Consider the following 922,746-nt stretch of genomic DNA (forward strand, 5'->3'; position numbering starts at 1 on the left):
TGAATTGGCGTTACAGTTACTCCCTGCCCATAGGTAGTGGTAACTCTATTGATAGGATATTTATCATTTACAATTCCAGCTGCTTCATTTGGAAGGTCTATACCCGTGGGCTGCCCAAAACCAAAACGACGAATATACTCTATAAAGGTTTCATCGCCAATCTTATTTAGTAAAAAAGCCATAGAAACGTTAGAAGACCTTTGGAAACCCTCTAAATATGAAATTGGTCCCCAACCTAACCCATTGTTATGGTCTCTAATTGTACGGTCAAACACTTTATAAGTACCCGATTTAAATTTTTCATTTGGATTCCAGACACCCTCCTCTATTGCAGAGGCAAGTGTAAAAATCTTCATCGTGGAACCTGGTTCTATTGTTTGCTCTATTGCTTCATTTAACCAGTTAGTTGATAGTCCTTCGCGTGTATTAGGTTCAAATGTTGGTCTTTGAGACATCGCTAAAATCTCTCCAGTTTTAGCATTTGCAACGACTGCTGTCATTTTTTCTGGCTTATACTTTTCTTCTGCTTTATTCATAGCATCTTCTAGAAAGTTTTCTATCGTTTTATCTAGTGTTAAATGAATGTTATAGCCGTCTTGTGCATCTGTGACCATTTTGTCTGCCTTAGGAAGTAAAAACCCTTTTGTGTCGCTTTGATATTCCACTTTTCCTGGTGTCCCAGTTAGTGCTTTGTCGTAAATATATTCTAGTCCCATTTTACCAACCGCTTTAGATTTGCCATCCTCTGTTTCTTCCTTTAAAGCAAATCCGATTAAATGAGAAGCAAAAGTGCCGTTAGGATATAATCTTTTTAAATCCTGGATAAACATAATTCCAGGTAATTCTAAACTCTTAATCTCTAACATTTTTTGGTGACTTAAATCCCGTCCAGCTTTCCCAAACTCTACCTGATACTTGTCCTTTTCTATTCCATTGTTCAATATTTCTAGTATTTCTTCCTGTGGGAGGTCTATATATTCAGCAAGTATGTTTGCTGTATCCCCTGGATCTACTACATGACGAGGAATAGAACTGTTGTTAGATACATCTTCCCTAGTAACTGCAATCATTTTATAACTAAGTGTATCTTCAGCGATGACTTCCCCATTGCGATCTAGAATTTCTCCTCTGCTCGCTGGAATTTCTTGAACTCTATTATATTTAGATTCTGCCTTAGTTGCCAAAGACTGTCCTTCTGCTGTTCCTGTCACTTGAATAAATACGAAGCGGCTAAGTAATACAAAAAAGAGCCCTCCATAAAGTAAAAACATTAGAAAGGCTCCCCATTGAAAACGAAATTTCTTATTCATTGTCCTGGTACTACCTTTACATTTTGCTCATTTAGTTTCAAGCCGAGTTCCTCCGCCTTTTTCCAAATTCGATCATAGGTAGATAATTCACGCACTTGTATGGACAAGTCTGTATTTTCTTTTGAAGTAGTATCTATTTGTTGTTCTAGTAAGGATATATCCTTTGTAGTTGCTCTTACAGTTGATTGAGTTTGGACAATCATTAAAGACAGAACAGTAACAATGCTTAATAAACCTAAAAACAAAACTTTTTCACCTTTTGAAAATATTTTACTTTTCTGTATTGCTGGCTTCTTTGGTTGTGGTGGTTGCTCCGGAAAAGAAGGCCTAGCTATGTATGGTTCGGATTGGTAATTACGTAAAGCCATTTAAACACTTCCCTTTTCGATTAGTTTTTCCACAATTCGTAGCTTAGCAGATCTTGAACGATTATTAACTTCTAGCTCAGCCTCAGACGGCAAAATAGGCTTTTTAGTAACTAGCTTTAACATTGGCTCCATTCCTGCAGGTATGACCGGCAAGTTTGGCGGTAAGTTTGGTAAAGATGAAGCTTCTTTAAAAATAGTCTTAGTAAGTCTGTCCTCTAAGGAATGGAAGGTAATCACACTTATTCTTCCACCTACTTTAATAAGCTGTATTGCGTCCTCCAGAGATTCCTCCGCTGCTCCAAGCTCATCGTTAACCGCAATTCTAACTGCTTGAAAAATTCGTTTTGCAGGATGCCCACCTGTTCTCCTAGCTGCAGCTGGTATTCCTGCTTTGATCAACTCTACTAGCTGGAAGGTAGTTTCGACAGGTGATACTTCTCTTGCCTGTTCAATTTTCCTAGCAATTTGCTTAGAAAACTTTTCTTCTCCATAACGGAAAAAGATTTTAACTAATTTTTCATAGGGCCATTCATTGATCACATGATAGGCTGTTAGTTCGCTTGTTTGGTCCATTCTCATATCAAGAGGGGCATCGTAGTTATAGCTAAAGCCTCGTTCAGGGGTATCTAGCTGAGGAGAAGAAACTCCTAAGTCGTATAAAATCCCATCGACCTTTTCTATTCCTAAATCATATAATGATTCTTTTAAGTATCGAAAGTTCGCATGAACAAACGTTACTTGCTCTAGGTATGGCGCTAACTTAATCTTTGCATTTTCTATTGCTACGGTATCTTGGTCGAAACAGATTAATCTACCTTTTTCATTAAGCTGTTTTACTAAATACTCACTGTGACCTGCTCCGCCTAGCGTGCAGTCTACATAGATTCCATCGGGACGAATAGCTAGTCCATCTACCGTCTCGTGGAGTAATACTGTTGTATGATGAAACAAGCTCTTCCCTCCATTTCTTATATATCAAAGCCGATCATATTTTCTGCAATATCGTTAAATGAATCCTCAGAGTCTTCAAAGTATGTTTCCCATGCTTCCTTAGCCCATATCTCTAAACGATTAGAAACACCAAGGATAATACACTCCTTGTCCATCTTTGCATAAGACCGAAGATTATTCGGTATATTAATGCGGCCTTGCTTATCAATTTCTACCTCAGTGGCACCAGAAAAGAAAAAACGAGTAAATGCCCGTGCATCTTTTTTAGTAACGGGTAGTTCTTTTAACTTTTCTTCGAGCTTTCGCCATTCATTCATAGGATAACCAAATAAGCAATTATCAAGACCACGGGTTAAAACAAAACATTCCTCTAAATGCTCTCTAAATTTAGAAGGTATGATTATTCTCCCTTTAGGATCGACGTTATGCTGGTATTCGCCCATGAACATGCTACTCACCCCACTTTATGTCAATAACATACCACATCCCTCCACTTTCCTCCACATTTTTTTCTTAAATAAGCATACAATTTTTCAAAATGCGTAATAAGTACTTGTTGAAACAAGTTTAGAGCGAATACGACAGGGTTTTATAAGATAAAAAGCATACCCGTATTCATAAAATATAAACCTGTTTTATATTAAATTTAGAATAAATTTAGATGAAAACTGAAATATAATTTTCAAATCAAAAAAAGACATTCATTCTTCTCGTCTTTATAAGTTTCTTAATGACACTGAGTTATGCTGAATGTATAATTACCACCGAGAAATAAGCAATTTTTCTAAACCTAAAAAAATACCAAATTATCATTCTTACTATCTTTGTAATTAGCGAAAATAATAGAATAATAGATAATCCTATAGTTGAGGGCGACGAGAAATCTATACATTCTCCAAAATAACACCGTACATATCATAGTAAACCCTCAAAGCTACAAAAACGAAAAAATCCCCCACCAGTTAAGGTGGGGAATTGATAAACCTTATAGAAAAACTACTTGATGCTTACCATTGAATTTGTATGGAATTCGCAACAATTCCTGGATGAGAGTTGGACCCATTTCATTTAACACTTGAACAGGACAGTAAACTCTTTCCTGTAAACCATCGTTAGGCATTAACTCCATCATTAATTTGTCGTAACGATAAATAGACGAATCTAATTTAGATAAAAGTGTATCTTCCACAGCATGATCGATAAAGGTAAGCTGTTTGAAATGAAAATTCAAGTTTTTTTCTACTAAAGGTGTTAACTTAAGATTGTTTTCTAGTAGTAGTTCCTCAAGCTTTTCATACTTATTGGACAGCTCATCTTTAATAGACTGGATGTATTTTGGAATATCTTCATTTCTATTTTGTTCGATAAACTGTACCTTAGATTGTCCCACTACTCCACTCCATACATCTGGAACTGAAAATTCAAGTTTCTTAAGAAGCGTCTGAACCTTAGGTGTAACAAGTGTTACGCTAAGTCTTGGTGTTATAACCGGCATTTTCATATCGAATAATTCAAATGCCGGCTTTAAGGTTGCCCAATACGCAATTTCGCCAGGACCGCCGATGAAGCTTAAAACAGGAAAAACCATTTCCTGCATAATTGGACGAGTAACTACGTTGTTGCTAAGCTTTTCAGGGTTATTTTGAGCAATAAGGAGAAGTTCCTCTTTTGTAAAAGCAATCCCTTTTGCTTCATGTATAAAAAGATTGTTTTCTCTCTCTAGAAGGAATCGTTCGCCATCCTCTACATAAAACAGGTTTGCTGCAGTTTCTTTCGCTTGAATTGGTGTTCCGTAGTCTAATCGTTCAAGCTTTTGCTCTTGATGAAAAACTAATGATCCTAGTTCAGCCGAGCGGTTAATCATTTCTTGAAAAAAAGCTGATTCTAATTCACGAAGTGGCTTATACGCAGCATCAATCATTAGCAATCCTTCTTCATAAAACAATTCATTCATTATTGCCGTAAAGAAAGATGTATAGGTTGAATGTTCATCTATAAGAATAACAAATTTATTATATAGATCTTTTGTGTATGCTGTTTCAGGTAAGCTTTTGAAAATTTCCTCTAAATATACAATCATCGTTTCTTTCGTATATGTTGTTTCAGAGGCTATTTTCTTTAACTTTGATTTTTCAGGGAAGACGAGCTTTTGAAGCATTCTACTTTTCTCTATGTAAATATGATTAATTTCATCGATATCATGATCTTCGCCCGCAATCCAAAATACAGGAATTACTGGTACTCCTTGTATTTCTCTTTGTTGCTTTGCAAGAGCAATTACAGAAATTGCTTTATGGATGGAATACATAGGGCCTGTCAGTAAACCTGCCTGCTGTCCGCCAATTACAACCACACCATTATTTTTCAATTCCTCTAAATGCTTTTTACTTTTTTCTGAAATTCCAAACATGTTCATATAGCTAGTAATTACTTCTACCAGTTCGGTTCTTTTATGATTAGTAAAATCAGTTTCCTGAATTCTTTTGTTTAAAGCCTCTTGGTTCCAGTTATAGTGAAAGAATGATGATAGGCTTTCAGTCTCCTCTAAATATGTTTGATAGAATGAGGAAACAAATGGTTGTGTGTAATGCTCTAATCGCACGATTTTCCACCTCTTTAATATAATCCTTTTAGAGTATATCATTTCATGATAAAGAGATAAAAATTATTAGCTTATATACTTTAAAACATATCGGATTACTCCGATTAACCACAAAAGTGCATAAGTAACGCAAAGCAAAATAAAAAATAGCCTCCATATTTTACGGAGTAATGGTTGGATCTCTATTTCTTTTTTGCTACGCCATTCCAAAATAGTAAGTAGCGTGGCTATCAGGATGGCAATAATTATGATTAAAAACCTTATCTCCTTATCAAAAACAATATTGAAAACGATGGATACAGAGAAAAATAATAGAAAAGTAGTAATGTCTGCCGCAATTCCAATAGACTTTTTTCGTTTCTTAAGAGCATACTTAGCAACTGCGAAAGTAAATATAAATAAAATGGCTGGAATTAAAATAAATGCAGAAATTAGATTAATAATGTCATTCACCTGCTTTATTCATTTCTTTTAACAATAAATAAAAAGTATTTAAGATTGGTAAGGCTTTATTTCTACTTTCAGCTTCTCTTAAAATCGCTCCCACTATGGTCTCCACTTCCATGATACGACCACTTTGATAATCCTTTAACATAGATGAGTAGTTATTTTCTGTATTTTGGCAGAGTGACACTACTTCCTCCCACGATAAAAGATCCTTGCACTCAATGAATGCCTCTAATATTTCTTCATAAATACTTCGTAATATCTCTTTATACGATTCATTTTTAATAAGCTCTCCGTTTTGTACATGAGCAATTGTCGTCAGTGGATTTATTAAACTATTAAGCAATGCTTTTTTAAACAGGATTTGGTATATATTTTGAGAATATTGAATAGGGAAATTTTCTATATTACTATGTAGGAACTGTTCTAGACATGTCCATTTCCCTTTATATATCCCTATAGATGTCACACCGACTCCTAAATGTTGGACTGTAGCGGGGTTACTTTTGGTCGCTCCATGAAGCACAGACCCAAGTATAATGTTTGATTGTTTTAAAGTATCTATAAATTGTATATGTAGTAAACCATTTTGTATAAACATTAGAGGAATTTCTCTTGATAAGGAGTCTAAATCTTTTTTTAAGGAAGAGAGATGGTGGTATTTCACTGCCACTATAATTAACTCCATTTGATTCATAGTTGCTATTGAAGAGACTATTTGACATTTAATCGGCTCTGGCTCAGATAAATTTTCTTGCTGTATGTATAGTTGTTCTATGTTTTTATTTCTTACTAAAAAGGTTATGTCATGTCCATGCTTTGATAAATAGCCACCAAATAACATACCTATTGCTCCCGCCCCTACAATTCCAATGCGCAAATTAATTTCCTCCCTATATTATTTATTGCATTTTAATAAACTCTTTAAGCAAAGTACAAGCCCTATGTTAAACGACAAATATAAACCTTGAAAAAAATACATATCCTTTGAAAAAGGCCTACCTCTAGGGTAGACCTTAGTTAAAAAAGATTATACAGGAAGTACTGGATGTTTTCGAGGTGCAATTGTTATTTCTTTATTTTCATAATATCTTAAACGGTTAGCCAATTCATTGCGTAGATCACTTGGCTTAACAATCTCATCAATAATCATTTCGGAAGCAAGTTTATAAATATCAATTTCTTCCTTATATTCTGCATGCTTTTCCTGAACAAACTTCAGTTTCTCTTTTGGATCCTCGATTGCTTCGATCTTGTTTGAATAGACCGCATTTACAGCAGCCTCAGGTCCCATAACAGCAATTTGAGCTGTTGGAAGAGCAATACATACATCAGGCTCAAATGCAGGGCCTGCCATAGCATATAATCCAGCCCCATATGCTTTACGTACAATTACCGAGATTTTAGGTACTGTTGCTGAGCTCATCGCTGCAATTAGCTTTGCTCCGTGACGGATAATTCCTGCTCGCTCCACTTTGGTTCCAATCATAAATCCTGGCACATCTGCTAAGAACAATAAAGGGATAGAGAAAGCGTCACAAAGCGAAATAAATTTAGCTGCCTTGTCTGCCGAATCAACAAATAGTACTCCACCTTTTGCTTTAGGTTGGTTAGCTATAATGCCAACAGCTTGTCCTTCAATTCGAGCGAATCCAGTAATTAACTCTGGAGCAAAAAGTTTTTTAACATCAAAGAACGATCCATCATCTATTAGAGCATCAATTGCCTCATACATATCAAAAGGAGCATTTTGATTTTCTGGAATAATCGCTTCAAGCGTTCTGCCAACTTTAATGTCCTTAGGTTCTATTTTTTTAGGCTTTTCTGTGTAGTTAGCAGGGAAATAGCTTAAGTACTTTTTCGCCTCTTCAATGGCTTCTTCTTCTGTTGAAACAAGGACATCGCCAACTCCACTTACTGTGCAGTGCATTCTTGCACCGCCCATTTCTTCTAATGAAACTTTTTCCCCAATAACTTTTTCAGCCATACGTGGAGAACCTAAATACATAGAGGCATTGCCTTCTACCATGAATACAATATCACAAAATGCTGGAATATATGCTCCTCCAGCAGCAGATGGCCCAAACAACAAGCAGATTTGAGGGATAAACCCAGAAAGTCTTACTTGATTATGGAAGATTCTTCCCGCCCCCCTGCGATTAGGGAACATAGCCAACTGGTCTGTAATACGGGCACCAGCAGAATCTACTAAATATAACAAAGGCACTCTATTTTTTTCAGCAATTTCTTGTATACGAATTATTTTCTCAACTGTTCTAAAGCCCCATGATCCCGCTTTTACTGTTGAGTCGTTTGCCATTACGCAAACAGTTTGCCCATTCACTTTACCAGTAGCAGTAACTACGCCATCCGCTGGTAGGTCACTAGCCTCCACGTTTGCAAAGCGACCATCCTCAACGTATTCTCCATTATCAAATAATAGCTTAAGACGGTCACGAACGAATAGCTTGCCCTGTTCCTTCATTTTTTCATGATATTTAGAATGTCCCCCTGCATATATGGACGATAGCTTTTCTTCTAATTTGTCGTTATACCCTTTTGTTTCTCCCACTTTGTAAAACCCCCGATTCAAGTAGTTTCAGCCGGCCATTCCACCGACTGATACAAACTTGATAGAATAAACTACTAAACAATGATTTTATACATAGTTGCGTCAATTCCAATAATATTCAATACAGCACCACCAATGTAAGTGGTATCCTCTGTTTTAATTATCTTGAATAATTACAAACTAAAAACTTATTCAAAGGTTACTAATACGTCACCTTCGTTAACGAAGTCTCCAACTTGTGCTTTGATTTCTGAAACCTTCCCAGAAGTGTCTGCTTCTACTGGTATTTCCATTTTCATCGATTCAAGAACCATTACTACTTGTCCTGCCTCTACTTCTTCACCAACTGCTACATTTACTGTAAATACTGTCCCTGCCATTGTTGATTCTAAATTCTTCATTTTGAAATTTCCTCCCTTTGTTTGGCCATCCATTCCCCTAAAACGGACGTTGAATATATTCCACTTGTAAAGCTACTATCATGTAAAAACTGATTAAACAGTGGAATATTAGTTTTTACACCTTCTATTTTAGCAGAAGAAAACAATTTTTGTGCTTTCTCAATTGCTAATTTTCTATTATCTGCATGGATAATGACTTTTGAGATCATCGGATCATAGAAAGGCGTTACATTATCACCTTCCTCATACCCAGCATCTACTCGCACCTCAGACAGGTCTCCCCATGAAAGAGTTGAGATAGTTCCTGGAGAAGGGAAAAATGTTTTTGGATCTTCAGCATAGATTCTAAATTCAAACGCGTGCCCATTGGAAGTAATATTTTGCTGTTCCTTAACAGGCAACTCCTCTCCCTCTGCAACCTTTAGCTGCCATTCTACCAAGTCAAAGCCCGTTACTGCTTCTGTGACAGGATGCTCCACTTGTAAGCGCGTGTTCATCTCTAGAAAATAAAATTGATGCTCTTGATCTACGATAAATTCAACAGTTCCAGCATTCACATAATCAACCGCTTTAGCTGCGTTTATTGCTGCTTCATATAGTTTTAAACGAGCTTCCTCAGGAAAGTTAGGAGATGGAGATTCCTCCAATACTTTTTGATTTCTTCTTTGTACAGAGCAATTACGCTCAAACAAATGAACAATATTTCCTTTTGTATCCCCGAAAATTTGTACTTCAATATGCCGTGAAGCCTCTATAAATTTTTCTAAAAAGACTATATCGCTTCCAAAATAGGATTTTGCTCTCGTTTTAATGGAATCAAAATGCTTGCTAAGAGTTGCCTCATCATCACATTTAATCATTCCAATTCCACCGCCACCAGCACTTGCCTTCAGCATAATGGGGTAGCCAATTTGATTAGCTGCCTCTAGTGCAGCCTCTAAAGAGTTAAGCCCTTCTTCCGTACCCGGAACTACTGGAACATTTGCTTTAATCATTGTTATACGTGACTCAATCTTATCACCCATTTTTTCAATTGTTTCGGGCTTAGGTCCAATGAATTTAATCCCAGCAGCCTCCGCTTTTCTAGCAAACTCTGCATTTTCTGATAGAAAACCATAGCCTGGGTGAATAGCGTCAACGCCTTCTCTCTTTGCCAGTTCAATGATTTCGTCTGCTTTTAAATACGATTGCTGTACCTGGCTTGGTCCGATAAGAAAAGAATAATCAGCCTCTTTTACATAAGGCAACTGCTCATCTGCCTCCGAATAAATAGCTACTGTCTCAATATTCAACCGTTTGCATGTTTTAATAATACGCCTTGCAATTTCTCCCCTATTTGCTATTAATAGCTTTTTCATATGTATCTCCCCTTTGTCAAAAAATTTCTCCCCCCTATTAGTCTATACGATAAATGAAAGCGAATTCAACTTTCATCCTAAAAATGGGTAAATTCCTCCTGTTTACTAGATGATGAATTTGTTACAGGTGCCAGGCACCTGTAACAAAATTGTCATCTCCCCTCAAAAACTAATATGGTCGAAGCCATAATAAAAAGTCTCTATAATTTAGAGACTTCTTGGCTAATTTCTGTCTATATGTTGAACACCTTGTTTAGCCCAGTTCACTAATACCTCGTAATCTCTTTTCAGTAAATTATACGCAGTAGATATTTCATCATAGGAATTTTTCATCTGGTCATAGCTTTGCATTGCAAGCTGCAAATGGTTTTGAAGGGAAGAGGGATCAGTTACTGTTTCCTTGTAGCTTTCTTCCTTCGGGGAATCTTCTTTTGGGAAAAGTTGTGGGCGAAGATTTTTGTTCCATCTAAATGCACAAGCCTGTTTAGAACGTCCTAACAAAACACTTGCTTCCTGGAATCCGGAGATTTGGGTGTGGCCTTGTTCAATCTTTTTTAATACTATTTCTTTTAGTAGATTGTCTTCTTCGAGGGTCCAGCTATCTTTTCTCAATTTAACATTCACATTAATCACCCTTTGCTTTTTTATTAATATATGCAAAGTGGGTATAAATAGACTCTTATTTTACTTCTTTTTTGTTAAAAAAGAATTTACTGCCGCATGGTGCACATCTGCCTCCCAAAGAATTGAACATTCTTTTACTTCCTCCATTATTCTCTCGAATAATTGAGATTGCTCCCATTTTCTTATGAGTTGTTTTTTGTATGCCTTCAAAACTGTTGAATGAGGAACAATCATTTTTGCGATAAATTCATTGAGTGCATCTAATTTATCCCCCTCAAAGAGATCAGTAGCCCAACCGATTGATAGAAGCTCATTTGAATCATATGGAGTTGCTTCAGTTAGCATTTTTAAAGCTTTGTCATAGCGCATTCCTTTTTCAAAAAGGTATGTTCCACCACCCCATCCAGTGGTAATCGCTAATTTCCCTTGAATAAAACCACATTTCGCTTCTTTTTTAACAAGTCTATAGTCACATAATGTAGCTATCTCGCAGCCTCCGCCAACTGCTGTTCCATTGATTAAGGCAACTGTCGGAACCTCTAGTGTAGCCACATCATAAAGCACCTCAGCGACAGTACTTAACATACTATAAGATTCCTCAGCAGTTTTTAGCTTATGAAAAACGGACAAGTCTCCGCCTGAGCAAAATGATTTTTCACCTACACCTGTAATAACGACCAGCTTAGAAGTTTTGTTTGTTCTAACATTATTAACAAGCTGTCTAAATCCTTCTATTACTTCAAAGTTGATAGCGTTATGTATATTTGGTCGATTAATTTCAAAAAATAGGATGCCTTCTTTTTCTATCATTGTATAAGCCACAAAACGTACCTCCTAAAATGAATATAGAGAAAAAGGCTACCGAAGAGCCATGGTCTCTTTGGTAGCCTTTTAAGGAACAAATACTGTATTATTTGCTCACTACTTCTTTCCCTTTGTATTGACCGCATGATTTACAAACTCGGTGAGCCAATTTCATTTCACCACAATTTGAACAAGCAACCATACCAGGTACGGATAATTTAAAATGTGTACGACGTTTTCTTTTTACAGTTTTAGAAGTTCTTCTAGCTGGTACTGCCATTGGTGGCACCTCCTTACAGATCTATTATTCGTCTGTTTGATCAAAATACTTAGCTAATTCAGCAAGTCTTGGATCCAATTTTGGTTGTTCATCTTCTTGCAAATCATTCAGATCTTCATCTGTTGTGTAGCTCCAGCCTGTACCACCCTCGTGTTTAAATTGGTCTGCACCTTCTTTATACACTTGCAATGGTATTTCTAAAAGAACTAGTTCTTCTAGAACAGGGTCGACATTAATGACATCCCCTTCTACAACATGAAAATTATCATACGCTCTTGCAGAAGCGAGTGCACTATCAGACCAACTGAATACTTCATCAGATTGAATCTCAAATGGATATTCTACATCTTCCCAAGTGCGTGCACATGGTAATGTTAGAGTTCCTGAAAGCTGAAAATGACAAGTCATTTGCGCTGCACCAAATGTGCAGTGCCCTTTTACATGAACGGGTGAAATCTTTCGAACGTCCTGATTTCGTTTCTTCACATTTTCGAGTTCCACGAATTCATCTAATTCTAGACCGTTCTCACGATATTTGGATAGCTGATGAATTGCCCATTTCATACGATTATCACCTCAAGACAACAAAGTTGATTATATAATGACTGGTTTTAGATGTCAAGATAATTTCTTGTCACTACTTTATTTTAACATTATACTTTCAGTAAGGAAAGTAAATGCATTCCATATATTTTTAACAGACGAATTAAAGATTCAGATGGCTCCACCAATGAAAATCTGGCTAGAAACAGAAATGCGCCAGCGCCTTTCTATGCCTCCAACAAGTAGAGGAGAAATTGTGAGTAGGCATTTTCTCAGCAACAGTAAACGCACTTGTTTTAGACTTGCTTGCGCAACTTTTTACCCATTTGAACTCGAGGCGCAAAGCAATGAAGCTAGACAACAAAAAATTAAATATTTTTACCTTTAAAAAAGAAGGGAATGGAAATCATGAAGGCTACTGGAATTGTCGTTGAATATAACCCATTTCATAACGGTCATTTACATCATTTAAAGCAATCTCAAATTCAGACATCTAGCGACATAACAATTGCTGTCATGTCGGGCAATTTCCTCCAACGAGGAGAACCTGCCCTTGTGGACAAATGGACTAGAGCTAAAATGGCTTTAGACGCTGGAGTAGATTTAATTGTAGAGCTACCGTATGCATTTGCCACTGCTCAAGCAAGTGATTTTGCTAAGGGAGCTATTTTCCTATTAGACGCTCTAAAATGTGATACTTTTTGTTTTGGAAGTGAGGAGGGATCCATAGCATCCTTTGAACATACGTATAATTTGCTTTCTTCCAAAAAATTAGAGTATAACGAGGCTATTTCTCAATTTGTGAAGCAAGGGATCAGTTATCCAAAGGCTTTAAACGAGGCATACAAAAGTATTTCACGGTTTTCTGAAGAACCACTTGTAGATCTCTCTAAGCCTAATAACATTTTAGGCTTTCACTACCTTGAAGCAGCGCGTCAATTAAATTCACCAATTCAGCCTGCGACTATACAAAGAGTAGTTGCCAATTACCACGATGATGCGAGGGAAACAGAATCCATTGCAAGTGCAACTGGAATTCGAAAGGTGCTTTTTGAAGAGAAAGAACTGTCCAAGGTTCATTCTTTTTTACCATCAACAAGTATTGCTGGTCTGGAGCATTGGTTAGAGCATGCAGAAAGCTTCGGTAGCTGGGAACGCTTTTATCCGTTACTAAGGTTAATTATTTTGCGTCAGAATAAAAAAAGCATAGCTAAATATGCTGAGGTTACAGAAGGGATAGAAAATGCAATTTGGAATGCCGCTGTCAAGAATGAACACTTCCAGCCCTTCATGGAGCAAATTAAGTCAAAACGCTTCACATGGACAAGGATTCAAAGAATGCTGACACATATCTATACTGATTTTACTTGGGACCAGTTAAGAGCGATAGAGTATCCGACATATATTCGTCCACTTGCGATGAGTAGTAGTGGTCAAGCCTATCTACAATCCATAAAAAAAGACTTGCAGCTCCCTCTAGTTAGTAGAGTGGCTGCAAGCAAGGAAAATATACTACTCCAACTTGATATCAAAGCTGCAAATCTTTATTATTTGGGTCTTCAAACAAATTATGGAGCATCTATGGTTGGAAGCGATTTTCGTCAAATCCCTTTCCGTCAATAATCATTTGGGCTCCAGCTTATCTAAATAAGCTAGTGCGTCATCAATAGTTTTCACAGGCACAATTTTCATATTTGTGCCTATTTTTTCTGCAGATTTCATAGCCTCTTCATAATTAGAAATTAGATCAGGATTTTTAGCAAGAATTTCCTCTGCAATCTCATCATCAGGAGCAAACATTATTTCTGCTCCCTTTTTGTCTGCCGCAATCACCTTTAAATCAATTCCACCAATTCTTCCAACTGTACCGTCTGGTAGCATTTCACCAGTTCCAGCAATATTGTAGCCTTTTGTAATGTCTTCTGGTAGCAACTGATTTAGAATTTCAAGAGTGAACATTAGACCTGCAGATGGTCCACCAATATCTTCAGAATGAATCTCTACTACAGGGGTAGTTTCCACTACCTTGTTTTCCGTATAGGAAATACCGATCCCTGCCTTTTCAAGCACTCCTGGCACCGCCTTAAGGGTTACCTCCTTTGTCAGCTCATCTCCATCTCTTTCGACCTTCAAACGAATTTTATCGCCCTCTTTTTTACTTGCCAGATAGTCAGCGATGATCTCACCTGTCAAATCAGTTAATTCATCCATTTCTAATATTTTATCCCCGGCTTTAAGGATATTGTCTGCTCCACCGCCATCTATAACATTAAAAATAAAAATACCATGGTTAATAACCGTAAAAGGTTTTTTAGCCCGATCGAAGGCTACCGAAATAGCATTAAATTGAGAATCAGACATAAGCTTTAATTGACGGACATTATACTCCTCTTCATCCTCATCTTCTTGACGAATTTGATTGGCTTTATAAATCTTTTGACTATCCATTACTTTGGCATAGGCATACGTCAGTGGTGTCGCCTTGGACAAGGCAATTGTCAAAAGACTAAAAGTTCCTTCATCATCTTTATCTCCGCCATCGACCTCAACGAATGGCGTAAGCTCATAAGCTCCACCTGGTCTAGAGATATAGGATTCCATTGGATAGAAGCCCAGCACTAAAATGATTACAACAACAAAAAGAAGGATGATTGGTTTAATCTTCTTCATAAGTTATCCCTCTCTTTCATAAATAATTAAATGTAAGTATAAGTTTATCACTTACATTTTTGACTGACAAAACATATCAAGAAAATTTTACTAATGATGGGAGTTAAAATGAACACACAGCTCATAAAAAATGAGCAACTATAAAACTAAGCTTGAGAGAAAAGGCATTTTTCTCTTTAGAAGACAAGGAATGAATTAGAATGCATATTATTGTTACGATTGGCAGTTGGGCACTAATTATTCTCCTATTCTTGCAGCCAGGGGTTTCACATAAGGGTGCCTTAGAGGGTATGCGCATCTTTACTACTGCTCTCATGCCCTATTTATTGCCTTATTTAGTTATTACTCAGATGTTCATTCGCTCCCAACAAGGATTTTTAAAGACTGAGAACAAATTTAAACTTTATTTTAATATTTACCTCCTGACTGCTCTAGGAGGCTTTCCTAGCGGAGCAGCTATTATCTCTTCTTTAAAAGAAATAGGCACATTAAATGCAAGGAATGCGAGCTGGCTGTTGGCTATCTGTCATGCACCGAGTCCCATGTTTGTTATTGGATTTGTAGGAATTGAAATATTTAACGCTGAGATAGCAGGACTTAAATTGTTAATCATCATTCATGTGGTAAATATTTTGTTCCTCCTAGTATTCATTATTTTTTCAAAGCCTATTCAAATGAATAACCATGAAAAAGTAATAAGTGGATCTCCATTCCAAGAAAGTATTAGAGAAACCTCTCAAATACTATTGCTTATTGGGACGACCGTTATATTTTTTACAACTGTCAGCTATATCGTTTTTGAATCCTTAAAAGAAATCATTCCTTCTATTTCCTCCTTTGCTCTAGTGTTTGTATCATCATTTTTTGAAATGACTGGAGGAATAAGCCTTGCGGGAGATATACTTTCTGGATCTACTTCTTTGCCCTTTGTTGTTGCTCTTATCATTGCATTTAGTGGCTTAAGTATTCATATGCAAATTATTGTACTTGCCCAAAAAGCAGGGATATCTATTCGAAAGTATATCCTATTCCGAATTCTCCATATGTTAATCATTCCACTAATCTTTGTAATAATATAAACAAAAGTGTTACAGGTGCCAGGCACCTGTAACACTTTTGCAACAAACCCCTAATATCTATCTAAAAAATAGATATTTTCTGTTCGTAAAAAAAACCTCACCAATAGGTAAGGTTTTTAATGTTTATATTTTTCCTTTAGGGCTTGTTCCACTTGGGAAGGAACAAGTTCTCCTATATTACCACCGTACTTGGCAACTTCTTTTACTATACTAGAGCTTAAAAAGGAATATTGATTTTTAGTCATGATAAAAAAAGTCTCGATTTCATCATTTAAAACTCGGTTCATAGAGGTGATCTGCATTTCGTATTCAAAGTCCGACACTGCTCTTAGCCCCCTAATGATAGCACTTGCCCCTACTTCTTGTGCATAGTCCATTAGTAGACCAGAGAAGGTTTCCACTCTCACGTTTGGCAAATGAGCTGTTACTTCTTGAATAAGCTTTACTCGCTCTTCTACCGAAAACAGAGGGTTTTTAGAGGAATTATTCAAGACAACCACATAGACCTCTGAGAAAATAGAAGCACCTCGAGTAATGATATCAAGATGTCCGTAAGTAATGGGATCAAAACTTCCTGGAACGACTGCAATTTTACTCATCTAAATTCTCCTCTTCTACTTGATGGCGGTAAATTGAAATAACCGTTCCTCCATAATTCTCTCTACGTGAAAGCTCAAAATTACCATAGGAATCTGGCAAATCGACCATTTTCTCATGCTCACATACGATAATACCTGTATCAGACATAAGACCCTTCTCGACTATCTCTCCAACTAAGTTGTAAAAAGGGGTCTTACTGTAAGGTGGATCAACGAATAACAATTCGAGTTTTAATGATCTTTTTTCAAAAGCCTTTACAGCACGAGAAGCATCAATTTTATAAATCTCACTTGCATCCTCTAACCGACATTTTTTCAAATTTTCATTGATGGTTTGAACAGCCTTTTGATCTTTTTCGATAAAAATACATATATCGATTCCTCTACTTAACGATTCAATGCCAAGACCTCCACTACCAGCAAACAAATCTACTGCAGTCCCACCGTCAAAATATGGACCGATCATATTAAATATTGATTCCTTTACTTTATCAGTAGTTGGTCTAGTGTTAGTACCTGGAACCGCCTTTAAAGGAAGCCCTCTTCTACTACCTGAAATAACTCTCATACAATTTCTCCTAGCATTAGTTAGACGTAGCTTCCTGCAAGTTTATCCGTTCTTCATTTTTATCAGTGTTCAATAAAAACAAACGAATCATCCACGTCTCTTCTATATAGAATTTTGAACCAATTTTTTCAAATGGCTCTGACATAGCATCATATCTCTTCTGATTATACACATAAAATGGCTCTTGAATCGGAAATCTAAAAGCTCTAGTTGCATTCTGAACATATAATCCTTTATCTGTGTCATCATAAGTATAGCCAAGAACATCTAACAATGGCTCCGCAGCATATAGAACCTTTCCATCCTTTAGCAACACATGTATATCTTTTTGCAGACTATTATTCACATACACTTCTCGAGAATCCTCAAACAGCAATGGAAATTTCTCTGTAGTCTGTTCATTTAAATGAAAGAACGAGGTCTTTGAATCAATGATGGATGATAAAAGATTATCTAATTTCTCTGCACTTAGCTGTTTCTGCCCCTCTAACTTAGTCTTCCATTCTAGAGCCTGGCTACTTGTAAGATAATTAATAAGTGTCTCATACATCCAAATTGATTTTTCGGTTCCAACAGGGGATTCCATTATAAAGCTGCTTACCACTTCTGCAAGTAGAAGATTATCGGCAGGAAGCTTATAACCCATTTGAACATTTTTAACAATTAGCTCCCTCTGTATAGATGGTAAATCATCTGTTTGGACAAATAAAATACTGCTTGGATTCACATCATTCTTGTTTGGTGTAAATAAAACCGAGGAATGACTAGCATTAGGTAAGTGCAATTCATCCAATAGTTCTTTAAGCCCGGTTGTGATTGGATCCTTGGAGTAAATGGTAAAGTTCTGATTTTCGTATTGTATAGGTAGAACCTCTTGTTGCCAATATAAATCCTGTACTGGGCCTTCACCAAAAAACAGAGAATAGTCAATTAAGTCTAACGATGAATTACCAACATTGGGCAAACCACTTACCCAAACTCCTCCCCTTTTTAAAGAATCAGTAATATGTAGGGTAGAATAGGAAACACCGCCATTTTCAATCTTACTTAGAAAATCTGAAAGAATAATTCCTTCCTGTAAGCCTTTTTTTAAAGGTATAGTGTAAGAAATACTTTGACTAGAAGATTCTCCCTCTTGAAAGCTAGCTAAATCTTCAGTTAATCTATCGCAGCTGTCTATGTTGTTGCTAATACAGCTTCTGTTTTCGCTGGATAGTGGCCAAGCGATAGAAAGCTTTTCTGAAGGAAGATCGAAAAAGTGCTGATTCACTTGAACGCTATCCTTTAATAACTGAATATCAATTTCTTGTTCATATAAAAAGGCTTGTCCCTCTTCATCTATATTAGAAGAGTAAACCTCATACTGAAATAATAATAAAACACAGTTTGTAACAACTAAAAACATGGATAAAAAGCCAACAATAATTTTCATGGAATTGTCCTCCAACAAAGTGGTAAGATGGATTGGAAAGGAAGTGTTTTCATTGATCCAACGTTTTATAGAGCTTGGCGAAGGTTACGGAGATTCATTTGAGCTTTGTGAACTCGCACGAGTAAACAAAGATCGTATATACAGAGCATTTATCTTCACATCCCCGAAAAACGGGAAGGAAGTTATATCAATAGCAATTGCTCTAAAACCCGTGAATGATACTAATTTTTTCCCAATTTATATTTGCCGTGAAGGGATTCCCCAAACACAGCCTGAATCCAAAAGACTAAGTACATTTACAGAAACATTAAAAGAGTTACATGTGGAACCTATTCGGATTTCTATCAAGCATTCGTCTACTTTTGCAGACAATGATTTATTTTATCAGTATATTATTGGCATATTAAGATTAAACCATTATATACCACCATTCCATTAATGGGTATTTTATAACCCAATTTTATAATCGTACTCTTTCGCTTTATCTGGTTTACTATTTTCAAACTCAGTTTTTAAAAATGGTCGATACGATTCTAAAATTTCTTTTACAAAAGGAAGTTTATTCATTTTTTGTTTAGCTACTTCTATTTGGTCTTGGTCGCAATACAAAACTACATATTTCATCTTTTTAGAAATATAATGTACATGACCGTATTTTCTTAAAGATTTTGCCTGTTTTAAATGATGCACATAGACAATTAGTCCTTGTCGTTCTGTCATACGTTTCCCTCATTTCTTCCTTCAAGAATAACATATGGAGGATTTTGATAGCAACAACAACTAGCTGACAGTTAAATATACATTAGCTATAATAAAAGAAAAAAGACATTTAAAATTAGATAGATGAGAGCATATTATCTTGCTATAATTTTAGTTAGTTTATAAAAAGGGGGATAAGAATGGGGAAAAAATCTAATGTAGCTATCGCCATTGCAGCTGCCGCTGGTGCCGCATGGGCAAGTACAAAAGCTTTGTCAAAGCCAACTGGCCGTCCTTCAAAAGAAGCACTAAAGTATGATCATCCCATTATTCTTGCACACCGTGGAGGAGCTGCCCTGGCACCTGAAGGTTCGATGGCTGCCTTCGAAAACGCTGCAAAATTAGGAGTTCATGGCTTCGAGATTGATTTGAGATTAACAAAAGATGAAGAAATTATCGTTTTCCATGATGAAACACTAGAAAGAGTAACAGACTTCACAGGCAAAGTCTCCGATTACACATTATCAGAACTTAAGGCTGCTGACCTGGGTTATTATTTCAAAGATTTAAGTGATGCTTATTCATTTAGAGGAACGGGAGAACAAGTATTGACTTTAGGTGAATTGCTTGATGCCTATCCCCAAATGCTTATTAACATGGATATTAAGGACAACCCCGAAACCTATGAAGGTAGTCTAATGCCCTCTAAGCTATGGAGATTGATAGAAGAAAAACAAGCTTTCGATCGAGTGGTAGTAACTAGCTTCTTTGATGAGCAAATTGATCGTTTCAATCTTTATGCACAAAACACTGTTACCCTAGGAGCCGGGGAAAAAGAGGTTAAAAAAGCATATACCGCTTATACAAGTCAGTTTAGACATTTATATCACCCTAGATCAGACGTCTTCCAGCTACCATTAAAAGCTAGAATGGTATCTTTAGATAGCCCAGGATTTATAAAATTTTTATCAACTTTAAATATTCCTGTACACTATTGGTCTATTAACGATCCTGTGGTGATGAAAAAGCTCATCCAAAATGGAGCTAAGGGAATTATTACAGACAGACCTGATTTAGCTATTGACGCACTAAAGTTAGACTAAGGTATAAAAAATAGCTTGCTTTCCAATTTAGGCCGACGCTTTCCGAGGTAGTCACCGTCTGTTACACCAATAAATAAAAAATAGATAGCATGTATGTAATTAACTTCAATTTTAAAAAAATAATTCACCCCTTTTCCTGTTTGAAATAAAGGGAGCTTGCTTTAGTTTATACACGAATTGAAAAAGCATATGCTTTCTTGTCATTAAAAAAGGATGTGTGCAAATAAATGCACACATCCTTCCTAATTTATGCAGAACAAGAACACGAACCACCAGATCCACATCCGCTTCCACAGCTTGAGCTACTAGAAGCGAAAAATGGGTTGCTTACAGGGACTTTGACACCTTCTGATACAGATTTACCTACAATCAAGCTTACTTCATCTAGAAGGTCTTGTAATTCGTTTTCTGCTATTCTTAAGGCAGCTACTTCGTCTACCATATCAAGGTTACGTTTAGTTACACGAATATCCTTCATTACTCTTGAATAATCTGGATGGTATTTTCCAAAACGCTGAACCTCTTCATATTGGTCCTTCAGTCTGGTGAAGTTGTTGATCTCCCGAACGAGTTCAGGTTTTGTATATACAGCACGATGTGCATCTAAGTAATGGTAAAATTGTTCAGAGGATAAAACCATAGTACATAGTAAATCTGAGTGGTCCATAATATCGACCCATTCATCGGTCATAATCATAAATAAAACCTCCAATCCTGTCTATCATAACAGAAAAATGGAGACAATTGCTAAACTAATATCTTAAATGTCAGGAGAATATATTATGAATGAATTACAAACGCTCTTTGAACAAGTTACCAAGGAAGCTTCCGATACAGAAAAAGGATTACTGACTGACTTCATTCTAGGTCTACAGCATAAACGACAAGGCACTGCTCCTACTTATTTAAATGCAACATTTCAGATGGATACTCGCTACGAAGATAACCATTGTATCGTGACTCTTCCAGTTACTCCTTTAATCTATAATAGCTTTGATATGCCACACGGAGGAGTTATTGCAACGCTAGTAGACAATGCAATGGGATTCTTAGTCAACAAAGATCTCCATGCAGAAGGTAAAGGTGCAGTTACAACAAATATGACAATCCACTACATAAAAGCAGCATCTGAAAAACAACTGATTGCTACTTCTACATACTTACATAAAGGACGGCAAACGTTAGTTATGGAATGTACGGTAACCCAGCCAGATGGAAAAAAAATTGCTTATGCAACCGGATCATTTTTTGTTATAACACCGACATCCAATTCTTTAAAATAGGAATGGACAACTTCCACATCGGAAAAGGGTAAAACAACATCTTTGATAATTTGTTCTTTTTCGTGTCCCTTCCCAGCTACAAGTACGACGTCTCCCACTTTTGCGGTGGCAAGTGCCAATTCGATAGCTTTTCTACGGTTAGTCTCCACAATCACTTTGCTTGGCATAATGCCTTGAACAATATCTGCAATAATTGCTTCTGGTTTCTCATTACGTGGGTTATCAGAAGTAACAATTGCCTTAGTAGCATACTTTGACGCAACTTCTCCCATAGATTTTCTCTTTTGCTTATCTCGATTACCGCCACAACCGAATACAACGTAAATATTGTGCTTCGCATAACTATAAATAGAGCTTAAGCAGGCTTCTAATGCGTCGGGGGTATGGGCATAGTCTATTAGCACCTCAATACCCATTTTGTTTTCCACTCTCTGTAATCTTCCAGCTGGGAGGCTTACAGGTTTAATGGATTCACAGGAAATACCTAATCCTAACAAAACTCCAATTGCTGCTGCTAAATTCATACCATTGTGATAACCACTGTTTCTCATAGTAACTTCTGTTTGTCTGCCGTTCACATCATACTCATATTTAACGTTTTCATCTAAATGCTTCTCTCTCTTGAAAACCACATCATTTCCTTCCCGGTCTCCAAATCGGATAGTAGGGATATATGACTTTTGAGCAACTGAGCGACACCATTCGTCATTATTATTAATAACCAATTGTTTAGCTAATGGAATTAGCAGTTCTTTAGATTTCTTATATGGTACCATGCCCCCGTGGAACTCTAAATGATCCTTACCTATATTTAAAAATACTGCTATGTCCATTGGGTAACTGCCTAACCGATTGTCCAATAATCCTTGAGATGAGGCCTCTAAAACTATATATTCAACATCATGTTCATAACAGTACCTCACAACTTGGATAAAATCGTAAAAAGGGAGCGTTGTATTACTTCTAAACTGTTTCTCTAATTTATTTCCATTTACGAATACACCTAATGTACCAACAACACATACAGATTTGTTTTGTTGCATTAACAGTTGCCCAGTAAAGGATGCAACAGTTGTTTTTCCGTTAGTTCCAGTAATTCCTACTGTTTTTATTTTTTGACCATACATTTTGTGCGTTAAGTATGCAATTTTGTCTTGCAAAAGGCACATATCCGAAGGAAGGACAATTTGGGGAATACTACAATCTGATACATAATATTTTGTAATAACTATTTTTGCCCCATTTTGAATTGCCTCTTCTATATACGCTCGATTGTTCGATTCTGAAACAAATACATCCCCTATTTGAATTTGCTTGGAATGATCAATAAAACGATCAATAGTCAAACCGCTTAAATCACCAAAAATTTTATACTCCAACCCGTCTAATAGCTCTTTTAATGAATAAATAGTAACTCAACTCCCTACACCATTCTAGTTACATCGCATACAGTAAAATGAATTCCTTGTATCGTATGAACGGAGTGTTTGAAATGTCACGAGAAGAGTGGTTGAAAATATGATTGTGCAAAAATATGGTGGTATTGCGATGCAGGATTCTTCGAATAGACGTCTAGTCATCGAAAGAATCCAAAAAGCAGTCACTACCCATAAGAAAGTGTTGGTTGTTGTATCTGCCATGGGAAGAAGAGGTCAACATTACGCTACAGATACTTTACTAGATCTTATTCCAAATACACCACATAGCATTGAAACAGATTTACTTTCTGCTTGCGGAGAGCTCATATCTGCCTCTGTATTAGTAGCCGAACTAAAAAATGAGGGGCTTCACTCAACTATTTTATATGGCAAAAATGCTGGAATTATTACAAACGAGTCATATGGTAATGCAAATATTGAATACGTTGATATATCTGAGATTAATAAAGCCTTTGAAACCTATCATTGTGTAGTTGTTCCTGGATTTCAAGGCGTCTCCAAATATTCAAACAACTTTACAACGTTAGGTAGAGGAGGAAGTGATTTAACAGCTGTTGTATATGGACATTATTTAAAGGCAGATGTCGTAGAATTTTATAAAAATGTTCCAGGAGTCATGACATCAGATCCATCTACAAATAAACAAGTTGAATTAATATCTTATATGACCTATGAAGAGCTCCAGCTTAAAATAAATGAACCAGTTGAAGTCATACAAAAAAGAGCAGCAAAATTCGCTGCCCTTCATAGCGTTCCCCTTCATATTCGTTCTTTGTATGAAGAAACGAATGGTACGTTTGTATATCAATAAATAATCATTCAAGATTATCCTTTTTCTCAATAAAGTTTTGCGTGTAGTAATTACTGTATACTCCAACTCCTGTATGAGTATAAGATCTTCCTAGCAAAGTTTCTCGATGCTCTTTTGAATTCAACCATCCATTCACAGCTTCACCTGCATCAAAATAAAACGCTGCAGTATTACCCCCTGCTCTGGAGAAGTCTAATGAGGCTTCTTTAAGCTTATCTTTAAACTTCGGTATTTCAAATTTTTCGTTAGTTACAATATTATTCTTCGCCATTTCAGCACTGTGCTCGTAGGATATATTTTGTAATCCTACATCAGACTCTAACACCCGTAGACCATGGCGAAGTCTTAAGACATTGGTTATTTCTACAACTTGTTTAGCAGTTGCTCTGTCAGCTGCTGCTTGGAGAACAGAAGATGGTGTTTTGGATTCTATAACGTCCCCACTATATAAAATATCATAGGGTTTATGCATCAATAGAGTTTTGGAATCACTAAATCTCACCGCTTCCAGCTGCTGATCAAGTTGATCGATATAGAGTATTGCATATAAATCATCGAACTGGACTAACAGCCTTGTGTTAATGTCCTCTTCATTTAAAGAAAAAATATAAGTATTTTCACCAATGGTCATAGTTATTTCAGATTGAACAAGTGTAAATCGATATATATCCTCAAGTGATTGACCAATTTTGTATGGAGATGCATCCACATTTCTTCCTAGAGCATACGCTTGTGTAACTATATTATCTTCTACTCCTATTAGCTTATAAGTAGAGAACGAGTCATTATATACCCACCAATCATATCCAAACGTTGAGGGATCGATTCTAGTCGGAGTACCATAAAGTGCTGTCACTTCTTCAGCTGCTTTACCGATCAGCGAAGAAATACCTTCTTTTGGTCTAGTGAATATATTGACCGCTTCTACTATTTCCTCTTTTTCCACAGGAATTAGTTGTCCTGAGTTATTTGAACCTGTTATTAGATCATTTTCTTGGATTGGTGTATCAAAATATATAAATATTAATAGCAAAATAGCAATGCCAACTAAAATATGAAAGAGAGTTTTCATTTTATCTTGGCTCCTTCGAAGTTACTTCGTATTCCTAGTATATCAAGGATATATACAAATACACAATGTTGTCATTGCAACATTTTTGAATTTGAATTAATATTAATAAGAACAGATTCTTAGGATAACTTCAATGTGAAGGAGGACAATTCGATGTATTTTGAAAATACAGGTATAGAAAACAAAGTCTTAGATCTTAACGTATTAGACGATGTTATGAAAAAACATGGCTTAATTCGTGCAGGGCAATGGGATTATGAGCGTGTGACTTATGATAAGAAATTTGAAATAAAAGAGGGTACATTTTATCTTCGAATTTTCGGCTTTACAAAAGAAGGCGATGTAGGCGCTCATGAAGCTAACATTACTCTTTTAAAACCGGTTTTAGGAAAACACTATTATCCACATGGTGTAGAGTACGGAGAAAATGAAGTATTTCCAAACCACTTAGTTAAATCTTGTGATCAAACGTTAAAAGCTTTGAGTGCTGAACTAACTGAGTTCGCTATCCAATCAAAATAATTTCTAGACGTTAGAGATAATTTCTCTAACGTTTTTTTAGCTGTTAAAACTGGTATTTCTTGTCTATACTTAAAAGAACGACCTACAAAGGAGCAAAATGGAATGGCTTTTAAAGCTTTAAAAAAAGAGCATATTAAATATATAATCCTCTTTCTTTTTATCCTGTTAATTTCTATTTTCATCCTTCCTGTATCGGTTCCAATTATTTTGGCTTTGCTTACCGCTATAATTATTGAACCAATTGTAAAATTTACTGAAAAGATATTTAAATGGAAGAGAAAACCTGCAGTTATTACTAATTTTATTTTTTTCATGACAATTATTTCAGCTCTCTTATACTTCACTGTAACGAAGTTGATAAGCCAACTTTTATATACTTCCAAAGTAATTCCATTTCATCTAAATAGCTTGACAGGTGTGTGGATCAATGTCCAAAATAATATTTTTAAATATACCGAGGGCTTACCTCTAGAAGTAGTAGAATCTATACAAGATAAGTTTGACTCTGCATTAACCAGCATGAGAGATGCCCTCCTAGATCTTCTTAGCTACTCTAACATCTCTGCATTGCTAACAAATATTCCTAACTTTCTTGTTAATTTTATTGTGTTTATAATTGCCCTTTTTTTGTTTATGTTGGACTTAGAAAATATAAGAGCAAAATTCTTTTCTTTCCTCTCTGAAGGAACGGCCGAAAAGGTACGTGTCATGTCTTCGAGCATAAAAAAGGTTGTAATCGGCTTTATGAAAGCTCAAATATTAGCTAGCTTTATCATATTAGGTGCTTCTTTAATAGGGCTGTTATTTATAGTAAGCCCTAAGGTGGCTGTTATTATGTCCATAGTTATTTGGATTATAGATGTAATACCTATTCTTGGTTCTATTGCAATACTCGCTCCTTGGGCAGGTTACTTGTTTCTAGTTGGTGACACTGTATTTGCCACGAAATTGACCGTTTTAGCTCTTATTTTACTAATCATTAGAAGAGCTGTGGAACCTAAACTAATGGGTACTCAAATGGGTATTTCCCCCTTGCTATCCTTATTGCTATGTTCATTGGTGCCAAGTTGTTTGGCTTCCTCGGATTTTTAATCGGACCACTAGTAGTCATATTGTTTATTACAGCAAGAGAAGCAGGTATGATCCGCTTAAACTTTAAAATATGAATATTTACAAAGACATTATTATTAACCAAATAGCAACTTAAGGCCTTACTGTTCTTCTTAACAGAATGCCTTATTTTTTTGCCTGCTATCGGTTTAATAGCTTACGAAAATAGACGACTTGTATTTGTTTCACATATTACATACTGATTAGAATAATACAAAAACAAAGGCAATCAAGAACTAATAATCTTGATTGCCTTTGTGTATTTTAGTAGTTAATTATCCACCAAGGATTGCTTTAAAAACGGAAGTCGTTTCGCCGCCCTCATAAATTACGTAAAGTAACGCATAAACCGCTACTCCTGTTATTGCAACAAAGAACCATATGACACTAGTAATTGGTCCAAGTTTACGGTGTTTCTTTATATTATTTTTGTAGCCTAGATAAATTGTAACTAGCCCAAATACTGCTCCTGTTGTAGCTAAGATAATATGAAAAACTAGGAAAACCGTATAGTAAATTTTTATATCGTCTGGTCCACCAAACGCTGTATTCCCTATAAACAATGTACGAGAAACATAAATGATAAAAAATGTTAATGCAGATATTGCTGCAGCAAACATCGTCTTTTTATGTGCCTCTATTTTCCTTTGCTTCACTAAAATCCAACCAATTGCAACAAGTACAGCACTTAAGACAATAAAAAATGTGCTTATTGTAGGTAATACTGGAACACTCATCTTCATTCTCCTCTAATATAAAAAATTATAGTTTAGCTTGTACCTTTAAGTCGTCTAATGCTTTTTGAGTTATTTCATCTGCATTATCCTGCTCATTTTTATACCATGCAAAGAATATGGAGAATAAGAAGGCAGCATATATAAGCTCTTGAATAATCTTCATCACAATTCCACCAAGCTGCTGATCCTCAAGAGGATCCAAGTTAGAAAATAACTCTGGGCCAGATAGACTTAAACCTGCTAAAGTGTCAGAAGGAACACAAAGTTCCATATTTTTTAGCCAAACATCTGAATCTGTATAAGTATCATACATTGGGTTACTAGAGAAAATGATTAGAGCACAGGCTGGAGTAATTAATATAGCACTAGCAACAATAAAACCAATTTTCTTTAAACCATGTAGTTTTTTCTCTGATTCAATTACGTCAACAATAGACCACCACATAAATACAGCTGCAAAGAATAACAATAATGTATATGTTCCATGGAGTACCTCATTCATCTTAATCGCGTCAAAGACTAATGGAATATGATAGAGCGAGAATGTCATGGTAAACAATACTAAAGAAAATAGTGGTTTAGTCAAGAAAGGAATCACTTTTCTTAAAACCGGCAGCTCAATAACTACCTTCCACACCCACCATGGAATCCCTTTCATAAGTAGTGGCGGAACTAATAATAACAATAGTGCCATTTGCACCATATGGAAGGTAAACATAATATGTGCCATTAAATCTAACGGAGAACCTTTTACAATATATAAAAGCAATAAACCAGATACAAAAAATACCGCTTCTTTTCTTTTTAATGGCTCAGAAACTTTAAAATCATTTCTCCATTTGACGGTGATCAAAAAATATAGAATAGCTATACAAACTAAAAGTCCTAATAAAATAGGACTCCATAAAGCCTGGAAGCCGAATATGCTAATTGACATTCTATTACGCTCCTTTTTAAGTTGCTACCTTTATTATATAGGGCAGTACAAGTAACATCAAATGAACGAACTATGACAATTATTACTATATACTTATAAGTTGAATGTTTCAAATTAATATCCAATATAGGCCCTCATTAATGGGGACAACTATTCCCAACAAAATTAATGGACGCTAAGGAGACTCCCTCATTCTTTCGAGCTTTGTACTCAATCAATCTTAACATAATTCTAGAAAAGTCTTTTGTTTAAAACAAACAAAAGAGAGCTAAGAAAATCTTAGCTCTCTTTTTGTAATTACCACCAAACAATTGTTATAAAAGTTAGTAGGAAAGTAAATCCAACCATTGCCGCAAAGTAAATAAAGTATGCTGGAATGTTATGATTTTTTTCACTCATATGCATGAAGTAGTAAAGTTGTAAAACTACTTGTACTGCAGCTAACAATAAAATAATCGGGATGATGTAGTATTTTGAGAAACCTGCAACCACTGCTGTGAAAGAGATTAATGTCAAGAAAATCATAATAGAGAATGTAGTTACTTGCGTACGCATACTCTCTTTTCTTTTTCGCTTCAAGTACTCAAATTCAGTTTGAGATCTTACGTAAACATGATTGTCGTGTGATGACATATTAACCAACAACTCCCATCAAGTATACTACTGTAAAGATGAATACCCACACAACGTCAATAAAGTGCCAGTATAGTGAAGCAGTATAGTATTTTGGTGCGTTATATAAGCTGAAACCACGTTTAGCATTACGTAAAAGTAATAGAGTAATCCAGCCTAAACCAATTACTACGTGAAGACCGTGAGTACCAACTAAAGTAAAGAACGCAGTTGAGAAAGCACTTTGTCCATAATGGAATCCTAAATGTACATAGTGATTAAACTCATAAATTTCTAGGCCTAAGAAAGTAAAACCTAATAGTACTGTAATAGCCATCCATGTTTGCGTACCACGGAAATTATGATTTTTCAAATGGTACATTGCATATACACTTGTTAACGAAGATGTTAACAGGATCATGGTCATAACAAAAACTAGAGGTAATTCAAACAATGTTTGAGTGGAGAATTCCATACCTTCTGGTCCTTTGTTTTTAAGAGCTAAATAAGTAGCAAATAAACTAGAAAACAGTACAGTTTCTCCAGCTAGGAACAACCAGAAGCCTAAGAATTTATTCTTACCTTCCATTGTTGCTTGTTCCGGATGATCTGGCCAAGTTTGTGGGGAGTACTTTTTATTCAAGTCCATTCTTATTTACCCCCTTCGTCATTCATTAAATCTTCTTTATGGATATGATATCCATGGTCGTCTTTCAGTGAACGAACAGCCATAGATGCAACTGTGATTGCTAAACCAAGTACTAATACTGGAACAGCCCAATCTTTTTCTCCGTTGTAAAGTGCACCGAATGCTGCGATAAATAAACCTAATGTCATTACGAAAGGAATGAAAGAGTTGTTTGGCATATGGATATCAGAGATTGGCTCTGCATATGTCATACCTTCTTTGTTTCCTTCTTGTTTTTCAATCCAGAAAGTATCTAATCCACGAACAAGTGGAGTTTGTTTAAAGTTGTAGAATGGAATTGGTTGTGGAATAGCCCACTCCAATGTACGTCCATCTTCCCAAGGGTCATTTCCAACTTTTTCGTTTTTAGCTACAGTCATAATAATATTAACTACAAGTATTATTACCCCGATTGCCATGAATACTGCACCACCAGAACTGATTGCGTTGAATAAATCCCAACCTTGATCTGCTCCGAAAGTGAATACACGACGTGGCATACCCATTAAACCTAAGAAATGTTGAATAAAGAATGTCATATGGAAACCGATAAAGAAGAACCAGAAAGTCCATTTACCTAATTTCTCACTTAACATTTGGTTGAACATTAAAGGCCAATATAAATGTAATGCAGCTAAGATAGCAAGTACTACCCCACCAACGATTACATAGTGGAAATGGGCAACGATAAAGTATGAATCATGTAATTGGTAGTCAAGTGGAGCCGCAGCTTGCATGACACCAGTTACCCCACCTGCTACGAATGAAGGGATAAATCCTAATGCGTAAAGCATTGGAACCGTAACTTTAATACTTCCTCCCCAAATTGTAAGCAGCCAGTTAAATATTTTCATACCTGTTGGAACGGCAATAGCCATTGTCGCAACAGCAAAAATTGCGTTAGCTGTTGGTCCTAAACCAACTGTAAACATGTGATGGGCCCAAACCATGAATCCTAAGAAACCGATTAATACGGTCGCAAATACCATGGATGAATATCCAAATAAACGTTTGCGAGCAAATAACGAGAAGATTTCTGAGAAAATACCGAAAGCAGGTAAAATCAGAATGTATACTTCAGGGTGTCCAAAGATCCAGAATAAATGCTCCCAGATAATTGTATTTCCTCCCATTTCATGATTGAAGAATTGTCCTCCAAACATACGGTCAATGATTAGGAAGAAAAGACCGATTGTAAGTGGTGGGAATGCAAATAAGATCAATGCACTTGCCACGAATGTAGTCCAAGTGAACAATGGCATACGCATATACGTCATACCAGGTGCACGCATATTAATAATCGTTACAAGGAAGTTAATCCCGGCAATATACGTACCTGCACCGGATATTTGAAGTCCGAGTGCATAGAAGTCAATACCATGACCAGGGGATGCTAAAGATAGAGATGCATATGAAGTCCATCCAGCATCAGGAGCTCCTCCCATAAACCAAGAAAGGTTTAAGAAGATACCACCAAATAAGAATAACCAAAAACCAAGTGCATTTAAGAATGGGAATGCTACGTCACGTGCACCAATTTGAAGTGGTACAACGGCATTCATATAACCAAATAATATCGGCATGGCCGCAAGGAAAATCATTGTCGTACCATGCATTGTTATAATTTCATTGAAAAGACCTGCACTAACAAAGTCGTTATCCGGTTTAGCTAATTGGATACGAATTAGCATTGCCTCTATACCACCGATTACGAAAAATAAACCACCGGCAGCGAGGTACAGGACAGCAATCTTTTTATGGTCTACTGTTGTTAAATAGTCCCATAAAGTTGCGCCAAAGCCCTTTTTCTTAGCTATAGAACTCACAACTTTTACCTCCCTCATTTTTATCTATGGAATTATTTTTCAATAGATAGTCCCATTAAGTATTCTGCAAGAGCATCTAACTGCTCGTCTGTAAATTCTTTACCGCCATTTAATTCTGTATCATCAGGCATTACGTTACCTGGTTTGTACTTTTGAGGATCACTGATCCAAGCTTTTACATTTTCTTTCGTATGATCCATGAAGCCGGCTACACGATTACGATCTCCAAAAGTAGCTAAACTTGGTCCTGTCTGTGGAGCCATACCCTCGCCACCTGTAGCATGACATCCGATACAAGAAGCTGTTTGGAAAAGTTCTTCCCCTTGTTTTGCAAGATCCCCTTCTGCAGTATGTACAGTGGTTTTCATTGCTTCAGCCCACTCGTTAAAATCATCACGGTTCATCGATTTTACTTTAAAGTCCATTAAAGCATGTGAAGGTCCACATAGCTCGGCACACTTACCGTAGAACACTCCGTCTTCTAAGCCCGCTGATTCTTTATCGAATACAAGGTAGAATTTGTTTACATTTTCAACGTTAGTATCTAATTTACCACCAATTGATGGAATCCAGAATGAGTGTTTTACATCAGCAGCCTTCAAATTGAAGAACACCTGCTCATCTGTAGGTACTACTAATTCTTGTGCTGTAACAATACCAAGCTCTGGGTACTCAAATTCCCACCAGTATAACTTTGCAGTTACGTTTACTGTAAGATGTGTTTTGTTTCCTTCTTCATCCACTTGATCCATTGCAGCAACATCTGCGTGCTTGTAAGTGTAATATACAGTTGGAATTGCAAGAATAACTAAAAGTAAAATTGGAATAACTGTCCAAATTATCTCAAGCGTATGGCTTCCTTCAACTTGTTTAGGAATCACATTTTCTCCAACTTTTTTGCGACTATATCTTGTTAGAGCAATTACATAGATTATTACTACCACTATAATAACTAATGCCATAATAGCAGATGCAAGTAGTAATAGATTGAATTGATCTCTCCCGACTTGTCCCGCAGGTGCTAGCGTTGATAAGTATTCTTCGCCACAACCCGACAGAAAAATCGTAAGAGCTGCTAACAGTGAAAAAAGTCGCCATTTTTTAAGCCCTTTCATCATAGCTAAATCAAACCCCTCTTTCATTATTGTGTTCAAGTACATTTGGACTGTGGTTCTTTTATATGAATTCTTGTTGACTAAGAAAGAATCCCAAAAATTAAACAAACATTGAGAAGATAATCATTGATACAAATAGAATAGTCATATAGTTCAATGAATAAACGAACATTTTTGTCGCCCATTTAATATCGTCTTCTACTTTAAATCCTTTAATAGCTAATACTAGCCATCCAACATTTAATGCTGTAGCCAATACGACAAAAGCAGTACCTAGCTCCATTAAAAACAATGGAAGTGGGAATAATAAAATTACCCAAAGAAGCATAGAAACCTTTGTACGCTTGAATCCTTTTACAACAGGTAACATTGGAATATTAGCTGCTCTGTACTCTTCCGTACGTTTCATAGCAAGAGCATAGAAATGAGGTGGTTGCCAAGCAAACATTATTAAGAACAAGCCTAATGCACCCAAACTTAGTCCTGGCTCTACAGCAGCCCAACCGATTAACGGTGGGATTGCACCAGAAATACTACCGACAATTGTGTTACTAACATGCTTTCTTTTAGACCACATAGAGTAAAGAACGACATAACTGATTATACCAGCTAATCCCCAAATCCCAGCAGAGGTAGATGCCATAAATAAGAAAATCTCGCCTACAATTAGAAACGTGAAAGAAGTCATCAGCACGGCTGAGGGACTAAATCTTCCAGTGACAGTTGGTCTGCCTTTTTTACTCTTCATAACGGGGTCAATATCACGATCAATGAAATTGTTCATCGCAGCAGAACCTGCAATTATTAAAGCCGATCCAAAAAGCGTAAAGAACAATAAATCTAGTTCATGAAGAAAATTTGTATTAGTAAACTGGAAAGCTAGCCATAAACCTGTGAAAGTTGTAACTAAATTAGAATTCACGATTCCAATTTTTATCAATGAAAGAAAGTCTTTCATAAAAGATGAAGCCACAGGCTGGCTCTCCGTTTCGGTATTAGCGGTTATAGAATGACTATTTGACATGCTGCACCCTCCTTTCTAAGTTGTAAGCATACTCCGCTACCTTATACTATAGCGAAAACTCTAACATATTTCTACACTCAAAGAAATTTTCGCATAATAGTCCTACTGTTAAGTGTTTCTTTACTGAACATATCAATAGTAAATCATTTCCCCCCTTATGTGTGAATCTTAATCAACGATTTTATGAACAATTTGTGAATGGAATTTGTCATATTTAAGTGTTCGGTTGTTTTACATTGTTTTTTTGCTCAGGTTTCGATATTATCTAGTAGCAGACACCGCTTTTTGAAAGCGAGCATATATACATAGAGTAGGTGAGGTATTGCAAATAAACAAGTATTTAAAATGGCTGGCTGTAGCTTCTTCAATAGGTATGCTTCTTATACTTTTAGGTGGCGCACTTGTTACAAAAACAGACAGTGGCATGGGGTGTGGTAGACATTGGCCTGGATGTAATGGACAGCTTATACCCGACGTTATCACAGCTGAAGTCTTAATCGAATTTTCACATCGCCTAGTTACAGGGGCAGTTGGAATATTAATCGTAGCATTATCTATATGGTCATGGCGTGCATTGGGACATGTCCGAGAAACAAAGTTCTTATCATTTATGGCCTTCTTTTTTCTAGTATTACAAGCTTTAATTGGTGCCGCTCAAGTTAAATGGGGCCAAGGAGATTTTATCCTAGCATTACACTTTGGTATATCACTTATTTCATTTGCAGCTGTTTTACTTTTAACGCTTTTAATATTTGAGGTAGATAGGAAATTTGATACTGACAAAATTAGAATCGGTAAAACATTAAGGTTTCATACTATTGGTGTAACTTTATATTCTTACATTGTTATTTATACTGGAGCTTTAGTACGCCATACAGAGTCTAGTTTAATCTGTAAAGACTGGCCGCTTTGTAACAACAAGGAATTTGCTCTGCCAACCAATATGTACGAATGGGTTCAAATGGGACATAGAGCTGCTGCTGGCCTTATATTCATTTGGATTTTAATCATAGCTATTCATGTGATCAAGTACTATAAAAGCCAACGAGCAATATATTGGAGTTGGATTATCTCCTTAACCCTTGTTACTTGCCAAGTAATTACAGGTATGATCGTAGTGCTTTCAAGTCTAAATCTTTATATTGCATTATTACATTCCTTATTCATTTCTCTTTTATTTGGTTTGTTATGCTATTTGATATTACTTTTATCCAGAAGCAAGTTAAACAACCAAAAATAGAAAACAAAATTTCATTCCTCTACTTCTATTTTAAGTAATTATAGAAATAAAAGCATCAAATACGCCTTTTCAACCCTTTGTTTAGCCCTTTAGATAGAATTTATCTTGTAATACTGCGGAATATAGCTTTATTTTTAAATTATCTAATAGGTTCAAAGTGACTAAGCAAATAGTTCAAGGCAATTTAGTTTAATAAAAACTAAAAACGTAAGCATACTAGATTCTCTAGCTTGCTTACGTTTTTTGTATTCTAGTATCTATTATTAGAAGATTTGCTCCAGATTTTTAAACTTTATGCTTTATCCATTTCAATTAATAAATCCCCTGTTGATATTGCTTCTCCCGCGCTTACATGAATAGTTTTTATCACTCCGTCGAATGGGGCCTGGACGGTTGTTTCCATTTTCATCGCTTCTGTAATAATCAGATGCTGACCTCGTTTCACATTCTCGCCAGTTGCAACTACCATCTTCAGCACAGTCCCTGGCATTGTAGCACCAATATGACTTTCATCTGACACATCAGCCTTAAGCTTAGAAAGATGACTTACCTCTTTGTTCATATCCTGTATCTTAATTTCACGTGGTTGACCATTAAGCTCGAAATAGATAATACGATTTCCTTCCGTGTCAGACTTACTGATTGAAACTAATTTGATGATTAATGTTTTACCAACCTCTATTTCAACCTCGATCTCCTCACCCAATCTCATCCCATACAAGAAAGTAGGGGTGTCTAGAACAGAAACATCACCGAAGTTTTTTTCAGTTGCACAATACTCATCAAACACTTTTGGATATAACGTATAGGCTAATATTTCTTGACTAGTTACAGGACGCTCTAATTTGTTAAATAATAGCTCCTTAACAGCTTGGAAGTCTACTGGTTCTAATAGTTCTCCAGGTCTTACTGTAATAGGCTTACGGTCCTTTAAAACGACTTTTTGAAGCTCCTCTGGGAATCCGCCATATGGTTGCCCAATATACCCTTCGAAAAATTCGATAACAGAATCAGGGAAGTCAATCTTTTTCCCTCTTGTCACAACAGACAGCTCATCTAAATTGTTTTGTACCATAAATAGTGCCATATCACCGACAATTTTAGAGGATGGAGTAACCTTAACAACATCTCCAAACATAAGATTTACACGGGAATACATTTCCTTTACTTCTTCCCAACGCTCCCCTAGTCCAACTGCCTTCGCCTGTTGCTGGAGGTTACTGTACTGTCCTCCCGGCATCTCGTGTACATATATTTCAGAATGAGGGCTCATCATTCCACTTTCAAAGTCCTGATAATATTTGCGCACGTCTTCCCAGTAACAAGAAATTTTTTCAAATGCTTCTACATCACCAATAACTCCACGTTTAGAACCTTGCATCGCATAACTCAAACTGCTAGCACTCGGCTGAGATGTTAAGCCTGCCATTGTACTTAAAGCCGTATCTACGATATCTACTCCTGCATCTATTGCTTTTGCGTAAGTGTAAATCCCATTTCCACTAGTATCGTGGGTATGTAAGTGAATTGGAATATCTACTGTTTCTTTTAATTCGGAAACTAAACGATAAGCTGCTTCTGGCTTCAACAAACCTGCCATATCCTTAATCGCTAAAATATGTGCCCCTAATGCCTCTAATTCTTTCGCCATATCTTTGTAGTACTGAACTGTATATTTATCTCTGGAATCATCTAAAATGTCCCCTGTGTAACAAATAGCAGCTTCTGCAATTTTGCCGGACTGTCTTGTTGCATCAATAGCTACTTCCATTCCCTTTATCCAGTTAAGACTATCAAAAATTCGGAATACATCTATGCCTGCTTCAGCAGATTTCGCTATAAATTCCCGAATCACATTGTCCGGATAATTTTTATAGCCTACTGCATTTGCTCCACGGAAAAGCATCTGGAATAACGTGTTAGGAATCATTTCTCTCATTTTAATCAAACGGTCCCAAGGGTTTTCCTTCAAGAAACGATAGGCAACGTCAAAGGTTGCTCCTCCCCACATTTCATATGAGAAAAGATTAGGCATACCGTGAGCAGACTCTTTTGCAATGTTGAACATATCATACGAACGCACACGAGTAGCAAGCAAGGATTGATGTGCGTCCCTGAAGGTTGTATCTGTTAACAATACATCCTTTTGCTCTTTCACCCATTGAAGTAGTCCGTCAACACCCTTTTGCTCTAATATATCCTTTGTGCCTGGCTGAAGAGGAGCTGATAAATCAAAATTCGGTTTTCTTACTTGCCCAAATACGGGCTTGATTTTTTTTTCTATTCCTGGGAATCCATTTATCGTCACATTACCGATATAATTTAATAATTTTGTACCTCTGTCTTTTCTCTTAGGGAAAAGGAACAATTCAGGAGTTGTATCAATGAAACTTGTATTAAACTGGCCAGAAAGAAAAGAAGGATGCTTTACAACGTTCTCCAAGAATGGAATATTTGTTTTAATACCACGAATCCTAAACTCTTGCAAATTTCTATCCATCTTAGCAGCAGCTTCCTTAAAGGACATACCCCATGTAGATACCTTTACAAGTAAAGAATCATAGTAAGGAGAAATAATAGCTCCTTGGAAACCATTCCCTGCGTCTAGGCGAACACCAAATCCTCCGCCAGATCGATAAACAGCCAGTTTACCAGTGTCAGGCATGAAATTATTCAGCGGATCCTCTGTAGTCACGCGAGATTGTATCGCAAATCCGAAAAGCGGAATATTCTTCTGATCCGGTATGCCCATATTCGTATCCTTTAGTGAGATACCATCCGCAATTTTGATTTGAGCATGGACAATATCTATTCCTGTAATCATTTCCGTAATAGTATGCTCTACCTGGATTCGGGGGTTTACTTCGATAAAGTAAAACTCATCATCGGTTACTAAAAACTCGACAGTTCCCGCATTTATATAACTGACATTTTTCATTAATTTAACTGCAGCATCACAAATTTTATCTCTCAATTCAGTGCTTAATGAATTTGAAGGAGCAATTTCTACGACTTTTTGATGTCTACGTTGAATAGAACAATCACGCTCATAAAGGTGAATGAGATTCCCTTCTTTATCTCCTAATATTTGTACTTCAATATGTTTAGGTTTGAATATACACTTTTCTACGTAAACCTCGTCAGATCCAAAAGCTGCCTTAGCTTCAGATTTGGCTCTATCGTAAGCACTCTCCAAATCGCTCTCTGTTTGGACAACTCGCATTCCACGTCCACCGCCCCCAAGGGAAGCTTTGATCATTAATGGATAACCATGTTCATTGCCGAAAGCACGAATGTCTTCCAAGCTATCTAATGGTCCGTCACTACCTGGTATAACAGGAATGCCAGCTTTAACAGCTTGCTCACGGGCCTTCACCTTATCTCCAAACATATCTAAATGCTTAGAGGTTGGACCGATAAATATAATTCCTTCTTCTTCACATCTTTTGGCGAACTCTACATTCTCCGATAGGAAACCATATCCGGGATGTATAGCATCAGCTTTACTTTCTTTGGCAATGCGAATAATATCTTCAATGTCTAGATAAGCATCAATTGGCTTTTTACCTTTTCCTACTAAATAGGACTCATCCGACTTAAAACGGTGAAAGGCACCGCTATCTTCTTTTGAATAAATAGCCACGGTACGCAAATTTAACTCTGTACAAGCACGAAAAATACGAATAGCAATCTCGCCTCTATTTGCTACTACTATTTTCTTAATATTATTCATCTCATTGCCAACTCCCTATGTTTTAGTCTTTTCTAGTTTAACAAACATTGACACATTCATCAGTATCCCAATTGCTGCCGATAAAATGATGATTGAAGTACCCCCGTAGCTAATGAATGGGAGAGGGACTCCTGTAAGTGGGATAATGCCAAGCATTCCACCCAAATTTACAAATGTTTGAAAACCGATGATACTTGCTATCCCAGCAGCTATCATTCTTGCTTGAGGATCTCTAGTCTTAATACTTATCATAATTGCCTTAAATACCAGAAAGAACAATCCACATAACACAATGAGGACACCTATCAAACCTAATTCCTCTGCTATTATAGCCATTATAAAATCTGTATGTGGCTCTGGTAAATATCCATATTTTTGATTAGAATTCCCTAATCCTAAACCACTCAAACCTCCAGACCCGATAGCTATATAGCCGTTTACTATTTGGTATCCGAAGCCCTGCTCATAATCAAAAGGGTTAAAAAAGGCTTCTAGTCTGCCTCTTCTCCGATCCGTAAGAAGAGAATCTTTTAAGAAATAGAGAAACACTAATGCCACAGTTAACAGAATTCCTATTAAACCTATAATTTTAGAAAATGACTTAAACTTTATGCCACTTGCTGCAATAACTGAAATAGCTACAAAGCTTATAATCAATGTATTACCAACATCCGTTTCAAGCATGATCAGAAGAAAGACAAAGAATAAAACGATTAATGGAGGACCAACTGATTCATTCAATTTGTCTAAAGTTCCATTTTGATATTTTTTTGTAAATATTCCTGCAAAATATAAAACTATTACTATTTTTGCAATCTCTGAAGGCTGTATATTACCAAAACCAAGGTTAAGCCAGCTTTGAGAGCCACTCTCTCCCCCAACCCCAATAATGTGTACGAGAATAAGGAGGATAAACATTACTCCAAGCATTAACTGCATCATAAATCTACTTTTATAATGTTTGTATGGAAACAAAGCTGCCACAAAGAATACAGGAATGGACAATGCCAAATTTATTTTTTGCTTGTTAAAGAAATGATCCGGCTCCCAACCGTACCTCTCAACAGCCCAAACCATGCTGGCACTATAGATCATGACAAGCCCAAACGAACATAGGGCAATATAAACGAAAAACAAAGGGTAATCAAAATTTTTAAAAAAACGTTTAAAATAAATATTCATAATAGGTACCTCAATTTCTTTATAGAAAAAAACTCAAACAGTCTGATTGTTTGAGTTTCAACTTTATTTTTCTGTATGGATATCGTGTAAATTGGACAATTCTTTTTCAAGAGAAGCTATAATTTCTTTACCTTCACTCTTCTCTAGAAGTCCAAGTTTCACCGCAAAATCTATTTCGCGAGATAATCCAAACATTTGCGTGTCTAAAACCTCTTCATAAAGAGGGCATTGAGGCATTGTTAAGTTATCCATTTGCACTTTTATCAATTGGGCGATTTTTTCTGCATCTTTTTTTAAAAGCTCTAACGCCTTATCTTGATAAGAAAGTTGTATATTAGTATCCATGAGGACGCCCCCATTATTATTATTTCTAATTCTTCACCTCCCTAAAGTGTATCTTTTGATAAGCAAAATTGCAAGTGTTCTCTTATATAGATTACATATATAAGGAAATATTCTTTTTAACTTTAACTTTTATCTGTATACTAATATAGATTAGACAGTAAAGAGGAGGCAATTTCCATGGAATTTATTATACCTATTACAGGAGCAGTTAAATTTAATATAACGCTTGATCCCACTGTGTGGATTTTTGATGATCGCCGAATCGATTTAGATGAGTTTTTTGAGGGCAAGTATGAATACAAAGATGCTGATGAAGAATATACAAAGGTAACATCTGCTCATTGGTCTCGAGAAATAATTGAAGGTTCAACAAATCCACCTACCTTAAAATCTGAAAAAAAATATGAGAAAACCAAGATGCTTTCAAACACTTACGGCATAGAGCTTAAACAATTTATCCTTAACGCCGAGCCATTAAATGAGGCTAAGAATTTAGTCATCGAAACAAATGAAGGTAATCATACCATTTCATTAGAGGAAGTAGACAATATTCTAGTTAAATTTAGTCATAAAGGAAAACCATTGCGAGAAGATGGTCCTGTCCACATTATTAAAAAAGATGGCTCTAACTTAAACGACCCGATCAGAAACGTAACTGCATTTCGATTAGAGTAGGAGTGAAGGACTATGAAGGTACAATGTGTTATTTGTGACCGAATCGATGAAATTTCTACCGATTTACCATTAGCAAAAAAACTAAGAAATCGACCGATTCATACGTATATGTGCGATGAATGCCACGACCGCATTGAAGTTAAAACAAAAGAAAGGCTTGCTACTGGTAAGTTTATCTTTTACAAAAGCTCTCGATTAATTGAAAATGAGTTTTAAAAAAACACTAGAGACACAATGTGCCTCTAGTGTTTTTTTGTCGTCAAAATATTAAATGCCACATCATATTCCTTCTTTATATTTAAACATAAAAAAAGCTCGACTAATTAAGTAGTCGAGCCTCTTTTTTCTAGCTTTAATCGTATTTTGTATATAATTAAAATCAATGCAGCAACTAACAATGCTTCCACTACAGGAAGGAAAAATGCTAAGAAGGTCAACATTAAGCAACCTAACAAAAGGAAAATATAGATAACTACATTTTGCTTAAACATTAATTTCTTTGCAAATCCAAGCTTGTACACTAGCACTGACAATAAAAATATTACGATAAATAAAACATAGCCTGCCACAGTAAAGGACGGCATATTTACATATATAAACCTAGCTATATAAGACATTCTTTCAATGACTAGATCTTGTTCCTCCAAGGCTTGTCACCCTTTCAGTTCCTATTCCTGATCTGCACTTTTCTTTTTCTTAGTTACACGTTCACGTTCACTTTTCTCTAAGATTTTTTTACGTAAGCGAATTGACTCTGGTGTTACTTCTAGATACTCATCGTCGCCTAGGAATTCTAAAGCTTCTTCAAGAGTTAAAATACGTGGGCGCTTAATAACATTAGTTTGGTCTTTATTTGCTGAACGGATATTTGTTTTTTGTTTCATTTTAGTGATATTTACAGTGATATCAGCATCACGAGTATTTTCACCAACAATCATACCTTCATAAATTTCAGTACCTGGTTCTACGAATAGTGTACCACGGTCTTCAATTTGCATCATACCATATGTTGTTGCTTTTCCTGTTTCCATAGAAACAAGTACACCTTGGTGACGTCCACCAACACGACCTGCAACTACTGGTTGGTAGCTATCAAATGTATGGTTTATGATTCCGAATCCTTTAGTTAATGACATGAATTCAGTTGAATACCCGATTAATCCACGTGCAGGAACCATGAAGATCAGACGAACTTGTCCGTTCCCACTGTTAATCATGTCTACCATTTCACCTTTACGTGTTCCCATAGACTCAATAATAGAACCTACGCTATCTTCTGGTACATCAATTTGTACACGCTCAACTGGTTCACATTTTCTACCATCAATTTCACGAATGATAACTTCCGGTTTAGAAACTTGAATTTCATAGCCTTCACGACGCATATTTTCTATTAAGATAGATAAATGTAGTTCTCCACGGCCTGAAACAACCCAAGCATCTGGTGAATCTGTATCTTCTACTCGTAGAGATACATCTGTTTGAAGCTGTGAACGAAGACGTTCTTCAATTTTACGTGATGTAACCCATTTACCTTCACGACCAGCAAACGGAGAATTGTTTGTTAAGAAAGTCATTTGTAAAGTTGGTTCATCGATACGTAATGGTGTTAATGCGTCAGGATGATCAGTAGGACAAACTGTTTCCCCTACGTTAATCTCTTCCATACCTGATACTGCGATTAAATCACCAGCTTTTGCTGTTTGAATTTCTTCACGTTTTAAACCGAAGAAACCAAATAATTTTGTAACTCGGTAGTTTTTAACTTTGCCATCTAATTTCATCAATGAAACTTGTTGACCAACTTCAATTGTTCCGCGGAACACACGGCCAATACCGATACGTCCTACATAATCATTATAGTCCAGTAATGCAACTTGGAACTGTAAAGGTTCGTCTGAATTGTCAACTGGCGCTGGAATAGATTCGATAATTTTTTCAAATAGACACTTCATATCTTCTTCTTGATTTGCAGGGTCTGCATCTAAAGAAGCAGTTCCGTTCACACCAGAAGCATAAACTACTGGGAAGTCTAATTGATCGTCATCTGCACCTAACTCGATGAAAAGTTCTAAAACTTCATCTACTACTTCTAGTGGACGAGCAGAATCTTTATCAACTTTGTTAACTACAACGATAGGTGTTAATTTTTGTTCTAATGCTTTCTTCAATACAAAACGTGTTTGAGGCATACAACCTTCATATGCATCTACTACTAGTAAAACACCATCTACCATTTTTAAGATACGCTCTACTTCACCACCAAAATCGGCATGTCCAGGTGTATCCAAAATGTTAATGCGTGTGTCATGATAATTTACAGCTGTGTTTTTTGCTAATATAGTAATCCCACGCTCGCGTTCGATGTCGTTTGAATCCATTGCTCTTTCGTCAACGTGTTCATTTGAACGGAACGTTCCAGATTGTTTTAATAATTGATCGACTAATGTCGTTTTTCCGTGGTCAACGTGTGCTATAATAGCTATGTTTCTTAAATCTTGACGTAATTTTGTCATATTTCCACTCCATATTCTTTTTTCATGTCCATAACTGTGCTATTATAACACAAGTGGAACTAAAGTTATATTATTTTTCATTATTTTCTTGGGGGTAATTGTTTTGGGTAACATAAAATGGGTTTTTGTATTGTTTTCTTTAGGCGCAATGTTGTCTATGGGTTTAATAGGAATTGCAATTGCATTACGTAATATTCCGTTGGCTTTACTGTTTTTAGTATTGTTATTTGTTGTAATGGGATTTGGCTTTAAAACGAAAAAGAAAATGCGTGAACAAGGATTATTAGAATAACTAAAGCATTCGCAACTTTTAGTGCCACATCTCCTCATTTCAGGTAGACTTGCACTTAATCTATATTAGATTCGCATAACCTTTGAGAGGCTGTTCATGGCTTAAGTCATGAATAGCCTCTTTTTAGTATGAATTTTATCCTTCCAGCTACAACTCGGAGAACCAGCTTAAAGATAATTTAGTTAATAAGGTCTATTTTGCTTTAGTGATAGCTTTTCGTTTCTCATGCGAAACACTTCCATCTAAAGTGGAAAGCAACTGTTGATTGTTCATGCTTAGTTCTAAATTCTCAAAACCGTAATAAGTTTGTTTTTCATATTACTTTAAAATAATATATTTTGATAACAGTTGTTCATGAAGATTAGGTTTAGAAACTATAAAAGAATTTTGTTTTAACAGATTTATAGGTTCGTTAGATAAGGTAGTGACAATAGCTCCTACTTCTTTTGCTACTACCATACCACCAGCTATGTCCCAAGGTGAGAGTCTCATGGACATATAGGCGTCTAGTCTTCCAGTTGCAACATACGCAATCTCAATAGCTGCCGACCCAAATGATCTAGTACCTCTAGCTGTTTGCATTAGTTCTATCATTTGATCATGTTGGACAAATTTGTTTGGAATAACCCAGCTTGCGTTAACTCCAATTATGGATTTCTCTACACTAGCTTTTTCAAGCATAGGGATTCTCACATCATTCAAATACGCACCCTGTCCTTGAGCTGCACTTATTAAATCATCATCCATTACATTGTAAATGTAGCCGAGTATTCCTTCACCGTCCTTGTAGATACCTAAGGATATGGCAAAGTTTTTCTTGAAGTGTATAAAGTTTGTAGTCCCATCTATAGGATCTAGCATCCAAACATAGCCGTCCAAATTATCTATCTTGTCACCAAAGCCTTCCTCTCCAAATATACGATGTTCTGGAAAATCACTTTTTATATGTCGAATAAAAAATTTTTCCGTTTCTTTGTCTATATTAGTAACCAAATCATTCGCTTCTGATTTAGATTCGATGATAAGTTCTTCAGAAAATGAACTTCTTATTTGAATAGCCGCTTGTTTAATCAATGATTTTGCATATTTGTCTAGCATATGTATGTTCATAAATGCACCCCTTTTAATATTTCCCTAGTTATAACTAGTTCATCTGTTTTATATTTTCTTCCAAATGATCAGTCTAGTATAAGTATAAAGAAAAAAACACCGGCTGTCTTTTTAATTAGCTGGTGTTTTTTCATGGCACTATTGGAGAATTCAATTTACGTAAACGCATTTAATTCATCCAGTGACTTGTGAAGCTCTGACAATTGCATCTTCGCATCTTTAATCTCTTCTTCATTTCCATCTTGCATTGCATCATATAAAGTGGCTAATTGGTAATCCAACTCTAATTTTAGCGTTTGAATTTTTTCCTTTTCCATATCATATTTACGAATAATATGCACAACCTGTTTCATAGTTAACACCTCTCCATTATTTTATCGTAATATTCGGAACTTTTATCTTACATTATGCTATAAATTGAATTGTGTTAATAAAAACTACTTACAAGATTTTTACCCAAAAATCCGCTAAAATAAACATAGAAATTGAAAGGAGTTAATATATGAGTAAAACTTTCTGGCAAGATAAAGATTTTGAAGTGTTTCAAATCGAAGGATTAGAAAATAGAATGACTGCGCTTATAGAGAATGTTCGACCTAAATTTGAAGAATTAGGTAAACAATATAGCCTTTATTTTTCAGGAGTATTAGGAGATGAATATTATAGTCATGTAGCTAAGCATGCTCGACGATCTGTTAACCCTCCAAAGGATAGCTGGGTTGCATTTGCTCCTTACAAAAGAGGATATAAGGCGCTGCCACACTTCCAAATTGGATTATGGGGTACGCATTTATTTATTATAGTAGCAGTTATTTACGAAGCACCCGATAAAGTGGCAATTGCAGAGCGCCTCCTTCGAAAAAAGAGTCTATTTAAAAAGCTGCCAAATGATTTTATCGTTTCAGGGGATCATATGAAGCCTGAGGCTACTTCTATAAAGGATATTACTCCAAAGGATTTTGAAGAGCTTCTAATGCGCCTTAGAGACGTTAAGAAGGGTGAATTTTTGGTTGGCCGTCACATTCCTAAAGAACAAGCGGTTAAATTAACAGAGGAAGAGTTATTCCAGTTAGTAGAAAATACATTTGAACAACTTCTTCCCATTTACAAAACCATGATTAATTTAAAATAAGAAAGCTATCCCTCCACTCTGGAGGGATTTAATTTATCCTTTAATAATTGATTCGCTTCCTTGTTCTTTCATTTTTTTTATTATTGGAAAGCTTGCATAGCCACTTTCTTTTTCAAATTCACGAAAATAAGTTTTTTCTTCGGCTATGGAGGGAACTATTTCTTTAAAGCGACGATATTTTTTCATAAGATCTTCTCGCTTAATTCCTTTCTCATATGCGTTTTCAATTGCTTCAAAAAACTGTACTACATCTACAATTTCTTCTGTAGACCAATCTAACGAAAAAGGGTATGTGTATTCCATTTTCCACTCTCCTATAATTTCCATTTTTTACGAATGTCCATTGCCTCAACTACCATACGATCGATTAACTCTTTAGTAGTTGGGATGTCATGAATCATACCTATGACCTGGCCTGCCCATGCAAAACCCTGGTCCTCTAATCCCTTATAAATAAATTGTTTGTTCGCTTCTCCACTAATATGTTGCTTCAAATGCTCATATGATGGATTTTCCTTTTCCATAGAAAGAATGGTTTCTGTCCACTCGTTTCGAATGGCTCGTGCTGGTGATCCCAGCTCTTTTTTAATAACAACTGTGTCAGTTTCTTCTTTAGTTAATATGGCATTTTTATAAGCTTCTGATGCATGGACGCATTCTCTCGTTGCGATAAAACGAGTACCCATCTCTATTCCTTCTGCGCCCAGAGCATGAGCAGCCATCCACCCTCTACCATCACCGATACCTCCAGAAGCAATTACGGGGATATTCACGGCATCCACTACTTGCGGGATAAGAACCATCGTGCCTACGTCATCTCTCCCTAAATGCCCTCCTCCTTCTTGACCTACAACCATTACTGCATCTGCTCCTAGTTGTTCAGCTTTTTGGGCTTGACGCTTTGAAGCAACCAGCACCAACTTTTTAATATCTGTCTTTGCCAATTTTTCTAAAATAGGTGCCGGATTGCCTCCAGTCATGGAAATTACTGGCACATTTTCATCAATAGCTATTTGAAGCATATGCTCATAGGGTCTGCCTGTTTGACCAATAGCAAAATTTACTCCAAAAGATTTTTCCGTTTGCTCTCTCACCTTATTAATCTCTTGGCGAAGCTCATCCGGTGTTGAGAGACTCATAGCTGTTATTTGACCTAATCCCCCTGCTTCCGATACTGCCACACAAAGCTCTGAGTATGCAAGATATGCTAGTCCACCCTGCACGATTGGATACTCAATTCCCAATAGATCTGTGACTCTTGTTTGAAATGACATTACTTAGCCCTCCCCTTTTATACTAGTGTAAAGATATTTTAAAAAGGATTCAATTGATCTATATCCTAAAGTAGGGTATCTCCAATATTTGTTTTAGGTGGATATTCCGATTTAATCTAAAAGTATTAATGTATTAATTTAATTTACACCTGAGTTATTAAATAATTCATTTACATATTAAAAACCAACACTTTGTTGACACCTGTGGGATGACTAATCTCCCACTCCCTCGGAAAGTGACCGCCGAAAGCGCAAATCAGCTATTTTTTATTCATATATTATTAATTTTCTCCTATCGCCCATGTTTTTTACAATTCAATTTAATTATTAAATTGAATCAATTAACTAAATTTTGATGTTTTTTATAGTAGTAATAAATTTCCTTAAATGCTATAATTCATTTGTTTTAAAATAGCATCTACGTCTCTATAACTACTAGAATCGTTTACATGCGCAAAATTTTAAATTAGAGGTGGTATGAGCGTTGTCACAATTAGAAACTCCTATCTTCGATGCGCTATTAAAGCATCGAAATCGTCATCCAATTCAATTCCATATTCCTGGTCATAAAAAAGGGAAAGGAATGGACCCTGCATTTCGAGAGTTTGTTGGAGATAATGTACTTTCAATCGATTTGATAAACATTGCCCCATTAGATGATTTACATTCGCCTAAGGGAGCTATAAAAAAAGCTCAACATTTAGCCGCAGAGGCCTTTGGGGCAGATGAAACTTTTTTCTCCGTTCAAGGAACGAGCGGAGCTATTATGACTATGATACTTACTATTTGTGGACCTGGAGATAAGATTCTCGTTCCACGAAATGTGCATAAATCCATTATGTCTGCCATCGTATTTGCCGGTGCTATACCTGTATTTATACACCCTGAGGTAGATAAAGAGCTTGGTGTTTCCCATGGCATATCTGTTGAATCCGTAGAAAAAGCGATAGAAGCGCATCCGGATGCAAAAGGTTTACTTGTAATTAATCCTACCTATTTTGGACTAGCTGCTGATTTAAAGAGAATCGTAGATATATCACATGAAAAAGGTATTCCTGTAGTAGTTGATGAAGCTCACGGAGTACATATCCACTTCCATGACGACCTTCCAATTTCAGCTATGGCTGCAGGTGCTGATATGGCTGCTACGTCTGTACACAAACTAGGCGGATCTATGACACAAAGCTCGGTCCTTAATGTAAGAGAAGGCTTAGTATCAGCTAAAAGGGTGCAATCCATTCTTTCCATGCTTACAACAACTTCTACATCCTATCCTCTTTTAGCATCATTGGATACGGCTAGAAGACAATTAGCTATACATGGTGAGGATTTAATAGGTGAAGCAATAACAATTGCCGAGGAAACTCGTAGACGAATAAATGAAATTGAGCATATTCATTGCGTTGGCAGAGAAATATTACAAAGCTCAGCTACTTATGATATTGATCCAACTAAGCTTCTTATTAGCGTGAAAAATTTAGGAATCACAGGATTTGAAGCAGAAATTTGGCTCCGAGAAAAAGCAAATATCGAAGTAGAACTCTCAGATTTATATAATATTCTATGCCTCATTACTCTTGGGGATACGAAAAAAGAAACAGATATGCTTGTTAATGCTTTATCGCGTATGGTGGTTGCCCATGAATCTGAAGCAACCATAGTAGAGTCATCTGTAACCCTGCCTGATATTCCTGGACTAGCAATGTCTCCTCGTGATGCTTTCTACGCAGAAACTGAATCTATCCCATTATTAGAGGCAAGTGGTAGGATTTCTGCAGAATTCGTAATGGTTTACCCTCCTGGGATTCCAATTTTTATTCCCGGGGAAATAATCACACCTGGGAACATTGACTATATTCAAATGAATTTAAAGGCTGGATTGCCAGTTCAAGGTCCAGAGGACGACACTTTAGAAATGATTCATGTGATTAAAGAGCATCAAGCAATTATTTGAACACACTAATCTAAAACAGCCATTTGACTACTGTCAAATGACTGTTTTATTTAATACAAAATAATTTTACTCTCATTAAAAAATTATAAGCGCAAATATCGGACATATAAAGGCTCCTAATATAGCGCTAAGAGTCATCGCTACCGATCCCATAGTCATCGTTTCTTCCCCGTATTCTGCCAGCTTAGATAAGCCTATTCCATGGGATGCACTTCCTACAGAGATTCCTCTACCAATTGCGGTATCTATCCTACATAATTTAAATAGAAAAGATCCTGTTAATGCTCCTATTAAACCAGCTAAAATGACAAAAACCGCTGTCAAAGCAGGGATTCCTCCAATTGATTCACTGATTGGCATAGCAATCGGAGACGTAATGGACTTTGGTAATAAGGATCTTTGAAGAAAATCCTCAAAGGACATTAGTTTAGATAAGATAGCAATACTAATAAGTCCTGAAAGCATTGCTACTGTAACGCCTAATATAATTGGAACTTTGTTTTTTATGATTTTTTCTCGTTGTGTATATAAAGGATAGGCCATCCCAACTACTGCAGGGCCTAGCATACCATCAATCCACTTAGCTCCCGACATATATGTATCATATGAAACTCCAGATAAACTTAAGATAACTACCAAAACAATAGTAGTAGTTAATATTGGTAGCAACAAAGGATACGTAAATCTTCTATAGACAAAGGTCATTCCGATAAAAATGAGAATTGTCGCTATAATCATTCCTATAGCAATCATTTAACATCCTCCTTTATCATTTTGCCTTCAATATATTGACATATTTTACCTGTCAATACAATAGTGACCATGGTACTGATGATTAGTGCAAGAACAATCAATACTCCTGTGACTGAAAATAATTGAGGATAATCCATAATTCCAACAGTTGCAGGAACAAATAATAACGCAAGAAAGGCAAGTAAAAAACCTGCTCCATCTTTTATATAATTAACTGGAACTATTTTTAGTAGGAGACATGCAAGTAGTATCAACAATCCAGCAATACTACCTGGGAACGAAAATGGCAGCAATCCCACAGTAAAAGATCCAAGTAGAAAGAATAAATATAGAATAATAACTTGAAAGATTATTTGAATTATTTTTGTGATTTTTTCCATATACACTTTAAAAGTTTAAATCTTTTAAAGTTTCACCTCCACTAAACGATAATAGAAATTATTTTACGCCTTCTCTTTTAGTATGTCTATGTAAAGAAAAACACCTCTGTTAAACAAACAGAGGTGAAAGAAATTATTCTTTTACTTTAATGGCATGTGGATCAATCAACTCGTACCCTTTTGCACGTAATCCTTCTACAATTTGAGGTAAAGCTGCTAAAGTCCATTCACGGTCATGCATTAATAAATTTGCACCATCAACTAAGTACTCTGTATTAACCATTATATCTGCTAAACTAGTAGCCTCCATATATTGCTTTTCCCAATCGTAACCGTATGTCCAATTCATCAAGACCATACCTTCTTGTTCTACTAGAGATTTACTAAAATCAGTATTAACTCCAAAAGGTGCTCGGAAGAATTTAGGTTTCTCTCCAATCACTGATTCTACAGTCTCATTTACGTTTAATATTTCCTCTTGCTGTTGTTCTTCTGAACTATTTTTAAGGTTTGCATGAGTTTGTGTATGGTTTCCTATCTCAAATCCTAAATCAAAGATTTCCTTTAAGTTAGCTTTTTCTTCCTCTGAATCTATGAAATGACCATTCACAAAAAAGATTGCAGGAGCGTCAAGCTCTTTTAATACCTTCGCCATTTCTAAAGCATATTTATCAGGTGCATCATCAATAGTTAAAAGGACCGCCTTAGGATTTGCATCTCCAATTGGTTTTATTGTCCAATTGGCTTCATTAATTTCATATTGTATTTCAGTAACAGGTTCTTCTACTACTACTTCTTCTGCTGATTCAACTTCTTCCGTTTCCTCTTCTAATTCTGGTTGTTGGGTAACTTCTATTCTGTCGCCAACCTCTTTTTCAACCTCTGTCTCCTCTTCAGAGCATCCGGAGAGTAATAGTAATATTGCTGCGGGTAATAACCAAGTTGTAAGTTTCAATTTAATCACCATATCCCTTCTATTTCCATTCTAACAGGCATAAGGAAAACCGTGTAGAGTAATTCTACACGGTTTTTTGGTCCTACTTGATTATTTAGAAAGAATATGAATAGGGTGACCCATTACTACTTCAGCAGCTTCCATTGCAATTTCTCCAAGTGTTGGATGTGCATGAATAGTCATAGCAATATCCTCTACAGTCATTCCAGCTTCAATTGCTAAGCCTAGTTCAGCAATCATGTCAGAAGCTCCCTGACCAACGATTTGTGCTCCAAGCAATAATCCGTCCTCTTTACGAGAGACTAGTTTTACAAAGCCTTCTGTAGCGTTAAGTGCAAGTGCACGACCGTTAGCTCCGAATGGGAACTTACCAGCTGCTACATCAAATCCTTGTTCTTTCGCTTGAGCTTCAGATAAACCAACAGTAGCAAGTTCTGGATCAGTGAAGCATACAGCTGGAATTGCAAGATAATCAACTACAGATGATTGACCAGCAATTGCTTCAGCTGCTACTTTACCTTCGTAAGAAGCTTTGTGAGCAAGCTGAGGGCCAGCTACAACATCACCAATAGCAAAGATATTGCTAATGCTTGTGCGACATTGCTTATCTACTTCGATTAATCCGCGTTCTGCGAATTTAATACCAAGTTCTTCTAAACCAATTTCATCAGTATTCGGGCGACGACCAACAGTTACTAATACATAGTCAGCCTCAACTTTTTTCTCTTCGCCACCAACCTCATAGCTTACTACTACACCAGTATCTGATTCTTCGACACCTTTTGCAGAAGCTTTTACTACGATGTCCACACCTTTTTTCTTCAAGCCTTTTTTAACAATTGTAGTCATTTGTTTTTCAAATCCAGCTAAGATATCATCTCCGCCTTCGATAATTGTTACTTGAGAACCAAGGTTAGCATAAGCAGAGCCTAACTCAGTACCAATATAACCTCCACCGATCACTACTAGTTTTTCAGGTACTTCTTGAAGATTTAAAGCGCCAGTCGAATTTATAACGCGTTTTGTATATTTAAATGTAGGTATTTCAACTGGTCGAGATCCAGTTGCTATAATCGCATGCTTAAAAGTATAAGTTTGTGCAGATTTTTCATCCATTACACGAACTGTGTTAGCATCTACGAAGTATGCTTCACCAGAAACCACTTCAATGTTATTTCCTTTTAACAGACCTGAAACACCACTTGTTAATTTTTTAACAACGCTTTCTTTGAAAGCTTGTGCTTTAGAAAAGTCTATTTTAACATCACTCGCTGTAATACCCATATCATCTGAATGTTTAGCTTGTTCGAAACGGTGACCAACTGAAATAAGTGCTTTAGAAGGAATACATCCAACGTTTAAGCAAACTCCACCGATATGTTCTTTTTCTACAACTAATACCTTTTGACCAGTTTGTGCAGCACGAATTGCAGCTACATAACCTCCAGGGCCTGAACCTATTACTAAAGTGTCTGTTTCAATCGGGAAATCTCCTACTACCATTTTTTACGCCTCCATTAATAATAATTCTGGACTGCTTAATAAACGTTTTATATGGTTCAACGCATGTTGGGCAGTCGCACCATCGATCATGCGATGATCAAAGCTCAATGATAATGCTAACACAGGAGCAGCTACAATTTCACTATTTTTTATTACAGGTTTTTCTGAAATTCGACCAATTCCGAGAATTGCTACTTCTGGATGGTTGATAACAGGTGTAAACCATTGCCCTCCAGCAGAGCCAATATTTGAAATCGAACATGAAGCTCCCTTCATTTCAGCTGGAGATAACTTACCATCACGAGCTTTTGTTGCTAAAGAGTTAATTTCATCCGAAATTGCAAATACAGACTTACGATCTGCATTTTTAATAACAGGAACTAATAAACCTTTGTCCGTGTCTGCTGCGATTCCTATATTGTAGTAATGCTTTTGAATTACTTCGTTTGACTCGTCATCATAAGAAGTGTTCAATGCAGGGAATTCACGTAACGTACTTACAAGTGCTTTAACAACGTAAGGTAAATAAGTTAACTTGATATTTTTTTCTGCAGCAATTTCTTTAAACTTCTTGCGATGTGCAACTAGCTCAGTCACGTCAACTTCATCCATTAGAGTAACATGTGGAGCAGTATGCTTAGAATTGACCATTGCTTTCGCTATAGCTTTACGCATTGGAGATAGCTTTTCGCGAGTTTCAGGGAACTCTCCTTCTAAATTAACTGGAGCAGAAGCTTTCGTTTCTTGTACTTTTTCTTTTTCTTCAGCTACAGCAGTAGATGTATCTTCTACTTTTTGGTCTCCAGATAAGAATGTTTCGATGTCTTCTTTTAATATACGACCATTTTTTCCTGTGCCATTAACGTCTGCAATATTTACCTCGTTTTCACGAGCAAATTTTCGAACTGAAGGCATTGCAATTACACGAGTATCACCTTTTGGCTCAGGCTTCACTTCTTGAGAAGTTTCTTTCACTTCTGTTTTTGTAGCTGGTTGCTGATTTTTAGAAGCACTAACTGGTTCTTTTTCAACCTCCTGGCCGTTCTCTAGAGTAGATTGAACTTGCGCCTCTGTTTTTTCTTCGCCGTGATCTCCCTTAAATTGAAGATCCTCATAACCAGGTGCGTCTAATTTGACAAGTACGTCACCAACTACCGCAACAGTTCCTTCACTAACCAATACCTCTGTTACTTTTCCTTTAACAGGCGAAGGAATTTCAACTACAGCTTTATCATTTTGTACCTCACAAAGAATATCATCTTCGTCTATTTCGTCACCGGCTTTAACAAACCATTTAACGATTTCTCCTTCATGTATACCTTCTCCAATATCCGGTAGGCGGAATTCAAATGCCAAAGTGCTCACCCTTTCTATTGTTTGTTTTTATTAGAAGTTTAATACTTTCTTCGCTGTTTCTACTATATCCTTTGAGTTTGGCAGCCAAACTGTTTCTGCTTGAGAGAATGGGAATACAGTATCTGGTGCAGCTACACGTAATACAGGAGCCTCTAAGCTTAATATAGCTCTTTCAGTAATTTCTGCTACTACATTTGCTGCTATACCTGCTTGTTTTTGAGCTTCTTGTACAACGATAGCACGATTCGTTTTTTCAACAGAAGCAATAATTGTTTCAATATCTAATGGTTGCACAGTGCGAAGATCAACTACTTCAACGGAATGACCTTCTTTTTCTAGTTCCTCAGCAGCTTTTAAGCTCTCCTGAACCATTGCACCGTATGCAATAATTGTTAAGTCAGTGCCCTCACGCTTTACATCTGCTTTTCCAAGTGGAATTGTATATTCTTCCTCTGGCACCTCACCACGGAAAGAACGATATAATTTCATATGTTCTAAGAAGATTACAGGGTCATTATCACGAATGGCAGATATCAATAAACCTTTTGCATCGTACGGTGTAGATGGAATAACTACTTTTACTCCTGGAGTAGAAGTCATTAGAAGCTCCAAGCTATCCGCATGCATCTCAGGTGTATGAACGCCTCCACCAAACGGAGAACGAATTGTAACAGGCGCATTAAATGCTCCACCTGTACGGAAACGCATGCGAGCTAATTGCCCACTGATAGAATCCATTACTTCGTATACGAAACCAAAGAATTGAATCTCTGGAACTGGACGGAATCCTTGTAGAGAAAGACCCACTGCCAACCCGCCAATACCTGATTCTGCAAGGGGTGTATCAAATACTCGATCTTCCCCAAACTCTTTTTGTAGACCTTCAGTTGCACGGAATACACCGCCGTTATTACCAACGTCTTCACCGAAGACTAACACATTTTCATCATTTTTAAGCTCATTACGGAGAGCATCCGTAATTGCTTGAATCATCGTCATTTGTGCCATCGGTTACTTCGACTCCTTCTCTGTATAGTAAGCTAATTGCTCATCTAAGTTATATGGATTTTCTTCATACATAATATTAATCAAATCTGTCACTTTTTGTTTTGGAGCAGCATCTGCTTTTTTGATAGCGTCTTTAATTTCTTCTTTCGCTCTCTCAATTACTTCTGCTTCCTTTTCTTCACTCCAAATACCTTTACCTTCTAAATATTTACGGAAACGTACTAGAGGATCTTTCTTTTCCCACTCTGAATCTGTTTCAGAAGTACGGTAACGTGTTGGGTCATCTCCAGCCATTGTATGCGGACCATAACGGTAACAAACTGTCTCAATTAGGCTTGGCCCTTCTCCTTTAACAGCACGGTCTCTTGCATCCTTTGTAGCCACGTATACAGCAAGCGGATCCATTCCGTCTACAACGATACTTGGTAATCCCGCTGCAATACCTTTTTGTGCAATTGTTTTTGCTGCTGTTTGTAGCTCACGAGGAGTTGAAATAGCGTATTGGTTGTTTTGGACGATAAACACAGCTGGCACACGGAAAGCACCTGCGAAGTTAATACCTTCGTAGAAGTCACCTTGTGAAGAACCACCATCTCCTGTATATGTAATAGCAATAGATTTTTTACCGCGTTTTTGCATTCCTAAAGCTACTCCAGCTGCTTGAATAAATTGTGCACCAATAATAATTTGTGGTGGGAACACGTTTACGCCTTCTGGAATTTGGTTACCCATAAAATGACCACGTGAAAATAGGAACGCTTGCCATAAAGGTAAACCATGCCATACTATTTGTGGAACATCACGATAGCCAGGTAAGATGAAGTCTTCTTTTTCACAAGCAAAATGAGATGCAAGCTGAGAAGCCTCTTGCCCTGCTGTAGGCGCGTAGAAGCCAAGACGTCCTTGACGATTTAAGGAAATAGAACGTTGGTCCAGAATTCTTGTATAAACCATGCGACTCATTAGTTCTACTAAATCTTCATCAGATAAATTAGGGTTCGCTTGTTCGTTAACAATTTCCCCTTCTTCGTTCAATATCTGGAACATTTCAAATTTTTCTTCGATCTCATGAAGCGTTTTCATTGGGTCAAACTGTTTTTCCTTGTTTGAAGCCATAAAGCACCTCTCCTTTTCCTCTGTATTAAAATTTATTTACTTCTTGATTGGTACAAGCGCAATTCCATTTAAGTATACTCAAGAATAAATGGTCGGTCAATCATCTAGAATTCTACTAATTTTATATTAGAATATTATAAACATTCATTTCTGTACTACTAATTAATTATGTCTGTACTATATCAGTTTGAATTATATGCTTAAAATTTATTTTATTAATAGTATTGATCCAAAAGTCAAAATTATATTAAATACAATACAAATAGTTTCTGTTCTCGGGGAGCTTTTAGTCAATCATACAGTTCACGCTTCTTTTTGAGTAATTCAATTAATGAAATTAACTTAAGTAGTAAAGAACACCCTCTAAACACCTTGTATGAAATTAAAATATTTTAAATCTTACTTATAACTGAAACAACATAAGCATATGGTTTAACAACCTCTTCAATATACATACCACCTCTGTTATTTTTTACACTTCCTATCTTTTTATGCAATCTAATCAAAAGAAATCTCAAGTGCCTTTGTCTGCTTCATCACTTGTCGTGTGATTTTTCCGACAATAGTCGCTGTAAGGTATTCTTAATCCTTCATACTATAAATAGTCGTTAGATGTGTAACATCTCTGCCATAGCTTCGAAATAATAAAAATACCATGAACATCTGTTTCATGGCGCTAAATTTATATTATTTTTTCACAAAAAAAGCAGCCCTTTAATAGGGCTGCAATTAGTAGAGATTATTCTTGATTTTGAAGTGTTGAAAAGGCTTGATCCTTCACTTCGTTTAAATGCGTTGTTAAATCATTAAATTCCTTGACAGAGTGTTGCACCACTTCATTTTGCTTATTGACCTCTGCAACCTTCTCCTGAATCGAAGTAACATTAGCTTCCTCATCAACCAGCATGTTATAAAGCGATTCTTGCAAACTAGCAAGAGAATTGTATTGTTCAACCAACTTATCATGGGCAGCGTAGCGATTCTTTAAGGCCTCTTCCACTAAACGTATACTTTCCTTTTCAGATTCTTCTTTTGCATCAGAGATGACTGCTTCTAAATCTGCAAGTTTTTCATTTGCCTTAGCAATCGATTCTTTTTCTTTTTTCACCAATGCTAAACGTTCCTCTAAAAGAGTAGCAGTTGCCTCTACTTGAGCACTCAGCTCATCCTGTTGGTCTTGAGTTAACTCCATCATACTTTGAAAATTGGTTAGTTCTTTTAACTCAGTTTCCGCTAATAAGGGTTGCACTTCTCTATACCCTTTCTCAGTTTCATAGATTTCGGTTAATACATTGGACAGTTTTTCCTCCGTGCTCTCTCCAAAAGAACAAGCCGTAAGGAGTAGAAGCATACTTAAAGGAATTATGAATTTAATTTTTTTCATACAGCAACCTCCTATACCATTTTCAACTATAATTGTTCTAGTTATTAAATTCAACTGACGATATACCTTTTTGTTTAGTAAAACGACATAATTCGATATAATAGGAATATGAAATTTGAAAGGACGATTATGATGATTTTAATGCAAGATATAATTAGAGACGGCCATCCTACTCTACGTAAGAAAACAGATGAGTTAACATTTCCACTTTCAGAAGAGGAACAAACACTTGCTCATGACTTATTGCAATATGTTATAAATAGTCAAGATGATGAAATGGTGAAGAAATACAACCTTCGACCGGGGATTGGAATTGCTGCTCCGCAAGTAAATGTATCTAAAAGGATGTTCGCCTTACATTTAACCGACGAAGATGAAAATGAAGTCAGCTTTGTGGCAGTTAATCCTAAAATTATTAGCCATTCTGTAGAGAAAACATACATAGCGGCTGGAGAAGGATGTCTCTCAGTGGACGAAGTTATTGAAGGTTATGTTCCACGATATGCACGTATTACCGCAACAGGTTTTCATCCAGACGGGACTCCCTTCAAAAAACGTTTAAAAGGCTTAGCAGCTATCGCATTTCAACATGAATTAGATCATTTAAACGGAATTATGTTTTATGACCATATCAATCCACAAAATCCATATGAGGAAATTCCTGACGCATTCCCATATGAACGTAAATAGTACCTTCTTATTGTTATACCGAAGAAAGGTTTGCCTTTGAAAAGGCGAACCTTTTTTGTATTGGAGAAAATAACAAGGTTAGAAAAAGACTATAGATAAACACCACCAGATGGATGCTGTCCGTCTATAGTCTTACTGCAAATTATTTTAAATCAGATAGTCTTGGCATCGCAGATAGTGCACCAAACTTAGTTGCACAAATAGAACCGAGTTTATTTCCAAAAGCGATATACTCGATCCATTCTTCTTTTGTTTCTGGCTTACCCTCTGATTGGATTTTCGATAAAATCCCAGCCATAAAGGCATCGCCAGCCCCAGTTGTATCTATAGCCACTACTTTTTCAACAGGGATATGAACCAATTCTCCGTCAATAAGGGCGTACGTTCCCTCTGCACCAACTGTTACAAGAACAATTGGAATATTGTAAGGAGCTAGCTTATTAAGCCCTTCCAACCGGGAGCTTGTTTCTGTCAAAAAGAATAGCTCTTCTTCCGTCAATTTAAAAATGTCTATATCATGAAGAAAAGAGCAAATCGTTTCTCTACAATTCTGTTCTGTTTCCCAGCGCAAAGGTCGTATGTTTGCGTCACAAGATAAAAGAGCACTAGATTTTTTTATTTTATCAACAATGTTCCGTGTAGTTTTACGTGCTGTTGGATGAAATAACGTCCCAGAGCAAAAATGGAATACTGCCGCTTGTTCAAAAGCTTTTTCGTTAATCATGGAGAAATTTACTTGCAAATCAGGAGTATCATCAACGTACGTGTGAAAATGTCGATCATTATTTTCAGTCAAATGAACATAGACACCACTTACACATTTCTCTGAATTCACTTGGGCATACGAAAGATTTACTCCTTCTGCCTCCAATTCTCTTCTGACAAACTTCGAGGTTTCATCCTCTCCAATTATCGTAATAAAAGATGAGGAAGCCCCTAGTCTACCAATACCTGCAGCAACATTTACTGTAGCCCCACCTAAAAATTTAGTGAATTTTCTATTTGTCTGATCCTCTGCAATATAATCAACGAAGGCGTCTCCATAAATTAATACGTTTTTGTTTTTTTGCTCGTTCATATGTAACTCCTTTAAATTAACTCTAATTTCTTCATTGCATTTACTAACCCATTTTCAGCAACATGATCTGTCACTATTGTAGCGTGTTTCTTAAGTTCTTCCTCTGCATTACCCATCGCAACTCCTGTACCTACAAATTTCAACATTTCTACATCATTTAAACCATCACCAAAAGCAATTGCATCTTTTCTGTCTTTACCTAAATAATCTAAAAGAATTTCTATCCCTATTGCTTTAGACATCCCTTTTGGAAGCACATCACATGAAACTCTGTGCCACCGTATAAACGACAAGTTGGGAAATGCCTCTTCATATTCCTTTTGGATTTCTTCATTGCAAAAGACAAGAGATTGATGAATATCATTGTTCAAATAAAAATCTTCTGCTTTCCGAGGAAAGCCAACTTTTAATGTTGAAATACTTTCAATTACATCTTGATGATCTGGAACATTGGAAACCATTTCATTGGTGTCCATGTATACTAAAGGCTGATCTTTCAAAGCAGCAAATTCAGAAAGCTTTTTAAGTTCTTCCTTGTCAATAATACCTTTATGTATAGTCTTACCTTCAAATTGGACAATTTGACCATTGTAGCTAATATAGGAATCTATTTGTAACTGTTCTACGATTGCTTTGGCAAGAAATGGAGCTCTTCCAGTAGCAATCACAGTGATATGTCCATTTGCTCTTGCTTGTTTAAATGCTTCTTCTACACCTGTAGGTATATTTTTCTCCATATCTAAAATAGTGCCATCAATGTCAAAAATCAATACTTTTTGTACCATCAAAATTTTCCTCTTTTCCGATTCGAATTATTTGACTTTTCTGTTAAAAACCTTTACAAATTTAATTTTTTAGTATATAATACGTCTTAAGGAGTGGATTGCCATGTTGAAACGCCTGAAAAGGAAATTGTTGAGACGACTCGGCGGAATGCTCAGAAATAAAACTATTGCTTAAGTCAAATGTCTTGCCCTTCAAAATTTGGAGGGCTTTTCTTTATTTTAAAGAAGTGGCGTGATAATATAAAGAGAATTGATTTATTATGAACGTGAAAAAGGAGAGTATAAAAATGATTTATAAAGTTTATTATCAAGAAAATGCACTAGAAGTACCAGTTCGCGAAAACACAAAGAGCTTATATGTTGAGGGAGAATCCGAACGCGAAGTTCGCTCCCTTCTAAAGGACCGCAAGTATAATATTGAGCTTATCCAGCTGCTTGAAGGAAACCACTTGGAATACGAACAAGCAAGCCCAAATTTCAAAGTAGAAGAGTTATAATTTATGAAATTTGTAAAAAATGATCAAACTGCTGTTTTCGCCCTCGGCGGACTAGGTGAAATCGGCAAAAATACGTATGGAGTTCAGTTTCAAGATGAAATCATTCTGATTGATGCTGGTATTAAATTCCCTGAGGATGACCTTCTTGGGATTGATTATGTTATTCCGGACTACACTTATTTAGTTAAAAATGTAGACAAGATTAAAGGATTATTCATTACGCATGGTCACGAAGACCATATCGGTGGAATCCCTTACTTACTAAAGCAACTTAATGTTCCAGTATACGGGAGCAAACTAGCACTAGGATTACTTCGCAATAAATTAGAAGAGCATGGTTTACTTCGTCAAACAAAAATGAATGTGATTGAAGAAGACGATATAATTAAATTTAGAAAAACCGCAGTTAGCTTTTTTAGGACTACGCATAGTATACCTGATGCTTTCGGGATTGTGGTGAAAACCCCTCCTGGTAATATTGTGCATACAGGAGATTTCAAGTTTGATTTTACCCCTGTTGGCGAACCAGCCAATTTGACTAAAATGGCTGAAATCGGACGCGATGGTGTTCTTTGTCTACTTTCTGATAGCACTAATGCAGAGGTTCCTAATTTCACAATGTCCGAACGTAAAGTTGGAGAAAGTATGGATTCCATTTTCCGTAAAGTGAATGGCCGTATTATTTTTGCAACCTTCGCTTCTAACATCCATAGACTTCAACAGGTTATCGATGCCGCAGTGCATCATAATCGTAAAATTGCTGTTTTTGGAAGAAGTATGGATAATAACATTACCATCGGGAGAGAGCTCGGATATATTACAGCCCCTAAGGAAATGTTTATAGATACAAGTGCTTTAAATCGACTACCGGCAAACGAAGTATTAATACTATGTACCGGTAGCCAAGGTGAACCAATGGCTGCCCTATCTAGAATTGCTAACGGTACTCACCGACAAATTCAAATTCAGCCTGGAGATACCGTTGTATTTTCTTCTTCACCTATTCCAGGTAATAGAGCAAGCGTAAACAGAACGATTAACCTATTGTTCCGTGCTGGCGCAGAAGTAATTCATGGTTCCTTAAATAACGTCCATACATCTGGGCACGGTTCTCAAGAAGAACAAAAGCTTATGCTGCGTTTGATGAAACCTAAATTCTTTATGCCTATTCATGGGGAGTTCCGTATGTTAAAACTTCATACCGAGCTTGCTGCAGATTGTGATGTACCAATTGAAAATACATTTATTATGGAAAATGGCGACGTTCTTGCTTTGAGCTCAACTGAAGCTCACGTGGCAGGACGTATCCCTTCTGGTGATGTATATATTGATGGTAGCGGTATTGGAGACATCGGGAATATTGTGCTAAGAGATCGCCGTATTCTTTCAGAAGAAGGCCTAGTAATTGTAGTTGTTAGTGCTGATATGGAAAGAAAGAAAATTGTGTCAGGTCCAGATATTATTTCTAGAGGATTCGTTTACATGAGAGAATCAGGCACGATGATCAATGAAGCTCAGCAAATGTTAAACAAGCATTTAAGATACACTATACAGGACAAGTCTATTGAATGGTCTGAGCTAAAAAATGAAATTACAGATGTGTTAAGCCCTTATTTATATGAAAAAACAAAACGTCGCCCAATGATTTTACCAATCATTATGGAAGTATAAATTATATAAAAGCATCATTTTATTTGATGCTTCGGACTGTAGGCAAACTCAAAGAAATTTGAAATTGTCTACAGTCTTTTTTTTACAATATATAGTAAGAAATCATCGATTCAGATATTCATAAGCCACACTTTCCAAAAGCACGACCTCAGACTCGGCGCTTCGGCTACTTGGTTTCTTCAAGTCATTTACTACAATCGACAAGTGTTAGCTAATAATAAAGTATTAAATCTCAAAATACTTGGAAATATTAATATTATGTGAGAGCTCTTTCACCAAATTTAAAGTAAGCATCACCTATTCAAAAATTTTGCCAAACAAAAAGAGAACATATAAACGAATTAACGTTTTATACTCTCTTTTTAAGACTTATCGATACTTGGATACTGTATTTATAAACGGCAATTATTGATTCTCATCTTTTTGCTGCTCAGAAGGCTCTTCACTTGGGTCCGGCTCATTTTCATCGGTACCGTTGCATCCGAATAGTATACCTGTTGATAAAATAACAGACATAATAGTAAGAACATACCTTTTATTCTTCATCCTAATCCCTCCATTCTTATGCTTAATGTGTCTATCTTTTAGAAAAATATACAAAAATAAAAGAGCGCTCCAATTGGAACGCTCTTATCATATTAAGACTCACCTATACTTTAAATATTATTTTTGCTTGTTTATTTCATATTGAACGAATGTTTTATAATCTAAAATTTATTTATTTTAATAAATATAAAAGCCAAGGGATTAGTCCCTTGGCTTAGTTAAGATAAAACTTTCTTTTCAAAGCGATTAATATCAACATCTGCACCAATTATAATAAGTACATCATTTAGTTGCATTTTATCGTGGGCTTGAGGTGAGACGATGATATCCTTTCCTCGTTTAACCGCAACAATGTTAATGCCATATCTCGCACGGATATCCAAATCTATAATTGAGAACCCAGCAATTTTCTCGTTTACTTTGATTTCCATAATCGAATGCTCATCGGATAGCTCCAAATAATCTAATACATTATTAGAAATGATGTTATTGGCAATTCGTATCCCCATGTCTCGTTCTGGATGAACTACTTGATCTGCACCTATTTTTCGTAACACTTTTTCATGATAATCATTTTGAGCCTTCACTGTAATTTTTTTCACACCTATTTCTTTTAGCATAAGTGTAGTCAAAATACTTGATTGAATGTCATCCCCTATTGCAACAATCACGTGTTCAAAATTTCTTATCCCAAGAGATTTTAAAACTGCCTCGTCTGTTGTATCCGCAATAACCGCATGAGTTGCTATTGTAGCGAACTCATCTACTCGTTCTTGAATTTTATCGATTGCCATTACATCCGCGCCTTGCTCCATTAACTCTTTTACGATACTTCCTCCGAAACGACCTAAACCAATAACAACAAATTCCTTATGCATAACTGCGCCTCCTAGAACTAATTGCCATTAGTTTAACACATCAGCTGTTCCTCGGCTATGAGATTTCACTATAGCCATTTTCATAACTAACGTTCATTTATCAACAATACAAGTCGCTTTTCTAGCATGTGCCAACCGTACTCCCCTGTTTGCCTATGTCTTAGCTGTCCTTTTTTATCAAACAAGTAAAAGTTAGGAACCATTTGATTCTGATATTTTTTAGAAATGGTTAAATCATGATCTAAGAATATCGAATGATTTATACCGATAGCAGCAGCTGTAGATTGAACAATACTTGTATTAGCATCCTCTTGGGATCTTGGCATATGAACAGCGATTACATTAAAACGATCTCCATATTTGCTTTTCCATAAGTTAATCACTGATGGAGCCCTTTTGCAGGCTTGACAGCTAACAGACCAAAAATAGACAAGAACAGGCTTTTCTCCCATTAGTTGTTCCTTTGACCATGCTCCGTTTAACCATATTGCCGAATTCGGAAACTCCGGTAACTCCTCTCTTAACCGCATTAAATTCTCTCCTTTTTCTGTCATCCATTGTTATAGTATGCAGGACAAAAACTACCGATTATTTCATTCAATAAAAAATGGAATAATTTTTTTTTGTAAAATCATTAAAAAGTTGTTAAAGTAAACTTAAAGTTATGTTAAAATAAACTTTGTTTTATGGAAAAGCTCTTTATTTCAAATAAAAGAAGGAGCGTAATTACATGCAAATAGGTAAAAAAATTAAGCAATTACGGTTGAAAAAAGGACTTACTCAAGAGGAGCTTGGAGAAAGGACAGATTTAAGTAAGGGTTTTATTTCTCAGCTTGAACGTGACCTCAATTCTCCTTCTATTGAAACTCTTTTTTCCATCTTAAATGTTTTAGGTTGTAAGCCTAAGGATTTCTTTGATGATGAACACAGTAGAACAAAGGTTGTTTTTGAAAAAGAAGAACAAACCGTTAATGTAGATGAAGAAAAAAAGTATACACTGCACTGGCTTATCTCAGAATCCAATGAAAATGATATGGAGCCAGTACTTATTATTCTTGATAAAGGCGGGCAATTTAAAGAGTTCGAACCGTCCCTATCTCAAACATTCATATATGTTTTACACGGTCGCGTCCAGTTAACATTAGGCAAGCAGCACTACTTCGCATCAATAGGAGAATCCCTCTATTTTGAAGCATCTGATCACCATCTTTTACAAAATGCATCGGATGATATCGCGAAGGTTATTTATGCCGTCACCAATTCTTACTTATGAAAATGGAGGGTTATTATGTCAGAGACACCTATTATTCGCTTTGAAAACGTCACTAAATTTTATGATGAGGACACTACCGTACTTAGTAACATTAATTTTGAATTAGAACGCGGAAAATTTTATACGTTATTAGGACCATCAGGTTGTGGGAAAACAACTATTCTCCGCTTAATCGCAGGATTTATGCAGCCTTCAAGTGGGAGCATTTATTTTAATGGAAAACTAATCAACAATGTACCAGCCAACGAACGCCAAGTTAATACCGTATTTCAGGACTACGCTTTGTTTCCTCACTTAAATGTTTTTGAAAACGTAGCATTTGGTCTACGCATAAAAAAATTAGCAAAAAAAGATATAGAAGACAAAGTATTAGAAGCATTGAGATTTGTTAATTTAAGCGGTTATGAGTATAGAGAAATAGCAGAAATGTCTGGGGGACAAAGACAACGTGTTGCTATCGCCCGTGCAATAGTCAATGACCCTGAAATTATATTACTAGACGAGCCACTTTCAGCGCTTGACCTAAAGCTACGTTCAGAAATGCAGTACGAGCTTCGTGAGTTACAGCAACGTCTCGGAAAAACTTTTATCTTTGTTACGCATGACCAAGAAGAAGCACTTGCTATGTCCGATGAAATATTTGTATTGAATGCCGGAAATATTGAACAAAGTGGAACTCCTATGGATATTTATGATGAACCTATCAATCGCTTTGTTGCGGACTTTATCGGTGAATCTAATATTGTAGAAGGAACAATGGTCGCAGATTTCCGTGTGCATATTGGTGGTAAGGAATTTGAATGTGTGGACCAAGGGTTAAATCCAAATGAGAAGGTTGATATCGTTATTCGCCCAGAGGATTTAGAAATTACTGGAGTAGATAATGGGAAGATGAAAGTGAAAGTAGATACCCAACTATTTAGAGGCGTTCACTATGAGCTATCCACTTACGATGAAGAAGGAAATGAGTGGTTAGTTCATTCAACTAAAAAAGCAGCTGTAGGTGAAATGATTGGATTAGATTTCGATCCGGAGTCTATTCATGTTATGCGTCTAAATGAAACAGAAGAAGAATTTGACAAACGACTTGAGTCTTATGGGGAAGACGCTTATGGAAACTAAAAAAGCTAAAACGCTTTATCTGATACCCTACTATGCTTGGATACTATTCTTTGTCATAGCTCCAATAGCATTAATCGCTTATTATTCCTTCTTCGACTTAAGCGGAAGCTTTACATTAGATAACTATAAGAACTTTTTTACTTCTGTATATTTAAAGTTAACACTTAGCTCATTCTGGTACGCATTTTTAATTACCTTATTTTCTTTGCTCATTGCGTATCCAACAGCTTATCTTTTAACTAAAACAAAGCACAAACAATTATGGTTACTTTTAATCATTATTCCATCATGGATTAACCTTCTATTAAAAACATATGCGTTTATCGGGATCTTTGGTTTATATGGTCCAATCAATGCATTTTTAAATGTTTTTGGCATAGGTGAACAGCAAATACTATTTACTGATTTTAGTTTTATTTTTGTATCGGTGTACATTTTCATACCATTTATGATTCTCCCTATCTTTAACTCGCTCGATAAGTTAAATCCATCTCTTATAGATGCAAGTAGAGACTTAGGGGCTTCAAGCTGGACAACCTTTTCTAAGGTCATCTTTCCTTTAACTATTAATGGTGTAAAGGCCGGGATTCAAGCTGTATTCATTCCCTCCCTCTCATTATTTATGATTACTCGATTAATTGCAGGGAACAAAGTAATTACACTAGGTACTGCTATTGAACAACAGTTCCTTGTAACACAAAACTGGGGAATGGGTTCAACCATCGCCGTGTTTTTAATTATCTTTATGGTAATTGTCATGATCATTACAGGACAAAGAGAAAAGGGGGCCACTTCTAATGGAAAAAACAAGTAAGTCGGCAAAAATATTTTTAGCCCTGATCTTCGTTATTCTTTATGTACCTATTTTTTATTTGATATTCTATTCATTTAATAGCGGTGGTACGATGAATGACTTTGAGTCCTTTACTTGGGAGCACTATGCAGCAGTGTTTTCTGACACTCGTCTAATTATGATTCTTATCAACACTGTTATTGTGGCGTTACTATCTGCATTGATTTCGACCGTAATAGGTGTTCTTGGTTCCTTAGGTATAGTTTATATTCGAAACAAATCCTTAAGGAACTCAATATTATCCTTGAATAACGTATTAATTGTTAGCCCAGACGTGGTTATTGGTGCCTCCTTCTTGATTCTATTTACTATGGTTGGGGTTAAGTTAGGCTTTGCCTCAGTATTAATTTCTCATATTGCTTTTAGTATTCCAATCGTAGTCTTAATGGTATTGCCAAAACTTCAAGAAATGAACAGCTCGTTAATAGATGCAGCAGCCGATTTAGGTGCCACTAGAAGAGACATTTTAAGAAGAGTTATTATCCCTTTCATCAAACCGGGAATCTTTGCAGGATTCTTCCTGGCATTGACTTACTCATTAGATGACTTTGCAGTGACTTTCTTTGTCACTGGGAATGGTTTTAGTACATTATCAGTAGAGATTTATTCTATGGCTCGTGCCGGAATCACTCTAACAATTAATGCACTTTCAGGAATTATTTTCATCGTCACTTTATTGTTAGTAGTGGGCTATTACTTTATTAGCCAACGTGGCGGGAAAAACCCTACAGGAATGGGGGTAAGAAAATGAAAGATATTGTGAAAGCGTCAGTAGCAATTATTATTGTTTGTATAGGATTGTTTGTAGCGAATGACTACTTAGGGAAAAGCTCCGGCAATGCTGGTAGTGATACAGTTACTATTTACAACTGGGGTGAATATATAGATCCTGAGTTAATCAATCAATTCGAAGAAGAATCTGGTTATCGTGTTGTCTATGAAACATTCGACTCTAATGAAGCAATGATGACCAAAATTGAACAAGGTGGAACTTCCTATGACATAGCTGTACCTTCTGAGTATGCTATCGAAAAAATGAAGGAAAATGACTTACTTCTTCCAATTGATCAATCGAAAATCCCAAACATGGCAAATATAGATCCTTACTTTTTAGATTTATCCTTCGATCCTAAAAATGAATTTTCAGTTCCCTACTTTTGGGGAACAGTAGGAATCGTTTATAATCCTTCCCTTTTAGATGACCAGTCATTTGAAAGTTGGGATGATTTATGGGATTCTTCACTCCAAGGCAAGGTCCTTTTAGTAGATGGAGCGCGTGAGGTAATCGGAATGGGGTTAAATAGCCTTGGCCATTCCTTGAACTCAACTGATGAAACTGAGCTTCAAGAGACTTTAGAGAAACTTCAAAAGCTATCGCCTAATGTAAAGGCTATTATTGGTGATGAAGTAACACAGCTTATGGTAAACGAGGAAGCAGCCGTTGCGCTTACTTGGTCGGGACAAGCTGCTGATATGATGTGGGAAAATGAAGAACTAGATTACTCTGTTCCTGAAGAAGGTTCTAATCTATGGTTTGACAACATGGTAATCCCTAAAACCTCGGCAAACATCGAAGGCGCTCATGCATTTATCAACTTCATGTTAGATCCAGAGGTCGCTGCACAAAATGCAGATTATGTGGGGTACTCTACACCTAATACTGCAGCAATGGAGCTAATGGACGAAGAAGTCATAACAGACGAACGCTTCTATCCTTCCGAAGAAGCTCGAGACAATTTAGAAGTATACAATAACCTAGGACTTGAAATGTTAGGTGTTTATAACGAGTTGTTCTTGAAATTTAAAATGGGTTCAAAGTAAATTAGCAAATTAACATTTACCCTTTAATTAACTTAAATATTATTAAAAAATTATAGAGAGGATGGTCGCGACTCACGTCACGGCCATCCTCCTTTTGCCTAGCCAATGAAACCAGCAAAAAGTCTTTTTAGCTAAATCTACACCATCATTAGTACACCATATATGATTGTAGCGACAGGCGACGACTCCTGCGGGATTAGGGAGACAGATAAGACATCACAATCGACACGTTAGCGACGGTGATGGCTTATCGCTCCCCCGCGGAAAGCGTTCGCCTAAAGCGGAAATCAGCCATCTATTGCCCAAAGATTTCCCTGTAAATTTATTAATGGGATAGATCATATAACCATACAATATGTTCTTGAGGTAGTTTCTCCACGCTACTTCATCGTTACTACACTATTATGATTGTAGCGACAGGCGACGACTCCTGAGGGATTAGGGAGACAGATAAGCCCTCACAATCGACGCGCAAGCGACGGTGATGGCTTATCGCTCCCCCCGCGGAAAGCGTTCGCCTAAAGCGAAAATCAGTCATCTATTATCTAAAATTTTACTGCAATTTTATTAATAGGATTGATCATATAACCATACAATATGTTCTTGAGGTAGTTTCTCCGTACTACTTTATCATTACTATATATGATTGTAGCGACAGGCGACGACTCCTGCGGGATTAGGGAGACAGATAAGACATCACAACCGACGCACAAGCGACGGGGATGGCTTATTGCTCCCCCGCGGAAAGCGTTCGCCTAAAGTGAAAATTAGCCATGTATTATCAAGTTTTTCAAGAAGGTCGCAAGTGAAATTTTTTCGGGACACGAAGGTATGTATTATAGAGAAAATATGATATTATCGATAGATGATAATAGTATGAAAGAAAGCAGGAACCATTATGACAGAAAAAAGAAATAAATTTGCATTATATATACTAATGTTCAATATGTTTATCGTAATGTCAGGGATAGGAATTGTTATCCCAGTAATGCCTTCATATTTGGAGACTTTTGGCGTCGCTGGGCAAGCATTAGGATTTATCATTGCTTCCTATGCTTTAGGACAATTTATATTTTCACCATTAGCTGGTGAACTATCCGATAAATACGGAAGAAAAAAATTAATCATTATTGGTTTGATCGTCTTCTCCTTATCACAATTATGGTTTGGTTTAGCCACAGACGAATGGATGCTCTATATTGCAAGGTTTATGGGGGGAGTTGGCGGAGCATTTTTAGTACCAGCTACTATGGCATTTGTCGCTGACTTAACAAGCCTTGAAGATCGTGGAAAAGGCATGGGCTACATTGGGGCTTCCATGTCATTAGGCTTTATGATAGGGCCGGCTATCGGAGGGTTTTTAGCAGGTGTAAGTTTATCCTTTCCATTTTACATGGCTGCAGTTGTATCTTTTCTTTCCGCAATAGTCTCCTTAGTTATCTTGCCTGACATTAAAAATGTAATTAGTGAACTAACACCTACTATTAAAAAACGTGAAAATATCCTTTCACAAATGAAAAGCTCTATATACACGCCTTACTTTATGATGTTATTTATCATTTTTGTTTTCTCATTTGGAATTGCTAACTTCCAATCAACCTTTTCATTGTATGTAGATCACAAATATGATTATAGTCCTCAACGAATCGCTGCTATTTTAACTGTGGGTGGATTTGTAGGGGTAGTTATCCAAACTGTTGTGATAGACCGACTCTTTAAACGCTTTGGCGAATTAAATGTTATTCTTGTTAACTTAGTGGTTGCGGCTGTATCATTAGTACTTTTCTTTTTAGTAGACTCTTTCTGGCTTATTTTATTTTTAGCAACTGCCTTCTCAATTGCTACAACATTGATTCGTCCAGCTGTAAATACAATTGTCTCTAAACTTGCTGGCAATGAACAAGGGTTTGCTGCTGGTATGAACAATGCGTATATGAGTTTAGGTAATATGATTGGTCCGGCTCTAGCAGGTATTTTATTTGATGTGAATATCAACATACCATTTGTAGTCGGTGCATTAATCTTAATCTGTACTTGGGTTATCACTCTTGTCTGGGTTAAAAAGAAAAATCCAGTCATTTTATAACATAAGCTATTTTAAAGCTCACAATAAAAGCGCAATGGAGGTACATCTCTTCCATTGCGCTTTATCTATCTTTTTTTCTTTTCTCTCACAAGCTTTTCCATATTACTGGTCGTTTTTGTAGCGGGAGAAGTTGCTTCTTTTTTACTTTTTCTAAAAGGTGCTATAAGCTGTTTAAATCCAAATCTCCTAATTGTTATGTCTATAAAAAATAGGATGATTGCCGCCAAGATTAAAAACTGTCTTATAGGTTGCTTTTCCGAGCTAGTCATACCGATATCTCGAAATACCTCTGCTGGTTCACTTAAAAGTTCTCCATCAGTTCTACTAGTGATTAACTGAAGGTTTTGTACATTTGGCTGTTGAACCTTATATTCTTCACTGTAGGGAATGGATATCCCTGCTTGATAGATAACATCCTTCTCATTAGAAACTCGGAAAAATACTAGTCCCGGCTCGCTCTCAACCGTAACTCTGGATTTTCCAGGTGCCAATGGCTCGGAGGTTACAGCTAACTCTTCCCCTTTTTCATTAACTGCTGCCACCTCGATAAAGGATGAGCTTCCCGAAGGATCTGTCACCGTATAACTTCCATCGGTAGATTTTTGAATGGTAAAAGGTACTTCACTATAAGATGGAAGCATTCTAGAAATAGCTGTGTTCCAAAAATCACCCCAATTATTCCAACGTGCAAAATCTCCGCTCCAAGCACCCGTAGAATCAGAAGTGAAGGCAAGAGTTCTTCCTAAGCCATACATCCATTCAGCCAAAACTGGGTCTTCCTTCTCGCTCTGAGCTATTACATTTGCAGTTTGCTTGGCAGTAGTTGCTATATATGCATTCATCTGTGGAACACCATCAACGAACAGACTAGACCATGCAGGGTCTCCATAAATGGTAGGATAAAATGGGTTATCCTCTATATAAGTTCTAGAGATGATAGCTGTTTCAGTAGACATAATGGCAGGAATTGTAGATTCATCCTGTACTTCATAAAAAGTTCCCCCTCCCATTTCTGCAAGGCTTTCTAGCAAAGCACGGTCTGCATCCTGTCCAACGGCTACTGTTGAAACAGTAATATTATTCTCTTTTCCCTCTTCGATTAAAGTTTGATAGTCATTAGAGGAACTAGATTGACCATCTGTCAGTAAAATAATATGTTTTCGTTGTAGTTTTAATGGCTGTAACTGCTCATATGCTAGGGCAAGACTTGTATATATCTCAGTTCCTCCACCAGCACCTACAGACAAGATTTTTTCAACAGCTGCTTCTCTATCTTTAAGAGGCTCTGTCTCAATAATTTGCCATGGACGATCATCGAACGCTATGAAGCCTAAATGATCATCATCTCTAAGCATTTCTACCGAACGAGCAGCTGCCTCTTTCGCATATTCCATTTTCGAACCAGACATGCTTCCTGATCTATCCATTACAATAATAAGCCCTAATGAAGGTAATTGTTGCTTCCCTTTAACTTCCATCTCAACAGGTAATAACTTTTCGATTGGAGTTTTAAAATAACCACCTAATCCAAAGCTATTCTGCCCACCCACCATCATAAAGCCGGTACCAAAATTTTTAACTGCCTGCTCAATCACATTCATTTTTTGCTCGCCAACTATGTGTCCTGGCACGTTGTCAAAAATAATTGCATCATACGCAAGATAATTAGATAAATCATATGGAAGAGAGTTTGCGGTGATAACATCAGTTGTAATGGCTTCTTTGTCAATAACTAAAGGAATATTAGTAGAAGTATCCTCATTTGTAACAACCAGTAGCCTTGGAGAACTCTCTACATTAGTTACACTCGTAAGCTTATTATTTTCAATCAAGGCATCACCCTGAACAATTACCTGTACTTCATATTTTAACAGACCCTCACCCTTGGAGGTGTTGCGGAAAGTATAACTATTAGATCCTTGCTCCAAGGCGACTTGCTCTCTACTTAGTAGTTGATCATTTTGATAAAGTAATAATTCGCCATTTGTAGCCTTAGTCGCTTGGAGTTCTACATTAAGCTGCTGTTGCTCTCCTTCGAAGGCTACAGGAGGTGTTTCAAAGGATGTAACAGCAACGTCCTCCGATGATACTCTCTCAAGCTGTACTACATCTACGGTTACATTACTGCCAGCTATTTTCATAAGCTCGTCTGCTATAGTTCCGCTAGTCTCAATTCCGTCTGTAAATAGAACAATTCTTGTTGCTTTGTTTGGTTCTATTATTCCGGTTGATAACTGTAACGCTCTAGCGATATCGGTGTTACCTGGTGATTTCATAGGACTAAAAACAGGAAGTTTTATTTCCTCATCAGTCAGGGGTATCTCCGTTTGAAAATCCTCTGCAAATGTATATACGCCTACTAAATGTCTATCTTTTCGAGAATCTAAGCTTGCTTCAATCCATTCACTTACCTGCTGATCAGTTCCTTGTACTGAAGCGGAACGGTCAATCAGAAAAACAATCTGTTCCTCTTTAATGGGCAGCAATAAATAAGGATTTGTAAGACCCAGCACTAAGCAAAATATAGCAAGCACTCGTATAAAGAAGACAGTCCTTCCCTCTTTCCTCAATATATTTCTGTCCTTTTTCCATGTCCAAACAAAATAAATGAGAATAGGTACTAATAATAGTAAAAGCAGTGGTTGATCAACTCGTAAATCCACGGCGTCTTTGCACCTCCCACTCGATAACAAACAACAATAACAATAAAACAATTAAAAATGGAACAATGGAATACTTTTCATAGTTCTCATCCTGCTGTTCTACTCTCAGTCCTCCAATAGAATATGAGGAACCTTTTATAATTTCTTTTTCTTTTTGAGATATTGCTACTGAAAAATATTTTTCTTTCTCACCAGAACGTATAACATATAAACCTGGTTTTCTAGGAGCAACAAATGCTCCTCCATTCTCAATAGAATATTCATAAGAATCGTCTAGCGTATAAATTTCCCACTCATTAGTAGCGCTACCTAAGGATTGTGGTTTTCTCTCATTCGGAGTGAAAGATCCTAAATAAGTATTACTATTAGATAGCTGCTCTTTCACACTCCACATAAACAATGGGAAAGAAGGACTTAACGGCCAATCTGTCATTTGTATATCAGAAAGTACAATAATATCTCCCCTTGGAGAGATCTGTATAAAGGGCTGCTCAGCAACTGTTGCTATCGTTTTATAGCCCTCCACACCCGGATATACGCTACTTACATAGATATCCGAAAGGTCAGCAAAGGAAAACAAAGGGTGATCATCCGTTTGAACAGTTCCATTAACCTCTACAGGATTTTCATCATTCCTTCCGATAAATAAGGCAGGTCTTTCTAATTGATCTACTAAGCTAAATTGATTAGTAACTAGAATTCCCTCCTCCTTCACTAGGCTTACCTGTTCAGCTGGTATACTACTCATGTCAACACCAAGTGATTGAAAGGCAGTGCGTACCAAAGTGTGAAGAGAGCTATCTATGAAAATCTTAGAGAGTTGATCCTGCAAGAACACGGTCATCTCGTTATCCATGAGATAATCGTCTTCCACATCTATAGTTGCCTTCAGAAAAATTGCCTCCTGTAACTCATCAAAGGAAAGGGTGACTGTTTCACCCGCAGGCAATCTAACGGATTCTTTAACCAATTCACCTTCTCCATTTGACAAGGTTAAGGACACTGTTTGCTCTTCTCTATTTTGACTAGCTAATTGGATCAAGGCTGAAGTTCCATTTTTCATCTTGGTTGCCCCAAGGCGTTTGATAGATATGTTGGATACTTCCTTAGTTTGACCGATTACATTCCAGCTTACATTTTCATATTGTAACGGCAAGGTCTGACGATCTATCTGATCTGTAAACACATATACCGAAGTAGCTTTATTTTGAAAAAAGGATTGAGCAAAATCCAAAGTTTTTGAAAGATTCTCATCCTCATAAGTCACTTCTAACTTATTTATTACTCTTTTAATTTCATTGATATTCGTTTCCTGCCTTAAAGCTGCGACAGGTTCATTTCCCGTAGTAATAAGTGTCAATGGCTTTCCAGATAACTGTTCAACCAGATCGAGCATTTCCTGCTTATGTTTGTTAAATAAGATAGCGTCATCCACGTTAACCTCCATCGTGGCAGAAGTATCCACAATAAAGACAATTTGCTCACCAGCAAGTGCTTCTTTTTTCAAAAAAGGTTGAATAAGTGCAATTACGAGCAAAATCATTGCTAACATTTGCAAATAAAATAACGCATTACGTTGAAGATGCTGTAAATAAGGAGAGGCCTTTGTCTCTTTCATCACTTCATCCCAAAAAAGAGTTGAGGAGACAGATTGCTTTTTATATTTCTTTCGAAAAAAGTAATATAATAGAACGGCAATCGGAAATATTACTGTCCATAAATATGGTAATTGACTAAAACCCATATATACTCACCTCATTGCACCCAATTTGCTCGTAGTAATTGATGAAATATTACATGAGAGATACCTTCATCTGCATTTACCTGTAGAAGTCTCACTCCGAATTTACTACAAATATTCTCTAAACCACGCTGATGTAACTGATGTTCTTGTTCGTATGTCTCTATTACTCTAGATGACATAGAAATATTTAATCGCTGAGAAGTTTCTACATCCTCTAGTTGAATATCTCCAGAATAAGACGGAACAAGTTCCTCATTTGTGACAACTTGTAAAATTCGTATATCTCCAGCAAAACGAGGTAGCTTTTGTATAAGAGATTTTAATGTTTCCAAGTCTTCTAGGCAATCTGTAATAAGGAATAATACCGTACTGTCTTTAGGTAGAAATGAGACGGCGTTTTTTGCAAAGGAGTCTGCCATGGTAGGCTCTTTTAAATCAGTTATTACTTGGGTAAATGCTTTCCGGTAGGTTGCTCCTTTTCTTCTAAAAGGTAAATTTTTATCATTAGTAACGGCAGCAAATGATAATCTGTCATCTCTTTGGAGTACAAGAATTCCTAAAGAAGCTGCTAACTGTCTTGCAAAATTCCACTTTAGAGGATCACCCATCGACTTAGATGAGTCTAATAAAATATGTACTCTCATTTCCTGCTCATCTAAAAAACGCTTAATAAAGTATTTATCTGTCCGAGCATACACATTCCAATCGATTTGGCGAACGTCATCTCCTGGTGTATATTCTCGGAAATCAGAGAAATCTAGAGAAGCACCAAATCTTTGCGAGCGATGAGACCCTTTATGTTGCCCGCGTAGTTTAGACTTGGTTGCTAAAGACAAGCGACTTAGCTTTCCGCTCCAATCCTTTGGGATTAAATATTCTTTACTCATACATTTTGTCCTTGCTTAACTGTTTGTAGAATAATTTCTATTAAGTCATCCGCGCTTTTACCTTCCGCTTCTCCCTCATAATTAAGCAGCAAACGATGCCTTAAAACTGGTTTTACCACTGTTTTAATATCTGCTATAGAAACATGATAGCGACCTGCTACTAGGGCACGTGCTTTCGCCAATTTTATAAGGCTCTGTAAACCACGAGGTCCACTTCCATATTGAACATATTGCTGTACCTCTGAAACTACAGAAGATTCTGGGTGAGTGGCAGCGATAATATCTACCGCGTACTCCAACATATCATCAGCTATTAATACTTCCTTCACCATTTGCTGTGCGGTCACAATATCTTGTGCATTCATTATTTTACTCAACTCAATAATTTGGCTTCCAGTAGTTCGCTTAGAAATTTCCATTAACTCTTCCTTAGTTGGGTAAGAAACAATTATTTTACATAAAAATCTGTCCATTTGTGCTTCTGGTAAGGGATAAGTCCCTTCCATTTCTATTGGATTCTGAGTAGCTAACACAAAAAATGGTCTATCCATCTGCTTAGTTTCTCCAAGCACAGTTACTGTTTTCTCTCCCATTGCCTCTAAGAGAGCACTTTGAGTCTTAGGAGTAGCCCGGTTAATTTCATCAGCTAACACCATCTGACTAAATATTGGCCCCTTTTGAAAATTAAATTGCTGTTTTCCATTCTCTAATCGTTCAATCATGCTCGTACCTGTAATATCAGATGGCATTAGATCTGGCGTAAATTGAATACGTGAGAAAGAAAGGTCAAGCACTTCAGAAATGGTACGAATGAGCATAGTTTTACCTAGTCCAGGCAATCCCTCTAAAAGAGCATGACCATCTGCTAAAACACAATAAATTGAAAACTCTACTGCCTCTTTTTGGCCAACTATAAATTGACCAATCTCATGGCGCACTTCCTCTAATCGTTTACTCATATTCATATAGTCTTCAGTTGTTAACTCCATAGTTTCCTCCATTAATTATTATTTTCTACGGACGAGAAGTAATCCTGAACAATCCGCTGTAAATCAGAAGGTAGTTGCATTCGTTCTGAGCTTTTCAAATAGGAATCTGAATATTCATTAATAACTTCTTCATAAGGTTTGGCTGTGCCTCTAGTAGTTGGCGCCTCCGCTGGTTCTTCGCTAGAGAAATTTCCTTCACCAAGATTTCCACCATCTATAGTAGTTTCTCCAGTGCCCCCAATTCTTGATGGAATCGATAACAGATCTCTTCCTCCAGAACCTTTACCAGCCCCCGTACCTTGGCCTTGGCCTTGACCCTGACCCTGACCCTGGCCTTGACCTTGACCCTGACCCTGACCCTGACCCTGACCTTGACCTTGACCCTGGCCTTGACCTTGACCTTGTCCCTGGCCTTGACCTTGCTGATTCTGACCTTGTTGACCTTGCTGATTCTGACCTTGTTGGCCTTGTTGACCTTGCTGATTCTGACCTTGTTGACCTTGTTGATTCTGACCTTGTTGGCCTTGTTGACCTTGCTGATTCTGACCTTGTTGACCTTGTTGATTATTAGAACTAGTATTAGGACTGTTATTATTAGAATTCTGATTACCTTGTGCTACATTGTTTGATGAAAACGGAAGCTTTTTACCCATTTTGCTAAGAGTAGACTGCGCAGTGGCAGAACTTTGAGATAATGCGCTATTCGCTGTTTCCAAGGAAGCAAGTTCTTTCTGCTCTTTCTCTGACAAAGCTGAACTTTCTTTACCTTCATTGTTCGCTAATTCTTTCTTTTCCTCTAATTTTTGTTCCTTTAATGCAAGTTCCTTCTGTTTTTTTATTAATTCTCTAAGGGCTTCTTCGGCCAATTCAGTATTTTTCAGTTTCTCTTTTAATTCCTCTAAGTCTTTTTTTACTGACTTAGCTAATTCTTTTTTCTCTAATTTTTCTACTTCCTTCTTAATGTCATTGATCACTTGCTTTTCTTGTTCAATGTCCTTTGCCTCTAACTGCGTGGTAGCAGGAAATGATGCTAATAAAAACACCACTGCAAGGGAGATTAAAAAGCCTATGGACCACCTAGCCTGAAAATAATGCTTTTCTCTTTTTTTAAATTTATCCAAAGCTTCCTGGCCATTCTTTGCTGCTTTTTGCAAAACTCCTTGAGCAAGTGGAGAATTATTATTTAAAAATGATACGGCAGTTAAAAGGACATTATCAGAAAAAAAAGAATCCAATTTATACAATGCTGTTTCTTTCGTAGGTCTCTTCCAAAAAGCTCTTCCTAAAAGAAGAAAAAATACAATACCCGCTAAAGACCAGGCATATATTGTGTAATAGGGAAAAACAAATAAGCGAGATACTAGTAGAATTACAGCAACAGAAAGAAAGGCGTAAAACAAAGCTCCTTGTAACATTTTAAAATAATGCTCTGTTGTAAGGCTGCGTTTTGCTCTTTTAATCCATAGCAATAATCTGTTTCTGTTCTCCATTTATTTTCCTCCTTACTTATATTTCTTCATATTAACCCGTAGTTTCTTTACTGCTATAAAAATTGTTAAAACCGTTAGCAAAACATAAAAAATTGCATATCCAGCCCAAATTGGAAAATCTATATTAGTCGTTTGGCTTATAAAGTCCGTTGAACTAGACATTGTTAAATTGATCATTAGTATAACCGGATTAATCGTTGCAAAAAAATGGGCAATGGGTTGAGGAGTCGTGGCCAATGCCCCAGTTGCCAAGCTATTCATTCCTGTAAGAACAAGATAAATGAAACCTGTTACCCCAGCTAGAAAAATCATCGTACCATATGTTGCAATCATCGACACAATCGTTTTTCGAATAATTGTAGAATACATAATCCCTATTCCACCGACCGCCAACATAGTTAAAAAGAAAAACAAAAATATTAGTCCGAGCTGCCCTGGGGAAACTCCACCGAATAGAAAAACAAAGCTATACACGGGTAAGCCCGCTACTAACAGTAACAGCAAGAATGCAATCGACGATGACAATTTACCCATAATAATTTGAAAAGAAGTTTGCGATGTTGTTAATAATATGTTCAATGTTTGCTTCTCACGCTCCGAACTGATAGCACCAGCCGTGAGACCCGGAGTGATAAAAAGTATAAGACCGAGCTGGATATAAGTGAGCATTACAAACATGAAAAAGCTTTCCTCGGGTCTAAAATAACCTGTGCCCGTAAAAGAGGTCGTTAACAGGATAAAACCAAACACAAATATAGACATAGCAATAAGATAAAATAGGATTCCTGTGAAACTTTTTAGAGAGCGAAAACGTAATTTTATCTCTTTAATAAGCACTGGATTACTTAATGCTTGCTTCATCTTATTTCGCCCCCTTTGTAATTTCCATAAAGACATCCTCTAAATCTGTCTCTGTTTCTACAAATGATATAACCTTTATTTGCTGTTCCACAGCTTTTTTAAGCAGACTAATTTGATCTTCCTCTGTACCTCTATAGTTAAAGGTAACTATATTTTTAACTGGGTCAGTCTCTACTTTAGAAGCAAAAGGATCCTCTTCAAAGAAGGTGGTAGCATTTTCAAGCAAACCTTTTACTTTGACGGTTATATGCCTTTCGCCAGCAAGCTGCGCTTGAATTTCTGACACCGAACCATGAGCAATCAATCGGCCTCCGTCAATGACTCCAATCTCGTCACACATTTCTGCAAGCTCTGGCAATATATGAGAGGAGATTAAGATGGTTTTCCCCATATCCTTTAACTGTCTTAATATGTCTCTCATTTCGATTCTAGCTCTCGGATCTAGACCAGAGGCTGGCTCATCTAAGATTAAAACCTTTGGATCATGTATCAATGCTCTTGCTAAGCATAAGCGTTGTTTCATACCTCTAGAAAGAAGATCTACATATTCGTATCTTTTTTGTGTTAAGTTGACTAGCTCTAATAATTGAGGAATTAGAACCGCTCTATCTGCTTCCGGTATGCCATAAGAAGCTCCATAGAAGTCCAAATACTCATTTGCCTTTAGTTGGTCGTATACACCAAAAAAGTCTGGCATATATCCAATCTGTTTTCGAACCTCATATGGCTCTGTTTTAACACTTTTACCATTCACCAGCGCATCACCAGAGGTTGGCTGTAGTAGTGTTGCTAATATGGAGAAGGTGGTAGATTTACCAGCTCCATTTGCTCCAACAAATCCAAAAACAGTTCCCTCTTGTAAAGTTAAATTTAAATCATTTAAAGCATAGAACGAGCCATACTTTTTAGTTAGTCCTTTAATCTCTATCATTACTTCACCTCCCCTTTAATACGTACCTCTGGAAGTCGTGTATATGGATCTCCATTATTGGAATCCTTAATTAATTTATAAATAATTTCTCCATCCTGATTGATATAATCTAATATATTTTCTTTTACTGTAAATCTACTTTCTTCTATAGGCTCATATATTTCTGTTTTATTGTTTAATAACTCGATAGTATGGGAGTTTCGATCTGTATTAGCTATTTGTAATTGTGTGTATTTTACGCCTTCTACAGGAAGATTCTGAGGTAGTTTCCATGACGTAATATACTCACCGTCGTCTAAATACCACTCAAAATTACTATTCTCTACTGGTTCCATATATTTTCCAAAAGAATTTGTTTCAACATTTACCATAAAGCTAGTTGCAGGTAGTGTAAACTCGCCTGATAAAATTGTCTCTGCCTCAAAAGGTTGTATTAGTAAGTTTAGAGCAGACATTTCTACTTTTTTCCCTTTAAGTTCAATTGGAACAATATTCTCCTCTACTAATGCAGTAATCGCTGGCTTACCACCAGTTTGTTCAATTAATTTGCTTGTAGAGTATAAGGATTGTTTACGTTGAGTTATTAAATCATCTTGGTTCATTGTATTTTGTCCCCAATTACCACTAGTATTAATAAAAGGATTAGAGGTTGGGCTTAACATTACGGATCCTAAGTCTTTGTCGACTTGCATTTGTTCTCCAGGTTTTAGGTCTCCTAGCACAATTAGTTTTGAACCGGACCAAATCGAAACTTCTTTAAGAGCAAATGGAAAATTATTAGTTAAAGTACCGGTTATTTTACTGGCCTCCACTTTAAGGTCAGAAGCTAGTTGCCCTGCATTTGGAATATAGGTTTCTCCATAAAAAGAAGATACGGACCAATACCCTAGATCCCTGAATGTAAGATCTGATCTGTTGGAGCTTTTTTCTAGAATAACATTTTCATGTATATTAGTAATATTGCCTGTAAAGGAATTAAAATTTCGTTGTGCGACCATAGAAGTTGAATTTGGTGAAGTAAAAGAGAATTCTCCACCCTTATTGCTTAAAATCGATTCGGCGTAATAGCCATTTAAACTACCATCTTCATTAACATATAAGAAAGAGGATTGTTGTACTTGAGGTCGAGCGATGCGATCCTTTGCACCATAGCCAAATATCCCAGCCGAAGTTAAAATAGCGATCAATGGGATAATCCCCCAAGCATATTCTCTTTTATCCTTCCGTTTCAAGATAAAGTAAAGAAGCGGACCGACTAGAAGCATATAAATAATTACAATACCAATCATCAGCGGTGTCGAAACTTTAAAAGAAGCAAACAATGAATTTGTCTCTCCAATTTCATAAACTAGCTGATCCTTAAGATTGTTTCCATACATATAATTAGTTGCCTGCGTATTTACAGGCTGCAGCACTGCTTTTATTAGCTCTTTATAAACATCATCTTTTGCAAGAGGTGAATCACCTAAGGAAAAGGTTGTTTGAATAATAGCTCCACTACCTAGTGATTTTTTAGCAGCTATCAATGTCCCATCTAAGTTGATTAAGGGCTGCCCTCCATCTGTTAATGTAGCATCGTGTAGAGTAAGATCCTGTGATAGTAATTTACCACCTGTTATAGTACTAATTTTTTCAGGTGAAAGATTTTTTGTGACTCCTTGTAAATTTAATGGAAGATGTTGCGATAGTAATCCAAGCTCAGCCGATGTATTTTCAGAAGCTCCGACAAGGATATATCCCCCAGAACTCACATAATCAATAAGCGCATTCTGCTGAACTTCTGAAAGATCCGCAAGGACAAATTCATCAATAACTATATAATCCGCCATTTGCCAGGCTACACCCTCTGATGGAAAAATAAAGTTATTTAGTTGACCTAAATGAATTACTTGAGCATTCGATTGCTTTAACTGATTTAATACAGTTAAACGATCGGCACTATTAGTCAGTGTCATGTAAAAAACAGAAGAAGGATCCATCATGTTAGCTTTAAGATTTTTAGATCCTTTATAATCAATTGACTTTCCTTTTTCCCAGCCACCTTCGTAAAAATGAACAAGTTGGATATTGGAGCCTGAGTATAAGTAATCATCGCTTAAACCAGAAGAAGCTATTTGGAGCGTTTTTGTTTCTCCAGCCCCTATTTCAAATGGTATAGCTTGACCATTACCTAAATTATAAGACTCGAACATATCCAGCACGATATCCCCCGAAAAGGCATCACCTGAATTTTCCACAGTAATGGTTATAGGAAGTCCTTCCCCATACTTTGCCTTTCCGTCAAAGCCAAGATTAATCTTGACCTGTAAGCTTGGAGCTGCTGAGGCATCTGATGGATATATACTAAAAATGATAAAAAGTGCGACGATGGCCAAAGCAAACTTGCGTATCTGCATATTTTTTCCCTCCTATTATGTATATAATTTAGTACGTTTTTCCCCAAAGAAAGTTCCTTTATTGGAATTTCTTCGCATGTTCATTAACAATTTTTACAAAAGCGTCAACTTGTGGAAGGTCAAAAGAGGCGTCGTAACCTATTAACCATGTATCTCGAGTGAGTTCAAACTCTTTTTCGTTATTCGTTAAAGGTATCTTATTCACATTTTCATGGCCTGTCAGCGTAATTGAAGGTAAAATAGCATAGCCAATCCCATTTAGCGCCATTTGTTTACATGTTTCAATTTGGTCGACAATAATCTGACGCTTAGGATTTACAGAAAAGTGCTTTTGCCACCATTGCTGAATTTCTTGGTAATAGTTCGAGTCACTCTTAAATTGGATTAATGGCTTTTCTGTAGTCAAAACATCGTCAATAGCTGTCATGTCTTTGTCAACCAAGTATAGCGTGTCTCTAAATAAGTGCAGTTTGTTCCCTTTCCAATCTGTTTGCCCACGCACAATTCCTATTTGAGCTTCCCCGTCATATATTGCCTTTACAATTTCTGAGCTCCAGCCGGTTAACAAGGAAATTTTAGCCTCTGGATAAGTTTGTACAAAGTCCTTTAGCACTTTGGGTAGCCAGTTTTGACCTACAATAGAGGCACAAGCAATTTTTAATGTTCCATGAACCTTAGAGCTCAATGATTGAATAGCTTCGAATACTTCTTCTCTTTGCAGTAGCATATTATTGGCAAACTCAATTACTAGCTCTCCTTCTGGAGTAGCAGTGAGACCTTTTTGCGAACGTAAAAACAATTTTGTCTGCCATTCCTTCTCAATTGTTTGTAGGCGAAGAGATAACGCTGGCTGAGAAAGGAAAAGTCTCTCTGCAGCTTTTCGCATATTTTGTTCTTCCGCTAATGTTTTGATAATAAGATAGTCCGAATTCATTTTTTAGCCTCTTTCTTTAGAATGTATTCTTTAAATAATAGGAGTTAACTTTAGGTGGATTCACTATAAAAAAAAGGCCCTCTGTAAAAGGCCTTTTTCTGTCTATATATAATTATACTTGAGATTCCTGGGATTGGTATAAATACTTCTTCATTTGCTTTAGAATAACTCTTCTAGTTAAAATCCCCATAAATGTTCCTTCATCATCCACGACACATACATATGGATTATTAACTAACAGATCTAAACCTTTTTGGAATTTTTCTTCAATATGAATAGAGGCAATGTCTTTTTTCATAATTTGATCAACTTTTAGATTTGGCAAACGCTCATATTCAATATGTTCTAAACCAAGTATTTCATCTGTAATCTGTTGAGTGCTAATCAATCCTTGAAGGCGATATTTAACGTCAAGCACAGGAATGGATGAATATCCCGTTTTCGTTAATACCAAAAGTGCATGTTCTGCATTGTTGCCTAATTGCACATGAGCAACCTTCTCGGCTGAAATAATGAAATCCTTAATGGGAATTTGTAAAAAATCCTTACTACTTACAAATATCATTGAATCCTACTCCTTTGTCTGTTTTCATTAATTGAAAACACAACCTATAAAACTATGATAGCATATGAAAGGAATAAAAAACTATGAAATCGCTTACAATTTATTTATATTTTTTTAGACTTAGTTGGTCAATTTAACACCAAGGTACTCCACTAATGCTCCCCAGCATATCCCACTTATATTTTTATCTACCTTATAACTAAAATAAATGATTTGTTAAAATGGGAATTGATTTAACCATTGTCCACCATCAAGTGTCACAATTTCACCATTCATGTAGGATGCTTTATCGGACATAATAAATGTTGCCAGATCTCCTATTTCCTCAGGCTTACCTAAACGTTTTAAAGGCACTGCTTGAATTGTTCTTTTCGCTGCTTCTTCTGATTCCCAGAGCTTTCCTGCTCCCCCAGTGCGCTCGATAGGACCTGGAGCGATCCCATTTACTCGTATGCCATATTTACTGCCCCATTCTACTGCAAGAGTTCTAGTTAAAGACATAACACCTGCTTTTGCTGCTGCAGAGTGGGCCACACCGGCTCCTGCTCCCCATGCATATGTGGCTAGCATATTTATAATGGAGCCCTTCGTTCCTTTATTGATCCAATAGTTGCCTACAGCACTAGAACAATAAAACGTACCATTAAGTACAATATCAATCACTGTCTTCCAGCCATTTGGAGAAAGCTTGGCTGTCTCTACAATAAAGTTACCAGCAGCATTGTTAACTAATCCATCTATACTGCCAAAAGTCTTGTCAGTAAATTCTACCATTGCTGCAACATGATCGGGATCTCTTACATCCATTTGAAAAACTTCAATATGGTCCCCATGCTGCGCTATTTCTAGCTTTGCATTTTCAAGCCTTTCCTTGTCCCGACCCGTAATAACTACGTTCGCTCCCTCAGCAACGAAACTCATTGCCATGTATTTACCCATACCGTTAGATCCACCAGTAACAATAATCGTTTTCCCTTTCAACAACATATAAACACCCCTTTATAAATTGAATGAACATTCACTCAATATTTTAGCATAACAAGTATGTAAAAGCACTCTCTCTTTTATTACATTGAATAAGTGTAAGAACGGGTAGATTTCCACATTTTAGATCACCTCTTCAATTCTTAATGATTATCGAATCATTAAAAAGTAATATTCTCAAAGATTAAATTTATATGAAGAGACATCCTAAAAAATAGAAAGAGTGATAAATAAATACGATTTTATATTAATAATTTTTTTAAACTCACTATATTTTCTTCGAGAAATAAAGCATTTTTTTCAATTCCACGACGTTTACACCACCCGATACTATTGAAGGCATCTGTAAATCGATAAAAAGGCAAAACAACTTCTAAATCAATTAATGGTCTGATACTGTTATACCCTTCTTGATAAGCTTGATACAAGGCAGAATCGTAGTGTAAAAAATCACGATACAATTTGGTAAAATCGATTTCAGTTGAACCAAATCGTACTGATTCAAAATCTATTATTCCTGAAACTTTGTTACCATCAACAATTATATTTGCTGGACGAAAATCCATATGTATAAAGCTTGGTCCATCTGGGGAAGGGAGCTGTTGTTTCATTTGTTCAAAATTTTCAATGGCTTTTATGAATAAACGTTCATCCAAAACGTCTTTTACATCCTTAGCGAAACTATAAAATTGTTGTTCGACAAAATTAGACCAGTTTGGAAATTCATTTTGTATGTCGGAAAATTCTTGCACAACAGACGGTTGAATTGTATGCATCGAGGCATGAAGGACCCCGACTTGAAATGCTACTGAGGGTGAAGCCTTAGATGTTAACGTTATTCCTTTTAATTCGGATAATATAAAAGCTCCCGGACACTCCTCATCACCAGACCAATAATCCAACAGTTCGGGAATAGCAAAACTTCCTTTTAAAATTCCATAGGCCTCTAACTCCCGCTTAAACTTCAATTTTGTATAAGGGATTTTCAAAAAAATATTTTTACCATTTAGCAAATAACATTTATAGACTGTTGAACTATAGGAATCTTCAACCTCATTAATTGATAGTACCTGCAACCCAAGTTGTTCAAAAACACGTTTTAACATCAAACTTACCTCCCTTTTTGTAGCGCTACCTTTGATTTCACTAACAATCTAATTTATTCTACAATTAACCTGCTACGTTAGTACAATAAGAAAAAGTACAGGCACCTGCTTATTCAAGTAGTCGAGTAGAAGGGAACCTCTCTACATTACGGTAGATTGTGTTCCACCCCCCTCACAGAACCGTGCTTGCGCTATTTACGCACACGGCTCCTCCAAATCATCATTCACAAAATGGTGATTCCGCTATCCTCAATAGTTTAGTTTACATATATTATTTCTACCGCTGTGTGTAGTAAATGTGTCCCTAGTGAGGGTGATCATTTGGTAGCAGCCTTTCCTCCATCGGCATTACCCAACTTCATTGGTACTACGCTGCTATCCGACTCCCTACAACGGCATTTGGTTTCCTCGCTTATTATCGCTTGTACACCATACTCTTCTATAAGAAGAAAAGACCGGTAGGGCCTCCCGAGTTGCCGTATCATATCGATGTATGACGTGCCAAGGTCTCTGACTCCAGAGAGGCTTTATCCTTCTTGCCTTTAACGATGGATAAAATGTAGCTTTCTGCCGTGCTTAAAGCATCAGCCCTCTCGATTTACTAACATTATGGAGCTCAATCCCTTCAACCGTTTGGCTTTCGGCCCGCCACCTAACTGTCTACGCTTAAAGGCTAATGTTACCATTAGCCCTCCAAGACTCGCTACGAGTGAATGGCTAGTTCTTTCTCAACGGGAATCCCACCCGCTATATGATACGACCTAGGCTCGGCCGCACAAGCACTCTTTAATTTAAGTACAATCCTTCGCAATATCTATCTCCTCAGTAAACTATATCAACTCAATAAGGGAAGAAAATACTCTATATTATACATAATAATTACACTTAATATTATAAAAATAATTGTAGTAACATATTGTTTTGAGTTCTCCAGGTACTTCCACTCCAGAAAAGCCTGAAAACCCATTAACAATGTTATATAGACGATCCAGTACCACTTTATAATATTGGTTGAGTCACCGAAAATAACAAACGGAAGTGTGAATAAAAAGATAAGTAAAATGATTCCTCTTCCCCAACGGTCAATTCTTTTACCGGAAGTTTCAGAAATCTTTTTCTTTTCCACACGAAGTAATTTGTTTATTATTTTTTCTAACAAAAATCCTATAAATATTAGAACGATAAAAAATACCAAAAATCTCAAAGCAATTCCCCCTCTATTTTGAAACAAAACAAAGACACTAGAATGACTATTAATATTAACATAAATATCCAATAAAAAATCACCTCTCAGAAAATCAGAGAGGTGATTTTAATTTATAATCCAACTAAAATGTGAATATTAATGCATAACTTTACAACTACGGTTACTAACTAAGTTGTAAATGGACAAATTGTCCAATGACATTATAGTTGGTAGCTCAAAATTCAATAGGTTTAAAAGTCCAAGTACAATTAAAATACGCGGTCATGCCTAGATATATAAACAAAATTTCATATTTTATTTCAGAAATGTCGTCTTTAAAAACTCCTGTGTTCGCTCTTCCTTTGGATGGCTGAAAAATTGCTCAGGGTTGCCACGCTCGACAATTTTTCCATCGTGCATATACACAATCCAATCCGCTACTTCTCTAGCAAATTCCATTTCATGGGTAACAACAACCATCGTCATTCCTTCTTCAGCCAATTTTTTCATGGTTGTTAAAACTTCTCCCACAAGCTCGGGATCGAGTGCCGATGTTGGCTCATCAAAAAGCATAATTTCTGGTTCCATCGCAAGTGCTCTAGCAATCGCCACCCGTTGCTTTTGCCCGCCTGATAGTTTACTGGGATAGACATCTAACTTATCCTCCAAGCCTACTTTATTCAGTAATTGTTTTGCTTTCGAGATAGCCTCCTCTTTGTCAACTCCTTTTACCATAATAGGTGCTTCGATAATATTTTCCAAAACAGTTTTGTGTGGGAACAAGTTAAAATGCTGAAATACCATTCCTACCTTTTCCCTAATTTTATTGAGGTTATCGGTGCCTGGGTCGACTTCATTTCCTTTAATTATAATATTGCCGTTATCCTTCCTTTCTAAAAAGTTCAAACAGCGAAGAAGAGTACTTTTCCCCGAGCCACTCGCTCCTATTAAACAAACGACATCGCCCTCGTAAACTGTCATATCGATATTTTTTAATACATGTAAGTCTCCATATGATTTATTCAATTGATTAATTTTAATCATTTCCTTTGTGTCCAATGTCCTCGTCTCCTATCTGTCACTTACTGCTAATTTCAGTTCAAATCGGTTCACTACGAATGTCAACAGCGCCACTAGCAATAAATAGTAGACTGCTACAATGAGTAAATAGGTCATTTCGTCAAAATTATTGGATCCTAGTGTTGTCGCCACATTGAACAGTTCATTCATGGAGATAAATGCGGCTAACGAAGAATCTTTTAACCCGATGATAAATTGGTTGCCTAAAGGCGGCAGCGCTCGGCGGAATGCCTGCGGAAGAATAACCCTCCGTAATGTCAGTACTTTTGTCATCCCCAAAGAGCGTCCTGCCTCCATCTGTCCTTTATCGATTGCCTGAATCGCTCCTCGAAGGATTTCGGAAATATAAGCTCCATTATGTAACGCGAGGGCAAATGAAGCAGCCCAGAAATCAGGAAGGAGGAAAATCTCGCTTATTCCGAAGTAGAGGATAAATATTTGAACAATTAGCGGTGTTCCGCGGACCAAATAGACATATGCATCTGAAATGAATTCTAATATTTTTATTTTAGAGATTTTTAATAAGGCAAAGAAAAGACCAATAATTATTCCGAATAAGATAGAAACAGCAGTCAGCTCTAATGTTAAAATCATGGCTTGTATGAATACATCTTTTGTTTCTATAAGTGTGTGAAAAAAATGTGAAAAACTTGGCAATGTATCTTCTTCCTTTCTTTCCCTGGTATTGATTTATTCCGGTTTAATGGTAATATCCTCACCAAAATATTTGATGCTAATTCGAGTTAGGGTCCCATTTTCCCGGAGTTTCTCCAGCGCTTCGTTTACTCGCTTCAATAGTTTTGGATTATCCTGGGGCAGCACAATCGCTTGTTCACTACGATCAATTAACTGCTGCTCTTTAATCTTAAATCCTCCCTTTGCAGCATTTTTCCCAGTAACAAAATCTGTGATTACCGCATCATGACGTCCGCTGCTTAATGCTTGTAAAGCTGTAATATCACTGTCATATGTTTTTATTTTGTCTGTATACTTAGAGGCTGTATCGGCATAAGTCGAACCTTTTGCTACAGCAACTTCTTTTCCCGCTAAATCGTCGACAGTCTTAATTTGACTGTCCGGTCTGGTGAAAATTTGCGGTCCAGAATAATAGTAAGGCGTAGTGAAGGAAACATGTTCGCTCCGCTGCGAATTAATCGTGTGGCTAGCAACAGCTGCATCCGCACGGCCTGTTTTTACCCCTTCTACAATCCCTTTGAATTTAATTCGCTTTTGAACCGGCTTAAGACCCATTTCCTTAGCGATGGCTTCGCCAACCTCAATATCAAAGCCTGACATGGTGAGATCATCATTCATATAACTAAATGGTTTAAACTCACCAGAAGCAGCAAAAACAAATTGATCTTTATGTATAAGTTCAGATCCGTCGGCAAGCTTATCCTTCTCGGCACAAGCAGATAAAAAGCAAATCACGATCAAACTGAAAACCAATATTAACTTTTTGTTCAACCACATGCTAACTATCAATCCCTTTCACTCTTTTTTATTTCTACAATACCCTTAGCTAACTGAGTAGCTAACTAATGAATGTTAATTACCCCATTTACTCCCCGCATAAACAAAAGAGTGTCAGGCACCTTTAATGGTGACTGACACTCTTTGTATATCACATACCTTACACGTTTCATTTATGAAAGGGCTAGTCTCGTAGATGGGTACCTACTGCCTTTTTACTGCTACGGCTAGAAATGATCTAATTATACCTCATTTACTTATGATATTTTCTCTAAGGAGCTCCGATTCTCTACCTGTAGTTGCTTTCATAACCATCTATTCTTCCTCAGCGTATAGTTCTGATTTGAGTTTTTCATTTAACCAAGCAGCTTGCAATAAAGCGCGACTGTCTTTAAGTATTTCCTCCGGTTGATTAGCTTCTCCAATAATATAAGATGAAAAAGGCATATTTAAAAAGTCAAATGTATATTGAAACTGCTGAATAAGAGGCAGCCCCTTTATCCTTGGGTCATCGCCACCAACAACTACAACGATTGCTCGTATTGTTTTTAAATGCTCTCTCAAATTTGGATATCTTTCATCTCGAATTGCTTGACTAAATCGGTCTATCATATTCTTCATTAAACTTGACATACTATACCAGTAAATCGGTGTTGCAAAGATTAACACGTCGCTTTTCATTATTGCTTCAACCAATCTATCATAATCATCATTAACTGCCTGAAAGCCATTTCTTGTATGACGTAAATCCTCAATCGGTCGAATGTATAAGTCTTTTATATACACTTTTTCATGTTCAATATCTTGTACTACAAAATCCGCCAAGAGTTCGCTATTTCCACCTTTTCTCGAACTACCAACAAGTATTTTAATCTTCATATTCCGTACTCCTTCCTATGCATCGCTGTGTAAAAAGTATATAATTGCCTCAAGAATCAATAAAGCTGAATATAATGATTAAATTAATCGGATATTTCGATATAGAGGTGGAAGCATTGGAAAAAAAGCATTTATATACATTCTTAACTGCTGCAAAGACTTTAAATTTTACTCAAACAGCTAAAATGTTGGATTATGCACAGTCAAGTATTACAGCACAAATCAAATCAATAGAGGAAGAGCTAGGAACACCTCTATTTGAACGATTAGGGAAACGGATTTTCCTTACAGAGGCTGGTATGCAATTAAAACATTTTGCCGAAAAGATGATCAAACTCGATAAAGAAATGCGCGATGCAGTAACAGGTGAAAATGAACTTAAACCAATCTTGACAATTGGTGCACAAGAAAGTCAATGTACATACAGATTACCGGTTATACTACAGGAATTTATACAGTTGCATCCTCAAGTCAAACTAATATTTAAACCTGTCCATACGAACGAAATTGCAAAGAACTTATTACAAACTGATACTCTAGACTTGGCATTCATCACCGATACACGAAAGATTGTGTCAACCATCCATACTGAAACTTTGCTAGAAGAAAATATAATGCTAGTCGCACCCCCTACACATCATTTGCATAAAAAAGAAAAACTGACTTTAGAGGAAGTAGCAAAAGAAACGATTTTATTAACCGAAAAAGGCTGTTCTTATAGAACACAATTTGAAAGTAAGTTCCAACTAGAAGGAATATACCCTGACAACGTGATAGAATTTGTCAGTATTGAAGCTATTAAACAATGTGCGATTGCAGGATTGGGCATTGCACTTTTACCCAGAATGGTTGTGGAAAAGGAACTTAACAGTGGTTCGTTACTACAATTACCTATTTCTTTAGCATTGAATCAAATTTATACAGAGATAGCTTGGCATAAAGACAAGCATATCCCCTCTTATTTAGAGGATTTTATTCAAATCGTTCGCGGGCATTACAAGAACATTCAATGTAAAATGAAAGAAACCTGAAATACTGCCTTCAGGTTTCTTGTAAGTAAAGATACTGTACATCAATTTTTTCTTATTCAAGTTCTCCCCCCCTTTAAAACTCTTATTAAATTAAACTAAACTGCTGCATAAGTTCAATAGAAAAAAAGCTTTACTCCTTCTTGGAGTGAAGCACCCATTAGTTGAACAAGATACTAAAAAATATTAATTATTATAGGCACACTAAATACATTATTTCATAACTCTCTCTAATATCTCACTAACAAATTTAGTTTTACCCTCAGTGTAAGTTGCTCTGTCTATCGCATTCTTTGCCAAATATTTCTTTAACTGTTCATACTCAGCAACTGCCTCTGTATTGTTACGAAGATAATTTCTAAATGCTAAATGTCTGGCTAGTTCTTTACTATCTTTATTGCACACATATAAATGGTGTTCAATCCAATTTGTATTTTTTTCATCCCACGGAACTAATGGATCCTTTCTTCCAAAGGCTTCTCTACCCTCAAAACTCCAATTTTCTTGATGATAGTAACCTATCTTTTTAAGACCTTCTATAACAGCAGGGAAAACACAATAATCTTCTATTACTACATCTATATCTAGAATTGGTTTGGCACTCAGCCCTTTAACTGATGTGCTTCCAACGTGTTCCACGCATATTATTAAATCACCTAAAGTTTTTTTAAGGAAACCTTCTAATAATATGAATGATTTTTCCCATTTCTCGTTGTATGTAACTATTACAATACCAGACAGATTACTCATCCGAATTCATTAAAACTAATTTAATCATTATTTTTCTCCCCCTTATAATTGTAACTTCTATAAAACAGTATTCAGTTCCTTCTTATTAATATCCCTAACCAGCCTCTCGGAGGAAAAGCATTTCCCATTGCAATGTCTTGGAAGGATGAACAATGTGCCAGCATTTTGGCAACATCCATTTTACCCCATTGTGGTTTTGAATTTCGGCTTAAATTGTCTATTCGTTAAAATTTCCTCTGAGTCCGATTGATTAAAAATATCCTTCATTTTTGTAACCCCTTTGCATATTTGTTACCACATATCGCTAATTGATTACTGAACTAAATGCCCATTTATTTCAACAAGAAAATAGCATTACCCCATCTTGAAGTAAAGCACCCGTTAGCCATCCATGAAGCGCAAAATCAGTGCTTAACCACAGAGAATGAGAATGATTAGTGGAGTCTATACTAATAATCTACCGGAAATAATAGACTTATTAATGTCCAATCTCACTTTTTCTAACTATTAGACAGGGGTCTTCTTAATTATTAATTTGGATATATCTTCTTCCCCATAAAACACTCTAACTCCTTGATTACAAATTCTAAGAAATAGCTGGAAAAACAGCGGCTCCTTTACTTACTAACATTTTATAAAAGAATGAATAAATACGTTTAAAATATTCAAACACATCAGATTTCCATCACTAAAACTTAATTCAGCAGTTGATTATAATCGTACCCACTTCACCATTTGCTTCTTTTTCATCTGAGGGTTCGTTTTTAGAATAAGGTAGATCTTTTATTGTAGTTTATAATCTTAATCGTTTCTTGCACAGATGCCTGTTTCTTATTTACTGACAAAAAAGGCAGCTCCCCCATGAGGGATAGCTACCTTCGTTTAAGTTTATTATGAAAAGGTAGGAGCAGGGAATTCATCAATTCTCATACGAAATAAACTGTATGGTTTTTCCCGCAAGTCTCTTCCATAATGAAATCTCGCCTGCCGATGTAATTGATTCACTATGACATATAAGTATTGATCGGGGCCAATCGAAAAAGTATCCGGCCATAAAATTCTCGGGTCATGTGCGATGGTTTCCATTACGCCATTCGGCAATATCTTCCGGATACTGTTGTTTTCGTAGTCTCCCGCATAAATGGTTCCTTTTGCGCCGGTGATCATTCCATCAGACGCGCCTTTTTCCCCCCAATACTGCACATATTGGGATAAATTAATGTCCTGTATCCTACTGTCTCTTAGGGCTTCTGTTGAGATTGAGAACAGCTGTCGGCTGGTTAGCGGAGCATAAAATAAAACCTTTCCATCAGAAGAAATTGCTAAACTATCGGAAGCCAATTTAAATGGGAAAGTCGAGCCGTCCGGGTTTCGATTCATCAAAATTTCACCTTCTACTTTCGGTAAAAAATAGGGATCAGGTGAAGTTGATATTGCCCCATTTAACCGTCTAAACGCGTTCCCACTTTCTAAATCTACGACAATAATGCCCCCTGGCCCTCTGGAAGAAGAATCTGTTATATATGCATAGCCTGCTCTTCCAACCCGAAAATCCAAACGGACATCATTCAAATAAGTTGTTAGCAAGACAACATCTTCTGTAAAGGTATATACTCTCCTTATTGTATTCGTGCTTAAATCAACAGCAATTAATTTTGCTCCCCCTTGAATAGGTTCAGAAAAATTTGGTGCCCCTGTGTCTAATACCCAAAGTGTTCCTCTTCCATCAGCAACGATACTTTGGACACTGACGAAAGACATCGTAATATTTCTAGTATTAACCAAATTAGCTTCTAAACTGGGATAAGGCTGCAATTCACCCTCAACAATTTCCGCCACAGTAAATTGAACGTTGTCTCCCCATTTCGGAAAGCAAACAAAAATACGACCAGTTTCGGAAACGCTGACACCTGTAGGCATAGCCCCATAAAAAGCATGCACCAGTTCAAACTGCCCAAAATATTTTTCCATAGGTAAAATAGGTTGCATGTTATCCTCCTCATCAAATTTGAACGAATATACCTATATATGCTGAAGTTTTCTTTTAATGCCTAGTAATTGATAATTATTTCTATCGTGATTGGATGGGGACAATCCATGTTTATACAACAAATTAACAAATTCTGATTAAATAATATTTCATCACGAGCATTTTTCTATAAAGGAATAAAATTATTAGTCTTTCCAAAATCTAAAAAAGCATCTCATAAGAGATGCTCGAAAACTAACCCGGTATATTTACGGTTTTAGTACAACTTTTATACAGTCTTCCATTTTGGTGTCAAATATTTCATAACCATGCTTAGCTTGATCTAAAGGAAGTACATGAGTGACAATATCACTTGGATCAACCTTACCTTCTGCAATTAAATTATATATATGCGGCATGTAGTGAATAACTGGAGCTTGGCCAGTCCTAATATTCACATTTCGTTGAAAGATGTCACCCAATGGGAATGCATTATAACGTGCCCCATAAACTCCTGTAATTTGAATTGTTCCACCTTTGCGAACAGCTTGACTTGCAATTACTAGAGCTCCCATGGCTCCTCCTTGTAATTTTAGACCAGATGCAAGAAATTCCAGTGGAGTCATTTTTCCACTCATTCCTACACAGTCAATGACTACATCTGCTCCACCCTTTGTTATTTCCTTTAAATATTCACCACAATTTTCATGATCTTCAAAGTTAACTATCTCTACGTTATTCGTACGTTTTGCATGTTTTAAACGATAACCAACGTAATCAACTGCAATAACTCTTTTAGCACCTTTTAGCCACGCGAATTTTTGTGCTAACAGACCAACTGGACCGCATCCTAAAATTACGACCGTATCCCCTGCTTTCACTCCCGCATTGTCTACACTCCAAAATGCTGTTGATGCAGCATCTGCAAGTAACACTAAACTTTCATCCGCTACTTCACTGTTTTCTGGAATCTTAAAAGGTGTAAAATTAGCATATGGAACTCGCATAAATTCCGCTTGACCACCTGGGAACCCACCCGTCGTATCTGAGTAACCAAAATATGCGCCCATTTCTCCATTTTCATTCGCATTGTCGCATTGACTTTCTAATTCATTATTACAGTACCAACACTGACCACATGCTATATTAAATGGGATTATAACACGATCCCCTTTTTTAACTTTCGTTACATCCTTACCGACTTCTTCTACAATTCCCATAGGTTCATGTCCAATAACATAATCCTCTCCTAGGTTCGGTATCATCCCATGAATTAAGTGTAAGTCTGATCCGCAAATGGCAGTAGTAGTAAGTTTAACTATAATATCATCCGTTTTTTGGATGCTTGGGTCTTTCACGTTTTTTACCTGAACATTTTTAACACCTTGAAAAGTAACAGCTTTCATTATTGAAATCTCCTTCTTTATTCATTATTTCTTCGGTGGGCTTGGAAACATTCCTTTCCGATTTGTAACGCCCGGAAAGAGATTTAAATTAGCTATATCTACTGCATTTTGAGCGGATTTAATATCCAAAAGTTTTTGAAGTTCCAAATCATATGGGTTTAACCATTGTTTTTTTATCATGAGATCTACAATTTCGGAATATAAGGCAATGGTTACATCAAGTTGCTCCTGTAATAACTTTCTAATTGTAGGTGTTGCCGTTTCTGTCAATGCAATTGAAAGGTTTCTAATCCCAGTTTTTGTTGATAACAAAAATTCAAGGGCTATCCCTGAATCAGTAAGTTCCGGCATGCCAACAGAATTTATAGGGTCTAAATAGTCATTCATACGATCCGACCTCCGATTATTTTAATTCAGAATTTGAATATAATTTAATCATTGCAGTTAAAGCAGGTATAGATTGTTTTACGTCCTTCTCCAGTAGTGCTTTTAGATCTTGGTCAAAAACGATACCTTGCATCATTTTAGATTTGAGTAAACATACTGTCTTAAAGTTAATTACTTCATGAAATTCCAAAGTTTCATGAAGTGCTAATTTTTTTTCAAACATTCCTCCACCTCCGAATTTTATCATCCATTGAAGATTGCCCTAAAAATGAGATTTATATTCAGAAAAATTAAGATCCTTAAACGGTGTGTATTATTAAAATAGATTTATAATCTTCAAGAGAAACCTTCCATTTGACTTTTATTCGTGACTAATCTTTTTCCAATGTGTTACCACAAGACATGTTAGAAGTTCTCACCGAAGATGTAATTGCTGTAAGCGAAATTAAAGTAGTTAGCGACTGGAAAAAACTACTAATCGCATTAATGTCGAGTGAAACTATTAAGCTCATCGATGGAATAAGCAAAGGGCTTTGTGCAAACACACAAGGTCGACAGGGACGGTCTGTTAAGGAAACTACTACAGATGTTTGATCATTCAAATTCGTTTCTAAAGAAGTCCCTTGCAAGTGTTGTGAATCTGATTTCACCTTCATATTCTCTTCTCTTTACCGATAAAAAATAAGATTAAGAAGTAATTTATGTTGGGTCATTAGGGGGTCACAATGAAAGAGCGAAATATAAAAGGATTAAGCCAGACAGAGTTGACTTTGATTGAATACTCATATGGTTTGGATTCTTCAATAGATGGAATTGGCATTACAGATGAAGATGGTAAATTTGTATTTGCAAATGAAGCTCATGCCACCATGTATGGATTTACTAAAGAACATCTGTTGAATAACACCTGGCATATTTGCTACGATGAAGAAGCATTGCAAGGAATTTTAAATTCTTCTGTTATTCCCATCTTAAATGAAAGAGGGCTTTGGAGAGGCGAAACAGTTGGAACCAGAGTAGACGGAACGAAATTTCCGCAAGAGCTTACGCTTTCCAAAGTCGAAGAAACAAACAAAATTGTTTGCGTTGTAAGGGATTTAACCGACATTAAAATCAAGGAACAACATATCGATTTCCTAGCAAATCATAATGAATTAACCAATCTTCCTAACAGAAGAAGTCTTGAAAGAAAACTTGCCAACATAAAGCATTCCAGTACAGTTTCAGTTCTATTTATGGACATCGACAAGTTGAAGCTGATAAATGATAAGTTTGGACATAGAGTGGGTGATGCGTTGCTAGAAGGAATAGCTGAAACATTAAAATCAATCCAAAATGAATCCATCTCTGTGTTCCATTTAAGCGGTGATGAATTTATCGTATTAATCACCAATAAAAGCCAAGATGTTTCTCTTATGATTGCTGAACAGATTATTGAACAAATCAAGGTTCCTTATTTCATTGAAGGAAATGAAATATATGTTACTACTAGTATAGGCGTAAGCTACTTTCCTTCTGATAGTACCGAATTAACTGAACTGGTAAATCTTGCAGACATGGCTATGTACTCTGCAAAACAAGCTGGCAAAAATAATTTCAAAATCTTTAATAAACGCCTAAAGGAAAAGCAAGACCAAAAAATTAAAGTTGAAACAGAACTGCGGAAAGCAATTGAAAATAATGAGTTTCTTCTTCATTATCAGCCTAAGATAGATTTGGCCACTTTAGAACTCAATGGACTGGAAGCGCTAATTCGTTGGAAAAACCCCGTGCTTGGTAATGTACTTCCTATGGATTTTATTCCAATTGCTGAAGAAACAGGCTTAATAGATGAAATCGGGAAATGGGTTATCAAAGAGGCTTTAAATCAGATTTCTAGATGGGAGGCAAAAGGATATTCTCTTGTTAAAGTGTCAGTGAACGTTTCTCCTCATCAGTTTCGCTATACCAAATTAACTGAGTATATAGAAATGTGCATGATGGCCACAAAGGTGGAACCTAAATATTTTGAGGTTGAAGTGACAGAAAGCGTTTTTGAAGATTTTGAAATAGTACTTCCTATCCTTTCACAATTAAAAAAAATGGGTATTGGCATTTCGATAGACGACTTTGGGACGGGTTACTCTTCTCTAAGTCTATTAACGAAACTACCCGTAGATACGTTGAAAATTGATCAGTCTTTTATTCGTGGCGGAATGCACGACTCCAAGGACTTGGCTCTAGTTAAATCAATAATTGATATAGGAATAAATTTAAACCTAAATGTAGTTGCTGAAGGAATTGAAACAGACAAGCATGTAAATCTCCTTAGGAAGTTTGGATGTCCCAGTGGCCAAGGGTACCTGTTCAACCCACCTTTAACTGCGGATGAAATTGAAGAAACCTATCTAATTCCTTTAGTCCAATAAGAAAAACTTTTATGGCCAACAAAAAAATATCTCAAAACAGCCACCTACCAAATTAACGGTTGGTGGTTTCTATTTCATCTGATATACAACAATATTCTGTCAGCTCACCAAAGTTTTCATTTGAAATATGTAGTAGTTGGCTTAATTTATCCATTGCTTTTTCTCGAGGCATTTTCTTCATCATGGCCTCAATCAATCGTTTTACTTCTTCTTTTTGTTTATTATCCCATGTTTAACAACTCGACTCTATTTTCATACAAAAACATCCACATTCATCCAAATGTATTAAATGCGATTTAGTTTCAAATTGTTCTTTTTAATAAAAATCAACATGATAAATGCTTCCCAAAAAGGAGTGAAAGGAAGCTTGCTCCTTGACTCCACCAAGACGAAAAGTGTTTGTAAAGCCTTCTACTATTCCACTCATTATATTAAACACCTCATCGAATTCTCGCACCGCATGAACGAAGGATTTCAAACGCTACTTTTTTGCTGTTCCTGTGAGGTTCCTAACGAAACAGCAAACATTGCACCCCCCAGTGAAAAGCTAGTAGATTCTTATTACACATTACTTAAGAATTTTATTTCAACGTAACTTTTAGGATACCCCTTTATTTTGGTGAATTAAAAGATAAAATTATTTATAGAAATGAATCCTGACAGAACAGAGCATTTAAAGACAGGTATTTAATGTGAAATAATTTTACTATTTAATTAAGGAGGAAATAGCATGTCAGCTTGGTTAGAATCGTTACAAAAAGCAATTAACTATATCGAAGAAAATTTATTAGAAGAAATTTCGATAGAGGACATTGCAAATGAAGTAAACTCTTCTGCATTCAATTTTCAACGAACATTTGGATTATTAACAGAGATCTCAGTAGGTGAATATATTCGACGGAGAAGATTGACTTTGGCGGCAGATGAGTTAAAAAGAACAGACTGTAAGGTTATCGACCTTGCATTTAAGTACGGCTATGATTCTCCCGAGGCTTTTTCAAAAGCCTTTAGGCGTCAGCATGAGGTTTCACCAAGTGACGCTAGGAAAAATATTGGCAAGATCAAATCATATAGCCGCCTCGTAATAGAGGTGAGATTGAAAGGGGCAGAACCAATGAAATATCAAATCGTAGAACGTGAAGGCTTCCAAGCAATAGGTGTAAAGAAAGAATTTTTACTTGAGAATGAGGGCAATTTAATCGGAATTCCTAAAATGTGGGATGAATTAAATGGTGATGGCACTACTGACAAGCTAGCACAAATTAATAATGGACAAATTAAAGGAGTTCTTGGTATTTGTGTAGCAAAACCTAATGAGAAAATTGACTATTGGGTTGCTACAGAATATGCAGGTGACGTTAAAGAAGGATTTGAAGTAATCGAACTTCCAGCTTCTAAATGGGGTGTTTTTGAAGTACATGGTCCAATGCCTGATGCAATGACAAAAGTTTGGAAACAAATTTTTTCTGAATGGTTCCCTGCTAACGGATATCAACATGCAGGTACTCCAGAGTTCGAAATGTATACAGAAGATGATCCATTCAGTCCAGATTGCTATTCAGAAATTTGGGTTCCATTAAAATAATTTGAAATAGATGTCCCATTAGTCGACGCCAAAACGACTAGTGGGATTTTTGAATGGAGGCTAGATATCCTTTCCGAGACTTAACGGAGTGTTATCAGAGACCAAACCAGGCAAGGAGGCTTTATCTTTGAGTAAACTAATATTTATATAAGCACGGTGTATCTGCTGGTTTTGAATAAAGATTGATTAAAACACAGCTACAAATGTTGATTCTAATAGTAAATTATAGCCCCTATTTTGAACAAAGATTGATTATTTCGGTAAGCGAATATTTAACGAAGCACCCGTTAGCCATCCATGTAGCGCAAAATCAGCGCTACACCACAGAGGATGAAAATGTTTATAGAACGGGTATAGGATACTACGGCTGGGAAAGGAAGGTCGATCAACTATGGTGCCATAGAGCCCATCCGTTAGTCTGACTACAACGACCACGGTGCATCACAGACTGTCGCTCCCTTACGGGAAGCACTCATGGGAGATTAATCCTACTCTGGTTATTGCACCAGCCTTCAATACTATTTGCCGTAGAAAGGATGATTACAATGGAAGTAATCATTGATCGTGCATGTAGAATGGATGTCCATAAAGACTCCATTACTGCTTGTATTATAACGCCTTTCTTATTGAACTAAAGGGGAAGGTTAGTTTAATAAGAAGTATTGAAGCTAGGATTAATACCTAAAGTAAATTGAAGGACAGATAATGGAGAGGCTTTACTCCTTCTTGAAGTAAAGCACCTCGTAAGTTGAATAAAGAATTGTTAACTTTGATGAAAACTTGTTTCATCGGGAATTAAACTTTTGATTAATGCAACATCACTTTTTAATGCATTAGGTACAAAGAATTCCGTCCCCCAGTGCCCCGAATGAAACGCAGACACCATATCCTTGTCTAAATTAACAGTGAACCACTTGAACTCTCCTATTTTATTTAAATAGTTATTCAATAAATAATCTGAAAGGGGAGCCTGTTTTTGACACCTAAATATAGTGAGATTTTCTCCCTTAACGATCTCTTGTTCATTTTTACAGAGAGATTTAATCTCTGAAATAGTTTCAATCTCTTCGTTCCAACAATGAATTTCAATTGTATTTGAACATGTTAAAAAGTGTTCGAATAATACTGTCCAATAATCGTAATTTCCGTTTAATGGCTTTGGAAAAGTTGATTCATCATCCGTGTAGGTTGGTATATTGAAAGCTAAATTATATTGCATACTATTCCTACCTCACATGCCGTTTTGTAACTAACCACTAATGATAATTCAATAAGAAAAAAGAATTGCCTAAGCAACACACATTTTTAACTAAAGCATTCGTTAGTTTAATAAGAATCCTCAAAATTGGCATTATATATGTTTATGAAAATAATCTTTCATAATTTTTCCAAATTTGCAAGTCCTGATTAAACAACCTGCACCTTTAGTTGAATAACATTAATGGCCGTTTACTGATAGCCCTGTTCCTATAAAGCACACCGTTAGTTGAACAATAACCCTAATTTTTGGGAATCATTTTCAATAATTTTTCGCCACGCTGTTTATAAGCCTCAATGTGTTCTCTTAATATTTCTTCATTATTAGTTTCTAAGATTTTAGTTGTATTTCTTACGAAGTTCCAATTTATGCAGCCAGATAACCATATTAGTGAAGATAGACGGCCAATATCATTTTTACAAAGAAAATCATTTATTTTGTAACCATTTATAAAGGCATTTGCAACAATTGGAGACATCTCAGTTGAAGCTATTCCATTTGTTCGGGAATACCATTTGATTAGCCAAGCTAACCCCTCAATCCTATCGCTGTAGCCTATAGACTCAAAGTCAACAATTCCTTTTATTTTTTTACTTTTATCCCAGATAATATTAAGTGGATTTAAATCTGATTGTATTATAAAGTCATAATGCTTCGTTCTTGCATTTTCTATATGATATTCGGTTGTTTCAAGATATTCATCGAACATTTTTAAATTGTTTAATGAAATGTAAGTTGATTTTAATTTATTTCGAAGATTATCAACAAATTGGGAATAACCAACAAGTTGAGATTTCTTCGGGAAAACAGAACTTTTACTTTTATATAAACTGGAAATATCGTGAATTTTTCTTGCCATTTTACCAAATTCCTCTGCAATGTACTCATCACAATGAGTTAAATGTTGGCCTTCAATCCATTCAAAAAGTATAAAACGATAAATTCCATTTTCCCATTCAATAGTAGTAAAAGGTATATCTTCTAAAGCGGGTAGTAACTGCATAAACGGAATTTGATTATTTACAAGGAATCGACAAAAGCTTGTTTGTTCAATTAAAGCATTATTTGAGATTTCACCAAATGCATTGTTTGGGGAACGATTATTACTAATGAATCTTGCTGAAAAAGATTTTCCATCAGCAATTATTTTGTAATGGAGGTCACTATTCCAACTTCCTTTGTGTAACTCTTTTTCAATGAATAATGATTCGTTTCCTAATGAGTAAGGTTCAAGTGCTTTTTTTAATAATTGGTACAATTTTTATTTCCCCTTAGAGTTACTTCTTTTAACTATAGAAATAAGGCTGTTTTACTTGTTCAATTAAATTGCTGCGTTCGTTCAATTAGGAGTAATGATTTTAATTTAATGGATCCTGTATTAATATGGGGAGAAGGTGCTATTTCTTCTTCTTTTAAATATCGTTAGTGCTACTCGTATTGAGCGCGATAGTCTGTAGTGCACCGTCGCTGTTGGAGTCAGGCTATTGAATTGTTGTATGCAAGTATCTTCCGGTTCAAAATCTTAGCCCAAGAAGCTAAACTATTTACATTCAAGGATAAAAAAAGCCACATTTAGAAAAAGACGTCTCCAAATGTGACCTTCAAATTTAATAATAATTCATATATGACTTGTTTATGTCCTCTATCGGAACTGGACGACTGAAAAAGAAACCTTGGGCCTTTTGACAGTTGGCTGCTTTTAGTATTTCCACTTGAGTATCCTTTTCTACTCCTTCAGCTATTACTTCCATACCAAGGCTATGAGCGAGACGAATAATTGTAGTTGCGATTGCAGCACTCTTTTCATCTGTTTCCATATCCTTTATAAAAGACTGGTCAATTTTAATAATGTCAATTGGATATTTTCTTAAATAGCTAAGAGAAGAGTAACCCGTCCCAAAATCATCAATTGAAATTACCACCCCTATGTCCTTTAATTCCTTAAGAATAGTGAAGGTATCTTGCAGATCAGTCATCGCACTTTCTGTAATTTCAACTTCTAACGATGAAGGCAATAAATTATACTTATTTATCTTTTCTCTAATTTTTGAGGCAAAGTTATCTTGCTTAAATTGCTGTGGAGAAATATTCATAGCAATTCTAACCATTCGGTAGCCCTTATCTTGCCAAAGCTTTAATTGGCTACAAACCTCTTCCAATACCCAGTCTCCCAATTTGAAAATGATTCCTGACTTTTCAGCTATTGGTATGAAATGCATAGGCGATACATATCCAAATTTTCTATTGTTCCAGCGTAACAAAGCCTCGAACGAATTAATCTCCCCAGTTAATAGATTAACTTGCGGCTGATAATGAATAGATAGCTCTTCCTTTTCAATCGCTCTTCTTAAATGCGACTCCATCAAGGCCTCGTTTGGAAACGATAGATTCATTTGCTCCTGAAAATATCGATAATGGGCTCTTCCCCTATCTTTAGCTACATATAAAGCTTGATCTGCCTTTAATAGAAGTTCATCTTGTTTCTGTCCATCATAAGGGAACATTGAAATCCCAATAGAAGCTGTACCGAAGTATTCTTGATGATCTAGATAAATAGGCTTGGCAAGCTCTGTTAATATGCTTTCAGCAAACTGGCTAGTTTCATCCTTCGTTTTACCTTTTAACAAAAAAACAAACTCATCTCCGCTTTGTCTATAAAGGTTACTCGATATATCAATATAAAGGCTTAACCGGTCAGCAATTTTTTTTAAAAGCTCATCTCCAGAAGTGTACCCCAAAGATTCATTAATCAATTTAAACCGGTCCAAATCTATTCGAATAATAGAGATTTCACTATTTGTTTTAGAAGCTTGCTTGATATTTTCACTTAGGTGCTCCTTCAATGCACGTCTATTCCATAAACCTGTTAAGTGATCATGGTATACAAGATAAAATAATTGGTCTTGTTCCTCGGAATCACTAATAGTATTACGAAGTACTAAATGTAAACCTTTAACCGTACCACCACTAATGATTGGTATTGCTTTTAAATAAGTGGAGATGAAATGTCCTTTTTCATGCTGAATTAAGCAATTTTGCATTTCTGTAGAATAACCACTCATTGTCTGTTTAATAATAAGCTGAAAGTTTCTTAGAGATTCCTCACTAATATATTGCTCAATCGGTTGATGCAAAAGAGTTTTCTCTTCGTAGCCGAAAACCTTTAAAATAATTTTATTGGCGTATTGAATAATACCCACTTGGTCAATAATAAGAACTGTATCTATATTATTCTCAATAAGAGAAAAGTATTTATCTGTAATCTCTGAGGAATTATTTATTGGAAGTTGATTTGTTTTATCGTACATCATCATTCCATATATATCCTTCTCTTCGTTAATAGCTACTATAGAGATATCAAAAGTGTATTGTTTATCATTTAATAACAAAACATAATTGCTATTAACATTTTGTTGTTCATCTTTAATATTTGCAAATAGTGGTAACAGTTGAGACAATAATTCCTCACTAAAAGTGTTGTTCTTAATATGTGCCTCTCCCCAAAAATTGGTTGCCGCTTTATTTGTATAAATAATCGTATAGGTACTGTTTTTGTTTTTTTTAAATAGGCAGGTTAGTAGGTTTTGCTGTTCATGAATCATATCTACTAAGTAATTATTTTTCTTAAGCTGTTCGTTATTGTTCATGTAATCCTCCAGTTGCCTCATACTAAGACATATCACTAAATCTACACATTATACTATATTATATCGTCAGATAATTACATCTCTTAACGTAGCGGATACAAAATATTTTCATATAGTATTTTTTGATTAGTGTACACAATTTTTGTATAAGTTGGTATGATAGTATATAAGAGAGAAAGAGAAAGATAAAAAGAAAGGAGTGAACCATTTATGATTTCTGAATCAGACAAGCAATTGGCTACTGCTATATATACGGTTAATAGGCATGCAAAAACCGCTTTAGACAATAAACCACTTTATGAATTGAAAAGGCTAGCTATCAAAAAAATGATTAAAGAAAAAAGAGCAAGTAAAATTGGACTCCATTTTGTTAGAAACCCTAAAAATAGCCAACAGCAATCCTCCGTTTTAGTACAGTGCGCAGATTATTACTTCCATATTCTACCGGTAAAAGAAGATTTCAAAACTTTACAGCATCTTGGTCACTTAGATGATACTTATAGAAACCCTATCAGGAAAATGAATTTAAAAACGGCAAAACAACTATTAACCGATTATATAGGGCCTCCCCAAGCTACTACAAGAAAGTCCACTAATCACTCTACATCTTGCACCGCTAAGTTTACTCGTGTATCCAACAAGCGTCCAAGCTCGATGAAATCTTATTTAGATAGATGAATTATTTTTGTGTCAAGGGGACAGGCCTTTTAAGGGCTACCATCTATCAAAGAACGCTTATGTAATCTCATAACTAAAATACTGTTCTGAAATTTACTTAACGTACTACAAGAAATTAAGAAAGGCTACCAATTCATTACGAATTGATAGCCTTTTTTTAGAAATATTACTCATAAAATATATTGATCAATTTTGAGAACAAGTTCTGTTATTTCTGGCTTGCTTACTTGATCTTCTGCTCCAACTTGATCTCCTTTGTGACGTAAGTCGTCAGTGATCAAACTAGAGAAAATAACGACAGGAAGCTTTGATAAATTATTATTTCCTTTAATCATCTTTGTTAATGCATGACCGTCCATTTGCGGCATTTCAATATCAGTGACTACCATTTGGACATGCTCTGAGACATCAGGAGATATTTTTTCTAAACTCTCAAGATAGTTTAGTGCATCCTTTCCATTCTCGAAGAATTCTAAATTAACATAACCCGCCTCATTAAGGGTGTCATGAAGTAATTTTCTTAATAGAGGGGAATCTTCAGCAATGACAATTTTTTTGTTGGAGCGCTCCCGGTTACCCATTTTTTTCACGGAATCCACACTTATACCTGATTCGGGATTGATGTCCATGATAATTCTTTCAAAGTCCAGCAATAAGAGCATCTCTTCTTCTCTTTTGATGACTCCGATAACATGAGATGTTCCTCCCTGATAAAGGTCAGATGGTTTTTCGATCTGGTCCCATGAGATACGATGAATTTGTGTAACATTATCAACATGAAACACTACTTTTTGTTTATTGAACTCGGCCACCACATATTTTTCTTGCTCAGTATTGGATACTATAGGAAGACCTAAGACTTTCCCCACTTGGATAACTGGTAATACCTCTCCACGTAATTGGATGATTCCTTCCACATGAGGATGTGCATGTGGGATAAAGGTTACTGGTATAGGCTGAATAATTTCCTTTACTTTTATAACATTAATACCAAATCTATTTGAACCAACTTGAAATTCAACAATTTCTAACTCGTTTGTACCGCTCTCTAGTAATATTCCTTTGTGGTCGTTCACAAAACTCTTCCTTTCTATGTCCTTCGATTAATTCGATTGTATCATACAAAGGTAAAATATTACTATATTATTCATAGAACTTTATTAGTGCTTGAGTACCTTTATTTTCATAACCCTCTGCTAAAAGTTCGTCATACATCGACTTAGCCAGCTCCAGGCCTGGCAATGTTAAATTCATTCTTTCCGATTCTTCTAAAGCTATCTTCATATCTTTAATAAAGTGTTTAATATAAAAACCAGGATTCAAATCGCCACCGATTATTCGAGGAGCCAAATTACTCAAAGACCATGATCCTGCAGCACCGGTAGTAATAGAACGAAGTACTTGTTCTAAGTCTAAACCAGCTTTTTTACCATATGCAAGAGCTTCACAAACACCAATCATATTAGAAGCAATAGTTATTTGGTTGCACATTTTAGTATGTTGACCTGCACCTGCTGTTCCTTGATACAGAATAGTCTCTCCAAAAAGTTCTAACACAGGCAATATAGATCCCAAGATTTGCTTTTCTCCCCCACACATGATGGAAAGCTTACCTAACTGAGCCCCTATATCTCCTCCCGATACTGGCGCATCTATGGAGTTCATTTCAAGTTCCTTCGCTTTGTCATAAATCTTCTTTGCTAATGTAGGGGTAGAGGTTGTAAGATCAATAACCGTTAAACCTTGATTTTCAATAGAAAAAACTCCATCATTTCCAAAATATATTTCTTCTACATCATGGGGATAGCCAACCATTGTAAACAAATACTGTGTACATCTAGCAACTTCACTTGGTTTCGAAGCCCAAGTTGCCCCTAAAGAAATTAGTTCGTCTGCTTTTTCTTTTGTACGTGTATAAACAATCACATTATGTCCTGCTTTCAACAAATGCTTCACTATACTTTTCCCCATCACACCAGTACCAATAAATCCGATATTCAATCGTTCAGACATTTCACATTCCTCCATTAACTATGTATTAAATATAGTGTATCAAAAAAAATAGTTCTGTATATTTCATTAGAATTTTTATTTTTCGAAAAAATACAAAAAAAGAGGGCCATCCTATAGATGGCCCTTAAAAAGGGGGAAATGAGAATGTTGCTGTGTTCTTTATTAATATGCCCCATTCACAATGATTTAAACCTCTTTTTTTAAAAAAAGTTTTTTTATTTTTTCTATTTCTTGCACAAATAATTCTGCTTTATCTTTTTTGACCGTATGGCCACCATATCTTACTTCTTCGTATATAAAAAAGAACTCATCTTTTGCAAGCCAATGCATTCTTTGAAACCATTCCCTCACGGTTTCACTCTTCTCTCTCTCAAAGCCAAAAGAATTAGCCTCTTTTTCAAAACTCAAATATAATTCTCTTAAAAAAGAAGACTCTACTCTATATAAAGTATTTTCAGAAGATGATTCTTCTTGAAGCGGGACAACTAACTCCTCATTTTTATATGTAATATCATTACTTGCCTTTTCTGTTGACTGCTCTATTTTTTTACTAATCAAATAAACAATAACACAAAAAACAGCTAACCCTATCACCCCCAAAATAATCCATTCAAAATTGAATGTATAAGAGGAGGCTTCCTGTGCATTTGGAAGAAGATCTTCCATCATGGCTCCATTTGCTCCAACGTCCTTCTGCTCTTCCTCCGTTGGCTCTTTTGTTAATCCACTTAAAAACTTCTCTAAAACATTTAGAAGAGGCATTAAAGGAATCATTACTACCGCCAATATCCCTTGGAATACCCAGTTAAATAGTGTCCTGATTGGAGGGGTGAGAAAATACGTAAACAGAGTTAAGAGAAATATACCTATTATTCCTATCATATAAAAAAGTGAGACCTTTAAAAATGATTCATTTTTTTGTTTATGGGATGTTCTCCGTACATTAAATAATCGAGCCCCTGCAAAAAATATGACTCCACCTATAAATACACTATACAAAGGGAGTTTATAATCTTCAATTGTTAATAGATAACATAAGAAATGAACCGAGAGAAATGTTGCAAAAAATACTAAAGAATATGGTGAATCACTATTTTGGTCAGATTGTATCAAATTATATCTAGCATGTAAGCTCCAAGCACTTATTAATGCACTTATAACATATAACCATATTGGAATACCGAACAATAATAATACAGTTAATAAAACAGTTGGCAGACCTAATGCTACTAAAATATTTGGCCCAGATTTAGAAAAAATGTAATTGGCAACAAACACCGTTATGAACTGTAGAATAATCCATAAAAGAGGCGTGCTAACAATTGCCTCGTTTAATAATATGACAAATATAATTGCGAAAATCCACATATCCTGAAGGTATTTTTCAAATGACACTATTTGAATTTTATGCGTAGGGTTTGAATTATTAATCATAATTTTCTCCCTCGTATTCCAAAAGATAGTTAACACTCGTTTTTTGTTCCCAAGTCCTTAAAATTGGTTGATACTTCTCCATCTGTTGGGACAGGATATATGCAGACATCGGTAACTCCTCATGGGCTTCTATATATCTAATTATATTTTCAAAAGGAACAGTGATATTACTAGTTGATAAAATGGAAAGCCACTCTAACGCTTGTACTCTATGTGTATCTCCTGAACCTATTGGAATATAAATAAACGGCCTCTTTCCAGATGATCGAATATTGATACCAAAAGCAAATGGGACATTTGCTTTGTAGCAAGCCTCTATATGAGAAGCAAGCCACTCTATCTTTTTTTCAAAATCATGGACCATTCTATACCCATCTGCAAGATTCACCAAAAACAATACAGACACATTAGCAACTTTGGTAAATACTTTTGTTTGAAGTTGCTGGGTTTTAGCACTTGCTTTCCAATGAATATGATTAAATTGATCTCCTGGCTCATAATCTCTCGTTCCAACAGGAAAGTAGGGATCAATAAACAAAGAAGAATTTAACTCCAACTCCCCTGACTTTAAACGTGAAGGATAAAATTCTTCTTTTATTGTATAAATAGTTGGATATACAATTGCATCCATTAATATGTATGGTTCATAATTCAAAATAATTGACCCTTCAGTCAATGGATGCGGAATATTAACTTCAATTCCTTTTATCCTAGAAAGTCCTCTTCGTATACCTACTACAGGAATTTGAACTGTGACTGATTTTTTGTATCCAATTGAAAAAGGAACATTTACTTCATAAAAACCTGAGGCAGAGTTATAATCTGCATCGAATGGAGCAATACAATCCTGAAATGTTAATACGATGGCACCGTTCCAAATTGGTAAACCATTGTTCTGAAAAGACAATTCCAAATAAGCAGTAGTCCCTTTCATTAAACGAACCCTTTTTTTGTCATTTACAAACACTAGTCCATTTCCAACCTTCCGAAAATAATACAACTGGAAAAGTACAAGAAATAACGGAAACGAAATAATAACAAGGAGTAATGTTTGTTTAAAGAAGAAACATGCTACAGCACATATTAATAATATCTCTACATATTTTTTTGTATATTTAAAACTTAAATCTTGCCGTTTCCAAATCATTGAATTTTCGCCTCAACGGGCACTTCTATTTCTCTGATCAATTCACTCATAATTTCTTGTAAATCATGAATGAGCATACCTTGTGAAGAAAGCCTTAATCGATGAAGACAAACTGGATCTATGATGTTCTTAATATCATCAGGAATAACATATTCTCTACCATTTAAAAAGGCGTACGCTTTAGCAGCCTGTAGCATTGCCAAAGAAGCTCGACTACTTAATCCCAGTTCTATGTATGGGTGTTTCCTTGAACTTTGGACTATTTGCACAATATAAGTATATATATCATCATGCACTTTAATATTATTTACTTGCTTTGACCATTCTTCTATTTGTTGCAAAGTTACAACTTGTTTTGTTTTCACTTCTCCAGGTGATTTACCAAATTGTTTAAGAATATCATTTTCTTCCTTCATAGTTGGATAACCAATGTTAAGCTTAAAAAGAAAACGATCTAACTGAGCAGCTGGTAACGGAAAAGTTCCTTGTTGAGACTCTATTGGATTTTGTGTTGCTAAAACCATAAAAGGATATGGTAGCTTAATAGTTTCTCCATCAATTGAGACTTGCTTTTCTTCCATAGCCTCTAAGAGGCTAGATTGAGTTCTGGGAGTCGCACGATTGATCTCATCTGCAAGTAAAATATTGCTCATCACAGGCCCTACCCGTAATACGAATTCTTGTTGCTGCGGGTGAAAATAACTGATTCCTGTTACATCTGTGGGAAGTACATCTGGAGTAAATTGTATTCTTTTAAACACCCCTTGAATAGCTTCGGCAAATGACTTGGCCATCATTGTTTTACCAGAACCCGGAACACTTTCTAACAATACGTGACCTTGAACTAATAACCCCATTAACATAAAATCAAGTTCTCTTTCTCTACCAATGATTGAACTATTCAACTCTTTTTTTAGTTTGATTAAAGCTGCATCCATTTCTAATCTCTCCCCAAATACTATTCAAGCTGTTCAGAAGTACTATGCTGCTTTACTTGAGAATGAAATTCATTCAGTAAATGATCAAGTTCTTCACTTAGGCGAATAGTTTCTCTATTAGTTACACCATTTTCTATAGCAGATTGAATCATCTTTTCTCTTGTAGTCTCTAGCCTATTTAAAATAGATTCCATCATGAGAGAACTCCCCTTTTTGCAAAATGTATATTTTCCTCATTTTACTTACAGTTAAACCTTTAGAAATCAGAATATACCGACTATTTTAGGTAGGTTAATGCACGAGCACATTAACTTCTAGGATTATTAAGATAAGTATATATTATATTCCCACCTTGCATAGCGTTGCCACTAAAGTGTTTAAAATCCTCTCTTCTAACAAGTACTTCTCTAAAATTTAAAAAATCTTCTTTGGATACTTGGATGCTTTCAATTTCTCCTCGTTTTAACATATCAAGTTGTTCATCTATCGGATGCATAATGTTTCTCCTTTTGTCTAAGAAATGTATAGTTTCAAAACTTTTGATAAAAATACTTTACGTACCTCTTTTTTTAAGGCAAACTGTATTATATTATGTTCTTAAAGGGGATGGGACAATCTATGAAAATCGCTGAAGTCGGCAACATTATTGAGTTTAAAGATGGTCTTCAAGGTATAGTAGAAAAAGTAAATGAAAACTCTGTAATAGTTGATCTAACTTATATGGAGAACTTCAACGAGCTTGAACTAGAAGAAAAAACGGTAATCAATCATAAGCGTTATAAAATATTATATAGTAATGAAGATTAAACGTCATGCCGTTCCTCTTCGTAAGAAGAACGGTTTTTTTCTAAGTAGCAAGCGATTCTTTTTACTATACTGTCATGATTATCAATAAATTTCATTGTTGTGACTATGGTAAGGATGTGCTTTTAGTGAATAACCGCAAACTCTTTGTAGGATTAATAATATCCTTATTGCTGGCCTTTGTTTTTTGCTGGCTAACTTTTTCAAATGAAAAAGTATTTTGGTACTTTTATTCTTTTACAACTCTATTTTTAACAGCTGGTGCTTTCTATTTTTCAAAAATAGAAGATCAGCTGAGAACGTTTAGTTACTTATTTTGGGGTATAGTATATGGTGTAGCAACTTATTTATTATTTGTTTTAGGTTATCAGCTATTAGATTTTCTACCATCTAAAGCTACCAAAGAAGTTTCTAACTTCTTAGGAACCTTTGCACCTACTGCTTTGTGGCATTACATTTTATTATTCTTCATCATTATTCCCGGTGAAGAACTATTCTGGAGAGGTTTTATCCAAGTAGCCCTTAAAAATTGGCTTTCCCCTACTAACGCTATAATTATAAGCTCCATCTTGTACGGAGCAGTCTTTATTGCAAGCGGCTTTTACATTGGTGTACTCGCCGCTATTATAATGGGAGTAATTTTTGGCCTACTCTATGAAAAGAAAAAAAGTATGCCACTTAATATCGTAGCTCATATTGTGTTACTATTACTTTTATTCCTGGTGCTACCAATAATATGAAACTTTGCAATTAATACCGTTACTTAAAAGGGAGCTGTTCATATGAAGAAAATTTTCTCTATTTTATCTATTTTGTTATTAACATTTCTAATTGCTGCTTGTGGCACGTCAGATGAAGAAGCAACGCCTAACGATAACAATAGCCCATCCGAAGACACTACTAGCAATGGGGCTACTGAAAACGAGCAAGAGAAAGATTCTACCGAAGTTTCAGGAACTACTGTAAAAAGTGAAAACCAAGAATACTCTATTACAGTATTAGATGGCTACGAACTAACAGCCGAAGAACCTAATAAGGACTTGTTATTCAACAAAGAAAATGATGTTCAATCTATGCGAATCGAAGTCTATAATGCTTCTGAAGTCAATATGGCTGATATAACAAATAATTTAGTAGAAATTTTAAAAGCTTCCACATCTGAAGGCAAGGTAAATGAGATAACAGATGCTAACCTTATTCCTTCAGGAAAACTTCTAGAAGATGTTAAAGCTTATGAAGCAGAAGGCACTGAGAACAAAGTATATGGCTACACATTTTTACAAGACGGCTTAGGCGTGAGATTGACGATATTTGATACGAACGAATCTCCGGCTTTAGAGGATTTTGTTAAAATGGCAGAAACAATTAAAATCGATTAAAATAAAAACTTCGGGCCGTGCAAAGGCTCGAAGTTTTTTTTAGGATAAATTTTTAATCGATAAACCTAATTTTTTTAGCAGCTCAATAGCTTCTAATTTTTCCTCTTCTGACAAGGCATTCATTAATTGAATCAGCTGTTGCTCATGTCGGGGGAAAAGTTCGTTCATAAACTCTGTTCCTGCTTCTGTTATTTCCGCATAGGTAACTCGTCGATCCGTATCACTCGACACTCTCTTGATGAAGCCTCTTCCCTCCAGTTTATCCACCACATAAGTAATGGAACCACTAGCAAGCAAAATTTTATTGCCTATCTGTTGTAAAGGTTGTTTTCCTTTATGAAACAAGAGCTCTAAAACTGCAAATTCAGTTGGATTTAGTCCATTCTCTTGAAAAAAATGATTGGTACATTCATGTATTACTTTATGTGCTCGGGAAAGTACTATAAATAATTTTAAAGCACTACTCGCTGAATCATTTGTCATTGTCGTCATCCTCACCTATATTAAAAATTACATTACCAATTATTATATAGGGCAGACTAATAGATTGTCAAAATAGCTCAGCAGGTTCCGTGCAATGGAAGCAGAAAATTAAAGGTTGTACCTATTCCTACATTGCTCTCTACTTCTATTTTCCCTCCATGAGCTTCAATAACTTCATAGGAATGGGAAAGCCCAAGTCCTGTTCCTGCAGATTTAGTAGTAAAAAAAGGCTTGAAAATGTTTTCTATATCCTGTTTTTCTATTCCACTACCCTGATCCACAACTTTAACGCTAATTGTACAATTAGAATATAAAGATATTCTAATTTCAATATTACCACTTTTTTCCATAGATTCAATAGCATTTTTAATCGCATTTATAAAAACTTGTTTTAATAAATTTCTATTCCCGAAAACCTTATTATTGGGATAAATTTCATTAATTATATTAATATCAATTGCTTTCATAAGAGATTGAGGGGACATGAAGCCAACTACTTCTGTTATAAGTTGATCTACTTCAAAGTATGTGTATTCATTGTTGCACGGCTTGGATACTTGCAAGAATTCGGTTAATATATCTTCCATTCTGTTAATCTCGTGATCGATGACATCTAAATATCTCTTACCGTCATCCGTAGCTGTTTTGAGTAGTAATTGGGTGAACCCCTTTAAGGAAGTCATGGGATTTCGTATCTCGTGGGCTATACTAGCAGCAAGTTGTCCGAGAGTACTTAGCGATTCGTTATGATCGAGCCTTTTCTTCATAAACATTTTTTCAGATTCATCATGTATTTCCATAAGAAAGATATTGGAATCACTTTGTTTGGATACAATAGAATGTAGATACTTATAGTCACCCATATACGTTTGAAGCTCACAAAAGAATTCTGCTTGTCCATTAGTCGATAAATCTTGTAGAAAAGTTTTCTTTATCTCTCCTTTAAGAGATAGCATATTCAAAAGAGCTTTGGAACTCATCTTCAATAATTCGGTGCGGTCCAGCCCCAACACTTTTTCTATATAAGGATTAGCATCTATAATTTTACCTTCTTCACTTATAAATATTAATCCACTCGAAAAGAGTTGAAAAACCTGTTCAAATCTTTGCTTGTATTCGTATTCTGCTAACATTACCTCACCCTGCCTCTCATAAGAATCTGAGAAAACCATTTCAAATTTTTAAATTATTAATTAATTCTGATTATTTCACATTAATTCTAATCTGGAAATGGTTATATTTGACTATATTGTCGACACGAATATTCACTGTTACAATAGTTAAGCAAACCTAAAGGAGTTAAGAAAAAATGAATATAATATTAACTACATTGAACGCAAAGTTCATTCATACTAATTTAGCCTTACGCTGTCTTAAAGCTTACGCTGAGCCTGAATATTCCCCCCTTATTATCGAATATACTATTAAAGATCCTACTTTTAATATAGTAGCTGATTTGTACCAGAAAAAACCGAGCATTGTAGGCTTTAGCTGCTATATTTGGAATATTGAAGAGACTATAAAAGTGATAAAAATGCTGAAAACAGTTGATCCATCCATAACGATTATCCTAGGTGGCCCTGAAGTCTCATACGATACGAATGTATGGCTTAGACAAGTGAAAGAAATTGATTACATTGTTGTTGGTGAAGGAGAGCAAGCCTTCAAGGAGACGCTGGACTTTCTTTCCGATAAAAAAGATGTAAAAGATGTACCTGGACTAGCATATGTCCAAAACGACAAATTTATTCTAAATCCGCTACCACCAAAATTAGATTTACGAGAGTCTCCCTCGCCTTACCGTTTCGAAGAAGATTTAGCATATCTATCTAAGCGAATTGTCTACATTGAGACTAGTAGAGGGTGCCCTTTTTCATGTCAGTTTTGTCTTTCTTCTATTGAAGTTGGAGTTAGATACTTTAATCGCGAAAAGGTAAAAGAAGATATACGCTATCTAATGCAAAACGGAGCAAAGACGATTAAGTTTGTAGACCGTACATTTAATATTAGCAGAAGCTATGCAATGGAAATGTTCCAGTTTTTAATAGACGAACATTTGCCAGGAGTAGTTTTTCAATTTGAAATAACAGCAGATATTATGAGACCTGAGGTAATTCAATTTTTAAATGATAACGCACCTGCCGGACTTTTCCGCTTTGAAATAGGAGTCCAATCTACGAATGATTTAACAAATGAGTTAGTAAAACGTAGACAAAATTTTGAGAAACTTAAACGAACTGTCACAATGGTGAAGAGTGGCGGTAAAATTGATCAGCATCTAGATTTAATCGCAGGCCTGCCAGAGGAAGATTATACATCCTTTAGAAGGACGTTTAACGAAGTATTTGAAATGCGACCTGAAGAACTGCAACTTGGATTTTTAAAGCTCCTTAGAGGCACTGGCTTACGAGTTGAAGCAGAGAAATATGGGTACGTATATGTTGACCAAGCTCCTTATGAAATCTTTTCGAATAATGTCTTAAGCTTCAACGACATATTACGCATTAAGCAAGTAGAAGACGTATTAGAAAAATATTGGAATGCACATAGAATGGATCAGACATTAGAATTTCTTTTCAATCATATATTTGAAACACCTTTCGACTTTTTCCAACAATTCGGGACGTTTTGGGAAGACAGAAATTGGTCTAGAATCGGTCATCAATTAGAGGATCTTTATACACGTCTATTTGATTTCTTAGGAAATCTAGAGGGGATTCCCTTAAATACTGTTAAAAGTGTCATGAAGCTTGATTATTTATCCAAACAAAAATTTCAGCCTCGCAAGCCTTGGTGGGAAAACGATATGAGTAAGGAAGAACAGTCTGCTATCTACAAGCTCCTTCTAGAGAGTCCGTCTATAGCGGGAGAAGAATTTGCGCAGATGGATTTGACCGAAAGAGAGATTTACAAACAAACATTTATTACACCTATTTCTATAGACATGAATTTGTTTAAACAAGGAGTCATAAAAGAAGAGCAAGGTTTCCTTCTAACAACTTTCCATAAAGGCAATACACCGCATTTTTCTTATATTCAAAAGAACAACAACTTAGCAGATTTTATTCTATAAGTTATTCTCTCAAGCGGTTTAATGGATAGAATGGTATCACGTTTAAATGCTGTACTTTCAGTTTATAATGGGCAACCGAGTAGATAAAAGCTATGATATAAAAAAATGAGGTTGATTATGACACTAGTCATAACCAACCTCATTTTAACTTTCCGGTTATACATAAACTCTATAGCCAGTGAAACAAATGGAATACAGTTAGCCGATAATAACTCTTTCTTTTGGAAAGTGATATTTTGTAATTTTTCTTTTTCCTCCTAAAGTAAACAGGAAGGATATCAAGCCAACTCTTCCGATGAACATGAGGATCATAATAACTACTTTACCAAAAGAAGAAAGCTCCTCAGTAACACCTAGCGACATACCACATGTTCCGAAGGCTGAGGTTATCTCAAATAGAAGTGAAGTTACCGGTACATCTGGTTCCGAAATTGACAAAACAATAGTAGCTGCAAATACCATAAGGAACGCTAATACAATTACCGCAAATGCCCTGAAAACATCCAACAGATGAATTTCCCTATTAAAAATTTGAATGTTCTCTCTGCCTCTAGAAAAATTAATCAAAAACAAAATAGCTATTGCAAATGTAGTAGTGCGAATACCCCCACCAACAGAACTAGGTGATGCCCCGATAAACATTAGTGCACTCATTAGTAAATTGGTGCCTTCATTAAATAAAGTCACATCAACTGTTGTGAGGCCTGCTGAACGAGTAGAAACGGAATGAAATAAGGCAGTAAAGAATTTTTCATGCCAAGGCATATCTTTGAATGTGTTAAACATTTCTAGTAAGAATATCATTATCGTACCTAATACTAATAATGCTCCGTAAGTTAGTGTAGTCAGCTTTGTAAATAAAGAAAAACGAAAATTTTTATTTTTATTAGACAAAAATTCCTTGACCTCTATAAGAACAGGAAATCCAATTGCTCCAAATATAATCATCAAACTTGTAATAATTTGTACAAAATAATCATGATGGTAACGTACTAAGGATTCACCTGTTATATCAAATCCGGCATTAGTAGTAGCTGAAACAGAAGTAAACACCCCATGCATTAGGGCAACTTTAAACGTATCGTAGTATTGTGTAAAGTAAATGGTTAATAATATGGAGCCAACTAACTGAATTACCAAAAGAATTTTGACAATCTCCTTTATCAGTAAAACAGCGCCTGACATTTTAGATTGGTTATGATCGACCATGATTAATTGTCTTTCTCTTAATCCGATTCTTCTTCCAGCTAGAAGCCAAATAAAAGTCCCTAATGACATAATTCCTATTCCCCCGAGCTGGAGAATCAAAATAAGCATAATATACCCAAAAGGTGTGTATGTATCTGCAACATTTATAGTTGTCAATCCAGTAACACTAACTGCGCTAACTGCTGTAAACAAACTATCAATAAAATCTACATGTACTCCGGGTCTATGTACTCCGGGTAGGCAGAGTAATATAACCGAAACTGCAATTGCTATAAAATAATACGACACAATAATCTGGGCTGGTGTCATTTTGAACCTTGCTTTAAAAGTATTATTTATCATCTTAGATGTTCCTTTCAACAAGAAGCCTGTTTCATCATTGTAAAAAAAAAAAGCATAAAAAGATAGCTTTAACTAAACTATCTTTTCATGCTTTTAAATTCTTAAACATCCAAGTGCTTCAATACAATATATTTACACTACTTTTTATTATATGTTAAGCTGTCTTTTTATTTTTAGCTACACCTAGTAAATAACCACCTATAGCAATTACCAGTAATACTATCCAGAATGTCAATTTCCAGCCAGTTGAATGTGGAAAATGCTCATCTAAAATTCCTACATTAGGATGAGACAATGTCAGTACGGTCAATTTAACCCCTACCCAACCTACAATTAAAAATGCTGCAGTTTCGAGTGTTGGATATTTTTCGAGTAATTGAACAAATTTATGAGCAGCAAAACGCATAATAATTAATCCAATGATACCACCAATGAACATAACTGCAAATTGTCCTCCATTGATGCCACCAATCTCAAATTCTCCCCAATATGGTAAGGTTACTGCAATAGCCACAGCAGCAAGCATTGAGTCAATAGCAAAAGCGATATCCGCAAGCTCTACTTTTAATACAGTCATCCAGAAACCTGAACCTTTTGCGCCTTCTTCAAGATTGTCCGTTTCAATATGCGGTCCTGGATTTTTCCGTTGATCGTAAATATGTTTAATAGATATGAACAGTAGATAAGCAGCACCTATTGCCTGTACCTGCCAAATATTAACCAAGAAAGTGATCATAAATAAAGCGAGAAATCTAAATACGAACGCTCCTAGCAAACCATAAAACAATGCCTTTTTTTGTTGAGCTTTCGGTAAATGCTTAACCATTACCGCCATAACTACTGCATTGTCAGCAGCTAGTAGTCCCTCTAGTCCTACTAGAACTAGTAAAACCCACCCATACTCCAATAAAATTCCGTAATCCATTAAATATCCTCCTTTTTTTTTGCAAATAAAAAGACCCCTGCCTAAAAAGGCAAAGGTCTTGCTAAGCAAATTTTAAATAATTGCTATCATAACCGATGGCTAAGCCATGTAATGACGACTATGAAATAGGTTTCCCTATAGCTACTCCCCTTTGACAAATGTCAAAAGTCTATTTAGTTATATAAACTATAATAACACATTTTCCAAATTAGTAAAGAAAAATTACTTAATATGGATATGATAATTTGAATCATCTTTATGTTTATTATAAAAACAAATCATAGAGGGAACCGATTCAATAAAATCTGGACAAGTAATATTACCCTTTGATAAAACTTTTTCAGCATTTGTTGTATCAAAAGAAGAATTCCATGTAAGATAGTCTAATGTTTCTTTTTCTACTTGAAGAAATTTTCTTATTGGTAAAATAGACACTGATACCTTTGCTAGTCCTAGTGGTAATCTCCCCTTTGGATATTTTCCAGTAAGTTCTTTTACAAAAGCTCTATATACCTCTTCCACCGGGTAAGGTTTAGGGTCTGTTAAATGTATAGTCAGTCCTTCTGCTTCTTCATCAAAGCAACAATATATGGACGCTTTTGTTATGTAATCTGATGGAACTACATTAATAAAAGATGATGATTTCCCCAGATAAGGTAAAACTGGAAGACCTTTTAGCTTATTAATCATGTTGATAAAGAAATAAGGTCCATCAAATTTAATCGTTTCTCCTGTTTTAGAATGGCCTCTCACTATTCCCGGTCTAATAATAGTAAGTGGAATTTGTTTTTTAAGTTTATCAACTAGTACTTCTGCCTCGTATTTTGTTTCCTCGTAATGGTTTTTAAAAGTATTAGGCTTAACGAGCTCTGTCTCTAATAACTTGCCTTCTCTTCTTCCAGCCACGTAAGCAGTACTAAAATACATATACCTTTTTAATTTTGGTAACTGAAGGACCAATTCATTAAACAGCTTTGTCCCTTGAACATTAACTTTCCATGCGATATCTTTAGGAACAGCTAAATCATAAATAGCAGCTAAATGCCAAACATAATCGATTTTATGCTTTAATTCTTCTAATATATGCCCATCTAACCCTGCATTAGGAAGTGTAATATCTCCTTCAATAACCACAATTCGTTGATCGTCCAAACCATCCGCGTATATTTCTGCTATTACTTCCTCTGCTTTTTTTAGTTGAGATGGTAGAACTAGCACATAAATAGTTGTATAAGCCTTTTGTTGCCTTAATTCTTTTATGATATTTTTAGATAAAAATCCTGGAAATCCGGTCATTAGTGCATTTTTCATACTAGTAATCAGCCCCTTTTATAAAATTATACTGAAAAAGGGTCTTCAACAGAAGACCCTTCCTTATATTTTTCTGAATGTTATGATGATTTTATTTTTCTTGTTTCTTTATCAAATAAACTATAAATTACTGGTACTACATACAAGGTTAAGAAGGTAGAACTGATTAATCCCCCAATTACAGTTAAAGCCATAGGCTGATTAATCTCCGTCCCTTCACCAATCCCAAGCGCTAAAGGAATTAATCCCAAAATGGTAGTTAAAGCAGTCATCAATATTGGACGTACTCTATCTTTAACTGAGGTCGTGATTGCCTCATAAGAAGAATATCCCTCTGCTTTACGTTGGTTAATATAATCCACAAGGACAATACCGTTATTTACTACAATTCCGACTAGTATAAGGATCCCAATAACTGCTGAAATGCTAATTGGTGTACTGGTAAAAAATAATGCAATAGCGATTCCGATAAGACTTAAAGGAACTGTAAACATAATAACCAAAGGATATTTAAAGGATTCAAATTGAGCTGCCATTACAATGTAAACAAGAACAACTGCTAATAATACCGCCAAAATCATGTCACTTTTAGCGTTATCTAATAGCTCGCGGTCCCCACCGAATTTGACATTTATTTTATCTCCAAAATTTTGATTTTCAATTACTTGGTCAATTTGATCGGACATGTCTCCTAGTGTGTTTTCTGACTCATATTTTATAGAAAATGCCACAGCATTTGCTTGGTTTAAACTACGAATCGCCACTGGACCTTCTGACACTTCTATATTGGCCACTTCTTCTAAATTTACAAATTGGCCAGCTGGAGTACGTAATTTTAACTTTTTAAGCTTTTCAATACTCTCCCGATCTGACTCATTATACTTTACATACACTCCATATACTTCATCTTCTTCTGAAATAATCTGGGAAGCTAAAACTCCTCTTGTCACATTATTAACCATCTGAGCAATTTGAGCTGGAGCTAAGCCTAATTCGGTAGCTGCGTCACGTTTAACCGTCATTTGTACTTCTTCTACAGTAGAAATTAAATCATTATTAACTTTTGTAACTCCTTCTAATTTCTCTAGGTCACTTTGGAGTTCCTCCACTGCCTGATAAAGCTCCTGTTTATCGGAGGAAGATACATTGAAGGAAACAACATTTGGCGAAGAGCCCGAAGCAGTTTGGACGTTAAAATTAATATCTGCTTTTCCGTTAACAGCTTTTACGATTGTAGGCTGTACTTCATCTACAAATTCAAAAGTGGATTGATCTCTTTCACTCAATGGCTTAAGCTTCACGGATATCTCAGCCATATTAGATCGAGATGTTCCTCTCGACATACCTTCTTGACTACCGCCAACAAAGCTTACATAAACATCTACTTCTTCCTGCTCTTTTAGTATATCTTCAATTTTATTTACTATTTCGTCTGTCGCAGTAAATGATGAGCCGTTTTCAAGCTTTACGGAGATAGAAACAAACCCTTCATCTGTAGGAGGTAAAAATTCTGTTCCAACTCGGAATACCCCTAGTACAGAAAGAACTAGTAATACTACTGTAAGGGAGAGAACAAGTGCACGATGTTGCAATGACCATTTGATAGACTTATCTAGATTATTGTATGCCTTTGACCTTCTTCTTCTTGCCTCAATGTTACCTTTAGGCTTCTTAAGCATTCGGCTTGCCATCATAGGAATAACGGTTATTGCAACCACAAGGGAAGCAAACAAACTAAAGGATATAGTTAAAGCAAATTCTGTGAAAATTTGTCCTATAAGACCAGAGAGAAAAATGACTGGCAAGAAAACAGCTACGGTTGTTAGAGTCGAAGCGGTAATAGCTCCAAGCACCTCTTTTGTTCCAGTAATTGCGGCAGCCTTTGGATCCTTTCCTAATCCCAAATGTCTTTCTATATTTTCAATAACTACAATCGAATTATCTACTAGCATCCCTATGCCTAATGCCAGTGCACCAAGCGTCATAATGTTCAAGGAGAAGCCGGCAAAATACATTAATACAAATGTCACAATCACCGAATAGGGAATAGCTACCCCAATAATAATAGGACTTCTAACTCCTCTAAGGAATACAAATAACACTAGCATTGCCAGTAATCCGCCTGTTATTAAAGTGGAACCTATATTGTTTATAGCAATTTTGACATAATCTCCTTGGTCAAAGAGAATATCTGCGGTTACACCCTTGTACTCATCTTTTTCTAATTGCTTGTCCAATGCTTCTTGAAAAGCTGTTGAAACCTTCGCAGTATTGGCACTAGATTCTTGGAGCACTGATAAAAGTACAGCAGGATTTTCGTTTGCTCTAGTTTCGGTATTAGTTTCCTGCTCTGCTAACTGAACGGTTGCTACATCTGCAATCGTCACCTTGGATCCATCCAAAGGATTTACCGTAACAACTAGGTTTTGAATATCCTCCACAGATGTGAGAGTGCTGATGATGCGAGTTGTCAGCGACATATTTTCTTCTGTCTCTACGGGGTTTCCAGGTAAAGAGATGTTATTCGCCTGAATAAGCTGCACAATATCACTCTGTGTAAGACCTTTACTTTGGAGGTTCTCTTGGTTTAATAGTATTTGAACCTCTTCGACTAGTGTTCCAGAAATATTGACACTTGCTACCCCTTCCGTACCAACTAATTCTTTTTCTAGCTCTTCCGCTATTAATCGAATATCTTGTTCTCCAGTTGCTCTAAGAGATAACTGAATAACTGGAAATTGAGCAGGATCAAATTTTAAAAATCTAGGCTTTTCTGCTCCATTGGGAACAGGTACCATATCAATACGCTGCATGATATCTAGTTGAACATCGTCCATATCCATAGACCAGTCAAATTCTAATAAGATGAAATTGGCACCCTCTTGTGAGGTACTATTAATGGACTTAATTCCTTGAAGCGTACTTAGGGAAGTTTCCAATGGTTTCGTTATTTTTTCATCCACTTCCACAGGACTTGCACCAGGGTAATTTGTTACAACAACAGCTATAGGAGGGTTAAGCTCGGGGATTAATGTGATTGGTATTTTGAAAAACGATACCCCGCCTAAAATAATTACTAAAAACATAATAACAGTAGTAAATACGGGTCTTTTTATGGAGAAATCACTTATTTTCATATATAGGGGACCACCTTCTTTTTAGCTATTTCTATCATATGCTCTAGAAAGCAAGAGTTCAAATTTTATTATTATCTATAGCATTAATTAACTTACTTTTTTTGTATTTTACTGATAAGACATCACAAACGACGCCTAAGCGGAGATATTGGCTTATCGGTCACCCATGGAAAGCGGCCGCTGAGAGCGAAATTCAGCCATCTCTGTTTTATGTTTAAGTAATATGTATTTACTTGATGTTAAGTTAGTTGAAACACATAAAACTTCCTATTTCTCTTAACTTGTGTTTGGAGCGACAGGTGGCGCTATCCTTTAGGATCAGTGAGAGTGAGACAGATAAGACCTTACAAACGGCGCGTCAGCGACGGTAAGGGCTTATCGCTCACCCCACGGAAAGCGACCGCCGAAAGCGGAAATCAGCTTCTCTAATTAGAACTTTATTCATGCTTGAAGGATAGATTGAAATAATAACCATCTATTTTATATACTCGTTCCAACACCAATTTGCGATTGGAGCGACAGGCGGCGACTCCAGTGGGATGAGGGAGTCAGATAAGACCTTACAAAACGGCGCGTCAGCGACGGTAAGAGCTTATCGCTCACCCCACGGAAAGCGACCGCCGAAAGCGGAAATCAGCCATCTCCCAATCAAACTTCCATACTTTTAAAGAATAGATTCATATAATTTATAACCTTCAACTCTAAAAAAGCGAGAAAGTGAACGATTTGTCATTCACTTCCTCGCATATATAGGAATTTTATTATAATAAGTTATACAATTTGATATGCTCATATTTGTCCTGGAACCAACGAGTCGCAAACTCATTTTCAAACAGGAACACGTAATGATCATAGCGATCTTTCACAAGCATACTTCTTGGACCTGTCATGGATTCTTTTACTTCTTCCTCATTTTCAATCCATCGAGCTACCTTCGAGCCAATTGGCTCCATGCGTACATCAACATTATACTCGTTCTTCATACGATGCTCGAATACCTCGAATTGCAACTGTCCAACCGCTCCAAGAATTACTTCTTCAGTATGAAGTGTTTTGTAGTACTGAATAGCTCCTTCTTGTACAAGCTGTAAGATCCCTTTATGGAAATGCTTAGACTTCAGTACGTTTTTTGCAGTAACCTTAACGAACATTTCAGGAGTGAATTGAGGAAGCTTTTCATAATTGAATGCCTTCTTCCCTCCAACTACCGTATCTCCAATTTGATAATTTCCTACATCATAAAGACCGATAATATCGCCCGCCACTGCTGTTTCAACAGTTTCGCGGTCATCCGCTAAAAATTGAGTGGATTGAGTTACTTTAAATGTTTTACCAGTACGAGCTAAAGTAACGGTCATACCACGTTCGAATTTTCCGGAAACGATACGCACGAAAGCAATTCTATCCCGGTGAGCAGGATTCATATTCGCTTGAATTTTGAATATAAAACCAGAGAAATCTTCGTTAAGAGGATTTACTTCCTCTTCAACATCTGTCATTCGAGGTTGCGGAGTTGGGGCAAACTGAAGATAAGTTTCTAAGAAGGTTTGCACACCAAAATTTGTTAATGCACTTCCAAAAAATACAGGTGTTAAATCTCCAGAAAGTACTTTATCCTTATCAAAATCATTTCCAGCCTCATTTAACAGCATAATATCTTCGATTGCTTGAGTATAATATGATGTTTCTTTCATAGAATTGTCTACTGCAAGTTCTCCCTCTTCATCTAGCGGAAGGAATCTTTCAGCTTCATCGGTGCGGAATTGTTCAATACGATGATTAAAACGGTCGTATATCCCTAAGAACTCTTTACCCATACCAATAGGCCAATTCATCGCATATGATTGAATTCCAAGTACTTCTTCTAGCTCTTCCATCAATTCTAAAGGTTCTTTCCCTTGGCGATCAAGCTTGTTTATAAATGTGAAGATAGGAATACCACGCATACGACAAACCTTAAATAGTTTTAAAGTTTGCGCCTCTATTCCTTTGGCAGCATCCACAATCATTACTGCACTGTCCACGGCCATTAACGTGCGATACGTGTCTTCACTGAAATCCTGATGTCCTGGTGTATCTAGTATATTTATACGACAATCATTAAAGTCAAATTGCATAACAGATGATGTTACAGAAATCCCACGTTGTTTTTCAATTTCCATCCAGTCTGATGTTGCAAATTTCCCTGTTTTTTTCCCTTTTACTGTACCTGCATCACGAATTGCTCCTCCAAAATATAGCAGCTTCTCCGTTATAGTTGTTTTACCAGCATCGGGGTGCGAAATGATTGCAAAGGTTCTTCTTTTTAATATTTCTTCTTGTAATTTATTGTCCATATTTGTATATCTCCTTCTTATTCACTTTTTTATCATATGGATTTAATGCCAAAAATACAAGTAAAAAAAGAACTAGCAAACAATTTTACAAATTTCTCGTAAAAATGTCTACTAGTATCCATTACAATATTTCAGAATTAATATAAGAATATAGAAGTTTAGCGGTATTTTCTAATGAATCTACATGAGTTCGCTCATAAGCATGGGATGCTTCAATCCCTGGACCGAACAGTGCATGTTTGACATCAAAACCAGCTCTTATCGCTGCTGAAGCATCCGAGCCGTAATATGGATAGATGTCTAATTTGTAATCGATTCCCTCTTTTTTAGCTAGCTCTACAAGATTTCTTGTTAGTTCATAATGGTATGGACCAGAAGAATCCTTCGCACAAATTGAGACTGTATACTCATCAGAAGCCTGTCCGTCACCAATAGCTCCCATATCTACAGCTATGTATTCTACTGTCTGTTCTGGAATACTTGAATTTCCCCCAAAACCAATTTCTTCATTATTAGAAATATAAAAGTGAGTAGTATAAGGAAGAGTCCAGCTGTTTTCCTTAATAGCTTTCATTAATTGAAGTAAAAGGGCTGTACTTGCTTTGTCGTCTAAATGACGAGACTTGATGAAGCCAGTGTCTGTCTGCTCAAATCGAGGGTCGAATGATACAAAATCCCCTACTTCTATTCCTAGCTTTCTTGTTTCGTCTGCATTTGTAACTTTTTCATCTATTCTTACCTCGATATTTTGCTCATCTCTAGCTAATGCAGTTGCGTTTTTGTATACATGGACCGTTGTTTGGTGCATAAGAATGGTTCCTCGTATTTTCTTCCCTTCTGCTGTGTGAATAGTACAATACTCACCTTCTACTGCGTTCCAGTTAAAGCCACCCACCATAGAAAGCTTCAATCGTCCAGAAGACTTAACTTCCTTAACCATTGCTCCTAAAGTATCTGTGTGAGCCGTCAATAAACGATGTTTTGTGTCATTATTCCCTTTGATTGTGGCGATTAATGCACCCTTGTTTGTACGTTTATAGTCAACATTGATTTCCTTTAAAAATTGCTCCATAAAATCCATGATTTCTTTTGTATAACCAGAGGGACTTGGAATTTCTACTAATTGCTTTAATAAAGAAACTGTCTCTTGCTGTTGAAATGTAAATGACATCGTTATTCCTCCTTTAATCTTACTTAATTTTATCAAAATCTTGTATTTTCAGATACCTATAAATACGCTAATATAAGAAGTATCTGAAGGAGGTGGAAAAAATGGAATTTTTTAATACTACAAAAGACAAAAATAAGCTATTTCTGATTATTTTTTCTGTTTTTACAATATGCCATATTTTCTTTGCAGCCCTTTTACAAAACAAGGACATCTTAACTTATCTTGTCGTTTCAATTATTTATTTATTAATATTAGCTCTGTTATATTGTGGGAACTCCGAAAATGAAATCATTCAGTATGTTATGTTCATATCCTTAAACTTGTATCTTTTAGTCGTCAATATTTACAGTGAAAACGTAGTAATGATTGCTTTTTTTATTTATCCCATTTACATAGCGGTTCTCTATTATTCTATTGGACCAAGGATATTCTTGTTCTTTCTCACATTAGCAGAAATTTTCGGGCTAATATACTTCAAGTATTCAACCTATACATACATATTTACTCTAGATGACCTTATCGCATTTATACTGCTCCTCATGATGCTTATCTTTACTTCTATATTAAATACATACTTTGATAGAAAATATTGGAACAAAATAACTGAGTTAAATTCTTCAATGAGGCAGGAACTATATTCTCGTGAAAGTTACTTACAGCTCTTTTTCGATAATGCCAAGGATAGCATAACTGTCTTCGATAAAAATAATAAAATAATTGAAGTAAATCCTGCCTTTGAAGAATTATACGGGTGGAAAAGAGAAGAAGTTATTGGACAAAGCGTAACCATTATTTCTCCCCAGTATCAACTAGACGAGGCTAGAAGACAGGAAGTATTAAACGGTGCTAGCTATCACTTTCTAGAAACAACAGATCGAAAAAAAGATGGTACTTATTTTGATGCTCAAATCACTTTTTCTCCTATATATGATTACAACAAGAAGCTTATTGCTCTCTCTATCATTAGTAGAGATGTCAGCTTTAAAAAAGAGACAGAAACTTTATTATTACAATCAGAAAAGTTGAAAATTGCTGGAGAAATGGCTGCTGGAGTAGCTCATGAAATTAGGAATCCAATTACCGTTATTTCTGGTTTTATGCAAATTATGAACGGTGATCCATCCCAACCTTATTATCGCTACACAAAAGTAATTGAAAATGAGATTGAAAGAATTAATTATATAATTAGTGAATTTCTTGTTTTAGCAAAGCCTCATGTGAAATTACCTAAAAAATACGACCTTAAGAAATCTTTAGATGATATTCTCGTTTTGTTTCAGCCCGAGATTAACTTAAATGGTATCCTTCTTACAACTGAGCTATTAGAAGGGCCTATCATTCTCTATGGAGAGGAAGGCCAGATGAAACAAGTACTCATCAACCTTGTTAAAAACGCAATTGAGGCAATTACTGAAAACGGAGAAATTCATATTAGCTGCTCCGTTGAACCATCAGAGATTGTAATAATTAAAATAAGAGACAATGGAGTTGGAATGGACACGCATACTGCTGGAAAGGTATTTGATCCGTTTTTTTCAACTAAAGTTAATGGAACAGGGCTTGGAATGATGATTTCTGAAAAGATTATATCTGAACACGGTGGAAATATTTTGATTGAAAGCGATAAAAATCACGGAACAACTGTGACTATCCAATTACCTTATAGTATCAATTCCTGACAATAGAGTAGCGTTGTATAACAGTGATATTTAAACAAAGATTATTAACCATCATTTTAGACAAGTTATTTCCTTGTAGTAATTGAATACTTAATAAGGCGGTCACTATAGCGGTATGAAGGAGACAGATAAGACATCACAAACGTAGCATTGATGGCTTATCGTCCCTCCCGAGAGCCCGCCTAATTATTTATTCTTCATCTATTTGAAGAAGAGGATAACCATAATCTCTGTACTTTCTTATTAAATCCTATCATATTTTATTTGACCATTAGATTGAAGTCGGGTACATCTCTGGCATTTAAAGGCTTTGAGTAATAATAACCTTGAACAATCTTACATTTATGTCGTTTTAAAAACTGAATAACTTCCTCTGTCTCTACACCTTCAGCTACTACCTCTAGTCCAAGGCTAAGCCCTATTCGAATGATAGAGGAGACGATCACTTCATTTCGCCTTTCAAATATACGGTTCATAAACATACTGTCTATTTTTAATGTATGGATAGGGAGTTCACTTAAATAGCGAAAGTTAGAAAAACCTGCCCCAAAGTCATCCATTGCTATGCGAATTCCGTAGTTTTTTAATTCTGTTAGAATGCTCAATAGCTTATTTAAATTTTTCATTAAAACATTTTCCGTTATTTCTAGCTCTAAATATTGAGGTGGCAGTCCTGTTTCCAAGAGAATATCTTTAACATTGTTTACAAAATCGTTTTGCTCTAATTCGGCAGGACTTATATTCACAGACACTGTATCAAAAGCTATGCCTTTCTGTAGCCATTCAGCAGCTTGTCTACATGCCTCATGGAGAACGTACCTACCTAAAGGGATGATTAACCCAGTCTCTTCAGCAAACGGGATGTAATCATTTGGAGGAATGATATTTTTACCCTTTCTATTCCATCGGATAAGAGCTTCGTAACCATGAACTTTATTAGTAAATAAATTTACTTTAGGCTGGTAGACTAAGAAAAATTCATCGTTCTCTAATCCAAAACGGATATCACTCTCTAAACGAACCTTATTAATATAACCTTCTTCTAAATTTTTTTCATATAATACTGCTGTTCCTCTTCCCTGCTCCTTAGACACATTCAATGCTAAGTCAGCTGCCCTGTGTAAAGCCGCATATTCAGAACCATGAAGAGGAAAGCAGGATAGCCCTATTGAACACGAAATGTACAATTCCATTTCATCTATATAAAAAGGCTTTTCGATTTCTTTTATCAGTTGCTGAGCATTAAGTAAGTAATTTTTACAAGGGAATTCTTGATCATCCAAAAGGATTACAAATTCATCTCCACCCATACGGTAGATTTGTGCTCCTTCTTTATAGAAGGATTTCATTCTTCTGGAAACCTTTTGCAATAAAATATCCCCAGTGACATGGCCTAGTGAATCGTTGATATTTTTGAAACGATCTAAGTCTATATATAGAAAACTAAAGGGCTCCTTTAGTAATATTTTTAGCTGTATATCTCTATTTAAAGCCGCCGTGTTATATGTATTGGTCAGGTGATCTTTGTATGCAAGTTCGGATAGAGTTGTTCGAGTGTTCTCAAGCTCGGTTATATCATTTCCAATACCAATCGCACCAGTCACTTTCCCATTTTGCTCAATAGGAGAAATAGTAATATGAATACATTTAGAACCAAACCATTCCTTGTAGGCAACTTCTTCTCCTAAGAAAACTTTTGTAATATTTTCATTTAATTTATCGGATACTTCCTTAGGGAAATAACTCATTGCTAACTTTAAGCTTTGAAATGGTTGTTCTCCAAACATTTCACTAGAGGGATGGATTGCCTGTATTCCTCTTTCCTTAAAATATTCCGTAGCAATTTTACCAGTTAATAAGGAAAAGTAAGACTCATTATTATAATCTTTATCTACTCTAAAAATTAGGTTATTTACGTGTCTTACCACGGTCTCAAAGGAATTTAGCAAATTTGCCTGAAGTCTTTGTTCCTTTTCTTTTTCAACTGTTATGTCCGTACGAATACTTAAAAAATAAGTATCCTTGTATTCTTCGCCGATTGGAAGAATATATGTTTTAACCCAATATAACTCACCATTTTTACGTTTGTTGCATATTTCGCCTTCCCAGGTTTGACCTTGTAAAATCGTATTCCACATTTCTTTAAAAAATTTAGTGGAATGATGAGAGGATTTGACGACACGGTGAGTTTTACCTATAAGCTCTTCAGGTGAATAACCAGAAATTTCAACGAACCTGTCATTCACATATATTATTTGTCCAGCTCTGTTTGTAAGTGCGAGAATCATCGTTTCATTTACTGCATAGCTCATTAGCTTCATCTTAAAAAAAGCATCCTCAAGCATTATTTCAAGCTTATCATTATCTTTAATAGATTCTTTACGCAATGCATTTTTTACTGTAAGCAATAAATCTTCAGACTCTGTGCCAAATATGGACTCCATTTCTTGTCCTCCATTTTATTTAATCAATAAAATACAAACCTTTGTCTACATATTAGTAAATAAGTCATTTCATGTCAATATTTTATTGATAGAATAGAATTATAACAAGTAATTTAATGGTCTAATATTAAATCTAATGAACTAAGAGTTGTGGTAAATTAATACCACAACTCTCGGATGTATCATTATTTTAATAAGCCTCTTACTAACTTAATTTTATTTTTATACGGAGGGAACGCTACGTTTAATGGGATAGCTGTACTTTTTTTCACAATAGATTTTTGATGGGTGAACATTTCAAAGCTTGATGCGCCGTGATAAGCTCCCATTCCGGAGTTTCCAACCCCACCAAATGGTAAGTGGGCACTACCAGCATGCATAATTGTATCATTGATACATCCACCACCAAAGGAAAGCTCTTCTAGAAAATAATTTTGTGCTCCTTCATGCTCACTGAACATATAGGCTGCTAGGGGCTTTGGAAATTTTCTAATTTGGCGAATAATAGTAGGTAAATCTTTGTAACTAATCACTGGCAGGATTGGCCCAAAAATCTCTTCTTGCATAGAAGGACTAGAGAAATGTACTCCATCTAAAATGGTAGGTTCTATATATAAATCTTCCTTATCCATTTTACCTCCAAAAATAATATGGTCTTTCTCTTGTAAAACCATTTTTTGTAATCGTCTAAAATGATTGGTATTTACTATTCGCCCATAATCAGGGCTTTCTTGAACGTTTTCACCGTAGAAATGTTGAATAGCTTCCCGTAATTTTTCAAGAAGCTTTTCTTTGACAGTTTCTTCTACGAGTATATAATCTGGAGCAATACAGGTTTGTCCAGAGTTAACTAATTTGCCCCAAATAATTCGCTTTGCAGCCTGGTCTAAATTAGCCGTATGATCAACGATAGCTGGGCTTTTTCCACCTAACTCTAATGCAATTGGAGTCAACCTTTTAGAGGCAGCCTCCATCACTACCTTCCCAACGTTTACACTACCAGTGAAGAAGATAAAATCGAAAGGAGCATGTATTAATAAAGAGGTTTCTTCTTTTTCTCCCTCAACGACTCTAATATAATGAGGATGAAAGGCTTCAGCTATAATCTTTTTTACTATATTGGTAGTAAAAGGAGTTGTTTCAGAAGGTTTGATAACTACACAATTTCCGCCTGCTATAGCTCCAAGCAAAGGCTCCATTATTAACTGAAATGGATAGTTAAATGGAGCAATGATTAAAACTGTTCCATAAGGCTCGTTAATAATTTGACTTTTTGATGGCATGAGCGTCAACGGTGTCTTCACCTGTTTTGGCTCCATCCATTTATCCAAATTTTTCTTCATATGAGTAATACTTTCATATATCAACCCTATTTCAGTTGTATATGCTTCAAACTCACTCTTCCTTAAATCTTTATAAAGGGCTTTTATTACTTCATTTTCATATTTTTTAATCGTTTTTTTCAAAATGTCTAATTGGTCGATTCGAAACTTTGCAGATTTAGTTATGCCTGAGTAAAAATACGCTTGGTGTTCCTCTAACATCTGATCTAGCTGCTGTGATGTAAAATTCACATTATCATCTCCTCATCAACTTTTTATTGCACTATGTTTGGTGAACAAATAAACCTTTGACTACTTTTTGTTATCAAATATAGTCTACTCTCTAAAGCATACTATTATTTTTCAGTTGACGAAAGAATTTGTATTTTTATCCTTGTACATTAAATAACTTTAAAATGGCATACTACTTTCATAAGGGAGATTTGAAACCAATCAATAAGTCCCTCTATGTACTCCATCCCTTATGAAAAAAGTCATGTTTTTGAAATAATTGTTTGGTTATGAATCATATCGGGGTATATGAAAGGCAAATGATAAAATTAATAAGTTTTTTGGAAAAGGAGAGGAAATATAATGACTGAAACTCAAACTTGGTGGGAGCCTATTTTTCAAGGTCCGATGTCTATTGGATTAAATAAGGAACGTTTACTAAATGAATTAGAAGAGGAGACTTTCTTATATTTCCAGCAAGATGACTCAGCTTTAATGGAAACTGCTACAATGGAATAGATTATATCCATAAATCATCTTTCCTCTTACTAGGAGGGCTGACTATTATGGAATACTTAGCTTGAGTAATCTACATTAGCTTGTTGGATCTGACTTAAGCAATTGCGCTTTTCTAATTGAATAAATCATTATCAATATTTTATCGACGAGGAGATTCTGTTTAGATTCTCCTCTTTTCATATGTCTTCATATTGTGAGCCATGTGCTTTTCTCCATAACAATCTATGTATTGAACACACTCAACTATATTTGAAGGACTGTAGTGAATAGTAAGCTCTTCATTCACAAATTCAGTCTTAAAAGTAATACTCAACAAATCCTGCTTCACGGGTATTAGTTTATATTTGTATAGCGCATTATACATTTTTGAAACAGTTAAGAAGATACTGTTATTTTCTTGAGATATTGATATAGTTTGAGTTGGTCGATCTATAACCTGGTATTGCCCGATTATACAAAGTTTTTTATGTGAATCGTCCACTCCAATTGCATCTATAGATGCTGGCAGAAACATACTTCCACCTAACATTACTTCAGATATCTCTTCAGTTAGTTTAATTACGGGTGTTATACTCAAATTACTTAAATAGATTACCGTTATTTTCTCCTCAGAAAATCGAAGAAAATTACTACAGAAACCACTAATATCTCCATAATGATGCGAACATTTTTTGTTAAATTTATTTGAAATTACCCAACCAGAAGCATAATTACTTCTATTTACTTCAAACATTTTTTTCGTTAACACTTCGTCTAATATAGTAAAGGAGCTTAACGCCTTGTCCCAAATGAAAAGGTCTTCGACTGTTGAATAGAGACCATAAGCACCAAGAGGAAAAGACATATCCGAATATTCTGCTCGGATAACTTCCTCCCAAACTGAATACCCTGACGCCATTTCAGCTATTACTTTCCTGCCATCATCACAGCCAGTATTAACCATCCCTAACGGATTAAAAATATACTCGCTCAAATATTTTGCATAAGGCATATTTGAGACCTGCTCAATTACTGCTGTTAAGATAGAGTAGCCTGAATTAGAGTATTCAAATTCGTTACCTGGTTTAAAATGTAGTGGCTTATCTTTAAAGGCGTCAATTAGTTGGGCTAGAGTTAGAGGCAATCTCATATTGCTAGACCAAAAATCTGAGTCTGCTGTAAAATTGGGAATCCCCGAGGTATTTGTTAAACAGTGATAAATGGTGATTTCCCCTCCATTAGGATAATTCACTAAATACTTGCCTATAGCGTCATTTATATTTAAGTTACCATTTTTATGTAACTGATAAATTGCAAAAGAAGTGAAAGCTTTGGACAGGGATCCTATACGAAATTTAGTATGAGAAAAATTAGGAATTTTATGTTCCCAGTTAGCGAATCCATATCCTTTATTCACTATAATTCGATCACTTGACGCTACAAGAATTGAACCATTTATATACCCATTTTTATCGTAAGCGTCTAAAAGCCGTTTTATTTTTTCATCAATCCCCATACTTCTTCCACCTCAAAAATTTCATTTTATTCTGTTTTTATTACTGTAGCATAGAATGAACATGCTGATTTCAATATTCGGCTTAGACTTTGGCATGAAGTATGTGATAGTGTAAGCATTGCTCAAAGTAAATCACGCGTGTATATATGTACGATTAGCTAGATGAGTATGGTTAGTGACTTATTTTTAATACTTTCTAGTCTTAAAAAAAAACAGCCACGAGTGGCTGCTCTCTTTTAAGTAGTTGCTCCCTTGATATTAGTTTCCGGTGCTGTTTCTTCTGGAGCTATATCCTCGAAGGTTTCGTTAGCCTCTTGCAAGTCTCTTGTTCGATGTGCAAGTCTAGATGCAGCACTTGCCGCTATACTTGCAACCAAGTCATCTAAAAAGGTATGAATGCTACCTCCTGCCTTTGTATCAAGCTTAGATATTATACCAATCTTATTTTTGTCTAGATGTCCAAACGTGGTGACGGCTATACTTCCGTATGTAAATACAGCGCCTAACGCAATTGTTTCATCTACGCCAAATAATCCTTCATCTGCTTCTACAATCTGTTGTAGTGGAGCTGATAACATTTTTTTCTCTGCAAGTTCGTCTAATTCAATCCCTACAAGGATTGCATGTTGCATTTCTCTTTTTTTCATGACACTCTTGATCGACTCAATACAGTGTTCAATTGTTAGTCCTTTGTTATATGGAAATTGCATTTCATACACTATTTTAGCAATCTCTTCGATTGTAACTCCTCTACGCTTTAACGCATCCACCGTTGCTTGCTCTACCGTGCGGGAATGCACTCTAGATGTTTGATTATCCAAAAAATAACCTCCTTTTTCTATTTTGAGTCTGTAAAAAGAATACCTATAAGCTGCTCTCATTATACCTCTTTCCCAGTATATGTTACAATTTCTATATAACATGACAACGAGGTGTAAGAATGAACAAAGGGACTTTACAAGATACAACTATATACAGCAAGGCTTTGGATGAAGAAATTCAATTATTAATTTATTTGCCGCCAAATTACTCCCCATTATATAAATATTCAGTCCTTATAGCATCTGACGGTAAAGATTATTTTCAATTAGGAAGAATTTCTCGTGTAGCAGATGAATTGTATGATAATCAAGAAATAGAAAATCTAATAATTGTCGGTGTTCCTTATAAAAGTGTCAAAGAACGTAGAAGCATGTATCACCCAGATGGAGAAAAACAGCTAGCGTACTCACGTTTTATAGCACAAGAGCTAGTTCCTTATATAGATGAAAATTATCCGACTTATCAAATTGGAATGGGAAGAGCTTTGATTGGAGATTCCTTAGCTGGCACAATTTCCTTACTTACAGCCCTTAGGTATCCAAATACTTTTGGTAAAGTTATAATGCATTCTCCTCTCATCAATGAGGACATATTAGAAATGGTTGAAAATCATAAAGAAGTACATGCATTTTCTCTATACCAGGTGGTTGGTAACCAAGAGACTGCTGTTAAAACGGGAGATGGTTTAGAAACTGATTTCCTTACACCAAACAGAAAATTGCATAATTTACTCCTAAATAAAGGGTTTTCTACTTTTTATGACGAATTAGAAGGAGACCATACTTGGAAGCTATGGCAACCAGACATTAAAAGATCACTGCAAAACAATTTCAGTCTTTAAGATGTTTTTGGTATAATAGAAATATATTGTAAGATAATTTTAAGGAGGTCATGATTATGAAATACGGTATTGTTGCTTTTCCATCAAAAAAGGTGCAAGATTTTGCGAACTCTTATAGAAAGCGTTATGATCCCCATTATGCTCTTATTACTCCTCATATGACTTTAAAGGGAGTTTTTGAAGCAGATGAAGCCCAAATTAAAACAATAGCTAACCAAATTAATGAAATAGCTAAGACCCATAAGCCCTTTATAATGAAAACAACAAAAGTAAGTTCTTTTGCTCCTGTAACAAATGCTATCTACTTCAATATTCAATCTACACAAGAGCTTGAAAAATTACATGAGGATCTGAATTCAATTGAGTATCATGATGATGAAACCTATTCATTTGTACCTCATATTACTATTGCACAAAAACTTAGTGCAAGTGAGCATGACGATATATTGCCACAATTAAAAATGATTGGAGCAGAATTCGAGGAAGAGATAGATCGAATTCATCTGTTGTATCAGCTAGAAGACGGTTCCTGGACCGTATATGAAACATTTAGATTGTCTGGAGCTGAGTAACCATTGGTATTTGCAAAGATTGTTGAAACTGAGAAAGAGTACGATGATGCAATATATATAAGAAGAAAAGTATTTGTAGAGGAACAAGACGTTCCTCTGCATTTAGAGTTAGACGAATACGACAAGAAAGCAACACATTTTGTTGCTTATGACGGAGATATTCCTTTTGGAGCTGGTCGGATTCGCATTGCTGAGCCCACTATTGGTAAAGTAGAGCGCGTATGTATCTTACCTGAATATAGAGGGAAAAAACTAGGTAATTTAATGATGGAATGTATGGAAGATTACGCAAAGGACCATCAATTTACAAAGCTAAAGTTAAACGCTCAGAGTCACGCTATACCCTTTTATGAAAAAAGAGACTATGTCATCACGTCTCCTGAATTTTTGGAAGCTGGTATCCCTCATAGAGCGATGGAAAAAGAATTATAAAGAGTAAAACCCGCTAACTATAGGTTAGCGGGTTTTACTCTTTGCTTAAATATAGGTATTCACATAGTTACCTTTACCTGATATTTCTGCAATGATAGGTGATAAATTAACGGGATTTGGTTGGATAAAGCCTTTAGATAATGGCAAGCTAGAAAGTTCTTTATTACCCGATAACTGCTTTTCTTCTTGTTGTTCTATTCCTTCTTTTTGTTGAAGGTCAGCTAAGTGATCATCGAAAATCGATTTCATTTTAACATTTTGAACATTATTGATTTGAGCAAAATTATATTCTTCCATTTGCATACGATTCGCATAAATTTGCGACTGCAAAGGTTGAACTGGAATAATATACCCCATTCTTATCCACCTCCATTATAAAACTATATGCTCTTTACCCTTGTTTAATTTACCTTAAACCTATTTTTTAAATATTACAGCATTTTTTCAATATCGGTTAAACTGATTGAACTTCCTTTTTGGAGGATTGAGTTCGTCAGTTGATCTTCTAATTCTTTAGAAACAGGTTTGTTGGCAAGCCTGCCTACTTTTCTTACGATTTTACGAACTTGATGTTCATTGGTAAAATCAGCATTTGAAATGGCGTTAGCTAGTGTGAAAAGCTCATCCATTGATACACCGGTTTTATTCTCAATCGCTCTGAAAAAAGAATTTTGCATGTAATTTCCCCCTCGCATTATTTATAATCAGGTTTAAGGGAGAAAGCTAGCTCCGACAATGATCAATAAAATGAATAAAACAACGATTAATACAAATGTTGAACCTGCACCTTTATTTCCACCGTAGCCACCCTCATATCCGTAGCCTCCGCCGTAACCGTAACATCCTCCATCACAATAACCGTACATATCCTTTCCCCCTTCCTTTCAACTTATAGTATGCAAGGGGGGCGCAAGAAATAGGGCATTTTGCTTAATAGGTTGTTTTTCGTTTTTGGAATATAAAAGCACCAATTATTCCGAATAATATAGCTGCACTGATACCGGAACTCGTTACCTCAAACATTCCAGTTATTACTCCAACTAAGCCATGTTTTTCAGCTTCTGCGAGTGCACCATGGGTTAATGAGTTCCCAAAAGAAGTGATCGGAATTGTTGCCCCCGCTCCTGCAAAATCAATAAGGGGCTCATATAAACCAAAACCATCTAAAATTGCCCCTGCCACCACCATACCGCTTAATGTATGAGCTGGTGTTAGTTTACAAACATCCATTAGAATTTGTCCAATTACACAAATTAAACCTCCAACGATAAAAGCTGTAATTAATGATGAAATCATATTATCCCTTCTTCTCCATTCGACATTCAATAGCATGTGCTATGCATGGTATGGTTTCTCCCTGTTGATAAGTTAATGGAGAAAGCAATGCACCTGTAGCTATTAGTAAAACCCGTTTAAATGTGCCTTTTTTGAGTTGACTGTATATATGACTAAAAAATACTGAAGCAGAACAGCCAGGACCACTCGCACCGGCATTAAAGAATTGGTCATCTCCATAATATTGAGCTCCAGCATCCTGCAAAATTACTCCGCTATTTTCATCCTGGAACATCTCTTTTAATATAGAAAGTCCTATCTTTCCTAAGTCACCTGTCATTATCAAATCATAATCTGACATTTTACTGTTTGTGTTTTTTAGGTGACGTTCGATTGTATCTCTAGCAGCTGGGGCCATAGCAGCTCCCATATGGAGAGGATTCGTTTGCTTTCCATCCACTACTCTTCCCATCGTCGCATGAGAAATATAGGGTGCATTTTTAGCATTGCTCTGTAATAAAGCAAAAGCAGCAGCCGTTACTGTCCATTGTGCAGTCTTAGGTTTTTGCGCCCCATACTCCAAAGGATATCTGAACTGTCTTTCCACAGTAGGATGATGACTTGAAGCACCAGCAAGGATATTTTTGGAATTTCCTGTTTCTAACAGGAGGCAGCCAATGATAGTTGCTTCCATAGAACTTGCACAAGCAGAAAATACGCCAAAGTAAGGAATTGCAAGCTTTCTTGCTGCAAAGCTGGAAGGCGACATTTGATTGACTAGGTCTCCTCCAATAAACAAATCAATATTATCCATCTTTTCATGAACCTTACTAACAGCAATTGAGCAAGCCTTTTCGATAAATCGACTAGCGGCCTGTTCATAAGTTTCGTTTTTTTCCTTTTCTGTCGTTAATATTTCATCAAAAGACTCCGCAAATGGGCTCACTTTTTCCACAGGTCCAACAACAACGCCTGCACTTGCGATGCTCGGTCTTTGTGTAAATGAAATAGTTCCACCGGTATTTACCATGAGACCACTCCCAATTTGACGAGAATTGTTTTAACTAGAGCCACAAAAAATGCAGAAAGCACACCAAATACGATAACAGATCCTGCAAGCTTAAACATGTTACCACCGACCCCTAATACATAACCCTCTGTTTTATGTTCTATGGAAGCGGAGATAACCGCGTTACCAAATCCCGTAACGGGGACAGCAGATCCTGCTCCTCCAAACTGAGAAATTTTTTTATATAGACCTGTCCCTGTTAAAATCATAGCTATGAATATCATAGTTGCAACAGTAGGATTCCCTGCTGTTTTTTCAGTAAAAGGAAAAAAGCGCATATAGAAGAATGTTATTAATTGACCTACTGCACAAAATATTCCACCTACTATAAAAGCTTTTAAACAATTAATAAACACCGGGGCTTTGGGAGTCTGCTTATCAACAACTTTTTGAAATTGTTTTTGATCCATTAGGTCTCTTCCTTCGATAGGGTTTTAATTTCTTCGATAGCTTTTTTCAATTTTTCATTTTTCTTTTCTTTATTCATGATTTTTTCAATTTCCCATTTGATTTTGATATCCCCTGTCACTATAACCTCTTTATCCGGGAACTCTTTTTCAATTTCCTTTTTTACTTCATCTTCGATTTTCACTTTTTGAAATCGTTTTAATCTTGCTATATCAATCGCTACCAGAACATCATTGTTATCCATTACACTTTTATATCCAACAATTTTATCCTGCTCTTTAAGGAGCTCTTCAAGTTTGGAAGTATCTCCGTCAGAATACACCTGATATTCTGGGCTTGAACAAGCAGCCATTAAGAATAATAACAGGAGAACATACACTATTTTTTTCATAGGTTCTTTGCTCCTTTTTTAGTTAGTATGTACGTGCAAAATTGAATTATGCAATTCTATCTGAGCTATTTGCCCCTATCCAAAACTGTACCGCTACATAAATTACTTAAGAAGAGACAAAGGAGGTGAATATTTATGGGTTGTGGAAATATTGAAGACGTTTCTGGTCACCATGATAAAAATCAACGTTGCGTATGTGACGTAGTTCGAGCTATTAAAGATATACAAGATCAAGCAGAAAATAATTGCGGTCCATGTCCAACTAGTTGCTTTTTAGAACCACTTGGAGGACTTGTAAGTCCATCAAGAAATAATGCAGATACACGTGTTTTCATGTTATTGACAAAAGATGGAGATCCCTTCAAAGCTTTTTTCCGTGATTTAACACCTAGACCACATGATAATGATTGCGTATCAGTATTTTTCCGTGTAGAAGATATCTTTGATAACTGTTGTGCTACATTAAGAGTTTTAGAACCACTTGATGCTCAACGACACGGAGTAAATTTATTAAACGGTGATGGTACTAAGATTGATTTCAAACAAATTTGTAAAGTGCGTAATTTCGATTTAACTGGTAGCTGTGTAACCGTAGATTTAAACTGTTTCTGTGGTATTGAATGCGTAGCGGATGTATTTTTAGATGTATGTGACTAATCGTTTCAATAATGTAGTGTCTATTCCGTTCGGGCTAACCACCGAACGGTTTTTAATCATTGTATTTTTATAGCACAAGCTTTACTTTTACCTCCTTCTTTTGATCTTATTTGCAAATGATTAAATTTTTTTGAAATTAACCGAAGCAATTATTAATAGACAAAAGACACGTACCCTTAGGGACGTGTCTTTTATCTACTGCTTTTCTCGTAAAAAAGCTAATCATATATTAACCATCATTTATTTCATTATACTTCCTCGCCAAGTAATTTTTATAACTTGCTCAATTGGATAGACAGCATTTTCTCCTGAATTTAATTTAATTGTAACGCTTTTTCCGTTCACTTCCTCAACTTCTCCCTGCAGTATTCCCCCACCTTTTAAATGAAAGTTTAATGGGCGGTATACTTGGCGTTGAAATGGCTTTGCTAAAAAATATAATTTATCTAAAATAGCTGAAGTTGTGCCGGACATTTCTCTGTTTTTTTCATAAATCGAAGTACTTTCTTCCTCTCCATCTTCTACTAGCTTTTCGAATTCTATAACTTCTTTAAATTCGGGAGGAAGATGAAAAACCGGTGGCCCTTGTATAAAAAGTAAAGGATCATTTAATGAGCTCATTGACACATCCTTTTTCCTTTACCTTATGCAAAAAACATTGAATTGGTTAATTTATAAAGAAGAGATGAACAATGTCGCTAAGCCCAGATAGATTAAAATACTAATTAAATCATTGATGGTCGTTATGAATGGTCCAGATGCTACAGCTGGATCGATTTTCATGCGATGGATGAGTAAAGGAATAAATGATCCACCAAGTGTAGCAAAAAATATTGATCCAAATATTGCAGCTCCAACGAGCATCCCGATTAAAAGATCATGTTTCCAAAAGTAAATAACTCCTATCACAAGTAACCCGCAGATTAATCCTGTTATTAAGCCTGTACCAGCTTCACGAAATAATAGTTTAGTTTTACTTTGCTCCTCGATATCGCCTGTTGCGATCCCGCGTACAGCAACGGCTAGCGCCTGTGTCCCACTATTACCGGCCATACCCGCAATTAGAGGGATAAACACCGCAAGAAGTGCAACCTTGTCTAATGTTTGCTCAAAAATACTCATCAGATTTGCCGTCATCATCCCCAAGAATAGAAGAATGATTAGCCATGGAAGTCTCTTTCTTGCAGCCGAAAATGGCCCCTTATCAAATGTATCCATATCAGATACTGCGGCAAGTTTGGAATAATCATCTGACGCTTCTTCATCTAATACGTCGATAATATCATCTACTGTTACAATTCCAAGTAAATGGTTCTCAAAATCTAGAACAGGGACAGCTAAAAAGTCATAATCCTTAATCATTTTAGCGACTTCTTCTTGATCTTCGTTTACTAGAACACTTACAACACGCTCATTCATAATATCTTTTATCAAAGTATCTTCATCTGCTACGATAAGGTCTCTCAATGATATGACCCCTGCAAGCCTATGTGATTCATCTACAACGAATAAATAATAAATCGTTTCGGCATCAGGAGCTGCATTTCTTAATATTGTCATGGCAGAACGACAAGTGGAGTTTTCTGGAATAGCGACATATTCAGTTGTCATTATAGATCCAGCTGTATATTCTTCATAATCTAACAGGTCCTTGATTTCCTGTGCAGATTCTTTGTCCATAATATTTAAATAACTTGCTACTTGTGCATCCTCTAGTTCGTTTAGTACGTCTACTGCATTATCAGCATACATGAACGAAAGCATATCGGCTGCATACGTTGTGTCCATTTCTTTTAAGTAAAATTCATACAGTTCTTCATCAAACTTAGTTGCCTCAAAAAGCTCTGCCATCTCTTTCGGAGAAAGATAATGAAAGATTTTCTGTCGTAATTCTGGCTCTACCTTCTCAAAAAATATTGACTGATCGTAAGGATGAAGTTCCATAAAAATCTCTCTAAAATCATCCATAGAATCTGTAAGCAAAAAATGAATTAAATTTGATTCCTCAAGTTCCAATAGATCCACTTTTTCCTCTTTCATATCTTTCCCTCCTTCCGGCATATAACCTTTACTATTGTATGACCACTGTTTTTAATAAGCAATAGCTTTCTTAAAATGGCAACAAAAGTTACATCAATATATTATTCCCTGGGAAATTTTTTTGAAACTATATGGAAATAATGAACCTCAAAAATGTTTAGGAAAATTATTCAAAAATAATCAAGGGTAGTGATCATTGTCACTCCCCTTGTTTTAATATTTCATTCACTTTTCCTTTTAAATGATATCAAAAATAGCTTGCAAGTCCATAGGAAATTTATCTTCTATATATAATGGTTGTTTAGTAAAAGGATGAACCAATTCTAATTGTTTGGCGTGCAAAGCCTGACGGCATATTAAATTAAGTCTTCCACCATATAGATCATCTCCTAATAGTGGGTGTCCAACAGACATCATATGTACCCTAATCTGATGGGTTCTACCAGTAAAGAGCTTTAATCTGACATGACTCAACTTTTCACCTTTAACAGTAAATCGACTCAACACTTCTACCGATGTTTTAGCCTGTTTTCCTTCTGGGTCTATCATTCGCTCGATTATACTATTGTCTTTTCGTCCAATGGGTGCATCAATGAGGAAGGAATCTTGTCCTACATAACCATGTACAATCGCTTCATAAGTTCTTGAAATTGCACCTGCCTTTTGCATTTCACTCAGTAAGTGATGAGCATGACGATGCTTTGCAATACACACTATTCCTGACGTATCTTTGTCTAGCCTAGTAACAATATGTACAGTTGAAGCAGAAGAATTCTTTTCTAAATATCCACAAATCCCATTCGCTAATGTTCCCATAGGATGTTCCCGGGAAGGAATTGTACTTATTCCAGCTTTTTTAGATATAACAAGTAAATGCTCATCTTCAAATAATATAGGAAAGAACATTTCCTCCGCGATTAATCCTTCGCTTTTTTTCTCTCGTGGAAACACGATAGTGACTATATCACCCTTAGCAAGAGTATGTCTTACTGTCTTTTCTTCCCCGTTAACTAAAATTTGACCGCCATCATATTTAATACTTGTAAGAGCTTTTTTGGATATTCCATACTGACTGATAGCATCTCTTAGTAGAACAGATTCGTTAATAGAAAAAGAAAGCTTTATCTGATTTTCTGTCATTATTTTAAATCACTATCTATGAAGCTGTCATGTACCCTTGTCCAAAATGGGAAGGAACGGAATCTAGCAAAACGAACTTTTTCCTCTGCTACTCTATATTCGATTGAAGCAACATCTTTGTGCAACAAGTGAAGATGATCCACAGTTACCATAAAATCTGGACCATTAACAGGTCTCAATAGGCACGTATGGTGTTTTGGTAAAACTAAAGAAGAGCCAACTGTCCTAAATACTCGATTGTTAATTGAAGCAATTTCAGCTAACTGCATCGCCTCTAGGGATGGATGTACTATCGCTCCACCAAGTGCTTTATTATAGGCTGTACTTCCCGATGGAGTAGACATACACAAGCCGTCTCCTCTAAATCTTTCAAACAAACTTCCATTTAACTCAACATCCATTACTAGCGTTACATCTGGGGATTTTACGGTAGATTCGTTTAACGCCAGATAAACGGAGTTATCCTCTTCGTGCTTATAGTTAATAGTAACCTCCAATAAAGGATACTCTATTACTTTAAATTCTTTTTTCGCAATACTAATCACTAGCTTTTCTATTTCTGATGGCTTCCAATCTGCATAAAAACCAAGATGTCCGGTGTGGATACCAACAAACGCAACAGAATCTGTCATATGTTTGTATTTATGAAAGGCATGCAACAAAGTTCCATCTCCACCTATTGATAGGACAATATCCGGGGTCTCTTCATCTAATATAAGCCCAAAGTCAGTAAGATACATTTTGGCAGTTTCCATTAATTGATTGGATAGTTCATCATTTCGAGACTGTATAAAAAACTTCATTATTACCACGGCCTCTCTTTATATTTTTTCTTCTTTGATGCGAGGAGTGGATAGCTCCTTGTTTTCACTAAAATACTTTTGGGCTTCCTGTATTTCCCCTCTGATAAGAGACATCTCTTCATCTAAACGAAAAGCAGCCTCAGCTGCATATTGCAAACGATTTTTTATCTCTTCTGGAAATACACCTTTATATTTATAATTTAACGAATGCTCAATGGAGGCCCAAAAATTCATTGCTAAAGTGCGGATTTGAATTTCCGCTAATATATTTACCTCTCCATGAATGGTTTGAACTGGGTATTCAATGATCACATGAAAGGATCGATAACCACTTTGTTTTTTATGACTTATATAATCTCTCTCTTCAACAATAGTGATGTCTTTTCTACTTCGAAGTAACTGAACCACCGTTTCTATATCATCGACAAATTGACACATCATTCGCAGTCCCGCAATATCCGGTATTTCTTTTGCAAGCGTTACAGAAGGTTCAAACACAATTCCCTTTTCTAATGACTTATCGTATATACTTGCGAGTGGTTTCACTCTACCAGTTACAAATTCAATCGGGGAATTTGTATTCTCAATATCAAATTGAGTACGCATTCCTTTTAATTTAACTTTTAACTCTGCAACTGCCTGTTTATATGGTTCTAAAAAACGTTCCCATTGGCCCATACTAATAAACCTCCACTTGAACACTTATTCCGCTTTTAAAATTTCATTAAAAGCATTCTCAACTGACTGAGCAAAATCTGCTCCATAGTTATCATTTCCTTCAATATTAAATATAAGCATTTCTAATTCTTCTTTAAATTTTTCTAAGACGATTCTTTTATCCCCAATTTGTAATACGGGATCTTGCACCGCCTTAAGTGTGCTGACAAGCAATGGCCAAACATCCTGACCGAATTTCAGATAGTGATATTCAGTCTCTCCCTCCAATAAATATACGAAGGCTAATGAATCAGAATCTGTAATCATCTGACCACCTGCTTTTATAGTCAATCCTTGAGGTACATCTTCTAAAGTAAAGCGAATATCATTTTCCAGTTGTACTCCGCTTTGTACTTGAAATGTAATAGGCAAAACACATCGTTCCCTTCTGTCTATTCTGTAACTATTTTAACATATTGAAACTCCTTGCAAACCGTCTATAATGAAATAATAAGAAAGGTGTGAGACTATGCAATCGGAGCAAGAGATTGAATTTAAAAACTTATTAACTAAAGAAGAATTCACGAGAATAAGTGATTTCTTTAACATTAAACCAAATGAATTTAAAACTCAGGCTAATTATTATTACGATACAGCAGACCAATTCTTTAAAAATAATCGCATGGGGTTTCGTTTAAGAGTTCTTGATGATCGCAATGAGCTTACACTGAAGACTCCAATTGAAGAGCATATTATGAATGAGCAAACAGTTTTGGTTACTGATGATGAAAGAGATATAATTATACAGAAAGCTATTTTTCCTTCCATTCCGTTTATAGAGGAGATTATTTCTACTAAACCTCTTACTTGCTTTGGTAGCATACAAACTAATCGCGCCCAATTGAAGTTAGAAGAAGGAACACTTTTCTTGGATCACTCCTTATATAGTAACGTAGAAGATTATGAGATAGAATTTGAATGTAAAGATGTCGAAGAAGGGCAAAAATTCTTTTTTAAATTACTGGATAGGCATCAAATTCCCCTTCGTTCGACCGATAAAAAGATTGCACGCCTTGTAAAGGCTATGAATTCTTTGAAAGGTTGATGACTTATAGATATTAAGTCTTTAAAAACATTGATGGATATAAATGCAATGCAAATACTGGGAAGTGTCCAAAGCACCCAAAACAATAGCACATCCGCCCTGTTTTCAGAAATGCTTGGCCAGGTTCTGCAAGGTAATACTAATAGCAGTTCATCTGATAATATAGATTCACTATTTTATAATGGCGACTTACCAGTTTATATACCCGAAAATGGTATAAATAATTCCTTAAATATAAGACAAGCCTCTACTTCTATAGGTTCCTCATCAATAGATGAACTTATAAATAGAGCTTCAGAAGCATATAATGTGCCAGCAAAGCTTATTTCTTCTGTCATTAAACAAGAGTCCAATTATAATCCAAATGCAGTTAGCTCTGCGGGAGCTTCCGGATTGATGCAGCTAATGCCAGGAACAGCTAAGTATTTAGGAGTACAGAACATTCTTGACCCGGAACAAAATATTATGGGTGGGACAAAGTATTTGAAGCAAATGCTTGAACAATTTGATGGTAATATAGAAAATGCTTTGGCTGCCTATAACGCAGGACCCGGTTCAGTAAAAAAGTATAATGGTATTCCTCCTTATAAAGAAACAGAGAATTATGTGAAAAAAGTTCTAAACAACTTCTTGGCATAACGTATAAACGACCTTTAAAAATGGTCGTTTTTTCTATATTTATTTTTATCACAGTCTAATTGTTTGAGATATTCGTATTTGATTGCTAAAATGTATTTAGCGCTAAAGCAAAGGAGTAAACAACTATGACACAGAGCCCGATTTTACCATACGACGAGATAGGTGCAGAAAAATTATCACTCCTTGTTGATACGTTTTATAGCAAAGTAGCAAAACATCCAAAGCTAAAGCCAATTTTTCCAGATGATTTAACGGAAACCGCGCGTAAACAAAAACAATTTTTAACCCAATATCTTGGGGGACCTAACTTATATACAGAAGAACATGGCCATCCAATGTTAAAGATGCGACATAACCCTTTCTCGATTACACCTGAACGTGCAGAAGCATGGCTAAGCTGCATGTCAGAAGCCATGGACGAAGTCGGACTGGAAGGAAAGGTGCGACATGATTTATATAGAAGACTTGTGCTTACTGCCAACCACATGGTCAATCAAATGAGTCATGAGGAGGAAAAGATGTGACAAGAATACAAATTCCGGTTGAGCCGATCGCAACTCCTATTACAAACAAGCCACTTGAAATGTATATGTTTTTAGATCCACTTTGTTCTGCTTGTTGGGATTTGCAACCGATTATTCGGAAATTGCAAGTAGAGTACGGTCAGTACTTTACAATTCGTACAGTCCTTAGCACTCGACTTAACAACTTGAATACTGTTTGCAACGCCACAAGTGAAACATCAGTAGACGATAATATAAACTATCCATATAGCCAGCATTCTGTCTTACCTTCAATTGCAGTAAAAGCGGCAGAATTTCAAGGTAGAAAAGCAGCACTTCGTTTTTTCAACAAAATACAGGAATATTTATTTCTTCAAACAAAGAATGTTACTTCCTTTTCTGTATTACAGGAGCTAGCTAGTGAAGCCAAAATCGATGTAGAGGAATTTTCACGTGACTTTCAGTCGAAAGAATGCCTACGTTCCTTCCAAAGTGATTTATCCATCACATGTGAAATGGAAGTAGACACATTTCCTACGATTGTCTTTTTCAATGAACATATTGAAGATGAAGGCATTAAAATATCCGGCACTTATTCTTATGATATATACGTACAAATTTTACAAGAAATGTTAGATGATCTTCCAAGAAGACAAGATCCACCCGGACTAGATAAATTATTTAATCGTTTTCATTCATTAACCACTAAGGAAATCGCCGATTATTATGGTTTAACAGAGCAACAAGCTGAATTTGAGCTCAAAAAGCTTCTCTTACGACAAGAAGTCGAAAGAGTTTTGCTCCCAAATCTAGTATTATGGCGTTTAAAAAATAGATAAATATATACTGAAGCTAACTGTAAACAATTCTATTATGAATTGTTTACAGTTATTTTTATTACATTGGATTTTATATATGAATCATTGAAAAATAGAGGGGCATTTCCGTTTTACGGACGCTTTCTGCTGAGGAGTAGCCATCTGTTGCTACAAATAACTAGGTTGGAGTAAGCATAGTTAAATTAGATGCTAATTTGAAGCCCTGAGGTGATTGTTAAGCCATCATAGCCGCATTCACGCTTGTTTGCCTTAGTCAACCCACTGGAGTCGCGGCTTGTTTCTTTTATCAAAACATATAAATGTACGAGTATGATTTACAAACTACTTATTGAAGCTGCTTAAAAGAACTTTTTTTCTTTTTTATCAAAAAAAAAGAAAAAGCCCTTTCCTCAGTTAGGAAAGGGCTTTTTACAAAGGGGATGGGAGAAATGTTCACGTTCAAACAAAGGGGTGTATGTTATCTTGTGATTTATTTCACACTCTTACTTTAGCATGCTCCAGTGATAAAAACAACCGATTAAGCTCCACTTTCACAAATTCGTCAATATTAAAGAATACATCTAAGTTTCCTTAAGTTTGTATGAATTAAAAAACGTCCAATCCTTTAATGGATTGGACGTCATAAACAATTACGATAATAGTTTCTCTAACTCATTTAACTTCTCTTCAAATACACGGCAAGCCTCTTCTATTGGAGCAGCTGTATTCATATCTACTCCTGCTTTTTTCAATACTTCAATTGGATAATCCGAGCATCCGGCCTTTAAGAATTCATTGATATAGCGGTCCACTGCTGGTTTGCCCTCGGATAAAATCTGATTGCTCAGAGCGGTTGCAGCACTTAGACCAGTAGCATATTGATATACATAATAGTTGTAATAGAAGTGTGGAATTCTCGCCCATTCTAATCCAATTTGCTCATCAATTACTATATCATCACCAAAATACTTTTTATTCAATTCATAGTAGACCTCTGTTAACTTATCTGCTGTTAAAGCTTCTCCGTCTTGGTCTAATTGATGAATAATATGCTCAAACTCTGCAAACATTGTTTGTCTGAATACTGTTCCTCTAAATCCTTCTAGCCAATGATTTAATAAGTAAATGCGCTTTTTAGGATCTTCTATTGTTTTGAGTAAGTGGTCATTCAACAATGCTTCGTTACAAGTAGAAGCAACCTCTGCAACAAAAATAGAATAATCTCCATATACATATGGTTGATTTTCTCTTGTATAATAGCTATGAATACTATGTCCAAACTCATGAGCAAGTGTAAATAAGTTATTCACATTATCTTGCCAGTTCATTAGAATATATGGATTTGTTCCATAGGTACCCGATGAATATGCTCCTGACCGCTTACCTTTCGTTTCTACAACGTCCACCCAGCGATTCTCAAGGCCGTTTTTTACTATTGATACGTATTCTTCACCTAATGGTTCAAAGCTCTCTAGCATCGTCTTACAGGCCTCTTCATACGTATACTCCATTTTAAGCTCTTTAACAAGTGGCGTATATAAATCCCACATATGTAACTCCTCTAGGCCTAAAACTTTTTTACGTAGACTAACATACCTATGAAGTAAATGAACATTTTTATTTATTGTTCCAACTAAATTATCATATACAGATTCAGGAATGTGATTTGTCGATAGTGCAGCTTCTCTTGCAGATGCATAATTTCTAATTTGAGCATTAACATTATCGCCTTTAATATTTCCACTTAAAGTGGATGCAAAAGTATTGCGAAACTTACCATAAGTTTCATACATAGCTTTAAATGCATCTTCCCGTACTCTTCTATCTTCACTTTCTAAAAAGCGTGAGTAACGACCATGTGTTATTTGTACTTCATTACCCTCTTCATCCTTTATAAACGGAAATTCTAAATCAGCATTATTTAATTTTCCAAAGGTATCTGCCGAGGCTCCAGCAATTTCAGCAAACTGCGCGAGTAAAGCCTCCTGTTCTTTTGGAAGTACATGCGGACGTTCCTTGTTTATTTCTTCAAGCATTTGGCGATAAACTTGTAAGCCTTTATTTTCTTGTAAATAATTTTTTAGAGTCGTTTCATCTAAAGATAATATTTCAGGCACCAAAAATGAAAGCTCTGTAGAAACCTTTACAAATAAAGATTTTATCCGACTATCCATCGCTTGATATTTGCTATTTGCAGTATCTTGGTCACTGCGCATATGGGCATAAGTGTAGAGCTTACGCAATCTCATAGTTAACTCATCACGATATGTTAATACATTTAATAATGCTTCCGGTCCATTTTCTATCGTCCCTTGATAAGAAGATGCCTTTTTAGCTAATTCTGCTACCTCGCTAAAATCTTTTTCCCATTCATCCTCTGTAGGAAAAATATCCTCTAATCTCCAAGTAAGATTTTCTTCAACTTCATTTCTTGTTAATATTTTATTCTTAACGTCTGCTGACATTTTTACCTCTCCTTCCATTGTTTCGTGCAACGAATCAGTTCTATTTTCTCAATTTTCTGCTCCCTTTGCAAGAAAATGCTTATAAAGTATCTTATACATTTTTGGGTAATTAAATGTACTATCTGAGATATTTTTATCCTTCTGTTCTAAGCATTCCTGAATTACATCTATATATGCTTGTATAGCCTTCATTCGTTTTTCTATTTGTTCTGACTTTCTCCAACGGCTAGTTGCTAGGAATGAACTATAATGATGAACAGAAACTGAATTTAAAGCAATCTTATTTACTTGTAAGAAGTCGATTAATTGTAGCTGCCATTCACAGCTATGTTCAAGAAAGGCTTCTGCCTCAAGTGATGGTATGCCTATGAACATAGGTATCTGCTGAGGATGAATTCTCCATCTATAGCAAACCTTCAAAAATTCGGATTGAATCCCCTTTCTATTATAAAGATATAAATTGTTTAACCGATTTAGACGTTTTTTATTGTAAATAATGAGATATTCCTGGAATTCTTCCTCTGTTATTTTTTTTACCATTGCTAATGGCCATGTTTGTAGACTAATGGGTAATTTATTTACTTTAACGACAAAATAATTGGAATAAGCATGGAGAAAATTAGATAAGTAGGAAAAGTTTTTTGTTTGAGGACAAAATGTGATAAGAATTCTACCATACGCTTTGGTAGACAGGATAAATTCAAGTTGAAAAGGAGCTATTTTCATCGAACCTATCGATTTCGAAGAAAAATCGGCTAAGTCGGGGGTTTTTAAGATCCAAAGGGGTTGGATATTTGAGTTTTGATATCCCAAATTACGTTTTCGAATAACCTCGGGAGTTATTTTACTGCACTGATATTCTAATGCTACTTTTTCCTGGGCTTGGACTAAAATATCTGGCCTTTGTTTAATATCTTGGAGATAGGGCTCCAGTTCACAAGGAATTTTTAAGCGTTCTAGAAAATCATAAAGCTGGATTTTTCCATTCAAATGATCTTGGCTTTCTCCTTCTGAAAAAGAATGGGTACACGACGAGTTGCGGTAATGTGCAAAATGGGGCACTTTTATATTCCCTATTCTTAATATTACCTTTTCATGACATTCAGCACATTGAAAATGAACGGAGCGCTTACTATACTTTAAAATGTCATTCGAATAGTGAGAAGGGATAAAAACCTTACCTTCCGTAGTTAAAGCTGTTAATATGAAAATCACCTCCAACCCCTACTATACAGAGGATTCAAAAAAATCACAATAATGTAATTTTTATATGTTAACTACTTTTTCATATATTTTGTTTTTGAATCATTCATAAAAAAAAGATTGTAGAAAAAGTTAAAAAATAACTTCACCTACAATCTGAAACCTTCTTTAAAGAAGGCATTAAAAATGTCTATTAAGTTCTTCCATTACATTATTAGCAATTATTTCTTTGCCGTATTCTTGAATTATGTGAATGGTTGTTTTAGTGCTTTGTCCAAATTCTGAAATAACACTTAATGTATTTAATATAGCTTCTAACTCAACCAAATCCATATCAAAGGCTACATGTAAGTAATATTTTTCGTTATAATGATATAAGGAAGTATCAAAATCTAAATCCTCAAGTTTTTTAGACAAGCCAATTACATCTTCAAAATTTTCAAATACAAATGTATATTCGGAAGGTATTTCATCTAGGTCATCCATATAGTTCGAAAAATCATCAAACTCATGTGGCCCCATATTGGAGACAGCATTCTTAAAAATCTTATTTGATAAATCTTCTGATCTTAAGCTATCGTCTGATTGTTCATCTTTTGCCATTTCTGTTCGAGTGACAATCACTTCTAAACCTTTTTCCATCGCATGAACTTGTATCCACAAAGGACCATCTAACTCTTCAAAATGATCATCATCATGAACTTCATCCATCATTTCCCAAAAAAGCTGCTCGCTCTTATCTTTATTAAACCAAATTTCATCTCGGCTGAAGCCTCTTTCTTCAATGTCGATGTATGAAATGTATACTTTGAAAGTGTTGTCATTGATGCGCTCGATATCCATTTAACACATCTCCTTTCGCTTCTTACCGCCTCATTACTGTAGTGTCTAATACTATTGTATGTTGTTTAAGAAAAAAAGAAAAGGATTCCAGCTTCACTTTTAAAAAAATTGATACAACATTTTACAGTATGTAAAAATTATAACACGCGGCGAGTAAAACTGATAAAGAAAAGCTGGTGGTTTTTCAAATTTTCTTTGAAAAACCACCAGCTTTATTATGCACTAATTAACAAGTCGTTGTGCTTCCAATAACTGATAAGCACGGACCTTTCTAGGTAAAAATCTACGAATTTCGTCTTCATTATATCCGACTTGTAAACGTTTTTCATCTAATATAATTGGTCTACGTAGTAAACCAGGATATTCTTGTATTAACTCGTACAATCTTTGAAGTGGCAAGCTCTCCACATCTACATTTAACTTTTGAAAAATTTTAGATCGGGTTGAAATAATTTCATCTGTACCGTCTTCTGTCATGCGAAGTATTTCTTTAATTTCACTAATACTCAAAGGTTCTGAGAAAATATTACGTTCCGTGTAAGGAATTTCATGCTCTTCTAACCATGCTTTTGCTTTTCTACATGAAGTACAGCTTGGTGAAGTAAATAATGTAACCATCATTCAAAAAACACTTCCTCTCGATTGTTACTTGTGTTATATAAAGTAGATTATAATTAATTTAATTAAGTTGAATACTTTTATTAGTATACACTAATATATAGGTATTTAAAATACATTTATTTGAAATATTTTCTGAAAGCATTAGTATTTGAAAGAACGTTCATAAAGTGTACATTTTAATATATTTCTAAAATAATAATGTGCCTTTTAATACATTAATACCCATTTTCATAAGATCCTAAACATAATTTTATAAAAAATATCATTCTCATTTAGTCAGCTACTAATGAAAATTGCTGTTACACTATATAGTACGTTTTCCATGAAGAAAAGTTTCATTATGACAAAAAAACTACATTTCTCTGATGGCAAAATTCTTAAAATGAATTGATCTAATCATTGCACTTCTATTATATAATTAGTTATTCCCAAAGATACAATTTGTAAAACCTCTTGTTGCCTCCTTTCGAATAAAAAAATTGCTTGAGGAGCACAGATAACTCCGAGTAAAATGATTCTTCTTACTTTCTAAATCAAAAAAAGTAGGCAATCGCCTACTTTTTAATGGATTAATTTATCGGAGTGTAATCTACACCAGAAGAATATTTATTACCTGCATTCCATAATAAGAATTCATTTATCCCTGCTTCATTTAACGCCTTAATTTGTGCTTCAACCTCTTCTTTTCCGTATACAAGGTAATTGCCTTTACCTAGGTATGAAGCTGTAAAGTCTTGAAGCCATGGTCTTGATACCGGAGGGCTTTCTAATTCTGCTAGTTTAGCATTCTCCACCTTTGCATACTCTTGAACAAGACGGTAAGGCTCTAAATCCGGCTTAGCAATGCCGAAATAGGATGTCCAGTGACTTGGATAAATCATAGATGAAATCACATCTACGTTTTCGGAGATTTTAGAAAAATTTTGCCCAATACCTGGTGCTTCAGGAAGTGTTGCTGAATACCCAAATATATCCACAGATACTTGGACTCCATAAGGCTTAAGTTTTTCTCTTGCATAAGCAACAAAGTCAGTTACCGCTGATACTCTTTTTTGCGTAGAATCCAAATCCGATTCGCCATATTTACCTATGCCATATTTAAGTGTTGTATCCCTTTTTTCAAAGCCCTCTGGAAAACGAACATAGTCAAACTGTATTTCTTTAAAGCCCATTTTTGCAGCTTCGATAGCAATTTCTACATTATAATCCCATACTTCTTGCATAAAGGGATTGACAAATGCTTCACCTCTTCCATTCTTCCAAACGGAACCGTTATCTACAAACGATAATTCCGGTTTTCTTTCAGCTAGTTCAGTATCTTTAAATACTACGACTCGGGCAATTGGATAGATTTCTTTTTCCTCCATCGTTTCAAGTACTCCTCTAAGATCCTTTATGTATGGTTTACCTATTTCATATTTAACCAAAGGAGAATCCTCTTTAGGTTTATAAGTAAGATTTCCAAAATCATCTTTAATGTCAATTACCATGGCATTTAACTCTGTTGCATCCATTAACTCGACTAATTGATTGAATTTCTCCCCGCCCGCAGAGTGACCTGTCACATAAACACCTCTTACTGCATCTGGGTAGTTAAAAGTCAGACCTGAATCGTAGACAAATAGTTTGGACGAGGTTACTAATGATTCCTCGATTGTTTTGTAGCCATATTCTTTTGCAGTAAATTCATTTGAGAAAGATTTTGTCTCTGCTGCAGTTACTACAGGTGCTACGATAAACACACCTAACATCGTTGCAAAAATTCCTTTTATTATTCTGTGCATGATAACCGTCTTCCTTTCTTTACGTCTAACATTCTAACAACTATATCCTTCGATGAAAAGAGTCAATAAGTCTAATATGGATATAAAATTCCTAATTAATCAAAAATTTAACTTTATTATTTGTCTCTCTTCGTATTAAAGTTTAATTAGACATTTTTAGGGTATATATTTATTTATCCATAATAGCATTTAACTAAACTTTTTTTGCGAAGTTTAGAACTTTATATTTTATATATTCTTCCATAGATATAGGTTACTATCTAGGTTTAGTGAAAAAATATTAACTTTGTACAAATATTATCAATAACCATTTAACTCCAACCTATAAAAAAGTAGGCTAATTCGAATTTCTTCGATTCAGCCTACTATTATTAAAAATTTTATTAAACACGTGATTGAGAAATAGCTTTTAGTTCTTTGAATTCTTTCTCCGAACAAAATACAAAGTGACCTGGAGTAACTTCTCGCATTGCAATTTCTTCTCCATCTGCATAATTATGAACTGACGGATCATAAGATTTACGCACACGAGTACGCTCGTAATTAGGATCCGGAAGAGGTATAGCAGACAGCAACGATTGCGTGTATGGATGTAATGGGTTCAAGTATAGTTCTTCGGCAGGAGCTAGCTCCACTAGTTTACCGAAATACATAACTCCAATTCGATCCGAGATATATTTCACCATTGAAAGGTCATGCGCAATGAAAAGGTAAGTTAATCCTTTTTCTTCTTGCAGTTCCTTCAATAAGTTAACTACTTGTGCTTGGATTGATACATCTAGAGCTGAGATTGGTTCATCCGCTATAATAAACTCAGGTTCAACTGCTAAAGCTCTTGCAATACCAAGACGTTGACGTTGACCACCAGAGAATTCATGTGGATAACGTTCAGCATGTTCTTTATTAAGTCCAACTGTTTCCAATAACTGAATAACCCGTGCCTTGCGTTCTGTTTGATTTTTAACTAGTCCATGAATATCTAAACCTTCCGCAATTATATCCAACACTTTCATACGTGGATTTAATGATGCATAAGGATCTTGGAAAATCATTTGCATTTTACGATTAAAGATTTTCAAATCTTTTTTAGATTTTTTGTCATGTACATTAACACCATCATAAATTACTTTTCCTTCAGTGGCGTCATATAGTCGAATAATAGTTCGTCCAGTTGTGGATTTACCACAGCCTGATTCTCCTACTAAACCTAACGTTTCACCTTTATAGATGTCAAAGCTAATGTCATCTACGGCACGAACTTCATTTTCTTTACCTTCATTAAAATATTGTTTTAAATTTTTTATTTCAAGTAATTTTTCAACCATTAGTTTACACTCCCTTCGTAGTAACGACTTCCAGGGAACTTTTTCATACGTTCAACTATTGATGCAGGTGGCTCTACTTTTGGTGCATCTGGATGCAATAACCAAGTAGCAGCATAATGTGTATCACTAACTTTAAAGAATGGAGGTGATTCCTCTAAATCTATTTTCAGTGCATAGTCACTACGAAGGGCAAAAGCATCCCCTTTAGGCGGATTTAACAAATCAGGAGGTGTTCCTGGAATTGCATACAACTTTTCTTCTGCTGTGTCTAATGAAGGCATAGAACTTAACAAGCCCCATGTATATGGATGCTGAGGATTATAGAAAATCTCATCTACAGTTCCTGTTTCTACAATTTTCCCACCATACATTACCGCTACTCGATCTGCAACATTAGCTACTACACCTAAATCATGTGTAATAAAGATGATTGATGTATCAATCTTCTTCTGTAAATCTTTCATTAACTCTAATATTTGCGCTTGAATAGTTACATCTAATGCTGTTGTTGGTTCATCAGCTATTAATATTTGTGGATTACAAGCAAGAGCAATTGCAATAACAATACGTTGACGCTGACCTCCAGAAAATTGGTGAGGGTATTGTTTAATACGTGCCTCAGGCTTTGGCATACCAACTAGTCGCAATAAATCTACTGCTATTTTTCTAGCCTCTGCCTTACTTACTTTACGATGCTTTAAAATTGGCTCCATAATTTGCTTACCTATAGTCATCGTTGGATTCAAGGATGTCATAGGATCCTGAAAAATCATGGAGATGTCTTTCCCACGAATCTTTTGCATTTCTTTATCAGTAAGCTTTGTTAAATCTTTTCCATTGAAAAGAATTTGTCCATTTTTAAATTCTGAGCTAGACTCAGGTAGTAAACGCATAATCGCCTTAGTTGTAACTGACTTACCAGAACCAGACTCCCCTACAATTGCAAGTGTTTCACCTTTTAAAAGATCGAAGTTAACACCACGAATGGCTTTAACCTCTCCTGCAAAAGTATGGAAGGAAAGCTCTAGATCTTTAACTTCTAATATTTTTTCCATCCTTGCTTTCCTCCTTTAGTCTTTCATCTTCGGATCTAGTGCATCCCTTAAACCATCACCTAGCAAGTTAAAGGACAGCATTAGTAAGCTTATGATTACAGCTGGGTATACTAAAATATGTGGTTGGAATTTAAGTAATTTAACACCATCATTAATCAACGTACCTAAAGATGCAGCAGGTGGCTGTAATCCCAACCCGATAAAGCTTAAGAAAGCTTCGAAGAAAATTGCACTAGGTATTGTAAACATCGTATTTATAACAACAATACTCAAAACATTCGGAAGAATATGTTTTGTTATGATTCTATTATTTGAAGCACCTAGCGTACGGGCAGCCAAAACGAACTCTTGGTTCTTATATTTCAAAACCTGTGCTCGAACTACACGAGACATACCAATCCATCCGGTTATCGTAATGGCAATAATAATCGCTGTGATACCAGGATCCATAAACATAATCATGAGAATAACGATTACTAAATTTGGAATACCGATAAGAATTTCTACTATACGCTGCATGACGTCGTCTACACGACCACCGTAGTAACCAGAAATTCCTCCATAGGCTACTCCAATTACCATGTCAATTAACGCAGCCATAAAGGCAATGAAAAGAGATACCTGGGTTCCTTCCCATACTCGCGCAAACATGTCACGGCCCAAACCGTCAGTTCCGAACCAATAATATGTGTCTACTTTCTTTAATTCATATAAATCTACTTCTTTACCTGCCAAGTTGCCGTACCCATCCATAATACCCAGTTTTTCAATTCCAGGAACTTTTGGTGGTAAGTTAGCATGGGTAATTGTTTGTGTCTCTGCATCATGCGGGCCAATATGTGGACCAATAAGTGACATAACAAGAATAATCAATAGTATAAAAACACTAACGATAGCAGCTTTATTCTTTCTTATACGGTACCAGGCATCTTTCCAAAAGCTAACACTTGGCTTAGAAATTTTTTCTGCTTGGCTACTATCTACTTGAACTCTGTTAAATGATTCAGCAGGTAACTTTTTTAAGTCTTGACTCATTTAGTTCTTACCTCCTGACAAACGAATACGCGGATCAATAATTCCATAAAGCAAATCTATAATGAATATTACAACAATTAAGAATACAGAGAAGAAAATAGTAGTACCCATAATAATAGAATAATCATTTGTATTAATAGATTTAACGAATTGTTCACCGATTCCTGGGATTGCAAATATTTGTTCAATTACTAATGACCCGGTTAGCAATCCAGCCGCCATTGGACCAAGTACTGTTACTAATGGTATTAAAGCATTACGCAAAGCATGTTTAAATGCAATTTCAGTACCATTTGCTCCTTTAGATTTTGCTAGTGTAATATAATCAGAGCTCAATACTTCGACCATCTCTGTTCGAATAAAACGTGCAGCGGTAGCTAACGGTCCCATAGCTAATGCAATCGACGGCATAATACTTGAAGCCCATCCATCTTTCCATAAAGCCACAGGAAGTATTTGCCATTTCACACCTAACCAATATTGTAATAATGTTGCAAATACAAAAGATGGTATAGAAATACCGATAATAGCAACGATTGTACTGCTATAATCCCAAATTGTATTTTGTTTTAAAGCAGCAATCATTCCAAGAATAATTCCTACTAAAACACCTGCGATTAAACCTTGAGCACCAATTTGGAAAGACGGTCCGATTCGGCTAAGAATTAAATCAGTAACTTCAGCATTTTTAAACTGAAACGAGTTACCTAAATCACCTTGAACTAAGTTAAGCATGTAATTTGCATACTGGACGGGAATGGGATCATTCAATCCATATTTCGCTTCCACTATTTCAAGTTGAGCTGGGGATAGTTTTGAAGCAGAGCTTATAGGGGATCCTGGTAGCGTCTTCATCAAGAAAAATGTAGCTGTAGCAATCAGGAAAAGCGTGATAAACATATAAAAAACACGACGCAGAATATATTTTGCCATCTTTGCACCTCCTAAATTTTATAAATAATTTTACTAATCTATATATTAAACAAAAAAAATAGTAATTTGTCAAAATTATATTTTATAGTAAAAATATTTCGTATATTTCGACTCATTTAAAAAGAGAGTATATGTTCCTAAAGGAATACATATACTCTCATTTTATGAGATTTTTACAGCTTTATACTAATTAGTTCTTACCTTCGATATATGCCCATTTGTAGCTATAGTCTCCACCAATTTGGTGAGATACAACACCTTTAACATATGGTTTTAGAAGTTGCATAGTACCACGTTGGTAAATCGGTCCAATACCGAAATCTTCATCAATTAGAAGTTTTTCAGCATCAGCAAGTGCTTGCCAACGAGCTTCTGCGTCTAGTGCTAATTCAGTGTTAGCAGAATTTACTAGCTCATCATATTTAGGGTTTGAATAAGACATTTGGTTGTTACCACCGTCAGTTAACCATAAATTCATGAAAGTGTAAGGATCTTGGTAATCTGGTCCCCAACCTGCAACTTGAATGTCATAGTCTTGATTTGTGTCAAGATCTAAGCGCACAGCAAATGGTACTTCTTTAAGAGTAACAGTTAAACCTGGTAGGTTTGTTTCTAATTGGTTTTTGAAATACTCATCCATTTTTTTAGAAATATCAGTGTCTCCACCAAGAATTTCTAGAGTAAGCTCAGTAACGCCTAACTCTTTTAATCCTTTATCCCAAGCTGCTTTCGCTTCTTCTACGTTAAATACAGACATATCTCCATTTACATCGCGGAAGTCATTAGCATCAGCATCAAAAGTAAATCCTTTTGGTACTAAGTAGTGAGCTGGAACAGAACCATTAGCTAAAACTACATCAACTAAATCTTGCTTATTGATTGCTTTTGAAACTGCTTCACGAATATTTACGTTAGCAAGTGGAGTTGGCTCTCCATTACGTTGTTGATTGTACTTGAAGTAGAATACAGATGCATCCATTTCAGTTACTAGTTCTGGATCATTAGCATATTGCATTGCGTATTCACCAGATAGACCAGCACGGTCTTTTTCACCATTACTGTAAAGGTTAACAGCAGTAGCTGTCTCTTTTACTACATCGTAGTTAATTTCAGTAAGTTTAACAGTGTCTTTATCCCAATATTGTTCGTTTTTAACTAGTTTCCAGTTTAACCCTGTTCCATCCCAATCTTGTAATGCGAATGGACCGTTGTATAAAAGTGCTTCAGAGTTTTTAGAGTAATTTGCACCTTGAGTTGTAACGAATTCTTCTTTTTGTGGTAAGAATGTTCCAAATGACATTAATGACAAGAAGTAAGGAACTGGTTTTTCAAGAGTAACTTCTAATGTTTTCTCATCAAGAGCTTTAACACCTAATTCAGTATACTCAACTTCACCTGCAACAATTTGAGTTGCATTTTTGATAACGCCTTCCATCATGTATGGACCGTATTCAGATGCAGTATCTGGGTTCATAGCGCGTTTCCAAGCAAATTCAAAGTCATTTGCAGTTACTGGAGAACCATCAGACCAATTAGCATCACGTAATTTGAACGTATAAACTAATCCATCTTCAGAAATAGTTGGCTCACCTTCAGCAATAGCAGGTATAGCTACGTTTTCTTGGTTCAAACGATAAAGACCTTCATTTATGTTGCCTAGTAGATCGAAACCTACTGAGTCAGTTACTAAAGCAGAGTCAAGAGTTGGAATTTCAGCACCCGCGATTAAGTTTAGTACTTGCTCTTCATCAATTTTTGCTTCTTCTGGAGCTTCTGTTTCTGGTGTGTCTGTTGAGTCTGGTTTGTCAGCTGGTTCTGCTTCCTTTTCGCCGCCACATGCAGCTAGGAATAGCCCTACAACTAACAGTAGGCTTAATAGCCATACTAATTTGCTATTCTTCAAAAAAATAACCTCCCTAATATTCAGAAAAATTCATTACATTTATTATTATACATTTTATAAGAGAGTTGTACATAGCTTTTTATAAATATTTTTACAGTCTTGTAACAAAATCATTACATTGTCCTAACGATTGTGAAAATTTAGTAACTATTTTGTTAATTATTTTCTTTATTTTTTATTAGTTTTGATTATTTTAAACAAATCTTCTATAATATTTTTGATAGAGGTGAAATATGAAAAAGAAGATAATATATTTTTTAAGTGCACAGATTATAATCTTTTTGCTAATACTTTTAATATATAAACATATCGATTTGGAAACATACGCTAATATTTCCTTTTATATAGGAGGAGGTATAACATTTTTAGGATTAGTAACATATGTTGTTTCAGGCGGATTTTTTGATTTATATGTATCTAGCTCCAGAAAATTTTTTACGCGAAAGCACTTAAGAGATGAAATAGAAAATATGCGACTTCCTTCCGAAGTTTTCTCCTTCTCCCCTAAGCCAATTCTCGCGTTAGGGTTATCTATTTTAGCTTGTACTTGTATTGCATTATTTTTCTATTATGGATAATTTTATCCCTTGATTTTTGAGTTTCTTCTATATATAATAATCAAAACTATATAAAAGAGCTTTGAGGAAGAAAAGTACATTTATAACGTATGTTTAGAGAGTCTGCGGGTGCTGTGAGCAGATCATACCTTAAATGGAATGGGCTTCTGAGCAGTATGAGTGAATCTTAAGTAGCTTATACCGTTTCCTTCACGTTATGAAGAAGAGTGGCTATTTTTATAGCAAGCTGGGTGGTACCACGGATATTACATCATTCGTCCCTTTTTAGGGATGCATGATGTTTTTTTATATAAGGAGGAAAATTGAATGAAAACACTTTTTTCAGGCGTACAACCAACTGGTACAATTACATTAGGGAATTATATTGGTGCATTTAGACAGTTTATAGATTTACAAAATGAGAATGAATGTATTTTTTGTATCGTGGACCAGCATGCGATTACAGTTGCACAGGATCCACAGGAGCTACAAAAACATATTCGTTCCCTAGCAGCCTTATATCTAGCTGTAGGAATTGATCCAGAAAAATCTATTCTGTTTGTACAATCAGAAGTTCCCGCTCACGCAAAAGCAGGATGGATGATGCAATGTATTTCTCATATTGGGGAATTAGAAAGAATGACTCAATTTAAAGATAAATCGGATGGCAAAGACGGAGTTACTGCTGGGCTATTAACTTACCCACCGCTAATGGCGGCTGACATTCTTCTTTACCAAACAAATATTGTGCCTGTTGGGGATGACCAGAAGCAGCATATTGAACTAACTCGGGATTTGGCTGAACGATTTAATAAAAGATATGGGAATGTTTTAACTATACCCGAAATTCAGCTACCTAAATACGGCGCTCGTATCAAATCACTTCAAGATCCAATGAAGAAAATGAGCAAGTCGGATCCCAACCAAAAAGCAACCATTCGTATTTTAGATACACCAAAGCAAATAGAAAAGAAAATTAAAAGCTCTGTCACCGATTCAGAAGGTATCGTAGCCTTTGACCCTGAAAACAAACCAGGAGTTTCAAATTTATTAACAATAGAATCAGCTTTAACAGGTACACCGATTCCTACGCTCGTTGCAAACTACGAAGGAAAAGGCTACGGAGATTTTAAAGCATCTGTTGCTGAAGCAATTATTAATCATTTTGCTCCTATTCAACAAAGATATGAGGAATTACTAAATTCATCAGAATTAGATTCCATTCTAGATCGCGGAGCAGAAAAGGCTAACCAATTGGCAAATGATACACTTGCTAAGATGGAAGCCGCAATGGGTCTCGGTAGAAGACGCTAATCGTTAATCCCAATATTGATATACAAAAGATTATAAAGTCCTTAGAGTTAACCATATATAGTAAAACAGAACTCCAAGAATAGCCTAAAGATAGAAAGTTTAAATATAACACTAGGTGGGAGCAGCTGATAATTGCTATTCCATAGCTTATTAAGAATATTAGTAGTCTCATTAGTATCACATCCTTCTTAAAACATATGAAAAACCGCTCCTAAACTTTCGTCTAGGAGCGGTTTTTTTATCAATATTATTTAGCAGATTTAATTGGCTCTTCAGCAGTTAGCTCAAGTTCATGTAAGTAAGTGCCTTCTGAGTAATCAATATTATAGTTTTTAAGTCGTTTGTTAACTGGAATGATCTCAAATCTGTAAGTTAGTGGAATTACAACTGCCATTTCTTCCATATGCTCTTGGAATGCTCTAAATTGCTCAGCGCGATATGCTGAGTCAAAAGCTTTTGGTGAGTTTATGTTAGCTAATGTATCCTCTAAGAAGTCAGATGTGTAACGACTATAGTTAAACTTTGCTTTCTTTGAATATAAGCCCGATGGTGATGGGTCAGATCCTGTTCCAAATGCTGCCGTATACATGTCAATTTCAGGATCATCTGCTTCTACCATGTCATAGAATGCATTAAATTCAATTGTGCGTCCAGTAGTTAACTTAACATTTAAGCCAACATCTTTCCAATTTTGCAAGAAGAATTGAGTGATATCTTCCGCTATATCATCACCAGCAGCTGTAGCATACTTAATTTCAAATGGTTTACCTTCTGGATCTTCGCGAAGACCATCATTGTTAACATCTTTATAACCAGCTTCATCTAATAATGCATTCGCTTTATCTGGATCATAAGTGTAACCTTGTAAAGATTTATCATAGAATGATTTAAATACTGGCGGTAACATAGAGTTCGCACGTTCACGGAGGTTATTATAATATACTTCAGCAACTTGTTCTACATCTAAAGCATATCCCATTGCTTGACGTAATTTTTGATCTCCCATTTTAGCGTTTTCGATGTCTGTTACTACTTCCCCTTTTGTAGAATCCCATTTACCTACTTTAAACGCTAGGTATTGGTAATACAATTCTTGTCGTCCTAAAATTTCAAGATTATCAAAGTTTTTAATTTCTTCAATTTTTGCTGCACTGAAATTTGAAGCGATATCATACTCTCCAGATTGCATAGCAACTGAAATAGAAGTTGGTGGTACTACTTTTACTAATACGCCATCTAATTTTGGTTTACCTCTCCAGTGATTTTCATTTGCTACTAATTGTACTGATTCACCAGGGACAATTTTTTCTATCACGAACGCACCAAGTGTGACTGGATTTTTTCGAACTGGATCAGATTCAATTAGAGTAGCCACTGGTAAATCTTTAACAATATGGCTTGGCTCTGCATAAGTCCACAGTCCATCTCCTCCACTAAATATTGCCGGTGAGACTTGAATTAGTGAAATTTCTAAAGTTGTTTCATCAATTTTCTTTAACCCGGAAATAGTATCTGCTTTACCATCATGATACTCAATTGCGCCAACTATATTTTGAAAATCTGCATCATAACGTACACCAGTATAATCTGGATGACCAATAATTAAATATGGTTGAATTAAATCTTCCACTTTAAGAGGTTCTCCGTCAGACCATTTTATACCCTCACGGATTTTAATAGTTGCTTTTTTGTTTTCTTGATCTACTTCTAGGCTAGCAATTCCTTTATCACTAATCAAGAAGTCTCCATCTATTTCAAAGATAGAATTAGATGCATATTGTAAAATTTCTGCATCATAGGCATCTTCATAAAGCGAATAAGCGAATACCCCTTGGAATGGGCTATCCTTAACTAACGCAACTTTTAAGGTACCTCCAGAAATTGCGTTTCCTTCTGTTTCCATAGAAATTGGGAATGGAGAATCATTTTCTTCAGTGGCTGTCTCTTTCTCCGCTTCCTCTGTATCCTCCTTTTCTCCATCATCTTTTTTCCCAGAATCGGAAGTTTCAGCTGGAGCTGGAGTTGTTTCTTCCTTATTATTACACGCTCCAAGGACCAACATAAAAGCTATCAATACTACTAATAATGTCCAAAGCTTCTTAGTCATTCATATTCCTCCTTTTTAGTCTCTTTTTTCTATATTAAACATGTTACGTCTAATACCAATTATTAGTTATCTGATGGTGTTATCCCAGACGTTGTCTTGCATCTGCCGAACGTCGTAATGCTTGCCCAACGTAGTTTATTCCTAACATCATTAATAAGATGAAAAGTGATGCTGGAAGCCATACCCACCATTTCTCCTGTAAAACGAGCGGGTTATTTGCGTAAGCAACCAGTGTACCCAAACTAGGAGTTGCTGGAGGTAAACCAAACCCAAGATAACTCAGCCCAGTCTCGATTCCTACGTTACCTGCAAAGTTAAGAGTCAACTCAACTATTAATATAGAACTGATATTAGGCATAATTTCTTTGAATATTATGATAATTCCAGGCGTACCCATTGTCTTCGAAGCATTTACATAATCCCTTCTACTTTCTGTTAGTGCCTTGCTCCTCACGAGTCTTGCTGTGGAGGTCCACATGAAAATACTCATTATTATTACAAACGTTGTCATTGTATATTTTGGTACAATTGTTACAAACACAATTATTAACATTAAAGATGGTATAGTGATAAAGAAATCTATAATTCTCATAAAGATATTATCTATCCATCCTCCAAAGTATCCACAAACCAAGCCGACTACTATCCCTACAAATCCCGTTATCAATGTAATAGCTATTGCAATTCCTATGGAGTTTTTTGCTCCTATGATCAGTTGTCCCAAAATATCTTTCCCACCTTGATCTGCCCCTAAAAAGAACTTATCACCTGGTGGTGCATATTTATCTCTTAAACTTACTCTCATAATAGCTTCCTTATCAATCGTATATGCCCATATGAATACACCAACTATAATGATGACTAATGATATAAGAGAAAACATTGCAAGTTTATCTTTTTTAAATTCCCTTAATATAACTTGAAATCCGGTAGGTGGAGCATTCAAGGTTGCCTCTTTTTTTACGTTCAATTGTTTTCCCATATTATTCACCTCTCCTTAACATGTAATCTCCTACTCTATCCTAATTCTTGGGTCAACAATACTCATGATAATATCGGACAGTAGACTACCTAATAATGTTAAGAAGCCATATAACATAACAAGTGCAGTAATTACACTATAATCACGAGATAGTATAGATGAAATAAACAACTGTCCCATTCCTGGATATCCAAAAATAGTCTCTATAAAGATAGAGCCTCCTAGTAGTCCCGTAATCGTGAATCCTAAAAATGCAGCAATTGGTAATAAAGAGTTTCTAAAAATATGCCTAGAGTACACTTTTCTTATTGGTATTCCTTTACTTCTTGCGGTTCTAACATAATCCATCGATTTAGAATCAATAATTTCCGAACGTAAAAACTGAATAACAGTAGTAGTTGCCAATATGGCATAAGTGAGAGCAGGGAGCATCATATGATAGATTTTGCTCCATAGATACCCAAATGTTCCAGCATCATATTTAATATCCACGCTTCCTATGGTTGGAAACCAATGTAATTTATAACCAAAAAAGAACAAAAATAATAGAGACAATACAAATGTAGGAATTGCATAAGTAATAAAACTATATAAGACAATCGTTTTATCTAAGAAAGTGTCTTGAAAACGTCCTGCTAAAACTCCTAGCGGTATTGCCAAAAGGTAAAGTAGCACTACGCTCAATAAAGATAACCAAAAGGTATTCATTGCTCTCTCACCTATTAGAGCTGAAACTTGAACCTTGTAAGTATAACTTTTGCCAAAATCTCCTTGGACTGCATTAACCATCCATCGGGCATATTGCTCATACCAGGGGTCATTTAAACCTGCTAGTTCTCTCAACTCGTCTAATCTGTTAGGGTCAGTTTCAGGACTAATCATTCCAGTGAAAGGATCCCCTGGCATAAATTTCGCCATAATGAAAATTAATAAACTTAAAGCAATTAGTTGTGGAATCATTATCAATACTCGGCGAACAATCGTTTTCCACATATTAACTGCCTCCCTTCGTATTAGCATTCATTGCTACATAATGGGAATCAGACAGCTTCATCAAATCAAACACTTTTCCAGTTTCGTCATAATAGATTTTATGATTGGTCATATAATCAGATTCCACCTGCATCCTTTGCACTTTTCGATCTTCTCTTCCTATAGGATTGATATCAGGAATTGATGACAACAAGCGTTTAGTATATATATGCTGTGGATTAGTATAAATATCATTTCGTGTACCTGATTCAACAAATCTTCCTTTATACATGATGGAAATATGGTCACACATATGTTTAACAACCCCAAGGTCATGCGATATAAAAAGGTAACTTAAGCCATATTCTTGCTGAATTTCCTTTAAAAAATTTAAGACTTGGGCCTGCACGGATAGGTCAAGAGCTGAAACAGGCTCATCACAAATAATTAGCTTTGGATCACATGCGATTGCTCGAGCAATCCCTATTCTTTGCTTTTGTCCTCCTGAGAATTCATGAGGATATTTAAGCTTTGCATCTTCACTCATTCCTACAATTGCCAGCAATTCATTGATCCTTCTATTCTCTTCTTCTGGAGTTAGATTTAAGAAATTACGAATTGGTTCCGCAATAATATCCCTTACTCTTTTTCGAGGATTCAAACTAGAGTGAACATCTTGAAATATCATTTGAATATCACGGTTGTAAGAAGAAGATTTATTTCGTTGTTTATTTGTTACATCTTTCCCCTCATAAATAATACTTCCTGAAGTTATTTTCTCAAGACCTATTATCGACTTACCAGTAGTGGATTTTCCACACCCTGATTCTCCTACAAGGCCATATGTTTTTCCTTTTTCAATCTCCATATTTATCCCATCGACAGCATGTACTCGATCTATAATTGTGTTGAAAAATCCTCCTCGTATTGGATAATGTACATGAAGGTCATTAATTTGCATAAAGCTCATTGAGCATAGCCTCCCTCTTCACCTTCAAAATGGAAGTGTTGCCAACAAGTACATCTTACCAAGTGTCCTGGGGAAACCTCATGAAGGGCTGGTTGCTTTTCATGAGCATTTTCTGAGATCCAAGGTATGCGTCCTGAAAATCTACATCCTTCTCTAGGAAGGTTCATGAGAGTAGGTACCATGCCTTTAATCACTTCCAGTTTTTCAGTCTCACTATTTATTTGTGGAATTGAATTAAATAATGAACGAGTATAAGGATGTAAGGGATTTGAAAATAGTTCCGCTACTGGTGCTTCCTCGATTATTTGCCCCGCATACATAACGGCCACTCTATCAGCAACTTCTGCAACAACTCCTAAGTCATGAGTAATAAGAATTATTCCTGCCCCTGTCTCCCTTTGAAGATCCATAAGTAAATCGAGAATTTGCGCTTGAATTGTTACATCTAAAGCGGTTGTTGGCTCATCGGCTATGATTACCTTAGGTTTACATGCAATTGCTATTGCTATGATTACCCTTTGTCTCATCCCTCCAGAAAGCTGGTGTGGAAATTGTTTTACTGTTCTTTGAGGATTAGTTATTCCCACCTGATTTAGTAATTCTATTACTCTTGCACTTCTTTGCGCTTTACTTAGCTTCGTGTGGTAGACTAGACTCTCTTCAATTTGTTCGCCAACCCTCATTAAAGGATTGAGTGCTGATAAAGGATCTTGAAAGATCATCCCTATTTCTTCCCCTCGTACAGCATTAAACTTTTCATCATTCAGTTTGGCTAAGTTGACACCGTTATATATAATTTCTCCCTCAACTCTAGTTTTGTTGTGATCATGTAGCCCAACAATGGATGTAGCTAAAGTAGATTTACCACAACCTGATTCCCCCACTATCGCAAGGATTTCATTTTTCTTTAAAGAAATTGAAACTCCATCAACGGCATCATAATATGTATCTTTGATTCTAAATCCTGTATGTAAATCGTTAATGGTTAATAGCTGTTTTGAATTGTTCAAAGTAATTCTCCTTTCACAATCAATACTATTTTATTTCTCATTTCATTTATTTGACTTTTTTAACTTTTCTGTTTATTTGATTCTTTATTTGTAAAGTCTATTACAGTATGATTACGAGTGCAATAATATTTTTTATATAATTATTTAATCTAGTATATTAAAAACAAATAGATTTTATTAAAAATTTAGAAGTGATAAGGATTTAATATATATAATTTTTGGAAAATATGTATTTTTATTTTTTAAATTAATATCATTTTTAAATCATTATCATCAATTTATTACTATTTATTCCATTAAACTAAAAAAATCCTTGTTTATAAACAAGGATTCAGACATTAAACCATCTGAAGAAATTGGAAATTGTCTTCGACATATTTCTGCAGGAATCTTCAAGAATTCCAATCCAATCGCATAATGTTGTTTAATGGAAGGTACTGTAGGAATTACGATAACATTTTTTCAATTTGTCTTCGGCATACGTTTAATGCGTGGACCATCCAAGAGATTAAAACGAACCAAAATAAAAGGATTGGAAATCCAATTGATTTCCAATCCTTTTGTCTATACTATGAAACCCTTGATTAGGTAACATGCATTTCTTTACTTATTTCATTTTTTTAAATAATATACTAGCATTATGACCGCCAAACCCTAAGGAATTGCTCAATGCGTAGTCAATATCTTCTTTTCTTGCAACGTTTGGTACATAATCCAAATCACACAAAGGATCTGGTGTTTCTAGATTAGTTGTAGGTGGCAAGATGCCTTCGTGAAGAGCCAGTACGCTGAAAATAGCTTCTACTCCTCCTGCAGCTCCTAACAAGTGACCTGTCATGGACTTTGTTGAACTCATTGCCAAGTTATATGCATGTTCACCAAAAACTGTTTTTACTGCCATTGTTTCAAACTGATCATTGTAAGGTGTGCTTGTTCCATGTGCATTAATATAATTAATTTGTTCAGGAGAAACTCCCGCGTCATCTAAAGCTTGCTTCATTGCTCTAGCTGCTCCTTCTCCTTCTGGGGCTGGAGCAGTTATATGATGCGCATCTCCAGTAGATCCATAACCAATAATTTCTGCATATATTTTTGCTCCACGAGCTACTGCATGTTCATACTCCTCGAGTATTATTATTCCTGCACCTTCGCCAATGACAAATCCATCTCTATTAGCATCAAATGGTTTAGATGCAGTTTGAGGGTCTGTATTTAAAGAAAGTGCAGTATTAGAACAGAAGCCAGCTACCGACATATGAGTAATAGGGGACTCTGCTCCCCCAGTAATCATGACATCCGCGTCGCCTCGCTCGATTACTTTAAAAGCATCACCGATAGAGTTAGTACCTGATGCACAGGCTGTTACTGTACATGAGTTAATAGCCTTCGCTCCAAAGTGAATAGATACCTGACCAGCAGCCATATCTGGAATCATCATTGGTACAAAGAACGGGCTAACTCGTCTAGTTCCTTTTTCTAAAAATACTCGGAACTGATTTTCGTATGTCTCCATTCCACCGATACCTGAACCAATCCATACTCCTGTTCGTAGACCGAGTTCCTCGGTAATAGTCAAATTCGCATCCTCCACTGCCATAATCGAAGCAGCTAAAGCGTAATGAGTAAAGCGATCCATTTTACGTGCATCTTTCTTTTCAATGTACTTTTCTATATCAAAGTCTTTTACTTCTGCAGCAACCTTTGCTGGAAACAATGATGCGTCAAGTCTTGTCAGCATTCCAACCCCTGATTTACCTGCTTTAATGCCAGCCCAAGTAGTTTCCACATCATTACCTAGCGGTGTAACAGCTCCAAGTCCTGTTACTACAACCCTGCGTTTTTTCATATATTTTCGTCCCCTCGAATTTTAGTTTATTTTCCCCATTTTAGAGCTATTGCTCCCCAAGTTAAACCGCCACCAAAACCTACCATCACGATAACATCATCATCTTTTACTTTTCCACTGTTAACTTCTTCTTTTAAAGCCAATGGTATAGAGGACGATGAAGTATTACCATATTTATGAATAGTTTTAGCCATTTTCTCTTTTGGTAATTCTAGTCTTTCTCTCGATGCTTCCATAATACGAATATTCGCTTGATGTGGGATTAACAAATCTATGTCTCCCTTTTGAAGGCCAGCCTTCTCTATAACATTAAGTGCAGACTCACCCATTTGTCGTACTGCGAATTTAAATACCTCTCTACCATTCATTGTAATGTAAGGTCCATCCTGCAATAAATATTTACCTCCACTACCATTCGCCCCAAGCTCAAATGATAAAATACCTCTGCCTTCAGATACCTCTCCAATTACTACAGCACCAGCTCCGTCTCCAAAAAGTACTGCAGTGTTGCGGTCTTCCCAGTTTGTAATTTTAGAAAGTTTCTCAACTCCTACTACTAAAATATGAGAATAAGTTTTGGACTCTATAAATTGCTTGGCTGTAACTATCCCATACATAAATCCTGCACATGCTGCAGATATATCCATTGCAGCAGCATTCGTTGCTCCTAATTGCTCCTGAATCATTGTAGCTACACTAGGAAAAGGACGATCTGGAGTAACTGTCGCTACCAAAATAAGCCCTATTTGTTCTGGAGAAATCCCTGCATCCTCTATTGCTTCTTGAGCAGCCTTTACAGCCATATGTGAACTTTCTTCTTCTGGAGCAGCTATTCTTCGCTCCTCTATACCAGTCATTGTTTTGATCCATTCATCTGAAGTATCCATTCTTTTTTCAAGATCTTGATTCGTTAAGACTTTCTCAGGTGCATAAGTTCCTAACCCTATAATTCCTGCATTCATGGAATTCCTCTTTTCTTATAATCTATTATTAGTACCTGGTATTAATAATAACGAATATATGAACATTTTTCAACATAGTTGTTCGATTGTAAGAATAATTCTTTTGTATAGAACCGCCATGTGTTATGATACTTATAGATAAATTCATTTTTGAGGTGAAAATTTTATGCATTATATTATGACAGTTATCTGGTCATTTATCTTGGTTACCATGTTAAATTATGTAGTAAGCTCTGTTAATGGCGTTGATTTTAACTTTTATCATGGTTTATATATGACTATTCCAGCAGCCATCATAATTATCCTAATTACTAAAGTTATTCCGGACGAGCCTGTAGCTGCTGAACACCATTAAAAAAAACTCCCTTTTGATAGGGAGTTTTTTTATTGGATATAGTATAGTGACTGTTTATTTAACTACTAGCTGACCATCTTCCACTACTGCCACAATGTTACTACCAGGAACCACATTTCCTCCAATTAGCATTTTCGCAACAGCAGTTTCAAGATGTCGTTGTATAAATCTTCTTAATGGTCTTGCACCATAAGCTGCATCCGTTCCTTCCTCAACTATCCATGCATAGACATTTTCCTCGACTTTCAAAGTAACTTCCTGTTCTAATAAACGATCCTGCAATTGTTTTACATACTTTTTTGCAATCATTTCAAAATGATGAGTCGTTAATGAATGGAACATAATAATATCGTCCATCCGATTTAACAGTTCTGGCTTGAAGTGTGCACGAAGTGCTGACATGACAAGTTCCTCGTCTGATTCTGAAACTTCTCCAGTTGTGTTAGATAAATATTGCGAGCCTATATTAGATGTCAGAATCACTACAGTATTTGTAAAGTTGACAATGCGACCTTGGCTATCCGTAATTCGACCGTCATCCATTAGCTGCAATAAAATATTCGCTACGTCCGGATGAGCCTTCTCAATTTCGTCCAACAATACAACAGAGTATGGGTTTCTTCGAACAGCCTCTGTTAGCTGACCGCCCTCCTCATATCCGATATATCCTGGAGGTGCCCCAACCAATCGGGAAACGCTATGCTTTTCCATGTATTCAGACATGTCTATTCGGATGAAATGCTCTTCAGAGTCAAACAGGTTAGCTGCCAAAGATTTAGCTAGCTCTGTTTTACCTACTCCTGTCGGTCCTAAAAATAGAAATGAGCCTATAGGTTTGTTAGGATCTTTTATGCCTGCTCGTGCTCGCCAAACAGCCTCTGTCACTAATTGAACTGCTTGCTCCTGGCCAACTACACGTTCTCCTAAAGTCTCTTTTAATCGAAGTAGTTTTTCTCTTTCTCCTTCAACAAGCTTAGTAACAGGTATCCCGGTCCACCTAGAAATAATATGTGCTATTTCATCGGCGGTCACCTCTTCACGTAGTAAGCGTGAATCATAATCGCTATTTATTTCATCCTCATAAACTTGCAACTCTTTTTCTAAAGGTGGTATTTTTCCATGACGTAGCTCCGCAGCTTTATTTAAGTCGTAATTGTTTTCAGCTTCCTCAAGTTCTCGGCGGTAACGGTCTAGCATTTCTCTCTTTTGTTGGACTACTTGAATTGATTCCTTTTCTGTTTCCCATTTTTGACGCATATCAGCTGAAGATTTCTCTAACTCCTCTAATTCATTACGAAGTTGTTCTAATCTTTTTTTGCTTGCTGCATCCTTTTCCTTCATCAAAGCTTGTTCTTCAATTTGGAGTTGCATCATTCTTCTCGTTACTTCGTCCAGCTCCTGTGGCATAGAATCTATTTCTGTTCGAATCATTGCACAAGCTTCATCTATTAAATCAATCGCTTTGTCTGGTAGAAAGCGCTCCGTAATATAGCGGTTTGAAAGCTGTGAAGCCGCCACGATTGCCCGGTCATGAATGCGAACACCATGATGCAATTCAAATCTTTCCTTTAATCCACGCAGAATGGAAACAGTATCCTCCACAGAAGGTTCTCTCACTAATACTTGCTGAAAACGACGCTCTAATGCTGGATCTTTTTCAATATACATACGATATTCATCTAAAGTAGTTGCTCCAATACAATGAAGCTCCCCTCGAGCAAGCATAGGCTTCAGCATATTCCCCGCGTCCATTGCTCCATCCGTTTTGCCCGCTCCAACAATAGTGTGAATTTCATCGATAAATAAAATAATTTTACCTTCACTTTCTTTGATCTGTTTTAAAACCGCTTGAAGGCGTTCCTCAAATTCACCACGATATTTTGCACCTGCAATTAATGAGCTCATATCCAATTCAAAAATCTCTTTATCCTTTAATCCTTCAGGAACGTCTTTTTTTACAATACGTTGGGCAAGTCCTTCGACTATAGCTGTTTTCCCCACTCCTGGCTCGCCGATGAGAACAGGATTATTTTTTGTTTTTCTTGATAAAATTCGTATTACATTTCTTATTTCCTGGTCTCTACCGATCACTGGATCCATCTTTCCGTCTTTAACAGCGTTTACTAAATTACGACCGTACGTTTCTAAAGGACTTTTTTGATCTTGTTGGTTCATTTGCATATTTAACAGCTCCGTTTCACAAAGTTTGACCTTTATTGACTAATATAACTATATAGCTTATTAGCATATTTTGTAAAGAATTTAGCTTAACTTTTATGAAATTATGCTATTATTTAAAGGTATTAGTAAAGGCGGTGATAAGGTGGATAATAGTTTAGTATCCCCGAATATAGGCTTATTATTTAAACAATATGGCACTACTATAAAAATGGAAAAAGATCGCTCAGTTTATGTTGAAGGTGAGCTAGCAGAAGAGATTTATCTTGTGATTAGCGGATCTATTGCTATAAATAAAGATACAGAAGGCGGCAAACTACTAACTCTGAGAATTGTAGGTCCAGACAACTGTATAGGAGAATCTGGGATTTTTGCAGATAATGCACATCATAGTTTTTCTGCTCATACATTAGAGACCACTCTGCTATTGATGCTTCCTAAAAATAAATTTGAAAGTTTTCTCGTGAATTCTACAGAGCTAATGGTAGAATGGACAAAATATATACAACTTGTATACTTAAAAAATCAGACAAGATTTCGAGATTTAATGCTTCATGGAAAAAAAGGAGCACTATTTTCAACTTTAATACGTCTGGCTAATACTTATGGGGAAAAACTCCCTGATGATAGTATTAAAATAAATTTTCAGCTAACTAATCAGGAAATAGCTAATCTATGTGCTATGAGTAGAGAAGTAGTCAATCGTATGCTAAATGATTTGAAGAATGAGGGTATTGTTTCTTTTCAAAAAGGAGTTATTACCATTCACGATTTAGAATTATTAAAAAGAGAAAACCAATGCGAGAGCTGTCCTCTATGTGTTTGTCGAATAGATTAGTTTTATTTTTGATTTTCGCTCTAGGTGGATGCTTTCCGCGGGGGAAGCGATACTAAGCTCCGTTTGTGATGTCTTATCTGTCTCCCTTCTCCCGCTAATTCGCCACCTAATGCTTCAATAACAGTTTGTGTATTAATCCCTCAAATAAAATTTAATATCCAAGCAAATAAAAAACATTCCGCCCACATATGGACGGAATGTTTTTTATCTAATACCTAATGCAATTTTAGCGTAACGAGACATATTGTCTTTTGACCATGGCGGATTCCAAACAATGTTAACCTCGGTTTCTTTTACTTCTGGTAATTCTCCAAGCGCAGTTTTTACTTGATCAACAATCATCGGTCCCATTGGGCAACCAATAGAAGTTAGCGTCATCGTAACTGTAGCCTGTCCTTCATCTGTTAAATCTACATCATATACTAAGCCCAAATTGACAATATCAACGCCCAGCTCTGGGTCAATAACATTCTCAAGTGCAGACATCATACTATCTTTCATATCTTGATCCATACTGATAACCTCCTTACTTCTTTCATTCATCATAACAAAGAAGTAGCTTTTATGCCAAACAGTTTGCTAGCCATTCTGTTGCTCGTAGCATACCTTTTCTGGAAACAGCATGGCCAGAATTTTTTTCCTTCATAAATTCAATCTGAGACTCACCGTATTTTACAATCAAATCATCAATAAATTTCGAGGTTGGTGCAAAAGGTACTACTTCGTCCTTCGAACCGTGCCAGAAAAATAGCGGCTTGTTTGCTAACTTTTCTAGTTGGTTAGATGCATCAAATACAGACAGCGTTTCAAACATTTTTCTTTTTTCTTCTTCATTCAATGGAACTTTAAAGCCTCTTTTTTCAATTAATTCAATTTGAGCTTTTGCTAACTCTACATAGCCTGGAGTACCCATCATAATTGCTGCTGCATCGATCCAAGGATACGCAGTTAAACACCCAAGAGTAGTTATACCTCCCATAGAGGTTCCAGCAACCCCAATTTTTTGTCCATTATCATAACCTCGAGTACTTAGCTCCTGCTTTAGTTTACCAAGCTCTTCTATGGAAGTTAAAACTATTTCCCAAAATCTAAGGCTTATTTCTACTTGGTCTAACTTCATATCGCGATCTCCATGTAAATGAGCGTCGGGCATAATCACTCTACAGCCTTTACTAACTAACTGGTACGCATAATGAAGATTATGTTCTTTTCCACTTTCAAATCCATGTAGGAAAAAAACTACTGGTGCATTTTTATCAAAGTTATCATTAAATATATGTAAGACAGGAATTTCTCCCCAATTTTCTAAATTAGTAATCATTTAAGTCACCCCTCATTTGTATTATTACTATTTTAACAAAGCAAATCTTTTTTTACAAAATCGCAACATTCTACATTTTGACGTTGTCTTTGGAACAAGATAAACTTTATATAGAATAGAGGGGGAATTTTCTCATGGAACGTCACTTAATTGTATTAGATTTAGATGGTACTTTGTTAACAGACGAAAAAGTAATATCGGAAAACACTAAAACTACATTATTAAAAGCTAAGAGTGAAGGTCATGAAGTTATGATTGCAACAGGGAGACCTTTTCGATCTAGTGAAATGTACTATAGAGAGCTTGGCTTGACTACACCAATAGTTAATTTTAACGGTGCCTTTATTCATCACCCAAATAATCGTTCATGGGATATGATACACAAACCTATAAGCCTAAACGTAGTAAAAGAAGTTGTAGAAGCTGTTCAGAGCTATTCTATAAAAAATATGCTCGCTGAAGTTCTAGATGACGTATACTTACATTATCATGATGAACAAATGTTATCTGCCTTTGCACTAGGAAATCCACAAATAACAACTGGAGATTTACGTACCTTTCTTAAAGCTGATCCTACTAGTCTTCTCATACATGCTGACGAGAATTCTGTAGACCTGGTAAGGAAGCATTTACGGGATGTACATGCAGAGGTTATTGACCATCGTAGATGGGGTGCGCCATGGGATGTTATTGAAATTGTTAGGCATGGCTTAAATAAAGCTGTAGGCTTAGACCATGTTTCTAAATATTTGAATATCCCTAAGGATAGAATTATTGCATTTGGAGATGAAGACAACGATCTTGAAATGATTGAATATGCTGGAGTTGGTGTAGCTATGGGAAATGCGATTTCACCGCTTCAAAACATAGCCAATGAAATAACTTCCACAAATAATGAAGATGGTATTGCAGAATTCTTAAAAGAAAGATTAAAATTGAATTAACAAATTCACAATTTTTAGGAGGGTTAAAATGAAATTATTTGCTGACAGTGCTTGTGATTTGCCTAAGTCATTTTTTGAGTTAAGCCAAGTTGAACTAGCACCTCTTCGTGTTCATGTTGGTAATAAAGAATATGAAGATATTAATGATATAGAATCTACAGAAGTGTATGCGGCTATTCGTAGAGGTGAACAGCCTAAAACCTCTCAGGCTTCTCCAGAGCACTTCCTTCGAATTTTTGAGGAGTTAGCTAAATCAGGCGATGAGGGACTATACATAGCTTTCTCTTCTGAACTATCTGGCACATACTCTACGGCTGTCATGATGAAGGAACAACTATTAGAAACCTATCCCGATTTAAAACTAACGATAATCGACTCCAAATGTGCTTCACTTGGATATGGTCTTCTTGTGAAGGAAGCGGTTAAATTAAAAGAAGAAGGTCTCGATTTAGCATCTATAGAAGATAAAATTAGAAGAAATGCTAAGAATATGGAGCATTTGTTTACGGTAGATGACTTAGATTATTTGGCACGTGGTGGTCGAGTATCGAAAGCAAGTGCTTTTATTGGTGGGCTTTTAAATATTAAACCAATTCTTCATGTAGAAGATGGCAAACTCGTACCAATCGAGAAAATACGTGGTACAAAAAAAGTGATGAAACGTATTATTGAATTAATCGAGGAACGTGGCGGTAATCTTGCAGGTCAAGTAGTTGCCATTAGCCATGCCGAAGTTGAAGAAAGAGCTAATGAGCTCAAACAAATGATACAAGAACGTTTTCAAGCAGAAGATGTAGAGATTCATCTGATAGGGTCAACTATCGGAGCACATACTGGACCTGGAGCAATCTCTGTGTTCTTTTTAAATAAAGAAGCTTAAAAGTTTAAAAGACATTTCTATTAATAGATTTGTCTTTTTTATTTGTAAGGATATTTTACACCTCTTAGCACATAATAAGTTGGACTTAAGTCGACATTTGCTGAAATGGAGTGAAATAATGGGTATTTTATCTGGAAATCAAAAAGAACAGCCTTTACACTGTGGTGAAGTGTTTGCTCTTTGGACTAATCTAACAACAAACCAAGGTTTAATCGCAGCTCACCAAACTTTTTATAACCACACTGGAGATACTGAATTAAAGAAAATCATTGAAGACTCTGTTGAGGACATGAAAGAAGAAAATAAACAATTAGAAAAGATCTTGAAAGAAAATGGGATCGGACTTCCTCCTGCCCCACCTGAACGACCAGTAGCAAATTTAGAGGACATCCCTATAGGGGCTAGATTCAATGATCCTGAAATTGCTGCCGCTTTAGCTATTGATGGCGCTGCTGGTTTGGTAGCATGCAGTAAAGCAATGGGTATTTCCACAAGAGAAGACATCGGCATGATGTATGGTCAATTTCATATGAAAAAGGCGCAATTAGGTGCTAAATTATTGAGATTGAGCAAGGAAAAGGGCTGGTTAATCCTCCCTCCTCTTCATCCAGAGCCTAAATGATTTTAAAGGGACGTGACTATCATGTCCCTTTAATCTTTTCATCAGAATATTAAATGTTGAGTTGTAGGAATAAGTTCTATAGATGATGACAAATTATCCCTTATTCGAATTATCAGCTCTTACTTGAAACAAAAAATTCGAAGTCCTTCAAATTAATTAAATCCTTAATTAAAAAAACTATCTCTTAGCTTTAAGCCAAGAGATAGTCATTATTTTCATTTCGCTTTTTTACGATCGTCATCTCTTCTTCTTTGTTTTCCTTTTTTCCAAACTACTACTAGGAAAACAATGAATAATAGGTATGAGATTCCCATAGCAACAATATAGGCTGTGTTTAGACCTTTTCGTTCTGTTATTTGGAAGACTTCTACTATTTCACGGTCAATAACTAAACGGTAAGATCCATCATCTGAAGGCCTTACGATGTCTGATTCAAAAAGCCCCCTAAGCTCTTTATCTTCTCCAACAATATCGCTAGAAAGATCAATTCGCTGTGTGGCGCTTGTGTTATTGATTACAATAATAAAGGTTTCATCATCTGAAGAACGTTTATAAACAACATAACCATTTTCATTTTTTAATAGTTCTGTATCTCCAGAGCGTATGGTATCTGATTTTGCTCGAATAGAGTTAATATCTTTAATATATTCAATCAGTTCCTCATCTACTCGAAAGTTCATGATTTGATGACTTTCTTCTGGGATTTGTCCATTCATCGCAATCTCTGTACCATACGTCATATAAGGCACTCCCGGTAAAGTCAGCATTGTCCCAATCGCTGTACGAATACGAGTTGGTGGAAACATGTTTTCCAATGCACTATGATAAGTAAATCTTTCAGACGTTAAACTATCAATCATCAATAAATCATTGAAATCTGTAGCGCCAATTACCTCAGAAGGATAATCTGTATTTTTAAAAGCATCCCTAAAATCAATCATTCGCTGTTCTGAATAATTGACATCAAAGTCTGCCTCACTCTCTTCTAATGCAATAATGTACATTGGGTCACGCACTTCTTTTAATGCTTCTATTAATTCATTTAAAAAATCAGTAGGAGCCCCTTCAAGTTCTGATAGCTTAACACCATCAAATTTATATTTTGTAGCAAACTCAACAATACTTTCCTTTAAGGCTGCTTGTACTTCTTCATTTTTCAAGTCTAAAGTCAGTTTTCCATTGTCAGTCGAAGTTATCCAGTCTTGTTTATCTGCTTCTGAAGCCCAAGCATGGTTAGCACTGTAATTATTCAATGGGAATTCAATCATTAATTTCATTTCTTTATCGTGCGTAGTCTTAATAAGCTTTTCAAACTCTTCAGAAGTCCCAAATTGCTTTTCTACTTCATTAAAATTTAAAACTGCCTTTCCATCATAGGATTCAGTGGAAAAAACCGGACCAATAGAGATAATAGTAAATCCCATGTCTCTTATATGATCCATCTTATCTATAATTCCTATAAAATCTCCCCCAGCAAAAGCAAGGTGATCTTTAATATCTACGTTGTAGTCGTTAGCTACGGTACTGTTAAAGTATCGGTCAACATATAAGTCATAAATACTTTCGTTATGTATAGATGAACCTGTTTCCGCTTGAGCGCTATATGCTGTCGTTATCCATAGACTACTAATAAGTAGTATAGAAACAAGCCATTTTTTAAGTTTCAAGGTAATCCTCCTCTACATCGGGTTAACATATAAAATCATCTTGTCTATTTATACCCAAAAACAAGACTTATCACCGTTAATTTTAACAAAGCTACGTTTTAATCGCTATGTTTTATACTGAAATAGCTAAAAAATATAAAAGTATTCGTCCAAACTGTGTCTTAAAAAGAACTCCAATTTAGTGATTGTAAATTTAAGACTAAGCACAATGTGCTAACTCTGAAGGTTCATTACAAAATATTTGGTGATTTATTAATTGTTGATTGTAGCGGCAGGCAGCGACTCTGGTGGGTTGAGTGAGCAAGATAAGCCATCACATTCGACCGGCTTATCGCTCTCCCCGCGGAAAGCGTCCTTCTAAAGCAGAAATCAACTATACAATATTCTGTAGAACAAGATACTTTTTTTAAAAACAACCTATATTATTAATTTTCAAGCTCAATTTTTACAAATAAAAAAGGCTCTCAAGATGAGAGCCTTTTGTTTGTTACGCTAAGAAATTGATACCCATTGGTAGCTTAAATCCTAGGAATAACGTGATAAGTAAAAATACAAACACTAGAACAAGGAAGGTTGTATAAGGTTTTCCTTTTGTCTTTTTAACTAATGTCATTTCCATCATTCCGATTACTAGAAGGCCTGCTATAAACTTCAAGCCATAAAGCATACCTTCACCATAGTCCATCCCTTTCATGAATAGAGCAACTCCGGTAATGATGATTAGTAAATAGTCTAAACGCAAAATCATGTGAACTACCTTCGGGTTAGCCATTGCTAAAGCAACCAAAAATAATATTAGGGCTACTACCCAAGTTGTTATGTGTAAGTGTGTGCTTGCTAAGAAATCCATTGTTTCACCTCAACGTTAATTTTAATATATCTCTAATATACCACTTCTAAACTACCATTACTCAAATTTGTTTACAAGCGTTCCGATTCCTTCAATGGAAACTTTCACAATATCGCCAGATTTCAAAAATTTTGGAGGGTTAAATCCTTTTCCAACCCCTGCAGGAGTTCCTGTTAGAATGACATCCCCTGGCTCAAGTGTCACTACTTTAGAAATTTCACAGATAATATTCTCTACAGAATATATCATGTCTGATGTTACGCCGTTTTGACGGATTTCATCATTCACTTTAGTCACAATTGTTAAGTCCTGTGGATTTGGAATTTCATCCTTTGTAACCACGTAAGGACCCATTGGACATGAACAATCTAAGCTTTTTCCAAGGAAAAATTGCTGATGTTTCTTTTGTAGGTCACGAGCTGTAATATCATTTGCAATAGTATATCCAAATACATAATCGTAAGCTAATTTGGTAGGAATGTTCTTCCCTTCCTTACCAATAATGATTGCTAGCTCTCCTTCATAATCTAATGAGGAAGTTAGCTCCGCATGAACTGGTAATGTTTGTTCGTCAGCAGCAATGGAAGTTGGAGCCTTAGTAAATACTACGAAATTCTCTGCTACTCCACCCATTTCCTTTGCATGGTCGGCATAGTTTTTACCAATAGCCATCACATTTTTAGGAGTACGAGGAATAGGTGATAACCATTCAATTTCCGTAAATGAGCGTTTAAAACGATTAGGATCCTCTTCTTTTAAAGCTGTCTCGACTAAAACTCGAATCTGTTCAATAAAATCCATCCCGAAACTGACACCTTGGACAATAGTAGCTGGAAAGTTCGGTAACACTTGTAGTTCTTCTTGAATGGAAAGAACATCCCATACTGCCTCTTCCTTTTTCACTTTTGGTCCAAAATAAATTTTATCGTTTACTCGGTATGACAATAGCTTCATCCACAAACACTCCTCTAAAGAAATTTGAATCTATTAGTATAGTCTATTACAAATAACCTTTATTTTCATCTTTTTCGAATTAAATTTTTGAATAAGTCAGTTTTCTCCACAATGCTTCCACAGGCCCTTGTTTAAATTTAAGGAACCAAATTTCTGCAAATATAACTTGAATTACATAAATACCTACTGCCATCCATGTACCTGTTGCCACATCTACTTGACCATATAATCCGAAGCCGTAGCTATAGAAAATAGTCGTTGCTATAATAGATTGCATTAGATAAATCGTCATCGACATTCTTCCTGCTTTTCCGATTGGCGAAAGTATTTTTCCAATAATAGGTATTGTACAGATTAAAGCAATAATCCCTCCGTATGCAATTGCCTGAAGTGGTCCGCCAAACGTATCCTGTACTGTCATTGTAAATAAGTCATCGCCTTTACTAAACGGAAGCCACTTAATAGCTGTACCTGCTGCCATTGTTATCAATATGGTGATAATCCAGAAAAGCTTTAGCTCTCTTGCTCGTTCTATTAACTTCAGCTTTGCTGCAGCCGCTCCCACCATCAAAAGTGGAAGAATTGTACATATAATTAGCACTATATTTAATCCATACCCTTGCATATAAAGCCAGTCAGTAATTCTTTGGCTAGATACATCAAACCAAGAGCCTTGGGAAAATGCGACGATGGAATTCTCTACTTGTTGAATTCCTGTATAAAGAGTAGCTTCCTCTGGAGCCGCTTTTACTAAAAAGTATAAAAGCCCACTCAACAAGCCATTTGGTATTAAAAATAATAATGCGCTGATTAAAAACAACCAAATCGGCTTCAATTTCATCAGTACAATTAACAACAATCCTGCTAGCGCATAAGTTATTAATATATCGCCAGACCAAATAAGAAAAGCATGAATACATCCGATTCCTAGCAATATTAACAGCCTTCTAACTGCTAGTCGGTTAAAGGATGTTCCCTTTTCCTCCGATTTCATAAACTGCATCGCTAATCCATATCCAAATAGCATTGAAAACAAAGGATAAACACTGCCCTGCACAAAAATATCAATCCACTTATAGCTTTCTTGGTCGCCTGGGGTCTGATACCAGTCATATGGATTCACATAAATATAAGGACCATGAAAAAACAACATATTGACGACAAAAATACCTAATAAAGCAAAGCCTCTCATTACATCAATGGATATAATTCTTTCTTTCTCTTGCGTTGGTATAATCACCAAATTTCCCCCTAAAGTGTTACAGTTTTATTTATGTCAAATAGATATAGAACTCTCTCTTTTATCTCTACTTGCATGATGTCTTGAATAGCCCTTGCATACAAGGAAAGCTGTAGCTCGTATCTATTTTTCAATTCCTGAACTAAATGATCTTCATTATTTTGCAGATGTTTTACTCTATCTGTCTTATAATCTAGCAGCACCCATTGACCGTCTTCTTCTTGAAACAAGCAATCTACAACCCCTTGAATAATTTGCTTGTCACCATCTGGATCAACTAAAGCATATGTGAAAGGAAATTCTCTCATTACTTGTTTAGCTGCTCTCAATCGATCCGCTATTTCTGAATGGAAGAATGCAACCATCTTGTTTGGGTCTATTGCCGCTTGCTCCGCAGGAGTTAATATCTCTCTCTCTTTTAAACGCTCAGCAAAAGCTAAAACTTGCTCCGACGTTTTCTTTTCATCTAAATCTACGTTTTGCATGAATGCATGGACAGCGGTACCAGCCTCGGCACCAGTCAGCTTCTCTTCCTGTTGCAAGAAGAATGGTCTTTTTGCTGTCTTGTCACTTAAAGTGTTTGTAGTTGGACCAAAAAACTCTTCATCCTCACGCTCTAACAAAAGTTGAAGTTTTTTCATGTCACTTACTGATTGCTTTGAACGCTTGTGGGTAGAAACCTCAAATGGGTAAATTGTGTCAAATATATTTTTGATATCCTCTAACATCGCTGGCTCTTCCGTTTTAATGAGTTCGGAAAGCGTTACTTGCTCCTTTTCTTCCTCTACATGCTGGACTTTTAGGTCTTCTATAGGCTTAGCGATAATGTTCCATTTAGAAGGCCCCTCCAATAAATTGGCCTCGTTTACTTCAGATACTTGTTTATAGTCTGGATGACGAGCAAGAGCTGGACCAATCCAGTCTAAATAACCTTTTGCTTTAGCTCGTACATAGTCAGGGATCATTTCATCACTCAGCAGTGTTTGAGAATCCTCCCATTTTTCCAATGTTTTTGCCAGGTCCTTGATCGTAGCAACTAAATATAAATGTTCCTTGGCACGGGTCATCGCCACATATAGAACTCGCATTTCCTCTGCCTTTAGCTCCATCTGTTTTTTTTCCTTAATCGCAAGAAATGGTAACGAGGTAAAAGAAATACGCTTTATAGGATCAATCGCCTTTACTGCTAACCCAAAGTTTTGATCAAATAAATACGACTCATTGAAATCCATTTGGTTAAACGGTCTGCCCATGCCTGCTAAAAAGACTACAGGAAACTCGAGACCCTTCGACGAATGAATTGTCATTAATCGAACAACATTTTCTTTCTCACTGATAGCACGAGCCGCTCCCAGGTCATCCCCACGTTTTCTCATACGATCAATAAAGCGAAGGAAACGGAAGAGACCACGGAACGAGGTCTTTTCATAAGTTACTGCTCTGTCATGTAAAACACGCAAATTTGCCTGTCGTTGCTTACCGTTTGGCATAGATCCTACAATTTCGTAATAATGTGTATCTAAATATATTTGCCAGATTAAATCTGCTAGAGATCCTCTTCTACTTAGATCCCGCCAATCCTCAAATTGCAGAAGAAATCTTTGCAACTTCTCTGCAGTTTCTACTGTCAGTCCTGCACCCCCACTTGAGACAAATACTTTTAATGCCTCATAGAACGGCTCCTTAGGCGCTGCTAGTCTAATTAAAGCTAATTCAGATTCCGTTAAGCCTACGAATGGAGCACGCAGAACAGAAGCTAGTGAGATATCCTGATATGGATTGTCAATTGTTCGCAGCGTATGTAGCATGATTAGTACTTCTACTGCCTCAAAGTAACCCTTAGAAAGCTCCGCGTACAATGGAATACCTGCTTCCTTAAATTGCTCGTTGACTTCTTGAGACCAGGTCATGGAGCGCATTAAAATAACGATGTCGCTATACTGTAACGGCCGTTCTTTTTTCTTCCACGGATCATATACAGTATGACCGCTGCCAATCATTTCTTTTATCTTAGAAATAATATAACGAGCCTCTGCCTGAGATTTTTTTAACTCCTCCTCAGCGTCAACTGTTTTAAAATCATCCTCATCTTCCTCTGATTCTGCGTTGCCATCTTCTACCTCATATAGCAAGGCGAGTTCAATGGCCGCATCTCTATCATCATAAGGAGCTTGTGGCTTCAAGGAAGCAGCATCATCGTAGTCAATTTCTCCAACACTTTCTCCCATTACTTGCTGAAAAATATAGTTTGTTCCGTGCAATACCTCTTGACGGCTACGGAAGTTGGCATTTAAATCTATCTTAACTCCTGAGTCATAAGGCTCTTCTTTAAATTTTCGATATTTCCCTAAGAACAGCATCGGCTCGGCAAGTCTAAATCGATAGATGGACTGCTTTACATCTCCTACCATAAACATGTTTCCCGTGAGTTCTTCTCCACTCTTAACTAGCTGTAGAATTGTCTCTTGGAGTCTGTTTGTATCCTGATATTCATCGACCAGTACTTCCTTAAAGCGAGCTTGGTAATCCTCCGCTATAGCAGAAGGCATTAAATTACCTTCCTCATCGCGCTCCGTTAATATTTCCAGAGCATAATGCTCCAAGTCAGAAAAATCCACTAAACCTTTTTCATTTTTTGCAGCAGTATATCTTTCCCCATAAGAGATTGCCAAATCTACTAAGGTTTTTAAATGAGGTGCCATTAGACGCATTTCTTCTAATAAGCGTTCAGGTGTACGGGTAAAATATTTATCCTTAAGATCATTTACGATCTTTTTCACTTTATTTCGTTTATTCGCTGCCTGCTTTTTGAGCACCTCATCGCAGGAATCTTTTCGAATAGATGCTGCTTTTCCCCATTTTAACCCTTGAAAATAGTAATACACTTCTTGCCAAGTACCCATTTTTAACAAGCGGACTGCTTCCTGTATAAGGGTTTGATCGTTAATAGCAGTATCGGCAAGTGGGGCTGGTCCGTTCGGAAGATTAGCAAGTCTTTTAATTTCCTCTGATACGGCAATTGCTTCCTCCAACTGATAAGTCAAAGCAAGCTTCAATGGTTCAATAAACGGAAGCTCATCAATAGACATCTGCTCATCTAATTCGTATTCCATCGGAATCGCTAATAGCCATTTATTTGGCTCCGGATGAACACGAGCATAACTGTAGAGTTTATCTATCATAACTTCAATCGATTGGTCATCACGGTCTGAAGTAAAGCTATCGGATAACAAATACATGGCTTCCGGATTATCTGTTTGATATGCTTCTTCTAGAATTTCGGCTAATACATCATCTCGCATTAGTGCTGCCTCTGTATCGTCCGCTATTCGAAAGCCAGGATCAATCGTGAGCATATATGAATATTGCCTTACGATATTTAAGCAAAACGAATGCAGGGTGGAAATTTGCGCCTTGTTTAACAAAGTTAGCTGCTTTCTCAAATGAGTAGAATCTGGATCTAAGACGATTGCCTTTTCTAGTGCCTCTCTCATTCGATGACGCATTTCTGCTGCGGAAGCGTTTGTGAATGTTACTACTAGTAACTCATCCACATTAATCAGATTTTCTTTTGCAATTACTTTCTGGATAAGTCGATCGATGAGTACAGCTGTTTTACCAGAGCCTGCGGCAGCTGCTACTAATACATCTGAACCAGTAGCCCAGATTGCCTTCCACTGTGCCGGTGTCCATGTTAAATCGGCCGGCATATTAGGAATCTTCATTTGTACTCATCTCCTTTTGAATCTTTTCCGTTATAACGTCTGGTTTTTCTACTTTAATCACTCGAACCTTTTGCTCCGGATCCTGAGGGTCAAATTGACATACACTTTTGTATGAGCAGTATTGGCATGGCATCTTGTCCTTCATGACATATGGATAAACTCGAGTGTCTCCCGCATTCATACCGTTACCGGCCTGTTCATGTTTTTTACGGACAAAGGATTGTAAAAGTTTCATTTGTTCTGGTTCAACTACTTTAGAGGAGGATTTAGAAAGATTCCCATCCTTGTTCATGCGAACCGGTATCACTTTTGAAAATCCATCTATTTGCTCGTCCATTTCCATAACTACCTCCGGATCATCCAAAAGCAAGCCATTCATCTTATATGACTTATAAATAGCGTCCTGTAGCTCTGTGTCTTCAAGTTCCTTCTGGCTTTGAATAAATGGATTATGCATATGCACGTATAACACACCTGCTGGTTCAGCTTCCTCTTGCAACCAAATTTTTGCATTTTCTACTGCTACATCTAAATAGGTTAAAAGCTGAAGTGATATACCATGATATACTTCATTCAAATCAATGCCTTTCTTAGATGACTTGTAATCTATAATTCGCATGAACATATTGCCATTCACGTTTGCAGCGTCGACCCTGTCAATTCTTCCTCGTAACTGCATTTTACGGCGATTTTTTAATGGAATTTCCATAGGTGGTAATATCTCACCTGGACCAAATCCAGCTTCAATGGCAATGGGCACGAAGCCAGATACTTGTGAATGTCTGCTTAATGCCACTAAGGTATTGCCTACTATCTGCTCTAATTTTCGTTGAATGTAACGATATCTATTTGTACTTAACAAGAGCTGATGTACAAATACCGGAACTATATGGTCTACAGCCTTCTTTGCAAGCTGCATGCACTCTGCTTTAGTTAGCTGGCCCCACGTTAAATTTAAGCGTGATGTCTCGTCAGATATCCACTTCATAGCAGCATGGAATAAGTCGCCCATAGCTGGTGCCTCCAAGCGATACTCTGCTCGCTCCTCCAACTTTAGTCCGTAGCCTGCGAAATGAGCGAAAGGACAGCTATAATACTTTTCAACACGCGAAACGCTTGAATTGATAGTTTCACCGTATAACGCAGCGGTTATATCCTGAGACAATAGCTCGGTTTTGTTTCCACGAAGCATCGGTCTAATAATTCGCTTTAAGAGTGTGGACCAGTATGGGTCCTCCATATAATACTGATACACTGCCTGCCATGCATCCGCCAACTCACCGGTTTGTAAAGCCTGACGGAGCTGCATCGACAAATACGCCAGAGTTGTTCTAGGATGACTAATTAATGTGATATCAAAGCTCGGATCTTTAATATCAGAAGGATCGATTACAGCTAATTCCAATGAAACACCATCTACTAACTGTTGAAGCTTGCTAATATACATAGAAGGCAGCTGAGCCTTTCCTTCACTATCAGCAATAGCATAAGATACATACAAATAATGAGAAGGAGTCGCAAAAGCTTTATACGTCAAATAATTTTCATCGAGCAATCTCATCCGAGAGGTCGGCGCTAGCTCAAAGCCTACTTTAGAAAACCACTCCCGCTCAGTATCGGAAAGCAACCCCTCATGATCTATTCTTTTTGGGAACACACCATCGTTTACACCAACTACAAATACAGCTTTTATATTTGTCAGGCGTGCAGTATCTACGTTTCCTACGATTACCTGATCTATTGTAGGAGGAATTCGAGAAAAGGTCAGCTGGTCATAGCCTTCATCGAGGATTTTCATCGTTTCCTCTAGTGACATTTCTTTCTCCCCAAACATTAAAACAAACTGGTCAAGCACATCGACCCAATCGTTCCATGCCTGGTCATGCTCTGTAGCCAACAGTAGCTGTCCGCTCTCCTCCTCCGCTTTTTTGAGACTCTGCAATTTTTCATAAACCTGCAAGGATTCCATAAAGGTATAGAGTGCAGTGGCTATTTCTTTTCCTGTACTGCATTCGCCTAAGGAATCAGCCAGCTTCTTAATAGGTTGAATGAGAACATCTCTTACTGCATGGATCTCCGCTTGTATACTCAGTTCTTCATCAGTCTGGACTTTCGAATAAAACTCCAATCCACGATACTTTTTATAAGTCCATCTTCGTTCATCAAACCAACGATCGCCGTATATACCAAATGACAAAACAAAATTTTCTAAGCGATCAGCACGTTCCCTCCACATCGTTTTAGGCGCATCTAGCGGAAAAAAGAGATCAGTCTTAATAGCCCGGAACATGGGTTCATATTTCCAATCCGTTCGAATAATCTCTAAAACTGTTCTACTAAGCTCGATGAGAGGATGATGTAGCATGGATTTCTTTTTACTTATGAAAAATGGAATTTCATATTGCGGAAAAGTTGTCTCAATTAGTCCCTCATAGTTTTCTGCATCACGATGCAATATAGCAATCTCGTTATATCTAACGCTTTTAAACTGAGCTAAGTCTCTGATATGTCTAGCTACCGCATGAATTTCTGCACGTTTATTCATCGCCTCTGTAAGCCTTAAAGCTCCTTTAGAGACAATTTCTGTTGGTGGCAATTGATCATAGTTTGCTTCGATATGAGCTAGCTCCGCAGCAACAAACCTTCTTTGCTCGCTAAAATGAACTGTGTTCTCAACTTCTACATCCACCGACTGAGCCATCTCTATTAATCTACCTGCTGTATTGGCAGGCTGAAAGAACAAGGATTGCTCATCATAAGCATCAGACAGGCTCTCTAGTGGAAAAGCGATAGAAATTCTTCTTGCTTTCTTCATCAACGCTTGAATTATTTCAAGCTCTCTTGGTGTAAAAGAGGTAAAACCATCAATATAAATTTCAGCAGTTTCTAGTAAATACGAGTCTTCTATCTTATTGGCAAGCAGAGTTAAATATCCCTCTCCATCTACATAGCTCGTTCCTAGCTTCTGCTCTATTAAATCTAACATCATCATGATGTCAGATGATTTGTCTAACAATGTTTGAGGCGCATCTACAGCCCTTAAGTCACTAACTGCATGGCTCATCGAAGAATAATCTAAGCAATACCGACTAAACTCCTTTAGTAAAACCTCTATTTGATCTGTGAATCCTCGTTTAGTAGAGGCACGCTTAAATAAAGTGAATTCCTCTTTATTTTCCTCTAGCAAGCTACGGATGAGCATACGATAACCGAAACCGCTAATCTCTTCTTTTGCGATTCCCCCTGTTTCCTGGAGGACTCGCCAGGCAAGCCGTTTAAAGGTGGTCACTTGAGCGCGGATGATTCCGCTTAACCCTGAGTCTGCAGCCAAGTCATATTCACTGGAAAAAGACATTTGGTCAGGAACTATATAAAAAATAGGGTCTCCAATCGGAGCCGCTTTTACTGTTTGGACGATTTCTTCCTGCATAAATTTTGTTTTACCAGAGCCCGATCGACCACTAATAATTCGTAATGACAAGCTAAACTAGCTCCTTTCATAAAAAAACCGAATAATTCCCTACTCTCATTGTACAAAACATAATCGAGTGAGGGAAATTATTCGGATGAAAAATTAAACGTTGCATCAGCTATTGGAAGATACTTCATCTTCACTTCACCAATAACTTCATCTTTATCTATAAAATGAAAATAGCGGCTATCGAGACTGGCCATTCTATTGTCCCCAAGTACAAATAGTTTACCTTTGGGTACAGTTTTATAACCCGTTAAATCATATAATTCAAAGTCTTCTGTAAAGTGCTCGTCTGGATTATTATATGCGATGTTACCCTTTAAAAAAGGCTCATCTACCTTTTTTCCGTTTACGAATAGTTCATCATTTTCATATTTAATCGTATCTCCAGGTACACCAATGACACGTTTGACGAAATCTTCTTCTCCATTGTTAAAAATAATTATGTCCATGCGGTTAATCGGTGAAATCTTACTAATTAGGACCCTGTCTTGATCTGAAAGCGTGGGCATCATTGACTTACCACTAACTTCATAATTAGTTACAATAAACAGTCGAACTACGAGTACTATAGCTACAGCAATTGTTATGGCAATTACCCATTCAATTGTCTCCTGCTTTAATTTACTCAAATGTCTCTCCTCTTTTTCTCTTTCTTTTGGCCTTGATGCCTCTAAAATCATCTTCTACTTTCTTTTCAATTCTTTTTTCCACTCGCTTTCCAATGAACCATAATATTGCAATGACAATAACAACTATTGCTGTTCGAATTGGTTGGGTCACAAGCGCTTTAAGGTCAGACCCGATAAAGCTCACAACAAAAATCATAATCAGTTTACCGGATGCTACCGTCCATAAATATGTATGCTTTTTAATATTTGACAATCCAGCTACTATATTTACCAAGGCAGAAGGAGTGAAAGGAAAACATATCAATAAGAACAGTGGACCAAAACCATTTCTCTCTACCCATAATATTAATTTTTGTATTCTTTCATGCCTAGTTATAAAACCTAATACGCGTGCTCGTCCATATTTTCTAATGACTAGGAATACTGTATAAGCTCCAACGAAGGAACCAACCCATGATATTAAAAAACCAAATAACAACCCATAGGCTGCTACGTTTGCCACAATAAATACTACTAAAGGTAAAAATGGTAAAAAAGCTTCTAGAAAGGGCAGTAAAATACCAAATATCGGTCCGAGTGCTCGATAGTCATGCGTTAAATTAGTGAGTGTGTCTAAAGAAAACCAATCTGGCATATTTCTCTCCTCCGCCTATGTATATTTGTACTTTTCCCTTTTATTTTATACATAAAACTATTTTCTTATAGTATAATTTTTTCATTATGTAAAAAAGGATGTGAATATTTTGTGAATAAGCATTTTCTAAAAGGACTCCGAGATGGATCAAGCATCGCTATAGGATATTTTCCAGTTGCATTAACCTTTGGACTATTGGCAAAAACATCTGGATTGTCTCTGTTAGAGGCAACTGCCATGAGCCTTTTTGTATATGCGGGAGCTGCTCAATACATGTCTTTGACTCTTATCACAAAATCGGTAGATCCGATTTTAATTGTGTTAAATACTTTTGTAGTAAACATTCGTCACTTCCTTATGACGGCATCATTGAATGAAAAGATGCAAAGTGAAAAAAGATGGATCAAAGGAATTTATGCTTTTGGAATTACAGATGAAGCCTTCTCTGTTCTTGCTACTAAGAAAGAAGACAAGATTCCAACCCCCTTCGCATTTGGTGTTGTCGTTATTGCTTACACTAGTTGGGTTGTTTTCACTGCGATAGGTCATGTTATCGGGGCTAATCTTCCCGCTTTCCTTCAAGCCGCCATGGCAATCGCTTTATATGCAATGTTCATCGGTCTATTGGTCCCATCTATGAAGGGTAACCGAAAAGTTGTTATGTTAGCCCTAATAGCCGCGCTAATTAATGCTTTTTTTTATTGGACTAGCTTGCTATCGACTGGATGGTCCATTTTGGTTGCGACTCTTGCTTCTTCTATCATAGTTGAAATTGTTTATGCAAGAAAACAAAAAAGTTTACCGAAAGGAGTTTAATGAATGAGTGATTGGTATTGGTGGATGCTTCTTGGTATGGCAATTGTGACTTATATCCCTCGGGCGTTCCCTTTAACCTTCTTGGAAGGTAAGGAGCTCCCTCCTGTTATCTCTGGTGTTTTACGTAATATCCCCTATGCTGTTTTAGGAGCATTAATATTTCCTGCTGTTATATACATACAAGAAGGCAATATATTATTTGGTGTCTTTGGTTCTATTGTTGCCTTTGCGCTTGCTTTTTTGTTTCAAAACGTAATGATTGTCGTCTTAGGCACTATAGGGTTTCTAGCCATTTATAGTTTATTATTTTAATAATCTGAATTATTTTACTTTTTAAATATACTTGACTACTAGGTTTTGATTGTTTAAAGTTGAAAACAATTCTTACAACAATTAAATAGCACATCACTTTCTTATCTAGAGAAACCGAGGGATCAGGCCCTATGACGTTTCGGCAACAGGTTCATTTGAATACTGTGCCAACTCCTGCAAGCGTAATGCTTGAAAGATGAGAAAAGTTGGTTTTTCGTATATTTTGAAGAGCTTTCTTTTTCTTATCGTTTATTAGATAAGAAAATGGAAGCTCTTTTTTCTCGTGATAGAAAGGTAGATGACTATCATTTGTCTGTAACGAATGATGATGCATAAGGAGGTTGTTGTGAATGATTGAGTTTAAAAATGTTTCCAAGACTTTTCGTCTTGGCAAACGGGAGGTGCATGCCGTTAAAAATGTCTCTCTAAAAGTTAATGCAGGAGAAATATTTGGAATCATTGGGTTTAGTGGAGCTGGGAAAAGTACACTCCTTAGATTAGTGAATATGTTGGAACGACCATCTAAGGGCTCCGTATTTATTCAGGACATTGATGTAAATTCTTTGTCCTCAAAAGACCTACGAACTAGAAGAAGAAATATCGGTATGATTTTTCAAAACTTTAACCTATTCCATTCTCGTTCAGTTGCTGGTAATATCGCTTACCCATTAAAGCTTGCTGGTCTTAGTAAAAGTGAAATTGATACACGTGTTAATGAGCTATTAAGTTTTGTAGGCCTCTCTGACAAGGCAAAGGATTATCCAAGTCAGCTATCTGGGGGACAAAAGCAAAGAGTAGGAATAGCTCGTGCACTAGCAACATCCCCAGATATTTTAATTTGTGATGAAGCGACCTCTGCTTTAGATCCAGAAACTACTGGTGAAATACTTAGACTTCTAAAAAAGGTCAATAAAGAATTTGGTATAACCATTTTATTGATTACTCATGAAATGCACGTTATCCAGTCCATTTGTCAAAGAGTAGCAGTGATGGAGGACGGTGTGGTTATTGAATCGGGAGATGTGTTCGATGTCTTTACCGATCCACAGCACCTTACCTCACAGCGTTTTATCCAATCCGTACAGCAGGACCTTCCCTCCCCAAGGATATTAGAGGAATGGCGTGCTCGAGGCGGCAATGGCTTCTACCGAGTGATTTTTAAAGGTGAGATCACTAACGAAGCGGTTTTATCGCATATAACTCAGAAGCACAAAGTTCATTTTAATATTGTATACGGCTCTATACGCGAATTGCAGGAAAGACTGTTTGGAGACTTAGTTATCTCGTTCGAAGGTGATCCAGTCGCTATTCAACATGCGATTGCAGAATTAGAAACTATTGTGGATATAAAGGAGGTGGCAAAGCATGAAGGTTGATTGGAGTACTTTTTGGCCAAGAATTGTGGAGTCGACAGGCGAAACAATCATAATGGTAATCGCCACCCTTATATTCGGCTCTATTTTAGGAATAACTATTGGATTACTGTTGTTTGTCACTCGTGAAAGGAACATATTAGAAAATAAATTAGTTTTTCAAGTTTTAAATATTTTGATCAATATCATACGTCCGATACCTTTCATTATTTTTTTAGTAGCTATTTCACAGCTTACAAGATTAGTAATGGGAACAACAATAGGTACAGCAGCTGCAATTTTCCCCATGACAATTGTTGCTAGTTTTTCGATTGCTAGAGTAGTTGAAAACAACTTAGTTAGTATAGATCCGGGTGTTATTGAAGCAGCGCAAGCAATGGGAGCAAGTCCCTTACGCATTATATTTACGGTATTAATACCTGAAGCTTTAGGGCCTCTTATCCTAGGATTAACATTTATAACTGTTAGCTTAATAGACTTTTCAGCAGTGGCAGGAACTGTTGGTGGCGGTGGTCTCGGTCATATTGCTATGACATACGGCTATCAACGTTTTGACGGAAGCGTAATGCTTGTAACAGTCATTATTCTTATTATTCTTGTTCAGCTTGCCCAATGGTTAGGAAATGCTTTGTCAAAAAAATTCATGAGAAGATAAGGAGAGATTTTGATGAAAAAATTTAGTTTATTATTTTTCGCTCTAATAACTGCTTTAATACTGGCGGCTTGTGGTGACTCATCCGCTGCTACAGATAAAGATACAGTTAAAGTGAAAATTGGTGTAAATGGTTCAGACGGCATTCAATGGCCAATTTTACAAGAGAAAGCTGCTAAGGAAGGCATTGAAATTGAACTAGTAGAATTTGCAGATTATACATTACCGAATAATGCATTGGCTCAAGGAGATATCGATTTAAATGCTTTCCAACACTTATCCTTCCTATCCCAATACGTGAAGGAAAGTGGCAATGATATTGTTCCAATCGGCTCTACAATGTTTGCACCTTTAGGAGTTTATTCGGAAAAAATTAAAGACATAAATGAAATAAAAAAAGGAGATAAAATTGCTATCCCAGATGACCCAGCTAACCAAGCGCGTGCTCTTCGTCTTTTAGAGTCTGCAAAGCTAATCACACTATCAGATGATTTTGGGCTATTCGGAGATCCCACTGGTATTGTAGAAAACCCACTAAATTTAGATATCATTCCAATGGTTGCTCAACAAACTCCACGAGTATTACCGGACGTTGCTGCCTCCATTATCAATAATGGCGTTGCCGGCCAGGCTGGGTTTTCCCCTGGAGAAGATCCTATTTATAGAGAGGCTGGAGAAGATGAATCTATCTATCCTTACGTTAACTTAATAGCAGCTCGCGGAGAAGACAAAGACAACGAAGCCTATCTTCGCATCGTCGAACTTTATCAAGAGGAAGACATTCAAAAAGCAATCTCTGAGGACACGAAGGGTGGCTCATCTCTAGTAATTTTAACTCAGGAACAACTAGATGAGACATTTGAAAATCTATTGAAATAAATAAATGAAAATATAAGGAGGAAAAAAGATGAGTATTGTAAAAGAACCGAAAGAACTTCTGATTAAGTCAATTGAGGAAAATAAAGAGCTGTATATTCAAGTCAGCCAGGAGATTCATGCTAACCCGGAGATTGGTAATCAGGAATTCTTTGCTAGTGCCAAGCATATTAAGTTGCTACGTGACGCTGGCTTTGAGGTAACTACTGCCGTTGCAGGTCATGAAACCTCCTTCTATGCTATAAAAAAAGGAGGAAAAGAAGGTCCTACTGTAGCTTATCTAGCCGAGTATGATGCTCTTCCAGGCATCGGTCATGCCTGTGGTCATAATATTATCGGCACTACTAGCGTAGCAGCTGGTATTGCTCTAGCAGAGGCACTTCCCCTTACAGGTGGCAACGTGGTCATACTAGGAACCCCTGCCGAGGAAGGTGGCCCCAATGGAAGTGCAAAAGGAAGCTTCGTAAAGCATGGCTTCTTAAAGGATGTAGATGTCGCATTAATGATTCACCCTTCCGGGAAAACATCTTTAACTAGTGAGACATTGGCTGTAGATCCACTAGACTTTCATTTTTACGGTAAAGCTGCACATGCATCCGGGTCTCCAGAGCAAGGAATAAACGCTCTAGATGCAGTCATTCTGCTATTCAATGGTATTAATGCCCTTCGTCAACAGTTGCCAAGCAATATACGTATTCACGGCATTATCACTCACGGAGGTGATGCACCGAATATCATACCCGATTATGCCTCAGCCCGCTTTTATATCCGCGCTGAAAGCTGGAAACATACAGAGGAAGTAGCACAAAAGGTTCATGCTATCGCTAACGGCGCAGCGTTAGCAACCGGTGCCTCGGTAAGAATTGAGCGATTCCAAAACGAGGTTCAGGACTTTGTATTAAATTCAAAATTGGACGAAATCCTACATTCCGAACTAGAAGCAGTGGGAGAATTCGTGCATACGGAAAAACGAAAAGGAAAAGGCTCCACAGATGCTGGAAATATTAGCTACGCAGTCCCTACTGCCCACCCGCATATCAAGATTGGCCCTGATGATTTAGTTGGTCACACAATCGAGTTTCGGGAAGCAGCTAAATCCCAGCTAGGTAACGAGGCACTCATCAAAGGCGCCAAAGCTCTAGCCTCCACTGGCTACCGCATCCTCACAGATGCAGAATTGCTACACAACATCCGCAAGGACCACGAAGTAGCTCTAGCTAAGAAAACCGGTGGAAATTGATGAATAGTCGGTTAGAGAATAGGTAGGTAAAGTGTGGTGTGTAGGGATGATTGTTAAGAGTGTTACGGGAACGGAGCAAACTGTTGCGGGTTTGGTGAGAAGTGTTGCAGAGTTCACGACAACTGTTGCGCGTTTCTCCCAAAGTGTTGCGCAAATGGTGTAAACTGTTGCGCATAAAGGAAGCGTTGCGGGTTTGCTGAGAAGTGTTGCAGAGTTCACGACAACTGTTGCGCGTTTCTCCCAAAGTGTTGCGCAAACGGTGTAAACTGTTGCGCGTTTGATGAGAAGTTTTGTGCATTCTGCCAAAGTGTTGCAGAGTTCACGGCAACTGTTGCGCGTTTCTCCCAAAGTGTTGCGCAAACGGTGTAAACTGTTGCGCGTTTGATGAGAAGAGTTGCGCATTCTGCCAAAGTGTTGCAGAGTTCACGATAACTGTTGCGCGTTTGATGAGTAATGTTGCAGATAAACAAGTATCTACAAATGGTTCCCCCCAACCTTATGAAGATAATTAATAGCTTTGCAACATTACTTTAACCTTGCACAGATGAAAGGAAACATTGCAGTAATCACTCATAACCTTGCACAGATCACTATAAACATTGCGGTATTCGCTTCAAACCTTGCAGTAATGACTCACAACCTTGCACTTACCAAAATCCCTTGCACTATGATGTGGGTCTTTCCCTTTCCCAATTCCTTTCACCAAAAGCAAAATAAAAAATCCGCCTTCAAGAGGCGGATTTTTTGTCGCGTGCTTTCATATGGCTTGCATACCAGAATCCAACTGTCAGGGATGCTGCATCTAGAATGTATATCCACCAACGATGGGTGTATCCTGCATAGACCGATGCTGCAAATAGCGCGACAGTTAGTAATAGGGCAACATAGCGGTTGAAGGTTATGCGAGTAAAGAGCACAACTAATAAAGCAGGTGTCACGATAGCCAGTATCACTTGTGTTGGTATAGATAAAGTTTCCATTGTTTCTCCTACCTTACTAAGATTAATCCTAGTCTGTAATGATCGTGTCTAAACAAAACATGCTGTCTCAATCGTAGCTCTCCATTGTGATCTAATACTTCTAATCTACAATGTGCTGCATTGATTTGGACGGCTTCGTATAGCTCTTGCTCATCTGTTACTTTTTGTCCATTTACTTTAACGATGCATTCTCCAATTTTTAAGCCCATCTTTTCTGCTGGAGAGTCCGATAGCACACCTGCAATCATCACTCCATTAGATTGAGGTGAAACGGCATACGAACCATTACGCTCTTTTGTATATTCAATATAAGATATTAATAGTCTCGCTATAACTCCTAATCCCACCGCAATTATAGCTATAAGTGGTTCTAGATAGCCAAAAGCAGCGATGACCGTCACTATTATTCCTAAATGCCAAACTCTTTTTCCATAGTGAGGGAAAAATTTCTCTGCCAACGAATGCCTGCTTTTTTGTTGGAAGCCTATCACAAATGGGAACAATACTAAAGAAAACGTTGATTCTCCTAAAGTAAACTGCGGCCAGTAGGGTAGATATGTATGTATAACATCTCCCGGTATGACTAATAGAATCGGTAACAACCAAAGTCGTTTGGTTACATATTCCATTGCCTCGCTACCTCTTGCCGTTTTTACCAATTTAGGTGACGCATTAGTTGCTCCATGCTTTTGAATGATGAATCCCTCAGCCACTAATAGCAATCCTGCTAAAATAGCAATTGGTACGATCATTTCACTAAATATATCTTGTCCAATAAAATCCCATGTAAATAATTCGAAGGACCACTCATACAAGTACATGATATATAAAGTAACTGCTCCTAATGCGATTGCATATATCGCAGAACCAGCCTGATACATAAAGAGTATCACAAAAATAATCATCCATACACTATAGACCATCAACCATGAAGAAGGTACAACTAAACCCGCTGCTACACTTATAACAGATATAATAATTGCCCATACATAACCGTCTAACAAGAAATGCTTGGCCTCTGTCCAGCCCCAAAGAATTCTAGCTCGGAACTGTTTTCTCTCTCTTTTTACTCGAAAATATCCGATTAACACAGAAAAAAGAAGCGTAATATATACGGCTGGATGAAGGAAGAATCGACCTATTCCTTTTACCAATTCTATTAATATTTCTTGTACCATACGCATCCTCCTCGCTCGTAACATAGTGTAACTATTATTGTATCAAACGAGGAGAACTTCCGTATAGGTTTATTGTATCAAGTTATTTATTTAACTTATGAATTATATAACTTACTCCCATTTGTAACTGTTGATCGTTCTCTTTTCTAGACTTATAATTGTTAATTGTGTTAGTCATATTCTGAAAGAATGCCTCATCAAGCTTTGAATTTACTTCCAATTTATTCGTCTCACGATATTTGTCTACTGCTTCTAATGTATTTTCATCAAAATAGCCGTCCTTGCGAGCCACATTATAGCCAAGCCCCCCAAGTACTTGCTGTACGTACTTCACTTCCTCACCATAATCTCCAAGCTGGAACTCACCGTGATAGTATTTCATATCGATATCGAATAATTCGTCTTGCTCCACCTTCAGATCTGCCTCAATCCCTTTGTGATGAATCCATTGTTGTTTAGGAGTTAACCATTTATGTGTAGATATTTTTAATTTGCCGCCGTTGGACAATGGGTGAGTTTCTTGAACAGTTCCTTTACCAAAGCTTGTTTCACCAACGATCATGGCGCGGTTATTATCCTTCAATGCCCCTGCTAAAACCTCACTTGCTGAGGCACTTCCACCATTTTGCAATAAAACAACTGGTACCTTGTTGAGATAAGGTGTGTCCTTATTTACTGTATTCAACATTTCTAAAACTCCATTGGAATCCTGCATATATGCAAATGTGCTACCGTTTTGTAAAAGTGTACCTATAATAGAAGAAACGCTAAATAAATAACCACCTGGGTTACCTCGGACATCCACAACTAGTCCGTGTATGCCACGTTCTACTAGAGCTTTTGTTTGCTTCTCCCACTCTTCAGCTGTTTTCTCTCCAAAAATAGAAATCGTTACGATTCCAATAGACTTACCATCGACCTCTAAAACCTCACTAGAAACAGTATGCAACGCGATTGTGTCTCGTTTCATATGTAACTCCACATGACGATTCTCGCTTGGGCGATATACCGTCAATTTAAGACTACTTCCTTTTTCGCCGCTTAACAGTTGGACTAGCTCCGCCATTGATTTAGCAGTTAATCTTTCACCGTTTACTCGAACAATTTCATCCTGAGGTTTTAAACCCGCTTTAAACGCTGGGGAATCTTTGATTGGTGCAACAACGATAAACTTACCACCAGACTGCATAATTTCTACACCGATTCCTACTCGCTCTTCTGCAAGAGAAGATTCCTGAGCCTCCGCTTCCTCTTTTGTTAAATAAGAAGAATGTGGATCCTCCAGTGCATCAGCCATACCTCTTATAGCACCTTCCACTAATAGTTTCTCGTTCTTAGAAAAAACAGCTTCTTTCTTTATCAAGTCATAAGCTTCGTCAATGACCTTGCTACTACTAACCTCACTCTCCTCACCCTTAGGTGATTTTCCTGAAAACCATAAATACCCTAAAACTAATGCGACAACTAATATAAAGCCGTATAAAAAAATCCGATTTTTGCGCAAATTCAACCTCCTACTTTTCCACTAATATATGTGAGAAAAACGAAGTTTAATACTTGCCCAAAAATCAGATTCTTAATTTAATTTATTGACATAATCTATAATCATTTGTTCATCCATCGGTCCAACTATTTTATTTTGTATCGTTCCAGTCGTATCGATCATGTAAGTAGTTGGGATAGTAATCGCTTGATATACATCTCCTATCTCCCCTTCTTCATCCAGTGGGATAGGAAAAGTTAAACCATAATCATCCACGAATGAACTAACTTTATCAATCCCATAATCACCTTTCGTAAGGTTGACCGCGAGTATCTCTACGTTAGCTTCTTCTGCCATATCCTCATAATAGTTTTGCATATGAGGCATTTCGGCCTTACAAGGTGGGCACCACGTTGCCCAAAAGTTTAAAACAACTTTTTTTCCCTTATAATCTGAAAGCGATACTTCTTCACCAGCCAGAGTGGTCAGAGTAAATTCAGGAGCAATATCTCCTTTACCAGTCCCTTTGTTTGCAGGGTTTTCAGCAAGGTCTGTGCCCATCTGCTCCCCTTCAAATGGATCTGCTTTTTCCTCGATATTCTCTTTGACAAAGGATATAGTAGCAATAGCTACTAAACAACCAACAATTAGTAACCCAATGATTTTCTTCACTTTGTACCTCCATATTACCTATTAAATATCATTACTCTAATTATATGCATAAGTAGAATTAGAATACTATTCTATTCCTTTTGTTTTGTTATAAATGTGTACAAAAAAAGACACTCCTAAGTAATAGAAGTGTCTTTTCATTTTATAAAGAAATATATCTTAATGGGTTAACTGAGTTACTTGCCATGCCTTCCCAATATCCTAAATGAGTTTCGAAGTGAAGATGTGGTCCAGTTGAGTTACCAGTAGTTCCAATCGCGCCAATATGCTGGCCTTTTGAAACAACTTGTCCAACGCTTACTTTAATGCTGCTTAAATGAGCATATAAGGAAGTAATAGTTTGGCCATCAATAGAGTGTGTAACCATAATAACATTACCGTATGTGCTTAAAGGTGATGCATAAGAAACTACGCCATCAGCTGCCGATACTACTGGTGTACCTGTGCTGTTTGCAATATCGATTCCGTAATGCATTTTGCCTTTGCCATATATCGGATGCATTCTATATCCATATCCAGAAGTAAATCGACCGGATGCAGGTTTAGTCCAGTTACCAGAAGAAACTTCTGGGATAGATGTTGTAGATCCGCTAGCGGCTTGCTGACGTTGACGTTCTGCAGCCTCTCTTTTCTTTTTCTCTTCTGCTGCTTTTCTAGCTATTTCTGCTTGTCGTTTTTGTTCTGCGACGATTTTATCTTGAATTTCTTTATCTAAGTTTAAAACTTCTTCATATTCAGTTTCCATTTGCTCTTTATCTTCTAGAAGTTTTGCTTGTTCAGCCTCTAACTGGTCAACCAAAGTACCCTTAGAAGATTTTTGGTTATCTAAATTTGCTTTTAATGAAAGAAGTTGTGCTTTACTATCTTCTTGCTCTTGAAGTTTTTTCTCTAAGCTTGCTGTTTGCTCTTCTAGTTTTGCTTTATCTTCCGCTTGCTCTTTTAAAATTTTTCGATCGGCTTCCATCAATGTATTAACTGCTGAAAAACGGTCGATAAAATCTACGAAGCTATTAGCTCCAAGTAAAACATCTAAATAATTTACAGATCCACCACTAACTTGAACTGCGCGAATTCTTTCTTTCAAAAGCTTATCACGGTCTGCAATTTTCTGTTCTAGCTCAGCGATAGAAGCCTTAAGAGCTTCTATTTCAGTCGTGGTTTGTTCAATCTCACTTAAAACTGCTGAAATACTTTTCTCGGTTGCCATAATTTCATTATCCAACGCTTGGATTTGAGCCATAATTTGGTCAATTTTGGACTCATTTGTATCAATCTTCGTTTCAGTTTCTTTAATATTTGATTGAATAGAACTTTTCTTTTCTTGAATGTTTTGTTGTTCTTTTTTAAGGTCATTCAATGAATTGGCAAGAGCACTTGGCGTGTTAAATAAAAGCGCTCCAGATGCTGCCACTGCAAATATGCGCAGCACCCATTTCGACTGTTTTCTCAAATCTCCCTGCTCCCTTCAAGCTACCTGCTTATACTCGTAAAAATTTTCGTACAGACATGAAACTGCCCCATACACCGATTAAAACTCCCATTAACAAGATCAAGCCGTTTAACTGATAGATAAATGGGGAAAACTCTAGTAAATTAAATAAATTTCCTGATTCTAATTTAGGCTGCAATGCATTATAAAGATTATAGTAAAGCACCGTAACTAGTGTGATTGGTAGTATCGCTCCTAATATACCAAGCCACATACCCTCCAATATGAAAGGAATACGGATAAACCAGTTTGTAGCTCCAACCAGCTTCATAATCTCTATGTCTCTTCTTCTAGCAACTATCGTAATACGAATAGTATTCGATATTAAGAACATCGCTGTGAACAATAGCGCTAAAATAAGTACAATACCTACGTTTCTACCCATATTTAAGGCAGAAAATAGTTTTTCTATTTTTCCTTCTCCATAACTAACCTCAAAAGTGTTGTCTAACTGATCGATCTCCTTCGCAACCTTCTCAGTTTCTTGAGGGTTTTTTGCTTTTACGTAAAAAACATTATGTAAAGGGTTTTCTTGCTCGAATAATTCAAGGTCTTCTCCAAAATCCATAACAAGCTTTTTTAATTCTTCTCCCTTAGTAGCGTAAGTTAACTCAGAAACTCCGGGAATGTTTTTTATATTTTCTTGTAACGTAGTGACAGATGCTTCATCTGCAGTCAATTCCACGTAAACTTTTATCTCTACGTCTCGTTCTAAATCATCGGCTACTTTATTTAAATTCATCATAATCATGACGAACACGCCTACAAGTAATAATGTAACGGTTACAGCACTAACGGATGCAAAGGTCATCCAACCATTTCGGCTAATACTTTTCAAACTATCTCGGAAGTGTCGTCCTGCTGTTCTAGCCTTCATATCCGTAATCTCCTCCGTACTCGTCTCGAGTGATTAATCCACCCTCAACTACAATAACACGGTGTCGAATTGTGTTTACAATTTCTCTATTGTGAGTTGCCATAACAATTGTAGTTCCACGGGAATTAATCTCTTCGAAAATATTCATAATTTCCCATGATGTTTCGGGGTCTAAGTTTCCTGTTGGCTCATCTGCAATTACTAGTTTAGGAGTATTTACAATGGAACGCGCAATCGAAACACGTTGTTGTTCTCCACCTGATAACTCAGTTGGGAACATTCTTGCCTTATTTTTTAATCCAACTAACTCCAACACATCCATTACTTTTTTACGAATAATCTTAGGGGATTCCTCGATTACTTCTAATGCAAAAGCAACGTTTTCATATACATTCAAACGTGGGAGTAATTTAAAGTCTTGAAAGACAACTCCAATTTGTCTTCTCAAGTAAGGAACATTTTTGTTTTTTAATGTAGCTAAGTTCATACCATTGACTACAATCGTACCTGACGTTGAGCGTTCTTCTCGATACATCATTTTGATAAATGTCGATTTACCTGCTCCACTTGGGCCAACTACGTATACGAATTCACCCTGTTTAATTGCTACGTCAATCCCATTAGCAGCAACAATACCATTAGGATATTTTTTATAGACGTTAGTCATTTCTATCATTTGTATACCACCTAATTACTTTCTTTGATTAAATACAACAATGCCTATTATAACACTTGAGACCTTTGTTAATGTTACAATTAGATTTCAATTTGTAGGAAAATATAGTCAAAAAAACTAAATAATTATCGATTTTTCAGTTTTTTTGGTATTTTATGCTCCCTTACAAAAGGACTATACCCCTTATTTCTACACATTCATTCAAATCTCCTGCTTTAAAATCGATTACGAGAAAATTTTTACAGTAAAGTCTATTTTCAACCAATAAATTGAACATTTCGTGATATTGCTCTGATTATTTAAACTATTTTTCATTAATTTCCTTCAATATATGTCATTTACTAGCATTTAAAAGAGAGTATTTAGCATCATACAGGGGCAGGTATCCGTTATATTTTAAATAGTAGACTGGATTTCCGCTTTCCGAGGAGTGAGCGATATGCCATCACCGTCGCTTCCGCGTCAGATGATGGCATATCTGTCTCACTCATCCCACTGAGGCCCCGCCTGTCGCTACAATTAATAATTAATGAATGCTTTTGAATAATTGCAAACTCAAAATCTTAGTTCCTGAAAATGCTCTCATTCTTAAGTTGTGTGTCATTGATCGATTTTAAATATATACTTTGAATTCATGTAGTACTTACTTCATTTATTTCTTATCTTTTAAGAAGACTGTTTTATTTCTGCTAAAATTATTTAAACGGAGAAAAATAGGAGTGGATTAGAATGAAAGTAGAGTATTTTATAGGAATTGTCCCACCAGAAGAATATTTAGAACGAATTGAGCATTTTCAACGTAGATGGATTAACCAATTAGGTGTTGAGCCACATATTACTTTGAAAGCACAAGGGGGATTAACCGCAGATAAAAAGTGGATAGACAAAGTACAAAGGGCGTGTAAGGATTTTAAGTCTTTTCAAGTGTCATTAGATAAGCCAAAGTATTTTGGAGATAACATTTTATATTTGAGTGTTCGCTCAAATAGTTTACACGAATTGCATCAAAAAATAGTAAAAGAGGTTTCACCATCAGAAGTCTTAATACAACAGTATTTTGAACTCGATGACTTTGTAGCTCACTTAACTCTTGGGAAAGCACAGTATGGTGGAAACGTTTCTACTGGGCTCTCAAAAAAAGAACTAAAAGAAATGGAAAGATTAGCAGATATAGAATTGACACCATACCCTCAATTTGAAGTTAATTTTATTAGAGTTTATGAATTAAACAATGAAAAGCAAAGATATGAAAAATATTTAGATATTTCTTTAAGCAATTGACCTCTCAAAAATTAGTTTTACATATGTACTACTCAATATTTTTTTCTACATTCTTTTCTTATCATTCAAAAAAGCAGCTACTTTTACAAGTAGCTGCTTTCGTTCAATCGATTATTTTTTCTCAGCTAACCATGCAGCAACTGCTTCTGCTTCTTCACCTTGAATGATTTTTGGTGGCATTGCGCCTTGTCCATTTAAAATAACATTTAAGATTTCATCTTCAGATAAGCGAGAGCCTACATCAGCAATTGCTGGGAAGCTACCTTGTCCTTCTAAGTTTCCACCATGACAAGTAATACATTTAGAATTGACAATCTTCTCTGCATCTACAGAAGCAGTTTCAGAAGAACCAGTCGATCCATCATCAGTTGTTGAAGTGTCTTTTGCTTCATCGTCTCCACCACCACAAGCAGCAAGCATTAGACCTGCTCCAAAGATGACAGCTAGTAATTTTTTGTTCATTAATTTAACCTCCCTCAACATTATGGAATTGCAATCTTATTATACCAAATTTAGTACCTTTTAAAACCTTCTCCTAATACCTCATAGGCATCAGAAACTATGACAAACGCAGTGGGGTCAATGATTTGGACTACTTGTTTCAGCTTTGTGAACTCTGTTTGATAGGCCACCACCATAAGGATAGATTTCTCTTCATTGGTATACCCGCCATAGGCAGGAAGCTTCGTCACCCCTCGATCAATCTCCTTATAAATAGCTTCCCTTATTTCATCCTGTTTATTCGTAATTATATAAATCATTTTAGATTGGCTAAATCCTAGCTGCACGATATCTATCGTTTTTGTAGTAACAAATAATCCAATCAACGCGTATAAAGCCTTTTCTATATCAAATACTACTGCTGCACTCAGTACAATTAAGCCATCGATAAGTAAAACACTTCTTCCTAATGAAAAACCTGTGTACTTGGTGATAATTTGAGCAGCTAGATCCGTTCCACCTGTGGAAGCACCGCCTCTGAAGACAATTCCTAATCCTAGCCCTACTGTGATTCCACCGAACAAAGCGCCTAACAATGGATTATATGTCCATGGTTCCCAGCTTGCTGTTAATAAGACAACAGCTGGTAACACTAAGGTTCCTACTAATGATTTGATACCAAACCTTGCTCCAAGAAATATTAAACCTGCTATAAATAATGGAATATTGAAAGCATATTGAACAAGTCCTGGCTCCCAGCCAAATACTCCTGTTAATATCGTACTTATTCCACTAACTCCACCGGAGGCTACTTGGTTCGGCAATAAAAATACGTTAAAGCCAAGAGCTATTATTGCTGCTCCTATTATGACGTAAAAATAATCTCTTGCTTGTACCATCCATGGAGCAATTTCTTTATGAACTCTATTATTTGTCGTTGTAGTCATCGTAATTCCTCTTTCATGTAAATACTTTTATTCAACCTGAAATAGTATAACAACAGAAGACATTTTTGTGAACTTCAGCAAGATGACGTATTAATAGATTGATTTAATTAGTATGTACAATATAGTTAAATAAAATCATGCATAAAAACTGCGTATCTAAAATTAATTAGATACGCAGTCTAAACATAATAGATTAGTTATTAATGGACTGTGCTTCCTTATAGGTTTCCTCAATATAATCGGAAATGGCTAGCTGATCCTCTGTAATATTTACTAGTGTCGCATTTAGTTCCTCCACAGTTGCCGTACTTTCCTCGATAATTGCAGCAAACTCAGTAGTGCTTATGTTAATTTCTTCACTGTTTTTTGCAATCGTATCAATCTCTTTTAAATAGATTGCCAACGACTGTTGAAGTGAGCTCATCGTTTCAAATAGATTTTTGAACGATTTGTTAGATTGTTCAGCTGTTTCTGACTGATTGTGAATTTGTGCTAAGCCTATTTCAAGCTTTTGCAGAGCTGCCTCATTAAACTTGTTGACATTGTTTAGATTATCATCTATTTTCTCTACCGTTTGATTGGTTACACCAGCTAGTTTTCGTATTTCTTCAGCTACTACTGCAAATCCCTTACCGTGTTCTCCAGCGCGTGCAGCTTCAATAGATGCATTTAATGCTAAAAGATTTGTTTGCTCTGTAATTTGACGAATGTCACTGGCAAACTGATTTGTTTCAGTAATTTTTTCAAAAAGATTTTGAAACGTTTGGTTTAATTCCTCGAAAAAGATTGTAAATTGATTAATGTCTTTCGTCATTTCCTCCATGACCAGTGACCCATCTGAAGCGTTTTTTCCTGCTACTTCTGCCTTCTGAACTATCGACTCTAAGTTAATAGCCATTTCTTTCACTGAGCTAGATGTAGCTTCTGTATTTTGGACAATATCAGCTACATTGTCAGCTTGACGTTGAGCCCCGCTACTGACTTCCCCTACTGCAATAAGCATTTCCTGTTGAGCTATATTAGCAGATTGTGTACTTTGACGAATTTGTTCTAAATTTGAAGTAATGATATGTACTGCATTTTCCAATTTATCTTTAAGAAGGCTGTCTTCTTTAGCTTTAAGAGCGGCTTCACCCATTAATCTTTCTACATTTGAGAACAAAGACTTACTTTGAGTAACCTGTAAATAGATACCCAATGCCATTATAAAATGTATAAAGAACACATTTACTGTTTGCCCATCAAATAAGTTTGGCTCATCCCTTATAACATTTATAGACATGGCAATAATTGATAAAACAAAACCATATACAAAAACGAAACGATCATTATGGATACTACTTAATATAAGTACGAAGAATGCTAAAATAATTGTCGCTATACTGATTACATTGAAATAAGCTGTACTACCTGCAGTAATTGCGGTAGCCAATATAATAATATAAGGAAACATTTTGGCAATATTCATCGATTTTCTAGCTAAATAGTAAAAAATAAAAGAAGCAACAAAGGGTATACCTATTGAAATAATAATTGCAGTTTTCGCTTGCATCATAACTTGCACTAATAGCCCTAATCCAGCTGCTAATGCATAAGCAATATAAAGTATGGTATTTTTTCTTAATAGATCTTTCTGCTTCAACTCATTAATGTTCATTTCCTTTTCTCCATTCCCATTATGAAATAACACATAAAAACTCCCATGTAATTGTATTATAACATGGGAGTTTTTACCGTCTATTAATTTATTTTGGAGCGTAAGTAAGCATGAATGAATGGGTCTATTTCACCATCTACAACCGCATGGACGTTTCCACTTTCCTCATTCGTACGGTGGTCTTTAACCATTGAGTATGGATGAAATACATAAGATCGAATTTGACTACCCCATCCGATTTCTTTTTGCTCTCCACGAATCTCAGCAAGCTGTGCTTCCTGTTCTTCAATTTTTAATTGGTATAGCTTAGATTTTAAAAGCTTCATTGCGTGTTCACGGTTTTTAATCTGTGAACGCTCCGTTTGACAAGTTACTACTGTGTTGGTCGGCAAGTGAGTAATTCGAACTGCTGAGTCAGTTGTATTGATATGCTGACCACCGGCACCTGTTGCACGGTACGTATCTATTTTTAAATCTTCTGTACGAATTTCAATTTCTATTTCATCATTAAACTCTGGCATAACCTCACACGAAACAAATGATGTATGACGGCGACCAGATGAATCGAAAGGAGATATACGGACAAGACGATGAACGCCTTTTTCTGCTTTTAAGTAACCGTAAGCATTATGACCCTTAATCAGTAAGGTAACGGATTTAATACCAGCCTCATCGCCAGGTAAGTAATCAATTGTCTCAACCTTAAAGCCGCGTTTATCTGCCCAACGCTGATACATACGTAGAAGGATGGAACCCCAGTCCTGTGATTCTGTTCCACCCGCACCAGGATGCAATTCTAAAATAGCATTGTGCTTATCATATTCTTCACTTAGTAATAATTGAAGTTCAAATTCTTCTAGAGCAGTAGTGAATTCTTTTAACTCTTTTCCAAGCTCTTCTTGTAATTCTTCATCTGGCTCTTCTTTCAATAATTCAAGAGTCATTTCCAGATTTTCTTGTGTAGATACAAGATTATAATATTGTTCAACAATTCCTTTTAAACCATTTAACTCATTAATAACCTTTTGAGCTCCTTGAGAATCATCCCAAAAATCCGGGAAAGTCATTAACTCCTCTAATTCCTGAATACGAACCTCTTTGTTTTCTAAGTCAAAGAGACCCCCTAAAGTCTTTTAACTTACCGGCTGTACGGTCTAATTCATTTCTTACAACTGAAATTTCTATCATTTTTTTGTTCCTCCGAATATCTCTATTATCTAACTGCACCATGACAGTTTTTAAACTTTTCTCCGCTACCACATGGACATGGCTCATTGCGACCTACATTGGCCTGCTTGCGAACTGGTTTTTTCTTAACAGGACCGCCTTCTTCTTTTGGATTCACAGCTTGCCCTTTAGCTACCTCTTCACGCTCCAGGTTGTTGCGAATTTCTGCTTTCATAGCATACTTCGCTACATCCTCTTGGATAGCCTCTACCATGGATTCGAACATGGCGAACCCTTCACTTTGGTATTCACGAAGTGGATCATTTTGTCCATATGCACGTAAGTGAATACCTTGACGAAGCTGATCCATCGCATCGATATGATCAATCCATTTAGAGTCAATTGAACGAAGTAAAACAACTTTTTCGAACTCGCGCATGCGCTCAGCAGTCATTTCCGCTTCTTTTGCATCATAGAAGCTAATTACTTCATCTTTAATTTTCTCAATAACTTCATCCTGAGAAATATTTTCTAACATTGCTTGAGTGATGACACCTTCTGGAAGCAGATTAGCTTGAACATAATCCTCTATTGCCTTGTAGTTCCACTCTGCTTTATTTTCTGCATTTGTATGAGCAGTAACTAAACGCTCAATAGCAGCAAAGATCATAGTCTCCACTAAAGCACGCATATTTTCTGTTTCCAATACTTCGTTACGTTCTTTGTATATAATTTCACGTTGCTGACGCAAAACATCATCATATTGTAACAGACGTTTACGAGAATCGAAGTTGTTACCCTCTACACGTTTTTGAGCAGATTCCACTGCACGGGATACCATTTTAGATTGGATAGGCTGTGAATCGTCCATTCCAAGCTTAGACATCATAGTGCGCATATTGTCTGAACCAAATCGACGCATCAATTCATCTTCCATAGAAAGATAGAATTGAGTCACACCAGGATCCCCTTGACGTCCAGAACGTCCTCGTAGCTGATTATCAATACGACGCGACTCATGACGCTCTGTACCAATTACTGCTAACCCACCAGCATCTAAAACTCCGTCTCCAAGCTTGATATCTGTACCACGCCCAGCCATGTTAGTGGCAATTGTTACAGAACCAAGATGTCCTGCAGTTGCGATAATTTCTGCTTCATGCTCATGGTTTTTTGCATTTAATACATTATGCTTGATACCATGCTTTGTTAACAGCTTTGAAATAATTTCAGAAGTCTCAATCGCAACAGTACCTATTAAAACTGGTTGTCCATTTTTATGACGTTCTGCTATATCAGCTGCAACCGCTTCGAATTTTCCATTCATGGATGCATAGATTAAATCTGGACGATCATCTCTAGCAATCGGTTTATTCGTTGGAATAGCAATAACATTCATATTATAAATATTACGGAATTCCTCTTCCTCTGTTTTAGCAGTACCTGTCATCCCTGACAGCTTGTCATACATACGGAAAAAGTTTTGGAAGGTAATCGTGGCCATTGTCATCGATTCATTTTGTACTTCTAAGCCTTCCTTAGCCTCAATCGCTTGATGCAATCCGTCACTATAACGACGGCCCTTCATTAGTCGTCCGGTGAAGGAGTCAACGATGACTACGTCACCATCTTGCACAACATAATCAACATCTAAATGCATGGAAACGTGTGCTTTTAGAGATTGGTTGATCGCATGATTCAATCGAACATGAGTTAAGTCGAATAAGTTCTCGATATGGAAAGCTTTTTCTACTTTTTCAACTCCTGTGTCAGTCAAAGTTACACCTTTAGTTGACTCTTCATACGTATAATCTTCTTCTTTATTCAAAGTGCGAACAAATGCGTTTGCTTGCTTGTAAAGTGCAGCAGCCTTGTTTGCTTGTCCGGAAATGATTAAAGGCGTTCTCGCTTCATCGATTAAGATGGAGTCAACCTCATCTATTACGGCATAGTGAAGCGGACGTTGTACTTTTTCTTCCTTGTACAACACCATATTATCTCTAAGATAATCAAATCCTAGCTCATTGTTTGTGGAATACGTAACATCAGCAGCATATGCTTCACGCTTTTCATCTTTAGAAAGAGAATTTAAATTTAGTCCAACAGATAGACCTAAGAAATTATATAGTTTACCCATTTCCACAGCATCACGGCTAGACAGGTATTCATTTACTGTTACTACGTGGACTCCTTGTCCTGTTAGGGCATTTAAATAAACAGACATAGTAGATGTTAGGGTTTTACCTTCCCCAGTTTTCATCTCTGCAATATTCCCCTCATGCAGTGCTGCTGCACCCATGATTTGCACTCGGAATGGATACAAACCTAGTACTCGTTTAGCTCCCTCACGCGCAACGGCAAATGCCTCTGGTAAAAGCAGATCTAAAGTCTCACCCTTAGAGAACCTTTCACGGAATTCCTCCGTTTTTGCGCTTAGTGCATCATCAGTAAGAGCTTCCATTTCACTAGCCAATGCTTCTACTTTATCAGCGATTTTTTCTAATCGTTTTAAATCACGTTTATTTAAATCGAACACTTTATTAAGAACATTAAGCATTTATATTCACTTCCCATTTAGTCTTACTCTCCATTTTACCATTCGTTACATACTCACGCAAATGAGGTGAGCCATAAATACAAAAACTCTTCTCCATGAAAAGAGAAGAGTTTTTGTCACTTTATGTCGATATGCTTAATTTAGTTGTAATTTTTATTGGTTTAATTAATTTGTTTCGATTAAACCGTATTTTCCGTCCTTACGTTTATAGACGATATGAGTACCATTTGAATCAGCATCAGTAAAGATAAAGAAGCTGTGACCAAGCATATTCATCTGTAATACTGCTTCTTCCTGATCCATTGGTTTTAAATCAAACTGTTTTGTACGGACGATATTGTACTCGTCTTCCTCTGAAAGAGAAACTGGAGCATCCGGTGGATCGATAGCAGCAAAATATGCTCCTACTCCCTCACGCTCACGGCTTTTACGATTTACTTTAGTTTTATATTTTCGAATTTGACGCTCTAATTTATCTACTATAAGATCAATAGCGGCATACATATCAGTATGACGTTCTTCCGCTCTTAAAGTTAAATTCTTCATCGGGATTGTTACTTCGACCTTAGTTTGTTTGTCATTGTACACTTTTAAGTTGACGTTTGCAGTCGCTTGAATTTCTTCGTTAAAGTAACGACCGACTTTTTCGACCTTACCTTCAACGTACTCACGAATTGCAGGAGTCACCTCAATGTTTTCTCCACGAATGTTAAAGTTTAGCATGTAAACTCCTCCTTTAATTTAACTCTATATAATATTTCAACATTTCCTTTTAAATATCCTTCTTTTCGTAAAATAAAATAATTATTTTTTGTCGAATCTTGACACATTTTTGGTTTTTAATTCCATTTCTTTTCGACTTCGTACTTTAAGGTCATTTACGATTTTTTGCTCGTTATTTTGATCTCCACTCAGTCGCACTCCGTATTCGAAGCCATTGACATTTTTCTTAGACCACACGAGCTCCCCAATCATGCTAAGTGGTGTCTCATCAATGATAAAATTCACTTCTATCACTTTTAATAGCTCAATTACAATAGAAAGCTCTGTAATTATCCTTAAGCCATTGGGACTTATATCTATGATTTGACACTTCCCTTTATTCGAGAATTCTGTAGGGCGGTCACCTCCCGTGTCCTTTATTAAACGAAATGTTGCCTCACAAGGTTCACCGAAAGTGTATCGAAAATATTCATTTCTCTTATACTGCATTGTAATTCCTCCCACACACACCAATATTAACCTATTTATATCCCTCCATTATGACTAACGGAAGAATAATTATCAAGAAATTAATGGTGTGCAAACTCCATTTTGTAGTTATAGAGTGGAAGTTATTATTAGCCTATATACCTCTCTTTAGTTATCTTAAAACCACCGCATAATTATTCAAACTACAAAAGTTTCAAAAGCACTTATGCTGTTTGTCATTCGCTGTAACGCCGTATTATTTATTTAGTAATAAAAAAATACCTTATCGCACTATACGATAAGGTATCCGGGTATATGTTTTTATTTATTTGCTGTCATTGTTACATCTGCGACTCTTTTTGCTCCAACAAAGCGTTTGCCCCAATAATAAGGATCACTTAACTTATCTACCTTCACGCCTTTAGAAGTCGATGAATGAATAAATTTTCCATCCCCAATGTATATTCCAACATGTGAAATGCCTTTACCAGATGTATTAAAGAAAACAAGATCTCCTGAAGCCAGGTTATCTTTTTCAACTTTAGAACCAGTTGCATACATACCTGCGGATGATCTTGGAAGATTAATGCCTAAATCATCAAATACGTAGCCTACAAAGCCTGAACAATCGAATCCAGCAGTTGTAGTTCCGCCTCCGCGATATTTAATACCTATTAAGTTTTTAGCGGTTGCTACTAATTCAGATGAATCTATTGAGCTAGAAGCTTCGGTGCTTGCTGCAAATGGAAGTGTGACTAAAAGCATGGATAAAATTATTATACCAATGACTTTTTGCGATATAGACTTCAAGTTCATGTAGTTCCTCCGACGTCATAAATTTTCTGAAAACTTAACTGAATTCATCTTATCACTTTTTAAACCTTTTTTATTTTACAGTTATGTAACAATTTCATTACAAAGGACGTCTAATGTAACAGAGCATTTTTCATTGGAATTATGGACAACCCTTGATATATATGGATTTATATAAAAAAACATCGACAAAAGTCGATGTTTTTCATTATAAATATTGTGAAATCTTTTTAAAATAGATATTGGGACAATTATCATAAATTAAGTTCAAAGAGCATATGAAAAATTTTTATCGCTAGAAGGTGCAATTTTAAAACATTTAACAAACTATTTACCTATATACTTTTAAGTCATATTTTAATCTCATATACATGATATTTTTTAAAGTTCGAAGCGAGTTGTAGATTGTTCTAAAATTTCTGCTTGATCGCTTAAATCACCAATTAGCTTCGATAAGGACTTAATATTTTTGACATTAAGGAAAAGCAATTGAACTGTTTCATCCATATAGCCTGAATTTATATCGATTGACTTTGCGAGTTCTATTATTCTATTTTCTGTTTCGTTTTTGTCATTCTCTATAGTCTGCATAGATAAAGCCATTTGATTATTTTGTTCGTTTGATTGATGGATATAATTAATGATGACCTCTAATTTTTCCTTTAATAAATGAAACACTAACTCACTGGAATTTGCTGTCGTAAGGCCTTCGGCAAATACTTTTTTCAGGTCATTTCCTTGCTCGGTTATATAGATGGAAGTTTCGCGAATAATTGCTGCGGTTTCCGAGACATCATCTGCTAGTTTCTTTACCTCCTCTGCTACCACGCTGAACCCCTTGCCATGTTCCCCAGCTCTCGCAGCTTCAATCCCAGCATTTAATGCTAATAAATTTGTTTGCTTAGAAATAGATTGAACCTTTGAGGTTAATTTTACTATTTCTTCTGTTTTCTTCTGTAGTAATTTTCTTTCTTGGTCAGCTGACTTAAATAAAGATCTAAGAATCCCAACCTCCGAAATTGCATTATTTAAAGCGATTGCACTTGCATCTGCAATACTTACAGCACTTTTAGCTTGTAATTTTACTTCATTGGCATGATCCACTACCATTGTTAAGGTCTCTGAGAATCTTTCTAGGAAAGATTTTATATCTAATGACATATTTCTTTGCTCGTTCATATTAACGCTTGCCTCTTCGATTGCCTCCTGTACGCTGTTAACTCCAGCAACGGATTGGTAAGAATTCTCTTTTAATAAAACGCTATCTTCACTTAGCTTGTTAGATGTAGCTTTTATAATAGTAACCATCTCCTTGAGGTTATCCTTCATATCGTTCATAGCACTCGAAACCTCTCCTAATTCATCCTGACTAAGTATAGGAATTGGAGCTATTTTTAGTTTTCCTTTAGAAATTTCTTTAGCAGAATAGGCAACTATTGATAATTGCTCTTTAATTTGCTTGTTAGTCAAAAGTAGCAAGCCAATTGAACAGACTCCTGATATAAGAAACGAACCAATCATCCATTGGATTGTTTGTAATTGGCTTTCATTCATTTCTTCTATAATTGTTTCTCTATTATTCGACTCTTTCTCTCTTTGATCATTTAGGAGAGATGTAAGTTCATTGTATTGAGTATGTATAGCATTCAGTTGCCTTCGTTTGGCAACATTTTCTTTATTTAGTACAGATGTTCTAAGATTGGTTTCATAGATAGTTTGGATACCTTGGATCGTACTTAACACCTTTTCCTTCTCTGCTTGAGTAAATCTGTTTTTTTCATTTAAAAGTAACTCCAGGTTCTTTTTATATGTTTGATAATCAGTTTCATACTGTTCAATTGGATCTCCTGTAAAGTGAGTAATGGCAATATACATTCCTGCATTTTCATTCATCATCCTGTCTACATATTCCACATTCTTAGAAGATAATTCTAGCTCATTTGTAAGATTGTAGTTTTTTGTCACTTGGTATATTAACAATATTGTCATGACTCCAAACAAGAGAAAAGAACTAAAAAAAGCAACGTTATACTTCATTCTAATTGGCATTTTAGACCACTTCAACATAGGTATTCAGCCCCCCTAAATGAAAATATAGCATATAATTTTCTAAAACAGTTTTGATTTACGTATTCTTAATATTACCTTTACACTGACAAAACAGAATATTAAATGTAAAATTATTATTAACATATATTTACGGAAAGGCAGTGATCAATAATGGATTTAGGACTTCAAAATAAACGCGTGATTGTGACTGCATCAAGTAAAGGTTTAGGAAAGGCAACAGCTTTACAGTTTGCTAAAGAAGGAGCTAGGGTGCTTATCTCTAGTAGAAATGAAGAAGAATTAAAAACAACATTAGAGGAAATCAAACAAAATAGCGGTAATGCTGAAATTTTTTATACCGTCTGTGACGTTACGAAGGAAGAAGATATTGTTCAATTGTTCAAAGAAGCAAAGACAAAGCTTGGTGGCGTAGATATTCTTGTCAATAATGCAGGAGGCCCGACACCCGGAGGATTTGGCCAAGTAACCGATCAGGACTGGGCAAATGCTTTTGAAAAAAATTTGCTTAGCTATATACGCACTATTCGACAAGCCCTTCCATACATGCAAGCGCAAAAATTCGGCAGAATAGTAAACATTTCGTCATCTTCTACAAAAGAGGTCTTAGATGGTTTAATTTTGTCGAACACTTTCCGTTTAGGTATGGTTGGTTTGTCGAAAAGCATAGCGAGAGAATATGGGAATGATAATATTCTGATTAATACAGTGGGGCCTGGTCGGATTCAAACAGATCGCGTAACAGAGCTAGATGAAATTGCTGCTAAAAAGCGAGATATCACAATAGAAGAAGTTCGTGATGGATTCAAACAAGTGATTCCGATGGGCAGATATGGGGAGCCAGCAGAATTTGCCAAAGTGATTACGTTTTTATGCTCCGAAGCAAATACTTATATGACTGGTCAAAGTTTAGTTATCGATGGCGGAATGTTAAAGGCTCTATAAATGAGGGAGAAGACGTGCATAACTTTGAAAAATTTTATATGTTGAGATAACCTCTATTTACTTAAAGAGGTTGGAGCGTTTTATCCATAAACGTTGAATTAGTGAAGCTGTCTTATATAGAAGGAAATGAAATAATACGCAAAATGCCCCCTAGAATTTAGGAGGCATTTTTATTTATTTAACAATCATTTTTATTTTATTTTCAGAAGGGTCCTTTGTATAAAAAATATCGTTTTCTTCAAGAACAGAAATATTTTTTGTTCTTAAATTAGTAATCGCAGAGTCTCTTTCTTGTATAGAAGGATAGATAATATTGAATGCTTCTAATCCGGTCATTTCTTCTGTAGCAGGTTTGGCCCCTGCACCAGCCCAAGTATTCAATCCAATATGGTGATGGTATTTTCCAGTGGACATAAATAGTGCACCTGGATAAGGTGTAACAACTTCAAAGCCCATTAGCTCATAGAACTCTTTGGCTTTCTCGATATCCACCACCTGCAAGTGAATATGTCCCATTACTGTTCCACTAGGCAATCCTTTCCACTCTGTTCCTGCTCCAGCTGCTAAAATATCTTGAGCATTAATTGCCAATGTATCCATTGCAACAAACTCATTATCCCATTTCCATCCAGAATCAGGACGATCGCTATAAATCTCTATTCCGTTACCATCTGGGTCATTTAAATAGAGTGCCTCACTCACTAAGTGGTCTCCTGCACCAATGCGAATTCCGTTTTCTGCAAAGAATCTTAAAACAGCCCCCAAATCTTCACGACTAGGTAATAGTAATGCAAAATGATAAAGACCTGTCGTTTTAGGTAGCTTTGGCTCTACATTGTCAGGCTGTTCAATTGATAACAACACCGTTTGTCCATCAGCCGTTAGCCATATCTTGTTTGCTTGTTTATCTAATACTCTAAACCCGATTACTTCTTCATAAAATTTAAGTGATTGCTCTAAATCTGATACCTTTAACTCAACTAGCTCTACGTAAGTCCATGGTTTTTGATGAAATTTCATAGTTATTGGCTCCTCTAATTAACTTACTTTTCGTAAGTAATTATATTTTAATTACCTAAGAAAGTCAACTCTCTTTCATTGTAGACAAACACGGGAATTATATTACCTGTTTTTAGAACTATTGGCGCAATGGGGATAACTTTTGTTACAAGATGAACCTAGACCAAAAACTGCATTTGATGCGATCGGATGTCTATACTAAATCCTCTTTTCTAGATTAAATAGCCATTAATTGCATTGGGAATTGCCGTTATTGCAAAATAAATCTGCTCCAAAGTCCATTTTTGATGCGAACGGTTATAAATTTTTCTATGCGGTCATAAGCTATTTTTCTAGTTAAAATGTCGATGCTAAATCCTATTTTCTAATTAAATAACCACTAAATGCATATAGAATTGCCGTTATTGCAAAATAAACTTGCTCCAAAGTCTATTTTTGATGCGAACGGTTATAAATTTTTCTATGCGGTCATAAAAAATTCTATCCGGTCATAAATCTCTCTTGAACGGTCATAAATATTTTTATCCGGTCATAAATGTGCTCTATCCGGTCATAACGCTATTTTTCTGCTTAAAATGTCTATGCTAAATCCTCTTTTCTAATAAATAGCCACTAATCGCATTGGGAATTGCCGTTATTGCAAAATAAACTTGCTCCAAAGTCTATTTTTGATGCGAACGGTTATAAATTTTTCTATGCGGTCATAAATGTGCTCTATCCGGTCATAACGCTATTTTTCTGCTTAAAATGTCTATGCTAAATCCTCTTTTCTAATAAATAGCCATTAATCGCATTGGGAATTGCCGTTATTGCAAAATAAACTTGCTCCAAAGTCTATTTTTGATGCGAACGGTTATAAATTTTTCTATGCGGTCATAAATCTCTCTTGAACGGTCATAAATATTTTTATCCGGTCATAAATGTGCTCTATCCGGTCATAAAGCTATTTTTCTGCTTAAAATGTCTATGCTAAATCCTCTTTTCTAATAAATAGCCACTAATCGCATTGGTAATTGCCGTTATTGCAAAATAAACTTGCTCCAAAGTCTATTTTTGATGCGAACGGTTATAAATTTTTCTATGCGGTCATAAAAAATTCTATCCGGTCATAAATCTCTCTTGAACGGTCATAAATATTTTTATCCGGTCATAAATGTGCTCTATCCGGTCATAAAGCTATTTTTCTGGTTAAAATGTCTATGATAAATTCTCTTTCTAGCTACATAAACTATGTTTTACCAATAAAAAGCCACTAATCTTCTATAGATTAGTGGCTAAACCTTTATAATGCTCCTGCAAATTTCTTTTCTTCGTAGGCTTTAATGTGGTCTTCGTATTGGAAGGTTAAGGAGATTTCATCCCAGCCATTTAGGAGCATTTTCTTTTGATAGGGGTCGATTGGGAATGAGTATGTTACTTCATCTTCTCCGATTATTGTTTGTGACTCTAAGTTTACTTCCACAGAGTAGTTTTCCTTGCTGAGGATTGCTTCTACTTCTTCAACTGATAGTTTAATAGGAAGAATGCCATTTTTCATGCAGTTGTTATAGAAGATATCTGCAAAGCTTGGCGCGATAACTACTCGGAAGCCATAGTCCAAAATCGCCCATGGCGCATGCTCTCTTGAGGAGCCACAGCCAAAGTTATCATGTGCTACTAAAATAGTTGAATCTTTATAGCGTTCATCGTTTAATACAAAATCTGTTCGTTCTTTTCCTTCCTCGTCGAAGCGCCAATGGTAGAACAGGTATTTACCGAAGCCAGTGCGCTCGATTCTTTTGAGAAATTCTTTAGAGATGATTTGGTCTGTATCGACGTTTTTTCTATTTAAAGGTGTTATGACACTTTTAATTTCATTGATTGGCTCCATGGTTCTCCTCCTTATGCATGCGTTAGCTGAAATTTGCGTACATCTACAATATGCCCCTCTATTGCAGCTGCAGCTGCCATTGCTGGACTCATTAAATGAGTTTTCGCTCCTGCTCCTTGGCGGCCTTCAAAGTTGCGATTTGAAGTTGAGGCACAATGCTCACCTGCAGGAACTATGTCGTCATTCATTGCTAGACACATGCTACAGCCAGATTCGCGCCATTCAAAGCCTGCTGCCTTGAAAATTTGGTCTATTCCTTCGTCTTCTGCTTGTTTTTTTACAGTTTGAGAACCTGGTACAACAATTGCTTTGACATTCGGATGCACCGTACGTCCTTCTACTATGTTAGCAGCATCTCGTAGATCACTTAGACGAGCATTAGTACATGAGCCGATGAAGACGTTACTAATATGAATATCTGTTAATGCCATACCTTCCTGCAGACCCATATAAGTAAGTGCTTTTTCATGTGCCTGCTGATCGGATGACTCATGAAAATCTTTTATATAAGGAATGCTTTGGGAGACTCCAGATCCCATAGATGGATTCGTTCCCCAAGTAACAAACGGTTCAATTTCATTGGCATTGATTTCTAAAGTTTTATCGTAACTAGCTCCATTATCCGATGCTAACTGTAGCCAGCGTGACGCTTCTCGGTCGAATGCTTCCCCTTCTGGCACGTATTCTCGACCTCTTAAAAATTCTACCGTAGTCTCGTCGGGACTAATCAATCCTGCTCTTGCTCCTGCTTCAATAGACATATTGCAGATTGTCATGCGCTCCTCCATAGTTAGCTTGCGAATAGCTTCACCAGTATATTCCACGATATAACCCGTTCCCATATCGATTCCGAATTTAGCGATAATAGCCAGAATAATATCTTTAGCTGTCACTCCTATCCCTAGCTCACCAGTTACCTTTATCTCCATTGTCTTTGGTTTAGCCTGCCAAAGAGTTTGTGTAGACAAGACATGCTCTACTTCACTTGTTCCGATACCAAAAGCTATTGCACCGAAGGCACCGTGTGTCGAAGTATGGCTATCACCACAAACAATTGTCTTACCAGGCTGTGTTAGCCCTAGCTCCGGGCCAATTATATGAACGATCCCTTGGTCAGGATGACCAATATTAGCTAAAGGAACTCCAAATTCATCACAGTTTTGCTGTAATGTATTAATCTGTTTACGTGCAATTACATCTTTTATTTCTTCCCGGTTTCTAGTCGGCACATTATGGTCCATTGTCGCGTAGCACAGGTCTGGTCGGCGAACTTTACGATTATTTAAACGTAAGCCCTCAAACGCCTGTGGAGAAGTCACCTCATGAAGCAAATGAAGATCGATATAGAGAAGGTCTGGTTTCCCTTCTTCCTCATACACAATATGTTCATCCCAAATTTTCTCAATAATCGTTTTTGCCATTTAGTCCCTCTCCCTTTTAAACGTATGAAAACATAATGCTTTCTGAAACAAACTCTGAATCCAATTCATCCAACACCTTGTCGGTCCAATCACTTGTTGAAAGAACGCGTCTTCCTTTAGTCTGTAAGTCTCCTGTAAAATAACCATCATTTAATACACTAAACACGGCCTCTTCAATTGCCGCAGCTTCCGTTTCCATTTGGAACGCCTCTCGTAGCATCATTGCCGCTGATAAAATGCATGCCGCTGGATTTGCCTTATTTTGACCTGCGATGTCTGGTGCAGACCCATGAACCGGTTCATAAAGTCCAAAACCATCACCTCGTGTACTTGCGGATGGCAACATTCCTAGAGATCCTGTGATCACAGATGCCTCATCACTTAAAATATCGCCAAACATATTCTCTGTAACGATTACATCAAATGAACCTGGTTTTGTAATCAGCTTCATCGCTGTTGAATCGACTAGCATATGCTCTACCTCAACGTCCGGATATCCTTGCTTTTTCTCTTCCACTATTTCTCTCCATAGCTTACTGGAGTCAAGTACGTTCGCTTTGTCTACAGAGGCCAGCTTTCCTCGTCTACTTCTTGCAAGCTGGAACGCTGTGTCAACAATTCGTTCAATTTCTGGTCGAGTATAAACAAGCGTATCCAACGCATAATCCTCTGTTTTCTTACGAGGCTCTGCAAAATACAGTCCACCTGTTAGCTCACGAACAATAACCATATCAACATTCTCCGCTATTTCTTTCTTGAGTGGCGAAGAATCTAGTAAAGCAGGAATTGCCTTCACTGGACGAATGTTTGCATAAAGAGCAAAGTGCTTGCGAATTGCTAGCAATCCTTTTTCGGGGCGTAAATGAGATGGGTTTTGATCCCATTTAGGCCCACCTACAGCACCTAAGAGGATGGCATCACTATCACTACATAAGCTGATTGTTTCTTCTGGTAGGGGATTTTCACAAGCATCAATCGCTGCTCCTCCTATTAACGCAAATCGCAGCTTGAATGTATGATTATATCGCTTTGCAATTGTTTCAAGCACCTTTACCGCCGCTTCCGTTACTTCAGGACCGATTCCATCACCAGGTAATACCGTTATCGTTTTTTCCATCCCATTCACTCCCATAGATTTATTTATTGATTGACTGCCACACGCTCTTGATAATGTGCATTCATTAATTGTCGGTTGACTGCATTGATATAAGCTCTCGCAGATGCTTTTAAAACATCTTGCGAAGCATTTCTTCCAGAGGAAGTTACGCCGTTATAAGTTAGATTAATAACTGCCTCGCCTAAAGCATCTCGACCTTTCGAAACAGATGACACCCGATAATCTAAAATTCGAACATCTCCATTTACTAGCTTTTCTAATGTATTGAAAATTGCCTCCACTGCCCCTGAACCGCTACATTTTTCTTTTATGTGCTCTCCTGTTGGTACCTTCACTGTAATAGTTGATGTCGGTATGTTGTTTTCATAATTAATGATTAATTCCTCTAATTCATAAACCTCAACTTCTCCATTGTCGACTTGCTGATCCGTCAATAAAACAAATAAGTCCTCATCGGATATTTCCTTTTTGCGATCTGCAAGCTTTTTAAACGCTGCAAATGCTGCATTTAGTTTTTCCTCGCTAAGCTGGAATCCCATTTGCACTGCACGGCTAAAGAATGCGTGACGACCAGAATGCTTTCCTAGTACTAGCTCTGTTGCGACATCTCCGATTAACTCTGGAGTAATAATTTCATATGTTTCTGGATTTTTCAGCATACCGTCTTGATGAATGCCTGATTCATGAGCAAAGGCATTTTTCCCTACAACTGCTTTGTTCGGCTGGATCACTACTCCGGTAAGCTTACTTACTAGCTGGCTCGTGCGCTTTGTTTCCTTTAGGATAATTCCTGATTCCGCTTGGTAGTAATCGCTACGAATATGTAAAGCGACTGCGACCTCTTCTAGTGCAGCATTACCTGCTCGTTCACCAATTCCGTTAATGGTTCCCTCTACTTGTGTTGCACCATTTTCAATTGCTGCCAGTGTGTTGGACACTGCAAGACCTAAATCATCATGACAGTGAGCGGAAAGCTTCACTCTCTCAATTCCTGTCACATTTTCAGACAAGTATCTAAATAGCGCGCCGTATTCAATTGGTGTTGCATAGCCTACTGTATCTGGGATATTGATAGTAGTAGCTCCTGCTTTAATAACTTCATTGATAATGCGAACTAAAAAATCCTTATCCGACCGCGTTGCATCCTCGGCTGACCATTGCACTAAAGGAAAATATTTACGCGCCAGTTTTACTGATTCAACTGCAATTTCAATCACCTGCTCCGGTGTTTTATTGAGCTTGTATTGCATATGGATTGGAGACGTAGCGATAAATGTATGGAGATGAGGCTGGACCCCTCCTCTTAATGCCTCCCATGACGTTTCAATGTCGCTTTTTATAGAACGAGCGAGACCTGTGACGACCGAATTTCTTACGGTATTCGCAATTTGTTGGACTGCGTTAAAATCTCCGGGTGACGAAGCAGGAAAACCTGCCTCGATAATAGACACTCCAAATTTCTCTAGCTGACGAGCAATCTCTAACTTCTCTTGGGTGTTTAGGTTAATCCCTGCCGATTGTTCTCCGTCTCTTAAGGTTGTGTCAAAAATATCAATTTTGCCCACTCGTCACCACTTCTTTCTTCGCTTTTTTTCCTTCATTGATGAAAGGCATCATTTCTCTTAGCTGTGCACCTACCGTTTCAATTTGATGCTCTGATTCGGCTTGTTTGATTGCATTATATTTTTGACGCCCTGTTTCATTTTCTTGAATCCATTCCTTCGCAAACTTACCATTTTGAATATCTGTTAATACATCCTTCATACGTTCCTTAACAGATGAATCAATGATGCGTGTGCCTGACACGAAATCTCCCCACTCCGCTGTGTCGGAAATGGAAGAGCGCATTGTTGCCATTCCACCTTCATACATAAGGTCTACAATCAGTTTTAATTCATGTAATGTTTCAAAGTAAGCCAGCTCGGGCTGATAGCCAGCTTCCACTAGCGTTTCAAAGCCTGCTTTTACGATTGCTGTTGTACTACCACATAAAACTGCTTGTTCTCCGAATAAATCCGTTTCCGTTTCTTCCTTGAACGTTGTTTCTAATACTCCTGCACGTGCCGCCCCGATGCCTTTTGCATAAGCTAAAGCTAAGTCTTTTGCTTGCCCGGTCGCATCTTGATATACCGCAAACAAGCCAGGTACTCCTGCTCCAGATTCAAATGTACGGCGAACTAGATGTCCTGGTCCTTTTGGTGCTACTAAGAATACATCCACGTCTGCCGGAGGAACGATTTGGTCGAAGTGAATGTTAAAACCATGCGCGAATACTAAAGCTTTACCTGCTGTTAAAGCTGCTTCTATTTTTGCCTCATACACTGCCTTTTGTCTTTCATCTGGCAATAAAATCATAATTACATCTGCTTTTTCTGCCGCCTCTTGAACGGAGTAAACCTCCTGCCCATCTTCTGCCGCCTGGTCAAATGATTTTCCAGCACGAATTCCTACGATAACGTTAAATCCTGAATCCTTTAAATTTTGTGCATGTGCATGACCCTGTGATCCGTATCCGATGATTGCAATTGTTTTTTCCTTTAAAGTTCCTTCGTTGATATCCCCGTTATAATACATTTTCGCCATTTTCTTTTCCTCCTCTGAATTTTTGTTTTGTTATTGCAATATAGAAAGATAAGGTGCATTCGTAACCTTTTGTGTTTCTCTTACAAAGGCTGTCACACCTGTTCTTGTTAGTTCTTTAATACCATAAGGCTTGACGAGCTCGATGAATGCGTCAATTTTCTCCGGGTTTCCAGTGACCTGGAATGTGACAACATTTTTTCCTGTGTCAATTGTAGAAGCTCTGAAAGGCTCTACTAAACTATTGATCTCTGCTCTTGCAGACGGAGGAGATACTACCTTTACTAAGGCGAGCTCCCTAACTACTATCGATTTTTCCGTAATATCATTTACTTTTAAGACATCTACTTGCTTTTGTAGCTGCTTTAACAGCTGCTCCAGCTTCTGTTCATCCTCCACATTTACAACGAAGGTCATTTTAGAGATTTGAGGCTGCTCTGTATGTCCTACCGTAATACTTTCTATGTTGAATTGGCGCTTCATGAGTAGACCGGTAACCCGATTGAGTACACCGCTTTGGTTGATAACCATTACGGTAATAATGCGTTTCATTCTGGCTTCACTCCAATCATTTCATGTAATCCTCTGCCAGGGGCAACCATTGGCAGAACGCTTTCCTTTTGTACTACTCGGCAATCGATGAGCACTGGCTCATCCGAAGCTAATGCTTCTTTTAATTGAACCTTTGCATCTTCGTATGTCTCAATCTTGTATCCCTTAATATCATAGGCAGCAGCCAGCTTGACGAAATCGGGTTGAACTGAGATTAATGACTGAGAATACCTTTCTCCGTGGAACGTCTCCTGCCACTGACGAACCATTCCGAGTGCCTGATTGTTTAAAATAATGACCTTCACTGGTATACGCATTTCTTGTAGCAGTGACAGCTCCTGAAGCGTCATCTGAAAGCCAGCATCTCCAACAATGGAAACAACCTTTGCATCCGGCTTAGCAATTTGAGCCCCAATTGCCGCTGGGAATCCAAAGCCCATCGTCCCTAGGCCACCTGACGTTACCCAATTATGTGGCTGGCTGAATTTGTAGTATTGTGCAGTCCACATTTGGTGCTGCCCAACGTCTGTTGTTACAACGGCATCACCATTCGTGTACTCCTGTACTAATTCCAATACTTGCTGTGGAAGAAGTCCTCGATCTCCACTTGCATAGTAATGTAATGGATATTGCACTTGGTTGACCTTCAAGCTCTCAAGCCAGGCTGCTGTATTTCCATTAGGTACATTTTGGTTCAATAAAGCCTCTAAAGCCTCTTTCGCATCACCGACAATTGGAATCTCTGTTGGAACGTTTTTTCCGATTTCTGCGGGATCTATATCAATGTGAATTACTTTTGCATTAGGAGCGAAGTAATTTAAGTTTCCTGTCAAGCGATCATCAAATCTTGCCCCCACATTAATGAGTAGGTCGCATGTTTGAATGGCCATGTTTGCTGTGTATGTACCATGCATACCAGCCATCCCTAAAAATAATGGGTGTGTACCTTCTATACTTCCTAGTCCTAGAAGTGTATTTGTAATCGGTATTTGATATTTTTCCGCTAGCTCTTTCAATTGCTCGTTGGCTTTCGCAAAAAGTACTCCTGCGCCTGCTAGAATTAATGGCTGTTTGGCGTTTGTAATCGCCTGTGACGCCTTTTGAATTTGCAGGAAGTTCGGCGTAGTTGCCGGTTGATAGCCTGGTAAGTTTACTGCTTCGGTTGCCCCTTCCTTCGGGACAAAAATACCTGTTGCCATATTTTTAGGTATATCTACAACGACTGGTCCTGGACGACCTGTGGAAGCAATGTGAAAAGCTTCATTTATAATTCTTGGGAAATCTGCCACATCTTTTACTTGATAGTTATGCTTCGTAATTGGCTGAGTTATACCAATGATGTCTGCCTCCTGAAAGGCATCTGTTCCGATGACTGTTGTAGCAACCTGACCAGTAAACACAACTAAAGGAATTGAGTCCATCATTGCATCTGCAATTCCTGTCACTACATTAGTTGCACCTGGGCCAGATGTTGCAATCACGACTCCAACTTTACCGGAGACCCTTGCATATCCTTCTGCCGCATGGATAGCACCCTGTTCATGCCGGGCAAGAATATGCTTAATCGGATTTTTATACAGCGCATCATAAATCGGTAAAACCGCACCACCTGGATAACCAAATACTACTTCCACCTGATGCTTTTTCAGTGTCTCAATAAATACTTCTGCACCATTCATTTCCTTGAGAGCTACACTGGTTGCAGGTTCTTCTTTTAAACGTTCCGCTTCTACAGTAAACTTCATCATCATTCCTCCTATTCCTCAATCGTCCAGTTACTCTTAAACCTAGGACACCCTCGTAAGGCAGGGGCCAGAAGCTAGATATGAATCATCTAGCTCATCTAAATAAAAAGAAAAGAATTTCCTCCCACACAAAGAAACCATAGTTCTTTTGTATAGGGATGAAATTCTTTTCATGGTACCACCCTAGTTCGCAGCGCAACCGCTACCTCGCAGACATACGACTAAGCATCGAATGTCCATTTTTAACGAGAGTAGCTTTTTACTACACCCGGAAGTATCTAAAGGGGGAAATCCCGTTCAACACCTCACTCCGAGGGGATGTCGTTAAAGGTTGTATTGCCGGCTCCCAGCTATACCAGCTCTCTGTGAATACAAAATTCCTTTAACTTTTACCTCATCAATGATTTACAGCAATATTTATATTTTCATGACTCCACCTGTGCTTGCAGATGTAACGAGTTTTGAATACCTTGCTAAATATCCTTTTTTAATCTTTGGTTCGAACGGTGGAAGCTCTGCTCTTCTGCTAGCGAGTTCTTCTTCACTAACCTGCAGCTCTATCGTTCTATTTATAAGATCAATAGCGATAATATCGCCATTCTCTACTAAAGCAATCGGCCCTCCATCAGCCGCCTCTGGTGAGATATGTCCGATGGAAATTCCTCTGGAAGCACCTGAAAATCTTCCATCTGTAATGAGTGCTACCTTTGTTCCTAATCCTCGACCTTGTATCGCTGATGTCGGAGCAAGCATTTCTGGCATACCAGGACCACCTCTTGGTCCCTCGTAGCGAATTACTACTACGTGACCTTCCTTAACAGTTCCATTGTCAATTGCTTCCTGTGAAGCCTCCTGTGAATCAAAGACAATTGCCTCGCCAGTAAACTCCTTAATAGAAGGGTCCACAGCGCCAACCTTTATCACACCACCCTCAGGAGCAATGTTTCCAAATAGTACAGATAATCCACCTACAGGACTATAAGGATTTTCTTTTCTTCTAATTACTTGCTCGTTTTTAATCTCACAATCTTTTACATTTTCATAGAGTGACTTACCGGTAATCGTCAAACGATCTGGGTGAACTGCTCCAGGTATTTCACAAAGTTCCTTTATAATGGCACTGACTCCTCCTGCTAAGTGAACATCATGCATGGAGTAATCAGATGCTGGCATAATTTTTGATAAATATGGAATTCTTTTAGCGACTTCATTAATTTCATTTACGTTATATTCAATTTCTGCCTCGTGAGCGATTGCTAATGTATGTAATACAGTGTTAGTTGATCCACCCATTGCCATATCTAGCGCAAAAGCATCATCAATTGTTTCTTTCGTGATTAAGTCTCTAGGCTTTACATCTTCTTTAACCATTCTTACAAGATGCTTTGCAGCTTCTCGAATGAGCTGGTGTCTCTCGTCTGATGTAGCAACAATCGTTCCGTTACCTGGTAAAGTTACTCCTAGCATTTCCATTAGAGAGTTCATCGAGTTTGCTGTGAACATCCCTGAGCAGGAGCCGCATGTTGGACATGCATTTTGTTCGATATCTAAGAGCTGCTCTGCAGTCATTGAACCAGATTTATAAGATCCAACACCTTCAAATACGGAGGTTAAGGAAAGCTGCTTTCCATCAGCAGATACGCCTGCCTCCATAGGACCGCCTGACACAAATACGGATGGGACGTTCGTTCTGACTGCTGCCATTAGCATTCCTGGAGTGATCTTGTCACAGTTTGGAATGTAGAAGACACCGTCAAACCAGTGAGCATTAATAACGGTTTCCGCTGAGTCTGCTATCAACTCACGACTCGGAAGTGAATATCGCATTCCGATATGTCCCATTGCAATTCCATCGTCTACACCGATTGTGTTGAATTCGAATGGAATTCCACCTGCCTCACGAATTGCCTCTTTTACAACCTCTGCAAATTTATTTAAATGCATATGGCCAGGAATAATGTCGATATAGGAGTTACATACACCAATAAATGGTTTATCTAAATCTCTTGTTTTTACTCCCGTAGCATAAAGTAAGCTACGATGAGGAGCTCGATCTACGCCTTTTTTTATCATGTCACTTCTCATTTAAATCGCCCCTATACTTTACCGCTTCAACGCGTTTACCTGTGCAAAATTCGTGAAATTCATTTTTAAATACTATGTGAATTTTCTTGCAATATTTAATATATTGAAGCTATCATAACGCCTTTAAATCCTTGCGTCAACAGTATTTTAGTAAATTTTCTGTTAGTTTTGAATATTCGTAAATGTTGTAATCGCTTACAATAGCGATATATCGCATTTTAAATAAAGAAAAATTATTTTTAATTTTATTTATACATAACATGATTGTGGGAGGCATATGCATGTTGGTCTTTGAAGAGAACAAAAGGAAGGTGGAAGGATTATTTTCAAAAATTAGACGAGAGATATTATAGGAGAATCACTAGATTGATTTTGCAGTGATATGACAAAATAACCCTGATTTTCGCTCTATGCGGACGCTTTCCGCGGGGTGAGTGATAAACCATCACCGTCGCTTTCGCGCCGGTTGTGATGTCTTATCTCTCTCACTCATCCCGCTGGAGTCGCCGCATGTCGCTTCAATCAGATATGTAAAGAAGTAATATAGTGTAAATTAAATCAGTTTATAAATTAGCCTGTTATATGAATACTCATATAGATGCAATTCACATGAAAAACATATATGTAAATCTTGATTTTCGCTCTGTGCGGACGCTTTCCGCGGGGTGAGTGATAAGCCATCACCGTCGCTTACGCGTCGGTTGTGATGTCTTATCTATCTCACTCATCCCGCTGGAGTCGCCGCATGTCGCTTCAATCAACAAAAAATGGATGACTTGTAGAATGAGAAACTACTATCCTACCCATTAAAGAAATTAAATACTTTTTTGCCTAAAAAATACCATGAACACAAGGTTCACGGCATAAATATTAAATCATGATGAAATTCTTTAGAAAAAGATACGCATTCTTAAACAAGATCCTTTAGAAACAATTTTTACCATAGGATTGGTTTTGCAACCATGAACCAAAGCATAATCATTAGCAGGAAAATATACTTCCATACGGAGGAGCGTAGCTTTGAAATAAGTGTCTCTACATTCATATAACCAGCATAAAACTGTCGAATTTTCGGTTTAAAGGCTCTAGCCAAAAAGATGATAGAGCTTACCATGACAATAATTGTCATTATTACCCATGAAGTCGTCCATGGCCAATTCCCTTGCCACATAAGCAGGATGCCAGAGAAAACCAAGACATGTCCCGCATGCTTTACAATTCGAATAGCTGCCTGAAATACCTCTATCTGAGTATCTAACTCTATTCCTGCTTTGCCTTTCATACGGTTCAGTAAAGGAAACAATACAAAGAATGGACCTACGGAAAGAATAGCACTAATCACGTGCATATACATAATGAATGAATACATAATTGATCACCTATCCTTATTATACTAAAAAGTTTTCCTTTTAATTGTGACTAGGTGAGGAATTATCATGATAAATAGAATTTAAAATTTGAGCCTGCTAGACTACACTAATTGTTCGGTTGAAGAAAACTTATAAATCTCTTCCTCTATCATTAAAGAAGGCATTGCCACAGTATGTGACAATGCCTTAGCGCTCATGAGATTAAAGCTTTTCTGTCTTTTAGTTAAGACAAGTGGACTCTACCCAATACTTTATTTATTAAATTTTAAAATGACTTACTTCACTTTGTAATTTTTCTGCAAGAGTAGCTAAAGTTTGTGCGTTTGTAGAAATTTCCTCATTTGCAGCTAATTGCTGCTCAGTTGCTGCACTCGTATCACTAGCTCCATCTGCAGCATGACTTGCCAAGCCTTGAACCTGTTGAGCATTATGCGTTACTGAGCTAGCCATTTCTTTAATTTGCTCGATTGCAGTAGTAACTGATTCAACCTTTTCAGCTACGGCTTCTACACTAGATTCAATTTCGTTGAAAACATCTAATGATTCAGTAGTTTTAGACAGTCCGTCCTCTACTTTGTCACCACCGGTTGTAATCGCCTTTACAGCCTCTGTTGAAGCAGACTGAATCAATTTAACCATAGATTCAATTTCGGAAGCAGAGTTTTTTGATTGCTCTGCAAGCTTACGAACTTCTTCTGCTACAACCGCAAAGCCTTTACCATATTCCCCAGCGCGAGCTGCCTCGATTGCAGCGTTCAATGCTAGTAAATTCGTTTGTTCTGAAATATCCGTGATCAATGCAGTAATCGATTGAATTTCATGGGAATGCTTAGCCATATTATTCATAATCTCTGTTGTTTCTTTGAATGTTTCATGGATAGTATTCATTTGACTTGCTACACCAGATACTACTGTAGAGCCTTTTGTTACTAATTTTTTCACGCCATCAGTTGCTTGAAGCATCTCGTTATTGTTTTGCGAAATATCTTCCACACCTTGTTGCATTTCTGACATAGATCTAACAGAGCTTTCTAAATGCTTCACTTGCTCCTCGCTCGCTGCCATTTGTTCTTCTGCAGATTTTGCAACCATCTGAGAGGATGCTAAACTTTCTTCTGAACTTGCAGAAAGTTCTTCCGCATTTGCAGCAAGCTGCATTGAAGAATCACGTACATTGGAAACGATACGCTGTAAATCGCTCGTCATTTTGTTGAATGTTAAAGCCATTGCTCCAACTTCGTCTCTATTTTTTATAACGATTGGCTCTACATTCAGATTACCATCCGCTATTTCTCCTAAGCCTTCTGTAACCTTGCGTATTGGGCTAGATATACCTTTACTAATGAAATGTGATACTAAAACCCCAATAATAATACTTGCAATGGCTAAAATAATAATAGTTATATTAACGTTAGTTTGATATGTATCTAAGTCTTCTTTAGTTTTTTGCATATTTTCTTGTTGAATTTTCTTTAAGTCACCTAAAATCACTAATGTCTTCTCATTTAATTCCGATGATTGAGCTGCATATTGATCAAAGGGCTGGTTGCTTTTTTTCAATGAGATAATCTTATCATTTGATTCAAACAGTTGAACTGTCTCCGTTTGTAGGTCTTTCATTAATTTTAAAGATTCTTCATCCTTAACAGACTCTATTAATTTACGAGCTGCTATAGAACCCTTTTCTATTTCCTCATCAAATTTATCGGTAGCATCCTCCGAGCCGAACATGACGAATTCTAGTACAGCAGTCGCCATATCTTTTTGAATTACTTCAATTTCTGATACTAGATTAATTTTTTCAATATCCTTATCAATAATAGATTTATATTTGTCTGCAACATCATAAGAAGTAAAGATAGATATAACACTTATAAAAATTAATAAAAGTAAAACAAATGAAAAACCGAACCACATTTTCTTTGAAATTGACAATTTCATTTTGGAACTCCTTTTCCTTTAAAATATTTAGCGCTAGTAAAAATGCACCTCTATAATTATACTCTTTTTAAGGTATTTAGACATAGATAAATGTACATATTTATTCATAATAAAATAAAAAAGATCTATACTACGAAACATAATATAGATCCCTTTTACCTATATCTTAAAATGACTTACATTATTTTGTAATGTTTCAGCAAGGTTTGCTAGAGACTGGGCATTAGAGGTAATTTCTTCGTTAGAAGCAAGCTGCTGCTCTGTTGCGGAGCTTGTGTCATTTGCTCCTTGGGCAACGATTTCAGCAAGTCTTTGAACCTCCAAGGAGCCCCCTGACACCGATTGAGCAATTGCCTGAATTTGCTCAATTGCTGTAGAAACAGATTCTACTTTCTCTCCTACCTCCACTACCGCTGATTCAATAAGCTGGAAGACCTCTAAAGACTCGTTTGTTTTGTTCATGCCCTCTTTGATTTTGTTCTCCCCAGTTGTAATAGCCTCTACCGCAGTACCAGATGCTCCCTGAATCAATTCAATCATTTTAGCAATTTCAGATGCTGCATCTTTCGACTGCTCCGCTAGCTTTCTTACCTCGTCTGCAACGACCGCAAAGCCTTTGCCATACTCTCCAGCCCGGGCAGCCTCAATAGCCGCATTCAATGCTAGTAAATTGGTTTGCTCTGAAATTTCTGTAATGAGAGAAGTGATTCCCTGGATATCATGTGAGTGCTTCTCCATATCTCTCATATTATTTGCCGTTTCATTGAACGTATTATGAATCATATTCATCTGAGTGGCCACAGCCGCTATTACATCAGAACCCTGCTTCACTAGGTGTCCTACATTTTCTGCGGAGTTCAACATTTCCCCATTACTTGCTGCAATGTCACTAACGCCTTGAGATAGCTCAGACATGCCTGCCATCGAAGTGGTCATATGTTCTACTTGTTGCTCACTGCTAGTCATTTGCTCATGTGCCGAGCTTGCTACTAATTGAGAGCTAGCAAGACTTTCTTCTGCAATGGCTGATAGTTCCTCCGCATTTGCTGCTAGTTGCATAGAGGTGTCTTGGACGTTGGAAACAATTGTACGAAGATCCTCTGACATTATGTTAAATGCTGCTGCCATTTCGCCTGCTTCATCCTTGTTCTTAATATGAATTGGCTCTACATGCAAGTTGCCTCCTGCAATTTCTGTAAGACCTAAGGTAACACGCTTAATTGGACGTGCAATACTTCTGCCTATGTAAAATGCAATAATTGCCCCAAGGATAGCCCCTACAATCGTAATAGCCATGATGAAAATGTTCGCACCACGCTCGTAGTCCTGCAGCTCATTCACTGTTACAGCCATATCATTTTGAAGTTGTTCCTCTATCTTGTTTAATATAGATACCATATTGTCATTAACAGTTTTTACATCTTTCGTTAACGTATTTATTTGAGTCGGGTCAACAAGAATTTGGTTAGAGATGAGCTTTTCATTAGCCTCTACAAACATTACGTACTTTCTTTCATAGTCCTCGATGAAAGGAAGAGACTCCTTTGAATTTATCCCCTGTTTGAGCTCTTCCATCAGCGTCCCAGTGGTCTCCAGATGTGAGCTGACTCCCTTTCGAGAAGCATCCATTTTCGTTAATAAAAAATCATAAAGATTTTCTGTAGTTTCATTTTGAGACATTTTGATTTCCTGGATAAGCCTCACATTTACGCTATCCACCTCAAGAATCTCTCTATACTGTTTATTTGTTTCCTTGCCTGCTAAGCTACTGAAAAAAGAAACAACAATCATCAATAGGATAATTGCGGAGAAGCCCAACCACATTTTCTTTGTAATTGTCCACTTCATAATATATCTCCTGTCTGATTATTTACTTTTGAACAAAACGGTTAAAGGATACAAAATGCTCTTTCCAATACACATTATCTAGCTTTGTGATCTCTACTCCCTTAGATCCTGCATGGACAAATTGATTGTCTCCAAGATAGATCCCCATATGAGAAATTCCTTCTTTATACGTGTTTTGGAAGAACACTAAATCTCCAGGAATCGGGTTAGTCAACACAATACTTTCTAAATAGTAGGACTCGCTACTCTTACGTTCGATTTTCATACCAGCTTGCGTATGTAGGAAATAAATAAACCCACTACAATCAAATCCAGCCATCGTATTACCTGCATACAAATAAGGAATGCCCTCCAGGCGTTTAGCAAAATCAATGATCAATGGGTAATAAGCATAACCTTCTCCAGATACATTGCTAGGTACTGTAATAACAGGAGCCGGTGAGACAACCAACTCATTTTTTACAGGTGCTGTTACTACAGGAGCTGTTTTAACTGGCGTTGTATTCGTTGTCCCCTTAACAGTTGCCGGCTTTTGAACGACAAGCTTTTGCTTAATAAAAATATTATCCTTTGTCAGCTTGTTCCAAGTACGTAAATCAGCGACTGTTACATTATGTAATTTAGCAATTTTAGTAAGCGAATCGCCTTTTTTCACTTCATAAAGCGTACTAGCACTTGCAGTTTCTGTAATAAAAAACAGTATAAATGCTATAATCAGCACTTTCTTTCTCATACTTTAAACCCCCTTTCTTTTTATATCGGTAAAACTTTGGTAACATCCACAACTTTCAACAAAATATTACCTGGGAAATAAATGCTCGTAAATTATCAGAAAATATGGCATGATAATTAATGAATAACCATTCAGTAAATACAAAGGGGACATGATATATGAACGAAACCTGGAACCAAATCGAAAACACAATGAATAACCACCCAACTCCAATCCAAAACCAAAACGTCCGTTACGAATTCCACCTAACCGGCGACGAACCATCCGTCAAACAGCTAGTCCTAGCTGACGGTCGAGCATTTGTAACGGATGATACTAGCTCAAAAGCTGATTGCACCCTTACATTAAGCTCAAAGGATTTTGTAAAGCTCATTAACGGGGATTTAAATAGCACTTCTGCATTTATGTTTGGGAAGCTGAAGGTTGACGGGAGTATTGGATTGGCATTGAAGCTGGAGGGATTGTTGAAGGAGTATAGTTTTTAAGAGAAAAAGAAAAACGACTTTCATAGCGAAAGTCGTTTTTTGTATTATTTTTTATTATCAAAATACATACCATCAATCATTTGAGTAGCCGCATAAGGGTTAGTGTAAGAACCTTCATGGCGTTTCTTTTGCTGAAGCTCCTTAATATCTTTCTTAACAAGAGCCATCACAGTAGTTAGCTGTTTATTGATCCCATGATCTAACTCTATTAATTTGCCATAAACTGATAGCTTGGATATTTGTTCAAGATCTAAGGATTGTAATGCCATTTCACGAGCATCCAATAACTCATTAATTTTTTCAATAAATTCTGTACGCTCATCATCAGATGGTGTTTTTAAAAGATGGCTGTATAGCTCTTCAGAGACCGCTAAAAATTGGTCGACACTAGCCATCACGCTTGTCCGCCAGTAGTAAATTGCTTTTGACGATTCAATTGAATGACTTGCTTCCATGTGTCGCGGAAATCAAGGACATATGCTTCCACTTCCTCAATAATAGCAGTGTCATTCTTCATATTTGCTTCAATTAAGCGATGGTTCATATATTCATACATTTGCATCATTGACTTAGAAACTTCAATATCCATATTTAAGGTCATCATAAGCTCTTGAATAATTTTCTGTGCCTTCTGCAAGTTTGTATTTTTTTCTTGAATATTCTTTTCTGCTACCGCAATTTTTGCTTTACCTAAAAATTTTAAACAACCATTGTATAACATCAAAGTCAACTCACCTGGCGATGCAGTACTCACACTATTATTTTTATAAGCTTGGTGGACCGATTGTGCTGACAAATCTTACAACTCCTTTTGTTGAAAAACATAATTATATTTAGCTTTGGCCGAATTGTGATAGATAACCTGATTGTGAATTGGCTTTGCTAATTGCCTGCTCCATTGCAGTGAACTGTTTCCAGTAACGAGTTTCTATATCTTCTAATCTGCGTTGGAAGTTAGAAATACGAGTATTCATGTCAATTAATGATTTACCTAGAGAATATTGAGAATCCGTATGTGTTGTTTTGCCTGCTTTTGTTTCTATATTTGTTGTAAATTCTTTCATAGTTTCACGAAGGCGTTGAATAATACCACGAGTATCACCTGAATTAGTTTTTTCTCCACTTTGTGTTAAAGTTTGTACCACTTTATCAGGATTTTCTGTTAAAGCTTTTTTTAGTTTATCCTCATTAATTACTAGTTTACCACCATCTGAGTATACACTAGAAGTAGTAATCCCCATTTCAGCAAGTGTATCAATTATATCATCACCCATACCGTCAACTCTACCATAAATTGCATTTCGCATACTAGATAGACCACTATTAACTATTGAATCATTGCGAAGTAGTCCACTCTTGGCCTTTTCATCCCATAATTCTTGCTCCTTATCAGACATGTCTTTCCGCTGTTCATCAGTTAAAGGAGGATAGTCACGATATTTTTTTTCTTTTAAAGAATCATTCATCCCTGTAATTAATTCGTTATATTTTTCGACAAACTCTTTTACTTTGTCTACCATTGAATTTATATCAGTAGTAGAATTTAATGTTATTGTTGATGCACCTGCAGCTGTTGTATCCTTCAAAGTTATATTAAAACCTGCCACTGTAAAATTATTCGAATTACGTTCGACTTCTGCTCCATTGATTGTTACTTTTGCATTTTTACCATTTGAAGCTATTTTCTCGGCATCAGAAAATCCTAATTTCCCAAAAAAACCACTTTTATCTCTATCAATTATCTCAACACCCTCAGCGCTTTTACCACTTGCTTTTGTGCTCAAAGATAACTGACCTGATTTTTCATCATAAAGTGCTGTTATTCCCGCTCCTTTATTATTAATCTGTTTAACAACATCACTTATAGTATCTGTTTCCTTAAAAGTGAATTCAAAATCTTTCATAGTTCCATCTGCTTGAAGAACTCCCAGTTTTACATTCTGGTCACCCGAAACGCCTAATTCTTTCATTGTTATAGTACTTGCTGTATTTGCATTAATTCTTCCAACTCCATATGAAGCAGAAGCTAACTGTTCAACTTTTTGAATTGACAATGATCCCGATGCTGCAGAAGTAGCTGTAGCAGTGACTATATTTTCATGAGAAACAGAGACTATTTTTTTATTAAAACTATTTGGCGCCAGAAAGTCATCATAAAGTTTTGTATGAAATGTATTTAACTTCGTATTAATAGAACGGTAAGAATCTCTTTGCCATTCCGTTGTTGTTTTCTTTTGAAATAATTTATCTAATGGTATTCTTTCTGCTTTCATCAAATCTCCAACAATTTGATCAATGTCCATTCCAGAAGCTAATCCACCCACTCTTAAACCTGCCATTTAAAAAAACCTCCTAAATTTTTTCGTCAATTATCATGCCTAAAAACTTTTGCATCGTATAAAATGCATCTAATAGCTTTCGAGGTGGAACTTCTCTGATTACCTCTTCCGTCTCTGCGTCGATTACTTCTACGTAATAGCGATCTAAACCATCATGCATGATAAATTTTGAGTTTCTGTTTTGGATAGTTATAAACTCATTTAATGCATCTACTGCTTTTTGTACTTTTTCTTTTGGGATTAATTCTTTCTCATTAGCTTTTTGTTCTGCTTGCATAATTTCTCTTAGAGAGTTTTCTGTAGTACTTGATTTTAATATATCACCTACTACCTCTGTTTTCAGCTGAGATGTGATTCTAACATCTTTTGGCTGTGCCTGTGCTGATAGACGCATATTATATTCCCCCTATGCCAACTTCGTTCTTATAGTAATTATCGGCAATTTTAAATTAATTTTCAGCTGTTAGCAAAATTTCCATTTAAATTGACGATAATAATAGAGTAGTAAAGTAATTCACATGGAGGTGAATAAATTGAAAATACAAAATCAGACAGGGATTGCCTTCTCTACTAATCGCTATCAAAAAAATGACAATGCAATAACTAGAACTCTGGAGAAACTTTCAGGTGGTGACAAGTTGACTCGTGCTGCAGATAACGCTTCTGGTTTGTCGATTTCAGAAACAATGCGTGGGCAAATTCGTGGACTTGCAAGGGCTCAGCTTAATATGCAGGACGGGCTTTCAGTACTTGAAACAACAGATGCAGGACTTCAACATGTTAGTAGTGTATTACAGCGTATAAGGGAATTAGCAGTACAAACATCGACTGACACAGTTTCAGATGAGGACAGGGGAGCTGCCCAAAAGGAATTAGACCAGCTTCTTCAATCTATCGACGACACCGCTGACAAAATGGAATTCAACACTCAAAGTATTCTTGGTGATGTCCGACCATTATACATACACGTGGGTGCTAACTCTGGACAGACACTTCGTATTGATACGGTAAACGTGAGCACTGCTTCTTTAGGTATAGCAATTGCTAAACTTTCCACACGAAAAGAAGCAGAAAGTTTAATAACAAAAGTGGATAGAGCTCAATCCATTATTTCTGGTCACCTAGCAAATACTGGAGCAGACTACGAAGCACTAACTCACCATAAGGATAACGTGTCGAATATAGAGGTAAGTCTTCAAAAGTCAGAATCTCTTATTCGAGATCCAGACATGGCTAGCGAAATGATAGAATTTATTAAACAAGGAATACGTCAAAAGGGCGATGAAATGCTGGTTAAGCATACTAATCAGAATATTAATAATGTATTAAGTTTAGTTAGATAGAAAAACAGACTAGGAATCCATTTTAAGGTTCCTAGTCTGTTTTTATGTATAACCAGTATAGATGTTATGATGTGCTGGGATTTTGATACTTTGATTTTCTGCCTATTAATCATCTCCTTAAATAACTCTATAATAGCTCATCTATCATTATTGGCGTCCCCGCTTTGTAATCTTTCCTTGCTAATTTGTTGATTATTTTTTCATAGTATTTAGGTTCTAGTCCATACCCTGGTCGAACAATTTTTATATTTTCTTTTGTAAATTTTTCTCCACTATTAATATCCTTAGCAACATAAATAGAACGTCTGAATTTTAAAGAAGCTTTCTCCACTTCGGTAGGGCCGTAGGTAACTTTCCCCATCGCCTGCCATGCTCGTTCTGTCTCTATAACTAATTCCTTCATCTCACTAGGTTCCATTGAAAATGCAGAGTCTACACCACCATCTGCTCTCGATAACGTAAAATGTTTTTCAATCACAGTAGCACCCAAAGCTACACTTGCTACTGCGACACCTATTCCCATTGTGTGATCTGATAATCCAACTTGCACATCGAATAACTCACTCATATGAGGAATGGTAGAAATGTTTGTATAGTTAGGCGTCGCTGGATAGGTACTAGTACATTTCAATAAAATTAAATCTTCACAGCCAGCCTCTCTTGCTGTTCTTACTAATTCATCTAACTCAGCTACAGTAGCCATACCAGTAGAAACAATCATGGGTTTACCGGTAGAAGCAACTTTTTTTATAAGTGGTAAATCAGTGTTTTCAAAAGAAGCAATTTTATAGAGAGGTACATCCAATTCTTCCAAAAAGTCAACTGCTGTATCGTCAAAGGGTGTACTAAATGCTATCATACCTAATTCACGTGCACGATCAAAAATTGGTTTATGCCATTCCCAAGGAGTGTACGCTTGTTGATATAATTCATAAAGATTTTGACCATCCCAAAGATTTTCACTATCCTCAATTTTAAAATCCAGATTTTCTATATTCAAAGTCATCGTATCGGCAGTGTATGTCTGTATTTTTAAAGCATGTGCACCTGCTTTAGAAGCTTCTTCAACTATTTTTAATGCTCTCTCCAAGGAATGATTATGATTACCGGACATTTCAGCAATAATGAATGGACTTCGATTGGATCCCACCAATTGATCAAGAATTTTTATTTGTTTCATTTATATTCTCCTTTCAAAATATCTTCACAAAGTATAAATCTTAACTTACTTCTCACATCAATTGACCGCCATTTACCCGAATAACTTCTCCAGTGATGTAAGAAGAAAGTACAGGTGATAACAAAAAAATAATACTCCATGCAATTTCATCAGGTTTTGCAAATCTTTTAAACGGGATGTTATTAATAATGTTATTTCTAACTTTTTCAGGAAGATTTTCAGTCATTGAAGTTTCAGTAAATCCTGGAGCAACAACATTTGATCTTATATGTTTTCTTGCACCTTCTTTAGCTAAACTCTTTGAGAATCCTATAATTCCTGCTTTACTAGCAGAATAATTTGTTTGTCCTAAATTTCCACTTTCCCCAACTATAGAACTAACAAATACAATTGAACCTTCTTGTCTTTCATACATTTTGTTTATTATTGGTCTAGTAGTGTTAAATGCACCAATTAAATTAACATCAATTACTTCGTTCCATAGTTCTGGACTTATTTTATGATAGAAACTGTCTCTAGTAATCCCAGCATTAGAAACAATCCCATAAATGGGACCCAACTCTTTTTCAATTTTAAATAAAGCATTTTCCATTTCTTCATATGAAGTAACGTTAGCTTTGAACTGGATTCCTTTATTATTTCCTTTGCCGGTTAAATTAATATATGCTACTTTTGCCCCTAATTTTTCGAGTTTTATTACTAGAGCATTTCCTATTCCTCTATTGCCACCTGTAACTACCACAACTTTATCCTTTAATCCAAAAACATCCAACTCATTCATATTAATAGTCCTCTATAGTAATTTTTTTGTAATTAGTTTGCTCTCTTAAAATTAACCATTTTTCTTTGAAAGTCGCCATTCTAATAACATCAAGATACTTTCCTTCTTTAAATATATGATCTTTAAATTTTCCTTCTTCTATTGCACCAAACTTTTTATGTATATTAATGACTGTTTCATTAAACTCAAAAATCTCACACCATAATTTATTCAAGTTTAGTTGGTCAAATACATAATCATATATATTACATTCTAATATTCGAGCAAGTCCCTGGCCTCGTGCTTCAATCTCACCTAAATAATATGCCCACGAAGCTTGTTTATTAACATAATCGATATTATTAATACTGATTAAACCTACATCCACTCCTGATTCTAATTGTATAATCCAGTACTTTTCTCTCTTTTTATTTTGCAAAATACTATTGTACCAATCTAATTGTTTTTCTATACTCAAATCTGGATCAGTATACATATATTTAGTTACTTCCGGTAACATTCTCCAATTCATTATCATTACAAGATCATCTTCATGTATTTCCCTTAAATTAATTACCACAAAACACCATTCCTTTCATTTTCAAATTATCCCTATATACAAGAATTAAAAATATTAGAAACATTTATAAAATAATTTCATTTTATTAACTCTATAATTTTATTTAAAACTAAGTATTTCCTTATCATTTGGTAATTGATTATTTTTGTAAATCTACTGATTGTTGTTTGGACTACCTCTTTATTATTAAATAACTCTTCTAATTTACTTATAATCAATGATTCATTTACCTCTTCATGTGATCCTAATAAAAAAATCATATTTTTTTGGGCAAGTAATTCTGTAAGCTCTTTCTGATTTTCAGCAATAATTGTAACTACCGATGGCAATCTTAAATACATTCTTTCCCATGAAGCTGAACCACCTGCTCCAAAAGCTAAATCAGCCGCTGCCATTAACTTTGCAATATAGTTTATCTGACAGTATAAATTATAGTTATCATTTTTATTACAAATTTTTTCTATTTCTTTTTTCAGAGGGTTTTGTTCTCCAATCACTACATTAATTTTTATATTTTTTAATTGTAATTGTTCAAATGCTTTTAAAGTTTTCAATGTTTCTCCTGTAGAATCTACTGCCCCAAAAAAAATTAATATATTTCTAATTTTTGTATTTCTAATTAAATTTTTGGGATTTATATTAAGAAATTCTTCCCTTAGTAATGTATAGTCGGGTCCTAACAACTGTATACAATTATTGGGTACCAAATTTTTATAACGGTTATACATATTTAAATAATAATTTTGATCTAATATTAAATCACAATCATGCTTTCTATCTGCAATATCATCAATGACCATTATATATTTTACAAAAGGACGTAAATTCATTTCCCATTGTATATTAATAGAGTAATGATCTACAATTAACATAGTAACAACTTCGTTTTTAATTATAGAAATGGTTTCATTAGCATCTTCAAGATAATGTTCCCTTGTCCAGTTCAAAGGGCTAGTAGTATTTATTTTCGACAGTTTATATACTTCAAAACCTTGCTGAGTTATATATTCAATCAAATTACCTTCAATATTTCTGCAAATAAATTTTACAAGTACATTTTTCTTTTGTAGTTGTTTCGCTAATGTTAGACATCTCATCACATGACCTGAACCTATTTGCATTGAAGCATCAGTACGTATAAATACTTGCATATTTACCACCTTATAATTTCTTTTGTTCAATATGAATATTTAATTGCATCCATTCTGGATTCTTATCAAGAATGTTAATAACATCATTCATAGAAAAAATATGATTTTCTTTGTATAATTTCTTTAAGATAAGTTCAATTAATTGGAAATCTTCATTTGTATCCACAGTCCAACGATATTTGCCAAAGTTCTGATTACAGGTGATAAAACCAATATTAAAATTCTGTGGATTCGAATACATGTACGCTGTAACATGTTCTCTATCTCTTTCTAAATTAGCTTTTAGATAGGTTTTTTCTAATGCTTTTTCAGAAAAAACTTCTGTATCTAACCCTCTTGGATACGTTCTTTCTATCGTATTTGATACATAGTCATAATATGGTAAATTGTCTATATAATATTTAATAGTTTTATCGATGATAGATGGATCTATAATAGGGCAATCTGAAGTTAACCTAACTATAACTTCTCCTCCAAATTGTTGCGATGCTTCATAATAACGAGCAAGTACATCCTCTTCGGAGCCTCTGTAGTAATCAACGTTATACTGTTCACAAAAACTAACTATAAGATCATCGTTTTTATTAGTTGTAGTGGCAATAACTATTTTATCTATCAGTTTTGATTTTTTCACTCTTTCTAATTGATATAATAATAAAGGTTTGCCATTCACTTCTTTTAATATTTTACCGGGTAATCTAGTTGAACCCATTCGAGCTTGGATAATCGCTAAAATTTTCATTTTTTTACTTTTCCAATCACTAATTTTACAGCATCAATAACATCTTTGATGTCCTGATCTTGCATTAAAGGAAATAAAGGTAGAGAAATAATTTCTTCATATAATTTCTCTGCTTCTGGAAGAGAACCTTTTAAATATCCCAGCTGTTGATAGAAAGGAAGAGTATGTACAGGAATATAATGAACATTAACACCAATTTTAAGTTTTTGTAGCTCTTCAAAAACTTCCTTTCGAGAAGCATTTAATTTCTCCAAGTTTAATTTAAGCACATACAAATGCCAACTTGAATCTGTGTCAGGCAACTGATATGGAATTTGTAGTTCTGCCATTTCAGTAAAACTCTCATTATAGGCTGCAACAATTTGTTTTCTTCTGCTAACAAAACTATCTAATTTATTTAATTGACTTGCGCCAAGTGCTGCTTGAATATCAGTCATTCGATAATTATAACCTAAAATTTGCATTTCATAATACCAAGGTCCATGATTTTCATGCAATAATTTTGAATCTCTCGTAATCCCATGAGAACGAAATTGTAAAAGTTTATTATAATAATCTATATTATTTGTTGTAATTATTCCTCCTTCACCAGTAGTAATATGTTTCACAGGATGAAAGCTGAACATTGTCATATCACTAAATGAACCAACTTTTTTTCCTTTATATATACTCCCTAAAGCATGGGCGGCATCTTCAATAACAACTAAATTATATTTATTAGCAATTTCCCTGATTTCTTCTAATTGCGCTGGTTGACCAGTAAAATGTACTGGTATTATTGCTTTTGTTCTAGGAGTAATCTTCTTCTCGATATCAGTAGGGTTTATATTATATGTTTTAGGGTTGATGTCAGCAAAAATGACTTTTCCACCTTGATACAGAACACAATTTGCACTTGCTGCAAAAGTAATGGGGGTTGTGATAACCTCATCTCCGCTGCTAATTCCTGCTGCAAAACAGGCGCCATGCAAAGCTGCAGTTCCATTAGAAAAAGAAACTGCATATGTTGCACCAACAAATTCAGCCACTTTTTTTTCAAACATTTCAATAGCAGGCCCCGTTGTTAAATAATCACTTTTTAGTACCTCTATCACAGCATTAATATCGTCGTCATCAATAAATTGCTTACCATAAGGCAAATAAGTATTTCTCACTTCTAATATCTCCTTAAAGAAAAAATGCAGTCAAAGACTACATTTCTTCCACTAATTCTTTTAATTGTTCAATAGATAGCCATTCATCATTAATATCGCTTGCATATTTAAAGCCTTCTGAAAGGAGCTTTCCTCCCTCAGCAAATTCTTTGGACCACCAAGAAAATTCAGGTTGTATGATAAAATAATCACCAAACTCAACAGTATGACGAGCGTCATCTTCGGTAATCATAGCTTCATGTAATTTTTCTCCTGTACGAATCCCTACAATTTTAGTTTCACATTCAGGTGCTATTGCAAATGCTAAATCTGTAACTTTCATACTTGGAATTTTAGGAATAAAAATCTCTCCACCATGCATTCGCTCTAAATTATCTAAAACAAACTGAACTCCTTGATCAAGAGTAATCCAAAATCTTGTCATACGCTCATCAGTAATAGGCAACGTACCTGTCTCCTTTAACTTTTTGAAGAATGGTACTACACTTCCTCGACTACCAACCACATTTCCGTATCTAACAACAGAAAAACGAGTTTTCTTTTCACCAACGTAAGAATTTCCCGCAACAAATAATTTGTCCGATGCTAGTTTAGTTGCTCCGTAAAGATTCACTGGGCTACATGCCTTATCTGTACTAAGAGCTATGACTTTCTCTACTCCACGGTCTATTGCAGCTTCTATAATATTTTGTGCACCATGAATATTTGTCTTTACAGCTTCAAATGGATTGTATTCACATGCTTCAACATGCTTCATTGCTGCAGCATGAATGACAATATCTACTCCATCAAACGCACGATAAAGTCTATCTTTATCTCTAACATCTCCTATAAAGAACCTAATTCTATTATCGTGAAATTCCTGTGCCATCTCATATTGTTTTAACTCATCTCTACTGAAAACAATAACTTTTTTTACATCAATTTCTAGTAATTTACGTATAATTTTTTTCCCGAATGATCCAGTTCCACCCGTTACTAATATCGTTTTTTTAGATAATGTCTTATTTTGCATTGATTTCACCTTTTTTAGTTTTTCAACTTATTTTCTAATACTTGATTAAACTGACAATCTGAAAGAGATTGGAGATATTCTACAAAAATATCTTGTTTTATCATTGGAACATTCTCAATTTTAGCTCCTTCTTTTGCCGTGTTAAAAATTTTCATTTTTGACTTTCTTGCCTTTCTTTCTATCCAACGATGATAGGTACTTAAATTAGGAGTTGTATTAATCATTTCCCCGTTGTTAGAAAGTATTTTTCTAAAGTTAAAACTTTCAGCTATTTCAATCCCAGAAGTGGATGTATTAGAATGTGTTCTCTTACCTTTAAACCCCAAATCTTGACCAAATAAAAAAAGTTTTTTAAAGCCTAAATATTCAATAAGCGAAATTGCAGTTGTTGCAACAGACCCACCAGTCTCCATTAGTGGACTTTCGTTTTTTAATACATATTGCTCTGCCAGAAAATATCCCTGCTGAAATAACAATATTTTAGGCCCAACATGTATCTTTGACATTTCATTGTTAGCCGTTGATAAATAAAACAAAAGGCCTTTATATTGACTATCTTCTATTTGTTTTACAACATTTATTGACGGATCTGTGATGATAATTGCATCAGGAACAACACCATTCATTAATAATGTTTTCAATGAAGAACCTACACTTAAAATGAAAGATTTGTTTTTTGCTTTTTGAAGCCATTTCAGAGTCTCATTTAAAGATGGGCCACCTGATATCAGACAGGCACTTTTATTTTCAAAAGTATTTTTTAATACATTAACATACAAGTTTCTATTTTGAATATTACTTAAAAAGTTACTTTTTAAAAGTTGTGCTGTAGCATTATAGCTCATTTGTCTAATTTTAATATCCTCTAAAATTGTAAAATATGGATGATCTTCAGAAATAGCTTTTAACCAGACATTCGGTAAAATCACTTGATAGTCTAGATACTCTTGAATTTTATCTCCCGCTTTAATAAGCTTAACAGTTTTCTGACAAATTATTTGTTTGTTTCTTGAATGTTTTTTAAAAACATTCATTTCTTCTATGTCTAACAGTAATAACAATATATTTTTATTGGAAGCTAGATTTAATAAACTTTCTAAATGATAACCTAATCCTAAACCAACCAATAAATAACCTTTTGCGTCAAAGTCTACTTCATTCTCAATAAACTTTTCGGCATCTTTAGAAGGATTATATTTGCTATAAATATATTTTCCATTAAACAGTAAAGTATTTTCCCCATTTCTAGCAACTTCGACTTTTAATTTCATGATCAGTTTGTAAATTCTATTGCTGAACATTCCTCAAAAAAAGGTTTTATTTCGTATTCAAACATATCAGCAATAAGAACATAATCTTGAATTTCTAAACCATTATTTACTTCGTGTAAAAACTCATGAATTTTTTTAGCATTTAATTCACTATGCAATTTACTCTGTAAAAAAAGGTCGTTAGCAGTTGTTAACCATATAACTCCTTCACTAAAATTAGTAATTAAGTTCATGGCATCCATTATAAGATCTTTTCTAAGTAAGTTAGAAATTTCTTGGCAACCGATAGGTAATCTTACTAAATAATTGTTGTAACTCTCTACTGTATCCTTTAATAAATCGCTCATTAATTTCATCCTTTCCAAAACTTTAATTTTCTTAATAAGTTTTCAGTGTATTTTTTTGATATTGTTGCCGCTTCAAGTAATCTAGAATAGAGTTCTATATTTTGATTATATATTCGATTGAAGGTTTCATTTGTAGTTTCGCCTTCTTTTTCTTGATAATTTTTTAATATATCTATTGTAATAGGATTTATTATAGTGGACATGGATACTTTAGAACATAACTTTCTTATTTCCTCATCCACTTTTTTCAATTTTCCTAAAGTATTCTTTGAAAAAGTTACGTTACTTTTGTTATTTGCTAGAGCTCCTAATCCCATATTTAAACAAGTTATAATCCTATTATAATTTAGTATTTCTTCTTTGATTTTTTCAGTAAAATCTTCATAATCTATAATTTCATATGTAATCGACGTATCCTTTTGAATCTTTTTTACTGCATATTTATTGCAGAAAGAGTCAAATGCTTCATGTTTATATCCTTCCAACAAGATGCCGCCCTCTGTACAATTAAATATCGAATTTTCGTGTTTTACTAAATTTACAAGTCTTTCGAAACTTTCTTTCATTGACAAAAATGCATAATCAGTCAGGACATACTCGTTATTATAGCCTTTAACGTAAAACATCCCTCTTTCTTCTCTATATCTATCGTCAATCACCTTATAATGTTTATTATTCTCTGCATGTGTTTTATTGAAAGTATATGCTAAGTCCTGTCCTATTATTGCTATTGGTCCATCTGAGATATAACTTGCTATGGAAAATGCATAGTTAGCTACAGAGCCCCCACCAAGTATGATTGGCACTTCCTTGTCTAGAGTATGCTCGATAATATCCTTATAATTTACAAATTCATTAGATAGGAAAAAGAAACAATTAGAGTGAAATGATTCTCTAATTTTATGATGATTGGTCATACTATATATTAAATGTGATTTTTTTAACTCTAATTGTTGAAAATGCTCATAATTTTTTTCCCCACCATCAATTGAAATAACAAAATCTGGTTCTATTCCATGTGAAAGGAGGGTATTTATAGTAGAACCTGATGCAATTAATATTAGTCTCTCCAAATTTTCTTTTAGTAAAGGAATTTGTTTTGTTAAAGATGGACCACCCGAAGCTATGACCACGGGACAGTTAAATTTTTTATTTAATACATTCATTGAATAATCCCTTTTAGCATAAAAGAGATTATTAATATAATTATTTTGCCAAGTTTCTGCAAAAGATCGAATTGTATTTTCATTAATGATATTGAGGTTTAATTTAGCTTTAACTAACTTTAATAGCTCCTTATATTCAGTTGGAAATAACTTTTCATAATTTGGTGAAGAAATAATAGTAACTTTTCTATTAAAATTATCTAGGTTTGCTTCCAAATAAGTGCCATAGTTTTCATTGGTTAGTTGTTTTATAAAATTACTCTTATTACTATTATGCATCTCAAATTGTTTTAACTCATCCTTTATAGGATCTACTACCAATAGTGAACTTTTCTCATTTATTTTCTCTAGCAGTGCTTTTGTAATATAGCCAAGCCCATTACCAAACAGTATATGGAAATGATTTTTTTTAAAATATTGTTCTGCAAATTGCTTGGCTTCTCTTTCTGGATTATATTTACTATGCAAATAATAACCATTTACTTTTAAAGTAAATCCATCCGTTTTTGTTTTTACCTTTTCCATGTTTAAATCCACAAGTCCCACCTCTTTTTCTATATCGGCCAGAATTTATAAATATCAACAAAAAAGCCGAATTCCATAAAGGAATTCGGCTCTTTATTGAACTTTTATTGTAATAATTGAAGTACACCTTGTGGTTGTTGGTTAGCTTGAGCAAGCATAGATTGTGCAGCTTGAGTCAAAATGTTGTTTTTAGTAAAGTTCATCATTTCTTTCGCCATATCTACGTCACGAATACGAGACTCAGCTGCTGTTAAATTTTCAGAAGAAGTTCCAAGATTATTAATAGTATGCTCTAAACGGTTTTGATTTGCACCTAGTTTAGATCTTTCAGTAGATACAGCATCAATAGCTGTTTGAATTGTAGAGATTGCCTTATCAGCACCTGTTTGTGAAGAAATAGTAATAGCATCTATTTTAAGAGCTGTTGCTCTCATGTTCTTAATATTTAAATCAATATTTTGTCCTGAGTTAGCTCCAATATGGAAAGTTAATGCATTAGCAGCTGCACTTAAAGTACCATCTAATAATTTTTTAGTATTGAATTCTGTATTGTCCGCAATTCTATCAATTTCTGTAGTTAACTGAGCAATTTCTTCTTGCAAATTTTTTCTATCTGTAGTCGTATTAGTGTCATTTGCAGATTGAACTGATAGTTCACGCATACGTTGAAGGATTGAGTGTGTTTCGTTAAGAGCACCCTCAGCAGTTTGGATTAAAGAGATAGAATCTTGAGCATTTTTTGTTGCCATGTCAAGACCGCGGATTTGTCCACGCATTTTTTCAGAGATTGCAAGACCAGCAGCGTCGTCTCCAGCACGGTTAATTTTGTAACCTGAAGATAATTTTTCTAAGTTTTTAGCAGATGATCCTTGGTTAGCTGTTAAGTTTCTGTGTGTGTTTAAAGCTGAAATGTTGTGTTGAATTCTCATTGTGAGATTCCTCCTTGAATTTTGGTTTAATTAGTTCCACATCCTTGTGGAATTTGTTTGGCAGTATAAGGTCGGCCGCCCCATTTCTGCCTTACACTAGTATTATCGTACAAGTTAAAGATAGTTTAATAGTTTATTAAATATTTTTTTTTGAAATTTGTTCAATTAATGATTTAGAGATATTTAATGCCTCTTTGTTTTGCTGTTGAATGCTTTCATACACTTCAGAACGATATACTTTTACATTTTGGGGAGCTACAATTCCTAGCTTCACCTGATCTCCGTCTACGCTCAATATTTTTAATTCTATCTTATCACCAATCATTATAGATTCATCTTTCTTTCTTGAAAGAACAAGCATTAAATAGCACTCCCTTCAATAGGAAACCTAATCGGATAAGTGGTTGCATCTTGTAATACTAATTGTTTTGCAAGTCGCTTTTTGTAATTAATCAACAAGGGTGCTTGTAAATTTAAAGTGGAACTATGGAATGGATCTCTTAACGTTACAATGGAGTACGTGATTAAATCTTCACTTTCTTCTATTTGTAAGTCCTCTTTATCGTCCTCTGGAACGTCAAATGTATAATCATTTTTAAATGCAAAAGGGAAAGCAATAACAAACCCAATTTCTTGTTCTTTAATTGATTGAAGTACTGCGAAAGGTGAATCTTTTTCTAAGGGTAAAATTACAAATTTCTTTATTTCTTCAAACCCTGGTATTCCATCTGGAAATTGGATAATATCTTTTTCCTCTATTACCATCGATCCTAAAAATTTCGTTTCAATGTTCATATTTATTACTCCTTTAGACTATGAAGTCGATTTCAATCGTTGGATTTTGCATCATAACCCCTGATACTTTACCTGGTGTATAGCCGTAAACCGGTTTGTTAATTTGAGCATTTATTATAGGCTTTTGCGTTTGAACATTTATATCCAGCTTAGCTGGCTCATAATCTAATTTTATAGAACCTACCGATGGAATAAAATCTATACCTAAAGCCTTTTTATGAGGAAATGTGTTTTGCTTCGCAATAGAAGGTATCGCATTTTGGTTATGTGCGATATCCATCATTTGGTTTCCTTCACGTACTCGTCTAGCAATCCCTTGCATGACTTTCTTCCGTCCCTCTGCGGCAAAGTTAGAAGTAGATTCAAGTGGCCCTATTAGACCTACATCTCTTCTTGCTTGAGAAGAATCAATCTTCATGATACCACGAGTTGTCTCTATATCTACAATGGCTGCGGGTTGTTCGATGTGTTGAGTTGCCTTTGGTTGTTTGATCGTTTGCTTAGCATTTACGATATTGAGTCCTAGCTTAGCATCTGTAGTCTGTATTTGAAGCTTTGGAAAATTCAATTGTCTCACCTCGAAAGAAAGCGTTTGAACAGATTGTCCAAACGCTTTGAATTATCTAATAAAATCTACTAATGTGGATTGAATGATTTTTGCACCTACTGAAAGTGCAGCTTGGTGAATAGATTCTTGGGTAATCATTTCTGTTATCACTTTTTCATAGTCTATATCTTCGTTGTTGGAAAGTTGTTTGGTCACAATTACTTCTTGTGCCCCTAGTCTGTTTTCCATCATTTCTACTCGATTTTGACGTGCCCCGATATCTGCACGAGCCGCTAAAACAGCTTTTTCGTTATCATTTTTCATTGTTAAATATTTGTCAAAATCCTTACCTGTCTTATTTGGGTCTTTTAAATCAGCCTCTAATCCGACAATCATGTTATCAATATTCTGGAACATATCGAGTCCTTTTGTGTTTACAGTGATTTCTACACCATCATAAACTTCAATATTAACATCTTTATTTACACCTACTGCAGCTCCAGGTGTTAAAAAGTTTGTACCATCATGTAGAGGTGAGTTGGTATTTGTGCCTGAAAAGATGTATTTATCCCCGACTTTTGTATTTCCCATATCACGCACTTGCTCTTTAATTTGTGTAATTTCTTTTTCTATCTTTGTACGGTCATCTGGTGTTAATGTGTCACTAGAAGCCTGTGTAACAAGTTCTTGGACTCGATGAAGTGCAATTCCTACCTTGTCAAGTGCATCATCCGAACTATCTAACCAGTTGTTAACCTCACCTAAGTTACGCTGATATTGTTCCACTTTATTCAAATCAGTACGATATCCAATTCCTTTGATAGCTACTACTGGATCTTGTGAAGGACGTGTTATTTTTTTACCTGAGTTAATCTGTTCTTGTAGTGTCGCCATCTTATTGTAACTACCCGATAGGTTACGGAGCATATTATTCGAAAGCATTGATTGAGTTACACGCATGTTATTGACCTCCTATTATAATCCTGCACGACCCATGCCGTTGATGATTTTATCTAATGTTTCATCAATAACTGTAATCATTCTTGCGGACGCATTGTATGCTTGTTGGAATGTAATCATGTTTGTCATTTCTTCATCTAAAGAAACGGAGCTAACTGAAGCTCGATTATTTTCTACAGTTAATTTGATTGTTGCCGAATTATAAGCCAATCGATTTGCTTGTTCTCCGTCAACTCCAAGTTTTCCAATCATAGATTGATAAAACGATTGAACAGTTGCATTATTTAGGTCACCAAGTATTTCAGATTTCATGTTCGCTAAAAGAATTGCATTTTTACCATTTCCCTCTTCTTTACCTGTTGAAGAAGAGGCTGCTACTAATGATGGATCACTTGAAAAAATTGAATCAACAGAAATAGTACCTGCTGACAAAGTAGTCCCCGGCTTTGTTACAAAGAAGTCTTGTCCTTTAGCACCATTTAAATCTGTTCCACCAATGTGTATCTCATTAAATTTATTAGCGAACGCTAAAGCCATTTGATCCAATTTCGCGAGCATCTCAGGGTAGTAGCCTACTGCATTAGTAGCGTCTGCTCCATGTCCATATGAATCGATCAATGATAACATTTTCCCTTTGTTTACTTCCATGTCGTCATAATTGATAGATCCACCTGCTACTCCATTTCCTGTTACAGTAAATCCATTAAAAGGTTCGAATTTATTGTTATCAGTCATTCCTATTGGAGTAAGCTCTCCTGCAGATTTACCATTAACAACTTCTACACTGCCCGTTTTTGTCTTTATAGATACCTTTACTGATCCTTCTGCAATAGCTAATGCATTACCACCAGATTTTGTATATTCAATATCAATAGGAAAGTTTTGAGATAACTTATCCAACAATACATCTCGAGCATCATATAAATCATTAGGCATGTACCCATTTGGTTCAATTGCCTGGATTTGTTCATTCAGAGAAGCAATTTGCTTTAAAATAGAGTTTACATCATCTGTAGACGTCAAAATTTCATTTTTTATATTCCCTTGAATATCAGAAAGTTGTTTATGAATATAGTTAAATGATTCCGCTACACCAATACCTTGCTGTACAACTACTTTTCGTGCCGCAGCATTTTCTGGATTTGTACTTAAATCTTGAAGTGATTTCCAAAATAAATCCATCGATGCATTTAAGCCGAATTCAGATGGTTCAGCCATGATATCTTCCATTTGCGAAATTGCATTAGATCTTGATTCCCAATATCCTAGCTTCGTAGATTCTTGACGATATTGACGATCGATAAATTGATCACGAATACGTTGAACAGATTGTGCCTGAACTCCAGTCCCAAGATGTCCAGGTATTTTAGGAGCATTTAAGCCTGTTCCTGGATAACCTAATGTTGCTTCCATATTTACACGTTGGCGAGAATAGCCGAGTGTATTTGCATTGGAAATATTGTGCCCCGTTGTATACAAAGCAGATTGTTGCGTATAAAGTCCACGCTTGCTTGTTTCTAATCCCATAAATGTTGAGCCCATGGGTCAGCCTCCTATGCTTGTGAATCGAAGTAAGTTTTGTCTTTTGAAGGACCTCTCACTTCTGATTTCGAGTAGTTTATTTGGTCTGGCTTTGGTTTTAGCATGTCGAGTGTTAAATTAACGAACTGAAGAGATTGAAGAGTTAGCTTTTGATTCAGATCGTTTTGATTTTTGAGAGTTTCCAATGTGAGAAGAAGCTGTTTACGTGCAGCGCTAAGCTGCTCCTTTTCTTCCTCAGTGTTGGTGTTTTCTAAGACATGTACAACAGTTGGGTTGTCGATCGGAGCAATTCCTTTTGCTCTAAGGTAATCCGTTACCTCTAATTGACGCTGTTGCTCTAGCTGAGAAATACCGGCTACGTGCGCCTGCTCGTCCTTGAGCAGTTGGTTAAGACTGTCCATGTCCCCAGTTTTGATGGCCTCTGTTTTTTTGTACGCAATTTCTAACAAACTTTTGTGAAGCATATTTAGGTTCGTTAGAGAGTGCAGAATCTTATCGATGGACATGCTCGGGTCTCCTTTAAATTTGGTAGTATTTCAAAATGTTTGTAGCTAGCTGCTTTGCATCCACTTTGTAAGTGCCTGCTTCGATGTCTGCTTTAATAGCAGCAACGCGCTCTGCCTGCTCTACCTCTATCGGAGATTTCGTCTGCATACTTTTTGCTGCTGATGAAATTTCCAACTGGTCTGCAGTTGCCTTCAAAGCATTTTGTGTTTTTTCTGTTTGCATTTGATTGCGTTTGTATGGATTGATCTGATTGACACCTAGATTTGTGATTTTCATATACATACCCCTTTCGTTCTATTAGTATCTATTCTATATTTCGGTAAGTTTTAAAAAGTGTTTAGAGTTCTTTTGTAGGAAAAGATTGGTATAGGAAATGAGCCTTAGGGCATTACCATTTGACTAGACTTCTATGACTGAAGCAAGTAGGTAGAACTATCGGTCGAAGCTTTGTTCCAGTTGACCTTAAAGGGCAACACGTGCTGATTCAGACAAAAAACTCTCACACAAGGTGAGAGTTACTTTTGATCCTTATAATAGACTGCCTCTTGATTATTTACCTTATCACGAAATTCTTTTGCGGCCTCAAACTGGCGTAGCCCAGATTTCAATTCATCGGAGCATTTCGCACAAAGCTTTCCTACTTGTGTCAATTTTCCACAGCTGTCACATGGATAGCCTAAGTTTGGAAATAGAGCTGGCTGTAATCTTCCCTTGCGAACCCATTTATGTAAGAGGTCCTCATCCACTCCTGTCACCTCTACGATTCTATCAACAGTAGCTGCGCGATTTTCTCGTTTTCTTAAAAATCGATAGACGATTTCGTATAGCTTTTCCTCATTCATCGCACAAGGATTACAAACTTCTCTTAACCCAGTATAGTTAAAAAACTCGCCACATGATGGACAATTCTTTAGTTCTCCCATGACCATACCTCCACTATTTCTGCTAGTTGTCTTTTATATCGGCAGATTACCCTTTTATTAAAGTAATTGCCTCCACACTCTTAGCACCAGCATCCTTCAGCACTTTTGCAGCATGATGAATGGTGGCACCTGTTGTGTAGATATCATCAAATAAAATATAGTGTACTGGCTGGACATCTGTTATAGATTCAAATAAAATTCCAGCTTCCAGACGTTCCTTCTTTGACTTTTTTCCCTGGACGCTTCTAGTAGTTTTCACAAGAAGGTTTTGGAATGGAATCTCGGCTTCATTTATAAATTCCTCCACTTGAGAGAAGGTTCTTTCCTTTAATTTTTCCGGGTGCATAGGTATAGGGACAACTATTCCTTGTTTATGGACAAGTAGTTCACTTATTTCACGAGCAAATACGCCAGCGAGTGCAACATCCTGTAGAAACTTGTATTGATGGAGATAGTTTTTCATCGCATCATTGTAAGTATAAAGTGAAGTAACTTGATCGACTGCTCCTTCGTAGGCGGTCCCAATAAAGTCAGAGAAATCAAATGAGTCTTCCGCTCTCTCAAATTTTTGGTAGCACCGATCACAGCTAGCAATCTCGATTTCATAGAGGAATAATCGCCTCCATGTCGCAGGGCTTGAAAATATACTCCCACAAATCAAACAGTTTATAGCTCATTCCACCTTTCAATTTCCTCCTTTGCCTCATCCATCGCATGGCTTATTCCATGATGAAAGAAAACAATGTCTCCGTCTGGATGCTTGACGGAGCGTCCTACTCTCCCGCTAATTTGTATGAGAGCGTTAGCAGTAAAAATATCCTGCTCTGCTCCTACTACTGCAACGTGAACATTTTCTATAGTGATTCCTCTTTCTAATATTGTAGTTGTTAATAAACCAGGCACTTTCTTTTCGCGAAGCTGCATGACTCTTTCCTTTCTATCTGGATGCTCAGCATAGACCCGGGGTAAGTCACCAGGGAATTGCTCTAGCATTTCAATAGTTGGGAGGAATACGAGAAATGGGATATTTTTTTGAATTTTTTCATCTATCCATTGCTGTAGCTTTGTCGGGATTTTTCCTTTGTTTAATTGTCTAGCGTAACCCCAAAGGCTGTCGAATCTAGGTACAGGTAATGGATAACCGTGATATCGTTTGGTGAGAATGGATTGGTTGGCTGTTTGAAGGGAATCGGTGGGCGTGGCTGTTACATAGTGAATAGCTGTATTTGGTTTTGCAGCTTTTACAACCGCTTGTTGAAGAGTCTCATCTGCATAGTAAGGGAAGGCATCTGCTTCATCGACAAATATGACATCAAAAGCATTTTCAAAACGGTATAGCTGATGTGTAGTGGCCAGGATTAATGAGGCAAAGCCTTCCTGGTCTGGTGCTCCTCCGTAAAGTGCATGGATGATAGTTTTTGGGAACACCTTTTGGAAACGAGGGAACAGCTCTAAAACGACATCAGTTCTTGGTGCAGCGACGCATACACGTTTGCCTGCTAGCAAAGAGGCAAAGATAGATGGAAAGAGTAGCTCTGTTTTGCCTGCTCCGCAGACTGCATGTAAAAGGTGAGACTGATTGTTTTGGACACTGTTTAAAAGCTCTTCACTTGCCCTTTGTTGAAGTGCTGTTAACCGACCGGACCAGCCAAAAATTTCCTCGGTTGTTCCGATAGCTGGCTCCTTGACCCAAGTTATCAGTTCAGAGCAACTACTAACTCGTCCCATACGGATGCAATGACGACAGTAGGTACAGGTTTTATTACAATGGGCGCATTGGAAAGAGTAAAATAGTGATGGATTTGTGTTATGACATCGATTGCAGATGTGTTTCATTGATTGAAATATTGTTTGAGGTTTAATCGTTTTGATTCCTGGTTTTAGATGAATGTGGCCGCTGAGGATATGGTCGTCTATGACCTCGCGCGGAAAAGGCGTGTGTGCGCGAAGCCATATGCGTCCAGTGAGAAATTGCTGTAATTGCTCGTTTACTTGTTTCATTATGATTCTACGTGGTACCAGCCTAGTCCCATGGAGCCTTCTCCAAGGTGCGTACCGATAACCGGACCAAAGTAGCTGATTGTAAATTCAACGTTTGGCATAATTGCTTCTAAAAGAATTTTCCATTCTATAGCCTCTTGCTCGTTGTTGGCATGAATAATAGTAGCCTTGATTTTATCGTATTTGCTTGCATCTTCCTCTAGCATATCTGCAATTCGTTTCATCGCTTTTTTGCGAGTGCGAACTTTTTCAAATGGAACGATGACTTTATTTTCAAAATGAAGGATTGGTTTTACTTGAAGCACAGATCCAATGACACGCTCAAAGCCGTTTAGACGGCCGCCACGGTGAAGATGATCTAGGTTGTCCACCATGAAGTATGCACGCATCGATTGTTTCATCTTGTTTAATTCTTGTAAAATTACTTCTGGAGTTTCACCGGCCTGCGCCATTTCTGCAGCACGGATTACATAGAAGCCTTGAACCATACAAGAAATCTCTGTATCGAATGTATACACATCAATACCTTCGACCATACCTCCTGCTTGCTCTGCTCCTGCCAATGTACCACTAATTCCGCTAGAAAGATGAATAGAAATGATGGTGTCATAATCTTTCTCTAACTCTTCGAAGGTGTTTACGAAGTTTCCTAGAGAAGGCTGTGAGGTTTTTGGAAGTGCTTTTTCATTTCGAATTTTATCGTAAAATTCATAAGCGTTAATATCTATTTCTTCTCTATATGTGTCGTTACCGATTACGACACTTAGAGGAACCATTTGAATGTTTAAACTTGCTCGTTTATCTTCTGGAATATAAGCTGTACTATCAGTAACTATTACCGTTTTTGTCATGTAAGAAATCACTCTCCTAACTCTAGTTTACTGAATATGGATAGGAAAGGAAAGCATAAAAAGACCCCAAACATGATATTTGTCATATATGCTGGGGATATGGTGATTTATTCAGTTGTTTCGCCTATAAAATAGACACTTGTTACCACCCATTTGCCTTCTTCCTTCACAAAAACCGTCACCTGACGACCATTACGATCGAGTTTTGCTCCAGACCCTGGCTCGTGAAGTGCAATATGGATATTTGAATATACTTGAGCTTCTTTGTCATTATATTCAATAATAGTAACGTCCTCAGTTGTACGTACAGTATCGTAGTTTTCGAAGGTCTCCAATACTAGTTCTTTTTCGGATTCATAGTTGAAGCCCTCTGGCTTTTTGGAGATTACACTTAAATAGCGGTCTATATCTTCTTCGTTAAATGCTTCAATGTATTCGTTAAATGCATTTAATACTGCTGTTTTTTCTTCCTCGGGTACATTAGCTGCCTCTTCAATGTCTCCACCAGAAGACATTTGGAAACCTACGTCTGATTTATCCTCTGCTCCATGATCGATTGCTGACTCCGTTTGTGATGGGGTTGAATCGTTCACTGATCCCGAACTTGGATTTACCTCTTCTTTATCATTACAAGCAGCAAGTCCTAGTGTAATTGCTGCGAGAGTAAGTACTTGGATTATTAGTCTCATCTGTTTCCCTCCTGCTGTTGGTTATTTTGTCATAGTTATGACGAAAACTCAATGAATAAGTTTCAATTTATAAAATAATGAAATTTTCTGACGTTTGAAGTAACATATATAAATAGAATGGAGGTGAATATTAGTATTGTATCCTGTACAGAAGATTTTATTAAAAAGATTGTTAGGTGAGCATGAGAAATATATGCTGGTGGCAGATGATATTCGTCGTAGTGAAGCTGGTGAACGAGGAGAAAATCGGTTGGTAGCTAAGCTCGATGAATTAAGGTTTTCTGGAAATTTTCAAGTGTTTTCTAATGTGGGTTTGGTGTTAAAAGATTGGAAAGTACAGATTGATTGTTTAATAGTCAGCGATCGCTGTTGTATGGTCATCGAATCCAAAAATATGAGTGGTAACTTGTATTTTAAAGAGGAAGAATTTTATAAAGAAGTTGATGGAATAGAAACTCCCTTCCCCAATCCCTACTTTCAACTCACGCGCAACATTCGCTTCATGAAAGAATTTCTCCGAAACTTGTGCCCTACCATGAAAGTTACTGGGGTAGTCATTATAACCGCTAAATCCAGTCGCATTCGTGAAAAACCTTCCCACTTTCCTATATTTAAGCTAGAAAGCATGATGGAGAAAATTTATCAAATGCATAGCAACGGCTTGAGTGAGCCAGTTTCGTTGGTCAAGTTTGAAGAAATTACGTCGCACATCGAGAAAAATCTATCACCGTACATTATGCCTCCGTTATGTGAATATTATCGAATTTCTCCGAAAGATTTGATGCGAGGAGTGGAATGCCCAAAGTGTGGTACGCTCGGAATGCTTCGCCACTCCACCACTTGGAAATGTCCGAGCTGTGGGAAGAATGATCGGAATGCTCATATTGCTGCCGTATATGAATACTTTCAGTTAATAAATAACGAGATAACAAATAGAGCTTTCCGAGACTTCTGTAAAATTGAGTCAAAATACTCCGCTTCTCGTATGTTAAACAGCATGAAAAATTTAAAAGGCTATGGAAAGGCAAACAAAAGATACTTTAAGCTGAAATAATATGCTACATTTATTTTCCCGCAACACTCTTTGTCCTTTGCTAAACACTTTACTCTTTTTCTACAACACTTCCCTTCTTTCTCGCAACACTTCACCTGTTCCCCGCAACACTCTTTGTCCTTTGCGTAACACTTTACTCTTTTTCTGCAACACTTCCCTTCTTTCTCGCAACGGTTTTGTTTCTCGCAACACTTCACCAGTTGCACGCAACACTCTTTGTCCTTTGCGCAACACGTTACTCTTTTTCTGCAACACTTCCCTTCTTTCTCGCAACGGTTTTGTTTCTCGCAACACTTCACCGGTTTCTCGCAACACTCTTTGTCCTTTGCACAACACTTTACTCTTTTTCTGCAACACTTCCCTTGTTTCTCGCAACGCTTTTGTTTCTCGCAACACTTCACCGGTTTCCCGCAACACTCTTTGTCCTTTGCGCAACACTTTACTCTTTTTCTGCAACACTTCCCTTCTTTCCCGTAACGGTTTTATTTCTCGCAACACTTCACCTGTTTCCCGCAACACTCTTTACCTTTCTCGCAACACTCTACTCGCTTTCTGCAACACTTCCTCTCCAAAAAAACAAAACCCCCTCCAATCAAAGATTAGAGGGGGTGTACATGTCAAATTCAGTATTATCGAACTTCAACCCAACCGTTTTTGATGCCGGTTACTACGGCTTGGGTACGGTCGTTTACGTTCATTTTTTGTAGAATACTAGATACATGGTTTTTTACTGTTTTTTCGGAGATGAAAAGAGTTTCTCCGATTGTGCGGTTACTTTGTCCGTCTGTTAATAATTGAAGAACTTCACATTCACGTTTCGTTAATAAATGGAATGGACGACGGATTTCTGTTTGGTGGAAGTTTCCTTTGTTTTCGCGCTCGCTTAAACGACGGAATTCTGCCACTAGATTACGTGTTACTTTTGGATGTAAATAAGAGCCGCCTTTAGCTACTACTTTTATCGCTGATACGATTGCCACAGCATCCATCTCTTTTAACATATAGCCTAATGCACCAGTTTTCAACGCGTGCGATACGTATGATTCATCGTCGTGGATAGAAAGCATGATAACTTTTGCATCTGGAAATTTTTCCATTAGTTCTTCTGTAGCGTCTACGCCATTTTTTGTAGGCATGTTGATGTCCATTAAAACAACATCTGGTAAGTATTGTTCATATAAGCGTAGTACATCGCTACCGTCGCTTCCTTCTGCCACCACTTCAAACGTATCTTCGAAGTCTAGTATTCTCTTTACTCCCTCGCGGAAAAGTTGGTGATCATCTATAATGATAATTTTTGTCATTGGTCATTTCCTCCTATTAAAAACGGCTGTAGTTACTATTCCTCATTTAGCGGAATACTAAACAAAATTGTTGTTCCATTTCCTGGTGACGATATAATTTTCATCGTACCGTCTAATAAATCGACTCTCTCTTGCATACCGATTAAGCCAAATGATTTTTCTTTTACTACTTTTGGATCAAAACCGACCCCATTGTCTTTGACGATAATGTTAATTTTGTGTTTCACCCATTCAATCTTTACCCAAGCTTCTGTAAATTGACCATGCTTTAGTCCATTTGTCAGGCATTCTTGGATTAGACGGAAAATAGCTACTTCAAAATTTGGCTGTAAGCGAAGTTCTTCTCCAAACGTTTGAAAATGTATTTTTTTTGCAGGGTTGTATTCCCCAGTAGTTGTAATATATTTTCGAAGCGTTGGGATTAAACCTAGGTCGTCCAAAGCCATTGGACGGAGATCATAGATGATTCGGCGAACTTCAGAAAGGGCATCTCGAACGGTGCTCTTCAATTCGATAATTTCTTTCATCGCCTCATCCCCACCTCGTTGCTGATAAGTCAGGTTGATCAAATCTGTTCTGAGCAACACATTAGCTAGCATTTGAGCTGGGCCATCATGAATTTCTCGTGAGAGACGTTTTCTTTCTTCTTCTTGGGCTTCAATAATTTTCAATGTAAAATCTTGTTTAATTTTTGCGTTTTCAAGCGCTTCTCCGACTTCCTTTAAATCAGAAGTAAGATAATTGATGACAATATTGACTTGATTGACAAGCTGATCTGCACGTTCTATCATTTCTAATAGCCCTTGCAATCGTCGTTCTAGTTCATCTCTACGCTGTCTTAGTTGTTTTTCTTCATTGCGTTTGATTAAAAGATTAATTTGAAGCTCATTTGCATTTTCGTAAGCGCTTCGGACTTGTGGTTCATCATATGAGTTAAAATTCTTCGAAACCTCTGCTAATCTGTTACGAGCAAGTCTCGATTTTGCCTCAAGCGAGTCGCCTTCCAGTATGACAGCCTCAATGCTTCCGCGAATAATTTCCAACTCAACTTTCATTTCTTCGAAGCTTTGACGACTTTGTTCGCTTATAATGAATATATCCTTTTTCGAATGGTCCATTACTTCGACCATCCTATCGAAAATAACATCTAACGATTGCAATTCGAGATTCTTGTTCGTCATCTGTTTTTTCTCCTTTAGACATTCAACATGAGTCTTCATTCATTTTTACTGACAAACTCTATTATAGCACTAATTGACTAAAAATAAATTAAATTTACTTTACAAGTATGTTTCAAAGCCTTTAGGAGGGAAATTTATTATGAGAAACAATTATAAAACAGTTAAGGGTCACGGAGAAAGTGAAATTATTATTCAAAAGTCCCGATTTATTACTTATATAGAACGAGCTGAGTCTGAGGAGGAAGCGCAAGATTTTATTAATAAAATTAAACAAAAGCATAAAGATGCTACTCATAACTGCTCTGCCTACATTATTGGAGAGCATGATCATATTCAGAAAGCAAACGATGATGGTGAGCCGAGCGGTACAGCCGGAGTTCCTATGCTTGAAGTCCTTAAAAAAAGAGCGTTAAAGGATACAGTAGTAGTAGTGACGCGTTACTTTGGTGGTATTAAGCTGGGAGGTGGAGGCCTTATAAGGGCTTATGGCAAAGCTACTACAGAAGGTATAGATGCTACTGGGGAGGTAGAATGCCAGCTTCATCACTTAATGAAAGTCTCCATAGATTATACGTGGCTAGGTAAAGTGGAGAATGAAATAAGAAACTCTATTTTCCAATTAAAAGAAATTGCCTATGCAGATTTAGTGGAAATTTATGTATACACAAAAGCGGAGGATGAGGTAAAATTTTTAGAGTGGGTAACAGAAATAACAAACGGACAAGCAATAATCGACACCGTAGAGAAAGTATTTTTGGAGTTTGACGTTGTTTGATTTATAATAAAGTAATGAGGAGTGATGGAAAAACATGAAAAAATTCTCAATTTTATTTCTTTTATTATTCGGATTAAGTATTGCTCCGGCAATAACTTTTGCAGCTGATTGTCCAGAAAAGGTCGTCTGGGACGGAGTAGAGTTAAAAAAAGGACAAATTGGTAGGGTGCTCATACAAAAGCCTACAACCATATACAAAAATGTGAATGGAACCTTTGAATACTCTCGAACAGTAAAGCCAGGTGAAAATTTTCGAGTTTACGCAAATAAATCTACATACTACCATCTTGGTGGCGGATTAGTAATTAAGGACGATTCAACAATTTTATATCAAACGCCGTCTAAAACTAAGCTCAATCAATTAAATTGCAAGCCGACAAAGGCTGCAACTACAAACTTTACAATTGGTAACAATATTTCAACTGTGAACGCTCAATTGGGAGCAGCCAAGAAATCAGTAGTAAATGAGTTTGGAGCTATTACTGGAATTTACCATAATAATTACGATAAATTTTATGCAATCAGTACATTAAGTAATAAAATATCTTCCTTATATACTAAGGACAAAAGCTTTCAAGTAAACGGAATTTCCGTATCAAATACTATAAGTCAACTAGAAAATGAGTTTGGTAAAAACTATGAAACTACTGGAAACACATACCCTGTAGAAATCATTACATACTCCTTACCAAAATATGAAGCGAATTTCTTTATAGATGTGCATAATGACAATAAAATCTCGGCAATCTACTTAGTAGACTACCAATTGATCAATAAAAATCCAAATCTATATCCTAAAAAATCTACTACTCTAGAAACAGGCTACGAGAATCTATTATTTCATTTGATTAATGCAGAAAGAAAAGCTCATGGGGTTCCTGTGCTACAGTCCGCTCCAAAGGTAGCAGATGTGGCAAGAAAGCATAGTGTAGACATGGGTGTCAATGATTACTTCAATCATAATAACTTAAAAGGTGAATCTCCTTTTGACCGCTTAGCAAATGGCGGAGTACAATTTAGAAATGCCGGGGAAAATATCGCAATGGGCTACACAGATCCATATTTTGCACATGAAGCATTGATGAATTCATTAGGACATCGTAAAAACGTTATAAACACTGCATACACTCATGTAGGAGTTGGCGTCTACTTTGCCAAATGGACACATGGCTCCATTCCTTATTACACTCAAAACTTTATCAAACCATAATAATAGCTTTCAGAGTGGAGACAAAGTTATTTTTTACTTTGTCTCCACTCTTTTTAATGAATAATTACATCAAGAATAATGAGGGAACTGTATGAAAAAAAATTTTGGAAAAGCACTTGCTATTCTTATAGTTATCCTTATCGTCATCGGGACACTTGCTATCTCCATTGCAGCTGAGATTGGAATCCTATTGCTTGTAGGCATTGCTTTTGAACGTTGGTCAAGTTTAATTTGGTTTATTATTGTTTATGGAGTCATTGAATTTATAGTCATAATGGCTCTAGATGCTTTCATAGAACTAAAGGCAAATAATCATCAAAAATTCCATAAATATTTTGGGCATATGATCGTATCATTTACACTCATTATGGCAATTTCACTTTTCATAGAGACGATTTACTTACCAATTACGGGGGCAGTCATTTTCGCTATTGCTACGGCTACAATGTATTTACTGTTTAGTTTTGGGGATAAGAAAGAGGCACATGAAGACTAAAACTCAGTAAATATATTAAAAGGCAAGCATGTTGATTTATCAACATACTTGCCTTTTCTTTTGGTATTATTAATATTTTTCAATTGTAACGCCTTGATAGTAGTGCTTCAATATCCGATCGTATGTCCAACCAGCTTCTGCACGTGACTTCGCGCCATACTGACTCATACCGATTCGGTGTCCGTAGCCTTTACCGTTGACTGTTATAGACTGAATGCCTGTTTGAACCGTTTCTGTGTTTACGACTCCGCTACTTGTTTGAATGCTTACTGAGCCATCCGGTATAGATACGACACCGTTAGCAGTTTGAACAGAAACTCCATTTAACGAATCTATCGGAGTCGTTCCATTTACCTGCTGCACTGTAATGTCATTTACACCGCCTGTTGGCTTGGTGAATGAAATATCAAACCAGTTCGATTTTAAAGATTTGTTGCTTGCATCTAAGAAAACGTTTCTCATTACTGTTTCGTTACCTGTGATAGTTTTCTCTCCAGAGTTCGTGACAGCTGTTACTGCTGTGACCTCTCCATTTGCTCCGCCCTTTGTTAGCTTAACATCTAGCAACTGATCAGATGTGCTAAAACCAAACTTCTTCAAAATATTAGTTGCTGAAATTTGAACAGACCAGTTTTTGTAAGGGGATTGCTCAATTGAATCATCTACTGAAACAAATTGTGGCACCTGTGTTGAATTCCAAACATCACTAATATTTGCCGTTCTACCTCCACTAGTGGAATAATAGTATGCCTGTACAAGCTTACCATTATATTTAACTACTAAATCCGTCGTAGCATCTACAGCTGCATTTGAGTTTTTGTGCTCAGATGTATAGCCTTTGTACATCTGGTCCTTAGTAGTACTACTTAAAATTCCAGCCTTACTCAAAGTGTAACTGCGTGCTGCTACTGTTTGAGCTTTTAACGCTTCAATATGCCAAGAAGCAGGTGACTCATTAGGAATAACGCCTTTTAAGTAATTTTCTAAGTCTAGTCTATTAACAATTTGTACGTTAGTTCCTGATTTTACTACATTGAAGCTACCTCGATACTGTGTACCAGTTGGTGTTTTACCAAGTGGTTGAGATACGACAGATTCTACGGTTGCATTTGTTGCTGGAACCCAAGAGGAGGCACCCTGTTCGTCGGTAATAGAATACCAAAGCTCTCCCTTTACGTTCGTGAACTCAGTTACATATTTTGCACCTTGGAATGGCTTATAGGACTTAACAACTGCATAATCTGCGGTTGCACCCTTTCTTCCATCTACTGGAGCATTAAAAACAACTATTTTTTCATTTCCTGTAAGAGCATGTAAGGCATATCCTTGGGAAGAATACATTGCTGCTCCCTTTTGATAAATGGAAACCTCACCATTTACCTGTGAAAATGTTATAGGTGTATTAGGTAAAGCAAAAAACATTTCTTTTGTTGTAAGATTTTCTAATTTATATATACCATTTAAGTTCAAGGAGGATGTAAAGGTGTTGTGTACCTCAACTTGTATTTGCTTCGAATAAGTCTCTTGCTTATATGCAAATGCTGTATTAGCACAAGCAAAGCTTAAAGAAATTGCCGCTAATACTGCTATAAATTTTTTATTCAATTATCTCACCTCAGTTAGCGTACTTAGCACCCAACCTTTGTTTCCTTTTGGGGATTGAACATTATACCATGTTTCACCTTTTGCATTTTTAAAGGAGCTTATGTATTTTAAAGAAGTTCCTTTAGCTACTAGCTCGATTGAAGCATAGCTAGTTGTAGCACCTTTGCGTATATTAAGTGCTTCTTTTGCTACAACGGAACTTGGTGTTGCAGTGCTAGGTTTTGTTGTTGTAACATCCTCTGAATGAATCCACCCTTTTACAGTTGAAGATACTTCTACACGGTACCATAAATTAGTGCCAGAACCATGCTTGTCAATAACGTTCAATGCTTTGTTTGCTGTAAATGTTGCAAGCACCTTGTAATTACGAGTTGCTCCACTATGTACCTTCACATTATTCGCATTTGTATATACAACTGATGGTAGATCAGTAGAGTTATCAGGTGGCGTAGGTGTTGTAGTAGGAGGAGTTATAACTGTTCCACCCTCTTCAACTGCTTTTTGTAGCTGCTTAATCAAAGCATCCTGTTCTTTTATTTGTTTTTCTAGAGTAGATACTCTTGTAGTTAAAGGGTTCAATTGTGATTGTACCCAGTCAACGGAAGCTAATAGTAGATTAGAATTTGCTTTTGTAGATGCAGGTGTATTAATTGCAATTAGAAAGCTTAAACCTAATACGACACCAACCGTTGCTAGTATTTTCTTTTTCATTTTGTCTACCTTCCTCGCTCTTATTATTTTATCGCTAGAAATAACACAACATTTGGACATATCGATAAATATTTTTTTTTTTAAAAGCGGCAGCGCCTATGTGCCCCGAAAAGCAAATGGAGAATAAGCAAAGAGGCAACTAACAAGCCACCACAGTATTTTCCCATTTTCCTCGAGAGACAAGGCGCTGGAGCTAAACTAACTATTTGAAAAAAATCTGTCAAAAAACTTCCGATATGCCCTCCTAGGAATTATTCCTAGGAGATTTATCGGTTACTTTTTCCTAATCTTAAATTTTTACTGTTTGAAGAACTCTTCCATTCCTTTACGAATTCCAACTGCTGCTTTTTTACGGAAGGCATCTGAAGCTAATAATGCCTCTTCAGAAGGATTTGAAATGAATGCCAACTCTACTAATACTGATGGAATTTCATTCATACGGTTTACATAGAATGATTGCTGTTTCACGCCACGATTGTATGTTCCAACCGCTTTGACAAGGTTCGCTTGGACACTCTTTGCAAGGGTAAAGCTCTTAGGACCATTAAAGCTTACAGACGAATTGTAGTAGGTAGTAGTCCCTTTAGATGTAGAAGAGAATGAATCAGCATGGATACTGATAAATGCATCATAATCAGAAGCATTAGCAATATCTGTTCTGTCCTTTAGCTCTAAAAATACATCTGTGCTTCGCGTTAAGGTTACAATAGCACCTGCTGCTTCAAGCTCGGCCTTTAGAAACTTAGCTGTTCCAAGGTTTACATCCTTTTCCTTAGTACCTTTAGATCCAACTGCGCCAGGATCCTTAGCACCATGTCCAGCATCAATAATTATTTTCTTACCTGCCAATCCTTTAGGCACAACTTTAATCGTTAACTCTTTATCGTAATCTCTTATTGTGTACGTATAATTTGGATCAAATGTTACAGTCAATACTGATGTTCCACCGGATACTTTCTCAACCTTCATGCTTTTTACTCCCGTTAATCCTGAAGCAATCTCGCTAATGTTCGATAGATTACCATTAACTTTTAAGACATTTGCTGAAGGCATTGTGTAAGTAATATTAAACTTTGTAGGCTTCGTCCAGACTAAATAATTTTGCCCATTGCGTACTTCTGCTCTTCCATTGATAAGTGAGATTGGAGACGCATCGCCTACTAGAGATGCTTGAATCCATCCGCGTTTTCCACTTTGCGTTTCAACGTTTAACCAGCTGTTTAATGAACGTAAAACTCTTAGTGGCGAGCTAGCAGAAATAGATTCTATCTTTTTAGAGGTAGCACTTGCACTGCTGTAAACAGTGGACGCCTTTGTAGCATACTTAGTCGGTATACTTTCACTTACCTCAAAATCTGGAACCCAACCTACAACAGAGCCTGCTTTAATGTTTAACCACTTCGTCCCGTCTGTACCGGTTACTTTATTTAAAATAGTGAAGGTTGTATTTCTCGGTAACCCCTGTAATACTGCTGAGTTAAACTTACTATCAGCATAAACTAAAGCATTATATCGTTGAATAGTGCCAGTTTCTCCATTGCCTGGAGTGACATCGCCACCAACGGTTACTACCGATTGATGTAGCCATGCTTCTCCGCTTGTTGTACCTACTTTATACCATTTTTCATTGTTTGCATCTAATGCATAATGGGTAGAGATAAAGGAATCGTTTAATCGTGATTGAGTTACAACATCGTAGGATGTTCCAGGGCCTGAACGCATATTAGCGACTGAAACGGAGACTACTAGATTTGTATTCTGTTCAATAGCTTGTCCAATATCAGGTGTTTCAGTTGGTGGTGTTTCTGGTGAAGTAGATACACTATCAAATGCTTCTCCAGATATCCATCCTTTCTTGCCAGTAGCATAGGTCACTTGATACCACTTCTCTTTTGAAGCATTTGTAAATTCCTGATGGATAGTTAATTTTGTTCCTACTTTAATCGTAGCTACGACCTTATAGCTTTTTGTAGCTCCTGAATGTACAGTAGATGCTTTTACTACTGTCTTCGAATCAATAGTGGCTTGTTCAAAAGCTGTAGCTTGAATCCAGCCTTTTTTACCTGTTGCATAGGTTACCTGCATCCATTTTTCTTTAGCTGCATTCGTAAACTCTTGGTGAACAGTCAAAGTTGTTCCAGCCTTCACTGTAGCTACTGCTGCATAATTTGTGGTTGCTCCTTTATGTACAGTAGATTGCTTCACTACCTTCATAGAAGTCGCTGTATCTCCATTCGTAGCATTTAAAAGAAATAGCTCGGAAAGCACCCAGCCTTTTTTGCCTTTATACTCTACATTAAACCAGACTTCATTTTGAGCATTAGTAAAGCTGCTTAATATTTTTAGTGAAGTTCCAGCAGGAATTGTCTCTAATAACTTATAAGAAGTAGTTGCGCCACTTCTCATATTTGTTGCAGACTTTCCTATTTTCTGTGTGGAACCGACATAAGAGTTGCCATTAATAGTCGAGTTTCCTCCTACAGCATTGGAAACCTCTTTTACATAATTACTAATCACCCAGCCAGTAGTTGAATCAAAGTTAACTTTATACCATAATTCACCGCTAGCGTTTGTAAAGCGGTCAATTATAGTAACTAGCTGTCCATTTTGGACCTTTCCAACACTGCTATAGCTAGTCGTAGCTCCTTTTCTAATATTGACATTGTTTGCTGTAATCATTGCCTTACCAGATAATTGAGCAGAAGTTATTGCTGAATTGGTAGTAGCACTCGTGTGAAGTGTATCACTCGTTAGAAGATTAATGGGCAAAAGGACAGAAGTTGCTAAAACAGATGATGCGATTACTTTTTTCATTTGTTCCTCCTTGAAACGTGTGTTTTCTACATTTTAATGCACATATTACCATAAAACAATCCAACAAATGGATTAATAGGTGTTTAATTATCGGTTAAAATAGCAAAAAGAGTAAAAGGAACAGTCCAAATGACTGTTCCTTTTACTCGCCTATTGTTAAATCTGTAATTTTAGTTGATTGATTCAATTCTGTTTTAGCATTTTGTCCAAAGTCATCTAAGTTAAGTTTCAATTGCTCACTGATTTCATCTAAAGCTTCTTCATCAGGAATAAAATAGTAAACTCCATTACGTGTGTCATCGTAACCCTTTAATTGGAGTTGTTCAAATGGAGTAGATTTTAACTTTTGATATGTTTTGATCAATCCAAAATATTCAGATGATGGTATGTTCGTTTTGACATTGTTACCAATATCCTCGATCATGTTATCTATCTTAGTTATGTTTGATAAGCTCGTGCCTTTATCAATTATTTCTTGAATAATTTGCTTTTGTCGTTTATTGCGTCCTAAATCGCCCTCTGGATCACTCTTTCTCATACGAACATAAGCAAGAGCTTCGTTACCGTTAAGATCCATTGTACCTTGTGTATACGTCTTCCATTTTAAACTACCTGTTAGCTGCGCTTTAAACGTAAATGGCACATCTACTTCAATTCCACCAACAGTATCTACGATGTCCTCGAAGCCTTGAAAGTCTGTTGAAACATAGTAATCTATTGGAATATCTAATAATTCTTCTATCGTATTAATAGTATAATTTATACCACCGTTTGCATACGAGTGATTAATCTTATCGTTATATCCTAAATCAGGAATATAAACTCTAGTATCACGTGGGATGCTAACCATAGATACTTTATTTGTCTTTGGATTTACTGTTGCGACAATAAGAACATCGGAACGACCATATTTTGCTTTTTCTTGATTTTCAATACCGGCTAACAAAATGGTAAAAGCAGAATCCTCCGCCTTAGCTTTGTCATATTTGTCTATTGCCTCGTTCTCTGTTTTTTCCTCACGCTCTAGTGGCTCATAAATTTTATTTACAGCATTTTTGGTTTGAAACGACAAATTAGTTGCAAAGACGATAACTCCAGACAATAACACCATCGCAACGATAAGTATTGTATATAAAATTTTTCTTCTCGTCTTCGTTTTCCTGTTCTTTTGACGTGAAGTAGTCATATTAGTTCCCTACTTTACTTTTAAATTTTATCTAATTTATTATACATAATTTAATGGATGGTGTATATTGCAAAGAAAATTACTTTTGTGTAATATTTTGTAGTAATTCTTTTACGATGGTAGTCCAACTAAATTCTCCCATTGCTAGCTGTCTTCCATTTTCTTTCATGGCATTTCTATCATTTACCTGCATTTCCACAAATTCAAACATTTTTTCAGAAATTGAGTCAACATTTTCTGGTTGTGCTACTAAACCTATGTTATTTTGAGTAATGATATTCGCACTTTCTCCTTTTCCACAGTAAAGCACAGGAACTGCTGATGAAGCAGCCGGAAAAATTTTAGAAGGTCGAGCTCCCTCAAATAATTGTATATCACGAAGTGGAACAATACTTACATCACTCACTGAAAATAGTTTAGGCATTTCTTTTAAAGGTAGATGCCCTAAAAATGTTGTATTTTGCAAGCCAAGCTCTTCTTTGAGCTTATGTAGCTTTTCTTCTTCAGGACCCGCTCCTGCAATTAAGAAATGTGCATGAGGAACTGTTTCTTGCATCTGTTTAGCAGCGTATAGAATGTACTCTAAGCCTTGCGCATAACCTAGATTCCCTCCATATGAAAAAACAAATTTTTCATGGAGATTGTATTTTTCTAAGAATTCTACATTTTTTTCCTGTGGATAAAAGAAATTTGTATTTACACCATTCGGTAATACAAATACTTTTTCCTCCGGCTGGGAATGGTTAATAATATATGATTTAATGCCATCTGTGGCAGTTGCAATTTTCCATGAATGCTTATATAGAAACGACTCTAATATCTCAGCTAGCTTGATGAACATTTTGTTTTTCACAAGTCCTAGCTTTACTGCAGATTCAGGCCATACATCAGCTACATTAAAAACAAATTTTGCTCCTTTAAGTTTAGCGCCAATTAGACCTGTTAACCCTAAAAAGATCGGGGGAGAATTGACGATAATCACATCTACCTTCCCTGTTTTCATCAATCCATAGAAGGAGCTAAAGGTGAATGAGAAATAGGAGACTAAACGCTTCCAAAAGGTACCCTTTTTAGAAGGATAAATCCATGTGCGATGAACGGGAATGTCATCCCACATTTCAAATTCATATTTTTTCCCCTTGTACTCATCCGGTATAATCCCATGAGGATGATGTGGGAATGCAGTCACGACTTGAATATCATGTCCTTGAGCAAGTAATTCTTTACTTACCTCATAAACACGGATTTGGGGTGCACCAGTTTCAGGTGGGAAATGTTGACATAAATATACAATACGCATAGCTATCACCGTTAATCTTTCAATTTATTCTTCAAATAAGCAAGTAACGGTTCTCTTAAATCGTCACGCTTTAATGCAAAGTCAAATGTTGCTTGTAAAAATCCAAACTTGTCCCCTACGTCGTAGCGTTTTCCTTCAAACATATAGGAGTAAATTGATTCTTTCTTAACCAAAGAATCAATAGCATCCGTTAACTGGATTTCTCCCTTAGCGTCTGGTGCTACTTTTTCTAATTCCTCAAAAATTCCAGGGGTTAAAATATATCGGCCAACAATAGCTTGGTTAGATGGTGCCTCCTGAGCAGACGGCTTTTCCACTAATCGCTTTACCGAAAACAAACCATTTTCAGCAGCACTGAAATCCACGATTCCATATTTATGTACATCTTCTGTAGGTACTTCATTTACTCCTAAGATACTGCTATGTACTTCCTCATATTTTGAAATCATTTGCTGCAAGGCTGGAACCTCAGCATCGATAATGTCATCCGGAAGTAATACTGCAAATGGCTCGTTACCGATGAATTTTTTCGTACATAATATAGCATGCCCAAGTCCAAGCGGTTCTTTCTGTCTCATATAATGGATATCAACTAGATTAGAGATATTTTCTACCTGCTCTAACAGCTCTAGTTTTCCTGTATTTTTTAGTAAAAGCTCTAATTCAATGGATTTGTCAAAATGATCTTCCATTGATTTTTTGTTTCGTCCAGTGACGATGATAATATCTTCAATTCCTGAAGCAATTGCTTCCTCGATGATATATTGAAGGTTGGGCTTATCAACTATTGGAAGCATTTCCTTAGGCAATGCTTTTGTTGCAGGAAGAAATCTTGTTCCAAAGCCTGCTGCAGGGATAACTGCTTTCTTAATCATATAATCACCTTTTCTTCTTGAGAGCGTAAGAAGTAACCTCTATCGCTCTAAATTATATTTTTCATACAATGTCAGCATATAATTTGCGTTATCTATCCAGCTGTAATGATTCTTAACATGAGCGACACCAGCTTCACCCATTTTCATTCTCATCTCATTATTTCTAGCTAGCTTTTTAAAAGCAGCTGCGAGTTGGTCTGGACTTTCCTTGTCTGTGACAATGCCAGTAACATCCTTAACTACAACCTCGGGTAACCCACCAACATTTGAAACGACGACGGGAACGCCACATGCCATTGCTTCAACTGCTGCAACTCCAAAGCTTTCACTGTCTTCTGTAGAAGGTACAGCAAAGATGGACATCTTGCGAATTATATTCGGAACTTCTGTGTTAGGAACCTTCCCCGTGAAAGTCGTCACATCAGAAATTCCTAAATCAGTTGAGAGTTGTTCATATTCTTTTCTTTGAGGACCATCACCAGTGATAAGCAATTCTGAGTTAGGATATTCTTTATTAAATAAGGCAAAGCCCTTTACTAAGTCTGCAATCCCATACTTGTCCTCTAATGCTTTCACCGTTCCAACAATAATTTTATCTGTAAACTCAGTATCCTCTTGAGCAGGGTGGAATATCCCTAAATCAACTCCAAACGGTGTAACATAAACCGGACGATCTGTATAAAGATTAGTTTCTTTTGCCATAATATGGCTTGTAGAACATATGGCAGTTGCCTTACTTAAAGTAAATCTTACTAGCTTTTCATTTAACTTATTTTTCTTAGGAAAATCAAATATATCTTTACCCCATACAGAAACAAAATGTACTTTATAATCGACTATTGCTCCTAATAAACCATAACTTGAGATGAAATGAGAGTGCAGAATATCTGGATTCCATTCCTTAAGAAGATTCTTTAAAGCAGGTGCTGCGGCAATATAAGAAGCCTTGCCTGGTAAAACCTTTGGCAATATTTCTGTTGGCACCTGTTTTGCATTGTTCTCTGAATAGTGATCCTTAAATGTATAAACTTTCACATCAATACCTTTAGACTGATAAAATAAAGCCCACTTATGAGTATGAATTGACTTACTTGGAGCTAATACTGCTATTTTCATTTTTTACCTCCTAGAAGTGCTTGTGCAGCTTGTTCAGCACGTGTATTCCATGCATGCTGCTGTAAAAAGCTTTGTTGAATATTTTTCTTAAACTGCAAATAGTCTGGTTGTATAGCCTGCATACCTTCTACTAATCCCTCTGCGCTGTCCTCTGTGATAACACCGTAGGGACCCGATTGGATAAAATCCTCCTGAGCGGAGCAATTTGTAGCTACAATTGGCAAGCCTGCAGTTAAATACTCTACTAATTTGATTGGGACAGCAAAATCATTATATGTAGATCTTTTACGTGGGATAAAAGCAAAATCAACCTGCTCATACAATGCTTGAAGCTCTGTTCCACTCACATGCTTTAACTCAATATATGCTTTGTTTAGCTTTTCTTTTTCCTCTTTGCTTAGCTGCGTGTATTCTTCTTCTCGACAGACAATTACCAATTCACCATTAGTCTGCGTTTCATTTAATATTGCATACGCTTCTACTAAAGTTGGCAAACCATAATCCTCACTGTTTATACCACCCACATAGATACCCTTAAATGGTGATTGAATATTTTGATCATTAGTAGTTATATCAGTGAAGCGTCCTCCCGGGGAAGTGCCATTTTAGCTGTATCAATATTAACAAATTTACCCATAGCGTCACTAGGCAAAAATAAAGTGTGCACATACTTTTTATAAAACTTTTCTTCCATCTTATAAATGGTTTTCATAACAGTCTTTTTAATACCCTTTAACTTATAAAGCTCGTCAAACTTCCAATATACATCTCTATAAAAAACACCAATAGGTACATGAAGTCTCTTCAATGTCTTAAACACATCATGATCGATAATCCAATCCTTCGGAATATGTCCAGGATCTGTAAGCCATAAGGGAATCGTCTGATTTTCAGAGTAGCAAAACAATGTTTGCTCTTGTTTTTTCTCGGATATCATCTTGTTCCAAAGCTGTCTTCTTTCGGTACTTGTGCCGGAGATGACAATTACTTCTACGTTATTTTTCTGAGCATAATTTTCAAATGCTTTAATCATTTCAATGGGACGAATTGCAGAACCACTTTTAGGATTAGTAGCAAGAGTAAAAGGATAGTAAATTAAAATATTCTTCATTGTGTTACTCCTTTTTTTCGTACTTTGCTTAATAGGAATTTCCAAATAACATGGAAATACTGCTCCAGTATAAACAAACCTCCTAATACAACGGTCATAATAATCCAAATAGGATTAAAGAAAAAGTCTGCAACTCCCCCTACAAGCGTTCTAGGAATATTAATCGTAAAGTAAACAAATAATGCAATGACAACTGGTGTTTTCGGTAAACGTAAAAAGATAATATATAACACCTGAATGACAGCAGCAATATAAATGATAGCTACAATAACCCCAAGATATCCATATGATGCAAAGGCTTCACCAAGGAAAATAGTGTTAAGTACTCCACCCGTCCCTTTATCTATATTTTCCGGAAACACATTTTCCATTACCATTCGTGCCGAACGCACTTGCTCAATATCAAAAATACCAGCGATAAAAGATGGTAATCCCTTCGCCTCTAATGGGCTCAAGGAATGAGAGAAAGTATCCAGATGTAAAAAGAAAGGAGAAATTTGCGCTAATAATATTCGGCCAATTGGTCCGGAATTATAAGCCAAAAAGCTTTCTAGCTCAGTTACCCCTTGTATAGCTACATACATAACAATCAATAATGCGCTACCTGCTATAATATAACCGCTTATTCTCTTCCAATTTAGCTTGAGCTTTTGAGTATATACACCCGCCAACAATAACATGATTAGATAGAAGAATATTGGAGATTTCGCTAAATCATAAGTAGAAATCAATATACTAGATATAAACAATGTGAAAAAAACTACTTTCCAGTATAGAGCTCTCGACTTAGTCATATATACAAATGCAACAATTGAGAGCACTGGTGTTAATGCAATTCCAAAGATGTTTCGGATATATACATCAATTCCACTAAAGCCTCTGCTAGCATCAATCCGAAGCTTTGCAAGCTCTGATGTGTTCCCCTTTAATAGTTCTAACAACGGAACGTTCGCCGTCTTCAATAAGGTATAAGCGACTGCTAAAACAGAAATAGCGGATAAAGCCCCAAATGCCAATCTAAAAATACGCTTATTTTTATCTACACTTGTACGAACGGGTTCTTGTAGATACTTGTTGAATTCTAGTTCCGCATTAAAGCCTAAAATTCTACCTACAACTAACTGAGTTAGTGGGAATAAAATCATTAATAGGGTCAATAAAATAAAACCTATGATTCGATATTCCTCATGGTCCATTCTTTTGATCATATAGTAATCATCTATTCCTAAAGCTATTAATAATCCGCCAATATAACTGGAGATAAGGAAAGAATAATAATAAACGATAGAAATCATGTTTGGCTTTACAAGAGAAAGGCTTCCAGAAACCTTTTTGAAAAGGTATGTGGAAGCCACCACAGTAAAGAGCCATATGCTAAATATTAACAATGCTCACACCTACTTTATTTACTTGAATATTCCTTTAGTAAAGCTAACACTTTTTCCGATGTTTTACCATCACCAAAAACAGGAGTATAAGAAGGAGTTACTTCTTTTTTAACTGCTTCAACGATTTTGTTTGTATCAGTTCCAGTTAAAATGTTGGCATCCTCAATTAATGTCTCTACCCACTCTGTTTGATCACGAACTGTCACACAAGGAACCTCTGCAAAATAGGCTTCCTTCTGAACGCCACCGGAGTCAGTTACGATTTTCTTTGCATTTGTTTCTAAAGAAAGCATGTCTAGGTATCCAACTGGGTCAATTACTTTTAAATTAGGAATTTCGTTTAATTGGAATCCATAATCCTCTAACTTTTTCTTAGTGCGTGGATGTATTGGCCAAACCTTTTTCTCAGGTATTTGAGTAAACGCATCTAAAATGGCTTTCATACGCTCTACATCATCCGTATTTTCAGCACGATGTATCGTTATTAATAAATAGTCTTTCGGAGTAAGCTCTTCATTTTTTAAAATAGTAGAAGAAGACTGTGCCAATGTTTTATTGTACAGCACTGCATCATACATAACGTCACCAATATTATAAACACCAGCAGTAATATTTTCGTTAGTTAAATTTTGGATAGCAGTGTCTGTCGGACATAGTAACAAAGTCGATACATGATCCGTTAAAATACGGTTAACCTCTTCTGGCATTCTCATGTTAAAGCTGCGTAAACCTGCTTCGATATGCACAATTGGAATATGCAATTTAGCAGCGGCAAGCGCCCCAGCTAAAGTTGAATTAGTGTCGCCATATACTAGCAAGAAATCTGGGTTTTCCTTTAAAATAATTTCCTCAATTTTTGCTAACATTTCACCGGTTTGTTTGCCGTGATTCCCAGAACCAATTCCTAAGTGATAATCTGGCTTTGGAATATTTAACTCCTCGAAGAAAATATCAGACATATTGGCATCATAATGTTGTCCAGTATGTACAATAAGCTCCGTTACCTCTTCACGAATAACGCGTGAAACAGCGGCGGCTTTAATAAACTGAGGTCTTGCTCCTAATATCGTTAGAACTTTCATTTTGTAATCTCCTTCATCATTTGAATCATATCTTTTACGATAAACGAATTTATATTATACGGATGCTCATACTTCTGCCCATTTCGTTTAAATGTCAGAGACTGAACATATTGCTTGTAGGTTGGATAGATTCCATACCATTCCATCGGCTCATCAAAATATTTGCGATATAGATTTTTCTTTCTATATATTTTGCGCAACATAGGGTAGAGAATTCCATATTTATTTTTAAGAGAATTTTCAGGTCCGGGTTTTTGTGGCAATGGATAATATTCTGGATACATTTGATGCAATGTATAATCATATAAATACTTTTTATACTTTAAATTCGCTGGTATTTTACTAAAGAAGTGAATCAAACGGTCATCCCATAATGGAATGGACCATCCTTGTCCAAAATACTCATATACCCGAACAGAATTAATGATAAATTTTGCTTGTCTTTCACGCCAGTTCCATTCGTCTATTAATGAAGTAACTCGTTCATTGGTATAATTCGAATGTGCCTCAATATCTTGATACAACCCTTTTCCAATAGCCGTTTCTGCGTAACTATCTTTCCCAGAAAGCTCCCACAAACGGAAATGTTTGTTCATGATAAAGGTTTGAATTTCACTCTTTTCAAATTGCTTATCTACAATGGATTCATAGGGCAAATGACCGCCAGCTAGATAATCTAATGAATGACCTGGTAAAAATACAGCATCCTGTAAGCCTTCTTGCTCAACAAGTAACTTGGTACTTGGAAAGTCTTGCAAGTGTGCTACTGAAACACCATTGCTAGAATACACTACATAGTCCTTCCATTCCTCAGACTTGTACATATCTTCCCACATCTTTTTGTCGTAGGCAAAATATTTCCACTTTAAACCAAGTTTGTCGGCAATCTGCTTACTTACAGTGGATTCTCCATTTCCTGGCCTACCGTATGTAAAGGCAGTAATATTATCCTTTAAACCACGTTCCACTAAGTTTAATGCTATTAACCGTGAGTCATACCCACCACTTAGCGGAATGACAATTTGACGATCCTTTAATCTATCTGCTAAATCATCAAACAAGTCATTGAAAACTTGCTTAAGCTCTTTTGCGAATACATCAATTGGCTCTGTCTCTTTTGGTAATACATATGAATAATAATAGTGTTGGAATGCTTCTTCTTTTAAAATAAGATAAGAAACTGCAGGAACTTGCTTCCATTCCTCAAATAAGGTCTTGTCTCTAAAAACAAAGCCCGTAATGAGGAATTCTTCCTCTGCCTCCGAATTCATCTTCATTCCTTCGTGAGGCTGTATGAAGTCTTGTACTAGCCAGTTTCCTGAGTCATCCATTGAATAGAACAGCGGAATAGAACGTTTCATATCCGCAACAAGAGTTGTGCACTCATCAGTAGTAAAGATAAGTGCATATTCTCCATTCCACTTAGCAAAGTCCTTGGAAGCTAATATTTCTTCATTAATAATGCTAGCGAAGTTTTCATGGGTGACATATTGATTTTCAAAGTAGAAGTATCCTCTCAAAAAACCTTCATACCCAGCGCCTTTTATAGGATAAAAATCTTTATGCCTAAGGTTAGTTATACATTTTTTCGACATGCCTTATCCCCCATTACTTTCTTTTTACAAAATATTTATCCATGCGAACTAGTAAAACCAAGATGATAAATACTATCCATACTCCTAGGATTAACCAGCTATTTAAATCATTTAATTGAATATATACAATTCCAAGTGTTGCAGCTATTAGCCATAATATTGTCCAAGCCATTTTAAATCCCGAAAAAGGCACATAATATAGTTTCTGACTTTTACGAAATACCATAAACAAGGCTAAACAATATGCTGCTACATAAGAAATAACAGTTCCCCAAATAGTAAGGTACGGCACGAATATAAAGTTCAATACAACGGAAACAACTGCTGCAATACCAAATGCTATAGAAATATGTTTTGTCTGTTTAGAGTAAAATATCCCTGTAGAAACAATCATATAGTAAAAACTTAAAAATGTTGCAATCGATATTGGTGCCACATATTGAAATGCAATTCTAAAATTCTCCGGCATAACCAAAATAATCAGTGGCATAAAGGTCGCTAAAGCTAAAACTCCAAAGCTGCCAATTATTAAAAATGCCGCATATAATGTTGCAAATAATTGAGGGCTATCTTTTTTATCCTTTAAAGACATAGAGAATGGTCTCCAGGCTAGCTGGATCCCACTAGTCAATAATGTGATAAATGTTGCAAACTTAATAGCTGTCCCATATATACCAACATCATCTAACGTACCATATGCGCGTATAAAGAAATTATTGGCATTGGCAATTATCCAAAATGCTAAAGACGCTGGCACTAAAGGAGCTGCGTAAACTAAGATTTTCTTTAAAATTACTTTATCGAACAGTGGTTTTAAATATACTCTAGTAGGCTTTATTAAGACTACTACAATAATTGCGACACTGATTAAACGTGCTACAAGTATTCCTTCTAGAGAAGTCCATACAAACATTAAGAAAAGTATCGAAACAACTGCGATTAATAACATTTTACCTATAGTTGTAAATACCACTCTTTTAGTATGAAACTCGTATCTTAGAATGGTTAAAACAAGTGTAATGATTGTATCTAAACACAACGTACCTAAAGCAATATAGAATAGCTGTGAGTAGCCTGCCGATTCTAATATTATAGCAGCCAGCCAATCTCCACCGATTAAAAATATGGCAAAAAGTAAGATAACCATAGATAAACGGAAAGTCATAACTGAGCGAACGTACTTCTCCCGGGTTTCTTTGTCTTTATATTCAAAATAATAATAGGCAAGAGCAGAATCGGTTCCAAATATCACTAGGAAGGTAAGCATAGATACGGTAGTATCTACCATTTGAAGCACACCAATTAGGGATTCTTTTTCAAGATAATGTGCATACAAAGGAAACAATATAAAAGCGATTAGTTTAGTTCCTACGTTCATAAATGCATAAAGGAGCGAATCCGCTCCTAAACGTTTTAACTGAGAGAACACTTAGAGAAGCTCCTCCTCAGGTACATTTTTCAAGAATTTTGCTGGGAATCCCTTAATTACAGTTTTTTCTTCCGTATCCTTTGTCACAATTGCTCCAGCCGCTACGAATGTTTCTTCAGCTATTGTTATACCAGGTAGAATAATAGATGCTCCGCCCACACGAGCACCACGCTTAACAATTGCACCTTTAATCTTGTCAAATCGTGCCTCTGTTCTACCCATGAAGTTATCATTAGTAGTAGTTACACAAGGCGCAATGAATACATGATCCTCTAAAGTAGAATGTGCAGTAATGTATGAGTTAGATTGAATTTTTGTACGATCTCCGATAGTAACAAAATTTTCAACTGTTACATTGCGACCAATGATTACATAAGAACCAATTTCCACATCTTCACGTACAGTTGCTAAATCAGCGATTAATGTACTTTCTCCAACTTTAGCCCCTCTATAGACAATTGTATTTGCACCAATTGTACATTCCTTACCTAGCTCAAGCGGCGGTATCTCTTTAGTAATTTGCATTGTGCTTGTTTTAGCAGGCTTTGGCTGTTTACCAACTACTGCACCATCATCGATGGTGGTACCATCTCCAATGATGGTACCAGCGTGAATTGTAACACGATTGCCTACGCGAACATTATCGCCAATTTTTGCTCCTTCTTCTATTACAGAAAAATGTCCAACTGTCGTATTTTCGCCTATTTCGGCAGTTTCATGTATAAAATTCATTTATAATCCCGCCCTTAAAGTTTAATGTAACGATTTGGTGTTTCGATTCCTTTAAACGCGTTACGAGTGTCAAAAATAACTTTAGATTTTTGAGCAATGTTCGCATAGTCAAAACCAGTATGATCCGTAGCTAACACAACGATATCTGCTGACTCCAATAATTCGTCAGTTAACTCAACTGTTTCAATTACTTGTCCTGCTACTCTGTATGAAGTTACATGCGGATCGACCGTTTTAAATTCTGCACCTTGTTGCATTAATAACTCAACTAATTTTAGGGATGGAGATTCACGCATATCATCGATATCTTTTTTATAAGCTACGCCCAATAAAAGAACCTTAGCATTACGTAACGCTTTACCATCATCATTTAAAATTTGCATTGCACGAGTAATTACATATTCCGGCATTGAGTTGTTAATTTCACCAGCAAGCTCGATTAGTCTTGTGTGATAGTTATATTCTCTTGCTTTCCAAGTTAAGTAGAATGGATCGATTGGAATACAGTGACCGCCTAGCCCTGGCCCTGGGTAAAATGCCATGAAGCCGTATGGTTTTGTTTTAGCTGCATCAATTACTTCCCATACATCGATACCCATTTTTTCGCAAAGAATTGCCATTTCATTAGCAAGTGCAATATTGATATGACGGAATGTATTTTCAAAAATTTTCTCCATTTCAGCAATAGCTGGACTAGAAACTTTATGTACGTCTCCGTCTAAAACATTGCTGTATAGAGCCGCTGCAACTGTTGTACAGTTATCAGTTATACCACCAACTACTTTTGGAGTGTTTTTAGTATTAAAGCTTTTATTACCTGGATCGATACGTTCTGGGGAATAAGCAATAAAGATGTCTTCTCCAACTACAAACCCTTTCTCTTCAAGCGCTGTTTTAATAATTTCCTCTGTTGTACCAGGGTATGTAGTAGATTCAAGTACAACTAATGTTCCCTTTTTAGCGTATTTAGCAATTTCATGTACTGAGCTTTCTACATAAGAAGTATCAGGCTGTTGATAAATATCTAAAGGTGTTGGTACGCAAATAGCTACAGCATCAACGGAACTAATTGAACCGTAATCAGAAGAAGCTTTTAAATGACCAGACTCTACCATTTGCTTCAAATCAACATCTACTACGTCACCAATGTAGTTAATACCTTCATTTACTTGTTGTACTTTAGATTCCTGTACATCAAAGCCAATAACGTGATAACCAGCTTTAGCTTTTTCTACTGCTAGCGGTAAGCCAACATAACCTAAACCTACAACCCCAATAACAGCGGTATGATTTTCAATTTTCGCCAATAATTCTTCATAATATGTAGACATTATTTTTCTCTCCTTTTATAGGTATTGCTCAATTATTCACTAATCTAAGATAACTCAAAATATCAATAGTAAATTATCACACCATCATATCCTAAGCAATTTATCATTTAATATTCTTCACTTTAATAACGTACAATAGCATCTATAGGATTCACATATCAACCCACTATTTAATAATTGATGCTATTGTCACGTCTTATAATACTGGGTTCTTTATTTAAGCTCTTTTGCTCTTTCTAGCATCTATAATATACTTCCACATAGATAAAGTAAGAATCGCTAATAAAATCCCTAATATGAATCCTGCTATTGCAGCTTCTAATCCATATGTCTTAGTTTTTACAACATAAGTTTCAACAGCAAGGCTTGGCTTTTCATAAGCAATGATGTCATTTCGTACTCTTTGCTCTGTTGCTAATGCATTAGTTAAATCCATTTCTGCTGTAGATAACAATGTTGTGAAATTATTAATCACTGTTAGATTATCTGATTCGTTTAAAATCTCTCTGTATTCCTCAATAGCAGTTTTAAGAGAGGCGATACGTTCTGCTTGTACAGAAGCGTATGTTTCTGTTCCACCAATTACTTTATCATGTTGTTCCATTAAACCTGCGAGTAATTGGTCATTAAATTGCGTTAATTCTTTTGATACTTGTTCTTCATTATCTCCAAAAGTCTCCGTTTTTATGTAACTTCTTGTTGGAACAAAAACTTCAGTCTTACCAGTAAAATGTTCTCCATATTTAGTCATAATATGGTCTGGATTAGTTAAGGCCTCTAGCTTTACTGAGCCCGTAAAGATTGTACTTTTTCCAACATACTTTCCGTCTGATGGCACTAGTAACGATGCTCCGTAACCTATTAAAGCTGCAATGATCGGTATAATAATGAACCAAATCTTTTTCCTCCAGAAAAACTCTAGAGAGTCATATAGACGATACGATTTATTTTCTGACATTTCTCTTCTCCTTTAAATACATTCATATAGGTAGTTAAAGGGAAACGCAAAAACGTCTCCCTTTACTTGTTCAATCATTATTTTCCAGAAAAGAACTCAGCAATTTTTTCTACAACATATTTTTGCTGTTCTTCTTTTAGCTCAGGGAACATTGGTAAAGAAAGAGCCTCATTGGCTGCTTTTTCAGCTTTAGGATAATCCCCATTTTTATACCCTAAGCTTTCAAATACCGGTTGTATATGTAATGGAAGTGGATAGTAAATCATAGTTTCCACACCATTTTCTTTTAAGTAAGCTTGAAGCTCATCTCGACGCTCAGTTAGAATTGTGTACTGATGGAATACATGATGGAAACCTTCTACCTTCACAGGAGTTTTAACATAGTTTCCAACTTTTTCATTCAATAGCTGAGTATAAAAATCCGCATGAGTTCTGCGTAGTTTACTCCAATCTTCTAAATGAGGGAACTTAACGTTCAATACAGCAGCTTGAAGTTCATCAAGTCGGCTGTTGTAACCTAATACACTATGATAGTATTTTGGCTTACTACCGTGTACACGGATTACACGGCACTTTTCAGCGATATCTTCATTATTAGTAACGATCATACCACCGTCACCATATGCCCCAAGGTTTTTCGTTGGGAAGAAACTGTAAGTTGCAGCATCCCCTAACTCTCCAACAGTAAAATCTCCTTGTCGAGCTCCTATTGCTTGTGCGGCATCCTCAATAACAATTAAATTATGCTTGTCCGCTATTTTACGAATACTTACCATATCAGCCATTTGGCCGTATAAATGGACCGGTATAATCGCCTTTGTTTTATCTGTGATATGCTTTTCTATTTCAGCTGGATCTATATTGAAAGAAACAGGGTCAATATCTGCATAAACAGGTGTTGCACCAGCTCTAACGATTGCTCCACCAGTAGCAAAAAAAGTAAATGGAGTTGTAATTACTTCATCTCCAGGTCCTACTCCTGCTGCTTGTAGTGCAATGTGGATTGCATCACTACCATTACCGCAACCAATACCATGCGCCACATGGCTATACTCAGCAATATCTGCTTCTAGTTTTTTTACATTGCTTCCTAGAATAAAGACCGAATTACTCATAACTCCATCTAATGCTTCTAAAACTTCTGTTTTCAGCGATGCATATTGCTCCGATAAATCTAACATTGGTACTTTCATTTTGTTTACACCAACCCTGTATGAATTATTTAATATGTGAAAAGCGTAAACCACTCATAAGTGGCCAAATGAACTTCTAAAGAGTTTTCTAGTGGTTAATTACGCTTATACCCAACAACTTTTTGAAAAACAGAAATAATTGGTCGATATTCCTCATTCACAAGTCCAATTTTCTCTGCAATTATTTCAAATGCAATTAAGATAAATAAAATAATGAAAATCGCCCAGCGTAACGTTAGTGTTTCAAAAGTAATGGCTGATATACTAAATATCAAACCAAAACCATATATTACCAACACGGTATCTCTGTGCGAAAGTCCAAGAGCTAATAATCTATGGTGTAAATGTGATTTATCTGCCATTGAAATAGGCTTCCTGTTAACCAATCGCCGTATTATCGCGAACGAAGTATCAAAAATTGGTACTCCTAAAATCATAATTGGAACTACAAAACTAAAGAGTGTAACACTTTTGTATAGTCCTAAAAGAGACAAAATAGCAATAGCGTACCCTAAAAACATTGAACCCGTATCCCCCATGAAAATTTTCGCAGGGTGGAAATTATGAAATAGAAACCCTAATGTACTTCCAAGTAATATTAAAGAAAGTGTAAGGATTAACATTTTATCTGCAGAAAATGCTAAAAATGCGATACTTGCAAATACAATGGATGAGATTCCAGCTGATAGTCCATCTAATCCATCGATTAAATTTATAGCATTAGTAATTGCTAAAATCCAAAAAAGTGTTACTACATATGAAAAGATACCAAGATCAAATACTCCTAAGAAAGGGATATTTAGAACCTCAATAGTTAGTCCACTACCCATTACTGCACAAGCCGCTAAAATTTGACCTAATAATTTTACTTTGGCGGAGATTTCATGTCTATCATCGATAATACCTAAGACAATAATAATTATAGCCCCAACCATAATTCCAGTAATCTTTGCTTCATACAATCCCGCAACGAAATAACCAACTGTTACTGCTATAAAAATCGCAAGTCCGCCTAAACGAGGCATCACTTTTTGATGAACTTTTCTTTCAGAAGGTTTATCCACAGCCCCTATTTTATGAGCAAGCTTGATTACTAACGGGGTAACTGCGATTGCCGTGGCCATAGATATGATAAAAGCAAGAAGTAATTTTATATCCAAAAATATCATCCTTGTTTTTTTATTTTCATTTATCGCTAGGTTCTACAAAATAGACGAACTAACGACATGAAAGTTTCTTCAATAAATGATTATACTATAAAAATAGCTTTGTAACCAAATTTAATATAAAGAAAGAAAAGACTGACTTTTCGCTTTAGTATGAGCAAAAATCAGTCCTTTCTATTCCAGTAAAAAGTTTTACTTTTTCTCTAGTACTTTATTACGAGAATTCTGGCCAATTAACCTGATAAGTGTCGCCTTCTATCTTTTCAATCGTTCGATACTTAAGTGGAAGAAGTTCTTCCATTTCAGGTTCTTCTAGCAATATCTCTAATGGTAATAGTTTGAAGCTATCATCTTCTTCCATAATCATATAAGCTCCAGCTACTTTCCCATTTTCTTTCAGGTTTATTCTCATAAAGGCAGGAAAGTATAAGTTGTTGCTTGATTGAATAATAGAAGAAACAAGTACTATGTTCTTTCCGTCTTCAACAATGTTTTCTTGTTCAATCTTTTCAAAAACCTTTGCTGCCCAAGCCTGTCTCTTATAGAAACCTATAACCTTCTGGGCATTTCCTTCAGTTTTTTCATTATTTTCATTACTCTTTTCTTCCGAAGCCATGTACTTCCCTCCATAGTTAGCAAAAATCGATACTTATTAAGTTATCATACCTTAAAATGCCACGCAATACCTACTACTATTTGCTAGACTTTAGTCCTTATAAATAGCTTGAATGTCATCGATGATAATTTCGCCATTTGCTTTTTTAGCATTTTCAGTTTGCATATAACGAACAGGAAGATCCATTTTTAATGGATATGAAAGTCCCGCAGGCACCTCAGCAGTAACAAATCTCCAATCAGTCCAGGTAACATTTTTATCAAAGTCTAATTGAACCGTTTTACCTGACGCATCTACTACCTGGGATCTTAACCAGTTGCCTTTACCATCTCCCTTAACCCACATCCCAACTTTCTTCAAAGGAGTGCTAATAGTTAAATTAGTTTTAGCATTAATATATGCACCAGAAGTACCCGTAGTATTTTTAAAATCATATGCTAGTTTAATAGCTTTTGATCCATCACGATCATTGACTACAGAGGAAACAGTAACATTATTAGCTCGGTCGCTCGTTGCTTCATAGTTTAATATCCCCTTGTTAAATGATTCTAGAATAGTTGGTGGAACATCACCTATTATAATAGGAATACTTAACGATTTAGAACCATATTTAACAGTTATAGTACCAACACCATCTTTGTTTGGTGCAGTATATTTACCGTTTGCTTGGACTTTACCTACAGAACTAGTCCAAGTAAACGCGCTTGCATCTGTTAATACCGCTTGTCCATTTTTCATACCGCTTACTGACAGCTGTACAGTTTGTCCTTTAGCTACTTGCAGAGAGCTTTCTGAAGCTTTTATACTATCAAGTGTATTTGTTACTCTTAATTGTATATTAGTAGTTTTTCCTTCATAATTGACTATCCCTGCATAGGTACCAGGTTTTGCATTTACGACCTGCTTCCCATTTGAGTTAGTTAAAATAGAGGATGTTACTTTTCCTGATCCAGAAATTGCTACGGGATTCATATATTGGTCTATCCCTTTAACAGGTACTGATAAATTAGTATAAGAAGCACCTTGGAACACTTCTACCACATCAGATGCAGGAGCAATTGTTGCGACTGGACCCGTTTTATATGTGCTAACAAATAGAAGAGAATTAGCTACAGAACGTTCATAGCCATCCGAGGGTTTGTTGGCAACAGTTACTTTATTGTTTCCAAGCTCTCTTACTACTATTGTGGAAGAACCTCCGCCGTCAAAAGTCATCGCGTAGTTAGCTCCCAGATCTTTCATTAGCTTTGCAGTATTTTGTAATGTAAGTCCTTTACTTCCAGTTGTACGCCCGTCTACTACAGCTGTAAATAGACTTCCGTCTTTTCTGACTCCGACCGCTGTTCTAGGTGCAACTCCCGCAACTTTAATAGTTTGAAGTGCCCCATTTTTAACTAAGTGATATCTTCCACTTACCGATTCTCTAACATCATTCCATTCGGCTGGAGTAAACTTAGTAGCAATTTGAATTTGGTCACCAACAGTAATACCTTGTAAGAAATCACCTGCAAAATGATGTCCAGACAAAATAATCTCATTTGGATTTAAAGCAGCATTTCCAGCACCACTTATTATCTCTGTCACTGTACCTACTAACGTTTCACCGCCATTGAGTTTCCCTGAGTCAATTTTGACACGAACTTCAGTACCTAACTCATTTGTGTTAGTTGTTGGAGCAAAATCTCTTGTATATACTACTAGATGGTTGGCTAACCTTTTTCTATTAACAGAGTTAATTGGATAAGATTTTCCGTTTACAGAAAGGCTCATCGCAACTTGAGGAGCACCAATAATTGCTTTCCCTTTCGATGTAATACCTAGTACTGCTAGATCACTCAATGCTGTTTGTGGTGTCGATACAATTGTTCCATCAATCATCATTAAATCAACAGGCTGTCCTTGCTTATCAAAATAATCTCCATTGACACCTGCTACTACGTGATAAGAATCGTTTTGAGGAACACTATTTGCCTGAGAAGAAGTAGTCTCAAACCCGATTATTTGATCTTTAGCAAGTTCTGCCTTCATTTGGATATTGGATGTTTTACCATCATAATCAATGACAAATAACTTTTGAGGACCTACAGCCCCATCAATATCGATTAGCTTCTTCCTTACTCCAGGAGCTATTTGCGTAATTGCCTGAGCTGCTACCTTTCCAATAGATAGGTTAGGAATAGCTTCCTTGGGAAACAGATTTGATGAAGGATTTCCTACTGAAGGAGTTCCTCCCTGAGCGTTTTCCAATTCTTTTAGCTTTGACTTAGACGGTGTTTTATACTCAACATATCCCGCCATTTTTGTTATATACATTCCTCCACCTAGACCGTACTGGCCACCGTATAAATTATCATATCGGTAAACACGATATTGTTCCCCTGGCTTTAGAATTTTCTCAAACACTAGACCATTTGATGTACGTTTCCATAGGTTGATCGGTTTTACTACTTTAATTTTTCCCACTTGACCTGGAACCATTAAAATACCGTCCCAATATACTTTCGTTGCTTGCGCTTCTACTTGACTTGGTTGGAATAGTGAACTCGTGACAACTGCAAAAACGACAAAAAGGTATAGCAATTTTCGTTTCATTTTAATTTAATTCTCCTTTAATTCCCAGCTTTTTCAGCTTGTTTTCCTCTGTTCTTCTCAATCGTATATCTCCAAAGGTTGCTTCCATCGTAGTAATAAAGGTTACCGTTTAAGTCCTGTTCAAGACCATAAACTCCTTCTTCCTTCAACCATTCAACCTGTAAAGTGTCTTTAGTTACTCGGAACAGCTTACCTTCCACACTTCCGTAAATGTAGCCATCGACACCTTCTAAAATTTGAGCATTACGGAAACGACCAGATATTAAAGGTAATAATTCAACTGTCTTAATATCCGTCCATTCATCCTTGTAGCTAAAAAGCTTTCCGTCGGCCATTCCCCAGACATTTTTGTCTTTATCTACTATTAAACTAGTAATCATACTTGCGCTAAATGGAAGATGGATATATTTTTTCGCTTCAGGATCAAAACGGTCAAAATAGAATAATCTAGCTCCTCTAGGATTAACCTGTTGATTGGCATGAATTGACGTTCCACCAAAAACCTGAGTGCCTCTACTAACTAGTGATACAATACTTTGGTTATATATATAATTCTCATAAATATCTGTTTTTTTAGTAGTGGTGTCATAAAAGACTAACGCCCCTCCACCAACACTAGTATCAGGTAAAGTACCAAGAATAATTTCTTTTCCACCATTGTATGGCGCTACTGCTGTAGATCGCTCCTGACCATACGGGCTCATTCTAATCACTTCTGCAGGATTTCCATTTGCCCATGGGATTGAACGATCATATACTAGCAATCTCGCTAATGGATAAGCACCGATATAAAGCTTGTTGTTTATTTCAAACATGGACTCCACTTGACTTATGTTACGATAAAGTTCCTTATCGCCAGTTTCCACGTTATAAATCCCGAGACCACCAGACATGTATCCATTTGCAAATATACTTTTTCCATCAGTACTAGAAGCTAGAGTATAAAGTTCTACCGGCTGCTCAGGTAACTCAAATTGATGGTATTGTAATTCTCCTGTTTGTGGATTGTATTCAAATAATTGCCCTAAGTTATCAACCATTCCAGATAAAACCCATTCTTTTGGTGTCTCAGTAGGTTCTTCTCCTACTATTTCTTCAGAAGATTCATCGTCTATTGGATTATCTTCCTTCGGCACAGTTGGTTCTGGTATTACGATTTCTGTGTTCTTTAAACCAGTTTCTACTGGTGGAATTGTTTCAGGTAGGTTATTTCCTTCTTCTTCAGAAACAACTGGATTTTTTACGATAAAATCAAGATTAATAGCCTCTGTCCCCTTTGGTAGAAAAACGCCTAGCTCCGAGTGCTCTTTTGTTTCAAAATCATATTTAATCAGTTGTTGCCCTTTTGTATAATAAATTCCTTCTCCATTTGGAGAAACGGCTGAAACAGTTTTGGAATTCAGTTCAAATTCATCTACGATTTTAAGTGTTTTACGATCAAAAATAACAGCCATATTAGATGGATGCAATCTAGCTACAATATAGTCATCCGTTAAAACTAAGTCCTGTGCATATTTTTCGGACATATATTTAGCTGGCAAGAATGAAGTGAAATTTTTAGTATTCGGTTTTTTAACTAATAGATCCATTGGAGATCCGATCGATACATAAATCTCATCTTTTTCTTCATCTGCTACAATCGCTTTAACAAACTCTTTACGTTTACGAATTTGTCCAAACTCTTCTATTTCTTTGGTTTCTGTATCATAAGCTACTAATGATCCACCATAGGCAGAACCAGCATAAACTTTATTGCCAGAAACTATTAAATCTTGAATAGATGTATCGCTCTTGTTTGAAAAGATGGCACCATGCTTTTCAAATACTTCCTCATTAGGGTCATAGCTGTAAAGCACACTAGATACCGATCCACCAACCCAAAGCTTGCCATTCTCATCTACGTCCAAGCCCCATGCACTTTTCGAATCTTCTAACGTAAACGTATGTAAGATTTCCTTTGACTTATAGTCAACGACAACTAGTGCCGCTGGAGAGCCATGCATGATGTAATAAATAAAATAGTCGCCCTCGTTATTTGCTGCAATTTTAGATGAAACAGCTGAAGATTTAAAAATCATTGGACCTAAGTTCTCATAGCCTTCTTCAATTACTTCTTCAACTGGCTTATCATCAATAATATTGTCTAACCAATCTTCTGAGTTATCTACCTCAACGTTACCTTCACCAATATTCTCTCCTACTGGTGCATCTTCATTTACTACTGGTTCTTTTACTTCTACCTTTGGCTCATTAACTATTTCTGCTGCATAAACATTACTCATTGGCGCTGCTAAAACCATAGCAAGCATTGCTGTACTAATTTTTTTCAACATTCTAACCCCTTTCATAACTATTCTAACTTTAACATGATTTGGTAACTTTTAAAATATAATCATGTAACTAAAATGTAATGTTAGCATTTTATATAGCAAATGCTACCACTAATGTTTCATGATATAATAATACTGGAAATAAAAGATAGGAGATTAGACATATATGCTAGAATCTATTAAGAAAATGATTTCAGGAGAAATTATAGAGTTAAAGCAGCTAAATAAGATTGTTAATAAAATAAATTCCTTAGAAGAAACATTCAGTCATAAAAATGACACAGAGCTACAAGCGTACACAAATAAATTTCGCGAGCAATTAAATGAAGGTGTTTCACCAGAAGAACTTATTATTGAAGCATTCGCTGTGGTTCGAGAAGCATCTAAACGTGTTTTGGGAATGAGACATTACGATTCCCAATTAATGGGTGGTTCTGTGTTAACTCAATCTCAAATAGCTCAAATGCAAACAGGTGAGGGTAAAACATTAGTTGCTACACTACCTGCATACGTAATGGCAGCATACGGTAAGGGAACACATATTATCACAGCAAACGAATACTTAGCCACTCGAGATTTTGAACAAATGAAGCCTCTTTTTGAGTTTCTTGGACTTTCAGTAGGACTAAATGTATCTGGTCTAGAAAAAGAAGAGAAACAAGCCGCATACAATTGCGATATCACTTATGGTACTGGAACTGAGTTTGGTTTTGACTATCTAAGAGATCATATGATTCATCATGAAGATGAACTTGTTCAAAGGCCTCTTTTCTATGCATTAATAGATGAAGTTGATAGCATTCTGATAGATGAAGCAAGAACTCCTCTTATCATTGCAGGAAAATCGAATGCAAGCTTAAATTTATTCCCGATCATGCAACTAGTTGTGGAATCTTTTGAGGATAGCGAAGAATATGATTACTACCCAGAAACGAAACAAGTTGTTTTGTTAGATAATGGTGCGGACCGATTGGAAGAGGCCTTTGGCATCGACAATGTATATGACCGTGAGCATAGAGAATTTCTTCACATAGCTATGCAAACGCTTCGTGCTAAAGTAGTCATGAGAAAAGATGTCGATTACATTGTGAAAAACGATAAGATACAAATCGTCGATCAATATACTGGACGAGTAATGGAAGGCAGAACGTATAGCGATGGCCTTCATCAAGCAATAGAAGCTAAAGAAAAGGTATCGATCAAAGAGGAAAACAATACACAAGCTTCTGTAACTGTGCAGCATTATTTCCGTCTATATAGTCATATTTCTGGGATGACAGGCAGTGCTATGCCTTCTCGGGAAGAGTTTTGGGAAACTTATAGTTTAAGAGTTACAGAAATTCCTACTAACAAACCGAACAAGCGAATTGATATGGAAACTCTTGTATATTTAAGCTATGAGGATAAAATGAAAAAAATTGTAGAAGAAACCAAACGACTTCATGAAACAGGAAGACCAGTTTTGATTGGAACAACTTCTATAGAGCAATCAGAAAAGCTTTCTGATTACTTAAAAGAGACAGGATTGAAACACAATATTTTAAATGCTAAATCAGAGGAAGACGAAGCAGAGATTATTTCTAACGCGGGTCAAATGAACAAGATTATGCTTGCTACTAATATGGCAGGACGTGGAACAGATATAATCTTAGGAGAAGGCGTATCCGAATTAGGTGGCTTACATATTATTGGGACTGAGCTTCATAGTAGTGCCCGTATAGATATGCAGCTACGTGGACGTGGTGGTCGTCAAGGTGACCCAGGTAGCACCCAGTTTATTATTTCGTTAGAAGACGAGCTTTTCCACTATTATGACGAAGAAGAATTTGCTAGATTCAAAAAGAAAGCTAAAGCGGATGATACTGGTTTAATTATTTCTCCAAACCCTACTAAATTCGCATATAACGTTCAAAAAGTGATTGAGGGTATGCACTTCTCAAGTCGTTCTCATTTATTAAAGCTCGATGATGTTAATAATGACCAACAAAAGGTTATTTATAACTACCGTGAAAAAGCATTAAAAACTGAGAATATAAAATCTTTAGTGCAGATTGCTATGCAAGAACGTTTAAATTACTTTTTAAAAGACATCTTAGACATAGACACTGAAATCGATGCGACAAAGCACCAGGAAGTCATTGATGAAATAAAGATTGTTGGCACTCTTACTGCCGAGGGTCAAATAGACTACTCTAACTTCAAACTTGAAAGCAAGGAACAGCTACAAAAGGAACTAAATACAGTATACAGAAAAGCAATAGACGCATTAGACAGTGATGTAGACCTTGACACATGGAAGGATGTACAAACCATCTATATTGAAACACTAGATAGATATTGGATATCCCAACTAGGAGACTTACATCATTTAAGAGAAGGAATTTCAGTTCGTGGATACGGACAGGAAGATCCTTATAGATTATATTCTTTTGACGCTCTAGATTTGTTTAACCATATGCTTAACTCCTTTTTCCGCGATATCAGCAGATATTTCTTACAGGTAAATACAGCAAACAATGAAGAATAATAGAGCATGATTAATACTTATAGACTGCAGACAAGCTCAAATAACCTTTTGAGTTTAACTGCAGTCTATTATTTTGAAAACGCAAACTGCCTTTGATTGCCAGTTCTCATCTCTTCCTTTAGTACTTGATAGATTTTTATAACAATACCTAAGAACTTTAAATAAGATGGTGATTTTTATAGTTTTAATGACATCAGGGGAAACTCAACAATATTTTTCACATAAAAAGAGACAGTCCCAAAATTTATACTTTTGAGACTACCTCTATTTTTATCATTCAAATCTCGATACCAATTCATGCATGTTTTCTGCCTCATCTTGAAGTTGAAGAGCTGAATTCATAATAGAAGCAATTGCATTACTTTGTTCTTCTATAGAAGCATTCATCTGCTCAGTAGCAGCTGCAGATTCCTCTGCAACTGCAGCAATATTAGAAATTGCTCCGACAACTACTTCTCTATTAGAGTACATTTTATTCATTTCATCGTTTAAATAAATAAGCCCTTCCTTTATTCGTTGGATTGAATTAGATAGTTCGAGGTAGGCTTGTTTTGTATATCCTACTGAAATAATTTGTTCATTTGAGATAAATTGGGTTTCTCTCATTTTTTCTTCTGCCGATCGTGTATCCTGTTCAATTTGTTTTAATAGACTGCGTACACTGTTCGTAGCATCTTGGGTACCTTCTGAAAGCTTTCTAACTTCCTCTGCCACCACCGCGAAACCCTTGCCATGCTCTCCTGCTCTAGCAGCTTCTATACTAGCATTTAAAGCAAGTAGATTAGTTTGAGCAGAAATATCATTTATCGTTTGAACAATTTGCCCTATTTCTCCCATCCGACTAGTAAGCTGAGTAAAGTTCGACTGAAGCACATCCATAACGATTTGAAATCTATCGGTATTGTTAGTCAAAATATTTATGTTAGATACGGCATTCTCTTGCACGTTCGTCATTTGGCTAACACCATCTATAATCTCTTTATATTGCTCTAGCGTTTTTTCTATCACAGCAGAAAGGTCATTTACTTTGTCAGAAGCAACTTCCGCTTCCTCCGCTTGTATAACTGCCCCCCTAGAGATTTCTGTGATGACATGAGAAATTTCACTAGTTGCTGCAGTTGTTTCTTCCGTCACCGCACTAAGTGCTTCAGAGGAATCTCTCATATGCTCTGATGATATTTTTGTTTGACTTACCATTTCCTCTAGACTCTTTTTCATGTTATTTACATTTAATGCTAACTGGCCAAGCTCGTCCTTTGTTTCTATAGGAATAACGTTTCCGCTAAGCTTTCCGCCTGCTATATCCGAGGTTGTCACCATAATCTTCTTTATATAAGAGGTCATTTTTCCCGCAAAGAACCAGAAGAGACCAATTCCCAATAAAAGAGATATAATAATAGTAATAATGGTAGTAAGTAAAATGGTGTTTGCACCTTTATTAAATTCCATTTCATACGTGCCAGCAACAACCACCCAACCCCAGTTAGGTTCTAATATGCTGTATGTAATTTTAGGCTCCACTTGCTCTTGGTCACTAGGGAGTGGCCATTTATAAGAAACGAACCCCCCACCATTTTTTGCTTTTTCTATTACATCTCTTATAAAATACTTACCATCTTCGGATTGATTATTATATAAATTTTCTCCTTCCATGCTAGGGTGCACCAATAATGTACCTTTCTCATCCATTACATAATAATAGAAGTTATCCCCAAAGGTTGCCGGATTAGTGATCGTTCGTTTATCGTCTTCATTTAAAGGACCTATGATTTTATCGGCCGCTCGACCCTGTGCCTCTTCTAAAGTTAAATTACCTTTTTCTACCTCTTTGCTTAACTCATCAATCAAATCCAAAATTGCGTAGGTGCCATTTTGAATTCCTAATTTGCCTAATTCATCTAATTCGTTTTTTGCCAATAAATAATTGTTTAGACCTACCATTAGTAAAGGTATTGATATCACGATTGAAGCTAGGACTAAAAGTTTACTTCTCACAGACCCCTTCATATAATTACACCCCTTTCACGAATAATTATACCTATATTCAATCGAACACCCTGTGATAATTATCACATAATTACATTAAACAACTATTTTTAATCATTTTATGAATCGGTGCTGATGGAGAATGCAGAAGAATCTAAATCAAATATTCACTAAAAACTATCTATATATTGAAATATTCAATTTGCTAGTTCAAGCATAAAAAATACTTTTCTAACCGGACATATATTACTACTACTTACTTCAATAAATTCATACAAATACATAAGAATATGTTATTTAAGGAGACTTTTTATGTCTAAAAAGAATATCATCCTGTTAGTTCTATTATTTTTCTGTTGTATTTTTATAGGTTTATTTTTTTATGCCCAAAATGTATATAGTGACGTTACGACCACTCTTCAAGAAATACATGAGCCAGAGCTAAGAAAAGTTTCTGTATTAAGAAAAGATGAGATTGTGTTACAGAAGAAAATCCCTTTTTCCTTATTAATCTTAGGTGTGGATAAAAGAGAAGGAGATAAAGGACGTTCTGATACAATTCTTTTCCTAACAGTGAACCCTACTAGTGAATCCATTAAAATGGTTAGCATTCCTCGAGATACTTATACAGAGATCATCGGAAAAGAAATTCAAGACAAAATCAATCACGCCTATGCATTCGGGGGCATAGAAATGTCTGTAAATACAGTTGAAAATCTACTAAATGTTCCAATTGACTATGTGATTCAAATAGATATGGAAGGATTTAAGGACATTGTGGATTTTATAGGTGGCGTGACAGTTAACAATGACAGGAGCTTCCAGGTGAATGATACTATCTTCAAAGAAGGAGAAATTAGCTTACACGGAGAACAGGCTTTAGATTATGTACAAATGCGTAAGGATGATCCACAGGGAGATTTTGGGAGGCAATTACGTCAAAAACAAGTAATTCAATCCCTACTAAAAAAGGGAGCCAACTTTAACATACTCTTAAAGCATAATGAGCTTCTTCATATTATCGAAGAAAATATACAAACCAATATGACCTTCGAGCAAATGCTAAATATACAAAAGGAATATAAAAAAAGCATAAATACGATTGAATCTTTATCCTTTGAGGACGGTGTCGGAGAATTAAAGAATGGTATTTGGTATTATATGATGAACGAGGATGAATTAAATGATATTTCCAGGGAAATGAACGAGCATTTAAAAATGTAGTAAAAGCTCTGTAGAAGCGCAAATATTATCTTTTACAAACCAACTATAAATATCATTTTTTAGAACTGTCATAAAATACGGTAACTCTATACTCGTAAATTATGACAGTTTAGTTATATAATCCATTGAAAATGTATTTTCCCACCAATTTTCAACTGAGAAACCTTCCACAAATCCTCCTCAGCTATCTTTCCTATGGTTGCGTATCCGCCAACTGTCTGTGCATCTGCCATTAAAATAACAGGCTGACCATTGTTAGAGACTTGGATAGTACCAAACTGTGTAGCCTCGGATAAGATGTCTCCATTTGTAACAAATTCCAGCTCTGCGCCCTCTATGTAGTACCCCATTCGATCACCAGCTTTATAAATGTATGTCGAGTCCAAAAAAGTCTCGATACTTTTTTGTTTAAACAAAGACAAATGGGGGCTTTTCCATACATTTACGGTAACTTCTTTTTCATAATTAGGAATAAAAGATGGTATTAAACCAGTTTGCACTTTACTATAAGGGATATCTGGGACAAACAAGATCATTCCTGGCTTCAACAAACCTCCTATGTCAGCTCGTGGATATGCAGATTTACTGTTCATGACTGTGTCAGCACAAAACCCTCCTACTGGTATTATATATGCAATACTTCCACCCCTTGGTCCTTTAAAAGTTAAGACTTGTCCCTTAAAGACACTAAAAGACTTCCATAAAGTTATGGGCTTTCCATCTAAAGCAGCTTCGAGGTCTGCTCCACAGATGACTATTTTATGAGTATCTAATACTTCTAGAGAAATTCCTCCTAAAAATATTTCTAAAGTAAGGGAATTTGGAGAATTATTCATTATTTTATTACCTATTTGAAAAGCAAACTTGTCCATCGCCCCCGCCACTGGCATACCAAATTTTCGATACCCTGTTCTTCCTAAATCTTGATAGGAGGCGTATACCCCCTCTTTTATTACTTTAAATAGTGCTTTCACTTACTCAACTCCACAGGTGCAACCTTTACGTTATTTTCCTCTAGCACCATTCTCACTTTCTTAACTATAGACGAGACATTTTTTCCATCACCATGAAAGCACAAAGTATCGGCATGGATACTTATTATATTACCTGTCTTGGTCCTTACTTCATTTCCTTTTACAATTCGTAATGCTTGATTGACAACATCCTCCACAGTAGCTAACACAGCATTTGGTTCAGTTCGACTAACGAGATAACCTTCTTCATCATAAAGTCGATCAGCAAAAGCCTCTTGGGCAGTTTGAAGTCCAAGATCTTTCCCAGCGACTATTATTTCACTGTTATTTAAGCCAAATAGAATCGCATTCGGTTCTATATCATAGATTGCTCGAGCTACCGCTCTAGCAATAGAACTATTTATAGCTGCCATATTATATAGTGCTCCATGAGGTTTTATATGAGCAAGCTGTACATTATGAATCTGACAAAAAGCCTTTAACGCCCCTATTTGATAAATGATCATTTCATAAATTTCATTTGGAGACATATTCATATTTCTACGTCCAAATCCTTGTTTATCAGGAAAACCAGGATGAGCACCAATAGATAAATTATTTTTCTTTGCCCCTTGGACTGTACTGTTCATTACCGTGAAATCTCCAGCATGAAATCCGCAAGCAATATTTGCAGAGGTAATGACTTTAAATAATTCTTCATCCTCTCCTACCTTAAAGCTACCAAAGCTTTCTCCAACATCAGCATTTATATCAATCCTCATGGTCACAGCTCCTCTACAAAACGATAAATTGCCTCAGGATCCTTTTCCAATTCGATTTCTAACTCTTTGTAGTCATTCAAAGAAATAGGATAAAACTGAAGAAGGTCTCTTGCTTTCAATAAAAATGGTGATTTTCGATTAACCGAATATATTTCCAAAGGGGTTCTACCAATTATATTCCACCCTCCTGGAGAGTCGATCGGATATATACCTGTTTGACTTCCACCAATTCCAACAGATCCTTTTGGTACAAAAGCTCTGGGTTTATCTAAACGTGACACGCAAATATCTTTATTTAAAGCACCCAAATAAGGAAAACCAGGCAAGAATCCAACCATATACACGGTGTATAAAGTTTGCGTATGAAGTTTAATAATCTCTTCTTTAGATAATTTATTAATAGAAGTTACTCTATCAATATCAATTGAAAATGACTCTTCATAACAAACCGGAATATGTACTAATCTAGTCGATTTGTTTTTATCCATTTGCTTTTGTTGTTGCCATTTTATTAGTAATTCCTCTATATTTGCCTTCTCTAAAGTAGACGAAGTGTAGAAAAAAACAGTAACCGTATGGTAGCTTGGTACGATTTCTTCTATATAATGACTCCATTCCAAAGAAATCATTTCGGCAAAGGAATGTACGTTACTTAGTATTTCGTGACTAATAGCCTCCTGGAAACTAAAACGCAGGGTTCTCTCACCTGTTCTAAAGAACTTAGGCTTATCTCTATTCATTAGAATCTAAAACACTTATACAAGTGATAACACTATTTTTTAAATCTTCATGAGACCAGCTTGGAACTTTACCATGCTCAATAGCCAGTTCATGAGAGGCTGGGATATGAATAAACCCTGATATTATAGAACTATTAGTCGTATTCACGTAATGTAATGCTTCATACATCACATTATTACAAAGATAAGTGCCAGCGGTATTAGAAATTTCTGAAGGAAAACCATTTTCTATTAGCTTATCAACCATTTTGCGAATTGGTAGCGTGGAATAGTAACCTGGCTCTCCCTCTGGTTGAATAGGTTCATCAATTGGTCTATTTCCTACATTGTCTGCATCTCCATCTTTAACATTAATAGCAATTCTCTCCGGAGTGACTTTATATCTGCCAGCTGCTAAGCCCAATGAAATGTGGACATTTGGCTTTTCATCCTCCAATAATTGAAGTAATTGTTGCCCAGACAAAAGAAAGTCTACCGTTAGGATTCTACTAACCACTTTATAACCATTGATTTCTAAACCATCCAATTCATCTACAATTTTCATAGTTGGATTCACTGTATAATTTAAAAACGGTTCAAATCCTGTTAAAAGAAGTTTCTTCATTTATTTTCCTCCTCGAAAGCAATTATAAAGTTATTAGAATTTTCTATATTAATAATTCTAACATTCTTTCAAACAAAAAATAACAACCAACAAGTTTATAACCCATTGGTTGTTAGAAATTCATATATTAGTAAGGAGTAAAAATATCCACAATTCTCCATTCCTTACTTTCTTTTTTCAGTAAGTATACATTTAGAATAGATTCCTTCTGATTCCCAGTTGTCGCCAAGTCCTCCACTTCAACATAGGCATAATCACTAATGATTGTATAGACATATGCATTTAACAATTCGAATTTTGTATCATTTTCATTGAAAGAGCCTTGAATATCTTCTTTCAAATATTGATAGTCCGGAAATTCCTCACTATACAATGCAAAAACTCCAGCTATATCCTTTTTATTTATTAGCTGATTCATATGTTCAAAATAAGCTGTTAATTCTTTTTCTTGAGAAAGAAAATTAGAGTCTTTTCGAATTATCTTGCTGTATTCATCAAATAATTGATAATACATAGAATCATCTTTTAGCGCTTCTAGACTTAAAAACAACTGATTTAAAATAGAATCCTTTTCCTGTTGTTTTGCTTTCTTTTGAATCGCCTGATCCAGGTCATTGATTAAGCCTGTAGCTGTTTTCGCAGATTTTACATTAAGTAGCATCTGTTCGGCAGGCGACTTATATTTAGTAATAAAAGCTTCACGCGTAGACTTGCCGTATACTTTATAGAGAAGCTTTCCTTGTTTTTTAATCTCCTCAGACAAGGCACGATAAGCTGTTTCCGTAAGTTTAGAGCTTGGGTCCTTCCTGTACTCTAGTTCCAGGGTATCTGATAGTTTCTGAATTTTATTTCCAGACGTGATTGCATCCACGTATCCCATGGAACGCTTATAATGGCTCCCTACCGTTTCCTCTAACCTTTTTTCTAGTTCAGCTCTTTTTGCAGAGTCATTGATCGATGCAATTTCTTTTTGTGCCGCTAGGTAAGCTGATTTAGTCGAATTAAAAACCCTCATATCTGGAGTTTTAATAGACTTAGTATGCTCGTAGGAAATTTGCCATTTTAGAGCCGTCGCTTCTTTCTGCGCTCTCTGAACAAGTGTTTCCGCTTTTGTTAGAGAAGCCGCATGTACATTAGCCACTGGAGTAAAAAGAGCACTACTAAAAATACCAATTGCAAGTGAATACGAAATAATTTTTTTCATTGTATTCTCCATTTCGTCATGTAATAGAAATCTTTGGGACTATTAATTATAGTTTTTCTATAAAACGTTCTAAACGATTTAAACCCTCTTCTAAAACTGCCATGGAATAAGCGTAGGAAATTCTAATATATCCTTCTCCATATGGAGTAAATGTACTACCCGGAACAACAGCAACACCGCCTTCATGTAGCAACTTAGTAGCAAAATCAAATGACTTTATGCCAAATGCTTCTATAGAAGGGAATATATAAAATGCTCCGTTAGGCTTAATGACAGGTAGGCCCATTTCTAACAAACGATTATATACATAATCACGTCTTGTTACATACTCTACATTCATCGCACTTGGGATATCTTTCGAATTCGTTAATGCCTCTAACGCACCATACTGTGATGGCAAGGAAGCGCAAATTGAATTGTATAAATGTACTTTAAGCACATGCTCCATAATTTTTTCAGGCCCTAATATAAATCCAATTCTCCAGCCTGTCATTGAATGGGATTTTGAAACACCGTGGATATAAAATAATTTCTCTCTTAGCACCGGATATGAAGCAAAGGAAACATGCTCTCCTAAAAAGGTATTTTCACTATAAATCTCATCAGAGACAATATAAACTTCCTTATCCTTCAGCATTTCAACTAGGTCATCCATTACGTTCTTTTCAATGACCATGCCCGTAGGATTTGATGGATTATTAAACAAAATAGCTTTTGTTTTATCGGTTATAAGTTTTTCCAGTGCATCGGCTGATGGTTGAAGACCAGTGTTTGTCGTATCTAGATAAATAATCTTAGCTCCACAAAATTTAATGACAGGTTCATAGCCGGAATAGATAGGAGCTGGCAATATAACTTCATCGCCCTCTTCCAAAATTGTTCGAAATACTGTGTCGATGGCTTCGCTGGCCCCGTTCGTAATGACAATTTCCTTAGCAGGATTGTAGGAGAAACCATATTTGTCTGTAAAAAAATTATTAACTGCTTCTCGTAATTCTATTAATCCAGCATTATGAGAATATCCAGTTAAATTATTTTGAATAGCATTTATTCCAGCATCCTTTACTGCCTGTGGAGTTGGAAAATCTGGTTGTCCTATTGTAAGATTAATAGCATTTGGGAAGTTAACGAGCTGATTAGAAAACTGACGAATGCCAGGTTGTTCAAGTGCTCTTGCACGTGGATTAATGTTTAAAGACATATCTATTTATCCTTCTTTCACAATTATTTATTGCCTAGAATGCTTGGAAGCCATAAAGATAGACTCGGTAAGAAAGTAATTAGGATTAAGCAAACGATCATGCTGAATAAAAACGGAATGACAGCCATTACTATTTTTTCAAACTTTACATTACCTACACTAGAAGCTACAAACAAGTTTACACCAAGTGGTGGTGTGATAAAACCAATCGCTAAGTTGGTAACTAATATTACCCCAAAATGAATAGGGTCGACACCAACGGCAATAACAATTGGCAAAAGGATCGGTGTTAGGATGACTAATGCAGATATTGTATCGATAAACATTCCTACTATTAATAGTATGATGTTAATAGCTATTAAAATGACAATTGGATTGGTAGATAATTCAGTCAAGAAAGAAGAAATATCATTGGGTACCTGTTCTAAAGTCATAAAATACGCAAAAGATACTGAAAGTCCAATAATAATCATCGTAGTAGCATTAATGACGACCGCTTCACGAAAGCATTCAAAAACGGATTTCCAAGTAAGCTCCTTGTACACGAACAATCCAATTATTAATGCATAGACGACTGCTACTACTGCAGCTTCTGTAGGAGAGAAAAAGCCCCCGTAAATCCCACCCAAAATAATTATAGGTATTAGCAATGCCCATTTTGCATCGTATGTAGCTTTTAATACATCCTTAAATGAAAAGCTTGCGTTGTCCTCTGACTTATAGCCACGTTTTTTAGCAATAAAATAAGCAGTGATCATAAGACCAATACCGATAATAATACCAGGTAATATTCCTGCAAGGAACATACTTCCTACGGACACACTCCCAATTACTCCATAAAGAACAAAAGGAATACTTGGTGGAATAATCACACCTATGGATCCTGCAGAAGCGGAAACAGCAGCCGCAAATCCACCATCATATTTCTTTTTTTTCATTTCAGGAATCATAAAACCACCAATTGCTGCTACCGTTGCAGGTCCTGATCCTGATATAGCTGCAAAAAACATAGATGCCACTATAGTTACTAAAGATAACCCTCCAACAATCCAACCTACTAAGGCTGCAGCCATATCCAATAACCTTTTAGAGACTCCTCCTTTACTCATCAGAACCCCTGCTAACATGAAAAAAGGGATTGCCAATAGTGGGAAAGAATCCAAAGATGTAAATGCTTTTTGAGCTATAATGCCGAGTGGAAGGTTCGAACCGAAATAAATAGCGACTAAAGCAGAAACCCCTAACGAAATTGCAATAGGAACGCCAATCAATAGGCAAATAAACAAAGTACCAAACAAAAGAGCTACCGTCATAGTATGATCTCCTCTTCTTCAGGTTTTTCATAATTGCCGCGTATGACTTCTTTTATTTGAATCACTAATCGGATTGCCATTCCAATTCCACCAAGTGGTATAGCCAAATAAGGAATCCAAATAGGAATTTGCATAGCGGGTGCCAGTTGACCATGATTAATGCTACTCAGAACAAGTTCTGTACCAAATACCGCCAAAAATAGTGCCATTGCAAACCAAATCAGGATAGATAATATTTCTAGTACTTGGCGAAACACCCCGTGGAAGCGAGTAATAAACGCTTCCACTCTAATGTGCTGTCTTAATTTGACCGCATAGCTTGCGCCAATCCAAACTTGGAAAATATGAATATATCTTGCCATTTCCTCTGTCCAGCTTGGTGCTGAGGAGAAGACATATCTGCCTATTACTTGACCAAAAATTAGTACAACCATTAAAACTAGGGAGAAGACTAGCAATATCTCTTCGAACTTGGCAAATTTCTTTAGCATATACATTTCACCCCTGCTCCATTATTGTTTGTTTGCTTCCTCTGCCATATGGACAAGATCCTCTCCTATTTCAGTTACGTATTTGTCATAAACGGATTGAGTTGCATCTTTGAATTCGTTGCGTTGCTCTTCAGTCAGTTCATTGACTTTCATTCCTTCTTCTTGTAATTTTTTTAGGAATTCTACATCTTGTTTTTGTGCAATTTCTCGTTGTTCTGTTCTGTATTCCTCAGAAGCAGTTTGTACTAGCTCCTGCAAGTCATCAGGTAAGCTATTATAGAAATCATTGTTCATCAACAAAATAGTTGCAGCGTAAACATGACTAGTAAGAGTTAGATAATCCTGAACCTCATAAAATTTGTTAGTATAATACAAAGAAATTGGAGACTCCATTGCTTCGTATGTATTTTGTTGAAGTGCTGTGTATAATTCGCCAAAAGCAAATGGAGAGGCATTTGCCCCAAAGGCCTTAAAGGTATCCGTATGTACGGGGTTTTCAAGCGTTCGATATTTCAACCCCTTCAGATTTGCTATACCTTCAATTGGACCTTTGTTATTAGACATATGACGGAAGCCGTTCTCAGCGAAAACCAATCCCTTCATATCATTACTCTCTAATTCCGCAAGCAACTTATCCCCTAAATCTCCATCAAGCGCTCTATATGCTGCCTCATGATCATTAAACAAAAATGGCAAATCAAAAACCATGAACTTTTTATTGAAAGATGCCAATGGTGCTACTGCTGGAATAGTCATTTCGATGTTACCTAACTGAACAGCTTCAATAGCCTCTCTGTCTGAAGGGTATAGCTGTCCATTTGGAAATAACTCTACTTTTAAACGTCCATCAGATTCTTCTTCTAGCTTTTCCTTAAATGTTTTGGCTGCTAAATGTGTGGACTGCTCTTCGGACACCAAATATGCAAGATTAATAGTATATTGATCTTGTTCTTCCCCCGAGCTAGATGTTGATGTATTGGTGGATGGTCTTCCACATGCACTTAACGTAATTAATGTAATAATTAGTAATGTGAATAATTTCTTCATTTCTTATCCTCCTCATTAAAATATGATAAAAATCTTCTTTCTACATTATCTAGATGACGAGTCATAAGTTGTTTGGCTAAATCGTTATGATGTATTCGAAGCGCTTTTAAAATTTCTTCATGCTCATAATAGGCTTCCTCTGCACTGACCTCTAACGTGTTGGAGAGTATTAAAAAAGCACGATTACTTCCAGCATTGGCTTCATTTATCAGCTCACTCAATTTGCGATTGGCTCCTATACTTCCGATTAGCAAATGAAATTGTTGGTCTAAGTCAATAAATGTATTGTAGCTTTCGTTTTTAATCGATGCTAATTGCTCCACTAGGTTATCCTGTAAGGCGCACAGTATCTCCTCAGAGATTTGATGGGCATGTTTGTCGATGTTGTAGATTTCTAAAAGCCTTCGTATCTCCATATAATGGAGTCCGTCCTCTTTCTTAAAAGTTGCTACAGTTGCTGGTTTAGACTTATTTAACTGTACAAGACCCTCGACTGCTAGCCTTTTTATAGCTTCACGTATTGGAGTTCTGCTAATCCCTAAATCTACCGCTAACTTTTCTTCTGGTAATTCTTCCTGCTGGGGAAGTTTGCCCGTAATAATTGCATCCTTTAAAGCCTTAAAAGCTTGATCAGCAAGAGATTCTTTTGGAAATAGCTTTTTCACAAAGAGCATTCTCCTTTCTGTATACTGTATACATGAATAATATATTATGTTAATATTATTGTAAATAAATATTTTGAATTTTTAGATTTACAGGAGGATTGTCATGGAAACCTATTTATATGAGCAATTTTTAGAGGTACTTGGAAAAGAAAAAATAAGTAAAAGCGAATCAGAATTATATAGACATAGTCGAGATGAATCCTCCCATCCCTACGTGGAGCCAGATTTTGTGTACTTTCCAGAAGGCGTAGAAGATATTGTGAAAGTATTGAAAATAGCAAATGAGCATAAAATTCCTGTTACCCCCTATGGAGCAGGATCCGGACTAGAAGGTCAAGCTATTCCGATTCACAAAGGAATTTCTATGAACTTCGATAATATGAAAAAAATTATAGAATTCTATCCTGAGGATTTGATGATAACAGTAGAGCCAGGCATCACCCGACTTCAGCTAAACGAATTTATAAATAAGCATGGACTTTACTTTCCAATTGATCCCGGTGCGGATGCATCGATTGGTGGAATGATCGCAAATAATGCAAGCGGCACAACGGCCGTACGATATGGGTCTATGAGAGACCAAATATTAGATTTAGAGGTTGTTCTAGCAAATGGCACTGTCATACATACTGGTTCAAAGGCGAAGAAGTCCTCTTCTGGCTACAACTTGAATGGAATAATGGCTGGCTCCGAAGGGACGTTAGGAGTTATTACAAAGGCTACACTCAAGCTACATGGCATACCTGAAAAGGTTTTAGCTGCACGTTGTACATTTAATACACCTGGAGAATGTGCAGAAGCTGCTCAGGCAGTCTTGTCCTGTGGGATACAAGTACTTAGAATGGAGCTAGTAGATGCTGAGAGTATTAAACAAGTGAATAGTTATGGGGGCTATGCGTTCCCAGAAGAGCATTCACTATTCTTTGAATTTGCAGGTACACCTAACATTGTTGAAGAGGAAGCTTCGGTTGTAGAAGAATTAATGAAGGAATTCGGTTGTAGCAATTGGGAACGCGCCAATACCCCAAAAGATCGTGCCGATTTGTGGAAGGCTCGTCATGAGCTAGCCTATTCTTACAAGCATATTAAAGGAAAAGCTTCTACTGGTGCCGATGCATGCGTACCTATCTCTAAGCTAGCCGAGATGGTAGTATTCGGTCGTACACTATTAGAGGAAAGCGGTCTTATCGGTGGTGTGTTTGGACACGTAGGTGACGGTAATTTCCATACGATGGTCATGTATGATCCTAACGATCCTGTAGAAAAAGCTAAAGCAAAATATACAGACGACCAAATTGCCATGAAAGCAATAGAATTAGGTGGGAGCTGTACAGGTGAGCATGGTGTAGGTGTCGGGAAGATGAAGTATCAACTAAAAGAGCATGGCGAAGCGGTAGAATTGATGAAGTCTATTAAATTACTTTTTGATCCGAATGGTATTTTAAATCCAGGCAAGATATTTATTTAAGATAGCGTGTGGGAGAGACTATGGGCTCGATCCGTGCCCTAGGAAAGCGTCCACTGTAGCGGAGAACACCACTATGTAATAGAAAAGAGTCCCGAAAATTTACTAATCGGTAAATTTTCGGGACTCGTAATTTTCTAAGGTGGGTTTTGTCCCATCCTCTTTAAAATGTACTAATGGTTATTCATTTCAAGGCTCAATTGCCACTCAATCCCGAATTTATCTGTTACAATTCCGTAGCACTTACTCCAAAAGGTTTCTTGTATATCCATACCAACTTTTCCACCCTCTTTAAGAGTTTCAAAAGCGGCTTTAATTTCTGCCTCGTCTTCGCTCATATAAGCTAAACTAATATTATTTCCAACAACAAAAGGATAATCAGGGAAAGTATCTGAAAACATCACATTACTACCACCAATATTAAGACGAGTATGCATAACTAAATCTTTGACCTCATCTGGAAGACTAAAGTTTGGATCTTTTGGTGCTTCACCAAAAGTCATTATTTGTGGCTCTTCTGTTTTAAAAACTTGGCTATAATATTCTACTGCTTCTCGACAATTCCCATTAAAGTTAATATATACATTAACAGCCATATGAAACACTCCCTATTTTTTGTTATTGAAATAATAATAATCTCAGAGAAATTGTACCATATCACCTTGTTAATTAATAGAAATTATTTCCAAAATAAGATACTTTTTAATATACTTTATCTCCATTAAAGATGGAGTTTTTAACGACTACATAGTCTACATTACGTATAGCGTCAAGTTTGTTTCCACCTGCATAAGAAATAGAAGATTGTAAATCCTGCTCCATCTCTCTTAAGGTATCCTCAAGATTCCCTTTATGCTCAACGAACATTTTTTTGCCTTCTACATTTTTCTTTTCACCTTTTTGAAACTCAGAAGCTGATCCAAAATACTCTTTAAAACGTTTACCATCTTTTTCAATTGTTACTCCAGGAGATTCCTCGTGTCCTGCAAATAGCGAACCGATCATTACCATGGATGCTCCAAATCTTACAGACTTAGCTATGTCACCGTGGGTACGAATTCCACCGTCCGCTATAATTGGTTTACTAGCAGCTTTTGCGCACCAGCGTAATGCAGCTAATTGCCAACCGCCAGTTCCAAAGCCAGTTTTGATTTTTGTAATGCACACCTTGCCTGGTCCAATTCCTACCTTCGTAGCGTCTGCACCAGCGTTTTCTAACTCACGCACAGCTTCAGGTGTTCCCACGTTGCCAGCAATGACAAAGCTTTTCGGTATATGTTTTTTAATATGCTTTATCATATCGATTACTGCGTTAGAATGACCATGAGCAATATCTATTGTAATAAATTCAGGAACTAATGCTTCATTAGCCAATTGTTCAACAAAATCATATTCTTCTTTTTTTACACCTACACTAATAGATGCGATTAAACCTTTGGATTGCATATTCTTAATAAAATCTACACGTTCCTCTGGCTGAAAACGATGCATAATATAAAAATATCCATTTTCCGCTAAATACAATGCAATTTTTTCATCAATGATTGTTTGCATGTTTGCAGGCACAACCGGTAATTTAAATTTATGTCCACCTAAAGAAACTGTAGTATCACATTCAGAACGACTGTTAACCACACATTTCGCAGGAATTAATTGAATATCCTCATAATCAAATACGTTTTCCACGTTACAACACTCCTAAACACGAATATTTTTATTGTATAAAAGATAAATTGTTCGTCCATTGGATAATTTACACGATTTATTATAGCTTGTCAAAGGTTTTATAACTTTATTTCCAGGAGGTCGCAAAAACCATTAGGACGACTGAGACAGTTACAGCATCAAAAAGACGCATAGGCTTCATGAAGAACTTGTCGCTTTCCAAAGCTAATGCGTTCATAGTTAGTAGAAATCACCATATTATGCAACTTAACTTCTGCATTTGTTATCTCATCTTTATGCGAAATTAACATTTGTAAGAGAGATAATAAATCATAGCTTTAGCATGCCATTGTTAGCATTTTTACATTCAATAAAAGTCTAATAAATAAAAGATAGACATTAGTGGAGTTCTTTTCCTCTCGTCGCAATATGATAGAAAAGAGGAGGTGTTATGATGTTGCCAGCAATATTTTTACAATTAGCATATCTGTTTATTTTCATATGGTCAGTAGCTATGACTGTACAGGATTTCCAAAGCTCGAGCAAAAACTGGTTAACAGTTTTAATGCACATCTCAGTAGCAGTTGTTTCACTAAACTTTTTACTACTTTCTACCGGTATTAGCTTGTAGCCGATTGATTTTGAATCATGTTTACTTTTATGTATACATGATTCATTTTTTGGGGTTTTTTGAGGGGTATTAGCTACGTGCGCGTTCTACTAGCAACTGTATAATGATAGAGCAAAAAAATCCTACCTCGAAAATTACTTTACTTTCTAAATGGAAAAATTAATTCAATTCGTTTCATTGACTCGTTTATAAATTCTTTAAAATACCATTCATCAAAAAGCTTAAAATATAAATTTTCATCATCTAAATATTTAAAATTAGGAACTTGATTTGCATCATCTACAGGTAAGTGTTCCCAATACGCCCACCAGTTTAAGAGCTCGGGATTTAAATGAGGAATATGAAGTTTAATTTCTTCTTCAGTTAAAACCTGTTGAGTAAGCTCTGAATTTTTAGCCACGACAAATCCAGCATCTAAATAATCTTCTATTTCAAGTCGAAACCAAATATCCACTCCTGGCTTCACATTTTCTTTATATAAATAACTAATCCCTGGACAAGTACTGCCCTTTACATCATAAAAGGTTTCTATTTTTTTCATGTTATTAAATTCATAATCATATGTATTATGTAATTTTCCCAACCCTATGCGTTCTTCTAATCCTTTAAATATACGAAGCAATAAATCAGTTTTTACCCCTTTTAAACTCTTCTCAATTGCAACAGCACTTTTCATTGATGCAGACGAGGTTTTCAGCAGCTCTTTTATTTCCATCTCTTGCTCATCCTCCAATTGGTTTGTAAAATTCCTAATAGCTGATTGAAACTGAAAAAGTACCTCTCGTATGGATGCAACCTTGATAATATCACGGTGCTCAAGACATTTATCTAACCATTTGATAATATCTAGAGAAAAAGAGATTGGAGTAATGTGTTTCTTCTCTATAATGCTACTATCAGAAGGCATTTCACCAAAACGAGTTAAATAAAAAACGTTGGCATTTTGGGCTACTTTTAAATAGTCTGCGCACTGATTTTCTTGATCTGTTGCAAAAATTTTAACTTCAATTGGAATAAAATAATTAGGCGTCTGAATGACTAAATCAATTCTCCGATTATTTTCAATTAAGAATTCACGATATACATTAACGTGTTCTATTTCCGTTAAAGGTATTTCTAATTGAAGGACATGTTCGATAAAAAGTTGTAAATAAATATTTCCTTGATAATGACTACCCTTCGGATTTAATAAATCATAGAGGAAACGGCATATCCGTACCTCATCATGAGCAATATTGGTAATCTCAAAAATATTATAGTAGCCTCCAGTTTTCCGTTGAATAAGTTCATGATTTCCCTTAATATTCTTTACTTCATTTAAAAGCAATTCTAATTTCATTTACATACACAATCCTTTTGTATTTATTACCTATTAGTTACTAAAATCTTATGTATATAAATCCCTTTACACTATATACATTCCACATTGTACCATTTAAAAAGACAAATAGAATATAATTATATTTATATATTTTTCTATACAAACTAGATGTTAACTCTGCTTTATATATAAGAAAATATAATACTAAAGCCATTGATAACTATTAAAAGATCAATTATTGGGTAAAGTACAAATAAATCATTCTTACAGAAGGAAGTTGATTTAATGCCTAATAATAAACCTAATAGACTAATCACTGAAAAATCTCCTTATTTACTGCAACATGCTTATAATCCAGTCGAATGGTTTACATGGAGCAAGGAGGCATTTGAAAAAGCACAACTAGAGAACAAGCCGGTCTTTGTTAGTATTGGATATAGTAGTTGTCATTGGTGTCACTTGATGGAACAAGAATCTTTTGTGGATCAAGAAATCGCCGACATTTTAAATAAGCATTTTATATCCATAAAGGTTGATCGAGAGGAACGCCCGGATATTGATTCTATTTATATGACCGTTTGCCAGATGCTAACTGGAGAAGGAGGATGGCCACTCCATGTCTTTTTAACACCTGAGCAAAAGCCCTTTTATGCAGGAACTTACTTTCCAAAGGAACAAAAGTACGGAAAACCCGGCTTGCTTGAATTGCTGCCACGATTACATAATGTATTTCAAAACGAATTTGAACATATAGAAGAGATTAGTGAAAAGCTCACTGCGGCACTTCAAGCTACCGAAAAGGAAATGGGTCAAGACAAAACTCTACCACCTTCTATATTTGAAACTGCGTTCAAACATTTATCGAGTATGTTTGATTCCCAATATGGCGGATTCGGAAAAGAGCCAAAGTTTCCCTCTCCTCTTCACCTGCTCTTTTTGATGAGATACTATGATACAACAAAGGATGCAGACGCTCTAAACATAGTAGAAACTACTTTAGATGGGATTGCTCGTGGTGGAATTTATGATCATCTCGGCTATGGATTTGCTAGATACTCTACAGATGAGGTTTGGCTTGTCCCTCACTTTGAAAAAATGTTATATGATCAAGCCTTACTTCTAATGGTTTATACAGAGGCGTACCAAATCACCAGAATCCCGCAATATGAAGAAATTGTTTATAATACGGTTAAATTTCTTAAAAGAGAAATGTTACATCCAAATGGTGCATTTTATTCTGCTTTTGATGCAGACAGTGAAGGTAAAGAAGGTACGTATTATACTTGGTCTTATCATGAAATAATGGAGGTCTTAGGAGGCGTGGAAGGCTTACTTTTTGCTAAGACCTATGATATTACGGAAGAAGGAAATTTCGAGGGCGAAAACATACCGAACCTGATTTATATCGATCCAGCTTCTATTCTAGAAGAGTTTAATATATCAGAGGATGAATGGGAGGAACGTATAGAGAATTCAAGGACCTTGCTATTAATGCAGCGTCAATCACGTGTCTCCCCTCATTTGGATGACAAAGTGATTACTTCTTGGAATGCGTTGATGATCGCTGCACTTGCAAAGGCAGGAGCCGTATTTACTAACTCTCCCTTTATCGAATTAGCAAAAGATGCACTTCAATTTATAGAATCCCATCTTATAAGGGAAGGCACACTATATGCAACATATCGAGAAGGCGAGACAAAGCATATCGCATATTTGGATGACTATGCTAATTTATTATGGGCATTTATCGAACTATATGAGGCTACAGGAAAAGAAAAATATATAGAAAAAGCTAAAAAAACAGCAATAATAATTACACAGCAATTTAAGGATGAAGTAAACGGAGGATTTTATTTTACAAGCAATAATGCCGAAAAACTATTGGTTCGAGAAAAAATCGTGATGGATCAGGTTATTCCTTCCGGAAACGGAACCGTTGCCTGGCAGTTATGGAAACTAGCAAAAATTACAGATGACATGGCTCTACTGAAAGAGGCTGAAAGAACAGTCACAACTTTTGCTGAGGAAATCACACTGTACCCTACCTCTCATCTTTCTTTACTAATTGGCTTTATGTCACAAAATAGTAATGGTAGACAAATAAAATTAAGCGGTCATCCATTTGGAGATATTACCACTCTCCTGCAGACAACATACAGACCATTTGATGTGTGGTCAATGAACGATTCGCCACAGGCCTTATCTGTGCAAATATGTCAAAACAATATTTGTCATCCACCTTTGACAGAGATCACAAAAATTGCTGAGGCACTTTCTTACGAGTCTTTATAACCTGGGCATGCTTAAATATTTGTTAAAAGAAATGACATTAAGAAATGTCTTTTCTTTTTTCCATATTAATATATGTTTCAATCAGTTTTACTTTTTCACTTAGTTCTAGTAAAGCTTGCATAATTTGTTGTTGTTCCGCCTTAGTCATACTCGTTTGAAATCCCATTTGTTCTACAGATTTTTCGACATGACTAATACTTTTATTCATTCCATGGACAAAATGTTTAACTGGCACGATTAACGCTCCCCTCTATTAATTTTATTTTACTATTTCATTTTATTTTTACAATTATCAGAATCATTTTTTTAACGTGATTATTACATTTTGTGATTTAATTCCTGCACATAATACAAATTTAAGCAATTTTTTATGGACAAAATATTTTTTTGGACTTTTTTCTTTTTTGAAAGAATATATTGAAGTAAAAGTTGAGAGGGGATAATAATTGCATTCAAATCCTGTTGATCCGAATGAAATGAAAAGAAGGCGAGATTTAGATGAGATCGCCTCTCTTAACATGGTTGGAGAAGGTTGTCCTGATTTTGACGCCGAAGAGGATAAAAAAAACGAGAAAAAAGAAAATACAAAATAATTTCAACCCACTAATAAGTGGGTTTTTTCGTTTTACGATTAAGCTATTATAAACAATTTACGTAATAATTACCATTTACCAAAAAGTAATTGTAATCAATGGAATATTATGATAAATTAAGCAATAATAGAAAATGAAGCTTCTACTTCAAAAAGGATCTCAAATAATGCCTTAACTTCAAAAGGAGAACAATGTGATATTACATAATCTGATTCGAGATAACTTCGTTAGTATGTCTAAAAGTCAAAAAAAGATGGCTACTTATGTACTAGATCATCCTAGGGATATTGCGCTTTGTTCCGCCGCCGAATTAGGTGGAAGAATAGGGATAAGTGAATCAACTGTTATACGATTTTCATATTCTCTTGGCTTTTCAGGCTATGTGGAGCTTCAAAAACGAATGCGAGAACATTTTTTTATAAATGAACCCACGACTAGCCCCTATCAGCACACAGAAATTGAGCTGTCTCAAGAAGATAGCTTTCATAAACAGGTTATGGAGAAAGATCGCCAATCCATCCTCACAACTATGGATCAAATAGATGCTGCTTCTTATTATGCAGCTGTTCAGCGCCTGTCAAAGGCTAAAGCAATATACGTTTTGGGTCTACGTACTTCATATCCAGCAGCGAATTGGCTTTCCTTTTCTTTAGGGCTAGTAAAAGAAAATGTTCACTTTATAAGACCAGATACTGAAGATGTGATTAGAACTGTCTCCCAGATGAACTCGAATTCAGTTGTCATCATTATATCGTTTCATCGTTATTTGAAGGAAACACTTCAAATTGCTGAGCTTGTCAAAAAACAAAAGGCTTATGTTATTGGTATCAGTGATTCTATGCTCGCTCCTATTCATGAATTTAGCGACGTATTATTTCCTGTGTTTTCTCAAAATAAATCGACCTTTGATGCAGTAGCCCCCTTATTTTCATTTATGAATGCTATCGTTTCTGGGTTAATTGTGGAGCAAAAGGATGCCTTCAAAAATAGGCAGATTATGTATCAAAGTATTCCGAGTCATTTTCTTTTTGAAAGTACTGACGAGGATTCATAAAATTACATGGAATATCAATGAAACAGTTATGAAAAAGTGGTAGATTAAGAGTGAGAAAGTGGAGGATAATTGGATGTCGGAAAATAAAACTTTTAAACAACCATTTCAAATTGCCATTACAGAACATAATTATCCAGTATTAATTGAACCTTGTTTATTTATTCCGACAGAGGAAGCATATGAGGTGCCAATTCCTCAACTGATACAGGAAATGCGGGTTACCGAGCCTGATTTAGCATTAAAGTGGAATCTGCAAATTAGAAAAATTATTCAAACTTTATTTATAGAGGATTACTCTATTATTGCAGTTCGAAAAACCAATGAGCCGGTGAATTATTATCAGTTTATTAAAAAATCCTGAAGTACCTCCAAACAAAGGAGCCATATAAAATTGATCATTCAACAAATAACGTTACATCATCTGAATATGAATATGAAAACCCCTTTTGTCACTAGCTTTGGTAGTGTTCAGGAGAAGCCTTTCCTACTCGTTGAAGTCATGGATAAAGAGGGAAATATCGGCTGGGGTGAGACGACTGCCTTCCAAGCGCCTTGGTATAACGAGGAAACCTTTCAAACCAATTTACATATCATAAAAGATTTTTTAATCCCTTTAGTGTTAAATAAACAAATAAACCACCCTGACGAAGTATCTGCCATATTCTCTCCTATAAGAAAAAACAATATGGCAAAGGCCGGTATAGAGGGAGCCATTTGGGACCTTTACGCAAAAAGAAATCACTTAACACTTTCCGAGGCACTCGGTGGTTCAGTTAAAAAAATTGAAGTAGGAGTAAGTATTGGTTTACAAAAGAGCACAGAGCAGCTATTAAACGTAGTCCGTCGTTACATACATGAAGGTTATAAACGTATTAAAGTCAAAATAAAACCTGGACAAGATGTCAATTTAATAGCAGCTCTAAGAGAAGCTTTCCCAAATATACCTTTAATGGCCGATGCTAATTCAGCTTATACACTTAAAGACATCTCATTATTAAAAGAGCTCGACCAATATAATCTATTAATGATAGAGCAACCACTAGATTACGATGATATTGTAGACCACGCTAAGCTACAGAATGAAATACAAACTCCCATCTGCTTGGATGAAAGTATTCTCTCACTAGAGGATGTTAAAAAAGCAGTAGAATTAGGCAGCGCTAAAGTTATTAATATTAAAATAGGTCGTGTTGGCGGACTGACAGAAGCGAAAAAAATACATGACTATTGCATGGAAAAAAATATACCTGTTTGGTGTGGAGGTATGCTAGAAGCCGGTATCGGTAGGGCACACAACATTGCGCTTACAACCTTACCAAACTTTACTCTTCCAGGAGATACATCTAGTTCTTCCCGTTATTGGGATGAGGATATTATTAGTCCAGAGGTTATTGCTAAAGATGGATACATTACTGCCCCGACTGGATACGGAATAGGCTATGAACCGAATATGGAGACTATAAAAAAATTCACAATAGACCGTTGGATATTTAAATCAGCATATTAAGAAATCAAGTTAGTAAACAATTAAACGACCATCTACTATAGCTTTTTCTATAGAGGCTCGCTGTAGATAAAAAGAAAGCATATACTTTACTAAAAGGGTTGTAAGTGCCAAGCTACACTTACAACCCTTTTATAAATTTTATTCTGTTTAAGCTATCAAATTACAACTTTAGCAAGTAAGGGAGATCACTTTATTAAAGCCTATAGTTGCTTAGAGAAAGTTTGATCTGGGAGATCATTTTTTACATTTTCCTCTAAAGCATTTACTTTATTCACTATGTCCTTTTGTAAAGCATTGTTTTCCACATTGTCTAATTTGCTCGCTAGTACTTTAAGTTTCTCAATTTTTTTCCATGCCTTCGCTACATTACCTTCATCCAGCTCTTTTTCAGCTTGGACTAGTCCTGTATAAATGGACAATGGTAAAGCTAGCTTTCCCCTTGCTTCTTCTGCAGGTGCTTTATAGTTAGCGATCAGGGTACTTCTATTTTCTTCACCGGTCGTTTTATAAAAAATAGCCGTGCCATATTTTAATTCCTTAGATAGCAGATGATAATTTTCTGCAAGGACTGGCCAATCTAATTTTGCCTCTGCTGTATTAATGTTTGCTAACAGTGGCAAAATAGTATTTTTACCATAAGCGTCTGCTACTGCAAAAGTAACTCCTGAAACTTCTGGCATATTTGGTTTCACATGTTCCCTATCCTGATGGGCCACTCCCGCATTTCCTTTACTTCTATCAATTTTTTTATCCTGTACATTACTGACGTTATCAACATTATTGTTCCACTGGCCACGTTTCTGCTCTAATCCGTCTCTACGCTCATCTTTCTGCTGTTCCCTTTTCTCCATCATTTGATGAGATTTATATCCGTTTTTTGAATGTCCCTTATCTTTACTAGGGCCACCGTGATCTCCTGGTCCTCCATGTGCACTGCCAACTAAAGGTCCTCCTAAAATTGTAGCTGATAGAAGGGCTGTTGCAGCTGTTGCTTTTATACCTGTTTTCTTCATAAGAAAACGCCTCCTCTTTCTTTTGGAAAGTAAGCACTCGCTTCGACTTGAAGCTGGAAGTTAGATATACACCTAAGTGTAAATATCAGGTGCCTAATCTTTAAAATACCCCGCATAATTCTTACTAAACGGTTGTAAAATCATTGTTAATCAACTGTTATGAAAGAGAAGGTTCTGACATAATATTACGAACAAATAAAAAAGAAGTGAATTTTAGAGTAATAGAAATCCATTTCCGACCACACATACAATATATTTGTTTATTTTTTACGTTATGTTGGAAATAAGTGTGCATATAAAAACCCCCTATCTATTTTAAAAAGATAAGGGGTTTAAAGGATTTATTTTATTTTTTTACATCAACAATTCTACCTTCAATTTCTGTAGGTATTTTAACAAGAGACTCTAATTGTTCACGTAGGTTTTCCCAATCCGAAAGACCTAAATCAGTTACTTTACCAGCTTCGTAGATTTTCTTAAACACATCATAGCTATCTCCACCTTTAGCGGTGAACGCATTTGTGGCAACTACATATGTCTCATTATCCTTAATATCTACTAATTTACCATCTGCTCCATAGTATTGAATGGAAACGACTCTCTCTCCAGCAGGTTTAGAAGAATCAAATGTTACCTTACCACCTGCCACATGTAAGAATCCGCCATTTTCCTTTGGATAGGTTTTGAAGCTAATCTCAAATGCTGCTTTTAAGTCAGCACCACTGATTTCCATTGTAGCTAGTGTATTACCGAAAGGAAGAACAGTAATTACATCACCAACTGTGATTGGTCCCGCTTTGATTTCTGAGCGTATACCTCCGCCATTTTGAAGCGCCATAATTACTTTATTATCATACTTTTTAGCTTTAGCTAGCATACCATCTGTAATGATATTACCTAAAATTGTTTCGTTTTTACGTACGCTTGGCTGTGAATCATCTTCGCTTACTCGAGGATTTTCTAAATCCTTCTCCGTAGATACACCAATTTCTTTTGATTCAATTTCTTTTACTTTAGTTGAGTACTTTTCAAAAAGCTTTAGGGCTTCCTCATCATCTTTTTGATCTTTAATTGGAATTAACTCACCTTCATGAGCAATTACTTTACCTTCTTTATCAAAGTCTACCTCTAAAGTTCCTAGGAAATCACTATATTGATAAGCTTGCACAATAACAGTAGGATCCTTTTCAGCACCTTTACTATCTTTACTTACAACTACAGGCTTTTTCAGCTCTGTATGGCTATGTCCACCAACTATTACATCAATTCCAGTAACTGCAGCTGCTAGCATTAAGTCATTATCTACTGCCGGGTTGTCATCATAACCAATATGAGTGACAGCCATAACCTTATTAATTCCTTGCTTTTCGAACTCATCAACCATAGTTTGAGCTGCTTTAATGTAGTCAGTGAATTTTACTTTTTCTGGACTTGAGATACCTTCTGTTTCAGCAGTAGTTAAACCGAAGATACCAACTTTTTGACCGTTTATTTCTTTTACAATACCGCTGTAGATTTGTCCATTTTTAGGATCATCTGATACTTTTACATTAAATAACCCTTTGAACAAATCATCTTGTGAGAAGTCCACATTTGAACTAACAAACGGAAAATTAGATTTTTCGATAAACTCTTTTAATGCTTTATGTCCTTCTGTAGAAGTTCCTAAATCAAATTCATGATTACCAAATGTCATCACATCATATTTCATTAGATTCATAAATTCTAAATCTGCTTGGCCTTTAAATTCATTGAAGTAAAGCGTTCCAGAGAATACATCCCCTGCATCTATAAGTAGAGCGTCTTTGTGAGAAGCTCTATACTCCTTTACTGCAGTGACTCGCTTTGGTGCTTTCTCCACATGACCATGAGTATCATTTACATGCATTAGAGATAGAGAAAAATCTGCGTCAACTTGAGAATTTAAGCTGTGTACCATCTCCAAAAGCTGGTTAACCGCTGGTAGATCCTTTTCATTCGGGAGTTTCTCTAGAAGTGGCTGGATTGTTGCAATCACTTTGTTTGCTTCATCCTGTTTTCCTGCAGAAAGTAGGGCTTCAGCTTGGTTAACTTTCATAAATACAGTTACAGGAACCATCAATTCATTTCTTACTTCGTTAGCTGGATCTTTATATTGAGTTAGTAATAGATGACGAGCGTCTCTTCCTGTAAAGCGGTATAAGATAGCAGTTCTAGTTTTTAATTGAGCAGATAGCTTATGGTAACCTTTTTCGATCTTAGCCCAGTCTTTGTTAGCTTCTGCTGCTTCAATTTCATTCATAATCGGTGTTAAATATTTGTCAGCATAGTTATACGCATCGATATACGGAATAAGTCCTTTTGTTACACGTTCATAATATAAATCGTCTAAGCTTTTTAGAAGTGCTGCTTTATTCTTTACATTAGATTTGTTAATTTCGTTTTTAGCTTTTTGATAATTTGCTTTTGCTTTATTTAATATAGGGTATAATTCTTTGCTCGTTGCCAATTTGCCTGCTTGAGCAGGTGTCGAATAAGAATAAGAAGCTTGTTTGATATCTTTTCTTGCGTTGTCAATCACCTGTTGGATAGATGTACTTGCGAAGGAAATACTAGATGCAGAAAATAATGATGTCGCCACAATTGCAGCTACCGCCGTTTTTTTGATCGTCTTGTTCTTCATGTCTTACCTCCTAGTTTATCTAATATATGATCTGTCAAAATATTCATATACTACTAAAAGTTATCGTAATTCAATAGATTTAGCAAGATGTTTTCAAATATTTATAATATCTTAATAATTCATCATTTTTCTTGTTAATTCCCTGTCGACTCACGCTAATTTTTACGAATGAAAGTGATTTATGTTATAATTAGTTATCCCAATAGAGATAGGAGTATTATCATGTTAAAAGATATTTTTATGACATTATCAGAAAACAAAGCATTAAACGGAGCAGCTAAAAAATATGGTTTAAAAATGGGTGCTCAACATGTTGTAGCAGGAACGAATATCGAAGAAACAATGCAAAGTATTAAAAAACTTAATGCTCAAGGTATCTCTTGTACGGTAGATAATTTAGGGGAGTTTGTTTTTGAAAAAGAAGAAGCTTTAGAAGCAAAAGCTCAAATTATCGCTGTTATTGAAGCAATTGAAGAACATCAGGTTGATGCTCATATTTCATTAAAACCCTCTCAATTAGGGCTAGATATAGATTATGATTTTGCATTACAAAACTTAAAAGATATCGCAGCAGTAGCAAAAAAATATGATACATTTATTAATATCGATATGGAATCTAACAAACATTTACAACCTTCCTTTGATATCCTAGACGAATTGTCTAAGGAATTTGATAACGTAGGTACAGTAATTCAAGCATACTTCTTCCGAGCTGCTGAAGATATTCAAAAGTATAAAAACTTCCGACTTCGAATCGTAAAAGGTGCTTATAAAGAACCAGCAGATGTAGCCTACCAAACAAAAGAAGAAATCGATAAAAATTACATTGAATTAATTGAATGGCATTTATTGAATGGTAAATTCACTTCAATCGCAACACATGATCATAATGTGATTAACCATATTAAACAATTTATCAAAGACAACAATATTTCATATGACAAATTTGAATTCCAAATGCTATATGGTTTCCGCACGGATATGCAACTAGAGCTTGCTAAAGAAGGTTATAACTTCTGCACATACGTTCCTTTCGGTAAAGACTGGTATGGATACTTCATGCGTCGCCTTGCAGAACGACCAGCGAACATGAACCTTGTCGTAAAACAAGTTTTCAACAAAAAAACAAATACAATCCTTGGTATTGCAGCTGGTGCATTTGCCATCGGAAGACTAACAAAAAGAAAATAGTAAACAAAAAAACTGCACTACCAACAGGTAGTGCAGTTTTTTTCGTTAATAGCATGAAGATAATTCAAAAATATTTTATTTCTTAATTATATTTTATGGTTTGCCTCTTGGAACTGAGTAATATCCTTTAAATCTGGAAGAGCAGGTATGCCACCTCTCTTAGTAGCAGCTAATGCTCCTGCAGCATTTGCAAAGAGCACACTAGATTTTAGACCTTCTATATTCATTTCTTCAATAGGAGATTTCTCTAAAATTTTGTATAACAATGCTCCGAAGAATGCATCACCGGATCCGGTTGTATCAATAGCTCTCACTACATAAGGTGGAATAATTTCAGTTTTATCCTTATATCTAAAAAAGCATCCATTTTCTCCAAGAGTTACAAAAATTAATGAGATTCCGTAGTTTCTATATAATGTTTCTGTTCCCTCTTTATAGTCAGATGAATCGGTTAAAAAAAGAAGCTCTTCTTCAGATACTTTTAATATATCCGCAAAGTATAAGCTATCGGAGATTATTTTCTTCGCTTCTTTCAAATCCTCCCACAGGTTTTCACGTAAATTGGGGTCATAAGAAATAAGTAATCCTTTATCTTTAGCATATTGAATTGCACTAAGAGTGGCTTGCCTTGCAGGTTCATTAGTCATTGAAACAGAACCAAAATGAAATAATTTGGCTCTGTCTATTAATTTGTAGTTCACTTCTTTTTCCTCCAAAGTAATATCTGCACCTGGTTTTCGATAAAAACTGAAAGAGCGATCTCCATTAGGCTGCAGATGAACAAAAGCCAAAGTGGTGTTCACTTCGTCAGTTATAGCTAGTCCAGTTGTATCTACTTTATAGGAATCTAAAGTTTCCTTTAGAAATTTTCCGAATTCGTCTGCACCTACTTTACTGATGAAGGACGTTGTTAATCCAAGCTTACTCAGCATAACTAGTACATTTGCTGGTGCTCCGCCCGGATTTCTTTCAAATAAAATATTCCCATTTTCGGATTTACCATAAGGAGTGAGGTCGATTAATATTTCACCTAATGCTACTACGTCATACATTTGTCTTTCACCTCTATTAATATTGTAAGCTAAAATTATTCAGTACTTTTATTTAGATTATTTATTCAAAACAATTTTTCCATATTGCTCCTATATTGTCCATTTATTTTAAACTAGGAATAAAAGCGAAATCAAATAGAGGTCCGATCATACAAATTGTATACTCTCTAGGCAATTATCTTTAGACATAATAAAAACATCTCATTCTACGGGGATGGTAGAATGAGATGTTTTTCCTTGTTATCGCTCAAGGGTATATTTAAATCGCCGTAATTTTTTACCTTCGTTACTTCCACATCGTTTTATCGCTCGTGTGTAAAAAGTATCCCCTATTATGCTTAGTTGGTGAAAAAGCTCCTTCAAAACTTGTTCAACAACTTATATTAATTTTGCTATAAGTTCATCATATAGGAACTAAATGAGAATACACAGAGAGTTTTATTAGAAATTGATGAGAATTAATTACTCCCATGTCACAGAAAGAATTTTTCCAGAAATCGCATGCACCTGAATCGTTGCTTTCGTTTTCTTATCCTTACTATCCTTTGACTCACCATCTGTAGACGCTGTTTGCATTACTATTAAATAGTAACCGCCTTCGTTTGTTTTTATAAAGGAATTACTTTCAACTGTACCCTTATGTTGTTGCTGTGCTATTTTTGTTGCTTGCTCAGCTGTGATCAAAACAGTAGCTGGCTTCTCTGGTTTTAGTTCTTCAGGCTTTTTAGACTCACTTTGAGTAGTGCTTGTAGTGGAAGATTTAGAGTCATCCTCTTCTTTTTTTACTTCCTCTTTTTTTGCCTCTTCTGCTTTGGTCGTTTCTGTTTTACTAGTCTCAGTTTTAACGGATTCCACTTTACCAGACTCCGTTTTATTACTCTCTGTCTTCGAAGTTTCAGTCTTAGAAACTTCATTTTTTACAGGTTCTGATTTTGATGAATCTGTTTTGATACCATCGATTTTAGTAGAGTCTGTTTTTACTTCTGTTTTTGTGTCATCCGCTTTTGCAACGTTTTCTTTGACGGTGTCTTTTTTAACTTCCTCTACTTTAGTATTTTCAGTTTTCAAGGCATCCTTTATTGCATTTTTAATCACTTCTGTTATCGGCTTATCAACTTTAGTATCGTTAGTCTTTTCCTCAATCTTAGAAGTTGCAGAAATACTAGACTTGATTAACTTAATCTCAGTTGCTTGGGCAGTTTCTACTTTATTTATAGAGTTTTTATTGTTTTCTTTTATTTCAATTTGCGTGATTGGACTCATTTCTACCACAATATTATTATTGTTTTCTATTTGTCGAATATTGCTAGTCAATGGGTATTCCATTACTTCAAAAGTATCGTCAAATGTAGCACTTTGTGTTTTACCTGCATAATAAGCTGAATCCTCAATCATATATTCAGTAGTTTGCTCCAATGAATACACGTCACCGTTTTCAGGGTTAATCTCAACTAAATAAACTGTCCCGCTTTTCATAATAAGTGCTTTATACACATCTTCTTTTAATGTTATATCTGTTACCTCTGCACCATATAATTGCTCTAGCTGGGAACGAACTTCACTTTCTGATATAGAATTTCTGTTCGATTGGGTGACATTCAACAAGAACCCAGTGCCCACAATAACTGTCACTGATACAAAAATCAATGAGTACTTTTTGATTTTAGTAAATTTCATTCATGCTTTCCCTCCCCCCAATTCTATTTTAAAAGACAAACATTAAAAATTGATGAGAATTGGAGATTTTGGAATAAAAATATAAATTGTAGTACCAAATCCAACTGTGCTATCTATTTCCAATTTTATAGATAGTCGATTTGCTATCTCTTTAGCAATAGATAGTCCCAGACCCGTTCCCCCAGTTTTCCTATTTCTAGCCTCATCCACTCGGTAAAAACGATCAAAAATATAATTAATATCTTTTTTAGGAATTCCATTACCGTAGTCCAGAATCGCAACCACTGTATTTTCCTCATCCTCTGATATTGTTGTTTTTATTTCCTTTTCACTATATTTTCTAGCGTTATCCAGAATAATAAAAAGAAGTTGCGTTAGCTGCTCCATATCTGTGTTTACATAAATTGGTCCCTCACCTTTTAGGATAAAGTTTCGATTATAAGCTGTACGCATAGATTGTAGAGTGCTTTCAACAAGTTCGTATAAATCAATTGTTTCTGTTTTTTGTGTTTGCTGACCATTCCCCTTGGCTAATACAAGCATTTGAGTAATCATCTCTTTCATTCTGGCCGTTTCATTAATAATCGCATTCACTGATTCCTCAGCTATCGCTTTATTCTTAAAGCCATGTCGAGACAATAGCTTCGCATAACTCTCTATGACAGTTAGAGGCGTTTTTAATTCATGAGAGGCATCAGACACAAATTGCTCCTGCTTGTTGTAGTTTTCCTCTAACTGCTCCATCATTTCATTAAAGGCAATGCCCATCTGTGTCATTTCATCTTTACGGTTTTTACTTAACTCTATTTTTTGATATTTTCCTGATAGTCTACTTTGAGACATCGTATTGATCAATTTGTTAATAGGCTTCGTAATGATGTTTCCCAAAGCGACACTTGAAATAGTCATAAGCAGCATCCCTATTAATGTCACACTGATTAAAGTCCATCGTAGAAAGTCCAAGTTTTTATCCACTTCAATAAGCTGTTTCATAGTTTGTACTTCGACTACTTCACCATTCGCCCAAATTACCGGCTTTATAATCGTAAGAACCGGAACACCATGAAAATAACCTGAGGTATATCGTTCTCCCTCTTGTAATTCTGGAAAATATTCATTCATCTCTTCGATAGATTCTACAAATACAATGGGGGTTTTTTCACTATTGAAAACCCTAATACCCCCATTTGGTGGAATAAAAGCTCTCAGAATTGTAGCCGGGTCATCATCTACTCCCATCTTACTGAGAGCTGAGACTAGCTCGTCCACGTCACTATTCAATTGATTGTATTCAGTGTCGAATGCCATTTGTTCATATATAAAATAGATTCCTACATTCATTAAGCCTAAAATAATTAACGTCAAAAAAGTTGAGAATAAATGAATCTTAACTTTAAGCTTCATTTCTCAGCTCCTTTAAAACATATCCAACGCCTCTTACCGTATGAATGTAAGAGAGGCGATCGTTTTCCTCTAATTTTTTTCTCACATATCTTATGTAAACATCCACTATATTCGTATCACCATAATAATCAAATCCCCATACCGCATCCAACAGTTGTTCCCTTGTTAACACTTGGTTAGGATGCTTCATTAGATACAGCAACAAATCATATTCGCGCGGAGTCAGATTTACCTGATCCCCTTCATTAGTAATCTCTCTAGTTTGCTCGTTTAAAACGATAGAATGAAAGACATGAACATTCTCCTGCTTAACGGGTATAGGGAGAGAGGACTTGTTGAAGCGAATGGCAGAGCGCACTCGCGCAAGTAATTCTTCAATTTCAAAAGGTTTCGTCACATAATCATTCGCTCCTAAATCCAAACCCTTTACTTTGTCTTCTAGGCCGCTCTTTGCTGTCAACAAAATAACTGGAGTATTAGCCTCAGTCGCTCTTATGCGTCTTAAAACATCTAGCCCATTTAAGCCAGGTAACATCAAATCTAGCAACACAAGATCCCATGCTTGCTCTCTATATTTTATAAGGCCATCTGTACCTGTATAAGCAATCTCTACAGAATAACCCTCGAATTCCAGCTCCAACTGAAGAACACGCGCAATATTTTCCTCGTCTTCTATAATTAATACATTCTCTTTCATACGCACCCCTCCTCTTTATACCTATTTTAACACAATCTACTACAACCTATTTAAGCAACCTAAACCAAACATTACGAGAGTATTACTGGTGCCAGGCACCAGTAATACTCTCGTAATAAAGCTTCTTTATAATATTTTAGGCTATAATTTAGCGACAAAATAGGAATTCAAACGACTTTTTACATAAAAAATCAAATTATTATGAATATTACATAATTTAAGTCATTGAAGAACTGAGAGCTTTATAGTATGTTAGTTTAAAAGGACAGATGGAGGTAACTGGAATGGGCAGAATGAGGAGGATTTGGCAGCCAGAGATTTATTACCACGTAACAATGAGAGGGAATAATCGACAGAATATATTCTTAAATGAGGGCGATGTATCTCTCTTTTTTAGAGCTTTACAACGTACATATAAAAAATCAAAATTTACTATTGTTGCATATTGCATTATGAATAATCATTATCACCTTTTAATACGCTCCACTGAAACACCACTTTCGGATGTGATGTTATCCATTAACAAGACCTACTCTGAATACTTCAAACGAAAATATAATTATTTTGGACAACTTTACGAAACAAGATTTTTTTCCAGTATGGTTTCTGATCCCATTGGATTATTAAATGTTAGTAGTTATATTCACCAAAATCCACTTACAACTTCTAAAGCTATGGCTAGTAGAATGGAATATTATCCTTATAGCTCCTTTGCCTTTTACTTTTACGATAAAAAAAGTGACTATCCTTTTGTAAACACCGAACTACTCCCCTCTTTGATAGCAAAATATCCAGAAATCAAAGAAGAAAACTATGTAGCTTATTGTGAAAACTTTCGTACTAGACAGGACTTGCACTTTAGTTACGAGATGAATTTTAATTGATATAATTCAAACTTAAGAGAGCCATAAAAAAATCGCTCCTAATTTTAGGAGCGATACTTATTACTGCTTTAGTTCAACGACCCATCCAAATGGATCTTCAATAGTGCCATGTTGTATACCTGTCAAAGTATCATATAGTTTCTTAGATATCTCGCCAGTTTCTCCATTATTCACATAGAATAATTCGCCTTTCCAACGTAACTCACCAATAGGAGAAATAACTGCAGCAGTCCCGGTACCAAATGCCTCATCTAGCTTACCGTCTAAATAAGCTTCGCGTATTTCCTCCATAGACACCTTACGTTCTGTTATTGGCACTCCCCAATATTTTAATAATTCAATAATGGATTTTCTAGTAATACCATCTAAAATAGAACCATTCAATGATGGAGTAACAACCTCTCCGTCTATTTTAAAGAACACATTCATGCTTCCTACTTCTTCAATATATTTACGTTCAATTCCGTCTAACCATAGAACTTGTGAATAGCCTTCTCTGTCAGCCACTTCCTGCGCCTTTAAGCTTGATGCATAGTTTCCAGCTGTTTTCGCCATTCCTGTTCCACCTGCAACAGCACGAACATATTCACTTTCTACTAATATCTTAACAGGATGAATACCTTCTTTATAATAAGAACCAACTGGCGACATAATAATCATAAAGCTGTACGTTTTAGAAGCGGAAACACCCAAATGAGCCTCCGTTGCAATCATGAATGGTCGAATATATAGAGAGGTTCCTGGCTCAGTTGGAATCCACTCCTTATCAATCTCTAGCAATTCTTTTAATGCTTCCAAAGCAAAATCTTCATCTATTTGAGGCATGCTCAATCTGTCACATGAACTATTCATTCGTTTCATATTTTGTTCGGGACGAAACAGTCTGACTACTCCATCCTCCGATAAATATGCCTTCATTCCTTCAAATACAGTTTGCCCATAATGTAATATCGTAGCTGAAGGATCTAACGTAAGCGGTTGATAAGGGACAATACGGTGATCATGCCACCCAATTCCTGCAGTATAGTCCGCAATAAACATATGATCTGTAAATTTCGTACCAAAAGCAAGTTGACTAGCTGGCGTTTTTTCGTTCTTCATTTCATTTTCAGTGATTCTAATTTTTACACTATTCATGACGTATTTCCCCAATCAATTAAATATTTTGTAAATTGCGACTTTTATAGATGTGCAATATATTATATGCAATTATACTCCTTTTATTAAATTTGAAAATACCTTTTTATAAAATTTTCAAAACATTTTGTGGATTTTTTAGAAATATTTATTTTCCTCCTATGATTAATTAAATTGAAGCTGCCATTTTAATATTACTTTCTATATTTAATGTGAAAAGTTTTTCTTTCCGGTCGGTACCCGATTACAATTAGGGAAAGTAACCTTCAACTAAAACAAACCCCATCTAAGCACTGGCAAGTAGTGTCTAAATGGGGTTTTTTACTTTGCAATTTTTTATTTTACAGGGTGTATTATGTTACAGGTGCCAGGCACCTGTAACATACTAGTCAACCTCTTAAATGACTTACACAAATATGAACCAAAGAATTGCTGTGACGATGATAGTGGTAATACCTTGCAGTAGTGTTGCCATTGTTTGCGCCTTGAAAGCATCTGTAACTTTCATGCCGCTAAATTGTGTCACTACCCAGAAATAGCTATCATTGACATGGCTGACTGTCATTGCACCTGCTCCTACCGCCATTACGACTAATGCAAGCGGCAATGCTCCCTCTATTCCTAAAGTTGGAAGCATTGGGGCTACTAAAGATGATGTAATAACAAGCGCCGCTGTAGAGGAGCCCTGTGCAGTTTTCAAAGCTGCCGCAATTAGGAATGGTACTAACAGGAATAATGCTCCATTTGCCAGAATTCCTAAATCCATTTCTTGCAGTAATTCTGCTACTCCCGAGTTTTTAATAACAGTACCAAACGCACCACCAGCTCCTGTGATTAATAGAATCGGTGCTGCCTCTTTTAAACTTTCACCGATCCAGCCCGACAACGTTTTTTCGCTAATTTCAGGTAACAATAGGAAAGATGCAAACACCCCAAACAACAGTGCTACTGTAGGTGAACCTAGGAATCTAAGGAAATTCGTCCATCCTGACTCATCCCCAACTAATGCAGCTACTGACCCGATTCCTATTAATAATATAGGCAAGACGATTGGCAAGAAAGATTTAAATGTAGAAGGCATTTTCCCAAAAGACTTGATAACCTCTTCATAATCTAGCGCCTCTTCATGGTCAGCAGGTACATCAATTTTTGTACCTACCTTAACAGCCCATAAGTACCCAACAATAGTAGCTGGAATTGCAACAAATAAACCAACTAAAATAATTGTACCTAAATAATCTGTTGCCCCAATGTTACCTGCCGCTGCGATAGGACCGGGTGTAGGAGGAACTAATGTATGAGTCGCATAAAGACCTGTAGATAAAGCGACTGCCATTGAAGCTACCTTGACCTTCGCACGTTTTGCTAATGATTTTTTTAAGCTTGATAGAATAATAAAACCAGAATCACAAAATACAGGAATTGAAACAATAAAGCCTATGATTGACATAGCGAGCTGTGGTCGTTTTTCACCTAAAATACGAAGGACAACCTCTGCCATCCGATATGCTGCACCAGACTTTTCTAGGATAACTCCAATAATTGTTCCCGCAACAATTACAATACCAATACTTGTCATCAACCCACCAAAACCACTGTTTACGTTCTCTACCACTGTTAGCAATGGCATACCAGAAGCAATTCCTACAAAGAAAGCACTAATTAATAAAGCTAAAAAAGGGTGGAGCTTAAAAATGGCTGTAGCAACAACAACAAAAATTACCCCTAACAATATAACTAAAAACAACATCTTCCTACACCTCTTTCTTTAGGATAGCTTGCATTATTTCCTTTGTTTTTGCCTTCAAATGATGAATCGGATTTTCCATAGATTCATCTACACTTACGGAATCGTCTACTATACTCACAAGCTTATAAAAGTAGGATGACAATTCACCTTTATCTTCAGCCTCTATGAATCCTGAGACTAATATAACCGGAATACCTCTTTTATTTGCAGCTTTAGCAATACCCATTGGTGCTTTTCCAGATAGAGTTTGTTGATCTGTTTTTCCTTCACCTGTAATAATAAAACCGGCACCCTCTATTTGATTTTCAAAATGAATGGCTTCCATAACCACCTCAATACCAGGCTTCAAATGGACAGGAAAAAATGCAAGAAATGCACCTCCAAGTCCTCCAGCTGCACCGGCACCAGGTGTATGATGCACATGAATACCTGTTACTTCAGCAATTTTGTCTGCTAGAACATGTAAATTCGCATCCAAATGACTGATCATATCAGGGGTCACGCCTTTTTGAGGACCAAAGACAGCAGTTGCTCCATTAGCACCTATCAAAGGATTGTCTACATCACAAGCCAATATAAACTGGGAACCTTGCAATCTTTCGTCCAATCCACTAATATCAATTTCTTCTATGTCCCCAAGATAGCCCCCTCCATTAGGGATTATCTCTTTTACTTTATTCTTAAATTTCATACCTAATGCACGAAGCATTCCTACCCCGCCATCATTGGTTGCACTTCCACCTATCCCAATGATGAATTTTCTAAATCCCTGATCGAGAGCATGTCGAATAAGCTCTCCAGTTCCATAGGTAGATGTCTCTAGCGGATTTTTTTCCTGTTCAGTTAAAAGAGTAAGACCTGAAGCCCTTGCCATTTCTATGACACAGGTTTCTCCATCTCCTAAAACGCCATACAATGCCTGTATAGGTCTTCCTAACGGGTCACTTACAGTAGCATTCACAAAACGTCCCTTAGTTGCAAAAATAAGAGGCTCTAATGTCCCCTCTCCACCATCTGCTACAGGAAGTAATACAGTTTCAATAGTTGGGTTAATTTGATTAATAGTTTCTACAATGGCTCTTGCAACTTCAGTCGCAGACAATGAACCCTTGTAGGAATCAGGGCTAACAACAATTTTAATAAGATCTCCTCCTTTTAAGTGAAGCGCTTACAAAAATTATAGTGCAAAGGAAAAGTTATTGCATTATACTTAAAGTATAAATTATCTGTATTATAACAGAAGATTTTTTATACATTGAGGTGAATACTTTGATAACCAAACAATTAGCCGAGCAAATTGTCCAACAGACTATGCTTCGTCTTCACCGAAACATTAATATTATGCAAACTAATGGAGTCATTCTTGCCTCGGGAGACAAGATGAGAGTTAACCGAATTCATGAAGGAGCAATTGAAGTAGCCCGAACTAAGTCTCCTCTATGGATTACAAAAGATAATAATCACCTTTTTCCTAGAACAAAACCAGGCATTAATTTGCCTATATTTTTTCAGGAGGATTTAGTTGGAGTCATGGGAGTCACCGGAGAGCCACAAGAGATTGAAGAAATCTCAAAACTCGTTCAACTCACAACAGAAATGATGGTTCATCAAGCCTTAATCGTTTCAGAAAGAGAGTGGAAGCGAAAAATTCAAGAGTTGGTATTTGAAGAATTAATGAGTGGACAGCCTATCCAGAAGTATTTACAGGAACGACTAAATAAAATTGGCTTTCAAAATAAAGCTCCATTTTATGCTATGATGCTTGAGGTTGATCCTGAGTCTCCCTCCTATCAAAATATTATAGAGGAGATAGAGTTTTATTTAGAAACTGACTCCATTTTAGTAGGACATTATCAGGTGAGTGAGCATTTTATTTTAATATCTGGGTTAGATCAAGAAACGTTTTCCCGTAAGGTTTCTTTACTAGCTGATAAATTGACAAAATATTATTCTATTTCTTTAGGATTGGGAAGAGAAGTTGCCAACCTAGAACAGGTTCATTATGCATACCATACTGCTAAGCTTGCCCATCAGTATGGTAATCCTAATAAACCAATCGTTTCCTTTGAGGAAGTAGAAATATATTCTCTTTTCAAAAGTAAAGAAGCCTTTGAAATTCAAACGTATACAGAAAGATTACTTCAACACCTTGACTCGAAGTTACAGCTAACTTTACAAAAATATTTTGAAAGCAATCTGCAACTAGGTATTTGCGCGGAAGAACTAGGAATTCATCGCCATACGCTTACCTATCGATTAAACAAAATAGCCCATTTGACAGGCTATAATCCTAATAACTTTCAGGATGCATTAGCACTCCAACTAGCCCTATTATTAAAAGACTAACCTTAGAGTTTATGCACACAAAAAACCGTTTCAGCTTTAGCCGAAACGGTTTTATTTATCTCATTATTTTTTCGCTACTTGTACGTTCGCTACTTTTTTAGCGCCTACGTATTTCTTGCCCCAATAATATGGATCGTTTATTTTATCAACTCTTACTCCTTTTGAAGTAGAAGCATGAATGAATTTTCCGTTGCCGATGAACATTCCAACATGTGAAACACCTTTACCTGATGTATTAAAGAAAACTAGATCACCAACAGCTAAGTTAGCTTTTTTTACTGATGTTCCTTTACTATACATTCCAGCAGCTGTTCTAGGAAGAGAGATTCCGTTGCTTTTGTATACATATCCAATAAATCCTGAGCAATCAAATCCTGCTTTAGTTGTACCACCATATCGATATTTTATTCCTATTAAATTATTCGCACTTGATACTATTTTGTTGGACGCTACAGTGCTAGCAGCTTCTGTATTTCCTGCAAATGTTCCCATGGCTAAAACTAGAGTCAGAGTAAAGATAGTGATGATTTTTTTAAACATAGATTTCAAAGTTGATGTTCCCCCAAAGAAGTATTGAAAAATTTCTCTATTACTTTCTCGTTGAAATTTTATCTATACCCATCCTAACATGGAATAAACATTAGCGCTTTTACATTTGTGTAACAAAAAGATTACAAGCAAAAATTATGCTAATACTCTCTCCCTAATTATAAATATGTCTTTTTAAGTAAATATGCCTAATTATTATGTAAGTATTATAAGTAATATGTACATTTCCTCTATCTTTTATTAGTAAAAACGTGTTATAAATAGAAGGTTAATAAGTTTTCATCAATAAAAAAATAGAATAGGAGATATCTATTGTGAAATGGAAATGGAAGAATACTCTTACAACCCATCTTGGGGCTATTATTGTGGGAGTAATGATTGTCATGCTAACTATCACTTCTATCGCTACCTATAAAACTGCCTATGGGGAACTATATAAAGCAGCTGGTATTGAAGCATATGGGTGCGCTAATATAACTACTGGCCTACTGACGCCAGAGGATGTCCAAAAAATTCTATCCGGAGACTCTGCTGCAGTTAACAGCATAGGTGAAAAGCTAAATTGGACAACTGCACACAAAGATATATTTGAAACGCAATATATACTAGATTTAGATGGAAAGATATTAGCTTTAGATGATAATTTAAAAGAAGCCGGCTTTAAAGCAGGAGATCAATTTTACATAGACGAAGAAGCTATAAATATGCTTGTCTCGATGGGTCACTCTACTTATTCAGAAAGCTACGAATACGCAGGGATGAATCGCTTATCTGGATATGCACCTATTTTTGAGGATCACGATCCTACGAAAGAAATAATTGCAATTAGTGTAATAGATTTCAATGCAGACATCGTATCGGAGCGTACTTGGGACGTAGTAAGCAAGGGATTATTAGTAAGTATAATTCCTTTAATCTTAGCTTCTCTTGCGACTTTATTTTTAATAAGAAGAAAGACAAAACCTTTATCGGTTTTGATTGCTCACGCTGGCGAGATTGCAAAAGGAAATCTGTCTGTTAAGGATACGAATTTTACTAGCAAGGATGAGATTGGCGATTTAAGTATAACGCTTAATACAGTAGCTGAAAATTTACGCACTATCATTGGCACTGTCCAAAATACCTCCTCTCAACTTACGAGAAATTCCGAGGAGACTTCCTTCTCTTTAAATGAAATGAAGGAAGCCATTCACCAAATCGCCAATAATATGAGTGAAAACGTTGCATCTATTTCTACTGGAACAGCTTCCGCAGAAAGCTCCTCCGCTATTTTAAACAATCTAGCAGAAGGGTTACAACATTCTAAAGGAACTGCAGACCAATGTGCGACACACTCCATGTCCACAATGCAAACTGCTCAAGAAGGGCTTAAACGTGCTGCAGAAACAAGCAGGGATATGGAGAAAATACACAGCTCCTCCATTGAAACTGGAGAAACAATTGTAAAATTGAATGAAGCAACTAATAAAATACAGCAAATTACCGGATCTATTGCTGGAATTGCAGCCCAAACAAATCTATTGGCTCTAAATGCATCAATAGAAGCAGCTCGTGCTGGAGAACACGGAAAAGGCTTTGCAGTAGTAGCAGAGGAAGTTCGTAAGCTTGCAGAACAATCTAATCTAGAAGTCAGTCAGGTTGAAAAAATTGTAAGTGAAATCACTGAGAGCATTGGCCATGTAGTTAATTCCACTAATGAAAGCACAAAGCTAATCGAAAATGGAAATGCTACAGTTCAGCAAACCTCTCAATCGTTACGTGACATCTCTACAGCAGTTTCTAAAACAGTTGAAGAAATTTCTCTTATATCCAAAATGACAACCAAAGAAGCAAACAATTCTAAACAAGTAGTGGCACTTATTGAAAGTCTGACTGAATCTATGCGTGAAATAGAAGAGGTTACTACTAGCATCTCAGCAGTGACTGAAGAAACAACTGCTTCTATTGATGAGATATCCAATCGTTCAGCAGAAACCCATGAGGTTGCGCAAGAACTCCAACACCTCATTAACAAATTCAAGCTATAAACAACAAAGCTGCTCATTAAGCCTGAGCAGCTTTTTGTATTAATCGGCAAATTATATTACAGAATTATTGCAGGTGCCTGGCACCTGCAATAATTCTGTAATTCCTATTCCCACTTTTAAAGGAAGAATGTATACTTACTAAAAAAGATTTGAAGGAAGGAAGTTTATTTTTATGAAAATTAGTACCGCTTTAAATTCATGGATTGTTGAGCAAAGAAGACATTTACATAAAAACCCTGAATTATCTCATTTCGAGACAAAAACGAAAATTTATATTGAGGAGAGACTCAATGAACTTAATATTTACACCTTTTCTATTACCGGTAAGGATATAGTTGGAGTTATAGAGGGAGCTCATCCTGGGAAAACTGTCGCCATCCGCTCTGACATGGATGCCCTACCAATATTAGAGGAAACCGGCCTATCATTTTCATCAGACAATAGTGGAGTAATGCACGCTTGTGGCCATGATGGGCATATGGCCATTTTACTTGGAATCGCCAAAGTTTTAGTAGAGAACAAAGATAAAATATATGGAAAAATTCATCTTTTATTTCAGCATGCTGAGGAAGAAGTTCCTGGTGGTGCGGTAGAAATAGTAGAAGCAAATGGACTTCATGGTATAGATGCTATATTTGGTTATCATTTGTGGGAGCCAATTCCAACAGGAATAATTGGTGTAAGAGAAGGAGCAACAATGGCAGGAGTTGATCGCTTCTCTATTAAAATCCTTGGACGTGGAGGTCATGGCTCTATGCCAGAAACTACTATTGATCCGACACTTGTCATTTCACATATCATTACTCAGCTTCATACTATTGTTAGTCGCAGTATTAAGGCAATAGACCATGCCGTTATCAGTATTGGAGAATTAAGCGCTGGCAGTAATTACAATGTTATTCCTGACACTGCTTTTGCATCTGGAACTGTTCGCTACTTTAACAAAGACATCTCCCTATTAATCCATAAGCGAGTTGAAGAAATCGTTGACGGCGTTTGTAAATCATTTGGAGCTAAATATGAGTTAGAATACCTTCATGGTGATCCACCGTTAATGAATGACAAAGACCTTACTCTTTCTATAAAACAAACATCAACTCGTTTATTTGGAGCTGAGAGAGTAATCGATATAGATCCAATTCTCGGAGGAGAAGACTTTGCTTATTATTCACATGAAATCCCTGCATCATTTACATTTATCGGCATAGGAAAAGAAAACTCTTTCGGTCATCACCATCCAAAATTCGATATTGACGAAGATATGCTTTCCGTAGGTGTAGAATTATTTACAACCGGCGTTCTTCAATATCTAAAAAATCACATATATGAGACAGAAGAAGCCCTTTCGTGATTAAATTGTTACAGGTGCCTGGCACCTGTAACAATTCATTTATTTCCCGGTCAATAAATTTTCAGAATGGCTAATTCTAATCATGAACCAATAAAAAAGGTGTAGAAAAGTCAAAATGACCTTCCCTACACTCTTAAGAAGCAAGCAATATTCTGTAGTATAAATCAGTATAAACTTTTGATGAGTGTTTCCAGCATTACAGGCATTTCAACAAAAGCACTATCTATATGTAATCTCTCTGTTTTCTGATGAGCGTCTTTACCAAATGGACCAACGTTTAATACCGGTCCTTTTAGTTCTGCCATGTCTGTAAATGGAATGCTATACGTATCTCCCCATACTGGTGTGTTACTTTCAAATGAGGTCCAGCCATTTCTGTCGTCCTCATAATTTACATAGCTTAAATCACATATTCCATTAAAATAGTGAACTTGCTTTACTGTATTATCAAAGGATTTGGCTGATTTCTTCATTAGCTCAACCGCATTTTTGATGATTGGATCATGAGAAGTATTCACTGCAGGATAATAAGGTGGTGCAAATAGTAGAACCGTCGCTGGCGCCAGCTCCTGACATTGAATCATCAAACTATCGACTATACGAAGAGATTTTTCTCTGTCATCCCATTCCTCATCTAGCAAAGCCTCTTGCTTTAACCTAAGTACTTCTTCTTCTCCAAGCTTTTTATTTGCATAAGCAAGCAGTTCTTCATATTTTAAGACTTTGACCTGTCCTACCCCTTTTACATGTTCACGCTCGCAAATGTTTTTATAAGTTTCATTCAGCACTTCCATTGCCTCATTAGCTACCTGTTCAAACAAATCCATAATTTCTTTAGCTGTTCTTTTAAATAAAAATACATTATATAGAGCAACCGCTCGGTAAGGAGTCTGTGTAGAATAAGATATTTTCAAGTCCTTTTGCTGCAAAGATACAGGTAGTGGCGTACTTTCACCAAGATCCTTTTCTGTAAACAAAGGGTTAAACTCCATACGCTGCGTTAAGAAAGAAGCAATATAGTTTGCCGTCATTCCCTTCATTGGCTCCCCTACATGTGTTTCTTTACCATAAAACAATGCGGCAGGCATTATTTTACCGATAGTTCCTGAATATATATATTCGTCTATGTCAGTAGGATTTTGAGAAAAGGAAGGCTCACTATTTAAAAACAGTTTATAGTTAAGTCCAAATTCTTCTCGCAGCCTTACTAGCTGAGTTACTGCGGCTCGCATCCCCGCAGAGTTTACCTCTTCGTCTGGGACACTTGTAAGAATTAAATTAATTGGCCACTCTTCCAAAGTTGCTTTTTCTATTAATTGCATATGTAAGGCTAAACCCATTTTCATATCCATAGTCCCACGGCCGAATAAATATTTACCTGTTTCTAAATCAGCTCGTGCTCCCTCAGGCAGTTCACTTGGATTCTCCATTAGCACTTTCGTCAGTTCCTCTGGGAAATATGCCAGTGGCTCCAATGTTCCATACTCTTCCGTTTGAACTGTATCAAAATGACTGATAAGCACTACTGTCTCAGTCGCTTCTGGATGCTTATATAAAGCTGTAACCGCTTGTCTCCCCAAACCAGCATCATGCATTTGCAGTTGACTTGGATGATTTTTAAAATATTCTATTTCTCTAATTTTTTCTAATAATTTTGGTGCAAATTCTCTTTCTCCGTCAGTTAAGGTGATACTATTCCAGCTCACTAGCTCACACAATAGTTCGCGAAGCTTTTGGGGAGTATTCCATAATAGTTGTGTCACCGTATTCCCTCCATTTCAATAAAAATAATTAAATCCAAGCACCCATTTACTTCAAAGGATAAGAGCTGGGCTAGAACAAAAATTAAAACTTTTCCTAAAATAATATTATACTCTATCTTTAAAGTTTATTTTATATAAATATTTAAAAAATTCAAAGAACTATACTGTTAAACAAGTTTTTGTACAAATAAAATCTCTCAAAAAATTAAGCTATTTATTCTTAAGCCAGAAATCATATATTTTATAATAAAAAAAGGCCAATCATCTAGCTCGATTGACCTTGTTCTAAAAGGTTACTTTAAATTTTTCCACTCTTCTTCTAACCAGTCTAAGCCCTTTTCACCCTCATACGCATCATAAACATCGATTCTCATTCTTTTTAGCTTAGTTAAATACTCATCAAAAGTATGATCTTTTGGTAAGCTTTTTTTCACTCGAACGAACACCTTGTTCGCTCCTTTAACTAGTTCAAATTTTTTACGCTTAGGTAATTCTACATTTTCTCCTAATTCAAGCAATGCGCGGAAAGCCTCTTCTTGAATTTGGAATACAGGATCGTGGTTTAATCTAACTTTTAAGATATCTATTACTTGGCTTGTATTATAATTTCCTAATTCTTCAACGGCACTAAGACGAGTTCTCCAGCTTCCAGTACGATTGGCTGCTTTCTTTAGCTCTTCATAGTTTTCAGGCAACTCATTTTTTATAGACTTTTTACTCAATCAATTCAAACTCCTTTTAGCTTCTATTAAAACAATTATGTTTGTCCACTTATTATATACCAAGAAAGGGCTTATACCTATTTATATTTACTCAATGAATACAATGAGTAAATATTCACTCTTTATTACCAATTATATTGAAATTAATTTATTCAAATGATACTATCGATTAAAAGGGGGTGAAAAATTGGAGAACGTCGATGAAATAAAAAAATATAAATTTTTATTATCTTTTCACGATGGCCATCAACTATTATTTGAAACAAACACGGACATTAGAACAGCAGAGCGCGAATACATAAACGGTGGAATGTTCGTGGTGACAGATAACCAATACACCATTAATCTAAACCAAGTAGCACGAATTCAAGTTAAGAAACAGCGATAACCACGTTGTTAACATTAAAGATTGATTTTTATACCAAATAAAACGAAACGCATCCTTCTTAAAAGGATGCGTTTTCAAAATGACTATACTCTTATGAATTATGACCAATATATTACAAGTGCCTGGCACCTGTAATAAATAATAAGCAAGCCCATACCATCACGGGTACAGGCTTTAATAAGGGCTCTTGAATTTTCATCATCAAAATGCTACAAACCGGGTACTTATTAACCTTAAAATACGCCTAAGCTCATTTCCACGTAAGAGGAATTAGTTGTATGCATTTTTTTCATTTGAATGAAAAGTGGGGTCTTCTGAACATATTTTTTTTGCTCCATATAGCTAAATAACTCCCAGTATTTTTCTTGAGATTTTAAAACGAAATCATCTTTTACTCTAGTCATCAGTAAATTGTCTACGCAAAAATAGCTAGTAAATTTAACAGCTTCCTCACTAGGAATAACTAAGCTATCTTCATTTATTGTCAAAAATATCTCTGCAGTCATAACCTCTGCGGTTGGTTCACTAAGAATAGTATAAAATACTACACCTGCTGGTGAATAATTATGCTTCGATAAAAGCTGTACGAAGTCTTGGAAGGCTAATTCAATCTCTTCTGGAACAAAATTATATTTTTTTGATGCTACGTTACGATAAGCAATTTGATGATCCTCTACTATCATTATTCATCACCCTGGCTTTTTAATGGTACATATAAATCTACTATGTATTCCCCATAAACATTTAGAAGGATACAATAATAATAATCCTCAATTTCTATATTATTTAAATTGGAATAGGATTTTATTTCATCGAACGCAGTGTTTATATTAAGTTTTTCATCCGCCTGGCGTAATAATAATGCTCTATCCACTTTAAAGTGTTTTTGAAAAGAAAAGTTCGCATCTTCTGCAACTTCCACTTGACTATTTATCGGAAGATAATAAGTAAATTTTCCAAAAGACTCGTTATCTTCCACACTTTTAAACGAGAAAAACAAAGGTCCATTTCTATATACATCCTTGGTTAATGCAATATCCTCTAAATGATAAATACCTTCCTGCCAATCTTCCTTATTCCCCTCGGCATTAAAGACTAGCAAATTTTCAAACATTAGTGCACATAATTCAATCCCCATCAAGTTCACCCTCTCAGATCAGTTTCCAAACCATTTAAATAACCACGTTCATTATAATTAAAGCTTTTAAAACGCATTTTACAATATAGAATAATAAGCTGCTCCGGAAGAATAAAAAGCATAACATAAAAAAGAGTTATACCAATTAGGACTACACCGTACATATTGAAATCATTGATAGCAGATTTCCTAATGATGAATTGGAGAACCAATACTAAACCAATTCCCACAAATATAGCAGTAGATAACAAGGACTTCTTCTCAAATTTTGTTCGAAGTTGCTCTTTGCGAGAACCCTTTCTATACTGTCCTTTTCGTAATAAAATATAAAATCTTACAAATGTTACAACAAAAACCAGTAAACCAATAAATAATAAAACATATGTAAAGTTTAGAAGAGATTCAGGCGTAGCCTTCATCCCTTCTCCGTCTCTCCCGATGAAAAATAAAGCACAAATAAATAAGGGAAATGTAAAAAGATTTTGAGAAACTAGTATGCTTAATAAATATTGGAATTTTTGGCTTCTACGATAAATGAATGGAATAGCATAAACAATTGACAAAGCGGCTAAAATAATTGTAAACCAAAAGTGCACATTCAGAATTTCCTGTTTATAAGGAAAAATACTATCGTATGATGCCACATAGTATTCTAAAGCATATATCAGTGGCATAAAAATAGCCCCTAAAATTAATGCTACTGCCAATTGAACTGGCCCTTGTCTCCCTGACTCTAAAGGAATCCTTAATACCTCAAAATCCTCTTCCTTTAACCTACTTGCCAAATTTCTCTCCTCTTTCTTAATGGAACCACCCCTTCAGTTTATCCAAAGCGGATTTACCATCGTCCCCTTTAGCGTTTAGTAACATATTGACCCCAACTCCTGCTATTGCTCCAACAAATGTTCCTAATCCTGGTATTGGTATAAATGCAGTACCAGCTGCAGTCAGACCTACTTGAATGGCACTCCCAATCGCCACATCAGCAGCGGTATCTGCTGTAGCTCTTGCTACGGCTTCTCCTCCACTCAATCCATCATCCTTAGCGGTGTTATAATTATCATTAAAACTCAATGCAGCAGTAAGAGGGGCAACTCCTTTAGTAGCTCCTTTTAGTAATCCTTTTGCCACACCATTTTGTGTAACTTCTTTAAAGTCTACTAAATCAGTAAAACCAGTTCCAGCTCCTTTAAACGTAGCAGAACCAACGGTCTTTACCTTTTCACCAAAGGTGGCACTATCTCCCCAATACCGAAGATGGGGATGTTTTTCTAAAACCATTTCTCCTTTTGCTGACCAACCTGACTGTCCAGGTTTCTTTCCAGCATATTTAAGCATTCCTCCAGATTCATTGGGAAAACCTAATTTCCCCATAGCTGTAGCACTAGCATTAATTCGGTAGGAAGTTTTACCATATTCATGAACAAAATGCCTAGAAGTAGATAGTTGCCCGTTTTTAGTAGCATTATACATGTGAATACCCGATTTAGTGTCAGTTATGATAGTGCTAGCATTACCATAATGACCTACATACTCACTAAAATTACCATCTTTTGAAACATCCCCAGTACTTTCAGAAGCATCTTTTTCCGCTACAGAACCTGGATCGTTTACACTGCTCGATAGATTACTTAAAATTGGGGTACAAGCCGTATATTGAGCCCAAGCTTCCGCAGGAAAATGAATGTCGGAGAGCCCTGAGCTCATCATTCCTTCCATTTCCTGTAACCATGTATCCATTGTCTTTATATTCGATTCGACTGATAGCATAGAGGATACTTGAGTTGAGTCAAACTCATTCAAGTCAGTTACTGTGTCATCTTTCTTTTTTCTAGAATCGATGACCCCTTGCTGAACGTCACTATCATCTAAATGAGGAAGTGCCACAATATCGGACACCTGGTCCATTATGGCATTGGACTCATCAGTTAAATTACCAGTAATTCTAGATATTTCAGCTAATCCTTCTTCTACCTCATTTAAAAGGAAGCTTTCCTGAATATACCCCTCTGTGTCTGGCTCCAATGAATCTAAAGCAGATTTTAGCTGGTCAAGCTTTGTTTTAAAATTTTGTTTAAATTGTAAAAAGAATTTTAGAAAAGGAAGATGGCAATCATTGTAGTAGGAGCGAATAGCTTCTCCACCCTGCCCTTTTAGACTACTATCCATTCCCACTAAGCCTGTTATAGTCTTCTCTATTTCTTTTATTTCTTCTTCCAAACGAGTCAACATATCCAAATTGCTCTTTATACCAGTTTGAAGTAAATCTACATCTAATACCTTCATTGCGCCAACATCCTATATCCTCCAGAGCCTTTGATACCCGTGGATAATGTTTCATCCGTTTCTTTCATAAATTCAACAGAGCTAGTAGTAGTAAGGATATTTTCATTCAATAAATTCTGGTATTTAGTCAATAAGGTTTCTAGATTTGTAGAAAGTTCATTTAGTTTATCAACGACATCTAATACATTTCCTTCAATGGGCGACTCTTTTGTAGGATTTAGTCCCTCATTTGCAGCCGTCATTTCCTTTAACTGATTTTCTACATCAGCGTAGACAATTTTTACCTCAGTCATAAAAAGACCTCCTTTGTTATACTCCTGTATATCTTCCCGGATTAGCAGCTTCCTCCGCCGCTATTCTTGCGATTGTTGCCCTAAGAGCCGCAATCTCTGCTTGAATTTCTGCTATTTTAGCTGAAATTGCGCTAAACACCGCGCTAAATTGCGTCCCAATAATTTCTTGGTAAGGAGCCTTTATTCCTGACTCACGTATTTCATCAAAAGCAGTGGCTAGCGTCCCGTACCAGGTTGTAGTAGTTAACTCCGGTTCCATACATTTCGGTTCATTCGAGGTAAACTCAGATTGTTTTCCAGTTAAAGAGGATTGACACTCGTTCAATCTTCTTATTTCCTCTTCTTTTTTTGCTATCATGGCATAATAATGTGCGATCAATTCTATTACCCCTCTCCTAAAGGTTTTTGATCTTTTCTTCTAGAAACACCGTTTGCTGGTTGAGCAAGCTTTGGTAAAAATACAGTGAAAAGAATGATAATCCCAATGACTATAATGGAAAGAAAAATGAAGATAAGAAGATTGTTGCTTGAGCTTTCTTCCTCTTGAAAAGAGGTGTTCGTTTGTACTTTTGTCTCTTTGTCGCCTGAAGTAAATAGCTTTAATTCTACCGATCTTGCTGCTACCGTACTATTCTCTCCTCTTTCAGCATGTTGAAATAAGAAAGAGGAGTCGTTTCGATCAGGTAACTTATTTCTACCATCAAAATAGATATTAAATTGCTTAACAGGAATAGTATTTTTCATTTCGGTCTTCTTTACATCGTGTAGATAATCGGTATTCTTCTTGAATTCTAATTTTTCATATAGCAAAGGTTCTAATTCATCAATTGTTTTATTTTCATCTGCTAGCACTTCTCCACTTTTAAAAAAACAGAGTAGTGCTGCACAGAAGATAATCAAAATAATTTTGTTAGCTTTCATAGGCTTCATCTACTGTTGTAGCATTTTGGCCATTATTCTTGCTCACAAAATACGAAACTACTAGCATCACTATAGCAATAGCGCCTGTAATAATTACTCCCACCAAAAAGTTTGTGTCTGCCTCATATTTAATAGATAAATATACATTCGATAAAATATCTGGAACACTTACATCTGGAACTGCAAGTATTAGTAAAGGAACGATATACACACACATAAGTGCTATACTAGCCAGCCAGCCTGCAGCCTGACCAAATTCTAATGCCGCTCGAACTATAGAAGCACTTGCCAATAGTAATAGCACTGTAAAAATCGTCCACTGAATGGCACGTTCATCATTTAGAATGTACATATTGACACTGTATAAGCTGATAATTATTCCTACTAGAACGGATAAAATTATCGTCATCGCTACGCGAAGCCCAATTGCCCCATCCTTTAATTGATAAGTAAAATACCCTATTAATAAACTGCTAATGAGTAATATGATAAATAAAATAACTGGCGGAACTTTTTGTCCATCTTCTGATACGGCAGTTGCTCCTTTTACTCCTAATGGATTAACAAAATGGTTAAATGCATATCCATTCTCCTGTCCATCCACATATGTGTTAGCTAGGAAACTTTGAATGTCTCCATCAAAGTCGGTCATTGCATCCACGTTAGTTTCCCATTTGCTACTAAACTCGTTAGAAGTTGACTTAATATCATCTGCTTTAGCATGTAAATCATTCGCATAATTCACGAGGTTATTCTGGCGCTCTGATAAGGTGTTCATCATTTCGCTAAGTGAAAGAAGCTGATTACTTACATTTTGTTGACTAGAAACAACCTCTCCTTCACCTACCGTTTGTTGAGGCTCACCAGTGCCTAACATAGTAGCTGGGTTTTGAATCTGTTGTAGCAAAAGATTTGCCTGCTTATCAATAGTGTCTAAATCATTGAGTAGTGATAAATGCTGTTCTTCTACCGTTTCTCTTTGACCTGACATAATAGCTGCAAACGTTGTACTAAGGTCTGTCATACCTAATTGCGTTTGCGGAATACTTTCTTCAACCGCAGTCCAGCTTTCTAATTCCAAATCATTTACGTCTACGACATTTTTTAGTAAAGCAGTTAAAATTTCATCCTCAAGCAGTGCATCCTTATTGACGCTATCTCCACCTTCATTTAATGTGAATTCGAACTGCTCTAGTGTTGCGTAATAGGACAATAAAGAGCTTAGCTCCGTATTGGTAACTCTTTTACTAAATAATTCTTGTAATCTAGTTTTCTGTTCTGCTGTTAGTTGAGCGTGATTCAATAGAGCTTCTTCTTTTTGGCTAATCTCTAATCCCAATCTCACTGTATCAGCCGGATAGGTGTCGATGATTTGTTGAACGGATTTGTATTCTCCGTATACCGTATTATAGTTAGTTAAAAGATTTTTATATTCCTCAGTTGCAGCAGCATAATCATTTGTTCCTTCTTGCTTTGAGTTATTCCAAATACCTTCCTTCTGAGAAATAAGAGCAGTAACATTCGTCAGCTCTCCTTGCAGCTGCTCTAAATCATTTACTAAAGTAGAAGTAGGGTCTGTTTCCGCTACTTTTGTTTTTAAAGATTGTAGCGCGGTCAGAATTTCATTGACCTTTGTACGCTCTTCCTCTAAGCCTGGAAGAAGAGTTTCCGACTTAGCTGCAGCCTTGCGCTCCATTTCTTCGCGAATTGTATTTAACTGCTGTGGATCTGTCCCAATATCCATTAGACCTAAAACAGCTGTACCATTCTTTCTAGCCTCAATTCCTTTTTCTAAACTATTAAGAACAGAGTAGTTGTAACGATCAATTGCAGTTTTTTGGACGGCAAGCAGGTCATTCAATTGTCTGTCTACCTCACCTTTTCGTAGCTCAGACAAAGCATTAAATTTTTCTTGATTGACATCTATGATTTCATTGACCTTATATATTTCATCGTTTAACTTTTCATTGCTTTCTTCAAGCTGTTGTACTGTTTTGTTAAATTTCTCCGACTGCGAAAATGCCGCTACTTTTATCTTGGCCAAGCTATCATCCTGAACCTGCTTCAAAATTTCTTTTTGGCTATCCTGGAAGACTTTATATTGCTGAACATAGCTTATAAATCCATCCATTTGGTTGCCAAAGGTCTCTGCGTTTTGAATTCTAGATGCATGGGCATTATTTGCGGAGCTGATTGTGGAAAGCAATCCGGCCATCTGCTCTTTTTGTCGTTTCATTTCTTCAGCAAGCGTTTCAGATTCAGGTTTATAGTAATCAGACATTGTCGTTAAAAACTCAGTCTCTTTACCTAAAATATTGGCGAATTCCTTTTTTATGTGATCCATCTCTTGAGCCACATACGTCCAATATAGAGTTGATACTTTTTCATTCACTCGATTGCTAGCTGACTCTATTTCATGTAGTACACGCTCTTTACGAAGACCGGCCTTTTGAGAGTGCACTTTATACGAAAACTCTGCCTTGACAGGGTTTTGCTGATCATAGGACATAATATTGGATGAAAAGTTAGAAGGAATATACACGATTGCCTCATATTGATTGGATTTTAGCCCATTCTCAGCAGCCCCTCGACCAACTACCTTCCATTCATATGGTGAGTCGGTAGCTAGAATTGTAACTACCTCTACCCCCATGTCAATATTCTCCTGCCCCTTTGTAATACCTTGGTCCTCATTTACAATTGCGATAACCCGTTTATTTGGGTTATCCAAATCTAATATACTGACCCCCATCAGTTGGAAGAACAAAATAGGGAGAGCTAATATTAAAACAATCCCAGCAACTATTTTCCACAACCCCGAGCTTTTTAAGTTTTTCATTGCGTGATCTTCCTCTCCATCTTACATAACGGAATTAAAACCTTTGTAGCATTTCCATTGAATACGTAATGAGCATAGCCTAGTGGCAGCTCAGCCTCTTTTCTTTCATAAGGAACTGTATATAGCGTTTGCTCCGATTTTTTCATAAAGACTAAGCCTTGTCGAACTAGCTTCAATTCATTAGTGAACGCATCGAATCCCTTTGTTATTTCTGAATTGTTAGCAGATACAATCACATTAAAGCCTAGATGTGTATATTTCTTCATAAGCTTAGATAGGCGATCTTGGATGCCCACATCTGCCACCTGTAAAAATCTTGTATAGCCATCAATGATAAAGTGAGCAGGTATAATCTTTGGTGATTGACCATTTTGTAAGCTCTCTAGATAACTGTTTTCTACCTCTGTGTAATGTTGCTCTACGCGTGCAATCCATTCGATCAATCGATCCTTCGTTTCCAAATATTCCACCTGTGGATCGTCTGAGAAAGTTGCAAGTCCTCGATCGAATGAATCAAAGATAGCAACAAAACCATTCTCTTGGTCAATTAATTGGTGTATTAACCACTTGATTGTGTTCGTTTTGCCTCGTTGAACAGGTCCGATTAACATTAGATGACGATTCTTTTTGAAGTTGATCATGATTGGTCGAACCGTCTCTTCGTCTAAGCCCAGTGGAAACATACCTTGGGCAGGCTTTTCTTCTATATAATTTTGGAAGTTGTTGCTGCTTAGTTCAAGAGGCAACATTGGTATAGGCTTTGGCCCTGGCTGACTTGCATAAGCAGCTCTTATTGTTTGTACTTCTGATTTCAAAGATTCAAGTACCTCAAAATCATCTTTCCCTTGCACTGGTAGGAAAAGCTGTGCAAATTTAGCGTCTTCCTTCTTAATAATGGCTCTCCCTGGGAAAGGCTCTAAGTCAAATGGAACTCTACCGATTACACCGTAAGCCTCCGTGTTATCCATTAGATAATGAACTATTTTCGTTTTTAAATTGTTCATGAGAGACTGTCTGATCGATTGCACTCTAGTTGCGGAAATAAGAAGGTGAATACCTAAAGATTGACCGTCTCGACCAAACTGTATCAGCTGTGCTTCTAGCTCTTCCATTTCTTCACGCACAATATCGTAATTATCCACGGCAACATAAATTAAAGGTAAAGGAGTATCCGATAATTTATTGTACATATGGATATTGCTTACCTCGGCATTTTGGAAGGCTACCTTTCTATTGGAAATTTCATCTTTTAATAGCTTAACTAGCTTGTCACGCTTTAATTCCTCATCCATCGTAAAGTAATCCGCCGTATGCGGGAGTCGTTTTAAAGGAAGAAGGGAACCATTTCCGTAATCTAAAATATATAGATGAGCCTCTGTAGGTTTAAGATTCTGCGCTATGCCTAGTAGGATTCTTAATAGGGTATACGATTTTCCATAGCCAGAGGAACCAAAAATACCTACATTCCCATCCTTCTTCCACTCGTAATAGATTGGATTTTGTGCCTGTTTTTCTGGTTCATCAATCATACCTAACAAAAATGCATCTTTTTGCGGTTCTGCATACTCGAACGGGATGATTCTTAATGCTAAAGGAGGCAGCCACGGACTTTGTAGCTTTTGAATTGACATATCGTCTTGCGTTTGTGCAATTTTAGCTGCCATTGCTTCGATTTCGGTCATATTGCTTTTTTTCTTACTTACCTTCGTTTCAATTCCGGTAAGCGGAATGAGTCCTAAATCAGTTACAACAGCAATGTCTTCTTCTCCTTCAAGTGTTTCCTCCATATAAGGTGCCCCGCTCCAAGCCGATTGGAATAGCTCATAAACCTCGTTGTTCCCTACCTGCAAATAACCTCTACCTGTGACTGTAATAGAAGCAGCATCACTATTTTTTAGGATTTCTTTACTATCATTTGCATCTTGTACCTTCAGAGCTACACGAAAACGAGCGTTACTCCAAATTTGCTCATCAATAATCCCACCTGGCTTTTGAGTCGCCAGTATTAGATGAACTCCTAAGCTACGCCCAATCCGAGCAGTACTTACTAGCTCTCGAATAAATTCTGGCTCCTCACTCTTTAGCTCCGCAAACTCATCAGAAATAAGAAATAAGTGAGGGAGAGGCTCTAATGCGACACCATTTTTATAAAGCGTTGTATAGTCATCAATATGAGAAACCTCATAGCGATCAAAGAGCCTCTGTCTCCGTTTTAGTTCGCTATTAATCGAAGCAAGGGCACGCATACTAAAGTTCTTACTACCTTCAATATTGGTGATTGTTCCTAATAGGTGAGGAATATTCTTAAATGGCTGAGCCATACCTCCTCCTTTATAGTCGATTAATAGAAACGCAACTTCATGTGGGTGGAAATGAACTGCTAGCGATAAAATATATGTTTGAAGGAATTCACTTTTACCAGAACCTGTTGTCCCTGCCAACAATCCATGGGGACCATGAGCTTTTTCATGCAAATTTAAATGAACAAGCTCTTTCTTACCCTTTAATCCAATGGGAACGGCTAATGATTTAGCGGATTCATTCATTTTCCAGTATTGGCTAATCGGAATATCATCCACATCTTTGACGTCGAACATTTCTAAGAAACTTACAGAATTAGGAATAGAATTTTTCATCCCAATTTGATGATTTAAAGTTCTTAGCATACGAGAAAATCGTTCATTCGTAACTGAATCGTACTCATCCAGATGAAATGGCTTGTTAACTGCCTTCCCTTCTTCTATTAAAATATCTCCTTCTTGTTCATTTACATATCGGACAAGGGTATGAACATTCTCAGTCATTCGTTCCTCAGCAGATTCCGCAAAAATAACAGAGAAGCCTAATTCTCTCGTGTCTTTTTTCTCTAAATATTCCATAATGACATGCTCCGCTATTAAGGAGGTATCCGAGATGATAAAAACAAGATGGGGAGCAAATCTCACTTTCCCTTTCATCTCATCGACGTCGCGTTCTCGAATTATTTCATATAGAGAAGAAAGAAGTTGATCGCGAGTTTCCTCGTTATGGATCAAGCCTTTCGCGTGCATATTTGGGAGGGTGGAATGGGGAAGCCACTTCATCCATTCATAATCCTCATATTCTTCATGTTTAAAAATATTAATAAAACGAATATCATGATAGCTATGAGCAAATGCCAATTGTCCAATAATCTGTTGAAGCTCGCGTTTAATAACACTTTCCTTACCTATCAAACCTAAAATACCTTTATGGAGGTCAGTTGTGACTGGCGCAGATGGAATCGTTTGATATACTTTTTCCATTCTTTGAGCTTCTTCTAACAAATCATCGACTTCTCTGTTTGCCAGGTCGCCTGACGTAAGTTTTATCTCGTAGCTAGAAGGAATATCCCCCTTACCCAATCTAAACTGTAGGAAGTCATGACTCTCTAAGCTTTTTTCCCAAATACGACCGGATAACTCCTCAGTCATTTGTTTCATTTCGTCGAATGAAGGAAAATGATATTCTAAAACAAATTTTTGTTTTTCGGAGAGCTCATACAACTCTTCACGCAAATTAGCCATATACGCTGCATATACTCTTCTTCGCTTCTCTTCGTTTTCTTTTCGCTTTTTTCGTTCCTTAAAATAGTTAATCGTCGAGGTTACAAGAACCGCCATGAACATCGTAATGGAGATAATGACAAATAGTCCTCGTGGTACAAAGATCGTGATTGTACCTATCGCAATAAGCATTACAAGTGGTAGGGCAATCGTTAATAACAAACTTCTTCCTGTTGAATCACTTTCCTGAGCTGGAAAGGATATGGATACTTTATCCTCCGGGAGGTCATATATCATACGAGGAGTTCGTCTATATTCAGGATACATACTATATCTTTCGGATTTGGGAAGCTCTATTTCAGGTAGTAAACTTGTATAGTTTGAGCTAGTAACTACCTCGATTAAATCCCTTTTAACGAGCTTTATCTCCATGAAAGCCCATTGAAGGACATCCCCTAATTGGATAATTTGATTTGCTTGACATCTTTTTCCGTTCAAATATAAGGGACAAAGAAAATCCTTCTTTATTATCCAACCATCATTAATTTTATTTACAGAGAAATGTCCAAGCTCTATCTCAGGAAACTGTATATTATGACGATAAAACGTTGCATTATCCCCTTTACTGTCAAAAGATACCTCATTTTCATAGTCGGTATAGTATGTCTTTGCTTGGAGCGGAGCTGATGTTATATAGAGCTTTAGAAATCTTTCTCTTTGCTCGATCGTTAAACTGTTTTCATCTGTTAACTCACCAACCTCCTGGGACCCATCGTTAACTACTAAACGATTTTCCTTTTTTTCTATCTTAATTTCTCCAAAAAGAAACGGAAAGTTTTGTACGGTCACATCGTGCTCAATAGCTGGGCCAATGGTAAGCGCTGTGAAGTCTTTTTCTTTTAGTTCTATTCGTTGATAATCTTCTCCATAAAACACCCATAGCTGTAACAATCTGAACACCTTCTTTCAATCACTCATAATTTTGTGCGAGCAAATACTGATTACATAATAAAACGAATAGAACGCTATATGTCGTATTTACAATGTTAGTTCTTAGAATTTTCTTCTGCTTCTTTTTCAGCCTCTTCTGCTTCTAACATTAATTTTTCGTATTCTTCTACCTCTTGATCTATTTCATTAAGCTGTATTTGCATTTCTTCCCCACTCAGATCCTTATCTGCCTTAACTTCTTCACGTCTTTTTAATAAACCAAATGTAATTAACTCACCGTCTTCCATTCCTCGCGCTAGGTCAACGGCCTCTTCTGCCTCCCCACGCCCTAAATGTATCCAATATTTTAAATAGGAGGAATCGGTCTGTAACGTGATATTAGATAGTACGTTTTTCTTCTGTTCCTCATCAAGTCTTTCATTTGTTACAGAGGCGTAAGCTAGCTCATAAAGAACAACATAAGGCATCGCTTTTACGCTATATGGACTTAACAATGTCACTACCTGACTATAATTCTGGCCAAGAAAGTATTCGTGACTCAATGTATATGCCTCATGTTTAGGCTTTTCATGTACGAAATAAATAATAGTAAATATGATTGCAGGAAGAATTAAAATGCCTAGACCTATAGCTAAATATTTTGTCCATTTCCATTTCTTTCTTGGTAGTTTTACATTGCTCCTTTCTTTTATTTCTAGTTGTTCCATTTGTTCTGCAATGTAGTCTAAAAGGGATTGACTATTCTTCATCCCCATTATGGTAGCCCCAATTTCTTTTAGCTCTAATATTTCGGAGTATTTTAAATACTCTTCAAAGGTAAATGAACCATCAATTGCAGCTGCAACTACTGCTTTTGTCTCTAGCCAAAGCCTCTCTTCATCCGTTTCATATGGTGGAAGACTCCCTAGAACACCGTAGTAGAGAAACATCGGCTCAACAGCCTTGCTATATACAATATTTTCAGGACATACAATCAGATTTAATCGAGGATATGGATGTGAGTATACTTTTTCTACTAGCTGATAACCAAGCATCCATCTGGATTTTTCCTCTTCCCGCTGAATGTCTTTAAAACGCATATAATCCTTTGGAATCATTGCCTGAAGAATTAACTCGTCATCTGTGATAACTATATCTTTAGATATTTTAGGATTTACTTCTTTTAAGAAGATAATTTCCTCTGTACGTTTAAAAGCAACTCGTTCCTTCTGGAATACAAATGTGGTTTTATTTGCTTCTTCATTTATTTCTGCACCGGTTCTGTTTTTTAAATATGTATAAGTTTTAATTGTTTTAGCTCTTTGATTAATCTTTTCTTTCTTTTTAGAGGCCATATCCATTTCTCCTTAAATGATTTCAATTCGATCGCCGGTCGTAATTCCACAGTCAGACATAGTTAAATGCCCTGGAAACAACTTATCTTTGTTCACCACGCGTATCCAATGTCCTTCTCGCTTTGGTTCTGAGATGGAAGCAGCCTGCCAGGCAATATCAATCATTTTTTTCATCGTGTAATAATCGGATAGCCGGAGGTCAATAATTTTCCCGTTATACTTAGAAAGGTCTACTGTAATCTCTATATACACAAATCTCACCTCTCGAAAATAGTATTAAAGCTAACCAAAATAGAAGAAAAAGAAGGAAAAGCGCCTTCCGCAGTGGAATGACGCTCTATGTTTTCATCCTTCACATTGCAACTCTTACCCTCTGATTTGGCTAGCAATTTGTTGGTCAGCATCTTGAAGAGCTTGACCAGTACGACTTAATTGCACACTAACCTCACTTAAAAGCTCACGCATATCGTTGAAATGCGGTTTAAGTCTTTCATATTGTTCTGCAAAGGCTGCACTAGAAGCACCCTCCCACATGGATTGCAATTCGCCAATCATTCCGTCCAAACGGCCGATTTGAGAAGCAACCTCACTTGACTCATGACTGTAACGTGATGACATAGCATCCAATTCTGCTGGTGTTACGCGAATAATTCCTGACATTCATTACATCTCCCTTGTGTTTAAGTTTTTTAGCAATTTATAAAATAACTGTGATAGCTAACGTAAAGAAGTTCTTTATGTTCCTCCACAGGTACTTCCTCTTTTTACTGCTTTATACAATTAGATTACAAATATTTTACATAAAATAATTGCTAATGGATATATTTTACTTTTTGATACTTTCTACTATGAATTATACTAAATAAATCCAATTCTTATAGTCTTATCCCCCTGTTTGGCAATCTATAAACCTATTAATAAAAATATTTTTTTAAGGGGTATAAAACACATTATTTCCACTGCCTAATATAATAAATAACATTCTCTTTTTAAGGAGTCAAAGAATTCCAAAATTGCTACTTTTACTTTCTAGCACTAATAACTCACAGACTTTCGTCACGTTTTTTTAATAATTAAATTTTATAACAAATTTCTAGCTATTATCACCATAAAAACTTTTTCTAAATATCAACATTTTATTATCCTTAACATAAACCAAGTAATTTGCCTCATTTTCTGTAATATAGCATCACCCAAATATCTTAGTTCAAAGATACTTGAACCTATGACAAATCCCAACACAAACTCAATCCCTAAACACCCTTATATTACAAAAGTGTTACAGGTGCCAGGCACCTGTAACACTCCTGACACGATTATCTATTTAATATATAGAACTGAAAAAACCATCATCTATTTTTTAATAGATGATGGTTTTTAATTTAGTAAGTATAGAACCCTTTGCCTGTTTTTCGGCCAAGTTTACCCGCCCTTACATTTTTTCTAAGTAGAGGTGGGACTCTGTATTTGCTGTCTCCAGTTTCCTCAAACAATGTTTCTGCTACTGATAAAAGTGTATCTAAACCAATCAAATCAGCTAATGCTAGTGGACCTATTGGTTGGTTTGTTCCAAGCATCATACCTTTATCTATATCCTCTGCGGTTGCGATTCCCTCGCCTAAGACAAAAATTGCTTCATTGATCATAGGAACTAGAATACGGTTAACAACAAATAACGGAGCATCTTGTATCGTGATACTTTCTTTCCCTATGTGTTGGACTAACCCTTTCACTATTTCATACGTCACATCACTTGTATCAGAGCCTTTTATAATCTCTACTAGCTTCATCACAGGCACTGGGTTGAAGAAATGCATTCCAATCACTCGGTCCGGACGTTCAGTTGCTGCTCCTATTTCTGTTATGCTAAGGCCTGAAGTGTTAGAAGCTAGAATTGTCTTTGAATCACAAATAACATCTAATTCAGCAAACATTCTTTTCTTTATTTCGCTGTTTTCTAATATAGCTTCTATTACGATGTCTAACCCTACTAGCTTTGTTTTATCAGCTGTAAATGTGATTCTACCTAGCACCTGTCCAATTTCACTAAACTCTTTGTTCTCTTTTTTATAGAGTCTCCATAAATTAGCATCAATCGTGGAAGCTGCTGTTCTCAGTGTTTCGTTGTCAATATCGCATAGCGTCACTTCATGCCCTGCTGAAGCCATCACTTGTGCGATTCCGTTCCCCATGGTTCCTGCTCCTAATACACCAATCTTCATCATGGTTACCTCCTAAAACTCTAAGATGTTCTTTCTAACTTCTCTTTTGATATAACTATTTAAAGCCACTTCAATTATCAGAAAATTGCCCGATAATATTATTATACTTCCAATAGAAATACTTATCTAGCGAAACATGATAAATATTGGTAAATTATTATTAGCCCTAGGGACAGCTTATAGAATCCTTGCATAAATTTCTTCCTTAGCTCACATTTTCAATAATAATAGCAATACCTTGACCGCCACCGATGCAAAGGCTGGCTATCCCATACTTTAACCCTCGTCTTTTTAGCTCATATGCCAAAGAAATAAAGATACGTGTTCCGCTCGCTCCAACAGGATGTCCCAAAGCAATTGCTCCCCCATTGATGTTAGTCTTTTCTCTATTAAGACCTAATTCTTTTTCCACAGCTAAATATTGAGAGGCAAATGCTTCATTTATTTCTACTAGATCCATCTCCTCTAAAGTCAAATCCGCTCGAGAAAGTGCTTGTTTGATTGCTGGAACGGGACCAATTCCCATTATGGAAGGGTCTACGCCAGCTATGCCCCAGGATACAATTTTTGCAATTGGCTTTAGCCCATGCTCATCTACAGCTTCTCCGCTTGCAATCACTACTGAGGCAGCACCATCATTGATGCCGCTTGCATTACCAGCAGTAACTGTACCGTCCTTCTGAAATGAAGGCTTTAATGAAGCGAGCTTTTCTGCCGTTACCTGACCTTTAATATGCTCATCCTGCTCGACTAAAGTTGTGCCCTTTCTGCTCGATACTTCAACGCCTACGATTTCCTCTGCAAATCTACCAGACTCTTGTGCATAGGCTGCACGTTTTTGACTAAGTAGAGCAAACTCATCCTGTTCTTCTCGTGATGTTCTGTATTGTTCTGCTAATTTTTCCGCAGTCAAACCCATACCAATTCCGATGTACTCATCCGTTAACGTGCTCAGTACCATATCTTCGTACTTCATTGCCCCCATTTTGCTACCACCAAATCTAGCAGTAAAGTTTGCATAAGGTGACATCGACATATTTTCTGCACCACCAGCAAGAACTATATTAGCTTCTCCCAGCAAAATCATTTGAGCTGCAGAGACAATAGATTGACAACCTGAGCCACATAAGCGATTGACATTCATGGCTGGAACCTCAATTGGTATTCCTGCCTTTAAACCGATATGTCGAGACAGAAAAGCGGCGTTGGTGCTGGAATGTATGACATTTCCGTAAATAACATGATCTATTTGATCCGATTTAACTTGTGACCGCTCCATCGCCTCTTTTGCAGTTACTGCTCCTAACTCATCCGCTTTTACACTTGCTAGGGACCCTCCAAAACTCGTAAAAGCCGTCCTTGCACCATCAATTAAAAATACTGTTTTCATATTTTCCTCCTAACCGTTTCGAAGAGAATTCTTCAAAACCTTTCCGCTTGCATTTCTAGGTAAGCCATCAATGAAATCTACCTCTGCCGGCATCTTAAATTTCGCTAAATGTTTGGAACAAAAAGCTAAAACCTCTTCTTCCGTAATTTTCTGACCGTCTTTAATCACTGCAAACGCCTTCGGAACCTCCCCGTAAACCGGGTGAGGGACCCCTATTACAGCAGCCTCTAGTAGTTCAGGGATTTGATACAGTACCTCTTCGACCTCGACTGGATACACGTTTTCACCACCGCGAATGATCATATCCTTTTTACGATCTACAATATAAAGCAGACCCTCTTCGTCAAACTTCCCAAGGTCCCCGCTATATAGCCAGCCATTTTGAATAGCTCTGTTTGTCTCTTCCTCATTCTTTAAATAACCCTTCATGACCTGAGGACCTTTTATAACTATTTCTCCAACCTGCCCAGTCGGCAAAGACTCACCAAACTCATCGACAACTTGAACTTCGGTCAGCGGTAGAGGTTCTCCCACTGAACCCACTTTTTCCAAAGCATAATAGTCCTTCAACGTAGTTGCAGCTGGAGAGTTTTCCGTTTGGCCATACAAATTTTGTACATTTACCGTTGGAAATAAAGCCTTCACCTTTCTTACAAGCTCATAGGGCATAGGAGCAGCTCCATAAGTCAATAACCTTAAGTGAGGAAGCTTCATCTGCTGAATTTTTGATGTGTTTAATAGAATGCTATACATTGCTGGAACGCCAAAGAAAATGGTAATTTTCTCTTTCTCCATCGTATTTAACGCTTGCTCTGGAGAAAAAGCCTCCTCTATGACAATAGTTCCTCCCGCATAAATAACTGGAATGCTAAATACATGACTTGCTGCACAATGAAACAGCGGAGCTACAATTTGCATTCTATCCCTGCCATTCAGCTCCATTGCCTCTCCCCATATTTGTGCCGTCGAATATACATTCTTAGCAGATAGCATAACTCCTTTAGGCTTGCCAGTAGTTCCTGACGTATAAAAAATCACACTTGTTTTCTCTTCCATTGGTGGTACTTCATTCATCTGTATACTCGAGTCTCCAAGTATGGCTTCTAGCGTGTTATCTCTACCAACCTCAAGTACATCATGAAAACTTTCAAATGTCTCAGTAATTTCATTTAGCACAGATTCTAATCGAAAGTCATATATAAGGGCCTTTGCCTCCGAATGCTTGAATATATACTCTATCTCAGGAGCAGCTAACTTGGTGTTAACTGGCATCACTGTAAAACCACCTAGCTGACAAGCGTAATAACAAACTAAAAAATAATCGGAGTTTTGTAGGTATAGGGCGATAATATCCTCTTGTTTATAGCCTTTTTCTTGAAAGTAACCAGCTAGACGTTTTGCTTGCTCATAAAACTCCCTATAGGTTGTCTCTTTTCCATTGAATTGCGTGATAATGTGATTAGGTTGCTCTTTTACATGCCATGCCAATTTTTCAGTAATAAACATATTAACCAATCCCCTTTTTAATTGATTAGACTTACTTCATTACTTTCAATAGATAATCACTATAAATATTTTGCAATTCTAAAAGAGAATTCTCTCCATCTTTCTTGTACCATTGCTGAATCCAGTTTAAGGATCCCAATAAAAGCATTCTTGCCATCTTAGATTCTTTAATGCTAAACTCTCCACAGTCAATTCCTGCTATAATAACGCGATCGAACCAACTAGCGTATTCATTTCTTTTCTTCAAAATCGGATGAAGCTGATCTGTAGAAAATGTTTCATCTGGCTTGATTATCATGTTAAAGGATTCCTTCTCTAGCACCGCATATTTAATATGAACAGCAATCATTTGGCGAAGTATTTCTTCATTAGAAATACAATTATGAAAAACCTCTCGAAGCTCTCCGATGGCTTGTTCCAGTACTAGTTCATGACATTGGAAAATAAGATCTTCCTTATTTTTAAAATAATAATAGAGTGATCCCTTCGTCATTTGTAGCTCAGCAGCTATTTCTTCCATCGTGGCTCGCTGATATCCCTTTTCATTCATAATTTTGACCGCTGATAAGATAATTTCCTCTTTCTTCTTCCTGATTTTATTCTCAGAGAGCGTCAAAATAGAACCTCCTTGCATGCCTTATAGATCTAGCTTTTTAGCTATAATTGTTTTCATGATCTCCGTCGTACCGGCGTAAATACTAGCTACTGGAATATCTCGATATCTTCTAGCAATCTCATACTCTTCCATATACCCGTACCCACCGTGAAGATGTAAGCACTCTGCTGCAACACGTTTTGCCATTTCACTAATCCACCATTTGGCCATAGAAACTTCCTTGACTAAATCTTCCCCATCAATATGACGCGCTGTCAATTGGTTTATATAGGTTCTTCCGATATCAATTTCCGTTGCTATTTCAGCAATTTTAAATTGGGTGTTTTGAAATTTACTAATAGACTGTCCAAAGGCTTTTCTACTTTTTACATAATCTATCGTGATTCGAAGCATTTCCTCTGCTTCCACCTGGCATTGAATAGCCACAATCAGTCGCTCTTGTTGAAGGTTTTGCATTAAATAATAAAACCCTTTGCCTTCTTCCCCAAGTAAATTTTCTACTGGAACTTTGACATCCTCAAATATTAATTCACCAGTGTCTCCACTATGAATCCCAATTTTATCTAACTTCTTTCCATGCTTGAAGCCCTCCATCCCCTTTTCCACAACAAGTAAGCTAATACCTCTGTGAGCAGGCTGAGCGGTTGGATCTGTCTTACAAACCACGATAGCAAAATCAGCTATCGTACCATTTGTGATAAAGGTCTTTTCTCCGTTTAAGATATAATGATCACCATTTCGTCGTGCAGTTGTTTTGATGCCTGCCAAATCAGAACCAGCACCCGGTTCAGTCATACCAATCGCATTTATTAGCTCCCCACTAACACAACCGGGTAGCCATCTTTGCTTTTGCTCTTCTGTTCCAAGCTCCGCGATGTAAGGGCTTACAATATCAGAATGGAGACACATACCACTAGCTAAACCCTGTCCAACACGTTCCAACTCTTCTATTAACACCATAGAATAAGAGAAATCCAAGCCTAATCCGCCATATGCCTCATCGACCCAAGGACACAAGAAACCATTCTCCCCCATTTTAGTCCAAAAGGAACGAGGTATCTCTCGCTCAGCCTCCCATTTCTCATAAAAAGGATAAGCCTCCTTATCTAACATCTTCCTTAAAGACTTTCGAAACAGCTCATGCTCCTCTGTTAAAAACGTACCCTTCATTCAATCACACCCTCTCGTATATTATTCAGAAAATTGTCATTATTATTTATTATATAGATTAGAGAAACAAAATAAAACTAAAAATTGAACGCCGTTCAAATTACAGATATATTACAGGTGCCAGGCACCTGTAATATATCTGTAATCTAGCTCCTACTATCAATCAATTAAAATATCGCATCATCTGTTGCACAAGAAAACACTCTAGCAATTAATGCTAGAGTGTTCCTAGAATGCTTAGTTATTCGGTTTATTATTATCATTTGGAGGCAAGTCCTCATATGGATGTAAGTCATCCGTTGATGGGATATTATAGCCTGTGCTCGGGGAATCCTCTTCATGAGCTTGCTTCATAGGATTTCCAGTTGGGTAACCTTCACCAGTTTGCTGATCAAAATCACCTACTGGTTTGACCTCGTCAATGTGAGGTCCTTTTCCTCTTTTTAAACTTTTTTCCGCTTCTGAAGGATCGCGGAAATTCTCTTTAAATGATTCTTTTATGCCTTCTTTTTCTGTTTCGTATCTTTCCTTCGAAACATCAGCTTCCTCAATGCTTTTTTCCATTTTACTCAAGTAACGAGATGCGTGCTCGCGTCCACCTAGACCAAACGCTAGGCCAAATGCTAGTGCAACTCCTCCAAGAATTAATATAAAAGCAGAGTTAATGATTGCTGCTGCGATCCCTAGCTGACTCAATGCCATGAAAAACGCAAATGCTAGAATAGCATATTTAGCAACGTAGCGTAAGAAATGTGGAGTTCCTGAAGAATGCTTCATCACGCTTCCTACTAATTTCTCTGCTAGATTAGCTAGCCAGAAGCCTACCGCCAATATAACTACCGCTGCAATGACATGTGGTAAATAAGCAAATATTGCCGTAGCAAGGGTTACCATGAATTCTAGGTCTAACACTTGTAATGCTTCAACAACAAACAATAAAATAATGACAACCTGTACGATAGTACCAATTATTCCGGCAAACGAAGGTGTTGAACCTCCAGTAGAAGAAAAGCCCATTTTGCCAAAGATAGAATTGATTCCTAGGTTTTGCAGTAAAGTAACAACTACATCTTTAATCCACTTAGCAACTACAATACCAACAAGAACAAGCACTATTGCTACGAAAATCTTAGGTAGCATTGCTAGGATATTATTTAACATTGCAATCGCTGGCTGTGATATTCCTTGTAAATCTAAAATTTCGAGTGCTGTAATTGAAACTGGAATTATAATCAGTACGAATACAATAATTCCTGCAATCTTAGAAATACTTGTACCTTCTATGAAACTAGAAAGCTTTAATTTGTCTGCTAGTTTATCTGCTCCAGCAGCCTGTAGAAATTTTTCTACTAAAGTGCGAACAAGTTTAGCCACAAACCATCCAATAGCAAACACGATTGCTGCTGACACTAATTTAGGAATGAAATTAAAGAAGCTAGCAAGCATACCTTCAAAAGGTCCACTTAATCCATCAATTCCAAGTGCGCTTAATACTGCTGGAATGAATAAAAGGAAGATTAAATAATACGCAACATTCGCTGCAGTATCTGTCCATTTTACTTGGTCTACCTTTGAAGGATCTCCTCCAGTTTTCATAATGTATTTATTTAGGCTAAATTTATTACCAACCATTTTAATCACTTTTTTAACTAACGTAGCTAGAACCCATGCAAACAGTAAGATGAGACCTGCTTTTAAAATATTTAATATAGCTTCTGTAATTCCTGAATACATAGATACAAATGGAGATACTAAGGTACCCATGTTTAGAATAGAGAAGAATAGAATAAATGCAAAGATTAGAACAATAAAGAATACTACCTTGCTAAGTATTTTCTCTACTGACCACTCCCCTTTAACATTTCCAAGACGTTCATTTACTCGATATTTTCTTAAAAGCTTAAACGTAGCATTTTCTAGTAGCTTGGCTACAAAAAATCCTATTAACAAGACTAATAATGCTAATAAAAACTCTGGTAAGAAATGAAGGGTGTCCCTCCAATAGAATTCATCAAACATTCTGTGTCCTCCTTTTGTTTGTTAAATGTTCACAATAACAAATTACCCTTAGCTTTATACTTCAAACTATAAATTCTCAATAATTTATTAAAAGTAAAAATACCCCACTTTATATTCAAAAATGAAAACCTATTTTTCCTCTTTCCTTAGTGCTTTATGTACAAAAACATATTCTCTTTCTTCCTTCTTCCAACTTATTTGAAGTTGTATGTCTTTGGACAGAGAAAGTTTCTTAAGACCGATTAAACACTTTTAAAATAGTTTAGACTGATCTCCATCTTGCAATGAAAGACACTAATAAAAAAACCGTTCCAGTAGAACGGTGAATTAGAGTTTTACACTTTCTATCGCTTGTTTGACACTTCCAAAGGTTTGAAAAGAAGAAAAATCTATACCTGCTTTAACAATTACCATCGATAAGTTAGGACGGATTCCTGTAAATAGCACTTGGATACCAAGTAGCTGAAGCACATTGTGAATAGCAAAGATATGTTGGGCAATTTCTTCGTCAATGGTTAAAATACCTGAAAAATCAATGATTAATACATCAATATTCATGTTGGGAATAGTAGGAAGGACATAAGATAACAAATGCTGAACACGAATATAATCGATTGCTCCAACAAGCGGAAGAACTGCTACTCCACTTTGAATTGGAACGATTGGAGCACTTAATTCATTGATTGCTTTTTGATGTTCTCTCATCATTTGGTCTTTAAATCCCTCGTAGGCATACATCTTATCTACGAGCCACACATCAATTAGATGGCTAACTTGGTTGTTAATATTCACTATGTTTTCAGCTGAAATTTTTAGCTTTAAACACACTTCATTGATATATTCCAAAAAGATAGACTTACTTTTCACGTTCGGCTTAATATAAGCAGAAAAGCTATAAAAATCTGCTATCCCTTCTTCTTTAACTTCCTTAATCCAACTAACTAATTGTTCCTCTGCAAGCGCTCTCGGTTTAGTTAAAGCATCACCAAGAATGGCAATGAGCTGTTGATTTTTATTTTTATTGATCAAATAGGGTTCAAGCTTAATATTTTTTTCTATACTATTTAATTCTGCTAATATTCGTTCTGTAAGCTCATCACCAATGGATTCTGCATTTTTTACTAAATACTCGCTTACTGTTAAAATCTCGTTCATTTAAGTACACACCCTCTAGAAAGATTCCGTGGCGTTAGCTAGTTCCTTTTTTGTAATCTTCCAATGTGATGCCCCCAGGAGGCCTTCCCATCTACAATCAAAAAGGACTGTGGAGACTCATGTTTAACTCCAAGATCATGTTCTATCTCATTAGACACAGCCCTGCTTTCAATTACCTTCACTAAATATTTTTCCACTGGCGATTCAAAAGAAGTAAACTCCGCATATGCATGAGCGCTAACCGGACAAGTAGTGCTATGTTTTAAAAGTAATAACTTATGGCTTTTTGACTGTTCCAACACATCTTTCCACTCTTCAATATTTGTAATTTCCTTAAAATTGGACACTAAATCACCTTCCTTATTCCTTACTCTTACCCTCCATAAGCCACTTTAAACAATTATTACAAAGGTGTTACTGGTGCCTGGCACCAGTAACACCTTTGTAATAAAAATATCCTCCCAAACAAAACTCATTCTTACGCTCTTTGCTGTTAAAAAAGGTACAGTATTTGTACAAATTATTTATCCTGATTCATTATTGTTTAGGGCTCTATCAAGAAGAGAATATTAGATATATATTAAATACTTTAGAAATGAGGTTTACCAATGAAAAATAGCTTAGTTTCTTCATTATTTTTGGTCTCTACTTTGTTGCTCTCAGGTTGTGGGGATAGTAAAGAGGATACTCAAGAAATTCCGGAAGGCATGGCTTCAGATCCAAAACAAGATGCAACTGTTGAACAGCCAGCTAATGTGGAAGAGCAAATTAAAGATCTTCCATATAATAAATTTAAGCTAGCTATCTATACAAAAGAAAATAAGGATGCAACTGTGCTAGCAGAGTTTGATAAAAAAGACGGTGAAACCGAGGCTATATATCGTAATGATTATGCTTCTACCGACCTTAAGGGAGACCCAGCATTTGCTCTTTTACAGCCCATTCTCATCGAGCTTCAGTTAAATCAAGAGATGAGCGAAGAGGAAGTTATTCAACATGTGATGAATACTTTTGGAGCGGAAGATTATTCTAGCTTCGAATTGGAGATTGACTATGTGGAGGGAAAAGAAATTAAATATAATCGAACAAAATAAAACAAGCCTAGCTTGGAGAAATCTTGAATCTCCCATGCTAGGTTTTTTACTTTAGTGACCAGGTTAAAATTATCCGTATTAGCTAACTAAAACTCATTTTACTGAAATTATTTTATCGCTTTTACAGATTATGACCATAGTTTTTAAAAGTAGCTTCATTAATAAATGGTAAATAATTGTTTAACCTATATTATATTTGGATATTAAAAGAATAGGCACTATAACGTCTAGGAGGGAATATTTAAATGATATATAAAAAACGAACGTTAATAATGGCATCTATATTTTCCACTGCCTTGTTGTTAGGAGCTTGTGGTGATAATAACGATGACAAAGATGAAAATGTCTTGAAATCGGACGTTGTTGAACCTAATCCAGAAGAAAAGTCAGGAGAAGCTATTTCTGAACCTGAAACGGATTATGGATTTCAAGAATTTACATTAACCATTGATACACCTGATAACCAGAAATCTGTAATAGTCGAATATAAAGTAGATTCTTCTTCAGCAGTGTATAAAAATATGCATACTGCTGTAAATACAGAAGGTGATGGAGCTGCAGAAACGCTAGACCCAGTTTTTAAGGAATTAAACCTGAAAAAAGACATGAACACCGAAGAAGTTGTGCAACAGGTTACAGCAGCATTCGAAGTAGATGAATATACAGCCTTTAACTTAGATGTACAATACGATGACGGTGAAACAATGAATTATACAGTTAACTAAAATACAAAGTGCCAAGCGGACAATTTTTCCCCTTGGCACTTTTTTATATTTCAAGTATATTACAGGTGCCAGGCACCTGTAATATACTTGGCATGGTTATCGGTCTTCGAAACGGGCGCATGCAATGCCAAATACTGTGCCTAGGGCTGCTCCCGCCAACACTTCGATTGGTTGGTGACCCAGTAGCTCTTTTAGTTCTTCCTCTCTTTGAACTAATTCGAAGCTTGGGAAATTTCCAGAAAGCGCCACGACATTGTCCTCTAGGTCGTTAACTAGTTGTGCAATTTCCCCAGTGTGACGACGAATACCTTGTGCATCGTACATGACGATTGCACCAAAAACAACGGCTAATGCTGTTTCTGTGTGTCGTGTTCCTTTGTTGGCTGCTACATAAGATGCAAGGGCTGCAACACCTGCTGAGTGTGAGCTTGGCATTCCTCCTGTTGTAAATGCCTGCTTGATGTCCCATTCCCCTGTTAGTTTTTTATGCGTGAGCACCTTTAAACCTTGAGCCAACCCTATTGCCGATAAAGCAGTAATAATGCCTCGATTCATTTTTGTCATCTATGCAACCTCCATTGAACTATGTATTTTATTGTTTTAAGAATAATTAATTATAATTATAGCCTTATTAAAGTACCCTATATACAGAAAAATAATCTTTCCAGCTATAAGAAACACGTAAATATATATAACTCTTACACATTTAAATAGGCTCACCTCGAATATTATTTCTCCAATCACTAGCTTCTTCCTATTTATCTTCGAGTGAAAAGATATACAATTTCTACTTTCTTATAAATTAAAAAATCTCTTTAAAGCACTCGGCTCTAAAGAGATTTCCTTATATTATTGTTCCTCGTCTTGAACTATATTAGATGTCTCTGGTGCTTCGAATATTACTTGTAAGCCTACCTCTAATCGCTGTGCAGGAGTGCTGTTAGACACCTCCACTGGCAGCTGGAAGAACTGACTAGTTAAAGAAGTTGTACCAGGTTTTTTATAGTTAGTGAACTGAAATGGTCGAATATCCCAAGAAATTGCCACTGTATGCTCATCGCCATCCGAATCAACAATAGTTGTTTGCTTAGGCAGTTGTGCAAGGAACTCATCGTAAGTAATGTCAGAAGGAACTGTTAAAGGCTCTAATGGATTAATAGATTGTAAAGTAACTTCTGACTTTAAAACAATCTTTACATAAGCCGTTTTATTCTTCGTAATTACCAGTGGGTTGGAGTCTGCATGATAAGTTGTTTCTTTATACGCTTCTCCTAATTCAATTTTGTCTACATTCATCGTATCTAACGTATCGAAATGAATCGTGTAAGCACCTTCTGGAATGTCCTTCATTTGATACACATGCTTCTGATTACTTGGCGTGGAGCCTACTTGATAAACTTTATTTGTCTTTTTATTCTTCAAGCTAAAGTTGCTAATATTGGTGAAATCTATCTTATTCATAGAGGAAGTGCTATCTCTGAATAAGCTGACTTGTGTATTCCCCTTTTCAGGTTCTGCAAAAGTCACTTGAATTGTCATATCTAGACGTTGTGCTGGCGTACTATTAGATACCTCTATAGGTAAACTGAAGAATTCACTGGAAAGGGTCATAGTCCCCGGCTTTTTATAATTTTCAAATTGGAAAGGTCGTACGTCCCATTTCAATGAAACTACATGCTCCTCGCCTGTTGAATCGACAATTTTACCTTGTTTTGGTAAGGCTGCTTGGAATTCCTCGAAGGTAATATCATAAGGAACAGTTATGTTCTCTAATGGTTTAATATCCTGTAATGTAATCTCTGATTTTAATACAATTTTTACATACGTCGTTTTATCCTTCGTAATCACTACAGGATTAGTATCTGGATGGTAGACAGTTTCTTTATAGGTGTCTCCAAGGTCAATGCGCTCTACAAGGAATACGTCTGGAGTATTTACCTCGATCGTATAAGAGCCTGCTGGGAGGTCCTTCATTTGAAATACATGCTTCTGATTGCTTGGAGAAGTCCCTACATTATAAACTTTGTTTGTTTCTTTATTCTTCAATGCAAAATTAGAAACAGTTGCAAAGTTAATTTTATTCACGGAAGAGGTACTATCCTTGTATAAACTTATGTGAGCAAGACCTTTCTCAACCTTTACTTTAGCCTTTACCGAAAGCTCTACGGAATGCTCAACCTTTGTGCCATCAGCTCTTGTCAGCAACATTACAACTGTGCCTGTCTTCGCTTCTTCACCAACTTCTGGCTGTACAATTCGACCGTCTACAACCATATCCTCAGGTGTAGATGTTAATGTCACTAAATAATCTTCACCAATTAAAGCTGATATTTTATCGAGCAAAATATCTCCTTCTACCAATTCTCCAATTGTACTTGGAGTAATTTTAGCCACCTCTGCTTCAGCAGCTTTCAAATCAGCTACTTCCTTAATTAGCTTGTCCGAGTTTGTAACTAAAGCTTTTTGATTATTAGTTAGTTTATTATATTCAGCTTGCGCTACTGAAATCGCATTTTTATATTCTGAAGCACTTGAATCTTTTTTAATTTGATCTATTAATGCTACTACCTTTGCAGCAATTAACTTATCTTCCTTAGCCGCTTTTAACGCTATTAATGCATTTTCTGCGTCCACTAATCTAGTTATGTCTACTAGCTTTTTCTGGTTTTTGGTCAACTTCTCATACGTAGCATGGACTACTTTAATAACTTTTTCATCGCTTTCCTTCACCTTAGAAGCTGGAGGTACTACATAGAGCATTGCCATAAATAGCTTTGCTACAGTTTGATCAATTATTGAACTTAAAAAAGGAGACTTAGAAGAAGTCTTCATCGTATTTTCTATTTGGATTTGAGCCTTTTCTACAGTATCAATTGGAGATGCATAAGCTGCACCCACAAAAGAATTAGAAAGAAGAGATATTACTAAGACAAACGCAACTACTATTTTTTTCATATGCTTCCCATTCATCGAATTCCCCCTATTTTGTATGAATCTTCTTTAAATATTATCAAAATTTAATATTTTCCAAAGATATACATATTATTATCAATTCTATCTATCTATACTTTTAATTTCAAGAAAATTTAGTTTATTAATAAACAACCTATGATTCCAAAGGCATTTCTCTTTTCAAAGTAAAAAAATATAAATGTAAAAATATTACTTAAAATATTAAAATAATACAAAAATTTTAATAAAATTAAATATTTCAGGTTATATTATTTTAATTTTATTCCATAAAAAGGGTTAAAAAGATTTTTTAAATGTCATACTACTAAGACTATTTTTTCAAGAAATAAAACAATGTTAAGGAGTTCTTCTCTTATGGACATAAAAATTAAAAACGAGCCTATCGAACAAAATAGGTGGCTTTTTACAACGTTTCTTCTTTTAGTATTAGCTATTTGCGATAGCTTAATCACCCATTTCGGTTTAAGTAACAGCTATATAGAAGAATCCAATCCACTTATGCGCTATGTATATGAAAACAGTGTATTTATATTCTTCTCGATTAAAATCGTTTTGCCGCTTCTGTTTATGTATATTATGACAAAATTAAAGCCTAAAGCTTATTTGCAGCTCCTTATAGCGGGTGCCCTATTCCTTTATGCATTTGTACTGTTCAAACATATATTTTGGTTATATATGTTGTTTATTGCATAAGTAAAATTTGCATGGCGAAAAAAATCCAGCAACTATTTAGCCGCTGGATTTAACTTATATCGGATTTTTTCTTCACGTTCCCATTTTTGCAGTAAAGGAAACGGATCGTAGGCCCATTCTGTACGTCCATTGTATTTGTACATTCCATAATGTAAATGTGGTGCAAACTTACCAGATGTACCTTTCTTGCCGTAGCCAGAACTTCCTACATAGCCGACCACTGTGCCTGGCTCTACAATGCTTCCTTCCTCTATTCCTTTAGCGTAGCCTGAAAGATGGGCATAATAATGATACGTATTATTAACATCTCTAATCCCTACCCGCCAGCCGCCATAGTCATTCCACCCTTTAGTTTCCACTATCCCGTACGTTGCTGATTTTACTGGAACTCCGCTATAGGCAAAAAGGTCTGTTCCCTCATGCATACGTCTACCGCCCCATCCCCGTCTGTCTCCCCACGTACTGCGGTAGCTGTAGTCATGCCGAATAGATAGTACAAAGGCTCGTTTATCTAAATTTAGCACTTCATATGTCTTATAAATTTTAGCATTCGTCATGATTTGTTTGACCGTTATTTCTTTGTCGTAGTATTCCCTTAAAGCCCTTTGGAAATCCTTTTCAGAATGCACTCTTGGACTTAAATACTGGACAAGCGTAAACATGACGTCCTCATCATTTTGACGATCAGCGAATCCGTCATTATTACCATCTCGACCTTGTCCATCAAAAAATGAAATAGTGGTTAAATTAGTATCATCCCCTAGCGGATTCAGTGGTCCCACCCAAAAGTCATCTGTAAACTGAATAGCTACAACTCCATCACGCTCTGGTAAATCTTTTCTAACCTCTTGAATATTTCTTTCGTATTGGTCCACTGCCGCCAAGTAATACCAAGGTAATGTATCTGTAGAATACCTTATATAATAATCCATCCGCTTGTCTAAAATTTGCTCGCGCGTGAGTTCCTCGGCTGCCGAAACCTCGGAGGTAAAGAACAGAAATAGGAAGCCGATGGATAAAGATTTTACAAGTAAGCGCATCAAATCAAAATACCTCCTTTTTTATTCTTTCAGTAGTTTCCCCAAACAAACTAATTTCATGAATCAAAAATGGAAACATATTTAATGGTCTTTTGAACAAAATAAAAACGACTGTCCAATGTAAGACAGTCGTTAAAGTCAATTTTTACACGCTTCAATAAATTTTTTAAAAATGGCAATGGATGGGGCATCTTCTTTATTTACCAAGCATTCTGGATGCCACTGTAAACCTAATACAAAAGGATGATTTTCACTTTCAAATGCTTCTATAATTCCATCACTAGCTAAACCCGAAATTTTGTATCCCTTAGGAACTTCTCGTACAGCCTGATGGTGAAAGCTGTTTACTTTTATGCGATTTTCTCCAATTATTTGCTTCAGAACTGTTCCTTCATTGACCTGAACATAGTGTGAGGCGTGAGTTCTTGTTGCTTTTTGATCGTGCTGCAGGAGATCTACTTTCACCTGATCGTATATATCCTGATACATATCACCGCCAGCAGCTATGCTTAGGATTTGAGCCCCTCTACAAATTCCTAAGATTGGTTTATTTTGCTCAAGCATCTTTTTAATCAGAGCTATTTCAAATTCATCCCGTTCTGGTACGATATTTCCTAGACCTCTATGGGGCTCTTCGCCAAAAAGAGTTGGGTCAATATCTCCGCCACCTGTTAATAGTAGTCCATCTATTAAATTTGAAATAGACTCAATGACATCGATCTCCATATTTGGTAACACAATAGGGACGCCACCGAATCTTGCAATCGCATGAATATTGTCGGTCGGTACAGAAAGTACAAGATCCGTTAAATTCGAGGAAACACCAATGACTGGTTTCATAGAAACCTCCTTAAAATTTTCCTATAATTATACAATAAATATAAATATAGTGAATAATGTAAAATGACTATTAATTCTTCTGTAAAACAGGTAAATTCATAAAGTTTTTGTAAGCAAATCCCTGTACCTCTTCTTCTGAATAGCATTTCAATAACTCATTTATCAAAACTGGGAAATCAGAGGATTTGTGAAGACCATTTGTATAGAAATCCATGCCATCAAAATCAGAGCCTAATCCAATTCGCTTAACTCCTCCCAACGAACATAGATGATCAATATGCTTGATGAGATCAGATATTTCGGCTGTGTCCTTACCATTAATAAAAGGAGGATAAAAAACGACATGGATATGCCCACCCTTATCAAACATTGCTTTTATTTGTTCATCATTTAAATTTCTTGGATGTTCACATAGATTACTTGTATTCGAGTGAGAAGCAAATGGAAAATTTGCTAGATTCATCACATCCCAAAATCCTTTTTCACTTAGATGCGACACATCTGTTAAAACTTTATGCTCATTGTTTAAGAGCACAACCTCCTTACCAAGTAGCGTTAGTCCTCCTCCTCTTGGCTCTCCTGCTCCATCTGCGCATAAATTGGCATTATTCCACGTTAATCCAATGGAAAGCACACCGAGCCTATATAAATGACGCAGCTTCATCAGATCGTTCCCAAACGCATCTGCTCCCTCTAATGCTAAAATGGCACCAATCTCTCCATCCTTTAACTTTCCTAAGTCCTCCCACTTTTTTATATGCTTCATCCTTGGATTTTTTCCCAACACTTCCGTATAGAACAAATCGATTTGCTCTAAAGCATGTGCCCATTTCTGATCATCTGGTATATTCGGGTAAATAAAAACGGCAAAAAATTGTGCAAGGACATTTCCCTCTGACAATCGCTCAACGTTTGTTTCTATTTCAGGAGCATCCGTAAAGGTAAGGGGATTTACTTGATAAACTCTTCCTCGTTTGGCTAACTGTAGCTTCAACAGTGCATCACAATGCGTATCAATTATCTTCATTTTTTCATTTCCTTTCCCGAGCGAGTTGCTTCTTATTTATTCTCATAATGGAGAGAGTTGCCTCTATAATCGGACCGCTCGCTATCATAAGCAGACACTACAATCTTAATAGGACAAATTTTAAGCGTAACTTTTAAATATTTGACGAGAGCTATAAAAAATACGATTTATTTCCCCGTTATCGTCTTTTAAAAACTCGATTAGATTTTCTTGGTCCTCCAACGTACCGATAAATAAATTACCCTCTATAAATCGGAGAGGATTATTGCCTGCATTAGATATAATAGCCAAACTGCCATCCACAATGTCTACATTAACCTTCATACCTTCACCAGATACGAACTTTCCTCTGTATTTTTGAAGCTTTTCTAAAGGCAAATCTTTGGTTGTAAACTGAATATGCTTTGCAGTTGGCGCCCTACTCTCCAGCACATTTAATGCTCCTAGGAAAAGCTTGTCAGATGGGACATCCGCTAAACTACTTAATAGCACACCAGAAATTCCTTTGTCGGGTAAGATACCCATAAAAGAAGATACTCCCTTCAATCCACCACCATGATTAATAAAGGCTGTTCCAAAATAGTCAGGAACCACACGTAGTCCATAACCATAAAAGCGTCCTTTTTCAAACTCCACATGAGGGTAGATCATCTGCTCTACACTTTGCTCTTGAAGGATTCTCTTATCCCCAGCCATGCCTTTGTTTAGAAAAATATTCAAATACTTAAGTATGTCATTTTGAGTGGATTTCAAATAACCTGCTGCTCTCATAGAAGGCGCATCCCACCATAGGGGAGCCTCATAAACTTCTAGTCCCTTAGAGGTATGCCTAGACATATATAAGCTCGTTACATTATCTTTTTCTTTTATTTTTGATAGGTCAAAAAAGCTATTATCCATTTGAATCGGCTGTAAAATATGTTCTATAATATAGTCCTCATAGGTTTGTCCACTGACACGATTAATGATAATCCCAAGCAGCCCATAGCAATCATTAGAGTAGCTAAACTCCATGCCTGGTTCTCCAAGCAATTGAAAATCTTGATTAGAGATGTAAGAGATTAGCTCTTCGTACGTATCAATAGCCGCCTCCGGATTATTTACTAAATCCAGCCCATAATCCTTGGCCGACGGATCTTGGTCAATGCTTCGCTTCCTAGCATAAACATGAGTTGCAATAGGGGGTAGCCCTGAGGTATGGGTCATTAGATGGTGAATCGTGATTTTCTTTGTTTTCTTTTCATCCTTGGTCTTAAATTCAGGGAGATACTTTACAATTTCATCATGAACAGATAGTTTTCCAGCCTCCTGAAGCTGCATAATCGCAACACAGGTAAAGGATTTTGTCATAGAGGCTATCCCAAATACAGTATCAGCATTGATTGGGAGAAGATTCTCGACATTTCTGTATCCAAATGCTTTTTCATATATTCGTTTGTTGGTTTGGTTAAAAGCAATTCCCACTCCAGGGATCAAATGCTCTTCTATTAAATCATTCGCATATTGCTCGAAAAGATCCATCTTTTCAATTTTGTTTACCATTCTGAAGTCCCCCTTTATTAGCTAGCACATTTAAGCTTGTCCATTCTCTTGGAAATATTTTAGCATAATACTATCTTCAAAAGACTAAATTTTTAGAAAATAAAAATAATATTTTGCTATATCCGTTTGAAAACATAGGACTCTTCATCTCAAATAAGGCAATCGTCCAAAAATATATATGAAGTACAAGGATAAGCTAGAACTCAATCCTCTTGTTGATCTAGCTTATCGTAATACCGTTGTAGAAACCCTTTAAAAATAGAAGCCAGCACTTGTTGAAACAACATCCCAAGAACTACTGGTATGGCTACGGCTGGTTGGAAATACGTAGTTGCTAGCACTACACCGGCACTAATATTGCGCATTCCTCCCGTAAAGGCCATCGCGATAACGGTAACTTTTTCTTGTTTTAATAGCTTTCCAGCTAGAAAGGAAAAGACATAGCCTAATATGGAAATAATAATTACTACTATTCCAAGTCCTATTAACCTATAGTTCTCCTCCAATAAATACGGAGCAACAACTGCACCATTTAGCATGACTACAATACTCATCCCTAATTTCGAAAATGGTGATAGCCTGGCACTTAAAATGTCTACTACCTTCCCCTTGGTCACCTGGTTTAAAATCATCCCTGCAATAGATGGGATAACTATAGTCCAAAGTAAACCAAGCATCATACCCACTGCATTAATTTCCACAGTTCCTCCTACAAGGAGGTCTAGCGTTAGAGGAACAATAACTGGAGAAAGAAGTGCACCTATTAAAATTATAGTCAGTGCTAGCACATTGTTTCCCTTTGAAATTGCAACCCATACAAAGCTCGTAATTCCAGTAGGAATCGCCATGGCTAAGACCATCCCTGTTATAGTTAGGGTTTCTCCCGGGAACATAAGATGACCGATTCCAAGTGAGACTAGTGGCATGATAATATGCAAAATAGTTAATGTAACAAATATTGGTAACGGGTGTAAAACAGCATCTTTAAACGAAGCAAAGTTTGAATTTAAACTTCCGGCAAAGGTCATGAACGCGAAAATCCAAGGTATTAACCAAGCAAAATCTACAATATAGTCAGAGATCAGTACGCCGATAACAACACTTATTGGAATAAAATACGCCATCGTCTTCTCAAGAAATTTATTTATGTGGAACATGATTGCAGCCCTCCCCATCTATCTTTTATGTATTTCATGAACCTCACACAAAAGAATAACCATATCTATTCTTTCATATATTTATATATCGGTTAAAAAGGGAGGCTTATATGGGATATTATGTAAAGGTTGAAAAAGGTGTGAATATTTACATAGAGGATGTCAATCCTTCCGCTAATAAAACCATCTTATTCATTCATGGATGGCCAGCTAATCATCAAATGTTTGAATATCAATTCAACCAACTCCCTGTACTAGGATATCGTTGCATCGGCGTTGACTTGCGCGGCTTTGGAAAATCCTCCAATCCATGGAGTAGCTACTCGTACGATCGGATGGCAGACGACATTCGAGTTATTATAGACACCCTTCAGCTAGAAAGTATTACTCTAATCGGTCATTCGATGGGGGGAGCGGTAGCTATCCGTTATATGTCCCGTTATAAAGGACACCAAGTAAATAAACTTACTCTTGCTGGTGCAGCAGCCCCGGTTTTCACAATGCAGCCCGACTTCCCTTATGGCACCTCAGTGGAAGTAGTAAATGAATTATTAAACAAGACTAATAGTGATAGACCTAGGATGGTACAGGATTTTAGTGACATCTTCTTTCAAAGTTACTTAAGCGAAAGTTTCCAACATTGGTTTCAAAGTCTATGCCTAACCGCTTCCGGACACGCAACAGCGAAGTGTCTTGAAACGTTACGAGACGAAGACTTAAGGAGAGATCTCCCTGGGATTCAAGTACCAACACTCATCCTTCATGGTAAATGGGATAAAATTTGTCCCTATGTGCTAGGTGAACTCATGCATGTCTATATTAAAGACTCTACATTAGTGTCATTTGAATATAGCGGTCATGGATTGTTTTACGAGGAAAAAGAGAAATTTAACGAAGAAATTGCAAAGTTTATAGACTAAAATCAAATAGGAGGAAAAAGATGATATGTCCAAATTGTAGTCATGATCAAGTGGTAGGGAATTATTGCTCAGGTTGTGGTAATTATTTGTTAAGACATCAAAGAGAGGCTGTCAAGGAATCGGTAATCGCTACAAGCATTCCCTCAGTCGCAGCAAAAGACCACTTAGCCTCTTTAAAGAATTATGCAAGGCAATATAGTAGCTACTTTATTCGCCAGTTAAAAAGCCCTTCGCATGCATTCAGCAAAGGGGAAGGTGACTACTCAAATGCAGTTGTCAGTATTCTATTATTTGTAGCTCTTTTTTGTATATCTATTTATTTATTTACAATCAATCAACATTGGAGTAATCCACCGAGCTTCCTATCGTCATTTACAGAAATGTATTTCGTCACCATTATTTTAGTAGTGATAGCGGTCCTTTCGATATTTTTTATTAATACTATTTTTGGACCGCAGCATTCTTTTAAGAGTATTATCAGCTTTTATGGTGGGCAGTTACCAATTTTATTAATAGGTGCAACGCTATCCCTTATCCTTATGTTTTTAAAATCATTTTCCTTTGGAAATGGGATTCTTACTATTTGTTTAATTTTGGCTATATTATTTATACCCCTTTATATCATTAGCGCTATATTGACGAGCAAACAAGAAAGCTTTGAACCATTGTATGGATTCCTTTTATATATTGTTCTTTTCTTTATGCTTATGCTAATGATTACTATGATGATTGGCAATCTGACCATTAATAGCTATGTACAAAATTTAACTTATTTGTTGAAGTAGCTGCATTGTTTATTCTTTTAAACGGTTGTTAAATTTTAAGTATGCAATATCAAACTAGCGAAAGGTTTTGCGTAACTGGAGCTAGACTAATATAAAAAAGAGAAACCCAAACGGATTTCTCTTTTTTTAATTCACCCAATAGGTGGATGAATGGGAATGGAATTAGAATCATCTGGACTAAAACTGTGACCAATTGGCGGATGAATTGGAATGGATGATACATCACTTGCTGCGCTAGATCCAATTGGTGGATGAATCGGTATCAGTGTAATCACTACACCTGCTAGTGTAGCCAAAAACAAAGCCTTTACTGATTTTTTCATGGTTTACACTCTCCTCTATCGATTAGTAAGCTGAACTACCTTTTCAAACTTTCCTTCTTGTCTATAGTAATCTGTCAAAATAACTAAAAATTGATGGTGGGCCTCTTTAAAATCCTCTACCCTTGCTGTATAAGGTACTAATTTTTCCTCTAAAAAAAGCATAGCCTTTTCCTTTTCGTTATCTAACAATAACAAGTAAAAGTTTGTGAACAAACGATAATGTAAGACTTTCTGTTTTTTCGTCTCCATTTTCAATAATGTAAAACTCTCCCGGCACTCATCCCATTGTTCCAAACGAAACTGGGTTTGTGCCAAATTATATAAACAGAGGAGATAATTTTCCGTATCTTTGGGGATATTCGCGGCACTTTTTTGAAAGTACTCCACAGCTTGCTTGTAATCTCCCATACGTTGATGGAGATCACCTATATTATGATAAATTTTTGGAAGCAAATGCTTTTGATTTAGCATCTCTATGCTTCTTAATAAATGATTATATGTTTCCAAAGCCTCATTAAAAATTTTGGCACGTGAATAGTTTAAAGCCAGTGACATTAGTGTATGAAGGATTCTCTTAAAATTGTATTGATTGCTATAAAATTGCAAAGCTTTTTTGCCATAAATAATGGCTAGGCTAGCTTCATCCACATGCCCCTTCACTACTGCAAGATGGTAATAAATTTCGCCTTCAAATGTTCCCATTTCTGCTTTATCTTGAATGATTCGCGTTAGCTGCCTGTCTGCCTCTTCATATCTCCCCCTTAACATTAAAATTAAAGCACCAAAGTATAAAAGTAAATACTTCTCATATTGGGAAAAATTTTGCCTTTGTGCATGGAGCCATTTTAACTGATAATCTGCTGCTTCTCTGTTATTTATTAATAAATAATAGCGTAATTTGTAAAGCTCATATAAATAGATAAAGTCCGTAAAAACGATTAATTCTCTATACCCTTCTAGTTGCTTATAAGCATTCTTTGCCTTTTCCTCTTCTAAATAGTGGATATGACTCAAAAACTCTTTTAATAATTCTAGAATATTCCATTCGTTAGCTTGAACGTCCTGTAAGTCGATGCTTAACCGTTCAAGCAACAAGCGGATTGTCTCCACATTTGCTTCCTTGCTATTGTTTTCTATTTTACTGAGATGAGGCACGGAACATATTCCCATGGCAAGACTATTTTGTGTTAACCCTCTTTTTGTACGATAAAATTTGAGCAAAGAGCCAATCCTCATGGTATCCCTCCTAATTATTGCAAAATATTATTTCCCAATAAACAAAATATTCAAAACATGGTAGTTTTATTATTGTACTACAAAACTAAAACGAAAAGGAGTTTTCACAGATGAGCAAAGTAAAAATGGCAATCGCAAGTCTCTTAATCGCAGGGTCACTAGCAGCACCAGTACAAGCTAGCTCTGTGGCAGAAACACCATCTTCTAGCGAGGACAGAAATTCTGGAATCGGCCAAGAAAAGTTTCGAGTTTATGTAGAAACGAACGACAAGTCATCCAAAGCATCTCTAGCAAGCCAATATGAAGTTAGATGGGAGCTTTCGGATAATGGATTTTCTACCGAAATGAACGAAAAGCAGTTCCAGGCTCTACAAAACAATAAAAATATTACTGTTACAAAGGTACCTGTTGTAACGCTAGATTTACCAGCAGAACAATCTATTAATGAAATAGCAGATAACGAGATTGCTGCTAGAGCATCCCAGCAAGTTCCTTGGGGTATTAAAGCTATTTATAATAATAGTAGTTTAACTACTACTTCTGGAGGAAGTGGTATCAATATTGCCGTACTGGACACTGGAGCAAATATAGCCCACCCTGATTTAGCTAATAGAGTAGAACAATGTAAAAACTTTACTGGGGCAACTACAGTCATCAATAATAGCTGTGCAGATGGTAATGGACATGGTACCCACGTTGCGGGAACAGCTCTTGCAGATGGAGGAAGTGACAAAGGTGGAGTATATGGGGTAGCACCTGCTGCTGACCTATGGGCATACAAAGTACTGAGCGATAGCGGTTCTGGTTATTCGGACGATATTGCTGCAGCAATCAGACACGCTGCAGATCAAGCTTCTTCTACAGGAACAAAAACAGTTATTAATATGTCTTTAGGATCTTCTGGAAATAATAGTTTAATATCAAATGCCGTTAACTACGCTTATGGTAAAGGTGTTTTAATCATCGCTGCAGCTGGTAACTCTGGGTACGCACAAGGAACAATCGGTTACCCAGGTGCTTTAGTCAATGCAGTAGCGGTAGCAGCTCTTGAAAATACACAAGAAAATGGAACTTATCGCGTAGCTAACTATTCTTCTCGCGGATATACTTCCACAGACGGTGACTATGTCATCCAACAAGGTGACATCGAAATCTCAGCTCCAGGCTCCGCTGTATACTCTACTTGGTATAACGGTGGGTACAACACAATTAGCGGAACCTCAATGGCAACACCACATGTCGCAGGATTAGCTGCAAAAATTTGGGCACAAAATCCTTCATGGTCTCATACTCAACTACGCTCAAACTTACAAAATAGAGCAAAAGCAGTAGACATTAAAGGCGGATACGGAGCAGCAACTGGAGACGACTACGCTTCTGGCTTTGGTTTTGCTCGCGTACAATAATAACTAAATAGAATTATTACAGGCTTGTATCAGGTGCCTGGCACCTGATACAAGCCTGTAATATTGGTGTTTAGTAGTTGATGATTTGGTCTCCGTTTTTGGTTTTGAGCATTAGACCGTATTCGTTTGTAACACCTTCAATTGATACAATAGATAATGGACCAGATAGTTTGCCATCCTTGCCTTTGTCTATTAGTTGCTCTCCGTTTCTTTTTGGATTGATCGGACCAAAGTCAATAGAGAAAGCATTTTTTTCTGTGGCAAAGACAGTTTTGTTTTGGCTGTTTGTATATTTCACCTTTGTACCATCTGTATCAACCACTATAATGGATGCCTGCTTGGAAATAGTAGCTTGATCTTGGGCTAGAACTGCCCCATTTAAATACTTTATTGGTGCTAACGTAAACGTAATCTTTTCGTTATCCAGGTCGTTATCCTTAGTTTTCCCTTCACTTACTTCTCCAATTGAGAATGGTCCTTCTATCACTCTTAAAGCTACTTCCCCCCATCCAACAAATGCTGGAATTGCTTTTCCGGCTGGTTGCTGAAGAATGGAGAAATCAGTTATCGAATTTGTTTCTACATTTGCAGTAAATGTCCAATTCCCCTTACTATCAGCCTTTACTTTCCCAATAGAAAGCCCATTATTTTGGAAAAAGAATAATTCGTAGTTTGGCTGTGCTGTGCCTTTTAACTCTATTTTGCTGGCGTTAATACGATAACCAGATGTTCCTGCTTTAACGTTAAACTTAGTATCCAGCTTGACTGGGGCTACAGAGACATTAGCGGAAATATTAAATAATGAACTGGATGTCAAATGATAGGTCCCGTTAATCACATCACCAATATCAAGCTCTGCTTTAAATGAATCTAAGGAAATATTCACTCCTTCATTTTGGAATATATCATTATAAAGCTTCCAGCTATATTTGACCCCTTCCGTAGACACAAAATAATTATTTTTAATGTCAATATACCTTATTTTTTTCTTGGTAATTGCAGCTTCCTTTGCAGGAGAATAAAGATTAAATACTCCTGAAATTTGAGATTCTACTACTTTATTTTTACTGATTTTATGAAAGGAAACGGTCTTATCCAAAGCTGGAGTGCTAGTATCCTTAGCGGTGAATACAATGCTGACAACCCCATTATTATCAGTAGTTGCATTTACTGACTTAGATCCTGCGGTGTTATTTGCCACTCCATTAACAGAAATCAATTTGAGACCAGCTGGCACATCAATCCGAATAGATTGGTTACTTGCGTTATTAAAAGCAGCAGTAAGCGCTAAAACATCAGTTGTCTCTTTGTGTTGGACAGTTTGGTCTCCAATAAAAATCGGTGAAATATTACCAGGAACAGTAAAACTGACTGAACTAGTTTTGTATTTAATCGTGTAAGGCGTGCCTGGAAGTTGAACGGAAGTTTTTAATGTAACGCTAAAACCATCGCCACTTAACGTAGCACTGCTAACGGTCATACCATTATTAGCTGTAAATTCAGCTGCCTTTACCGAAGATATAGACCGGTTCAATTTAATAAGAACAGTTGTGTTATCCACTCTAGAGACAGAAACAACTTGAATCGGTAAAATAGTTTGGATATTATTTATTCTAGCCTGGAGGCTGTTTTCCCATCTTAATGTTTCAGCATTTAAAATGGCCTGTGCCTCATTTATTTTTTTCGCGGCCTCTGTATGTCTGTTCTTCCTCATATCCTCTTCTGCACCCTTAGCTAGCATGTGAACCGTCACATCATTTTTTAACTCTGCAATTAGCTTTTCAGCCGGTCCTTTAACTGCACCTCTTATACGATCACGAGTCGACTGACCATAAACCCGATCTAACAGTATCGTCTGCTTTCGGAATTCTGCAGTCATTTCATGATAGGCTTTTTCCACCTGTTCTAAATTATTTGCCTGTACAGCTAAGGAAAGTGCATTTGTTTTGGCATGAATTTTAGTGCTTGCCGTAATAGCATCCAAATAACCTTGAGCTCGCTGAAGTTGAATTTTTGGCTCTATTAACATAGATTCATACTTCAATCTCTCTGAAAAGCTTTCCTTTGCAATTGCTGCCTCCGCATTTCCTATTGCTTGCTTAACATTATTAAATTGTTCCCATGGCTGAGTTATTCCATCTGCAGAGCCTTCTACAGAAATAGCCCATTTCAACACATTTCCTGCGTTTTGGGCATCAATCACTAGCTGTTTTATATTAATAGCAGCCTCCACTTGCAAAGTGGGTGACACAACAACAATGGCAGAAGCAGCAACCATTGCTGAAGCGGTCATCCTTTTCATTTTTTCCCTCATTGAATATTTCTCCCTTCCTTTCGTTTGTCGCTTAAGTTAATATATGTTACTCCCAAATAAACTTATGAAAATAATAGATATTCCATACTATTAGCCCATAAAGTTAACCGAACGATAAAGCCTTACTATGAAAGGAAGTCACCTAGACAAATAGATTTAAAATAAAAGAATTATTTTTCACTATCAAAAAACTCCACCAAAGCTCATAAGCTATAAGTGGAGTCTTTTACATTGAGTTTTAGGTAAATATAATTCTTCTGCTTTTTTAGGTAATAGTTTCTGACTTAATCAAACCTGTGTAAGATATTTAAAGAAATTTGTTAGGCTTCACGAGAAAGATATATTATTAACTTTTGTTGCCTATCTTTTTTCCAGTATATTAAGCTTAATTACTATTAGATTTTTACTCGTTTATTAAAAGATAACAATCCATTAAAAGTAATTAGTAAAAGCTCCATATCCAAAGTAAACTGTCAATAACGATAATACGGCAAATACAATACTTTCAACTATACTACCTGTTCTAGTCGTAATTGGTAATCGTACTGTTACCTTTAATGGAAAAAATAGTTTTACTCCGTTCTTTGTCGCCATGTCCAATATAAGATGGCTAGCTACTCCAACGGATATCCCCATCATAATTGCCTTATTCCAACTAAAATAATTCATCATAGCAGCTAATAGTAATATAAATAACAGACTGTGTGTGAAGGAGCGGTGTCCGAAAATCTTGTTAATAATTTTGGACAAGAAAGGGAAAGTTCTTCCTATCTTACTTCCACCGTGACAAATGTCCGGTAAAATAGCTCCTATTACACCCCCTACTACTAAAAGCACTGGGTCATAATCTGTTACCTGTGAAATAGCAAGACTTGCTGCAAGACCGCCAATGATGTGAGTGTTTCCTGTCATGCTAAATTATTCTCCTTTTTCTTATGTATGACAAAGCATGAATCATTCTACACTATTTGTTTTTATTTCTAAATAGGTGAAATCTCGCATCCTAGCAATCTGTTTAGGCATATCGTTCCGATTTTTTAAAAATAATCTTTCTCCCCTATAAAAAACAACCAATCTCTGCTCAGAAGATTGGTTATTTCATTTTATAATTTTATATGAATTGCTAGATTTTTAATTTGCACATAGTTTTGAACGGCTAAATGACTTTTTTCTCTTCCAATCCCACTCTTTTTATAGCCACCAAAAGGCATCTGCACACCACCAGCTGCTCCATATGTATTTACAAACACCTGACCTGCCTCCACACGGGCAGCCACATAATGAGCAACGTCAATATCCTTTGACCATACGCCCGCAACGAGACCATATTCCGTATCATTGGCAAGCCCAATCGCTTCTTCTATTGAATGAAAGCGGACAACACTTAAAACAGGACCGAAAATTTCTTCCTGTACATAATTATCATCATGACTAGACGCCTCAATGATTGTGGGGCTAATATAAAAGCCATTTTCAAAGGCACTTACTTGTATCGCTTTTCCACCAACTAACACCCTTCCACGCTTGGTCGCTACATCCAATATCTCCAAAATTCGAGTATATTGTTTCTGGTTAATGATTGGACCCACGTCTGCATTGCTTGAGGCTGGTCCTACCGTGAGTTCTCCAAACCTTATAACAAGCTGCTCTAACAGCTCATCTGCTATTGTATCCTGTACTAATAAGCGTGACCCAGCTGAACAAGTTTGTCCAGCATTCTGAGTAATGGAATTAACAATTGCAGGCAATGCACGTTCTAAATCAGCATCCTGAAACACAATATTAGGTGACTTTCCACCTAACTCTAGTGTGACAGGAACAACATTTTCTGCGGCAGCCTGCATCACTGAAATTCCAGTGGAAACAGAACCAGTAAAGGTAATCTGGTTTATTTTCTTATGGGAGCTTAACGCTACTCCAATTTCTGCACCATAGCCAGTCAGATGCTGGAAAACACCCTTTGGAAGCTTGTCATGAAACCATTTAGCTAAGAAATTTGTAGACAGTGGCGTATCCTCCGAGCTTTTTACAATTACTACATTTCCTGTCGCAAGTGCCGCACCCACGCTTCGAGCTGTAATTTGGATAGGATAATTCCAAGGGATAATATGTACGGTTACACCTATTGGCTCCACCACTGTGACATTTAACAAATTTTCTTCAATAGGAATGCTATCCCCAAATACTTTATCGGCAATTCCTCCATAAAACTCGAAATATCGGGCGGCTGCTTCTACATCCCCTCTAGCTTGAGGCAGTGGCTTCCCTACATCATTAGATTCGAGCACTGCTAGCTCCTCTGCATTCTCTCGAACATAGTTTGCCAATTCAACTAACAACTGTCCTCTTTCATAGGGCTTTATAGCTTTCCATTCTTTACTTTTCAATGCTTTGCTTGCTGCATTGACTGCCTGATCTGCATGGGCTGCATTACCTCGGACTATTTGAGCAATTACATCATTTGAAGCAGGATTCCGAACCTCAATCCATTCATCACCGCCAATCCATTCTCCACCAATTAGCATTTTGATGTTATCCATGATAATTACCTCCCTTAAATATTTCTTCCACCGTCTACATGAATGACGGAGCCTGTTATGATTTGAGCTCCATCGGATAATAAATGAACAACCGTCGCGGAAATATCAGATGGTTTAATCAATCTACCTAGAGGAACACTCTCTGCAAAAATATTTTTATTTAACACTACTTCCCCTTCTTGTGATGAAAATTGTCCAAGCATATTTGTATCAGATGGTCCTGGATGTAATACATTTACTCGTACATTATAAGGCGCCGTTTCTAAAGCAAGTGCTTTAGAGAATGCCTCAACTGCCCCCTTAGAAGCGACATAGCTTTGAAGACCTGGACGCGGTCTGGTTACAGAAACTGACCCTACATTTATAATGGACCCGTTTTTAGCAGCCTTCATATAGCGAACTGCTTCCTTACAAGTTAAAAAGATTGCCGTAGCATTTATATTTATTAGCTTATGCCATTCAGATAGTTCTACATCTACTATTGATTTTGCTGCTTGTGCAATACCAGCTATGTTGACCAAGCCATCAATTTTATTAAACTCCTCATATATCTCTTTAAAGACGTTTTGGATACTATCTTCATTTAACAAATCAATTTTCATTACTCGTAAGTTTGCATGTGTCACATCACTAAGGGGGTCCAGATTAATATCTAGTGCTACTACGATTGCTCCTTCTTCAAGCAAATCTCGCACTACTGCATTCCCCATTCCACCGCCTGCACCTGTAACTACGATTATTTTATGTTCTACTACGCCCATGCTCTATCCCTCCTATGCATAATTTATAATATGTTTCATAATTTCCTCTGCAAATTCAGTCGTGTTGGCACTACCTCCTAAGTCGGGGGTCCGGACCTTACCCTCGACTAACGTGTCTTCTATTCCATCCACGATTACTTTTGCCAAATCAGGATATCCTAAATGCTCTAACATCAATGAAGTACTCCAAATCTGAGCAATCGGATTGGCAATGCCCTTCCCAGCAATATCTGGAGCAGAGCCATGAATTGCCTCAAACATCGATGGATACTTCTTCTCTGGATTGATGTTCCCTGACGGTGTGATACCTAGTCCGCCTGAAATAGCAGCACCTAAATCCGTTAAAATATCCCCAAATAAATTGCTGCCAACAACAACATCAAAGATTTCAGGCTTAGTAACGAAGAATGCTACAAGTGCATCTATATGATAAAATTTTGATTCAATCTCTGGGTACCCTTCTCCTATCTCTTTTGCGACTTCATCCCAAAACGGCATGGAGTAATTGATTGCATTTGATTTCGTAGCTACGGATAAATGCTTGGAGCCTTTTTTCTGCGCAAGATCATATGCGTATTTAATCACTCGCTCGCTACCCATGCGGGTAAATACGCTATTTTGAACAACTACTTCATGAGGTGTTCCAGTGTGAAGACGACCACCACTATTTGAATACTCTCCTTCAGTGTTTTCTCGAACAACCACAAAGTCTATATCATCAACACCTTTACCTGCCAAAGGACTCTGAATTCCTTTTAATAGCTTTATTGGGCGCAAATTAATATACTGTTGAAACTTCCTCCTAATTGGTAAGATTAACTCCCATACTGATATGTGATCCGGTACTTTAGGATCTCCAACCGCTCCAAATAAAATAGCCTCATAGTCTTCTAGAATAGAAAGACCATTTTCTGGCATCATTCTACCGTGTTTTAAATAATAATCACAATTCCATTTATATGGGGTAATATCAAATGTGATACCACCATGCAAATCACTAGCAAGCTTAAGAACTTTTTGCGCTTCAACAATAACCTCTGGACCGATACCATCCCCAGGAATACAAGCAATTTTATGTATCATATATTCACTTCTTCCTCTTATTTTCTAATAAATTATTATCATATTAACATTCATAGATTAATATGGTAAAGTTATTTGACGAACTCTTTTAAATTATCAAATAATTTAATTTGCCATAAATTAAAACAGTTAAAAATGGTTGTGTATATAATAAATTAATATATAATCAGTTTTATGATATGACACAAGCATATAAATTAGGAGGAAAGTAATGAAAACACTTAAATCCATTAGCGACGTTGCGGGAAAGTATTTTGCATTCATCGTTATCCTGTTTTCGATATTAGCTTTTATAATACCAAGTGCCTTTACCATGTTTTCTTCTTACATAACGATTTTACTTGGAATAGTTATGTTTGGAATGGGACTTACCTTAAAAGCTTCAGATTTTAAACTAGTGTTTACTAATCCTATTCCAGTCCTCATTGGAGTGGTTGCTCAATTTTCCATCATGCCTACAATTGCTTTTGTTATTGCTTACCTTTTACAGCTTTCTCCCGATTTGGCAGCAGGGTTAGTATTACTCGGTAGTGTCCCTGGAGGTACATCCTCTAATGTCATGGTTTTCTTAGCAAAGGGAAATGTGCCATTATCTATAACAATGACAAGCGTCTCTACCATACTGGCACCTGTTATGACCCCTTTACTTTTACTGATTTTTGCAGGTCAATGGCTTCCAGTCGATCCGATGTCTATGTTTATGTCCATTGTACAGGTCATAATTGTCCCAATTATTTTAGGATTGATTATTAGTAAATTTTTGCCTTCCGTAACTGAAAAAAGTATCCCAATACTACCTCTAGTATCGATTGTTGCTATTACAATTATCATTTCAGCAATTGTCGCAGGAAACAAAGAAAATATCGCAACAGCTGGATTATTAGTCTTCGTTGCTGTTTTAATGCATAATGCCTTTGGTTTACTCCTAGGATACATTGCTGCAAAATTATTTAAATTATCCAAGCAGGACCAACGTGCTATTGCTATAGAAGTTGGAATGCAAAACTCAGGCCTTGGAGTATCATTGGCTAATAGTTACTTCTCGCCTTTAGCGGCTTTACCAAGCGCTTTTGCCTCAGCCTGGCAAGTTATTACTGGCACCTTCCTAGCATCCTATTGGGCTAAGCATAATATCAAAGAAGATGAAAACACTGCTACATCTGCAAAAGTAAAACATATATAAAAAGAAGGCTCGCCGCTAGCTATTAATTAACTTAACGATTAAGGGATTGTCGTAAAGTACCGTGGGATTGTAGTAAATCAGCCACCGATTGTCGTAAACTAGGCTCGGATTGTAGTAAAGCAGCCCGGAGTTGTCTCAACTGAAAGGGATTGTCGTAAAGTACCGCGGGATTGTAGTAAATCAGCCACCGATTGTCGTAAACTAGGCTCGGATTGTAGTAAAGCAGCCCGGAGTTGTCCCAACAAGAAGGCATTGTCGTAAAGTACAGTGGGATTGTAGTAATCCGGCTACTGATTGTAGTAAATCAGCCACCGATTGTCGTAAAATAGGCTCGGATTGTAGTAAAGCAGCCAGCCAGGAGTTGTCCCAATTGGAAGGCATTGTCGTAAAGCAGCCCAGAACTTTTGAATAAAATACAAACGAACACCAAATCATCACATGTAAAGCCCTATGACAAACTTAATTGTCATAGGGCTTTTCTATTTTATATGACGCTTGGGCGTAAATCTGCCGGTAAAGGATTTTTGTACCCATCTCCTACCTGCTTCAACAATTCTTTCTTCGCTTCATCAATGAGCTGTGGAATATCAAATAGTTCCACTGCACTTGCTGCTATTACTTTACCTGCATTGAGGAGACCTTTATGTGCCAAAGTGGTTTTCCCTTGTGAAACAAGCTGCCATGTATGCAACGGTGTTCCTGCTACAAAACAAGTCGTGAAAAATTGAGCGGTTGGAACGATCCAACTGACATCGCCAACATCCGTAGAACCTTGCATAACCTCACGATTTTTCACATAAGGAATGATTTCAGTGAAAAATGGTGATTCCTCAGAATAAAATCCTTCCGATACTGTGTATGCCGAAAGCTTTTCTGCATCAATCATTGCAGCCTCCACTTCCTCGGCAGTAATCGTTGCAGCCATCGCCTTAGCATATGCCATCTCTTCTTCATTATAAGTAGGCAAGCCAAAGTACTGTAGCTTTTCATTTACTACAACATTCAACGCATGGTTAGGGATATAGTTAGAGCAAGCTTTATCAAATTTCACGGTCATCTTGGTGCCTGTCATTAATGCAGCTCCCTCGGCAATTTTAACAACACGCTGGTAGATGGATTCCACATCTTTTAAATGAGGGGCACGGATTAAATACAATACCTCCGCATCTGATTGCACAACATTTGGTGATGCTCCCCCTGAATTGGTTATCGCATAATGAACCTTTGCCTCTGAGATAATATGCTCTCTTAAATAGTTAACCCCGACATTCATAAGCTCCACCGCATCTAAAGCACTTCTGCCAAGGTGAGGTGAGTTTGCTGCGTGGGCTGCCTTCCCTTCAAACGAGAAATATACCTGATAGTTTGCAAGAGATGAAAAAGAAAATATTCCTGAATATGAATTTGGATGCCATGTAAGAGCGGCATCAATTCCTTCAAACACTCCATCACGAACCATATATGTCTTACCTGATCCGCCTTCTTCTCCAGGGCATCCAAAGTATTTAATCGTTCCCTTCACTCTGCCTTCTTTTATTAAATCCTTTAAAGCAAGGGCTGCGGCAATGCCTGCAGTTCCCAATAAATTATGCCCACAGCCATGGCCATTGCCGTTTTCAATGAGTGGCTCTCTTACTGGCGAACCTGCTCTTTGGCTAAGACCAGACAACGCATCAAATTCACCTAATACGCCGATGACCGGTCCACCGTCACCATAGGTAGCAGTAAATGCTGTCTCAATGTCACCTACTCCACGCTCTACCTTAAAGCCCTTTCTCTCTAGAAAATTACTCAATATCTTAAACGATTCATATTCTTGAAAGCGTGTTTCAGGAATATCCCAAATGCGATCACTCAATTGAATAACTTCTTCTTGATATGACTCTATTAAACTAGCAATTTGATCTTCTATGTTAATCATTAGCGCCCCTTCTTTCATTTTGATAAATTTGTTCGATTGTAGCTAACCAAGTATGCAATGCAATGGGTAGCACCGCTTCGTCGATATCAAATTTTTCATGATGATGGCCAGCTGCTAGTGTAGTACCAAAAATGGAATAAGTGGACAGACCGCCATTTTGTTGGACACGCTCCATCATGAATGTCGCATCCTCAGAGCCAGCTGCAAAATCAGCAATTGGAATTGTTTGATTTACATCTGACACATCTTTGGCTGCCTTTATCACAAGTTCTGCCAATTCTCTTGAAGACGAACAGGTTCTTGCGGCTCCAACAATTTCATAGGAAAGGTTTGCACCGTGCATTTGGGCTGCTCCTTCTAATACAGAAATAGCCTGGTCATGAACATATGTATGCACCTCGCTATTCTCACCACGAGTTTCTAGCTTCAATGTGGCATGAGAGGGAATAATATTTCGGCCATCCCCTGCCACACAAGTTCCTACATTAATCCGAGAGGCTCCTCCGCTATGTCGTGAAATAGAATGAAGACCAAGAATCGCAGACGCTGCTGCCAATAATGCATTTGTTCCCTTTTCAGGTTCTGCTCCAGCGTGTGCAGCCTTCCCAGTAAATTTTGCATCTATTTTGGAAGTAGCTAAAAACCCATTTGATCCCCCAATAACTGTTCCTAAAGGGGCACCGGTGCCAACATGCATACTTAGGAAATAATCGACATCATCCACAACACCTGCATCTACCATCGATTTTGCTCCACGAACCCCTTCTTCTGCTGGCTGGAATATAATTTTAATGGTACCTTCTATCTTTTCTTTATTTTGCGATAGTACGGTTGCCAGTCCTAAGCCTAACGAGCTGTGGGCATCATGACCACAAGCATGCATCCTTCCAGCATGAGTAGAGCTAAACCCGTTTAACTCAGGAGCATGACCTGCTTCTTTTGATTCCAAAATGTCTAAAGCATCCATATCAAAACGGAAGGCAATCGTTGGTCCTGTTTTAGTTCCTTCTATCGTACCTACTACTCCAGTATAGCCACCGACCATTTTGTCTATAAATCCAATATTTCCGCCATTCGTTCTAGCACTTTCATAAACCTTCGTCAAAATTTCCTCTGAAGGGACACCCATGCGTTCCTCCGAAACCACTTCTTTTCCAACCTGCACTTGAAAGCCTAAACTCTGCAGTTCATAGGCGATAATTGAGGCTGTACGAAACTCCGTCCAGCCTACCTCCGGATACTTATGAAAATCTCTTCTCCATGCAATCATTTGCTTCAATGAATTAGAAGGGATTGTAAATAAATTCAATACGTTCACTCCTCATTCATTTATTTATAAATATAAAGACACTCCTGGTCCAATCGGAATTCCGAAAAATGCAAAAACTAACATTAGAGCTATCCATACGATTAAGAAGATGATCGTATATGGAATCATTAACGACATAAGCGTACCAATACCTGCTTTCTTATCATAAATATGCATAAACGATAAGATAATCGCAAAATAAGGATTTAGGGGAGTCACCATGTTCGTCGAGGATTCCCCGATACGGTAAGCAAGCTGGATAAACGCTGGATGATACCCTAATAGCATAAAGATTGGGATAAACACTGGACCAACTAGTGCCCATAATGCCGAACCACTGATGATAAATAAACTTAGAAATGCAACCAAAATAACAAATAATACAATGACAAAAATATTCGTCATATTGAGTGCACTCAAAATATCCGCACAATTGACGGCTAACCAAATGGCTATATTAGACCAGTTAAAATAGGCAACAAATTGAGCAATCATAAAGATTAACACTATGTAACCAGACAAACTACCAATAGCCTCTGTCATAATTTTAGGTACATCAGCTGTGGATTGTATTTTTTTAATAGAAACGCCATATACAATACCAACAGTTACAAAGAACAAGAATAATATTGGAACAATTCCTGACAAAAATGGAGAGCGTAAAAGAGTGCCATCCTCATTTAAAAGTGGTGAATTAGGAATTAGCATACCAATAACTACAATGGCAATAAAAATAATGGCAGCAATTAGCGTATTACGTAAGCCCTTCTTTTCCAGAGGACTAATTTCTTTTGTAAACGCTTGTTGCTCCCCTGTATAAGTACCAAGGCGCGGTTCAACATATTTTTCAGTAATAATCGTGCCTACAGCTGCGAGTAAAAACGTAGAGGCACTCATAAAAAACCAATTATCTAAAGGTGTTACTATTACGTCGGGATTTATTCCCTTAGCAATTTCTGTGGAAATGCCGGAAAGTAATGCATCCGTACCAGCAATAAGTACATTTGCTGTAAAACCAATGCCGGTACTCGCTACCCCTACAGCTAAACCAGCAAGAGGATGTCTTCCGACCGATAAGAAAACTAAGGCAGCCAATGGCGGAATTACTACGAAAGCAGCATCTGAAGCAATATTTCCTAAAATACCAATGAAGAATACAGCAAAGGTAATAATTTTTTTAGGTGTGTTAACAATTGCACGCTTCATAAGCATTTCTAACAAGCCTACTTTTTCAGCTAATCCAATTCCCAACATGATCGTCAGTACTAGACCAAGTGGAGCAAAACTAGTAAAATTTGTAAGAGTATTAGCTAGAATAAACTGCAGACCTTCCCCTGACAAAATACTCTTAACTACAACCGTTTCCTGAGTATTCGGATGGATGACCTCTGCTTGGAAGAAATTTAAAATCCAAGAAACTATCGTTAATGCAAGAGTTAGATAGAAAAAAAGAATAAATGGGTCTGGTAACTTGTTACCTATCCTTTCAATCAAAGATAGAAACTTGGAAAACTTGCCGTTCTCATTCACCTCTACACTGTTAGTTGTAATAATAATCACCCCTTCTGTTATTAAAAGACACTTTTTGCACCTGTCTTTAAACAATAGGGTAAACTATAATAAAACAAAATTCAACAAATTTTTAGAAAAAGGAGAACATTAAAACAATGGCTCGTATATTAATTTTTACGACTGAAAACTCACTGGGATGGGTCAAGAAGGTAGAATTTCTTCCGACTGATCCTTGTGAATATATTTTTAGGGTATATGAATCTCTTGAACATTTAAAAGAGATATTTTTAAAGCAAATTACCTTAGTCGACGGTATTTTATTTAGTGGTCAAATCCCACATTTTTTTGTGAAAGAGCACTTCCCTCAAGTTGACATCCCTATGTTGCATTTTGATGTCACTCCAAATGATTTCTATCGCACATTGACGGAGTATATGTATACTAACAAAGACTTTCAAATGAAAAGATGTTTGATTGATTTTTTATATGATGAGAACGATTATTTAGGGGTAAAGGAATGGACAACCGAGGAGGACTTTCCATATATCTTTGGAGCTACTATGCAATCTTATGCTGATCAGCAAGTGTACGAAAAAATGTCAGAATATCACATAAAGCTATGGCAGGAAAATAAAGTAGATGTATGTATGACTAGACTAAGCCGACTACCTGACATGTTAAAGCCTTACGGAGTTAACCTTATACTAGTTGTTCCATCAGAAAGAAGTATGATTATCCAGATTGAGGCATTACTAAAAGAAATTCAACTTCTACAACTAATCGAAAATCAAGTAGTCATTGCCCATTTGGAGTTTACCATCAGCCGCGATAATATCCGAGATTTAGAATACCGCCAAATGTCACTTTATAAGGCGATATTAGATTTCAGCAGAAAGAATAATATGAAGTTTATCATTCATCAAAGCGCTCTATATTATGAAATTATTACAAACTTTAGCGATTTCAAAATTATTACCGGGGAAATGAAACAATGTCAGCTAGTTACTTTTCTAACAACCGAACTACCCTTTGCAGTTAAAATTGGTTGGGGAATTGGTCATTCCATACAGGTTGCTCAGTTAAACGCAGAAAAGGCATCTCATCTTTGTACAGCAACCGAAACACAATCTTACATATTAACAAAGGAAGCTCATTTGATAGGACCTTTAGGTAACGAGGAGCAGATTCTTGTAGACACAAAATACGATTCCAAAATAGAACTATTAAGCGCAAAATTACACACCTCGTCGCTACAAATAAAAAAAATAATAGCCGTGATGGACAAATTGCAAACTAACATCCTTGCGGCAGAGGATTTAAGCATTCATTTAGGTATTACCGAAAGAGCTGCCAACAGAGTTTTAAAAAAATTAGAGGAGAGTGGGGCTGCAATTGTTACAACTCAACAGCAAAAGAAGCTGAGAGGGAGACCTAAAAAAGTTTATCAGATCCAGTTGGAAGATATTTAAAGACTGTTTGATCTTAAGATGCGTGTTCCGTCTATGCAATTTTTAAAGCGTGATTAATTATTTCTGCTTTTTAATTTGAAGCTCATACAGCTTTCTAAGTGCTTATTTTATCGCTTAATAAAGAAAATAAGTTATTAATATTAGCTGAGAATGCTTCAACATGCTAATACAACTTTCCTATTTTACCTAAAGGGACAAGGCATCGCAGCAAGACTTTAAAACTATCCTCTATACTTAAGAAAAACAGCTGAAAAACTCAGCTGTTTTCTATATTTTAATATATGGATTTAAAAGCTTTTTGTACATAATAGGTTCTCCGCTTTGTTGAAATGGATAAAAGCCAAGATTTTTAAAATAAACAGGTAAATCGCTAGTATTATCCTTACCTATTTCATCTTCACAGGTGGTAAGTAAGATCATTTCAACATTTAATAAAACAAGCTGCTCCTCAATCTTCTTATAAAAAACTTGACCAACCCCCTTGCCACTCCAGCTAGCATCAATTTTTAAAGAATGAAAAATCGCAATAAGTCCAGAGAGTTTATTAATATCGCATAACCTGTCTAAGTTTCGGAGAGAATAGGATAAACTTTTAGATAAACAATCTGCTTCACCACAAACTTCTATATAAGAACTCTTTTGCGTATTAAATAAATGTAAGCAAGCCTCTCCGACTTGAATTGGTTCTTCTGTTCCATCCTCATATACAATTCCCTGCGCAAGAACATTAATGAGAGAAGTACCTTCCTCCATATTAAGCTGATAATCTATGTACACATTAGCTATATCCATCATTTTCTCCCCTTAGTATTGTGAATAGTTCTTATTTTCTATCTTTATTTATCATAATAGATATTTAGACTTAAAAGTATAGTTATTTTTGACAATAATATGAACTTCAAATTTTATTGTCTCATAAAAAAAGCGACTGCGTATGGAGCCAACAGTCGTTTCCTCAAGGAGAAACCCTATATATTTTTTCGTCAAGCAGTCAGCAATCAATAAGTCACCCTTGTAAGTCAGAGTATCTGCCTAATAAGCCAAAAGTATTAATCATCGCGTGCATTCTTTCCTGTTGTTTAATAAGGACGTATTTGGAAGCGGCAACCTTAACAGTCATTCTGTTATAAAACGTAAGAAGGCATTCTCCTTGTCCTAGCTCCTCTATATGAAACAAGTGATTAAATATCCATATACACTCCAAATTATTATAGGACATCGTTGGAAAAGCAGCAATCTTCCCCGGTTCTATTATAATTGGAGTTTTTTGAAAATAACTCATTAACCTTTTAGTTGCCTGTATTCGACCTTCTAATGTAGAAGCATGACGAAGACAAGCATTTTCTAGCAATTGAACCACTGATAAATTGGATTGAAAGATTCCATGCTTAGTAGTTATTTTGGAATTATATCCATTAGTAAAACCTGACTCAAGCATAAGAGTATTCATCGTTATGAACAAAGAATCACAATAAATCAGCAAACTCCCTCCCCAAGTTTCTCCTTAGTTAAATAATACTAAAACATTTATCTCTTGTATAGTTAAATTATACTGAATAATTGTAATTATTAATATATTATGTAATTTTATATATTTTATTATCTAATATTAAGTTTTCTTAGTATGTTCTTCACGTTTTCCCAGGCATACTTTAAATTTGGGTGTTCGCTCCTTTTATTTTGACAGGTTATATTGTTGCTACCTAGGAAAAAACAATCATGCATGATGGAACAGGGATATATAGTGAATAATTTTGAACAGGTTCTAGAGAAATATAAACCAATGATTTCTGCCTGCTTAAGAAGATTAAACATTTATAAAAATCATGATGCATTCAAACAAGCAGCATTTATCGCTCTATGGAGGGCTTGGATAAAATATGACTCTTCGAAAGGAGATTTTACTCCATTTGCTTATAGAACCATATATGGAGCAATGCTAGATGAATTAAAAAAAGAAAACCTCATAGAAGAACGATTTCAATTACTAGAACATGACCGGTTGAGCAATCTGATAGATCATGACCAGCTTTTGCATATAGAAAATGAGCAATTGGCAACCGTGTTAAAAAGACTTCCTTCCCATGAAATAGAATTATTACTATGGATATTTGTTGAAGAATTTTCCCTACAGCAAGCTGCAATAAAAGCCGGAATATCTCTTTCCGGTATAAAAAAACGCAAAGAACGGTTGCTAAAAAAATTGAGGAAGGAGATGAGTAATTAACTGCATCATTACTGGTAAATGAAATCCTCTTAGCGCTTGTGCCACCGTTTGTTTTTATTTTTATAAATTTAGAATAACCTAAGAATTTACTGCTTTAAGAACGTTACATTAGTAAATAGCTCCAGCACATATAAATTTTTCTGTGTTTGGTTAACTTTTTAAATGGGTATTATTAGAACAAGACCAAGAGGGAGTGATTGGAATGTCAAAAATCGACAAGCAAGCAGTACTCATTGGAGGCATCGCTGCCTTCGCCATTATGTATTTATATAAATTAGAAAATCGTGAAAAAGCAAAGGTTGCAATGAAAAACACTAAAGCTAAAGTGGAATCTTATAGAGACTCACGAAGACATGCACCTACTCAAATGACAAAAGCAGGTTTCTCGGATCCTGGTGATCCAGATGATAACCGTATGATTGAAGAAGGTGCAATGACAAGCGTGCAATATTACAATGAAAAAGTGCAAGACGGGAATGGCAAAAAAGATTTCCCTAAATCACAGAAAAAGAAACAAGCACCAATTACGGAGGAATCTCTGCAGGAAGATAACAATGATTCCCCCGCTAAACAAGAAAACACTAAAAGAATGCCACCTAAATAATGATGAAAAGCCTGTACTTTGTTATTTGCAAAGTACAGGCTTTTCATATTAATACCAAATAGATGCGTCTTGTAAGATTATCTATTAAACTTAAAGGGTAATAACAAAAGTAAACTAATCTAAGCAGGATGGGAGAAATGTAGAATGAACTTTATTACTTTGAACAATGGATTAACAATGCCTCAGCTAGGTTTCGGAGTTTGGCAAGTACCTAATGATGAAGCAACTGCAGCTGTCTCCACAGCCCTTGAAGTGGGCTATCGTTCAATTGATACTGCAATGATATACAAAAATGAACATGGTGTAGGAAAAGCTTTAAAGGATTCAGATGTTCCTCGCGAGAAGTTATTCATCACTACAAAGGTCTGGAACAGCGACCAAGGCTATGAAAATACATTACGTGCATTCGATGAGAGCCTTGAACGTTTAGGGCTGGACTATGTAGACTTGTATTTAATTCACTGGCCGACTCCCCAGTTTGATGAATATGTTGAGACTTATAAAGCTATGGAAAAGCTTTATAAAGAAGGGCGCGTAAAAGCAATTGGTGTATGTAATTTTGAAGTAGAACATTTAGAGCGTCTATTAAAAGAGTGTGAAATTAAGCCTGTATTGAACCAAATTGAATGCCATCCATACTTAGCGCAAAATGAAATTAAGAAATTCTGCGCCCAACATGATATTTTTGTGGAAGCTTGGAGCCCACTTGACCAAGGTGGAGAAGTTTTGCAGGATGAGACTATTCAACAAATAGCAAAATCACATGGCAAATCACCTGCACAAATTGTGCTCCGTTGGCATTTACAAAACAATACAATCGTTATTCCTAAATCGGTGACTCCTTCTAGAATAGAAGAGAATTTCCAGGTTTTTGATTTTGAGCTGACAAATAATGAAATAGAACTTATTAACAACTTAAATAAGGACCGACGAAAAGGCTCTCATCCAAATGAGATGAATCTTCGTTAATTACATGCCATAAAAAACCCACATCCTTGACTTATTGGATGTGGGTTTTTCTCCTGTAATTAAAGCCTTGAATTTGCTCTAAGTAGCTTTATAATAATTCACTGTTTGCCAGGATTTCTATCCCGTTTAACGCCTGGGTTGCTAATCGATCTGCCTCGGTATTTTCCTTACGGGGAATTAGCTCGTATGTAGGATCAATTCCTAGTTTCTTCATTTTCGCTTCTATACGATCTGCCCATCCTGAAAGACTTGGCTCAATCACTGACCACTCTCCACTCAATTGGTTAATGACCACTTGGGAATCCCCAATAAATGTCACAGGTATATGGTGAACACCGAGTATATCTAACTCTTGTAAGCACATATTGAGTGCTGCATACTCTGCTTCATTATTTGATATTAAATGCTCGGATGGCGCATTGCTTCGAAGTCTATAGAATTTTCCGTTTTGTTCATAATAGATAACACATCCCATGCCTGACATCTTTGTTTGTATGTCAAAACCCCCATCAAAAAAGACACGTACATTATGTGGCTCGGTTTCGATACTTTTAAGATAGCTTTTTAACTCCTTCATCATCCATGAACTATCATACTGATCGATGAAATCTAGATGTTTCACCCTGCCAGTTTTCTGTATATCCTCCGCCATGAGAAGCGCCTGAGCAACAGGCATTTCATCTGAGCGAAAAAATGTTTCTGCTCCTCTAGGCGTAGTATAGGTCCATTCTATACGAATTTTCATCTCTAGCTCCTCCTCACATTTTGTTGCTACTTACGGAATATTTTCTAATAGTTTACCCTTTTTCCAACACTTTATGTTACTAATCTATAGACTTCCGGAAAAGCAATAAAATCCAATTTAGATGAGGCTGTCCTTCGCTAAAATAGTCGTTCATGGTTCGTCCATGAACGACTATTTGCTTGTTCTTAGTTATTAAGCCGTGGTTTAACGTAACCATATCGATGAAATGAAACTTCTCCTGCAATTTCTATGTAAGTTTTTGCTTGATTCGGCGAACAATAGAGAGCTCCGTTTTCAATAATGGGCTCCGTTTCATCCAAATGATTATAGTCCATGACAATTAGGATATTCTCGTAGTCCTCCTGTAATTTTTTAATCATGTACTCCGTAAAGGATGTTTTACCTAGAATAACATTTACCTTTAGCACTTTATCACCCTTTTTCAATATTAGATATTGCTACTTTATATTCTATAGAAAGGATTCTAAAAAAAATGTCGAAACCGGTCAGAAACCCAATAAATATTTTTTAATAATTTTCCCTAAACAAGACTAACCTCTGCTTTAATAAAATTCCCCGGGAAATATGTCGAGGAATAGCTTAATAGGATGTCTTTTTTAGAAGTGTTCCCTCTAATTTTGAAGCCTCCACACTATACTTTAACTGGTCTTGATTAATTATTCCTGTAGTGGACGTAATAACAAACAAAGAGGATTCAAAGTTAAAGCCTTCTTCTCTGGAGATAAAGTCGATTACCTTTAATGTGTTCCCGTCTATGTAATCTACTTTTAACACAACAGATTTCCCTAACCCGTCATTAATAGTTAACGTTCCAGATAATGACCGTTTAAAGGAATGACCGTAGGAAGGATTCAAAAAGGAAAAATCAAACGTGTCTGTTATAGAGATACCATTAGATCCTTCATCATGGTAAGTAATTGCTGTAGAGGCAAAAGCTCCTTCCAAAATAGTATTAGTTGCAGTATTGATTGCCCCTTCACCATCAATTCCGTCCTGTCCAGGTGTATACTGATAGGCAACAAATGTATTTTCCATATTTTGAAGAAGGCTTACTGTTCCTAGGCTCCAATATCCATCTTCATCTACTGTTACCATTCCTACATAAACACTGTTCCGATAAACCTTCACCTTGTTACCTGGGTGTGCTGTGCCACTTATTTCATAGAAAGAACCATCAAAGGTAAGTGGGCTTTGAGCCGGGTTTGTAATTTTTACAGCTGCGTGTTGAGTGATATCAGATACTATATTCCAAGTGGATGCATTCTCTAATCTCACATCATAGCCCAAAGTTAGCATATCTCCCTTAGTCAAAGCTCTTTCAAATTGTTCCTTAGAGATAAGCTGACCATGAATAAAGAATAAATCATTCGCATCCCATTTATATTTCATCCCATTAACTACTATATAACCAGCTTCCTTATGTATGGTTTCATTTTCTATCTGAAAATCATATACACCTGAGTTAGTTTGCAGCTGATAAAAATGAGTGACCGCTGCTTGTTTACTCGTTTCATTGCCATCTAGCTTTTGAATGGTTGGCTGCACATTAGTATATGTACCAGCACCTGCCGCAACAGTGAAAACAACATGTCCATTCTGATCCGCATAGGATCTCCACTCCTGACTCGCTTCTTCTACGTGGCCATTTACTGAAGTTATTACTCCAGTCGTTGGCTCTCCATTATTATTTGCTAGACTTATTCTTACCCGGCCATTATAAGGAGAATTATCACTGTTCGTAAGTTTAGCGATGTATACATGCGTATCTGTAGTTTCGAGATATCGCTCCTCTAAATCATTTAACAATATACCAGAATTATCCGGAACCTCTGGTGTAGTAAAGATTATTTCACTTCCTTTCCAGGTAAGTACATAATCAGTGTCTCCGTTTAAATCAGTGGTTGTTAATGTAATGGACTTCTTATCCTCCGATAATCTGGCATGCTGAACAATTTCCCCGGAAATTTTAAACTGGGCAGCCTCTAAATTAGAAGAGTTGGTTAACAGAGCTTTAGATAGTTTCACAGTCACAGTATTTTTTCCATCTGTAGTTGCAAAAAGTGGAAGCAACGGAACTGAATTTAGTGTGGATTCATAGTTATTTTGTAACTTTGAGTAAAAACTTAAGCTATCCTTATAGCCATTTAAGTATTCATAAGCCTTCATTAATTCAAGATCGGTTTCTATGTATTTTTCTTCCTTTAGTAATTTCTTTGCCTTTTCTAAATGCATATGTATAGTTACATCATATTGAACAGAATTCATTAGTGCTTCAAAAGTAGGCTTCACTGAGTTCCGAATTCCATCACGTGTGGACTGCCCATAGACTCGATCTAGCAGCTTAGTTTGTTTTCGATATTCGGCAGTTGCCAAATGGTAAGTTGCCTCAATCCTATCAAGTTCCCCCGATGCTATAGATGAATTCATATTGTTGGTGAGTTCTTTAATTTTTTCACTGGAGGTGATTGCGTCTATGTATGCCTGTGCTCGTTTTACTTGTATTTTAGCATCGACCAATCTAGCGTGCACATTTAACTTTTCCGATTGGGAAAGTTGTGACGAAGCTTTTTCGGCAGCTTCTATGTAATTTTTCGTTGTATTATATTCCGCATACGGCCTTGTTTTAAAGTTCGCAAAGCCTTCAACAGATATTGCCCATTTTAATATAGTGCCTGCGTTTATCGCATTGGTGACTAACTGATTTACATTCCCAGCAGCATTAACTGAAGGGACGGGGGCCGTAGCAATAAAGACCGTGGCAATAACTGCAATTTTAGTAGCTTTAATCATAGATAGTATTATGCTCCTTCTTTTTGTTTAATCATAACATGTAAATTAAGGTAAAATTTTTACTAAATTAAGGAAGAATTTTTTACCAATTAATTTTATTTAATTTCCTTTATTATCCTTAAACTACCGAAACAGTGTACCTACAAAAAAATCCGGAAGCTGACTTTATCAATTGTTCCGATTAAGACCTTTTTTACATTGAGTACGAACGATAAAAGTATATTTATCCTCCTGCTCAAATGTACAATTAATTGGACTTTAAGATTATTGAATAATTACTTGCCTTGTTATAACTAATAATCCGGAAATATACTAGAGCGGTTTCGCTCTAAATAATAAAAATACCGCGAACATTAAGTTCACGGTATTTTCTAGCAGTATATAATTTTTATAAAAAACTGCCCCTTAAAATAGGACAGTCACCTCATTAATCCACAGAAATAACCTCCACCTTATCGGTTATAGGTGGCTCAACTGGGAGAGTATCACCAGGTTTTGGCTTAGCAGGAGTTTCTACTACATCCGGCTTGTCACCGTTTAACTGCTTTAATTTAGCTTTGCTTGGTGTTTCATATTTAATAGAAATATCCTTTTTCACAAAGTTCCCTCCGCCTACTCCATAAAGACCATTGTGATCATTTGTATAACGATACACTCGATACTCCTCTCCCTTCTTCAAATCTCTCACCTTTATTAAAGACTGATCTGGACCTATTTTCCAAAGAGTTGTATTAGATTGTACAGTTACTTTCCCAATTTGCCCTACTTTTAATTCTGTTTTTCCCCACATGACTTTTACCGCGGCTTCAGCATACACACTAGTAAGAAGAATAAAAGAAACGGTAATTACAAACAAAGAGAGATACCTTTTTATTTTCATCGTCATAAGCCCTCCACCTTAATATCTGAATATTAATTCTACTTACTAGAATAACATATATTTAAGAAAAAAATAACAAAATACCCTCCAACTTATTTCAAATGTATTACAGGTGCCAGGCACCTGTAATACATTTGAAATAACAGGTCTAAAACACTAGAACTATTTGTTTAGACTTTTTTTAGTCACAAAGAATAAGTCATTAATACTATTTAATAAATCTAAATCAAAAATATTCCTTTTTTTAATTAAAAATGTCTTTTTTTATGAAATAAGTCCTGCTATAATGTAATTTATAAAACACAGAAGGGTAATTTATATCATGAAATTTAATAGGTACATATTCATCGTATTTTTCGCTTCACTAACGTTATTTGGTAATACTGCTTCTGCACATCCATCAAACAACAATGCCTTTATAACTACATCTTCAGGAAACAAAATAGGCGTTGGGTCACCGGCTACTCAAAAGGTTTCTCCTTTTATAATTTTGCCTAAAGAAACTATAAAAGAAAAAAAAGATGCTCGTATAAAACAATCTATTACAGTTCTTCCTTCAACATCATCTACAGTAGTAGAAATTCCTTTTAGTTTCTATAATGATGAATATCTAGTTCTCTACAAAGAGGATTCAGGGAAGCAATACAATGCAGGACATATATTCAATAAGAAAAATGAATCTATCGGTTTATTTTTCATTTCAACAGAAAAAGCTCAAAACAAATTAAAAGTGACTACAAATGTAAAAAATAAAAACATACTCGAATTAAAAATTGAAACAAATAAACTTTTAGACCCAGTAACTATTGATATAGAAATTTCCAGTCCAGATATTACTACCTACTTTTCTAAAAATCAGTGGATTACAAGAGGCAAACTAGATTCTGTCAGCATGATACCTAGTCCTTATCTATTAACTTCTGCTAACTATGAAATTTCGACATTAAAGAGATTAGATGCGTGGAACAAACTTGTCGATCTTCATAAGTATGATGAAAAATGGAGCAATATAAGTGGATTACAAAATCAATTTGATTGTCATTTCGATTTTGCAAAAACTAAGGACGAGTGGAATTTAGAGCCTGCTAGAAAAAATGTCGGCTATTTTTCAACTATTATGGCTTCATGTAATCCAAGTACAAAATAAATTGTCTACGGAAATAATTTAGTTTCCTCCAAATTTCGACGAATTTTGAAAAACGTTTTTGCTATATTTATACATACCAACAATAAGGAGCATGGAGAATGCAACATATAGAATTTACTAATTTACTTGACTCAGTTATAGGTCCACGTATTATTTTTCATCAAATGGAATGCGATGTTTGCGGATTTGATTTAATCTACTATCAAGATCCCGATACTAGCAAACAAAATGGGATGGCATGTGAACAATGTAACTATGTAAAGAAGTTTGAATTTAAAGTAGAATAGCTCAAAGTATAAAAGATCCTTCCTAGCCAGAGCGCTAGAAAGGATCTTTTATATTTTTATTTATTTGATAGAGTACTTACCAAATCCGTCAGTACCTTCACCAATATATTGAATGCTTCCGTCAGCAGGAAGTACCTTCGCTGCGTTTTTAGAAGATTCGAATATGATTTTTGCAGTTGATGGAAGTGTTGCAAATTTCCAGTTTCCATCTGCAGAAGGGTCAATTGTTTTCTTCTCTAGGATGAAGTCTATAATTGCTTGACGGTTTTCATCTGGGTATACTTCTGTTTCTGTCGCATTACGCACACCCGGGAATGTTCCGTTCGCACGGTAGTTATTTGTTGCTACGATAAATTGCTGCTTCAAATCAATAGGCTTGCCATCGAATTGAAGGTTAACGATACGTGAAGCATCCTTATTCACCAAGTTACCGTCTGGATCATATTTAGCTGGTTGTGTTACATCAATTTCATATGTTACTCCATCAATCACGTCATAATTATATGAGCGGAAATCTGTGTTAATAAGCTGTTGCTCATCTTTTTTAGTTGCATCGATTTGATTGAATTGTCCTGCAGACATTTCTAACCATTCTTTCACATCAGCTCCTGTAACCTTTACAGTAGAGATTGTATTGTCATACAAATATAGGTCTGCAACGTTTTTAATTGCTAACTCACCTGTAGGTACATAAGTGTAATATTCAGGGTCGCTTCTTGTTCCAGCTTTAAACGGAGCTCCAGCAGAAAGAACCGGAAGTTTTTCATTTGCCGTACCTTTAAGCTTTGCTTTTACATATTCGGTTTGTGCATTGGTTACGATTTGTATGGATGGGTCATCTTGCACCTGTGAGAAGTAGCTATGAATATCTGCCGTTGTAGTTCCAACAGCTTGGCGCACATAAGAAATAGTCCCTTCATGAGCCTCCTTTACTGCATTCACGATTGTTTGGTCTACATCAGATGCATCCTTTGCAATCGTACGAACCTCAGCTTTAGATGAAGCAACCTTCCAGCCTTGTCCGTCTTTTTCCAATGTCAAATCAATTACACCTAAATGGCTTCCGAATTTACCTGGCATTACTACTGGAACACCGTTCATAGTTCCTTTTGCAATATCCACATTAGTTAAAGAAGCATCTACTTTTCCAGGGAATACTTGATGAGCGTGACCAGTGATAATCGCATCAACGCCATCTACTTTAGTCAATAAGTAGGTTACATCTTCCTCACCAACCTCATGAGTAGCGTCTCCCATACCTGAGTGAGAAAGAACTACTACTACATCTGCTCCAGCTTTTTTCATATCTGGAACAACTTTTTCCACAGCTTGCACAGAATCATCTACTGTTACTTTTCCTGTTAAATGTGATTTATCCCATTTCAGGATTTGTGGAGGTACAATACCAGTTACCCCGACCTTTACTGTTGCTTTATTCCCCTTCGCATCAACCACTTCTTTATCGATTAATACGTAAGGTGTGTATGCTAATTTACCAGTAGCTGCGTCACGAACATTTGCATTTACATAAGGGAAGTCTGCATCATCTAAAACTTCATCTAAGAAATCAAGGCCGTAGTTAAATTCGTGGTTACCGAAAGTAGCTCCATCATAGTCTAAAAGCTCCATAGCTGTAATAGATGGATGCTCTTCTCCATCCTTTAGCTTGTCAACTGAAGATTTATAAGATCCTAGCGGAGTTCCTTGAATAGAATCACCATTGTCGAATAACAATGAATTACTATTTTCTGTGCGTGCTTTTTTAATTAATGTGGCAGTTTTAGCAAGACCTAAACTATTTGAAGCTGTGTCTTTATAGTAGTCATAGTTTACAATATTTGTATGAATATCAGAAGTACCTAGGATACGTAGGGAAAATGTCCCTGTCGCAGCTTCTTTATCAACACCAAATTTATTGTCATAAGCTCGGTCAATCAAATCTTTAATCATTGGTAAAGAGTTAGATTGAGGCAGCATATCAATTAAAGGATAAATAGAAAGTATAGCTTTTTTAGCTTCTTCTGTTTTACCAGCTGCTAAAGCTTTCTCAGCTTCTAGAACCTTCATATATATAGTGACAGGTATTTTTAACTCATCACGCTTAGCATTTGCCGGATCTTTATATTGTTCTAACAAAAGATCACGAGCTGACTTACCAGTAAAACGGTAAAGAATAGCTGTACGTGATTTCAGTTGAGCAGATAATTGATGATAAGATTTCTCTGCCTTTGACCAATCACGAGCTGCTTCAGCCTTTTCAATGTCTTTCATAATTGGATTTAAGTACTTGTCCGCATAGTTGTAAGCATCAATATAAGGAACAATTCCTTTTGTTACTTTTTCATAATACAAAGCATCCAAATCTTTTAACATAGTAGCTTTGTTTTTAGCATTGGATTTTGAAATTGCAGCCTTCGCTTTTGCATAACTTGCCTTCGCCTTGTTTAAAGCAGGGTATAATTCTTTACTAGTAACAATTTTCCCCTTTTGGGCAGGCACCACATAAGCATACGCTGCATTTTTCATGTCCATACGAGCTTGATCGACGATCTGTTGAGTCGAACTGCTAGCAAAAGTTACATTTGCAGAAGCAAATAAAGACGTTGCAAGCACAACCGAGACTACCGATTTTTTTAAAGATTTCCTATTCACATTTCCACCCCTATTTCTGATTTTTAAAATCCCCCAGCCTATCATTCTATTCATAAATAACGAACAGTTGGGCTACTATCTAAAGATAATCAAATACTCTAATCAAAACAATGCAATAAATGTAAAAATATCGTAAAATCAAACTATTTACACTTAAAAGATTTATATTATGGGTAAAAATACATAAAAAACTATCTATTTCCAAAGTATGTATAAATTATTACAGGTGCCAGGCACCCGTAATAATTTTTCTATAATATTTAAAGTTGATATTGTTCGATAAACCCTCCATCCCTCCAAACAGGGACAGGATTTCCAAATATATTAGTATTCTAATATATTTCAGGTGCCAGGCACCCGTAATACTTTTGAAACAATATAGGTTAGTTTTTAGCTAAGATACCTGACATGTTTTCTTTTGGTTGAGTTAATAGACTCACGACTACTAATGTGATTACAGCCATTGGTAAGGCAAATAAGACGCTGTTTAGCTCAAATGGTTTGTTTAAGACAACCTCCCAGACGATTGTACTTACACCACCAACCACCATCGAACTTAACACTCCAGTTGTAGTTGCTCGCTTCCATAGGATGGTGGCAAGCAGTGCAGGTGTGACGGATGCGCCGTACATTGTATACGAGTACATTTGAATAGCTAACACAGAGGGGAAGTACATAGCAAGCACATACGCAACAACCCCTAATGCTACAACTACATAACGATTCATTTTTAATAGTTTTTTATCGGAAATCTCTTTTTTGCTATAGCGCTTATATAAGTCATACACAATATTCCCTGAAGCAGAGAGTAGGTAAGATGTTCCTGTGGTTATGATAAAGGCAACGCACGCACAGAGCACAACTAATCCTATTTCTAAAGGTAATCCATTAATAGCCATATTCAACACAGCTGTATCTGGTGTGATATTCGGAAACATTACAATAGCCGCAGTGGCAAATGTAATAGTTAACCCAATGACAAGTACACTACCTAAGAAAAAACCAATTGTTGAATTTTTCGCCGTTTTCTCATCCTTTGCCGCAGCAAAACGCTGATACATATTCTGATCCCCTAAAATAAGCAGGAACAGGGGCAGGAAATACCCTAACAATTGTAGTGGACTAAGCCCTCCATTCCATTGCTTGGCCTGTTCTGGAAGATTTAAAGATAATCCCGCCAGTCCCCCTACTCCGTTCAACACGAAAGGTAAACCTATTAAAAATCCAAAAACTATTAATAGAGCACTTAAAGCATCTGTATAGGCAACAGAGAATAACCCACCGCTCACCGTCAAGAAAATAACAAGCACCGCGATAATAATCGCACCTGTCTCAATCGGTAACCCAGTCGTAATTTGCAGTACATACGCACCACCAGTGAACTGATAAGCGGTAATTCCCACATATGCAAGAAGTATTAATATACTCGCAACAAGTCGGGCTTGACTTCCAAACCGTTTCTCAATAATTTCTGGAACCGTATATGCTTCCCCTTTGCGAACCCTTCCTGCGATAAAATAAAGAACAATAATGCCGAATATCCCACCTGATAAATTGAAAATTGCGGCCCATGGACCGTACTGATATATGAAGCTTGCCCCACCGACCACTGTCCCAGAGCCAACAAAGGTAGCTAGCAGAGTTCCAGTCATAACCCATAAGGGGAGTGATCGTCCAGCTGCCATAAAGTCCTGACTTGTATCAATCGAATTTCTACTAAAATATACCCCCATCAAGGCCATTACAGCTAAATAAATTACAACTGCGATTAAATAAATACTCATTTTATTCCCTCCCCTAAATTAGTTAAAGAATTAAATCTTCCAGCTTACTTGGATAATGAGTGACTAACTGAGTTCCCTGCTTGGTCAAAATGACAGTATCGGAGTGGCGGAAACCTCCAATTCCTGGAATATAAAGCCCCGGCTCTACGCAAAATACCATGTTCTCTTGTAGGACAAGATCATTTGAATATTTTAACGATGGCTCTTCATGAAGTCCTATCCCGATTCCATGTCCTGTGCGATGTCTGACATACTGCTCCACATTCGCATCTTTAAATACATTCAATGCAACTTCATTTACCTCCGCTGCAGTCACCCCTACTCGTATAAAATCCAGCGCAGCCTGCTGCGCCTCTTGTGACAGCTTGAACGCTTCCTCCTGCTCAATTGTTGGTTTCCCAACAAAAAAAGTACGTTCACATTCGGCTCTGTAGCCATTGACTCCAACCTGTCGACTGTGAATAATAATATCGTTAGTACCTAGAGCTCTAGTATTAGAAAACACATGTGGCATATTAGTTCTCTCAATACCGGATGGAGACATAACAAAATAATCTAATGTAGAGTTTGGATGATTCTTAGCGACCTCTAAAAATAGTGCTGTATTTCCAAATTGATCTAACTCCATTTCCGTTATATTTGGAGCTGCATGAGCTAGAGATGCCGTCAATGAAAGGCTTACCAATTTACCGGATTCGATAATTTGTTCTATTTCTTCCTCCTCTTTTATAGCTCGCATCTGTACTATTTCTTCATCTAAGCTAACTAACTCATATCCCTTATCACGTAATCTTCTTGCTAATTCAAAAGGCAAGGCACTAAACTCTACCCCCACTCTAGAACTTTCAGGATAAGTTGATATTACTTCTTCAAAAAGCTCTACATAAGAATTTGCCTGAGTTTGATGTAAAGGCGTTTCATAATAGACTAGTAGTTGATCCGCTATTGATTTATCTTTTGCGTGATTTTCTTCCAATGATGGCACGACTAGATTTGTGTTCTGTTCACCTACAAATAAAACAATTGGTCGAGAATAAGTAATGGCTTTAAACCCACTAAAATAATATTGATTTTCAAAATTCATAATGACCGAAAGAGTTACCTCTTTCTTAGCCATCACCTCTCGCAATTGATATATCCTCTTTTCTAAATTCACATTCATAAACCCCTTTCTTTTTTCTACCTAGTTATTAATAAAAAGACCGTTTTTCATAACTCTTTTAGAATCTTTTAAAGCTAATATACTATCTAATGGATTACTCTCTACAATTAATAAATCTGCAAACATGCCCTCTTTTAAGACTCCCCTGTCCTCCAATCCTAAGCACTCAGCAGCTATTTGAGTAGATGCATGTATGACCTCCATTCGGCTCATACCTGCGTCCTCCATAATCTGTAATTCATCAAAATAATAATTAGGCGGAGTTACCGGTGAACCACAATCAGTTCCCGTAGCAATTTTCACACCAAGCTTTACTGCTTTTTCGAGCATTTCCGCATGAGGCTGCACTACATGCCTTGCCTTTTCTAAAGCCCATTCTGGTATGTTTTCATCTGTTGCCAATCTTTTCATCACTATCATCGTAGGCACTAAATAAGTTCCATTTTCCTTCATTTTCTGAAGTGCACTTTCATCTGCATAAATAGCATGCTCTATTGTATCCACGCCTGCTTCAATACAGTTATGGATACCTTCTAGACCCTCTGCATGGGCAGCCACTTTCTTATTCTTCTTATGTGCTTCCTCAACTGCTGCTTTCAGCTCGTCCACATTTAGCTGTGGAGATCCTGGCTCTTCACCAAACGTATAAATTCCACCCGTCGCCATCAGCTTGATAAGATCCGCTCCCTCCTTCATCACCTGACGAGTTGCCCTCCGAACATCGTCTGGTCCATCTGCTTCTTTTCCTAAATAATGAACATGGCCCCCAGTCATACAAATAGCTGGTCCTGAAGCAATAATGGTTGGTCCAATCAAATCCCCACTATTAATAACATCTCGAAGATTTAATACACTTTTCTTTGGAGAGGCAACATCGCGAACGGTAGTAATACCCTCCTTTAAAGTTAGGAGTGCATGGGAGTAAGCCTCCAATGCAATAGTGGACTCATCTAAATGCTGTATTTTCTTTTGAGGGTCCTCACTTCCATCCCATACTAGATGTACATGACAATCAATCAGTCCTGGCATAACATATTGACCTTTTATATCCACTAAATTTGCTGACTCGACTTTTTCTATCTCTCCAGTCCCAATTTCTTTAATTTTCTTATCTTCTATAATTAAATAAGCATTTTCTATAATTTCTTCATCCAGTCCATTAATTAATGAACAGTTATATAAGATGGTCTGCATCTTCATCCCTTCTTTCTGTTTGTTAATAGAAATTTTAGATTTTTCTAAAATCTTTTTCATTGTATCTAGAGCACAAAAAAAAGAGACTGTTTTATAGTCTCTGGACAATAAGCTATTTGATTAAGCGCAATGCAATAGAAAAAAGCAAATATTCATTTTGATTTTCAAAAATAATTCCCGGATAAAGCTCTTGGATTTTTTCCATTCGATAGCTTACGGTATTACGATGAATAAATAATTCCTCTGCGCTTTTTTTAAGGCTAAAGAAATGCTTCAAATAAACCTCCAAAGTTTTGGTTAAGTCTGCCTGGTTACGTTTATCAAAATCTAACAAGGGCTGGAGCAACTCTTTCGCTGCCTCCTGCATAGAATCTTCTTCTTTTATTATAAACAAAAACCTGTCTACTCCTATATCCTGAAAGAGTATAAGCTTTACGTTCATTTGTTCACTTAGCTTTATACAATGCTTCGCTTGCTTATATTTTAGAAGGAGATCTTTTTCTACTTTACTAGTCATATACTCACTGACACCACAATAGGTGCCTTGTAGAGAAGACAATATTTCCTGTAGGTTATGTATTTCTATAGGGGTGGAGGCAATACAAATTACCTCTTGTTGATAAATCCAAATAATCTTGTCTGAATTTCTTCCATCCAATTTATCGTAAATCACAGTAAATCCATAATTGATTAGGTCTTCATTTTCAAAATGAAACACATAAATCTGGGACATTTTTTTTAGAGAAGAGGATAGATTGGAGGTACGATTAGGTAAACTGTTCCTGCTCTCAAAAACCGCTTCTAACAACTGTATCTCTTGATTCTTTAAAAAACGCTCTAAAGACTTTTTCTTTACTGCATCAAGCAACAAGGCCGTCTTTCCATATTGAATAGCTGAATTGATTATTAACTCTTCTACCCCGTTATTACCTATGATCAAATATCCATGCTTTTCGATTTTTTCCATAATAGGAAGGACGAAAAACACTAAATCATGCTGCAAAGAAAAGGACTCCGTCAAGGCGCTCCCGACCTCCAAGTATTTTTCTCTGTATAGAGCGTCTCTTTCTCTCTCTAAAACAGATTTTACAAGTAGACTAAATTCCTGACGATTAAAATTATTGTTAGTCCAAATGGAAACAATACTTAAGCTTTGATCTAGAAATACAATGGGAGAGGAAAGATATTTACCTAATGTAGCAATAATATAACTGACTCCCTTATCCCTGGCAACTGCTTCTAGTAATTGAAGGTTCATCTCCTCAATTCGTACACGAAGAGCATCATTTTCACCTAACAGCAATTCATTAAACTCCTTAAAAACCTCTTTATAGGATAAATCCACTGGGATTGTGAATATAGGCAGACCGTTCGTATTAGAAAGCTGCAACAAGCTATCTGGAATAACCGCCCAGCCAGCTTCATGGATCCCTAGTGCGGAAATCTTTCGAGTGATTAACCATTCTACATGAGATAAAATTTCATACTCATCTTTAAAAGCAGCAAACGTTGTCAAAATGAACCCACCTGGATGAACCCGCTCACTTCTAAGCGGCAGCTCCTGTATATTTATATAATCTATTTCTCTTTGTTCCCCCTGCCAACCACTAACTAAACGAATGCCATACTTTTCTAACCTCAGAGCCAATCGCTCAATAGACATCAAATCACTCACCCCATTCACACGACTATTAATATACTTAAATACTATATTAGCAGAAAGTTAAGAAAATATAATTACAGATAGATTACGGGTGCCTGGCACCTGTAATCCACTTGTTACATAAAAAATTGCACAAATGGGCAATGAAAAAGCGTTTCCCACCTATTAATAAGGATGGAAAACGCTTTTTGATATATCCTGCTTATTTCACTACAAACTTGACTAAAACACTTTCAGTTAACGCAGTGCCGCTTTTCCCCTTCAGGTCATTGGTGATCATTAGCTCGTATGCACCTGGGGAATATCCTTCTTTAGGGGCGTATACCTCTATTTGCATTCCGTTTGCTTTAGAAACAGATTTCTCAACTGAAATTCCCTTTGCTCCGTCTTTCGTCACGAAAATCGATTGGTCCAAGCTTGTTGGGTCGATTTCTTGGCTCAACGTAATTGTCCACTTCTTGTTAGAAGCTACCGGAATATTTTTTTCCATCACTTTGCCCCAGCCAATTGGTAGCTCTGGTAAAGTATTTAAGAAAAATTGATCTGCAATCACTTGATAGCCTGCCTCATTAGGATGAATATCCTTTGGATTCTCCAAATAGTCAGTACCCTTAATATCAAAGGCGGGGGCTACATTGACAAAATGGACACCTTCACGTTCTGCAATAGCAGCTATTCGATTGTTCACAATAGTGAAGGCCATTTGCATCTGCTGCTTCGTTGCTGGATCCTTTAAATAAGGGAATGGAAAATAATAGCCAAACAAGTAAATCTCCGCATTTGGGTTTATTGCCTTTACCTGTTTTACCGCAGAAGTTAAATTTTCTGAAACCTGGTTCAATAACAATGTTGCAGCCGCTAAATCTACATCCACACTCTCGTCTTTTGGATCATAAAAGGCTTTTATAAAATCATTCGCTCCACTGACAATGGTAACAAGCTCAGCATCCTTTAGAGACTGCTGAACGTCTTTTCGCTTCAATTTATCTAAAAGTCCATTAGTTGTTTCGCCAGATGTAGCAAACTCTTTAGTAAATGAACCTAACTTCCCTTCCTTCTCAAGCCTCTCTGCAATCATATCTGTAAAGCCTCGACCGACCTTTTCCCCGTAAGGAGTATGACCACTTGCAATCGAATCTCCCAGAGCTACGTAATCTATCTTTGCATTGTTCGCATAGGCAGCAGGCATGTTGATACTAAACACCAACAATAATAAAGCCATCACAACCATCATTTTTTGCTTCATTCCCAAAACTCCCTTCATTAGAACTCTCTAAAGCAATCTTCCCTACATATATATTAAAAGCTCTATACCTTATTTATTTCCCTATATTTGCTTTTAAATCCTTTAAAATTAAAAAATGATAAAAAGCAGCCGAGAAAAAACTCGACTGCTTAAATATTACTTAAAATTATTCATATCTCAAAGCTTCACTAGGATTCATACGTGCAGCTTTTAAGGCAGGATAAATTCCGAACAAGCTTCCAATTCCAAAAGAAGTATACAGTGCAAGTTTTACTGCCCAAAGCGGTAACACCAATGCGAAAATCTCCACGTTATTGTTCCAAAATTCTATGAACACATAGCCGAGGCCGATCCCTACCGCTCCTCCTAAGATACAAAGCAACAAGGTCTCAAAGAAGAACTGCATCAAAATTTCAAAGGTAGTTGCACCGAGCGCCTTTCTAATACCGATTTCCTTTGTTCTTTCTCTAACAGACATAACCATTACATTCATAATACCAGTCCCACTAATTACCAATGCAGTTGCAGTGATACCAAACAGCATAACCTGTAAAATAGTAGTTACCTTCCCTAATGCTCCAAGCATTTGCTCCTGCTTTACGACGCTGAAGTCTATTTCTGAATGATTGGTCTTAATTGCACCAAACACCGCACTATCCACTCGATCAACCGCTCCCACACTAGATGCTTCTACAATAATTTTGGTTAAATTTTTCATATCGGTAGTTTCAAGAGCAGTTTGAATAGGAATAACGACATTATTGTCAGTACTAGAGCCAAGAGTGGCGTTTGGCGACAATACACCTATAACCTCATACGTTTCTTCGTTTATCGTGATGGTTTGACCAACCAACGTAGAAAGTTCCTCTGCAGAGGCGCTCTCTCCTAGAATCTTGTTCATTAATCGCTTCCACCAGGGCTCTGGCTCCACTTTGGTATCCTCCGGAGTCTCTCCTTCCGTGGTAGACACTTCCTTATCAAGAAGAGTCTTATGTATGTTGTTACCCAGCACGATTACCCTTGCCTTTGCATCCTGCTCCTCTTGTGTAAAGAAACGACCTTCCGACAGCTCTGCATGCTGAACGCGCAAGAATTGATCAGTTGTCCCGACCATTGAAGACTGAGCACTTTTTTCTCCATACTTCACCACATTAATAGTTTCTAAAATAGGTGTAACAGTTTTAACTTCTTCGGCCTCTGCCACCGCTTCGGCATCCTCATATGTAAGTGTGCTAGGCACGCTAGTCAATCCGCTAAGTAAATCCTTCTCACCAGTTGTGGTGTCTAGAAGCCGTCCTGGCATTACGAGAATCTGCTCTGCCCCAAGACTACCCATCTGCTTCATCAATGTATCTTTGACCCCGATGGCAATCGCAGTTAAAACAATAACAGCAAACATACCAATGACCACGCCCATCATGGCCGACAATACTCGAAAGCGATTAGACCATAAACCAAAGCAGGCTAGTTTAAACGAAGTAAGTAGTTTCATACGAGCACCCCGTTCTGCAACTGTAAAACACGTTGAGCACGAGAAGCCACTTCCATGTCATGTGTAATAACAATAAGAGTCGCACCTTTTTCATGCACACGGTCAAACAGCTTTAAAATGCTTTCGGTTGTTTCTTCATCTAAGCTCCCTGTCGGCTCATCTGCAAGTATAAGCGATGGTTCATTGACCAAAGCTCTTGCAATAGCAACCCGTTGCTTTTCACCACCAGATAATTGGTCAGGCTTTTGGTTTTTCTTATCCAGGATGCCCATTTCTTCTAGCATTGCAAGAACTCTTGCTTTCTTCCTTTTAAATCTTTTCTTCCCATATGTTAAGGGAAGTAACACATTTTGATAAACTGACAAGTTTGGGATTAGCTGAAAATGCTGAAACACAAATCCAATCTCCTCGTTTCTAAGTCTTGCACGACGAGCCTTTCCCATTTTATGTACAGATTTTCCAGCTAGTTCATATATTCCTTTATCTAATAAATCTAATGTCCCTAATAGATTGAGCATTGTACTCTTGCCTGAGCCCGACTTCCCCATAATAGCCACATATTCTCCTTGCTCTACTCGGAGGTTCATCCCACGCAATATTTCCAACTGCTTAGTTCCTGATCGATATTTCTTTTGCACATCACGTAGTTCAATCATCTTGCATCCCTCATTTCTTACACCCATAAGCATCCTCAATCCCCCTCCCAAGATTCGACAAACCTAGTCGAAATCCTTTATTTAATTGAGAAAATGACTCTATACTCCCATAATAAAAAAAGTGTATATGAGATTTTGACTGTTCAAGAGCAGCTTTCTTTAGGTTTTATCTCTCCCTAAACCCTCAGTCTAATTTATATGGATATAAACAATCCAGAATAATAATTTGTTTAGTTTTACTCAGCTATTAAAATAAATAAAATTTTTTTCGCTCTGTAGGTAAAAAAATAAAGAGGTTATGCAAACATATAAATTTGCATAACCTCTTTTTAGTTATAGTCACAGCTTAGGATGTAAACTATTTTTTCGTTCAGAAAGATATGTATCGCTTGGAGATAATTTACCTTCAAGTGCCGGAAAAACATATTGGCTCGCTGCCTTGTTCATATCATTTTTCACATTAGTTATAGATTGACCCACAGAAATAGTTTTTCCATAGGCAGTCGGGGAAAATGCCATTATGGAACTTGCCACTACCCCAGTTGTCGTTTTAAATACATTGTTTTTTAAAAAAATCCCTCCTGATACGTACCATTTTTTCTACTTACCTGCATTAACACGCTTCGGTTACTTATTAACGTAGTTGCCTTTAATAAATGGCCAGAGTTTATTCAATATTTCTCCCCTCTCTTTAAAATTCTTTGCTCATCTGTTGATGCTCTGCCATAAACAAATACCATTAAAGTCTAAAATAGTCGAGATCATTTAAACATTGAGGAATGTTAATATTTTTGAATTTTTAGAAGAAAAAGACATATATTAATAGTATAATAGCTATACGAACTAGTGATTTATCCTTATGTTTTGCAAAAAAATAATTTCATGGAGGTAAGAGAATGCAAATGGTTTGGTTGAGTTCTAAAACAACGGTGCCTAGAGCTATGGCTGAAGCTGTTGAGAGAGAACGGTTATATGAATTACTTCGCAACAATCAAGCAAAAAGAATCACCGTTGTTCAAGCTCCAGCAGGCTATGGTAAAACAACTTTATTAAGCCAATGGTTTAGTTATTCAAACGAACCTGTTGCATGGATTTCCTTAAATACCTCGGATAATGATCCAATTCGCTTTTGGAAATATGTCATTCATACAACATCTAATATCACTCAAAGCAATATGTATAATATGCTTTCCTCTTTGCTCCAATCGCAGGATCCTTCTACTTTAGAATTTTTAATTGACTTATTTTTAAACGAAATGAGTCAAATCAAACACAGAATATGTATCGTATTGGAAGACTATCATTTAATTGGAAATGATGTTGTTCATCAAATGCTCGTTCAATTAATTGAAAACTTACCTGACAACGTTCATATTTATCTAACTACTCGCATTAACCTACCCCTTCCTATCGCCAAATGGCGGGTTAAATCTTGGCTTTGGGAGATCAATACGCAGCAGCTATGTTTTACCTTCGAAGAAATAAAACAGTTTTATGAAAATAAAAACCTCTTTTACAAGGAAGATAAATTACTTTCTCATGTGTTAAATACAACTGAAGGCTGGGCGGCCGGAATCCAATTAACAAGTATTTCGAAAATCACCTCCTCAAAAAATGCTTTAATAGTTGATAGAACTGATCATTTGCAGCCCTCTATAACTGATTTTTTATTGCAGGAGATTCTGAATACGCTCCCTTCATCAATACAGGACTTTCTTCTTCGTACCTCTTTGTTACAATCTTTAGAGCCAGAAATTTGTAATATCCTAACGAATCGAACGGATAGTTATACAGTGCTAATAGAGCTTGAAAAAAAGGGCCTATTTACTGTCCGCTTAAATTCTAACCAACCATTGTTTCGATATCATCATTTATTTGCCGAAGCTTTACAAATTGAACTAAGACATCGTTATTCTAAGGAAATCGTTTCTTCGATAATTTTAGAAACTGCAAAAATACTGCATAACAAAGATGATTTTATTGATGCAATTGAAATAGTTGTAGAAGAACGAGAATATGAACTTGCTGAATCATGGATAACAGAACATCTTGTAGATATATTTCAGACTGGGCAAACCGCTACCTTTGCACGGTGGGTAAAAATTTTACGTAGTAATCATTACGACGCTAATTTTGAAATACTCGTTATGTATATAATCACATTAATATCTACACTTGAAATAGTAGAGGCTGGTCTACTTATTTATGAGTTGGATGAAAAACAACGTATAGGCCAATGGATGTACCAAGAGAAAAATAGAGGAATAGCAGATATTTTTGTTACAGTGAAAGCGTATGGTCTTATTGGAATGGGTAAGGATATTGAACAAGCGACAGAAATAATTCAAAAACAATTAGAAAAAGGAATTGTTGGTTCTAGATGGGACCATATTCCAATGCAATATAACTTATTTGAACATAAGATCTTGCGCACGAGCATTGGATCTAAGGGTAAATTTTGGTCTTGGGAGCAATCCATTCCATTCACCAAGTTATTTCGAGAAACAGAATTCAAAGATAAAAGTATGACCGCTTTTAGCTACGGGGTTTCCGCAGAAACAATGTATGAAAAAAACTATCTAGATGCAGCTCAATCCGAATTAGAAGTGGCTATAAAATATGGCCACAGCCTACAAGATTCAGGATTATTTATACCAATGTATGTATTAAAAGCTCAGATTTACGTCCTAAATAAAAACTATATAGCAGCTCATGCATTAATAGATAATGTGATGGATTTGGTAAGTGAGAAGCATTGGTTGAATATATTGCGCACGATGAAAGCACGATGTTATCTACTTGAAGGAGATATGTTACGCACGGAAGTCGAGTTGAGAAAAGCGGAGTCGAAACAACCTTTTTAGTTACTCGCGCATGTTCGCTTTTTATTAGCAAAAGCAAAGTTAGAAGAGGCTCTAAAGACAATAATACAGGTAAAAACGAAAGCATTACAGGAAGAGCAAGTATCTACTATTATAGAAGCTACTATGTTAGAGGCAATATGTGAAATGCAGATGGGGCATAAAGACAGTGCTGTAAAAGCATTGCATGAAGCATTGAGCCATGGCTCAGCTTATGGGTATGTCCGAACTTTTTTAGATGAAGAAGCCAGTTTAAATCTGTTAAAAGCTTATTTGAAAATGCGCCAAAAGAATAAAAAAATATCTTGGAATTCAGTGCCGTTGAGCTACGTAGAACTTCTAATAGAAAATTCAAGGGAAGCGGATAATTTATTAGATTTACTCACACCACGAGAAATGGAAGTTTTTAATCTGCTTGTAGATGGTACAACCAATCGCGAAATTGCAAAAAAGCTTTTTCTAACAGAAAGAACCGTTCGTGTATACTTGACTACTATTTATAGTAAGCTTGGTGTCACTTCTAGAGCAAAGGCGATATTACTGAAGTAACTATTTATATTTGTCACGCAACGCTAATTTTTCTATAGCAAATATTACTCACCTCTTTCGTCTCTATTTTTACCTTTAATTTACTTTTTTATATTTCTTTTTGTATTTTTTATGGTAAAATTAACACTTGTTTTACATAAAAAGGAGAGAGAAACTATGAAAAAACTAGTTGTATCATTATTAACCTTCACTTTATTGTTAGTAGGGCTGACCACACCTGCTATGGCACACCCTGGGCGAACAGATTCAAACGGTGGACACACTTGTCGGACAAATTGTGGAAAATGGGGATTAGATTATGGAGAGTATCATTACCATAATGGAGGCACGACCAAGAAGCCAGCGACTAACAAGACTACTAAAAGCAATACAAGTAATACTGCAAGTAGCCAAAAGAATATAGTATCCATCGATCCTTACACAGAAGCTGAGGCACTAATAAAACAAGCAGAAAGCTACGCTGGGTCACTTAAATGGGAAACTTCTTACGATTATAGAGCAACAAAATATTCTAATAACCCAATTAGTCAAATTGATATGAAGCTTTACAACAATACTAAAAATGCTATCACGGCTGCAAGAGCTAATTCAAACGTTACTTTATATAATGATTTAGAAGAGAGACTGAAGAAAGTAACAGAGATTTACCTAAGAACTCAGGCATATATCGATGCTATTAACTCTGGAGAAAAACTATTAAATCAATTTCAAGATTATCAATCACTCAATAAACTTGATTCAAACGGCGAGAAAACAAAACAAGCATATGTAGCATTTCAAAAGCAAACACAAAAAACTAATACAATGATTTATCGCGTATATGGTAAAAGTACACGCGAAGCAATGCTTAAAAAGTTTAATATAACTAACTAGCATCGTTTTTAACAAAAAAATGTCCCTGCGAAGAGTAAATCTTTCAGGGACATTTTTATAATCTTTTAATATATTGTTGAAGTCTTTTTTCCGTTATTCGCTCTATGTCGATTTGCAAATCAAATCTCATCGCCATCACGTTATGTCAAAATTTCTATACTTCCTGCAATTCCCCTGTCTCTTCTTCCTTTTCCTTTTTAAAGAAGTAACCGATCACCGCACCGATAAGTCCTGTCACGATCCAGCCAGCTCCACTTGTAAATAAAGGAATAAAACCAAATACGTTATTAAGCGCTTCCACAGCAATGTTTGCTTCTTTAAGCGCATCTGTAATTGCTACCATACCAACTCCGATAATAGTACCTACATAAACCGAACGTGATCCCTTGAACCAGCTATCTGTAAAAATAAGTATTATTAACGCAATGGCAATTGGATAGAGTAACATTAATATTGGAGAAGCCATTGTTAATATTTTTGTTAATCCAAAGTTTGTGATGATCAAGCTTCCAAGTGAGAAGATTATTAACCATTTTTTATAGGAAACTTTCGGAATAATGCGTTCGAAGTATTCTGCAACAGCAGCTAAACATGCTACATTTGTTGTAATACCTGTTAAGAAAATAACTATTCCAATTAAATAAATACCGATTTGTCCAAATAACGCCTTAGAAGCAAGCGCAATCAGTTCTCCACCATTTGTTGTATAACCAACAGCATCCACACTAGTTGCACCTATCCATGACATAGACACCTGCAGAAGAACTAGTCCCACCACAGTGATGAGGCCTGCCTTAATGAATACTTTGGATACTTCTTTTTTTGAACGAATTCCCAAAGCATCAATCGATTTAATGAAAATTCCACCAAACACAAATGCAGCTAGCACATCCATAGTAAAGTAACCTTGAGTAAAACCCTTCAGAAATGCATCGCTAGCAGTTTCGTAGCCCTTTCCTTCTATCGGTCCGTATACAGAACCCATTGGAGTAAAAATAGATTTTGCAACAATGATCACTAAAAGAGTTGCAAAAACAGGTGTGATCAACTTCCCTAATCTATCAACAAATTTAGTAGTTTCCCATGATAGGTAAACCGTTAAAGCGATAAAAATAATAGAAAAGATAAGTAAAAACAAACCAATTTGACTACTGTCGGCGATCAGCTGTTTTATAGCAATCTCATAGACAACTGACGTAGTTCTTGGAATAACGTATATTGGCCCTAAAGTTAGGAATAATAACACCGAGAAAACAATAGCAAATTTAGGAGAGACACGACTTGCAAGTTTTTCTACAGTGCCTCCACCCTTTGTAAGTGCAATAATTGCCAACAAAACTAACCCTACCCCTGTTACCAAGAAACCTGCCATAGCAATCGGCGTATTTGTACCTGCTTGTTGCCCTAGAACTGGAGCAAAAATTACATTACCAGCTCCCAAGAACATGGCGAATAACATAAACCCAATGGCTACAATTTGAAAAAACGATAATTTTTTTTCCATTTATTTTCTCCCTTTTTTTAAAAACTTTTAAACAAAAGATATTTTAATATAATTATATAGCGAAACCTTCCGCATAAATATCTGCGTCTTGTAGGATAAATTTGTGCTCGCCAGTGATCCAAGCAGACCCCTTAATTGCTGGAATAATAGCTTCCATTTCTGCAACCTTTGTTTTCCCTAAAACTTTTCCTTCAAATGTAGAACCTATAATACTTTCTTGAATAATAGATGCACCAGTCTCTAAATTCAATGCTGCCATTTTTGCACAGGTTCCCGTTCCACAAGGAGAACGGTCGATTTGTCCATCTCCAAAAACAACTACGTTTTTATAGTGGTTGTCACTAATCTTGTCAGTAATTTCGATTAGATCCACTGTTCGGATATTGGGAATAGTCGGGTGCTCAATGTTTATATTTTTATTAATATAATCTCTAGCCTCTGTAGCCAGCTCTATTATTCTATGTTTATCAGACAAATCAATTTTGACCCCTAAATCAGAGGAATTTATTATTCCGAAAAAACTTCCTCCGAATGCTATGTCCACTGATACATTTCCAATTTCTTTTAAGTCTATGGACAAGCCTTTATGTAGAATAAATGCAGGCACATTCGTAAATTCTACGCTTTCCACTCTTTCTCCATTGAAGCTCACTCTGCATTCTATTATTCCTGATGGAGTATCCACATATATAAGTTCTTTTTTGGGAATAATACCTTTAGTTAAGCACATCGTTACCGTGCCAATAGTTCCATGGCCGCACATATTTAAGTATGATCCACTATCCATAAAAATTATTCCAATATCACATTTCTCGTTTGTCGGCTCTGTCAAAATGGAACCAAACATATCCTTATGTCCCCTTGGTTCATTCATCAACAACTTGCGAATATGGTCATAGTTTTCCTTAACATATTCCTTTTTTTCCATCATCGTTTTCCCAATAATCTTTGGAAAACCGTTGATAACTATACGTGTAGCTTCTCCCATAGTATGTGTATCGATTGTTTCAATACTTAAAATATACTGTTCCATACTATTCCTCCTTTACAAAATTTTTTTACATAATTAAAAACATATATTATTTTATATCTTTTGAAAAGTATAATGAATTCATATATTTCTTATAAAATAATTATTTATATATAACAAAGCCTGTAGGTCAGCGGCTTAATCAACAAATATTCTAAAAATAAATAAGAGAAATTTATTGTTTTTTTAATTTCTGTGATATAATGCTCTGGAAATTATTTCACCAAAATAAGGGAGAGGTTTTAGATGGCATTACGTGACTTTTTTATCGCTTTATCAGAAAACCGCACACTAAATAGTGCAGCTCAAAAATATGGTTTAAAAATGGGAGCCCAAAGCGTTGTTGCGGGAACTAACATTCAAGAAACAATCGAAAGTATTAAAGAGTTAAACAAACAAGGAATCTCTTGCACGGTTGACAACCTAGGCGAGTTCGTATATGAAAAATCTGAGGCTACTGCGGCTAAGGAGCAAATTCTCGAAGTGATTAAAGCAATTCACGAAAACGGAGTGGATGCGCATATCTCTCTAAAGCCTTCTCAACTGGGCTTAGATATTGAGCGTGATTTCTGCTATCAAAATTTAAAAGAGATTGTCGCTCTTGCTGACGAATACAATATTTTTGTTAACTTCGATATGGAAAACTATGACCGTTTACATCCTTCTTTTGAATTGATGGAGGAGTTGAACGAAGAGCATAAAAACGTGGGAACTGTAATTCAAGCATACTTCCACGAGTCTGATGAAAATATTGAAAAATATAAAAACTATCGTTTAAGAATTGTTAAAGGTGCTTATAAAGAGCCTGCTAACATCGCATATCAGGACAAAGCGGAAATTGACCAAAAGTTTATTGAATTGATTGAGTATCATTTACTAAATGGCAAATTTACATCGATTGCAACACATGACCATAACGTTATTGATCATGTAAAGCAATTTGTAAAAGCTAATAACATTTCTAATGATAAATTTGAGTTCCAAATGCTATACGGCTTCCGTAAGGACATGCAGCTACAGCTAGCAAAAGAAGGATATAATTTCTGTACTTATGTTCCTTTTGGTCGTGATTGGTATGGTTACTTCATGCGCCGTCTAGCTGAACGCCCACAAAATTTAACCCTTGTGACCAAGCAGGTCTTCACTAAAAAAACAAACACAGTAATTGGATTAGCTGCTGCTGCATTCCTAGCTGGACGTTTAACAAAACGCAAATAAGAGAAGTACAAGCATCTATTTCTACATCAGCAATCAGATGGGTATTAGTATATTCTCTTATCCTAAAAAAACTGGACCTCCTCTTTACAGGTGGTCCAGTTTTTTTATTCACTATATTCTTTTTCTTCCACTGCTTTCATCCTCTTCATGCGATATTGCAAACTTTGACGCTTTATCCCTAGCGCTTTAGCAGTCTGGGATACATTGCCCTTGAAGAAGCTCAACGCATTTAAAATATAATAATCTTCAACTTCTCGAATATATTGGTCGAGTGGTCGGAGATCCTTTTCCGATTGAACGATAAATAAATCGGTATCTGTATGCTGGTCTTTCGGATTAATCTCCTGTGTCTTCCAACGAAAATAAATCGGTAACATATCCTTCGTTATATATTCTTCTGTAGTAATGAGGGAGGCAATCTCGTCGAGTAGCACCTCCAGCTCCTTTAGATTTCCAGGCCAGTCGTAAGATAAAAAGATTTGTTCAACGTCTGCTTCAAGTCCCTTCACAATACAACCAACATTTTGCCGAAGTCTAGAAAGGTAATCGACCACAAATGGCATAATATCCTCCTTTCGTTCACGAAGTGATGGAATCTGTATCGTGATGGTAGAAAAGAAATAATATAGCCTCTTAGAGAGCTTACCAGTATTGATAAGTTCAATTGGATCATCACCAATACTCGCAATAAAAACATGATTCTTTTTCTCATGTTGTTTAAGCATCTTCACAATTTTTTCTTGAGCATCCATTGATAAATATTCAATTCGCTCGGCAAAAAAAGTAATATTAGATAGCTCAGTTACATACTTTTCAAGCTGGGCTATGACAGTTGCCTCATCTCTTCTACAAATCAGCGTAATGAACTGGGAGTTTGGTTCAGATAATGCATGATGGATTCCCTCTGCAATCATATCTTTCCCTGTACCCGATTCACCGATTAGCATAACAGGGATTCGATTAGCTGCCGCCACCTTTGCTGTTGAAATAACATTTCTCATTACCTCCGAAACTGCAGTAATCGTTTCAAACATGAGTGGCTGTCCATATCTACGAAGCGGCTGATACATCATAAATTCTTGTGCTGAAATATCTCTCGCAAACTCTACTACTCCTAAAATATGACCATCATTCTCTATCGGTAAGATATTACGAATGGTAGTGATTTCTTGTCCCTTTTCATTCCAAAAGGTCTTCTTCTGATTTTTGATGGACTGTCCATTTTGAAGAACTTGTTGTAGGATGCTCTCTTCCATTCCAAACTGAATAATCTCTTTGGCGATACGCTTCTCCGCTTCTTCGTTAGTTAGTCCCTCCAGCTCTTTCATTTTTTGATTGTAGACAACAGGTCTGCCTTGTATATCGATTGCACGAATTCCGTTATCACTCATCTCTGTGATGAATTCATATATTTGAAGTAGGTGTTTATGCTCCACTGGATTCACAGCTCCTTTACTCTTAGATATGGATAAAGCAAATATGGATGAAAATTAGACAGTATATAAACAAAATATAGTAGTTAAGTGACCAAAAACTACAACTGTTCGAAATTTATTAAAGTTTTCTAAATTTAGTAGTTGAAATATGCCAAATGTTATTGCATTATTATATATATACTTTTCGCAAAAGTGCAAAATGATTTTGCACCTTTTCACTTAGGGGGATAAAATTGATTTCTTATAAACATGAACCATTCACAGATTTTACAGTCAATACAAACACTGAAGCATATAAAGCAGCTCTAGAGCTTGTGAAAAATCAATTAGGAAATCATTATCCTTTAGTTATAAATGGTGAAAGAATAACTACCGAACAAAAGATAAATTCATATAATCCAGCCAAGAAATCTGAGCTAATCGGATCTGTTTCAAAGGCAACTCAAGAATTAGCTGAAAAAGCAATGAAGTCTGCTTACTCAACCTTTCAGGAGTGGCAATACATATCTGCAGAGGTTCGTGCAGATATTTTATTCAAAGCTGCAGCAATCATTCGTCGTCGCAAGCATGAATTTTCTGCTTGGTTAACCTATGAAGCCGGGAAACCATGGAATGAAGCAGATGCTGATACTGCTGAAGCAATCGACTTTTTAGAATATTATGGACGTCAGATGTTAACTATCAAGGACGGACAACCAGTAGAAAGCCGTCCCGGTGAAAGAAATCGCTATGATTATATTCCGTTAGGTGTGGGCGTTATTATCTCCCCTTGGAATTTCCCATTTGCAATTATGGCTGGCACTACAGTGGCAGCTGTTGTAACTGGTAACACAGTTCTATTAAAACCTGCCTCTACTACCCCTGTTATAGCGTACAAATTTGTAGAAGTGTTAGAAGAGGCAGGACTTCCTGCAGGTGTAGTGAACTTCATTCCAGGATCTGGTGCAGAGGTCGGGGATTATCTAGTCGATCACCCACATACTCGCTTTATTAGCTTCACTGGATCACGTGACGTGGGTCTTCGTATCAACCAACGAGCATCTGTTGTAAATGAAGGTCAAATTTGGATTAAGCGCATCATTGCTGAAATGGGCGGAAAAGATACCATTGTCGTAGACAAGGAAGCAGATCTAGAATTAGCAGCTGACTCTATTGTCAAATCAGCTTTTGGTTTTAGTGGTCAAAAATGCTCCGCTTGTTCTCGAGCAGTTATAGTCGAAGATGTATACGACGAAATCGTGAAACGAGTCGAAGAAAAAACAAAGGCGTTACATGTTGGAAGTCCACTGGATCCAACAAACTATACAGGCCCAGTTATTGACGAGGCTGCTTTTAACAAAATTACAGACTATATTGAAATCGGAAAGCAAGAAGGACGCCTAATTGCTGGTGGTACCTCTGACCAATCAGAAGGTTACTTCGTACATCCAACAGTATTTGCAGACGTTTCGGTTGATGCACGAATCATGAAGGAAGAAATCTTCGGACCAGTTGTTGCCATTACGAAAGCAGCTAACTTCGAAGAAGCAATAAAGATTGCTAACGCTACAGAGTACGGTCTAACAGGTGCAGTTATCTCTACTAATCGAACGAACATTGAATATGCACGCCAACGCTTCCATGTAGGAAACCTATACTTCAATCGCGGTTGTACAGGTGCTATCGTAGGCTACCAACCTTTCGGAGGCTTTAATATGTCTGGAACAGACTCTAAAGCCGGTGGTCCCGACTACTTACAGCTTCATATGCAAGCAAAAACTACCTCCGAAGCTCTATAATACTTCTATATTTAATAGGAAGAAACTCTTTTTATGGCCTGCAACCTTGCAGGCCTTTTAAATACACAAAAACTTACTTTATTATAACAGAATTACCACACATACAATATCTAATCCATTTTATAACAAGAGTATTACAGGTGCCTGGCACCTGCAATACTCTTGTTATATTTCTACACTGCATTTAACTAATAACCGATGTGAAGAATATCCCATGTATGTGTTTTTTAGAACCCTACTTCTACTTTCAATTTAATAATTAAATTACCGAGAACAATTGTATAATTAAAGGTAAATAATAAGGTGAAACGGCTTGTAATAAATAGTGATGGGAGGTATATGTAGTTGCAGCTAAACTCGTACACAAGCAGATGGAACAATAAAAATTGGACAGTCATTGGTGACAGTAACACGGAGCTCAATTGGGCCGGTGAAATAAAATATTCCGGCTACATCTCTGAAGATCTTGGGTTAAAAGTACAAAACTTAGGAAAAAGTGGATCTGGGTGGTTCAATACTTGGAAGGCTGGTTACGAGGCATTCTACCTAAGATTAGATGAGGTAGATAAAGAGGCAGATTTAATCACCTTCTTAGGAGGCGGTAATGATTATGCTGAAACGGAGAAGTCCTTTGTTTTAGGTACTTTAGGTGATACTGATCCCGTCTCTTCCTTTTATGGTGCATTAGATCACACTATCAGCACAGCTATCAATATGTTCCCAAACGCAACCATCGCTACATTCACCCAGTTTAGACGCGATGTGGGACAGCCCACTAACCCTCAGCTGGAAGCAATGGTGAGAGCTGAGTTAGAAGTAACTGCAAAATACGGAATCCCTTGCTTTAATCTTTATCACCAAGCCAATCAATATCCATGGCTAACTTGGTACCGTGAGCGTTATATGATCGATGGTATTCATCTAAATGATGCTGGTCATAAGAAACTAGCCTTTAAAATGATTCCTTTTATAGAAGGACTATAGAAAAAGCTCCCAGATTCGGGAGCTTTTTATTCTTGATATTCGATTGTCGTAAAATAATTGTAGATTGTCGTAAAATTCGTGTTGATTGTAGTAAAATAGGTCTCGATTGTCGTAAAACAAGCCAAAATTGTAGTAAAACGACTAAAATGGCTGTCTGATAGACAAAAAAGACAACCCATTCAACTAAAATCTTTAACTTTTCCAAGAAAATCTCCAAACCCGATTAGGAACTTTACACAAACCAACTATTAACACGAACGACAATATTCCAGCAACTAAAGACAACATCATGTAGCTAGTTTGCGCAGCGATTACACCGGACAATCCCCCACCAGAGACACCGGCCAGTGCAACCCATACATCCACCGATCCCTGTCTTTTAGCTCTCGTCGCAGGCACAGTAGAATCTACTATCAAAGCGGTGCTACTAATTAAACCAAAGTTCCATCCTAAACCTAACAACGCTAATGCCAAAATGAGCATCCCTAAGGAATCTCCGGGAGCAAACGCAGCCACAAGCCCTGCTGCAAGCAAAGTAAAACCGGAAGCAACACCCACTGCCATTCGACCAAAGCGATCTACAAGCATTCCTGTAACCAGTGAAGGCAAATACATTGCCGCCACATGAAATCCAATCACTAAGCCGACAGCATTTAAATCATGCCCATGATGCCTCATATGAACAGGTGTCATCGTCATTATGGAAACCATCACGACTTGAGTGATAACCATAATCGCAGCTCCAGTATAAATACCCCTTTTATCCTCTACTTGCTCTTCTAAATCGTTACTAGCACTCACATCTGCCTTATGCTTGTTAATAGCAGTCGAAATAACTAAAGGATCTGGTCTCAATAAAATTAAAAGAACAGCTCCAGCTAAAATGTAAGCAGCCGCTGCCAATATAAAAGGACCTGCAAGAGATGGAACTCCTATAGAAGTAGCAAATTCACCCATCACCCCAACTAAATTGGGACCTGCAAACGCCCCTAAAGTGGTAGATACCATCGCCACACTAATTGCCGTTCCTCGTTGCTTTGCACTTGCTAAATCCGTACCAGCATACCTTGCCTGTAAATTCGTTGCAGACCCAGCGCCATATATCAAAAGTGATACAAACAGCAATACAATACTTTCACTCAGAGAAGCAATAACTACCCCTATAGCTCCTATACCACCAACGATAAACCCAGAAGACAAGCCATACCTCCTACCAAAACGCTGAGACATTCTCCCAACGATTAACGCTGCTCCAGCTGACCCTAATGTAAATAACGCTGTAGGCACTCCTGCATAGCTATCCGTCCCTAGCATATCCTGAGCAATCAAAGCACCCACTGTGATTCCAGCCGCAAGCCCTGCTCCTCCGAATATCTGTGACAAAACGACAATCCATAGAGTTCTTTTATAAAGTCGCTGTATTTCTTCTGGAGAATCTATGTATTTCTTAATTTCTGTAGAACTATTTCCCTTTAATATGACCCTTCACTCCCATCTTCCACAATACTATGCTTTACGTTTATTCCTTAATCCTATCAGCCAACTGTATAGCAAGATACCAACTAAAGCACCGGCGCTATCAATCCATACATCCTTCACTTGTGCCCCTCTTCCAGGTACAAACAGTTGATGCAGCTCATCACTAATCGCATAAATGCCACAAATCAAGAACGCTAACCCAATATCTTTCTTGTTCCAAAATTTGCTCAACCTTAATGCACGTACTACCAATATTCCTAAAACGAAATAAATAAAAAAATGTGCATTCTTTCGTACAAAATGATGAGAGTTCTCCATAAACAAATCCGAATCAGGAGCTGCCATCTCCACTATCGATAAAAACATTTCCGTGACTCCTAAGCTTAACTCTTTTGAATCCGCAGCTGGTTGACTGGAGAAAAAGAAAATCAAACCCATCCATAAAATCACAGCAACAAAAGAAAGAACTTTAGACATTTATACTCACCTTGCACTTTCTAGCTACTTCTTATCTTAAACACGAGAAACCTAATAAAAGCAGCTAAAGAGTGAACTTCAGCTGCCCCACTATAAATATTACATATTTTTGTAAACACCCGTACGTAGCAAAGCTTGTCTTAATGAACTATAAGTAGAAATATTCCCGAAGTCCAATCCTAATTGGACAGAAGTTTGAGCAACCTCTGGGCTAATACCTGATACAAATGGCTGAATGCCTAGTAAGCTTAAAATCTCCATAAATTTGAACAACTCATTTGCGACCATCGTATCTATAATCGGTACTGCGGAAATATCGATAAATAGCTTATCTATACCAAGCTCTATACACTTTTGTGGTATTTCATCAGTTAGAGACTTCGCACGATATGTATCAATATCCCCAACGATCGGCAATACACCAACCTTTTCTAAAATAGGGATAATTGGACTGCTCAATTCTCGGATTAGCGTTTGCTGTGCATTAAAACGAGTATTAGAAAGAAGATAATAGCGTTTAGAAAACTCAAAAATTAACCGATCGAAAGATATATTATAGACAGAGCTCCATTTCAATATATCACCATGAGTAATGCTATCTGTTTTTTCATTCACAAAAGATTCTACAAAACTCCAAATGGTCTCCCTAGTTTTATTGAGTGCTTCAATTACATTATGAATGGCTATACTATTTTCAACTCTATTTTTCGCAACATTTTCTGCCCAAATGTCTAAAAGTTCAGGAAAGGAATTTTCACCCTCCCATAAAGCACTAGCTACCGTTCTAATAGTTAGCGCATGCTGTTCTTGAAGTATCACATCTATCTGAGGGTTCGGATTATTCGAGTAAAAAGGATCTGTAAACTTTCTTTTTTCCTCAAACCACTGTTTGGTAATATTTTGAGAGTTTTCAATTAAATAACTATAAATTTGCTGGTTAATAGAAGACAAATGCTTCCCTTCTTTCTATCTAATTAATAGTAAGTAACTCTATTATAAATCCTTCAGAAGGAAAAAGGTATTTTATTCTATATTTTCTACATTATTTGAATAATATTATCACCGCAAGAAATATGAAAAAAGCAGCCGAATGTAAATTCGGCTGCTAGAGTACTCTATATTATTTTGAAAATCTTCCTTTAAAGTCCATTGTGCTGCATTTTTCCATTGGAAGATTAACACTTTTGCCTTCTGCAGCTGATTTATAAATTGCTAACACTAGCTCAAGTGCGTTTCTACCGTCCACTGCTGTTACATAAGGATCTCTGTCATTTTTAATCGCATCGATCACATCAGTATATAGTGGGTTATGACCAAAGCCATAAACGGATGGTGGATTTTCGAAGTATTTTGCTTTTACTTCTTCGGAGTTATCCTTGTTATCTGCAAACATCCACTCTTCAATAATATTAACGGATTTACCACCGATTTTAACAGTACCTTCTTCACCAAAAACATATAGCGTTTCTTCAAGATTTTTAGGGAAGATATTAGTAGTACCTTCAATAATTCCATAGCTTCCGTTTTTAAAGCGAACTAAAGCCATACCAAGGTCTTCTGCCTCGATGAAGCCGTGCATTAGGTTGTCTGTCATACCAACAACTTCTACGATTTCGTCACCCATCATCCAACGTAACAAGTCAATATTATGTATACATTGGTTCATCAACGCGCCGCCATCTTGCTCCCAAGTTCCGCGCCATGGAGCTTGTGTATAATAATCTTCTCCGCGGTTCCAACGAATATGAGCAGTTCCGTGAAGTAATCTTCCGAAGCGACCTTCTTCTACAGCTTCTCTCATTTTTTGAACAGATTTATTGAAACGGTTTTGGTGACAAGCACTTACTTTAACGTTTTTCTCTTTAGCTAAAGCAATGATTTGATCTGCTTCTTCTAAAGATAAAGCGATTGGCTTCTCAATGATTAGGTTGCTTCCATGTTCAATACAATCTAAAGCGATTTGAGCATGCTTTCCACTTTCTGTACAAATCCCGATTAGCTCAGGAGATTCCTGCTGAAGCATTTCCTTGTAATCAGTATATTTTTTTACTGTTTCCGGAAGCTCGAACATGGATATTGTTGCATCCATTTTGCTCTCATCTACATCACATAATGCCACGATATCTAAATTATTTTCTATAGCTGCAGCAACATGATTAGGAGAGATTCGTCCACACCCGATAATTGCATATTTTAAACTCACTTTCGTGTTCCTCCTTTGGAATACCCAATGTCTATATGCTCTTATGCTACCCAAACACTCAAAGTTATACTCTAAGTGATTATCTTCACATAAAGCCTCCACTATTATATCATAATTCAATCTATAGTTTTATCAACTACATATGAATCAATTATATAATTGATTCATACGAATAATATAAAGGAAACTAAAGAAGTATGTCCTTTACATGGAATATAGTTTATTTTGGCTACAACTGGGCACCTCCCACGGGATAAGTGATAGGCTACCATCGTAGTTCACACGTTGTTTTTAATAGCTTATGCGCCGTACTCATCCGGTCTGAGTTAAACATATCATCTTTCCTCAACATAATGATATATATTTGTATTTTAATGACAAAGTACTATTTGTGAATTTCAAATCATGTATGTAAATGAGTTCAATTTTAAGGAGCCTCGGAAAATTTAATTTCGAAGGCTCCTTTATATTTAAAGGTAAAGTTACATGGAGTTTACTCAATAGATCAATTTATCAGTTAAAATCATACATCTGCCCTTTGATCAGATAGGCAGTGCTTTCTGCTATATTTGTAATATGATCAGCTGTACGTTCTAAGAAACGATTGATGAACAGGAGCTGCACGAGCTGACTCGTGTCTTCTGGGTGTTCACTTAAATAATGTGTGATATTTTGGTAATTAGTCTTGCTGTTAGCATCGACCTGATCATCGAGGTCTGCTACTTCCTTTGCTAACGTAATATTTTCTTTCACAAAGGATTCTAGTGATTTTTGTAGCATGACTATGGAGACTGTCTTCATCGGCTCGAGTTCTGTCAAATACAATAGGGACGGTCGCTCTCCTATTTTAATAGTTGCCTTTGAAATGTTAACCGCGAAATCAGCAATACGCTCGATATCGCTCGAAATTTTCAAAACACCAATGATTCTGCGTAAGTCACGTGCAAGTGGCTGTTCCTTGGAGATAAACCAAATAGCCATTTGATTTATCTCCTTTTCCATTTCATCTATCGTATTGTCTTTTTCTATTGTTCTCAAAGCAAGCTCAATGTCCTGCGTTTTTAGAGCTTTGTATGATTGCTCCAATTGCTCTTCAGTTATTCGAACCATTTCCGCAAGCTTATTTTCCAGCTCCTGCATATTGTTTTCGAAGTTTTCGCGTATCATTTTCCGTCTCCCATCTTGTTATCCGAAACGTCCAGTTATATAATCTTCTGTTCTTGAATCATTCGGTGTTGAAAAGATAACGTCTGTTTTATCGTACTCAATTACTTCTCCATTTAAGAAGAATGCTGTTTTATCGGAGATTCTGGCAGCCTGCTGCATATTGTGTGTTACGATGACAATCGTGTAGTCTTTTTTCATTTGGGTGATAAGCTCTTCTACCTTCAATGTTGAGATTGGGTCAAGGGCAGAAGTCGGTTCGTCCATTAATATAACATCTGGCTTCATTGCAATAGCACGAGCGATACAAACACGCTGTTGCTGACCACCAGAAAGACCAAGGGCAGAGGTTTTTAGGCGGTCCTTCACCTCATCCCAGATGGCAGCGCCACGAAGACTTTCTTCTACAATTTCGTTTAAAGCCTTCTTGTTTTTAATGCCCTGCATACGTGGACCGTAAGCAACATTGTCATATATACTCATTGGGAACAGGTTAGGCTTTTGAAAAACCATTCCCACTTTCGTACGAAGCTTTATAACATCCTGACTTGCATATATATCCTCTTCATCAATTACAATTTTTCCAGTGATTTTAACTCCATCGATTAAATCATTCATACGGTTTAACGTACGTAGAAAGGTTGATTTCCCACAACCAGAAGGGCCAATCAATGCTGTTACTTCTTTTTCCTGAATACCTAGGGAAACACCGTACAATGCTTGCTTCTCCCCGTAAAATAAATTGAGATCATACACATTGATTTTCGAATGCTCAGTAGTAGTCGTTGACCCAAAGCTCTCAGAGGTAGATTTAAAAAGTAATTTCTTCATGTTGGTCTCCTTCGTTTAATGATTTGCCTTATTGAATTTCTTGGATATATACGTAGCAGATAAGTTAAGTATTAAGATGATCACGATTAACACAATACCAATGGCCGCCGCCAGTTCAATATTTCCTGTCTCCTGAGTAACTAAATAAGAATGCACCGTTAGTGTACGAGCAGAAGAAAAAATACTTTCTGGCATGGCAGCCACTGTACCAGCTGTTAAGAAAATAGCTGCCGATTCGCCCACTATCCGCCCAATGGATAGTATAATTCCCGAAAGAATTCCCGGCATTGCACTCGGTAAAATAATTTTATAAAGAGTCTGCAGCTTGGTTGTCCCAAGTGCCAAAGATCCCTCTCTATAAGTATTAGGCACTGTCTTTAACGCTTCTTCAGTTGTTCGAATAATAACCGGTAATACGATAATGGTTAAGGTTAAAGATGCCGCGATGATAGACATACCCAGCTTCAAGGTTGCAACAAAAAACACCGCTCCGAACAGTCCATATATAATAGAAGGAATCCCTGTTAAGCTCTCAGTCGCATAACGAATTATTTTCACTAGTCGACCTTGTTTCGCATACTCATGTAAGTACACTGCAGCCAAAATCCCGATTGGTGTAGCGATAGCCAACGATATTAAAATTGAATAAACAGTGGTGACGATCATAGGCCAAATGCCTCCTCCACCAGTTGGCGAGTAATCACCGAAGATAAACTCTAAATTGATCAATCGAAAGCCTTTGTAGAATATGTAGCCGACAATTACAACTAGAATGGCAACAGATATAAAGGCCGAAAACCATAAGAGACCTCGGAGAATATTGTCCTTTACCTTGTTCATATTAGTTGCCTCCCCTTGCTGTAATTCTAGCTAGTACGAAATTTAAGATGAGAATAAAGGAGAATAACACTATCCCAGTTGCGAATAGCATTTCCTGATGAGTACCAAACGCATATCCCATCTCCAATGCAATATTCGTAGTTAGCGGACGAACACTGTCTGTAAGACTTGTAGGGATGATCAGACTGTTTCCAGCAACCAATATAACTGCCATTGTCTCCCCAATAGCTCGTCCTAAACCAAGGACGATTGCCGCCATAATTCCGGACTTGGCAGCAGGAACGATTACTTTAAAAATGGTCCCAATATGTGAAACCCCTAGAGCTAAAGAGCCTTCTGTATAAGATTTGGGAACAGCTCTTATCGATGTTTCTGCCACAGTAACAATAGTAGGAAGCATCATAATAGCAAGCACTAGAATAACAGCTAGTAAGCTTTGCCCTCTCGCAAGACCAAAATTGTCCTGTAATAAAGGAACGATAATCGCGAGACCGAATACTCCGTATAAAACAGATGGAATACCAGCAAGAAGCTGAATAGCCGGAGAAATGAGCTTGGCTAATCTCTTAGGTGCAATTTCCGCAAGAAAGATGGCTGTAAATAAACCAATCGGAACTCCAATAATTAGTGCACCAAGTGTAGCGAATAGAGATGCTACGATCATTGGAAAAATACCGAATTTATCCTCGCTCGGAACCCAGTCTGTGCCGAATATAAAATCTATAAAGCTGTAGCCCTCTGCTATAAACGGATAAGAGCCCTTATAAAACACAAAGCCTACAATTAACGCTAAACTCACTACAGATAATAATGCACAAGCAAGGAAAACCTTTGCAGATAAACCTTCTAAAAAATACTTACGTTTATTTGCTTTTTCTATTTCAGTTTGCTTTTCGAATGGTGGTGTAGTCACGCAAGTTTCCTCCCATTTTGTAAATTCAACATATGTTGTTTATTGCAGAATAGGGATAGCACCAGCTTCGGAAACTATTTCCTGTCCATTAGAGCTTAAAATATAATCGATAAATTTCTGTCCGCCTTGCGTTAAATCACCATCTTTGTATACGAACAAAAATGGTCTTGAAAGACTGTATTTGTTGTCTAACACGTTTTGAGCAGTCGGCTCTACTCCGTTTATCTTCATCGGGTAAATCGTTTCATCAATATACTCGAAGGATATAAATCCAACTGCGTGCTTGTTTGTTGCCACAGTAGTCTTTATATTTCCATTCCCACTTGCGACAATCGCATTTCGAATCAATTCACCGGAGGAATAGCCGACAATTTCCTGAAAGGCATCACGGGAGCCTGAACCATCCTCACGCGATACTACCACAATTTCTAAATCCTCTCCGCCAAGCTGCTTCCAGTTCGTCACTTCACCAGTGAAGATTTGCTTCACCTGCTCCATCGTTAAATCCTGAACCTTATTCGATGGATGTGTAACAATTACAATCCCATCATAGGCAATGATGATTTCCTCTAATTGTGCAGCTTCCTCTTCCTTTAAATCACGAGAGCTCATTCCTATTTCAGAAACACCGTTTGTTGCATTCGTAATACCCGCAGATGATCCGATCTGATTTACCTCTATATTGACCGATTCTGTTTCTTCATATTTCACCGCTAACTTCTCTGCCAAAGGTCCAACCGAAGTAGATCCAGATATAGAGATAGTTTGCTTATCGCCACTTGAGTGTTCTGTATCATCACTTCCACAGCCAGTAAGAATCGCCAAGGGAATAACAAGAGAAACGATCGTTTTCTTAAATAACATGGGAAACCTCCAAGAGTTATAGACTTCTATCTACTTTCCATCATAATGTTAATTTTTTAACCCTTTATTAACTGAATGTAAAGGTATTGTAAACTTTCTAAAAATGAATTAAATATATTGTGAATTTATTGAAAATTAAAGTAAACTCATTTACATTAATTTCTACTCTAGACAAGTGAATTATAAATTATAAAGCACACCGATATAGTTTCTCTTAGTTTGCCCTTCAACAAGTGTTCATATGTATAGCTGCTGAATAACGTTTGAAACTATATTTCAGCTTCTCTCTTGATACCGATTGGATATGGATTATTTCCACCAAATGATTGTCCTCCGTTAACAAATGGGTCAGGCTGGCAATTGATTTGAAGGGCTATTATAAGTCGATGGTGGAGCGGTTTCATTGTTTTGTTTTTTAGGTTCTAAAAATTGAGCACTGTCTGCAACCACATCTGTCGTGAATATTTTTTTATCTCCACTTGTATAACTGACTGTTCGCATACTTCCTTCTACTCCAGCTAAATGTCCTTTCTTAAGAAATTTAGCAGCATTTTCTGCTTGACTTCTCCAAACAATCACACGAATGAAATCTGAATCTTGCTCTCCCCTTGTTGATTAGAAAATTTACGTTTAACTGTAAGTGTAAATTGTGCTTTAGCAATTCCGCTTGGGGTTTGAGTAAGTTCCACATCCTTAGTAAGTCGGCCAACTAATACGGTTCTATTAATCATAATTAAATCTCCCTTCGTTCATACGATCTGTTTAGTTAATTGGTGCAATTAATCTACATCTTCGAGGTCAAAAAACCAATTCAGTCCTCGTTTGATCTTAGATACTTTATTAACTGGTATATTTAAACTCCAATTTTTCTCTCCGGCCATTCTCCAAAGGATACGGTCATCATTACTAGTAAGCAGGTGCTTTACCAAATTCCTCTGACATTTGTTCCTTCGCTTAACATAATACCTGTCGAGCATAAAAAAAGTACCCATTATACAATCTGAAATTCAGACTGAATAATGGGTACTCGTCACTTTCAAAACTAATTGCTTTTACTTTGTGTAATTGTCTTCAACACATCAGGTGTTTTTTCATTTTTATAGGCTTGTTTATATTCCTTTACTAAATCTACTTTGTTTAACTTCTCGTCTATTAGAATATCACCTACCACAGGAACTAAGGTATTCCAGTTTTCTGAATCTAGATGTCGAGTAGCAAATAAGTAGGTTTGTCCAGGCACAAGTAATTTGTCACCCTCGATCAACATTAATGCTTTTTCTCCATCTTCATCCTCAAAATAACCACCTTGCTGATTTACTTTTACTTCTCCATAAAGATTGCCCTTTACGTTCTCAATAACTTCAACAGCAAACTGAGTCTCAGGTGGCCCATCAAGTGATTTTGTTCCATCTTCTTTAATTACTGTACCAATAAACACATTATCAACCGCACCAACTAATTTATTTTTATCCGAAAAATCATCAATCCCATGGGCATGTGCTTCAAATACACGAATTTCTTGTGTTGTTTCTTGTACCTGGGCATCTTCAGCATCAAAGTGTTTAATCCCATAAAATCCTGTAGTCATAACTGTAACAAGACCTAGAGTTAGTAATGTTTTTTTCATTTTAGAATTCCTCCCTTTCTTTTAATAACCCCACAAAGTATGATAGTCTTCTTTATCATGAGAACCTAAAGTTGTTTTAGAGGTAACACTTTTGTGCATGATCTCTGTTGAATAACTGTGGTCTAGTCCTAGAGCGTGGCCAAGTTCATGTGTAAAAGTATTTTGTCTCTGAGCATTAGAATAATTATCAAGATAATAATTATTTACCTGTATTAAATCTGCACCAGTATAAGTACTATATAGACCTGCCCAAGTTACATCCGATCTGTTTGCATCTTTAAAAGATACATCTTCAACGGTAGTGGCTGTATCACCTAAAATATTAATTGGGCTTAGGGTATTCCAAGTGGAAATAGCTGCATTTCTTTGGGTGGTCCATTTTGTTGTTCCATGATAAGTTCCCCATCGTATTTCGCCTCCATCAACTGAACTGTAGCCTAAAAAGTGTGCTGAAGCACTGGCTGGTAAAATCATAAGCATTAGAGCACCGACAATTAAAAATCTTTGAGTTAACTTTTTCATTTTTCTCCCACCTTCGATTTTTTTTTGACAAAAAAATTAGTTTTTTGCTCCTTTCTAAATATTTTGTTACATGAAAGAAATTAGACACTTTAGAACAAAAACCTTTGTTTTATTTTGTAAAATTTTGTCGAATAGTAAAAAACAGGAAGTAAATACCAATAAAATGATTGAAAATTAGGAATTTTTAATTATTATAAAATGTATACATAATAAGTTCCTCTTAAAAATGTACAAGCAATAAACTTCTTACTTATTTCTTCATAGAAATAGTTTAAAAATAATAAGAATAAAAATAAATTTTAGAAATTAAAGCCAAATGGAGTTCTAGACCGTCTAATAGTTGATAGAAAATAAGGAGGTGTTTTAAATTTTAAATTTAGTGAATAAAGCTCAAAAAGGTAATGACAACGCATTTTTGACATTATTTCAAAAGTATGAAAATGACATTTACAGAGTAGCTTTTGTATATGTGAAAAATCAAAATGATGCCCTTGATGTTGTTCAAGAAACAGCATATCAGTCCTTTAAATCAATAAAAAATCTAAAAGAACCTAAATATTTTAAAACTTGGTTGATAAGAATTGCGATAAACTGTGCACTTGATTTACTTAGAAAACAGAAAAATATTCTTCCTCTAAATTCAGAATTTGAAAACTTTATAGCAGGAGATTTTAACGAAGATATATTTGAAGAAATAACGTTAAATGAGTTAATCGAATGTTTAAATGAAGACGAAAAAAGTGTAATTATTTTAAGGTTCTATGATGATTTAACTATAAAAGAAGTATCTAAAACTTTGGAAATTCCTTTAGGTACAACAAAGACTATTTTGTATAGAGCCTTAAATAAACTTCGAAAAAATTTGGAAGGAGATCATATATATGAGCAATAAAATTAAACAAGAAATGAGTAAAATAGAAATACCAAAAGAAATTAGTGAAAGAAGTAAATTAGGAATTTCAAAAGTGAAATCAGAAAGAGGTAAACCTAAATTTAAGCGCTCTTTTATAATTGCACCAGCGATAGTAGCTTCATTAGCAATAGGTATTTTTACTTCAAGTTACTTTACAAATGACTCAGTAACGGAAAATCCTATAATAAAAACAATGGAATACAGCAGTAGCTTTGATTTGTCGGACACTCCTCGCCTTATTGGTTGGGCAGACAATGTATTCATTGGAAAAGTTATAAAACAATCTGGTACTAAATCATTGGGTGGTATCCCCGAAACTCAATTTGAAGTAGAAGTTACAGATAACATTAAAGGTGATCTTGAAGAAACCATAATAGTGAATCAACAAGGTGGATACACAAAAGAAGAATTAATATTAGTAGAAAATGATCCACTACTTAAAGAGGGACAATTATATTTATTTGTTACAAAGTATCTGCAAGAAGAAAATTGGTATACCTTAGTACCCGTGTATGGGGACATTTTAATTAATAATAATGATGAAAAAAATAATCTAATCCAAGAATATAAAATAGAGTATGAAAATGAAATACCGTTTGGGAATTAGCGAATAAAAGAGATTGGCTGCTGCAAGGTAGCCAATCTCTTTTTGGGTTTCCAAATTTTCTAATCAGAAATCAACATATTTAATACATGGACCGCCAGTATTGAAATAAAGGTGTTTTACTGGATAAATGATTTTAAAATTAAAAAGACTATAGACAATTTCAATTTTTTTGTTTTTGTCTGCAGTCTGCCCATATAATTGCATATGATAAAGGTCTAAACCCTTTCGTTAATAATTTTCAAATTGCCATTCCTTCTTAAATCACTTACTTTCTTCAAACTTGTTACATGCGCTCTACCCAGAACTCTCGATATGCTATCCTTTTTAGTAACATCACATATCGAACATATGTAACCGAGCCATTCTTCTGTAAACGGTTTACTACGGTTTTCGTGGAAACTTGAATTATATTTCATTCGATAGTTTGATAACGTGTATTCAAACTCATTTAACATATAAGATTTAGTCAAATGAATCACCCTTTCTAATAAACTTGATGGATATAATGAAGTAGTATTCACCTTCCTTTCGCTTTTAACACTGCTTGCGTTGCTTTCGCTAATAGGTCTGATTGTCCTTGAATATTCAATAATTTGTTGTACTGGATCTAAGCGTTGTTTAAGTCCCTTTTGTCTTGTCCATTCGGATATGAATTTATCAAAATTTAATGAACTTCCCTACGTTTTTTCCCAGCAGTTTAGGGTATAACTAACTCCGATGAACTATATTTACGGAGGTGCTGAAATAAGTGGAAGAACAAACAATATCAATTGTAAAGCAGTCGCTAAATGCATTATTGGAGAACGAGACCTTTTTGCCTGATTTACAAGGAGAGATGCGGACAAAGGCATTTACTTCATTGAATGCAATTCTATCTACACCGAATCAGATACATAAGTCTTTCCTGCGTGTTCCGCTGGAAAGCGGAGAAATTGTTCGGATTCCCTCTTATCGTGTGCATCATAATGATGCCCTTGGTCCGTATAAGGGTGGTATTCGTTTTCATGAGTCGGTTAATGAGTTAGAGGTTATTAATTTGGCATTTCTAATGACGCTAAAAAATGCACTTCATAATGTACCCTTCGGTGGAGGAAAAGGTGGAATCGTCATCAATCCTAAAAACTTTACCGACAAGGAGTTACATCGTATTTGCATAAAATATGTTCGCTATTTTAACGATGTCCTCGGTCCTGACCGTGATATTCCAGCACCAGACGTTGGTTCCGGTGAACGAGAGATGGATTGGATGATGGCAGAGTACAAAAAGATTAACCAAGGACAACCCTACTTGGGCAGTTTTACAGGAAAAAGTATTGCAAATGGTGGATCTTTAGGCCGTAGAGAGGCTACTGGCAAGGGAGTTTACTTCACCTTCCGCTACATGTTAAGTAATTATGTAAAGGAACATGCGCAAAAATTAGAAAGCTCTGAAAACCCTTTTGCCAAAACGGCACTGGAATATTCCAACCGCCCTTTAACAATTGCGGTGCAAGGATTCGGTAATGTTGGTTCAGTTACAGCACTTGAGGCTTCTCGCTGTACACATCTTCAAAACAAGGTCGTTGCAGTAAGTGATCGTAATGTCACTCTATATAATTCAGATGGGCTGGATATTCAGGCTCTTGCACAATTTTCATCCGAGAACAAAGGCGACCTTCCGACTTCAGAGGAGCAGCTAAAAGAGACAGGAGTCACCGCGTCTATATTAAGCAGAGAAGAAATTCTTACAATGGGCGTAGATGTTTTATTCCTTGCAGCACTAGAAAATCAATTGAATGACTCCAATAAAGCTGATATTAAGGCTCGAATTATCGTAGAAGGAGCGAATGCCCCAACTACTAAGGAAGCAGACGACTACTTGAGCAAAAAAGGTGTCATCATTATTCCAGACATTTTAGCAAATGCCGGCGGGGTAATTGTTTCTTATTTAGAATGGCTTCAGGGACGCGAAACACAGTTTTACTCAGAGGAAGAAGTGTACAACCAGCTTCTAGCGAAAATGAAAAATACAATGGATACATTACTGCCATTATATTTTGGAGATCCTTTACCACTTCGCCAAAATTGCTATATCCATGCGGTTATTCGCTTATCTACTGTGCTGTATAGACAAGGGAAGCTTTATTAAAAATGGCTATGCTAAAGGTAGATGTAAGACACAAAAAATGAGCTGGGATATTTTCTCCAAGCTCATTTTAATTTGATTTCCTTTTTATTAAAGCACGCGTTAGTTGAATAAGAAATAGAAGACACCAAAGCATTTCTACTTTCTTTATGTAAGCACCAATAGTGAAAAAGGCTTAATTATTTTTTCTTAAAAGTACACAAAGTTTCTATCGTATCTGATAATATCTCCATTTGTCTTTCTTTATCATTTAACTCTTCTTTTACCTCTATAATACAGTTCAATAAAACTTCATCTGATATTTCACCTTTAATTGATTCTATCAATTGATATGCTTGTGCTTGTACTTCAAAGTTTCCATTTATCAAATGGTAAATTAGTGTTTCTAAATGTGCTGAACAATCGAATGGTTCTAGTGCGTATATAGTTTTTGGGTCATTAATAACATCTATTAACGGTTGTACCACTTCTTCGTTCCCAATATCACTTAACGTTAAAGCAATAGAGTTTCGTTTCTTAATAAAGGATTTTCAGTTCTTTGTAAATATTCAATAAGTAAAGGAATTGCTTGAATGTCCTTACTTCTGCTAATTTCTTCTAAAATGATTTCTGCTTCATCAAACTTTTCATTTTCTATTGCAAATCTTAATGAATTATTGTCCATAATACTTATCCAAACTCCTTGTCATTTACCATAATAAAATTTTATATAATGATCATATTTTGCTAAAGCACGCGTTAGTTCAATAAGAAGTTACAATTTAATTGTTTTTCCGCTTCTTTTACAATGGTTGTAATTAGAGATTCTCTTGTAATTCCCTCTACATTATCACCATATCGATAGTCGTCTATCATTTCACTGATCTCATACCATACATTTAATTCTTCGCTAACAAATTCTTCACGAACTACTTGGTAAATTTCATATGCATAGTTAATTGCAATAGATTCATTATCTATTATTTGTTTTAGCAAATACCAGAAGTAATACTTAGAACACTCATCCTGTGTGGGTTCTTCCATACTTAATTCTCTTACTGCCCTATGAAAATAATCTTCTACCTCAAAAATATTTAGAGTTTCTCTTAGGGAAGAAAGTATATTTAGTGATGTAGATGTATCACTATTTTCTGACATTTGGGTAGACCAATTAACATAATCGACAGGTTCTACTTTCTTTTCGAATATTTTATAATACAACATTTTAGTTTCCATCACTTCCTCCTTTTATTTTCCTCTTTCCTTGTTCAACTAACCTGCTCCGTAGTTTAAGTGTAACATTTCACAATGCATATTTAGGATCAACCTAATATTTTGGACATAAAAATGGACCATCGAAAAGATGGTCATATTTTGCAAAACACCCGTTAGTTCAATAAGAAATAGAAGTATATTTATTTATATCTATATTGTATTAGTTGGTTTTCCGTTCCTAAGTATTCTTCATTGCCAATCCTGCTTATCTCTATAAATCCTATTTTCTCAAGCATTTTTCTGGAGCGAATATTCTCTTCGTGGGTTTCTGCATTAAAAATTGTAATTCCTAAGTTTATAGAAGCGTAATCCATCATACATAGAATAGAATTAGTCCCAATTCCTTTTCCCCATAATGTACTCTCACCAATTGCAATACCTAATTCAGCTGCATTATCTTTAATACAGGCTAAATCTGCATACCCAACTAACCTTTCTTTCAATTCTATTCCCATTCGAACAAAGTCTTCAGATTCATTACTTATACAATGAAGCCACTATCTATACAATTCTTCTTCACTTCTATTTTTCTCCCAGCCATTCGCTGAACAAAAATGTCATCCTTACTCCAATTTAAAACAACTTCATAGTCATCTATTCTTAAATTTCTAATTTTTATGGAGCGTATATTGTTGTCTTTAGTATTCATTCTACTATCCCCAATAGATTTCTTTGTTCAACTAAACTGCGTCTTTAGTTGAACAAGAAATGAGAGCTGTACTACCAGCTCTTCATTTTACTAAGCACCCGTTAGTGGAAGAAGGAAATTCCCTTTAACTTTACCTGTTTTACTCTATCAATCTAAAAAGGTCAGAATAAAAAAGTTTTATCGTTGCTTCATTTTCTTTATCGTTATATAATCCAAAGCCATATTCAGTTCCTTCAATTAACCCAACTGAATACAACAATCCTTCTTGAAAATCCTTTGGACGATAGTCAATAGCTTCCGAGATGAAGGGGGTCAATGAATCGGTTCCAATGAATATTATTGGTTTCTGTAATTCAGCATAAATTTTTGAATAATTATCGTTAGAGGCTTCTGCTAATTGTTCTTTCATGATAAAGACAGCATCATAGTTTTTATAATTGTCGTTAGATAAATCTTCAAAAGTAATCGGAACAAAATTTACCGTCTTATTTTCTATTATAGTAGGTGAATTTCCAATGATACCAATGTTCAAAACACGCCCAGTGTAAGGATTAGTCGGAGTGGTAGAACTGCACCCAGTCGTAAAAGTAAGTAACATCAATATAAAAATGAATAATGATTTTTTCATTACATCTCCCTCTTAACAATCTCCATTTTTTAATTATTACTTATTCTTTATTTTATATTCGAATTCCTTCTTCAACTAAACTCCGTCATTGTTTCGATAAGAAAAAAGGCTCTACTCCATCTTGAAGTAAAGCACCCGTTAGCTTAATTAATGCCTGCTGCTGCTGTCATTGCAATGCTCCACATAATAAGAGTAAACGATATTGTAAGCCAAACTGTATTGACCGTAGTTTTTTCTTCGTGTTTTACCTTTTTCAATATAGAAACCAAATTCAAACAAAATATAATGCACTAGATAGGCATTAAAAGCCATCCTATGTATATAAAGGCATAAATCATATGCTCACTCCTTTGTAGTTGTTTATCATTGTTCTGCTAAAGCAACCGTTAGTTGAACAAGCTGGGGCTGAAAAAATTTTCTGCTATCGTATTCATTTTGTCTGGCTTTTCTACAACAGTCCAATGACCGCAATTTTCAATTTCAATTAATTTTGCATGTGGTACGTACTTTATTAATAACTCTTTAATTTTTGCAGGTGTAATAATATCATGACTTCCCTGTGCGACTAGAATTGGTATTTCAGATAATTTATAGATTTCGCTTTTTAAGTCATAGTTCTTTTCAATATCTTCTCCTATTAATTGATTGACATAACTATTCATACTGGACTTCTCTTTCCTTTTTAATGTATCGACTGAAAATACGTAGTATGGGTCTAAAATATTTAAAATATCTTCATAGGATCCAGAACCTTTTTTCATTTTTCTATCTGCCTTAAAAAGATTTATTTTATCCTTCAAGGAGATTTTTTTCAAAAGTTCTTTTTCAAAGCTTTTATATCCTTTTGCCGAAACTCCTATAGCAGCTGTTAGAAGTATTTTATTAACTCTTTCCGGGTAGGTAGTTGCATAAAGCAAGGCAAGCATAGAACCCCAAGACTCTCCGAAAAGGTTCATTTTTTCCAACTTCAATTCTTTGCGCAATAATTCTAATGTCTTTACTTCATCCATCATGGAGTATGTATTACTTTTAGCGTGTTCTGATTTACCGCAACCCCTTTGATCATATAAAACAAGTTTGAACTTTTGGGCTAATGGTAAAACGTGAGGAAGAAAAAAACGATGCTCACTTCCAGGACCACCATGAAGGAAGACGATAACTTCTCCGTCACCAATAATATTGACATGCAGTTTTTGTCCTTTGATATTAACAAAATCTATTGGTCCCTTTAATTCATTAGCCATGTTTTACCTCCTACTATTCTTGATTCTATATTGTTCTTTAGATCTTTCCTTCTTCAACTAAACCTGCCCCGTTAGTTTAAGTGTAACATTTCACAATGCATATTCTGAGATCAACTTAATATATTGCACATAAAAATAGACCATCGAAATGATGGCCATATATTACCAAAGCACCCGTTAGTTGAACAAAGAGGTCTATACTATCCCTCATTGGTATAACTTACCCCCCCGTTCGACTGGTCCATCTATACTGATTACAAATAAACTACCATCTTTCTTATTGAGATAAATATCTTGATTATGTTGTACACCATCGCCTAATTTTGTTTGAGAACCTGTCACTTCAACCATTGACATACCAATCTCATGAATTTCTTGTCGTTGTACTATCCTCGCATTCACTAAACACATTTTTTCCTCCATAAAAAAATAGCCCAGCTTAAAACTGGACTACATTGTATAATATCTATCCTTCTATTTCTTTTAATCTATTGAATTATTACTTATTAAGTAATGCTAACTTAGCCTTAGAAGGTGTTTTGTACTCCAAAGGACCGTACATATGGACAAACAATCCGCCGCCTAAGCCGTATTCTCCTCCGAAAATATCTTTACGGAATGAATAGACACGGTACTCACCACCCGCTGGTAACACTTTTCCTCTAGAGCCATCTGTCTTAAATGTTCCCATATCTCCGTAAAGTGTTACTTTACCAATCTGCCCTGCTTTAAGTTCCGTTTTACCCCACATTACTTTTGTGGATGAAGCTTCTGAAGTGATGCTGAACGTAAACATCGCTACTAAAGTAAATGCAATCGCTATTAACATATTTTTTTTCATTTTCTTACCTCTTTCCCCAATTAATAAATTAATTATAATATAAAATAACTCTCTTTTATTGACTATTTCGATTCATTTCATATATACCTTCTTATTAAACTAAACCTGCACCGTTAGTTTAAGTGTAACATTTCACAAACTAAATCGATTCACGAAAAAACAACCCTAGCCTTAAACATAGCCTTAAAAATCTAAAAAGCCGAGCGAATAAATCCTCCTCGGCTTTTAATGAATTATATACATAAAAACGAACTATAGATGGTTGATTTCCGTGGGATGATAATATGTTGCCTCCACGCGTTGCTTGTAGTGTCTTGCTCATCTCGCTAAGTATCATGTTTCGCTACTATCACATGTTGTGTAGTAATTATAAAGCAAGTTAGGTTCTACAAGTAACACTCGCTCTAAGGTTGCAAGGTTTATTTTTCTTTAGGTTTACGCACCACTATGTAATTTAGTAAATAGTTCTAATCCGATTAATCTTTGTAGATCGTATACTAATAGAGATTTTGCATTGTGTACATAAATTTAAACATGATTATTTGCTAATTGCTTTCTGATAGTTTAGATACTGTTTCGGCTAACAGAAAACACCTTTCAGTCAGTGAGTCTATTTCAAGGTATTCACCTTCATTGTGCAGTTTTCCGCCAATCGGTCCTACACCATCTATAGTTGCTACGCCAAGGTGAGAGGGAAATGATGCATCTGATCCTCCACCCGTATGAGAATCCGTTACTATCAAGCCAAAGGAATTCCCGACTTCCTTAACTATCTCTAGTAATTTCTGGTTCTTTTCATCAGGTTCCATTGGTGGGCGAGTAATTCCGCCTTCTAAGTCAATTGTTGTCCCTGGTACATCTGGTACTGAACAAATACTTTCGATTTTCTTTGCGATTTCTAAACTTTGCTCATCACTCTCAACGCGTACATCCACATATCCAGTGGCGCTATCTGGTATCATATTTACCGCGTCTCCACCTTCAACTATGCCTACACTTACTGATATTCCTTGTTCGTGGTCAGTTAAATGATTAAGTTTTATCGTTTTATACGCAAGTTCCTCAATAGCGCTTCTGCCTTCTTCTGGAGCTACTCCTGAATGTGCAGATCTTCCGTGTACATGCAACGTATACCTGCCTCCCCCTCTTCTCGAGGACACAATCGATCCATCTTTACGGGCAGGTTCCATAACCAATGCATATTTAACATTTTTTGAAATTTCCTCAATGAGCTCCCTTGAAGTAGGTGAACCTATTTCCTCATCACTATTTAATATAATGATGACGTTTTTCATTGCCGCATCTTTTTTCTCGTACAAATATTTCATAGCATACAATAATGTAACCTGACTTGCTTTCATATCAGCCACTCCTGGACCAAAGGCAAGGCCATTTTTAATAGTAAACGGCCTTTCTGCTGCTGTTCCAATCGGAAATACAGTATCCATATGAGCAATAAGCAGAATTTCAGGCTTCATAGCTTCTTTATGCTTAATTAGGATATTATTCCCAAAGTCTTTGTTTTCTTTAACTTCTATAGTAAAATCCATTTGTTTATATTCTTCTATAAGTATTTTTCCAATCTTATCGACTCCAACTTTATTTGTTGAACCACTATCGATGTTCACTAATTTTTCAATGAGGTTAAGCATTGGTTCAAGTTTTTTTTTAAGATAGTCCATGAGTATCTACCATCACTTTCTCTTCATTGATAATTCCTTTTCCATCCTTAAGAGGAAAATGACATGCTACAAATTGACCTGGTGATATCTCCTCAAATACAGGTTCGTTTTTACTGCATATTTGCTGAGCATAAGGGCATCTCGTATGGAAATTGCACCCAGGTGGTGGATTGGCTGGACTCGGGATATCGCCTTCCAGAAGTTGTCTTCCCTCAATGTTTCGTTGAAGAGGATCCGGAACTGGCACAGCGGACAATAGACCTTCTGTATAAGGATGCATCGGATGTAGAAACAACTTTTCTTTTGTCGTCAGCTCCACTATTTTACCGAGATACATCACAGCAATTCTGTCACTGATATGCTTTACAGCTGGTAATCCATGTCCGATAAAAATGAAAGTTAGATTTAGTTCCTTTTGTAATTTAGATAGTAAGTTTAATATTTGGGATTGAATTGATACATCAAGCGCAGAAACTGGTTCATCACATACGATCAACTTTGGATTTAAGGAAATAGCACGGGCAATTCCGATTCTTTGCCTCTGTCCCCCGCTAAATTCATGTGGATATCGATTGACATAAGAACGGTTTAAACCAACTAGATCCATCAGTTCCATTACTCGTTCAGAGAGTTCTTTTTTATTGAAAGATTTATGAGTTCTCAACGGTTCGGCTATCAAATCAAAAACTCGCATACGTGGATTTAAAGAAGAGAAAGGATCCTGAAAAACCATTTGGATATCTGCTCGTTTCTTTCTTAAAGCCTCTCCTTTTAGCTTAGTCAAATCTTCTCCTTCAAAAAGAATTTCTCCTTCCGTTGCATCAAGTAAATGACCAATCAAGTTTCCTGTAGTTGACTTTCCACATCCTGATTCACCTACTATACCAAGCGTTTCTCCTTCGTCCACATAAAAGTCCAAGCCATCGACTGCATAAAGAAACTGTTTTTTTCTTTTTAAGAAACCTTCAGATATATCAAATGCTTTTTTCAATCCTCTAACTTCCAGCAAATGATTTTGTTTCATACAAATCAACCACCTTTTCTTCATGAAGCCAGCATCTGACCTTGTGATCTGTCAAAATTTCTTCAAGTTTTGGTTGAGCTTCTGCACACTTTTGCATAGCATATGGACAGCGATCCATAAAACGACAACCTTTTGGATAATTTAACGGATTTGGAACAGTTCCAGGTATTGAGGTTAATTCATCTTTTAATTCATGAATCTTAGGCGTACTGTCCATCAGCCCTTTCGTATACGGGTGTTTAGGTTCTCTAAATAATGTAAATACATCCGTTTCCTCCACTACTTGACCTGCATACATAACAACTACACGGTCTGCCATTTCAGCCACTACACCTAGGTCATGGGTGATTAACAAAATAGAAGTATCAAACTCCGTAATTAACCCCTTCATTAATTTAAGAATTTGAGCCTGGATTGTTACATCCAGAGCAGTAGTTGGCTCATCTGCAATCAATAATTCAGGATTACAGGAGAGTGCCATTGCAATCATTACACGTTGTCTCATACCTCCACTTAATGAATGTGGAAATGAATCAATTACTTTTTCCGCTCTTGGTATTCCTACTTTTTTCAGCATTTCAATACTGAGCTTTCGTGCTTCTTTCTTACCCTTCTTTTGGTGTAACATAATGGATTCTGCCATTTGATTTCCTATGGTGAAAACTGGATTCAAAGAAGTAAGAGGCTCTTGGAAAATCATCGCAATCTCATTACCACGAAGGTTACGCATCTCTTTCATCGAGATAGGAACAATGTCTCTTCCTTTAAACAAAATCTGGCCACCCTGAATTTTTCCAGGAGAGTCAATTAAACGCATAATGGATAGGGACGTCACACTTTTCCCTGATCCCGATTCACCTACTATAGCTAATGTCTCTCCTTTTTTTATCCTAATTGAAACGTCATCGACTGAGGGAACAATCCCATTTTCAGTATGGAAATAAGTTTTGAGATTTTTTACATTCAGTACTTCTTCCGCCATTAGGGATTCCTCCTTAAGATTATTTTTTGATAGAGCGAGGATCTAGAACATCTCTTAACCAATCACCCAAGAATATTATTCCTAGTACTGTTACTGTAATGGCTAGACCCGGAAAAGTTGCAAGCCACCAACTTGTCGCTAAATAATCTCTTCCATCACTTAAAATAGATCCCCACGAAACAGTCGGTGGTTGAACACCAAGCCCCAAAAAGCTAAGTGATGCTTCAAGAATGATCGTTGTTGCCACACTTAACGTAGAAATTACGATAAAAGAGGAAATAACATTCGGTAGTAAATGACGAATAATTATCTTATTGTTTTTTACTCCAATTGAACGGGCAGCTCTTACAAAATCACGTTCCTTTATAGTTAGCACTTCGCCACGTACAAGCCGTGCATAGTTTACCCAATTCGTAGCACCCAGAACGAAAATAAGAGTAATAACACTTGGTCCAAAAACACTAAGTATTACTAGCGCAAAAAGAATAGTTGGTATTGCTAGGAAGGAATCTACAAGGCGCATTAACACATTGTCGATAAAACCACCATAATACCCTGCTATCAAACCAATAGTAACACCGATAATTCCCGCAACAACGACAGAGGTAATACCTACTAATAAGGAAATTTGAGAACCATAGATAATCCGACTAAGAATATCCCTACCAAGGTTATCCGTTCCCAATAGATTTGCAGTACTACCACCTTCCATCCAGAAAGGAGGCTTTAGCATATTAGCCGCATTAATAGCAGCGGGATCATGTGGTGCTAGTAGTGGTGCAAAAATGGCCACTAAGAAAACAAAGAAAACGATAAAGAATCCTACTGTGCCTGTCTTACTTCTAAGTAATAATCTACTCCACCTTTTAAAAGAAGAGGGTTTGTTTTGTGTCATGCTTATTGTCTGTGATTGGGTCAACTTAACTTCCCCCTAGCTATATTTAATCCGTGGATCTAATAGTCGGTAAAGAATATCTGCTACTAGATTCATAAGAATTACGAGTGTTGCAATGACAAATACACTGGCTTGAACAATTGCCATATCACGCGTATTTACAGCCTGTATTAATAATTGACCTAAACCCGGCCATGAAAAGACAGTTTCAGTAATCAATGTCCCCCCAACCAAAGTGGAGGTTTGTAATGCAGTAATGGTTATGACAGGAATAAGTGAATTTCGGAAAGCATGCTTATAAACTACGATTCTATCCTTTAAACCTTTACTCTTCGCTGTCCGTACGTAATCCTGATTCAAGGTTTCAATCATGCTAGACCGGATGAGTCGTGTCATTTCCGCAGCTATCCCAGTAGCAAGAGTTATGGAAGGAAGAACCAAATGTAACAGCGTCCCTCTTCCTGAAACCGGGAAGAAACTTAAAGTGACAGAAAACAATAAAATCAACATGATACCCAACCAAAAGTTCGGCATTGCTTTTCCTATGACAGCCGCACCCGTCGCCACTAAGTCTAGACTAGAGTTTTGTTTTGTAGCAGACCAAATACCAAGTGGAATCGATACAACAATTGCGATTATAAGCGCTGCGATACCTAGTTCAAGTGTTGCGGGGAGACGCTCAAGGACGATTTCCATAGCGTCCTGACCATAACGGTAGGATTCTCCAAAGTCACCTTGTACAAGGTTCATAAGGTATGTAGTGTATTGAACGATAAAGGATTCGTTTAAACCTAAGGATTCTCTTAATAGCTCCACATCTTCCTGGGATGCGTCATCAGGGAGCATTAATGCAACTGGGTCTCCCGCGATAAAGACTAGTGAAAAGACAATAAATGAAATGATTAATAAAACAGGTATTATTTGTAGTATTCGCCTTACAAAGTAATTGTTCATCAATTGTCACCTCACACATATTTTGAAATGATTTATTGTAACCTACTATTTTTTTACACAACCAAATAGTAAAGGAAGGAAGAGCAAGCTCTCCCTACCGATAACCGTACCTACTTTTTATTAATGGAATCCACGTAAATTATTTCATCCATTGTAGGAGTATAATCAATTGCATCACTCACACCTACGTTAATAGATTCTTGATGTAAAACAATGTGAGCTGTGTCTTCAGCTAATAAATGTTGTGCTTTAATATATTGCTGTGCTCTTTCTTCTGGGTCCATATTTTGAGCAGCAGCTGCCAATAATCCCTCTACTTCTTCATTGTAATAATCAATTTGTCCTTTAAATCTTTCGTAGTTATACCAATCTAATGCATTCGCAGCATCAAACATAGAGTTACCCAAAGCTAGTAAATAAGCATCCTTATTTTTGCCTGAATTACGAAGTTCAACGAAACTACTCCACTCCATGAATTCTACATTTGCTTTTACCCCAATCGCAGTCCACATTCCGGCAACCATCTCAGCTATTTCAGCATCCTGTAAATAACGTCCTTTTGGAGAATGGAAGGTCATTTCAAAGCCATCAGGATAGCCTGCTTCTGCCAATAATTTTTTTGCTTTTTCTACATCATAGTTATAGGTGTCATAAAGATCTTCAGCAAAACCAAAGTTTCCTGGCGCTACTCGTGTAATGGTAGGTATTCCTGCGCCATTTAATAAATTATCCGTTATTGCCTTGTTATCAATTGCCAAGTCCAAAGCTTCTCTAACTCGAGGATCAGAAGTTGGATATCCTTCAGTTGAACGCAAAAATATCATCATTGTCCGGTTAGAAGTTCCTTGTGATAAATGGGTGCCATCGTTATCCTCAATACGTTTCCACTCACTTGGAGGCATGTTTGTTGCAATATCAACTCCACCTGTTAGTAGCTCAGAGACACGTGTAGAGTTTTCCGGGATTACACGGAATACCACTTCGTCCCATTCTTCATTTTTTCCTTCAAAATAATCATCATATACTTCTAGGACAATTCTATCGTCGCGTACCCATTTGGAAAACTTAAATGGTCCTGTCCCAACTGGATTTTCCAAGAAATAATCCATTCCATTTTCTTCAATATATTCGGAAGGAAGGATACTAGATGCAATTCTTGAAATTCTATTTAGCAAAGCTGGATCTGGTTCATTTGTAATAATACGGATTGTAAGTTCATCAATAACTTGTACCTCTTTAATAGAGTTATAGTTAATGTGATCAAGAAGTGTTGAATCATGTGCAACACGTTCAAGTGAGAATTTAACATCCTCAGAATCTAAAGTTTCGCCGTTATGGAAAGTAACGCCTTCTTTTAGTTTCACTTCCCAAGTCTTATCATCTATTTTTTCATAACCTTCTGCTAAGTCTGGTAAAATCTCTCCAGTTTCGTTATCTCGTTTAAACAAATAGTTAAACATATTCACGTGAATTGCTTCTGTGGAAGTATTTACATGATTATGAACGTCAAATGTTACCATGTCCGTTCCCATTGCAATCGTTAATGTTCTATCATCCTCTTTTTTTGGCGTCGAAGTGGAAGATTCCTCTCCATTACAGGCTGCCAACAAGCCCACTGTCAAAAGTATAGAACTAGCTAACCCTACCCATTTCCTCATACTCATACCCCTTTATCTATATATTTTTCATGAATCAAATACTTATTGTTCGGTTGAATTATTCTCTATGTAATCAAGAGCGAATTGGGCCAATAAAGCAGAGCCATACGGCAGTGCATCTTCATCAATATCAAATTTTGGATGGTGATTTGGATAGATACAATCTTTTGTTTCATTGTAAGTACCCAATCTAAAGAAAATACCTGGCACTTTCTCAGCATAGTAAGCAAAATCCTCTCCCCCCATGCTCGGATTCACAATTGAAAGCGTACTGGCGCCCAATATTTTCTCAGCAACTGAATCTAATAATGGGATCAATGTATTGTCATTTTTAACGGAAGGATAGCCAAATTGATAATCAAATTTATAACTAGCCCCCATCCCTTCACAGACACCTTTAATATATCTTTCCATTCTTTGAGAAATGACCTCTCTTAACGAAGGATCTAAGACTCTAACTGTGCCTTCCAATCGGACGGACGGTGCAATAACATTTCTTTTAAAGCCACCTTCTATTTTACCTATTGTCAAAACAGCTGGTTTTAGAGGGTCGATTGATCGGCTCACAATTTGCTGTAACGAAGAGATAACTTCGGCTGCTACCGTTATCGAGTCGATCGACATATGTGGATGAGCCGCATGCCCCCCCTCTCCAATCACTTCTATGTCAAAGGAATCCGCACATGCCATTGCGACATCTTTCGCAACAGTTATATACCCTGTGTTTGCTGTAGGATGTACATGCAAACCGGCAATAACATCTACATCAGGATTGTTAAGCACCCCTTCCTGAACCATATGTAGGGCCCCTGCTAAACCTTCCTCTGCTGGCTGAAATATAAATTTGATATTCCCTTTTTGGGGTCTATGTTTACTTAGTAATTTGGCTGCTCCCAACAAAATGGCTGTATGAGCGTCATGTCCACATAAATGTGCAACCCCAGGAACAGACGAGGCGTATAAAACATTTTTTTCATCTTGTATAGGAAGTGCATCCATATCTGCTCTTAAAGCAACAGTCGGACCTGGATGAGTACCTTGTAGAAGAGCAACTATTCCAGTTTTCGCCACTGGTGCTTGAATTTCTAAACCAAGTTCTTTTAAATTTTCCAAAACAAACTTTGAAGTTTCATATTCTTCAAATGATAGTTCCGGATTCACATGAAGATGTCTACGCCATTGTATTAAATAATCCTTAAGGTCAAGTGCCTCTTTAAGCAAAACGTTTTCTTCTACTACTTTGTGTTTCATTTAATCCTCCTATTTAATTTATTTAATATAATATTCGGAAATAAAAGTATTTTCTGATTATTGTATTAATACTAGTTTAGAATATTTCTTTAGTCAAGACTAATTTCCCAATTTTTCGACATCATTTTTTGTTTTTTTTAAAGCGATTCTCTTGAAAGTAATCTTATTTATCCCAAGGAAAACTAGATGAATATATCGAGTATTAAAACCACAAACGAATGAAGGCAAAATTAAAAGACCTAAATCCAGTAGAATACCGAACTCAGATCTTAGAAGTCGTTAAATTATTTGTGTAACTTTACTTACTATTTTCATCAACTACAAGGAGGTGCCATTCGATTCGATGACTTTTTTGTACCAATAATAGCTGTTCTTCTTTATGCGACGGAGATCATGTACACCCTCTTCATGCTGATTTACATAAACTAACCCATAGCGTTTTTGGAAGCCGTTTAGCCAACTTAACAAATCAGTGAAGGACCAGACACAATAACCCATTACATCTACTCCGTCGGAAATTGCCTCCTGAATGGCAATTATATGGGAACGCAGATATTCAATCCGATAATCATCTTGAACTACTCCATCCGCATCTAACTTGTCATATTCCCCCAACCCATTTTCACTTATCAAAATAGGGAGTCCGTAACGATTAGTCATTCTACGTAGAGCAATTCTTAACCCTTGAGGATCGATATTCCAATCCCAATTCGTTCTTTCCAAGTTTGGATTGGCAATTGTTTTATACAGTCCTGGTATTCCAGAATCCTTGGATGTTCCTTTTTTACCGGTTGTATTCATTTCCGATGAACCAATACCGCCTTCTAAGGGATTCTCTTCAAAAGTTGTTGTCTGATAATAATTTAAACCAATAAAGTCTGGCTTACCTTCTTTTAATAAATCAAAATCGCCTTTTTCAATTAAAGGAGCTAGTCCTTTTTCCTCTAAGTAATTCCATGCTACTTCTGGATACTTGCCCCATACATACGTATCCATCCACCAATGACTATTGAGCTCTTCGGCATTTTCAGCTGCCATAATATCTTTCGGACTAGAAGATGCGGCATAGGAAGGTGAGTAGGCAAAGCTTGGGCCAATTTTTCCATCGGGAATATATTTATGGAATTCCTTAATCACACTAGCATTCGCAAGATTCGCATGGTGATTGACTTGATAAAATAACTTCTCATCTTTAATACCTGGTGGATGTGTCGCCAAATGGTAGCCATGGTTCGTGAAAATATTTTGTTCATTTAAGCTAACCCAATATTTCACACGGTCACCAAAGTGTTTAAATAGTTCAACACTATAATTCGTGAAGTCCTCTATAATTCTCCTAGACTCCCAGCCTCCATATTCATCCTGAAGTGCCTGTGGTAAATCCCAGTGATACAATGTCAAAATCGGCTCAATCTTATTTACCTTTAATTCATTGATTAAGTGATCATAAAATTCCAAGCCTTTTTGATTGTTTTCTCCTCTACCATTGGGGAAAATACGTGTCCAAGCAACAGAGAAACGATAGGTTTTCATACCCATTTCCGCCATCAAACGAACATCTTCCTTATAACGATGGTAGTGGTCTACTGCAACATCACCGGTTGTCCCTTTAAAGGTCTTACCGGGTATACGAACAAACTTATCCCAGTTTGAAGCACCTTTTCCATCCTCATCCCAAGCACCCTCCACTTGATAGGCTGCAGAGGCTGCTCCCCATAAGAAATCCTTTGGAAACGGTTTAAGCGTTTGATGTATCACTGTTTTCATCCTCCTATCTTTTCACATTCATCGATTGTCTCTGTAAGAAGTGATACAAAGCACCGATTAAATTAGAATCGTTACCAAACTGACATCTTTCTACTTGGATGGTTAAGCTATCCTTATTGTGCTTCATTTGATTTAAGGTTTCATTAATCTGATCAATGAAACCTTCTCGAGTACTGATGGCTCCACCTATCAAGATTTTCTCCGGATCAATTACATACTGTAAATTATAAATCCCTACTGCTAATCGCTTCACAAATTTTTCTATTTCATCTCGTATTTCTTTATTACCATCTTCGGCCAATTCAAACACAGTTTTGCCGGTAAGGGAATTCGGATCCATTCCTTCTCGTTTTGCCACTTGGTTGATCAATCCACCGATTGCAGCTAAAGTACTCCATGTTTTCCCTATTGGCTCTTCGAAATAATCCTCCATGATCATATAACCAAATTCTCCAGCAAATCGATTCTTACCATGCCGGATTTTTTTATCAAGAACTAACGCGCCTCCGATACCGGTGCCAATCACAATACAAATATAATCCTGTACATCCTTTGCAGCACCGATCCATCCTTCTGCTAATCCAGCGCAATTAGCATCATTTTCAATTTCAACGCGTATATGTGTCCGTTCCTGAACAAGTTCCTTTATACTCGGTCCATGGATATACGGAAGTGCTGTGACTCCACCAATATGTCCTGTTTCTACATTCACTGCACCAGGCAAACTTATAGCGATACCTTTTAATGCATACCTTTTTTGAAAATTCTTCACGATGGATTCTACCGTATCTACAAACAGTTCAAGACTAGTCTCAGGTGTAGGAGCAGAGGACTTTTCAATAAATAATCCTACCTCATCCATAAGGGCATATTTAATAGAAGAACCTCCAACATCAAAAACAGCGTAGTAATTCACACAATTACCTCCTATCAACCCTTTTCGTTCCACACGACTCCCTAATGATTAATTCTGAGTCAATCAATACTGGCTTTAATTGTGTTTCTCCATTTATCAAATCATTCAACATATAAGCTGATAATTTCCCGAATTTTTCTTTATCCTGCTTTACTGTCGTAAGTTTCGGCTCGCTATAGCGGCAAGCTACAATGTCATCACACCCGACAATTTGAATATCTTGTGGAACACTAAGTCCCTCTTCCTTTATCGCTCTTAAAGCACCCAACGCCATCAAGTCAGATGTGGCAAAAACAGCTTCAGGATACTCTTTGCATCGAAGTATTTTCTTCATCGCTTCATATCCGCTTTCTTCATGAAAGTCACCATACTGAATCCATTCTCCGCGTATTTCAAGACCAAATTGTTGCATGGCTTCATAGAAACCTTGTTTCCGATAACGAGAAATAGCTGAATCCCATTTGCCGCCTATATAACCAATCTTTCTTACAGAATGTAAATAAAAAAATTCGATCACTTTTCTCGATAAATCCACGTTATCTGTCATGATGTAACTAGATTTTGGACCTTTTAACTCAATATCAATCCCAATACACGGAATTCCTTCCTTTGCCACATCATAGATAGCCTCTTCCACTTCCTCACCCGCAATCACTATACAGCCATCGACATGAAAATGTCGACATCTTGCTAAATAGCTGCCATGCCCCGTTTGAAAGCGTTCATTTGAAAACATGATAATATCATAACCTAGTAGACCAATATTCTTTTTGAAAGCTGATATAACCTCATTAAAATAAGGATGTGTCATTTCAACATTAATCTTCCCAGCATAGATCAGTCCGATTAGGTTTGACTTTTTTGTTGCCAGTGATCTTGCAGAAAAGTTGGGTTCATAACCCTTTTGGTTAATGACATCCATTACTTGTTTCTTTGTTTTCTCACTAATGCCTTCATAGTTGTTGATGACTTTTGAAACAGTACCTGGGGAAACACCTGCCATTTGCGCTATATCTTTAATTGTTAAATTCATCTCTAATCCCTTCTATTTCACGTTACTTTATTTCACAGATCCTTCAGTAATACTTGATATAAATAAGCGGTTAAACAATAGGAAAATAATCAAAAGTGGTACAGTTGCCCAAAAAACACCTGATAAGATCATGCCAAAATCTGCATATTGTGTATTACTTAACTGGGCTAAAGCAACTTGAATCGTATACATCTCTGGATCTCTTAAAACGATAAATTGCCATAAAAACTCGCCCCATGCAGCTGAGAAGACAATTATCCCTAAAGTTGCAAATGCCGGAAGTATAATTGGAAGCACAATACTACGATAAATTTTAAAATTGGAACACCCATCTAATTTTGCTGCTTCAATTAACTCATCCGGTACAGATTGACTAATATATTGTCTCATCAGGAATATTCCCAGAGGATTAAGGAAGAACAATACCATCACACCTGGTAATGTATCAAGTAATCCTGCCTTAGAAATCAGGAAATATTGTGGGATTAACCCTAATTGCGGCGGTATAATCATCGTTAAGAGGATAGCTGTAAAAAGTACATTTTTACCTCGAAACTTAAACTTCGCAAAGGCAAACCCAGCTAATGAACTAATAAATAAAACCACAATGGTGACAATGGAACAAACAATAAATGAGTTCCACATCGCTTGAAAGAAATCGATTTTATCCAAGACCTTATTAAAATTTTCTATTAACAAGCTCCCTGGTGTAACCGTTGGTGGAATGGAATTGTAAGCAGAACTAGGGCTTGTTGCCATTACAAACATCCAATAAAACGGAAACAACGAAAGTAGCGATGCAATGGATAATAGTACATAAGCAAGGATTCTGCTAATGGACGGTTTTTTTCCCTTCTCCGATTTATTCAATAGTTTCCACCTCTTTTCTTCCTGCCAATACCTGAGGTTAAGAAAGTATTTATGGCAGCAAAAACAGTTATCAATACTAATAATATAATAGCTGTAGCTGACGCTGTTCCAAAAGATTGCAATTTAAAGGCATCCCGATATAAATACATCACAATAGTCATGCCTTCGTCTCTTGTGAAAGCACTAGTTCCTAAAAAGATAGTTGGTTCAGAAAATAACTGCAAAGCCCCTACAGTCGATGTGAATACAGTTAAGATGATAAATGGCTTAAGCATCGGTATGGTAATGTACATAAGCTGCTGAAATTTATTTGCTCCGTCAATCGTTGCAGCTTCATACAAATCATTTGGAATACTTTGAATACCAGCAAGATAAATAATGGTGTTATACCCTACCCATCTCCAAAATACCATAATCGATATGGCAATTTTCGTTCCCCATTCAGAGCTGCTCCAGTTCACAGGATCTAGACCCGCCAAACTTAACACATAATTGGCTAAAGAAGATTCATGATCACTAAACAACACACTGAAAATAAGAGCTACAGCTACCATGGAAGTAATATACGGCATAAAAATCGTTACTCTAAAGAAGTTCTTAAACTTAAGAAATGCAAGATTCAACAAATAGGCAAAAATGATTCCGAACAGTAATTGTGGGGCGGTACCCATGATTCCCATGACGATTGTATTGTAAACTGATTTCCAAAAAAGAGGATCGGTTAAGACTATTTTAAAATTAGCTAAGCCAACAAATGTCATAGGACTTAATCCGTTCCATTTTTGAAACCCTAAATAAATACTAAATAATGCTGGATATAACCCAATAATAGCAAAAATAATAAAGAAAGGGGCTATATATAAATAGCCTGAAGCCATATCTTTTTTCTGTTCAGACATGTACCTTTTTTTTCTTACCTTTTCCTTATTACTTACAGTATTCATGTACTCACCTCATCCCTATCAAAGGTGGAATTGGAGCTCATTAACCCCTCATCCACCTTCATATCTAGTAATCTTTTTATCTAGCGATTTAATAAATCTTTTGCACGTTTAACTGCCGATGTCCATTCTTTTTCTGGATCTGCTCCTTTAGATTGAACATTCTTCAAGGCATTCAACACTTCCTGATAAAGTGGGAAGTATTTCTCTCCTTTATAAACTGCTCCATTAATGTCTTGGGCAGCTTTTGCAAATACTGGTGCTGTCGATTGTCCTCCAAAGAATTCATCTTCATTGTTTTTGAAGGCATCCATATCATAAACAGCTGGTGCAGATGGGAATAATCCTTTTGTTTGGAATGATTTCAATTGATTGTCTGGAGAGATTAACCATTCTGCGAATTTATAAGCTTCATCAGCATTTTTAGTTTCCTTTGGAATGGAGATAAAAGAACCGCCCCAGTTTGCAGCAAATTCAGTTGGTAAAGTAGCTACTCTCCATTTGCCAACAGCTTCCGGTGCATTACCTTCCATCCAACCTTTTAACCAACCAGCTCCTAATTCTGCTGCAAATTCACCTTTATTCACAGCATTTGCCCACTCCGGTGACCACATTTCAAATTTCCCAACAATTCCAAGCTCATTTAAATGTACAGCGTAATCATATGCTGCTTTAACAGCATTTTCATCTTGCTCTAGTAGTAATTCACCCTCAGGATTAAGGAAGGTTTCTTGAGCTGCGTCTAAGTAAGCTCTGAATGCCATTTCTATACTATCTACGAATGGTTTTCCTGTCTTTTCCTTCACCTTTATACCCGCTTCTTCAAATGCTTTTGGAGTACTTATTAAATTAGTTACTTCTTCAGGTTCAGTTGGTAACCCAGCTGCTTCAAATACATCTGTACGATAGTATAAAGCTTTAGGACCAATATCTGTTGGTAAGCCGATTAAGAAATCCCCAGCATTATTCTCCCCTGTGTTCCATTTCCAATCCAGGTATTGATCTTTAATATCTTTTGCACCAAGATCATAGAGGTTTTCAAATTGGTCTTGTGCTACTTTAAAACGGTCTAATTGATCAATCTCTAACATCGTAATATCTGGAGCTCCGCTTCCAGCCGATAATGCCGTAAATAATGCATCATGATGCTCTGCTGTTTCAGCAGCTCTTACTTTTATTTTCACATTAGGGTTTTCTTCTTCATATGCTTTCGCCAAGTCTTCATAACCAGTAGCACCAAAAGTCCAAAAATTTAATGTAACTTGTTCTTGTTTGTCTCCGCCTTTTTCGCTATTAGACGATTCCTTTTCGGTTCCACTACAAGCTGCCAATGAAAATGCAAGAACTGTTGACAAGCCTATTGCACTTAATTTTTTCAAACCTTTCAATTTGATTCCCCCTATTTTTTTGACTAATGTTTTCTTACAGGTTGTAATTCTTCAACAAAAATAATGAAAGTTATTATTTTTGTATCATTCACCTCCCATATTGTTTTCCTCATAAAAACTAAACTTATTTACCATACTTCGGAAACCGGTTTCTAAACTTGATGAAAAAGAGCGATTATTAGATTGTGAAACCGCTTTCAATTTGAATTATAAAACTAGATTGATATAAAATCAAGAATTTTCTTAATATTTTTAGAAAACGCTTTCCATAACTGAGGACGGATAACACAAAGTCTTAGAAATGCATAACATGTATAAGGAAATGCTTAAATAGCGTTGGAGGGATAAAGTATGGTGAGTTTCCAATCTTTTCATGGGATTGTTACTATGATAAGTGATTTTGCAACAGGGTTAAATGGAGAAGATGGTTGTTATACGTTAATGTCAGTAGACAACGGTAACGGGGCTTTAGTAAATTTTGTAGTATCACCCTCTACTTATTTTGTAGACCAAGAAATGGTAGGGGTTGGAGATTGGGTTACTGGATACTATGATGGAAATGCACCCGTTCCTTTAATCTTTCCACCACAATATCAGGCACTTGTTATAGTAAAAAATAATCCAAATCAATTTGTAAAAGTTGACTTCTTTAACAGCCAGTTTGTTAGTAGCGATGGTCAATTGAGCTTAAATATTTCACCGTATACCCCCATAATTTTGACAAACGGGCAAGCTTTTACAAAAAGTCCAGCAAACCGAAATCTAATTGTAATCTATGGCCCCACCACCCGAAGCATTCCTGCCCAAACCACGCCGTATAAAATTATTGTTTGGTGTTAGAAGGACGAATATAGGTGCCCGGGGTTCTTTGCACCTCACTGATTAGCTATTTTAAGAGACGCTTAGAATCCTTGTATGAACATTTTATGAAGTTGAAAGGCTAGGACAAAACCTTTCTTAGAAATTCAAGAGGCTGTGTTCTCCGCTACAGTGAACGCTTTTCTGGGGACACGGAGCGAGCCTGTAGTATCTCCTACGCGCTTGTCCCCTAGGAGTCGCCGCCTTCGCTCAAAACAACTAAAATTCTTTATTCAGGTGAAAACTGTATATAATCTCAGAAATAAAAGAGGACATCTTTAGTTAAATTAATATGGCTATGTTAAAGGTAAAGGTTGATTTAAGACACAAAAAATGAGCTGGGATATTTTCTCCAAGCTCATTTTAATTTGATTTCCTTTTTACTAAAGCACCCGTTACTTGAATAAACCAAAAAGCAGAAATTATTAATCAATCAAACCGTTTGGGTCTAAATTTTTTAAGTCTTCTTTAGTAATTCCATCGTGTTCTTTATCTATAATTTCATAGCCAAATTGCAATACCGTGTTGTGAGCAAAATAAGTATATTCAACATAAGGTTCATTTTCGAAGGTTACGATTGTGTAAAATTCAGGCATTTTAAACCCATAAACACCTTCAACTGAACCTATTTCTCCCTTATCGTATTCCATTTCTTCTAGAAGGTAATTTGTTACCTTATTTTCATAAATATTTCTGTTAACTTCTAAGTAAATAAATGGCAACAGAATAATTATTAAAATTAAAATAGATACAATCAAAGTAATTTTATGGAGTTTTTGCATATTAGCTCCTCCTATGGATTTAATCATTCTTTTTCAACTAAACTGCACCGTTAGTTTAAGTGTAACATTTCACAATGCATATCTGAGAACAACTTAATGTTTTGGACATAAAAATAGGCCATCGAAATGATGGCCATATTTTACTAAAGCACCTGTTAGTTTAAGTACATTTCTTCACAATATTTACAGAAATGCTGCCCTTAGTTCAATGAGAAAAAACTACCTTAATTGCAGCCATTGCCTCTCCTTTTGTGCGTGGTGGTGGTACTACCATTGTACCAAAGGATGGTTACTTGTTGTTTTTCTTGTCATAAAAAAGGGCAAAATCCCTCAGCCAATTTCGAATGGCTTTTGGGACAGCCCCTCTAATCCTTTAACTGATAGAAAATCTGTTCAATTTTGCCTCAGTATCAAGTATGACAGTGTTAAAATCATTCCCTCGGCTATCTTGTCCCCTTCTGAAATAGAGACTGCGTAAAAAATTCTTGCTGTTCACGCGAGCAATCACCTGACTGCGACTTCTCGGCAAATTGCAGCATTGCGCTAAGTCGCTAATCCAATCAGCGATTTCTTTATGTGGAAGTAACCCTTTGTCAATCATCGTATCTACGATGTTGACTAACCGCTCATCATCCTCATCGCTAAAAATGTGTCTCCCATTATGAAGCATGTCAGAAATAGCAACAAGAACCTCACGCAGCATTGCGTCGCTGCTTTCCTCGCACTGAACCAGCTCGACAAAAACATCCGCACCGTGAGATACGCTGTGAGCCCAGCCTCCTACTGAAAGGTAACCTCGCAGATCCTTCTCTTCTTTATAATAACGAAGCATCTCATGCATTAATTGCTCAATTTCCGCTTGATTGAAAAATGGATACTGTCTGTGGCGATGCACAATCAAAGCGATAGGTAAGGCAGAGAACGTCCTTGTAAAAACTGACTGATCATCCTCGCTGCCAATACTATAGAACAAATGGTTCTCATCAGTCAGAACAGTTAAGAGGCTTCGTAACTCCTCTTCACTGAACCTATTCTCTTCCTTAATCCACATATAAAACATCGGATAAATCAGGTTATCCCGTAATTCTGGCTGAGGATCGCCAATATATTGAAGCAATAAAGGTAAGAAATCTTGATGGTGCTCACCTTCGCATAACTGATACTCATCCTTCTCAATTCTTTGCAAATCCAGCATCAGTTTGGTCCTTGTATCGCTCATTTCCCCATCTCCTTCAACATTAACATAATCTCCTCTATAACAACTTCTGGCTCATCATGATGAATATAATGTCCACTTCGACTAGCAATCCGGTACTTGCTTGACCTTGATAGCCATTGGAATTCTGCTTGGAGTCTTTGCTCAATTTCCATTATTTCTTGAGATGGCCATCCCTCTTCAACATTGTCAGATAAACCTCTTGTAATAATTGCGAGAGGGAGGTTACTTTGCTTTGAATGATCAACGATTTGCTTATAGCTTTGTATTTTATCTATCTTCTCACTATTCAACATAGGATTCTCGTAATATTCCCTATTTCTTGCAAGCAGATTTTCGGGTAGAACCTTTTCATAGGCAAGTTCTTTATATTCCGGTGCAGCGTCAACCAAAACCATACCGCAGATGTTCAGTGGATAAAGGCTGGCATATAATCTAGCGACCAAACCACCAAAAGAATGTCCCACCAATATATAGGGTTTCTCCACTTCAAGTGCTAGCAACAATTCGTTGAGCTCCTCGACTAGATCATAGCAAGTCGTCGGTACGGATGCGACTTGACTCCTGCCAATACCCGACCTGTTATAGGAAAAGGTTGATGTTTTTTGCGATATTCGGTCTTGGACTTTTTTCCATGTCTCATAGCTATCGCCTAACCCTGCTATGAAGATTACGCTTGGAGTACTGTTACGTGAATTATTGTTGAATAGTCTGCGGTTATCACAGATATCAATTATCTTTTTATATTTTATAGTCACTTTTAATCACCTAGTTCAATTATAAGCTTCACACTATTAATATTTCCATAATAATTGGATTATTATATATTTTTGCGAACTTTCCATTTTTTATTTTGTAACTTCAGCTGAAATCACCACTCCAAAAGAAATCTGTAGAATACCAATTGATAATTTGCTTACTTCCAAGTTTTTTGTCATTTTAAACATTTCACACTGGATCTCCTAAATATATTGGATTGTTCTGTAAATATAAATAGACCATTCAGTGATGGTCTTGTTCTGCTAAAGTACCTCGTTAGTTCAATTACAAATACAATGACTTCAGAATCTTCTTCAAAGGATTTACCAAACTATTGCTCATAAAATATTGGAAGTAAAATTAATCCTACTAGAAATAGCACTGGAATTGAAGATACAATTAAAGCAAAAGTTCTGCATTTCCCTTTTCGGCTAAAGTATGCTGTTAAAAATGAAGCTAGTATTAATAAAATAATCACATTGTCCCCAATTTCCGAGGTTCCATTCACTACGATTGGTGTAATAAAACCAAAAATAATGAACAAAGAAAATAATAACAATGAAATAACACTCAAATATCTTCTCAACACAATTACCTCACTTTCTCGGCTCTTTTTTACAATTGACTATATTTATTGCACTTCTTGTTCAACTAAACTGCTTACGTTAGTTTATTAAGAAAAAAAGCTTTACTCCTTATTGAAGTAAATCTCATCGTTAGCTTAATAAGGAAAAAGATCCTTATAGAACAATTGTATTAATGTTGATATATTTCTTTCCTAAAATCTCATATCTATTTTTTTGAAATTACAGTAAACATCCCCGTCATGTTTGGTGAGTAATCTTTAAAATCATATTTTTCATAGAACGATTCTTTACCTTGTGATGCAAACAAACCAACAAGCGCCTTGTCTGGTGCATTTGCATTTAAGTATTTAACCAAATGATTCATTATTTCATTTCCAATACCATGTTTCTGATAATCTGGATGAACCACTATATCTTGGATATAGAAATAAATAGCCCCATCTCCAACAATTCTTCCCATACCAACTATTTGTTCATTATCCTTGACTGTGATGCAGTGAATAGAATTTCTTAGTGATGTTTCTACCACTTCAAAATTCATATAATTACTCCATTCCACAGATTCACACAAATATTTGTATTCTTGCAATGTGGGAATAGTATTTTCAATTTTATATTTTTTCATAATGTTACCTCCATTAACTTAAACTTCCTCAATATATATATTCGACATCGTTTTATTTACTCTTCTTCAACTAAAGTGCACCTTTAGTTGAAGTGTACTACTTCACAATCTTAGAGATTTTCCTCTTTAGAACATTAATAAATAGCGTCAAACCTGCTAGGCTTAACGCTATTATTTATTTCAATACTACTTTAAATCCATTCTTTTCCATGTTCACGGATGAATTCAAGTTCCTTTTGATAATGTTCATAATGTCCTTCATCGATCATCTTTTGAAACGCCATATCTCCTTCTTTAGCTTTCCTTTGTATGGTTTTACATAAGCCTTCAACTCGTAGCAATACCATTTCTAAAAAGCCTTTTTCCATTCCCTCAATACCATAAGACTCAAAAAACAATTTAACCCTTTGTTTTGTATGTTCAGCATCTTTTGATGGATCATAATAAACAGCCTCGTATGTCTCAGCATGCCAAAGTCTGCTCAATGGAACGCAAGTGTAAAGAGCATAAGCTATATCCCAAAGTCTTGGACCAGGTGCAACTAGATCAAAATCAATAATCCCTACTGGCTTTTCGTGATTAAAAATAATGTTATAGACGGCAAAATCATTGTGACATAGCACCTCAAATGGCTGAGGTGTGTTATCGATTGGTTGCCAATTTTCTTCGATTGGAAAATCACTCACAGCATCATGAAATAAACGAAGCATTTTCGCTATCTCTTTTAAAGCATCATCAGACCACATGTATCGTTTTAAAGGATAGTTACCAGCTTCTCCTTCAATAAATGATAATATCTCTCTATTTTTTTCATCAATACCTAAAAACTTTGGTGCGCAACTGAAACCTTTATTCTCCAAATGTTTTAATACTTTATGAATTTTGGCACTATCTTCCTTTAAGTCTCGACGCACAGTATCTCCCGATCGATGTACGTTTGAGACATTCCCACCTGATAGCATTTCTTCGTTTTCGAACTGACTTTTCATTAAAATTCCCCCAATATAGGGACTCTATGATTGTGTCAATAGAGATGTATTTTTACCCATAAATAAAAGCAGATACAAAGGTATCTGCTTGGCAATAGGAATTTATATTGTCCACACCATGTAGCCCTTGAATGATTTCAGACCAACAAATAAACGTATCCTTAAGACTCAAGGAACGCAACTGTCTGTATCCATTTAACTTATCATTTCAAGTTATTCCACATGTGTAATATAGATTCCCCTTTATTTACATCTCTATTTTAGATAATACTAAAGATACTGAAATTGTAAAGAGAATTTAATTTATTTGTTAAAGTTTTCAGTCTCCTCGCAATAATTCCAAAGTGTCCAACATTTATTATTTAACAAACCCATCAAAAGTTTCTTATTCAACTAACCTGCTGCGTTAGTTGAAGTGTAACATTTCACATTGCACATCTGGAATCAACTTAATATTTTGGACATAAAAATAGACCATCGAAAGGATGGCCAGATTTTGCTAAAGCACCTGTTAGTTGATTAAGAATAAAGACACTTATTATACAATAGCGTCCGTTTGCAAAGGGTTAAAGCGAATACAGTTCAATTATTTTCTGTATGGGTAATTCACTCGGATCACTCATATCAACAAAATAAGGCAACTGCCATTTTTGAGTTTTCATCGCTTGCTCACTAGTCGGTTTATCCCAGCTAGAATAAACTCTTATTGCCATTCTTCCCTTTGTTGAACTGGACCTAAGAATATTATGTTTGAAAAGAATTTCTTTTGGAAAAATAAATTGCCCAACCTCACTATCACCTTTAAAAGTAGTTATAACTAATAAATCAGGTGATTCGTCATATGTAAAGGGTTGGTTTTTATTATTTTCATCTTTTTCCCAAAATGCAACAAACTGCCCTACTTTGGTGGGGGTTATATTGGCTACTCTGAAACGAACAGTTCTCGAAGATAACCGAAATGTACCAGCACCATACTTAGAATTTTGCTTTTCTTCTTGAACCGACTTTACAGTTAAGTCATTTCGCTCGTAAATCATTTTATTTACATAATTTAATGCTGTATAAAAATCATTCATAATTCCACCCCTCAAATTTTCAACAATCGAACCCGATGGTTGAATACAAGTTAAACAACACTCTGCAACTAACTTGCACCATTAGTTTAAGTGTAACATTTCACATTGTATCGGTGAAATCATCTCTAATGTATTGAGTTTAAAAATAGACCATCGAAATTATGGTCATGCTTAACTATAGCACCAATAACACCCCAAGAATAGTCAGTTATTTGTCTTTATATGTCGCTACTCTCTACATCGAGAGAGTAGGATGCTGATATAAAGTGTGAAACTTTTCTAGGCGAGTTGAACTTATTGTTTTTGCTAAATATATTAATTCCAACCTCGCTTACATCAATAAATGTTTCTACCTTTTGAAAATCGAGTTTTTTAAATTCAACAGGTTTATTCCATTGCCTCGATGGAACCAAATCTTCCTTAAAAAGCCCTTGTCCGTAGAAAATAAACACGCATTCAAAGCTAAATCAACTGTTATGTCACAAATTGCTTCCAATGTATCAAACGAATCGATTTTGAAAATAAAACCGTCAGAAGAGAATTTAAATGAAGGGATGTTTCTTTCCAAAATGATATTCTTCCCTTGTTCAAAAATATCGTTTTCCAAAACAACGAAAATAGGAAAACTAAACATATTTTGAACTAATGTGAAAATAAAATCGGTTTCTAAATCTCTAATTCCAATACTAATAGATGTAAAAGGTTCCTCTGGGATGAGAAAACTATTAATCATACTAACACTGGAGTATTGAACAAAATATCGTGTTTTCAATTCCATCTCCCTTTTCAAATTATTTTTTGATTATTCAGTAAAAATACCTCTCAGTTCAATAAGAAAAGGCTTTATTCCTTATTGAAGTAAAGGACACGTTAGTTTAAGTACAATGTTTCACAATCTTAACTAATCCTCTTCTATTGTACATTCTCTATATTAGTCGAAATCTTCACAATCCAATAAAAGTTCACAACTCTAGGAGTGAAGCATAAAGAAAGTCTTGAGGGTATCCGTCGTCAAACGACTTTGCATAAAAAGCTGTTAAAGTTAAACAAAAAGAAACCTCCTAGAACGCTGTAAAATCAAGATTCTAAGAGGTTATATGTATTCAAACTTTTATTTGGGAACGTTTTTTTCAGCTACGTATGTATAATTGTTCTTCTTATTTTTTGAAAGAAAAAGCTACTCATCTGTGCGTGAATCCATTAGCTTTCTTGTTTTTAAATCGTAAATTTTATAATCCATTTCCCACATATGGTCTTTGGTCACCGTAATCTCACAGTAATAAGGGATTGATTTGCCATAAGCATCAAGTTCAGGAATCTCACTGAAACTAAATTGATCATCTGTATCAATCATATTAAATGTCGAATCAGAAGAACGACCAGATGAAGATATTTCTATCGTACATTTGCTATTAACAACATCAAAGTCTTTCGTAATTACATATTTAAGACTTGGAATGGTCACCCACAAAAGTAGAAGTCCCATTAGAAAAGCTCCAAGTGTTTTAATTGTCGGCAAAAACTCCACTTCTCTATTTACATACATTAGCATTATAGAAATGAATGTACCTATAACGAATAACACACCTAAGCCAAACATAAAATAATAAACTAAAATAATAATCCCTTCCCTAAAATAAATAATTACTATATTTACGTTAATTCAATTATAAAAGTTTCAAAAGTTATCATTATAACATTCCCAAAGCGTCGTTTGGTAACATTTCACAAACAAAATCGCTTCACGAAAAACAACCCTAGCCTTTAACATAGCTATTAGTATTTACCAAAACGGAATTCACTCCGAATGAAGTGTCCTTATAGTTAGGGATTATTACAAGGATCCATTTTTACGTTGCTTGAATCTATATTCACCCTCTTTTTTTCTGAAGTAGTATTTATTAATCACCGAATGCAAATGTTATTTCTGCTTCGCAAACCAGTTCTCCATCGACTGTTGCTATACCTTTGCACTTCCCTATAGGACCCTTTAATCTTGTAATCTCGATTTCTAGCCTAAGTTGGTCTCCTGGTTTAACTTGCTTTTTGAAACGGCATTTATCTATACCTGCTAAAAGCCCTAATCGTCCTTCGTTCCCTTCTTTTGTTAACATTACAACTGCACTTACTTGAGCTAATGCCTCCACTATTAATACACCTGGCATCACTGGATAATCCGGAAAATGTCCGTTAAAAAAATTCTCGTTAGCAGTAATATTTTTTATACCAACTGCTCGTTTTCCTTCTTCTAATTCCAAAATTCTATCCACTAAAAGAAATGGATAGCGATGTCTAATTACTTCTTTAATTTTTTGAATGTCTAATATCATTAAACTCTTTCCTCCTAGTAATACTTTTACCATTTATATTAGCACTTACTACTAATAGTTGATACTATAAATTTCAATATTAATCATTATGTATTAGAATCGACAAAACCGATGCACAGTAACGTAACTGCATCGGTTTTTACGAAAGTATTATTTTATTAAACTCCATATATAAATGCTGCTAGTATGATATACATAATTATCATTCCAAAAGCTACTAGCACCCCTAGCCAGCTAGTTCCCCCACGCTTTTCGAGCTCTGCATGAATATTTTCCATACTCGCTGAATTCTGTTCAGTAACTTTTTTTATTTCCTTGTTTGCATGCATTAGATATAAATAATTGCCTAATAGCCCACAAATAACAGATACTGTTATACCTATCGTGCTATCCATACCAAATTCAAATCCACTAAAAACAATGATTATGTCGTACAAAAGGAAAATACCAATCACCATGAAAATATAGGAATACATCTTACGATAGCCTAGCCATAAAAAAGAAAGGAAAAAAGCTGCCCAGTTCCAAGATTGAGCACTCTTCGCCCATTTATTAAAATAATACTCTCTGTTTTTAGCTCCAACATAAGCCCCTAGCAACCTCTCTTCTATCTCTGGGAAATTCTTGTTGACCACCTGTGTACCTCCCCATTATAATTTTAATGTTCATTATATTTTTGAACCATTTCTTTTATACCTATTTTCACCACTTCATAAACACAAAAATCTATTTAAATGTTAATTTTATGAATTTATTTATGAAAAGAATCACAAAATATGAAATCTATATTTTTTAAACTTCTATTTTTCCTGATTAATTTTCTTGTAAGATAAAATTGAAAGTAAAAGACATGATTTCGTCGAATATATGCACAAAATATTATTAAATGCACAAGATTTTTGTCGAATTATAAGGGAAATAAAAGAGATTATATGAAGGGGTGTAAAGATTGTTATCAGACTTTCGTTCTAAGTTAGACAAGGAGATTGGGCCTCGAAAAATTCTACACATAAAAGAATGTGAAATTTGTGGCTATAATGAATATTATTTTATCGATCCAGAAACTAATAAACAACTCGGCATGGCTTGTGAGGGTTGTAATTATATAAAACGGTTTGAGTTTAACTCTAAAAACTAATCTAATTGAAGCAGCTAATTAGACTACCAAAATAACTGCTTCTTTTTCTATAAACGATTTTCCTATGATATAATTTTGTCTTAGTCATTGTTCACTTAGAATCTTCGTCAATTCAACTAACAATGCTTCACAATTTTTGTGGTCGGCTTCGTGTAGCCCTTACTTTATCCCCAGACTGTCAATGTCTCTTTACCGCATTAAGCTATCTACTGTTCCCAACCATATACAATATGGCCCACCAAGCTTTGTCATCTTTCTTGTACTAGATACAATTAATAGTTTTTATAAACTTACTTTCCATTTAAATATAAAAAAGCCACAGAATTTATGATTTCTGTGACCTCATCTTTATTTTCTTTCTAATAAATTTAAACTATTCATCCTGAGGAAAGAAATGAAAGCGGAAATCATTACTATATGATTCCATGGTATTTATAAAATTTTGATACTCTTTCATCGCTTAGTAATGGTCGATGGACCTGTAATAAATTTACGTCACTAAAATTATTTCCCTCAAGTACAGAAAATCCATCATCTGTAATTACAATATCCCAACCAACGTATTTAATATATGGATAGAGAGAGGCTGCATTTAATATACTTTCTTTAATTTCATGCCAATGGGGAACTATCTTTCCCTTAATTTTAGACTTAGTTTCTGGGTGTTCACTATACCATTCTAGTTTTCCGTTTTTAGGATACGTCACACCTTCGCCTAACTCTCCACTATTCAGATCAATCGCTGCACTTAAACCGCCCTGCGTCCAATTATCAGCAGGAATGGATGTTAAGTTCCCCATTCTTTGAACAGCTATAGGTATAAAAGGTTTGTTAGTGACTGGGTCTATCATAGTTAGGATTCTAATAGTATTAGTAGTCTTTGGATAAAACTCCTTACTGAAATTACTTTGTCCTACGAACTCATTCACTACATAATTGTGCAACTTAGAAATTACTTTTTCTAATTCTTTTTCATCTACTTGTTTTTCATTTAAGTAATATTCTTCTTTGATTTTCTTTAAAACAAAAATCCCATATCCACCGCCATTGCGTATAGGCTTAATAACACAGGCATTATGTTTATCTAAGTAGTTTAAAATTTTTAATGCCGAATCAATTTTTTCCTCATTTTCTAAGCACAAAAACTTTCCTTTTTCAATTAAACTAATATTTTTAGGAATAGTAATATGTTGCTTGTACATGGATTCGAACACTAACTTTTCATCTAAAATAAAACTATAGGGGCTATTTAAGTATCTAGTATTTAATCGTTGGATATCGGATAAGTACTCTTTCGGATCATTTTTAGTAAAATTATAAATTATCGCAGACTCACTTAAGAAACCTTTTCTAGAAAAATTGATTTTCTTACTAATTCCTTTATTCACAGAGGATTTTAAGTTTTTCTTCATAAAAGTACGATAGATATTAGTTTGACGGTATAGATTAATCGCTTTATTCTTTATCATAAAAGCACATCCACCTTTTTGAATTAAATAAATAGCTGTGTTAATTTCATAGATAGTACACTTGTTCAGTGAAGTACTAATATTTATTACTTGGTTGATTGCGTGACAGATGTACATTAACTTCTTTGACCAGTAATATTCTTCTTTGTTTCTTTATCTAAATTGATGAAACTAAATCAGCAAATAATAATTTCCAATTAGATCTTTATCAAGTATAGAAAAGCAGTCGAATTACTTCGACTGCTCATGATTTTAACTCATAAATTCTTTAATAACTTTACAAACTTGATCGACTTCCGCTTCACTCAAATACGGATGCATCGGTAAGGAAAGTACTGTATCACATAGCTCATTTGTTACGATGAAATCTTCTTCTATATACTCTAAGTTTTCAAATGCTTCTTGTTTGTGCATTGGTTTTACGTAATAGACCATACTTGGGATATTCTCTTCTTTTAGCTTGTTTTGGAGATTATCTCGTTCAGTCTTATTCTTAAGCTTAATCGTGTATTGAGCAAAACTAGAAACATAGCCTTCAGGAATATAAGGAATTTCAACGACATCCTTTAAGCGTTCATTGTAATGACTTGCTACACGATTGACATCTGTAACCTCATGCTTATCAAAGGCTTTTAGTTTGACTTGAAGAATGGCAGCTTGGATAGTATCTAATCTCGAGTTCACACCAATTCTTACATTGTCGTATTTATTACTTCCTTTTCCATGTACTTTTAGAGACTGTAACAACTCTGCTAAATTGTCGTCATCAGTAAAGATAGCTCCTCCATCTCCATAGCCTCCTAATGGTTTAGCTGGAAAGAAGGAAGTAGTTGCCGCATCACCAAAGCTGCAAGCTCTTTTTCCATCAATGCTTCCACCAAAGCCCTGAGCACCATCTTCCAAAACTAAAAGATTATACTTTTGAGCAATTTTTAAGATCTCTGGATAATTAGCTGGAAGTCCAAATAGATCTACAGGAATGATAACCTTTGGAGATAGTTTTCCTTCTTCCATTGTTTTAATGATTGCCTGTTCTAGTTTTTTCGTATCAATATTAAAGGTGTTTCTATCTACATCAACAAAAATGGGAGTAGCTCCAACAAATGAAACTACTTCACCTGTTGAAAAGAAAGTAAAATCAGGTAAAAATACTGCATCTCCCTCTTTAATACCCCAGGCCATTAAAACAAGAGATAATGCCTCTGTTCCATTAGCACATGTAATAGTATGTTTGGCTCCTGTATACTTTGATAATTGTAGTTCTAGTTCTTTTACTTCATTGCCACCTATAAAGTTTGCATTACTAATCACTTTCTGAATTGCTGTATCAATTTCCTCTTTATATGTTTGATATTGAGTTTTTAAATCTCTAAATTCCATGATAGCCCAGCTTTCTATTCTTAATAGTCGTTACTTTAGTGAATTTGGTAGGGATTATTTTATCATCATAAAATATCCTTAGTCATCTGGCTAGTTAAAACTACAGGCGACAAATTCAGCAGGGTAACTTATCACTCCACACACTTAAAATTGGTCGCCTAAATATTTAACTATATTTTATTTAGCTTCTGTTAGAACCCCGTTAGAAAGATTATACTCTCTTTCACATTCGATGCATTTTAACTCATTTTTCAGTACATGCCCACATTCACAAACCCAACCTTTTTGTTTGGCAGGTATTCCTGTCATTAAAGCATAATCAGGTACATCTTTGGTTACTACCGCTCCTGAAGCAATCATTGCCCAACGACCAATCGTATTACCACACACGATAGTTGCATTTGCCCCAATCGAAGCACCGTATTTAACTAACGTTCTTTTGTATCCTTCTGCTCCCTTAGGATACTTACTTCTAGGAGTCAAATCATTTGTAAAAACCATCGATGGTCCGCAAAATACGTAATCCTCTAACTCTACACCCTCGTAAATGGAAACATTATTTTGGATCTTCACTCCATTACCTATTTGGACATTGTTAGAAATATTGACGTTTTGACCTAAAGAACATTTTTCACCAATTTTTGCGCCTTTTTGAATATGACTAAAATGCCAAATTTTTGTGTCCTCACCGATTATAACACCTTCGTCTACGTAACTACTCGGATGTACATAGAAATTCATGTTCAGGCCTCCATATCGTAAATACAGTTATCTTTTAAAATTGAATCATTTTCATAATTCCTGTTTTTATGAAAAACACGAACAATCAAGAAGGCACTATGATATATACATGCTTTTCTTCTTATAATATAATTGACGTTCTTGTCGGCCGCTTTCGGCGGAGTGATCGATAAGCCATCACCGCGCGCGTTTGTGATGTCTTATCTGGCTCACTCATCTCCCCAGAGTCGCCGCCCAATCAACAAAGAAAAGATGTTCGTGTTTAATTGGTAAACTGCTATTTATGAAATAAACTTAACTATAATAATTCTACATTTTCTCTATTAGTGATAGATTTCATAGCATTCTTTGTATCAAAAATCACTTTAGAATGTTTTTGAACAAAGTCATAGTCTACAGTTGTGTGAGCTGTTGTTATGATTACTAGATCTGCATTACCTAGTAATTCAGCAGTTAACTCAGGTTCACCTTTTTTCACTTCACCATTTTCACGATATTCAGGAACAAATGGGTCAAAGTAAACTACGTCTGCTCCTTCTTTCTCTAACTCCTCAATTACTCGAATAGCCGGACTTTCTCTAAAATCTTCAATATCTTGCTTATAAGCAACACCTAGCACTAAAATTCTAGATCCATTCATAGGTTTTCTATCTCTGTTCAAGATTTTACTTACTCTTTCTGCACAATACTCAGGCATACGATCATTAACCATCATCGAAGATTCAATCATTGATGTGTGGAAACCAAATTCACGAGCTTTCCATGACAAATAGTATGGGTCAAGAGGGATACAATGACCACCTAACCCTGGACCTGGATAAAACGCTTGGAAACCATAAGGCTTAGATTTAGCTGCATCAATAACTTCCCATAGATTAATCCCCATTTTATTACTTAACATCGCAAGCTCATTTATAAGCCCAATGTTAACATTTCTATATGTATTTTCAAGAATTTTTTCCATTTCTGCAATTGCCGGAGAGGAAACAGTAATTACTTCTCCTTTTAAAACTGCACGATACATTTCTGCAATAACCTCTGTAGCTTCTTCTCCAATTGCACCAACTACTTTCGGTGTATTGTTTGTTTTGTAAACTAAATTACCTGGGTCTACACGCTCTGGAGAGAATCCTAAGTAAAAATCAGTTCCACAAACTAAGCCAGAAGCATTTTCTAAAATTGGTTTAATTAATTCCTCTGTTGTTCCAGGGTAAGTTGTTGACTCAAGGACAACCATCGTTTCTTTTGTAAGATACTTAGCTATTTCTTTTGAAGAGCTTTCCAGATAGCTTACGTCTGGTTGTTGATATTCGTCTAAAGGAGTTGGAACGCAAATAGCAATGAAATCGACATCTTTTATATGACTAAAATCGGTGGTAGCTGATAGCAAGCCAGATTCAACTATACTAGATAATTCTGTCTCAACTACATCTCCAATATAATTTTGTCCTTTATTGACCATATCCACTTTTTCTTGTTGAACATCAAAGCCTATTGTTTTAAAGCCCGCCTTCGCTTTTTCAACAGCTAATGGAAGTCCAACATATCCTAGCCCTATTACACCTACTGTAATTTGTTTGTTTTCAATCTTGTCTAATAATTTTCTTTTCATCTTCTATGTCCTACTTTCTTCTACCGTTTTTTATTTGTTTATGTAAATTTATTTAGTACCAATTTTGGAAGTCCTTTAGGTTGGACTTAACCACCTTTGGAACTTTTAACTGTTTTGCTTCTTCGATAATTAAGCATAAAAACACTTAACTGCATAATTAGCTTAAACACTGCTGCTACAAGAACACCAAATGTAAATCCTTTCAATCCACCTATCTTGTAAAAATAATAGGCTGCCGAAACGTAAACGACTAAATGAAGTCCGCTCATGTAAATTTGCCAGCTAATTTTGTTAAAACGAAGATTGAATGGCTGAACTACTGTAGATAGCACACTTATAATAGCAGTAGCTGTAGTAATATAAACCAACTCTAGCGACTCTTTTGCCCAGTCGTTATAGAAAAAGCCTAAGAAGTATGGGCTTATCCAAACAGTTGCAAGATAGCCGACTGCACCTAATACACAAGAGATACTAAACATTTTTATTACTTTTTTCAAACTAATATTATCTACCTTAACTAAATAGCTTAAAATGACAGAGTTAACTGGGTTAATCATCATCGAAATAATTTTCCCCAGAATAGTGGAGCTATAATAAATAGCTACACTAACAGGTCCTAGCAAAGGAAGTAAGATTAATTTGTCAGCATATGAAAGAACATTTTTCAATAGATTGGCTATATACAATAATACACCTTTTGAAGCAGTGTCCTTATATAGAGCAGATAATTTAAACTTTTCCTTATGTAAGCTTGTGTGACGAAAAATATAGATTAAGCTAAATAGCAGTCCGGTGAAATAGATAATCTGCCAGCTTTCAAAATATAAAAATATGATGGAACCTATTAGGTAACCGACACTCATATAGATATTATTTAAAAGAATCCCTTTATAATTCAAAACTAATCGGAAAGTTACTACTAAATACTCCTTCCAAATTGATGCAACAGTTATCAGACTTAATAATAGATAATCCAGAAGGGTTAAACTGGAGTCTATGTAGAAGGAAGTAGCAATAATTAGAAGAATACTTACAAAAGAAGAACCTACCAGTAAAGGATTAAAATCTCCTTCTTCGTTTTTTTCCTTGTATTCATTATCCTTCAATAAACGTATATTGTTCAATACATTACCTAATGGAAAACTCACAACCGTAAACACACTGATTAGTGTTATTATTAGCCCGTATTCTTCTCCTCCTAAAGCTTTTGCGATTAGAGGATAGGATACAAGCTGTAGGATAAGTAATGGTAGAGCAGCTGATATAATATTTAATAGGGAATCCACGAGAAATTTCTTGTTTTTCATGTTAATCTCTCACCGTTTTCTAAATTTAGTTTGATAAGTAAACCTAATAAAATCCAAAACTTAATATCCGTAATATAGGAACTACTTATCATTAAATGGACAAACCCTAAACCAATCCAAATGATTATTAAAAAATAGTTATTTAGATTTTTTGTTAATAGACTTCTTACTAATAAAAACAAGATGATAAGGATTGCTATACCTCCAGCTATTACACCAAAGTTAACAACCATCTCGAGAAAGAAATTATGTGCATATCCTCCCTCTTTACCAATAATCCGCCGATCCGCCCCTAGTCCGAGTCCTAGGAAGGGGTTGTTCATAACAGCCTTTATTAGATTTTCATATATGTAATCTCTACCGCTTAGATGTACTTCACCGCTCAAAAATAGTTTTATGCTTCTACTATTAATGTCGTATTTATTTAATATTTCATATAGCATATTAAATAATTTATCTAAATTGAGGCTTAAGAAAACTAGACTGACCACTACTAAAAGGTTATAAAAGACTTTAGAATAGGAAATCTGAAAGATCAAACGAATCATTTTTAACGCAATAAATACAACAATACATAATAGCGCCCCCCTTGAACCAAGGGCTAGAATAACAAAAATAGATATTAAAGAAAAAAGAAGAGCCTTGTTGGAATATTTATCTATCAGACTATCTAAAAAAAGAATTGCTGGCAGTAGCATATAATAGGAAAGAGCCATACTATAGGAACCGGCAGTTGCATTTCCTGAAACTATTATGAGACCCAATAATGCTCCAAAAAAGAATACTATATAGCTTGACTTGATCATCACTTTCTTAAAAATCTCAAAATCTCTTAAGCTCATCGTATATATAAACGCCGGCAAGCACATTCCAAATAACGGGAATATTAACTGCTTTAAATAGAAATGATTTTGAGGGAAAAATAAATAATTTAAAAGAAAGATGAGAATAGCTACAAAATATACTCCTATAAATTTCCCTAAGCTTCTTTTTAGCACTGCAGGTAAGGCATACAAAAACAATACACCTACTAGTACTTTCGATATCAGTTGTACTCCTGAGCCCGCTGCAGTCCCAATAAGATTAAAATAAATCAGAAGAAAATATTGTATAGTAAGAACTATAAAGGATGCCATTATTGCTATGCTTATTTTTTGATCATCTGATTTATTTTTCACCATAAATTATTCACATTCCTCTTATCTTTTGGATTCATTCTGCAATGCTCTAGCGTATACATCATCATATTGAGTCAGCAATCTATCCCAATTAAAATTGTCTACTAGCGCCAAGCAATTTTTTGATATATCCTCATAATTTTTCATAATGTCTATTATTCGGTCCGCTATCATAGTAGGATCAAGAGAATCAACGTGATATCCAACTTTCCCCTCTTCAAATTGACCATCAAATCCTTGTCCCTTTGAGTAAATCAGTGGCAAGCCTTGACTCATAGCTTCTGGATATACGAGTCCAAAAGTTTCTGTTAAAGATGGCATAACAAAAATATCATGAGAACGATATATTTCTAAAAGACTCTCTTTTGGCTGAGGCTTTAAATAATTTACGAAAGAAAACTTCATCAGCTCTTCATAAACTTGTTCATTGCTTATCTTCCCCACAACAGTGAACTTAACTTTGTAGCCTCTCCCCTGTAACATCTCAAGCGCTCTCGCTGAGGTCAGTATATTCTTGTTATTGTTTACTGCTCCTATAAAAATTATATTAATACTTTTAGGCTGAGATAGTGTTTTAGGATTTCCTAAATTATTGAACCAAAATTCATCAATCCCGTTAGGAATAACGATAGACTTTTCTAGGATTTCTTTTTTGTCTTTCTCAGCAACATAAGTTTCTACAACAATATTTTTATAAGAATCGGAAAGAAAAATAATAGACTCTGCTTCCTTTAATATCTCAATACCCAAACTACGTAAAAAAACTCTTCGTTTAAAAAATTGATTTACGTCTGTATTTCTTACAGCTACTACATAAGGGATGCCAAATTTTTTCTTTGTCTGCAAAGCAATATAACCATTAGAAAAGAGAGTATGTGCATGCACTAGTGAATAATCCTGCACATTGAAATTTTTTACTAAATCCTTATAAATTTTTTTATGCTTCACATAAAACAAATAACGATCAAATTTATAATGATTTTTTCTTACGGTTGTATATTCCCCTAACTGTAAATGAGATAAGTCCGTAGTAAAAGGGGTTGGGACATAAACATCAATAGGGATGCCATTTCTTACTTGGCGATCGTATATATTTTTATATAGCATTCCGCCTCCGTAATATGAATTTATATGTAAAACCTTCATATTTACTCCACCCCATTGGTTACTTTCACTAGTATGTAAAAATCGATTAACTTTCTATAATAATGCTCTCTAATTTATCCGTTAGCGTTTTAAAGTCATAATTCTGTATAGTTGATAAAGAGTTTTGACAGTATTGATTGTATTCTTGCTTATCCATATGGTAAAACTCTAAAATACCTTGTACTAAAGCGTCCACTGAGCCACCTTTTACAGTTTTCCCACAGTTTTGCTTTGTTAATATATCATAGCCATTTTCCATATTGGACAACGTAGGCTTTCCAGACGCCATATAATCAAAGAGCTTATTCAAGCTTAAGCCATACTTATATAAAGGAATATGCTTACCAGTGAATATATTTAAATTAGATTTACTTAAAATATTAGGAATTAGCTTTTTATCGACCTTACCTTTAAAAACAATATTAGTTAACCCTTTACTAGCTACATATTCTTCAAGCTTTTCTCTTTGGCTGCCATGGCCAAATAAGATAAATTGAATATCGTCTATTCCTTTATTTTGGATTTCCTCTGCTGCTTTTACTAAATAGGTTAATTCATTAGCTACGCCCATGCTACCCGTATAAAGAACTTTGAAAGTAGAAGGATTATCAAGATTGTCGTCAGAGTAAATGAACTCGTTTTTGTTTTTATTATACTCTTCTAAATCCACACCATTGTTTATGTATCTTACTTTAGATGAGTCGAGTCCGATTTCTTCCACATAATCCTTTCCTCCTGGAATAGTAAAGATAAGCTTGTCCGCCTTCTTATATAACCATTTTTCACCCTTGTACAAAAGCTTTGCCACAAAACTATTCTTTTTAAGAGTTCCGTATTGGACAATTGTCTCGGGCCATAAATCTCTAATCTCACAAATGCAGGGAACATTAAATTTTTTAGCTATCTTAATACCTGCTAATAGAGTTAGTGGATGTACACTAGAAGCAATGATTATATCCGGTTTACCATACTTTTTACTATATTCCTTTGTAGTGGGAAAAAGGTTTTTGTAGAAATTCCACATATTTTGTAGTCGTTCTATACCATTTTTGTATTTGGTAGTTTTCACAAAAACATAAGGTATTTTCTCTACAGACTTTAACTCGTAAGTTCCGTTCGTTATCGATATCTGAGAATCACTATTATGTCTAGTGCTTGCACAAAAAATAGTGGGCTCATAACCTTTTTTAATAAGATTTTTGGCAAACCAATAATGTCGCCCACCCTTATTGAAGTATGTACCATGAGCATAATGATTGAAAATCCATACTGTTTTTTTCTGCATTGTCATATCCTCTTCTGTTTGATGTAATTATTTTACTTTCTCCGGCACTTTATAATTACATATAGTATTCTTAAACTTACCTGAAGCTAAAACAGGGATCTCATTTACAAACTTCACATCAATACGGGCATCCTCACCTAAAATTCCTTTAAACGAATCTATAAAATCATTTTCCGCATAAATGCCCTCTGCTCCATTGACCTTTAAAATATAATACGTTTTATCCTCTTGAATAAATTGCCATTGTTTTAATTTTTTATATCGTTTCATATGTACGCTTATAGTATGTGGCGTTAAAACATTTCCTTGTGCATCATACACCATATCGATTCGTCTTCCTTGAATACTTCTCAAGGTAGAAATATTATGACGATCCAAATCATCTGATATAGCTAAATCTCCTGTATCATATCGAATAATAGGCATCGCATGGTTATATAAATCTGTGACAACTATCCGCCCTAGTTCTCCAGGGTTTACCGGTTCATCACTATCTAACTTTAATAATTCAATAAAGTAGCTTGCTCTATTTACCCTAAACACTCTATCATTAGATTTTGTCTGGGCTAAAATCCCATTTTCTTGATTGGAATATCTGTCGATAATAGGACAACCAAAAATCTTCTCTAGCTTTTCTCTCGTTTCTTCTTTTAATAACGAGGAACTAGAAAAGATAACCTTTAAATTATACATATCCGGTGTATCGCCTTTTTCATATATATAATTACTTAGAATTTCATAGGAAGAAGCATAGGCCAAGCAGCTATTAATATGCTTATCGTTCTGTAATGTTCTTCGAATACTTTCTAATGCCTCTTCATCTAATCGCAATATGTCTATAGGAACTAAATTTTGTTTAAGCTTTTCAATTGTAGTTTTCTTTTCCGGCCAAGCTTTAAAATACATATATTTTTGACCAAGTGTCTGTCCTTCTATTTCATTGAAATAGATTACCTCTGCCATCGTTCTCTCACGCTTAGCTCTGTCTTGATTTACCGTAAAAGGAGTTCCAGTGGAACCACTAGTGGACATTTGATGATATACATTATTCAAATGTTTTTGAGATTGAAAAGATGTATACATTTCTTTATAATGGTTTTTTGTTACAACAGGTAAATCACTGAAATTGGATGACTTTAATGGATTGTAAAAAGGGACAGTATCATATGCATGATTGCAAATTGACTGAAGCTGTTTAAGATTCGAAGTATTACTTTCCATTATTTGTTTAATATCATTATAGTTCTGTTTGATTGTCTTACCTTTTAATGCATCCATTCCCCAAAACACAGTTCCTCTAAGAGTCTTTCTTACCATTATAATCACCCTTCATTTAATCGCCTTCTATTTATCTAATATCTCTTAGCTGGTAAACCCTTATACAGACCATTAGCACTTGTATTTTTTGTGACTACTGCACCAGCACCAATAGTTACGTTTTCCTCGATAGTCAAGCCCTGCAAAATAGTAGAACCAGTCCCAATCATTGAGCAATCCTTTAGAGTAACATTACCGGAGATTCGACTTCCAGGCATGACTGTGACAAAACTCTCCATTTGTATATCATGTCCCATGGTTGTTCCTATATTGATATGACAATGATCTTCAATATAGCAATCAGGATTAATAATCACACCGGCGCAAACAATATTACCCTTTCCCAGTTGAATATAGTTACTTACTATAGCGTCTGGATGGATTAAGTTTAGCCAGTTAACGGATGTTAATTTTTTAACTAGGAGCTTTCGGACGTTACAATTAGCTATTGCTATCACACCAAATACTTCATTTTGCTCTGAGTATTCTTTCAAATAATCGGTTGTACCAAGAATCTCATAGCCCATTATATTGCTTCCTACGAGATTTTCATTATCATCTATTAAACCTAAGAGTTTATATCTTTCTTCATTTACGTTTAGCTTTTCTACAATTTCTATAACCTGCTTACTAAAACCACCACTACCTATTATAAAAAGCTTTTTCATATGTCACCCTCGAGTTCAAATTTGGTTCATTTTTGATTACTTCCAGTTCCTTGAAATCGATTATTTGTTTTAGTATTGTCGAAGTTGATGCCTTCTTTTACAAACACTTTTTTAATTGTCATAAATATAATCTTAAGATCCTCTAGAAAAGATATATTCTTTACATATTTAACATCTAAATTGAATTTGTCTTCCCAGCTAAGTGAATTTCGACCACTTACTTGGGCAAGACCAGACAAACCTGGACGAACATTATGTCTTTTTCTTTGCTCTTCATTATATAAATTAAGATACTCAACCAATAAAGGTCGTGGACCAATAAAGGACATATCTCCTTTTAATATATTTAAAAGCTCTGGTAGTTCATCTATGGAAGTAGAACGGAGGAATTTCCCGAAGCGAGTAAGCCTTACATGGTCGGGTAACAGCTCTCCATGTTCATCTCTCTCCTCTGTCATTGTTCGAAATTTATACATTGTAAAAACCTTTTCATGTAAACCAGGTCTATTTTGTTTAAATAAAATCGGACTCCCTAATTTGTTTCTAACGAGAATCGCCACGACTAGCAGTAGAGGACTAAGGATGATAAGCATCGTAAGGGAAACGATAAAATCTAATGGTCTTTTAATGAGCTTTTTGTAAATCCCATCTTTTTGCCTCATGAGTTATGCCTCCCAAATCCTCTTTATAGTCTTAGTAACTCTCTCTAGTTCTGAATCTGTTATTTTCGAATCAGATGGCAAGCAAACTCCATTATTAAATAGATTTTCCGAAACATCACTACCGATATAGTCATATTTTTCAAAGAACGGTTGCAAATGCATTGGCTTCCATACTGGTCTAGATTCAATATTTTCGTTTTCTAGGGCTTGCATAACATCAATCGGTCTAACATGTCCATTTAAAGTTAAGGCGCTTAACCAGTAGTTAGGCTTGTCCCATTCATTACTAGGCATAAATTCTATACCATCTAGACCGCTGAGCTCTTGTTTGTAAAAATTAAATATGTAATTTTTCTTTTCCACTCTCTTATCCAAGACCTTAAGCTGCCCTCTACCAATTCCAGCAACCACGTTGCTCATTCGATAATTGTAACCGAGCTCACTATGTTGATAATGCCTAGCTTGATCTCTAGATTGGGTAGCCCAGAATCTTGCTTTTTCAATTCTCTCTTCATTGTTAGATACGAGCATTCCACCACCTGAAGTAGTGATGATTTTATTTCCATTAAAAGAAAAAATACCATAGTCACCAAAGGTCCCTGTATGCTGGCCTTTATAATATGTTCCTAACGATTCTGCTGCATCCTCTATTAAAGCAACATTATGCTTATTGCAAAGCGCTACTATTTTGTCCATATCGGCAGATAAACCATATAAATGAACCACTATAACAGCTTTAACATTAGGATACTTAGCAAAAGCCTCTTCCAACGCTTTTGGACACATATTCCACGTTTCATGATCACTATCTATAAAAACAGGTATTGCATTTTGATAGATAATAGGATTAGCAGTAGCAGAAAATGTTAGTGTCGGACAAAATACAATGTCCCCTTCCCCTACTCCCGCAGCCTTTAGCGCCAGATGGATCGCGGCTGTTCCAGATGATAGAGCTGCTGCTGATTTCGAGCCCACCTTTGCAGCAAGTTCTATTTCAAAATTATTTACATTTTCTCCTAATGGAGCAATCCAGTTAGTATCAAATGCTTCTTTCACATATTGCATTTCATATCCTTCCTCACTCATATGAGGAGACGAAAGGAAAATTCTTTCATTCATTATTTGACTTCCTTCCTATTTAAATAGCATCTGGATAGGTTTTCAACATTCATACATCTAACCTTATTTCCAAACATAATGTTTTCTCAAATTTATAAAGATTTATCTTTTAAACGTGTTCCTTAATAGGGGAGTCGACAAACTTATGATTCGCTAATCCTATTAACGTTTCTTTAAGTGTTGCATTGTTCATATGAGGAAGCTTCTCCATCACGTATTTCAATTCAGACTGACTGATTGGATTTGCCTTTCCAATATGAATTTTTGGAAAGATAAATCTGCTTTGAATCTCATTTTCGCTTAAGAGCTCTTCATACAATTTTTCTCCCGGTCTAATACCTGAAAACTCTATACCTATTTCATCTTCTCTATAGCCAGAGAGCTTAATTAAATTTTTAGCTAGGTCAACAATTTTAACCGGCTCGCCCATATCTAGAACAAATACTTCTCCCCCGCTAGCTAAGCTCCCCGCTTGAAGAACAAGTCTAGAAGCTTCGGGTATTGTCATGAAATACCTCGTCATTTCTGGGTCTGTGACAGTTATTGGCCCGCCTACAGCAATTTGTTTTTTAAAGAGTGGCACTACACTACCACGAGATCCAAGAACATTACCAAAGCGAACCGCTGCAAATTTCGTCTTACTCTCTTTAGCAAGATTTTGCACAACCATCTCTGCGAAACGTTTGGTAGCACCCATAATATTCGGTGGATTTACTGCTTTATCAGTAGAAATCATAACGAAGTATTCTACTCCGAACACATCTGCTGCCTCAGCAATATTTTTTGTGCCGAAAATATTGTTTTTTACGGCTTCCATTGGATTGTGTTCCATCAATGGAACATGCTTATGTGCAGCTGCGTGATAAATTACATCAGGTTTATACTCCGATACAATGTCGAAAATGCGACCACGATCTTGAACATCTGCGATTATCGGAATTATTTTTGTAATCATGGAAACCTTTTGTCGCAATTCCATGTCTATAGTATAGATAGAATTTTCTCCGTGACCGAGTAGAATAATTGCCTTTGGATTGAATCTGGCTACTTGTCTACAAATCTCTGAACCAATGGAGCCGCCCGCTCCAGTAATGAGAATAGTTTTGTTAGTTAGTTTAGATGAAATTGTTTCAAGGTCAAGTTCTACTTCGTCACGACCAAGTAAGTCCTCAATTCTCACATCTCTTATTTCATTGATTGATACTTTCCCTGTTAGTAAGTCTTCTATAAGAGGCATTGTTTGCGTACGAACACCAGTATCTAAGCATAGCTGTAAAAGCATTGCACGACGCGTCTTTTCCATTGAAGGAATAGCAATAATAATGTGCTCAATGTTCTGATCCAAGACTACATCCTCAATTATGTCGGTTCCACCTAACACTCTCATGTTAAAGATATCCAATCCCTTTTTAGTTATATCATCATCTAAAAAAGCAATTGGCTTAAGCGGCGAGTTCGCATTCTTCAATAATTGTCGAGCAATCATTGTCCCAGCTGCACCTGCGCCAATAATAAGCGTCCTTTTTTTAGAGCCTTTTAAATTTTGCCCACTTATGAAGGTGTCTCTAAGCACTCTCCAAGATAATCTTGTCCCACCAATTAGTAGCATATGCAACATCCATGTAACGAATAATGCTCTAACAAGTACGTCTCCCGTTACGATTACTTGGATAAGAGCGACTGTTAGTATGGAGAAAGTTACTGCCTTAAATATCGACAATAATTCTTTCACGGATGCATATTCCCATACCTTCCGATACAGTCCGTAATACATTGCAAAACTGTGATGCGCTACAAATATCGTAAGCGAACTAATCAATAATAATACATCCGTAAATGGATTATCGATTGGATGCAGTAGAAAATAGCCGATGTATATTGAAAATAACACTATACATGAATCGACTAATATCAGCATCGACATTCTTCGCTTTAATGACATCGTGTCACTCTCCTATTCTTTTACCTATGTAAGCTATTTCTTTTACCTATGTATAATTTCTATTCTCACTGCACATAATTATAGCACTTTGGATATAAATTTGTTGTAATTTTATTGTAATGCAATTGAAATATAACTGTTATGCGGGTATTTTGTCCTTTTAATTTTATCTTACATATCCTAATTAATCTCCTTTTTATTCCTTTTTAACTGTTATTATTTACCGTTATTTATGATAAAAATCAATTATTTTACAATTATATTTACAGAATAGTTCATTTGATTCTAAATTTATTTTAAAGGTTTTAGCTTACCTTATAGTTTATTTCCCTTGAAAAAGGGTATGTTAATAAGTGTTTTTAAGAATAGATTTCCTTAAAGAGAACAAACAAATATAGAAATTCATTAGGCAAAGTAATAAGCCATCACCCTCGCTTTTGTTGTGCGAGGGTGATGGCTTATTTCTCTCTCATGTATGTCTTTAATTCTTATTAAAAAAATGATAAAAGAATAGTTATTGTTATCCGATAAAGCTCCACCATTTCTTAGGAGTGGGTTCCGTTGGTTCTAAAAGAATAACTTCTTTATTTTCTACAATTCTTGCATTGTTTTCTAGAAAAATATCTACAGTATCTAGCTTTTTTTGCTTTTCTAGATAGCATAGTCCTGCATCAAATAAGAATGGTCTTGTTTTTTTGCTATGCACATCGGAACCATACGTATGGACTAAATTACAATCTATTAGCTGTATAGAGGTTTTCTGTATACTTTTACCGAAGTGTCCTGCTAAGCTACCTGCTGTAATTTGAGAGATAGCACCATGATTTATAAGCTTAAGTAATCTACTCGGTTTTTCTGCGATAGCTTTATTTCTTTCGGGATGTGCAATGACCGGTACTTTTCCCATGCTTAATATTTCTTGAATGATAGCTATCGTATAATTGGGCACATTCGATGATGGTAGCTCTAACAAAACATATTTTGAACCAGCTAATGTTAAAGCACTCCCTTCTCTCAGTTGTTCTACGATAGAATCCCCAATTCTTATTTCTTGCCCTAGGTGCAATTTTATTTGCAAATTTTCTTTAGCTATTTCATCTTTGATATTATTGTATTTTTCTACTACAGCTTCCTTCAGCACATTATATTGTGGATGATATGCATGCGGGGTCACAATAATATCTGTAATACCTTCTTTTACCGCTTGATATACAAGGCCAAGCGATTCTACCAACGTTTCAGGACCATCATCAACTCCCGGAAGAATATGTGCGTGGATATCTACCATAATATAACCTCCATTCAATTTAAATAGAAAAACGAGTGATTAGGATGGTTCCCAATCACTCTTCAGATCCATAATATTGATAGTAGTAATGATCTTTTTGAAGGACATAGTTATTTAAAACCGCCCCCAAAATATTTGCCTTGGAAGAAATTAATGCTTCTTTAGCCTTCAATAGTGCATCCTTTTCTGTTTTTCCTGCACTTAACACGATAACTGTACCATCACATAAATTAGATAATATTTGTGCATCGGTTACTGATAATACAGGAGGAGCATCAAAAATAATCATATCGTATTTTTCTTTCAAGTCTTCCAGGACCTTTTCCATCGTCTTAGAACCAAGCAATTCAGCTGGGTTCGGAGGAATTGGGCCACATGTAATTATATCTAAATTTTGTACATCATCATGCTTAATAACTTCCTCTAAAAGAGCTTGACGCGTAAGCAAATTAGAAAGACCTAAAGTGTTGGTTAGATGAAAAGTATAATGCACTGTTGGCTTTCGCATATCACCGTCAATCAGAAGCACTCTCTTTCCTTCCTGTGCAAATACCACAGCACTATTTGCAGCCACTGTGGATTTCCCCTCACTAGGCGAGGCAGAAGTAAATAACATAGATTTTATTTCCTTGTCTGGCATTGAGAAGTTGATATTTGTTCTTAGCGTTCTAAATTGTTCTGAAACAATTGCCTTAGGATTAGATGATGTGATCAGCTTTCTAGCTGCAGTCAATAATGGTTTATTTTTCTTTTTGTTAGTTGGCATTTCACAACCTCTTTCGTCTATCGATAACTTCTAGTTTGGTGTCTTGAAGATCTTTTTCTGAAATATTACTGATTAAACCTAACACAGGCAGGTTTAATAATTCTTCTATATCTTCTTCTGTTTTTACAGTCGTATCTAAATATTCTAATAGAAAAGCAAGCCCTACTCCAAGCATCAGACCAATTACCGCTGCTATTGCCATGTTTAACATTGGATCTGGCTTAACAGGTGAGGGATTATCTCCAAGAACAGCTGGAGTGAGAACACTAACATTATCTACTTGCATCAGAGTCTTTATTTGTGCTTGAAAAACCTGAGCAGTTTTATTAGCAATATCCACCGCTCTTTGAGGATCAGGATCTTGAACCGTAATATTGACTACTTGCGAATCCTCTGCATTATTTACTGTAATTTTATTGGTCAAGGCAGCAGGTGTAGTATTTAAATCCAACTCATCAATTACTAATGATAAGATCGCTGGACTTTTAATAATCACATTATATGTATTAATAAGTTGAAGATTGGTTTCTATATCCTGTGAACTAAACGTATTTACCTCTGTTTTCTCTTGATTTATTAAGATCTGTGTTGACGATTGGTAAATAGGAGTTATAACAAAATAGCTCACTACCGCACTGATAGCTAGTGCAATTATCGTCAATATTATAATTAATGATAATCGCTTTTTAAGTGTTTTAAAAATATCTTGAAGTGTTATTGTTTCTTCCATTCAAATTGATAACTCCTTCTATCGTTTATTACTAAATTAGACAATGCTAAAAAGTTTATATTATTCTATCATAGTCAAACTTATTAAAACTACTGATAACAATCCTTACTACCCTTATGCAAACTAAATGAATATTTATTCAATAGTTTAATTTCCTAAAGCCTTTTTCAATATACTATCTCGTCGGGCTTTCTTTTTTGCTTCATATTCTTCTTCCATTGCTTTAGCTTCAGTCTTATCAAAGCCATTTGCTGCTAAGTCTTTTTCTACGGCATTCAAAACTGCATCAAACACTTTGTCTGTGTTTCCTTCTAAATCCTTTGCAGCAGCCATATATTTGTTATAAAAATATCCAACATTAATTTTTTCGCCATTTGCTTGTTTGTCTACGTATTCTTTTTTAGCTTTAACAATCAAGGCATTTACTTTCGTATCTGCTTGATCCTCTAATCCTTCTAAAGCAGGTGTATATTTTTCTTTAATCGCAGCAACCGTAGTTTCATTGGAGGAACCAGAGCTTGTCCCTGAAGAATTATCGGCACCATCATTTCCAGTTACGTTATTGGAGCTCTCTCCATTTCCATCGACAGCATTGTTCCCTGCAGTTTCTCCACTTGTTCCCTCTTCTTCTATCACTTCACCATTTTCATCCATAGAAATAGTAGCTCCACCTGGCAGCTCTACTTTATACGGTTCTTTTTCTACAATTTCTTTTACTTCGTCATCTGCAACATCATATTCCTTAAATTTAAACGTATACAGTAAATAACTGCCCCCTGCGATAATTAAAACAAGGACAATAATAGCAAAAATCTTCAACTTCTTCATTGATATATCCCTCCTGAAAAGTAACCTTAGTTTAGCATGATAAATATTCTAATAGTATATAATATGCCAACATTATGTATAAAAACCCACCACTTTTTATATGTGGTGGGCCTAATAGATTAGTAACTTATTTAAATGTAATGGTAAAATCCACATTCATCGGCGCGCCATTGTTTACTGTTAAAGGAAGTGAAATTGTTTTTCCTTTTACATCTTCCAATGAGTCAGCTCCAGGAACCTGTGCTTTAATGTAAGCCAGTCCCTCTGGTGAAAGAGGAGTGAAACCATTAACATGAGTTACTCCCAATTGACTAACCACATTATTAAAAAGATCTTGCCCTAAATAATTCGCTACATCCTCTGGTTTTGCATCAGCCTTAACTGTCACAGTTACAGCGTTCAGTCCAGTTGATTCTAACGTAGCAATATTACTTTGAGCTGCGTTTAATGTTGTGACTAAGTTAGCAATTTTAGAGTTAAGAATCTCTTGTTGTAGCGGATTAGCTGCATTATCAATTGCTTTTTTAGCTTTAGCTACCTCCTCTAATAATGCCGTTATAAACGGATTGTTCGTGGAAGATGGTAGACTGCTTAAAAGAGTATTAATTTCATTGTAGGAAGCTTGGGCTTCTATAAGTTTACTCGCAGCTAAGAAATCGTTAATTTTAACAGTTTTCATATAAATAGTTACAGGAACCATTAGCTCAGCGCGCTTAGCATCAGCTGGCTTTTTGTACTGCTCAAGTAACAAATCTCGAGCTGCCTTACCTGAAAATCTATATAAGATAGCTGTTCTACCTTTTAGCTGGTAGGATAATTTATGATATTCTTTTTCAACTGTTGCAAAATCATTCCTAGATTGAGCATTGTTAATATTATTCATAATAGGTACAAGATATTTTGTTGCGTAATTATATGCGTCAATATATGGAACCAATCCTTTTGATATCTTCTCATCGTAGAGTGCATCTAAATCTCTTAGATATGATTGCTTTTGTGAAGAAGAATAGGTAGACGAAGCTATCAGATTTCTAGTATGTTGGTAGTTCTTCTTTGCACTATTTAACGATGAATTAAGTGAGTTACTTGGTACCAATTTGTCTTCCAACGCCGGGTAAACATAATGTGTCGTGCTTCGATTCAATTCAGCTTTTGTTGCCTCAATGGATCGAATTACATTTGATGTGTTCCCATAAGCCACGGATGAAAATGATAGAACTGAAGATGTTAACAATACTGCTGCTGCCGTTTGTTTCCAAATCCTTGTCATATTACTCCTCCTCTTATCTAATAGTAAAGTCTGTTGAGAATGACCAATATATTTCAACAGCTTCATAGTACTATCCGTTTCGACAAATTTCAAACAAAAACCCCATAAATTCACAATTTTCGTACCATTTATATGGATAATTTAATTAACTATGGTAAATTATATCTATTTTACAAATTCCTTTTTTAGGATATTTATCATTCAATATATTCATTACTATAAAATTAATTTTTAGTAATTAGTAGTATATTAAAGTCATAAGATTTTATTAATTTCATTTTTTAGGGATAAAATAGCATTTTATTTTTCCATTTTAAACCATATAATAGATTTATAAACAACCATTCGGTATATATAGTTGTTAATAGGAAAGGAGCAAGAATTTGAAGAAAATCATCATGATTGTCACCTTGTTTGTTCTGCTATTGTCCTCTTTCACTACCGCATCAGCCGCTGCACTATATAAGGATATTGTGGATACCCATCCAGACAAATCCGCCTTTAATTTCTTAGTTGCAAAAGGTATTATTGTTGCAAATTCGTCTAGTAATTTTGGTATAAATAAGGATATGACTCGCTTAGAGGCTGCTGAATTATTCGTCGAAGCACTTGACCTTGATACTACTAAACCATTTGAAGTAATAGTGACGGATCTAGATTCAGATCACGCTAGCTATCCAATCATTGCAGCTGTAGTAGAAAAGGGGATTATGAGCCTCGATGAAGAAGGTGCATTTAATAGAGAGCAGCCGTTTTCTAGAGGAGAAGCTGCGGTTTTTCTTGTTCGAGCATTTGGATTGACCGGAACTGTTCCGAAGACCTTTAAAGATGTACTACCGGAATATTGGGTGACGGATGATATAAAAACACTGCAATTCCACAATATCATTAGCACCTCTTCCGACAATACTTTTAGACCATTAGAAAATGTAACAAGAGGAGACTTTGCTGTTTGGTTAGCACGTAGCCTTCAGCCAGATTTACGTAAGACCCCCACTCCTGCTGTTCCTCCTACTAAGTCCTGTGAGAAACCTAGCAATAAAAAAATAGTGAAAGTAAATGTTCAAGTCACTACACTGTGGAAGCTGCCAAACGCTTATCGTACTGTAGATAAACCGTCTATAACGGCTCCTGTAGACATTCATAAATGGACAAAAAATATGAGTCTAAAGGAAAAATGGTGGTTGGTTAATAGAGTCGACACCCAAGCATTGTTTGGAGATGAAGTAACCATTTTGAAAACTAGTGGCAACTGGGTCAAAATAGCTGTAAAGGACCAATATGTTCCTAACCAAAAGGAAGGCTATCCGGGCTGGGTGCCAAAATCACATATAATAGAAACAACTAAGGATTATTCAGATTGCTCCATTGCAGTAGTAAATGCAAAAAGCACCATGCTTTATAGCGATACTGCAAAAAAAAATAAATACATCAGTCTCAGCTACTCTACTATCCTTCCAGTCATCAAGGAAGAAGGCGATTGGCTACACGTGCAAACTCCACAAAACGGCGTGAAGTACATGCAAAAAAAAGAAGCGAAATTATATAAAAACTATCAATCTATCCCTAAACCAAATCAAAAGGATATCGTAAATAGTGCCAAAATGTTCCTAGACCTCCCATATCTCTGGGGTGGCACCTCCTCCTTTGGATATGATTGTTCAGGCATCATCTACTCTGTCTACAAAAATCACGGAATCATCATTCCAAGAGACTCCTTTGTTCAAGCAACAAAAGGGAAAGCTGTGTCAAAGGCTAACCTTCAACCAGGAGATTTAGTGTTTTTTGCAGGTAATCGAGGAAAAGGAAAGGTATATCACGTGGGTCTTTACATCGGAGAAGGTAAAATGCTCCATGCCCCTAGCTCCTCCTCTAAGGTAAAAATTGAGTCGATGAATGTTGGGACATTTAAGACGAATTATGAAGGTGCGCGGAGATATTTGGACTGATTGGATGGAGGAAAAAATTCAGTTAAACTGCTGCGGCTAAGGCAGCAGTTTTTTTAATTTGAATTCCTAAGCTATTTAAAGAAGCCGAATTTGCGCAATCAGGAATAATGTTGAAACTTTTTACGTGTAAACTCAGTAAGTATGATAGATAGGAGGAAGAATAATGAAAAAAATAATTAGTATTTTCATCATTGTACTTATCTCAGTTGGAGTAGCTGATTTAATACAGGGAGTTATTTTAACACTGCTTTATAATCCAAATTCTTACTCAACAACAAATGGTTTAGAATTGGCGAGCTACCTACAATATACTATTTCCGCCTTAACCGTAACTTTTGCGCTATGGGGTGTATATAAGGTGAAGAGTTTTATAACACGCACTAAACCTTCGATAAAAATATAGTTCTACCATTTTATGTAACACATTCCGAATCTCTACGTCTATTGTAGATAAAGGGGTGATAATCATTAGAAGGATTTTAACAGTAAGTATCATCGGTCTAATTATTATTGGATTTTTTGTTTTTGAGCCTTTTCGTTCAGAGCCTCCTTCTCCAACTGTAACAGTTGGAAAAACAAAAATTTCTACCACACAGGGTTCTTATTGTTGGAACGGACTGATATCAGCCAAGTGTGTTGATATGGTTTATACTAGTCCGTTAGATATGACAAAAAAACATAAGCCCACATCTGTTACTCCAGGAGAAGAAATTAAAATTGATTTTAGAAAAGACCCCATCGATGAATCATTAATAGTGGAGCAATGGATTGATGAAGAAAATGTAAATGCTATTCAAATGAAAGATAATTCAATCGTAGCTCCAAAGGAAAAAGGAGTATATGTCTACTATGTAACAGCTGATTGGAAGCAAGGAGACGGAAACTATGCTTTCTCAGTTGTCGTTGAATAAAGATTGTTTTACACTTTCGACCGTCACGTATAATAAATATGCCGCCTTTTAAGAGAGGCTTTTGCATATTACGAAATGCCGAGTTAAGTGCTAAAAGTTATCCTACTAATGAAAACATGAATGAAAAATCACAAATTTCCACTCTCAGCGGACGCTTTCCGTGGTGTGAGCGGTAAGGTATGCCCTCACCGCTGCTAGCGCATCGTTTGTGTTTGCTTATCTGTCTCACTCATTCCACTGGAGTCGCCTGTCGCTGCAATCAACAAAGAGATAAATGTTCGTATTTTATTAGTAAAGTACTGTTTTTGAAATGAGCTCAGTTTTAATAACAAAAAAACAAGCCCTAGTCATAGTTTATACACTCCCATATACCAATATGTTATAAAAAACAACACGAATCCATTTAGATAACTAAATATCAAAATGGATTCGTATATTTTTTATTCTTTTACACTAGTCGGTGTTGCTTCCTTTACGATAATCATACCGTCATATGCTTCATTCGGTGTCATTTCAATCGTATAAAACATCTTTAAAAACTTGTACCACATACGAAAGTCATCCCCGATATTAGCCATCTTTTGCTCCGAAGAAATTATATCCGATAACTCATCTGACTCACTCGCATTTTCAAAATCCACAAAGAAAGTATTTGATTCCACCTCACTGAAGGCATCCACTAAATCATTGTGATTCTTCACTGTAAAATTTCTTCGTTCCCCACTACCATTTTTCGATTGAAACTTACTCTTGATAAAGTCACTACCTATTGCAAAATACTCTTCACCGTATCGTTCATCTAAATAATTTCCCATCGACTTATAGCCAGCTAAAGATGCTGATGTTTTTTCAATATGTCCATTATGACCATTGATAAATACTTTTTCGTTTCCTCGTGCTGCTTCATAATCAATAATCCATTGTAAGTTGTCCGTTAAATATTGATCGCGAAGCTGCGTGTATTCTCCTTCATTCAAAAACAATTGCGTACGCTGCTTCAAAATTTGCGCATTTTGTAGGGCAAAGACATGGGATTCCTCGGAAGATTGTTCTGCATAAGCTGCTTTATTTGATTGTAAGTCTAAAATGATATTTTCAACTGTTTCATTGATATCTTGCAATTGCTCCTTCGTTAACTCACGCATTTTCTCATTGGTGACGAGCTCCAACTTTGAGTCATAATTTTTGAACATATTTGGGTTTACGGCTTTGTAGTATTCGAGCACGCCTTTTTTACTATAGTCATAGCGTTGCATGTCATTACCATAAAAATAAACCTTCTCTTCCTCGCTCGCTGTCGCGTTATAATCATGCATCCATTGTACAAGATTGACCATTTGCTCCGTTTTATAAATACTATAGTCTAGCGTGTTTACTGCCTCTTCAGCTGTGCCATTTCCATTTAAAATGAATTGATTTATTTGCTGTCCACCTCCGAAATCACCCTCTAAGACAAATACACGGACATTTTCATTTTTTATTAACACCTCAAATACATCTTTTTTCAGTTTTTGAAATTCAATGTTCCCATGTGTTGCCTCCCCTAAGCCGATTAACTTCACATTATCTGGGATGTCAATATCCTCCACTTGGGTAATGTATGATTCTGCATCGTCAACTGCTTCGCCATTGCTGCACCCGATCAATAAAACAGAAATAAAAATTACCAAACATAATATAAAACTCTTATTATTAATTTTCATCATCCCCTTAAACTTCCTTCTTAAATTGCTTTCCTTTGAAAATATAAATATCCACCGACAAAAAATAATATAAAGCTTCCGCCTACAACGGTTAATAACTGATCCCAAGGAACGAAAAATGTATCGCCAGTCTCACCACCGATATACATCATCAAAAAAGGCTGTGCCCAAGGATAGAAAGAACCTAAACGCTCTGAGTTTACAACAAGTATTGTAGGCAATGTCAGGATAACGTTAACAGCAAAAGGCGCTGCAAAGCTCTTGAATAGTATAGACATCCATAACTGCAGAGCAACTAATGGCAATGTCGCTACCCATCCCCCAACCAAACATTTCCACACTATCCCCATTGGGAAAGGATCGGTGAAGCCTTTTATCATCCCTACTATGTATAGAGCAGCAAAAAATAATATTTGTACAACCAATACAAGCAGCATCAACAATAAATACTTCGCCGTAAATACTCTTCCCCGCGTTACAGGTAATGCTAGAAGCTGTTTCCAGCCACCTGCCTGATGTTCATATCTGCAAATGGCACTTGCTAAAACTCCTGTTATCAAGGGTAAAAATAGTAAAGCATAGGATAAATTCATGGACAGTAATGATAAATACCATTCATTAATCTCCATATCTTCATTGGAAAACCTGCTTGTTAATCCAAGAAAAATACCTATAATTGGTACGGTAAATATTATGAACATAATCTTTGAATGTCGAAACTTAAACCATTCTGATTGTAGAATTGAGATCATTTATTTCACATCCCTTCTCATAAAGTCGAGCATTCCAACGATATACAATACAATACCTACTCCAATCCCAAGCAGCACATTGATCAACGGCTCATCCCATTCGTTCATTAAAGATGGCCACTTCCATATCATCCAATCAGGTAAAACAAAAGCGGAAAAGGCAAAAATCACACCTAAGACCCCGGTCGTAATCGGAATCCCTTGGTTTTGGCTCACGGATGCAATCCAGAGTTGCAACGCAAGTATTGGCAAGGCTGCAAAATAAGGATAGAAGCTATATTTCAATAACTCCAAGTAAGGAATATCATTTCCTAAATTTAGTAAAACTCCATAACAAAGTGAAAATACTAATAGTAAAAGAGAAGACACAAATAGTAAGCTTGCAAGTACAGTAAATTTCGATAAATACACACCCATTTTGGAAACAGGCAACGAAATCAGTTGCTTCCAAGCATTTGTTTCATTTTCTATACTCGCTATAAAAGAAGTTAATATGGCAATTCCTAATACAAGTGCAAGAGGGGTAAAAGAATGTACATTCATAAAATAATATCCCCAATCATCCTCACTCTGCTGTAATAAGTAATCTTTTCTGACTCCATAGTTAACCATCTGCAAGGCAATAACTCCGAAAGGGCCTAAAAACGCTAGAAACCATAATCCTTTACGTTTTATTTTCAAAAAATCCGCCAGTAAAAGTTTCCCAATCATACTACCTTCTCCTCAGTAGTCATTTGAAGGAAAGTATCTTCCAGTGATCTTTTTTCCTCTTCTACACGGTAAATTGAATAGCCCCCTTGAACGAGCGTAAAGACTGCTTTTGCCACTCCTTCATTTGAATGCTCCGACAATAAAATGATGCCATCCTGCCACTCAGCTTTTATTCCATTTCCTAATAATGAGCGCCACGCTTGCTCACTATCACTAACCTTTAATAGAATCTTCTGCTGTGCGTACTTGCGCAAAGCTTCGATGGAATCCTGGTAAATCATTTTTCCTTTCGTAACTATTCCGACTGTTGTCGCCATTTGATCGATTTCCGATAATAAGTGACTGGAGATCAAGATGGTCATACCTGTTTCGGCGGGTAACTGTTTAATTAGATTACGAATCTCAATAATGCCGGATGGGTCTAGCCCGTTGGTCGGCTCATCTAAGATTAGTAACTCCGGATTGTTTAATAGGGAAGCTGCAATCCCTAATCGTTGTTTCATTCCTAGTGAAAATCCTTTTACCTTTTTATTTGCTACTTCGGATAACCGAACAATTTCTAACACCTCGTGAATTCTTGTTTTTGGAACACCCAAAATCTTTCTTAATGCCTCTAAATTTTCATAAGCAGTTAAATGGGGATAGTAGGATGGGTTCTCTACTAGGGAACCCACTCTTTTTAAAATGTCTATTCTTTCTCTTTTTAAATCCTTTTCAAAGATTTGAATCGTACCGGATGTTGATTTCATCAAACCTAAAAGCATTCGGATGGTTGTTGTCTTCCCTGCTCCATTAGGTCCTAAAAATCCGTATATTTCTCCTTTACGTATTTTCATATCCAATCCTACTACGGCATTTTCCTTACCAAAACGTTTGGATAAATTGTTTGTCTGCACTACATATTCCATTTCCCTCACCTCATTTTCTATCTTAGAGATAGAATATTAAAACTAGGTAAGGGGCAAGTTTAAATTTTGTTTAAAAAAAGTGTATTTGAAAGGATGCCCCTTCAAATACACCATTATTTGTATTTCTTTATTTTAATGGTTGTTCCCGCTTCACTTGACTCAATATCCCAATCTAGCTTCATGCCCTTTACCATCATATCAACTATAGACAAGCCTATTCCTGCACCTGCTTCATCGGATTCATTTTTCATCCCGTTTCCTTTGTCTGAAATTACAATAGCATCGTATAGATTTGTAGATTCGGTTTTAACACAAATATAACCTCCGCTTTTTGCATGGCGAAGCACGTTTTGCAATAAATTATCTATTATACTTCCTAACCAAATAGGGTCGATCTTCCACTTATTTTGTTCGAACGGAGTCAAATTGACTTCAAATTTAAACTCTTCCTTTTCAAAGACAGGGTACCACAAAGCTAAACATTCACGTATATAACGAATAACATCAATATCCTTTGATTCAAATTTATATTTACTAGCCATTAGTAACGTGTATGACATCAAGTTTTCAATCAGTCTGTCAATATTTACAACAGAGGCTTCCAAGGATTTTATCGCTTTTTGACCTTCCTCCGATAAATCTTCTTTAGCAATGGAATAAGTTTGAGCCCTTACCTTTGTTAAAGGTGTACGCAGATCATGAGAAAGATTAGCGATTATCTCTCGACGTAGCTGTTCTTCTTTCTGCTCGCTCTGTTTACTTTCCCTTAGCTCAAATACCATTTGATTGAACGTTTTTTCAAGCTGTCCAATTTCGTCCTTCTTTTTCACCGTAATCTCAATCGGTAGCCCGTCCACATCCCGTATTTCCATTGCCTCTTGCAATTGCAACAACCGTTTTCTAATACTCCTAAAGAATAGAAAGGATACTAATAAAAACAGAAAAATAATAAAAATAACACCAGATACAAAAATAAGTCCATATTCATCATAAATATTTTTAAGGGGTGGATCAAACTCTGACCTAGGCATCTCCAGTACAACGAAACCATTCATTTCACCTTGTCCAACGAACGCAATAACTGTAAATGGGTCCCCTCCATAGTGCTGTTTTATAAATTTTGCTGTATATACTGCCGACCACTCGGCAGGCAACTGCTCCTTTACGTTCATTTGATTAGCAAGCGTCCCTTGACCATCCACCCAGAACATTGATGCTTTTGGATATTGCTGTTTCCACTTATTAAAATGCTCTTCTATAGTTTCAGAAGTCACAATTTGCATACCATTTGCTTCTTGATGCCATTTTCCCTCTACGTCACCTTCCTCTATAGTATGGTTGTTTAAAGTGTCACCCTGCGTGTTACTAGAAACACCAAATACAAATAAAGCAATAATTAAATAGGAAACTTGAATAATAGACATTGCTAATAGAATCAGAAACATATACTTCGCTAGTAAGGACCGGAAAAAGCTCTTCATATTTTTACCCTATACCCAATTCCGCGAATGGTTTCAATAATTGATGGTTTTGCTGGGTCCCTTTCAATTCTCTCTCGTAAATAACGAATATGAACCATCAACGTCTTATCTCCCTCGATATAACGCTCTCCCCACACTCCCTCATACAGCTGTTCCTTTGTTAATATTTGATTCAAATGACGAACGAAGTACTGCAAAAGATGATATTGCTTGCCGGTTAATTGGATTTCCTCATCTTTTTCACCGTCTACTATTCTCATGTCCTTTGTATAGATCATCAAATGTTGAAGCTTTAATACATCGTCATTTTTTTGGTATCTCCGTAGCAATACTTCGACACGAGCTGCAAGCTCATCCGGATGAAACGGTTTTGTTAAATAATCATCTGCAAAATTTAGCCCTTCTATTTTATCCTCCACCGCAGTCCTCGCAGAGAGCATTAAGATAGGCAGGTCTCCCTTTTCTTTTTTAATACGCCTCCCAATTGAAAAGCCATCTAACCCTGGGATCATCACATCCAAAATTGCCATATCCACACTTGAAATATACTTTTCAGCATCCTGCCCAGATTTCAGCCATGTCACCTCATACCCTCTTTCTGTTAAATCCTTTCTCACCCAGTTTCCTATATCCACTTCATCTTCTATGTAAAGAATGTGTACCATGTTTGTCCTCCTGTTATTGGGATTGTGATTTGTTGGCTGAATCGCTACATGCTTCTAAGAAATTAGAGTCGTTTAAGACCATACCCCTTCAAAAAAACTCTCTACCTCAGTTAAGGCAGAGAGTTTTGTTCCAACCTTGTATAGTTAACTGGTGTTCCATGAAAAATCTCTCTCGCAATTCAAATGGCCAAAAGACTCCAATAGCTCGCTAAATATATAGAGCGGTCGAGGGATTGTCATAAATCTTGCTCGCGGAGTGGAGCAGGATGGCTATAGTCGTAAAATGGCGCTTGATTGTAGTAAAGTACCGCTCGATTGTAGTAAACTAGCGACCTATTGTCGTAAACTAGGCCTGGATTGTCGTAAACCTTGCTCGTGGAGTGGAGCAGGATGGCTATTGTAATAAAGTAACGCTTGATTGTAGTAAAGTACCGACCTATTGTCGTAAACTAGGCCTGGATTGTCGTAAATCTTGCTCGCGGAGTGGGACAGGATGCCGATTGTCGTAAATTAACGCTTGATTGTAGTAAACTAGCGACCTATTGTCGTAAACTAGGCTTGGATTGTCGTAAACTAGCCCGGGATTGTCGTAAACAGCCACAGGTTATTGTGGAAGCCAGTTATACGACACAGTATTTTTTAGCACTTGCAATGATCACTAAGATTTAGAAACTCATTTCAAAATTCTAACAATGCAGACATTATATCATGAATGATTCTAAGACAATACAAATAATCCTATTATTGTATTTATAAGAATGTATATTCCTATAATAGTTTTTTCTAAGATTAATAATTAAACAAACACCGAAACCAGCTAGAGCGTTTGGATGGGGTTCAGCTTTCAATGATGTGTCGTTCCACAAGTACTTTTTAGGGTTGCAGGAAAAATAAGTGACAAATACACTTTTAGCTTCCCTGAAAAACAATAAAATCCATTCGAGCTCGCTCGAATGCCCCAAATAAAGGGTTTCGAATTGCTTGATGAAGTCTTTTATACTTTTGGTATTCACCTAGTGGATAGTTACTTTCGAAGAAGGATCTGGGGCGCTTAAAGGTACTATGAGACGTTCGATCATCACTTAGTGGCTCAGAAGAAAAAGTAGGACATAATAACTATATCGACTTTTAGAAAAAAACCATTGAAAGAGCGTTCCTAAAGGAGCGTTCTTTTTGTATGGATAAAAACAAACTCTTAACATTCCTCAGTATTAGTAAGCAAAAAACGTTTAACATTCCTCAATTTTAACATCAACAAAACTGTTTTAATCTTAGGGAGTACATGATTTGTACGTTCACAAGTATAAAAAAATATTTTATAAGGAGAAGAAAGTTTTGGAAAGCAATAGAACTCATTTTACTTATTTGTTCTAGCAACAATCAAACTGTAAAAGGTATCCCAGACCCAAAGCCGATAACTAGACTACCGAGTACTTATACCTATTATTATTTGAACTTTATATACATATATTCCTAATATCATGAATTAATTTCCTGTTATATGAATATACTTCTCATGGAGAGGAGCTACCAATGAGGGCTTGTATTATTCTATTCACAGTTTTATTAGCTGGCTGTAGTGAGCGAGTGATTGACATTCCAATAATAGAAAAAGAAGAGATTGAGATAATAAAGCATTCTGAACAGGTGAACGTGGAGATTCCATACAAAGACCAGCATACAGAATCTGGTTGGGAGCTGACATTTCAGGACGAATTTGATCTTGAGAAAATCTCGTCTTCAAAGTGGAACAAATTAAATATTGGTTATAAAGAGCACGGTAGACTACATCATTATTTACCAGAACAGGTAACTTCCTCTTCTGGCATTTTAAAGTTAGAGGTTACTGATTCCCCTTATCAAAGCTATCCCTACCGTTCAGGAGCTGTTACCACTCAAGGTTTGCATGAACAGTTGTATGGAAAGTTCGAGGTACGAGCTAAATTCCCAATAGGTCAGGGCCTTTTTCCTGCCATCTGGCTTCTTCCTGCTGATCATTCATCATTCCCAGAAATTGACATAGTAGAAATGCTGGGTCAATTACCAAATGAGCTCTGGCATGTAGCACATATAGAAAATGGAAACAGAGCTTTTCATCTTAACGAACAAATAGATGTGTCTGAATGGCATACCTATGCGCTCGATTGGTCACAAGATGAACTGGTTTTTTATATTGATGATGAAGTAACGTTTAGAACAAGTAATATTTCTAATACGAAAATGTATTTACTAATGAACGTAACAGTAGGCGGAACTTGGGTTGGTGATCCAAACTCAATCACTGAATTTCCTTCCTATATGGAAGTGGACTACGTGAGAATATATCAAAAAAATTAATAAAGAAAGAAGGATTTAATTGAATTTAATATCTATCAGTTTGACAATAATATTTATATTTTACCTACTGTTACAACTAAAATATATTTATAGCTCACTAAAAACTTCTAAAACTAAACTTACTATTTGCCCTGAGAAAAAGATATCCGTATTGATACCAGCCTACAATGAGGAAAAGGTTCTAAAACAATGTTTAGATAGTTGGTTTAGATTAGATTACATTAAAAAAGAGGCCATATTTATAAATGATGGATCTACGGATTATACATTACAGGTCTTACAAGAAATGCTTGATTTAGAAATAAAATTACTAGAACCCTCTGTTATCGCTAACTCTGAAAAAATTAAAAGAATTTACCAAAGTAAAAAACATCCAAATATCTATGTTATAGATCAATATAATGGAGGCAAATCAGCAGCCTTAAACACAGGGATATCGATTGCTACAGGAGATATCATAATAACGTTAGATGCTGACTCCATTTTAGATAAAAATAGCTTAAACAAGATTAATACTGCATTTGTTGATCCAAAGGTTATAGCCGGTGGCGGGATGGTTCATGTCGGGCAGTTAATAAATAAGCAAGGCCTTATTAATTACAGTAAGAATTGGATTATTAAGTATCAAGTATCGGGTTATCTTTCTTCTTTTTACGTGAGAAAGGTCACTCAAGCAAAGTTAAATGTTTTGAATGTAGTGTCTGGAGCATTCGGTGCCTTTAGAAGGGATGTCCTTCAGAATATAGGAGGCTACAGAGATACACTCGGAGAAGACATGGAGATCACTTTCCGGCTTCAGAAGTATATTCACCAAAGAAATAAGGGAGAAAAAATGATTTTTATACCAGATGCTGTTTGTTATACCGAGGTTCCTGAGAGCTTTTCCTCATTACTGCATCAACGTGTTAGATGGCAGAAAGGATTTATAGATTGTATTAATTTATATAAAAAAGACTTTTTCTTTAGCTTGGGTAAAAAGTTCTCTAGCTTTCTCTTATTTGAATCCATCACACTTAGCGTTATTGGCTTATTGGCATTGTTCATACTTCCCATTTCAATAATACTAGGAAACATATCTGTAACTACTATTATGTTAATGTCTGTTGCCTGGTTTAGTGAATTTGTAATCAGATTAGTAGCCGTTCAAAGAGCAGGACATTATGGCTATAGCTTTTCTGTTTTACATTGGCTGCACATCATCCTATTTACTATATGGGAGTCTATCACCTATCGCTTCCTTGATACATTTTTCTTCTTCTATGGAACTATTTTATATTTCGTTGGAAGTAGAACTAACTGGAACAAGCTTACAAGAAGCGGTACCGTAAGTTTTGAAGAAATAGAACCACAAAAGGTAATCGCGCAATAATTTTTATATGTAGAATAAATGGGGAAAATTCAAAAGTATGGAATACAAAAACCTCTCTATATATTCTATTAATAAAATGTCAGATTATTCATTGTTTCTTATTCATTTATGTATCAAAAGCATGCATCAAACCTGGACCTGTCTATGGTCCTTTTATATATTGGCTATATTAAAGTGAATGTTAATTTTTATATAAACGAGCTAGGAGAAGCATTTCTATGCTCATTCTCTCATTTTTTACAATAGCACTAAGTTACCTTAATAGGCACCTTTAATTCTTCAACCATATTAAATTTGAATTTAATATAGGCACTACTATTGTTGCTAAGCCTAAACTAATTTGATGTTCTAGACAATAGATATTAAGCTAGCAGCCATTAGTTCAATTTCTACCCCAAAACCTTTCAATTTCATTTGAGGCTTTCATCGTCTCAGAACTCATATACTTATAAGACTTTTTTAGTATTTCTTTAGAGTCGCCAATTTGTGCAAGTATAGTAACGCTTAGTAATTCTTTCACTTCATCATCTCCTGAAGTGGCCATCAGTTCCAGATAATTAAACAATTCCTTTAACTTTGGTATATCCCTCTCTTTTCCAATGAGTTCAATAAAATAATTGCTGCATTCACCGAAGAAGACATGATTTAAGATTTCTCCATTAAATTCAATATGTTCCTGTAAGTAACGCTTGTACTCTTCAAATTCACCTGTAAAGTGTGCTGCTAAGTTTTTATATTCCATTTTTTCTCCTAATCCTGAACACTTTTATTTATAACTCATTATTCAACTAAACTGCTGTTTTAGTATATAAAGCTATTATTCCTTCTTGAATGAAAGCACTCTGTTAGCTGAATAGGAATCTTATAACTCTATCTTTTTAACCATTTGATAATTAGTCAATTTAACGCCTTTTAGTTCTACTGTTTGTAAGCAAATCGTTTTGTAACCTAGACGTTCAAAAAAGGGCTTGGCTGTAATACTTGCTTCCGTATCAATTTCTAATATCTTTAATTTTTTTGCTTCAGATTCAAGCATATTAACTAGAGCTGAAGCTATACCTTTCCCTTGATAGTCTTTATGAACAAAAAGTCTATCTAGATGTCCACTATGTGTTAAATCGCTAAAACCTACAACCTTGTCATTAATTTTAGCAACATATGTTATATTTTCATTTAAGGAATCTTTCCAAGTTTCCTTTTTAATATCTTTTTCGTCATATGGTGCCCAAACATCTAGTTGTTCTTGTGAATAATCTTTGGAATTCACTGAATGAATCGTTTCATAGAACAAGGTCACAACATCTTCAAGATCTATATCCCTAAATTTTATCAATTCCATGTTCTGTAATGTCACTCCTTTCACTTCTATAAGAATCAATCATATCAAGAAATAAAACTTGTAAGGTAACTTAGCTTTTATATTTCCTTTTTCAATATCCTGTTAAACTAAACTGTCCTATTTGGTCAGCGAGAAAAAATTCAACAAAAATAGAGTGGAATAGCACACTAGATAGTTGAATAATCTTTCTCTTAATTTAGCATATTATTCAATTTCAATATCTTCTCTTTCATTATGGGAGGTTTGTAAAGCATTAAAGAAAACCTCTATCAAGGCTACACCCTCACTTGTTACAAAATAATTAGCTAAACTCGTTATATCGGAACTTATGTTATCTCCCCATGGCGGCTGTAATAATGTATCATTAATATCCCATATAACTCGTGACGTGAAATTACATGTTTTGGTGTTGTCATTAGCTATATCCCCATTTCTACATTTTCTTCCATCGATTAAACATTACTTCACCTAAGATTTTTAGTCATAAAATATTCTGCATCTTTAACTAAACCAGCTAATAGGATGTAAAATATTTCTCTAAAATTCTAATTAAACTTATATTATACTATTTGAGCCTGACAAATAGCTCTCTGGAAATGGGTATTTTATCCACAGTTGCTTGTAACCGTTAATTATGCAATTGATTTTTTCTTTTTAATAACTCACCAATATCCTTTTTCCTCCTGTTTCGACTCCTAGAGTATGGTAACAAAGGGCATCGAATGTAAAAAAACTCTCTACCTAATAAAAGGTAAAGAGTTTTTTATCATCCTTGTGCAGTCAACTGGATATTCCAGTTAGACAAGTCTGGAGATTCTTTTTGGAATACTGATTTAGGGAAATGGAGGCTAACCGGTCGAGCTTGGCGAGCACCTACAGCAAATTGCTCAAGAGGGAAGCCAAGTTGTGCAACTAGATCTCCTGATGCATCGAACAATTGCAATGGTAGGTTGCTAATAGTAATTTCTTCGTCAAACGCATTGCGCACTAGAACGAAAACATTTACATCGTCTTCTGTTTCTGCAAGATTGAACGCTGCAACGGAAATTTCATTTTGCTTCACTGGCTCCATAGCTACCATAGAAGATTCTAAAGAAGCAACTTGCTCATCGGATAATCCATTTGACCAGTTTTCATCTAATTGTAACGCAAAGTCAGTAACAGCAGGCTCTTGGATTTCAAATAACACTTCGAACTCCATTTTTTCTTTAATTTCATCCTCTGACACAAGTAAAGATTCACTATCAAATTCGAAGATCCATGGACGAGCTCTTAAAGAACTTAACACGCCAAAGTATTCCATATTGAAATCCTTACGTGCCAGTTCTTTGCCATCCATATCTCTTACTACTAATCTAATGTCTTGTAGATTCAATTTCTTTTGTAAGGAATGACGAATGATTGCAGTCATAATAAAACCATCGTTGTTTTTGTGTAATGCCACACCATGGATATTTATTTGATCTGGGTCTAATCCCTTTAATTTGTTGTGATAATATTGGAAAACATAACGTTCTTGTTGGTCTAAATCCCAATGCTCGCTAAACTCTAGCAATGTTTTTAATCTATTGGATGTCTTTGGTTGATTTGGTTTAAACATGAAAACATTCCTTTCAAAATACGAACTATATGGATATTATAGCACAAAGACTCCTATGATAATACTAGGTCATTCCTATGATTCTATTAAGTTGAATTGAAGGGATATTTATGTAATATGTTTTTACTGTAAGCTTGAAATAGATAATCCAGCTAAAATTTTTTCAGTTCTTATACATATGCTTCTCCAGCTCTCTTCGAATATCGTCTGAGATTACTTCGCTTTTATTCTCCTGTACATTATAGTTCACATAGATTGTATTGGCTTGAACGGTCAATTTTTCTTTCTGCCATATTTCTTCATATAACTCTAAGCTCGAGTTACCTATCCGCTTAATCCAGCACCTGATTTCTACGTTTTGGCCATAATAAATTTGCGCTTTATATTCAATGGTTGTTTTTAAGATAATCATCTTCCAGTTTTGAAAGCTTAGTTCTGGGTTGAACAGGGAAAATAATTGATTTCTCCCACCCTCCAGCCATATAGGGATGGTTGTATTGTTGATATGCCCTACTCCATCGGTTTCAGAAACTCGCGGCTCTATGATTGTTTGAAACATGACTTCCTCTCCCCCTCTTTCGTTTAATTCCACATTATTTTATAAATTCCTTCTACATTATTGTATGTGACACATCCTCCAAAACCGTATAGAATGGATACATATATATTGCATAAAAGGAGTTTTTTTCTTGGTATCCTCTAAAGATGTTGCACGACAAGCTGGTGTCTCACAGACGACGGTGTCGAGAGTTTTAAACACACCAGAATTAGTAAAAAAACCGACACTTGAAAAAGTGATGAAAGCTATTGATGAACTAAATTATATGCCGAATCTTCATGCTCGCTCATTGGTTCAAAATAAAACTGGGTCTATCGCTCTCCTATCGGGTCCATTACACAATCCATTTTTTGTTGACTCTACAACTGCCATAGTTAACTATGCCAATGAAAAGGGATATCGTGTGAATGTTCAGTTTGTGAATGACGAAAAGCTTAGCGAGGCCTATGCTACAGCATTTGAGCATAAGATTGATGGTATCATTTTGTCGTGTATTTTAATCGATGACCCGATCTTTGATAAGCTTAAGCGTATGAACATACCTTTTATCACCTATAACCGTAAACATAAGAACAATGAGTATTTTGTAGAAATAGATAATTTTCAGGCAGGCTATTTAGCAGCTAAGTATATGATTGAGTTAGGGCATAAGGAAATAGCATGGGTTGGCGGACCCTTATCTGTCAGCACTTTTAATAATCGCTATCTTGGTTATAAGGCCGCTATGAAAGACTATCAACTGACATTACCTGATCAATTTATCTTTAATACGGATACCTCCAAGCAAGATATAGCTAGAGCATTTGAACAATTAATAAATTTACAGGAACGTCCAACGGCAATATGTGGAGGATCTGATTCACTAGCATTATTTTTAATGGACGAAGCTTTTCAACATGGTATCTCTATACCAAATGACCTGAGTATTATTGGAATTGATAACGTAGACTTAAGCAGACATGGCTCCATTCAGCTAACAACAGTAGGAAGTATCTCTGAAGAGAATTTAGGATTTTTAGCTATCCATGAATTAATTGAAATGATTGAAAATAAAAAAAACAGTTGCGTTCAAATTACAGAGTCTGTTAAAGTATTTAAAAGAAGCACAACGAGGGTACTTAAAACAAACTAATATTAGGTTTGTTTTATTTTTCCTTTTTAAATGAATACGTAACCATTTCTACTAGTTTAAAATGGTTACGTATTCATAATATGTAAAGGGGTTTTATGTAAGGGGTTACATATGAAATTGGGAGGAGATTTAGTTTATGTTGTGGAAAAATCGAAAGTATGGAGAAGAATCTCCATACATACCGGCGGGCCCGTTTAAGATCCGCTTACCTTTTATTCATTACCGGTTTGAGTGGCCAGATTATGTGCAAGGATTACTGATGTGCGCGGTGGATTTATCGGCAATTCCTCTATTAATTGAGTTGTTGGGAATGCCATTTGAAGTTGCTATGGCTATCGTACTCTTAAATGGAATATTTTATTTGCTACATCATTTACTTGGTGACCCAGCGGTTCCAGGTTGGATAACACCAGCAATTCCACTAATTATGCTTTATTGTCAGCAGTTCCCTGAAGGAGCCGAGCGGGTTCATGCCTTAATAGCATTCCAGATGACTTTGGGAATTCTATCTCTATTACTTGGGGCCTCAGGTCTTGCATCTAAGGTTGTTAAACTCATTCCGCCAGCAATAAAATCAGGGGTCATCCTTGGAGCTGGATTTGCTGCAGTTATATCTGTGTTCCAAATAGGGGAAGATTTGAATCATTTCCATGGACTATTACAATTGCAATTGGTATTGCTTTCTATCTATTATTCTCTAATCATTTTGCAACCTTCCAAAATAGAAATCCATTTTGGGGCACCATTGCTAAACTTGGAATATTTCCTGTCATTATTTTAGCAGTTGTTATAGCTCCTCTATTCGGAGAAGCGGCTTGGCCAACAATAGAATGGGGCTTTTCTGCACCTGATTTTATAACCCTTTGGAACGAATATACAATTTTCGGTTTAGGTTTACCACCACTTATAATGTTCATAACTGGATTACCGACAGTACTTGCTGCTTATATTGTGCTGTTTGGTGATGTGTTACAAACGAAGGCTTTAGTTGAAGAAGGAGCGTCAGCCCGTCCTGACGAAAAAGTGGAATACAGCCCTAGCCGTGCTCACTTAATTTTTGGTATTCGTAATAGTGTAATGAGTATTTTAGGTCCAGACGTAACAATGTGTGGTCCATTATGGTCGGCCATGCAGGTCGTTATGATTGAGCGCTTTAAAAAAGGACGTAAAGCAATGGATTCCATTTTTGGTGGAGTTGGTTCATTCCGTTGGGGAACAAACACTGGATTATTATTACTTCCGATTGTTAGTTTGGTAGAGCCAATTTTAGGGGTAGCTTTGGCTTTAACTTTACTCATTCAAGGGTATGTTAGTGTTAAGGTCGGTATTTTAGAGTCGCGAAGTCAACGTGACCTAGGCATTGCCGGTATTATTGGTGCTGTGCTTTGTATAAAGGGAGCTGCTTGGGCTTTTGCAGTAGGAATTATTCTCTGCTTACTCATTTATGGTAAAGACTTTTTTAAAGGTGAAGTTGATAATACTTTTATGAAAGACCAGGACGCTAATTAATTATTCCTTGTGAAACAAAGCAGAGCTTCTACAATTGAATGCCTCCACAAGAGTGGTAATATATTGTTACCCAGAGCTTTGTATGGCTCTCACACAACGAAAGGATGATTCAAATGGAAAGAAAATATTTTGTAAATGGTGAATGGAAATCTTCAGAGAAATATGCGGAGCTGTACTCCCCTCATACGAAAGAGCTTATAGCGAAAATTCCCCAGGCAACTCGTGAGGAAGTGGATGAAGCAATTGAAGTGGCATACAGTGCACGTGAAAAAATGGCTGCTTTAACAGCATTTGAACGCTCTGCTATTTTGGAACAGATTACACAGCTATTTATAATTCATCGTGAGGAAGCTGCGAAGATTATTTCCTTAGAGGCTTCAAAGCCTTTGAAATATGCGTATGGAGAAATCGATCGGACGATTGAAACGTATAAATTTGCTGCAGAGGAAGCTAAGCGTTTAACTGGAGAAATGATTCCGATGGATGCTGCCAAAAATGGTGCTGATCGATTTGGCTACACAATCGAGGAGCCTATCGGTGTAATCGGAGCAATTACTCCCTTTAACTTCCCACAAAATCTAGTAGCACATAAAGTCGGACCTGCTATTGCAGCAGGAAATACAATTGTATTGAAGCCTGCTTCACAGACTCCTCTTTCTGCTTTATTTTTAGCAGAATTGATCGAGCAAACGGCACTTCCAAAAGGTGCTTTTAATGTAGTGACTGGTAGCGGTCGCGAGGTTGGCGATGCTTTAGTTGAAAGCGACAAGGTGAAGATGATTACTTTCACTGGTAGTCCAGCAGTAGGTAAGGGAATTCGAAATAAGGCAGGCTTAAAAAAGGTGGCACTTGAGCTTGGGTCTAACGCAGGTTTAATCATCGATAAAAATGTAGATTTATCTAAAATTGTACCGAAATGTGTGATGGGTGCCTTCTCTAACCAAGGGCAAGTGTGTATTTCGTTACAACGTACGTATGTAATGGATGAGATTTTCGATGAGTTTATCGAGCAATTTAGTGAGATGACTAAGAAGCTTGTTGTCGGTAGTCCATTCGATGAATCGACTGACATTTCTGCAATGATTGCTACTAGCGAATCGGAGCGCGCTTTGGAATGGGTCGAGGAAGCTGTAGAGCATGGTGCTGAAATCATCACTGGCGGTAAGATTGAAAACGATGTGTTTCAGCCTACTATTTTAAAAAATGTAAATGCTATCTCAAAGGTTTCCTGTCAGGAGGTTTTCGCACCGATTGTTGGGGTGAGTCGCATATCTTCTATTGAAGAGGGAGTTGAAGCCATCAACCTCTCGGACTTTGGACTACAGGCTGGGATTTTTACTAACGATATTCAAACTGCATTTAAAGCCTCGAAGCTTTTAGAGGTTGGCGGCGTAATGATCAATGACATTCCTACCTACCGTGTAGACCAAATGCCATATGGTGGTGTGAAGGACAGCGGAACTGGCAAGGAAGGCATTAAATATGCTATCCATGAAATGACTGAAACAAAGCTTGTTGTATGGAATAATCAGTAAGGAGTGTGCAATATGTCAGAAAAAATTACGTTTACACCAATCAGCTATACAGGATGGGATTCACTTTCCCATCTTTTAGCTGAAGTGAGGCGCTTTGAAGTGAAGAAAATATTAATCGTCACAGATCCTTTTTTAAAGGATATCGGATTGACTAATAAAGTCTCGGAGCCACTAGAGAATGCTGGCTACAACGTTCAAATATATACAGATGTAGTGCCAGAGCCACCTCTAGCAATCGGCGAAAAACTTGTTTCCTATACACGTGAACATGCCTTTGATATGGTAATTGGCGTCGGTGGTGGTAGCGCGTTGGATTTATCTAAGCTTGCAGGAGTGCTAGCTTCTCATGATGGTAATGTGGCAGATTATTTGAACCTAACTGGAACGAAGCATATTACCCATAAAGGTTTACCAACTATTTTAATCCCTACCACTTCTGGGACTGGGTCAGAGGTTACAAACATCTCGGTGTTGTCCTTGGAAACTACAAAAGACGTGGTGACGCATGATTATTTATTGGCGGACGTGGCAATTGTAGATCCAGCATTAACAATTTCATTGCCTCCGAAGGTAACTGCTGCAACGGGAGTAGATGCACTGACACATGCCGTTGAGGCGTATATCTCTAAGAATGCTAGTCCTGTGTCGGATGCATTAGCGCTACAGGCAATTCGGTTGATCAGCAATTCTATTCGCACTGCTGTATCGAATGGGGATGATAAACAAGCTCGTACAGATATGAGCTACGGCAGCTATTTAGCTGGGCTTGCCTTCTTCAATGCAGGAGTTGCTGGAATACATGCACTCGCTTACCCGCTTGGCGGGCAGTTCCATATCGCACACGGAGATTCGAACGCTGTGCTTCTCCCTTACGTCATGGGATACATACGTAAAAGCTGCGAAAAACGCATGAAGGACATATACGATGTAATGGGCTTCAGCTCTGCTAATCTATCCCAGGAGGAAGCATCCTATAAATGTGTCGCTGAGTTAAAAAGATTAGTAGAAGATGTTGGAATCCCTTCTAACTTACAAGGCTTCGACATTCCAGAAAGTGCCTTGGAAAGTTTAACGGAGGATGCATTGAAACAGAAGCGTATCTTAGCTCGAAGTCCGATGGAGCTAGGACGAAAAGAAATTTCTGCGATCTATCAAGCTGCTTTTGATGGGAAAATTGTGGAGTAAACTGTTTTGAGTTAATCCCTGTGCCAGTTGAAGGCATAGGGATATTTGTTTGGAAGCTACAACGTCACAGTCCCATAAAAATAGTACCATTCAAGCCCTAGCTCAATGGTACCCTCCCTTATAACCCCTTATTAATCTCTTCAATAATCCTAACAATCTCAGCTGTTTCTTCTAGAGAAACTGCCCCCTTCCCAGTTTCAAAAAATTCTACAATATGCTCGACGAGTCCTGCGTAAAAGGGTTTCTCCTCTTCCCATAGCCTTAACGTCTGAACATCGTCTGCAGAATGAAGTACCGCTCCGAAGCGACCATGCCATTCTGATTCTCCTCGAATTAAGAGATGTCGCCCATCCTTATATGTCAGATGAACTTGGTGACAATCGATCTTGTGCTCGACCTGTACTTTTTCTACGCCTGTTCCAAAAAGCGTAACAGCCATTTCTACTAAATGAATGCCATACCAAAAGTAGCCGGGCATTTGCTCCTGCATTGGGGTAGGACCGTAGAAATAGCCGCTACTCCAATTACCTTTCCTATTAACAGTCATGACTGATTCAGAAAAACGTAAAGCGGATGAGCTCATGACCGGTGTTCCATTTTTTTTACTCAGGCTCATGACCTCAGCCATTTCTTCACTGCTCATGACGACTGGCTTATCGATGAAAACTGGCTTACGATAGGTCACAACCTGTTTGAACCAGTCTAGATGGTTTCTTCCGTCAACTGTTCCAATTATGATTGCGTCTACTTCATTCATTATTTCCTCGACTGTCTCTACCTCTTCTACTCCATATTTTTTTATAACGATTTGGTAGTAATCAGGGAATCTGTTGGAGCTGATTGGTAAATCTTCTGAGAAGGTCGGGATGGCATGGGTGATCTTTGCACCTTTCACGTGGTTTGTATCGTCCAGATCATTTAATAATCTCGTGAATATTTCACTATGAGAGGTGTCTAGACCTATTAATCCTATTTTCATAGAGCTCCTCCTATTCCTCGTTCATAATAATTGCAAATACCTGTCTCGGTCTGCCACGCCTTGAAATTTTCTCCATCCCTATGATTTTGATCAGCTCGGCGTCTAACCAGGATTGAATGATTCGATGTGCACTTCTTGGTGTGATGCTAAGGATAGTTGCTAATTCATGTGCCGTGAATTCATTCTTTTGTTTTCGCTTGATAACAGCCATCGTTTTTTCTATATTTGCAGCACTCATGCCAACAAATTCTGCTTTACTGATCAGTAACTGATCGGTCACTGTGAGTGGGTATTTCATTGGTACTATTAAGTCAATTGGACCGAAAACACTGCGATCTTCACGGACGATGAAGCAGCAGCCCCCTCCGTTTTCCTGCGCCTGAATGAGAGCAACCCTAGCATGCGAGCCAGCCTCTAAAGCTGAGAAGCCAAAACCTACACCGATTGATAGAGATACCTCTAGCTTTTTCTTCATCTCATCGACAATTGGCAAGTATTTGTAACCCTCTGTAATCCTTTCAAAAATGCCTCGATTGGTAACGAATATATACTCACTGCTGCTGAGTGCAACGAGATACCCGTTTATTTGCTCTGCAAATTGAAGCAGCATACGGTGAATAGCATGACTTCGTTTATGTACCTGCTGCTCCGTCATAAATTCATGGACATCCCCGGAACTTTCTATAAAGATTCTACCTATAATAATTTGCATTTCCTTTTGCTTTCGTTGATTGGTCGCAAGCAGCATTCGCTCGATTGCCACAATAATATCCTGGTCTGTTGGCTTCAGCCACTCATTTACAATATTCATACTTGTCAGCTGTTCACTTACTAGCTTTAAACTAGTAATCACTACTGTATCGGGGTTGTCCAACACATTCTTTTCATGGAAGGTTACTACATCTTCTTTGTTTTCCATATAGACGATTTCTTGAAAGCTTTGATAGGTAAACGTTTCTTCTAAATTATTTTTCACTATTTCCATGTAATTGTTCTGAATACCATCTAGACTAATATTCGATAGACTCTTTTTGCTCTTCAGCTTATACAGCGCTTGATAAAGTCCTGCTCCCTTCAAAGGAATATAAAAAGCTGGAACCTCTATAGGGATTTCATCCTTCGAAACTAAATACGGAATTCTTCCCGAATAAAACAAGCAATCTACATGATCGATAAGCTCCGTTGTTAATTGCCTAGCATCTACTATTTCATCCGATAAACTAAAAATCGGTTGGATATTCGGAAAAAGTCCAAAGCATCTCACCATTGTTTCTCGAATCCACTGTGGCCCTATAACTCCTACTCTAATACTAGTTTCCACAAAACCCACCCCCTTGGAATAGAAGAAAGACACACCTTTTGATGTGTCTGTAGAATGCTGTTTCTTTTCCTGCGATATCCTCTTCCTTACCTAGACACATATTTCAAGACAGTCTAGGCACTGCGCTTTCCTTTTCCAAAAACTCTTTTACAAAAGAATCATCATTCAGCTCTGGATAAGCAGCATAAACACGGTCTATTTCCTCTAGCTGCCCGTCACTTAGCACTTCATGGTCCATCAGGCACCAGTTTCCCTTCATAAGCCCCTGTCTTCTGAGCACTTCATTGATTCCAGCAATGCTCCCTTTAAAATCATGCTTAGAATCAAAGAATGCTGCATTAGCATCCGTCACTTGTTGAGCGACGGAGAACCACTTTTTATCAACTTGTTCATTTGCTCTCGCTTCTTTTATTTGTTCAAAAAGCTCTACTGCCTTATGTGTCCAGACAGACCAATGACCGAGCAAGCCGCCGACAATTTGTTTCGATGCTTTCTGACCATTCACTTCTGCTTCATACTCTGTAAATAGGTCAGTCACGATATTGTCGTCATTACCTGTGTACAGTGCAATTTCATCTTTTCTAGGAGAGGCGTTTACCGCACGAATAACATCTAACGTCAAATAGCGGTCAAATGGTGCCATCTTAATACCGAACACATTGTCGATAGCTGCGAACTGCTCCCAAAAATCGTAGCTAAATACACGTCCTCCTACAGCTGGCTGCAGATAAAATCCGAAAACTGGGATGATATCCGCCACTGCCATTGTGCGCTCAATCAATTCCTTTTCTGAATATTCATTTAATCCACCGTTACTTAATAATACCATATCATAGTCAAGATTTTTAGCAGTATTTGCCTCTTCTACTGCCTGCTCTGTTTTCCCACAAGCACCTGCAATTTTGAGGAATGGTCGATCAATTTTTGCCTTTTCGATTTCCTCCATCGCAAGCTTCAATACCGTTTCATACAAATTAAATTGCGAATCACGAATTTCAAATTGCGTCGTATGGACACCAACTGCTACTCCTCCAACACCTGCATCGATATAATATCGAGTTAATCGGCGCTGAGCCTCTTCGTCTAGCTGTTTATCCTGTGTGATTGCCAGTGGATGAGCAGGTATGAAAGCTCCATCGTGTAAATGCTGTTTCAGCTCGTCAGTTAATGCCATTTAAAATTCACCCTTCCTCTCCTGGAAGTGGGTCGGCTTATTAATCGTCTCTCCATCATTAGCCACCCAGTCAGCTATCCATTCAATCATTTCTCTAATAGAAACACGAGGATAACCAAATAGCTGGTGAGCTTTACTCGCATTGTTGAGTAATGCATTTTCTTGCTCCTCGCCAACAAACACAGGCTTTTTATCGAACAAGCGCCCAAACTCTTTTGCCAGCCAGCGAACTGAAAGCGTCTCTGGACCTGTCACATTGATGATTGTCGGAGGCGAGCTCGCATGAAGAAGTGAACGAATCGCATACTCATTCGCATCTCCCTGCCAGATCACATTGACATGCCCCATGGAAAGGTCAAGCGGTGTTTCATTAAAGACGGACTTGGCAATTTCCAATAAAACCCCGTAGCGCATATCAATTGCATAATTCAATCGGAATATAGCAAGTGGTGTATTGTCTCTTTGTGAGAAATAAGTAAACACGCGCTCTCTCCCTAAGGACGATTGACCATACTCACCGACTGGAGCCACAGGATGATTCTCATCGCAGCCGCTTGCATAAACAGGAACTAATGGATAAACATTTCCCGTAGAGAATGCCACAATATTTGAGCCTTTAAAATGTTCTGCTACTCTACCTGGTAAATACGTATTCATCGCCCATGTGAAATGCTCGTTACCAGTCGTCCCGAATTTATTCCCAGCCATATAAATGATATTTTTTTCTACCGGTAACTTTTTTAGCTCATCCTCATCTAACAAATCACAGGCAATCGTTTCAACACCTGCGGACTCTAGCTCATCTTTCAGCGTGCCATTCGAAAATCTGGAAACCCCAATCACCTTCTTATCCAAGCCTGCCGCATCAATCGCTCGCTTTGCCATTATCGCAAGCGTCGGGCCCATCTTCCCGCCGATACCCAAAACCATAATATTTCCTTCTAACTTCACTAAGTCATCTATCAATGCAGCAGATGGCTGCGTCATCAGGTTCTCTAATTCTTCTACTGTTTTCATATTGTCCTCCAGTCTATTAAGTAAAAAAGATATTTTGTACGTTGTTATATGCAAGATAAATCAACACAAGCAAACCAATGATTCCTAATACATTACTTAGCCATTTGTTTTTCAACTCACCCATCACCCGCTTGTCATTCGCCACTACTAAAATTGCAATTGCTATAAACGGAACAACAAAAATCGTCACCGCCTGAGCAAAGACGATTAAATTGAGCGGTGCGGAACCAAATACAATTCCAATAACCGAACCAAACAAAATCACTAAAATAATGAGAAGCTTTACTTTCATATTAGAAAGGTTACTTCCTAGCCCAAATCCATCTGCCAGCAACGAACCGCCAATCGTCGCATTTCCCATAAGCGAGGAAAACGAAGCACCAAACAGCCCAAGCATAAATACGAAAGTTGACCAGCTACCGAATAATGGCTCTAATGCCAAGCCCATTTCCGTTGCATTATTCACGACTAGGCCCTGTGGTTTTAAGATAGTGGCAGCTGTGATCATGATTAAAAAAGAGATAAATCCAAGCAGGAAAATACCTAAGAAAGACTCCTTCTTTCCGCTGGCTGCATCTGTAAGAGTCCAACCCTTTTCTTTAACCAAGTACGATTGATACAATGCACCAACTATGGAAAAGCTTGTTGCAAATAAGGCAATAATCAATCCCATACTTCCATCAGGGATCACAGGAATAAATCCTTGAAAAATTTCAACGATCGATGGCTTCACTAAAATGACTGTAATAAGGAATGCCAATAGCATCACAACTACCAAAACAAGCATAAGCTTCTCAAGAATTTGATAGAACTGCTTTGCAAACAATAGCCCAATAGAAATAAGCGTAAATACGATGATCCAAACAGTCGGCTTCATATTAGTCACCGTGGAAATAGCAAGACCAGTTCCAATCGCATTCCCCGCCTGGAACGAAGCCGTAACCAAAAATGCGCCAATCCCAATAAGCAGCCCGGACCAAAATCCCCATTTCTCCTTCATAACCCCTATGAAGCTAGCCTTTGCAGCAATTCCAATTCGCGTACTCATTTCCGTATACACCATCATCAACATAACCGCTAAAACTAATGTCCATACGAGCTGCGAGCCATAAATAGCCCCAATCTTCGAGGACAAAGTCACACTCCCCGGCCCTAAAACTAACGCAGAGGTAATTAATGCCGGACCCAAATAACTAAAAATACTCTTTCTACCGACCTTAGTGTTACTAGCAACCCCAATCTTTGCACCCTCGTTCATTTTTAACCCTCCCTTTAATTGACTTTTCTGAAATATATAATTTTATAGTATCTTATAATTCTATATAATGACATGACGTTAATAGGACTGTTAATCAGAAAGAAGTGGCCACTTTCTCATTGGCTACTTCTTATTCAAAACCTTAAAGATATAGAAAAATGGTGAACGGTCATAAAATTGGGCTATCCGGTCATAAAAATTTCTATCCGGTCATAAAGTCGAGCTATCCGGTCATAAAATTTTCTATCCGGTCATAAATCTCCGCGAACGGTCATAAATAAGAAATCTATCTATAAAAAGTTTAATTTTCTGATCCAAAATAAGAAGTAGCCAGATGATTTCTCACTGGCTACTTCTTTCAAACTTTTAAATCCTTAAAGATATAGAAAAATGGTGAACGGTCATAAAATTGGGCTATCCGGTCATAAAAATTTCTATCTGGTCATAAAGTCGAGCTATCCGGTCATAAAATTTTCTATCCGGTCATAAATCTCCGCGAACGGTCATAAATAAGAAATCCATCTATAAAATGCTGTATTTTCTGATCCAAAAATAAGAAGTAGCCAGAATCTGGCTACTTCTTTTCATCTTTTATTAATTTGCTAATGTTTCTTCTGCCAAAGGTAAAGGAAGTTCAGGTGCATGTAACTCATTTTCTATTACGTCGTTCCCGGATTTACCTGTATCTGAAACGGTAACAGCAATTGTAATTTCCTTCTTACCATATTTAACGGTAATAATTGTTTCTCCTAGGCTTTTTGCTCTTACTAAACCATTGCTAACAGAGGCTACTTTAGTATTTTCTACTTTATACGTAGCTGCTATCGTAATATCTCTTTCTGTTGTTTTTCCATCTGCTGTTGTCGTTACTTCTGTAATTCTCAGTTGTTTCTCTTTTCCAGGCTTCAAGTCAATTTGTGTTTGATCTGCAGTTATTGTCACTTCTGGAGCTGAGACAGAAACATTTACTGTTAGCTCATTTTTACCGTATTTAACAGTGATGGTTGTGTCACCTGTAGCTTTTGCTCTTACTAATCCACTAGTTACAGAAGCCACTTTACTATCTGCTACTTTATAAGTTGCGGATGTTGTAACATCTCTTTCTGTTGTTTTTCCATCTGCTGTTGTCGTTACTTCTTTAACAGTCAGCTGTGCCTCTTTTCCTGGCTCCAAAGTGATTTGACTGTTGTCTACACTTAGGGATACTTCTGGTTCAGTAACTGTCACGCTTACCGTTAATTCGTTTTTGCCATACTTAACAGTAATGGTTGTATTTCCGGCAGCTTTTGCTCTTACTAAACCACTGCTCACAGAGGCAACTTTACCATCTGCTACTTTATAAGTTGCGTTTGCAGTGACATCTCTTTCAGCTGTTTTTCCATCTGCAGTTGTTGTTACTTCCTTCACTTTCAATTTCGTTTCTTTTCCTAGTTCAAGGCTAATTTCCGTTTTGTCTATGCTTAATGTTACTTCCGGTTCTGTGACCGTTACATTTACAGTTAATTCATTTTTACCGTATTTAACCGTAATAGTTGTATTACCGACGCCTTTAGCTTTTACTAGACCGCCACTTACGGTTGCAACCTTGTTATTTGCTACTTTATATGTTGCAAAGCTAGTTACGTCTGTCTCTTTTGTTTTACCACCTGAAGTTGTTACTTCTTTAATTTTTAGCTGTGATTCTTTGCCTGGTTCCAGATTCACTTCTGTTGTATTAGTAGTAAGTGTAACGATTGGTTCTGTAACAGTCACATTTACTGTTAATTCATTTTTACCGTATTTAACTGTGATTGTTGTGTCACCTGCACTTTTCGCTGTGATTAAACCATTGCTCACGGAAGCAACTTTGCTATTTGCTACTTTATAGGTTGCAGATTTTGTTACATCAACTTGTTTTGTTTTTCCGTCAGCGCCTGTTGTTACTTCTTTAATAACTAGCTGTGCTTCCTTGCCTAGCTCCAAGTCTACCTGTGTTTTGTTTGAAGTTAACGTTACTCCTGGTTCTGTAACAGTTACATTTACAGTTAATTCATTTTTACCGTATTTAACAGTGATTGTTGTGCTACCTGCTTTTTTCGCTATTACTAAACCATTCTTTGCAGAAACTACTTTACTATCTGCTACTTTGTATGTTGCAGCCTTCGTTACATCAACCTGTTTTGTTTTTCCGTCTGCTCCAGTTGTTACTTCTTTAATCGTAAGCTGTGCTTCTTTTCCTGGCTCCAAAGCAAGCTCAGTTTTGTTAGCAGTCAATGTTACGACTGGTTCTATAACATTCACATTAATCGTCAATTCGCTTTTGCCATATTTAACGGTAATTGTTGTACTTCCTGCATTTTTAGCAGTGATTAAACCATTTTTTACTGATGCAACTTTACTGTCTGCTACTTTGTAAGTAGCAGCTTTCGTTACATCCTGTGTTTTTGTTTTACCATCCGATGTTGTTGTTACCTCTTTAATAGTTAGCTGTGCTTCTTTTTTAGGCTCCAAGTCAACTTGTGTTTTGTTTGCAACTAGCTTCACTCCAGGTACTATAACAACGGAATCTTTTACAGTCACATTGACAGTCAATGTATTTTTACCATGAGTAATAGTGATCGTTGAGGATCCCTTACCTACTGCGGTTACTAATCCTTTAGAAACTTTTACAACACTTTCGTCCGCTACAGCGTAAGTAGCTGCTTCCGTAACATCTTTAGTTGTCGCTGCACCTTCAGCTGGCGTTGAAGTTTCCGTAACAGAAAGCTTAGCTGTTTTTCCAGTTTCTAAAGTAAGTTCAGTCGGGTTAACAGAAAGGGTTACGACTGGCTCTGGTTCTGGATCTTCGCTTTCATATATCAATGCTTCCCCTACATTACCTGCTGCATCGTTCACAACAACCTTAATAGAATCAGTCTCAGCTGTTACTGGGAATGTAAATGCTCCGTCCTGTGCCAAATTGAATTTCACAGGTTCCGCTGGCACACCGTTTACAGTTGCAATATATGAAGCTTTTAGTTTTTCATTCAAATCATATTCTAGTCCATACAAATATAATTCTTCGTTATACGTTATATATTTGTCTGTTACTTTCCCTGTTGCCACTCCATCCTTCACAGAGCCCGTGATTTCAGGTTTTGTTGTTTTTACAACGACAGGACCAACATAAGCACTTACAGCTCCTGATGCAGCAATAGCATTAAAGTCAATTGTATAAAGACCATCTGGAATTGTTGTTGCAGGTGCACCACTCCATGGTTGATACTCTCCATCAACCGGTAGTCTCCATGAGCCTGCTGCAAGTGAAGAACCTGCATGTAAATAACCAATGTAACCATCACCATATTCTCCACCTTCAGGATCCATGATATCCCAAAGCTCGATATAGTTCGTTGTCACGTTCCCAGTCAATGTAAATGTAAGCTCGGCTGAATCCTTCACACCATCTCCATTAAAGGATAGGTCAGTACCTGATATGGCCATATTTCTAATTTCGGTAGCAGTCACTCCAGAGAAGTCTGCGGCGAATGGCAATGAAACCTCTGAACCTCCACCGTTAATACGGATATAACCTAGAATTTCAGAGCCATTTGGAGCTGTTGCTTTAGAAGCAGTCAATGTAACATTTAATACCTGCTCTCCAGCCAATGTAAATGAAGGCTTATCAACAGTCACTTTGGCATCACCAAACGTTTTGGTCACATCAACTGTTACATTATAATTTCCACCTTGACCCTTTAAATCTTTTACTCTAATTTGTTTTGTGACAGAAATGTTTTTATCCTTCAAAGACTGCGGACCGAAAGTTACAGTTCCCTTCAAGTTTTCAACGATTTCTCCACTTGCATCTAAAACAGCTTGATCGATTGCATAGGCAAGTACATTCGGATGAGCAGCACTATATGCGTCTACTCGACCAGCACCTTGAGCGAACACATCATAGTTAGTAGTGTTCAAGATTTTAGCCGTATTTGAAAGAGCAACCTTTACATCGAAAGCATTCCATGATGGATTTGCTTGTTTAACAAGCGCCGCAATCCCTGCGATATGTGGCGTAGCCATGGACGTTCCCGTTTTGCGGTCATATGCTTCTCCATATACTACATCTGGGAAATCTGCTTTATACATAGGAATTGCTGACATAATATTAGTTCCAGGTGCACTTACATCTGGCTTAATATCAAAATTTGGTGTAGAAGGTCCACGTGAGCTAGAGCTATTTACTTCATCTCCAGTAGTTTGTGCTGAGCCAAAGTCCCCGAATGAAACCTTCCCTGCGCCATTTACTAATGCTGCACGAATTGCATCCCCGTCAGTTTGAGACATATCAAACGTTGGGATAAATTCAAATGAATCTCCTAAGAATGTTCCAGAGGCATTTGGTGCATTTGAGCCTCCAGCAAAGTTATGAATAATGGCTGCTGCTGCACCATTTGACTTTGCATGTGCAATTTTATCAACAAAAGCAATCGCACCACGAGAAACTACTACAACTTTTCCTTGTACATCAAGCCCGTTATAATCCTTAGCTTCACCGTTACCAGGAACAGCGACTAAGTCAAATTCGCCTTGAAGCTGAGTGGAAACATCCGTACCAAAAGTAGTTCCCATCAATTGTAATTGTTTCGTAAGTTTATATTCGCCAATCGTAACATTTACTTTTCCGTTATGCATGACTTCAGGATTAGTAGTGTTACCAACAGCAATTCCTAAACGGGCTGTCGCAGGAGTACCCATTGTCCCACGATTCGGACCTGAATTACCTGTTGCAATGACAGAAATAGTACCAGCCATCATCGCATTATTGATTGCAAAGGATCCGCTATCCGTTTCTGAGTTAGCTCCTCCACCAAGTGAAAGGTTAATAACATCCATTCCTTCTATTACTGCCGTATCTATGGCTTTTACAATACCAGAGGAAGATCCACTGCCGTAAGCACCTAGTACGCGGTAAGCATAAAGGTCCACTTTTGGAGCAATCCCTTTAATGCCGTATTCATTCGCGCCTATTGCTGCGATTGTACCCGCTACATGCGTACCATGAGAAGTATAGAATGCATCTCCTTTCGCATTAAATTCTGGAGTTCCTGCAGGACGTTCAGCCGGTGAAGTTTCCGATGCGTCATTATCTGCACGAGCTCTAGTATAGGTAGATGAATTAGGGATGAAATTCTTACCACCCTTATAGATACCTGCAAATTCTGGATGATCTGCATCAATACCTGTATCCAATACTGCAACCTTAATCCCTTGCCCTTCTATTCCCTCATTCCATAGTCTTTCAATGCCTAGGAATGAAATACTTGTATTCATCTTTGCATCTAATTTATCTTCTTTTTTAGTGACAGTAGATTTAACAGGCTTCGTTTTTTGTGGTTCTTCTGATGCGTAAACGATTGCATCAGGCTCCACTAGTGTTACACCTTTAACATCTAATAGTTTTGGAAGGTCATCCGCTTTGACAACCGCTGCAAAACCGTTTAATACTGTATCAAATGTATAGCCTTGCTTCATAGCAATCTTTTTTATATTTATTTCTTTTTTTACAGCTGTTTGTTGAGCTTTTACCTTATTTCTTATACTATTTTCTTGAGAAGCAGAGAGTGATTTTCCCTTTAGTTCACTAATACCTTTTTCAAGAGCAACAGGTTTCTCGGATAGATGTATGATAACTGCAACTTCCTGATTACCCGATAGTTTCTGTAAGTCTTTGTGAAGCTTCGGTCCATCGTTCCCCAAACTTGTTTGCTCAGCGATTGCTGATTTTAACTGCATTGTGCTTTCACTAGTAGTATTTGGTTTAAACTGCTTTGTCGCACCATTTGCCGATGCAGTCATCATTGGACTGAACATCGTCAAGACCATAGCTAGTACCAAAAATACTCTAAAAAACTTATTAACTAGGTTTTTCTTCATTTAATATCCCCCTTTAGCACAAATGTTTTTCACTTTTAAAAGTGTGATTTTGCACCTTCCATTAGCTAATGTCGTAATATGAGGATCGCATCCTTCCTATGAGATGAAGTAACAAACTTATAATTTGATACTTTTCTAATCTATGTGCTAGTCCCTATTTGTATGATTTAGAATGTGAAAAATTAGCTATCTATGTTTGGAAAATTTTAAATATGAGTTTCTGCTTTCTTATGATTCTTGTAGCATTTATGTGAAAGAACACGAATAAATGAAGAGTAAATAATGATATCTAGATACTTTACAATTAATAAAGTAATTGATTTCCGCTTTAGGTGGGCGCTTTCCGCGGGGTGAGCGATAAGCCATCACCGTCGCTGTCGCGTCGTTTGTGATGGCTAATCTGTCTCACTCATCCCGCTGGAGTCGCCACCTGTCGCTTCAATCAATCTAGTGAATAGTGTTCGGGGAAGGGATAATAACTCATTTTCTTACTAAAAAAGAGGCAAAGTATGTTTGATTTCCGCTTTAGGTGAACGCTTTCCGCAGGGTGAGCAATAAGCCATCATCGTGGCTTCGCCCCGTTTGTGATGCCTTATCTATCTCACTCATCCCGCTGGAGTCGCCACCTGTCGCTTCAATCAATCTAGTGAATAGTGTTCGGGGAAGGGATAATTTTGTAACTAACTTATTTACTTACTTACTCTTTAAAAAAGAGGCAAAGTATGCTTGATTTCCGCTTTAGGTGAACGCTTTCCGCGGGAGAGCGATAAGCCATCACCGTCGCAGTCGCGTCGTTTGTTATGTCTTATCATCTCACTCATCCCACAGGAGTCGCCACCTGTCGCTCTAATCAATAGAGAGAAGAGGTTCGGGTTTAATTTGGAGAGGAGAACGAAAAAATAAAGAAATGGACAGCTTGCCAAAGTTACTTCGATCGGGTAAATAAAGTCTTGAAAACCAATATTTTATATCTTTAAAGCAATATCCCCTGTTCTCTATTCTGAGAACAGGGGGACTATTAAAAATGCTTACTATATTGATCATCATACTTATGACAGCTGACATACCTGCCTTCAGCAACATTGATTTCTTTTGGGATGACTGTTTCACATACGTCTTGTTTATAGGGACACCTTGTATGGAAGGTGCAGCCACTTGGTGGGTTGGAGGGGCTTGGTACGTCACCAGTTAGGATAATTCTTTCCTTTTTTATATAAGGATCTAATAAGGGTACTGCAGACATGAGTGCTTGCGTATAAGGGTGTAGTGGATTTTGAAATAACCCTTTCTTATCAGATAGCTCTACTATTTTTCCTAAATACATAACTCCTATTCTATCGCTGACATGCTTGACGACACTAAGGTCATGAGCGATGAATATATAAGTAAGTCCTAGAGACTCCTTTAAGTCTTGAAATAGATTGAGAATTTGTGCCTGAACCGATACATCTAGAGCAGATACTGGTTCGTCTGCAATTATTAAAGAGGGATTTACAGCGATAGCCCTCGCAATACCAATACGCTGCCTTTGTCCCCCACTAAATTCATGTGGGTAGCGGTCGATGTGAATCGGACTTAGCCCTACATTCACCAATAGCTCTTGAACTTTTTCTGTTCTTTCCTTCAATCCTTGGGCGATACCATGAGTCTGTAGTGCCTCGCCTAATATAGCACCAACTGTCATTTTAGGATTAAGGGAGGCATAGGGATCCTGAAATACTATTTGCATTTCGCCTCTCATTTTTCTTAAGTCCTTATCATTTAATGAGGTTATTTCCTTACCTTGAAAGGTAATCCTACCCTCAGTAGGTTCTATAAGACGAAGAATACTTCTGCCCATTGTGGATTTTCCGCAGCCGCTTTCTCCTACTATCCCTAGTGTTTCTCCTTTGTTTACGTAAAAATTGAGTCCGTCTACAGCTTTTACAAACTGCTTTCCTTTTTTTAGAAAACGCTTTTTAATAGGAAAGTGAGTTTTAAGGTTTTCAACTTCTAATAGAAGTTTATTCAAGCTTTCACCCCCTGCTCCTCGTATAACCAGCAACGTACTAGCTGAGAATCGAGTTTAAATAAGGATGGGTTATACTCATGACATTTTGCATGTACTTGCTGACATCTAAAACGAAATGGACAGCCTTCCTTTATTGCCCCTATATTTGGGACATTTCCCTCAATAGGAGTGAGCCGATCATTACTCTCACTATAGATATTCGGTACAGAATTCAACAAACCAATTGTATAGGGATGCTTTGGATTCTTGAAAATCGTTCTAACATCTGCTTGCTCTACAATTTGTCCATAATACATGACTATGACCCGATCGGCCATTTCTGATATTACTCCTAAATCATGCGTAATGAGTAAGATTGCCGTATGATATTGCTGCTGCAAGTTTTTCATCAAATCTAGTATTTGTGCTTGAATAGTTACGTCTAAGGCAGTGGTAGGCTCGTCCGCGATAAGGAGTTTAGGGTTACAGGCCATTGCCATAGCGATCATCACCCTTTGTCTCATACCTCCCGAAAGCTGATGGGGATATTCATCTATAATGCTTTCTGCTCGAGGAATCCCTACCTTTCTTAGAATCTCAATTGTTTTTTCCTTGCTGTTAGCTTTCGTGGCAAACCCATGTAGAAAAAGAACCTCACTAATTTGCTTGCCTATTTTATGGACTGGATTCAAGGATGTCATAGGCTCTTGAAATATCATCGAGATTTTATTTCCACGAACCTCCTGCATCTCTTTTTCTGAAAATGTATTTAGATTTTCTCCTTCAAAGACAATGTTTCCTTCAATAGAGCTCGTATTTTTCTCCACTAGCTGCATCAATGAAAGTGCCGTTACACTTTTTCCACAGCCCGATTCTCCAACTAAGCCAACTGTTTCCCCTTGCTGAATATGAAATGACAAGTCTCTTACTGCTGGTATATTTAGCGATTTATCATTTTTGAAAGATATATTTACATGCTCCACAGTTAGCAAATCTAGTGAGATAGTCAATGAATCTACCTCCCATCCAAGAAATATTCATATGCTATCTTGGAAATTTGAGCAATGGGCTCGTCCCCCTCATATTCTAAGGAATGTCCATTAGAGAAGACGCAAATGACATACTGACCTTTATCTTCAGGTAAGTAAACAACTCCTGCATCATTGTACATAGCTCCAAGACTACCAGTTTTATTGGCTACAGGCGTATTACGCGGTAGAAGCCCTCCAATACGTTGCTGGTAATGCTGTCTATGCAATATATCTATTATCTCTCTTGAACATTTCGTAGAGACGAACTCTCCTTTTGCGAACAATTCTAGTAAAAGAGACATATCCTTTGCTGAACTCACATTGCTCTCCTTATTGTGCTGATACACGACACTTTCCCAATCTATTTCCTGTTCCTTCAAGCGTCTAATGATTTCATCAAAAAGTTCTGAGCTGTATGGCTGATACGGTATCCCTACACTTAAGCTAAGAAGCTCCCAAATAGAATGCTTAATATATATGTTATTAAGCCCTAATCTGTCCATTGTCTCTTTCACTGGGGTAACTCCACCAAGAATTTTTAATAATTTATCTGTGGCAAGATTATCACTTACGATGATCATCATCGTAGCTAGGTCCTGAATCGTTGGCTTTATGCCATACTCCATTTCCTGAAATACCCCAGAGCCTGGTACATAATCTTGTTCAGTCAGCTGTATTCGTTGTTGAAGATTAATCTCGCCTTTATACGCTTTTTCATATAAAGTAGCTAAAACTGGAAGCTTCATCACGCTTGCCGTTTGAAATAGCTTGTCTCCCTGTATATTTACTTCCTCATTTGTTTGTAGTTGCTTAATATAAATTCCAAAGTCAGCTTCAATATTTGTCACATAAGATTCTATTATTTTTTGTAAGCTCACCTGAGTCACTCCTTGTTTGATTATTATTTTGATTTTGGATCTAATGCATCTCTTAGACCGTCACCTAGCAGGTTAAATCCTAGTACTACAAGCATTATTGCTAGTCCGGGAAACAAGGTCATCCACCATGCCTGACTTAAAAATGATTTTCCTACATAGACTAGCGCTCCCCACTCAGGATTAGGTGGTTGTGCTCCTAGTCCTAAAAAGCTCAAGGATGCTGCGGAGAGGATCGCACTTCCAAATTCCAAAGTAGCTAATATGATGATTGGTGAGGTGACATTAGGTAGTATATGCTTGAATATTATTTTGAAGTTCCGTAGCCCTAACGCTCTAGCAGCCTCCACATATTCCGTCTCTCTTATTGTTAAAACTGCTCCCCTGACTACTCTTACAAAGGAGGGAACAGCCGATATAGCAACTGCGATCATTGCATTCGTTAGACCTACACCTAAAACTGCAACTATTGCGATCGCCATCAGCAATGATGGAAAAACCATTAAAATATCTATAAATTGCATGATATACATATCTAATTTTCTATAATATCCAGCCACTACCCCTAAAATGACACCAATCGTCCCTGAAACAACTACTGCAAATAAACCCATCAATAAGGAAACTCTTCCTCCGTAGAGAATGCGTGTCCAAATATCTCTGCCAAATTCATCTGTGCCTAGCCAATGCTCTACACTTGGACCCTTTAGGCTATCCTCAAAGTTCATTTCATTTACAGGATAAGTTGCAAACCATGGAGCAAACGCTGAAGTGATGATGAAAAATAGTAAGATGATGGAGCCAATGACGGCCCCTTTGTTATTCGTCATTTTTTGAATAAAAATAGCTAAAGAAGATTTCCTATGAATAGATTCTGCTGTTAAAATAGTCAAATTATCTACTGATTTCAGCTTTCTCTCTCCCCTCACACGACTCTTTATTCGTATTGAATACGAGGATCTAATTTGGTATAAAGCAAATCAACTACAAAGTTAACAAGTATAATAATAGAGCCCATAAATAACAATAATCCTTGAACAGTTGGAATATCTCGGGTAGATATTGCTGAAACGATTAGACTGCCGAGGCCTGGCAGTGCATATACAGTCTCAGTAACTACTGCTCCTGCCATCAAATAACCGAACTGCATACCGATTAATGTAATAACCGGTATGACAGCATTTTGCAAACAATGTTGAAAGATTAACCGATACGCGCCTGCTCCTTTAGCTCGAGCAGTTCGTATATAATCCTGTTTAATCACATCTAGCATACTGGAGCGCGTCATTCTTGCAATACTTCCCGCGGTACCCAAACCTAAAGTGATAGAAGGAAGTATAAGCGAATAAAACCCGCTGTACCCTGAGATTGGAAAAATACTTAATTGATAAGAAAATAGTAGAATTAAAAACAAAGCAATCCAAAAACCCGGTGCAGAAATACCAATAAGAGCCAAAGTCATTGCTAGCTGATCGTAAATGGTGTTCTTTTTGACTGCTGCTAATACTCCTATGCCTATCCCTAAAAACGAACCAAATAAGATACTATAGAATGCTAATTGGGCAGTCACTGGTATTCGATTCATAATCTCTTCAACGACCGTATATCCAGTGATAAAAGAAGTTCCCAAGTCACCTTGAATTGCATTCGCCATATAGGATACATATTGAATGGTTATTGGCCTATCTAGTCCTAATCTAGATTCTAATTCTTGAATAGACTCCTCTGTTGCATAGTCACCTAGTATATGATTGACTGGATTACCTGGTATTAAATGAATAATCATAAACACTAAAATGGAGACTCCAATAATGGTAATAAGCATTGTAGTGATTCTTTTGAATAGATAGGATGACAAGTAAACGCCTCCTTTTGTACAGATTAATTTTCTTCTATTCCTTTACTTTTACATCCTGCCATTGAATCGTGCCCTCGATTGGATGAATCTTAAAGCTTTCAAAATTACGAACTGCTGTAATATTTTCTTTCACATATAGCGGTACAAATGGAGATTCCTCCACTAGCATTTCCATCGCCTCTTCATACAGCTTTAACCTTGCATCCTGATCCATTTCAATCGCCGCCTTGTCCAAAATGCTATAAATCTCTTCATTTTCATAATGAAGTCGCTTCGATTTTTCTTTCCCGAATAACAAGAAGTTCAGCACGTCAGCATCCGGCCATCCAAAGCTCCATAGCAACATTTGATGTGCTCCCTTAGGTGTTTGCTCAATAATAGTTGCGGATTCCTTCACAGAGATGTTTATTTTAATACCAATCTCCATTAATTGATTTTGTATAACCTGAGCCGCTCTTTGATTGGCTGGATCATCGTCTACCCATAAATCTACTGCAAACGGCTTGCCATCCTTCATAGCCACTCCATCCTTGTTCGTCTCTTTCCAGCCCGCTTCCGCTAATAGCTTCTTCGCCTGCTCTGTGTCTCTTGTATATTTCTCGTGGGCCATCGTTTCAATTTTCTCGCTATAGCCAAATGCAGCCTTCGGTAATGGTCCAAATACTGCTTTTGCTTCACCATTTAATGTATTATCTATAATAGAATCCCTATCAATTGCCATTGCAATAGCTTGTCTAACCTTTTTATCTTGGAAGATAGGGAGTTTATTGTTCCAGCCTAAATAACTTAAAACATCTCCTGGCACACGTTCAATTGTCACTTCTGAATCCTTCTCTAAATCCTCAATATATTGGTAAGGCACATTCAATAAAACATCCACATTACCTTTCTTAAACTCTAAAATCCTAGTCTCTTCATCCGGTATAAATCTAAATTTCACGCTATCAAATCCTGGACCGCCATCATTCCAATCAAAATTCTTATACGGCTCATATACCAGTGAGTCTCCGCGATTGATTTTACTTAGCTTTAACGGGCCTGAACCACTAGGATTTTTCTCAAAACCTTCTCCCTTTTCATCTAAAGCAGAAACGTCTATCGGTGCCAAAAAGGAAGTGGTCGCATTAATAAAGAACGGTGCAAACTGATTCTTCCATGTAATCTTGAAGGAGTGTTCGCTAATTACCTCTATACTATCTATGTCCCCAGCATTTGTACTAAAAGGAGACGATTCCACTAATCTTTCGAAGGATAGTTTAACTGCCTCTGCATTGACAGGCTTCCCAGAATGGAACTTCTCTCCCTCTTTAAGATTAAAGATTACCTCTTTCCCATCCCCTACAATTTGATAATCAGTGATTAAATTTGGGACGATATTCCCCTCATCATCAAGCTTCAGTAAGGTATCATACAAAGGAGTATTCGCCTCTCCTGTCGACGATGTTCGATGAATATCAACAGAATCTGGCTCCGACACCAAACCAACAACTACCTCCCCCGAACCTCCTTTGGAATCCGATTGCTTCCACCAATTACAGCCGGACAGAACAAGTGCAAGCACAATAAACAAGCTGATCACTCCCAACCGCTTTCTCCCCATTTTTCTTCCCCCCATTTTCCTATGGCAACTTGTCCATATCGGAAATTTGTATTATCAACAATATATTCATGGAGGTATATAGATATGTCTTTGTGTTTGAAAGTATTTGGGGGAGTTTCTTACATAGGGGCATAATCTGATTTAATTTGTGGGTAGCCTGTGAGGTATAAAAAAGCAGTAGGTTCAAATTTTGTAGGGATAATACTTTTCTTAATTCATCAGTATCAAAAGTTAAGCATTAATAACAAAAGTATACTAAGAGTACAAAAAGAAACCCCACCATTTAGTAGGTGAGGTAAGATAAAATACGATTCAACTAGTTAACAATACCCGAAATAATCACTATATCGCCTTGGACAGAGGATTTACCTGGTTCTTGCCATGATGGATGCAGTGTTACAACACCGGTAGGACCAGCATCAATGTAAATTTTGCCACCAGTAACATAAATCCATCTTAGTGTCGCGGTCGAATTTACATATAGGTTACCATTTAAGTAAGCAACAGATTCCATATCATTAGGACCATATGTTCCTGTAGTTGTAATGCCATAGGAACCGTTATAGTTACCAGCTGTATTTAGTTCAGTTGCATTTTTTAATACTAAGCTATTCCCGTCTTATACCTTCTCTATCTCTCGGCTTTTGATAGGGCCTACACCGTACAGGCGACTTTCATCGCATACGGCGTGCCGTCAGCAGTACTTCTTAAAACTTATTTCCCCATTTCTGACTATATAGTAACTTTATAAAAACGAATACTGAGGAATGTTAATAGTTTTGTTAAGCGCTATTTTGAAATTATTCGCTTTATGTTCCGAAATCATTTTAAAGATAATGATCACTCAATTGGATGTGCAAAAAAAGAAACCCCACCAAATGGTGAGGTTAAAAAATTTTAATTTCAAATTAAGGTACAGCAGTAACTATGACATTTAATGTTACATCGTTGCCACCCTGTAATGCAGCACCTTTTATGGTAATGGTACCTTGACCAGTATTGCTCGTGATTGTTCCATTTACACCATCAAAATTACTTGATTCATGCCAAGACCATGAAGAGTAGTTCCTGGAGGCACATGCCCGTTAATAGATAATCCAACCAAATCCCCACCAAATACAACATCAGAGGTATTAAAAGGAGTCGTAAAAGTATCCCCTGTCAGAGTCACTCGAAGTAATCTCCAGATAGGCCCTCCTTGTAAACTTGTTAATGATTGATTAGGAGTATTATTCTCTGCCATCTCCATTAATATTATTGGTACGCTATTCTCGTCTTATACCTTTTCTACCCTAGGTTTTATAACGAGCCTACACCATACGTGCGACCTTCATCGCATACGGCGTGCCATCAGTGATAATTCTTTATTTTCTTATTTCCCCACTACAAATATATGAGGGGGTAAATTATAATATTACAAAATAATTTAGAAATTAAATTTATCATTACAAAAATGTACCAAGAAACCTTATGAAGTTAATTCAACATGCTACATTATACAATTTCCCTAAATTACACTTCATTTATAGAACTGTATAAAATTTAGCTTACTAACGGATATGAACTTAATCTTCGAAACATAGAAAAACTTCAATTCTATACCTATTTGTATCTTCCCGTTCGTGATAAATTAGCAAATAAAAAAAGTCAACCACACGAATGTGATTGACTTCATCTTTTCATTTGTAAAACATATGACATTACTTTTGGGGAAATAAGTCATATTAAAATTACCACTGACTGGGTTCCTTCGCTCCTGCTAGTTTTATCCTTCTCATATGTTACCATACAAGTCCAATCGGCTAGCAATCAACACTACTATGAACCCGCTGCCATTCTCTTAGCTTCTATGGTGCTGATACACCTCTTCCAAGAGAACTTCAAACGTTCCGTTACTTCCATCCCTTATTTTGACAACCGTAGGTCTCCACTATTCAGGAGTGAGAACGCCTAGTTTAACAGTCAATTATACTGAGCGCCATTACATCATTTCATCTGTAAGGATGAATACTGAACTCCTAGCATTCTTCGCAATATTCACTACCTCACCCTGCCTACAGGGATTCGTCTACCTGACCATAGTTGTCTTTTAAAGAGCCCCGCCTCATTGTATGAGTACGACTTTACCTGACTTAATCCCTTTTGCTTATCAGAGCATCACTGGATCCAGGAGGATTAGGCACTTGCTCGAAGACTGTTTAACAAGAATAGGAATTACACCTACTAATTGGATGATAACAGTTGGAAAAACCTCATGTCTACTTACTAAAATCATAGAGTATAAACAACTAGATTTATAAAGTAAGGACATGAGGTATATTTTCTGCTTATTTCATCGAATTAACGATTTATAAAGCAACGTTTCGTTTATTTTTATTAAGGAGCAACTGTTACTACTACTGAAGCAGAATCAGCAGTTTTTCCAGTAGCAGTATGAGTTACTGTAAATACCACGTTTGCAGTATCAGCAGCAGCTCCAACTGCTTTACCAGTCATATCATATTTAGTTACATCTGATGTAGTTTTAACTGCAACAGTATAACCAGTTGGTACAGTAGGTAATACCACTGTTCCAGTTTGTGCATTGAATGCTGCGATAGAAGCAGCCGTCAATGACACTGTAGCTGTTTGAAGACTATCTTTACGTGCACTTCCAGCTGGAATTGCATCTACAGCTGTTTGTAACGCATTAAGGTTAGCAGTTGTAGCAGGTGCTGGTGCAGCAGCTTTGTATGCTGTTAATGCAGCTGATATTTTAGTTAGCTCATCAGTTGCTGATGCAGCTGGAATAGCAGCAATTTTTGCAACAGCATTGTCAATATTTGCATCAGTTAATGAAGCAACAGCAGCGTTAACAGCTGTATTAGCATCTGCTAATGCTTGAGCATTTGCTTGTGCATCAAGAGTTGATTGTAATGAAGTTACAATTGTTTGCAATTGAGTTTTAACTGTAGCATCATCAGCATTTACAATATTTGTAACAGCTGTTTGAGCAGCAGTAACATTAGTTTGGTTTGTAGTAGTTTGAGCAGTTACAACTGCATCTACAGCAGTTTTAGCTAATGCTGATTTCACTGTATAACCTTTGTAGTTAACGCTTGAACCAGTATTAAATACGATAGGATTTGTAATTGTACCGTTATTTGTAAGCGTTGTATTCGTGTTAGCAGCAACAGTTAAAGTAGTTACAGTAGCACCAGCGCCAACAGAAACGTTCCCACCATTTGCATTAACAGCAGTCACTGTTCCAGAGTTTACTAATGAAACAGTTCCACCAGTTACATTAAGAGCAGCAACATTGTATCCATTAAGATCGATTGTGATATTACGGTTAACTGTTGGAGCACCTGTTATTGCAGCGTCTAATACAACTGTACCAACGTTAGAATTAGCAATAGCAGCAGCTAATTCTCCAGAAGTTTTAACAACCACTGTAGAACCTGGTACTGAAGCAGCTGGTTTAGAACCTAAGTAAATACCATCGTTATCTTCTGATACAGCTACGCTATATCCAAGTTGATCTGAGTTAACTAGACCAGTAACAGATAAGATTGTAAGTGATGCAGAATCATTTTTGAATGTATCGTCTTTAGATTTGAAACCAGTAACTTTAAGAGTATCTCCATCTACGTAAGAAACATTTACTACTGCAGACTTACCTAAACCATCTCCAATTGTAATAGTTCCTGTTAAATCTTTCTTAAACTCATGACCGTAGTTTTTAACAGAATCATTGTGTAAGAAAGTAAAGTCTAAAGCATCACCGATAGATAATCCTTTATCCCCTTTATCATCTAAAACAACTTTAGTTGATGCAAATGCACCTTCGTTGATAGTTGTTGTAGCAGAACCTTCATTGTTAGCCCCATTAACACCATCTTTACCTGGTGCGTATTGGTATGCCGTGAATGTGTTACCAACTTCTTGAGTCAAGTTAACAGCTCTTAGAGTCCAGTTACCGCTTGAATCAGCAACTGTAGAATTGATGTAAGTACCATTGCGATAAATTTTTACTGTGTAACCAGCGTTAGCTTTACCACTTAAATCATAGTTATAGCCATCGTAAGTTACAGTTTTCTTAGCTGGGTTTGTAAATTTAACAACGTCTGCAACTGTTACGTCAACAGTGATGTTCCATGAAGAAACTCCATCAGCTTTTGCATTGTAATCGATTGTCAATGTATCGCCTGTTGACAAAGCAGTTTCAAATGCAGATTGAGATACTTGTTGACCGCGGATGAAGAATACGTCATTGCTATCCCATTTGAATTTTTTGTTGTTTCCGAAGATGTAATCATTTGCAGCATCAACACGTAAATCTCCGTTTACATTCTTGATTTCAACGTTAGAAACGTTTTTATCTTGTAATTCGAAGAAGTGAGTTGTTGAACCATACTTAGATTTTTTATCTCCATCTTTTTTGATGATTTTAGGTTGTACATGAAGTACTGAACTTTCACTACCAGGAGCAACAGTAAATACTAATTTACCATTTTGATCAGTTACACCTGAAATTACTCCACCGTTAACTTTTGTTCCGTTAATTGCTGAAACAACAGCTGTTGCATGGTCAACATCTTTAGTTGAAGTAGAAAGATCGCTATTTAATAAACGAACTTCAACAGCACCAACATATGGAGATCCATCAGTGTTTGTTAATGTAGCTTCGTATACACGAGTTTGTGTAGTTTCTAAGAAAGCATCATCAGTTTGGTTAACTGCAATACCTGAAGTATCTGCTACTGCTGCAGTTTTGAATGAAACTGATTTACCTTGCCAAGTTACTGTGTACTCAGTGTTAGCTTTTTGAGTAGAAGTAGTTAAGATAACTGATTTTTTATCTTCAGATAATTTAGCAGATTGAACTGTTAAACCATTGATTTTAAATTGTCCAGCTTCTAGAGTAGTAAGGTTTTTGTCTAAAGTATAAGCTTTAGAGAATTTAACTGTTACTGTGTTTGCTCCGTCACCAATAGCTGAGATAGCTTGTAATGGTAGAGAAGCTGCTACGTCTGCATAGCTTTTTTCTAATTGAGATTTGAAAGTGAATTTCGCATCTTTAAGAGTTAAGTTATAATCAGCTTTTGCTAATTCAGCAGCTGCTTCTTCTAACTTGCTTTCTTTGATCAAAGTAGAAGCTTTGTCTAAGTGCATTTTAACAGTTACGTCATACTTAACTGCGTCAAGTGCAGATTCCATAGCTGGCTTAACAGCGTTACGGATTCCGTCACGAGTAGATTGTCCGTATACACGGTCTAATAATTTAGCTTGTTTTTTATATTCGAAAGATGCTGCATGGTAAGCAGTTTCTACTTTACCAAGGTCACCAGATGCAGTAGCTGCAGTTAGGTTGCTTGTTAAAGATTTAATTTTTTCACTTGAAGTGATTGCATCAATGTAAGCTGTAGCGCGTACGATTTGTACTTTAGCATCTACTAATTTAGCTTGAACAGCTAATTTTTCAGTAGCTGATAATTTGTTAGCTGCTGCCTCTGCTGCTGCAACTGCTTTTTTAGCTGCATTGAATTCGTTAAATGGACGAGTTTTGAAGTCTGCAGAACCTTCATATGAGATAGCCCATTTTAATACTGTACCTGCATTTTGTGCGTTTGTTGCTAATTGGTTTACATTTGTTGCTGCATCAGCTTGTTGAACTGGTGCTGCTGCAACGAATGCTGAAGCTGCTACTGCAGTTGAAGCTGCAATTTTGATAGCTTTTTTCTTCATAAACTTGTGATCTCCCTTCGCTTGTGTGTTGCATTTTTTGTAGTGTGTAAAAGCGGTCGCCTGATCGCGTCCCATTATCATCACCCTAACAATATATGAGTATATCCAACTCTTATACTAAAATCAACCAATAAACTAGAAAGTTTACCAGTTTTTTTAAAGAATGATGTTATGAAAGCACCAGTGACTACATTACACTTTCCATAATACAGTAATATTACCAATTATGCTAGTCTTTTTTAGAAAATTTTCTTAATACTCTTAAGCTTGATAGATTTATATGATTTTACTTTTATTAGGATAAGTCTGATTAAAAAAATTATTTTATATTTTTTAGAAAAAGGCGTGCATTTTTCCAAATATATGTTATGATGTACAGTATAGAAGGTTACTTATAGATGTGTAACGCCGTAAACTTGTTTGTACATTCATTAGTGTGCAGCCTTCTACTTCCTTCGTTTTATCGCTCAAGAAAAGAAGCATCTGAACTTCGGATGCTTCTTTTCTTATTTTATCGGGCTTATATAAATTTATCTTCAAATTAGCATCGACTCTCCACTGAGTCGATGCTTTTTCATTGTCTTTTTCTTCTATATAAGAGATAAACATCTTCAAACTATTTTCTTTTCTAACTGATCTAACCAAGAATACTTATATTAGTATGGTATTTATATGACTCTAGCAACCTAGTTTCATTGAACCATTATATTGCCTAATAAATCTAATATAACTCTATTTTTCTTCGTAATATCTTATTCTCGAGTGTAAAACCCCTGTAAATAACTTGAAACACTAGTCTATTTATAATAGGAACAATGATTTATCTATATGGAAAGTTTCGAAGAGATTTCTCTATATTTATATAATGTTTTCCTTGGAAACTGCTAATTATTACAAGTGCCAGGCACTTGTAATACTAGTGTTATATTGAGTTTCTTCTATATAAAAGAAAACCCACTAGAGTTTGTTATAGTGGATCAAGCTCATTGCGAACTTAGATTCCAACGGATGAAGAAAAACAATTTCGACTTGCTCGAATGTAGTAATTAAATCTTTGGTTAATAAAATACAAAAAGACCACTCTCCTATAGAGAGTGGTCCCTGTTTTGTGAATAGCGATTCGCTGAGCGCTTTAATTCAAGTTTATTTAGTTTAAGATTGTACGTAATATATCTACTGCTTGATCGATTTCTTCACTAGAAACGGTTAGTGGAGGCAGTAGGCGGATGACGTTTGGTCCTGCTCCTACTAATAGAAGACCGGCGTTTTCTGCTTCGGTTATGTATGGTGCCGCTTCGTCTTCACAGACAAGTCCTAGTAATAAGCCGGCACCAACTACCTGATAGGATGGCAGTGCCTCATTTAGTTTATGCACGAAATACTTTGATTTTTGGTCAACCTCTTCTAGAAACTCTGAGACAAAGACATTTTCTAAGACAGCCTGCGCCACAGTCACTGCAAGTGGATTGCCTCCGAATGTTGTACCGTGTGTTCCAGGACCGAATGTTTCTCCCAGCTCGCTTGTTCCTAGCATTGCTCCAATTGGAAAGCCGCCGCCAAGTCCTTTAGCGAGTGTCATAATATCTGGCTTTAAGACAGTTTGCTCGTAGGCGTAGCGTGTACCAGTACGGCCGATGCCGGTTTGTACCTCGTCGACAATTAGTAGGATGCCCTTGGATTCGCATATGCTAGAGATGGCTTCGGCAAACTCAGGCGCTACTTTGTTGACGCCGCCTTCTCCTTGGATGACCTCAAGCATGATAGCACCGACCTCGTCATCAATTGCCGCTTCTAGCTTCTCTACATTATTGAAGGGAATTGTGCGGAAAGTTTCTAGCACTGGGCCAAAGCCTTGACGAACCTTCTCTTGACCAGTAGCGGACATTGCCCCGAACGTTCTTCCATGGAAGGAATTTTCGAAGGTAATGATGACGTGCTTGCCTGTATGCTTACGCGCAAGCTTGATCGCGGCTTCGTTTGCCTCTGCTCCACTATTGCAGAAAAAAGCATGGGCGAAATGAGTTTCTTCTATTAAAATGTTTGCAAGCTGCTCCTGCTTTGGACTTTCGAATAAATTAGATGTATGCCATAGCTTTTCGCTTTGCTCTTGGAGTGCTTTTACAATGGCAGGATGCGCGTGCCCTAGACTGAGTACGGCGATCCCGCTAGTGAAATCCAAGTAGCTTTTACCCTGTTCGTCCTTGACGATTGTGCCTTTTCCTTCTATTAAATGGACAGGCCGTCGAGCGTAATTTGGAAATAAAGAACTCATACGTAAACCTCCTGATGTACAATGGTTGTGCCGTGCAGCTGCTCATCTACAATTTTCACAGATGGGATCCCTTCCTTAAGGCAATCCATGGCTGCATTCACTTTTGGAATCATGCCACCATATATGTCTTCGGATTCGATCCATTTGTTGATAGAGGATGTTTGGACAACCTCTTGGATTTCTCCATTTATCTTAATGCCTGGTGTGTCTGTTACTAGCAGCAGACATTCTGCTTTTATTGCAAGAGCTATTTTGCTTGCGACTGTGTCAGCGTTTATATTGAGCGGAGTGCTATCTGGTAGGCATCCTATACAGGAAATGACTGGTGTGATGCCGTTGACGAGCAGTATTTCTAGGATGGGAGTGTTCACCTTTTTTATTTCCCCAACAAAGCCGTAAATCTCCTTGTCCAAGAAGTCGCATTCCAATAAATTACCGTCATATCCGCTCATGCCTAGTGCTGCAATTCCGTTTTGGTTTAACTGGAGCACTAGAGATGGATTGACTTTACCGACTAGTGTACATTGTACGATATCTACCGCTTCCTCAGATGTTACGCGGAAGCCATTGATGGTAGTGGATGTTACTCCATGATCAGCTAGCGATTTATTGATAGCCGGGCCACCACCGTGGACAATAATTATTTCATTGCCCTCGGCTTGTAGCTTTTTAAAGTTTGCAAAGAATTCTTCGTTCAATCCCTCGAGCATACTGCCACCGAGCTTGATAACGATCCGATTAGGAACGATAGGTTGCATTGATTTGGACGTAGTCATAAGTCAAATCACACCCCCATGCGGTTCCTTGGCCATTCCCTTGGTTGAGCTCTATTAAGAATTTTACTTCAGCCTGCTTCAAATATAGCATCGTCTCTTCCTCGGAAAATAAGACTGGCTCTCCATTCTCTACAACCGGCGTTGGTCCAATAGAAATTTTAATGGCGTTCGGATCTATGGTTGCTCCGCTATAGCCGACCGCACATATAACCCTCCCCCAGTTTGCATCGCTACCAAATACAGCAGTTTTCACAAGTGGTGAGCCTACGACAGTCTTGGCAATTTTTCGTGCCTCTTCATCGCTAAGAGCCCCTTGCACCTCAACTTCAATGAGCTTTGTCGCTCCTTCACCGTCTTTTGCAATCATTTTAGCTAAATCCAATGAAACGGTATGGAGTGTTTGCACAAAGTTATCCCAGTCTGGATGCAATGGAGTCAACGGATTGTTTTCTGCTAACCCATTTGCCATCACTACTACCATGTCATTCGTGGACGTATCGCCGTCTACTGTGATTGCATTGAAGGTCACATCAGTAATGGATTTTAATGCTGACTGCAAATGGTTTGATTCGATATTGGCATCGGTTGTTATGAAGGCAAACATTGTTGCCATGTTTGGCTCGATCATACCGGAGCCCTTGGCAGTTCCTGCGATAATGACTTCCTTGCCATCGATAACTGTTTTATAGGAAGTATCCTTTGTAACAGTGTCTGTTGTCATGATTGCTTGGGAAAAGTTGATGGCTCCTTCTAACTCGTCGGTTGGATCAAGTTTTTTTATTCCCGATAGGACTGGCTCCATTTTCATCATTTCACCGATGACTCCTGTTGAGGCAACGCCGACTAATCCTGGCTCGATACCAAGCTTTTCTGCTGTTTTTTCCTGCATTGTATAGGCATCGATTAAGCCCTGTTTTCCTGTACAGGAATTCGCAATGCCGGAGCTCACGATTAGCGCCTGCATTTTCTGTGTGGTGTAAACAACTTCCTTCGTCACGACAAGCGGAGCCCCTTGAACTGCATTTGTGGAGAAAACCCCGGCAACGCTTGCGGGCACTTCACTTGTCAGTAGAGCTAAGTCTTTTTTCTTGTGCTTAACGCCGCAGTGGATGCCGGTCGCCTTGAAACCTTTTGGTGAAGCGATGTTTTTGTACGTAATGCGCTTCATCATCATCGTTTCTGTTAACATGTGGTTTCCTCCTTTTAAATGAATAATGGCACGAGTGAGAGACCCGTCGTTTGTTTAAGATTGAATTGGACATTCATATTTTGAACGGCCTGCCCTGCAGCACCCTTGACTAGGTTGTCGATAACCGAAACAATAGTCGCTCTGTTCGTACGCGGGTCTACCTTCACATGAATATCACAATAGTTGGAGCCGTATACCTGGTTTGTGCCGAATTTATTGGTGTCTTTTATTATTCGGACAAATGGTTGGTTTGCGTATGTTTCCTGTAATGTGTTCACTAGATCCGCTTCTTTGACCCCTTTGTTTACTGGCGCATAGCTCGTTGCGAGAATTCCTCTTGTCATCGGAACAAGATGTGTCGTGAAGGTGATTGGCGTCGACTGTTTCGCAAACATTTGAATTGCCTGTTCGATTTCCGGAATATGCTGGTGCTCGTGAAGCTTGTATATTGCTGTATTTTCGTTTGTCTCACTGTAATGCGTCATCTGGCTCGGCTTGTTGCCTGCTCCAGAGATACCACTTTTAGCATCAATGACGAGATGGCTTGCGTCGATCAGGTTTTCTTTGATAAGCGGCAGCAGGGAAAGCAGGACGGCAGTTGGATAGCATCCCGGGTTAGCAATGAGCTGTGCATTCTCAATAGCAGGAGTATTCCATTCCGTTAAGCCATATACACTTTTTTCAACCGCATCAGCCTGAGCTGGAGCCTTTTTGTACCACTGCTCGTATGTAGGAAGATCCTTCAGACGAAAGTCACCGGATAGGTCGATTAGTTTTGGCTTCGTTCCAATCAGTGCTGGCAATAACTCAGAGGAAACCCCTGAGGGAGTGCTCGTGAACAACACATCATACTCTGCTAATCTATCAGTCTCGATTTTTAATAATGGCTGGTCGTAAATATTCATTAAAAATGAATATTTATGCGAAAATTGCATACCCTCTTCCGATGAAGAAAATAGATCAATACCTTGCACTTCAGGATGATTATGTAAAAGCCGTATTAACTCAAGTCCACCGTAGCCCGTAGCTCCTATAATTCCTACCTTCATATACCCACCTCTTACCATTTGTTAAAAATATTATAACTATGCATAATTATAAAGTCAACTGTATTTTTATTTGTTTTTGATGTATTTTATAATAGGGGCTATATTACAGGTGCCTGGCACCTGTAATAAAGCGAAGTAAAAAGAAAATCCGATCAAAGTAGCTGTTTATACAGCTTCGATCAGATTTTCTTTGTTAGTTTTCGAGTTTTAGGATGTTACGGGTGCCAGGCACCTGTAACATCACATCCACATTGAACTCATCTTAAATTAAGACCGGGTTTAGGATTGTTCGTTCTTCCTTTTCTGTTTTTGTTTCCACTAGCCAGTTATAAGTTTGTTCTATACCTTTTTCCATTCCATAGAAAGGGCTCCAGTTAAGAGAGTTTCTTAATTTTTCATTGCTTAGCTTGGATTTATAAATGTCTCCCTGTTTGGCTGGTGAATAGGTAACTTGAAGATCTCCGTGTATATTTGCCATTTGTTTTATGAGATTCTTTAAATTACACTCACTTTGAGTGGAGAGATTATAAACTCCAGTTAAGTTAGAATAGGAAGCTTTATATATAGCATCTGCTACATCTGCTACATAAATAAAATCTCTAGTTTGTTCCCCATCACCAAATACTTCTAGAGGTTTTCCTTTTAAAAGCCTATCTAAAAATATAGACACTACTCCTCCCTCTCCTTCATTACTTTGGCGTGGTCCATACACATTTGAAAATCGAAGTACGACACTATCTAAACCGTATAGCTCCTTCCATTTTTGACAATAGGATTCCCCAATCCATTTGCTTATTCCATACGGAGAGATAGGACTACATGGGATGTCTTCTGTTAGAGGAATTTTCTCGTTCATTCCATAAACTGCTGCAGAGGAGGCAAAAATAAACTTCTTGACGTTATACTTATGAGATAAAGAAAGCATATTCACTAGACCTACTGTATTAATCTCTGTATCTAGCCTTGGATTTATTATAGATTTGGCTACGCTAACTTGGGCGGCTAAATGAACGACTATATCAAAGTTATAAGCTTGGAAAACTTGTTCACAGCAAGAATCTATCACCGATACTCGGTAATGCTCATGCTTAAACGTAATATTTTCTTTTTTTCCAGAGGACAAATTATCAATAATGAACACTTCATGGCCCTCATTAAAAAACCTTTCTGCTACATGTGATCCAATAAAACCATAGCCCCCTGTTATGAGCACTTTCATCCCAGTTCTCCTCATGTGTACCATTCCCCCCAAACATATTTTTGATGAAAGTATTTTTCTATTGTTGTTGTTGTTGTTATAATTACATACTTTTTAACAGTCTGTAAGAAGATTTCAGCTTTCTTTCTCTAATATTTTTCTTAAATATATTTTGTTAAAACATGAATTTGTCTCTCTTTCTAACGAAAAAGTTCGAATTATATCCTCAAGCACTTAATTCAATCTAAAAAATGATGTTCATGAAAAATATCCTATATCGTTTGGACTAGAATTAATATATGTTCAAATTCAAAGTATATTACCTTTTTAGGAAAATTATTTTTATTGACCTTTAAAACAATGGCCAAACCCAATATCTTTCCAATAAAAATCTCCTTGAACATAATGTCTTATGTACAAGGAGAATATAATTAAAGCCTATTCTATTTTTACCAAACCATCATGGATATATATGAAAAACAACTTATTATTATCACAAAACGATTATTACAGGTGCCAGGCACTTGTAATAATCAATCATTGTCATAAAAAGAGAAGAAGACCCAGAAAAATTTCTGGGTCTTCTTCTTTATCTATGTTCATGTTGTTGTTTGTTCGCATTATTATTATTATCTTTTTGGTTACCATGATGGGTGTCTTTATTATTGTTACCTTTATTGCCATTATTATTGTCGTTCTTGCCGTCTGGCTTGTTATTTTGCGAATTATTATTTCGGTTGTTCTGATTCTTGCCTTTTGGCTGATCATGTTTATTAGACTGGGGTTGTTCATGTTTGTTTTGATATTCTTGCTTTTCTTTCGACTGGTTAGGGTTCGGTTTGTTTTCGGGATTATGAGATTTATTTTTTTGTTCTTTTACATCTTTGTTCGGTTGTTTCTTTTTCTCCTTCTCCCGCTTGTCAGTAGCAGCTGGAGCATGAGATGGAACGACTGGTTTTTCGACTGAGTTATTTGGTTGCTCTACATTTGTGTTGTTTGGTTTATCTACACTGGTGTTGCTTGGTTGTTCTTTGCCTGTTTTGTTTTCTTTCACTGGCTTTTGTTCTTTTTGTTTGTACTTTTGAATGGAGGTTTTTTCTTCGTTCGCTCTTTTACGTTCCTCTGTAGAGCTTTCCTTCACATTCACTTTTTGCTCTGTTTGTACAGCCTGTACTTCCTTCACCGCTTGTTCTACCTGAGATTTCACTTCTGGGTTAGCTTCTTTCTCATACACTGTGGTGATTACAAGTTCATCCTGTTTGGCTCCTACATGCTTCACTGCGTGGACTAAGACAGCAGCTAGCGTTAGATCCTCCCACCCTGTAACGTCGAGGGGGTGTCGTCATCTAAGGAACGGAGAGAAAATACCTTCCCTTCCTCATCTACACCGATTTCGACAGCCCTTTCCCCTTCAAGTTGTACATACGCATAAGCACTGTTTTGCTGAGGAATCAATGATGCGACAAAGAAAATGAGAACAACTGCCGCTACAAGCACTGGTGCTAGAATCTTTGGCTTTATTTGTGTCAGTAAAAATGGAGCACCTGCTTCTAGCACTTGAAATTCTACCTCGGCACCCATCACTGGGTCATCAACCAATGGGGTACCACGCAGAAATTCGCCTTTGCCTGTTAGAAAGACATAGTAGTCGTCTTTCTTTTCGCAGACAACGCCTCTATACGTGCGCATCATATGATTTCTCCTTTCACATAATCTTTTATATAAACGAAGTCACTGTTTAGCAACAATATTACAGCAATCATATATTTGCGATGCCGTTCTAATGTTTTGCGTGATACATCAACCAGTGCTTCGATATCTTTCAGCGGAAGCCGTTTGTGCTTGATAAAGGATTGATAGAGTTCCTCTGATTCGGAGATGATCTGTGCCACTAAAAAGGCAGTCTTCCTTGCATCCTTATGCTTTGGTGCAGCCACGGTTAATTCATTAAATGATAAATTATACTCCGCAAGCAGCTCTCCGTATCGAATCAGTTCCTCTCTCCTAGCCTCCGTCAATTGTTCTTCCGTATATGATTCAATCGATTGCTCATTCCATATAAAATGTTGCTCGTCTACACTTTCGTCAGATGCCCCAGTATGGAGTAAGAGCACCTTTTCCTTACGGGCAGCTTCTTTTCGAATAAAGTCAACGAGTCGCCTTTTAATGATTAGATGAGCAAGTGTTTGTAGTGATGCATTTTCTTTTGGATTGAAAGCAAGTAATGCTTCATGAAAGCCATTAAGCGCGATACTATATTCTTCATCCTGCTCATCGATTGGCCGCTTACAAATATAAGCTGCAGTCTTCTTTATAAAGGAGGTATTGGCTAAAAGGAGGTCATTGATTGCCTCCTCTTCGCCAGCTAATGTCCCTGAACCTAGCTTTCTTTTATTCTGTTTTGTTTTGAATAGGCCCTGAATAATGGACAAAAGCATACATACCCTCCGTTCTCATAAGCTCCGTATAAACTTGTATTGTAGCTGTCTATTCGGGAAATGAAAAGCGGTATTATGAAATATGATTAATTTCTATCATTTTTGTCGTTGTGTTGGTTGTTGTTATTATCATGTTTGTTGTGCTTGTCATGGTTATTATTTTGGTTGTGATTTTGTCCATGATTATGGTTATTTTGTTTGTCCTCTTTCCCATGTGGATGCTTATGTTGCTTTTCTGCTTTTTTATCAGCCACTTTTTGTTCCTGTAGTGCTTTTTTTGCTGCAATTTCTGCTGCTTTTGCTTTTTTCGCTGTTTCTATTTCCGCTTGCTTCGCTGCTTTTTCAGCTTCGCGTTTTGCTTCTTTTGCAGCTTTTTCTGCTGCTCTTTTTGCCTCAGCTTCTGCTTTTGCTGCTTCCTTAGCTGCTTTTTCTTCTGCTTTTTTCTTTTCTAGCTCAGCTTTTTTCTTTTCTTTTTCTGCTTTGTCCTGTTCCTTGTCTTTGTTAGGTTTGTCGTTTACTGGAGGGACAATGACAGGTTTGTCTTCTTTAGGCTCTTCTTGTTTATTTAAATAATTTTGAAGCTCAGTAATCACTGCTTTTACTTGTGTGATAATTGCTGCTTTTGTTTCTGCACTAGGAGCTTGCTGATAAGTTTTGAACAACACGATTAATCGATCGATTGCAGCCGTAAGCTCTGGTGCTTTCTCTTTATAGATATCTTTTTGAGTAGTTTCATACTCTGCAATAACTCGATTAATCACGTTTAAAATTGCTGCTTTTGCTTCTGTGCTGTCAGCATTTTCGTAAGCCTTCATCAATCCAACTAGCTTTTCCGTCGACACTTCCACTGGAATATCCAAATTTGTTGCTGGTGTTGCAGTAGGAGTTGTTTTTGTTGATTCTGCGACAGCTTTTGTTGTTTCTGGTGTTGTCGTTGTTTGAGTTGTTTCTGTTGATACCTGTTTGTTTTTGTATACATCATTGATGCTGATCGTGTCATAATTTCCACTAGCCCACGCATAACCTGCCCCTGATACTGTCAAAGTAGCTACTAATACAGCTACTCCAGTCTTCTTCCATTTCTGCATTTGATCACCTCGAATAGAATTTGCCCAGCGTTTCTTATGCGGACACCTAGTTATTCGAACCATGAGCAATTTTTATGGGGGTCGCTTTAAAAACTTTTTTGTTTTGTTACAGGTGCCTGGCACTTGTAATATTGTTACTACTACATTACGGGTGCCAGGCACCTGACATAAAGCTGTAATCAAAAAAGCAGCTACCCTCAGGTAGCTACTTTTTTGGTTTTATGCTTTTTCCATAGATCTTCTGCTGCTCCTGAGCCGAGGATTACTCCGGCTATGATGAATATTAGACTAGCAAGGTGATTCCAGCCTAGTACTTCTCCTAAGAAAATGACAGAGAAGATTAGCGAGAATACGGTGTTCAGGTTCATAAAAATGGCGGATTTGGTTGCTCCTGCTTTGCCGACTGCATAATTGTATAGCATATGACCAATTGCAGTACTGAAGATTGCAGAGGCGAAGAAAATTGCCCAGAACTTTAAATCCATTTCTGCAAATTGAGTGATCGCATTCGGCTCTTGGATAAAGCTAATTATGATTAGAATTAGCGAACCAATTACTAGCATATAAGCTGTCAGCAGTCTAGGATCTAATGTTCTAGCAGCCTTGCTGATGACCATATAACTCATTACTTGCGCGATTATAGCAAGGAATACAAAGAAATCTCCTAGACCGGAACTACCAATATCACTGCCCCCAGCCACTGAGAGACTTACTCCGATTGTCCCAAAAATAACTCCCAGCCATTGTATTTTAGAAGGAAAGTATCTTAAGATAAATGCCCCCGCTATAGCTGTTAGCATTGGTCCTGTCCCAAGAATCAATCCACCGTGCGTGCCACTTGTAATAGATAGCCCCATGTTTAAAAAATAATGATGACCCACTACGTTCGTCAGTGACCCAATCGCTATATACTTCCATTCCTGCTTAGACGGCTTTCGGATTAATTTCATTTTCCACAAAATTAGAAATACTGTTATACCAGCTGTCAAAATACGGAAGGCAGTGAGGGTTACCGGTGAAACCTCTGCTATTAAATACTTCAGCATTGGTAGATTAACTCCCCATATTAACATTACAAATACGAGCATACCGTATATTTTCCACTGGTTCATATAGTTATTCGCCTTGCTTTCATTTAGGTTAAACCTTAGTATATCGAAATAATGGTAATATGTTAAGAGAATCATCCTCTATGTATTCGGGTTTTCGCCAGCCGGAACAAAATAAGAAAAGATATAACTATAAAACAATATGTTATGCCCTTTCTATTATTTAGTTCATTTATTAATGACTACATCTGCCATAAGCGTTGGTAAGTGTTTTTAACACTTATCGTTCTTCCATATTAAACATCGCTGTCAAAATCATAATCATCTAGCTGACTTTTATAAAATTCGTGACAGTTCTCTTCAGTTGGCAACACTCCACCTTCATCAGGCAAAAGGACTCTTAACACATCCCGTCCCATTTCTCTATACTGTTTAAATTCCACTCTATAGCCCTCTATGATGTCGGAGTATTTTTTGTCTTCCTCAAATATTTTCCCATTTCGGATGTCCTCTATTAAATTGAAAGAAATAACATTTGCAACTTCTGGGTCAATATTAAGTACGATTTGAAAATCAATATGATTAAAATTCTCTTTCACTCCATGAGTATGATAATTAGAGTGTATTTGGTCATATTCTTCAGCGTAAATAATATCCATATACCAGCCGTATTTTTCTATCATTTGCTTTTCCCATTCCTCATTTTCCAAGTGATTTCCTCCAAATCTTTATTCAGCTAAGGTTTACTTACATATTTTCTAGCAAATACACAAGTTTCTTTAAACCGTGTAATTCTTTATAAGTATTTTATAAGACGAATAAAGCACTCTAGTGTGTGTCATGAACACGATGCGAAAGCGACTGTTGTGATGACTTAACGCTCCCTCAGTGGAAAGCGTACGACTAGATTGAAAATATATTCCTTATTACAATTGACCGCCCTTGTTTTCCTATTTCGAGCTACCATCCTTAAAACACTGTAAAATACAAAAAAGAGAATATATGCCCTAATGAACATAATATCCTCTTAATTGTTTAGTAGACTGTCTATATAGTTATTTGTACGTTAGGTATTTAAGATAATCTTTCCAGCTAACTGCTTTTATGCTGTTCCAGGATGGTGCTTCTAATGGAAATGGTAAGAATGCTGGTGCCTTATCTGTTTTTGTATCCTTTTCTAGGACAATCATTCCACTTTCAAGTCCCGAAAGGATAGCACAGTTATCTAGATAGAAGGGTATGGTTACTGCTGTTCGGGCAATTTTTCCTTCTTCAGTTAATATGTAAAGCTCTGCTTTTTCCTTTGAAGGGTTTAACAGCCAATCAGATTTTATTTTTACTGCATTGTCTGTTTGAGCAGTTGTAATAACGGAGTTCATATTTGCGGCAAATGGCAGATTTACCGGCTCTCCAGTTGGTTGGATCATGACCCCATATAGTGGCTCCTCAGCTTTTGAGTCGAATTGCTTGTAGGCCGACAGCCATGGAGAACTGTTAGTCGGGACTTGATTTTTCGTTATAATGCCACCTTCTACCACAGTTTCACTATGTGAGGAGTAGTTTCGAACTGGCTGATCCTTTTCTAACTCATGCCATTCCTTTTCAGGAACGAAGGTAAGTAGCGACTTTTCCTGTGAATAGATGTCTATTTTGTATTTACCGTCTAGATTTTCAACAGATGCAATGGTTCCTGCAATTGGGCTAAGGACTGAGACTGCTCCTGTCTCCTGACTGAGCTGTGCGTTAATGATTTGCATTTGGCGCTCTATATCAGCTAGCTTTTGCTCTGCTGCGGCAATAGCTTGGGCATAGCTTCCGTCTTGTTTAAGCTGAACATCCACTTGCACATTCACATCTGTGACGTCGTTGCCTTCATTGCTAGTAGTTGTGTCTGTATCAGAGTAACTGCCCTGGGAGCTAGATTTCTCCGACTCAAGGTTTCCAATAATTTGTTGCAGCTGGCTTTGCTCCTGCATATAAGCCTGTATTTCTGTTTCCCAAATCGCTCGTTGCTCTTCAGCGGAGTCTTGCTTTAATTGTGCAAGCTCCGAATCTGCTGCTATTTCTTCTCCTTCTTTTACCATGATGTTACTTACTTGTTCAGCATCGACTGTCACCGTTATTTCATCTGTAGGTACAACAAGGGATTCTTTCTCTAATTCTTTAGCATATGTATTCGTATTCACTCTCTCGTGATCCTTTAAATAATACGATCTCGCAATCTCACTCTTATCCGAGAACAGCAGAATTGCATTAGCCGCAACAAAGGTAGATACAATGATAGAAATTCCGATTACTAGCCACTTGTTCATGCTGCTTGCCCCCCTTCTATCCATTTTTCAATAGGAAGGATCTCGAACCCTGCTACTAGCAAAGCCAGCACTACCGGGATTGCTATTAAAATAATTATTAGATTACGACCCGACAAGTCTGTGTAGATACGTAGAAACTGATATTGAAGAGCAACAATTAACCCCGTAACTAGGCTTAATTCATTAAAAAAGTATATAAAAAACTTATTGCTTAAAAATAAGGCTGCCATCGGACCAAATGATAGGACCGAAAAGTCTGTTGTATATCCAACTAATGAATATAAAATAAAAACAAATGCTTTTTCCATTAACAGCAGACTCACTACAAAAAGCTGTAATACAGCAATCTTTGCTAAGTCCACGTTCGTTAGTTTATGAAGTATGTATGAAATCCCGAAAAAATAAAATGCGATATAAATAAGCGACCAAAGAATAGCTCCTATAAGGGAAACGATTCTAGCAATCACATATGTTTCTCCAAATCCTTTTGCAAATAGGGAGGTAAGTCCTTCTGTATGCATTCCCCAAACGTCTCGAAGTGCAAACAGAAGCACCCCGCATAATACAACGAACCATACGCGTCCTTTAAAGTCGCGCATGGTCGAATCCTTTAATGACATTGCTAATTCTTGTTGATGAAAAAGATATTTCCAAAATCTAAATTCAAAAAACACTAGGTGTTCCCCCTTTATGGTTGAACAGTCACCTCGACATATGCACCTTTTTCCATCTTAGTGTCTTTGTTTGACTGGAAGGTTGGGTGGATGAGTAGGAGGTATGCTGCTCCTCTTTCTAATGCTGCTTTTGGTATGACTTTTAATTGTTTTGCTGACTTTTGCTCTATTGTGACTGGAGTTCCCTCTGTCTCACCCAATTTAATCAATTCAACTCTCTCTTTGTCATTCAGTTGAATCGTTTTAGAAAATGTAATAGTAAATTGTTTATTGGTCATCACGTTTTTTATGGCCGGCATTTTCTTATATGTTTGATAATTTTCAAGAATTGCATCTAAATGTGCTTTTTCTAGCTCCATACCTTCTTCAGTAACTACTTGAGGCTTCACTCCGGTTTTATTCACAGAGCTGCCTTTAGGACCTGCAAACTCCGCGATTGTCAGCTTCAAATATGAGCCGTCCGTTAACGGATAGAACGATTGCATGGAGCCTTTCCCATAAGTCTTTTGACCATAAAGCTTGGCTGACTTCTGGTCCAAGAGCGCTGCTGCAGTCATTTCAGATGCACTCGCGCTATATCCATTCACAAGCACCTTTGTATCCTTTGGAAACAATGCCTTTTGCGGAATGGATTCAACAAGACCAACCTGATTTTTCATCATAAGCATATACGCGTATGGACTGTTCGGAAATAAACCAATTAGCTCCTCTGCGGTTTTAACAAAACCTCCACCATTGTTACGAAGGTCTAAAATATAGGAGGTCGCACCTTTCCTCGCTAGCTCCTCCTTTGCCGAAATTACAAGGGAGGCACCATCCTCAGAAAAGGAATTGACACCAATATAACCTACACCCTCATTTAAAAGCTTGTGTGTAACTACCGGGACACTAAAGTTTTTTCTCGTTAATATGTATGTTTTCTTTTGGCCCGTTGATTTCAAAACTTCTATGTTAACCTTTGTATCAGCCTTTCCAGTGATCAGGGTAGAAGCCTGCTGCACAGACATTTTCTCAGTCGATGTCCCGTCTATAGATAGAATAATATCTCCTGATTCAATTCCAGCTTCCATTGCTGCAGTTCCTTCGAATGTGCTCACTACTTGGATACCCATCTCGTGTTCTTCTATAACAACCCCAATACCTGTTGTTGTGTTATTAATAGAGTCTGTATATCTCTTAAACTCTTCCTTTGTAAAATAGGTTGAGTAAGGGTCGAGCTGCTCGATGATAGCATCAATAGAGCTTAGTTCCATTAAATTGGTTGGAAGCTCCCCTTTATAATTTTCTTCTATTACTTGCCTGACCTCATCAATAGGGGCAGCCAATGTTAAAATAGGAGCAAACAGCAATCCTATTATTAATAAAAATGTAGTTAATCCAGAGACTTTCTTCATAACTAATTCCCACTTCCCATATGCTATAAACCTATCTTAACTTAAAAAAATATGAAATGCTAAAAAGTTTATATATTTGGCAATATAAAAATTCAATTTTATTACAACATAAATGCATTTAACTACTCAGCAAAATAAAACAACCGTGAAAATTTCAATTCACGATTGTTAGAATGAGTTAACTTTTTAGTAGCTGTAGTACGGATTGAGCCTGCTGCATATGTAAGCTTAAAACATATTGACCGGCCTGCATTAAAATATTTGCTTTAGCGAGTGTCATCATCTCTTTAGCTATATCCGCATCTCTTATGCGAGATTCAGCAGCTGTTAAGTTCTCTTCCATATTAACTGCGTTATTATAAGCGTGCTCCAGCCTATTAGTATAGGCACCCATTCTGGAACGCTCACGAGACACTTGCTTAATGGCTTCATCCATGCCAGCTATCGCAGCATCTGCTTTCTCTCTTGTCGATATCGAGAGATCTTTTAACCCTAAGCTATCACCAGACATATTCCCAATGTTAAGCTCGATAGATTGCCCTGAGTTTGCACCTGCCTGAATTTTGATGGAGGTTTGAGTGCCATCCAATAACGTCTTTGTATTGAAATTAGTATCCTTAGAAATACGATTTACTTCTTTCTTCAATTCCTCAAACTCGATATTAAGCAAATCACGGTCATTGTCCGTCAGCGTATCATTAGCCGCCTGCACACCCAATTCCCTCATCCGTTGCAAAATAGCGTGCGTTTCATTTAGTGCACCTTCCGCCGTCTGCAACAATGAAATACCGTCCTGAATATTACGTGCTGCCTGCCCAAGGCCTCTGATCTGAGCTCGCATCTTTTCAGAGATCGCTAAACCTGCAGGATCATCCGCTGCACGGTTAATACGATAGCCAGAAGATAGACGTTCCATCGACCGATTAGCAATCGCCCATTGGTTATTCATATTACGAAGAATATTCAAACCAGTCGCATTCCACTTGCCTAGCATCTCTCCACCCCCACCCCATCTATTTAACCTTTATATCGACTCATCCCACAAAAATATCAATAGATAAATTATTTTTTTATTACAGCTAATATATTACAGGTGCCAGGCACCTGTAATATATTAGTTGTAACCTTTATAGACTTAATTCCGACTTATCTATTAAACAGAAAAGAGGTGAGGGTAGGCATGAAAATGACTAAATTTGGTTTCAGTTGGGAGGATATTTTGTTTGGGGTGCTCGGCTCAAGTGCGTTTATCTTTTTCCTTTACTATTTTACTTCCTTTTAACTTTTTGCTCATATAAAAAACACCTTCGAAATAATCTTTTCGTAAGGTGTTTTTTATGTTGAAAAATTAGTCCACATGGTGTCCTCCGTATGTGTCTTTGTATTGTTGTAGTTCTTTGAATAGTGCTGCGTCTTTATGAAGTAATGCATAATCTATCATACGTTCAAAATTCTCTTTTTCCAATTGTTTAATAATCTCTTTTGTTCCTTCCAATAGCATTGAGCTAGATTCTTCTACATTATTGTTTGAATTAATAATTGTTTGTAAATGCACATGAATATCAGAGACTAGTAGGAGTTGGTATAAAGGAAGTCGTATAAATCGGTTTCCTTTTTGAAAGACAAATACCTCGGACAGGTTTTCGACTTGTAACGAGTTAGCGTTGACTATTATCTCTTTTCCTTCTACAGGAATAAAATCAAATAGCTCGTCGTCCTTGCGCAAGGAAAAGTATTGATAGGCAAAAACAAGCTTTATCCTATCTCCCTCGAGCTGAGTATAAAAAGGCTTCATTAATTGTACAAGTAACATTCCATATCCCCTCCTGTCCTTTTTGAATTTTCTGATTTATATTAGTATATCATATTCTACATTTTTCGTGTAGTGTATTTATCCAAAAAAACGCATTCATATCCTTGTAGGTATAGGCTTCTCTATTCAAATTTAAAACAGCGAATCTTAGAATAAATGATAGTTAATTTCCACTATAGGAGAGGGAGCCAAGTTCCGGTTCTATAGTCGAGCTTTCTATTTTTTTCTTATGAGGAAATACCCTTCAAGATAGACAAATAATCAAAAAAGAGAATATACTTTCTTAAAATCCAAAAAAGCGAACGCAATATGCATTCGCCATTAAAATATTTCTATTTAAATTGCAATGCACTTTCTGCTCTTCCTTTTTCTCTTGGACTTGTAAAGAAACCGTATTTTTTAGGACTGTATTCTACTAAAATGGCTTCAAACACCCTTTGCAGGATTTCTTCCTTCGATGCTTCTCTCACGCTTTTAATATAAAATTGAAGCATATTTTTTTCAAAATCAAGCTGTAGATCATATATGCTGTAGTACTCTGATGCGATTAACGGTATGTGCTTTAAATTGTTTATAGGACTTTCCACAATGTATTTTATGTTCCGCGCCTTTACTCCTATTACCTTGACATGATTGAATCCATTTTTCGAATAAATGTCCAGAGATTCTAATAAAAAAGGTATATGCAATTGAATTCTTTCTACTACTCCCCACTCCTTTCTTATGTAAATTGTCCTATAAGCTTTATATACTATATTTAACCGCTCTTTTAATAAATATCTCCAATTTGGCGATTATTACAGTTTAATCCTATCTTTTCGATATTCTTGTTGCATTGTAAAGGAGGTAATTATATGGCATTTTACGAGCATCTCCGTGCTTATCGAGAACAATTAGATATTACTCAAATGGAAGCAGCGAGAAGAATAGGCATTGACCATTCAGTTTTGTCTAAATACGAAAAGGGTGACTTAGCCATTCCCATTGACTTACTTATGAAAATTAAAGAGGTGTATGCGATCTCGAATGACGATTTTCTAAATATGCTGGAGGATAAGCCTTCTAAAAGTAAGAATCCTGGCTTGGAGGCGCGTGAAAGTCGATCAAAGTATATAGAAGCATTTCAGGAGGAATATGTTACCCCACTTGCATCCTATAAAGAGTTTCGTCTTCTTGTAATGGATATTAAATCAGTTTCCAAAGAGGAAAAGGAACTTAAACGATACATAAAAGGCTTATTAAAAAAAGATTAAAATCCTTACTTATGATCAGCATAGGTAAGGCTTTTTATTTTAGTGAATCACTTTTACACTCCTCTGGCTTTTATTCGAGCAGGATTAAACGTATAATGGAAGGAAAGCCTTTTTTCATTAGGAGAGATTTGTTTGAACCTAACTTCGTATCAAAAATTAGCCAATCATTATAACCAATATATAGATGCGTCCATGCGGACGATTGAAGAGAAACTTAACCCTACTGTTACGGAAGATGAGGAGCTTGTTCGAAGAGCGACCTTTTTTGTGCGTAATGGCGCGGTTTCAATTGCAAATTATTCACTAAAGGACAATCGAATTGATTTTGTGGTTAGAGATGTAACTAACATCGAGGTACGATACTTGCCAATGGTTGACCTGATCCATTGCCCTTGCCAAATGCAGAAGCCATGTAGACATATCGTCGCAGCGGTTTTTTATTTATATCAACAAAACAACTCCCTATCCACTTGGATCTCGGAGTGGAAAGCTAACATAGACCACCTACAGCTATCTTTACTTCGAGATGAACGTAGTCCCAAAAGCTGGGATATGCTAGTGGATAACTTTTTTAGAAAGTTTATCTCCAGCTATCCGCCAACAAGCTTTTATCTTTTAGAATTTGCTATTCATGACTTGAAGGCCCAGGTTCGTAAATCTCGACCATTTGAACGAGAATGGCAACCTATCTTTGATGTATATGTCAATCTGGCCATACTAACACGCGCATGGCCTTATTTAATTGAATACAACGATACTAATATGCGTAATCGCGTTTACCAGTTTTTAAATGATTATATAGAGGATATTGATGATAGCCTGTCCCAGCTTGCTGCAAAGCCTAAAATGTTTGCAGCGGACCCCTTTTTCGATCAAATGATGGAAAACGTACGGTCCTTTTACTTTGAAGAGGAAGGCCTTGTTCGTTATCGGAAGCACGTATATTTAGCCTGCTGGGAAGCTTTAGTAACAGATAAAGCAGCGCGAATGCAGGAAGTCAAATATCTTCAAGAGCTGACCATTGAAGAGGACGGAATCCCGTTAAATATGGTACTTCCATACTTTTACCTCACCTTGTCGATGATGGATGAGCTATTAGATTCTGCTGAGCATATGGAGAAGGATCAGCTCTTGGAGTGGGTGGAGGTTTGTGAAAAGGCCATTCATTCCTCCAACAAGGAATTAGTTAGCGAGCTAGCTAGAAAATTACTCCCTCACATTTCTTATTATTTAAATGAAGTCATACAAAACCCTTCTAGAGTCATGCTCATTAGAAGATTAGAATTGCTATTCAACCAAGTAAGTTTAAAAACGGAGGAACTGGAAAAACTGTATCAATCATTCGGTTTATATGGAATCCAATCATACTCCAACTTACTAATCGAACAAAAACGTTATAGGGAATGGATGGCATTGCACCAATCTGCCAACTCATCTCTTGAATATGCTGAGTCCTGTGGATTATCTATAGTGAAGGATGAGGCACCAGAAGTCCTTCTTCCGCTTTACCACCATTATGCAATGAGGTTTATCCAAGAAAAAAACAGATATAGCTATAAGCAAGCTGTTCGTATTTGGAAGAAAATGAAACAGGTAGCGAAGAAAGCAAACGAAATTGATTACTGGAATGCTTATGTGGAAAGTATTCGTGAAAAGTATCGCCGTCTTCGTGCCTTACAACAAGAAATAGAGAAAGGAAACCTGCCATTATGAATAAACCTTTATCTATTACAAAAGAATTTTCCCTGTATATCGATCAAGCAACAAATGGAAGCTTTCTTCTATCATGTAATGATGCGCCTATCGAAAAATGGGTGGAGACGCTCTACTTAAATCATAGAGAAAGCTTTTTTGGTCTTAACGCACAAGTTGAGGATGACGTATTAATAGCTTCTCCAGTAGAAGTCATTGAACTCTTTTCATCTGAAGCTCATCCCTTCATCACATTCTCTGGAGCTACCGAGCCCTCGCTTCAATGGCTTAAAACCTTTAAAGAAGCAGGAAGTGTTTGGAATTCACCTGATCTTTGGAAGACAGTCGAATTACAGGAAGACAATTTAGAGTTGTCTGCTCCCATAGAGGACAAAGGAAAGCAGCTAGTTGAAAATGCTATCAAGCAAAAGCTTTTTCAGGCAGGGCTTACGATGGAGGACCTACCCGCCCTCATTCCTTTCTTTCAACAAGGCGGCTGGCCCCTAAAATCGCAATCGACCCATCCAAATCTGTTAGTAGCATTGCGCCTGTCCGAGCCGGATGAATTTGATGACACCTGGTTATTAGAAACAGTCGTTCGCGGTAAGAAAAGCAGTGTATACTGGACGCCATCCTTCCGAAAAAAAGTATTGCCTATTAAGCAGGCTCTTCCTGATAAATGGAATGAATATAACACCTATATCGAAGAAACTCAGGCAAAAATCTTTTCCCTAGTCTCCTCGATAGATGCCGTAGAACTGTCGACCTTCTTCTCCTCTCCATTAACCGATGAAGAAGTGCGACGTTTTTTACGTGATGACCTAATCAAACTGCAGGCTCTTGGTTTCGAAGTTGTTCTGCCATCTTGGCTGAAGAGCTTGAAAGAATCTAAAATGCGTGTTAAGACTGTTGCAAAGACTGCCAATACTTATAAAACCGCCGCTGGCTTAAATGAAATCCTGCAATTTAACTGGAGTTTTTCTCTAAACGGACAGGAAATCTCTGCAGAGGATTTTCAAAAAATGGTCACTGAAAATCGATCATATATACAGGCAGGCAATGAGTGGTTCCGAATAGATGCTGCGTGGATGCATCAAATTCGAGAACTGATGAAGCAGTCCGAGGATGAAAATTGGACTGTGAAGGAGCTTTTATTCCGAGAAATCCCGGAGGAAATTGCTTTAGCTATCGATGATGATGAGCAATCTGATGAGGATCCATTATTCCAATTTGAAATGCAGCAATCTCTTAAAGTATTGATGGAACAGCTGTCTGAGAAAAAAGGTTATCCCACTGTGGAGGTCTCATCCAATCTGTTGACGACTCTTCGACCATATCAGCAGCTGGGCTTAGACTGGCTTGTATTTATGCGAAATGAAAAATTTGGCTCCTGCTTAGCTGATGATATGGGTCTTGGTAAGACAGTCCAATTAATCGCATATCTACTTCATGTCCATGAAAGCGGTGAACAAACAACGCCTTCTTTGATCATTTGTCCAACCTCCGTGCTTGGAAACTGGCAGAAAGAGCTGGCTAAATTTGCTCCTTCTTTAAATGTCCAAACACATTATGGCACAGCGCGAACCCGAGAAATTGATAAAGAAGCTGACGTAGTAATCACAACCTTTGGTACAGCAATGCAGGACATTGAAGCATTAGAGGATTTAGAATGGGCTAGTATAACTCTCGATGAGGCTCAAAACATTAAAAATATGCATACAAAGCAATCTCGTGCGATTCGCAAGCTTACAGGCAAGCATCATATTGCTTTAACTGGAACACCGGTTGAAAATAGATTGTCCGAGCTTTGGTCTATCTTCGACTTTATTCATAAAGGTTATTTGGGTTCCTTCCGTAAATTCCAGGAAAATTATATCGCGCCGATTGAGCGAGATAACTCTGACTCGGTTAAGCATAAACTCCGGGTCAAAATTCAGCCGTTCTTATTAAGAAGAACCAAGCAGGATCCAGAATTGTTGTTAAACCTTCCAGAAAAATTGGAGCAACGCGAGTATTGTGGTTTAACTACCGAGCAAGCAGCGTTATATGAATCCCTTATTCAAGAAACCGTTAGCAAGCTTGATACACTAACCGGCTTTGAGAAAAAGGGGCTTATTCTCAAAATGCTTAGCAAGCTAAAACAACTATGTAATCACCCGGCCCTTTATCTGAAGGAGCCATTTGATGATGCAGAAGATATGCTTGAACGCTCTGAGAAGCTTGCTCGTATTGTGACACTCGCTGGAGAAATTGCTGCTCGTGGTGAGCAATGTCTGATATTTACACAGTATATCGGAATGGGTCATTTGCTGCAGCATTGCCTGACTGAGCTGTTCGATATAGATGCTCCTTTCTTGACAGGAAGCATGCCAAAAAATCAGCGTGACCATTTAGTAGAGGCGTTTCAGGCAAAGGAATTCCCTGTATTCCTTCTTTCCTTAAAGGCTGGTGGAACTGGTTTGAACCTTACTGCCGCAAGCCACGTGCTGCATGCGGATAGATGGTGGAACCCTGCAGTCGAAAACCAGGCAACTGACAGAGCTTATCGTATCGGTCAAACTAATTTCGTCCATGTCCATAAGTTCATAACTATCGGTACAATTGAAGAAAAAATAGACAAACTTCTTGAACAGAAGCAAGCATTGTCTGAAGAACTGATCCACTCTAGTCAATGGATTACAGAAATGTCGGATGCAGATCTAAAGGATTTGCTTACTCTTTCAATCTAACTGATATCTTGTTAACAAAAACCTGGCCATATTCTGGTCAGGTTTTTTCTCTCTTGTATCATTTGGATGGTTGCGGCCATTCAAAATTTTACACTGGAAGTTTTTTTATTTGTTCTGCTGGAAATTCAAAATCACTTTCTACTTGCTTATTTTCCTCTCTAGTTTGTTCGGTTTCGTCGCGACTTTTGGTAGCTAAAAATCTGATATCCTCCACAATAACCTCTGTTACAAATACTCTTATGCCTTCCCCTTTTTCATAAGATCTTGTGTTCAAGCGGCCAGTGATTCCTACTAAAGAGCCCTTTCCACAGTACTTTACCGTGGTTTCAGCTAGTTTCCCCCAAATTGTGCAAAGCACGAAATTAGCTTCTTCGCTCTTATAGCCCTTACTCACTGCAACAACAAATCCTGTTTGCACTCTCCCCTCAGATAAGTGCTTCAGCTGTGGAGCCTTCGTCATTCTTCCAATTATCGAAACTGTATTCAATCTGTCACCTCCCTTTCATTAGCCATATCATAAGCCTTTGAAAATTTGTTGGCAAAGCGCAGTTATTTCATTTTGGCTCGTTTTTCCGGGTCAAAATGAAATAATGTTATTTGTTTTCAAGAATATTCCTCATCTTACCGCATTCATTGAAATCAAAAATAAGAAATTGGCATTTTCACATTTATTTTTTTCCATAGAATCCCTATGCTATAATGAAGATTAATTAGTCCTACTAAAAGGTGGATTGTATATGAAAACATTTAAAATGATATCCGTGTCCCTTATCCGCAATAATGATGAAATGCCGATTTTACTAGAGGATGGCATAGTAATTAATCAAGAAAATACAAGTCGTTCTTGGATTTTAGAATTATTTATTGATCAAAAACATGAGGATTTCTTTAATGAATTAAAAACATCCAATGAATTATTTAATGCTAAGGTCGTTATCTCTTACCCCGAGAATGAGCCTGCACATTTTGAAGTGGCAACCTACTCCGTTAAGAAAATAGGAGATCATCTTTCCGTGTTACTTCGCGGAACATTAAAGCGTGCACGTAGAAAATACGCTGAATCGTTACTTGCTGAACTTATTGAGGATGGATTAATTGGAGAAGAATTGTTGACACAATTCGAAAAGGATATGAAAACGCGTCCTTCCTTAAAGAAAGACAAAGAAAATTGATATAGGCATACTGACTAATGCCTAAAGAAATAGGCAACTTCTTGTTTACAATACAAGAAGTTGCCTATTTTTTGTTTGATCAACCATTTCAAATTTAAAAACGCTCCATAAGTTACAGAAAGGGACTATTTATCTTTATTTCCATTAACCTCTGGCTCATCTACAAATGTACGTTCATCCATGTTTGAATGATCCATATTTCCATTTAAATCATTATTATCACCATTGTTAAGACCATTGTTCAGATCATCGTTAAGACCATTCATATCATTCTTACCGTTTGTGCCTTCATTCATACCACCATTAGTAGTTCCAGCTCCGTTATTACCAGTGTTCTCATCAGGAGATGGAGTAATTACACGATTACCGTTGTTTAATTCCCCCATTGGTGTTTCATTGTTTGAAGGTACTGCTTCATCATTATTACATCCAACGAGTAAAAGCGAACATAATGCCACAGTAGGAACGACTTTTTTCAACATAAAAATTCCTCCTTTCTTGATATCGTCATCACACTCTTCACGTGACTTACGATAGGTTATCCAAGAAAAGAAGGAACTATCCTATGGCATTATTACCTCTTTTTTCAATGCTCAGCATACTCGCATATACTTTAAAAGAAGTGGAATAATACTATTTATTAGTCGTTATTTGCAACTGGACCTAATGCAAACAGGATATCTGTTTCACAAACAAGCTCTCCATCGACAGTAGCTATGCCATGTCCTTTGCCCATTGGTCCGCGTAGCTTAGTAAGCTCAACTTCCAGTTTAAGCTGGTCTCCTGGTTTGACCTGTCTTTTAAATCGACAGTTATCAATTCCTGTAAAAAAAGCAAGTCTTCCTTTATTTTCGGGAATTTGAAGCACAGCCACTGCTCCTACTTGAGCCAACGCTTCCACAATAAGAACGCCCGGCATTACTGGATAGCCAGGAAAGTGACCATTAAAAAATTCTTCATTAATTGTTACATTTTTTAATCCAACTGCTCGTTTACCTTCTTCAATTTCTAGAATACGATCAACCATTAAAAATGGATATCGATGAGGCAAAATAGCTTGTAATTGCTCCGTTGTTAGCATGGAATCGTCCTCCAATTATTTACCGTCTTTTATATCAATTATATGTTGGTACGTTTCCCATTTTAGCGCATCCTTCGGCTCACCATCACCTATAACCCCATAGCCAATCATTAGTCCAGCTATTGCAGATATGCAAAAAAGAGCAATAACAATTAGTATACGCAGCCATATAGGAAACATACGAATTTGTACCCACTTGGTTGGTTTGGTATTGTCTACCGTTTCTTTCTTATTTACTTCTTCTTGTACTTTTTCTAACCTACGCTGTTGTCGGCTAGAAGCCTTTACTTCTTCCGTCATTAAAATAACTCCTTACTAGCGAATTCCATTGATCAAGCCCATCATTTGATCGGCGATTGTAATAGAACGAGCACTAAACTGATACTGACGCTGCGTTGTCATTAAATCGGTCATTTCTTTGGAAACATCTACATTAGACATTTCTAAAACCTGATTGCTCAAGGAAATTTCTTCTCTGTCTGCTCCCTGAAGGTCGGTCATTACATCCTCAGCATTTGCACCTAACTCATCTAAATTCTCTGGCATTACAATATATGTCGCAGACAAGTGTTCCATGAATTGTGGCTTTTGCAAAACGGAAACAGCTAACTCTCTTTGTGCTGTAGTACCATCAGGATATGTTGCAGTTAGCACTCCTCTTTCATTTACAGAAAAGCTAGAAGCTCCCTCAGGAATCGTAATAGCCTGTCCCTGTGAGTCGGAAACAGGATAACCATCTCCGTTAACAAGCATCATTTGTCCATTTTCTATTGGAGAAACATAGAAAGCTCCTTGACGAGTGTATGCAGTTTTTTCTCCATTTTGTCCGTCGGGCATAATGATTTGAAAATATTGCTTAGGCTCCTGAAAAGCAAAGTCTAGATCTCTGCCAGTAGACTGGATGCTCCCTTGCTTCCAGTTCATTTGAGACTGTGCAAGTGCTGCTCCCACTCCATAGCGTATCCCAACAGGTGATTGTCTCTCTGTTTTATCTAATTTATCGTTATTAAATTGCTGATAAAGTAATTCTTGGAATTTTACTTCTTTTGACTTATATCCATGGGTATTTGAATTGGAAAGATTATTCCCTATAATATCCAGTTGATTTTGCAATTGGGACATTGTGTTTGTTGCTGTTATCATTGTGCGTAACATTCAACCACACCTCCTTGGTTATTAGTTAACACGACCAACCTCGTTGACAGCTTTCTGCATGCTCTGATCGTATGCTTGTAGAATTTTTTGATTGGCTTCAAATGTTCTATATGCTGACATAAGCTCTGTCATTGTTTTCGCACTGTCTACATTTGATCCTTCAATATAGCCCTGTTGCATAGCAAAGCTCACATCACCAGTATTATACGCGGATGGTAGCTCCGTGCCATCTTCCGTTCTATATAAACCATTATCCTGCTTCAATAAACGATCCGGATTAGCAGCATATGAAACCCCTAGCTGAGCCACCGCTACGTCATCCACAAAAACTTGGCCATTATCCCCTACACGGAAATCATCATTTTGCAATTGAATACGTTGGCCTGCATCATCTAAAACATATAGTCCACTTGCATTCGTTAAAAAACCTGAAGCGTCCAATGTGAAGTTTCCGCTACGTGTATATGCTTCTCCCTCAGTTGGGTGTTCTAAACGGAAAAATAGCGCACCTGATTGCCCTGATTCTGCATCCACTGGAAGTACTCCATCGATTAAAGCTATATCAGTGTTCAAGCCTGTTTGCTGAAGCTGCCCCTGTGTTTGCAGAGCAACGGTTTCTGACATATAAACGCCTGTACTAATTCCACCGACAGTTGACAGTTTTTTCCCACTGATCGGATTCTCCGTAGGAATTTTAGCTGGCCCTAGACGTGACATCAGCATATCTGGAAAAGAACGAATGGTAGACTGATCAGCCTTAAAGCCTGGTGTATTCGCATTAGCCATATTATTAGTTAGCAGCTCGGTTCTACGCTGTTGAGCAATCATCCCAGATGCTACAGTATTAAATCCACGAAACATGATGAAGCCTCCACTCTTATCTTCTACTTATTTTATCGATATTATCTAGCATAATTCCAGTGCCAATAGCCACACAATCCATCGGTTGTTCCGCAATAAACACAGGAACCTTTAATTCTTCCATCAACAGACTATCCATACCATGTAGTAGCGCACCGCCACCAGTGATAATAACGCCACGGTCAATAATATCTGCGGACAACTCAGGCGGTGTTTTTTCTAACACATTTTTGGCAGCTTGTACTATGACAGATACAGACTCTCTTAACGCGTGTTCGATTTCATCAGATTTAATAGTAATCGTTCTTGGCAGACCTGAAACCATGTCTCGCCCACGGATATCCATCTCTTCATGACGACTGTTTGGAAAAACAGTTCCAATCTCAATCTTTATATTCTCAGCTGTTCGTTCACCGATTAGAAGCTTGTACTCTTTTTTGATATATTGAAGAATATCGTTATCAAACACATCTCCTGCTACCTTAATAGACTCCGAGGTAACTATATCACCCATAGATAGAACAGCAACATCAGTTGTGCCCCCACCTATGTCTACAACCATATTCCCGCTTGGTTGGAAGATATCCATCCCTGCTCCGATTGCTGCAACTTTAGGTTCTTCTTCTAAATAAACCTTTTTACCACCAGATTTCTCCGCAGCTTCTCGAATGGCCTTTTGCTCCACACTTGTAATGTTTGTCGGACAGCAAATTAAAATTCGTGGCTTCGATAAGAATCCCTTTACGTTTAATTTATTAATGAAATGCTTAAGCATAGCTTCTGTCACATCAAAATCCGCAATTACTCCATCTTTTAACGGGCGAATAGCCACAATATTTCCTGGGGTTCTACCTAGCATTTGTCGAGCTTCTTCTCCGACTGCTAGTACTTTATTCGTATTTCTATCTAAAGCGACCACTGAAGGTTCGTTTAACACAATCCCTTTTCCCTTCACGTGAATCAATACATTTGCTGTTCCTAAATCTATTCCTATATCCTTTGCAAACATTACCAGTGTTTCCCCTTCCTTGCTATAACTTTTGTTTGTAAACTCCGTAATGTATCTAACTTCTAATTTTATCATAGTTTTGTCATAAAAACAGTTTTTTTGAAGAGTATTTTGGAAAAAATTATGAAGAAATTAGAAATTTTTGACGAATTATAAACTATTATCCCGATTCTTCTATAGGTCAGTACGCTCATTTTTATGTTGTGACTTTAGAGGGGAAATTGAGTAGGAAGCTGTCTGTTTGAAAGATATAGTATTTCAGTTGATAGTTACGAATTATTTTGTGTGTTCTTGAAAGACTATTCCTGAGCTACGGATTTTTTTCAAGTATCACAATTAGTTACCATATGTAAGGGGATTAATTGTCCATAAGAGCTTTCCTAGCAATAGTTCCCTCCCTAGAGGATTCGAACGTTGGACTTCGTTATACAAGCAGTGTTTCATACTTTTTAGAGTATACAACTTTTAAGTCAAAGAATCTGTTGCAGGCTCTCCTGTTATTAGAATGCCTTTCCTCCTTGCGCTCTCTCTTTTAAAATGGGCTTTTCCTGATGCTAATTTATTTTTATTGACCTATGTATATTTTATAAAGACTTACTCATACTACTCAGACAACGAATTATTTCGGATATAAGAAAAGGCCGTGAAATAATACATTTCACGACCTTACCTATCTTCCTTTTTGGTCCTCCATTTTTGCTTCGTAGCTTCTCCGCCTCGTAGGTGTCTGACTGACTTATGGTAAGCAAGGATTTCTTTGACTTCCTTAGCCAGCACAGGATCCACAAGGTGGAGTCTTTCGGTTAAGTCTTTGTGTACGGTGCTTTTGGAATGACCTGTTTTGCTCGCAATAGCGCGAACTGTTTTCTTTGTTTCAATTACCATTTCACCCAAACGTATGCATCTATGACGAATCGTTTCGTGCACCAACTCTTCCTTTCGTTAGTAAAGGAACACTTTTCACCACTTTATGCATAGCGAAGGGCTAATATGAATTAAAATGCTAGATATGATTCCGGATTTACAAGGACTCCGTTTTCTAATACTTCGAATTGAAGATGGATTCCAGCAGTAGGATTCCACTCATTTTCCGCTGCGGTTGCAAGGGATTGTCCTTGTTCCACTACATCTCCTGCTTTTACTAGAATGCCAGTGACAGAGCGATATTTTGTTAGCATACCATTTGCATGAGAGATTACGATTTCGTCACCAACAAATGGATCAAGATTTACTTCTTCTACTTTTCCGCTTAATGCTGCAACAACTTCAAATGGCTCGTTCTTCATAGTTAGGGAAACTCCTGTGCTAGCTACGTAAGTTTGATCAAAAACAAGTAGAGATTTCTCACGAGTCGCTTCGTCTGCTTCCATATCATAGTAGTGCTGAACAATTTCAACGTTATCTAGCATAGCTTCTTTGAAAGGGTATTTCATAGATTCTGCTTTAGCGTTCGTTTCAATTGTTACTTTGTCTGGATTACTTGCATCGGTCCACTCGGATTCTTCTGCAGAATCATCGCTGACATATACATTATAACCCCAAATCATTCCAACAAATGCTACCGAAAAACCTGCATATACTAGTGGCCAAAACCAAGGTTTTTTCGGGCTGTTACTCTTCTTCTGAGAAGGCTTTTTAGATTGTTCTTCTCTCATTTTCATCACCTCTAATTGCATTGTTGGCATATTAAGGAGATTTTAAACATGGAGAAAAACTTTTTATTTCGGTTCCTGTATAATAATGCAATAAAATATCATGAGCCTTCGTAGAATCGTTAGCCATTACCTCAGCTCCATACTGGCTCATTCCTACTCCGTGCCCATATCCAATAGTTTCCACTACAACTTTATCATTTTGAAAAGCTATTGAAAAATCAGTAGAGGGTAGTCCAAGTAAAGTTCTAATTTCTCTGCCTGTCCAACTTTTGCCGTTCATTTCTACTGACTTTACTCGATTGGAGTCTGTCCGTTCTATTTTGACAGTACCCCCAATATTATTAGACCACTTCATCTTAAAAGTGTCCGACCATTCTTTACTCGTAAATTCAAATTTCTGTTTCATTTTATTTGAGAATTGCTCTTCCTTTTCACTCGGCACTGATACTAAATAGGGAATTGCATATCCGCTATAATTCTCCGCGCTTTCTGTTTGCCCATTGCTTGTTGAAAAAAACATTGCAGTGATTAACTGATTCTTATAAACAATAATTTCTCCCTCTGTAGAAGCTACGATTTTTTGAAGCTTCTTTTCGTATTCCTCAAAGGAAGCACCCCAACGCTTTTTTCTCTCCTCTGGACCAACATACACTTGCTTCTGTACCGTCTTGTCGATTGACTTTGCTCCGTAATCGGTTTCTCTTAAAACATAGGTCCTAGCAGCAATAGACTGCGCCTTCAATGCTTCTTCATGGAATGTGATTGGCATTTCCGCGGCAACTACTCCTAATACATACGTTTCTAGAGGAATTTTTTCCTTTACCCCTTTCACCTCAATTTCTATTGGACAGTCAACTTCAGTTTCCGGTACGACTTCTGGTGCAGCTTTTTCTTTCACTCTGTCTTTGATCAATAAAAAAGGTAATAACATAAGGCAGATGCATACGATTACTAAGAGAATGTTTTGTTTCATAGGGGTAATATATGCAGCTACAAAGAATCTAATGACGGACAAGCTATAGAAAAGCTGCTTGATCTATCTCTTGTCATACAGATGAGTAATTGGAAAGTGTTTATATTCTATCATTTCTGAAATCATCCATTTAACCAATAGTATATGGACATGAATTCTTATTAAATTTATGGAATGCTATAAGAATCTATTTGAATCTTTATATTTAAGTAGCCTTTATACACTATTTTAGCCCCTTAGAGGCTAGTTAATCTTATAGATGAGCATTTATACTAAAATGTTAATTTTCACTCTTAAAACGCCTAAAACAGGGTGAAAAATTACATCAAAAAAAGCACAATACACGAATAGGTGTATTGTGCTTTACATATATTATTAAACGAGTTGAACTGCTTTTTCTGTGTTTTCTGTTCCAATACGTTCGATGTCTGCACCTAAAGCTGCTAGCTTTTTGTCAAAATCAACGTATCCACGATCTAAATGGTAAAGTTCAGTTACACGAGTTACGCCTTCTGCAACTAGACCTGCAATGATTAGAGCTGCCGCTGCACGAAGATCTGTAGCTGCTACCTCTGCACCTTGAAGGTTAGATGGGGAATCCATCATGACAGAGCGACCTTCGATTTTCATGTTTCCGTTCATACGTCTAAACTCTTCCACATGCATAAATCTGTTCTCAAATACAGTTTCCGTAATGATACCGGTACCATAGGCTGTCATCATCAATGCCATCATTTGCGATTGCATATCTGTAGGAAAACCTGGATGTGGCATAGTTTTGATGTCTACTGATTTCAAGTTTCCTTTAGAACGCACACGTAGCCCTTGGTTCTCTTCAGTAATTTCCACACCCATCTCTTGCATTTTAGATATTAGAGCTGTCATATGCTCTGGTACTGCATTTTCAATTAATACATCGCCTTTTGTGATGGCTGCTGCAACCATGAAAGTACCAGCTTCAATACGATCTGGGATAATATGATGCTCAGTGCCATGAAGTTCTTCAACTCCCTCGATACGAATAGTATCAGTACCAGCACCTTTTACTTTACCGCCCATTTCATTGATAAAGTTTGCTAAGTCTACGATTTCCGGTTCTTTAGCAGCATTTTCGATAATCGTTGTTCCTTCAGCTAAAGCTGCTGCAGTCATAATATTTTCTGTAGCGCCCACACTAGGTACATCTAAATAAATTTTAGCACCTTTTAAACGTCCAACAGTTTTCGCTTCTACAAATCCATGACCAAATGAAATCTCTGCACCCATTGCTTCAAAGCCCTTTAAATGTTGGTCAATAGGTCTTGAACCAATAGCACAGCCCCCAGGAAGAGCTACTCGAGCAAAACCATTGCGCGCAAGAATTGGACCCATAACAAGGATTGACGCTCTCATTTTGCGCACATATTCAAATTGTGCTTCACTTGATAGTCTTTGCTGTGAGTCAATAATTACTTCGTTGTGCTCTGGGCTATATTTGATTTCTGTATTTAAACTTTTTAATACTTCATTTATCGTCAAAACATCTGCAAGTGTTGGTACATCTTTAATCACATTTTTCCCTTTTGTCGCGAGCAAAGCTGCTGCAAGTACAGGTAATACTGCATTTTTAGCACCCTCGACCCGTACGTTACCTTTTAACCTTTGGCCGCCTTTAACAACAATTTTATCCACTTAGTTCCCTCCGCGTTCATAATCCTCTTAAGCTAATATATAAAAGAAATATGTATGGTGTTGTTTTTTGTTATTTCAAAACAATATCATCATACAACGTATTTCGACTATATACAAGCACCGAAAACCCTATTTTCTTGTCCTCTTTTGGTAAATTTTCTTAGTCTATTATACGTAATACCCAGTCTTTTCGTGTAGATATTTATAAATTACCCCACATGTTATGTAATAAACATATTCGACAGCATATTTCCCAGGAAATATGAGGAGATTCTACATGCTCATACAAACTTGTCCATAATTTGCATGAGCATGCAGGATCTTCTACTAAAATAAGTACTGTAATTGGTTAGACCAGGAAGTTAAATTTAAAAAGAAATTAGCTACTGTCGAGCCTAACATAATACTTACCAAAATAAAGAAAAGCTGGGCTTGAAATACATGATTCTTTTTAATAAATTTGTCCACCATAAGAGCTTGTAATGCATAAAAAGAAATACCGATAAAAAAGATATTAGCTAATATAGCGATAACAGCTTGCTCTGAAGTCAAAAGACCCATTATTTTCCCTCCAGTTTTTAAAAACGAAAGCCTTCCTAGAACGATGTACTGATAAACAAAACAATTAACATGTTTATGTTATTGTCGTTTCAAAAATACCCTCGTCAAATTACTGTAAAATCTACCACTTTTTATAGCAAGAAATTCAAAGCTCCCAAATCTAACCATAAAGTTTAAAGACCCTCAAATTAGGAAAAACACTTAGCAAAGCAAGTACATTCTTAACAGTCAAGAAAGAAAAAACGGACAGAAATAATCTCTGCCCGTTTTATCAAAAAAACAATTATAATCTACCCTCATAAGCGTTGATACGATTAAGCGCTCTCTTCAAAGCAAGTTCAGCACGATTAAAATCAACTGATTCTTGTTTACTTTGAAGTAGTTCTTCTGCACGTTTCTTCGCTTCTTGAGCACGAGCTAAATCTATACTTGAAGCAATTTCAGCGGATTGAGCCAAGATTGTAACCTTTTCAGGACGAACCTCAATAAATCCGCCACTCACTGCTACAAATTCTGATTTACCATCTTTTTTCAATTTAACCGAACCAATTTCAAGTGGTGCAACCATTGGAATATGGCCAGGTAAAATACCGATTTCACCCGATGCTGTTTTAGCGATAATCATGTCTATTTCAGAATCGTATACCGGGCCGTCGGGAGTGACAATATTGACTGAAACTGTCTTCATATTTTTACCTCCAGGTCCGATTTATTATACTTCTACGCCCATGCTTTTCGCTTTTTCCACAACTTCTTCGATACGTCCAACTAAACGGAATGCATCCTCTGGTAAATGATCATATTTTCCTTCAAGAATCTGTTTGAAGCCTTCAACAGTTTCTTTAACAGGAACATAAGAACCTTTTTGACCTGTAAATTGTTCAGCAACATGGAAGTTTTGAGATAGGTAGAACTGAATACGGCGAGCACGGTTAACTACAACCTTATCCTCGTCTCCTAATTCATCCATACCTAGGATCGCAATAATATCTTGAAGCTCTCTGTAGCGTTGTAAAGTATATTGTACTTGACGTGCTACTTCGTAATGCTCTTGTCCTACTACTTCAGGAGAAAGCGCACGAGAAGAAGAAGCTAATGGATCTACCGCTGGATAGATACCCATCTCAGATAATTTACGCTCTAAGTTTGTTGTTGCATCTAAGTGAGCGAATGTTGTTGCAGGAGCTGGATCCGTATAGTCATCGGCTGGTACATAGATCGCTTGGATAGATGTAACAGAACCTGTATTAGTTGACGTGATACGCTCTTGAAGTGCACCCATTTCTGTAGCAAGTGTTGGTTGGTAACCAGCTGCTGAAGGCATACGGCCTAAAAGTGCTGATACCTCAGACCCTGCTTGTGTGAAACGGAAGATATTATCGATGAATAAAAGTACGTCTGCACCTTGTTCATCACGGAAATATTCAGCCATTGTAAGACCAGTTAGTGCAACACGCATACGTGCTCCTGGTGGCTCGTTCATTTGACCGAATACCATTGCTGTTTTCTTAATAACGCCAGAATCGCTCATCTCGTGGAATAAGTCATTTCCTTCACGCGTACGCTCTCCAACACCAGCGAATACTGAGATACCGCCATGCTCTTGAGCAATGTTATTGATAAGTTCTTGGATAAGAACTGTTTTCCCTACTCCGGCACCACCGAACAGACCGATTTTACCACCTTTAATGTATGGAGCTAAAAGGTCTACTACTTTGATACCTGTTTCAAGAATTTCAACTTCAGTTGAAAGGTTTTCAAATGTTGGTGCTTGACGGTGAATTGGGTCACGACGCTCAGCAGTAGAAATTTCTTCTCCTAAGTCAATTACTTCACCAAGAACGTTGAATACACGTCCTAAAGTTACGTTACCAACTGGAACAGAAATTGCTGCGCCAGCATCTAATACCTCTGCACCACGTTTAAGTCCATCAGTAGATGACATCGCAATTGTACGAACTGAGTCATCACCTAAGTGTAAAGCTACTTCTAAAGTTAATGTAGTAGGAGCTTCATTTGGACGTTCAATCGCTACAGTTAATGCATTATAGATAGCTGGTAAGTGGCCGTTGTCAAACTTAACGTCAACAACTGGACCCATTACTTGTAGTACTTGTCCTTTGTTCACTACTGTTCCCTCCTGTCTTACTTTCTTTCTTTACCTATTCTAGAGCCGATGCACCGCCAACAATTTCCGTAATTTCTTGCGTAATCGCAGCTTGACGTGCTCGGTTATATACTAACGTTAAGTTACTAATCAAATCAGTTGCGTTGTCTGTTGCAGATTTCATAGCAGACATACGCGAAGCATGTTCACTTGCTTTACCGTCGAGTAATGCACCAAAAATTAGGCTTTCCGCATATTGTGGAAGAAGTACTTCTAAAATCGCCTCACTAGAAGGTTCGAATTCATAAGAAGCAGTTGAGCCTGTAGTTTCTGCTGCAATATCCGTAAGCGGTAGCACCTTTTTCTCAGTTACCTCACTGGAGATGGCACTTACAAAGTGGTTATAGTACATATAAAGTTCATCATATGTACCATCCGTGAACATACCAACAGCTTTGCGCGCTATTTCTTTAACATGCGAAAAAGAAGGTTGGTCTGGTAACCCTATCACTTCTCCAATTACGTTTGAACCACGTTTTACGAAGAAGTCACGTCCCATGCGTCCAATTGCAAAAATTACATACTCATCCTTTGAAGCATGGCGTTCAGTAATAGCATTCGCAACAGCACGTATAACATTACTGTTATATGCCCCTGCTAAACCACGATCAGAAGTAATGACGATATATGCAGTTTTCTTTACAGGTCGATGAGTTAACATTGGATGTCCACTATCACTTGTTCCTGAAGCAATGGAGCCTACTACCTCTTGCATTTTAGACATGTAAGGAACGTATGCTTTCGCATTTTCCTCCGCACGGTTCAATTTAGAAGCAGAAACCATTTGCATAGCTTTTGTTATCTGACTTGTTTTCTTAGTTGACGTAATTTTATTTTTAATGTCGCGTAAAGATGCCACTGGTATTTCACCACCTTATTGTTTTTTTCACTTAGACAAAGATATTATTCAGATATAGCAAAAGTTTTCTTGAATGCAGAGATTGCATTGTTTAAATCCTCTTCTGAAGGAAGATCTTTTGTCGTGCGAATATGATCTAAAACGTTTGTGTGGTTTGAATCTAACCAGCTACTAAGTTCAGCCTCAAAACGAGAAATATCTTTAACTGGAATATCATCTAAATGGCCACGTGTTAGAGCGTATAAAATAATAACTTGTTTTTCTACTTTAATAGGAGAGTTCAAGTCTTGTTTTAATACTTCTACTGTACGTACACCACGATTAAGTTTAGCTTGTGTTGCAGCATCTAAATCTGATCCAAATTGAGAGAATGCTTCAAGCTCACGGTATGCAGCTAAGTCAAGACGAAGTGTACCGGCAACTTTTTTCATTGCTTTAATTTGAGCTGATCCACCTACGCGTGATACGGATAAACCAGCATTGATCGCTGGACGTACACCAGAGAAGAATAAATCAGATTGTAAGAAGATTTGACCATCCGTAATAGAAATTACGTTTGTTGGAATGTAAGCAGAGATATCTCCAGCTTGTGTTTCAACGAATGGTAATGCAGTGATTGAACCTGCACCTAATGTTTCATTTAACTTCGCAGCACGCTCAAGTAGACGGCTGTGTAAGTAGAATACATCCCCTGGATATGCTTCACGACCTGGAGGACGTTTAAGAAGTAATGAAAGTTCACGGTATGCAGCAGCTTGTTTAGATAAATCATCATAAACGATTAATACGTGCTTACCTTCGAACATAAATTCTTCTGCCATTGTTACACCAGCATAAGGAGCTAAGTATAATAATGGAGCTGGAGCAGATGCAGATGCAGTTACAACGATTGTGTAATCTAAAGCACCTTTTTTACGAAGTGTTTCTACTACATTACGAACAGTCGATTCTTTTTGACCGATTGCTACGTAGATACAAATCATATCTTGGTCTGCTTGGTTAAGGATTGTATCAATCGCAACAGATGTTTTACCTGTTTGGCGGTCACCGATGATTAACTCACGTTGTCCACGCCCGATTGGTACAAGAGCGTCAATCGCTTTAATACCTGTTTGAAGTGGTTCATGAACAGATTTACGTGCCATAACCCCTTGTGCAGGACTTTCGATTGGACGAGATTTTGTAGTTGCGATAGGACCTTGTCCGTCAACTGGTTGGCCAAGTGGATTGACTACGCGGCCAATCAATTCTTTACCAACAGGAACTTCCATAATACGGCCTGTACGACGTACTTCATCGCCTTCTTTGATGTCTGTGTATGGTCCAAGGATAACGATACCAACGTTATTCGCTTCCAAGTTTTGTGCCATACCTAACACACCAGTTGAGAATTCTAAAAGCTCTCCAGCCATGACGTTGTCGAGGCCATGAGCACGCGCGATACCGTCACCAATTGTAATAACCGTACCAACGTCGCTAACTTTCATCTCAGATTCATAATTCTCAATCTGCTGTTTAATCAAGACACTGATTTCTTCAGCTTTGATGCTCATGTATGTCACCTCTCATAATTCATAATATTAACCGATCAAGTTACGTTTTAAGCGATCTAGCTTAGAGCTAAGAGTGCTGTCGTAAATGCGGTTTCCGATTTGAACGCGGATACCACCAATAATTGATGGATCTACGATGTTTTGAATGCGTAAAGATTGTTTCCCTACATTTTTTGCAAATACAGATGAAACGTTTGCACGTTCTACTTCTGTTAATTCGCGTGTTGTATAGACCTTCGCTTCAGCAACACCTTGTGCTTCATTGGAAAGTGCCATATACTCTGAAATAATATCAGTAACTTCATGTAATCTTTTCTTATCAATAAGCACTAGTAGTGTATTGATAACGATTGGATTAGCGTTTGAGAAGATTTCTCGGATTAGCGCTTTTTTCTTGTCTAAAGAAAGCTTAGGAGATGTAAACAATGTTTTCAAATCCTTATTGCCTTTCCATACAACATTAAGCTCACGTAAATCATTTTCAACCGATTGAAGTTCATTTTTTTGTTGTGCTAGTTCGAACAACGCGATGGCATAGCGTTTTGCTGCAGTTGAATTACTCAATTAACTTCGCCTGCCTTCGCAATCGTTGCCTCGATCAGCGCACGGTTATCTTCTTCCGAAACTTCTTTTTCAAGAACTTTAGCTGCTGCAAGTACTGATAGTGAAACGACTTCTTCTCGTACCGCTGCAATCGCTCTTTCTTTTTCTGTATCGATTTCACGAATAGCAGATTCTTTTAAACGCGCAGCTTCAGAGCGAGCAGTTGTGATAATTTCTTCACGTGATGCTTCCCCTTGCTTCTTCGCATTTTCTACAATCGCTAACGCTTCTGTGCGTGCTTCTTTTAGTAAGTCACGTTGTTCTTCAAGTAAACGTTGAGATTCTTGGCGGCTAGTTTCTGCTGCTTCGATTTCACTCGCGATCAACTCTTCACGCTGTGTCATAATCCCCATTAAAGGACCCCAAGCCACTTTCTTCAATAAGATCATCAGTAAGATGAAGAAGAATAATGTAGCTCCAATATCCAAAACATTTAACCCATTATGGGTCTCACCAGCACCAAGTGCGAGGTATTCAAAAGACACGATTGTTTCACTCCTTTCAAACGCTATTAAGAGATCTTACTTATATAATGTTTAAACTTTTGTTTATTATTTTCTAATTCAGGTTTTATTCATAAAGAGAATGGCGGAGTTAGTTTCCGCCATTATTGACTTTATTTATACATACTATTGGTTTAATACGATGAACGCGATAACTACTGCGATAATCGGCACGGCTTCAACTAACGCTACCCCGATGAACATAACTGTTTGTAAAGCTCCACGTGCTTCTGGTTGACGAGCAATACCTTCTACTGTTTTTGAAACGATTAGACCATTACCAATACCTGCACCAAGTGCACCTAAACCAACTGCTATAGCTGCTGCTAAAAGACCAACTGAACCTACCATTGTTTAATTTCCTCCTTGGAATGTTGTTTTTATTTTTTCTGCTTAGTTTCCTAAACAGTTATATTAATGGTCTGCTGACACTTTATGTGACATATAAACCATTGTTAACATAACGAAAATGAACGCTTGGATTCCACCGATAAAGATAGAGAATCCTTGCCAAGCCATTGCTGGGATAATTGCACCAACAAAGCCAAACCAGCTCGCTGTTGCTAAGCCTGCAATAAGACCTAATAATACTTCCCCTGCATAGATATTTCCGTAAAGACGAAGACCAAGTGTCAACGTATTTGCGAATTCTTCTATAATTTTAAGTGGGAATAATACCGGCATCGGTTTTAAGTAGGTATCAATATTGTACTGTTTGAAACCTTTCATCTTAATACCGTAATAATGAGTTAAAACGATAATCATCACTGATAGTGTCATTGCAATTGTTGGATCCGCAGTTGGTGATTTCCACCAAAGTACTCCGTCATACGAAATTGAAAACGGAAGTCCAAGCAAATTGGCTATCGCGATAAACATAATTAATGTAATCCCTAGAATATGGAATCTACCGCCTGTTTTCCAGTCGAGATTACTTTTGATAATTCCTTTCACGAAGTCCATAATCCACTCCATGAAGTTTTGCATACCCGTTGGTTTAAGCTTCAAGTTTCTAGTTGCAATAAATGCAATTAAGAAAACAACTAGAGAAGTTACAAACAACATAAGGATGTTTGACCAGTTCCCTGTCATACCCCAAAGCACAAACTCTGGATTTGAGTGTCCCACGATTCTTTCACCTCTCTTTCACATACTCATGGCTGATTTCTAACTAACAAAATGCGTTCCACAATAAGTAGAACATAGGGAATCATTAATCCGATAACCGTGCTGATAAGATGAATTTCATCTGGGAAAAGAAGTGCAATAGCAACGGCAGCAATACCAGAGGCAAATCTAAAGCTTGTCCCTAAGCGTGCTCGACCTTTTTCACCCATCATCACACGATCAAATTTCTCCATTCTACGTACTAGTATCCAGAAATTATACAGACCGAATATGGAACCTACTGCTAAGCCTGCAAAAATGGAAGAATACGGCGTAAATGCCCACCCTAACACACATAACGCAAGCAAAAAAAATATGCACTTCTTTTGCCTCGTAAAAATACGTTGCATTTCTAGCATTGGTCTAATCTCCTGAATCATATTTTCGAATGGTAGTAAGGATTGTCAATGCGCAAAGCAGGCAGTAGACAATTTACTAAAAGATTGGAGTGGTTCCAAAAGTATGATCAATCCACTTTTTGTGAATACCTATCATTATAGAACCGACAAGCTGTGAGAGAATCGCTGAATAATGAGCTATCCCTTGTAACGGACGTCAAAATGACGCATAAAAGTATCCTCACGTTTTCCTTGAAATAAGTAAAAACTGTGAATCTAGTAGAAAGTTGATACATCAAGTGTTCCACGCATGAAACCCCTATCATGATTATCCTAAGTAAGCATACAATAGGGGCTATTTGATGTCAATTGCTATCAGTGAAAAACTTCACGTAGATGATTAGATTGACAATTTATCGACAAATTTTAAAGAATATTGTAGAAACTTTTTCTTCATAATCAATTTCATTCATAAATTCTAAAACTTATCATCCGTTTAGACACATTTTCACAGTCTTATCTTCCATCTGTATAATAAGTTGACATGCCTTAAAAAAAGGACAAGTCAGCTGATTGCTACCATTGCTTAAACAACCGAATATCTTTAAGAGAGATTCAATTTTACTTTGTTCCAAATAAGCGATCTCCTGCGTCTCCAAGACCAGGCACGATATAACCATGATCATTAAGTTTCTCATCTAGTGCTGCAATATAAATATCAACATCTGGGTGAGCATCTTGAAGTGCTTTTACGCCTTCTGGAGCAGCAATAAGACACATGAACTTAATGCTCATAGCACCGCGTTTTTTCAGAGAGTTAACTGCTTCTATTGCAGAGCCTCCAGTTGCTAACATTGGGTCTACTAAGATAAAGTCACGATCAGCAACATCTGCAGGAAGCTTAACGTAGTATTCGACTGGCTTCAATGTTTCTGGATCACGATAAAGTCCGATGTGACCTACTTTTGCAGCTGGAATAAGATTTAACATGCCATCAATCATTCCAATACCTGCACGAAGGATTGGAACTAGTCCCAATTTCTTTCCTGCAATTACTTTAGATTTCGTAAGTTGAACAGGAGTCTCTACTTCTACTTCCTCTAAAGGAAGGTCACGCGTAATTTCAAAGGCCATCAATGTAGCAACCTCATCTACAAGCTCACGAAATTCTTTTGTACCAGTTTTCACATCACGGATATATGTAAGTTTATGTTGAATCAGTGGATGATCAAATACGTATACTTTAGCCATTTAACATCTCTCCTTTTGTTGTTTTTACATCTTTGTCATTATACCAAAAACGATACACATCATACCACTAATCCTAGGGACTTAATATTTCGTCTATTTCATTTATAGAAACAACAGCCTTAGATTGTCCTTTGGTTCAAGCGATTAGCAGGAATATATTTGCTTTTGGGATAAAATCAAACAATCATATGCGCAACCTATTTAATCATAGTTAAAGGAGACTTATGATGTTGTCATAAGCCTCCCTATTATCAATTAATTATATAGAGGGAATTTATCAGTTAGAGCTTTCACTCTTTCTTTTGCTTCAGCAATTACAGAAGCATCCTCGTGATTTTTTAATAGTTTAGCAATAATAGAAGCGATTTCCTTCATTTCTTGCTCAGCAAAACCTCTTGAAGTTACAGCTGGTGTACCAATACGCACCCCAGAAGTGATGAATGGGCTAGAAGTATCAAAAGGAATAGTATTTTTGTTTGCAGTAATACCAACCTCGTCTAGTACATGTTCTGCTACTTTACCAGTTAGTCCTAAAGCAGATACATCTAATAGCATTACATGGTTGTCTGTACCACCAGATACAATACGTAGACCTTCTTCTGTTAAACTATCTGCTAGAGTTTTAGCATTAGCTACAACTTGCTTTTGGTATTCTTTAAATTCCGGTTGAAGAGCTTCTCCAAAGGCAACTGCTTTTGCAGCGATTACGTGCATTAGCGGTCCGCCTTGGATACCAGGGAAAATTGTTTTATCAACTTTCTTCGCAAATTCTTCTGTAGTTAAAATCATACCACCACGTGGGCCACGTAAAGTTTTATGTGTTGTAGAAGTTACAAAGTGTGCGTGTGGCACTGGATTTGGATGAAGACCAGCGGCAACTAGACCTGCAATATGAGCCATATCTACGAATAAATAAGCTCCAATCTCGTCTGCAATTTCACGGAATTTAGCGAAATCGATTGTACGTGAGTAAGCACTTGCCCCAGCAACAATCATTTTAGGCTTATGCTCTAAAGCTATTGAGCGAACTTCCTCATAATCTATCATTTCGGTTTCTTTATTTACTCCATATTCAATAAAGTTATATTGAATACCACTAAAGTTAACAGGAGAGCCATGTGTTAAATGTCCACCATGAGATAAGTTCATACCTAGAATAGTGTCACCTGGTTGAAGAGCAGTCATATAAACCGCCATGTTCGCTTGGGAACCAGAATGTGGTTGTACATTTGCATGCTCTGCCCCAAAAATTTCTTTCAAACGATCACGAGCAATATCTTCTACTACATCTACATGCTCACAGCCACCATAATAACGTTTGCCCGGATAGCCCTCTGCATATTTATTTGTAAGAACAGAGCCCTGAGCTTCCATTACAGCCTCTGAAACAAAATTTTCTGACGCAATTAGTTCAATATTTGATTGTTGACGTTTTTTCTCCGCTAACATTGCCTCAAATACCGCTGGATCTTGTGATTGAATTTTTTCCACTTCTAGTTCCTCCTCTAATATCATCCGTAAAATGCCCGTGCCCCACCAATTAGCTTTGGACGGGTTGTTGCAATGGTAATAATCGCTTCTCCAACCTTCTTGATAGATACACGTATCGGTACAGCAACGGGTTGTAGCTGCATACCAATCATAGTTTGACCAATATCAATCCCTGCCTTGGCTTGAACGCTTTCTACTACTACAGGCTCTTCAAGCTGTGTGTACGCATATGCAGACATGGAACCCCCTGCGCGAACTACTGGGATAACAGAAACCTCTGGCAGTCTATAGAGCTGCTGCGTTTTTCTTTCCATCGTTAGAGCACGGTTGATGTGCTCACAGCCTTGAAAGGCAAGATGGATTTTATTTCGTTCAGCAAAAGCCTTAATTGGTTCAAATAAAACCTCAGCCACTTCTAAACCGCCAGCAGTTCCTATCTTTTCCCCAATGACTTCAGAGGTAGAGCAGCCAACGACAAACAAATCATCCTTAGAAAAAGTAATTTGCTGCTCTACTTCCAGGAGAAGCTGTTCCATTTGTTGTTGCCACAAATTTTTTGCTTCCATCTGAAATCCCTCTATTCAAGCTTATTTTTCTAATGCTGAAATTTTTTCAATACGTCGTTCGTGACGGCCACCTTCAAATTCTTGAGCTAACCAAGTAGCTACGATTTCTCTGGCAAGTCCTGGACCAATCACTCGTTCTCCCATAGCGAGAACATTTGAGTCGTTATGGCATCGTGTAGCTTTAGCAGAAAAAACATCATGCACTAATGCACAGCGAATGCCCTTCATTTTATTAGCAGCAATGGACATCCCAATACCTGTTCCACAAATTAAAATTCCGCGATCATATTCCCCACTAGCTACACCCTCTGTTACTGGTGCCGCATAATCTGGATAGTCAACAGAATCATTCGTTTGTGGACCAAAGTCCTTATAGGAAAGACCGAGTTCTTCAAGCTGCTGAATAATTTCTTTCCGAAGATTATTCCCTCCGTGATCAGAAGAAATTGCAATTTTCATCTTGTTCCCTCTTTTCTGTTTAGTACTCAACCCAATCATAACATCTTTTTGAGCAAAAAAATACAACTCATATAGTATGAGTTGTATCTGTTTTTTTAACATACCTTTTTGATATGAATTATTTGGAAGAGCGGTCAAATTGAGAGATTACCTTGAATAAATCTTCCGATTGATGCTTCAAGTCAGCTGCTAAAATATCAATTTCTTCTATAGAACGGGCTTGTTCATCTGTAGCACTTCTTACTTCCTCAGCACCAGCTGATGTCTCCTCCGCAATAGCTGCAACATCCTGTGATTGGCGAGCAGTGCTTTCAATATTAGTCAGCTGTTTTTCAACTAATGATGAAATCTCGACTACTGACTCAGCCATTTCATGAATTTTTATAGTCATTCCTTCGACTGCTGCGTTTGTCTCAGATACTCGTTTTGCTTCATTAACAGCAAAGCTAACTTGGTTAGTCATTTGCTGTACGACCGTTTTAACATCCGTTTGGATTGCTAATATTAGTTCTGAAATTCCTTGAACAGCCTTCGCACTCTCATCGGCTAGCTTACGAACTTCCTCTGCTACTACAGCGAAGCCCTTACCATGCTCACCTGCACGAGCAGCTTCAATAGAAGCATTTAAAGCAAGTAGATTAGTTTGGGCTGCTATATCCCCAACTAATTGAATAATACTTTCCACCTTCCCAGCATTCTCTTCCAGCTGGTGGACATTACCTAAAGCTGACTCACTTCCTGTTGCAATCTTTTGGATTCCACTGACAAGTGATTGTATGACTTCTGTTGTCTCCGAAAGCTCTGTGATCATTTCTTTTGAATGTATAGAAGATTTTTCTGCACGCTTGTTTACCTCGGATGCTAGCACTCGAACATCCTCGACAGACTCTGCAGTTTCTTGGACTGCTATTGCCGATTGCTCTGCTCCCTCAGAAATTTGAGCAATTGTGGAGGCAATGGCCTCCGCTTGTTCAGAGGCAACTGACGATTCCTCAGAAAGCTTTTGCACACTTTTATTTGTTTTATCAAAATTCTTTTCGATACTTTGAACCATTTCTCGCAGGTTTTCTAGCATCGTTTGAAAAGCTATAGCAACTGATTGTATTTCATCTTTTGAGTTTGGTACTTCCACATCGACTCCTATTTTTCCTTCTGAAGCAAGAGTGGCAACCTTTTCTAGATTAAATAAGGGTTTGATAATAAGTCCACTGAAAAAATAAGCTAAAAGGCCTGACCAAAAAATTCCTAACGCATATGTAAGAATTTCAAATTGAATTGTTCCAATATTAATGTCTAAGGATTGCAAATAAGGCTGTACATAATTAATAAAGAATGCACTTGTAGAGTAAGTAATTAAAGCAAGTACCGTTACAAATAGAACAATTTTCTTTTGAATGCCAAAAGCGTTCCTCTTTCTCTTTTCTTTCATCCCTTTTCCCCCTATAGTCTCTTCACTAGTTCCTCTGTTAATACATTTAGTTCTTCAAATGTTTGTTCATATATACCTATATTCCCACCAAAAGGATCCATTACATCCTGTATATCGTCCGGAGTTGCAAATTCTTTATACATATAAACCTTAGAAATTGCTTCTGGAAAGGCATAAATAATAGCTTGCTTATGCGCAGCAGTCATCGTTAATATAAGATCTGCCCACTCAACCGTAGACGGCTGTAAAGATGAAGACTTATGAGCAAAAGGAACTCCTTTATTTTCTAGTACTTTACGACTGTTAGCGGACATGTTCTCGCCGTCCGAAGCATAAATACCTGCGGATTGAACTTGTATGTTTTTTAGATTTTTAGATTTTAAAATAGCCTCTGCCATGGGACTTCTACATGTATTACCAGTACAAACAAATAAAATATTCACTGCGATCATTCCTCGTCTCTATTATATATTGGATTACGAATATACTTTGATATTATTGTATGTTTTGAAGTGTTAATAGGCCCATTGTTAATAGAACTACACCTGCAAGCTTCATAATGATTCCTCTGTTCATCACTGTCTTTTTAAATATAATCTTCTGGGCAATTATTACGCCGACAAATGCGAAGAATCCAGAGCTTAGTATAAAGATTAGCTTTTCCACTTGAAGCATACCAAATGAAATACTCACAGAAAAGGTATCTAGACTTGCCACTATCGCTAATACGAAGGGGGGCATGATCGGAGTTTCTTTTGGTGATTTGGATAGTACCATTTGAAGTCCAACCAACGAAAGAAGAACCCCTGACAAATAAGGACTTGCCTGCTGTAAGTAGGTTTGTACTAAAACACCTGCATAATATCCTATTAAGGGGAAGAGCATATGTAATGATGCCACCCAAGCCGCAAGAGTCAAAACCTGTTTTCTATATGATACAAGAGAAAATAAGATAAGTACATCGACCGACATTAAGAGTCCTGCTATTATTTCTGTCCACAAAAAAATCTCTCCCGTCTATTTGCATAATTAAATGTATGCAAAAAAAGGGAAGAGAATACAAATTATAGACAACCTTTTTTAAAGAAGGATATATTTCTATCTATATAATTGTTTTACGTAAAAATATGGACAATAGATGGCAGATTTCCGCTTTGGATGGACGCTTTCCGTGGGGTGAACGATTAGCCACCTCTTATATGTATCACTTATCCCACTGGAGTCGCCACCTGTCGCTGTAATCATAAGTAATTTATGTCTTGATGCATAGGTTATTTATAAATACATATAAAAAATGAGCAGGAAAATGAATCTACAAGCTCATTTTTCTCCAATGTCCCTTTTTTACTAAAGCTCCGTTAGTCAAAGAAGAAATCCCATAAATAAGCAATTCTCAATAATTTTTATGTAACTACAATATTTTCTTTAATATTAATTCATCATTTAATGGAATCCCTTCATGTCCTATTAAAGGTATTGAAGGTTTTAAGCTTCGTGCCTTGATTACACCGTTAGGAATAACAGACGTTATTCTGTAACCTCTTTTTTGATAAAATTTTAAAGCGTTCAAATTATCATTTGTTGTTACTAAACTTACTACTTGTATTTTTTTCTGCTTTGCTATGTATTCAACACTTTTCATTAATGAAGATCCAATACCTTTCCCTTCTTGGAGACTATCTAACGAAATAATCTCCATTTCATTATCTTTAATGACATAAGTAACCAAACCAATAATCTGATTAGTTCCCTCAAAAATGAAACCATCCAATGTATCACATTGATAAACACCTGTTGAAATTACCATTTCAGTGCTTCCCCAATGCTCCTTAAAAAATGAAACAACCTTTTCTCTATTTACTATCGTTATTTCTTTAATACTCAATTGAATTCCCCCATTCTCTTAATATTTAATATAAGATTACTTTATCTATTTTAAAATACGATAACAAATTTTATCATTTCCTTCCTCAACTAAAATGCACCTTTCAAATAAGAAAAAAGCTTTACTTCTTCAATTAAAGCACTCATTTGTTGATATTCTTTGTACCATCCTTTTACTTCTTATCGGGAAATAAAAAGGAAATCAACGTTAGAAAAACCCCTAGCCCTAGCCCAGTCCATTTGAAAGCATCCAGTGTGTTTTCAGATATATTCAGCACTATACTTAAAAGAAGAGTAAGCGTTATTACAAAATACCCGCCCCACTGAAAAAACTTCCGTTTATTTGTTATTTCCATTTCTTTAGACACATCCTTTCAAAAAGTTTTATTAAATTAAACTACAATAGAGCAAGGTTTAAGAGTGCTTTTCCATTCTTTAAGTTTTTCGAAAAAGCAATAAAGTTTAAAACCATAAAACTCCTAATAATATTACGAAAAGCAAAAGTATAAATAAAATAATTTAGTCCTCAAGAAAAAAGCTTTACTCCTTCTTAAAGTAAAGCACCAGTTAGTTTAAGAAACAAAGTTCCTTAAACTATCCCCCAAAAGTTAGTTGTTAATATTGAAATTACTAATATCATGCCAAAAACTAACTGACTCAAAGTAAAAATATATGAGTTTTTATTATCCGCATATTTCCATTCCATCAATGCTCGAACCGTCTCAGACAATATAGTTAGACCGAATAATAAATACCATGGCTCTAAGAACCAAATTCGTTCTGAAAAATCTAAAGTGGCATTAATAAAAGATCCCAATATTATAAAAGCGATGAAAACTATTCTAATCGTCCAATCCATTTTTTTGTGTTTTTCATTCACGTGATTATGTGAAAAAAACTTCTTCTTTTCAACTTTCAACCATCTTCTCATAACTGAACCAAAAACAATAAACAATAATGAAAGGATTACTATCAAGAAGATTAACTTAAGCCAAAATATCGGTTCAATACCATACACAGTAACATTACCTCCATTCAATTCATTCTACGTTTAATAATCACAATTGTTTCACCCTTTGACATTAGCTAAACAAGAAAAAAAGAAATGCATTTGCAATCCATGATCTATAACTAAGCTCAACTTAGTGCAATAAGAATGACTTTCTCAATTAAGATAATTTAATGTTGGATTATTTTTTATCTATAAGATTTAAAATAAAATCATACGCAAAAGCAGCTAATAGACCACTCCAAAAAATAAAAGTCGGAGAAAAAAAGCCATTTTCAGTTGATAAATAATAAAAATAGTTTACAACTGTTATTAACATATAAGTATAAAAACCAAAAGCAATTCCCTTTTTCCAGTTAAGTGATTCTTTATTATTCATCGTCTTGAAAAACTTCAATTAACACAACTCCCCTAATCTTCAGATTGTTGAAAACAAGTTAAATACTATTATTCAACTAAATTACTGATCCGTTAGTTCAACAAGAAAAAAGGCGTTACTCCTTCTTGAAGTAAGCACCCGATAGTTTAAGCACAACCATAGACCATCAAAACTGATAGTCTTGTTTAAGTAAAGCACCAGTTAGCTTAATAGGTTCAACAAAAAAAGCAGTAATCCTTCTTGAAGTGACCTCAAAACTAGTTAATCTATATAGATGAACGTTTCCATTTCCTTAACCTTTTTCCCGTCTAATTGGTGCGTGAACCCAAAAGTTTCGCCCTTTCCGTCGCGATTTATTACAATGTCGATATCGTGAACTAGTTCGGTGAAATACCTAAAAGATTTTTTTAATTCGTCATAGGTTCCTGCCGTTTCAATCCCTTGCTCTTCTGCCACCGAAATAGAATAAACAAGATTACCCATCAAAGTTTGAAGCACCTCCAAATTTTCAAAGTCTTTTTGAAGGTCTTCACCTTGAATCCGAAAATATTTCATTTCCGATCTGAGACGATTTGCCCTCGGGTAATATTCTTTGAAGTCGGTTGTTTTGGCAATATCTTCAGCGTGATAGGCAATCCAAGCTTCCAACGTTGGTTCTATTCCATTACTGTTGAAGCCTTCAGGCGTTGAAACATCCTTCCACGTCTTCGGGTCGTTGACTTCGGCTTCTGCTTTTACTTGTTCAACTTCCGTGTCTTCTGTTTTAGATTGTTCAACTTTCGTTTCTTCCTTCGTAAATCCAGTTAATAATCCACTTACCAATAATCCTGTAAATGCGAATGTTATTAGCTTCATTATTCTGCACCCCCTGTGATTGAAAATCCTTAACATAAAATCATCTATTAATCATTTATATTTTACCATAAAAATTCCAATTATTTTCTTAAAATAAACTGCACCTTTAGTTCAATAAGAAAAAAAGCTATACTCCTTCTTGAAGTAAAGCACCCGCTAGTTGAAGAACTGTTTTTTAAACGAAAAAACCATCGGGTTAATTCTTGGAATTCATCCTCCCTTATTGCCGCTCCTACTATCATTGGTAAAATCCAGTTAGCTAGGAAACTCACTACATTTTAAATAATACCTCTTGACAGTGCGGTAAAACATGATAAAATTCTAATTACTTTAGTGATTGAAAGCGTTGAATCGCGAAAGCATAATATGTACGAGTGATTGTCCTAGTAATCTGCATGTACCCAGCACAAAGAGACTGAACGGTTGGTGAAAGTTCAGGTAAACATGATAGATGAATTACAACAATCAAGTAAACTCGTTTTTAATGAAGTGGTTGAACATACAAATTGTTCGACAAATAGGGTGGTACCGCGGAGATTTCCTTCGTCCCTAGCTATAGGGATTGGAAGGTTTTTTTTCATTCCTAAAAACTATTATTAGGAGGATTTACAATGTTTCGTATTCGTTCCACAATCTCCCCCTCATTTGCGGAGGCGGCACTACTTAGTACTATGATTATCGCTATAATGGCGCTTTGTATCATAAAATTTGATTCAGTTCCTCATATGCCTATCTTACTGGCAGTTCTATTACTTATAACTTATGGTCTTATGAAGAAAGTACCTTACAAAAAACTAGAAGAAGGACTAGTAGATGGTGCCAAAGCGGGCCTTGGCGCAATTTTCATCTTTTTCTTTATTGGTATATTAGTAAGTAGCTTAATGATGGGTGGTACGATTCCAACACTTATTCACTTAGGCTTTCAATTTATTACGCCACACTTTTTTTATGCTATTGTATTTCTAGTAACTTGTATCGTTGGTTTATCGATAGGAAGTTCCCTAACAACAGTAGCTACAATAGGTGTTGCTTTTATTGGAATGGCTAGCGCTATGGATATCTCTTTAGCTATTACAGCTGGAGCCATTGTTTCAGGAGCTTTTTTCGGAGACAAAATGTCTCCACTGTCAGATACTACAAATCTTGCATCTGCTATCGTTCAGGTAGACTTATTTGAACATATTCGGAATATGGGATGGACAACGATTCCAGCATTCTTTATTTCGCTTATTGGATATGGAATCTTATCTCCGAACAAAGAATTACAAGAGCTCGAGCAATTAAATGAATTTCAAGCTGGACTACTCCAAACAGGGATGATTCATTGGTATACATTAATTCCCCTTGTTTTACTCGTTATACTTTCCATTAAGAAAGTGCCTGCTATATTATCTTTAGCTTTAACATCAGTTGTTGCTATACTTATATCCTATTTCCATCACTTTTTTAGTTTTGGGGAAGTATTGAATATACTATTTAACGGTTTTACATCTAGCACAGGTATTGAAGCAATTGATTCCTTACTTTCTAGGGGAGGCATTAATAGCATGATGTTTACGATTGGGCTTGTTCTTCTTGCCTTAAGTATGGGTGGACTTTTATTTACTCTCGGCATCGTGCAAAGCTTACTGATGAAAGTGGAAAGTTCGCTAAAGAAAGTTAGTTCTGTTATTGCAGCAACTGCTTTTACTGCAATTGGGGTGAATACACTTATCGGAGAGCAGTACTTATCAATTTTATTGACTGGAGAAGCATTCCAAGCACAATTTAAAAAAGTTGGTTTAGCGAATAAAAACTTAGCACGCGTAATGGAAGATGCTGGTACGGTTGTAAACCCGCTTGTACCATGGAGTGTATGTGGGATTTTCATTACTAATGTATTAGCTGTTACAACACTCGACTACTTACCATTCGCATTTTTCTGCTTGCTTAGTCCAATCTTGACTATATTATTTGGACTGACTGGAAAAACATTGACTTATATTGAAGAAAAATAGTGATTTTACGCTTAAAGCCTCATTACTAATTTTATTTAATAATGAGGCTTTAAGTTTATAAGTAACATTTCACAATGCTATCTGGAATCCACTTAATGTTTTGGACACAAAACTAGCCCTTCGAAATGCGATGGCCATATTTTGCTTTAGCACCTCTTTCGTATTATAAGGTCAGCCAGATAACTGGTTGACTATTTTTTATTCAATTTATAGATTGATAGTAGCCGGGGTAGAACGGAAGCACTCGTGGGACTTGATCCCGACAACTAAACAGTTCACCCTCTACTTGTTAACACATGATTAGGCTGGTTGGGACATGATGATCCCGCATAACAAGCGAAGATATGAATAACAAGCTAGATAGAGGTTACCGGTCAATACACTTTATGAGGAGGAGATAAAATATGAATCCAGTAGTCGGTCTGGATGTCGCAAAAGGTGAAAGTCAGGTTCAAATGTTCTTGGATAAAAAAATGCCCTATAAAAACAGTGTGAAGATTCAACATACGGTGGAAGGTCTTGAAGAGTTACACGCTTATTTACTAGATTTAGAGCGCAAAACAGGGTTAAAACCACCTGTTGTTTTGGAATCAACAGGTCACTATCATGCCCCAGTTGTACAGTTTTTAGAGGCACAAGAGTACATTGTCATAATCGTAAATCCACTGGTATCTTATCGAGCAAAAAGCTCTAACTTACGAAAAACTAAAACTGATGCCATTGATGCCTATCACTTAGGTGAACTATATTACAAAGAGGATTTAGAGCCTCAGAAAAAGCGTGGTATTCAGCTATTAAACCTTCGACATCTCACAAGACAACACGAAAATATGACGGGAATTATGGTTCAAACAAAGCTACAATTTCAAGCCATATTAGATCAAGTATTCCCGGAGTATAAAGGAGTTTATGGTGATTTATACGCTGAGATTTCATTAAGGACTTTACAGTCCTTTCCTACATCTGAATCAGTACTAAAAGCAGGTGTAGAAGAGATTGCACAATTTATTGATAAGCATTGTAAAGCACGTTCATTTAACTGGGCGTATGAAAGAGCTGAGGACTTAATCGCAGCGGCGGAACGCAACCCATTTCAGTCAACGCTTTATCAGAGCCTTCTCGTTAGTCTGAATATGTATATTGATTTACTTCAAGCGTACCGCCAACAACTTTCCACGTTAGAGCGTGAGATGGATCAATTGGCGGCACAACTCGAAGAATATGAATTAATCCAGTCACTTCCCGGTATAGGTGAAAAAATCGCGGCCACGATTCTTTCAGAAATCGGGGAAATTGAGCGGTTTAATCATCCGAAAAAGTTAGTAGCCTTTGCGGGTCTAGACCCAAGTGTGTTTGAATCAGGTCGCTTTAAAGGCACGAAAAATCACATTACCAAACGCGGTTCAGCTAGGCTTCGCCACACGCTTTACACAGCTGTTCGCTGTTCAATCCGAGATAGCCGTAAAAAGAAAACAACAGATGAAACCATTGCACGAAATAAACGATTACGATCCTTCTACGATTTAAAACGCGATGAAGGTAAGCCGTATAAGGTAGCCGTTATAGCTTGTGCTAATAAGCTCTTACACTGGATTTATGCGATTTTAAAAACGAAAACACCATTCCAAGAAACTATTAAATAACATAATTTTCAAATATATCAAAAACCTTCCGAATTAAATTTGGAGGGTTATTTGTGTTGTGCATTTTTAGTATAACATGAAGTGTTTTTCGATTTAAAATGTTTTTCTTGACATTCTATTAGCTGGTTTAGTTGAAGTTACTAATCAGTAATTTTGAATGAAAATATAGTGTTTCCTTCCTCATTTTTGTTTTCTTTATGATAGCAGCTATTCTCCCTACACCCATTTTTCTATACTTTTTCATAACAACAATAAATTCAGCCCTCGAATTATAAACATCATTGCTACTATCATTCGTAATCTTTCTTATTAAAGCAAATCCAGCATATTTACTATTAACCTTAATAATGAATGGCTCATCCAATAATTATCTAAATACTTATAGTCATATAAACCAATCTCATTTACATCCACATTCGTTAATTCACTATAATCATAATTGTACAATTCAATCAAATGTCTTAAAATAAATTTTCTCTCATAATCTACTAGCTCAATAGTGATACTCCTAAGCGATGAAAACCCTTCTTAAAACAGAATTTCTTCTTCAACTAAACTGCAATCATTAGTTTAAGTGTAATGTTTCACAATGCATATCTGAGGACAACTTAATGTTTTGTACATAAAAACAGGCCATCGAAAGAATGTCCATATTTTGCTGAAGCACCTGTTAGTTGAATAAGAATAGAGAAGCTTATTATAAAATAACGTCCGTTTGCATAGGGTTAAAGCAAATACAGTTCTATTATTTTCTGTATGGGTAATTTACTCGGATCACTCATATCAACGAAATAAGGCAATTGCCATTTTTGAGTTTTCATCGCTTGCTCACTAGTCGGTTTATCCCAGCTAGAATAAACTCTTATTGCCATTTTTCCCTTTGTTGAACTGGACCTAAGAATATTATGCTTGAAAAGAATTTCTTTTGGAAAAATAAATTGCCCAATCTCACTATCACCTTTAAAAGTAGTTATAACTAATAAATCAGGTGATTCGTCATAAGTAAAGGGTTGGTTTTTATTATTTTCATCTTTTTCCCAAAATGAAACAAACTGCCCTACTTTGTTGGGGGTTATATTGGCAACTCTGAAACGAACTGTTCTAGAAGATAACCGAAATGTACCAGCACCATACTTAGAATTTTGCTTTTCTTCTTGAATCGACTTTACAATTAAGTCATTTCGCTCGTAAATCATTTTATTTACATAATTTAATGCTGTATAAAAATCATTCATTATTCCACCCCTCAAATTCCCAACAATCGAACCCGATGGTTGAATACAAGTTAAACAACACTCTTCAACTAACTGGCACCATTAGTTTAAGTGTAACATTTCACATTGTATCGGTGAAATCATCTCTAATGTATTGAGTAAATAGACCATCCAAGTTATGGCCATGTTTAACTATAGCACCAATAACACCACAAGAATGTTCAGTTATTTGTCTTTATATGTCGCTACTCTCTAAATCGAGAGAGTAGGATGCTGATATAAAGTGTGAAACTTTTCTAGGCGAATTGAACTTATTATTTTTGCTAAATATAGTAATTCCAACCTCGCTTACATCAATAAATGTTTCTACCTTTTGAAAATCCAGTTTTTTAAACTCAACAGGTTTATTCCATTGCCTCGATGGAACTAAATCTTCCTTAAAAAGTCCTTGTCCGTAGAAAATAAACACGCTTATACCATTCAAAGCTAAATTAACTTTTATGTCACAAAATGCTTCCAATGTATCAAACGAATCGACTTTGAAAATAATACCGCCAGAAGAGAATTTAAATGAAGGGATGTTCCTTTTCAAAATGATATTCTTCCCTTGTTCAAAAATATCATTTTCCAAAACAACGAAAATAGGAAAACTAAACATATTTTGAAGCAATGTGAAAATAAAATCGGTTTTTAAATCTCTAACTCCAATACTAATAGATGTAAAAGGTTCCTCTGGTATAAGAAAACTATTAATCATACTATCACTGGAGTATTGAACAAAATATTGTGTTTTCAATTCCATCCCCATTTTCAGATTATTCAGTAAAATATCCTCTAAGTTCAATAAGAAAGGGCTTTATTCCTTATGGTAGTAAAGGACCTGTTAGCTTCAAACAATTGTTTTATATAGTAGCTCTCCGTTTGAATAGATTGTTAAACTAGTTTATACATAAGTATATCGTCTACATATAAGTCATCATTAAACTTAACTTCTTTAATTTTACGTCCTTCTTCAACAAATCCCATATTTTTGTACAATTCGATTGCTCGTTGATTTGTTGATAAAACACCTAAACTAACTTTCTCTATTAAAGGGTTGTGTTCCGCCCAGTTTAAAAGTTCTTTAATCAGCAGTTTACCAATGCCTTGATTGCGGAACTCTTTTTTGACCATTGCCGTAAAAGAACCAGTATGTAAAAGCCTTTTAGTACTTTTTGCGCGAAAAACAATCAAACCAACAATCTGCCCATTGCTTTCCGCCATGATTAGCTTTTCTCTTTCATTCGCTAAGATTTTCTCTATCCAGTTTCTTATTTGCTCCACAGTTTCTTCAAACTCTTCTAATACCGAAATCATAAATTCACTTTCTGAAAGAATTTCCTTTTGAAGTTTTAGAACAGCTTCTGCATCATTTATATTCCCAATTCTTAGGGTTACCTGGTTACTATTCGTCATCTGTCTGCCCCCATTACCTTTGCTTATTTTGATAATAATTCTACAAATAAAAATAAACTCCTTCTTGAACTAAGCACACGGTAGTTGAACAAGCCGTGAACTAATCTAGCTGTTCCACAGTTCGGATTTGTACTCTACCTTTCTTCGGCTTCTACTAAAGAATTAATGTTTTTCGAGAAACTTCTTCTGTGTTAGGTTCATTAAATTCAAATGTACCTTTGGCATTGGTTCAATAAGAAAAGCTATCCTTACAGACAGCTACTTGTTTAACTTTTTGTTAATTATCGCGGTTTTTTTCTCCCCAATCACAAAATTGTTCCAAAACAGGTAATAGCGTGTTTGCTTTTTGTGTGAGACTGTACTCCACTTTAGGGGGAATTTGAGGATACTCTTTCCGTATTACCATCCCATCTGCTTCCAATTCTTTAAGTTGGGAACTCAATGTTTTAAAGGTAATAGCTCCTATCATTCTTTTCATTTCGTTAAAGCGAACAGGTTTATTTTCTGCTAGCAGGTAAAGGATAAGCATTTTCCATTTACCACCAACCACTGACAATGTATATCCAAAAGGAGTTTCTTGGATATTACCACTTTCTTTATAATCTGCCATACTCATATTGACACTATCCTTTCTGATAGTAACTACCAAAATTGTGCGTACTATTTTTTTCTTTTTTTTCATTCTATACTCAATTTATCTTAAAACAAAGGAGAGAAAAAGTAATGGCTAACGTTAAAACTTACAATCATAATCTTTGGGATCATGGAATTACCCAAGGATACAGCGTCAATGACACTATCTACATTTCGGGGCAATTTTCCCACAATAAAGAGGGGATGTTCGTTGGTGAGGGGGACATAGAAGCACAGACACGACAAACGCTTGAAAATCTCGACAGTGTACTGGAAGAATTCGGTGTAACGAAGTCCAACCTCGCTTATGTGGAACTCTACCTCACAAATCAGCAAGAGCATTTCGAGTCAGTTATAGGAATGTTTATGGAATATATAGGAGAGCATCGTCCAGCCGGCAGCAGTATCGGCGTGACTTACTTAGCGTTCCCAGAGCAACTGATTGAGGTAAGAGCTGTCGCGCACGCCGATTAAGTAAACTAAATCTTAAATTAACGTATCAACTTGATTGAACTGAACACTGAATAGCGACGCTTGAAGAAAAAGTGAACCTATTCGTTATTTTTGAGCTTCTATTACACTAGGGTTAATTCAATAAACTTATTTTATTGAACGTCTTCTATTCTTCCTATAAATATCGGTATGGTCCTCAAAGTAGAACTAATAAAACTTCCATATTCAACTAAAGGGCTACTTTAGTTGAATAACAACAATAAAGGCTGTCTACTGACAGCCTTGTTCTGCTAAAGCACCTCGTTAATTATATAAGAAAATCTGTATCAACCATCCCTTACTCCCTATCCTTTTGAGTACCCACCATAAGGTTTACCTAGTTCATCAAATCGTTTTTGTATATCAAATATCTTGGAGATTTACTGTATAAGTTCATTTCCCTTAACGTTATACGCTTTTATTGCGTATGTTGTTAGTTTAGTAGAATATAATTCTTCGATCGAAACAACAAATAGTTTTCCATCTTGATAAAATATGTTTTGGATGTCCCCGCTCATGGCATAACGCTTTTCTCTCTCCATAGATTTGTAATTGTAAACATCAATATTACTACCATTACTTGTATAGAAAAATCCTTCCTTCATGTTAAAGGTGATTTTTTCATAATTAGAATATAGCTTTGTGTGATACGTCATATTCATTGGTTTGGCATCAGCTGCAATCATAACGACACCAGAATCGTTAAAAATATATTTTCCATCGGGAGAAATGGTCATTTGTTTTGTAAGCCGATAATCATCATAGTCGGGTGAGTCATATCCGGTTGATATTTTACCATCAACAATAAAATAGGATTCGATATCTCTTGGACTAAGAGCCGTAGTAATTGCGTAAAGTTTGTCTAAACTTGGGTGCATTTCTAAATAACTTTTTTCATAAACTAAGCCACTCTTCGAGGTTTCAAGTAGCGTTTCTCTTGAATATCCTTTAATATTCCCCCACTGTCCAGAACCACTAGATACATAAATAGACTTTCCGTCTGCAACAATATCAAATGGATCCATATCAATATCAAACTGTTCTAGTAATGTAAAAGAAGAAGTATTAATAATGGCAATGGCCCCTTCCTGATCTTCATTCCACCATACAGAACTATGTATACCTTTCAATAAGGCGACATAAAGCTCATCATTATAAAAATAGATTCTTTCAGGTACTAAGTTCATAGTAAGACGCCGAACTTTCCCAGTCCCATAGTTTATTTCTAGAACATCTTTATTTTCGTTTAACGCATAAATAATAGGCTTTGATGGATGTTCAATAACTTCCCGAATAATACCAGATAAATACAGAAAAGATTTATCAAGCGAGTTGTTGCCTACAATGATAGTTTTAGCCTCTTCTAATTTTGTATATACCAATTGTCTAACTTTTTGATGTTGTATTTCATTTGCATTCGATTCAATTTGCTTAATTGTCAAAAGTAATTTTTCTTTGTTTTCATTAATAACAATCAATTGATGAAGTTGATCGATTTCCATTTTTACACTGATGACAGGTTTAATAGATTGTCTAGCTTTCTCTCCTGGGCTTTTATACTTGTCTAATATCGCATCCCTTGTGGACTTACCATATACTCGATATAGTAAGATCGCTTGTTTCCTAATCTCACTAGATAGATCATGATAAGCTTGTTCAGTTTGATCACTTAACGGGTTCAAACGATAGGATTCATTTAGATTTTCTGTTTTAATCGTAATCTTTTTTCCAGACGTTATTGCGTCAATATAAGCCATAGATCTATCCAAATGAATGTCTACATTGCTCTCCATTCTCTTAGTTAAACTAGCTTTTTCCTGAGCAGACAGAGTGTCAATAGCATTGTATGCTAATTGACTAGCATATTTTGTAGTATTATAAAAATTCATGTTCGGTAATGTAACAGGATCAGCGTATTTTGTTTTTCTATGCTCTAAAGAAATTTCCCATTTTAGTACTGTTGCAGCATTCTCCGCTTTTTGAACCAGCTTCTCTGTTTCCGATAGGGAAGCAGCATTGCTTTTACTAGGCATTATCATCATAACCGTAACTAAAATAATGACTGCCGACAAAAATTTCCAATTATTCACTTAATTACTCACCTTATTCTATTAGAATCCTGTAATAACTTCTTATCCATTCTAGTAGATTCAGGAAATGATGTATATAAGGATTTCTTAAAAAAATCCTTTTTAACACATATAATCCCTTCAGTTAAGGTATGACCTCATTTCTCCCCAACAATGCGATGAAAACACAAAGTTCTCTTATTCATCTTCTGCCCTTTTAGTTCAATAAAAAAAGAGCTGCCTAAGCAACCCCACAATCTTTACTAAACATCTGTTAGGTAGAGAAGAAAAAAATTTGTATACTACTCCCTGTTCTATTGTTCTTATAATTTAACCTAATCCTTTGTGAACAATTTTAACCCTACTTCCCCATATAAGGGTAACCCCATTCACACTAACCACAAATATACTCTCCCCATTATTCGCCACGCCACTAACTTATTTCAAGTGATTGCCGATGCCTATTCATATGTTTATTTTCTTATAACAAAACACCCGTTAACTTAATAAGGATCTGTATTCATTGAATAAAATGTTCTTTAAAATTTTGTTTAAAAAAGCTTAAACTCAATTTATGAATAATGAAAGAAATTCATTTTCTTCTGGAAATATAGTAATTTTCTCCTCAACTTTTCTACCTCTATTCAATTCCTTTTTGAAGTAAAGCACCCTTTAGCTGAACATCACTCTTAAAAAGTGCGTTAATCTACATTTATAATTAATATACCTTTAAATTCTCTTAGTATAAAATTACATCCGTAAGTAATTCCTAAATACACCAATTTTTTTAGTTAAATGTGGTTAACTCTTTTGAAATAGAATTTAAAAACTCTTTTTCAAATTTAATATAGTAATTCTCATCTATCATTACATCTTTCATTCCATCGATTAATGATACAGATTGTATCGAGTCAGATTCCATTTTATTCTCTAACAATTGTTCAATTGGAATATTGCCTTCTATTTTAGTAGCAATTTGTTTTAATTGTGTTTGTGGTAATTCGTTTAATGTTTGATTTATAACCGCATTCATTAGGTTTAACTGGTTTTCTTCACCCAATTTTCCTACTGTAGCAGCCATCATTAATGCCACAACCTCTTCTCCATTCAAACGATTCGGCCCCTTTTCGAATTCAAATGACACTCTAGATATAGCTCTTACTTGAATATCTTCTTCCAAATAGTAATCTATACCATTCACTGAATCAATCAACGTTGAAAGAGTTTCTAGATCCATAACAGCATAATAATCGATGGGTAAATCAAATAATTTAGAAACTGTTGTTCTTACACTTTCAGCTCCTCCCGAACCGTAGGCATAAGCAAATGTCAATTTATCATATGAAGTAGTCCCATCATTCTTATCCACTATCGGAGCATAAGTATCACGTGGGATAGATAGAACTTTCATCGTCTTTTTATCTTTACTATAAGTAAGTAAAAGGTTAAGAGGAATTCTAAGATTGTCATCTTTCACTGTAAATAGAGTGGTTAATAACTCATCTTCCTGAAATACTGATTCACTTGCATTACTGCTGTTAGATTCTTTATTGAAGTTTGCAGAGAGAAGTGATGGAAGAAACAAGAACATACTCAAGCCTATCAATAATAAAGAAACTGTAAGTGGAACAATTTTTTTAGTAGAAACATGAAACTTCTTTTGTTTATGATGATTCTTCTCCAGTTTATGAATTTGTTCAAATACTTTATTACGATCTTCTTTCGTAAACCTTAGTTCTTGATTTGACGCATTATAAAATCTATCTCTTAATCGCTTATCTGCCATTTAGTTCCGCCTCCTTTATCATCGACTCTAGCCTTTGTTTTGCTCTTCTCAATCGAGTTTTCACTGTATTCACTGGAATATCTAAAACTTCGGCAATTTCCTCCGTCGTAAATGAATCATAATAGTATAGATAAACCACTTCTAGATACACTTTTGGTAGAGAAAAAATAGTATCTTTTAATTCTTCATTATTGTATTTATCAATAACTGTTTTTTCTGTTGATGGTAATATCGACTTTGCTGTTTCATTAATAAAACTTTTCACCTGTACCATTTTGTAATTCCAACTTTTTAAGTGATCCTTACATTCGTTAATTGTTATACGAAATAGCCATGTTTTTATTTGTGCGTCAAATCGAAACGAATCAAGGTTTTTGTAGCATTTGATGAACGTACTTTGAACCATATCCTTAGCTGTCTCTGTATCTTTCACATAAGAAAATGCCAATCGTACCAACTCATTACCATATTCAATCATCATTTTTTCTAATATGTAATCTTTTTCTTCTCTGTCCAATTTACTCCCCCCTTTCAACACTTCAAATTCTGCTATTAGACGATTATCAATTCATAATAGGTTCAATTTTTAAAAAATATTTAATATTGAAGACAGATTCTATTCTAATCGACCTTTAATATTTAATTGTTCTTTATAATATTCCGTAGAAATGCATGCCTACAATTATAACGAAATACAAAACCTGTATCTTAGATTACCAAGCAATCATAGATACAGGCTTATTGTTTATAATTATTCAATATTTCACTATTCTGCCGCTAGTTCAATAAAAAAAGCTGTCATAACAGCAGCCACTTGTTTAACTAAAGCACCGATAGTTGAATAAGAAAAGTTACTAAATTTTGAATACTACACCTTTAGACAATAAGTATTCTTCAGCCTCATTTATTCTCTTTCCGTTGTGTCTTACAAAAAGTTCATAACGTCTCTTTAACCACTCAAACGATCTGTCTCGAATATGGGAGTCATCAGCACCTTGTATTAACGGAACCGTTTTAGTAAATGAGTCAAAACTTGATAAGGCTTCAAAGCACTCCAAATGTTCAATTTTCTTGTTTGTGATGTTCTGATAAGCATCTAACATAGGTTCTTTGAAGTTAGTCCCGAACCACGAATACCCTAAGACAAGTGTATTCGCTATATCATAACGAGGGTCTCCTATAAAAGCTTTTTCCCAATCCAAAATATACAATTTATTATCATTAGTTAATATTGTATTCCAAAAATGATAATCTCCGTGATTTAAAACTTCAGTAAATGAAACAGTATTGAACATTTCAGAGATATTTAGAAGGCAATTTATGTATACAGGGTCTTCAAACTTCGCAACCCTATTTTTTAAACTCTCTATGTAGAAATTGATATATTCTTTTTTTCGCAAATTGTTATCCGCAAAAAAGTCACGAACCGTATCCGTGCAAATTGAATGAACTTGTGCGAGCGTGACACCAAAATATCTAAATGCTGACTGTATATCATCTGGGTTTGCTAAGTAATATTTGTCCAGAGTGACTCCCTTTACTAGTTCCATCAACAATATTCTCTTTTCTTTATCTTCAAAGTAAACTGTTGGAATATTAATGCGTGTATTTACATCCTTACTCCTTAAAATATTTAATTCTTTATTAAACTTCACATTTTCACTAAATTCTTTTAAGACAACTTCCTTGGAGAATATTTCCTCACCTTGAGAGTAAGTAAGATGAAACATTGAAATGTCATTACTAAATCCATCTTTATTTTTTTGTAAGTTATTTATCGCAATTACAGTCTCTTTACTTTTTGTCTTCTTTATCAGTTGTTCTACTTTTTTATAAATTTCTTCGCTCAATAGTGCCGCCCCCAGCTTTTGCTATCTATTTTGTTACCCCATACCTTTTCATAGTTATTCTGCAATTTGAAATAAAACCCCTTCTTCAACTAACCATCGTTTTCTAGACTAGAAAATGAAATAATAAAAATATTAATCTTTATGCAACTAAACATCCCATCAAATGCTCTAACGGTATGTAAGGAAATGAGAGGTGCTGACAATGGAGAATGACATTTTAGTGAAAAAAGCGCAGAAAGGAGATAGCGAAGCGTTTATACAGCTTATTCAGCAATATGAACTTATTTTGTATCGAACAGCAAAGCGACTAGGACTAAAGGATGAGGACATTGCGGATTTATTGCAAGAAACAATTATGATTGCCTTTGAGAAAATTGCGACGTTGAAAAAAGGACAGTATTTTAATACGTGGATATGTCGAATTTTATTGAACAATTGCTACCGCTTTATGAAAAAAAATAAACCATTAGCTGCAATGGATGAAACAGTACTCAATAATTTATCGCATCAAGATTTTTTGACGTTGGAGCTAGATGATGCACTAAATAGTTTAGATGATAATCACCGGCTTGCATTAACGCTATATTACGTAAACGGCTTTACGACGAAGGAAATTAGTGAATTTTTGCATGAATCTGAAGGGACTATCAAATCACGTATCTCAAGGGCTAAAAAACAATTAAAACATACGTATTATTTGGAAGGAGCTAATTTAATATGAAACGTTATGTAGATGAGTCAATGAAAGAGGATATGAACCAGGAGCAAGAATTACCTACTTCCATTCGCTCAGCTTTTGACCAATCATACGAACAAATTCGTCAGCAATCGAAGGAAAAAGCAAAAAAATCATGGCTAAAACCTATATCAGTAGCTGCTGCCGCAATCGCCTTAAGTTCAACTATTTTACTAACAAATGATACAGCATTAGCAAAACTACAAGCTTTTTTAGGCATAAGCGATCCTGGCTTAGAGACAGCTGCTGAAAATGGTGATTTACAATATATTACGCAAACACAGGAATCTAAAAATATTACCATTACATTGAATAATTTCTTTGCAGACGCCTATCGCCTAGGCTCACAGTTAACGATTGAATCCGAGCATATTTCACAGAACAATTTAAACTACTTGGACTTTGAATATCGTCTGTTTGATGCAGCTGGTAAAGAAATTGATGCTCATGTATCAGATACTAAAGAAATTGCAGGACCAGGAATTTATAGTGGTTTACAGTTCCATCTGACAAGTATCGAAAATAATAGAGCTACACTTGAATTGCTTGCGGAGTCAATGACGACAACTGCCCCATCTTTAGAAGGTGCTCGATTAGTCGTTGAAACCGTCCACTTTTTAAACAAGGAAGATGGCATTACTTCCATTGATGGTGAATGGGCATTTGATTTAACATCGACAAACGTTGTTACACAAGTGTATGTAGCAGAAAACTCAGTTCCTGGTTTAACATTACAACAGGCTATCGTAACAAATGGGTCGATGCAAGTGAGTTTTAAAATCAATGGTATCAGTAATGAAGACGAAAATATTACTTTTGAAACAGCATTAGTAAATGGTGACGGGGAATCCTTCTATGCAAAGGGTGCCAATATTGAACGATTAGAGCAAGAACAACAAACAGTTATTACCGTTGTTTTCCCTTACAGCGTGTGGAATGAACAGCAATCACTTACGTTAAAGGTGAAGGACTATGAAGAATTAAAATTAGTAAAGAAAGAGTAATTGTGCGGAGCATTTAAAAAAAATTATTTTACAATAAGTAGTCCACTGTCATTTAAAATGATGGGGGACTTGCTGTTTTTATTATTAATTACAAGATTGGTGAATCATGAAAACTTCAAGAGGACGGGAAACTATAATCGGAAAATCAACGAATGAATTGATTCATATACTAGTTGACGATTGGATTTTAGGAACATGATTAGTCCCAATGAACTTAGACCCTTACGAATTCCTTAGCCTTGTTAAAATACGCGATTCCGTCAGAAAAAAATCTTACCGTTGTAAATCCGCATTTTTCTGACGGGACCCTTTATTGAACTAACCTTCTGTGTAGTTTAAGTGTAACATATCACAATGCTATCTAGGATCAATTTAATGTTTAGACATAAAAATAGACCACCAAAATGATAGCTATATTTGCTAAAGCACCCGTTAGCCATCCATGTAGCGCAAAATCAGCGCTACACCACAGAGGATGAAAATGTTTATAGAACGGGTATAGGATACTACGGCTGGGAGAGGAAGGTCGATCAACTATGGTGCCATAGAGCCCATCCGTTAGTCTGACTCCAACGACCACGGTGCATCACAGACTGTCGCTCCCTTACGGGAAGCACTCATGGGAGATTAATCCTACTCTGGTTATTGCACCAGCCTCCAATACTATTTGCCGTAGAAAGGATGATTACAATGGAAGTAATCATTGATCGTGCATGTGGAATGGATGTCCATAAAGACTCCATTACTGCTTGTATTATTACGCCAAAAGTAAAGGAGATTCAAACGTTTTCCACTAAAACTGTATTTCTACTACAGTTAATAGACTGGATTAAGGAGCATGAGTGTACCCATGTAGCAATGGAGAGCACAGGAGTATTTTGGAAGCCCATCGTCAACTTACTGGAAGCCGAAAGTATAGAATTTTTAGTCGTGAATGCCCAACATATGAAGGCAGTGCCTGGTCGCAAGACCGATGTGAAGGATGCAGAATGGATTGCCAAACTCCTTCGTCATGGTCTACTAAAAGCAAGTTACATTCCGGACCGGAATCAACGAGAACTGCGTGAGTTAGTTCGGTACCGCCGTAGTATTATCGAAGAACGTGCAAGACAACATAATCGGATTCAAAAGGTATTGGAAGGTGCAAATATCAAACTAGGTTCTGTTGTTTCCGACATTATGGGTGTCTCATCCCTTGATATGCTTCGTGCGATCGCCGATGGCGAAAACGACCCAGAAAAACTGGCAAGCTTTGCCCGTCGAACAATGAAGAAGAAAAAGGATGAACTCGAACTAGCGCTTCGAGGATATATCAATCCACAGTAACGACTAATGTTAAAAACCATTCTGACTCATATAGAATTTCTTACTGAACAGATTGACCTGCTAAATCAAGAGGTGGCTACTAGATTATCCTCCCACCAAGAAGATATTGGGAGGTTGGATTCCATTCCCGGTATTGCCACTCGAATGACTGAACAAATCTTAGCCGAAGTCGGTACGGATGTCGAGAAGCAATTCCCCAGTTCGGCGCACTTATGTTCATGGGCAGGATTAGTACCTGGACATAATGAGAGTGCGGGTAAAAGGAAATCAACCAACATGAGAAAAGGAAACAAGTACTTAAAATCAGCATTAATTGAAGCAGCTCATTCTGTCAGAGGATCTAAAACCTATTTGGGAGCCCTGTATAGGCGTACTGCATCAAGAAAAGGTAAAAAGCGTGCAGGAATATCAGTCGCTCATGCCATTTTAAGAATCAGCTACTATCTCCTAACACGCAAAGAAATGTATGTAGACTTAGGTGAAGATTATTTTGATAAGCAAAAAGAACAATCGATTGTACGATATTCTGTTCGACGACTTGAAAACTTAGGTTACAACGTTACAATCACTGAACCAACTGCCTCCTAATCCAACCCACAATTTGATTCTTATTTAGGCGCTGCACTTTTTTTAAAAATAATTGAGCTGCGTCAGATTTCGTATTGCCTTTTTCTCTAAATCGAAGATTTTAATTTTCATGGGAGTTGAACAAGACTTTTTGTTTACCCTTACATCTATGCTATTTAGTAAACACCCTTGAAAAGGTCCAAACGGAATTTGGCATACTGGCAATGGCCCATAACTTGCTGAAAGTGGTGGGCCTATTGTGCAGAAACTACCTTATAAAACGAAAAATCAAAAAAGAAGGTGGAGAAAAACGATTTATTTTTCTCCACCTTCTTCATTTTAGGGATTTTTTAGACAGCCCCTTCATTATTTATGAATTCACCATAGAACTTGCAAGTTCTTCAATTACTTTTGCTGTTTTTACTACATCTTCCGCAACTAATAAGTGCGTGCAGTTTTCAAACGGAATCACTTCAGAATTCGGAATCTGTTCCTTCATGTATTCCGCTGTTTCTTTTGAGTAAAGTGTACTCTTTTCTCCATACACAATTTGTGTTGGTACAGTGATTTGTGGTAACACGTCACGATAATCGCCAACTGCCATCGCATGCCACATTGCCGCTAATACATGAGGGGTATTGCCGTTGACTACTAAATTGAGCTGCTCTTCCATCATTTCACCAGTCAAGTATGGGACGGTTACTTTAAAGAAAGGCTTTGCGAATTCCTTCAAGCTATCATTGATCACTGTCAAATCATTCAATGAGTCTTCCCGCGTATATTTACCGTGATAAAGACCTAAATTCCAATCCTCTTCATTGACTAATTTTGGTGTCATGTCGAACAACGATACGGCCTTCAATCTGGATACACCGAAGTTTTTTACATACTCGAATGTCGTAGAAACCCCCATCGAGTGTCCAACCAATGTGACATTCATCAAGTTAAGATGCTCCATTAGTTCTTCCAAATCGGAAGCGAATCTCTTCAATGTCAAACCATGCTCCGGGCGATCAGAAGCGCCATGTCCCCTCAAATCAAAAGACACTACATTGAACTTTTTGCTCAATTCTTCAAATGGTTGATCGAATGCTTTATGATCCGATGACCAGCCATGGACGAGCACAATCGGTTGTCCTTCTCCTTTTTGCTGATAATACAATTTGACGCCGTCACTTGTCTCGAAAAATGCCATGATGCTTTCCTCCTTCTATTAGGTCTCAACATAAAGTTGTTGTTAAATTGTTTATAAAAACACTTTATTGCATAATTTTTTCTACCATAAATAAAGTTACTCCTGCATTATCTGAATAATGTTGCCGCATGTATCGTCGAAGACAGCTATTGTGACTTCGCCCATTTGTACAGCTGTAGATGCTATTTCTCATTTATAAAAATTAATATGCATTCGTTATATGACTTCCCCATTCACGGTTAGGTTGCAACCAGCTGACGCTTCTATCCACAATTAAATCGCCCAGTGTTCCTTCGTAATTCTTGCGGTATGGTTTAATAAATTCTTCCGCAAGCCAGCTATCTCTCGTGCCTTGCCATGTTTCATAAATAATCAAGTCATCCGGCTGATCCAGATCGTCCGATACAATGGCGCTAATGAATGCCTTCTCGGATGACATCTCCTCAATAAGGGAAGATAGCTCCTTGCGGAATTCTTCTTTCTTCCCTGGTTTAGCCTTAAAACGAATATTGAGTTGAACTTGTTGATTGGTCATATTGACTCCTCCTATAAATTATATATTTTGCGGCGATTCGGTTACACCATTCCCCATTAACCTTTTTTCCGGACTATTTGTAATCTCTGCGCAGTGAAATTATACCTGTGCTAGCCCGCCATCTACGAACAATTCTACACCCGTCAAGTAACTGCTTTCGTCTGAAGCAAGGAAAGATACAGCGTTTGCTACTTCTTCAGGTGTCCCAACTTTTCCAGCTGGAACAGTATTTCTGCTATTTTCCAGTACCTCTTCAAGTGCATCACCAAAAAGCTCATCATATGCAGGTGTAAGAATACCTCCTGGACTAACCACATTTACACGGATTTCAGTACCTTTTAGGTCAAGAATCCAGTTGCGAACTAGTGCTCTTAATGCTGCTTTAGATGCTCCATATACACTAAACGCTGGGTTGCCAATTGACCCAGCAGTAGAGCCCGTTACAATAATAGAACCTACTTTATCCGGGAATAGTGATAACGCTTTTTGAACAGTAAAGATGGTTCCTTTAACGTTAATGTCAAACGTTCTATCAACCTGCTCTTCTGTAATTTCACCTAATGGAAGGAAGTTGCCGGTGCCTGCATTAGCAAAAAGAATGTCCAACTTACCTTTTTCCTGCTTTATAATGTCATAAAGTTTGTCTAAGTCTTCAAGCTTAGAAATATCACCTTGAACACCGGTTACGTTCTTGCCAATTTGGTTAACAGCTTTATCAAGTTCGTTTTGTCTACGTCCCGTGATATAAACATATGCACCTTCGTTTACAAATTTTTGTGCTGTAGCAAGACCAATCCCACTTGTTCCACCCGTTACAAGCGCTATTTTACCTTCAAATTTACCCATATTTAACACTCCTTTAAAATTAATTTATGTCTAGTACCTTTAAGTACTTGAAGAACAACTCACAAGATATAGTATCCTTCAGTAAGCACATTAACGGAAGTACCCACTTTTTAGTGATATAGTAACTAAAAAGTAATAAATGTGGAATGGAGAGGTTTAGACTTGAAAAAATTTAGTTGTGGTTTTGAAGTGACAAAGGAAGTTATTGGCGGAAAATGGAAAGGTCTTGTATTACACTTTTTAATGAATGGACCAAAGAGAACGAGTGAATTAAAGCGCATTGTCCCAAATATAACTCAGAAAATGCTGATTCAAACACTTAGAGAGCTTGAAGACAGTGGACTTGTGAGCAGAAAGATGTATAATCAAGTACCACCGAAGGTTGAATATTCATCCACTGAACTTGGAGAATCTCTTAAACCAATCTTGCAGGAGCTCTGTGAATGGGGAAGCCATTATGCGGAGCAAGAGTATGCAGAAGGTGAATTTGAAATCGCACAACCAGAAGAGGCTTCTTAAAGAGGAAACCACCTTTTAACACCTTATATGTAAGGTATTTTATTGTTGTACTAAGATTTGGCCATTTTAATTCGAAGTAGATGGCCTCGACTGTAATACAATCAATAATGAAATAGGAATAATCCACTTATTATCATTAAAAAATTGTCTCATCTATTCTCCACTGATTTATTATCGATAGTAGTCAAGATATATAATACTGTTGATTTGAAAGAAATTTGATAAGTTTGATTAAAAATACCTCACAAACCCGTATTTTATGATAAATAAGAAGAACCTATTTTGAAAAAAGGATTAATCAAAATGGGCTCTTTCTTTGTGAAGTATTGTTCAATTTTTATAAAAAAGTTTGATCATTTCCTATCTAAATTGTTCCACAATCGCGCCCGATTGTGGAATATATGCTTTTTTAGCAATTAAATTAGATTTCAAAAGTATTTAACTATGTCCAATTCAATACACAATCTATCTTGATAAAGTATTAATTAACCTCTTTTATCGTTAATTCTTGTTCCGGTGTAAATGTAATGTAGTAATCATAAATTTCTTCACCATTCATGACGCTTTTATACTCTATTTCTGCTAAAACATAATTGATGGATTCACTATTCAATTGCTTCTGTATTTCCTGGCTCTGTTGCAACATTTGTTCTTTCGTTAAATTGCCTTTTTCAATTTCCAGCATAATGTGAATCGGCCTTGGTGTTTTCAACTGCGGCGTCCATTCCTCGTCAATTTGGTTGTATACTTCCACATTTGTATCAACTGAATCGACTTGCGGCACTTTTTTCTGAAGGAGCGTAAGAATATACTGCTCTGCCTCCGCGTTTAGCTTTTCGGATGCCGCTTTGTCTATCTTGGATTCATGGATTGTATCACTAAAAACTTCATACGGTTCGAAAGCGGAGACATGGAAGGTATAAGTGTTTTCAACTGCAGTCGTGTCCTTTTTTACCACTTTAAACTCATAAGTGCCATCGGACCATCCATATCCTACAGACCGCTTGATCTCGTAGTCCATGTCCGGATAAGTTTGTTCTAAAAAATTTTCAAGGCTCTCCTTTGCTTTGTGCTTGTCGATTGTATTTCCGCTCATTTGCATGTAAGCGAATACTACGGCTGCAATTAATAAAATTACAATCACACTGTATATTATTTTCTTTATCATATTTAATTTTCCTCTCTTGCTTTAAGTATACAAAAGCCAATAATGATTCCAATAAAAGTAAACAGCAGGTGGATAACTAAGGACGTCAGTGCTATTAGAAGAGCTTCCGAAAAACTTTCAGCATAGAATTCGCCGAACCAATCTGTCATATATGACAGGCAATTCCATATGAAATTCGGTATTCCTGCAAGCAGGATGGCAACGAGCGCCGATCGGTAAAATAGATACGTAACCGCACCCAAAAGGGCATAGGTCAGGATAAAGCCGCTATTGTCTTTCATAATGGTCGTGCCGATAGCCAATATCAAAGCAATGGATACAAAGAAAATCTGTATGGTCGCCAATTTCAACGTTATATTTCGAATCATTTTGTTAGAAACACCGCTTACGTTTACTTCCGTGGGAAGAGGAATTTGTGATTGTTCTGCGATTTGGCGGCATTTTTGGCAACTTTTCAAGTGTTCCTCGATAAATTGTTTTGTCTCTAGCTGCAACAAGTCTTCTTCGTATAAAGGCAAAAGGTCTTGCACAACCGCACATTCTTTTTTCATAAAGTCTCCTCCATTAATTTTTGAATCTTTAATTTCAACCGATGAAATGTCACGCGCGTATAATTCTCTGATTTGCCAATCAAAATGCCGATTTCTGCAAAACTCAGTTCTCCGTATATGCGTAGCAATATGATTTCCCTAGAGGCATCATCCAGTTTCGAAATATGATGTAAGAGTATTTTTGTTTCTTCATTAATTTCCGCCATCTCTTCCAGTGAATGGGTTTCATTATCTGGAAGAGATGCAAGTTTTTGCATTAAGCTTTGCTGATACTTATTTTTTCGGTAATACTTTTTTAATAAATTATTCGCAATCGAGAACACCCAAGTCGACAAGGTGGAATGTCCATTAAATGATGCGATGTTTTTACATGCCTCATAAAAGGTATCGTGGCAAAGGTCTTGAGCTGTTGCCTGATTCCCTGTCTTAGCATAAAAAAACGTATAGATTTTCGGATGAATTTTTTCGTATTCTTCTTCAAGCTTCTTCATAACGCCCTCTCTCTCTTGCTGTTCTTAATATTAATACCTTGGTTATCTGTTTCGTTACATTTTTTTGAAAAATATTTATCTATTACTTATGTCAAAATTGTTCTAATATTTCGCTGTATATTCAAGTATGACTAGTTGCCAGCCTATACTATTTAAAATATCGTTAATAAAAATATTTAATTGGATTGTCTTATCCAATAAATAAGGAAGGTGCCCAAATGGACACCTTCCTTATTGAAATTACAATTCATCTGACAAGTAGATTTCTAAAAATGCATTAGTAAATGGAATTGCCAAAACAAATAGCGATTATTGTTCTTTTTTCCCAGCATTCAAATATTCATCTTTTAAAATCGAATAGTACGCGCTATCTGCTAATACACCTTTGATTATTTCGCTTTTACGAAGGGTCCCTTCACGTTGCATACCTAAGCGAAGCAATACTTTACCAGAAGCACCATTAATAACACCATGTGCTGCATGTACACGCTCTAACCCTAATTCTTTGAAGGCTAATTCTAGTATCAGTTTTCCAGCTTCAGTCATATAGCCATTGCCCCAATACTTTCTATTTAATGTAAAACCAAGATCCCTGCTTTTATTCCAGTCATCCACTCTAAACTCAATAGCACCTATCATTTTATTGCTATCTTTTAAGACAATTGCATATTTACCGATAGGCTCTTTGACAAAATAATTTGCAATCATACTTTGAGTTTGTTCCAAATCTTTATGTGGACTGTATAAAAAACGCGTTGTTTCTTCATCAGATGTATATTCAAACATATCTTCAGCATCATTAAACGAAACTGGTCGTAATAAGATACATTCCCCTTCTATTTGACTATTCTTAACTAATAAAAGATTAAAATTACTCATGACTCTCTCCAATTCATATAACAATCTATTTCGACTCACTAAATTATCCTAGCACAATTAATTTATTCCGAACAGTTATACCAATCTAAAACTTTTAAATATTTAGATAACTTTTTATATCTAAGTTTAGATTAGCCATTCAGCTAAACAGTCATAGTATCTCCTGGAAAATATGGGGTTTATAAGTATTTGCTATATAGGTTTTAATAAAGATTATTCGAGCCTCATTAATTAAATTCCAATCATTATTTCAGTTTTAGCTTATATCACCATACTAAAAAATGTATAGATTAATCGTTATTCCTCTACTTTCGATGTAACGAATTGAGTGAAAAACGAAAGAATCTTTTGGTAAACTGCAATTTCATTTTCTTTTTTAGAGAATCCATGTCCCTCGTTTTCAGGTAGCATGTACTCGACATCTCGGCCTTTATCTTTTAAAGCTTGTACGATTTGATCTGATCCTGCTTTTACCACACGTGGATCATTGACTCCTTGGATGACGAGCATTGGTTTTGTCATGGTTTCAAGGTACGTAATTGGTGAATATTCAATCAGCTTTTCTTTATCTCTGTCATTTCCTACCCATTGGTCCATCATCGGCTTCCATTCTTCAGGAACTGAGTTGATAAATGATAACAAATCAGATGGGCCAAAAATATCGACTACAGCTTTGAAATCATCCGCATGGCGACCGTGAAGTAATAAGGTCATGTAGCCACCATAGCTTCCCCCCCATCAATAAAATATTACCTTTTTCAGCATATCTGTTATTAATGGTCCATTCAAGACCTGACACATTGTCAAGGCATGGGCCGTATCCCAGGTATCAGTCGCTCCAATAATTGGATTCAAAAAGGACTCTTTAATTTAACAAAAACTCCTCTTCCTTACTCGCCACTAAATGTAATTCATGCATAGCTCGGGGTTAATGCTGTAAAAAAGTTATTCATTTCTTCACTCCCAAATTTCAAACAAAATGGCCTGTTAATGGAATCAAATAATTAAAGTTTTTAAACAACTTTATTGTAACTTAAACGACTTTATTTGTAATGAAACAACTTTATTGTCACTCAACAGCAGCGCGACAAGTTTTGTTATAAGCGCTAATATGTGAAAAAACAAGGGATCTCTTCAGAAATCCCTTGTTTTTTCACACATAAGGAAGGGTATCGTCAATACCCATCGACACCATCCATTTGTGGATCTTGCCCTGTAATTGATCAGTGCACGAAAAGTAAGAAGCAATAAAAAAAAAACTAATTCAACGTCATGTCTGACAAGACTATCCAGATGCAGCAGAAGACTAGAGACACCATTATGAAATCAAAGAATTATATGGGGAAAACAAAGAGACGGTTGAAGGAGTCGTTGCCGATGCCAAAGAAAAGCATGGTATGCGATAAACAAATCTTAGGGGTCTTAAAAAATTGTCTAGGCAGGCGATGCTAACTTTTGCTGCCCAAAACCTGAAAAAGTTAGCGAGCTGGGCGTAATAGAAGATGAAATTAGGTTGGATTACGGCTACCCTTAAATAAAACGTCGAAATGATATCATCAAAAGGATGATGTCATTTCGACTTCTTCTTGATGAATCACAACTTAAGCTTGGTAGGGGGGAAGTTCCATCACTTTCAGTTTGCCATTCACTATTTTAACTGTGTACGTAAAAGTATTGGTGATTTTGTCGAACTCCCTTACCCCGAACCGCGTGCCGTCTTCATTTTTAAACGCAACGACAAACGTATACACGTCTTTGCTCACTTCAGTCCGACTCAGAATCTCTTTCAGTGAAACTTTAGGTCCTAACTCCAAATACTGTTTTACTAGTGCATGCTTATCATTAAGGTCAGTCTCAGAAAATAAATTTCTGAGTCCTTGATAGCTCCCTCCGTATAATTCGACAAGTGCTTCAGCATCCTGACTAGCGATAGCCTGCATATAGACCTCAAGTGTCTCTTGTGGGTTCACAGTGACAACTTCCTTTTTACTCTCTTTCTGAGAAGTTGCTGAAGAATTCAATGTTACATCCTTCTTCCACGTTATCACTTTTCCCTTGCTATCGGCAAATAGAAAAACAACCTCCCCTTGCTCACCCTTCATCGTATCCGGGTAGATGAACCCTGAAAACTGCCCGTCTCCACTAATGTAAAAGCCGTCTTCCCCATTCGCCCCATGTTCCCTCGCTGCTTGGACTGTGTTGACAATCCGGTGTTTCTTGGAATTCCACTTCATTTCGGCTAGCGTAAATCCTTCTGGCACCTGTTTCACGACGAAGTCGAAACTGTTGCCCTCAATCGGTTTTGGTGTCTGGTCAATAATGACGAGAATTTCCTTCATAGGCTCCTCTTTCACGACCTCTTTATCGTCAGCAATAACACCATCAGCTGCATTATCCTCTTTTTCTAGAAGCATCAACGTCAGGTTCTTTTTCCACGTTACTTCTTCACCTTTCGAATTGGTGAATCGGAAAACAACTTCTCCTTCATCCCCTCTCATCGTGTCTGGATAGATGAACCCTGAAAACTGCCCGTTTCCACTAATGTAAAATCCGTCTTCCCCATTAGCACCATGTACTTTGGCTTCTAGAACCGTATTGACAATCCGGTGTTTCTTGGAATTCCACTCCATTTCGGCTAGCGTGAATCCTTCTGGCACCTGTTTCACGACGAAATCGAAACTATTGCCCTCAGTCGGTTTCGGCGTCTGATCAATAATGATGAGTACTTCCTTCTGAGGATTTACTTTAGCATCTTCTTTCGTAGCACTGCCTTGATTGGTTTCAGATGGCTTCGCATGAATGGTATCCGATGCCTCAGGTTCTTTTTCCGAGGCACAACCACTCGTCATAAGAAGCACGAATAGTACTGAAACGATATAGCCGTATTTTTTGTTATTCATGTAGTTCTCCTCTGCTTTCATATAAAGTAAAAGAAAATGCGACACCGTTATTCGTATTCATCACACCAAACTCACTATGATGGAGCTCTAGGATGTGTTTGACTATAGATAGTCCCAGACCCGTTCCTCCAGATTTCCGATCTCGAGAACGCTCAATTCGGTAGAATTGGTCCCATACTCTGCTTAAATCGGTCTCAGCAATTGGCATTCCCATGTTCTCGATGACCGTAAGTATCTTTCCGGAAGAATCCCGGTCGATGGTAATCGTAATGACGCTGTTTTCCACTGCATGGCGTATGGCATTGCTCATTAAATTCAGAATGACCTGTTCGATTCTTCTAGAATCCGCCGTGACGTAATGCTCTTCTTGATGATTCAACTTGTACTGAATGCTTCTGTTTTCCATTTGTTGAGAGAACGAATCCGCCAAATTTTGAACAAGTCTTGTCATAGAGAAATGTGACCATTTTAATTGAATCGCTTTGGCCTCGAATTTGGAAAGCTCTAGCATATCCATGATTAATGCATTCATCCGATCTGTCTCATTTACAATGTGATCCAGATACCGTTCTTTTTTATCTTTCGCTACTCCATCCTGCAATCCTTCCGCGAATCCTCTCACAATACCTAATGGGGTTTTTAATTCATGTGATATATTGGCAATCAGTTCTTTCCGAAGTTGTTCCGACCGTCGTTTTTCTTCCATCTCCGCTTGCAACTTATCATTCGTATTGGTCAGTTCCTGTAAGGCCGTATCCAGATTCTGAGACATCACTTCCAGATTACGGGACAGTTCTCCGAATTCATCCTTCGAATTAAGTCCGGGACCTCCCGTGAAATCCAAGTTAGCCATACGTGCAGCAGCATGGTTGAGTGTAACTAAAGGACGGGATACAATTCTGGAGTAAATCATTGACAGAATTGTAACGAGCACTAGAATCATAGGAGCAAAATAGACAAAATATTTCTTAAGTATATCGACTGCTTCCCCAACTGGTTGTAGAGAAGTCATGACAAATAAATAACGAGCAGTGGGTTCATCCGTTGCTAGCGGTTGAATCACAATCGCATATGAAACACCACTCCAATTATCTACCCATTCCAACTGAACAGGCGATCCATCTTGCAAGCGCGATTGATAGTGCTCCAACTTGGGCATCCATTCCTGGAGCGCTTCGTCGATTAGTGTATCCTGATAGAGAGGGTTATAAGAGCGATGCTCAGGCACCATCAGATCAATAATCTTCCCTTGAACCCGTGTTAACCCCATTGTGAGTTCCGTTTGATCCTTCTGAATAGTAATAGGTTGCATGACGGTATCATCTTCGTCCATAAAAATACCGTCTATCACCAATTGATCGCCGATTTGAATCCCCTTTGGAAGCGAGTCATATTCCATTCCATCCGTAGGCAGAGGAACAATGATGGTCTTATGGTTTGTTTGCAGCTCTAAAAAGTAAGGATTAAAAATTATCTGTTCAAAACTTTGATTTAAAAGTGAAGTACTCGTATCATTCTCATTCATAAATGCACCGAGCAACCGTGAGATTTTCTGACTATCGGGTACAACTTGTTCATATTGTTCCTCGAAGTGACTCATATTCTGTTCTAGAGTATGGATCTTAGACATTCGGTAAAACCGCTCGAAAAAAAGTCCTTCTGCAATCATTACAAATGAAAAAACAATCAAGATCAAACTAGTCGTAACAACAAAAAGTTTAAGGACGACTCCCTGCCTCCTCATCCTTCCAACTCGAACTTGTACCCTGCACGGATGACAGTTCCGATGCATCTGCCCTCTGCACCGAGTTTCGCCCTCAATTTTTTAACGTGGGTGTCTACTGTCCGCAAATCACCTATATAATCGTAGCCCCATACAGCATTCAGAATAAAATCTCGAGACAACACTTTCCCATAATGCTTCGTAAGAAAGAGAAGCAACTCGTATTCTTTCGGTGATAAGGAAATCGATTTTCCCTCTACGGAAACAGTATGGGACATTCTATTTACCGTCAGCCCGCCAAAGGTGAGTAAATTTCCTTCTCGACCAATCGTACCTTCCGTCCGTTTCAACAGTGCAATAGCACGGGCCACTAATACTCTTGGACTAAAAGGCTTTGTGACATATTCATCCGCACCAAGCTCGAACCCTCTCAATTGATCATCATCTTCCACCCTAGCTGTGATCATAATAATCGGAACATCTGAATTCCTGCGAATCTGCCTGCACACTGAAAACCCATCCAGTTCTGGCATCATAATGTCCAGCACGATTAGGTCAATGGCTTGTCGTTCAAAAATCTCGAGTGCGAGATTACCGTTCTCCGCTTCGTACACGTCCCATTGTTCCTTTTTGAAATAATCCGTTATAAACTCACGCATCAGCAAGTCATCTTCGACTAATAATAAATTTCTTTTCATGTCTTTCCTCTCCACATCTATCCACGTCGCCCTATCACTATGGGACATGAATACTAGTATGATTTCATTCTTCATACACCTCCAGCAGGACTATCTAAACCGAGTATAGAAGATTCCTGTGTACGTCGTGTGAACATCTTGTATGAATTTCTTTAAGAATAGCACGGACTAGTTTGTGATAGTAGAGTAACTGTGTTTATCTCCAGCAATAAAATGATATTTTCGAGTACCCCGTCATACTAGCCCATAAAGGGGTATCGCCAACATTTCGGAAATTTTGTACGCTAAGCAAATTCAAACATAAAAAAGTCGAATTCCCTGTACGTTAAGGAACCGACTTTTTTGACTTCTTCAAGTAGTCGAGTAGAAGGGAACCTCTCTACCTACGGTAGATTGTGTTCCTCCCCCCTCACAGAACCGTGCTTGCGCTATTTACGCACACGGCTCCTCCTAGTCATCATTCACAAAATATAGCTAATCTCTTTTCTTAAGTCGTATATATTCACCTTAATTCTTGGTGAAGGTAACGGATATTTATGAAGAAAGAGATTGAATTTATCCCAAGTAAAGGATTTCCTTTGACTTCTTCTGTTGAGCCATTTAAATAGTAAGTATTGGATTTTGTCTTTGAATTGGTGAACACTTGGAGTGTTATCCGTAATGCAATAGTAGTTGTAATAACCTACAAGTGAGCGTTTAAATCTATCCATAATCATATGAATATCATTATTTCGGTTCTTCTTTATCCATTCTTTAGATTCCTTTAGTTTAGCTTGTAGCTTTTTCCTACTTGATTTCCGTTTCACACGAAAGTGTCCAGTTTTACTCTTTCCACAGTAGTGTGTAAAACCTAGGAAATCAAAGGTGTCAGGTTTTCCATTTCCCTTTAGTTTTGCATCTTTCTCCGCAAACCTCCCGAAGGGAATGATTTTGGTTTTATCCTCTGCTATTTCTAAGTTAAACTTCTGTAATCTCAGCTTCAATGATTGAAAGAATTCCTGAGCTTCGCTCTTATATTGGAAGCAACACACAAAATCATCTGCATATCTAACTATGTATGCATGTCCTTTACACTGTTTTTTAACTTCCTTCTCAAACCACAGGTCCAGAACATAATGAAGGTATAGATTGGCTAGAACCGGAGAGATGACTCCACCTTGCGGTGTGCCTTTATCTGTCTTGTATTTCTTTCCTTCCTCCATGTATCCACCTTTAAGAAACCTACCAATTAATCTTAGTAAGTTAGGGTCAGTAATTCGCAGTTTTAAGAACTCCATCATCCATATGTGGTCAACGTTGTCAAAGAACCCTTTAATATCTACATCTACTATATAATTTACTGATTTCTTTTCAATGTAATGATTTAATATTTTCAAAGCATCGTGGCAGTTACGATTTGGGCGGAACCCAAAAGAGCAGTCTAGAAAATCGTTTTCATAGATGGCATTTAGTATTTTAGTAATGCCTCTCTGTACAATCTTATCTTCATGTTCCGGTATCCCCAACGGTCTTTTCTTGTTGGAGTTAACCTTAGGAATATACATTCTCCTTACGGGAACTGGATGATAACTTTTACTTTTAAGCCTACTTACTAAATCTTCTATATTTTCCTCTAGTGTTTCACCGTATTGCTCTTTAGTTGTGCCATTAATCCCCGTTGCCTTCTTATTAGGTAATTCAAGATGACATTGAACTAGAGATTGCTTATTTAGTAAATGTACAATAGATGTAAATTTCATTTTCGGATCAGATTTTGCTAATTCTGCTATCCTTAATAGTTTTGTTTCCATTTAGTATTCCTACCTCCGAGTGTAGTAAATGTGTCCCTAGTAAGGGTGATAACTTGGTAGCAGCCTTTCCTCCATCGGCATTACCCAACTTCATTGGTACTACGCTGCTATCCGACTCCCTAAACGGCATTTGGTTTCCTTGCTTATTATCACTTGTACACCATACTCTTCACTAAGAAGAGACCGCTAGGGTCTCCCGAGTTGCCGTATCATATCCATGTGTGACGTGCCAAGGTCTCTGACCCCAGAGAGGCTTTATCCTTCTTGCCTTTAACGATGGATAAAATGTAGCTTTCTGCCGTGCTTAAAGCATCAGCCCTCTCGATTTACTAACATTATGGAGCTCAATCCCTTCAACCAGTTGGCTTTCGGCCCGCCACCTAACTGTCTACGCTTAAAGGCTAATGTTACCATTAGCCCTCCAAGACTCGCTACGAGTGAATGGCTAGTTCTTTCTCGGCGGGAATCCCACCCGCTATATGATACGACCTATGCTCGGCCGCACAAGCACCCGTTAGTTGAGCAACTACATATCAATTATTTGACTTGACTTCCAATCAAAATGTCTTTTAACTGGTCAACACTTTGGACAATATAAGTAGGGTTAGAATGAGTTAGTTCTTCATAAGAACCATATCCATAAGTTACTCCAATAGAGTCAATACCGTTGTTATTTGCCCCAATGATATCGTGCTTCTTGTCACCAATCATAATAAAGTCATCTAGTTTATGCCCATTGTGCATATCGAGTATGTATTGTATAACCTCAGTTTTTGCTGTTCTTGTTCCATCAAGATTACTTCCAACAACAAGGTCAAAATATTGGTCAATATTAAAATGAATCAGTACTTTTTCAGAAAATACAGTAGGCTTTGATGTTGCAACAACTAAAGTGAAATTTAGAATCTTGCAGTTATTGAACTAACCTGCAAGTTACTTTAAGTGCATTTTGCACAATCTCTTATCTATCTAAATATAAATATCCAATTAATTTCTAAAAATGAGCACCAAAAACGGTTGTTAATGGAACCCCGAAATAATCTTATCAAAAACATTCGATTTAGAATTCAGTACTTTTCTGCGTAATAAACCATATTTAAAAAGACCGTAGATATATATAATACGGCAAATATTGTGAGTGTGTGGAAGGAAATTAGATCAATATTTGAAGTTGGGTTAAAAATCAGCATTAAAATAATCACATAACTAACACACCAAAAATAGTTAATATAAATGGCACGTTCTCGAATCTTTTGAGCACATTCGTCTTTTTCCGTAAAGTGAGGCGCTAAATAAGCTAAACCAAAAGACATAATCGTTAAAGCAATAGTCATTAACCTATCTGGAAATCTCCCGTTAATGATAGATGTGCCATTAACTATCACAGCATTAAATAGCATAACGCCAATAATTAAGAAGACTACTCTTTTGTTGTTCAACGATTTTCCTCCTCATAAATAAAAATAAGTAATGATAATTAATTGAATAATGAAATGATTAAAAGTAAAAAAATTAAAGTATCGGCATAGCGTCATTAAGTGATTCAAAGAATACTATGACGCGCTACATATCGGTGAGGAAGTAATGATTGAATTACATGAGGGCAAACTCGTGATTAAGCCAATTTTCAAAGTAGACGAGGATTTTGCGGAGAATTGCACAGTGTTTCACAAAGAATTAACCCGTTTTGAACAAAGTTTGTTCAAAACGGGCTCTTTTAATTTTACTTAAAATATGGGTCTGTGTGTCGTTTTTGTTTAAACTTTATTCTAAAGCTACAATATACTAATGTCTTTTTGTTTAATCTATATTACGGGTTTAATGACTAGTTCACTTACATCGACATACTCAGGCTGTTCTAGCGCATAGACTATAGCACGAGCAATAGCCGTCGCTGGGAGAGTGGTACGCCGGTATTCCTTCATGATTTCCTTTGCCTCGTTGTCGGTAATGCTCTCGGCTAGTTCTGATTCCGTTACCCCCGGCGATATAAGGGTCACACGGATGCCTTGCCCTGCAGTCTCTTGCCGCAGTCCATCCGTTATGGCACGTACAGCATATTTGGTCGCGCAGTAGACAGCTGCTGTCGGGCTCACTTCGTAGGCGCCGATGGAAGCGATATTGATGAAATGTCCGAAACCTTGTTTTTTCATGACCGGAAGACCTGAGGCAATGCCATGGAGAACACCGCGAATATTGACATCAATCATTCGGTTCCATTCCTTAATTTTGAGTGCTTCCAGTGAAGAAAGCGGCATCACCCCTGCATTATTGATTACAGCGTCCACTCGTCCAAAACGGCTTTGGGCTACTTCAATGATCGCCTGCATCTGTTCCATTTCTGTCACGTCGAGCTGTTGAATGACTACAGAACCGCCATCCTTTTTAATGTCAGATGCCAATACCTCTAGTCTTTCTACACGCCTTGCCCCGATGACAACATGAGCGCCTAGACTTGCGAGCAGTCGGGCTGTTGTTTCACCAATTCCGCTGCTTGCTCCCGTAATCACCACTACTTTTCCATTAATTACAGTCATCATTCCTTGCTCCCTTCACTAGGTTTCTCTAAATATAGCACCATACCTGCATGGTAAAGCACTCCATCTATAAAATCACCATCAGCAGTAAAGCCTGTATCATCGACATATTCGATATGATTGCCTTTGATGGTATAGCTACCTTGATAGGCGCTTTTTTTGTTGCCACGTGCTTCGTCATACCGTCCGTTCGGCAGTAACTCGTGCCGAATATGACCGTCCGCAGTTACCCATATGCCTACATAGGGATATAAATTAGCATGTTCTTTTTTCATTTCATTATCTCCTTCCACATGTAAACGATAGGCAGCACTAAAACCTAGATAGAATTAAAGTGAAAAAATTTACCGAAGAGCAGAACAGAAACGTGCTCTATTCCGTACTATCTCATTGAAATACCTGCCCATAAACATATTATGAATCTTTGTGCTAAAGGGAAGGTAGCCGATATTTACGAAATAATTGCCTAATCCTCCAATAAAATATAGTATAGTGACTAAGGAATCCATAAGTGTTGATGGAAAAGATGGAGGAACTGCCATGGAGCGAATTAAGGAATTAGCAGAGTTGATTGAGAGAAACGTAACGGTGGATGGGACGTCTGAGACCTGTATACCAGGCTTGCGATTTGTTCGGGCCTCCCACGTTTCTGAACCTGTTTACTCTGTTTATGAACCTTCCCTGTGCATTGTGGCTCAGGGAACAAAATTAGTCATGCTCGGTGAAGAAACCTATCAGTACGATTCGGCCAGTTATTTGACTGCGTCTGTTCATTTGCCGATTACAGGCCAGGTCGTGGTGGCTTCACCTGAAGTACCTTATTTATGTATAAATTTACAGCTTGATATGAATCAGATTTTCGAAGTCATTCAATCATCGAATCAAGGAATTTCCAGTGACTCCACAGGACGTGGTCTGGAAATCACCCTTATAAACGAATCACTCCTGGAAGCGGTATTGCGGCTTATCAGGCTGCTGGAAACTCCAAAGGATATACCAGTCCTTGCCGCAAGTATTAAGCGTGAGATCATTTACCGGATTCTACAGAATGATGAGAATAATTCCTTGAAGCACTTTGCACTTGTAGGCAGTCAGGCCCAGCGCATTGCAAAGGTGATTGGGGTATTGAACCGTGAATTCGCTCAACCTTTAAAGGTGGAGGACTTAGCGAAAGAGGCCAGAATGAGCGCCTCATCCTTCTATCAACATTTCAAGGAAATCACAGGCATGAGCCCGATCCAGTATCAGAAACAGCTTCGGCTGCAGGAGGCACGCCGAATGCTTTTAACGGAAAGACTGGAAGCGGCTGAAGCAGCGTTCCAGGTAGGTTATGAAAGTCCATCGCATTTCAGCCGAGAATACAGCCGCAAGTTTGGCCTGCCCCCAATGAAAGACATACAACATTTGTGGGAAAGGTTTGAATAAAAAGAAAATACGTTTTTCTAATGTGGAGGAGATTCTAAGCTATTTTGATAGCCTTTTTATAACGCTATCTTACTTACTAATTCTATAAGGTTTATTCATTCTTTAAACTCATGATTATTACAAAGCAGGAAATACGTTAGAAGTATTAATAATAAGGAAGGTGTCCTTAGACACCTTCCTTATTTAATGTATAGATAATTCATTAAAACATTTACTTCCAATTGATTTTTCGCTTTTTAAATATACCTTAATAGCAATCAAGTTGTTTGAAAAATTAAAAGTAATTATACATACATCAAATTATAGTAAATAAAAAGTCATTTAGTCTACTCATCCATAAGGCTGGCGACTATTTACTGCTTAACTATGTCGTAACAATAAAAAAGGCTTTACTCCTTATTGAAGTAAAGCACCCATAGTCTATGGTGTAATATTTTACAATTATTATTTTATAAAAGAAAATTCATTTTCATTCTTATCCATTAACTCTATTATTTTATCTTCTAGGGGCTTACTCACCGTCCTTATCAGCATCGTGCATATACGGGGGTACAACCAATGTTATATTTAGGTTAGGCGTCAATAGGATTGATAATAAAGGAGCCCACATTTTAGATATGTCTAATTGCACTGACCTAAGTAAATGAGACAAATAAAAGCACCTGTCGTTGAAAAACGGGTATACAATACCTGAATTCAAAACGGAAGTGTTTTTTCTATGGGGACGAGAGTTAGTTATCCAGTTGAAGTGAAAATGAAGGCAATAGAAATGCGATTGGCCAAGGTACCTGTAAAGGAAGTAATGGAAAAATTAAGTATTCGGAACAAAACGCAATTGAAGAGATGGATGCATTGGTATCGAAATGGAGAAATTCATCGTCTCCATCAACCAGTCGGTAAACAATATACCTTCGGTAAAGGACCGGAATATGACAGTGAGACAGCCAAACTACAGGCAGAGAATCGGTATTTAAAACAGCAAATTGAAGTCTTAAAAAAGTACGCGGAAGTGGAAAGAGAGTGGCACCAAAAGTAGTGATCGAATTGGTCGAAGAATTAAAGGATGTGATGCCAATAGGCGAGAGCTGTCGTCACTTAGGTATAGGTCGTTCCTCATACTATCGTTGGAAAAAGAATGAGGATCACCTCACACCTAAAGAAACTCGAGATCAGCAGATTGATCGACTTGTGCAAACAGCATAAGTTCCGCTATGGTTATCGTAAAATTGCCGCCCTATATCCAGGAGTTTGTGAGAAGACTGTACAGCGTACTATGCAAAAAATGGTTGGCAATGTAAAGTAAAAGTGAAGAAACGCAAGCGTACTGGACAGCCCGCATATGTCGCATCGAATTTATTGGAACGGGATTTTTCAGCATCTAAACCTTTGAAGAAGCTAGTAACGGATATTACGTATTTGCCTTATGGCCAATCAATGATGTATCTTTCTAGTATTCTCGATGTGTTCAATGGCGAGATTGTGGCGCAATCTATCGGTTTCATACAAGACACTGATTTTGTGTTGGACACACTCAATCAATTGCCTGATTTACCAGAAGGATGTATTCTGCATAGTGACCAAGGTTCCGTTTATACGTCCTACGCTTATCAAAAAGCAGTCAAAGAAAAAGGAATTACCATGAGCATGTCCCGCAAAGGCACGCCGGCTGATAATTCCCCAATCGAAACGTTTTATTCCACGCTAAAGTCTGAAACGTTCTATCTAGACGCTATCTATCGCACAACGAATGCGTGTGTGATACAAATCGTCGAAGAGTACATTATTTATTATAACAATATCCGTATTCAAACGAAACTAAACAGCCGATCGCCGGTTCAATACCGACAATTGGCTGCATAATAGGGTGTTTTATTCTTGTCTCAAAAAGGGTAGTCAGTGCCAATATGTATGGTCCTTTATTTATTTATTTAATTATTCAACTACGCACCCGTTCGAGTTATAAGGTTAACCGCAAACCAATATTAATAATTAATGTAAATAATTATTCAGAAGACTATTGATGGAGTTATTTATTTCATTTATGTTAGGATTTTCTACTTTCGTATCGTTAAGGCTATATTTCCTTTTTAGTTGGATAATTCTTTCTATACTTTCATTTAATCTTTGTTCGGAAATTTCTCCATTTTCAACAGCTGTTTTTATAGAGGAGGTAACCTTTACAACATTATTATATCCATGCCCTACTAAAATAATATCGCTACCTGCCTTTACTGATTCTACCGCTGCTTTACCAATATCAACATGTTCCGTAATGGCGCCCATTGTCATATCATCCGTTATGATGACTCCCTTGAAACTAAGTTGTTTTCTTAGAAGATCCGTCATGACAGCTTTTGACATGGACGCTGGATTGTTTTTATCCAATTCGGGCAATAAGATATGGGCAACCATCACAACACCAGCTCCTTGATCGATCGCACGTTCAAACGGTATTAACTCTAGTTCTTTAAGTTCCTTAAGGCTTTTATTTACAACGGGTAATTCCAAATGGGAATCAACCAATGTATCTCCATGTCCAGGAAAATGCTTGATTGTAGAGATGACGTTTTGAGACTGTATCCCTTTCATCGTTTGAATCCCAAGTTTACTTACGATTTCTGGATTGTTCCCAAATGATCGATCCCCGATTACTGGGTTATTTGGATTGCTGTTAATATCAAGAACAGGTGCAAAATCGAGATTCAAACCAAATTCTTTTAATTCATGGCCTAAGAGTGTTCCGACTTTATAAGAAAAATCAGGATTGTTTACTTGTCCAATCTGTTTATTTGGTGGAAAGTTTACAAGTCCACCCGGCAATCTTGTCACACGTCCCCCCTCTTGGTCAACACCTAGTAAAAGCGGAAGACTCGAACTATTTTTAGCTTTGAACTGATTAACAAGTTGAACGGTTTGTGCAGGGGTGTCAAAATTATATTTGTAGAAAATAATTCCCCCGACATGGAGTTGGCTTATTAATTTTATTGCATTTGCGTCTATTGTAGTGCAGGAAACCCCAGCAAGAATCATCTGGCCAATTTTATCTTCTAAGCTCATTTTAGATATTACTTCTGAAATGTTTTGATTTTCTTGGTGATTCGATTGTTTCCCTACTTCTGCTTGTTGATTTGGGCTCTTTTCATCTTGGGCTTGCTGATTTGGTGTTTTATTAACCTGTGTATAGAGTGAGATATGGTCAACTTTAGGATTTGGCTCCAGCTCTGTTTTTACTGGTAAAACCCACAATAAGTCAGTAGAGGCCGTTGCATGATAGACAAGGATCATTTGGTCAACAGTTGAATCTTTATAGTATCGAATGGCATCGGGTTCTCCACCAATTTTCGTAATTTCATTTAAAAGAATATTTTGTAGTTCAGAATCATAAGAACGTATATCATTTACGGTCTGATCGGTATAGCCGATTGTAGAATGATGACTTTTGTATTCCTCATACCTGCCTTTAGCAGTTTCCGAAATATGGTCTGATTTTCCCCACTCTTTGTTTACTTCCTTCCATTCTGTTTTACCAGAAGCAAAGGGAATATTCGGAACCTTGCCTGCCTTAGATAAGGAAAAAGTTTCTTCTACTAATTTCTCAAGATTTGAATCCACTGTATTTTTACCGGTAGGTTGAGAAATAATTGGACTTTCTTTATCTTGCGTCGTCTGTTCGCTACTATTTTCTTTGATTGCATAATAATAAACGCCAATAATTAAGGCTAAAATTAAAAGTGGAATCGTAAAATTACGTAGTTTATTTCGTGATTTTCTTTGTTGTTTTTTCATATCCAATTTTCCTTTCTAACTTTTCGCCTTTAACTATTATGACCTTTTTTACATTTTTCGAATTAAGTTTCTGATGTTTATTTCTATTGCGTTAAATCGGCTCAATAAAGCCTGTAATTTACAGGGGATGTCATCCATTCATCCTCTATTTAAATTGTTAATTATAATGTTTACGCTGTAAAAGAAGCTCGTTACGTGTGGTTACTTTTTCGCTTCACATTTTATTACCATTGTCTTCCCGGATCATTCGACATATTATTAACTGTCCCCTTAGGGTAAAACACGGAGTAGTGGTCCATTACCGGGTCCGGATTACTGTTTGAAGGATTAGGAAATACTAACAAAATCTTAAAATCAGAGCTTGCAACATACCCTATAATTTCCTCACCATTACTTTTTACATCATAATCTGGAGCTCCAAATTCTTTCTTCACCATAGAAAGTGACAATTCATTTAATTTCTTATCAAACGATCTCGCCTCAAAAATCCGCGATCCTTTGTTGAAACCAAATACCACATTGTATTTTGAAAATACAGCATAATTTCCCTTCGCATTAGGTACCCAATCAACCTTTTCCGCTTTTCCTAGTTTTTTATCTACGTCCTCTATAACGGTTGTTTTAACAGGAAACTCTGAGTTGATGATTTTACCCTGCTTTGCCAATTGCATGATACTTGAAAGAAGTTTCCGCTGAGTATCCCCATTAGATGATAAAGCAGAGGTATTGTTTTTCGATGCTTCCCCTTGATTTGTATTGTTATTTTGTTTTGCACTGTTTTGTGACGCTTGGCTTGTATTGTCTTGGGATGTATCGTTTTGAGTTGCTTGATTTGGATTGCTTTGTGGTGCTTCATCTTGTAAGGTTATTTCTTCTGATGGAATAGAACTATCTGCGCCACTATCTTGGATATCCTCTGAGCTGCCTGGTTTAATGTTGCTTGAGCAGCCTACCATAATCGTAAGAGATACAGCTAAAACTGCACATATTGCCGAATTTTTTTTAAATTGTGTAATCATGATGATTCTCCTTTTACTGTATTTATTTGCATATCCTAATGTACCGGTAGTATTCCTTTTTTCTGAGAATAATCTAAGCATATTGATTATTGTCTCACCGTATTTTTTGACTTCTTCTGTCTTTAAAGTACTGATGACAGACGCATCACAAGCCACTTCACAGTCTTGTTTTACCTGATTAAGTGAATACCAGATTAAGAGGTTGAACCAATAGACTGCTTTAACAATCATAAGTAAGGTGTTTACCACTAAATCCTTGTTTTTAATATGAGTTAATTCATGGCTTAATACAAACCTAAACTCTTCCGAAGTTAATTTGTTTATAAGCTCGTCTGGAATAATAATTTTAGGACGGATCATCCCATAAACTGCTGGCGATTTCGAATAATTACTTTAAAAATTTTTATCTTTGAATTAATTTTAAGCTTTGATATTTCTGCTTCTAAAATTTTAATTAAGTCTTCTCTTTCACAGACTGAACATTTTTTTAATTTAGCCATCATCAAGATATTTACGCTTAAAATTTAGAGTAAAAGTGATGAAACTTCTATTATCCACAGCACCGCTGCAGTATCAAAACTAAAAATAGCGCCTATAATACCCGGATCAGCTAATGCGTTACTATCTTCTATAGAAGGTGGATTTTCGGTTGTGATAGTATTGTTTGGTATTATGTTAGGAACATAATGTTCTGCTATAAAGTGAGGATCAAGTTCCTTCTGTTCAATTGGAATAACATTCATAAAGCTTAAATGACTTTGAATGTCTATTGGCAGTATTAGCCTAAGTACTAGCAGAATCCAAATATAATAATGAAGCTTTGCACTAAGTCTTTGTCTAAAAATAGCCTTATCTTGTTAAACTAAACTGCTTCTTAGTTTAAGTGTAACATTTCACAATGCATATCTGAAATCAACTTAATGTTTTGGACATAAAAATAGACCATCGAATTGATGGCCAGATTTTGCTAAACCAGCTAATAGAATGTCAATATTTTTCTCTAAAATTATTATTAATCTTATGATATACTATTTTATGCATGACAAATAGCCCTCCAAAAACCTTTTGGAAGGTTTTCTCTTAATTACTTGTAACCAGTAATTACGCTATATCTTGGAAAGTTTCTTTGCTATTTAATAAAGCATAAATCCAATGAAGCAGTTTGTTAATACAGGCTACTATCGCCACTTTTGCAGGCTTTCCCTCTGATTTCTTCTTATCATAGAATTCTTTCAGCTTGTTGTTTTTTGAACTTCTGATACCACACAATACGGCAAGATACAAAGCATGGCGTAATCTACTTGAACCTCGTTTTGTAATACGATTGGTTGTGGCAGTAAACTTTCCTGATGAGTGAACACTGGGATCTACTCCTGCAAAGGCAACTAGTTTTTTCGGATGATTAAACCGTTCGATTTCTCCGATCTCAGAGATGATCGTGGCAGCGATCTTTTCTCCGATTCCTGGAATCGATTGGACAATCTTATAATCTTCTAATTCATCTGCCAAGGTCACTATCCGAACTTCCAACTCCGAAAGGTGTCCTTGGTACTGAAAAAGCATTTCAATATACATTTGAAGATTGATCAAGTGACTATGATACACCACTTTTTGAAATGGATTTCGATAGGCAGAATCCATTAGTTTTTTTGCCTTTTCCAATGCCCATAGACTAGAACGTCTTGGACAAAACTCCATCACACACTCTGCTAGCTTACTTTCTCCAGCCGTTATTACATCTTCTGAAGTGGGATATTTCTTTAACATCAATAAAGAAACCTTTGAATAAAGATCACCAAAAACCTTGCGGTATTCAGGAAACACTTGATCTAGAATAGTGTGAAACTGTAGCTTAGCCTCCACATACATATTCGTCACAATCTCCTGTTGTCTCGATAGATTTCTAAGATTTAAGAGTTGAATCCCTCTTTTTTTATGAGGTTCAAAATCTTCTTTATAATAAAGCATACACAACTGATACGCATCAATTGCGTCTGTTTTTACCTTTCTTAAACTAGATCTCTTCGCTTGATAAGAAATAATAGGGTTAAGCAAGATATATAAAACCTCGTTCTCCTCCAAGCATTGAATAACAGGAGAGTGGTAATGACCTGTAGATTCTAGAATGACTATAGGCATTTGCCCGGTCATCACTTCGATCTCATGTAAGAAGCCTATAAAACGGTCTAAATCCTCTCGTGTATGCTTCATAGAATAACTCTTTCCAAACGGCTTCGATTTATCTAAAAATGCCTGAACTTGGCTCTCTCCTTTTGCCACATCCAGTCCAACTACTGGGTTCATTTAACTTCCTCCTCTGACTCACTCACCAGTACCCCTGTTCCTCCTTGTAGTGTCATAGCTTCGCTTGTTATACGAGATCTATGTCCCAACCAGCCTCAAACATGTTTCTACAAGTAGGGGGTGGACAGTTTAGCCGACGGGATCATTGTCCCACGCACCCGTACGTCCTACCCTGGCTACTGATATATTAAATCCTATAAAAATAAGGTCAACCAGTAAAAACTGGTTAACCTTATAATACGAAGCACCCGTTAGTGGAACTGTTTCAAAGCTAGATAGAAATAATCTGAAACTTTAGATTTACAGGTTGCAATTTAAATAAAGATGAAATATAATTATTTTAATAAATTATAATTTATCGATAAAAATATTTTAATTGCAGTTTGAAAAGGAGACGATAAAATGAATTATGAAATGATTATTGAAACTACGGAGCAGCTTCATGCCCTATCCCATCCACTAAGACAGCGTATTTTAACCGTTCTTTCATTTGATGAAATGACAAATAAAGAAATTTCAATAGCCCTCAAAGAGTCTGCACCTAAAGTGCACTTTCACGTAAAGGAACTCCTGAACGCTGGAATTATCCGACTTACAAGAGAAGAAGTAAAAGGATCCATCATCGAAAAATATTATACGGCTTCAGCCCGTTCATTCCGACTTTCTCCTTCTCTTGAATTGGCCAAATCCGATGAACATATGCTCTACGAATCTACTTTTCATGAAACTTACCGGAATCTCATCGAAAGTGTCGATTATCATGAAGGTTTCCTTCCAAACTCATTCATCACTCAGGAACACGCGTGGTTAACAGACGAAGAAATAGCTTCTATTAAGGAACATTTATCTGCTATCGATCAAATTATGAATAATTCTTCCATGAAACGAACACCTACAGATAATCGGAAATTCTATACGATCAGCAGTTTTTTTCATCCAGTTTCTCCAAAATCTAAGAGAAGAGAAACAAAACAATGAGAAGACTATTTAAAAACAACCTCTTCTCCAATAAGAATTTCGCTTATTTTTTCTTTGGTCAGTCCTTCTCGACAATAGGAGATGGATTCCAGCAGATCGCCCTGATTTACTTGATTTTTGAGATGGGTGGAAGCGGCAGTCAAATAGCTCTTTCCCTATTCTTCTCGGTCTTTCCTCGTATTCTTCTATTGCTGGTGGGAGGCGTTGCAGTTGATCGGTTAAGTGCGAAACAGGTTATTTGGATTTCAGACTTCGCTCGGTTTGTGATTTTGACCGTTTTGATTTCATTTTTATTCTTTGATGCCTTGTCATTTCCACTGCTTTACCTCTTAATTTCTTTATCTGGTGTGGCAAGCGGATTTTTCTATCCGGCATTTAATACCATTGTTCCTTCTATCGTAGAAACAAGGGATTTAGAAAATGCAAATGCATGGGTTCAATCAATCTCTCAAACCGCCATCTTCATTGGTCCTCCTCTTGCTGGATTAGTGGTGGGGCTCTACGGAATTGAGGCTGGTTTTCTCATAAATGCCCTGTCTTATTTGATTGGCGCTATCACCGGGATTATGGTCAGCGTTAACAAGGAAAGCTCACCTAAAGTGAAAGACTCGCGTATTATGAAAGATTTCGTGGAAGGGTTTCAGCAAGTGTGGACAACCAAGTGGCTCCGTATCGTACTGTTGGTAGATTTAGTGGGGGGACTGGTAGTAGTCGGTCCAATGCAGATCGCATTACCGCTATATTCAAAGGAAAGCTTCGATCTGGCACCTTCACAGATGGGATTCGTCTTGGCTGCCTTTGGAGCAGGTTCAGTCATAGGCATGATGTTTGTCACCAAATTACACCCAAAATATAAAACACTTCGTTCGTTTTACTGGCTTGAACTTATACAGGGACTGCTCTTGTTTTTAGTAGCTATTCCTTCCATATGGGTCGTGTTGCTATCTTTAGCGGCCATAGGGATTTTGAATGGTATATCAAGTGTCATCATCATTTCAAAGATTCAGGCCCATGTTCCAAGGGCAAGGCTCGGCAGAACGATGAGTATCGTTTCGCTAGCAGCTTTCGGGGCAGTTCCAATTTCTCAGTTGTTGACAGGCTGGCTATCGGAAACCATTCCCTATGCTTTTATTTTTGTTTTGGCTTCCACTTTGCTATTCCTCAGTGGCGTAATGGGATTAATAGTTTATAACAGACAAAGCAGTGAAGAAGCGGTTGTTTAAGGGGATTGTTTGAAATGACTATGATTTTGTAATATGTACCTATGTCAGAAACAAGCGTGAAATTCATGACTTTTATGTTTATTGGAATTAACATGAAAGTTTCTGACACAGGGACACTATAAAATTTTGTTTTCAGGGAAGTATTTTCTAACTAGTACGTATTTAATGTTAGTAATTTAAGAAGAATATAATAAACAAAGCTTAAACAATCAGGAGGAAAAGCTTCATGGATATTATCAAAACCTATTTAGATACTGTTTTTAAAGCTTTTCTAGAAAATTATCATCAATGTTCATTCGACTAATTAATATTACTTGCATCTCTCCAATAAAAAAAAGGCTTTTCCCCATCTTGAAGTAAAGCACCTGTTAGTGGAAGAAGGAAATTCCCTTTAACTTTACCTGTTTTACTCTATCAATCTAAAAAGGTCAGAATAAAAAAGTTTTATCGTTGCTTCATTTTCTTTATCGTTATATAATCCAAAGCCATATTCAGTTCCTTCAATTAACCCAACTGAATACAACAATCCTTCTTGAAAATCCTTTGGACGATAGTCAATAGCATCCGAGATGAAGGGGGTCAATGAATCGGTTCCAATGAATATTATTGGTTTCTGTAATTCAGCATAAATTTTTGAATAATTATCGTTAGAGGCTTCTGCTAATTGTTCTTTCATGATAAAGACAGCATCATAGTTTTTATAATTGTCGTTAGATAAATCTTCAAAAGTAATCGGAACAAAATTTACTGTCTTATTTTCTATTATAGTAGGTGAATTTCCAATGATACCAATGTTCAAAACACGCCCAGTGTAAGGATTAGTCGGAGTGGTAGAACTGCACCCAGTCGTAAAAGTAAGTAACATCAATATAAAAATGAATAATGATTTCTTCATTACATCTCCCTCTTAACAATCTCCATTTTTTAATTATTACTTATTCTTTATTTTATATTCGAATTCCTTCTTCAACTAAACTCCGTCATTGTTTCGATAAGAAAAAAGGCTCTACTCCATCTTGAAGTAAAGCACCCGTTAATTGAAGAAGAAAATCAGTACTGGTAATAATCAAAGCATTACTTTTTTTTCAATCGCTTTTATCCTATCTTCTAATTCTTTATTTTTCTTTCTTACTTTATCTACATAAAATGCAGAACTAAAACCAAACCCTAAAGCTAACCATGTAATAAATTCCATTTTCAATCTCCTATCATACTCATTTAAAAATCATTATTTATATCCAGATTATAACATTTCTTATTCAACTAACCTGCCACTTCGTATTATAAGGTCAGCCAGAAAATCTGGTTGACTATTTTTTATATGGTTTTATTATAACAATAGCCAGGGTAGAACGTAACTGCCCTTGGGGCTTGACCCCGTCAACTAAACCGTTCACCCCCTACTTGTAGAAACATGATTGAGGCTGGTTGGGACTTAGATCTCGTATAACAAGCGAAGCTGTGACACTGCATGGAGGATTAGGGGCAACTGGCAAGCTAAAAGTTTAGGAGGAGATTGATAATGAATCCAGTCGTTGGTCTGGATATTTCAAAAGGAGAAAGCCAGGTTCAAGCTTTCTTAGATAAAGGCAAACCATATCGTAAAAGTTTTAAGGTAGATCATACTTTGGAAGGTCTGAACGACCTTTTCATGTTTTTAGGGGATGTACAAAAAGAGGCTGGAAGGAAGCCTACTGTCATTTTAGAAGCTACAGGACATTACGGTGCCCCTGTCGTCCATTACTTAGAAGAGCGAGGATATTTAATGATTATCATTAATCCTCTGATCTCATATAAGGCAAGAGGTTCGAGTTTGCGAAAAGTTAAAACCGACGCCATTGATGCATATCTTTTATGTGAACTGTTCTATAAAGAGGAATTGGAGCCATATAAAAAGCGGGGTGTACAATTATTAAACCTGCGCAATCTTACTAGACAACATGAAAATATAACTGGTGTAATGATTCAAACGAAGTTGCAATTTCAGGCGGTCCTTGAACAGGTATTTCCTGAATATAAAGGGGTTTTTGGAGATTTATATTCTGTGGTTTCTCTATTGACTCTGTCCGAGTTCCCTTCTTCAGAAGACATTTTAAAAGCTAGTGAGGAATCAATTACAGACAAAATATTTGAACTATGTAAGAGTAGATCGATTAAATGGGCCAATGAAAAAGCAGTACAACTTAAAATAGCCGCAGCTAGGAATCCCTTTGAAAAAACAGTTTACCTGAGTCATATTTTAAGTCTAGATATGTATATAAATATCCTTCTTCAATACAAAGAGCATCTATCAAAGTTAGAGTCAGAAATAGATGCCCTCGCTAAAGAAATTGAAGAATATACTATCATCAAATCTATCCCCGGTATCGGTCAAAAAATCGCGGCAACGATTATTTCAGAGATTGGTGAGATAGATCGATTTAACAATCCTAAAAAGCTTGTAGCATTCGCTGGAGTTGACCCTAGCGTATTCGAGTCAGGTAAGTTTTCAGCGACCAAGAATCGAATTACCAAACGGGGCTCAAGTAGGCTTCGACATGTCTTATTTATGGCTGTACGTTGTGCGATACGAGATTGTCGAAAGGCTAAAACAGACGATATAGTGATTCCTCGAAACAAGAAATTACGTGAGTTTTATGATAAGAAACGTGAGGAAGGAAAGCCCTATAAAGTAGCCATGATAGCTTGTGTTAATAAACTATTACACTGGATTTTTGCCTTATTAAAAAACAAAACCACATTTCAAGATTTAGCCTGATACACATAAATATTCAAATATACCAATACCTTCCAAATAGAGATTTCGGAAGGTTATTTGTCATACCCTTTTTTAGTATATCATGTGTTTTTTAAAGTTTTAATAGAAATATATTGACAAACTATTAGCTGGTTTAGTTCAATAAGAAAAAGAGTTGCCTAAGCAACCTCTCGATCTTTACTAAAGCACCCTATAGTTCAAAAAGAATTGTCACCTACCTTATGGCTATATGAATTTCAATTGCTCCATTAGGGTAGTATTTTTCAAAATCAAATGAGTAAGCTCTCTTTAATATACCAGCTTCTTCTTGTTCCCATATTCTACTCCAAGTATTAAAGATGCCTTGTTCTTCAGTTGTATCAACTTTAAAAGTACGATATTTCTCGTTTTTCGGTATTTCTATAAAAGATTCCCCGTTAATATCTTCAATGGCAATGCTTAACGAATAATCCCCTTTATAGTCGCTTTCATATTCATGATATACACCGTATGTAGTTTCATTTTTATGTAAACTGTCAGTAGCCTCTTTCCACATAACAGTGATTTTTTGCATTATACGTTCATCATTAAAATTATTGGTTCTTATGCTTTTTACAATTGATAATTTCAATATTCTCACCCTTTCGATTTTCTATATCTTAAAGTTCAATAATCGATATTTACATTTCCTTCTTCTTAAACTAGTCGAGTAGAAGAGAACCTCTCTACCTTGCGGTAGATTGTGTTCCTCCCCCCTCACAGAACCGTGCTTGCGCTATTTACGCACACGGCTCCTCCTAGTCATCATTCACAAAATATAGCTAATTTCTTTTCTTAAGTCGTATATATTCACCTTAATTCTTGGTGAAGGTAACGGATATTTATGAAGAAAGAGATTGAATTTATCCCAAGTAAAGGATTTTCTTTGACTTCTTCTGTTGAGCCATTTAAACAGTAAATATTGGATTTTGTCTTTAAATTGGTGAACACTTGGAGTGTTATCCGTGATGCAATAGTAGTTGTAGTAACCTACAAGCGAGCGTTTAAATCTATCCATAATCATATGAATATCATTATTTCGATTATTCTTTATCCATTCCTTCGATTCCTTTAGTTTACCTTGTAGCTTTTTCCTGCTTGATTTCCGTTTCACTCGAAAGTATCCAGATTTACTCTTTCCACAATAGTGTGTAAAACCTAGGAAATCAAAGGTATCAGGTTTTCCATTTCCCTTTAGTTTTGCATCTTTCTCCGCAAATCTCCCAAAGGGAATAATTTTGGTTTTATCCTCCGCTATTTCTAAGTTAAACTTCTGTAATCTCAGCTTCAATGATTGAAAGAATTCCTGAGCTTCGCTCTTATATTGGAAGCAACACACAAAATCATCTGCATATCTAACTATGTATGCTTCTCCTTTACACTGTTTTCTAACTTCCTTCTCAAACCACATGTCCAGGACATAATGAAGGTACAGATTGGCAAGGACCGGAGATATGACTCCACCTTGCGGTGTGCCTTTATCTGTCTTGTATTTCTTTCCTTCCTCCATGTATCCACCTTTAAGAAACCTACCAATTATTCTTAGTAAGTTAGGGTCAGCAATTCGCAGCTTTAAGAACTCCATCATCCATACGTGGTCAACATTGTCAAAGAACCCTTTAATATCTACATCTACTATATAATTTACCGATTTCTTTTCCATATAATGATTTAATATTTTCAAAGCATCATGGCAGTTACGATTTGGGCGGAACCCAAAAGAGCAGTCTAGAAATTCATTTTCATAGATGGCATTTAGTATTTTTGTAATGCCTTTCTGTACAACCTTATCTTCATGTTCCGGTATCCCCAATGGTCTTTTCTTGTTGGAGTTAAGCTTGGGAATATACATTCTCCTTACGGGAACAGGATGATAACTTTTACTTTTAAGCCTACTTACTAAATCCTCTATATTTTCCTCTAGAGTCTCACTGTATTGCTCTTTAGTGGTGCCATTAATCCCTGTTGCCTTCTTATTAGGTAATTCAAGATGACATTGAACTAGAGATTCCTTATTTAGTAAATGTACAATAGATGTAAATTTCATTTTCGGATCAGATTTTGCTAATTCCGCTATCCTTAATAGTTTTGTTTCCATTTAGTATTCCTACCTCCGCGTGTAGTAAATGTGTCCCTAGTAAGGGTGATAACTTGGTAGCAGCCTTTCCTCCATCGGCATTACCCAACTTCATTGGTACTACGCTGCTATCCGACTCCCTAAACGGCATTTGGTTTCCTTGCTTATTATCACTTGTACACCATACTCTTCACTAAGAAGAGACCGCTAGGGTCTCCCGAGTTGCCGTATCATATCCATGTGTGACGTGCCAAGGTCTCTGACCCCAGAGAGGCTTCATCCTTCTTGCCTTTAACGAAGAATAAAATGTAGTTTTCTGCCGCAGGTAAGGCATCAACCCTCTCGATTTACTAACATTATGGGGCTCAATCCCTTCAACCATTTGGCTTTCGGCCCGCCACCTAACTGTCTACGCTTAAAGGCTAATGTTACCATTAGCCCTCCAAGACTCGCTACGAGTGAATGGCTAGTTCTTTCTCGGCGGGAATCCCACCCGCTATATGATACGACCTAGGCTCGGCCGCACACCTACGTCGTTAGTTCAATATGAAAAAGTCACCTCAAAAGGCAGCAAAAAGGCTTTACTCCTTCTTGAAGTAAAGCTACCCGTTTGCAAGTACAATTGAACCAACAGTTATCCAAAGTGATTATGAAACCACCAAACAATAAGGATCATACTCACTATTCCCCAAGCTGTGGTGCTCACTATCCACCAAATGATGGATTTAGATTTTGTTGAACTTTCCTCTTCATCCATATTTGCTGTTATAAAATCGAGCTTACTTTCCATACCTTTTTTCATAGAAGTGAGAACAACAAATCCGATTATTATGAAACCAATAGATATCCAGAGTAATATGTCCACCTTTTATACCTCCATTTTTTTGTGTGAATTACTTTCCTTTCAATCTTCTTTATTCAATTATCCTGCAACGTTTGTTCCATAAAAAGCTTGAAACTTAAGAGGGATTTCTTAATTGAGTGTAGAAAAATATATGTGTAAACAAAACACAGGAGGCTACTATGACTAATTTAATATCACATATTGCTACAATGGAAATACCTGTTACTAATTTAGAAGAATCTATAGCGTTTTATATCGATATCCTTGGTGCCGAAGTCCACTTTCAAGGAGAAAAAAATGCTATGCTTACTATGAAATCAAAAGGAGTTCCAACGATTTTTTTGGTTGAAACGGAAAAAATTAATGGATTATCATTCAGAAATACAAATACTAATATCGTTCATAGCGTAATTGACTTTTATACTCCTTCCTTAAAAGAATTATATGAGTGGCTTGAAGGAAAACAAGTTGAAGTTGGTCCTTTAAATTTACAAGGCGAATTTGGAGGTTTTGGATTTAAAGATCCTTCTGGAAATTGGTTAAGTGCCTGCAATATCCTTCACCCAGAACAGTAAAAAATTTTTTTTACTATTTGAGTTACTGGCGTAATTTTTTTGCGCCTTTCTTTCTAGTACACATAATGAGTCTAATGCGAAATAAAAACTACCATTCTCTTCTCATTTTTGGGGTTCAATTTTTATTTGTTCTATTTGGTCTAAAATCCAAGGATAATTTCCCTCTTTCGAATAAGTTGTAAAATATTCTTTATTTTCCTCCATTAGATTCCAAGCCATCTCTTCATTTACAACGATTTTAAAAGCATCTTCTTCCGTGTCATTATTCGGGTCATAAGCTTTTATCCAGTATTCCTTATAATTGTCCGAGTGACCTTTTTCCATGATTTTCAAATAGGACGTTGTCGATGTATATGGTCCTCCACAAGATGTAAGTATCAATAATACAAATAAGAGTATAAAAATCAGATTTTTTTCATTGTCTCCTCCGCAAGACTTTTATCTTAAGTAATGTTCTCTGTTCCATCGAATAGTTCCTTCTAAGCTGCTTCGTTAATTTAAGTGTAACATTTCACACAATGGACCACCGATATCTAATTGATGTTTTTGGACGTAAAAATAGACCATCAAGTTGATGATGGTCTTGTTTAGCTACAGCACTCGTAAGCTTAAGTATTATTTTTCAAAAAAAGGATTACTAATTAAAACGTAAAAAAGGGAATGGTCGTTCAACATCATTCTTTCTATTTACATTATACCATTACTTACAGGTTAAAATATAGACTACTCTTTTTATAATACCCATACTATACTAGTATTCCAAATCTAAAAATATAAGGAGTGTATAAGTATATGAATGACAAAACAGATATCCTAGATAACGGTCCTTTTTTTCATGGTACTAAAGCAGAACTAAAAATTGGAGATTTATTAGAAGCTCAACACTTATCAAATTACCAAGATAAAAAATCTAACTATATTTATTTTACTGCAACCTTAGATGCTGCTAAATGGGGTGCCGAATTAGCAAGATCTAAATCAAAAGAAAGAATTTATATTGTAGAACCATTAGGTTCTTTTGAAAATGATCCGAACTTAACTGACAAAAGATTTCCTGGAAACCCAACACGTTCTTATCGTTCTAAATCTCCTTTGAAAATAATCGCTGAATTAAGTTCATGGGAAAGACATTCCGACGAAGAAGTAAATCATATGCTTACATCATTAAAAAAGTTAAGTGAACAAGGAAAAAATGTAATATACGATTAATCCAGAATATCTATAAGGTAATAATTTAGGATACCAAAAATTAAGGAAGAAGCCTGATCCTGACTTACGCCAAGATCGTCCTCTTAAATTTTCTCTAGTATCTGTAATAAGAAATGGCACTTATAAGTCTTTTTTACTTTTCTTAGTCATTTTCCAAATACCATTTGCCATTTGCAGCTTTTTCTAAACGATTCATTATCGCCGCTCCAACTCCTGTCTTTGGAAATACTGGAACTATTACTATATCCGCATCCGTATCGTCACAACTTCTAAGCGCCTGATACAACAAATGAGCAGCTTCATCTGTTTGTCCGTCGCTTCCTAATGTGAAATAATAGTCAGCCTCTGGCAACTCGAACTGTTCTGTTGCAATTAGAGCCGCTTTTTTTTGTTCTCTATGTATGCTTTCAATAGCTTTACGGATAGAATTTAACGACGCATCTATTAAAAAAACAGGAGCATTTGGTGCATAGTGAGCGTACTTCATCCCTGGCGCTCTTGGTGCTTCTGCTCGATCTGTCAGCTTTGCTTCATTAACAGGGCCAATGACTTGCTCAAGCATTTCCTTCGTAACCCCACCTGGGCGCAAGATAGTTGGAATTTCACTAGTACAATCTAATACTGTTGATTCTAATCCCATTCCTGTTACTCCACCATCAATTATGGAAGGAATTCTTCCGTTTAAATCGTGTAATACATGATTTGCTTTCGTCGGACTTGGTTTTCCACTTCTATTGGCACTTGGAGCGGCAACCGGATGCTTTAGTTGTCTTAATAGTTTTAAAGCTACAGGATGATTAGGCATTCTTACTCCAACTGTATTCAACCCTGCACTAACATTGTTCGCTAATATGCCTGGCTTTAATGGTAATATCAGCGTCAATGGTCCTGGCCAAAATGAGTCCATGCACTTCTGTGCTATTTTCGGTATATCTGAAATAAACTCATGAATTTCTTCATTAGAGCCAATATGAACAATAAGTGGGTTATCCTGTGGTCTTCCCTTTGCTTCGAATATTTTTGCTACCGCTTTTTCATTTGTAGCAACTGCTCCTAGGCCGTATACCGTTTCAGTTGGGAAAGCGACAACTTCGCCAGACTCTAATAATTGAACAGCTTGTGCATAAGTTGCTTCTTCTGTGGATAAGTTACCCACAGCTAAAATTTTTGTATCCATGCATAATCTCTCCCTTCTTCCATTCTTATCCACAAAATGTTGATAACTTTCAGATTATTGTGGAAAACTATGTGGAAAATTTCTTTTTTAACCATTCCCATACAAAAAACTTAGGCTTTTCCTCTTTTACTTCTTCTTTATAACAAGCCTTTGGAAACAAACCACACCACCAATTGTCTCCTCTACCACTTCCAATTGAAATGACAATCGCCTCCACATTGGTTTGAGCAGCAATTCCACTCTCCCATTCCTTAGGAGGGAACATTGTTTGCCCCTTAGTAATTGTCATCTTTTCTTGGAAGCTTGTTGATAGGCTTTCCACAGTTTTCTCAAGTTCTGTATATGTTTGTTCTGGGTTCATCTCGTAATTGATAAGCATTGGAGCTATTATTTCCTGTACTTCTTTCTTTACCTGTTGATCGTAGACAGTATTACTATTTGCAACTAAGCGAAAGCGCATCGCTTCAGTTTGTTCTGTATCGTGGATAAACAAAAACAAAAATGTTTGAATGACTAATAGCATCCATACAAATAGAATTGTTGCGTCAATTTTTTGTCCTACTGAGGTTGCTCTTTTTATCTCGTAATCTGGTAACATATAACATTCCTCCCTTAGGAACATTGTTACCAATAGATTCATATCTTATTCAGCATTTGTACAAAAAACAAAACGATTTTTTCCATTGATATCCTTAACAATCTCTACCTTCCCATTAGGAAAAGCCTTTTGAAGCATATTTGCTACTGCCTCTCCTTGTTCATAGCCAATCTCAAAACCTATTAAACTTGGTATTTTCATCAAACTCGGGAGATTTACAGCCATTTTTCGATAAAGCTGTAATCCATCCTCCTCTGCAAACAAAGCCAAATGTGGCTCGAAATCGATGACTGTATCTGATAAGGATGGAGCTTCATCATGTCCAATATAAGGAGGATTAGATAATATTATATCCCACTTTTCATCCATAATTGGCTGCAATAAATCTCCGTGCTTGAAATTAATAGTTGCCTCAAGTCGTCTAGCGTTATGACTTGCCACCTCTAGCGCCTTTTCAGAAATATCGGTTGCTGTTACTAGAGAATGAGGTATTTCTTTTTGAATAGTTACAGCTATTGCTCCGCTCCCCGTTCCTATATCTGCTATATGGAGGGGAACCTCATCACCAAATATTACAGATGAACGTTTTTTTACTTCTTCTATTAATTCTTCTGTTTCTGGGCGAGGAATCAAAACAGACTCATTTACTAAAAACTCTCGGTCGTAAAAAGTTTCCTGACCAATAATGTATTGAAAGGGTCTTCCTGTCGTATGCTCCTCTACGTAGCTCCAGAAAGTATTAAAATCTTCTGTGGATATTTCCTCATACATAGCCATCATAAGCTGCGAATAATTTTTTCCAAGGACAAATTGTAATAGATAGCGAGCTACTTCTTTTTCACGATTATTTTCCCCTAAAAAAGAAGAAGCCCGATTCAGGGCCTCATAGATTGTCTTAGACATTCGTATCATTCATTCTTTCTAGCTTTTCTGCTTGATCCTCTAAAATCAGTGCGTCAATGACTTCGTTCAGCTTGCCCTCTAAAATTTGGTCCAGCTTTTGAATAGTCAAACCGATACGATGATCAGTCACTCGATTTTGTGGATAATTGTAAGTACGAATTCGCTCCGAGCGGTCTCCGGTACCTACTGCAGACTTACGAACTGCATCATACTCCGCTTGTGCCTCTTGACGGAACTTGTCCGCAACACGAGCACGAAGGATTTTCATTGCTTTTTCTCTGTTTTTAATTTGAGACTTTTCATCTTGCATTGAAACAGTAATACCTGTAGGTAAATGAGTCATACGAACGGCTGACATCGTTGTGTTAACCGATTGTCCACCGGCACCTGAAGATGCAAAAGTATCTACTCGAACATCCTTTTCGTGAATATCCACGTCTACTTCTTCAGCTTCCGGAAGTACTGCAACCGTTGCAGTTGAGGTATGAATACGTCCACCTGACTCCGTTTCCGGAACTCGTTGCACACGATGTGCACCATTTTCATATTTCATCTTAGAAAAGGCATTGTTACCATTAATCATGAAGATAATCTCTTTAAATCCACCTAGACCTGTAGGTGAGGATTCCATAATATCAATCTTCCAGCCTTGCGTCTCCGCAAAACGGCTGTACATTCGGAACAAGTTTCCTGCAAATAGTGCAGCTTCGTCACCACCAGCTGCTCCACGAATTTCCATAATAACGTTTTTGTCATCATTCGGATCTTTTGGGATCAATAAAATACGCAAGCGCTCTTCTAGCTCAGCAATTTGGCCTTCTAGCTCACTTACCTCTTCCTTTACCATCTCACGCATGTCAGCATCAAGCTTTTCATCAAGCATTTGCTTTGCATCTTGGTATTGGCTTTTTACTTCCTTATACTCTCGATAAGCATCCACTGTTGGCTGCAAATTCGACTGCTCTCTTGAATAGTCTCTTAGCTTATTTGTGTCATTGACAACATCTGGATCACTAAGCAATTCATTTAAATTATTATAACGGTCTTCTACCGATTGTAATCGATCAAACATCGAGCTCACCTCGTTCATTTATGTGTCTAATAGTACTATTATAAAGAAAAAGTACAGTCCTTGCTACTTTTTCTGTTTTGCTGCAACTGCATACTAAGGGCTTTTAAGCTAACGAGTGAATAGATGACTGCTCTATTCATTAAAAGGCTCGCGAAGATGCAATTTCGCTCGCTCCCCACTCATTTACCAATCGTAGGTTTAAATAAGCCTTCTATGCAAGGTTCCCCGGCTTTCAAATGAAATACCTACTTACTTAATCACGGACTTCAATGAGTTAGCGGAGGATTAGCATGGCATTTACGGCAAACCGGATAATAGGAGTCATTGCCTCCGATTTGAATTTGTTCACCTGTGTATACTGGGTGACCCTTCTCGTCTACTCTCAGATTCATAATTGCTTTACGATGGCAGAACCAGCATATTGTTTTCATTTCTTCAATTTTATCGGCATAAATCAGCATATATTTGCTTCCTTCAAACATTTCGTTTTGGAAGTCATTTTTTAAACCAAAGCCCATGACCGGAATATCAAGCTCATCTACTATTTGCGTAAGCTGAAGAACATGCTCTTTTTTTAAGAATTGCACTTCATCGATTAGCACACAATACGGTTTTGGATCAATTTCTTTTACTAATTCAAATAGGTCCGTGTCATCAAAAATAGCATTGGCTTTACGTTTCAATCCGATTCGACTTGAGACATGTCCTACTTCATCTCGAGTGTCAATACCAGGTGTGAAAATAACGACTGGTTTATTTTGTTCCTCGTAGTTATGTGCCACCTTTAAAATTTCAATTGATTTTCCACTGTTCATTGCGCCATGCTTAAAAAATAGTTGAGCCATGATATATCTCCTTACTTATCGACTATGTATTTTACTTCTATCTATTTATATCATACGAGTGGAATACCTGAAACTCTTTTAGACGAATTGTCACAAACAAAAATACCTGCAAAGCACTAGGTGCTCTGCAGGTATTTTGTTATTAGTCTTGTGATTCTTCTTTAATTCCGTATTTTTTGTTGAAGCGATCAACACGGCCATCCGCAGCTGCGAATTTTTGACGTCCAGTATAGAATGGGTGACATTCGTTACAGAACTCGACTTTGATGTCTGATTTTACAGAACCAGTTGTGAATGTGTTACCACATGAACATGATACTGTTGCTTCTTTGTAATCGGGATGAATTCCTGCTTTCATCTCTATCTCTCCTCTCGCCCTGAACCATCTGGAACAGAGTTGGTTATGAAACTGATACCTTACACGATCCGATTGATGTCAATCGCATATGTAGCAGAAATGTATAAACTTACGTTACATATAATAACACGTCATCTTGTTCTATACAAGTCATTAGTTTGCATTTAATTTTGAAAACGATACATCCTGTATAAAGTTTTTGCGTCTGTAGACACTGAGAACCAACCCTAACAAGAAGGAATTGAGAACGGTCGGCATAAATCCGTAGCTTAGAAACGGCAGTGACAAAGATACAATAGGAACTACTCCGAGCGTCATCGCAACAGTATATATGAATTGTGTAGAGAAAATTGTAATACATCCTATTATCAGTAGTCTACCAAAGGAATGCTTTGTCATAGAAGAGATTCGTATAAAGCGTACAACGAATAAGCTTAATAGTAAAACTAACCCGAGGGCTAAGGCTAATCCATAAGATTGTATTAAATGTCCAAATACCAAATCTGTATGAGCTGTCGGAATGGTATGGGAAGTTCCAGAGCCAAACCATTTTGCTCCTTGTAGAAGATCAGAGAGCAGTACATACATATAACCCGCATTTTCAGCATAAGCAAGTGGATTTAAATAACCTAATAAACGAGCAATCTGATAGTTCTCTATAATGCCATTTTGATAGCTGAGCCACATAAATATTATGTAGCTTATGAGTAAAGTCGACATAGCTCCAACTACTATAACTTTTTGCTTTCTAGAAAATTTACTATACATAAATAACACGCCAACAAGTACACTGTAAATAAATAATGCCGACAAATTTGCTATAAAGCTAAATAAAAGGAATGATAGCGACACTAACACAATCCCTTGCCATAGTGCAAAGGTTTCTTTAGTAAACAATGCTGACCAGGCAATGAAGTATAGCGGAATAGCCATCCAAACCTGCAATTTTAATGAACCTATCTCAAACATTACTTCACCGTTTATTTGAGTGTTGTGAAAAACATACAAGAATATAATAAATAAAGAAGCTATACCGTAAAAAATATAACCCCATTGCGCAAACTTTCGATAATCAAAATACATCAATACAATAGCTACGACAAATCCAAGAATTATATGAAGTATATGATTAGACAAAAATAAAGGAATCATATGACCAAATCTGTAATCATACTGTGGTTGATTTAAAGCTAAAATCGGCAAAAAGCTAAGAAATAATATTCCGATGAATAAAGACAGGAGTAGCCAATCTATTTTAGGCTTGTGGACCTTGTTCAATGATTTACCAAGCTCGATAGGACTGCCCATTTCTGATGCTGCTTTATCTTCTGCGTCTGTTTCCGTATATCCTTTTGTCATCCAAGCCATTTTCGAGTGTTTCATATGTTTAGCTAGCTCTGCTTCCACATAGACCTTTGCCTCTTTGGAGCGAATATGGGCTACAACCGACTGTAAATATTGCTTAATGTTCATCGGTGGTCACCTCTAGAAATAACTGCTTAAGAGAGAAACGATTAGATGGTGAAGGACACTCTTTTTGCAATAGTTTCTTACCTTTTTTCGATAATCTATAATATTTTTCACCGTCTTCTGCCCAAAAGGAATCTATTATTCCGTTTTGTTCTGCCTGATGAAGATGGGTATATATGCTGCCCTCATTAGAAAGGATAGATTTTTCTCCCGTTATATGTAGAATCTCTGCTAGCTCTCTACCAGTCTTTGACTCTATTAAAAAAGGTAATATTACTTCTGTTAAAGCAACTGGAGAGATTTGTCTGATTTGATCGTTCACTTTTTGCTGAAGTTCCTCCGAAAATTGTAGGCGCTCAAACGTAGTATTTTTCATGGCTTTTTTTAATCCTTTTAATCTCTCTTCCATTCAGACCCCTCCAATATACCCTTTAATAAAAATTTACCTTTGCGTAGCCTTGTTTTAATTGTATTTTCGTTACATTGTAAGACGGCTGCAATTTCCTTAATAGATAATTCTTCAAAATAAAATAAAAAGATCACTTCACGATATTTAATAGGTAAGTTCATAACAGCTGCTGTAAGTTCTGTATCCTCGTCCTGTTGTACAATGACTTGTTCAACACTTGAAGATATAGTTGCTCTACTTAAAATAGCATCTTCTGTTACCTTTACGTTCTGGTTGTACCAGCTTTTTAAATAGTCCTTGGCATGATTGATGGCAATACGCCACAGCCATGTTTTAATGGATGACCGCCCAGTATAGGTTGGTAGCCCCTTGAAGCACTTCACAAAAATTTCTTGCGTTAAATCCTCTGCCAGAGCTTCATTATGTACATAAGCATATACTAGCTGCAATATATCTTGACCATATGTGTTCATCAATTCATCGATAAGCTGCTCATAATTCGTTGATTTAGCATCTGCTACAAATAATTCTTCCACCGTCTTCCCCCCTTTTCGCACATTAGACGAGTGTGCAGGTGAAAAAGTTTGCATTATTTATTCTTATTCTTCATTCGTTAGCGATAACATAACTATTCCATCTTGTAATTTAAATAAGGAAAAGCATTATCAGATGCTGCATTTTCTAATTCCTTTAAGCATAGTGCTAATCTATTCTTAATCATCTCTTCATCGCCCATTTGTTGCCTCACCTTAGAATTTAAGACATCTTCATTTAATACCTCATAGTGCTCATAAGCCTCTAATAATATCCACAAGATGTATTCATCCAATAAATTCTTATAAAAATAATCATTGCCCTCTATATAGCCTTCAATAAAACCTTCTGCAATACGTGTCAATATATTTGAATACTGATTATAAGAGTGTTTTTTATATCTATCCGTATTTGAATAGGCTGGAAGAAGGAAGTTATAACAAAAAACGAAAAAACCAGCATATTTCATATCAAAATCTAATCTTGGATATGGATCAATAATAGAAAGGTTATCTATATTAAATATAAGATTCTCTGGTGTTACATCTTGGTTGACCAGAGATATCTTTTGTGGGCATTTCCTTCTATCTTCTATTAATTTTAGTATCATATTTCCAACTTTATCGCGATTATATGATAAATTGGTATCTTTCAACTTGTTTAATATTCTTATATAAAAGTCATTATCCATTTGCCAAATTTGACTTACTTCTTGTTGTAACTCTCCTTCAAGACGCTCACCATTCCATTCAAGATTGCCGTACCCATTTAAATCAGGATTTTTTCCGTGCATTATTTTAAGAAAGTTTCCGATTTTCTCTCCTACTTCAAATGCTTCAGAAAGTTCAAGGCTCTTAAAAGTTTTTTCACCACCCATATAACTTTCAATGTTAAAAACTAAGGAGTCATCCATGTAATATTCATAGAAAGAAGGACTTATTGAATCCATACACTGATTTGCTTGTAAGTAATAAGCCTTTGCAGATTCATATTCAGTAATCAAGTCAATATCCTTAAAAGCTTGAATTTCCCCATAAGCTATCTTTTTCCTAACCCTTAGTACAAGGTCATCCTCGTTTTTCCTCTCTACCCTGTAGACCTTATGCCAAGCTCCCTCACCTAGTTCTGTAATACCTTCCATCTTTATATTTTCATTTTTAAATTTACCAATGATATTATCAATTTCAACCTTTTTCATTATTAGTTTCCTTTCTGGCAACAGTTTTTAGACTTGCCTCCGCCTCTGTTATTAAGTTCAATAAAACACTAGATAATCCTTCATTACTTTAGTTGAATAAAAATAATCATTTAATATTAAATAATAACCAGCTAAAAAACAAAACTCTGTGGTAAATTTCTTACAACCAAATAGAACTTGCTTCGTCTAACAATTGAAAGGGTGTAGAGGATGGTTCAAAAAGAAGATATAAAAGTGGAAGACAGAAGGGACATAAGTAGTGAGGAAAAACTTGAATGGTTAATGAATGAATTTGGTGAAAATGTAGCTCGTTTAGCATTCACTTATATGAAGCAGAAGCAACTCGCTGAAGATATTGCACAAGAAGTATTTATAAAATGTTACGAAAACCTAGACAACTTTCGTTATGAGTCTTCTTATAAGACATGGTTATACAGAATCACGGTGAACTTGTGTAAGGATAAGTTAAGAAGTTGGTCTTTTAGAAATATCGTCCTGACAGAATTTTTTTCAAAAACAAAGAGTACAAATAAATCGCCTGAAATGGAAATCATCAGTTTAGAAGATAAACAATTGATTTCTGAAAAAATTCTTTGCTTACCAGTGAAGTATCGAGAAATTGTTATTTTATATTATTACGAAGAGATGTCTTATAACCAAATCTCTGACTTATTAAATCTCAGCTTACAAACAATTAAGTCCAGACTACATAGGGCTCGCCTTTTGTTAAAAAATTCACTAGAAGGGAGCAAAATAAATGGATAAGATATTTAAAAATATTACAGATAATATGAACCAAACTGTTTTAAAGGACATTGATTTTAATGAAAAAAATAAAGAAAAAGTAAGACAAGCAATAGAAAATAGAAAAAAGAAACGGTTTAATCTAAAGCCAACTATTCACTTTCTATTACCTCTAGGTGCAACCTGTCTGTTTTTTTTAGGAATAAGTTATTTTATTTTGAGTGAATTAGGGATTTTATCTACAGAAAACCAAACTGTTTTTTTAAATAACACCAGTGAGAATGTTTTAAATGTCCCAGAAAACGAAATGTCTTTTATTAAACCACCTGCCAAGGAAGAATCTTTTGAAGATATGACAAAAGAGGATGTTTTTTTAAAGATGTTAAATTCAGTAGATAATTTTGATACAGCAACCGGTAAATTTGTAAATTATGACATTTATGCTGATGATTCAGATAGTAAGGATATCACTGAGTTTAAAGTAAGTATAAAAAATGAAATCGGCGGCTACGAAAAAAGTACAAATTTATTTGACGAAAAATTGATTCAAGAAATCAATTATAATAACGAAAAAATTTGGATAAAATATCATGATACCAAGACTTATTTTGTCAATGACTATCAACAGGCACCAACTCAAGATGCGTTAACTCTTGAGGAAGCGCTTAGTATTAGCTTAAAAGATATATACAAATCAGATAACGATTTTAGGGAACGGCCACCAATCGGAGGATCAGGCATATCCTTATTCCCCTATGAAGAAGCCTCTATTTATTTAAGAAATATGAGTTTATGGGAAATTGAAAAACAAAATGAAGCATTGTTAGATCATAACACTATTGTTCTTAAAGGAAAAATCGATGACCAAGTGAAAAATCGATTTAACATGATAGGAACTATTGACACATTCCGTTTTTGGGTAGATAAAGATACTGGAATCTTAATTAAATACGAAACGTATGATATAAATGGTGAACTAGCTAGTTATCTTCATCCTGAATATTTAGACGTGAATAGTGAGATTAATCTACAAGAATTTGTACCAAAACTAGATGGCTTTAAACCTTTCGTCAAAAAGGAATTTTTACACCCTGATCCAAAAGAAGAAGAAATAGAAATGGTAGCCCAAGCTGATACTATTAAAGAAGATAGGGACGAAGTTCTGAAATTACTTCGTAAGGATTTACCTTTTTTATATGAATTCAATCATCCTGATCTTGAAATCTTCTCAGCAATGTATGAGAAATATCAAAACTTTAACCATGGTTATCTTACGTATACGTATAAGAATGACCTAGGTGTATTTTACCTACGAACATATCATAAAAATTCTCTTATTCGTACTACCAGTGATTTTGAAAAAGATAAGGGAGAAATGAAAGAAACTTTTACTGTAAACGGAATAGAATGGAGATCATATGAGCTAAGTAATCTTACAGGTACTCATTTCATTGGAAGCAAAGATGAATATATTTATGAGGTAGTGAGCCAAGTGAGCGGATCAGTTACTTATCAAGAGACAAAAGATTTGTTGGAATCTTTGAAGCCAATCAAATAAAAACATTTAAAAGAGGGTCCTGACTAATGTCAGAACCCTCTTTTATTCTTACAGATATTTTACTGTATTTTAACTTTAAAGTGTTACTTTCCCGCTACGATGTGCTTTCATTTCTTCGGTTAATTGCTCGAAGAAGCCTTCGTTCGTTTTAGATTGACGAAGCTTTTTTAAGAAACGCTCTGCAAAATCGGAAGAATCTGAAAATGTTTTACGAATAGCCCATAGTTTATCCAACTGGTCTTTAGGTATAAGTAATTCTTCTTTTCTCGTTCCGGAGCGACGGATGTCAATCGCAGGGAAGATTCGGCGCTCGGCAAGACTACGGTCTAAGTGAAGCTCTAGATTACCTGTACCTTTAAATTCCTCATAAATAACTTCATCCATACGCGATCCAGTGTCTACTAAAGCAGTGGCTAGAATTGTTAAGCTTCCACCCTCTTCAATATTACGGGCAGCACCGAAAAAGCGTTTTGGACGGTGGAATGCCGCTGGGTCAATACCACCTGATAAAGTACGTCCGCTTGGCGGAATGACAAGGTTATAGGCACGCGCTAAACGAGTAATAGAATCCATTAGAATGATAACATCGCGTTTGTGTTCTACGAGACGCATAGCTCTTTCTAATACAAGCTCAGCAACCTTGACATGGTTTTCCGGTACTTCATCAAAGGTTGAGCTTACTACATCAGCTTTAACAGAACGCTCAATGTCCGTTACTTCCTCTGGACGCTCGTCTATCAACAGTACAATTAGCTCAGCATTTGGATGGTTCGTAGTAATTGCATTAGCAATCTCTTTAATCAACAATGTTTTCCCGGCTTTTGGTGGTGCCACGATCAGTCCACGTTGACCATATCCAACTGGTGCTACTAAATCCATAATTCTGGTAGATAGTTTCTCTGGTGTCGTTTCCAATTTGATATGACGATCGGGATACAAAGGTGTAAGCCCCGGAAAATGTACTCGCTCTTTTGCGATTTCTGGGTCTTCTCCATTTACAAGCTCTACATGAAGAAGTCCATAATATCGTTCACTTTCTTTTGGAGGACGTACTTTTCCAGTTACTTTGTCGCCATTACGCAAATCAAATCTTCTGATTTGTGAAGCTGAAATATAAATATCTTCAGAGCTAGGAGAATAGTTAATAGGTCGTAGGAAACCAAAGCCCTCCTGCTGAATAATTTCTAAGACACCTTCCATGAAGAAAAAGCCTTCTTGCTCTGCGCGAGACTTTAAGATTGCAAAAATAAGTTCTTTTTTTGATAATTTGCTATAAGCAGCTATTTTGTACTTGCGCGCGAGAGTATAGAGCTCTTTTAGCGTCATATTCTCTAATTCATTAATTGTTGTTTGTGTCATTAGCACGCACCACTCTTTACTATATTTTATTGTTTACTTTACTGGATTAAAAGGAAAGAAGTTTATTTAGAGGATACCCGATAGCGGACTATCGGGTATACAAAGAAGTTTAGTTTTATAGTACTAAATTCGGTTTTTTGTTTAAACTGTGACGGCCTTCTACGAAACGAATAGTTCCGGATTTCGCACGCATTACAATGGAATGGGTTGAACCAAAGGCACCCTTAAATTGTACTCCTCGAAGAAGCTCTCCATCAGTAACTCCAGTTGCAGCGAAGATTGCATCATCGCCTTTAACAAGGTCATTCATACGTAAAACCTTATTGACATCTAGCCCCATTTTCTTACATCTTTCAAGCTCTGCTTCATCTTGTGGGACAAGCTTACCTTGAATTTCTCCGCCTAAGCATTTTAATCCAACAGCTGAGATAACTCCTTCTGGAGCTCCACCCATGCCGAATAAGATATCTACGCCTGTATCGTCAAAAGCAGTGTTAATAGCTCCAGCGACATCTCCATCAGTGATTAACTTGATACGAGCCCCTGCAGCTCTAATTTCATCAATTATTTTTTGATGACGGTTGCGGCCTAAGATTGTAGCTACAACATCTTCAATATCTTTGTTTTTTGCACGTGCTACAGCACGTAAATTATCAAGTACAGATGCGTTTATGTCTACTTGGCCAACCGATTCAGGTCCTACTGCCAATTTTTCCATATACATATCTGGTGCATGAAGTAAATTTCCGCGATCTGCAATTGCTAGAACTGCTAAAGCATTCCAGCCTCCAGAAGCTACGATATTAGTACCCTCTAAAGGATCTACTGCTACATCGACTTGAGGACCTCCTGTGCCATGTCCAAGCTTTTCTCCAATGTATAACATTGGTGCTTCGTCCATCTCACCTTCCCCAATTACTACGACACCCTCCATTGGAATTGTGTCAAATACTGTTCGCATTGCAGTAGTTGCTGCATCATCTGCTTCATTCTTTAATCCGCGTCCCATCCATCGGGCAGATGCAATTGCGGCTGCTTCTGTTACTCGGACTAATTCCATTGATAAACTACGTTCCATTTAGTTTGTGCCTCCCGTTTTACGGTTTGTGTATAAATATACAACTTTGTTTCTTCCGATATCATTGTAGCATATTTGTCAAATAAGAAAAGAGGAGGTAAGGGTACCTCCATCCTTCAAATTTATCCTTTATTTACTTCAATTTCTTGAACTTCCACTCGTCTTATATCTGCTCCAAGACCTTGCAATTTCTCAATAAGTGAACTATATCCTCTATCAATATGATAGATATCTTGGATTTCAGTTTCACCTTCAGCTATCAGCCCTGCTAATACGAGAGCAGCACCTGCTCGAAGGTCACTAGCTCGGACAGTTGCGGCTTCAAGCTTAACAGGACCTGTTAAGACTGCAGTTCTACCATCCACTCGACCATTTGCATTCATTCGACGAAGCTCATCGATTTGTTTAAAACGTGCTGAGTATATGGAATCTGTAATAACAGAAGTACCCGCAGCCTGAGTTAACAATACTGAGAATGGTTGTTGCAAGTCTGTAGGAAAGCCTGGATACACGAGCGTCTTAACATCTACCGATTGTAAGTTTTCTGCTTTTGGTATAAAAATTTTCTCTTCCTGCTCTTCTACCGTAATACCTATTTCTCGCAGTTTGGCAGTTAATGCCTCAACATGGAAAGGAATAACATTATCAATGGTTACACCATCTCCTGCAATGGCCGCCATAATCATGAATGTCCCTGCCTCAATTCGATCAGGGATGATGGTGTGTTTTGTACCATGTAGTTCTTCTACCCCGTCAATGCGGATGACGTTCGTCCCTGCTCCCTTTATGTTAGCACCCATATTTGATAATAAAGTAGCAACATCAATAATCTCAGGCTCTTTTGCGGCATTTTCAATAATAGTTCTGCCTTTTGCAAGAACTGCAGCAAGCATAATATTAATAGTAGCACCAACGCTGACAACATCTAGATATATCTTAGAGCCTACTAGCTCGTCTGCTCTTAAATAGATTGCGCCATGCTCGTTGCTAACTTCTGCACCTAATGCCTCAAAGCCTTTAATATGCTGATCTATAGGTCTTGGGCCTAAATGACACCCTCCAGGAAGGCCAATTGCCGCTTTCTTAAATTTACCTAACATCACACCCATTAAGTAATAGGAAGCGCGTAATTTCTTTATATTTCCGTTAGGCATTGGCATATCTACCACATTAGTAGGGTCTATTACCATTGTCCCATTAGAGAAGGTCACTTTGGCTCCAACCTCTTCTAGAATTTCCTTTAATGTGAAAACATCTAATATTTCAGGTAAGCCTTCTATCGTAACAGGAGAATTCGCCATTAACGAAGCTGGTATAAGGGCTACTGCACTGTTTTTTGCACCACTTACTTTAATCGTGCCTCGGAGGCTCTTTCCTCCTTTTATTTTATAAACTTCCATAATGTTCTCCTTCGTGTTGTTACTCGCTTTTACGGTTATTCCAATCTGCTAAGAAACCTTCTATCCCCTTGTCAGTTAAAGGGTGATTGAAAAGCTGTTTTAAAACTTTAAATGGAGTAGTGGAAATATGTGCACCATTTAATGCTGCATCAGTAATATGTTGTGGATGTCTAATCGATGCAGCAATAATTTCTGTATCGATGTTATGAATGGAGAAAATAGTTGAGATTTTTGCTATTAATTCCATACCGTCATGGCCAATGTCGTCTAAACGACCCAAGAATGGGGATACATATGTTGCGCCTGCGCGTGCCGCCATTAAAGCTTGGTTTGCACTAAAGATAAGCGTTACATTCGTTTTGATGCCTTCTGAACGAAATACAGAGCAGGCCTTTAATCCTTCTGGTGTCATTGGAAGCTTTACCGTAATGTTTGGTGCAATGGCAGCTAATTCTCTACCTTCCTTAATCATACCTTCTGCATCTAGTGCAATAACCTCTGCACTTACAGAGCCATCTACTAAAGCTGTGATTTCACGTAAACGATCATGAAAAGAAATGTTTTCTTTTGCAACTAATGATGGGTTTGTTGTAACTCCAGAAATAACTCCCCATGAATGTGCTTCTTTAATTTCGTCAAAGTTTGCTGTATCGATAAAAAATTTCATATTAATAATATCCTCCTCATGATGGAAAAACAGGAGAAGGCTCTCTTTTTTAACTCTGTTTCTCAGATTCAAAGCCTAAGATAGAGCCTATAAGTCGAGCACTTCTCCTTTATATCTATTTATATTTCTTATGCTTTGTTAGAGCTTCCGAACTCACGCATTTTTCCAATTACGGTTGCTTTAATCGCATCACGCGCTGGAATTAAATATTTTCGTGGATCGTATTGGTGTTCATTTGCAGCCAAATACTCACGAATTGCTTTTGTAGCTGAAATTTGGTTTTCAGTATTAACATTAATTTTAGCAGTACCTAAAGAAATAGCACGAGTAATATCTTTTGTTGGGATCCCTGTACCACCATGTAGCACTAATGGTAAATCAGCTAACTTAGATATTTCCTCCATTTCTTTAAACCCTAAATTCGGTTCTCCTTTATATGGACCGTGTACAGAACCAAGAGCAGGAGCCAGACAGTCAATAGCAGTACGTTTAACTAGATCCGCACATTCAGTAGGGTCAGCATAAATAACTCCGTCAGCAATTACATCGTCTTCTTGCCCACCAACAGTCCCTAGCTCTGCTTCAACTGACACATTGTGAGCATGAGCGTATTCAACTACTTTTGAAGTAATCTCAACGTTTTCCTCGAAAGGATGGTGTGATGCGTCAATCATGACAGAAGTGAATCCAGCATCGATTGCAGCTTTACATTTTTCAAAGCTTGAACCATGGTCTAAGTGGATTGCAACTGGAACCGTAATATTATAGTCCACCATTAATCCTTTAACCATATGTACAACTGTAGTAAATCCACCCATGTACTTAGCTGCACCTTCGGAAACACCTAAAATAACAGGTGATTTTTCTTCTTCAGCTGCTTGTAAAATAGCTTGTGTGAATTCCAAGTTATTAATGTTGAATTGTCCAACTGCATAGCCTTCTTTTTTACCTTTTTCAAGCATCTCTTTCATTGAAACTAAAGCCATTGAAAAGGACCTCCTATATTTTAATTGTGCATCGTAAATATTATCAAAATGCTAAGTAGGACGCCCTACTAAACGATAGTTCATAATCTATTATGCCCTATTTGTTATCCGAAAAAACCGTTTAGAGGTAACCTGCTTATTTCCAACATTATCATAACAAAAACAGGCGATGTTTTCCACTGCCTGCTCATGTGCTTGTTATTTTAGTAAATTATTCACAGCGTCCCTTACTTCAAAGATATCAAAAGGCTTGGTAAAATAAAGTGAGGCACCTAAATCCATCGCTTCTTGAATGAGGTTTAACTCTCCATATGCCGTCATCATCATAATCGGTAGATCTGGAAAGTCTTTTTTCATCTTTTTTAGAATTTGAATTCCGTCCATTCCTGGTATTTTCATATCTAGTAATACACCATTAATTGGTTTTTCTTCTACAAGCTTTAATGCCTCATAACCATTGGACGCTAAGCTAATTTCATATCCTTCTTGGGCAAACACCTCTTTTAAAAGCATTCGTATCCCAAGTTGATCATCTACAATCAATAAGTGTTTCATGAAGGAAGACCCCTTTTTTTACCGTATTTTCGCGTATTATAATATTCGCTATTAAACGTCGACTTTCCTCTTTCTTTCTTACAAATTTATTGTAAAAAGGATAAAAATCCCGTTTAAAGAGGACCTTATTAAAGACAAGAAAAGATAAAAATTTACGTAATGAACGAATATAGCATGGAATTTTTATCAATTAAGTTAAGCTGAGTAAGCATTTGCCACCAGTTTGCTCCTCACGTAACAACACAATCTCATTTACTTGTCGATGCAAATGTAAGCGTTTGCGCTTTTCTTGTTTGTCTAGCGCAAGCAGCCTTGCCCCTCGAGGTCAAATGAGTTAAAGCTCCGGTGGCTGAAGAGCTGCCTCCTCGCTTTCCCCCATTTGCTTGTCGGGGCAGATATAGGCGCTTGCACTTTTCTTGGTTGTCCAGCGCAAGCAGCCTTGCCCCTCGAGGTCAAATGAGTTAAAGCTCCGGTGGCTGAAGAGCTGCCTCCTCGCTTCCCTCATTTACTTGTCGGGGCAAACATAGGCGCTTGCGCTTTTCTTGGACAAGTAGCTATAATGAAACCAAAAATTCTTATATAATAGTTGAGAGGTGAAATTAAATGAAAATGCTCACGACACAGCTTTCTGGACTATTTCAAAGAATTGCAAGTTCCGAGGAAGAAAATATAGACGACACAGCTCGTCTACTTGCACAAGCTGCAGCTGGTGAAGGAAAAATCTATTTTGCTTCATTTGAAGAGATGGAAAGTATTTCTATCAATGCAAAGTATGCAGCCGAACCATTTCCACGTATGGAGCAATGGAAGCCTGATATCACTTTGACAAGTGCAGATAGAGTATGGATTCTCACTCGTTCCTCTACAAATGAGGAAGCGCTAGCTCTTGCTAAGAAGTTAAATGAAAATTTTATCCCTTTTAGCGTTCTAGCTAGTGAACCGGCGGAAGAAGGAAATATGCTCTTTGACCTATCTTATACATATATTTCCTTGAAAATTACAAAAGGATTACTACCCGCAGATGATGGTTCTCGACTCGTTCAACCCCATGCTTTAGCTGGATTATTCATTTACGAGGCTGTTAAGTTACAGCTGGATGAAATGATTAAGGGAGAAGAATAAAGTATTATTTCATGGAGGCTAGTTGAGAAAGCTAGCCTTCTTTTAATGCCATTTATTAAGTTATCTCAAAGTCTATTTCCAATTTTATGTTCTTTTCACCGAAGTCTCACAACTAATTTTGGATAATAATTACACAAAATTAAGCGAGAATCTTAGTATGTATAAGTGTTCATCATCTACTTTATATGCCTTGTTTCTTTCTTAATTCCTCACTTTATTTAGTTTTTTTCATATTTATATCATAACTTAAAATACATAATTTTTACATTTAATTATTGAAATTTCGAATTATAAATTATCACTATTTTTATATAACATTACATATAAACCAATATTATCCTATTACTTAGCAATTCTCAATAGGACCTCTATACCGGACTTTTTATCCTATTAAAATGAATTAAAAATAAAAAAATGCAGTTCGATTACTAGTCGAACTGCATTTTTCAAATTATTATTCTCCGACAGAAGCTTTAATAAATTCACGGAATAGTGGTTGTGGACGCTGAGGGCGTGACACAAATTCCGGATGGAACTGGGATGCTACGAAGAAAGGATGTTCAGAAAGCTCGATAATTTCGATTAAGCGACCATTTGGACTTGTCCCTGAGAATATAAATCCAGCAGCTTCGAATTGCTCACGGAACTCGTTATTGAACTCATAACGATGACGATGACGTTCATATACAAGTTCTTCTCCATATGCTTGTTGTGCCTTAGAGCCCGGCGTCAGCTTACATGGATACAATCCAAGACGAAGCGTACCACCTAGGTCCTCTACATCTTTTTGTTCTGGTAATAGGTCAATTATAGAATGCGGTGTACTTGGATCTAGCTCTGTTGAGTGTGCCCCCTCTAGGTTTAACACGTTACGAGCGTATTCAACTGTAGCTAATTGCATACCTAAACAAATTCCTAAGAAAGGTACTTTGTTCTCACGAGCAAATTTAATCGCAGAGATTTTCCCTTCTACTCCTCGATCACCAAATCCACCAGGAACAAGAATACCATCAACATCTGAAAGAATTTCAGCGACATTTTCATCATTCACATGCTCTGCATTTACCCAGTTGATTTCTACATCAGCATCAAAAGCATATCCAGCATGCTTCATTGCTTCTACAACAGAAATATAAGCATCTTGAAGCTCTACGTATTTACCTACTAGACCGATGCGTACTTTTTTTGATAAAGACTTAACTTGATCGACCAAACCAAGCCAATCTGTCATATCAGCTTCTGGTGTTTTTAGTTGGAAGTGATCCACAACAATTTGATCTAAATGCTGTGCTTGTAAGTTTAACGGAATTTCATATAGAGAGTCAGCATCGATACATTCGATTACTTCTTCTGGTTTAATATCACAGAACAATGCAATTTTATCCTTCATGTCTTGTGGTACAGGCATTTCTGAACGAACAACAATGACATTTGGTTGAATACCTAAGCTACGAAGTTCTTTTACACTGTGCTGAGTTGGTTTAGTTTTCATTTCACCAGCAGCCTTGATAAATGGAACTAGCGTACAGTGAATGTACATAACATTATTGCTTCCTACGTCACGTTTCATTTGGCGGATTGTCTCAAGGAAAGGAAGTGATTCAATATCTCCTACTGTTCCACCGATCTCTGTGATAACGATGTCAGCTTGAGTTTCTCTAGCAGCAAGGAATAAACGTTCTTTAATTTCGTTTGTAATATGTGGAATAACTTGTACAGTTCCACCATTGTAATCGCCACGACGCTCTTTTCTAAGAACAGAGGAATACACTTTTCCTGTTGTAATATTAGAATATTTATTGAGATTAATGTCGATAAAACGTTCGTAGTGACCTAAGTCTAAGTCAGTTTCCGCTCCATCATCAGTTACGAATACTTCTCCATGCTGATAAGGACTCATTGTTCCAGGATCTAGATTGATATAAGGATCAAATTTTTGAATAGTAATTTTCAATCCTCTATTTTTTAACAAACGCCCAAGAGACGCGGCTGTAATACCTTTACCAAGTGAAGATACAACCCCACCAGTAACAAAAATAAATTTAGTCATTGTCGTTCCTCCTATATATGGTGTACCAAATAATAAAAGCGCTCCTCCTGCTGGTTTTAGCAGGGGAGCGCGTATGCACATGAGTACGTCTCTTCAAAAAGAGCCCAATAAAATCTTATAGCGTTTAGATTAAGAAGTCAAGGATTATTCTTCGTCTTCATCCTCTTCGTCTAGTTCCTCATCATCTATGATTTCGAATTCATCATCATCCTCATCAATCAGGTCTTCCTCGATAACGTCTACTTCATCGATTTCCTCTTCTACAAAATCGATTGCAACGTCATCCTCTTCATCGTCATCATCATCGTCGTCGTCTTCAGTAAATTCATCGAATTCCTCTTCAAAGATGATTTCATCTTCATCCAAGTCATCAAGATCGTCTAAATCATCCACTGCTTTTGCTTTCTTCTTACGTACTTTTACTGTAGGAGCAGTTTCTTCCTCAATTTGTTCCACTGGGTACCATTCTCTTAGGCCCCATTGATTTTCAGCAATCGCAAGGAAGCGTCCGTCAATATTCATATCTGTGTAAAATTGTGGCTTACGAGCTGCCATTTCCTCATCTGTAAAGCCGTTCAAATTTTGAATTTCATCGAAAAGCTCCGTTAATGTCATCGAGTTTTTCTTATCTTCTAGTATGGCAAAACCAATATCTATTAATGATTCTTCTTGTAGTTGTGCTGTTGTCATTTCACGAAAATTCAAATCGTGCACGTCCTTTCTGTTTCCGCTTGCATACTTTCCATTATATACAAACAATTATGTTATATGCTACATTCATTTATTCTTTTTGAAAAGAGATATTTTCCTACCAACTATAGAAAACAAATAAAAAGAAAGCAAGAGTAAAGGTATAGAGGCGAGTCTTTTATTATACAGCCAAATTGTTGTTAAGAGGAGAACAATTATAACCATCATTTGTACCGGTTTTTTCATAACACTTCTCCTCTACGACTTAATAAATACATTATACTAAAGAATATAATAAAAAAGTGTCTCTAATATACTTAGAGACACTTTTTTTTACATATTTCGACGGTATTGCCCTCCAACCTCGTAAAGAGCATTAGTAATTTGACCTAGACTCGCCTTTTGAACAGTGCTCATTAGCTCTTCAAAAATATTTCCACCGCTCATCGCTACCTGCTTCAAACGGTTCAACGAGTTTTGAACGTCTGCTTCATGCTTGAGTTGGAAATCTTGAAGATTCTTAATCTGGGTTTCTTTTTCCTCTTTTGAAGCACGGGCTAGCTCCATATTGTTAATGTCATCCTCAGATGCCGGATTTGGGTTTAAATAAGTATTCACTCCGATAATTGGCAGTTCACCTGTGTGCTTCTTCATTTCATAGTACATAGACTCTTCTTGAATTTTACCACGTTGATACTGAGTCTCCATGGCACCAAGTACTCCTCCACGATCATTAATGCGATCGAACTCAGCAAGTACTGCCTCTTCTACTATATCCGTCAGCTCATCTACAACAAATGATCCTTGTAAAGAGTTTTCGTTTTTCGACAAACCATGCTCTTTCGTAATAATCATCTGTATAGCCATCGCACGACGTACAGATTCCTCTGTTGGAGTCGTAATTGCTTCATCGTACGCATTGGTGTGTAAAGAGTTACAGTTATCTTGCAATGCCATCAAAGCTTGAAGAGTCGTGCGGATATCGTTGAAATCTATTTCCTGCGCATGAAGACTTCTGCCCGATGTTTGGACATGGTACTTTAACTTTTGGCTGCGTTCGTTGGCACCATACTTCTCACGCATGACGACTGCCCAAATACGACGTGCCACTCGACCAATTACTGTATATTCTGGATCAAGCCCATTTGAGAAGAAGAATGATAGATTCGGTGCAAAGTCGTCAATATTCATACCACGGCTCAAATAATATTCCACATACGTAAATCCATTCGCGAGCGTGAAGGCTAGCTGTGAAATAGGATTTGCTCCGGCTTCAGCAATATGATACCCAGAGATTGAAACAGAGTAATAATTACGAACCTTTTGGTCAATAAAATATTGTTGAATATCACCCATCATGCGAAGTGCAAATTCCGTAGAGAATATACAAGTATTTTGACCTTGGTCTTCTTTTAGAATGTCCGCCTGTACAGTCCCACGAACTACTTGCAGTGTCGCTTCTTTAACCTGAGTAAATTCCTCTACAGTCAAGGTTCTACCTAGCTCCTCTTCCTTTAGGCGAACTTGCTGATCGACTGCAGTGTTCATAAACATTGCCAAAATGATTGGAGCCGGACCATTGATGGTCATCGATACGGATGTAGATGGCGCACATAAATCGAAGCCCGCATATAGCTTCTTCATATCCTCTAACGTACAGATGCTGACCCCTGACTCTCCAACTTTTCCGTATATGTCAGGTCTGTAGTCTGGGTCTTCCCCGTATAATGTTACAGAATCAAAGGCTGTAGATAGTCGCTTCGCATCGTCATCCTTTGATAAGTAATGGAAGCGACGGTTTGTACGCTCTGGTGTTCCTTCTCCTGCAAATTGACGCTTTGGATCCTCTCCTTCTCTTCGGAAAGGAAAAACTCCAGCGGTATATGGAAATGAGCCAGGCATATTCTCTTTATATACCCATTTTAAAATCTCCCCGTAATCGACAAATTTCGGTAGAGCTACTTTAGGAATTTTCAAGCCTGATAGGCTTTCCGTACGAAGAATCGTACGAATCTCTTTATCTCGAATCTTCGTAACGAATTCGTCTCCTGCATATGCATCCTTCAAAGCATGCCAATTTTCTAGAATACGTTTAGATTCTGCTGATAATTCATCTTTAATGCCCGCTGCTAAAGACTCTAAAGATTGAATCAATGCATCCTCCGTTCCTTTTTTCTTTACCTCATCAATAGCGCCTTCTAATTGGAATAGCCTTCTCGCAAACTCAACCTGCTCTTCTGATTTCTTATGATAGCCTCTAACCGTATCTGTGATTTCACGCAAATAATAGCGACGATCGTTAGGAATGATGACATTTTGCTTTTGTGTTTTTATAAATTGCTCATACGAGGTTTCCCAATCAGTTCCCATTTTTTTATTTACGGTTTCAATCAATGCTGCAAATAATGAGTTAGTCCCCTTATCATTGAACTGGCTTGCAATTGTACCGTAAACAGGCATTTTATCCAGTTCTTCATCCCAAAGCTCGTGGCTGCGTTGATACTGCTTTTGGACCTGTCTTAATGCATCCTCTGAGCCCTTGCGTTCGAATTTATTGATAACGATTAAATCGGCATAATCTATCATATCGATTTTTTCTAATTGAGAAGGTGCCCCGAACTCACTTGTCATGACGTACATGGAAAGATCCGAAACGTTTGTAATTTCTGCGTCACCTTGCCCTATTCCACTTGTTTCAACAATTATTAAATCATAGCCTGCGACCTTCACTACATCGAGTACATCTGCAATTGCACCAGACAGCTCCGTTCGCGATCCACGAGTCGCCAAGCTTCTCATGAATACTCTCTTATTGAAGATGGCATTCATACGGATACGGTCTCCCAGAAGTGCCCCACCGGTTTTTTGCTTTGTTGGATCAATAGATAGAACCGCTATTTTCTTGTCTGGTAATTCTTGTAGAAAACGACGGATCAGCTCATCTGTCAAAGAACTTTTCCCTGCACCACCAGTGCCGGTAATCCCCAAAACCGGTGTTCCTTTTGACAAACCTTTTGCCTGTTCTAGCATACTAGTAGTGTCTTGGTCTCCAGTTTGATAGGCTTCTTCTGCTAGCGTAATTAGGTGTGCAAGTACTTCTGGATTTTCCGTTGTCACGTTTTCTATTGCTTCCTTTGCGCCTGAAGCTTTCGTAGGTACGTCACATTCCATCAGCATTTGATTGATCATTCCCTGTAACCCTAGCTTACGGCCATCCTCAGGTGAGAATATGCCGGAAATCCCGTAATCCTGTAACTCTTTTATTTCCTTTGGAATGATTACTCCGCCGCCACCACCAAATATACGAATATGTGGTGCGCCCCTTTCCGCAAGTAAATCCTTCATATATTTAAAATACTCGACATGTCCTCCCTGATAGGAAGAGATGGCAATCCCTTGAACATCCTCTTGAATAGCGGCATTAACTACCTCTTCAACCGAGCGATTATGCCCTAAGTGGATAACCTCTGCTCCGCTCGCCTGTAAAATGCGACGCATAATATTGATGGATGCATCATGCCCGTCAAAAAGGCTCGACGCCGTTACAAAACGAACATGATTTTTTGGACGATATACTTCTACCTTAGACATGTTGTTCCTCCTTGTTTGTATGAACATTTCTTATGAACTTAGGACTGACACTTAAATGATGTCCTTCGCATTACCCATCCCACTGAGTAATAATTGCACTTGTAAATCTGTAAATTGTTCAATTGAAAATTCCTTGCGGAGAGCCCATCTTCTAAAAGCCCACATTTGCCCTTGAACGACCAATGTATGAGCGTAAAGCTTAGCCTGTTCTCCGGTCAACTTAAGCTCCCCACCTTGAATACAGCCAACAATGATCTTGTGGAAGATTTCCACCATTTCCAGTTCCTTTAGTAATACATATTCGAGCGCTTGCTTTGGTAAGGATTTAGATTCCTGGTACATGACGACGAACTCATCCGACATATCATCTATCACCCCATAATAGTGATGAATCGCATTTCGTAAGTCCCCGATTGTACCATTCTCAGGTTGGAAATTGGATAGCCTTTCGTGTACCTCATGATAAATGCTATCGCATACTAAATAGAGGACATCCTCCTTAGTGCGGATATATTCATACAGCGTCCCAATACTGAAACCGGCTTCCTTCGCAATTTCTCTAGTAGTAGTACGATGAAAACCTTTCTGTTTGAATAAAGTCACCGCAGCTCGAATCATTTGCTGGCGTCTTTTTTCAATAAGATTACCGTCCTTTACAGAGGTCAGTACTTCGTGTTTTTTATCCATGTTACTTAGTCAACATACGAGAGATGACAAGACGCTGAATTTCTTGAGTACCCTCATAAATTTGAGTTATTTTTGCATCACGCATAAAACGCTCTACTGGGTAATCCTTTGTATATCCGTATCCACCATACACTTGAACAGCTTCAGTAGTTACCTTCATCGCTGTGTCTCCTGCCATCAGCTTCGCCATAGCAGACTCTTTCCCATAGGAAAGACCATTAGATTCTAACCACGCTGCTTGATAGGTCAATAAACGAGAGGCTTCAATAGAAGTTGCCATGTCTGCTAATTTGAATGATACTCCTTGGTTAGCAGCAATCGGCTTACCAAACTGTACACGTTCCTTTGCGTAGCTAACAGAAGCATCTAAAGCACCCTGTGCAATACCAACTGCTTGAGCAGCAATCCCGTTGCGACCACCGTCTAACGTTTTCATCGCAATGATAAAACCTTCTCCTTCTTGGCCTAGTAAGTTTTCTTTAGGCACTCGACAGTTATCAAAGATTATTTCGGTTGTAGGTGATGAACGAATCCCTAGCTTCTTCTCTTTCTTCCCTACAGAGAACCCTTCGAAGTCAGCTTCCACAATAAATGCACTAGTTCCCTTATGCTTAGATTCTGGATCAGTCACTGCAAATACAACATAGATATCGGCAATTCCACCGTTTGTAATGAAGATTTTAGATCCATTTAACACATAATGATCGCCATCTAATTTAGCAGTTGTTCTCATACCACCAGCATCAGACCCTGAACCTGCTTCTGTTAAACCATAGCCACCGATTTTTGTTCCTTCTGCCATCGGACGAAGGTATTTTTGCTTTTGCTCTTCGTTTCCGTACTTGAAAATTGGCCATCCAGCTAAAGATGTGTGCGCTGAAAGAGTTACACCTGTCGATGCACATACTCGAGATAATTCCTCCACTGCGATACAGTACGCTAGATAATCTGAACCGATTCCACCGTACTCCTCTGGCCACGGAATCCCTGTTAAGCCAAGCTCAGCCATTTTGTCAAAAATTTCACGGTCAAAGCGCTCTTCTTCATCACGTTCTGCAGCTGTTGGAGCCACTTCTTTCACTGCAAAATCGCGTACCATTTTACGAATCATTTCATGCTCTTCTGTTAGTTGAAAATTCATTTGAACATTCCGCCTTTTGATTTGATTTAGTTTTTGTGATTCATAGGTTAGTTTAGGTTTTGTGTATTCCAATTACTATTTAAGATTTTCAGTTTGGGTTTGGTGACAATTTGTTTTTTGTGATGTGCAAACCCTAATTTATAGCAACTATCTATTTATCAATTCATCAAGTGCTTGCTAATTACGATTCGCTGAATTTCACTTGTGCCCTCATATATTTCGGTAATCTTTGCATCACGGAAGTAACGCTCTACTGGATAATCCTCCGTGTAGCCGTAGCCTCCGAATACTTGAACCGCTTCGATTGCTACATCTACTGCTGTTTTGGAGGCGAATAGTTTGGCCATAGAGGCCTCTTTTCCACAAGGGAGTCCCTTATCTCGCATACTTGCAGCACGATAAACTAGTAATCTAGACGCTTCTACTGCTGTCCCCATGTCGGCTAGTTTGAAGCCTACTCCTTGGTTGGCTGCAATTGGCTTGCCGAATTGAACACGCTCCTTAGCGTAGCCCACTGCTGCTTCAAAGGCAGCTTCTGCAATACCTAGTGCTTGGGTAGCAATACCAATACGGCCAGTGTTTAAGTTGGCCATAGCTATTTTGAAGCCTTCTCCCTCTTCCCCTAGTAGGTTTTCAACTGGGATTCTCATATCTTCAAAGGTGATTTGAACCGTTCTTGAGCCATGTAAGCCCATTTTTTTCTCATCTTTTCCGATGATAAAACCAGGTGTATCTTTCTCCACGATAAATGCAGAGATTCCTCGGGAACCTTGTGTAGCATCTGTGGAAGCGAATACGATATAAACGTCTGCCTCTCCGCCATTCGTGATGAATACCTTTGAGCCATTAATCACATATTCATCACCTTTTTTGACTGCCTTCGTTTTAAGAGCTCCTGCATCTGAGCCAGCAGATGGTTCTGTTAAACAAAATGCACCTAAATATTCTCCGGCAGCAAGCTTTGGAATATATTTTTGTTTTTGCTCCTCATTTCCAAAATAAAGAATTGGATTTGTGCCTACTGACGTGTGGACAGAAAGGATAACCCCTACAACTGCGCTCACCTTTGATAATTCATTGATGGCGATGACGTAACTAGTAAAATCCATCTCCGAGCCACCATATTTTTCTGGGATTGTGATTCCCATCAATCCAAGCTCTCCCATTTTTTTAATAATCTCGCGCGGGAACTCCCCTTGCTCCATACGTTCTATAAATGGCTCAATTTCGGTTTTTGCAAAATCACGGACCATGTTGCGCATCATTAGTTGTTCTTCTGTGAAATGTAAATCCATCGATTAATCCCCTTTGTTTGTTATTCGTATATGTAGAAGCCTCTACCAGTTTTCTTACCTAACCATCCAGCCTTCACATATTTACGTAATAACGGGCATGGTCGATACTTGCTGTCTCCAAAGCCGTCGTGAAGAACTTCCATAATGTACAGGCAAGTGTCTAGACCAATAAAGTCAGCTAGCTGAAGAGGACCCATCGGATGATTCATCCCCATCTTCATCACGTCATCAATTGCCTCCTTCGTTGCTACGCCTTCATATAACGTATAAATTGCCTCGTTAATCATTGGCATCAATACACGATTAGCAACAAAACCTGGGAAGTCATTTACCTCTACAGGAACCTTATTTAGCTTTTTCGTCATTTCTTCAATGGCCATATAAATATCATCATTAGTTGCAAGGCCTCGAATAATTTCTACTAGCTTCATTACTGGAACTGGATTCATAAAATGCATTCCAATTACTTGCTCTGGACGATTTGTTGCTGCTGCAATTTCTGTAATCGGCAGAGAGGAAGTGTTTGTCGCTAAAATTGTATGTGCTGGTGTTATCTCATCTAGCTGTTTAAAAATAGATTGCTTGATTTCCATATTTTCGACTGCTGCTTCAATAACTATGTCTACGTCATTTGCATCCTCTAGGGAAAGTGATTTCGTGATTTTATTTAAAATGACTTGTTTTTCGTCCTCTGTCATTCTTCCCTTTTCCACATTTCGAGAGAGGTTCTTTGTAATTGTTTGAAGTCCACGATCAAAGAATTTCTCTTCACGATCATTAAGCTTCACTTCATATCCTGCCTGTGCACAGACCTGCGCTATTCCAGACCCCATTTGTCCTGCTCCGATTACCATTACCTTTTGAATGTTCATGCTAGATTCCCTCCTGTTTTTGGAACTTCAATCATGATGGCATCTCCTTGGCCGCCGCCAGAACAAATGGCTGCAATTCCAATTCCTCCGCCTCTGCGTTTCAACTCGTATGCTAACGTCAAAATGATACGAGTTCCTGACGCTCCAATCGGGTGTCCTAAGGCTACTGCTCCACCATTGACATTAACCTTGCTCTCATCAAGCCCTGCAATTTGACTGCTTACTAAAGCGACTGCAGCAAAAGCTTCATTTATCTCAAATAAATCAATCTCTTCAATTGTTTTTCCAGTCTTCTCTAGTAGACTATTAATAACAATACCAGGCGTTTGTGGAAAGTTTTCCGGTTCAATTGCAATTGCAGTGTGTCCAACTACATATGCTAACGGCTCTTTTCCAAGCTCTTTTGCTTTATCCTCATTTGTTAAAACAAGTGCACAAGCTCCATCATTTACCCCAGGTGCGTTACCTGCCGTGATAGACCCATCCTTACCAAACGCTGGTTTTAGTTTGGCAAGTGATTCAACAGAGGTATCTGCCCGAGGTGCCTCGTCTTGGTCTACGACTATTGGTTCACCTTTTCTCTGTGGAATTTCAACAGGTACGATTTCTTCCGCAAATAAACCTTCTTCAATTGCTTTCAAGGCTAAGCTATGGCTTCTAAAAGACCACTCATCTTGCTTTTCACGAGATAATTCAAATGCTTCTGCAGTAGAATTTCCGTAAGTCCCCATATGGACGCGCTTTGGATGAAATGAACAGGATAGACCGTCATAAATCATCCCATCTACCATTTGCCCATCACCCATTCTTAATCCAAATCTGCCCTTTGGTAAATAGTAAGGAGCGTTAGACATAGATTCCATTCCCCCAGCAACGATCACTTCTTCGTCCCCTAAACGAATGATTTGATCTGCCAGTGTTACACTACGCATTCCAGAGGCACAAACCTTGTTAATCGTTTCTGTTTGAACTGCCCATGGGATTCCTGCCTTGTTGGCTGCCTGTCGGGAAGGAATTTGTCCTTGACCAGCCTGTAAAACTGTTCCCATGATTACTTCATCCACTTGCTCTGGGCTCACGCCTGCTTTTGCAAGTGCTTCTTTTATAACGACTCCACCTAAATCAGAAGCATTTAAAGTGCTTAGCGCTCCTCCAAACTTTCCAAAAGCTGTTCGTGCTCCATCCAAAATTACTGTTTTCGTCAATACAGCCACCCCTTTGATTTGTATGCGCTTTCAACATCTATAAAAAATAAAAATTACTGACTGAACGCTCGCTCGACTTATATTGTTAAGAAAAGGGAGTGTTTCCACTCCCTGCCTCAATTACTTTTAGTTTACTTAAAGTAATTGAGGTTGGCAATTATTATTGAACATTTTGTTCTTCGTTTACTTCTTCTATTTCGGTCATTGACTCACCAAAGATTGATTTTTCTAGAAGCTCTGCAATATCATATGTTCCAACTGTGTCTTCTACTTCCTTAGCCTTTGTACCATCTGATAGCATCGTCAAGCAATAAGGACATCCCGAAGAGATAACTGTTGGGTTTACATCTAACGCTTGTTCTGTACGAGCAACGTTTACGCGGTTACCCACATGCTCCTCCATCCACATTAAACCTCCACCAGCTCCACAGCACATTCCGCTTTCACGGTTACGTGCCATTTCCACTAGCTTCACACCAGGGATAGATTTCAGAATTTCACGAGGTGCATCGTACACATCGTTATAACGTCCCAAATAACAAGAGTCATGGAAGGTGATTGTTTCATTTACTTCATATTTTGGTTTTAAGCGACCAGACATTACTAAATCGTAAAGCAACTCAGTATGGTGTAGAACTTCTCCACTCCAGCCAAAATCACCGTATTCATTTTTGAAAATATTATATGCATGAGGATCGATTGTGACTATTTTCGTTACCTCTGCCTTTTCAAATTCTTTAATATTCGCTGCCGCAAGCTCTTGGAACATAAATTCGTTCCCTAGTCGGCGCGGTGTGTCTCCCGAGTTCTTTTCTTTATTACCAAGAATCGCGAACTTCACTCCTGCCTCGTTCATCAAGTGAGCGAATGATAAAGCAATTTTTTGAGAGCGGTTGTCAAATGATCCCATAGATCCAACCCAGAATAGATATTCAAACTCTTCCCCAGCTTTGGATACTTCTTTTACTGTTGGAATGTGAAGATCTGGACGAGCATCTCTCCAATTTTCTTTTTCTTTACGGTTAAGACCCCATGGATTACCCTGACGTTCAATGTTTGTCATCGCACGTTGTGCATCCGGGTTTACTTTACCTTCTGTCATTACTAAATAACGACGAAGGTCTATTATTTTATCTACATGCTCGTTCATAACTGGGCATTGATCTTCACAGTTACGGCAAGTCGTACAAGCCCAAATTTCTTCCTCAGTAATTACATCCCCGATTAATGATGGGCTATAAATATCTTCAATTACAGCACCTTCTGCGCCAGCTGCCATTGCCAACTGGTTTCCTTTTGTACCTTTGAACGCAAGAGCTGGAACCCATGGCTTTTGTTTTGTTTCTACAGCTCCAGTAAATGTTAAATGATCACGTAGCTTAACAATTAAATCCATTGGAGATAGCATTTTACCTGTTCCTGTTGCCGGACACATATTCGTACAACGACCACATTCTACACATGCATAGAAATCAATCATTTGCGCTTGTGTAAAGTCTTGAACACGTCCAACACCAAAGACTGGCATTTCTTCCTCATCCGCTTCTTCGTCCTCTTCCTCTTCAAAGTTAATCGGACGGAGTCTGCCTACTTTGTCTAAACGATGGAAGTAAACGTTAGCAGGACCAGTGATTAAGTGGAAATGCTTAGATTGTGGAATATAAACTAAGAACGTTAATAGGAACAATAAATGTACCCACCACATTACAAAGAACACAGTGATTGCCGCAGCCTCCGGAATTGCTTGGAAAACGGTTGCAATAGCAGATGCTACAGGCTCACTCCATGTTGCCTCATGACCGTGCCAAATCATTCCCATACCATTACCGATTAATACTGAAACCATTAGTCCACCGATGAAAATAAGTACTAAACCATTTTTCCATCCACGTTTTAAACGGACTAGCTTTTCAACATAACGACGATAGAACGCCCAAATTACTGCAACTAAGATTGTTAGTGTTACAATCTCCTGGAAGAATGTAAATGCTGGATATAGTGGTCCTAGCGGTAAATGCGAATCTGGTGCTAGTCCCTTCCATATAAAATCGATTGCTCCAAATTGTACAAGGATGAAGCCATAGAAGAACATGACATGGATTGCTCCACTTTTCTTGTCTTTCAGTAGCTTCTTTTGCCCAAAAACATACACCCAAATTTTTCTAAGTCTTTCCTTCACATTGTCTTCAAACTCAACTTTTTTCCCCAATTTAATGTATGCATACCTTGTTCGTAGTAGATATACAAATAGATAGGCCGCATACAGTACTACTCCGATGAATAACACCCAGTTTGCGATTAACAACGGATTCATCCCTTTTCCCCCTCTAAGATGTGCCTAATTAATAATAGAATAACATTATAATAGAATTATATGAATTAATACAATATTAAAACTGAATGAGCATTCAGTCAATAGCAAATTAAAGAATAATTGCTAAAATGAAAAATATTTTAATATAAGGATTAGATTAATTGGTTTATTAGTTAAAGGTTAGGCTGGAATAAGAAAAGGTTAGGTAGATCCTCTCTGAGGTATTTACCCATGTATAAATTCTAGAAAGGCTTGGGGAAAAGTATGATGGATTTTCGCTTTAGTCGGACGCTTTCCGTGGGGGGAGCGATTAGCCATCACCGTCGCTTGCGCGTCGTTTGTGATGGCTTATCTTTCTCCCTCCTCCCACTGGAGTCGCCGACTGCCGCTGCAATCAACTTTTGGATAAATGGTTGTGTTTGAATAAAAACTATTTTTGTTTAACTAATTCCATTTAAGAGATAATTCAACAAATACACTTCCTAAAAAGTGAAACCTTGGACTAAGTATGGTTGATTTGCGCTTTAGTCGGACGCTTTCCGTGGCGGAGCGATTAGCCATCACCGTCGCTTGCGTATCGTTTGTGATGGCTTATCTTTCTCCCTCCTCCCAATGGAGTCGCCGACTGCCGCTGCAATCAACTTTTGTTCCAATATTCATGTATGAATGAAAATTATCCTTTGTATAATTTAAATTAATTCAATTCTGATCAATTAGAAGGCATTCTAGTTATAGGATTTGAGACATTGCTTAGTCACTATTTTTTTCATTTGGAAAAAGCATCGAGTAGGAATCGATGCTTTCTAGGCTAATGCTTTAGTTGTCGCTAAATGAACTTGATTCCACAAAACTATTTCCTCGCTCGTTTGTGGCTTAGAAAAATAATATCCCTGCACGACTGGCATGCTGCAGGCATTTTTTAAGAACTCTATTTGTTCCTTCGTTTCTACTCCTTCAAATACAATGGTCAATTTTAGGGATTGACCAAGCCCAATCATTGCTTCCATGATGGAAGAGTCCTTTTCAGATGCTGGAATTTCATCTATAAAGGATTTGTCTATTTTTAATGTAGAAATAGGCATCTTTTTTAAATAGGACAAGGATGAAACTCCTGTACCAAAATCATCTAAGGCTACTGATAGCCCTTCCTTTCGAAAAGCTATGACCGCTTGTATTGCTTTGTCTATATTTCTGACAAAGCTTGTTTCGGTTATTTCTAACTCTAACTGGGAGGCTGACACCTTATAATGCTGCATATTGTCTTTCAACACATGGAGAAGCTTCGGTGATGTTACATATTCTCCAGGAATATTAATAGAGATTTGCTCAAAAGAAATGCCATTCTCCCTCCAGTTTGCAATCTGCCTACAGACTTGCTCAATGATCCAGTCCGTAACTCCCACCATTCGATTATGCATTTCAAGTATAGGGATAAATACTGCAGGAGATAGAAGCCCATGTGTTGGGTGGTTCCATCTGAGCAAAGTTTCAAGACCTTCTACCTGACTCCCCTTGAGAGAAACCTTCGGCTGATAGACTAAAAATAATTCACCATCTTTAATGGCACGACTAATATCATCTACTAACTCCCGTTCAAAAGTGCGGGTGTGAATTGATGGATCATAGAAAATTACCTCGTTTACGAAATTTGTAGAGGAATGGTCGATAACTGCTAAAGCGTTAGCGTATAAAGCAGCTGCCTCCGTTTTATTGTTGGCCTCTGCAACGGCACAAACTGAAGAAAGATAAATCTTTTCACCATCAATCAAAAGAGGCTTTTGCAAATAATCGGCAATTCTCTGCATTGCTTCTTTTAATTGCGAATTGTCTTTAACGTCCTTCATCAAAAAAGCAAAGCGGTTCTCCTCCATTCTATATAGTTCAGATGAAGCTGGAGCCAGCGATTTAAACTTTTCTGCTAATCGCTTGATAACTTCATCTACAAATTGATAGCTATATTCTTTATTTAGCTCCTCCAAGCCATTCAAATGCCAGATGCTCAAATACTCTGGAAACAGATGTTTCTGGAGATCCTGTTCAAATGAACGTCGGTTTGGCAGCTTCGTATAGGAATCAAAAAAATTCGTGCGGTATTCCACATAACGGTCAATTTGCCCCGATAAAAAAAGCATACCGAGCAAAAATGCCATCCCAACAGTGACTATAATAACTAATCCACCAATATTCTCCATCTCGTGTGCAAGTGTATGTATTGGGAAATCCTTTGGCATATAAAAAGTGATAGCTGACATCCCTGTATAGTGCATGCTAGAAACAGCCAATCCCATAATCACTGCAGTACACAATTGAATCCAACGATTTTTCATATAGAGCTGCAGACTTGAAAATATATAGACTGCTATCATTGAGACTGCTACTGCGATCCCTATAGAAACTGCAAACAGTAAACGATCATAAGTATAAAAGATGTCCATTTCCATTGCATACATTCCCATATAGTGCATGGTGGAAATCCCTGTACCCATTGAGATTCCAGCTAAGACGTAAATCCAAAATCCTCTTTTAGAAAGGCTCGAAAGATAAAACGCTAAAAAGGAAGCTATCATAGCTGGTACTATAGATAAAACCGTTAGCGGTACATTGTATTTCATATGGACTGGCAAGGAAAATGCACTCATTCCGACAAAATGCATAGACCAAATTCCAAATCCCATTGCAATTGATGCAAATAACAACCAAATATATCGATGAAAGAAACCATTCCTTTGAGCTCTTCCATTCATCGCCAAAGCGGAATAAGAAGCAATCACAGCGATTAAAACGGATAATATCACAATAGAAGCTGCATAGTCACCTTGGATGACGACCATATCACCTTCCACATAATTACGAAACATTAGTTTATCTCCTTTATACTTCTTAATAGAAAAGCGCAAGCGCCTATGTCTGCCCCGACATGCAAATGAGGAAAAGCGAGGAGGCAGTTCCTTAGCCACCATTGTTTTTCTCCATTAACTTTGAAATGCTTGGCACTAAAACTAGAACAAAAAGTGTACCTAATCACCCTCCTTTTATCGGCAGAGAGTCTTATAGATTAACTTTTTTCAACGCTCCCCTATATTTTTTTCGCGGTGTTTAGCATTAGAATGTTTTTTCCCCCTTTTTAAACAATTAAATTTAGCATTTTTATTACACATGAGGAAAAAGAGAAAAATCCGATTACTAGCGAAGAAGTCGTATCGGACGGGTCTCAATTACATCATTGTTTGAATTTCGTAGTTTAGATAGTCGGTGAAGTAAAATAATAGTTAAGAATTATATTTTTAATAGCTATAACGGTAGAATTTAAATTGGTTTATATTGGAATTAATTAATAAGGAAAAATTCTTTTTAAAAGAGGATAATATGTCATTAAGAGTTGGAGAAATAATTAGATTTGAAAGAACTTTTACATTAGAAGATGTGGAATTATTTACAAAGGTTTCAGGTGATGAGGGGATTCATCATATGAAACCAGATGAACAAGGAAGAGTAGTGGTTCAAGGGTTAATGACTGCTACATTACCAACATAAGTAGGTGGTGATAACAATGTGCTAGCTCGGAACATGAATTTTGAGTTTTTAAAACCTGTATATACTGGCGACACAATAATTTGTGAGGTAATTATTGAAAAATTCGAAAAGCAGGAAAATAGAACGTCCATTGTTGCATCCTTTATATGCTACAATCAAAATGACATTCTAGTGCTTAGAGGCAATTTTTCAGGAGTGATACTATAATATTTATAGCTTAATTTCTCTTTTCAAAACGAGAATTTAAGCTTTTTTATTTGATGTCTTTAGTAACTGAGACATCAAATAAAAAAGAAGCAGTCCATTTCAATTATGAAATAGACTGCAAAAGAAATTTTATTCATGAAAACGGAATTTGTTTTTCAATAGATTGCAAGTCTTCTATTTAATGGCTTGAAAGTGTTTTCCAAAATGTAATTTAGCTTCCTGTTCTCTCGTCGGACTAATACCTAAAAGAACAGTCGTTGCTGGACCAGCTGAAATATTTAAATTCCATCCATCTAGATAGCCCTCGATTCCTAACCGGTTACATTCTCCTGCGATACCTGTAGAGCCAACTGGCCAAACTGCATGAACCATTCCTGACTTCATTGCTTCCCAGATTTTCTTTAAGTCTGCGATAGCTTGTATTTCTTTTATTACTTCTTCTCCAACACATGGTTTTCCGTAGGCATACCACTGAAAATCATGAAATTTTTCTAGTTGTTTTTCACCAATCATGGATAGGGCCATGGCAGATTGCAAAGTTTCCATATTCGTTTCGCTGCTCCCCGTTATTATGGGGCATTCCTCAGCAATCTCATCAAATAATTGTTTAATCCCTTTTATATATTTGCTCCAGCTTTCGTTTCCAGAAAAGTTATGTACGATAATCGTTTGTGGAAATGCTTTAGCTGCCCATTGCTCCAAAATGGTTACTCTAGCTGCAAAGTAAGCAACTACTTCATCCGCTATATGCACTACATCTTTTTCCTTTTCTCCTATTGCTGCCGAGTTATCAGTTGTAAGCACCAGCCCATTAGGCAATAAAATTGCGTTACGCATGTGTCTTTACTCGTTCCATCACTTTTTCAACAACAGGTGAAACGATCATGGCTATGGAAGCATTTAATATGGTCGCCAATGTGATGCCTGGTAATGCGCCAATGAAGAATGCAGGTGAAATAATCCAATAGAATGGTAAAGTGGCCAGTACACTATTTGCAACGATAAAGAAAACCCATTTCCAAAAGTGATATCCCTTTTGATGGAGTTTTGTAAAGACAAATAGGATAATAAACATCTCTAGAGCTATGATGATATGTAGTGGCCCGAATGGGAAACCTGCTGACAAGGAAGAGGCAAGATGACCTACTAGAGAGGCAGCACCAGCGTATACGGGAGGTAAGAATAGAGATGAAATAAGTGCAGGCACTGTGTCTAGTGCCGCACTCCCAATTCCTACAGGAATTTTTATTAAAGCCCCTATAGCTGATAGAGCTGCAAACATTGCAGCAAGTGTTAATAATCGAAGTTTCATCTAAATTATTCCCCTTCTTTTTTCTCACTACCTACGTTTTTAAACACTTTTGCACTTCTTACGTATTCCACATCACTTACATTTTCTCGAACATTTGCTACTCGTGCTGCTGCAAATAAATAGTCAGATAGACGATTTAAGTAGCGTTGAACAACAGAAGGCACATCCACTTCTGTCTTAGACAAAGTGACTGTTAATCGTTCCGCACGACGAGTGATGGTGCGAGCAATATGGAGTGTTGCTGCAGCAGGAGTTCCTCCTGGAAGGATGAATCTCTCTAATACTGGTCCTTCCTCTACAAGTACATCAATTCGTTTTTCCATTGCCTCTATTGCCTCGTCAGTCATTTTATAAATACGACGATTGGATACATTTGCTAAATCTCCTCCACAGTCAAATAGCTCATGCTGAATCGTTTCCAAATCCTCTAAAATGTCCTTGAATTTAACTGAATCTAGCTCTGTCACCGCTTTTCCGATGAAGGAGTTTAACTCGTCTATCGTTCCATACGCCTCTACACGAATATCGTCTTTATCTGTTCTGCCACCTATTAAACCTGTTTGCCCCTTGTCACCTGTTTTTGTATAAATTTTCAATATGATCATCTCCCTTTTATAGTTTGTGGTATACCATACCAAATACGTGTGACACTTTCTGCGACTGCAAAAAGCTGCTGATAGAATCTCCCTACATCATCCCTTAGCTTTCGCATACTGGCTTCCATCGGAACAATGCCTCTTCCTATTTCAGTAGCAACAACATAAATCTCTTTTTCATCGTCCCATTGCTTCAACTGGGAAAACCACTTATTTAACTGATCTTCTTGAATATTTTCAAATCCTGTTACTGCCAACACTTCTATATTAGGCAAAATTGTTGGGATCCCCTCTTCTACATTTATCCATTGAACATTTTGACCTGCTAGCTGTTTCTCTACAAAAGCTCTTTTTCCATTAAATGCTCCACCGAAAATGATATGCAATGTTTTCCCTCCATTACTTCTTGTTTATCCTTCCAATGCAATGTATAAGCGCTTCCGTGTGGCACTTCCCATTCCCAAAAGCTTTTGGAGCTATTAACAAATTTACTCAGCAAAGCTCGAATTGGCCCACCGTGTGTAATAATGATTACAGGATTAGATTGAGAAATTCCTTCATAAAATCCTTCTATCACCCGAGATTCTAGTTGCTGTAGCGATTCCCCTTCAGGAGGTGCATTACGATAAAAATCCTCTAGCCAGGTCTGGTACTTTTCATTGTCCTTTAATTCCTTGTACGTCTTTTTCTCCCAAATACCAAAGGAACATTCTCTAAGCTTTGCACTTCCTATATAAGAAATATCATCAAATAGCATATCAGCGGTCTGTCGGCATCGAAGTAAATCGCTGCCAAGCACTTGCTTAGCTTCCCCTAACCTATTAACTGCCTTAAGACCAGACATAATGGGTTCGTCTGTCCAGCCAATATATTTTTTGTGGACATTTCCCTGTGTCGGAAAATGCCTTACGAGAGTAACAGTAAAAGCGTTATCCATAGTATGACCTCCGTAAGCTCTAAGCTGGCTCCGAGTAAATCACCTGTGATTCCCCCGAAATTTTTTAATGACCAACTGCGATATATGCAAATGAATAGAATTAACACACTTAAAAGAGTCATCGCAATCAACCAATATGTCATTAGCCCAATCAGACAAATGGCTATAAACAAAAAACTCGTTGTCAGAGGTATAATTGTTTGAACGTGTAGCTTTTGTTTAAAAAAATGGGCAAGGCCGCTCTCTTTAGCATTTTCCGTAATTCCAAATAGAATCACAAGAACCACTCTTGATAAAAAAGGAATAATGATAATAAATAGGAAGTGAAAGCTTTCAGCAGACAATACCTCAGATATAATGATTATTTTGCCTACAATCAATAAAACAGTCGCCATTACACCGAAAGCCCCAACCCGAGGGTCGTCTAAAATTTCCATTCGCTTTGCTTGTTCTCTATAGGAAAAGTAAGCATCTGAAGTATCGATGAACCCATCCATATGGAGTCCACCTGACAACAGGATTCCTAGACTTACAACAGCAAATGCGGTCATTAACGAGCTCCAATCAAAGTAGAGGGGCAAACAAGCAATTGATCCAATGACTGCTCCTATCCAAGGAAAGAAACTATACATTCCCGTTATATGTCTCTTTTCCATCGGAAGACTTTTTTGAATTGGGACTACGGTAAAAAATTGAAATGCTAGTAGCAAGCTATTCATTACTCCACCTCATTTCCATTGATGACCTAACCCATATTCCATTTCATATGCTTCATCAGCATTTATAACTAACCTTTGGTGAATCCGACCAATCCATTGCTGATATCGAATCACGCTTTCATAGATAGAAAGATGCTCATCTAGTACTTCATTTGAAACAATCACCATCACCTTAACCTTTTCTAGCAAACGGTCAATTGTTTCAAATAGCCGCTTCTCGACCTGTTCCATATTACTCACATACAGTTCGTTCGCTAACCAAGTCGTGACACAGTCCCAAAGAATTCCGTCACCCTGCTTTATAACTGCCGTTAGTTGCTCAAAATGTCTCGATTGCTCGATTGTAACCCATTCCACCGGATAACTAGCTCGGTCTCTTTGGTGATACTCAATTCTTTGCTCCATTTCTTTGTCTGTTGCTACACCGGAAGCAACGTAGACGTTACGTAGTGCCTGCTCATTCATCAGATATTGCTCCGCAAAGCTGCTTTTTCCGCTCCGCACTCCACCTGTTATGAAGACGAGTTTTCCTCGAACCATGAGGTCATCTCCTTCTTTAATTGCTCCATTTGTTCTTCTTTCTTCAAACCCACTCGAAACCAATCACCGTCTAGACCCTTAAAGTTTTCGGTATGGCGGAGCACATAGCCTCGAGCTAGTAAATGTTCAAAGAATATCTTCGACTGCAATGGATTAGGTAGCTGGAAGCATAGAAAATTTGTATTAGATGGTAGAACTCTACAATCTAGTTCACCTAAAAATTGTTGAAAATCCTCTCGTACCTTTATTGCGAAGTCAACTGTTCTCTGTCTATACTTTGTCTCCATGAAGCACTGGGCTCCAATTGTAGTCGCTAATGCATTGCTATTCCAGTGAGGCAGCATTGAGCGAAGACTATTTATAATTTCCTTATTAGCAATTGCATAGCCTAACCGCAGTCCAGGAATTGCATACATTTTAGTCATCGAACGGACGACAATTACATTATTAAGGTTGTTTAAATATGGGATAAAGGATTCCTTTTCGTCTATAAAATCTAAAAAAGCCTCATCCAAAACCAAATCACAGTTATACATTTTAGCATGATTCGCTATCTGTATAATCTCTTCTAATGGAATCAGGTAGCCAGTAGGATTATTCGGTCGGCATATATAAATTACATCAGCCTTCTCAAGCTCACTAAGAACCTCCTCTATCGGAAGCTTACCGATAGCTATAATCTCCTTAATGGATGTTTGATATGGTGCTAGCGTAGCCTCATATTCAGAGAACGTTGGATGGATAATCAATGCTTTTTTGTGCTGATACCGGATAGCTATGGTTGCAAAAATTTCTGCTGCACCATTTCCAATAAGTATTTGTTCAGAGCTTACACCGTGATAATTTGCAGCTGCAGTCAGGAAGGGCTCGCCCTGCGGATGAGGATACTTAGTTATTAGGTCTCTATATGATACCCACTGCTCCTTAACAAAATCTGGAGGACCTAGAGGGTTCACATTTTCACTATAATCTATCACTGTCTCAGGCATAGACATGTTCAAGCGCTGATATAATTGTTGAGCATTTGCTCCGTGACTAGGTAACAACAAGTATTAAACCTCCTATCACTGTCATCCCAAACCAAAAAAGAAGGACAGCTGTGTGTAAATGTGAAATGGCTCCTAATATATGTCTGGCACTTAGTGAGACCTCTTTGCTTCCCATTAATGCACGATTAGAAACTATCCCTTTATATGTATTTCTTCCGCCAAGCTGTATACCTAGCTGATAAGCAGTGGCAGCTTCTAAATAGCCGCTATTGGGGCTTGGATGTTTCTTTGCATCTATCAACCAGCGAGTCATTCGATGCTTAAAGGGAAGACTAGTTTCTTTCCTTCCACCAAGCATAATTGCCAACCCAGTTAAACGACTTGGAATATAGTTTGCAATGTCGTCTAGCTTGGCAGCAACATAGCCAAAATCTTTAAATATTTCGTTTTTATAGCCTACCATAGAATCTAATGTATTAATTGCTTTATAAGCCCATAACCCAGGAGCCCCAAATAAAAAGGCAAAAAACAATGGGGCGGTTACTCCATCACTTATATTCTCGGAGACTGTTTCTACCACCCCTCTTGTTATTTCCCCCTCTCCTAGACCTTCAGTGTCTCTTCCAACAATCCAGGAAAGCTTTAAACGAGCAGTGTCTAAATCTCCCTCTATCAAAGGCTTGTGGACCTCCATCGCTGCAACCTTCAAGCTTTTTTGAGCTAGCCCAGAGGCTATCAAAATACTCTCCACAGCAATTCCAAGGACAATATGAACTGAGTACGCAGTGAACACTAATACTAGAGCAATACTGAATGATAACCCTACTATTATTAGGACTAAAAGTAATCCCTTTACTTTCCTATAACTTCCTTTGTTTAATAGCTTAGTTAATTTTGAGATAAGCGTTCCAATCCACCGAACTGGATGTGGCCAATTTGGTGGATCTCCAATTAATCGATCTAGCAGAAGACCAATTGTTACCGCTAACATATGAGATGCCATCTTACACCCATCCCTTTGCCTTTTTGTATATCTGAATAGCTTCAACGGTACATTCAAAGACTCCTTGCCCAATCTTTTTACCAATCTCAGTTATAGGACCTGCATACTCTATATAGGTCCCTTTTTGTGTCGCAGCTATTAATACACTATCTGTCGATGTACCAGTGGCAAGAGTACCCGTCCGAGGATCCATGACTTGTTCATGTGCCATTGCCTTCGTTTTAGCTTCCGTAGCAGTGATGACAGACTGGATAAAAGCCTCCTCCGCAAGCTCTCCATTAATAATAACCCATGTATTGATGGTACCTATGGCGGGGAACATTTCTACTTCGTGAGCTCGCGAAACATCGACTGCATTTCCAACTCCCGCGGTAACCATTACCACAAGACTCCCTAAAGGTGTTACATACTCTTTTATCACAGCGTCTGTAGTCCTGACTGCAGTCATCATGCCTACAGTATCCGCCTCCGATAAACCTCGAGCAGCAAGATAATTTAACATTTCCTCCTGCACATTATCACAGTGATACTGTGCATCTACTCTTCTATTCACGAAATTTCTATACCAGCCACTTCCCGCGTTAATGACTGCAGAAGACCAAGTTTTTAATTGATTTTCTGCCTGAAAAAGGACGTAGTCACCAGTTACTTTAAAGTTGAATGAAGTAATTAGTTGATTGTCTTGTTTTTCATTTACGTCTGGTAAAATAGTTATTTGCGGTTTAGGTCGCTCTGGATGGGGACTAGTACTAACCCTAGCCTCATAAACATTTTCCACTAAACTTTTTTTCACTACCTCTTGGGGCTCCCCGATTACTTTAATGCGCCCCTGGTCCATTAGTAAAAGTCTGTCACAGTATAGCGATGCAAGGTTAATATCATGAAAAATACTAATAATTGTAATGTCATTCTCAATTGCTTGTGTTTTGATTGTATCTAACAGCTGCTTTTGATGAGCGATATCCAAGTGATTCGTCGGTTCATCTAACAACAGTATGGGAGCCTGCTGAGCTAATGCCTGGGCTACAAATACTCTCTGTTGCTCTCCACCAGACAAAAGCTCTAGTAAATGCTTATCGTACTTATCGACGGCAGTCAGTCTCATTGCTTCCTTTATAGCGAATTCATCTTCTGAAGACCATGTAGAAAACCACCCTGATTGATGAGGATAACGACCAAGTGCAACTGTTTCTCGAACGGTATGTGAGAAAGCCTGATTGTGCAGCTGTGGAAGCACAGCCAACTTTTTCGCTAGCTCCTTCGAGGCAAAGGACTTTAACAGCTTACCTTCGATTAGTACCTCTCCAGATGATGGTGTGAGTATGCCACTCATTAGTTTAAGGAGAGTAGATTTTCCACTCCCATTTGGTCCTAATATTCCTAGCATTTCTCCTTTTGATACTTGAAAGGAAACATCCTCCACTACTAGCTTTTGATCGTAGCCACCAGAAATATTTTTTACTTCTAGCAAGTTAAGCGCCTCCTTTTTTACGTTGTCTAAAGAAGATAAAAGCAAAAACAGGTGCCCCTATAAACGCAGTAATTACCCCTATTGGAAGCTCTGTTGGAGAAATAATCGTACGGGATACAAGATCACAAATGATCAATAAAGAAGCTCCATTTATAAAGCTCAAAGGAAGCACGTGCCGGTTATCGGAGCCAAATAAAAGTCTAGTCATATGTGGCACTACCAATCCAACAAAACCAATGGTTCCAGACACTGATACGGCTGTGCCTGTAAGCATTGACCCACCAATTAATATCATCATTTTACGCTTCTTTACATCCACACCTAGATGCTGTGCTCGTTCTTCTCCAAAGAGCATGGCATTTAGCTCCCTACGATTTAACCATAGTAATAGGGAACCGATTACCATGAATGGCAATGCCATCTGAACATAGCTCCAGCCCCTCATAGATACACTGCCTAACAGCCAACCAATAATTTGCCGTAGCTCTTCACCTGTCAGAGCAATCATTAAGGAAATGACTGAGCCAAGAAATGAGCTAAATATAATACCTGTTAAAATAATCGTTTCCATTTTCATCGCGCGATCTACTAGCCTTGCGAAGGAAATAACGATGAGCATTGTAACTAATGCCCCTACCATACTGAAAACAGGCAAGGTGAACATTCCTAAGAAAGGTACCGAAATTCCAAAAAAGAGTGTAGCCACTGCACCAACAGATGCTCCGGACGACACTCCCAGTGTATAAGGGTCGGCTAGTGGGTTTTTAAGCAGGCTTTGAAAGGCCGCTCCCGCTATTGCCAGGGATGCTCCGACTAATCCTGCGAGTATAACCCGCGGCATGCGAATCTTCCATACTATATTAGTTGCAATCGCATCTGTTCCTGTATCCCATAAAGTACTGATCGGCACCTTTACAGATCCGACCGATACACCTAGCCAAATGGCTACAGCCAACGTAGCCAGTGACAGGATGTAACCGATCATTGATTTACTCACTAAATGCCTCCGGATAGATAGCCTTCGCCACTTCCTCTAAACCTTCTACTAAACGTGGACCTTGGCGACTTGTGGTATCCTCATCCACTTGTACTACTGCATTATTTTTAATAGCTGTCACTGTATCGAAACCATCACGTTGCTTGACCTTTTCAACAATGCCATCCACGTAATCATACGTGATTAACATAACATCAGGATTACGACTTACAATTTCTTCTGGGCTGACTTGGAACCAGCCCTCTTGGTCAGCCATGATATTTTCTGCGTTGACCATCGTTAGAATTTCTTGCATAAATGTATTATTACCAGGAGTATAGATCTCAGGCACATCTGAGGTTTCTACAAAAACTGTTTTCTTTGTTTCTACTTTTGAAACTTTTTCTTGAATTTCGTCAACCTTTGCCTTCATATCCTTTATAATGGCCTGTGCTTCCTCATTCTTGCCTGTTGCACGACCAATCTGCTCGATGGATGTATAGGTTAAGTTAAAATCCTTTGCATCCTGTACTACATAAACCTTTACACCAGAATCTCGTAGCTGTTGTAACCCAGCGTCAGCCATTCCTACTACGGACTCATGAGCGAAGACAATATCTGGATTCAAAGAGATAATTTTTTCAATGTTATACTCCATGCCACCAATTTTTTCTTTTTCTAAGGCTTCCTCTGGATAACTCTCGTAATCATTAACGCCGACAATTTCCTCATCAAGCCCTAATGCAAATAGAATTTCCGTATTACTTGGAATCATGGAAATAATGGTCTTCGGAACTTCCTCTAATGTGATTTCTTGGCCTACAGCATCCGTCAATGTAAGCGGAAATGCAGTTTCTGAATTTCCAATTTCTGAACTATCTTCTTTTTCTGATGGAAGTGTCTCTTGCTCATTACATCCAACTAACACAAGCAAGGTCATTCCTATAATTAACCAAAACTTTTTCATCCTTCATTCCTCCTAAAATCAATAAAAAATCTCCCATCCTAGGATGAGAGATAGATAGGTATAAATCTGCCACAAAATACCGATAGCTGACCTACACCAGACCTATCCGCGTAGGTAATGGGTATGCACGTAAGGGCAGGTTTTCTGGCTTATGATGCATATGCATCACTAACAGTGGCGGGACCGCGCTGGACTTTAACCAGCTTCCCTTTTAACTCTAGCAATCCGTAACTAGAGCACCTTTACGCAAAAAATATTCCATTGCTGCTTTGCATTTATTATACCTTATAATTAAATGTTGTCGAGATGGAGACTAGAAGAGAAATTCGAGAAATAAATTAATATCAAGCAATTTTCCGAGTTTAGCGAAACATTAATTCCTTAACCTTGTAATCTATGAGTAATCACTGGACTATTAATAAAAATCGCAGTACACAATCCAATCTTGTTTATCTTGATTGTAGAAAAAATAAAAACTGCCACTATCTACTATATTGAATTGCGCCTTGGCATCAGAGCTTATCTGAAAGACAAACGGATAATCTTCACCATATGAGACTCCGCTCTGTGTATAGGATGGATATCCACCAACCTTGTGCATGGGATAAATATTTTCGACGATATCGTCGTAATACTCTATATCACTCTCCAATTCAAGACGTAAAATTTCATCTTGAATTTCTGGTTCTATATCTTCTGAATCCCATGCTGGGGTATCGTTCTCAACTAATATTGGTTTTAATGGAAAAGACTTCATTCTTGAAGATTGTTCATTTATCTTTTGTATTTCATTAATATTAGTAAAACAATTTATCTTAAAAAAAGAAGCTAAATTTTCTTCAATTAAATGATTATATACATTAAAATCCATATAAACAGAGATTAACTGAATGTTTTTTAGCTCCTTCGGTACATAAGGTAAATTCTTTAGAAATATAGTACATATTGGTTCAAACTGAGGAGATTTATTTTCTCCGCTACCCCACATAACATTTCCTATCCAGCTCTCTCCCAATTCTTCCGTCGGCCGAGATCCTCCTGTTTCAAAAATCGTAGCTCGTTTAAATAGTGATTGTTTTAATTGAGTAATATTCAACGCAATTACCTCCTAAATCTATGTCCAAGCTTATTCACTTAAGTAGGACTCCCAATCATAATCATTTATTTTGTAGAATGCGCCATTGTCATTTCTCTCATATGCACAGAGGGGTAAATCTTCAATAAAAGTTAAAATAGAGTCATCAATATTTAAAATTACCCCTATAGATATATATTGCAGATTTTCATGATTATTTAAAAATTCATCATCTTCATAACCACTTAATACAGACCAACCAGAGTCTTGCTCATCCCTTGGCTCGTCTCTTAACATAAAATTAAATTCATCTCTCTCCAAAACATCTTTGCTCACAATTATTTTTGTGTCAAAATAGTAATCCCATTTGGATGAATATGGATCATTATACTCCGTGTCACAAATATGTTCTGTCCGAAATGATACTTCTTGTCCTCTTTTTAACTCACTTAGATTAAATGGATCATTCGTAAGAATTCCCTTAAAGTTCTCCATATCCCTGTGAGTAATTTCAACCCACATTTTTTCTCCCGCATACCCGTCTGTTCTTGTCTCGATTTCAAAGATTAGTTTGACCATATCTCCTATATTTAAATTACCTATCACTTCTTTGCTAGGAATATAAAAAGTATAGGGTGCATCCTTATTTCTTTTATAGGCACTATCTAAATACCATGGCACTTTGCTTCCTCCTTGCATCGTTATAAGCCTATTCTAACTTGAATATAAAAAAGAGGGCATTAATCCATTGATTAAAGCCCTCCAATGAGTTAGTTCCTAATTTATTACTTCGCGTTTTCAAAAATAATTCCTGCTTATTAAGGGAACTTTACTCATTCGTGAGCTTCTTCATCTCTTTTGTATTCTAAAAGATCCCCAGGCTGGCATTCTAAAGCCTTACAAATTGATTCTAATGTAGAAAGCCTAATTGCTTTAGCTTTACCATTTTTTAATATAGAAAGGTTAGCCATTGTTATTCCAACCCTCTCTGAAAGTTCTGTTACGCTCATTTTTCTTTTAGCCAACATCACATCGATATTAATAATAATCGCCATATTTTCACCTCAGACCGTTAAATCGTTTTCAGATTTTATATGAATAGCTTCTTGTAAAAGTTTTTGGAGAACGGCTGAAAAAACGACAATTACCATAGAGGCAAAAATCATGATAAGCCCGATTACTATAACTCCTGGAGCATCATCCTTCTCTGCCACAAGAAAAAATAGTGGCATGCCTAATACATATAAAGAGCTAATTGCAAGTGCACAGTATTTAATATTCTTTAACGCTCTTACAGATAATTCCGAGAAAGCATTGCCCATATCAATATAATTTAAAAGTTTAAAAGCTTGGTACAAAGCAAAGTAAAAAGGTATAGCCGTTGCATACAAATCGATAAAAACGAGATATTTGAGATATGGAATGTCAGGATATAATTCTTCTGCAAAATTTGCTATTTCAGGCACCAAAAATATACACAAAGCCAGAACGGGAATTCCCATAACAATAACCGCCATCTTTAAAAATAATGTTGTTCCTTTTTTCATAAAAGCACCTCACTTAAATATAATTCAATATAATTATATTATAATATTTATCGTTTTAGAATAAATAAATATTGTTTTTTAAAGTATTTTTATTGATAAATGAAAAAGTGGTGACGAGCAGACATCATTCGGAACATCTTGGCTCAAGTTCTTGCTTTTTATAAACTTGTTATTTTCCTTTTTAATCTGTTTGATTAAACTAATAAACAAACAAAAGAGGCATTAAGAATTGGTTTCTTAATGCCTCTAGGAGTTTTAATTACATTTTTTCTGGAGCAGATACTCCGATTAGTTTTAATGCATTTGCAATTGTTTGGCGTGCAGATGTTACTAGCGCAAGACGTGCTTCTGAAAGAGGCACATTGTCAGCGTTTAGTACTTTGTCTGCATTATAGAAACTGTGGAATGTTGCTGCTAGTTCCTGGATATAGGTTGCTACACGGTGAGGTGCACGAAGTTTCGCAGCATCCGCTACAACTTGTGGGAAGTCACCGATTTTTTTCAATAGATCAAGTTCTTTTTCGCTTTGCAATAACTCCAAGGAATTTGTAGACGCCTTCATTCCTTGTGTTTCTGCAGAACGTAAAATAGAACAAATACGAGCATGTGCGTATTGCGCATAGTACACTGGGTTTTCATTGGATTGAGAAACGGCTAAATCAAGGTCAAAGTCCATATGAGAATCACCGGAACGCATACCGAAGAAATAACGCACAGCGTCTAATCCTACTTCTTCCACAAGCTCACGCATCGTTACAGCTTTACCTGTACGTTTACTCATTTTCATTTTTTCGCCGTCTTTATATAGCTGAACCATTTGGATAACAGATACTTCTAGCTTTTCACGTTCGTATCCAAGTGCCTCAAAAGCAGCCTTCATACGCGGAATGTATCCGTGATGGTCTGCTCCCCAAATATTAATGAGCTGATCGAAGCCACGAGCCAGCTTATTCTCATGGTATGCAATGTCTGGAAGTAAATAAGTGAATGAGCCATCACTTTTAATAAGTACACGATCCTTATCATCTCCAAATGTAGTAGAGCGTAACCAGGTTGCCCCCTCTTCTTCAAAGATATGACCGTTTTCACGTAATTTGTTTAATGCAATATCAATTTTTCCGCCTTCATATAAGGAGGTTTCCGAGAACCAATTGTCAAAGCTTACACGGAAGTCTGATAGATCCTTTTGAAGTTTCGCCAATTCAACTTTTAAACCATGTGTACGGAATGCTTGGAAACGTTCCTCATCTGACATATGAACAAATTTATCCCCATGCTCTTTTGCAATGTCAGCAGCAATATCGATAATGTCTTGTCCTCGATATCCGTCTTCTGGCATTTCCTTTTCCATACCTAATGCTTCAAAATATCGCACTTCAATAGAAACGGCTAAGTTATTGATTTGATTGCCTGCATCATTAATATAATACTCACGAGAAACATCATAGCCGGCAAAGTCCAATACGTTGCATAAGGAATCTCCCACAGAAGCTCCACGAGCATGCCCTAGGTGTAGGTCACCTGTTGGATTGGCAGAAACAAATTCCACTTGAATTTTTTCTCCAGCCCCGGATTTCGTACGTCCGTAATTTTTTTCTTCAGTAAGGACAGCTTTCACAACATCTTGTAAATAATCTTTACGTACTGTAATGTTCATAAACCCTGGACCAGCAATGTCAACTTTCTCCATCATTGTGCCATTCATATTAAGATTTTCAATGATTGCTTCTGCAATTTGACGAGGGTTTTTCTTCGCAATTTTTGTTAATTGCATAGCAATATTTGTTGCGTAGTCGCCATTTGCTTTGTCTTTTGGTGTTTCCAGATGAACAGATGGGAGCTGCTCTTCTGTCACAAGCTCTGCTTTAAGAATTGCTTGTTGTAATGCTTCCTTAATAGATTGTTGTACTTTTTCTACTGCGTTCATTTATTCCGCCTCCGAATATGTTAGTTCTAATTTATATGTACCGACCACTTCTTCATCCACTATTAGTTCATAATGTACTAGAAAATGACCATCCTTGAATTGTAAATGCTTTGTATTTGTTGAAATCATGAAGGTGCCGTAACCTGTGTCATAGCTACCGGTTTGCTGCTCTCCCTTTTGAAATGGAAGACGCATTTTAACGCCACCGCTTCGCAATATTAAAGCAGACTCCTCATGTAATTTGACTGTTGTTCTAACAGCTTTTTCATTCTGCACTTCCTCATAAACTAAATAAGGCTGCTCTCCCTTTAAGGTTAGAACGCCCGTAGTGCGAATGTCAAAGAATTCTTTTTTTGCTTTGGGGTGTTGGATCGTTGATCGTAAACGAACTTCAACTGATTTTTTTAATGGTTCAGACATGGACTTCATCCTTTAGAGCATATTAATGATTTATTTAATTTCTATTGCTTGCTTCCATAGAATATATGGTAGATTTCCGCTTTAGTCGGACGCTTTCCGTGGGGTGAGCGATAAGCCACCACCGCCGCCGCTTGCGCGTCGTTTGTGATGTCTTATCTGTCTCACTCATCCCACTGGAGTCGCCGACTGCCGCTACAATCATAAGATGAGTATATATGAGATTAGCTAGAGTGAAAAAAATTATACGATATCCATCAAATATAAATTGCTTGCATGAATAGAATAGATGGCAGATTTCCGCTTTAGTCGGGCGCTTTTCGTGGGCGATAAGTCATCACCGTCGCTTGCACGTCATTTGTGATGTCTTATCTGCCTCACTCATCCCACTGGAGTCGCCGACTGCCGCTACAATCAACTAAACAATTGTTAGTATTCAAACCTAATTACTAATTATAACTTTTAAAAGAAGTTTGTTAATATAACCTTCATATTATAGCTTAAATTTCGCTTAAGTTACAACTAAACCTTAAACACTATACACTATTAGCAGCTGTTTGTTAGAGTAATGGAATAAATAGTTATAAATATCATTTTAATTTTACTCAATACAAAAAAAGTGATGTCCATTAAAGAACATCACTTTTATACTTTATTAAATTGCACTCCTGCGTACTGATCGTCGCAGATACATTTAGATATTACTTTCTACTTTACCCAGCCTAAAATCATTTCGCGTAGGAGCTTCGATGCAGTGTTTGCGGTTTGCTCCTGCGCACAGCTCGTCGCAGATACATTTAGATTTTACTTTCTACTTTACCCATCCTAAAATCATTTCGCGTATTAGCTTCGATGCAGTGATTGCGGTTTGCTTCCGCTTCACTTCGTTCAGCTACGCAGAATAAGGGAGACTATTTTCTATTTAATCCATCCTAGTAGCATTTCTCTCATTAGCTTCGATGCAGTGTTGGCGGTTTGCTTCCGCTTCACTTTGTTCAGCTACGCAGAATAATGGAGACTATTTTCTATTTAACCCATCCTAGTAGCATTTCTCTCATTAGCTTCGATGCAGTGTTGGCGGTTTGCTCCGATTGGTCGTAGATTGGGGCTACTTCTACAAGGTCGAAGCCTACTACGTTAACGCCTGAGTTTGCGATAGCATGGATGGAGGCTAGCAGCTCGCGGCTTGTTATTCCTCCACAGTCTACAGTTCCTGTGCCTGGTGCGTGTGCTGGGTCAAGCACATCGATATCAATTGTTACATAGACCGGACGACCCTCTAGTGTCGGAAGTACTTCCTTCAATGGCTCTAGCACTTCAAATTTGGCGATTTGCATGCCATTTTCTTTAGCCCAGTCGAACTCTTCCTTCATTCCAGAACGAATTCCAAATGAGTAGACGTTTTTTGGACCAATATATTCTGCGATTTTACGGATTGGAGTTGAGTGAGATAGTGGCTCTCCTTCATATTCCACACGTAAATCGGTGTGCGCATCCATGTGGATAATTGCTAAATTATCATATTTGTCTGCCACAGCTTTCATTACTGGCCAAGAGACTAAATGCTCTCCGCCCATGCCAACTGGAATTTTCCCATCTTGTAACAATTGACGAATGTAATCACCGATTAGCTCGAGGCTTTTCGCTGCGTTTCCAAATGGAAGTGGGATATCCCCTGCATCGAAATAGTTTACGTCATCTAGCTCTCTATCAAGATATGGCGAATATTCCTCTAGTCCGATAGAAACCTCTCTAATGCGTTGTGGCCCAAAACGAGATCCTGGACGGTAGCTTACTGTCCAGTCCATCGGCATACCATAAATAACTGCCTGAGCTTTTTCGTAGTTTTGCTTACTTTTTATAAATACATTGCCTGAGTATGCTTCATCAAATCGCATTGGCTTACTCTCCTGCAAGGTCTTTCACAAATTTCGGTAAAACGAATGCTGCTTTGTGAAGCTCTTTTGTATAATATTTTGTATCAATATCGAAGAATTGTTCCTCTGGAACCTGTAGTGGATCATATTTCTTCGAGCCAATTGTAAAGCACCAAAGACCACTTGGATACGTAGGAATATTAGCTAAATACATATTTGTAATTGGGAATATTTCCTTTACGTCCTTTTGGACCTGTCGAATTAAGTCTGCCTTAAACCAAGGGTTGTCCGATTGAGCAACAAATAGACCATCTTCTTTTAGTGCCTTAGAAATACCAGCATAGAATCCTTTTGTAAATAGATTTACTGCTGGTCCCACTGGTTCAGTTGAATCTACCATAATAACATCATACTCGTTTTCAGACTCAGCAATATGCATGAAGCCGTCTCCAACCTGCACATCTACACGAGGATTTTCTAATTCACAAGCAATCTCTGGTAAATATTTTTTTGAGTACTCTATTACTTTTCCATCTATATCAACAAGTGTCGCTTTTTTTACTTTTGGATGCTTCATAATTTCACGAATTACTCCACCGTCTCCCCCACCAACAACTAATACGTTTTCTGGGTTTGGATGTGTAAATAAAGGAACATGTGCCACCATTTCATGGTAAACAAACTCATCCTTTTGAGACGTCATAACCATTCCGTCTAAAAAGAGCATGTTACCCCATTCTTCTGTTTCTGCCATTTCTAACAGTTGGAAATCCGTTTGCTCAGTATGAAGTGTGCGTTTCACCTTCATTGTGATGCCAAAATTCTCGGTTTGCTTTTCTGTAAACCAAAATCCAGCCATTTATCTATCTCCTTCCAATACATAATTCTTTTACTTTATCAAAAAAGTAAATACAAAGAAAGTATAGAGGTTTTTGGCAAAAGTGCAATAGTTTTTTGTTTTCCCGTTTAATTTGAATCTATTGTTCTCATACTGTTAGAAACATGGATGAAAACGGGGTGGATTTTTTGAAGCGCTCGCAATATAAAAAGAAGGCAACTCGAAATAAAAGAGTAAAAAGAGTATTTTTGTTAGGAATTGCCGCAAGCTGTGCAGTTTTAAGTGCCCTGGTCACCCTTCGCATTTACGCTCAAATTGTTGGTGCCCCTATAATACAAGTTCCTATTTCCTCTGTTTTTTTAGACAGTCAGGATAATGTTATTGGAGACCGCTTTGAGGATCAACGTAGATACTGGGTATCTCTTGATGAAATGTCGCCTTTCATACCGCAGGCTACTATTTCTGTCGAGGATCAGGAATTTTATGAGCATAATGGATTTGATTATTCTCGGATTGCATCGGCTCTTCTAAAAGACGTAAAGGCTGGCAAAAAAGTAGAGGGAGCCAGTACAATTACTCAGCAATATGCTCGTAATGTATTTTTAACCCACGAGAAATCATGGACTCGTAAATTGAATGAAGCATTATATGCCTATCGGTTAGAAATTTTCTACGAGAAGGATGAACTTTTAGAGGGCTATTTGAACACTGTTTACTTTGGACATGGGATGTACGGAGTAGAGGCTGCAAGCAGGTTTTATTTTGGGAAGAGCGCTAAGTCTTTAACTCTAGCAGAGTCTGCTCTTCTTATGGGAATTCCAAAAGGTCCTACCCATTACTCCCCTTTAGTTAATGAGGAAAAAGCAGTCAATCGTCAAAAGCTAATCTTACAACTTATGAATAATCAGCAGTTTATCACTGCTGAGCAAAAAGAACATGCAAATCAAGAGCATTTTGTATTAAAAACCGAGGAATCAGTAGTTACTAAAAAGACAGCACCATATTTTTTAGAAGAGGTATGGAAGGAAGCAACAAATATTGTAGAGACCAAGGGGCGCCGTATTGAAGAGGGCGGTTGGACGATTACGACCACATTAAATCAAAAGCATCAACAGGCAGCTGAAGAAACTATAAAAAAATGGATGCCTGAGGGCGAGCTACAAATTGGATTCGTCAGCATGGAACCAAAAACAGGTTACATTACTGCTATGGTTGGGGGACGAAGTTTTACAGAAAGTCCCTTCAACCGGGTTACACAGGCAAAAAGACAGCCTGGTTCAACGATTAAACCTTTATTATTTGCGGCTGCTCTAGAAAATGGATTTTCTCCATTAACCTATTTAAAAAGTGAACGAACAATATTTACCTATGATAACGGACGTAGAGAATATGAGCCCAAAAATGTAAATGGAGAGTTTGCTAATCATCCCATTTCCATGGCTCAGGCTATTGCCATCTCTGATAATATCTATGCGGTTAAAACATTAGAGCAAATAGGCTATAAGCCTTTAGAACAGTTGGTCGAGCGCTTTAACATCAATATGGAAATTGACCATACACCTGCCGTTGCCTTAGGAACACCCGAAGTATCCTTACTAGACATGACAAAGGTTTATAACACAATATCGGATAAAGGGGTTCAGATGCAACCAACATATATTACTAAGATTACTGACAATGATGGAAAAGTATTGTATGACGTCACAGAGGAAAAACGTAAGGGTAAGAAGGTGCTATTAGAAGAGGATGCATTTGTTTTGTCTCACTTAATGACAGGAACCTTTGATCCTACCTTTAATGATTACTCCCCGGCAACTGGTATTAGCATTCGTGCAAAACAAACTCGTCCTTACGCGGCTAAATCAGGAACAACAAATACTGACCAATATTTAATTGGCTTCTCCCCTCAGCTTACTACTGGGGTTTGGAACGGCTACGATCAAGGAAAAGCGGTAAGCGATGCCGAAGCAAAGCAGGTGACCAAGCAGGTTTGGATTGAGTTCATGGAGCTGGTTCATCGCGGATTGCCAGAAGAACCGTTTATTGCTCCAGCGGGAGTTCGAGGAGTCATAGTTGACATTGAAACTGGCGGAATTGCAACAGCTGATTGCGATAAGCAGAGACTTATTTACTTAAAGGAGAAGGATGTTCCGAAACAGCTTTGTACAGATCCACGTTTGAAACAGCATACCTTTGAAGATCTTACAGCGGATGAAAACGGAGACAATGATGAGCCATGGTCTATCTTCCCATTCTCCTTCTTTGGAAATTAAAACGTATTAGAAAAAAAAGAGCTGCAAGCATTTTGCAGCTTTTCATTTTGGTTCTTATTACGCCATGGTTGGCGTTTTCCATGTCAAACTGGCTAGTTTCTTAAGATTTAAGTCAGCATCGCCTGCATGGACAATTTTTTTAATTCCTTTAGGGTTGTCCATCGCATACCATGCTTTTCTTTACTCTTTCCATATACTTCTTTCATGGTTGTGTCTCAAGTCCTCAGCTACATCCAGGTAGTCATGCCATATGTGGCGTTGAATCATTTTTTGGTGATTCTTACTATGCGTGCACTATCCTTCCTTTGTGGTTGATCGGTATGTAAGATCTGCTCGAACTGATCAGTATCTGCGAAACGTATGACATAGTTTTACCTAACATGGAGAAGTGAGGAACCTCTGTATGAAAGCCGAATCCTAGAAACCAACGGTATGCCACATTCGTTTCAATTTCCTTGTTTGTCTGGCGTATGGAACGGATACCAAAGGTGTAATAGATGAATGTCACCTGGCTCAGTACTACAGGATCTATGCTGGGTCTCCCAATGGTTGAGTAAAGATCTTCAACTAATCGATAGATAAAGGAGAAATCAATTGCCGCATCCAGTTTGCGCACCAGATGGTCTTTAGGAACCAACTGCTCTATGGTCAGTATCTCCAACTGTTCGCGTTCATTGAGTTTGATTCTTGGCCATCCTATCCATCCCCTCATTCCTTTAATAGGAAGCACTGTTGATTGGAGCGGAGAGCGGCGACTCCAGCGGGAATAGCGCGAGCTGAAGACCCTGGACTGAGCGTAGCGAGGGAAGCGGCTGAAGCCGTGCCCGCGGAAAGCGTCCGCTCGCAGCGGAGATCAACATTTCTAGCTTTATCTCTTAAAAGAAAAAAGATTGTAGGCAAAACACCAAAATTCATGGTGTTTGTCTACAGTATGAGAGCTGCAAGCGTTTTGCAGCTCTTTTACATTTGTAAGATTACTCATAATCGAAAGTTCAGTTTTAATAAGTACAATAAATGAAATTGTAACTACTCCATAAAAGATTACTTAGTCCCTTCTTTAGATGAAGTGACTAACTTCTACTCATTGTAATAACATGCAGCAAGCACTTTCCCCCGCCGAACGGGTTCGCAAAGAGCGAAAATCAAACAAATGTATTCTTTATTTTTCAAGCAATCAGCATATACACTAAGGCTAGATAAGCACCTTTGAAGAAGCATATGCTAATTTAGCACAAAATAAAAAGCCTTCCACCCTCCTAAGAGAGTGAAAAGCTTTTTCTTAGTATAACTTTCTGCTTAAGGTAGGAATGTTTTGGATTGGGTTTCACAATGCTTCCCAGCCCGCTACTTACTCATATTACTAAGTGTCCTAGCATTACTGTGAAGTAAGCTTTAAGTAAATTGTACTTTCTTTTTTCGATTTATTCAACCACCTAAACGGACTAAATTATAATCGAATTGAACTATAAATTATTTTAATATCATATCTCAAGGTCTTGGTGAAGCTTGATATCGCTTCTTTCCCAGATTTCTAGGTTATGGGATTGTAGGAAACTCTTTAAGATTTCTTTTGAGCGATTGTCCATAAAATCGACTAAAATTTGTCGTTTCATCGATTTATCCATTCGATTTACATGGTCTGCTAAAATCTTATAGCCACGTCGCTTCTCCCGATTAACCACCATCTCACATGCTGCTACTCCCGCGTAATATGGTCCGTCCGCTTTATGGTCAATTGTTACCCAGACTAGCCAATAGGGCTTACCGCCTTCGGAATCCTCACGATTTGTAGTAAACTTGATACCTCTTTCTGTATCGCTTCTAGCATGCATGGCACCTATTTCTACTTTTGCTGTGCCTTCTTCTATATCTATAATGACTGGAGATACGTTCTCTAGAGATAGAGAGCCAATTCCAAATCCCTTATGCCCGTCTGTTGGGTCATTTTTTATAATTGTAAATCCTACTTTTTGTTTTGGTTTTTCTTCATTAGTCATGCGTAAACTCCTTTCACTCTGTTATGATGTTAAGTATACTGATAATTTCTACAAAGGAGGTAACGAAATGCCATATGTAACTGTAAAAATGTTAGAAGGTCGTTCCGATGACCAAAAACGCGCATTAGTAGAAAAAGTGACTGAGGTAGTTGCAGAAACAACTAATGCACCCGTTGAGAATGTAGTTGTGTTCATCGAAGAGATGCCTAAAAACCATTACGCTGTAGCTGGTACTCTTTTAAGCGATAAATAATTACCTTAGAAAGCTATCCCTAGTGGATAGCTTTTTCATTCATCAAATTCATCACAAAAGAGAAAGCCTCTTCAATTTCTTCCTCTGTGTAATTCAATTTCCCTTTTACAACGTGAACTTTTTCTATTTGTTCTTCCTTTGGAAAGTTCTCAAAGTATAATAGCGTAGAAACTAGCTCTAGAAAACGGGAGCTTTTTTCTTTCATTTGCTCAATGCATATCTTCAATGCTGGACTTGCCTCAGGTACCTGAGCCATTTCCATAAAATGTTCCCCTGCATCCGTCATTTGATATTTGTATTGGACATACGAGCCTTTGTCTTGTCGTTCCTCCTGCAAGAAGCCCATATTACAAAGCTCCTCTACACGTAATGTTAACTCTTCTGAGTATGGCCCATAAATATGAAAATCATATTTCTCTTTATATGGAAACTGCAACTTCTTAGCAATATAGACCATTTTCTGTAGTTTCTTTCTTCCCGTGATCCCGTCTGCTGCTCCGATAAATTGTACAATTTTTGCATGTTCCTCTAACAATACAAACCCACCTCTATTTTAGTAAATCGAGTATCTGTTTCTTTAATGCCTTCTTCTTGCCATCTGCTGTTAAGAAGTCCTCGGGAAAATATAATTTATGGTCTGTGCGTCTTTTCCCTGAAATAGCCTCTACTACCTCTGACTGGCGAGAGAGCTCTCTAATTTCTCCATTTGGCATTTGAAGGTGAATAGGAATACGTTCTCCCTCTTCCCCTGGACGATAAAAATCGTAAGGTAAATCGGAGGACGAATCAAATACTAAGTAATACTCTGGATCGATTCCAGCCCGTTTAAATAGCTGCTCTAACTCCTTCATTTTTACGTAATCCTTTGCCAAATCAAACTCTATATATTGGAACAGCTTACGATTCACAAAGCGATTACACAAATCAGATAGGATAGAATCCTTCTCGTTCATCCATAGTTGGAAATAAGTCAATAAAACTCCCTCATCTAGCGCAAGGTAATCCTGTAGGGTAAAGCTATTATCAAAAAAACGCAAAAAGTGAGTAGGCTGCTGTTCAAAGGCATAACCAGTTTCACTTAACGCTTTCGCACGATGTAAAATTTTCGTTAAAATAACTTCTGCACTTCTGGAAACTGGATGAAAATATACTTGCCAATACATTTGATAACGACTCATAATATAATCTTCCACTGCGTGCATCCCAGTAGATTTGATAACCACTTGATCATCTAACGGACGCATAACTCGTAAAATCCGCTCCATATCGAAATGCCCATAGCTTACCCCGGTAAAATAAGCATCTCTTTGCAAGTAATCCATACGATCTGCATCTATTTGACTGGAGATTAAGCTTACAACTTGTTTATTCGGATACGTTTTACCAATGACATCCGCCACTTTTTGTGGAAAGTCATCGCTCACCCTTGAAAGAATTTCATTTACCTCTGTATCTCCAAGTAAGATTTGTTTCGTAAATTCCTCATGGTCCAAGCCAAAAACATTTTCAAATGCATGAGAAAATGGTCCATGACCTAAATCATGTAGAAGTGCTGCACACAAAACTACCAGTCTTTCAGAGGGGTCCCACGCAGGTCTTCCTTCAAAACTATCGTCCACGATTCGTCGTACAATTTCATATACACCTAGTGAATGATTAAATCTGCTATGCTCTGCACCATGGAATACTAGATAGGTAGTGCCCAGCTGTTTAATACGTCGAAGCCTTTGGAACTCCTTAGCGCCGATTACATCCCAAATCACTTGGTCGCGTACATGAATATAACGATGGACTGGATCTTTAAATACTTTTTCTTCTGCTAGCTTTTGTGTAGCATAGCTCATTTGTCACCCTCCAGTCTCTATATAAAAAAAGCTAATTACTATTAACTATTAAGTATAAAGAAAAAAGCCGCTTATGAAAAGGCGGCAATAGTTCAATACATATAGGATAACCTTCTTGCAAAGAATGTCTATTATTATGACTCCAGCTTGGCGCGTACTTTCTCCATTAATTCGTCTTCGGTTAAAGCTGCTACTGGACGATTATTAATAAAAGCAAATGTCTTCTTGCGGCCAGGGCCACAGTATGACTGACATTCTTTTATTTCAACCTCTGCCTCTGGATCGATTGCTTTTAGTTTTGGAATTAATGTTTTTAGGTTAACGGCCTGACACTCATCGCAAACTCGAAAATGGTTTGCCATAGTACACAACCCTTTCTATAAATAGATATTGTCTACACGTCATTGTATCTTAAAGTTTATATTGCTATCAAGTGTAAATTACGTGAATAAAAGAGCGATATGTTGTCCATGATGTTAATAGAACAACGAAACTATGAACATGGTAGGAGGACAAACATGGTAAAGATAAGACAAGACGCATGGATGAGAGAAAACGATGAATTGTTAGCAGAATTAGTGTTACGACACGTTCGAGAAGGTAGTACACAGCTAAACGCATTTGAAGAAGCAGGTGACGAGTTAAATCGTACTGCCGCAGCCTGTGGATTTAGATGGAATGCAGTAGTTCGCCATCAATATGAAACAGAGCTAAAGGATGCGAAGAAAGAACGAAAAGAAAAGCTACGTATTTTAGGTAAGGATTATCGTCGTAGAGGAAATGGAATCTACTTAGCTAAGCCTCAGGAAGAAGGAGAACGCACTCAATCTATTCCTGTATCAGCATTATCCATAGATATAATTATTGCTTATCTAGTACGTTTACAGCACAGTGATTCAGATATTTCTAGATACCGCCATATGGCAACTATTTCGAACGAAAAGATTCGTAAGTTAGAAAGCGAGCTTGCAAAACTTGAAAAAGAAAACGCAGCGATTAAACAAGATTACGAGCAATTTGTTCAGATTATGAACCGCGCTCGACGTCTAGTAACTTTAAATGATGAAGAGATGCCAGCTGTTCCAGTATTTCAAATGGAGAAAAACGGCAATCTAGTAACAAAAGAACCACCAACCGTTTAATCGATTGGTGGTTTTTTCTATGTCTATTATAAATCTTGCAGTGGTCTATACAAGTATAACAAGCAATTAGCCGATCATAGAGACCCTAACAGTAACACTTTGTGGACGCTAGCCAAAAACTAAGATACTATGCCGTCTCTCATCCTTCTAGCATTTTTTGGTTTCGCTTTAGCACTCTTTCTAAATAGAATTGATATAATTCCGCTTCCTCTTGAGTAAGTGATTGCGAGATTACTTGTTTGGACAGATGCTGTAGTAACCTCTGTATGCGTATTACAATATCTTGCACGCTAAAGTTTGTTTCCAACAACTCATTGAGAGAGGCCATTACATCTGGTTTAATCTGTGGGTAAGTAAACTTAGTTTCCTCTCCCTGGATGCCAATACTGTAAAACTCCTGGATTAGGCGGGCTCGTTCGCTTCCGCTTCCTTCCACACAAAGATATACTTGAACGGCAATTCCCTGTCTTAGCCTTCGTTGTGAAATTCCTGCAAATTTCTTGCCCTCGATACTTAAATCATAGGAACCTGGACAATAGGACCCAACAATTTCATAAGCTTCTATTTTACCTTCTCCCTCTGGAAAAAGTAGCTGGACAAACGCCAACATAACTTCGTATCCGGTCGATATATCTATGGAATGATTTTTTTCGGATAGCACGATTGATATATTTAAAACACCTTCATCCAACACAACCGCCAGTCCTCCTGAATTTCGAACGATCGGATTGTAGCCACGTGTACGCAAGAAATCTTGGGCGTCTTCCACAAACGGTAGCCGATGATCCTGGATTCCCATCACAACTGTTTGATCATGTATCCATGTGCGAACAGTTGCCGGTGATTGTCCTTGTCCCACCACATGACAAAGTAAATCGTCCGCTGCAAAGGATTCTAACGCTGAACGGCTTTTCCCACTCAGTGATTGGTCCCAAAAGCGCCATGCATTTTGCTCCAATAAAACATCTATTTCTGACATTCCTATTCTCCTTAATCTAGTGCTTGAGCTGCCGTAATATAAGCAAGCTTGTATACATCTTCTGCATTACAGCCTCGAGATAAATCATTAACAGGGGCATTTAATCCTTGTAGAATCGGCCCTATTGCTTCAAATTCTCCAAGACGTTCTGCGATTTTATAACCTATATTTCCTGCTTCCAGAGATGGGAAAACAAAGACACTCGCATCTCCTCTAACCTCAGCACCTGGTGCCTTCTTATCTGCAATAGAAGGAACAACGCTTGCATCGAATTGCAGCTCTCCTTCTATCGACAAATGAGGAGCTCTTTCTTTAGCCAGAATAGTCGCTTGAACGACCTTTTCCGTTTCCTCTGATTTCGCAGAACCTTTTGTTGAAAAGGATAGCATAGCTACTTTCGGCTTTATACCAAAGGCAGCAGCTGTTTTTGCTCCCTCTATCGCTATTTCTGCTAAATCCTCACTTGTAGGAGCAATAGTGATTGCGCAGTCTGCAAAAATATAACGAGTGTCATTCTTTACCATTAAAAATGCTCCACTCGTCTTAGATACACCAGGCTTTGTCTTGATAATTTGCAATGCAGGCCGAACAGTTTCAGCTGTTGTGTGGGCAGCTCCACTAACTAAGCCATGAGCTTTTTTTGTGTACACAAGCATCGTACCGAAATAATTGACATCCATTAATATCTCTTGTGCTTGCTCAGGTGTCGCTTTACCTTTTCTTCTTTCGACAAATGCATTCACGAGCTCGTCCATATATTCATAAGTTTTAGGATTTAATACTTCTAGTTCAGGTGTAATTTCTGCACCACTGCCTATTACGATTGGGTGAATTACTCCCTCTTTCTGTAACTTCAACGCTGCCTCGATGATTCTCTCATCATTTCCCTCAGGTAAAATTATAGATATGTTTTTGCCTCTTAGCCTATCTTTTATTTCTTCAAATAAATCTGCCATAACTACGCCTCCTTTAAGGATTATTTATAGAATAAGCATACACGAGTTTGTCACATTATGTCATTCTAAAATGGGGCAAATAAGGGAATTCTAAATTCGGGTGTGGTAAACTAAATATGCGAAATATTTATTAAAGGGAGTGTCATAATAATGAATGAAGCAGCTATTACATTAGATGGTTGGTACGTTTTACATGATTTCCGACAAATGGATTGGGCATCATGGAAACAAGTAGATCCTGAACTTCGTAAACAAGCAACAGATGAATTTGTTGCATTTTTAGATGAATTACAACAAGCAGATGATGCAAAAACCGGAGCGCATGCTTTCTATACTATTGTGGGCCAAAAAGCAGACTTTATGTTAATGACGTTACGTCCAACTATGGATGAATTACAAGAGCTAGAGGCACGATTCAACAAACTTACAATCGCGGACTTCACGCTTCCTGCATATTCTTACGTATCAGTAGTAGAATTATCTAACTACCTGTCTGGTGAATCAAATGAAGATCCTTATCAAAATCCACATGTGCGATCACGACTATATCCACAACTTCAGCGTTCTCAATACGTTTGCTTTTACCCAATGGACAAACGCCGTGAAGGTAATGACAACTGGTATATGCTTCCAATGGAACAACGCAAAGAATTAATGCGCAGCCACGGAATGATCGGTCGAAGCTATGCTGGAAAAGTAAAACAAATTATCTCTGGTTCTGTTGGCTTTGACGATTTCGAATGGGGAGTAACATTATTCTCAGATGATGTACTTCAATTTAAAAAATTAGTTTATGAAATGCGCTTTGATGAAGTAAGTGCTCGATATGGAGAATTCGGTTCATTCTTCGTTGGTACTATTTTAGAAGGGGAAAAACGTTCTACTTTCTTCAATCTATAATTGGAATATATGGAAAAGGCCGCCGTTTGGTGGTCTTTTTTTATCTGCAAAATTTGTCATGTTAGGTCATGCATTTACATAGTTTAATGTAGGAGGTGATGCATTGGCAGTAGTTAAGGCTACATCCAAACAAATCGACCTACTAGCAAGGCTAATGCGGGCAGAAGCGGAGGGGGAAGGCGAGCTAGGAATGTTGATGGTCGGTAATGTTGGCGTTAATCGAGTTCGTACTGCTTGTTTAGATTTTGAGAATATACGAAACCTCGAAGAAATGGTTTTTCAACGCCCGGGTGGTTTTGAAGCTACTACTAAGCCATATTTTTACCAGCGTGCAAGAGATGCCGACATAAGATTAGCACAGCGAGTGGTCAACGGTGAGCGTTTTCATCCAGCTACTAGATCACTCTGGTTTTTTGATCCAGGTGAGAATACGCCATGTCCTGCTCAATGGTATGGTCAATGGAATACTGGGCGTTTCAAAGCACATTGCTTCTTTTCACCTACTGCAGAGGAATGTCCAGAGATTTAAAAACAGAGAGGATGTATAAATGGTTCAGTATTATTGGTACCCTGGTAGCTATCCAAATCAGCAATATCAACAAGGACAACAAGCACAGCAAATTCCTGGTCAACAACAGCAGTATACTCCAGGTGTGCAAATACCCGCTGGCGGACGCCAAGAAGAATCCTATGTTGAAAACATCTTAAGAGCAAACAGAGGAAAATTAGGCACGTTCTATTTTACTTTTGAAAACAATGCAACAAGAAACAATGTAATAGTGACTGGGTATGTAGAGGCTGCTGGACGCGACCACGTTATTCTCAGCGATCAAAATGGCAAACGTTACTTAATGTTAATGATTTACTTTGATTATGCGACATTTGATGAAGAAATAAATTACTACTAAAAATGTATGGCTTATTCTTTCTTAGAGTAAGCCTTTTCTCATGAGCAAAATATATATCTAATGCAAGCATCCCCCACGGTAACATTTGCTTTTACACTGTCTGTTCACCTATTCCCCTTCTTAAGCACGTGCATATAAAAAAGGCAGACTCTTCTTTCTCCAGAGCCTGCCTTAATTTATTTATTAATTTGCGTATTTTGCCGCTGCAACTATTAGCATTATCCAACCTGCTAGGAATGCTACGCCACCAATTGGTGTGATTGCGCCTAGGACACTAATGCCCGTTAAGCTAAGGATATAAAGACTTCCCGAGAAAATAATAATTCCTGCAAGTATAAGATAACCCGCCGTGTTTAGCTGCGACACAGACCCCCATACTTTACTGCTCATCAAGATACCAATGGCTACTAGCGCTAGAGCATGAAACATTTGATATTGAACGGCAGTTTCCCATGTTGCTAAATACTTGTCTGCGACTCTACCTTCTAATAAATGGGCGCCAAAGGCACCTAAGGCTACCGATAGGAATCCATTGATAGCACCTGCGATGATGAAAAATTTCAAGGTCTTTCCCTACTTTCTATTGTTAAAAGTCAAATAGTGATTCTCCGTTTGCATCCTCTTCCTTTAGAGTGGTGGAAGGTGCAGTTAACACATTGCTTTTGGTAACCATCATAGTAGAAGGCACATGCACATTTGGGCTCTCTGAGAGTGGCACAGTAAGTGCTACGTCACATAAAGCTTTGATAGCAGCAAGACTTTCTCGGATTGATTGGTCTCCTGAGACTGCCTTTGCCTCCTGAAGCTGTTTTTCTATTTGCAGCAAAATCTGTCTATTGGAAATCATTTATTTACGCCCCTCCACTTGCTTTAGTTCAAATTTTAAGCATTCCACACCTGAAGATTTTTTTACTAATGCAGATGGGAGCTCCTGTGTTTTAAACTGGTACGCCTTACAGCCACGTGGATGGTTTGCATCCCAGGTTGTAAAAAAATGACGACATCTAAAGCAATTTACAGCCAATTTACTCCCTACTTTCTTAAGTTATATTAGCATAGTCAGAGGCAAAAATCGATTGGCTTGTCATTCCACTCTTGTAGCTTCGCATTAATTTGTGAGTAGGGTCTGCTCCCTAAAAAGCCTCTGTGAGCACTCAAAGGACTAGGGTGAGTCGATTGAATGATATGGTGCCTCGGTGTGTCTATCATTTTCATCTTAGCTTGAGCAGGCTTTCCCCATAGTACAAAAATGATAGGCTTTTCACGATCGGAAAGTTTCTGAATGACTGTATCTGTGAAACGTTCCCAGCCCATTCCTTTGTGAGAATTTGCAACTCCCGCTCTTACTGTCAAAACTGTGTTTAATAATAAAACACCTTGCTTTGCCCATTTTTCCAGATGTCCATTCGATGGAATAGGACAACCTAAATCCTCTTCTAGCTCCTTTAACATATTTCGCAAGCTTGGTGGAACTTTAACTCCCGGCTTCACAGAAAAGCTTAAACCGTGAGCCTGTCCAGGACCGTGGTATGGGTCTTGCCCTAAAATGACCACCTTTACTTCTTCATATGGAGTTAAAAGGAAAGCGCTCCCTATTTCTTCTCTGGGAGGAAAAATCGTATGTTCGGCATATTCCTTATCCAGAAAGGATTGTAGCTCTTGGAAGTAAGACTTTTCCCATTCTTCTCCTAAAACCTCTTTCCAGCTAGTCATAGCATCACTCCTCAAATTGTACTTGTACATCATATTCGATGAGCTGGAACATTTCCTGTACAGCTTTTATAGCATTTTCTTCTGCTAGCTCGAGAATTCCTTGTCCAGTAGATTCTTCAATCATCATTTCCTTGGCAGTCGAGGCTAGTTCATACGCCTCTTCAATATCGGCCTTTTCTCGAAATAATCCCTCGTAGGAAAACACCTCTACTTGATCGAAGAGTATTTCTGGACCTCCTAAAAATTCCGGCTTAGGCAATGTTAAAACAGCAGTCTTGTTTTCTTCATCTACCTTAATATCTGATTCGGTCACCTCCGAAAAATCAACACCAGCTTTAACTGACCCTGGAACTACAACTAAAAGCTGTCTCTTTGTCCCTGGTAAATCTAGTCCAATTTCTTTTCCAAAAACCGCATTATCTTGTCGTTCAATTATTACCTTTGTATATGCCTGTGCAGTGGATAATTCATTTAGCCCCTGCACCCTTTCTACAAATGACCCCTTTGTTTCTGTAAAGGTGCTCCCTTGAATTGCCCAAAATGCTGCGAATGGTAAAGCAGCAATTAGTAAGAAAGCAATAACAGAGAGGAATAGAACAGTTTTAAATTTAAATCTAGAGAAAAATAGAGGAATACTCCAAAGCTTAAAACTTCTTTTCGGTCTCTCTTCTACAATTGTAGCTGCACTTTCCTCATTTTGGGCCTTCAATTCCTTAAGAAGCTTTTCCATTTCTCGAATCTTATCATCTTTGTGCAAGTCCATCCCTCTCTTCCTATTAATCTAATACGTTTACAGTAAAGAAAAGTTTCTCTATTAACAACTAATCCGCCCAATGATACGATGGTAAAAAGGGGAAATGCATATGGCAGATTTTCAACATCGAGAAAAATTGAAAAAACTTGAAGAAGCTGCAGTAAACAATAACGTTCCTGCCAAGGCAAATAATATTGGGATAGGTTGTTTTTTAATGGGTACAATAATTTTTATATGTTTCTTATTATTTTTGTCTATCTCTCTATATTATAACGAAATTTTCATAGGTTCGATTATCACTTTTATGGTCGCTCTGGTATTTGCTTTCATATTGTTTAAACTATGGACAGCCCCAAAGCTACCTTAATTGAATTTTCATACCTATCTGATACAATGAAGAAAAGCGCAAGCGCCTATTTCTGCCCCGACAAGCAAATGGGGAAAAGTGAGGAGGCATTTCCTCTTTCCACTAGGGACTAAGCGCTCAGAGCTAGATCAACTTTGATTTTCTTATCTAAAAAACAATCAACTTTTAAGTAAAAAGGAGAACTTCACATGACAATAAAAAAAACATTAACAATTGCAGGTTCTGATACTTCAGGTGGTGCTGGGATACAAGCTGACTTAAAAACATTCCAGGAACACGGAACCTACGGGATAAATGTTCTTACAGTGATAGCTACAATGGATCCAGATAATAATTGGAGTCATGGAGTATTTTCCCTTCCAGTAGATGAGATTAAACGTCAAGCTAAAACAGCGTTATCTACAAACGTCGATGCCATTAAAACTGGGATGCTAAGTACGGAAGAAATTATCGAAGAAACCGGCAATATTATCGAGAAATCTGGAGTTACTAGTATCGTTATAGATCCTGTTATGGTTTGTAAGGGAGAAGACGAGGTTTTGAATCCTGGGACAGTAGACGCAATGATTACTCATTTGTTACCTCGTGCACTTGTAGTAACCCCTAATTTATTTGAAGCTGGTCAGCTGTCAGGATTAGGAACACTTAAATCTATTGAAGATATGAAGGCAGCCGCTGAGAAAATTCATTCACTTGGGGCTAAAAATGTAGTCATCAAGGGTGGAAAACAACTGGCATACGATAAAGCGGTTGATCTTTTCTATGACGGACAAACTCACACACTGTTAGAAACAGAGAAAACAGAAACTACTTATAATCATGGTGCTGGTTGTACATTTGCAGCTGCTATTACAGCAAACTTAGCAAATGGCCTTTCTGTAGCAGATGCGGTGTTGAAAGCTAAAGAATTTGTGGCTGCCGCAATTGCACATGGATGGAAGCTGAACCAATACGTGGGACCAGTTCTTCATGGTGCCAAAGGAAAATTCGGTGCCCCAGAAGTAACAACTACTACAGTTTGATACTCCTCCACTCGCAAAGTCTAACGAGGCTTTGCGAGTTTTTACATCATATAAGATTACGTAATATAAACAACGGTTCAATCATTCGCTTGATGAACTGTTTTTCATTATACTATTAAAAGACAGTATGCTAGGAGGCAATGAAATTATGGAACTAGTGAATATGGAACGACTACAAGAATTATTAAATAGCTTTGCAAATGAGGATGTGTATATACATTTGGAAACGACAAATGGTGCATATGCTACTCATTTCAACGAAAATGTGTTTAATGCAGGTGCATTTATTCGGAATGTAATGATTCGCTATGAGCTTGGAAAAGTAGCTGGAGAGGCTCCTCATCGTGTTGGACTAAAGCTTCCTCACGGATGGGTCTATGCACAAGGGATCACTCATTATGAATTAGATGAGCACGGTAGACTGCTAATGGCTGGACACGACCAAAGTGGAAAGCTTGCTGTAGCTCTTGAAATAAGCAAAACACCATTTACATATTAAGGAGGAATAAAAATGAATTTACCAATGGAACGATCTGTCTTGGTCGTATTCCCTCACCCAGATGACGAGGCTTTCGGAGTTTCTGGAACAATAGCTACTTATGTGAAACAAGGAATCCCTGTGACTTACGCTTGCCTAACTTTAGGGGAAATGGGTCGAAACCTTGGGAACCCTCCTTTTGCAACTCGCGAGACATTGCCACAAATTCGTAAGCAGGAGTTGCTTGCCTCAGCAAAGTCTATGGGAGTTACAGACCTACGAATGATGGGTCTTAGAGACAAGACAGTAGAATTCGAAGATGATGAAAAGATGGTCAAAATGATGGAGGATTTAATCGCTGATACGAATCCTTCTTTGGTCATTACATTCTATCCTAACTATGCCGTGCATCCAGATCACGATGCAACCGGAAGAGCAATGATTCGCGCAGTCCGTAGAATGCCAGAAGAACAACGTCCAAAGGTATACGCACTAGCATTTTCAAACGATTCAAAAGAAGTGTTAGGCGAGCCAGATATAATCCATGATATTTCTGGATCAAGTGAGGAAAAAATGGGCTCTATGCGAGCACACATTTCCCAAACAGCTTGGATGCTAGAGGAAATGGAAAAACGTTTAGCTGATGGAGAGCCAGAAGCTGAAAATTGGCTACACTTTGAGCGGTTCTACACATACGATTTCAATAAAGATTTCGAATAATGGAACATTTTTACCAGCTATAGACTTACCTTCTGGAATGAATTATCATGTGTAAAACACCTATTTCTTGCATAATTATTCAAAAAGAAAGTTGGCCTTCACTTGAAAAAATTTAGCTTATTTACTTGGCTTTTATTTCTTCTCCCTTCTATAGCTGGTGTCATCCTTTTCATGATCCCGCTACCAATTGGTGGAGAAGTTAAAATTCCTATCGCATGGTTTGCGAGCCTATTATCAGGAGTACTTGAACCGATCGTGCATTGGGTCGCCCTTATCACTTTGTTCATTGCGGCTATTGGTTCTCTAGTTTTTTTGTTTATTCCAAAGAACAATTCGTTTATTAATAACCTATTTAAGGTTTCTATATTTTGGACAATCACCCGAGTAGTCGGTGCAGTTTTTTCTGTATTAATCATTTTCCAAATTGGCCCCGAGGTTATTTGGAGCGAAAATACGGGAGGACTTTTACTAGCACCTGATGGGCTGGTTTCCTTCCTGTTTACAATTTTCCTATTTGCAGGCCTATTACTGCCTCTTCTATTGAATTTTGGTTTATTAGAGTTTTTTGGGACGATGATGGTTAAAATTATGCGTCCATTATTTAAGCTTCCAGGACGCTCCGCTGTAGATGCACTTACTTCTTGGGTTGGAGATGGAACCATTGGTGTCTTGTTAACAAGCAGACAATATGAGGAAGGCTATTACACAAAAAAAGAAGCGGCTATTATTGGCTCCACTTTTTCAGTTGTTTCCATCACCTTCTGTATTGTCGTACTTGAACAAGTCGGGTTAGAAAAGTATTTCGCACCCTATTACTTAACTGTCCTGCTTTGTGGTGTGGTACTTGCATTTATAATGCCACGAATTTATCCATTAGCAGGCAAAGAAGAAGTTCATATAGACGGTCGCCCATTAGACCTAGAAGCAGAGAAATATCCAGAAAATTATAATGCTCTAACACATGGTTTAGAAAATGCGTTAAATACAGCTAATAAAAACCGTTCTGTTAAAAGATTTTTTTCAGATGGTATAAAGAATGTCATTGATATGTATATAGGTGTTGCTCCAGTCGTACTAGCATTTGGAACAATTGCATTGATGCTAGCTGAGTACACACCATTCTTTACGATATTAGGTAAACCATTTGAGCCACTGCTCCTGTTATTTGGAATACCAGAGGCTGCAGCAGCTGCACAAACAATGGTAGTTGGCTTTGCGGATATGTTCCTTCCTACTATTCTAGGTGCTTCAATTGAATCTGAGCTAACGAGATTCTTTATAGCAACTATGTCAGTTACTCAGTTGATTTACATGTCCGAAGTTGGTGGATTATTACTTGGCTCTAAAATTCCGGTTAACTTTAAAGACTTAATTGTAATTTTCTTATTGCGTACACTGATTTCATTCCCTATCATTGCGGTAGTCGCACATCTATTGTTTTAAAAGGAAAACGCTTGGAAAACTCCAAGCGTTTTTTTATTATCTGCTGGACACTTTAAGCGGCATTTCCTATGTTATATCAGATTTAACTCATACTGATAAAATTGAGAATCCTTAGTGTATCCACTTTTTTCATATAGTCTCTGTGCAGCATAATTGTCTATTGCTGTAGATAGACTAATGCTTTTTGCTCCTGTTTCAATAGCATAATCTTTTGCCTTTTGTAAGAGCATTTCTCCTACTCCTTTTTTTCTGGCTGTTTTGTCTACATATAAGTCATTTAAAATCCAAGTTCTTTTCATAGATACTGATGAAAATGTAGGATATAGTTGTGTAAAACCAACGTAGACTTCTCGATCTCTAACTACAAATATGACCGAATCTTCATTTACTAAACGTTTTTTTATGTAGGTTTTTGCACCTTCTATATCTGACTCCTGCTGATAAAATATGCGATAAAGATTAAATAAATTTGACATACCTTCTAAATCTTCAATGGTAGCTTGGAATATTTCCATACTTCTCTCTCCTTTATAATGGATGGGCAATATTACATGATAGTTCTAATTTTCAATTACAATTTCTCCCTCTTCTTTTGGTGTTTCGAAACCATTAAGGTAGGAAATTAAAACTTCTTCTGTAATCGGGAACGCATTGGCATCAAAACGTTTGTTTCGTATTTTAAGTCGTTCACGCAAATCATCAGGATGAACTTTTAAATAAATAAGTTTCCACTTACCGCCGTACTTTTCAATAAGCTTTTTATATTGTTCTCTTCTCACACGATTCCAAAAACTGAAGTCAATTACTACCTGTTGTTTGTCCTGAATTAATTTTATTAACTGATTTCGCAATTTTCTTTCTGCCTCTTTCTTGTACTCCTCAATCATTTCCATTGGAAAATCAATCCCGAACCGACCATTAGTAGCCCATATTTCTTCATCAATAGAAAGACGAAAAAAGCCTTCTTTTTCTAATCGTTGGGAGAATGTAGTTTTTCCAGAACCAGCCACACCACACATCATTACTACTAGAGGAGTGAGGTCATCTCGTTCACGATAAATTAAGTCAAAATTAAACTTTTCAAACATCTGAATAATACCTCCAATTATTCAAAATAAATCTATCAAACAAGCTCTAATGCTCCGTTAGATTAGGAAAAAGAAAAGGGCGCTCTTCCAACACGACAGATACATTATATTTCTTGATAATTACTGTAACAAAAAGATTTAATTTTCAGATAAAATAATATATATTTGATTATTTTTCCACTAAAGGGAGAGAAGCTTTGTGCAAATCTTTATTTATATAGCTTTAGCTACTATTATCATAGTTACCATTTCATCTACAATTCTTCGAAGAAAGAATTATCGAAAGTATGGGATACCTACTGCTTTTTTAATAGGAATATCATTTGTAATCGCTGTCGTAAGCTTTTTCACATTGGATGGCTGGGAATCAATGGGGTTTTTCTTTATGTTTATTTGCATTACCATCGGTTCACTTATTGGCACAGGAATTTCAATGTTATTAAACTAAAGCGCCTGTTAGTTATCAACAATCACTCTCTTTTAATCGAACGTTCATTCGTGTATATTTAATACATACCAAATAAAGGAGAATAAATTATGAACTCAATTGATTTAATTCTTTTAAATTTCAACGAAGTACGAAGAAGAAGTGTTAAAGTTTGGACATCTATTCCCCAAGAAAAACTAAACTGGAAACCTGATGACGAAGCAATGACTTGTTTAGAGATGATTAGACATGTTCTAGAAAGTGAACATTATTACCAGTTAGCTATCCAAAATCAAGGCAGCTTGGCAGTATTTGAATCCCCTTTTGATAAGCAACCCTTTTCTACCGTAAATGCGGAATTGAAATTTGCAGAACCATTTAGAAATCACTTTTTAGAAACTATTAAGTCATTTTCAGAAGAAGATTTATCAAGTATTAAAATTGATCGTTCTGATTCTGGTTACATAAGAAGTTTGGGTGACATGTTGCTAAGAGTCGCCTATCATGAATCTGTCCATACCGGCCAATTGCTGGATTACTTAAGAATGGCAGAGGTTCCAAGAGTACGTGTTTGGGATTAATTTATCTTAGAGGTGTATCACTTAAGTGATATGCCTTTTTTTAGATAATAAGTGACTTGAGCAATATGCGACTTAAAATATTCTCTTCTCCTATTCACCTATACTGCTTTATTTCAGTAAGAAAAAAAATTGTCTTTGCAAGCCCATGATCTTTAAGTAGTCTAGTAAAAGGAAACCCTGTAGAATGGTTCCTCCCCTAATAATTTTTCTCGAATCAATGTAACTTATATTTTTAAAATAAATCTAATGCCCTCTCAATAATAAGTGTAGCTGTATTTTCATCAGGTGGCATCCATAGATTTGTAATTGGTCCATATACCACATGGTTTAGTTCAACTTCATAACCACCTTCCAAAAAGGCCTCTTTTGTAGGCAAATATCCTAAATAACCGTTAGTGTAGCCACCAAAAAAGGCAAGCTCATCCGAAAGTTTTTCTTTGAATTCAATGGCAGTTTCTGAGAAAGGTTCCATTGGTATTCCAGTAAACGACCCTTCGTTAATTTGAGTTGACTGAATTTCTATATTGATAGTTAAATATGTCTCATTTCGTTTGCGTTTATCTAAAATGACAGAATGCCATCTATCGGTATTTACACCCCATTCTTTTTCAGCTAGTTTGGCCATTTTATGTATTTCTAAAGGTTCAGGTATTTCTTTCAATCTCATCAATAATGTAGTTGAGACTACCTTTAAAATTTTAATAGGTTCAAATTTTACTTTAGGAAGCATGGTTAACACGTAACCGCTTAAAGCTTATGCCATTTTTTCCATATTCTCCAATGAACCGCGATACATAGCATTAATATTCCCCGAAGCCCCTTGTACAACGATTACAGTACATTTTAATATATTTTCAAGGATTTCCCTTGTTAAGCCTGGATAATCTGCTGATAAGATATCACTATCTCCTTTTAATACATTCGGATGGGCTGTACAGAATATAATTAGTCCGGATAATTTCTTTGTTTTCTCGTTTCTTATCACTAAAATACCAACTCTTTTATCAACTGGACCAATTGGATTTGTACCCATTATCACTTTACCGTCAGGAGTATTTTCCCTTCGATTAATTCCTAATTCACCAAGAGTTACATTCCAACCAATCTCTGATAGTTGTAAATTTTTATCGGCCAAAATCGCTGCTTTTACAGCGTTGCTCATTAATGTGTCTTTATAAATCTTAACTATTTTTTTTGTGCTTACTGTAGCGGGACCAGAATGCGTATGAGTATAAACTACTGTAATTTGTTCAGTAGGAATTTTCAACTTACTTGAAGTTTGTTTACGGATAACTAAAGTGTCTTCAACTAACATTCCAATATTATCAATACTAATAAACACAGATTTAGTATTATTGTTTTCAAACACAAATGCAGTTACAAAGATATGTTCGTTAATATTACTAACTCCTGTAGGCCGATGGTATCCGATAAAATCAATACCCAAAGGAGGTGTAATATCTACCTTGTAAACTCCTGCTCTACTCAAATAGTTCTCTCCATTCTATAGATTAACTTATCAAATTGTTCTTCAACAATCTGTTTCGTTAGTTTAATAAGAAACTCAGTACTGGTGGTAATAATAAGAGGCTAATTGAACTGAAAATAAGTATTCTAGAAACTATTTTCGGTAATTTTTTTCTACCTTTTCCTTTATACCATCCGCTAAATTGCAATTTATTTCTATAGAGTACAAAAATCAGAATAAGAATAGCTAAAGAACCTAGCCAGTTATATTTTTCAGTATAAGTGCCAATTCCTATATACATTTCTTTTAAAAAGTAACCTAACATTGCACCTACAATAGCAAATATAAATATTACTCGTATTAACTCCAACAAGACTCTCATGTTACTCCCCTAACTTTTTATTAAAAAAATTTAACATTTATATCACAAGCCATCATTTTACTAAAGAAAAAAAACAGGTCTCTACGATCTGAACTGTTAAGACGTTCTCCTAGTACAAAAAGGTATCCATTTGGCAGAGCAATTACACCTAAATTTTGTGCTAAGTAAGGCTCTTCGTAACTTTAACCGGTAATAAAAAGTTCATCGTTTTCATAAGTGATATTACTTTCACCCAGTCCAATAATTCATTTTTTCTTTAGTTTCCCACATTCAATAGCTCTTTTCTTATAGAATAATTCATTCAATTAATACCTTCGACATCGCGCTAATAATACCTGCTCGTTAAACTACATTGCTTCAAAAGTATAATAAGTAAAAAGAGCCCCCTAAGCAGCTCAACAATATCTTTCATTAAAGTAACCTTTAATTTAACAAGACAATCGAATATATTGATATTTGTTCACCATAAAAAATAATGATGCTCCCTATAATAAACATTGGGAAGGCTAGCAATATCCTGTTTTTTTTAATTATCCGTACTTCTATTATTATCAATATTACGTGATAGATTCCATTTAAAGTAGACGGATAATAACCTTAATATAACAATTATGATTAAGAGCGAATATGTGGCATAGGGGCCGGTAACGATCCTTTTAACTTAATAAGCACTTCAATATCTTAAATCCATATTTGCTTTTTAAAAAGAAACAATCCTAATAGGGAAAATATATTATAAATTCAATCTCATAAAAGACTGTTTTTCGAAAGCTTTAAACAAAACCTTCGTCATTCTAAGTGATATAACCATAGGCTATAAAGAAATAATTCACTATTTTAAAAAGAGAATAAAATAAAAATAGGGTGGCAAAATTGCCACCCGCAAGAATTTATTTTAATACACGATTGAGAAAACTAAATACTTCTTTTAGGTTTTCCTCTGAATTAAAAGGTTCCCCTCCGTGAACTGCGCCTTCCAAAAGTGTAAGCTCTACCTTCTCATCACCTAAAACATCTGTTAGTTTTTCAGAGAAATCAATGGACTGTTGCGTTGGCACGTTCGGATCAGCCGTTCCGTGTTGGATAAAAAAGGCTGGATCATTTTTTGTAATGTAAGTTTCCGGGTTCGCTTTCTCTACTTCCTCTATATTTTCGGTAATATTTCCTCCGATGTACTTGCTTTCCGGAGAATCATCTGAGCTTCGTTCTCCTATTTTTGGAGTGATTCCGGATTCCGTAAACTGCTCATCCAGTTTCATAAAGTCAATTTGTCCATACCAATCAACGACAGCTTGTACTTCAGAAGAATATTCCATATTTTCAGTATTTTGACCATTTAAAGAGTCGTCATCTCCACTCGTACCGACTAGTGCCGCTAAATTTCCGCCCGCACTGCCTCCCCATGCCACAACCTTTTCAGAGTCCAAGTTGTATTCTTCCGCATTAGCTTTAACATAACGAATTGCAGCTTTTATATCACTAATCGCTGCAGGAAATATCGCTTCACCTGAAAGTCTATAGTTGACCGCTACAACTGCATACCCGTGATTGACACCTTCTATCATGGCAGTCAGGTCCGTCCCTGTTTTATCTCCCTGCATGAATCCACCCCCGTGGATTGCGATGATTACTGGAAACGGTCCTTCGCCTTCATTGGGAAAATAAATGTCCAGCTTTTGCGTTTCCGATTGGCTGCCGTATTTTACATCTAATTGTTTGTTCTTAATGAAAGAGGTATCAATTGCCTCAGCAACCTGTTGTTTCATTTCTGCTTGCTGAGTTGTTTCCGTTTCTTCACTATTTTTTGGAGCCGTTTCTTTGGAACTGCTTGATGAACACCCAGCTAATAATACCATTGCTAGGGACATTGATAAAATTGTTGATATAGATTTTTTCATTTGTGCTTCACTCCTAATTGTTTTGTATGTTCTTTCTATAAATTGATCATAACAAAACATTGTGGCACAAAAATGGCAGAAAAACGAGGTAAAATGAACGTTTTTCTGCCAAAAATTTTATGCTTTTTTTAAGGTGATAGTAAATGTGGTTCCTGCATTAGCCTGACTTTTCACACTGATTTTCTCCCCAAGCTGTTCCATGATTTCGAGCGCAATGGACAGCCCGAGGCCACTGCCTGTACTTGTATGCGATAAGTCTTCCTTGTTAAACCGCTCGAATATGTGCGGAAGAACTTCCTTAGAAATACCTGGGCCATTGTCCATTATCATGATTTCCGCTTTACGAGCTGTCGTTTTGGCGTCGATAGTCACTTTGCCATTTTCCGGAGTGAACTTAAACGCGTTATCGAGCAAAATGGTAAGCACTTGTGTGATACGATCTTCATTTGAATAGGTTGCGGGCAAACTTTTCGCACGTTCTGTAATTTGAAATTGAAGATCCATGTCGTCTGCTAAAATAGCAAATGGCTCTGAAACTTTCGCTATGATTTCTTTTGTATTCACGATTGATTTAGTATATGCCGTTTTTTTGTATTGCAGCCTCGATAATTCAAGCAAATCCGAGATGAGTTTTTCTAAGCGAACACTTTCTCTCAAGATGATGCTGTAGTATTGGTCGATTTTTTCCTGATCTTTGACAACATGGTCCGACAGTGTCTCTGTCAAAGCTTTGATAGATGCAAGCGGTGTTTTCAGTTCATGGCTAATATTGGCGACATAGTCTTTGCGCATTTGTTCAAGGTGATTTTTCTCTTTGATAAACAACGCAAGAAAAACCAGAATGATGATTGTTCCAATAGCCAGAGTTACGAAGAATACAAGGTAAAAACCATTAAGCGCTGCTTGATAAGCGCGTGCCTCTTTTAATAAATAGATACCACCTGTCACTTTGTTGTCCTGGACCAATGGTTGCCCGATTATAATTGCTTGCGCAGAATACCCCGGTACTTCCTGGATTTCAACTACGGTTTTGCCACTGATAATTTTTGGCAAGTACGAGGTTAATTCCTTGTTTACTTTCGCATCAGAAGAAAATCTTGAGATTGGTTCATCGTTGTAAACATTGATTTCCATTCCATGGACATCATAAGCCTTAATTAAATAATCATCGGTTTTTCTTATATTTTCACCATCCGCAACCTCTTCTCCGATCAACGTGAGGGGCGGCTGGAGTTCTTCAATTTTTGATTGGGTAAAGTAATGTTTGATTGCAAAAGCCCCCAAGAGCTGACCAGAAATAAATATCAATAGAATGACAAATGCAATCCACAGCTTACTTGAAAATAACCGCTTCATACAAATAACTCAAATTTATAACCGACACCGTAGACGGACTTTATGGAAAACTCGGGAGAAGCTTTAGCGATTTTTTGACGGATTCGTTTGATTAGGGTATCGACTGCACGCGTGTCTCCGATATAATCATATCCCCAAACTTTGTACAGTAATTCCTCACGGTTGACCACTTTCCCTGTGTTTTTGACTAGAAAGGTCAAAAACTCCACCTCTTTTGCAGTAAATTCAATTTCCTGATTATTGATCAGAACTTCATAACCATCAATATCAATGGACAGATTTCCTGCTTTTAAATAGTGGATATCTTCTTTTTTTGGTTGCACCCTTTTTAGTATGGTTTTGATCCTTACTACTATCTCTCGTGGAGAAAAGGGCTTTGTTATATAGTCATCGGCACCAATTTCAAGTCCGACAATCCGATCCACTTCTTCGCTTCTAGCGCTAAGCATAAGGATAGGAATATCGCTAGTTTTGCGTATCTCCTTACATACTTCGGTCCCAAAAAGACCGGGCATCATGATATCAAGTACCACTAGATCAAAATTGTTTTCTTTTAGGAGTTTGAGTGACATCTCTCCATCGTAAGCAGACACGCTATTCATACCTTCAGCTTGTAAATAAGCATTGATACTTTCATGAACAGCGACATTATCGTCACAGATTAATATGGTTATGTTATGATCCATTACGGTAAATCCCTTCAATCTTTAAAGTTCATTTGTTTTGTTATTTTAATAGTTTTTTCGAACTCTATATTTTCACATATTAAATAAAAAAGCAATTCGAATAACTTTTTGACTATAACTCCTCTTCTGTATACTTTCATTGAATAACTCTTTGTTGCGCAAATATTAAAGCGAACCATCTATTGAAATAAAGCAACGATAAAAGTGTACAATGCACTTTTACCGTTGCTTTTTCAATTGTTTTAATTTTAGATTTACACTAGCTTAATCTGTTCCTAAAGGTGTAATATTCTAACCGCTAACAATAAAGTTGTTTAATTAAATACGCGACTCTTAAAGTTCCTGTTGCGTTAGTTTAAGTACAATATTTCCTAAAATTTGTTAACTTTTATTATGTAAAATAATTAGTCAATTATTAAAACAAGTTTACCATTTCCTATACCTTTAGATAGCTGATCAAAGGCCTGCGATGCTTGCTGAAGTGGCAAAGTAGTACCAATAATCGGACGTAATGCTCCACTATTTAGCATTCCAATTACACCATGAATGCTTTGTTCATATTCATCTTTAGGTGCATTCCAAAGAGCTGTTGCTAAAATATCACATTCCTTTTGCATTGCAAGACGTGGATTTATTTCTATTGAACCACGATTTCCGATGATTACAATCTTACCAAATGGTGCAATCAGCTTTAAATCTGTTTCTAAATTAATATTTGCTAAAAACTCAATAATTACATCTGGTCCATTGCCATCCGTTAAGGCTAGCACATCTTCAATCGTTGCTTCAGTCACATGATCAATGACGATATCTGCACCAGCTTGCTTAACCATTTTTTTACCTTTAGGCTTACTTGCTGTCCCAATCACTTTAGCACCGTGAGATTTTGCCATTTGGACAGCCTGTAATCCTAGCCCACCACTGGCTCCATGAATAAAAACAGTTTGACCTGGTCTCAGACAGGCACGTTGAAATAATGCACGATATGCAGTTAACGCAGGTACCCCTAATGCTGCACCTTGTTCAAAAGATACATGGTCTGGTAACAAATGAACCAACGTTTCATCACACACCATCTTTTGTGCAAATGTCCCGGTACTATTACTTCTCAGTAAAGAAGCAATAAATACACGGTCACCAACTCGAATATTTGTGACTTCTTCTCCAATAGCCTCTACAACCCCTGCACCGTCTAAGCCAGGAGTATAAGGCAATTGCGGTACACAAAACGCATATGTACCTGTTAATGTATAGGTATCACTCGAATTAACTCCCGCAGCGTATAAACGAATACATACGTCTTTTTTTCCTACTACTACATCCTCAACGTCTGTGTATGCTAACTTCTCAGGTCCACCAAAATTTGTAACTTGAATTGCTTTCATGTTGTCAACCTCCTCTCATTAATTATATACAGAAAATTATTAATTTACAGTTTTCACATAACACTTCATACTGCATAGCCAAATCTACTTTTTGTTTAAAATTAGCACACGTTAGCAACCATGCCCAAATCAGAAAACTACCAAATACCGCCACAAAGAAAAGTAAAATTATAAATATAACGTAAATTGATAATCTATTGATTTCTTGTAATCCTTCGCATTATCCACACGGTTATCCGAAAAGTACATTTTTAACTTTGCGTGTTTCAAAAACATTCCCCCTTAAATTAAGCACGAATATAATCAAGCATTAATTTCAAATTAGCTTTCTCTTATTGAACCAACCCGTTGCTATAAGTTAAAAAAAATTAAAGTTTCCTAAGCGACCTGTAACTAAGACCCAATGTTAAAAAACATCAAAAAAAACCTAATCTATTGAAACTTATCCACCTCAAAAAAATGTATTTAATTCCCTTTATTGAATATTCTGTATTTTAAGGTATAATTAAGGAAATTAATATGGAGAAAGGTGATGTAAATGAAAAAACTATTAAGCATATCATTGTTTTTAATAGGATTAGTGTTTGTGTTCTTTTCATTTTCTACAAATTCTTTTGCAGACGAGAACGATAAAAGTTACGTAGATGGCCAAGTTATATCTGCTTCAGACACTTTAGACTACTCATATTTAACAAGGAACGATATAGGTTACAAAGATGGGCAAATTATAGCTGTTTCAGAGGACAACACCATTGAAGTATTTTATTCCAACTTCTCCGATATACAAGAGACCCATTATTATGAAGAATTCGGTGATATGAGTTTAATCCAAGCTGTAAGATCTTTAAATGGTTGGTTTGCTACGTTCGCTATTGAATAAAACTACTAAGTGAAATTTATCCCAAGCTCACCTATTTGGTGGTTTTTTTACTAAATGAAGTGATGGAAGTGCCACAGAGTGAAATAAGAACTTACTATGTTCCGATATCTATTTTGATCCAATGTCTTATTATCCTTTAATTAGATTCAACTTAAAGAAGATAAAACCTTCTTGAAATAACTACTTTTTATTTCTTTAGCCTTCTGAACTAAAAAAATGCTCTCCGCATCTTAAATATGCAGGGAGCATTTTATTTTTATTAGTGTGGTAAAAACAATAATTGAAATGCAAATAGGATAGCAAATATATATAGCATCGGATGTACTTTTTTTGCTTCACCTTTAACTATTTTCAAAATAGGGTAAATGATAAACCCAAAAGCAATTCCAGTTGAAATGCTTGAAGTAAGAGGCATGATCAAGATGATTAAGAAAGCAGGGAATGCTTCGTCAAATTTACTCCATTCAATTTCTTTTACAGAACCAATCATCAATGTACCAACAATAATTAGGGTTGGAGAGGTAATCGCCGCAACACCAGATATGGCACCTACTAAAGGTCCAAAGAAAGAAGCAACAATGAATAAAACAGCAACGGTTAAACTAGTTAAACCTGTACGGCCACCAACAGCAACACCAGATGAAGACTCAACAAATGCTGTTGTTGGACTAGTTCCAAACATAGACCCAACAGTCGTCGCAACTGAGTCAGCCAGTAATGCTTGGCGAGCACGAGGTAATTTTTCGTCTTTCATCAAACCAGCTTGCTTAGCAACACCAACCATAGTACCTGTCGTATCAAAGAGTGTAACTAAAATGAATGAGAATACTACTCCGTATAAACCATAAGAAATAACTTGGCTAATTGCTTCAATTGGATTCCAAATTAAAATACCTTCTGGTAAATGAGGCAGAGCTACCACTTTATCAATATGTAGTTGATTTGTTAACACAGCTACGATACCAGTAATAACCATACCAATAAATAATGCACCTTTTATATTACGTACCATTAAAATCACAGTGATTAATAAACCAAATAAAGTTAAGAGAACACCAGGGGAAGTTAAATCACCTAGCATCACTAAGTTACTATCACTTGCCACAACTACTTTAGCCATTCGTAAGCCTAGAAAGGCAATAAATAACCCAATACCTGCAGTAATTGCATGTTTTAAATTTTTCGGAATTGCCGTTATTAACTTTTCTCTCAAAGGTGTTAAAGATAAAAGAATAAAAATTATACCTGCTACGAAAACAGCAGCAAAAGCTGTTAAATAATCAATTTTTCCGTCTGACGCTAACACGACAGCGTAAGTGAAATATGCATTCAATCCCATACCAGGAGCAATTGCGATTGGATAATTGGCGCAAAGCGACATCCATAATGTACCGATAACAGCAGAAATAATAGTTGCCATAAACACTTGATCAAGTGGTACACCTGCATCCGATAAAATAATCGGATTTACAACAACGATATATACCATTGTGAGAAATGTGGTCATCCCCGCAATAAGTTCAGTCTTTACATTCGTACTATGCTCCTTCAAACGAAACATTTTATTACCTTCTTCCTTAAACACGAACATTTTTAATAACATTAAATATATTATTCGTTTTTGAGATAAAATACAACCCTTTTACTCAAAGTCATTATTCTCAAAATTCTCCGTTTACATTCACTTTAAGAATTAAGTAGTACGCAAATTTATATTAATTGTTATAAAAAAAAGCAGGTCCTTTATAAGGAGCCTGCCGTTTTTTTATTCTTTAGCGTTAGTAACATATCCTTCGTCATTGCGTCTAAATCGTATTTATACGTAAAGCCCCACTCTTCTTTTGCTGCAGTCGCATCAATGTTGTCTGGCCAGCTATCAGCAATTGCTTGGCGAACTGGGTCTACTTCATAATTCATCTTAAAGGAAGGTATTTCCTTGCGGATAGATGCAGCAATTTGTTCCGGTTCAAAGCTCATTGCCGTTACATTAAATGCATTACGATGAATTAGCTTAGTCGGATCTGCCTCCATTAAATCAACAATCGCTTGAAGCGCATCCGGCATATACATCATATCCATATATGTTCCTTTTGCTATATAGGACGTGTAAGCGCCATCCTCTAATGCTTTATAGTAAATGTCAACTGCATAGTCGGTTGTTCCACCCCCTGGTAATGTCTCATTGGAGATCAATCCAGGAAAACGAACTCCTCTTGTATCCACGCCGAATTTTTGAAAGTAGTAATCACATAGCAATTCTCCTGATACTTTGTTTACTCCATACATAGTAGTTGGACGCTGCAATGTATCCTGAGGTGTGTTTTTCTTAGGAGTAGAAGGTCCGAAAGCGCCAATAGAGCTTGGAGTAAAGAATTGCATCCCTAATTCACGTGAAGCCTCCAATGCATTTACTAATCCACCCATATTTAAATTCCACGCCAATAGCGGCTTCGCTTCTGCTGTTGCAGAAAGTAATGCAGCCATATGAATCATAGTGTCCGCTTGAAAATTCTTCGCAAGCTGATGCATTTTCTCTCCATCAGTCACATCTAAAAGGTCAAATGGACCATTTTCTGTTACTGACGATGATATATGTCTAATGTCTGTGGCCAAAATATTGTCTGAACCATATTCTTTTCGTAGTTTCGCAACTAGTTCCGAACCAATTTGTCCTAAAGCTCCGGTAACCATAATTTTCTTCATCTTTATTTCTCCCTTTCAAAAACAATTGTATTTTTGGAAAGTACATTATATCAATAAAACACCTTGATATCACTAGGTTTATCAAGTAATAATTATATCGTGTTCATTCGTGAAATACAACCATATCCGATTTCATTTTTTGATATAATAGTTTAATTAGGAGGTATTTATGAAAATATTAAAATATGCACTCATTTTTTTGCTAGGGGTAATATTGACTATGGTTATGACTTTTTTCAATTTACCTTTTTGGTTAATTTATTTGATAGTAGTAGCCGTATATTTACTTTTAATAGTTGTACCTCAAATGTATACGGTTTATAAATCAAAAAATTTGAAAAAGATAGAGCAATATCTAGAAAAGAATAAGCGAAAGCCAATATTTGCTTACCCGCTAGCTTTGAAAACTGGCGATCGAGAACAGATCATACGCTCCTTAGAGGAAATTTTGAAAAGGCACAAACAGCCCTATATGCAGGAAGTATATAAAACCATATTGGCACTTTTTGAAAACAACGTCTCTAAATTCGAGCACCTAGCTAAACAAATAAGCAAAGAACCATTAAGAACCTATTATTTAGCATATGTAGAAGCTCTTAAAGGAGACTTTGATGAGGCTCATACACTAAAGGTTCAACTCCCAAAAGGTTGGATGCAGCATGCAATCGAAGCTGTCATCGCAAAAGAGCAAGGCAACAACGACCTCTATGAACAAGAAGCGAACAAAAGCATTGAGCTTGCAACAGGCGTCCAAAAATATAGCCTTTATTATTCTTTTCAGCAAGAGATAAATAATTTGAAATGAGTGGACCAATTATTCTTGGAACTCGGCAGTAAGATCATTCGATTTCAATATAAAAGCCCACTACGGTGGGCTTTTTACTATAAACTAATATCATTTATATTTTTAACGATAATTCGTGGCATTAGGGGACTCTTTCCATCCATTTACGAGCGTTTTCCACTGTTTTAGGAGACATTTCCCCATTTTTAGGGGCGCAACCACCACTTAGGAGACGATTTCCAGCGTTTAGGAGACACTTCTCATCCATTTATGAGCGATTCCCACCGTTTTAGGAGACATTTCTCCATATTTAGGAGCGTACCCACCACTTAGGAGACAATTTCTAGCATATAGGAGACACTTCCCATCGTTTACGAGCGCTTCTCACTGTTTTACGAGACATTTCTCCATATTTAGGGGCGCAACCACCACTTAGGAGACGATTTCTAGCATTTAGGAGACACTTCCCATCGTTTACGAGCGCTTTCCACCGTTTTAGGAGACATTTCTCCATATTTAGGGGCACCATCTCACTTTAGGAGACTCTTTCTCTCATTTAGGAGGCACTTCCCATCGTTTACGAGCGCTTCTAACTGTTTTACGAGACATTTCTCCATATTTAGGGGCGCAACCACCACTTAGGAGACGATTTCCAGCGTTTAGGAGACACTTCTCACCCATTTATGAGCGATTCCCACCGTTTTAGGAGACATTTCTCCATATTTAGGGGCGCAACCACCACTTAGGAGACGATTTCTAGCATTTAGGAGACGCTTCTCATCCGTTTATCTTCCCCTTTATTTAACTGCCACTTAGAGAAACTTTGCGATTGTATCCCCCACAAAAAAGGCTACCAAACAATTGGTAGCCGGAATCTTATTCTATTTAATAACGCCTAGTTCTTTTCCAACTTTTTCGTAAGTAGCTATGGCATTATCTAGCATTTCTTTTGTATGGGCAGCTGTTGGCATGTTGCGAACGCGTCCAGTTCCTTTAGGTACCGTAGGGAAGACAATAGATTTTGCATATACTCCCTCTTCAAATAGGCGTTTAGAGAATTGCTGAGTTAGTTTTTCGTCTCCAATGATACATGGAGTGATTGGTGTTTCAGATGCACCAATATCAAATCCAAGCTTAGATAAGCCCGCCTTCAAGTAGTCACCATTTTCCCAAAGCTTGTCATGAAGCTCTGTGGAATCGATGATCATTTGGACTGCAGCTGTTATTGCTGCTACATCGCCAGGTGGTAAAGCAGTAGAGAATAGGAATGGACGTGAACGAACCTTTAACCAGTCGATTAAGTCCTTCTTCCCTGCAACGTATCCACCGACTACCCCGATTGCTTTAGAAAGTGTTCCAATTTGGAAATCGATTTCTTTTTCTAAACCAAAGTGCTTCACTGTTCCTTTACCCTTACCAGTAACACCAGAACCATGTGCATCATCCACATACGTGATTAGGTCAAATTCTTTTGCAATTTCAACGATTTCTGGAAGCTTTGCAATGTCACCATCCATCGAGAATACGCCATCTGTAATTACCATTACTTTGTTGTACTGGCCAGATTTCGTTGCTTCTTTCGCTTTATTGCGAAGATCATCCATATCAGAGTGGTTAAATGGAATGATTTTAGCTTTAGAAAGTCGGCAACCATCGATGATGGATGCATGGTTTAATTGGTCAGAAAGAATCGCATCATTTTTGTCCATTACCGCAGAAATTGCAGCCATATTACAGTTAAAGCCCGATTGATAAGATATTGCTGCTTCTGTTCCTTTGAACTCAGCAAGCTTTTCCTCTAGCTTTACGTGTAGGTCTAGCGTTCCGTTAATCGTACGTACTGCTCCCGCTCCTACACCATATTTATCTATCGTTTCTTTTGCAATACGCTTTAATTCGTCATTTGTAGCTAGTCCCAAATAATTGTTGGAGGATAGGTTGATTAGCTCATTTCCGCCAACTGTTATAATTGGGCCATTAGCTCCTTCAACAGGATCGATTTCGTTATATAGACCTTGACTCTTTAATTGCTCTAGGTTTTCTGTTAAAAAGTTATTTAATACATTAGACAAGTTCATCTTCCTTTCAAACAAATAGTCCATTTTATTTTACCATTGTTATAGAAGAAAGACTAAGATATGTCTCTTTTGATAAATAAATGTCTATGCCTTCTTCACCTGGCAAACGCTAGTCAAAAACCATAAAAAAAAAGCGAGTAGGAAACCTACTCACTCAATTGTTTCTAGCATTTTATCGTGAAGTTCTCTCCATTTATCCTCATCTATGGCAGAGTCATAGAGTGATTTAATAAGCTTTGCCTCTGCAAAATAAGTACTGATGTAATCTTGAGCCAATTCCATCTCGCTTGAGTATGCCTCTCTGACTTTCGTCAATTCCTCTTCAGCCCATTGGTTTTGGTCGATATATGGGAAGAAATCTACAATTTCATCCCCTTCTCTTTCAGGGTCATAAATATGTGGACTAGTCGCATCCACAATACTCAATTGAAGCTCCGGTATCACTACCCCATCAATACTATTGGCATCTAACCCACACCAAATGTAGCGAACGTCTAGACCATGAGACTTTGCTTCTTCTCCAAATTTTTTCATAAAGGAGGATTTCCCGCTGCCAGGCAGCCCTTTTATATACAAACGCGTCTTTAAACTTTTGGAAATTGAACTAAACGTATCCTTTGCCCCTAACGGCGTTAAAGAACCCATTAAACGGTGAGTTAGCTTCGGATTTTTTTGTAGTTTCACATTCCCTATATATTTTTTTTGAAGATCATCTAATAATGAATCAATACCCTTCCAGTCCATTCCAGGTTGAATTAATTGCTCCCAGTCATCATGTATTAGCTTAGCTTTCGATAGGGTCTGCAAACCCTTTGCAAGCCAAGCCTCTCCCTCTAGATGCTTGTCGCGGACAACTAGTCCCACATCCCGTAACCTGTCGAGTTTATAGGCATCATAATAAGTTACCCACTCATGCCCTGCCCCATAGAAGAAAGGATCAATCGTATTCGTTTGAAGATAAAGTGTTTTTGTGTCAACAATATAAACAGCCTCTACAGCGTCCTCGTCGAGCGGATCTAAAAACCATTCCATATCATTCCCTCTTCGTATAGCTGCATATCCAATTTCTTTTAAGGTTTCGGAGAGTCTAGAGCTTGCTGGGCCTTTAAAAAAATATACCTTTTTCGCTTCCTGAATGAGTTCTTTATAGAAGTTTTTAACACCTTGTCCCGTATAAGATTTCCCCATAAAGTGTGTAATTGTTCCGTTCAAATAGTCATCCTTTCTATCGTTCATTCAATAGATAATGTATGCTGCATCAACCAAAAATATGAAAAGCACTGAGAATCATATATGTTTCTCAGCGCTCTTCTTCACGAATGGTAGTGTATAACCACTTATTTTATTCAAATATTTTTGCGAAGCAGGTAATGTATAGTGTACTAATTGTCCAAGCCCTATTGCGATAAGTATTGTACCAATGCCTACTGGGCCTCCTAGTATCCAACCGACAATCGCGACTATCACTTCAATGCCTGTCCGCACTTTCTTTAAGCTCCAACCTGTTTTTTCTATTATGAGAAGCATTAAAGAATCACGTGGTCCCGCTCCTAGATTCGGTGAAACGTAAATCCCGATCCCTATGCTCATCACCATAACTCCTAATATAAAAATGATCGACTGTCCCAACAAGTCTGTTGGATTGGGCAGTAACCAATTAAACATATCGATAAATGATCCTACAAACAAAATATTAAGCCATGTCCCTAATGCAGGAATTTTTTTTGTACTGATGATCGTGATCAACACAATAATGATACCCGTTAAAATAGCCCATGTGCCGATTGATAATCCTAAATGATTGAAAAGACCAACGTGCAAAACATCCCAAGGCCCAATACCAAATAAATATCCTTTTATAGTCATCGAAATCCCTAAGGACATAATCGTTATACCCACTATAAAAAAGACCCAACGCCAAACAAGTTCCTTCATGTTTCTATCCTACTTTCCTTTAACGAAAAAACCATTCTCAACTAAAAAGTTGGAATGGAATCATTTAATACTATATCTATTATAGTCGCTTAAGAAAAGATTGCTAGTCATTTTTGGAATTGCTAATTACTGCCGTTTTCCCTTTAGTCATACGGAGTAGGTCAGTTAGCGAAAGCTTCACTTGAAGCCCTATCCTTCCTCCGCTAACGATAATATAGTCGTTGTTTTCGGCGCTACTATCTACAATTGTCGGAAACAGCTTTTTCATCCCTATTGGTGAGCAGCCTCCCCGGATATAACCAGTCGTTGGCAAAAGGTCCTTTAGATGCAACAGCTCCACCTTTTTCTCTCCAACTTCCTTTGCCACACTTTTGAGATTTAGCTCTTGATCCACAGGGATAATGCAGACATAGTATTTATTTGAACCAGCGGTAACTAGTAATGTTTTATACACGACAAAAACGGGGTAGCCTATTTTGTTTGCTACAGTTACCCCATCGACTTGATCACCAGTCAGCTCGTATTCGATTAAATCAAAAGCTATTTTCTGCTGTTCTAACATACGAACAGCATTGGTCTTCTGTTTTTTAGTCATGTTTATTACTCCTATGCTATTTGGAAGAAGCTCGGTTGCTGATCCGAAAAGCCATACTTTCTTAAATGAACTTGATACGAATATTTAGCAATAGCCTGTTCTTTTAAACGTTTAGTTTGAAGGCTCTGTAAGTCTTCCTCCAACACTTTTGGTGTTTGAAAGTCCACCTGCATAGAACGATTAAAAACTTCAGCCTCCATTTCTTTTTGCCTCTGAGTTTCTAACTCAATTTGTCTATTCGCCATTTCATTTAACGTTAGTTGGGCTTCCTCTTGTCTAATTTTCGAAGTTGCATTTGCAGCCACTAGTAAATGCTGAGGTGTCGCAGGCATTTCTGCTAAAGCCTGACTACGAACTTTTTCTAATAGCTCAATTGTTTTTTCAGGTGTCGGTCCTCCTATGCTTTGTATTGGAGTGCCAGGTCCCTTAATATCCAATATAGTTTGTTTTTCCATTTCTTGAAATTCACGAATTGCAGCAGAAAGTTCTGGGGTGTCTTTTTCTTTTTCTTTATTCCCAAGCAAAAGTTCTTCCAATTCATTTAAAGAGGGAGTTTTCGGTTGGAAATACTCATGATGCTTTCTATATGCCTGTCCTGCGTCCTTTCTTTGGACTGCTCGCATACTAGATACTAAGTTAGACATCCCATTTCCTGTAGCTTTCACTAAACTCATCATGTTCACCATCCCTTCCATACAAATTTCCTTCTTTACAGTCTACCTAATTTGTCAAAATAATGAAATAAACTTTAGGCATAATTTAATATAAGGCATAATAATCAATTCAATATTTATGTATTTTTCCTCCAATTAGTTAAAATTACCTAATTTCAATTCTAAAAAGGAGACTGTCAGAAAATAGTCTAACAGTCTCCATTTTTTGCATTTTTTATGCGACCATTTGGCGACAAGCCTCGGCGCATTTACGACAAGCCTCTGCACATTTTTGACAGTGCTCATGATCGTGCTTCCCACACTCTTCTCCGCATGCATCACAAATTTGTGCACAGAGCTTACAAATTTCCTGAACAAATGGGCTATTTCTTGTTATAGCTTGAGCCGCATATGAACAAACATCTGCACACTCACGGTCTAACCTGATACAACCCGCCATCATTTTAATATGTTCTTCCTTTAGGCAGGCGTCAAAGCAATTATTACAAGCCTCTAAGCATTCTATGCAAGCCTTTAAACAATCTTCATACTTCGTATTCATTATTTCTCCTCCTCTTGTTTAAGTATCCGCTATTATTTTTCCCTTAAAGGGGAGATTTAAACAAGAAAAGCGTAGACTATATATTGATCAAAATCACTGCTATTTAACTTCGGACAATTCGTCCTCGGTCACCCATTTATGATTTTTAACCTCTGTTCCATCAGTGGTTGAAACATAATCTATCATGTAAACAGTTGTATCCTCAGAAGATTCAATGATAGCTTCGGCTCCTTCCATACCTTCCATGTGTTTAGCATTCAGCTTAACGTTAGAGCCAACTATCCCTTTTCCATCAGTTGCCTCTAACTCTTCATGGATAACCCATTTATGGTTCTCTACCTTTTTGCCATCTGTCGTAGAAGTATACGAAACAGCATAAACCGTTGTATCAAAAGCACCTACAATTGTAGCCTCTGCACCTTTCATACCACCCATGTGATCAGCTTCTATCACTGCCTTACTTCCTACTTCAAATTTAGGATTTTGTGCTTCTTCCAAGCCCTCGGGAATCTCTCCACCGTCATCTATATGATTCATATGAGCATGCTCCTGCTCCATATTATTGTCCTTTGCAGTTTCTTCACCTTCTTCACCACAGCCTGCCAATAAAAATAAAGTGCATAATCCCGTTACAGCTATTTTTTTCATATATAACTCTCCTTTTAATGTTAATCTCCAATAAATATTTGAAAGCCTTTTTGGCCTTGAACCTTAATTAAATTAAAGAAAACGACCGCTACTTCAGCAGCCGTTCTCCTTACCACTCTATTTATCCAATTTCACACGTTGTAAACGTAAAGCATTCAAAACCACCGAAACTGAACTGAATGCCATAGCTGCACCGGCTACCCATGGTGCGAGTAAACCAACTGCTGCAATTGGAATACCTAATGTATTATAGGCAAATGCCCAGAATAGATTTTGCTTTATATTTCTCATTGTTTTGCGACTCATTATAATTGCATCGGCAATGCTGTTTAAGTCCCCACGAATTAATGTAATATCAGCTGCCTCCATCGCAACATCTGTTCCTGTGCCGATAGCCATTCCAATATCAGCAACTGCTAAAGCTGGTGCATCATTGATACCGTCACCGACCATTGCTACTTTTTTGCCGGAGGATTGTAGCTTTTTAATTTCCGCTGCCTTACCTTCTGGAAGCACCTCCGCAATTACCTGGTCAATTCCTGCCTGTTTTCCAATGGCAGTGGCTGTTAACTGGTTATCACCAGTGATCATCATGACATCAATATTCATTTCCTTCAATCGCTTAATAGCCTGTAAAGAGGATTCCTTAATCGTATCAGCGACTGCAATCATACCAACAAATTTTCCATTTATAGTTGCTAGCATAGCAGTTTTCCCTTGTCCCTCGAGCTCTTCCATTCGTTTAAGAATAGCTGCTATATTAATATTATTTTGATTCATTAATTTTTTAGTACCAACTAACACTTCTTGCTCATTTACCACTGCTTTTACACCGTATCCTGGTATGGCCTCAAAGGAAGTTACCTCTAGTAGTGTTATCCCACGCTCCTTGATCCCATCTACAATTGCTTCTGCAAGTGGGTGTTCCGACTGCCTTTCAGCTGCCCCGATATAAGCGAGAAAGTCGGATTCCTTCATTCCCTCTTCCATAAGCACATCTGTTAGCTTCGGCTTTCCGTAAGTGACTGTCCCAGTTTTATCAACCACCACCGTATCAATATGGTGTGTCGTTTCTAAATGTTCTCCACCCTTAAACAGGATTCCGAACTCTGCAGCACGACCGGAGCCCGCCATGATAGATGTTGGTGTTGCAAGACCTAAAGCACATGGACAAGCAATGACAAGCACAGCTATCAACGCCTCAAGCGCTGGGGTGATTTCACCAGGTTCAACGACTAAGAACCAGACTAAGAATGTAACTATTGCTATTCCTACAACGATTGGAACGAATATCCCAGAAATCTTATCTGCCAAACGTTGAATAGGCGCTTTTGAGCCTTGGGCATCTTCTACTACCTTAATAATTTGAGCAAGTGTAGTGTCTCTTCCAATTTTCGTTGCTTTCATTTTAATGGAACCATTTTTATTGATGGTGGATCCGAACAACGAATCTCCAGTCACTTTATCAACTGGTATACTCTCTCCAGTTAACATAGATTCATCGACTGCACTATTTCCAGCAATCACTTCTCCATCAACAGGAATTTTTTCTCCGGGCTTCACTAGAATGGTATCTCCTACTAATACTTCCTCAATGGGAATTACCAATTCAGCACCATCTCTAATAACCAATGCCGTTTTCGCCTGTAGCCCCATTAGTTTTTTTATAGCCTCCGAAGAGCGCCCCTTTGCCTTTGCTTCGAACAGCTTACCCAACAAAATCAGTGTGATAAGGACCGCGCTTGTTTCAAAGTAAAGGTTAGCTGCATGATGTTCACCGGCAGTAATAATTGCTTGATAAACGCTATAAAAATAAGCTGCTGAGGTTCCTAACACAACGAGTACATCCATGTTGGCACTGCCATTTCTCAATGCTTTGTAGGCACTAACATAAAACTGTCTTCCGATGATGAATTGGACAGGTGTTGCTAATACCATTTGCACCCACGGATTCATCAAAAATTCTGGCATGTAAATAAAAGAAGTAAAAGAAAAATGTCCAACCATCGTCCAGAGAAGTGGCAAAGATAAAATAGCTGAAACAATAAATTTCACCTTTTGCTTTTGGATTGCTTCCTCTCGATAATCGACCGACTCTTTATCCTCTGATTTAATTATTGCACCATAACCAAGCTTTTCTACCTTTTGAATAATATCGTTTATAGTTACGTCGGAGGGATTAAACTCTACGGTTGCACGTTCGAGAGCCAGATTCACATTGGCAGAACTTACTCCCTCTAATTTGTTTAGACCTTTTTCAATGCGGGTAGAACAAGCAGCACAAGTCATACCAGTAATAGCAAACTCTTTCTTCTCTTTCACCACTCCGTATCCAAGTGCCTCAATTTTCTTCTCAAAGTCTTCTTCTGTTACTTTATCAGGGTCATATTTGATAACTGATTTTTCAAGCGCTAAATTTACATTAGCTTCTTCCACACCCTCCATTTTGTTAATAACTTTTTCTATTCGCGCAGAACATGCCGCACAGGTCATCCCAGTTATTTTGTAGCTAGTCTGCTTTATATTATTTTCCATAACCCTCACCTTTCTCATATACGTCTAGGGGGTATATATTACCTAAATAAAGAGAGTGCCTGTATGAGCACTCCATCTATTATTGGACATCGTAGCCTTGTTCATCGATTGTTTCTTTTATTTTGGCTAAAGTAACTTTGTCTTCTTCAAAGGATACATCTACTTTTCCGGATTCAAGATATACTTTTACTTGTTCAACGCCATCTAGATTACCTACACTTGTTTCTACCGATTTAACGCAATGTCCACATGACATGCCTTTAACTTCTAATGTAACTTGATTTAACATTTGAATTCCTCCTATTTTCTCATTAGTTTTTGAATCGTAACGAGCAGTTCATCTAACACTTCTTCATCGCCTTCAGCTAACCTATTAGCCACGCACCCCTTTAAATGTCCTTGCAAAAGAACCTTAGCAACACTATTTAAAGCCGACTGGGTTGCAGATAGTTGGGTAATTATATCGTCACAGTAAATATCCTTTTCAACCATCCCTTTAATGCCACGAATTTGTCCTTCAATACGATTCAGTCTATTGGTTAAATCTTTTTTTACATGCTCAGGATGGTGACTTCTCCTACAAGACAAGTCTGATGGTAATTCTGTATTTTCCTCTATTACATTGTCCAAGTAACCAACCTCCTATTCCTAATACCAGTATATGATACCCTAAAGGGGTATGCAACCTATTTGATTTTTAAATTTTTGAAGCTATTTTAACTACGAACTTTTAATAGTTTTCACCTAATGAATCGATTTTATGATTATCAGTTGGAAGAGACATAGAAAAACGCTATATAAAAAGACGGTTCCTAGTTTAACTAAGGAAGCGTCTTAAATTAGATATTAAATTGGTAGTATTTGCTCCATATATTTCTTGATGCTTTCCTCGCTCATTTCACCGGTTATGATCTTTTCTATTTTACCTTCAGAGTTGATGAGTAGGGTCGTAGGCAACGGGTTAATATTGAAGGCGTTGATAACACTTTTATTGTTATCAATTAGAACTGGGAATGTTAATCCCTTTCTATCAATGTATCTTTGAACCTTTAAATCCGACTCGCCTACATTTACCGCGAGGATTTCAAGCCCTTGATCTTTATAGTTTTGATATTGTTCATCTATGATAGGAAATTCTCTTTCACAAGGCTTACACCATGTCCCCCAAAAGTTTAGAAAGACTCCCTGTCCTTTGTAATCGGATAATTGATGCTTCTCACCGTTCATATCTACTAATGCAAAATCAGGTGCGGCGTCCCCCTCCTTCAAGATTGCATTTTTCTCCTTTGTTACATTCGAGTAAATCGTAAATACAATGGCAACAACCATTAAAGACAAAATGAGAGCTCGAATATAAAATCTCTTTTTCTTGTTCATCTAAACTTCCTCCTCTCTTCTTACAATAAATTGTTATTTTTTCTTCCAAAGACCAAGCATGAAAACGGTAATCATAACGAATGCTAACAATGCTAGAAATGGAATAGTTACAAAACCAAACCAATTGATATATTGTCCTGAACAGGGAACTCCGCTTGTACATGCGCTAAATTCCTGCAAGGAAGGAATTTTCTGCAGGGCATAATGGTAGCTGGAAACACATATGCCAATTATAGATAGTGGTAGCGCATATACATAAATCTTTTTGTCGTTTCTATAGAAAGCTACACCCAATAGAAACACCAGCGGATACATTAAAATCCTCTGATACCAGCAAAGTGTACATGGAATAAATCCCATCCGTTCACTAAAAAATAAACTACCTATCGTTGCGGTAAGCGCTACAAGCCACGCAGCTAAAATAGATTTATTTAGCATTTGCAGCCTCTTCCACCATTTTAGTAAAGTCCGTCATCGTTTTCCCTGTAAACTCCTTACCGCCAATATAAATGGATGGAGTGGCAACTATACCAAGATTTTTTGCTGTACTCATATCTAGATTCCACGCTTCCTTTCCTCCCTCTTCACTAAATGCCTGTTTAACCTTTTCCACTTCTTCTTCGCTCGCTATCTCAGCTAGTACCGCCACTAAAAATTCATCTGACATTAGGTTTTCTTGACCGCTTGCATTTGTTTGATTTGCAAATAACAAATGATGGAAGGACCAAAATTTTTCATTTCCGAGTTCCTTATATACCGTCTCTCCAAACTGCGCGGCTGTATTAGAATCAGCAGCAATGAAAGAATAGTTCATGTAGTAAAACTTCGCCTTCCCCGTTTCTACGAATTCCTCATTAATTAGTGGGAAGAGACTGTCATTAAAGTCTTTACAATGTGAGCATTTATAATCACCAAATTCTACAATTTCCACCGGAGCAGATGCTTCACCTATGTAAGGCTGTCCATCGTATTCAAAAACAACAGATTCTGCCTTCGTATCTGTTAATACAATGATTCCAACAATACATATTGCAATAACACCTATAAACCAAAAAATCTTCTTAGACAAATTCAACATCTCCTAAAACTACATAACGTAGTGTAATTGGGTAAAAAATTTACGCTAATGCGTAAATAAAAAAGCTACATATTAACGCAAATATAGCAATGGATAAAACAGTGTCTCTCCATGGAATTTGCAACTTTACTTCTGTTAAAGGGTTTAATAAATATTCTATTCGGTAATTGACAGAGGTATCTGCAAATGATGCATATGTAAAAGGCATTTGGTCTAACTTTCCTACCTTTAACATCTTTAAAAGTGCACTGCTTAAGCTTGCAGATGTTGCTTGTCTCTCTATAGCATATTCATCTGCCAACACTTCTTGGACAATTCTATATTTTTGTTGGAACCACTTTAATATCGGAATATATCTTATAGTAGTAGAAAATAATGATAACATGAACATTTTTAAAGGATCACGGTTATTCTGATGGTACATCTCATGTGCTAATACTGCATTTAGCTCTTCCTCGTTAAGTAGATTTACAAGCCCAGTTGATATAACAATCTTAGGTGTAAAGAATCCCATTGTAATGGCTAGAGGAGTTGGATAAGAGATTACGATAAATTCTTCCTTCTTGTTGCTATACGATTCATTTAAATTCTTTGTTAGCTTCTTCTCTTTATATTGTTGAAACTTTAATTTCATCCTTTTCGCTTGAACAAATTGTATACATATCTTCCAGAATAGATAAACCAATGTAAAAATGACTAAACCGTCAAGTGCATATTCCAGTGAGGATAAACCAATCATTTTTAATGTGCTATGACATACTTCTACAAGGTTAAACTTCACATCCCATCCCGCAAGCATGGAAATAACATAAATGGCCATCTGAAAAAAAATGATTCCAGAAATAAGTAAAGACGCTATAAACATATGGGTCGATTGACGTTTGTTCATAAGCTACATTTCCTTTTTCCACTCTTTTATTTTTTGCTCAAGCTTAGCAACTAGATCATCATCAACATCTTCTATAGCATCTAGCATATGACTGACAACCACATTGCCAAACTCGTCCATAAGCTCGTTCGTCATTTCCTTAGATTGAGTATTGATAAACTCTTCTCTCGAAAGAACTGGCATATACATAGAAGATCTACCCTCTGCTCTTTTTTGTAGTATTCCTTTATCCACTAATCTGTTCATGACGGTCATAACCGTGTTAAAATTTGTTGCTTTTTCACAGTCCAATACCTTTTGTACATCCTTAATGGTCATCTCCGTACCAGTCCAAAGAATATCCATTATTTTAGATTCAAGTGGTCCGAAAAAGCGATTCAATCCACTTTCGTTCATTTTAAACTTTCCAATTTTCACGTAAGCTCACCTCACATTACTCATTGTAGTGTATCTATTAGTTAAAGTGAAGTTTTTTATACTCAGGGACATTGTAATAATAACAATTTTATGAACTTCCTCATAATCACAATAACCCCCAAAGGAAATCGGGGGCATTTTGGGTGGACAAACAGATAAGGTTTATATGAATTGTTTATTTGATTTTGTCTTAGTCTCTAGTGTTAAGAATAAATGTCTCTGTACAATAATTTGTTCTTACATATGCTAAATGCTAACAACTGAGAAAATTTCCTCACTCTCATCTCAGTCACGAGGACCTAAGATTGAAAGGTCCTTTTTATTTTTCTTAAAAATCACAACTATAATGATTTAAGCTCCTTAATGATGCAGTCTAGTTTTTTTTCTATTTGGGATAGTTGACTTTTTTGATCACTCATAATTTTCTTTTCGGAGTGTTCTTCCTCTAACATTTCTTGTAGGGATATTCCTTCTCCAATCGTCCCAATAAGTAGACCTAGTGTTTCGAAAGCAGAACCTAAGAACTCCAATGTTGGGCCTAAGTTAGGCTGCTCAATGAATTTTTCGTTGTTTTTGGAATGCATATCTTGTCTAACATCCTTTGGCTGTCTTTTGTCTAGAATATGCCAACATAAGAGTGTTGGTTATTTTGTGGAGAACAACAACGATATTACTTTCTTTACAGAGGCACACCTTCTCTACATTGAATATAGAGAGGCAATTTAAATGCTGTTGTAGACCACTAGCGGGAACATATTTAATATGCTATTTAGGACCTTTTTTCTTAGGGTCTAAATAAAAACGCCCTTGCTTGTTTGAATGGCTTGAATAACATGTGATAAAGCATAATTGCTAATAATATAGACAAGGAAGCATGTTAATGAATAATAAGAATGATTTACAAAATGATTCAAGTTCAGAATCAACGGATCTTCTAGTAGCTAAATTAGCACTTTTCGGAGCTACACTTACTACAATAGGAGATGGAATAGCAGCTTTAGCAGCAGGTATTGCACTTAAAGGATTAGAAAATACAAATAATCAAAAATCCTGTGAGCAGTCAAATCAATCGGCTCAAATAGAACAAATGCAAAAACAAATTAATGAATTAACAAGAAAGTTAGATAAAATTGAGCGTAGTAAGAGATAAAAAATTGTCTCTTACTTTTTACTTTCTGTTTTATACATAAGCCTCCGTTTAGCCTTTATCCAATTGTATGGCATTTATATTTTTACCTTTTTTATACTATAAAGAGTATGAATCACTTTTTTTTAGGTAAATCTATACCTAACTGAAATAAATTGAGGTGTGATATGAATTTTCCTTTAATACATACAAATTTTTGGGATGCTGTAATAGCTATACCTGTAATCATAATTATCACTCAAATAATCAAAATTCTTTTTCGCGTACAAGCCAAAAATGTCCCTTTCATAGCCTTGATCTAAGGCCTTATTATTTCTGTCTTTATCAGCCATCGTCATCATATTGTTGCGGGCCTTTTTATGGGTTGGTTTTATGGTTATGCAGCTATAGGGAATTATTCAGCTTTAAAAGTATCGTTAAGGGCATATAGGAAAAAGTAATATATCAAACTGAAATATTGAACATTTTATACACCCATACCATATATACCAAACAACAATCATTCATATAAGATACTTTTAAATTTTCTATGAGCTATATATTTCTAGTGCACTAAAATCATATCATTTATTTTAATTTTCACTTAATTATCCACAACTGTGGTAAAGTTGTTGATAATTCCTTAATCCACTCCACTTTTACATTCGCTTCGAACTTTAGGAATGCTCATGTCTTCTATTTAAACTCCCTTTTTATCAGTTACAATTGACTCTATAAATTAGTTCCTCCTTCTAATATTATTTCCTCTTCCATTTTATATAAAATAAAAAACGCTCCTAATAGGAACGTTCTTTGACTTAAATTATCTATGTTTCCTCATAGCCTGTTCAATGCTAGAATGTGTCTCTACACCTTTAAAATCAATTCCTAATTGTATGGTTGTTTGTGCAATACTAGGGCGAACCCCTGAAAGTGAGGTACTCACTCCAATTAACTTTAGTGCACTGATCATTTGAAATAATTGTTGTGCAACCATAGTATCCACAACCGGAACGCCTAACAAATCAATATATAAGTGTTTGATTTTCATATCCGCACATTGTTGAAGTGATTGTTCTAAAATTACTTTAGCCCTATTTGTATCTACTTCCCCAATTAGTGGTAGCAATGCGGAGTCAGCCGTTAATTTAATAACTGGTGCACTTAATTCAATAATCATCTCTTGTTGGGATTTCAATCTTATTTGAGATTGCTCTATAAACTCTTTAGTAAACTTAAGAATAATATCATTGATTGTAGACAAAATAGCGGTACTAAATTCAATTATCTGTTTGTCACTTAGTTCGTTCTCATATTTTGATACAAATTCCTCTAATAATTCTAAATAAAGATATTGTTGATGAAAAAATTCCCCTATTATTTCCGTAAGGGGGGTACGTTGATGACCATTGTCATTGACTATTACTTCGATAAAGTCATCAAAACTTTTTAGACCTTCTTCACTAGAATTGTTAAACAAATCTACAAATTTCTCATGGAATAGATGGTTCTGCTCTTTAAGCAATTGTATTTCCTCTTGATTATTAGTACTATAAATTCCATTTAGATCTTTGTTAAGATTCTCGTACCATTTTTCTGTTAGATCCCATGTTTTACTTTTAAGAAAATTATAAAATTTTTCATTACTGACCATTTAATTTTCCTACTTCCGTTAATGATTCAATCTTGTAAAACAATTTTTTGTACCAATATTTTGATAGTAACATAGATTTTTTTTATTTCCAATATTATAATTTTTATCCAATATGATATAGCGATTGTACAACTAAGCTTCTAACTATCAAATAAATAGGACATACTCTCAATCGAAACTTTACTATCTTTCCATATTTAATAAAGCATTATATGAAGTAAGCTATTCCTTTTCCTCTATCGAATATTTTACCACTTGGCTACTTTTTCTTCTTGTTTAGAACAAACACATAATCATAATTATAAAGGAGACAATAAGAACAAACATAAAGCGATAAAGGATGTATCAAATGTGGACTTCTTTCATTCCCAAGAATCACTTACAGCAATTCAATGGATTCTAAGAGCGGTTGTTGCTTTCTTCTTTTTACTCTTTGCGACAAAAGTTATGGGCCAACGTTCTATTTCACAGTTAAGATTGCTCGACTTTGCTATGGCAATATCTATCGGTAATATTATCGCTCACCCCTTGTCTGATGAAGGTTTAGGAATGAAGGGGTCCATGATTACCATGTCTGCTTTAGTTATTTTATATACACTCGGTGTCTCATTAAGCCTAAAGTGGACTCTGTTTCGACATTTTATAGACCACCCTCCCATTCCACTAATAAAAAACGGAAAGATTGTTGACGCAAATTTACGTAAGGCAAGAATCTCTCTTGAGTTTCTTCTATCAGAATTAAGAAAAGAAAAGATAGAAGATGTACAAAAAGTCTCTTGTGCTTTATGGGAGCCAGACGGTTCTATTTCTAGTTTTTTATACCCTCAACACCAAACTCCTACTCGAGCAGATATGAATATAGTTCCTGAAGCCGTCCCTCTTCCTTCTGTCCTTATTAAAGAAGGGAAAATTAATTACGATGAATTAAACAAAACAAATCATAGTAAGGAGTGGCTAATAAATAAAGTCGAGACAGCATATAACGTGGACATAAGCAATGTCTTATTAGCCACAATCGACCAGAAGGATACCCTTCAAGTTTTTTTATATAAATAGAGAATTTTAACTAAAGGCCATCAGTTTAGCGAAATACAGGAATGAGTGAAGAGGGAACACTCTTTTAGAATTTGGTTATTAAAAAGCTTTGAAACGTTGAAGTACAACGTTTCAAAGCTTTTTTACCCACTTGAAAACAATCAAGTAGACTTTTCCTTGACCAACTGAAATGGTTCTAGGCTATCAAATTGTTTAACCGATTTGTAATCAGCCACACTAACAATCTGTTCTTCTGATGAAAGAACAGTCTGCAAACCATTTAATATAGATTTAGCCGCTAAGATTAATATTGTTAACAAAACAATAGGTACTAAAGAAATCCACGGGTAAGATGTCCAAAGAAAACTCCACCACATCCCTAACGTACCTGCCCATTCACTAGTTGGAGAAATTGGCTTAGAATATCCAAACAAATCATCTTTGAAGGCTATTCCTCCAATAAATATACTTAAAACACCTAAGTGAGCCATGAGAATGAGCGATTGTATAAACTCCCTGATAAAGATTATATATAAGTGTGGCATTAAAAACGGTTTAATGTGATTTGTAATAATGCGCCAAGATCTTGCTCCTAACGTTCGAGAGCATTCAATAAATTCCATTTTGTTTATTAATTGCACTTCATTAGCTATTAGCATGGAATTGGTTGGAATAAAAACAATGGATACAACTAAAATATAGAGCATTACTAGATCCCAATAAGAGTTGGTTGCCTCCATCATCAATATCCCTTGAAAACTAACCCAATTTAAAATCAAAAATGCGAACAAAGTAATTGGAAAATAATTAATAGTATCTGCAAGATATTTAATTGGAGTCTTAATCTTTTGAAGATAAAAATGAATGATAAACCCAAAGAATATGGAGGGAACGACTCTAATAATTGAAATAACTATTCCTGCGAATATAGTGTATTTGGCCCCAACGATCATTACAACTACAATGTTTCTTCCGAAATTATCAGTCCCTAAAGGTGGATATGCTTTACCACTATAAGGTGCTCGTATAGGTTTCCCGCTACTATCAAGCAACAATCCTACCGTAGGTATTCGATCTTGATAAATAAGAAAATACAATATACTTATTGATAATAATCCACTAATTATACTAAAACCCAAAAGGAACTGCTTATTTTTAAAAACTCTTTTCATTATATTCACTTATATCACCATTCCAATCTTTGACCAGTTTGCTTATAGATAATTTTCGTGACAAGTGTATATAAAATGAAAATTGGTATATAAATCATAATTAGCGTAAAGGCAATTATGTCAGGGTTGGGATATGCAATAATAAATGAAAATATCCCATTTATATTAAATAATTTTTCAAAAACTACCATAGAAGATAACAGTATTAAAATAATGGATTTGCTATGAATAATAATGTTAGGAGCAATATTTCTTAGAACATGCGAAAAGAATAATTCGGAACTGTTAAATCCTTTACTTTTAGCTAAAAGTATATAAGTTTTCTCCAACTCTTCATTTGCCAAATAAAGAATGACTTTAAAAACCATAACAGCAGGGATTAATGACAAAGAAATCATTGGTAAAAAGTACGTTTTATTTTGAGAAGTTCCAGCAGTTGAAAAAAGTAAAGTACCTGTCCGTTTATAATAAAACAGCACTGCTAACTGAATAATTATAATAATGAGTAAGTCCGGCAATGATTCTAATAGTGAAACTATTTTAACGATAAATTGATTACTTTTTTGGGGTAATAGTATAGTCAAATAAGTTATAAAAATCCCAATGACTATAGATATTAATAATGCCGTAAGAAATAAAATCATAGAATAGAAATAGTTATCCCAAAAATCAATAAAAATGGAGTACTCAAAACCGGTTGGTCCAATAAACACTATATTTTGGGGACTAGTCAATCCTTGAATGATTTGAATGATGTTATCCAAATACATACCAATGTTTAACTGAATACCCTTTGTAAACAATCCTACAAATGCACTTAGAAGAATCAAACCGAAGACAACGCAAAAAAAGCGCAAAATAGATTCTAATATATGTTTCAAATAGTCCCCCCCTTCCTCCTTGTTAAATACAATGTACACTATATGGCATTTTATTTGTATTAAATTTTGAATTTAAAGTAATTTCATACTATATATTCCATAGAAATTGTAGAACTTTATTTAATAATTATAAAAGATGGGTTGGTCAAAATATGACACAACCCATCTTCTATAATTATTTATCAAATTTTATACCTTTTAATAAATCCGCAAAAGCATTATTAATCGGTTCTTCTTCTTTATTTTGCTTTTTCAAATACTGCTGTACCGATTTTTTATCAACTTTACCGCCACCTTCTTTTTTACGGCGGGCCTCAAATGCAGATAATTTCTCACGATAGCCACATTTACATACGAAAATTTGTCCTTCCCCTTCACCACGAAGCTCTAACTTTTTCTTACATTGCGGGCAGCGAGCGTTCGTCACACGTGCCACATTCTTACGGTGACCACATTCACGATCTTGGCAGACAAGCATTTTACCTTTTTTGCCGTTAACTTCAAGCATCGGTTTTCCACAGTCTGGGCAAGATTTAGTGGATATGTTATCGTGTTTATATTTCTTATTACTGCTTTTTATATCAGAAACGATTTCTTTCGTATATTTCTTCATTTCAGCAATGAATATTTCTTTTTTTAGTTTGCCGTTAGCTATAGCCTCTAGCTTTTGTTCCCATTCCCCTGTTAGTGTAGGGGATTTTAATTCTTCAGGCACTAAATCAAGTAATTGTCGACCTTTGGAAGTAATGTGAATATCTTTACCACGCTTCTCAATTAAAAATGAATTAAATAGCTTATCGATGATGTCGGCACGTGTTGCAACCGTACCTAATCCGCCTGTGGACTTTAACGTGTCTGCGAGCTGTTTATTCTGCATTTCCATATACTTCGTAGGGTTTTCCATTGCTGTTAATAAAGTTGCTTCATTAAAGCGTGCAGGTGGCTTTGTTTGGCCAGACGTTTGAGCGATCAACTTGACGTTTAACGAATCACCCTTTTCGATTCTTGGTAAAATCTGTTCTTTTAAATCATCCGTTGACTCATCTTCAAAGTGATTTTGATAGATCTCTTTCCAACCACTTGTTAGAATTGTTTTTCCTCTAGCAACAAAGTTCTCATCACCGATTTTCGCACGCAGCGTTAATTGTTCGTACTCAAATGCTGGGAATAGAACAGATAGGAAACGTTTAACAACTAAATCATAAATTTTGCGTTCTTTATCATTAAAGGCAGAGAAATTTACATAACCTTCCGTTGGTATAATAGCATGGTGATCTGAAACCTTGCTGTCATCTACAAATGATTTAGAAGCTTTTATCGACTTGTTCAAGATTTTGTTGGCTAACGGTCTATATTCTCCTACGGCGCAAGCTTTTAAACGTTCCGGAAGGGTGCTAACAATATCAGATGAGATGAAGCGTGAATCTGTACGAGGATAAGTTAATACTTTGTGTTGCTCATACAGCTTTTGCATGATATTCAATGTTTCTTTTGCAGAGTAACCAAAAATTTTATTTGCATCACGTTGTAACTCGGTTAAATCATATAGACCAGGAGCAAACGATTTCTTATGCTTTTTCTCAACTTCCGTTACTATAGCGTTTCCTTTACCAATCTTTTTCACGATATCATCAATTTTTTCTTTTTCAAAGCTACGACCATTTCCTTTAGAATCTTGCCAAGTAAGCTTTAAATTGTCTACTGTTTGCGCTTCAATTCCATAGTAAGTCTGAGCCTTGAAATGTTTTATTTCATCTTCACGCTTTGCAATAATAGCCACTACTGGAGTCTGAACTCGTCCACAATTTAGCTGTGCATTGAATTTTGTAGATAGCGCACGGCTGGCATTAAGGCCAATATACCAATCTGCCTCAGAACGAGCTACAGCAGATGAATAGAGGTTTTCATACGCTTTGCCAGGCTTTAAGTTTGCAAAGCCATCTTTAATCGCTTTATCAGTTACAGAAGAAATCCATAGGCGTTTAATCGGCTTATTTACTTTCGCTTTTGCAATAATCCAGCGAGCAACTAATTCGCCTTCTCGACCTGCGTCAGTAGCTATAATAATTTCATTGATATCGCCACGTGTTAGCTGCGATTTAACAGCATTATATTGTTTACCTGATTGTTTTATCACAGTCAGTTTAAGGTTTTCTGGTAACATCGGTAAATCTTCTAAATTCCACGTTTTATATTTAACATCATAGCTTTCTGGATCTGCTAATGTTACTAGGTGTCCTAGTGCCCAAGTAACTACATAATCTTTGCCCTCTATATATCCATTTCCTTTTTTATCACATTTAAGTACCCGTGCAATATCTCTTGCAACAGATGGTTTTTCTGCTAATACTAAGCGTTTTGCCATTCATAACATCCTTTCGTAAATCCCTATGATTAATATATCATAGGTTTCCGTTAGATTCAGTTAGCACGCCAAGATGTTGCCTAACTGTTCTTAATAAGAGAAGCTCATGCTGAAGCTAGACAAATAATTATTAAAAAAATGTATAATTGTTTCCACTCTCCGCGGTCACTTTCCGTGCGGTGAGAACGATCAACCCCGTCGCTTGAGCGTCATTTGTGATGTCTTATCTCTCTCACTCATCACGCTGGAGACGCCACCTCTATCCAATTAGCCAAGTAATATATCTTCCTATCTTATAGTCTTATTTTGAAGTTAACTCTATATTAAGAAACCTAAATTATTCCCTACTATTCCTTTCTTTTGCAGATACACTAGTATTTATGAGCTACTTCGCCTCTATTAAAATATGGAACCAAAATCTGTTGGCTAAATAATCCTTCTAGTTTCGCAGGGATATGTATAAACTTTTCAGCTGAAGCTACATCCATCCACACAATCTCCTCTATTTCATCTGGACGCGAAAGAACCAAATCTCCACCTATACGTTTCCCTTTAAAGGTGATAAAAATAGAATGCTGTTTTACATTTTCAATAAAGGCTTCATTTACAAAGATAATTCCCTCTATCTCGATATCTATGCCTGTCTCTTCTTTAGTTTCTCGAATCGCTGCTTCCTGTAGAGTTTCTCCTTTTTCTACTCTTCCTCCTGGAAGTGTATAGTAAGAGCCATGATCCCCTTTGTTTTTAACCATTAAAACCTGCTTACCACTTTCATCAAAAAGAAGTATATAAACAACCTTTACATTTTCCACACTTTTCTCCCCTTTCCTTACTCCATCAAAATGAAAGGATAATCAGCCTATACAGGTTGATTATCCTTTGTTTAAATTTTTACTTATACTAGCTTCTGTCCACAATTTGGGCAGAAGTTTGCACCAGTTGTTTTTTGTCCACAGTTCGGACAGAAGTTCGGCATTTGACCACCGCCGGCATTACTACTGCTTGGTTGGTTAGTTTGGGAAGAAGCCTGGCTTTGACTTTGATTTGGATTACTCTGGTTCATGTTTTTCATCATTTCATTTGCCATATTCATGCCCATCATCATTCCCGCCATATCCGAGGCTGCTCCTGATCCAGAAAGCTTTCCTGAAGCCATCGCATCCGTAACAGAAACCTGTTGGTATTTGGAGAGATCTCCGATCATCCCATGGGATGCATTCTTTGTGATCATATCTTGGATTTCCTTTGGATAATTGAAGCTCATAATATTGAACCCAGTGATTTTCATACCCATATCCATGATTTGCATATCTAGATCATCCTTAATACCCCCAGCTATATCTGAGGCATTTGCCTGTAGGTTGAACATATCCTTACCTTCGTGGCTTATCCATTTCATCAATAGCTGATCCAAAACAGAAGTAATACGAATCTTTACGTCATCTACAAGATAGCTTGTGCGCACGCCTGCAACCTTATCGATTAGTCCCACATAGTCATTAACTTTAAAATTAAATGTACCATTCGCACGAATTGGCATTCCTCCAGGTAGCTGAGGTGTTGGGATATTAATAGGGTTCTGAGTTCCCCACTTTACGGTAAATTCCTTCGTATTAACGAAAAGCACCTCAACACGCATCCCGCTGTTAAAACCGAATCTAAATCCTTTTAGCGTTGAAAGAAAAGGTACGATTTGAGACTCAATATCATACTCGCCATCATCCTCAAAAATCCCTTCGATGCGTCCACCATTAAAAAACACAGCATCCTGGCCAGGTCGGATGATTAGCTTGCTTCCTTTCTTAATTTCTTCATTGTTCCATTTCCAGAAAATCATATCTTCTCTAAATTCTCGCCATTCCACTACATCTGAAAATTGATTTCTAAAAAAAGACATTATCTCATTCCCTTCATGATTAAGTAAATTGAAAGCCTTAGAATTTTCCGCTACTTCCGCTAAATGATCTACCACCGCTTGTTACTCCGCCACCACTGCTTCCTCCACCACTATTGTTGTTAGTTGGCTTCTTTATTTTGGAAACCGTTTGATTGACGAAGACATCACGTTTACTAGTTACTCTTGAATTGTTCGCTTCGAAATAGGTCTGACTATTCACTGTTACCCTACCACCAGAGTTAAATGCCATAATACCAACAATTATACCTCCAAGTGCTAGAGATGCACCAACCTGGAACCACCATTTGAAAAGGATACTTTCAGGATTTACACCAGGTCTATATTCCATGTATTTATCCGAGGTAATAATAAAATCACGAAATGCTTCATAGTAGTTTCCAGCAGATAAAGCAGGAGTTATTTTATCTCTAAGTAGGTCCATTCTTTCGTTATCAAGATATTCCTCTGCCTTATCGAAGCCCCTTAACGTAACGTCTCTATTAATCATATCTATACCGACTAAGGCTGCACTTCCATTATGCTTTCCATAACCAATTCCTGTACTATCTGCAAAATCACCCATATAAGTTTCTAAACCTTTATCCTCTGCCCCATTTGTTGTAAGGATAACAAAGTCTGTTTCGTTTTTCTCGCTATATTCTGAAGACAGTATCTCTAATGCTTCTACTTCACTTGCAGATAAAATACCTGCATCATCAAAAACCCGTTGCTTTGTATCGGCTGCTTGTGTTAGTCCTAAGGGAAATAATAATAATAGGAATAGCGTAAGGAGTAAAATCGAATGTTTTTTCACCATAGGACACCACCAATTGCGAAGGAAATACCCTTCAAAATGATAAAGGATGCTGCAGCAATACCACTAAACCATCCAGCAACCTTACCCATGCTAAGTGGTGGCTTTCCTACAACTTTCCCTGTCTGTCCATTCATTGCAAAGATGTGCTCCTTATTGCCAAAGTCATAATAAACCATCCAAACTGGTAAAAGTACGTAATGCGCCTTCTTCTTGTTTGTATCAATTTGTTTATTTTTGTATTGAACGGAGGAGTAACCAGCAATTGTCGAGCTAATATAACTGTCTATGTATGGCTGCACCTTCGTTTTTACTCGTGTGAGCAATTCCTGATCTGTAAAATTGTATTTCTCGGCAATATAACCAGCTAGATAAGGTGTTTTGAAATCCTTCAGGCTGTTATAATCATATGGCTCAAGTTTATCCATTAACTCATCATCTAGCTTTTCTGAGGCATCAACTGGCACCTTTACATAGCTTAAATCAATATCTCGGTAGACATCATAGAACTTTGTTTCCGTATAGATATAATCCCCTCTTGTATAGGTTCTAACCTGTGTGCCAACAGCGTCAACCTTTGCCTTGCTATCCAAGTCATACAGCCAGAAGGGTACGTAAATACCAGTAATTCCTTTTACCCTATCGGCAGTCATAAACCCCGAGGGAGTCAAACGGCCGTTTTTGCACCACTTCCGAAAGGCTTCCATCGCTTGCTCTTTGTTTATGGTGAAAGGAATAACTTTAGCAGGAGCTAAGTCACCGGACAATCTATCCCCCAAAACCACAGCTGCACCACAAAAGCTGCAGTTAGTCGCTGTCGTATCCGCATCAGTAATTATGACTGCACCACAGTTATTACAATTGTATTGCTTAGCCTCATCCTCTTCAAAAGTGGTTGTGATGAACTCATCTGAGAAACTCTCTATATTGTCCTTTCTCCCACAGCTGTTACAGGATAGCATACCCGAGGTACTATCAAACTCCATATCTGATCCACAGTTAGGACATTTATATTGGATAACCATTATTCCCTTCCTCTACTTTTTTTGTATTTTTAAATCAGGCTGTAGCAATTGCTACAGCCTTGTATATTTTTTCTATTCTTTTTTTGTTTGTAGCTGTTCCTTTAAAGCTGCCAGCTCGTCATCAACGTTTAATTGAGCTTTCAATGCAGAAAGTTCATTTTCTACATCCTTGTCTGTATCATACTTAGAGGCAAGATCTTCTATATCTTCTCCTGTACCTTTATTTAGCTCGGCCATTGCATTTGCTTCATCCAGCTCCTGGTTAATTTTAGCCTCCATCTTATCGAAGGCAGACATTGAGCGACTCGCTCCTCCCATAGAAGAGGTAAATTCATTGACCTTCTTCTGTGTCTTAGCAACAGACGCTTTTCCCTTAAGGATAGATCTTCTAGATTCCAGTTCTCCGATATCAGCGACAAGCTTGTCGTGCATTTGTCTCATTTGTACTGTATTAGCGGAAGCTAACTCTTTTGCCGTTTTTAAGTCTGTTTCCTTCGCTGTATATTCAGCCTTTTTGTTCAGAAATTTTCTTGCATCCTCTTCATTACCAGCCTCTAATGCTTTAACTGCATACTTTTGCATGCTTACAATGTCCGTTTGGCACTCCTCTAGCTCACGTGTCGCCCGTTTTTCAGCAGCCATAATTGTAGCCGTTTCGGACTTTACCTTCCCAAGATCTCTATTTAGGTCGCGCAAGTATTGGTCGATCATTTTTTCTGGATCCTCTGCCTTATCTAATAACGCATTAATATTGCTTGACATAATATCGCGGAATCTTCTTAAAATTTCCATTACACACTCTCCCTTATTCTAGTTTTATATTTTAACTGTTGGATATAACTCTTGCCTATGCAAGGAAATTCCGTTTATTGTATGCAGGCTGTAAATATCAAAATGAATAGTCACTTAGCATACATAAAGAGTTTTTAACGCTACTTTGAGTTACATCTTTTATACGAGAAGATGCCATCAAAAGTTTCACTCTATTTTTTCCATTCCCTTTTCTAGAAAAAAGTAACCGCAAGTTGTAAGGCACCAAAAAACCACCAAAGTTAAAGTAACTTCAGTGGTTTACATTTTTAGTAGCTATTAATAAGTAGTCCAACCGCCATCAGCTGCTACGACTACACCATTGATAAAGCTTGCGTCTTCTGATCCTAAGAAAATAGCAAGTTTTGCAATTTCCTCTGGCTGACCAGCACGAGGATTTAACCCCATACCTAGTTGTTGTTTTCCAACTCCATATTGACTTATGTTCGTCATAGTAGATGAAATGTTCGTAACTACTGCACCTGGTGCGATTCCGTTACAACGAATTCCTTTATCAGCAAACATGAACGCTGTGTTTTTTGTTAAACCTACAACTGCATGCTTAGAAGCTGTATATGCAGCTCCTGCACGCCCTCCATACAGACCACCAGCAGAAATATTGTTTACGATTACACCGCTGCCTTGTTTTAAGAAAAGGTCAGTTGCTAAACGCATTGTTTTCATAGTTGCAGTAGTATTTACTGCAAATACCATATCCCAGCGTGCGTCTGAAATTTCATTTACCGGCTCCATACCGTCCATGATTCCAGCGTTATTTACTAAAATATCTAACTTACCGTAAGTTTTAACTGTTTCATCAAATAAGCGAGTAAGATCGTCATCTTTTGTTACATTTGTGTCAATTGCAAATGCAGTTCCACCATTTGCAGTGATTGCTTCTGCAACCGCTTTCGCGCCATCTAAATTCATATCTGATACGACAACTTTTGCGCCCTCTGCTGCATAGCCTTCAGCGATTGCTTTACCCATACCTGATGCTGCTCCAGTAACTATAGCTACTTTGTCTTGTAATTTCATTATAATTGCCTCCTTTTTAGGATACTCTATTGAACACCTGTTCATTTAAAATTATACTTTATATAATAGCTTCATACAAACAACACAAAATCCAAAACTGTATATTATAGAACAAATTTAAAGAAATTGTTTATTAACATTTGGAGGAAAATAATGAAAACTGATTTACGTATTTTAAAAACACAGGAAAGCCTGCGAAACGCATTACTAGAGCTTTTGAAAAACAAACCGTTAGAGTCCATTAATATTACGGAGCTTTGTCGTCTCGCCAAAATAAACAGAGGCACCTTCTACCTTCACTATCAAAATGTTCATGGAGTTTTTGAAAGCTATTTCGAGGAAATTATCGATGATTTGAGGAAATCTTATGAAGAACCCTATCATCAAACCAATTTTAATATCCAAAATTTGAAATCAGACATGATTATTATTTTTCATCACGTGAAAAGATACGAAGGGTTTTATCACATCATTTTTGATGAGACCAATCCTATAAGATACTATTACAAGCTTTTTCACGCTATACGCAAGATGATGAAGGAACTTACCATGAATTCCATTGACTATCTTCCTGAAGAACAAATGGAGTATTTTGTTAGCTATCAAACTAACGCAATTATGGGTATTTTAGTGGAATGGCATAGCAATCAATTTTCTACATCTCCAGATGAGCTAAATGAGTATCTCTATAACTTCTCCAACCTACTCAAATGGTTTCCTGATCAACAAGGCGATGTGGAATAATAAATACTCCTATATTTTATCCGGCTTTTTTTCTTCTATTCAATATAAAAAGATTCTTATTTGATTCCTGTGAGCATTATAATTATTTTAATTAAATTATCTCCAACTAAATGTACTTTTTTGCTTAGCGGTCAGAAATCTGTGCTATCCGGTCAGAAAATTTTCTATCCGGTTATAAATCTGCTCTATCCGGTCATAAATTTTTTTATACGGTCATAAACCTCCGCTATCCGGTCATAAAGTGAAGTTTGTTCAATAGAGTAAACTTTTTTAGTCAATTTCGGGTGCTAATTATGCTGCAACGACTAATCTTGGAATATTTCTTAACATTTTAAACATAAGTACATACATAAAAACGTCTGAGCAACGAACTCAGACGTTTTTTTATAAAATGACCAGTAGCCAAATATATAGGCCCACTAATGTTATAAAAAGTGTTGGTACAGTAAGGACTATTCCTACTTTAAAGTATGTACTCCAGGAAACCTTTACTCCTTTACGAGACAGGACATGCAGCCAAATCAATGTTGCAAGTGAACCGATTGGAGTGATTTTCGGTCCTAAATCCGATCCTATAACGTTCGCATAAATGAGTGCCTCACGCATAATCCCAGTTGTGGAAGTTTCCGCAATGGCTAATGCATCAATCATGACCGTTGGAAGATTATTCATCACCGAGGAAAGAATAGCTGCGATAAAGCCCATGGAAATAGTTCCGACAAACAGACCATTGTCTGAAGCGGATTGGATTACATCTGCCAAGATAGAAGTCATGCCAACATTCTGTAGTCCATAGACAACTACATACATTCCAATCGAAAAGAATACGATGTTCCATGGTGCTCCCCTCACAATTCTACCTGTTTCAATAGAAGGACTTCTTCTAGCCATCAGCAAAAAGAATATCGCTATAATTCCTACTACAAAGGAAACTGGTACCCCAATAAACTCACTAGAGAGATAACCTATCAACAAAATAGCTAAGACATACCAAGAGAGCTTGAACATTCTCAAATCTCTAACTGCATCCATCGGCTCCTTTAAGTCAGCGGTATCATAATTCCTTGGAATACTTTTTCGGAAGAATAAATAAAGCACGACTACACTAGCTACCAATGAAAACAGGTTGGGCACGATCATTCGGGAAGCATATTCTACAAACCCAATACCGAAAAAATCAGCGGAAACAATGTTTACTAGATTGCTTATGATAAATGGAAGCGAGGTAGTATCTGCGATAAATCCACTTGCCATGATAAATGGGAATACCATTTTTTCATTGAAGTTTAAGTTACGTACCATAGCCAACACGATTGGTGTTAAAATTAGGGCTGCTCCGTCATTTGCAAATAATGCTGAGACCACAGCACCTAATACAGTTACAAAGATAAACATGCGTACTCCATTTCCCTTTGCAGCTCTTGCTACATGGAGTGCAGACCATTCAAAAAAACCAACCTCATCTAAGATTAAGGAAATAATAATAATCCCTATGAAGGCCAGAGTTGCATTCCAGACGATGCTGGTTACATCAAGTACGTCCTGAAAATCGACCACTCCTACTAAAAGGGCTGCTAATGCTCCTCCACAGGCAGACCAGCCAATCGACAAATTTCTAGGCTGTAAAATAACAAGCGCGAGCGTGATGATAAAAATTATAATTGCCAATACAGTTGAAACCACAAAAAGCCCTCCACTACTACCAATACTCAAATAATACTACTATAAAGGGTTGTTTGAATTTAGTAAATAGAAGCTGTGGAGTTTTGTTAAAGTATGTATCCATGCTAAAAACGAGAATACTGATTTAACAGCACTCTCGCCTTTTGTCTACTTTATCTGAATGGATGCTGACCCCTTTAAATAATTTGGATAAGCATCAAAAGGTAGCTTCACTGCATTCATAATATTTCCTTCAAGTTGTATACTGGCATATTGGTATTCCTCATCCTGCCAGCTTGACTGATATGGCATATCTACGTACTCTCCATTCGCATTCTCTCCTCGAGAAAATAAGGAATAAGTATGATTTTCCTTAATAGGTTTATATTCCAGTTCCAAACCTTCTGAAAGAATTTTCGTAACTTTTATTTTTTCAAAGGAGGGTTGTTCTAAAATTTCCTTTTTACTAAAATCGACTAAAAGGTAGCTTTCCTTCTTCGGTAGTGCCTGCACTTTATCAAACTTTAAGTATAGCTCCTTTGGCTCTTTAAAATAATTACTTTGTAAAAAGAAGGTTTTCTCTAAATCTCCTAATCCCCCAAAGCCAGAAGAACCATTTCTAATAGAGCTCCAAATCTCTCCGTTTTCATCCTCTAGTCGGATATCTTCAAATTGGAGAAGCACCATATCATTTCCCGCATCAAAGCGCATGGTAAGTGCTACACGAAGTGGATAAATTTTCACTTCTTCTACAAAAACTTTTTGACCATCTATTACTACTTCTTCGTTTACCTCGAATACTTTACCGTTCATTAGGTCATTTTTAATCGTAAATGGGATTTCGAAGGACGTTAAATCTTCTCTTCCCTCTTCGACTTCAAACTTAATAGTAAAATCCTTCGTTTTAAATTTTTCTATATCAACAAAGGTAAAACTAAACTTGTCTGTTTTTCGATTATCATCTTCCTGATTGGGAGAATTATACGCTATGGAGCCCACCAATTCTCTATCTCCATTCAAAAATTTTATATCTCCATAGTCTATATTTTTTATAGACCTTGGTGCTTCGAGTGTATAGAAAATTTCTGCTCCAGTCTCATCTATAATTACTCCATCTAATGTAAAGGTAATATTATTCCTCGTTTGACTGATTGCAATTGGCTCATAGTATTCATTTTCGATAATTGCTTCCAAGCCTTTATCGAACTCCGGCTGAAGTATATGCACAAATCGTTCCAAACCCGGTATGGATGCAACTGCACTTGCAAAAGCAGGAGAAACACGTATGGAAGTCGTAAAAGCCAGTATGAGCACAACTGCCACTCCAAGAGTCCAAATTGTTTTTCTGCGTTTACGCCTTTTTGCCTTTGCTTTTTGTAGGCCTTCTTGAATCGCACTGTTTACCAATTCATCAGGAATCGAGACTTCTTCTAAACGTTTCTTTGATTCGTTTATCATTTCTTCCTCTCTCTCAAACATGATCGGCACCTCCTTTCTCCGATAAAAAATTTCTCAATGACTTTAGAGCTTTATTGAGCCGAGACTTTACCGTTCCTTCAGGAATATTCTCTATTTTTGCTATTTCCTTAATTTTAGAGTCTTGATAGTATTTCATATGAATGAGTTGCTGTTCCTTCTCCGACAGGGATGAAATTGCTTCATCTATTTCTAAATAAGAGCTGTTTTCGTCATATCTCAGTTCTTGAAGTACCTCCCCTGATATAAAGCGCCTATTTTTCTTTAACTGAGTTTGACAGTAATTGATCATGATTCTGACTAGCCAAGTTTTTATATATTTTGGTTCATTTACTGTATGAATTTTTTGATAGGCTCTAAATGTTACTTCCTGCATTGCTTCTATCGCCTCGTGCTCATTTTTCAGAAAAGCATATGCCGTTCGATAGAGAGCAGCTTTATGTACCTGCATTAATTGCAAAAAAGCCTGCTCATCTCTTTGTATTGCTTTCTTTGCAATTTCTAACTCTTCCACATGGACACCCCTTTTTGGCTTACTGATATACATTAGACACCCGAACAAAGAAAAAGTTCATTGAAAATAAAATTTTTACTAATAGAAACTCGATACTGCAAGTACACAAAAAGACTATAAACAAACTTCAAATTTCTTTGAGTTTGTTTATAGTCTGAGTTCGCGCTTTCGCCTAAGAAGAAATTATGAGCTTATTTCACCCAACGGTCATAAATTTTTCTATCCGGTCGTAAATTAGAGCTATCCGGTCATAAATATTTTTATCCGGTTATAAATCACTGCTATCCGGTCATAAAATGAATTTTTTTCAATAGTTAGCCCAGCTGGGGGCTTTGATTAAGCTACAATAATTTTTTATTCATTTGTTTAACCCAAGGTCAACAATTTGAGCCCAGTCATAAAGTTCACATGGATGATACGGAGAGCCATATTAATTAATACGAATCGTTGCCTCTTTTGTCAGGTTTTGACTCATGTCAGCATATAAAACAAACACGCGAGCAAGCTCTTTCAAACGAACATGGACATCTTTATCAATAATTTTATTATTTTCATCAAAGTGGTTTGTTTGAGTGTAAACGTAGTTTGGAGTAACTAAGCATTTAAAGTAGTCAAGTATTGGCTTTAGTTGGTTTTCTACTACTAGATGATGTTGAAAGGTCCCACCATTAGCAACAATGGAAACCGGCTTGTAACGCATCGATTTTGGATGCAAGAAGTCGAAAGTATTTTTTAATACGCCTGGAATAGACCCTTGAAAGATAGGCGTAGCAAAAATAAACCCGTCTGCCTGATCGAATTTGCTGACCAATAGCTTCATATCATCGTTATATTGCTGAAATGGTCGACCGTCTACAAATTGATGCTCATAGTTAGAAAGCTTAATGATTTCCAAAGTGTAGTCTTTATTTATTTCTTCTATATAGTCTTTCACTTGTTCTAATAACACACCTGTTTTCGTCCCGATAATTGTTCCGTCTACCAATAGAATTTTCACCTTAACAGAACCTCCTTTTTTCGCTCTTTATTATATCAAAAAAATAGCCCCATTTTAGTAGAAAAGTTCCTGTTTGATGAAGTTCATCCTTTTGACTGAGAAAGCTTGTTTCCTTTTTTCTTCTGGGCAATTCCCAGTATTAACCCGTCTAAAAGCGGGATAAACATAGATTAATGCAGTATATGCACTTTTTACATGAACGACAATTACATATTTACCTCTATATCCCCTACTCCTGTTTTTCCTTTTCTACAAAGAGACCCTCTCTTTTCTCCCAGTTAAATAGCTCTTCTCTAGATATAGGCTGATCTTCTGTTGTCTCTATTGGTCTAGCATTTATAATATCTATATTTTGATATATATTTACTTTGCTTTTCTTTCCATAAAGCGCATAGTGATACATCGCATAAGCTAGCTGTCTCCCATGAATCGCTCTCATTTTTTTTAAGGGACCAACAAACACTGGATTTAGTGCTTTAAATAACCCTTCGGAAACACGTTCACCCAGTCTAAATTCCTCTCTCCCACCAATTATCAAGGATGGTTTAAAAATAGAGAGACTCGGCATATTGAGCTCTATTAGCTCTTCCTCTAATCGTCCCTTCACCTGACTGTAGAAAAAAGGAGATTTTTTGTTTGAACCAACTGCAGAGATGACATAAAAATTAGGTATCCCTCTTTTTTTCGCTAAGGAAGCAATTTGAAGAGGATACTCTAAATCTACTTTTTGAAAATTTTCTTTTGTTTTTGCTTTTTTTATCGTTGTTCCTAAGCAGCAAAATAAATCATCCGCGATTTCTAAATCCTCTTCCTCTAGTCGATTAAAATCCTTTATTTTTACGTCTAGCTTTAGATGATCGTATTCCGGCTTTCTCCTTGTAATAATAGACACTGCTGCATATTCTTCACTCTCACATAATTGCTTTACTAAAAACTGACCCGTAAACCCGGTCGCTCCCACAACTATAGCCGTTCGCTTTGCCATTTTTATACCCCCTTCTTAATGCAAGACTGCACCTTTCCTGAATGTATTGTCATATACCCCTGTCCTTTTCCATACAATAGAAAGAATATGTCGGAAAGGAAGATGATGAAACTTGAAACTAGCTTACCTATTAAACACATTGCCTCATCGAGGGTTATATCCTGCCGATCGTGCAAACAGTCTGATTTCTGCAATGAAGGCGAAGGAAAATAAAGTTTTTGTGCCTGCTTCTAATACAAGCCTGATTAACTACTTAGAAAAACAGCAGATTAAGCCCTGTTTGTATAAAACGAATGCTCAATTAGTGGCAGAAATGGATTCCTTCCAACCGGATTGCATTATTCATGATAGCGGCAATTCCGAGAAGGATCTTATTAAAAGATTAAAAAGGGATAACCGTTCCCTTATCCATTTTGATGATCATGGAGATGGTGGTATGCTTGCAGACATCGTCTTTCAAGCACTCTATGAAACTCCTAAAGAGATTTCAAAGGAAAACTACGTTTATGGGCCAATCGGCTATATACCAGTACACAAGATTGTTTATAAAAATAATAACATGCCGGACCTTCCCCCGCATATAGTGGTAGCTTTTCCACATGAAGACCCTGAAAATTTAACGTACCGTACACTAAGACATCTTGTTCAGCTTCATATTCCATTACGCATTAGCGTTCTTGTGAATGACCAATACAAGCACGATGTGACTGAGCTAAAGCGTTTCGCGCTTACGCGAAAATCCATTGGCATTATAAAAACCAATGAACCAGAAATTTATATTCCCTTAAGCGACATCGTTATAAGCTCTGGATCCTATGTCCCTTATTTGGTTTCACAATTTAATGTTCCTTGTATAATCCTATGCGCACATGAAGAAGAGGTTAACTATGGGTTCCCTACAGAAAAACATGGCTTCGCTAACCTCGGTCTAGGAAGAAAAATTAAACAATCCTATCTGCAAAATGCTGTTATGGAGATCATTCTTCATGAAAATCGTAAAAATGCTTATAAGTACAAACAAAAGCAGCTTGATTTTAGCAACCATTTAGAAGAAGTTGTTGGACTTATAGATCAAGTTATAGTCTCAAAAAAAGAGGAAGAAGAAATTGCGCATTAAGTTAATATTTATGCTACAATGAAGCAAAAAGCTGAAGGTGAACATTCATGACAAAACAACAGCTACAAGCACAAATTGCTGAGTTGAAAATGGACTATATTCGATTACAAGGCGACATGGAAAAGCTTGAATCTAACGGACATCCTACTCAAGTAGAAAATGCTGAACGTAGACTAGCCAAAATGGAAGAAGACCTTGCAGAACTAAACAAACAGCTCGCTGAACTGTAAAACGTATTTTTTCTGTTTGCAGACGGGAGAAATAGAATATGTAAAATCCGTCCCTCGATGGGTTGATTTCATAACTATTCCTGTCTGTAACTTCTGTAGAGCATATACAGAAAAAAATATCTTTGCGATGCATTTTTGAGCAGAGATACAGAAAAGATTATTGTTTTATTCGTTTGCGAGCTTTCTTTTTGGAGGAAAAAATCATATGTTAAACGTAGTAAATTTAGGACATACATTCGGAGATCGCACACTATTTAAAGAGGTTTCTTTTCGCTTAGTTGAAGGTGAGCATGTAGGACTTGTAGGGGCAAACGGTGTTGGAAAATCAACATTGATGAGCATTTTAACTGGAGAAATTATATATGACGAAGGTAGAGTAGAATGGCTGCCTGGTACTCATTATGGATACTTGGATCAGCATACACGTTTACAGCCAGGTCGTTCTATGTTCGATACACTTCGTGATGCCTTCTTACCTCTTTATAAAAAAGAGGAAGAGCTGAATGAGATTATTGGAAAAATGGGCGATGCCACGCCTGAGGAATTAGAAGTATTGCTTGAACAAATGGCAGAAATTCAAGACGCATTAGATGCTGGTGACTTCTATTCATTAGATATGAAGATAGAAGAGGTAGCTAGAGGACTTGGTTTAGATGCAATTGGATTAGATCGCCCAGTTGAGGCACTATCCGGGGGTCAGCGTACAAAGGTTTTACTTGCAAAGCTTTTATTGGAAAAGCCAAAGGTTCTTTTACTAGATGAGCCTACCAACTATTTAGATGAAGAGCATGTCAACTGGTTATCCAACTATCTAAAAAACTATCCACATGCATTTCTATTGATCTCCCATGATACAGAATTCATGAATGGAATTGTAGATGTCATTTTCCATTTAGAATTTTCGAAGCTTACACGCTACACTGCTTCCTATGAGAAATTTTTAGAGCTTGCGGAGCTAAATAAAAGACAGCATCTTGATGCTTATGAAAAACAACAGGATTTCATAAAAAAACAAGAGGAATTCATAGCAAAAAACAAAGCACGATACTCAACAACAGGACGAGCTAAATCTCGCCAAAAACAATTGGATCGTATTGAGCGCATTGACCGTCCGGAGACAGCAGCAAAGCCAGAGTTTGGCTTTAAGGAGTCTCGTAGCTCTGGGCGTTATGTAATTGAAGCGGAGCATTTAGAGATTGGTTACGACAAGCCACTTCTTCCACCTTTAACGTTTACGATTGAGCGTGGAGAAAAAATTGCCCTTGTCGGGATGAACGGAATTGGTAAATCTACCTTGCTAAAAACGATACTTGGGAAAATCCCTCCTATTGGTGGTAAAGTAATCCGCGGCGATTTCTTATTCCCTTCTTACTTTGAACAGGAAGTAAAAGCTGGTAACATTACACCAATTGAGTCTGTGTGGGAAACGTATCCAAGCATGGAGCAAAGCCAGGTTCGAGCAGCCTTAGCACGCACTGGCCTGAAAAGTGAGCACATTACTCGTCCCCTTTCCAGTTTAAGTGGTGGTGAGCAAGCGAAGGTCCGTTTATGTAAGCTGATGATGGAAGAAAGTAACTGGCTAATTTTTGACGAACCGACCAACCATTTAGATATCCATGCAAAAGAAGAATTAAAACGTGCGATGAAAGAATTTAAGGGCACGATTGTCCTTGTCAGCCATGAGCCTGAGTTTTATGAAGGCTTAGTTACAAAAGTTTGGAATGTAGAAGAGTGGTTCTCTACAGGAAAAGAAATTATTGAAGAGTAAGATTTTGACCTAATAGATATAAAAAATCTGATCGTGAGATGTATCACGATCAGATTTTTTGAGTTCTTTGGTACTTTTTCTTTAAATTCATCTTATGTATTTGCCATTTCCTCTGTCAAGATTTTCTAACTGCGATATGAAAAAGAAATTAACAGGAAAAACGAGCTTGGAATTGTTTCCCCAAGCTCGTTTGCTTAAGATAATAATCGATGAAATTCAAAAAGCCTAACTAAAAAAATATAAAACGTGAAACCTATGACACGATTTCACGTCTCTTATTTGTAGGTGCTTCCTTAGATTAAGCAAAAGCTAACGATTCTTTTGCCATTTCATCATTCATAATCATTTCCTTTAAGCGCTGTTTTGCTCTGAATAATCGTGATTTTACTGTTCCAATAGAAACCTTCATGACCTCAGCAATTTCATTCAGTGAAAATTGATGAACGTAGAAGTACATTACAGTTTTTTGGTAAATGGCATCTAGCTCAGAAATTTTTGTACGAACAATTTCGCAAACATCTTCTTTTTCCAGCTGCTCCTCTACAGATAAAACGTCTGATGCGATGAGGTCAAGCAAGGAAATATCTAATTGCTCTGGTTGGTTGGCTACGTATTTACTACGTCTCACTTGCTTACGATAGCGATCGCGGAATGTATTCATACAAATAGTAGTCAGCCATGCTTTAATATGATCTACTTCCTTCATATAAGACTCGTACCTTACAACTTTCATCCATACCTCTTGCATTAAGTCTTCTGCTTCTACAGGATTTTTTGTTAGTTTCAAACATAAATAATATATGTAACGGTTATATTCTTCGTATATATTTTCAATTGTAATTTGCATTTTAATATCCTCCGGTTGGCTTTTCTTTATAACTATATAATGCCAAACCATAACCTTACCCTCCATCGGATTCTCTTTCAGAAAAATTACAAACGTGTAAGAAACCATAAAAACGTACCAGAAAGTTTCAAGATAAGTACGAACTATAGATGATTGATTTTCGCTTTAGGCGGGTGCGTTCCGCGGCGTGCAAAATCTTAGGGTACAAAAAAACACAAGAGAAATTAATCCTCTTGTGTTTCATTTGAAGCATCTTCTGTGTCCTTAGTAATTGTTACCCGGACGATTCTATTGCGCTCCATTTCATTTATTTCTATATAAAGGTTTTCAAAACGGAATTTTTCATTTTCTTCTGGCACATGACCAAGCTGCTCTAAAACGAGCCCGCCTATTGTATCATTCTCTGTTTCAATAGCAAGCTTAAGCATTTCATTTAGCTCTTCAATTTCAAAGCGTCCAGAGCATACAATTTGGCTTTCGGATGATTCAAATAAAAGAATCTCTTCATCATCATCCGTTTCATCCTCAATCTCTTGACCAATCATTTCTTCTATTAAATCTTCATGAGTCACAATACCAAGAGTACCGCCATATTCATCTAATACAATAGCCATATGCTTTTTATGGTTGAGCATAAGCTTAAACACTTTTTCCACACTTAGCGTTTGTACTACAAACAATGGCTCTTTATCAATAATATCTTCTAGAATAAGAGATGGCTCAATCGACCACTCTATTAGTTTTTTAGAATAAAACATCCCAACAATTGTATCTAAGCTATCTTCATATATAGGATAGCGTGTGTACGAATGCTCTAAAATTGTATCCCTTACTTCCTCATAGGTTGCCTCTATTGGGATACCTACTACGTCTGTTCTATGAGTACAGAGAACATCTGAGACATCCTTATTTGGGAAATCTAGAATCCCTCTTATTCTCTCTGACTCCTCTACCTCAAAGGTGCCATCATTTGATGCTAAATCCACCATTGATAGCAGCTCTTCCTTTGTAATCATTGTCTCTTTTACTGCACCATTTGACCCTATTCTGATTAGCATATTCGTAAACTCAGCAATCAAGAAGGTCACTGGTCGAAGTATTGCCACTAAGAATCTTATAAAAGGAGCTACCATGTAGACAACCGTTTCTGAAAAAGTTGCAGCGATTGTCTTAGGCAATACCTCACAAAATAATATAATAAATGCTGCTACAACTACTACAGACCAACCAATATGCAAATCATAATAATCCGCTATCAATATGGCTAGTAACGTCATGGATGTATTTGCTATTGTATTACCAATGAGGATAGTAATAATCATCCGGTCCGGCTTCATCAGCTGGGCAAGTAATTTTACTGCAGCTACCTCCCCCTGCTCAGCTTTCAGCTGGACCTTGGTCCTATTTACTGTCATTAATGCTGTTTCGCTTCCTGAAAGAAAAAAGGAAACCACGATAGACACAGCTAAAAGTACAAATTCTATGTACAATTTTATATCCTCCTATTTATTCACGTTCAAATCTCTTCTTATAACTATAGCATACTGTCATTTTAGTTGTCACAAAACAAACGCGATTCAAAAGCTATGGAATAAAAAAGTCCAAGCCTATGTTTCCACAAAATAAATGAGAAAAAGGGATGAAAAATTTCCTATTTGTAAACTCTTCCCCACTAGACTTCAAGATGTTTTAGTTCATTAATAAACAAATTTTCTACTCCTTTAGCGGACTATAGGCTAGCAGCGTAAACGAAGTAAATACTCTTCTGAAAAAATACACCTTTTAGAAAGCCTGATTTAAAAATGATAGTCATCTTCAGAAATGACGATTTCCTTTGGATCATACGGTTCAATATGTACAAAGGTTACCGCCTGACTATTTAATGATTCTATCCGTTTTTCAATTCTATCGGAGATATCATGTGAGCGCCTAACGTTTAAATGTGGATTGACACTAATAGTAATATCAATTAACATCATACCTCCATGCTGACGACCGCGAATTTCATTAATTTCACGAACTTGCGCCATATTTTCCACTTCTGCACGGACTTGGGCTAAGAATTTACTATCAAATCCATCAGTTAATAGATATACAGCTTCTTTAAAAATATCTATTGCTGTTTTGATTATAATAACTCCAATGATAAAAGCTGTAATTGTATCAATTATAGGGAATCCAATAATTGCCGCTACAATACCAATTGCTGTTCCAATACTTACAAAAGCATCCGAACGATTGTCGTAAGCAGCAGCCTTTACAGCAGTACTTTTTACTTTTTCAGCTAGCTTGTAGTTGTATTTATATACAGCAAACATAATTGCGGCACTTATTAGTGACACAAAGATTGTTATTATTTCCGGATCTTCATTTGTCGGATGTAGCATATTTTCTACAGCTGAGATCAGTACCTCGATCCCTACATATATCATAATGAACGAAGCTATTAAAGAGGATACTGTTTCTGCACGAAAATGGCCATAACGGTGGTCATCATCTGGTGGCCGCTGTGAAATACGTAGCCCGATCAGTACTGCCACGGATGCAATAATATCTGTAGTATTATTAAGACCATCCGCACGTAATGCCTCTGAATTTCCGAAATATCCAACTGTTAATTTAAATACACTTAACACAATATATGTGACTATAGATAAGTATGCGCCTTTTTCACCTGCGCGCAAGTTTGTGTATAGCTCCAAAATGTTTCCCCTCCGCAACTTCCCTAAAAACACGAAAGAGGCTACCCATTGCCTAAACGACAATGGGTAACCTCTATAGTTAGTTTTTTCATTATAGCATTTGTTCGTATTTAAAGATAGTTTTACGTGTAGTACCCTTGAATTTCCATTTTTGAAACTTTATAAACGAATCCAGTTAATTAGGAAAAGTGTGAACATGTAATACATAGAATGACTTCCACATAAATTCTTTCTGAAAAAACATAACAAAACGTGTGAAGGATAAGCCACCCCCATGTAATACTTCTGTCGCTAAAATTAACACGATAAATTTTCGTGTGTAAAACTTTAAATCATCTTGTCCCTTGTTAGATATAGATTAGGTTTGTGGCGTTCAATTTTAGATGGTTACTTTCACTGTTCTTTTTTATGATATTCGAATCTTGTATATTGAAGAGTTTTTGTACTATAAGAGTTGAAATTGCATATACCCTTCTATACTTTTATAAAGTAGTACACATCATTTTTTTATTCTTCAATTTGGACCACTACATTAACAACAGATGCATCATGATTTTTGATACGTAAAGGTGCTGTAAAAGCAGAAATGATCTTTTTGCCTATTAAGGGCTCAGGATTGATGTCTTCATAGATAAGCATTGTCGGTTCCTCGTATCTTTCATGATCTAAAAAAGCATGGTGGACAAAATAGCCATTTTCTTTCGCTTCTGTTAAGTTTTCAATACTTAAAGTATCAATGGCTACAGCTTTACAGTTCGGCAATTTCGTCCGTATATATTCGGCTGCATCCGGTGAAACAGATGGGAAGTTATTAGCATATTTTTCGAAATCATTTTCACGATATTTCCAGTGGCTAGTATTAAAAATTAGAATATCAGCTTCCTTCAATTCTTCATATTCCTCTAGCTTTTCAATAGTGATAAAGCCGTTTGGACCTACTGGACAATCGATTAACAACGGATTTTGGTAAATGAAGTCTTCAATTGGAATAGCGTCTATTCCCTTGCCATTATTTAAATGATGCCAGGGGGCATCCACATGCGTCCCAGCGTGAAGATACATGCTCAATACGCTACCATTCCAGTCATCTCCTTTTTCCAAACGCTCTCTCGGCTCTAATTTCACTTCCGGTAAACCTGGATAAACGGGCATTCCTTCATAAATCGGGTAACCAATTTCAACATGTTTCTTCATTCTGGCATGCTCCCTATATATTTATTTGTAAATTCTATAGAGTGAATATTATCTTCTTGTAGATAGCACCTAGAAGAATACTCCCTCTTTAAGCAAAACCGTGTACCCTAATTAAATTGTCATCTAAATCTTTAAAATAAAACTCGTGATAATTTAATACAGGATTTTCTATCGCTTGGACTTGAACTCCCTTTTCCTTCAATAGGCTGTGCGTCTCGAAAACGTGATCACTTTGCAAATCCAAAGCAACACTTTTAGGCAACACATTTGAATCACTTGCTTTGAAACGATTACTAATTGCTAGTTTTGTATTTTCATTTATAGGGAAAAAGTATGCAACATCAATGTTGTTAGTAGGTTTGATACCTAATATGTTTGTATACCAATCCACTGAAGCCGATAAATCCTTCACAAAACACCAAACAACTACATTGCCATTAAAAATAGTTTGATTTTCAAACAATTGTATTCCTCCCTGATATTGTAATTTTATTACTATTCTTTAAACGGAAACAAAATACCTTTTAAATATAGTCTTTCTTTTCTAAATGTTTATATTTCTCTATTTGGTACTTCTAATGATAATCATATATCTCTTCTAAAACCTTAGCGCCACTAGATTCTCCGAGTTATTTAGTTGTCACAAAACTTATGCTATACTGTTTTTACTATATCTTTAGAAAGAAGGATGGATCCATGAGCCAACTAACAATCTTAGACAATTACTTTGCAGAAAAAAGAGAAAAACACTTAGAAGAATTGAAAAAATTTCTTAGTATACCAAGCATTTCATCCTTATCAGAGCACAAAGCCGATATGCAAAAGGGTGCAGAATGGCTATCAGATTCATTTAAGCAAGCTGGTCTAGAAAATATTGTGATTGATGAAACAAAGGGGCATCCAGTAGTGTATGCTGATTGGTTACATGCGGAGGACAAGCCAACTGTGCTTATTTATGGACATTACGATGTTCAGCCTGTAGACCCTTTGAACCTTTGGGAATCTGAACCATTTAATCCAGAGGTACGCGATAACAAGCTATATGCACGTGGTGCTAGTGACGATAAAGGTCAAGTATTTATGCATGTTAAAGCTGTCGAAGCACTTCTTGAACTTGAGGGATCCTTACCTGTCAATGTGAAGTTCCTAATAGAAGGCGAAGAAGAGGTTGGCAGCCCTAATTTAGAAGAGTACATCGAAAGCAATAAGGATAAGCTTGCAGCAGATGTAATCGTTATTTCCGATACAGGTATGCAAGGACCTGGACAACCAGCAGTTTGTTATGGTTTACGTGGTTTATGTGGTGTTCAAATTGATGTAAAAGGTGCAAAAGGCGACCTACATTCTGGACTTTACGGTGGCGGTGTACAAAACTCCATCCATGCGTTAGTCTCCATTTTAGAGTCTTTCCGTGACGAAGAAGGTACCATCGAAGTAGAGGGCTTCTATGATAATGTTCGTCCTTTAATGGAAGAAGAACGTGAAGCATACGCTGCTCTTGGTTTCAACGAGGATGAGCTGAAACAAGAAGTTGGCGTCACTGAGTTATTTGGTGAAAAAGGATATACTCATCTAGAACGTGTTTGGGCACGTCCAACTCTCGAAATTAATGGGATATTTGGTGGTTTCTCTGGGGAAGGTATTAAAACTGTATTACCGAGCGAGGCAGGAGCAAAAATTACTTGTCGCTTAGTACCAGATCAGGACCCTGAAGAAATTGTTACAAAACTGAAAGCACATATTGAAAAGCATAAACCAGCCGGTGTAACAGTGAAAGTAACTGAATTTGATAAAGGAAAACCTTTCATCACACCTTTTGACCATCCTGCTATTCAAGCAGCAGGTCGCAGCTACGAAAAAATATATGCTGTACCAACTGCTTATACTCGCGGAGGTGGATCAATTCCAATCGTAGCAGCTTTCGATGAAATTCTTGAACTACCAGTAGTATTGATGGGCTTCGGATTATCTACCGAAAACTTCCATGCTCCTAATGAGCATTTTCATCTAGAGAATTTTGATAAGGGATTACGTGTTATTGGTGATTACTATAATGAACTGTCTAGCCTATCAAAAGAAGAATTAAAAAAATAATAATAATAATAATAATAATAATAATATAATTTAGCACATGGATTCTTTTTGAATTCATGTGTTTTTATTATCCTCCTAATGTATAATTATTTATTAAATGGATTAATATACCATATAGAAGGAGAGTACTCAAATGCAAGTACAAGGCATAAAGCTAATTGCTAGGAAGGTTATTACACCTGTTATTACTGCAATGATTTTTGGTTTATTCTTTTCTTCTTATAACTTGATTGGCAATGATTCTATTCCGCCGTATAGTCGTGGTGAAGAGTTCATAGCTTGGGCTTTGATTTTATTTTTCTATAGCGGATTCATCATACTTATATATGGCACACCTGTCTCCCTCCTCCTAGAATTTATCTTAAGAAAAAAAATGCCCAAGTATAATTGGTTATATATTTTGTTTCATGCTCTTTTTGGTGGTCTATTCTTTTACCAGAAATTAGACCTTATTTTTTTAGGTATTGTTCCTGCCCTCATATACAGCATAGTTGATAGATGGTTATATACTAAAAATTTGGACGGCCGCCATATTACCTTTGGATTTCTTTCTCCGATTGCTCTTGCTGTGGTTCTCTGGTTATTTTTCTCCCTAATTTCTGAATCTCGTCCACCTTTTACTAGTGAAGAGGCTATTGCACTTGCAACATCTGGAGAAGACACTATTTCTAGTAACTTTCCAAAAGGGAAGGATAAATGGAGCGGTAACATTGAAGGTTTTAACGTATCTAGAAAAACATCTGCTAGAAAAATAGGTGATGATCAGTATCTCGTTACATTTACAGAAACCTGGGAAAAAGGGTATGTAAATGGGACCTATTCTGTTTCATATATAGTCAATAGGAATTCAGTTTCTCTTCATAGCGAAGGCGGTAAATCCCCCCTTACTATAAAAAATAAGGCGAGTAAGAATGGGGCCCCCACTCTTACTCGCCTCAATATTAGTTAGTTCTCGTTTCCAAAGAATGTGATAACTTCTTCTATACTCTTTCGTGGTTTTGGTTTAGGAGCCTCGTCATAATAACCGACCTGTAACATGCTAATGATACGTTCTCCTGGCTTTACTCCTAAAGATTCACGAAATTTTGGATTATCTAGGAATCCTGGCGTTTTCCAGCATGATCCGATGCCTCGATCCCATGCTAACAACTGGATATTTTGAACAAGCATGCTAGCTGCAGCATAATCCTCTAAACGTTCCTTTTGGCGTGCATCTTCTGGAACAATAACAAATACATAACCACCTGGATTTTTATACTTTTGCATTTGTTTTTCTAAGGCATCCTCTGAAAGCTCATGCCATTTCGGTATCCCATATTCTTTTAACAGCTCATGTAATTCATTTAATTCTGACCCACATGCGACGATAAAGCGCCATGGCTGTCTTAGCTGGTGATTAGGCGCCCATAGGGCATCCTCCAAAATAGATAGTAGCACTTCTCTGTCTACAGGCTGTCCATTAAATAATTTTATAGATCTTCTTTGAATAATTGCATCTTTTACCGTCAATGATTGTTCATTCATTATTACACCCTCTTAATTGTCAGTCTTTTTCATCCATTCAATCATACCAATTTATATCAGAGTTTAAAAGTCTTTCAGTTGTTACCTAGTTTTATGTAACGTTACTTTAAATCTTAGTGTAAAATAAAACAAATGGGAATTTTTTCTTTTGTGTATTAATACATTACTAACATTTTTGAGGTGATACATTGCTCCTACTCTACTGGATTTTCAGCTATTTTGTTGGTAATTTCCTTACAGCCTGGTGGGTCGGTAAGTGGAAAAATACAGATTTAAGGACGGAACGCAGTGGCAACCTCGGCGCTAGGAATGCTGGCGCAGTTTTAGGGAAGGCAGCCTTTGTTTTAACCTTCGTTGGTGATGCATTAAAAGGGATTCTAGTTCTTTATGTAGGCTATGTTTTAGATTTCTCTACCCTTACTATTGCTACCGGGGCTTTCTTCGTTATAATTGGTCACCTTTACCCCCTTTGGTTAAAAGGAAAAGGAGGAAAAGGAATTGCTACCTTTATAGGGGTGTCACTTGCTCTTAACCCTTTTTTGTTCGGAATGCTGGCAGTCGTTTTTCTACTCTTACTTTCCGTTATCCGCAGTGCAACATTAAGCATGATTTTAGCCTTTAGTGCATACGGTATTCTATGTTTAGTTATACCGGAATATCAAGATTTGGCCCCTCTTTCCTTAATAATTATAATCATTATAATAAAACACCGACATGATGTAGTAGATTCCTGGCATGAACGTTGGTGGAACAAATCCAATTTAAATTAATTGATATTAAAGAATTTAACAGGAGTATGATTTCCTAATTATGATTAAAATTAAAATAGATAGGATGTAAGTAATGACCTCACAAAAAATCGCATGGGTAGTAGATAGCAGTGCTTATATAAGTAATTTATTAAGAAATCATCCAGACGTATATGTTGTACCTATCAACATTCACTTTGGAACGGAACAATTTGTCGATGGTGTCGATTTGACGTCCGAGCAGTTGTATCAGCGAATCAGAAACGGGGCTGATTCCATAAAAACCTCACAGCCTTCAGCTGGAGAATTTGCTCAATTGTATACAAAACTAAGTACCGAATATAGCTCTATTATCGCCATTCATGTTTCACAAAGCTTAAGTGGTACCCTTTCCTCGTCTGTAGCTGGAGCGCAAATTGCCCAAGTAGAAGTTGATTGTATCGATTCTCTTTCTCTATCAGCAGGGATTACCGGTCTGGTAGAAAAGGGAATGAAGCTTGATGAAGATGGAATTCCTTACAAAGAAATAGTAGCCAATTTAAAGACAGAGGCTACTAAATTTAATAATTATATTTTAATAGGAAATCTTACGCAGCTTTATAAAGGTGGAAGGTTAAGTAGCGCTCAGTTTTACTTAGGCACTCTGTTAAAAATAAAACCTGTAATACAGATAAACAATAAAGGCGAATTACAAGAGCTCGATAAAGTTAGATCACATAAAAAGGCAATTCAGTATTTAATCAATAAAGTGGTTGATTCAGCAAATAATGAAGGAAGTAAGACGATTTATATTATGCATGCCAATGCCCTACAACAAGCAAATGATTTAAAAGAAGCCCTTTTGCTTCACTGTCCACAATTAGACATAGTTATAGGAGAAATAAGTACCTCACTAGCAGTACACGCAGGGGAGGATACAATTGCAGTATTATGGTACGCCCCTTAAATCTTCATGCCATATAAAAGCTAAAGTTTGATTTTAAAAAGCCATAAAAAATGAGCTGGAGAATACATCTCCAAGCTCATTCCATTTTGATGTCCATTTTTTACTTAAGCACCCGTTAGTGCATTAAAAAGGATGCTTTAGATTTATCAATTCCCTGTTTTTCTTCCCATTCTTCTCGTAACATTCCCATCTTAATTGCATCAAAATATTCCCCGTCAACCATTCTAGCGTTTCTTATTCGTGCTTCTTCTTTCATCCCAATTCTTTCTGCTACCTTCATCATCCTTACATTACCTGACCACGTTGACATTCCTAACCTATGTAAATCAGTAGAACTGAATAAGAAATCTATCCAGAGTTTATAAGCCTCGGTTCCATAGCCACCATTCCAGTAATTGTTATCATAAATGACTATTCCAGTTTCTAACCAATTAGTGTTTTTATCTACCCAATAAGAGCCTACCGTTCCAATTAATTTATTTCCTACAAAAATGATTAATGAATTAGGAGTGTTGGGTGCAATTTGATAGTCTTTATCCCAATTTATTTTAAACTCTTCTTTTGTTATTTTAGTCTCAGGTATGTAAGGGCCATTCCATTTCTTCGCTTCTTGTTTCTTATCTTCATACTTCCAATAATATAAGTCATCAATATCTTGTTGGTTAGCCTCTTTCAATTCAACTTTTTGCCCGACGATTTTTATCATAAATGTAAATTCCCTCCTCTATATCTGTTTAAACTAATATTAACATAATATTCAACCGGCTTTTGAAAAAGGAGTTCTAGAAGTAAAGGTCCAGTTAGTTTAATAAGAGGGTGAGTAAATCCTATCTGTATCAGTATCAATTACAAAATCAACTTTTATATTGTTGGAATAAGGTATTTGTTCAAAATTTTGAAGTCTGAAAATACATTTGTAAGATTACTTGTCTCTAATACTAATTCTTTAGCATTGAGGTACTTTTGCTTTAGTCGCTGTTTTGAACACTTTTTACACATAAGTAGAACTTGTTGAAAGAAATCGTCAATTTCAATAATCATAATAATCACGACTAGTTGCTAATCAGTCATATAAACAAATAAAAAGAAAGGGCGTTTTATTCGCCCTCCCTTTTCTCCTCCTTATAAAACCCCTTAGAAATCGTCCTTAACATGGAAGAATATATATTTCGTATTTGATGTATAAGCATATGAGTCATGATAGTCCCAGTACCTGTTTCTACTATTATTAGTGTGCGCATTTACGTAGGGTACTCCATCTTGAATACGTGTTACGATTGTTGAATGATCCCATCGGCCGTCTCCCTCAAAATCATAAAATATTAGATCTCCAAGAATCAGTTCTTGCGCTGAATTCACTTGTTTGGCTTGTAGCCCAATAGTAGAGCCAGCTAGGTACCAGCGTAAAGAATGGGGTGTTGACCAACTTAGACTCCATGTATTGTTTCCTAACCACCAACCTTTCTGCCTATTAGGCTGCCCTCTCATAGGAGCGCCTCCAGCGAGCAAGCATTGAGAAATATAATTCGTACAGTCCACATCAAAAATAGGAAAATTAGGGTTATAGCTATTCCACCATGTTTCCGCGTACTGAACTGCTGCTTGTCGATTATATTTTACCAAAATTTCCACCTCCTTCTATTCTGTTTATATGTATTCATCGAAAATATATGCTAGTATGAAGGTAACTGGAAATTTTTTGTGAATTCAATTTATATTTTAGGAAAGGAAGTTGGCTTATGCGACAACATGCAGAAAAGGAAATCACCTCGCCGACTTTGCTATGCGATGATAAAGGGAATCTAAATCCCAAGGCAATAGGTTTTGCTAGAAAGCCAATAATTGAAAGTAACTTAAAGGGTCATTATATGCGGAAGAAAAAGTGGAATTACTGGTGTGTGTTTGGAGATGAAATTCTATTCTCAGCAACTATTAGCCACTTAGACTACGCAGCCGTCTGCTTTGTCTATTTCCTGAATTACGAAACACAACGCTTTGTTGAAAAGACCGTAACCATTCCCTTAGGCAATAAAGTTAAGATGCCTGATCAGGTATTAGAGAGCGTTCACCTTCATTCGGAGGAAATGTCCATCCAACTTTTGTATATTCAAAATGAGACCCATATGACAGTTACTGTTCCTAATTTTGATGGAGAAATGTTACACGCTGACATACATATCACCCATCCACCAGACGATGATTCCCTGAATGTGGTGATTCCTTGGAATAGGACTCAATTTCAATTTACCGCAAAGCACCACCTCTTACCTACCAAGGGTTTTGTAAAAATGGGAGATTCCCGCTATCACCTTCAGGAGCATGACAACTTTGCAGTCTTGGACTATGGAAGAGGGGTCTGGCCGCGTCAAGCAACATGGAACTGGGGGTTTGCTTCACAACGTGTAGGCTTAAAACGAATCGGCTTAAACCTTGGAGGTAAATGGACTGACGGAACTGGTATGACTGAAAATGCTGTGATTGTAGATGGAATCTTAACGAAGATTCATGAGGATTTGATTTTTCACTATCAAACAAATGACTTCATGGTACCATGGACGATTAAAACGAAGTTTTCTAATGATGTAGATTTAACCTTTACCCCCTTCTTCCATAGAGTAGCTAAGACAGATGCAAAACTGGTTTCATCAGAAGTAAACCAGATGATGGGTTACTACAATGGAAAAATCCAATTGGAGGATGGCCCAACTTTACAGATTCTACAGATGCTTGGATGTATAGAAGAGCATAAGGCCAAATGGTAAGATATAAACAAGAGGGTGCAAAAGAATTAATTCTTTTGCACCCTCTTGTCTAAAACATATATATTTAAATCATTTTCAGCATGCCAACAATTTTACATGAAATGAACAATATTATTAAAGGATTCTAAAGAAATGCAGGCTACGATCCTTTTGTTAGTTGATAAGCTATCTTTGCTGTTCACTCTAGTAATAATAGAACTTCACTTTTTAAATAAGTAGCTCAAGCATTTGTTTATTTTTTTCTTTAAAAATCTCATTATGAGAGGAAACCATTGCTGCACTATGGGCATCTGGCTGAATAAAACGTTTTGCACGGTTTACAGCGTTAGCTGCGTCCTGAAATGTACCCGCTATTAAATGGAGCTTCCCGGGATGAGCTAATATGTCCCCAGCGGCATAAATGCCTGCTACGGATGTCTCGCTTGTACTTGTACCGTCTACGTAATATTCATCCTTTACCGCAATGTTGACTGTACTATTTTCAATAAGTTCCGCGTCTCTTTCATAGCCATGATTGATAATTACCTCATCAATGTCTAAGAAGTTCACTTCTCCTGTTTCATTATTCGTCAACGCCACTTGCTCGATAATTTCATGGTTATTCGACGCAATTAATTTAGAGATAGACGTATTAAATAAGCAGGTGACCGTACTGTTCATCAATTGAGTAATTTGCGCCTCATGTCCGTTTAATGCATCTTTTCTGTAAGTAACATAAACCTTTTTTGCAATTGGCTCCAGCTCGTTTGCCCAATCAATCGCAGAGTTTCCACCGCCAGAGATAATAACCGTTTTATCCTTGAAGCGACGTTTAGATTTAATAGTGTAATTTAAATTACTTACTTCAAAACGTTCTGCCCCTTCTATATCCAACTTAAGTGGATTAAGAATCCCACCTCCGATAGCGAGGATAATCGTCTTAGAGTAATGGACTTGACCGGATGCAGTTGTTAAGCAAAAAATCTTTTCATTGCTTTTGGTGATGGATTCTACCTTTTCATTTAATACAACCTCTGGATTAAACGTTAGCCCCTGCTCCACCAGCTGACCTATCAAACGTTCACCTGATATAGGAGGCTGTCCCCCTACATCCCATATCATTTTTTCAGGGTATACATGTATTTTTCCGCCCAACTGAGGCTGAAATTCAATAATTTTTGTCCTCATTTCTCGTAATCCACTATAAAAAGCTGAATATAATCCTGCTGGACCACCACCAATGATTGTTACATCAAATACATCCTGCATATGCTTTAGTCTCCTCTAAAAGTTATTGTTGACTTCTGTCCAAAAATTCCATATAGTTTCTTTATGATAATGATAATCGTTATCACTAATTTTATCAACTGTTAGTTTGGAGGTTTTGAAATGGTTCGCCTTTTTACAGAGGATTTGTCTATAGGTTACGGCGAAAAACTCATAGTGAAGGATCTTTCTGTACAGATTCCCGATCAAAAAATTACGACGATTATCGGACCTAATGGCTGTGGAAAATCCACCCTACTAAAAGCTATCACTCGGATTATTCCCCATCACTCTGGCTCCATTGTTCTAGATGGCAAAACAGTCTCAAGGGAAAACACTAAAGTACTAGCTAAAAAGATGGCGATCCTTCCGCAAACTCCTGAGAGTGCAAGTGGACTCACAGTTGGAGAGCTTGTGTCATATGGTCGATTCCCCTATCAAAATGGGTTTGGACGCCTAAGCCAAAAAGATTATGAAGTAATTGATTGGGCTTTGGAAGTAACTGGGACGATCAATTTTAAATATCTACCAGTAGATTCACTTTCAGGCGGACAACGCCAAAGAGTATGGATTGCTATGGCTCTTGCACAGGAAACCGAAATCATCTTTTTAGATGAGCCAACCACTTATCTGGATATGGCACACCAATTAGAGGTATTAGAGCTTTTACAAAAATTAAATCAACAAGAAAAGAGAACAATTGTAATGGTTTTACATGATTTAAACCAGGCGGCTCGTTTTGCTGATTATATAATTGCACTAAAAGGTGGACAAATTGTTAAAGCCGGAGATTGCAATGAAGTTATTTCAAAAGATGTGTTAAGAAATGTGTTCCAAATTGATGCAGAAATAGGTAAAGATCCCCGAACAAATAAACCTATGTGCATCACTTATAACTTACTTAAGGGAGAATATAAAATATGAAAAAGCTATTAATGCCGTTTTTAATTTTACTTATATTAACATTAGCTGCTTGTAATAGTGATGAGTCTAGTAATACAAACGCAAATAGCAATAATGATAAAAATGAAACTGATACTATTACATATGAATCCGAGGAAGGCCCTATCGAAGTTCCTGCAAATCCGAAACGTGTGGTAGTAGTCTCTACCTATGCGGGAAATGTAGCTTCACTTGGAGTAAACATTGTTGGTGTGGACGCTTGGGCTAAATCAAATCCTCAATTTAATGAATACTTTGCGGATGTAGAAGAGATTTCAGAAGAAAATCTGGAAAAAATCATTGAATTAGATCCTGATTTAATCATTGGACTTTCCACTGCTCAAAATCTTGATAAATTAAAAGAGATTGCTCCTACAGTAACTTTCACATATGGAAAAGTAGACTACTTGGAACAGCAATTAGAAATAGGAAAGTTATTAAACAAGGAAAAAGAGGCTCAGGAATGGATTGATGATTTTAAAGAGCGTGCACAAAAAGCTGGCGAAGAAATAAAAGCAAAAATTGGGGAAGATGCAACTGTTTCTGTCATTGAAAATTTTGACAAACAAATTTATGTTTTCGGCGATAACTGGGGACGAGGGACAGAAATTCTCTATCAGGAAATGAATCTAGCAATGCCTAAGAAAGTACAGGAAATGGCTTTAAAGGATGGATATTATGCCTTATCATTAGAAGTTCTTCCTGAATATGCAGGAGACTATATCATTTTCAGCAAGGTTTCCACTCAAGATAACTCTTTCCAAGAAACAGATGTATATAAAAATATTCCTGCAGTAAAAAACGGACGTGTCTTTGAGGCAAATGCAGAAGAATTTTATTTCAACGATCCAATTTCATTAGATAATCAGCTAGAATTTTTTAAAGAACAATTTTTGAACAGTAAATAAATATGTTGGAGGGATTCATATTAGGAATTCCTCCTTCTTCATGTTAGGAAAGGAATAATAATATGAAATCTTCTGCGCATTTCAGTTTAAAATTTTTAATCGGGGGCCTGTTGCTTATTGTTGTGTTTTGTTTAGCTTTGGTGCTCGGAGCTGCTCAAACAACTGTGCAGGATGTATGGAATGCTGTTTTCTCTACTATCAAAAGTGATTCTATTAATATACTGCGAGAAATACGTCTTCCTAGAGAAGTTGGAGCAGTTTTAGTAGGGGCTGCTCTGGCAATTTCAGGAGCTATTATGCAAGGTATAACACGAAATCCTTTAGCAGATCCTGGTTTGTTAGGTCTGACCTCAGGAGCAAATGCTGCGTTAGCGGTAACTATTGCCCTTCTTCCTGCAACCAATTACTTGGGTATTACAATCGCCTGCTTTATAGGCTCTGCTGTGGGTGCCATCATGGTTTTTAGTATAGGGGCAGCAAGAAAAGGAGGTTTTTCTCCTTTACGTATTGTTCTTGCGGGGGCTGCAGTTTCTGCTTTCCTGTATGCAATTGCAGATGGAGTAGGTATCTATTTTAAAATCTCTCAGGATGTGTCTATGTGGACTTCAGGAGGCTTAATAGGTACATCTTGGAGTCAGCTACAAATAATCTCCCCTTTTATTATTTTAGGGATATTGGTTTCACTGCTTCTTTCCAGACAGCTAACAATTTTAAGTTTAAATGAAGAGGTAGCAGTTGGTCTTGGGCAAAGAATACTTTTAGTGAAAATGGTACTCTTCATAATGGTTATTTTACTTGCTGGATCTTCGGTGGCACTTGTAGGGAACATGGCTTTTGTTGGGCTGATGGTTCCACATATAGTTCGAGCTATTGTTGGAACGGATTATCGATTCATCATCCCTATGTCAGCAATAGTAGGAGCCATTCTTATGGTTCTTGCCGATACGATTGGGCGCACCATAAATATGCCTTATGAAACTCCTGTTGCTGCAATCATTGCTATAATGGGCTTACCCTTCTTTCTAATCATCGTACGAAAAGGGGGTAAAGTATTTCAATGATTCATCCAAAAACAATAAAAAAACAACGAATACTATTTTTTAGTCTTCTTGCTTTAATCTTATTAACGGCTTTTCTAAGCGCTGGAATCGGCTACTCTTCCCTATCCTTTAACCGGTTGTTGCCAACTATTCTAGGGAATGGGTCTTTTAAAGAGGAATTTGTATTTTTTTCTGTTCGCTTACCTAGAATTATTATTACCTTATTAGCCGGAATGGCTTTAGCTCTATCCGGTGCAATTTTGCAGGGAGTTACTAGGAACGATTTGGCTGATCCCGGAATAATTGGGATAAATTCTGGGGCTGGTGTTGCAATTGCTGTTTTCTTTCTCTACTTTCCTATACAGCCTGGCTCCTTCATATATATGCTTCCTCTTGTAGCATTTTTAGGAGCTTTAATAACAGCATTTGTCATTTATATTTTTTCCTATAATCGAGAAATTGGATTGCAGCCTGTTCGTTTAGTTCTCATTGGTGTTGGTTTTTCAATGGCTCTTTCGGGATTAATGATTGTTATTATTTCCTCTGCGGAGACGCAAAAGGTCGACTTTATAGCTAAATGGCTAGCAGGTAATATATGGGGAGCTGATTGGCCATTCATTTTAGCTCTTCTTCCATGGCTCATTGTTTTAGTTCCTTTTACTATGTATCGTGCTAATCGCCTAAATCTCTTAGGTTTAAGTGAGCCCGCTGCAATTGGAGTAGGCGTCTCTATTGAAAAAGAACGTATTATTTTTCTTTTAGTAGCAGTAGCTCTAGCTGCGTCAGCAGTTAGTGTAACTGGAGGAATTGCTTTTATAGGACTCATGGCTCCACATATAGCAAAGTCTCTTGTAGGCCCACGTCATCAGCTGTTTTTGCCTATTTGTATTCTTTTAGGTGGCTGGTTGCTTCTGTTAGCAGATACTATCGGAAGAAATGTTATCGAGCCGAGTGGCATCCCTACCGGAATTGTAGTCGCGTTAATAGGAGCACCTTACTTTATGTATTTGTTATTAAGGAAATAAATGATTTTTTTTAGAAAAAGCATATGTATATTAAATCAAAGTGAGTGATTTCCGCTTTAGTCGGACGCTTTCCGCGGGGTGAGCGATAAGCCATCCCCGTCGCTTACGCGTCGTTTGGGATGTCTTATCTGTCTCACTCATCCCGCTGGAGTCGCCGCCTGTCGCTCCAATCAACAAAAAATAAATTGCTTGCAACAAAACAAGCTACTACATAATTATTTCATTTTTATTCTAGTTCACTAAACTAGAATATCTTCGAGCTTTAAGAATAGTAATTGCGCTTTGGTTATGGCTATCAAATTGTAAATGTAACCTCAAAGGTTGTTTTGTTACTTTCAACACCAGATTTGTCCGTAATGGTAATATATTATTTATAAATTTCTCCGCTCAATAAAAACGTCATGAGCATTAGGTCTTGATCTATTTAGAATGTCTATATAAAAAAGATAGTGTGATTTCACACTATCTTTTTTATTATTTTCGATTATTTAAGTAGTCTAGCATTTTCTTTGGATAGTCAGTAAAAATGGCATCTATTCCTACTGACATTAACATATCCACATAAGCCTCTTCATTTACAGTGAAGACGCGTACTTTTTTTCCACTTGCTACTGCTTCTTGTCCCATTCTTCTAAATACCGTCGGAAAGAAAGTGTGCAAGGCATCCGCTCCTACAGCCTCCGCATATAAATGTGGGGCCACCATCACTTCCATGAATAAGATAGCTGTCTCCACCTCTGGAGCCTTCTCTTTAAAACTTTGTATCATTTCATGATTAAAGGAGGAAATAACGACACGATTTACTAATCTATAATCTCTTAACATATTGATTGCTTTCTCTTCCATTCCTTCGTATGGAAAAACGTCAGACTTCAATTCAATATTAATATGATGATGAGTATCCTTAAACACATATAAAACTTCTCTTAGAGTGGGGATCTTTTCACCTTTAAATTTTGATGAGAACCATGCACCAAAATCGTAGGATTCTAATTGCGCTAGCGTCATATCCTTCACATAACCTTGTCCATTGGAAGTTCGATTAATTTTCTCATCGTGGATAACTACAAGTTCTCCATCTTTTGTCATATGAACATCAAATTCTACTCCATGTACAGGTAAAGCTGCTGCTGCTTTAAAGGCCGAAATAGTGTTTTCAGGATGCGTTCCAGATGAGCCTCTATGTGCATAAATTTTCATAATATACCTCCCTCATATTTGTTATAGTTAGTATATCTTTTGATGGAACAATATGTAAATGGATTTTATTATCATGTCCTGACTAACCTAACCTTTGTCTGAAAATGCGACTTGCTAAAGCGAGATAAATGTAATTTCTCTTCAAAAAAACCTCTTATATAAAGAGGCAGGTTCTATATTCTCGGTGGAATCTTTATGTATTTACGCTTAGGTGGACGAGTTTTTTTTAATATCATCCATTGTAGAGTGATTTGAATTTTTTGTTTTACGTGGGTAATCCGCATTGAATGTAACCTTTTGTCTGAATTTTTCATTGTTACATGATGTTCGTTTAACCCCAATAAGATCTCTCCTTTACGATTGAATGTTTATACATTCATCTTATAGTGATAGTATGAAAAGAATATAGTGGTTATGTTTAGACTTTGTAAATGTTATCTTAATCTTCCGTGTTCAGCTCAATTAGTGTTATTAATTCACTGTACAAAAAAGGGTGATCCAGTTTCTTGGACCACCCTTTCCTTTAATTTTTTCTTCTATAAAAAAGAGTATGCGCTGCTGTTTGAAAGCCTTGTTTTTGATAAACTGATAGCGCTATATCATTATCGGTTTCTACATCCAAATAAACTTGTTGTTTCCCTAAAATGTATGCCTCATGCTTACACCAATTTAACAGAGCCTTTGCTACTCCCTTACCTCTTGCATCATTATGCACGGCTAAACCTGTAATCCATAGCTGTTCTTGGTTATCTACCGTCGTAGCAGTACCTAATACTTTATTAGCTTGCTTTGCAAGCATCAGCTTTCTATTTGGGGTTTGCAAATTAAAGGATATCATTTCTTTTGCTTCTTCTTGAGTGTCACCAAATGCACTCTTCAGAACATTTATAAGCTCATCTCCTTCATTTACAAAAGGAGCTATTTCAAATTCACTTTTCGTTTGTTCAGGAGCAGTATTCGCGACCATGGTAATTTCTGAAATCTCATGAGAGTATCCATTACTTGTCAGCATATCTTGACCTATCGTCGCAGTATTAGGAACTAGAGCGATATCGGCTGTAGCTCCCCTTAGCTCTAAGTTTCTATTGAGCTCCTGGAACATTTTGCTTGCTATGCCTGCTTTTCTTGCACTCGGGAGTACCAAGGCACTCCATTCATAATCTATTGTTCCTAAACGATCTATGGCAGTTAAAATACCGACTAATTGGTCTGAATCATCATTATAAGCTAATATGCAAAAACCTTTCAAAAAATAGTCCGTTAACTCTGTAACGTTTAACAAATGACTATAATTGATTAAATCTACATGAGTAGCTTCATCCACTAATATTTTTATTTCCTCTAACGTTTCACCGTCAACTGGAATTGACACAGTCATAACTGATATGTCCATGTACATACTTCCCTTCTAAATCTTTGAATTCATCAGCATACTATAAAAACGACCTTGCGTATTTATAAGTTCCTCTTGCGATCCTGATTCTATCAGCTTTCCATTTTCCATGACAAATATTAAATCTGCTTTTCTTACCGTATTTAAGCGATGGGCTATTACAAAACTCGTTCTACCTTCCATCAATCTTTCCAGTGCTTCTTGTATTTTAAGCTCTGTTACAGTATCAATGCTCGAGGTAGCTTCATCTAACAACAAGATTGCTGGATCTGCAACTAAAGCTCTTGCAATAGAAAGCAGTTGCTTTTGCCCCTGACTTATCTCACTGCCATCTGCCGATAAAATAGTATCATATCCATTAGGTAGCTTCGTGATAAATTCATGTGCATTCGCTTCCTTAGCTGCCTGAACAATTTCTTCATCTGTCGCATTTAGCTTTCCATATTGTATATTTTCTTTTACACTCATTTCAAAAAGGAAAGGATCCTGCAAAACAAAAGCAGTTTGGCTTCTTAAAGTATGTCTAGGCATTTCATCAATAGCAATATTATCAATTAAAACCTTACCATCATTTGCTTCATAAAACCGAGCTAATAACTGCATAATAGTTGTTTTACCAGCACCCGTAGCACCTACTAAAGCAGCAGTCTGACCTGCCTCTACCTTGAAGGACACTTTATCAATAGTTGGTTTTTCATCATCTTTATTGTATTTAAAGGTTACGTTTTCAAAAACCACATTACCTTTGAGCTTATAGTCATTATTATCTACCGCTGTATCCTTTTCTTCTGGCTCATCAATGATAGCAAAAACACGTTCAGCTCCTGCAATAGCTGAGAGCACAGTATTAAACTGGTTAGCTAAATCGTTTAAAGGTCTAGTAAATTGACGTGCATATTCCGTAAAAATAACAATTTCTCCGATAGACACATAACCATGGTAAGCTAGTACTCCTCCCGCAGCTGCAACCAATGTAAAGCTTGTATTGTTCAAAAGGTTCATAACCTTAGGTATAAATCCAGAATATGTAAGCGCCCAAAATCCAGTTCGTTTTAGACGTTCACTTTTAACCGCAAATTCCTCTAGCATACGCTGCTCCTGAGAGAATGCTTTGACAATTCGCTGTCCGGAAATGGTTTCCTCAATCATCCCATTCAATTCCCCCACTGCCTGCTGCTGTTCCTTGAAAAGTTTCGATGTTCTTTTGGTAATCCATTTCATCGCAAAGAACATTACTGGAACAATGACTAATGTCACTAGCGTTAGTAGCGGACTTAACATTAGCATAACGACCGTAGTTCCAACTAAAGTTAAAACGCTAGAGAAGACTTGTATAAAGGAGGAGTTTAACGTCTGACTAACGTTTTCAATATCGTTAGTCATTCTACTCATAAGCTCCCCATGCTGACGCTTATCGAAAAAAGACACCGGGAGTTTTTGAAGCTTATTAAACAAAACTGTACGAAGTCTATAGATTGTTTGCTGGGAAATTCCAATCATCCAATAGCTTTGTAAATACATTGAGATAGAAAGAAATACATAGACAATTATTAAAATGCCAATTAAGCTTGCTAGACCTTCAAACACATTTACCGAAATATATTCATCAATAATTACCCCTATTAAATATGGTCCTAATAAGGATAGGGCTGAACTAACTACTACTAACATCAATACAACAATGAGTAAAAAGCGCTGTTCATCCACTAGCTTCCAAATGCGACTAAGCACACCCTTCCAATCCGATGCCTTATCAATTTTCTTTTTGTTCTTCTTTTTCAAATCTTCCTTTGTTATAACCGGCTCATAGCCAAAAGGTTTACGAATGAAGTTCATCTTGTTCGTCCACCTCCTGTTGCGATTCTGCAATCTCTCTATACAGAGGAGAATTTTTCATTAGCTCATCGTGCGTGCCATATGCCGATACTTGCCCTTCCTCTAGAAGAAGTATTTGATCTGCACCCTTAGCAGTTCTAATTTTTTGTGTTATTACCAGCATTGTAGCATTTTCTCCTTCTAAGGCTTCCCATAAGGCATTCTCTGTAGCCACATCTAACGCACTTGTACTATCATCAAATAGTAAAATCTCTGGCTTACGCACTAATGCTCTAGCAATAGAAAGCCTTTGCTTTTGTCCTCCAGACAAATTAACTCCTTTTTGGCCTACCCTAGTATCGTATTGATCAGGAAACTGCTCAATGGAATTATGTATTTGCGCCTGCTTCGCCGCTTCTTTCAATAACTCCTCTGTAGCCATCGAGTCTCCCCAGCCTAGATTTTCTTCAATACTACCTGTAAAGAGGATCGATTGCTGAGGTACTAGTCCAATCACTTGTCTAAGCTCTTTTAAAGACCATTGCTGCACTTCTTTTTCGTTAACCAATATCCTGCCTTCTGTCGCATCAAAAAATCGTGGGATTAAATTGAGCAAGGTAGATTTACCTGAACCTGTTGCACCCATGATGGCAAGCTTAGAACCAGGCTTTGCTATAAAGGAAACATCTTGTAACACAGGGTTCAACGTTTCTGGGTATGTAAAGGAAACATTTTGAAATTCTAATTTACCAATACTAGAAGGCTTTTCTACTATTTGGCTATCAATATTTTCAATGCCATCTTCAACTAACAGCACTTCTTCCATTCGTTCAGATGAAGCTTTTGCACGTGAAAAGAATATGATAATGAAAGAAAACATAGAAAAAGCACCCGTCATTCGCATTGCATAATTGACGATTGCAACCAGCTCACCAATTTGCGCGCCACCAGTTTGAATTTCCTTTGCTCCAAACCATAGTACTGCCATTAAGCTTACATTCATAACAAACAAAAGAACTGGAAGTATTAACTCCATAATTCGAAATGCTTTTACATTGTCTACTTTTAGAATGTCTGCGACTTTTCCAAATCTACTAGATTCGAAATCACCTCTTAAATAAGCCTTTATCAAACGAACTGCCTGCAGGTTTTCTTGAATCTTACGTGTAACACTGTCCACGCTTTTTTGTACTTTGGAAAACAATGTTAATCCTTTTCGACTCATTAAATAGAGAAAGACCAATAGAAATGGTGCACCAATAACTAAATATAGTGCTAGCTTTGGATGGACGAAAAAGGACATTATAATACTTCCTACTACTAGTAATGGAGCTCTAAGCATAATTCGGAGACCCATAAATATAAGATTTTGAGTAATCGTAACGTCACTTGTGAGTCTAGTGATTAAACTAGACGTTGGAAATTTTAGAAAAGTTGTCATCGTAAAGGACTGGACTTGTCGAAACAAGGCCTGACGTATATCGTAGCCATAGCTCTGCACTGCATGAGAAGCTATGAAAGTATTAATAATACCAGCAAAAAATGCCACGATAGAGAGGACCAACATAATACTTCCCCAAAATATGATAGATGATTGGTCCCCCGCGACGATACCATCATCTATAATAACTGCAATTAATAGCGGCTGAATGAGCTCTACCGAAAGCTCAACTAGCATAAAAAATAGCGCAGCAATGACAAGCCACTTATATGGCTTTAAATAAGAAAAAATGGTCTTCATCTAAAACACTCCTAAATTCTTCGTCACTCGAATTAATTTACTGTAAAATCTATTATGCCATATCCCATAGCTAATAAATAGAAAAAAAATAATAATCTGTTTATTTGTCGATAAGGAGATATAAAAGCATTCTATCCTCTTCTTTTTTTAAGTTTTTTTAATAAATCCAAATTGACATCACCCGCTACCGAAAGCCACGTCACAAATAAAAGCATGACTACTACACCTGTGTATTGCCAACCGCCTAGGATTTGATTAAACCAAAATACTGATATAATCATCGCTGTTAAAGGCTCTATACTAGATAAAATACTTGTCTCCACCGCTGTAATGTATTTCATGCTTGAGAGGAACATAACAAATGCAATAGTCCCCATAAAAATAATCAGTACCACGAATATAATAATCGGATATTCCAACAATTCATTCCATTGACTAGTGTTCCAAATTTGAGAGACAGTTGATAGGACAATCCCACCAATTAGCATTCCCCAACCAACAACAACGAGCACACCCCATTCTTTCATAAGCCTAGCTGGATAGACGGTATATATTGAAAAAGTAATACCAAGCAATAACCCCCAAAACAGTGCCTTGTTGCTGATTAATAGTCCACCTATTTGTGCGTTAGTTAGCAATAAAAACAATCCAACCAGCGTTCCTATTATTCCTATCACCTGATACTTAGGAGGAAAGACCTTCCCCTTCCAGGAAACGTACATAATAATATAAATAGGACCAAGGAATTGTAGAAGGGTGGCTATAGATGCATTACTAGCCTCAATTGCTGCAATAAAAGTGTATTGAATTCCTAGCATCCCTAGTATCGCAAAAATAAATAATTGCTTTAACCAAACGGGCTCTTTCCATATTGCAAACACTTTTTTTCTTTGTAGCATTAAAAAGATTAATATACTCATTCCAGCCACAATCAGTCGGACTGTTAGGAAGAACGACACGGTTAGTTCACTATTATGTAGAACCCATTCCATCATTGGTCCTGTTGCACCCCAGAGAATAGAACCTAAAATAATTAGAAAAATTCCTTTTCCTCGTTCCATTTTAATCACCCTCCATTAAAGTTTTAATATTTTCACAGGTAATATAACCTATATTATTTTTTTTTATGAATATATTGTTCTAGGCTAATGACTATATTCTCTAAATTCTGTATAATTACTTATAGATAATTTTTATGGGGGCCTGACGATGTATCTGCAAGCAAAAGAACTAGATTTAAGTGAAGCTGTGTTGAATCATATACCATATCCGACCTTTTTAACAGACCAGGATGGTCTAATCGTTTGGTGGAGCCATGAAGCTGAAAAGCACTTTGGTTATACTTCCGAAGAAGTAAAGGGTGCAAGATTACCTTTTTTTAACGATTATACTCTCGGTCATCTATCAGCTAAGTGGGAAAAGATTATGGCGAAGGAAGAAGCAATTCGTATTAATCCAGTAACCCTGTACACAAAAGACCAGCAGTTATTAAAAACAACGCTTATAGTAAAATCCCTTTCTATTAACAATGCTACGTATGCTTTATTCCAATTGGATTCCAATCGAATAAACGATACTGATCAAACATCATCATTTGAATTAGACTTACTGAAAAAAGCACTTTCTCAAAGTTTTATGGTCCTATATTTGGATAAAGAAGGACTGATCATGCATGCCAATGACCTGTTCCTGAAGAAAAGTAATTGGACCCCAAAAAGAATCATAGGAAAATCCTTTTGGCAGCTTTTCCCTAATACACCCGAGCATATAGCAGTGGCAGATGAAGTAATGAATTGCATTCAAAGAGGAAATACCTACCAAGGCACCGTAGAAAAAATGACAAAAGACGGAACTAACTATTGGGTTGAATTACTAGCAATTCCTATAACTGATATTGAAAATAATACGCTGTACTATCTACTTTTGGAAGAAGAAGTTACGGAAAAAAAATTATTACAATCACGACTTGAGGAAATTGCTTACGTAGATGCTGAAACAGGGCTAATGAGCAGACATCGTTTAGAAGAAGTTGTAAACGAGCATATTGAGGAACGGAAAAACTTTTCCTTTGTTTTTATTAGCATCAACCATTTCTATACACTAAAAGAGATTTTGGATGTAGAAACAGAGTCATTGTTAATGGTTGAACTAACGAAAAGGCTTAAAATTTACTTTGAAGATTCAATTATTGCCAGAGCGGGAAGAGATGATTTTGCTATTATCACTCCTCTAAGCGATTGGTATATTGAAGGATTTATACATTTCTTAAAACAAAATCCTATTTATTTAGAAAACAAGGCGATCCCAATTACAGTAAGTGGAGCTATCACTAAATATCCTGAAGATCAACAAACCTATTTACATCTCTTGAAGGCTACTAATACAACTCTTCAAAAGGTAAAACTAGAAGGCGGAGGCATTATATCTTCTCTTTCTCAATCAGACCATCATAAGCTTACAAGAACGCTCCAAATTGAAAAGAGATTAATAGAAGCACTGAATCATAATGATTTTCATGTTATGTACCTACCTCAACGTAATGTTGCTACCGGAAAAGTCACTTCTGTAGAAGCTTTAGTTCGTTGGAAGGACGAGGTTCTAGGAGTTATTCATCCAGATGAGCTAATTCCAATCGCTGAAGAAACGGGCCTTATTAATGACATTGGCACTTTTATGCTCGAAAAAGCATGCCAACAGGCCGCAATATGGCAACAAAAGGGTTTAGGGATAAAAGTTAGCTACAACTCCTCTATAAGAGAATTCAGAGATAAAAATATGGTGAAAACCGTTCGCTCTGTATTGAAAAAATATAATTGTCCATCCGACTTGATTCAAATAGAGTTTACTGAGAAGTTTGCATTGGAAGCAGAGGCAGAGAAAAAAATTATCCAACAGATGCAAACACTCCATCAAGAAGGAATTACTTTTGCATTAGATGATTTTGGAACTGGTTACGCATCTTTAAGATACTTGCAGTTACTGCCAATTGGTAAACTAAAAATTGATAAATCCTTCGTGAGCTCAATTATGCAACAAAAAAAGCTACAACAGCTTATTCAAGGATTAATACACTTCGGACAATCTCTAGATGTTATAGTTGTCGCTGAAGGTGTTGAAACCAAGGATCAGTTTAACCTGCTTAGTGAAATGGGCTGTGATGCGGTGCAAGGCTATTTTATTAGCGAGCCTATTACTGCAGAGGAAGTTGAAAGGCTAATTATGTTAAACGAGGTTTAATACTGCTATTAAATTTACAGAAGAGGTCGTGACTTGATCACGGCCTCTTTCTTTTCCTAAAATATTTTTAGTTCCCTAACCATAAGTACCTTTTTTCACTATAGCTCAATAAGCATTCCTGGGCGTGCTAATTCAATCGCATGGTTTCCTTCATTCAAAGCGCTAGCTAATAGCTCCTCTAACTCTCCATAATGTGGAAGATGGGTTAAAATCACCTTTTTAGCCTTCGACTGATAAGCCAACATACCCGCTTCGCTCGAAGTCATATGTCCTGAAGCACTCCCGTCCATGCCATCGTATAAGCTACTTTCTGCGATTAAGAGGTCAGCATCAGCTGCAAATTCTATTAGTTTGCTAGTGTAGCTAGTGTCCGAAGTATATACAATCTTTTTATGTCCACTTTCAATTTTAATACTGTACGTTTCAATTGGGTGGTTATTTCTCATAAAAGTGAACCTAAAGGGACCAATATGCAACTCGCTATTTTTATCGATAGTGGAGAACTCGCAGTACTCTATCTCCTCTACCCTACGTTTCATTTCCTCATCATCTGGTCCATATACATGTAATGCCTCATCTGTATTACCAATTTTTGTATTAACTAGTCTCGAAAACAAATAAGCACCAATATCACTAAAATGATCGTAATGATAATGGGATAAAAGCACGTGATTTATATTGTTTAAATCCACATATTTTTGAACATTAGTTAATACCCCACTTCCACAGTCTAATAGTACTTTAAATTCATCCTGTTCAATTAAATAACCCGAACAAGGTCCGTTCTCTTTAGGAAAACCGCCCCACATTCCTATAACACTACACTTCATAAACTTCCTCCTTCACTTAATAACCTTACCTTCTCTATTCAATTCACATTCCTAAAACACCTTCTAATTCAATTGAAAAGCGCACGCGCCTATTTCTGCCATGACAAGCAAATGTAGAAAAACGAGGAGGCAGTTCCTCAGCCACCGCAGTTTTTTTCCATTTGACCTCTAGGAGCAAGGCGCTGGAGCTAGACAAAATAGAAAAGTGCACACGCCTACAACTGCCACGAATAGCAAATAAAATTCAAATTCCCGCTTTCCATGGGGTGAACGAAACACACACCGCCGCTAACGCGCGTTTGTGATGGCTTATCTGTCTCACTCTTCTCACTGGACTCGCCTGCCGCTCCAATCAGTTACAAGTTAAATGTTCTTTAGAGAATAAAAACATTGGAAAAATGGCTTTTTTATAACTCAAATAAAAGGTCACTAGTTATCGAAATATAATTTTTAAAGATTATTTAATATTGCTATCGAAAAAACCGTGAGTAAGGAATACCATACTCACGGCTTACTAGATTTTCACTTTCATGCTTTTTAGGCTTTTTAACCATATCTGCGTTATAATTTCTGCGAACACTAACCCCATTGCTACCGCTCCGGAAATCATTAGTGCAAGTGCAGCATATTCTACTGCTACTCCGTAATCTTCCTCCACTACATTTCTCATAGCATTATAAGCAGACCCTCCTGGAACAAGCGGGATAATACCAGCTACACTAAATATAATCATAGGCATTTTAAACTTCTTAGCCATTATGTGAGCTACGAATGCGATAGAGAACGCTCCAGCAAAAGAAGCAATAATTGGATCATCATTGAGATACCTCACAAGAGAAAATACTAGCCAACCAACCATTCCTACTAATCCACAGTAGACGAGGGACTTCCTTGGAGCATTAAAGATAACTCCAAATGCCGCAGCAGCTATAAAGCTTATGATACCCTGTGCTGCAAAAGACATATCCATTCCTCCTTATAAAGATAATATAAATGCTACGCCCGCTCCAATTGCAAAGGCAGTTAGAAAAGCTTCCGCTCCCTTTGAAAGACCAGACATAAAGTGCCCTGCCATTAAGTCACGAACAGCATTAGTAATTAGCAAACCTGGAACAAGAGGCATTACCGAGCCAATAATAATTTTGTCTATTTCTACACCATACCCATAACGAATAGAAAGCATAGCAATCATACTGATAATAAGTGCTGCAAAAAATTCGGCGAAGAATTTCACTCTCGTTTTTTCTTCCAGCAAGTTAGCTACTGCATAGCCAATTCCACCAGCAAACATAGCATGAGGTACATCTATTAAAGGAGCGCCAAATAACCACAGAAAGGCACCTGAAGCAACTGCAGCTGCTGCGATCCGAATCCAAAAAGCATACATCTTATGGTCTTCGTCAATTCTTTTTAATTCAATATATGCTTCTTCCAAACTCATTTCATTGGAGGCTAGCTTGCGTGATACTGCATTCACAAGAGCAATTTTTTCTAAATCCGTTGTTCTATTATTTACTCTTACTAATCGTGTTGGAAGATTATTTTTGCCACTGAAGAGAATTCCGGTCGGGGTCACAAAGCTTTGGGACTGAGTCAATTGTTGGGACAATGCCATTCGATCCATTGTATCCTCTGCTCGATACGTCTCGGCCCCACTTTCCATCATCAATTTTCCAGCAAGTAAACAGCACTCTACCGCTAGTTCATAATCGGTTTTCAACACTCCTCACCTTCCTTCTACTAACATTACAATTTCCCTTTTTAGAAACGTTTAATCTAATATAACATTTACTAACAAAAAAAAGGCGAATGAGAAGATTTCGAAAAAGAGGTTTTATCTATAACGCTGAGCGCCTATATTTGTTCCTACAAGAAAATAGAGAGACGCGAGGAAGTAGTTCCTTACATTACTTGGTTTATGACGTTCAGTTTAATAGAAAAAAACGAAGCCCCAAAAATTTTTTGCATTTTTGGGGCTTTTAAATTTCTATGGTGGATGTTGTATCACAGCCTTTTAACTATGATTGCTGCTTAATAGGAAAGTAAACCAATTTCTTTAAAGGTGTCCAGGTTATAGCTTTTCATTTCCTTCAAAGCAATCGTATATAAGAAATCATTTGCATAAATAATTCTTTGAATCATGGATTCCCAATCTTCATATAACTGTGCTGGATTTTCTTTGGTAAGCAGCTCTGCCTTTAAAATGATTCCTGCTTCCGGTGTTATTTCGTAAATCATTGCACCATCTTGCTTATAGCTACTATATTCCTGCCCCTCTAGTTTGTCATAAATAGCCACGGGGAAACCATAGAGATTTTTCTCAACATGCTGGAACAATGCATGATGATCATATTGAATAGGTGAATATGTCCCTTGGCCACCAATTATCTCCGTGTCCACTTCCTTTGGATTTGCAAAGTCGCTAACATCAAAAAGGGATATCTTCATTCCTTCCGTCTGTATTATAGGCTCCTTGCTACCATTTGGTACAAAAGAAGTTGTTTCGTAGCCAAAGCCGATTAGATGGTTTTCCCCTAATGGATGTAGGTAATTACTGAAACCAGGAATTTTTAATTCGCCTAGCACTTTGGGCTTCTTAGGATCAGCGACATCAATCACAAACAACGGATCTGTTTCTCTGAATGTTACCATATATGCTTTGTCTCCCATAAATCTTGCCGAATAAATTCTTTCCTCTTTTGCTAAGCCTGTAATAGAACCTGCAATTTCCATGGATTTATCTAATATAAATAAATTATTTTCTGAAGTATTATTTTGGTCCCAAGGATTACCTGTTGTGGTGACTGTTCTAAAATATCCGTTATGCTCATCCATGGAAAATTGGTTAAGGATTGTTCCTGTGAGCTTAGCTGAATCAACAAATTCAACTGAGGTGTCCTGTAGAGAGAATTTATATACCTCGGTATCCATTTCACCAGGATTCCATATCATTTTTTTACTTGTTCCGGCCTCTCTATTCTTATAAATGACTGAGGTTAAATAAAGATTTTCTTTGGACATATATAATTGCTGACTTCCTCCTAGAAAACTCTTCGTCTTAGCCTCATTCACTAAAGGATTCGAAATATCTAATGCTGTAATAACGGTATAATTCCCATCCAAAGAATCAGGTAAGATTGAGATTTGTTGATAATCTAAAGGTTCAGCTTCTTGACTATTCTTTGAGTCATACGTGAATGGCCTTAACTCCGTGTCTTTGTTTTCCTTCATCATCCAATATCTTGGCATTACTGTTGAAACAAGGTAAAGAATATCTCCATTTAAACGTACCCCATTCATATAACCTTCCGAAGCTATTTCTCTCATTAGCTTTGGAGATTTAGGGTTAGAGATATCGTATAGAAAAACACTAGTCATACTTTCCCAAGCAGGATCTATTCGTGATTGAGAATCTCTAGCGTCCAAAGTATGATACACATTCTTTTGCCCAATCACTAGAAGTGTTTTCCCCTTCAATAAAAGTTGACTAGGATAGAATGAATCTGTAAATCGTATCTTATTTTCCATTTTCATATTCTTTCCATCATGAATACTATTAACAACAACATTATTTTCACTTATAGCAAATACATGAGAACCATTCGTCTGGACTATATCTGCTTCTTCTACTCCTTCAACTTGATTGTTCGTCGTGGAGTAACCCCCGCTTCCAGTAGATTTCGTTTCTGCTTCCATCGCCATGTCTTCGGCTGTTTCTTGTTTTACGTTTTCTCTTGATCCCATCACTAGCTTAAAATATGCCTCTAACTCTTCTCGAGACTTTACTGTAGGAAATGCTTCGTGGACCTCAAATGTATATTCACTTTTTCCTAGCCTATACTTTTCATCCACATAAAGAGTGTACTTACCTTTTTGGAGTCCAGTTATTTCAATGGACTTCCCTTTATTCGTCAGCTTATAAGCTGCTTTAACCTTATTTCCTGACTTATCCGTTAAATACACCGCCTCTTTTTCCAAGGCGTCTTTACTGACAGCCTTCGAAAAGTCCGCCTTAAAAATTTGGTTGGATAATACATAACTTTGTGCTGATACCTTTTGATTGGAAAAGTAAATCCAGACAGTACTAACCGTTAAACAAAGTCCTATTGCTATGAAGGATATTAGCCACTTTTTCATTTTGTGCTTCCTTTCTTTTACATTTATTTTAACTATTAGACTGAATTTTTTATAAATAGTTACAATACAATTTTATTGTTTTTTGTCGAATATTGTTATTAGAATTATAGAGAATTTTCTTACTTTCATATAACATAGATTAAGAGGGGGATGTAAAAAAACAAAGGGGGAAAAATTTTGAAGGCACTTACTCGATTTTCAAACACTTTAATGGTCAGATATCTACCTGATCCATACATATTTGTTGCAATGCTAACTCTATTAGTATTTTTGTTAGGGATAATCTTAACCGATTCTACGCCACTGGAAATGGCAACATATTGGGGAGATGGTTTTTGGGGATTACTATCTTTCACTATGCAAATGGTTGTTGTTTTGTTAGCTGGTCATGTACTGGCAAGTAGTCCGCTTTTCAAGAAAATATTGAGCTCTTTAGCTAGAATTGCTAAGTCACCAGGCTCAGCAATTTTGTTAGTTTCAGTAGTTTCTTTAATTGGCTGTTGGATTAACTGGGGGTTTGGTTTAGTAATTGGGGCACTTTTTGCCAAGGAAATTGCCAAGCAGGTTAAAAATGTAGACTACCGCCTATTAATTGCAAGTGCATATTCAGGATTTATCATTTGGCATGGTGGTCTAGCTGGTTCTATACCACTTTCTATTGCAACCGAGGGTCATCCATTTGCCGATATCATGGGCGTAATACCAACTACAGAGACATTATTTACACGGTATAATTTAATCATTGTAATTGCATTATTTATTTCTGTACCTCTTTTAAACAGATGGATGATGCCAAGCAAGGAAGATACATTGTCTATTGACCCTTCTTTGCTAGAGGAAGAGGTAGTAATAGAAAAATCTACTGAAAAACCTACTCCTGCCGCAAGACTAGAACGAAGCTATTTGTTGACCGGATTAATCGGTCTACTGGGACTAGTCTATTTGATAAACCATTTTATTACTAAAGGCTTTGACTTAAACTTAAATATTGTTAATCTTATTTTCGTTGTGCTTGGCATCATCTGTCACGGCACACCAAAAAACTTTTTATTAGCCGTTAAAAATGCTGCAAGTACAGTTGGAGATATCGTTATTCAATTTCCTTTTTACGCTGGCATCATGGGCATGATGGTTGCTTCTGGTCTAGCTGGAGTTGTTTCGGAAGCATTTATAAGCATTTCTAACGAGCATACATTTTACCTCTTCACTTTTTATGCTGCTGGAATAGTTAACTTCTTCATTCCTTCTGGTGGAGGACAATGGACTGTTCAAGCACCAATTATGTTGGAGGCTGCATCAGCACTTGACCTAGACTACGCAAAAACTGCCATGGCTATTGCCTGGGGAGATGCCTGGACGAACATGATTCAGCCATTCTGGGCTCTACCAGCTTTGGCAATTGCCGGGTTAAAGGCAAAAGATATCATGGGTTATTGTGTATTTGTATTATTATTAAGCGGTGTCATTATTAGCATAGGTCTGTTCTTTTTCTAAAAATATTATTTATACATTCCCCTTATATGCTAAAGAGGATCCCTTTTCATGGGATCCTCTTTTCTTATTCTTCAAACGGCCATTTCGGTAGCATTCTGTTTAACTTTTTATCTTCACGATAGCCAAGCACATATTCTGCCTGCATGATTGTATGGATTTCTCTTGTTCCTTCATAAATGACAGGCGCCTTCGAGTTTCTTAGATATCGAGCGACCGGATACTCATCGGAATATCCATAAGCTCCATGAATTTGAACTGCATCGTCAGCAGCCTTATTAGCAAAGTCACATGCCTGCCATTTTGCCAAGGAGGTCTCTCTAGTATTGCGTACCCCTTTGTTCTTAAGTTCTCCAACCCGATAAACAAGCAGACGGCTCATTTGAAGACCGGCTTCCATTTTGGCAATCATTTGTTGCACAAGCTGATGCTTGCCAATCTCTTTCCCAAAGGTTTCTCGTTCCTTAGCATATTTAACACAGGCTTCTAGACACGCGAGCGATAGACCTGCAGCCCCAGCGGCAACTGTAAACCTACCATTGTCTAAAGAAGCCATTGCAATTTTAAAACCTTCTCCTACTTCTCCTAGAAGATTCTCTTTAGGCACTTTCATGTTTTCGAAGAAGATTTCCCCGGTATTCCCTGACTTAATGCCATATTTTCCTTTGATGGCCTTGGAATAAAAGCCCTCCATTGTACGTTCCACGATGAACGCACTAATCCCATGATGCTTTTTAGATTTATCGGTATAAGCAAACACGATAAAATGGTCTGCCGCATCACATAAGGAGATCCAAGTTTTTTGCCCATTTAAAATATAATTATCACCATCTCGAACAGCTACGGTAGACATTGCAGCTACATCGGAGCCAGCTCCAGGCTCTGTAAGACCGAAAGCACCTATTTTTTCTCCCTTAGCTTGTGGCTCCAAATACTTCTGCTTTTGTTCCTCTGTTCCCCATTGCAGTAAGGTCATCGAGTTTAAGCCCGTATGAACGGATACAGCTGTTCTAAAAGCAGTGTCTCCTCTTTCTAATTCTTCACACACAATAGCAAGAGAATTATAGTCCATACCACTTCCGCCGTATTTCTCAGGGATACAAACTCCCATCAATCCCAATTCAGAAAGACGGCTCCATATTTTAGGATCAAACGCACCCTGCTCCTCCCACTTTGCGATATGAGGGATGATTTCGTTATCTACAAATTGTCGAACGGTCTTACGAAGAAGCTCCTGCTCATCTGAGAATTCAAAGTTCAATCTTCTCACCTCTTGCCACATATTCTTTTATTTCTACTCCTCTTGCCGCCATTTCTCTAATATATAACTCCCCTGGTACAATCAGCTCTGGTGTAGAGACTCCTGGTTTTTTAATAACACCATTCCCAATCATTTGTGCTACGACCGAAATAGTGTTTGCTGTTGCGCGAGCCATAGCAGTTTCACCGGATAGAGGGTCCTTTTTGGTTGCCATCTCATACGTATAGATTGTCTCATCACCGTCTTTTTCCCCTTTTACAACAACTCTTAGTAGTACTGCATCCTCTTTGTCTCCAAGGAGAAGAGAAGGTGTAAGTACTTCTTTTAGCACTTCTCGAACGTTGATAATATTGCCACCAGCGTTTACCGTCTTGTTCTTATCAGTAAGACCTAAATCTACTAATAACTTAAACTTTTCAGCGTGTCCCTTGTATCGGATTGTCTTATACTCCAGTGTTTGGACATTTGGAAATGATTTAGTCAGAGTGGATGTACCCCCTGCTGTATGGAATGCTTCTAGCTCCTCATAACCTTCAAACTGAATTGGCTCAACTTCTGTTAAAGAGGCAATTTCCTCTAGTTGGCCATTTCTAATTACATGCGATGGGTCTGTGTAATGATCGAATACTCCTTCTAGGGAGAAAACAATATTGTATTTAAATATCCCTTCAGGCTCAACTGGAATTCCACCCACGTATAGGTGAATATCCGTCACCTCATCTAATTTACTTGCACCGTAGCCAGTAAGTATATTAATCATTCCAGGAGCAACTCCAAGATCCGGTATTAAAGTTATTCCTTTTTCACGAGCCTTTTCATCCAACGAAAGCACCGCATCTGTCGCTCCACCAATATGACCACCGAGGTCGATGGAGTGAACGCCAACCTCTACTGCGATTCGTGCCACTTTTTCATTGAACGAATAAAATAATGCGTTAATCACGACATCTGCCTTTTTCATGACCTCCATCAAATTGACATCGTCGTTTGCATCTAGCCTTAATACTTCTATCTTAGAATTTTGCATCTTCTCTTTAAACATATTTGCCTGTCCCACATCTAAATCACATAAATAAATTTTATCTACATTTGGACTCAAAATTAAATCCCTTGCAGCCTCTTTACCCATTAAACCTGCACCTAATACAGCAACCTTCATATCATTATCCTCCTTATTCTGTGTCTATTTGCGCTCTCTGTAACTTTCCGCTGTAATCTATATAGATACTTTTCCACTCTGTATAAACATCTAACGCTGCTACTCCGGAATCTCGGTGTCCATTTCCAGTTCCTTTTGTCCCTCCAAACGGCAGATGAATTTCTGCCCCTGTTGTTCCTGCATTGACATAGACAATACCCGTATCAAGGTCACGCTGCGCTCTAAATATTTTATTAACATCTCGAGAAAAAATAGAACTAGATAAACCAAATTTCACACCATTGTTTACTTCGATTGCTTCCTCTAAGGAATCAACCTCGATTAAAGAAACAACCGGACCAAAAATTTCTTCCTGAGCAATTCTCATATCGGGCTTAACATTAGAGAATAGAGTTGGTGCATAATAGTTCCCTTTTGCTAAATCACCATTGTCTAAAATTTCTCCACCTACTACTAAATTAGCACCCTCCTCTTTTCCTATCTGGACATAAGAGTGTATTTTCTCTAGGGCATTTTTGTTAATAACTGGGCCTACTTTAACGGATTCATCCATGCCGTCTCCTATGGTCAACTTCTCCATTCTTTCAAGAAGCATTGTCTCCAATTCCTTCTTCACATCTTTGTGTACAATCACCCTACTGCATGCTGTACAACGTTGTCCCGCTGTCCCGAACGCGCTCCACAAAATGCCTTCTACTGCAAGATTTAAATCTGCGTCCTCCATAACAATTACTGCGTTTTTGCCGCCCATTTCTAAGGACACTTTTTTCAAGTGTTTCCCTCCGAGTTCTGCCACCTTACTTCCAGTGTCTGTAGATCCAGTAAAGGAAATAACCTTGACATCCTCATGTTCAATCATTGCTGTCCCTACTTCTGATCCAGACCCAAAAACGACGTTTGCCACTCCAGGCGGCAAACCAACTTCTTGGAATATCTTAGCCATTTCATAGGCCATCATTGGGGTTTCAGTAGCTGGTTTCCAAATAAATGCATTTCCTGCCACTATTGCCGGAAATGACTTCCACGTAGCAATCGCAACCGGAAAATTCCATGGAGTTATTAGCCCCACTACTCCAATCGGTGCTCGAACACTCATTGCAAATTTATCTGCTAGCTCAGAAGGTGTTGTTTCACCGAATAACCTTCTTCCCTCACCCGCCATATAAAAGGCCATGTCTATGCCTTCCTGAACTTCTCCCCGACCTTCCTCAATGACTTTCCCCATTTCTTTTGTCAACACTTGGGCAAGATGTTCCTTTCTTTCTTTCATTAGTCTGCCAATTTCATATAGATAGTCTGCTCGCTTTGGAGCCGGAACTAGTGCCCACTTTTTTTGCGCATTGACGGCTGCCTTGACTGCTCTGTCCACATCTTCTTTTGTAGACATCCTTACCTCCGCTAGCTGCTCACCATTTGCAGGGTTCAATACAGCTGTATATGTTGCTTCTCCCTCTTGCCATTCCCCATTAATAAAGTTTGATAATTTCATTTTCCTACCCCTTTCCTTATAAATTGAAAACGGTTTCATAAATATTACATTCTCTAACTTCTATTAAAACCCTTTAAAAAAACTAAAAAATTTGAAAAATTGAAAAGCTGAAACCTTTTATTTTATTGTTCGTATACATATTTAATTACTATGAGGAGGGAAATATATAATGAATAATCATGAAATAGATTACAAATTGTATGGTGACGATATGCAGTTTGTTGAAATTGAACTAGATCCGCAGGAAACAGTCGTTGCAGAAGCAGGAAGCTTAATGATGATGGAGGACGGAATCTCTATGGAAACCATCTTTGGCGACGGCTCTGGCAACAGTGGAAGTGGCCTGATGGGGAAATTAATGGGTGCAGGTAAACGTATGTTAACCGGCGAAAGTTTATTCATGACTACCTTTACAAATGTAGGTAATGGGAAAAAACATGTTTCCTTCGCCTCTCCATATCCAGGGAAGATTATTCCAATGGATTTAAGCGAGCATCGTGGAAAAATCATTTGTCAAAAGGATGCTTTTTTGGCTGCTGCTAAGGGAGTATCTGTAGGAGTAGAGTTTCAACGTAAATTAGGTACCGGTTTCTTTGGTGGAGAGGGATTCATCATGCAAAAGCTTGAAGGAGATGGTCTAGCATTTGTCCATGCAGGTGGTACAATTCACCAGAAAGTTTTACAACCGGGTGAGGTATTACGAGTAGACACTGGATGTCTAGTTGCTATGACTTCAGAAGTCGATTACAACATAGAAATGGTAAAAGGCGTTAAAACTGCTCTATTTGGAGGAGAAGGATTATTCTTCGCAACTTTACGTGGCCCTGGAACAGTTTGGATTCAATCCCTTCCGTTTAGCCGTCTAGCTAGCCGAGTATTTGCTGCTGCTCCACAAACTCCTGGTGGTGGTTCTAAGGGAGAAGGTAGTATTACTGGAGGCTTGTTTGATCTTTTAGGCGGTAAATAACGAAAATAGATGTCCATAAATTACAAGAAAGCTTGAATATGTACCCAAAGGCAAGAATGTTGTTTTTACAGCATGCTTGTCTTTTTGAATTCTGAACGTCTTTTTTAAACATATAATTATTTTAACCCAGCATATTGCTTATAATTTTGAACTCCTCCCTTCATATACTAATTAATAAGAATAGAAGCACCATATTTCTTATAGAAATGAAGGGGGAATTATAAATGGAATATAATTTTGGATTTTGGCTTGGTCTTTTAGGTATTATCTTAGCGGTAGTCGGCTACTTTTTCTATCCGATTTGGCTTGGAATTGCTGCCGTTGTATTAGGTTTCGTAGCACTATATCATTATAAGCAAATAATCTTGGGCTGGCTGTCAATTATATTAGGAGTTATTATATTATTACTTCAATTTATATGATTTGAGAATCAATGACCGAAGTACTAAATAGAGGTTACTGGTTAATACCAGTTTAGGAGAAAATAGTTTATAGGCATGTGTGGAATCCCATATATGCCTTTTATTTTAAATAAAATTGATATTCTGCTTCCATTAGAGTTCATATTTAATAGTAGTTATGCAGTATCATTTACCCCAAAAGTAACATATACATACAATAACTTCCCCTATCAATTGGACATTAAGCGAAATCCTATTTATTTATTCTTATAGAAATGAATGCAGAAATGTTGACAATATAAGTTGAATTTTAAAAAAACATCCGACTTATCAAACATATAAAGGAATCCATATTAATGACATCTTTAGCTATCCTAATTTCCATATTCTCCTGGATGGGATTACAAGACATTTTTAGATATGGATTCTATTCATTTATGTAATCAACCCAGCTTACTCGGATTGTTCTCTTCCATTTTTATGTATAGTATAGCAGGAAACTAGCTGTGTATTTTCCCGCTACCTTAGTATAAATTTACTTAATGCATGATTGATATAATAATTTTGAAAACTAAAAGTGAATAAAAAGCTATATTCTTTCACTTTGACACATACCCCTTCAAGTAAAGTTAGAGAAGTATATTCTCATCTTACCCATTATTATTTAGCGTACACTCTTCTCAACCTCAAGAAGAAAAAACTATTTGCACCCAAAAAAATAACAATATCAAAGTTACAATTGTAGTTATTGGAACGACTATCAATGTTACGCTTAAATAATCTTTCCAAGAGACCTTTATCTTGTTACTTTTTAGAATATGCATCCAAATTAGTGAGGCAAGTGTACCGATAGGTAATAATAATGCCCCCATATCGCTACCAATAATATTCGCAAGATAAATAGTCTTTAAAGTAATTGGATCTAATCCCATCTCTGTTAAAGTAATGGTTCCAATCATTAGCGCCGGATGATTATTGAATATATTAGAAAGAACGGATACTAATCCTCCCATGATAATACTTGCTTGAAACAATCCCTGATTTACAATTGGTTCACATAATTGAACTAATAGTGATGTCAATCCTACATTATTCAACCCGTATATTATGACATACATTGAAAATGCAAAAACAAGTATATGCCAAGGGGTCTTCTTAAGTATATCAACTGGACTAGTCCTTAAATGATACCATCTCCACAACAATAGTACAGCAGATCCAAGTACTGCGACAATCTCAATAGGTATGGTTAAATATGATGCAATAAAAAGTAGACATCGAATAATAAATACAAATACTAATATTTTCAACATAAATTTGGAACGTTTTTGTTTTGTTTCAAATGAAGTCTTTGCTTTGAACGGATGAAAATTTTTAGTGAAAAAGAATTCTTCTATGTCCATTGAGGAATTTGGTAAAATTTTCGGTAGTTTTTTTCTTAAGACAATATACATTAAGAAAGACATGAATAACAAACCCAATGTTGAAGGAACGAACATCATTGCCGTATGTGCCCAAAGTGACATATCAACTATCTTTAATGCAATTAAGTTTACAATATTACTTACTCCAATCGGCGCACTGGAAGCAGTTGCTATTAAAGCTCCACTTAACAAATAAGGAAGCTGCTGACGAGGTTTTAAACGAAGATTTTTTAAGAGCAGGATTAATATTGGAGTTGTAATTAATATACTTCCATCATTATTAAATAATAATGTCATCAAAAAACATAATAATTGAATATACCAATATAACCGAAGTCCAGACCCCCTTGCCAAGCTTGTCAGCCTAGCCGCTACCCAATTAAAAAATCCAAAGCTTTCTAATATTATAGCCATGACAATTGTTGCGATAATGGTTAAAGAGGCACTTCCAATTTTAGTAATAATATCTATAACGTCAGCCTGAGACACTATTCCTGTAAGTATAATAATTGCTGCACCTACTGAAGCTGGCCATGCCTCATTTAACTCTTTTGGTCTCCAAAATATGACAATCATAGTTGCTAGGAACACCAAACTGGCGATTCCAATCTGAAAGCTCATGCATATACCATTTCCTCTCGAAATAAAAATAAATGTTTGTCCGTTTCCATATATGTATATTCGCTTTTCTCTAGAAAGAGCAAGATGTCTGTCTATAGCTTGGAATTATATATTTTTTAACAAAAAACGCCTATTAAAAAAATAGACATTTGAGCATTTTTATAAATGACAACTTACTATTCAAAAACTAACTTTTGTCAATTTGTTCATGCAGGAGCAGGTTGCAACTCGTGGGCTGTTTAAGACATATACAGCATTTAAAAGAAAGCACAAAAGTGTCTGTTATCTTTTACCCCATACACAAGAATAGAAAATAGGCTGTCGATACTTTCTCGTCAGCCATAAAGGACGGTTTTATTCTTACAATTTATAACTATTTGTGAAGTTATGCAGGCTCGCAAGTGAAATTTTAATTCTAAGTAGATGTACATTAATTATGTTTAAACTTGGTGTAAAGTTTTAATATGATCTAGATTTAAATAATACGAATGCAATTTTGCTCCATGAATTTCAACTAAATTTTCCTCTATTTCGTTTAATTTTCCTATATGACTTTTATTCCCCCCAGCATTAAGCACGACAATTTTATCTTTGAACTTTTCAATTTGTTGTTTAAATGTGCTTGCTAATATCTGCCTACTCGATTGCACTAGGCTATTATGAAAGTTTTTACCGTAGGGACTTTCGTTTTCAGCGTAGGGTATAAGCACCTTTAAGTGACGGAGGGAAACATATACTATTTTATAAACAGGGGAATAGAATTCAATATAATCGTCCATCAAACTTAAAATATATCCATGAATAGGCGGTCCATCTGTTACATACAGCTCAACGTAATTTCCTTTAGCTTGAGTAAGAATCTCTCTAAAAGAAAGATCTTTTTCCTCTTCAACTGTAGAGATAGTTGGAGCGTGTGTAGGAGCCATAATATCATCTTCATTAATATTTACTTCAAAACGCTGTATATGTTCTAAAGAAATGTATACAAAATCTATCCCATTAAAAAGGACAACCAGATCACTTCCTGAATCTACGAGCGTACCATTCATCATTTTTTTCCCTGAAACCTCTATTTCGACAACTTCTGTTATAAGATTTTGAATAATATTATTCAAGGTTAACCCTCCTTTCTAGTTATTATCTAAATAGCAAAATCATACATTTAAGCTTAGAGAAATTTAAGGGTAAGTTACATAAACTCATATATTTCATCACCATTAGTCATTTGGAGAGCCTCGTTTATTAAACGCTACTTATTCCTGTCGTTGCCTGTCAGGCTCTATTTCCTAGTCTTTCTTCGATTATTTGCTGGTATCTCTTTTTCGAAAATTCCATTAAAGCATAATACTGTCTTTCCAACATGAAGTCTTCCGTTTGTTTTCCGTAGATTACTTTTTGGTTGCTTTCTTCTTGCCCATACTTTTCAAAAGCATCAGATTCTATATTTTGAAGACGCTCATACATATTGGTTGCATGATTCATTAAAGAATAATACTGTTTTTCTAAAATTGCTCTTTCTTCTTTTGGGTTTAACTTTATAATTGAGGTTTCAGGTACAGTTATTATTTCGTGCTCAAGATTTTCATTGGTGAAATTAATTTTTTTCATTTTTAATTTTATTTTTTTTTTCCTTTTACGCCTAAAATAAAATAAGTTATTAAAGTCGTTCAGGTCCTGTTCTCTTTCGTTTTCTTTTACTTCTGGTATTAATACATCATTTTCTTCAGCAGTTTCTGGGGAATGTATAGTTTGGGACTCAGCTTTTATAAATCTAAAAGGCAGGGATTTTTTGGAGGTTATATTTTCTTCTAAATTAGTTTCCATTATAGGCTCTACGCTATTAAGAGTTTTACTTTCGTTTATAATATTATCGGGATTTGCTGCGCGTAAAAATCGTTCTCTTATAGGCTGTACACCTTGTCTATTAGGCTGTAACGAGTCATTGAACTTTGGCATCCTAACTTTTTTATAAACAAATGAATCTTCCTCTTCATTAGCTCTAACTGTATTTTCTTTTACAATTTTATGATCTATATTTGCAATATCAGTTGCTTCTTCTTGTTTTTCTTCTATATTAAAGTCATTTGGATCTTCCTCTTGGTCGGCTCTCTCCAAAATTTCAATTTTTGTTAGTTGTTCCGTTAGCGTCACAGTTTCTTCTAAGTTCTCTTCCAAAACAAAATCAGTCAGACCTTCCTCTTGGTGGATACTATTTAGAATCTCAATTTCTGTTAGCTGTTCCATCAACGTATTGTTCACAGCTTCTTCTAAGTTCTCTTCCAGAACAAAATCAGTCGGACCTTCCTCTTGGTCGGTACTATTTAGAATCTCAATTTCTGTTAGTTGTTCCGTCAACGTATTGTCCACAACTTCTTCTAAGTTCTCTTCCAGAACAAAATCAGTCGGACCTTCCTCTTGGTCGGTACTATTTAGAATTTCAATTTTTGTTAGTTGTTCCATCAACGTATTGTTCACAGCTTCTTCTAAGTTCTCTTCCAAATTGCCTATCCCTAAAATAGGCCTCACAGATGTTCCCTCTTGCAGATTTTGTTTTTCTGTATCCCGCTTATTATTATGTTTATCAATCTTAATCACTTCCTGTGCCCTACTATTATTAACAAGAGGTATATATGATTGCTCAACATAAAGATGTTCCTTACTATTAAATAAACTAATCTGTTTTTCAGTAATCTTGCTAAAGACACTTGATATGCTCGAGTGTGGCACATAAATTAGATTTTCATCATTTACTAATACGATATAATCTTTATAGATTTTGCTTAAGACTCCTATTAGTTGCTGATTACTGAAACTATTAATCTTAACCCAGTTGTATTTCATTCCTATTAATGTATTCGTGAAATAGTTACTGTTAAGATAGGGTACCGCTTCAGAGGAAATAAAATTATCCTTAGCATTTTTTGAAAAAGCAAGAATATGATGTAGGGAGATATAGTAGACGTTATTAGTTATTTCACAGATCAGGTAATCGTTTTTGACATTCAACAAGATTCCCTCAATAAATTGATCGCCCTTAAGAAACAAACCAACTTTGTTACGTTTTAGGGCGCTTAAAGCTTCTTCAATTTTTTTAGACTGCATTGGTAGCGCCTCCTTTTAAAACATTCGTCGACTCTGAATTACAGAAACGACGAACGCATGGTCATCTATTCATTTTCATTTTTTACTTCATGATTGATATTTGCTTCATTTATTTCCACTTCGTGCTTAGGCTTTTCACCTTTTTGGTGCTTATCTTCGTGTTTTGCTTTCTCTTCCTTGTTTGCTTTTTCTTCGCGTTTTTCTTTGTCTTCTTTGTTTGCTTTACCTTCGTGTTTTTCTTTGTCTTCTTTGTTTGCTTTACCTTCGTGTTTTTCTTTGTCTTCTTTGTTTGCTTTACCTTCGTGTTTTTCTTTGTCTTCTTTGCTTGCTTTACTTTCGTGTTTTTCTTTGTCTTCTTTATTTGCTTTACCTTCGTGTTTTTCTTTGTCTTCTTTGTTTGCTTTACCTTCGTGTTTTTCTTTGTCTTCTTTGTTTGCTTTATCTTCGTGTTTTTCTTTGTCTTCTTTATTTGATTTATCTTCTTTGTTTGCTTTATCATTGTGACTCTGTTCATTTACGGTATTGGCTTTGTCTTCATTATTTTCTTTCTTTTCTTTACTTTCTTTATTTCCTTTGTCGCTACTATTTTTTTTATCTTTACTATGTTCATCTTTATCTTTTTCTTTGGACTTTTCTTTTTTATCATCTTTGGATTTTCCACATGTAGAAATTTGGCTAATGTTACGCATATGGAACAAGGAAACCCGAATTACTTCTTCGTTTGAAATTATAGTTACAAATTCATTATTAACGCCTTCCAATACACCTTCTAATGATTCTGGTCCACCGCGATTAACTTTGACCCATTTATATCTCAGACACTCTAAAATATCTTGAAAATCTCTCGCTTGTATAAAATCTAATTCCTCTGTTTCCACTTCTAAATCCACAGATTTTTTAGCGTTATGTGTCAAACTCTTCACGTGATGTCTATTATAGTAAATGATTCCATCCTCTTTAGTGTGCAATGTAAGATAATCCTTTCCTACTGCAAGCAGCCTACCTACGCGCGATTCTGGCCCACCTCTATCCACCTTAATAATCCTATTTACTAAAGAAAGCAGCATTTCTTTCTCCATAAAATTCCCCCCTTTTTATTATCCTAGTATCTATATGTATCTTAGGATTATTAAGTAACAGACATAAGCCTAACTATCCTTGATAGGCCAAGCTAATTAGTTTAATTTTTAAAATTCGCCGATTCTAGAAATCAGAAACGACGAATAAATTTTTATATATTTACTTAGGACTTTGTATTATCCTCAGTTTTTTTTTCATTAGAGTCCTTGTTTTTACGATCTTTTACTTCGTAACTAACGTTTCTAATATGGAACATAGAAATTCTGATAACTTCTTCTTTCGCTATAATGGTTACAAAATTATCGTTTACTTGATCGACAATGCCTTCTAGCTTTTCTGGTCCTCCACGATTAATTTGTACCCAATGGTATTTTAAGCTTTCTAAAACTCCCTTAAAATCCTCTGCTTGAATAAATCTAAAATCTTCAGGAACTTGAAAATCAAATTGCGAATCGTTTTTTGTATTTGAAGTTAAACTTTTTATGTGATGAGTTCTATAATATACAACACCTTCGTTTTCAGTTAACAACGCGATGTAGTCTCCTCCTACCGCAATTAGCCTTCCTTCCCTGGATTCTGGACCACCTCTGTCTATTTTTATGATGTTATCAACAAGGGAGTGTAACATTTTAATATCCAATTCTTCTAGCCTCCTTTTTATTTATCTTAATATTCATATGTATAAGCTGAATGTCTTGTAATAGACATACGCCCACTTTTATATTTAATGTCTCTCATAAAATTCGACATAAAAAAGCTCAGCAAGGAGGGGTTCCTCTCTTTGCTGAGCTTTTAACGTATTTTTAACTTTTACTTACCTTGTTTAAATTCATTTAAGTACTCTTTGACTTTATCTGTATCAGCTTTTAATTCGTTTCCTGTTTCCACAAGAGGACTTACAGTGGACACGGCTTTTTTCTTGTTGCCTTGGTAGTAATTCAATATTTCCTCTTGGTTAATGGAATATAAAACTGCTTTACGTAAGGATTCACTTTTCGCAACTTCACGATCCTTCGTATTAAATAACAAGTAACTTACTGCATTACTATCATTTTTTTGAAGGGATAGCTTGCTGTCGTTCTCAACTAAATCGTATTTAGTTTCTGGTACTCCATTAAATATATGAATTTCGCCATTGCGAAGAGCTGATAATGCACTGTCAGCATCCGCGATAAAGCGTACGGTCACATTTGTAATTTTCGCCTCATTTTCTGTACCTGGCATATAGGCTGGGTTTTTCATGAATACTGCTTCGTAATCATTTTTGTAAGTCAGAATATAAGGACCACTTGCATATAAAGTATTGTTATAAGAAGAGCCTTCCGTTACAGTATTCTGATCCCCATAAGGAATATCTGTTTTTACATCAAATGAATCTACTTCATACGTGTTAATGCTTTCTACTTGTTTCTGAGAAACAATACCTGCTGATTGGTGAGCCAGGTAGTTTAAAACTTGCGGGAATGGATTCGTAGTAGTAATTTTTACTACTTGGTATTTTCCAGCAGTTGCATCAGCTTCTGTTTTATTTGACACTAATTCGTTAATGCCAGAATCCACACCGTTTTCTAAAGCTTCTTTTACAGAAGTCTCGCTTCCGGATTGCTTCACATCAAGTTCTGAAAGATCTGTAACGATTTCTATATTTTCCATGCTTTCATGTAAGCTGTATGTGCGGTGATCTGGAACTGATTTGCTGTCTTTTGCACGGTTTAATGAGAATACAACATCCTCTGCACCCACGCGTTCACCAGTGTCTACTGCTTTTTTATCTGTTACAGCAGCGAAGTTAATATCATCTCTTAGTAAGAAATAATAATCTTTGTTGCCATCTGCTATCGCATGATTCAATGATAGAGATCCATCAGAAACTACTTTATCATCATCTGTTAAGTTAACTAAACGGACATACATATTTGTATTCAATGTATTGATAGAACCGTCATTGCCTTTGATAGGATCTAAAGAAGTTAAGGATGCAATACCTTGTTGCATAACCAATGGTTCAGAGTTTCTTTTAGAAGTGTCTGTAAAGTCAATTGTCTCCCATGCTATTGCACGAGATTTAGCTAGTCTTACTGTCTCTTCATTCAACACTTCTTTGTTTACTCCTTGCGCTTTGAAAGAGTTATATAAAGGTGCAATATAAGCCTTTTCTAAAACTAGAAGTTCTTCAAATTCTTTATACGTTTTTGTGTATTCTTCCGGTGTTTCTGTACTTGCTCTTTCAATTAATTCATCAATTTTCTTATCAGACATAATACTGTTATCGCCATCTGATTTAAATAATGCACGTACTGCATAATCTGGGTTACCCGTAACTGTCGTCCAGCTTGATAATGCCAAATCATAGTTTCCAGCATCTTTTTGAGCTGTAAAACTACCGTAATCAGGTTGTATGTTTAGTTTTACTTCAAAGCCGTTTTTAATTAATTGGTCGCGTACAATGTTCATATCCGCTTCACTAGAACTCATGCCTAATAATTCAATTACAACGTCACCTTGCTCTGTTTTGGAATCGGATTTGTCAGTTGCTTTATCAACATCTGATTTAGTATTAACACAGCCCGCCAATACTAAAACTAGAGTAAACAATAAAGCTAATAATCCTTTTGTGTTCTTCATATTTTTTTCCTCCTTGTTGAGCTTGCTTTAATCCATTCTCGGATCGAATGCATCTCTAAGTCCGTCACCTAAAAAGTTGAAAGATAACACGAGTCCTATAATTGCTAAACCCGGTATAATCGCCAAATAGGAATTGGACTCTAAATAAGTACTGCCTATCTTTAAAATATTGCCCCATTCTGGTATATGGGGTTCTACTCCAAGACCTAAAAAGCTCAAGCTGCTTGTTGCAATTACTGCTGTGCCTATCGTCAGTGTAGCTTTGACGATCATAGGTGCAAGTGAATTGGGAACAATTTGCTTAAAGATGATTGATAGATTGGAAGCTCCTAAAGCTCGAGCCGAGTCTACATATTCGTAGTTCGATACCATCATTACATTAGCTCGCATTGTTCGGGCATAAGTCGGAATCGAACCAACACTTAAAGCTAGTATAAGATTCGTAGTATTTGCTCCAAATGCTGCAATAATAGCGATGGCTAGTAATATTCCTGGTATTGCGTACAAGATATCTAGCAAACGCATAATGATGTTATCTGTACGCTTGCTATAATAGCCTGCCAACGCTCCTAATGCTCCTCCAACCACGAATGGAATTAGGGTCGAAGCAAAGCCCACTATTAGGGATATTCTTGCCCCGAAAATAATTCGAGAAAATAAATCTCTTCCGTAATTATCTGTACCAAATGGATACTCAAAGCTTGGCGGCTGGAGCAATGCCTCATAGTTGTTCTCTACTGCAAAATCATAGTCAAACGTAAACCTGCTAGTTACAGACAAAGCGAACATAAGAATGATAAAAAACATTCCTAATATAGCAGTAGAATTACGAGTGATTTTATCCCACATCGTGTTCCACTTCACTATGCGTGAAAGACTGTTACTTCGGGTTTTAATGATTAAACTAATACCAAGCACAAAGTTAAAAACATTACCCGTTAGAGACGTAATGATTAATACAATGGCTAGGCCTTGCATCCACCCTGGTGCCCCTTCATCTCTGACATACTTGGCAACAGCTATCAAAGTAAATACTTGAAGAACTAAAATAACGATTAAAATACCTATTGAGGTTAAAAAAGTGTCTGACACATATGGTTTAAAAAGATTAAATGCAGAAATAACTAGGATAAACAGCTGGGTGAAAATCATCCAAATGCTAAATGTATATTCCGGTGTTTTCTTTTCTTTTATCAAGTTAAAACCAAACGAGGATACAAAGATATTAGCAGTTAATATCGCAATTATTTGGACATAGCCAAGCCTTCTTGTAGATGATTTTAAATGTCCTAGATTCAAAAGCTCTCGCTTCATTCTCCAGATAATAAAAAATTGAAGTGCTGTAAAAAAGGCATACACAGCAAAAATACTACAAGCAATCGGCTTAATCGTGCCCATCTCAAAATCAAAACTATTAAATAATAAAAATATAGTTACTAGAAGAGAAAGTACTCCTGCAAAGTTCGCCTGTGTATATTCTCGTGACAGCTTTAATGCATGTTGTTTTTTAGTTACCACTTTTACACCTACTTCTTACAATTGCTTCATCTTAGATTTTATACGCGGATCAAAAAACGCATATAAAATATCGATGAGCACATTAACCAAGGAAATGGTTATTGCAATATAGATTACTCCACCCATAATAGCCGGTATATCGGGGATAAATTGTTTATCGACAATATAGCTACCAATCCCGCTAATATTGAATACCTTCTCTGTTACAGCCGCTCCTCCAAGCATTCCACCAAACAGTAAGCCGATAACAGTGACAATCGGAATCATTGCATTTCCAATGGCGTGTTTCCAAAGCACTTGGCGTTGGTTTAAGCCTTTTGCTTTTGCAGTGATAATATAATCCTCATTTATAATTTCTAATACGGAGGAACGAGTCATCCTAGCTACTGAAGCAGTAAGTCCTGTACCAAGCACAATCACTGGCATAATAATTGATAACCAGTTTTGCGGACTATAAGTTGCAGGAAGCCATTGTAGCTTAATAGAGAAGTTCAAGATGAATATAAGTCCTTGCCAAAAGTTTGGTATGGACAATCCAATTAAAGCAATGAACATAAAGGCATAATCTAAGAAGGAGTTTTGTCTAGTTGCAGATATAATTCCTACAGGAATTGCTATTACTACTGCCATTAATAAAGAGAAGATTGCAATCATTAATGTAACTGGGAACTTATTGGCAATACTTGTTGCAACATCCTCATTACCTGTAAAGGATGCTCCTAGATCAAAGGTTGCAATTCCTTTTATTGTATTCCATAGCTGATTGAGATAAGGCAGGTCTAACCCATGCATTTGATTGAACGCAGCCATCTGTTCCTTAGTGGCACTTTCTCCTAAAAGGTTAGCAGCTGGATCAAAAGGCGATAAATATAAAATGGTGAACACCAAAACCGAAACGCCTGTTATAACAAAGATACTCATGATCAATCTTTCAAAAATAAATTTACTAAACGCATTACTATAAAGACCCAATAAAATATACATCAGTAAGCCAGGAATAAACGAAACAATTAGAAATGCAGTATTCTCTAATAAACCTAAAAAATATGTTGTATAAGTGAGTGGCTTTGTACCATTTAACTCATGTATTTCATTCATTTCATTGGATACAAGCTTTTCTACTCTATCTTCCACGAGTTTATTTATTTCTACTGTCATTTTTTCTTCATTAATTTTTTCATTAAAAAAGGCATGCTTTCGTTCATACTGCTCCTTAAACTCCTCGTATAGTTCCTCTTTTATCCCCCTTGCCACAAGTGAAGACTTTAGATCGCTATTTAAGGAAGAACTAGGATCCTTCTGCTTTTTTAGGTAAAAAAGTAGAAAGGTTATTATATGAACTGGCAAGCCAAGTAAAAATAATAAGATTCTAAAGAAAGAATGATGTTGTAGTCTTCCATAGGTCAAACTTAGTGCGTTGGAAGAAGATTTTCTTCCCATACCAAATACCCCCTCCCTATATTGTATAAATCCGAGTGGTATAGTATAGTATAGATTCGAACTACTATTAAGTCAACGCAAATAATTTGGTTCTATTAAGCGTAGGGTTAAATGCGCCATAATTGTGCGTGTTTAATCTTCTTTTTTGTAGAAACCGCTCATATTACTTAAAATATACGCTCTCTACTGAAAGAGCATGAATCATAAATAATAAATTGAAGATTTTAATCAGATAGGTGGTTTTCATGGAAACTATTTTAAAAGTAAAAGATTTACAGATTTCTTTTTTAACAAACGACAATGAATTTGAGGCTGTTCGAGGCGTAAGCTTTGAAGTAAGAAAAGGAGAAACACTTGGCATTGTAGGAGAATCAGGTAGTGGAAAAAGTGTCACTGCCCGCTCCATCATGCGCCTGCTGCCTTCTCCCCCCTCCTTCATGAAAAATGGCTCCATTGAATTTTTAGGAGAATCTCTTGAGACAAAAACTGAAAAGGAAATGGAGAGTATTAGAGGAAGAGATATCAGTATGATTTTCCAGGATCCCATGACATCTTTAAACCCTACCATTCGAATTGGCCCACAGATTGCAGAAAGTCTTATCAAGCACCAGCAGCTTTCTAAAAAAGAGGCAAAGAACCAAGCAGTTGAAATCTTGAAGCTAGTAGGCATTAAGAATAGCGAAGAGCGCTACAACCAGTATCCTCACGAATTTTCAGGTGGTATGCGCCAAAGAGTTATGATCGCTATTGCACTTGCCTGCAAGCCAACGCTATTAATAGCAGATGAACCGACAACTGCACTAGACGTTACCATTCAGGCTCAGATTTTGAATTTAATGAAGGATATGCAGCAAAGATTTGGCACCTCCATTATTTTAATCACTCATGATTTGGGTGTAGTTGCAGGTATGTGCGATCGAGTGGCAGTTATGAAAAATGGCGAAATTGTAGAAACCGGGACAACTGAAAAGATATTTGAAAATCCTCAGCATGACTATACAAAAAAATTATTAAATGCACTTCCTCGTTTAGATGAAAGGAAGAAACCCAAGAGACCACCGCTTCGTTCCATTGGTTTAGAAAATGGCAAGCCGTTATTAGAGGTCAAATCTTTAAAGCAGCATTTCCAATTAGGCAAAGGGACTGTGCTGAAGGCCGTTGATGATATCAGCTTCTTCATCAAACCTGGAGAAACCCTTGGACTTGTAGGAGAATCTGGCTCAGGAAAATCAACTACCGGTCGGTCCATTCTTCGGTTACATGAGCCTACGGATGGAGATGTGCTTTATCAGGGAATGGCCATCAACCGTTTGAGTAAAAGTGAATTAAAAACGATGCGACGACATATGCAGATTATCTTTCAGGATCCGTATTCTTCCTTAAATCCTCGTTTAAAGGTGTTAGATATTATCGGCCAGGCATTAGATATTCATCGTTTGAGCAAAAATGCAGAGGAAAGAAAACAACGTGTAGAAGAGTTACTAAAAATGGTAGGGTTGGATTCCTCCCATGCCATGCGTTATCCACATGAGTTTTCAGGTGGACAACGACAACGAATCGGCATTGCCCGAGCACTGGCAGTAGAGCCTGACTTTATCGTCTGTGATGAACCACTATCAGCTTTAGACGTTTCTATACAGGCACAAATTGTAGAACTACTAGAGGATTTACAGCATAGACTAGGTCTAACTTACCTTTTCATCGCACATGATCTATCTATGGTTAAGCATATTAGTGATCGGGTAGCGGTGATGTATGCTGGTAAAATTGTGGAGCTTGCGGAAAGTGAAGAGCTTTATTCTAACCCACAACATCCTTATACAAAATCCCTATTAGCAGCAATCCCTATTCCTGATCCTAAGGTAGAAGCTAAGAAAAAAAGGAAGCTTTTGGAGGAATCAAATGTTGAGGATAGATATCAATTGAAGCAATCTAAGCTTGTGGAAGTTTCCTCCGGTCACTGGGTAGCAATTCCAAATTTGAAATAACTCTTGAATTTATATTCACCCCATGATAAACTTACTTATCGCTAAATTTTGAAAATTATATATTTTTATTTCTTATCAAGAGAGACGGAGGGATTGGCCCTATGATGTCTCAGCAACCAGCCATTATAGGTGTGGTGCTAAATCCAATAGACATTTTTGTCTTGAAGATAAGAAGAATGACTTCAATCTATATTGGGGGTTCTCTTCTTATGAAGAGAGCCCTCTTTTTATTTGGCAAAATGCTTCTATTCTATATTTATCCTGAATTTTTTTATCTTAGAGTCTACTTTGTGATTTATTTTAGAAATGTTGAACCTATTAATAATAAGAGGTGAATAACAATGTCCAAAACTCACATTAATACACAATTAGTTCAATTAGGTAATCATTGTGATCCAAAAACTGGAGCAGTTAATCCTCCTATCTATTTATCCACAGCCTATAAACATCATGGTCTTGGCCAATCTACCGGCTATGACTATACTCGAACTAAAAACCCTACACGAGCTATTTTAGAGGAGGGAATAGCCAAGCTAGAGCAAGGCGATACAGGATTTGCCTGTAGTTCGGGAATGGCAGCCATTCAATTGGTCCTTTCCCTTTTCCGTTCAGGTAATGAATTGATTGCCCCAGAGGACTTATATGGAGGTACTTATCGCCTTTTCAATCAATATTCTGACTCCTATAATATTAGGACTATTTATAGTAAATTTACCTCTTACGTAGAGGTGGAATCTCTTATTACCAAAAATACGAAGGCAATCTTTCTTGAAACACCTACTAATCCGTTAATGCAAGAGATTGATATTCAGCTATACGCGGAGTTAGCTAAGAAGCATGAGTTACTTTTAATTGTGGATAATACCTTCCTAACTCCTTTTTTACAAAGGCCAATAGAACTTGGCGCAGACATTGTCATACATAGTGCTACTAAATATATCGGAGGTCACAATGATGTACTGGCTGGGTTGGTTGTATCAAAAGGCGTTAAATTGGGCGAGAAATTACAGGCTAACCATAACGCAGCAGGTGCAGTCCTTTCACCATTTGATTCATGGCTGTTGATACGTGGGTTAAAAACTCTCCATCTAAGAATGAAACAGCATGAAGCAAACGCAAAGAAGTTAGTAAAATTTTTAGAGCAACAGCATTTAATAAAAGATGTTCTCTATGCAGGCAAGGGTGGCATGCTCTCCTTCCGCCTTCAAAGAAGCGAACTGGTAGGTCCTTTTTTAGAAAAGCTAAAGTTAATCATATTTGCTGAAAGTCTTGGTGGTGTGGAAAGCTTCATTACTTACCCTGCCACTCAAACACACGCAGATATACCAGAATCTGAACGAATTGCTCGGGGAGTAGATAATAGTTTATTAAGGTTTTCTGTTGGTATTGAGGAAGCGGAAGATTTAATCAATGACTTAAAGCAAGTATTTGTAGCTTTAGAGAAGGAGGTTATTGTTTAATGGAGTCTATTCATCAACAACTTGAAACTAGTTTAATTACTGCTTCAACTCGAGGTAATTATGAAAGAAGAACCGGTGCTGTAAATGTTCCAATCTATTTATCTTCTACCTTTCATCAAGAAAGTTTAGATAGCTTCGGCCCATTTGATTATAGTCGGTCTGGTAATCCAACCAGAGAAGCATTAGAAAAAACCATAGCAGAGCTAGAGGGTGGTACGCGAGGATTTGCTTTCGCTTCTGGTCTGGCAGCGATATCAACCTCTTTAATGCTGTTATCTGCCGGAGACCATATAATCATGACGGAGGACGTTTATGGTGGCACCTTTCGCTTTGTGACAGAGGTTTTACCTCGCTTTGGTATAGAGCATTCTTTTGTTAACCTTTCTAATTTAGATGCTGTTGAGCAGGCAATTCAGTCCAATACCAAACTAATATATATAGAAACTCCCTCAAATCCGAGAGTAGGTATAACTGATATTGCCGGTATTGTAGACATAGCTAAAGCCAATAATTGTCTAACCTTTTTAGACAATACCTTCATGACACCACTCTACCAAAGGCCGCTCGAATTAGGTGTAGACGTTGTTTTGCATAGTGCAACTAAGTTCTTGTCTGGACATAGTGATATCATTGCCGGCCTTGCAGTTACAAAGGATGAGTTGCTTGGTAGCAAGTTAGGTTTTCTTCAAAATTCCTTTGGAGCCATACTGGGTGCTCAAGATTCCTATACACTCATACAGGGCATTAAAACAACAAGTGTGCGCTTCGAAAAATCTACGGAGACGGCTATTAGTTTGGTCAATTATCTAGCAAATCACCCATTAGTGGAGGAAGTTTTCTATCCTGGATTATCATCTCATCCAGGACATGAAATTCATAAAAAACAGGCGGCCAGCTCTGGTGCTATATTTTCCTTTCGTTTGCCAGGCAAGGCAGCTACAAAAATATTTGTTGAAAATCTAAGAATACCTGTTTTTGCAGTAAGTTTGGGTGGAGTAGAATCTATTCTCTCCCACCCCGCTACTATGTCCCATGCAGCAATGCCTAAGGAGGAACGAGAAAAGCGTGGAATTACTGATGGACTGCTTCGCTTTTCGGTTGGGCTTGAACATGTGGATGACCTGTTAGCAGACTTTGAACAATCATTGGAAATAGTTACTACACATTATAAAGAAAGTAGGAGTTTAATATGACCAATCAATTACTAGTAAAAGCACCCTTCAAAGCAGATCATGTAGGAAGTTTCTTAAGACCAGAACGCTTAAAAAAAGCGCGAGCTCAATTTGAAGAGAAAGAGATAACTTTAGAGTTGCTAACTCAAATTGAAAATGAAGAAATTATTAAACTGGTTGAAAAACAGAAAGAAGCTGGGCTACTTTCCATTACAGACGGCGAATTCCGTCGTAAATGGTGGCATTTCGATTTCTTAGGAGGACTAGATGGTGTAGAGTTTTATGAACCCGATAAAGGCTTGTCTTTTAAGGGAGTCCAAACAAAAGCTCATGGCATTAAAGTAACAGGAAAAATTGGCTTTAGCACTCACTATATGATAGAGCATTTCAAGTTCTTAAAAGAAGTTGCAGGTGATGCTGTAGTAAAATTCACTATCCCAAGCCCGAATATGCTTTATTATAGAGCAGCATTTGAGGAAGGTGTGTATAACAACGATGAGGAAATATTCGCCGACTTGATCACAGCTTATCAAGGTTTTATCCAAGCATTATACGATGAAGGCTGTCGTTATCTACAAATCGATGATACTTCCTGGGCAACCTCCTTTTCCGAGGAAGGAATTGCTTCTTTGAAAGACAAAGGATTGTCATTAGAGCAAGCCTTGTCCTTTTCTGCACGAGCTATTAATGAGTCTGTTTCAAAAAGACCTGCCGATATGCTAGTGACAATGCATATTTGTCGAGGAAATTTCCGCTCCACGTATATTACGAGCGGCAGCTATGAATTAGTATCAGAAACTATATTCGGTGGATTAGATGTGGATGGATTATTTTTAGAATTTGATGATGATCGTTCAGGTGACTTTGAGCCATTGCGTCATGTTAACAGAAAAGACCTTTACATCGTGTTAGGGCTGATCACCTCTAAGCACGGCGAACTCGAGGAAGAGGATTTAGTTAAAGCTAGAATAGAAGAGGCATCCAAATACGTACCAATTGAACAGCTTTGCTTGAGCCCTCAATGTGGGTTCTCCTCTACCGAGGAAGGCAACTTATTAACAGAAGATGAACAATGGGCGAAAATTCGCCATGTGGTGAAAATAGCACAGGATGTTTGGAAATAAGTATCCACATGTGGATAACCAAAAAATTAAGCGAGGTTAGTTGGACTAAAGTCCGGCTAACCTCTTTTAACTAAAATGAACCTTCCTTAAAGAAGGTTTTTACATTTGTTTATTGGGGTAATTATAGAGTAAGACGGTAACTTCTTTAAGGAGGAATGTATGATGAGTAAACAAGCTTATGAATATACAACAGATGATATTGTAGAGGAAACTGGAGATTATATTTGTGAATCTGGTGTAACTAGAACATTAGAAGAAGGTTCGAAGTTTCCATCATGTCCTGATACAGAAGTAGTTACTTATTGGAAGCGCGCTAATAGTCATTCTCACGCTTCTGGTCAGGAAGTTTTAGAATCTGGTCGATATGTAGACGAAGATGGAGATGAAGCATTTCTGGAGGCTGGAGCAATTTTCCCAAACTGCCCTAAATCCGGTGTTCCTACAACTTGGTCACACGCTGGATAACCAATGAGCTGATACTAGTCTTTTAATAGACAAGTATCAGCTTTTTATTATTTCAAATCATTCCAGTAGCTTTGGGCTTGCACTTCCCTCTCCTGCTGGTTCTTCCTTCTAGCTTCTTCAGAAATTAACAAAGACTCATTGATGCCATTTTTTACACCCCACTTGATAACAAAATATAGCAGGATAGAAACACCCAATATCCAAAGCAGTAATTGCCCTGTAGTCATTTAATTCACCTTACTCTCCATTTATTTGTTTCGTACAACAACTAGATAGCTTGTATTAACAGCCAACATGACTAAGCACATCAATGCAATAGAAAACATTTGAGATTGCTCACTAAAGAAAGAAAATGCTACAGCCAAAATAATACTTATGAGCATGAAAAGGTTAAATAGCTGATGAGCCCTGTAGAGACCTTGTAATGTGACATATTTCTCTCCATCATCCATAGATTCCATAAACTTTTTTTCATAATCCTTTGAAGTAACACTCGGAAGGTTTCTTTCTGGGTAAATATTTCTTACGAGATTTATACCAAAAATGGAAATGACACTGCTAGCAATAAACAAGAGAATAAACCCAATTTGAAGGATTGAATTATTCGACATAAGAATAGATATCGCTACAGCTAAGATTGATAGAATCAAAGATGTATTAGCTGTTATATTCAAATCAGCAAATTTTTTGTACTTAAATTCTTCCATCAAATCCTCTTGCTCTCCAACAAACTTTTGAGCATTAACTTTTTTCAACTTTTTGATTAATAGCAGACTAGTCACTAACAAAATCAAGAGAATGGCTAAAACAATATATAATAATATATTTACTGGCTGTGCCCATGCTTCATCTATTTTATTTTTATCCATCATTATAGCAAGTGTGATAGTAAAGCCAGCTAATCCTCCAAGCAGTAAGCTAATAATAGTTGTAAATACCTTTTTCATCATTCATCCTCCCCTATCAAAAAGACGTTTTCTACAGACTCATTAAAAATTCTTGCTATTCTAACAGCAATCAAAATGGATGGCATATATTCTTCACGTTCAATCAAGCTAATCGTTTGTCTAGAAATTTTAGCTAATTTAGCTAGCTCGGTTTGATTGAGCCCCTCTCTCGCTCGCAATTCTTTTAAGCGACTTTTCACAATCATCGCCTCCTCCTTTTTAATATATACAATAATAGTCATTTTGACAACTATGATTGTCATATTGACTATGATAATTTATTATATTTAATTTTAAAAGGAGGTCGCACTAAAAGCATGCGCCTCCTTTATTCTTAGGGTCACTTATAAATCTCTTGCAATATCTTTAAGCTTATTTATAACTAGCTCTTCTTCGTTTGCCACATGAGAACTAGCAATTGTAATAAGCTCTGCATAGTCTCCTATACAGACTGAGCTTTGTGCTTGAAGAAACATAGATACATCGTTTGCGTCGTTTCCAAATGCTATAAACTGCTTGCTCTGTACTCCAAGCTTTTGTAATCCATTCCATTTATCAACACCCAATGGACTTATATCTAAAATCTTTTCGAGTCCATGGTTATAAATCACAACTGGGAGTTCTTGGAGTTCCTTTAGTAGGCTTTCTTGATCATTGCTATGTATTATGACTACTTTTACTATTTCGTTTAACTTATGTAATTCCAATTTTTTAGCTTGTTGCTTTGGATCCAAATTCCTTTTTATAGGATGGTTTTCGTCACCTGTGTATGCGTAGTCCCATTCGCTATCTACTAGGAACTCTGCTTTATATTTTCCTAGAAGCTGTTTAATTTTATCAGAGGTTTGCTTGTCAAAATGAGTGCTTGATATAATTCGTCCCTCATTCGCTACAAATGCACCGTTACCTCCAATCATCGGTAGCTGATGAAAATGTTTAGGGAGAATAGGCAATAGATCACGAATCGGTCTTGCAGAGGCTAGAATTACTTCATGCCCCATTGCCCCTAAATCTTCCAAGGCTTTCACCATCGCATGAGTTAAGGGCTTCCCTTGAAAACAAATTGTTCCATCCAAATCAAAAACAAACTTCATCCTATATCCCTCCTCTTATAAAATAATCATAACAATTTGCTATATAATAAAAAAAGGACATATGTCCGAAAAGGAGAAAAAGATGAAGATTATTCAAACCCCAACAATCATTAGCCAGTATCTATCTCAATTTAATATTCAGGAGAAAATTACCTCTCCCCAAAATCTCTCTTTTCAGCTACGTCACTATAATCCAGGTGAAGCTATACTTAAAGAAGGAAATGAATTGGATGGATTATATTTTCAGGTAACCGGGAGGACAAAGGTAACCTCTAGTATAGAAACAGGAAAATCGCTGTTATTACGCTTTTGTCATCCTCATGCAATTTTTGGTGACATAGAGCTCTTGCAAAAGATAGAAATACAGTCACAAGTAGAGGCAGTAGAAGAAACCTCTTTATTATTTTTAGACAAGTTATCAGTAGAATTATATTTAATGAAGGATTCTTTATTTTTAGGGGAGCTATCTAAGCATTTATCCTATAAATTGCAAACCTGCACTACAGCATCTCGCGTAAACTTGTTGGCCACAGTGGAAGCCAGATTTGCAAGCTACTTATTAACTACTCGAGATATCCACAACTACTTTGGCAAAGAAATAACGACAAACCAAACAGAGGAAATTGCCTCTCTCATCGGAACAACTCATCGACACTTAAATCGAATTATCCTTTCATTTTTAAAGAAGAAAATAATTAAAAAAGAGAAGAAAATATTAATTGTGTTGGATTGGGGATTTTTAGAAGAGCTTTCTAATGGTGTTAAATATGAATGAGGGGATAGTCTAACGTCCCCCCCTTTAGACTATATGTTTTATGTAAGTAACCACAATGTCTTGTATGTATAAAAAGAACAACCACCCTGCTATCCCTAACAAAATGGATATAAATAGATGAAGAGAATTTTGTAAGGCCAAATATACAATAAGTAACATTACTGCGGTAGCTGGGAAACCCCATAATACACCCAAAGCAAACTTACTCAAGGCGGGGGATTGTTCTCCTTGAACATACAACCAGATAATACTTAGTAAGCTTACTAAAGGCAAAGCTGCAATAATTCCTCCATATGTAGGAAATCTCCTCGAAATCTCCGTTACAATAGCTATTATAATGGCAGAAATAACGACTTTCATTATAACGTACATTTTTTAGCTACCTCACTTAAGGTCTTGAATGCTTTCTCAATTATTATTTGTTCTTCCTTAGAAAGCTGTTCTACTATTTTCATTAATTTTTCATCATCCAGGCTTGTATTTCGATATAAAACATTTGACCCTAGCTCGGTTAAGCGTAATATGACCCTTCTATGGTCCTCTCCACTCTTCTCTTTTATTATGTATTTTTTGTCTATTAGTCTTTTCACATGTTCCGAGGCAGTATTATGCGATATTTGTAAAACCATTGCCACTTCATTTATCCCGGTATTCGGTTGTTTATCTATAAGCTGAAGTATACGTACTGCTTGATGAGTTATTTTATCCACATGTGGATAATGTAAATAAAAATAAATGTCTGTCCAATACTGATTCAATTGATTGACTTGTATGCTCATTTTTTTACCCCCCTTTTATATCGTATAATACGATATAAATATAACATAAGAATAACAAAGGAACAAGTTCCTATATCTTACCTGACAAGCGAACGGGAAATTTCAGGAAGCAGCTCTCATGACTATAGCTTTTCTATTTCAACTCGATTGCAAGAGACTGAGCTTAGAAACACTTATAAAATCATAAACTATTCGATTTCTAAAAGCTTAGCTAAAGAAAACCTGGCTCCCCATCATTTAATTATTTCAGAAAAAAGATTCAACAAATGATATAGTTTTATATATTACGGATATCGAACTTATTTATATTTTTTTTATTACTATTGTTACAGGTGCCAGGCACCTGTAACAATAGTAATAATATTTGGGGTGATAATAGAATGAATTTGCTTTTAATAATTTTGCCGGTCTTTATTATATTTTTTATTGGTTTTATAGGACAACGGTTGATAGGATTTGATATTAAATCTATTTCCTCTGCCGCTCTTTATTTGATGTCTCCTTTTTTAGCCTTCCGAACATTTTATACACACGAGCTATCCATAGATTATGTATATATTCTTATCGCTTGTCTTGGACTAACATTTTCTCTGTTATTAATCGCTTGGTTGTCTTCTCTTTTTATGCAAACTACGCGTTCAGAGTTGTCCGCATTGATTTTAGGAAGCGTTTTTCCGAATAGCGGTAATTATGGGGCTCCTGTAGTTCTATTCGCTTTAGGAGCAGTTGGGTTTGATTATGCTGTCGTAATTATGGTTTTCCACGGGTTAATCATTAATACGATCGGAATATTCTTTGCATCGTTAGGTGGAGAGGAAAAAGCTACATGGAAACAGGCTATTTATAAAGTGTTAAGAATGCCTTTGGCTTATGCTTCAGCACTCGGTATCTTACTCCAGTTAGTAGATATAACAGTTCCTCTGGAGGGAGTTGGCCTTGCCGCGGACGCTTCTATCCCTACAGTTATGCTTGTATTAGGTATGCAGCTTGCCGTTATTTCTAAAAAGAAGGTAGCGTATCATTTTGTATCAACAGCGACCATTATACGTATGGCAGTATCACCTTTAGTTGCAGCAGTAATTGTTTCATTTATGCCTTTAGATGATTTATATAAAACCGTATTTATTATCCAATCAGCTATGCCAACTGCTGCCAACACAACTCTCCTCGCCCTACAGTTTGGCACCGAACCGGATCTCGTTTCGTTTATGACCTTTATCACTACCATTCTAAGCATTATCACTATCCCATTAACACTATTTTTCCTAGGAATATGATTCCTTCTATTATTACAGGTGCCAGGCACCTGTAATACCAGGCACCTGTAATAATAGAACTCTATAAATTATTGCTAGTCCTTCAAGTATGAATAGGATTTGTTTTTCATAGGTTAATTTGAAGGAGTGATAACAGATGGAAAATTGGCAATTTCGAGGTAGTTATAAGCCATACGTTTCTCCACGGGACCCTTGCCCTCCTATTTTAGTTAAGAAATTTGTACTTCCTCCACAGCTATTTACTAATTTTCAACCACCAGGACTGCCGCAAAATACACCAGCAGAAGCTTTAAAGCAAGGTTCTTTATGGCCACAATTTGTTGATGGATTTTATAGGGAGGAGGGAATTTCTTGACGTCCAGCGATCACCAATGGAATTTATTGAAACAGGTTCAACAAATGGACTTTGTTGTTGTGGAACTAACACTTTACACAGATACACATCCGGATGATATGGATGCTCTAGAACAATGGAGAGAAGCTATAAAAAATGCAGCTGCTGTCAGAAAGAAATATGAAGCACAATATGGACCAATTTCATTAAATACTATTCCCTCCAAGCAGGCATTAGAGGTTGGCTGGCGATGGAACTCTACTCCATGGCCATGGCAAATTTAAGAAAGGGGATAAATAATGTGGGTTTATGAGAAAAAGCTGCTTTATCCTGTTGAGGTAACCACATGCAATCCGATGCTTGCTAGGTATCTTATGGAGCAATATGGCGGTGCTGATGGAGAGCTGGCTGCTGCATTAAGATATATGAATCAACGATATACTGTTCCTGATAAGGTAATAGGTGTTCTAACAGATATTTCTACGGAAGAGTTTTCTCATCTAGAAATGCTTGCAACGATGATTTACAAGCTGACAAAGGATGCTACTCCTGAACAATTAGAAAAAGCAGGCTTAGGAGCTCATTTTGTGAATCATGGACATTCTTTATTCTATGAAAATGCTGGTGGTGTTCCCTTTACTGCTACGTATATTCAATCTAAGGGAGACCCAATTGCTGACTTATATGAGGATATAGCAGCGGAGGAAAAAGCCCGTGCAACTTATCAATGGCTGATTGATATCTCAGATGACCCTGGTATTAATGATGCTCTTCGATTCTTAAGAGAAAGAGAAAACATTCATTCCTTACGATTTAGAGAATCTGTGGAGATACTTAAAGAAGAGCGAGACCGGAAAAAGATATTTTAATTTAAAGTGCTTGGCGACTAGTTTTCTAGTTTCTAAGCCTTTTATTTTTGCTAATTATAGTTTTAGGAATGTTACAGGTGCCTGGCACCTGTAACATTCCTGCATCTGATCGTACTTCTGTATTTTTTTGGGAGAGCTTGGTTTGTATATTCAGTTTGGCTTAGGCAACAATAACTTGAAGGATAATGTATTACTTCCGCCCAATTAAAATGGCAAGGAGGAATATAGCGAGATGAAATCATTAGTCATTAAAGTTGGAGTAGTATTCCTTGTGTTCTTTGGTATTGGTATTGGTTTCGCTACTTCTGCCAAGGATAAGGGAAGACCATATTACGAAGAGAAGGGTTATGTCCTTTGGGAGATTAAAACAGATGAAAAAGTCATTGCTTTGACCTTTGATGATGGGCCACATCCTACATACACTCCACAGGTTTTAGATTTACTGAAAAAATACGATGCCAAAGCTACCTTTTTTGTAATTGGAGAAAGAGCAGAAAAATATCCGGAGGTTGTATCTAGAATTGGGGAAGAGAACCATGAGATTGCCAACCATACGTATACCCACCCATTAAGCATTTCCCCTGCAAAGTTAAAGGAAGAATTAAAAAAAACGAATGATATTATTCACGACATTACTGGTACTTACCCAATCTTTTATCGACCGGTAGGTGGACAGTATAACGATAAAATTATTAATACAGCGATAAATGAAGGTTATAAGGTGATCATGTGGTCCTGGCATCAAGATACGGAGGATTGGAAAACCCCAGGTGTCAAAAAGATAGTGAAAAAAGTATTGTCTGGAGTTCAGCCAGGGAATATCGTTTTGTTTCATGATTCAGGAGGAGACCGCTCACAAACCATCCAAGCGTTGGAGGAAATACTACCAGAGCTTCAACAACAGGGTTATAAATTTGTCACAGTTTCTGAACTTATTGAAATTTACACTATGCCTGCTAGCCCCTAATAAAACCTAGTATGAGTACAATTACCTTTTCTACTCCAAAAATAAAAGGCTTGAATCATTAAAAATTTAATGATTCAAGCTTTTTTCTTAGTTTATTTATTTTTATCCTTTTCAAACAAAACAATTAATGCTGGTAGTAAAATACCGCGAATCAAGAAAGTATCGAGTATAATACCTACCGCTACTATGAATCCGAAGACGAATAGTAATTGTATTGGCTGAGTCATTAACACAGCAAATGTAGCTGCCAATAAAATACCTGCTGAGGAAATTACTCCACCTGTGTGCGACACAGCTATTTGTACAGCTTCCTTCACAGAATGCTTCTGTCTTTCCTCTAAGAAACGAGAGATTAAAATAATATTATAATCTATACCAAGCGCGACCAAGAATACAAAGGAATACAACGGAACACGGTTACTAATCGTATCAATATCAAAGAATAAATTAGATAAGAACATCCCTAAACCTAATGCAGCCAAGAATGATAAAAGTATCGTTCCCATCATATAAATAGGCATCTTAATAGACTTAGTTAATACGATTAATAGGATGAAGATTAGGATAGTTTCTAGTACTACAATAACTATTAAATCACGATCATTTACAGCGCGGTCATCCACTTGAGAAGCTGTCTCTCCTGCAAAGTATAACTCGCCGTTAGCATCTATAGATGAAACAATATCCTTTTTCTCTTCTACCATCTTTTCCAGAGCATCCATTGATTCAGTAGAATAAGGACTTTCCTCAAAGGTTAGTTGATATTGAACTGCTAAGCCATCCTCTGATACACCTGTTGGACGTACAGAGCTAACTAGATCTTGATTTTGAAGTTGCTCCAGAATGCTGGCTTGAACTTCCTCTGTAACTTCTTCATTTGATTCAAAAAGTACACTAGTTGGTGCTAAATCACCTTTAGCAAACTCTTCTTCCATGATTTCATAACCCATACGTGATGGCATATCTTCTGGGAATGACTTCATCGTGTCAAATTCGTATTTCAGATTGAACATATTTAAAGCCGAAACAACTAAAATAACTAATATAATAAGAGCAGCTACAATTGGTTTTCTCACAACGAATGAACCAATTTTACTCCATAGTCTATTGACCTTCTCTTCCCCTTCCCCGTATTTAGGAATGCGTGGCCAGAATGATTTACGACCAAATAATGTGAACAATGCAGGGATTAATGTTACAGAAGCAAACATAATAACAAACATTGTTGTACCAAAGATCGGAGCAAAGTTTTTATAATCTCCGAAGTTCGCAAAGAACAATACTAGCATTGCAGCAAGCACAGTTCCACCCGCGAAGAATACAGGAATACCTGTTTCTCTCATAGCCCACTTCATCGAATCAAACTTACTATCGTAATTCTTTAGTTCTTCTCGGTAACGAGAGAAAACAAATAAAGAATAGTCTATGGTTGCTGCAAATAACAGAATAGACATGATCGATACGGATTGGACTGCTAAGTCTAAACCACCAGCTCCCAAAATACCAAGCAATTGGTTAACTACCTGATACACAATACCAGCAGCCAATAATGGAATAATTGCTAACAATGGAGAACGATAAATAACGATTAAAAGAATTAATATGATACCAACAGTTGCTAAAATTAAAACTAAATCTGCTCTTTCAAACAAATTAGTTGTGTCTACAGCAATACCTGCTGGTCCAGTAATATATACTTCTGTCCCAGATTCTTCAGAAACAATGTCTCTAATATCTTCTAAGGATTTTTCTAATTCAGCCGTTTCTAAAGACGTTACAAAGTTTAATGGCACAACTGCTGTCCTTTTATCCTCTGAGAAGAATCCAGCTAAAGCTTGAGGTGGTAGGCTACTAAAAGGAACAACTTCCTTAACTCCATTAATATTTGCAGCACTTACTTTATCCAACGCTTCCCCAAGTGCAGCAACATCGATTTCTGAGTCCTTAGATTGTAACACCAGAATAGCCGGAAGACTTTCCGCATCCTTAAAATGCTCATCAATATGATTCTGCGCAATTACTGATTGAGCATCCTCCGGTAAAGACGCTACGCTTGATACTTTATATTCTCCTGCGCTAGGTGCAAATACAGTCAGTAAGACTGTGATGGCTAGCCATACACCAATTGTGGTCCACATCCCTTTTTTAGTGGCCACAAAATCTGTTACACTTCCTAGTAACTTTTTCAACAATTCCACTCCCTACTAGCTTATTTAAGTGACACTAGTGTCACTTTGAATAAAAAAACATTTTCATTTACATTATCCTTTTCTATCCTTTTCCTGTCAATTAATCGTGCTTGAACATCCCACTACTTAAAATTTCCTTGATAGAACCAATCCATTCTTTCTCTGGAATATTAAAATGATTAGGAATCGCAATAATTTGAAAGATCATCCCCAATAAAATAGCCGTAGGCAAATGCTCTTTAATAACGCCTTCTTTTCTTCCCAGCTCAATAAACCCTTCAAATTGCTGATACATACTAATATAGTATTCGCTTATTTTAGATTTATTATTCAATGCTCGCTTTGTTGTAGGTGCCGGGATTTGACCGATGATTTCCAACACACCGTAAATATTACTCTGCGTAAAAATAAAATCAATTAACTCATTAAATTGAGTTGGAAAATCTGCAGTTTTATTTAATTTTTCAAAGTCACTTAAAAATCTAGCCATTTCATACATTAAAAACTCTGAGATAAGTTCATCCTTATTTTCATAATACTTATAAATACTTCCTCTTGAAACCTTCAACCTAGAAGCCAGCTTACTAAAAGTAAAAGCCTCATAACCATCATGGATAATTAGTTCCTTTGTTTCCTGAAAAAGATGCTCATCTGTAAATTTTCGCTCACGAGCCACATCCAACACCTCACTATTCTCTTCAGTATATTACAAAATTCTATTAGCATAAACATATACACAAAAAGATTACAGCAATGTTGCAGGTGCCTGGCACCTGCAACATTGCTGTAATCTAGTTATTTATGGTTTGCTATGGCTGTTGCAATTTGGTCAATGGAAGGGATTGTGCTTGTTTTGTTGTTTTCTGTTAGTACGGTGAATATGAGTAGTTCTCCGTCTTTTGTATTGGCATAGCCAGCAAGTGCTTTAATGTTTTTAAGACTTCCTGTTTTCGCCATGATATTTCCTGCAGCAGGGGCTGTATTTAGTCTGTAGCGTAATGTTCCCCCAACATATCGATCCTTAGATCCAGCAATAGGTAGGCTCTTGTAATACGTATTATACCAAGGCTCTTTTCTAATCACGTATAACAGATGAGAAAGCTCGCTAGATGTAATTTTGTTGGAGTATGATAGCCCAGAGGCATCCTCGAATTTCCATTTAGAAACGTCTATCCCCATTGAAAATGCATAGTCACGCATTACCTGTAAGCCCGCGTCCCAGCTTCCTTCACCATAAACCTTTCTACCCATTTCCTTAGCTAAAATCTCTGCATGCACATTATTGCTTAGCTTCATAAATGGAACGATTAAATCCTTTAAAGGCTGAGATTTTTTAGATAGTAAAGTTTTTGCGCTCGCTGGAGCTTTCCCTTTCACTAATTTAGTACTCTTGCTTAGGCTTATCCCCTTTTCAGCTAAAGAACGCTTGAAAATATCTAAAGCATACATCGTTGGGTCGGTTACAGCAATCCATTCCTTAGATCCGGATGTCCCAATAGGAGAATTCCCTGTTACAATTACTTTGTTTGTTCCCACTTCACGAGTAATTTTTAACGTATTTTTATTTCCTTTTGGTACTGTCTTGGATCTGTTGACGACCTGTAGTACGCCTGTATTTGGAGTTAAGGTTACTCTTGTAGCTTTTCCATTGCTAGTCGGTTTCGCTTCTACAATCACAGAACCCGCATCAAAGTCTCCATTTGGAGATAAGGTCAGCGCAGAAATAGGAGCTGCATAATAATAAGGCACGTCCTCTGCTAAAATACCAGCAGACAACCGAACACTCTCATACCAAGTGTCATCACCTACTAGATTTCCTGAAATGTGTTTAATACCTTTTTTAGATAAACCAGCGGCAAAATTGTCAAAATGGCTCTTCAATAAAGTTGGATCTCCTTGACCCTTCAAGTAAAGATTACCTTGCAAGGTACCCTTATTTATCTTTCCATCCATTAATACCGCGGTAGAGAATTGAAAATTTTCACCTAAAGTATCTAAAGCGGCTGCGCCTGTTAATAATTTTAAGGATGAGGCAGGAGTAATGCCTTTATCCCCGTTTCGCTCATAGATAACCTCTCCAGTCGATGCTTTTCTAATCGTAATACTAGTTGTTGCATTCTTCATGCGGGTATCTGCCATTATCGTATTTAATTTATTCGTTAAACTAGCATAGGATGTAGCAGCCTCTACTGATGAAGTAGCTGGAGTTGGCACTAACACAGCGCTTCCTAGTAACATGATAGATACTATAGTGAAAAATAGTTTTTTCCAAACCTGCACTTTTCTACCCCCATCTTTTCTATTTTCTGTTAGTTTAACACGTAATTGTAAGATAATAAGTTAAAATATAATATATTACAAAAATACGGTCTAATTTCCTATAGTCTAACTTTTAATGTTCTAGATATTAAAAGAAGCGGTGTAAAGTCTCCTACTCTTCTCCCCCCTATTTTAAAGGCCTTAAAGCTTGAGTATGTTCCAAATAAATAAACGCATTATACCGTTCACTTATTTTGGAGGGCACATAATTCCCATATGCTTCAAATGCAGGGTTATACACTACTCCAATTGCTCGGTGACCGATCCATTGGTTGAACAGATAACGATTCTCTTCATTAAAGATCAGCATCTTATCTTCTGCTCCTGCTTCATGGAGTACATCCTCCCAAGAATCCTTTCGTGCTGGGGGAACCTTTTCCTTTTTGTAAGGAATACCCCATTCATCTGCTGCTATAACTGTTCCAGAGTAAGTACCAAATCCCACAGCAAATACGTTATCTTTTCTATTTTGAAGTCGAAGAATTTGACCAACGTTTAGCATACCTGCATCTTTCATATCTGTAGCTGAAGCATCACCAATATGCGTATTATGCTCCCAAATAATTATTTTTGCATTCTTTCCGTCATAATCCATTATTTCATTAATCGCTTCTACCATATGTTCATCCCGCACATTCCAAGACAGGTTATCACTTCGAACCATCGCTCGGTAATACTCCTCTGCATTTTGTGCAACCATAGCGTTCATCTTTAAATTTAAGTCATTTTCTTCCTCGTCTTTAAAATTGTCTTCATGTGCCCTAATGGACTTGATAAGCTTTGACACTTCTTCTATGCACGCTTCCGAAATATCTAACGTCGATAGCGCGTACGTTTCCGGATTACGGTTAAACGGTTCAAAACAAGAAAAGGCTCTTTGAGCAAATTGTAGCTCCACTCCATTTGGATCGGTTTCCTTCAAATAACGAATGACTTCATCTAAGGATTCCCATAGACTATAGACATCTATTCCATAGAATCCCACTTTGTCTTCCTTAACCTTATTGTCATTATAAGTCCTTAACCATGCCGTGAATTCTGTAATTTCTTCATTTGCCCACATCCAAGCTGGCCATCGTTCAAATGCAGACTGGAGCATTTCTTTAACATTGGAATGCTTACTGTAACCTTTTACAAACCGGTTAATCTGCTGGGTGGATGGCCAGTCCCCCTCAACTGCTATCAGCGTAAAACCTTTTTCTTTTATTAACCTTTTGGAAATCTCTGCCCTTACTTTATAAAACTCCGAGGTTCCGTGACTCGCCTCTCCAAGTAAAACAATTTTAGCTTCCCCAATTGCCTCTAAAAGAGGGTTAAAGTCCTCATTCATAGATATTGGTAACGCATACTTTTGAATAGACTCCTTTAAATTCTTCAATAAAAGCACTCCTCTCCCATAAAGTTTGAGTAATCTAAAATTATTTTATTCCATTTTAAATTCTAAGTAGAAATTAAACGAATTTATGGTATGATATTGTAAATTAAATGCGACGAAGAGAAGAGTAAGTAATTTAAAGTCTTCCAAAGAGAGTCCCCGTAGCTGAAAAGGGATGAAGAAGAAATTACTGAAACAAGCCTCTGAGCATCACATAGGACCTGTTCTATACGGGGTATGATGTGACGGGTGCTCCTGTTATAGAGCTAAAGTATAAGCATATTCTATGCCGTACTTGAAAAGGTTCCATTGGTGACAATGGAACAAACTGGGGTGGCACCACGACATGATAATCTCGTCCCCAAGACAAACGTCTTGGGGGTGGGATTTTTTTATTTGTAAATAATTATCATGTCGGGAGGAATATAAATGAGTAATCGAAAAACAAGAACTCTCTATTTAGGTGTAGTGGGGCTTGCAAACATTGGAGGCTGGATTTATTTACTTGCCCTCAATTTAATTATTTTGGAGAAAACCGGGTCTGTATTAGCCGTTACTGGATTATATATAATTAAACCATTTGCTAGTATGTTAATAGGGCCTTGGGCTGGAAGTGTAATCGACCGAGTATCTACAAAGCATTTAATGATATTTTTAGATTTACTACGAGCCCTTCTTGTAGGGTCATTGCTCTTTGTCGATTCGCTATGGGCAATCTATGTGATGGTTTTATTTATTCAAATGGCTGGTGCTATGTTTGAAACAAGCTCATTTACTTATATGACTTTATTGCTACCAGAAGAAGAGCGAAACAAATTTAATGCCCTGCTAAGCTTTGTTCATTCAGGTGCCTTTGTGACAGGTCCCTTCCTAGCTGGGATTCTATTTATGCTTGCCCCACTTGAGTTTTCTCTATTAGTAAATATTATTATTTTTATTTGCTGCGGCATATGGACTTCGTTCTTGCCCAATAGACTCAATGCTACAATAGAAGCAAAAAAACACCTCGATTTAAAAGAGGTGCGAGAAGATTGGTTATTAGTTTGGAAGTTCAGTAAAAAATCTTTACCCTTTTTCTTAATTTATATGACTTTCCAAGGAACAATGCTGTTGACTGCTGCATTAGACTCTACTGAAGTTGCATTTGCTAAAGAGGTTCTCTCCCTCACGGACGCTGCTTATGGCTCACTTGTAAGTATAGGAGGAGTAGGCTTTCTATTAGGCGCCATATGTACGAATCTATTAGTAAGATTTCTTTCACCTAAAGCTTTGATGAGCGTTGGGACACTTTTAGTAGCATCTGGATATTTTATTTATAGTATTTCTACTACCTATTTTGTTGCAAGTCTCGGATTTCTGATCTTGTCATTTTTTCTTTCAATAGCCAATACCGGTTATATGACGTTTATACAATCTCATATCGACTCTAATATGATGGGAAGAATCTCAAGCTTATATGAAATGGCTTCCAGCTTCGTTCAAATGATGGCAGTATTGCTTTTTGGTATATTCGCAGGCTGGATATCTGTCAAAGCTGTTGTTATTGGCGGCTCCTTGCTCATGCTCATCGTTTCATGCTATCTATTAACTGTTGTATGGAAGTTCTCTAACCAAAAGATAATAGATAACATTTAACCATTTTTTACGCAGGAAAAGGCTAATACAACAGGTATCCTTTGCCTTCTCTTAAATTCTTCCTCACTCGAGAAGTGCTCACGCTTAGGTGTACCTTCGCGTAATTCCAGGATAGTAAAGCCTTCTTCACGTAACGCTGTAAAGTATTGTTCAATTGTGCGGTGAAATTTCACCACAACATGATCAATCCAAGGTTCTTCTCTTTCACCATCTATAAAATAATTGTCCACAATCCAATTCTCACGTCTCTCTCCTGTTTGCTTGCTTAAAAAGGAAGAGGTCGTGAGAGGATGTTGGACACTAAACACTAATTTTCCATCATTCTTTAGACTCTTATTTATAGAGCGGAATAACTCATTTATATTAGACACATAATGTATAGCAAATCTCGAAGTAACTAAGTCAAACGAGTTCTCCGGGTAAGAATAGGATTCCATTGTATTCAAAATCACTTCTCCGTTTGTGTCTTTTAAATTTGTTGTCGCAACATCTGCCATTTTTCTGGATCCCTCAACACCTGTATACTTAGCTGCCCCATCTCGTAATAATTCCTTACCAAATAAACCATCACCACAGCCTAAATCTAATATGGACTTATTCTTAAAATTACCTACTAGCTCAAACATAACTGGTCCTTCAATTGCATTATTTGGACTATCCGGTCGACCTCTTCTATTTAAATAATTCGTAAAAAAATCTGCCTGATTATAAACATCGGACCCTTTATGTGACAATACAATAACCTCCCATTAATTTTAGTAAAATAGCGGTACATCAAAGTTTAGATAACGAGCAGAAAATGGTACGATGAGGGAATAAAATAAGGTTTATTTCAATTTAGAAAGAACAGGTGAGTTATGAAAAAGAAAAAAGTAAATCTCTCACAAAAACAATGGATACTAGTAGGCGGATTTCTATTCCTGTTATTCTTTTTCCTATTTAACCAAGACCTGATCAATATTCTCTTAAAAGGAGATGTAGATAAAGCAAAAGAATTTTTAGACAAAAACATTGGCTATGCCTTATTTTTCATGGGACTGGTCATGCTTATTCAAAATTCATTTACTGTATTTCCTCTAATCTTAGTTATAACGATTAATATTACTTTATTTGGTTTTATAAACGGATTTTTATGGAGCTGGTTTACTAGTGTTATTGCTTCCATCATTGTTTTTTATGGAGTTCGATACATTTTCCAAAGTATGATTATTCATAAGTTTAATACAAAAGTAATTGAAAAAGTAGACGTAAATGGATTTGCTTACGTTTTCCAAGCTAGACTGTTCCCTTTCGTTCCAACAAGCCTTGTAAATATATTAGGTGGGTTAAGCACTTTACGAATTCTTCCTTTTACCATCGCAACAACAATTGGTAATTTCATATACTTCTTTGTGCTTGCTCTAATCCCCGCTGGGATTTTGTCTGCAGATCTAGATGAATATTTGATTTTAGGCATTATATTTGTATCTATTGCTGTATATTACGTATTTAAGCACATAAAGCATAAACGAAAGCCACTTGCTGAGTCTGAAAATAGTGAGTAATCATACGCGCATAAGAAAAGCGCAATTTCTCTTGCAACATTGGGTCTCCTTATTACACATCTTCAAAAAACTTAAAAAGAGGATGGCTGTGACTAATATTCCGGCCACCCTCTTTTTTTAATGGCTCTGCTAAAGGTAAAGGTAGAAGTTGTTTTTCGTAAAATGGTAATATGACAAATTCTCTACATCTAATAAAACTAATCACTATGTACTTTAAAAATCTTAAGGATTCTTAAGTATTTTTCCTACTGTTTCTTTAGGTTTGAAATGTATTCTAAAGCCGTAGAAAATTCAAACCTATGGAGTGATAGTGTACATGAGAGCTTTCAGTTTTATTTTTCAATATTTATTAAACCCTAGGGAGATTGGTGCAGTCTTGCCAAGTTCAAATTATCTTGCGGAAAAAATGGTAGATAGTATTGATTTTCATAATGCAAAATACATCGTAGAATTGGGTCCGGGTACAGGAGTTTTTACAAATAAGATTATTAAAAGCAGAATTGAACATACGGTTGTTATGTTGATTGAGAGCAATAAAGAGTTTTGTATGTTATTAGAAGAAAGGTATAAGTACGAAAGGAATCTGATTATTATTCATGGTTCTGCTGAGGATATCAACAAGTATACAAAGGACTTTAATATCCCATATCTAGATTATGTAGTTTCTGGTCTTCCTTTTGCAAGTTTGCCAAAAAGTGTCTCAAGAGATATATTAATTAATACGAAAAATCTGTTAAGGAAAAATGGGATTTTTATTACTTTCCAATATACATTATTTAAGAAAGGACTTATTGGTCACTATTTTAAGCATATTAATATAACACGTGAGTATAGAAATATTCCCCCAGCATATGTATTCGGTTGTAGTAATTAATATATGGAGAATCTTATAGAAGGTGTGAATTGATTTGAATGGAAAGGTCTTAATTGTTGATGATGATCTAGAAATTAGAAATCTAATTTCCATCTATTTAGAAAATGAAGGGCTAGAAATAACCAAGGCGAGCGACGCCCTAGAAGCATTGGAATTATTGGAAGCCCATAATTATGATTTGATTATTTTGGATATTATGATGCCTAAAATGGATGGAATCGAGGCATGTTTGAAAATTAGGGAAGCACGTAATATGCCTATCATCATGCTATCAGCTAAATCCGAGGATATCGATAAAATTAAAGGGCTGGTTTCTGGTGCAGATGATTATCTAAGCAAACCGTTTAACCCATTAGAATTAATAGCCAGGGTCAAATCTCAACTCAGAAGGTATAAAAAATATAATATTGAAACAGAAAGTAATAAGAGTGTTATTAAAATTGTTGATTTAACGATAAATACAGATACTCGCCAAGTGTGGATTAAGAGTAGCGAAGTAAGGCTTACACCAAAAGAATTTGATATCCTTGAACTTCTCGCACGTAATAAGGGCATTGTCCTAAGCGTCGCGAAAATATATGAAGCTGTTTGGAAAGAGAATTACTTTAAATCTGATAACACTGTAATGGTTCATATTACAAAAATCAGATTCAAAATTGAAGATGATCCGAAAAATCCTATTTACATCAAAACCATTTGGGGAGTGGGGTATAAAATATGAGGAGTAAAAAGCTAAGCGTTCAACTCCTTACAGCAATAGCAATAAGCTTTTTTATCTCAGTCCCAATTGTTAGTAATATTTTACTATATGTCATGGATATTTTTTTCAAAAAACCTAATTTTATTGGTATAACTATATATTATTTTATTTGGATAACTACTGTTATCTTAACTTTTATTATAAGTCTTTTAGTAATGATTCGTAGAAAAATAAAATACCTTCAACATATTACAGATAGTGTTCAAACCATTGCAAATGGAAAACTGGGTACTACTATTGAAATTAAGGGAAATGATGAGTTAAGTCAACTTGCTAAAAATATCAACTATATGTCAAAAGAGTTGAAAAGTAAGTTCGAACATGAGAGGCAAATAGTGAGTGCAAAAAATGAACTTATTACAAATATTTCTCACGATTTGCGTACACCTTTAACTTCTATCATTGGATATGTAGATTTGTTGAGAAAAAAAGAATATAGAGATGACGAACAATTATATGATTATTTGGAAACCATTTATTCTAAATCACAAAATTTCAGCAAACTTATTAATGAACTATTTGAATACACCAAACTTACAAGTCCTGATCTAAAATTAAACTTTACTGAAGTTGAGTTAGGCGGATTATTAGAACAAATATTAGGAGAATACATGCCAATTTTAGAAAAGGAAGGTCTGGACATTCAAAAATCGATAACTGAAGAAGATATACACGTATCGATGGATATTGAAAAAATAGTGCGTGTCTATGATAATCTTCTAATGAATGTTATAAAATACAGCAAGAAACCCTCTATATTAAAAGTAGATCTTCATATAGTTGGCATAAAAGCTATTTTTACTATATCCAATCAAGTAGAGAACTTACCAGTACAAGACGTTAATAAATTATTTGAACGCTTTTATCGAGGAGATATGGCAAGGAAGGAAGATGGAGGGTCTGGTATTGGACTTGCCATATCTAAAAGGATTATAGAGCTTCATGGTGGAACAATTGATGCTAATTATAGAGAAGGTTGGTTAACCTTTACAATTGAAAATATCATTAAAGAATAATTTCTTATGGGAAACGGCGAACTGGATATTGTTCGAATTTTTTTAGTGGATTTATTAAAATGGAATGGTGAAAGTTGATTTATGATGAAGAATTATAGTCTTAATACTATTCATAGCTAAATTTCCAAATAGTTAAACTGGATTGTGAAAGAACGCACTTATACTAACGGTTGCCTTAGTAAAATAAAATGAGCTTGGAGATACATATCCCAGCTCATTTTTTATGCACATTTTTAAAACTAACTTTAACATAGCCTTTTTCATTTATTGGTTTTATCTATCCTTAACTAATCAATTAAGTTTTTTTGCAGTCCCTTTTTGACTATTTGAATGTAGTGTTTAATTTTTCTTCATGTACTCATATACATTTTTAGTCGGGATATTAAGTAAAGAAGAGATTTCAGTGATTTTCATTCCAGCTGTTTTCATTTCTCTCACTTTGTACATCATTGCTTCTTCATATTCTTCGGCAATAATGAACAAAGGGTTTAATAATGACTCCCATATCTCATAATCAGAGAAATTATTTTTTGCTATTATTTTTGCTAATAGTGATTTTACATCATTTACCTTTAAAGATTGCTTTCCTAATATTAATTCTCTTTCTTCAAGAAAACATTTTATTTCTTTTAGAATATTTATGAATGAATCCATTGAATTCGCTATGAAACTACCAGTTCCCCAACTCCCTAATCCGTGCAACAATAATGACACTGGGTAACCTTCTTCATTTAAATCTATAATAATTGGATCACCACACAGCGTTTCATAAGCAATAACAATCCAGTTATCATCCCAGGAACCCTCTTCACCGGTTATAAGAGAATTTCCTTCTAAATCGAAACTATAGCCCACTTGATACTTACCTAATTGTTCAAAAAAGAATACCTCAAAGTCTACATAGTCTTTAATTTTTTCATACTCTAAATTGATTTGCTTCAAGTTCCTTTCAATGTCTTCTTTTTGTTGAAAGGAATTAAACATTAAATTATTCAAAGTAACAACATCCTATCATCCTTTCGTTATATAAACGAAAGGGTTATCTTTTTAAATGGTTGAAATATACATACTCCAATAGGCCTCTAGCTGTCTTTCTTGAAAAATGGTTAAGCTACTCATATTTAATATTTCTTCTTTTAAAACCTGAACTTTATCTTTTTGCTTTATATTATAAAAGTTTTTACCAAGTTCTACTCTTAATCGGTTCTTTACAGATAAATTACCAAAGGGATCGAAATAAGAATCTATTCTCGATTTATCCTTCACCCCTGTGTAGGTAAAGCGTTGGTAGTAGTTTAACTCCTTCTCAAGCTCAATGTATCTTTTTATCGCCTCGGATTCCGTAATTGTTTCCTTTAATAGCTCTAATTTAGTCTCTATTAGCTTTACTTCACTTGTATAATCATGTTCTCTTAATATGTTTAAGTTTTCTTCTACCCACTTTACATCTACTCCATAGTCTGACTGCAAGCCTAAAATATTAAAGGAACAAATAGCAAACGCATCCTTTACCTCTATATGCTCTTTGATTTCCTCTACTGATGGGTAGCCAAATTTGGAAGGTTGGATAATCTCAACGGATGGATTGTTAAATAATATATTTTCTATATCGTTCTTGTGTAGGTGGTTAACAATGATTAATAATGTTTTACCTGCATTTTCTTTGGCTATGGCTTTAATACTCATTGCCTGCATATAAGTTCTATACTGAAAGAGTCTTCTTGAAAAATCCTTTTCCCCTGATGATTTCGTTTGAATCCACTCATTCATCTGTTTAATGACTTCTTTTCTTTCGGAATAAAAGAAGTCTTCTTTTAAGTTAGGAAAAGATACAAATTTCTTAAAAGAGTTTTCTCCTCTGACAAATGCTGGTTGATCAATATCATTTATACCGAGTGCTAATTGTTGATCATTTGGGGAGGCATTCCAATCAAAGGGAAAAACAGGTATTCCCCTTTGTCGCGCATACGGTAAAATAATTTCCTGCTGCTCATAAGTAAAATCCTGAAAGTCTAATCGGGCAAATTTTTCAGGACTTCTTTCTATTCCTATTAAATCTGGCTTTACTCGATCAAAGAATGCACGATAAACGGCAGGTTGACATTCTCTTGAAACTAGCTGATATGCATGGCTTACTCCTAAAATTATCAATTTAGATTTCATATCATCTTATCCCCCCACCTTAGTTGCTAATCAGCGATCTATATTTAAAAATTCTGTAAATTCGTTTATACTTATTTTAACATATTTTCTATATCCCTTTCGGTCAATTTATTTAATTCTTTTATGAATGCTAAATGCCCCCTAATCTCTATTTGATATAATAAAAAAGAAGGAAAAATTTATGTAAATATAGGAGATAGTAGCTATGAAAATTGCCATATTCACAGATATCCATGGAAATGGACTTGCACTGAAAGCCGCCTTAAAGGATATTGATGCAAGATCAGATATAGAAGAAATCTGGTGCTTGGGCGATATGATTGCAATGGGACCAGATACAAACGAAGTGCTAGATCTTTTATTTTCTCGACCTGATATCCGAATGATTACAGGTAATCATGATGAGGCTGTACTATCTCTCAAAATAGGAGAAGGTCATCCAGATAGCTATAAGCATACTCGCGAACATCATCATTGGATAGCTGACCAATTAAGCGATAGAAATGCAGACAGACTTAAGAATCTTCCACGTATTCTTGAAAAAAATATAAATGGAGTGCATATTCTCGGCATTCATTATCATATAGAAGAAAAAAAGAGATTCGCCAATATAAAGGATGAGCCCTTTTACACCATTTTAGATGCCACATTAGAAAACATGGAGAAAATGTTTAAATCATATCCAGCAGACATAATCTGTTTTGGACATCATCATCCTGAACATTTTTTCTCAAATGACAAGCAGATCTATTTAAATCCAGGAGCTCTCGGAGTATCAAAAGGAAGCACTGCTCCTTATGCAATTATTGACGTTTCAACTGGCAAAACAACTGTTACTATTCACCATGTAAATTATGACAAAAGAGAATTTCTGGAAAAATTTAAGTTGCTAGATGTTCCCCAAAGAGAAATACTTTTTAAATTATTTTATGTAGGAGAATAAGCGCTCATGTTACAAATTATATTTTAAACACTAATCCCTTGAAGCTAAGTAAAGAGGCAGTGAGTTAATTCTTGTAATAATCCATAACTATAAGGATACCTTGTTCTGAATGAATTCCGTTTTGGTAAATATTAATTTAACTAAAGATGTTCTCTTTTATATCTGAGATTATATACAGTTTTCACTTGATATCAAAGAATTTTAGTTGTTCGGAGCAAAGGCGGCGACTCTTAGGGGACACGCGCGTGGGAGAGACTACAGGCTCGACTCGTACCCCCAGGAAAGCGTCCGCTGTAACGGATAACAACGACTTAGTAGTAGAAAAGAGTCCCGGAAATTTACTTATAGTAAATTTTCCGGGACTCTTGAATTTCTAAGGTGGATTTTGTCCGAGCCTCATTTTATTTTAATTCATCTTTGATTATATCAATTAAATGTTAATTAATAGTATTTTAATGATACTCATTAATGCTTTTTCACTTTAAATCAGTAAAGTGTATTGACCCTATTCTGAATAGTTCTTATAATTAACAACAATCTGTAAGGATGGGAGACAGCGATAATGAAAGATTTTATAAGTAAATTACTTACTGGTATGAGTATTGGAATTGTGGTGGCCCTAATACCAAATGCATTGCTTGGCGAAATGCTAAAATTGTTAATTCCACACTTTCCTGTTTTACAGCCAATATTCGATATAACTGTATATCTAATGAGTATGCTTTCTATTTTAATTGGGGTGATGGTTGGAATGACCTTTAAGCTGACTCCTATTCAAACAGCTAGCGTTGGCTTAGCTGCTATGGTTGGAAGCGGGGCCATTACAAAAACAGCAGATGGTTTGTTTGCCTTAAGTGGTATAGGAGTGGTATTGAACACAGGTATAACAGCTGCATTAGCGGTATTATTTGTGAAATTTATCGGAGATAAGCTGAAAGCTTATGCGATTCTTTTAATCCCTACCTTAACTATTTTGTTTCCAGGTTTGATTGGTTACAATCTATTGCCGTTCATGAAAAAATCAACAGGCTTATTAGGTGATGGCATCGCTTATCTTACAACCTTACAACCAGTTGTTATGGGAGCAGTAATTGCAGTTGCATTTTGTCTTATCATTTTATCTCCTATATCAACTGTTGGTGTTGCAACTGTCATTATGCTATCTGGAATTGGCTCTGGGGCAGCTAATTTAGGGATTGTAGCCACAGGTGTCGGCCTAGCAATTGCTAGCTACAAAGCAAATAACCTAGGTACTGCACTAGCACACGTGCTTGGTTCTCCTAAAATACAAATGCGCAACTTTTTTATGAAGCCTAAAATTGTTTTTCCAATGATTATAACAGCTGCCATCCTAGGTGGATTAGCAGGAGCTTTAAATATACAAGGTACACCGATGAGTGCCGGCTTTGGATTATCTGGTCTTATTGGTCCTTTAAATTACATAAATCTAGCTGAGGGCGGATGGAACCTAGAGAATACTGCAATTATGCTGAGTACTTTTCTGATTCTTCCCATTGCATTAAATATTGGGTTGATATATTTGTTTTCTCGTAAGCTGAAAATGATTAAATCACAGGATTACAAGCTAGATTTTGAATAAGTGTACATACGAGGATTTTTTGTGTGACTTAATTAGAATTAAACTCCTATCAGCATCATACTATTTTTCAATCATAAAGAGCTATCCTATTTGAATCAGACATCTACTAACGTTTATGACTAAAAAATAAAAAGAGAGATAGCGATTATGCTATCTCTCTTTATTTATTTATAACTATCAAACAAGTCTTGGACTGTATAATAGGATTTTTTTAAACGTTCCTCGTATTCTGGTAAATCCCAGTTATCCCATTTATAGCTTTTCAAAGTCTGCAACTTGCCAGCTTCCATGGATGGCAACGTATCTTGAATACTGTCCTGCTTGTCCATGAATAAGGCTCCTATATATATTTCATCCACAAACTTGCTTGCCTCTATTCCGTCCCTATATAAATCACCAGTAAACTCTTTTTGACTTGGATCCTTTGCACGTATTAATAGCCAGGGGATTCTAAGCTCAATCTTACCGTCCGCTATATAATAGTCGGCCAAAGAATCATAATCATCGGCTTCTGGGTCTCCATTACCTTTTTTCAGCTTACCAGCTTCATAGGCTTCAAAGGGAAGTGTAGTATTTTGTTGAGGCAAGTATAATTCCTTGTTTAAGGCATACTGCTCTACTACAAATTCACCGCTATCTAGTGAAGTGGTACTTGGCTTTGGCTTAAGTAAATTTAAAACATGACCATATTGATACGAGAAAAAATCATAATATTTATCGACCAACAGTCTAGATTCACTTTCCTTAAGATTTAGTATGAAATCTATGCCGTTATTAAAAGAAAGATCGGATATACCGTTAATCTTTGTATTCCCTTGATCAGGAACAATATCCAAAAGGAAGATAGGATATCCATCATTTTTGGTCTCATAGTCAAGCCTTAGATAAAGGTACCTTTCGTCATGGTCCACATATAAAGAGTTGATACTTCTATCTTCTTTTTTATATAGAGGCTCTACTTCCCACTCATCCGTTTCTCCATCCACTTTTACCTTATGTCGATCAAAACTTAACAAACCAAATTGTTGCTCATTTGTTTGAGCATTAGACCAATAAGGGCGTCTATCTGGATTATCATAGTCAACTGTATTCCAAGTTCGCTTAAACCATTCATCCTGCCAGGTGAAAACCAAACCACCTAGTAGCTTCTCTGCCATGATATCTTCAAATAGACGGCTAATTATTTTTCCCTGCTCGTCTTCAGAAAGGAATCCTTGATTCCACCCAAATGGGTTTTTATGTGTTAGCCCCCTCGAACCAGGCACCCCAAATTCGGCTATTAAAACAGGGAGACGATGTGCCTCATGCAATTCTTTTAAATATGCAGCATAGCTATTAAATTCTCCACGATGGTCAACAAAAGTTTGATAAGATTCTTCATAATTAAAGAAGTCCGGATAATAAGGATATACGTGATATGAAGCAAATTGGTTAGTTAGCTTCATTTCATTTTTAGTATAAATTACGTTTGGGTCCACTCCTACTAAGTCTTCCTGCTCAGCAGGTTCTGCAGGATGATCTAAAATATCTGTTGTCACCCAATTTGTAAAGCTCATAGGTCTAATCCAGTTATAACGTTCCTTTTCGTACTTAACGATAGTATCCATTTGCTCCGCTAGCCAATATTCAAATGGCTTTGCTCCCTGAGTTTTAAAATATGTACCGCTATATTCTCCTAAGGAGCTATACTTCTCGTTCGTATTTAACACCATATAGGGATACCACTCAATTCCAAGCACCCATCCGGCGATATACTCAGAAACGTCTGCAGTATATACACCTGAAGCATGACCAGCCCTTTCCTTCACTGTTTTGTTTCCATGAATAACATCCACAATGGTCTTCATCTCTGTTTGAAAATCTTTTAAATTTTCTTCATCGAAGGCATCTAATGATTCCTCGAGCTTTTCTTCATTGATCCAGACCCCGTGTAGCACATAGATTTTATTGTCATGTTCTTCATTATAGCGTTTTAGGGCATTGTAAAAGCCTGGTGGATGCAGTGTATAAACACGTACCATGTTCGCGTTCATTTCACCTATTTGTTCAAACCAGCGATAGTATTCTTCTTCAGTGATGGCAGCTTCACCTGGAAAGTAGCCTGGTTTTCCCATACCAATGTTTACTCCCTTGACTGTTAAAGGAGTCCACTTGTCATTCTCAAACACTTCAAATGTCTCACCCTGAATTCTTGCGGTATAGCGTAAGTCAGTTTCCATTACGGTTTCCTCACTTGTATCGAAGTCTTCTAATATAACCTTCATCATAGGAAAATATGTGGACCAATAAAAAGCATTTTCCGCAAATCTCTCTGCTAAGTTATAGATATGAGAAAGACCCTTCAGCTGATAAAAAGACGGTACCTTTGCAACATCATTAAAATCTCCTGCAAAATAATAACTGGAAGAATGCGAATGTGTTTTCTCCAAAACTGCTGCAAACTCTGTAGGTATAGAGTACTCCTCTAGTAAACTCTTACCAGCCTCTGTTAGATCCCATTGATAGTTAGCTAAAACCTTTGCACCCTCTTTGGGAAGGACAATGTCAAACCAATATTGGTAATCTGTACTTTGCTCTAGGTCAAACTTTGATTCCCCAGTCTCCGTAAAGGCTACTTGAATTCCTTTCTCCCCAAAATGTTTATCACTTTCTAAAACTAAAACTTCATTTTTGTCATTTACTAAAACAAAACCTCCGCCTTTATAGTTCCAACTTTCTACGGCGTCAATCATCCACTTAGGAATCTCTTCATTGCTTTTTGGGTCCAAATCTGCGAAGTATCGCCCTGTCCACCCAGTCCAATTGAGTCCTAGATAATTTTCTATACTCTCTCTAACTTTAGGCTCGGTAGGATATGCAAAAGTATTGAACTCGGCAATTAACAAGCTTTTTTCCTGATCATTTAGTCTTTCAAGAATATGATTCCATTCCTCTTGCTCAAGTCCTCCATACACCTTATTGCTACCCTCATAGACACCGTAAGTATCTGCCAAATAAATCACGTCATAATTTGAGTAATCTTTGGGTAATTGTCGTGTTTGCCCCTCTTTTTTGTTCGGTATATACCCATAGTAGTCTGATGTAGCATCATATTCATCGTTGCCATTTGAATATTTCAAATGATTCAATAGCCAAGTAAGCCCTAAATGCTCTCGATAAGACTCATCTGGTACCGTTTTATCTATGATAGCTATACTCATCTTATTAGCTGGCTCTATAAACCAAAGAATAATTGGTAGAAGTAAGATGAAGAGAATAATAACACAAACTAAATAAAATCGTTTCATCTCCACTATCCTTTCTGAGAAAGACCTTTACGCTGCATAGTTCCCCACACATTTTTCCCTAGCATGAAATGGACAATTCCTTCACATCTCCAAAATAGAGTTAGTGGCTTGTACCAAAAAATTTCTGTGAGGGAGATAACAATTAACCGAAAGACATCTCTCACTTTTGGGAATGTATTTGTGCTCCATGCCTCCAATAATATCGATAATGCTGAAAAAATTGCCCCATAAACCACAAATAATAGGGAGAGTAAAATAGCAATTTCATAATAAATGTCTCCTAAAAAGAAGGCAAAGATAATATATACATATCCACCTAGCTCAATAATTGGCCCCAAGCATTCAACAATCCAGAAATAAGGAAAAGAAATCATACCAATCCCACCGTACTTTGGATTGAAGGTCATCTTTCTATGCTTCCATAGGCTTGTGATTAAACCTTGATGCCATCTTCTTCTTTGCTTTCTTAAAGTAGCTAAATCTTGTGGAGCCTCTGTCCAACAAACCGGATCTGGAACAAATTCTATACGTTTCTTAGAATTTCTTTCCTTTAATAGGCGATGTAGCTTAACAACCAATTCCATATCTTCTCCAATGTTATGCTTGGAATATCCTCCAGCCTCTATGACCCATTGCTTGGAGAAAACACTGAAGGCTCCGGATATAATTAGTACCAAATTAAATTTACTAAGAGCAATTCTTCCCATAAGAAAAGCTCTCAAATATTCAACTACTTGCATGACAACCAAGAAATTATCGGATAGGCCGGTTTTAAAAATAGATCCTAGTTGAATATCTGACCCATTAGCTATACGGATATTCCCTCCAGTCGCTATTACTTCGCCGTTAGACAAAATAATTGGCTTCATCACCCTCAACAGAGAGGTTTCTTCTAGTATAGAATCACCATCTATGGAGCAAAAATAAGGATACCTCGCTACATTGATGCCAGCATTTAACGCATCTGCCTTTCCCCCATTCTTCTTGTTTACTAACAGTAAATTAGGGTGAATATCGGATTGGTAAATATCTAGTATAGGTTCCGTAGTAAGCTGATCTCTTATAATTTTTTTTATCTTTTTCATTTTAAATTGTTCGATTACTTTCTGTTGTGTAGTGTCTGTAGAGCCATCATTGACTACTATTAGCTCTGTTTGTGGATAACGTAGGCTCAAGAGAGAATGTATACTATCAATTACACCCGCTTCTTCATTGTATGCGGGCACAATAATAGACACAGGCTTTGAATAGATGACATCAATATAATCATCGTCTAGTTCATCCTTGTCCAGCTTAGATTGCTTTCTTAGCTGGTGGAAGGCCATTAATAGCATAATACTGTAAGTTAAAATAACGATAAGCATATAAAATAATATTATTCCCGCAAAAAATAATAGAATATATTCAAGAATATTAGCTAAGCCCATTATGGTTTTTGTCCTTTCCCTAGTGCCTCATAGGCCATATCAATTGCGTATCGATCACTAGAATTTTCTATATACTCCTCCAAACTCTCTCTCCCATTTTTATCATTCATCATAGTTCTGGCAGCCTGTGATCGAACCCACCAGGACTCGTCCTCTAACAATATTTGTAAATGGGGTAACGTGTAGGATAGTGGTAATAGCTGAAAAAGCTTAGCAATCATTAATCTCTCCTCCCAAATAGGAGATTTCACAAACGGCAAATAAGTTTCCGGATTTATAATAACTCCAATTTCATAAATTGCCCTTAGGGACCTTATACGAATTTCTACATCCTCTTGCTTCAATTGCACTTCTAAATGAGGTAAATACTCAATATCTCTTTTAAGTCCCATCGTTTCAATTAAGGAGTAGCGACAAGTCTTAGGTAAATCACCTATTTTATCCGTTAAGTTGTCTATTAGCTCTGGTGTGAGATTTAAAAGAAGCTTTTTATACTCATATTCTGATAGAGGAACAGTACTGACTAACATATGTTGTAAAAATAATTTCTTATTAAAAAGCGAATATATCTTTAAAAGCTGAAAGTATTCTTCTCTTGAAATTCTTTTTCTACCTAGCTTTTCACAATCCTTTTGAAGAGAACTAATCCTAAAATCCTCTATACGAAACATAGCGTTCATTCGCTTGCTCCAACTCTTACTATGCAAAAGAACGCTATAGTAATCCTTTAGGTATCTATTGGAAAATTCACTGATTTTATCTTGTATAGATTCGTTAGAGAGATTTTTTAAATATGTAGCAAAAATTTCTTCTATGCCCATTATCTCTTCTCTACTGCGAGGAATGAGATACTTGTTAAAAGGTATCCCGTCTATTAAAAAGCGATGCCAATCCCCTTCATAGTCGTGAACATAAGACTCAATTTTCCCATTAACTTTTACTTCTCTTATTCTCTTAAAAATTAAATATAATCCAATTGATATTAATATCAGGGTTAATAGAAAGATAAGCAGAAGGACAAACTTAATCGATATCTGAATCATAGCCATAGCCTTTCAAAGGTTCTTTTAATTTGTGCTTCAAATAACCTAAGATTAAAAGGTTTTATTAAATACTCATCTACCCCTATTTCATAGGCATAGAGCATGTCCTCCTCGGTTTTTTTCTTAGTCATCATGAAGGTTATAAAACGCTGACTATTAGGGAGCTGTTTAACCGTATGTAAAACTTCCAAGCCATTTTTTCTCGGTAAAATATCATTCATAATAATAATGTGCGTATGACTAGTAAAATACCAATCAGATTTTAAAAACTCATAGCCATCGGAAAATGCTTTAATCTCTAATTCGAAATAGTCCACATTCATCTTTTCCAACGATGAGCTAAGTACTCTACGGAATATCTCATTTTCCTCTAATATACTTATCTTAATTTTTTCCATATCTTTTTCTTTAAAATCCTGTATGTAATTAACTTCAAAGGAGCCACCGCGATTAATTACTTCCTTTAGAGCCCCTACTCCAACCTCTAACAGTTTTTCAAAATCTGCACGATTGTTTCCTATCTCTACAACACTTGCATAGAGAGTTGAGGTTGACACTATTTTTGAATCTTTAAATAATCTGTTAAGAAATGCTTGCGCTTCTTCTTCACCACTTTGAGATAGTATAATACACCAGTTGTTTGGCTCTATTAACTCAAAAAGAAAATCCGTTTTTCTAATCTTGCTGCCTAAATATGAAGTTAAATCATTTTGCTGAAATATTTCTTCCTTTAAAGCAGCCGATAAAAAAACTGCAGTAATAGTTGTGCGAGAGCGGACGACATTAGCTTTTAATACATTAAAGAATTCTTTAATTTGAGTAAAATTTTGTTGAGACCCAGCTTCACTCCTATTTTTAGTTAAGCTCATTCCTTCACCTCTTTTAGAAATATTATCCATTAATTAATTTTTATTTACAAATAATATAATTTTACCATTTATATACCCATTTTATTGAAGAATAGACAATTTAAAATTTTCTTTTATATGTATCCCTTACATAGTTCCTACACTTAGTAAAAAATCGTCGATTTCCGTTTCAGGTACAACGCTTTCCGCGAGCACCACGGCCTCAGCCTTCAATCCAATCGACTAATATTGAACAACCCTACGAGGAATTAAACTTGTTCATGCAAGCAATCCGAAACTTCCTCGTAGTGACGATTCATAAAAAAATTTAAAAATAAAAAATACCCAGTGAGGCGAAACTCTCCGGGTATTTTATCTTTTTGAAGAATAGTCTGCTGACTGCTTTATCTATTTATAACTTATTGATAAAAATCTTTAGGTATTGCTCCTATTGTACGACGATGATAAAGCAATGGATTCTTTTCCTCATTTTTTATATCCACAACTTTACCTATTAATATAGTGTGATCTCCTGCATCCACCTGCTTAAATAAGGTACATTGTAAAACGGATTGACTATTTGTTAAAATGGGCAGATTTAGCTCAGATTCACTCCACTCACATCCTGAGAAACGGTCCTCTATTCGACTAGCGAATAAATTACATAATTCACTTTGATCATCAGCTAATATATTTACTGCAAATTTATCTACCTTTAAAAATTCTTCATATGAAAAAACTCTTTTATCAATGGACCATAATATAAGTAATGGATCCAGAGAAACAGATGCAAATGAGTTAACCGTCATCCCCATTGGCTTGCCTTGCTGATTTAAAGCAGTGACCACCGTGACTCCTGTTGGATAGTTCCCCATAGCTGCTTTGAAATTTTCTATTTGTTTAGATTCATTTTCCATCTGGCAACTTCCATTCTTTTTTCTTTCATCATATCAAATGCCCTATATTCTTTCACATAATAAGTTTTATCTTTTGTTTAAATTTTGTTCTTACGGGTAAAGTATCTATGTAGAACAAACAACTGGAGGGATTTTATATGACAGTCAAATTAACCGTAGAAAATGCCGTACAGGCTAAGCAAGAAATCGAACGATTAGAAACTCAAGGATACCATAAAGACCATATCCACATTTTCGCTCATTCAAAAGAACGTGCAGATGATGTAAATGATGCATTAGATACATCTGATGTTGGTATGAAGGAAATGGGATTCCTACAATCCATGAAAAATATGTTCACTTCTCGTGGAGATGAATTAAGAGCAAAAATGAGCGGAGCAGGCTTAACTACTCAAGAGGCAGAGGCTGCTGAGAGAGAACTAGATGAAGGTAAGCTAGTTATTGTCGCTCACGACCCTAAATAAGAATAAACAAAAACAGCCCATTGTTAAACAATGGGCTGTTTTTTTGTCTTACGAAGCCGCACCAAGGTTACAAGTAATATGTACAGTGTGGGGGCTAAAGTAGTTAGTATTACAAGTCCTCTCCATCCTAATTGTTCCCATATCGGTCCAAGTAAAGTACTCCCGGCTCCTACTCCTATATAGTAGGACACGAGGTATAGACTAGAGGCACTTCCTTTATGATGATTTGCCTCCCTGCTAACTGAAGAGGCCGCTAAAGAATGGGATGTAAAAAAGCCTAAACACGCCACACATAAACCAACCACAATTATCCAAACGGAGCTACTCATTGTAAATAGTACACCTACACTTAATACAAAAACTCCTGTTATTAGTACCTTTCTTTGACCAATTTTGCTCGCAAGCCAGCTTGCGAGGGGAGAACCAATTACTCCAAGGCCATAAGCGAAGAACAAATTAGAAACAGCATCAATGGAAAGTAAAAAAGGTTCTTCAGTAAGATGGAATGGGATATATGTCCAAATCCCAGTAAAAGATAATTGAAGTACAATTCCTAAGCCGAACATCAAAAGTAAAGATGGATTTTTTAAATGACAAGTAAAACCTTCTAAGTCTTCTCTCAAGCTAGCTTCTTGAGGCTGAAAGTTCCTAGATTTAGGTAAAGCAAACAAGACTAAAATAAACACAAACACACCACTGGCCGCTAAAATATAGAAAGCTTTTTCCCAAGAGAAATGCTCAGTTGCATAGCCTGTAACTACTCTACCTATCATTCCTCCTAAAGCATTGCAGGAAATATATAAGGCAGTGGCTACGCTTATAAATTTCTTATTTATTTCCTCACTTATATAGGCAAGAGCCGTAGAAGGTACACCTGCCAATAAAAAACCTTGAACAAATCGTAAAAAGATAATCCAACCAAAGCTCTCTGTTAGAGGCATGAGAATAAAAGGTAGGAGTGATCCAACAAGGGATATTTTCACAAAGATAGTTCTTCCTATTCGATCTGAGAAAAAACCTAAAACAACTAACCCTATAATTAGACCACATGTAGTTAAAGACATCGCCATACTTGAGTATGAGACCTTAACATTAAACTCCTCCGTAAACATTGGAAGTATTGGCTGGACCGAATACATAGCACCAAAGATAAACATAGATGCAAACCCCAGGCTCATTACTATTCTCCAAAATTGAAAATCTCTAATAGAATATCCTTTAAAATTTCTTGAGTCACTCAATATTATCCCATTCTTTCAGGAAGCCACTTGCCACTCACTACAAGAGATTTGCTCCTATAGGTGGTGTGATCATACCTAGCTCCGTATTTAATTGTCATAATTATAGCAAAACTAATAATATTTTTCCTAAAGAATATAAGTTTTGGTAAATAAAATAGGGAAAGTATTGGGTTTTTAGAAATAGCTCTAGTAGTTTAAATAACGAGTGTAGTACGGTAACTTATATATTTTCCCTTGAGTCCTTTGTGTTTTAAGTCCGTTTGTTGCACAATAAACATATGAATCTTGAAGAGGTGAAATCATGAAACCAGTAATACTTGCTGAAAAACCAAGTCAAGCTAAAGCCTATGCAGATGCTTTTTCAGTTAAGCGTCATGAAGGCTATATTGAAATCTTACCCTCACCTATCTTTCCTGAAGGAGCTTTTATCACTTGGGGAATCGGACATTTAGTAGAATTGAAGGAACCTAAGGCATACGATCCCAAATGGAATAGATGGTCACTTGCAAGCCTGCCCATATTGCCTGAGCGCTATGAATTTCAAGTGGCTAAAGGAAAATCCAAGCAATTTACAATCGTTAAAAAATTGATTAAATCTACCGACACGGTTATTAACGCCTGTGACGTTGATCGCGAAGGATCTAATATCTTCTATAGTATTTATAACCAAACAGGTGCAAGAGGAAAAAATATTAAACGTTTATGGATTAACTCTTTAGAAATAGATGAAGTGCGAAAAGGATTCGCCAATCTACAGAACAACCAAAAGGATTTACTAATGTATGAGGAGGCAAGAGCTCGACAAATCAGTGATTGGCTTGTCGGTATGAATGCATCTCGCCTATATTCTCTCTTATTGAAAGAACAAGGGATTCAAGATGTATTTCCTATCGGCCGAGTTCAATCTCCTACACTATATTTGATCTATCAGCGTCATATGGAAATTGAAAACTTTGTATCAGAGCCTTTTTATGAGATAGAAGCCGTTTTTACAGCTGAGCATGGAAGCTATAAGGGAAAGACAAAAGCAAAGGAGCCAAAAAGAGAAATTATTCAAGCTCTTTTAGCAAAGCACGGCATTCAACCTAATTCGCCAGGCATAGTTACTTCTGTAGTGACGCAAGATAAGCGAATTCCGCCTCCACAGCTTCATTCGTTATCGACTTTGCAGGCTACAGCTAATAGATTATGGAAAATTAGCCCTGCTAATGTATTAAAGGCAATGCAAGGACTCTATGAAAAAAAACTAGTGACGTATCCTAGAACTGATTCTCGCCATATCACGCCCAATGAGTTTGCTTATATTGTTGGGCAAGTAGAAGCTTATCAAAGACTCATCAATCAACCGTTTCCTATAGCCTCCCGTTCTTCGAAAAAACGCTATGTAGATAGCTCTAAGGTACAGGAGCATTATGCGATTATTCCAACCAAAAAGATTCCTTCTCCATCGGTTCTTGCCAAGCTTTCACCGATGGAGCGAAATCTTTATGAAGAGATTGTTCGAACAACTCTAGGTATGTTTCATACTGACTATCTTTATACGGAAACTAAGGTAACAACCGACGTAAATGGACTACTTTTCTTTACAACTGGAAAAACTGAGGTCGACAAAGGCTGGAAAGCTCTTTTTGTTCGTTCTTCTAATGAAAAAGAAAAAGAAGAACCCACTCTTCCTCCTTTAACTGAGAAGGAGCAGGTTTCAAGCAAAATTGAAATTAAAGAAGGAAAGACCACACCTCCCAAACCATACACGGAAGGTCAGTTAATAGCGATGATGAAAACCTGTGGAAAACTTGTAGAGGACAAGGGTGAAACCGAAATTCTAAAGGAAGTAGAAGGATTAGGTACCGAGGCTACTCGTAGCGGAATTATAGAAACCCTAAAAAAACATAGCTATATACAGGTAACTAAAAATATTGTTTCAATAACAGATAAAGGTCGCGTCCTATGTCAAGCGATCGAAGGCAATCTACTCTCTAGTCCTTCTATGACTGCAAAATGGGAAAACTATCTTCGTAAAATAGGGAATGGAGAAGGTTCTCAAGACCGTTTTCTTGGAAGCATTGCAAAGTTTATTTATAGCCTAATTAATGACACACCAAGTCAGTTAAAAAATAAAAATATTACTATAAAGCTTCCTCCTAGGGAGCCAAGCTCAAAGTATGCGAGGTTTAAACTGGAGCCTATCGCTCCATGTCCTAAATGTGGACAAGGTTCTATTGTTGCCCGTAAGAATTTTTATGGGTGTACTAATTATAAAAATGGATGCACACAGACATTCAATGGCTTCTTCTTAAAGAAAAAGATAACCCCAAGTCAGATAAAGCTTCTTTGTACAAAGGGTACGACAAATATTATTAAAGGTTTTGAGGCAGAAAATGGGCAAAAATTTGATGCAAAGCTTGCTCTAGAAGAAGGCAAAGTAAAGTTAGAATTTAAGTGATTTTCTTTTAAAGTGGAATGGTAGGATATACTTAAAAATCCCAAAAACACTACCATCAGTAATTCCTAAATCTAGCATTTATTGCTAATACTTTCTCGTGTAAAAAAACAGAGGTTGCCAATTTGTAATTAAATTGGCAACCTTTTAATTTAATAATCTTCTAATCGAAAGGATATGCATAGACTGTTTCACCCTTACGGCCTTTAGTTGTAACAGCCTGAGATAAAGAGTTTATAATGGCTTCCTCCGTCGCTTCTGCTGCTGCTTGAAAGAGGTCATTCATAACAGCATAGTCATCTCTCAGCATATACCTTGTTTCAACACTGATTTCAGAGATATGAGGAATTTTATGGGCGGTAGAAAAAGCAATGACAATGTCACCACTTCCGTTGCTAAAATGACTGCCTGTTCTTCCTAAACCAATACCACAACGCTTTGCAACTCGCTTAAGCTGATTGCTGCCAAGCGGTGCATCAGTTGCTAACACGATTATTATTGAACCATCTGCAGGCGTTGGATAGGCTGGTACAGAATTCTCTTCTGTTGCCTTGTAACGTTCCGCTTGAAATTCTTCTTTCTGACCAAAATTACTTAAGACCATGCATCCAATCGTATAGGCAGTATCACTGGATGTATCATAAACTACCCTAGATGATGATCCTATTCCGCCCTTATATCCAAAACAAATCATTCCCTTACCAGCTCCGACAGCGCCTTCTTCAGCAGCTTCCATCTTAGCATTTTGGATTGCCTCTATTGCATGCTTTGGTTCCACTGGAAGCTCACGAATAGAGTTTAATCTTCCGTCGTTACATTCTCCAACGACAATATTTATAGTGCCGGTAGATACTCCAATATCAGGATTTGCTTTTAACATATACGTTAACGCACCTTGAGTAACCGCTGGTACACCAAAAGTATTAGTTAGCATTATAGGTGCTTCGATTACACCTAACTCATCTACTTGTACCAAGCCGGTTGTTTTGCCAAATCCATTTAATATGTAGCTAGCAGCGACTACCTTATGATGAAACAAATTATCGTCATGAGGCAGTATAGCTGTAACACCGGTACATGCATTCTTTTCCTCTCCAAGTTCGTACTCGAGCGTTTTATGGCCCACTTTGACTCCAGCCACATCTGTAATGCAATTCTTCTGCCCCACAGGAAGATTTCCTATTGTCACACCACGTTGTCGTATTTTCATCGGCTTCATACCATCTATCCCCTTATATTAGCTAGTTCCTTCCATCTATTTTGATGTGCAGATTCAACAAAATCAGATTTATCTCCATATATTTCAATAATATCCTTAATTTCTTCTGCCGAATATTGTTCGTTCCGATTATTGGCAAGACTAGGGTAACCAGAGCCTCTTTGTAAATAATCAGAACTTGCAACTAAATACCATTGTTCATCTTCAAGTGGAATCTCGTTTAAATAGATAGTTTTAATATGTTTTCCATCGTGCTCGATTTCTAGTCCAGAGACATGTAATCCTCCTACAAATCTTCCTCTAAATCCCGGTCCACGTCCTTCAGCCAAACAAATCTGAGCATCTAAGGATGATTCAAGGGCTTCCTTTAAATTCTTCCCTTGAATCTCAAAAAGAGTAGGGTTCAACGGAGACGGGCATACTTCAATTAGTTTTTTTCTAGACATCTCACGGAAAATACCAGCGTTACAAATACCGCTGTTGATAAGGCCAATATCCGCCTTAAGCATATCCTTCAGGCCATCAGCTATTAAATTACTAATAGGATTTTCCTCCACTACATCATGCCATAGAGGAAGGGCTAAAGAATATAGTGGCTGACTTAATGTGTTAATTGCTTTATCTTTATTTACCTTTAAGATCGAAACAATTTGTGGATCCTCTTGTATTTCCTTAGTTGGTATTGTCTGAGAGTTAATAAGCTGAACCTTTCCATCCGACACTTCTATTTCGACTATTCCTAAATATTCCCCATAATTTCCGGCACTGTTCATAATTGTTTCATTAATAAGCTTTGCCTCGTTGAATAGTTTATGGTCATGAGCCGAAATGATAATATCAATTTCCTCTATTTCATTTGCTAATGGTTCGTCAGCAAAAGTGCCAACATGACTAAGCAAGATACATACATCATATTTACCTTTGTTTCTATGAATTTCTTCCTTAATGGCAACCGTATAATCGGTCATGTGAAGGCCTAGCCCCTCATTAAACACGCCCATATCTGGAGAAGAACCTGTAATTAGAAGACGTAATCCATTTTTCTCTAGAAGAGTACTCTTACAAACACCTTGAATAGCTGTTTTGTCTTTTTTCATTAAATTATTACTAATAAAAGGAATCGTACTTTTGCTAGCCATATGCTCTAATGTATCTACCCCATTGAACATTTCGTTGTTACCAATTGTAATCGCATCGTAGCCTGCAGCTTCTAGCAATTCAATTGCAGCAATCCCTTTTGTTCCCTGCAATTCAATACTTTTAAAGTCCGCAAAATCTCCCCCGTCTAACACAATGGTATCAGCATCTCGATGCTCTCGAATTAAAGAAACTATTTTTTTATAATTGTCGAAGTGACTATGTAAATCATTCGTATGTAATATTTTTAATCTTGTCATGAACTCCAGCCCCCTAATTATTTTCTAATCATACCATATTCTAACAATTCTATTAACTTAATAATTTTAAAAAATATAAGCGTATTCCCCTAAAAACAGGGAATAATATTACTAATATTATTAAGGAGGTAACCAAATGGAAATATTAAAAGTAAACGGAGAGTTAGACAAGAAAAAACTAGCAATTAGTATTCTAGTACCCATCATCGGAGGTTCGGTTACTGGCTGGTTAGCAAATAGAAATGCACAAAAGAAGTATAAAAAATTAAAGCAGCCTTCCTTTGCTCCCCCCGCTCCTGTCTTCCCTATTGTGTGGACTTCTTTATACGCAATTATGGGATTAGCTAAATATCGTGCCGACCAAAAAGTTGAGCAGGAGGATTCCGATTCTTCCGCCATTCCCTTCTATGACTTACAGTTAGGTTTAAATTTCCTATGGTCTTTCTTATTTTTCCGTTGGGGTCTCAGAGGAACAGCTCTTATAGAAATGACCATTCTGTTAGGTGCAATCGCTATGACAGCATACGAATTTCAGAAGAAAGATACTACTGCAGGTGCTCTGATGATTCCATACATCGGTTGGGTGACGTTTGCTTTAGGCTTAAATTACTCTGTGTGGAAACTAAATAAATAAAACCAAAACACCAGATGTCTAAAATAATCTGGTGTTTTTATGTCTTGTTGATTTGATATACTTAATAGAATAAAAAGACAAACATAGGAGTGAGAGAATGGAAAATTTTAAGTTAACCATGAAGGAAGCCGTCCTATTGGAAGTTTTACGAAGCAATGGTGTATCAAACAAGGAACTAATAGATAATTTAGAAAGCCATTCATGGGAGGATCTCTACTCTAATGAATATCAAACATTATTAAACGTGTATGTACAAAACAAACCTCAATTTAAAGAGTTATTAGAAAATGGGTACTCCGTAAAATTTATTACCATTAATGGATTGAAAAACTTACTAAAGATGAAATTTGAAAAAATAGAAGACCAAGATTATAAGATTAATAATCATACTATAGAATTATTAGAACTCACTCCCCAGCAGCTAAGTACCTTAAGACAACTTCTTTCTATCAACTGGGTTGTAGAGGAATATGAGCGGAATGCATTAGACCCTGCCTCGTCTATAGTAAAAATCTATCCTATTGTAGTATTCCAATAATTATTATGTTTCTATGAGTTAACAATTACAAAAAAAAACAGTTAGGACCTGTATTTTTCCAGGCCCTACTTTTATTTGTTATTTGTAGCTTGATGAAGCTTTAACTCCAAATCAGCCCACATAAACTCTTTTGTTTTTTCATCCCATTTCATTGCTATAGCCATGTAGTCTATTACCTCTAGTTTCCATTTTTGAGCAATAGTAATATTAAACAATATACTCCCTGTCCTTCTTAATAAATAGTCTACTGCAGTTATTGCCATCTCATGGTCAATTGCATAATGGAGAGTTAATTTCATAATCATCGGTAAGTTTGTTTCCTCTAATACATTATCCGCTAGCTTAAGAATCTTATCCGTATTAGTACCATACATTGCAGCCAGCGAGGTTGCTTCTTCGTTGGTTAAACCTAAAGTCATTAAGTCTTTTGTTTTCCTTGATATGTAGCTCGCATAGTCTGTTGGGCTTTTAAATTCACCTCCAGATAATTTCAAGGTTTTAGTAATTGAATTTCCAACCGAAATGCCGCTTTTTTGTAAATCCTTACACAATAAATCAGTAATCGTTTCAGCCATCTTTCGGTATCCAGTTAATTTTCCTCCTGCAATTGTTATAAGACCTGTTTCAGATGTCCAAATCTCGTCTTTTCTCGATATTTCAGAAGGCCCCTTCCCTTCCTCTCGAATCAATGGTCTAACCCCAGCCCAGCTAGATTCAATATCATTAATTGTAAGTTTCGTTTGAGGAAACATAAAATCTATACATTGAATTAAATAGTTTTGATCGTCCTTATCTATGCTTGGATTGACTAAATCCTCTTCAAAGACAGTATCTGTAGTTCCCACATAAGCTTTGCCTTCTCTAGGAATGGCAAATACCATTCTTCCATCTGGTGTATCGAAGTAGACAGCCTGTCTTAAAGGAAATCTTTTCTGATCTATTACTATATGAATGCCCTTTGTATGTAGCAAACTTTTTCCTGCTATTTTTTTGTCTAAACCAATTATACTTTCTACCCATGGCCCCGAAGCATTAACTATTTTCTTCGCAAAAACATCGAATTGACATTCAGATATAAGATCATTCACTGTAATCCCACAAATCTTCCCATTTTCCGAATAAATTAGCTTTTCGGCTTTCACATAATTAAGGAGATCAGCTCCCTTTTCGTAAGCTTTTTTGGCAACCTCTATTGTGAGTCTTGCATCATCTGTTCTATATTCGACATAGTACCCTCCACCAACCAAATCCTCCTGCTTTAACAAAGGCTCTTTTTCAATGGTCTCATTTCGAGTAAGCATTTTTCTTCTTTCATGTCTTTTCACTCCTGCTAAAAAGTCATATACCATGAGACCAACAGAAGTTGAGTATTTTCCAAAGGTCCCCTTTTTATAAATAGGTAAGAGCATCCACTCTGGATGAGTTACATGGGGCGCATTAAGATAAACAATCTCCCTTTCTTTTCCGACATCTGCGACCATTTTAACCTCTAGCTGTTTTAAGTAGCGAAGACCACCATGGACAAGTTTAGTTGACCTGCTAGAAGTTCCAGCAGCAAAATCCTGCATTTCTACTACTAACACTTTTAAACCTCTCGTAGCACAGTCTAAAGCAATTCCCGTACCAGTAATACCTCCACCAATGACTATCACATCATAGTGGTTCTCCTCTAGTGTCGACAGTCGTTTCTTTCTTTCGATATATGAAAAATTTTTCATTATTTTCTCCTTTGCATTAAAAAAGACCATTACAATATACTTGCACCTAGGCAAGCCTTGTAATGGTCTTCTCTACATTCTCTAACCAAAATTATTTTCTTCTGAATATTATAAATATGTTACAATGGTTTAAAAACTAATAGATAGAAAAGGTGAGCAACGATGATTTTAGTAGACATGGTAGAGTCACAGATAATAGCTTCCGTTACTAATGAACAAGATTTAAAACAAGCAATTAATAGCAAGGCAAATATTGTCTTTCTGCTAACAGGAAACCTGCTGACAGCAGGCGGTTACATTAGTCAACTAAAACAAGCGAATAAATATGTCTTTGTCCACCTTGACTTCATAGATGGTATTTCTAGTTCAAAAACAGCTTTAACCTTTGTAGCAGACCAATGGAAACCTACAGGTATCATTACCACTAAGAGCCATGTGGTTAAGTTGGCTAAAGAAGCCGGACTAATGACAATCCAACGAATATTTTTGCTTGATAGAAGTGCGATAACTAAAGGAATTGAAATGGTAAACTCCTGCAGACCAGATGCTGTAGAGGTAATGCCTGGTATTATGCCTAAAGTAATTGACCAGCTCTCTACGAGCCTTGTTTTTCCTATAATAGCTGGAGGTCTTATTGATAACATTTCTGAGGTCCATCAGGCCCTAGAAAATGGTGCCTTAGCTGTCTCTGCTGGAATCCCAGAAATGTGGAATTTTAATCTATAAAGTAAGGATATCCCGTACACTTTCTAAAATGTATTTAGGTTTATGGACAGGATTTTCTAACATATTCAGAGTTGTAATCCCTGTCATCACTAAAACTGAATGCATTCCTGCATCATTACCCATTTTTATATCTGTTTCTAATCTGTCTCCTATCATATAGCAATTAGAAGCTTCCATTTGTAATACATCATTCAATACATAATTAGCCATCAGAGAGGAGGGCTTTCCAGTAATGAGCTTGATAGGTTCACCCGTAGTTCCTTCTAGAGCACCTATCATTGCCCCACAGTCTGGTATGTCCCCCTCTCTAACAGGACAGGTTCGATCGGGATTGGTAGCTATAATTTCTGCACCATTTTTCCAAGCTTGATAGGCTTGGTTTAGCTTATCATAAGTAAAATCTCTATCCCAGCCTAATACAACATGGGAAGCTCTAGCTGAACACTCCGCTAGTTTTATATTTTCTCCTCTAAGCTCCTCGAATAAGGGGGCTTCTCCAATCACATATACGGAGTCCTCTGGCTTCATAACCTTTTTTAAATAATGAGCAGTAATATAGTTTGAATTAATAACTTCCTCTAATTTTACTTCTATATCTAACTTCTTTAACTTTTCTACATAATCTTTTCTACTCGCTATAGATTTGTTTGTGAGAAAGATTACCTTATCTCCTCTTGCCTTCAAGCTTTTAATAGCTTCAGGAACTCCTGCGATTATCTCATTATCAATGTAGATTGTACCGTCTAGATCAAATATATATCCATTCAACGTCTTCACTCCAATAAACTATAACTGTTGTTTTCTTGACAAGAAATTAGCTACCCCTTGTAAAAGGAGCACGAGTACTATAAGAACGATGGACATCGCAGCAGCAGAGTAATACTCTGCACGTAGTATATTTTGGAATATAGCTAAGCTCATTGGCGCCCATTCAGGTGGTGCAAGTAATATGGATACGCTCGCCTCTTTAATGACGGTTATAAATACCAATACTGAACCAGCCGCTATCCCAGGTAGCATAAGCGGCCCAACAATGGTTATAGCAGCAGTTAAAGGAGTCGCTCCAAGATTGATAGCCGCCTCTTCAATGTCTTGCTTAATCGCTCTCATCGCTCCCATAGTAGACCTGACCATATATGGCAGTCTTCGAATTGTATATGCAATAATTAATAAAACAGCTGTACCAGTTAATTGCAAAGGAGCTGTGTTAAATGTTTGAATCAAAGCTATACCGAATGCAATTCCAGGGACAACTAAAGGTATAGAAGCCATGAAATCTAACTTAGATGAATTTTGTCTTACTACAAAATAAGAAACAAAAGTTGCTATGATAACACTTAATACAAGTGCTCCTGTCGCTAGCATAATACTGTTTTGAATATTCCCCATAGAGGTGGAAAAAATTGTTTTATAGTGATTTAGTGTATAACCGTTAGGCAGCAGATCTTTCCCCCAAGTTGTAGCCACAGATTGTAGTGCTACTGATAACATTGCTAAAAGTGGGATTAATACTACTAAAAAAGAGTAACCTGATAAAACTCTTGTTAATAATTTGTTTTCTATTAATTTCTGTTTTTTTGGTTTACCAGAAACAGAACCGTAGTTTCTACTTTTAGTAAATAAGTGTTGAAGCCAGAAAAAGAATGCAGCAACAATTACCATAACTACCGTTAGAATCGCAGCACCACCCCAGTTAAAGAAACCAGCTATTTCACGATAAGCCTCTACTACTAAAAGGTTTAACTCTTTCGGAGCTAGCACAATAGGGGTACCAAAATCGGAAAAACTCACCGTAAAAATTAATAATGCACTCGAGATAATGCCTGGAAGTGCCAATGGAAAAGTCACAAAAGTAAATGTGAACCAACTCTTTGCACCTAAATTTTGTGAAGCCTCTTCTAAACTAATATCACTTATTTTAAATGCCGCAACTAATGGCCATAACGCGTAAGGGAAGAAGAAAAACACTTGCACCATTACTACACCTGCCATGGAGTAGGGGTTGAGAAGCATCCCCTCTCCGCCTAATAGGTTGTAAATTTCCGTTACCCAGCCCGCTCTCCCGAACATTATGATAAAAGCGTAGGCTGATATAAAAGTTGGAACGATAAGTGGAATTGTACACAAGGCGGAAATTGTTTTTTTAAAGGGCATTTTAGTTCGTGCTATCCCATAGGCCATAGGAATGCAAAGGGTAATGACAATAACAGTTACTAAAAAACCCAAATATAGACTGTTTTTTAAGGCATCTAAATAGCCTGAGTTTGTAAATATATTTTTATAATTGTCTAATGACGAGCCTTTCAACTTTTCAATGGTTGAACTAAAAATTGTGGGATCCGTTATTGAACCCAAAATATTTATTGGCTGTCCTGTGAAGCTCACAAGAAATACCGAAAATAGTGGTAGTATCATGAAAAGGCCAAAAAATACGTATATAAATATTTTTACTACTGATAATCCACTGAAGTTTTTTAATGATTTCTTCATATCAATAGCACCCTTTCAAACTCTACTGTTAGCTTCACTTTTTTTCCTTCTTCAAATATATTAGCTCCGGTGGAGTAAGTTGTATCAACGATCAATTGATATTCCCCAACTTGAATATCATAGCGAACAATCGAACCTAGATATGTAGACATAAGGACTGTCCCTTCTATAACATTCGTTGTAGAAGAATCTACTATACTATCGACAGGCTCAACCATCACGTGCTCTGGACGTATAATGATATCCACGTCTTTCTTAGCAGTGCTATTAGAGGATTTCAATTTAAAACCATCCCCACTAACAATTAGCAAGCCATTTTCATCCCCTACAACTTCACCCTTCAATATATTGGAAGTACCAACGAAGTCTGCTATAAAAGGTGTTGATGGATTACTATATAGATCTGTCGGAGTACCAATTTGCACGATTTCCCCTTTGTCCATAACCGCAATACGGTCAGCCATACTCATCGCTTCTTCTTGGTCATGTGTAACAAAAATAGTTGTAATACCTAAATCCTGTTGAATAGATCTGATAGTATTCCTCATAGAGTGGCGAAGCTTTTGATCGAGATTAGAAAGTGGCTCATCCATTAATAGAACGGCAGGTTCCATCACTAATGCCCTAGCTAGAGCAACCCTCTGCTGCTGACCTCCCGAAAGCTCGCTAGTTAAACGATTTGCATATTTGTCTAGCTCAACATATTGAAGAATCTTCATAACTTTCTCTTGAATTGCTTTTGGCGTTTTTCCTAATCTTTTATTTAGTAAACGCGCATAAATACCTAGTTGTTTAACTGGATTACTAGAGTTTAACTCTTTAATGTTTAAACTGTAGGCGACATTGTCAAATACGTTCATATGAGGAAATAATGCATAGCTTTGAAAAACCATGCCACAATTACGCTTGTTTGCGGGAATGTTCTCTACTTCGTTATCTCCTATGTAAATTTTTCCTGAAGTAGGACTTTCAAAACCGGCAATACATCTCATTGTTGTCGTTTTTCCACATCCCGAAGGACCAAGAAGAGCGAAAAACTCGCCCTCCTTGATATCAAGGTTAATATCATGAAGCGCAGTAACGTCCCCAAACTTTTTTGTGATGTTACTTATTTTTACTGATCCCATTTATATTCACCCTTATTTATTGAAATTTATCTTTCCACTCGTTTCTTACTCGGTCATAGTTTTCGTTAACCCAATCTATATCGAGATCAACTGCTACCTCTTTTACCTTCTCCAAAGTCAAAGGTGTTTTAGATTCTACGTTAGGATTAATCGGTATATGATACCAATCCGCCATGATTTGTTGAGCATCCTCAGATAGAAGGAAATCTATAAATTCTTTACCACCTTTAGCATTTGGGCCACCCTCAATTAGTGATGCAGGATTTACAAGAACTGGTGTCTGATCAGGTACGATAAAGTCTACGCTTTCTCCCTTACTTTTTTGTTCATACGCCATAAAGTCAAAGCCAATTCCAATGTGTGCTTCACCCATTGCTACCCCTTTCGTTGGAGCTGAACCAGAGTCTGGCATAGAGTTAGACTGCTTCACTAATTGTTCAAAGTACTTCCAAGCCTCATCTTCACCTTTTCTCATCATTTGATCCATAACCATTAAAGTCGCTGTTCCAGAGGCTGCAGGATTTGGAAACTGGATTTTCCCTTCCCATTTAGGGTCTAACAGATCTTCCCACGTTTTTGGAGCCTCTTCCTCAGTCACTAGCTCCGTATTATAAGAGAATCCCAATACGAAAATTTCAATTCCAACATACTTACCGTCTTCATGTTTCATCTTGATGCCGTCTTCAACTACGTCCCAATCTGCTGCAAAATCTGGAATATACTCTGCTAAAATTCCACGCTCGACTGCTGCTTCAAAAGGTAGTATTCCTCCTCCGCCATACCATACATCAGCTTTTGGATTATCTTTTTCTGCTAACATTTGATTAACAAGTACATTTGTTCCAGCGTATTGTACATCTACTTTTCCACCGTGCACTTCTTCATATTTAGCTGCCAACTCTTTAGTAAAATCAGGTGTTTCAGGAGAATAAAGAGTTATTCGTTCTCCTCCACTTCCCCCTTCACTAGTGTCATCGCCTGCACAGCCAGCTAAAATACTTCCCGCAAGCAATACGCTTGCTACTAGACCTGTCATTTTCTTCACTGTATATCCCCCTTTGTTTTAGTTAACGGCAAAAAAATAAAGATGAACACCAAATGTAAGCCTTTACAAAAAGGCTTACATTTAGGCTTTCATCTCATAGTCTCTGCCTAGTTATTTAACTTAATTTAAAGTATACAACAAATTCTGACAATTACAACACTTAAAATACAAAATATTTAAACTATATTGCAATACTTTTTATTCAGTTAAGTATTTCTTTGCAGAATCTTTTTTACCATTTTAAAGTAATTCTATTTTCCTCAATATATTTACAGCTCCCCTACTTCTATCCTGTTTTTAGCCAGAAAACTAAAAATTTGTAGAAATTAAATAATTTATTAATATTCCTCTGCTATACTCCTTTTGAACATAATACATTACAAGGAGTGAAATGAATGTTAAGAAAAGATTTTTGGACAGGTCCTTTTAATAAAATAACACTATCTTTACTGCTAGTTATTTCTATGGTTTTCCCGTTTATCTTCGTGACCGAAACCCAGGCTGCTGAACCCATTACTGTGGCAGAGGCGATTAGCAACAATACTGGGATTGCAACAGTACAAGGCTATATAGTAGGAACTGCCTCCTCAGGGACTTCCTATGATCAGGAAGCTCCCTTTACAGTTGCAACAAATATAGGTTTAGCTGACTCTCCTGAGGAAACCAATCCTGCTAACATTCTACCAGTGCAATTACCTACCGGAGCAGTCCGTGCTGGTTTAAATTTAGTAGACAACTCAAGCTTGTTTCAAGGAAAGGTTACTGTGACAGGAACCTTGTCTGCCTATTTCTCTGTTCCTGGAATGAGAAGTGCCAGTGCTTATACAATCATTTCTGAAGGAGAAACCCCTCCTACTGAGGTTGAGGTATTAGAAAATATTTCTGCAGCACGAGCTATAACAGATCAAAATAAAGTTGTCCGTGTGACTGGGACAGTTACAACTGGTCAAGGATTATGGGGCGGAAAAGCTTTCTATTTTCAAGACGAAACAGGTGGGCTTTATGCATACACTTCCTCAGCAGATGTACAACCTGGAGATCTTGTTGAGTTGGAAGGAAAGGTAAGTCCTTATAGTGGAGAGCTTCAAATTCAACCAACAACTATTAGTAAGCTTTCCTCAGATAATCCACTACCCTCTGTTCAAGAAATCACGCCAGCGGGAGTGAATGAAAATACTCAGGGTGAAAGAGTTTTACTAAACAATGTAACTATTTCTAATCTAGTAGCTACTAATGATTATGGAACGTTTGAGTTTACAGCAACACACGAAAATGGCGAATCAGTCATTATTCGAAATGATAATCGTAATGGTCTAGACTATGAGACATTTACTAAACAATACAACAATGGTGATTTAATAAATGTGTCCGGTATTGGATCTATTTTTAATACCACTTTCCAAGTTAAAACACTTGGCTTAGAAAGCTTTGAACAAGTGAACAAGCCTGCTGTATATCCAAACATTTTCCCTGGAACTGTTTCAGAAGGGACAAAAATTACATTAACAACCCCCTGGGAAGCAGCTAGTATCTATTACACATTAGATGGCTCTCCCCCAACTGCTTCAAGTAAAAAATATGTTGAGCCTATCACATTAACAAAAGACACAACGATTAAAGCTGTTGCAATAGGCGATATTACATCCGAAGTCTTTATATTTACGTACAATGTCTTAAAGACAGAGAACCTTTCTATCCGTGATATTCAAGGACAAGGACACTTCTCTGATTATGAAGGTACGATAGTACAAAATATTACAGGCGTAGTCACTCATCTGTACAATTCAGCAAACTTTGTTATTCAAGACATAAATCCAGATGATAATAATCATACATCTGAAGCTATTATCGTAAATAAAGCAAATAATGGATTAAAGGTTGGAGATTTAGTAACAGTTGCAGGTACAGTAGAGGAATGGTATTACGATGGCTATTCCGATATGAAAACAAACGACCTACCCATCACAAGAATTAGAGCTTCAGAAACGAGTAAAATAGGAACTGCAGAATTGCCTGCACCACTAGTAATTGGTGAAGATATTAATCCACCTACTGAAATCATTGATAATGATGGCCTGACTTCCTTCGATGCATTAGAGGATGGAATTGATTTTTGGGAATCTGTTGAATTAATGCGATTAGCCGTACCAAATGCTAAAGTTGTAGGGCCGCAGGATTATGGCGAAATTGTGGTGGTGGCAGGAAACTCGGCTAATACTACATTTAATGTTTTAGGTGGAATTAATATTTCCGTTAATGATTATAATCCAGAACGAATTACAGTTCTTATTGATAATGATAAATACGATGCTAAATCAGGTGATTACTTTACGGAAGACATCATTGGAGTCTTGGGGTTTGGTTTCGGAAACTTTAAGTTATGGGCAGAAGAGGAATCACTCCCTCCAATTACACGCATTGAAAAACCAGTGACGGTGACGGATATTGTTCCTACCGAAGAAAAACTAACGGTTGCTTCTTATAACGTAGAGAATTTCTCTGCTAATGCAGAAAACACTACTGATGAAAAAGTAATAAAAATAGCTCGATCATTTGTTGAAAATATGAAAGCACCGGATATCATTACTTTAGTTGAAGTTCAAGACAATGATGGTCCTACAGCCTCTGGTAACTCAGATGCATCTGCGAGCTATGAACGATTGATCGCAGCTATCATAGCAGAAGGCGGACCAGCGTATGAATGGACTGATATAGCACCTGAATACAACCGCGATGGTGGACAACCTGGAGGTAACATACGAGTTGGCTACCTATACAATCCGGATAGAGTGACACTTTCTGAAGGCACAAAGGGTGGTTCAACTGACCCAGTTGCTTGGAGTGAAGAAGGAAATCTAACCTTAAACCCTGGACGTATCCTTGACTTACCTCAGGAAGACACTCGTAAACCACTAGCTGCCCAATTTGATTTCCAAGGGGAAAAAATAGTTGTAATTGGTGCTCACTTAAATTCTAAGGGAGGAGACCAGCCTTTATTTGGCAAAAACCAACCTCCTGTATTGGGTTCAGAGGCTGAGCGAATTGAGCTTGCAACAATGATAAACAACTTCATCAAGGCTGGACAAGCTAAAGATCCAGACTTAAATGTAATTGTTGCGGGAGATATGAATGACTTTGAATTCACTCCTGCTCTTGCCGCTTTAAAAGGTGGAATTTTAACAAATATGGTAGAGAAAGTTCCAGTAGGCGAACGGTTCTCTTATTATTATCAAGGTAACAACCAAGTATTAGATCATATTTTAGTAACGAATAATTTATCAGAAAAAACAGTGGTAGATATGATCCACATCAATGCAAACTATATGGATATCCATGGACGTGCTTCTGACCATGATCCAGTTCTAATCCAAATAGACTTGGAGAAGCAAGAGCAAGAACCAGGGGTTCCTAAAATCTTAAACCTAAAAGTTGATAAAAAGAATATTAAATTAGACTCTGGTAAAACAGCAACTATTAAAGTATCTGCTATGGTGAAAAATAAAGGGAAGAAAAACTCGACTATTGATGTAACCGCAGATGCAACCTATACAGGCTATGATAAAAATATAATCTCTGTTGACCAAAAAGGGGTTATCACTGCTAAAGCAGCTGGAAGCACTACAATTAAAGCTACTTATAGCAATAAATCAGTTTCTATTAAGGTTACAGTAAAAGCTAAAAATGGCAAAACTAAATAGTTACTCTTGACCATGAAACCTGACCAATATATGTTGGTCAGGTTTCTTACTAATGATTAGAATCAAAATAGAACTACCATCTGCCTCTTTACTTTTTAATTTTCATATATTCTACTACCTTTAAGTCGATGTATCCTCTCTCTTGTAATCGCTCATCAAAATTTTCAATAAGATGATATGATTGCACAGCGTCTAACAAGTCATCACGTTCTATTAGATCTCGGTCCAAGTGTCCATTTTCAAATAGTAAATTTTGTATTTCTTCTTCTAATTCTCCTTCTATTGCTACAATATCCTCTATCGCCGAATGCTCAAAGTATAGGCGATGAAGCTTCAACAATCTTAATAGTTCCTTTACCGGATCACTATGGTCATCTACTCGTAAGTCTATGAATCTATCTGTATATCCCCCGTAGCTTCCTTTTTCTTTTACAATATAAAGAGCTGCAGATTGTTTGCCCCTACTGTCGCCACCCGCTAATTCCCCTGCACACAGGGCCGCCAATAACCGGTCGGCTAGACTACCATCTGTTTCTATAAAAGTTTTTTCCATTTCATTTACAGTCTCTGAATCTACTAGAATATTTCCCTGAATCGCATAGTTAGTACCCGCTACACCACCGGCCCATTCAAAGCATTCTTCTCCTGTGAATGTGATACTTCGACCATTCGCATTCACAATACCAACTTGTCGCACAGAAGACTTATCATCGTCCTTAATAAGTTCTTTTAACACTTCTTCTGGCTCGAGCCCTTGTTTTAAAAGGCTTAATCCTCTTTTACCGTATTCCAGGTTAGCCCAAGACTGAGTCGCAATTGCTCCCACCCCTGCTTTAGCAAAAGGAACTACTGCACCGACACTTAAAAATTTGGAAGCCACCGCTATACCTAACTCTTTCGTTTCTGGGTCAAAACCAATTATCGAAAACGTCATACACATCCCCCACTCCTACATAATTGTATATATTCTAATCTTTCTATAAGAAAATGAAAAGAAATCCTATCCTCTCCAAAGGGCTGATAGGAATTCTGCGATTATTCATTATCAACAAACTTTCCATAACTAGGTTTCGCAATTCGTTGAAATTCGCTAACTAGTAAATGAAGATTACTTTTAAGCAATTCTCCACTCATTGGAAGGCCATGTCCTGTAATAGCAGTATTGGGGTTTAATGATTTTAATACCTTCACTGAGTACTCCGCATCCTCCCAATTCGTGGTAAAATAACGAGGTGGCCCACTTATTTCTTGCTCTTGAGTCAACACTTTGTATAAATACTCCTGTTTAACTGTAACAAAAGCATCACCCGCTATAAGAAGCCCATCTTCCTTACGAAATAGAGAAATATGTCCTGGCGAATGTCCTGGTGTATGATACCATTTAAAACTAGGTAAAAAAGGAACAGAGCCATCCTCTGGCAATGCTCTTACATGACTCCCCAAATCTATTGCTTCGTTAGGAAACATAGATGACATTTTTGCCACCATCCCACCTTCAACCGTTGGATCCGGTTCTGGATAGTCCTCTTTCCCAGTTAAAAATGGTAATTCCAATTGATGTGCATAGACAGGTATATTCCATTTTTCTATCAATTCTTTTATCGCTCCTACATGATCGAAGTGACCATGGGTTAAAATGATAGCTTTAGGTTTTTTATGCTCCCCAAATCTCTCCTCCACTACCCCGATTATCTTCTCAGCCGAATGAGGCATTCCAGCATCTACTAATACAAAATCATCCGAACCTGGCTTGCCTACCAAACAAATATTTACTATTTGAACGGTGTAACAATAGACATCTGGCAAAATTTCTAGTCCTACCCCACTGCCAACCGATGTAGTTGGAATGTATTTATAATCGTCCCCATAAGATATCGAATTGTCCATTATGTTCAAGCTCCTCTCCATATTTTCTTAGTTTCTCTTCCCTCCTAAAATTTATACTTTATTATCGTTTACACTGATTTAGAGCATTCTAAACATTCTCTTCTTCTTTTGTTATAAAATACCTATTATAATTTATTATGTTGGCATAAAGAATCTGCAGACGAATGCCAAAAAGAGCGATAGATAATCAACTAATTATCCATCGCTCCTTTTATTTTAATGTCTAACCAATTTTAAAAAATCTTGCTCTCCAACGATTTCTAAAGGAATTCCTTTTTGGATTAGCGCCTCTGCTTTTAGCATTTTTGAGCTCTTCACTCCTTCTACGTATTTAGTCAGAGCTTGATCACCTACTATTAAAAAGTTAGTATCTACATCAACAGCACCTTTGCAAATAGCACCACGGTCAACTGCATATTGGGCTGCGCTCGACCTTGTCATAGAGTCCATTTTTCCTGTGAAGACAATATGGGCTCCGTAAAATGGATGTCGGGGATTCGGTTCATTTATTTGAGTCTCTATATAGGTTAGGGGCTTGTCCTCTATACTTTTCTTTGCACGAGAATTTGGTTTTTTAAGTGTCACGGAATCTCCAATTTTAATCTTATGCAAATGAGACAGCTCATTAATAGAACTGGTTCTTGTTTTTTTCATAGCTTCTAATACAATTAAAGCTGCAGCTCTGGCATCCTCTAAAGCATCATGATGCTTTAAACTTATACTTAAGTAGTTTGCCACTGTGGATAATTTATGATTATACAAATCAGGCCATACTTTCTTTGCAATTCTATAGGAACAAGAATATTGGTATTCTGGTTGAGTTTCATAGCATCTGCTCACGGATTCCTTTAATACTCCTATATCAAAGCTTGCATTATGGGCTATGATCATTTGTTTGTCTATATAAGGCTTAAGCTGCGGCCAAAACTCTTCAAATGTTGGAGCATCTTGCACCATATTTTCTGTTATTCCATGTACTCTTGTATTAAAATAGTGAAACTCACTAAGTGGATTGATAAGCGTTTGTACTTCTTCATGTATTTTGCCATTCTTTACAACCACAACCCCTACTGAGCAAACACTAGATCGTAGACTATTTGCAGTTTCAAAATCTATTGCAACAAAATCCATTTATACCACCTCAAATATCTTGAATACTTCTATTATCTCATACTAATAATAATTAAGAGAAGCGCAAACACTTAGGTTACCATGACAAGATTTTGGAGTAAATTTAAATCATTTTATTTCCCCATACATCACAATACATGAGATTGAAGCGACAGGCGGCGACTCCTGGACGCGCTAGCAACAGTGATGGCTTATCGCTCACCCCACGGAAAGCGACCGCCGAAAGCGGAAATCAGTTATTTATTGTTCAAGCTTTTCCTATAAATTTATTAATAGGATAGCTCTAATAACGATACAATTTATTCTTGTGATAATTTCTCCGCGCTACTTTCTCATTACTACACCATATATGTTTGAAGCTACAGGCGGCGACTCCTGTGGGGTCAGTTAGAAAGATAAGACATTACATACGACGCGCTAGCGACGGTGATGGCTTATCGCTCACCCCACGGAAAGCGACCGCCGAAAGCGGAAATCTGCCATCTATAATTCATACATTATGATCAAATTATATTTCTGAAATTATGTAAGTAATCCTTACTAAACTCAAAAACCCCTCTAACAATAGAGGGGCACTTTGAAAATACTTATTAATATAATCGATTTATAGGAGAAGTTTCATCCAATTTCTGCTGACGTTCCAGCTCTTCTTCGCGCTGCTGTTTATTGATTCTTCTTTCTTCCTCATCCATTTCAACCTCATCATCACTAAATGCCGCTGGCCCCAAGTTCGGATCGGCACCTGGAGAATGTGCCCCATATGTTTTTTCTTCCATTGTTACACTTTCATCAATGGTAGGACGCTTATTTTGGACCAATTCGTCTTCTTGCATAGTATGCCCAAAATGATTTTCATCTCTTGCTAGTAGAGGATCAGTCGCAAAAGTTTCTCCCCTCGCAAACTTATCCTGTTGTTCATCCAACCGTCCATCAGTTTTGTTAACTACTTCATTAGTCGAAGGAGTAAATCCACTTTCCTTTGCATAGTCGGATATAGGTGCCTCTCCCTCCGTGAAACGGTTTTGCACAACATCAGTTCCAATAGTATCAGTATACTCTGTTGTTGCTGCAACTTCAGAGTCAGCAGCGTTATTTAAATAACCTTCGTCAAGAGTGTCGGAGTCAGTATATAATACTATACTTCCTGAAGACACTTCTCTTGCATATTGTTCTGCTTCTTCCTCGTTTAAATCTAACTTTTTTAAGCCTTCTACGATAGCAGATTCTCCTGTAAACCAAGATTTAAACTTATCCATGAAAGTTCCAGCTTCATGTGTCGACACTTCTGAATGGCGACTTAATGCATTCAAATCACTGCTTTCTGAAGATATAACGTGAATATCACTTTCTTCAAAACCTTGTTTTTGTAACGCCTCTAGTTTTTCATACATCTCTTCTTCTGTTCGAGCAATTTCAATTCTTCTATTAGAATTTAAATTCATTTGTAAAGCCTCCCTTTTAATTTATGTGGTGGTTTGTGTTATTAGATGAATACCCCCTCTTTCACATCACTAACCTATTTATCATCCTTTTAATCGATTTGTAATAATTGACATAAACTCTTCTTAATAATATTTAAATCAACTAGGTTTTCAAAAATAAGAAAAGGTATCGCTAGGACTTTCCTAACGATACCTTTTGGCTGTAATTTTTTTGTTTTATTTCACAAACCGTCTTTTATTTCTTTAGATCCTTATACTCTATTTCTTGACCATCTTCATATTGTACCTCTAGGTCAAACTCTGTATATTCACTTATTCCAAAAGCTGTTAAAACTTTTTCCATTACTTCTTCCTTCTCCATGTCCTTCGTTAAGGCAAGATCAGTAAAAATAGGCTTAAGAAACTCATATGCTTCATCTCCATGTAGTTTCTTAGAATCTAAAGAGTTTACATATTCTGCTTCTACTCCAGTGGCATCTACTTCAAAAGAAGCTTCAACAGCATCACGTTGTTCTGCACTATCGATATCGAGGTCAAAAGAGGTAAACCCAAATTCACTTTCAACCGCATCAGCAGTTGGGGGATCGCTTACCTCTTCTTTATCCCCACATGCTCCTAAGATTAGAGCTGTTGAAAGAAAAGCGCTTCCTAATATTTTTCTTTTTAACATAACCATTATAATCACTCCTCAGCTAATTTCTAATTTATATTATTAGCATTCTCCGGAAAGCGTATTCTTAAACATTAATTCAGCCAGGATAACGTTTATCGGTAGCGGAAGTATTTTTTGTCTTACTATGATTTTTTTCATCCTTCACTTTTTGGTTTAATTCTTCCATAGGTATCGGATCGACATTTTTCATTTCTTCGTCTCTATCAAAAATACTTTCTTTCTCTGTATCCAGTAAATCTGGATTATCCAAAATACGTCCAGGAATATCTTGTCTTTCAGAATCTTTATCCTTGTTAATTGAATGATTTTTATCCATCTTTACTCACTCCTTCGTGGTTTCTATTTATATAACCTCTCTTAAATTTAATAAACATTTTTAGAAAATATTGATAGTATACAAGACTATAGTCACACCGCTATATATATTGAACTATTTTTGTAAATTACTCTCTTTTTTTTATTTTTTCCTTTATCTCAGGAATTTTTTGCTGTAATTTATACTTATTTTTATAACCTGGGACTAATTTCTACAAAAATAATAGTATAATACTATATTTATTTATTCTGAAATTGAGCACATCAGATTACAGTAAATAAATGGATAAGTATCTTAATGATTACTTTTCTTTCCAAATTGATTTATTTAAGTAAAATGCTTGCTTACACACTCTATTTTAAATGTTCTGAATATATGATAAGTTCAAATAGACATTATGAAAATATGAGGAGGAAAGGGAATTGGGAATTAAGAAAAATACTACTATTCTAGCTGTGGTCACTTCACTTATGTTCAGTACGACATCTGTTGGTTTGGCAAGTCCAGCATCTGCTAAACAGATTGAAAAACAACTCACCAATACTCAGGTTCAAAGATTACCACAAATACCAGAGAGGTTACTAGTTCCTGAGAATCCTAGCGAAAAAGTTCGAATCATTGTCGAACTCGAGAAGGCTCCGGCAATTGAGACTGCGACAAAAAAAGGAGTTCTCTACAAAAATTTATCTAAGTCTGAAAGAAAGTCTGTCGAATCTGCTATTGAAACAGACCAACGAAATGTAAAGGATAAAGTTAAGAGAGTTTCAAAGAATATACAATACAAAGAAGAATTTAATGCTATATTTAATGGCTTCTCGGCAGAGGTAGATGCTAGAGATGTTGCTGGTATTGGATTGATTGACGGCGTTAAACGAGTGTATGAATCTACTGAATATGACCGTCCGAAAATAACACCACAGATGGTTCATTCGAAGGAACTTGTACAAGCGCAGCTAGCATGGGAGAAATACTCCTTTAAAGGAGAAGGCATGGTTGTAGGTGTTATCGATACGGGAATTGACCCTAACCACCGCGATATGATTCTTTCAGATGAAAATACGGGGGAAATAACTTCTGCAGAAGTAAGCACATTATTAAGTGATGGCTCTATTGAACCTGGCTTGTATTTCACTCCTAAGGTTCCATTCGGTTATAACTATATGGATGAAAATACAGAAATTCGTGACATCGGTCCCGACGCTTCAATGCATGGGATGCATGTATCCGGTACTGTAGGTGCTAATGGGGATGAAGAAAACGGCGGTATCAAGGGGGTTGCTCCAGAGGTACAGCTTCTTGCACTTAAAGTATTTGGTAACGACCCATTGTTCCCTTCCACATACGGAGATGTTTATGTTAAAGCAATGGACGATGCTATTAAGCTAGGCGCGGATGCTTTAAATATGTCTCTTGGATCTACTGCCGGATTTGTTGATAGTAACAGCCCTGAGCAGCAAGCAGTTACTCGTGCACAGGATAATGGTTTACTTGTAGCAATATCTGCAGGTAACTCTGACATGTTTGGTTCTGGTACTTGGTATCCATATGCCTCTAACCAAGACTACGGATTAACTGGTTCTCCTTCTGTTTCGGAAGATTCATTTGGTGTTGCTTCTTACGAAAATGATTCTATCACTGCTTCTAGCTTCCAATATGCTTTTGATGGAGCCGAAAGCGGTCAAGCAATGTTCTTATTGGCAAATGACAAGGATCCTGCTTCTCTACCTGCCGATTCTTACGAAGTAGTGGAAGCTGGGCTCGGTACACCTGAGGACTTCGCTGGTAAAGATGTATCCGGAAAGTTTGCTTTAGTTTCCCGAGGTAGTATTTCATTTGTAGAAAAAGGTTTAAATGCTCAAGAAGCTGGTGCTGTAGGAGTTATTATCTATAACAATGCAGAGGGAACTATTAATATGGCTTCCGACCCTGCTATTCGCATTCCATTTATGTCTGCTTTACAAGCTGATGGACTAGCTATCAAAGCTGGCATTGATGCTGGAAAAACAGTCACAGTATCATTTGATGGAGAGTATATTGATACTCCAAACCCATCTAAAGGTAAAATGAGTTCATTTACATCTTGGGGACCAACACCTAACTTAGATTTCAAGCCTGAAATTACAGCTCCTGGTGGTAACATTTTTTCAACTTTAAATGATGATAACTATGGACTAATGAGTGGTACGTCTATGGCTGCTCCTCATGTTGCTGGTGGTACTGCATTAGTATTGGAACGTGTAAATGAAGAATTTGGATTAACTGGTGCAGAACGTGTTCAGTTTGCTAAAAACCTTATGATGAACACAGCTAAGCCGATTGAGTTAAAAGCTGGAGAATATGTGTCTCCACGTCGTCAAGGGGCTGGGATTATGCAACTTGCAAATGCTTTAGAAACAGATGTATTAGTAACTAATTCATCCACTGGTGAAGCAAAAGTTGCACTAAAAGAAATTAGCGGAAGTCAATTCAACTTCTCTTTAAAAGCTAAAAATTATAGCGATGAAGCTAAAACTTATAACGTCGATGTTCAATTACAAGTAGATCGTCCAGTAAATGCTGGAGCAAACTACGTAACTATTCCTAATAATGAAGCTTACGGCTCCTATGTTTTAGAGGAATCAGATGCTAGCATTTCAGTTCCTGCTACTGTCACGGTTCCTGCTAATGGGGAAACTACCATTCAGGTTTCCGTTGATGCTTCTAACTCTGATTGGTTATACCAATATTTCCCTAATGGCTACTTCATTGATGGTTTCGTACGCTTGACTGACCCATCGGAAGAGACTTCTGGAAATGTACCATTAACTGTCCCATTCTTTGGCTTCAATGGTTCTTGGGACGATGCACCAATCTTTGATGAGTTCCTTTGGGAGGATTTAACTTATTGGGGATTCCAAGCATTAGCTGATGACAAAGGTGACTTTATCAATGGATCTTCTTTAAGCGAAGAATTCGATCCTACTAAATTTGCATTCTCCCCTAACGGAGATGGCACATTAGACAAAGTGATTCCTGTTTATTCTCTAATGCGTAATGTGAAGGACTTCCAAATAAATATATTAGATGCAAATGGTAAGAAACTCCGTACCATTCGTACTGAAAAATATTTAAGAAAACACTACATCTCTACTAATGCATACACGTTCTCTAGCGTTAATGCATGGGATGGAATGATCAATGGAAAACCTGCTGCAGATGGTCAATATAAGATTCAGCTTAGAGGTGTCATTGATCATGCAGGTGCCGAATGGCAAACTATTGAGTACCCTATTATCTTAGATACAAAGGCTCCTACTGCAGAAATTACATTTGATGCAAAAACAAAAACACTGACCCTTGCTAATGCAAGCGACCAAGGTGTTGGAATCGATCGTATCGAAGTTTACTTAAATGATGAAGAAATTACAGAAGCTGCAACACTTGAGAGCTATGTAGTAGAGCAAGCTATAACTGGAGATAAGATAACAGTTAAAGTATGGGATATCGCTGGAAACTCTACAGTAGAAGAAATTGTTGTAGAAGATGCACCTGAGACTGAACCAGCTCCGGAGGAAGAAACAAAGGAGCCAGTTATCTTTATACAAACACCTGAATTTTTCGGCTACTATCAGACTGGTGATGTTTTAGTAGAAGGAACAGTAGAAGATGACTCTAAGATTAAGTCATTAAAAATCAATGGAGTACCTGCTAGTTCATTTGATGGAAAAGCATTCTCTCATACCTTGTCCTTAAAAGATGGAGTACAAAGTGTAAACGTAGAAGCTATTGATGAATTCGACAATAAAATGGCGATTACTCGCAAAATCATTGTAGACACTCAAAAACCAACTGTAGAAGCTGTGAAGAAATCTCTTCCAAAAGGGAAACTTAATGCTGATGCAGAAAATCCTGTTATTCAAGTGAAGGTTGGAGATAACTTCGACGAAGTGCGTCTGTATCTAAATGATAGCGAAGTCTTCTATAACCCAGTTTCTTCACCATACGCTATGAATGGCTATAGTAAAACTGTAGATGTGGAGCTTCCTTTAGAGGAAGGAAGCAATGAATTTGTATTAAAAGTAGTAGATTTAGTAGGTCATGAATCTACACAAACCATTACAGTTGAAAAGAAAGTGAATGGTAGTGGGAATAGTAACGGAAATGGGAACAGCAATGGTAGCGGCAACGGTAATGGAAATGACAATGGCAATGGTAACGGTAATGGCAAAGGAAAAAGCAATTAAGTTTTAAAATTATAACATTCTATTTTTTTAAGCCAATCATGATTAGTCATGATTGGCTTTTTCATTAGAGCAATCATTCTCTGTTTATTCTTTGAGCCAAGTCACTGGATTTAGACAAATAATTTGAAAAGTTCTTAGAAAAAGGCTATGTAGAAATTGTCTACATAGCCTTCTAATTAAATTTTCATCTCTGCGTAATATGCATTTAATTCCTGATAATATTTGTTCAATGAGGAAGTTGAAACGTCAAAAGCTTCTGCAATTTCTTTAACTGTAAAGTTTAATGGCTCAAAGAAACCATTTTCTTGCCCAAATCGGATTGCTCCAGCAGCTATAGCCACTTCTTTTCTTGCATTTGGCTGTTGCTCAAACAAATAATCTTCGACCACTTCTATTAACTTCTTATATTCTCGACTGTTTTTTTCAAGAAAATCCATAGCCTGTTGGAGTACCCCTGCTTCAAAGAATGTGTACTCCCCGCCCTCATAGCCGTTTTCTCCAAGAGCGATCCAAAGCTTCATACCATTCTCTTTTAGGAAAACTTGCTCAGTCGTATCATCGAGTGCTTTAAATTTTTTCGTAAAGTCTTCAAATACTACCTTGTGGTCAGTAGGGAAAAATACAAGACTAGAGACAGCCAAGTAATGACCGTCTCCTTGTCCATCTGGCAGTATAAAACAATATATATGCATTCCAACTGGAACAGGCTTATCATTTTCTCTTCTTAATAAAATTGTTTCATTAGACAATACATGTTTAACGGTCAAGTACTGCTCTTCTACAACAGTTACTTCTCCTACAAATGCACGTGGTTCATTCCAGCTATCCAGTACCTTTAACGTGGAAGGTCTAGCTATTTTCTTTCTTTGTTTTTCTAGATATCCTGTCCAAATATCTATACGCTGGTGAAAGAAGAACTCATCCATTGCTATAGCTTCAATCATTTCTTGCTCCATAAAACTCTTCAAGGATTTGGTCCAATCAGTTGCAAAATCACCGAAAGCAGCATAATCCTTTCTTTCTGGATATTCATCATAGAAGGTTTGTAGCACACGTTCTAATTCTTCGGTTTTTACTTCTTCTATAGAAATAGTCTCTTTAGACTCACAGCACTTTTTATATTTTTTTCCACTACCACATGGACAAGGATCATTTCGTCCTACCATTTAAAACACTTCCTTCTTGTTTACTAAGTGCTTATTTTAACACGAAATACCCCTTAAATTAAAATCTCCTTTGAAATAGTTAAATGGGAATGACTAAAAAACGTAAGTCTATAAAAATCAATTCCGCACTCCGTTCAATTCCTTGGTAAAGAAATAACGAATAAAGTACCCTCTTTTCCATTGCTCGTTACTTCTACTTTGCCACTATGCAAATCAACAATTTCCTTTACAATCGCTAAACCCAAACCAGAACCATCTTTTGTTCGAGAACTATCTATACGATAGAATCGCTCAAAAATCTGGTTTATTTCCTCTACTTCCATACCAATTCCACTATCCTGAAAGGATATATTTACATATTCATTATCTTCTGTAACTCTTATAGAAATTTCTCCATTAGCTATATTATATTTAATAGCATTTGTTAGTACATTATCCCAAACATTTTCCAACAGATCTGCGTCGCCATAAAACATAACTGGTTCCATTTCATAAGAAAGATCAATATTCTGTTCCTCTAGTCGCCATCTATATTTATAAATGACTTCCTTGAGCTGTTCATCTAATCTGAAGTTCGATTTTCTGACAGGTCTCGCAGATTGGTCAAGTGATGTTAATAATAACAATTGCTTAGTCAGATTAGATAATCTTTTCGTTTCCTGTTCAATAACTTGTAGATAGCTTTCTCTTTCTTCCATATTAAGATCAGTTGATTTTAACAAATCCGCATATCCTTGAATATTTAAAAGAGGTGATTGAAAATCATGTGACACATTACTTATAAAAGCCTTTCTGGACTCATCGTTAAGCTCTAGCTGCTTAACCATATTAGAGAAATTTCTAGCTAGTTGCCCAAGCTCATCTTTACGTGTAATGTCTAAATCTACTCGATAGTTCTCTTCCATTACGTGTTTGGTTGCATCATTCAATTGCTTAATCGGTTTAACGAGTTGCTGTGCCAGTACTAGCATCGAAACAAGAATTATTACTGCAAGTGCAAGTAAGAAGCCGAGTAGTAACAGGTGCATGTCAGAGAACAATAACTGATTATTTGGTCGAATAAATAAACCGTAAACCATCCCTTCATGCTCGTAGGGAATACCAACTGTATTACTAACACTATTCGCATAATGATTAAAGATAAAAAGTTTGCCTTGATAATCACGCATACCGTGATAAATATTTCCATTTAATACTTGGAAACGGGTTTCATCGCTTAGCTCCTTGTCCGAAAATGGTTCTCCAAATGAATATTCTTCCCCCTTTTCATTAATGACATAAGCTTGATAGCCCAGCTTAGTAATAGATTCTAAATATTTATCAAAACCTCTTCCGTGCATTTTCTCTAATACAGTAGTGATTTCTACTGCTACTTCAACGTTCTTCTCATCATTTTTTTCTTTAATTTGAATGTTATAAACCAGACTCACAATTAGTAATCCAGCTAAAATACTAATCGTAATAATAAATAAAGTCGCTAATGTATATTGTCTATATAGAGATTTCATTGTCCACTCACATCCAACTTATATCCGAGCCCACGAATCGTTTGAATCTCTATCAAAGCCCCCGCTCGCTCTAATCTTTGCCTTAAACGCTTAATATGGGTATTTAACGTTTGGTCATCTCCTTCATAATCATAGCCCCATACTTTTTCCATTAAATTAGTTCGGGTGAAAACCTGTTCTGGCTTGGAAGATAATACACTTAAAAGCTCAAACTCCTTTAACGGTAGTAAGAGGGTTTGTTTACCTACTGTAACCTCATGGGTAGAGCGATTTATCGTAACGTTTCCACTTACCATAATTGGTTTAAAAGACTTGTCGAGTCTACGTAAGATAACAGCAATTCTATAGAGCAATTCCTTTGGTTCAAAAGGCTTTAACAAATAGTCATCTGATCCTGCTAAAAACCCTTGTTCCTTATCCTCTAAAGCTCCCTTAGCAGTAAGCAATATAACCGGAATATCATATTGATTACTTAAAATTCTCGTTAAAGTAAAGCCATCCATCCCCGGCATCATCACATCAACCACCGCTAAATCAGCCCAACTATCTTTTAATAATGAAAGAGCTTCCTCTCCATTTTTTGCTGCAATCACTTCATAGCCAGCCCTCTTTAAGTGAATCATCACTAGTGTTTGTATATTTAAATCATCATCCACTATTAAAATATTCATTGAATTTCCTCCTTCCCTCTGTACTATCCATATTACTAATTAAATTATACTTTCTATTTTAAAAAGAGGGTTGTTTTGTAAGTTCACCTTACAAACACCCTCTTTTTCGCTTCCTTGGTCTAGCTAGCTTATGTGCCTCACCCTTCGGGGTCAAATCGTAAAAAGCTCCGGTGGCTGTGGGGCGGCCTCCTCGCTTTTCCCCATTTGCCTGTCGGGGCAGAGACAGGCGCTTACGCTTTTCTTGTTGTCTAGCTTCAGCGCCTTGCCCCTCGGGGTCAAATCGTAAAAAGCTGCGGTGGCTGGGGGCGGCCTCCTCGCTTTTCCCCATTTGCCTGTCGGGGCAGAGACAGGCGCTTACGCTTTTCTTGTTATTTTTTATCTTTTTCGTACATAAGTATTAAGGATGGAAGTAGCATTCCTCGTACTAGGAATGTATTGATAATTATTCCTATTGGGATGATAAAGCCAAAGACGAATAAATCTGCTATCGGCATAGTCGTCAATGCTGCAAGAATAATACTCGCTGAAGAGATTACACCCTTAGTAGAAACGCAATCAGTAATAAGGTGCAAAATTTTTCATAGAGTATTTCCTCCTTCAAATTTCCTTCAAAGGGTTAGTGTACATCTGTTATATGAACTCTCTATGAACTTTTCTTCTACTTTTTATTGTTTCTATTCAAATATGAATTATTCAAGTCAAAGTTTAATATTTACTTGTTTAATACTTATGAAATCATTAGACTGATTGCTTGAGAGGAGAGATTGAAATGGAAAAAACATGGAGTATACGACTAATTCGATTTGCTGCACTATTCGGCCTTTTTGGAACTTATCTTGGCTCGCATATGGCTGGTCAGATGGACTACTCATTAAGACCGATTCACGCTCACGTACTTTTAGTAGGGTGGTTATCTGTATTTGCATGGGGGATTTTCTATCAAGTATTTACAGTAAAGCATAAATGGATGGTTACTTTACAAAGTATAAGCGCCATGATTGGTGCATTAGGTTTAACTTTGGGGATGTGGATGTATAATATAAATCCATTCAACCTTAACGAAACATTGGTCATGGTCTTCTTTATCGTTGGAGGAACAATCTTACTTTTTGCATTTTTTATGTTTTTAGTTATCACCTTCTTTACGGAAAAATCAAATAAAGCATAAGGCAAAAAGAAGCTATCTCTGTTTAAACAATCTATTATTTTGTATATACAAAAGGTCCTTAAGTAAGTCTTACTTGAAGGACCTTTTTATTATTGCGCTGTATAACCACCATCTAAAACAATTGCTTGACCCGTCATTCCTTTGGCTGAATCACTTGCCAAGTACAAAGCCAAGTCTGTAATTTCTTGAACATCCAACAACCTTCTTTGAGGAACAAGTGGATATAGCACTTCTTCAAGCACCTGCTCTACTTCAATATTCCTTGTCTTTGCTAAATCTTTAAACTGATTGCGTACAAGAAGGGTATCTACATAACCTGGACATATTGCATTCACTGTTATTCCATCGGCTGCAGTCTCTAATGCTGCTACCTTCGTTAAACCGATAACTCCATGCTTAGCCGAATTATATGCGGCCTTTCCAGCAAATCCTATTAATCCATTTATAGAAGCCATGTTAAGAATTCGACCAAACTGTTGTTTTTTCATATATGGCAATGCATGCTTCATCGCTACAAAAGGAGCTGTAAGCATTATTTTTATTAGCAATTCAAACTTCTCTGTTGGGAAATCTTCTATATACGATACATGTTGCATCCCCGCATTGTTTATCAGTATATCTATTCTCCCAAATGATTTTACTGTATATTCGATTGCATTTTTAATGTCCTCTTCTTTCGTTACATCACAGACGATTCCCTTTACTGGCCCATTTAGAGTGAAGACAGCTTCGTCTAATGACTCGCGATCCACATCAGAAATAATCACGCTCGCTCCGGCCTCTAAAAATGCCTTAGCCACATCAAAGCCAATTCCTCTGGCTGCCCCAGTTATAAATACAACTTTATCCTTCACTTGAAATCCCCCAATCCTTAAATTGCAGTCCAGCCGCCATCAACTTTTAAGGTTTCTCCTGTAACGAAGTTCGCCAAATCAGATGCTAAGTATAGTACTGCACCAGAGATATCCTTCGGCTGAGAAAGTCCCTTTAAGAGAATGCGATTTTCCACATCCTTTTTAAAAGCTTCATCTTCAAACATCTTGGCAGTCAATTCTGTTTCTATAAATGTTGGTGCTACTGCATTAACGTTTATGCCAAGCTTTGCCCACTCAACTGCAAGTGCTTTCGTTAATTGGACTAGACCACCCTTACTAGAACAATACGCTGCTCTATTGTAATAGCCTACAAATGCCATCTGAGATGCTATATTTATAATTTTACCATTTTTTTGTTTACTCATGTATTTAGCCGCTGCTTGGCTTGTAAAGAACACAGATTTTAAGTTTAAGTCTAAGACAGTATCCCAGTCAGCCTCTGTTACTTCTAAGGCAGGCTTTGCAATATTTACTCCAGCATTATTTATAAGTATATCTATTGTTCCAAATTCTTTTGCAGTCGTTTCAATTAGATTTTTAATGTTCTCGATTATACTTAAATCTCCTTGTACTGCCATACATCGATTATTATAATTTTTTAGTTCTTTCAGCGTTTCCTCTAACACCTGATTATCTCGACCAGAAATTACAACATTTGCTTTTAACTTAGCAAATGTCAGGGCTATATCTTTCCCTATCCCTTTACTACCGCCTGTTACGATTACTGTTTTATGCTCTAATTCTGAAAAGAAGTTATTCATTGCTACCTCCTAACTTCAAGTCACCCTTAAGAAAATGAATAAGCATTTGTTCACGTTCCACATTTTTTAACATAGAGAATTGCTCGTCCCATGAATAGAACCCTTCACCACTCTTGTCTCCAAACTTATTCTCTTCCACTAACTGTGTGAGCACGCGACCAGATTTTTGATCGGTACTCAAATCCTCAAATAGATAATTTGAAATAGCTGAAAAAACATCAAGCCCTCCCAAATCTGCTGTCATTAATGGACCAGTTATCGGAAGACGACGCCCTATGCTATAAGTTACTGCAGCATCTATGTCCTCTTTAGTCGCTACACCTGCATCAAGTAGTGATTGGGCTTCTCGAAATAACGCATACTGTAAACGATTTCCTATAAACCCTGGTATCTCTCTATTCAGTAATACTGGTTTCTTATTCATATGTTGTAGTACCTGCATAGCTCGCTGAACTGTACCATTATCCGTCTTTTCACCTTTTACGACTTCAACTAGCGGGATTAGATGACCGGGATTCCAAAAGTGAGTTACAACAAAACGATTAGGGTAATCCATTCCCTCTGCTAGCAAACTTGGCATGAAGCCAGAGGTATTGCTTGCAATAATTACGTCTTTATCAACTAGTTCCTCTAATTTTTTGTACATGCCCTTTTTAAGATCTAGTACTTCAGGTATGACTTCAATAATAAAGGTTGCTTCTTTTACAACCTCTTCTAGAGAAGGAGATAACACAATGAGGTCCATAATGCGTGACGCTTCTTTTTCATCAAACAATTCATTATCCTTCATCACTTTTAATTTATTGTGGAGACCTTTTTTAGCAATCTCTAAGTCCTGTTCACTAACTCCATATACCTTTACCTGCATGCCTGCCCAAGCTGCGGATAGAGCGATAGAGTGCCCCATCGTTCCACAACCTAAAATTGATACGATTTCCATTTGTTCACACCCCTTAATTGTTTCTATAACAATCAATACCCAACAAACATCATACTTATGTTTGTCGGGTATTATAATGTATTATTAAATACCTACTCCAAAGGAGAATAGAATTACGGCTAATATTACACCGAGAATCGGTACAACAACTGTTAAAGCACCAAAGGCCGGGTAAGCATCCTTATGCGTTTCTCCACAGATAGATCGAATAGTAGTAACAACATAGCCTCCTTGTGGCAACGAATCTAGAGACCCAGAAGAAATGGCAACGGATCTGTGAAGGGCTTCTGCATTTACGCCTAGGTCTAAATAATGTGGGGCCAAAAGAGGTAAGGCTATAGCTTGTCCACCCGAAGATGATCCCGTTAAACCTGCAATAACCGCCACAGCAACTGCTCCACCAATCAGTGGACTACCTGGAATAGATGTCATTACATCAACCGCCGATTCAAATGCTGGGGTTGCCTTTACTACACCCCCAAAACCTACAACAGCAGCAGTATTTGCAATGGCGATTACAGCTCCCATTGCCCCTTCTGCAACAGCTCCACCGAAATTATGAAAATACTTTTTGTTTAACAGGTAGGTAGCAAGAATTCCACCAGTTAATGCAATGATTAATGCTGAAGTTTCAAGCTCTTTATGTAAGAAAAATGAAATGATTAATACTACACCTAACGGAATCATACTTAGTAAAGGATTTGGCAACTCTTTACGAGCAACTGTCGTTACATCAGATTCCCTGCTAACAAACTTTTCTCCATTAGACATTGCTTTTTTAATCATTTTTTTCAGCCACCAATAACCAAATGCCATCATGAAAACAGCTACAATAAAACTTACTTCCCATCCTGCATAAGGCGATGTCTTTAAAAATTGAATAGGAATCCAGTTTTGAATTTCTGGTGATCCCGCTGATGTCATAGTAAAGGTTGTAGAACCAAAACCAAGTGCAGCCGGTATAAACCTTCTTGGCAAATCCGCTTGTTTAAATAAACTTAAAGCCATTGGATAAACGGAGAATGCCACGACAAACAAACTAACTCCCCCATAAGTTAAAACAGCACAGGCAATCACTACAGCTAACGCTGCACGTTTAATACCTATTTTACTGACGATCCATTGGGACACACTATCTGCTGCCCCGCTATCCTCCATGACTTTACCAAAAATGGCACCAGCTAAGAACATTAGCCACCAAGATGCTATGAAGCTAGTAAACCCTCCCATGTAATTAGTTAAGAAATTGGCAGCACCTTCCTCTACAAGCTGTGGAAACAACGGAAGCCCATTAAATACCCCAACTAGCAGAGCTGTTAGTGGTGCGGCAATGAGAAGGTTCATCCCCTTCATAGTTAAATAAATCAATAAAGCTAGCCCACCGAATAACCCTATGAGACCTAACATACTTTCTCCCCCTAAACCCCTAAGAATTATTTATTTCCGTATCTTCTTACTCTTAGTAACGCCTGCTCAGCATGTCCAGCAAAGTTCTCTAACTGACATAAGCGTGCAGCGTACTCCCCTATATATGCACTTGCCTCTGGTGTTACTTTTTGATAGGTTACTGTTTTAATAAACTTACCTACCCATAAACCGCCCGTATATCTTGCCGCACCCTTAGTCGGTAACGTATGATTCGTACCAATTACTTTATCCCCATAGGCCACATTTGTTTCTGGTCCTAAGAAAAGACAGCCATAGTTCGTCATATTTTCTAAGAAGTAGTTTGGGTCCTCTGTTAAGATTTCTACATGTTCAAATGCCAGACGGTCTGCCTCCACTCGTGCTTCCTCAATAGAATCTACAAGTAAGATTTGTCCGTAATCCTCCCACGATACTCTAGCAACATCTGCTGTAGGCAAAACTTGTAGCTGGCGTTCAATTTCTTTCAAAGTTTCTTCTGCAAGTTTCTCCGATGTTGTTATTAAAGCACCCGGAGAGGTCGGACCATGTTCTCCTTGACCAAGAATATCTGTAGCAACCATTTCAGCGTCCGCTGTATGGTCTGCCACCACTAACGTTTCAGTCGGACCAGCAAATAAGTCAATTCCCACACGTCCATAAAGCTGACGTTTTGCCTCTGCAACAAATGCATTACCCGGCCCTACGATCATATCTACTGCTTTGATAGATTCTGTTCCAATGGCCATGGCTGCCATAGCTTGAATACCACCTAGCAAGTAAATTTCATCTGCACCAGCTAAAGACATAGCAGCAATAGTGGCATGTGGAATTTCCCCGTTAATCGGCGGGGTACATGCGATTACTCGTTTTACACCTGCAACTTTTGCAGTTAAAACACTCATATGAGCCGAAGCCACCATTGGGTAACGTCCTCCAGGAATATAGCAACCCACACTATTGACTGGTATATTTTTATGTCCTAAAGTAACTCCTGGTATATTTTCTACTTCCACATCATGCATGGATGCTAGTTGTGCCTCAGCAAATTCACGTATATTTTTTTGGGCAAATTTTATATCCTCTAATACCTCTGAAGGTACTTTAGCTACGATTTCTTCAATTTGTTTTGTGGATAAACGAAATGATTTTGGTGACCACTTATCAAACTTATCTGATAATTCACGAACTGCTTGATCTCCTCTTGTTTCTACATCCTGTAAGGCTTCTGAAACTATTTGTGATACCTTTAAATCATTCGCACTTACCTCTTCTTGTGACTTTCCGGCCTTTATTACTTTAACCATTTGTTCTTCCTCCCCTTTGTTTGAAAACGCATTCAAAATAATCCATTTTATTTTTGCATACGTATGCAAAAATATATACAAATAAGATTATTCTAAAAAAATCAATTAGTCAACTATTATATGTCGAATTTCGTACAATTAACCTTCCATCAATCTCTATATTTTTGGTGAAACCAGAGTATTCGTTGATTTCTGCGGTTAAATAATCAACTGTTCTTTTGACCATTTCATTTATTGGCTGCTCCCATGTTGTTAAGCTATACGATGGCCAAGCAGACATCTCAATATTATCGAAGCCAACAACCTTCACTTCATCTGGAACAGATATTTGATGTTTTTTTAAAGCATCAATCACACCCAGAGCCATAATATCATTCGCTACAAATATTGCCTCCGGTATTTTACCTTGAGAAACTATTTCCTCAATTGTTTCGTACCCGCCTTCATATGTATAATCGGAAATATATTTTTTATATTTCACTTTATTTTCTTCTAATACCGTTACAAAACCTTTCTCACGCTCTTTACTAGTTGATGTATTTTCATTACCCGAAATATAAATCATATTAGAGCAACCCGTCTTCAATAAGTACTGTGCAATCTGTTTACTTGCCTCTAAATTGTTACAGCAAACAGAAAAAAATTTATTACCAACAATTTTTCTATTAAATAACACTAAAGGAATTCTGTTGTTAAATAGATCTTCGTTGGCCTGTAAGGACAACGTTGCGTCAGTAATAATAACACCCGCAACATTATAATTAAGTAATGTATCGATATCATCTTTTTGAATCTCATCGTTATTCGTATACACAAACAAAATACTGTAGCCTAACTTTTTAAATGCGGTTGTAAATTGTTTTAAAACCTGGGGATAAAAAGGGTTTTGAACTCCCTTCATAACTAGACCAATTATCTTCGTTCTATTTGTTATTAGGCTACGAGCAAATTCATTCGGTCTATAACCCAATTCTTTTGCAGCAGCTAACACCTTCTCACGAGTCTTTTGAGATACAGTCGCTCCTTCAAAATACACACGTGAGACAGAAGATTGAGAAACGCCAGCAAGCTTTGCCACGTCCTTTGCAGTAATTCCTTGTTTCACCTTACTCACTACCTTCTTAAAAATATTACTTATTTCAAACTATACAATGAGATTATATTTTTGGAAATAATAAACACTAATCTTCTTTTAAAGTTTAGTGTTTACTAACGAACTCAATCTTCTACTTCCTTACCTCCCTTAAAAAACAAAGAGCCTCCTACCAAAAGGACCCCACTAAAGAGAAATACTCCAATCATCCCGACAGAGCCACCAATTACGCCAAAAAAAGCTGGTGCGATTAATTGAAATAGACGATTAATAGTTATTCGTAGGCCTAAAACTTCTCCCGTACGTTCGGGCGGGGATGCATTATAAGTTGTTGTCATAGATATAGGCTGTCCACATCCAAGACCTAATCCCATCATAATAGCGAGAAAAGCAATAATGATGGAGGAACTAGTTAAAGGCAACAATAAAAAGGCAACCCCTGCAACAAATATAGATACAAATAATATAAATTCTCTCTTGTATATTTCTAATAGCTTAGGCAACACAAAACGAACAAACATAGTTGCCAACCCTTGTAGAGCAATTATCCATCCTATAGTTGAGGTAGACAAATTCATTTGTTTCCCTAGTAACGGAAAATATGCAACAAATATGTCCTTTGAATATAAAACCAAGGCACTTGAAAACAAAGCCTTTCGTATAAGCGGGCTTTCTAGAAGCTTTATCGAATCCATCATTTTAGTAGGGGTACTATGTATTTGACGCTCTACCTTGGGGATTCTTAGGGAAAAGACAATCCCTGCTAGTCCAATCCCTACACACGAAATGTATACAATTCGAAAGGAAATATGTTCCGACAAGTACCCCCCCATTAGAGGTCCTACTACCGCTCCAAATGCAACACAGAGACTAAACATGCTGAAATAATAATCCCTATTTTTTTTGGTTGTTTGATGTCCCAATTGATTTTGCAAAGCAATAGGAATACTAATATTTCCTATTCCTAAAAGCAGCTGACTTGCAAACAAAGACCAAATAGTAGAATAAACGGCAGGAACAATCATACCGGCAATCAAGCTGACAAAGCCTATAATAATGGGAAGCCTATCCCCTATCTTGTCTATAATTTTTCCGGCATGGATCGAAAATAATAATGGCAAAAAAGCAAATGTGGAAGTTAAAATACCAATGATCCAAATAGATGCTCCATACTCATCTGCGGAAAGAGTAATGACCGGTCTAGTTGCGTTTACTACAGTATGAAACAAGAATATTAACAATAAGACTCCTTTAAGATTCATTTATCCCCCTCCATCCATAGAAAGTAATTATTCAATATTATACCAATACAATACTCTGAAACAAAAAATCATTTAGAACTCTGCTTGAATGTACTCCTAGGTATTGGGTTCAACTATGGATTCACTGCTTACCGTTTGATAAAATAAATATGGTAACACAATACATATCTATCACTTAAAATTACTGAAAGAAAGGAATAATAATATGGATGAATTGACAAAGGAAATTATGAAATTCAATGAAGAAAGAGGCTGGGGTAGCAATACAGATGGTCGTGCTCGTAGTCTGGCTATATCTGTTTCATTAGAGGCAAGTGAGCTCTTAGAGCACTTTCAATGGCTTTCCTCTGAAGAAGCTATAGCAAATAATAAACAAGGTATTGAAGAAGAGGCAGCAGATGTTTTAATATACCTTTTACAGCTGGCGAACTTATTAGATATAGATTTAAAGGAAGCTGCAAAAAAGAAAATCCAGAAGAATGCGTTAAAATACCCTATACCTAACTAAAGTTGATCTACCACTATGAGATAAAATGTATAGTGGTAGTTTTTATATTAAATCTACTCATTAAACGTATGGATTACCTCTTGAACTAATGACCAAATCTCATAGTTATAATCAGGATCTACTATATACCAATACTGTATATCTCTTATAAAAGCTTGTTTTTCTTCTAGTGTTGCCTCTTGAAGAAATTGACGCATCCTTAATAACTCTTTTGCATCACTATTTCGACTCTCCAAAAATTCATATCTTTCTCCACTATTTTTCCCTATAACACCCAATCCATCAAAGGTAGTGATAACTACTTTATCCTCCCGTTTCCGCTTCGCTGAAGTAATAGTAGTAATAACATCTACCTTTTCTCCTAAAGGATAGATGTTTTTTAATGCAGAGAAAACTTTTTCTTGTTTTATTTTCCATGAAAATGGAAGATCGGCTATATATTCATCTAGTATTGCCTTTTCTTGTTCTTTATTTGAAATAGTACTTAATTGCTCAAGCATTTCAGCATGGGGTACTGAAAATACTAGACTAATAAATCTCTGGAAATTGTCTGCTAAATAACGTATTGGTGGGTCGTTAGTAGGTGAAATGCATACAATAGAAGCTTTCATTAAATCGGTAGTTTTATGAAAGTCGGTCAGAAAACCAAAATGAATCCCTCCCCCTCCACTTTCAGCAAACGGTATTAAATCAGGTGGTGTGATTGAGTAAGGAGAAGGCTCGGTAACTGGTCTGAACCCAATCATATCTAAAGATAAATTTTCCTTAGTGAGATTCCTCTCTAACTGAATCAGCTGCAAGATTTCTTTCGGAATTAAGTAATTTCCATAAGCTACTTTTAAGTCATCAGACATAATCTTTGCTCCCTCTACATAATATTTATTAATTACCTATTCTAGAAACTTTACAAATACCCTTTCTAACATTTTTGCTTATACCAACAACAAATCACAAATAGGAGGATCTATTATGAAAACAGCAAAACTATTAATTGCATTTACAGCAGTTAGTCTTTTAAGCACTACATTTACTGGTGTTACCGAGGCTACAACCAAAGAAAATACTAAGGTTACCCAAACAGTTACGCAAAACACCAAAATACTAACAGAGAAAATAGCAATTGATTTAGCAGCTAAATATCATGAGGCATATCTATTCGTTAGTAGTGGCGGGGGGTATAAAGATAGAGAATATAATACTTTTCTTTACAATGACTTCGCTTATCGGTACCTATCCAGTAAGATTGATACAAAGACTAAGCTCTTGAAGTACTTAACTCAAACTATGACCTCAAAAGCAGCGGAACAGTTTATAAAGGATTTAGAAATCCTGGAGTATAAAGGAAAACTTGCTCAAAAAGAAGCCGACATGGGGTCCCAAGAGAAATGGGAAAAAGCTACAGCAGAAATTATTAAGAAAGATTCCGATAAAGCTAAATATCGACTAACTGTTCCCTTTGGGGAAGACGCTGATAAAACAACCTACGTTGTAGAGTATCAATTTGTTGAAAAGGTTGGCTGGCGTATTAGCAAGCAGCCAGCTGTTGATCTTGACATCCCAGATAAAGCAAATCCCATTAATATTCTTTTCACCAACCTTTTAAACAACCCACAAATTTCTCAGAAACAGCTATTGCCAACTTCTTATTTTGATGTAAATGAATTTAAGACGGGTATAAAAAAAATAGAGTTATCAAAGCTTAAAGAGGTAGATAGGGGATCTTACCACGTAGAGTTTGTTGCCACAATTTTCGTTGAACTCGAAAAAGACTATAATGGCCCCTTAGTCTCTGGTGAAAATAGAATGTATTTTATCGTGGAGCCTAATGGATATATGGACTTTAAAATTCATCAGGCCGGGCTTATTAGTATGTATTAAGAGAAATTAGCGAAGAGACAGTAAATCGTAAGTGATTTACTGTCTCTCTTAAGATAAGAAATTCTAAAATTAAAAGCTGTTTACGGGATTTCTATTTCAATTTTTACGTCCTCATCCTCAATCCAAGAAGGATAAAAATCTAAGTCTAATCTAATCTGATTGCTATTTGAAGGAATCTGAAATTCAAATTTTGTTTTTCCCTCTGGGAGATCTGTAAAAGAGCTGTTCACATATTGAGAGCTTGGATAATAGGGCTGGTCATTATACTTTATTATATATTCCTCTCCATTTGCATCTATTAATTTTGGAAAATAGACAAACTCTTTATTTCTATCTGCATCGATAATAAAGCTTCCTTTATTATTTTCTATTTTTAAATCAGAGAAGATAGAATCCTTTGGTTGCTTTATAAATTCAGAAGAATTTGTATCAATGAGTAAGTAAGCCTCATCTTTATCCATTGCTGCTATTTTCCCAAACTTTAATGTCAGCTTTTTAGGGTTATAGAAATAAAAGCTCTCCGGCATTGAGACGGTAAATTTATTTTCCTCCCAATAATAGCTATCTGAGTAAGCCGACCATTCTCTGCCATCTTCATCTACTAATTGTATTTTATTAAATGCACCATATAAAAACTTTTTAGTATTACTTGAATTTGTCTCTAAATACACTTTCATACCAGTGGGATCTACGGAGATAAATTTCACTTTTATTATTTGCCCCTCAATCTTCATTTCCTTGTTTACAGTAATAGTTTTGCTATCCAAATTATCTATTCTTTTAAAGGAAAAAGGTATTTTAAAGTTTTCAATTGTATCTCCATTTATAAGTCCCAATTCAAAATTATGTTCTTCTGTGGGTAGAAGAGACCTATAGCTAGTTTCTATACGATGGCTAGAGCTAAATACCTTCAATCCCTTCTCTTTAGCTAAAGGATAAAAGCGATTATGGATTTCCATACTATACTGATATGGTGATCTATTGTTTGATTTTATTCGCAAATATTTATAACCTAGCTCACTCAAATCCTTTTCCTTAGATTCCACCGTATAAAAAACAACCATTCCCTTTTCATCAGCAATTACCCCATCCAACGTGACCGTAATTCCATGCTCGGTTTGAGAAGCATTTATTTGTTGATAAATGTTATTTTCTACAGCTGCAACTAGACCCTTGTCATTTTGAACAAGAGCTACTACCCGCTCCATGCCAGGAATTGCTGATACCTTGTTTGCAAAGGCTGGAGAAACGTTTATAGAGGTTACAAATGCTATAAATAATAGAGCTACCATTGCGACAGACCACAGACTCCGATGAGTAATTATTCTCTTCCTTTTTTTCTCTTGTTTTGCTTTTTCAAAGCCGTTTCTTACGGACATCTCTACCTTGTCCAAAGGAACATCTACCTGATTGATCACGTTTTTTCGTTTCTCCAATTTTTGTTTTTCCTCTTCAAACACGTTTCATCTCCCCTTTCTCCTCAAAATGATGTCGAAATGAACGGAGTGCCTTATGTAATCTAGTTTTAATCGTTCCCTCCGGTGTCTTCCACATGGCTGCTATGTCTTTAATTTTGACGTCCTCAAAGTACTTGAGATGGAGTAACTCTCTTTCGTAGTCAGATAGATGGGCAAGTGCCTCCTCTATTTCCAAAAACGTATAATCTTCTTTTTTCCCGAATACTAGTAGTAAGCTTTCCTCACAAATCTCTCTCTTACTTTTTTTAATCGTATCCTGACAATAGTTCATCATGATCCTTGTTACCCAGGTTTTAAAATATGCTGGCTCTTTAAGTGTTTTGATATGTTTAAAGGCCCTATAGGTTACTTCCTGAACAGCCTCTAAAGCATCCTCTTCATTTTTTAAGTAGGACATGGCAGTTCTATATAATGCCTCCTGATGAGTATGCATCAGATCTAAAAAAGCATCCTCGTTTCCCTTTATCGCTTTCCTTTCTAATTGATGCTCGCTCAAAACATCACCTCATTTCAAATTTCCCTATTAATTAGACTATTTAAAGCAAGAAAAGTTTTGACAATTTTAAACAATTATATTTACTTCATTATTTTAAGAAGATTGGCGTAAGTACAAAGTAATGGGCGATATAAAAAGTTTTTTAATAATAGTGGAATTAAGTGTTTCTCCTAAAGATATACTTAAAGGTAAGTACTTGAATTAATTTCACCTATAATTTGGGGTTAAAGTATGTAATTATTTGTTCTACTTTACTATTGTTAACGCTATTTTTATTAAATGGGAATTATGAATTGATTTACTTTTACATTTTTATTAGTTTTTTTCAAGAAAAATCAGTATATTACTAATTTTATTAGGTATATCCAAGATATTACTGACAAAATGGGGTATACTTAATAGTAATGAGTTTGTGGATTTGTAAAGGAGGCACTTTATGTCAGTCGCTAGTGAAGCATCACAAGTAAATCTCGATTTTTTAATTAATGAATTAGGTCTTCAACAGGTTTCCAATACTTCCCTATTTCGTAAAGGGAATTATTTTGTCATTTCTCCTTCCGTTCAAAATAAATCAAATACGTTTGAACTAGGTGAATCACTTATGAAAAAATTCAATCCTGAAACGGATGAAGGTTATTTGCTCATTCGTCTTAAAGAAAAATTTTTAATGTGCAAATTACATCCCTTCCAAAGAAAAATGATGACTACAGAAACCGAAAAGAGTACGAAAAGTAAACCATCCTTTTGGAAGTTTCATGTGATTGAATCAATCATTCCACGTATAGAAAATAGCGGTGATAGAGAGCTGACTTTTAAAATTCAAGCCCCTACCAATAAACAGCTAATTTCTTTTTTTGGTAAAGAAAATGTTTAATAAAAACCAGATCTAGAAAATAGATCTGGTTTTTTTTGTATTAATTTAGGTTACGTTAAAGATATAGCTCGATATGTAAGGTTGAATTCTAGTGACAGGAATATAAAAATGAGCTTGGGAATGTCTCTCCAAGCTCATTGTACTTCACTTTCTTTGTTTTTCTTAACACTCGATTCACCTATAAATAAAAATAGCTCTTTAAACACAATACAAACGTGTATTAATGTATTGCATTAAGCATAATTCCATTCTTTTCCGATATCGCAATCCCCATATGGATTTATTCCATTATACGGTCCAACATACATAACTACCTCATTGCGTATGATCCATTCCATACCATGTTCTTCTTCCCATTCGCAATTTAATTCTAAATCAATGACAGGTTCTGTTGTATTCTTAGGCTTCGGAATACATATAGTGTTTGGTGTAATATAAGGTAAAACATCTGTCGGTTTAGTGAATTCTATAACATCTTCACCAATATCATCAAGAAATTCATTACAGTATCTAATAGATGCGTTACAAATCTCATCTATTAGTCCATCACTTAAAGTGTTCAAGTAAGTTATACATAGTTCCGCGTATTCAATATCTGACTCTTGTTCTATATATACAGTAATATTTTGATCAAATAATTCTAAGTAGGCTTCTCCTTCTAATTCGAAATATTCATTGGTTTTAAGGTTTTTAATAACCACTATAATTACTCCCCCTTGCCAAATTAGCATTCATCCTTCTAATTATAAAATTTTTAAAAAAATTAAATCAATAAAGATGTTGCAATCATTGCTTAAATATAGAAGTATTAATTGTTAAATACAAGCTCAAATTTTCTATTTGTATAATCAATCACCAAACGCCCATCCTTAGCAATATCACTACCAAAAACACCATCTAACTTAAAAAAAGTAGCAAGATCTGTCAACATCTCTCTCACGTTTTGTAAGCTGATGGATTGATTCCTATTCAGATAAACTATTAAACTTGCTATGCTGTCTAATTCTCTTTCTTTTACACTACCGACGCCACCAGAAAGTATCATTCTTTTCTCTATTTTAAGATCATCGACTTTCGATAGAAGAGGTTGTCCAAAATGGGTTTTATTTGCACCAGTGTCTAAACCGAAATACAAGGGTACTTGATTCTTTCCTTTGACTTTTATAATGGGATACCCACAGAAGAAAAGGTTATTCTCCACCCCTTCTTTTCGTACCGGTTTCTGAATAATAACCTGTTTTCGTGCATAGTCTATTTCCAGAAAAATATGTTGTATAATATCCCATCCAATGATACCGTCAATCTTCATTATTTCTTTCGTTTTAGGATTTTGAATCATTAACAATTCATTCGCTAAAACCAATGTAGGCTGATTAAGAATCGTCAGGCTCTGTATGACAATTGAATCGATTATTGCCAAATCGGTACTGAAATTTTGGTTTGTTGAATTTCCAACCTCTAATTCTTCAATTTTCTGAATGTTAATATCGCAGTCTTTCACTAAAGAACTTGAGATGACCGTCATCCCTGCTCCAGTATCTAGCCAAAAGCATTTCTTATTCCCATTAATCATAATATCAATGGTCGGAGAGCCGGAGCTGCTTAGCTTCATTGGAACACATATTTGTTCTTTTAAGAAGGAGAAAGAAGTAGTTTCATACTGGCTACACGCTTTTGCAATTAAACGATTGCTTTGATCAATGCTGTGATCATCCAGAAGTCCAAGCGTCTCTAGTTGTTTCCATTCTGATTTAGTAAAATACAGCTCAAATAAAATCTTGGCACAGCTACTTCGTAATGAAGGATCCTGACACTCACAATATAGATTCTTTAACCTTTCTGCACCTAAACTTTCTTTTCCATCTGTAATTAATTTTAAAGCAGATACAAACTTTTTTTGTTCATCATTAATTTCCACCATTGCAAAATCAAACTTCTCCAACTCTACTATAACCTTCAACTTTTCCCCTCCACCAAATCTTGATAGTTACTATTTCTATATAACTCTAATAATTCCTTCTAATAGAACTAATGTATTATTTTAAGTATTGTTCCTTCAAAGAATTATCGAGAATTTAATATACTAACTAGCGAAGACGAAACTATTTTACTTGATATAGGGTAAGTATTCTGATTGATTTTATTAAATTTTCAAAATAGTTAATTAAAAACTTGAATACCTCTTGGTTTAAAGATAATATAAATTTATAATCCTACCGGTGAGATGAGGTTTAATAGTGGAATTAATTACAATTCACTTTCTTTTCAATTTATCCTTATTAGTCATCTTTTTTTTCCTTTATTTTTCTATCCTAAGAATATCCGGGAGTATACTACAACGAAAACGCACCTCTATTTTATATTTCATCATATCCTTATTACTATGCTATTTATTCTCCTATTCCTTAAATGATGAGGTTATATTAGACTTAAGAATTATTCCATTGATAATTGGTGGGCTTTACTTAGGACTAAGCCCTATATTAGGATTAATAGTTATTTCTCTTAGGGGTTTTTATGGTATGGACTTAGGATTCTACTTAAGTATACCTATCTATGGAATTCTCAGCATTTTCCTTTGGAAGGTACATCCTCATTTTTTACAATTAAGCTCTAAATATCGTATTATTAGCTCTACCATGTTAACGCTCGTAGTAAGTATATTTACATTAACATTGGTTTTAAACACAATTGGGGCTGGTCATACACTAGACTTATTTATTGCATATGTTTTTGTTCCTCCACTGGGAGTTGCGATTCATGCGTATACTATAGAAATGGTGGAAAAAATTTTACTCCAGCGACAGCTTTTTATAAAAGCTGAAAAGAGAGAGGCTGTAGAACAAATGGGTGCTGCTATTTCTCATGAAATTCGCAATCCTCTAACAACCGCTATTGGATTCTTAGAATTGTTAAACAAAGAACCGTTAGAATCAGATAAGCGCAAACAATATTTGACTATTTTAAAAGAGGAACTAGATTTTGCAGAGAAGATTATTCAAGATTACTTAGCTTATTCTAAACCTAGCGTAGAAACTTCAAAGGAATTAAATATTCAAGAAGAACTTCCTATTGTACTAAAGCTCTTACAACCACTAGCTAACTATTACTCAGTAGAAATTATCTCCAATCTTTCCTCTATGAGCTTAATAGAAGGAGATCGAGCTAAATTTCAGCATTCCTTTATAAATATTATTAAAAATTTAATAGTTATGTCTGACGGAGGCACCATAACCATTAACACAGAGGAAACGAAGACCAATATTTTTATCACAATTAATAGCTCTACTCCAATGATTCAGATGAAAACTATTGCATTAGATATGTCTATCGATTTTGGTATTATTAAAACTATGAAAGGTTCTGTCCAAACAAAAATAACAGAAAACGGAACTACTTATTATTTTTCCTTTCGATCTATGAAGACACCACTTAAACGTATGATCAGTTTTAGCTGATACACACCAGTCTAATCGAAGAGAGGTAATGCTATGGAGCTGACTTTACACTTTTTATTCAATTTATCTCTTTTAATAGTATTACTTTTTTTTAGTTTAATATGGACCGAGAACACGAAAAAGGTACAATCCGCAGGAATATTTTATTGTTTCTCTAGTCTCTTAATTTGTTATGGATTTAGTTATCCCTTAACAGATCACATATTATTAAATTTAAGAAATATTCCCTTTGTAATTGGTTCTCTTTATATTGGCATAAGTCCTTATCTGGGCTTAGTAGCAATTATTATTCGAGCTTTTTTCGGAATAGATCTAGGTTTTTGGATAACGGTATCATTCTATGCTATCTTCTCTTTAATGTTTTGGAAATTACATCCTTGGTTTTTAGAGAAAAGTAGAAAACAGCGTATTTTAATTGCTATAGGGTTTATGTACATTGTCGGAATTTACCAAATTCTCCCTTTAAACTTTGCTTTAGAAGGGTATCCAATACTTGATGTGAATCTTGCTTTTTTATTGATACAGCCTTTAGGAGTTGGCATGATTGCCTATTTTTTAGAGGAGTTTGATAAATTTATCATTTATAGACAACAACTTATTACTATTGAAAGACAAGAGGTCGTTGAAAAGATGGGTGCTGCTATTTCTCATGAAATAAGGAACCCATTAACTGCTGCTAGTGGCTTCGTACAACTTTTACATAGTGACTCTCTTTCCCCTGAAAGTAGATTGCAATACTTGGCAATTGTAAGGAGTGAGCTTAAATCAGCTGAACGAGTCATTCAAGATTATCTTACTATCCCTAAGATGAAAGCAGACGGCGAAGATACAATTTATATAAATGATGCCTTAAATAATGTTATTCAAATGCTCATCCCCTCAGCCCAAAAAAATTCGATTGAAATCATTGCAAATTTTTCGAATGAATCTATCGTAATCGGTGATAGCCAAAAATTTCATCAATGCCTAGTAAATATTATGAAAAATGGTATAGAGTCGATGCCTTATGGAGGAACTTTAACAGTGGAAACTGATGCCACAGCTACAAACGTTATAATAACTATCCAAGATACGGGAACAGGTATGACGGAAGAACAACTAGACCGTTTAGGTGAACCTTATTACTCTACAAAGGGCGACCAAGGAACAGGTCTTGGAACAATGGTTGTTTTTAGCGTTATCCGGTCAATGAATGGGAATATACATGTAGATTCTAGCCTTGGTGAAGGTACAACCTTTGAACTTGTCTTTAGGTCTTCTCTGGCCGAAGATTGCTTAAGTATAAACGAGATTAAAAAAAGTAATATGGTGCACAATTAATTGTTCTATATTTCCATGTGTAGAACCACGCTAGCTACTACATCTTAAGGAAGAAAGAATTTCCTTAGAAAGGAGCTACACCTATGGGAAGAGACGATAAAAAGGGAAGCAGCAATAACACTGGATCTTTACCTCAAACACCAAAAAACATGAAAATTAAGCCTAAAGATGTTCAAGAAGAGTTTGCCCGTGAATTTGCAGAACTAAGCCGTTCCTCTAAAAAGAAAAAATAATTTTCAATAGGTAGAGGAGGACGACAGAACATAAATTCTGTACAGGTCCTCCCTCTTTTTTATTTTAAACCGAGTACCTAATTAATTTAGAATACCAGTACTCAGAATAGACACATCAACTTTAATATCCCACTTCATTTTACTGATAGTTTCACGTGTAAGCTCCGTATCCCACTTTCCTCGATGATGTCTACGTACATTTTCCGTCAGTCCAATTGGATCTACTTGTAATTGCTTCAATTCCATTAACAAGGTGTTTATTTTATCTTCCAGCTCCTTCTCCACTTCTTTTTCTAATCGTTGAATGCTGTCAGGATGTTTAAAGCTTTCTTCTTTCCCTTTAAATTCTGTCATCGTCCCTTCTACGTTAAGTAGAATTTTTAGCCTTGGTGATTTTAAACTTTTATTACTTATGATTTTCACGTTATTATCAATAAAATCAAGCAATAACCTATCTCCCTCATTTGTTGTTAGGTTAATGGGTGCTAGCTTTCTCTTGCCCTGTATAGCTTGAATAAACAATGCTTCACCTGGAGTTAATATGGTCATCATACTTTTATCTTTAAATAAAGCAACACCGTTTAACTCAACTTTTTTCTTTTTCATTTCAATTACTGGAATAATTGGGTCAAAGTTCGGATTAGTTTGCGTATATATAAAGTCATGAATATTTGTATTTGGATTAAATGCTAAGTTTACGCTAGGTTGAAGGAGGTCGCTTACGTAGTTAATGGTACTTGCCTTATCAGGATAATCTTGTCGTAGTAATTCCTCAGCGCTGCCTTTTACGATTGCCATTAATATCTCGTTTCCTATTTCTGTATTTCGATATAAATGCTTTATCACTTCCTCAACTCTTCCACTAGTTGCAAATTCCTCACTAAACAGAATTACTCTCAGTTGATTTAAAACAACTTTCTTCTCCGTCTCCTTTTCAATATTCACCATGCCATCTGTCACTAAATCAGTTGAAGTACTATAAATTTGCGTTTTTTGATTTGCATTCTTGGATTTTTGAGGAATTGCCGCAGTAAGCTTAAAGGTTGTGTCACTTTCAAAGTCAAAAGCTAGTATTCCAACCATATCAATACCTTCGATTGGTACTTTTTTTTCCCTCAAATTGCACCCCGCAAGGATAACCATAACTATTAGTAAGATTGAAATTTTTTTCCTAGTCATGATTGCACCTGCTTTTTCTTAATAAAATAAATTCCAATTAAAATTATGGGCCATAGCAACAGTGCATAACCAACCCTATAACTTACGATAAAAACTTTTTCCAAATTTTCATGAGAGAGCGGTAGCGAAAGAATAACAAAAATGATGACTCCTATTATATAAATATGAGAGCTTTTTCTTTTAGATATAATGGAATTTACTCCTTTCATAGCTGCCCATATATAACCTGTAACTGTTGAAATAACTAAAAATACCCATAAAGTAATTCCGAAAATATCTATTCTTTCTAAAAAAGAAAAGCCACCTGCTTTAAATAAATGTAGTACCGAATATTGTATATTCCTTAATTGCCATTCTGAGAAATACATTACACTTACCAAAGTCGTCAAGAAACAAAGAAATACAGTTATCCAAATACCTATTAATGCATGCTTATATGCTTTTCGTTTAGATATTATATAAGGGAAAAATATTAATATAACCTCATAGCCCGCTATACTATTGTATCCTCGGTCAAACGCTATAAAAAATTCACTCCAACTATGATTAAAGATAGGAAATACATGGCTTATATCACCCTTTTCTATAGACCATTTCAGGAAATAGATTATTGGTAGAGTAATAAAAAAAGCCATTATACAGAATCTGGCAATATTTATTATTCCACCATTTACGATGTATAACACTAATAGCAACAATAAAATAAGCGGTATAGTTGTTGTTTACTCTTGCAGAGCTGTACTTTGTATCAATTGGACATAATTACTTACTTTTGCAGTCGGAAGTAAAATTAATTGAATAACTATAAATACATTTATAAACTTTCCTAGGTTTTTCCCTAAAATTTCTTCATTTATTTCAAACAAGTTCTTTGATTGGTATTTGGAGCAAATCCAAATCATCGGCCATATAGAAATACTCGCAATTATTCCAAAAAAGATTGGCATTAATGTCTGGCTGTATCCAAGTATACTCAATCTTTCAGGCAGTGAAAGCGCTCCTGTGCCAAACATAATACTTTGTACTAAAAAAATGACATGGTAGCCCTTTAGCGTTTCTTTATTCACACTTAAGTTGCTCTCACCAACCTATATACTTTATTTATTTTCACTAGAGATTCCACTTTTCTTCTTTAAATACGCTGTTGGAAAGCGTACAACACTATCTTTCAAATCAGAAATTTTTCTAGGTATTACCGTTGACATAAAAGGTGTTCCAAGAGAATTTACTCTTAATAAATGAGCAATGAGCCACGCAAATGCCAGCATTTGACCATATAAACCAAACATGCCCGCTGCAAGAATAAAAATATAACGTATAAACCTGCTCGTATTACTCATATGAAAAACAGGCGGCAGGAAGGATAGTAGTGCAGAGGTTGCAACTATTACGATTAAAATATTACTTACGAGTCCTGCTTCAACAGCTGCAGTCCCAATAACAATCCCACCAACAATCCCTATCGTTTGTCCAATTTTTGCAGGCATCCTAGCTCCTGCCTCTCTTAATACCTCTATAATTAATTCAATAAATAAAACCTCAAATAGTGGAGAAAAAGGTACCTTCATCCTAGATTCCTGTAAATTAAGTAAGAGCTCATAAGGAAGCACCTCCTGATGGAAAGTTAAGGAGGAAACATATGATGGAGTAATCATTATCGTTAAGAAAAAACCAAAAAACCGTAGTAGTCTCATTAAACTCGCAGATGGCCAGCGATTATAGTAATCCTCCATAGTGATAAATAGTTCTAAAAAAGAGGTCGGACATACTAGAGCAGATTGACTGTTATCCATTAAAATAACTATTCTTCCATCCGCTAAATAATGCGAAATAGTGTCTGGTTTTATCGTCATATAATATTGGGGAAATGGGGAATATGGATTGTCTTCAATCAATTGCATGAGAATGGAAATATCCAAGAATGTAGGATAATCAATCTTGTCCAAACGATTTTTTAAATTTTTTAGTTTCTTTTTTTCCACCAAATCATCAATATATAAGAGAGCAATTTTAGTATTGGTGACGTTGCCTATTATTAGTTCTTCATCTTTGAGCATGGAATTTTGTATTCTTCTTTTTACAAGTGAAAGATTTGTTTCCAATGATTCTGTAAAAACATCCTGTGGACCAATGAATGTACTTTCCATCTCAGAAATAGAAACATCTCGAGTGTTCACACTGTAAGTGTCCATACTCAATAATCGATTTGTTTCATGGAAGTCAATAGAGTTTCTCCGATTGAAAGCCTATTTGTAATGTCAGCTATATTAAAAGGATTTACGCTTTCTGCAACTTGGTGTATTTGATGGATGTAATTTGCTATAGGAATCATGACCATCATTTCTAAGGTCATTTTTTCTGTTAAGGAGTTTGGATAGATTAGTGTTACAACTCCTTCACTTGTCGGTACTTTTTTATAAATAATATCATTATTTTCTCGTGTAACTTTTTTATAATATTGAATATTTTTTTCTACTAGATCTCCCTTTGATGCTCCGCGATTCGTAAAATAAGCAAGCAGACTCTTCTTTACTAATATCATTTTTTTCATAAGAATCACTTGCCTTTCCTATAGATTTGATTAGTTTGTCCATTTATTTATTATGTATTCAAACAAACCTTGTCGATAAGAAAAGTACAAGCGACTTCATTTAGTTGGTAATTGTTGTAGAATTTCTTCCAAAATGCAAAAAAACACTCAAGACCTTTTTGGTCTTGAGCGTTTCTAGTGTTTAAAATTTAACTACCTCTGGCTCTTTGCCTTTTGAATTCATGACGCGTACTTGCGTTGGTACAATCTTTAGGATGACTAAGTCTGGATCCTCTGGGCCTTCAAACCAGCCTTTTAATGCATCATTCCAAACTTTTTCTTTCATAGACTCGTCATCCGATACTTCTACTTTACCTTCAATTTCTAAAAATGAATCACCAAGTCCATTTCCATCATATCCTAAAAGGATATGTGTATATGGGTTTTGTTCAATATCTTCTACTTTATGAGTTTTTTTACTAGTGGCTGTGTAGAGGATGAAATCATCATTAAAAAAGGTCATATAACGAGAATGTGGTTTATTTTGTTGCACAGTGGCCATTGTTCCTATCATATTATCGTTTAGAATTTTCAGTGCTTGTTCTTTAGCATTTGTCATTTTTAAATCCCCTCACTTTTATGTTTATTAGTATTATTCCTTCACATGATAATATTAAACATTTATCACATTACCATGTTTTTAAAAATTGTGTTGAGGACGCTCTACCCTTTTGTAATAAGCTTAATTTGGAATCATAATCTAAGTCGAATTGGGTAGCACTATATTCATCGGCTGGTATAAAAATAATATTCTTTTCAATTTTCCTCGATATATACCTTGTATCATGCGCATCTTTCATCGTTGTAAATAAGCCTTCAAATAGGTCTAGCCCATTTTTTATTTGCTTTGGTTGTGGTTCCTCAATGTTTGCACTAAGTCGGATGCCTAATACCGGTCTCTCTCTTAACCCATTATCAAATATCCACATTGGAAAATTACTTAACACGCCCCCATCCACAACTACGACGTCACCAAGGCCTGTTTGTAATTTTATTGGCTCAAAGAAAAAGGGAATTCCACAGCTCATACGCAAGGCTCTACTTACTAAAAAGGTATCAGGCTCTATGCCATAATTTTTTAAATCATCAGGAAGAATAATCATCTTTCCATTTGTTAAATCGGAGGCAACTAACTTTAAGGAACCTTTAGGTAAATCTCCAAACGTATAAATACCTTTAACAGCCAATTTTTCTAGAAACCAATCCTCCAATGCCTTTCCCTGGTATAGACCCAAACCCCAATACAAATTGAGCCATTTCATAAAAGGAAGAGGTATCACTCTCCTACGTTGGTCTAAGAGCTTTTGAAAATTTTGTTCCATCATAAGCTTTTCCATCTCTCTGCCATTATATCCGGCGGCTATCAAGCAGGCTAAAATAGCACCAGCACTTGTTCCAGCGACTCTTTTAAATCGATACCCCTTCTCCTCCAACACCTGGTAAGCACCTACTAATCCAATTCCTTTCATACCCCCGCCTGAGAATACTCCATCTATATACATACACAACCCTTTCTTTTCTAAAATGTTGTTATATCACTCTAAGAAAGAGGAAGGATGATTAGAACAATAATCGACAAATATATTGTCTATGTATGGATTTTTCCAAAGTGCTTAAGTTTAAAATAACACTTTTCTTGGGATGGCTTTGAACAAAACTGTGATGACCTTACAATGACCTCTACGTGTGCATTGTGATGTCTTATCTGTCTCACTGTTCCCGCCAGCCTGCTGCAACAATCAACAAAAATAAATGTTCATGTTTGTATACTTTTTTATTCTTCAAAGAGCCAGCAGATATCCTCTACTGGCTCTAAAAATTATTATTTTAATTTTGGACTAGCGTATTCTTGTTGTTTGCCATTATTTTTTCTTTTCGCAGCTTCATTTTGGCCGACCACACCTAAATCTTTCGGACTAATATCATAACCATAACCGTATTCTTCACGATCTAAAGTGTTTTCCTTCTTTTTCTTTTTATCCGTCATGAGACTTCACCTCCTGAAGAATAACTTGTACTATTTTGTATTATTTATGCTAAAAAAGCACAAACATCTCTTTCTGCTTTGACAAGCAATAAGGAAGCTCCTGCCACTATTTCTTATTTATTTCAGTAAATTTTGGATACTCCACTTTTGCACAAATATAAAAAAGTCAGCTTGAAACAGTATGTATTTTACCGTTCAAACTGACTCTTCCTTTACTATTTCTTTTCAGTTTCTTTCTTTTCCCCTGGCTTAGTAATATCTTTCTTATCCGCATTGTCTTTATCGGTTTCTTTAAAGTCATCTGGATTTAAATTTGAATTATATTGAATATCATTTTCTTTCTTATCTTTTCCCATATAAGGCACCTCCTAATTAGTGACTATGCTCGTTCTTTATTTTTTCTTTCAATAGCCGCTTCGATAAACTTAGCAAATAATTTTTTGGATGGTTCATCTCCAATGAGAGCAAACTCTTCTGGATGCCATTGAAAACCATAGATAAATGTGTGGTTCTCACTCTCTACTGCCTCCACTATGCCGTCGGGTGCAGTAGCAACGACCTTTAAGCCATCCCCTACTCTGTTTACCCCTTGATGGTGAAAAGAGTTAACCTTAAATTCTTCCTCCTGAAACATTTGAAAAACTTTACTTTTCTTATCTAACTTTACAGGGTGGGATCTATGAGTTCTTATAGCGTTTTGTCTATGCAGGAATGAATATTCCTCCCTTTGATCATGTATTGATTGATGTAAAGAACCACCCATCACAACGTTTAGCATATGCAGACCCCTACATGTTCCTATATATGGCTTGTCCAATTCTAGAATTTTTTGTACAAGTGCAAATTCCATCTCATCTAATTGTGGAGTTATTCGTTGTAATGTGGGATGTGGTAATTCACCATAATATGCCGGGTCAATATCTTCTCCGCCTGTAATAATTAGCCCATCTATTTGTTGACATAGCTGATTCATATCCTTGTCAGGTATTAATGGTATTAGTAAAGGAACTCCTCCTGCTTGTAAAACTGTATCTGAATAAACTGAAGATAAGTAATAACTTTTATCATCTTTAACTTCAGCTGTAATCCCTATTATTGGTTTCATATTAAACTCTCCGCTCTTTATAATTTGACGCCTTATATTAATACCCTAATCTTAGAGTATACAAACTACTCATCCCTTTTTATTTTCACGTTTGTTTTTAAATTCTTTGGGGAATATATTTACTAGACAGCGTTAAAGGAGGACTTACAATGAGTAATAAATACGAAAAAATTGAAAATGAAATTTCTGGACAAACTCAGGATCGTCAACCAGGTTTTGAAAATGAGATGAATCCTAAACCTATCTTTGATGATGAAAATTATAAGGGATCTGAAAAGCTTAAAGGAAAAACTGCTTTAATTACTGGTGGAGATAGCGGTATTGGTAAAGCGGTTGCTATTGCATTTGCAAAAGAAGGAGCAAACGTAGCTATTGCATATTTAGATGAGCATGAGGATGCAAAAGAGACTGTGAAGCTAATTGAAAACTATGGCGTGAAGGCGCTAAGTATTGCTACAGATATCAGCGATGATGAAAACTGCGAGAAATTAGTAGAACAGGTTATTGGAGAATTTGGCCAATTAAATATTTTAGTAAATAATGCAGGGAAACAGTTCCCTACAAAAAATTTCTTAGAGATTACTCCTGATCAGCTACAGGAGACATTCTCTACCAACATATACTCTATGTTCTATTTAACACAGGCCGCTCTCCCTCATATGTCTAAGGGAGACACAATTGTAAATACATCTTCCGTCACAGCTTACAGAGGTGCGCCTGAGCTAATCGATTATTCAGCAACCAAGGGAGCTATTACTTCATTTACACGTTCTTTAGCACTAAACTTAGTAGAAAAAGGAATTCGCGTAAATGCAGTTGCACCTGGTCCAATTTGGACTCCACTAATTCCGGCAACTTTTGATGCTGAAACAGTAGAGAAGCATGGTGATAGCAACCCTACTGGCAGACGAGGACAACCAGCAGAAAATGCACCTGCTTATGTATTCTTAGCTTCCAATGATTCAAGCTATATTACAGGGCAGACAATTCACGTAGATGGTGGAGATTTTGTAGGTTCATAAAACTCCAATTAGTAAAGAGCAGGGACTGTGAGTATTCACAGTCCCTTTTATGAGCCATTTTCACCTTTTTTGGGGCGGTTTCCAGCTATTTAGGTGCACTTTTCTACCTTTTAGGGGCGTCCCCCCCCTTGTTTAAAAAGCTTTACTTCCTTTTATGAAACCTTTTTAATTTTATTACATTAGACTCCTTGAAATCTTTTTACCATCATAAGTATAAAAGACAGGCTTTTTATCCATGTACGTTTCCATATGAATAGAGCGCCCCCAAAGATGATAAATGTACGGAAGTACATGCTCCAAATAATGTGCATCAAGTTCCGTTCCTTCATAATTATGTTTTAGATGTAGTTCTCCATTTCTTGAGTAGTCACCATTTTCCACTACTATATATGGATAACTTCCATTTTCCCGGATAGCTATAATTTCATCTCTAACATTCTCATAATCCTTATCTGTGATTTCATAGTTCCCATTTTTCTTTTCAAAAAGATAAAGATCCTCCTGCTTAACCAATTCCTTCGTAAGGTAATTTCGTATAAAAGAAATATCAGATTCAATTTCCCTTACCTCAAATATTTTTTCTCTTCCCTGTCCGGCAAGGATACCATGCTTTCTCATTTCTTCTGTTGGGGAATCATATCTTCTCTCTATATCTTCAAAGATTTTAAGTCCTAAATAATAAGGATTAATAGATGTTTTAGAAGGTTGAACCACATTTGCATTTAACTTAGCGAATTCAATTGTTTCATCTGAGGTTAAATCCATTTCTCTTATAATCCGCTGATGCCAAAAAGTTGCCCATCCCTCATTCATAATTTTAGTTTCTAGCTGTGGCCAAAAATAAAGCATTTCTTCTCTCATCATGGTTAAAATATCCCTTTGCCAATCTTCTAATTCTCTACTATATTGCTCTATAAAAAGTAGTAAATCCTTTTCAGGGCGCGGAGGAAACTTTTTTCGATAAGGAAGAATAAGCTTAGGATTATCCTTCTTATCTATATTCCACAAATCATCATATTCACTCTTTTTAACTTCCTCTGTTTCTTCTTGTTCTAAATCGTAGCTTGGTAGCTTAGGACGCACAATAGATGGATCAATATGTTCCTGAATCGCAAGGACAGCATCTAAAAAGCTTTCTACCTCCTCTTTTCCATGAATCATTTCATAGTGGGCAATTCTCTCAGCAGTAGCAGTCATGCTTTCGACCATGTCCCGTCTTGTATTGGAAAAGCGGACGTTATGTTTGAAAAAGTCACAATGGGCAAGCACATGAGCAATGATTAGCTTATTCTGTATTAAACTATTTGTATCCAACAAAAATGCATAGCAGGGATTAGAATTAATTACTAATTCATAGATTTGGCTTAACCCAAAATCATATTGCATTTTCATTTTATGAAATTGTTTACCAAAGCTCCAATGAGCAAATCGAGTTGGCATCCCGTATGCTCCGAATGTATAAATGATATCTGCGGGACATATTTCGTATCTCATCGGAAATGTATCCAAACCAAAACCAGTTGCAATTTCAGTAATTTCAGCAATTGCATATTGAAGTTTTGTGTCCATCACTTAACTCCCTTTTTAAAAATACTTTTCAATGCTTCGTAGACATCTTTATTGTCTTTAATCACGTAGTGACGGAACTTGGAATTATCTATTGTTTTATAGGTATTCATCAATGATGAGTATCTGCTATGCTCATTTACTTCCCCATAGCCAAAAATTTGTGAAACACTCATCAATTCGTTAACTAGCTTTAGACATTTTTCATTATCACTTGTCATATTCTCACCATCCGAGAAATGAACAGGATATATATTAAATCGTGAAGGAGGGTACTTTTCCTTGATAAGCTCAAGTGCTTTTTTGTAAGCAGAGGAACAAATAGTGCCCCCACTTTCTCCTTTTGTAAAAAATGCTTCCTCAGAAACGACCTTTGCCTCCGTATGATGAGCGATAAATTCAATTTCTACTGCTTCGTATTTAGAACGTAAAAATCTCGTCATCCAAAAGAAGAAGCTACGTGCACAATACTTTTCGAATGCTCCCATAGAACCACTTGTATCCATCATAGCAAGAACCACTGCTTTAGATTCATGCTTAACTACTTCATCCCATGTTTTAAATCGTAGATCATCTTGATGTATAGGAGCAATGGAAGCTTCTCCTTTTAATGCATTCCTTTTGATGGCTGTTATAAGTGTTCTTTTTTTATCAATATTACCCATTAATCCTTTTTTGCGTATATCATTAAACTCGATATGGTCTGTGAGAATTTCAGCTTTTTCTTTATCTTCCAGGCTAGGCAGCTCCATATCACTAAAAAGGGCATTTTCTATTTCTTCCATACTAACTGTCTCATAGTAATCCTGACCTGCTTTGTCCCCCGCCTTCTTACCATTGCCGGAAGCATTACCTTCTCCTGGACCTTTCGCTACAACATCACCGACTTTACTGTCACCCTTACCTTGACCCACATGCTTAGAAGTATCATAGTTATATCTAATCTTATATTCATCCAACGATCTAATCGGAATTTTAATAACGTCTCGTCCATTTGACATGATAATACTCTCGTCACTTATTAAATCTGGGAGATTATTTTTTATTGCTTCCTTCACTTTTTCTGCATGACGTTGCTGATCTTGATGTCCTTTACGATGTAGCGACCAGTTTTCCTGTGAAATAACAAATTGATTTTTTTCTTTTTCATCCATCCTTAACACCTACCTATATTTTTTTATCATATGCCGGTGCGACAGAGTTATTGCCAAAGTATAAAAAAAACAAGACCAATGAAACATATTAGTCTTGTGTTTATGATGTTATCGATTAAGAAGACTTCCTACATAGCGTAATAATTCATTTGCTGATATGGAGTTATAGCCATGCTCATCAATTAACCTAGCAACTACTTCATTTATCTTTTTCAAATGAGCTTCATCAGGTGTTTTAGTAGAGGTAGTAATTTTCACTACGTCTTTTAAATCTGCAAACAGCTTCTTTTGAATAGCTTCTCTCAACCGTTCATGAGAGTTATACTCAAAACGTTTGCCTTTCCTCGCATATGCGGAAAGCCTGATTAAGATTTCTTCTCGGAAGCCTTTTTTAGCGTTTTCAGAAATACCAATTTGTTCCTCAATAGAACGCATTAATTTTTCATCTGGATTCATTTCTTCTCCAGTTAGAGGATCTCTCATCTTATTTTTATTGCAAAATGCTTCTACGTTGTCTAAATAGTTATTCATCATCGTAATAGCAGACTCTTCATATGAATAAACAAATGCTTTTTGGACCTCATTTTTAGCGATTTCGTCATATTCCTTCCGAGCAATTGCAATATAATTTAAATACTTTTCTCTGTCCTCATCTGAAATAGAGGCGTGCTGATCAAGGCCCTCTTTAAGTGCTCGTAATACATCTAATGCATTAATAGACGGTACCTCTTTACGAATAATGGCAGAGGATATTCTATTAATCACGTATCTTGGGTCAATTCCATGCATACCTTCACTCGAGGATTCCTTCTTCATTTCTTCCACATCTATTTCATTGAAGCCTTCTATATTTTCTCCATCATATAATTTCATTTTCTTTACGATATCTACACCCTGTTTTTTAGGATCCTCTAGTCTAGTTAGAATAGAGAAAATTGCAGCCGCTCTTAATGCATGAGGTGCAATATGCACATGAGCCATATCGCTTTCATGAATCATTTTTTCGTATATACGTTCTTCTTGGCTAACCTTCAGATTGTACGGAATAGGCATTACTATAATACGAGAATGCAGGGCTTCATTTTTTTTATTGGATATAAAAGATCGATACTCCGTTTCATTCGTATGGGCAACGATAAGTTCGTCAGCGCTAATCAACGCGAATCGACCAGCCTTAAAATTACCTTCTTGCGTTAAAGAAAGTAAATGCCACAAGAACTTCTCATCCAACTTTAGCATTTCTTGAAATTCCATCATTCCTCGATTGGCTTTGTTTAGTTCTCCATCAAATCGATAAGCACGTGGATCTGACTCTGAACCAAATTCTGCTATCGTTGAAAAATCTATACTGCCTGTTAAATCTGCAATGTCCTGTGACTTAGGATCAGAAGGAGTGAAAGTGCCAATACCTACTCTCTTATCTTCTGAAAAGAAAATTCTTTCTACTAAAACATCTTCTACTCTTCCGCCATACTCCTGCTCCAAGCGCATAGAGTTAAGGGGCGATAAGCTTCCTTCTATACGAATACCAAACTCTTCGAAAAAGTCCTCCCGTAGATGTGAAGGAATTAAATGAAGCGGATCCTCATGCATTGGACAGCCTTTAATAGCATAAACTGCTCCTGCATCCGTTCTAGAATACTGCTCAAAACCTCTCTTCAACAAAGTTACAATCGTCGACTTGCCACCACTTACTGGACCCATCAACAGCAAAATTCTCTTTCTAACATCTAATCGCTTCGCTGCTGGATGGAAATACTCTTCTATGAGACGCTCTAATGCTTCATCAAGACCAAACATTTCATTTTCAAAAAAGTGATATCTTTTCTTTCCGTTCTTATTCGAACTCCCAGCACTTTTAATCATACTATATACTCGTGCATGTGCTGTTTGAGCTACCTCTGGTCGTTCTTTTACAATGTCTAAAAATTCACTGAATGTACCTTCCCATTTCAGATCATTTTCTGCTTCCCGGTAATTTCTCACTTTGTTTAAAATGTCCATGTTTCCCTCCATTCAGGGCTTAGTTTATACATTGTATGAAAAGATTATATAAATGATACACGTTTATAAGGGTTCCTTTTGCTTGGAAAATTAATAGCCAACCCAACCAAGCTACTTTAATAATTCTCGATGATAGTTAAGGATGTCCTCCATCGAATTTTCAAATGGAATACTAGGATTCCATCCTATGTCTAAAAGCGCCTTAGGTTCAACCGCTTGTATTTTTTCTGGAATATTCTCTACAGCATTGACGTCCAATGGCACGTTAGAAAGGGCCATTAAACAATCAGTAATATCCTTTACAAACCTTGGCCTTCCAGAGGAAATATCATAAACCTCTCCTGACTGGCCATATTGTAATATTTTCTCATACGCAAGAACTGCATCTCTTACATCAATGAAGTCTCTCTGAGCGTATAAATTATTTACTGTAATGCTTCCCGCTCCTTTAAGTATCTCCAGTTCAGCCACCTGCTTTGCCAGTATGGAGCACACTCCATTAGATACTCCTGGTCCTATTAAATTGGAGGGCTTGGCAATAATAATGTTCATATCAAAAAGTGCTTCCCATGATTGGGCTATTAGTACTTGAAGCGATTTGCTTAGGCTATAAGGGTGAGAAAGAGAGGATATATTACTTAAATCAAATTGAAGAGCTGATCCTACTACAATTGCTTTGCAAGGGGGACTATATTGTCGGAGTGCTTCCATTAAAAAAGCAGTAGATAGAGCATTTGCTTCAAGAGAAGCAATTGGGTCTAACCAAGATTCTTGCACATGATTTTGCCCAGCTAGATGCAGTAAATAGTTTGGTTGCACTCTTTGAATCAATTTATTAACTTCATATTTGTTTGTTAAATCACATTGCTCAACCAAAATGTTTTCTTCGTTTACGTAAGTCTTTATGCTTCTTGAAACAGCTATCACATCATAACCATTTCTTTTAAAATGTTGGCAAGCATGACTTCCCGTAAAACCAGTGGCACCTGTTATCATTATTTTCTGTTTCATAGTCACTTAACATTCCGCTCAACTTCAAAAAATGGATTACTCATACTTTTCCATCTCCTTTAAAGTGTCTTCTGTTTGAGAGACAAAAGCACGGATTTCTTCTAATCCATCCTCTATCGTATAATGAGGTTGCCAATTTAATATATCAGCAGCCTTTTTGTTACATAGACAGCTGTGCTTAATATCTCCTTCTCTTGGGGGAGTGAATACTTTTTTGACACTTACATCAAATTTGTTGGATAAAAGCTTTAGTATTTCATTAATAGAAGTCTTCTGTGAGGTACTAACTTGGAGAGTTTGTTGGTCACCGCTATTCATTGCCGCAAGATTAGCTGCTACAACATCCTTTACATAGATAAAGTCTCTCGTCTGTTGACCATCCCCGTGAACATTTAAACTTTCTCCTTTTTTTATACGGTCAAGAAATACAGATACAACCCCTCCTTCTCCCTTCGGTATTTGCCTAGGACCATATACATTCGCGTATCTTAAAATAGTGTATGATTGTCTATAAAGCTCATAATAAAGTCTTATGTAAGACTCCGCAGTGAGCTTGGACAAACCATAATAAGAAGAAGGAATCGTTACATCGGCTTCAGAAATAAGCGCATTGTGTGAATTACCATAAACAGCCGAAGTACTAGCAAATATAAACTTTCTTACCTTGGCATTTCTTGCTGCTTCCAATAAATTAATGGTACCAATAATATTGACATCAGCATCATAATTGGGATGCTGTACAGATCTTCCAATATCCGCCTGCGCTGCTAAATGAAATATTGCCTCTGGTTTCACTTGTAGAATAATTCGTCTTGCTTCTTCACTTCGAATATCTACTACATACATATGGGCTTCTGGGTTAACTTGATGTAGCTGACCTGATACTAAATTGTCTAAAACATGAACTTCTATCCCTCGAGAAATAAGCTCATCAACAAGATGGGATCCAATAAAGCCTGCACCACCTGTTACAATTACTTTCAAAATTTGTCCTCCTTAAGATTTTCCTTATCATATGCCGCAAAATAGTATCGTTCATGGACATATTCCCAAAGAAATCGATGAATGAAGGAAAAGGGTAGCTTGGGTATTCCATTCATCGACAAAAGAGGATTTTGAATTAGATAAATTAGTTAAAATTGGGGCTTCATTAGAATAGAGTTATGGTTACTATGAGAGAGTTTAGAAATTAGACTATCTGTATTTTTACTAGGTATACTATACGATTCTGGTATATTTTTAATTATTTGTTCCCAAATCTGATTATCTACAAAAACTTTAGAGGTTTTATATGATTGAGGGAAAAGTTTATCGTAATAATCACTACTCATGGGTGTCATAACTTTCTCAAACAAAGAGGTAGGAATAATATAATCTTCTCTTATATTCTCCATAATCTTTTTCCAAACTTCCCCTTCTACAAATAGGTAAGGCGTAGAAGGAGGATCATGGAAGAAATTATTGTAGTAGTCGGAACTCATAGTTGATAGCAAGTGAAGAGATTGTTCATTGGGAATTATATAACCACTCGGCATTGAATCTTGAATTTTATTCCAAACCGTTTCAGATACCAAAATATGCTCTTTCGACTTCTGTAATGGGAAAAGACGATCGTATTTTCGACTAGTGGCAAAAACATTTTCTTCTATTTCTACCTTGTCTTCTTTAAGATGTTCGATCTTTGAAGGAAAAATTGATTTCCAAACTCTTTGACAAAAATCCCTACCTTTTACTAACCACGACAATATCCAAAGTTTAATTTGTTGAAACATCTGTGACATCCTCAACACCGTTCTTCCTCATGGATATTGCTTCATTATAAACATTTAATAGATCTTTGATCCCCTGTTCAATTGACCAATGTGTCATTCCCCATTTTTTTGCATTAGACCCTAAATTTTTTCTGAGCTGCTCATCCGATAAAAGCAAGTCAAGATTCTCAGTCAATAGATCAGGATTTGCTGGAGGAATTAATAAACCAGTAACTTTATGTTCTATCATTTCATTTATTCCACCAACATCACTTACAATGGATGCTCTCCCAGCAATTTGGGCTTCTATAAGAGATAAAGGTTGGTTTTCTAATAAGGTTGGCAGAACAAATATATCTGATTTCCCTAAAAGATACGGGACATCATCTCGTTTTCCTAAAAAAACAACATAGTCCTCTAATCCAAATACCTTGCTTTTAACTCTTAACTTAGATTCATCATCTCCAACTCCCGCTATCCAACATACCCAATCCTGACGTTTCTTTTTAAGTTTCCCTAATGCCGTGATGAGATGCTGTACTCCTTTTAAATCTGTTAATCTACCTGTATAAATAATAACTTTTTTATTTTTAGCAGCAGGAACACTAGACTTCACCTTCATTTGCTTAATGAAATTTTCAGTATCAAAACCATAATGAAGTACTTTTACTTGTTCATCTGGTACATTAAATTCGTTTACCAAAATATGCTTTAACCAGTTATTTGCAACAATTGTTACTTCCGGAGAAGTTGCTCCCTCTTCTTCTAAAGCATCATAATAAGTTCTAGCCATGTAGGCATTTGGAGTCTTATGAATGGTAGTCAACTGATGGTGAATTTCATGTGCTACTGAGCCGTGTAGAGTCGCAACCAGCGGAACATGATCTGGACGAATCCGATTTATACAAGCACTAGAAATAACATCCTGCGTGTGAATTATGTCATATTTCTCTAACCCAAAATACGCCACTCCCAATTCAAACACATACCTTTGGAACTCTGTATATTCAATAAGCTTGTTTTCGTATAATTCCGGAAAATTTTGCTGATTAATCTTAGCCTGTAGCAAAGGTAGCAACTTGTCTCTCGAAACAATCTTATTTTGATTATAAAGACAAATATTTATATTATTTTCGTCGTAGCCGATTATGTCCACCTCATGGCCATTTGACTCTAGCTTATTTTTCAACTGCACCATGTAATTCCACACTCCGCCTAAATGTGGAACAGGCCAGTACGTCGCTAACAGTATTTTCAATGTATACATCCCCCTATTTTAACCACTTATTCTAATTTATTTTTCCACCATGTAAGAGATTGGGCGCATTTAACTTTTTTTAGCATTTATATTTTTATCATCTGCAATATGATAGGACAACCTGTTAATGGAACATCTTCAGTCAATAACGTTATTTTTCCCTGTGTAATTTCATAATTTGCTTTAGGCTGTAAAATTCCATTTATAAATAAATTCATGTAGGAAACTGTAGAAGGATCAGGTATTTTTTGAACTCCATATTCCAACATTGCATCATTCTCTGAGTAAATCCTTTTACTTCCATCTGACAAGACAAAAAATTCATAAGTATTAACTTCCTTAGGGCTAAAAACCTCTCTTTCTGCTTTGTTGACAGACACAGGAAATAATAACGGACGCGAGTGTCTCTCAATGGATTTTCGTGGTATATATGGCTGGTTATTCATTATATCCCCCATCATACAGATAAATTTATATGCCATATTGTATCCATAAGTAAATCATTATGTGTACACATAAGGTCTTTATTCCTATTTTCAAAAAAGTACATGTCCCTGTTTAACATGAATTCCTTTGGACACATATGTTGTTAAAGAAGTTCAAAGGAGGAAAATACTTGTCATTAAAAATAATTAAACTTGCTATTGGCCCAAAACAAAGTGTTTCAGCTTCACCGATGGTAACGCGGCTTTTTCATGAAGTTCCTGAGATCATAACGGATGTCAGTACCCATAAGATTGATACATCTATGTTTTTAGATGATCGTGGAGAGGTTGCTCAAAATTTACCTTTACTCAATTTAAATAATAGCTACTTTAATGTATATATAAATGGTGTACTTCAGATGGATGACAATTTTGCCTATACTGCTGGAGAAGATGGAGTAGGCTCTTTATTAATTTCTCTACCAGAGGATGCTGAAATTCCTAAAGGGACGCCAATTATTATGGAAATCATTAACTTCGCTCCTGAAATTAATACACCAGAATGATATAAATAAAAGAAGGCTCGTGAATTATTCACGAGCCTTCTTTTATTTTGTCTATTTAAATGAAGCGCTATTAAACATGGACTCGCTCCAGTAAAGAAATAAGTAAAACTTTTTGGAAACCATTTTCTCTATTAAATATTTAAAAAAGGTAGGAATCAGCCCCTGTTCTCTTTTCATTTGCTGCATCTAATACAAATAGGAATGAAAAGTATGGTTATTATGCTTTCTGCTCATTCTTAAACCTTTAAAAATATAAGGAGGTGAAATTATGGAACTATCGAAGCTAAAAGGGGGCTACGATGCAGTTTTCAGTTTAGGAGATTTATGCTTAGCATCTATTCAGTTAAAAAAACATAATCTGAGACCCTTCTCTGGTGTCCTTGATTGGATGGCGAGTCCTACTTTATCAACAGTAAATGAACTTTTAGAAAATCGATTCATTGGATTCATGGATTACGATAACTTACGTGTTATAGGCTATGCTGACTCTAATATTTGTGTGTCAGATGATGCCTACAACCTAGTTTCTAACCATGATTTTAGTAGAGAAAAAAATACCCTAGAATTTTTAGGATCATATCTAGAAGTGATGGAGAAATACGAAAGAAGAATCCAAAGGTTTCTTCATCAAATGCAGACAGCTAAACGTATACTTTTCGTTAGAACAGAAGGAACTTTAGAGGATGCAGCATCACTTCAAAATACTTTATCTGAAATGGTCAAACACGATTTTAATGTATTACTAATTAATCATACTCCAGTCAAATGGATGGTCGAAAAACACTGTCCTTTAGAAAAAGTCTGCATGATGGAATTTCCAAATGAAGATATTTGGGAAGGGAATGGAGAACTGTGGAAAGAGGTATTAAGTGATATTTATTTAACAAAAAGTAAATGACATATCAAAACAAAATAAAATTAATTCAGGAGGAAATGCAGTGTTTACAAATTCAACGATACTGATAACCGGGGGGACAGGCTCATGGGGTATTGAGTTAACTGATCAGCTACTACCTTTTAACCCGAAGAAGATTATTATTCTCTCAAGAAATGAGGATAAGCAAGTTACCTTACGTAGAAGCCTTGATGATTCAAGAATACATTTTTTCCTTGGTGATATAAGGGACAGAGAGGCATTAAATCACGCTTGCCAGCAAGTTGACTATGTTTTTCACTTAGCTGCCTTAAAGCATGTTACTGTATGTGAGGAAAACCCTTTAGAAGCTTTTAAAACAAATGTATTAGGTACTTACAATGTTATCGAGGCGTCTATTGCCAACAAGGTGAAAAAAGTGATTTATGTATCGACCGATAAAGCAGCTGATCCAGCAAATACTTACGGAATGACTAAAGCACTTGGTGAAAAATTAATTATTCATGCTAATAACACTTCATCAACTACTAGATTCATGTGCCTTAGAGGTGGAAATGTATTAGGAAGCAGCGGGAGCGTAGTTCCTTTATTTATAAAACAATTACAAGAAGATAACCAGATTCTTATCACAGACAAAGCTATGACAAGGTACTTCGTTACACCTCAATATGCCATTAAAACTCTACTACAGGCAGCTGAGTTAGGTAATGGAGGAGAGATTTTTGTCATGAAAATGGGTGCATGTAAAATCCTCGACCTAGCAGAGGTACTTATTGAGTTTTACCAAAAGAAAGATGTAAGTCTAATAGAAATAGGTGCTAGAAGAGGAGAGAAAATTCACGAAGCTCTAATAGCTGAAAATGAGAGACCATTAGCGAGCATCTTTAACAATAACTTAATCCTTATATCTAATACAGGTTCTAATAATGACCAAGCTATACCTGACGTGCTACTAGATACTAATAACATAATCATGACTAAGGAAGAAATAAAACAAATGCTTATAGAAGGCAATTTCTTATCATAAGCAAATAAAAATACCTACTACAAAATTAGATTATAACTAAAATCCAACTTTATCTGATCAACTCAAGAGACAAGATCAAATAAAAGTTGGCTTTTAGTTATTAATATCCACTAAATTTTATCATTTCAATTTACATAAAAAACAAAAAATATAAAGAATAGATTTTTAGAATGATATTGCTAAGTCATTTCTTTCTTCTTTTAAATAACGAGTACGAGATAAATGCAAGCACACCTAAAATAATTAACACCGGCAAATTACCAAGTAGTAAAACAAGAATACTGGAACCTATGGATAAAAGAAAATTAATACTTGTAACAAATTGCTTCTTTATCTTCTCCCATGTATTTAAGTCATCATTTTCAATGCTTGGAACCACTATTTTATTTTCATACAAGGTCATTTCAATCGTTGATAACGAAGTTTGGTTTTCTAGAAACTTCATTTTCCCTACTATTATTTCTATTTCTTCCTGTACCTTCGCTAAATCATCTGAAATTTTAAGTAAATCCTCGGTTTTTTCTGCCTTTTCCATAAACACGAGTAAACGAGCTTCCACTGCTCTTTTTGATTTTAGTCTTGATTCTAAATCAACATATTGCTCAGTTACATCCTCTCCAGTAACATTATGCTCTAGTACCTTGGTTACTTCGGATTCTGCTTCTACTAAAAAAGTTTCAAAATGCTCCTCTGGAACTCGGACAACCATTTTACCATAACTGTTAGACTCACTCTCTTGATATACGGTTGATTCTACAATGTATCCATTATACTTTTTTACTTTTTGCGTGATTTTTTCTTGGGCAACCGAAAGCTCTTTAACATTTGCACTTATGGCTGCATTATGAATAATCATTCTTTGTGTTTTTGTTTCCTTGGAACTCTCTGTCTCTTTGCTTTGATCTGTTAAGCTCTCTTCTTTTGCTTCTTCACTTATATTCGCTACTTCATTGGAATAATCGGCTGAATCTGTTTCAAGCATATCACTTTTAGCAGATTCTTCGTTTGCACTACAACCTACCAATAAAAAGACGAATAGGAAGCTAACAAGTTTAATCCACTTTACCATTTCCAAATATCCCCTTTCTTTGTATAAATAGACGGATATAGTTTCATTTAGTTACAGTCATTTGTTTTAGCACACTAACAGGATATTTTATTAGCAGATGAGAAATTTTTACTTTTATAGTAAAAACACTTAATTTATTTAAATATTTCGATAGAATAAAGAAGAGAATTTTTTTGTTGAGATAAAGCAGTTGAAAACATCAGCGCTGAAATTACCCTACTCTTAGCAAAAGAATTATTTAATATAAATTACACAATGACGTGAGGACTGTGAAAAATGATTCATTTAAAAGGATATGGCCTAAAATTAGAACAAATGAGAGCTATTTTATATAAAAATGAAAAAATAGCTTTAAACACGGAAGCTGTTAACCGCGTACTTAATAGTAGAAAAGTTGTAGAAGATATTGTTAGTAGTAAGCAAACTGTCTATGGAATTAATACAGGATTTGGAAAATTTAGTGATGTGAGTATAAATGAAGAAGATGTTCATGCACTCCAGCTACACCTTATCCGATCACATGCCTGTGGAATCGGTGCTCCTTTTGATGAGTTGGTTTCTAGAGCAATGGTTGTACTTCGCTTGAATGCGTTATTGAAGGGGTTTTCAGGCATTCGTTTAGAGGTTTTGGAAAGACTAGCATATATGGCTAATCATAGCATTCATCCAGTAATTCCATCTCAAGGCTCACTTGGAGCATCAGGAGATCTAGCTCCATTATCTCATCTAGCTCTTGTTCTAGTCGGTGAAGGACTAGTTTGGGAGAATAACAAACATATCCCTTCAGCAGAGATATGGAAAAGACATGGCTTAGATCCAATAGTTCTAGAGGCAAAGGAAGGTCTAGCTCTCATAAATGGAACCCAAGCGATGACTGCGCAAGGCGTGATTAACTGGCTAGAGTCTGAAACTCTCGCTTACCAAAGTGAGTGGATTGCTGCTATTACTATGGAGGCTTTGCATGGAATAACAGATGCCTTTCA

859 protein-coding genes, 16 pseudogenes, 3 riboswitches and 2 other annotated features (2 of these 880 running past the window's edge) are annotated in these 922,746 nt (G+C 36.6%); of the genes and pseudogenes, 208 read left to right on the top strand and 667 right to left on the bottom strand.

Annotation, left to right across the window (positions count from 1 at the left end; all coding sequences use genetic code 11):
- From D0S48_RS05990 to D0S48_RS06055, 14 genes are all read right to left on the bottom strand, one after another.
- A protein-coding gene (locus D0S48_RS05990; protein WP_225321699.1) for a penicillin-binding protein crosses the window boundary here: on the bottom strand, positions 1 to 1,310 show its 5' portion. The gene continues 913 nt to the left of window position 1, outside the view; the window shows 1,310 of its 2,223 coding nt (coding positions 1-1,310); it begins with the start codon at positions 1,308 to 1,310; the stop codon falls past the left edge of the window.
- Positions 1,307 to 1,678 (bottom strand): cell division protein FtsL, encoded by a 372-nt coding sequence (gene ftsL / locus D0S48_RS05995; RefSeq protein WP_151110642.1) that lies wholly within the window; start codon positions 1,676 to 1,678, stop codon positions 1,307 to 1,309. The genes D0S48_RS05990 and ftsL overlap by 4 nt, the downstream gene beginning before the upstream one ends.
- The gene (gene rsmH, locus D0S48_RS06000) at positions 1,679 to 2,629 is read right to left on the bottom strand and encodes a 16S rRNA (cytosine(1402)-N(4))-methyltransferase RsmH (protein ID WP_144537954.1); all 951 of its coding nucleotides are present in this window, start codon (positions 2,627 to 2,629) and stop codon (positions 1,679 to 1,681) included.
- A gap of 17 nt (positions 2,630 to 2,646) precedes the next feature.
- A complete protein-coding gene (gene mraZ / locus D0S48_RS06005) occupies positions 2,647 to 3,078 on the bottom strand; it encodes a division/cell wall cluster transcriptional repressor MraZ (RefSeq protein ID WP_151110644.1) in 432 nt (143 codons plus the stop codon).
- 536 nt (positions 3,079 to 3,614) lie between these two features.
- A complete protein-coding gene (gene bshC / locus D0S48_RS06010; RefSeq protein WP_191963875.1) occupies positions 3,615 to 5,231 on the bottom strand; it encodes a bacillithiol biosynthesis cysteine-adding enzyme BshC in 1,617 nt (538 codons plus the stop codon).
- A gap of 66 nt (positions 5,232 to 5,297) precedes the next feature.
- Positions 5,298 to 5,684 (bottom strand): DUF3397 family protein, encoded by a 387-nt coding sequence (locus tag D0S48_RS06015; RefSeq protein WP_191963876.1) that lies wholly within the window; start codon positions 5,682 to 5,684, stop codon positions 5,298 to 5,300.
- Entirely contained in the window at positions 5,677 to 6,558 is an 882-nt protein-coding gene (locus D0S48_RS06020; protein WP_151110650.1) for a 2-dehydropantoate 2-reductase, read from the bottom strand. The genes D0S48_RS06015 and D0S48_RS06020 overlap by 8 nt, the downstream gene beginning before the upstream one ends.
- A gap of 150 nt (positions 6,559 to 6,708) precedes the next feature.
- Positions 6,709 to 8,250, bottom strand: a complete 1,542-nt coding sequence (locus D0S48_RS06025; protein ID WP_151110652.1) for an acyl-CoA carboxylase subunit beta — start codon at positions 8,248 to 8,250, stop codon at positions 6,709 to 6,711.
- A gap of 188 nt (positions 8,251 to 8,438) precedes the next feature.
- On the bottom strand, positions 8,439 to 8,651 hold the full coding sequence (locus tag D0S48_RS06030; RefSeq protein ID WP_144537948.1) for an acyl-CoA carboxylase biotin carboxyl carrier protein subunit: 213 nt from the start codon (positions 8,649 to 8,651) through the stop codon (positions 8,439 to 8,441).
- Positions 8,648 to 10,009, bottom strand: a complete 1,362-nt coding sequence (locus D0S48_RS06035; protein ID WP_151110654.1) for an acetyl-CoA carboxylase biotin carboxylase subunit — start codon at positions 10,007 to 10,009, stop codon at positions 8,648 to 8,650. Before D0S48_RS06035 ends, D0S48_RS06030 begins: the two co-directional genes overlap by 4 nt.
- Before the next feature lie 222 nt (positions 10,010 to 10,231).
- Positions 10,232 to 10,633, bottom strand: coding sequence for a hypothetical protein (locus D0S48_RS06040; RefSeq protein WP_186318124.1), 402 nt, complete (start codon positions 10,631 to 10,633; stop codon positions 10,232 to 10,234).
- A gap of 60 nt (positions 10,634 to 10,693) precedes the next feature.
- Positions 10,694 to 11,455, bottom strand: coding sequence for an enoyl-CoA hydratase/isomerase family protein (locus D0S48_RS06045; RefSeq protein WP_225321700.1), 762 nt, complete (start codon positions 11,453 to 11,455; stop codon positions 10,694 to 10,696).
- Positions 11,456 to 11,543: 88 nt separating this feature from the next.
- Positions 11,544 to 11,717 carry a 50S ribosomal protein L32 gene (gene rpmF, locus D0S48_RS06050; RefSeq protein ID WP_144537945.1) on the bottom strand — a complete coding sequence of 58 codons (174 nt, stop codon included), beginning with the start codon at positions 11,715 to 11,717 and terminating at the stop codon, positions 11,544 to 11,546.
- Positions 11,718 to 11,741: 24 nt separating this feature from the next.
- Positions 11,742 to 12,281, bottom strand: coding sequence for a YceD family protein (locus D0S48_RS06055; RefSeq protein WP_144537944.1), 540 nt, complete (start codon positions 12,279 to 12,281; stop codon positions 11,742 to 11,744).
- Positions 12,282 to 12,447: 166 nt separating this feature from the next.
- Here D0S48_RS06055 and D0S48_RS06060 point away from each other — a divergent pair, with 166 nt between their 5' ends.
- The gene (locus D0S48_RS06060) at positions 12,448 to 12,648 is read left to right on the top strand and encodes a hypothetical protein (RefSeq protein ID WP_144537943.1); all 201 of its coding nucleotides are present in this window, start codon (positions 12,448 to 12,450) and stop codon (positions 12,646 to 12,648) included.
- A 20-nt stretch (positions 12,649 to 12,668) separates the two neighbouring features.
- Positions 12,669 to 13,883 carry a nucleotidyltransferase gene (locus tag D0S48_RS06065; RefSeq protein ID WP_144538247.1) on the top strand — a complete coding sequence of 405 codons (1,215 nt, stop codon included), beginning with the start codon at positions 12,669 to 12,671 and terminating at the stop codon, positions 13,881 to 13,883.
- Here D0S48_RS06065 and D0S48_RS06070 read toward each other — a convergent pair whose 3' ends face one another.
- Positions 13,884 to 14,930, bottom strand: coding sequence for a SepM family pheromone-processing serine protease (locus D0S48_RS06070; protein ID WP_144537942.1), 1,047 nt, complete (start codon positions 14,928 to 14,930; stop codon positions 13,884 to 13,886).
- 200 nt (positions 14,931 to 15,130) lie between these two features.
- Between D0S48_RS06070 and D0S48_RS06075 the strand changes: the two genes are divergently transcribed.
- Positions 15,131 to 16,009, top strand: a complete 879-nt coding sequence (locus D0S48_RS06075) for a hypothetical protein (protein WP_144537941.1) — start codon at positions 15,131 to 15,133, stop codon at positions 16,007 to 16,009.
- Positions 16,010 to 16,125: 116 nt separating this feature from the next.
- Here D0S48_RS06075 and coaD read toward each other — a convergent pair whose 3' ends face one another.
- The 3 genes from coaD to D0S48_RS06090 are packed head-to-tail and all read right to left on the bottom strand — an operon-like array spanning position 16,126 to position 18,608.
- Positions 16,126 to 16,608, bottom strand: coding sequence for a pantetheine-phosphate adenylyltransferase (gene coaD / locus D0S48_RS06080; protein ID WP_144537940.1), 483 nt, complete (start codon positions 16,606 to 16,608; stop codon positions 16,126 to 16,128).
- Complete coding sequence (gene rsmD, locus D0S48_RS06085) at positions 16,601 to 17,176, bottom strand: 16S rRNA (guanine(966)-N(2))-methyltransferase RsmD (protein ID WP_144537939.1); 576 nt, start codon at positions 17,174 to 17,176, stop codon at positions 16,601 to 16,603. Before rsmD ends, coaD begins: the two co-directional genes overlap by 8 nt.
- Before the next feature lie 16 nt (positions 17,177 to 17,192).
- Positions 17,193 to 18,608, bottom strand: a complete 1,416-nt coding sequence (locus tag D0S48_RS06090; protein ID WP_144537938.1) for a hypothetical protein — start codon at positions 18,606 to 18,608, stop codon at positions 17,193 to 17,195.
- 52 nt (positions 18,609 to 18,660) lie between these two features.
- On the opposite strand from D0S48_RS06090, the gene D0S48_RS06095 reads away from it, so the two are divergent.
- Positions 18,661 to 19,047 carry a DUF7147 family protein gene (locus D0S48_RS06095; protein ID WP_144537937.1) on the top strand — a complete coding sequence of 129 codons (387 nt, stop codon included), beginning with the start codon at positions 18,661 to 18,663 and terminating at the stop codon, positions 19,045 to 19,047.
- An 8-nt stretch (positions 19,048 to 19,055) separates the two neighbouring features.
- Here the strand turns inward: D0S48_RS06095 and D0S48_RS06100 are convergent, their stop codons facing one another.
- Positions 19,056 to 19,328 carry a YlbG family protein gene (locus D0S48_RS06100; RefSeq protein WP_144537936.1) on the bottom strand — a complete coding sequence of 91 codons (273 nt, stop codon included), beginning with the start codon at positions 19,326 to 19,328 and terminating at the stop codon, positions 19,056 to 19,058.
- A gap of 179 nt (positions 19,329 to 19,507) precedes the next feature.
- Between D0S48_RS06100 and D0S48_RS06105 the strand changes: the two genes are divergently transcribed.
- A complete protein-coding gene (locus D0S48_RS06105; RefSeq protein WP_144537935.1) occupies positions 19,508 to 20,410 on the top strand; it encodes a glycerophosphodiester phosphodiesterase family protein in 903 nt (300 codons plus the stop codon).
- A 247-nt stretch (positions 20,411 to 20,657) separates the two neighbouring features.
- Here the strand turns inward: D0S48_RS06105 and D0S48_RS06110 are convergent, their stop codons facing one another.
- Positions 20,658 to 21,107, bottom strand: coding sequence for a YlbF/YmcA family competence regulator (locus tag D0S48_RS06110; protein WP_144537934.1), 450 nt, complete (start codon positions 21,105 to 21,107; stop codon positions 20,658 to 20,660).
- Positions 21,108 to 21,192: 85 nt separating this feature from the next.
- Here D0S48_RS06110 and D0S48_RS06115 point away from each other — a divergent pair, with 85 nt between their 5' ends.
- Positions 21,193 to 21,693, top strand: coding sequence for a PaaI family thioesterase (locus D0S48_RS06115; protein ID WP_186318123.1), 501 nt, complete (start codon positions 21,193 to 21,195; stop codon positions 21,691 to 21,693).
- Here D0S48_RS06115 and D0S48_RS06120 read toward each other — a convergent pair.
- On the bottom strand, positions 21,639 to 23,072 hold the full coding sequence (locus D0S48_RS06120; protein WP_191963877.1) for a UDP-N-acetylmuramoyl-L-alanyl-D-glutamate--2,6-diaminopimelate ligase: 1,434 nt from the start codon (positions 23,070 to 23,072) through the stop codon (positions 21,639 to 21,641). The genes D0S48_RS06115 and D0S48_RS06120 overlap by 55 nt on opposite strands.
- A 139-nt stretch (positions 23,073 to 23,211) precedes the next feature.
- On the opposite strand from D0S48_RS06120, the gene D0S48_RS06125 reads away from it, so the two are divergent.
- Positions 23,212 to 23,943, top strand: coding sequence for an amino acid kinase family protein (locus D0S48_RS06125; RefSeq protein WP_144537931.1), 732 nt, complete (start codon positions 23,212 to 23,214; stop codon positions 23,941 to 23,943).
- 4 nt (positions 23,944 to 23,947) lie between these two features.
- Here the strand turns inward: D0S48_RS06125 and D0S48_RS06130 are convergent, their stop codons facing one another.
- Positions 23,948 to 25,015 carry a CAP domain-containing protein gene (locus D0S48_RS06130; RefSeq protein ID WP_144537930.1) on the bottom strand — a complete coding sequence of 356 codons (1,068 nt, stop codon included), beginning with the start codon at positions 25,013 to 25,015 and terminating at the stop codon, positions 23,948 to 23,950.
- Between the two features lie 153 nt (positions 25,016 to 25,168).
- Between D0S48_RS06130 and D0S48_RS06135 the strand changes: the two genes are divergently transcribed.
- Positions 25,169 to 25,537: a YugN family protein gene (locus D0S48_RS06135; RefSeq protein ID WP_144537929.1), complete on the top strand. Its 369-nt coding sequence runs from the start codon at positions 25,169 to 25,171 to the stop codon at positions 25,535 to 25,537.
- Between the two features lie 102 nt (positions 25,538 to 25,639).
- Complete coding sequence (gene ytvI, locus D0S48_RS06140) at positions 25,640 to 26,629, top strand: sporulation integral membrane protein YtvI (RefSeq protein WP_225321701.1); 990 nt, start codon at positions 25,640 to 25,642, stop codon at positions 26,627 to 26,629.
- A gap of 293 nt (positions 26,630 to 26,922) precedes the next feature.
- Here ytvI and D0S48_RS06145 read toward each other — a convergent pair whose 3' ends face one another.
- The 7 genes from D0S48_RS06145 to cyoE all read right to left on the bottom strand — a co-directional run bounded on the left by D0S48_RS06145 (position 26,923) and on the right by cyoE (position 33,586).
- The gene (locus D0S48_RS06145; protein WP_144537927.1) at positions 26,923 to 27,384 is read right to left on the bottom strand and encodes a DUF420 domain-containing protein; all 462 of its coding nucleotides are present in this window, start codon (positions 27,382 to 27,384) and stop codon (positions 26,923 to 26,925) included.
- Positions 27,385 to 27,409: 25 nt separating this feature from the next.
- On the bottom strand, positions 27,410 to 28,321 hold the full coding sequence (gene ctaG, locus D0S48_RS06150; RefSeq protein ID WP_151110659.1) for a cytochrome c oxidase assembly factor CtaG: 912 nt from the start codon (positions 28,319 to 28,321) through the stop codon (positions 27,410 to 27,412).
- A gap of 297 nt (positions 28,322 to 28,618) precedes the next feature.
- A complete protein-coding gene (gene ctaF, locus D0S48_RS06155; RefSeq protein ID WP_144537925.1) occupies positions 28,619 to 28,954 on the bottom strand; it encodes a cytochrome c oxidase subunit IVB in 336 nt (111 codons plus the stop codon).
- Position 28,955: 1 nt separating this feature from the next.
- Positions 28,956 to 29,582 carry a cytochrome (ubi)quinol oxidase subunit III gene (locus D0S48_RS06160; RefSeq protein WP_144537924.1) on the bottom strand — a complete coding sequence of 209 codons (627 nt, stop codon included), beginning with the start codon at positions 29,580 to 29,582 and terminating at the stop codon, positions 28,956 to 28,958.
- A gap of 2 nt (positions 29,583 to 29,584) precedes the next feature.
- Complete coding sequence (locus D0S48_RS06165) at positions 29,585 to 31,447, bottom strand: cytochrome c oxidase subunit I (RefSeq protein ID WP_144537923.1); 1,863 nt, start codon at positions 31,445 to 31,447, stop codon at positions 29,585 to 29,587.
- Between the two features lie 32 nt (positions 31,448 to 31,479).
- Positions 31,480 to 32,565, bottom strand: a complete 1,086-nt coding sequence (gene coxB, locus D0S48_RS06170) for a cytochrome c oxidase subunit II (protein ID WP_144538246.1) — start codon at positions 32,563 to 32,565, stop codon at positions 31,480 to 31,482.
- 97 nt (positions 32,566 to 32,662) lie between these two features.
- Entirely contained in the window at positions 32,663 to 33,586 is a 924-nt protein-coding gene (gene cyoE / locus D0S48_RS06175) for a heme o synthase (protein WP_144537922.1), read from the bottom strand.
- A gap of 322 nt (positions 33,587 to 33,908) precedes the next feature.
- Here cyoE and D0S48_RS06180 point away from each other — a divergent pair, with 322 nt between their 5' ends.
- Positions 33,909 to 34,826, top strand: coding sequence for a COX15/CtaA family protein (locus tag D0S48_RS06180; protein ID WP_144537921.1), 918 nt, complete (start codon positions 33,909 to 33,911; stop codon positions 34,824 to 34,826).
- Between the two features lie 292 nt (positions 34,827 to 35,118).
- Here the strand turns inward: D0S48_RS06180 and pyc are convergent, their stop codons facing one another.
- The 3 genes from pyc to D0S48_RS06195 form a co-directional block, all read right to left on the bottom strand.
- Positions 35,119 to 38,559 (bottom strand): pyruvate carboxylase, encoded by a 3,441-nt coding sequence (pyc, locus tag D0S48_RS06185; protein ID WP_151110661.1) that lies wholly within the window; start codon positions 38,557 to 38,559, stop codon positions 35,119 to 35,121.
- 15 nt (positions 38,560 to 38,574) lie between these two features.
- Positions 38,575 to 39,741 (bottom strand): FtsW/RodA/SpoVE family cell cycle protein, encoded by a 1,167-nt coding sequence (locus D0S48_RS06190; protein WP_144537919.1) that lies wholly within the window; start codon positions 39,739 to 39,741, stop codon positions 38,575 to 38,577.
- A gap of 63 nt (positions 39,742 to 39,804) precedes the next feature.
- On the bottom strand, positions 39,805 to 40,086 hold the full coding sequence (locus tag D0S48_RS06195) for an Fpa/YlaN family protein (RefSeq protein ID WP_144537918.1): 282 nt from the start codon (positions 40,084 to 40,086) through the stop codon (positions 39,805 to 39,807).
- Between the two features lie 177 nt (positions 40,087 to 40,263).
- Between D0S48_RS06195 and D0S48_RS06200 the strand changes: the two genes are divergently transcribed.
- Together D0S48_RS06200 and D0S48_RS06205 are read left to right on the top strand one after the other, a co-directional pair.
- Positions 40,264 to 40,761, top strand: coding sequence for a peptidyl-prolyl cis-trans isomerase (locus D0S48_RS06200; RefSeq protein WP_144537917.1), 498 nt, complete (start codon positions 40,264 to 40,266; stop codon positions 40,759 to 40,761).
- Positions 40,762 to 40,773: 12 nt separating this feature from the next.
- Positions 40,774 to 40,977, top strand: coding sequence for a YlaI family protein (locus D0S48_RS06205; RefSeq protein WP_144537916.1), 204 nt, complete (start codon positions 40,774 to 40,776; stop codon positions 40,975 to 40,977).
- A 107-nt stretch (positions 40,978 to 41,084) separates the two neighbouring features.
- Here the strand turns inward: D0S48_RS06205 and D0S48_RS06210 are convergent, their stop codons facing one another.
- Together D0S48_RS06210 and typA are read right to left on the bottom strand one after the other, a co-directional pair.
- Positions 41,085 to 41,408 (bottom strand): YlaH-like family protein, encoded by a 324-nt coding sequence (locus D0S48_RS06210; protein WP_225321702.1) that lies wholly within the window; start codon positions 41,406 to 41,408, stop codon positions 41,085 to 41,087.
- 21 nt (positions 41,409 to 41,429) lie between these two features.
- Positions 41,430 to 43,277: a translational GTPase TypA gene (typA, locus tag D0S48_RS06215; RefSeq protein ID WP_144537915.1), complete on the bottom strand. Its 1,848-nt coding sequence runs from the start codon at positions 43,275 to 43,277 to the stop codon at positions 41,430 to 41,432.
- A gap of 103 nt (positions 43,278 to 43,380) precedes the next feature.
- Here typA and D0S48_RS06220 point away from each other — a divergent pair, with 103 nt between their 5' ends.
- Positions 43,381 to 43,569 (top strand): YlaF family protein, encoded by a 189-nt coding sequence (locus D0S48_RS06220; protein WP_144537914.1) that lies wholly within the window; start codon positions 43,381 to 43,383, stop codon positions 43,567 to 43,569.
- A 318-nt stretch (positions 43,570 to 43,887) separates the two neighbouring features.
- On the opposite strand, the gene D0S48_RS06225 is transcribed toward D0S48_RS06220, so the two are convergent.
- Positions 43,888 to 44,679, bottom strand: a complete 792-nt coding sequence (locus tag D0S48_RS06225; RefSeq protein ID WP_151110663.1) for an inositol monophosphatase family protein — start codon at positions 44,677 to 44,679, stop codon at positions 43,888 to 43,890.
- Positions 44,680 to 44,834: 155 nt separating this feature from the next.
- The gene (locus tag D0S48_RS06230) at positions 44,835 to 45,032 is read right to left on the bottom strand and encodes a hypothetical protein (protein ID WP_144537912.1); all 198 of its coding nucleotides are present in this window, start codon (positions 45,030 to 45,032) and stop codon (positions 44,835 to 44,837) included.
- Between the two features lie 149 nt (positions 45,033 to 45,181).
- On the opposite strand from D0S48_RS06230, the gene D0S48_RS06235 reads away from it, so the two are divergent.
- Complete coding sequence (locus tag D0S48_RS06235; protein ID WP_151110665.1) at positions 45,182 to 45,811, top strand: YktB family protein; 630 nt, start codon at positions 45,182 to 45,184, stop codon at positions 45,809 to 45,811.
- Positions 45,812 to 45,844: 33 nt separating this feature from the next.
- Here D0S48_RS06235 and D0S48_RS06240 read toward each other — a convergent pair whose 3' ends face one another.
- A complete protein-coding gene (locus tag D0S48_RS06240) occupies positions 45,845 to 46,114 on the bottom strand; it encodes a UPF0223 family protein (RefSeq protein WP_144537910.1) in 270 nt (89 codons plus the stop codon).
- An 11-nt stretch (positions 46,115 to 46,125) separates the two neighbouring features.
- Positions 46,126 to 47,085, bottom strand: coding sequence for an NAD(P)H-dependent flavin oxidoreductase (locus D0S48_RS06245; RefSeq protein ID WP_144537909.1), 960 nt, complete (start codon positions 47,083 to 47,085; stop codon positions 46,126 to 46,128).
- 484 nt (positions 47,086 to 47,569) lie between these two features.
- Between D0S48_RS06245 and D0S48_RS06250 the strand changes: the two genes are divergently transcribed.
- On the top strand, positions 47,570 to 49,039 hold the full coding sequence (locus D0S48_RS06250) for an aminotransferase class I/II-fold pyridoxal phosphate-dependent enzyme (RefSeq protein WP_144537908.1): 1,470 nt from the start codon (positions 47,570 to 47,572) through the stop codon (positions 49,037 to 49,039).
- Between the two features lie 75 nt (positions 49,040 to 49,114).
- Here the strand turns inward: D0S48_RS06250 and D0S48_RS06255 are convergent, their stop codons facing one another.
- From D0S48_RS06255 to D0S48_RS06290, 8 genes are all read right to left on the bottom strand, one after another.
- A complete protein-coding gene (locus tag D0S48_RS06255) occupies positions 49,115 to 49,792 on the bottom strand; it encodes an LrgB family protein (protein WP_144537907.1) in 678 nt (225 codons plus the stop codon).
- Positions 49,789 to 50,172 carry a CidA/LrgA family protein gene (locus tag D0S48_RS06260; RefSeq protein ID WP_144537906.1) on the bottom strand — a complete coding sequence of 128 codons (384 nt, stop codon included), beginning with the start codon at positions 50,170 to 50,172 and terminating at the stop codon, positions 49,789 to 49,791. The genes D0S48_RS06255 and D0S48_RS06260 overlap by 4 nt, the downstream gene beginning before the upstream one ends.
- A gap of 133 nt (positions 50,173 to 50,305) precedes the next feature.
- Positions 50,306 to 51,139, bottom strand: coding sequence for a polysaccharide deacetylase family protein (locus D0S48_RS06265; protein WP_151110667.1), 834 nt, complete (start codon positions 51,137 to 51,139; stop codon positions 50,306 to 50,308).
- Between the two features lie 78 nt (positions 51,140 to 51,217).
- Positions 51,218 to 52,630, bottom strand: coding sequence for a dihydrolipoyl dehydrogenase (gene lpdA, locus D0S48_RS06270; RefSeq protein ID WP_144537904.1), 1,413 nt, complete (start codon positions 52,628 to 52,630; stop codon positions 51,218 to 51,220).
- 3 nt (positions 52,631 to 52,633) lie between these two features.
- Positions 52,634 to 53,986 (bottom strand): dihydrolipoamide acetyltransferase family protein, encoded by a 1,353-nt coding sequence (locus tag D0S48_RS06275; protein WP_151110669.1) that lies wholly within the window; start codon positions 53,984 to 53,986, stop codon positions 52,634 to 52,636.
- 30 nt (positions 53,987 to 54,016) lie between these two features.
- Positions 54,017 to 54,994 carry an alpha-ketoacid dehydrogenase subunit beta gene (locus D0S48_RS06280; RefSeq protein ID WP_144537902.1) on the bottom strand — a complete coding sequence of 326 codons (978 nt, stop codon included), beginning with the start codon at positions 54,992 to 54,994 and terminating at the stop codon, positions 54,017 to 54,019.
- A gap of 3 nt (positions 54,995 to 54,997) precedes the next feature.
- On the bottom strand, positions 54,998 to 56,110 hold the full coding sequence (gene pdhA, locus D0S48_RS06285) for a pyruvate dehydrogenase (acetyl-transferring) E1 component subunit alpha (protein ID WP_144537901.1): 1,113 nt from the start codon (positions 56,108 to 56,110) through the stop codon (positions 54,998 to 55,000).
- A gap of 739 nt (positions 56,111 to 56,849) precedes the next feature.
- A complete protein-coding gene (locus D0S48_RS06290; RefSeq protein ID WP_151110671.1) occupies positions 56,850 to 57,494 on the bottom strand; it encodes a YkyA family protein in 645 nt (214 codons plus the stop codon).
- Positions 57,495 to 57,626: 132 nt separating this feature from the next.
- Here D0S48_RS06290 and def point away from each other — a divergent pair, with 132 nt between their 5' ends.
- Positions 57,627 to 58,184, top strand: a complete 558-nt coding sequence (gene def / locus D0S48_RS06295; protein ID WP_151110673.1) for a peptide deformylase — start codon at positions 57,627 to 57,629, stop codon at positions 58,182 to 58,184.
- 142 nt (positions 58,185 to 58,326) lie between these two features.
- Here def and D0S48_RS06300 read toward each other — a convergent pair whose 3' ends face one another.
- On the bottom strand, positions 58,327 to 59,262 hold the full coding sequence (locus D0S48_RS06300) for a carbohydrate kinase family protein (protein ID WP_151110675.1): 936 nt from the start codon (positions 59,260 to 59,262) through the stop codon (positions 58,327 to 58,329).
- An 11-nt stretch (positions 59,263 to 59,273) separates the two neighbouring features.
- A complete protein-coding gene (locus D0S48_RS06305) occupies positions 59,274 to 60,047 on the bottom strand; it encodes a Cof-type HAD-IIB family hydrolase (protein ID WP_225321703.1) in 774 nt (257 codons plus the stop codon).
- 287 nt (positions 60,048 to 60,334) lie between these two features.
- Here D0S48_RS06305 and D0S48_RS06310 point away from each other — a divergent pair, with 287 nt between their 5' ends.
- Both D0S48_RS06310 and rnjA read left to right on the top strand, forming a co-directional pair.
- The gene (locus D0S48_RS06310; protein WP_144537894.1) at positions 60,335 to 60,544 is read left to right on the top strand and encodes a DNA-dependent RNA polymerase subunit epsilon; all 210 of its coding nucleotides are present in this window, start codon (positions 60,335 to 60,337) and stop codon (positions 60,542 to 60,544) included.
- Between the two features lie 3 nt (positions 60,545 to 60,547).
- Positions 60,548 to 62,215 carry a ribonuclease J1 gene (gene rnjA / locus D0S48_RS06315; protein WP_151110679.1) on the top strand — a complete coding sequence of 556 codons (1,668 nt, stop codon included), beginning with the start codon at positions 60,548 to 60,550 and terminating at the stop codon, positions 62,213 to 62,215.
- 405 nt (positions 62,216 to 62,620) lie between these two features.
- Here the strand turns inward: rnjA and D0S48_RS20560 are convergent, their stop codons facing one another.
- The 3 genes from D0S48_RS20560 to D0S48_RS06325 form a co-directional block, all read right to left on the bottom strand.
- Complete coding sequence (locus tag D0S48_RS20560) at positions 62,621 to 62,761, bottom strand: hypothetical protein (protein WP_191696433.1); 141 nt, start codon at positions 62,759 to 62,761, stop codon at positions 62,621 to 62,623.
- Positions 62,762 to 62,979: 218 nt separating this feature from the next.
- The gene (locus tag D0S48_RS06320) at positions 62,980 to 63,639 is read right to left on the bottom strand and encodes a potassium channel family protein (protein ID WP_144537888.1); all 660 of its coding nucleotides are present in this window, start codon (positions 63,637 to 63,639) and stop codon (positions 62,980 to 62,982) included.
- A gap of 86 nt (positions 63,640 to 63,725) precedes the next feature.
- A complete protein-coding gene (locus D0S48_RS06325) occupies positions 63,726 to 64,169 on the bottom strand; it encodes a TlpA disulfide reductase family protein (RefSeq protein WP_191963878.1) in 444 nt (147 codons plus the stop codon).
- Between the two features lie 200 nt (positions 64,170 to 64,369).
- Here D0S48_RS06325 and D0S48_RS06330 point away from each other — a divergent pair, with 200 nt between their 5' ends.
- From D0S48_RS06330 to D0S48_RS06355, 6 genes are all read left to right on the top strand, one after another.
- The gene (locus tag D0S48_RS06330; protein ID WP_151110683.1) at positions 64,370 to 64,912 is read left to right on the top strand and encodes a helix-turn-helix domain-containing protein; all 543 of its coding nucleotides are present in this window, start codon (positions 64,370 to 64,372) and stop codon (positions 64,910 to 64,912) included.
- A 15-nt stretch (positions 64,913 to 64,927) separates the two neighbouring features.
- On the top strand, positions 64,928 to 66,034 hold the full coding sequence (locus D0S48_RS06335) for an ABC transporter ATP-binding protein (RefSeq protein ID WP_144537882.1): 1,107 nt from the start codon (positions 64,928 to 64,930) through the stop codon (positions 66,032 to 66,034).
- On the top strand, positions 66,024 to 66,848 hold the full coding sequence (locus D0S48_RS06340; RefSeq protein ID WP_151110685.1) for an ABC transporter permease: 825 nt from the start codon (positions 66,024 to 66,026) through the stop codon (positions 66,846 to 66,848). Before D0S48_RS06335 ends, D0S48_RS06340 begins: the two co-directional genes overlap by 11 nt.
- Positions 66,832 to 67,638: an ABC transporter permease gene (locus tag D0S48_RS06345; RefSeq protein ID WP_144537878.1), complete on the top strand. Its 807-nt coding sequence runs from the start codon at positions 66,832 to 66,834 to the stop codon at positions 67,636 to 67,638. Before D0S48_RS06340 ends, D0S48_RS06345 begins: the two co-directional genes overlap by 17 nt.
- Positions 67,635 to 68,708 carry an ABC transporter substrate-binding protein gene (locus D0S48_RS06350; RefSeq protein ID WP_151110687.1) on the top strand — a complete coding sequence of 358 codons (1,074 nt, stop codon included), beginning with the start codon at positions 67,635 to 67,637 and terminating at the stop codon, positions 68,706 to 68,708. The genes D0S48_RS06345 and D0S48_RS06350 overlap by 4 nt, the downstream gene beginning before the upstream one ends.
- 898 nt (positions 68,709 to 69,606) lie before the next feature.
- Positions 69,607 to 70,794 carry an MFS transporter gene (locus tag D0S48_RS06355; RefSeq protein ID WP_151110689.1) on the top strand — a complete coding sequence of 396 codons (1,188 nt, stop codon included), beginning with the start codon at positions 69,607 to 69,609 and terminating at the stop codon, positions 70,792 to 70,794.
- A 65-nt stretch (positions 70,795 to 70,859) separates the two neighbouring features.
- On the opposite strand, the gene D0S48_RS06360 is transcribed toward D0S48_RS06355, so the two are convergent.
- The 17 genes from D0S48_RS06360 to D0S48_RS06440 form a co-directional block, all read right to left on the bottom strand.
- Complete coding sequence (locus D0S48_RS06360; RefSeq protein WP_151110691.1) at positions 70,860 to 73,457, bottom strand: VWA domain-containing protein; 2,598 nt, start codon at positions 73,455 to 73,457, stop codon at positions 70,860 to 70,862.
- Positions 73,441 to 75,201: a vWA domain-containing protein gene (locus tag D0S48_RS06365; protein ID WP_151110693.1), complete on the bottom strand. Its 1,761-nt coding sequence runs from the start codon at positions 75,199 to 75,201 to the stop codon at positions 73,441 to 73,443. The genes D0S48_RS06360 and D0S48_RS06365 overlap by 17 nt, the downstream gene beginning before the upstream one ends.
- Before the next feature lie 11 nt (positions 75,202 to 75,212).
- Positions 75,213 to 76,088 carry a DUF58 domain-containing protein gene (locus D0S48_RS06370; RefSeq protein ID WP_144537868.1) on the bottom strand — a complete coding sequence of 292 codons (876 nt, stop codon included), beginning with the start codon at positions 76,086 to 76,088 and terminating at the stop codon, positions 75,213 to 75,215.
- Positions 76,085 to 77,077, bottom strand: coding sequence for an AAA family ATPase (locus tag D0S48_RS06375; RefSeq protein WP_144537866.1), 993 nt, complete (start codon positions 77,075 to 77,077; stop codon positions 76,085 to 76,087). Before D0S48_RS06375 ends, D0S48_RS06370 begins: the two co-directional genes overlap by 4 nt.
- Before the next feature lie 11 nt (positions 77,078 to 77,088).
- Complete coding sequence (locus D0S48_RS06380) at positions 77,089 to 78,567, bottom strand: hypothetical protein (RefSeq protein ID WP_151110695.1); 1,479 nt, start codon at positions 78,565 to 78,567, stop codon at positions 77,089 to 77,091.
- Between the two features lie 12 nt (positions 78,568 to 78,579).
- Entirely contained in the window at positions 78,580 to 79,428 is an 849-nt protein-coding gene (locus tag D0S48_RS06385; protein WP_151110697.1) for an ABC transporter permease, read from the bottom strand.
- Between the two features lies 1 nt (position 79,429).
- The gene (locus D0S48_RS06390; RefSeq protein WP_151110699.1) at positions 79,430 to 80,359 is read right to left on the bottom strand and encodes an ABC transporter ATP-binding protein; all 930 of its coding nucleotides are present in this window, start codon (positions 80,357 to 80,359) and stop codon (positions 79,430 to 79,432) included.
- Positions 80,359 to 82,755, bottom strand: a complete 2,397-nt coding sequence (locus tag D0S48_RS06395) for a hypothetical protein (protein ID WP_151110701.1) — start codon at positions 82,753 to 82,755, stop codon at positions 80,359 to 80,361. The genes D0S48_RS06390 and D0S48_RS06395 overlap by 1 nt, the downstream gene beginning before the upstream one ends.
- Before the next feature lie 58 nt (positions 82,756 to 82,813).
- Positions 82,814 to 83,689, bottom strand: a complete 876-nt coding sequence (locus D0S48_RS06400) for a transcriptional regulator CcpC (RefSeq protein WP_151110703.1) — start codon at positions 83,687 to 83,689, stop codon at positions 82,814 to 82,816.
- A 112-nt stretch (positions 83,690 to 83,801) separates the two neighbouring features.
- Positions 83,802 to 84,254, bottom strand: a complete 453-nt coding sequence (gene cbpB / locus D0S48_RS06405) for a cyclic-di-AMP-binding protein CbpB (RefSeq protein WP_151110705.1) — start codon at positions 84,252 to 84,254, stop codon at positions 83,802 to 83,804.
- Between the two features lie 216 nt (positions 84,255 to 84,470).
- On the bottom strand, positions 84,471 to 85,241 hold the full coding sequence (gene fadH / locus D0S48_RS06410; protein WP_151110707.1) for a 2,4-dienoyl-CoA reductase: 771 nt from the start codon (positions 85,239 to 85,241) through the stop codon (positions 84,471 to 84,473).
- Positions 85,242 to 85,480: 239 nt separating this feature from the next.
- Positions 85,481 to 86,344, bottom strand: a complete 864-nt coding sequence (locus D0S48_RS06415; protein ID WP_151110709.1) for an aminoglycoside phosphotransferase family protein — start codon at positions 86,342 to 86,344, stop codon at positions 85,481 to 85,483.
- 835 nt (positions 86,345 to 87,179) lie between these two features.
- A complete protein-coding gene (locus D0S48_RS06420; protein WP_225321704.1) occupies positions 87,180 to 87,548 on the bottom strand; it encodes a DUF4181 domain-containing protein in 369 nt (122 codons plus the stop codon).
- Positions 87,549 to 87,845: 297 nt separating this feature from the next.
- Positions 87,846 to 88,574, bottom strand: a complete 729-nt coding sequence (locus D0S48_RS06425; protein WP_186318120.1) for an amino acid ABC transporter ATP-binding protein — start codon at positions 88,572 to 88,574, stop codon at positions 87,846 to 87,848.
- A 27-nt stretch (positions 88,575 to 88,601) separates the two neighbouring features.
- Positions 88,602 to 89,267 (bottom strand): amino acid ABC transporter permease, encoded by a 666-nt coding sequence (locus D0S48_RS06430; RefSeq protein ID WP_144537847.1) that lies wholly within the window; start codon positions 89,265 to 89,267, stop codon positions 88,602 to 88,604.
- Positions 89,268 to 89,300: 33 nt separating this feature from the next.
- Positions 89,301 to 90,083: a transporter substrate-binding domain-containing protein gene (locus tag D0S48_RS06435; protein WP_144538243.1), complete on the bottom strand. Its 783-nt coding sequence runs from the start codon at positions 90,081 to 90,083 to the stop codon at positions 89,301 to 89,303.
- A 315-nt stretch (positions 90,084 to 90,398) separates the two neighbouring features.
- Complete coding sequence (locus D0S48_RS06440; RefSeq protein ID WP_151110711.1) at positions 90,399 to 90,962, bottom strand: flavodoxin family protein; 564 nt, start codon at positions 90,960 to 90,962, stop codon at positions 90,399 to 90,401.
- A gap of 116 nt (positions 90,963 to 91,078) precedes the next feature.
- On the opposite strand from D0S48_RS06440, the gene D0S48_RS06445 reads away from it, so the two are divergent.
- On the top strand, positions 91,079 to 91,993 hold the full coding sequence (locus D0S48_RS06445; protein ID WP_151113731.1) for a LysR family transcriptional regulator: 915 nt from the start codon (positions 91,079 to 91,081) through the stop codon (positions 91,991 to 91,993).
- Between the two features lie 210 nt (positions 91,994 to 92,203).
- Here the strand turns inward: D0S48_RS06445 and D0S48_RS06450 are convergent, their stop codons facing one another.
- The 6 genes and pseudogenes from D0S48_RS06450 to D0S48_RS06475 form a co-directional block, all read right to left on the bottom strand.
- Complete coding sequence (locus tag D0S48_RS06450; protein WP_151110713.1) at positions 92,204 to 92,740, bottom strand: GrpB family protein; 537 nt, start codon at positions 92,738 to 92,740, stop codon at positions 92,204 to 92,206.
- An 83-nt stretch (positions 92,741 to 92,823) separates the two neighbouring features.
- A pseudogene (locus D0S48_RS20860) lies at positions 92,824 to 93,007 on the bottom strand (hypothetical protein); the annotation flags it as partial.
- 624 nt (positions 93,008 to 93,631) lie between these two features.
- Entirely contained in the window at positions 93,632 to 94,729 is a 1,098-nt protein-coding gene (locus D0S48_RS06460; protein WP_144537841.1) for an L-dopachrome tautomerase-related protein, read from the bottom strand.
- 249 nt (positions 94,730 to 94,978) lie between these two features.
- Positions 94,979 to 96,115, bottom strand: a complete 1,137-nt coding sequence (locus D0S48_RS06465) for a zinc-dependent alcohol dehydrogenase (protein WP_151110717.1) — start codon at positions 96,113 to 96,115, stop codon at positions 94,979 to 94,981.
- A gap of 24 nt (positions 96,116 to 96,139) precedes the next feature.
- A complete protein-coding gene (locus D0S48_RS06470) occupies positions 96,140 to 96,502 on the bottom strand; it encodes a spore coat protein (RefSeq protein ID WP_144537838.1) in 363 nt (120 codons plus the stop codon).
- 16 nt (positions 96,503 to 96,518) lie between these two features.
- The gene (locus D0S48_RS06475; RefSeq protein ID WP_144538241.1) at positions 96,519 to 96,725 is read right to left on the bottom strand and encodes a spore coat protein; all 207 of its coding nucleotides are present in this window, start codon (positions 96,723 to 96,725) and stop codon (positions 96,519 to 96,521) included.
- A gap of 179 nt (positions 96,726 to 96,904) precedes the next feature.
- Here D0S48_RS06475 and D0S48_RS21305 point away from each other — a divergent pair, with 179 nt between their 5' ends.
- Both D0S48_RS21305 and D0S48_RS06485 read left to right on the top strand, forming a co-directional pair.
- Entirely contained in the window at positions 96,905 to 97,096 is a 192-nt protein-coding gene (locus tag D0S48_RS21305; RefSeq protein WP_151110719.1) for a spore germination protein, read from the top strand.
- Positions 97,097 to 97,227: 131 nt separating this feature from the next.
- Positions 97,228 to 98,910, top strand: a complete 1,683-nt coding sequence (locus D0S48_RS06485; RefSeq protein WP_144537834.1) for a sensor domain-containing protein — start codon at positions 97,228 to 97,230, stop codon at positions 98,908 to 98,910.
- Between the two features lie 52 nt (positions 98,911 to 98,962).
- On the opposite strand, the gene D0S48_RS20565 is transcribed toward D0S48_RS06485, so the two are convergent.
- The gene (locus D0S48_RS20565; protein ID WP_154311225.1) at positions 98,963 to 99,106 is read right to left on the bottom strand and encodes a hypothetical protein; all 144 of its coding nucleotides are present in this window, start codon (positions 99,104 to 99,106) and stop codon (positions 98,963 to 98,965) included.
- 534 nt (positions 99,107 to 99,640) lie between these two features.
- Here D0S48_RS20565 and D0S48_RS06495 point away from each other — a divergent pair.
- Positions 99,641 to 100,495 carry an AraC family transcriptional regulator gene (locus tag D0S48_RS06495; RefSeq protein WP_151110721.1) on the top strand — a complete coding sequence of 285 codons (855 nt, stop codon included), beginning with the start codon at positions 99,641 to 99,643 and terminating at the stop codon, positions 100,493 to 100,495.
- A 763-nt stretch (positions 100,496 to 101,258) separates the two neighbouring features.
- Here the strand turns inward: D0S48_RS06495 and D0S48_RS06505 are convergent.
- The 3 genes from D0S48_RS06505 to D0S48_RS06515 form a co-directional block, all read right to left on the bottom strand.
- Positions 101,259 to 101,714 carry a hypothetical protein gene (locus tag D0S48_RS06505; RefSeq protein ID WP_151110723.1) on the bottom strand — a complete coding sequence of 152 codons (456 nt, stop codon included), beginning with the start codon at positions 101,712 to 101,714 and terminating at the stop codon, positions 101,259 to 101,261.
- Between the two features lie 280 nt (positions 101,715 to 101,994).
- Positions 101,995 to 103,011 (bottom strand): phosphotransferase, encoded by a 1,017-nt coding sequence (locus D0S48_RS06510; protein WP_151110725.1) that lies wholly within the window; start codon positions 103,009 to 103,011, stop codon positions 101,995 to 101,997.
- A gap of 349 nt (positions 103,012 to 103,360) precedes the next feature.
- Positions 103,361 to 105,400: an EAL domain-containing protein gene (locus D0S48_RS06515; protein WP_191963880.1), complete on the bottom strand. Its 2,040-nt coding sequence runs from the start codon at positions 105,398 to 105,400 to the stop codon at positions 103,361 to 103,363.
- A gap of 210 nt (positions 105,401 to 105,610) precedes the next feature.
- Between D0S48_RS06515 and D0S48_RS06520 the strand changes: the two genes are divergently transcribed.
- Positions 105,611 to 106,078, top strand: a complete 468-nt coding sequence (locus D0S48_RS06520; RefSeq protein ID WP_144537818.1) for a YkyB family protein — start codon at positions 105,611 to 105,613, stop codon at positions 106,076 to 106,078.
- 170 nt (positions 106,079 to 106,248) lie between these two features.
- On the opposite strand, the gene D0S48_RS06525 is transcribed toward D0S48_RS06520, so the two are convergent.
- From D0S48_RS06525 to D0S48_RS06555, 7 genes are all read right to left on the bottom strand, one after another.
- Positions 106,249 to 107,154: a chemotaxis protein gene (locus D0S48_RS06525; protein WP_151110729.1), complete on the bottom strand. Its 906-nt coding sequence runs from the start codon at positions 107,152 to 107,154 to the stop codon at positions 106,249 to 106,251.
- Between the two features lie 67 nt (positions 107,155 to 107,221).
- Complete coding sequence (locus D0S48_RS06530; protein WP_151110731.1) at positions 107,222 to 108,091, bottom strand: NAD(P)-dependent oxidoreductase; 870 nt, start codon at positions 108,089 to 108,091, stop codon at positions 107,222 to 107,224.
- Between the two features lie 186 nt (positions 108,092 to 108,277).
- Entirely contained in the window at positions 108,278 to 109,525 is a 1,248-nt protein-coding gene (locus D0S48_RS06535; RefSeq protein WP_151110733.1) for a DUF4129 domain-containing protein, read from the bottom strand.
- On the bottom strand, positions 109,518 to 110,672 hold the full coding sequence (locus D0S48_RS06540) for a DUF58 domain-containing protein (protein ID WP_151110735.1): 1,155 nt from the start codon (positions 110,670 to 110,672) through the stop codon (positions 109,518 to 109,520). Before D0S48_RS06540 ends, D0S48_RS06535 begins: the two co-directional genes overlap by 8 nt.
- Positions 110,669 to 111,610 carry an AAA family ATPase gene (locus D0S48_RS06545; RefSeq protein WP_151110737.1) on the bottom strand — a complete coding sequence of 314 codons (942 nt, stop codon included), beginning with the start codon at positions 111,608 to 111,610 and terminating at the stop codon, positions 110,669 to 110,671. The genes D0S48_RS06540 and D0S48_RS06545 overlap by 4 nt, the downstream gene beginning before the upstream one ends.
- Positions 111,611 to 111,630: 20 nt before the next feature.
- Positions 111,631 to 111,807: an aspartyl-phosphate phosphatase Spo0E family protein gene (locus tag D0S48_RS06550; protein ID WP_144537806.1), complete on the bottom strand. Its 177-nt coding sequence runs from the start codon at positions 111,805 to 111,807 to the stop codon at positions 111,631 to 111,633.
- A gap of 110 nt (positions 111,808 to 111,917) precedes the next feature.
- Complete coding sequence (locus D0S48_RS06555) at positions 111,918 to 112,106, bottom strand: hypothetical protein (RefSeq protein ID WP_144537804.1); 189 nt, start codon at positions 112,104 to 112,106, stop codon at positions 111,918 to 111,920.
- A 122-nt stretch (positions 112,107 to 112,228) separates the two neighbouring features.
- Here D0S48_RS06555 and D0S48_RS06560 point away from each other — a divergent pair, with 122 nt between their 5' ends.
- The 3 genes from D0S48_RS06560 to D0S48_RS06570 all read left to right on the top strand — a co-directional run bounded on the left by D0S48_RS06560 (position 112,229) and on the right by D0S48_RS06570 (position 113,793).
- Complete coding sequence (locus D0S48_RS06560) at positions 112,229 to 112,417, top strand: YkvS family protein (protein WP_144537802.1); 189 nt, start codon at positions 112,229 to 112,231, stop codon at positions 112,415 to 112,417.
- Positions 112,418 to 112,542: 125 nt separating this feature from the next.
- On the top strand, positions 112,543 to 113,154 hold the full coding sequence (locus tag D0S48_RS06565) for a CPBP family intramembrane glutamic endopeptidase (RefSeq protein ID WP_225321705.1): 612 nt from the start codon (positions 112,543 to 112,545) through the stop codon (positions 113,152 to 113,154).
- Positions 113,155 to 113,196: 42 nt separating this feature from the next.
- A complete protein-coding gene (locus tag D0S48_RS06570; protein ID WP_151110741.1) occupies positions 113,197 to 113,793 on the top strand; it encodes an LptM family lipoprotein in 597 nt (198 codons plus the stop codon).
- Positions 113,794 to 113,832: 39 nt separating this feature from the next.
- Here the strand turns inward: D0S48_RS06570 and D0S48_RS06575 are convergent, their stop codons facing one another.
- Together D0S48_RS06575 and D0S48_RS06580 are read right to left on the bottom strand one after the other, a co-directional pair.
- On the bottom strand, positions 113,833 to 114,276 hold the full coding sequence (locus D0S48_RS06575; protein ID WP_144537796.1) for a MarR family winged helix-turn-helix transcriptional regulator: 444 nt from the start codon (positions 114,274 to 114,276) through the stop codon (positions 113,833 to 113,835).
- Between the two features lie 77 nt (positions 114,277 to 114,353).
- On the bottom strand, positions 114,354 to 115,409 hold the full coding sequence (locus tag D0S48_RS06580) for an ATP-binding protein (RefSeq protein ID WP_191963881.1): 1,056 nt from the start codon (positions 115,407 to 115,409) through the stop codon (positions 114,354 to 114,356).
- A gap of 176 nt (positions 115,410 to 115,585) precedes the next feature.
- Between D0S48_RS06580 and D0S48_RS06585 the strand changes: the two genes are divergently transcribed.
- On the top strand, positions 115,586 to 117,349 hold the full coding sequence (locus tag D0S48_RS06585) for a B12-binding domain-containing radical SAM protein (RefSeq protein ID WP_151110745.1): 1,764 nt from the start codon (positions 115,586 to 115,588) through the stop codon (positions 117,347 to 117,349).
- A gap of 198 nt (positions 117,350 to 117,547) precedes the next feature.
- On the opposite strand, the gene D0S48_RS06590 is transcribed toward D0S48_RS06585, so the two are convergent.
- From D0S48_RS06590 to D0S48_RS06615, 6 genes are all read right to left on the bottom strand, one after another.
- A complete protein-coding gene (locus tag D0S48_RS06590; RefSeq protein WP_151110747.1) occupies positions 117,548 to 118,900 on the bottom strand; it encodes a TrkH family potassium uptake protein in 1,353 nt (450 codons plus the stop codon).
- A gap of 154 nt (positions 118,901 to 119,054) precedes the next feature.
- On the bottom strand, positions 119,055 to 119,825 hold the full coding sequence (locus D0S48_RS06595) for a TerC family protein (protein ID WP_151110749.1): 771 nt from the start codon (positions 119,823 to 119,825) through the stop codon (positions 119,055 to 119,057).
- A 222-nt stretch (positions 119,826 to 120,047) separates the two neighbouring features.
- Positions 120,048 to 121,136: an SDR family oxidoreductase gene (locus D0S48_RS06600; protein ID WP_151110751.1), complete on the bottom strand. Its 1,089-nt coding sequence runs from the start codon at positions 121,134 to 121,136 to the stop codon at positions 120,048 to 120,050.
- Between the two features lie 80 nt (positions 121,137 to 121,216).
- Positions 121,217 to 124,273 (bottom strand): efflux RND transporter permease subunit, encoded by a 3,057-nt coding sequence (locus D0S48_RS06605; protein WP_151110753.1) that lies wholly within the window; start codon positions 124,271 to 124,273, stop codon positions 121,217 to 121,219.
- Between the two features lie 761 nt (positions 124,274 to 125,034).
- Complete coding sequence (locus D0S48_RS06610) at positions 125,035 to 126,609, bottom strand: peptide chain release factor 3 (protein ID WP_151110755.1); 1,575 nt, start codon at positions 126,607 to 126,609, stop codon at positions 125,035 to 125,037.
- A 121-nt stretch (positions 126,610 to 126,730) separates the two neighbouring features.
- Complete coding sequence (locus D0S48_RS06615) at positions 126,731 to 127,780, bottom strand: M42 family metallopeptidase (protein ID WP_144537782.1); 1,050 nt, start codon at positions 127,778 to 127,780, stop codon at positions 126,731 to 126,733.
- Between the two features lie 101 nt (positions 127,781 to 127,881).
- On the opposite strand from D0S48_RS06615, the gene D0S48_RS06620 reads away from it, so the two are divergent.
- Positions 127,882 to 129,459: an ATP-binding protein gene (locus tag D0S48_RS06620; RefSeq protein ID WP_151110757.1), complete on the top strand. Its 1,578-nt coding sequence runs from the start codon at positions 127,882 to 127,884 to the stop codon at positions 129,457 to 129,459.
- 260 nt (positions 129,460 to 129,719) lie between these two features.
- Here the strand turns inward: D0S48_RS06620 and D0S48_RS21180 are convergent, their stop codons facing one another.
- Entirely contained in the window at positions 129,720 to 131,903 is a 2,184-nt protein-coding gene (locus D0S48_RS21180; RefSeq protein ID WP_151110759.1) for a sensor domain-containing protein, read from the bottom strand.
- Between the two features lie 185 nt (positions 131,904 to 132,088).
- Complete coding sequence (locus tag D0S48_RS06630; RefSeq protein ID WP_151110761.1) at positions 132,089 to 133,477, bottom strand: aldehyde dehydrogenase; 1,389 nt, start codon at positions 133,475 to 133,477, stop codon at positions 132,089 to 132,091.
- A gap of 342 nt (positions 133,478 to 133,819) precedes the next feature.
- Here D0S48_RS06630 and D0S48_RS20570 point away from each other — a divergent pair, with 342 nt between their 5' ends.
- Positions 133,820 to 133,975 carry a hypothetical protein gene (locus D0S48_RS20570; RefSeq protein ID WP_191696457.1) on the top strand — a complete coding sequence of 52 codons (156 nt, stop codon included), beginning with the start codon at positions 133,820 to 133,822 and terminating at the stop codon, positions 133,973 to 133,975.
- 160 nt (positions 133,976 to 134,135) lie between these two features.
- On the opposite strand, the gene D0S48_RS06635 is transcribed toward D0S48_RS20570, so the two are convergent.
- Positions 134,136 to 135,470 carry a serine hydrolase domain-containing protein gene (locus tag D0S48_RS06635; protein WP_151110763.1) on the bottom strand — a complete coding sequence of 445 codons (1,335 nt, stop codon included), beginning with the start codon at positions 135,468 to 135,470 and terminating at the stop codon, positions 134,136 to 134,138.
- A gap of 236 nt (positions 135,471 to 135,706) precedes the next feature.
- Entirely contained in the window at positions 135,707 to 136,291 is a 585-nt protein-coding gene (locus tag D0S48_RS06640; protein WP_151110765.1) for a phosphatidylglycerophosphatase A family protein, read from the bottom strand.
- A 119-nt stretch (positions 136,292 to 136,410) separates the two neighbouring features.
- Here D0S48_RS06640 and D0S48_RS06645 point away from each other — a divergent pair, with 119 nt between their 5' ends.
- From D0S48_RS06645 to D0S48_RS06655, 3 genes are read left to right on the top strand one after another with little or no spacing between them, the layout of a single operon-like run.
- Positions 136,411 to 137,133 (top strand): alpha/beta hydrolase, encoded by a 723-nt coding sequence (locus D0S48_RS06645; protein WP_144537770.1) that lies wholly within the window; start codon positions 136,411 to 136,413, stop codon positions 137,131 to 137,133.
- A gap of 56 nt (positions 137,134 to 137,189) precedes the next feature.
- Positions 137,190 to 137,705 (top strand): YjcG family protein, encoded by a 516-nt coding sequence (locus tag D0S48_RS06650; RefSeq protein ID WP_144537768.1) that lies wholly within the window; start codon positions 137,190 to 137,192, stop codon positions 137,703 to 137,705.
- A gap of 3 nt (positions 137,706 to 137,708) precedes the next feature.
- Positions 137,709 to 138,137 (top strand): GNAT family N-acetyltransferase, encoded by a 429-nt coding sequence (locus D0S48_RS06655; RefSeq protein ID WP_151110767.1) that lies wholly within the window; start codon positions 137,709 to 137,711, stop codon positions 138,135 to 138,137.
- Between the two features lie 45 nt (positions 138,138 to 138,182).
- On the opposite strand, the gene D0S48_RS06660 is transcribed toward D0S48_RS06655, so the two are convergent.
- The 7 genes from D0S48_RS06660 to D0S48_RS06690 all read right to left on the bottom strand — a co-directional run bounded on the left by D0S48_RS06660 (position 138,183) and on the right by D0S48_RS06690 (position 141,280).
- Entirely contained in the window at positions 138,183 to 138,494 is a 312-nt protein-coding gene (locus D0S48_RS06660) for a hypothetical protein (protein ID WP_144537764.1), read from the bottom strand.
- A 74-nt stretch (positions 138,495 to 138,568) separates the two neighbouring features.
- A complete protein-coding gene (locus D0S48_RS06665) occupies positions 138,569 to 138,814 on the bottom strand; it encodes a stage VI sporulation protein F (RefSeq protein WP_144537763.1) in 246 nt (81 codons plus the stop codon).
- 33 nt (positions 138,815 to 138,847) lie between these two features.
- Positions 138,848 to 139,003 carry a YjcZ family sporulation protein gene (locus D0S48_RS06670; RefSeq protein WP_144537761.1) on the bottom strand — a complete coding sequence of 52 codons (156 nt, stop codon included), beginning with the start codon at positions 139,001 to 139,003 and terminating at the stop codon, positions 138,848 to 138,850.
- 64 nt (positions 139,004 to 139,067) lie between these two features.
- Entirely contained in the window at positions 139,068 to 139,433 is a 366-nt protein-coding gene (spoVAE, locus tag D0S48_RS06675) for a stage V sporulation protein AE (protein ID WP_144537758.1), read from the bottom strand.
- A 1-nt stretch (position 139,434) separates the two neighbouring features.
- Complete coding sequence (locus tag D0S48_RS06680) at positions 139,435 to 140,442, bottom strand: beta-ketoacyl-[acyl-carrier-protein] synthase family protein (protein WP_151110769.1); 1,008 nt, start codon at positions 140,440 to 140,442, stop codon at positions 139,435 to 139,437.
- The gene (gene spoVAC, locus D0S48_RS06685) at positions 140,436 to 140,891 is read right to left on the bottom strand and encodes a stage V sporulation protein AC (RefSeq protein ID WP_151110771.1); all 456 of its coding nucleotides are present in this window, start codon (positions 140,889 to 140,891) and stop codon (positions 140,436 to 140,438) included. The genes D0S48_RS06680 and spoVAC overlap by 7 nt, the downstream gene beginning before the upstream one ends.
- The gene (locus tag D0S48_RS06690; protein WP_151110773.1) at positions 140,891 to 141,280 is read right to left on the bottom strand and encodes a putative periplasmic lipoprotein; all 390 of its coding nucleotides are present in this window, start codon (positions 141,278 to 141,280) and stop codon (positions 140,891 to 140,893) included. Before D0S48_RS06690 ends, spoVAC begins: the two co-directional genes overlap by 1 nt.
- A 135-nt stretch (positions 141,281 to 141,415) precedes the next feature.
- On the opposite strand from D0S48_RS06690, the gene D0S48_RS06695 reads away from it, so the two are divergent.
- On the top strand, positions 141,416 to 141,937 hold the full coding sequence (locus tag D0S48_RS06695) for a CotY/CotZ family spore coat protein (protein ID WP_151110775.1): 522 nt from the start codon (positions 141,416 to 141,418) through the stop codon (positions 141,935 to 141,937).
- A gap of 240 nt (positions 141,938 to 142,177) precedes the next feature.
- Here D0S48_RS06695 and D0S48_RS06700 read toward each other — a convergent pair whose 3' ends face one another.
- The 6 genes from D0S48_RS06700 to D0S48_RS06725 form a co-directional block, all read right to left on the bottom strand.
- The gene (locus D0S48_RS06700; protein ID WP_144537749.1) at positions 142,178 to 142,558 is read right to left on the bottom strand and encodes a hypothetical protein; all 381 of its coding nucleotides are present in this window, start codon (positions 142,556 to 142,558) and stop codon (positions 142,178 to 142,180) included.
- Positions 142,559 to 142,609: 51 nt separating this feature from the next.
- Positions 142,610 to 143,977: a magnesium transporter gene (gene mgtE / locus D0S48_RS06705; protein WP_144537748.1), complete on the bottom strand. Its 1,368-nt coding sequence runs from the start codon at positions 143,975 to 143,977 to the stop codon at positions 142,610 to 142,612.
- A gap of 237 nt (positions 143,978 to 144,214) precedes the next feature.
- Positions 144,215 to 145,117, bottom strand: a complete 903-nt coding sequence (locus D0S48_RS06710; protein WP_151110777.1) for an RluA family pseudouridine synthase — start codon at positions 145,115 to 145,117, stop codon at positions 144,215 to 144,217.
- Positions 145,117 to 145,920, bottom strand: coding sequence for an NAD kinase (locus tag D0S48_RS06715; RefSeq protein WP_151110779.1), 804 nt, complete (start codon positions 145,918 to 145,920; stop codon positions 145,117 to 145,119). The genes D0S48_RS06710 and D0S48_RS06715 overlap by 1 nt, the downstream gene beginning before the upstream one ends.
- 18 nt (positions 145,921 to 145,938) lie before the next feature.
- On the bottom strand, positions 145,939 to 146,598 hold the full coding sequence (locus tag D0S48_RS06720) for a GTP diphosphokinase (protein WP_144537742.1): 660 nt from the start codon (positions 146,596 to 146,598) through the stop codon (positions 145,939 to 145,941).
- A 24-nt stretch (positions 146,599 to 146,622) separates the two neighbouring features.
- Positions 146,623 to 147,009: a UPF0738 family protein gene (locus D0S48_RS06725; RefSeq protein ID WP_144537740.1), complete on the bottom strand. Its 387-nt coding sequence runs from the start codon at positions 147,007 to 147,009 to the stop codon at positions 146,623 to 146,625.
- Between the two features lie 97 nt (positions 147,010 to 147,106).
- Between D0S48_RS06725 and D0S48_RS06730 the strand changes: the two genes are divergently transcribed.
- The 4 genes from D0S48_RS06730 to D0S48_RS06745 all read left to right on the top strand — a co-directional run bounded on the left by D0S48_RS06730 (position 147,107) and on the right by D0S48_RS06745 (position 149,663).
- Entirely contained in the window at positions 147,107 to 147,682 is a 576-nt protein-coding gene (locus tag D0S48_RS06730; protein ID WP_144537738.1) for a CYTH domain-containing protein, read from the top strand.
- Positions 147,683 to 147,730: 48 nt separating this feature from the next.
- Positions 147,731 to 148,321 (top strand): lytic transglycosylase domain-containing protein, encoded by a 591-nt coding sequence (locus tag D0S48_RS06735; protein ID WP_225321706.1) that lies wholly within the window; start codon positions 147,731 to 147,733, stop codon positions 148,319 to 148,321.
- 125 nt (positions 148,322 to 148,446) lie between these two features.
- Positions 148,447 to 148,845, top strand: coding sequence for a globin domain-containing protein (locus D0S48_RS06740; RefSeq protein ID WP_151110781.1), 399 nt, complete (start codon positions 148,447 to 148,449; stop codon positions 148,843 to 148,845).
- Entirely contained in the window at positions 148,842 to 149,663 is an 822-nt protein-coding gene (locus tag D0S48_RS06745; RefSeq protein WP_186318115.1) for a ClpXP adapter SpxH family protein, read from the top strand. Before D0S48_RS06740 ends, D0S48_RS06745 begins: the two co-directional genes overlap by 4 nt.
- A gap of 629 nt (positions 149,664 to 150,292) precedes the next feature.
- Here the strand turns inward: D0S48_RS06745 and pepF are convergent.
- The 10 genes from pepF to D0S48_RS06795 all read right to left on the bottom strand — a co-directional run bounded on the left by pepF (position 150,293) and on the right by D0S48_RS06795 (position 162,809).
- Positions 150,293 to 152,107, bottom strand: a complete 1,815-nt coding sequence (pepF, locus tag D0S48_RS06750) for an oligoendopeptidase F (protein WP_151110783.1) — start codon at positions 152,105 to 152,107, stop codon at positions 150,293 to 150,295.
- 48 nt (positions 152,108 to 152,155) lie between these two features.
- Positions 152,156 to 153,322: a competence protein CoiA gene (locus tag D0S48_RS06755; RefSeq protein WP_191963882.1), complete on the bottom strand. Its 1,167-nt coding sequence runs from the start codon at positions 153,320 to 153,322 to the stop codon at positions 152,156 to 152,158.
- 168 nt (positions 153,323 to 153,490) lie between these two features.
- Positions 153,491 to 154,153 carry an adaptor protein MecA gene (gene mecA / locus D0S48_RS06760; RefSeq protein WP_144537730.1) on the bottom strand — a complete coding sequence of 221 codons (663 nt, stop codon included), beginning with the start codon at positions 154,151 to 154,153 and terminating at the stop codon, positions 153,491 to 153,493.
- A gap of 222 nt (positions 154,154 to 154,375) precedes the next feature.
- A complete protein-coding gene (gene spxA, locus D0S48_RS06765) occupies positions 154,376 to 154,771 on the bottom strand; it encodes a transcriptional regulator SpxA (RefSeq protein ID WP_186318146.1) in 396 nt (131 codons plus the stop codon).
- 572 nt (positions 154,772 to 155,343) lie between these two features.
- Complete coding sequence (locus tag D0S48_RS06770; RefSeq protein WP_151110787.1) at positions 155,344 to 156,558, bottom strand: putative glycoside hydrolase; 1,215 nt, start codon at positions 156,556 to 156,558, stop codon at positions 155,344 to 155,346.
- Positions 156,559 to 156,941: 383 nt separating this feature from the next.
- Positions 156,942 to 157,883: an ABC transporter ATP-binding protein gene (locus D0S48_RS06775; RefSeq protein WP_151110789.1), complete on the bottom strand. Its 942-nt coding sequence runs from the start codon at positions 157,881 to 157,883 to the stop codon at positions 156,942 to 156,944.
- Positions 157,883 to 158,938: an ABC transporter ATP-binding protein gene (locus D0S48_RS06780; protein WP_144537724.1), complete on the bottom strand. Its 1,056-nt coding sequence runs from the start codon at positions 158,936 to 158,938 to the stop codon at positions 157,883 to 157,885. The genes D0S48_RS06775 and D0S48_RS06780 overlap by 1 nt, the downstream gene beginning before the upstream one ends.
- A 15-nt stretch (positions 158,939 to 158,953) precedes the next feature.
- Positions 158,954 to 159,973 (bottom strand): oligopeptide ABC transporter permease, encoded by a 1,020-nt coding sequence (opp3C, locus tag D0S48_RS06785; RefSeq protein WP_151110791.1) that lies wholly within the window; start codon positions 159,971 to 159,973, stop codon positions 158,954 to 158,956.
- The gene (gene opp3b, locus D0S48_RS06790; protein WP_144537720.1) at positions 159,974 to 160,906 is read right to left on the bottom strand and encodes an oligopeptide ABC transporter permease; all 933 of its coding nucleotides are present in this window, start codon (positions 160,904 to 160,906) and stop codon (positions 159,974 to 159,976) included.
- A 190-nt stretch (positions 160,907 to 161,096) separates the two neighbouring features.
- Positions 161,097 to 162,809, bottom strand: a complete 1,713-nt coding sequence (locus D0S48_RS06795; RefSeq protein ID WP_151110793.1) for a peptide ABC transporter substrate-binding protein — start codon at positions 162,807 to 162,809, stop codon at positions 161,097 to 161,099.
- 233 nt (positions 162,810 to 163,042) lie between these two features.
- Between D0S48_RS06795 and D0S48_RS06800 the strand changes: the two genes are divergently transcribed.
- Positions 163,043 to 163,387 carry a DUF3899 domain-containing protein gene (locus D0S48_RS06800; RefSeq protein ID WP_144537716.1) on the top strand — a complete coding sequence of 115 codons (345 nt, stop codon included), beginning with the start codon at positions 163,043 to 163,045 and terminating at the stop codon, positions 163,385 to 163,387.
- Between the two features lie 52 nt (positions 163,388 to 163,439).
- Positions 163,440 to 163,652 (top strand) — a binding site (T-box leader).
- Between the two features lie 41 nt (positions 163,653 to 163,693).
- Positions 163,694 to 164,680 (top strand): tryptophan--tRNA ligase, encoded by a 987-nt coding sequence (gene trpS / locus D0S48_RS06805; protein WP_144537714.1) that lies wholly within the window; start codon positions 163,694 to 163,696, stop codon positions 164,678 to 164,680.
- Positions 164,681 to 164,927: 247 nt separating this feature from the next.
- On the opposite strand, the gene D0S48_RS06810 is transcribed toward trpS, so the two are convergent.
- The 7 genes from D0S48_RS06810 to D0S48_RS06840 form a co-directional block, all read right to left on the bottom strand.
- Positions 164,928 to 166,787, bottom strand: a complete 1,860-nt coding sequence (locus D0S48_RS06810) for an oligopeptide ABC transporter substrate-binding protein (RefSeq protein WP_151110795.1) — start codon at positions 166,785 to 166,787, stop codon at positions 164,928 to 164,930.
- 79 nt (positions 166,788 to 166,866) lie between these two features.
- Complete coding sequence (locus tag D0S48_RS06815) at positions 166,867 to 167,769, bottom strand: ABC transporter permease (protein ID WP_144537710.1); 903 nt, start codon at positions 167,767 to 167,769, stop codon at positions 166,867 to 166,869.
- Between the two features lie 30 nt (positions 167,770 to 167,799).
- On the bottom strand, positions 167,800 to 168,762 hold the full coding sequence (gene opp4B / locus D0S48_RS06820; protein WP_144537709.1) for an oligopeptide ABC transporter permease: 963 nt from the start codon (positions 168,760 to 168,762) through the stop codon (positions 167,800 to 167,802).
- 1 nt (position 168,763) lies between these two features.
- Positions 168,764 to 169,711: an ATP-binding cassette domain-containing protein gene (locus tag D0S48_RS06825; RefSeq protein ID WP_144537707.1), complete on the bottom strand. Its 948-nt coding sequence runs from the start codon at positions 169,709 to 169,711 to the stop codon at positions 168,764 to 168,766.
- Positions 169,708 to 170,721, bottom strand: coding sequence for an ABC transporter ATP-binding protein (locus D0S48_RS06830; protein WP_144537705.1), 1,014 nt, complete (start codon positions 170,719 to 170,721; stop codon positions 169,708 to 169,710). The genes D0S48_RS06825 and D0S48_RS06830 overlap by 4 nt, the downstream gene beginning before the upstream one ends.
- A gap of 607 nt (positions 170,722 to 171,328) precedes the next feature.
- Positions 171,329 to 172,567, bottom strand: a complete 1,239-nt coding sequence (gene fabF / locus D0S48_RS06835) for a beta-ketoacyl-ACP synthase II (RefSeq protein WP_144537704.1) — start codon at positions 172,565 to 172,567, stop codon at positions 171,329 to 171,331.
- A gap of 26 nt (positions 172,568 to 172,593) precedes the next feature.
- Positions 172,594 to 173,529 carry a beta-ketoacyl-ACP synthase III gene (locus D0S48_RS06840; RefSeq protein WP_151110798.1) on the bottom strand — a complete coding sequence of 312 codons (936 nt, stop codon included), beginning with the start codon at positions 173,527 to 173,529 and terminating at the stop codon, positions 172,594 to 172,596.
- 166 nt (positions 173,530 to 173,695) lie between these two features.
- On the opposite strand from D0S48_RS06840, the gene D0S48_RS06845 reads away from it, so the two are divergent.
- Positions 173,696 to 173,884, top strand: coding sequence for a DUF2929 family protein (locus tag D0S48_RS06845; protein WP_144537701.1), 189 nt, complete (start codon positions 173,696 to 173,698; stop codon positions 173,882 to 173,884).
- 54 nt (positions 173,885 to 173,938) lie between these two features.
- Here the strand turns inward: D0S48_RS06845 and D0S48_RS06850 are convergent, their stop codons facing one another.
- Positions 173,939 to 176,065, bottom strand: coding sequence for an ATP-dependent Clp protease ATP-binding subunit (locus tag D0S48_RS06850; RefSeq protein ID WP_151110800.1), 2,127 nt, complete (start codon positions 176,063 to 176,065; stop codon positions 173,939 to 173,941).
- Between the two features lie 142 nt (positions 176,066 to 176,207).
- Here D0S48_RS06850 and D0S48_RS06855 point away from each other — a divergent pair, with 142 nt between their 5' ends.
- Entirely contained in the window at positions 176,208 to 176,900 is a 693-nt protein-coding gene (locus D0S48_RS06855; protein ID WP_225321707.1) for a Crp/Fnr family transcriptional regulator, read from the top strand.
- Between the two features lie 204 nt (positions 176,901 to 177,104).
- Here the strand turns inward: D0S48_RS06855 and D0S48_RS06860 are convergent, their stop codons facing one another.
- Both D0S48_RS06860 and D0S48_RS06865 read right to left on the bottom strand, forming a co-directional pair.
- Entirely contained in the window at positions 177,105 to 177,413 is a 309-nt protein-coding gene (locus tag D0S48_RS06860; RefSeq protein WP_144537696.1) for a metal-sulfur cluster assembly factor, read from the bottom strand.
- 49 nt (positions 177,414 to 177,462) lie between these two features.
- Positions 177,463 to 178,221 carry a prolyl oligopeptidase family serine peptidase gene (locus D0S48_RS06865; protein ID WP_151110804.1) on the bottom strand — a complete coding sequence of 253 codons (759 nt, stop codon included), beginning with the start codon at positions 178,219 to 178,221 and terminating at the stop codon, positions 177,463 to 177,465.
- 134 nt (positions 178,222 to 178,355) lie between these two features.
- Here D0S48_RS06865 and D0S48_RS06870 point away from each other — a divergent pair, with 134 nt between their 5' ends.
- From D0S48_RS06870 to D0S48_RS06880, 3 genes are all read left to right on the top strand, one after another.
- Positions 178,356 to 179,165, top strand: a complete 810-nt coding sequence (locus D0S48_RS06870; RefSeq protein WP_151110806.1) for a Cof-type HAD-IIB family hydrolase — start codon at positions 178,356 to 178,358, stop codon at positions 179,163 to 179,165.
- A gap of 28 nt (positions 179,166 to 179,193) precedes the next feature.
- Positions 179,194 to 180,045 (top strand): DegV family protein, encoded by an 852-nt coding sequence (locus D0S48_RS06875; protein WP_151110808.1) that lies wholly within the window; start codon positions 179,194 to 179,196, stop codon positions 180,043 to 180,045.
- Positions 180,046 to 180,163: 118 nt separating this feature from the next.
- Positions 180,164 to 180,667 carry a DUF3231 family protein gene (locus D0S48_RS06880; RefSeq protein WP_151110810.1) on the top strand — a complete coding sequence of 168 codons (504 nt, stop codon included), beginning with the start codon at positions 180,164 to 180,166 and terminating at the stop codon, positions 180,665 to 180,667.
- A 215-nt stretch (positions 180,668 to 180,882) separates the two neighbouring features.
- Here D0S48_RS06880 and D0S48_RS06885 read toward each other — a convergent pair whose 3' ends face one another.
- The 8 genes from D0S48_RS06885 to D0S48_RS06920 form a co-directional block, all read right to left on the bottom strand.
- The gene (locus tag D0S48_RS06885) at positions 180,883 to 182,334 is read right to left on the bottom strand and encodes an alpha-amylase family glycosyl hydrolase (protein ID WP_151110812.1); all 1,452 of its coding nucleotides are present in this window, start codon (positions 182,332 to 182,334) and stop codon (positions 180,883 to 180,885) included.
- Between the two features lie 487 nt (positions 182,335 to 182,821).
- Positions 182,822 to 183,184, bottom strand: coding sequence for a YisL family protein (locus D0S48_RS06890; protein WP_151110814.1), 363 nt, complete (start codon positions 183,182 to 183,184; stop codon positions 182,822 to 182,824).
- A 57-nt stretch (positions 183,185 to 183,241) separates the two neighbouring features.
- Positions 183,242 to 184,138 (bottom strand): fumarylacetoacetate hydrolase family protein, encoded by an 897-nt coding sequence (locus D0S48_RS06895; RefSeq protein WP_151110816.1) that lies wholly within the window; start codon positions 184,136 to 184,138, stop codon positions 183,242 to 183,244.
- A gap of 79 nt (positions 184,139 to 184,217) precedes the next feature.
- On the bottom strand, positions 184,218 to 185,378 hold the full coding sequence (locus D0S48_RS06900) for a DUF418 domain-containing protein (protein ID WP_225321708.1): 1,161 nt from the start codon (positions 185,376 to 185,378) through the stop codon (positions 184,218 to 184,220).
- Between the two features lie 11 nt (positions 185,379 to 185,389).
- Positions 185,390 to 189,103 carry a helicase-exonuclease AddAB subunit AddA gene (gene addA, locus D0S48_RS06905; RefSeq protein ID WP_151110820.1) on the bottom strand — a complete coding sequence of 1,238 codons (3,714 nt, stop codon included), beginning with the start codon at positions 189,101 to 189,103 and terminating at the stop codon, positions 185,390 to 185,392.
- The gene (addB, locus tag D0S48_RS06910) at positions 189,090 to 192,584 is read right to left on the bottom strand and encodes a helicase-exonuclease AddAB subunit AddB (RefSeq protein WP_151110822.1); all 3,495 of its coding nucleotides are present in this window, start codon (positions 192,582 to 192,584) and stop codon (positions 189,090 to 189,092) included. The genes addA and addB overlap by 14 nt, the downstream gene beginning before the upstream one ends.
- Positions 192,585 to 192,661: 77 nt before the next feature.
- A complete protein-coding gene (gene lepB, locus D0S48_RS06915) occupies positions 192,662 to 193,210 on the bottom strand; it encodes a signal peptidase I (RefSeq protein ID WP_225215866.1) in 549 nt (182 codons plus the stop codon).
- The gene (locus D0S48_RS06920) at positions 193,203 to 193,844 is read right to left on the bottom strand and encodes a TVP38/TMEM64 family protein (protein WP_144537679.1); all 642 of its coding nucleotides are present in this window, start codon (positions 193,842 to 193,844) and stop codon (positions 193,203 to 193,205) included. The genes lepB and D0S48_RS06920 overlap by 8 nt, the downstream gene beginning before the upstream one ends.
- Before the next feature lie 111 nt (positions 193,845 to 193,955).
- On the opposite strand from D0S48_RS06920, the gene D0S48_RS06925 reads away from it, so the two are divergent.
- The 7 genes from D0S48_RS06925 (at position 193,956) to D0S48_RS06950 (ending at position 199,113) form a co-directional block, all read left to right on the top strand.
- The gene (locus D0S48_RS06925) at positions 193,956 to 194,660 is read left to right on the top strand and encodes an AzlC family ABC transporter permease (RefSeq protein ID WP_151110824.1); all 705 of its coding nucleotides are present in this window, start codon (positions 193,956 to 193,958) and stop codon (positions 194,658 to 194,660) included.
- 3 nt (positions 194,661 to 194,663) lie between these two features.
- Positions 194,664 to 194,972: an AzlD domain-containing protein gene (locus D0S48_RS06930; RefSeq protein WP_151110826.1), complete on the top strand. Its 309-nt coding sequence runs from the start codon at positions 194,664 to 194,666 to the stop codon at positions 194,970 to 194,972.
- Between the two features lie 98 nt (positions 194,973 to 195,070).
- Positions 195,071 to 195,175, top strand: a riboswitch (SAM riboswitch).
- Positions 195,162 to 195,308, top strand: coding sequence for a hypothetical protein (locus D0S48_RS20575; RefSeq protein WP_154311266.1), 147 nt, complete (start codon positions 195,162 to 195,164; stop codon positions 195,306 to 195,308). It overlaps the preceding riboswitch by 14 nt.
- A 14-nt stretch (positions 195,309 to 195,322) precedes the next feature.
- Complete coding sequence (locus tag D0S48_RS06935; protein ID WP_151110828.1) at positions 195,323 to 196,348, top strand: methionine ABC transporter ATP-binding protein; 1,026 nt, start codon at positions 195,323 to 195,325, stop codon at positions 196,346 to 196,348.
- A complete protein-coding gene (locus tag D0S48_RS06940) occupies positions 196,338 to 197,000 on the top strand; it encodes a methionine ABC transporter permease (protein ID WP_144537671.1) in 663 nt (220 codons plus the stop codon). The genes D0S48_RS06935 and D0S48_RS06940 overlap by 11 nt, the downstream gene beginning before the upstream one ends.
- 12 nt (positions 197,001 to 197,012) lie before the next feature.
- Positions 197,013 to 197,876 carry a MetQ/NlpA family ABC transporter substrate-binding protein gene (locus D0S48_RS06945; protein WP_151110830.1) on the top strand — a complete coding sequence of 288 codons (864 nt, stop codon included), beginning with the start codon at positions 197,013 to 197,015 and terminating at the stop codon, positions 197,874 to 197,876.
- 28 nt (positions 197,877 to 197,904) lie between these two features.
- Entirely contained in the window at positions 197,905 to 199,113 is a 1,209-nt protein-coding gene (locus tag D0S48_RS06950) for a M20 family metallopeptidase (protein ID WP_151110832.1), read from the top strand.
- Positions 199,114 to 199,841: 728 nt separating this feature from the next.
- Here the strand turns inward: D0S48_RS06950 and D0S48_RS06955 are convergent.
- The 7 genes from D0S48_RS06955 to ftsE form a co-directional block, all read right to left on the bottom strand.
- Positions 199,842 to 200,093 carry a CsbA family protein gene (locus D0S48_RS06955; protein ID WP_144537668.1) on the bottom strand — a complete coding sequence of 84 codons (252 nt, stop codon included), beginning with the start codon at positions 200,091 to 200,093 and terminating at the stop codon, positions 199,842 to 199,844.
- Positions 200,094 to 200,101: 8 nt separating this feature from the next.
- Positions 200,102 to 201,271, bottom strand: coding sequence for a PDZ domain-containing protein (locus D0S48_RS06960; RefSeq protein ID WP_191963883.1), 1,170 nt, complete (start codon positions 201,269 to 201,271; stop codon positions 200,102 to 200,104).
- Positions 201,272 to 201,353: 82 nt separating this feature from the next.
- Positions 201,354 to 202,775, bottom strand: coding sequence for a S41 family peptidase (locus D0S48_RS06965; RefSeq protein WP_151110834.1), 1,422 nt, complete (start codon positions 202,773 to 202,775; stop codon positions 201,354 to 201,356).
- Positions 202,776 to 202,847: 72 nt separating this feature from the next.
- On the bottom strand, positions 202,848 to 203,426 hold the full coding sequence (locus tag D0S48_RS06970) for a redoxin domain-containing protein (RefSeq protein WP_151110836.1): 579 nt from the start codon (positions 203,424 to 203,426) through the stop codon (positions 202,848 to 202,850).
- Between the two features lie 142 nt (positions 203,427 to 203,568).
- Entirely contained in the window at positions 203,569 to 204,876 is a 1,308-nt protein-coding gene (locus D0S48_RS06975) for a murein hydrolase activator EnvC family protein (RefSeq protein WP_151110838.1), read from the bottom strand.
- A 28-nt stretch (positions 204,877 to 204,904) separates the two neighbouring features.
- A complete protein-coding gene (gene ftsX / locus D0S48_RS06980) occupies positions 204,905 to 205,792 on the bottom strand; it encodes a permease-like cell division protein FtsX (protein WP_144537661.1) in 888 nt (295 codons plus the stop codon).
- Positions 205,782 to 206,468, bottom strand: coding sequence for a cell division ATP-binding protein FtsE (gene ftsE / locus D0S48_RS06985; protein WP_144537659.1), 687 nt, complete (start codon positions 206,466 to 206,468; stop codon positions 205,782 to 205,784). The genes ftsX and ftsE overlap by 11 nt, the downstream gene beginning before the upstream one ends.
- 729 nt (positions 206,469 to 207,197) lie before the next feature.
- On the opposite strand from ftsE, the gene D0S48_RS06990 reads away from it, so the two are divergent.
- Positions 207,198 to 207,749, top strand: coding sequence for a 2'-5' RNA ligase family protein (locus D0S48_RS06990; RefSeq protein WP_151110840.1), 552 nt, complete (start codon positions 207,198 to 207,200; stop codon positions 207,747 to 207,749).
- A gap of 111 nt (positions 207,750 to 207,860) precedes the next feature.
- Here the strand turns inward: D0S48_RS06990 and cccB are convergent, their stop codons facing one another.
- From cccB to D0S48_RS07035, 9 genes are all read right to left on the bottom strand, one after another.
- Positions 207,861 to 208,211, bottom strand: a complete 351-nt coding sequence (gene cccB, locus D0S48_RS06995; protein WP_144537655.1) for a cytochrome c551 — start codon at positions 208,209 to 208,211, stop codon at positions 207,861 to 207,863.
- A gap of 50 nt (positions 208,212 to 208,261) precedes the next feature.
- Entirely contained in the window at positions 208,262 to 209,089 is an 828-nt protein-coding gene (locus D0S48_RS07000) for a YitT family protein (RefSeq protein ID WP_144538237.1), read from the bottom strand.
- A 241-nt stretch (positions 209,090 to 209,330) separates the two neighbouring features.
- A complete protein-coding gene (locus D0S48_RS07005; RefSeq protein ID WP_151110842.1) occupies positions 209,331 to 210,794 on the bottom strand; it encodes a methyl-accepting chemotaxis protein in 1,464 nt (487 codons plus the stop codon).
- Between the two features lie 83 nt (positions 210,795 to 210,877).
- Positions 210,878 to 211,979, bottom strand: a protein-coding gene (prfB, locus tag D0S48_RS07010; RefSeq protein WP_144538236.1) for a peptide chain release factor 2 whose coding sequence is annotated in 2 segments (ribosomal slippage) — positions 210,878 to 211,906 and positions 211,908 to 211,979 — 1,101 coding nt in all. Because the reading frame shifts where the segments join, the coding sequence is not laid out codon by codon here.
- A gap of 28 nt (positions 211,980 to 212,007) precedes the next feature.
- A complete protein-coding gene (gene secA / locus D0S48_RS07015; protein ID WP_151110844.1) occupies positions 212,008 to 214,518 on the bottom strand; it encodes a preprotein translocase subunit SecA in 2,511 nt (836 codons plus the stop codon).
- Positions 214,519 to 214,683: 165 nt separating this feature from the next.
- On the bottom strand, positions 214,684 to 215,241 hold the full coding sequence (gene hpf / locus D0S48_RS07020) for a ribosome hibernation-promoting factor, HPF/YfiA family (RefSeq protein ID WP_144537649.1): 558 nt from the start codon (positions 215,239 to 215,241) through the stop codon (positions 214,684 to 214,686).
- Between the two features lie 81 nt (positions 215,242 to 215,322).
- Positions 215,323 to 215,730 (bottom strand): PilZ domain-containing protein, encoded by a 408-nt coding sequence (locus D0S48_RS07025; RefSeq protein ID WP_151110846.1) that lies wholly within the window; start codon positions 215,728 to 215,730, stop codon positions 215,323 to 215,325.
- Positions 215,731 to 216,030: 300 nt separating this feature from the next.
- Entirely contained in the window at positions 216,031 to 216,525 is a 495-nt protein-coding gene (locus D0S48_RS07030) for a C40 family peptidase (RefSeq protein ID WP_144537645.1), read from the bottom strand.
- 378 nt (positions 216,526 to 216,903) lie between these two features.
- Positions 216,904 to 218,589 carry a methyl-accepting chemotaxis protein gene (locus tag D0S48_RS07035; RefSeq protein ID WP_151110848.1) on the bottom strand — a complete coding sequence of 562 codons (1,686 nt, stop codon included), beginning with the start codon at positions 218,587 to 218,589 and terminating at the stop codon, positions 216,904 to 216,906.
- 153 nt (positions 218,590 to 218,742) lie between these two features.
- Here D0S48_RS07035 and D0S48_RS07040 point away from each other — a divergent pair, with 153 nt between their 5' ends.
- Positions 218,743 to 219,534, top strand: a complete 792-nt coding sequence (locus D0S48_RS07040; protein ID WP_151110850.1) for an SDR family oxidoreductase — start codon at positions 218,743 to 218,745, stop codon at positions 219,532 to 219,534.
- 174 nt (positions 219,535 to 219,708) lie between these two features.
- On the opposite strand, the gene D0S48_RS07045 is transcribed toward D0S48_RS07040, so the two are convergent.
- The 13 genes from D0S48_RS07045 to D0S48_RS07105 form a co-directional block, all read right to left on the bottom strand.
- Positions 219,709 to 220,554 carry a VOC family protein gene (locus tag D0S48_RS07045; RefSeq protein WP_151110852.1) on the bottom strand — a complete coding sequence of 282 codons (846 nt, stop codon included), beginning with the start codon at positions 220,552 to 220,554 and terminating at the stop codon, positions 219,709 to 219,711.
- 1,282 nt (positions 220,555 to 221,836) lie between these two features.
- Positions 221,837 to 222,424, bottom strand: coding sequence for a 3-isopropylmalate dehydratase small subunit (gene leuD / locus D0S48_RS07050; protein ID WP_151110854.1), 588 nt, complete (start codon positions 222,422 to 222,424; stop codon positions 221,837 to 221,839).
- 11 nt (positions 222,425 to 222,435) lie between these two features.
- Positions 222,436 to 223,845: a 3-isopropylmalate dehydratase large subunit gene (gene leuC / locus D0S48_RS07055; RefSeq protein WP_151110856.1), complete on the bottom strand. Its 1,410-nt coding sequence runs from the start codon at positions 223,843 to 223,845 to the stop codon at positions 222,436 to 222,438.
- Positions 223,846 to 223,861: 16 nt separating this feature from the next.
- On the bottom strand, positions 223,862 to 224,962 hold the full coding sequence (gene leuB, locus D0S48_RS07060) for a 3-isopropylmalate dehydrogenase (protein ID WP_151110858.1): 1,101 nt from the start codon (positions 224,960 to 224,962) through the stop codon (positions 223,862 to 223,864).
- 23 nt (positions 224,963 to 224,985) lie between these two features.
- The gene (locus D0S48_RS07065) at positions 224,986 to 226,527 is read right to left on the bottom strand and encodes a 2-isopropylmalate synthase (protein ID WP_151110860.1); all 1,542 of its coding nucleotides are present in this window, start codon (positions 226,525 to 226,527) and stop codon (positions 224,986 to 224,988) included.
- Entirely contained in the window at positions 226,514 to 227,545 is a 1,032-nt protein-coding gene (gene ilvC / locus D0S48_RS07070; protein WP_151110862.1) for a ketol-acid reductoisomerase, read from the bottom strand. Before ilvC ends, D0S48_RS07065 begins: the two co-directional genes overlap by 14 nt.
- Before the next feature lie 30 nt (positions 227,546 to 227,575).
- Positions 227,576 to 228,094 carry an acetolactate synthase small subunit gene (ilvN, locus tag D0S48_RS07075; RefSeq protein ID WP_144537627.1) on the bottom strand — a complete coding sequence of 173 codons (519 nt, stop codon included), beginning with the start codon at positions 228,092 to 228,094 and terminating at the stop codon, positions 227,576 to 227,578.
- Entirely contained in the window at positions 228,091 to 229,839 is a 1,749-nt protein-coding gene (gene ilvB / locus D0S48_RS07080) for a biosynthetic-type acetolactate synthase large subunit (protein WP_151110864.1), read from the bottom strand. The genes ilvN and ilvB overlap by 4 nt, the downstream gene beginning before the upstream one ends.
- Positions 229,840 to 230,256: 417 nt before the next feature.
- The gene (ilvD, locus tag D0S48_RS07085) at positions 230,257 to 231,924 is read right to left on the bottom strand and encodes a dihydroxy-acid dehydratase (protein ID WP_151110866.1); all 1,668 of its coding nucleotides are present in this window, start codon (positions 231,922 to 231,924) and stop codon (positions 230,257 to 230,259) included.
- 937 nt (positions 231,925 to 232,861) lie between these two features.
- Positions 232,862 to 233,293 carry a hypothetical protein gene (locus tag D0S48_RS07090; RefSeq protein WP_151110868.1) on the bottom strand — a complete coding sequence of 144 codons (432 nt, stop codon included), beginning with the start codon at positions 233,291 to 233,293 and terminating at the stop codon, positions 232,862 to 232,864.
- A gap of 259 nt (positions 233,294 to 233,552) precedes the next feature.
- On the bottom strand, positions 233,553 to 235,235 hold the full coding sequence (locus tag D0S48_RS07095; RefSeq protein WP_151110869.1) for a methyl-accepting chemotaxis protein: 1,683 nt from the start codon (positions 235,233 to 235,235) through the stop codon (positions 233,553 to 233,555).
- 159 nt (positions 235,236 to 235,394) lie between these two features.
- Positions 235,395 to 237,083, bottom strand: a complete 1,689-nt coding sequence (locus tag D0S48_RS07100; RefSeq protein WP_151110871.1) for a methyl-accepting chemotaxis protein — start codon at positions 237,081 to 237,083, stop codon at positions 235,395 to 235,397.
- Between the two features lie 22 nt (positions 237,084 to 237,105).
- Positions 237,106 to 237,816, bottom strand: coding sequence for a C40 family peptidase (locus D0S48_RS07105; protein WP_151110873.1), 711 nt, complete (start codon positions 237,814 to 237,816; stop codon positions 237,106 to 237,108).
- Between the two features lie 158 nt (positions 237,817 to 237,974).
- Here D0S48_RS07105 and D0S48_RS07110 point away from each other — a divergent pair, with 158 nt between their 5' ends.
- Positions 237,975 to 238,301, top strand: a complete 327-nt coding sequence (locus tag D0S48_RS07110; RefSeq protein ID WP_144537613.1) for an SCP2 sterol-binding domain-containing protein — start codon at positions 237,975 to 237,977, stop codon at positions 238,299 to 238,301.
- Between the two features lie 44 nt (positions 238,302 to 238,345).
- On the opposite strand, the gene D0S48_RS07115 is transcribed toward D0S48_RS07110, so the two are convergent.
- The 4 genes from D0S48_RS07115 to D0S48_RS07130 are packed head-to-tail and all read right to left on the bottom strand — an operon-like array spanning position 238,346 to position 241,034.
- A complete protein-coding gene (locus tag D0S48_RS07115; protein WP_151110875.1) occupies positions 238,346 to 238,696 on the bottom strand; it encodes a flagellar protein FliT in 351 nt (116 codons plus the stop codon).
- Positions 238,696 to 239,097 (bottom strand): flagellar export chaperone FliS, encoded by a 402-nt coding sequence (gene fliS, locus D0S48_RS07120; protein ID WP_151110877.1) that lies wholly within the window; start codon positions 239,095 to 239,097, stop codon positions 238,696 to 238,698. The genes D0S48_RS07115 and fliS overlap by 1 nt, the downstream gene beginning before the upstream one ends.
- Before the next feature lie 37 nt (positions 239,098 to 239,134).
- Positions 239,135 to 240,640, bottom strand: a complete 1,506-nt coding sequence (locus D0S48_RS07125; protein ID WP_151110879.1) for a flagellar hook-associated protein 2 — start codon at positions 240,638 to 240,640, stop codon at positions 239,135 to 239,137.
- Positions 240,641 to 240,653: 13 nt separating this feature from the next.
- Positions 240,654 to 241,034 (bottom strand): flagellar protein FlaG, encoded by a 381-nt coding sequence (locus D0S48_RS07130; RefSeq protein WP_151110881.1) that lies wholly within the window; start codon positions 241,032 to 241,034, stop codon positions 240,654 to 240,656.
- A 130-nt stretch (positions 241,035 to 241,164) separates the two neighbouring features.
- Between D0S48_RS07130 and D0S48_RS07135 the strand changes: the two genes are divergently transcribed.
- On the top strand, positions 241,165 to 241,983 hold the full coding sequence (locus D0S48_RS07135) for a flagellin N-terminal helical domain-containing protein (protein ID WP_370455753.1): 819 nt from the start codon (positions 241,165 to 241,167) through the stop codon (positions 241,981 to 241,983).
- 127 nt (positions 241,984 to 242,110) lie between these two features.
- Here the strand turns inward: D0S48_RS07135 and pseI are convergent, their stop codons facing one another.
- From pseI to D0S48_RS07250, 23 genes are all read right to left on the bottom strand, one after another.
- Positions 242,111 to 243,163 carry a pseudaminic acid synthase gene (pseI, locus tag D0S48_RS07140; protein WP_151110885.1) on the bottom strand — a complete coding sequence of 351 codons (1,053 nt, stop codon included), beginning with the start codon at positions 243,161 to 243,163 and terminating at the stop codon, positions 242,111 to 242,113.
- Positions 243,164 to 243,215: 52 nt separating this feature from the next.
- Positions 243,216 to 243,944, bottom strand: coding sequence for an SDR family NAD(P)-dependent oxidoreductase (locus D0S48_RS07145; RefSeq protein ID WP_225321709.1), 729 nt, complete (start codon positions 243,942 to 243,944; stop codon positions 243,216 to 243,218).
- A 1-nt stretch (position 243,945) separates the two neighbouring features.
- Positions 243,946 to 244,503 (bottom strand): UDP-4-amino-4,6-dideoxy-N-acetyl-beta-L-altrosamine N-acetyltransferase, encoded by a 558-nt coding sequence (pseH, locus tag D0S48_RS07150; protein ID WP_151110887.1) that lies wholly within the window; start codon positions 244,501 to 244,503, stop codon positions 243,946 to 243,948.
- 77 nt (positions 244,504 to 244,580) lie between these two features.
- Entirely contained in the window at positions 244,581 to 245,654 is a 1,074-nt protein-coding gene (gene pseG, locus D0S48_RS07155; RefSeq protein ID WP_151110889.1) for a UDP-2,4-diacetamido-2,4,6-trideoxy-beta-L-altropyranose hydrolase, read from the bottom strand.
- Between the two features lie 10 nt (positions 245,655 to 245,664).
- Positions 245,665 to 246,396, bottom strand: a complete 732-nt coding sequence (locus D0S48_RS07160; RefSeq protein ID WP_151110891.1) for a cytidylyltransferase domain-containing protein — start codon at positions 246,394 to 246,396, stop codon at positions 245,665 to 245,667.
- The gene (gene pseC / locus D0S48_RS07165) at positions 246,393 to 247,550 is read right to left on the bottom strand and encodes a UDP-4-amino-4,6-dideoxy-N-acetyl-beta-L-altrosamine transaminase (protein WP_151110893.1); all 1,158 of its coding nucleotides are present in this window, start codon (positions 247,548 to 247,550) and stop codon (positions 246,393 to 246,395) included. Before pseC ends, D0S48_RS07160 begins: the two co-directional genes overlap by 4 nt.
- Before the next feature lie 37 nt (positions 247,551 to 247,587).
- Positions 247,588 to 248,565, bottom strand: a complete 978-nt coding sequence (gene pseB, locus D0S48_RS07170) for a UDP-N-acetylglucosamine 4,6-dehydratase (inverting) (RefSeq protein ID WP_151110896.1) — start codon at positions 248,563 to 248,565, stop codon at positions 247,588 to 247,590.
- 14 nt (positions 248,566 to 248,579) lie between these two features.
- Positions 248,580 to 249,836, bottom strand: coding sequence for a motility associated factor glycosyltransferase family protein (locus D0S48_RS07175; protein WP_191963884.1), 1,257 nt, complete (start codon positions 249,834 to 249,836; stop codon positions 248,580 to 248,582).
- A 2-nt stretch (positions 249,837 to 249,838) separates the two neighbouring features.
- Positions 249,839 to 250,183, bottom strand: a complete 345-nt coding sequence (locus tag D0S48_RS07180; protein ID WP_151110900.1) for a DUF8042 domain-containing protein — start codon at positions 250,181 to 250,183, stop codon at positions 249,839 to 249,841.
- A 5-nt stretch (positions 250,184 to 250,188) separates the two neighbouring features.
- Positions 250,189 to 251,886 carry a motility associated factor glycosyltransferase family protein gene (locus D0S48_RS07185; RefSeq protein ID WP_191963885.1) on the bottom strand — a complete coding sequence of 566 codons (1,698 nt, stop codon included), beginning with the start codon at positions 251,884 to 251,886 and terminating at the stop codon, positions 250,189 to 250,191.
- 92 nt (positions 251,887 to 251,978) lie between these two features.
- A complete protein-coding gene (locus D0S48_RS07190; RefSeq protein WP_151110904.1) occupies positions 251,979 to 252,803 on the bottom strand; it encodes a flagellin N-terminal helical domain-containing protein in 825 nt (274 codons plus the stop codon).
- Positions 252,804 to 252,939: 136 nt separating this feature from the next.
- On the bottom strand, positions 252,940 to 253,164 hold the full coding sequence (csrA, locus tag D0S48_RS07195) for a carbon storage regulator CsrA (protein ID WP_151110906.1): 225 nt from the start codon (positions 253,162 to 253,164) through the stop codon (positions 252,940 to 252,942).
- On the bottom strand, positions 253,164 to 253,598 hold the full coding sequence (fliW, locus tag D0S48_RS07200; RefSeq protein WP_151110908.1) for a flagellar assembly protein FliW: 435 nt from the start codon (positions 253,596 to 253,598) through the stop codon (positions 253,164 to 253,166). Before fliW ends, csrA begins: the two co-directional genes overlap by 1 nt.
- Positions 253,599 to 253,611: 13 nt before the next feature.
- Positions 253,612 to 254,166: a DUF6470 family protein gene (locus D0S48_RS07205; RefSeq protein ID WP_151110910.1), complete on the bottom strand. Its 555-nt coding sequence runs from the start codon at positions 254,164 to 254,166 to the stop codon at positions 253,612 to 253,614.
- A gap of 51 nt (positions 254,167 to 254,217) precedes the next feature.
- On the bottom strand, positions 254,218 to 255,105 hold the full coding sequence (gene flgL, locus D0S48_RS07210; protein WP_151110912.1) for a flagellar hook-associated protein FlgL: 888 nt from the start codon (positions 255,103 to 255,105) through the stop codon (positions 254,218 to 254,220).
- A 15-nt stretch (positions 255,106 to 255,120) separates the two neighbouring features.
- Positions 255,121 to 256,647 carry a flagellar hook-associated protein FlgK gene (gene flgK, locus D0S48_RS07215; protein ID WP_151110914.1) on the bottom strand — a complete coding sequence of 509 codons (1,527 nt, stop codon included), beginning with the start codon at positions 256,645 to 256,647 and terminating at the stop codon, positions 255,121 to 255,123.
- An 11-nt stretch (positions 256,648 to 256,658) separates the two neighbouring features.
- Positions 256,659 to 257,153: a flagellar protein FlgN gene (locus D0S48_RS07220; protein ID WP_151110916.1), complete on the bottom strand. Its 495-nt coding sequence runs from the start codon at positions 257,151 to 257,153 to the stop codon at positions 256,659 to 256,661.
- A 13-nt stretch (positions 257,154 to 257,166) separates the two neighbouring features.
- Positions 257,167 to 257,430, bottom strand: a complete 264-nt coding sequence (gene flgM, locus D0S48_RS07225; protein ID WP_144537567.1) for a flagellar biosynthesis anti-sigma factor FlgM — start codon at positions 257,428 to 257,430, stop codon at positions 257,167 to 257,169.
- A gap of 239 nt (positions 257,431 to 257,669) precedes the next feature.
- Positions 257,670 to 258,077, bottom strand: coding sequence for a TIGR03826 family flagellar region protein (locus D0S48_RS07230; protein ID WP_144537565.1), 408 nt, complete (start codon positions 258,075 to 258,077; stop codon positions 257,670 to 257,672).
- A 46-nt stretch (positions 258,078 to 258,123) separates the two neighbouring features.
- The gene (locus tag D0S48_RS07235) at positions 258,124 to 258,738 is read right to left on the bottom strand and encodes a ComF family protein (RefSeq protein WP_151110918.1); all 615 of its coding nucleotides are present in this window, start codon (positions 258,736 to 258,738) and stop codon (positions 258,124 to 258,126) included.
- A 5-nt stretch (positions 258,739 to 258,743) separates the two neighbouring features.
- Positions 258,744 to 259,805 (bottom strand): ATP-dependent helicase ComFA, encoded by a 1,062-nt coding sequence (locus tag D0S48_RS07240; protein WP_342578181.1) that lies wholly within the window; start codon positions 259,803 to 259,805, stop codon positions 258,744 to 258,746.
- Positions 259,806 to 260,077: 272 nt separating this feature from the next.
- Positions 260,078 to 260,929, bottom strand: a complete 852-nt coding sequence (locus tag D0S48_RS07245) for a DegV family protein (RefSeq protein WP_151110922.1) — start codon at positions 260,927 to 260,929, stop codon at positions 260,078 to 260,080.
- A gap of 107 nt (positions 260,930 to 261,036) precedes the next feature.
- Positions 261,037 to 261,618 (bottom strand): nuclear transport factor 2 family protein, encoded by a 582-nt coding sequence (locus D0S48_RS07250; protein ID WP_151110924.1) that lies wholly within the window; start codon positions 261,616 to 261,618, stop codon positions 261,037 to 261,039.
- A 136-nt stretch (positions 261,619 to 261,754) separates the two neighbouring features.
- Between D0S48_RS07250 and D0S48_RS07255 the strand changes: the two genes are divergently transcribed.
- Positions 261,755 to 262,672, top strand: a complete 918-nt coding sequence (locus D0S48_RS07255; RefSeq protein ID WP_151110926.1) for a nuclease-related domain-containing protein — start codon at positions 261,755 to 261,757, stop codon at positions 262,670 to 262,672.
- A 60-nt stretch (positions 262,673 to 262,732) separates the two neighbouring features.
- On the opposite strand, the gene D0S48_RS07260 is transcribed toward D0S48_RS07255, so the two are convergent.
- From D0S48_RS07260 to D0S48_RS07270, 3 genes are all read right to left on the bottom strand, one after another.
- Positions 262,733 to 263,191, bottom strand: a complete 459-nt coding sequence (locus D0S48_RS07260; protein ID WP_151110928.1) for a hypothetical protein — start codon at positions 263,189 to 263,191, stop codon at positions 262,733 to 262,735.
- 110 nt (positions 263,192 to 263,301) lie between these two features.
- Positions 263,302 to 263,976, bottom strand: a complete 675-nt coding sequence (locus D0S48_RS07265) for a response regulator (protein ID WP_144537553.1) — start codon at positions 263,974 to 263,976, stop codon at positions 263,302 to 263,304.
- Between the two features lie 35 nt (positions 263,977 to 264,011).
- Positions 264,012 to 265,157: a sensor histidine kinase gene (locus tag D0S48_RS07270; protein WP_144537551.1), complete on the bottom strand. Its 1,146-nt coding sequence runs from the start codon at positions 265,155 to 265,157 to the stop codon at positions 264,012 to 264,014.
- Between the two features lie 139 nt (positions 265,158 to 265,296).
- On the opposite strand from D0S48_RS07270, the gene D0S48_RS07275 reads away from it, so the two are divergent.
- From D0S48_RS07275 to D0S48_RS07285, 3 genes are all read left to right on the top strand, one after another.
- Entirely contained in the window at positions 265,297 to 265,932 is a 636-nt protein-coding gene (locus D0S48_RS07275; protein WP_144537549.1) for a YigZ family protein, read from the top strand.
- 34 nt (positions 265,933 to 265,966) lie between these two features.
- Positions 265,967 to 267,142, top strand: coding sequence for a CAP domain-containing protein (locus D0S48_RS07280; protein ID WP_151110930.1), 1,176 nt, complete (start codon positions 265,967 to 265,969; stop codon positions 267,140 to 267,142).
- A gap of 91 nt (positions 267,143 to 267,233) precedes the next feature.
- On the top strand, positions 267,234 to 267,638 hold the full coding sequence (locus D0S48_RS07285; RefSeq protein ID WP_151110932.1) for a histidine kinase: 405 nt from the start codon (positions 267,234 to 267,236) through the stop codon (positions 267,636 to 267,638).
- Between the two features lie 69 nt (positions 267,639 to 267,707).
- Here D0S48_RS07285 and D0S48_RS07290 read toward each other — a convergent pair whose 3' ends face one another.
- The 21 genes from D0S48_RS07290 to D0S48_RS07385 all read right to left on the bottom strand — a co-directional run bounded on the left by D0S48_RS07290 (position 267,708) and on the right by D0S48_RS07385 (position 294,768).
- Positions 267,708 to 269,243, bottom strand: a complete 1,536-nt coding sequence (locus tag D0S48_RS07290) for a SpoIID/LytB domain-containing protein (RefSeq protein WP_151110934.1) — start codon at positions 269,241 to 269,243, stop codon at positions 267,708 to 267,710.
- Positions 269,244 to 269,954 carry an SH3 domain-containing protein gene (locus D0S48_RS07295; RefSeq protein WP_151110936.1) on the bottom strand — a complete coding sequence of 237 codons (711 nt, stop codon included), beginning with the start codon at positions 269,952 to 269,954 and terminating at the stop codon, positions 269,244 to 269,246.
- Between the two features lie 297 nt (positions 269,955 to 270,251).
- Entirely contained in the window at positions 270,252 to 272,768 is a 2,517-nt protein-coding gene (locus D0S48_RS07300; protein WP_151110938.1) for an N-acetylmuramoyl-L-alanine amidase, read from the bottom strand.
- Between the two features lie 142 nt (positions 272,769 to 272,910).
- Positions 272,911 to 273,954 (bottom strand): LCP family protein, encoded by a 1,044-nt coding sequence (locus D0S48_RS07305; protein ID WP_151110940.1) that lies wholly within the window; start codon positions 273,952 to 273,954, stop codon positions 272,911 to 272,913.
- A gap of 79 nt (positions 273,955 to 274,033) precedes the next feature.
- The gene (locus D0S48_RS07310; protein ID WP_144538234.1) at positions 274,034 to 275,254 is read right to left on the bottom strand and encodes a glycosyltransferase family 4 protein; all 1,221 of its coding nucleotides are present in this window, start codon (positions 275,252 to 275,254) and stop codon (positions 274,034 to 274,036) included.
- Positions 275,255 to 275,265: 11 nt separating this feature from the next.
- A complete protein-coding gene (galU, locus tag D0S48_RS07315; RefSeq protein ID WP_151110942.1) occupies positions 275,266 to 276,129 on the bottom strand; it encodes a UTP--glucose-1-phosphate uridylyltransferase GalU in 864 nt (287 codons plus the stop codon).
- Positions 276,130 to 276,168: 39 nt separating this feature from the next.
- Complete coding sequence (locus D0S48_RS07320; RefSeq protein WP_151110944.1) at positions 276,169 to 277,245, bottom strand: glycosyltransferase; 1,077 nt, start codon at positions 277,243 to 277,245, stop codon at positions 276,169 to 276,171.
- Positions 277,242 to 277,769: a glycosyltransferase gene (locus D0S48_RS20880; protein ID WP_225321710.1), complete on the bottom strand. Its 528-nt coding sequence runs from the start codon at positions 277,767 to 277,769 to the stop codon at positions 277,242 to 277,244. The genes D0S48_RS07320 and D0S48_RS20880 overlap by 4 nt, the downstream gene beginning before the upstream one ends.
- A 44-nt stretch (positions 277,770 to 277,813) precedes the next feature.
- Positions 277,814 to 278,356: a hypothetical protein gene (locus tag D0S48_RS20885; protein WP_225321711.1), complete on the bottom strand. Its 543-nt coding sequence runs from the start codon at positions 278,354 to 278,356 to the stop codon at positions 277,814 to 277,816.
- A complete protein-coding gene (locus tag D0S48_RS07330) occupies positions 278,353 to 279,744 on the bottom strand; it encodes an oligosaccharide repeat unit polymerase (RefSeq protein ID WP_144537529.1) in 1,392 nt (463 codons plus the stop codon). The genes D0S48_RS20885 and D0S48_RS07330 overlap by 4 nt, the downstream gene beginning before the upstream one ends.
- 14 nt (positions 279,745 to 279,758) lie before the next feature.
- A complete protein-coding gene (gene wecB / locus D0S48_RS07335; RefSeq protein WP_144537527.1) occupies positions 279,759 to 280,826 on the bottom strand; it encodes a non-hydrolyzing UDP-N-acetylglucosamine 2-epimerase in 1,068 nt (355 codons plus the stop codon).
- The gene (locus D0S48_RS07340; RefSeq protein ID WP_151110947.1) at positions 280,823 to 282,421 is read right to left on the bottom strand and encodes an asparagine synthase C-terminal domain-containing protein; all 1,599 of its coding nucleotides are present in this window, start codon (positions 282,419 to 282,421) and stop codon (positions 280,823 to 280,825) included. The genes wecB and D0S48_RS07340 overlap by 4 nt, the downstream gene beginning before the upstream one ends.
- 13 nt (positions 282,422 to 282,434) lie before the next feature.
- Positions 282,435 to 283,850 carry an oligosaccharide flippase family protein gene (locus tag D0S48_RS07345; RefSeq protein WP_151110949.1) on the bottom strand — a complete coding sequence of 472 codons (1,416 nt, stop codon included), beginning with the start codon at positions 283,848 to 283,850 and terminating at the stop codon, positions 282,435 to 282,437.
- Entirely contained in the window at positions 283,851 to 284,582 is a 732-nt protein-coding gene (locus D0S48_RS07350; protein ID WP_144537521.1) for an acyltransferase, read from the bottom strand.
- 14 nt (positions 284,583 to 284,596) lie between these two features.
- A complete protein-coding gene (locus D0S48_RS07355; protein ID WP_144537519.1) occupies positions 284,597 to 285,913 on the bottom strand; it encodes a nucleotide sugar dehydrogenase in 1,317 nt (438 codons plus the stop codon).
- Between the two features lie 217 nt (positions 285,914 to 286,130).
- Positions 286,131 to 286,871: a hypothetical protein gene (locus D0S48_RS07360; protein WP_151110951.1), complete on the bottom strand. Its 741-nt coding sequence runs from the start codon at positions 286,869 to 286,871 to the stop codon at positions 286,131 to 286,133.
- Positions 286,872 to 286,948: 77 nt separating this feature from the next.
- Positions 286,949 to 288,064 (bottom strand): DegT/DnrJ/EryC1/StrS family aminotransferase, encoded by a 1,116-nt coding sequence (locus tag D0S48_RS07365; RefSeq protein WP_144537515.1) that lies wholly within the window; start codon positions 288,062 to 288,064, stop codon positions 286,949 to 286,951.
- Between the two features lie 95 nt (positions 288,065 to 288,159).
- The gene (locus tag D0S48_RS07370) at positions 288,160 to 289,224 is read right to left on the bottom strand and encodes a glycosyltransferase family 4 protein (RefSeq protein WP_144537513.1); all 1,065 of its coding nucleotides are present in this window, start codon (positions 289,222 to 289,224) and stop codon (positions 288,160 to 288,162) included.
- 220 nt (positions 289,225 to 289,444) lie between these two features.
- Complete coding sequence (locus D0S48_RS07375; protein ID WP_151110953.1) at positions 289,445 to 289,846, bottom strand: hypothetical protein; 402 nt, start codon at positions 289,844 to 289,846, stop codon at positions 289,445 to 289,447.
- 90 nt (positions 289,847 to 289,936) lie between these two features.
- The gene (locus tag D0S48_RS07380; RefSeq protein ID WP_151110955.1) at positions 289,937 to 292,438 is read right to left on the bottom strand and encodes a phosphodiester glycosidase family protein; all 2,502 of its coding nucleotides are present in this window, start codon (positions 292,436 to 292,438) and stop codon (positions 289,937 to 289,939) included.
- Between the two features lie 17 nt (positions 292,439 to 292,455).
- Positions 292,456 to 294,768: a ligand-binding sensor domain-containing protein gene (locus tag D0S48_RS07385; protein WP_151110957.1), complete on the bottom strand. Its 2,313-nt coding sequence runs from the start codon at positions 294,766 to 294,768 to the stop codon at positions 292,456 to 292,458.
- Between the two features lie 166 nt (positions 294,769 to 294,934).
- Here D0S48_RS07385 and secA (D0S48_RS07390) point away from each other — a divergent pair, with 166 nt between their 5' ends.
- Positions 294,935 to 297,295 (top strand): preprotein translocase subunit SecA, encoded by a 2,361-nt coding sequence (gene secA / locus D0S48_RS07390; protein WP_151110960.1) that lies wholly within the window; start codon positions 294,935 to 294,937, stop codon positions 297,293 to 297,295.
- A gap of 273 nt (positions 297,296 to 297,568) precedes the next feature.
- Here the strand turns inward: secA (D0S48_RS07390) and D0S48_RS07395 are convergent, their stop codons facing one another.
- Positions 297,569 to 299,302, bottom strand: a complete 1,734-nt coding sequence (locus D0S48_RS07395) for a methyl-accepting chemotaxis protein (RefSeq protein WP_151110962.1) — start codon at positions 299,300 to 299,302, stop codon at positions 297,569 to 297,571.
- Positions 299,303 to 299,593: 291 nt separating this feature from the next.
- Between D0S48_RS07395 and D0S48_RS07400 the strand changes: the two genes are divergently transcribed.
- Positions 299,594 to 300,505, top strand: a complete 912-nt coding sequence (locus D0S48_RS07400) for an LCP family glycopolymer transferase (protein ID WP_151110964.1) — start codon at positions 299,594 to 299,596, stop codon at positions 300,503 to 300,505.
- Between the two features lie 113 nt (positions 300,506 to 300,618).
- Here D0S48_RS07400 and D0S48_RS07405 read toward each other — a convergent pair whose 3' ends face one another.
- From D0S48_RS07405 to D0S48_RS07450, 10 genes are all read right to left on the bottom strand, one after another.
- Positions 300,619 to 301,479 (bottom strand): 5-oxoprolinase subunit C family protein, encoded by an 861-nt coding sequence (locus D0S48_RS07405; RefSeq protein WP_151110966.1) that lies wholly within the window; start codon positions 301,477 to 301,479, stop codon positions 300,619 to 300,621.
- Complete coding sequence (locus D0S48_RS07410) at positions 301,476 to 302,240, bottom strand: LamB/YcsF family protein (RefSeq protein ID WP_151110968.1); 765 nt, start codon at positions 302,238 to 302,240, stop codon at positions 301,476 to 301,478. The genes D0S48_RS07405 and D0S48_RS07410 overlap by 4 nt, the downstream gene beginning before the upstream one ends.
- A 2-nt stretch (positions 302,241 to 302,242) precedes the next feature.
- Positions 302,243 to 302,980 carry a 5-oxoprolinase subunit PxpB gene (gene pxpB, locus D0S48_RS07415; protein ID WP_151110970.1) on the bottom strand — a complete coding sequence of 246 codons (738 nt, stop codon included), beginning with the start codon at positions 302,978 to 302,980 and terminating at the stop codon, positions 302,243 to 302,245.
- The gene (locus D0S48_RS07420; RefSeq protein ID WP_144537492.1) at positions 302,973 to 303,584 is read right to left on the bottom strand and encodes a pyroglutamyl-peptidase I; all 612 of its coding nucleotides are present in this window, start codon (positions 303,582 to 303,584) and stop codon (positions 302,973 to 302,975) included. Before D0S48_RS07420 ends, pxpB begins: the two co-directional genes overlap by 8 nt.
- Before the next feature lie 127 nt (positions 303,585 to 303,711).
- Positions 303,712 to 304,788 (bottom strand): hypothetical protein, encoded by a 1,077-nt coding sequence (locus D0S48_RS07425; RefSeq protein ID WP_144537490.1) that lies wholly within the window; start codon positions 304,786 to 304,788, stop codon positions 303,712 to 303,714.
- Between the two features lie 46 nt (positions 304,789 to 304,834).
- Entirely contained in the window at positions 304,835 to 305,989 is a 1,155-nt protein-coding gene (locus D0S48_RS07430; RefSeq protein ID WP_144537488.1) for an aminotransferase class I/II-fold pyridoxal phosphate-dependent enzyme, read from the bottom strand.
- A 23-nt stretch (positions 305,990 to 306,012) separates the two neighbouring features.
- A complete protein-coding gene (locus D0S48_RS07435; protein ID WP_151110972.1) occupies positions 306,013 to 307,302 on the bottom strand; it encodes a TRAP transporter large permease in 1,290 nt (429 codons plus the stop codon).
- Entirely contained in the window at positions 307,299 to 307,793 is a 495-nt protein-coding gene (locus tag D0S48_RS07440) for a TRAP transporter small permease (protein WP_151110974.1), read from the bottom strand. The genes D0S48_RS07435 and D0S48_RS07440 overlap by 4 nt, the downstream gene beginning before the upstream one ends.
- Before the next feature lie 21 nt (positions 307,794 to 307,814).
- Positions 307,815 to 308,840, bottom strand: coding sequence for a DctP family TRAP transporter solute-binding subunit (locus D0S48_RS07445; RefSeq protein ID WP_151110976.1), 1,026 nt, complete (start codon positions 308,838 to 308,840; stop codon positions 307,815 to 307,817).
- Positions 308,837 to 309,505 (bottom strand): GntR family transcriptional regulator, encoded by a 669-nt coding sequence (locus D0S48_RS07450; RefSeq protein WP_151110978.1) that lies wholly within the window; start codon positions 309,503 to 309,505, stop codon positions 308,837 to 308,839. The genes D0S48_RS07445 and D0S48_RS07450 overlap by 4 nt, the downstream gene beginning before the upstream one ends.
- Before the next feature lie 103 nt (positions 309,506 to 309,608).
- Between D0S48_RS07450 and D0S48_RS07455 the strand changes: the two genes are divergently transcribed.
- Positions 309,609 to 310,973, top strand: coding sequence for an FAD-binding oxidoreductase (locus D0S48_RS07455; RefSeq protein WP_151110980.1), 1,365 nt, complete (start codon positions 309,609 to 309,611; stop codon positions 310,971 to 310,973).
- A gap of 170 nt (positions 310,974 to 311,143) precedes the next feature.
- On the opposite strand, the gene D0S48_RS07460 is transcribed toward D0S48_RS07455, so the two are convergent.
- Together D0S48_RS07460 and guaC are read right to left on the bottom strand one after the other, a co-directional pair.
- Entirely contained in the window at positions 311,144 to 311,566 is a 423-nt protein-coding gene (locus tag D0S48_RS07460) for a VOC family protein (RefSeq protein ID WP_144537476.1), read from the bottom strand.
- Positions 311,567 to 311,672: 106 nt separating this feature from the next.
- A complete protein-coding gene (guaC, locus tag D0S48_RS07465; RefSeq protein WP_144537474.1) occupies positions 311,673 to 312,656 on the bottom strand; it encodes a GMP reductase in 984 nt (327 codons plus the stop codon).
- A gap of 433 nt (positions 312,657 to 313,089) precedes the next feature.
- On the opposite strand from guaC, the gene D0S48_RS20580 reads away from it, so the two are divergent.
- Positions 313,090 to 313,266, top strand: coding sequence for a hypothetical protein (locus D0S48_RS20580; RefSeq protein WP_154311326.1), 177 nt, complete (start codon positions 313,090 to 313,092; stop codon positions 313,264 to 313,266).
- A gap of 139 nt (positions 313,267 to 313,405) precedes the next feature.
- On the opposite strand, the gene D0S48_RS07470 is transcribed toward D0S48_RS20580, so the two are convergent.
- On the bottom strand, positions 313,406 to 314,605 hold the full coding sequence (locus D0S48_RS07470) for a PDDEXK-like family protein (RefSeq protein ID WP_151110982.1): 1,200 nt from the start codon (positions 314,603 to 314,605) through the stop codon (positions 313,406 to 313,408).
- Between the two features lie 267 nt (positions 314,606 to 314,872).
- Here D0S48_RS07470 and D0S48_RS07475 point away from each other — a divergent pair, with 267 nt between their 5' ends.
- Positions 314,873 to 316,879: a thioredoxin domain-containing protein gene (locus D0S48_RS07475; RefSeq protein WP_151110984.1), complete on the top strand. Its 2,007-nt coding sequence runs from the start codon at positions 314,873 to 314,875 to the stop codon at positions 316,877 to 316,879.
- A gap of 37 nt (positions 316,880 to 316,916) precedes the next feature.
- Here D0S48_RS07475 and D0S48_RS07480 read toward each other — a convergent pair whose 3' ends face one another.
- Positions 316,917 to 317,114, bottom strand: a complete 198-nt coding sequence (locus D0S48_RS07480; RefSeq protein ID WP_151110986.1) for a hypothetical protein — start codon at positions 317,112 to 317,114, stop codon at positions 316,917 to 316,919.
- 211 nt (positions 317,115 to 317,325) lie between these two features.
- On the opposite strand from D0S48_RS07480, the gene D0S48_RS20585 reads away from it, so the two are divergent.
- From D0S48_RS20585 to menC, 4 genes are all read left to right on the top strand, one after another.
- Positions 317,326 to 317,472 (top strand): hypothetical protein, encoded by a 147-nt coding sequence (locus tag D0S48_RS20585; protein ID WP_154311328.1) that lies wholly within the window; start codon positions 317,326 to 317,328, stop codon positions 317,470 to 317,472.
- 193 nt (positions 317,473 to 317,665) lie between these two features.
- Entirely contained in the window at positions 317,666 to 318,526 is an 861-nt protein-coding gene (locus D0S48_RS07485) for a MurR/RpiR family transcriptional regulator (RefSeq protein ID WP_144537466.1), read from the top strand.
- 73 nt (positions 318,527 to 318,599) lie between these two features.
- A complete protein-coding gene (locus D0S48_RS07490; RefSeq protein WP_151110988.1) occupies positions 318,600 to 318,887 on the top strand; it encodes a hypothetical protein in 288 nt (95 codons plus the stop codon).
- Between the two features lie 30 nt (positions 318,888 to 318,917).
- Positions 318,918 to 320,033: an o-succinylbenzoate synthase gene (gene menC / locus D0S48_RS07495; RefSeq protein WP_144537462.1), complete on the top strand. Its 1,116-nt coding sequence runs from the start codon at positions 318,918 to 318,920 to the stop codon at positions 320,031 to 320,033.
- A gap of 200 nt (positions 320,034 to 320,233) precedes the next feature.
- On the opposite strand, the gene D0S48_RS07500 is transcribed toward menC, so the two are convergent.
- Complete coding sequence (locus tag D0S48_RS07500; protein ID WP_151110990.1) at positions 320,234 to 321,046, bottom strand: hypothetical protein; 813 nt, start codon at positions 321,044 to 321,046, stop codon at positions 320,234 to 320,236.
- A gap of 346 nt (positions 321,047 to 321,392) precedes the next feature.
- Positions 321,393 to 323,708 (bottom strand): 5'-nucleotidase C-terminal domain-containing protein, encoded by a 2,316-nt coding sequence (locus D0S48_RS07505; RefSeq protein ID WP_186318108.1) that lies wholly within the window; start codon positions 323,706 to 323,708, stop codon positions 321,393 to 321,395.
- Positions 323,709 to 323,930: 222 nt separating this feature from the next.
- On the opposite strand from D0S48_RS07505, the gene D0S48_RS07510 reads away from it, so the two are divergent.
- Complete coding sequence (locus D0S48_RS07510) at positions 323,931 to 324,899, top strand: proline dehydrogenase family protein (protein WP_151110992.1); 969 nt, start codon at positions 323,931 to 323,933, stop codon at positions 324,897 to 324,899.
- An 86-nt stretch (positions 324,900 to 324,985) separates the two neighbouring features.
- Here the strand turns inward: D0S48_RS07510 and D0S48_RS07515 are convergent, their stop codons facing one another.
- The 4 genes from D0S48_RS07515 to D0S48_RS07530 all read right to left on the bottom strand — a co-directional run bounded on the left by D0S48_RS07515 (position 324,986) and on the right by D0S48_RS07530 (position 329,729).
- Positions 324,986 to 325,951, bottom strand: coding sequence for a carbohydrate kinase family protein (locus D0S48_RS07515; RefSeq protein ID WP_151110994.1), 966 nt, complete (start codon positions 325,949 to 325,951; stop codon positions 324,986 to 324,988).
- A 462-nt stretch (positions 325,952 to 326,413) separates the two neighbouring features.
- Entirely contained in the window at positions 326,414 to 327,628 is a 1,215-nt protein-coding gene (locus tag D0S48_RS07520; protein ID WP_151110996.1) for a PepSY domain-containing protein, read from the bottom strand.
- A gap of 42 nt (positions 327,629 to 327,670) precedes the next feature.
- Positions 327,671 to 329,032, bottom strand: a complete 1,362-nt coding sequence (locus tag D0S48_RS07525) for a sensor histidine kinase (protein WP_151110998.1) — start codon at positions 329,030 to 329,032, stop codon at positions 327,671 to 327,673.
- Positions 329,022 to 329,729, bottom strand: a complete 708-nt coding sequence (locus D0S48_RS07530; protein WP_151111000.1) for a response regulator transcription factor — start codon at positions 329,727 to 329,729, stop codon at positions 329,022 to 329,024. Before D0S48_RS07530 ends, D0S48_RS07525 begins: the two co-directional genes overlap by 11 nt.
- Before the next feature lie 284 nt (positions 329,730 to 330,013).
- Here D0S48_RS07530 and D0S48_RS07535 point away from each other — a divergent pair, with 284 nt between their 5' ends.
- Entirely contained in the window at positions 330,014 to 330,613 is a 600-nt protein-coding gene (locus D0S48_RS07535; protein WP_191963886.1) for a transposase, read from the top strand.
- A gap of 60 nt (positions 330,614 to 330,673) precedes the next feature.
- Here D0S48_RS07535 and D0S48_RS07540 read toward each other — a convergent pair whose 3' ends face one another.
- From D0S48_RS07540 to D0S48_RS07550, 3 genes are all read right to left on the bottom strand, one after another.
- The gene (locus D0S48_RS07540; RefSeq protein WP_151111004.1) at positions 330,674 to 331,750 is read right to left on the bottom strand and encodes a branched-chain amino acid aminotransferase; all 1,077 of its coding nucleotides are present in this window, start codon (positions 331,748 to 331,750) and stop codon (positions 330,674 to 330,676) included.
- A gap of 406 nt (positions 331,751 to 332,156) precedes the next feature.
- Entirely contained in the window at positions 332,157 to 333,500 is a 1,344-nt protein-coding gene (locus tag D0S48_RS07545; protein ID WP_151111006.1) for a GntP family permease, read from the bottom strand.
- 4 nt (positions 333,501 to 333,504) lie between these two features.
- Positions 333,505 to 334,641 (bottom strand): glycerate kinase, encoded by a 1,137-nt coding sequence (locus D0S48_RS07550; protein ID WP_151111008.1) that lies wholly within the window; start codon positions 334,639 to 334,641, stop codon positions 333,505 to 333,507.
- Positions 334,642 to 334,769: 128 nt separating this feature from the next.
- On the opposite strand from D0S48_RS07550, the gene D0S48_RS07555 reads away from it, so the two are divergent.
- Positions 334,770 to 335,846, top strand: a complete 1,077-nt coding sequence (locus tag D0S48_RS07555) for a CdaR family transcriptional regulator (RefSeq protein ID WP_144537437.1) — start codon at positions 334,770 to 334,772, stop codon at positions 335,844 to 335,846.
- Positions 335,847 to 335,909: 63 nt separating this feature from the next.
- Here D0S48_RS07555 and D0S48_RS07560 read toward each other — a convergent pair whose 3' ends face one another.
- The gene (locus tag D0S48_RS07560) at positions 335,910 to 336,386 is read right to left on the bottom strand and encodes a C40 family peptidase (RefSeq protein ID WP_151113739.1); all 477 of its coding nucleotides are present in this window, start codon (positions 336,384 to 336,386) and stop codon (positions 335,910 to 335,912) included.
- A 323-nt stretch (positions 336,387 to 336,709) separates the two neighbouring features.
- Between D0S48_RS07560 and D0S48_RS07565 the strand changes: the two genes are divergently transcribed.
- A complete protein-coding gene (locus D0S48_RS07565) occupies positions 336,710 to 338,422 on the top strand; it encodes a methyl-accepting chemotaxis protein (protein WP_225321712.1) in 1,713 nt (570 codons plus the stop codon).
- Positions 338,423 to 338,594: 172 nt separating this feature from the next.
- A complete protein-coding gene (locus D0S48_RS07570; protein WP_151111010.1) occupies positions 338,595 to 339,773 on the top strand; it encodes a M20 metallopeptidase family protein in 1,179 nt (392 codons plus the stop codon).
- Positions 339,774 to 339,937: 164 nt separating this feature from the next.
- Here D0S48_RS07570 and D0S48_RS07575 read toward each other — a convergent pair whose 3' ends face one another.
- Both D0S48_RS07575 and D0S48_RS07580 read right to left on the bottom strand, forming a co-directional pair.
- Complete coding sequence (locus tag D0S48_RS07575) at positions 339,938 to 341,536, bottom strand: M20/M25/M40 family metallo-hydrolase (protein ID WP_151111012.1); 1,599 nt, start codon at positions 341,534 to 341,536, stop codon at positions 339,938 to 339,940.
- Positions 341,537 to 341,829: 293 nt separating this feature from the next.
- Positions 341,830 to 342,258: a HEAT repeat domain-containing protein gene (locus D0S48_RS07580; protein WP_151111014.1), complete on the bottom strand. Its 429-nt coding sequence runs from the start codon at positions 342,256 to 342,258 to the stop codon at positions 341,830 to 341,832.
- A gap of 187 nt (positions 342,259 to 342,445) precedes the next feature.
- Between D0S48_RS07580 and D0S48_RS07585 the strand changes: the two genes are divergently transcribed.
- Positions 342,446 to 342,646 (top strand): hypothetical protein, encoded by a 201-nt coding sequence (locus D0S48_RS07585; protein WP_144537429.1) that lies wholly within the window; start codon positions 342,446 to 342,448, stop codon positions 342,644 to 342,646.
- A 233-nt stretch (positions 342,647 to 342,879) separates the two neighbouring features.
- On the opposite strand, the gene D0S48_RS07590 is transcribed toward D0S48_RS07585, so the two are convergent.
- The 20 genes from D0S48_RS07590 to ytxJ all read right to left on the bottom strand — a co-directional run bounded on the left by D0S48_RS07590 (position 342,880) and on the right by ytxJ (position 366,357).
- Positions 342,880 to 343,329 (bottom strand): DUF5085 family protein, encoded by a 450-nt coding sequence (locus D0S48_RS07590; RefSeq protein ID WP_151111016.1) that lies wholly within the window; start codon positions 343,327 to 343,329, stop codon positions 342,880 to 342,882.
- Positions 343,329 to 343,784 (bottom strand): DUF5085 family protein, encoded by a 456-nt coding sequence (locus D0S48_RS07595; RefSeq protein ID WP_151111018.1) that lies wholly within the window; start codon positions 343,782 to 343,784, stop codon positions 343,329 to 343,331. Before D0S48_RS07595 ends, D0S48_RS07590 begins: the two co-directional genes overlap by 1 nt.
- Positions 343,785 to 343,789: 5 nt before the next feature.
- Positions 343,790 to 344,569 (bottom strand): hypothetical protein, encoded by a 780-nt coding sequence (locus D0S48_RS07600; RefSeq protein ID WP_151111020.1) that lies wholly within the window; start codon positions 344,567 to 344,569, stop codon positions 343,790 to 343,792.
- 16 nt (positions 344,570 to 344,585) lie between these two features.
- A complete protein-coding gene (locus D0S48_RS07605) occupies positions 344,586 to 346,070 on the bottom strand; it encodes a ribonuclease YeeF family protein (protein WP_151111022.1) in 1,485 nt (494 codons plus the stop codon).
- The gene (locus D0S48_RS07610; RefSeq protein ID WP_144537419.1) at positions 346,067 to 346,363 is read right to left on the bottom strand and encodes a YwqI/YxiC family protein; all 297 of its coding nucleotides are present in this window, start codon (positions 346,361 to 346,363) and stop codon (positions 346,067 to 346,069) included. The genes D0S48_RS07605 and D0S48_RS07610 overlap by 4 nt, the downstream gene beginning before the upstream one ends.
- Before the next feature lie 16 nt (positions 346,364 to 346,379).
- The gene (locus tag D0S48_RS07615; protein WP_225215872.1) at positions 346,380 to 346,742 is read right to left on the bottom strand and encodes a YwqH-like family protein; all 363 of its coding nucleotides are present in this window, start codon (positions 346,740 to 346,742) and stop codon (positions 346,380 to 346,382) included.
- 5 nt (positions 346,743 to 346,747) lie between these two features.
- Entirely contained in the window at positions 346,748 to 347,284 is a 537-nt protein-coding gene (essA, locus tag D0S48_RS07620; protein ID WP_191963887.1) for a type VII secretion protein EssA, read from the bottom strand.
- Entirely contained in the window at positions 347,274 to 350,123 is a 2,850-nt protein-coding gene (esaA, locus tag D0S48_RS07625; protein ID WP_151111027.1) for a type VII secretion protein EsaA, read from the bottom strand. The genes essA and esaA overlap by 11 nt, the downstream gene beginning before the upstream one ends.
- The gene (gene essC / locus D0S48_RS07630) at positions 350,120 to 354,598 is read right to left on the bottom strand and encodes a type VII secretion protein EssC (RefSeq protein WP_151111029.1); all 4,479 of its coding nucleotides are present in this window, start codon (positions 354,596 to 354,598) and stop codon (positions 350,120 to 350,122) included. The genes esaA and essC overlap by 4 nt, the downstream gene beginning before the upstream one ends.
- 95 nt (positions 354,599 to 354,693) lie before the next feature.
- Complete coding sequence (essB, locus tag D0S48_RS07635) at positions 354,694 to 355,932, bottom strand: type VII secretion protein EssB (protein ID WP_191963888.1); 1,239 nt, start codon at positions 355,930 to 355,932, stop codon at positions 354,694 to 354,696.
- A 12-nt stretch (positions 355,933 to 355,944) separates the two neighbouring features.
- Entirely contained in the window at positions 355,945 to 356,184 is a 240-nt protein-coding gene (locus D0S48_RS07640; protein ID WP_151111032.1) for an ESX secretion system protein YukD, read from the bottom strand.
- A 114-nt stretch (positions 356,185 to 356,298) separates the two neighbouring features.
- Complete coding sequence (locus D0S48_RS07645) at positions 356,299 to 356,592, bottom strand: WXG100 family type VII secretion target (protein ID WP_144537407.1); 294 nt, start codon at positions 356,590 to 356,592, stop codon at positions 356,299 to 356,301.
- A gap of 722 nt (positions 356,593 to 357,314) precedes the next feature.
- A complete protein-coding gene (locus D0S48_RS07650; protein ID WP_151111035.1) occupies positions 357,315 to 358,157 on the bottom strand; it encodes a 3-hydroxyacyl-CoA dehydrogenase NAD-binding domain-containing protein in 843 nt (280 codons plus the stop codon).
- 202 nt (positions 358,158 to 358,359) lie between these two features.
- Positions 358,360 to 359,544 carry an acetyl-CoA C-acetyltransferase gene (locus tag D0S48_RS07655; protein WP_151111037.1) on the bottom strand — a complete coding sequence of 395 codons (1,185 nt, stop codon included), beginning with the start codon at positions 359,542 to 359,544 and terminating at the stop codon, positions 358,360 to 358,362.
- Positions 359,545 to 359,553: 9 nt separating this feature from the next.
- Positions 359,554 to 361,050, bottom strand: a complete 1,497-nt coding sequence (locus D0S48_RS07660; RefSeq protein ID WP_151111039.1) for a class I adenylate-forming enzyme family protein — start codon at positions 361,048 to 361,050, stop codon at positions 359,554 to 359,556.
- Positions 361,051 to 361,081: 31 nt separating this feature from the next.
- Positions 361,082 to 361,666: a TetR/AcrR family transcriptional regulator gene (locus tag D0S48_RS07665; RefSeq protein ID WP_225321713.1), complete on the bottom strand. Its 585-nt coding sequence runs from the start codon at positions 361,664 to 361,666 to the stop codon at positions 361,082 to 361,084.
- Between the two features lie 21 nt (positions 361,667 to 361,687).
- Complete coding sequence (locus D0S48_RS07670; protein ID WP_151111043.1) at positions 361,688 to 362,836, bottom strand: acyl-CoA dehydrogenase family protein; 1,149 nt, start codon at positions 362,834 to 362,836, stop codon at positions 361,688 to 361,690.
- 237 nt (positions 362,837 to 363,073) lie between these two features.
- On the bottom strand, positions 363,074 to 364,855 hold the full coding sequence (locus D0S48_RS07675) for a mechanosensitive ion channel (RefSeq protein ID WP_151111045.1): 1,782 nt from the start codon (positions 364,853 to 364,855) through the stop codon (positions 363,074 to 363,076).
- Positions 364,856 to 365,182: 327 nt separating this feature from the next.
- Positions 365,183 to 366,010, bottom strand: a complete 828-nt coding sequence (locus D0S48_RS07680) for an STAS domain-containing protein (protein WP_144537392.1) — start codon at positions 366,008 to 366,010, stop codon at positions 365,183 to 365,185.
- Between the two features lie 38 nt (positions 366,011 to 366,048).
- Positions 366,049 to 366,357 (bottom strand): bacillithiol system redox-active protein YtxJ, encoded by a 309-nt coding sequence (ytxJ, locus tag D0S48_RS07685; RefSeq protein WP_370455733.1) that lies wholly within the window; start codon positions 366,355 to 366,357, stop codon positions 366,049 to 366,051.
- A gap of 261 nt (positions 366,358 to 366,618) precedes the next feature.
- Here ytxJ and D0S48_RS07690 point away from each other — a divergent pair, with 261 nt between their 5' ends.
- Together D0S48_RS07690 and D0S48_RS07695 are read left to right on the top strand one after the other, a co-directional pair.
- The gene (locus D0S48_RS07690; protein ID WP_151111047.1) at positions 366,619 to 367,104 is read left to right on the top strand and encodes a YusW family protein; all 486 of its coding nucleotides are present in this window, start codon (positions 366,619 to 366,621) and stop codon (positions 367,102 to 367,104) included.
- 245 nt (positions 367,105 to 367,349) lie between these two features.
- Entirely contained in the window at positions 367,350 to 367,829 is a 480-nt protein-coding gene (locus tag D0S48_RS07695; protein ID WP_144537386.1) for a YusW family protein, read from the top strand.
- Between the two features lie 96 nt (positions 367,830 to 367,925).
- Here D0S48_RS07695 and D0S48_RS07700 read toward each other — a convergent pair whose 3' ends face one another.
- Complete coding sequence (locus tag D0S48_RS07700; protein WP_151111049.1) at positions 367,926 to 368,393, bottom strand: divergent PAP2 family protein; 468 nt, start codon at positions 368,391 to 368,393, stop codon at positions 367,926 to 367,928.
- Positions 368,394 to 368,678: 285 nt separating this feature from the next.
- Positions 368,679 to 370,799: a hypothetical protein gene (locus D0S48_RS07705; protein WP_151111051.1), complete on the bottom strand. Its 2,121-nt coding sequence runs from the start codon at positions 370,797 to 370,799 to the stop codon at positions 368,679 to 368,681.
- A gap of 357 nt (positions 370,800 to 371,156) precedes the next feature.
- Here D0S48_RS07705 and D0S48_RS07710 point away from each other — a divergent pair, with 357 nt between their 5' ends.
- Complete coding sequence (locus tag D0S48_RS07710) at positions 371,157 to 371,495, top strand: DUF5658 family protein (protein ID WP_144537380.1); 339 nt, start codon at positions 371,157 to 371,159, stop codon at positions 371,493 to 371,495.
- Between the two features lie 32 nt (positions 371,496 to 371,527).
- Here the strand turns inward: D0S48_RS07710 and D0S48_RS07715 are convergent, their stop codons facing one another.
- From D0S48_RS07715 to D0S48_RS07735, 5 genes are all read right to left on the bottom strand, one after another.
- On the bottom strand, positions 371,528 to 372,535 hold the full coding sequence (locus D0S48_RS07715) for a M23 family metallopeptidase (protein WP_151113743.1): 1,008 nt from the start codon (positions 372,533 to 372,535) through the stop codon (positions 371,528 to 371,530).
- Positions 372,536 to 372,673: 138 nt separating this feature from the next.
- On the bottom strand, positions 372,674 to 373,375 hold the full coding sequence (locus tag D0S48_RS07720; protein WP_144537378.1) for a gamma-glutamyl-gamma-aminobutyrate hydrolase family protein: 702 nt from the start codon (positions 373,373 to 373,375) through the stop codon (positions 372,674 to 372,676).
- Between the two features lie 70 nt (positions 373,376 to 373,445).
- Positions 373,446 to 374,402, bottom strand: a complete 957-nt coding sequence (locus D0S48_RS07725) for a dipeptidase (RefSeq protein ID WP_151111053.1) — start codon at positions 374,400 to 374,402, stop codon at positions 373,446 to 373,448.
- 120 nt (positions 374,403 to 374,522) lie between these two features.
- Positions 374,523 to 375,944: a serine hydrolase domain-containing protein gene (locus tag D0S48_RS07730; protein WP_151111055.1), complete on the bottom strand. Its 1,422-nt coding sequence runs from the start codon at positions 375,942 to 375,944 to the stop codon at positions 374,523 to 374,525.
- Positions 375,945 to 376,147: 203 nt separating this feature from the next.
- Positions 376,148 to 377,104 carry a bile acid:sodium symporter family protein gene (locus D0S48_RS07735; RefSeq protein WP_151113745.1) on the bottom strand — a complete coding sequence of 319 codons (957 nt, stop codon included), beginning with the start codon at positions 377,102 to 377,104 and terminating at the stop codon, positions 376,148 to 376,150.
- A 107-nt stretch (positions 377,105 to 377,211) separates the two neighbouring features.
- Here D0S48_RS07735 and D0S48_RS07740 point away from each other — a divergent pair, with 107 nt between their 5' ends.
- Positions 377,212 to 378,021 (top strand): alpha/beta fold hydrolase, encoded by an 810-nt coding sequence (locus D0S48_RS07740; RefSeq protein ID WP_151111057.1) that lies wholly within the window; start codon positions 377,212 to 377,214, stop codon positions 378,019 to 378,021.
- A 20-nt stretch (positions 378,022 to 378,041) separates the two neighbouring features.
- Entirely contained in the window at positions 378,042 to 378,806 is a 765-nt protein-coding gene (locus D0S48_RS07745) for a Yip1 family protein (protein WP_151111059.1), read from the top strand.
- Between the two features lie 131 nt (positions 378,807 to 378,937).
- On the opposite strand, the gene D0S48_RS07750 is transcribed toward D0S48_RS07745, so the two are convergent.
- Both D0S48_RS07750 and D0S48_RS07755 read right to left on the bottom strand, forming a co-directional pair.
- Entirely contained in the window at positions 378,938 to 379,129 is a 192-nt protein-coding gene (locus D0S48_RS07750; RefSeq protein WP_151111061.1) for a hypothetical protein, read from the bottom strand.
- 15 nt (positions 379,130 to 379,144) lie between these two features.
- Positions 379,145 to 380,365, bottom strand: a complete 1,221-nt coding sequence (locus tag D0S48_RS07755; protein WP_151111063.1) for a helix-turn-helix domain-containing protein — start codon at positions 380,363 to 380,365, stop codon at positions 379,145 to 379,147.
- A gap of 110 nt (positions 380,366 to 380,475) precedes the next feature.
- On the opposite strand from D0S48_RS07755, the gene D0S48_RS07760 reads away from it, so the two are divergent.
- Positions 380,476 to 381,771 (top strand): S8 family serine peptidase, encoded by a 1,296-nt coding sequence (locus tag D0S48_RS07760; RefSeq protein WP_151111065.1) that lies wholly within the window; start codon positions 380,476 to 380,478, stop codon positions 381,769 to 381,771.
- Positions 381,772 to 381,841: 70 nt separating this feature from the next.
- On the opposite strand, the gene D0S48_RS07765 is transcribed toward D0S48_RS07760, so the two are convergent.
- From D0S48_RS07765 to D0S48_RS07785, 5 genes are all read right to left on the bottom strand, one after another.
- Complete coding sequence (locus D0S48_RS07765; RefSeq protein ID WP_151111067.1) at positions 381,842 to 384,085, bottom strand: hypothetical protein; 2,244 nt, start codon at positions 384,083 to 384,085, stop codon at positions 381,842 to 381,844.
- 432 nt (positions 384,086 to 384,517) lie between these two features.
- Positions 384,518 to 384,997, bottom strand: a complete 480-nt coding sequence (locus tag D0S48_RS07770; RefSeq protein WP_151111069.1) for a metal-dependent hydrolase — start codon at positions 384,995 to 384,997, stop codon at positions 384,518 to 384,520.
- Positions 384,998 to 385,188: 191 nt separating this feature from the next.
- The gene (locus tag D0S48_RS07775) at positions 385,189 to 386,625 is read right to left on the bottom strand and encodes an aldehyde dehydrogenase family protein (protein ID WP_151111071.1); all 1,437 of its coding nucleotides are present in this window, start codon (positions 386,623 to 386,625) and stop codon (positions 385,189 to 385,191) included.
- A 14-nt stretch (positions 386,626 to 386,639) separates the two neighbouring features.
- On the bottom strand, positions 386,640 to 387,386 hold the full coding sequence (locus D0S48_RS07780) for an SDR family NAD(P)-dependent oxidoreductase (protein WP_151111073.1): 747 nt from the start codon (positions 387,384 to 387,386) through the stop codon (positions 386,640 to 386,642).
- 12 nt (positions 387,387 to 387,398) lie between these two features.
- Positions 387,399 to 388,469 (bottom strand): tartrate dehydrogenase, encoded by a 1,071-nt coding sequence (locus tag D0S48_RS07785; protein WP_151111075.1) that lies wholly within the window; start codon positions 388,467 to 388,469, stop codon positions 387,399 to 387,401.
- 211 nt (positions 388,470 to 388,680) lie between these two features.
- On the opposite strand from D0S48_RS07785, the gene D0S48_RS07790 reads away from it, so the two are divergent.
- On the top strand, positions 388,681 to 389,652 hold the full coding sequence (locus D0S48_RS07790; RefSeq protein WP_151111077.1) for a bile acid:sodium symporter family protein: 972 nt from the start codon (positions 388,681 to 388,683) through the stop codon (positions 389,650 to 389,652).
- Between the two features lie 484 nt (positions 389,653 to 390,136).
- Here D0S48_RS07790 and D0S48_RS07795 read toward each other — a convergent pair whose 3' ends face one another.
- The 3 genes from D0S48_RS07795 to D0S48_RS07805 are packed head-to-tail and all read right to left on the bottom strand — an operon-like array spanning position 390,137 to position 394,442.
- A complete protein-coding gene (locus D0S48_RS07795; protein WP_151111079.1) occupies positions 390,137 to 391,573 on the bottom strand; it encodes a M20 family metallopeptidase in 1,437 nt (478 codons plus the stop codon).
- Entirely contained in the window at positions 391,566 to 392,882 is a 1,317-nt protein-coding gene (locus D0S48_RS07800; RefSeq protein ID WP_305076195.1) for an amidohydrolase, read from the bottom strand. The genes D0S48_RS07795 and D0S48_RS07800 overlap by 8 nt, the downstream gene beginning before the upstream one ends.
- A 24-nt stretch (positions 392,883 to 392,906) precedes the next feature.
- On the bottom strand, positions 392,907 to 394,442 hold the full coding sequence (locus D0S48_RS07805) for an AbgT family transporter (RefSeq protein WP_225321714.1): 1,536 nt from the start codon (positions 394,440 to 394,442) through the stop codon (positions 392,907 to 392,909).
- Positions 394,443 to 394,549: 107 nt separating this feature from the next.
- Here D0S48_RS07805 and D0S48_RS07810 point away from each other — a divergent pair, with 107 nt between their 5' ends.
- On the top strand, positions 394,550 to 395,863 hold the full coding sequence (locus D0S48_RS07810) for a helix-turn-helix domain-containing protein (protein ID WP_151111081.1): 1,314 nt from the start codon (positions 394,550 to 394,552) through the stop codon (positions 395,861 to 395,863).
- 267 nt (positions 395,864 to 396,130) lie between these two features.
- Here D0S48_RS07810 and D0S48_RS07815 read toward each other — a convergent pair whose 3' ends face one another.
- Entirely contained in the window at positions 396,131 to 396,655 is a 525-nt protein-coding gene (locus tag D0S48_RS07815; protein WP_151111083.1) for a hypothetical protein, read from the bottom strand.
- A 214-nt stretch (positions 396,656 to 396,869) separates the two neighbouring features.
- Positions 396,870 to 397,346 (bottom strand): competence protein ComK, encoded by a 477-nt coding sequence (locus D0S48_RS07820; RefSeq protein ID WP_191696569.1) that lies wholly within the window; start codon positions 397,344 to 397,346, stop codon positions 396,870 to 396,872.
- Between the two features lie 261 nt (positions 397,347 to 397,607).
- Between D0S48_RS07820 and D0S48_RS07825 the strand changes: the two genes are divergently transcribed.
- The 3 genes from D0S48_RS07825 (at position 397,608) to D0S48_RS07835 (ending at position 399,663) form a co-directional block, all read left to right on the top strand.
- Positions 397,608 to 398,090 (top strand): sigma-70 family RNA polymerase sigma factor, encoded by a 483-nt coding sequence (locus tag D0S48_RS07825; RefSeq protein ID WP_191696570.1) that lies wholly within the window; start codon positions 397,608 to 397,610, stop codon positions 398,088 to 398,090.
- A 202-nt stretch (positions 398,091 to 398,292) separates the two neighbouring features.
- On the top strand, positions 398,293 to 398,694 hold the full coding sequence (locus D0S48_RS07830; RefSeq protein ID WP_144537347.1) for a hypothetical protein: 402 nt from the start codon (positions 398,293 to 398,295) through the stop codon (positions 398,692 to 398,694).
- Positions 398,695 to 398,838: 144 nt separating this feature from the next.
- Entirely contained in the window at positions 398,839 to 399,663 is an 825-nt protein-coding gene (locus D0S48_RS07835; RefSeq protein WP_151111089.1) for an aldo/keto reductase, read from the top strand.
- Between the two features lie 88 nt (positions 399,664 to 399,751).
- On the opposite strand, the gene D0S48_RS07840 is transcribed toward D0S48_RS07835, so the two are convergent.
- The 4 genes from D0S48_RS07840 to D0S48_RS07855 all read right to left on the bottom strand — a co-directional run bounded on the left by D0S48_RS07840 (position 399,752) and on the right by D0S48_RS07855 (position 404,105).
- Positions 399,752 to 400,408, bottom strand: a complete 657-nt coding sequence (locus D0S48_RS07840) for a ribonuclease H family protein (protein WP_144537343.1) — start codon at positions 400,406 to 400,408, stop codon at positions 399,752 to 399,754.
- Positions 400,409 to 400,593: 185 nt separating this feature from the next.
- Entirely contained in the window at positions 400,594 to 400,836 is a 243-nt protein-coding gene (locus D0S48_RS07845) for a hypothetical protein (RefSeq protein WP_144537341.1), read from the bottom strand.
- Between the two features lie 172 nt (positions 400,837 to 401,008).
- Complete coding sequence (locus D0S48_RS07850; RefSeq protein ID WP_151111091.1) at positions 401,009 to 403,219, bottom strand: hypothetical protein; 2,211 nt, start codon at positions 403,217 to 403,219, stop codon at positions 401,009 to 401,011.
- Positions 403,220 to 403,646: 427 nt separating this feature from the next.
- The gene (locus tag D0S48_RS07855; RefSeq protein ID WP_151111093.1) at positions 403,647 to 404,105 is read right to left on the bottom strand and encodes a hypothetical protein; all 459 of its coding nucleotides are present in this window, start codon (positions 404,103 to 404,105) and stop codon (positions 403,647 to 403,649) included.
- Between the two features lie 316 nt (positions 404,106 to 404,421).
- On the opposite strand from D0S48_RS07855, the gene D0S48_RS07860 reads away from it, so the two are divergent.
- Together D0S48_RS07860 and D0S48_RS07865 are read left to right on the top strand one after the other, a co-directional pair.
- Positions 404,422 to 405,246, top strand: coding sequence for a DUF2599 domain-containing protein (locus tag D0S48_RS07860; protein ID WP_151111095.1), 825 nt, complete (start codon positions 404,422 to 404,424; stop codon positions 405,244 to 405,246).
- Positions 405,247 to 405,344: 98 nt separating this feature from the next.
- Positions 405,345 to 405,533: an acyltransferase gene (locus tag D0S48_RS07865; protein ID WP_144537333.1), complete on the top strand. Its 189-nt coding sequence runs from the start codon at positions 405,345 to 405,347 to the stop codon at positions 405,531 to 405,533.
- Between the two features lie 60 nt (positions 405,534 to 405,593).
- On the opposite strand, the gene D0S48_RS07870 is transcribed toward D0S48_RS07865, so the two are convergent.
- From D0S48_RS07870 to D0S48_RS07910, 9 genes are all read right to left on the bottom strand, one after another.
- Complete coding sequence (locus tag D0S48_RS07870) at positions 405,594 to 408,185, bottom strand: bifunctional 2',3'-cyclic-nucleotide 2'-phosphodiesterase/3'-nucleotidase (protein ID WP_191696573.1); 2,592 nt, start codon at positions 408,183 to 408,185, stop codon at positions 405,594 to 405,596.
- Positions 408,186 to 408,568: 383 nt separating this feature from the next.
- On the bottom strand, positions 408,569 to 409,969 hold the full coding sequence (locus tag D0S48_RS07875; RefSeq protein ID WP_151111097.1) for a sodium:solute symporter family protein: 1,401 nt from the start codon (positions 409,967 to 409,969) through the stop codon (positions 408,569 to 408,571).
- Positions 409,970 to 409,991: 22 nt separating this feature from the next.
- Entirely contained in the window at positions 409,992 to 411,131 is a 1,140-nt protein-coding gene (locus D0S48_RS07880) for a M24 family metallopeptidase (RefSeq protein ID WP_340844209.1), read from the bottom strand.
- Positions 411,132 to 411,152: 21 nt separating this feature from the next.
- Positions 411,153 to 412,385 (bottom strand): metal-dependent hydrolase family protein, encoded by a 1,233-nt coding sequence (locus D0S48_RS07885; RefSeq protein WP_225321715.1) that lies wholly within the window; start codon positions 412,383 to 412,385, stop codon positions 411,153 to 411,155.
- Positions 412,386 to 412,437: 52 nt separating this feature from the next.
- Positions 412,438 to 413,988 carry a PucR family transcriptional regulator gene (locus D0S48_RS07890; RefSeq protein WP_151111101.1) on the bottom strand — a complete coding sequence of 517 codons (1,551 nt, stop codon included), beginning with the start codon at positions 413,986 to 413,988 and terminating at the stop codon, positions 412,438 to 412,440.
- A gap of 202 nt (positions 413,989 to 414,190) precedes the next feature.
- On the bottom strand, positions 414,191 to 415,234 hold the full coding sequence (locus D0S48_RS07895; RefSeq protein ID WP_191963890.1) for a GDSL-type esterase/lipase family protein: 1,044 nt from the start codon (positions 415,232 to 415,234) through the stop codon (positions 414,191 to 414,193).
- A 166-nt stretch (positions 415,235 to 415,400) separates the two neighbouring features.
- Positions 415,401 to 416,726, bottom strand: coding sequence for an ABC transporter permease (locus tag D0S48_RS07900; RefSeq protein ID WP_151111105.1), 1,326 nt, complete (start codon positions 416,724 to 416,726; stop codon positions 415,401 to 415,403).
- The gene (locus tag D0S48_RS07905) at positions 416,723 to 417,415 is read right to left on the bottom strand and encodes an ABC transporter ATP-binding protein (RefSeq protein ID WP_225215878.1); all 693 of its coding nucleotides are present in this window, start codon (positions 417,413 to 417,415) and stop codon (positions 416,723 to 416,725) included. Before D0S48_RS07905 ends, D0S48_RS07900 begins: the two co-directional genes overlap by 4 nt.
- 306 nt (positions 417,416 to 417,721) lie before the next feature.
- Entirely contained in the window at positions 417,722 to 417,916 is a 195-nt protein-coding gene (locus D0S48_RS07910) for a hypothetical protein (protein ID WP_191696576.1), read from the bottom strand.
- Positions 417,917 to 418,713: 797 nt separating this feature from the next.
- On the opposite strand from D0S48_RS07910, the pseudogene D0S48_RS21310 reads away from it, so the two are divergent.
- The 3 genes and pseudogenes from D0S48_RS21310 to D0S48_RS07925 form a co-directional block, all read left to right on the top strand.
- Positions 418,714 to 420,504: pseudogene (locus tag D0S48_RS21310) on the top strand (hypothetical protein); the annotation flags it as partial.
- A gap of 18 nt (positions 420,505 to 420,522) precedes the next feature.
- A complete protein-coding gene (locus D0S48_RS07920; RefSeq protein ID WP_151113753.1) occupies positions 420,523 to 420,792 on the top strand; it encodes a response regulator transcription factor in 270 nt (89 codons plus the stop codon).
- A 156-nt stretch (positions 420,793 to 420,948) separates the two neighbouring features.
- Positions 420,949 to 421,665, top strand: a complete 717-nt coding sequence (locus tag D0S48_RS07925) for a YHYH domain-containing protein (RefSeq protein ID WP_144537317.1) — start codon at positions 420,949 to 420,951, stop codon at positions 421,663 to 421,665.
- 154 nt (positions 421,666 to 421,819) lie between these two features.
- On the opposite strand, the gene brnQ is transcribed toward D0S48_RS07925, so the two are convergent.
- Both brnQ and D0S48_RS07935 read right to left on the bottom strand, forming a co-directional pair.
- On the bottom strand, positions 421,820 to 423,169 hold the full coding sequence (gene brnQ / locus D0S48_RS07930) for a branched-chain amino acid transport system II carrier protein (RefSeq protein ID WP_144537315.1): 1,350 nt from the start codon (positions 423,167 to 423,169) through the stop codon (positions 421,820 to 421,822).
- A 52-nt stretch (positions 423,170 to 423,221) separates the two neighbouring features.
- Complete coding sequence (locus D0S48_RS07935; RefSeq protein WP_144537313.1) at positions 423,222 to 424,202, bottom strand: proline racemase family protein; 981 nt, start codon at positions 424,200 to 424,202, stop codon at positions 423,222 to 423,224.
- A gap of 243 nt (positions 424,203 to 424,445) precedes the next feature.
- Between D0S48_RS07935 and D0S48_RS07940 the strand changes: the two genes are divergently transcribed.
- Positions 424,446 to 425,417 (top strand): proline dehydrogenase family protein, encoded by a 972-nt coding sequence (locus tag D0S48_RS07940; protein ID WP_144537311.1) that lies wholly within the window; start codon positions 424,446 to 424,448, stop codon positions 425,415 to 425,417.
- 104 nt (positions 425,418 to 425,521) lie between these two features.
- Here the strand turns inward: D0S48_RS07940 and D0S48_RS07945 are convergent, their stop codons facing one another.
- A complete protein-coding gene (locus tag D0S48_RS07945) occupies positions 425,522 to 426,853 on the bottom strand; it encodes an AAA-type ATPase lid domain-containing protein (protein WP_151111111.1) in 1,332 nt (443 codons plus the stop codon).
- Positions 426,854 to 427,086: 233 nt separating this feature from the next.
- On the opposite strand from D0S48_RS07945, the gene pruA reads away from it, so the two are divergent.
- Complete coding sequence (gene pruA, locus D0S48_RS07950; RefSeq protein ID WP_151111113.1) at positions 427,087 to 428,631, top strand: L-glutamate gamma-semialdehyde dehydrogenase; 1,545 nt, start codon at positions 427,087 to 427,089, stop codon at positions 428,629 to 428,631.
- 345 nt (positions 428,632 to 428,976) lie between these two features.
- Complete coding sequence (locus tag D0S48_RS07955) at positions 428,977 to 429,615, top strand: SGNH/GDSL hydrolase family protein (protein WP_151111115.1); 639 nt, start codon at positions 428,977 to 428,979, stop codon at positions 429,613 to 429,615.
- Between the two features lie 192 nt (positions 429,616 to 429,807).
- Here D0S48_RS07955 and D0S48_RS07960 read toward each other — a convergent pair whose 3' ends face one another.
- The 12 genes and pseudogenes from D0S48_RS07960 to D0S48_RS08015 form a co-directional block, all read right to left on the bottom strand.
- Positions 429,808 to 431,094 (bottom strand): MFS transporter, encoded by a 1,287-nt coding sequence (locus tag D0S48_RS07960; RefSeq protein ID WP_151111118.1) that lies wholly within the window; start codon positions 431,092 to 431,094, stop codon positions 429,808 to 429,810.
- 27 nt (positions 431,095 to 431,121) lie between these two features.
- Positions 431,122 to 431,571, bottom strand: coding sequence for a VanZ family protein (locus tag D0S48_RS07965; protein ID WP_151111120.1), 450 nt, complete (start codon positions 431,569 to 431,571; stop codon positions 431,122 to 431,124).
- Positions 431,572 to 431,670: 99 nt separating this feature from the next.
- Positions 431,671 to 432,522 (bottom strand): STAS domain-containing protein, encoded by an 852-nt coding sequence (locus D0S48_RS07970; protein WP_151111122.1) that lies wholly within the window; start codon positions 432,520 to 432,522, stop codon positions 431,671 to 431,673.
- A 169-nt stretch (positions 432,523 to 432,691) separates the two neighbouring features.
- Positions 432,692 to 433,774: a Gfo/Idh/MocA family protein gene (locus tag D0S48_RS07975; protein WP_151111124.1), complete on the bottom strand. Its 1,083-nt coding sequence runs from the start codon at positions 433,772 to 433,774 to the stop codon at positions 432,692 to 432,694.
- Between the two features lie 513 nt (positions 433,775 to 434,287).
- The gene (gene phoU, locus D0S48_RS07980; protein WP_144537296.1) at positions 434,288 to 434,941 is read right to left on the bottom strand and encodes a phosphate signaling complex protein PhoU; all 654 of its coding nucleotides are present in this window, start codon (positions 434,939 to 434,941) and stop codon (positions 434,288 to 434,290) included.
- Between the two features lie 18 nt (positions 434,942 to 434,959).
- A complete protein-coding gene (gene pstB, locus D0S48_RS07985; protein WP_151111126.1) occupies positions 434,960 to 435,769 on the bottom strand; it encodes a phosphate ABC transporter ATP-binding protein PstB in 810 nt (269 codons plus the stop codon).
- A 15-nt stretch (positions 435,770 to 435,784) separates the two neighbouring features.
- On the bottom strand, positions 435,785 to 436,609 hold the full coding sequence (pstA, locus tag D0S48_RS07990; RefSeq protein ID WP_144537293.1) for a phosphate ABC transporter permease PstA: 825 nt from the start codon (positions 436,607 to 436,609) through the stop codon (positions 435,785 to 435,787).
- Position 436,610: 1 nt separating this feature from the next.
- Positions 436,611 to 437,522 (bottom strand): phosphate ABC transporter permease subunit PstC, encoded by a 912-nt coding sequence (pstC, locus tag D0S48_RS07995; protein WP_144537291.1) that lies wholly within the window; start codon positions 437,520 to 437,522, stop codon positions 436,611 to 436,613.
- A 39-nt stretch (positions 437,523 to 437,561) separates the two neighbouring features.
- Positions 437,562 to 438,386: a phosphate ABC transporter substrate-binding protein gene (locus D0S48_RS08000; protein WP_151111128.1), complete on the bottom strand. Its 825-nt coding sequence runs from the start codon at positions 438,384 to 438,386 to the stop codon at positions 437,562 to 437,564.
- A 348-nt stretch (positions 438,387 to 438,734) separates the two neighbouring features.
- Positions 438,735 to 439,117 (bottom strand): annotated as a pseudogene (locus tag D0S48_RS08005) (single-stranded DNA-binding protein).
- A gap of 311 nt (positions 439,118 to 439,428) precedes the next feature.
- On the bottom strand, positions 439,429 to 440,013 hold the full coding sequence (locus D0S48_RS08010; protein WP_151111130.1) for a hypothetical protein: 585 nt from the start codon (positions 440,011 to 440,013) through the stop codon (positions 439,429 to 439,431).
- A 21-nt stretch (positions 440,014 to 440,034) separates the two neighbouring features.
- On the bottom strand, positions 440,035 to 440,535 hold the full coding sequence (locus D0S48_RS08015) for a matrixin family metalloprotease (RefSeq protein WP_151111132.1): 501 nt from the start codon (positions 440,533 to 440,535) through the stop codon (positions 440,035 to 440,037).
- A gap of 367 nt (positions 440,536 to 440,902) precedes the next feature.
- Between D0S48_RS08015 and D0S48_RS08020 the strand changes: the two genes are divergently transcribed.
- The 3 genes from D0S48_RS08020 (at position 440,903) to D0S48_RS08030 (ending at position 444,183) form a co-directional block, all read left to right on the top strand.
- Positions 440,903 to 441,427, top strand: coding sequence for a sigma-70 family RNA polymerase sigma factor (locus tag D0S48_RS08020; protein ID WP_144537287.1), 525 nt, complete (start codon positions 440,903 to 440,905; stop codon positions 441,425 to 441,427).
- Positions 441,417 to 442,055: a hypothetical protein gene (locus D0S48_RS08025; RefSeq protein WP_151111134.1), complete on the top strand. Its 639-nt coding sequence runs from the start codon at positions 441,417 to 441,419 to the stop codon at positions 442,053 to 442,055. Before D0S48_RS08020 ends, D0S48_RS08025 begins: the two co-directional genes overlap by 11 nt.
- Positions 442,056 to 442,803: 748 nt before the next feature.
- A complete protein-coding gene (locus tag D0S48_RS08030; protein WP_151111137.1) occupies positions 442,804 to 444,183 on the top strand; it encodes a Glu/Leu/Phe/Val family dehydrogenase in 1,380 nt (459 codons plus the stop codon).
- Between the two features lie 176 nt (positions 444,184 to 444,359).
- Here D0S48_RS08030 and D0S48_RS20895 read toward each other — a convergent pair whose 3' ends face one another.
- The 16 genes from D0S48_RS20895 to D0S48_RS08100 all read right to left on the bottom strand — a co-directional run bounded on the left by D0S48_RS20895 (position 444,360) and on the right by D0S48_RS08100 (position 457,242).
- Entirely contained in the window at positions 444,360 to 444,647 is a 288-nt protein-coding gene (locus D0S48_RS20895; protein ID WP_225321716.1) for a hypothetical protein, read from the bottom strand.
- Between the two features lie 26 nt (positions 444,648 to 444,673).
- Positions 444,674 to 444,844, bottom strand: a complete 171-nt coding sequence (locus D0S48_RS20900) for a hypothetical protein (protein ID WP_225321717.1) — start codon at positions 444,842 to 444,844, stop codon at positions 444,674 to 444,676.
- 74 nt (positions 444,845 to 444,918) lie between these two features.
- Positions 444,919 to 445,395 carry a hypothetical protein gene (locus D0S48_RS08040; RefSeq protein WP_151111139.1) on the bottom strand — a complete coding sequence of 159 codons (477 nt, stop codon included), beginning with the start codon at positions 445,393 to 445,395 and terminating at the stop codon, positions 444,919 to 444,921.
- Between the two features lie 179 nt (positions 445,396 to 445,574).
- Entirely contained in the window at positions 445,575 to 445,889 is a 315-nt protein-coding gene (locus D0S48_RS20905; RefSeq protein WP_225215882.1) for a GNAT family N-acetyltransferase, read from the bottom strand.
- A 26-nt stretch (positions 445,890 to 445,915) separates the two neighbouring features.
- On the bottom strand, positions 445,916 to 446,083 hold the full coding sequence (locus D0S48_RS20910) for a hypothetical protein (RefSeq protein WP_225215883.1): 168 nt from the start codon (positions 446,081 to 446,083) through the stop codon (positions 445,916 to 445,918).
- Between the two features lie 139 nt (positions 446,084 to 446,222).
- A complete protein-coding gene (locus D0S48_RS08050; protein ID WP_151111141.1) occupies positions 446,223 to 446,711 on the bottom strand; it encodes a hypothetical protein in 489 nt (162 codons plus the stop codon).
- Between the two features lie 386 nt (positions 446,712 to 447,097).
- Complete coding sequence (locus tag D0S48_RS08055; RefSeq protein ID WP_151111143.1) at positions 447,098 to 447,955, bottom strand: alpha/beta fold hydrolase; 858 nt, start codon at positions 447,953 to 447,955, stop codon at positions 447,098 to 447,100.
- A gap of 207 nt (positions 447,956 to 448,162) precedes the next feature.
- On the bottom strand, positions 448,163 to 448,378 hold the full coding sequence (locus tag D0S48_RS08060; RefSeq protein ID WP_144537279.1) for a hypothetical protein: 216 nt from the start codon (positions 448,376 to 448,378) through the stop codon (positions 448,163 to 448,165).
- A gap of 76 nt (positions 448,379 to 448,454) precedes the next feature.
- A complete protein-coding gene (locus tag D0S48_RS08065) occupies positions 448,455 to 448,796 on the bottom strand; it encodes a hypothetical protein (RefSeq protein WP_144537278.1) in 342 nt (113 codons plus the stop codon).
- 545 nt (positions 448,797 to 449,341) lie between these two features.
- Positions 449,342 to 450,478 (bottom strand): M20 family metallopeptidase, encoded by a 1,137-nt coding sequence (locus tag D0S48_RS08070; protein ID WP_151111145.1) that lies wholly within the window; start codon positions 450,476 to 450,478, stop codon positions 449,342 to 449,344.
- The gene (locus tag D0S48_RS08075) at positions 450,465 to 451,502 is read right to left on the bottom strand and encodes an ABC transporter ATP-binding protein (RefSeq protein ID WP_151111147.1); all 1,038 of its coding nucleotides are present in this window, start codon (positions 451,500 to 451,502) and stop codon (positions 450,465 to 450,467) included. The genes D0S48_RS08070 and D0S48_RS08075 overlap by 14 nt, the downstream gene beginning before the upstream one ends.
- On the bottom strand, positions 451,474 to 452,484 hold the full coding sequence (locus D0S48_RS08080; RefSeq protein ID WP_144537272.1) for an ABC transporter ATP-binding protein: 1,011 nt from the start codon (positions 452,482 to 452,484) through the stop codon (positions 451,474 to 451,476). The genes D0S48_RS08075 and D0S48_RS08080 overlap by 29 nt, the downstream gene beginning before the upstream one ends.
- Positions 452,485 to 452,503: 19 nt before the next feature.
- Complete coding sequence (locus D0S48_RS08085; RefSeq protein ID WP_144538221.1) at positions 452,504 to 453,379, bottom strand: ABC transporter permease; 876 nt, start codon at positions 453,377 to 453,379, stop codon at positions 452,504 to 452,506.
- A 36-nt stretch (positions 453,380 to 453,415) separates the two neighbouring features.
- Positions 453,416 to 454,333: an ABC transporter permease gene (locus D0S48_RS08090; protein ID WP_144537270.1), complete on the bottom strand. Its 918-nt coding sequence runs from the start codon at positions 454,331 to 454,333 to the stop codon at positions 453,416 to 453,418.
- Positions 454,334 to 454,443: 110 nt separating this feature from the next.
- Complete coding sequence (locus D0S48_RS08095) at positions 454,444 to 455,991, bottom strand: ABC transporter substrate-binding protein (protein ID WP_144537268.1); 1,548 nt, start codon at positions 455,989 to 455,991, stop codon at positions 454,444 to 454,446.
- 42 nt (positions 455,992 to 456,033) lie between these two features.
- Complete coding sequence (locus tag D0S48_RS08100; RefSeq protein WP_151111149.1) at positions 456,034 to 457,242, bottom strand: M20 metallopeptidase family protein; 1,209 nt, start codon at positions 457,240 to 457,242, stop codon at positions 456,034 to 456,036.
- Between the two features lie 212 nt (positions 457,243 to 457,454).
- On the opposite strand from D0S48_RS08100, the pseudogene D0S48_RS21185 reads away from it, so the two are divergent.
- Positions 457,455 to 457,538: pseudogene (locus D0S48_RS21185) on the top strand (hypothetical protein); the annotation flags it as partial.
- Positions 457,539 to 457,560: 22 nt separating this feature from the next.
- On the opposite strand, the gene D0S48_RS08105 reads toward D0S48_RS21185, so the two are convergent.
- The 6 genes from D0S48_RS08105 to D0S48_RS08130 all read right to left on the bottom strand — a co-directional run bounded on the left by D0S48_RS08105 (position 457,561) and on the right by D0S48_RS08130 (position 464,157).
- On the bottom strand, positions 457,561 to 459,000 hold the full coding sequence (locus tag D0S48_RS08105; protein WP_151111151.1) for a glycoside hydrolase family 1 protein: 1,440 nt from the start codon (positions 458,998 to 459,000) through the stop codon (positions 457,561 to 457,563).
- 13 nt (positions 459,001 to 459,013) lie between these two features.
- The gene (locus tag D0S48_RS08110; RefSeq protein WP_151111153.1) at positions 459,014 to 459,925 is read right to left on the bottom strand and encodes an ROK family protein; all 912 of its coding nucleotides are present in this window, start codon (positions 459,923 to 459,925) and stop codon (positions 459,014 to 459,016) included.
- A gap of 4 nt (positions 459,926 to 459,929) precedes the next feature.
- Complete coding sequence (locus D0S48_RS08115; RefSeq protein WP_144537260.1) at positions 459,930 to 460,958, bottom strand: LacI family DNA-binding transcriptional regulator; 1,029 nt, start codon at positions 460,956 to 460,958, stop codon at positions 459,930 to 459,932.
- Positions 460,959 to 460,985: 27 nt separating this feature from the next.
- Positions 460,986 to 461,717 (bottom strand): carbohydrate ABC transporter permease, encoded by a 732-nt coding sequence (locus tag D0S48_RS08120; protein ID WP_370455754.1) that lies wholly within the window; start codon positions 461,715 to 461,717, stop codon positions 460,986 to 460,988.
- A gap of 107 nt (positions 461,718 to 461,824) precedes the next feature.
- A complete protein-coding gene (locus D0S48_RS08125; RefSeq protein WP_144537256.1) occupies positions 461,825 to 462,772 on the bottom strand; it encodes a carbohydrate ABC transporter permease in 948 nt (315 codons plus the stop codon).
- Between the two features lie 80 nt (positions 462,773 to 462,852).
- Positions 462,853 to 464,157, bottom strand: coding sequence for an ABC transporter substrate-binding protein (locus D0S48_RS08130; RefSeq protein WP_144537254.1), 1,305 nt, complete (start codon positions 464,155 to 464,157; stop codon positions 462,853 to 462,855).
- 351 nt (positions 464,158 to 464,508) lie between these two features.
- On the opposite strand from D0S48_RS08130, the gene D0S48_RS08135 reads away from it, so the two are divergent.
- Complete coding sequence (locus D0S48_RS08135) at positions 464,509 to 464,997, top strand: hypothetical protein (protein WP_144537252.1); 489 nt, start codon at positions 464,509 to 464,511, stop codon at positions 464,995 to 464,997.
- A gap of 443 nt (positions 464,998 to 465,440) precedes the next feature.
- Here D0S48_RS08135 and D0S48_RS08140 read toward each other — a convergent pair whose 3' ends face one another.
- The 29 genes from D0S48_RS08140 to D0S48_RS08280 form a co-directional block, all read right to left on the bottom strand.
- Positions 465,441 to 465,797 carry a DUF3139 domain-containing protein gene (locus D0S48_RS08140; protein ID WP_191963891.1) on the bottom strand — a complete coding sequence of 119 codons (357 nt, stop codon included), beginning with the start codon at positions 465,795 to 465,797 and terminating at the stop codon, positions 465,441 to 465,443.
- Positions 465,798 to 466,170: 373 nt separating this feature from the next.
- On the bottom strand, positions 466,171 to 467,016 hold the full coding sequence (locus tag D0S48_RS08145; protein ID WP_151111158.1) for a DUF2785 domain-containing protein: 846 nt from the start codon (positions 467,014 to 467,016) through the stop codon (positions 466,171 to 466,173).
- Complete coding sequence (locus tag D0S48_RS08150; protein WP_151111160.1) at positions 467,013 to 467,771, bottom strand: alpha/beta fold hydrolase; 759 nt, start codon at positions 467,769 to 467,771, stop codon at positions 467,013 to 467,015. Before D0S48_RS08150 ends, D0S48_RS08145 begins: the two co-directional genes overlap by 4 nt.
- A gap of 332 nt (positions 467,772 to 468,103) precedes the next feature.
- Positions 468,104 to 468,358 carry a histidine kinase gene (locus tag D0S48_RS08155; RefSeq protein WP_191963892.1) on the bottom strand — a complete coding sequence of 85 codons (255 nt, stop codon included), beginning with the start codon at positions 468,356 to 468,358 and terminating at the stop codon, positions 468,104 to 468,106.
- Between the two features lie 206 nt (positions 468,359 to 468,564).
- Positions 468,565 to 468,984, bottom strand: coding sequence for a GNAT family N-acetyltransferase (locus D0S48_RS08160; protein WP_151111164.1), 420 nt, complete (start codon positions 468,982 to 468,984; stop codon positions 468,565 to 468,567).
- A 191-nt stretch (positions 468,985 to 469,175) separates the two neighbouring features.
- On the bottom strand, positions 469,176 to 469,973 hold the full coding sequence (locus tag D0S48_RS08165) for a phosphotransferase enzyme family protein (protein WP_151111166.1): 798 nt from the start codon (positions 469,971 to 469,973) through the stop codon (positions 469,176 to 469,178).
- 566 nt (positions 469,974 to 470,539) lie between these two features.
- Positions 470,540 to 471,049 (bottom strand): MepB family protein, encoded by a 510-nt coding sequence (locus D0S48_RS08170; protein WP_151111168.1) that lies wholly within the window; start codon positions 471,047 to 471,049, stop codon positions 470,540 to 470,542.
- 349 nt (positions 471,050 to 471,398) lie between these two features.
- Positions 471,399 to 471,821: a hypothetical protein gene (locus tag D0S48_RS08175; RefSeq protein WP_225321718.1), complete on the bottom strand. Its 423-nt coding sequence runs from the start codon at positions 471,819 to 471,821 to the stop codon at positions 471,399 to 471,401.
- A gap of 405 nt (positions 471,822 to 472,226) precedes the next feature.
- Positions 472,227 to 472,568, bottom strand: a complete 342-nt coding sequence (locus tag D0S48_RS08180) for a hypothetical protein (protein WP_191963893.1) — start codon at positions 472,566 to 472,568, stop codon at positions 472,227 to 472,229.
- Positions 472,569 to 472,950: 382 nt separating this feature from the next.
- A complete protein-coding gene (gene fabZ, locus D0S48_RS08185; RefSeq protein WP_151113754.1) occupies positions 472,951 to 473,376 on the bottom strand; it encodes a 3-hydroxyacyl-ACP dehydratase FabZ in 426 nt (141 codons plus the stop codon).
- Between the two features lie 161 nt (positions 473,377 to 473,537).
- Positions 473,538 to 474,014, bottom strand: coding sequence for a DUF2628 domain-containing protein (locus D0S48_RS08190; RefSeq protein ID WP_151111172.1), 477 nt, complete (start codon positions 474,012 to 474,014; stop codon positions 473,538 to 473,540).
- Positions 474,015 to 474,930: 916 nt separating this feature from the next.
- Positions 474,931 to 475,986 carry a sugar-transfer associated ATP-grasp domain-containing protein gene (locus tag D0S48_RS08200; RefSeq protein WP_191963894.1) on the bottom strand — a complete coding sequence of 352 codons (1,056 nt, stop codon included), beginning with the start codon at positions 475,984 to 475,986 and terminating at the stop codon, positions 474,931 to 474,933.
- Positions 475,987 to 476,238: 252 nt separating this feature from the next.
- Positions 476,239 to 477,366, bottom strand: a complete 1,128-nt coding sequence (locus D0S48_RS08205) for a DegT/DnrJ/EryC1/StrS family aminotransferase (protein ID WP_151111176.1) — start codon at positions 477,364 to 477,366, stop codon at positions 476,239 to 476,241.
- Between the two features lie 177 nt (positions 477,367 to 477,543).
- Positions 477,544 to 478,107 (bottom strand): acyltransferase, encoded by a 564-nt coding sequence (locus D0S48_RS08210; protein WP_144540349.1) that lies wholly within the window; start codon positions 478,105 to 478,107, stop codon positions 477,544 to 477,546.
- Between the two features lie 298 nt (positions 478,108 to 478,405).
- Entirely contained in the window at positions 478,406 to 479,719 is a 1,314-nt protein-coding gene (locus D0S48_RS08215; protein WP_151111178.1) for a nucleotide sugar dehydrogenase, read from the bottom strand.
- An 86-nt stretch (positions 479,720 to 479,805) separates the two neighbouring features.
- Positions 479,806 to 481,026, bottom strand: coding sequence for a lipopolysaccharide biosynthesis protein (locus tag D0S48_RS08220; RefSeq protein WP_151111180.1), 1,221 nt, complete (start codon positions 481,024 to 481,026; stop codon positions 479,806 to 479,808).
- A complete protein-coding gene (locus D0S48_RS08225) occupies positions 481,023 to 482,207 on the bottom strand; it encodes an O-antigen ligase family protein (protein ID WP_151111182.1) in 1,185 nt (394 codons plus the stop codon). Before D0S48_RS08225 ends, D0S48_RS08220 begins: the two co-directional genes overlap by 4 nt.
- Before the next feature lie 18 nt (positions 482,208 to 482,225).
- Complete coding sequence (locus D0S48_RS08230) at positions 482,226 to 483,350, bottom strand: glycosyltransferase family 4 protein (RefSeq protein WP_151111184.1); 1,125 nt, start codon at positions 483,348 to 483,350, stop codon at positions 482,226 to 482,228.
- Positions 483,351 to 483,396: 46 nt separating this feature from the next.
- Complete coding sequence (locus D0S48_RS08235; RefSeq protein ID WP_144540359.1) at positions 483,397 to 484,635, bottom strand: glycosyltransferase family 4 protein; 1,239 nt, start codon at positions 484,633 to 484,635, stop codon at positions 483,397 to 483,399.
- A gap of 27 nt (positions 484,636 to 484,662) precedes the next feature.
- Positions 484,663 to 485,952 (bottom strand): phenylacetate--CoA ligase family protein, encoded by a 1,290-nt coding sequence (locus D0S48_RS08240; protein ID WP_151111186.1) that lies wholly within the window; start codon positions 485,950 to 485,952, stop codon positions 484,663 to 484,665.
- A gap of 35 nt (positions 485,953 to 485,987) precedes the next feature.
- Entirely contained in the window at positions 485,988 to 486,620 is a 633-nt protein-coding gene (locus D0S48_RS08245) for an acetyltransferase (protein WP_151111188.1), read from the bottom strand.
- A 26-nt stretch (positions 486,621 to 486,646) separates the two neighbouring features.
- Entirely contained in the window at positions 486,647 to 487,282 is a 636-nt protein-coding gene (locus tag D0S48_RS20595; protein WP_225215886.1) for a sugar transferase, read from the bottom strand.
- Positions 487,283 to 487,285: 3 nt separating this feature from the next.
- Positions 487,286 to 488,401, bottom strand: coding sequence for a DegT/DnrJ/EryC1/StrS family aminotransferase (locus tag D0S48_RS20600; RefSeq protein WP_191963895.1), 1,116 nt, complete (start codon positions 488,399 to 488,401; stop codon positions 487,286 to 487,288).
- Positions 488,402 to 488,510: 109 nt separating this feature from the next.
- Positions 488,511 to 490,343, bottom strand: a complete 1,833-nt coding sequence (locus tag D0S48_RS08255; protein ID WP_151111190.1) for a polysaccharide biosynthesis protein — start codon at positions 490,341 to 490,343, stop codon at positions 488,511 to 488,513.
- 520 nt (positions 490,344 to 490,863) lie between these two features.
- Positions 490,864 to 491,631: a tyrosine-protein phosphatase gene (locus D0S48_RS08260; protein WP_151111192.1), complete on the bottom strand. Its 768-nt coding sequence runs from the start codon at positions 491,629 to 491,631 to the stop codon at positions 490,864 to 490,866.
- A 55-nt stretch (positions 491,632 to 491,686) separates the two neighbouring features.
- Positions 491,687 to 492,397 (bottom strand): CpsD/CapB family tyrosine-protein kinase, encoded by a 711-nt coding sequence (locus tag D0S48_RS08265; RefSeq protein WP_151111194.1) that lies wholly within the window; start codon positions 492,395 to 492,397, stop codon positions 491,687 to 491,689.
- Position 492,398: 1 nt separating this feature from the next.
- Positions 492,399 to 493,127 (bottom strand): YveK family protein, encoded by a 729-nt coding sequence (locus D0S48_RS08270; RefSeq protein ID WP_144540371.1) that lies wholly within the window; start codon positions 493,125 to 493,127, stop codon positions 492,399 to 492,401.
- A 147-nt stretch (positions 493,128 to 493,274) separates the two neighbouring features.
- Complete coding sequence (locus tag D0S48_RS08275; RefSeq protein ID WP_151111196.1) at positions 493,275 to 493,955, bottom strand: hypothetical protein; 681 nt, start codon at positions 493,953 to 493,955, stop codon at positions 493,275 to 493,277.
- A 127-nt stretch (positions 493,956 to 494,082) separates the two neighbouring features.
- Positions 494,083 to 495,225: a hypothetical protein gene (locus D0S48_RS08280; protein WP_151111198.1), complete on the bottom strand. Its 1,143-nt coding sequence runs from the start codon at positions 495,223 to 495,225 to the stop codon at positions 494,083 to 494,085.
- A gap of 383 nt (positions 495,226 to 495,608) precedes the next feature.
- Here D0S48_RS08280 and D0S48_RS08285 point away from each other — a divergent pair, with 383 nt between their 5' ends.
- The 3 genes from D0S48_RS08285 (at position 495,609) to D0S48_RS08295 (ending at position 498,085) form a co-directional block, all read left to right on the top strand.
- Positions 495,609 to 497,174, top strand: a complete 1,566-nt coding sequence (locus D0S48_RS08285) for an NlpC/P60 family protein (protein WP_151111200.1) — start codon at positions 495,609 to 495,611, stop codon at positions 497,172 to 497,174.
- Between the two features lie 163 nt (positions 497,175 to 497,337).
- Entirely contained in the window at positions 497,338 to 497,577 is a 240-nt protein-coding gene (locus D0S48_RS08290; RefSeq protein ID WP_151111202.1) for a hypothetical protein, read from the top strand.
- A 55-nt stretch (positions 497,578 to 497,632) separates the two neighbouring features.
- Positions 497,633 to 498,085: a hypothetical protein gene (locus tag D0S48_RS08295; RefSeq protein ID WP_151111204.1), complete on the top strand. Its 453-nt coding sequence runs from the start codon at positions 497,633 to 497,635 to the stop codon at positions 498,083 to 498,085.
- A 440-nt stretch (positions 498,086 to 498,525) separates the two neighbouring features.
- Here D0S48_RS08295 and D0S48_RS08300 read toward each other — a convergent pair whose 3' ends face one another.
- The 6 genes from D0S48_RS08300 to D0S48_RS08325 all read right to left on the bottom strand — a co-directional run bounded on the left by D0S48_RS08300 (position 498,526) and on the right by D0S48_RS08325 (position 504,305).
- The gene (locus tag D0S48_RS08300; RefSeq protein WP_225321719.1) at positions 498,526 to 499,791 is read right to left on the bottom strand and encodes an erythromycin esterase family protein; all 1,266 of its coding nucleotides are present in this window, start codon (positions 499,789 to 499,791) and stop codon (positions 498,526 to 498,528) included.
- Between the two features lie 17 nt (positions 499,792 to 499,808).
- Positions 499,809 to 500,540, bottom strand: a complete 732-nt coding sequence (locus D0S48_RS08305; RefSeq protein WP_151111206.1) for an ABC transporter permease — start codon at positions 500,538 to 500,540, stop codon at positions 499,809 to 499,811.
- Positions 500,541 to 501,251 carry an ABC transporter permease gene (locus D0S48_RS08310; RefSeq protein WP_151111208.1) on the bottom strand — a complete coding sequence of 237 codons (711 nt, stop codon included), beginning with the start codon at positions 501,249 to 501,251 and terminating at the stop codon, positions 500,541 to 500,543. It lies immediately after the preceding gene.
- On the bottom strand, positions 501,248 to 502,159 hold the full coding sequence (locus D0S48_RS08315; RefSeq protein WP_151111210.1) for an ABC transporter ATP-binding protein: 912 nt from the start codon (positions 502,157 to 502,159) through the stop codon (positions 501,248 to 501,250). The genes D0S48_RS08310 and D0S48_RS08315 overlap by 4 nt, the downstream gene beginning before the upstream one ends.
- A 113-nt stretch (positions 502,160 to 502,272) precedes the next feature.
- Positions 502,273 to 503,640 (bottom strand): sensor histidine kinase, encoded by a 1,368-nt coding sequence (locus tag D0S48_RS08320; protein ID WP_151111212.1) that lies wholly within the window; start codon positions 503,638 to 503,640, stop codon positions 502,273 to 502,275.
- On the bottom strand, positions 503,637 to 504,305 hold the full coding sequence (locus D0S48_RS08325; protein ID WP_151111214.1) for a response regulator transcription factor: 669 nt from the start codon (positions 504,303 to 504,305) through the stop codon (positions 503,637 to 503,639). Before D0S48_RS08325 ends, D0S48_RS08320 begins: the two co-directional genes overlap by 4 nt.
- A 1,533-nt stretch (positions 504,306 to 505,838) precedes the next feature.
- Here D0S48_RS08325 and D0S48_RS08330 point away from each other — a divergent pair.
- Entirely contained in the window at positions 505,839 to 506,642 is an 804-nt protein-coding gene (locus tag D0S48_RS08330) for a glycoside hydrolase family 16 protein (protein WP_151111216.1), read from the top strand.
- 19 nt (positions 506,643 to 506,661) lie between these two features.
- Positions 506,662 to 508,011 carry a glycosyltransferase family 2 protein gene (locus D0S48_RS08335; protein ID WP_151111218.1) on the top strand — a complete coding sequence of 450 codons (1,350 nt, stop codon included), beginning with the start codon at positions 506,662 to 506,664 and terminating at the stop codon, positions 508,009 to 508,011.
- 382 nt (positions 508,012 to 508,393) lie between these two features.
- On the opposite strand, the gene D0S48_RS08340 is transcribed toward D0S48_RS08335, so the two are convergent.
- The 5 genes from D0S48_RS08340 to D0S48_RS08360 all read right to left on the bottom strand — a co-directional run bounded on the left by D0S48_RS08340 (position 508,394) and on the right by D0S48_RS08360 (position 511,509).
- Positions 508,394 to 508,753, bottom strand: a complete 360-nt coding sequence (locus tag D0S48_RS08340; protein ID WP_151111220.1) for a DUF7674 family protein — start codon at positions 508,751 to 508,753, stop codon at positions 508,394 to 508,396.
- 120 nt (positions 508,754 to 508,873) lie between these two features.
- Positions 508,874 to 509,350, bottom strand: coding sequence for a GNAT family N-acetyltransferase (locus D0S48_RS08345; RefSeq protein ID WP_151113760.1), 477 nt, complete (start codon positions 509,348 to 509,350; stop codon positions 508,874 to 508,876).
- 204 nt (positions 509,351 to 509,554) lie between these two features.
- Positions 509,555 to 509,803: an Imm70 family immunity protein gene (locus D0S48_RS08350; protein ID WP_151113762.1), complete on the bottom strand. Its 249-nt coding sequence runs from the start codon at positions 509,801 to 509,803 to the stop codon at positions 509,555 to 509,557.
- A gap of 313 nt (positions 509,804 to 510,116) precedes the next feature.
- The gene (locus D0S48_RS08355) at positions 510,117 to 510,950 is read right to left on the bottom strand and encodes an SLAP domain-containing protein (RefSeq protein ID WP_151111222.1); all 834 of its coding nucleotides are present in this window, start codon (positions 510,948 to 510,950) and stop codon (positions 510,117 to 510,119) included.
- Positions 510,951 to 511,113: 163 nt separating this feature from the next.
- Positions 511,114 to 511,509 (bottom strand): acyl-CoA thioesterase, encoded by a 396-nt coding sequence (locus D0S48_RS08360; RefSeq protein ID WP_151111224.1) that lies wholly within the window; start codon positions 511,507 to 511,509, stop codon positions 511,114 to 511,116.
- Between the two features lie 130 nt (positions 511,510 to 511,639).
- On the opposite strand from D0S48_RS08360, the gene D0S48_RS08365 reads away from it, so the two are divergent.
- The 4 genes and pseudogenes from D0S48_RS08365 (at position 511,640) to D0S48_RS08380 (ending at position 516,870) form a co-directional block, all read left to right on the top strand.
- Positions 511,640 to 512,641: a LacI family DNA-binding transcriptional regulator gene (locus D0S48_RS08365; protein WP_151111226.1), complete on the top strand. Its 1,002-nt coding sequence runs from the start codon at positions 511,640 to 511,642 to the stop codon at positions 512,639 to 512,641.
- A 136-nt stretch (positions 512,642 to 512,777) separates the two neighbouring features.
- Positions 512,778 to 514,150, top strand: a pseudogene (locus D0S48_RS21315) (hypothetical protein).
- 113 nt (positions 514,151 to 514,263) lie between these two features.
- A complete protein-coding gene (locus D0S48_RS08375; RefSeq protein WP_151111228.1) occupies positions 514,264 to 515,685 on the top strand; it encodes an aldehyde dehydrogenase family protein in 1,422 nt (473 codons plus the stop codon).
- Positions 515,686 to 515,697: 12 nt separating this feature from the next.
- Complete coding sequence (locus D0S48_RS08380) at positions 515,698 to 516,870, top strand: iron-containing alcohol dehydrogenase (protein ID WP_151111230.1); 1,173 nt, start codon at positions 515,698 to 515,700, stop codon at positions 516,868 to 516,870.
- Between the two features lie 118 nt (positions 516,871 to 516,988).
- On the opposite strand, the gene D0S48_RS08385 is transcribed toward D0S48_RS08380, so the two are convergent.
- The 33 genes from D0S48_RS08385 to D0S48_RS08545 all read right to left on the bottom strand — a co-directional run bounded on the left by D0S48_RS08385 (position 516,989) and on the right by D0S48_RS08545 (position 559,536).
- Positions 516,989 to 517,849, bottom strand: coding sequence for a Gfo/Idh/MocA family oxidoreductase (locus D0S48_RS08385; RefSeq protein WP_151111232.1), 861 nt, complete (start codon positions 517,847 to 517,849; stop codon positions 516,989 to 516,991).
- Positions 517,850 to 517,859: 10 nt separating this feature from the next.
- Positions 517,860 to 519,170, bottom strand: a complete 1,311-nt coding sequence (locus D0S48_RS08390) for a GGDEF domain-containing protein (protein WP_151111234.1) — start codon at positions 519,168 to 519,170, stop codon at positions 517,860 to 517,862.
- A 103-nt stretch (positions 519,171 to 519,273) separates the two neighbouring features.
- Entirely contained in the window at positions 519,274 to 520,344 is a 1,071-nt protein-coding gene (locus D0S48_RS08395) for a dihydrodipicolinate synthase family protein (protein WP_151111236.1), read from the bottom strand.
- The gene (locus D0S48_RS08400; protein WP_144540421.1) at positions 520,345 to 521,361 is read right to left on the bottom strand and encodes an NAD-dependent epimerase/dehydratase family protein; all 1,017 of its coding nucleotides are present in this window, start codon (positions 521,359 to 521,361) and stop codon (positions 520,345 to 520,347) included.
- Positions 521,362 to 521,377: 16 nt separating this feature from the next.
- On the bottom strand, positions 521,378 to 522,619 hold the full coding sequence (locus tag D0S48_RS08405) for an Nramp family divalent metal transporter (protein ID WP_151111238.1): 1,242 nt from the start codon (positions 522,617 to 522,619) through the stop codon (positions 521,378 to 521,380).
- A gap of 594 nt (positions 522,620 to 523,213) precedes the next feature.
- Positions 523,214 to 528,514, bottom strand: a complete 5,301-nt coding sequence (locus tag D0S48_RS08410; protein WP_151111240.1) for a S8 family serine peptidase — start codon at positions 528,512 to 528,514, stop codon at positions 523,214 to 523,216.
- Positions 528,515 to 529,532: 1,018 nt separating this feature from the next.
- The gene (locus tag D0S48_RS08415) at positions 529,533 to 530,525 is read right to left on the bottom strand and encodes an ABC transporter ATP-binding protein (protein ID WP_151111242.1); all 993 of its coding nucleotides are present in this window, start codon (positions 530,523 to 530,525) and stop codon (positions 529,533 to 529,535) included.
- Positions 530,522 to 531,508 carry an ABC transporter ATP-binding protein gene (locus D0S48_RS08420; protein ID WP_151113764.1) on the bottom strand — a complete coding sequence of 329 codons (987 nt, stop codon included), beginning with the start codon at positions 531,506 to 531,508 and terminating at the stop codon, positions 530,522 to 530,524. The genes D0S48_RS08415 and D0S48_RS08420 overlap by 4 nt, the downstream gene beginning before the upstream one ends.
- Before the next feature lie 11 nt (positions 531,509 to 531,519).
- Positions 531,520 to 532,413: a serine hydrolase gene (locus D0S48_RS08425; RefSeq protein ID WP_191963896.1), complete on the bottom strand. Its 894-nt coding sequence runs from the start codon at positions 532,411 to 532,413 to the stop codon at positions 531,520 to 531,522.
- A 23-nt stretch (positions 532,414 to 532,436) separates the two neighbouring features.
- Positions 532,437 to 533,303, bottom strand: coding sequence for an ABC transporter permease (locus tag D0S48_RS08430; protein ID WP_370455739.1), 867 nt, complete (start codon positions 533,301 to 533,303; stop codon positions 532,437 to 532,439).
- 44 nt (positions 533,304 to 533,347) lie between these two features.
- A complete protein-coding gene (locus D0S48_RS08435; RefSeq protein WP_151111246.1) occupies positions 533,348 to 534,268 on the bottom strand; it encodes an ABC transporter permease in 921 nt (306 codons plus the stop codon).
- 34 nt (positions 534,269 to 534,302) lie between these two features.
- A complete protein-coding gene (locus D0S48_RS08440; RefSeq protein WP_191963897.1) occupies positions 534,303 to 535,868 on the bottom strand; it encodes an ABC transporter substrate-binding protein in 1,566 nt (521 codons plus the stop codon).
- Between the two features lie 316 nt (positions 535,869 to 536,184).
- Positions 536,185 to 536,382: a hypothetical protein gene (locus tag D0S48_RS08445; RefSeq protein ID WP_151111250.1), complete on the bottom strand. Its 198-nt coding sequence runs from the start codon at positions 536,380 to 536,382 to the stop codon at positions 536,185 to 536,187.
- 504 nt (positions 536,383 to 536,886) lie between these two features.
- Positions 536,887 to 537,039: a hypothetical protein gene (locus tag D0S48_RS08450; protein ID WP_191963898.1), complete on the bottom strand. Its 153-nt coding sequence runs from the start codon at positions 537,037 to 537,039 to the stop codon at positions 536,887 to 536,889.
- A 1,205-nt stretch (positions 537,040 to 538,244) separates the two neighbouring features.
- Positions 538,245 to 541,595, bottom strand: coding sequence for a hypothetical protein (locus tag D0S48_RS08455; RefSeq protein ID WP_151111254.1), 3,351 nt, complete (start codon positions 541,593 to 541,595; stop codon positions 538,245 to 538,247).
- A 366-nt stretch (positions 541,596 to 541,961) separates the two neighbouring features.
- Positions 541,962 to 542,210, bottom strand: a complete 249-nt coding sequence (locus tag D0S48_RS08460; protein ID WP_151111256.1) for a hypothetical protein — start codon at positions 542,208 to 542,210, stop codon at positions 541,962 to 541,964.
- A 532-nt stretch (positions 542,211 to 542,742) separates the two neighbouring features.
- On the bottom strand, positions 542,743 to 543,867 hold the full coding sequence (locus D0S48_RS08465) for an acetylornithine transaminase (protein ID WP_151111258.1): 1,125 nt from the start codon (positions 543,865 to 543,867) through the stop codon (positions 542,743 to 542,745).
- Positions 543,864 to 544,643: an acetylglutamate kinase gene (argB, locus tag D0S48_RS08470; protein ID WP_151111260.1), complete on the bottom strand. Its 780-nt coding sequence runs from the start codon at positions 544,641 to 544,643 to the stop codon at positions 543,864 to 543,866. Before argB ends, D0S48_RS08465 begins: the two co-directional genes overlap by 4 nt.
- Entirely contained in the window at positions 544,606 to 545,832 is a 1,227-nt protein-coding gene (gene argJ, locus D0S48_RS08475; RefSeq protein ID WP_151111262.1) for a bifunctional glutamate N-acetyltransferase/amino-acid acetyltransferase ArgJ, read from the bottom strand. The genes argB and argJ overlap by 38 nt, the downstream gene beginning before the upstream one ends.
- A 14-nt stretch (positions 545,833 to 545,846) precedes the next feature.
- Positions 545,847 to 546,881, bottom strand: a complete 1,035-nt coding sequence (gene argC / locus D0S48_RS08480) for an N-acetyl-gamma-glutamyl-phosphate reductase (RefSeq protein ID WP_151113768.1) — start codon at positions 546,879 to 546,881, stop codon at positions 545,847 to 545,849.
- A 262-nt stretch (positions 546,882 to 547,143) separates the two neighbouring features.
- Positions 547,144 to 548,100, bottom strand: a complete 957-nt coding sequence (locus D0S48_RS08485; RefSeq protein WP_151111264.1) for an NAD-dependent epimerase/dehydratase family protein — start codon at positions 548,098 to 548,100, stop codon at positions 547,144 to 547,146.
- A gap of 568 nt (positions 548,101 to 548,668) precedes the next feature.
- Positions 548,669 to 549,358 carry a hypothetical protein gene (locus D0S48_RS08490; protein WP_151111266.1) on the bottom strand — a complete coding sequence of 230 codons (690 nt, stop codon included), beginning with the start codon at positions 549,356 to 549,358 and terminating at the stop codon, positions 548,669 to 548,671.
- Between the two features lie 26 nt (positions 549,359 to 549,384).
- Positions 549,385 to 549,771 (bottom strand): anti-sigma factor domain-containing protein, encoded by a 387-nt coding sequence (locus D0S48_RS08495; protein WP_151111268.1) that lies wholly within the window; start codon positions 549,769 to 549,771, stop codon positions 549,385 to 549,387.
- Positions 549,768 to 550,517, bottom strand: a complete 750-nt coding sequence (gene sigI / locus D0S48_RS08500; RefSeq protein WP_144540452.1) for an RNA polymerase sigma-I factor — start codon at positions 550,515 to 550,517, stop codon at positions 549,768 to 549,770. The genes D0S48_RS08495 and sigI overlap by 4 nt, the downstream gene beginning before the upstream one ends.
- Before the next feature lie 86 nt (positions 550,518 to 550,603).
- Positions 550,604 to 551,605 carry a hypothetical protein gene (locus tag D0S48_RS08505; protein WP_151111270.1) on the bottom strand — a complete coding sequence of 334 codons (1,002 nt, stop codon included), beginning with the start codon at positions 551,603 to 551,605 and terminating at the stop codon, positions 550,604 to 550,606.
- Between the two features lie 197 nt (positions 551,606 to 551,802).
- Positions 551,803 to 552,717, bottom strand: a complete 915-nt coding sequence (locus tag D0S48_RS08510; protein ID WP_151111272.1) for a DMT family transporter — start codon at positions 552,715 to 552,717, stop codon at positions 551,803 to 551,805.
- 233 nt (positions 552,718 to 552,950) lie between these two features.
- Positions 552,951 to 553,364, bottom strand: a complete 414-nt coding sequence (locus D0S48_RS08515; protein WP_225321722.1) for a DUF4262 domain-containing protein — start codon at positions 553,362 to 553,364, stop codon at positions 552,951 to 552,953.
- A gap of 345 nt (positions 553,365 to 553,709) precedes the next feature.
- Complete coding sequence (locus D0S48_RS08520) at positions 553,710 to 554,966, bottom strand: efflux RND transporter periplasmic adaptor subunit (protein ID WP_151111274.1); 1,257 nt, start codon at positions 554,964 to 554,966, stop codon at positions 553,710 to 553,712.
- The gene (locus tag D0S48_RS08525; RefSeq protein ID WP_144540459.1) at positions 554,963 to 555,640 is read right to left on the bottom strand and encodes a hypothetical protein; all 678 of its coding nucleotides are present in this window, start codon (positions 555,638 to 555,640) and stop codon (positions 554,963 to 554,965) included. The genes D0S48_RS08520 and D0S48_RS08525 overlap by 4 nt, the downstream gene beginning before the upstream one ends.
- A gap of 14 nt (positions 555,641 to 555,654) precedes the next feature.
- Positions 555,655 to 557,034: a S41 family peptidase gene (locus tag D0S48_RS08530; RefSeq protein ID WP_151111276.1), complete on the bottom strand. Its 1,380-nt coding sequence runs from the start codon at positions 557,032 to 557,034 to the stop codon at positions 555,655 to 555,657.
- Positions 557,035 to 557,212: 178 nt separating this feature from the next.
- Positions 557,213 to 558,028, bottom strand: coding sequence for a flagellin N-terminal helical domain-containing protein (locus D0S48_RS08535; protein ID WP_151111277.1), 816 nt, complete (start codon positions 558,026 to 558,028; stop codon positions 557,213 to 557,215).
- 354 nt (positions 558,029 to 558,382) lie between these two features.
- Positions 558,383 to 558,847, bottom strand: a complete 465-nt coding sequence (locus D0S48_RS08540; RefSeq protein WP_144540466.1) for a transcriptional regulator — start codon at positions 558,845 to 558,847, stop codon at positions 558,383 to 558,385.
- A gap of 332 nt (positions 558,848 to 559,179) precedes the next feature.
- Positions 559,180 to 559,536, bottom strand: a complete 357-nt coding sequence (locus D0S48_RS08545; RefSeq protein WP_154311439.1) for a hypothetical protein — start codon at positions 559,534 to 559,536, stop codon at positions 559,180 to 559,182.
- Between the two features lie 165 nt (positions 559,537 to 559,701).
- Here D0S48_RS08545 and D0S48_RS08550 point away from each other — a divergent pair, with 165 nt between their 5' ends.
- The 3 genes from D0S48_RS08550 to D0S48_RS08560 all read left to right on the top strand — a co-directional run bounded on the left by D0S48_RS08550 (position 559,702) and on the right by D0S48_RS08560 (position 564,521).
- Entirely contained in the window at positions 559,702 to 560,100 is a 399-nt protein-coding gene (locus tag D0S48_RS08550) for a helix-turn-helix domain-containing protein (protein ID WP_151111281.1), read from the top strand.
- 132 nt (positions 560,101 to 560,232) lie between these two features.
- On the top strand, positions 560,233 to 561,813 hold the full coding sequence (locus D0S48_RS08555; RefSeq protein WP_151111283.1) for a hypothetical protein: 1,581 nt from the start codon (positions 560,233 to 560,235) through the stop codon (positions 561,811 to 561,813).
- Entirely contained in the window at positions 561,810 to 564,521 is a 2,712-nt protein-coding gene (locus D0S48_RS08560) for a DEAD/DEAH box helicase (protein WP_151111285.1), read from the top strand. The genes D0S48_RS08555 and D0S48_RS08560 overlap by 4 nt, the downstream gene beginning before the upstream one ends.
- An 88-nt stretch (positions 564,522 to 564,609) precedes the next feature.
- On the opposite strand, the gene D0S48_RS08565 is transcribed toward D0S48_RS08560, so the two are convergent.
- Positions 564,610 to 565,008, bottom strand: a complete 399-nt coding sequence (locus D0S48_RS08565) for a single-stranded DNA-binding protein (RefSeq protein WP_144540476.1) — start codon at positions 565,006 to 565,008, stop codon at positions 564,610 to 564,612.
- A gap of 250 nt (positions 565,009 to 565,258) precedes the next feature.
- On the opposite strand from D0S48_RS08565, the gene D0S48_RS08570 reads away from it, so the two are divergent.
- Positions 565,259 to 565,693 (top strand): YwpF family protein, encoded by a 435-nt coding sequence (locus D0S48_RS08570; RefSeq protein ID WP_144540478.1) that lies wholly within the window; start codon positions 565,259 to 565,261, stop codon positions 565,691 to 565,693.
- Between the two features lie 125 nt (positions 565,694 to 565,818).
- Here D0S48_RS08570 and D0S48_RS08575 read toward each other — a convergent pair whose 3' ends face one another.
- The 31 genes from D0S48_RS08575 to D0S48_RS08725 all read right to left on the bottom strand — a co-directional run bounded on the left by D0S48_RS08575 (position 565,819) and on the right by D0S48_RS08725 (position 591,172).
- On the bottom strand, positions 565,819 to 566,175 hold the full coding sequence (locus tag D0S48_RS08575) for a hypothetical protein (RefSeq protein ID WP_151111287.1): 357 nt from the start codon (positions 566,173 to 566,175) through the stop codon (positions 565,819 to 565,821).
- Positions 566,176 to 566,333: 158 nt separating this feature from the next.
- Positions 566,334 to 566,774: a 3-hydroxyacyl-ACP dehydratase FabZ gene (gene fabZ, locus D0S48_RS08580; protein ID WP_151111289.1), complete on the bottom strand. Its 441-nt coding sequence runs from the start codon at positions 566,772 to 566,774 to the stop codon at positions 566,334 to 566,336.
- Between the two features lie 15 nt (positions 566,775 to 566,789).
- Positions 566,790 to 567,074, bottom strand: a complete 285-nt coding sequence (locus D0S48_RS08585; protein WP_151111291.1) for a DNA-directed RNA polymerase subunit beta — start codon at positions 567,072 to 567,074, stop codon at positions 566,790 to 566,792.
- Between the two features lie 15 nt (positions 567,075 to 567,089).
- Positions 567,090 to 567,929, bottom strand: a complete 840-nt coding sequence (locus D0S48_RS08590; RefSeq protein ID WP_144540487.1) for a flagellar hook-basal body protein — start codon at positions 567,927 to 567,929, stop codon at positions 567,090 to 567,092.
- 21 nt (positions 567,930 to 567,950) lie between these two features.
- A complete protein-coding gene (locus D0S48_RS08595) occupies positions 567,951 to 568,790 on the bottom strand; it encodes a flagellar hook-basal body protein (protein ID WP_151111293.1) in 840 nt (279 codons plus the stop codon).
- Positions 568,791 to 568,806: 16 nt separating this feature from the next.
- Positions 568,807 to 569,799: a rod shape-determining protein gene (locus D0S48_RS08600; RefSeq protein WP_151113772.1), complete on the bottom strand. Its 993-nt coding sequence runs from the start codon at positions 569,797 to 569,799 to the stop codon at positions 568,807 to 568,809.
- Positions 569,800 to 570,465: 666 nt separating this feature from the next.
- Positions 570,466 to 570,726 carry a sporulation transcriptional regulator SpoIIID gene (locus D0S48_RS08605; RefSeq protein WP_144540588.1) on the bottom strand — a complete coding sequence of 87 codons (261 nt, stop codon included), beginning with the start codon at positions 570,724 to 570,726 and terminating at the stop codon, positions 570,466 to 570,468.
- 68 nt (positions 570,727 to 570,794) lie between these two features.
- The gene (locus D0S48_RS08610) at positions 570,795 to 571,454 is read right to left on the bottom strand and encodes a M23 family metallopeptidase (RefSeq protein WP_144540591.1); all 660 of its coding nucleotides are present in this window, start codon (positions 571,452 to 571,454) and stop codon (positions 570,795 to 570,797) included.
- Between the two features lie 31 nt (positions 571,455 to 571,485).
- Positions 571,486 to 572,469: a stage II sporulation protein D gene (gene spoIID, locus D0S48_RS08615; RefSeq protein WP_225321723.1), complete on the bottom strand. Its 984-nt coding sequence runs from the start codon at positions 572,467 to 572,469 to the stop codon at positions 571,486 to 571,488.
- Between the two features lie 333 nt (positions 572,470 to 572,802).
- Positions 572,803 to 574,098, bottom strand: coding sequence for a UDP-N-acetylglucosamine 1-carboxyvinyltransferase (murA, locus tag D0S48_RS08620; RefSeq protein ID WP_144540493.1), 1,296 nt, complete (start codon positions 574,096 to 574,098; stop codon positions 572,803 to 572,805).
- 327 nt (positions 574,099 to 574,425) lie between these two features.
- Positions 574,426 to 574,659 (bottom strand): DUF1146 family protein, encoded by a 234-nt coding sequence (locus D0S48_RS08625; RefSeq protein ID WP_144540496.1) that lies wholly within the window; start codon positions 574,657 to 574,659, stop codon positions 574,426 to 574,428.
- A 283-nt stretch (positions 574,660 to 574,942) separates the two neighbouring features.
- The gene (locus D0S48_RS08630) at positions 574,943 to 575,347 is read right to left on the bottom strand and encodes a F0F1 ATP synthase subunit epsilon (protein WP_144540498.1); all 405 of its coding nucleotides are present in this window, start codon (positions 575,345 to 575,347) and stop codon (positions 574,943 to 574,945) included.
- 24 nt (positions 575,348 to 575,371) lie between these two features.
- A complete protein-coding gene (gene atpD / locus D0S48_RS08635) occupies positions 575,372 to 576,787 on the bottom strand; it encodes a F0F1 ATP synthase subunit beta (RefSeq protein ID WP_144540500.1) in 1,416 nt (471 codons plus the stop codon).
- A 34-nt stretch (positions 576,788 to 576,821) separates the two neighbouring features.
- Positions 576,822 to 577,685, bottom strand: coding sequence for a F0F1 ATP synthase subunit gamma (locus tag D0S48_RS08640; protein ID WP_144540502.1), 864 nt, complete (start codon positions 577,683 to 577,685; stop codon positions 576,822 to 576,824).
- A gap of 44 nt (positions 577,686 to 577,729) precedes the next feature.
- Positions 577,730 to 579,238: a F0F1 ATP synthase subunit alpha gene (gene atpA, locus D0S48_RS08645; RefSeq protein WP_144540505.1), complete on the bottom strand. Its 1,509-nt coding sequence runs from the start codon at positions 579,236 to 579,238 to the stop codon at positions 577,730 to 577,732.
- Positions 579,239 to 579,265: 27 nt separating this feature from the next.
- The gene (locus tag D0S48_RS08650) at positions 579,266 to 579,802 is read right to left on the bottom strand and encodes a F0F1 ATP synthase subunit delta (RefSeq protein WP_151111295.1); all 537 of its coding nucleotides are present in this window, start codon (positions 579,800 to 579,802) and stop codon (positions 579,266 to 579,268) included.
- Complete coding sequence (gene atpF / locus D0S48_RS08655) at positions 579,799 to 580,326, bottom strand: F0F1 ATP synthase subunit B (RefSeq protein ID WP_144540509.1); 528 nt, start codon at positions 580,324 to 580,326, stop codon at positions 579,799 to 579,801. Before atpF ends, D0S48_RS08650 begins: the two co-directional genes overlap by 4 nt.
- 144 nt (positions 580,327 to 580,470) lie before the next feature.
- Positions 580,471 to 580,695 carry a F0F1 ATP synthase subunit C gene (gene atpE / locus D0S48_RS08660; RefSeq protein WP_144540512.1) on the bottom strand — a complete coding sequence of 75 codons (225 nt, stop codon included), beginning with the start codon at positions 580,693 to 580,695 and terminating at the stop codon, positions 580,471 to 580,473.
- 63 nt (positions 580,696 to 580,758) lie between these two features.
- On the bottom strand, positions 580,759 to 581,472 hold the full coding sequence (gene atpB / locus D0S48_RS08665; RefSeq protein WP_144540513.1) for a F0F1 ATP synthase subunit A: 714 nt from the start codon (positions 581,470 to 581,472) through the stop codon (positions 580,759 to 580,761).
- Between the two features lie 26 nt (positions 581,473 to 581,498).
- Positions 581,499 to 581,870, bottom strand: coding sequence for an ATP synthase subunit I (locus D0S48_RS08670; protein WP_144540515.1), 372 nt, complete (start codon positions 581,868 to 581,870; stop codon positions 581,499 to 581,501).
- A 600-nt stretch (positions 581,871 to 582,470) separates the two neighbouring features.
- Positions 582,471 to 583,100 (bottom strand): uracil phosphoribosyltransferase, encoded by a 630-nt coding sequence (gene upp / locus D0S48_RS08675; protein ID WP_144540517.1) that lies wholly within the window; start codon positions 583,098 to 583,100, stop codon positions 582,471 to 582,473.
- A 255-nt stretch (positions 583,101 to 583,355) separates the two neighbouring features.
- Positions 583,356 to 584,591, bottom strand: a complete 1,236-nt coding sequence (gene glyA / locus D0S48_RS08680; RefSeq protein ID WP_191963899.1) for a serine hydroxymethyltransferase — start codon at positions 584,589 to 584,591, stop codon at positions 583,356 to 583,358.
- Between the two features lie 20 nt (positions 584,592 to 584,611).
- Entirely contained in the window at positions 584,612 to 585,157 is a 546-nt protein-coding gene (locus D0S48_RS08685; RefSeq protein ID WP_144540524.1) for a TIGR01440 family protein, read from the bottom strand.
- A gap of 21 nt (positions 585,158 to 585,178) precedes the next feature.
- Positions 585,179 to 585,616 (bottom strand): ribose 5-phosphate isomerase B, encoded by a 438-nt coding sequence (rpiB, locus tag D0S48_RS08690; protein ID WP_144540527.1) that lies wholly within the window; start codon positions 585,614 to 585,616, stop codon positions 585,179 to 585,181.
- A gap of 118 nt (positions 585,617 to 585,734) precedes the next feature.
- Positions 585,735 to 587,045 carry a methyl-accepting chemotaxis protein gene (locus D0S48_RS08695; protein WP_151111299.1) on the bottom strand — a complete coding sequence of 437 codons (1,311 nt, stop codon included), beginning with the start codon at positions 587,043 to 587,045 and terminating at the stop codon, positions 585,735 to 585,737.
- 11 nt (positions 587,046 to 587,056) lie between these two features.
- Positions 587,057 to 587,497, bottom strand: a complete 441-nt coding sequence (locus tag D0S48_RS08700; protein WP_225215891.1) for a low molecular weight protein arginine phosphatase — start codon at positions 587,495 to 587,497, stop codon at positions 587,057 to 587,059.
- Positions 587,498 to 587,540: 43 nt separating this feature from the next.
- The gene (locus tag D0S48_RS08705; RefSeq protein ID WP_151111303.1) at positions 587,541 to 588,047 is read right to left on the bottom strand and encodes a manganese efflux pump; all 507 of its coding nucleotides are present in this window, start codon (positions 588,045 to 588,047) and stop codon (positions 587,541 to 587,543) included.
- 409 nt (positions 588,048 to 588,456) lie between these two features.
- Positions 588,457 to 588,930 (bottom strand): GNAT family N-acetyltransferase, encoded by a 474-nt coding sequence (locus tag D0S48_RS08710; RefSeq protein WP_151111305.1) that lies wholly within the window; start codon positions 588,928 to 588,930, stop codon positions 588,457 to 588,459.
- A 588-nt stretch (positions 588,931 to 589,518) separates the two neighbouring features.
- Complete coding sequence (locus D0S48_RS08715) at positions 589,519 to 589,947, bottom strand: DUF4181 domain-containing protein (RefSeq protein WP_151113776.1); 429 nt, start codon at positions 589,945 to 589,947, stop codon at positions 589,519 to 589,521.
- Positions 589,948 to 590,119: 172 nt separating this feature from the next.
- Entirely contained in the window at positions 590,120 to 590,335 is a 216-nt protein-coding gene (locus D0S48_RS08720; RefSeq protein ID WP_151111307.1) for a hypothetical protein, read from the bottom strand.
- Positions 590,336 to 590,578: 243 nt separating this feature from the next.
- Positions 590,579 to 591,172, bottom strand: coding sequence for a Rieske (2Fe-2S) protein (locus D0S48_RS08725; protein WP_151111309.1), 594 nt, complete (start codon positions 591,170 to 591,172; stop codon positions 590,579 to 590,581).
- A gap of 611 nt (positions 591,173 to 591,783) precedes the next feature.
- Between D0S48_RS08725 and nhaC the strand changes: the two genes are divergently transcribed.
- Both nhaC and D0S48_RS08735 read left to right on the top strand, forming a co-directional pair.
- Positions 591,784 to 593,169, top strand: a complete 1,386-nt coding sequence (gene nhaC / locus D0S48_RS08730) for a Na+/H+ antiporter NhaC (protein WP_151111311.1) — start codon at positions 591,784 to 591,786, stop codon at positions 593,167 to 593,169.
- A gap of 404 nt (positions 593,170 to 593,573) precedes the next feature.
- Entirely contained in the window at positions 593,574 to 594,812 is a 1,239-nt protein-coding gene (locus D0S48_RS08735) for an IS110 family RNA-guided transposase (protein ID WP_144542064.1), read from the top strand.
- Positions 594,813 to 595,537: 725 nt separating this feature from the next.
- On the opposite strand, the gene D0S48_RS08740 is transcribed toward D0S48_RS08735, so the two are convergent.
- The 4 genes from D0S48_RS08740 to D0S48_RS08755 form a co-directional block, all read right to left on the bottom strand.
- Positions 595,538 to 596,047, bottom strand: a complete 510-nt coding sequence (locus tag D0S48_RS08740; RefSeq protein WP_144542014.1) for a MepB family protein — start codon at positions 596,045 to 596,047, stop codon at positions 595,538 to 595,540.
- Between the two features lie 214 nt (positions 596,048 to 596,261).
- Complete coding sequence (locus tag D0S48_RS08745) at positions 596,262 to 596,822, bottom strand: hypothetical protein (RefSeq protein WP_144542012.1); 561 nt, start codon at positions 596,820 to 596,822, stop codon at positions 596,262 to 596,264.
- A gap of 137 nt (positions 596,823 to 596,959) precedes the next feature.
- Positions 596,960 to 597,481, bottom strand: coding sequence for a GNAT family N-acetyltransferase (locus D0S48_RS08750; protein WP_144542010.1), 522 nt, complete (start codon positions 597,479 to 597,481; stop codon positions 596,960 to 596,962).
- A gap of 277 nt (positions 597,482 to 597,758) precedes the next feature.
- A complete protein-coding gene (locus tag D0S48_RS08755; RefSeq protein WP_144542008.1) occupies positions 597,759 to 598,097 on the bottom strand; it encodes a winged helix-turn-helix transcriptional regulator in 339 nt (112 codons plus the stop codon).
- Between the two features lie 107 nt (positions 598,098 to 598,204).
- On the opposite strand from D0S48_RS08755, the gene D0S48_RS08760 reads away from it, so the two are divergent.
- A complete protein-coding gene (locus D0S48_RS08760; protein WP_144542007.1) occupies positions 598,205 to 598,588 on the top strand; it encodes a RidA family protein in 384 nt (127 codons plus the stop codon).
- Between the two features lie 398 nt (positions 598,589 to 598,986).
- On the opposite strand, the gene D0S48_RS08765 is transcribed toward D0S48_RS08760, so the two are convergent.
- The 4 genes from D0S48_RS08765 to D0S48_RS08780 form a co-directional block, all read right to left on the bottom strand.
- Positions 598,987 to 600,696 (bottom strand): hypothetical protein, encoded by a 1,710-nt coding sequence (locus tag D0S48_RS08765; protein ID WP_144542005.1) that lies wholly within the window; start codon positions 600,694 to 600,696, stop codon positions 598,987 to 598,989.
- A gap of 766 nt (positions 600,697 to 601,462) precedes the next feature.
- Positions 601,463 to 602,461 (bottom strand): LCP family protein, encoded by a 999-nt coding sequence (locus D0S48_RS08770; RefSeq protein WP_151111313.1) that lies wholly within the window; start codon positions 602,459 to 602,461, stop codon positions 601,463 to 601,465.
- Positions 602,451 to 602,978: a sigma-70 family RNA polymerase sigma factor gene (locus D0S48_RS08775; RefSeq protein WP_151111315.1), complete on the bottom strand. Its 528-nt coding sequence runs from the start codon at positions 602,976 to 602,978 to the stop codon at positions 602,451 to 602,453. The genes D0S48_RS08770 and D0S48_RS08775 overlap by 11 nt, the downstream gene beginning before the upstream one ends.
- 337 nt (positions 602,979 to 603,315) lie before the next feature.
- Complete coding sequence (locus D0S48_RS08780; RefSeq protein ID WP_151111317.1) at positions 603,316 to 604,311, bottom strand: aminoglycoside phosphotransferase family protein; 996 nt, start codon at positions 604,309 to 604,311, stop codon at positions 603,316 to 603,318.
- Between the two features lie 202 nt (positions 604,312 to 604,513).
- Here D0S48_RS08780 and D0S48_RS08785 point away from each other — a divergent pair, with 202 nt between their 5' ends.
- The 3 genes and pseudogenes from D0S48_RS08785 to D0S48_RS08795 all read left to right on the top strand — a co-directional run bounded on the left by D0S48_RS08785 (position 604,514) and on the right by D0S48_RS08795 (position 607,965).
- The gene (locus tag D0S48_RS08785) at positions 604,514 to 605,032 is read left to right on the top strand and encodes an RNA polymerase sigma factor (protein WP_144541997.1); all 519 of its coding nucleotides are present in this window, start codon (positions 604,514 to 604,516) and stop codon (positions 605,030 to 605,032) included.
- Positions 605,029 to 606,051, top strand: coding sequence for a DUF4179 domain-containing protein (locus D0S48_RS08790; protein WP_151111319.1), 1,023 nt, complete (start codon positions 605,029 to 605,031; stop codon positions 606,049 to 606,051). Before D0S48_RS08785 ends, D0S48_RS08790 begins: the two co-directional genes overlap by 4 nt.
- A gap of 690 nt (positions 606,052 to 606,741) precedes the next feature.
- Positions 606,742 to 607,965: pseudogene (locus D0S48_RS08795) on the top strand (IS110 family transposase).
- A 349-nt stretch (positions 607,966 to 608,314) separates the two neighbouring features.
- On the opposite strand, the gene D0S48_RS08800 reads toward D0S48_RS08795, so the two are convergent.
- The 3 genes from D0S48_RS08800 to D0S48_RS08810 form a co-directional block, all read right to left on the bottom strand.
- Positions 608,315 to 609,139, bottom strand: a complete 825-nt coding sequence (locus D0S48_RS08800; protein ID WP_151111321.1) for an alpha/beta fold hydrolase — start codon at positions 609,137 to 609,139, stop codon at positions 608,315 to 608,317.
- Between the two features lie 202 nt (positions 609,140 to 609,341).
- Positions 609,342 to 609,674, bottom strand: a complete 333-nt coding sequence (locus D0S48_RS08805; protein ID WP_142540490.1) for a putative quinol monooxygenase — start codon at positions 609,672 to 609,674, stop codon at positions 609,342 to 609,344.
- A gap of 99 nt (positions 609,675 to 609,773) precedes the next feature.
- Complete coding sequence (locus tag D0S48_RS08810; protein ID WP_036198350.1) at positions 609,774 to 610,520, bottom strand: SDR family NAD(P)-dependent oxidoreductase; 747 nt, start codon at positions 610,518 to 610,520, stop codon at positions 609,774 to 609,776.
- Between the two features lie 162 nt (positions 610,521 to 610,682).
- Between D0S48_RS08810 and D0S48_RS08815 the strand changes: the two genes are divergently transcribed.
- Entirely contained in the window at positions 610,683 to 611,039 is a 357-nt protein-coding gene (locus D0S48_RS08815; protein WP_144542026.1) for a winged helix-turn-helix transcriptional regulator, read from the top strand.
- A 481-nt stretch (positions 611,040 to 611,520) separates the two neighbouring features.
- On the opposite strand, the gene D0S48_RS08820 is transcribed toward D0S48_RS08815, so the two are convergent.
- From D0S48_RS08820 to D0S48_RS08840, 5 genes and pseudogenes are all read right to left on the bottom strand, one after another.
- Complete coding sequence (locus D0S48_RS08820; RefSeq protein ID WP_151111323.1) at positions 611,521 to 612,207, bottom strand: YfjL-like protein; 687 nt, start codon at positions 612,205 to 612,207, stop codon at positions 611,521 to 611,523.
- 2 nt (positions 612,208 to 612,209) lie between these two features.
- Positions 612,210 to 612,758, bottom strand: a complete 549-nt coding sequence (locus D0S48_RS08825; RefSeq protein ID WP_144542020.1) for a zf-HC2 domain-containing protein — start codon at positions 612,756 to 612,758, stop codon at positions 612,210 to 612,212.
- Positions 612,755 to 613,249, bottom strand: coding sequence for an RNA polymerase sigma factor (locus D0S48_RS08830; protein WP_142540486.1), 495 nt, complete (start codon positions 613,247 to 613,249; stop codon positions 612,755 to 612,757). Before D0S48_RS08830 ends, D0S48_RS08825 begins: the two co-directional genes overlap by 4 nt.
- A gap of 309 nt (positions 613,250 to 613,558) precedes the next feature.
- Positions 613,559 to 614,128, bottom strand: coding sequence for a GNAT family N-acetyltransferase (locus tag D0S48_RS08835; RefSeq protein ID WP_151111325.1), 570 nt, complete (start codon positions 614,126 to 614,128; stop codon positions 613,559 to 613,561).
- A 297-nt stretch (positions 614,129 to 614,425) separates the two neighbouring features.
- A pseudogene (locus D0S48_RS08840) lies at positions 614,426 to 614,951 on the bottom strand (alpha/beta hydrolase family protein); the annotation flags it as partial.
- A gap of 332 nt (positions 614,952 to 615,283) precedes the next feature.
- Between D0S48_RS08840 and D0S48_RS20925 the strand changes: the two are divergent.
- Positions 615,284 to 615,624, top strand: a pseudogene (locus D0S48_RS20925) (transposase); the annotation flags it as partial.
- Positions 615,625 to 615,729: 105 nt separating this feature from the next.
- Here D0S48_RS20925 and D0S48_RS20605 read toward each other — a convergent pair.
- The 8 genes from D0S48_RS20605 to D0S48_RS08880 all read right to left on the bottom strand — a co-directional run bounded on the left by D0S48_RS20605 (position 615,730) and on the right by D0S48_RS08880 (position 624,051).
- Positions 615,730 to 617,028, bottom strand: coding sequence for a hypothetical protein (locus tag D0S48_RS20605; RefSeq protein WP_191963900.1), 1,299 nt, complete (start codon positions 617,026 to 617,028; stop codon positions 615,730 to 615,732).
- Positions 617,021 to 618,658 (bottom strand): sensor histidine kinase, encoded by a 1,638-nt coding sequence (locus D0S48_RS08850; RefSeq protein WP_225321724.1) that lies wholly within the window; start codon positions 618,656 to 618,658, stop codon positions 617,021 to 617,023. Before D0S48_RS08850 ends, D0S48_RS20605 begins: the two co-directional genes overlap by 8 nt.
- 110 nt (positions 618,659 to 618,768) lie before the next feature.
- A complete protein-coding gene (locus tag D0S48_RS08855; RefSeq protein ID WP_142540476.1) occupies positions 618,769 to 619,449 on the bottom strand; it encodes a response regulator transcription factor in 681 nt (226 codons plus the stop codon).
- A 461-nt stretch (positions 619,450 to 619,910) separates the two neighbouring features.
- Positions 619,911 to 621,239, bottom strand: coding sequence for a group II intron reverse transcriptase/maturase (gene ltrA, locus D0S48_RS08860; protein WP_151109567.1), 1,329 nt, complete (start codon positions 621,237 to 621,239; stop codon positions 619,911 to 619,913).
- A gap of 537 nt (positions 621,240 to 621,776) precedes the next feature.
- The gene (locus D0S48_RS08865) at positions 621,777 to 622,145 is read right to left on the bottom strand and encodes an HAD hydrolase-like protein (RefSeq protein WP_370455755.1); all 369 of its coding nucleotides are present in this window, start codon (positions 622,143 to 622,145) and stop codon (positions 621,777 to 621,779) included.
- A gap of 161 nt (positions 622,146 to 622,306) precedes the next feature.
- Entirely contained in the window at positions 622,307 to 622,678 is a 372-nt protein-coding gene (locus D0S48_RS08870; RefSeq protein WP_151111329.1) for a hypothetical protein, read from the bottom strand.
- Between the two features lie 366 nt (positions 622,679 to 623,044).
- The gene (locus D0S48_RS08875; RefSeq protein ID WP_142540474.1) at positions 623,045 to 623,776 is read right to left on the bottom strand and encodes an SDR family oxidoreductase; all 732 of its coding nucleotides are present in this window, start codon (positions 623,774 to 623,776) and stop codon (positions 623,045 to 623,047) included.
- Positions 623,776 to 624,051 (bottom strand): Atu4866 domain-containing protein, encoded by a 276-nt coding sequence (locus D0S48_RS08880; protein WP_142540473.1) that lies wholly within the window; start codon positions 624,049 to 624,051, stop codon positions 623,776 to 623,778. The genes D0S48_RS08875 and D0S48_RS08880 overlap by 1 nt, the downstream gene beginning before the upstream one ends.
- Before the next feature lie 265 nt (positions 624,052 to 624,316).
- Between D0S48_RS08880 and D0S48_RS08885 the strand changes: the two genes are divergently transcribed.
- The gene (locus D0S48_RS08885; RefSeq protein ID WP_151111331.1) at positions 624,317 to 625,201 is read left to right on the top strand and encodes an AraC family transcriptional regulator; all 885 of its coding nucleotides are present in this window, start codon (positions 624,317 to 624,319) and stop codon (positions 625,199 to 625,201) included.
- Positions 625,202 to 625,919: 718 nt separating this feature from the next.
- Positions 625,920 to 627,061, top strand: a pseudogene (locus D0S48_RS08890) (IS3 family transposase).
- 129 nt (positions 627,062 to 627,190) lie between these two features.
- Here D0S48_RS08890 and nagZ read toward each other — a convergent pair.
- The 4 genes and pseudogenes from nagZ to D0S48_RS08910 form a co-directional block, all read right to left on the bottom strand.
- Entirely contained in the window at positions 627,191 to 628,987 is a 1,797-nt protein-coding gene (gene nagZ / locus D0S48_RS08895) for a beta-N-acetylhexosaminidase (RefSeq protein ID WP_151111333.1), read from the bottom strand.
- Positions 628,988 to 629,211: 224 nt separating this feature from the next.
- A complete protein-coding gene (locus D0S48_RS21320; RefSeq protein ID WP_370455756.1) occupies positions 629,212 to 630,006 on the bottom strand; it encodes a YjgB family protein in 795 nt (264 codons plus the stop codon).
- 6 nt (positions 630,007 to 630,012) lie between these two features.
- Positions 630,013 to 630,375: pseudogene (locus D0S48_RS21105) on the bottom strand (M56 family metallopeptidase); the annotation flags it as partial.
- 732 nt (positions 630,376 to 631,107) lie between these two features.
- Positions 631,108 to 632,310: an IS110 family RNA-guided transposase gene (locus D0S48_RS08910; RefSeq protein ID WP_151111339.1), complete on the bottom strand. Its 1,203-nt coding sequence runs from the start codon at positions 632,308 to 632,310 to the stop codon at positions 631,108 to 631,110.
- A 402-nt stretch (positions 632,311 to 632,712) separates the two neighbouring features.
- Between D0S48_RS08910 and D0S48_RS08915 the strand changes: the two genes are divergently transcribed.
- Together D0S48_RS08915 and D0S48_RS08920 are read left to right on the top strand one after the other, a co-directional pair.
- Entirely contained in the window at positions 632,713 to 633,288 is a 576-nt protein-coding gene (locus tag D0S48_RS08915; protein WP_142540481.1) for an ArsR/SmtB family transcription factor, read from the top strand.
- On the top strand, positions 633,285 to 634,511 hold the full coding sequence (locus D0S48_RS08920) for an MFS transporter (protein WP_151111341.1): 1,227 nt from the start codon (positions 633,285 to 633,287) through the stop codon (positions 634,509 to 634,511). The genes D0S48_RS08915 and D0S48_RS08920 overlap by 4 nt, the downstream gene beginning before the upstream one ends.
- A 406-nt stretch (positions 634,512 to 634,917) precedes the next feature.
- Here D0S48_RS08920 and D0S48_RS08925 read toward each other — a convergent pair whose 3' ends face one another.
- Together D0S48_RS08925 and D0S48_RS21110 are read right to left on the bottom strand one after the other, a co-directional pair.
- Complete coding sequence (locus tag D0S48_RS08925; RefSeq protein WP_144539666.1) at positions 634,918 to 635,406, bottom strand: hypothetical protein; 489 nt, start codon at positions 635,404 to 635,406, stop codon at positions 634,918 to 634,920.
- A gap of 171 nt (positions 635,407 to 635,577) precedes the next feature.
- Entirely contained in the window at positions 635,578 to 635,706 is a 129-nt protein-coding gene (locus D0S48_RS21110; RefSeq protein WP_255475385.1) for a hypothetical protein, read from the bottom strand.
- A gap of 327 nt (positions 635,707 to 636,033) precedes the next feature.
- Between D0S48_RS21110 and D0S48_RS08930 the strand changes: the two genes are divergently transcribed.
- The gene (locus D0S48_RS08930) at positions 636,034 to 637,269 is read left to right on the top strand and encodes an IS110 family RNA-guided transposase (RefSeq protein ID WP_151111343.1); all 1,236 of its coding nucleotides are present in this window, start codon (positions 636,034 to 636,036) and stop codon (positions 637,267 to 637,269) included.
- 214 nt (positions 637,270 to 637,483) lie between these two features.
- On the opposite strand, the gene D0S48_RS08935 is transcribed toward D0S48_RS08930, so the two are convergent.
- The 3 genes from D0S48_RS08935 to D0S48_RS08945 all read right to left on the bottom strand — a co-directional run bounded on the left by D0S48_RS08935 (position 637,484) and on the right by D0S48_RS08945 (position 640,229).
- On the bottom strand, positions 637,484 to 637,879 hold the full coding sequence (locus D0S48_RS08935; protein WP_151111345.1) for a GyrI-like domain-containing protein: 396 nt from the start codon (positions 637,877 to 637,879) through the stop codon (positions 637,484 to 637,486).
- Between the two features lie 177 nt (positions 637,880 to 638,056).
- The gene (gene ltrA, locus D0S48_RS08940; RefSeq protein ID WP_151111347.1) at positions 638,057 to 639,385 is read right to left on the bottom strand and encodes a group II intron reverse transcriptase/maturase; all 1,329 of its coding nucleotides are present in this window, start codon (positions 639,383 to 639,385) and stop codon (positions 638,057 to 638,059) included.
- Between the two features lie 613 nt (positions 639,386 to 639,998).
- Positions 639,999 to 640,229, bottom strand: a complete 231-nt coding sequence (locus tag D0S48_RS08945) for a hypothetical protein (protein ID WP_151111349.1) — start codon at positions 640,227 to 640,229, stop codon at positions 639,999 to 640,001.
- A 158-nt stretch (positions 640,230 to 640,387) separates the two neighbouring features.
- Between D0S48_RS08945 and D0S48_RS08950 the strand changes: the two genes are divergently transcribed.
- Entirely contained in the window at positions 640,388 to 640,783 is a 396-nt protein-coding gene (locus tag D0S48_RS08950; RefSeq protein WP_144539676.1) for a VOC family protein, read from the top strand.
- Positions 640,784 to 640,885: 102 nt separating this feature from the next.
- Here D0S48_RS08950 and D0S48_RS08955 read toward each other — a convergent pair whose 3' ends face one another.
- The gene (locus D0S48_RS08955; protein WP_191963901.1) at positions 640,886 to 641,116 is read right to left on the bottom strand and encodes a hypothetical protein; all 231 of its coding nucleotides are present in this window, start codon (positions 641,114 to 641,116) and stop codon (positions 640,886 to 640,888) included.
- Between the two features lie 459 nt (positions 641,117 to 641,575).
- Here D0S48_RS08955 and arr point away from each other — a divergent pair, with 459 nt between their 5' ends.
- Positions 641,576 to 641,992: an NAD(+)--rifampin ADP-ribosyltransferase gene (arr, locus tag D0S48_RS08960; protein WP_151111353.1), complete on the top strand. Its 417-nt coding sequence runs from the start codon at positions 641,576 to 641,578 to the stop codon at positions 641,990 to 641,992.
- A gap of 142 nt (positions 641,993 to 642,134) precedes the next feature.
- On the opposite strand, the gene D0S48_RS08965 is transcribed toward arr, so the two are convergent.
- From D0S48_RS08965 to D0S48_RS09010, 10 genes are all read right to left on the bottom strand, one after another.
- Positions 642,135 to 643,169, bottom strand: coding sequence for an L-threonylcarbamoyladenylate synthase (locus tag D0S48_RS08965; RefSeq protein WP_151111355.1), 1,035 nt, complete (start codon positions 643,167 to 643,169; stop codon positions 642,135 to 642,137).
- 67 nt (positions 643,170 to 643,236) lie between these two features.
- Positions 643,237 to 643,767, bottom strand: coding sequence for a stage II sporulation protein R (locus tag D0S48_RS08970; RefSeq protein WP_186318213.1), 531 nt, complete (start codon positions 643,765 to 643,767; stop codon positions 643,237 to 643,239).
- Positions 643,768 to 643,812: 45 nt separating this feature from the next.
- Positions 643,813 to 644,670, bottom strand: a complete 858-nt coding sequence (gene prmC, locus D0S48_RS08975) for a peptide chain release factor N(5)-glutamine methyltransferase (protein ID WP_313955905.1) — start codon at positions 644,668 to 644,670, stop codon at positions 643,813 to 643,815.
- Entirely contained in the window at positions 644,663 to 645,742 is a 1,080-nt protein-coding gene (gene prfA / locus D0S48_RS08980) for a peptide chain release factor 1 (RefSeq protein WP_144539690.1), read from the bottom strand. Before prfA ends, prmC begins: the two co-directional genes overlap by 8 nt.
- Positions 645,743 to 646,008: 266 nt before the next feature.
- Positions 646,009 to 646,587 carry a thymidine kinase gene (locus tag D0S48_RS08985; protein WP_144539692.1) on the bottom strand — a complete coding sequence of 193 codons (579 nt, stop codon included), beginning with the start codon at positions 646,585 to 646,587 and terminating at the stop codon, positions 646,009 to 646,011.
- A gap of 142 nt (positions 646,588 to 646,729) precedes the next feature.
- Complete coding sequence (rpmE, locus tag D0S48_RS08990) at positions 646,730 to 646,945, bottom strand: 50S ribosomal protein L31 (RefSeq protein ID WP_151111358.1); 216 nt, start codon at positions 646,943 to 646,945, stop codon at positions 646,730 to 646,732.
- Positions 646,946 to 647,098: 153 nt separating this feature from the next.
- The gene (locus tag D0S48_RS08995; protein WP_151111360.1) at positions 647,099 to 648,418 is read right to left on the bottom strand and encodes an FtsW/RodA/SpoVE family cell cycle protein; all 1,320 of its coding nucleotides are present in this window, start codon (positions 648,416 to 648,418) and stop codon (positions 647,099 to 647,101) included.
- Positions 648,408 to 648,824 (bottom strand): helix-turn-helix transcriptional regulator, encoded by a 417-nt coding sequence (locus tag D0S48_RS09000; RefSeq protein ID WP_151111362.1) that lies wholly within the window; start codon positions 648,822 to 648,824, stop codon positions 648,408 to 648,410. Before D0S48_RS09000 ends, D0S48_RS08995 begins: the two co-directional genes overlap by 11 nt.
- Positions 648,809 to 649,360, bottom strand: a complete 552-nt coding sequence (locus tag D0S48_RS09005; RefSeq protein ID WP_370455741.1) for a sigma-70 family RNA polymerase sigma factor — start codon at positions 649,358 to 649,360, stop codon at positions 648,809 to 648,811. The genes D0S48_RS09000 and D0S48_RS09005 overlap by 16 nt, the downstream gene beginning before the upstream one ends.
- Before the next feature lie 92 nt (positions 649,361 to 649,452).
- Positions 649,453 to 650,556 (bottom strand): hypothetical protein, encoded by a 1,104-nt coding sequence (locus D0S48_RS09010; RefSeq protein ID WP_151111366.1) that lies wholly within the window; start codon positions 650,554 to 650,556, stop codon positions 649,453 to 649,455.
- 210 nt (positions 650,557 to 650,766) lie between these two features.
- Between D0S48_RS09010 and D0S48_RS09015 the strand changes: the two genes are divergently transcribed.
- Together D0S48_RS09015 and D0S48_RS09020 are read left to right on the top strand one after the other, a co-directional pair.
- A complete protein-coding gene (locus tag D0S48_RS09015; RefSeq protein WP_144539704.1) occupies positions 650,767 to 651,321 on the top strand; it encodes a sigma-70 family RNA polymerase sigma factor in 555 nt (184 codons plus the stop codon).
- A complete protein-coding gene (locus D0S48_RS09020; protein ID WP_151111368.1) occupies positions 651,314 to 652,858 on the top strand; it encodes a hypothetical protein in 1,545 nt (514 codons plus the stop codon). Before D0S48_RS09015 ends, D0S48_RS09020 begins: the two co-directional genes overlap by 8 nt.
- Positions 652,859 to 652,933: 75 nt before the next feature.
- Here the strand turns inward: D0S48_RS09020 and rho are convergent, their stop codons facing one another.
- The 6 genes from rho to D0S48_RS09050 form a co-directional block, all read right to left on the bottom strand.
- A complete protein-coding gene (gene rho, locus D0S48_RS09025) occupies positions 652,934 to 654,217 on the bottom strand; it encodes a transcription termination factor Rho (protein ID WP_144539708.1) in 1,284 nt (427 codons plus the stop codon).
- Positions 654,218 to 654,332: 115 nt separating this feature from the next.
- On the bottom strand, positions 654,333 to 655,295 hold the full coding sequence (gene glpX / locus D0S48_RS09030; protein WP_144539710.1) for a class II fructose-bisphosphatase: 963 nt from the start codon (positions 655,293 to 655,295) through the stop codon (positions 654,333 to 654,335).
- Positions 655,296 to 655,417: 122 nt separating this feature from the next.
- The gene (locus D0S48_RS09035) at positions 655,418 to 656,695 is read right to left on the bottom strand and encodes a UDP-N-acetylglucosamine 1-carboxyvinyltransferase (protein ID WP_144539712.1); all 1,278 of its coding nucleotides are present in this window, start codon (positions 656,693 to 656,695) and stop codon (positions 655,418 to 655,420) included.
- A 19-nt stretch (positions 656,696 to 656,714) separates the two neighbouring features.
- The gene (gene fsa / locus D0S48_RS09040) at positions 656,715 to 657,362 is read right to left on the bottom strand and encodes a fructose-6-phosphate aldolase (protein WP_144539714.1); all 648 of its coding nucleotides are present in this window, start codon (positions 657,360 to 657,362) and stop codon (positions 656,715 to 656,717) included.
- A 128-nt stretch (positions 657,363 to 657,490) separates the two neighbouring features.
- The gene (locus tag D0S48_RS09045; protein WP_144539716.1) at positions 657,491 to 658,348 is read right to left on the bottom strand and encodes a class II fructose-bisphosphate aldolase; all 858 of its coding nucleotides are present in this window, start codon (positions 658,346 to 658,348) and stop codon (positions 657,491 to 657,493) included.
- A gap of 198 nt (positions 658,349 to 658,546) precedes the next feature.
- Complete coding sequence (locus tag D0S48_RS09050) at positions 658,547 to 658,903, bottom strand: response regulator (RefSeq protein ID WP_151111370.1); 357 nt, start codon at positions 658,901 to 658,903, stop codon at positions 658,547 to 658,549.
- A 603-nt stretch (positions 658,904 to 659,506) separates the two neighbouring features.
- Here D0S48_RS09050 and D0S48_RS09055 point away from each other — a divergent pair.
- Positions 659,507 to 660,025: a DUF2529 family protein gene (locus D0S48_RS09055; protein WP_151111372.1), complete on the top strand. Its 519-nt coding sequence runs from the start codon at positions 659,507 to 659,509 to the stop codon at positions 660,023 to 660,025.
- 454 nt (positions 660,026 to 660,479) lie between these two features.
- Here D0S48_RS09055 and D0S48_RS09060 read toward each other — a convergent pair whose 3' ends face one another.
- From D0S48_RS09060 to D0S48_RS09105, 10 genes are all read right to left on the bottom strand, one after another.
- Positions 660,480 to 662,075, bottom strand: a complete 1,596-nt coding sequence (locus D0S48_RS09060; protein ID WP_144539722.1) for a CTP synthase — start codon at positions 662,073 to 662,075, stop codon at positions 660,480 to 660,482.
- Between the two features lie 144 nt (positions 662,076 to 662,219).
- Positions 662,220 to 662,780: a DNA-directed RNA polymerase subunit delta gene (gene rpoE, locus D0S48_RS09065; protein WP_191696666.1), complete on the bottom strand. Its 561-nt coding sequence runs from the start codon at positions 662,778 to 662,780 to the stop codon at positions 662,220 to 662,222.
- Between the two features lie 318 nt (positions 662,781 to 663,098).
- Positions 663,099 to 666,356, bottom strand: coding sequence for a fused isobutyryl-CoA mutase/GTPase IcmF (gene icmF, locus D0S48_RS09070; protein ID WP_151111376.1), 3,258 nt, complete (start codon positions 666,354 to 666,356; stop codon positions 663,099 to 663,101).
- 51 nt (positions 666,357 to 666,407) lie between these two features.
- On the bottom strand, positions 666,408 to 667,043 hold the full coding sequence (locus D0S48_RS09075) for a TetR/AcrR family transcriptional regulator (protein WP_151111378.1): 636 nt from the start codon (positions 667,041 to 667,043) through the stop codon (positions 666,408 to 666,410).
- 1 nt (position 667,044) lies between these two features.
- Positions 667,045 to 668,184, bottom strand: coding sequence for an acyl-CoA dehydrogenase (locus tag D0S48_RS09080; protein WP_151111380.1), 1,140 nt, complete (start codon positions 668,182 to 668,184; stop codon positions 667,045 to 667,047).
- A gap of 158 nt (positions 668,185 to 668,342) precedes the next feature.
- The gene (locus D0S48_RS09085) at positions 668,343 to 669,479 is read right to left on the bottom strand and encodes an acyl-CoA dehydrogenase (protein WP_151111382.1); all 1,137 of its coding nucleotides are present in this window, start codon (positions 669,477 to 669,479) and stop codon (positions 668,343 to 668,345) included.
- Between the two features lie 20 nt (positions 669,480 to 669,499).
- Positions 669,500 to 670,351, bottom strand: a complete 852-nt coding sequence (locus D0S48_RS09090; RefSeq protein ID WP_144539732.1) for a 3-hydroxybutyryl-CoA dehydrogenase — start codon at positions 670,349 to 670,351, stop codon at positions 669,500 to 669,502.
- Entirely contained in the window at positions 670,348 to 671,556 is a 1,209-nt protein-coding gene (locus tag D0S48_RS09095) for an acetyl-CoA C-acetyltransferase (RefSeq protein WP_151111384.1), read from the bottom strand. The genes D0S48_RS09090 and D0S48_RS09095 overlap by 4 nt, the downstream gene beginning before the upstream one ends.
- 160 nt (positions 671,557 to 671,716) lie before the next feature.
- On the bottom strand, positions 671,717 to 673,870 hold the full coding sequence (locus D0S48_RS09100) for a (Fe-S)-binding protein (protein ID WP_151111386.1): 2,154 nt from the start codon (positions 673,868 to 673,870) through the stop codon (positions 671,717 to 671,719).
- Positions 673,871 to 674,673: 803 nt separating this feature from the next.
- A complete protein-coding gene (locus D0S48_RS09105) occupies positions 674,674 to 676,728 on the bottom strand; it encodes a bifunctional diguanylate cyclase/phosphodiesterase (RefSeq protein ID WP_191963902.1) in 2,055 nt (684 codons plus the stop codon).
- Positions 676,729 to 677,236: 508 nt separating this feature from the next.
- Between D0S48_RS09105 and D0S48_RS09110 the strand changes: the two are divergent.
- Positions 677,237 to 677,611: pseudogene (locus D0S48_RS09110) on the top strand (enoyl-CoA hydratase).
- Between the two features lie 174 nt (positions 677,612 to 677,785).
- Here D0S48_RS09110 and D0S48_RS09115 read toward each other — a convergent pair.
- The 20 genes from D0S48_RS09115 to speE all read right to left on the bottom strand — a co-directional run bounded on the left by D0S48_RS09115 (position 677,786) and on the right by speE (position 694,823).
- Positions 677,786 to 678,448, bottom strand: a complete 663-nt coding sequence (locus tag D0S48_RS09115) for a hypothetical protein (protein ID WP_151111390.1) — start codon at positions 678,446 to 678,448, stop codon at positions 677,786 to 677,788.
- Positions 678,441 to 678,923 carry an ECF transporter S component gene (locus tag D0S48_RS09120; protein WP_186318215.1) on the bottom strand — a complete coding sequence of 161 codons (483 nt, stop codon included), beginning with the start codon at positions 678,921 to 678,923 and terminating at the stop codon, positions 678,441 to 678,443. The genes D0S48_RS09115 and D0S48_RS09120 overlap by 8 nt, the downstream gene beginning before the upstream one ends.
- 5 nt (positions 678,924 to 678,928) lie before the next feature.
- Positions 678,929 to 679,519, bottom strand: coding sequence for a cob(I)yrinic acid a,c-diamide adenosyltransferase (locus D0S48_RS09125; protein WP_144539743.1), 591 nt, complete (start codon positions 679,517 to 679,519; stop codon positions 678,929 to 678,931).
- Positions 679,520 to 679,524: 5 nt separating this feature from the next.
- Positions 679,525 to 679,905 carry a bifunctional adenosylcobinamide kinase/adenosylcobinamide-phosphate guanylyltransferase gene (locus D0S48_RS09130; RefSeq protein ID WP_151111392.1) on the bottom strand — a complete coding sequence of 127 codons (381 nt, stop codon included), beginning with the start codon at positions 679,903 to 679,905 and terminating at the stop codon, positions 679,525 to 679,527.
- On the bottom strand, positions 679,857 to 680,456 hold the full coding sequence (locus D0S48_RS09135) for a histidine phosphatase family protein (protein WP_151111394.1): 600 nt from the start codon (positions 680,454 to 680,456) through the stop codon (positions 679,857 to 679,859). Before D0S48_RS09135 ends, D0S48_RS09130 begins: the two co-directional genes overlap by 49 nt.
- Entirely contained in the window at positions 680,426 to 681,175 is a 750-nt protein-coding gene (cobS, locus tag D0S48_RS09140) for an adenosylcobinamide-GDP ribazoletransferase (protein WP_151111396.1), read from the bottom strand. Before cobS ends, D0S48_RS09135 begins: the two co-directional genes overlap by 31 nt.
- 9 nt (positions 681,176 to 681,184) lie before the next feature.
- Positions 681,185 to 681,715, bottom strand: coding sequence for a bifunctional adenosylcobinamide kinase/adenosylcobinamide-phosphate guanylyltransferase (locus D0S48_RS09145; RefSeq protein WP_151111398.1), 531 nt, complete (start codon positions 681,713 to 681,715; stop codon positions 681,185 to 681,187).
- Positions 681,688 to 682,764 carry a pyridoxal phosphate-dependent aminotransferase gene (locus D0S48_RS09150; protein ID WP_151111400.1) on the bottom strand — a complete coding sequence of 359 codons (1,077 nt, stop codon included), beginning with the start codon at positions 682,762 to 682,764 and terminating at the stop codon, positions 681,688 to 681,690. The genes D0S48_RS09145 and D0S48_RS09150 overlap by 28 nt, the downstream gene beginning before the upstream one ends.
- Complete coding sequence (gene cbiB, locus D0S48_RS09155) at positions 682,751 to 683,707, bottom strand: adenosylcobinamide-phosphate synthase CbiB (protein WP_151111402.1); 957 nt, start codon at positions 683,705 to 683,707, stop codon at positions 682,751 to 682,753. The genes D0S48_RS09150 and cbiB overlap by 14 nt, the downstream gene beginning before the upstream one ends.
- Position 683,708: 1 nt before the next feature.
- The gene (locus D0S48_RS09160; RefSeq protein ID WP_151111404.1) at positions 683,709 to 685,178 is read right to left on the bottom strand and encodes an adenosylcobinamide amidohydrolase; all 1,470 of its coding nucleotides are present in this window, start codon (positions 685,176 to 685,178) and stop codon (positions 683,709 to 683,711) included.
- Between the two features lies 1 nt (position 685,179).
- Positions 685,180 to 686,163: a FecCD family ABC transporter permease gene (locus D0S48_RS09165; RefSeq protein WP_186318228.1), complete on the bottom strand. Its 984-nt coding sequence runs from the start codon at positions 686,161 to 686,163 to the stop codon at positions 685,180 to 685,182.
- A 4-nt stretch (positions 686,164 to 686,167) separates the two neighbouring features.
- Entirely contained in the window at positions 686,168 to 687,121 is a 954-nt protein-coding gene (locus D0S48_RS09170) for an ABC transporter substrate-binding protein (protein WP_151111406.1), read from the bottom strand.
- Between the two features lie 116 nt (positions 687,122 to 687,237).
- Positions 687,238 to 687,380: riboswitch (cobalamin riboswitch) on the bottom strand.
- Positions 687,381 to 687,536: 156 nt separating this feature from the next.
- Positions 687,537 to 688,217, bottom strand: a complete 681-nt coding sequence (locus tag D0S48_RS09175; protein ID WP_151111409.1) for a DUF1963 domain-containing protein — start codon at positions 688,215 to 688,217, stop codon at positions 687,537 to 687,539.
- Between the two features lie 30 nt (positions 688,218 to 688,247).
- Positions 688,248 to 688,877 carry an immunity protein Imm33 domain-containing protein gene (locus D0S48_RS09180; protein WP_151111411.1) on the bottom strand — a complete coding sequence of 210 codons (630 nt, stop codon included), beginning with the start codon at positions 688,875 to 688,877 and terminating at the stop codon, positions 688,248 to 688,250.
- A gap of 152 nt (positions 688,878 to 689,029) precedes the next feature.
- Complete coding sequence (locus D0S48_RS09185; protein ID WP_144539767.1) at positions 689,030 to 689,251, bottom strand: helix-turn-helix domain-containing protein; 222 nt, start codon at positions 689,249 to 689,251, stop codon at positions 689,030 to 689,032.
- A 9-nt stretch (positions 689,252 to 689,260) separates the two neighbouring features.
- Positions 689,261 to 689,743, bottom strand: coding sequence for a DUF2975 domain-containing protein (locus D0S48_RS09190; RefSeq protein ID WP_144539769.1), 483 nt, complete (start codon positions 689,741 to 689,743; stop codon positions 689,261 to 689,263).
- Positions 689,744 to 690,002: 259 nt separating this feature from the next.
- Positions 690,003 to 691,670, bottom strand: coding sequence for an arginine--tRNA ligase (gene argS / locus D0S48_RS09195; protein WP_151111413.1), 1,668 nt, complete (start codon positions 691,668 to 691,670; stop codon positions 690,003 to 690,005).
- On the bottom strand, positions 691,671 to 692,090 hold the full coding sequence (locus D0S48_RS09200) for a YwiB family protein (RefSeq protein WP_151111415.1): 420 nt from the start codon (positions 692,088 to 692,090) through the stop codon (positions 691,671 to 691,673).
- A gap of 1,022 nt (positions 692,091 to 693,112) precedes the next feature.
- Complete coding sequence (gene speB, locus D0S48_RS09205; protein ID WP_144539775.1) at positions 693,113 to 693,985, bottom strand: agmatinase; 873 nt, start codon at positions 693,983 to 693,985, stop codon at positions 693,113 to 693,115.
- Between the two features lie 4 nt (positions 693,986 to 693,989).
- Entirely contained in the window at positions 693,990 to 694,823 is an 834-nt protein-coding gene (speE, locus tag D0S48_RS09210; RefSeq protein WP_144539777.1) for a spermidine synthase, read from the bottom strand.
- 167 nt (positions 694,824 to 694,990) lie between these two features.
- Between speE and D0S48_RS09215 the strand changes: the two genes are divergently transcribed.
- Positions 694,991 to 697,075: a transglycosylase domain-containing protein gene (locus D0S48_RS09215; RefSeq protein ID WP_144539779.1), complete on the top strand. Its 2,085-nt coding sequence runs from the start codon at positions 694,991 to 694,993 to the stop codon at positions 697,073 to 697,075.
- A gap of 320 nt (positions 697,076 to 697,395) precedes the next feature.
- On the opposite strand, the pseudogene D0S48_RS20930 reads toward D0S48_RS09215, so the two are convergent.
- Positions 697,396 to 697,770, bottom strand: a pseudogene (locus D0S48_RS20930) (transposase); the annotation flags it as partial.
- A gap of 786 nt (positions 697,771 to 698,556) precedes the next feature.
- Positions 698,557 to 699,072 (bottom strand): YwhD family protein, encoded by a 516-nt coding sequence (locus D0S48_RS09230; RefSeq protein WP_144539781.1) that lies wholly within the window; start codon positions 699,070 to 699,072, stop codon positions 698,557 to 698,559.
- A 67-nt stretch (positions 699,073 to 699,139) separates the two neighbouring features.
- Here D0S48_RS09230 and D0S48_RS09235 point away from each other — a divergent pair, with 67 nt between their 5' ends.
- Positions 699,140 to 699,325: a 2-hydroxymuconate tautomerase gene (locus D0S48_RS09235; protein ID WP_144539783.1), complete on the top strand. Its 186-nt coding sequence runs from the start codon at positions 699,140 to 699,142 to the stop codon at positions 699,323 to 699,325.
- Between the two features lie 19 nt (positions 699,326 to 699,344).
- Here D0S48_RS09235 and D0S48_RS09240 read toward each other — a convergent pair whose 3' ends face one another.
- From D0S48_RS09240 to D0S48_RS09250, 3 genes are all read right to left on the bottom strand, one after another.
- On the bottom strand, positions 699,345 to 699,860 hold the full coding sequence (locus D0S48_RS09240) for a YwgA family protein (RefSeq protein WP_144539785.1): 516 nt from the start codon (positions 699,858 to 699,860) through the stop codon (positions 699,345 to 699,347).
- A gap of 13 nt (positions 699,861 to 699,873) precedes the next feature.
- Entirely contained in the window at positions 699,874 to 701,169 is a 1,296-nt protein-coding gene (locus tag D0S48_RS09245; RefSeq protein WP_144539787.1) for an HD domain-containing protein, read from the bottom strand.
- 134 nt (positions 701,170 to 701,303) lie between these two features.
- The gene (locus tag D0S48_RS09250) at positions 701,304 to 701,531 is read right to left on the bottom strand and encodes a YuzB family protein (protein WP_144539789.1); all 228 of its coding nucleotides are present in this window, start codon (positions 701,529 to 701,531) and stop codon (positions 701,304 to 701,306) included.
- A 156-nt stretch (positions 701,532 to 701,687) separates the two neighbouring features.
- On the opposite strand from D0S48_RS09250, the gene D0S48_RS09255 reads away from it, so the two are divergent.
- Positions 701,688 to 702,311: an RsfA family transcriptional regulator gene (locus tag D0S48_RS09255; RefSeq protein ID WP_144539791.1), complete on the top strand. Its 624-nt coding sequence runs from the start codon at positions 701,688 to 701,690 to the stop codon at positions 702,309 to 702,311.
- A gap of 139 nt (positions 702,312 to 702,450) precedes the next feature.
- Here the strand turns inward: D0S48_RS09255 and D0S48_RS09260 are convergent, their stop codons facing one another.
- Both D0S48_RS09260 and pta read right to left on the bottom strand, forming a co-directional pair.
- On the bottom strand, positions 702,451 to 703,281 hold the full coding sequence (locus tag D0S48_RS09260) for an octanoyl-[GcvH]:protein N-octanoyltransferase (protein ID WP_144540042.1): 831 nt from the start codon (positions 703,279 to 703,281) through the stop codon (positions 702,451 to 702,453).
- A gap of 20 nt (positions 703,282 to 703,301) precedes the next feature.
- Positions 703,302 to 704,246 (bottom strand): phosphate acetyltransferase, encoded by a 945-nt coding sequence (gene pta, locus D0S48_RS09265; protein ID WP_144539793.1) that lies wholly within the window; start codon positions 704,244 to 704,246, stop codon positions 703,302 to 703,304.
- A gap of 150 nt (positions 704,247 to 704,396) precedes the next feature.
- Here pta and hemQ point away from each other — a divergent pair, with 150 nt between their 5' ends.
- From hemQ to gerQ, 3 genes are all read left to right on the top strand, one after another.
- A complete protein-coding gene (gene hemQ / locus D0S48_RS09270) occupies positions 704,397 to 705,146 on the top strand; it encodes a hydrogen peroxide-dependent heme synthase (protein ID WP_144539795.1) in 750 nt (249 codons plus the stop codon).
- 103 nt (positions 705,147 to 705,249) lie between these two features.
- Complete coding sequence (locus D0S48_RS09275; RefSeq protein ID WP_222123076.1) at positions 705,250 to 705,675, top strand: cell wall hydrolase; 426 nt, start codon at positions 705,250 to 705,252, stop codon at positions 705,673 to 705,675.
- A 19-nt stretch (positions 705,676 to 705,694) separates the two neighbouring features.
- Entirely contained in the window at positions 705,695 to 706,054 is a 360-nt protein-coding gene (gene gerQ, locus D0S48_RS09280; protein WP_144539797.1) for a spore coat protein GerQ, read from the top strand.
- A gap of 183 nt (positions 706,055 to 706,237) precedes the next feature.
- Here the strand turns inward: gerQ and D0S48_RS09285 are convergent, their stop codons facing one another.
- The 5 genes from D0S48_RS09285 to D0S48_RS09305 are packed head-to-tail and all read right to left on the bottom strand — an operon-like array spanning position 706,238 to position 708,530.
- Entirely contained in the window at positions 706,238 to 706,618 is a 381-nt protein-coding gene (locus tag D0S48_RS09285) for a DUF423 domain-containing protein (RefSeq protein ID WP_144539799.1), read from the bottom strand.
- A gap of 22 nt (positions 706,619 to 706,640) precedes the next feature.
- The gene (locus D0S48_RS09290; protein ID WP_144539801.1) at positions 706,641 to 706,901 is read right to left on the bottom strand and encodes a YwdI family protein; all 261 of its coding nucleotides are present in this window, start codon (positions 706,899 to 706,901) and stop codon (positions 706,641 to 706,643) included.
- On the bottom strand, positions 706,902 to 707,078 hold the full coding sequence (locus D0S48_RS09295; protein ID WP_151111417.1) for a uracil-DNA glycosylase: 177 nt from the start codon (positions 707,076 to 707,078) through the stop codon (positions 706,902 to 706,904).
- A 35-nt stretch (positions 707,079 to 707,113) separates the two neighbouring features.
- Positions 707,114 to 707,767: a uracil-DNA glycosylase gene (locus D0S48_RS09300; protein WP_144539804.1), complete on the bottom strand. Its 654-nt coding sequence runs from the start codon at positions 707,765 to 707,767 to the stop codon at positions 707,114 to 707,116.
- A gap of 4 nt (positions 707,768 to 707,771) precedes the next feature.
- On the bottom strand, positions 707,772 to 708,530 hold the full coding sequence (locus D0S48_RS09305; RefSeq protein ID WP_313955906.1) for a DUF4230 domain-containing protein: 759 nt from the start codon (positions 708,528 to 708,530) through the stop codon (positions 707,772 to 707,774).
- A gap of 100 nt (positions 708,531 to 708,630) precedes the next feature.
- On the opposite strand from D0S48_RS09305, the gene D0S48_RS09310 reads away from it, so the two are divergent.
- From D0S48_RS09310 to D0S48_RS09330, 5 genes are all read left to right on the top strand, one after another.
- Entirely contained in the window at positions 708,631 to 708,888 is a 258-nt protein-coding gene (locus tag D0S48_RS09310; protein WP_144539807.1) for a DUF2207 domain-containing protein, read from the top strand.
- A gap of 188 nt (positions 708,889 to 709,076) precedes the next feature.
- Positions 709,077 to 709,910: a bifunctional hydroxymethylpyrimidine kinase/phosphomethylpyrimidine kinase gene (gene thiD, locus D0S48_RS09315; protein WP_151111419.1), complete on the top strand. Its 834-nt coding sequence runs from the start codon at positions 709,077 to 709,079 to the stop codon at positions 709,908 to 709,910.
- Positions 709,911 to 710,058: 148 nt separating this feature from the next.
- On the top strand, positions 710,059 to 710,409 hold the full coding sequence (locus D0S48_RS09320; protein WP_144539811.1) for a YojF family protein: 351 nt from the start codon (positions 710,059 to 710,061) through the stop codon (positions 710,407 to 710,409).
- A gap of 12 nt (positions 710,410 to 710,421) precedes the next feature.
- Entirely contained in the window at positions 710,422 to 711,108 is a 687-nt protein-coding gene (gene bshB2, locus D0S48_RS09325; RefSeq protein WP_144539813.1) for a bacillithiol biosynthesis deacetylase BshB2, read from the top strand.
- A gap of 102 nt (positions 711,109 to 711,210) precedes the next feature.
- Positions 711,211 to 712,551 (top strand): YjiH family protein, encoded by a 1,341-nt coding sequence (locus D0S48_RS09330; protein WP_144539815.1) that lies wholly within the window; start codon positions 711,211 to 711,213, stop codon positions 712,549 to 712,551.
- A 71-nt stretch (positions 712,552 to 712,622) separates the two neighbouring features.
- Here the strand turns inward: D0S48_RS09330 and D0S48_RS09335 are convergent, their stop codons facing one another.
- Together D0S48_RS09335 and D0S48_RS09340 are read right to left on the bottom strand one after the other, a co-directional pair.
- Positions 712,623 to 713,066 carry a GNAT family N-acetyltransferase gene (locus tag D0S48_RS09335; protein ID WP_144539817.1) on the bottom strand — a complete coding sequence of 148 codons (444 nt, stop codon included), beginning with the start codon at positions 713,064 to 713,066 and terminating at the stop codon, positions 712,623 to 712,625.
- Between the two features lie 45 nt (positions 713,067 to 713,111).
- Positions 713,112 to 713,639: a P-loop nucleotide/nucleoside kinase family protein gene (locus D0S48_RS09340; protein WP_144539819.1), complete on the bottom strand. Its 528-nt coding sequence runs from the start codon at positions 713,637 to 713,639 to the stop codon at positions 713,112 to 713,114.
- Between the two features lie 199 nt (positions 713,640 to 713,838).
- On the opposite strand from D0S48_RS09340, the gene D0S48_RS09345 reads away from it, so the two are divergent.
- Entirely contained in the window at positions 713,839 to 714,087 is a 249-nt protein-coding gene (locus D0S48_RS09345) for a YesK family protein (protein ID WP_144539820.1), read from the top strand.
- A gap of 89 nt (positions 714,088 to 714,176) precedes the next feature.
- Positions 714,177 to 714,647 (top strand): DinB family protein, encoded by a 471-nt coding sequence (locus D0S48_RS09350; RefSeq protein ID WP_144539822.1) that lies wholly within the window; start codon positions 714,177 to 714,179, stop codon positions 714,645 to 714,647.
- 232 nt (positions 714,648 to 714,879) lie between these two features.
- Here D0S48_RS09350 and D0S48_RS09355 read toward each other — a convergent pair.
- From D0S48_RS09355 to D0S48_RS09380, 6 genes and pseudogenes are all read right to left on the bottom strand, one after another.
- A pseudogene (locus D0S48_RS09355) lies at positions 714,880 to 716,136 on the bottom strand (neutral/alkaline non-lysosomal ceramidase N-terminal domain-containing protein).
- Positions 716,137 to 716,194: 58 nt separating this feature from the next.
- Positions 716,195 to 716,497 carry a hypothetical protein gene (locus tag D0S48_RS09360; RefSeq protein ID WP_144539824.1) on the bottom strand — a complete coding sequence of 101 codons (303 nt, stop codon included), beginning with the start codon at positions 716,495 to 716,497 and terminating at the stop codon, positions 716,195 to 716,197.
- Positions 716,498 to 717,387: 890 nt separating this feature from the next.
- Positions 717,388 to 718,395, bottom strand: a complete 1,008-nt coding sequence (locus D0S48_RS09365) for an alpha/beta hydrolase fold domain-containing protein (protein ID WP_225215977.1) — start codon at positions 718,393 to 718,395, stop codon at positions 717,388 to 717,390.
- Positions 718,396 to 718,512: 117 nt separating this feature from the next.
- Complete coding sequence (locus tag D0S48_RS09370) at positions 718,513 to 719,751, bottom strand: sensor histidine kinase (RefSeq protein ID WP_144539826.1); 1,239 nt, start codon at positions 719,749 to 719,751, stop codon at positions 718,513 to 718,515.
- Positions 719,748 to 720,437, bottom strand: a complete 690-nt coding sequence (locus D0S48_RS09375) for a response regulator transcription factor (protein ID WP_144539828.1) — start codon at positions 720,435 to 720,437, stop codon at positions 719,748 to 719,750. Before D0S48_RS09375 ends, D0S48_RS09370 begins: the two co-directional genes overlap by 4 nt.
- A 404-nt stretch (positions 720,438 to 720,841) precedes the next feature.
- Entirely contained in the window at positions 720,842 to 721,822 is a 981-nt protein-coding gene (locus D0S48_RS09380) for an NADPH:quinone reductase (protein ID WP_144539830.1), read from the bottom strand.
- 538 nt (positions 721,823 to 722,360) lie between these two features.
- Between D0S48_RS09380 and D0S48_RS09385 the strand changes: the two genes are divergently transcribed.
- Positions 722,361 to 722,702, top strand: a complete 342-nt coding sequence (locus tag D0S48_RS09385; RefSeq protein WP_144539832.1) for a hypothetical protein — start codon at positions 722,361 to 722,363, stop codon at positions 722,700 to 722,702.
- 259 nt (positions 722,703 to 722,961) lie between these two features.
- Here the strand turns inward: D0S48_RS09385 and D0S48_RS09390 are convergent, their stop codons facing one another.
- The gene (locus tag D0S48_RS09390; protein ID WP_144539834.1) at positions 722,962 to 724,263 is read right to left on the bottom strand and encodes an NCS2 family permease; all 1,302 of its coding nucleotides are present in this window, start codon (positions 724,261 to 724,263) and stop codon (positions 722,962 to 722,964) included.
- A gap of 182 nt (positions 724,264 to 724,445) precedes the next feature.
- Positions 724,446 to 725,405 carry an L-threonine 3-dehydrogenase gene (locus D0S48_RS09395; protein ID WP_144539836.1) on the bottom strand — a complete coding sequence of 320 codons (960 nt, stop codon included), beginning with the start codon at positions 725,403 to 725,405 and terminating at the stop codon, positions 724,446 to 724,448.
- Between the two features lie 169 nt (positions 725,406 to 725,574).
- Here D0S48_RS09395 and D0S48_RS09400 point away from each other — a divergent pair, with 169 nt between their 5' ends.
- Positions 725,575 to 726,210 carry a YrzE family protein gene (locus D0S48_RS09400; RefSeq protein ID WP_144539838.1) on the top strand — a complete coding sequence of 212 codons (636 nt, stop codon included), beginning with the start codon at positions 725,575 to 725,577 and terminating at the stop codon, positions 726,208 to 726,210.
- Positions 726,211 to 727,070: 860 nt separating this feature from the next.
- Here D0S48_RS09400 and D0S48_RS09405 read toward each other — a convergent pair.
- The 16 genes from D0S48_RS09405 to D0S48_RS09480 all read right to left on the bottom strand — a co-directional run bounded on the left by D0S48_RS09405 (position 727,071) and on the right by D0S48_RS09480 (position 739,540).
- Positions 727,071 to 728,267, bottom strand: coding sequence for a glycine C-acetyltransferase (locus tag D0S48_RS09405; RefSeq protein ID WP_370455757.1), 1,197 nt, complete (start codon positions 728,265 to 728,267; stop codon positions 727,071 to 727,073).
- Positions 728,268 to 728,417: 150 nt separating this feature from the next.
- Complete coding sequence (locus tag D0S48_RS09410; protein WP_191963903.1) at positions 728,418 to 729,479, bottom strand: hypothetical protein; 1,062 nt, start codon at positions 729,477 to 729,479, stop codon at positions 728,418 to 728,420.
- A gap of 75 nt (positions 729,480 to 729,554) precedes the next feature.
- Positions 729,555 to 730,202 (bottom strand): YczE/YyaS/YitT family protein, encoded by a 648-nt coding sequence (locus D0S48_RS09415; protein WP_151111423.1) that lies wholly within the window; start codon positions 730,200 to 730,202, stop codon positions 729,555 to 729,557.
- Between the two features lie 103 nt (positions 730,203 to 730,305).
- Positions 730,306 to 730,797, bottom strand: a complete 492-nt coding sequence (ybaK, locus tag D0S48_RS09420) for a Cys-tRNA(Pro) deacylase (protein ID WP_144539846.1) — start codon at positions 730,795 to 730,797, stop codon at positions 730,306 to 730,308.
- A gap of 11 nt (positions 730,798 to 730,808) precedes the next feature.
- Complete coding sequence (locus D0S48_RS09425) at positions 730,809 to 731,492, bottom strand: hypothetical protein (RefSeq protein WP_144539848.1); 684 nt, start codon at positions 731,490 to 731,492, stop codon at positions 730,809 to 730,811.
- A 193-nt stretch (positions 731,493 to 731,685) separates the two neighbouring features.
- Positions 731,686 to 732,012, bottom strand: coding sequence for a four-helix bundle copper-binding protein (locus D0S48_RS09430; RefSeq protein ID WP_144539850.1), 327 nt, complete (start codon positions 732,010 to 732,012; stop codon positions 731,686 to 731,688).
- A gap of 99 nt (positions 732,013 to 732,111) precedes the next feature.
- The gene (locus tag D0S48_RS09435) at positions 732,112 to 732,660 is read right to left on the bottom strand and encodes a DUF1541 domain-containing protein (RefSeq protein WP_151111425.1); all 549 of its coding nucleotides are present in this window, start codon (positions 732,658 to 732,660) and stop codon (positions 732,112 to 732,114) included.
- Between the two features lie 117 nt (positions 732,661 to 732,777).
- Positions 732,778 to 735,195 carry a heavy metal translocating P-type ATPase gene (locus D0S48_RS09440; protein ID WP_144539854.1) on the bottom strand — a complete coding sequence of 806 codons (2,418 nt, stop codon included), beginning with the start codon at positions 735,193 to 735,195 and terminating at the stop codon, positions 732,778 to 732,780.
- Positions 735,196 to 735,274: 79 nt separating this feature from the next.
- On the bottom strand, positions 735,275 to 735,484 hold the full coding sequence (gene copZ, locus D0S48_RS09445; RefSeq protein WP_144539856.1) for a copper chaperone CopZ: 210 nt from the start codon (positions 735,482 to 735,484) through the stop codon (positions 735,275 to 735,277).
- A gap of 11 nt (positions 735,485 to 735,495) precedes the next feature.
- Entirely contained in the window at positions 735,496 to 735,825 is a 330-nt protein-coding gene (locus D0S48_RS09450; RefSeq protein ID WP_186318219.1) for a metal-sensitive transcriptional regulator, read from the bottom strand.
- 216 nt (positions 735,826 to 736,041) lie between these two features.
- Positions 736,042 to 736,572: a thiol-disulfide oxidoreductase ResA gene (gene resA, locus D0S48_RS09455; protein ID WP_144539858.1), complete on the bottom strand. Its 531-nt coding sequence runs from the start codon at positions 736,570 to 736,572 to the stop codon at positions 736,042 to 736,044.
- Between the two features lie 33 nt (positions 736,573 to 736,605).
- Positions 736,606 to 737,010: a disulfide oxidoreductase gene (locus D0S48_RS09460; protein WP_144539860.1), complete on the bottom strand. Its 405-nt coding sequence runs from the start codon at positions 737,008 to 737,010 to the stop codon at positions 736,606 to 736,608.
- Entirely contained in the window at positions 737,000 to 737,650 is a 651-nt protein-coding gene (locus D0S48_RS09465; protein WP_370455744.1) for a DsbA family protein, read from the bottom strand. Before D0S48_RS09465 ends, D0S48_RS09460 begins: the two co-directional genes overlap by 11 nt.
- A 40-nt stretch (positions 737,651 to 737,690) precedes the next feature.
- Entirely contained in the window at positions 737,691 to 738,539 is an 849-nt protein-coding gene (locus D0S48_RS09470; protein WP_144539864.1) for a M56 family metallopeptidase, read from the bottom strand.
- Between the two features lie 3 nt (positions 738,540 to 738,542).
- Positions 738,543 to 738,956: a BlaI/MecI/CopY family transcriptional regulator gene (locus tag D0S48_RS09475; protein WP_151111429.1), complete on the bottom strand. Its 414-nt coding sequence runs from the start codon at positions 738,954 to 738,956 to the stop codon at positions 738,543 to 738,545.
- A 341-nt stretch (positions 738,957 to 739,297) separates the two neighbouring features.
- On the bottom strand, positions 739,298 to 739,540 hold the full coding sequence (locus D0S48_RS09480; protein ID WP_144539868.1) for a hypothetical protein: 243 nt from the start codon (positions 739,538 to 739,540) through the stop codon (positions 739,298 to 739,300).
- Positions 739,541 to 739,836: 296 nt separating this feature from the next.
- Between D0S48_RS09480 and D0S48_RS09485 the strand changes: the two genes are divergently transcribed.
- Positions 739,837 to 740,106, top strand: coding sequence for a translation initiation factor 2 (locus tag D0S48_RS09485; protein ID WP_144539870.1), 270 nt, complete (start codon positions 739,837 to 739,839; stop codon positions 740,104 to 740,106).
- Positions 740,107 to 740,270: 164 nt separating this feature from the next.
- Positions 740,271 to 740,543, top strand: a pseudogene (locus tag D0S48_RS20935) (hypothetical protein).
- Positions 740,544 to 740,905: 362 nt separating this feature from the next.
- On the opposite strand, the gene D0S48_RS09495 reads toward D0S48_RS20935, so the two are convergent.
- Positions 740,906 to 741,736 carry an STAS domain-containing protein gene (locus D0S48_RS09495; protein WP_144539872.1) on the bottom strand — a complete coding sequence of 277 codons (831 nt, stop codon included), beginning with the start codon at positions 741,734 to 741,736 and terminating at the stop codon, positions 740,906 to 740,908.
- A gap of 351 nt (positions 741,737 to 742,087) precedes the next feature.
- On the opposite strand from D0S48_RS09495, the gene D0S48_RS09500 reads away from it, so the two are divergent.
- Complete coding sequence (locus tag D0S48_RS09500; protein ID WP_144539874.1) at positions 742,088 to 742,792, top strand: DUF421 domain-containing protein; 705 nt, start codon at positions 742,088 to 742,090, stop codon at positions 742,790 to 742,792.
- Positions 742,793 to 742,932: 140 nt separating this feature from the next.
- Here the strand turns inward: D0S48_RS09500 and D0S48_RS09505 are convergent, their stop codons facing one another.
- The 9 genes from D0S48_RS09505 to D0S48_RS09545 form a co-directional block, all read right to left on the bottom strand.
- A complete protein-coding gene (locus tag D0S48_RS09505) occupies positions 742,933 to 743,943 on the bottom strand; it encodes a peptide ABC transporter permease (RefSeq protein ID WP_191963904.1) in 1,011 nt (336 codons plus the stop codon).
- A 14-nt stretch (positions 743,944 to 743,957) separates the two neighbouring features.
- On the bottom strand, positions 743,958 to 744,824 hold the full coding sequence (locus D0S48_RS09510; RefSeq protein ID WP_225321726.1) for an ABC transporter permease subunit: 867 nt from the start codon (positions 744,822 to 744,824) through the stop codon (positions 743,958 to 743,960).
- A 175-nt stretch (positions 744,825 to 744,999) separates the two neighbouring features.
- Positions 745,000 to 747,189 (bottom strand): DNA topoisomerase III, encoded by a 2,190-nt coding sequence (locus D0S48_RS09515; RefSeq protein ID WP_144539878.1) that lies wholly within the window; start codon positions 747,187 to 747,189, stop codon positions 745,000 to 745,002.
- A gap of 371 nt (positions 747,190 to 747,560) precedes the next feature.
- A complete protein-coding gene (locus tag D0S48_RS09520; RefSeq protein ID WP_144539880.1) occupies positions 747,561 to 748,001 on the bottom strand; it encodes an NUDIX hydrolase in 441 nt (146 codons plus the stop codon).
- 83 nt (positions 748,002 to 748,084) lie between these two features.
- Complete coding sequence (locus tag D0S48_RS09525) at positions 748,085 to 749,086, bottom strand: SPFH domain-containing protein (protein ID WP_144540054.1); 1,002 nt, start codon at positions 749,084 to 749,086, stop codon at positions 748,085 to 748,087.
- Positions 749,087 to 749,123: 37 nt separating this feature from the next.
- The gene (locus D0S48_RS09530; RefSeq protein WP_151111433.1) at positions 749,124 to 749,903 is read right to left on the bottom strand and encodes a TPM domain-containing protein; all 780 of its coding nucleotides are present in this window, start codon (positions 749,901 to 749,903) and stop codon (positions 749,124 to 749,126) included.
- Complete coding sequence (locus tag D0S48_RS09535; RefSeq protein WP_151111435.1) at positions 749,897 to 750,925, bottom strand: TFIIB-type zinc ribbon-containing protein; 1,029 nt, start codon at positions 750,923 to 750,925, stop codon at positions 749,897 to 749,899. Before D0S48_RS09535 ends, D0S48_RS09530 begins: the two co-directional genes overlap by 7 nt.
- Positions 750,926 to 750,997: 72 nt before the next feature.
- Complete coding sequence (locus tag D0S48_RS09540) at positions 750,998 to 751,717, bottom strand: PspA/IM30 family protein (protein WP_151111437.1); 720 nt, start codon at positions 751,715 to 751,717, stop codon at positions 750,998 to 751,000.
- A 297-nt stretch (positions 751,718 to 752,014) separates the two neighbouring features.
- Complete coding sequence (locus tag D0S48_RS09545) at positions 752,015 to 752,773, bottom strand: SDR family oxidoreductase (protein WP_144539888.1); 759 nt, start codon at positions 752,771 to 752,773, stop codon at positions 752,015 to 752,017.
- Between the two features lie 153 nt (positions 752,774 to 752,926).
- Between D0S48_RS09545 and D0S48_RS09550 the strand changes: the two genes are divergently transcribed.
- Entirely contained in the window at positions 752,927 to 753,517 is a 591-nt protein-coding gene (locus tag D0S48_RS09550; protein ID WP_151111439.1) for a TetR/AcrR family transcriptional regulator, read from the top strand.
- A gap of 384 nt (positions 753,518 to 753,901) precedes the next feature.
- Here D0S48_RS09550 and D0S48_RS09555 read toward each other — a convergent pair whose 3' ends face one another.
- The 5 genes from D0S48_RS09555 to D0S48_RS09575 all read right to left on the bottom strand — a co-directional run bounded on the left by D0S48_RS09555 (position 753,902) and on the right by D0S48_RS09575 (position 759,151).
- Positions 753,902 to 755,200 carry an arsenic transporter gene (locus tag D0S48_RS09555; protein WP_151111441.1) on the bottom strand — a complete coding sequence of 433 codons (1,299 nt, stop codon included), beginning with the start codon at positions 755,198 to 755,200 and terminating at the stop codon, positions 753,902 to 753,904.
- A gap of 147 nt (positions 755,201 to 755,347) precedes the next feature.
- Positions 755,348 to 756,658: a DUF4179 domain-containing protein gene (locus D0S48_RS09560; RefSeq protein ID WP_151111443.1), complete on the bottom strand. Its 1,311-nt coding sequence runs from the start codon at positions 756,656 to 756,658 to the stop codon at positions 755,348 to 755,350.
- Positions 756,651 to 757,169 (bottom strand): sigma-70 family RNA polymerase sigma factor, encoded by a 519-nt coding sequence (locus D0S48_RS09565; protein ID WP_144539896.1) that lies wholly within the window; start codon positions 757,167 to 757,169, stop codon positions 756,651 to 756,653. The genes D0S48_RS09560 and D0S48_RS09565 overlap by 8 nt, the downstream gene beginning before the upstream one ends.
- A gap of 430 nt (positions 757,170 to 757,599) precedes the next feature.
- A complete protein-coding gene (locus tag D0S48_RS09570; protein WP_151111445.1) occupies positions 757,600 to 758,166 on the bottom strand; it encodes an NADPH-dependent FMN reductase in 567 nt (188 codons plus the stop codon).
- A 229-nt stretch (positions 758,167 to 758,395) separates the two neighbouring features.
- On the bottom strand, positions 758,396 to 759,151 hold the full coding sequence (locus D0S48_RS09575; protein WP_151111447.1) for an NAD-dependent epimerase/dehydratase family protein: 756 nt from the start codon (positions 759,149 to 759,151) through the stop codon (positions 758,396 to 758,398).
- Positions 759,152 to 759,263: 112 nt separating this feature from the next.
- Between D0S48_RS09575 and D0S48_RS09580 the strand changes: the two genes are divergently transcribed.
- The 3 genes from D0S48_RS09580 (at position 759,264) to D0S48_RS09590 (ending at position 762,266) form a co-directional block, all read left to right on the top strand.
- Positions 759,264 to 760,268 carry a hypothetical protein gene (locus D0S48_RS09580; protein WP_151111449.1) on the top strand — a complete coding sequence of 335 codons (1,005 nt, stop codon included), beginning with the start codon at positions 759,264 to 759,266 and terminating at the stop codon, positions 760,266 to 760,268.
- 47 nt (positions 760,269 to 760,315) lie between these two features.
- Entirely contained in the window at positions 760,316 to 760,498 is a 183-nt protein-coding gene (locus D0S48_RS09585) for an SE1832 family protein (protein WP_144539904.1), read from the top strand.
- A 205-nt stretch (positions 760,499 to 760,703) separates the two neighbouring features.
- The gene (locus tag D0S48_RS09590; RefSeq protein WP_151111451.1) at positions 760,704 to 762,266 is read left to right on the top strand and encodes an ABC-F family ATP-binding cassette domain-containing protein; all 1,563 of its coding nucleotides are present in this window, start codon (positions 760,704 to 760,706) and stop codon (positions 762,264 to 762,266) included.
- A 298-nt stretch (positions 762,267 to 762,564) separates the two neighbouring features.
- On the opposite strand, the gene D0S48_RS09595 is transcribed toward D0S48_RS09590, so the two are convergent.
- The 5 genes from D0S48_RS09595 to D0S48_RS09615 all read right to left on the bottom strand — a co-directional run bounded on the left by D0S48_RS09595 (position 762,565) and on the right by D0S48_RS09615 (position 767,472).
- The gene (locus tag D0S48_RS09595) at positions 762,565 to 763,113 is read right to left on the bottom strand and encodes an RNA polymerase sigma factor (RefSeq protein WP_144540056.1); all 549 of its coding nucleotides are present in this window, start codon (positions 763,111 to 763,113) and stop codon (positions 762,565 to 762,567) included.
- 224 nt (positions 763,114 to 763,337) lie between these two features.
- On the bottom strand, positions 763,338 to 764,603 hold the full coding sequence (locus D0S48_RS09600; protein ID WP_225215978.1) for a hemolysin family protein: 1,266 nt from the start codon (positions 764,601 to 764,603) through the stop codon (positions 763,338 to 763,340).
- Between the two features lie 306 nt (positions 764,604 to 764,909).
- Positions 764,910 to 765,815, bottom strand: coding sequence for a cation diffusion facilitator family transporter (locus D0S48_RS09605; protein WP_144539908.1), 906 nt, complete (start codon positions 765,813 to 765,815; stop codon positions 764,910 to 764,912).
- A 507-nt stretch (positions 765,816 to 766,322) separates the two neighbouring features.
- Positions 766,323 to 767,009 (bottom strand): cyclase family protein, encoded by a 687-nt coding sequence (locus D0S48_RS09610; RefSeq protein ID WP_144539910.1) that lies wholly within the window; start codon positions 767,007 to 767,009, stop codon positions 766,323 to 766,325.
- An 88-nt stretch (positions 767,010 to 767,097) separates the two neighbouring features.
- Positions 767,098 to 767,472 (bottom strand): VOC family protein, encoded by a 375-nt coding sequence (locus D0S48_RS09615; RefSeq protein WP_186318220.1) that lies wholly within the window; start codon positions 767,470 to 767,472, stop codon positions 767,098 to 767,100.
- A 233-nt stretch (positions 767,473 to 767,705) separates the two neighbouring features.
- On the opposite strand from D0S48_RS09615, the gene D0S48_RS09620 reads away from it, so the two are divergent.
- Positions 767,706 to 769,103 carry a dipeptidase gene (locus tag D0S48_RS09620; protein ID WP_151111453.1) on the top strand — a complete coding sequence of 466 codons (1,398 nt, stop codon included), beginning with the start codon at positions 767,706 to 767,708 and terminating at the stop codon, positions 769,101 to 769,103.
- A gap of 133 nt (positions 769,104 to 769,236) precedes the next feature.
- A complete protein-coding gene (locus D0S48_RS09625; protein ID WP_151111455.1) occupies positions 769,237 to 770,052 on the top strand; it encodes a hypothetical protein in 816 nt (271 codons plus the stop codon).
- Here the strand turns inward: D0S48_RS09625 and D0S48_RS09630 are convergent.
- A complete protein-coding gene (locus D0S48_RS09630; protein WP_144539919.1) occupies positions 770,049 to 770,627 on the bottom strand; it encodes a nitroreductase family protein in 579 nt (192 codons plus the stop codon). The two genes, D0S48_RS09625 and D0S48_RS09630, sit on opposite strands and share 4 nt — an antisense overlap.
- A 188-nt stretch (positions 770,628 to 770,815) precedes the next feature.
- Here D0S48_RS09630 and D0S48_RS09635 point away from each other — a divergent pair, with 188 nt between their 5' ends.
- Together D0S48_RS09635 and D0S48_RS09640 are read left to right on the top strand one after the other, a co-directional pair.
- Positions 770,816 to 771,397 carry a glycerol-3-phosphate acyltransferase gene (locus tag D0S48_RS09635; protein WP_144539921.1) on the top strand — a complete coding sequence of 194 codons (582 nt, stop codon included), beginning with the start codon at positions 770,816 to 770,818 and terminating at the stop codon, positions 771,395 to 771,397.
- A 73-nt stretch (positions 771,398 to 771,470) separates the two neighbouring features.
- The gene (locus D0S48_RS09640) at positions 771,471 to 772,322 is read left to right on the top strand and encodes a DegV family protein (protein WP_144539923.1); all 852 of its coding nucleotides are present in this window, start codon (positions 771,471 to 771,473) and stop codon (positions 772,320 to 772,322) included.
- Between the two features lie 115 nt (positions 772,323 to 772,437).
- Here D0S48_RS09640 and D0S48_RS09645 read toward each other — a convergent pair whose 3' ends face one another.
- Positions 772,438 to 773,028 carry a GNAT family N-acetyltransferase gene (locus tag D0S48_RS09645; RefSeq protein ID WP_144539925.1) on the bottom strand — a complete coding sequence of 197 codons (591 nt, stop codon included), beginning with the start codon at positions 773,026 to 773,028 and terminating at the stop codon, positions 772,438 to 772,440.
- Between the two features lie 428 nt (positions 773,029 to 773,456).
- Positions 773,457 to 773,948 carry an amidase domain-containing protein gene (locus tag D0S48_RS09650; protein ID WP_144540060.1) on the bottom strand — a complete coding sequence of 164 codons (492 nt, stop codon included), beginning with the start codon at positions 773,946 to 773,948 and terminating at the stop codon, positions 773,457 to 773,459.
- Positions 773,949 to 774,061: 113 nt separating this feature from the next.
- Here D0S48_RS09650 and D0S48_RS09655 point away from each other — a divergent pair, with 113 nt between their 5' ends.
- Entirely contained in the window at positions 774,062 to 775,084 is a 1,023-nt protein-coding gene (locus tag D0S48_RS09655; RefSeq protein WP_144539927.1) for a DUF2804 domain-containing protein, read from the top strand.
- 207 nt (positions 775,085 to 775,291) lie between these two features.
- Here D0S48_RS09655 and D0S48_RS09660 read toward each other — a convergent pair whose 3' ends face one another.
- Complete coding sequence (locus tag D0S48_RS09660) at positions 775,292 to 776,332, bottom strand: NAD(P)/FAD-dependent oxidoreductase (protein ID WP_144539928.1); 1,041 nt, start codon at positions 776,330 to 776,332, stop codon at positions 775,292 to 775,294.
- 120 nt (positions 776,333 to 776,452) lie between these two features.
- On the opposite strand from D0S48_RS09660, the gene D0S48_RS09665 reads away from it, so the two are divergent.
- The 4 genes from D0S48_RS09665 to D0S48_RS09680 all read left to right on the top strand — a co-directional run bounded on the left by D0S48_RS09665 (position 776,453) and on the right by D0S48_RS09680 (position 780,244).
- Positions 776,453 to 777,253, top strand: coding sequence for an ABC transporter ATP-binding protein (locus D0S48_RS09665; RefSeq protein WP_144539930.1), 801 nt, complete (start codon positions 776,453 to 776,455; stop codon positions 777,251 to 777,253).
- Positions 777,250 to 778,179: an iron-hydroxamate ABC transporter substrate-binding protein gene (locus tag D0S48_RS09670; RefSeq protein ID WP_144539932.1), complete on the top strand. Its 930-nt coding sequence runs from the start codon at positions 777,250 to 777,252 to the stop codon at positions 778,177 to 778,179. Before D0S48_RS09665 ends, D0S48_RS09670 begins: the two co-directional genes overlap by 4 nt.
- 62 nt (positions 778,180 to 778,241) lie before the next feature.
- Complete coding sequence (locus D0S48_RS09675; RefSeq protein WP_144539934.1) at positions 778,242 to 779,240, top strand: FecCD family ABC transporter permease; 999 nt, start codon at positions 778,242 to 778,244, stop codon at positions 779,238 to 779,240.
- Positions 779,237 to 780,244: a FecCD family ABC transporter permease gene (locus D0S48_RS09680; RefSeq protein WP_144539936.1), complete on the top strand. Its 1,008-nt coding sequence runs from the start codon at positions 779,237 to 779,239 to the stop codon at positions 780,242 to 780,244. Before D0S48_RS09675 ends, D0S48_RS09680 begins: the two co-directional genes overlap by 4 nt.
- A 474-nt stretch (positions 780,245 to 780,718) precedes the next feature.
- On the opposite strand, the gene D0S48_RS09685 is transcribed toward D0S48_RS09680, so the two are convergent.
- The 5 genes from D0S48_RS09685 to D0S48_RS09705 form a co-directional block, all read right to left on the bottom strand.
- A complete protein-coding gene (locus D0S48_RS09685) occupies positions 780,719 to 781,444 on the bottom strand; it encodes a glycerophosphodiester phosphodiesterase (RefSeq protein WP_144539938.1) in 726 nt (241 codons plus the stop codon).
- Positions 781,445 to 781,967: 523 nt separating this feature from the next.
- The gene (locus D0S48_RS09690; RefSeq protein WP_186318221.1) at positions 781,968 to 782,837 is read right to left on the bottom strand and encodes a GNAT family N-acetyltransferase; all 870 of its coding nucleotides are present in this window, start codon (positions 782,835 to 782,837) and stop codon (positions 781,968 to 781,970) included.
- 15 nt (positions 782,838 to 782,852) lie between these two features.
- Positions 782,853 to 784,673, bottom strand: a complete 1,821-nt coding sequence (locus D0S48_RS09695) for an ABC transporter ATP-binding protein (protein ID WP_144539942.1) — start codon at positions 784,671 to 784,673, stop codon at positions 782,853 to 782,855.
- Entirely contained in the window at positions 784,657 to 786,393 is a 1,737-nt protein-coding gene (locus D0S48_RS09700) for an ABC transporter ATP-binding protein (RefSeq protein ID WP_144539944.1), read from the bottom strand. The genes D0S48_RS09695 and D0S48_RS09700 overlap by 17 nt, the downstream gene beginning before the upstream one ends.
- A 131-nt stretch (positions 786,394 to 786,524) precedes the next feature.
- On the bottom strand, positions 786,525 to 787,454 hold the full coding sequence (locus tag D0S48_RS09705; RefSeq protein ID WP_144539946.1) for a DMT family transporter: 930 nt from the start codon (positions 787,452 to 787,454) through the stop codon (positions 786,525 to 786,527).
- A 148-nt stretch (positions 787,455 to 787,602) separates the two neighbouring features.
- On the opposite strand from D0S48_RS09705, the gene D0S48_RS09710 reads away from it, so the two are divergent.
- Complete coding sequence (locus D0S48_RS09710; protein WP_144539948.1) at positions 787,603 to 789,630, top strand: sensor domain-containing protein; 2,028 nt, start codon at positions 787,603 to 787,605, stop codon at positions 789,628 to 789,630.
- A gap of 98 nt (positions 789,631 to 789,728) precedes the next feature.
- Here the strand turns inward: D0S48_RS09710 and D0S48_RS09715 are convergent, their stop codons facing one another.
- The 4 genes from D0S48_RS09715 to D0S48_RS09730 all read right to left on the bottom strand — a co-directional run bounded on the left by D0S48_RS09715 (position 789,729) and on the right by D0S48_RS09730 (position 794,597).
- Positions 789,729 to 790,460 carry an MBL fold metallo-hydrolase gene (locus D0S48_RS09715; protein ID WP_144539950.1) on the bottom strand — a complete coding sequence of 244 codons (732 nt, stop codon included), beginning with the start codon at positions 790,458 to 790,460 and terminating at the stop codon, positions 789,729 to 789,731.
- A gap of 514 nt (positions 790,461 to 790,974) precedes the next feature.
- Positions 790,975 to 791,424 (bottom strand): threonine/serine exporter family protein, encoded by a 450-nt coding sequence (locus D0S48_RS09720; RefSeq protein ID WP_144539952.1) that lies wholly within the window; start codon positions 791,422 to 791,424, stop codon positions 790,975 to 790,977.
- A gap of 12 nt (positions 791,425 to 791,436) precedes the next feature.
- A complete protein-coding gene (locus tag D0S48_RS09725; RefSeq protein WP_144539954.1) occupies positions 791,437 to 792,183 on the bottom strand; it encodes a threonine/serine exporter family protein in 747 nt (248 codons plus the stop codon).
- A 308-nt stretch (positions 792,184 to 792,491) separates the two neighbouring features.
- Entirely contained in the window at positions 792,492 to 794,597 is a 2,106-nt protein-coding gene (locus D0S48_RS09730; RefSeq protein ID WP_144539956.1) for a beta-propeller domain-containing protein, read from the bottom strand.
- Positions 794,598 to 794,774: 177 nt separating this feature from the next.
- Here D0S48_RS09730 and D0S48_RS09735 point away from each other — a divergent pair, with 177 nt between their 5' ends.
- On the top strand, positions 794,775 to 796,091 hold the full coding sequence (locus tag D0S48_RS09735) for a short-chain fatty acid transporter (RefSeq protein ID WP_144539958.1): 1,317 nt from the start codon (positions 794,775 to 794,777) through the stop codon (positions 796,089 to 796,091).
- Positions 796,092 to 796,155: 64 nt separating this feature from the next.
- Here D0S48_RS09735 and D0S48_RS09740 read toward each other — a convergent pair whose 3' ends face one another.
- Genes D0S48_RS09740 through D0S48_RS09750 form a run of 3 tightly spaced genes read right to left on the bottom strand, consistent with a single transcriptional unit; the run spans position 796,156 to position 799,997 of the window.
- Positions 796,156 to 797,349: an acyl-CoA dehydrogenase family protein gene (locus tag D0S48_RS09740; protein ID WP_151111457.1), complete on the bottom strand. Its 1,194-nt coding sequence runs from the start codon at positions 797,347 to 797,349 to the stop codon at positions 796,156 to 796,158.
- Positions 797,339 to 798,508 carry a saccharopine dehydrogenase family protein gene (locus tag D0S48_RS09745; RefSeq protein WP_144539962.1) on the bottom strand — a complete coding sequence of 390 codons (1,170 nt, stop codon included), beginning with the start codon at positions 798,506 to 798,508 and terminating at the stop codon, positions 797,339 to 797,341. The genes D0S48_RS09740 and D0S48_RS09745 overlap by 11 nt, the downstream gene beginning before the upstream one ends.
- A gap of 13 nt (positions 798,509 to 798,521) precedes the next feature.
- Positions 798,522 to 799,997 (bottom strand): aldehyde dehydrogenase family protein, encoded by a 1,476-nt coding sequence (locus D0S48_RS09750; RefSeq protein WP_144539964.1) that lies wholly within the window; start codon positions 799,995 to 799,997, stop codon positions 798,522 to 798,524.
- Between the two features lie 169 nt (positions 799,998 to 800,166).
- Here D0S48_RS09750 and D0S48_RS09755 point away from each other — a divergent pair, with 169 nt between their 5' ends.
- Positions 800,167 to 800,964 (top strand): TIGR00266 family protein, encoded by a 798-nt coding sequence (locus D0S48_RS09755; protein WP_144539966.1) that lies wholly within the window; start codon positions 800,167 to 800,169, stop codon positions 800,962 to 800,964.
- Between the two features lie 224 nt (positions 800,965 to 801,188).
- Positions 801,189 to 801,386: a C4-dicarboxylate ABC transporter gene (locus tag D0S48_RS09760; protein WP_144539968.1), complete on the top strand. Its 198-nt coding sequence runs from the start codon at positions 801,189 to 801,191 to the stop codon at positions 801,384 to 801,386.
- Positions 801,387 to 802,051: 665 nt separating this feature from the next.
- Here D0S48_RS09760 and D0S48_RS09765 read toward each other — a convergent pair.
- The 8 genes from D0S48_RS09765 to D0S48_RS09800 form a co-directional block, all read right to left on the bottom strand.
- Positions 802,052 to 803,410 carry an arsenic transporter gene (locus D0S48_RS09765; protein WP_151111461.1) on the bottom strand — a complete coding sequence of 453 codons (1,359 nt, stop codon included), beginning with the start codon at positions 803,408 to 803,410 and terminating at the stop codon, positions 802,052 to 802,054.
- 440 nt (positions 803,411 to 803,850) lie between these two features.
- Positions 803,851 to 804,525, bottom strand: coding sequence for a DUF2642 domain-containing protein (locus D0S48_RS09770; RefSeq protein WP_144539972.1), 675 nt, complete (start codon positions 804,523 to 804,525; stop codon positions 803,851 to 803,853).
- 157 nt (positions 804,526 to 804,682) lie between these two features.
- The gene (locus D0S48_RS09775) at positions 804,683 to 806,512 is read right to left on the bottom strand and encodes a hypothetical protein (RefSeq protein WP_151111463.1); all 1,830 of its coding nucleotides are present in this window, start codon (positions 806,510 to 806,512) and stop codon (positions 804,683 to 804,685) included.
- A 65-nt stretch (positions 806,513 to 806,577) separates the two neighbouring features.
- Positions 806,578 to 807,591 (bottom strand): hypothetical protein, encoded by a 1,014-nt coding sequence (locus D0S48_RS20610; protein WP_191963905.1) that lies wholly within the window; start codon positions 807,589 to 807,591, stop codon positions 806,578 to 806,580.
- A gap of 164 nt (positions 807,592 to 807,755) precedes the next feature.
- Positions 807,756 to 808,232, bottom strand: coding sequence for a hypothetical protein (locus D0S48_RS09785; protein ID WP_144539976.1), 477 nt, complete (start codon positions 808,230 to 808,232; stop codon positions 807,756 to 807,758).
- A gap of 170 nt (positions 808,233 to 808,402) precedes the next feature.
- Entirely contained in the window at positions 808,403 to 810,217 is a 1,815-nt protein-coding gene (locus D0S48_RS09790) for an ABC transporter substrate-binding protein (RefSeq protein WP_144539978.1), read from the bottom strand.
- A gap of 27 nt (positions 810,218 to 810,244) precedes the next feature.
- Complete coding sequence (locus D0S48_RS09795; protein ID WP_225321728.1) at positions 810,245 to 811,735, bottom strand: ABC transporter permease; 1,491 nt, start codon at positions 811,733 to 811,735, stop codon at positions 810,245 to 810,247.
- A 15-nt stretch (positions 811,736 to 811,750) separates the two neighbouring features.
- A complete protein-coding gene (locus D0S48_RS09800) occupies positions 811,751 to 813,175 on the bottom strand; it encodes an ABC transporter permease subunit (protein WP_144539980.1) in 1,425 nt (474 codons plus the stop codon).
- Positions 813,176 to 813,420: 245 nt separating this feature from the next.
- Between D0S48_RS09800 and D0S48_RS21190 the strand changes: the two genes are divergently transcribed.
- The 5 genes from D0S48_RS21190 (at position 813,421) to D0S48_RS09825 (ending at position 819,384) form a co-directional block, all read left to right on the top strand.
- A complete protein-coding gene (locus D0S48_RS21190) occupies positions 813,421 to 815,163 on the top strand; it encodes an ABC transporter ATP-binding protein (RefSeq protein WP_144539981.1) in 1,743 nt (580 codons plus the stop codon).
- 69 nt (positions 815,164 to 815,232) lie between these two features.
- Positions 815,233 to 815,337, top strand: a riboswitch (SAM riboswitch).
- A 167-nt stretch (positions 815,338 to 815,504) separates the two neighbouring features.
- Complete coding sequence (locus tag D0S48_RS09810) at positions 815,505 to 816,623, top strand: methionine biosynthesis PLP-dependent protein (RefSeq protein ID WP_144539983.1); 1,119 nt, start codon at positions 815,505 to 815,507, stop codon at positions 816,621 to 816,623.
- Positions 816,624 to 816,631: 8 nt separating this feature from the next.
- Complete coding sequence (metC, locus tag D0S48_RS09815) at positions 816,632 to 817,816, top strand: cystathionine beta-lyase (RefSeq protein WP_370455758.1); 1,185 nt, start codon at positions 816,632 to 816,634, stop codon at positions 817,814 to 817,816.
- Positions 817,813 to 818,919 (top strand): 5-methyltetrahydropteroyltriglutamate--homocysteine S-methyltransferase, encoded by a 1,107-nt coding sequence (locus D0S48_RS09820; RefSeq protein ID WP_144539987.1) that lies wholly within the window; start codon positions 817,813 to 817,815, stop codon positions 818,917 to 818,919. The genes metC and D0S48_RS09820 overlap by 4 nt, the downstream gene beginning before the upstream one ends.
- 162 nt (positions 818,920 to 819,081) lie before the next feature.
- On the top strand, positions 819,082 to 819,384 hold the full coding sequence (locus D0S48_RS09825) for a hypothetical protein (protein ID WP_144539989.1): 303 nt from the start codon (positions 819,082 to 819,084) through the stop codon (positions 819,382 to 819,384).
- A gap of 47 nt (positions 819,385 to 819,431) precedes the next feature.
- Here D0S48_RS09825 and D0S48_RS09830 read toward each other — a convergent pair whose 3' ends face one another.
- The 4 genes from D0S48_RS09830 to D0S48_RS09845 form a co-directional block, all read right to left on the bottom strand.
- Complete coding sequence (locus D0S48_RS09830) at positions 819,432 to 819,611, bottom strand: DUF6019 family protein (RefSeq protein ID WP_144539991.1); 180 nt, start codon at positions 819,609 to 819,611, stop codon at positions 819,432 to 819,434.
- Between the two features lie 21 nt (positions 819,612 to 819,632).
- On the bottom strand, positions 819,633 to 820,331 hold the full coding sequence (locus D0S48_RS09835; RefSeq protein WP_186318224.1) for a DUF3169 family protein: 699 nt from the start codon (positions 820,329 to 820,331) through the stop codon (positions 819,633 to 819,635).
- Positions 820,331 to 820,531, bottom strand: coding sequence for a helix-turn-helix transcriptional regulator (locus tag D0S48_RS09840; RefSeq protein WP_144539995.1), 201 nt, complete (start codon positions 820,529 to 820,531; stop codon positions 820,331 to 820,333). Before D0S48_RS09840 ends, D0S48_RS09835 begins: the two co-directional genes overlap by 1 nt.
- A 144-nt stretch (positions 820,532 to 820,675) precedes the next feature.
- Complete coding sequence (locus D0S48_RS09845; protein ID WP_144539997.1) at positions 820,676 to 821,425, bottom strand: HAD-IIB family hydrolase; 750 nt, start codon at positions 821,423 to 821,425, stop codon at positions 820,676 to 820,678.
- Between the two features lie 82 nt (positions 821,426 to 821,507).
- Here D0S48_RS09845 and D0S48_RS09850 point away from each other — a divergent pair, with 82 nt between their 5' ends.
- A complete protein-coding gene (locus D0S48_RS09850; protein WP_151111465.1) occupies positions 821,508 to 822,200 on the top strand; it encodes a Crp/Fnr family transcriptional regulator in 693 nt (230 codons plus the stop codon).
- Between the two features lie 24 nt (positions 822,201 to 822,224).
- Here D0S48_RS09850 and D0S48_RS09855 read toward each other — a convergent pair whose 3' ends face one another.
- Positions 822,225 to 822,572 carry a DUF3147 family protein gene (locus D0S48_RS09855; RefSeq protein WP_144539999.1) on the bottom strand — a complete coding sequence of 116 codons (348 nt, stop codon included), beginning with the start codon at positions 822,570 to 822,572 and terminating at the stop codon, positions 822,225 to 822,227.
- Positions 822,560 to 822,979: a MarR family winged helix-turn-helix transcriptional regulator gene (locus D0S48_RS09860; protein ID WP_186318225.1), complete on the bottom strand. Its 420-nt coding sequence runs from the start codon at positions 822,977 to 822,979 to the stop codon at positions 822,560 to 822,562. The genes D0S48_RS09855 and D0S48_RS09860 overlap by 13 nt, the downstream gene beginning before the upstream one ends.
- Before the next feature lie 380 nt (positions 822,980 to 823,359).
- On the opposite strand from D0S48_RS09860, the gene D0S48_RS09865 reads away from it, so the two are divergent.
- The 5 genes from D0S48_RS09865 to D0S48_RS09885 all read left to right on the top strand — a co-directional run bounded on the left by D0S48_RS09865 (position 823,360) and on the right by D0S48_RS09885 (position 826,426).
- Positions 823,360 to 824,256 (top strand): AEC family transporter, encoded by an 897-nt coding sequence (locus tag D0S48_RS09865; RefSeq protein ID WP_151111466.1) that lies wholly within the window; start codon positions 823,360 to 823,362, stop codon positions 824,254 to 824,256.
- 136 nt (positions 824,257 to 824,392) lie between these two features.
- The gene (locus tag D0S48_RS09870) at positions 824,393 to 824,611 is read left to right on the top strand and encodes a spore coat associated protein CotJA (protein WP_144540003.1); all 219 of its coding nucleotides are present in this window, start codon (positions 824,393 to 824,395) and stop codon (positions 824,609 to 824,611) included.
- Complete coding sequence (locus D0S48_RS09875; RefSeq protein ID WP_144540005.1) at positions 824,608 to 824,874, top strand: spore coat protein CotJB; 267 nt, start codon at positions 824,608 to 824,610, stop codon at positions 824,872 to 824,874. The genes D0S48_RS09870 and D0S48_RS09875 overlap by 4 nt, the downstream gene beginning before the upstream one ends.
- Before the next feature lie 15 nt (positions 824,875 to 824,889).
- Positions 824,890 to 825,459, top strand: coding sequence for a manganese catalase family protein (locus D0S48_RS09880; protein WP_144540007.1), 570 nt, complete (start codon positions 824,890 to 824,892; stop codon positions 825,457 to 825,459).
- Between the two features lie 232 nt (positions 825,460 to 825,691).
- Positions 825,692 to 826,426 (top strand): polysaccharide deacetylase family protein, encoded by a 735-nt coding sequence (locus tag D0S48_RS09885; protein ID WP_144540009.1) that lies wholly within the window; start codon positions 825,692 to 825,694, stop codon positions 826,424 to 826,426.
- Positions 826,427 to 826,518: 92 nt separating this feature from the next.
- Here D0S48_RS09885 and D0S48_RS09890 read toward each other — a convergent pair whose 3' ends face one another.
- The 4 genes from D0S48_RS09890 to D0S48_RS09905 all read right to left on the bottom strand — a co-directional run bounded on the left by D0S48_RS09890 (position 826,519) and on the right by D0S48_RS09905 (position 832,312).
- A complete protein-coding gene (locus tag D0S48_RS09890; protein ID WP_144540011.1) occupies positions 826,519 to 828,615 on the bottom strand; it encodes an MMPL family transporter in 2,097 nt (698 codons plus the stop codon).
- 100 nt (positions 828,616 to 828,715) lie between these two features.
- The gene (locus D0S48_RS09895; RefSeq protein WP_186318226.1) at positions 828,716 to 829,291 is read right to left on the bottom strand and encodes a TetR/AcrR family transcriptional regulator; all 576 of its coding nucleotides are present in this window, start codon (positions 829,289 to 829,291) and stop codon (positions 828,716 to 828,718) included.
- Between the two features lie 119 nt (positions 829,292 to 829,410).
- The gene (dacB, locus tag D0S48_RS09900) at positions 829,411 to 830,895 is read right to left on the bottom strand and encodes a D-alanyl-D-alanine carboxypeptidase/D-alanyl-D-alanine endopeptidase (RefSeq protein ID WP_144540015.1); all 1,485 of its coding nucleotides are present in this window, start codon (positions 830,893 to 830,895) and stop codon (positions 829,411 to 829,413) included.
- Between the two features lie 166 nt (positions 830,896 to 831,061).
- Positions 831,062 to 832,312 (bottom strand): erythromycin esterase family protein, encoded by a 1,251-nt coding sequence (locus D0S48_RS09905; protein ID WP_225321729.1) that lies wholly within the window; start codon positions 832,310 to 832,312, stop codon positions 831,062 to 831,064.
- 103 nt (positions 832,313 to 832,415) lie between these two features.
- Positions 832,416 to 832,675, top strand: a binding site (T-box leader).
- Between the two features lie 63 nt (positions 832,676 to 832,738).
- Here D0S48_RS09905 and D0S48_RS09910 point away from each other — a divergent pair.
- The gene (locus D0S48_RS09910) at positions 832,739 to 833,944 is read left to right on the top strand and encodes an MFS transporter (RefSeq protein WP_144540017.1); all 1,206 of its coding nucleotides are present in this window, start codon (positions 832,739 to 832,741) and stop codon (positions 833,942 to 833,944) included.
- Here the strand turns inward: D0S48_RS09910 and D0S48_RS09915 are convergent.
- Complete coding sequence (locus tag D0S48_RS09915; protein WP_144540019.1) at positions 833,941 to 834,678, bottom strand: class I SAM-dependent methyltransferase; 738 nt, start codon at positions 834,676 to 834,678, stop codon at positions 833,941 to 833,943. The genes D0S48_RS09910 and D0S48_RS09915 overlap by 4 nt on opposite strands.
- A 123-nt stretch (positions 834,679 to 834,801) precedes the next feature.
- Here D0S48_RS09915 and D0S48_RS09920 point away from each other — a divergent pair, with 123 nt between their 5' ends.
- The 4 genes from D0S48_RS09920 to D0S48_RS09935 all read left to right on the top strand — a co-directional run bounded on the left by D0S48_RS09920 (position 834,802) and on the right by D0S48_RS09935 (position 838,138).
- On the top strand, positions 834,802 to 835,488 hold the full coding sequence (locus D0S48_RS09920; protein ID WP_144540021.1) for a TVP38/TMEM64 family protein: 687 nt from the start codon (positions 834,802 to 834,804) through the stop codon (positions 835,486 to 835,488).
- Positions 835,489 to 835,804: 316 nt separating this feature from the next.
- A complete protein-coding gene (locus D0S48_RS09925; protein ID WP_144540023.1) occupies positions 835,805 to 836,362 on the top strand; it encodes a class I SAM-dependent methyltransferase in 558 nt (185 codons plus the stop codon).
- 34 nt (positions 836,363 to 836,396) lie between these two features.
- The gene (locus D0S48_RS09930) at positions 836,397 to 837,083 is read left to right on the top strand and encodes a response regulator transcription factor (protein WP_151111467.1); all 687 of its coding nucleotides are present in this window, start codon (positions 836,397 to 836,399) and stop codon (positions 837,081 to 837,083) included.
- Positions 837,080 to 838,138 (top strand): HAMP domain-containing sensor histidine kinase, encoded by a 1,059-nt coding sequence (locus tag D0S48_RS09935; RefSeq protein WP_144540028.1) that lies wholly within the window; start codon positions 837,080 to 837,082, stop codon positions 838,136 to 838,138. Before D0S48_RS09930 ends, D0S48_RS09935 begins: the two co-directional genes overlap by 4 nt.
- Before the next feature lie 339 nt (positions 838,139 to 838,477).
- Here D0S48_RS09935 and D0S48_RS09940 read toward each other — a convergent pair whose 3' ends face one another.
- Together D0S48_RS09940 and D0S48_RS09945 are read right to left on the bottom strand one after the other, a co-directional pair.
- Complete coding sequence (locus tag D0S48_RS09940) at positions 838,478 to 839,122, bottom strand: SMI1/KNR4 family protein (protein WP_370455759.1); 645 nt, start codon at positions 839,120 to 839,122, stop codon at positions 838,478 to 838,480.
- A gap of 63 nt (positions 839,123 to 839,185) precedes the next feature.
- A complete protein-coding gene (locus D0S48_RS09945; RefSeq protein ID WP_144540032.1) occupies positions 839,186 to 840,301 on the bottom strand; it encodes a hypothetical protein in 1,116 nt (371 codons plus the stop codon).
- Positions 840,302 to 840,506: 205 nt separating this feature from the next.
- Here D0S48_RS09945 and D0S48_RS09950 point away from each other — a divergent pair, with 205 nt between their 5' ends.
- Entirely contained in the window at positions 840,507 to 841,244 is a 738-nt protein-coding gene (locus tag D0S48_RS09950; protein WP_144540034.1) for a metallophosphoesterase family protein, read from the top strand.
- A 562-nt stretch (positions 841,245 to 841,806) separates the two neighbouring features.
- Entirely contained in the window at positions 841,807 to 842,844 is a 1,038-nt protein-coding gene (locus tag D0S48_RS09955) for a PTS sugar transporter subunit IIC (RefSeq protein ID WP_144540036.1), read from the top strand.
- Positions 842,845 to 843,008: 164 nt separating this feature from the next.
- On the opposite strand, the gene D0S48_RS09960 is transcribed toward D0S48_RS09955, so the two are convergent.
- The 5 genes from D0S48_RS09960 to D0S48_RS09980 all read right to left on the bottom strand — a co-directional run bounded on the left by D0S48_RS09960 (position 843,009) and on the right by D0S48_RS09980 (position 850,366).
- Positions 843,009 to 846,131, bottom strand: a complete 3,123-nt coding sequence (locus D0S48_RS09960; RefSeq protein ID WP_151111468.1) for a hypothetical protein — start codon at positions 846,129 to 846,131, stop codon at positions 843,009 to 843,011.
- A 5-nt stretch (positions 846,132 to 846,136) separates the two neighbouring features.
- Positions 846,137 to 847,558 carry a glycosyltransferase family 2 protein gene (locus tag D0S48_RS09965; protein WP_151111469.1) on the bottom strand — a complete coding sequence of 474 codons (1,422 nt, stop codon included), beginning with the start codon at positions 847,556 to 847,558 and terminating at the stop codon, positions 846,137 to 846,139.
- Positions 847,558 to 848,601, bottom strand: a complete 1,044-nt coding sequence (locus D0S48_RS09970; protein WP_154311657.1) for a HEAT repeat domain-containing protein — start codon at positions 848,599 to 848,601, stop codon at positions 847,558 to 847,560. The genes D0S48_RS09965 and D0S48_RS09970 overlap by 1 nt, the downstream gene beginning before the upstream one ends.
- The gene (locus D0S48_RS09975; RefSeq protein WP_191963906.1) at positions 848,598 to 849,470 is read right to left on the bottom strand and encodes a response regulator transcription factor; all 873 of its coding nucleotides are present in this window, start codon (positions 849,468 to 849,470) and stop codon (positions 848,598 to 848,600) included. The genes D0S48_RS09970 and D0S48_RS09975 overlap by 4 nt, the downstream gene beginning before the upstream one ends.
- A gap of 398 nt (positions 849,471 to 849,868) precedes the next feature.
- A complete protein-coding gene (locus D0S48_RS09980; RefSeq protein WP_144538565.1) occupies positions 849,869 to 850,366 on the bottom strand; it encodes a flavin reductase family protein in 498 nt (165 codons plus the stop codon).
- A 137-nt stretch (positions 850,367 to 850,503) separates the two neighbouring features.
- Here D0S48_RS09980 and D0S48_RS09985 point away from each other — a divergent pair, with 137 nt between their 5' ends.
- The gene (locus tag D0S48_RS09985; protein WP_144538564.1) at positions 850,504 to 850,830 is read left to right on the top strand and encodes a YflT domain-containing protein; all 327 of its coding nucleotides are present in this window, start codon (positions 850,504 to 850,506) and stop codon (positions 850,828 to 850,830) included.
- A gap of 23 nt (positions 850,831 to 850,853) precedes the next feature.
- Here D0S48_RS09985 and D0S48_RS09990 read toward each other — a convergent pair whose 3' ends face one another.
- Complete coding sequence (locus D0S48_RS09990) at positions 850,854 to 852,008, bottom strand: MFS transporter (RefSeq protein WP_151111475.1); 1,155 nt, start codon at positions 852,006 to 852,008, stop codon at positions 850,854 to 850,856.
- A gap of 364 nt (positions 852,009 to 852,372) precedes the next feature.
- On the opposite strand from D0S48_RS09990, the gene topB reads away from it, so the two are divergent.
- Positions 852,373 to 854,514: a type IA DNA topoisomerase gene (gene topB, locus D0S48_RS09995; RefSeq protein ID WP_151111477.1), complete on the top strand. Its 2,142-nt coding sequence runs from the start codon at positions 852,373 to 852,375 to the stop codon at positions 854,512 to 854,514.
- A gap of 160 nt (positions 854,515 to 854,674) precedes the next feature.
- Here the strand turns inward: topB and D0S48_RS10000 are convergent, their stop codons facing one another.
- Together D0S48_RS10000 and D0S48_RS10005 are read right to left on the bottom strand one after the other, a co-directional pair.
- The gene (locus D0S48_RS10000; RefSeq protein ID WP_151113780.1) at positions 854,675 to 855,721 is read right to left on the bottom strand and encodes a DmpA family aminopeptidase; all 1,047 of its coding nucleotides are present in this window, start codon (positions 855,719 to 855,721) and stop codon (positions 854,675 to 854,677) included.
- Positions 855,722 to 855,735: 14 nt separating this feature from the next.
- A complete protein-coding gene (locus D0S48_RS10005) occupies positions 855,736 to 857,127 on the bottom strand; it encodes a bifunctional metallophosphatase/5'-nucleotidase (protein WP_151111479.1) in 1,392 nt (463 codons plus the stop codon).
- 136 nt (positions 857,128 to 857,263) lie between these two features.
- On the opposite strand from D0S48_RS10005, the gene D0S48_RS10010 reads away from it, so the two are divergent.
- Together D0S48_RS10010 and D0S48_RS10015 are read left to right on the top strand one after the other, a co-directional pair.
- A complete protein-coding gene (locus tag D0S48_RS10010) occupies positions 857,264 to 857,761 on the top strand; it encodes a TspO/MBR family protein (RefSeq protein WP_151111481.1) in 498 nt (165 codons plus the stop codon).
- A gap of 97 nt (positions 857,762 to 857,858) precedes the next feature.
- Positions 857,859 to 858,299 carry a hypothetical protein gene (locus D0S48_RS10015; protein WP_151111483.1) on the top strand — a complete coding sequence of 147 codons (441 nt, stop codon included), beginning with the start codon at positions 857,859 to 857,861 and terminating at the stop codon, positions 858,297 to 858,299.
- 71 nt (positions 858,300 to 858,370) lie between these two features.
- On the opposite strand, the gene D0S48_RS10020 is transcribed toward D0S48_RS10015, so the two are convergent.
- Positions 858,371 to 860,017 (bottom strand): glycerol-3-phosphate dehydrogenase/oxidase, encoded by a 1,647-nt coding sequence (locus D0S48_RS10020; RefSeq protein ID WP_151111485.1) that lies wholly within the window; start codon positions 860,015 to 860,017, stop codon positions 858,371 to 858,373.
- Positions 860,018 to 860,179: 162 nt separating this feature from the next.
- Between D0S48_RS10020 and D0S48_RS10025 the strand changes: the two genes are divergently transcribed.
- The gene (locus D0S48_RS10025; RefSeq protein ID WP_144538557.1) at positions 860,180 to 860,743 is read left to right on the top strand and encodes a glycerol-3-phosphate responsive antiterminator; all 564 of its coding nucleotides are present in this window, start codon (positions 860,180 to 860,182) and stop codon (positions 860,741 to 860,743) included.
- Here D0S48_RS10025 and D0S48_RS10030 read toward each other — a convergent pair.
- From D0S48_RS10030 to D0S48_RS10045, 4 genes are read right to left on the bottom strand one after another with little or no spacing between them, the layout of a single operon-like run.
- Positions 860,738 to 861,520: an HAD-IIA family hydrolase gene (locus D0S48_RS10030; protein WP_313955893.1), complete on the bottom strand. Its 783-nt coding sequence runs from the start codon at positions 861,518 to 861,520 to the stop codon at positions 860,738 to 860,740. The genes D0S48_RS10025 and D0S48_RS10030 overlap by 6 nt on opposite strands.
- Positions 861,521 to 861,529: 9 nt before the next feature.
- Complete coding sequence (locus D0S48_RS10035) at positions 861,530 to 863,233, bottom strand: ABC transporter permease (RefSeq protein ID WP_151111487.1); 1,704 nt, start codon at positions 863,231 to 863,233, stop codon at positions 861,530 to 861,532.
- Complete coding sequence (locus D0S48_RS10040) at positions 863,230 to 864,360, bottom strand: ABC transporter ATP-binding protein (RefSeq protein ID WP_151111489.1); 1,131 nt, start codon at positions 864,358 to 864,360, stop codon at positions 863,230 to 863,232. The genes D0S48_RS10035 and D0S48_RS10040 overlap by 4 nt, the downstream gene beginning before the upstream one ends.
- 16 nt (positions 864,361 to 864,376) lie before the next feature.
- Positions 864,377 to 865,396 (bottom strand): ABC transporter substrate-binding protein, encoded by a 1,020-nt coding sequence (locus tag D0S48_RS10045; protein ID WP_144538592.1) that lies wholly within the window; start codon positions 865,394 to 865,396, stop codon positions 864,377 to 864,379.
- 404 nt (positions 865,397 to 865,800) lie between these two features.
- Between D0S48_RS10045 and D0S48_RS10050 the strand changes: the two genes are divergently transcribed.
- On the top strand, positions 865,801 to 869,103 hold the full coding sequence (locus D0S48_RS10050; protein ID WP_225321730.1) for a DUF6359 domain-containing protein: 3,303 nt from the start codon (positions 865,801 to 865,803) through the stop codon (positions 869,101 to 869,103).
- An 88-nt stretch (positions 869,104 to 869,191) separates the two neighbouring features.
- Here D0S48_RS10050 and D0S48_RS10055 read toward each other — a convergent pair whose 3' ends face one another.
- The 6 genes from D0S48_RS10055 to D0S48_RS10080 form a co-directional block, all read right to left on the bottom strand.
- The gene (locus D0S48_RS10055) at positions 869,192 to 870,037 is read right to left on the bottom strand and encodes a DUF1028 domain-containing protein (protein ID WP_151111491.1); all 846 of its coding nucleotides are present in this window, start codon (positions 870,035 to 870,037) and stop codon (positions 869,192 to 869,194) included.
- Positions 870,038 to 870,138: 101 nt separating this feature from the next.
- Positions 870,139 to 870,990 (bottom strand): MBL fold metallo-hydrolase, encoded by an 852-nt coding sequence (locus D0S48_RS10060; RefSeq protein WP_151111493.1) that lies wholly within the window; start codon positions 870,988 to 870,990, stop codon positions 870,139 to 870,141.
- A gap of 216 nt (positions 870,991 to 871,206) precedes the next feature.
- A complete protein-coding gene (locus tag D0S48_RS10065) occupies positions 871,207 to 872,121 on the bottom strand; it encodes an exonuclease domain-containing protein (RefSeq protein WP_151111495.1) in 915 nt (304 codons plus the stop codon).
- Positions 872,122 to 872,711: 590 nt separating this feature from the next.
- The gene (locus D0S48_RS10070; protein WP_151111497.1) at positions 872,712 to 873,563 is read right to left on the bottom strand and encodes a YflT domain-containing protein; all 852 of its coding nucleotides are present in this window, start codon (positions 873,561 to 873,563) and stop codon (positions 872,712 to 872,714) included.
- Between the two features lie 235 nt (positions 873,564 to 873,798).
- A complete protein-coding gene (locus D0S48_RS10075) occupies positions 873,799 to 874,239 on the bottom strand; it encodes a YusW family protein (protein WP_151111499.1) in 441 nt (146 codons plus the stop codon).
- Positions 874,240 to 874,312: 73 nt separating this feature from the next.
- Positions 874,313 to 874,552 (bottom strand): hypothetical protein, encoded by a 240-nt coding sequence (locus tag D0S48_RS10080; RefSeq protein WP_144538547.1) that lies wholly within the window; start codon positions 874,550 to 874,552, stop codon positions 874,313 to 874,315.
- A 422-nt stretch (positions 874,553 to 874,974) separates the two neighbouring features.
- On the opposite strand from D0S48_RS10080, the gene D0S48_RS10085 reads away from it, so the two are divergent.
- On the top strand, positions 874,975 to 878,775 hold the full coding sequence (locus D0S48_RS10085) for a S8 family serine peptidase (RefSeq protein WP_191963907.1): 3,801 nt from the start codon (positions 874,975 to 874,977) through the stop codon (positions 878,773 to 878,775).
- Between the two features lie 176 nt (positions 878,776 to 878,951).
- Here D0S48_RS10085 and D0S48_RS10090 read toward each other — a convergent pair whose 3' ends face one another.
- The 4 genes and pseudogenes from D0S48_RS10090 to D0S48_RS21325 form a co-directional block, all read right to left on the bottom strand.
- On the bottom strand, positions 878,952 to 879,941 hold the full coding sequence (locus D0S48_RS10090) for a YecA family protein (RefSeq protein WP_151111501.1): 990 nt from the start codon (positions 879,939 to 879,941) through the stop codon (positions 878,952 to 878,954).
- Between the two features lie 134 nt (positions 879,942 to 880,075).
- Positions 880,076 to 881,449 carry a sensor histidine kinase gene (locus tag D0S48_RS10095; protein WP_151111503.1) on the bottom strand — a complete coding sequence of 458 codons (1,374 nt, stop codon included), beginning with the start codon at positions 881,447 to 881,449 and terminating at the stop codon, positions 880,076 to 880,078.
- Positions 881,446 to 882,120, bottom strand: coding sequence for a response regulator transcription factor (locus tag D0S48_RS10100; protein WP_144538544.1), 675 nt, complete (start codon positions 882,118 to 882,120; stop codon positions 881,446 to 881,448). The genes D0S48_RS10095 and D0S48_RS10100 overlap by 4 nt, the downstream gene beginning before the upstream one ends.
- A 368-nt stretch (positions 882,121 to 882,488) precedes the next feature.
- Positions 882,489 to 882,668: pseudogene (locus tag D0S48_RS21325) on the bottom strand (hypothetical protein); the annotation flags it as partial.
- A gap of 221 nt (positions 882,669 to 882,889) precedes the next feature.
- Here D0S48_RS21325 and D0S48_RS10110 point away from each other — a divergent pair.
- A complete protein-coding gene (locus tag D0S48_RS10110) occupies positions 882,890 to 883,288 on the top strand; it encodes a hypothetical protein (protein ID WP_151111505.1) in 399 nt (132 codons plus the stop codon).
- A gap of 89 nt (positions 883,289 to 883,377) precedes the next feature.
- Here D0S48_RS10110 and D0S48_RS10115 read toward each other — a convergent pair whose 3' ends face one another.
- The 7 genes from D0S48_RS10115 to D0S48_RS10145 all read right to left on the bottom strand — a co-directional run bounded on the left by D0S48_RS10115 (position 883,378) and on the right by D0S48_RS10145 (position 890,930).
- Complete coding sequence (locus D0S48_RS10115) at positions 883,378 to 884,142, bottom strand: 3-hydroxybutyrate dehydrogenase (RefSeq protein WP_151111507.1); 765 nt, start codon at positions 884,140 to 884,142, stop codon at positions 883,378 to 883,380.
- Between the two features lie 17 nt (positions 884,143 to 884,159).
- The gene (locus D0S48_RS10120) at positions 884,160 to 884,924 is read right to left on the bottom strand and encodes an SDR family NAD(P)-dependent oxidoreductase (protein ID WP_151111509.1); all 765 of its coding nucleotides are present in this window, start codon (positions 884,922 to 884,924) and stop codon (positions 884,160 to 884,162) included.
- Positions 884,917 to 885,864, bottom strand: a complete 948-nt coding sequence (locus tag D0S48_RS10125) for a 3-hydroxyacyl-CoA dehydrogenase family protein (RefSeq protein WP_151111511.1) — start codon at positions 885,862 to 885,864, stop codon at positions 884,917 to 884,919. Before D0S48_RS10125 ends, D0S48_RS10120 begins: the two co-directional genes overlap by 8 nt.
- Positions 885,865 to 885,948: 84 nt before the next feature.
- A complete protein-coding gene (locus D0S48_RS10130; RefSeq protein WP_151111513.1) occupies positions 885,949 to 887,271 on the bottom strand; it encodes a GntP family permease in 1,323 nt (440 codons plus the stop codon).
- Between the two features lie 26 nt (positions 887,272 to 887,297).
- Positions 887,298 to 888,575, bottom strand: a complete 1,278-nt coding sequence (gene hisD / locus D0S48_RS10135) for a histidinol dehydrogenase (protein ID WP_144538538.1) — start codon at positions 888,573 to 888,575, stop codon at positions 887,298 to 887,300.
- A gap of 109 nt (positions 888,576 to 888,684) precedes the next feature.
- Positions 888,685 to 889,680, bottom strand: a complete 996-nt coding sequence (locus tag D0S48_RS10140; RefSeq protein WP_225321731.1) for a LacI family DNA-binding transcriptional regulator — start codon at positions 889,678 to 889,680, stop codon at positions 888,685 to 888,687.
- A gap of 113 nt (positions 889,681 to 889,793) precedes the next feature.
- Positions 889,794 to 890,930, bottom strand: coding sequence for an MFS transporter (locus D0S48_RS10145; RefSeq protein WP_144538536.1), 1,137 nt, complete (start codon positions 890,928 to 890,930; stop codon positions 889,794 to 889,796).
- A 205-nt stretch (positions 890,931 to 891,135) separates the two neighbouring features.
- Between D0S48_RS10145 and D0S48_RS10150 the strand changes: the two genes are divergently transcribed.
- On the top strand, positions 891,136 to 891,438 hold the full coding sequence (locus D0S48_RS10150) for a nucleotide pyrophosphohydrolase (RefSeq protein WP_144538535.1): 303 nt from the start codon (positions 891,136 to 891,138) through the stop codon (positions 891,436 to 891,438).
- A 53-nt stretch (positions 891,439 to 891,491) separates the two neighbouring features.
- Here the strand turns inward: D0S48_RS10150 and D0S48_RS10155 are convergent, their stop codons facing one another.
- On the bottom strand, positions 891,492 to 892,292 hold the full coding sequence (locus tag D0S48_RS10155; RefSeq protein ID WP_144538534.1) for a hypothetical protein: 801 nt from the start codon (positions 892,290 to 892,292) through the stop codon (positions 891,492 to 891,494).
- Positions 892,293 to 892,407: 115 nt separating this feature from the next.
- Here D0S48_RS10155 and D0S48_RS10160 point away from each other — a divergent pair, with 115 nt between their 5' ends.
- On the top strand, positions 892,408 to 893,316 hold the full coding sequence (locus D0S48_RS10160) for a DL-endopeptidase inhibitor IseA family protein (protein WP_144538533.1): 909 nt from the start codon (positions 892,408 to 892,410) through the stop codon (positions 893,314 to 893,316).
- Between the two features lie 80 nt (positions 893,317 to 893,396).
- On the opposite strand, the gene D0S48_RS10165 is transcribed toward D0S48_RS10160, so the two are convergent.
- On the bottom strand, positions 893,397 to 894,776 hold the full coding sequence (locus tag D0S48_RS10165; protein ID WP_144538532.1) for a DUF4179 domain-containing protein: 1,380 nt from the start codon (positions 894,774 to 894,776) through the stop codon (positions 893,397 to 893,399).
- Positions 894,769 to 895,290, bottom strand: a complete 522-nt coding sequence (locus tag D0S48_RS10170; protein WP_144538531.1) for a sigma-70 family RNA polymerase sigma factor — start codon at positions 895,288 to 895,290, stop codon at positions 894,769 to 894,771. The genes D0S48_RS10165 and D0S48_RS10170 overlap by 8 nt, the downstream gene beginning before the upstream one ends.
- Positions 895,291 to 895,726: 436 nt before the next feature.
- Here D0S48_RS10170 and D0S48_RS10175 point away from each other — a divergent pair, with 436 nt between their 5' ends.
- Positions 895,727 to 896,164, top strand: coding sequence for a hypothetical protein (locus D0S48_RS10175; protein ID WP_144538530.1), 438 nt, complete (start codon positions 895,727 to 895,729; stop codon positions 896,162 to 896,164).
- Between the two features lie 233 nt (positions 896,165 to 896,397).
- Here D0S48_RS10175 and D0S48_RS10180 read toward each other — a convergent pair whose 3' ends face one another.
- Positions 896,398 to 896,865: a DUF6985 domain-containing protein gene (locus D0S48_RS10180; protein ID WP_144538529.1), complete on the bottom strand. Its 468-nt coding sequence runs from the start codon at positions 896,863 to 896,865 to the stop codon at positions 896,398 to 896,400.
- Positions 896,866 to 896,972: 107 nt separating this feature from the next.
- Positions 896,973 to 898,124 carry a retropepsin-like aspartic protease gene (locus D0S48_RS10185; RefSeq protein WP_144538528.1) on the bottom strand — a complete coding sequence of 384 codons (1,152 nt, stop codon included), beginning with the start codon at positions 898,122 to 898,124 and terminating at the stop codon, positions 896,973 to 896,975.
- Positions 898,125 to 898,686: 562 nt separating this feature from the next.
- Between D0S48_RS10185 and D0S48_RS10190 the strand changes: the two genes are divergently transcribed.
- The 3 genes from D0S48_RS10190 to D0S48_RS20615 all read left to right on the top strand — a co-directional run bounded on the left by D0S48_RS10190 (position 898,687) and on the right by D0S48_RS20615 (position 901,175).
- Entirely contained in the window at positions 898,687 to 899,622 is a 936-nt protein-coding gene (locus tag D0S48_RS10190) for a sensor histidine kinase (protein ID WP_151111515.1), read from the top strand.
- A 33-nt stretch (positions 899,623 to 899,655) separates the two neighbouring features.
- Positions 899,656 to 900,942 (top strand): sensor histidine kinase, encoded by a 1,287-nt coding sequence (locus D0S48_RS10195; protein WP_151111517.1) that lies wholly within the window; start codon positions 899,656 to 899,658, stop codon positions 900,940 to 900,942.
- A gap of 83 nt (positions 900,943 to 901,025) precedes the next feature.
- Positions 901,026 to 901,175: a YfhD family protein gene (locus D0S48_RS20615; protein WP_186318162.1), complete on the top strand. Its 150-nt coding sequence runs from the start codon at positions 901,026 to 901,028 to the stop codon at positions 901,173 to 901,175.
- Positions 901,176 to 901,256: 81 nt separating this feature from the next.
- Here D0S48_RS20615 and D0S48_RS10200 read toward each other — a convergent pair whose 3' ends face one another.
- The 9 genes and pseudogenes from D0S48_RS10200 to D0S48_RS10225 all read right to left on the bottom strand — a co-directional run bounded on the left by D0S48_RS10200 (position 901,257) and on the right by D0S48_RS10225 (position 908,036).
- Positions 901,257 to 902,354 (bottom strand): Ger(x)C family spore germination protein, encoded by a 1,098-nt coding sequence (locus tag D0S48_RS10200; protein WP_151111519.1) that lies wholly within the window; start codon positions 902,352 to 902,354, stop codon positions 901,257 to 901,259.
- A pseudogene (locus tag D0S48_RS10205) lies at positions 902,351 to 903,421 on the bottom strand (GerAB/ArcD/ProY family transporter). Before D0S48_RS10205 ends, D0S48_RS10200 begins: the two are co-directional and overlap by 4 nt.
- 30 nt (positions 903,422 to 903,451) lie before the next feature.
- Positions 903,452 to 904,531: a spore germination protein gene (locus D0S48_RS10210; RefSeq protein ID WP_255475355.1), complete on the bottom strand. Its 1,080-nt coding sequence runs from the start codon at positions 904,529 to 904,531 to the stop codon at positions 903,452 to 903,454.
- 17 nt (positions 904,532 to 904,548) lie between these two features.
- Complete coding sequence (locus D0S48_RS20950; protein ID WP_225321599.1) at positions 904,549 to 904,905, bottom strand: hypothetical protein; 357 nt, start codon at positions 904,903 to 904,905, stop codon at positions 904,549 to 904,551.
- 181 nt (positions 904,906 to 905,086) lie between these two features.
- The gene (locus D0S48_RS10215) at positions 905,087 to 905,503 is read right to left on the bottom strand and encodes a pyridoxamine 5'-phosphate oxidase family protein (protein WP_151111521.1); all 417 of its coding nucleotides are present in this window, start codon (positions 905,501 to 905,503) and stop codon (positions 905,087 to 905,089) included.
- Between the two features lie 70 nt (positions 905,504 to 905,573).
- Positions 905,574 to 906,446: a patatin-like phospholipase family protein gene (locus tag D0S48_RS10220; RefSeq protein ID WP_151111524.1), complete on the bottom strand. Its 873-nt coding sequence runs from the start codon at positions 906,444 to 906,446 to the stop codon at positions 905,574 to 905,576.
- Between the two features lie 320 nt (positions 906,447 to 906,766).
- Entirely contained in the window at positions 906,767 to 906,931 is a 165-nt protein-coding gene (locus D0S48_RS20620) for a hypothetical protein (protein WP_186318161.1), read from the bottom strand.
- 215 nt (positions 906,932 to 907,146) lie between these two features.
- The gene (locus tag D0S48_RS20625; RefSeq protein ID WP_154311721.1) at positions 907,147 to 907,287 is read right to left on the bottom strand and encodes a hypothetical protein; all 141 of its coding nucleotides are present in this window, start codon (positions 907,285 to 907,287) and stop codon (positions 907,147 to 907,149) included.
- Positions 907,288 to 907,310: 23 nt separating this feature from the next.
- The gene (locus tag D0S48_RS10225; RefSeq protein WP_144538521.1) at positions 907,311 to 908,036 is read right to left on the bottom strand and encodes a gamma-glutamyl-gamma-aminobutyrate hydrolase family protein; all 726 of its coding nucleotides are present in this window, start codon (positions 908,034 to 908,036) and stop codon (positions 907,311 to 907,313) included.
- 149 nt (positions 908,037 to 908,185) lie between these two features.
- On the opposite strand from D0S48_RS10225, the gene D0S48_RS10230 reads away from it, so the two are divergent.
- Complete coding sequence (locus D0S48_RS10230; RefSeq protein ID WP_144538520.1) at positions 908,186 to 909,058, top strand: SDR family oxidoreductase; 873 nt, start codon at positions 908,186 to 908,188, stop codon at positions 909,056 to 909,058.
- Between the two features lie 174 nt (positions 909,059 to 909,232).
- Here D0S48_RS10230 and D0S48_RS10235 read toward each other — a convergent pair whose 3' ends face one another.
- The 8 genes from D0S48_RS10235 to D0S48_RS10270 form a co-directional block, all read right to left on the bottom strand.
- Positions 909,233 to 910,627, bottom strand: a complete 1,395-nt coding sequence (locus D0S48_RS10235) for a SpoVR family protein (RefSeq protein WP_151111525.1) — start codon at positions 910,625 to 910,627, stop codon at positions 909,233 to 909,235.
- On the bottom strand, positions 910,627 to 911,778 hold the full coding sequence (yhbH, locus tag D0S48_RS10240; protein WP_144538518.1) for a sporulation protein YhbH: 1,152 nt from the start codon (positions 911,776 to 911,778) through the stop codon (positions 910,627 to 910,629). Before yhbH ends, D0S48_RS10235 begins: the two co-directional genes overlap by 1 nt.
- A 108-nt stretch (positions 911,779 to 911,886) precedes the next feature.
- A complete protein-coding gene (locus D0S48_RS10245) occupies positions 911,887 to 913,782 on the bottom strand; it encodes a PrkA family serine protein kinase (protein WP_144538517.1) in 1,896 nt (631 codons plus the stop codon).
- 111 nt (positions 913,783 to 913,893) lie between these two features.
- On the bottom strand, positions 913,894 to 914,793 hold the full coding sequence (locus D0S48_RS10250; RefSeq protein ID WP_191697034.1) for an NAD-dependent epimerase/dehydratase family protein: 900 nt from the start codon (positions 914,791 to 914,793) through the stop codon (positions 913,894 to 913,896).
- 36 nt (positions 914,794 to 914,829) lie between these two features.
- The gene (locus D0S48_RS10255) at positions 914,830 to 915,777 is read right to left on the bottom strand and encodes an NAD-dependent epimerase/dehydratase family protein (protein WP_144538515.1); all 948 of its coding nucleotides are present in this window, start codon (positions 915,775 to 915,777) and stop codon (positions 914,830 to 914,832) included.
- Positions 915,778 to 915,926: 149 nt separating this feature from the next.
- On the bottom strand, positions 915,927 to 916,565 hold the full coding sequence (locus D0S48_RS10260; protein ID WP_151111527.1) for a hypothetical protein: 639 nt from the start codon (positions 916,563 to 916,565) through the stop codon (positions 915,927 to 915,929).
- Positions 916,549 to 917,802, bottom strand: coding sequence for a glycosyltransferase family 4 protein (locus D0S48_RS10265; protein ID WP_151111529.1), 1,254 nt, complete (start codon positions 917,800 to 917,802; stop codon positions 916,549 to 916,551). The genes D0S48_RS10260 and D0S48_RS10265 overlap by 17 nt, the downstream gene beginning before the upstream one ends.
- Positions 917,803 to 917,888: 86 nt before the next feature.
- Positions 917,889 to 918,248, bottom strand: a complete 360-nt coding sequence (locus D0S48_RS10270; protein ID WP_144538512.1) for a DUF4183 domain-containing protein — start codon at positions 918,246 to 918,248, stop codon at positions 917,889 to 917,891.
- Positions 918,249 to 918,418: 170 nt separating this feature from the next.
- Between D0S48_RS10270 and D0S48_RS10275 the strand changes: the two genes are divergently transcribed.
- The 3 genes from D0S48_RS10275 (at position 918,419) to D0S48_RS10285 (ending at position 920,694) form a co-directional block, all read left to right on the top strand.
- Positions 918,419 to 918,793 carry a DUF4183 domain-containing protein gene (locus D0S48_RS10275; protein ID WP_225215984.1) on the top strand — a complete coding sequence of 125 codons (375 nt, stop codon included), beginning with the start codon at positions 918,419 to 918,421 and terminating at the stop codon, positions 918,791 to 918,793.
- 268 nt (positions 918,794 to 919,061) lie between these two features.
- On the top strand, positions 919,062 to 919,691 hold the full coding sequence (locus D0S48_RS10280) for a DUF1796 family putative cysteine peptidase (protein ID WP_144538510.1): 630 nt from the start codon (positions 919,062 to 919,064) through the stop codon (positions 919,689 to 919,691).
- A gap of 40 nt (positions 919,692 to 919,731) precedes the next feature.
- Positions 919,732 to 920,694 (top strand): polysaccharide biosynthesis protein, encoded by a 963-nt coding sequence (locus D0S48_RS10285; protein ID WP_151111533.1) that lies wholly within the window; start codon positions 919,732 to 919,734, stop codon positions 920,692 to 920,694.
- Between the two features lie 184 nt (positions 920,695 to 920,878).
- Here the strand turns inward: D0S48_RS10285 and D0S48_RS10290 are convergent, their stop codons facing one another.
- Positions 920,879 to 921,763: a DUF4349 domain-containing protein gene (locus tag D0S48_RS10290; protein WP_151111535.1), complete on the bottom strand. Its 885-nt coding sequence runs from the start codon at positions 921,761 to 921,763 to the stop codon at positions 920,879 to 920,881.
- A gap of 276 nt (positions 921,764 to 922,039) precedes the next feature.
- On the opposite strand from D0S48_RS10290, the gene hutH reads away from it, so the two are divergent.
- Positions 922,040 to 922,746 carry the 5' end (the start) of a histidine ammonia-lyase gene (gene hutH, locus D0S48_RS10295; protein WP_151111536.1) on the top strand. 805 nt of this gene lie beyond the right edge of the window, so 707 of the gene's 1,512 nt are visible here — the first part of the coding sequence; its start codon is at positions 922,040 to 922,042; its stop codon lies beyond the right edge, outside the window.

The organism is Psychrobacillus sp. AK 1817 (assembly GCF_008807035.1).
GTDB lineage: Bacteria > Bacillota > Bacilli > Bacillales_A > Planococcaceae > Psychrobacillus > Psychrobacillus faecigallinarum.

Excerpts from the sequence above, each read along its gene's own strand:
- D0S48_RS07700 (WP_151111049.1), bottom strand. The coding sequence starts at position 368,393 with ATGACAAAAATGAATCGAGGCATTATTACTGCTTTATCGGCAATAGGG.
- D0S48_RS08800 (WP_151111321.1), bottom strand. The coding sequence starts at position 609,139 with ATGGCATTTTTCGAGACAAGTGACGGCGTCAAATTGTATTATCAGCAA.
- D0S48_RS09190 (WP_144539769.1), bottom strand. The coding sequence starts at position 689,743 with ATGAAAAAAGGAACAACATTATTTTTAAAGATGGCGGTTATTGTTATG.
- D0S48_RS06735 (WP_225321706.1), top strand. The coding sequence starts at position 147,731 with ATGCAAATACTGGGAAGTGTCCAAAGCACCCAAAACAATAGCACATCC.
- D0S48_RS08880 (WP_142540473.1), bottom strand. The coding sequence starts at position 624,051 with ATGAAAAAAGAACATGCTAATTTATATCCCTATGTAGGCATATGGGTA.
- D0S48_RS07515 (WP_151110994.1), bottom strand. The coding sequence starts at position 325,951 with ATGTATGACGTAGTAGCATTAGGTGAAATATTAATCGACCTCACTCCT.
- D0S48_RS07920 (WP_151113753.1), top strand. The coding sequence starts at position 420,523 with ATGCGCCAAAAGAATAAAAAAATATCTTGGAATTCAGTGCCGTTGAGC.
- D0S48_RS20610 (WP_191963905.1), bottom strand. The coding sequence starts at position 807,591 with ATGGAGAAAGAAATGCTGCTTTCTTTAGTAAATAGGATTATTAAGGTG.
- D0S48_RS09720 (WP_144539952.1), bottom strand. The coding sequence starts at position 791,424 with ATGTCTTTTGCAGCACAGGGTATCATAAGCTTTATAGCTGCTGCGGCA.
- nagZ (WP_151111333.1), bottom strand. The coding sequence starts at position 628,987 with ATGAAAAAACAACAAAGAAAATCACGAAATAAACTACGTAATTTTACG.
- D0S48_RS10270 (WP_144538512.1), bottom strand. The coding sequence starts at position 918,248 with ATGAATAACCAGCCATATATACCACGAAAATCCATTGAGAGACACTCG.
- D0S48_RS08585 (WP_151111291.1), bottom strand. The coding sequence starts at position 567,074 with ATGACGGAAGAAGTAAAGGCTTCTAGCCGACAACAGCGTAGGTTAGAA.
- D0S48_RS08135 (WP_144537252.1), top strand. The coding sequence starts at position 464,509 with ATGGTGAGTTTCCAATCTTTTCATGGGATTGTTACTATGATAAGTGAT.
- D0S48_RS08170 (WP_151111168.1), bottom strand. The coding sequence starts at position 471,049 with ATGAATGATTTTTATACAGCATTAAATTATGTAAATAAAATGATTTAC.
- coxB (WP_144538246.1), bottom strand. The coding sequence starts at position 32,565 with ATGATGAAAGGGCTTAAAAAATGGCGACTTTTTTCACTGTTAGCAGCT.
- D0S48_RS07750 (WP_151111061.1), bottom strand. The coding sequence starts at position 379,129 with ATGAAAAAATCAGTAAAGGCTTTGTTTTTGGCTACACTAGCAGGTGTA.
- D0S48_RS08290 (WP_151111202.1), top strand. The coding sequence starts at position 497,338 with ATGAAAAAAATAATTAGTATTTTCATCATTGTACTTATCTCAGTTGGA.
- D0S48_RS08855 (WP_142540476.1), bottom strand. The coding sequence starts at position 619,449 with ATGAAAAGAAATTTATTATTAGTCGAAGATGACTTGCTGATGCGTGAG.
- D0S48_RS06090 (WP_144537938.1), bottom strand. The coding sequence starts at position 18,608 with ATGAAAATTATTGTTGGCTTTTTATCCATGTTTTTAGTTGTTACAAAC.
- D0S48_RS08230 (WP_151111184.1), bottom strand. The coding sequence starts at position 483,350 with ATGAAGGTTTTACATATAAATTCATATTACGGAGGCGGAATGCTATAT.
- ftsE (WP_144537659.1), bottom strand. The coding sequence starts at position 206,468 with ATGATAGAAATGACTAACGTCTATAAAAAATATCCTAATGGTATTGTT.
- D0S48_RS09885 (WP_144540009.1), top strand. The coding sequence starts at position 825,692 with ATGAAATCATTAGTCATTAAAGTTGGAGTAGTATTCCTTGTGTTCTTT.
- wecB (WP_144537527.1), bottom strand. The coding sequence starts at position 280,826 with ATGAAAGTTCTAACGATATTAGGAGCAAGACCTCAGTTTATTAAAGCC.
- D0S48_RS09395 (WP_144539836.1), bottom strand. The coding sequence starts at position 725,405 with ATGAAGAAAATTATGGTTACCGGAGCTTTAGGACAAATTGGTTCGGAA.
- rpmE (WP_151111358.1), bottom strand. The coding sequence starts at position 646,945 with ATGAAAGCAGGAATTCATCCCGATTACAAAGAAGCAACAGTATCATGT.
- D0S48_RS07420 (WP_144537492.1), bottom strand. The coding sequence starts at position 303,584 with ATGAAGAAACTTCTTTTAACAGGATTTGAACCGTTTTTAAATTATACA.
- pstA (WP_144537293.1), bottom strand. The coding sequence starts at position 436,609 with ATGAACAAGGTAAAGGACAATATTCTCCGAGGTCTCTTATGGTTTTCG.
- D0S48_RS07500 (WP_151110990.1), bottom strand. The coding sequence starts at position 321,046 with ATGAAGAAAACAGGTATAAAAGCAACAGCTGCAACAGCCCTTCTATCA.
- D0S48_RS08950 (WP_144539676.1), top strand. The coding sequence starts at position 640,388 with ATGACTAATTTAATATCACATATTGCTACAATGGAAATACCTGTTACT.
- addA (WP_151110820.1), bottom strand. The coding sequence starts at position 189,103 with ATGAAGATTCCTAATATGCCGGCCGATTTAACATGGACACCGGCACAG.
- D0S48_RS09480 (WP_144539868.1), bottom strand. The coding sequence starts at position 739,540 with ATGCATTCCAAAAACAACGAAAAATTCATTGAGCAGCCTAACTTAGGC.
- D0S48_RS08760 (WP_144542007.1), top strand. The coding sequence starts at position 598,205 with ATGGCTAACGTTAAAACTTACAATCATAATCTTTGGGATCATGGAATT.
- D0S48_RS09380 (WP_144539830.1), bottom strand. The coding sequence starts at position 721,822 with ATGAAAGCAATTCAAGTTACAAATTTTGGTGGACCTGAGAAGTTAGCA.
- coaD (WP_144537940.1), bottom strand. The coding sequence starts at position 16,608 with ATGAGTAAAATTGCAGTCGTTCCAGGAAGTTTTGATCCCATTACTTAC.
- D0S48_RS07035 (WP_151110848.1), bottom strand. The coding sequence starts at position 218,589 with ATGTTGAAGTGGTCTAAAATGCCAATTAGAATGAAGTATAACGTTGCT.
- D0S48_RS09515 (WP_144539878.1), bottom strand. The coding sequence starts at position 747,189 with ATGGCAAAACGCTTAGTATTAGCAGAAAAACCATCTGTTGCAAGAGAT.
- D0S48_RS09665 (WP_144539930.1), top strand. The coding sequence starts at position 776,453 with ATGGTTCGCCTTTTTACAGAGGATTTGTCTATAGGTTACGGCGAAAAA.
- D0S48_RS06560 (WP_144537802.1), top strand. The coding sequence starts at position 112,229 with ATGAAAATCGCTGAAGTCGGCAACATTATTGAGTTTAAAGATGGTCTT.
- brnQ (WP_144537315.1), bottom strand. The coding sequence starts at position 423,169 with ATGGAAAAAAAATTATCGTTTTTTCAAATTGTAGCCATTGGGTTTATG.
- D0S48_RS06375 (WP_144537866.1), bottom strand. The coding sequence starts at position 77,077 with ATGGAGTTAACAACTGAAGACTATATGAATATGAGTAAACGATTAGAG.
- D0S48_RS06670 (WP_144537761.1), bottom strand. The coding sequence starts at position 139,003 with ATGTACGGTTATTGTGATGGAGGATGTTACGGTTACGGCGGAGGCTAC.
- flgM (WP_144537567.1), bottom strand. The coding sequence starts at position 257,430 with ATGAAAATCACAAATCTAGGTGTCAATCAGATCAATCCATACAAACGC.
- D0S48_RS08215 (WP_151111178.1), bottom strand. The coding sequence starts at position 479,719 with ATGAAAAGAAAATTATTAGACAAGATTGAAAACAAACAAATTACAGTA.
- D0S48_RS08340 (WP_151111220.1), bottom strand. The coding sequence starts at position 508,753 with ATGGAATATAAAAACTTAGCAGCACACTTTACAGGTGAATTTGAAGAG.
- D0S48_RS07455 (WP_151110980.1), top strand. The coding sequence starts at position 309,609 with ATGGAAACCTATTTATATGAGCAATTTTTAGAGGTACTTGGAAAAGAA.
- D0S48_RS07830 (WP_144537347.1), top strand. The coding sequence starts at position 398,293 with ATGTCAAAAATCGACAAGCAAGCAGTACTCATTGGAGGCATCGCTGCC.
- pta (WP_144539793.1), bottom strand. The coding sequence starts at position 704,246 with ATGGCAGATTTATTTGAAGAAATAAAAGATAGGCTAAGAGGCAAAAAC.
- D0S48_RS09920 (WP_144540021.1), top strand. The coding sequence starts at position 834,802 with ATGAAAAAGAAAAAAGTAAATCTCTCACAAAAACAATGGATACTAGTA.
- D0S48_RS07885 (WP_225321715.1), bottom strand. The coding sequence starts at position 412,385 with ATGAAAAAGATTTTAGAAAAATCTAAAATTTCTATTAACAAACAGAAA.
- D0S48_RS06730 (WP_144537738.1), top strand. The coding sequence starts at position 147,107 with ATGCAATCGGAGCAAGAGATTGAATTTAAAAACTTATTAACTAAAGAA.
- D0S48_RS08255 (WP_151111190.1), bottom strand. The coding sequence starts at position 490,343 with ATGTCATTAAAGCGAAGAATGTCGATGCTGATATTAGTCGATTCATGT.
- D0S48_RS07265 (WP_144537553.1), bottom strand. The coding sequence starts at position 263,976 with ATGACAAAAATTATCATTATAGATGATCACCAACTTTTCCGCGAGGGA.
- D0S48_RS07245 (WP_151110922.1), bottom strand. The coding sequence starts at position 260,929 with ATGACAAAAACGGTAATAGTTACTGATAGTACAGCTTATATTCCAGAA.
- D0S48_RS06935 (WP_151110828.1), top strand. The coding sequence starts at position 195,323 with ATGATTGAGTTTAAAAATGTTTCCAAGACTTTTCGTCTTGGCAAACGG.
- D0S48_RS08445 (WP_151111250.1), bottom strand. The coding sequence starts at position 536,382 with ATGGAATCTGTTGCTTACTTAAATGGTAACCTATATGTAAATTCGACC.
- cccB (WP_144537655.1), bottom strand. The coding sequence starts at position 208,211 with ATGAACAAAAAATTACTAGCTGTCATCTTTGGAGCAGGTCTAATGCTT.
- D0S48_RS06585 (WP_151110745.1), top strand. The coding sequence starts at position 115,586 with ATGAATATAATATTAACTACATTGAACGCAAAGTTCATTCATACTAAT.
- D0S48_RS10125 (WP_151111511.1), bottom strand. The coding sequence starts at position 885,864 with ATGGAAATCGTATCAATTTTAGGTTGTGGAACGATGGGGCACTCTATC.
- D0S48_RS09385 (WP_144539832.1), top strand. The coding sequence starts at position 722,361 with ATGAAAAAACTATTAAGCATATCATTGTTTTTAATAGGATTAGTGTTT.
- D0S48_RS09165 (WP_186318228.1), bottom strand. The coding sequence starts at position 686,163 with ATGATCGGTTACATCCTGTCACTGGCTACGTTGGCTGTAGCCATTTGG.
- D0S48_RS06740 (WP_151110781.1), top strand. The coding sequence starts at position 148,447 with ATGACACAGAGCCCGATTTTACCATACGACGAGATAGGTGCAGAAAAA.
- D0S48_RS07130 (WP_151110881.1), bottom strand. The coding sequence starts at position 241,034 with ATGCGTCTATCAGCACAGGCACAGCCAAAAGATGTTAGAATCACATCT.
- D0S48_RS08520 (WP_151111274.1), bottom strand. The coding sequence starts at position 554,966 with ATGAACAAGTGGCTAGTAATCGGAATTTCTATCATTGTATCTACCTTT.
- D0S48_RS08455 (WP_151111254.1), bottom strand. The coding sequence starts at position 541,595 with ATGAAGAAAAAAGCTATCAAAATTGCAGCTTCAACTGCAGTAGCAGCT.
- D0S48_RS10145 (WP_144538536.1), bottom strand. The coding sequence starts at position 890,930 with ATGAATCTTAAAGGAGTCTTATTGTTAATATTCTTGTTTCATACTGTA.
- D0S48_RS08060 (WP_144537279.1), bottom strand. The coding sequence starts at position 448,378 with ATGGAGGAAAAAATGTGTTTAGTGAATGCGAGGATAGTACAACGACAA.
- D0S48_RS09100 (WP_151111386.1), bottom strand. The coding sequence starts at position 673,870 with ATGAATCCGTTGTTAATCGCAAACTGGGTGTTATTCATCGGAGTAGTA.
- mgtE (WP_144537748.1), bottom strand. The coding sequence starts at position 143,977 with ATGAAAGAGGAAAAAGTGGATCTATTGGAACTTGAGGAATCAAATTTA.
- D0S48_RS09925 (WP_144540023.1), top strand. The coding sequence starts at position 835,805 with ATGAGAGCTTTCAGTTTTATTTTTCAATATTTATTAAACCCTAGGGAG.
- D0S48_RS07320 (WP_151110944.1), bottom strand. The coding sequence starts at position 277,245 with ATGAAAATAGCAGTATTAGCTCCAAGTAAGTCAATTCATACTCATAAG.
- D0S48_RS07720 (WP_144537378.1), bottom strand. The coding sequence starts at position 373,375 with ATGAAACCAGTCATTGGTGTTTCCTCGAATTTAACGGATCTTGTACTT.
- D0S48_RS09145 (WP_151111398.1), bottom strand. The coding sequence starts at position 681,715 with ATGGTTCGAGGAAAACTCGTCTTCATAACAGGTGGAGTGCGGAGCGGA.
- D0S48_RS08740 (WP_144542014.1), bottom strand. The coding sequence starts at position 596,047 with ATGAATGATTTTTATACAGCATTAAATTATGTAAATAAAATGATTTAC.
- D0S48_RS07935 (WP_144537313.1), bottom strand. The coding sequence starts at position 424,202 with ATGGAACAGTATATTTTAAGTATTGAAACAATCGATACACATACTATG.
- leuB (WP_151110858.1), bottom strand. The coding sequence starts at position 224,962 with ATGGAAAAAACGATAACGGTATTACCTGGTGATGGAATCGGTCCTGAA.
- D0S48_RS09830 (WP_144539991.1), bottom strand. The coding sequence starts at position 819,611 with ATGACTACAGGGCAATTACTGCTTTGGATATTGGGTGTTTCTATCCTG.
- D0S48_RS08080 (WP_144537272.1), bottom strand. The coding sequence starts at position 452,484 with ATGGCGGAAGAAGTACTGAATGTAAAAAATCTCAAAACTTATTTCCAT.
- D0S48_RS09970 (WP_154311657.1), bottom strand. The coding sequence starts at position 848,601 with ATGATTCAGATATCGATTAAGTTTGTCCTTCTGCTTATCTTTCTATTA.
- D0S48_RS08145 (WP_151111158.1), bottom strand. The coding sequence starts at position 467,016 with ATGAGCGATACAAGGACCAAACTGATGCTGGATTTGCAAAGAATTGAG.
- D0S48_RS06590 (WP_151110747.1), bottom strand. The coding sequence starts at position 118,900 with ATGATAAATAATACTTTTAAAGCAAGGTTCAAAATGACACCAGCCCAG.
- D0S48_RS09170 (WP_151111406.1), bottom strand. The coding sequence starts at position 687,121 with ATGAAAAAGTTTTGGTTAATTATAGGAATGACCTTGCTTGTGTTAGTT.
- D0S48_RS06415 (WP_151110709.1), bottom strand. The coding sequence starts at position 86,344 with ATGTTAAAACGTGTTTTTGAACAACTTGGGTTGCAGGTACTATCAATT.
- argC (WP_151113768.1), bottom strand. The coding sequence starts at position 546,881 with ATGAAGGTAGGAATTATAGGAGCTACGGGCTACGGTGGACTTGAGTTA.
- D0S48_RS06030 (WP_144537948.1), bottom strand. The coding sequence starts at position 8,651 with ATGAAGAATTTAGAATCAACAATGGCAGGGACAGTATTTACAGTAAAT.
- D0S48_RS09670 (WP_144539932.1), top strand. The coding sequence starts at position 777,250 with ATGAAAAAGCTATTAATGCCGTTTTTAATTTTACTTATATTAACATTA.
- D0S48_RS09550 (WP_151111439.1), top strand. The coding sequence starts at position 752,927 with ATGAAAACTGATTTACGTATTTTAAAAACACAGGAAAGCCTGCGAAAC.
- D0S48_RS06230 (WP_144537912.1), bottom strand. The coding sequence starts at position 45,032 with ATGAAACAGGTTGTGCATATTATTCGTAAATATGATATGGAAAAGGAA.
- D0S48_RS09310 (WP_144539807.1), top strand. The coding sequence starts at position 708,631 with ATGGCAGATTTTCAACATCGAGAAAAATTGAAAAAACTTGAAGAAGCT.
- D0S48_RS09350 (WP_144539822.1), top strand. The coding sequence starts at position 714,177 with ATGAACTCAATTGATTTAATTCTTTTAAATTTCAACGAAGTACGAAGA.
- D0S48_RS08025 (WP_151111134.1), top strand. The coding sequence starts at position 441,417 with ATGAGCAATAAAATTAAACAAGAAATGAGTAAAATAGAAATACCAAAA.
- D0S48_RS09255 (WP_144539791.1), top strand. The coding sequence starts at position 701,688 with ATGGTAAAGATAAGACAAGACGCATGGATGAGAGAAAACGATGAATTG.
- D0S48_RS06385 (WP_151110697.1), bottom strand. The coding sequence starts at position 79,428 with ATGAAGCAAGCATTAAGTAATCCAGTGCTTATTAAAGAGATAAAATTA.
- D0S48_RS09200 (WP_151111415.1), bottom strand. The coding sequence starts at position 692,090 with ATGTCTGAACCATTAAAAAAATCAGTTGAAGTTCGTTTACGATCAACG.
- D0S48_RS07740 (WP_151111057.1), top strand. The coding sequence starts at position 377,212 with ATGGGATATTATGTAAAGGTTGAAAAAGGTGTGAATATTTACATAGAG.
- speE (WP_144539777.1), bottom strand. The coding sequence starts at position 694,823 with ATGGCTGGATTTTGGTTTACAGAAAAGCAAACCGAGAATTTTGGCATC.
- D0S48_RS08830 (WP_142540486.1), bottom strand. The coding sequence starts at position 613,249 with ATGAAGAAGCTTGAAGAAGAATACGAAAAAATTCATCCGAAAATCTAT.
- D0S48_RS06780 (WP_144537724.1), bottom strand. The coding sequence starts at position 158,938 with ATGGAAAAAATATTAGAAGTTAAAGATCTAGAGCTTTCCTTCCATACT.
- D0S48_RS09835 (WP_186318224.1), bottom strand. The coding sequence starts at position 820,331 with ATGAAAAAGGTATTTACAACTATTATTAGCTTACTGCTTGGAGGATTA.
- D0S48_RS08125 (WP_144537256.1), bottom strand. The coding sequence starts at position 462,772 with ATGAATACTGTAAGTAATAAGGAAAAGGTAAGAAAAAAAAGGTACATG.
- D0S48_RS10020 (WP_151111485.1), bottom strand. The coding sequence starts at position 860,017 with ATGAAAAATTTTTCATATATCGAAAGAAAGAAACGACTGTCGACACTA.
- D0S48_RS09375 (WP_144539828.1), bottom strand. The coding sequence starts at position 720,437 with ATGGATCATAACATAACCATATTAATCTGTGACGATAATGTCGCTGTT.
- D0S48_RS09745 (WP_144539962.1), bottom strand. The coding sequence starts at position 798,508 with ATGAAGGTTGCTGTATTAGGTGCAGGTTTAATGGGTAAAGAGGCTGCA.
- D0S48_RS06460 (WP_144537841.1), bottom strand. The coding sequence starts at position 94,729 with ATGCAACCTATTTTACCTATGGAAAAATATTTTGGGCAGTTTGAACTG.
- D0S48_RS08160 (WP_151111164.1), bottom strand. The coding sequence starts at position 468,984 with ATGAAAAAATATAAAATTGAAAATACTATTCCCACATTGCAAGAATAC.
- D0S48_RS09820 (WP_144539987.1), top strand. The coding sequence starts at position 817,813 with ATGACCAATCAATTACTAGTAAAAGCACCCTTCAAAGCAGATCATGTA.
- pxpB (WP_151110970.1), bottom strand. The coding sequence starts at position 302,980 with ATGAATAGAGATAAGCCTAAGTTCTTTAGAACAGGTGAGAGAACCCTG.
- D0S48_RS06300 (WP_151110675.1), bottom strand. The coding sequence starts at position 59,262 with ATGAACGAGCAAAAAAACAAAAACGTATTAATTTATGGAGACGCCTTC.
- D0S48_RS09470 (WP_144539864.1), bottom strand. The coding sequence starts at position 738,539 with ATGAACAAACGTCAATCGACCCATATGTTTATAGCGTCTTTACTTATT.
- D0S48_RS07645 (WP_144537407.1), bottom strand. The coding sequence starts at position 356,592 with ATGTCAGGAATTATTCGCGTAACACCAGCAGAATTGGATGCTATGTCA.
- D0S48_RS09595 (WP_144540056.1), bottom strand. The coding sequence starts at position 763,113 with ATGCAAATTACAATTGAAAATATATACGAAGAATATAACCGTTACATA.
- D0S48_RS07300 (WP_151110938.1), bottom strand. The coding sequence starts at position 272,768 with ATGAAAAAAGTAATCGCATCATCTGTTTTAGCAACTTCTGTCCTTTTG.
- cyoE (WP_144537922.1), bottom strand. The coding sequence starts at position 33,586 with ATGTCAAATAGTCATTCTATAACCGCTAATACCGAAACGGAGAGCCAG.
- D0S48_RS06715 (WP_151110779.1), bottom strand. The coding sequence starts at position 145,920 with ATGAAGTTTTTTATACAGTCTCGAAATGATGAACTATCCAATCAATTA.
- leuC (WP_151110856.1), bottom strand. The coding sequence starts at position 223,845 with ATGGCAAAAACGATTATTGAGAAAATTTGGGATGAACATATTGTGTAT.
- D0S48_RS06205 (WP_144537916.1), top strand. The coding sequence starts at position 40,774 with ATGAAGGTACAATGTGTTATTTGTGACCGAATCGATGAAATTTCTACC.
- D0S48_RS06320 (WP_144537888.1), bottom strand. The coding sequence starts at position 63,639 with ATGCATAAGGAATTTGTTGTTATTGGTTTAGGTCGTTTCGGAGGAAGT.
- D0S48_RS10175 (WP_144538530.1), top strand. The coding sequence starts at position 895,727 with ATGTCAGTCGCTAGTGAAGCATCACAAGTAAATCTCGATTTTTTAATT.
- D0S48_RS09625 (WP_151111455.1), top strand. The coding sequence starts at position 769,237 with ATGCAAGTACAAGGCATAAAGCTAATTGCTAGGAAGGTTATTACACCT.
- D0S48_RS20595 (WP_225215886.1), bottom strand. The coding sequence starts at position 487,282 with ATGAGGCAAAAAGATGGGATTTACAAAAAGCTCATTAAAAGACCATTA.
- D0S48_RS07785 (WP_151111075.1), bottom strand. The coding sequence starts at position 388,469 with ATGATACATAAAATTGCTTGTATTCCTGGGGATGGTATCGGTCCAGAG.
- D0S48_RS07430 (WP_144537488.1), bottom strand. The coding sequence starts at position 305,989 with ATGTCTTTAAACATTAATCCACGTGCAAGAGCACTTGAACAACCTGGC.
- D0S48_RS09975 (WP_191963906.1), bottom strand. The coding sequence starts at position 849,470 with ATGAGCTTAACTAAAAATAGGAGTGAAGCTGGGTCTCAACAAAATTTT.
- D0S48_RS06660 (WP_144537764.1), bottom strand. The coding sequence starts at position 138,494 with ATGGGGTATATTATTCCAGTTCAACCTTTGCAGTCGCAAATTTATGCG.
- D0S48_RS07535 (WP_191963886.1), top strand. The coding sequence starts at position 330,014 with ATGGGCAGAATGAGGAGGATTTGGCAGCCAGAGATTTATTACCACGTA.
- D0S48_RS07560 (WP_151113739.1), bottom strand. The coding sequence starts at position 336,386 with ATGTTTAAAAAAATCATCACTATCTTTACTCTGACTCTAGTTTTAGCC.
- D0S48_RS09685 (WP_144539938.1), bottom strand. The coding sequence starts at position 781,444 with ATGAAAATTTATGCACATAGAGGCTCATCTGGAACGCATCCTGAAAAC.
- opp3C (WP_151110791.1), bottom strand. The coding sequence starts at position 159,973 with ATGAGTCAAGACTTAAAAAAGTTACCTGCTGAATCATTTAACAGAGTT.
- typA (WP_144537915.1), bottom strand. The coding sequence starts at position 43,277 with ATGACAAAATTACGTCAAGATTTAAGAAACATAGCTATTATAGCACAC.
- D0S48_RS07745 (WP_151111059.1), top strand. The coding sequence starts at position 378,042 with ATGATATGTCCAAATTGTAGTCATGATCAAGTGGTAGGGAATTATTGC.
- D0S48_RS06665 (WP_144537763.1), bottom strand. The coding sequence starts at position 138,814 with ATGCAAAATTCTTTTTTCAGAGCGATTGAGAATAAAACCGGTGTATCA.
- D0S48_RS06145 (WP_144537927.1), bottom strand. The coding sequence starts at position 27,384 with ATGAGTGTTCCAGTATTACCTACAATAAGCACATTTTTTATTGTCTTA.
- D0S48_RS08670 (WP_144540515.1), bottom strand. The coding sequence starts at position 581,870 with ATGCTAGAAATGCAACGTATTTTTACGAGGCAAAAGAAGTGCATATTT.
- D0S48_RS10110 (WP_151111505.1), top strand. The coding sequence starts at position 882,890 with ATGGAAAAAACATGGAGTATACGACTAATTCGATTTGCTGCACTATTC.
- D0S48_RS09935 (WP_144540028.1), top strand. The coding sequence starts at position 837,080 with ATGAGGAGTAAAAAGCTAAGCGTTCAACTCCTTACAGCAATAGCAATA.
- D0S48_RS06580 (WP_191963881.1), bottom strand. The coding sequence starts at position 115,409 with ATGTTAGCAGAATACGAATACAAGCAAAGATTTGAACAGGTTTTTCAA.
- D0S48_RS10235 (WP_151111525.1), bottom strand. The coding sequence starts at position 910,627 with ATGGACACAAAACTTCAATATGCAATTGCTGAAATTACTGAAATTGCA.
- D0S48_RS08065 (WP_144537278.1), bottom strand. The coding sequence starts at position 448,796 with ATGAAAAAAAATATGTTAATAGCGATTGCATTTACTTTAGTAGCGATG.
- D0S48_RS08805 (WP_142540490.1), bottom strand. The coding sequence starts at position 609,674 with ATGACCAATCAACAAGTTCAACTCAATATTCGTTTTAAGGCTAAACCA.
- cbpB (WP_151110705.1), bottom strand. The coding sequence starts at position 84,254 with ATGATATTTGTAAGTAGTAAGGATTTTTTACAAATTCCCATTAAGGAT.
- D0S48_RS10040 (WP_151111489.1), bottom strand. The coding sequence starts at position 864,360 with ATGGGATCAGTAAAAATAAGTAACATCACAAAAAAGTTTGGGGACGTT.
- D0S48_RS08265 (WP_151111194.1), bottom strand. The coding sequence starts at position 492,397 with ATGCCAACTAACAAAAAGAAAAATAAACCATTATTGACTGCAGCTAGA.
- D0S48_RS06845 (WP_144537701.1), top strand. The coding sequence starts at position 173,696 with ATGCATTATATTATGACAGTTATCTGGTCATTTATCTTGGTTACCATG.
- D0S48_RS08685 (WP_144540524.1), bottom strand. The coding sequence starts at position 585,157 with ATGGAAGCAAAAAATTTGTGGCAACAACAAATGGAACAGCTTCTCCTG.
- essA (WP_191963887.1), bottom strand. The coding sequence starts at position 347,284 with ATGAAAGCTAACAAAATTATTTTGATTATCTTCTGTGCAGCACTACTC.
- D0S48_RS08085 (WP_144538221.1), bottom strand. The coding sequence starts at position 453,379 with ATGACACAAAACAAACCCTCTTCTTTTAAAAGGTGGAGTAGATTATTA.
- D0S48_RS09530 (WP_151111433.1), bottom strand. The coding sequence starts at position 749,903 with ATGGTGAAAAAACATTCGATTTTACTCCTTACGCTATTCCTATTATTA.
- D0S48_RS09360 (WP_144539824.1), bottom strand. The coding sequence starts at position 716,497 with ATGAGAGTCTTGTTGGAGTTAATACGAGTAATATTTATATTTGCTATT.
- D0S48_RS08205 (WP_151111176.1), bottom strand. The coding sequence starts at position 477,366 with ATGGAATTTAGAGATTTAAAAACTCAATATCAAACATATAAAGAGGAA.
- D0S48_RS07440 (WP_151110974.1), bottom strand. The coding sequence starts at position 307,793 with ATGCTAAAGAAATTTGCCAAGTTCGAAGAGATATTGCTAGTCTTCTCC.
- D0S48_RS08225 (WP_151111182.1), bottom strand. The coding sequence starts at position 482,207 with ATGGTGAAAAATAAATCAGATGATCAAAAAATAAGCATAGCAATAATG.
- D0S48_RS09880 (WP_144540007.1), top strand. The coding sequence starts at position 824,890 with ATGTGGGTTTATGAGAAAAAGCTGCTTTATCCTGTTGAGGTAACCACA.
- D0S48_RS07380 (WP_151110955.1), bottom strand. The coding sequence starts at position 292,438 with ATGAAACGAAAATTGCTATACCTTTTTGTCGTTTTTGCAGTTGTCACG.
- D0S48_RS07375 (WP_151110953.1), bottom strand. The coding sequence starts at position 289,846 with ATGGCTTCGGAAGAAAAGAGTAATGAAAATAATGAAAAAACTGAAGGA.
- D0S48_RS06920 (WP_144537679.1), bottom strand. The coding sequence starts at position 193,844 with ATGCCAGATTGGTTTTCTTTAGACACACTCACTAATTTAACGCATGAC.
- D0S48_RS10095 (WP_151111503.1), bottom strand. The coding sequence starts at position 881,449 with ATGAAATCTCTATATAGACAATATACATTAGCGACTTTATTTATTATT.
- spoVAE (WP_144537758.1), bottom strand. The coding sequence starts at position 139,433 with ATGATTTCATCATTAATTACAGCTTTTATCGTTGGAGGTTTAATTTGT.
- D0S48_RS08920 (WP_151111341.1), top strand. The coding sequence starts at position 633,285 with ATGAGAAGACTATTTAAAAACAACCTCTTCTCCAATAAGAATTTCGCT.
- D0S48_RS06700 (WP_144537749.1), bottom strand. The coding sequence starts at position 142,558 with ATGAGCTCATTAAATGATCCTTTACTTTTTATACAAGGGCCACCGGTT.
- D0S48_RS07190 (WP_151110904.1), bottom strand. The coding sequence starts at position 252,803 with ATGAGAATTCAACACAACATTTCAGCTTTAAACACACACAGAAACTTA.
- D0S48_RS10050 (WP_225321730.1), top strand. The coding sequence starts at position 865,801 with ATGTTAAGAAAAGATTTTTGGACAGGTCCTTTTAATAAAATAACACTA.
- D0S48_RS08915 (WP_142540481.1), top strand. The coding sequence starts at position 632,713 with ATGAATTATGAAATGATTATTGAAACTACGGAGCAGCTTCATGCCCTA.
- D0S48_RS08725 (WP_151111309.1), bottom strand. The coding sequence starts at position 591,172 with ATGAAGCTAATAACATTCGCATTTACAGGATTATTGGTAAGTGGATTA.
- D0S48_RS06200 (WP_144537917.1), top strand. The coding sequence starts at position 40,264 with ATGGAATTTATTATACCTATTACAGGAGCAGTTAAATTTAATATAACG.
- D0S48_RS07775 (WP_151111071.1), bottom strand. The coding sequence starts at position 386,625 with ATGGATAACATCAAAATGCTAATTGGTGGAGAATGGATTGGCGGTGAT.
- D0S48_RS10005 (WP_151111479.1), bottom strand. The coding sequence starts at position 857,127 with ATGACAAGATTAAAAATATTACATACGAATGATTTACATAGTCACTTC.
- D0S48_RS08995 (WP_151111360.1), bottom strand. The coding sequence starts at position 648,418 with ATGAACATTAAGCAATATTTACAGTCGGTTGTAGCCCATATTCGCTCC.
- rpiB (WP_144540527.1), bottom strand. The coding sequence starts at position 585,616 with ATGAAAATTGCAATTTCTTCTGATCACGGAGGGAATAATCTTCGGAAA.
- D0S48_RS06365 (WP_151110693.1), bottom strand. The coding sequence starts at position 75,201 with ATGGGTTTTAGTCAATTACCATATTTATGGACAGTAATATTTCCGATT.
- D0S48_RS08810 (WP_036198350.1), bottom strand. The coding sequence starts at position 610,520 with ATGGGTAAATTTGAAGGTAAAATAGCGCTTGTAACGGGTGGAACAAGT.
- D0S48_RS09950 (WP_144540034.1), top strand. The coding sequence starts at position 840,507 with ATGAAAATTGCCATATTCACAGATATCCATGGAAATGGACTTGCACTG.
- D0S48_RS20600 (WP_191963895.1), bottom strand. The coding sequence starts at position 488,401 with ATGAATGAAAGAATTTTCCTTTCGTCTCCTCATATGAGTGAGGAAGGA.
- D0S48_RS07790 (WP_151111077.1), top strand. The coding sequence starts at position 388,681 with ATGAAAACACTTAAATCCATTAGCGACGTTGCGGGAAAGTATTTTGCA.
- D0S48_RS10290 (WP_151111535.1), bottom strand. The coding sequence starts at position 921,763 with ATGGTAAAGTGGATTAAACTTGTTAGCTTCCTATTCGTCTTTTTATTG.
- D0S48_RS08055 (WP_151111143.1), bottom strand. The coding sequence starts at position 447,955 with ATGGCTAATGAATTAAAGGGACCAATAGATTTTGTTAATATCAAAGGA.
- D0S48_RS07305 (WP_151110940.1), bottom strand. The coding sequence starts at position 273,954 with ATGACTACTTCACGTCAAAAGAACAGGAAAACGAAGACGAGAAGAAAA.
- D0S48_RS08875 (WP_142540474.1), bottom strand. The coding sequence starts at position 623,776 with ATGACTGTAATTAATGGAAAAGTAGTGGTGATTACGGGAGCAAGCAGC.
- D0S48_RS07850 (WP_151111091.1), bottom strand. The coding sequence starts at position 403,219 with ATGATTAAAGCTACTAAAATTGCAGTTATTGCCACGGTCTTTATTGCT.
- D0S48_RS08315 (WP_151111210.1), bottom strand. The coding sequence starts at position 502,159 with ATGGAATATGTAGTGCAGACAAACAATTTATCCAAACGTTTTGGTAAG.
- D0S48_RS07510 (WP_151110992.1), top strand. The coding sequence starts at position 323,931 with ATGTTAAAAGATATTTTTATGACATTATCAGAAAACAAAGCATTAAAC.
- D0S48_RS06125 (WP_144537931.1), top strand. The coding sequence starts at position 23,212 with ATGATTGTGCAAAAATATGGTGGTATTGCGATGCAGGATTCTTCGAAT.
- D0S48_RS07710 (WP_144537380.1), top strand. The coding sequence starts at position 371,157 with ATGGACATAAAAATTAAAAACGAGCCTATCGAACAAAATAGGTGGCTT.
- D0S48_RS07965 (WP_151111120.1), bottom strand. The coding sequence starts at position 431,571 with ATGTCTAAAGTTCTTTCTTTTGTTGCTGTGATTTTATGGATGGGTTTG.
- D0S48_RS09425 (WP_144539848.1), bottom strand. The coding sequence starts at position 731,492 with ATGGAAGGGATGGTGAACATGATGAGTTTAGTGAAAGCTACAGGAAAT.
- D0S48_RS07470 (WP_151110982.1), bottom strand. The coding sequence starts at position 314,605 with ATGAAATTAGAATTGCTTTTAAATGAAGTAAAGAATATTAAGGGAAAT.
- D0S48_RS08755 (WP_144542008.1), bottom strand. The coding sequence starts at position 598,097 with ATGAGTATGGCAGATTATAAAGAAAGTGGTAATATCCAAGAAACTCCT.
- D0S48_RS09955 (WP_144540036.1), top strand. The coding sequence starts at position 841,807 with ATGAAAGATTTTATAAGTAAATTACTTACTGGTATGAGTATTGGAATT.
- D0S48_RS06195 (WP_144537918.1), bottom strand. The coding sequence starts at position 40,086 with ATGGATACTAATATACAACTTTCTTATCAAGATAAGGCGTTAGAGCTT.
- D0S48_RS07570 (WP_151111010.1), top strand. The coding sequence starts at position 338,595 with ATGAAAATTAGTACCGCTTTAAATTCATGGATTGTTGAGCAAAGAAGA.
- D0S48_RS08345 (WP_151113760.1), bottom strand. The coding sequence starts at position 509,350 with ATGGAATTGATAAAATTTAGGGATATAGATCTTGAAGATGTTGTGACC.
- D0S48_RS09460 (WP_144539860.1), bottom strand. The coding sequence starts at position 737,010 with ATGCTAAATAAATCTATTTTAGCTGCGTGGCTTGTAGCGCTTACCGCA.
- D0S48_RS06815 (WP_144537710.1), bottom strand. The coding sequence starts at position 167,769 with ATGGGAAAACAATTGAACGTAAAAAAAGAGGCAACCTTGAATGCTCCA.
- D0S48_RS09020 (WP_151111368.1), top strand. The coding sequence starts at position 651,314 with ATGGATAAGATATTTAAAAATATTACAGATAATATGAACCAAACTGTT.
- D0S48_RS08095 (WP_144537268.1), bottom strand. The coding sequence starts at position 455,991 with ATGAGGAAATGGGTAGGGTTAGCTAGTTCTATACTTTTGACAGTGGGC.
- D0S48_RS10035 (WP_151111487.1), bottom strand. The coding sequence starts at position 863,233 with ATGAAGAAATCATTAAAAAACTTCAGTGGATTATCAGTAGTAAAAATA.
- D0S48_RS08385 (WP_151111232.1), bottom strand. The coding sequence starts at position 517,849 with ATGAAAATAGGATTAATAGGTCTAGACACCTCTCATAGTGAAATATTC.
- D0S48_RS07025 (WP_151110846.1), bottom strand. The coding sequence starts at position 215,730 with ATGCAGTATAAGAGAAATGAATATTTTCGATACACTTTCGGTGAACCT.
- D0S48_RS08275 (WP_151111196.1), bottom strand. The coding sequence starts at position 493,955 with ATGAAGAAGTTGAAGATTTTTGCTATTATTGTCCTTGTTTTAATTATC.
- sigI (WP_144540452.1), bottom strand. The coding sequence starts at position 550,517 with ATGCTTTTGTCCATTATTCAGGGCCTATTCAAAACAAAACAGAATAAA.
- D0S48_RS06720 (WP_144537742.1), bottom strand. The coding sequence starts at position 146,598 with ATGGGCCAATGGGAACGTTTTTTAGAACCATATAAACAGGCAGTTGCA.
- D0S48_RS08245 (WP_151111188.1), bottom strand. The coding sequence starts at position 486,620 with ATGAAAAAGCTTTTTATAATAGGTAGTGGTGGTTTTAGTAAGCAGGTT.
- fadH (WP_151110707.1), bottom strand. The coding sequence starts at position 85,241 with ATGTTGTTGAAAGGGAAAACGATTATTGTTACTGGTGGATCTAACGGT.
- D0S48_RS07695 (WP_144537386.1), top strand. The coding sequence starts at position 367,350 with ATGATATATAAAAAACGAACGTTAATAATGGCATCTATATTTTCCACT.
- D0S48_RS07445 (WP_151110976.1), bottom strand. The coding sequence starts at position 308,840 with ATGAAGAAATTATTCACATTACTAATTATTACATTAATTACGTTAAGT.
- D0S48_RS06370 (WP_144537868.1), bottom strand. The coding sequence starts at position 76,088 with ATGAGTAAAGAATATTTAATCCCAAAGGATTGGAGCGGAAAGCTAAGT.
- D0S48_RS08625 (WP_144540496.1), bottom strand. The coding sequence starts at position 574,659 with ATGGGTCTTTTGACTTCAGAGCAAGCTGTTATCGCTATATTAGCTAAT.
- D0S48_RS07900 (WP_151111105.1), bottom strand. The coding sequence starts at position 416,726 with ATGAAACTACTTACTTCGTTTAAACTAGCCTGCTTTGGTTTATGGTCT.
- D0S48_RS06110 (WP_144537934.1), bottom strand. The coding sequence starts at position 21,107 with ATGATTATGACCGATGAATGGGTCGATATTATGGACCACTCAGATTTA.
- D0S48_RS06870 (WP_151110806.1), top strand. The coding sequence starts at position 178,356 with ATGGAACGTCACTTAATTGTATTAGATTTAGATGGTACTTTGTTAACA.
- D0S48_RS09050 (WP_151111370.1), bottom strand. The coding sequence starts at position 658,903 with ATGAAACACTTATTGATTGTAGATGATCAACTTGGGATACGAATGCTT.
- D0S48_RS07590 (WP_151111016.1), bottom strand. The coding sequence starts at position 343,329 with ATGATAGTAGAGGATCATCAAATTGCTTATCGTAACGTAGCATCAAAA.
- D0S48_RS07270 (WP_144537551.1), bottom strand. The coding sequence starts at position 265,157 with ATGACGAACAAGAATCTCGAATTGCAATCGTTAGATGTTATTTTCGAT.
- D0S48_RS09965 (WP_151111469.1), bottom strand. The coding sequence starts at position 847,558 with ATGGGCTTAGCTAATATTCTTGAATATATTCTATTATTTTTTGCGGGA.
- D0S48_RS09135 (WP_151111394.1), bottom strand. The coding sequence starts at position 680,456 with ATGGATAACGCTTTTACTGTTACTCTCGTAAGGCATTTTCCGACACAG.
- D0S48_RS08140 (WP_191963891.1), bottom strand. The coding sequence starts at position 465,797 with ATGCAAAAACTCCATAAAATTACTTTGATTGTATCTATTTTAATTTTA.
- D0S48_RS08495 (WP_151111268.1), bottom strand. The coding sequence starts at position 549,771 with ATGATGCGCACGTATAGAGGCGTTGTCTGCGAAAAGAAAGACGACTAC.
- D0S48_RS08850 (WP_225321724.1), bottom strand. The coding sequence starts at position 618,658 with ATGTCTAAGATCCATACTCTAGAACAGAATATGAGTCACTTCGAGGAA.
- D0S48_RS06875 (WP_151110808.1), top strand. The coding sequence starts at position 179,194 with ATGAAATTATTTGCTGACAGTGCTTGTGATTTGCCTAAGTCATTTTTT.
- D0S48_RS08050 (WP_151111141.1), bottom strand. The coding sequence starts at position 446,711 with ATGAAAAAATCATTATTCATTTTTATATTGATGTTACTTACTTTTACG.
- D0S48_RS09715 (WP_144539950.1), bottom strand. The coding sequence starts at position 790,460 with ATGAAGTGTAGTGTTATAGGAATGTGGGGCGGTTTTCCTAAAGAGAAC.
- D0S48_RS06055 (WP_144537944.1), bottom strand. The coding sequence starts at position 12,281 with ATGAAATGGGCAATTCATCAGCTATCCAAATATCGTGAGAACGGTCTA.
- D0S48_RS09765 (WP_151111461.1), bottom strand. The coding sequence starts at position 803,410 with ATGAGCTTTCAGATTGGAATCGCCAGTTTGGTGTTCCTAGCAACTATG.
- D0S48_RS09075 (WP_151111378.1), bottom strand. The coding sequence starts at position 667,043 with ATGGATAAAAAACACGAAGTACTGACCTCTGTAAAGGACGGTAATCTT.
- D0S48_RS06495 (WP_151110721.1), top strand. The coding sequence starts at position 99,641 with ATGTCAGCTTGGTTAGAATCGTTACAAAAAGCAATTAACTATATCGAA.
- D0S48_RS08440 (WP_191963897.1), bottom strand. The coding sequence starts at position 535,868 with ATGGGGAGAAAGCGGTTGGGAGTGATCAGCTTGTTTATTGTGCTTGCA.
- D0S48_RS08405 (WP_151111238.1), bottom strand. The coding sequence starts at position 522,619 with ATGAACGAGGGTGCAAAGATTGGGGTTGCTAGTAACACTAAGGTCGGT.
- D0S48_RS08750 (WP_144542010.1), bottom strand. The coding sequence starts at position 597,481 with ATGACGAATAGTAACCAGGTAACCCTAAGAATTGGGAATATAAATGAT.
- D0S48_RS09015 (WP_144539704.1), top strand. The coding sequence starts at position 650,767 with ATGGTTCAAAAAGAAGATATAAAAGTGGAAGACAGAAGGGACATAAGT.
- D0S48_RS10220 (WP_151111524.1), bottom strand. The coding sequence starts at position 906,446 with ATGTATATAGATGGAGTATTCTCAGGCGGGGGTATGAAAGGAATTGGA.
- D0S48_RS07310 (WP_144538234.1), bottom strand. The coding sequence starts at position 275,254 with ATGCGTATTGTATATTTATGTCAACATTTCCCACCTGAAACTGGTGCA.
- D0S48_RS07365 (WP_144537515.1), bottom strand. The coding sequence starts at position 288,064 with ATGAAAGTACCAATGTTAGATTTATCGGAGCAATATGCATCGCTGAAA.
- D0S48_RS08695 (WP_151111299.1), bottom strand. The coding sequence starts at position 587,045 with ATGAAAGAAAAGAGAAAGAGGAACGCTTTTGGCATTCAAAAGAAAATT.
- D0S48_RS07220 (WP_151110916.1), bottom strand. The coding sequence starts at position 257,153 with ATGTCCATCGATAAGATTCTGCACTCTCTAACGAACCTAAATATGCTT.
- D0S48_RS07105 (WP_151110873.1), bottom strand. The coding sequence starts at position 237,816 with ATGAGAAAGAAAGTGCTGATTATAGCATTTATACTGTTTTTTATTACA.
- D0S48_RS06075 (WP_144537941.1), top strand. The coding sequence starts at position 15,131 with ATGCATATTATTGTTACGATTGGCAGTTGGGCACTAATTATTCTCCTA.
- D0S48_RS06335 (WP_144537882.1), top strand. The coding sequence starts at position 64,928 with ATGTCAGAGACACCTATTATTCGCTTTGAAAACGTCACTAAATTTTAT.
- D0S48_RS08120 (WP_370455754.1), bottom strand. The coding sequence starts at position 461,717 with ATGGCAACAAGCCCTAGTTCTGCTTACAATTCCATTCCACCAACGGTT.
- D0S48_RS07760 (WP_151111065.1), top strand. The coding sequence starts at position 380,476 with ATGAGCAAAGTAAAAATGGCAATCGCAAGTCTCTTAATCGCAGGGTCA.
- D0S48_RS09855 (WP_144539999.1), bottom strand. The coding sequence starts at position 822,572 with ATGTACGTTATAATGAAAGTCGTTATTTCTGCCATTATAATAGCTATT.
- D0S48_RS08310 (WP_151111208.1), bottom strand. The coding sequence starts at position 501,251 with ATGATTGGGAAACTTTTACTGGCGGATTTTTTGAAAATAAAACGTAAA.
- D0S48_RS09245 (WP_144539787.1), bottom strand. The coding sequence starts at position 701,169 with ATGAGCTATGCTACACAAAAGCTAGCAGAAGAAAAAGTATTTAAAGAT.
- ftsX (WP_144537661.1), bottom strand. The coding sequence starts at position 205,792 with ATGAAGGCTAGAACAGCAGGACGACACTTCCGAGATAGTTTGAAAAGT.
- D0S48_RS07770 (WP_151111069.1), bottom strand. The coding sequence starts at position 384,997 with ATGACAGGAAACACTCACATCATTGGCGGTCTTGCAGCAAGTCTTGCT.
- D0S48_RS07810 (WP_151111081.1), top strand. The coding sequence starts at position 394,550 with ATGGCTCGTATATTAATTTTTACGACTGAAAACTCACTGGGATGGGTC.
- D0S48_RS07835 (WP_151111089.1), top strand. The coding sequence starts at position 398,839 with ATGAACTTTATTACTTTGAACAATGGATTAACAATGCCTCAGCTAGGT.
- D0S48_RS10010 (WP_151111481.1), top strand. The coding sequence starts at position 857,264 with ATGGAAATATTAAAAGTAAACGGAGAGTTAGACAAGAAAAAACTAGCA.
- D0S48_RS06600 (WP_151110751.1), bottom strand. The coding sequence starts at position 121,136 with ATGAAAAATGCACTAATGACCGGATTTCCAGGATTTTTATCTAAAAAT.
- D0S48_RS09980 (WP_144538565.1), bottom strand. The coding sequence starts at position 850,366 with ATGGAAAATGAATCTAAACAAATAGAAAATTTCAAAGCAGCTATGGGG.
- D0S48_RS07650 (WP_151111035.1), bottom strand. The coding sequence starts at position 358,157 with ATGATGAAGATTGGTGTATTAGGAGCAGGAACCATGGGGAACGGAATC.
- fabF (WP_144537704.1), bottom strand. The coding sequence starts at position 172,567 with ATGAAAAAACGCAGGGTTGTAGTAACAGGACTTGGAGCTGTTACACCG.
- D0S48_RS08200 (WP_191963894.1), bottom strand. The coding sequence starts at position 475,986 with ATGATAAAGAATAAAGCGATTAATCTATACCGTCAAACTAATATCTAT.
- fsa (WP_144539714.1), bottom strand. The coding sequence starts at position 657,362 with ATGAAATTTTTTATCGATACAGCAAACTTTGACGAAATTAAAGAAGCA.
- spxA (WP_186318146.1), bottom strand. The coding sequence starts at position 154,771 with ATGGTTACATTATTTACTTCACCAAGCTGTACTTCATGTAGAAAAGCA.
- opp4B (WP_144537709.1), bottom strand. The coding sequence starts at position 168,762 with ATGTGGAAAACGATTGTTCGCCGAGTATTGATAATGATTCCACAACTA.
- D0S48_RS08410 (WP_151111240.1), bottom strand. The coding sequence starts at position 528,514 with ATGAAGAAAAACCTAGTTAATAAGTTTTTTAGAGTATTTTTGGTACTA.
- atpE (WP_144540512.1), bottom strand. The coding sequence starts at position 580,695 with ATGGTAGGTTCAGTTGGTCTTTTAGCAGCAGCTATAGCAGTTGGTTTA.
- D0S48_RS07725 (WP_151111053.1), bottom strand. The coding sequence starts at position 374,402 with ATGAAGATAATTGATACGCATTGTGATGCACTGTTGAAGCTACAGTTA.
- D0S48_RS06345 (WP_144537878.1), top strand. The coding sequence starts at position 66,832 with ATGGAAAAAACAAGTAAGTCGGCAAAAATATTTTTAGCCCTGATCTTC.
- D0S48_RS07160 (WP_151110891.1), bottom strand. The coding sequence starts at position 246,396 with ATGAAAATTTTAGCGATTATCCAAGCTCGAATGGGTTCAACTAGATTA.
- D0S48_RS06280 (WP_144537902.1), bottom strand. The coding sequence starts at position 54,994 with ATGGCACAAATGACGATGATTCAAGCAATTACGGATGCTCTCCGTAAT.
- D0S48_RS08505 (WP_151111270.1), bottom strand. The coding sequence starts at position 551,605 with ATGCAGAAATGGAAGAAGACTGGAGTAGCTGTATTAGTAGCTACTTTG.
- D0S48_RS08300 (WP_225321719.1), bottom strand. The coding sequence starts at position 499,791 with ATGATGAAAATTAATAATAAGAGTTTTATATTATGTTTGGTAATTTTT.
- D0S48_RS06245 (WP_144537909.1), bottom strand. The coding sequence starts at position 47,085 with ATGTCATTTCAAACAAGAGTCACAGATCTATTGGGAATTGAGTATCCA.
- hemQ (WP_144539795.1), top strand. The coding sequence starts at position 704,397 with ATGAATGAAGCAGCTATTACATTAGATGGTTGGTACGTTTTACATGAT.
- D0S48_RS06390 (WP_151110699.1), bottom strand. The coding sequence starts at position 80,359 with ATGATAGAGATTAAAGGACTAACTAAAAAGTATGGCTCGTTCTATGCT.
- D0S48_RS07520 (WP_151110996.1), bottom strand. The coding sequence starts at position 327,628 with ATGAAATTTACTAAAATCAAAAAGTACTCATTGATTTTTGTATCAGTG.
- D0S48_RS06850 (WP_151110800.1), bottom strand. The coding sequence starts at position 176,065 with ATGCAAATGAACCAACAAGATCAAAAAAGTCCTTTAGAAACGTACGGT.
- D0S48_RS09010 (WP_151111366.1), bottom strand. The coding sequence starts at position 650,556 with ATGAAAAAGGTTGAAATTGATAATATCATTGGTAAATTTAAAAATGAA.
- D0S48_RS08770 (WP_151111313.1), bottom strand. The coding sequence starts at position 602,461 with ATGGCAGATAAGCGATTAAGAGATAGATTTTATAATGCGTCAAATCAA.
- pseG (WP_151110889.1), bottom strand. The coding sequence starts at position 245,654 with ATGCAAGTATTTATACGTACTGATGCTTCAATGCAAATAGGTTCAGGT.
- D0S48_RS09775 (WP_151111463.1), bottom strand. The coding sequence starts at position 806,512 with ATGCAGTCTAAAAAAATTGAAGAAGCTTTAAGCGCCCTAAAACGTAAC.
- pepF (WP_151110783.1), bottom strand. The coding sequence starts at position 152,107 with ATGTCAGCAGACGTTAAGAATAAAATATTAACAAGAAATGAAGTTGAA.
- D0S48_RS06860 (WP_144537696.1), bottom strand. The coding sequence starts at position 177,413 with ATGGATCAAGATATGAAAGATAGTATGATGTCTGCACTTGAGAATGTT.
- D0S48_RS09080 (WP_151111380.1), bottom strand. The coding sequence starts at position 668,184 with ATGAATTTTCAACTAACAGAAGAGCATGAAATGATTCGTAAAATGGTA.
- D0S48_RS09535 (WP_151111435.1), bottom strand. The coding sequence starts at position 750,925 with ATGGTTATCCAATATAAATGTCCTAACTGTGGATCAGATATGGAGTTT.
- D0S48_RS06840 (WP_151110798.1), bottom strand. The coding sequence starts at position 173,529 with ATGAATGCAGGAATTATAGGGTTAGGAACTTATGCACCTGAGAAAGTC.
- ctaF (WP_144537925.1), bottom strand. The coding sequence starts at position 28,954 with ATGTCATCACACGACAATCATGTTTACGTAAGATCTCAAACTGAATTT.
- D0S48_RS06485 (WP_144537834.1), top strand. The coding sequence starts at position 97,228 with ATGAAAGAGCGAAATATAAAAGGATTAAGCCAGACAGAGTTGACTTTG.
- D0S48_RS06400 (WP_151110703.1), bottom strand. The coding sequence starts at position 83,689 with ATGAATTCGGACTATCTTATTATCAAAACATTAGCGGAAGAACAAAAT.
- D0S48_RS07000 (WP_144538237.1), bottom strand. The coding sequence starts at position 209,089 with ATGGTACAAGCAAGAGATTATTTTTACGTCATAATAGGAGCAGCAATA.
- D0S48_RS09365 (WP_225215977.1), bottom strand. The coding sequence starts at position 718,395 with ATGAAAAAATCTATATCAACAATTTTATCAATGTCCCTAGCAATGGTA.
- ytvI (WP_225321701.1), top strand. The coding sequence starts at position 25,640 with ATGGCTTTTAAAGCTTTAAAAAAAGAGCATATTAAATATATAATCCTC.
- D0S48_RS20950 (WP_225321599.1), bottom strand. The coding sequence starts at position 904,905 with ATGAAAAAAATGATATTAGTAAAGAAGAGTCTGCTTGCTTATTTTACG.
- D0S48_RS10090 (WP_151111501.1), bottom strand. The coding sequence starts at position 879,941 with ATGGTAGGACGAAATGATCCTTGTCCATGTGGTAGTGGAAAAAAATAT.
- argB (WP_151111260.1), bottom strand. The coding sequence starts at position 544,643 with ATGACTACGTCCAAATCAATGCAACCTATCGTTCCTAATCGGATCGTT.
- D0S48_RS07595 (WP_151111018.1), bottom strand. The coding sequence starts at position 343,784 with ATGGGGATTGAATTATGTGCACTAATGTTTGAAAATTTGCTAGTCTTT.
- hisD (WP_144538538.1), bottom strand. The coding sequence starts at position 888,575 with ATGGTTAAAGTAATAAAGGCCGGAAAGTCACAAGAAGAGGTAAGTGCG.
- D0S48_RS06540 (WP_151110735.1), bottom strand. The coding sequence starts at position 110,672 with ATGATTTGGAAACGGCAAGATTTAAGTTTTAAATATACAAAAAAATAT.
- D0S48_RS07180 (WP_151110900.1), bottom strand. The coding sequence starts at position 250,183 with ATGAGCGATTTATTAAAGGATACAGTAGAGAGTTACAACAATTATTTA.
- mraZ (WP_151110644.1), bottom strand. The coding sequence starts at position 3,078 with ATGTTCATGGGCGAATACCAGCATAACGTCGATCCTAAAGGGAGAATA.
- D0S48_RS08485 (WP_151111264.1), bottom strand. The coding sequence starts at position 548,100 with ATGAAAGTGCTCATAACAGGGGGCTATGGTTTTATTGGATCACATGTA.
- D0S48_RS08100 (WP_151111149.1), bottom strand. The coding sequence starts at position 457,242 with ATGAAACACAAAGTAGTAGAAGAAAACGTTTTGCTTAAAGAGGCACTT.
- pseB (WP_151110896.1), bottom strand. The coding sequence starts at position 248,565 with ATGCAAAATAAGACATTATCTAAAAAAACGATATTAGTAACGGGTGGA.
- D0S48_RS09760 (WP_144539968.1), top strand. The coding sequence starts at position 801,189 with ATGGAATATAATTTTGGATTTTGGCTTGGTCTTTTAGGTATTATCTTA.
- D0S48_RS08630 (WP_144540498.1), bottom strand. The coding sequence starts at position 575,347 with ATGAAGACAGTTTCAGTCAATATTGTCACTCCCGACGGCCCGGTATAC.
- D0S48_RS09235 (WP_144539783.1), top strand. The coding sequence starts at position 699,140 with ATGCCATATGTAACTGTAAAAATGTTAGAAGGTCGTTCCGATGACCAA.
- D0S48_RS06605 (WP_151110753.1), bottom strand. The coding sequence starts at position 124,273 with ATGAAAATAAGTGATTTCTCCATAAAAAGACCCGTATTTACTACTGTT.
- D0S48_RS08595 (WP_151111293.1), bottom strand. The coding sequence starts at position 568,790 with ATGTTTCGTGGATTTAATACTGTAGCATCTGGGATGATTGCTCAACAG.
- rpmF (WP_144537945.1), bottom strand. The coding sequence starts at position 11,717 with ATGGCAGTACCAGCTAGAAGAACTTCTAAAACTGTAAAAAGAAAACGT.
- D0S48_RS10280 (WP_144538510.1), top strand. The coding sequence starts at position 919,062 with ATGGAACTATCGAAGCTAAAAGGGGGCTACGATGCAGTTTTCAGTTTA.
- D0S48_RS06475 (WP_144538241.1), bottom strand. The coding sequence starts at position 96,725 with ATGTTTGAAAAAAAATTAGCACTTCATGAAACTTTGGAATTTCATGAA.
- D0S48_RS09105 (WP_191963902.1), bottom strand. The coding sequence starts at position 676,728 with ATGTTTCGTAATTATGTGGAAGGTGATATGGTCGTCATCCAAGGTGAC.
- ilvN (WP_144537627.1), bottom strand. The coding sequence starts at position 228,094 with ATGAAACGCATTATTACCGTAATGGTTATCAACCAAAGCGGTGTACTC.
- D0S48_RS06520 (WP_144537818.1), top strand. The coding sequence starts at position 105,611 with ATGATTTCTGAATCAGACAAGCAATTGGCTACTGCTATATATACGGTT.
- pdhA (WP_144537901.1), bottom strand. The coding sequence starts at position 56,110 with ATGGCTTCAAACAAGGAAAAACAGTTTGACCCAATGAAAACGCTTCAT.
- D0S48_RS21180 (WP_151110759.1), bottom strand. The coding sequence starts at position 131,903 with ATGGAGTCCATATTTGGCACAGAGTCTGAAGATTTATTGCTTACAGTA.
- D0S48_RS06825 (WP_144537707.1), bottom strand. The coding sequence starts at position 169,711 with ATGAGCTTTATGCAAATTAATGACCTTCATGTACATTATCCAATACGA.
- D0S48_RS06515 (WP_191963880.1), bottom strand. The coding sequence starts at position 105,400 with ATGAACAATAACGAACAGCTTAAGAAAAATAATTACTTAGTAGATATG.
- D0S48_RS06355 (WP_151110689.1), top strand. The coding sequence starts at position 69,607 with ATGACAGAAAAAAGAAATAAATTTGCATTATATATACTAATGTTCAAT.
- D0S48_RS06115 (WP_186318123.1), top strand. The coding sequence starts at position 21,193 with ATGAATGAATTACAAACGCTCTTTGAACAAGTTACCAAGGAAGCTTCC.
- D0S48_RS07355 (WP_144537519.1), bottom strand. The coding sequence starts at position 285,913 with ATGTCTACATATTATGAAGAATTATTGGCGAAAATTGAAAATCATACC.
- D0S48_RS09250 (WP_144539789.1), bottom strand. The coding sequence starts at position 701,531 with ATGGCAAACCATTTTCGAGTTTGCGATGAGTGTCAGGCCGTTAACCTA.
- D0S48_RS10065 (WP_151111495.1), bottom strand. The coding sequence starts at position 872,121 with ATGGATTTTGTTGCAATAGATTTTGAAACTGCAAATAGTCTACGATCT.
- D0S48_RS10190 (WP_151111515.1), top strand. The coding sequence starts at position 898,687 with ATGGACTTAGGATTCTACTTAAGTATACCTATCTATGGAATTCTCAGC.
- def (WP_151110673.1), top strand. The coding sequence starts at position 57,627 with ATGATTTTAATGCAAGATATAATTAGAGACGGCCATCCTACTCTACGT.
- D0S48_RS06465 (WP_151110717.1), bottom strand. The coding sequence starts at position 96,115 with ATGAAAGCTGTTACTTTTCAAGGTGTTAAAAATGTTCAGGTAAAAAAC.
- D0S48_RS09865 (WP_151111466.1), top strand. The coding sequence starts at position 823,360 with ATGAATTTGCTTTTAATAATTTTGCCGGTCTTTATTATATTTTTTATT.
- hpf (WP_144537649.1), bottom strand. The coding sequence starts at position 215,241 with ATGCTAAACTTTAACATTCGTGGAGAAAACATTGAGGTGACTCCTGCA.
- D0S48_RS06470 (WP_144537838.1), bottom strand. The coding sequence starts at position 96,502 with ATGAATGACTATTTAGACCCTATAAATTCTGTTGGCATGCCGGAACTT.
- D0S48_RS07865 (WP_144537333.1), top strand. The coding sequence starts at position 405,345 with ATGCAACATATAGAATTTACTAATTTACTTGACTCAGTTATAGGTCCA.
- D0S48_RS06895 (WP_151110816.1), bottom strand. The coding sequence starts at position 184,138 with ATGAAGCTATTGTCATACCGAGTAAACGATAAAATTTATTTTGGACCA.
- D0S48_RS06310 (WP_144537894.1), top strand. The coding sequence starts at position 60,335 with ATGATTTATAAAGTTTATTATCAAGAAAATGCACTAGAAGTACCAGTT.
- D0S48_RS07295 (WP_151110936.1), bottom strand. The coding sequence starts at position 269,954 with ATGAAAAAGAAAATACTAGCAACGGTTGGTGTCGTATTAGGTTTAAGC.
- fabZ (WP_151111289.1), bottom strand. The coding sequence starts at position 566,774 with ATGCTAACAACGGAGCAATTACAAGCTATTTTGCCTCATCGATATCCA.
- D0S48_RS07005 (WP_151110842.1), bottom strand. The coding sequence starts at position 210,794 with ATGAACATTAATGAGTTGAAGCAGAAAGATCTATTAAGAAAAAATACC.
- topB (WP_151111477.1), top strand. The coding sequence starts at position 852,373 with ATGAAACCAGTAATACTTGCTGAAAAACCAAGTCAAGCTAAAGCCTAT.
- D0S48_RS09870 (WP_144540003.1), top strand. The coding sequence starts at position 824,393 with ATGGAAAATTGGCAATTTCGAGGTAGTTATAAGCCATACGTTTCTCCA.
- glpX (WP_144539710.1), bottom strand. The coding sequence starts at position 655,295 with ATGGAACGTAGTTTATCAATGGAATTAGTCCGAGTAACAGAAGCAGCC.
- D0S48_RS07425 (WP_144537490.1), bottom strand. The coding sequence starts at position 304,788 with ATGAAAAAAATTATTTCGTATTCACTTGCAATTGGTATTTTTAGTAGT.
- D0S48_RS09630 (WP_144539919.1), bottom strand. The coding sequence starts at position 770,627 with ATGAATGAACAATCATTGACGGTAAAAGATGCAATTATTCAAAGAAGA.
- D0S48_RS21190 (WP_144539981.1), top strand. The coding sequence starts at position 813,421 with ATGGAAACTATTTTAAAAGTAAAAGATTTACAGATTTCTTTTTTAACA.
- D0S48_RS06100 (WP_144537936.1), bottom strand. The coding sequence starts at position 19,328 with ATGACAGAACGACAAGGACTAATTGTCTATGTGCATCATTTAAAACAG.
- D0S48_RS06130 (WP_144537930.1), bottom strand. The coding sequence starts at position 25,015 with ATGAAAACTCTCTTTCATATTTTAGTTGGCATTGCTATTTTGCTATTA.
- D0S48_RS09575 (WP_151111447.1), bottom strand. The coding sequence starts at position 759,151 with ATGGCAAAGCGAACGGCTATAGTTGTGGGAGCGACCGGGTTTACGGGT.
- D0S48_RS08305 (WP_151111206.1), bottom strand. The coding sequence starts at position 500,540 with ATGATCTCAATTCTACAATCAGAATGGTTTAAGTTTCGACATTCAAAG.
- D0S48_RS10055 (WP_151111491.1), bottom strand. The coding sequence starts at position 870,037 with ATGACGTTTTCGATAATTGGTTTTGACCCAGAAACGAAAGAGTTAGGT.
- D0S48_RS09910 (WP_144540017.1), top strand. The coding sequence starts at position 832,739 with ATGAGTAATCGAAAAACAAGAACTCTCTATTTAGGTGTAGTGGGGCTT.
- D0S48_RS06535 (WP_151110733.1), bottom strand. The coding sequence starts at position 109,525 with ATGATTAATAATTCAAACCCTACGCATAAAATTCAAATAGTGTCATTT.
- opp3b (WP_144537720.1), bottom strand. The coding sequence starts at position 160,906 with ATGGCAAAATATATTCTGCGTCGTGTTTTTTATATGTTTATCACGCTT.
- D0S48_RS07715 (WP_151113743.1), bottom strand. The coding sequence starts at position 372,535 with ATGCGCTTACTTGTAAAATCTTTATCCATCGGCTTCCTATTTCTGTTC.
- D0S48_RS08510 (WP_151111272.1), bottom strand. The coding sequence starts at position 552,717 with ATGAACCAGTGGAAAATATACGGTATGCTCGTATTTGTAATGTTAATA.
- D0S48_RS20885 (WP_225321711.1), bottom strand. The coding sequence starts at position 278,356 with ATGAAGAATATTTTAATTTACTATCCTTTTACTCTTGCTACTAATCCT.
- D0S48_RS09525 (WP_144540054.1), bottom strand. The coding sequence starts at position 749,086 with ATGTCTTTTTTTAGAAATCAATTTTCAGATGTAGTGGAATGGCGAGAA.
- D0S48_RS20905 (WP_225215882.1), bottom strand. The coding sequence starts at position 445,889 with ATGGGAATAGAATTGAAAGAAAGGTTAGTTGGGTATGCAGATTTAGCC.
- D0S48_RS09645 (WP_144539925.1), bottom strand. The coding sequence starts at position 773,028 with ATGATAAAAATCGTCGGGCAAAAAGTTGAATTGAAAGAGGCTAACCAA.
- D0S48_RS08270 (WP_144540371.1), bottom strand. The coding sequence starts at position 493,127 with ATGGAAGAAACAATAACACTTCAAGATATTTTTAAAACACTTAAAAAG.
- copZ (WP_144539856.1), bottom strand. The coding sequence starts at position 735,484 with ATGTTAAATCAAGTTACATTAGAAGTTAAAGGCATGTCATGTGGACAT.
- D0S48_RS08400 (WP_144540421.1), bottom strand. The coding sequence starts at position 521,361 with ATGAAAACAGTAGAAGAATTAGAGAACCTGATGACGCAGCCATCTGCT.
- D0S48_RS07690 (WP_151111047.1), top strand. The coding sequence starts at position 366,619 with ATGAAAAATAGCTTAGTTTCTTCATTATTTTTGGTCTCTACTTTGTTG.
- D0S48_RS09800 (WP_144539980.1), bottom strand. The coding sequence starts at position 813,175 with ATGGGAAGAAAATCTTCTTCCAACGCACTAAGTTTGACCTATGGAAGA.
- D0S48_RS09290 (WP_144539801.1), bottom strand. The coding sequence starts at position 706,901 with ATGATTTCCAATAGACAGATTTTGCTGCAAATAGAAAAACAGCTTCAG.
- D0S48_RS08785 (WP_144541997.1), top strand. The coding sequence starts at position 604,514 with ATGGAGAATGACATTTTAGTGAAAAAAGCGCAGAAAGGAGATAGCGAA.
- D0S48_RS06380 (WP_151110695.1), bottom strand. The coding sequence starts at position 78,567 with ATGGAGAACAGAAACAGATTATTGCTATGGATTAAAAGAGCAAAACGC.
- thiD (WP_151111419.1), top strand. The coding sequence starts at position 709,077 with ATGACAATAAAAAAAACATTAACAATTGCAGGTTCTGATACTTCAGGT.
- D0S48_RS08040 (WP_151111139.1), bottom strand. The coding sequence starts at position 445,395 with ATGGAAACTAAAATGTTGTATTATAAAATATTCGAAAAGAAAGTAGAA.
- D0S48_RS06615 (WP_144537782.1), bottom strand. The coding sequence starts at position 127,780 with ATGTCATTTACATTTCAACAGCAAGAGACAGTTTCTTTATTAAAGCAA.
- D0S48_RS07275 (WP_144537549.1), top strand. The coding sequence starts at position 265,297 with ATGAGAAACAATTATAAAACAGTTAAGGGTCACGGAGAAAGTGAAATT.
- D0S48_RS07340 (WP_151110947.1), bottom strand. The coding sequence starts at position 282,421 with ATGTCGAAAAAATGTATAACTAACCTTAGGCATAAAGATTTTTATCCT.
- D0S48_RS10120 (WP_151111509.1), bottom strand. The coding sequence starts at position 884,924 with ATGAATAACTTCTTTTCAGAATTAGAGCATAAAACAGTAATCGTAACA.
- D0S48_RS08790 (WP_151111319.1), top strand. The coding sequence starts at position 605,029 with ATGAAACGTTATGTAGATGAGTCAATGAAAGAGGATATGAACCAGGAG.
- D0S48_RS20910 (WP_225215883.1), bottom strand. The coding sequence starts at position 446,083 with ATGAATACTAAAGACAACAATATACGCTCCATAAAAATTAGAAATTTA.
- D0S48_RS07660 (WP_151111039.1), bottom strand. The coding sequence starts at position 361,050 with ATGTTTATTACTGAAAAATTGGCATGGCATGTAAAAGAGCAACCTAAT.
- D0S48_RS20570 (WP_191696457.1), top strand. The coding sequence starts at position 133,820 with ATGACTGAAACTCAAACTTGGTGGGAGCCTATTTTTCAAGGTCCGATG.
- D0S48_RS07855 (WP_151111093.1), bottom strand. The coding sequence starts at position 404,105 with ATGACGATGAAAATAAAAAGGTATCTCTCTTTGTTTGTAATTACCGTT.
- flgL (WP_151110912.1), bottom strand. The coding sequence starts at position 255,105 with ATGCGTGTAACTCAATCAATGCTTTCGAATAATATGCTCCGTAACCTA.
- D0S48_RS10245 (WP_144538517.1), bottom strand. The coding sequence starts at position 913,782 with ATGGACATTTTAAACAAAGTGAGAAATTACCGGGAAGCAGAAAATGAT.
- prfA (WP_144539690.1), bottom strand. The coding sequence starts at position 645,742 with ATGTTTGATCGATTACAATCGGTAGAAGACCGTTATAATAATTTAAAT.
- D0S48_RS10080 (WP_144538547.1), bottom strand. The coding sequence starts at position 874,552 with ATGGATAAAAATCATTCAATTAACAAGGATAAAGATTCTGAAAGACAA.
- D0S48_RS06610 (WP_151110755.1), bottom strand. The coding sequence starts at position 126,609 with ATGGACAATAAATTACAAGAAGAAATATTAAAAAGAAGAACCTTTGCA.
- D0S48_RS07815 (WP_151111083.1), bottom strand. The coding sequence starts at position 396,655 with ATGGATATAGCTAATGTGTACATAGATTATCAGCTTAATATGGAGGAA.
- D0S48_RS09400 (WP_144539838.1), top strand. The coding sequence starts at position 725,575 with ATGAAAATATTAAAATATGCACTCATTTTTTTGCTAGGGGTAATATTG.
- phoU (WP_144537296.1), bottom strand. The coding sequence starts at position 434,941 with ATGATACGCGAAAACTTCGAAAACAATATGCAGGAGCTGGAAAATAAG.
- D0S48_RS08820 (WP_151111323.1), bottom strand. The coding sequence starts at position 612,207 with ATGATAAAGAAAATAATATACAGTGTGATTGTAATTTTATTAATTGCA.
- D0S48_RS08220 (WP_151111180.1), bottom strand. The coding sequence starts at position 481,026 with ATGAAAAACAAGAAATTTCTCGTGGATTCCCTATTAAATATTATATCA.
- D0S48_RS09505 (WP_191963904.1), bottom strand. The coding sequence starts at position 743,943 with ATGAAAAGAGTTTTTAAAAATAAGCAGTTCCTTTTGGGTTTTAGTATA.
- D0S48_RS06135 (WP_144537929.1), top strand. The coding sequence starts at position 25,169 with ATGTATTTTGAAAATACAGGTATAGAAAACAAAGTCTTAGATCTTAAC.
- rho (WP_144539708.1), bottom strand. The coding sequence starts at position 654,217 with ATGACACAAACAACAATTAATGAATTAGAGAATATGACGCTAAAAGAG.
- D0S48_RS20625 (WP_154311721.1), bottom strand. The coding sequence starts at position 907,287 with ATGGGAAAAGATAAGAAAGAAAATGATATTCAATATAATTCAAATTTA.
- D0S48_RS08885 (WP_151111331.1), top strand. The coding sequence starts at position 624,317 with ATGGAGCGAATTAAGGAATTAGCAGAGTTGATTGAGAGAAACGTAACG.
- D0S48_RS10025 (WP_144538557.1), top strand. The coding sequence starts at position 860,180 with ATGATTTTAGTAGACATGGTAGAGTCACAGATAATAGCTTCCGTTACT.
- D0S48_RS06325 (WP_191963878.1), bottom strand. The coding sequence starts at position 64,169 with ATGCGGTTAAGAGAGGAGTTACCGGAGTTTCCGAATTCGGCAATATGG.
- D0S48_RS10225 (WP_144538521.1), bottom strand. The coding sequence starts at position 908,036 with ATGAAACCAATAATAGGGATTACAGCTGAAGTTAAAGATGATAAAAGT.
- D0S48_RS06890 (WP_151110814.1), bottom strand. The coding sequence starts at position 183,184 with ATGGATTTCTTAGCAAGCACACACTTACACATAACAACTTGGGTAGTA.
- D0S48_RS20620 (WP_186318161.1), bottom strand. The coding sequence starts at position 906,931 with ATGACGGATAAAAAGAAAAAGAAGGAAAACACTTTAGATCGTGAAGAA.
- D0S48_RS08835 (WP_151111325.1), bottom strand. The coding sequence starts at position 614,128 with ATGAGTAATTTTAATCTTTTATTAGTTAAGAATAGTCAAATAGAAGGG.
- gerQ (WP_144539797.1), top strand. The coding sequence starts at position 705,695 with ATGGTTCAGTATTATTGGTACCCTGGTAGCTATCCAAATCAGCAATAT.
- D0S48_RS09185 (WP_144539767.1), bottom strand. The coding sequence starts at position 689,251 with ATGGCGATTATTATTAATATCGATGTGATGTTGGCTAAAAGAAAAATG.
- D0S48_RS09320 (WP_144539811.1), top strand. The coding sequence starts at position 710,059 with ATGGAACTAGTGAATATGGAACGACTACAAGAATTATTAAATAGCTTT.
- D0S48_RS08540 (WP_144540466.1), bottom strand. The coding sequence starts at position 558,847 with ATGTTACTTGTACAATTAATGAAGCCTTTTTATACTCAGCTCGAGGGA.
- D0S48_RS10150 (WP_144538535.1), top strand. The coding sequence starts at position 891,136 with ATGGATGAATTGACAAAGGAAATTATGAAATTCAATGAAGAAAGAGGC.
- spoVAC (WP_151110771.1), bottom strand. The coding sequence starts at position 140,891 with ATGGATCAAAAACAATTTCAAAAAGTTGTTGATAAGCAGACTCCCAAA.
- D0S48_RS06065 (WP_144538247.1), top strand. The coding sequence starts at position 12,669 with ATGAAGGCTACTGGAATTGTCGTTGAATATAACCCATTTCATAACGGT.
- D0S48_RS08985 (WP_144539692.1), bottom strand. The coding sequence starts at position 646,587 with ATGGCTCAACTATTTTTTAAGCATGGCGCAATGAACAGTGGAAAATCA.
- pyc (WP_151110661.1), bottom strand. The coding sequence starts at position 38,559 with ATGAATAATATTAAGAAAATAGTAGTAGCAAATAGAGGCGAGATTGCT.
- D0S48_RS09540 (WP_151111437.1), bottom strand. The coding sequence starts at position 751,717 with ATGGAAATTTTAAGAAGATTCCGCGATATTATGTCAAGCAATATTAAT.
- D0S48_RS09435 (WP_151111425.1), bottom strand. The coding sequence starts at position 732,660 with ATGAAAAAAATAGCTGTAACGGGATTATGCACTTTATTTTTATTGGCA.
- D0S48_RS09495 (WP_144539872.1), bottom strand. The coding sequence starts at position 741,736 with ATGGTCAGTAATGAAAAATTTTATAATTTTCTTAAAAGTAAAACATGG.
- D0S48_RS06940 (WP_144537671.1), top strand. The coding sequence starts at position 196,338 with ATGAAGGTTGATTGGAGTACTTTTTGGCCAAGAATTGTGGAGTCGACA.
- D0S48_RS06570 (WP_151110741.1), top strand. The coding sequence starts at position 113,197 with ATGAAGAAAATTTTCTCTATTTTATCTATTTTGTTATTAACATTTCTA.
- D0S48_RS09680 (WP_144539936.1), top strand. The coding sequence starts at position 779,237 with ATGATTCATCCAAAAACAATAAAAAAACAACGAATACTATTTTTTAGT.
- D0S48_RS09860 (WP_186318225.1), bottom strand. The coding sequence starts at position 822,979 with ATGAGCATACAAGTCAATCAATTGAATCAGTATTGGACAGACATTTAT.
- D0S48_RS09730 (WP_144539956.1), bottom strand. The coding sequence starts at position 794,597 with ATGAAAAAGTGGCTAATATCCTTCATAGCAATAGGACTTTGTTTAACG.
- prmC (WP_313955905.1), bottom strand. The coding sequence starts at position 644,670 with ATGTCTAAGACAATCTATGAGGCCCTGAATCGGGCTTCTTCTTTTTTA.
- D0S48_RS06620 (WP_151110757.1), top strand. The coding sequence starts at position 127,882 with ATGGAATTTTTTAATACTACAAAAGACAAAAATAAGCTATTTCTGATT.
- trpS (WP_144537714.1), top strand. The coding sequence starts at position 163,694 with ATGAAAACACTTTTTTCAGGCGTACAACCAACTGGTACAATTACATTA.
- ltrA (WP_151111347.1), bottom strand. The coding sequence starts at position 639,385 with ATGGAAACAAAACTATTAAGGATAGCGGAATTAGCAAAATCTGATCCG.
- D0S48_RS07395 (WP_151110962.1), bottom strand. The coding sequence starts at position 299,302 with ATGAAGGGGTCTGTGAGAAGTAAACTTTTAGTCCTAGCTTCAATCGTG.
- D0S48_RS09695 (WP_144539942.1), bottom strand. The coding sequence starts at position 784,673 with ATGAACTTCATTCGTAAACCTTTTGGCTATGAGCCGGTTATAACAAAG.
- D0S48_RS09940 (WP_370455759.1), bottom strand. The coding sequence starts at position 839,122 with ATGTTTAATTCCTTTCAACAAAAAGAAGACATTGAAAGGAACTTGAAG.
- D0S48_RS08600 (WP_151113772.1), bottom strand. The coding sequence starts at position 569,799 with ATGTTTGCAAAGGATATAGGAATAGATTTAGGAACAGCAAATGTATTG.
- D0S48_RS20580 (WP_154311326.1), top strand. The coding sequence starts at position 313,090 with ATGTTGCCAGCAATATTTTTACAATTAGCATATCTGTTTATTTTCATA.
- D0S48_RS08375 (WP_151111228.1), top strand. The coding sequence starts at position 514,264 with ATGGAAAGAAAATATTTTGTAAATGGTGAATGGAAATCTTCAGAGAAA.
- D0S48_RS20560 (WP_191696433.1), bottom strand. The coding sequence starts at position 62,761 with ATGAAGAATAAAAGGTATGTTCTTACTATTATGTCTGTTATTTTATCA.
- D0S48_RS06340 (WP_151110685.1), top strand. The coding sequence starts at position 66,024 with ATGGAAACTAAAAAAGCTAAAACGCTTTATCTGATACCCTACTATGCT.
- D0S48_RS08965 (WP_151111355.1), bottom strand. The coding sequence starts at position 643,169 with ATGGATACAAAAATTTTAGCTGTGGGTAACTTATCCACAGAAGAAGCA.
- D0S48_RS07940 (WP_144537311.1), top strand. The coding sequence starts at position 424,446 with ATGGCATTACGTGACTTTTTTATCGCTTTATCAGAAAACCGCACACTA.
- D0S48_RS07475 (WP_151110984.1), top strand. The coding sequence starts at position 314,873 with ATGCCTAATAATAAACCTAATAGACTAATCACTGAAAAATCTCCTTAT.
- D0S48_RS07045 (WP_151110852.1), bottom strand. The coding sequence starts at position 220,554 with ATGAAATTTCATCAAAAACCATGGACTTACGTAGAGCTAGTTGAGTTA.
- D0S48_RS07090 (WP_151110868.1), bottom strand. The coding sequence starts at position 233,293 with ATGTATTCATTCATTATGTATATGCACGTGATTAGTGCTATTCTTTCC.
- D0S48_RS06945 (WP_151110830.1), top strand. The coding sequence starts at position 197,013 with ATGAAAAAATTTAGTTTATTATTTTTCGCTCTAATAACTGCTTTAATA.
- D0S48_RS10075 (WP_151111499.1), bottom strand. The coding sequence starts at position 874,239 with ATGGTTATGTTAAAAAGAAAAATATTAGGAAGCGCTTTTCTTTCAACA.
- D0S48_RS10060 (WP_151111493.1), bottom strand. The coding sequence starts at position 870,990 with ATGGACAATTCGATATCTTATGGGGACGATTATAAATACATTCCAACT.
- D0S48_RS06955 (WP_144537668.1), bottom strand. The coding sequence starts at position 200,093 with ATGGAAACTTTATCTATACCAACACAAGTGATACTGGCTATCGTGACA.
- D0S48_RS09055 (WP_151111372.1), top strand. The coding sequence starts at position 659,507 with ATGAAAATGCTCACGACACAGCTTTCTGGACTATTTCAAAGAATTGCA.
- D0S48_RS07680 (WP_144537392.1), bottom strand. The coding sequence starts at position 366,010 with ATGAACGAGATTTTAACAGTAAGCGAGTATTTAGTAAAAAATGCAGAA.
- D0S48_RS06290 (WP_151110671.1), bottom strand. The coding sequence starts at position 57,494 with ATGAAAAAAATTAAATTCATAATTCCTTTAAGTATGCTTCTACTCCTT.
- D0S48_RS08910 (WP_151111339.1), bottom strand. The coding sequence starts at position 632,310 with ATGAACCCAGTAGTTGGACTGGATGTGGCAAAAGGAGAGAGCCAAGTT.
- D0S48_RS09620 (WP_151111453.1), top strand. The coding sequence starts at position 767,706 with ATGAGCCAACTAACAATCTTAGACAATTACTTTGCAGAAAAAAGAGAA.
- D0S48_RS07095 (WP_151110869.1), bottom strand. The coding sequence starts at position 235,235 with ATGAAATTGTCAATTTCAAAGAAAATGTGGTTCGGTTTTTCATTTGTT.
- D0S48_RS08070 (WP_151111145.1), bottom strand. The coding sequence starts at position 450,478 with ATGGACTATCTTAAAAAAAAACTTGAACCAATGCTTAACCTCATTGAA.
- D0S48_RS08210 (WP_144540349.1), bottom strand. The coding sequence starts at position 478,107 with ATGAATTTCTATGTACATCCGAGTAGTTACGTAGACGAAGGTGTTATA.
- D0S48_RS06035 (WP_151110654.1), bottom strand. The coding sequence starts at position 10,009 with ATGAAAAAGCTATTAATAGCAAATAGGGGAGAAATTGCAAGGCGTATT.
- D0S48_RS07525 (WP_151110998.1), bottom strand. The coding sequence starts at position 329,032 with ATGAAGCTTAAAGTTAAGATTCATTTATTCTCAACTTTTTTGACGTTA.
- D0S48_RS06235 (WP_151110665.1), top strand. The coding sequence starts at position 45,182 with ATGAGTAAAACTTTCTGGCAAGATAAAGATTTTGAAGTGTTTCAAATC.
- D0S48_RS08075 (WP_151111147.1), bottom strand. The coding sequence starts at position 451,502 with ATGAAACAAAATCATTTGCTGGAAGTTAGAGGATTGAAAAAAGCATTT.
- D0S48_RS06800 (WP_144537716.1), top strand. The coding sequence starts at position 163,043 with ATGAAAAAGAAGATAATATATTTTTTAAGTGCACAGATTATAATCTTT.
- D0S48_RS07110 (WP_144537613.1), top strand. The coding sequence starts at position 237,975 with ATGAACGAAACCTGGAACCAAATCGAAAACACAATGAATAACCACCCA.
- D0S48_RS09340 (WP_144539819.1), bottom strand. The coding sequence starts at position 713,639 with ATGTTTGAAAAGTTTAATTTTGACTTAATTTATCGTGAACGAGATGAC.
- atpA (WP_144540505.1), bottom strand. The coding sequence starts at position 579,238 with ATGAGCATCAAAGCTGAAGAAATCAGTGTCTTGATTAAACAGCAGATT.
- rnjA (WP_151110679.1), top strand. The coding sequence starts at position 60,548 with ATGAAATTTGTAAAAAATGATCAAACTGCTGTTTTCGCCCTCGGCGGA.
- D0S48_RS09590 (WP_151111451.1), top strand. The coding sequence starts at position 760,704 with ATGTTAAACGTAGTAAATTTAGGACATACATTCGGAGATCGCACACTA.
- D0S48_RS06690 (WP_151110773.1), bottom strand. The coding sequence starts at position 141,280 with ATGAAAAAAATAGTGTATGTTCTCCTGTTATTATTCTTAATGGCTGCT.
- D0S48_RS07115 (WP_151110875.1), bottom strand. The coding sequence starts at position 238,696 with ATGGCTAGTGTCGACCAATTTTTAGCGGTCTCTGAAGAGCTATACAGC.
- D0S48_RS08530 (WP_151111276.1), bottom strand. The coding sequence starts at position 557,034 with ATGAAGAAAGTCTCTGGATTAACTACATTTTTATTAATAATAGGATTG.
- D0S48_RS08240 (WP_151111186.1), bottom strand. The coding sequence starts at position 485,952 with ATGGTAAGAAAGACTCTTAGAGGAACTGTGTTTTGGGGAATGGATGCA.
- D0S48_RS10195 (WP_151111517.1), top strand. The coding sequence starts at position 899,656 with ATGGAGCTGACTTTACACTTTTTATTCAATTTATCTCTTTTAATAGTA.
- D0S48_RS09790 (WP_144539978.1), bottom strand. The coding sequence starts at position 810,217 with ATGAAGAACACAAAAGGATTATTAGCTTTATTGTTTACTCTAGTTTTA.
- D0S48_RS07795 (WP_151111079.1), bottom strand. The coding sequence starts at position 391,573 with ATGATTAACATAGAAGATCAAATTGCTAGTTTAATAGAGTCATATCAA.
- flgK (WP_151110914.1), bottom strand. The coding sequence starts at position 256,647 with ATGGGCTCAACATTTATGGGATTAGAAACAAGCAAGCGTGGACTTTAT.
- D0S48_RS08010 (WP_151111130.1), bottom strand. The coding sequence starts at position 440,013 with ATGAAAAAAACATTACTAACTCTAGGTCTTGTTACAGTTATGACTACA.
- D0S48_RS07175 (WP_191963884.1), bottom strand. The coding sequence starts at position 249,836 with ATGAAATTAAAAGTCGAAGTTGCTAGAAATGGGGAAAATACTTTACTG.
- D0S48_RS06070 (WP_144537942.1), bottom strand. The coding sequence starts at position 14,930 with ATGAAGAAGATTAAACCAATCATCCTTCTTTTTGTTGTTGTAATCATT.
- D0S48_RS07250 (WP_151110924.1), bottom strand. The coding sequence starts at position 261,618 with ATGAGACTAATAATCCAAGTACTTACTCTCGCAGCAATTACACTAGGA.
- ltrA (WP_151109567.1), bottom strand. The coding sequence starts at position 621,239 with ATGGAAACAAAACTATTAAGGATAGCAGAATTAGCAAAATCTGATCCG.
- D0S48_RS07765 (WP_151111067.1), bottom strand. The coding sequence starts at position 384,085 with ATGAGGGAAAAAATGAAAAGGATGACCGCTTCAGCAATGGTTGCTGCT.
- D0S48_RS10015 (WP_151111483.1), top strand. The coding sequence starts at position 857,859 with ATGGAAAATTTTAAGTTAACCATGAAGGAAGCCGTCCTATTGGAAGTT.
- D0S48_RS06950 (WP_151110832.1), top strand. The coding sequence starts at position 197,905 with ATGAGTATTGTAAAAGAACCGAAAGAACTTCTGATTAAGTCAATTGAG.
- D0S48_RS07400 (WP_151110964.1), top strand. The coding sequence starts at position 299,594 with ATGTCTAAAAAGAATATCATCCTGTTAGTTCTATTATTTTTCTGTTGT.
- cbiB (WP_151111402.1), bottom strand. The coding sequence starts at position 683,707 with ATGGCATCTCATATGTTAGCGGTAACAATTGGTCTTCTGCTAGATCGA.
- rsmD (WP_144537939.1), bottom strand. The coding sequence starts at position 17,176 with ATGAGAGTTATTTCAGGTAGTAGAAGAGGGCTTCCTTTAAAGGCGGTT.
- D0S48_RS10100 (WP_144538544.1), bottom strand. The coding sequence starts at position 882,120 with ATGAATATTTTAATAGTGGATGATGATTTAAATATACAAACACTAGTG.
- D0S48_RS07780 (WP_151111073.1), bottom strand. The coding sequence starts at position 387,386 with ATGGGCGTAGTAGAACATAAAATAATCGTAGTTACAGGTGCAGGCGGT.
- D0S48_RS09850 (WP_151111465.1), top strand. The coding sequence starts at position 821,508 with ATGAAGATTATTCAAACCCCAACAATCATTAGCCAGTATCTATCTCAA.
- pstB (WP_151111126.1), bottom strand. The coding sequence starts at position 435,769 with ATGAAGAAATTACTTTTTAAATCTACCTCTGAGAGCTTTGGGTCAACG.
- D0S48_RS20900 (WP_225321717.1), bottom strand. The coding sequence starts at position 444,844 with ATGGACAATAATTCATTAAGATTTGCAATAGAAAATGAAAAGTTTGAT.
- ctaG (WP_151110659.1), bottom strand. The coding sequence starts at position 28,321 with ATGTCAATTAGCATATTCGGCTTCCAGGCTTTATGGAGTCCTATTTTA.
- D0S48_RS09585 (WP_144539904.1), top strand. The coding sequence starts at position 760,316 with ATGACAAAACAACAGCTACAAGCACAAATTGCTGAGTTGAAAATGGAC.
- D0S48_RS09405 (WP_370455757.1), bottom strand. The coding sequence starts at position 728,267 with ATGAACTTGTCTAATGTATTAAATAACTTTTTAACAGAAAACCTAGAG.
- cobS (WP_151111396.1), bottom strand. The coding sequence starts at position 681,175 with ATGAATAGCTTGCTACTAGCATTTCAATTTTTTACCGTAGTCCCAATT.
- nhaC (WP_151111311.1), top strand. The coding sequence starts at position 591,784 with ATGTTTCGTATTCGTTCCACAATCTCCCCCTCATTTGCGGAGGCGGCA.
- upp (WP_144540517.1), bottom strand. The coding sequence starts at position 583,100 with ATGGCTAAAGTATACGTATTTGATCATCCACTGATTCAACATAAACTT.
- D0S48_RS06240 (WP_144537910.1), bottom strand. The coding sequence starts at position 46,114 with ATGGAATACACATACCCTTTTTCGTTAGATTGGTCTACAGAAGAAATT.
- D0S48_RS08320 (WP_151111212.1), bottom strand. The coding sequence starts at position 503,640 with ATGAAGAGCTTTTTCCGGTCCTTACTAGCGAAGTATATGTTTCTGATT.
- D0S48_RS09370 (WP_144539826.1), bottom strand. The coding sequence starts at position 719,751 with ATGAAGCGGTTATTTTCAAGTAAGCTGTGGATTGCATTTGTCATTCTA.
- D0S48_RS09675 (WP_144539934.1), top strand. The coding sequence starts at position 778,242 with ATGAAATCTTCTGCGCATTTCAGTTTAAAATTTTTAATCGGGGGCCTG.
- arr (WP_151111353.1), top strand. The coding sequence starts at position 641,576 with ATGAATGACAAAACAGATATCCTAGATAACGGTCCTTTTTTTCATGGT.
- D0S48_RS08325 (WP_151111214.1), bottom strand. The coding sequence starts at position 504,305 with ATGGTACACATTCTTTACATAGAAGATGAAGTGGATATAGGAAACTGG.
- D0S48_RS09305 (WP_313955906.1), bottom strand. The coding sequence starts at position 708,530 with ATGGACTTGCACAAAGATGATAAGATTCGAGAAATGGAAAAGCTTCTT.
- D0S48_RS06710 (WP_151110777.1), bottom strand. The coding sequence starts at position 145,117 with ATGACAGAAAATCAGATAAAGCTTTCTTTTTCTATTAACGAATCTGTT.
- D0S48_RS08610 (WP_144540591.1), bottom strand. The coding sequence starts at position 571,454 with ATGAGAGAAGAACAATCTAAAAAGCCTTCTCAGAAGAAGAGTAACAGC.
- D0S48_RS21305 (WP_151110719.1), top strand. The coding sequence starts at position 96,905 with ATGTTAGAAGTTCTCACCGAAGATGTAATTGCTGTAAGCGAAATTAAA.
- D0S48_RS07285 (WP_151110932.1), top strand. The coding sequence starts at position 267,234 with ATGAAAAAAAATTTTGGAAAAGCACTTGCTATTCTTATAGTTATCCTT.
- D0S48_RS07610 (WP_144537419.1), bottom strand. The coding sequence starts at position 346,363 with ATGACTGAGGTAAAAATTGTCTACGCTGATGTAGAAAATCAGTTAAAG.
- D0S48_RS06555 (WP_144537804.1), bottom strand. The coding sequence starts at position 112,106 with ATGCATCCGATAGATGAACAACTTGATATGTTAAAACGAGGAGAAATT.
- D0S48_RS06595 (WP_151110749.1), bottom strand. The coding sequence starts at position 119,825 with ATGGATTACGGAATTTTATTGGAGTATGGGTGGGTTTTACTAGTTCTA.
- D0S48_RS07505 (WP_186318108.1), bottom strand. The coding sequence starts at position 323,708 with ATGAAGAACAAGACGATCAAAAAAACGGCGGTAGCTGCAATTGTGGCG.
- D0S48_RS07840 (WP_144537343.1), bottom strand. The coding sequence starts at position 400,408 with ATGAAAATTCGTATAGAATGGACCTATACTACGCCTAGAGGAGCAGAA.
- secA (WP_151110960.1), top strand. The coding sequence starts at position 294,935 with ATGCTAGAATCTATTAAGAAAATGATTTCAGGAGAAATTATAGAGTTA.
- D0S48_RS06060 (WP_144537943.1), top strand. The coding sequence starts at position 12,448 with ATGAAAATCTGGCTAGAAACAGAAATGCGCCAGCGCCTTTCTATGCCT.
- D0S48_RS06530 (WP_151110731.1), bottom strand. The coding sequence starts at position 108,091 with ATGTCTGAACGATTGAATATCGGATTTATTGGTACTGGTGTGATGGGG.
- D0S48_RS07030 (WP_144537645.1), bottom strand. The coding sequence starts at position 216,525 with ATGAACTTGAAGTCTATATCGCAAAAAGTCATTGGTATAATAATTTTA.
- mecA (WP_144537730.1), bottom strand. The coding sequence starts at position 154,153 with ATGGATATCGAGCGCATCAATGACAACACTTTCAAAGTATACATTTCA.
- D0S48_RS09035 (WP_144539712.1), bottom strand. The coding sequence starts at position 656,695 with ATGGAAGTTTATAAAATAAAAGGAGGAAAGAGCCTCCGAGGCACGATT.
- D0S48_RS06505 (WP_151110723.1), bottom strand. The coding sequence starts at position 101,714 with ATGCAATATAATTTAGCTTTCAATATACCAACCTACACGGATGATGAA.
- D0S48_RS08735 (WP_144542064.1), top strand. The coding sequence starts at position 593,574 with ATGAATCCAGTAGTCGGTCTGGATGTCGCAAAAGGTGAAAGTCAGGTT.
- D0S48_RS08090 (WP_144537270.1), bottom strand. The coding sequence starts at position 454,333 with ATGAACAATTACTTTGTAAGGCGAATACTACAAATAATACCTGTTTTA.
- D0S48_RS09545 (WP_144539888.1), bottom strand. The coding sequence starts at position 752,773 with ATGAAATTACAAGACAAAGTAGCTATAGTTACTGGAGCAGCATCAGGT.
- D0S48_RS07705 (WP_151111051.1), bottom strand. The coding sequence starts at position 370,799 with ATGAATGGGAAGCATATGAAAAAAATAGTAGTTGCGTTTGTCTTAGTA.
- D0S48_RS08970 (WP_186318213.1), bottom strand. The coding sequence starts at position 643,767 with ATGTTACCAGATTACGAGATAAAAAGAGCAACCTCAGTAGGACAAAAA.
- D0S48_RS08550 (WP_151111281.1), top strand. The coding sequence starts at position 559,702 with ATGGCATTTTACGAGCATCTCCGTGCTTATCGAGAACAATTAGATATT.
- D0S48_RS10160 (WP_144538533.1), top strand. The coding sequence starts at position 892,408 with ATGAAAACAGCAAAACTATTAATTGCATTTACAGCAGTTAGTCTTTTA.
- D0S48_RS08700 (WP_225215891.1), bottom strand. The coding sequence starts at position 587,497 with ATGATCGCAGTGAATATTTTATTTGTTTGTACTGGTAATACATGTAGA.
- D0S48_RS06435 (WP_144538243.1), bottom strand. The coding sequence starts at position 90,083 with ATGTGGTTGAACAAAAAGTTAATATTGGTTTTCAGTTTGATCGTGATT.
- D0S48_RS09440 (WP_144539854.1), bottom strand. The coding sequence starts at position 735,195 with ATGGAAAATAATATAAAGCAGACTAGCTACAAAATAACTGGGATGACC.
- D0S48_RS07350 (WP_144537521.1), bottom strand. The coding sequence starts at position 284,582 with ATGAATTTTATACATGAAACTGCCGAAATAGGCGAAAATACGACAGTT.
- D0S48_RS09990 (WP_151111475.1), bottom strand. The coding sequence starts at position 852,008 with ATGAGCCTGGGGTTTGCATCTATGTTTATCTTTGGTGCTATGTATTCG.
- D0S48_RS07675 (WP_151111045.1), bottom strand. The coding sequence starts at position 364,855 with ATGTTTGATGAATTCTATTGGAGGGACACCCTTCATTTCTTACCAGAG.
- esaA (WP_151111027.1), bottom strand. The coding sequence starts at position 350,123 with ATGAAAAACTTAAAAAGCTCGGGGTTGTGGAAAATAGTTGCTGGGATT.
- D0S48_RS10215 (WP_151111521.1), bottom strand. The coding sequence starts at position 905,503 with ATGACAAATGCTAAAGAACAAGCACTGAAAATTCTAAACGATAATATG.
- ilvD (WP_151110866.1), bottom strand. The coding sequence starts at position 231,924 with ATGAGAAGTGACATGATAAAAAAAGGCGTAGATCGAGCTCCTCATCGT.
- D0S48_RS09945 (WP_144540032.1), bottom strand. The coding sequence starts at position 840,301 with ATGAAATCTAAATTGATAATTTTAGGAGTAAGCCATGCATATCAGCTA.
- D0S48_RS08380 (WP_151111230.1), top strand. The coding sequence starts at position 515,698 with ATGTCAGAAAAAATTACGTTTACACCAATCAGCTATACAGGATGGGAT.
- D0S48_RS08165 (WP_151111166.1), bottom strand. The coding sequence starts at position 469,973 with ATGAAAAGTCAGTTCGAAAACGAAGAAATGCTATCAGGTGGGAATGTC.
- D0S48_RS07410 (WP_151110968.1), bottom strand. The coding sequence starts at position 302,240 with ATGAGGATTGATATAAATGCTGATGTTGGAGAAAGCTTTGGTAGCTTT.
- D0S48_RS09985 (WP_144538564.1), top strand. The coding sequence starts at position 850,504 with ATGACAGTCAAATTAACCGTAGAAAATGCCGTACAGGCTAAGCAAGAA.
- ilvB (WP_151110864.1), bottom strand. The coding sequence starts at position 229,839 with ATGAAGTTTACTGTAGAAGCGGAACGTTTAAAAGAAGAACCTGCAACC.
- D0S48_RS09640 (WP_144539923.1), top strand. The coding sequence starts at position 771,471 with ATGACCTCACAAAAAATCGCATGGGTAGTAGATAGCAGTGCTTATATA.
- D0S48_RS09430 (WP_144539850.1), bottom strand. The coding sequence starts at position 732,012 with ATGAATACGAAGTATGAAGATTGTTTAAAGGCTTGCATAGAATGCTTA.
- D0S48_RS09845 (WP_144539997.1), bottom strand. The coding sequence starts at position 821,425 with ATGAAGTTTGTTTTTGATTTGGATGGAACAATTTGTTTTCAAGGGAAG.
- speB (WP_144539775.1), bottom strand. The coding sequence starts at position 693,985 with ATGCGATTTGATGAAGCATACTCAGGCAATGTATTTATAAAAAGTAAG.
- D0S48_RS09700 (WP_144539944.1), bottom strand. The coding sequence starts at position 786,393 with ATGAAGACCATTTTTTCTTATTTAAAGCCATATAAGTGGCTTGTCATT.
- lpdA (WP_144537904.1), bottom strand. The coding sequence starts at position 52,630 with ATGGTAGTAGGAGATTTCCCGATTGAAACAGACACTTTAGTAATAGGT.
- D0S48_RS07145 (WP_225321709.1), bottom strand. The coding sequence starts at position 243,944 with ATGAATGAGTTGGATGTTTTTGGATTAAAGGATAAAGTTGTGGTAGTT.
- D0S48_RS09825 (WP_144539989.1), top strand. The coding sequence starts at position 819,082 with ATGAGTAAACAAGCTTATGAATATACAACAGATGATATTGTAGAGGAA.
- D0S48_RS08360 (WP_151111224.1), bottom strand. The coding sequence starts at position 511,509 with ATGTTTCAAACAATCATAGAGCCGCGAGTTTCTGAAACCGATGGAGTA.
- D0S48_RS06160 (WP_144537924.1), bottom strand. The coding sequence starts at position 29,582 with ATGGACTTGAATAAAAAGTACTCCCCACAAACTTGGCCAGATCATCCG.
- essB (WP_191963888.1), bottom strand. The coding sequence starts at position 355,932 with ATGGCCTCTAAAAAGAAAGAAAAGATTAATCAAAGAGCTAAAACAATT.
- D0S48_RS09090 (WP_144539732.1), bottom strand. The coding sequence starts at position 670,351 with ATGAACATTCAAAAGGTAATGGTAATCGGAGCAGGACAAATGGGGTCT.
- D0S48_RS09560 (WP_151111443.1), bottom strand. The coding sequence starts at position 756,658 with ATGTTTGAGAGAGAGGAAGAAATGATAAACGAATCAAAGAAACGTTTA.
- resA (WP_144539858.1), bottom strand. The coding sequence starts at position 736,572 with ATGAACAAGAAAAAGAGATTTTATATTCGAGCTCTCATTTTGTCTTTA.
- D0S48_RS08925 (WP_144539666.1), bottom strand. The coding sequence starts at position 635,406 with ATGAAGAAATCATTATTCATTTTTATATTGATGTTACTTACTTTTACG.
- D0S48_RS07040 (WP_151110850.1), top strand. The coding sequence starts at position 218,743 with ATGGATTTAGGACTTCAAAATAAACGCGTGATTGTGACTGCATCAAGT.
- D0S48_RS10200 (WP_151111519.1), bottom strand. The coding sequence starts at position 902,354 with ATGACTAGGAAAAAAATTTCAATCTTACTAATAGTTATGGTTATCCTT.
- D0S48_RS09690 (WP_186318221.1), bottom strand. The coding sequence starts at position 782,837 with ATGGACATATCAGTTATGACTGTGTCAATTCCAGTTGACGGTGAAACG.
- D0S48_RS06395 (WP_151110701.1), bottom strand. The coding sequence starts at position 82,755 with ATGCAGATACGCAAGTTTGCTTTGGCCATCGTCGCACTTTTTATCATT.
- D0S48_RS06440 (WP_151110711.1), bottom strand. The coding sequence starts at position 90,962 with ATGAAGATTAAAATACTTGTTGGTAGTTCGAGAAAAGGTGGAAATAGC.
- D0S48_RS09755 (WP_144539966.1), top strand. The coding sequence starts at position 800,167 with ATGAATAATCATGAAATAGATTACAAATTGTATGGTGACGATATGCAG.
- D0S48_RS06305 (WP_225321703.1), bottom strand. The coding sequence starts at position 60,047 with ATGGTACAAAAAGTATTGATTTTTGACATTGATGGCACTATTTTAGAT.
- D0S48_RS08280 (WP_151111198.1), bottom strand. The coding sequence starts at position 495,225 with ATGACAAGGATTTGGAAACAAACGGCAGCAGCAGTATTGTTAACATCT.
- D0S48_RS08575 (WP_151111287.1), bottom strand. The coding sequence starts at position 566,175 with ATGTTGAAAAAAGTCGTTCCTACTGTGGCATTATGTTCGCTTTTACTC.
- D0S48_RS10045 (WP_144538592.1), bottom strand. The coding sequence starts at position 865,396 with ATGACAGGTCTAGTAGCAAGCGTATTGCTTGCGGGAAGTATTTTAGCT.
- argS (WP_151111413.1), bottom strand. The coding sequence starts at position 691,670 with ATGAACGCAGTAGAAAAAGTACAACAATCTATTAAGGAAGCATTACAA.
- D0S48_RS06990 (WP_151110840.1), top strand. The coding sequence starts at position 207,198 with ATGAAAGTAGAGTATTTTATAGGAATTGTCCCACCAGAAGAATATTTA.
- D0S48_RS20605 (WP_191963900.1), bottom strand. The coding sequence starts at position 617,028 with ATGAATAACAAAAAATACGGCTATATCGTTTCAGTACTATTCGTGCTT.
- D0S48_RS06330 (WP_151110683.1), top strand. The coding sequence starts at position 64,370 with ATGCAAATAGGTAAAAAAATTAAGCAATTACGGTTGAAAAAAGGACTT.
- D0S48_RS09810 (WP_144539983.1), top strand. The coding sequence starts at position 815,505 with ATGTCCAAAACTCACATTAATACACAATTAGTTCAATTAGGTAATCAT.
- D0S48_RS06930 (WP_151110826.1), top strand. The coding sequence starts at position 194,664 with ATGAGTGATTGGTATTGGTGGATGCTTCTTGGTATGGCAATTGTGACT.
- D0S48_RS07240 (WP_342578181.1), bottom strand. The coding sequence starts at position 259,805 with ATGGGACGAGTTAGTAGTTGCTCTGAACTGATAACTTGGGTCAAGGAG.
- D0S48_RS08535 (WP_151111277.1), bottom strand. The coding sequence starts at position 558,028 with ATGCTAGGCAAGTGGAATGCGACTGGTTTGAATATTCTTCGTAATATG.
- D0S48_RS08355 (WP_151111222.1), bottom strand. The coding sequence starts at position 510,950 with ATGTTTAAACCAAATCAACCAAAGACATCCAATAGATTAAAAACATTG.
- D0S48_RS07925 (WP_144537317.1), top strand. The coding sequence starts at position 420,949 with ATGAAAAAACTAGTTGTATCATTATTAACCTTCACTTTATTGTTAGTA.
- D0S48_RS09060 (WP_144539722.1), bottom strand. The coding sequence starts at position 662,075 with ATGACTAAATTTATTTTTGTTACTGGTGGGGTTGTATCTTCACTTGGT.
- D0S48_RS09610 (WP_144539910.1), bottom strand. The coding sequence starts at position 767,009 with ATGAAGAAACATGTTGAAATTGGTTACCCGATTTATGAAGGAATGCCC.
- D0S48_RS07280 (WP_151110930.1), top strand. The coding sequence starts at position 265,967 with ATGAAAAAATTCTCAATTTTATTTCTTTTATTATTCGGATTAAGTATT.
- D0S48_RS06450 (WP_151110713.1), bottom strand. The coding sequence starts at position 92,740 with ATGAGTAATCTGTCTGGTATTGTAATAGTTACATACAACGAGAAATGG.
- D0S48_RS08015 (WP_151111132.1), bottom strand. The coding sequence starts at position 440,535 with ATGAAAAAGTTAACTCAAAGATTTTTAATTGTCGGTGCTCTAATGCTT.
- D0S48_RS09660 (WP_144539928.1), bottom strand. The coding sequence starts at position 776,332 with ATGCAGGATGTATTTGATGTAACAATCATTGGTGGTGGTCCAGCAGGA.
- D0S48_RS09390 (WP_144539834.1), bottom strand. The coding sequence starts at position 724,263 with ATGTTTCGTTTGAAGGAGCATAGTACGAATGTAAAGACTGAACTTATT.
- D0S48_RS07670 (WP_151111043.1), bottom strand. The coding sequence starts at position 362,836 with ATGAAGGGTACGTTTTTAACAGAGGAGCATGAGCTGTTTCGAAAGTCT.
- D0S48_RS06545 (WP_151110737.1), bottom strand. The coding sequence starts at position 111,610 with ATGGATGCAGCTTTAATCAAACTAAAAAAAGAGTTGAATAGTTCAATC.
- D0S48_RS06960 (WP_191963883.1), bottom strand. The coding sequence starts at position 201,271 with ATGGTACAAGAAATATTAATAGAATTGGTAAAAGGAATAGGTCGATTC.
- D0S48_RS06645 (WP_144537770.1), top strand. The coding sequence starts at position 136,411 with ATGAACAAAGGGACTTTACAAGATACAACTATATACAGCAAGGCTTTG.
- D0S48_RS10230 (WP_144538520.1), top strand. The coding sequence starts at position 908,186 with ATGAGTAATAAATACGAAAAAATTGAAAATGAAATTTCTGGACAAACT.
- D0S48_RS06770 (WP_151110787.1), bottom strand. The coding sequence starts at position 156,558 with ATGCACAGAATAATAAAAGGAATTTTTGCAACGATGTTAGGTGTGTTT.
- D0S48_RS06190 (WP_144537919.1), bottom strand. The coding sequence starts at position 39,741 with ATGAATATTTATTTTAAACGTTTTTTTAAAAATTTTGATTACCCTTTG.
- D0S48_RS21320 (WP_370455756.1), bottom strand. The coding sequence starts at position 630,006 with ATGATTACACAATTTAAAAAAAATTCGGCAATATGTGCAGTTTTAGCT.
- yhbH (WP_144538518.1), bottom strand. The coding sequence starts at position 911,778 with ATGGATGAAAAAGAAAAAAATCAATTTGTTATTTCACAGGAAAACTGG.
- D0S48_RS08260 (WP_151111192.1), bottom strand. The coding sequence starts at position 491,631 with ATGGTAGATATCCACGCACATATTCTTCCGGGAGTTGATGATGGTCCT.
- D0S48_RS07895 (WP_191963890.1), bottom strand. The coding sequence starts at position 415,234 with ATGAAGCAAAAAATGATGGTTGTGATGGCTTTATTATTGTTGGTGTTT.
- D0S48_RS07530 (WP_151111000.1), bottom strand. The coding sequence starts at position 329,729 with ATGAAAGAGAATGTATTAATTATAGAAGACGAGGAAAATATTGCGCGT.
- D0S48_RS07545 (WP_151111006.1), bottom strand. The coding sequence starts at position 333,500 with ATGTTGTTTTTAGTTATATTGTTAGGGGTAATTTTTGTTGTTGTTGCT.
- D0S48_RS07860 (WP_151111095.1), top strand. The coding sequence starts at position 404,422 with ATGAAATTTAATAGGTACATATTCATCGTATTTTTCGCTTCACTAACG.
- D0S48_RS21110 (WP_255475385.1), bottom strand. The coding sequence starts at position 635,706 with ATGGAATTTATTACATGGTTAGCTTTAGGGTTTGGTTTTAGTTCTGCA.
- D0S48_RS08395 (WP_151111236.1), bottom strand. The coding sequence starts at position 520,344 with ATGGCATTAACTGACGAGCTGAAACAGCATTTACACGATGGAGCTTTC.
- D0S48_RS10130 (WP_151111513.1), bottom strand. The coding sequence starts at position 887,271 with ATGTTAGGTCTCATAGGGTTATTCGGTGGGCTAGCTTTATTGATTTAT.
- ftsL (WP_151110642.1), bottom strand. The coding sequence starts at position 1,678 with ATGGCTTTACGTAATTACCAATCCGAACCATACATAGCTAGGCCTTCT.
- D0S48_RS07230 (WP_144537565.1), bottom strand. The coding sequence starts at position 258,077 with ATGGGAGAACTAAAGAATTGTCCATCATGTGGCGAGTTTTTTAACTAT.
- D0S48_RS10260 (WP_151111527.1), bottom strand. The coding sequence starts at position 916,565 with ATGTTTCAACAAATTAAACTTTGGATATTGTCGTGGTTAGTAAAAGGT.
- D0S48_RS08570 (WP_144540478.1), top strand. The coding sequence starts at position 565,259 with ATGAAAACATTTAAAATGATATCCGTGTCCCTTATCCGCAATAATGAT.
- D0S48_RS06810 (WP_151110795.1), bottom strand. The coding sequence starts at position 166,787 with ATGACTAAGAAGCTTTGGACATTATTAGTAGTATTGATAGCTTTTATG.
- D0S48_RS06255 (WP_144537907.1), bottom strand. The coding sequence starts at position 49,792 with ATGATTGCTATAGGAATGATTATAGCGACAATTCTCATTTTTATCGGA.
- D0S48_RS08930 (WP_151111343.1), top strand. The coding sequence starts at position 636,034 with ATGAATCCAGTCGTTGGTCTGGATATTTCAAAAGGAGAAAGCCAGGTT.
- D0S48_RS07100 (WP_151110871.1), bottom strand. The coding sequence starts at position 237,083 with ATGAAGTGGACAATTACAAAGAAAATGTGGTTGGGCTTCTCCGCAATT.
- D0S48_RS07875 (WP_151111097.1), bottom strand. The coding sequence starts at position 409,969 with ATGAGTATTTATTTAATCGCAGTTGTAATTTATTTAGCTGTAATGGCC.
- D0S48_RS09705 (WP_144539946.1), bottom strand. The coding sequence starts at position 787,454 with ATGGAACGAGGAAAAGGAATTTTTCTAATTATTTTAGGTTCTATTCTC.
- D0S48_RS06650 (WP_144537768.1), top strand. The coding sequence starts at position 137,190 with ATGAAATACGGTATTGTTGCTTTTCCATCAAAAAAGGTGCAAGATTTT.
- D0S48_RS08560 (WP_151111285.1), top strand. The coding sequence starts at position 561,810 with ATGAATAAACCTTTATCTATTACAAAAGAATTTTCCCTGTATATCGAT.
- D0S48_RS07435 (WP_151110972.1), bottom strand. The coding sequence starts at position 307,302 with ATGACGGTAGCTCTTTTGTTTGGTACTTTGTTTATTTGCCTATTGATT.
- D0S48_RS08590 (WP_144540487.1), bottom strand. The coding sequence starts at position 567,929 with ATGTTACGCACAATGATAACAGCAACAAACACAATGTCCCAATTGCAA.
- icmF (WP_151111376.1), bottom strand. The coding sequence starts at position 666,356 with ATGTCTAAGGTAGAAGTATATCGTCCAAAAAATCATGTTCGTTTTGTA.
- D0S48_RS09300 (WP_144539804.1), bottom strand. The coding sequence starts at position 707,767 with ATGACTAGCTGGAAAGAGGTTTTAGGAGAAGAATGGGAAAAGTCTTAC.
- D0S48_RS07905 (WP_225215878.1), bottom strand. The coding sequence starts at position 417,415 with ATGCTTATGGGTGTAAGAAATGAGGGATGCAAGATGATTGAACTACGT.
- D0S48_RS07890 (WP_151111101.1), bottom strand. The coding sequence starts at position 413,988 with ATGTCTATTGAGCGATTGGCTCTGAGGTTAGAAAAGTATGGCATTCGT.
- D0S48_RS07755 (WP_151111063.1), bottom strand. The coding sequence starts at position 380,365 with ATGAGGATTGGCTCTTTGCTCAAATTTTATCGTACAAAAAGAGGGTTA.
- fliW (WP_151110908.1), bottom strand. The coding sequence starts at position 253,598 with ATGAACATTGAAACGAAATTTTTAGGATCGATGGTAATAGAGGAAAAA.
- D0S48_RS09120 (WP_186318215.1), bottom strand. The coding sequence starts at position 678,923 with ATGAAACTTCGATTATTAACACTTGCTGCAATGTTTGCAGCTCTATCA.
- galU (WP_151110942.1), bottom strand. The coding sequence starts at position 276,129 with ATGATTAAGAAAGCAGTTATCCCTGCAGCAGGCTTTGGAACAAGATTT.
- D0S48_RS09335 (WP_144539817.1), bottom strand. The coding sequence starts at position 713,066 with ATGGAAATATTCCAAGCTACCATTGAAGATTTAGAAGGTATGTCAAAT.
- D0S48_RS08115 (WP_144537260.1), bottom strand. The coding sequence starts at position 460,958 with ATGAATTTAACAATTAAAGATATAGCGCAAATGGCAGGTGTTTCCCCA.
- D0S48_RS09750 (WP_144539964.1), bottom strand. The coding sequence starts at position 799,997 with ATGAAATTATCAAACTTTATTAATGGGGAATGGCAAGAGGGAGAAGCA.
- D0S48_RS09465 (WP_370455744.1), bottom strand. The coding sequence starts at position 737,650 with ATGTTGAATTTGTCTAAGAAGATTTTTTGGTTTATAGGTGTTATTGCA.
- D0S48_RS07730 (WP_151111055.1), bottom strand. The coding sequence starts at position 375,944 with ATGGTAAACAAAATTGAAAAGATGGATCTTTTCGAGCAATATGCGAAT.
- D0S48_RS09115 (WP_151111390.1), bottom strand. The coding sequence starts at position 678,448 with ATGCGTAACGCAATTTTATTGCCTAATGGGCTGGTGCTTACAACTGAT.
- D0S48_RS06680 (WP_151110769.1), bottom strand. The coding sequence starts at position 140,442 with ATGGTAAATACCGGTGGAACTATTTCATTTACACAAAGACCGAGCATC.
- csrA (WP_151110906.1), bottom strand. The coding sequence starts at position 253,164 with ATGCTTGTTCTTTCAAGAAAGAAAGATGAATCTATAATGATTGGTGAT.
- D0S48_RS08825 (WP_144542020.1), bottom strand. The coding sequence starts at position 612,758 with ATGAAAAAAGAATGTGCGGTTGTGCAAGACCTTTTGCCTTTATACGAA.
- argJ (WP_151111262.1), bottom strand. The coding sequence starts at position 545,832 with ATGTTAACAGAAACGATGATGATGAAGCGCATTACGTACAAAAACATC.
- D0S48_RS09045 (WP_144539716.1), bottom strand. The coding sequence starts at position 658,348 with ATGGCTTTAGTTTCAATGAAAGAGATGCTTGAAAAAGGTAAAAAAGAA.
- D0S48_RS06550 (WP_144537806.1), bottom strand. The coding sequence starts at position 111,807 with ATGATGGAATCTATTTTAAATAGGCTAGAGACTACAAGAGAAAAGATG.
- D0S48_RS06105 (WP_144537935.1), top strand. The coding sequence starts at position 19,508 with ATGGGGAAAAAATCTAATGTAGCTATCGCCATTGCAGCTGCCGCTGGT.
- D0S48_RS07880 (WP_340844209.1), bottom strand. The coding sequence starts at position 411,131 with ATGAATGTGAATTTAGAAAAGAGGATATATCAATTGCGAGAGGTGATG.
- D0S48_RS10070 (WP_151111497.1), bottom strand. The coding sequence starts at position 873,563 with ATGAATTTAAATTCTAATAGAAGAATTGAAATTGCTCGAACAGAAGAA.
- D0S48_RS06225 (WP_151110663.1), bottom strand. The coding sequence starts at position 44,679 with ATGAACATACATATGCTAGACAAATATGCAAAATCATTGATTAAACAA.
- pseI (WP_151110885.1), bottom strand. The coding sequence starts at position 243,163 with ATGAAACAAATAAAAATTCTTGATCAATTGGTGGGATCCAATCGAAGT.
- D0S48_RS08465 (WP_151111258.1), bottom strand. The coding sequence starts at position 543,867 with ATGAGTTCTTTATTTCCAAATTACGCTCGACGGCCTGTCCATTTAATA.
- D0S48_RS07360 (WP_151110951.1), bottom strand. The coding sequence starts at position 286,871 with ATGTCAGAAAATAAATCGTATCGTCTATATGACTCTCTAGAGTTTTTC.
- D0S48_RS07460 (WP_144537476.1), bottom strand. The coding sequence starts at position 311,566 with ATGGCTGTTAATGTATATATTAACTTTAATGGGAATTGTCGAGAAGCA.
- D0S48_RS06880 (WP_151110810.1), top strand. The coding sequence starts at position 180,164 with ATGGGTATTTTATCTGGAAATCAAAAAGAACAGCCTTTACACTGTGGT.
- D0S48_RS09000 (WP_151111362.1), bottom strand. The coding sequence starts at position 648,824 with ATGGAAGAGAGATTAAAAGGATTAAAAAAAGCCATGAAAAATACTACG.
- ybaK (WP_144539846.1), bottom strand. The coding sequence starts at position 730,797 with ATGACTAAAAAACAGAAGACCAATGCTGTTCGTATGTTAGAACAGCAG.
- D0S48_RS09230 (WP_144539781.1), bottom strand. The coding sequence starts at position 699,072 with ATGACTAATGAAGAAAAACCAAAACAAAAAGTAGGATTTACAATTATA.
- D0S48_RS09655 (WP_144539927.1), top strand. The coding sequence starts at position 774,062 with ATGCGACAACATGCAGAAAAGGAAATCACCTCGCCGACTTTGCTATGC.
- D0S48_RS07490 (WP_151110988.1), top strand. The coding sequence starts at position 318,600 with ATGTCGGAAAATAAAACTTTTAAACAACCATTTCAAATTGCCATTACA.
- D0S48_RS10155 (WP_144538534.1), bottom strand. The coding sequence starts at position 892,292 with ATGTCTGATGACTTAAAAGTAGCTTATGGAAATTACTTAATTCCGAAA.
- D0S48_RS08330 (WP_151111216.1), top strand. The coding sequence starts at position 505,839 with ATGAGGGCTTGTATTATTCTATTCACAGTTTTATTAGCTGGCTGTAGT.
- D0S48_RS07655 (WP_151111037.1), bottom strand. The coding sequence starts at position 359,544 with ATGAAAACAGTATTTTTAATTGATGGTGCAAGGACGGCTTTTACGAGT.
- D0S48_RS06425 (WP_186318120.1), bottom strand. The coding sequence starts at position 88,574 with ATGATTAAAATTAATCAATTGAATAAATCATATGGAGACTTACATGTA.
- D0S48_RS06350 (WP_151110687.1), top strand. The coding sequence starts at position 67,635 with ATGAAAGATATTGTGAAAGCGTCAGTAGCAATTATTATTGTTTGTATA.
- D0S48_RS07540 (WP_151111004.1), bottom strand. The coding sequence starts at position 331,750 with ATGAATAGTGTAAAAATTAGAATCACTGAAAATGAAATGAAGAACGAA.
- D0S48_RS09960 (WP_151111468.1), bottom strand. The coding sequence starts at position 846,131 with ATGAAACGATTTTATTTAGTTTGTGTTATTATTCTCTTCATCTTACTT.
- leuD (WP_151110854.1), bottom strand. The coding sequence starts at position 222,424 with ATGGAGCCAATCAATGAAATTAAAAGTGTCATAACACCTTTAAATAGA.
- D0S48_RS06265 (WP_151110667.1), bottom strand. The coding sequence starts at position 51,139 with ATGGTGATTAAATTGAAACTTACAACTTGGTTATTACCCGCAGCAATA.
- D0S48_RS09710 (WP_144539948.1), top strand. The coding sequence starts at position 787,603 with ATGTATCTGCAAGCAAAAGAACTAGATTTAAGTGAAGCTGTGTTGAAT.
- D0S48_RS10000 (WP_151113780.1), bottom strand. The coding sequence starts at position 855,721 with ATGAAAATACGACAACGTGGTGTGACAATAGGAAATCTTCCTGTGGGG.
- D0S48_RS09085 (WP_151111382.1), bottom strand. The coding sequence starts at position 669,479 with ATGGATTTACATTTCACAGAAGAACAACTAATGATGCGCAACATGGTC.
- ilvC (WP_151110862.1), bottom strand. The coding sequence starts at position 227,545 with ATGGCGAAAATGTATTATAACGGGGATATCAACGAAGGAACTTTAAAG.
- D0S48_RS06695 (WP_151110775.1), top strand. The coding sequence starts at position 141,416 with ATGGGTTGTGGAAATATTGAAGACGTTTCTGGTCACCATGATAAAAAT.
- secA (WP_151110844.1), bottom strand. The coding sequence starts at position 214,518 with ATGCTTAATGTTCTTAATAAAGTGTTCGATTTAAATAAACGTGATTTA.
- D0S48_RS08000 (WP_151111128.1), bottom strand. The coding sequence starts at position 438,386 with ATGTTATTTAAGAAAACGATCGTTTCTCTTGTTATTCCCTTGGCGATT.
- D0S48_RS06775 (WP_151110789.1), bottom strand. The coding sequence starts at position 157,883 with ATGGTTGAAAAATTACTTGAAATAAAAAATTTAAAACAATATTTTAAT.
- bshB2 (WP_144539813.1), top strand. The coding sequence starts at position 710,422 with ATGAATTTACCAATGGAACGATCTGTCTTGGTCGTATTCCCTCACCCA.
- D0S48_RS06575 (WP_144537796.1), bottom strand. The coding sequence starts at position 114,276 with ATGACAAATGATTCAGCGAGTAGTGCTTTAAAATTATTTATAGTACTT.
- D0S48_RS20615 (WP_186318162.1), top strand. The coding sequence starts at position 901,026 with ATGGGAAGAGACGATAAAAAGGGAAGCAGCAATAACACTGGATCTTTA.
- D0S48_RS06865 (WP_151110804.1), bottom strand. The coding sequence starts at position 178,221 with ATGATTACTAATTTAGAAAATTGGGGAGAAATTCCTGTCTTACATATA.
- D0S48_RS09415 (WP_151111423.1), bottom strand. The coding sequence starts at position 730,202 with ATGAAGGAACTTGTTTGGCGTTGGGTCTTTTTTATAGTGGGTATAACG.
- D0S48_RS07125 (WP_151110879.1), bottom strand. The coding sequence starts at position 240,640 with ATGGCAGGTTTAAGAGTGGGTGGATTAGCTTCTGGAATGGACATTGAT.
- D0S48_RS08235 (WP_144540359.1), bottom strand. The coding sequence starts at position 484,635 with ATGCAGAAAAAAACAGTATGGATTTTCAATCATTATGCTCATGGTACA.
- D0S48_RS07605 (WP_151111022.1), bottom strand. The coding sequence starts at position 346,070 with ATGAAGGTATTAGATGTAGATTTACTTCAAACTGGTATAAAGAGCAAT.
- D0S48_RS06635 (WP_151110763.1), bottom strand. The coding sequence starts at position 135,470 with ATGGGGATTGATGAAAAAATAAAACGGCTTTTAGACGCTTACGATAAA.
- D0S48_RS06260 (WP_144537906.1), bottom strand. The coding sequence starts at position 50,172 with ATGGAAAAAATCACAAAAATAATTCAAATAATCTTTCAAGTTATTATT.
- D0S48_RS09485 (WP_144539870.1), top strand. The coding sequence starts at position 739,837 with ATGAATAATAAGAATGATTTACAAAATGATTCAAGTTCAGAATCAACG.
- D0S48_RS10250 (WP_191697034.1), bottom strand. The coding sequence starts at position 914,793 with ATGAAACAGAAAATAATGATAACAGGTGCCACTGGTTTTACGGGAAGT.